Origin of the sequence: Schleiferia thermophila (assembly GCF_003337435.1) — a bacterium.
GTDB classification, from domain to species: Bacteria; Bacteroidota; Bacteroidia; order Flavobacteriales; family Schleiferiaceae; genus Schleiferia; species Schleiferia thermophila.
This window is the reverse complement of the sequence record NZ_QPJS01000001.1, coordinates 198,184-923,899: the sequence shown is the minus strand read 5'-3', so window position 1 is coordinate 923,899 and position 725,716 is coordinate 198,184. Positions and strand designations below refer to the sequence as shown.

The window sequence follows — 725,716 nt, the reverse complement described above, 5'->3', positions numbered from 1 at the left end:
CTAACAGCACCTACCCAAAAGGCGGGGTTTTGTGCTATAAAGACAGATTTGTGGTGAACGAAACTTTTGTACTTTTAATCAACATTTGTGGTGAATCGCCCGCCCTTCGGGTAGCTGCAAAACGTTAGCGGTCATTGCAAAAAAACCCGGTGGACAATTTTCCACACAATATTTTTAGGCAAGTGCCGTTGGACAATTTACTAACTAACAATAAAAAAATAAAAATGAAAACAACCAACATTTTATCAGCCGTTATTTTGCTGACAGTTTCTTTCTCCGTTTTCGGGCAGGAACAACAACCAAAGACAATAAATAAAATCAGCATCCACGACATTTACATCCAGACAGGTTTTTTTTCAGAGCGTAATACTAACGGGACACTTTCGGACTTCAAGACACTTGCCCCTCAATCAGTTTTATTGAACAACAATATGACGGATTTTTCTCAATCGGGCGGTTTTAGTTTGACAAGTAATACTATGTTTTCAGTAATGTTGGGGCTTCAATTCAGCGACAAACAAAAAACAATTTACAAAGCAAATCCGCTGTTACGACTTGGCATTAGTTATTTTTCTGGGACAACTTTGACAGGTGGTTTATACAAGGAAGACCGTAAACCTTATGACACATTAACATCTACTCAAACAGGACAAACAGTTTATATTGACTCCATAACTACAAAAAATTACAGTATGAATTATTCATCGGAACAACTTCGGTTTGACGGCTCACTAATTTTTAGAACTAATCCAGAAGCCCGCTGGTCTATATTTACTGGTATAGGCATTACGGCTGGACTTTCCATTAACGCCAACACGGATATTTATTACAGCAACTATGGCAGGACAGAAACTCGTTACGCAAATGGCAACACTTCTTCCTCATACGGTTACTCAAGTTCAGACAACAGCAAAACAGAAAAATTTAGAAACAAAAGTAACTTTGGACTTTCATCCTACATACCAATGGGAATTGACTTTAGAATAGGAAAGAAAAAAGAATTTTGGAAACGGACACATTTGTTTTATGAGTTAAGACCAGGCATAAACATTACATCAATTCCTGAACTGAGGACAATTACTAATGCAAGTATTCAACACGGACTTGGACTGCGAGTTTCGTGGAACTAAAAAATAGTTGGACGATAAAAAAGAGCAACGAACCGCTAACACGGGTTTTGCGTTAGTGGGCGGACAGTGCGAATAGGAACATTTGAGCAATTAATTAACTTTGGTGCTGGCAGACAGTTTTCGGTTTCAAAAGCCCACCAACGCAAAGCCCGAAACCGTTAGCAGATATTGTAATGAAACAGACCGCAAGCATATTGACCATACTATTTTTTATCTTGACAATTAGTTCATATGGACAAGTTGACAAGAGAAAAAATTATTTCCCTATTTGGACTTTTCATAAGGACAGCATAAACATCCACGGTATTTCTATCGGACTTTGGTCTTTCAATAGTGAACCGCGATTTACGAATACGAACGGAATTAAAATTGAGCTAATTGGTGTAGGAATTGGAATTCCCTTAATACCAAGAAGTCCAATTGTAGAAACTGACAGTGCATTCATAAAGTTAAAACAAGAGCCTTTATCTGAAAGAATAAACGGATTAAATTTATCTGCATCAGGTTCTGCTTGTCACTGTTTGACAAATGGGTTGACGGCAGGATTTATTGGGCAAATACATTTTCAAGTAAATGGTATCTCGACATCTCTTTTTATGAATTTTACACAGAAACATAATGGAGTGATGACTGCTTTATTTAATGACGCATATTATATGAACGGACTACAAATTGGACTTGGAAATAATGGATTTAAGACAAAAGGTGTTCAGATAGGCGGTATAGGGAACTATGCCAAAGAAATGCAAGGTGTTCAAATAGGACTTTATAACAAATCTGAAAAATTTAAAGGTATTCAAATAGGACTTTGGAATGTAAATCAAAAGCGAAAACTACCTTTGATAAATTGGAATTTTAAACGAGACACTGAATGACGGACGAAAGAACAACATCTGCTAACAGCACCTACCCAAAAGTGGCGGTTCAGTGGTTAAATCAAGCTTTGTGCTTTTATCAAAGTTTCTGCTTGGTTGACAGTGAAGTGCTTCGAAATCGCCACCTTCGGGTAGCTGCCAAACGTTATGTGGCATTTTAAAAGAACGACAATGAGACAGATTTTAATCATATTTTTTTCAGTTTTGACACTCTGTTCTTGTCAACAAAAGACAGCGGACAAAAAACAAAATGAAATTATTGAGAACTCAAATGACTTTGAAATAACATTTGACACTTTGAATATGTCAATTGACGGCTATTTGCGAAAAGCTGTTCTATTTCGTGACAACTTTTACGGAGTTTTTGAAACAGACAGAAAGAACACTACACAGAGTTTTAAAAAAATGATTGTGTTTGACACAAAAGGGAATTTCATAGAAGATGTATTTATTCCAGAAGAAATCCAAGATATGCCCCATTATGACCTTGTAGTAGAAAATGACAGTTTATACATAAAAGAGTCACAGTTTGAAAAATACAATTTTGTTTTAGGTGCTTATGTAGCCGACTTCAAAAAAACCAAGACAAAGGAATTGATATTTTATGAAGATGAATTTTATGACATTTATGCAACCTGCAATGGAGAATGGGGCGGGACAATTTATTTTAAAGACAGAAAAACAAAAGAAAGTTATGAAGCTTCTTCGACTTGCCCAATCGTAATCAACAAAATTGACAACGAGTATTTTGTAACAAATTTTATGGGACATATGATGGGCTTTGCAAGTGTATTAAAAATTGCAGACCCAACTAAACTTGAAAAATCAGACTTTAATTTTGAAAGACACGAAGGTAGTCGTCACGACAAAGGCATAGAAGTTCTTTTGGACACATTGGATTTTTATATTCCGACTTCATTTGTTGCTGACAAACAATTATTTCATTTATATTCTGACGACAACGGAACTTACATAGGTAAAATTGAGAACAAAAAAATGAAACAGATTTATAAATTTGATTTCATTTTTTATGCTCACTTTAACCAACATTTGGACAATGGGAAACAATTACTGACTTGCAATTTTAAGGACAGCGAAAAAAGCGGACTTTTGATTATTGACGGAAAGAAATTCAAATTTTACCGACAGAAATGAAAAGAAAAACGCCACATAACACGGGTTTTGCGTCAGGCGGGCTGACGTGCAAATTTGGAGCTTTGTGCTTCTAATGAACTTTATTAATAAATTGAAGCTTTGTGCTCCGAAACCCGCCCGAACGCAAAGCCCGAAAACGTTGTGGGTAATGCGAGAAGTGCGGTTAAAAATAGACGAAAAAGAAGATCGATTTTTGCTATATTTGCATGTATGAAAGAATTATCAAAACATATTGACCAAATCAAAAAACTTTGTTCACTTTACAAGGTTAAGGCTCTATATGCTTTTGGTTCCGTGACAACAGACAAATTCAGACCTGACAGCGACATTGACCTTATTGTTGACATTGAAGAAAAAGACGCTCTATCGTACTCTGACAGTTATTTTAATTTTAAATTTCAGGTAGAACAGCTTCTGCAAAGACAAATTGACCTATTGGAACAAAAGTCAATTAGAAATCCTTACTTAAAGGAGCAGATTGACAAAACAAAAGTTTTAATTTATCGAAGTTGAAATTAAGACTTGGCTTGCTGACATAAAGCAAGCAATAACAGAAATAAACCTGTTCCTGCCTGACAAGAAAGACTTCTACGCTTTTCAACGTGACCTAAAAACAAAAAGAGCGATAGAGAGGAACATTGAAATAATTGGTGAAGCAGTTAATAGAATTATTAAAGCCTATCCTGAAATTCCTATAACAAACGCAAGAAAAATAATAGACACAAGAAACAGAATAATTCACGGCTATGACAGCGTATCCGAAGACATTATTTGGGCAATAGTGGTTAGGGAGTTAGGAAATTTAGAAACAGAAGTTGACAAATTATTGAAAAAATAAGCACTACCCACAACAGCCGTTTGCCGCAATGGGGGCTGACGTGGTTAATTCAAGTGCTGTGCTTCTATCAACATTTGTGCTTGGCTGACAGTGAAGTGCTCCGAAATCCCCCACTGCGGCAAGCGGCAAAACGTTATAGCCTATGCTAAAAAGCCGACAACAATGGAACTATCTGAAAGAATTAGAAAAATCCGAATGGCATATAATTTGACTCAGGCAGATGTTGCTTGTAGACTAGATATTGCACCTTCTAGTTATGGGCAAATAGAAAGAAATGCAATAAAGGCTTCCTGCCAAACGCTTTTAAAAGTGGCAAATGCCATAGGAGTTTCATTGACTTTTCTTGTTGACATCGAATCAAGAAATTTTGTTGAAGACAAAAATACAGGTTAAAGCCTGTTTTTAAATTCATTGTCTAGGAATATTTTTGTTCAATTAACTTTAAATTTTATCAGTATGACACCACAAGCAAAACAAACAGCAACTACATTTCTTAGTAGCGTAAATTTCATCTTACCAGCTCTACCTCATGATGAAGAAGTTCCTAAACTCAAACAACTTGTATTCACATCATCTGACTCATGTGGTAGTTTTGGACAGTGTGACGAATATTTAAGGATTGCAGAGCGTTCTGAAGTTTTCGGGCAGCCTCAACAAGTCATAGATTTTAACATATTACGAGGTGAACGTTTTAACATAATCGGCTTAAACACATTAGACCGTGCTTTAGAGCATATTAATGAAATTGTAGGTGTAGATTTAGGGAATGAATTTGACATTCCACCAATGGAAGTTGAAAAATACAATAATTTTCTAGCCGCATTAAAAGATGACCTTGCAGATGTGGATGTAAAAAAAGAAGATTCTCAAATTATTCTAGACATATTCAACGAAGTTGTTAGCGTGTATCAGAATGGTGGCGAAAATGGGTTAACTAATTATATAAAACTGAAGTTAGAAGAGCTTCACAACTATAGAAGCTCAGACAATAAAGGAAGGGTGAGCAATTTGCCTTGGTGGAAAATTGTTGCAATTGCAGCCCTAATTGGCATAGCCATATTTGTTGTAGTTAGGTGTTTTAGGAGGAACAAGTGTGAATATCTAGTAAGAGATTTTGCATATTTAGCACAAGGCATTTATTACCTCGTTAAACTTTGCTAGAATATGGCTAATTTAAAGCATATACTAATATTCTTATTCATTATTGGTTTAGAAACCACTAGTGTCAATGCACAATTGAGTGATTCTCCACTTCAGAAAAATTTTTTTGTATTAAACTCATCTTTATTTGTTAATGAAGCAAGTTTGAACTCCGAAAAAAGTCAACTTATTGGCAGTGGACACTCGTTTGCAATTGACTATCGAAGACTAATTATGAATAATGAAAGAGGGTCAATATACGCTCTTATAGGTATAGGTGACTTCCGAATGGGGTATTCAGGATGGATTGACAATAGCGGTGTTATTGAAAGTTTTAGTGCGACAGAACGTTACACTATGCTAAGTGGAGGGTTTGTTGGTTCATTAAAATCTCGTCAAAACCCACTTGACTTTTTGGACTTAGAGATGAGCTTTGCCTATTGGAGATTGAACAATCAAAGTTATTTTGTAAATGGCACAAGCATATTCCCAAAGGCAGAATCCAGACTTTCACTTATGTTTTATCCGAATTATTCTAAAGTTTTTGGCAATGTCAAATTCAGCATCGGGCCATTTGCAAACATTGATTTGGCAGAATTTAATGAAACAGGCAAGCCATTTGACTTAGCATTATTTGGTCTTAGACTTGGTTTAGGAATAGGATTATAGACATTGAAACGATAGAAAGCACAGGCTATAACAGCAGTTTTGCGTCAGGCGGGGTTTCGTGCTTCGTTTGACGCATTTTTGCTTATATTTAAGTTTGATTCTTCGTATAAAAATTAGTGCTAAAATCCCGCCCGAACGCAAAGCCGCAAAACGTTATGTGCAACCCTAAACAACGACACAACAGACAATGAAAAAATCAGACATCTACGAAATTTCAATTAAAATACTCGGACTTTATTTGTTCTTTACATCTATTGGTTTGTTGCGTGACGTGCTGACAACATTCGCTGTAATGACACAAGCAAAACAAAATCCAGACGCATTTGGCGACTTTGACCAGACACCTTTTTTCATTTTGAGTATTGCCAACTTTACGTTTGTAATTCTATTTGCAGGGTTTATGACATTTAAAACCAAGACAATTACGAAGCTTGTTTGCAAACCTACAGACTACGAAGAGACTTCATCTTTATTCGCAGACAGAAAAGTAATTTACGAATTAGCTCTTGTAATTATGGGACTTCTCATAATTCTTTGGACACTTCCTGACTTTGCATTTAAGGTAAAAAACCATATTCAACTTGTTCAAAGTAATATGCCGACCAAAGACTATGACACTAATTTTATTATTACATCAGCTATTAAAATAGTTGTTGGACTAATTTCAATTATTTACGCAAAATCTATATCGACAATTTTAATAAAGGTCGACAAAAATGGACAGACAGAATAGAAGGGCAGCACATAACAGCACCTACCCAAAAGGCGGGGTTTTGTGCTATAAAGACAGATTTGTGGTGAACGAAACTTTTGTACTTTTAATCAACATTTGTGGTGAATCGCCCGCCCTTCGGGTAGCTGCAAAACGTTATATGCCACTTTAGGTCGACACACAGAAACAATGAGCAAGACAATAACCATATTGACATTAGGACTACAAATCGCTTTGACTTTCACTGCGACTTTTTGCATTTATATGGTTTTCGCACTTCTTGACAGTGACTTTGGTTTTGACGGACTTTTTGGACTTGTAATTTTTCAACCAATTATTGCAATCATTCTTTCAGGCTTGACAATTTTTGTTTGCTTAATCGTAGGACTTCCAATTCGACTTCACAACAAACTTAATTCTTGGTGGACAACAAATTTTTATGTTTCACTTATCGGGACATTTATCGGGCTGACTTTTCTTGTCTTGGCATTGCTTCCGAATTTTAGCGAAACAGTAACCCACGACCTTAACGGAGAGCCGACATTAAAACAAATTCCAAACTCATTATTTTCAATTACAGGTTGGCTGTTGACAGCTTTTTCAGTGCTACACATTTATCCGCCAAGACAATTAACCGAAAGAGCCAAAGACTTTTTTCAAAAAGCGTTTAAAGTATCACTCGTAGTTATTGCTTCGTTGACAATAACAAGTTGTAACAGTTCGAGTAAGACGACAGAAAAACCAACATTACTGCGAGCAGACCGAGAAGCTCCTTTGGGATGGATGTCACTTCGTATATACAATGACAGCACATTTAATTTGACAAGCCACGGACTAAGAAAACAATATTCTAAAGAGTATTTAGGGAAAGTTATAATTACAAAAGACACCCTTTATTTTAATTACAATGACAGCATTCCTAAAGCAGGTTCGACAGCAGTTTACAATGACAAAGTTGTAGGATTTATTGACGGAGAATATCCAGAACGACTTGAAATACGAATGACAAAACTTGCTGATAATGAATAGAAAAGCGGCATATAACAGGCGTTTGGCTCAATGGCGGGTGACGTGGTTAATTGAACATTCTACCCCGCATCAACTTTTGTGGTGTATTGACAGTTTAGCGCTCCGAAATCCGCCACTGCGCCAAGCGCCAAAACGTTGTGGCTCATTTTAAATTTAGGATATATGACCAATTTTCTAACTTACCAAGAAAGACTAGACTACTTATTACTTTTGGTGACACAAGGTAATACGGGTTCTCCTGCCTCGCTTGCAAATCGTTTTGGAGTTTTTAAAAGGACTATCAAAAGGGTGATAGATGTATTGCGCCAGAAAGGTTATCATATTTCATATAGTCGTAAATTAGAGTCTTATCAAATTTTAACAAATTGAAATTTTCGAGGTCATTTTTTGTCCCTGAGTGGTTTTAGTTTTGTCACATTGTTTAATTTAAATCTTTACAGTTATGGCAAATTATGTAGAATTCAAAGGTCTGAAGCATTACCCAATAGGTGATGCAGAACTTTCGTTGGAAAACGAAACTCTTGTGATAAGTAATTTTGGCTCGGATGGTCAAAATGGGTATCAGGTAAAGTTTGGTGATATTTCACAAATCAACACCAAATATGCTCCTTACGACTTTAATGAAGCTACTCATCAAAATTTTAAAACCATTTCATCTTCTGAAGATGGAGATTCTTTTACAAGTAGTGAGTTAGCTTTTTATAAAGAAGGAGGTAGTATTTATATGGCAGGCAACAATTTAGGAAATGCGACAAATATTGTTGCTAAAGCCTACTTAAACGGTGAGGTAATACGAGAGTGGAATCCAACGGACAATTTACAGGCTGCTGCAGCTGCTGTTCCATGGTGGGCTGTTGTTTATGTTGTGACTCATGCGACAGTTTACTACGAAAAGACTGTTGAAGGCAATAAAGAAAGACATGAAATAGGCGGCAATTGGCGTGGAAGTAAATCAATTGTACAAGACAATGAAGGTAACGAGTTTGAAACGGATAGAGTTACCTTGACGTATGAGTTTGATGTGGTAAATCCAAACACAACCACTTCATTAGAGCTCCGTGCATCAAATATTGAGTCTTTAACAATTGATGATTATGCTCTTTAATATTTGTATATTTAGAGCAGTAATAGGCAAGTTCTTGCCTATTACTGCTCTATTTTTTAGCTTTTCCTGTGGCAATAAGCCTATGTCATGCTTTAATGATAAATGTTTGTATTTGCCTGAAAGTCATTCTATTTACGATGCATTTTTTGTAGAAAAATACAAGGACACCACTTATTATGAAATTCAAATGTTTACGAAAAAAAGTAAATTTTTATTTCAAAATAAACTAAAATACATTATTGAAAGAACCCCAAATACAACCTTTCCTGAAAAGTTTTTATCTGAGAGTACCACAGGCTTTATTGAAACAAAGGAAAGAATTTGGTTGCACCCACCACGAACCGCTCAATTCAAATTTATCACCCAACTCGCCCCGTACCCAGAAGTTCTATTACCAATAAACATAGGTGATTCGATTACAGGAAACATAAATATGCTAGGTAATTGGGGCGACTGGTCTGGCAAGTCTTCCGAATTTTATTTGTATGTAGAAAAAGATTCTTCATTAGTATTAAATGGTAAACTTGATAATATTTATATTTTAAAAGGCTGTGGGACCATTCAGTCAGATACTTCATGCGTTAAATATTTATTTTCATTTACCTACGGTTTTATTTATGCAGACTATAAAAATAACAAAGGGCAGCAATTTTTAATGAAGAGAAGTAAATTAAATATCTAGTAAACAGGTAAATAAAAAAAACGAGCCACAACAGCGTATATAACTTATGGCGGGAAAGTGGTAAATTCAAGTTTTGTGCTTTTAAATAAGTTTGCTGCAAGCTGACAAGAAAGTGCTTCGAAAACCGCCACAAGTCATATACGCGAAACGTTAGCACCAATTTTAAAACGACAAAAACAACATAAAATGAAAGTAAAATCAATCTTCGTAAATCTTCCAATCAAAGACCTTAAAAAGACAAGAGACTTTTGGACAAAACTCGGCTTTTCCTTTAACGAACAATTTTCTGACGACAAAGCATTGTGTTTAGTTCTCAATGATGGACTAATTTATTGTATGCTTATCACTCACGAAATGTTCAGCACATTTACCAACAGACCAATTGCAGACGAAACAACTACACAGGTTTTGATAGCAATTCAAGTTGACAGCAGAGAACAAGTTGACGAAATAGTAAAACTTGCTATTGAAAACGGTGCGACACGATACCGTGAAAGTGCCGACCACGGTTGGATGTATTACGACTGTTTTGCTGACCTTGACGGACACCAATGGGAAATAATGTTTACTGACCCAACACAAATGCAACAATAAAATTATGACACAAGAAAAAATAACAATTAGAGCAACTGTTGTTGCTAATAAACAAAAAGTTTGGGATTATTACACGCACCCCGAACACATAAAAAAATGGAACTTTGCTGACCCAAGTTGGCATTGCCCGACTGCAACAAACGATATGAAAGTTGGTGGACGATATGTAGCACGAATGGAAGCCAAAGACAAAAGTTTTGGTTTTGACTTTGATGCTATTTATACAGAAATCAACAAAGGAGAGAATTTTACTTATGAGTTTGGTGGACGACTTGCAACTGTTGAATTTATAGAAACAAATGGACAGACAGAAGTAATAGTAACCTTTGACCCTGAAACAGAGAACTCGATTGATTTACAAAGACAAGGTTGGCAATCAATCTTGGACAACTTTAAAAAATATACAGAGACAAACTGATGGACGAGAGAAAAACTGGTGCTAACACGGGTTTTGCGTCAGGCGGGCTGACGTGCAAACTTGGAGCTTTGTGCTTCTAATGAACTTTAGTAATAAATTGAAACTTTGTGCTCCGAAACCCGCCCGAACGCAAAGCCCGAAACCGTTACGGCCAATGCGCACTTTATGGCTGCCGCTGGTGCCGCTGAACAGGACTAACCCAACACGCAAAAGCCTGAACGCATTTCCCCGCCAGCTTGCCTGTATTGAAATCCTGGCGCCCTGTTGAACCAGCCGACCCGCAAGATTTCGTTTCTTAAAATAGTACCGGACTGATTTACGGTCTTCGAAAATCCTCAACAATGCTGCCGCTGGCAGGACCGACAGGACGCTGCCCAACCCGGTAAATCCCGAACGCATTTTAAGTCCGCTCCTGCCACTGACCACCCCCAGCCCGTTGACCCGGCCAACGCACGGGCGGGCGGTTCACGCAAACAGCGACAGGTAAATTCCAAGCAACTTTCCGCTGGAAAAAACGCTATCAATGTGCGCACAGGCCATAACAATGTGCATATTGCATGGCGGGGGACTCTTGGATATTTCGCACATCTCTCCTATCTTCGTACTGCAGCGGTGAATATTGCGCTTTTCACAAACGCCACGCAATATGCACCCAACGTTACGGCCAATGCGCACTTTAAGGCTGCCGCTGGTGCCGCTGAACAGGACTAACCCAACACGCAAAAGCCTGAACGCATCTCCCCGTCAGCTTACCTGTATTGAAATCCTGGCGCCCTGTTGAACCAGCCGACCCGCAAGATTTCGTTTCTTAAAATAGTACCGGTCTGATTTACGGTCTTCGAAAATCCTCAACAATGCTGCCGCTGGCAGGACCGACAGGACGCTGCCCAACCCGCTAAATCCCGAACGCATTTTAAGTCCGCTCCTGCCACTGACCACCCCCAGCCCGTTGACCCGGCCAACGCACGGGAGGGCGGTTCACGCAAACAGCGACAGGTAAATTCCAAACAACTTTCCGCTGGAAAAAACGCTATCAATGTGCGCACAGGCCATAACAATGTGCATATTGCATGGCGGAAAGATGCTTGAATATTTCAGTATTCTTCCCTATCTTCGCTCAGCAACGATGGACATTGCGCATGGCACAAACGCCACGCAATATGCACCCAACGTTGTGTGCAAGCGTAAAAGACAACCACCCGACAGAAAATAACGGACAGTAAAACAGAAAAAGTAAACCATTTTGACAGGTGACCAAAGACATAGAAACAATACAACAAACGGACAACGAGTAAGCCGACACTCATTGCCGACCCTTCTGTGTTTTAATTTTTCCCAACGCACAAAAAATTTGAAATACGGAGTATTCACGAACTCTTCTAAAAATAATTGTGACGTGAGTAAATTCTATGCCAACCCGCAAACGGCACATTTGCAAGCCGCTCAAGCCAACGCACAACCCAAGCTTGCAAAAGAGCCGTTTTTTGCCATCGCACAGACAGAAATATTAACTTTGAACGATACATTAAAAAATAAATGAAGTTTTCAGACCCGTTTAAAATATTGTCTCCCCACGAAAGGTGGGCACCGACACAAAGCCAAATGGACGCTTTTCAAAACGCCTACGAAAAGCTGTTACCGCCTTTGGTTTATAAAATCAGACTTGCAGTTGCAAAATGGCGTGACGAAAATTATGCAGGTGCATCCGACACGACAAAATCACTTTTGAATTTTTGGTTTAATCAAGAGCATTTAATCGGACAGACAAAATTCAGTTTTTTCTTTTCGCAACGAGAAGCCATTGAATCAATCGTATATCTGTATGAAATAGCAAACGCAAAAGACAAATACGAATTGATGAAGTTTGATTCATCAGGTCGTATCAGCACGGGTATGTTTGACGAAAACTGGACTCGTTACGTGGTAAAAATGGCGACAGGTGCAGGCAAGACAAAAGTAATGGGCTTGACATTGGTTTGGTCATACTTCCATAAACTATATGAAGCCGACAGCACACTCTCAAAAGACTTCTTGGTGATTGCTCCAAACATCATCGTTTTAAATCGTTTGAGAAAAGATTTTGACGGCCTTAAAATGTTTTTTGACGAGCCTTTTATTCCTGACAATGGCTTTGACGACAAAGACTGGAAAAACGATTTTCAATTAACGCTTCATATTCAAGACGACTTAAAGCCGATAACGGAATCGGGAAATATTTTCCTGACCAACATTCACCGAGTATTTTTCAATGAAGAACCAGAACAGAGTTTTGAAACAACTTTCTTAGGAGTAAAACCAAAACCTGATGCTGACACTTCAAAAGGCTTAGACCTTGGAAAAATTTTAAGAAGTGATAAAATTAAAAATCTGGTTGTGCTGAATGATGAAGCCCACCACATTCACGATAGTTCACTGGCTTGGTTCAAAAGCATTGAAGATATCAATAATAAACTCAAGCTGAAAACCGGAAACGGCATCAGTTTGCAGGCAGACTATACCGCAACACCAAGACATAACAACGGAGCAATCTTCGTTCAGACTATTTGCGATTATCCGTTGGTAGAAGCCATCAAACACAATGTTGTAAAATCTCCTGTTTTGCCTGATGAAGCATCAAGGCAAAAAATTCAGGAAAAAGACAGCAACGATTTTGTTGAACGATACCGTGACTATATTCATTTGGGCTATTTGGAATGGGAACAACAGTATGAAGAACTGAAAAATCACAAAACTCCTATTCTGTTCATAATGACTATGAACACCAAAGAAGCCGACCAAGCCGCAGCTTTTTTGGAAGCCAATTACCCGAAAATGAAAAATTCGGTGCTGACAATTCACACCAATACATCGGGTGAAATCAAAGAATCGGCATCAAGTAAAAAAGACAAGGAAGAATTAGAGCAACTACGCAAAGCAGCAGATGATATTGATAAAGACCATTCGCCTTACAAAGCCGTTGTTTCGGTGTTGATGCTTCGGGAAGGTTGGGATGTTAGAAATGTTACCACAATAGTGGGGCTTCGCCCCTATGGTGCGGATTCTAAAATCCTTCCTGAACAAACCATCGGACGTGGTTTGCGAAAGATGTTTTCGCTGGACATTCCCGAAAAATTGGTAATTGTTGGAACGCCTAAGTTTTTGGAGTTCGTGGAAGAACTGAAAACGGAAGGTGTTGAATTCCAATACAGCCCAATGGGTAAAGGCGCAAAAGGAAAATCGCCTGTTATTGTGGAAGTGGATAAAGAAAATCCCGACAAGGATTTGGATAAACTGGATATTCCGATTCCACAATTGAGTCCGAGAATTTATCGTGAGTTCAAAAATCTGGAACTCATTGACGTAAGTGAATTCAAAAACGAAAAAGTAGCTCTTAAAAAATTCAGCTCAGACGAATTGAAAGAGATTGTTTTTAATGACATTGAAGGCAATCTTTCACACAAAACAGTTTTCAAAGACACAGTTCCTGACTACCGAAATGTTATTGGCTTTTTCACTGCTTCCATATTAAAAGATAGCCGATTGGTAAGCGGCTTTAATATTCTTTATCCGAAGGTTGAAAGCTTTATCAAGTATCATCTTTTCACCAATGAAGTTGACTTAAGCGACCCACAAACCCTAAGAAATCTTTCGGAAGTAAAACCAAAGGAAGTTTTGCGAACTACGTTCAAAAAGGCGATTGATGAACTAACCGTAACCGACAAAGGAACAGCAGAAGTAAAAAACTACATTTCGCTAAAACTGACCAAACCAAAGGTTGCAGAAAACCAACCTTTCCTTGTTTCCAAAAAATCGGTATTCAACAAAATCATTGGAGACAATCCGTTTGAACTGGAAGTAGCATCATTTCTTGAAAGTCGGTTTTCAGATGTAATTGCCTATGCAAAAAACACAATGGGCGAAGGCGGTATCAATTTTAAAATTGAATATCAGGCACAAGACGGTAACATCAGGGAGTATTATCCTGACTTCTTTGTAAAAACAGGACCGAACACTTTTTACATTCTTGAAACAAAAGGCAGAGAAGATTTAGACGACTTGCTAAAAATTAAACGCCTGGTAACTTGGTGCAAAGACGTCAACAATGCTCAAAGCGAATACACGTACACTCCTGTGTATGTAAAGCAGGAAAAATGGGATGAGGTAAAGCAAAATCTGAAATCATTCCAAGACCTAATTGAAATATTTAAAGTGTCTGAATTATGATTTATTGGATTAAAGGATGAGTGGATTATGAGATACGAAAAATTGACGCATAAAGTAATTGGTTGTGCGATGAAGGTTCATACAACCCTAGGAAATGGCTTTCAGGAAGTGATTTACCAGAGAGCCTTGGCGATTGAAATGGAAAAACAAGGGCTTGGTTTTCAGCGTGAAATGGAAATGACTGTTTTCTATGAAGGGGTTGATATTGGAACGAGAAGAGTGGACTTTTTTGTGGAAGACACGATAATGGTCGAATTGAAAGCCTTGATAAAACTGGAAGAAGTCCATTTGGCACAAGCAATGAACTACTGCCAAGCATACAATTTACCGATTGGTTTATTGATAAATTTCGGGGCAAAGAGTTTGGAATTTAAAAGGGTCTATAACCTCAATCATCCCGAAAACAAAGATTACATCAAAAGTAATCCTAAAATCAACAAATCCTAAAAATCTTAATTCAGACAGATGAACGATACTGATAAAAACCGAATCATTGAACTGATAAAGGCAGGTGAAAAACTGCCCAAGGAATACATTTACAAACTATTTGCTGACGAAGAAGATGTATTCCTGTTTTGGAACGGAAGAAAAGAAGATGTTACCAATGTAGCCCTGCCCTTTCATAGCATTGAGCATATAGACGAGCCACGCAAAGAAACCAGCCAGACCCTTGAACTCTTTGATACTCGTGGGCGACAACTCAAAGGGTGGACAAACAAATTGATTTGGGGCGATAACAAACTGATACTGTCTTCATTGGCAAATGGCCCTATTCGTGATGAAATTGAAAAAGAAGGCGGTTTAAAACTCATCTACATTGACCCACCTTTTGCCGTAGGAGCTGACTTTGGCTTTACCATTGAAATTAATGGCGAAACAGCCGAAAAGAAACAAAGTATTATTGAAGAGATTGCTTATCGTGATACTTGGGGAAAGGGCATTTCTTCTTATCTCTCAATGATGTATGAAAGATTAAAGTTGATGCATAACTTATTGGCAGATGATGGGAGTATGTTTTTGCATTGTGATTGGAGGATTAGTTCTTATCTAAGAATTATTCTTGATGATATTTTTGGGAGTAAAAATTTTAGGAATGAGATAATATGGATCTATACAGGTCCAAGTGCCCCAAACCAGAGACAATTCTCAAGAAAACATGACAATATTTTATGGTATACAAAATCAGATATGTGGATTTTTAATGTTGATGATGTTCGTATTCCTTATGATGAAACAACAGCTGGTAAATTTGAGAGTGAAGGGACTGGTTTTGGAGGTAAGCCGGCAGATTTATCAAAAGGGAAAATTCCAGAGGATTGGTGGTATTTGCCAGTAGTTTCAAGAATTAGACCAGAAATTTTAGGATACCCGACTCAAAAACCGGAAAAATTGTTAGAACGCATTATCAAAGCCAGCAGCAATGAAGGTGATTTGATAGCCGATTTTTTCTGTGGCAGTGGCACTACGGCAGCTGTAGCAGAAAAATTGGGCAGAAAATGGATTGCCGCCGATTTGGGGCGTTTTGCCATACACACCACCCGCAAGCGTTTAATTGGCGTGCAGCGAGAGCTGCAAGCCGCTGGAAAAAATTTCCGGGCTTTTGAAATTCTCAACCTCGGCAAATACGAAAGGCAGTTCTTTATGGACGACCTGAGCAACGGCCAGCGCAAAGCCAAAGAAGAACTCTATGTGGAATTAATTTTAGAAGCCTACAAAGCCAAACGCATCAGCGGGCATAGCATGCTGCACGGGCAAAAAGCAGGCAGATTTGTGCACGTAGGGCCTTTAGACGTTCCGGTTACACAAAGCCGTTTGGTTGATATTTTTGAAGAATGCCGCAAAAATCTTTATACGCAGGTTGATGTTTTGGGCTTTGAGTTTGAAATGGGCTTAACGCCACAGTTCATTCAGGAACTGAAAGAAAAAGGTGTTTCCATTACATTGAAATACATACCCAAAGATGTGTTTGACAAACGAGCCGTTGAAAAAGGACAAGTAAAATTCTTTGATGTTGCCTATTTAAACACCAAAGAAAAAATCAACGGAAAATCTATCACCATCGAACTGACCGACTTTGTTACCCATTACACCCAAGACGACATTGAAGAATTACAACAGTCAATGAGAGCAGGAAGCAAAGTGGTAATTGAAGATGGTCAGATTATCAAAGTAGAAAAAGACAAAAACGGAATCATTACCAAAACCATTCTCACCAAAGACTGGCACGACTGGATTGACTATTGGGCAATTGACTTCAACTACGAAGACAAGAAGGAAATAATCAAAATCAAAAACGAATCAGGCGAGATCGAAGAACACTGGACCGGCAACTATCTGTTTGAAAACGAGTGGCAGAGTTTCCGCACCAAGAAAAATCCAACGCTTGAATTTACAAGCATTGCATACGAATACAAGAAAGCAGGTAAATACAAAGTGATGGTTAAGGTGGTTGACATTTTAGGAATTGATACGAGTAAAATTATTGAAGTGCATATCAAATGAGAAAGGAAGCAAAACACCTGTATCAAAAAGCCATTGACTCATTGACATTGAGTATTGAGCTTTTCAATCGTCCAAACGATTGCGGGCGAGCACACGGTGTTTTGATTTTTATGGACCATTCTTTTGAAATGTTGCTCAAAGCAAGCATCATCCACAAAGGCGGTAAAATAAAAGATAAAAGGGCTAAGCAAACGATTGGTTTTAGTGCTTGTGTTCGGAAAGCATTTAGCGACAATGATATCAAGTTTTTATCAGACACTGATGTTTTGACTTTGCAAATTATTAATGGATTGAGAAATGCAGCACAGCATTATATACTTTACATGACAGAACAGTATTTATATTTTCAAGCCCAAGCTGGTTTAACACTTTTCAGGGATATAGTCAAAAAAGTGTTCAATATCGACTTAAAGACCCATTTACCTGAACGGGTTCTGCCCCTTTCCACCACCCCACCAATGGACATTCAGGCTTTTTTCAGCTCAGAAGTTCAAGAAATAAAAAAACTACTTACACCAAAGAGTAGAAAGAAACTGGAAGCCACAGAGAAATTGAGAGCATTAGCGATAATGGAAAACGCAATTCAAGGAAATGAATCACAACCATCAGACAAAGAACTTAAAGCACTAGCCAAACAGCTTTTAAAAACTACCAATTTGGAACAGCTATTTCCAAGCGTTTCAACCTTGTCATTTACTCAAAACGGTTATGGACCTTCATTAGACTTGAGAATTACTAAATCGGAAGGCGTTCCTGTGACTCTTGTTCCCGAAGGAACACCAGGTGCGGGTGTGGTTGCAATTAAGCGAGTGAATGAATTAGAATTTTATAGTCTTGGAAGAGACCAATTAGCAAAAAATTTAGGTTTGACTGGCCCAAAAACGACAGCTGCCATAAAATATTTTAGAATCAAAGAAGACCCTGAATGTTACAAGCAAATAAAAATAGGTAAAGTTTTATTTGACAGGTATTCTCAAAAAGCAATAGAGAAAATAAAAGAAGGACTAAAAACAAAAACGATTGAAGAAATTTGGAATGAAAGATAAAAGCCATCGCACAGGTCTGAGCACATTTGCAAGCCGCACAAGCCCAAGCACAAACCAAAGCTTGCAAAAGAGCTTCCACCTCTCCCACGCAGGACAGAATTTCAAAATTTTTTCCCCACAAAATGAAAAATTAAAACACCCGACACACAGCCCGACAATGGATGAAAACTCAACAAAGACAATGGTTTACATACATGGTGGACAAGAACGCCAGCATACAACAGGCGTTTGGCGGCAATGGCGGGTGACGTGGTTAATTGAACATTTACCTCGCATCAACTTTTATGGTGTATTGACAGTTTTGTGCTTCGAAATCCACCGCTACAGCAAACACTATTACGATAGTCGCAGCTTTGCCAAAGTTGAACAACAATTCAATGTATTCTGCTTAGCAGAAAACCTCTTGTACCTTGGCCATTGAAAACATCAGGGAGTTTGATATAATTTGTAGTTCATTTTGTGGCACCATCGCGTATTTTGGCGAATCTAACTTTGTAAAGCCCTGAGCTGATACAAACCCTTTTTTCAGAAAAAAAAATCTAAAGTATCTTTCTGCAGGTAAAATTTTATCGCTTTTCATCAGAAAATTTGATAATCTTTATGTCCAGTACTATTTTTAAAATCAATCAACTTCTTATAAATGAACGACCTCCTATCCATTTCCAATACGATTCAAAGCATTTTAAGTCACATCTCCCCCATTTCAAAGCAAACTGCGATGGTTCTTGCATCGGCACCAGAAATTAAAACTTTAGAAAAGGATGCCTTACTTGAGACATCAGGACAGCATTGTAAAATACCAATTTGTTGTGAAAAACGGCATTGTCAGAAAGTTTCTCACCAATGCCAAAGAAGATGAATTTTCGACCAATTTTTTTAGTGCCGGCCAATCCATTACTCCGGCACTTTTACAAAGCGTAGATTTCGTCTCTTTTGTGAATCTGCAGGTAATCAGCCATAAAGCTATTGTACTATTTTTCTAAAATAAAGAAATGGAAGCCACTATGCAAAGCAACAAAGATTTAGAAGCCTTTGGCTTTAAAGTGATGATGCAAGAAGCATTTAAAAGAGCTGAAAGAGACAAGATATTGCTTACCGCATTGGGAATGGAAAAATTAGTGCGGTTCCGAAAATATTTTCCAAATTTCAATAATGAAATCCCTCACTTTTTATAAGCGTCAGTATGCTGTGCTTTGTAAAGTAAATTTTGTGTCAAATGTATTTCAATACATCCGTTTCTTTTAAGTATAGATAAGAATACAAGACAAACATTACCATAAAAAACCATCTCATTTATTAGAAATTTAAATTAATGTTTAATACGTTTATTACCCTAAAAGTTATATCCGTCCAATAGTTTGAAACGTCATTTTGCTGTCATTGTATTAGTGAACCATGCGTGCATATACAACTGGTAATGTTAGATGGTTACAGGTTATTACCTGCTGATGTTTTGCATTTTCTGATAACAAAGAAAATGAACAAAGCATAAATTACCACTGGCATACTCATGCGAAGTCCAGCTAGGATGAACACACGGTAAAAGATGAAAGTTTTCAAGATACGGAAAGGAAACGCAAAAGCAGTGATGAAGAGTAAAATTTGGCTTAATCCAATATTATTATATTGATTAGGTGTAATTTATATCCATTTTTATCTCGCTAAACCGCATAAACGAAACTCCATCCACATGATTTTTACCATGGTCATGAGCCCATTAGCTACAACTAAATGCACAGCTTGCATACCGGATTACCTGACAAGTAAGCACTTTCCCATTTCCAGTCCGTTGGATTTTATGTAGGTAAAGACAAAGCATTTTCAATGTTTGAAACCTGAAACGACTCGCTGACACTATAGAATATGTATCAACCCACGTGATTTCAGGCAGTCTCTCCCTTGGCAGCTATTTTGCCATACTCGCCGTACAATCAACAAAGCCGACGTTGCCCATCGTGCATCGAACAATAAACCCTACATTCAGTAGATTTGCAAATATGAAAATTCTGATTGTAGAAGACGACCCTATTCTAAACAAGAACATCAACGATGCATTGACCGCTGAAAACCTCATTACCGAATGTGTTTTTGACGGTATATTGGCAGGAAGAATACTGAAAAAAAACACGTACGACTGTATCATCCTGGACATCAATCTGCCAGGGAAAAACGGTTTCGAAGTATGCAAAGATTTTAGACAATACAATACCGACACACCCGTAATTATCTTAACGGCATTCGGCGATATAGAAGATAAAGTGCAAGGCTTTGACTGCGGAGCAGACGATTATTTAACCAAGCCCTTTTTTATGCGAGAATTGATTTTAAGGGTTCATTCCCTCTTAAAACGCAATAAAAAAAACAGAACAACCGATACAAGCAAGTCTGTTTTGATAGCAGATGACATCGTACTCAATAATTTGCAGAAAAAAGTACACAGACAAGGCAAGGAAATTAATTTAACACCCAGAGAATATCAAATACTTCTTAGACTGATGGAAAAGAAAGGAGAAATAGTTTCCAAATCGGAGTTAATAAAAGAAATATGGGGAAATTCATTTAATGCCAATACCAATATCATAGAAGTTTATGTAAATTTTTTAAGAAACAAACTGGACAAGCCTTTTGCTAAAAATACCATAAAAACCAAAGTCGGATATGGCTACTATCTTGATGTAAAATGAAGATCAGAGATAAAATACTGATTTATTTCTCTACTACTGTGATTGCCCTCACCGCCATTTCTTTAACCATTATTTATATTTTGTTTTCTGAATACAGAGAAGAAGAGTTTCAGCAAAAACAAAATGAAAAGATTCATACTACAATTAAACTCATTGAAAAGATAAAACAAGAAAGCGCAAAAATTTCGTATTTGATTGACCAGCAAAATATCAACGACTTTTACGATGAAAAGCTTTTGATCTTTGATTCAGACAAAAACCAAATATTCGCCAGTCTGGACAGCTTGGAAATCGTTGAAGCTGAAAACATACTCAAAAAACTATCCCCCACCAACAGGTGGATAGAAACCAAAGAGGGAGATTATGACCTGATCGGAATTTATACAGAAAGAAATAATCAGGGCTATTATGCGATCAGCAAAGCTTATGACGCTTTTGGGTTTAACAAAATGTTTTTTTTGAGAAATGTACTCATTGGGATATTTCTATTTATTTCAATTGTTGTTATTTTGATTTCCAGATTTCTTTCCAATAAAATTTCAAAACCTATAACTGCTCTAGCCGATAACTTGAGTAAATACGATCTTAGTAAAAATAAAGTGGAAAAACTGACGATCGAGACCTCATCTTTCGAATTAAATCAACTGACAGAAAGATTTAACGAGTTGATCAAGAGAACAAAGGAAGCATTTATTTTTCAAAAACATATAATTCATCATATCTCACATCAACTAAAAACGCCTATTTCAGTTTTACTCTCTGAGCTCGAAAGAATAAAAAATCTGCCGGCTTCCAATCAGATTACCTCCGAAATTGAAAACCTCATCGTAAAGACCAAATCGCTGGGAAATATCATCAACATATTGCTTGAAATTTCAAAGATCGAATCCGGTCAAAAAATCGAAAAGAAATCTTTACGTATTGACGAACTTTTTTTTGATGTTATTGAAGAACTTAATGCCATTTATCCTGACTTTCACTTTGAAGTAAACTATACCTCCAACGAGATAAATGAAAGCAAGCTAATTGTCAGTCTCAATCCGGTTCTTACCAGACAAGCCATTCAGAATTTACTGGCCAATTGTATTTCGTACAGCAACAATTCAAAGGCCGAAATAAGGTTTGGAAGTTCCAAAGACAATAATCTAAAAATTCAAATAATCAATACGGGTAATCCAATCTCACCGGAAGAAAAAAAATTTCTGTTCAATCACTTCTTCCGAGGAAAAAACAGTGAAGGTAAAGTTGGTTTCGGGCTTGGATTAGTATTGACAAAAAAGATTTTAGAAATCAATTCGGCATCCATAACATATTCAAACCCTTTTCCAAATATTAATGTCTTTGAGATTAATTTCCCTTTAAGCTAAATTTTAATCAGATTAAGGCAATTTTAAGGTGATTTTTAAGTCCTTTGCACCAAAATTAACTATTAGCCTAAATGAAGGTTTTCAGGATATTACTACACATAATTCTCATTTTTTCGTATAAAGGATACGCTCAGGGATCAAAATGGAAAAAACTGGTTGACACCCTTACCTACGAAACCCAAACTGGATTGCCTATAGCAGCCTCAAAAATTTACTTTTCTGAGTCAAGATTCACAATTTCCGGTTATGGAGAATCAAACTTTATCAGGTATCTAGGTGAAAAAAACACCCTGAGCGATGACCTGGAACTTTACATGACCAATATGCAGCGTTTCGTGACCTATGCTGCATACAAACCCAAAAAATGGTTTGTGCTATATATCGAGTTATTCGCTGAGTATATGAACGATGGTGTAAATGAAAAACATTTTGAATTTCAACCAGAGTTTTTTATTGATTTTTTATTTAGCGAAAAATTTAACCTTAGAGTAGGTACACATCAGGTACAAATCGGATTTATTAACAATAATGATGAACCTATTCTGTTTTACTCAGTAAACAGACCTGAAGTAGAAAGAATTATTATACCATCTACCTGGATTGATCTCGGTATCATGACGTACGGTAAAATCAATAAAAATTTAAAGTGGTCAGCATCCCTATACCAAGGATTAGACCCTACAGATTTGAGAGGAGCTACCTGGATTAGAAGAGGAAGAGCAAATCCGGTAAGATTTAACTTTGAAGGATTTACCGCCAATTCAAGTCTGAAGTACAATGGTTTTAAAAATACTGAATTGGTCTTAAATGGACTATATTCCATGATTGGACATCAAAACATCTCATCCAGTACATATCTATTGAGCTCTTATGCCAGAAGAGAGTACAAAAACTGGACGTTTATGGCCCTTGGCGCTGTTGGTAGCACTGATAATACTGCAGGTCTTTTCGAAATTACACGTCAGGCTTCAATGGACAATCAGGGACAAGTTTTAGGTAAGAATGTGTATGGATATTATACTGAAATTGGTTATGATATTTGGCCAATTCTAAATGGTGGTTCGAAATCATCGAAAAATGTAAGAAAATTTCTTTTGAAGGGCAATGAAGTAAAATTGCCGCTATTCATTCGATATGAACGTTTAAATACTCACAATAAAATTGATGAAAGTTTGATGAATAAACCAGTTTTCAAAAGTGATTTAACTGCTATAACCATAGGTGCTAATTTTAACCCGAGGAGGAATATCGTAATAAAATCAAACTACCAATTCAGAAATAACAAGGCTCCGTTAGCGGATGGGACCTTTGAAGGAAACAGATTTGAATTCGGACTTGGATTTATATTTTGAAAAAATCTGGTGAAAAAGTATAATTTTCTGTTTTGCAGGATTTAACTGCAAAAAGCTTATTTAACAAAAATCCACTTGACACTTTAGAATGCTGAATCCAAAGAATCAGCCTGCAGATTTCATCTGCTTTAAAAACCCGTACCGGTATCTGCTTACTTTTCCGGCAACCGGTGGGCAATAGACAATTTTGTCAGGTACATCCCCTACAATCCGCACCTGATGGATAACAGATGCCCTTAAAGACAAAAGAAATAACCGGGGCACTGCTCTAGCCAACGAAATTTGCAACAAGGCAAATGAACTTAAGGTGGCAAGCAATCTTTCAACCACCGGCAAGACGTCTTGGTCGACAGTCTATCGGTCGCGGCACAGACATTTTCAAAAATGGAAAAATCTCAACCCTCCTTCAGACAAAGGAAAAAAAGAATACCAAATGCTCCGTAAAAATCGTGTACCTCTCCTGCTGATCATTTATTAATGTAACCATGCGATTTAATGTAACTTTGAACTCCGTACTTGATACCATGTAGTGGCACGCATTCACCAATACCACAAAGCGAACCCAGCCGACCGAGAGACCGGTAAAATGGCAATTAACAGCAATACAAAACAATCGAAAAATGAAATGAACTTTGCAGAGTTCACTAATGCATTTTGTGTCGTTGCGTTAGTGACTTTCCTGATAACCTCTTGTGCAGGTTTTAAAAATAGCCCGCTGACCTCTCAAACCGATAAAAACAATTGCTACCAACCATCCGCTAAATCCTATACAAAAGCCGATTTACCAAAACCCATCCACACCCTAGACATTGACAGTACTTTGAAAAATACATTTTCATTTCAATCTCTCCATGCAGCCAATGCAATAGGCATTTTAGACCTGTTGACTGAATTCGTGCATTTAAAAAAGTCCTATAGCATCAATCCTACCTTGGAAAAAAAAATAAAATTAGTTGAACTATCGCAGAATATTTATCAAAAAATAAACACTTCTTCACTGGAAATTTCAGCCATTGCAAGTGAGATGGACTGCGAAGAAGAACGGGCTGATCAAATAGCGACTTTTATCAAAGGAAAAGAAAATACTATTGAAACAAAACTCACAGTAAGCGCTATTGTAGTAGGAGCCATAGGAGCCATTTCAGCGGGTATCCTTTTAGCCAATAATACCTCTGGAAATACTCCTGAAGTGATCGGTATCGGCACCGGTCTGATTGAAGCTACACTGGGGATTTTGATCCTGACAAACAAGCGAAAAATAACCTATTACCATCCGAGAAATGCGCTCAAAGACATTTGGACAGCTCCGGAAACTTCATCAATTTTTCCGGCCCCGATCTGGTATTATTTAACCTATGAAAATCCTGATAAAAATGAGAAATCATTAAGACAACAACTAGTTGACAAATGGCTAGGCTATGGACAAATTGCCGACACAAAAGAAAAAAACAAACAAAAAATAGATAACCAATATTTTGGAAAAGGAGGAAAATACACCGCCTCTCAACTCATCAACAGAGCCAATATGTACGACCAGCTGGAAGCCTATATCAACTTAATGCAAGACCTCAGAATACTGGCATTGGAACTGGAGAAATTAAACGATCATTGATCTTACCAGGGCAGCTGCACTTCACCCATCGCAGAGGGCAAGCCTGAAGGTCCTGAAATCTGATTCAACAGAGTCTGTTTGCATGATTTACGGGTAAGTACCGGACTTTTTTTCCATAGAAAACGGATTTTAACAGCACCCCATTGCGCTCCGAAATGTCCTTCAAGCCCCTGGCACTCCTGATTTGGTTTACACAATCGGAAGTCAACTCGAAATCCGCCGTGTGTGCTTTCCCTCCAAATTCTTTACATTACAGGCAAGTATTTATCTAAAGAAATCAGAAGGCGTTGCTTTGAAGGAGCCCTTATCCTGAACCTCCGGTAAAATACTTCCTTTGGATAGGGAGACTCAATCAGAGGTTGTGAAAGTTTGTGCACCGGCATTTGCGGGCACTGCTAAGGTCGACCTCGCAGCATTCACCATAAAAAAGGGCGACCGATTGGCAGGAATCATTTTCAAAAGAAATTCCGGGAAAGCACATTTATTTTCAATCAAATTTAAATTTTTTAGATTTTGACATCCGACAAGATATTTGATACCTGGAAACGATTAAGGCAAAGTTGAAAGCATTCTAAGAAGATAAATGAAATACCGTCATATGAACATCCTCGGATTTCACGAAGCATTAATCCAAAAATACAATTCCTACATCCAAAGCTTTTTGGTTATAAAAGATCCAAGAATTTTGGATACCGTCAAAGCTGAAATAGACAACAAAAAGCTTTGGCCTGAACCTTTGGTACAGTTTAATCCCACTTTTGAAAGCTCAAAACCCATCCATGACCTCTGTGACGAAGGCATTCTTCACGAAGAGTTCAAAAAGATTTTTTCGGGATTTAAAAATTTGTACAAACATCAGGAAGAAGCCATCCGATTGGGCGTATCCGGAAAGGAGTTTATCGTAACATCCGGAACGGGCTCAGGTAAATCGCTCACCTACCTGGCCACTATTTTCAATCACGTTCTTCATCAAGGCGTATCAGCTACCAATAAAATACTTGCTGTGGTAGTTTATCCGATGAACGCCCTGATCAATTCGCAGTACAAAGAAATCGCGAAATTCAAAGACGCCTACGAAAAAAGATACAACACACCTTTTCCGATAACCTTCGATCAATACACCGGACAGGAAACAAATGAGCAGAAAGATCAACTGAAGGCCAACCCTCCGCACATCCTTTTAACAAACTACATGATGCTGGAATTGATGATGACCAGAAGTGGAAGGGATTTAGAAATCAGGAAAAATTTTTTAGAAAACATCAGATTTTTGGTGTTTGATGAGCTACATACCTACCGGGGCCGGCAAGGATCTGATGTCTCCATTCTTATACGAAGGATTAAATCTGCTGCATCCAACAAAATAACCTGTATCGGAACCTCTGCCACCATGGTATCAGGTGATGCCACAACCCTCCATGAACAGAAAAAGAAAGTGGCCGAAGTGGCATCCACCATATTTGGGTCGGATATTCAGCCTGAACAGGTGGTCAATGAATATCTCGTCAGAAGTCTGAGTCTGGAGTATTCGCCGTCAAAAGAAGATCTCAGAAACGCAATTCAAAGTGGATTCTCACAACCGTCAGATGCAGCTGATTTTGAAAAACACCCTACGGCTAACTGGATCGAAAAACAAATAGCACTGGAGTTTAAAGAAGGTGTCTGGGTAAGGCGTAAACCCATAGAACTTTCGAAAATAGCAGAACAACTTGCAGAAAATGCAGAGGTACCTAAGGAGGATGCTTTAAACCATTTGGAACGACTGCTGGAATGGGCAAATGTGTTAAATACTAACCCTGATAAACAGAAAAATTATCTTCCCTACCGCATTCATCAATTCATTGCCCAAACAGGTTCTGTCTATTCCACACTGGGCGATCAGAAATCAAGAGAATTAAGTCTGGATGCCGGACTGTATGCTGATAGTAAGAATACCCGCTTGTTTCCACTTGTATTTAGCAGAATATCAGGGCATGAATTCTATTGTGTTAAGTTAAACAAAAGTGACTCCACCATCTTGCCCCGAGAATTTAATGATGTAGTAGATGATGAAGACTACACCGATACTGAAGAGGGCTACTTATTTATTCAACATGAGGAGTATGAAGAACCGATTTGGGATGCCGACCGTGATATTCCTGAACTGCCCGAAACCTGGTTTAACTCGCCCAGAAAAGACGGATCAAGAAAATTAAAGAAAGAGCGAGAAGCTCGGCTACCGCGCAAAATATGGTTTACCAGAACAGGGGAATATTCCTTTACAGAACCTAAGGATTTTGAAGGTTGGTTTATTCCTTCACCACTAATGATCGACCCCACCTCTGGAGCCATCTACGATAACCAGACTGCCGAATGGACCAAAGTGACAAAACTGGGGGGCGAAGGGCGAAGCACTGCCACCACGGTTTTATCCTTTGAGACCATCATGCTTTTGCGCGAATTTAGAGAGGCCCCAGAGAAGCAAAAACTCTTAAGTTTTACCGATAACCGGCAGGATGCTTCCCTACAAGCGGGCCATTTCAATGACTTTGTCAAAATAGGTCAGTTGCGGGCAGCAATCGTTAAAGCACTTGATAAATACCATACTCTTGATTACTCGAATATCGCCGAAAAGGTTTTTGAGTGTCTGAACCTGAGCCAGGACCAGTATGCCAGACAACCCGCAAATTTTCCCGGTCAAAAAAAAGAAAACGATGATGTCTTTAAAGACTTTATCATGTACCGGCTGTTGCAGGATTTAAGGCGAAGCTGGCGCGTGGTTTTACCCAACCTTGAACAGTGCGCTTTGCTTACCTTCGAATATAAGCATTTGGCAGAATCCGTATGCGACGACTCGCTCTGGCAATCCAACCGTTTGCTTAGGGCCATGACAGCAAATGAACGACAGGAATTCCTCCATCAGGTATTTGATTTCTTCAGAAAATCGTATGCACTTAGTTTCTCCATGCTCGAACCGGGTGTGATGGCATCCAATGCAAAAAAAATTAAGGAAAAACTGAAAGAACCCTGGACATTGGACGAACATGAACTACTGGAAGTCCCCAATTGCATACGGGTGGAGCGATTATCTTCCTCCCAAAGAACTTTGTATTCCAAAAGCGCGGGTTTTACAAGCGATTTTGGTCGATATTTAAAAAATAAAGCTGCCAATTACGGAATTAAAATCCAAGGAAATGAGGCCTATGAAAATTTCACTTATGAACTATTCGATTTTCTTAGCCAGGCAGGATGGCTGGTCAGGAGATCAGCTAAAACGGAGGCTAATAAAGAAGCCGGCATTTACCAGTTAAAAGTTGACAACCTCATCTGGCGTAGAGGAGACGGTGAAAATCTGATACCTGACTTAATTAAGCATTATTCCTACAGGCCTCAGCAATTAAGGCCAAACGAATATTTCCAGCGGTTTTACATGACCAATTTCCAGGACATTAAGCCTATTGAAGGCCGCGAACACACCGGGCAGATCAATTCAGAGGTAAGAAAAATACGCGAGGAAAAATTCAGAACTGGAGAAATTTCTGCACTGTTCTGTTCGCCCACCATGGAATTGGGAATTGACATTTCCGACCTTTCCATTGTACATATGCGCAACGTGCCGCCATCACCGGCCAACTACGCACAACGTAGTGGGCGTGCAGGCCGAAGCGGACAGGCCGCACTGGTGCTGGTCTATTGCTCCAATTTCAGCGCTCATGACCGGCATTACTTCAAACACGCCACCCAAATGGTAGCCGGCAGTGTATCGGCTCCGCGAATGGATCTGATGAATGAGGAACTTCTGCGAAGTCATCTGAATGCTTCCATTCTTACCCGGAAGCCCTTGAGCACCCCGAACAACTCTCTCGGCGACCTGGTCGATATTAGCCGATTTGAAAGCCTTCCGCTGAAGCAGGAAATTGCTGACACACTCAATATCAGTGAAAACGAAAAGGCGGAAATCCTACGGTATTACAAAAAAGTAATTGATGATGCCTATTTCAAAAACGAGGCGGTTAAAAGAAAACCCTCGTGGTTTACCGACGACTGGATAAAACAAAACATTGATTCCTTTCTGCACGCTTTTGACCGTTCGCTTGACCGCTGGAGAAAACTCTATAAAGCTGCACAAAGTCAAATCAAAGCGGCTACCTCCATCATCGAAAACAGAATTTATGAAAACGATCACGAGAAGAAAAAAGAAGCGCACAAAAGCCTCCGACAGGCCGAAAGACAAAGAGACTTGCTGCTGAACGCATCTTCGGATGGCATTAATAACTTTGGCGATCAGTCCGAGTTTTATCCCTATCGCTATCTGGCTGCCGAAGGATTTTTACCAGGTTACAACTTTACCCGTCTTCCCATCCGCTCATTTTTGGAGACCAATGAGGGCGGTGGCGAGTACCTCTCAAGGCCTCGTTTTATTGCATTGAGTGAATTCGGGCCGCGCAATGTGATCTATCACGATGGTACTAAATACCGGGTGGACCGCATGATTCTGACAGAAGCTGACCTTAATTTGAAGAAAGGAAAAATCTGTCCCAAAACCGGATACTTCCTCTTCGACAAACAATATGGGTACGAAGTAGACCCCATTATCAATGAACACTTACAACTGGATTACAGCAAACATGTACATACCACATTACTTGAAATGGCGGAAACACGAGCCTATGAAATACAGAGAATTACCTGCCAGGAAGAGGAACGAACCAAAAAAGGATACGATGTTCAAACCTATTTTGCCGTTGATAGCGGCTTCGAAAACACAACCGAAGGAATCGTAAGTATAGGCAATGAAAAACTATTACACATCCATTATATTCCGACCTGCCGGATTTTTAAACTGAATTTGAAATGGCGGACTTCGAATGAAGATGGTTTTACCCTTAATCTGAATACAGGCTACTGGCAAAGCAAAAAACAAAAAGAAGAAAAAATAAATGCCGGTGAGGTTGACAGTTTAAAAGATGTAAAGCTGTTTACTTCTGACACAGCCAATGCCTTGTACATTCAGCCTGTAAAAGCACTCGGCCTTGCTGGTGGCAGCAATGGAGTAATTACCCTAATGTTTGCCATTAAGCGGGCCATCGAAAATTATTTCCAGGTGGAAGCCAATGAGATAGGCGCCTCTATTATGGGTGACGATGAAGCTCCAAACATACTCATCTACGAAGCAGCTGAAGGAAGCCTGGGGGTGCTCTCCCAAATCGTAGATCATCCCTCCACTTACCATGCCATTATGACAGAAGCCTACAAACTGTGCTTTTTCAAAAATGGTGTAGAGGAAGAAGGAGAAGTAATTCCAGCCACTTATGACGATTTATTAAGTTACTATAACCAATCGTATCACCATCAAATTGACCGAAATTTGATCCGGGATGCGCTTAAAAACTTGCAAAATTCAACATTGGAAATCATATCCAATCAATCATTCAATAGCTATGATGAGCATTATCACTTCCTCTTATCATCCATTGATTCAAACAGCAGCACTGAAGAAAAATTTTTAAAATTCCTCTATAAAAAGGGTATCCGATTGCCGGATGAAGCGCAACCGAAGGTAAATAAAATGTTTGTCCGACCGGATTTCTTTTATAAACCCAATATATACATTTTCTGTGACGGCACCCCACACGATGATCCTGAAGTAAGGAAGCATGACATGGCAAAGCGTGCCGCGCTAAAAAATGCCGGCTATCAGGTACTGTCCTGGTACTACAAAGACCCGCTGGAAGACTTGATTGCCACACGCCCTGACATTTTTAAAAAAGTAAAAGAAAAATGATGGCAACCGTTTTCGACTATAAACCCGGCAGCCTGGTGACCTTTCGCAACAGACCTTGGGTAGTGCTGCCATCGGAGGATCCGGAGCTAATGTTGTTAAAACCTTTGGGAGGATCCGATGAAGAAATCACCGGTATTTACCTTCCGTTACTGGACATGCACCATGAGCTCCGGCACTACGACTTCGACAAACCTTCAGCAAACGATTTGGGCAATTTCTCATCTGCTAAACTTTTGTACAATGCAGCCCGGTTGACGTTTCGCAATGCGGCCGGTCCCTTTCGCTGCCTGGGCAAAATTTCCTTTCGTCCAAGGCCTTATCAGATGGTGCCCCTGATCATGGCGCTGAAGCAGCACACCACCCGGCTTCTGATAGCCGATGACGTAGGTGTGGGGAAGACCATCGAAGCCTTGCTGATCGCCAAGGAACTGTACGAAAGAAGAGAAATCAACAGCTTTGCCGTTGTCTGCCCTCCCCACCTGTGCGACCAGTGGCAGGACGAACTGAAAGATAAATTCGGCATTGAAGCGGTGATCATTCGGTCCGGTACGGCCTCTTCCCTTGAAAGGCAAATCAAAACCCACGAAAACATCTTCCGCGCCTTTCCTTTTCAAGTCATTTCCATTGACTACATTAAGTCGGGAAACAAACTTCAGGTCTTTGTCGACCATTGCCCTAAACTGATCATCGTAGATGAAGTCCATACCTGTGCCAGGCCTGCCGGTGCCAATGATTCACAGCAGCAGCGGTACCACCTACTTCACCTCATCGCAAAAAAACCAAATCAGCATTTGGTGCTCCTGACGGCAACACCGCACAGCGGAAAACAGGAAGAGTTTCAATCGCTGCTGGGCTTGCTGAATCCTGAATTTGAAAACATGGATCTGCTACATTCCAGCCAAAAAGAAAGGAAAAAAATTGCCGGATACTTTATCCAAAGGCGCAGAGGCGATGTGCAGAATTGGCTCGATGAAGAAACCCGGTTTCCTGTGCGCATTTCCATAGAAAGAGATTATGAGATCAGCGAAAACTACGCAGCGGTATTCGATGATATTCTGGAGTACGCCCGTGAAATTGTAAGGAAAAACCATTCCAACACGCACAGTCAACGCTATGCCTACTGGGAAGCATTGGCACTGCTGCGCGGAGTGATGAGCAGCCCGGCTGCCGGTATCTCCATGCTCACCAAAAAAGCACAGAAAAAGATGATTACCGACGAAGACGATGACCCGCACAACGCGCCCGAGCAGGCAGATGTGGCCGAAAGCGTGATGGATAATGACTTTGCTTCTGACGACAACCTGCCCCTGTCGGCGCTTGGAAAAAAAGGAAAAGTCGTACAGGATTCTGAGGCAAAACGACTCCTGGAATATGCCTGTAGATTGAAAGATCTTTGTGGAATTGAGCACGACCATAAAGCCAAAGAAGCACTCGCTCAGATTAAAAACTTTCTTGAAAGAGGGTACAACCCCATTGTCTTTTGCCGCTACATTCAAACAGCCAATTATTTAGGAAAAATTTTTAAAAATAACCTGACGGGAAGAAACTTTAAAAACCTCCATATCGAAGTCGTCACCAGCGAACTGAACGATGAACTGCGCAGGGAGAAAATCGCCGAAATGAACAAATCGGAAAGGCGATTGCTCATTGCCACCGACTGCCTGAGTGAAGGCATCAACCTCCAGGAATCCTTCAATGCATTGCTGCATTACGATCTGCCCTGGAACCCCAACCGGCTGGAGCAGCGGGAAGGGCGTATTGATCGCTTCGGACAACTGGCCGAAACCGTAGAGGTGGCTCTGTTGTACGGCAATAACAATCCCGTGGATGGTGCAGTACTGGACGTACTGCTTCGCAAAGCCCGTGATATAAAGGCCTCTTTAGGCATCTCGGTCCCCTTCCCTGAAAACAGCACCACGGTGATGGAAGCCGTTGCAAAAGCCATTTTGTTAAAATCATCAATTTTGACAAAACAGGTCCACCGCCAGCGCTCCTTGTTTGAAGACGAGGATATTGAAAATGAAAAAAAGCGCGTAGCCATTGCCTATGATGAGGCCCGGCAGAAAGAAGAGGCCCTGCGAAGCATCTTTGCCCAAAACACCATCAATCCCCGCGAAATCGAAGCCGACCTGCGCGAAGTAGACGAAGCCATCGGCGATGTAAAAGCCGTAGAACAGTTTGTAGTGGATGCGCTGCGGTTTATGGGAGTTCAGGTGGATGCAATAAAAGATGGGTACAAGCTGTACACTACCAACATCCCGGAGCGTCTGCGTCTTTTGCTGACCGACTCCACGCAAATTCAGGTTTCGTTCAAATCGCCTACCCCTGCCGGATTCAAATACATCGGCCGGAACCATCCCTTTACCCAACATCTGGCGCAATACATCATCAACAGCGCCTTTCAACGAGACCAGGGCTGCGCTGCCAGAGCGGCCGTGCTGCGATGTGCAGAGGTCAATCAAAAAACTGTACTGTTTCTGTTTCGGGTGCGCAACGTCATTGCCGAACAGGCTACCGGCAAATACATAGTGGCTGAAGAAATGTGGTTGTGGGGATATGTAGGTGACGTAAGCGAAAGTCACTTCCTGGATAAAGATACCGCCATGCACCTGCTGATGAATGCAAAACCCGTCCAAAACATCGAGGATGAAGAAAAGGCCTATTGGTTAAAGGAGGAAATGGCCTGGGTGCTGGACGAAAAAACCTTTCGCACGATCACCGACCCCGTCGCATGGCAAAGAGGCCGCCATCTGGTGGAATGCCACACCCGGTTTAAAAATCTGGTCAACGGCAACTCGTACACAGTGGTAGAACCCGTTTTGCCCATGGATGTGCTGGGCATTTACATTTTTTTGCCTCAAATTAGTGAGTGAAAAGTGAAAAGTGAAAAGTGAAAAGCTAAAAGTGAAAAGTGAAAAGTGAAAAAAGAAAAAAGAAAAAAGAAAAAAGAAAAAAGAAATATGAATCGAAGTCCTTTAAGAGATAAAAGTTATTCCTTTTCTGTAAATATTGTGCGACTTATACAGTATTTGCAAACTGAGAAAAAAGAATTTATTCTGAGCAAGCAACTTTTGCGTAGTGGAACTGCCATTGGAGCTTTGTTGCGAGAAGCTGAATTTGGGTAAAGTACCCCAGATTTTATTAATAAACTAAATATAGCCTTGAAAAAGGCTAATGAAACAGAATACTGGCTTAATTTATTAAAAGACACTGAGTACATTGAATTAGAGCTGTTTGAAAAAAGAAATGCAGAATGCAAAGAGCTAATTTCCATGCTTGTTTCAAGTCTAAAGACTTTGAAAGCTAAAGGTTTAAAAAATAAATACTCTAAATGAAAAATGAAATGGCAGCTATTCCCTAACTCATCTTAAACTATTTTTAACTTTTAACTCTTAACTTTTAACTTTTATCTGTTAACTTTTAACTCTAACCATGAAGTACTCCACCATCAACATACAGGGCAATCTGCTCTCCGAAGAAATCCTGCAAAAGGTCGAAACCGGCGAGGCACAGGGACAGCGAGCCACCGACTTTGGCTTTGATCCGGATACCAACCTGCGCAGCGAAATCGAGTACGCCTGGAGCCGCATCAAATTAGACTGGAAACATTTTTATGCTAAATCGCAGAACCTGCCTGCCAGCGACCCTTACGGTACCACCCTCACTCGCAGGTGGATGGTGCAGTTTTTCAGCTCGCTGGGTTTTGAGCTGACAGGGCAAACAAGCAACCTGCAGGGCGGTAACAACCAGGGGTACTCCATCAGCCACACAGCCGCCAACCTGGACCATATGCCCGTTCACATCGTAGGTTTTAATGAGCCCGGCCATCCCGAAAAAAACACCCTCGACGTCAGGACCAGCGGGGGCACCTCGCGCCTGTCGCCCCATGCCACCGTGCAGGAATACCTCAACGTAACCGATCACCCGTTTGGCATAGCTACCAACGGCTTCTACCTGCGCCTGTTGCGCGATAGCGGCCGCCTCATAAAGCTTACCTATGTGGAGTTTGACCTCAAGCGCTTGCTCGACGAAGACAAGTACAGCGAGTTTACCCTGCTCTACCGCTTGCTGCATGCCAGCCGCTTTGCCTCCCGCAAAGCCGAAGCCAGCCAGTGTCTGCTCGAAAAGTACTACCAGGACAGCATCGAATCCGGTAACCGCATCCGCGAGAAGCTAAGCCTCGCCGTCCGGGAATCGCTCCTGGCTCTGGGCAAAGGCTTCCTGCAGCACGAACACAACACCGCACTCCGACAAAAAATTCAAAGCGGAGAGCTCTCGGCCAAAAACTACTACCACCAGTTGCTGCGCCTCGTTTACCGCCTGCTGTTTTTGATGGTCATCGAAGAACGCGATCTGGTGTACGACCCCGAGGATACGTCCGAAGCTACCCGGCGCCTGAAAAAAATCTACCTGCAGTACTACAGCATCACCCGACTGCGAAAACTCAGCACCATCCGCTTTGTGCACGAGCAACAGTTCAACGACTTGTGGCAGGGACTGCTTCAAACCTTTCAGCTGTTTAAAGAAAAAGGCAAAGGCCTAAAATTGGGCATTAGTCCGCTGGACGGCGAATTGTTTAGCGATCAGGCCCTCAGCGACCTGGAGCAGTGCCTCATCAGCAATAAGCTGCTGCTGGAGTGCATACGCAATATGAACGAATTCGAAGACGAAAAGCGCAACCGGGTAACCATCAGCTACCGCGCCCTAGATGTGGAGGAGCTGGGCTCGGTGTATGAGGGCCTGCTCGATCTGCACCCGGTCATCGAAAATATAGAGGCCGCCAATGCGGAAATGATCGGCTTCACCTTTTACCAGGGTACCGACCGCAAAATCACCGGCTCATACTATACCCGGCCGGAGCTGGTGAGCGAGCTCATCAAGTCGGCCCTGATACCCGTAATTGAAGAACGGCTCAGGGCACAGGCCGGCAACAGAGAAGCGCAAGCACAGGCTCTGCTCCAACTCAAGGTGTGCGATGCGGCTGCCGGCAGCGGGCACATGCTCCTGGCGGCTGCCCGTACCATCGCCTGGTACCTGGCCAGGGTAAAAAGCGGAGAAGAAAACCCGGCACCCTCTCTCTACCGCAGCTGCCTGCGCGATGTCATACAGCACTGCATCTATGGCGTAGACCTCAACCCCTATGCCGTGGAACTGTGCAAACTGGCCCTGTGGATTGAAGGACACAACAGCGGTAAACCCCTCAGCTTTTTAAACCATCGAATATGCAATGGAAACAGCCTCCTGGGCGTCACCGATTTAAGCGTATTGAAAAAAGGAATCCCCGATAATGCCTATGAGTCCGTTGATGGCGACGATAAAAAAGTGTGTAAACAGCTGAAAAATGCCAATAAGCAATTTCACAACACCAAACAGCTCAGCCTGGATTTTGACCTAACTGAAACCACCAGTACCGGGACCATTACAAACAGTTACAAAGAGCTGGAAACCATAGGCCAGGATGATGTGGAGGGCGTAAGACGGATAAAAGACAAGTTTGAAAAGCTCCGCAAAGACCCCGGCTGGTATAACAAATGGCAGGCCTGCAACCTCTGGACAGCCGCCTTCTTCTGGCACTACACCGAAGAAAACAGAATGGCCGCCCCCACCAGCGATCGCCTGTACCGGTTTCTCGACCACCCGGCAGCTGCTTAAGGACCTATGACGGGAATGGCCAATGCCCTTTCCATGAAACATAAATTCTTTCACTGGCCCCTGGAGTTCCCCGATGTGTTTGAGCAAGGAGGCTTTGACGTCGTGCTGGGCAATCCGCCCTGGGAAAGAATTAAGCTGCAGCAGCAGGAGTTTTTTGCAAACCGTGATGCAACCATTGCCAATGCCCCCAATGCAGCAGCACGCAATGCATTAATCAAAGCGCTGCCACAAACCAACCCTCAGCTGTTCAAAGAATATGAGCAAGCCCTGCATACTGCCGACTGTACAGGTAAATTTTTGCGCGAAAGCGGAAGATACCTGTTAACGGCTGTGGGCGATATCAATACCTACTCTGTTTTTGCCGAAATCGCTTCCTCATTGGTCAACAAAAAAGGAAGAACCGGCATCATAGTACCTACCGGTATAGCCACCGACGACAGCAACAAAGCTTTTTTTGGCGCCATGGTCGAAAGCAACCGACTGGTGAGCCTTTTTGATTTTGAAAACAGGGAAAAGATTTTCAAGGATGTGGACAGTCGCTACAAATTCTGCCTGCTTACCCTTGCCGGTTCGGATATAGGCCAGCAAAAAGCCCGCTTTGGATTTTTCCTTACGCGGGTAGAGCACCTGCAGGACGATAGGCGGATATTCAGCTTGAGCCGCGAAGATTTTCTGCGGCTAAATCCCAACACCAAAACCTGCCCGGTGTTTCGCACGCGCGTGGATGCCGGGCTTACCACCAAAATTTACCGGCGCGTACCGGTGCTCATTAACGAAAACACCGGGGAAAATCCCTGGGGGGTTAAGTTTGCAACAATGTTTCACATGAGCAACGACTCCCACCTCTTCCGCACGCGGCAGCAGCTGGAGGCCGAGGGCTTCCGCTTGTGGGGCAATAAAATGAAACGAGGCAATGAGGTATGGCTGCCGCTGTACAAAGCCAAAATGATCTGGCACTACGACCACCGCTACGGCACCTAGGCAGGGGTAGATAGCCGGTCATCCACGCAAACACCCACCCCCACCCCGGAGCAATATCAGGACCCCTGCTATCAGATATTGCCCTGGTATTGGGTGGAGGAAGGCAGAGTAAAGGAAATTACCCAGGATAAGTGGTTTATTGGGTTTAGAAACATCGCCAGATCAACTGATGAAAGAACAGCAATCATTTCACTGGTACCTGAAAGTGCTGTTGGTAATTCTATGCCATTAATCTTTTTGGAAAAGTCCTCTATTTCTAAGTATGTTTTCGCATCTATTTTAACTTCATTAATATTTGACTATTGTACCAGACAGAAACTGGGTGGAGTGAATATGACTTTTGGATATGTACAGCAGTTACCTGTACTATCGCCACTTCAATTGAAATTTTCAGAAAGGCAGATACTTTGCAAAGCACTTGAACTTTCCTACACCTCCTGGGACATTAAAGCCTTTGCCGATGACGTATGGAGAGAAGCGGGGGAAAGTGAAAAGGTAGAAGTGAAAAGTGAAAGGTTTGGGGAGTTGAGTGCGTTGCAGGCGGCTATCGTACAGCAGTGGGAGGAAAATAGGGCGGCCACCGGAGGCCATGCGTGGGCGCCACCCGAGTGGCACGAAGATTATGGCCGCAGCCCCGACGAAGTGGAGGGCTGCCCGCTGCCCCCCTTTAAATGGGACGAGGAGCGCCGGGCCGTGCTCAAAGCCGAACTCGATGCCCTATACGCCAGGCTCTACGGCCTCACCACCGAAGAGCTCCGCTACATCCTCGACCCACAGGATGTGTACGGCCCCGATTTCCCCGGCGAAACCTTCCGCGTGCTCAAAGAAAAAGAAATCCGACAATTTGGCGAGTACCGCACCAAACGACTGGTGTTGGAGGCCTGGGACAAACTGCAGGAGCAATCTGCACAGTGACTTCCCATATGGCCCGCAAGCCTTGCCTTCACATCAACTATCCGATGACATACGGCTCCCGGGCGATAGCATTAGCTCCGGGTATTACAACACAAAAAGTACCGTCATTTAAGTAAAATATTGGTCATGCGTTTTGCGATGATCTGTATCTGTATTAGCGATCTCTTTATAGAATAAAATAGCCTGGATTCTTTACCGCTAAATTCACATAAAATAATAGATAGGGAACAATTGGGAAGTCCCTACCAGGACGGCAAAAAAAAATTATACTTAGACAATTTACTCCAAAATAAGTTTTATCAAATGAAATTTTGAATCAGATACCGAAGCGTTTAGTACTAAATCCATTGCTGTTTGGATTTGTCTCCAAATAAAAAAAAATTTCAGGTGGTTGCTTAGTAATCAACCATCCTTGCGAAGGTAGAAACCCTCCGTTCAATCCTTTTTAAAAAAGGGATTTTGTAGTGTAGCGAATCAACGGATTCAAATTCATGTTGCTACAAATAAAATTTACGAAAAGATAAAATTTAAAACGCAAAATTTGTAAAATAAGTGATGTTAGTTTTGTTGTATTAAAAATGCATTGATGATGATCCTTATGCCCTAAAAAATAAAAAATAATGGATATTGCTTTTTTGCGCTTGAGAACAACATTATGCTTTAAAAATTCGTGGGTCAAAAAAATAAAAAAAAACAACGGGGCTGACCACACTCTATTGAGATGCAAATACAGCGTATGGAGGCCAGAAACCACTCAAAAAACGGGGCAAATACCGAAAAGCCAAAAGAGTAGGAAAAAATGATTACGTCTATAAAAATGAAAAAAGTTCTTTTCAATTTGATTTTGGTTATGGCAATTTCTGTTTTGATGACATCTTGTTACACTTTAACTTTTTCAGTGGGAGAAGGTGCAAAAACAGGCATTGAAGTATGTGAGAAAAACCATTACTTAATTTATGGTTTAGCTCCGGTTAAAACCGCTGATCCATCTATAATGGCAGGTGGTGCAAAAGATTACACCGTAACCATCACCCACACATTTGTTGATGGTCTTTTGAACGCAATTACAGGCGGAATTTACACGCTTACTACTACGATCGTTAAGAAATAATTCATCTTCAGGGCTATTTGTACAAATAGCCCTTATTTTTTTAATTTTTGGCAATGAAAAAGATTCTTTTTATCACTGGGATAGCTTCATCGGTCTTTGGATTTTTTCAGGGATATCCATACGTTTTTGACTATGGTATTCTATCGAATTACGGAAAAGGCTATGTTTGGGGTTCAGCACTATTATTTTTCACCGGATTGGCAATGATTTATTTTGCTCTCAAAATAAAAAAACAAGCGCATAAAGTTCGGTTTTCAGACGATATTGATGAAACTGAACCTCGGAATTGATTTTCTTTTATTGAAGTGCAAGACTAAAAGTGAGATTTTGTAAGATTTAAAGGATATAGAATTTTCTGCTTTTCTTCTTTCACTATAATCGGAACTACCGCAAGAGGTAGTACCAGTAAAAAACAGTCCGGCAAAACAGATGATCTGAAGAAAAAGCTATCGGGTCTGACTCCTGCGGTATATGAAGCCACGGGAGTATGTGAGGGCACTGCATAGTGGATGATTTTTCCGGCCTGATTGGAGCCACTGGCATCGCCGATGGAGAGGTCACCTCCTAATTCAGTGTGTAGGCTGGTTACTCGATTACCGGTGTTGCAGGCAGCTCTTTAGCAGTGAGCGGTATGCGGTATACTCCACCGAAGTACTTCGTCTACGTACTACAACACCTCCTTTTTTTTTGATGAACAGTTTGCTGACAGCTGACGTTTTTGAATCTTTCTCAATTTTTCAGACTTCTTAGTCAGCTCTAACCATCAGGCCACTCTTTACCCTCTGCCCTACCCAATGGCACTTTTTGATCCGATCTATAATGTTCATATTACTTTTTGATTTTTGGGCTTATTTGAAGATAATGGTAATCTGGAACCCATTAAATCACCGATGATGATTCCTTATTTTTTCGATCTTAGTTCGGTATTCATCTTCTTCCAGATCGATTTTTATCCACTTAATTTTTGAACTCTGGCCTTTTATAAGGTGAATTTTTGATTTTGAAATTTCGAAAATCTCAGAGAGATATTCAATTAAAACTTTATTAGCTCTACCTTCTACAGGTGGAGATGCAATTCGTACTTTAAGAGTAAAATCGTCTACTACTTCTATGATATTTTTCCTGGAATTTGGCTTGGCTTCAATTTTTACAGTCATGATGATTGCATCGTTAATCCAAATCATTGATCAATCCATCGCACAAGGCGAGTTTGCAATCAATACAATTGCCGTTGTTTTCAGTTTCATTGGGTCTAAATATTCGATTAAACATGGTCATCGTTTTTCATGTGAAGGCCAAAAGAAAGCTAAACAAATAATCTATTGAAATATCGCTCTAAAAATGCGTTTTTCATAGATGCCATTGATGAAAAGGTGCCACACAATGCATTTTAAGCACTCTCAGCAGAGATCTATCGAATCAAGAAGCAAACAGGCAGTTTGGATGGTCAAAAACAGTTCTTGTACTACCATTTATTCCAAAATACGCGTAGCCAATGGGTGATTGGATAGGGGTTTGTGCTTTTCATATCCAACGATGGTCATCTTATCTTCAAATCGCTCTTTTTCAATTTCAAAATAATGGATAAAGCTCATAAACGAATGATCTATCAATTTGACTTTTTCTAGATTGATAAACACATATCCCTGTTCGAGGTAACGGTTGATGATTTTTTTATACGCGATTAAGTTGGTAAAAACCGCAGCGCCTTTAAAATGTAAAGTAATGATTTTCTGATTGTTTTCTTCCTTTACTTCCACAGAATACTTCGGGAAAAACAAATTTTTGATCCGTACCCCGTAGTAGAGATGAAACAGAATTTTGACAAGCATTCCGGCTAAGACCCCCAGTAGTAAATCCTCAGCTAAAGTGACCACTATTGTGGTCAGAAAAATAATGAGTTGTTCTTTGCCGATCTGGTAGGTATGGACAAACTCTTTGGGGGCAGCTAGCCGATAACCAGCATAAATCAACATGGCTGCAAGCGCTGAGTTTGGTATGAGCTCAATGATTGGAATTAAAAAAATCATGCTGAGCAAAAGAAACAGTCCATGAACGAAGTTTGACCATTTGGTGACTGCACCAAAACTTATATTGGAAGTACTTCTCACCACTTCGGAAATCATAGGTAATCCCCCCAATAATCCGGAAACGAGATTTCCGGCCCCCTGACCTATCAGATCGCCGTTGTAATTGGGCTGTCTTTTATACGGATCAAGGCTTTCGAGAGCCTTGACGGTGAGCAAGGATTCCAAAGTACTTACAAACAAAAACATGATTACATATTTCCAGAATGTCCCAGTATGAATCACGGAAAAGTCTGCATTGAAGTTTAGCTCTTCCCAGAAATTACCGATGCTTACCAGCGCATACGAGGGTTCACTTTCTTTAAAATGCCAGTAAGTGGTCAATGGCACGGCAACCAGCAATACGATCATGGGCGCCGGTATTTTTTTAAAAAAATTGATTTTTAAGAAAGGAAAAACAAACATGATCAAAAGCCCGATCACTCCAATGGCCGCAATATGCCAGTGTGCATGCAATACAAACTTGGGAATATCCATGTACAGCTCGATAGGACTTTCGCCTTTGTACAAGGTAGGATCATCGCCCAGCAGTACAGGAATTTGCTTGGCGATAATGATTAAACCGATGGCAGCCAGCATGCCATGAACCGCAGAGTGAGGGAAGAAATCACTCACGGTGCCAAGTTTCAGAAAACCAAAGAGCATCTGAAACAGCGCCATGACAACTACTACGGCAGCGGCAATTTTCCAGCCTTGTTCATCCCCACCAAAGTCTGTTATGGCACCGGCAGCAATGGTGATCAGGCCTGCGGCAGGACCTTTTATTGAAAGTTCGGCTACATTAAAAATCACCGTAACCAATCCGCCCACCATCGCTGAGAGCACTCCCATGGCAGCCGGAAAACCGCTTGCTTTGGCAATTCCTAAGCTTAAGGGTAATGCGAGTAAAAAAACCAGAAATCCGGAAACTAAGTCCTTTTTCCAATACAGCCTGAGAGCCTTCCATCCTGTTTCGATCCCTGCTTTGCGTTGTGGTTCCATTTATAGATGTATTTGATGAAGTTTATGCTGCTTTTAAAGCTTTTGCGTGATAATTTTTGATATGAGTTCCGTGAAATAATCGCGAATAAACCCGGATCAAAGCAATTCCGGAAAGGATGTAAGAAGAAGCAAAGAAAAAGGCCAGTAAAAACTGATCTTCCCGAATATGGCCAAAAATCAGGTCCTCGCCAATAAACGATGGAGTGACCGGAAATCCCATCAATCCCAAAACAGATACAAAGAAGATAAAAGCCAAAGTTTTATGCTCATAAATGTGTCCGTAATACTTTTTTAAATCAAAAAATTGAGGCTCCTTTTTATGAAGTATGTTTAGACATACCAGTGCTATCAAAGCAGAGGGCACTATACCCGATAAATATATCAACAGGTGCTCGTAGTCAAAATGATCGTTGAACGATACCCCAATGGCCACCAGAACATGATTGGTAAGTACCAGTAAAACACTAACCCTGGGATATGTCCTCTCGGAAAAAGCTTTTAAGACTAAAACAAATCCGATGAAAGTAAAAATCAGTGGAATTTGATGAAGCATTTCAGGCGATAAAATATTTTCATAGATCTTCATTAATATTCCAGAGATTATCAGTGGAATTAAAATGTAAAATGAATTTCGATAATGTATAAACCCTAACAAATTTCCAATCCTCTTAAAAGGATAAAATACTACTTTATTTATCAAATCATCCAAATAAAATTCTCTCAAAGCCAGCCAATAGACGCTATATTGCACTTTTCTTGAAAAACTTTCTTCAAAACTGTGCGGTGCAGGTTTGAAGTGATAAAACATATCCCTGATCAGATAAGCAACAGCCGATGGAGAGATCAGAAGCTGATACGTTCTCAAGAAAGCATTTCCCACAAAATGGAGTAAAGCAAGGATTTCCAGCCCAAGGGCTATTTCAATGAACATGATGCCAATTTGTGCAATGGAGGCATAGGCGATCTGTGTTTTGATGGTTGACTGTACTCTCGATATTGGGAAGGCCACCAGGGTGGTCATCAATCCAGTAAGCGCTATGATGATTCGTGCAAGTGGCTGTTCTCCCCAGAAATGTTCTGTGCGCAACAAAATGAAAACACCAAAATGGACCGACAGCGACCCATAGAAAATAGCGCTAGAAGGCGTAGGGCCTTCCATAGCTCTTGGCAACCATGCGCTAAAGGGAAGCTGGGCAGATTTGGCCGCAGCAGCCACTAAAAGGCACACGGAAATAAATAATCCGATGCTGCTTTGGCCCAGAAGATGCTCGTGTACCAATTGAGCATTACTTAGCTTCATGAACGTGACGTTTTCATGCCATAGATGATGGCTACCCCACATCGCCAGAAAGATCCCGACATCACCAATTCGATAGATTGAAAACACCTTTACTGCATTGCGCGATGGCAAATACCGCTCCCGATAAAATGCTACGAGCAAAAAAGAGGAAATGCCCAGCATTTCCCATCCCAGGAAAAGGGTTTCAAAGTTGCCGGAAAGCGCAGTTAAATTGTGGGCCGAAAAGAAAAACAACACAGTATTGAAAAAACGTTTGTATCCCGGTTCCATGTGCATGTAATAACAGCTATATCGAATGATCAGGAGAGTTATAAGCGATCCTACCAACAGATATACAGCTGAAACCTTATCAAAATAAAAATCAATCAGGAATACATACCGGTCGGTCTCATACAGCGCTACTTCCTTCACATTGATCTGCTCAAATCCATTGAACACCCACCACCCCGTAAAAAAAAGGGTCACTAGAAAGTGAAAGAAGGTGCCATAGAATGCAAGCCGTGACAAATACCTCTCATTTCGCTCCGGAATAAACAAAGAGATAAAAAACACCACAAAAGGCAGCAAAACAAAAAGCGCCAGCAACCATTCGATGCTCATGACTTATGAATGTTTTAAAATGTATACAGGCAAATCCAGGCAATCTGTTTCAAAAATTTGCTCTAACTGGTCAGCAACCGGCAAGGAGGTACAGATCGGCTGATAGGCCTTAAACTCTTCCGTCTGATGGTCAAAGTGATAGATTTCTTTAGTTTCCGGATGCAGGGCACACAAATGGATCCAGTTGTTTTTAAACCACTCATAGGTGGATTCATGCTGTTTGAGAGCAGATAAAATCAATGCGGGCAACTGTTCGATAATGACCATCAATCGAAGCGGAGAGTGAATGTTGAGCATTTGCGCAGGTAAACCAGTTCGCAAATCACCATCCATCCCATTTGCCACACCTATCAATCCCATTACATTATGGGGTAATTTGGTACCTGCACCTAAGCGATGATTATCTACTTTTGAAAAGTAATATTCCAGATTAATACCTCCGCATACCGGAGCAACAGCTCGCAGAATGTCTACCAAATATTCCCCATCCCGGTCCACTTGATAATCGTAGGAATTCAAAAACGACCGCCTGTCTAAAAACAAATGCTTGATGCTTGAGCGTCGACCAACAAAGCAAATTGCATTGGTGGCATGATTCCATTCCGGGCGAGGTTCAAAAAGCGATAAAGCTCTGAGTTTTACTTGCTCATGTACCTCCTTATCAGTTTTCGAAGAATCAATCATCAAAAATCTTCGCGAACGTTCTTTGGCATTTTTCTGCAGGGCGGCTTCAAAGAGCGTTTTGTTTACTTGATGTTTTTCAATCAGATCAGATGGTATTTGATGCTCATCGTAAAATTCAATTTCATCCTTGGTGGTATCGTGCAAGGCGGCAATAAAGTGGGTTGTATCCGGAATGTATATACCTCGTCTTTTTAATTGATCTCTCACTGAAGGATGGTTTGCCATATAGGCTGCTACTTTGGCATTTACCGAACCTGCCCTGCCGCTGCATGCGCCACAGTCATATCCAGCGTAATGGGTATTGTTTACGCTGCTGGCACCATGCCCTATCACATATATCAAGGGTGCAAAATTTTCCACCAGACCTATACTTCGCAGCAATCCTTCGATTCGGTCAGTCATTTCATCGACCGTAAATCCAAGTTGTAGTCCCTGTGAAAATTTAATCGGATTTTGTGCTTCAATCTTCAGTTTTCCGTACTTGTCCATATGCCTGAAAGAAGACACATGCAAAGGCGAATCAGAGGGATAGAATAAGTTTTTGGTTAGTCGAAACATGGAGCCTAAGCCTAAAAAATGGCTAAGTAGCCAACCGCCTGCCACCCCATGACTTTCTTTACGCATGTGCCAATCAGTTTTATGGCGCTTCCTGGCTTCATATTCTCTGATCAAGTAGTTGGGCTGAACCGGTGCTGGGCATGACTTGGTAAAAAACTTACCGTGTTCGGGCTGAAAGTAAAACTCCACATTAAAAAATCCGGCCGTTCCGAAAGTTTCACTTCCCGGTATCAATTCTTCGATGTATCGCCGGAACGAACATTCACGGTCATCAATGCACAAAATGGCTTGTACCTGCTTGATTTTTGATTGTTCTTCCTCAACCGGCACTTTCAAGCCAAACAACACCTGGTCATAGTAGCTCCATTCGTAAATTTCCTGCCAGAGCGCATATATTTCAAAAAGCTCAGATGGAGTAATGTTTCCAATGATATTTTTATCAAAATTTTTATCTGCATAAAAGGCTGCAGAGTGCCATTTACCTTCACCAAATTTTATGTCTAATGCATCTATTTCAAGCAGCAATTCAAAAGCGATAAACTCTTCAAGGGAAATTTTCCGATGATCCAATAGTAAATGAGGGTTTTCCTCCAATACAGCAACCATACCCGACCATCCCGGATGTGCGAATTGTTGGTCAAACAAATAATGTTCATACAACGATTCATCCTCCACTACAATCTTTAATAATTCGTCTAAATTCAAATTTTTATGCAACAATAATTTTTCCGCGCGTTTACTTCGAAAAGGTTTAATAAACGTAAGCCTTTGCAATTCTCTGATGGCATTTAAAAAATCCCTGTTTTTTAATGGAAAATGCCAGACAGAAATGCCTTGGTCTAAAAAATTACATACTGTTCTAAATAAAATAGGATGGGTAACCTTATCAATCTCAAACTTTAATGCATCTTTCCACTGCTCACGAAGTGAACCAACTTTTTCCTCTATGGATTCATCATATGTTTTGTAAAGCAGCTTTTCTCTCCAGATATTCAGTAGGTCGTGATTAAATTTTTTAGCCAAATATTTTTCAAAAAATACCTGATTTATTACTCCTTCTTGATACAATTTACGATATTCGTCAAGTGGTAAATAAGTGCGATATCCAAAAATTTTTGACGCTTTTTCCATCGCTTTGTGAAACTCATCATGCTGAAAAGCATGTAAAGTATTGTGATGCACAAAGTCTTTTAAAGGATTCTGTGTTGGCAAATAATGTTTGAGTGCATGAATCAAGTCATGTGCACGTTGAGCAGTGACCATAAAATTTCAGGTATTTTTACGTATAAGAAGAAAGAGTAAAAGGCACTTTACAGCTGAAAATTCAAACAGCAGAGAGCGAATCCAGTTTCAAAGTGCCAAAAAGGATGCAAAGTGAAGTATTTAAATGAAAAAGGGACTTTGATGAAAACTTTTGATACGTGCTTGTTTTTCGATTTTTTAGAAGGAAAGATATCTTCCTGCTTAAAAAAGTTGTGTGATCAGTTTGGTGAATGCCTTCTTCTTCAGACTCTTTTTCAGATGATTCAGCAATATAGAAGATATACTCCGGATAAGTAGTTGGGTTTACTGCCACAGGAGAAGTAACCTGGGCTCTTTCAAATAGTTGAACTTTATTGATAAAAATTTGATTCGGGGCCTGACTTGAAGATTCCAGACCTCCGAAACCCGGCAGAATCAGTTGATAGGCATTTAAAATGAGAAAAAGAAAGTATTTTGCTATCAACATGTATCAAAATCTCATGCAAAAGTACAGAATTGAAAGTACTGCCGATAAGTTAATGCAGAATTAAAAAAATTATTAATGCCCCTGAATCGGATTAGCCCTTGAATTCATCCAGGCTATCCGTCACAGGGCATGTTTCGGAATGTTGATTAAAAATATGCCGTTTGTCATGCAATGCGCTACAGGTGAGGGACCACCGGGAGGTAGTCCCTTGGTCCCTGAGTTATCTGAAGAAGAAGTTACCCGGAATCACACCTGCAGTAAACGAATCGACCGGAGTAAGTGTGGGTACTGCATAGCGGATGATTTTTCCGGCCTGGTTGAAGTTGCCGGCATCGCCCAGATATAGGTCACCTCTTATAGGGTCAATATCGAGGGCATAGGCTGTCCGCTCGATTACCGGAGTGGTAGGCAGTGTCGCTGATGTAATAGACATGCGGAATACTCCACCAAAATACTTGTCGTCTACAAAATACAGGACATCCTTTTCCTTATTGATGCACAAATTCGAAGGAAACTGGTCGGGATTGTCAAAGTTGAGAACTGCCTCTACTTCATCTGTATTCAGGTCTATTCTCACCAGGGCCCCGGGCGTGCTGTTGGCAGGATTGGTCCAGTCTTTCCTTCCACCGCACAGCACCCATAGCTTGCCGTTTTTGTCCAGTGCATAGGAGTTGGGGTTGTAGGGTACCTGAATCTTCTTCACCAGCTGATAGGTACTTGCATTAATCACGCTCACTGTGGAGTCTGTCGAAAATCCACCGGAATTCAGCACATAGAGCTTATTGCCCTGAGAGTGAAAGTACATCTTCTCCGGGCCGCTGCCACTAAGCACTTCTCCCACTTTCTCAAAGATTTGCGTCTGATAAAAGAAAACCTTGCCGGAAGCCCAATCGGAAAATGCAACTGTAGAACTGCCCGTTCTCATGGCATACCGCGGTGAGGCCATGTCTTCCAGGGAACGAAAAAGTTTCATGTTGTTGGCATCTACGATGCGCACTGCACCCGAATTGTTAGCTACCAGATATCCGTACGATAAGTCAAAATACGCAGATTGGAAAATATTGCCGATGGGCAAGTTGTTGACTTTTTGATAAATGTCGTGCTCTACCTGTTTGCTCTGCGGATCGTAGAAGTCGAGCGTACCTGTACCGGTGCCAAACGGCCCCTCATTTACAACCAACACGCCTGGTTGATAGAGTTTGTCGGGCAGTTGGATGTCGTCTTCTTTTTTCGAACAGGCAATGGCTACGATTCCAGCCAGGAGTAATAGTCGCGTTTTCTTCATGATTTGGTGTATTTAGGGTTAGTAAACTGAAGGTTCAGGGTAAATCTAAATTCGCGGCCAGGCATAGGCCTGTGCGGTATGTACGCATACTCCGTATTTGCCAGATTGCGCACTTCACCGCTGAGTCTGAGGGTGAATTTCTGAAGGGACACAAATCTGGAAACTAATAAGTTCAACACTGTAAATCCGGGCAAGATTCCGGATGGGTGATTGTCGGAGAGCGTGTGTTGGGAAGATTGATACACCATTTGTACACCTGCATGCCACACTTGTGTCTTTACGCCTAGATGTGCATTTCCGATGTGCTGCGGGGTGTAAATGGCCAATTTGCCGGCTGCTGCATCTGACCCCTGGATCACATTTCGGCAGTATGTATAGGCAACTATTAAGTGAGCCAATGTATTTGAGAAGAGCTGTACGCTGCCTTCTACGCGTGTTTCCGCTCCACCTGCCAATGTTTTTCTCAGATTAACCGGAGACCAGAGACTGCCCTGAGGCTGCCAGATGATTTGGTTTTCTAAAGATTGCACGAAAGGCGTCAGGAAAATTTTTCCTTCCGTCCGATGTTTTTTCGAGGCATAGGAAATCATTACATCAGCAGTGTAACCTGATTCCGGCAAGATGTTGGGATTTCCTCCCGGTACCCAATACCTTTCATTCAAAGTGGGCCAGCGAAAGTGATTGCCTCCAGTAGCTTGGATGCTCCAATTAGCCACGCTGTAGCGCCCGGCCAATCGTGCGATTAGCGGAGAAGCCCTGCCATCCTGCCATTCGTTGCGCAGCGTAGCACTGAGCTGCAGCGCATCGGTGAGCTGGTATTCATAGCCGGCGTTCAAAAGACTGATATGCGTTCCCACTTCAGGAAGTCTATTGGCAGAGGGTGCCTGATATCGGTGATGCTCAGCATTATAGGTAACATTAGACCTTTTTCCAGCTGAAAAAGCACCCCTTGCGAAGAATTGCCATCCGTTGACTTCGCTGGTGTCCTTCAGTCCTAGCAGGTCATGATGATACACTATCTGCTCAGCAATAGCCCCGCCACCGGCTGCGAGCCTCAGTTTTGTGCCGGTAAAGGTGTAGTTGATTACACTTCTCTGGTTCCTATTCCACTGCCGGGAAGTATTGAAACGCGATTCTACTCTGGAGGGAGGAATGCTGATGGCCGAATTTTGAAACCAGGACGATATGTTGACGGCCGATTTATCCGAGAGCCGGTAAATTGCGCCGGCTGTAACATTGTGATGAATATATCCCCCGTTAGCAAGCGGCTGAAGCTGATTGGATAAATTTTTGAAAGGGTAATTGTTGTCCGCGTATTGAAGTTGATTGACCACTTTCAAGGACCACCTGCCCGCGGAAGACTCCAAAGATGCAATTCTCTGACGATACCCAAAGGAACCTGCCGCTTGAAGTGCATTCACGGAAAATCCTTTTTTTACCGGCAAGTCGTTGAGCACCAAGGCACCACTGCCCGAGCCTGACCCGTAAAAGCCGGCCAAATTCCCGTGATACATTTGTAAATGGTCAAAAAGTAAGGCTGGAACACCGGAAAAGTCAAAAAGTCCAAGAGCAGCATTGTTGAGCGATAGTCCGTTCCAGACCACTTTAAAATGTTCAGAGCTCTGACCCCTGACCCTGATGGTACTGATCAATCCCGGACCGTACAATCTGACATGAGCGGGTAAGTACAATCTCAATATTTCGGCCAGGGAAAATTGGTCCTTGTGCCTGGCTGCCAAACTGTCCCATGTGTACTCTATCGGCTCAATAGCACTGAAATGCGCTTTGGATGCCGTAACGACCACTTCAGGCAACAAGGACGATTGCCCAAAACAAATAAATCCCTGCAATATCAGGGTTGTCGTAAATATGTGTTTCTTCATATCCTGGCTGTCCCTTATTCCCGAGAGACAAGCGGTTGATTTACTGTCTGCGGCAGGTCTTCTGACTTGCTTCGGTCGGACTGCCTTCCCATTCTGCTGGCAGAACAGTGGCTTCTGATGTCAGACCTTTTTGTTGAAGCTCACAGCTGCGGGTACAGTTGCGGATTTGCACCGCATTCCCTATTAAGGCTTTTTACAGCCACCTGCAGACGCTGCAAAGGTAATCAGAAAAACCAATGTGGATACAATATTGCGCACCGGCTCCGTCGGAGGTCAGTTTGCAGCCATGTTTCGTAGCTAAAAAGGCTACGGCCCGTAATTCATAGGATAGGCCGGGTAAGCTCTGTAAAGGAATAGGGCGCTTCACAGCGCCCTACACAAAACACATGAAAACACAAACAAAACCCCCCATTTTGTTTGCCTGTACAAATATAGTGAAAAGTTCGTACCTAAATTTTAGAGTGTCTGGTTTTCGTTATGAACGGTATGGAGCCGCGTAATCACAACCCGATAGCGCCATAGGAGCAAAGCAGCCGATACGGTAAGCCCAATGGCGAGAAAGTACCAGATCACTACCACTCCCCCACCCAACCTCACACCAAAAATCCAACTGCCGGGCATAGCAAAAATCCAGTACGAAACAAAAGTGATCAATGTGGGAATTTTTACATCCTTCAGCCCTCTCATCACACCCAGTCCTACGGCCTGTACCCCATCGGATATTTGAAAAAAAACCGCCACGATCAAAAGAGATCTGGCTATCTGAAGCACCTCCGGATCGCTGCTGTATAGAGTCGGGAAGAAATGCCTTCCGAAAAGAAATACCAAACCGGCAAACGTCATCCAGGTGACCGTCATGACCAGAATGGTTCGGACTGCCAGATGGAGGTTGAAACTGTCGCGCATGCCCAACAAATGGCCTACGCGTATGGTAGATGCTGCGGCCAAACCGGTGGCCGCCATATACGAAATAGAAGCCAGATTGATGGCGATCTGATGCGCTGCCTGACTGGCCGGACTGATCATACCCGCCAGTACAGATGCGGCAGCAAATGCGCTCACCTCAAAAATATACTGAAAACCTGAAGGCACTCCTATACTGAGAATTTCATAGGAAGTACGCCGTTGAACTCCCGGCAGCGAAAAGGTAAAGTCTATGCCTTTGAACAGCCTGCTGTGCAGGACAAATGCAGCCATAGCGGCCCACATGACCAGCCTGGAGATGAGAGTTGCATAGCCCGCACCATTTAAACCCAGTGCAGGAAAACCAAACTTGCCAAAAATCAATAAATAGTTCAGTACAATATTCAACACATTGACGGCAATGGTGATTTGCATAGCCTGGCGGGTATGACCTAATCCTTCTGCAAATTGTTTGAACGCAAAAAATCCCAGTATCGGAATTACCGACAGTCCGGTGATGCTCAGGTAAGGTGCAGCCAGCTCCACAACCTGGGGATTCTGCCGCATGTGGTTCAAAGCCGGATTCAGCATCAGAAGGATCAAAAACAAAGCTGCACCAGTAAAAAGGTTTACCCACAGCGAAGCATTCAGCAGTCCTGGTAAAAGATGCTTCTTTCCTGCACCGCGGGCATTGGCTACCAAAGGAGTCAAACCGTATGCTACTCCTATCCCAAAAACAAGTACGACGGTAAATAATCCGTTGACCAGGGATGCAGCAGCCAGAGGTTCGGTCCCCAACTGACCTACCATTACATTATCAGCTACGGATACGGTGATTTGTCCAAGCTGGCCAATCATCACTGGCCAGGCCAAACGAAAGTTTTCCCGGTAGTGATCCCTTACGGCTTCAGACTTCAAAGCAATTCAATAATCTCGGTTAGTTCCCTGATCTGATAAGTCGGTTTACAATCGGATACGATTTCCTCCTGATTGTACCAGATCTGATCAATGCCTGCATTTTTTGCCCCGACCACATCGGCATCGATGTGATCCCCTATCATTACGGCCTCCGGTCTTTTGGTAGCCGTTTGTTTCAATGCTGCTACAAAGATCTTTGCCTCCGGTTTGTTGGCACCTGCCATTTCACTGGTGATGACCGTTGTAAAATATTTTTCCAGTCCGGTGGATTTTAGCTTCGTCATCTGTACCGAGGCAAAACCATTGGTAATGATGGCCAACTGATATTTTTCAAACAGGTAATCGAGTACCTCCAAAGCACCAGGCATCAGGGCCGTTTGCAGGGGTGATCGCTCCACATACTGGCTTTCGAAATACTCGCCCAGCTGTCTTTCATCAATGCTGAAATGCAGCAGAGTATCGACAAAACGCTCTTTTCGAAGCCTAAATTTATCGATCCTACCCTGTCGGTATAGGGTCCACTTCTGGTCATTTATCTGATTGTAGACCTGGTAAAACTCCTGAAAGTCAAGCCCCTTTCGATATAAGCCTGTTTCTGTAAACAGCTCTTTGAGCACTTTTTGACTATTGGTTTTAAAATCCCACAGCGTGTGATCAAGGTCAAAAAATACAGTCTTATATCCGGAAGCTCGCATTTACAGCAGATGTTATAACTTAATAATCACCCAAAGTTTCCGGGTTTTGTTCGAGGGCTCTTTGAAGCTGTTCATCGTTGGGGGCTATGCCATGCCACTCGTGACTGCCCATCATAAAATCCACTCCATGTCCCATTTCAGTGTGCATGATGAGTACTACGGGTTTTTCGTTTCTGGTCAGGCTTTTGGCCAGGAGCAGTGCATCGGCTATTTCGATCAGGTTGTTTCCATTTTCGCATTCTGCCACCAGCCAGCCAAAGGCTTCAAACTTGGCTTTCAGGTCTCCGAGATCCATTACGTCCGACACGTCACCGTCGATTTGGCGATTGTTCCGGTCTATGGTCACTAGGATGTTGTCCACTTTGTGATGGGCAGCAAACATGGCTGCTTCCCAGATCTGTCCCTCCTGGAGCTCACCATCGCCTTGAAGGGTAAACACGGTATGTAAATCACCATTCAGCTTTTTAGCCAAAGCAGCACCTAAAGCTACGCTGAGCCCCTGTCCGAGTGATCCGGTAGCCACCCGGATGCCCGGTAAGCCTTCATGTGTAGCCGGATGGCCCTGCAAACGCGAATTGATCCTTCGGAAAGTCCTCAATTCCTCTATTGGAAAGAAACCACTCCTGGCCAATACAGAATAGTACACCGGTGTGATGTGGCCATTGCTCAGGAAAAAGATGTCCTGATCGCGTCCGTCCATGGTAAATTTTTTCGGATCGTGGTCCATAATGTATTGAAACAGCGCGACGAAAAACTCCGTACAGCCCAAACTACCACCCGGATGGCCACTTTGTACAGCGTGAACCATCCTCACGATATCACGGCGCACCTGAGGCAGCCATGCTTCCAATTCCTTAATGTCTTTTGTAATGCTCACTTCCTTGGGATTTAGTGTTTTTTTCTCTCCATTACACGTACGGCCGCAGCTGCGATATTTTCAGGTGTAAGTCCGTATTTGGCTAGCAATTCTTCTGGCTTTCCGCTTTCGCCAAATGAGTCGTTTACGGCCACATATTCCTGTGGTACCGGATGAGCTGTAAGAATCACTTGAGCGACTGCATCTCCCAAACCACCGTATCGGTTGTGTTCTTCAGCTGTAACAGCACATCCGGTTTTGGCCACTGAATTCAATATCGCCTCGCGGTCTATGGGTTTTATGGTGTGTATGTTAATGATTTCAGCTTCAATACCTCTGTCAGCAAGCAGCTTTTGAGCCTGTAAGGCCATCCACACCATGTGTCCCGTGGCGAAGATGCTCACATCCTTACCCTCTACCAAAGTGATAGCCTTACCGATTTCAAACGTTTGGTCTTCAGGGGTGAAGTTAGGCCATTTTGGTCTTCCGAACCGCAGATACACAGGCCCATAATGTTCTGCAATAGCCAATGTGGCTGCTTTGGTCTGATTGTAGTCGCACGGATTGATCACCACCATGCCCGGTAGCATGCGCATCAGACCAATGTCTTCCAGTATCTGATGAGTCGCTCCGTCTTCGCCCAAAGTAAGGCCGGCATGTGATGCACAGATCTTAACGTTTTTATGTGAATAGGCGATCGATTGCCGAATCTGATCGTATACTCTTCCGGTCGAAAAATTGGCAAATGTGCCTGTAAAAGGAATAAAACCTCCGATCGTCAGTCCGGCGGCTATTCCCATCATATTGGCTTCGGCAATGCCTACCTGAAAAAACCTTTCGGGAAATGCCTTTTTAAATCCGTCCATTTTCAACGATCCGGTCAGATCGGCACAGAGTGCTACAACCCGGTCGTTTCTCCGGCCGAGCTCCAGTAGCCCGGCTCCGAAACCAGAACGCGTGTCCTTAGCGCCGGAATCGGTATAAGTGTTTTTCATTACTTCTGAATATCAAATAGTTAAATAGAACTGCGCGCAAAATTACACCCCTCTGAGGTTAAAGCATGGATAAAGTTATACACACCATGCTGCAGCCTCCTGTTCTTTCTGCCCGGCTTGAGCGATGGCTCAGGAAAAAGTCGCAACAGGAATCTACCTTTGGTCAAAAAGAAACCGACCTTATGTTTCCTTCTAAATTTCCGGACATGGCCACTACCATTTTTACCAAAATGACTTCAATGGCCAACGAGTATAAAGCAGTTAACGTATCGCAGGGATTTCCGGATTTTGGTCCACCGCAGGAGTTAATCGACCACATTGCCCTGCAGCTGCGCAAGCACCACCACCAATACGCACCCATGCCCGGATTGCCGGCTTTGCGAAGTGCCATTGCAGAGCTGCATCATCGCACCCGTGGTGAACTAATCGATCCGGATAGCGAAATCACCATCACTGCAGGAGCTACACAGGGGCTTTTTGCAGCCATTGCAGCTTTGGTAAGGGATGGGGATGAAGTCATTGTATTGGCACCTGCCTACGACAGCTACGCACCTGCAGCACAACTGATGGGAGCCAGGGTAAAAGAAATTCACCTGAATGACGACTTTTCCCTGCCCATCGAACAACTCCAACAAAACATTTCACACCACACCCGGCTGATCATAGTCAACAACCCTCATAATCCCTCCGGTGCCTGTCTAAGCCACGACGAGTTGATGCAACTTCAGGCGCTCAGCATGCAACACAAGCAGCTATGGTTTCTCTTCGATGAGGTGTACCAACATCTGGTTTTCGATGGCCGAACGCATCATTCAGCGCTGATGTATCCCGAGCTCAGAAAGAAATCCGCTTGTGTTTTTTCATTCGGTAAAAGTCTGAACGCCACGGGTTGGAAGGTTGGTTATATAGTAGCCCATGAATACTACACCCGTGAAATCCGGAAGATTCACCAGTACGAAGTTTTTGCTGTCAACAGTTTCCTGCAATCTGCACTTGCGGATTTTCTGCCCGTTTTTAGTCCATCAGCCATCGCTGCACAAATCCAATCGGGCAGAGATCTTCTGCAGAACCTGATGGGCTCTTCCCGTTTTATTCCTTTACCTGCCCGGGGTGGGTACTTTCAACTCTACGACTATTCTCAAATTTCAGATGAATCTGATATGGCATTTACCGAGCGCCTGGTCCGGGAACAAGGCGTAGCCACAATTCCCGTATCGGCATTTTATCAAAAACCTCCAAAAAATCAATACCTCATCCGCATTTGCTTTGCCAAAAAGCCCGAAACACTGCAACTTGCCGCTGAAAGATTAAAAAACCTCTAAACCCTATGACACAGTCCGACAACCCCCTTCTTACACCTTGTCAAACCCCCTTCGAAATACCTCCCTTCGAAGCCATCAAACCAGAGCATTTCATGCCGGCCTTTGAGCAAGCCCTCGCCCATGCCCGCGAAGAAGTCCATCGCATTGCCCATAGCGATGAACTTCCAACCTTTGCCAACACCATTGAAGCCCTCGAATATGCTGGAATGAAGCTTAACGAAATCGCAGAAATTTTCTTCAACCTCAATAGTGCCGAAACCAACGACCAGATTCAGCAACTTGCACAGCAAATCAGCCCTATGCTCGCTGAATACGCCAACGATGTGCTGCTCGACGAACAACTCTTTCAAAGAATAAAAACCGTATACCTAACGACCACCCCACATACACTTACGGAAGAACAGCAGATGCTGCTGAAAAAAACCTACCGTGCATTTACCCGAAACGGCGCCCTGCTGTCCGATGCTGACAAGGCCGAGCTCAGAGACATTGACAGACAACTTGCCATCCTGACGCAAAAGTTTGCTCAAAACGTACTGGCCGATACCAATGCCTTTCAGCTGTGGCTCGATGAAAGTGACCTCGATGGCCTGCCTGAGTATGTCAGAGAGGCTGCCAAAGAAGCAGCTGCGCAAAAAGGCCAGCCCGACAAATACCTCATCACCCTGCAGGCCGATAGCTATATCCCCTTCATGACCTACAGCAACAGACGCGACCTGCGCGAACAGCTCTACCGGGCCTATGGCGCCCGAGCCTACCAAACCTCGAACGACAATACCGAAATCGTTTTCAAAATCGCTCACCTTCGGAAAGAGAGAGCCAGACTGCTCGGATTTCCCTCCCACGCACACTACGTACTCGAAGAACGAATGGCTGCCAGCCCTGAGCGTGTGATGGACTTTCTTCACTTCCTGAAAGAAAAAGTGCGTGAAGGTGCCTTAAGGGACCACCAAAAACTCAGCGAAAGAGCCCGACGGGAAGGACTCGACACCTTGAATCGATGGGATGTACACTGGCTGATGGAAAAAATAAAAAAGGATGAAATCGGTATCGACGATGAGCTTCTAAAACCTTATTTCCCACTCAGCCAGGTAGTTGAAAAAGGCATTTTCGAACTGGCAGCACGGCTCTACGGACTGGCCTTTATCAAACGCGATGACCTGCCTAAATACCATCCCGACGTTCAAACCTATGAAGTAAAAGACCACGACGGGCAAACCCTTGCTGTGTTTATGGCGGACTACTTTCCCCGTGAAGGTAAACGTGCCGGCGCCTGGATGACCCAATACCGCGGACAATACAGACTCAACGGTCGCGACGTCCGTCCAATCGTATCCATAGTCTGCAACTTCAGCAAGCCCACTGCCACCCGCCCATCTTTGCTCACTTTTCAGGAGGTTCTCACTCTTTTTCACGAATTTGGACATGCCCTGCACGGCATGCTTGCAGATACCACATATCCCTCCCTCAGTGGCACCAATGTTTACTGGGATTTTGTAGAACTGCCTTCTCAAATACTCGAAAACTGGTGCTACACCCCTGAAATGCTGGCTCTTATGGCCAGGCATTACCAGAGCAGCGAACCCCTTCCGACCGATTTCACTGCCCGGCTCCGACGCATGAAATCCTTCATGGAGGGCTACTCTACCTATCGGCAGCTTTCCTTTGCATATCTCGACATGGGTTGGCATTACCAGCTTGATGCTCCTCCATCGGACCTGAAATCCTTTGAAAACCAACTGATAAAAGACCTCGATCTGCTACCAGCGGTGGAAGGTACGGCCATTTCCACTGCTTTCAGTCATATTTTTCACGGAGGGTATGCAGCCGGATATTACAGCTACAAGTGGGCCGAAGTGCTCGACGCAGATGCCTTTGAAAGCTTTGAGCAAAACGGCCTCTTCCACCGTCCTACAGCCCGGAAGTTTCGCCGTCTGCTCAGTGCCGGAGGTACGGTAGATCCCATGAAACTTTTCATCGATTTCAAGGGTCGAGAACCAGATCCGAGTGCATTGCTCCGTCGAGCCGGCCTTTTGTAAAAGCGTTCCCTCATCGCCAAAGGTTACTGCTCACTTGCAATGCTCAAGGCTTCATCTGTAGATACTATTGCTGTATCTTCCCGACGAGGAGAGGGGAGGCTCAGGCTATGTTTTTTAAGCAGTTCCGAGTGAATTAAAAATCAACGATCAGTCCTACGGAAGGCAAAGCCGGACCAGTGGAACTGCTTGGGATCAACCGGGTCAGATACCGGGTAGGATCGTTTGGATCCATGACGGGCCTTCCACTTTCATCGCGTACCGCATCAAAGCGCGGAGGACCCTGTGGAGCCAGGCCCAGAGCATTCTGGATATCAAAATAGATGTTCAGGTTGTAGCGCGGGAAGAACCATTTTTTGTCAATGCGGGCATTAAGTCGGTGAAAGCTCTCTACTCGCTGTGAATTGATTCGGTTGAAATCAGGAAATCCAATGGGATTGTTTTGAAAATTTGGGATAAATCCCGATTTAACGGTGTCGATAGGCGTGTAGGGTGCACCCCCGAGAAATTGATATTGGACGCCGATTTCCCAGTTGCGGCCAAATTTTTTGCCGAAGGTAAGGGTAGAGATAAGGCGATTGTCCCAGGCGGAGGGCAGGTAAATGCCGTTTTTGTCCTGAAACTCGCTGCGGACCGCGGTGATGGCAAGAATTCCGAAATACCCTTTGTAAAGCTTATACTGATAGCTCAGCTCAAGACCATAAGCCCGCCCCTGATTGGTAAAAGAAGCGGGAGCATTGCCAATGACGCCGAAATCGCTGCCGAGATTGGCCAGTGAAATGCTGTCGCGCAACAAAAAGGGGTAATTAAAGTACTTTTTGTAAAAACCTTCGAGGGAGATTTTGGCAGTGTTGATGGGGTACCAGGTGATGCCGGTGATGTAATGGTCGGCGCGAATGTAGCGCGCATCCGTATTGACGAGTGCACCTGATTGGTCCCTGTAGCCAAGGGTAGGAAAGGGTGGCAATTGGTAGTAGATGCCCCAGTTCGCGTTAAGCGACCATTCGCTGGTGAGGTTCCAGGCCAGGGAAACACGTGGCGACAGCTGGTTAAGGGGATTGGCCATGTGGTTATTGAAATTAAGCCCTTCGGCACGGACACCGGCAGAATAGTCAATCTTGCCGTTGAGCAGACTACCCGATACCTGCGTAAATGCTCCGTATTTGTAGCGGACCAGATCTGATGCGTAATCCAGTACAAATCCGTTCGCAAACCGCCGGTCGACCGTAGAGGTGTTGTATTTTACTTCTTCAAAGAGTCCACCGGTGGTAATTTTTAGTCGTCCGAGCCGTGCAAAATTTTCAATGCGGAGTTTGTTTTCGATTTCACGACTGGTGTAATCGAGAAGTTTCTGCAGGTTTTCGTTGTTATCAGGGTATTTGAAGGATTCATTGTTGAGCATAAAGCGGCTGAGGACTACATTGGTAAATGAATTTTTGCCAAAGTATGTATACCGGGCCCCGATGGAGTAGTTCCATTGATTAAAGACCGGCAGGTAAGAAAGGATGTAGCGTTGTTCCTCTGTTTCATTGGCGTTGGCATTGAGGGGTGCGTAATCGATGGCACCAAGACCCAGGATGACCAGTTGGCTTTTTTCAGTGAGTTTGGTGCGTGTTTTAAACTGAAAATCGTTGTAGGTGGGCAAAAATGGTAGGTCGAGCAGGGAGAAGAGAAATTGCAGATACGAACGGCGGGCAGAGGCTACAAAGGTGGTCGTCGGACTCAGAGGGCCATCAACCGTAAGACCGGCTTCCGAAGCACCGACTTGAAAGACGTATTTCAGCTTTTCCTCGTTGCCTTCTTTGAGTTTGATATCCATGACAGAGGAGAGGGCATTGCTGCGCTCGACGGGGAAAGCTCCCGTGTAAAAGTCCACCTCGCGGATGGTCTGCACGTTGATCAGCCCAACCGGACCACCGCTGCTGCCCTGGGTGCCAAAGTGATTGATGGAGGGAATTTCAATGCCGTCGAGGTAGAAGCGGTTTTCATTGGGTGCTCCACCACGGATGATGATATCGTTGCGGAAATTAGGGGTACTGGCCACGCCCGGCAGCGATTGGATGACCCGGGAAATGTCCTGATTGGCACCGGGATTTCGCTGTATTTCGTTGATTCCTATGGTGTTGAGCGATACCGGACTCTCTTGCGAGCGGTTGAAACTGTTTTGTGCCGTAACGGTAACTTCGCTGAGCTGGGCAGTGTTTTCGCGCAAGCGAAAGTTGATCACCGCCGGACGAGCCTGAGTCACCTGCACTTCAAATTCGGTACGGCTGATGTAGCCTACATAGGAAGCTTCCACATTGTAAAGCCCCGGTGGAATTCCTGTGATTTCGAACCGGCCGTTCTCGTCAGTGGTGGCTCCTTTGTTGAGTGTCTTGATAACGACGTTGGCAAACGGGAGCGGATCGTTGGTGATGGCATCGCGCACTGTGCCACGAATGATGCCATTTTGAGCCGATAACAAACTAATTTTCAAAAATACTGTTAGTAAGGTACAAAGCTTTTTCATGCTTTTATTTTTGCCATATCAAATACAACATGATTATAAAATTGTTTGGTATATTTGTTATAAAATCATAAAATATTGAACAAGTACGAGGTCATAAAAGAGCTATTGGAACTGCTGGATGTGTTTTGGGCGGACGAAGAAGCCGAAGACAAGTCTGTGGAGTCCTTCTGCCGGTATACACTCTACAAGCGGTTTAATGGAGGTCATCTCCGCTACATTGTGCAAAACAGTTTTAATAAAAAGCAATCAATAGGGTATCTCATTGGAAAAATGTGCCGATATGCCAGGTTTTACAACAGAGAGCTATTAAGGCATACCGATTTTGCCACGCCTGAGGAATTCGGGTTAGCTGCAAGCCTGATTCACGGAAAAACGCCAAAGAAAACGGAATTGCTGGGTAAGGAGGTTGTAGAAGTACCGACAGGTATGGCAATTTTGAAAAGACTCGTAAACAAAGGAATCCTGATGGAAATTCAGGATGCCGATGACAAGCGGGCCCTTCGGATAGGGCTTACTCCCTATGGCAGAGAAAAAGTATTGGAAGCCTTCAGAATATTATCACCTCTTAACGAAGTAATTACAGGGCCACTGAGCGATGAGGAAGTCCGAAACCTCATAGAACTCTTGTCAAAACTCGATGAATTTCATCAAAATAACTATCAGGTAATTAAAGACAAACTATTAAGCTCCTATGAAATCGAACAAAAGACCTAAATACATCGACCACGATACCATCGTGGAATTGAGCTACGAACTGAGAGATGGCGGGCCTTTCGGGCCTTTGCTGGAAGTGATGAGCGAAAATTGGCCGCTGAAGTTCTATTTCGGTTCGGGAATGATGCTGCCAGCATTTGAAGCCCATTTGCATGGTTTGAGGGAAGGCGACCATTTTTCGTTTGCCCTTACCCCATCTGAGGCTTACGGTCATATCAGGGCAGATTTGATAAGGGAAATAAATTTGAGTGAACTGCCCGATAGTGAATTTTTTCCCAACCGGGTGTTTGAAAAAGGCGATTTCGTCAGTTTTAGTTTTGACTCTTCGGCAAGCCATGCAACCGGTGTGGTCACAGAAGTTTTGCCCAATTCGATCGTAGTTGATTTTAACCACTCTTTGGCCGGTAAAGATCTTCATTTCAGCGGAAAAGTACTATTTATCCGAAATCCGACACCAGACGAAGCCGTCCAGAAGAGATATATTGAGCCGAACGGCATACGAAGCAACAGCCGTCTGTCCGATGGGCCGGACCTGTACCTGTTTGACTGATCGGGTAAGGCCTCTGACCGCCGAACATCCAACACCGGTATCTGTCCATTAAATTTGCACAAAAACAAACCAAAATCTGCATCTATGATTTCAGAACGACTGTTACAAGCATTTAATGAACAAATAGAAATAGAATCATCTGCATCACATGGATATCTGAATCTGGCCATCTGGTGCGCATCCAATGGTTTTGACGGAGCCGCAAAATTCTTTTTCAAACAAAGCGATGAAGAGCGCGAACACATGCTCAAGCTGATACACTATGTGATTGAGCGAGAAGGCCGGCCCATAACTGCAGCAAAACACGGCACTGACCACTCTCCGGCTCCCGTTAAGGACATTTTCGACGTATTGCATCAGTTTTATGCCAATGAACAGAGTGTGACTGCTGCGGTTTTCAAGCTGCTGAAGACGGCCGAAGATGACGGTGATTACAACGCTGTGAATTTTTTGCAGTGGTATGTAAAAGAGCAACATGAAGAAGAAAATCAGGCGCGATCGCTGATTGAAAAAGCAAATCTGATTGGTAAGGAAGGCCCTTACAAGTATTTAATCGATGAAATGGTGGGCAAAAGCTAAGCAGCTACTTCATGATGCGGTTCTATCCAAAAAATGTACAGAGGGAAGTTATATTCTCCTGTATTTCTGATAGAGGCCGGGATTGAAATTAAAACCAATTCGCAGTGTTAGTCTGTTGATCTGGGTGTAATCCACACCATAGGCGATTTGGACTTTGAATACTTTAAAGAGGTTTTCCAGTCCGAGAAATGGTTCGATATAAATTTTTTCCTGATCGGTGATCAGCAGATTCAGCCCTGCGGTGGTGTGGATGTTGAGCCGGCTGTACAGCCTGAAATTGTTTAGCAAGGCACCGCCAAAATTGTGTATGTAATGAAGCTCTACGAAATATCTGTTGGTGCTGAATTCATAGTACCGGAGAGTTCGGAACTGCCGAATGTCGCTCCATCGGTCAGAGGTCTGCTGAAGGAAAAGCGTCTGTATGCCGTTGAAATGCTTGAAATCCACAAATTCCACCCTGCGATTGTTTAGAAAGTTGCCATACTGCAGGTCGAGAGTACTGATGCCATACCCGGGAATTTTTCTTTTAACCTGAATGCCAATTATGACCTGATCGAAGTCGGTCTGCGATACGGGGCTTTGGATGCCTTTTCGATAATTGGCAAACAACACCGGCATTTCAGAACCCAGTGGAATTTTCCTTTGATCTTTCAGAAAGTACTTTCGGCCAAAGTGGTAGCTCAGGTCCAGATCAAGAGTAAGCCCGCTGTGCTTCACAAAACCTGAGGCATCGATTACCGGCGGACGATCGGGATTATTGGCCAAATATTTTCCGGTCCGAAAAAGCGGACTTCTTTCCAGATTGTTAAAAAGAGGGTTTCTGTCAGAATATTCTGTTATCAATCTGAAATCAAATGCACCGGCAGAAATGCTGAAAGTTCCCTTTACAAATGATTTCTGATAGTAACTGGCAAAATTTTGATTCAGAAACAAAGAATAAAATGAATTGATCACCGGAAGAACCGGGTCGTTTTCGTTTATTTGGAAAATGTAATTTCCAAAACTCACCTCACCCTTGCCATTAAGTCGATGGAGGTATTCCCAGGTAAAGGTCTGTTTCCAGCGAAGCGTATTTTCTGCCAGGGAAGGTCTCAAATCCAGTTCATGGGTAAAGTTTTGAGGATTGTTTAGGGAAATTTTCATCCTCAACCTGAGATAAAATGATTCGACTGCATTGAAGCCAAATCCCGTCCATAAGGGAGCGAAATTCATTAATCCATTGGCGTTGAAGGCAGGGTATTTCAAACCTGAAAGCACTACGGTTCTGAACGGATTTCGGACAGCATAAGACAGTATTGAATCGGCGACCAGGCCTTTGGATCTTCGATATTCATAAACGGAGTCTTCTGTGTAGAGTTGTAAGGTGTTTTGATCGAGTTCGTGGTAAGAGAAAATCCCTGGATTTTGCATTTTTATTTTTATATCCCTTATCGAGGGATTTGATTCTTCAGCCTCTCCATAACGTATCGAAACAAACAGCTCGTGACGTCCTGAATATCCTCTGATACTGTAGTAATATATATATTGATATTTTTCCGGAAGATAGAATTTGTTGTGTTCTGTAAATTTTACTGCTATAGTAAGACTATCAGCGAGATTGAGCTTATTTTGCGCATAGATGTTTAAGTGCAAAAACACAATCTGGGCCGAAGCAGAATCTATCAAAGCAGTGCCTGAAACAAAACTCCCGAATTCATTTTTTGGTTTAAAATTGAGCTTGTAGAACACATTGAAAACCCCTTTTTCTTTACTATAGATTTCAAAAGTATATTTTGATAGATTTTCTTCATGAAATGGCAACATGTAAAAATTGTTTTCCACATAGGGTAAAGTATTGTATTTTTTGTACGGATTGATCAAATATTCTTCTATGCCTTTAATGGGATAATTTCTGACTTTTCCAAGCTCAATTTTTCGGTTAATACTTTGAAATTTATCTTTTTTTCTGATAATCCAATCACCTTGAAGCCAGCGGGCATAAATAATACCTGTGTCGGAATGAGGAGGAAAGACAATTCCACTCAAAAAAGGAATTTTTTCCGGATAGTTGTCGATGTAAATTTCAGAGCTTTTAAAATAAGACGACTGTACATCTGCAATCCTGCGCTGTACTTCATGGGACTGTTCTAAGAGGCGAAAGAGCAGCTGATTCAGCTCAGCCTGGCTGCTGACGTCGAGTACCTGTGCACAGAGGTCCGAAGTCAAAGCATAGAAAAGGAATACGGCACTACAAGCTAATCTCACGGCCGGCACAGGATTATTCAAATAATTTTTTTACACTGCTGTACGTAATTGGATGGTAGTTGGTTCCGGCTTTTTGAAAGATTTGAAGTGCCATTTCCTTTTGTCCACGTTCAATGAGTTGTTTATAAAGAGGTAGGACAAACTTTCTCCGGCCTGTATTGATGAGGAAGTTTTCCAGCACAGGAGTGGCTTGTGTGTAGTCTTGTTCAATACAAAGCCTCAGCCAGGCAAAAAGTATTTCAGCATTGGGCGAGCGAGTGAATTGAAAGGCGCTGTCAAGTCTTGCAAGTATTTCCTTGTTGGCTCTGCCGGAGAGTTGCTGCAAAAAGTAGATGTATTCGTGTGCTGACCAGTGCTTGGTGACGGGCAGTACTTTCATCGTCAAAAGAGCGGTTACAGCACTTTCGACTACAGAAAATCGGGTGGAGAGAGGTTTGGAGACATTTTCAGGTAGTCCGGGTTCATAGATCCAACGATCTATTTCGAGCTCCCGCCAGTCTTTTCTTTTCAGCAGGCGCTTTCGAAGGTAGCTGAGAAAGTCTTCGGTGGTGACGCTTTGGAATTTATGTTCATCAAAATACGCCCGAAGAAACTGGTCGAAGTATCGTCTTCCCACTTTTCGCTCAACTGTACGCAGGAAAAAATAGCCCTTTTCGTACGCAATAGGTCCAACTGCATCATCCGGATTTTTACCTTTGAGGTCGGCTTTGAGAATGGTTTCGTTTTCAGGTAGGGTATTCAGGGCTTGTTGCAGTTCGTTAAAAGAAAGCTGTGCCAGCATCTCAGCATATTCAGGGCCATAGAGCTGCTCCATAATCCGCAATTCGAAATAGACGGTGAAACCTTCGTTGAGCCAGAAATCGTTCCAGGTTGCATTGGTCACCAAATTGCCTGACCAGGAATGGGCTAATTCGTGTGCCACGAGTGAAGTCAGCGATTTATCACCGGCGATAATAGTGGGCGTCACAAAGGTAAGCCTTGGATTTTCCATACCACCGAAGGGAAAAGAGGGGGGCATGACCAGCAGATCATATCTCTCCCACAGATAGGGGCCGTATAGGGATTCGGCAGCAGCAATCATTTTTTCCAGATCTGAAAACTCGCGTGCAGCTGACTCCAGCATGTCGGGTTCTGCATAGACGCCTGCTCTGTCACTTATTTCCATGAATTCAAAATCCCCCACGGCCAATGCCATTAAGTAGGAAGGGATGGGTTGTTTCATTTCAAAGGTATAGGTGCCATCTGGTGATTTTTTTTGTGGATTGGAAGCGCTCATCAAAGCAATGGTGCCCAAGGGGACTCTGACGGTAGCTTTGTAGGTAAACCTGATGGAAGGCGAGTCCATACAAGGAATCCATGTTCGGGCCAGAATGGCCTGACTCTGCGTAAAGAGAATTGGATGCCTTTTGCCCATGGTTTGAGGAGCTTCCAGCCATTGCAAGGCTCCGGCCCGGTCAGATGTTTCGTAATCGATTGATACCTGCGTGACATCTTTGGTCATCTGTATGTCGATCCAACCACCTCTGATGCTGTCTGCATCGTGTTCTTCGAAGGGCAGAAGATTGCCATCCTGGTCTCTGACTGACAATATTCTAAGTCCGTTTTTATCCAAAATCAGGTGTTCGGACTGACCGCTTAAAGTCCAAGTGGCGGTGGCTTTGATTTTCCGCTGCGTAAAATCGACAAATGCATTCCAATCGAGATGCACCACTTTTACCTCAGGGAAATTTGCAAAACTGTGAGGATCTTTCATTGTATCGGGATTTGAATCCAGCCCTGGTGGATGACAAGCTACAAAAGATATAAATGCGAAAAATAACAGTAATCCGGCTGCAATGCGCTTCATCAGGTTGGTCGATGCTATTAATGACCGGGTAAAAATAAAGTCCTAAACAATTGTATTTCTCGAATGCCGGAGCAATTTGCTTATTTCTTTAGAAAGGAGGCAAATACCACTGACCACCCGGCAATCATAAGCAACCCCCCAAGTGGGGTCACCGGACCCAGCCACCGAAGTGAAATGTCGTAAACCGCTGAAATACTGAGTACATAAATGGATACAGAGAACAATAGCACACCCGTAATGGCCATAGTGGTTCCTGCTTTAAACGTTTTGTTTTGATGCAATGACTGTGAGCTAAGTCCGAAGGAAATGAATATTGCCGAGTGAAGCAGTTGATAGAAAACACCTGTTTTAAAGCTGTCGAATTGCTGTTCGTTGAGCATTGTTTTAAGTGCGTGCGCACCAAGTGCGCCCAGGATGATGCCGGTGATGAGAAGTGCAAGACCGACATACAGGAGGAATTTATTGTTGATCATTTTCTTTTATGAAATTTTCAAAAGTTTGCTTCGAAAGCTCAAAATCGAAGACAGAAATCAGGTTTCTGTAGTTGAATTTGTCGAGTGTATAGGGAAATGCTTCTTTGAGCAATTGCAATCGTGTGAGGTCATAGGTCAGCAATCCGGCAAAGACTTTTAGCTCCTCTGTATTGGTTTTATGCTCGGTGATGTAGCCCCGGAGAAGCATTATTTTTTCGAATTCGAATTCGGCCTGTTTTACTGCGCTGACCACAGATGCAAAGGCGTTTGGGAGTGGGTTTTCTTCCTTTGGTTTGGTTTGAGTGGTGTCCTGATGCGCAGGTACAATGTTGGGGGGCTCCTTTGAATCGTGGGTTGGGGATTCTCTGTTGTGCCGATGCAGGGACTGGTCAGACTCTTGGGTACTCAATTCGGAAGGCGGAGTGGGTATGACCGATACCGGAGAGGTGTCTTTGCGGTTGAAGGATGGCAAGGTTGATTTTGCCTTTTGAAGGGCTATGGATGTCTTTTCTCTGACAAGTTCGACGGTATCTGGTACAGCTGACAGCAATCCTCTATAAAACAAGGCTACCTGGTTGGAATTTTCTTTTTGCTCCAATACAAAATGATGAATTTCATTGAGAGAGGGTATCTTCTTTTGAAAAACGGCCGAATCGCCTTTGGTAACTACAAAAAAGCTTTTCATTCCTTGTCGCAAGGGGAAGGCTATACTGTTTTTCCATCGAAGGTTGTAATACACTGAATCGACTCCGGCAGTAAATTGAATGCCATCCCGGGCAGTGATGACCAAGGTCTGTGACATGCCCGGGGATGCTACCCAGCTAAAGGCCAAAGCAATCATCCACTGAATGGGGCGAGTCATTATTTAGCGATATTTACGGCTCTGGTTTCCCTGATTACGGTGACTTTTACTTGTCCCGGATAGGTCATTTCATTTTGGATTCTCTGGGATAGTTCGAATGACAATTCCTGTGAGGCGGAATCGCTTATTTTTTCACTTTCGACCATCACGCGCAGTTCGCGGCCTGCCTGTATGGCATACGCCTTTGTTACTCCGTCGTAACTCATGGCCAGGCTTTCCAGGTCTTTAAGGCGCTGCATGTAGCTTTCCATCACCTGTCTGCGGGCGCCGGGACGTGCTCCGGAAATGGCATCGCAGACCTGGATGATGGGTGAATAAATGGAGGTCATTTCTATTTCGTCGTGGTGAGCTCCAATGGCATTGCAGACATCGGGTTTTTCGCCGTATTTCTCGGCCCATTGCATTCCGAGCAGTGCGTGGGGGAGGTCGGTTTCTTCGGTAGGTACTTTGCCTATATCGTGTAGCAATCCTGCTCGCTTGGCAATCTTTGGATTGAGACCAAGTTCGGAAGCCATGACGGCGGAAAGGTTGGCTACTTCGCGCGAGTGTTGCAATAGGTTTTGGCCATAGGAGGACCTGTATTTCATTCGGCCGACAATTTTTACCAGTTCGGGATGGAGGCCGTGAATGCCCAAATCGATGATGGTCCGCTTGCCGGTTTCGGCTATTTCATCTTCGATTTGTCGGGTGACTTTGGCTACGACTTCTTCGATTCGTGCCGGGTGAATGCGGCCATCTGTCACGAGTCGGTGAAGGGAGAGTCTGGCAATCTCACGCCGAACCGGGTCGAAGCAGGAGAGGATGATGGCATCCGGAGTGTCATCTACGATAATTTCTACTCCGGTAGCAGCTTCAAAGGCTCTGATGTTTCGGCCTTCACGACCTATAATGCGACCTTTTACCTCTTCATTGTCGATGTTGAATACGGAAACGGCATTTTCTATGGCGGTTTCGGTGCCTATGCGCTGTATGGTTTTGATGACAACTTTACGGGCTTCCTGGGCTGCGGTCATTTTGGCTTCCTCGAGTGTGTTTTGGATGTAAATGGCTGCCTGTGCTCTTGCTTCTTCTTTGAGATTTTCGATGAGCTGGTTTTTGGCTTCTTCGGCGGTAAATCCGCTGATGACCTGGAGCTGCTGGATTTGGGAGAGGCGGATTTTTTCCAGTTCCTGGTTTTTTCGTTCGAGGAGTTCTGTTTGTCTTTCGACTTGTTCGAGTTTTCGGGTCAATTCCTTGTCTTTTCGGTTGACTTCTTCGAGCATGGAATTGGCCTTGGATTCTTTTTCCCGGATTCTGATTTCAGCGTCCTGTACCTTTTTTTCTCTTTGAGTTATGGATTTTTCATGCTGATTTTTCAGTTCGAGAAATTTTTCTTTGGCTTGCAGAAGTTTTTCTTTTTTGATGGCTTCAGCTTCTTGTTCTGCCTGGCGAATGATAGCGGAGCCTCTTTTCAGCAGTTTTTTACGGGTGATGGTCTGGTTGGCAAACCACCCGGCTGTCGCACCGACTATAAGCGATGATACGATTAATACGATTTCCATTTCTTTAAAATTTTGAATAAAAAAACCCGCACTGAATTGGATGTCTAAACTCCGGTTAGACACGTTTAGGATGCCGGGCAAGCTTCAAGTTTTCGCTGGAAGCCGGTATGCTTCACCGGCCCAAAGGGCGGGTTGCGACCTACTTTAGTCTCCCCAGGCAGTGCTCCTTATTAGGATTACTGTTGAGTTTAGCACATAGTCGTTCAGTGCGGGCAATGGGGTGTAAAAAGAACGTTAGGCTGATGGCAAACCTTGCGTACTTGTTTCGAGCATTGAATAAATTTCAGAGAGCTGATATTCGAGGCGTTGTGTTTCTTCTTCGCGTTTTTTTTCGTTGGAAATCAATCGATTGGCCAATTGCAGGGCGCACATGGCGAGCAGGTCCTGCTTGGTGGCTACGTCGTAGTTTCTTTCCAGCTGATTCAGGCAGTCTTCCAGCAGTTTGATGGCATTTCTCAAGGTTTGTTCTTCGGACCTTCGCACTTTGAGCGGATACCATCTGCCTGCTATCTGAACCTTTATCTTTATAAACTCTCCGGAATTTATTTCCATAATTTTTATTGCTCCAACAGCGCAAGACATTTGTCTATCTCCCGCACCAGTTCATTAATTCTGGATTTGGTTTGAATCGACGTGAGGGTGTCGGTTCGCTCCAATTCCATTTGCAAGGAGCCTTGTCGCTCGATGAGGTTTTGGTTGAGCGCCTGAAGGTCCTGTACCCTCTTGCGCAATCGGACGACTTCGACTTTGAGTCTGATATTTTCTTCTCTGGCCTCTTGCAGCAGATGGGTGGCTTCTTCTACTTTCTCCTTTAGTCTGCTGACCAACATTTCCAGAGAATTCATATCAGGTTCTACGCCTTGCGCTGCAAAGTTAGAGCAAATGTTTAACGTATCAAACTATCTGAAGGAACGATTGAGAAGATTTTTTTACTTGATTTATTTTCAATGGATTGGAGAGGATTTTTTCAGAGGGTCTCTTTTCGGATATCTCGAGTGTCATGTCGGAATGCAGGTTTGGGCTGTGTGAGAGTTCTGAGTAGGTTATATCACTGTTTTTCTACTGCTTTTTCCCTGCATTTCTACTCTATTAATAGGATTTATATGACTTTCAGTGGGTTGGTTTCTTGTCTGAGGGTTGTCTTCCGGGTTTGTGCAGGTTTTTCGGATGGGTTTGCTGGTTGTGGGAGTAGTGCGTGAGGGATGCGGAGGGCGCCCGCAGGGCGGTGCGGAGCACGGGAGCGAAGCGTACCCCGCAGCAGCCCGACCCCGCGCGGTAAGGCTACCGTGAGGTGGCCGGCGCGCGGGGGCACGCCCAAAGAAAAGCAAAGAAATAGGAAGTGGATGTGGGTTAGTTTTGGGTAAACCAGGCTTCGACTTCGGAGAGTTGGAGGGCGGGGATGGTGAGTTTTTTCTTTTTGCGAAGGCCGTTGAGCTGCTGGTGTACTTGGGTGGGCTTGAGGCTGCGCATGGTGTCGAGGCTGCCGAAGGCTTCCTGGGCTAGGGGGATCCATTCTGCAGGAATGCCTGCATGGGCCCATGTGTCGGTTTTGGGGGCGGTGGTAAACTGCTCGGGTTTCATCTGAGGGAAGAAGAGGACTTCTTGTATGCTGGTCTGACCGGTGAGGAGCATGGTGAGGCGGTCGATGCCGATGCCGAGGCCGGCGGTGGGTGGCATGCCGTATTCGAGGGCGCGGAGGAAGTCGTGGTCGATGAACATGGCTTCGTCGTCGCCTCGCTGGCTGAGGCGGAGCTGCTCTTCGAAGCGCTGGCGCTGGTCGAGGGGATCGTTGAGCTCGGAGTAGGCGTTGGCGATTTCTTTGCCGTTGACAATGAGTTCGAATCGCTCGGTGAGCTGTGGGTCGTGGCGGTGTTTTTTACAGAGGGGCGACATTTCGATGGGGTAATCGATGATGAAGGTGGGCTGGATGAAGTGGGGTTCGCATTTTTCGCCGAAGATGGCGTCGATGAGTTTGGCTTTGCCCATTTCGGGGGTGACGTCGATGTGGAGCTGGTGACAGGTCTGGCGGAGCTGGTCTTCGTCCATACCGGAGATGTCGATGCCGGTGTATCGGCGAATGGCTTCGTACATGGTGATGCGTGGGTAGGGGGCTTTGAAGTCGATGGTGTGTTTGCCGAAGAGGACTTGTGTGCTGCCGTTGTTGATGGCTTTGGTGACGTGCTCAAGGAGGTTTTCGGTGAATTGCATCATCCAGTGGTAGTCTTTGTAGGCTACATAGATTTCCATGCCGGTAAATTCGGGATTGTGGGTGCGGTCCATGCCTTCGTTTCGGAAGTTTTTGGCAAATTCGTACACGCCTTCGAAGCCGCCTACAATGAGGCGCTTGAGGTAGAGCTCATTTGCTATGCGGAGGTAGAGGGGTATGTCGAGTGCGTTGTGATGGGTGATGAAGGGGCGGGCCGTGGCTCCGCCGGGGATGGGCTGGAGAATGGGGGTTTCGACCTCGAGATATCCGAAGGAATTGAAATACTCGCGCATGGCCTGGATGATACGGGTTCGTTTGATGAAGATGTCTTTGACGTGGGGGTTGACGACGAGGTCTACGTAGCGCATGCGGTAGCGCTGTTCGGGGTCGGTAAAGGCGTCGTGTACCTGACCTTGTGCATCTACTTTTACAATGGGCAGGGGGCGGAGGGCTTTGCTCAAAAAGGTAAAAGTGTGTACATGGACGGTGAGCTCACCCATTTGTGTGCGGAACACATAGCCTTTGATTCCGATGAAGTCGCCAATGTCGATGTGTTTTTTAACGACTTCGTTGTAGAGGGTCTTGTCGTCGGTGGGACAAATTTGGTCGCGCTGGAAGTATATCTGGATTTTGCCGGTGGCGTCTTTCAGGTCGAAAAAGGCGGCTTTGCCCATTAGCCGCTTGCTCATGATGCGGCCAGCCAGGGATACTGATGCAAATTCCTGGGGCTGGTCGTCGCTGAAGTGTTGAAGGATATCGGTGGCGTGATGGGTGACAGGATATTCGTCGGCCGGATAGGGATTGATGCCGAGTTCGATGAGTTTTTTAAGGGATTCTCTGCGTTGGAGTTCTTGTTCGGACAGCATGGGAAAAGTGGTTGATTTCTTTGATTGTACAAAACGGCTGCAAAGATAGGGGGTTCATACTGCTTTTTGCGGGTAAGCAGGGGTGTGAGAGGGATGGGTTTCTGACACCTGGGTGATGTCCCTTCTGGATGAGGTTGGAGATTTTGGGGATTGGCTGTGAGTGGCGGTGATACAGGTAATAGTGGATAATAACTTGCATGGAGGTCTGAGAGGCAGGAGATGGTTCGGGATGCGGTGGGAATAAAATGCAAAAGGGGCTGATGAGCCCCTTTTTGCACTTTTGCTGTAAGCGGTCCGGACGGGACTCGAACCCGCGATCTCCGCCGTGACAGGGCGGCATCCTAACCAACTGAACGACCGGACCAGAGATGCAATGAACTTTGGAAAAGCGGTGGCAAAGATATGGCTGTAATCGAAACCGCAAAATCTTTTATTTGCTAAAGGGCATTTTTTTTACAAGTCACTTTCAGGAGTTTATCAACTATTTTAAGGGTATTAACTTTTGGTTAGGAAAGAAAAGGGTGGGTTGAAGAGGGATTAGAGGTTTCGCAAACGGAGGAATGAGAGGGCGGCAATAGCTGCGGTTTCTGTACGCAGTCGAAGGCTTCCAAGGGAGATGATGGATGCACCTGAATGGAGTGCGGCAGAAATTTCGGCAGGTGTGAAATCGCCTTCCGGTCCGATATACAGACTCACTACCTCGGCATCGGGGGACCATGCTGTAATGGGTGTTTTGTGCGTATGAGCACATGTAGCAAGTGCTTTGAGGCCCCGGGCGTGTGCAATGGCTTCCTGGAAGGTGGAGTAGTATGTAATGTGTGGGAAATATGGGTTGAGGCTTTGTTTACAGGCAGCCTGGCTGATTCTGTGGTATCGGTCGATGTTGAATTTGCTTCTTGCAGTACGTTGGCATTGGACAAAATTCAGGGAAGTGACGCCAAGTTCGGTAGCTTTTTCTATGAGCCATTCGGTTCGGTCGGTAGTGCGTGTCGGTGATGTGAAGAGGTGAATTTGAGGATGGTGGTTGGGCTGTGTGTTCAGCTCGGTTACTTCTATTGTGGTTTTTTTGGGATGCGTGTCGAGCACTACTCCTTTTGCCAAGAGACCGCGACCATCGGTCAGTAGGACTGGTTCACCGGTTTGGAGCCTGAGGACTTTAACGAGGTGATGGCTCTCCTCCGTGTCAAGTTGTATGGTACCGGTGTGCAATGGCTGTGCGAAGAACAAATTCATCAGGCGCCGATTTTATCTGATTTTTTAGGTTTGTTGACTTGTTTTTCTACATATTGAATGATGGCCGTGGCTATATCGATGTTGCTGTATCGTTCGATGCCTTCCAGTCCGGGGCTGCTGTTTACTTCCATTACTAGTGGGCCTCTATTGCTCTGCAGCATATCTACACCAGCTATGGAAAGTCCAAGGCTTTGGGCAGCGGCTACAGCAATTTCCTTTTCCTTTCTGGTCAATTTAATGGCTTCGCCGGTACCGCCCCGATGGAGGTTGCTTCTGAAGTCTCCTTCCTTTCCGATTCGACGATAGGCTGCGATTACTTTTCCATCGATTACAAAAGCTCTGACATCGCGTCCGGCAGATTCTTCTATGAATTCCTGGACCAGAATATTGGCCTCCAGACCGTAGAAGGCTTCAATGACGGATTTGGCGGCCTTTTTGGTTTCAGCCAGGACGACGCCGAGGCCTTGGGTACCTTCGAGTAACTTGACGACAAGCGGGGGTCCTCCTACTTGTTTGATTAAATGGTCGATGTCGCTGGGAAATTTAGCGAAGGCTGTGCGTGGTATGGGGATTCCTTTGGAGGCCAGGATTTGCAGGGCGCGAAGCTTATCGCGGGACCTTACTAACGCCAGCGAGCTTAGGGTAGTAAAGACTTTTTTCATTTCAAACTGGCGAATGATGCTGGACCCATAGAAAGTGACGGAAGAGCCAATTCTGGGAATGATGGCATCGACGTTGGCAACTACGTGGTCGCCATAGTACACATCCAGGTTATTGGCGTCCATCACCACGTAGCATTTGGTGTGGTTCATCACCTTGATGGCATGACCGCGGGCTTGAGCAGCTTCTACCAATCTTCGGGTAGAGTACAGATTTCTATTGGTGGATAGAATGAGGATGTTCATTAAGGCAAGTTGATAAAATTTTGATATTTAAGCCTGTAGGAAAGGTCTTTTTGTCTGACATCGACGAGAAAACCTCGTCTGAGCAATTTTCTTCCCAGCAGCAGAGGGAATTTCATTTTCTCGCGGTCAGCCAGGGTGATTTCGGTTTTAAATTTTTTACCGAAAAGTACTACGGTGGTTTTTATGGAGTAGCGTTTTTCGGTTTGTCCGAATGAATTTTTTATTACTTTTTCGAAAAACTCAAAGGAGTAATATTTTTTGTTTTGATAGCTGGGATGCTCCGGATCGAGGAGCATGAATGAAATAGCCGGTTTGCCATTGATGGTGTGCAGCTCTACATTGTGGCAATGCAGAGCTGAGGTGGCCGCTCCTGTGTCGATCCTACATGCTAGATCAAACACATTAAATTCGGGCAAATCGATATGGTCTGAATCTCCGATTAAATATATGGGTCTTTCCTTTGGTTTGTTGATTACTTTCTTTTCCATGCTTTGGGAGAACCAAAAATCAGGTTTTCAATCCAGACTCTCAACTGCACCAGGACCACAGCAACCGACAGTAGCGGATACCACCATCCCAGGGTTCCATCGCCGGAAAGCTTGCCAAAGGTGACAAGGGAATACCACCTGAAAGAGTAATAGGTCAATGTGAGCAACAGCGGTACGATATAATCGTCTATTCCATAGACACTACCAGCGAGCGAAATGGCAGATATCAAAAAAACAAGCATCCTTGAAAGCTGATAGATGGCCAGGTACACTTTAGAAGTCAGATGGTAATGTGCAGAGGTAGTAAAATGTCGTCGACGCTGGTATATGTAATCGCTCCAGCTGGATTTAGGCGTACTGACGGTAATGGCCTTTGGATTGATGACTACTGAAGTATTTCGATGAGTGGCAGTTTGGTTGACAAACAGGTCGTCGTCGCCGGATGGGATATGCATATGAGTACTGAATCCCTTCGCTTGGAAAAATAGGTCGCGTGTGTAAGAAAGATTTCTTCCTACGGCCATAAAGGGCATACCGGCGATGGCAGAGGTAAGGTACAACCAGCCGGTCTGGAGAGTTTCAAACCGGATGATGAGATTAAGCAGTCCGGGTCTCTTTTCATATCCTCCATAGCCAAGAACTATTTTTTTATCGGCATTGGAGTATCCGCTCATCATCTCAGAAATCCAATACTGCGACGAAGGTCTGCAATCGGCATCTGTAAAGAGCAAAGTATCGTATGATGCCGCCTTAATGCCGAGGGTTAGTGCAAATTTTTTTCCGCTCCAGAATTTGTCGTTTTCAGGGACGTGAACCACTTTCAGTCGGGCGTGTCTTCCAGCCATATCCTCGAGGAAAAATCTGGAATCATCCCATGACCTGTCATTGACTACCACCACTTCAAAATAAGGATAGTTTTGATTCAGAATTGAGGGCAGGTTTTTTTTCAGGTTTTCGAATTCGTTTCGTGCACAGATTACGACCGATACTGGCACATTTACCCTATCCGAAGGTGTAATTCCTTTTTTTAGTTGTAAATTTTTTATCAGTATAAAAAACTGAAATGCAAGTGTCGGGACAAGCAGATACAACAAAGCAAATGCATCCAGCAATACGAACATATGGGATCCTACTGAGATTAATAACCAATCAATAAATCAGCGTCGCTAAAAGGCAAGTTGTACCACTCACCTATTGCTTTGTTGGTCACGATACCATTAAACAAATAGAGCCCGGAGCGAAGATGGGAACACGATTTCAGGGCACTGATGTAACCGCCTTTTTCGGAAATCTCGAGCAAAAGGGGAGCCAAGACGTTGCTAAGGGCAAAAGAAGCAGTTCGAGAGACTCTCGACGCTATATTAGGTACGCAGTAATGTATCACTCCATGCTTGATAAACACAGGATAATCGTGAGTGGTGATTTCTGATGTTTCAAAGACTCCTCCATTATCGATGCTCACATCGACTATGACAGAGCCGGGTTTCATTTTTTCCACCATTTCTTCGGTCACGACGGTCGGCGTTCGACCCTTTTCAGGTCGAAGCGCTCCTATGGCCACATCGGCCCTGGTCAATGCTTTAGCCAGAATATTGGGTTGAAAGATGCTTGTATAAATGGGTTGGTTGAGGGACTCCTGCAACTGTCGCAATCGCAGGATGGACTTGTCAAATACTTTGACTATAGCGCCGAGAGCAAGAGCAGTTTTAGCCGCAAAGAGGCCTACAGTACCAGCGCCTACAATGACAATTTCGGTAGGTGGTACGCCGGCAATACCACCCAGAAGATATCCCTTTCCTTCCCTTGTGTTGCTCAGATACTCTGAAGCTATAAGAATGGAGGTAGTTCCGGCTATTTCGCTCATAGAGCGCACAATCGGGACAATGCCATCTTCGTCTTTGATGTGCTCAAAGGCCAAAGCCGTAATCTTTTTGTCCATCAGTTTTTTAAAATACTCTCGAGTTCGTGTTTTGATTTGAATGGCTGAAACCAAAAGTTGCTTTGGCTTGAAGTGAGCAATTTCTTCCACCAGGGGAGGTTCTACTTTTACGATGATTTCGGCATCATAGACTTGTTTTGTATCATAGACGATTTCAGCTCCAGCCTCCGAATAATCCAGGTCGCTGTAGCGGGCACCGATGCCAGCACCGGATTCTATTCTGACCCGATGACCGTTGCTTACCAGTAGTCGCACAGCTTCGGGTGTCAAAGCGATTCTCTTTTCCTGCAACCATGATTCCTTTGGAATACCTATAAAAAGCTGCTGAGCTTTAGCAGCTACTTCGAGCATCTCTTCTTTTGGCAGCAACGAAAAACCCGGAACACTCCAGAGCTGTGTAGGGTTACTCATATTTTTTTGTGTTAACTTTTAGACTTCTTGTGGTGTTTTTTTTACAAATTTCAATACACAAAACTTCACCCCAAAGCAATGGCTCCATCACCTGTGGCCACTCGATCAGGCACCATTTTCCAGAATGGAGAATCTCTTCCAAACCTGACGCCACAGCTTCCTGAGTGTCCCTCAATCGATAACAATCCAGATGATAGATCGCCTCCCCCTCAGGAGTTGCATATTCATTTACAATGGCAAAAGTAGGACTCGAAACCGCATCCGAAAGCCCAATGGATGAGAGCAGTTGGGAGATAAAAGTGGTTTTTCCGGCTCCCATCTCGCCGTACAACAGCCATACTTTAATATCCGAATATCTTCTGTAAATGTCCATTGAAACCCTGGCGAGCTCGCATAGGGTTTTGATTTCAATGTGTTGCACGGATTGTATTTTAATAATCACTTTTTGCAAAAGTCTGAAAAATCAAGTAACAACGCACCCTGTCAATAGATTTTAATCGGGGAGTTGCTTAGACTCCAAACAATCTGGTGAATTTTAGCAAAAGACAGCGTCAAACTACACTACTTTCTGTATATCAATATTTTTTCAGACTTATGATGAATGGGTTGTTCCACCTCTGGATCATTGATTTCATAAAGGTCGATATGAATGTTAAACAAGCTATTTAGTTGATTTTTCAGAGCAATCAGTAATTTGGCTCTTTCATCTGGATTATTTTCCGTAAAATCTACCAAAAAATCGAAATCTTCACCCTGCTGATGCTGAGCTCTGGCTGCAGAACCTACCAAGTACAAAACTTTAACCTTGAAAAATGAGCATAGATATTGAACGTCGTGATATTTACCTGCCAATAAAGCTGTTGATTCATTGATTTCAGACAATTTAAGGATTACTTCAGGTATGGAATATGATATACCAAAAATCATAAATCCTATTTTTTGAGCACAAGTTTTAATTTTTTCTTCATATGAAATATGACCAGGATCAACTCAAAAGATAAGAAAAATCATCATGCAGGTATCTTATCAATATTTTTTCGGGAAACATTGAATAAATTTTCTACCTGCAAGTAAGTTTGTACCTTCTAAAGGCCGAAAGCAATGCTTAATCGCACTATACCAGAAAACTTTATCATATTCGGACAGCAACCATGGGATACACCCATTGGAAGCAATTGTAAAAACATAGCGTTGGAATTGAGCAAAAATTTCAACGTACTCTACATCAATATTCCTCTGGACAGAGCTACTTTACTTCGAAATTTGCCCGAAGATAAAACACATATCGAACGCAGAAAAGCAGTACTCAATGGGCAAGTAAATCCCTTTGAAAAAATTAATGAACATCTGACTGCATTCACCCCGGCCACCGTCATCGAAAGCATTAACTGGCTTCCCGACGGAAGGATGTTTGATTTTTTAAATAAAATCAACAATCGAAGGATTGCAAAACAAGTGAAGTATGCGATGAATAAATTGAAAATAAAAAACTTTATTCTGTTCAACGACAGCGATATGTTTCGAAGCTTTTATATGAAAGAATTGCTTCATCCTTTTTTCTCCATTTATTATTCGAGAGATAATTTGATTTCTACCGAATACTTCAAAAAACACGGCACAAGACTGGAACCCCGGTTGATCGCTAAAAGTGATATGGCTGCCGCCAACAGTATTTATCTCAAAAACTATTGTGCACAATTTAATCCCAATAGCTACTACATAGGTCAGGGGTGCGAATTGGAGGTATTTGATCCGTCGAAAGAATTTGCAAAACCAGCTGATATGGAAGGGATCACGCACCCTGTGATAGGATATATCGGAGCCCTGCTAAAGCTGCGTCTTGACCTGGGACTACTGGAAAAACTGGCTGGTCAGAAGTCCGATTGGAATTTTGTTTTCGTGGGACCTGAAGATGAACATTTCAAAGCTTCAAAGCTTCATGAAATGAAAAACGTATATTTTCTAGGCCCTAAAAAACCTGAACAATTGCCAGCCTATTTATACTACTTTGATGTGGCCATCAATCCACAAGAAATAAATCCAATGACCATAGGCAACTACCCGAGAAAAATAGATGAATATCTTGCCATGGGCAAACCAGTAGTAGCCACCAGGACAGAGGCAATGGAAGCCTTCAGCGATCATGTATATTTGGCTGAAACGGCGGAAGAATTTGCACATTTGATCGAGCAGGCATTGCAGGAAACCAACAATCTGAAAAAAGCTGAAAAAAGAATCGAATTGGCCAAAAGTCATACATGGGAAAACTCTGTAAACGAACTATTGAACGGCATTTATCAAACCTTGGAAAAGAGGGATACAGCAAAATCCTAAGTCCAAAGAATCCATCCCCTAACGGCTAAAATAGTATATGCCAGATACAAACCAGAGGTAAAATATAAATTAAGTCTCCAGTAAAGTACCACTGAAGCCAAATCAATCACTATCCAATACAACCAGTTTTCAGGAAAGTAATTCACCATCAGAAATGTAGCCCATATACTAAATATTGTAGTAAATGCATCCAAATAAACCTGTTTGGCACCATTGATTAAAGACAAATATTTTCCGCTGAAATAAACCATACTTCCAAGTACAGCGATTACTAAAAAGTGGATCATGGCCGAAAAGGGTTCTTCCGCACCACTTTTTAAAAATCGCTCCGATCCGGAAAGGCCATAAAAAGCCATTATGAGATAAAATATGTGAAGTAAAAACTCGGCATAAATACCTTTAATATAGCACAAATACATATAGATAACAGAAGCAAGAATAGCAAACCACCAACACCACATATTGCCGGAAGCCAATAGCCATGTATACAAAAAACTAAACACTACGGCAATTGCCTCCAATATTTTTAAACCAATGGCACTAAGCCGGTTCGCCAGGTCTGTCTCCAACAGTCAATGTGTTTTTTATATCGTGAAGGTCTTTTTGCATGGCCATCAGCGCGGTTGTCAGCTGATCTTTACTGAGTTCCGGCAAAGAAAAATCAGAGCTGATGAAATAGACAAACTTCCACAACTCGAGGATTTCATCTATTTTAACTTCATATGGTGAGTAGATAGGATTGGTAGAAACCAATAAAAGTCCACTGTTTTTCAAGATATGATTAAAAACAATTTTGAAAACTATACCTTCAGTGCGGGTGACCAAAATACAGGGCGTACCGTCCTTTACAGAAATCCACTGGTCCACGTATTCACCTATGACAATGGCCCCTTCCGGCAGAGGCAACATACTGTCGCCAGATATAGTGAATGCTCTGTATTTTCTGTTTTTGGACAAAAATGGTAGCTGCAATACAGGGAGTTCGCTGATATATTCCGGATCGGAATATCCAGCCGTGTAGCCAGCCTTTGCTTTTTCAGGCACCAATTCGGTGAGATTTTCATTTGAGGGAGTTACAGCAGTGGTCAGAATCCTCAATTTCCTGCTGAGCATTTCAATGTCTTCGCCCCGTTCAAGAGCGCTGAGTTCTGACTCTCTCAAGGTAGAAAGATCTTGTTTCAGCAATCGGTCAATGCTAATCCTGAAGAAATCTGCCAATTTTACTAGGACCACAAGCGGAGGATCAGCCAATTGGTTTTCATAGGAATTTACAGCAGAACGCGTAATTCCTATTTCATGTGCAAGTTGTTCCTGTGAGAGACGCTTCCTTTTCCTCAGCACTTTGATGTTTTTTGCCAAAATATCCATGACATTCTATTTTGAATGGCAAATTTACTATCAATTAATTGGCAATATCAATGACACATCATTGTCGACTAGATCTGGGATGATACTGCTCTACCACATCTCGTAAGTGTTTTCTGCTTAAGTGGGTGTAAATTTCAGTAGTCAGTATACTTTCATGACCTAACAGGTCCTGCACGACTCTGAGATCTGCACCTGCTTCTATCAGATGCGTAGCAAAACTGTGTCGAAACGTATGTGGCGAAATATTTTTAGTGATACCAGCTTTTTGGGCATAAGATTTTATAAATTTAAAAACTGATACCCTGCTTAATTTAGTTCCATTCTTATTGAGAAAAAGGAAAGTATCTGACTTTCGGGCATCAACATATTTTAGTCGTATTTCATGTATATACGTCTTTAAATATCCGAGACAAATAGTGTGAACAGGGACATATCGTTCTTTATTGCCTTTTCCGGAAATTTTTACCACAGATTCATCCCAGTAAATACTGCTCAGCCGGAGCTCTGTCAATTCACTGACGCGCATTCCGGTAGCATACAAAAGTTCAATGATAGTTTTGTTTCTGAAACCCTCATCGGTTGATACATCAATTGCATCCATTATACTATTGATTTCATCGAGAGAGAGCACCTGAGGATAATATTTTTCAATTTTTGGAACTTCAAGTAATTCTGCCGGATTGTCTTGAATAATTTCTTCAATGCTCAGATATTTATAAAATTGTTTTAAAGAAGAAACAATTCTGGCAATTGTCCTTGATGTTTTGATTTCACGGGTTTTTATCAAATAGCTTTCGAGATCTTTTTGCGTAGCTGATGTAACTGAGATTCCAGAATGGGAACACCATTTATAGAATTGAAAAAGGTCATTTGAATAGGAAGAAATGGTATTTTTTGAGAGACCTCTCTCAAGGCGCAGATATGTGATGAAATCTGTAATCAAATATTCCTCTGAAGTCATTGGAAATCTGCCTTATCTGCTATCTTGATTTCTGAACCAGAAGACTATAAAAATCTGTACCAAAATAATCACCATAAATAGCCAAACTATATAATCTTTTTGAAAAAATTTAGACAATAGATAAAACCCGAAAAAAGCTATTACTATTGCTGCAGACAGTACTACATCTCTAAAGATTCCTGATTCTTCTTTGAGACTTTTTATCTCCAAATCTTCCAACTGTTCGAATCGTTTTTTATCGGACTTTAGAATCTCGGAAATAGTATTCAGTTCTTTTTCAAAAATGGCAGCTATTTTATCCTTGTATTTTTTTTGTTTGAGGTAATAGGAAAGATGAAGCGTTACTTCTGAAATATCCTTTTTGTGAGCTATTATTTCTACATCGAGGTAGCGTTTTGGAATCCATTTGACTCTATAAATACCCAATACCAACGGGCCTGATAATTCCCAGTGATAGGCAGTCACTACGCGGTATCCCATCTCATGCAGCAGCTGGTAGAGGACCCGCTCTGCGTCTCCGGCGTCTTTATTCAGCTGAAAAGTTTTTGAAATGCTGAATTTTTTCTTCATGGGTTGTTCTTTTTTAGCCGGAAAGCACTTTGAAGCGGTTAAAAATACAAAAAGAGGCATACAGCCTCTTTTCAGACAAGTAAATATGTGGCGAATAATTACTCTTTGTGGCCTATGATTTTGTGCGCTAGCTTCGGATTGATTTGCTCAATGGTGATGAGGGTGAGCCAATAACCAATAAAAAGGGAAAGGAAAATCAGCATGCTAAATCCCATGAGAAACACAAAAAGAAATAAAAACCAACCGAGCGTGTATGTGATCATTCGAATACCAATTAACGAACGCAAAAATACATATCAAATTCAATATTCCAACGTCTCGTCCAAATTGTTTTTAACACGTACTGCTGATGACCCGGATACATAAGTGAAATTCATAAGGCATGCTGTAATACATGTAACTATTTTAACTATTGTACTTACACATATTTAACAGATTGGTGATGAGGATTTCTCTCCACGTATATACTTAATGGATTTTCAGCGTATTTCAATTAAGTGTAGCTACATATACCATTCAAATGCCATATTTTTCTGAAACTATGGCTGCCGCTTCCCAGAAATTTTCGGCATTGGATGCATAGAGTATTTCCCTGCTTGAGTTGATCAACAATCCGGCCCCGGCGGAATTGATGCCGGCCTGCAGTGTAAGGCTTAGGTCTCCGCCCTGAGCACCTACACCAGGTACCAATAAGTAATGTTCGGGGACCATGGAGCGAATTACTTTTAAAATTTCTCCATGAGTAGCTCCAGCCACAAACATGAGTTTGTCCTCATCGTAATGGTCTGAAAATTTTTGCAGGACATGTTGATACAATGGCCTGCCATCAGCCATAGGCTGCAACTGAAAATCCATAGCACCTTTATTGGACGTAAGAGCCAGCAAAATGATGTATTTCCCTTCTTTAAAGAATGGTTGTATTGAGTCAATACCCATGTAGGGGGATGCTGTGATGGCATCAAAAGGCATTTCCTCCAAAAATGCCCGTGCGTACTTTTCACTGGTGTTGCCTATATCTGCTCTTTTGGCATCTGCGATTAGAAAAGCAGATGGATATTGCTCTTTGATGTAGAGGGCGGTTTTCATGAGTATATACCAACCTTCATGACCCATTGCTTCATAAAAAGCTGTATTAATTTTAAAAGCTACACAGCGAGGCGCTGTGGCATGGATGATTTTTTGGTTAAACTCCAACACTCTTTGTTGCAATGTTCCGGTAATGCAAGGCGGTATTTTCATGGGGTCTGTATCCAATCCGACACACAGGACTGTTCGCTTGCTTAAGATGAGTTGGTCGAGGCTGTTTTTTGTAAACATCAGATCTCTGCGCTTTCTTTAAGCCGTTCGGCATTTTCCGCTAGCTCCAGTTCTTGAGAGAACCTAAAGAGTTCTCCATTCATTACTTCGTCCAAATTGTAGACCGTCAAACCGATTCTGTGGTCGGTGACTCTGCTTTGAGGATAGTTATAGGTTCTGATCTTTGCTGACCTGTCACCGGTGCTGACCATTGTTTTTCGTTTGGAAGCTACTTCTTCCATTCTTTTCGTATACTCGATTTCAAAGAGTTTGTCTCTGAGCATCTGGAGTGCCCGCTCTCTGTTTGCATGTTGTGAACGCTCGACTTGACAGGTGACCACTATACCTGTGGGTTTATGTGTGAGCATCACTTTGGTTTCAACTTTATTGACGTTTTGTCCACCCGCACCTCCGGACCTGGCTGTTTGCATTTCGATATCGGCCGGATTGAGCTCAAATGAAATTTCATCGGCCTCTGGCAATACGGCTACAGTGGCAGCTGATGTATGCACCCTGCCTTGTGTCTCGGTCTGGGGTACCCGTTGAACCCTGTGCACACCTGATTCGTATTTCAATACTCCGTAGGCTCCCTCTCCGTTTACTTTGAAGATAATTTCCTTATAGCCTCCGGCGGTACCTTCGTTGTAGTCGAGTACTTCTATTTTCCATCCTCTTTTTTCACAATATTTGGAGTACATTCGAAAGAGGTCACCGGCAAAAATAGCTGCTTCATCACCTCCGGTGCCAGCTCTGATCTCCACAGTGCATCCTCTGGAGTCTTCTGGATCTTTAGGCAGCAGCAGCAATCTGATTTCTTCTCTGAGTTGCTCGAGTTTCGGTTCACCTTCTTCGATTTCCATCATTGCCATTTCCTTCAGTTCACTGTCCTTTTCATTTTTTAAAATTTCTTTGGCTTCTTGTATCGATTCGAAAAGCCGTTTGTACTGTCTGCCCTTCTCTACTATTGCCTCGAGCTCTCTGTATTCTCTGTTGAGTTGAATGTATCTTTTCTGGTCTGCAATGATATGAGGTTGGACGATTTGGTCCGCAATATCCTGGAATTTCAACTCCAGTGCATTTAATTTTTCAACTAATGAGTCCATAGATTCTTTTAGCGATACTGTAAGGTTTCTGTTGGGGTAATTAACGTTAATTTTTTACCATTTGCTGAGGGCTCTACCCGTCCGATTATTTTGGCTTCGATATTGAATTCTTCTGAGATTTTAACAATCAGATCAGCCACCTGAGGGTCGCAGTAGATTTCCATTCGATGCCCCATATTGTAAATGGTGTACATCTCCCTCCAGGAAAGTCCAGCAACTTTTTGAATAGCCTTGAAAAGGGGAGGTGTATCAAAGAGGTTGTCTTTGATCACATGTGCGTTTTCGATAAAATTCAGAATTTTGGTTTGTCCGCCTCCGCTGCAGTGGACCATACCATAAATGTGAGATTTACATGCCTCTAGTACGGCTTTTATCACCGGCGCATAAGTCCGTGTGGGGCTCAGGACTGCACTCCCAAAATCAAGTGGTGTGCCTTCCAATTTATCGGTCAAACGATAAGGTCCGGTGTATATGAGATTTGGTTCAAGATCTGGGTCATACGTCTGAGGATATATATCTTTCAGATAACTGTGAAAAAGATCGTGGCGAGCAGCTGTAAGTCCGTTGCTGCCAATTCCGGAGTTGTAATTTTCTTCATAGGTTGATTGGCCAAAGGAGGATAGGCCCACGATGGAAAGTCCGGGTTTAATGTTACCATTATCGATTACCTGGCTTTTTTTCAACCTGGTAATCACGGTGGAGTCTACAATGATGGTTCGGACCAAGTCACCTACATCGGCAGTTTCTCCGCCTGTGAGATGCACCTCGATTCCGAACTGGCTCATCATCTGACAGAATTCTTCATTACCTTTGATAATGCGGCTGATGATCTCACCTGGAATTAACCGCTTATTTCGGCCAATGGTACTGCTGACTAAAAATGGACCGGTAGCCCCTATACATAGCAAATCGTCAATATTCATCACCAGAGCATCCCAGGCTATTCCTTTCCATACATTTACGTTACCGGTTTCGCGCCAATATGCGAAGGCAAGGGAGGATTTAGTACCGGCACCATCGGCATGCATAGCGAGACAAAATTCCTCGTCACCTGACAAATAATCGGGTACTATTTTACAAAAGGCCTTTGGAAAAAGACCTTTATCCAGGTTTTTAATCGCGGAATGAACATCGTCTTTGCTGGCTGAAACACCTCTTCTGAGGTAGTGAGATGACTCTTTTGAAAACATGAGGGCAAAATTACTTCAACAGTTTACAGAATTGCATCAACCCTAAAGCAATTATAAGTCCGCTGACAATAAGACCTCCTTCTGGTCGGGGGGTGAGGTTCGGTAAACGCTTTCTTTTAAATAATCTATAAATCATCGAACGCTCTTATCAATCAATATTCTGGAAAATTTAAGCCTTTTACACAATAGTATATTTGCAAAAAAAATTATGGCAGTCAGAAAATATTGGTGGAAAATCCTTGGGGTTGTTTTGGTGTTTTACACCATAGTGATTGGGTTTTTGGGCGATGTTCCACGGCTGCCGATTTTAAATGAGACCATTCGAAATCTCTATTTCCATGTAACGATGTGGATGGCTATGTTGATTTTACTTGCGGTAAGCCTTATCTACAGCATTAAATATCTCTGCAATTTCGATTTGAAAAACGACCTGATTGCCCAATCATCGGCTCAGGTTGGTATATTATTAGCTGTAATTGGGATATTAACCGGAATGATTTGGGCAAGATTTACATGGGGGGCTTTCTGGGTAAACGATCCAAAACTCAACGGAGCAGCTGTCAGTTTATTAGCTTATTTGGCGTACTTTGTCCTGAGAGGTTCTGTAGATGACAAGGACAAAAAAGCCAGAATTTCAGCCGTTTACAATGTATTTGCCTTTGTTATCATGATTGTCTTCATCCAAATATTGCCACGCCTTACTGATAGTTTACATCCCGGAAACGGTGGAAATCCCGCATTTAGTTCCTACGATCTGGACAATCGAATGCGAATGGTATTCTATCCAGCTGTAATCGGATGGACGCTTATCGCTGTTTGGATTCTTGATTTAAAAATCAGGCTATACCGATTAGAGGACAAAATGAATTTTAAATCGGTCAGTCAATTTGAACCATCAGCCCGTAAAACAATTAGTATTAAAAAATGAACTGCAGACTTTTAACTTTTGTATTTTTCTGGCTCATTGCTCTATCGGCAAGTGCTCAGGCTATGGAAGTGGAAATGGCCGATACACTGCGTGCTGAAGGCAAAATTTATGTAGTGGTTATCGTTTGTCTTCTGGTATTGGGCGGGTTAATTTCATACCTTGTATATTTAGATAAACGAATAAGTAAACTTGAAAAAAAATAGCCAATATTTTTAGCAATCAAAAGATGAAAAAATCTAACATACTGCTGCTGATTTTTATCGCCGTTGCAATCGGTGCAGTAGTAGCTACGATTAGTGATTCAAGTACATATGTCACATTTGAAAAAGCTGAGAAGAACCCCGGCAAAGTGTATACGGTAATAGGTCAGCTCAACCGGGACAAACCAATGGACTTTGATGCCAGAGCAGGTGTATTTTCCTTCTACGCCATTGACAAGGAAGGCGAATCTAGAAAAGTCCTTTATTTTAAGCCAAAACCTACTGACTTTGAGCGCAGTGAAGATATCACTATGAAAGGTTTTGCAACGGATACCGCTTTTATCGCAGACGATATCTTGCTAAAATGTCCATCAAAATACAACGAACAAAATAAATTGGAAGAATAATTCGGCTGTTATGAAGTACATCGGGGAAGCTACGTGGATTGGAGAAGCCGGAAGACTATTTACTTCTCTTGCGCTTGTAAGTGCTTTGTTATCTGCACTGTTTTATTATTTGCATATACAGAAAAAATCAGAGTATTACCAGCAAACAGGCAGGTGGATGTTTTACATCCATGCATTTTCCATTATATCAGTAGTGGCATTGATGCTTGTTATGCTTTCAGGCCATTATTTTGAATACGACTATGCCTGGAAGCACACGAGTAGAAGTCTCGAAAACCGCTACATATTCTCAGCATTCTGGGAAGGTCAGGAGGGTAGTTTTATTCTCTGGATGTTTTGGCATGTGGTACTTTTACTGGTATTTACTTTGACCAATCACAAGTTTGAAACACCGGTATTGCTCATATCGCTCTTGGTTCAGTCTTTTTTGGTGTCCATGATTCTGGGAGTTTATCCCTTTGGGGTAAAAATCGGAAGTTCCCCCTTTGTCTTGATCAGAGAATTGCCGGAAAACATTGGGCTTCCCTGGACACAAATGGAAGATTACCTGCAAAAACTTCCCGGATTTATGGACGGACGGGGTTTAAACCCTTTACTTCAAAACTGGTGGATGACGATTCACCCCCCTACCCTATTTCTGGGATTTGCCTCTACAGTTATTCCATTTGCGTTTGCTTTTGGATCCCTGATCAGTCGTGAATACAAAGAATGGTTAATGCCAGCTTTGCCATGGACTTATTTTTCTTTGGGAATTTTAGGTGCCGGTATCCTTATGGGTGGAGCCTGGGCTTATGAATCTTTGAGTTTTGGTGGTTTCTGGGCTTGGGATCCAGTCGAAAATGCTTCTTTGGTTCCCTGGCTTACATTGGCAGCCGCTGCACATTTGATGATGATAGCCCGGACAAAAGGCACTGCACTGCGCACCAGCTATTGGATGATATTTCTGACGTATTTTTTTATACTTTATTCCACGTTTCTCACCAGAAGCGGAGTATTGGGCGATGCTTCCGTTCACTCCTTTGTAGATCTAGGGCTCAACGGGCAGCTTCTGGCGCTTCTCCTGTTTTTCCTCATCATCCCTTTTGTATTTTTTGGTCTTAGATATAAGGAGATCCCTGACAAATCGGAAGACGAGACTTTCTACAGCAGAGAGTTCTGGATGTTTGTGGGTGCCTTAATATTGCTCGTTTCTGGTTTCCAAATCATATTCAGCACTTCCATTCCTGTACTGAATAAGCTGATTGGACCCGAAGGTCTGGTTAAGTTACTGAGTGAAAACATGGCCCCTCCAGTGGATGCCATCCAGCATTACAACTCGTTCCAACTGCCCTTTGCCATAATCATCACACTGCTGATGGCAGTAGGTCAGTTTTTTGGTTACCGGCAAAAAAAGGCAGGGCGATTTTGGAAAAGCATAACAACCTCTGCCGCTATTAGCCTTGTAGTGACAGTATTTTTTGCCTCCTTCTTCGATATGTGGAAACATCCCCTGCATACTCTCTTCACATTTACATCGGCATGGGCATTCTTTGCCAACCTGGATTACTGGCTTAGACTCGCTAGAGGTAAATGGACTGTATCAGGTCCATCGGTAGCACATGCAGGCTTCGGGCTCATGATGCTGGGAACAGTGATCAGCCAGGCCAACCAAAAAATCATTTCAAAAAACCGCACCTACATTGCGGAAAATATTCCGGCAAGTGAAAATGTTTTGTTAGAAAAGGGAGATACCATCAGCATGAACCCGTATTATCTGGTTTGGACCGATGTATGGCAGGAAAATTACAGAAGGTATTACAAAATTGACTTTCTTCAACCTGATGGAGAACAACTCAGGCCCGCATTTAGCGTGGTTCCCCACATTCAAATCAATGACCGAATGGGTTTGGTAGCAGAACCAGGAACCAAGCACTATTTACATAACGACATATATACTTTTCTCTCCTATGCTTCAGACGTACAAAACAGAAATTCACCCGATGGGTATGGAGACGAAATGGAATTTATGATAAGCAAAGGCGATACATTCATCGTTGACAGATATTTTATGGTACTGGATAGCATTTTAGGCAATACGACCCGCGACCTGAAAACCGGTGAAATAAAAACCGTTTCAGTCGAAGCAGTAGTTCGTCTGATTTCAGCAGTGGGCAATCGATATGAATTAAGGCCCAAGTATTTTATTGACGAACACGGAGTGGTCAATCACCTTGATGCCGAATCTGAAGATGCTGGCATCAAAATACGGTTCAAGGACATCGACCAGGAAAAAAACAAACTTGTTTTCACCACGTGGAAAAAACTCGACGATGGACCGGATTTTATCATTATGAAAGCCATCATCTTCCCGGCCATTAATTTGTTATGGGCTGGTATCATCATGATGACCTTTGGGATTTTTTTAGCCGTCTATCAGCGAAATAAACTCAGAAAAAATTGACCTCTTTGATCAGAGCCAAAAACATTTCAAAAACATACGGAACGGTCAAAGTCCTTAACGACATTTCCGTATCCATTCCTAAAAGCAGAATCGTGTCCATTGTAGGCCCATCCGGTGCTGGGAAAAGTACACTTCTCAGCATCCTGGGAGCACTGGAAAAAGCCGATACAGGAGACGTATTTTTTGAAGATGTAGCCTATGCTTCCCTATCAGAAAAAAAACTTGCAGCCCTGAAAAACAAAGAAATCGGCTTTGTTTTTCAGTTTCATCATCTGCTGCCTGAGTTTACAGCAGTTGAAAATGTCGCCATTCCGGCCATGATTTCCGGCCTCGGAAAAAAAGAAGCAGAACAAAAAGCCATTTACTGGCTAGAGAAAACCGGGCTATCTCACAGATTAAAACACAAACCCGCTCAACTTAGCGGAGGCGAACAGCAGCGGGTTGCCATAGCAAGGGCACTTATCAATCATCCAAAAATCGTAATGGCCGATGAACCAACGGGCAATCTTGACACCAAAAACACAGAACACATTATCCAAATTTTTAAAGACCTCAACTCAGAATTGGGAATAACTTTTCTGATTGTAACTCACAATGAAAACTTAGCCAGATCCTCAGATGAGATCATATTTTTACGGGATGGGAAGATCCAGTAGCATATGAAAACTGCTTTGATTTTGGTACTATCGGCATTGGTTCACTTTGGCGCTGCTGCTCAGGCACTTAAAATAGCCGTCTTAAAATACGCCGGTGGGGGCGATTGGTATGCCAACCCTACCTCCTTACCAAATCTGATAAAATTCTGCAACGAACACCTGCCCGCCCGTATTCACCCCGAACCTGATGTGGTAGAACCTTCGTCGGCCGACTTGTTCAACTACCCCTTTCTTCATGCTACAGGTCATGGCAATATTTTTTTCACCGAAAACGACGTAAAAAATCTTAGAAAATACCTGTTGAACGGAGGATTTCTACACATTGACGATAACTACGGAATGGACCCCTATGTCAGGAGGGAAATTCAAAAATTATTTCCCGAAAAAAAACTAGAATTGCTACCGGATTTTCATCCGATTTTCACCCAAAAATTTCCTTTTAAAAACATTCCGAAAATTCACGAACACGATGGCAAACCCGCTCAGGCTTTCGCCATTTTTCACAACGGAAGAATCGTTTTGCTCTACACCTATGAAACAGACCTGGGAAATGGTTGGGAAGACCAGGAAGTACACAACAATCCTGAAGAAGTTCGCCAAAAAGCACTAAAAATGGGATGCAACATCCTTCAATATGTCTTTAACTACTCTTTATGATGAACTGTCATCAGGCCTTGAGCAAGGAAACTTCGATTTTATCTTAAAAGAACTTCATCAGACTGGATTTGAAAAGTGTCGCCTGAAATTTCAGCAAAATCCGCTCTTCTATGAAGCCCTCAACCAATTGTACATCAGACAGAAATATCGAGGAAAGATTAAGCCTCTGATTGAGCGTTACAAAGGTTGGATTTTTCCTCACGGTATTTCCCTGCAGCAGTCATCCCATCCTTTTACAGCAAAGCTCAAGTCGTCATTGGCCGTGAAGTACCACACGGTAATTGACCTAACCGGTGGGTTGGGTATGGATAGCTGGGCATTTGCCAACGCAGGGAAAAAAGTGATATACGTAGAAAAAAACAGCGATATTTTCCGCTTTGCAGAGTACAATTTCGGTAAATATCTGCCTAATGTAGAATGTCACAATGAAGAAGCACTGACATGGCTTGAAAAAAACGGCAAAAGCTATACGAGAGCCCTGGTATACGCAGATCCGGCTCGCAGAGACACAGCCGGAAACAAAGTATTTCTATTCCACCACTACCAACCGGAACCAAAGGCGATACTCAAGCAGTGCAGAGATTTACAATTGGATCTAATGCTAAAGTTGAGCCCAATGGCCGATATTCAATACATATGGAAAGAATTGGACTCCAATTCAAAAGTCCTGGTACTCGGTGTCGAACAAGAACTCAAAGAATTGGTCCTTTTGTATCAACCACAAACCCAACAGAAGTACATCGAAATCTGGTTATGCAGCGAAGAACCTGAACTGATGTTTTCCGGTACAACGACCCAAAAGGCGGAAGTACCACTCGTAGATTCGCCTGAAAAATATGTTTATATACCGCATCCCGCCTTGTGTAAGATTCATGCCGATACACACCTTGCCGGTGTACACCATTTGCGCGCTTTTCATCCACTCGCTAAGATTTACACCGCAGAACAAGCTTATCCGCTGAAAGGATGGAGAGTTTTCGAAACAATAACCAGCACAACACGGCTCAAAGATATCTCTGTGAAAGAAGCGATGATCGTAACTGGCATTTTTCCGCAAAATGCCAGTGAAATCAGAAAAAAACACAAGTTTAATGAAAGTGATATAACACTGTTGGTAGCTACAAAAACTTACAAAAACAAGAATTTATGGATTTTAGCAAAAAAAATAGCTCTATAAAAGGACGTCTGGCAAAATTTTTAAGCACTTTTGACGTAGAAACTGTTATACTGTAAGTTTGTAATAAATTCGGAAATTGTGGTACCACGATTGTTAACAATATGTGCTCTGATGCTGATTGGTTTTGCGCTGAAATCACAGAACGCACAATTTGTTCACAATGCAGGGCAATGGCCACAACCTTTTGAATACACAGTCAAGCTCAGCAACGGGCAGATCTATTTTGAAAATGGGCTGATAAAAATTCTGCTGGCACACCCATGGGATCTGGCTAATTTTCACGGTCCTCAGCACAGGGAAGATGTTCCGCGAACTTTCGGGGCCTCTCTGACAGGATATGTCCCCGGACAAATCAGAGCTCATGCCTATCAAATGGTATTTGTCAACTCCAATCCGAATTCAAAAAAACTGGGAATCGGAAAAAAAGAATTTTATCACAACTATTTTTTGGGAAACGATCCGAAAAGATGGAAATCAAATGTGCAGGTTTACAGTGGGGTTACGTATGAAAACCTATATCCGGGCATTGACTTAAAATTCTTTGACAATGATGGAGATTTCAAATATGAATTTAGAGTCAAACCAGGCAGTGACCCATCGCAGGTCAAGATCAAATACTTGCATACCGACGGAATGCGCATAGATTCGGAGGGCAATCTAATCATCATTACCAATGCAGGTCCAGTACGGGAAAGTCCCCCGTTTTGCTACCAAATCATCCACGGCCAATTGGTACGAGTCAATTGTCATTATCAACTTAATGACAACGAAATTACTTACAAAATCGGAAAGTATAATCCAAACTATGAACTAGTAATCGATCCTACAATAGTATTTTCTACATTTTCCGGCTCGACTACCGACAACTGGGGATTTACCGCTACATATGATCTTGACGGAAATTTTTATGCCGGCGGAATTGCGTTTGGAAACGGATATCCCACCACACAAGGAGCCTTTCAGGAAAATTTTGGGGGTTCTTCCGGGCCCTTCAACACCACAGACGTCGCCATATCAAAATTCAATCCCACTGGCACACAGCTGATTTATTCGACCTATTTGGGTGGAAATGGCAGCGAACAGCCTCATAGCATGGTAGTAAACAGCAACAATGAACTGATTGTATATGGCATCACCGGTTCAGGCAATTTTCCTGTCACTCCAAATGCTGTACAAACAAACTTTGGCGGAGGTGCCAACTTTCAGATTGGTAACTATTCCTATCAAAACGGAAGTGATATTTACATCACGCGATTTAATGCAACAGGCTCTGCACTCTTGGCTTCCACATATTTGGGTGGCAATGGCAATGATGGCCACAATGCACCCCTAGTCCGGAATTACGGAGACTACGCAAGAGGTGAAGTGATAGTCGACTCAGTCAACAACATCTACATCGCCTCTTCGACCAACAGCACAAACCTTTCATTTCCAGGACAGGCATTTAACTACTCCGGCCAGCAAGATGCTATTCTGGTAAAATTCACCCCCAATCTCAATCAAATCTCATGGGGTACCTTCTACGGAGGTACAGCGCAGGATGCAGGGTACTCCGTCAAGGTGTTCAATCAATTCGTTTACCTTTGTGGAGGTACCACAAGTACCAATTTGCCTACCCACAATGGTGCCTTCCAAAACACCCTAGCTGGAGGCATCGAAGGTTACATAGCACGCTTCTCAGCACTTAACGGTGCTTTTCAGAGGGGCACCTATTTTGGCTCCAGTGCATATGACCAACTGTATTTTATCGACCACAACCGCAACGGAGAAGTATATGCCATGGGGCAAACACTCGGAACTTTTGTCAAAACCCCTGACAAATACGGTCAATCCGGCAGAAGTCAAATCGTCTTTAAAATGAATCAAGACCTGACCACCATACAGTGGTTGACCACATTTGGCAGTGCGCCGGGAGTAATTAACATCTCTCCGGCTGCTTTTAATGTGGATGAATGTTTTAATATTATGCTGAGCGGATGGGGAGGAGCCGTCAATAGTCCTCCTGCTAATCCAATAGCCAACGGAACTACCAACGGACTACCCGTGACCTCCGATGCGTTTCAAAGTACAACCGACGGAAGCGACTTTTACTTTATGGTCCTGGGAGCCGATGGAGCGTCACTGAAATATGCCACTTTTTTTGGGGGAAGCTCCAACGAACACGTCGATGGCGGCACAAGTCGCTTTTCTCCGGAAGGTATCATTTATCAGGCCATTTGCGCAGGTTGTCAGAACGGTACCTTCCCCACAACTCCGGGAGTATTTAGCCCCACAAGGGGAGGACCCAATTGCAACCTTGGAGCAGTCAAAATCGATTTTGACAACTTTGTTCGGGCAGAGGCCGAAGTAGAACTCACTCTCAAGATTGACTCCGTTTGCAACAATTACATGGTAGTCTTTAGCAACAATAGCGTCAATGCTCAACTGTTTTTCTGGGATTTTGGAAATGGTCAAACCTCTACACAGGCCAATCCATCCATAGTTTTTGTAGGCCCTGACACCTTTACAATAAAATTAATTGCACAAGACACATTGTGCAATCTTTTTGACACAACAGAATTGTCTGTATACATACCGGAGTTTCCACCTCCAAAGGCAGAAATCTCTACCTTCTTTAGAGAATGCGACAGCGAGTATAAAATCACAGTCGAAAACAGGTCTACCAACGGCAACCAGTTTTTTTGGGATATGGGCGATGGTACTACATACACTGGACTTAGTCAACTCACTCACAAGTACCCGTCACAAGGTTCATATACGGGCTTTTTTGTCCTGATTGATACTGTATGTGACCAGCGTGATACAGTATTTTTCTCAGCACAATTCAGCGATACTACTATAGCTGAACCGGAAATTACCTCCGTAAAGCCCAAATGTCCTGAAGGCTCCTTTGAGTTTGTGATCATCAATACGGAACCTCACTTTCAATACATCTGGGATTTTGGCAACGGAAATATACGGATTGGGCGTTTCCCGGTTTTTAATTATACAGAATCCGGTAATTATACCATTCGACTGACAATAATTGATTCGCTTTGCAACAGAGAATACAAATTTGAAATACCCGTAACAGTCGATTACTACGGAGATTTCTTTTACATCCCAAATACGTTTACCCCCAATGGCGATGGATTAAACGATGTTTTCTTCCTGGCAGGTGCTGAATGTCTCGAAAGAGCCCGGCTTGAAATCTACAACCGATGGGGACAGCTTGTATTTGAAACAGATGACCCCTTCAATGAATTCTGGGATGGTACCTTTCAGGGTAAAGATGTCCCACAAGGTGTCTATCCGTATATCTTCTATCACTACCGCGGACAAAGAAAAGGAACGGTGACGTTGTTCAGATAAACTGTTACAACCAATCCGGAGCTGATTTCCTGAGACGAAGCAAATCCGGCTGTTTAAAACATAGCGATAAACAATCACATTATTGATTCTATTGAAAAAAACTAACTTTCTAACGCTTTACTTTTGCCAAAAAATCAAAAAATGGCAGTAGTTGTAGCTAATGATTCAAATTTCAGCGACCTGATTCAGAAAAATTCAAAAGTAGTCGTCAAATATTATGCTGATTGGTGTGGTGCCTGCAAGATGTTTGCCCCAAAATATCGCAGGATAAGTGAAGAAGAATTGTACCAAGAAATACTCTTCCTCGATGTAAATGCTGAAGAAAATCCAGAAGCAAGGCATGCAGCCGGAGTCGATAATTTGCCCTATCTGGCTGTTTTTAAAGATGGTAAATTGCTAGAAGGCGGAGCATCGGGCAAAGAAGAATATCTGAGAAAACTACTTACAAAACTCAGCGAATCATGAAAATACCCGCAATAAAAAAATTGCTTTCCTTCGACCTCGACCAGCTGATACAAGCTGAAAAAGACTTGTACGATGAAAAACAAACGCAAATTCAGATTGAAGGTGAGGATGAAGGCGAACAACTCACCCATGTGCTAGCAGCTATCTGGATCAAAGAGCAGATTGCCAATGGAATGACTGAAAACGAGGCACTCAGGGCATATACACAAAGAGTGAGAAACTCCATCAGCTAACGTGTCCGTTAAAGTATACCATCGATTCAATCCTTTTATTCCACCCGGAATCAAAATCCTCATCATAGGAACATTTAATCCTGATGTGCCGTGCAATGCGGCACATTTTTATTACAGTAGACCTCAGAATCACTTCTGGAGAATTTTACCAGCTGTATACGATTACCCCAATCTTAAAAAGGCTTCGCCGGCCGAAAAGCAGAATTTTCTCAGCATTCATCATATCGGATTAGCGGATCTTATACTATCGGTTAATGTAGAAACCGGTTGTGAATGTAATTTTTCTGACCAATATCTTGATGATAAAGTGTTGGAATGGTTTCCTGTAGAAAAAGCCATTCTCAATCACCCCACCTTGAAGCTGGTAGCATTTACCAGAAAATCCTTTGAAAAGATTCCAGCTATTCGACATCGGATACATCAAGTCAAAAGCACATGCCAAAGCGCAAGCATTGCATTTGCCTTCTTGCCCACTCCATCAAGAGGTATCACTGACCAGAAACTACTTGACTGGAAAAATGTTTTGAACATTTAGGTCAGAAGTATGCTCTCAAATACTTTTATGGCTTAGCCCCAACTCCACTTTTAGCCTTAAATAGAATAGTTCAGGATAGATGATCTTCTGACCTTTTCCCGGGCCTATCAAATTTTCCGGTCAATTTATTGAAACCATAAGGGCAATGTCTGCAACCGCTTTGGCAACAATATCCTCTGTCGAGGTGATATTTTGCGGTGTAAACGATATAGCCTTCTGAAGTTTTGTAGTAGTCAATTCCCTCTTTCAGCTCAGTAAAGGGTCTTCTGAATTTCATTTTACAAAATCAGCATGGCATCTCCATAGCTCAAAAATCTGTATTTTTCCTTGATGGCCTCATTGTATGCCTCCATCATCAGCTCATATCCCATATAAGCACTTTTGAGCATCAGAATGGTGGACATTGGAGCATGAAAATTGGTAATAAGTTTCAGAGGTAATCTGAATTTATAGGGTGGATATATAAACTTGCTGATCCAACCTTCAAATGGGATGATTCGGTTTTCGGTGGTAAGTGAGCTTTCAAGGGCTCGAAGGGTTGTGGTTCCTACACTCACTACTTTGCGGTTTTCATCCAGGGCCTGGTTTATCTTTCTTGCAGATTCCGGATAAATCCAGACCTGTTCGCTATCCATTTTATGCTTGCTGAGATCTTCAACCTCTACCGGCTTAAAAGTACCCAGACCAACATGCATGGTTATTTCAGTGGACTCAATTCCTTTAATTTCCATTTTTTTCAGGATCTGCTTGCTAAAGTGCAAACCACTAACAGGAGCTGCTACTGCTCCCTCAACTTTGGCATAGATAGTCTGGTAGCGTTCTTCGTCTTCTTTGTCGGCCTCGCGCTGCAAATATTTGGGAATGGGCATATGACCCAGTTCAACTAGTTTTTTTCGGAATTCTTCGTATGTGCCATCGAAAATGAAGCGAATGGAACGTCCACGGCTTGTTGTATTATCGATAACTTCAGCTACCATCGATTCGTCTTCTCCGAAATAAATTTTGTTGCCGATACGGATTTTTCTTGCTGGATCTACCAGCACATCCCAAAGACGGGTTTCAGCATTTAATTCTCGTAGAAGAAACACCTCGATGCGCGCTCCCGTTTTTTCCTTATAACCGTAAAGTCTGGCTTTAAATACTTTTGAATTATTGAATACGAAAAGGTCTTTCTCTTCGAAGTAATCAAGAACATCTTTGAAGGTTTTGTGCTCGATTTTACCGCTGTCTTTGTGCACTACCATCAGACGGCTGTCGTCTCTATGAGGCAATGGGCGAATGGCGATAAGTTCTTTTGGAAGTTTGTAATTAAAATGCGACAGCTTATACTTCATTGCTTACGGGCATTGAATTTTAGCCCGCGAAAGTAGGAAAAAAAGATTTTTTCGATAATCAATTAAAGATTAAATTATTTTCCTACCATCCAACGAGCTACAGGCGACATATGCCCATCCGTTCTCGAAATTTTTTTTGTGAAATAATAATATCCCGTGATGGCAATCATCGCACCATTATCCGTACAGTATGCCGGATTAGGAAGATACAGTTTGATCTTCATTTTGTCAGCCAGCTCTATCAGTGATTTCCTGAGCGCGGAATTGGCCGATACACCGCCTGCTACAGCCAGGCGTTTGATATTGGTGTCTTTTAACGCCTGAAGGAGTTTTTTTAGTAAGGTATCAATGATGGCCTGCTGAACTGACGCGGCTATGTCATTCAGGTTTTTTTGTATGAAATCAGGATCTTTGGCGATATACTTCTCAAGTGTATACAGTACAGATGTTTTCAACCCGGAAAAGCTATAATCATACCCGGCAACCACAGGTCTGGCAAATTGAAACGCAGACGGATTGCCGCTTTTTGCCAGTCGGTCAATCATCGGTCCGCCTGGATAAGGAAGTCCCAGTAATTTAGCAATCTTGTCAAATGCCTCACCGGCAGCGTCATCAGTAGTTTGACCTAGTACTTCCATAGCGGTAAAATCACTTACCAAAACCAGCTGGGTATGACCCCCGGATACAGTGAGACAAAGAAATGGAAATTCGGGTGGCGTTTGAATCTCATCTTCTATAAAATGAGCCAGAATGTGAGCTTCCATATGATGTACCGGTATGGTTGGAATATTGAGCGCACTGCCCATCGCCCGTGCAAAACTGGAACCAACCAATAAGGAGCCCATTAACCCGGGTCCACGTGTATAAGCGATAGCAGTCAACTGTTTTTTTGAAACTCCGGCCTCTTTGAGGGCCGTTTCGACCACAGGTAATATGCTGAGATGATGAGCTCTGGAAGCAAGCTCCGGGACTACTCCACCCCATTGTGCGTGAATTTTTTGTGAAGAAACAATATTGGTAAGAACTTTGCGACCGCTTAATACAGCAGCCGAGGTGTCGTCACAAGATGTTTCGATGCCTAGAATGATAATATTTTCGCTCATTATATTCTTTAAAAGTTGCGAATTAAGAAAAAACTTTTAGTACGAATTTTCAAAATTACCTCAGTTCTTGCCAAAGGTATAATCATATCAGGCATATCAATGGCATTGCTTCTTGCCAATCCCATCGTGCAATCCTACCTGGCACAACAGGCCATAGTGTGGCTGAGAAAGAATAAGAACATAGATATCCGATTAGAAAAAGTGCAATTGATATTTCCTAACCAGGTAGGACTAAAAAATGCGGTGCTCTATGACGATTATGGCGACACGGTGATTTATATCAACAAACTCCGCCTTAGCTTTACCTCCTTTGGGAATGATTTTCAAAATATTGTCCTTAGCAAAGCGTATTTTGACAGCACCCACTTCTATCTGCTCACCCACCCAGGCGACAGCATTAACGGATTTATGCATTTTTTGGACAAACTCCAAACTTCTCAGCAAGATAGCACTCCAGGCACATTTCGTCTCCGTATCAACGACATTCACTTCGACAAATTCCGCTTCAAACGCATTGATGTCAATAATCCGAAGTTACCTGCTTTTGATGTGTACAATGCTCATTTGAGGTTCAGAAACTTTATCCTTTCCGAAGATAGTATCCATGCCAAACTCACAAAAGCCTACGGAACCGATGATGGATTTTTCAACATCGAATTTCTGGAATCTGACCTGACTTATGCCGACGACCATTTATCGGTTTTCGGTTTAAAAGCCAAAACATCTGAAAGCAATCTAAACGTTACAGCCAGATTGCTGTACAATTCACCGGAAGCTTTCAATCAGTTTGCTGATTCAATACTGTTGGAAGTTGATTTCAAACCCTCAACAGTCAGTGTAGGAGAAATAAGGTCTTTGTTACCCATATTCCCAATGATTGATGATTTCAGGTTAGCAGGAAAATTCTACGGAAGTTTGAACGATTTTCAGCTGAATCTAAACCAATTGGATGTAGGTAATATAACTACACTCTCCGGAGACTTTTTCCTCAGAAATCTGATCGAAAATCCATCCGATTTGTATCTCAATTTACAAATACATCAGTTTACATCCAATCTAATCCATAGTGCTCATTTGTACCAAATAGTTCTCAATGATTCGCTACCGGAAATATTGTACAATGAAACCGAATTTACAGCTTCTGGACAGATAATAGGCAATTTTACAAAAATGGAAGCTAAAATTGACTTCCTGGTCAACAAACAGGAGAAGTTAAATTTACAATTTTCTCTGAGCGAACTACAAAATACCCCAATATATTCAGCCTACATTCAGTTGGAAGATGTACAAATGGGAAACATTCTGCAAGTTCCATCTTTAGGAAAAACAACCGGAACTTTTGACCTTCGGGGAAGAAGTTTTAATCCGGAAGATATAATACTCACTGTAAAAGGAAATATCAATCGAATAAAATATGAAAAATACACGTATCAGGATATTAAAATAAATGAATTTGTCCTTTCGCCCGAGGGATATTCAGGCAATATTTTTGTAAACGATCCCTATCTCAATGCACGGGTTAAAATAAATAACCAAGGCAAATCGAGTCTTGATTTTACTGAGTTTGCTATCCATTTAATACACTCAAATCCATTAAAACTTCTCTGGACATCCGATAGTCTCACCCATTTGAGTTTAAACGTACGAGGTGTTATCGATTTCAGACAAACTGCCAATCCCGTCGGAAATATAGTCATCAATGAACTGAATGCAGAAAATACAATCGGATACTACCATTTTGAAGAAATTAAAATTTTAGCAAAATACCACGAGAAGAGATACAATGTAGTGCTTCATTCAGACCTGGCAGATATGAGCATAACTGGAACGTATTCACTTTCCAAACTTCAGGATTATCTGGATGATTGGATTGGAAAAAGAACGTGGAAAATCCCTATGGACAAAGTATCCTACAGGGACGTAAATTTCTCCATTGATGGTACTTTTAAAAATCTTGACGCTTTGTTCAGTCTTTTTTATTTGGATTACATAAAAATAGAGACCGGTACACGAATACACCTGAAATACGATGGAAATCACTCAAATATCCAGCTAAATCTGCAAAGCCCGGGTGTCAAATACGACAAAATCCAAACAGGAAAGCTTACTGCACAAATCAGTTACGACGAATCTTACGTTACTACTGCCATCATTCAACTTAAAAAAAGCCGGTATGACGAAATCAATTTAGAGGCAGTCACAGTGACAGTGGTCAATACCCTTGATTCAAATTCGTTTGAAATACTCTGGGATAAAACAGATTCACTGCCGAGTATAGGGCATATAGACGGCTGGTTGGTAAAAAACAAATTGAATCAGTTTCGACTGCATTTTGACAATTCCAATTTCAATATTGGTAGTGAATATTTTATCATAAACCCCAATAATTATTTCGACTTTGAAGAGAATAAGATATCAGTAAACAATTTTCAAATTATCAATGGGCAAAGAACGCTATTGGCCAACGGAATGATATCAGAAAGTCCATTTGAAGTGTTGAGGGTGAATTTTAATGATTTCAGAATTGATCTTTTCAATATTTTTCTCAGACCTATCCATTCAAAGCTTGACGGAATCATGCAAGGAGAAGTAATTTTAAGTAATCTTCTGAAAGAGCCAAAATTTGCTTCAGATTTTAAAGTTGATTCTTTGATCTTAAACAATAATTTCGTTGGAGATTTATTCTTTACTTCTGATTGGAATCCCGAATCGCAAATTATATCTGTTAACAGCTATATCACAAGAGGACAACTTCGAACTTTAGAAACTTCAGGAACCATTACCTCTGTAAGAGATTTCGAATATGATTTCAGGATATTAACCACCCGATTCCGGATAAATGCTCTAAGTCCGATTCTCGGTGATTTTGTACAAAACCTGAGAGGTACTGTCAATAGTGATTTGCACCTAAAAGGTAGAACGGGTGAACTCAACATCGACGGAAAAGTAATCTTTCCCAACCTTGGACTTACTATACCTATGTTGGGTACAGATTACAACATCGAAGGCGCACCGACTGTCACTATCAACAATAGAAGAATAAACTTTTCAGAGCTAATCATTCGGGATACCAAAACAAATAGCCAGGCTGTATTAAATGGCGAAATTCTGCACAATAATTTTTCTGATTTCAGATTAAATTTTCTGATTGATGCCAATAAATTTCTGGCTTTAAACACAACTGCTTCTTCCGACAATTTATACTATGGGACAGCCTATGTAACCGGAAAAATCGCAATCACCGGCCCCGTTGATGAGGCCATAATCGATGTAAATGTGCGCACCGAAAAGGGTACTCTCTTTGCGCTGCCCCTCAACAATCCCACTGAAGTAGGCAGACAATCTTTTATCAAGTTTGTAGAGCCAACCTCCGAAAAGAAGGATGAAAGGCCAACTATTAACACTGGTGGATTTACACTTAGATTTACTATAGAGGTCACTCCAGATGCAGAGGCACAGCTCATACTCGATGACAGGTACAACGACATGATGAGGGCCAATGGTTCAGGAAAACTTACACTGACTGTACCCCCAAGCGGCAACATTCATCTGGTAGGTAGTTATCAGATCTCAAAAGGTGTATATAATTTTAATTTTCAAGGACTTATCTCAAGAAAATTCATCATTGAGCCCGGAAGCAGCATTACCTTTACCGGGGATCCACTGGCAGCCAACCTCGATATCACGACCCGTTATTCTACTCGTACCACCTTGAGGGGACTCCTCACAGATGAAAGATTTACCAACACTCGAACGCAGGTAGATCTGCTGCTGAAAATTTCAGGGATTATGTTTCAACCGGAAATTTCCTTTGATTTACAAGTACCAAGAGCAGCTCCTATGGTTCAAACCGAAATCAACAATGCCCTGGCTGACAGAGACAGGCTTACACGACAGGCTTTTTCTTTGTTGCTGCTCAACAGTTTTATGATGGACGACTTTACAGTAGCCAATACGTCTACCAGCTCTACGCTGGTATACGATGCTTTTGTAAATCAGATATCAAACCTGATTGGCCAGCGCTTGAAAGGTGTGGACATCCGGCTTGGATATAGCCAGACCAATCTCCAGGGGCAAGGAAATATCAATCAACAGCAAGACCTTGAACTTGGTATTTCAACCACACTTTTTAACGACCGATTTGTAATAAATACAAATTTTGACATCTCCACGCAGCAAAGTCCTGGTAATGTGCGAAGAAATGACTTTGCCGGAGATGTGGAGCTCGAATATCTTATAACACCCGATGGAAAAGTCAGGGCCAAAGCCTTTAACCGGTCTTTACAAAACAGAATCGGGCTTGAACAGGTAGGCGACTATGCTCAGGGAGTTGGAATTTCTTACCGCACTAATTTTGACTCCTGGTTTTCCGACATCTTCCGGATGCGAAGAAAGAAAACTAAAGAAAATATACATTTCGAAGAACCCGATACAACGACTGACTCCTCTTCATCCTGGTATCCTAAAAATATAGAGTGATGGAAATAGTAAAATACACAATTATTGCTGGCATTGGAAGTTTTATCGGCGGGACTGCCCGATATCTGATTTCGGTATTTGTTCAGCAGTTATACAAGATAGGTTATCCTGTAAGCACTTTATTTGTAAATATTTTTGGCAGCTTTTTAATCGGCATCGTGTTGGCCTTCTGGCAGAGAGATATCGTCTCCGATAGTTGGCGAATCTTCCTGGCCACTGGAATATTAGGTGGTTTTACGACCTTTTCTTCGTTTTCTCAGGAAGTTATGCTCATGATGCGTTCCGGCGAATTTTATAGTGCTTTTTCTTACATCGGAGTAAGTGTACTCCTTGGAATTCTTGCCTGTTCCCTAGGTTTTTTGATGGCCAAATGAATACCGACAGATAACTTTTTAAATTTTTATAATTCTTTCTGATGAATGGTATATTCAAATAGTTTATCTCCATCTGAACTGTAAAAGATAGCCTGCAACTTCCTTTCCCCTTGTTTTCCTGAAAAATGTAGCGCAAGGAAATTTCTCTGCTGAATGAGACTTCCGTTTATCCTATAACTGTTTTCTTCTACTTTTTTTGTCACAGCACCACTTGTCAGGGGGGATGTAGTAAAATCAAAGATTTTGTTACCCTTTCGATTGGTCATCAGACATACTTCGCTGTGGTGCCTATCGCCGGTGAGAAAAATTACTCCTTTGATGTTTTCTTCTTCTATGCGTCTGAACAGATAAGCCCTTTCCTCCTCATAATTGGCAAAATTTTCAAATACCTTGGCATCACTAACCATTTGTCCTCCGGCACATACGAGCTTAAATGGGGCATTGGAATATTTCAGATTGTTGATCAGCCAATCCAGCTGTTCTCTTCCAAATATCTGATGCTGACCATTGTTCATTATTTCAGTCCTAAATGACCTGTTGTCCAACAAAAAAATATGGACATCATTAAACTCCATGGCGCTTGCAATTGAATTTTCGCACCCAAATTGTACCAGAGGCGGATTTGCCCAGAACAATCGAAAAGCTTCATGTGCCCAGACTTTTCCCACATAAGAGCCATTGGCATCATTTGGGCCGAAGTCGTGGTCATCCCAGATGGCAATATGACTTCCCGTTTGCAAAAAACGCTGAAGCTGTGGATACGACCTATCGTGAGTATATCGATGTAAAAAGCCCCTTCTGCTGCCAAAATCTATCGGACGCATGTACACATTGTCACCGAGCCAAAGCATTACATCGGCCTTCATATCGGCCATTTTTTCGAATATTTGGTAGTCTCCCCCGTAAGGCCTGCCGGGGCGATCGGCTATGTCTTCATTAAAGTAGGAACAACTTCCGGCCAATATGGTGAATTCCGGAGGATCTTGTCTAAAACGCCAGTCCACAAGAGTTTTAAAAGTCAGAGAATTCGGAAAATTCAACTGACTACCATTGACAAACACCTTATATTCATAAACTTTGCCTGGTAATACTTCGTCAAGTACAAACTTTGCTGTATTGGCTGTTTTGGATTCGGTTTTTATGACTTCAGTCGTTGTCCAATTCTGATTGCTCCCCAGAGGTCTGTAGTGGATAGCTACTTCTGCTGGTTTTTTGGTCTGTATCCACAGGTGAGCTTCCTTCATGTGAACGTATCCTAACATTGGTCCGGCATTGATCCACTCTGATGCACTTATGGATTTCAGCGACCTCTGTGCGGGCAAACTAACAGATAACAAAAAAGAAAACAACAAAACAGCACCTCTTGTCATTGGAAATTTTTTTGAGCGGTGTAAAAGTAATGGGTGCTCTTTTTTTTTCTTTGAATTTACAGAAAAATAACAAGAAAACCTGAGACCATGGGTCTAATGGGCATAGGTCATTTGCAAGTGCTGAAAAAATAGTAATCACTATTTGCCCACCGCGGCAAATATTTGCAAAAATCATAAGATCATGGAATACCGTATTGAAAAGGATACAATGGGTGAAGTGCAGGTACCTGCCCACCGCTATTGGGGAGCTCAGACTGAGCGCTCGAGAAACAATTTCAAAATCGGACCTGAAGGCAGTATGCCAAAGGAAATCATTGAGGCTTTCGGATACCTGAAAAAGGCAGCTGCACATGCCAACTGCGAACTCGGAGTTTTATCGCCAGAGAAGAGAGATTTGATTTCCAAGGTCTGCGATGAGATTATAGAGGGAAAGCTATACGATGAGTTTCCATTAGTAATCTGGCAAACGGGCTCAGGGACACAAAGCAATATGAATGTAAACGAAGTAATCGCTAATCGCGCTCACGTGCTCAGTGGGGGAAAATTAACTGACGATAAAAAAATTCTTCACCCCAACGACGACGTAAACAAATCCCAGTCGAGCAATGATACCTTTCCCACGGCCATGCATATTGCAGCCTACAAGCTAGTGGCTTCTCGCACCATTCCCCAGATTGAACTGCTTCGCAACACCCTGAAGCAAAAGTCCGAAGCCTTTATGGATATAGTAAAAACCGGAAGAACCCATTTTATGGATGCCACACCACTGACCCTTGGCCAGGAGTTTAGCGGCTATGTGCAACAGCTCAACAATGGCATTCGCGCCCTGAAAAATGCCCTGGAAATGGTCAGAGAGCTGGCTCTCGGGGGTACGGCCGTAGGTACCGGACTCAATGCACCAAAGGGTTATGATGTATTGGTAGCGGCTAAAATATCCGAATTTACCGGTCTGCCTTTTATCACGGCCCCCAACAAGTTTGAGGCACTGGCTGCACACGATGCTATGGTGGAGCTTTCCGGAGCTTTGAAACGCTTAGCAGTAAGCTGTATGAAAATAGCCAATGACATTCGCATGCTCGCCTCGGGACCACGCTGTGGAATCGGTGAAATCCTGATACCGGACAACGAACCCGGTTCTTCCATCATGCCCGGAAAGGTCAATCCCACGCAACCAGAAGCCCTCACCATGGTGTGTGCACAAGTCATTGGGAACGATATGGCCGTGGCACTAGCCGGTAGCAATGGGCACTTTGAACTAAATGTATTTAAACCGGTCATCGCTTACAACGTCCTTACCAGCGCCAGACTATTGGGAGATGCCTGCGAAAGTTTCAACCACAAATGTGCAGTAGGCATAGAACCTAATTTGCCCGTGATCAAGCGCCATCTCGAAAACAGCCTAATGCTCGTCACAGCTCTCAACCCTCATATCGGCTATGAAAATGCGGCAAAAATTGCCAAAAAAGCCCACAAAGAGGGTAAAACTCTGAAAGAAGCCGCTGTAGAGTTGGGACTGCTCACAGCTGAGCAATTTGACAAGTGGGTTCGTCCTGAAGAAATGGTACATCCGATATAAGGAATTCATCAAATAAAAATCCCGGTCTCAACCGGGATTTTTTATTTCAGTACTATGGACTATCAGCTTTTAAAATTGGAAATTATAAGGTTGGCCAATTCCTCCCCGATACGTTCCTGGGCTTCAGCCGTAGAAGCGCCTATATGAGGTGAGAGAGAAACATTAGGATGCATCAGGACACGCATGGCTGGAGTCGGTTCATTTTCAAACACATCCAAACCGGCATAGGCCAGTTTTCCGGTATCAAGGGCTTCAAGCAGAGCCACTTCATCCACCACTCCACCCCGGGCAGCATTTACAATGCCCGCACCTGCCTTCATTTTTTTGAACTCTTCCTTACCAATAATCGGTCGATCTGAGGCAGGTACATGCAAGCTGATGAAATCACTCTGGGCCAGAAGTGTATCCATATCTACTACCGGCACTGAAAACGTCAGTGTTTGGCCGTCGGCAAAAGCGATGGAAATATCCACCTGCTTATCGTAGAATGGATCAGATGCAATCACCTTCATGCCCACGCCGTAGGCAAGCCGCGCCAATGCCTGACCAATCCTGCCAATACCGATAATTCCCAGTGTTTTACCTCTCAGCTCCTTTCCGTTGGAATATTTCTTTTTCAGCTCGTTGAAGCGAGTTTCTCCTTCCAGCGGCATGATTCGGTTGCTGTCATACAGAAATCTGACCATCCCATACAAGTGAGCCATCACCAGTTCAGCTACCGAATCGCTCGAAGATGCCGGTGTATTAATTATTTTAATTCCCTTGCTTTGGGCGTACTCTACATCAATATTGTCCAATCCAACTCCTCCTCTGCCTATAAGCTTCAGGTGCGGACATGCATCAATCAGATCTTTGCGTACTTTGGTAGCGCTCCTTACAAGGAGAATTTCAATTTGATTTTCATTGATAAAGGAGGCAAGTGCATCCTGAGCAACCCTATTGGTAAGTACTTGAAATCCTGCATTTTCGAGCAGGTCTATACCTGTTTGATTTAAACCGTCATTCGCGAGTATTTTCATAAGTTGTCAACCTTTAATTCTTTCAAATTCTTTCATAACCTCCACAAGAACCTGTACACTTTCCAGGGGCAGAGCATTGTACATGCTGGCGCGATAACCACCCACACTTCTGTGACCTCTCAATCCGGAAATACCTGCTTCTTTCCACATTTTATCAAATTCAGGCTCCAGGGCGGGATCTTTTAATAGAAAGCACGCATTCATCCAGCTTCGGTCTTCGGGTGCCACCGTTCCGTAAAACAATGGATTACGGTCTATTTCCGCATACATGAGCTCTGCTTTCTGGCGATTGATATTTTCAATCCATTCAAGACCGCCGTTGCTTACCAACCATTCCATGGTGAGCATGCTTACATAGACTGCAAATACAGGTGGGGTATTGTACATACTATCTTTACTGATATGTGTGCGATAATCCATCATGGCTGGGATAGCCCTGCCGGTTTTTCCCAGAATTTCATCTTTCACTACTACCAGTGTAGTGCCAGCAGGCCCCATGTTTTTCTGAGCCCCGGCATAGATGAGCGAAAATTTAGAAAAATCAATTCTTCGACTGAAAATATCCGATGACATATCGCAAACCATGGGAATCGGCGAGGTAGGAAATTCCTTGATTTGCGTTCCATAAATGGTATTATTGGAGGTGCAATGAAAATAATCAGCGTCCGCTGGTATCGTATACCCTTTTGGAATGTACCGGTAATTATCTGCTTTTGAGCTGGCCACCACTTCCACCTGACCAAATATTTTAGCCTCTTTGATGGCATTTGAAGCCCAGGTGCCTGTATCAATATAAGCGGCTTTTCCCCTTTCCCGAAGCAGATTTTGAGCTACCATCACAAATTGCAAGCTTGCCCCTCCCTGCAAGAAGAGCACTGAGTACCCGTCTGGCAATTGCATAAGCTCTTTCACCAGCGACCGGGCCCGCTCCATCACGGCTTCAAAGTTTTTGCTTCTGTGCGATATTTCAAGAAGCGATAATTTTAAATTGTCAAAATCAAGAACTGCTGAAGCCGCTTTTTCCAAAACTTCACGGGGTAAAATGCTTGGTCCAGCTGAAAAATTATGAACTTTAGCCATACGATTTTTTTTAAATCGCGGTAAAGGTAAATGCATCCTACTTAATCGATGTTTGTAAATGTTTAAATCTGGGAAGTTTATTTTCAGTTGTAATTTTTACTTCAGAAGCAACTGCTCTTCTTAGTCGCACTGCACATCTTTTTAAAAAGCGCATTGTGATGCAGGAGACAATTCATTTAATTTCAAATGTTGTAAATTTGTATTCATGAAAAGCTTGCTGCATAAGCTTACCGCACAGTTAATGGTGTTTTTCCTTCTGCTTTCCGGCAGTGGAGTACACTTTTCTGTGCACGTATGCATGGGTGAGATTACCGATATCTCATTGTTTCAGCCAGCTGACGGGTGTTGTACTCCAGAGGATTCAGGTCCCCTTGATTGCCATGAAGTTCCATCGGATACCGATACATGTGAAAAAGAATCCTGTTGTGTTACAGAAATAGTTTCCCTCGCATCAGCTCACCAGACGCTGATTCTGGAGAAGCTCTCAAATATCAATTTTTTTACAAGTCCCGAATTCGCTGGTTCTTTCACCAAATACAACAAGAATACTACTTCTGAAGCAAAAGTTATAGCGTATCAGATTCCACTTGGCAAAGTACCTCTTTTCGTTCTGTTTCATCGGTTGACTTACTACGGCTAATATTTGTAAGATATCTCTGATTTTTTTGTTTTAAAAAATTGACAACTAATTTTTTGTTCAACAAATAATATTAAATTAAAATGAAACATATAGCCGTAGTTTTTTTACTTATAATTTCCCAACTTGTATCCGCTCAGAAAAAAACAGAAAGTACCATAGTCGTGGATGGAGTGTGCAATATGTGCAAAAACCGCATTGAAAAAGCACTGGACGTACCTGGTATACTCTATGCAGAATGGAATAAAAAGACAAAGCATCTAAGAGTTGTATACAGGCCTGCTGAAATCACTCTGGACAGCATCCACTATCTGATCAATCAGGCAGGGCATGATACTGAAAAGTCAAAGGCGCCCGATGAAATCTATTACTCATTGGCACCCTGTTGCAATTATAGGGATACAAACAACATCCATCGCAAAGAGTAACGAAAAAACGAAAGACAATGAGGTGGAATTTTGTGCTGTGGGGAATTTTTATCTCCATAATGAGCAGTGGTCTGATCACAGCTCAGACGATCACTGGTAGGGTGTACAGCAATGAACAAGGAACTATTTTGCCATTGCCCTATGCCAATGTATTCTGGAAAATGGAAAAAACCGGGACCATAACTGATGACAATGGTATCTTTAATATTAAAAAGCCGATAAAACCAGACACACTCGTTGTCAGTTTCGTCGGATTTAAAAGAGTGGAAATGTACATCGCTCCCGGAGTCAGGGAGATTGACTCCATAATCTTATATCCGGGCAACCTGCTTCAGGAGGTTGAAATCCGCGAAGTAATCAAAGGAATCGAAATCAGCCATAAGCACATATTGCTCACACAAAACATTGGCAAAAAGGAGTTGGGCAAGGCTGCATGCTGCAATCTTTCTGAAAGTTTTGAAACCAATCCACTTGTGGAATCCAGTTTTACGGATGCTATTAGTGGTATGCGGCAAATTGAGCTTCTCGGTCTGTCTGGTAAATACTCCATGCTTCAGATCGAAAATGTTCCCTTTGGCAGAGGTTTAAACCAACAAATGGCCCTTTCCTCCATTCCCGGACCATGGATAGAAAGCATCCAATTGACCAAAGGAATCGGCAGTGTGGTCAACGGATATGAGAGTATGTCCGGGCATATCAATGTAGAATTGACTAAACCGGAATCAGCTCCTATGTTGGCAATCAACTCGTACATCAACAATGCTTTGCGTTTGGAAATCAATGCACTACAAAGTGGATTGGTCAATGATTTTGTCTCCCAGCATACGCTCATTCACCTGAATGCAAATCCTGTGGCCTGGGATATGAACGGTGACCAATTTATGGATATGCCAATTGGCCAACAGGTAAACCTTCAAAATAAATGGAAATATTCAAATGAAAGGAATTTTGAAGGTCAAGCCGGTATCAGGTTTGTAAATGACAAAAGGTCTGGTGGTACCATGGATGTCCCTTTTGATCCCTCACCCATTCATCAGCCAGGATGGGAATACCGGGCCATAAACAAACGCTGGGAACTATTTACCAAAAATGCCTTCATTTTTGACACAGAGACACCCTCATCAGTGGGCTATATAATAAGCTTTCACAATCATGAAAGCAGTGGGACTTTTGGCCGCAGGGCACTCGATGCTCAGCAATGGTCTTTGCATCAAAACCTTATTTACAGTTATGGAAGTGATGGTTCGGACTTGACCTTTAAATCAGGCATAACCTTTCAGTTGGACAAAATCAACGGATACATTACCGACACTACGTCCGTCATAAAACCTGACGGACGGGTAGAAATATCTACTGGCCCATTTGCTGAGGTTACCTGGAAACCTACCGAAGAAGTTGCCATAGTAGGTGGCTTACGTCTGGATCATTCCAATCTTTTCGGATTTTTTGCTACACCCAGACTCCATCTAAAATATTCACCAGCTGAAAAAACTACCCTAAGGGCACAAATCGGTACGGGAAGACGAACTCCTGTAATCACTCTCGAAAGCTCCCAGGCCCTTATGTCAAACAGAGCAGTTTACATCACCGACCAACTGCAGCAGGAAATAGCACTGAATACAGGTTTTAGTCTTCAGCAGGATTTTACAGTTAATTACATGCCGTTTTCCATCCTGGCCGATTATCAGCATACGTATTTCTACAATCAATTGATTCCAGATTTCGACAAGCACGCCCTGGAATATCATGCATATTTCACAAGAGGTTCAAGTTCGAATCAGCTGTTGATACAAGCCGACTACTTGCCTATCAAAAGACTGGAAACCCGACTGGCATACAAACGTCAATGGGTCTATACCCAATTTGCTGATCAAAGGATCGAAACTCCTTTTATATCACCCGAGCGGTGGTTTTTCAATGCAGCTTATGCCACCAGAGGTAACTGGCACTTTGACCTTACTATCAATCGGTATGCATCAGTACGAATCCCACAGACAGCTGAAAAAGGACCTCAATTTCAAAAAAACGATAGATCTCCAAATTTTTGGCTGGTTCACGGCCAGGTAAAATATACCTTTAAAAATGGAGATATCTATCTCGGAGTTGAAAATCTGTTGAATCTCCAACAAACGGATCCCATCATCTCCTTTGGCGACCCATCAAATCCTGCTTTCGACGCTACATTGATTTGGGGCCCGATTTTTGGGCGAATGGTGTACCTGGGATTAAATATGTCGTTGATCCAATAAACCCCGTCAACCTTAAAAAGAAAACCGTTGCTGCATATAGCGACGGTTTTTTTATTGACATTTCCGTGTAAGAGTTTTTGCGTTGGTTATTTTTGGATAAATTTATTTTAATCACGCGATATGGAATACAGAAAACTAGGAAAAGCTGGTTTGCCTGTTAGTCAACTCTCTTTTGGCACCTGGATAACTTTCGGAAATCAAATCAGCTATGAAACAGCAAAAGAGCTGATGGTAATTGCCTACGAAAGTGGCATCAATTTTTTTGACAATGCCGAAATATATGCCAATGGCCGTTCGGAAGAAGTAATGGGAAGCATATTGAAAGAGGTCGGATGGAGTCGCGACAGCTATGCTATTTCCAGCAAAGTTTTCTTTGGTTCAGGAGGAAAATTACCCACACAGCGCGGGTTACATCGCAAGCACATAAGAGAAGCCTGTGACGATGCTCTTAGAAGATTGCAAGTAGACTACCTGGATATTTACTTCTGTCACAGGCCAGATAAGTCTACTCCTATTGAAGAAACCGTTTGGTCGATGCATCAGCTCTTCATGGCCGGTAAAATTCTCTACTGGGGAACCTCTGAATGGAGTGCTCAGGAAATAATGGAAGCACATATGATTGCAGCCCGCCACAATCTGATAGGACCTGTAGTGGAGCAGCCCCAGTACAATATGCTGCACCGGCAGAAAGTAGAAGTGGAATTTTCTCAAATCTACAAAACCGTGGGCCTCGGCCTGACGACCTGGTCGCCTCTGGCTAGTGGACTGCTGACTGGTAAATACAACAACGGCATAAAGGAAAACTATCGCCTTAAAAGAGCAGAGCTCAACTGGCTGGCCGAACGTAATCTGGTGGAAGAAAATCTAACAAAAGTATCTGAACTGCTCAACCTGGCACGAGAAATAGGTACCGACCTCACTCGGATGGCTATTGCATGGTGCCTTAAAAACCCAAATGTAAGTACAGTACTACTCGGAGCCAGTAAACCAGAACAACTCAAGCACAATCTGAAAGCTCCGGATGTAGTCCCCTTGCTCACCGAAGAAGTGATGGAAAAAATTGAAAACATACTGAAAAACAAACCAATACAGCCGATGTTCTAACTTATGAAATTCCTGGAATACATAGCCGATACATTAGTCAGTGAACACAATGGGAAACTCATTAACCTTCTGATCGTAGTTCCGACACAAAGGGCTCGTGTCTATCTCCTCCGCAACCTTGCTGAAAAATCCGAAAATCCCACTATAGCACCGCACATTATGACCATGGACCAATGGATGAGCAAGGTAGCAGCGCTTGAAGTGGCTTCTCCTGTTCGCCTGTATGCAGAGCTTTTTCAGGTTGGTAAAAAATGCTTACATCAGCGATGTAAAAATCTGACTGACTTTCTCTCCTGGGGGCCTCAGGTAGTAAGAGATTTTGATGCAATCGACCAACAACTCATAAACCCCAAAAGCATCTTGACAAATACTGCCCGAGCAAAGTCCCTCGAATACTGGGAGCCAAACAGACATAAAGGCCATTTAGAACAAATTTTTGAAGAATTTTACAACTCATTACCAGCCCTGTACGAAGAATTTAAAAACAGACTACAATCGTCCAATCTGGCCACCAGAGGCATGGTATACCGGAAAGCCGCCGAACTGATAGACACTTATACTAGCGCTGAAGAAAAAATTTATTTTATTGGGTTTAATGCTCTTACAAAAAGCGAATACAAAGTAATCAAAACCCTGGTCGATCAAAATAAAGCCGAATTAATAAGCGATTTCGATACATATTATACCACTGAGACAGCAAATCACGAAGCCGGAAGATTTTATAATCTACTTGTAAACAAACGATTGCTGTCCGAAAAATCCATCCTGACGGATCATTTACTAAAAACCAGCAAAAAAATCACTCACCATCGGATAAGTGGAAAAACCCACCAAGTCGACATAGTAGCCCAAATTGTCCAGCGACTTAAAGAGCGAAAAATTGAAGACTTCAGAGAAGTGGCTATCGTCCTGCCTGACGAAAGTATGCTCTTCCCCCTCTTGCATCACCTGCCATCAGTAGACTCTGGTATCAATGTCACCATGAACATTCCCCTGATAAAGGCCCCGGTATTCCAATGGCTGATGAAATTTCTAAGAGCTACTGACTTTGCAGCTCAAAATGGAGGAAAATATTACTTCCGACACCTGCAGAGCATATTAACTGACGGTGTCGCTCAGCTCATATTCTGCAACACTTCCATCAGTCAATTTCTGGAAAAAATCAATCAGGAAAACCGGATTTTCATAGAAGCACATGCTTTAAACAGTGTGCTTTTGCCTAATACCAAGGAGTTGTTTAAAGACCTCATGCGTCCCTCAGACATTCTTAACATAGCTCTTGAAATTTTTGAACAAGCTTTTCACCATCTCAGCAACTTACACATCTTCGAAGCCGAACAAATCTCCCTAATCAGAAAATTTCTGCAAGAGCTCAATGAAACACTCAATGCTTTTCAGACCGAATCGCTTAGCAATAAAGAAGTTTTGTATCTGATGGAAGAAGCAGCTGAACCATATGGAATCAATCTATTGGGTGAACCTTTGGAGGGGATCCAAATCATGGGTATGCTCGAGACCAGGCTATTAGACTTTCAACATGTAATCCTACTTTCAGCAAACGATGATATAATACCAGGAAGCCCAAGTTATCAGTCAATTATTCCTTATGACATAGCTGTAGCATATGAACTACCGGAATTCAGATACCAGCAAGCAATCAAATCCTATCATTACTACAGACTGCTACAAAGAGCTGAGGAAATCCATCTTCTGTCCTATAGCCCGGCATCTGGTAGTGAAGAAGGGACTCCGTCCAGATTTATCTATCAAATTCAATGGGAATTGTGCGAGAAAAACAAAAACATTCAATTTAGCGAAGAAAACCATAACCAATTCATTAGAACCACACCTCATCCGGGCATTTTTATCATTGAAAAAGATGAATTCTTTATCAAAGAATTAAAACAAAAATTATTTGAAAAAGGCATTACCCCATCTCATTTGGCAAATTACCTGGAAAGACCTGAAAGTTTTTATACTTCTTACCTACTTGAATTGAGGGAATATGAAGAAATTGAAGAGGATGCCAATGTAAAAATAACAGGGAACATAGTGCACGAAACCCTGCAAAAACTCTATTCACCATATCTCAATCAAATACTTACTCAAAATGTCTTAAAAAATATGATGGGCAATGCTGAAGCAGTACTTCAATCATGCCTTGAGGAGAAGTATGGTTTTATGGATTGGAACAAGGGCAAAAATTTCCTAGCCAGTAAGATTATACTGCAAATGATTAAAAATCAAATTCAGCTGGATTTAGAAACGGTTCAAAATAATAAAAATGAAATTGTAATATTGCATCTGGAAGAGCAGTTCTCTTGTCAAATCAGTATTCCATCGATAAATGGATATGTACGACTCTATGGAAAAATTGATCGAATTCAAAGTGAAAACAATTTAATCCGCATAATAGATTACAAAACAGGTTCTGTAAAACAAAACGTTCAAAAACTAAACCTGAACAATCTCCAAAATGAAAAGAAAAGAAGCAAATCTGGAAAAGAGGTACAACTGCTCAGTTACCTTATAATGGTGTTGAAAAATGAGCATTTCAGGGGTAAAAGTTATTTTTCTGCTTCCCTTAATTTTCTAAGAAATAGCAAGGGCATCTCCGTTCCTTTATCTGAAGAAAAAAATGAGTGCTTCAATGCCAACACGATTGTCAATTGCGAAAACTATATCAGACAAATACTGGAAGAAATGCTGTCGGTTGAAGAAGAGAAATTGAGATTTTTAAAATCCCTCTCCTGAAGTGTTTCGGATAAATGAAACCTGCTATTTGTCAAATAGAATCACTGAACTGTAATCAAAATATCTTATGTCAGGCTTTTTAAACTCTTTTGGAAACCCTTTATTTAGAAATTGATACATAAAAAGCCTTCTGCAAGTAATGACCTGTATATTTTTTGCTATGGATTTAAAATTCATAATCACCGAAAATATTCGATTTTCATTTAGGCTTTCTAAACAAATAGAATTTATTGAATATTGTCGATCTGAACTAGCCTCTGTCCGGATTCATCAAAAAACAAATAAATAAGTAGTTTTTCTAAAATTTTTGTGTATCGTATAATTAAACTTACCGATAAAAAAACTCTTTTCAGAGTGATATGCAGTAAGCCCGAATGTATTGGCGCTGTCATTCATAAAATTCATTATTTCTGTGTCAAAACTTCTTCTTCCCTTCTTGTTGACTTTTTTAAATCATGTGAGCGTACATATTTCTTTGATGCCTTATATAATTCATAAGAAACATATACATTTTTAACCCTAGCAAAACAAATTTAGGTATTTAAAAACGTCAGTAGATGTCAGGTTTCAAACCAGTTTTACATTAGCAAAACCATCAGTTTGAGATTATATTGAAGTAAAACTCCATAAGCGGTAATCAGGGTTGTCCTTTCCATTGTATTTTTGAAATCAAATTGCAGAAGCATGTCCACAGACCAATGGCCTCTTTGGGAGGTGTTTATTCGCAGTAAAAACGGCTTAAGCCACAAGCATGTAGGCAGCCTGCATGCTCCGGATGCACAGACGGCCCTTCTCAATGCCCGTGATGTGTACACCCGCCGAAGTGAGGGAGTAAGTATCTGGGTCGTAGAGGCGCGCCACATTCACGCATCATCTCCTGATGCCAAGGAACCTCTCTTTTCTCCAGCGGACGATAAAGTGTATCGTCATCCGACTTTTTACGATATTCCCGACGAAGTAGGTCATATGTAGTTTAGCATTTACTTTCATGAAAAAAAATATTCATACTCAAGGTGCCCCGCCTCTTCTGATATATACCCTAAGACTGGCTGACAATGCCATGATATTAGGTCAGCGACTTAGTGAATGGTGCGGACACGGCCCGGAGCTGGAGCTCGACATCGCTTTGAGCAACATCGCCTTAGATCAGCTTGGACATGCCCGTATGCTCTATCAATATGCGGCCAAACAACTTGGTCCTGATTACACGGAAGATGACCTTCCTTTCTTCCGCGATGCAGATTCTTTTCATAATCTGCTGATTGTAGAGCTTCCCAATGGCCACTGGGGTGACACACTCGCACGGCAGTTTTTATTTGATACCTATAACTATTTTCTTTACAGAAGGCTTTGTTCTTCGGCAGACGATACGATTAAATCCATAGCTCAAAAAGCTATAAAAGAAATCACCTATCACGCGCAATGGAGTGCAGAGTGGGTCATTAGGCTTGGGGACGGTACCCAGGAGAGTCATCAGAAAATTCAAAAATCCTTTGAGGATTTATGGATGTGGACCGGTGAATTTTTTATGGCTGATGAAATTGACTGCCAGATGGCCGAATACGGCATTGGTGTGCACCCTGAGCAACTTAAAGACGCATGGAGAAGTAAGGTAGAAGAAATCCTGGACATTGCCACGCTGCACGTGCCCGATGCTACCTGGTACCAACGCGGAGGTAAACAAGGCCGACATACCGAGTATTTAGGTTATATACTGGCAGAAATGCAACATCTGCCGCGCATGTATCCCGAAGCAAAGTGGTAGCCAAGCATTTACAAGTTCTGCAGTAAGTTTAAAACAAATAACACCGGCTACACATGCCGGTGTTTGTGTTGCGATTTATATGAACGTGTTAAAACCCACTGACAGGAAACTTAGTGATATGACTACCCATATCGGTCGTAATCTGAAGCAGGAAAACTCCAGTGGGAAGCTCTATGCGTTCTTGCCATTGTCCATCGGAGTTAACCATTTTATTAAGGAGAATTCTGCCCGATAAATCTATAAGTTTGATATATACAGGAGTTCCGCCGGTAGGTAAATTGGTCACAGTAAGAAGTCCCCGGCGATGGTGAACCAAAGGCCTCAATAATGTGGATTCCGTTACATCCATAGCAGTACATGCCAGGTCGCATCGATTAAAACACACATCAGGCAGCAGAGTGTCTTGTGGCGGCACAGTCAGATGTCTGGAACCCAGATAACCACAGGAACCCGTAATCAGTTCCTGACCTCCTACACCATTGGTCGTTGAGTATCGATAGAGTACTTGTTCACCTATAGGCCAGTCAAGTGTGATCTGATACTTTTCGGGGCTGATGAGTGTCATTTGATGCTGGGTAAAATTCCAACCATTGAAGGTCCCGGCTACGTACATACCCTGGGGAGAAACCTGTGTCCCGGTGGTCAACACAGTGAGAGTGACTTTGGAAGTCGGTAATTGCACAGGACAAGTGTCGCAAAGCGCGAAACATACAGCCGGTAGAACTGTGTCCTCCACCACGGTAAGAATCCTGTTGAACCCCCCGAATCCGTCGCTCACACCACAGGCAGGAGGCACTGATTCCGCACCACTAAATATTGAATCGTTTAAAAATTTAAATTGCACTGTTGTGCCTGCATTGATTACCACAGTAGCCGAATAAACAGAGCCATTTGCACTCATTGGGGTAGCCGAGGGTGACCAGTTGTTGAAGCTACCAGCCAGATATACTCCATTGGGTGAAACCGTCTGATTTTTCATATCGACCCTAAAGGTTACATTTTTAGGCTGAGGGACAGGACAAGGACCACACATTCCAAAACACACCACAGGCAAAACAGTATCTGTATTTGGCATCACAAACCATCGATTTACCGAAGGAAAGCCTATTCCACAGGAAGAGGGTACCGTTTCGTCCTGCCCCCAGGCATTGCCATTGATAAATTTGTAAAAAACCGTATCGCCCACTGAAGCTGAGTCAACCCGGATATACACACCCGTAGTTGTGTCAAGAGTCATGGGCGAACTGGCCGGGTTCCAGCCTTGAAAATTACCTGCCACATGAACTCCATTGACACTTACCGTCTGCTGACTCATGTCCACCCTGAAGGTGACCATCTTCTTCGGGGCCGGGGGTATCACAGGACAAAGCGTGTCACAAGTACCAAAACACACCGCCGGCAAAATGGTATCATTGGCCGGAACCGTCAAAATCCTGTTAACCGGACTGCCAGTACCGCAGGCGATGGGCACGGTTTCATCCTGACCCCAGGCATTGCCATTGATAAACTTGTATTGAACCGACTGCCCTACCGGCAATGCTACGGTGTAGCTCCATACACTACCGTTGGACTGCATGGGAGTAGCAGCTGGATTCCAGTTTTGAAAACTGCCGGCTATATGTACGCCAAATGAACTGACAGAGGCCACATTGGACATATTGACTCTGAACGTGACAAGGCTGGTTGGAGGCAGTGGTGCACATGTAGTACACGATGAAAAACACACCACCGGAAGTATAGTGTCTTGAGTTACGGTCAGTGACCTGTTAAATCCTCCAAAACCATTTGGAACACCACAGGCCGATGGCACGGATTCTTCACCTGCCCAGGTGTTGCCATTGATATACTTGAATTGAATGCTTGTGCCTTGAGATATCTGCGCTGTGTAGGTGTATACGCCATTAGCTGTGAGCGTCATTTGTGTGGTGGCTGGATTCCAACCCTGAAAACTTCCGGCTATATGCACACCTTGTGCTGCCACGGATTGCTGACTCATATCTACCCTGAAAGTTACAGAGCGCATTTGCCCAGCCATATTGATTGTAACCAACAGACAAAAGAATAGTATCGATTTTTTCATTGAATCAGGTATTTTGCACAAAGTAAGTGTATTAAATACACCTTGCCAAATTTTTTATTTAGGTGTATATTTCCACTCGCTAAAAGGTATTTCCAAATAATGAAAATAGTAAAATCCTTACTGTGTACTCTTGTCGTGAGTCATTTATGTTGTCAAAAACAGAATACAAACCCTTCCGATAAACCCGGAATCCCTGCAAATCTCGAATTAGTCAAACAACCAGTAGTCACTGAGCTTAACATTCCCTGGGGCATGGCTTTTCTGAATGAAAGCGAAGTATTGATAGCAGAAAAATCAGGCGATATACTTTTGGCCAACGTTACAACAGGAACCAAAAAAAATATTTTTAAAGTACCCGGCGCTATCCTTTTTGGGCAAGGCGGACTTATGGACATCAGACTTCATCCGGATTTTTCAAAAAATAAATTAATCTATTTCAGCTATTCGAAGATAGCTGACGGACAGCCCACCACTGCACTGGGCAGAGCAAAATATTCAAACGAAGCAATCAGCGATTTTGAGGAGATTTTTGTGGCAAATGCACGCTCCAATAGTGGTGTGCATTTCGGAAGTCGGATAGCTTTCGACGGAAAGGGTCATTTATTTCTCGGACTTGGCGACCGGGGCAATATGCAGCAGGCACAGAACACCTTGAATCACATGGGATGCCTTCTACGGCTAAACGAAGATGGCAGTGTACCAGCAGATAATCCCTTTGTAGGAAAACCCGACTTTTTACCAGAAATCTGGTCGTATGGACATCGAAATATCCAAGGATTGGACTTTCACCCGACTACAGGCAAATTGTGGGCTCACGAGCACGGTCCACAAGGCGGTGATGAAATCAATATCATCGAGCCGGGTAACAATTACGGCTGGCCTTTAGCTACATATGGCGAACAATACGGTGGAGGCACCATAGGTCCGCCAACTTATCCCGGTACAGTGCAGCCCATTCATCACTGGACGCCAAGCATTGCTCCCTGCGGTATGGCTTTTTTGAAATCCGATAAATATCCAGGCTTAAATGGAAACCTGTTCATTGGCTCTCTGGTCGGTCAGCATCTGAATATGACCAGATTCTTGAACCATACACTGGTATCAGAAACTCGTCTGTTTCAGGGCGAAGGCAGAATTCGAAATGTTGTGGAGTCGCCCGACGGCTATATTTATTTTTCCGATGAAACAAACGGAATACTTTACAAACTTTTACCAGTATTTAAAGAATAATCGGTGCGCTTTCCATCAATTGTATCCCTAAATCTTGCAACTTCCGTCCATACTCAGTATTGCAATACCTCAAAATTGCGTTCATTTACAAAAAATATGTAAGCGTGAGAATACGGCCAATCCATTACATGGTGTTCATTGCACTGCTGTTTTTTGCATCCTGCAACAGCCCAACAACTAACAGCAACTATACTCAGAAATCCATACAAGAGTACGCGGATGCCGTAAACCCAATTTCTGAAAACCAATCATCAGAGGAATATAGCAACAGGCTGCTGATTAAAAACGGCTCTATACGATTTCGGACAGAAGATTGGACACAATCCAAAGAAACCATCACACATCATCTCAAAACATTTGGAGGGTCCATCGTGCATGAAAATATTGATACCTACGACTACAGCGTCAATGTCTATTTGGATTGCAAGGTACCTTCTGACAACTTCGATGAATTTTTGAACTTATTGGAAAAAGACCTCGGCAAACCTGAATCAAAAAGTATCAGAGTAGAAGATGTTACAAAATACTATCGCGATACAGAAGCACGAATTCAAAACAAAAAAGAACTCGAAATTCGATACCGCGAATTGCTCAAACAAGCCAAAACCATAGCCGAAATACTTGAAATTGAATCAAAGCTTAACGAAATAAGGTTTGAAATTGAACAATATGAACAACTTTTAAAAAATTATGACGCTCAAATTTCCTATAGCCAACTCAGCATCAATCTCTTCCAGGAGACAAAAAGAGATTTTCAATTTGCAAAACGCATTTTCAGAAGCATCTCCAACGGCTGGGACAACTTTTTATGGTTTTTAATAGGTTTAGTTGAATTGTGGCCATTCCTCATCGCGATAGCCATTTTCATTTTGTTTTATAGGAAAAAAAGGTCAAAAGCCAAAGATTAAATCAACAGGATTTGACCTTCAGAAACCATACTTATATCAATGTAAGGAAAGCAAAAAAGCCAATGTGTCTACATCATCGGCATACTTGCTTATGGAAGGCCGCTGCGAACAACCAAAATCATCGGTGGCAAGTTCACTTCTGCCAACCACACACTGCAGTTGGTCCTTTATAGAAGTCAAATGGGATTTCAAGGTCGGCAAATCGCTGTAATATTCGTAATGTACCACAGATACAGGTGAAGCCAAAGCCCCATTAGGTCTGAGAATAAAAAAACCATTGTCCAAAATTTTTTCCTTGCTCATCAGGTACACCACGCGATTGTAGTCGTAATTGCTCGCATACCGATGATGCTGAATGATGGGATGCCAATGGTAAAAGGCTGCAAAAATCCGCTGAAGGTCAAAGCCATCAGGCAAATAGAGTTTTGATACCGACCTGCAGCCCAATCCAAAATATCTAAATACATCGTCGGCCAAAAGCCTGAGCTCCTCGTCGGTGGTTTCATTGGTGATGACGGCGGCAGAATTTCGGTTTTTTCGGATAATATGAGGTACCTTTCCAAAGTAGTATTCGAAATATCTCGCACTATTGTTAGAACCAGTAGCAATTACCGCATCAAACTTTTCAAGTTTTTCAATAAATCGGATTTGCTGATTCACATGGGGATCTACTTCAGCCAGCAATTGAATAAACCAATGGGTAAGGACCGGGTCATCGGATGAGGTTTTTACCAAAGCCTTATGGCCTGAAAGATACACACAGATAAGGTCATGTAACCCCACTAATGGTATATTTCCCGCAGTGACCACACCTACCTCCAGGCTCCTGACTTCGGATAAGTTAGGGTACTTGTTTAACCATTCCTCCAGGCGATCTTCAGTAAGCACGTCTACCCAATACTTCAATGCATAAAGAACATTATCGGTTGTAAACCAAGGGTTTCTGGCGCTTGCTCTTTGTAGTATTGGAGTGAGTTCAGCACTTTCAAGTCGATTGTAATATGATTGAATTTTCTTATTTAGTCTCTTTCCAAATTCAGATAAAATCTGAATTTTTGTCCCAAATGTCATGTTTTGCGACTTTGCCAAATTACTTTTGCAAAAGTAATTGGATAAAACAGCAGCAATGGCAATTAAAATAACTGAAGAATGCATAAATTGTGGTGCATGCGAGCCCGAATGCCCAAACAATGCCATCTATGAAGGAGGAAGAGAGTGGAGATTTTCAGATGGAACCTCCTTAAAAGGCATGGTCACTACCAGCAGTGGAAAAACATATAAGGCCGACGAGCCACAAGAACCTGTCAGTTACGATGTCTACTATATCGTAACAGATAAATGTACGGAATGCGTTGGCTTTCACGAAGAACCCCAGTGTGCAGCCGTATGTCCCGTAGATTGTTGTGTGCCCGACGAGGACCACGTGGAGTCAAAGGAACAATTGATGGCAAAAAAAGAATTCCTTCATCTCGATTGAACAACCATCAGCCCCTATTGCATAAAGACCTCCATTTACAATAAAAAATTGTAAAGGAGGTTTTTTATTTGAAAAATCCCGAAGTAGTCAAATTTCATAAAACGTAAATGACAGCATCAACGGCATGTAAAGCACAGTCGATAGTTTTAATTTTATTACTACAGTTGGCTTGGAGTAATGCAATTCTCAGCCAACCATCTGGAGACTTAAATTGGATTGAGCAATCATTGGCCTTGCTCGGGAGAGAAATTTTATCTGCTGAAACCTATTCCGAACGAAATGCAGCCAATCAGGAATTCGATTCTCTGCTTTTAGAAGCTTTAAAAAAACCGGAAAGTCTTGATTACTTGTTTGCAGAAGTAAAAAACTTAAGCAGGATACAATCACAGGATAAAAAGGTTGTCGTATATACCTGGCTGCTACCTAAAGAAAATCCGGGAGAATATGAATTCTATGGATATGTCCAAATCAGAGACAAAAACGGAAAAATACTACTCCACCAACTCAAAGATGAAACTGGTCAGATCCCTCAACCTGAATACACTGCATTAAAACCTGAACGCTGGTATGGAGCTTTGTATTATCAGATTATTGACGTCCGGCACCAAAGTGCGACCTACTATACTCTCTTGGGATATAAACCGATGGGGAAGGTAATTCAGCGAAAAGTAATCGATGTGCTTCATTTGCACAACCCGAAAAAACCCATTTTTGGAGCTCCAATTTTTTATGTACAGGATTTTGTGGACAGAAGATATATGCGAAAACCTTTCCGGCTGTTTTATGACTACTCGGCGAGTGTTTCGGCTACTATGCGCTATCGTGAGAAAGAAAAAATGATCATAATGGATCATTTAGCACCTCCTGATTACTCAAAAAAAGGCATTTATGCAGTATATGGACCCGATTTCTCTTATGACGGACTTTATTGGAATAATGGACATTGGCATCTGAAAGAACAAATTCGATTTGACACCGGTATTAAAGACGATATACCTTCAGTACCCCCACCGGTACGAAGAAAATTTTGACGCTTAAATTCTTATGGATTTTTTTGTACAATTGACAGTTTTCTTCCCCATACTATATTCTGCAAGAAATGTCTGTTGAACTGATAGCTCGTTACGTCCATTTTATCAGCATTTTTGCTATTGTAGCCGCTCTAAGCATAGAACTTGTCGTACTCAAACCTGTAATGAGAAGGAGCGAAATTTCCTCACTGAGTCGCATTGACGGCATTTATGGAATCGCTGCAATCACGTTGCTGGCAGCAGGATTCACCTTGTGGTTTGGTGCAGGTAAACCAGCAGATTATTACTCCAAAAACTATTTTTTTCTTTTTAAATTATTGCTTTTTACGATGGTTGGAATTGCATCGGCCTGGCCTACAGTTTTTTTTCTGAAAAACAGAAAAGGAAATCCGGAAGAATGCGTCGTTATTCCCGGGTATTTAAAAAAGTTAATTCTTCTCCAGCTCATTATTCTGTTCTTAATTCCTGCTTTTGCAGGTCTAATGGCCAAAGGCATTGGATATTTTGGCTGAAATCCTGAAACCTTTATGACCAAGAAAGAAAAAGTAAAATTCATAATTGCTGAACTTGAAAAATTATACCCGGACACTCCGGTACCACTAGCTCATAAGGATCCCTATACCTTGCTGATAGCAGTGTTATTATCTGCTCAATGTACGGATGAACGGGTGAACAGAATCACCCCTATTTTATTTGCTAAGGCCGACAACCCTTATCAGATGGTAAAACTTGGCCTTGAAGAGATCGCTCGAATCATTCGACCCTGTGGCCTTACACCCATGAAGTCTAAAGGCATCTATGAGCTAAGCAGGATTTTAATCGAAAAATATGACGGGCAAGTGCCATGCGATATGGATGCCCTCGAAGCTCTGCCCGGTGTAGGCCACAAAACTGCTTCGGTAGTGATGTCGCAAGCTTTCGGTGTACCTGCTTTTCCAGTGGATACTCACATACACCGGATGATGTACAGATGGGGCCTATCGGATGGCACCAGTGTACAGAAAACCGAGAAAGATGCCAAGGCACTGTTTCCCAAGTCCAAATGGAATACGCTGCATTTGCAAATTATTTATTATGGCCGGGAATACTCCCCGGCACGTGCCTGGAATCTGGAGAAAGACTTCATTACCCGTACCATAGGCCGAAGAGAACTTATCAAAGCATGGTACTCAGCAACTGATGAGAAAAAATCAAACGGGAAGAAAATCTAACAACCACCGCTTCAAACTCTTAAGATGAATCCCATAGCCATTCACTGGTTCAGACGCGACCTCAGGCTGGAGGACAATGCAGCTCTGTATCATGCCCTGAAGTCTGGATATCCCGTTTTGGGATTGTTTATTTTCGACCGAAATATCCTCGATAAACTTCATGACAAAAGGGACCGGAGAGTACATTTTATCTATCAAGAAATCAAGAGATTAAAACATGAACTGGAACAACTTGGAAGTACTTTAATCGTAAGATACGGCTTACCTGAAGAAGTCTGGATATCCATTTTAAAAGAATACCACGTTGCCAGGGTATTTGCCAACCGAGATTACGAACCCTATGCGCAGCAAAGAGACAGAATGATTTACACTCTTCTGCTTTCAAATGGAATTAAATTTTCAGGCTACAAGGATCACGTCATCTTTGAGAAAGAAGAAATTCTCAAAGACAATGGACAACCATATACCGTATATACCCCCTACAGCCGAAAATGGAAAGAAAAGCTAAGTGATTTTTATCTCAATTCCTATCCTACAACAGCTTATTTGAATCAGTTATACAAAACCAAACCCCTTCCACTGCTCTCACTGAGCGAAATAGGTTTTATAGAAACGCAGTATGAATATCCTTCAAGGGAAATTAACACTGCCATAATTGCGAATTATCACAAGACCAGAGATTTTCCTGCAGTCAATGGAACTACCCGCCTGAGTGTTCACCTCCGATTTGGAACCATAAGTATTCGCAAGCTCGCGCACATCGCCTTACATACCAACGAAAAGTATCTCAATGAGCTGATTTGGAGAGATTTTTATCAAATGATTTTGTACCACTTTCCATTCATACACGAAAAGGCATTTAAGCCCGAATACGACAATATAAAATGGGAAAACAACGAAGATCACTTTAAGGCATGGTGTGAGGGCCAAACAGGATATCCCATAATAGATGCAGGGATGCGTGAGCTCAACACCACCGGTTTTATGCATAACCGCGTGCGAATGATTGTATCGAGTTTTCTCACCAAGCATTTGCTGATCGATTGGCGCTGGGGAGAGCGCTATTTTGCAGAGAAATTGCTCGACTATGAAATGGGATCAAATGTAGGTGGCTGGCAATGGGCAGCTGGTAGTGGCAATGATGCTGCTCCCTACTTTCGGATTTTCAATCCTCAGCTTCAAACAGATAAATTTGACAAACAGTATGAGTACATCAAAAAATGGGTGCCCGAATACAATTCAGCGCAATATCCTCAACCCCTTGTAGACCACTCTTTTGCCCGAAATCGGGCTATTGAAAGATACAAAGCTGCACTGGAGAAAAAATAAGTCCTGGTTTTGTAGCCAGGACTTTTAGAGAATTGTTTTGACTGTATTTAGGAAATCACAGCAGCCAGATATTCGCGATTCATACGCGCTATGTTTTCGAGGCTAATACCTTTTGGACACTCTACTTCGCAGGCACCGGTATTGGTACAGTTGCCAAAGCCTTCCAAATCCATTTGATGCACCATTTTCAGTACGCGTTCTTTTGCTTCCACACGGCCCTGTGGAAGCAGAGCCAGCTGACTTACTTTGGCAGATACGAAAAGCATAGCGGATGAATTCTTGCAAGTGGCTACACATGCTCCACATCCAATGCAGGTTGCAGCATCGAATGCCTTATCGGCATTTTCTTTGGGAATGGGAATGGCATTGGCATCAATGGTATTTCCACTGGTGTTTACGCTGATGTATCCTCCGGCCTGAATGATGCGGTCAAAAGCTGAACGGTCAGTTACCAGGTCCTTAATCACCGGAAATGCTTTGGCTCTCCAGGGTTCGATGATTATAGTATCTCCGTCTTTGAAAGAGCGCATGTGCAATTGGCAAGTAGTTATGCCTCGTCCAGGGCCATGCGCTTCGCCATTGATGTACAGAGAGCACATGCCACATATGCCCTCTCGGCAATCATGATCAAAAGCCACCGGATCTTCGCCTTTGGCTATTAAATCTTCATTGAGCACATCGAGCATTTCGAGGAACGACATGTCCGGATTTACATTTTTGACCTGATAGGTCACCATTCTTCCTTTATCATCGGGTCCGGCTTGTCTCCAGATTTTCAACGTCAGGTTCATAATTTCCGGTTTTATTTATAACTACGAGCTTTAAGTTCAACGTTTTCAAAGACCAGTTGTTCTTTATGCAAGATGGCTTCAGAGGGTTTTCCGGTATATTCCCATGCAGCTACATAAGCATATTCGGCATCGTTGCGAAGTGCCTCCCCATCTTCTGTCTGGTATTCTTCGCGGAAATGGCCTCCACAACTTTCATTTCGATCTAAAGCATCCAAACACATGAGCTCTCCCAGCTCGAGAAAATCGGCCACTCTGCCCGCCTTATCGAGTTCGGGATTATACATATCGGATCGGCCGGGTACTTTCACATCTTTCCAGAATTCTTCTCTCAGAGCCTGAATTTCGCGAATGGCTTCCTGAAGTCCTTGAGCGTTTCGGCTCATTCCGCACTTGTCCCACATGATTTTTCCCAATTCACGATGGAAAGTATCTACTGAAGTCTTTCCGTTGTTGCCTAGGAAGTGTGCTATTCTGTCGCGGACTTCTTTTTCAGCTGATTCAAATTCTGGAGTATTGGTATCGATTTTTCCGGTTTTGATTTCTCCGGCCAGGTAGTTTCCAATGGTATAAGGGATTACAAAGTATCCGTCAGCCAACCCCTGCATCAAGGCAGATGCCCCTAATCTGTTGGCCCCGTGATCAGAGAAATTGGCCTCTCCCAAGGCATAAAGTCCCGGGATGGTGGTCATCAGTTCATAATCTACCCAAATCCCCCCCATGGTATAATGTACGGCAGGGTATATCATCATAGGACTTTTATACGGATTGATGTCGGTAATCTTTTCATACATCTGAAAGAGATTTCCGTATTTGGCTTCAATGATTTTTTCTCCCAACTCACGAATTTTTTCCTTTGAGGGATTTTTAATGCCCTGCAAGTTGGCCTCTACTTGACCATAGCGCATGATAGCACTCTCAAAATCGAGAAATACGGCTTTTCCTGTGGGATTCACGCCGTAGCCCTCATCGCATCGTTCCTTGGCAGCCCGGCTCGCTACATCACGTGGCACCAGATTGCCAAAGGCAGGATATCTGCGCTCGAGGTAATAATCTCTTTTTTCTTCGGGGATGTCAATAGGTTTGAGCTTTCCTTCACGGAGAAGTTCGGCATCTTTTCTGTCCTTTGGAACCCAAATCCTTCCGTCGTTTCTAAGGGATTCTGACATGAGTGTCAGTTTACTTTGGTATTCACCTGACTGCGGAATACAAGTCGGATGGATTTGCGTAAAACATGGATTAGCAAACAAAGCTCCTCTTTTATGTGCTTTCCATGCAGCTGACCCATTGCTGCCCATGGCATTGGTCGAGAGAAAAAATACATTTCCATAACCACCTGTAGCCAATAGTACAGCATGAGCCCCATGACGCTCTATTTCGCCGGTTACCAAATTTCTGGCAATGATGCCTCTGGCCTTGCCATCTACCACTACTACATCGAGCATTTCGTGGCGGGCGAACATCTGTACAGTGCCTTTGGCTATTTGTCGGCTCAGTGCTGAATAGGCACCTAGCAGCAGTTGCTGTCCGGTCTGACCCTTTGCATAAAAAGTGCGGCTGACTTGTGTACCACCAAAAGACCGATTGTCGAGAAGTCCACCGTAATCTCTTGCAAAAGGAACACCCTGTGCTACACATTGATCTATGATATTGGCCGATACTTCTGCCAGTCGATACACATTAGCCTCTCTGGAGCGGTAGTCTCCTCCTTTGATGGTGTCATAAAACAATCTGTAAACACTGTCCCCATCGTTTTGATAGTTCTTGGCCGCGTTGATTCCACCCTGAGCAGCGATGGAGTGGGCTCTGCGCGGTGAATCCTGAAAACAAAATGCCTTGACATTATACCCCAGCTCTGCCAGAGAAGCAGCTGCAGAGGCTCCAGCCAATCCTGTACCGACCACTATAACATCAAGCTTGCGCTTATTGGCCGGGCTAACCAGGTTGACAGTTCCTTTGTATCGTGTCCATTTTTCTTCCAGCGGACCAGCTGGAATCTTTGAATCCAACCTCATGACTTTCTCAATTTTACTGTATATAAATGAATATTGGAATTATAGCAAAAAGCAATGGCACCAGCACACTGAAGACCAAGCCCAAATTCTTTATTAATGCATTGTATTTTTTATGATATAAACCTAGGGTTTGAAAAGATGAGGCAAAACCATGTACCAAATGAAAGCCCAGAGCTACCATGCAAAGGACATAAAAAGCTACATATACAATGCCCAAAGACGGATCTTTGAAAAAAGTCACCACTACCTCATACAGATCTTTATTTCCATTAGCATCCATTGGGATGTCTCCAAAATGCATCTTATACCAGAAATTGGACATATGTCCTACAATAAATATAAGAATAACTGTGCCCAGAAAAGCCATATTTCTGGAAGCCCAGGTACTGTTAGCCTCCGGTTTGTTAAAATAATACTTCACGGGTCTTGCAGCCCGGTTTTGAAGTGTGAGCACGATTCCATCAAATGCATGAAATAATATACTAAAGTATAAAAGATACGAGACAGCTTTGATCAATGGAAACGTTGTCATAAATTTTGCATAAGCATTGAAGGACAAGCGGGCATCTTCCCCTTTGAGAAGTATTAAATTTCCTCCAAGGTGAACGACAAGAAAGGTACATAAAAACAGTCCTGTCAGTGCCATCCAGTATTTTTTAACAATTGAAGAACCTAATAATGCGCTTTTTACTTCCATCTTCTTTTGATTATTCCTGTGGCAAAAATAGCAGTCACTAAAGTAGATTGGCTTTATCTGGTTGTATTTTTTATTTAGAATATTTCAAAATAATTTTTTAGTATAAGAAACCCGATTTTACTGTGTATTGTTCACTATATGCGATGAAATACTGAATACAGTTCTTGAATACAAATGTGTATTACTAAAACGCAAACATAAGATAAAGTTTTTTTTGTAACCTATTTCTGGAGTTCTATTGGATACTTCCACCTTAAGTTAGGAGACTTTTTTGCTAAATTTTGTTCAAAAAAAACACAATTGAAATAAAAAAATGCATTTTTAGAAATTTTATGTGCCGAACACTTGTGTTAAATATTGATATTTATCCTACATGATGAAAATATAAAAAACATATCTTTACTTTATTACAATTTCACTGTATCGAATTGGAAATCAAAATATGAATAAAACTTTTTTTGTGAATTTTAAATTGTATTTACTTTTGGAGTGTGTAAGCCTAACAGTAAAAAACAATAAAAATGACAAAAGTTATTCTCTGTGACGACCACATCATGTTTCGAAAAGGTATGATTTTGTATCTGAATAGGGACAAGGATATACAAGTGGTCGCAGAAGCATCCAATGGGGAGGAATTGCTGAATCTGCTTCCCAATGTTGACGCTGATATCATCATTCTGGACATTGAAATGCCTGTAAAGAATGGTATGGCTGCATTGCGCGACATCAAAAAAATCAAACCTGACATTAAAGTCCTTATGGTGACAATGCACCCGGAAGAGGTATATGGATTGGCTGCTCGAAAATTGGGTGCAGACGGCTACATTACCAAAAGTACTGAGCCGCGAATGATACTTAAGGCAGTTAGAAAATTAATGGCGGGCCATGAATTTTTTAACAGAGAAATCCTGGCAAAAGCCCGGTCCAAACCTCAAGGAAAGCCTGTTGTAAAACTATCAAAAAGAGAAAGTGAGGTGCTAAGCCTGCTGGCAACCGGTAAAAGCAACAAAGAGGTGGCTGATGAGCTGAATATTTCGGACAAAACAGTTAGCACCTACAAACTAAGATTACTCAAAAAGCTCAATGCCAAAAGCGTGATTGACTTAGTCAACTTTGCTAAGTATTATGCAAATTCTAATAGCAGTACTTCCGAATCGGGTAAAATAATGATTTGATTTCATATTACTAACGCGATATTAGGAAAGCTGTCGACTGGTCGACAGCTTTTTTATTGACCATTGGAATAAATCGTTAATTATTGTACAAAAAGAAATTGTCAATCAATTGAATCGTTTGTAGAAGGTTACTTTTGTCCCAATTACTACAATCCTAATTCTTTTTTATGAGTACACCAAAATTTCTCATAGCGGATAATACAGACTTTCCGGATGATATTTTTGTAATTCATACCGAGTATCCGCGGTTTATTTTAAACATGTATACCGACGAGTTAGAATGGCTCGACGATGTGGATTTGGGAGAAGAAGACGATATACCGGCCGAAATCATGCAACTTCTCGAGCAGGCCGATGAGTTTTATGACAGAGAAATGGGCAGATACGAAAACTTCGACGCTCAATAGAAATTTTTTAAATCCCGTCCATAAACCTTCTCATCACAGGGTGATGTTAAGGTTTTTGTTATTTAATAAGGCGCATGGAAATAAAACCATATCGTGATAAACAAGGCAGCAAAAAGCAGCAAGTCGCCGAAATGTTTGATAATATTTCAGCCAGATATGATCTTCTGAATCACACTCTATCCCTCGGAATTGACCGCGGCTGGAGAAAGAAACTGCTGCAGTTAGCAGCCCCGTATAAACCCAAAAATATACTCGATGTAGCTACAGGTACAGGTGATTTAGCCATTGCACTGTCAGCATTAAATCCAGAAAAAATCACTGGTATTGACATTTCTGAAGGTATGCTATCCTTTGGTCATAAAAAGGTATCAGATAAACAGCTCACTGACCTGATTGAGCTAAGAAAAGGTGATAGCGAATCCCTTGATTTTCATGACAATACTTTTGACCTAGTAACTGTGGCATTCGGAGTTCGAAATTTTGAAAATCTTGAAAAAGGACTCTCTGAAATGCTCCGGGTGACTCAACCCGGTGGAAAAATTTTAATTCTCGAATTTTCACAGCCGCATAGTTTTCCGTTTGCACAGATCTACCGCTTTTATTTCAAACACATTCTACCCATAGTAGGCAGATGGGTTAGCAAAGACCGCAATGCATACAGCTATCTGCCCGAGTCTGTGGAAGCCTTTCCTTATGGACAAAAGTTTATTGCAATTCTCGAAAAGTTAAACTACCGGAACATCAAATCACACAGACTTACCTTTGGCATAGCCACCATCTACGAAGCTGAAAAATAACAAGGTCTATAATGCGTTTAACGTACATATGAGATACACGATTGTTTTTGTATTCTTTGCTTGCTCGCATTTTAGCAGTTATGCTCAGCGTATTTTGAATTTGCCAACCTACACCAGTAAACCTTATCACTTTGGATTTTATATAGGCATCAACTGGTATAATTTTCATATTCAACACCATCCGGATTTTAATCAATTCCCAGGTTATTATTCTACCTTGACTTTTGTGGAGCCGGGCTATCATGTAGGCATTATATCCGACTTGAAATTGGTCAATCATTTGAACCTAAGGTTCAATCCGGCATTTGCAGCTACCGTTCGACGCCTTGAAATAGATGCATTTAACCCTAACTTTATGCGAAGGGATATATATGTTAAAGATGTCGAATCTTCCTTTGTCGAACTTCCGTTTGAGCTTAAATTCTCAAGTAAAAGACTGGGAAATTACCTGGTCTATGTAACCGGAGGACTGAGATACAACATTGACCTCGCCTCCCAGGAAGATGTTCAGGACGATGAGCTCTTTAAAATCAGGCGGCATGACCTGGCTTATGAATTTGGTGCCGGCATTGATATCTTCTTTGAGTATTTTAAGATGTCGCCTCAGATAAAAGTTGGTTTTGGAGTAGCCAACCTACTTGTAAACGATGGCTCTGTCTATGTAAGCAATATAGATCGAATTCTCACACGTTCAGTACTGTTTTGCATCACGTTTGAATAATTGTAGCAACCGGTGATCATCGAACTGGAAATTAAATCCCTCCCGCAACTTGCTTATGATGGAACGTATATCAGAAATCAGTTGATTAAGCAGTTGGCTGTAAGCCCTGATGAAATCAAAGGGTATAGACCAGTGCGATACTCTATCGATGCGCGTAAAAATCCAGTGTACATCATACAGCGAATCAAAGTTGCAATTGGCGAAGAACTACCTGAAGACAGACTTACTCCTTTACTTTATAAACCGGTAAAAGATGCCCGACACAGAGTAGCAGTAGTTGGCTTCGGGCCTGCGGGTATGTTTGCCGCTCTCCGACTCATAGAGCTAGGCATAAAGCCGATTGTTTTGGAGCGTGGATTTGACGTACGTACTCGACGGCGTGATTTGAAAGCTGTCAATCGCGATCACATCGTACATCCCGACAGCAATTATTGCTTTGGGGAAGGTGGTGCCGGTACTTATTCAGATGGAAAACTTTACACACGCTCTACAAAACGGGGCGATGTATCGAGAATCTACGATTTGCTCGTTCACCACGGTGCAAATCCGTTTATACGGGTTGATGCACATCCTCATATCGGTACCAATAAGCTACCGGGTGTTGTACAAAACATTAGAGAAAGAATTCTGGAGCACGGCGGAGAGATTTACTTTGGTACGCGAGTCGTCGATTTTCAAATTTCCGGTGATCACGTTCAAGGGGTACTTACCCAAAACTACGGGTTGATAGAGGCTGAGGCCGTTATATTAGCTACAGGGCATTCGGCACGGGATATTTTCGAGCTCCTGTACAAAAGAAATATTGACATTCAGCTGAAACCATTTGCACTTGGTGTAAGGGTAGAGCACCCGCAGTGGCTCATTGATCGTATTCAATATCACGGGATGGAGCGCGGTGAATATCTCCCTGCTGCCAGCTATAAGTTGGTGCATCAGGCAATGGGCAGAGGGGTTTACAGTTTTTGCATGTGTCCGGGAGGTTTCATTGTGCCAGCTTCCACAGCTCAGGGAGAAATTGTCGTCAATGGTATGTCGCCCAGCAAAAGAGATGGAAAATATGCCAATTCCGGTATTGTCGTGGAAATACGTCCGGAAGATGTATCGGATTTTAAGCATCATGGTCCCCTGGCTGCTCTCCGATTTCAGCAAAGTGTAGAAAGAAACGTTTGCAAAGCAGGAGGAAACACTCAGACGGCACCAGCTCAAAGACTTGTTGATTTCGTAAACGGAAAAATAAGCACTTCCCTGCCCTCCTGCTCTTACATTCCGGGTATTACATCCGTTTCAATGGACAATGTTTTACCCGAATTTGTCACCAAAAGATTAAAAGAAGGATTCAAAGCTTTTGGAAAAAAAATGAACGGGTATCTACATGAAGATGCGTTGATTATAGCCACAGAGAGCCGTACTTCATCTCCTGTAAAGATTCCTCGCCACAGCGACACCCTTATGCACCCAAAAATTGGCGGTTTATTTCCTTCGGGTGAAGGAGCTGGCTATGCCGGAGGTATCGTTTCAGCTGCATTGGATGGCGAGCGGGTTGCTGAAAAAGTTTATGAATATTTGCATTCACGTTATTGAATTGTCGCTTATGAAGGCTTTGGTAATAGGGGCAACCGGTGCTGTTGGTTCTGAAGTTGTAAAACAACTGCTCGAAGCAAAAAATTGGAAACTGGTAAGGGTTTTAGCCAGAAGCCCTCAGACTTTTACGCATAACAGGTTGGAATGGCATCAGGGAAATCTTCAGAATGACGAATTTATATCCGCACATCTGGACGAGATCACCCACATCTTTATGTGTATTGGAACCACAAAGAAGAAAACATCCGACAAAGAGGAATATAAAGCCATTGACTATGGTATTCCCGTGAGAACTGCAGAGCTGGCAGAACGCACAGATGTCTTTCATATGCTAGTGGTGTCAGCAATCGGAGCCAATCCCAAAAGTCCTGTTTTTTATTCAAAGCTAAAAGGTGAAATGGAACGCGATGTCTCAGCTTCCGCAGTCCCGCGAATAGATTTTTTTAGACCATCGACCATCATTGCCTATCGAGACGAAAAAAGACCATTTGAGGAGTTGGCCATTCGAATTGACCGACTGCTTGCACCGATTATTCCTCTTCGTTACAAGGCTGTTCATGCAGCTCAAATAGCCAAAGCCATGCTGATAAAAGCTACAGAAATTGATGAAGGAAGATACATTGTAAGCAACAAAGAAATCCACCAAATCTCAAAGCTATAGCCTGGAGCTGTTTATTTATTGGCAATGCCTGTTTGCACCACAGCTGGCTGCCCACGCATAGGGTTTGCCTGCTGCTTCAAAACCCAGGCTTCTGATAAAACCTAAAGAAGCATCATACAGTTGATTTGACCAAAAACCCGGTTTTGAGTTGATGTCCAAATGAATTTCGATTTCAGCCAAATCTCTGATGAGCTCAGCTATCTCAACGGCTTTGGTCACTTCGTTCCACAATCTGGAAAATGGATCTGATGGCTTTGGTACCACAGTATGTGCATATATCTCATGAACTCCTCGGCCCACATCCCACAGGCAAATGGCTATTGCGTACTTCACATAGTTGCCCTTCACTTTGGAATCGGCTCCGATGTAAATTCTCCCTTTAGGATGTGTGTAAAGCCAATCTGCTATATATTTTCTTATATCAGTCACCTTACGACCCGCATGATCTCTGAATACCATGTTTGACTTCATAAGAATTTTTTTTACAAGATTATTTGTTAAAACACATAAATTTTAAATTTTTGTGTTAAGTTTTTTTGAATTTTCCACAGTTTTTTCAACATTTTCATTTTCCAATCTCCACTTTATCGCCAAGCCTTGGTACTTGTACTCTGGCATGGGGAAAAGTATCCTTTAGTTTTAATCTCAAAGAATCTGATGCATGTGCTTCACCATGGACGATGTAAATGTGTGTTGGCTTTCGGCTAAATCCATTTAGCCAGCGAAGGATATCACCTCTGTCAGCGTGCGACGAAAGACCGTCCATGCTATCCACGCGCATTTTTACTTTAAGATACTTTCCGAAAATTTTAATTTCGTCAAGTCCGCTTTGCAAGGCTCTGCCTCGCGTACCCTCAGCCTGGTAACCTGAAAGAAGCAACGTGGAATTAGGATTTTCCAAATGCTCGTAGAGATAGCTCAATGCCCTTCCACCACTCAGCATACCCCCTCCGGCCACCACTACTCTGCCAAACTTTGCTCTGACTATCTGGTCAGAGTCTGATTTGTTTTCGACAAAGTCATACGAGTTGATTGTTCTATATAGCTCTTGGGCGCTGATTTTAAGCAAATCTGAATACTTTGTAAAAACATCTGTAATTGCCGTTGCCATTGGAGAGTCTACATAAGCTCTGATTTTGGGGACTTGTCCACTGCTCATCAACTTACCAATCAAATACATAAGTACCTGAGCTCTCTCTACTACAAATCCAGGAATTAATAGCAAACTGTTGTTTTCGGCAGCATACCGTAGGTGATGAATTAGTTTTTGGTTTATTTGCTCTTCTGAAGTGCGATGAAGAGTATGACCGTAAGTGGATTCAATAAGCAACACATCTGCTCCTTGAATATCAGCAGGAGGAGGGAGAAGAAAGTCTGAATATCTGCCCAGGTCGCCTGTATAGACCAGGCATCTGCTTCCTGTGAACAAGTGTATTACCGAGGCTCCCAGTATATGGCCAGCCGGTGTCAACCGGAATGTTACACCATGGCCCAGGTCAATCTGCTCGCCAAAGGGTACCTCTCGAAAAAGAGGAAATACCCTCCTGGCATCCTCGGTGTCATACAATGGTTGGGGGTCTGAATGTCGGGAATATCCACCGGCTCGAGCCCTTATCGCCTCTTCCACTTGAATTTTGGCACTATCAAGCAGTATAACTTTTGCAATGGCTTTTGTCGCTGTAGTGCAGTAAATATGTCCCTTGAATCCATTTTTTACCAGCAATGGCAGATAGCCCACATGGTCCAAATGACCGTGAGAAAGAATTACAGCTTCAATGGTCGATGGATTTACAGGTAAAGGCATCCTGTTGAGTAAACGGAGCTCTTTCAACCCCTGAAACAATCCACAGTCCAGCAATAAACGCCTTCCCTTATATTCTACAAGATGTTTTGATCCCGTCACAGTACTTGTCCCTCCAAGGAAAGAAATCTCCATTTCAACAAGTTTTTTTAAGAGTTTATTGAAATCATCAAAGAAAAGGAATTTATTTGTAACCAAAATTTTCAGAAATGCACAGAGAAATACATTGGTGGCATAGTCCTGCATTAAACAAAAAAATGGAAATCGTGATGTATGGACATTATGGCTTTGGATTGCTATTGCTTCCAACAGCTGCAGCTGATTTTTTGGAATACGAAAGATTTCACCTCATAGATGCCCTCGCCCCTTTAATCAATGCTGGCAAACTTAAGGTATTCAGTATCAATTCCATAAATAGTGAGAGCTGGCTCAATTCCAGAATGCATCCGAGAGACAAATCCCTGCGGCATGCTCAGTTTAATGAATATGTGTACAGCGAAGTAATTCCTTTTATCAAAAACAAAACTAGCCCGGAGACTCCGATCTTTACATCAGGAGCATCTTTTGGTGCATTGCATGCTGCCAATTTGTTTTTTAAAAATCCATGGGCGATCAATGGATGCATTGCAATGAGTGGAGTGTATGATTTGACTGCTTATACAAAAGGTTACTGGGACGACAACGTGTATTTTAATTCACCCATGCACTATCTTCAAAATCTTCACGATCACAATACTCTGGAGCAAATCAGAAGATCAGGTCATATACATATCCTGTCTGGTTCAGGGGCGTATGAAGATCCGGACGCTTCTCGTCAACTATCCGCAATACTCAATTTTAAAAGAATACCTCACGACCTGGATATATGGGGTTGGGATATTGAACACGACTGGCCCACCTGGAGAAAAATGCTGCCCTATGTGTTAAGTACCAAATTTTAAATTCAAATATCATGAAAAATAACCTTAAAACCTTCTTTTTATACCTGGCTTTTCTGATTTCCAGCCATTACTCCTTCAGCCAATACACATCCGGCGGATTTGGAGGATTTAGTGTGATGCTCATGAAATTTGGAAATGCAGGTATTGGAGCTGCCTATGGTGGTATGGGCGGAGCCGTTTTTGCAGAAAATGGTTATCTGGGCGGCTTTGGCTACGGAGGTGCTGCCACCAAAGACAACCGTACAGTAGCTATAGGATACGGAGGTCTTATGGGGGGCATTATTACCTCCGTGACACCCCGCCAGAAGATTGCACCTGGATTGAGGATTGGTTTTGGAGGATTTGTCAATGTGGAGGAAAATCCCGTTGACAATTCAAAAATTTCCTCTTCGGACAACTTGCTCCAACTGGATCCTAATGTGATGTACTTGTATGAATTGCTACAGAATTTTAAACTGCAAATCACCGCTGGATATTCTTTGAATTTAATTGGAAATCAAAGGGACTTCAATTCGGCCTTTTTTTCAGTGGGATTTGTTTTAGGTTCTTTGTAATTTTTAGTAAGCATTACAATACTGGTAGTATTCATACTGTTAGGATACAGCTACCTTTGCCGGCATGAAAGAAACCATTCTTATTCTAGATTTCGGTTCACAATACACCCAGCTGATAGCCAGGAAAATAAGAGAAATTTCCGTTTATTGCGAAATACATCCCTATTATCATCTACCAGCTTCCTTATCGCATGTAAAAGGCGTAATTTTATCCGGTAGTCCATTCTCAGTAAATGACAGTAATGCTCCCAAACCAGATCTGTCTTCCTTAATCGGTAGAGTACCCATTCTGGGAATATGCTATGGCGCCCAGCTCCTCACATTCATTAATGGTGGAAAGGTAGGCGCAAGCGGACTCAGAGAGTATGGCCGTGCAAAACTCAAAATTATGGACCATCGCAATCCTCTTTTTAAAAACCTGCCTTCTTACTCACAGGTATGGATGAGTCACGGTGATACAATTGATGAGTTACCTGAAGACTTTATTCCCATAGCCTCTACAGAAGATGTAATCAATGCTGCCTTTCAAATACAAGACAGAAATATCTGGGGCATACAGTTTCACCCGGAAGTGTACCATACCGAATACGGCATGGATATACTAAAAAATTTCGCCCTAGATATATGTGGATGCCATCAGACATGGACACCTGAGTCATTTATCGAATCCAGTATACAAAGTCTGCGCAAAAAAATCGGCTCCGAAAAGGTAGTGCTCGGCCTGAGCGGAGGTGTGGATAGCACAGTGGCCGCTGTTTTGCTGTCAGAGGCCATTGGAGACCAGCTGTACTGCATTTTTGTCAACAACGGTTTACTTCGAAAGAACGAATATCACCATGTGTTGCATCAGTATCGCGATATGGGTCTTAATGTTAAGGGCGTTGATGCCTCAGATCGATTTCTTGACGCCCTGGCAGGGATTTCAGATCCGGAGCAAAAGCGCAAGGTCATTGGAAGGGTATTTATTGAAGTTTTTGATGAAGAAGCCCTAACAATAGAAGATGTCACTTTTTTGGCTCAAGGTACCATATATCCGGATGTGATAGAAAGTGCATCTGTAGCCGGGCCCTCGGCTACCATCAAATCACATCACAATGTAGGTGGACTCCCTGAGGTAATGAAACTTAAGGTCATCGAACCGCTCAGAATGTTGTTTAAAGACGAAGTTCGAAAAGTAGGAACTGCGCTTGGTATACCGGATGAACTTCTGGGTCGTCATCCTTTTCCGGGACCGGGTCTGGCAATCAGAATACTAGGTGAGGTGACCCGCGAAAAAATTGCCCTGGTTCAGGAAGCCGATTATATCTTCATCAAAGGTCTTAAGGAAGAGGGATTATACGACAAAGTGTGGCAAGCGGGTGTTGTCTTGCTCAACAGTAAATCTGTAGGAGTAATGGGCGATGAGCGCACCTATGAACATGCCATAGTACTCAGAGCAGTTCACTCCACCGATGGAATGACAGCCGACTGGGTTCACCTGCCTTATGATTTTCTGGCTAAAATTTCAAATCACATCATAAACAGGGTAAATGGCATAAACCGTGTAGTTTATGACATCAGTTCAAAACCACCTGCCACCATTGAGTGGGAATAAAAACCTTTTACATACCATGTCGATCTCAGGATTTAAAAATTTTTTCCCGTTTGTACTGGTCTTTTTGTGCTGGAACGTCGCTAGGGCACAGAATGAGTTTAAATTTCACAAAGTGCAACCAGGTGAAACAGTTTATTCCATCTGCAAAACCTATGGAATTGGTCAAGAAGAATTTTACAGGTATAATCCGGAGACCCGCCATAGTCTTAAAGCCGGCGATGTAGTAATGGTGCCAGCCGCCCCGGCAGAAAATGAATCTCCGGTAGATACTCTGAAATTTACAATTCACATCGTAAAAGAAGGTCAAACCCTCTACTCCATCAGCAGGGAATATGATGTGCCAATCGATTTGATAGAATCCAATAATCCTGAGATACAAAATCAGGTTCTAAAAGTAGGAATGAGACTTCTAATCCCCAAAAACCCAAAAAGAGCCCCACTGCCATCCGATGACGGAAACAAGGAAGCCAACCAACAGATCCCCGCCGGATTTCACAGAGTGGAACCAGGCGAATCACTTTACAGCGTGGCAAGATTATACAAAATTTCTGTAAGCGAATTGGTAACAATAAACCATTTAAACGACAGTACTTTAAGGGCAGGTCAGCTCATTCGAATAAAACCAGAAACACCCCCTCAAGGTTTCAGTCGGGTCAAACCTCAATTAAATGAAGATAAAAAGGACACCATCCGATATACCATGCATCGAGTAGAAAACGGTGAAACGCTTACATCACTTTCTAAAAAATACAACATTTCGGCATCAGACCTCCTGAGATTTAATCCTGAACTAAATCAAATGAATCTAAAAGCAGGAATGCTGCTGCTTATACCGGTGTATTACCCGCCTTCCAGGCCAATAACGGATAGTTCTTTTGACACTGTCGATTCAAAAGAGGTATTGGAAATAAGCACCTTAGAAGCTGTAAATTACTTCGGTATGCTGGGGAAGAGAAAGTTACGGGTCTTGCTTATCATCCCCGCAAATCCTGAAAATGCCAGCAACGAACTCAGACCTTCCGAAATTGTCAGTATGGATTATTACCTGGGTGTACGAACTGCATTGGAGTTGCTACAAAATGAGGGATTCCAGATTACGCTAAAAGTTACTGAAGCACCAGAAAATTATTCTTTATTAGGACAAATAACTTTTGATATACCCAATGTCGATCTGGTAATAGGGCCTTTTATACCGCAACAAATCAAAGAATTAAATCACCAAATCAATGGTCAAAGTCAATTGCCGATAGTCCTGCCTTTTGGACAACCCTCATTTGTAGCACCAGGCAATATCCTATTGCAAGAAACTGAAGAACAAGAAGCCAGGGCACTTGCACATGCTCTTCAGTCTTCGTATCCTGAAAGTACTGTTTATTTAATTTATTCTGAGAAAGACCAAAAGGCCAATCAACTAAACGACGCGCTCAAAAAGTACCTCATTGGAAGAAAAATCAAAGAGATACGACTGGGAAATGGACTACAAGGTCTCTCCCAGATTACCGACTCTCCCGAACCAAAGGTGGTATCCTTTTTTATTGACGACAATTTTCTTTCTTCCCAGTTTATTGACCGAATCAGAAAATCTGGAAACTCCTCCACTGTATTGTTGCTCAATAGGCGCATCCTCGATAATCCACTTATAGAACCCAGATATCTCAACCATGTTAACTTTCTAGTTGCAATGCCCAGATACATTCATTTTGAGCATCCTCTGGTGCAGGCAGCAGCAGAAAGTATTAGCAATCAGCACAAACTGGAACCAAATGACATCACCCTACATGCGTTTCAAAGCACTTATGATTTGATTAAAACTCTCACCGACAATCGGCACAAACCGGAATTTCTGGACTTGCGTTCTACCAGAAAGCATGGGGTCTTTCAGAATGCACAAGTAGTTGTACTCACCAACCGCAACTACAAATTGGTTCCGATCCAAATTCAGAAATAAGGTTAGTAAAAGGCATGATCAGGCACCTTAAAATCAGAAATCTGGCGCTAATCGATCGTTTGTCCGTAGATTTTGACAACGGCTTGACCATACTTACCGGTGAGACCGGAGCAGGAAAATCAATGATCTTATCTGCCCTTAATCTAATATCAGGAAGCAGAGCTTCAGGAGATATTGCAGGTAATCCAAGTGATAAATGCTATGTAGAAGCTGTTTTCGACATTAAAAACTACGGTTTGGAAACTTTTTTTCAAGAGCATGACCTGGACTATGACACACAAATCATTATCAGAAGAGAAATTCTTCCCGGTGGCAAATCTCGGGCATTTGTCCAGGATACCCCTGTAAATCTTCAAATTTTAAAAGAATTAACAGCTTATCTTATTGATATTCACAGCCAGCATGATACCTTGCTTCTTACACAACAAAATTTTCTACTCGATCTCATTGACAAATTTGCAGACAATGAGCTCATCCGCGAGACATATAAAAACGCTTTTCTAAACCACAAAAAACTGCTCGCCAAACTCGATGATCTCAACAACACTTCAGGTTCAGAACGCGACCACGATTATAAAACCTTCCTGCTAAATGAATTGGAAAATGCCCGGCTTACTACCGGAGAACTGAGACAATTGGAAGAAAAAATAAAATTGGCTGAAAATGCTGAAGAAGCGCTTCAAAGGCTGAAGAGTTTCGTCTCCGTAGCAACAGCCGATGAAACTGGTATTGAGTCACTTTTGCGACACGCCGAAGGCGACCTCAGGCACTTATCGCGCTTTGGAGATGCCTACCATCAGCTTTATGAAAGATGGAAAAATCTCATTCCGGAAGTTCGCGATATTGTTCAGACAGTTGAAGATTTAGCATCTGAGATGGAAGTAGATCCGATACAGCTTGCCATAATGCGGGAGCGATACGATCAGCTCATGCATCTGTGCCACAAACACAAGGTAAATGATGCCGATCAACTGCTGGAAATCGCTGCCCAATTGAAAGCTGAAACAGAAGCTTATACCAACAAAGAAACCATCCGAAAAGAACTTCAGGAAAAAATTGCCGAGGCAAGTCTTCAGCTCGAGTCCACAGCTCAACGGGTAAGTGAAAGCCGTAAGTCAATAATACCAAAACTGGAGTCTGAAATTTCCAACATTCTGCAGCAACTCAATTTTGCCAGTGCTGTGTTTCAGATTCGCCTGGATAAAGCTCCCATTAGCGCTACGGGTAGTGATCACGCAGAGATGTACTTTGCACCAAACCCAGGACTACCACCAGCTCTTGTAAGACAGATTGCCTCTGGAGGTGAATTGTCACGACTAATGCTTGCTGTCAAGTCCGTACTTGCTCAGAAAAAATCTCTTCCAACCCTACTGTTTGACGAAATAGATACAGGTGTATCTGGTGCATCGGCCGAAAAAATCGCCATATTGCTCCGGTCTTTGGGATCAGACATTCAGGTTATAGCCATCACTCATCTGGCTCAGATTGCTGCTGCTGCTCATCATCATTTTCTGGTGTATAAGGAAGATGAAGGGGGACGTTTTCAAACCAAACTCAAAAAACTCAATCAAGAAGCTCATCTGCAGGAAATTGCAAGACTTCTCAGCGGCAGTACCATTACTGATTCAGCACTGATGAATGCACGGTCGATGGTTGAAAATTACCAGTAAGCCTATGCCGGTGGATAAGACGCTCATGGACAACTTCGAGTATAAATAATTTTTGGTTGTTTTGTCATTTCATTAATAAAGCTTTACTTTGACAATACAAATCAGATTTCAACATACAGGAATGAAAAAAAAGTTTTTATTGAGCTACATAATGATGCTATCTATATCATTTTCAGCATTTTCACAAAAAAATGTAGCTCAATCAACTCCCAACACAGAACCACCAAAAGAAGAGAAAAAAAGCAAGGAATTCAAGCAGGCGATGGACGCTTTTAAGTCAAATGAATTCTTTTTTGCTACTGAATTATTTAAAAAAGCATTCTCCAAAACAAGGAACAAAAGCGAAAAAACAGAGATTCTCTACTACCTCGGATTGAGCCAAATGAGAATGCTTAATTTTAAAAATGCAACCAACTACTTTCAAAGAGCAATAAATGCCGGATATAAAGAACCGGAAATAAATTTATATCTTGCTCAATGTCTTCACAATTTAGGCGAATATGAAGACGCTATAAAAGAATATGAAAACTTTCTGAGACAGGTGCCCGGGGATCAAAGAGCCATCAACGGTATAGAGGGATGCAGGATGGCCGCTGAATTTAAGAAGAACAGAACAAGATATCTGGTAGAAAATGTCAAAGATCTGAATACCAAAGAAAACGAATATGGCGTAGTATACAGCGGCAGGCCCGGCAGTTATGAAGAAATCATGTTTACATCCGACAGACTAGGCTCCACCGGAAAAAAACGAGAAGGTTGGTTTGGGGGGAATTTCAGCGACATCTGGGAAACAAAATCCGAACGAAAAGCTAATAAAAGACAGCAAAGATTGAGAAGAGGCGAAAACAAATCTCTAATGGCAGAGGTCAAATGGCTCGAACCTCTCCCTTTAAGCCCGATGATCAATACCAACTTCCACGAAGGAGCACCGGCACTCGACAAGCGGAGAAGAACCATGTACTTCACCAGATGTTTAAAACAGAAAAGTCAAAATATCGGTTGCAACATCTGTGTGACCGAAAGACTCGGACAAGACTGGAAAGAGGCAGAAATATTGTTTCTCGCCCCAGACTCAGTAAGCAGTGTCGGACATCCCGCACTTTCGCCTGATGATAAATACCTCTATTTTGCCAGCGATATGCCAGGTGGATTGGGTGGAAGGGACATTTGGATTACAACCTACAACCGGAGAACCCGCTCATGGGAAACACCCAAAAATCTCGGCCCTATGGTAAACGGCCCCGGAGATGAGCTCTTCCCCTTTGCTCACGATGACGGATACTTGTACTTTGCCAGCAACAGCCATCCAGGTATGGGAGGACTGGACATTTTCAGAGTTACGGTAAATGAGGAAGGTATGCCCACAGGCAAACCAGAAAACATGGGATTTCCAATTAATTCAAATGCCGATGACTTCGCCATAGTGCTGGAAAGCGGAGGATCGAAAAGAGGATTTATCTCTTCAAACCGCGAAGGAGGAAGAGGTGGCGATGACATCTATGCCATCTACCTGGCTCCATTGGAGTACAAACTTGAGGTCATTGTTACAAACTCGAAAGACAAGAAACCCCTCCAACAAGTTACCGCCACTATATCGGGCACAGATGGCACTACCTTCACGGTCAATTCTGATAAAAACGGGCAAATCATCATAGAACCAGGTACATTGAGAGAAAACGTCAGCTATCAAATCAACTTCGAGAAGAAAAAATTTCTTAGTACTTCCAGCAATTTCACAACCATGGGCATTGCTATGGAACAATATGAATTTATCCCCACTGAAAATCATTTTCTATACACCTTTAGATTTAGCAAGTCACTTGATCCGATTGAAGAGCCTATTGTATTACCTAATGTATTCTTTGACCTGGCAAAGTGGGATTTAAGACCAGAATCTAAGGAAGCTCTTGACCAGGTATATGAAATTCTTGTAAAAAATCCCAACATCGTAATCGAGTTGCGGTCACATACCGACTATCGCGACACTGATGCCAACAACGATCTGCTTTCGCAGCGTCGTGCACAGGCATGTGTAGACTACCTGATTGAAAAAGGTATCGACCCTGAAAGATTGGTAGCTGTAGGACGTGGAGAAAGAGAACCGTTTACGGTACCAGAAAACTACGACGGATATGGAAAAGGAATGTTTAAGCCTGGAACTGTACTTACTGAAAAATACATCAAAACCCTGAGCCCAGAACTCCAGGAAGTAGCCAACCAAATTAACCGGAGGACAGATTTCCGAGTAATATCTGAAAATTATGTTCCCAAAGCCAGAAGCGAACAACCCAATGAAACTTCAGAACAAACAAAAGACAATACCCCGGAAGCAAAGCCCATCGGACAAATACATATCTGTGAGGAAAGAGATAATTTTGGAAAAATCGCTCAGCAATATGGCATCACCATCAGAGATCTGAGAGAACTGAATGGGGGCCTCCGTGGAGTCAGAATATTTCCCGGACTGGAATTAAAAGTAACACCTAACGGAGATTATACCGAATACGACAGCAAACGATACCGGGTCGAGCAAGGAGATAATTTCAGAACAATTTCGCAAAAAACCGGTCTGAGCGTAAAAGAATTGAAAGAATTAAATCCTAAAATCAAAGAACCGGACCTAATTCCCGGACTGATGATTTTCATTAAATAATTGCGGTTATCTTTGCGATGAAATAAAAATTGTAACCTCTCCCCTTTACAGCCCGGCCATGTGCCGGGTTTTTTTATATCCAAATGCTTACAGCTTTCATAGGTATACCATCACCTTCTACAGCTCTGAATTTTTCCGATTGTCTGAACCCAACTACCCAAACAACTTCTTCCTCTACGGTCATAACGAGTATATATTTTTTAGAAACTACATCCACTTTACAGTCTTTTATCAAATCAGGTACACGCTTGCTGAACCCGGCAAGTTGTATTTTATCGCTTGACTTCCAAGTTCTGAAAGTTATTTTTTTCCTCATAATGGAGTCAGAAAACCAAACTGAATCGCTTGATTTTTCGATTCGGACCTGACCCCAATCTTTAATAATACACGGAAAATTTAAATCTTCCCATACCTGAAAAAAAGATGTAGTACCATCCCGGTGCTCATTGGGGAAGATATACAATTCAGCCGATTTACTAAAAACCAATGGCCATCCTAACTTCCAGATTTTGCTTTCGTCCGATACAAATCCTTTCACAAAATCATCTACAGAGATGGATGAAATATCCACCTGATTAAAAATTTCCCATAACAATGCGCTGTATTCTTCCTTCCAGGGCAAAAAAGATTTCAGTGAAATTTTGAATCCGCTCTTGTACGGATATTTATGGTTTATGAGATATTCTGCAGCCTGATGTTGAAGGTATTTGTAAGCCAAATTAAAATTTTTCACACTTTTTTCCAGCCCTGATTCTGCCCTTGGATGAAGAGCTTTCAAGGCCGGTAGTACCTGCCACCTGACTTTATTTCTTTCATACTTGCCTTGCCTGTTGGATGAATCTTCACGCCATTTGAATTGATGCATCTCCGCATACTCCACAATATCCCTTTTCCACAAGTTTTTCAATGGTCGGATGAAAGGTTCTTTTTCACGCATGGCTAAACCTGCCAGACCGGTACCCCTGGTCATATTGATGAGCATGCTTTCCAGAAAATCATCCATATGATGAGCCAATGCAATATGCGACATGGCATATTTTCTCCTAATTTCATCAAACCTTTCGTATCGAAATCTTCGAGCAGCCATCTGCAGCGACTCTCCTTTGCTTACATCAATTGATTTTTCAAAGTAAAAAACTTCCAACGGAATGTCTTTCGTTTTGCAAAGTGAACGGACTAAATTTTCGTCTTCATCTGACTCAACGCCCCTTAATCCATAGTTTACGTGCACAGCTATGAAATTGATTCCAAACCTCTTCAGCAAATACAGCAATACGACAGAATCAACCCCTCCGCTCAGTCCGAGAACCACTCCAGTAAGATGTGGCTCTATCGCCTTAATTTCATTGATAAAGCTGTCTTCAACCTTGTGCATTTGTTTAGAAAAAACATTGCGGATACCTGTCAACTAAAATAAGCCTCTTCACCGTGCAGATCAGTACCGGGAACATCTAAGAAAGTACAGAGTTGAGCTTCAGGAGGCATTCGTTGTATTCGTCCTCCCCATTGGTATAAATGGTTACGGCAGATCCCACACCTATATATGCTTTACCTGAGGCCTGGTCTGATACAATAGAACGAATGATAACATTTGAATCCATCTCTCCATCGGGTGCAATATAGCCTGCTGATCCTGAATAATACCCCCTGTTGTGGGTTTCGACACTTTGGATTATTTTCATAGCACTAATCTTAGGGGCGCCAGTCATGCTACCCATCGGAAAAAGCGCTTTCATCACATCGTGCAGATGCAAATTGTCACGAGGTACGCCACTGACAGTACTGACCATTTGATGTACCATCGGAAAGGTATATATGCCAAACAATTCATCTACTTTTACAGAACCAATTTCACAGATTCTGGAAAGGTCGTTTCGCACCAAATCCACTATCATCACATTTTCTGAGCGCTCTTTTTTGCTGGTGTTAAGTTTCGCCCTAAGCTGCTCGTCTTCTTTATGATCACGTCCGCGCTTGATGGTGCCTTTAATGGGTTGGGAGTAAAGCCTTCCGTTTCTATACACTAAAAATCGCTCCGGTGATTTGGAAATGACTGATATATCGCCCGTTTTGAAAACTCCTCCCATGGGGCCTGAAGACTTCGACAGTTGTTCAGACCAAAGAGCATGATAATCAAAATTGCCGTCACTCAAGTAAAAAACACAATAATTTACTTCATAAATGTCACCCCGATAGAGGTGCCACAGAAGTTTTTCGAAATTGGATAGGTATTGAGTCTTATCCGTTAGTGGTTTAAACTCAGGCATCAGACTCCTTAGCAAGGTTGGCGGACAACTATTGTTTAATTCACGGAGCAACCGAATGAAGTCTTCCCTGTACTCTGAGCGATAGTCGGCATATAGGACTCCATTTTGCTTATAAAATACCCAAACAGGCTCAAAAAAATAGGCAAGGTCTGTTTGAAGGAGATCATTCTTTATAATTTCCTGATGATGCAGGAGATTCTTAAAATCGTATGATACAAGAAAGCCAATCCAGTCACCCAACTTTCCTATCGGACGTATCAAAAACTCCTCAGCAGTGACTTTCCGGTACTCCTCTGCCATGATGAGCCATTCAAACCGGTTGAGACTGTTGTTTGTATAACCTGCCGAGTCGAAAGCAAAAAATGTTTTTAACCCCTTTCCCCACCCGATCAGATTTCGGTAAAACAACTCACTGTCATTTACATCAAGCTTTACAGTGGACCAATTTGATTCCTGAGTTGCAGGTTGGAGAAAGGTTTGCTTCATATCGCTAAAGGGATTTAAAAAACTCTCTCAAAACCTTGAGCAATTCTGGCCGGTTTTCAATATGACTCATATGACCTGCTTTGATGATATAAGACCTCACTTTTGGAGCCTGGAATTGTTCTAAAAGCGACTGACCTTTGAATACCGGGTCTTCATCACCAGCAATGTGGTAGATTTCAAATGGTGCAAAGTGAAGCAAAACTGTACGGTCCGGTCGAATTTTCATGCCTTCAAGAGCTGCCACAATTCCTTGAACAACTGTTTTCCCGGCAATTTCAGCTTGCTCGTCTATCAGCTCGGCAAACTGTTCATGAGCCCAATCGGCAAAAAGTCCTTTAAATGTGGTTTTGGCAAAGAGTTCGGAATTCTTTTTGGCCAGTTCGATTCCACGGTTTCTGTTTTGGATTTTTTCTGGAGTGTCTGCAGCTGCCGTCGAATGAAGGAGGCACATACTTCGAACAGTTTCCGGATATTTTTCACCAAAAGCAAGGGCCACATATCCTCCCATCGAATGCCCTATTAAAGCGGCTTTTTTGACTTTCAGTTCTTTAAGCACACGCATGACCACCTCAGCCATCTCTTCCATAGTATGTACGTATGCTATGCATTGGCTGTTGCCAAATCCTGGTAAATCAATAAAAATATGTCTTAAACTTACCGGCAAATCATCGATCAGGTACTTCCACATACGGCTATCTTCCAAAAATCCGTGTAGCCATACTACAGCTTTACCCTTAGGGTTACCATATTGGTAAAATGCGATGTTGGTATCCTTGTAATAGATAAAGTTTTCGGTGAGTCTTTTGTCAACTTCCATATAGCCTTTATGTATATCCTATGTGAAACAATGCATCTCCACGGTGAACTAGCGGAATGTTGTTATGCCCTATTATATGACCTGATACCGATGTGATTACCGGTACATTGTAAAGATTATAAGGATTGTGCACATATCCAATGACTTCGCCGGCAAAGACCTCCTGCCCCGACTGTTTTAAACAGGTAAATAGTCCCGAGGCTTCGGCGCGTACCCATGTAGTATTTGCACAAACAATTGATTTTGAAGCAGATGAAGCTCCCACTCGGATCATTCCTAAATGTTTTAATACCCGTCGGATTCCTTTGAGTCCTTCCTCTATGGCAAACTGGTCAAAGCGCATAGATTCGCCACCCTCGTATACAATGATGGACTTGTTCATCTGGGATGCAGTGGAACGCAGGGACCCATCGATTACAGATGAATAAATGGTATATGGAGCGTTAAAAGCTTTGGAAAGCTCGGCAGCTACAGGATCTCGACGGTCGTATCTGATCTGGGGAAAATTGGTCCGGCTGGCTCCACCGGTATGAAAATCTATCCCATAGTCAATCAATGGCAGAATTTTTCGGCTGATGATCGAGGCTACAATCGAGGCCAAAGAACCATCCGGATTGCCTGGAAAAGACCTGTTTACGTCCTTCCCATCCGGTACTTCCCTTGAGAAATGGATAAAACCATACACATTTATTATAGGCAAGGCTACGATTGTACCTGAGAGAAGCTGCTGAATCCACTTACTTGCAACTACCCGTCTTATGATTTCGACACCGTTGATTTCATCCCCGTGAAGACCCCCTGAAAGCATCACGACAGGACCTGGATTTTTACTTCTGTATACGAACACAGGCATGTGAATCACTGTACCTGATGGTAACCTTGCTACCTCAATGTCCACTCGTTTTTGTACTCCGGGACTCACCGGCTGTGCATCTATTAAGATGTCCTCCATCTTCCGGTGTAATTAAAGGGTGTAATACTAAGCAGTTCCTCTTTTACTGTTGGATGTATCTCTAGCGAACGGATAAACTCTATAAACTCACCTTTACCAGGCGGCTTTTCTCTACGTGAAAGTTCTTTCAGCGCTTCATAAGGATTCGGATATTTTTCCCTTCTTAAAATTGTTTGTATGGCCTCTGCGACTACTGCCCAGTTGGCTTCCAGATCGCGCTGTATGGCCTCTTTGTTGACCAATAGCTTGTTAAGACCACGGTCAATGGATTTAAGAGCGATGAAAATATGGGCCATTGGCACGCCGATATTTCTCAGCACAGTACTGTCTGTCAAATCTCTTTGCAATCTCGAAATCGGGAGTTTTCTGCTAAGAAACTCCAGTAGTGAACAGGCCAGAAGCAGATTGCCTTCTGCATTTTCAAAATCTATGGGATTGACTTTGTGAGGCATGGCCGATGACCCTACTTCACCTTTGACCACCTTTTGTTGAAAATATTCCTGACTGATGTAAAGCCATATATCCTGGCAAAAGTCAATCAGAATTACATTAATCCTTTTCAAAGCATCAAAATAGGCAGCCAGATGATCGTAATGTTCGATCTGCGTTGTAGGGTACGATCGTAGCAATCTCAGACGCTCCCGCACAAATTGGTCGGCAAATGCATGCCAATCAATCTGAGGATACGCAATATAGTGTGCATTCATATTGCCTGTGGCCCCACCAAACTTAGCAGCAAAAGGTATCTGGTCCAGCAATTTTAACTGTTCACTTATCCTCTTTACAAATACATCGATCTCTTTACCGAGTAGCGTAGGTGATGCCGGCTGCCCATGTGTACGGGCCAACATAGGAATATCTTTCCACGTAAGGGCCAGAGATTGAAGATGATTTAAAAGGCTTGAAAATTCAGGCCTTAGAATATGGGTGTGAAAATCTTTTAGCATCATTGGAATGGACGTATTGTTTACATCCTGTGAAGTAAGGCCAAAATGAACCCATTCTTTGATGTGACTCCAGCCGATAGCCTCAAATTTTTGCTTGATGTAGTATTCCAAAGCTTTTACATCGTGTCGGGTGGTATTTTCAATTGCTTTTATTTTTTGTGCTTCTTCAATCGAAAAGTTTTCAATCCATTCGCGAAGCTGTTGCTCTGCCTCACTTGTAAAAATCAATTGCTCATCCACACCTGTTTTTGATAAGGCAATCAGGTATTCAAGTTCGACTTTGAGCCTGTATTTAAAAAACGCATATTCAGAGAAATATTCGGTGAGCGGCTGAGTGATGCCGTGATATCGGCCATCAATTGGGGAAATTGCTAAAAGGGATTGATGCATATATTGCTCATTAAATGGCAAAAGTAAGAGAGAAGGCTTCTTATTCTGAAATATCTGGCAGTGCCAACGGTTTACAGTCCGGCATCGCGTACAGATACATCAGCAAGCATATGAAAGGGCTGATTATCCTGATTTTCCCAGTAAGTTAAGTGACAATAGCTGGATTTTACTGCCTTGCCTTTTGATAATTCCTTTTTCTTCAATAAGCTTTAACCACCGATAGGTAGATGTGCGCGAGGTACCACACAACATAGCAAGGTCATCGCCACTTAATTCGACCTTCAAGGTGTTTTCATCGGAGAGGCCATACTTTTTAGCGACATATTGAAGGGCTCTCAGAAGTTTTTCTTCTGAATCGGCCTGCATGATTTGTACTCCGTTATTTTCTGTAAGCTCTGCTTTTTTAAAAAGGATTTGCATGATAGGAAATATAGCCTGTGGCTCATCACCGAGTAGCTCAAACAATCCGTCAGAGGGAAGCTCTAGTAGCACTGAAACATCGGAAATACAATAGTAATCATATAAAATTGGAATTTTCTGAAGCACTGCTGCAAGCCCCAGAAAGTCACCTTTTTTATGCAACAAAAGTTCCCCGTTTCTGCGGCTTTTAACTCCTCCTTCGATTAGCCAGAAAAAATGATCGGAAGGTTGTCCTGTTTCTAAAATCTGATCGCCTGCTTTATAGATTCTGATCTGACCGCGGGTGATGAAGTAGTTCAACAGCTTATGAGAACCGCCAGGTAAAAGTTCACCGAATGCACTTTTGAGATAGACCTCTTTTTCCTTCATCACCAGCTTGAACAACGTAACAAATGAAAACTTATCCAGGTCCATTGCCAATGATTAAAATCAAATTGAAAACTGATATTTGGTAATCAAACAGAAAGATACCCTTTTGAAAACTCTAAAAAAGTTTGATGATATCATTTGAGTTAGCCAGAACCAAGAGAGCCAATAGGATGAAAAACCCCACCAGTTGAGCTGCCTCCAGCACTTTTTGGGAGGCCGGACGCCCGGTGATTATTTCCCAAAGTAAAAAGAGAACATGGCCTCCGTCCAATGCAGGAATTGGCAGAATGTTTAAAAACGCCAGCATAATGGAAAGAAAAGCGGTAAACGACCAGAATCTTTCCCAATTCCACTGCGTATCAAATTGTTTGGCAATCATAATAAATCCGCCAACTTCTTTGTAAGCTTCTGTTTTGGGGTTGAAAATGATTTTAAACTGTCTGATGTAATCGGTGAGCATGTTGGCTGCCTTGCTTAAAGCGCCTCCAATGCTTTCAAAAAATCCGTATTTGATTACTTTGGTATCAAATAAGTTTGCAGGATTTTCGGCATAGACGCCGATTTTGCCTGTTTCAGGCACATATATGGGAATGGAAAGGATACGACCCTCGCGATTGACGCGCATCAGAATGGTATCTCCCTTGTGTTTAGGGATTTCTTCCAGGTATTCGTCAAAAAACTGAATTTGCAGATCATTGATGCCTACCAGTTTATCGCCGACTTTCAATCCGGCTTTGGCTGCCTCACTGCCATCTACAAATCCTCCTACGTAATACGGTATTCTAGGGGCTATCAGAGTGCTTTTGGAGCGAATGATTTCAGATATTTTCTCTTCGGTGACGGGAATTTTTACCACGGTACCGTTGCGTTCTACTTCAATTAAACCTCCTCCGGAAAGCAAGATCTCAAGCGGTATCTGATGAAATTTTTCGATATATTTGCCATTGACAGATAGTATTTTATCACCATTTCGAAGCCCGAGACGTAAGCCCACACTATCTGTAGTGATGCCATATTTAACATTTTCTGTTGGTACATATTCTTCACCATAGTACATCAGCATGCCCACGTATATGACAATGGCCAACAAGACGTTTACAGTTACCCCTCCAATCATAATAATCAGTCGCTGCCAGGCGGGTTTTGAGCGAAACTCATAAGGCTGCGGAGGTTTCTTTAACTGCTCAGTATCCATACTTTCATCCACCATACCGGCAATTTTCACATATCCGCCCAAGGGAAGCCAACCAATTCCATACTCCGTCTCACCAATTTTCTTTTTAAACAGCGAAAACCATGGATTGAAAAAGAGATAAAACTTCTCAACTTTTGTCTTGAAAAGTTTTGCAGGAATAAAATGTCCTAGTTCATGCAGAATGATCAGAATGGAAAGACTCAATAAAAATTGGCTTATTCGTATTAGCAACTCCATAGAAAGATATCAGGTATTACATCAAAAAACAGCAAAAAAACAGAAATTTAGTTGTACAGGGTGGTGAAAGATGCATTAAAAATGCGTAGATTTAAGAGAGTATTTTTTATAATGTACGTAATTTCTTCCTTGGTAAAGCCTGCTGATTGAAGTTCTTTATCTGTGTTTAACACTGCTTGTGTTGCTTCCTGAATTTTGATTTTTCCAGAAAACAATTGAGACTGATATACAAGGCAAATCCTTTGGATGGCATTCTTTACATCAGTGCCCGCTTCAAAAGTCAACAGAAGACGTACCACTTCCAAACTTCCGTTTTCAGCAAGAAACCACAAAAGACCCTCGTCGGTATTTCCTTCCACAAAACTTTCCAAGGCCATATCCATGGCCCTTTCGCCTTCAAACTGTTTTAGCACCCTCAGATCGGCATACAAATCAATCCCCTTTTGGTTGCCTAGGGCCGGCCTTCGGACGGACAAACCAAGCCGCTCAGCATTCTGATAAACTGTAGGCCGCCAGAATCCGTCTGTAGTACTAATGCTTTTAAAAAGCCCGTCTCTGACTTTTAAAACCTGATAATCCGGCACTTCTCCTAAACGTTCAAAAGCAAAATTGCGGATAAATCCGGCGTTTTCGTCCAATGCTAGGGATATGGCCGTAGCCAGAAGATTTGGATTGCCTGTCCCGGCCATCGTGCGATAGGCTCTGTATCGGTTAAAGGTTGAATTGCCGCGGTTCAGTTCATTGAGTGCATGAAAATCAGGTCTTCTCTCTGTAGTTGGCCAGATAATGTGCTCTTCCCATTTCGGGTAAACAAATAGGATATCCGGATCGGTCTGAAACGTGAACTCCTGAAAAGGATTTTGGTCTTTGGTCGTATAGAGGGTATCTACAGTGCGGTCGGACAGGTACAAAATCCACTTCATCAACGTTCCGGGCCTAATTACTTGGGAAGAATCCGAAATTGCAATATTGTATTTGTTGGATACAGTATTCACACTGCTGATACTGTATGTCAAAGGACTGAATGTCATTGATGGGGGTATTCTGTTGAAATCCAACCTTGCAGTCAGTTTCCTGTTTGCCAGGATGTCTTCAATATCCGTTTTTGGATATTGTGCCAAAAACTCATTGAATACATTGAATAAAATTTGCTTTCCGAAATGGTAAAAGATATTGTAAAAAACTCCAATGTAATATATCCTGACCCAGTTTCTGCTACCCGAATTAATATTAGATTCTACTGCACTTTTTATGACCAAAAAGGAATTCAGATCATCCGCATTTTCAAGTGCATCTCTTACAAAATAAAAAGCACTCAATATATCAGAAGCAAAAGGTTGATGACTACATTTTTCAAATGCATTATTCAGGCAAAATATCTGACTTTCAGATGGTTTTGAAAAAAGGAAAATTTTACTGTCATAAGGTATGAAAAATCCTGGAAAAAAAATATTTGAATCCGTACCGCATTTTTCAGTAATGTTTTCGGGCAAAATCCGGGCACAAAAATTTTCCTTGATCAACCTAATGTGAGATTTTCTGGCTGCATGTTCCATGGCGTCCTCTGAAGGCCTGGTATGCACGGTGGTGCGGGATTTTTGATCCTTATCCAGTGTGCCAGAAGCTCCCTCGGTATTGGCGATGGCCTTGAAAGGATTGGAAGCTATAAGATCCTGCCGACCAAAGGCAATGGTTAGTTTTGTTAATGCATCAATCGCTACATTGGTAGCAAAAAGGCAAGATTGACCGGTCTTCCGGTCTGTAAAAGTTACGTAATTTTTTAAGGAACTCTGAAAAGATTCATCTGCACAAACAGATACAGAATACCTTGCATTGTATGAGATAGCCATGGGGACAAATTGACTGATCACATCCGAATTCAGAGTAAACTGACTGACGTCCTCTGTTGTTTTAAAAACTCCTTGTTCTGCTAATCTATCAAATGCATAATAAATTTTGAATTCATACTTCTGATAGGGATTTCCATTGTGTTCAAATGAAAGTCTTCTCCCATCGAATTGAAAAGGGTAAGTACCTCTTGGTCTTAACACAATTTTGGAAAAATCTTCAATAGAATGAGCGCCAAAGTCGTATTCGAAAATTGATTTATTGTCAGGAGGGTCTATTTGATATAGGATCGCAAGTTTCTTTTCCGAAAAGCTGAAGTTAAAATTTATTTCAACATTCTGATGGTTGATGCTCTGTGCCATTGCAGGGTCACAAAGAGATAAGACAGAAAATGAGAATAAGAAAATTGTGAAACGAAAGTGGCTGATTGTAAATTCCATTATTTTTGACCAGGTAAACTGACAGCATGCAAATAAAGTACGGAAACAAGGTGTTTCAGGTAAATCCCGGAAAAAACAATCGGTTAAAAGGAGAGATCGATGGACAACCTTATGAAATTGATGTCCATAAAATAAATGAAAACGAGTACGTTGTCTTTTACAGCGGGAAGAGGTTCAGAGTGCTCAAATCTTCTGAAATACCTGAGAGTGGTGAGACGGCCCTGGTAGTCAATGGTCATAAAGTAGCGCTCGAAATTACAAGTGATAAGGAATTGCTTCTAAGACAGTTGGGAGTTGCTGGTTCAACACAGCAAAAAGCTACCGAGTTGAAAGCTCCAATGCCGGGATTGGTAACCAGAATACTGGTACAAGAGGGGCAAGAAGTGGAAAAAGGCACTCCTCTTCTTGCCATTGAGGCTATGAAAATGGAAAATGTTATAAAAGCGAGCGCTCCAGGTGTGGTAAGTTCCATACTGGTAAGTCAGGGAAGAGCTGTGGAAAAGAATGAGATATTGATTCGGTTTTCATAAATTCTGAACAAAAAAAGCTAAATCCCTCTTAAGCCATTGAAGAGCGGAGCCATGAAGGAGAAGATTTTTGAGTTGGGGATCATCTGTATATTGATGGATCAGCTCTCCAGGCTCCAACTCTCCCAGCGGAAAAGGATAGTCCGTACCTAAAGCTACCCGTTCAGCACCAAACATACGGATGATAAAGTCCAACATATTGATATCATGCACCAAACTATCAACCCAAAACCGACCTAAATACCGGCTTGGATGATATGGATTGTCAATGGCACAAAGATCCGGCCTGACATCAAAACCGTGAGCTATCCTTCCAAAAGTAGCAGCAAATGAGCCCCCACCGTGAGCTATTGCTACTCTAAGGTCAGGCAGCCGCTCAAAGACTCCGCCAAATATCAAGGAACAGATCGCCAAAGCACTTTCAGCAGGCATGCCGACCAGCCATGGAAGCCAATACTTGGGCATACGCTCTTTGCCCATCATATCCCAGGGATGAATGAATACGGCCATATCCAACTGTTGGCATGCCTCAAAAAATGGAAATAACTGCGGGGCATCCAGATTCAAATCATTGACGTGGGTGCCAATTTCAACCCCAGCCAGTCCGATGGATTTACACCTTTCCAGCTCCTTGATGGCCAGATCCGTATCCTGCATTGGCACAGTTCCCAGGCCAATAAAACGCATGGGATATCGCTGAACCACCTGGGCAATGTGATCGTTCAGAAATTGCGAGATATACAAGGTATGCTTTGGCTTGGCCCAGTAGCTAAACATTACAGGCACGGTGCTCAGCACCTGAACGTCAACATAATGCTGCTTGCATTCCTTAAGTCGTTTTTCTGGATCCCAGCAATTGTCTTCTATTTCGCGAAAAAATTTGCCGTCTTGTAGCATACGGGCCCTGCATGGGGCATGATGTTCCAGATATATAAAACCTCCATAACCAAACTTTCGCTTAAAATCCGGTATATGCTCAGGTAAAATATGCGTATGAATGTCAACAGTAAACGTATGTTCACGATGGGCACACATCAGGAGTCTGAATTGAAAATTACCTATGGGTCAAACTTACAGCAAAAGCACACTACGCGACAATCAAATCTTTTGAATACCAGGTAGCCTTTATTGTCAGCATATTACACTGCAACTGGATGCTAAATCCACTCCTGAGTTAAGTGTACCTACATCATTGCCTTTCACAGTAATTTTTTCAACGAAAAACCATTTACACGCTTGCGCGTATTCATACAAGATATGATAAAAAAACACGGATTACCAACAAAAATTTGCCCGGTATGCCAAAGACCTTTCACCTGGCGGAAAAAGTGGGAAAAGGTCTGGGATGAAGTCCGGTATTGCAGCGATCGCTGCCGCAAATACCGAAAAATCGCATCGCAGCATGAATAAGCCTTCTGAAACTACAGCTCTGGTTTGGTTTCGCAATAGTTTGAGAGCAACCGATTTTAAGGCCCTGTACACGGCATGTAAAGAAGCCCAACTCGTCATTCCTTTTTATTGTTTTGACGATCACTTCCACACACCCCTTTATACCGGTTGGCCTAAAACAGGAGCTTTCCGAACGCGGTTTTTGCTAGAGTCCCTGGAAGAGCTCAGACTTAGCTTACAAAAGCTCGGCAGTGATCTATACATCACCCGAGGAATTACCGCGGCCGAAATCATGAAAATTCACCAGAAATTTCCCATCTCCTGCATCTACCTGCCTACATACCCTACACCAGAAGAGCTGGATATAGAAAAAGGCGTGCAAGCACTTGGTATTCCGATGAAACGCTTTTTCGAGCACACACTAATTCACCCATCTGATTTACCCTTTCCTCCAGAAAAAGTTCCTCATGTTTTTACAGATTTCAGAAAAAAAACAGAAAAATCTTTGCGGATACAGGAACCTCTCCCCTCGCCTGAATCCGTCAAAACTCCTGAAGAGTTTTTAAATCTGGCATGTCCTACTCCAAGAATGGAAGATTTTGGATTTTCGCCCCTCTCCGACGACCCACGGTCTGCTTTTAAACTAAAAGGTGGCGAGATACAAGCGACACATCGGATAGACCATTACTTTTTTAAAACACATTCAATATTGCGTTATAAGGAAACGCGAAACGGTTTGATCGGTCAGGATTATTCCTCAAAACTCTCAGCTTATCTGGCAGCGGGATGCGTCAGCCCCCGTACAGTCTTTAAACAATTGAAAACATACGAAAACCACAATGAAGCCAATGAGTCGACCTATTGGCTCTTTTTCGAGCTTTTGTGGAGGGATTTCTTTCATTTTACCGCACTTAAATCAGGTCATCGGTTTTTTAAAATAGGCACAGAAGACAGGCCAAAAGTCACACCTAAATTTGAAGAGTGGAGACTCGGACAAACGTGTGAACCCTTTGTCAACGCCAACATGAAAGAACTACTCCACACCGGCTTTATGAGCAACAGAGGTCGACAGAATGTAGCCAGCTTTCTGGTACACCACCTGAAACAGGACTGGTACCTGGGTGCAATGTGGTTTGAAAGCCAACTGATTGATTACGATCCATGCAGCAATTATGGCAATTGGACTTATTTAGCAGGTGTAGGAAATGACCCCCGTAACCGGGTATTTAACATAAAGAAACAAGCAGATATTTATGACCCTCATGGAGCTTATCAGTCCCTTTGGAACGCTTAATGCCATGCCGATGCTCTAAAAACTGTTAAATATGGCAAAAGTCAATATCAAACTTTGACCTCTCCTTTACATTTGAACGCAAATAATTAAACTCAAATCAAATGAAAATAACCGTAATAGGCGCTGGAAATGTCGGTGCTACCTGCGCTAACGTTTGTGCAGAAAAAGAATTGGCTGAAGAAATTGTCTTGCTTGACATTAAAGAAGGTTTCGCCGAGGGCAAAGCACTCGATATGTGGCAAACTGCCCCTATCAACATGTACGATAGCCGAATTACAGGTGTGACCAACGACTACACCGCTACCAAAGATAGCGATGTGGTCGTGATCACTTCCGGACTTCCTCGTAAGCCCGGAATGAGCCGCGATGACCTGATTGCCACCAATGCCGGTATCGTAAAATCTGTAACCGAAAATATCATCAAACATTCTCCCGATGCCATCATCATAGTAGTATCCAATCCTCTCGATGTAATGACCTACTGTGCTTATAAAACCTCTGGTCTGGACAGCAGAAAGGTCTTTGGCATGGCAGGCATTCTGGATACTGCCCGTTACAAAGCGTTTCTTGCTACGGAATTAAATGTTTCGCCAAAAGACATTCAGGCTGTGCTGATGGGAGGCCACGGAGACACTATGGTACCTCTGCCCAGGTATACCACCGTAGGCGGTATTCCTGTGACTGAACTCATCGATGAAGACAGACTCAACGCCATCATCGAAAGAACCAAATTCGGAGGTGGTGAAATTGTAAAATTGCTGGGTACTTCGGCCTGGTATGCTCCGGGTGCAGCAGCTGCTCAAATGGTAGAAGCTGTGGTGAGAAATCAGAGAAGGGTCTTCCCGGTTTGTAGCTGGCTGCAAGGCGAATACGGACTGAAGGATATTTATGTAGGAGTGCCTGTTGTACTAGGTAAAAACGGAATAGAGAAAATTGTAGAACTCAAACTAAACGAACAGGAAAAAGAACTACTTTATGCCAGTGCTGCTGCCGTAAAAGAAATGATGGACGTGCTCGACAATATGAATTAATTCACATCTTCGGGATATATTCTCAAGAGGTCGTATGGCATCATACGGCCTCTTCTTTTTTAAGCTTCCGGCTCAGAAGCTCGTACTTCCCGGTAAGTTGCTCCCATTCGCTCATCAAGGTTTCAAGTCTGGCCTTGTTGTCTTCGTAAGCTTTCACCAAACAGTGACCACTTTCGGATGTAAAGAATTCCGGAACGGACATTTGGGTCTCCAAATTGCTGATTTCAATTTCGGTTTGTTGAATATTTTCTTCCAACGCAGCTATCTGTTGACTAACCTTTTTGAGCTCTCTCTGCAGCTTAACGGTATTCTTATCGGATGTCCTGGAATGAGTGTTGGCCAAATGCGCCGTATCCGTCTTTGACGTTGATTCGTAGTCTCTAAAAGTTTCTTTTTGCTTCTCCTGTAAGAAACTTTCTATATCACCAAGCCATTCTTTGACTTGACCTCCCTGAAATTCGAAGACAGTATTCGCCAATCCCTGCAAAAAGTCGCGGTCGTGGCTTACCAATATCAGTGTGCCTTCAAAATCAAGCAGAGCTTGCTTCAAAACATTTTTACTGGCAATATCAAGGTGATTGGTAGGCTCATCGAGAATGAGCAAGTTTACCGGTTGCAACAATAGCTTGCAAAGAGCCAGCCTGCCTCGTTCGCCACCGGAAAGTACTTTTACTTTTTTATAGACGTCATCACCAGAAAACATAAAAGCTCCCAACAGATTGCGCGCCTTTGGCCTGAGTTCATCGGGTGCTGCATTTTCTATGACTTCGAGCAAGGTCAGATCTGCCTCGCCTGAAAGATGTTGCTCCTGGGCATAATATCCAACTTGAACATTGTGACCGAGGGTAAGATGACCGGAACCTTTCAGCTCTCCTAGGATAAGCTTTACCATGGTGGTTTTACCTTGCCCGTTCCTGCCGACGAAGGCTACTCTTTCACCTCTTTCAATTTCAAAATTCACATCGCGGAGCACCTGTTTTTCACCAAAGGATATGGAAACATTTTCTGCTTTGCAGACTACCTTTCCACTTCGGGGAGCCGGAGGAAATCTGAAATGCATGGTCTTGATATCTTCTGAATCAACTTCCACCAGTTCCATCCGATCGAGTTTTTTAATCAGACTTTGAGCAAAGGAGGCCTTGGTGGCTTTAGCCCGAAAGCGGTCAATTAGCTGACGGGTCTCTTTGATTTCCTTTTCTTGATTTTTTCGCTGCAACTGCTGGTGTTCGATACGTTCTTTTCTCAGTTCCAAAAAACTGCTGTAAGGCACTGGGTAGTCATATAGCTTTCCTCCGGATATTTCTAGCGTACGCGTAGTTACGTTGTCGAGAAATGCCTTGTCATGACTGATGAGAATGAGTGCCTTATCGCTGTTTTTCAGGAAGTTTTCAAGCCAAAGGATGGATTGCAGATCTAAGTGATTGGTAGGCTCATCCATCAGCAGGAGCTCGTGCGGGCGAAGCAATAGTTTAGTGAGTTCTACCCGCATCCTCCAGCCTCCGCTAAAGGTCTCTAGCGGTTGGTCGAGGTCTGCATCGCAAAATCCCAGCCCTTTTAAAATCCGCTCTACTTTTCCACCGGTTTCATATCCACCTAATAGCTGAAATGTATGGGTCAGATCGCTGATTTGCTGTACCAGACGCATATAGTCGTCGCTTTCGTAGTCAGTTCTGGTGCTCAACTGTATGTTGATATGGTCGATCTTCCTTTGGATATCTTTCAGGTCTTCCAAAGCCGACTCAGCTTCCTGTCTAACTGTTTTACCTTCGGGCAGCGGAAGAATTTGCGGAAGAAAGCCAATTGAAATTTCCTTAGGTCGGGATACAATGCCGCTGTGTGGGCTCATCTCACCAGCTATGATTTTTAGCAAAGTAGATTTTCCCGCTCCATTCCTGCCGGCCAGACCCACTTTTTCTCCGGGATTGATCAAAAAGCTGATGTCTTTAAACAATGTTTTCGAAGGATACTCGACGGTGAGTTGCTGTACGGAAACCATTTGGCAAAATTATCCGGCAATTAAAGAGTACTTCATTAATCCATTGGTAAAATAAGGTTTTTTTGAAGAAAAAACCGGGAAATTCGATTCCCGGTCTAATCCATAATGATGAATTCAATCATGCCTCATCACAGAAAAAGTGGAATGGTTAGAAAATATGTCCGAAACCAAAGAAGAACTGCCCCCCTTCACGGCTTAGTCCATAGTCAAGGCGTACGATCGTGGACTGATTCCAGTTGATTCGTGCACCAGCTCCCGGAGCACCTACCCATTTGGTAAGACTCAGCTGGCGAGGGTTATCGAAAACCGATCCGAAGTCGTAAAACGGAGTGATGCCAAGTGAAAAATGCTGTTTTCCGACTTTGAACTCGTAAAATCGGGTGCGAAGCTCCAGATTGACCAATGTAACCGTGGGCGCCAGAAATCGGGCTTCTCTGAATCCTCTGATGGATCTGCCGCCACCTAAGACCAGAATTCCCCCTGCCTCTGCCTGTGAGCTCAGATCCCACATTTCTATAAAGTTGATACTGCTGCCGAAGATGTGACCAAAAGCTGCCAGGCCGGCAAATGTGATTCTGTTCTTATTGCCTTTCCATCTGTGAAGTGTGGCTATGTATTGAGCCTGAAGCATAAACTTGTTAAAGCTAAAGTCTGAACCGAACCAACGGTCAGAGTATTCATGGGAATATTGCAGGAATATTCCACTTGATGGGTCTGGTTCAAAATCACGGGTATCGTAAATCACTGCCCAAGCCAGCATGGAGGTAAAGCGATAGCTGTCATCTCCTGTAAACCCGGTTAAGTTAAATCTCTCCCATGTACCGTCAGCAATTTGCTTATCGATTAAGGTTTCATTGTGGATGGCTTCTACCTTTTCTCCTTCCTGATTTTCAACTTTAAACACTTCACCCTGGTAAGATGAAAAAGATGTAAACAGTGCTTCAAATCCAAACATAAGTCTGAGTTTTCCGCCCATTAGCACTCTTTCAGCCAAAAGATTGTACAGTTGCTCGCGCTGAATCATGCTGTTGTAATTGATATCAGTATAATAGTTGCCATCAGGTCCCAAGGTAGCGATACGGAGGTTGTCTTCGTACTCATTTACACTTCTGAACTCCCTGTTCAGCCCGGTTTGCTTGTCGGTAAATCTCAGCGGCCTGATGTAGTCGCGTCCGATTCCCCAGTATTGCGCATTTGGATCTTCCCAAAGTACCGCATCAGCTCTCACCCTCCATTTGGAATTAAACAGATAGGGCGCGTCATAATTCAGTGCATAGCGAACTCTTCCGTTTTGAAAGATAAAAAATTCTGCATTGAGACTATGCCGGTAAGGGGTATATTCAAAAAAGGGATCATCTTTAGAATTGTTCCAAAATAAAAATGCATTTCCTCCAATGCCAAAGCCCCTGATCGGGTCAAATTCAAATCTGGGTACTCCTGTTATAAAAAATCCTTCTTTTTTATCCTCTAAATCTGAATCCGGCATTCGCTTAGAAGGATCGATATAAAATGGTAGTTTATCTTCCGTAGGTTCGGTTACGGTCACCTGAGCTGTAGAGACCAAGGAAAAAATTACAGACACTAAAATCCATCTGAATTTCATAACATATTGATGTTTAGGTTAATATTTTACAGATTGAAAAAGGTAGTAGCCACTCCGAAATAGATCAGTAATCCTGTGATATCCACCACGGTGGTAATCGCCGGGCTGGCTGCTACGGCAGGGTCGCCACCAAATCTTTTCACAATTAATGGCAGCAGGGCACCGATTACTGTGGAGGATATCACTTGTAGCGAAAGCGCAAGCGCAATGACAGAAGCGACTACAGAAAGGGAAAATTTCGTTGGAATATCAGTTTCCCAGCTCAGAAACATGACCTTCCCAAAGGCCAGCAAACCGAGACAGATGGCCAGCAGAGAGGAAATCTTGGTCTCTTTCCAGATTACCTGGAGCCAGTTTTTGAAGCTGAGTTGGCCCAGGGCGAGCGCTCTGACAACGACTGTAGCTGCCTGACTACCGGCATTACCACCGGTATCGGCCACCATTGGCATGTACAAAGCAAGTATTAACAGCTTTTCTATAGCGCTTTCGTATCGGTGAATGATCATACCCGACACAATTCCGAGCGCTGCAAGGGAAATGACCCACACAGCCCTGCGCTTGAAATGTTCAAGGCTGCTGGTTCCCAAGTAATCAAAATCTTTATTGGCTTCGATGATGCCCATAAACTTCTGCATGTCTTCGGTATGTTCGGCGCGAATTACATCTATGGCTTCCTCATGGGTCACTATCCCGACGATCTGGCCTATGTGATTGATTACAGGTATGGCCACCAGGTCATATTTTTCAATTTTACCCGCTACATCCTCCCGGTCGTCAGTCACTCGTACATAGACAAATTCCGTATGCATTGCATCCCTTACCAATGTATCCGGAGCTGCCAGAATCAGATCTTTCAACGTTATAAAACCGAGAAGCTTCATCTCTTTGTCTACTACATAACTGTAGTAAATTGTCTTCTTGGAGGGAGCATCTTGCCGGACCGATTCGATCGCCTCTGCACACGTCATGTCGATGCGAACGGTTGCAAAATCGGTGCTCATAATTCCCCCTGCGGTCTCCGGAGGGTAAGCAGAAAGGTGTATGACGTCTTCACGGGTTTTTTTTCGCAGATATGGCAGTAGTTCAGCTTGCTCCTGTTGAGTAAGATGCTGAAAGAGGTCTGCTCTTGCCTCAGACGGCATGTGCTCAAAGATCAAAGAAAACCGTTTTCTGGAGGTGTTTTTAAAAATTTCCAGTTGCTTGGTAATGTGAAATTCTGCTACTATCAGGCCCTGTTGACTAGGCGAGAAGTAATCAAGCACACTCAGCAGATAGTTTTCATCAATATCGCTGAGAATCTCAGCCACCTCTACCACAGGCATTCTTTTCAGTAGAGGTACCAGTTCGATGACTTTTTCTACCCGTTCAAATCCCTTGACCAAATCTTTCAGCTCTTCTGCACTCATTTCCCTATTTTTTACGCTTCATTGATATTGTTTGCCTCCCATTTTACTTCCATCACTCCGTATTCAAGTGTGAGTTGGCCAGCCAGGCTTTCAACCTCTGAATGGTGATTCCCGGAGGCAGCAATTTGTGCCTCAATAGCAGACTGACCGGAGATGGTTTCCGAACTCTTGAGTGACCTTAATTGAAGATGATTATCTCTTTTGATGAAATTTACGATTCTGACTCTTATCAAATTTTCAACGTGTTCTTTGCAACTTACATAAAGAACGTATTGAAATATTCCTGAATCTTCCTTAGCTGAAGGGAACCTGTTGATCCAACCACCCAATGGTCTGAGCAGCAGATGAGTACCGGCGACAGCTCCGGCAGTGATCAATGCCAGCCAGTGCATACCACATCCGGACAATGCGCCAACTGCCGCAGAGCACCATATGGTAGCCGCTGTATTGAGTCCCTGCACGTTTAACCCATCGCGCAGTATTACACCACCTCCCAGAAAACCAATACCTGTTACTATCTGACCTATTACCCTGGTAGAATCACCGGTATATACCTCCTCATTTCCGGCAGTAAGTGCCAATGATATAAGCGTATAAGCTGCAGAACCAAGAGCCACGAGAGTATTGGTACGCAATCCGGCGCTTTTCTGTCTCCATTGGCGCTCAAGACCAATCAAAGCTCCCATTAGCGCAGCAAACAGCAATCGTTGGGAAAAAATCCAGATGGTCATCGTTTCAGAATTTGCAGATTTCTATGCTTTTCTAAAAGGAGTTGCAAAATTAAAATGTTGATTTTCAAGATGATATTAGATGCACATTAGAAAAGTATTAGAAAATCATTAGAATGACTTCTTAATTCGCCGGGTAAAAACAAGAACCTTTACCACTAATATGAGCTCACATCAAAATGGTCTCTTAGACGATTGGCTAGTGAAATTAAACTCAATATCAATCCAACAATGCAAATCGCGGGAAGTATCACAACCCATGGCTTACCCATCAACAAATACGGATAGTGGTCTCTGATGATATTTCCCCATGATGGGGTGGGGGGTTGTACCCCCAGACCGAGGAAACTGATGCCGCTTTCAAGCAATACTGCAGTAGAGAAATGACTTGCTGCTAAAATCAAAATCGGACCTAAAATATTGGGGAAAATATGCACTGCCAAAATTCGGAACGAGGACAAACCGCAGATTTGCGCAGCTAAAATGTACTCTTTGTTTCTCAAAGTAAGTACTTTACCCCTGACGGTACGGGCCACATCTACCCACATGGTAATACCGACTGCTACAAATACCTGTACAAGAGATTTGCCGAAAACCAACGTAAATGACATTACAAGCATAATAGATGGTACACTCCACATCACAGAGGCCAACCACATGATAACCCTATCTGCAAGTCCTCCGAGGTAGCCGGCAATTGCACCCAATGGAACGCCCACCAATAGACTAACCATCATGGCCAGAAATCCAATGGAAAGCGATACTCTGCTGCCGTACGCTACCCGGGCAAACAAATCACGGCCAAATCTGTCAGTACCCAACAGAAACAAACGGCTATGTTGCTGTGCAGTCTGTTGACGATGATAGTTGCTGTACACCTTTTTCCTTTTGGAAAAATAGTGCTCGATTCCATCTGAATCTAAAAAAAGACTGTCGTATGGAATTATTCTCTCAACATCAGATTCGGGATTTTCTTCCAGAAAAAGAAATTGAACCCGCGTCAGAGGTGGCAATAAGGAATATTCCAGTTGTATGTGATCGTAGGCTCCTGGCTTTTTATCGGGTAAGAAATATGAAGAAAAGGCCAATGCTATAAAGCAAGCTATCAACACCACCGGAAGACTCTTGAGGGGATGTCGGCTGCTTTTTCTGTCTCTCATTACCTCATATCATAGATGACTTTCAGGGCTTCCTGCAACTGCACATCTCTGCTCAAATCGCCCACCCACTTTTTCCACTCCCGCAGGTCATCGCCTTTTCTTGTCAATTCATCCACGGTGGAGCCGGGAATATTAAAAGGTATACTGTCAGTACTTACATACACATCCTTGTACTTCGTAGCGCGCTCTTTAAGCATCCTCTGATAGCTCACATAGTCTTCAAAACGAAGAGAAATAGAAGATTTTTCCCGGTTATCTGCCAGCCAGCGGGCATACTGGTCCATGAGAATAAACTTGGGGTTGTTTTCAATTCGTTCTCTGGCATTTTGTATGGCTTTGGGGAAGGTATTGTTTTGGGTCCAGCGATTAAAAGGGGCTGGAGATATTTCAGAGTATGCAATGGCATTTTTTAGTTCGCGTTCTCCGAAGTCAATATAGCTGTATTGGTCCGGAAATATCACATCCGGCGTTACTCCTTTTAGCTGGGGTGTGCCCCCGTTGATGCGGTAATATTTCTGTATGGTGATTTTCAATGAACCTAATGGACGAAATTCTCTTCCGGCAAAATTTACTGCCCTGTCAAAGTCAAGCATATTTTGGACGGTACCTTTCCCAAACGTTTTGTTCGAACCGACGATTATAGCTCTTCCGTAGTCTTGCATGGCAGCTGCAAAAATCTCGCTGGCACTTGCAGAGAAGTGATTCACCAGAATGACCAGAGGTCCGTCGTACACTATTGAAGGATCCCTGTCTGAAAGCACTCTGGCCTGTTGACCGGTCGCTTTTACTTGCACCACAGGTCCCGATGGAATAAACAACCCGGCAATATCAATAGCACCTTCCAAAGTACCGCCACCATTGTTTCGTAGGTCTATGATAATGCCCTCCACACCTTCGTTTTTAAGTCTTTCTACTTCTGCACGCATATCCAGAGCACAGTTTCGGTTGGTTTCTTTGTAAAAATCTACATAAAACTTTGGTAGTCGGATATAACCGATTTTCTTTCCATTGTATTCCGAAATCGCCGACCTGGCAAAAGCTGCCTCCATCTCCACTACATCACGTACTATGCTGATATCTCTCCGGCTGCCATCTGCCTTGCGTACCGTGAGAGTGACGGTTGTTCCCTTTTTACCGCGAATCAGTTTCACCACCTTTTGAATGTTCATTCCGGTTACGTCTACCGATTCGCCATTTTCCTGAGTTACTCGGAGAATTTTATCGCCTTCTTCCAATTCACCCTGACGCCAGCTGGCACTGCCTGGTACTATGCGTTCTATGGTTACATAACCGTCTCTGGAGACCAATTGGGCTCCAATTCCTTCAAATTGTCCTGTCATTTCAATTTCAAAGTCCTCCTGACGCTGTGGCGGATAATACTCTGTATGTGGGTCAAAATTGTGCGCATATGCATTGATGTACTGGCCAAACCAATCGTTTCGGTCCATCTCTTTGAGCATATCAAACCATTCCTTCATTTGTTCTTTTTCTTTGTTTCTCGCTTCCATTTCAGCTTCGGCTGTAATTTCAGGCATGGTTTCGCCCAATGTGTCGTGATCTACAGACTCATACAATCGCACCAAAACTCTGTATTTGAGATATTTTCTCCACTTTATATCAAGTTCCTTTTGGTTTTTGGCAAAGTCACTTTTCAGCTCATCTGTTTCATAGATCTCTTTTTTGTTGAATTGAAAAGGCTCATCCAGTATGGCGAAGGCCAGTCGTTCGGCTTCTGAAATTCGCTTCTGAATCCGCTCATACATGCGCTCAAACAAGGCAACATCACCCTCCTTCATCAATTTTACCATCGAACCTTTAAAACCAGAAAATTCATCTATGTCTGATTTAAGGAAAAAGCGCCTGGAAACATCAAAGTTTTCAAGGGCTTTTTCAAAGACCCTGTTTGAAAATAAAAGATTGGCCTCAGGCGGCTGCAAATGCTGATTGAACAATGCTGAGAAGGTAATCTGCAGAATGAGTCTCTCGCGCTGTTGAACCTTGTTTTGTGTACTTCCCGGAATACAGCTAATCAGAGCAAAAGATACAGCCCATAGGGAATAAACAGAGCGGAAGATTTTTTTTCGAATCATGAAATCAATACGGTTTTTGTGTAGTTTGGTTCTTTGAAAAGAAACGCGCAAAATACGGTTTTGTTAATTCAGCTGGCTTGAGCTTTACTTCAAGGTAGTAGTGACGGGCGATAGAGATTACTCCCAACAGAAAGAGCACCATAGCCGGACCTTTATAGCTAAAATCAAAGAACTCACCAGCCATCCAGGTACTGTTGGCACTAATCCAGAATAGGATGGCAAGGTTTTGAAAAAAAAGCAATTTTTCACTAATGGTCTTAATACAGATATACACCGCAATAAAAACAGCTGGTAGAATCATGGCCACTCCCAGTGGCTTGTACACTAAAATCCATGCAATATCTTTGGCCAACCAGACCGGGATATGCAAAGTATCGAGCGATTTGAGTTTTTGGTCGTTCAATGCATCAACGTTTTCCTGCACAATGTTGATAAAAAACTTCTAAAACGCAATATTTCGGTTCATAAACGTAAAATCCCGTAGCGCTCTTATCGGGCATCAAAAAAACCTTTTAATACACGGAGCAACCCAGCCACGAATAGGCTGATTGCAGTAATACTAAAAACCGTTGAGAGTAGTATCCCCCAGGTTTTACCTTCGTCGAGCAAGGGAAAACCAATAAAATAAAACAACACCGGTCCACTAAACACAAATGGCAATGAACCAAACATCAAGGTAGCACCTTTGATGAGCTGCTCTTTGTTGGAATGTGGTCTGTCTGACCGATTGAAATTCATTGGCCTTGATTTTTATACAAAGATATAGCCGATTTTACATCACCTGAATTCAACACCAGCATCCGTGCTTTTTCATAAGAAATATTGAGTTTTTCGGAAACTATTCGCGTTGCGCGATCGATGAGCTTGTTGTTGGCCAGTTGCATTCGCACCATTTTGTTGTCCTCTACTCTACCCAACCTTATCATCACTGAGGTAGTCAGCATATTGAGTACGAGCTTTTGAGCAGTGCCGGCTTTCATACGTGTGCTTCCGGTCACTACTTCAGGACCGGTAACTACTACCACCGGGAAATCTGCTTGCCGGGTGACCGGCGACCCTGGATTGCAGGTGATGCAGCCGGTGAGGATACCGTTTTTCCGGCATTGTTCCAACCCTCCAACCACATACGGTGTCGTGCCTGATGCAGCAATCCCCACTACTATATCGGCTTCCGAAATGCCGTATTCCAACAGGTCGTGCCAGGCTCCTTTTTCGTCATCTTCAGCAAATTCGACCGCTCTACGGATAGCTCCATCACCGCCTGCTATCAGTCCGATGACCATACCGTGTGGTACTCCAAACGTGGGTGGACATTCACTGGCATCCACTATGCCAAGTCTTCCGCTGGTGCCCGCTCCTATGTAAAATAGCCTCCCTCCCTCAGCGAGCTTCTGGTAAACAGCGCTTGCGAGAGCTTCTATCTGTGGAATGGCCTGCTGAACTGCAATGGGCACTGTTTGGTCTTCGCGATTGATGATTTCCAATAGTTCTCGGAGAGTCTTCTGCTCCAAATGCCTGTAGGGCGAGTCTTGCTCTGTTATGCGTTGAAATTCATTCATTTTTCATAATCAATGCCATATAAAATCCATCTGCATCCAGCTCTGTTGGTAGCAGTTGGTGTTCTCTTATAAGTGTATATTCTCCCTTTTTTCGGTCCAGGAAGTTTTGAACCTGTTTTTGATTTTCATCCTCTATCAGCGAACAGGTGGCATATACCATAAAACCTCCCGGGCGTAACATGTCGGTGTAGGTGTCGAGAATTTCTTTTTGAATACTGAGAACGCGTTGAAAGTATTCTTCTCTGAGCTTCCATTTAGTATCCGGATTGCGACGAAGTACTCCTGTCCCTGTACAAGGCACATCGAGCAAAAGCTTGTCAGCTGTGTGATGCAGACGTTTGATCGTCTTTGTGCCTTCTATCAAACGCACTTCCACATTATCCACCCTATTGCGAGCTGCTCTCTTGCGAAGCTCCTGCAGTTTGTGTTCTTCTACATCCATAGCGATGATTTGACCCTTGTTGTGCATGAGAGCTGCCATGTGTAGTGTTTTACCTCCGGCACCTGCACAGGCGTCTATAATACGTTCCCCGGGCTTTGGCTGCAGAAACGGAGCAATCAGTTGTGAACCCCCATCCTGCACCTCATACAGGCCACGTTGAAAGCTCTCTAATCTGAAAACGTTGACCCGTTGAAGTAACTCAATCCCTGTCTCACAATATGACAGAGGCTTCGCATCAATACCTTCGGAATTGAGAATCTGTAGCAATTCATCTCGTGTGGTTAGCAAAGTATTGGTCCGAATGTGAAGGCCAGCTGGTTCATTAAGCTTTGCAGCCAGCTCCGGCCAGTAAGGTCGGTTTCTGCTCAGCAAATCAGCCAACCACTCCGGGAAGGAGTGCTTTATTTCTGCGTCAGTTATATGGTGGATTTTTGCTTCTATCTCTTTTTTGTTTTCTACCACATCGGACCACTTGTCGTCGGCAGGCAATGGTTTGTCACTTATGATGCGGTACAAAGCAAATATTTTATACAGTTTTTTTCGCTTCAGACTAGGTTCCTCTCCTGCCAGATACCATAAGAGCCTCCAATTGCGCACAATTTCATAAACGCTTTCAGCCACAAAGGCTCTGTCGCGGGCTCCCCATTTTTTATTGGATTTAAAAAGTCTTTCAATAACCTTATCGGCGTACACATCCCTGCCAAAAATGGTTTCGATCGCTTCGATCACTCCTCCCACCAGATTCGGATACAACCGAGGGTATGTATTTTGTTTTTTCAACGGGATGTAGGTGTGGCTGTTAATTCCTTACCTCTTCAGCATTTCGAAGAATGTAATTAAAATCGTTGATATCGGTGTCGTTGAGCTTAAAGATGCCTCTGAAGGTAACCACGTCATCGGTCTTGTACCGCCGATGACCCTTTTTCAGTTTCAGAGACATTACCGATTCCGGTCCTGCCCCACCGCAGAAGTAACAGGCACTGAATGGAAATGCCGAAAGTGCATAAAGTCCACCCTCTGCATCTATTGGAATCACATATCCTTTGATTTCAACTTGCTTCCCATCCAAATTTTTGAGCGACTTGCCAAAGGTCGGAAAAAGGAACCAGGCTTCAGCCTCTTTGTAGTATCTTTCTTTGAATTGGACATCCTGCAGGGTCTTCCAGGTTATTTTTATTGGTCCCTGATTTTCTTGACCTTGTACTGATATGGCCCATAGTTGAGCGATACTTAGGCCTAAAACTAGCGCTATTGCCTTTGCACTACTCATTTTAGCCATGTAATTCTGCATTTTCAAGATAGTAAATAAAATCTCCGTTCGGATGCTTATTGAGTCTCAATATCCCTTTGACCACAATGAATTGATCTACCAGAAATTTACTTTGGCGGTTTTTGAATTTTAAACCTACTACCGTCTCGATACCGGCTTTCCCACAAAAAAAACAATTTGAAAAAGGTGTTTTTGACAAGGCGTAGGTATTATTTCCCATATCGAGTGGTATTACATAGCCAGTTAGGATGACTTCCTGACCGTTGAGCTTTTCAAGTTCGGGCGAAAAGACTGGTGCATAAACTCCGGGACGCGCAGGGTCTTCACCAGAGAGGGTCTGTGTCAATACAAACCAGGTCAGAATCTTCTGCCCGTTGGCCGCGTGAAATGTTACAATCATCGCCAGTGTAAAGAGCTCTTTACGAAAGAAGTATATCGGTAAGTGAATTTTCATACAGATTTCGGTAATCTTCCACATGACCCCAGTCTTCATCATCTATGCGGATACTGCCTTTCGTCACATGTCCCAGTAAATCAAAATCTACACCATTGAGCATCATCGAATCGATGAAGGCAGTTTCGTCGTCCTGCTTTACGGTGACCACTACGCGAGAAGGCCCTTCTCCAAAGAGGTATGCGTCCTTGCGGATTTCGGCTGGCAGGGTAATGTCAAATCCCAGGCCACTGGTTAGTGCTTTTTCCATCAAAGTGACCCACAGTCCACCTTCTGATATGTCGTGAGCACTGCAAATCAATCCTTGTCGGATTGTAATTTTCAACTGCTCCTGAAGGGCATATTCCTCTTCAAGGCTAAATTGTGGTACAGGGGATTTTTCGATTCCGTGAATGTGTACCAGATACTGGGATTGATTGATGTCTTCTCTTACCGTGCCCACCAGATAAATCAAATCGCCTTTTTGTTTAAACGGTATGGTGGTAATGTGCTTTTTGTCCTCAACGATTCCTATCATTCCGATAGTAGGCGTGGGAAAAACCGGCTCAACCCGGTCTTTGAGTACTGTTTGGTTATAAAAACTCACATTACCCCCGGTGACAGGAGTTTTAAAAGTTTCACAGGCCTTTCCCATTCCCTTTACGGCCCCTACAAACTGCCAATATACCTCTGGGTTATAAGGATTTCCAAAGTTCAGGCAATTGGTCACGGCCGATGGTATACCGCCGGAAACCACTATATTTCTGGCTGCCTCGCTCACAGCCATCATAGTGCCGATTTCAGGGTCCGCCCATACAAAGCGTGGATTACAATCCACCGTCATAGCAAGGGCCTTGTTAGTGCCTTTTAGATTTACGATAGCCGCGTCGGTAGGTCTGTTGGTGCTCATGTTTACAGTACCTACCATAGAGTCGTATTGCTCGTAAATGAATTTTTTACTCGCCACATTGGGCAGCGACAGGATTTTTCTGGCTGTTTCTTTCAGATCCTTCGGCTCTGGTACCGCATTGATGTCGAAGTCCAAGAGCTCACTGTAATAGGCAGCCTGCCTGAATTCCCTGTAATACACGGGAGCCCCGCCTCCAAGCACCAGTGTGCTGGCAGGCAGGTCAGCTATCAACTCATCATGCCAGTAAAAATACAGCCTGTCACCTTCGATTACTTCCCCAATCTGTTCACAATGAATGTCCCATTTGTCATAGATTTTTTTTACCTGGTCTTCATGACCTTTTTTCACCACCACCAACATGCGTTCCTGGCTTTCGGAAAGCAATATTTCCCAAGGTTCCATGTTTTTTTGACGTAGCGGAACCCGATCCAGGTGTATCCTCATTCCATGCTTGCCGGCAGCACTCATTTCAGAGGTAGAACAAATGATACCGGCTGCTCCCATGTCCTGCATTCCAACTACATAATCGGTCTCGGCAAGTTCCATCGTAGCCTCGAGCAAGAGCTTCTCCATAAAGGGGTCACCTACCTGTACTGCGGGAATGTCATCTGCCGAATCTTCGGTCAGGTCTTTGGAAGCAAAAGAAGCACCGTGAATTCCGTCTTTGCCAGTGCTGGCGCCAACTATAAAAACGGGATTTCCCACTCCTTCGGCCTTAGCTCTGATAATGCGATCTGTTTTAACAATACCGGCTGAAAAGGCATTAACCAGTGGATTTTGGTTGTAGCATTTGTCAAAGTAGGTCTCACCTCCCACAGTTGGTATTCCAAAAGCATTGCCGTAGTCGCCGATGCCTTTTACAACGCCTTTTACCAGCCATTTGGTGCGCTCCAACTCCGGTTCGCCAAAGCGCAAACTGTTTAGCAAGGCAATAGGTCTGGCTCCCATGGTAAAAATATCACGATTGATACCCCCCACTCCTGTGGCTGCACCTTGATAAGGTTCCAGGGCCGAAGGATGGTTGTGCGACTCGATTTTAAACGCACATCCATAACCATCTCCAATATCTACCAAACCGGCATTTTCTTCACCGGCCTTTACCAGCATGTGTGGTCCGTCTTTTGGCAGGGTCTTAAGCCAAACAATGGAATTCTTATATGAGCAATGCTCTGACCACATAGCAGAGTATGCACACAATTCGGTAAAGTTGGGCTCCCTGCCCAGCAATTCCTTAATTTTCTCAAATTCCTCTTCCAGTAGTCCGAGTTCTTTGGCAGTCGAAGCGTTAATTGGCGGATATAGTGCAGTATTCATTCGAAATTAGGAAAGATTCGGCCACAAAGATAGGTGCCCAATCCTACCATCGGCCCGGAAAAATAACCCTTGCCACTTCTATGCACTCTCCAGCCGGCTTTTGTAAAGTAAACTTTTATTCTACCAAACTAATCTCATAATTCCAACGCTTGCAGCACATACCTTTGTCCACAAACCAGATCAAAATTCAACCATCATGACGCACGCAGAAATTGTGAATCTACTTGGTTCTCAGGCTGAGTACCTGCTCAATCACGAGTGCAAGACCATCCGCAAGGAAAACCTTCACCTGCCAGGGCCGGATTTTGTGGATAGAATCTTCGGACCAAGCAACAGAAATATCCAAACACTACGCAGCCTGCAGGCACTATATGGCCACGGTCGCCTGGCCAATACCGGGTACCTGAGCATTTTGCCGGTCGACCAGGGCATCGAACACAGTGCCGGAGCCTCCTTTGCAAAAAATCCAGCTTATTTCGATCCCGAAAACATCGTACGCCTGGCCATAGAAGGCGGCTGCAACGGCGTGGCTTCCACCTTTGGCGTATTGGCCTCTACCGCCAGAAAATACGCTCATAAAATTCCTTTTATCGTCAAAATTAACCACAACGAGCTCCTCACGTATCCCAATAAATTCGACCAAATCATGTTTGGCACCATCGAAGAGGCCTGGAATCTAGGAGCCGTGGCTGTAGGTGCTACCATCTATTTCGGCAGCGAAGAGTCCGGCCGTCAGATCGTGGAAGTAGCAGAAGCCTTCGCCTTTGCCCACGAACTCGGCATGGCCACCATCCTGTGGTGCTACACACGAAATTCAGCATTTAAACGCGATGGAAAAGATTACCACACAGCAGCTGACCTTACCGGACAGGCCAATCATCTAGGTGTAACCATTCAGGCCGATATCGTCAAACAAAAACTTCCCACCATCAATGGGGGCTACAAAGCTCTCAATACCGGCGGCTCCTCTTACGGCAAGCTCGATGAAAAAATCTACACAGAACTCACCACCGAACATCCCATCGACCTGACCCGCTACCAGGTAGCCAACGGCTACATGGGACGTGCAGGATTGATCAACTCTGGAGGAGAGTCAAAAGGCGCCAGCGACATGGCCGATGCCGTTTACACCGCTGTGGTCAACAAGCGCGCTGGTGGCCAGGGGCTTATCTCCGGTCGAAAGGCCTTCCAAAAACCCATGGCCGAAGGCGTAGCACTGCTCCATGCTATTCAGGATGTCTATCTAGACCCTCAAATCACCATCGCCTGACTTTGTCCAAATCGCATAACCTATCAAAGCCGGCCTTCGTGCCGGCTTTTTGCTGATCCTCCGTCGGAAGGCCTCTACCCTACACCCGCATCTTTCAGCATTTTTTCAATCCGCTGCTCCAGCGATTCTGTGGTGAGCCGCTCACGTAACCTATCTACCAAAATTGGAAAACAAAACGGCGTCGGCCTCTCAATCCTCTTCAACGCAATTTTACTCTTGCGTATCCGCTCAAACGCCTGATACATCCGACCTTGTTCAAGCTGAAATTGCAGCACCTCATCATAGGCCTGCCTCAGCAGCAGATGGTCGGGCTCATATGCCGAAAGAGTAGTGAAAATCAAACCCGATGAGCTCTGCAAATGCTTCTCCTTAACCGGCATACCCGGATACCCCCTGAATACTAATCCCGCTATAGCAGCAATATCCCTGAACTTCCTTCGAGCCATCTCTGTGGCATTTACACTTTGCCAGATGTCCCTTTCCAAATGCTCCGTACAAAACACATCTGAGTCCAATCCCTCCTCTATCGGTATCGGATCCGGTGAAAGCAGCTCAAATCCATAGTCGTTCATAGCGATTGAAAACGACATCGGACCAAAAAGAGACAGCCTCCATGCCAGCAGCGATGCCATACCCTCATGCACATTGCGACCCTCAAAGGGATAGACAAACAAATGATGCCCCTCCCTATCCACCAGATACTCCATCAGCAGCTCATCGGCAGCCGGTATAGTACTGCGCTCCAGTTGAAGACGCCACAGAGGCCCAATCAATCTCAATTCCTCATCCACAGCCCTGTCCTCAAAAGCCTCTTGCAGTTTCATTCGAAGCACTTTGCCCAACTGTGCCGAGAGCGGCATCCTACCGCCCATCCAGCTTGGCACCATACCTTCTTTTTGGTGGCTGGCCCGCACGGTCACATCTAACCCTTTCACCCTGACCAACTCCAGACTTCTTCCGCCAAACCAAAAGACATCACCGGGCTTCAGCCTGCTGATAAACCACTCTTCGATGGTACCCACAAAACCTCCGTTCAGAAACTTTACCCGCATTACTGCATCGCTCACAATAGCCCCTATGCCAAGTCGATGGCGCATGGCCACGCGCCTGCTTCGCACCACATACCTCCCATCTTCGGCAAGCTCCACTTTTTTAAATTCGTCGTACCCCTCCAGTGTCTTCCCCCCGGTAGTCACAAATGCCAGACACCACATCCATTCCTCATAGCTGATGCTACTGAAAGCATGCGTATTCCGCACCTGACGCAGCACCTCCTCGCTCCTGAATCCAGGACCAACAGCCAGCGTCACCAGCCATTGTACCAATACATCAAACGATCTCACATACGGCTCCCTGGGCTCTATTACATTGCTTTCAATTGCCTCTCGCAGAGCAGCCGATTCTACCAACTCAAGTGTGTGAGTAGGCACAAAGTAAATTCTACTCACCTCCCCCGGCCTGTGCCCGCTCCTGCCTGCCCGCTGCATAAATCGGCTCACACCCTTTGGACTGCCAATCTGCACTATCGTCTCCACCGGCCTGAAATCAACACCCAGGTCCAGGCTCGAAGTACACACCACCGCCTTCAACTGGCCATCGTACAATGCATCCTCCACCCAATGCCTGATTTCTCGGCTGATGCTGCTGTGGTGCATAGCAATTTGCCCTGCCAGTTCAGGAGCCGCCTCGAGCAGTTTCTGATACCAAATCTCACACTGCGAACGCGTATTGGTAAAAACCAATGTACTCTTGCTGTTCATAATTATGGGTACTACCTTATCCAGCAGCCGAATCCCCAGATGACCCGCCCAAGGCATCACCTCAATGCTATCCGGTAACACCGGCCGCACCTCGATGCACTTCTTCACCCCCGCCTGAATCAATCTGCCCTTCGAACCATCCGACCCAAGCAATACGCCTAATGCCTCTTCCAAATTACCTATTGTGGCCGAAATACCCCAAATTTGCAAACCAGAGCACACCACTTTCAGCCAGCTAAGTGCCAGCTCCAGAAGCACACCACGCTTACTGCCCATCAGCTCGTGCCATTCGTCCACCACCACAAAACGAACCCCACTCAACCACCTCAACGCATCCTTACCAGCTATCATCAGGTGCAAACTCTCGGGCGTAGTCACCAGTACATCCGGCATCGCTCGTCCCTGCATGCGTCGTTCGGAAGGCTCCGTGTCACCTGTTCGGATACCCACCGACCACGGCAGTCCACAGCCTACCAATGCCCTTCCCACACTGAGCTCAATTTCCTTGGCCAGAGCCCTTATCGGCGTAATCCACAGACACTTAATCCCACCTGCGGGTGCCTCTTTCAGCCCTTCCAGCACACCGCCCAGTACCGAATACGTCTTTCCACTGCCCGTAGGAGCATTTACAATGCCCGATGACCCATCCACCATACACTCCCAACACATTCTCTGGAAAGCAAATGCCCTCCACCCTTGCTCCGAAAACCATTGCTCGATCAAAAATTTCTCTTGCCTGCCCATACAGCAAAGAAACTCCAAAGCATGGCCAATAGTTTTTTTTCAGGGCGTGCCCCCGCGTGCCGGCCCGCTTGCGGAGGCCTTCACACGCGGGGTCGGGCTGCTCCGGGGTGCGCTTCGCTCCCGTGCTGCGCACCGCCCTGCGGGCGCCCTCCGCATCCCTCACGCATCAGCCGGAGGCTGACACCCCACGGGCAGTGGTTTGCCCACCTCCCCGTCTGCACATACGCAACCGAGCCATGAGCACCGAGGCCCATCAGGAGTCCTTAAGTCCGGATTTTTTGGTAAGTGGTTTTTTCTTAAATCGGGGTTTTTTCGAGGGAGCAGGCTGAGTCGGGTCCGTTGTTTGTTTAGGTTGGTGGATGGGTTTCTTTTTCGATTTTTTCCCGGGCTTTGAAGGAATTATCCATTCTATATGCGGGCCGAATGATTCGCCAGGATGCACTTTGGGCACGGCGATGCCCAATTTTTTTTCGATAAAGTAAAATTTACCGGTTTCAGCCGGCCCGACAAGGGTGATAGCGGATCCTCGCCTGTCGTACCGGGCCGTTCGCCCGATGCGGTGTATATAGTCGTCGGCCGTGGGCGGCACATCGAAATTCACCACCACGCTGAGGTCAGAGATATCGATTCCCCTGGCCAGGACATCGGTCGCAATCAGCACCCTGAGCTTTTTGGCCTTGAATTCGTCCATGACCTTCTCCCTTTCTTGCTGATTGAGTTCGGAGGAGATAATCCCGGCACTGAGGCCGGCATTCCGCAGTTTTCGCTCCAAGGCGGTGAGCTGTTTCTTTCTCCCGCAAAACACAATGGCCTGTTCATCGGAGGGCAAGGACTTCAGCAGGTGGATGAGGTATTGGATTTTGAAATCTTCGTGGATGAGCACGACTTTCTGATCGATTCCTGAAGCAGGTTTGGCCACAGCGAGCGACACCTCTACCGGCTCCCGGAGGATAAGGTCAGCTAGTTTTCGAATCCGGGGCGACATAGTGGCACTGAAAAGCAGGTTTTGTCGCCGATCAGGGAGCTTGGAAGCTATTAGCATGATATCTTCGAAAAAGCCCATATCCAATAGCTTATCAGCCTCATCAAGGACCAGATATCGGTAAAAACTCAAATCCATATATGCATTTCGCATATGAGCCAGCAAGCGGCCCGGGGTAGCCACGATGATATCTACGCGATTTTCGAAGGCTTGTTTTTCGCGCTCGAATGCCCCTGCATCGCTGCCCCCGTAGACGGCTTCGGCGTGGAGTCGCGTCGGATACGTAAGCCCCTGCAAATGCCGGGCTGTCTGGATGCAGAGCTCACGTGTCGGGCTGATGACAAGAACCCCAGCCGGTGTAGAAATCGTAAGCAGCAGCTGGCACAATGGCAGGCAAAAGGCAAGTGTCTTGCCGGAGCCTGTAGAAGCAAGTCCGAGCACGTCGCGGCCCTGTACTACCGGCAGGAAGGTTTTCTCCTGGATTTCGGTCAGCCGGGTAAACCCCATGTAATCAATGGCTTCCTTTAGTTCGGGTACCAGATTGAGCTCTTCGAAGGTCATGGGTCAATGATTGTAGAGTCTCTTGCTGATCAAGGTACAAATTTCTTCGAGAAATTCAGCTGTAGGGGGGTCGAAGCGGTTGAGTACATGGGAGTCGATGTCGAGCTGGCCGATGAGGCGGCCTGAGGTGGTGTACAGGGGTATAACAATTTCGCTTTTGGTCTTCAGGCTGCAAGCCAGGTAGTTGTCAGACTTGCTTACGTCTGGTACATTCAGCGTCTGGCCGGTTTGAGCTACTTGTCCGCAGATGCCGCGACCGTAAGGAATGAGCGTGTGTTCGGTAGGTTCGCCTACGTAAGGCCCCAGTTCGAGTTGTTGTTTTTCGTCGTTCATAAAATAAAAACCCACCCAATCCATATGGGGAATGTCAGCATGGAGGGTCTGACATATAGCAGAAAGTGCTGCGTTGGAATCGGTAGTGGAGTTTAGGATACTTTCGATTTTTTGTTTTACGGATTGTACGCTCATGACTGGTTTATTTGGTTTGACCAATTGGGATTTGCCTGGTGGGGGCTTCAGGCGGGTGGATGCGTGAGGGATGCGAAGGGCGCCCGCAGGGCGGTGCGCAGCACGGGAGCGAAGCGCACCCCGGAGCAGCCCGACCCCGCGCGGTAGGGCCACTCGAAGGTGGCCGGCGCGCGGGGGCACGCCCAAATCATTTAATACTAAGAGTTTAACTCTATTGAGTAGTATGGCTGGTGATGGCGCTGATGGCGGCCTGGTAGTCAGGTTCCTGAGCTATTTCGGGTACTTGCTCAGTATATATAACGCGACCAGAGGGGTCGGCCACGACTACAGCACGGCTCATCAGGCCGGCCAAAGGACCATCGGTCATCAGTACACCATAGTCGATGGCAAATTGAGGATTTCGAAAGTCGCTTGCGCTGACTACGTGTTCGATGCCTTCTGCTCCGCAAAAGCGCTTATGTGCAAAGGGAAGGTCGCGCGAGATGCACAACACTGCTACATTGGGAAGTGCAGCTGCCTGTTGATTGAACTGTCGCACGCTGGCGGCACAAACTCCGGTATCGACCGATGGAAAAATATTCATAACGAGATACTTGCCCTTAAAATTTTGATTAGTCACCTCGTGCAGGGAGGTGTCGGTAAGGGTGAAGGCCGGCAGTTGACTGCCTGCGGGGGGCAGGGTACCGATGGTGTGTACGGGGTTGCCTTTGAAGGTGATGGTTGCCATGGTTTATTGGGTATTTAGTTTGGTGAGCTGGTTGAGTCGTCGGGTGAGGGTTTCGATTTTGGCTTCGGCATCGGATTTCTTTTTAAGCTCGAGCTCGCGGACTTTTTCAGGTGCATTTTCCATGAATTTGGGGTTGTTGACCTTGCGAAGTACCGCGTCGAGAAATCCGCGGGTGTAGTCGAGCTCCTGCTGGATTTTTTCGATTTCCTGACTTAGGTCGACAGAGGCCTCGTCGATGGGATACAGAAATTCGATACCTGCGGCCAGGAATGTCTTGGTGGCTGTGGTAGTGGGGGGTGTGGTGAGGATGCTGTGAAGTCCGGCGAGTTTGGTGAGCAGGTTCAGAAATGGATGGCGGAGGATGTGCTCGTGAGAGGGGTGAATGTGAAGGGTGATTTTTTCTTTAGGATGGATTTGCTCAGTGTTGCGGAAATTTCGTACGGCTGATACCATCTCGGCATAGCGTTGAAAATCGGCCAGGACCTGTGCATCGGCTTCTTTAGGCTGAGGCCATGGAGTCTGCATGATGAGCCGGGTATCGCGGTTGGAAAGGCGATGGATTTCTTCGGTGATAAATGGCATGAAGGGATGTAACAGGCGCATGAGTTGGAAAAAGTAGCTTTCTGTGAAATGCAGGGCTTCGACAGAAATCTGCTGACCATGAGGTGGTTTGATCCATTCCAGATACCATGAGCAAAACTTATCCCAGATGAGCTCATAAAGGGTGAGCAGGGCTTCGGAGATACGGAATTTTTCGAACGAGTCGTCAATCTGCGCAATGGAATGGGAGAGTTGATGGCTGAACCAATGTGTGGCGGCTGCCTCGTAATCGCGCATGGGTTGGTCTGCGGGAGTCCAGGAGCTGATGAGGCGAAAGGCATTCCAGATTTTGTTGGCAAAGTTTCGGCCTTGTTCGCAGAGTTTTTCATCGAAGAGCAGATCGTTGCCGGCGGGGGAGCTGAAGAGCATGCCTACGCGGACGGCATCGGTACCGTATCGCTCCATGAGCAGTTCGGGGTCAGGGCTGTTGCCAAGGGATTTGGACATTTTGCGGCCTAAATTGTCGCGGACTATTCCGGTGAGATACACATGGCGAAAGGGTATGGTATCGGTATATTCCAGTCCGGCGATGATCATCCGCGCAACCCAGAAGAAGAGAATTTCGGGGGCGGTGACGAGTACTTCGGTGGGATAGTAATAGGAGAGTTCCTTATTTTTTGACAGGTTTATTTTGCCGGTTTGGTGGTCAAAGCAATCGTCGTTGAAACCGCCAAAGACCTGCAGTGGCCATAGCCAGGAAGAGGCCCAGGTATCGAGTACATCGGGGTCTTGTGTCAGGTCATTGGCTTGTAAATACGGATTTCCCGACTTTTTGCGAGCCAACTGGAGGGCTTCTTCAAGGGTTTCGGCTACGACGAAGTCATCTTGCCCGGGGCCATAGTAGTAGGCCGGGATACGGTGTCCCCACCAGAGTTGACGCGAGATACACCAGTCTTTTACATTTTCCATCCAATGTCGGTAAGTGTTGATAAACTTGGGTGGATGGAGTTGTATATCTCCATTTTCAACTACCTGAAGAGCGCGGGACGATATTTCCTTCATCCGGATGAACCATTGAAGGGATAATCGGGGTTCAACTACTGAATTGGTGCGTTCCGAGCGACCAATACGGGTTGTGGTTTCTTCTGTTTTTACCAGAAGACCAGCCTGTTGCAATTTGTCTTTCATGAGTGCCCGCACCTTGAAGCGGTCGAGGCCAACAAATTCCGGGATTTCACAAAGGGCGTTCAGTGTACCGTCGTCGTTGAGGATATCGACAATGGGCAAGTTGTGCCTAAGGCCGATTTCGTAATCATTGGGGTCATGGGCAGGAGTTACTTTCAGGCATCCGGTCCCGAAATCTTTTTCTACATATTCATCGGCTATGATGGGAATTTCCCGTCCGATGAGTGGAACTATAACCTTTTGTCCTATAAGATGAGCATACCTTTCATCCGTTGGATTGACGGCTACAGCCACATCTCCCATGATGGTTTCTGGTCGTACAGTGGCTATGGTCAGGTGCTGTTCAGAGCCTTTAATGGGATATTTTACATAATAGAAAGTGACTTGTTCGCCTTCTTCACTGTAGTTGACTTCTTCATTGCTCAGTGCAGTACGGGCTTCGCAATCCCAATTGATCATGCGAAGGCCTCTGTAGATATATCCTTTATGGTACAAATCGACAAAAACGCGGATTACCGCCCTATAGTAATGGTCGTCCATGGTAAAAGTGGTGCGCTTCCAATCGCAGGAAGCCCCCAGAAGCTTGAGCTGCTCAAGGATGATACCTCCGTATTTGTCTTTCCATTCAAAAGCATGACTGAGAAATTCATCGCGTGTGAGCTGATGCTTAGAAATACCTTTTTCCCTGAGCATAGCTACTACTTTAGCTTCAGTAGCAATGCTTGCATGGTCGGTACCGGGCACCCAGCATGCGTTGAAACCACGCATTCGAGCCCGGCGGACGAAAACGTCCTGAATGGTATTGTTTAACATATGACCCATATGCAATACACCAGTCACATTAGGAGGTGGAATTACGATGGTATATGATGGACGCTCGTCGGGTGTGGAAGCAAAGCTGTCGTTTTCTTGCCAAAACTGTCTCCATCGACGCTCGATTTCAGCTGGACTGTATTTGGTAGGAATATGCATTCGAATCGTATAGTTAAAATCAATGGGCAAAAATATTGGAAGTGATGCAAGAGAACGCTTATTCGAGTTAACAAGGAATTGTTATATATTTTTTTTAAAATCTTCAGCAGTTTTAATAAATTTGTATTTTAGCAGCGCGTTTTAATCTGATTAGTCATGGAACTCAAAAAATCCCCCGAGGCTGACCTGGAGAATAAAAAATTAACCTTTTTTCTTATAGGTCTTTTCCTGGCTTTGTCTTTTGTGTACATAGTCATCGAGTGGAAGACCTACGACCGCACCTTAGCCAATCTCGGAGATCTGGATGTGGTTTTAGATGAAGAGGAAGTCATTGTGACGCAAAGAGAGCAAAAACCTCCACCCCCACCGCCTCCCCAAGATATTATTAACGTAGTGGAAGACAAAGTAGAGCTCAAGGAAGAACTCGTAATGGAATCTACTGAAACTTCTCAAACCGAGGAAATTAAGCCTATTGAAGTCGTAGAAGAAGATGTAGATGAAATTTTCAGTTTTGCAATCGTGGAGAATAAGCCTATTTTCCCTGGTTGTGAAAAGGAAAAAGATGAGGAGTCAAGATCCAACTGTTTTCAGCTAAAAATTCAACAGCACATAGCCAGAAACTTTAAATACCCTGAAATCGCCAGGCAGTTGGGAATACAGGGTAAAGTGTTTGTAACCTTCGTTATTGAAAAAGATGGATCAGTATCCAATGTAGCAGTGGCCAGAGGGGTGGATCCTAATCTCGACCAGGCCGCCATTGAAGCCGTAAAAAGTTTAAACAATCTCAATCCTAAAATTCAGCCGGCCAAGCAAAGAGGAAAACCGGTAAAAATGTCGTTTACCATTCCGGTAAATGCGCGTTTGCAATAAAATATTCTAATAATGCTTTAGCCGCCTTTTGGCGGCTTTTTTTGCTTAAGAGGATGGTACAACGCAATTAAATTAATCATACGACTGAGCACAGACAGAAGCTGTTTACATATCTGAAAATTCGATTAGGTCAATATTCTTCCCTGCGTATAGCTGTTCTGTTCATAAAGTACTTCGCATTGTTCGTAAGAGGATTAAGGGAACATGCATGATTTGTAGATAAGTTTAAGAGGTGAATAGTATTTGTTTGTAGATGTTAGAAAATGAGAGTTACGAGTTGGAAAGTATTTGACTTAATAATCCAGTAATTTTCACTAAATCAGAGAAATTGACACAATGAGGGTATTAGCCTAACGCTTCCGCTCCGACTACTGTGAGGTAAGAATATGTAAAGAATTGATAATATTCTGTAATGACTCTGACCTACATGGACTGAACAACAAAAACGCAGGCTACCCTTTTGCTAAGGTTGTATCGTCCTGATAATGAGGTCAAAGTAACTGCATTCAATCGGACATTTTTTATAGGTTAAAAAGGGATGGAAAATACACAATATTAATCCAGCGCCTTAAGTACATGTAGGATAATAAATCAAATTATTCAGTTGTTTCATAGGCCTCTACATCAACTTACAAGGCGTATGAAAAACAATTTTCATTTTAATTTAGGAAATATATTTGTATTATAAAATTTATTGAAATGAAAAAAACAGCTTTTATCGGTTCATTTGCTTTGTTCGTTTTTTTCACCGGCAATGCAGTCGGACAGGTATACGAAGATGTTAATCCTTCAGATTCGAAGGAAGTTACGTACAAATTTTCTGAAGTCGCTCAATCGCCAATATTTCCGGGATGTGAACAGTACTCTTCAGAGCAGGAGCGAAAGGAATGCTTCATGAAAAGTGTAACCACTTACGTGGCTAAAAATTTTATATATCCGGACTACGCCCGCAAAAACAAAATTGAAGGAAAAATATTTGTAGAATTCATAATTGACACAGATGGCTCAGTGACGGATATAAAAGTAGTCAAAGGAGTCCACGAAACTCTGGATATGGCTGCTATTGAGGCAGTTAGAACTCTCAACAATCTTGAGCAGAAGATCATTCCTGCCAAATTAGAAGAAAAACCTGTGAAATTTTCTTTTGTCATTCCAATCAATGCCAGGATTAAATAGTAAAACTCAATTTCTTTCAGATCTTGAAGCATGGAACGCTAGCTCACATTTTGATAATTGAAGACGATAGCCGGATAGCCACTGCACTACAGAAAAATCTAAGGGAAAATCAATTTGAAGTGTCCCTGGCCGATGAAGGACACTTAGCTATGAAAATGCTGAGGCAATATGACATTGACCTGGTGATTACGGACATTATGCTGCCGGGAATCAGTGGCATTGACCTGTGCAAGCAAATACGAAAGATCAAGGGTTCAATACCAATCTTGATGCTAACCGCCCTGGGGACCATCGACGACAAACTTGAGGGTTTCGATGCAGGTGCCGACGATTACCTGGTAAAACCCTTTGAAATAAGGGAGCTTGTAGCACGAATAAAGGCCTTGCTAAAAAGAACACATGCCCATGCAGCAATTGCGGAAGTACTGCAATACGCCGACATTGTGATTGATACAAAAAAAAGAATTGCGTACAGGGGAGACAAACAGTTAAAGCTAACTCCAAAAGAATTTAACCTGCTTGAATATATGGTAAAACATGCAGAAAGAGTCCTTCCCAGACAGGAGATCGCCGAAAATGTCTGGAATACAAAATTTGATACCGGCACAAACTTCATTGATGTGTACATCAACTACCTGCGCAAGAAAGTAGATAAAGATTTCGATAGAAAGCTAATACATACCCGCCAGGGAGTGGGTTTTATCTTGATGAAGCCAGAGGACAATTAATTTCTGTTAAGTTCAGTGGCCCTTTAACTTAATCCATATCTGGGAGTTATCTAACTTCTATCTCTGCGAACTGAAGACTACGTGTACAACTGTACCGTTTGGGTCTGAATGCAAGGTCAGTTGTGCTCTGTGCAACTCTATAATCCTCCTGGTAAGTGATAATCCGATACCAATGCCATCAGCAAGGTCCTTATTTTTTCCGCGGAAGAAGGGCTGAAACAGCTTTTCCTGGTCATCAGGGGAAATTCCAGGCCCCTGGTCAGCAAAAGTTATTTTTATTTTTGGCTGTTGGTCAATGACATCCTCTATCATGCTGATGGTTACTTTGCAGGTATTGTCCGACGAAAACTTACAGGCATTGTCCATCAGATTTGAAAATGCCGTGCGAAGCAGGTATTCATTAGCAGAAATCGTAAGCGGTTGTTCTCCATCGTGTTCTGATGGTATTTCATAGGAAATTTCTACTCGAAAGCATTTGTTGGAATCCATGACTTGTTGTCCTGCATCGAGTAAAATTTCATCTACTCTGACTTCTTTAAACTGAATCTGAGATACATGATAGCTTGCACGAGCTAGGTCCAGTAGTCCGGAAGTGATTTTAGATATGGTGAGGGCATCCTTTAAAATGGCTTGCGACCCAGTTTTATATGCATCTGAAGTTCGATCTTTGGTGATAAGGTATTCTGCCTCTGCGATGATGGCTGAAAGTGGAGTTCTGATTTCATGAGCCAGATGGTATACAAAAGACTTCTGAGCTTCAAAGGAATCTTCTAGCCTTTGCAGCATACGGTTGAACGTTTTAATGAGCGACGACAGCTCATCCCTGTTATTGGTTTGGGGCAATCTTAAATCCAGGTTTGTTGCCGTAATTTTTTGCGCTTTATCCGTGATTTCTCTTATAGGATCTAGAGCTTTCCTCGAGAGAAAAATCCCTGATACAAAAATCAGAATAAGTGATGGTACTGAGATTAGCAACATGGATTTCCACAATGTGTTGAGTGTACTATGACCATAACTGTCATAAGCTGCAGCTGTAATTAAATACTCCTGGTTTTCAATCCGATGCAGATATCCTATGACCTGCCACCTACCTTGATAAAAACGCAAATATCCCTTTTGTTGAATTTCACCCAGCATCAGCGAATCTTCTTTCACAACGTCTATATCGGGAGCATCGTGATAGTGTAACTTGTGATTGAGATCGTAAATGGCTATTTCGGGTTCAGTGAGGTTTTTCCTTGAGCCTTTGTAGATTTGTTGCAATACCTCAGGATCGAGACCAGCGGAAAAAATTAAGTTGCAGCGAGTAATCGCCTCGGTGGTAAGGTAGTTGAAAAATTCTCGTTCTCGGATTTTTGCGGAAGAATATAAAACGCTCACAGCAAATAAAACGAGTATCAATGCAGTGATCGAGGTAAACCACAGGGTAAGACGTGTTTTAATTTTCATGACTAGCTCAAACTTTTAAACAGTACAAAGATTGGTGAAGGCAAGATATCCTAATCCGCGCATTTGCAAATGGAAAGTGGATACTTAATTTGGCCACGGAAAACCAAAGCCTCTGGCAAGTTCAAATGTCAGTAGGCCTTACATTTGAAACCTATTCATCTCTGGTGAATCGACTTCCAAACCAATCGAAGCATCTCAACTTGCTGATTTTCTTAGCCATTTACGCCGTTGGGCTGTCTGTATATTCCTTTATGTTTGACACTTTTGAAGGCGGGCGCGACAACTATGCGCATTTTTTTATATCCAAATATTCGTGGAAATATCCCCGTTTGCTGTTGGATCACTGGGGAAAACCTGCATTTACTCTGGTCAGTTCTCCTTTTGCACAAATTGGAATAAGATCCGTAGTGATAATGAATGTAATACTGTCCGCATTTACCGGATATATTCTCTTTAAAACCGCTATTAAGACCTATACGATCAGCAGCGCTTTTGCAGGATGTCTACTGCTCCTATTTTCTCCTTATTTCTTTGTTATTTCCGCATCGGCAATGACAGAAATGATGGCATCCACTGTAATTGCTTTAGTTCTCTACTTTGTAGCCAACAAAAGATTTACGGCAGCCTCCATTGTTTTCTCATCACTTGTTCTGATTCGCACTGAAACCTTTGTGTTTTATCCTTTGATTATTGCATTTTTCATCTACCATAAAAAATATACGGATATTCCGTATTTATTTTTATTTCCGACGCTTTACACGATAGCCGGATTTTTTTACTACAATGATCCGTTGTGGCTGATTTCAAAAAGTCCGTATAGGGGAAGCGTAGATGTGTACGGGACAGGGTCCATCCTGCACTTTGTCAAAAACCTTCCGGTCCTCATTGGCTGGCCCTTTTTACTGATCTTGACGGCATCGATCCTTTGGTTCATCGTAAATCGCATTCAAAAAAAGAAGCTGAAAGAGGAACCATTGCTTTTATTAGCCAATGGCCTCTGGATGTTACATTTAGCCGCACATAGCTACGCTTACTGGAGAGGCGGACACGCTTCCATGGGACTTCTGAGGGTATTTGTGCCGGTGATTCCTGCCATGGCTATGGTTGCTACTGCCGGCATTCACCATATGCTAAGAAAACCTCGATGCCTGAAAAGCCAACTGCGAGGAAAAATTGCCCTTATGGTGCTGAGTATGGCTCAAATTGCCCAACCCTGGATCCACCTGCCCATTCCATATCGATACGATGAGGCGGACAAAGCCATGCTTGCAGCCCTGGATTGGTATCAACAACACAATTCATCTGAAAGAAAGCTGTATTACTACGATCTGTTGATTCCTTATTATTTAAACCTCAACCCATTTGACACTACTGTGTGCGTGGAAAAATTCGATTTCAAGGAACCGAGTTTCAACGGAGAGAACATGGTGCTATACGATACGAGATTTGGTGCCATTGAAGGAATGAGTAATCCAAAGGATTTTCTTTACCATCCGAACTTACAATTAATACAATATTTCGCACCTAAAATTACGGAAAAAACCTTCAATGGATCCGACTATGAAATTTTCCTGTTTAAAACGTTGAACGAAAAAAATTCGGTAGATAATATTCGGACTTTAGACAGTCTAAAAACCCACAAATACAAAAACAAAATTCCATTGTTTTCAAATCCCTTTTTTGCCTATGGCCAGGACGAATTTTTTGAAATTTTTAATGCCGATATTTCAGAAATGATATCTGGAAAAACGTTCAATATTTTGCATATCAATGCCAAACTAAGAAACCTGTCCCGCACAGATGGTCTCGGCTTTTGTATCAGTGTGGAACAGGGGGGCGAAATCAAGGAGTTTATGTCTTTTCCGATGGATGAATGGATTGACAAGCGATATCGCGACCAGCTCCTAAGCGGGTTCAACGGATTTATCCTGAAAATCTTTATTTGGAATCAGCAGAAAAAAACGGTGGAAATAGAATTTGACAAACTTGAAGTATCTCTGGCTGAAAAAATTTACTGATTCAAATACAAAAGATTGACAAACAGCTTAAAAGCACCGGGATGACCTGAAGGCAATTGTCTGAAGAAGCTCAGCCCGGTATACACAAACTTCCCTTTGCCATATTCGGTAATGATCAATCCTCCAGACTGGGGATTTTCACCGGGATCGGCCCATGCCAATGGAGCCTGATAACGACTGTCAAAATTTTCAGCAAAATACAATCCGATTTCTTGATGCCAATTGGTCAGGTCTTCTTCGGTAATTCTATAAGGTGTGTTTAGTATTTTGTGGTCAGGAATTAGAATTTTGGATTGAGCCTTTTCATCCGTTACTCTTCCTCTGCCGATGGTGAAAGGATAAGGACCGGGATTTTGAATTTTCAAGTCTGAACCGCTTGTCTGATATTGAAGGATATAAGTGCCCCCTTCCTTTACATATTGCATCAGTAGTTCATGCAATTCTTCACTATTTTTTAGTGTATTATACAAACGTATTCCACCGATAATTACATCAAAGTTTTTAAAAGATATCATCGACGTATTTTCTGGTGAAATTTCAGAAACTTTAAATCCGGAATTTTTCAAAATCTGAAAAATTTCATCTCCAGAACCTTGTATGTATCCTATTCGGATTGGTTTGATTTTATCGTTTAACAGAGGGATAATTTTTACCGACAAGTCAGAAAAAAATACATCTTTATCGATGTGGTCGTATTCAATCCACTGATGTGTCAGCAAAGGGTTTCCAGTGTCCGCTGAATTTTGGCAGTATTGAAAAGAAATTTCTTCTGCCTCTGACCCAGTAATTTTTCCCTTTAATGGTATTCTATAGGTTTTTATTCCAATATTTTGGTCTAAAAATAGACTGTCTTGTTGCAACTGAATTTTGTCACTTTTTACAGCTTTGATCCATAAACTATCCAAAGCAGAAAATTGATTGAGATGTAATGACAAATCAAATTCATCATCAAAAACTTTGTAAATCGTCCGCTGGTGTATACTTCCGGTGATTTTTGGAAAAATTTTTACGTTCTGTATTTTTTCACCTTTTACCCGATCGTTGTATTTGAAAACAATTGGAATCTTTCGCCAAATTTCAGCTCCTTCCACTTCGACCTGCAAGTCAACGGCTAGCGGTGGGTCAAGACTTTTACCCGTGAAATTTTCGTCCGATAGATACAAATATTCTCCCTTATTTTTTAGCCAGAATGGCTGAGAGATACCTTCGTGAAAACGTTTTTTCATCGAAAAGGTCAGTTTCTGGCCCGGAAGTACCAGGCGATTTAGGACCCAGGTGGTATCACCGGTTTTAATCTGTCGCAGATATATCATTTCCCCGAATCTGTTCAGAAAAGTCAGTTGCAGGTCAGCCGTGTCTCCCGGGGTATAAACGGGTGACTGAACGACCCCTTCTGCATATATGCCGCTGCATAGCCAGATGAGCTCATCTATTTTTTTTGACAAATCGGTAAGAAAGGGCTCCGGAACGCATTGTCTTATCGCCTTTTTAAACTCATTGAGTTTGTAAATTGAGAGATTTGGCCTTTCGTGGTTGAAGGTGGTGGCTATTGCTTTGGCCTGTCTGTTGAGCGCTGGACACCCCCAACGGCCATAACCAGTATCAAGGTTTTCGAACAAATCGCGATAGGATGATGGCCCGCTTTCGAGTTGCAGATATTCGGTGATTTCTCCCCGGCTGGCCGGTATTCCGAAACCTTGACTTTTGTGCTGGCTACGGGAATAGGCCGACAGCTCCCCGCTTTCTGCACCCAGATACGGATAGAAATCGCCCACATTTATTTTGAGAAGTTTTCCTTTACCCACTTGTGCAGTATCCAGATCCTTAATCCACCAAACAGAAGTATTCCAATATAAACGCGTTGGCTGCCAAATGCCATATTTTGCTACAGAACCGGAATCATAACCCGGATCATTGGCCAGGTCAAAAGCCCTCAAGGCCAAATGTGCAGATGCAGAATGATGCCCATGGCCGGCTCTGGCATCGGGTGGAAAGCGATTGATCATTACATCTGGCTTAAACATCCGGATTATCTGGACTACATCTTTCAGTACACTGTCTTCATTCCAAAGTTGGAGGCTTTCCTCCATGCTTTTGGAATAGCCAAAGTCGCGTGCCCGGGTAAAAAATTGCAGTCCACCATCGATTTTTCTGGCTTTGAGCAATTCATGAGTTCTGATGACTCCGAGCGCATCTCCCATTTCGCTTCCGATTAGATTTTGGCCTCCCTCCCCACGGGTGAGCGACAGATAGGCCACGGTTACCTTCCTGGAATTCGCCAGCCAGGTAATCATTCTCGTATTTTCATCATCAGGATGTGCCGCTATGTAAAGAACCCTTGCCGTATTCTGCAACTTCTCAATTTCGTGCAAAATCTCAGAAGAAGGCTTGTTGCTAAAGTATTGACCAGAAACCCTAATTGAAAGAAGTAAAAAGAAAATTGAAATTCTATGTATGTACATTTTTCAAAGTTATGTTTGTGTAAAATTTCCCAAACTCAATCGGTACAGGCAAAAATGAATAAAAGTTTACTTTTCTCAGGCATATTGATGCTGATGATGACCGGTGTACAGGCTCAAAGAGGTTTTATCGAACTCACCCACGGCAAATTTGAATACGAAAACAATCAAAACAAAACTCAAATCTGGAGCGAAAAACCCGATGAACTGGTCAATGGCAAGTTTTACAGACTGGTGATCTTTAGCCAGATACCCGATCAGAAAGCCATAGACGAGATTAAATCTCTGGGTATAAACTTTCTGGAATATGTCCCACGAAACGCTTATATCATTTCCGTAAAATCCGGTAGCCGCATTCAGAAACTTTTTCAATATGGCGCGGTAGTCATTACACCCGTTCCTTATGAACTAAAAGTCAGCCGCGAAGTATATTTCAACGAATTTCCAACTTATACCTTTGTCACGGATAAGCTGATAGAAAGCGTCATAGTTCCTTTCAGGGATTTACCTGTCGGCTTGTTTGAAGCGATGATTTCAGAAAAAGTTCACAGAATCATTCGCGTTAACCAACAAAATCAACTCATTGAAGCCATTATCAGCACTGAAGATATTCCGGCCTTGGCTGCACTACCTGGTGTCATGTTTATTCAGCAAGCCGAGCCACCCGGAGAACCCGAAAACAAATTTGCCCGCGAAAACCATAGAGTACAAAACGTAAACCACGGCAGACTGATTCCCTCCGGATACACAGGCGAAGGAGTAGTAGTGGGTATTGGCGACGACGGCGCTATAGGCCCACATGCCGACTACAAAGGCAGGCTACAGCAGCCCTTCGCCACGGCCAGTACAGGCAATCACGGCGATCATGTAGCAGGCACCGTATTTGGCGCCGGAAATGTAAATCCTCAGGGCATGGGCATGGCACCGGGAGCTGAAGTCTTCTATCGCACCTATCCAGGAAACCTGCAAAACATCATTACCGACTATAACCAACACAACGTCCGTATCACCAATTCTTCCTATTCCGATGGCTGCAATACCGGCTACACCAACAATGCCCGCAATATGGACATCCAAACCCGCCAGTTGCCGGGTCTGATACATGTCTTCTCGGCCGGCAACAACGGCACTCAAAACTGCAACTTCATCACCGGATGGGGCAACATAACAGGAGGCCACAAACAAGCAAAAAATGTAATTGCCGTTGGCAACATCAACGCTCTTGACTCTATAAACAGCTCCAGCAGCCGTGGTCCAGCCCGGGACGGCCGCATAAAACCGGAAGTCGTGGCCAATGGCACTCAGGTTTTCTCTACCATAGACCCACATACGTATGCTTCATTTACAGGGACTTCCATGGCCTCACCAGGCACAGCTGGTACTCTGGCCACCATCTACCATGCCTACAAAACGCTCTACAATCAAGAACCCAACAGCGCTCTGATAAAGGCTCATTTAATGAACACAGCCGATGACCTGGGCAACAGAGGGCCTGACTTCCGATACGGCTTTGGCCGCATCAACGCAAGAAGAGCCATCCAGGCCATCGAAAACAATTGGAACTTCACCGACTCCATATCTCAAAACCAAACCCGCACATTTACCATCGAAGTCCCTGCCAATGTGGCTCAATTGAAAATTATGCTCTACTACCACGACCGGGAAGCGGTCGCCAACGCAGCCACCACCCTTGTCAACGACCTGGACATGGTCGTGAGCCAGGGCTCCACCACTTATCTGCCGCTCATCCTCAATCCGGCACCCAATGTGGCTGCCCTGACAAGTGCAGCAGTGCCCGGGGTAGATAGCATCAACAATGTCGAGCAAATCGTCATTGATACTCCTTCCCAGGGCCTTTACACCATCACCATCACGGGAAAATCCGTACCCTTTCCGGCTCAGCAGTTCTATGTTGTTTACGACATCATCAATCCAGTACCTGTGCTGGCTAACCCCAACGGACCGGAAATCTCCTGGGAACCCGGCAGCCAGCAAATCATCCGTTGGGAAGCACCCGCATCCACACAAAATTTTCAACTGCACTATTCTCTAGACTCCGGTACAACCTGGGTGCCGATCAATACCAACATTCCACCTGCAACCCGCAGGATACAATGGACAGTACCTTCTAATCTCTTCGGCCACTTGTGGATTCGCCTTACAAGAGGTTCGCAACAGGTAGTATCTACCCATCCGGTCCATGTAATTGGCACTCCCCAAAACATCACCATAAACAAAGCCTGCCCCGATACTGTGACCCTCACCTGGGATGCCGTAGCCAATGCCCAAGGATACTACATCACCCGATTAGGGCAGAAATACATGGAAATTTACGATACCGTCGTAGGCCAGACCACCACCATTGCCCATCTTACAGGACTTAGCTTCACTAATGAAGAATGGCTAAGTGTGATGGCTTACGGCCCCAACGGCCTTACAGGAAACAGAGGTGTAGCAGCCTTGAAAAATCCCGGTCTATTCAACTGCACCGTAAACAAAGATTTGGCCATCACGGATATTTTTAACCTACCTAATGGATACATACCTTCCTGCATAGTCTCCGATAGTCTCCAGCCTGTCGTGCAAATTAGTAATCTGGCGAACGACTTCTTCACCAGTGCTGTGGTATCACTAATGATCAACAATTCTACGGTCCTGACCGATACCCTAACCAGTGGTCTGCCGGGTCCAGGTACCAGCATCCTTCATACCTTTTCCTCAAAAATTTTAATGCCAAACAGCCCTGTTGTTACCTTCAAAGCAATTGTAAAAGGTGCAGGCGACCAAAACTCCATCAACGATACCCTGGAACTGATCTCAGGAGTATACACCGTAGGTGCTTTGTCAATTCCAAATACTACACACTTCGACACCGACTCCCTGTGCAGCGACCAGGCCGACTGTGAGCTCACTATTTGCGACGTCAACATCTGGAAAAACCTGACCAATACCCTACAGGACCAAATCGACTGGCGCGTACACAGTGGCAGCACACCCACTGCTAATACTGGCCCCACCGGCGATGTCAGCCTCAACGGAGCCGGTCAGTACATCTACCTAGAAGCCACCAGCTGTGCCAATCAAACAGCCATACTCTCCTCACCATGCTTCAGCATTACCAATCTCACACTACCGGAGCTCTCCTTCTGGTACCATATGTTTGGAGCAGCCATGGGTTCGTTAGAAGTCCAGATTCTCGATAGCCTCAGGTGGACCACCATATGGCAGCGCTCCGGTAATCAGGGAAACTCCTGGTTAAATGCCCGTATCAACCTGACACCTTATCTCGGCCGTCAAATAGCCATCCGATTTATTGGCATCACAGGCGGCAATACATCCGATATCGCCCTCGATTTTATTGAAATTCGTCAGAATACCCTACCCCCCACTCCTGATTTCACCCCATCAGCCGCAGTCACCTGCCCCCAAACGCCCGTCACACTCATTGACCAAAGCACAGGTACCCCCACACAATGGCAGTGGAGCATTACTCCCCCGACCTTCACCCTTGTAGGCAATTCCACCCTTAACGACCAAAACCCCGTCGTGGCCTTCACACAACTGGGCACATACACCGTCACACTCATCGCCTCCAACGCCAACGGGTCTGACAGCATCACCAAATCCAACATCATCCAGGTAACCGCCGGTCAGAATCTGCCCTTCAACCAAAACTTCCAGCCACAAATATTCCCGCCAGCCGGCTGGTCCCTCGAAAACCCCGACAACGGCATTACCTGGAACCGACAGGCAGGCACACCGCACAGCACCGGCAACGCATCTGCCCGCATGACCTTCTTCAACTACACCGTAATAGGCGAAGAAGATTACCTCATCCTGCCCCTGATTTCCCTGATCAGCACTTCCCAACCCGCCCTGCTCTTCGATGTAGCCTATGCGCAATTCCCCAACTTTTCCGATACACTGGAAGTAGAAGGCTCTGCCAGTTGCACAGCCCCTGCATTTACCACCCTCTACAAAAAAGGCGGGACCCAACTGGCCACGGTCAGCCCCCAGACCACCCAATTCACCCCTACCGCAGCCCAGTGGCGCACCGATACCGTCCTGCTCACCCAGTTTGCCGGCAATCCCGTCCGACTGCGGTTCAAAACCATCAATGGATACGGCAACAATCTCTATATCACCAACGTACGCATCATCGACCTTGGTCAGCAGCCACCGGTAGCCTCCTTTACCATACAGACCCCCGCTACCAGCCACATCTGCAAAGGCGACACCGTCATCTTCTCCGACAATAGCCAAAACAATCCCACCAGCCTCAGCTGGAACTTCGGCATCGGAGCCTTCCCAGGCAGCGCCACAGGTCCAGGCCCCCATACCGTCGTCTACAATATATCCGGCCCCAAAACCATTACCCTAACAGCCACCAATTCAGCCGGCACCTCCACCGCCACCCAAAACCTGACCATCTTCACTGAACCCATCGCCGGCACCAACCTCTCCACCACCTACGACACCCTCTTATATACCGCCAACATTACCGGCTCATACGACTCCCTGCTCTGGAGCTTCGGCGATGGCAACACCTCAAAGCTCCTCAGCGGCACACACACCTACACCACCGGCGGAACCTATAACGTCACCCTCACCGTATTCCATTCCTGTGGCACCCTCACCACTACCTCACAAGTTACCGTTTCCGGCCTCGAAACCTCAGAATTCACCAACCGCGGATTCGACATCTTCCCAAATCCCAACTCCGGCGAGTTCACACTCAAAATGCACGGCTCCCTGGTAGCTTCACACCTCAAGATTACCGACATCACCGGACGAATAGTCTACACACAAAGCCTCGAAGCTCGTCAGCACATACATCTGTCATTGAACCACCTGTCCGCAGGCAGCTACATGATTTCCATCGCCGATGAAAACGGAAGCAAAATCACCAAGACATTGATTATCAATAAGTAAAAAGAACTAACTCCTTTCAAAGCTTTGCGCCACTCACCAGCGCGAAGCTTTTTTGTTTTTGGGCGCCTCCCCCGGCCGCTTCCTCTGGCGGCCGGGGGCCGGTCTGCGGCTTCTATTCACCTTGCAGATCGGGTGTGGCACATGGGCTGCGGTGGCTTGCTGCCGCTCCGCCTCCTCGCCCGTGTGCCACACACCCGCCTGCTGCGGCTCATATCCGCCTACGCCCTGGCGCAAAACCACGTGCCCACCCAAAAATCTCCCAAACCCTATTGCAAAGCTCCCAATGCCTTACCCATGCTGCAGCACATAGAAAAACCTCATTTTTCCAAACCGGAAAAAACGCGAAATCCCTCCCGCCCCATCACCTTGCCGGTCAACGATTTAAGCATCTTCAGCACATTGCCTTCAATCCTCCATCCAATCCGCTATCACAGCCAGTTCCCGCTGAAAAGTTTGGAAACTACAATCCGTACAGAATCGTCAGCCTCATCAAAGAAATATTTCCAACTGCTCCGCAGGGTCCTGAAACCACACCAGAACCCATCGCTACACTTTAAATATCAGCCTTTACACCCACCGACTGCTCGTAATGAATTCACCACTTTCTGATTGCTCCCACCGCAGGTCGCCTACTCTGGCCGGGATCTACAGATAAGCAGGGCTATTGCCCTTTAGTTTGCGAATCAGGCCAGACCTCCCTTGGCGCAGGCCTTCACATTCGCCCCTAAGCTGACAAATCCTAAATTCTGGAGGCAAAGGCGATGGTTAGCAAACTGAAGCCAGAAATCCTAGCTCGGATGAGTTGCTGATAGCATCGCTCCACTGTAGCACCGGTAGTTACTATGTCGTCCACAAGTATGCAATGCCTTCCCTCTACAAGTTCAGGTCTGGAGAGATGATACATTTCTTTTAGGGTAATCCAGCGCATTACCCTCGTTTTTTTCGTCAGGGTCCCAGCGTAGCGTTTTCTCACCAATGCACCAGTGCAGACCGGAATTCCCGAATATTCAGACAATCCTTTTGCATATTCTTCCGCCTGATTGTAGCCGCGCTTTTTTTGCTTTTGGATGTGCAAGGGCACGGGTATCAACAGCGACTCCTTCGGAAAGCGAAGTGCATTGTGTTCCACCAGCAGCCGTGCATGCATGCGTCCGAGATATCGTCCTAGTTCAGGATTGTTTCTGTATTTCAGTTCATGAAGGAGACTCTGAATCAGAGTGTGCTTGTAAAAGTAGAAGAGAAAATGCGCACCAGCTATTGGCACCCTGCCCTTCAAAACGTCCACCAATTGATTGGATGTAAGGTTGTAATCGCGGTTTAGACCCGATTGTGTCTCGCACCTGAAACAATAATACCTCTCCGCCTGCGACAGCTCCACACCGCAGTGAACACAACATCTGGGATACACCACTTCAGCTAAATCGCTCCACAGGACTTTTGAAAAGTCGGCCATGAGAATAGCTGATTTACCGCAAACTTATCGAGGCTCCAGCAACGCCACAGGAATTACCATTTCTTCAAGCGAAATACCGCCGTGCTGATACGTATTTCGGTAGTAGCGCACATAGTGGTTGTAGTTATTCGGGTAGGCAAAGAAGTCGTTTTCACCGGCAAAAACATAATGGGTATTTACACCCGTACGTGGCAGGTGAAAGTCCTCCGGATTTTTCACCTCCAGAACTTCCTTTGGATTGTACGACATATTGCGCCCGGCCTTGTAGCGAAGGTTGGTGGTCAATTCGCGCTCCCCGACGATTTTGATGGGATTCTGAACATTGATGGTCCCGTGATCCGTAGTGATCAGCACCGGAATCCTGCGCTCAGCACAAAAGCGCATGATCTCATACAGCGGTGAGTGGATAAACCATGTACGGGTCAGGCTTCGATAGGCCTTGTCGTTGTCAGCCAGCTCCTTAATGACTTCCATTTCGGTTTTGGAGTGGCTGAGCATGTCCACAAAGTTGTAAACTACCACATTAAGGTCATTGTCGGCCAGGCTTTTTACATTGTCCACAAACTTGCGGGCAAAAGCCAGTTGAGAAATTTTGGCGTAATTCCATTTGAGATTTCCAAGCCCATAGCGCTTGAGATTTTCACCCAAGAAATATTCCTCAAACTGATTTTTCGTTTCTTCATCGCCGTCGTCAAACCAGCGATCGGGATACCGGCGTTTGATTTCCGAAGGCATCAGTCCGGCAAACATCGAATTGCGGGCATATTGAGTAGCTGTGGGCAATATGGACGAATACAGCTTTTCGGATACCGTCACAAACTGAGAAGCCAGATCCGACTCTATGACCTTCCACTGGTCGTAGCGAAGGTTGTCGATGACTATGGCAAAGAGCTTACGACCTTCCTTCAGCAGAGGAAACAGTTCACGGGCAAAAAGCTGAGGTGATAAGGTGGGTGCATCGTCCGAACCTTTGAGCCAATGCTGATAGTTTTTCGTTATAAACTTGAAAAATAGAGCATTGGCTTCCTTTTTTTGTGTATCGAGCAGCTCGCGAAAAGTCGCATTTTCCACATGGTCGAGACTGAGGTCCCACCGGATAAGCTCGCGGTAAATGGCCGACCAGTCGCCGAAGGTCGAAGCCATGTTGATCTCCATGGCAAGCTGCCGAAACTCACTTTGGTAGTCGGTAGCTGTCTTTTCATTCACCAGCTTTTTCTGTTCTGTGATTTTTTTGATGGAAAGCAGCAGCTGACTTGGATTCACTGGCTTGATCAGATAGTCGGCGATCTGTGAGCCGATGGCTTCTTCCATGATACGCTCTTCTTCGCTTTTGGTTACCATCACCACCGGGATGTTGCGGTTGATTTTTTTTATGCGTACAAGTGTATCAATCCCAGATAGCCCAGGCATATTTTCATCCAGAAATACCAGACTGTAGTGGGTGTCCTGTATCATATCAAGGGCATCTGTCCCGTTGGTGGCCGTATCAATTTTATAACCTTTTCTTTCAAGAAATATAATGTGTGGCTTTAGCAGGTCTATTTCGTCATCAGCCCAGAGAATGCGCGTGTTTTCCATATTTTTGTTCGGTATGTAATCGTAAATGAGTTTCTTCAAAAATAAAACCAAGATCATAAACGATCCCATTTATGGGTTCATTGTGATTCAAAGCCCGCTTCTTTTGCGAATTATTGATCATCCTAACTTTCAGCGCCTGAGGCGAATCAGTCAGACGGCTCTGACCTACCTGGTGTTTCCCGGGGCTACGCACACGCGATTTCACCATGCACTCGGCGCCATGCACCTGACGCAAAAAGCCATTGAAACGCTTCGCCGGAAAGGAGTTGAAATCACAATGGATGAAGAAGAAGCTACCCTGGCTGCCATCTTGCTGCACGATATCGGGCACGGCCCTTTTTCTCATACGCTTGAGAAATGTCTCTTGACCGTAGGCCATGAAGATCTTTCACGGATCATCATGGAGAGGCTGAATCTTGAGTTTGAGTACGCACTATCCATGGCCCTGCGGATTTTCAGAGACCAGTACCCAAAGCGGTTTCTGTATCAGCTGGTGAGCAGTCAGCTCGATATGGACAGACTCGATTACCTGCGTCGCGACAGTTTTTACACTGGTGTGCACGAGGGTATGGTCAATTCCGAGCGGCTTATCACCATGCTGAATGTATACAACAATGAGTTGGTTATTGATGCTAAAGGCATTTACAGCGTGGAAAAATTTCTGATTGCCCGCCGGCTGATGTATTGGCAGGTATATTTGCACAAGACAGTACTTTCGGCCGAATTTCTGCTGCAAAAAATTTTTGAGCGCGCCAGGCAGCGCTTCCGCGACGGACATCAGATCAAGGCCCATAGGGCACTGGAAGCATTGATGCGACGGGATGTCACCCTCCAAATGCTGCGCGAAGACCCCGTTTGGATAAACATCTTCACTTCTCTCGACGATACCGACATCTGGTCGGTCATCAAGCTGTGGAGCACCGATATGGATCCCGTTCTTTCCGGATTGTGCATGCGGTTACTGGATAGAAAACTGCTCAAAATCAAGCTTCAAGAAAAGCAGTTCCCCCCCAAATACCTCGAGGCTGTACGCAGATTGGTCCAAAGTGTCCTCCAATGCGAATCCCAGGAAGCCGAACATCTCGTATTTTCCGGCAAAGTAGAAAACAAAGCTTACGATCAGGAACAACCCTCCATTCGCTTGCTTATGCCTGACGGGACTTGCATTCCGATCGAACAGCACCCTGACTTCATCCGAATTGAAGCGCTCACCGAGCTAAAAGAACGCTATTTTATCTGCTATCCGGAGATATCCGGCATTATGGACGGTAAAAAACTGCCGGTTTTTATGTCTTGAATCTCTGTTTTTTAAAAAAAGTGCTGTCCCAACTGCCAATCCGGTTCATTCCATTCATATAAAGCTGTAATCTTCCTTCCTCATCCATCTATGTACCTCTGGAATACCTTCCATGTCAAGGAAGCAGCTATCGGATAAAAAAGTAGCAATCTTTATCCGCAAGGGCTCTTTTTTTGTTTTTTATAACCTTGCACTACAGTCATTCTCACTATCTTAATAATTACTTCAATTATTGCAGAAAATCTTTTATTTACTTTAAAATGGATTACTTTGTGTACCTGTTTCTCTTACAAAATCGCAATCAATCCTTGTATCAGGTGTTTACGACCTTTGGCAAAAGGTTTTGGCTTTTTGAATCAGTTTGTTCTGAATTAGTGTCTTTTTTAGTGGGATTTCAGCAGAGTTGTTGTTTTGATAAAAGTTATAATCTTGTTTTTCAATTAGGTAAGGTAACAGGTTTTTTCTTTTCATCATCAAAAAAAAACCGGGCAATTGCCCGGCTTTTGTCAATTTTTGCGTTTTGATTTCAGATAGCCCGCTGCGGCACCTGCCGCCAGAAGAAGCCCGATGGCTCCGTCAATGGGCACCGGTCCACTGGGAGGGTTAGGCTGTGCATAAATAAAGAGTGGAAAGGAAAGTAGTATGATCAGCAAATTCAAAGACTTTTTCATATCCAGAATTTTTAGAAAATTAATAATAGATGAATTTAACGGTTTTAGATTGTGCGACACTCTCTACAGAAAGCAAGTAAACTCCTTTTGGCAAGGATGGCAGCACTATTTCATTCGTAGAACCAGAGGCTATATCAATGCGATAGGATGCGATGATCCTTCCACTAAGGTCGGAAATTTTTACTGTAGACTGGCCTAAGTGTTCTAATCCTCGTATATAGGCTACTCCATCATATACCCAAGCGTTAAATTTATTGGCTTCCATTTCAGGCGTACCTATTTGGCTCTTATTGAAGTGTAGCACAAATCGATCCGGATTGTTTGCCGGATTGTGGACGAAAGTGTAATCGGCATTGTTGAGCAGTGCAAAGTTGTTCATTATTTTATCCTCCAGCAGCACACTGATGGACGGGTCAAAGTTGTCCTTATTTTTGATGGAAATGGTGTAGGTACCCGCTTGTGTACCTTGAAACCCAACGGGCTCTGAGCGATATCCTGAAAGTTCGGGTAATTGATTTATGATTAACTTTCTGCCCTCCCTATACGTAAAAATATTGGGATAATTGTTTGTATTCATCTTCTTTTCAGCATCTTCACTAAGCAGATACTGCTCATTTCCGCCTTGACTAAAAGTGATGTACAGGTTATCTTCCTTATCGGTTGAATTGTTCTTCACGAGGATATTCACCTCAGATTTTCCACTTTGAGGTTTACTCAGCAAGATGTTCTGACTGGTTATTCTTCTGGTTCTTTCAAATGATATGCTGGATGGTCCTATGGTATCCCTCCGGACAAATCCTGCTTGCATGGGTGTCCAGTATCTGGCTTCTGGATCTCCGGTTCCATCGGTGTTAAAAGTTTTGTAGGAACCATCTCTGTATACCCACACATTGAAATGAGAAGACCCAATAGTCTGTCCATTCCAATCGTAGGTAGCAGGCCATGGATTGGCGATCAGATTCCATCCATCGTTTGGACTAGTACCCCCATAAGTGAGACTGATGGAGAAATCACTGGCACCGCTGGTGACTGAACCATACACATCGATTTTTCCTGGAAGAACCCTGGTAAAAGGTCCGTAGGATCCATTCATCCCTATCCAGGTGACGTAGCCTCTTCCAACCACAAAGTTATCAGAAATCGATGCAGGCGCTGACCACTGCCCATTGGAGGCATCCCAATTCCATATGGTCCCCTGGTTGGAGTTGGCGGCTACCATTGTTGCAGAGCCTTCAATTAGACTATCTAGCCTTGCTGATGATGTAGGTGAGCCTAAGTAAATCCACCTTCCTTCAGTGGCCAGACCTGTGATGTATTGAGAAGTAACCACTTGGCCAGAGGCTGTCGAGTTGTGTATCAGCTGACCTACTCCTGAAGAAGATGCTTTTAGCGTAATGGTGCCGCTATTTGAAAGGGTTCCTGTAACTTCCAATACCGCACCTTCATCTACCTCCACTTGTGCTCCGGAAGCAATTGTTAGATTGTTCAACGTTTGATTTGTACTGATTCTGAGCGTACCTCCATTTACGGTCACATTAGCAGTATTAGGCAGGGTACCACCGCCGGTTCTGTTCAATCGCAAGGTTCCAGCTTCTACTGTGGTACTTCCGGTATATGTATTCGCTCCTGTCAAAGTTAAAACTCCGTTTCCTGATTTTGATAAACTCCCGGAACCCGATAGGTTTCTTGAATAGGTAAATGAAGAATCAGCTGGGACATTAAAATCTCCTGAATTTGATAAAGATAAACTATCGTAATAAGGTTGTCTATTGGCATTATTATCATTCATTCTTCCTATATAAAACACAAATCCTGCAATTTCTCCAGCAATGGTAACTGTTTGATCGAAGTTGGGGTCTGAGGTACTTCTTGGAGTGGCCATAATCCGATACGTTTGATTTCCCACCTTTACTATTTTAAAGTTCATCGCATTAGTTCCATATGTAGTGAATAAATCTCCACCTGACCCTGCTCCAGGCCTTGACCAGGTAATAGTGGACGAACCGCCCATGTTAAAATTCAATACGACGGTACCTGATGAATTTATTAAATCAATACCTTTAAATCCATTTGAGTTATCTGCATCCCAATTTAACCCCATCTGAAATTTAAGTGTATCCCCAAATTGCATAGGGGAAGATGAAGAAAAGTATCTTGTCGCTTTTGCCTCATTGCCGACATAATTAGGGTTTCCGAATAGTCCAAAAGATTGGGTGCTCATACCTGATATACCTCCGGATGAGGGATTTCCAATAAAATGTCCTGCAAAACCTCCGGAAGGTACAGCTGTAAGTGACCAGCTATTAAACCCACTTCCTTCGTTAGAACCATTGGTCCATGACTGATAATTATCACCTATATCGAAAGCAAGTTGAAATTGACAGAAAATTAAAAACGGCGTATTGCCGATGATTAAAAACAATAACAGTTTTTTCATATCACAAAATTTAGTGTCAAAAATACACTAACCGATATTTCTTACAAAAAAATTAAAAAAAAATATCGACGGCCTAACAAAAAAAACGTACAGATTCACAAGATTTTACCAGATATGGAGCTGAATAGACAGAAGGCCTGATGAGAAATTGGCGCGTTGAATATATCGGTTGTATCACGGACACACGCACCAGTGACCATACCATCAAGTCAAGAGGTCGCGTAGGGCAGATTCGAGATCTGGAAATTCAAAGGTGAAACCTTCGTTGAGCAATCGACGAGGGATCACAGCGCTGCCACGTAGTGTGATGCTGGACATATCGCCCAATGCCAGGCGCAGTAAAGGAGCCGGTACCGGTGGCATAAAAAAGGGTTTTCGCAGCACTCGGGCGAGGGTTTTCATCAGCGTCGCATTGCTGACGGGGTTGGGCGCGGTCGCGTTGTAAATGCCGGTAAAGTCGGCCTTAACGACAGCCATCAGGTAAATATTTACCAGATCGTGCAGGTGAATCCAACTGACGATTTGCCTGCCGGAGCCCAAAGGTGATCCTAAACCCAACCTGGTAGGAAACAGCATCTGTTTCAGAGCACCGCCACTTGGATGAAGTACTACGCCTGTACGGATTTTTGCTACAGAAATACCATGTTGAGCATATTCGTCAGCAGCAGCTTCCCAAAGTTTTACAATCTCAGCGGGAAAATCGTTGCCATGTGGACCAGATTCGTCGTAGATACCGTCTTCGTTTTGGGGATAGATGCCGATGGCAGAGGCGGTAATGTACTTGACCAATCCGTGTTGAAGGGCACCTTCCAGCAACAAACGCGCGCCTAACACGCGGGAGTCAATGATGCTCCTGCGCGCCGATGGTGTCCATCGCCGTGCGATGGAAGTACCGGCCAGATGTACTATGGTGTGGATGTTTTCAAAGACCCGCTGGTCGATTTGCCTCTTTTCCGGATTCCAGCGAAAGGTATGTTCATCAGCAGGTCGGGAGGTAGTGAGTGTGCGTACGGTGTAGCCGTAACTTCTGAGGCGTGGTATCAGGGCTGTACCCACCAGGCCTGTAGCTCCCGTTACTAAGATTGTTCTCGACATACCTTATCAATCGGTCTTTTGCCGTAAAAGTTTTTATTCAAGCAATTTTTGGGCTTCGTTGATGATTTTCTGACGGGTAGCATCGCTGACAGGCCAGAGAGGCATTCGCAGATGCTCACGAATAATTCCCAGATGTGCCAGCAGTGCTTTGATACCTCCCGGATTGCCTTCGGCAAAGAGCAGGCGGGTGATTTCAAAAAGCTGGTAATGTTTTTCACGTGCCTGGGCAAGGTCTCCATTCAGGGCATCGCGCACCATCTGGGAAAAGATTTTCGGAAAACCCTGACCGGATACACTGATTACACCATCGCCACCAAGGGCTATGATGGGCAGGGTGAGATTGTCATCGCCGGAGAGTACCAAAAAGCCTTTATTCCGACCTTGGATTATAGCCATGATTTGCTCCAGATTGCCGGAGGCTTCCTTCACCGCTACAATGTTGCTGCAATCGGACTGCAGCCGCAGAGTCGTTTCGGCTGCGATGTTGGAAGAGGTGCGACCCGGTACATTGTACACGATGATGGGCAGTGGAGAAGCTTCTGACAAGGCTTTGTAATGATGGTAGATCCCTTCTTGTGTGGGTTTGTTGTAGTATGGGGATACCGACAGTATAGCTGCGACACCGGCCGATTCGAAGGTTTTGAGTTGTTTTACGACTTTACTGGTATCGTTGCCACCGATGCCAAATACAACCGGTACGCGGTTGTTGCTTTCTTCCAGTGCTATTTGCAGCAGTCTGAGTTTCTCTTCTTCGGTGGTAGTGGGGCTTTCGCCGGTCGTGCCATTGACGACCAGATATTCCACTCCGCCGTTGATTACGTAATTAATCAAGTTTCTAAATGCAGCCTCGTCTATCCGGCCGTCTGCATCGAAGGGTGTAATCAGAGCTACACCTGTACCTTTTAGTTCATTCATTAGAATCGGACTTTTTGAATGCAGTGAATAAATGATGTGATGGAATCCGGGTCATTGCTTTGGGGTGAAAAGTGAACCTGTGCTTTTTTCGTTTGTAAATTTCCCCAGTACAACAGTGTATTTTTTGCAGCTAATTTTTCAATGACTTTAAGCAGAAATTTACTTTCTGAAAACAGTACAATCGTACAATTCTTTAAAGCATTTAATCCGGTTTTTCTGAGAAATAATGCCGGAAACATTCTGTCGAGCCAGGAGATTTTTTCTTTCGATGCATTTGTAACCACACTGTCTTTTGCGATGCAATACGCAGAGATTCGTATGCCCTGAATAGCTGGATGGGAAATGAACTCTCCCGCTTGTAAACTACTCTCATCTGAGTAGATGACAAATGTGCGAAAAGAATGCAACAGAGGTATTGGTGCAAATTCAGATTTGGATTGTACAATGTGCATGATGCTAAAGTTTCATGTATGACCAATAGACTTTTATTCCGGCATATCGGTCAGCAATATACGATTCGCCTATGGTAAATCCTGAGGTTTTATTGGTTAGCATGTTGTTGAGGAATATTTCGATACCGTAAGAATAATCTTTAGCCGTGCGAAATCGATATCCCACTCCCGTGTACCATCCGGTTGAAAAATATGTATATGGAAAAAATTGAAAATCCTGAGTAAAATCTGCTACGTTGTCAAGCCTTGTTTGAAAAACATTGATCGATGGACAAAATTTCAGATACGGGGTTGAGGGGTTTTTTCGGTAATACTTTCCATAAGACCTGAAATTTACCTCTATGGTAGGCAAAAGCTCGATATTGGAAATAGAAGCCTTCCACAGATTCTGGTCAGAGAGCTTATACTCATTTCTGAGGTGGATGTATCCGGCCTCAATACCCACATGTATGCGGTTAAAAAACGAATTTTTCAGTACAAATCCAAAACCTGGTGATGGATGAAAGGCAAATCTTCCATTACTTAGAAAACCTGAATGTACCTGAGTGGAAATATAAAGGCCTGCAGACCAGTATCTCAGAGAAGTCTGTCCGTATGACGACGATATCAGAATACACGTGAGAAAGCTTGCCAGGCATAGTATATTTTTCATTTGATATTCAAATGTTTACCAAAGTAATACTTCGATACAATGACCCGGAATCCTCCGTACACATCGTTAAAACTCTTCAATCGGGTATCGAGAAAACCATCAATGTAGTCGATATTGGTCAGGTGAAGAACAGCTTCCAGGGAAATGGAATACTTGTATTTTGTTCTCAGCTTAATGCCACCTCCCGCAAAATATTTGAGAAAGAAATAAGATTTGTCGTACAATTCGATAAACGGTGCTTCGAAACTGGAAGGGTCTGCAATAGTTGGGCTTACTACGCCCAATCCGGCGCCAAACTTGGCATAAGGTGCCCATCTGGTTTTGTAGAAATGCTTTCCAAATTTTCGGGAGATGATTTCACCTACCAAATTAGCCTGAACAAGATGCGATGTAAAGATGCGAGGTTTGGCTACATTCCGGTGGTTGCCTTCGTTGGCGTAAAGGTTTTTGTAGGTGGTTTCAAGACCCATAAGTACTATTGGACTAAAGGCCCTGTACAATCCTACTCCCAATTCCGGGCGCATTTCTCTAAAAATGTTTAGGGGATTTGCATAGTTGGGGGTAAGGTCGCCTGAGTAATTTCCAACTCCTGCAATTAAACCAACCTGAGAATACCTATAATGAGATTTTTGTGCATAGGTTTGAAAAAAAAGCAAAATTGAAAAGCCAAACAGCCACTTTTTCATATCAGAAAACCAATTTTGAAATACCAAAAATGATTGAGACATATCGATCGTTTTTTTTGACTGCAAGGCTGTTGTCTACGAAACCATCCATTTTATCTGTTCCTGTGATGTGCGAGGTAAACTGTAGGAACAATGTGGTGTGGTAACCAATTCTGGTTTTTACTCCATAGCCATAAAAAAGATTGTAACTGCCATAGGTATAGGGATGCAGCACGATGGATTCAGGCAGATCTATGGTATTTTGTCCACGGCTTCCGGCTATCAGACCTCCACCACCTGCTTTGATGTAAGGCGTAATTTTATTCTCCCAGTGCCATTTGCCATATCTGAGAAACATCCATTCAAATGAAAAATTTAAATCAAAGCTCTCAGTGTAAACTTCCCAGTTTCTTGTAAGACGACCATAGTCTGCATCACGGATGGTTGAATTTCCATAACCAGCTTCAAAACCAAAATTAAACCAAGGTACAGGATTCTGGCGAAGATGTACCACAATCCGTGGCCCGGCTTCTTTTATAAAATTTCCGACTGAAAAATTTTCATTTAGATCTCCTCTGTAATGATATACTCCCAGGCCGATTCCATATTCCCAATATCGGGTTTTTTGTGCTTTGGCGGTGAGTAGTAGGTTGAATGCCAGAAAAATAAATGTGAGTTTATAATATTTTCGTAGATATTGCATATCAATAATTTATTTAGGATCTCTTACAAAAACAAAAGTAGTTTCATTTGATAATTCTTCGTTGTATTTGTAATTCTCCAGATCAAAAGCCATAATCCCCTCTGGAGAAGAAATCTGATATAAGGCAATATATCTGACCATCAACCCTCTAGCTCTTTTCAGGAAGATATTTACGGGTCTGTATTTTCCTTTTACCTTATCAAGAAAGGTCGCCGTGTATACTGGTTTCTCTACCTTGCTAAAATCAATGGCAGATGCGTATTCATTTGAGGCGAGATTTAGAATGAAATCATCGTTGGTAGAAGTCAAAAATTCAGTGATTGGGCGTTTCCAAAAGTGATACAAATCCGGAAAAGAGTCGATAGAGATTTTAGTACCCATTTCCAGTCGGTAAGGCAACATCTTGTCCCAAGCCCGTAAAATTCCATACAAACCACTCAAAATCAAAATTTTGTCATTTAAATACTCTAAAGCCTCAACAGAAAGACTATTCACATCCAATCCTCTGTAGACATCACCGAAGAAGGTAAAAAGGGCTGGTGTGCCTTTTTCCAAAAGGCGCTCCACGGACCACTGCTGATTTCTCCGGTAATTGAGCTCTGCGAGCTTGGAATTAATTTCGTGCAGTGAGGCCAGCTCTGCCGGAGAGAGGGATTTTAATTTTTCCTGGATGATTTTGCTTTGTCCCAAAAAAAATGGGACACTTTCTCCCTTTAATGAGAGATTTTCGTTTAGATTTTTGCTGGGCGAAAGTAAAATTTTCAAGATTTACAAAATTGAAAAGGCAAAAGTATAGCTTTCGGTATTTAGGCACTTATTTTGACTTGGCAAATTGGCCAAAAAGTTTTTTCAAAATCATTGTACTATTTTAATGAAACAACAATTACTACGATACGGAATTTACTTCATCGTCTCGATAGCGTTGGCAGCGTGCAGCGGATCTAAAAGATATTACAAATTAGGACAGCAACTCGAACAAGGTGGCCTGATCGCCGAGGCTGTAAACCACTACATGGAGGCTTTGCGCAGAAATCCAAGCAATGTAAAAGCAAAAATAGCCCTGTCAAATACTGGCCGAATATATTTAGAGCAGATCCTTTCTGAATTTTATACTGCACATACAGCCGGCGATCATGAACGCGCTGTAATGCGCTATCACAGTGCAATGAGATTGGACAGAGACATGAAAAATCTAGGTGTAAATTCTTCAATTTCTGAGCATTACAGGCAATTGTACCAACAAAGTGAGCGCATCTACATACAGCGCGTACTCGACAGAGCAGAAGAGCTATTGGGTGAGGATAAATTCAGAGATGCAGAAGCAGAACTCAATAAATTGGCCGAACTCAACATCAGCAATGAAGAATTTCAGAATCTTCGCAGTCTGGCTAAAGCAGAGCCAATCTATAGAAATGCATTAAAAGCCTACAATGAAGGTAGATTTAGAACAGCTTACTATGCATTTAATGATGTGGAAAGCATAAGACCCGGTTATAGAGATGCACGGCAGATGCGCGATCTTTCACAAGAAAAAGCCCTCTTTGTTATTGCCGTGATGCCAGTGGAAACATCAACCTCGGCAACTGGTAGAGAACAGTATGTGATCAACGCCATCATCAATCAAATTCTCAGAGCCAACAACCCCTTCATCAGGATAGTAGATCGGCAAAGAACCGAAGTCATATTAAAAGAACGTACCCAAACACTGCTCACAGCTGTTCGTTCCACGAGAGAAACCGGCGAGCTATTGGGTGCCAATGCATTGCTCTTTTGCAAAATTTCAGACTGGCGCGCTGTGGAAGGACCTCTGCAGAGAGAGTTAAGGCCAGGTTATCTGGGCAGGGAAGTAAAAGTCCGAAATCAAGAAGGAGTGGAAGAGACGACAATTGAATTTTCTAAAGTGCAATACCCCGTATTTCAAAGAGAAAACGAAGTCAGATGTACCTTCTCCTTCCAATTAATAAGTGCAGAGACCGGAGAAATATTGGTTTCCGATTCATTTGAAAGCCGTCATTCCGATAGGGTAGTATACGCGGTTTTTCAAGGAGATAGCCGTTTGCTCTATCCCGGATACTGGCAACATATCAACAAGGCCCATCCATCTGACCGAGTCGATAACAATCCCCGGGCTAAAAGAGAACTTGACCAACTGCTCAGAGCCCGACAAACAGTTGCTGATATTCAAACCTTACAAGAACGCCTTCTTCAAAACCTCAGCTCCAGAGTAGCCAATGCGATCATCGCTTACAACCCCGAAAAATGAAAAAACGCATTACAGTATTGGTCATCACTGCACTCTTTACATCCTGTATTTCAAAACAAAAGACTGCTGAAAATCAGGTGCGTCCAGCACCAGCATGGACACAATCGAAGCCAGTTGACCCCTTTTACTACCATGGAATCGGAGTAAGTACTAAATTGAGCAATCATGCCAACTTTGACTACAAGCAAATAGCTAAAAACAACGCCCTGAATGATCTGGCAAGCGAAATATCCGTTAGGGTAAATGCATCATCACTTCTGAGTCAAATAGAAATCAACAGACATGTAAGCGAATCGTTTATTGCCAACACTACGCTTACTTCCACGGAAGAGCTCGAAGGGTATGAACTCGTGGATGCCTATGAGAGTGAAACTCATTATTTTGTGTTTTACCGACTCTCCCGCGAAGAGCATGAAAGGAGAAAAGCTCTAAGACGAGAAAAAGCATTGGCAGCTGCAGCCGATCTGCTTACCACAGCCGAAGAATTCCGAAATCGAAAAGACGGCTATCAGGCATACATCATGTACATCAAATCGGTAGAAGCCATCAAAGAATTCTGGAACGAACCACTGGAATTTACCTATCAAGGCAATAGAATTTTTTTTGGCAATCATTTGATATCCCGAATTATAAGCTTTTTAAACGAGCTACAGATTCAGGCACCCTCTGGCACCGTCGCTGCTACCAGAGGAAGGCCAATAGATCAGGAGCTTTTAGAGATCATCGTTGTTTTAAATGGTATCCGACAGCCCTCCATACCAATTCGGCTTACCCTCACCGGCGGAAGAGTGCGTAATCCAAATGCTAAAACCAATACATCAGGGGCTGTATATCCTGATATTGGCCGAATACATTCAGCCAATCCACGGGAAAGACTCACCGCCGTGATCAATGTAGAGGCCTGGACTTCCGAAGCTACTTCAAATTTTCAGATCATTCAGCTGATGAACCAAATCCGACTGAGACCATTTACGCTGGATATTCTGGTCCAGAGCCCCTCATTTGTAGTGTTTTCTGACGAGCGGATGTTTGAAACCAAAATGAACACATCTCCGCTGGCTGATGTGTTAAAAGCTGAAATGATCAAAGATCAGTTTGTCATTCAACCCAACGGGAGAGATAGCGATTACATTATACATGTGGATGCTGATGTGGAGGATTCTGGTCAGATTAACCGTATGAGCAGCGCCAGTCTTAGTTTCCGAATTCAAATCGTGGACAAAGAGGGTCAATTAATATACAATCGCTTGGTCAAATCTATTAAAGGAATTCAAACCGATGCCCGGGGTGCTGCCTTGGATGCCTACAACAAAGCCGCCAGGCTGATCCAGCGGGAACTCTACCTTGAAATCAGACGTTCGTTTATCGAATGAGGGCAAAGTCGTCCTTCCAGCCGAATAAGGCAGTGCGAATCCCTACGGTAAACCAGTTAGACTGATAGGCATTGAATGAAGGATGCTCTTGCGAAAAGTTTTCTCCCCTGAAGAAGTAACTCGCTTCCAGTCTCATATTTACAATAGGTTGAAGGATAAAACCAACTCTGATAGAGGCTTGATAAATATTTCTTCTAGCGGGTGAACCAACAAAGTACCCCAATAAGCCGTTGCCCAAATCTTCATATGATCGTCGGATGTCATTCCCCCAATTGGCATCCGAGGTATCTGTTCCCCGAAAACCGAAATTTACTTTCGCCTGTACTTCCCACCTGTGGTAGGTGTAGTGTGTCATAAAGATGAATTCTTGAAAATTAGTTTCCCAAGGATGAGCAAGGGGAAGACCCAGATGCTCATAGTTTGAAATGGTACTGCGGTGTGAATACATAAAGGGCCTCGCTTGATTGAGTTCAGCCAACCAAAAGAGGTTTTTCACTCCAAAAGTCTCCGTATTTCTTACTCCCACTTGCCAGGCAAAAAAGTTGAGGAAGTGACCGGCTCGCAGGTTTCTGATGCCTTCAAAAGAAAAGTCGTCAAAGGCGACCTGAGTGTACACTTTGAGCCTCTTTTTCACTGCATAGGAAGCAGCCACCCCGATCATTGCATTTCCCATGTTAAATCCTCTATTGGCCTCCAAAGCTCTGTACAGAATTATCGGATTCAAATAGTTGATATCAAAACCCCGTTGAATTCCCATGGTATCGGAGCCAATGATCATGCTTTCAAAAAGGGAAAGGTTGAATCTTTTAGAGATGTTCCAGCTCAGATAGTGAATGGCTCCATATTTAGGTAAATATCGGCCTGAGGTCATATTGGCTCTTGTAATGTCACTCATTACAGTAAAAAGATTGATGTATCGAAATTTCCAAACATCGGTTTCAATTCTGAAAAATCCATACGGTATGGTATGATCGTCCAGAAATAAGGATCTGTACCCTTCTCCGAAAAAGTGATTGCCATGGCCGGCACTGAAATTGAAATACCGACCCGCATTGTATGCCACTTGTCCCACCGAGAAGGGGAAATCGAATCCAGTCCGACTATACCCCCTGTGAAGTGTCCAGCCCAATGCAGAGCCTTTGCTTCTGTAATATTCGTTAAAAAATTCGGACATATAGCCTTGTGACTCAATGAATGTAGTTTGAAATGTTATGTCTTTGCCAATACGTCCATCTACTACCACACCCCTGGAATTCAGATAGGTAGACCTGCTAGTGTACTTGTCACGTCCTATCATGAGGTTTAATACAGGATTTATGTAAAAACTGTAATCCACACCTTCCACAAAAATCAAATCTTCCCGCAGAAGTTTTCTATCTATCCAGTTGGCGGTTTTCTGCTGAAGGGGGGAATTTGGATTGCTGTTGTAGAATTGATGTAATTCACTTTTGTTGTTGGTCACAAAGCTCCTACGTTGAGGCCATATAGAGGAGTGTTGATTTTCAAGTGTGTCGAGCAAACGATACAGCATGACTTTAGTCTCCTGATTCATCGGATGAAATTCGTACCGGCCCTCTTGCACAGATTGAGCATGGGCACACAGCACAGAAACAGCAAATATCAGTGTGTACAGATTCCTGCTAATGACAAGAAAATTTTGGATGTAAAGAAAACCTATTTATCAAGTTTGGCAAAAACAGAATTGTTGCTTCTGTATTCTTCAACGATTTGTTTGAGAACAGCTACCAGTGAAAAATCTTCGTGATCTTCCAGCTTTTGCTCCAGGATTTTTAACTGATATCCCAGTAACTCGCTATCTACTCCTGCGTTTTTTGCTTTCAATATTTTGGGATGATGAGTTGGTAAATTATTTTCCTTGTCGGCAAGGAGTTCTTCATAGAGTTTCTCCCCGGGCCTCAATCCTGTAAAAACAATTTCAATATCCTTTCCAAGCGTTAGTCCACTCAATTTTATCATTTTCTTAGCCAGATCCACAATTTTTACCGATTCACCCATGTCAAACACAAAAATCTCACCCCCATTCCCCATAGCTCCAGCTTCAAGAACAAGGTTACAAGCTTCAGGGATGGTCATAAAATACCTGGTGATTTCAGGATGTGTAATGGTGATGGGACCACCAGCTTCAATCTGTTTTTTAAAAAGAGGCACTACGCTACCGTTACTGCCCAATACGTTTCCAAATCTGGTGGTGATAAACTGGGTGCTTGAGCCTTGTTGGTGAAGAGATTGCACATACATTTCGGCCACCCTTTTAGTAGCACCCATTACATTGGTAGGATTCACCGCCTTGTCGGTACTGATCATTACAAACTTCTCCACACCATATTGGACGGAAAAGTCTGCGATCAACTTTGTACCGAAAATATTGATTTTGACAGCTTCGTAGGGGTTTGATTCCATCAAGGGAACGTGCTTGTAGGCAGCCGCATGAAACACAATTTCAGGTTTGTATTTCTCAAATATATTTTTCACTCTTCCCTCATCTCTAATATCAGCGATAATGAATTCAACTGAGACATTGAGCTTTTGAATATAGGGGTGTAATTCCAGAGAGATCTCATGAAGAGCACTTTCAGCCTGATCTACAGCGACAATTTTCTTAGGTTTGTAATGTGTCACTTGTCTGAGAATTTCACTGCCAATTGAGCCAGCAGCACCGGTAATCAAAATGACTCTGCCCCTCAGTTCTTTGATTACATTGGTGGAGTCAAGCTTAATAGGATCCCGCTCGAGCAGGTCTTCAATTCGAACATTTTTGATTTGTTTGGAAGTGAGCTCCCCTTGAATCCAATTTTTAGCCGGTGGAACCACCTTTACCTTAAGACCCAGCTCCACACCTGCCTCGATTATTGCTTTTTTTCTTTCAATAGATAAGTTCTGAACTGCGATGATAAGCTGATGAATTCTTCTGCTTTTTATGAAATCAGGATTAAGTACATTATCCGGCTTCAAAACAGGAATTCCATCCTGTACTTTACCGCATTTGGTAGGATTGTCATCCAAAAATGCCACTACCTCATATGTTTTGGCTACTTCTTTGGACAGGGTCTGCCGGGTGAGCTCGCCCATCGCTCCGGAGCCGAAAATAATCACTCTAATTCTTCTGATTCCACTGCCTGATTTTGTAAAGCTCAGATAGACAGACTTGATTAAAAATCTTATAGAAAGAAGACACAACAAGGTAATTAAGTAGTGAATTACAAGAGTATTTCTCGAAAATGATAGATGATTCTGGCTGTAAGAATCCAAAATAAAACTCAGCAAAATCAATCCCAACACTGCAATGGTGGCAGCTTTGAAAATGGAAAATGCATCCTTGAGTCCAGTTTGCCGGATAACTCCCTTATATGATTGAGTGTAGAGGAATGAAATCAGGTAAACTGAAAGTAAAAAAAGAAAGCGAGATAAAGAAAAATGATTTAAATCAAAATTCTGCAAATCAAAATTGTTTCTTACTATGTAAGCAAAAGGATAAGTAAGTAAAACAATCAGTAAATCAAAGATTAAAATCAACCACTTTGAAATAAACTTGTCAGAAAATCTTTGAAGTATCAATTCAATCATTTAAACTGATTTTGTCACAAATGTATCCTTTTAATCACCTTTATTAAGGTTTTCTTTTCATTAAATACTGGATTTTTTTTGCAAACTGCCATTCAGTTCGCTTTAAAAGCGATTTAATATTTCTTATCAATTAGAATTTAAAACGCGAAATTAAATAGAGTAATAAAGTAAGAATAATTGAAACTAATATAGAGCTTACAATTGGAAAATAAATGGTTGTGTTTCCTTTTTTTATTAAGATATCACCTGGTAATCTGGGTGGAAATGTCAGCCCTACTTTCTCAAGGAAATACCATATGATACCAGCCAGAAGTAAAATGACCCCAATTATAATTAATATCCTACTCATGGTTCACCTTTTTGCGATTTGCTCTATAAAGGTATGAAGCAGTCATTAATACTGCTATCAGAATGAAAAGCCCAATAATGCCATATACAGCCGAAATGTTGGATTTAACCACTACAAGCATCACAATGGCAATCAGCAATACGGTGGGAATTTCGTTGTATAATCGTAATGCAAATGAGGTCATTTTGAGTTTACCGACTTTTAATTTCCTGAAAATATGAACTAAAGAAAAGTGGTAGCCATACAGTACCAGGACTAATACGTATTTAACTGCCAACCATGAACCTGGTGCCGTAAATATGATTTTGTGATATCCCGCCTCGAAAAGTACCCAATTGCCAAATACGAATGTGAGTATGGCCGACGGCCAGGTGATGATGTAAAGCAAGCGGTCGGCCATGAGAATCAATTGATTTCGCACATCAGGACTTTGCCCTTTTTCATCTGCTTCCCTGATGTACACCAACAATCTTGGCATGTAAAAAAGTCCAGCAAACCACGTAACTACAAAAATGATGTGGAGGGCTTTAAGATATAGCATCAGGCTCGGGTTATTTTAAACAGGTGAAAGGGTACATTTGGGTTGAGAGCCACATAGTTGTACTCTGAATACCAAGTCCAGGTATTTCCAGTGATAAAATCCTTCATCAACAGAGGTGTACCGGGTGATAATCCTATCTTCTCGAACGGGGGCCTGACCATCCCCTGTCGAGTGTTGAAAGGGTCAAGGTTTACAACCATCAGAAAGTGCTCACCTTTATCAGGATTGCCTTTGTAGTAGGCTAGCAACTGATCATCGTTTACCGGGCAAAATTGAAGATTGTAGGTGGTCTGGAATGCTGTATAACTCTTTCGTATTTGATTAATGAGGCGAATGAGTACCGTCAGACGGGTTTCTTTTGACCAGTCCCAATGATAAATTTCATATTTTTCACTGTTCAGATATTCTTCTTTACCGGGATAGGGTTCGTGTATTCCATATTCGTACACCGGCCCGTAAATGCCGTAATTTGAAGATAATGTTGCTGCCAGAAACAGCCTGACCATCCTGAGGCTTTCATTGCCACTTTGAAGATTCCAAGGGTTGATGTCAGGTGTATTAGGCCAAAAATTGGGTCTGAAGAATTCTCTCTGTTCAGTGGTGGTGAGTTCAGTAAGGTATTCGGTAAGTTCTGCTTTTGAGTTTCTCCAGCAAAAGTATGTGTAGGATTGGGTGAATCCAAGTTTGGCCAGTTCGTGCATAATCTTGGGCCGTGTAAATGCCTCGCTGAGGAAAATGATATCGGGGTGGTCCCTGTGGACTTGACCGATCAGCCATTCCCAGAAACGAAATGGTTTGGTGTGGGGATTGTCCACTCGGAATATGGTGACCCCTTGATCTATCCAATACAGGACCACCCTTAGCAATTCTTGCCACAGACCTTGCCAATCATCGCATTCAAAATTAAATGGATAGATATCCTGATATTTTTTCGGAGGGTTTTCGGCATATTGAATGCTGCCATCGGACTTGATGACAAACCAGTCAGGATGCTCTTTTACATAGGGGTGGTCGGGTGCACATTGAAAAGCCAGGTCCATTGCTATCTCAATTCCAAATTCTTTAGCTTTGGCAATGAGATTTTTGTAATCTTCCAGGGTACCGAGTTCCGGATGTATGGCATCATGGCCACCAAAACGCGAACCTATAGCCCATGGCGAGCCGGGTTCGCCGGGTTTACTGGTCACAGCATTGTTTTTCCCTTTGCGATTTATTTCGCCAATGGGATGAATTGGGGGAAAATACAGCACATCGAATCCCAGATCGGCAATTCGAGGTAGTAAAGCCTCGCAATCTTTAAATGTGCCATGCCTTCCCTTTGTTGGTGAAGCTGAACGCGGAAAAAATTCATACCAGGAGCTAAAACCGGCCTTTGGCCTATCCACCCATATTTTAAACGTTTGGCTTTCAACAGAATTTTTTCTTGTAGGGTATTGGGTAAGTATTTCTTTGAGTGCCGTACTGGTGGCCAAACTTAGGGAATTCAAATAATGCCCGTTTTCAATGGCATCTAGTATGAGGGTAAGCTGCTTGTAGTTGTCCTGGTCGTTTACTTCTTGTATCAGTTTCAGGACATCCTTTAGTAAAGGAAGACCATCGTGCAGTTCGACCTCTACATGTTGTCCGTCCTGTACTTTTTTTATCAGTCCTTGTTGCCAGTTGAGCGCATAGTCGACCCATGCCCTGACTTTGTATTCATAGAATCTCTGTTTTTCGACCACAAACTGTCCGAACCAATCATCATTAACTGTGTGAACAAGGCGTGCAATGCGCCATTCTGTTTCGCTTTCATGGCGATAGAGAACTTCCGCCTGCACCACATCGTGCCCATCGGCAAATACAGCAGCGTACAGATCTACTGTTTCACCTTGAGTCCTTTTGATGAAGTATCTTCCGCAGTCTATAGAAGGTCGTACAGCTGCAATTACCGCCCTTGAGGGTCTGAAGTCCGGTATAAACATGATATCAGCATTAGAGCCGGCAAAAAAACAATTTTTTACTAAATGACCTGGTTTGATGTGCCGGAGTCAGGCTTTTTTTCCTCTGGCGGCTTTAAGAGTATTTTTGAGCAGGGAAACGATGGTCATGGGTCCGACCCCACCAGGCACGGGAGTGATAAAGGCAGCCTTTTGGCTGACGCTGTCAAAATCTACATCGCCAACAATTCGATATCCTGATTTCTTGGTTTTATCTACCACCCTTGTAATGCCCACGTCAATCACGACTACGCCTTCTTTTACCATATCAGCAGTTACAAAATTTGGCCGTCCGACAGCAGCAATCAGAATATCAGCCGTGCGGACGATTTCACTGAGGTGCCGCGTATGGCTGTGGCAAAGGGTCACTGTGCTGTTGCCCGGATATGTATTTCTGGCCATTAGCAAGGAAATGGGTTGGCCTACTATATGGCTTCTACCCAAAACTACGCAGTGTTTTCCTCCAGTTTCGATATTGTAACGGTCCAGCAGCTCTATGATACCGGCTGGTGTAGCGGGTATAAAACAGGGCATACCAAGAGCCATTCGACCGACATTTTCCGGATGGAAACCATCCACATCTTTTTCTGGCCTGATGGAGAGGATTATTTTTTTTTCGTCGATCTGCAACGGGAGGGGAAGTTGTACAATAAACCCGTCAATCTCTGGGTCACTGTTTAGTTTTTCAACCTCGAGGAGTAGTTCTGATTCTGAAATAGTATCCGAAAGCTTAATCAAAGTAGAGGTAAAACCTACTTCTTCACAAGCCTTGATTTTGGCATTTACATAGGTAACTGAAGCACCATTATTGCCAACTAAAACAGCAGCCAAATGTGGTCTTTTTCCTCCATTTTGAACGATATTGTTTACTTCCGTTGCGATTTCGGTACGAAGTTCCTGAGAGGTTTTTATGCCATCGAGTAAAATCATGGACCATTGAATTTTTAACGCATTCCACGCATCAGCCCGGTCAATCCTCTGGGACCCCCTGACTGCATGATTTTCATTACTTTCTTCATATCTTCAAATTGTTTAATGAGCTTATTTACTTCTGAAATGTCGCGTCCACTACCCATGGCAATTCGCTTTTTCCGTGAGCCATTGAGAATTTCCGGATTTCTGCGCTCCTGAGGAGTCATGGACTGGATGATGGCCTCGATGTGTTTAAAAGCATTTTCGTCGATGTCAATATTTTTCATTACTTTATTCATACCTGGAAGCATACCCATGAGGTCTTTTACATTGCCCATTTTCTTTATTTGCTGAATCTGGCTGAAAAAGTCCTCGAAGTCAAACTTATTGGTCGCAATTTTTTTGTTGAGTCTTCGTGCTTCTTCCTCATTGTACTGTTCCTGGGCTCTTTCTACCAGCGACACTACATCACCCATTCCCAAAATGCGATCGGCCATACGGTCAGGATGAAAGATGTCAATTGCATCCATTTTTTCGCCTGTACCCACAAATTTAATGGGTTTGTTTACAGTGGCTTTTATGGTGAGGGCTGCCCCGCCACGGGTGTCGCCATCGAGTTTCGTCAGAACAACTCCGTCAAAATCGAGTACCTCATTGAAGGCTTTGGCTGTATTGACCGCATCCTGACCTGTCATAGCATCGACCACAAAGAGGGTTTCCGATGGTTTCACTGCCCTGTGTATCCGTGCAATTTCATCCATCATTTCCTGGTCCACTGACAGACGGCCGGCTGTATCCACAATTACCACATTGTGGCCTAGAGTTTTTGCATGTTCTATACCTTTTTGGGCGATTTCTACTGGATTTTTATTGCCCTCGATGGCAAAAACCGGAACCTGAATTTGTTCGCCCAATACTTTAAGCTGGTCAATGGCTGCTGGTCGATACACGTCAGCTGCCACAAGCATTGGATTGCGGCCTTTTTTTCGCTTCAGAAAATTGGCCAATTTGGCCGAAAAGGTAGTCTTACCACTACCTTGAAGGCCTGCAATTAGTACAACAGCTGGATTGCCTTGTAAACTGATATCAGCTGCCTTACTTCCCATCAGCGCGGCCATTTCATCGCGCATAATTTTGACAAGAAGTTGCCCGGGTTGCAGAGAGGTAAGTACCTTCTGTCCAAGGGCTTTTTCTTTAACAGAATTGGTAAACTCTTTTGCGATCTTGAAGTTGACATCAGCATCGAGCAAGGCTCTGCGGACTTCTTTCAAGGTATCTGCGACATTGACTTCTGTGATTTTTCCATGACCTTTGAGTATGTGCAGAGCTTTATCAATTTTGTCTGAAAGATTCTCAAACATTTTCGGATTTTTTGGGCTGCAAAGGTATTGATCGCTATTTATATGGAGGTGGTTTAATACATGCAACACCTTACACGCTTTTGTATATACTTTTAGAAGCAGTTTCCATCTGCTGAGGACAGTTTATAATGCAAAGCCCGGAAGAGTACCCGCTTTTAGTTTAAAGCTAACCACTTATGTTTGTGCTGATAAAACTATCTGAATTGAAAAACGGCTACACCATATTTTTATACCTGTGTTTCGTTAATCTTAGGCTAATTGCACAAAATGATCCCCCAAAAGGCGAACTTCACGGAAATTTTCAGACCGATGTGCAATACTATTTCAGAGATGAGGCCATCGATCCTACGGGTGAATTTTTTCCAAGAGAGCGCTTGTTGGCAGCTGGTTTTGCCAACTTCATCTATACTCAGGGCAGTTTTTCTGCTGGTTTGCGTTATGAAAATTATCAAAACAATTTGCTAGGGCTCCCTGAAGGTTTCAGAGGAGAAGGTATTCCTTTTCGCTTTCTCAGATTTGAAAAAGATGGACTGGATGTCACCGTAGGAAATTATTATGAGCAATTTGGCAGCGGGATGATATTCCGGTCCTTTGAAGAACGCGGATTGGGACTCGACAATGCGATGGACGGCATACGACTGCGCTACCGACCTGCTAAGGGATTATATCTGAAGGGTGTGATTGGCAGACAAAGACTTTATTTTGCTAAAGCTCCCGGCATTGTGAGAGGACTGGATGTAGAGTGGGTGCTCAATGAAAATGTTTCACGTATTGAAAATTCCCCTTGGAGCATCACATTGGGAGCCTCCTTCGTCAGTAAGTATCAGCGGGCAGTCGATCCGGTACTCAACCTACCCGAAAACGTAGGATCCTCAGCATGGAGAATGTTTATTCAACGGGGAAATTTTGGTCTCAGTAGCGAATTCGTTTACAAAATCAATGACCCTTCATTTGACAACGGTTTTATCTTTAGACACGGTACGGGATTTTTGACTACGCTCACTTATGCTTCCAAAGGCTTTAGTGCAATGGCCACAGCAAAGCGTATTGACAACATGAGTTTTCGTTCGGATCGCAATGCTTCATTGATTGATGCTCAGATCAACTTTCTTCCCCCCACCACCAAACTGCACACCTACACCTTGCCAGCTTTATATCCCAATGCTGTACAACCCAATGGTGAGATGGGCATACAACTGGAGGTGTCGTATACTTTTAAAAAAGGCACACCTCTCGGCGGAAAATATGGAACTACCGTAGCAGTCAATTACTCAGATATATCGTCCATCGACCGTCAATTTGTGGACAAAAGACCCATTTACAGCCAGATAAATCCGGAGGAGATAATCGATTGCACATGGGCAGGCACCAAAGGTTATACTTCCAATCCCTGGCAAAGGGGACCTGTGACTTATTTTAAAGACCTGAACATCGAAATCAGAAAAACCATCAACAGAAATCTGAAATCCACTTTTACGTATTACAATTTTACCTATAACCAGGAAGTGCTGGAAAAAGGGATCACAGATGCGGAAATTATCCAGAGGGGTTACCAAAATCTGATATTTATCAATGCCTTTGTGATAGAAATGCTCTACAAATTCAGACCCCGTCACAGCCTTCGTTCCGAAATACAAGGGATGTTTACCAAACAAGACAGGGGTGACTGGCTGATGGTATTGGCTGAATACAGTGTATCACCACACTGGTTTTTGGCAGTTCAAAATTCGTGGAACTACGGTAATCCAAATCCCGAAGAACGACTTCATTATACACTGGGCTCGATGGGGTACACACTAAATACCACCAGATTTCAGCTCAATTATGGACGGCAAATGCGGGGCATCTTCTGCGTAGGGGGAATCTGCAGAGTGGTTCCTCCATCCAATGGCATTACCATGACTATAACTACCAACTTCTGATCTGCCCAATCCGAAGAAATCCTAAATTTTTGGTAATCCCGTCCTGCGTCTGCCGTTGATGCAAACAAGCCCGTACAGATGATGTTTTTTTTTGTTGAAAATTAAAACAGTATGAATTCAGGCCAGATCGAACACATTAAAAAAATTATCCAACCACTTCGCAGGCAGATCATTGAGCATCCGGTATATGCCAAAATCCACTCCATGGAGCACATATACACTTTTATGGAACATCACGTGTATGCGGTGTGGGATTTTATGTCGCTACTCAAATCCTTACAAAACCAACTGACGTGTACAACGGTGCCATGGCTACCGGTAGGTGACGCAAATATTCGCTATCTGATCAATGAAATAGTTATCGGTGAAGAATCGGACTTGGACTATGAGAGCAGGAGAAGCAGTCATTTTGAAATGTACCTTGACGCTATGGAACGTGCAGGAGCCAATACTGCCTCCATCAGACAATTTATTAAACACTTACAAGCAACCGGTGATGTAGGTACAGCCATCCGCCTAACGGAAGTACCAAGAGGAGTAATCGAATTTTTAAATTTTACTTTTCAAATCATACAAAGTAATAAATTACATCAGATCGCAGCCGTATTCACTTTCGGTAGAGAGGATTTAATTCCGGACATGTTTCTCTCCATTATTGACCAACTTCACCGGGAGTTTCCGGAGAGGATCAGTGCATTCAAATATTACATTGAGCGGCATATACAGGTCGATGGGGAGCATCATAGCCATCTGGCTCTGGAAATGGTCGCCGGCCTGTGTGGTACTAACCAAATAAAATGGGAGGAAGCACTGGAGGCTGCAACAAAAGCTCTGGAAATGCGAAAGCTGCTTTGGGATGCAATACTGAAGCAGATATCCACATCCAGAGAAGTAGAAATATAAAAAATCCCCTTAAAGTAAGGGGACCTTTTAGAAATCAATCTGCAGTCATCTCCTGAATTTTTTCATAAGAATGGGAAGGTAGACCTCTGCTTTTTCCATTTTTTCAATCTCATAGAGGTCGTGTTCTAAAGCAGCATTATGACGGAGAGATTGTATAAGTTGTTTCACTTTTGAAAAAAAATTGTCGATTACCTGCGCACGCATATCCGGGTCGTCTATAAGTAACAACTTCTCTTTCAGATAATTTTCCAGGGGCGAGTAGTTGCCCATACTCAGCTGCTGTACAGCTAAGGTCAAGGGTGAGTTGTACTGTGAGGCCTGACTGGCGATGCTCTTGTTGAGAAACTGGACAGAACGTTGGCTCAGAATTGTTTTCATGAGGATTGGTTTTGAGGTTATATGGTTAGTTTTCCCGTTGCAAACATAGCATTAATCGAAATTTTATTGTTAGCGAAATTTCACTAAATGGTTTATTTTTTTTGTGAAATTTCTAGATTTATCCTTCAGTTCCTAAAAGACTGAAATGACAACGTGAAAAAAAAAAGATTTACCAAACTAAGGCTGAGCCTTATCAACTCAAAAAATAATAATTATCAGAATAAAAGCCCGAAAAAACGATTACATTCACGAGAATATTTCATTGAGAAGGGCTGCAATCCTTACACCAGCCTGCATCAGGCGCATCTCATACAGGTCACGCATTTTGTAATGGTATTCAAATCCCAGGGATTTTTTGGGATCAAAATCGTAGATTTGTTCTCTGGGTTGCATTGATTCATAGGCCCACTGAAGAGGGTTGGTTGACTTCCAACTGTTGGCCTGCTTGCTGTATTTTCTAAGGATATAATCAGCATATTCAGTATACGAAAGTTTGTATGCTTCGATCATATCGCTGTCCCACACTCTGTGCAGATTGGAATTCTGACCGAACCAACGGACTTTTACGTCATTACCTCCCCGATCGTCGCCTCGGCCTACATGGAGGGGTTGATGAATATCGCCTACCAGATGCACGAGCATTTTCAAGGCATCGCGCCTGGCAGAGTCGGTCTCACTTTTGTTCTTCAGTACATTGGAAAGCCTTTGAATGGCTTCAATGATATCGCCGTTTGGATTTTTTTCGGATTGTTCGTAGGTCATACCATCGGGTATCGTCACCCAATGCCAATCATGCGTATGGTTGTAGGCGGGTTCGCTCCTGATTTCGTCCATCCAAGTACTTACCATGGCAAGAGATTCTTTGCCTATGAGTTTTTGAATATTCCGGCGTGCCTTGGAGGTGAGGTATTTTTCAGCTATAGCCCCGGTGATTCTATGGCCGGTCTGACCCCATCCAAACAATTGATTGCTAAAAGAATAAAGAACCAACAGCAGTAAATACCAAATATTTTTTTTCATACAATGCACACCGAATTACCATTTAAAGGTGGTCAAAAATAGAAACCAGCCAAGTTTGAAAATATTAAAAAATACGTATACCCTATCTTTATGCGAGATTAAATGAAATTTGCGGGACAGTAACCTGAATGGTCTCAACATTGTCCAGAATATTTTTCTAAATGACCTACTAAGGCAGCGGAAAATTTAAAAAATTACTATGCATGCATAACTTTTTTTAGTATATTTGACGCAATTAAATCTTAAAATCATGGAAACACTCGTAAAAAATCCAATAAAGGGAGGTGAATTTGTAATTCGCTCGCAATCCTGGGAAGAAATATTTACCCCTGAAGATTTTACAGAAGAGCAACTGATGATGGCCAATGCCTGCACAGAATTCATTGAAAAGGAAGTAGCACCACAACGACATAAGTTTGAGGAAAAAGATTACGATTTTACCCTGCAGATCATGAAAAAACTCGGAGAGCTGGGTATGCTCGGAATTTCAGTTCCTGAGGAATATGGCGGACTTGGCATGGGCTTCAATACCTCGATGCTGGTATGTGACAGGATATCTGGAATCTCCGGTTCACTCTCCACAGCCTACGGAGCACATACCGGTATTGGCACCCTTCCGATATTGCTGTACGGCACGGAAGAACAGAAAAAAAAGTATCTACCAAAACTGGCCACCGGCGAATGGATGGGTGCGTATTGTCTGACTGAGCCGGGAGCCGGGTCAGATGCCAATTCGGGTAAAACTAAGGCCGTATGGAATAAGACGGACAACACATGGAGCATAACCGGACAGAAAATGTGGATCTCCAACGCTGGCTTTGCTGACTTATTTATCGTATTTGCTAGAATTGAAGACGACAAGTATATCACTGGTTTTATTGTGGAGCGCGGCACACCGGGGATGAGCTTTGGTGAAGAAGAAAACAAACTCGGCATCAGAGCATCCTCTACCCGTCAGGTTTTTTTCAACGATTGTAAAATACCAGCAGAAAACATGCTTGGTGAACGTGGAGGTGGTTTTAAAATAGCCATGAATGCACTAAATGTCGGGCGCATTAAGCTGGCAGCTGCCGTATTGGATTCCTGCAGACGCGTTACTACCTTAGCGGTAAAATATGCCAATGAACGAGTACAGTTTGGCGTGCCCATCTCGAGTTTTGGGGCTATTCAACAGAAGTTAGCCGATATGGCTACACGGACGTTTGCCAGCGAATCGGCCACATATCGCGCTGGTCAGGATATTGAAGAAAACATCGCCAGACTTGAAGCTTCTGGTATGAATCCCCAGGAAGCAAAACTGAAAGGGGTAGAAGAATTTGCTATTGAATGCGCACTGTTAAAAGTTCACGGTTCTGAAACCGGGTCCTTCGTAGCAGATGAAGGTCTGCAGATATACGGTGGTATGGGGTACAGTGCCGATACTCCAATGGAAGCAGCATACAGAGATATCCGAATTGCCCGTATCTATGAAGGTACTAACGAAATCAACCGCATGCTTTCGGTAGGCATGCTGCTGAAAAAAGCTATAAAAGGCCAGCTTGACCTTATGACACCAGCCATGAAGGTGGCCTCTGAATTAATGGCAATTCCATCGTTTGATGCTCCTGATTATAGTAAGCCCCTCACTCAGGAAATGGAAATCATAGACAACTTAAAAAAGGCCTTTCTTATGGTAGCCGGCAAGGCAGTTGAAAAGTTTGGAATGCAGATAGAAGACCAGCAGGAAATCCTGATCAATGCAGCGGATATATTAATAGAAACTTACGTAGCGGAATCAACCGTATTGCGCGCGTTGAAAACCCTGCATCGCAATGGTGAAGATGCTGCCCGATATCAGATCCTTATGGCGCAGCTTTACACATTTCTAGCTGTGGAAAAAGTGCAAAAAGCTGCCAGAGAGGCTATTTACAGCTTTACTGAAGGCGATGAGCAGCGCATATTGTTGATGGGTCTGAAACGTTTTACGAAATACCAGCAGCCTGTAAATCCAAAAAATATCAGAAGACACATTGCTTCAAAACTCATTGAAGAAGGAAGGTATTGCTTTTAATACCGATTGTTGAGAAATGAATAAAATGTTCCTTGAGACACCGGAGGTCAACCTCCGGTTTTTTCTTTAGAATTATGCTGAGTTGCGTGCATTCCTGAGGTAAAAACCGATGTTTTTATTTGACCGTAAGTACTTGATTTTGAAAGCCAGTGAAGAAAAAAGCCCCGGTAATCTCCGGGGCTTTGTACCTACGTATAGATTTTTCTGGCTACAGCATCATTTTCATAGGATCTTCCAGTAGCGATTTGAACGTTTGCAAAAATGCTGCACCAGTAGCACCATCAACTGCTCTGTGATCACAACTTAGTGTCACTTTCATCACATGGCCCGGCACAATTTCACCATTTTTAACAACAGGAACTTGGCGGATTCCACCCACTGCCATGATACAAGCATCCGGTGGGTTGATGATGGCTGTAAACTCGTCGATACCAAACATGCCAAGGTTGGAAATGGTAAAAGTATTGCCCTCCCAATCAGATGGTTGTAATTTTTTGTTTTTAGCTTTTTGGGCATATTCTTTTATTTCAGCCGCTATGGTGCTCAGACCTTTTCGGTCGGCATGGCGAACGACGGGTACCAGTAGCCCTTCTTCCACAGCTACGGCCACACCAATGTTAATATCGTGGTTGTAACGGATTTTTTCACCTAACCAGGAGGCATTGATTTTCGGATGTTTTCTGAGGGCAAGAGCTGCTGCTTTGATTACCAGATCATTGAATGATATTTTGGTTTCGGAAATTTCATTGAGCATTCTTCGTACCTCCATGGCCTTGTCCATATCAATTTCGATGGTGAGGTAGAAGTGTGGAGCCGAAAACTTGCTTTCGGCCAGCCTGCGGGCTATAGTTTTCCGCATTTGAGAAATTGGTTCTTCCGTATATGGTGCTCCGGATGGTCCCGGTGTATAAGTGGTTTCTTTCGGATAAGAGGGAGCCGGTGCTTCTGCTTTTGACTCCTCTGCAGCTGCTTGTTTTGGAGCTTCTTCAGGCTTGAAGTTTTCTATGTCTCTTTTGATTATTCTGCCGCCTTCACCAGTGCCTTTCAACTGATTAATATCGATTCCTTTCTCTTTAGCCAATCTTCGGGCCAGAGGGGATATTTTAATTCTTTTACCTTCTGTCTCAATTTCCTCTGTGTCTTCTTCAGATGGATCTTCCTTTTCTGATTTACTGGCTAGGTTCTGAGGCGATTTCTCATCAGAAGCTTTCTTTTCTGTGTCTTTACTCTCTACCGGTTGATCAGAAGATTTCCCATCGATAAGAGCTGAAATATCCTCACCTTCCTCTCCCAATATAGCCAAAATGCTATCTACCGGAGCTGTTTCGCCTTCATTGACTCCAATGTAAAGCAATACTCCTTCCTGGAAGGACTCAAATTCCATTGTAGCCTTATCGGTTTCGATTTCAGCCAGCAGATCGCCTTCCTTTACCTTATCGCCTTCTTTTTTATGCCATTTGGCCACGGTACCCTCCGTCATGGTATCGCTGAGCCTGGGCATGGTTACAATTTCTGCCATAAGTCTTTTATCTTAAAATATGTTGATAAACGGATAGTCTTTCTGTACATATACATCTTCATAGAGCTGTCCGGGCTCTGGAAACGGGCTGTTTTCTGCAAATTCCACGCATTCATTGATGAGATTTTTCACACGCTCTTCAATAGCCTCAATTTCAGGATCTGTAGCCCAATGGTTTTCTTTTATCACATTGAGTACCTGCGTTAGGGGGTCTACTTTCATGTATTCGGCTACTTCTTCTTTTGTACGGTAATGCTGAGCATCGCTCATTGAGTGGCCTTTAAATCGGTAAGTTTTGATTTCGATAAAGGATGGACCTTTACCAGCGCGGGCGTTGTCGATTGCTTCCCACACTCCTTCATACACATCTACGGGATTCATACCGTTGACTTGCCAGCAGGGCATTTCATAGCCGAGGCCGAGTTTCCAGATTTCAGTGTGATTGGCTGACCGCTCTACTGAAGTTCCCATGGCATAGCCGTTGTTTTCGACGATAAAAACCACAGGAAGTTTCCACATCATGGCCATGTTCAGGGTTTCATGAAGCGAACCCTGCCGCACGGCACCATCGCCCATAAAGGTAAGTGTGACATGGGGTCGGTTTAGGTATTTGTCGGCAAAAGCGATGCCTGCCCCTAAAGGAATCTGACCTCCGACTATACCGTGACCTCCAAAATAGTTGTGCTCTTTAGAAAACATATGCATGGATCCCCCGTTTCCTTTGGAGCATCCGGTCTTTTTGCCAAGCAGCTCCGCCATTACGAATTTTGGATGAAGTCCCAAACCTATAGGCTGTACGTGACAACGATATCCGGATATCATTCTGTCGCCAGGTTCCAATGCGTATAGACAACCGGCCAATACAGCTTCTTGACCGTTGTATAGATGTAAAAATCCTCTGATTTTCTGTTGAATGTATAATGCTGCAGCCTTGTCTTCAAACTTGCGCCAAAGCAGCATATCTTCATACCATTTGAGGTAAACTTCCTTGGTGATTGGTTTTTTCGGCATGTTGGTTCCTTTACCGGGCAAAAATAGGTAGACCTGCCAATTTTTAAAGGTCTTTTTTAGCTGAAGAAAAGGTATGTGTTCTTTTTACACTCAGTTATCAACTATTGGTTTGAGCATTCGGCCGTCGCGTTTTTAAAGATTTTACTGATCTGATCTGCCTTTGCTTACCTTTGGGCCGGAATTTTCATAAGGCAGAATTCCCGTAAAAACTCCACAGATTTATAAACCATATCAATGGATTCTTTTTTTTCTTCAAATCGTAAAATTGGAATTTTAGGAGGTGGTCAGCTTGGAAAAATGTTGGCACTTAAGGCAGCACAGTGGGATTTTTCGCTAAAAGTACTGGATCCTTCGGCTGATGCACCCGCAGCCCATGTTGTCAAAGAATTTTGTCCGGGTGATTTCAGAGATTTTGACACGGTAATGGATTTTGGTAAGGACTGTAGCGTGATTACTATTGAAATTGAAGACGTAAATACCGATGCCCTTCTTCAACTAGCGAGCAAAGGCATAAAAGTATATCCACAACCCGGTCTTGTAGAATTGTTTAAAAATAAACAAGAACAAAAGAAATTTTACCAGAAAAATCAGTTCCCTACTGCACCGTTTACTATTTGTGAGCGTATCAGCGACGTTATGGCTCTGAACGATTCCGGCAAACTTTCCTTTCCGCTTGTTTGGAAGGCAGCCATCGGAGGATACGACGGGCGAGGAGTGATCAAGCTAAGCAGTTCCGGGGATCTATCAAAGCTTCCGGATATTCCTTGCATCCTTGAAAGCCATATAGAGCTCAAAACCGAGGTAGCAGTAATTGTTCACAGAAATGAAATCGGCGAATTGGTCTGCCAGCCCCTGGTTGAAATGTCTTTTCATCCGGAAGCTCATTTTGTGGAAATGGTTTTTACTCCATCGCATATTGACTTTGGTCTACAGCTCAAGTGCATAAATATTGCTACCGAATTAGCAGAAAAGCTTTCTTTGGTAGGTACCCTGGCTATAGAATTTTTTATCACAGCTTCAGATGAGGTATACATCAATGAAGCTGCGCCAAGAGTTCACAATTCCGGCCACCTTACCATAGAAGCTACCCCCTCCTCCCAGTTTGAGCAACATCTCAGAGCCATCGCAGGACTGCCTCTCGGAGCAAGCCACCTGATTTCACCTGCTTGCATGATCAATCTGACTGGCGCACCCGGATACATAGGACCCGTAAAGTATGAAGGCGCCGATGAAGTACTCAGCATACCCAATACCTGGCTGCACCTCTACGGCAAATCTGTGACACGACCACATCGGAAGATGGGTCATATAACCACTATAGACAAGACTCTGGAATTGGTTTTGGAGAAAGCCGTAGAGATAAAAAAAATGATTAAGGTTATTTCTCAATAATTTTTATGGCCAAAAGAAAAATTCGTCTTATCAGCGTAATGAGCGAGCTAGGGGCAGGAACAAGAGGAGCCAGTCTCGGACTTGATGCCATGCGTATAGCCTCTTTTAAGCTCAACCCTAAATTTTTTAAAAAATATAAAGTGGATGAGGTCAAGCACCTCAACAACATGCTTTTTGAAGAAGACGCAACCCCTTACGCCAAGCGTCTGGACGGTATTGTACAGATGTACAAGCGAATAGAGGAAAGCATCGATGAAGTACTCGACCATGGCTATTTTCCAATTGTAATATCAGGCGACCACAGCAATGCCGGTGGAACAATTGCCGGCATCAAAACAGCTTATCCTAACAAAAGATTAGGTGTCATCTGGATTGATGCGCACGCCGACCTGCATTCGCCCTATACATCTCCTTCCGGCAATGTACACGGCATGCCCCTGGCCACCGCTTTGAGTGAAGACAATCTGGACTGCAAACTCAAAAAAGTGCCCGAAACCACCCTTCAGTATTGGAATCAGCTCAAGGGCCAATCACCACGGATTCAATACAGCGACCTGGTCTTTATAGCGCTCAGAAGCACCGAAATGCCCGAAGATTACTTGATCCTCCGAAATAAAGTGCCTGTAATCCGCGTGCAGGAAGTAAGGGAAATAGGCCCTGTAAAAACTGCGGAAAAAGCACTTAATTACCTGAAAGATTGCGACATCATCTACATCTCATTTGATGTAGACAGCATGGACCCCTCGGTATCACGTGGCACAGGTACACCCGTGCCCGGCGGACTTTTTGAAGAAGAGGCCACAGCTATCATTGTGCGCCTTCTGGAAGACCCCAGGGTAGTATGCCTTGAATTTACAGAAATCAATCCTGTTCTCGACGATAAAGGCAATGCCATGGGCGAAGCTGCCTTTCGCATACTCAATACTGTAGTGGATGTATTAAAATCTAATAACTGACATGAATGACCTGAAATACACGCTGGCACAGACACTACTCCATCTGCTTAATAAGCGCCTTAACATAAATATCAAACAGATTGACCTTCAACCTACCCGTAAGGATTTTGAAGGTGACCTGACCTTTACGGTGTTTCCACTGGTAAAAATTACTGGAAAAAATCCGGAAATTCTCGGTCGCGAACTCGGCGAAATGCTCATGGAATCAGCTCCTGACCTGGTAGAAAAGTTCAATGTAATTAAAGGTTTTCTAAACATATGCCTGAAAAAAGAGCTCTATCTGAAAAAACTCACTGAGCACTATCGATCAGGTCAATGGATAACCCCCGTTTCCGATGCAGGTGCAATAATGGTGGAATATTCGTCTCCCAATACCAACAAACCGCTTCACCTGGGACATATTCGAAACTGCCTGCTCGGTTGGTCGGTATCAAAACTTTATGAAGCCATCGGCCATAAAGTATACAGGGTCCAAATCATTAACGACCGTGGTATTCATATCTGTAAGTCGATGGTTGCATGGAAAAAATTTGCCAACGGTGCCACACCCCAGTTCAAAGGCGTAAAAGGAGACCACTTCGTGGGCGATTACTACGTATTGTTTGAAAAAGAGTACAAAAGACAAGTACAGCAGCTTATGGCCAGGGGTGTAAAAGAGGAAGATGCCAAAGAAAACGCCCCTATCATGCTGGAAGCCAGGGAAATGCTAAGGCTATGGGAACAGGGAGACCCTGACACTATGGCACTGTGGAAGCAAATGAACGAATGGGTGTACGAAGGTTTTGACCAGACATACCAAAAGCTTGGAGTCAGCTTCGACAAAAATTACTATGAAAGCGATACCTACAGACTAGGAAAAGACGTGATATTGAAGGGTTTGCATGAAGGTATATTCTTCCAAAAGGAAGATGGATCAATATGGGTGGATCTCACTTCAGAAGGACTCGATCAGAAACTGCTGCTCCGACGCGACGGCACATCGGTGTACATAACCCAGGATATTGGAACCGCAATTGCCCGATTTGAAGAGTTTCCCATTCATAAACTTATTTACACCGTAGCCAATGAGCAAGACTACCACTTTAAAGTGCTCTTTTTGATATTGAAAAAACTAGGATTTCCATGGGCAGACCAATTGTATCACCTTAGCTACGGTATGGTAGAACTTCCTCACGGACGAATGAAAAGCCGGGAAGGTACTGTAGTAGACGCCGATGATCTGATCGATGAAATGATTAAGACCAGTGCTGACCTTACCTCCAGCCTGGGCAAAGCAGAAGGACTTTCAGATGAAGAAAAACTGGAGCTTTACCATATCATAGGATTGGGAGCCTTAAAATATTTTATCCTTAAAGTGGATCCGAAAAAGAAAATGATTTTCAATCCCGAAGAATCTATTGATTTCAACGGACATACAGGTCCCTTTATTCAATATACCCACGCCCGTATCAACAGTCTGCTTCAAAAAGCTTCAACACCTGATCTGAAGGCATTGCCCAAAGAGCTGTATGCTGAGGAATCTCAACTTCTGAAAACGCTTTTGGATTATAACGACACCGTTCATCGGGCAGCTGCTGAATATAATCCTTCTGAGTTGGCCAACTATCTCTTTGAACTGGCTAGAAATTACAATGCCATGTATCAAAAGTATAGCATCCTGACCGCTGAAAGTCATGAGAAAAAACAATTGAGAATTCTTCTGAGCCACTGTACTAAACAGGTGCTTTACGATGGCCTTCACTTGTTGGGTATATCCGCTCCCGGCCGGATGTAATACAGATTCTGACGCATTTGTCTGAATTTTTTTTTTGAAGCTCATAAGATACGGCAATTACAAGCGTACATATCTCTCATAGAAAAATGAAACTTTGAAGTATGAGATAGGCTTTATTATTTCCCTTGTTTTAGGTTTGCAAACATGAATTCTCATTTTCACTTTCTCAACTGGATTGGTCGTTGGTACAGAAAGGTGTGGACCAAGACTTGAGGATACAATTTTAATCTTTATGTGTGGTCATCTTTACGATTTGATGAATCACACCGTCCAACTCAAAGGCTGCCTCCTTTATGTATTGGATAAATTTCTCCAGCTCATCGCGATTGTCTATCATGCAGTTTTCAAGTGCTTGGGTCAGACCAAGGAGCCTGGCCAACGGAGCCCTGACCACATGGGATTGTAAAAAAGCAATTCGCCTGAAGGTCTCGTGAAAATCCTCGATTAATGCTTCCTTTTGTTTGGTTTCCTCTATATTGATCAATAATACGAGCAGACGGCTTTGGCCATCCTCTTCAAAAATACCTACCTTTACCAATGTCCAATTGTAGGTTTGGTCTGAATTTAGGGTGCGAATAGCCAAAGTGTTGGGCTTTTGGGACGAAAAAACTTCTTTGAAAAATGTTTGACTTAATTCCCAATCATCCTGGTGTACAAATTGCAAGAAATTTTTACCAATCACCTGCTCTTTACTAAACCCTGACAAAGATTGCACATTTTCGGATACAAAGCTGATTTGTCCATCCTGTTCGATGATGAGCACCAAGCCACTTAGCTGATCCAGCAGGGTTTTGTAACGTGTCGACAAGGTATTAAGTTGTTTTTTGTTTTGAACTACCTGGGTTATGTCTACCATGTAATGGACTACCCCCAGCAATGCACTTTTTTTTGAATAAACGGGTTTGATGGTAAGAATGTACGATCTCCCATTTGGTGAAGTTAGCTCATACTGAATGGTTTCCCCTTTTAAAGCCCTGCTGTAGGCATCGCGCATCAGTCCTGCATGATCTCCTCCTGTGTACAGCATCGCGTCATCTCCAGGAAGAGGCTCTCGTCCGAACTCCTCTTTTACGATTTGAACCGCCTTCCGATTGGCCAGCCTTAGTTTCAGTTGACAATCGTAAAAGGCCCAGGCTTCGGATGATAATTGGTCAATGACGGTCAGGAATTCTTCTTTAATCTGGTCGGATTCACCGGTGTACAACGGCGTTACGATCTTACCCAGGCAAAAAATGGCCGCTACCTTACAGGTAGTGTCAGGTATGGCGGTAAACTCCCACTCTGTGAAGTGTACGCCTTTGCCGTATTTACAAGGCTTTCTCAGCAATACTTTTTGGGGTATTCCAATCTGATTAAGACATTGATTTACAGTATAATGCATTTTATCAAAATCGAAATTCATTACCTGTTCCTCGGCTGAGTGTCCAAGTACCTCCTCTGGTGAATATCCGTATAGAATTGAATACCCTCGATTGATATACCGGATGATCCCTTTCAAATCTGTAATCAACACGGGAAACTCTTTGCTGCAGTGCAAATAATCAGGCACTTCGACAGAGGATTCACTGTTAACGCTGACGATCATTTAATTTATCAATTGCTTTACCAATACTCAAAAGTATATACACCTACTTTGCAGGAAAAATTTTTTATATGTTCAACGATTTTATTACTGTAACCATGGTGCTTTTTGCCGTAATAGATATTTTGGGTTCTATACCCTTAATTATCTCATTAAGACAAAAGGTCGGGCATGTGCAATCGAAAAAGGCAACTCTCGTTGCCCTGGTGATTATGGTTGTATTTCTTTTTACAGGTGAAAAGCTTCTGGGGTTGCTAGGTGTGGATGTAAACAGTTTTGCTGTAGCTGGTTCTTTGGTTTTGTTTTTTCTGGCAATAGAGATGATTTTGGGCATCAGGATTTACAAAGAAGAAAACCCGGATACAGCCTCAATAATCCCAATTGCTTTTCCACTTATTGCTGGTGCCGGTACGCTCACCACAATTATTTCTCTTCGGGCAGAGTATGAATATACCATCATTTTAGCCGGAATTTTAGTCAACTCTTTGTTGGTTTACATCGTGCTGAAGAACACGGAAAGACTGGAGAAACTCTTTGGAAACAGCGGCCTTGGAATATTGAGAAAATCTTTTGGCATTGTACTCCTGGCGATTTCCATTAGGCTCTTTACACAAAACATCAAACTACTGTTTTAAAGGATTGAAAATAATTCTGAAGGTAGTGCCTTCATTTACCCTGCTTTCTACCTCAATTTTACCCCCCATCGCTTCAATATGAGCCTTTGTGAGAAATAATCCCAATCCCTTAGATTCCGGATGCATGTGAAATGTTTCAAACATGCGAAACATTTTATGTCCGTATTTATCAAGGTCTATACCCAATCCATTATCAGAAATTTCTAATTGTTTTATGCCATTTTCTTCTTTATACTCATATTTAATATAGCTTTTTACATCTTTTCTACGATACCGTATAGCATTGGTCGTAAGGTTTAGTATTACGCTTTCGAAAAAAGCCGGATTAAAGTCCACGTTTTGTTCTTTGGATATTTCATTTATGATTAAAATATCGTTGGATTCTATATCTTTTTTAACAACTTTAAGTACTTTTTCAAGCACTTCACAAATATTGACTTTTTGTATATTTTCTTTTCCTTTTTTTTCTGCAGCAAGTGATTCGTTGAGTGTTTTGATGGTTTCCATCAGATTGGCTGAAGCCACCTGTAACAGATTCAGCATCTGATTTTTCTCGCTGGCGGGCGTGAGCTCACTATTGATAAGCTCCACCAGACCATCGATATTAGCGGCATAGGCTCTGATGTTGTGACTTACTATATAGGTAAAACTCCTCAGGCGCTCGTTTTGATCTGTGATAATGGCAATTGTATTTTGAAGTTCTTCTTCCTTTTTCTTAAGTTCGGTAATATCGATTCCAATCCCTAAAATTCCAATAATGTTTTCACTAACATCCCTGTAAGGAAATTTGGATATCATCATAAATTTCCTGTCACCTAAGTGATTGGTGTATTCGATGATCTTATTAATTAAAGGTTTCCCTTTTTTTAATACTTCGATATCTTCTTTGTAAATTCCTAAAGCAACTTTACGATCGTAAAATTCGAAATCAGTACGACCGATAACTTCTTCTTCCGAGGTTTTTCCAAGATATAGGATCTCTGCTTTGTTAACAAGTATTTTTTTTAACTCTTTGTCTTTGAGATAAATTGTATTGGGAAGATTGTCGATTACGGTTTTCAGCAAATGCTGTTCGTTTTTCAACTGAAATTCAATTTCCTTGCTTTTCGTTATATCTCGAATCAGTAGCAATACCGAGTTGAAATCTTTCATTACACATCGGGCTTCGTAAAACCGTCTTCGATTTCCAACATCTATTTCAAAAATAAATTCACTCAGCTCTGCAGTACGGAATGTTTGTTTAATGTTATCTACTATGATTTTTCCGGAATTTTCTGGCATTACATCTGGTACAGTTCTACCCAGAAATCTCGAAGGAGGCATCAGCAATTGACCAGGCTCAAAGGCATGATAATCAATATATCGAAGCTCTCTGTCAATGATAAAAATCAAATCAGGAATTGCATTGAGAATTGCTCTGTTTTTTCGTTCACTTTCGCGTAGTTTCTGTTCCTGTTCTATTTTATGGGTGATATCATTTTCTACGGATATATACATCGTATGTCGCCCTGAACTGTCAAAAATCGGAGTAATGTTTAGCTCTACCCAATAAGGTTTTCCACTTTTAGTGTAATTGAGTATCTCCTGGGTAAATGGCTTTAATTCTTGAAGTTTATTAGACATTTCATTGATATGTTTTTTACTTGTTTCTTTTCCTTGCAGCACATCTCCAGGCTTTTTTCCAATCATCTCATCCAGGGTATACCCCGTAAATTTTTCGAAGCTTCGATTGACCCAAATGGTATATCCGTTGTGATCGGTTATGATGACCATATTTTGAGTATGAGAAGCTACCAGTGAAAGCAGTTCTAATTTTTTGTTTATTTCCTTAAGTTCCGTGATATCATTTTTTATCGCGATAAATCCGGCGATTTTTTCTTCTATTATCACCGGAGATATGTGAGCACTTTCGTAATACAAAGTACCGTTTTTTCTTCGGTTTATAAATTCCCCTCTCCAGGTTTTACCGGATATGATCGTATTCCACAATTCTTTATAGGTCTCCTCAGATACCAATCCGGATTTTAGAATTCGCGGATTTTTTCCGAGAATATCCTCATGTGTATAGCCTGTAATTTCTGTAAACGCTTGGTTTACATATTGAATATTTCCTTCTGGATCTGTCATTACTATAGAGGCTGGACTCTGCTGAATAGCTTTTTCCAGCATAGCCAGCCATTGGAGCTGCTTTTTCTTTTGATCGATGTTTACCGAAATTATGTATAAAGTATAGCTACCATCAGGATGATAATCTACGGTTACTTTATCAAATTGCCAGATGTATTCACCAGATGCATTTAGTATTCTGAATTCATACTCAAAAGAATTGATTTTGTTTTGTGTGTTTCTGAAGAATGTACTTTGAACTGACTCTCTGTCCTCAGGGTGAATATAATTGAATATTTCACTAAGATTTTGATACCGTTTGTCGTATCGAGGTACTCCGGTTATTTTAAAATAATTGTCGTTGGCATAAACTAGTGAATTATTTTTAATGATTGCCAGGCCATCTGCTGTATTTTCTGCCAGTTTTCTGAATTTTCTTTCGCTGTTTCTAATTTCAATTTCACCCTTAAAACGATGAAAAAGATTAGATACTTCTAGTGATATAAGTTGAAAGATTTGAATGTCTATTTGTTCTTTAGAAAGTAATAGGAGAGAACCTTTGTATTTTTTTAAATCTTCTTCCGTAGAGTGATAGATGAATACATTGCTCTTTTTTGCCTCATCCATCAATTTCTTTTGGACACTTAAGGTATGTAAAGATGATTCATTATTTGATAAAAAAAAATTTACACATTTTTCTAATAATTCACTGTGATACTGTGTGTTTTCAGCGCTGCTGAAAAGGATATCATCCTGTTTCCAGACAATGGCTTCTGCGCTGATGACTTTACAAATGCTGCTCAATACTCTGGTGAACACTTGTTGCAGATCCGTATTCTCATTTACCTCTACGTTTAGGTATTCAATGATGATTTGATTGATTTGATTTTCGATTGCCAGTATTTGTTTTGTTTTTTCGATTTCTGTAATATCAGACAGGTAGAGGATAAATGCAGAAGATTCGTCAAGTTCTATATTATTGATTCGCGACAAATATTTTCTCTGATATACGGTGGTCAACACACTTTCTGAAAGTCTGCCGGTAACGAGTTTGTAAAAGGCATCCTGGCTGGATGGATCTATCCATTTTCTGAAATCGTCACTTGTTTTTTCGGAAAAAAAAAATTGAAGAAGTGCACAATTATTGTATTTTATAACCCTAAAGTTTTGGTCAATCAAAACGATTGGCTCGGGAATGGAGTGAAAGAGAGTTTCAATAAATTGATTCTTTCGCTCCAGCTGGTTGTTGATTCGCAGGAGTTCTTCATTTTGGTATTCGAGTTCTTTTTTAAATATAAGTATGTTTTCGGCCAGGTTTTCGATCTGACTTTCGGTATTTTCCCCATTGTTGAGAAATTCCTCTATTTTTTTTTTAATATCCTCTTTTTTCATCGGGTACTGCATGCATCATCATGTGATCTGATACATCCATCACGATTCCGACTAGTTTCAGAGGATTTCCTAGGTCATCGCGGGCGACCACTCCGCCTCGATCGTGATAGATTTTATAGCTCCCATCTTTGCAACGAATGCGGTAAACGGTGTCCCACATGGGTATTTTACCTTCCAGGTGGTCGCGCATTACCTGCATAGTGTGTTCATAGTCCTCTGGGTGGATGAGTTGACAGATTTCGTACACATCTTTAGGAAATTCACTAAGGGAGTAGCCAATCATGGTGGCTTTTTTTTCGTGCATTGTCACCTGTCCTGTTTTTACATCCCATTCCCACCAGGCCATGTTGCCCATTTCCAGAGCCATCTGCAATCTTTGGGTGGCTTGATTCAGGGCTTTTTTCTGCTCGTAAATGTTCTTTAGATTGGTAAGGGTGACCAGTATACCATCTACAGCCTGAAAATCAGTGCGATAGGGAGCTATTCGCAGCAGATATACATGCTGGTTAACTTCTATTTCCTTTTCAATAATTTGGAGATTTTTCTGCACTGATTTGATATCTTCCAGAAAATCAGGATATAATATGGAATTTGAGAAGTGCTGAATCGGGCGACCGATGTCAAAATCCATCACATGGCTCAGTTCGCTAAACGATGGGGTAATTTTTCGGATGCACATTTTACGATCCAGGTAGAGAGCTGCTATGCCGGTGTTGTTGAGCAGATTGGTAATATCGTTGTTCAGTTGTGTAAGTTCATCGATTTTTATTTGAAATTCGCTGTTTACGGTGTAGAGCTCTTCGTTCACGCTTTGCAACTCTTCGTTGGTGCTTTGCAGCTCTTCATTAGCCGCTATCAACTCTTCATTGGACGATTGTAGTTCTTCATTGGAGGTCTCCAATTCTTCTACCGTAGCCTGGAGGCTTTCTTTTACAAATTGCAGTTCGTACTCCAGCTCTTTCACGCGATCGTGGTAGTGGTCTTCCAGTGTAAGGATTTCTTCTTTTTCAGCGGATTTCTTGCTTTTTCTCTTGTAAAAACTGATGAGATAAATGGTTTCTGCCTCGCTTTCTGCGATTTTGGTCCCCTGAACGTCGTAAGTGATGGATAGATTTTCAAATTTGATGTTTTCGAAAGCTACGGATTCGCCGACATCTTTGAGCCGGCGTATGATGTTGTTTACGACGATCTGAAGATCCTGATGAATGATGTTGGTGAGGTTTTGATTAAACCTGCCGGATTGTATGGAGACAAATGGATTGATGTCGTTGATGACATGCAAGATCTGAAATTTATTGTTGATGACTATAGAAGGTGGTAATATAGCACTGATAATTTTCTCGGTGAGCTCTGACTGGCGCTTTACTTCTTTGAGTAATCCGGTACGCGGTTCGAGGGTGAAATTTCTGGTATTTTGATACATCAGATTGGTCTCTGGGATCAGCAAGGGCTGGTATCCTTCTTTTTTTCTGAAAATTTTGAATTTGACATTGATAGGTTCAAAGGCTTCGTTTAGATCTCCTAGGGTTTCGCTAGTGCCCAAAAAGAGGATGCCCTTTTGTGCAAGTGACATGTAGAACATATTGAGCACTCGGTATTGACTGTCAGGTTTGAGATATATAAATAAGTTGCGGCATATAATCAGATTTATTTTTGAAAATGGCGGATCTTTCAAGACATTGTGGGTGGCGAAAATGACCATCTTCCGAATGGATTCGGAAATCTGGTAAGTATTTTCTTTTTTGATAAAATATTTGGATACCAATATAGGATCTATATCGCTGATAACACTTTCGGCATAGACACCCTGCCCTGCTATTTCGATGGCGGTCTTATCTATGTCGGTAGCAAAGATTTTAACTTCAGTTGTAAGATTGAAAGTGTCAATAAAATCTCGGATCAATAAGGCGACCGAATAAACCTCCTCTCCCGTAGAGCATCCCACTGACCAAACACGCAAGATTTTCCTCTCCTTGCTAAGAAGCTCTGGAATCACATGGTCTTTGAAAAACTCAAAGGCTCCCTCATCTCTGAAAAATCTGGTGACTCCGATCAAAAATTCGCGGTAGAGTACATCTTTTTCCCGGTCGTCCGAAGAGAGTAGTAAAATATATTCATCCAGTGAGTTGAGTCGGTTGATGGACATGCGACGTTCAAGCCGACGGATTATGGTGTTTTCTTTGTAGTAGCTGAAATCAATTCCACTGTAATCGCGGAGTATGTGCATGATTTTGACCAGCTGATCAATATTTTGATTCAGGATTTCTTCTATCCCATTTTTGTTTTCGATAAAAGGATGCTTTATATAGTTGATGATGGCATCTGGCATCTTTGCCGGTGGCAAAATGTAGTCTACCACTCCGGTAGCAATTGAGGATTTGGGCATTCCGTCGAATTTGGCAGTTTTTTCGTCCTGAACGATGACCATACCCCCTGCTTCCTTAATCGCTTTAATGCCAAGGGTACCATCGCTTCCGGTGCCGGATAGTATGATGCCTATAGCTTTTTTACCGTAGTCTACGGCCAATGATCTAAAAAAAATATCTATTGGCAAATTGATACCTTTGTTTTGCCTCTGATCTTCGAGCAGGAGTCTGCCGTGGAAAACCGAAAGATTTTTCTTTGGAGGGATTAAATAAATGTGGTTGGGCTCAATCAGCATTCCATCCTCAATGATTTGAATGGGGATGCTGGTAAAACGCGCCAAAAGCTCGTTCATTAGGCTTTTGTAATCGGGTGATAAATGCTGTACAACTACATAGGCAAGTCCGGTATTGGCCGGCGCATTTTTGAAAAATTCCTGAAGTGCTTCCAATCCTCCTGCTGATGCCCCGATGCCTACTACATATTCAGATTCTGATTTGGACTTACCATTTCTCACTTTCATGTTGTTGGAAGTAAATTATTTATTTAAAATTTCAGCTATTTCTTTTTTTGAAATGGGTTTTATGAGAAATTCATCAATTTCCGGAAAGGAAAACGCCTTTCGGCGATCCTCACCATCAATACTGGAGGTTACTATGGTCACGCTCACGTCTTTGGAGATATTGAGGTGCCGAAGAGCCTCCAAGAATTGCCATCCATTTACTTTTGGCATATTGATATCGAGGAGGATGCGATCAGGTAGCTCATCAGGTGATTTTTTTTGCTTAATCGCTTCCAGGGCCTCGGAGCCGTCCAGATATTCTTCGAGCTCGTGCTCTATCTTAGTAGATTCTATGAGTTTACGGGCGATGAAATTGAATATGGGATCATCGTCCACGAGCATTATTTTCATATATAAAGAAAATTAATTTTCTTTCAAAAGTACGACAACCGGCAAATGATCGCTATAACCTTTTGGCCAATACCGGCCTAAAATTTCCTTTGGATTCCCATTTTTGTCTTTTGTTGTTTTACCGGGAGCGCCAAATGCCATAGGGGCATGACGGTTCGAAATCAGATCCGGATGATCGTAGACTCCAGCACTAAGTACAGTAAAGCCTTTATTAAGCACAATGGCGCGATTGACCATGATCTGGTCCAGTAGGCTCCACTTCCCTTGATAGAGCAAGGTGCCTTTGCCATCTGCCATTTCATTCCATAGCAGATTGAGCAGGTAGGGAGTAAAAATGCCATTGTGGTCTTTTTTGGCATTTCGGATTTGCCGGATGTTTGCGGTCGAAAGAGCGTAGTCTGTAATGGACCTGTTGAAGGGTTCGTCGTTGAAATCGCCCATCACCAGAACAGGTTGATCGTTACCTCTCTTTTCAGCTATTTGATAGAGCCAATAGCTGAGCGTTTCGGCTGCCATAATTCTAAAGGGCTCTGATTCGTATTGCCCACCTGTACGACTTGGCCAATGATTGGCAATGATGATGAGCGAATTTCCCCTTCTTGTGTGAAATTCAGCCTGCAACAGATCCCGGGTAGCCGATCGCTTGTGCAATCTTACAGTAAAAATGAGGTCCTGAGGTACGTTAAAGAGGTCTTTGTCGTATAAAAAAGCAATATCAATACCCCTCTTGTCGAAGCTCGCATGGTGAACATAGGCATAAGTACGTCCGGTAGGTGCTAGTTTTTCTGTAAGTAGCGAGAGGAGTCTTTCATTCTCTACCTCGCAGACACCTGCGATGTCGGGCCCTGTTCCATTGTTCATTTCGGCCAGGACGGAAGCTAGATTGCTGATTTTTCGGTCCAGGACTTGCTCGTTCCATCCCTGAAGGTATCTGCCGATTTTTCGGGTACGCCATTCTGGCCTAGGCGCATCCTCTACATCGAGAAGGTTTTCCAGATTCCACCAGGCTATGTAATAAACGGTTTCCACATTTAAGAATTTTTTCAAATAAAATGATAAACTGGTAAATGCGGAAATGAAAAAAATTATTTTTTAATGAGACTTCCTACAGCTTCTTCGTAAAGTGCTATGTATATAGGAGCTATTTTTTCAATGGAAAATTTACGGGCGTTCTGGATCGCATTCAAGCTGAAGCGGCTGTATAGTGATTTGTCATTTAGGAGCTTCAATGCGTAATGAGCCATGTCTTCCACATTGCCTACATTGGCCGTAAATCCAGTGATGCCATTTAAATTGACCTCCGGCAGTCCGCCTGTGTTGGTACTTATTACAGGGATGCCGGCTGCCATCGCTTCAAGAGCAACCAGGCCAAAGCTCTCCTTCTCGGAAGGCAACAGCAGCAAGTCAGAGCATTTCAGGACACGGTATATATCCACGGCATTTCCCACAAAAATGACATCATCGATCACACCAATTTCACGCGCTAATTGGCGGGCAGGTTCTTTTTCGGGGCCATCGCCAACCATTAGCAACCTGGCCGGAAGAGACTGGCGGATTAGGCCAAAAGTCCGAATTACATCATGGAGTCTTTTGACAGGTCTCATATTGCTAATGTGCGTAATGATGTTTTGTCCTTCCGGGGCAAACTGCCTTTTAATACAGGGGATCTCCTTCTCAAATGCTTTTAAGTCTACAAAATTTGGAACGACGACAATTTCCTTGGTAATGTCGAAATTGTCGTAGGAATCTTTTTTCAGGCTTTGAGATACCGCTGTTACAATATCGCTGTGGTTGATGGAATAGGTTACAGCCGGTTTGTAAGCAGGGTTGCGGCCTACCACGGTGATATCGGTACCATGCAAGGTAGTAATTACTGGGAGTTTGACGCCCTGCTCCCGTAAGATTCGACTGGCGCTGATGGCTGCATATGCATGAGGAATGGCATAATGAGCGTGAATGACATCAAGTTTCCACTTCAGGGCTGTTTGCACCACTTTACTGGCCAATGCCAGTTCATAAGGCGGGAATTCAAACAGCGGATATTCATGTACCTGCACTTCGTGATAGTAAATGTTTTCGGCCAGTATATCAAGTCGTACCGGCTGGGCATAGGTGATAAAGTGGACTTTATAACCTTTAGCGGCCAAAAACATTCCCAGCTCTGTAGCTACTACCCCACTACCTCCATAGGTAGGATGACAAAGGATTCCAATATTCATAAAACAAAGGTATCCTTCCAGACGTACCGGTTAAACACAACTTACCAAAATCGTATAAAAATCGCAGTAAGAGGAAAAAGCCAAAGCCATAGACATCTTTATTCTCTATCCGAATGAATAGATGTACGTTGCTATATTTGCCACATAGATGAAGCAGATAGTTAATACAAAAAGAGCTCCAAGTCCCATAGGCCCTTACAATCAGGCCATCAGAGCTGGTGACTTTTTGTTTGTGAGCGGACAGATCGCCATCAGCCCCGATACCAATAAACTGGTAACCGGTGATATCGCCGTGGAAGCACGACTCGTGTTTGAAAACATTAAAAATATATTAAACGAAGCTGGACTTGATTTTCAAAAAGTGGTAAAGACGACGATTTTTCTGAAAGATATGGCATCTTTTCCAGTAATTAATGAAATTTACAGCGAATACTTTAAAGAGCCTTATCCGGCCAGAGAAACAGTAGAAGTAGCCAGGTTGCCAAAAGGTGCACATGTTGAAGTATCAGTTATAGCATATTTTGAGTAAAAAAAGCATTTTGATCAGACAGATCCTATTTATAGTATTTATCAGTGTATATACAGTGTCAGCTCAGACCCAAGACACTACTGATGAATACACCCTACGCCGTTCGAATCCTTCGGATAGTTATGAGCGGAGAGTTTCTTCGACTTCAGATGCTTTTTTAAGTGATAAGAAAGTTTTTTACGGAGGAAATCTCGGATTAATGTTGGGCAGTTTTACCAACATAATGCTCAACCCACGCATCAATATTTACGAATCCAAAGTCAGCTCTATTCTAGGCACTGGTCTGATGTACCAATATATTCACGACAGAATTTGGAATGTCAGATACAACATTGCTGGAGTAAATTTTTTAGTCCATAAGCTGCTCTACAATACCCTGTTTGTGGGTGTCGAATATGAAATGTTGAGAATTTGGTCAGGGGAGAATTTTTTCTGGTCGTATCCATTTATGATAGGAGGAGGATATATCACCCTTGGACAAGATAATTTTTACAGCATAGGGTTATTTTATCCCGTTCATCAAGGGGCCAATCAAGTCTATCCAAATTCAATAATTTTTCGTTTCAATATCGGATTTTAATGTAAAATATAAAAAAAACAACAAGTGAAAACAAGGAGAATTGGAATATTTATCGACGGAAATTACCTCAACCACACCAGCAATTACTATCATTACACTCATACCAAACGCCGAAGACTTCATCTGGGCGGACTGCATGACTTTATCCGAAATTGGGTGGCTCAAACCGAAGAGCAAGACCGAAGACTGGTAAAAATAGTAGAGTCACACTATTTCAGAATTCGAATCAATGCATTCGAGGCCAGTAATAGGGGACATCAACTCTACTACGACCGGCAGCTCGACGATATCCTCTCTTACGAAAACATCAGACCTCATTACATCATCTACCGTCCAAATGGCGGAGTAAGAAAAGAAACCCCATCAATGGAAGCCAGACTATCGGTAGAGCTGCTTGATGCATGCTATCAAAACAAGCTTGATGCTGTAGCTCTGATCGTAAACGACGGAGCCTATGCCGATGCCGTCATTAAGGTAAATGCTCTGGGAATTCCAGTGTTTTTGTTTCATTGGGAATTTGATTACCATAACGATGAAGGTACTGAAGTATCCGTTAAAACTTCTTACAATCTGCTGGAAGCCTGTACCTTTACCGTAAACATGAGCGAGCTTATCGACAAGCAGCGCACTACAGATTATTGGATTGAAAAAATCTTTGTCAGCGAACGAGAACCACACGGAAACAAAGACAATGAACTCTTAGAAGAGGATTTTGATTTCACATCGGATGAAAAAGTCCCAACCCCTTCAAACACGCAAAACAATGGCCATATCGACACGACCGACAACGCTATATTCGAGGGTGAAATTCTAACTTTAAAAAATGGCTATGGCTTTATCAAATATCCGAATAACAATCTTTTTTTCCACTATACCGATGTAGTAAATACTGATTTTCAAGAGCTTCAGCCAGGTGAAAAGGTATTTTTTTCAATAGCAAAAAATGACCAGGGACAAGAGGTAGCCAAAGAGGTCAGGAAAATACTGGAATAGTAAGTACAATGATATCGACAAAGCGCGGTCCTATCTGACCGCGCATTTTTTTTGAAAAAATTTCACCCAGGTCCAAATCCCGAATGCAAGTCGTCCTGTATAAAAAAACAATCAACTTGTAAAATTTTTTTCGGTAGGGGCACTTGTTTTATTGTTAGATCTCCATCAAAACAATTTTACATTCTGAGTTTAGCTTTAAAATTATTGTATACAGCAGAGGGTAAAGGCAGACTAGTGGATTGTCAGAACTATTGATTCCAATTTGACAACTCACACTTTTCGCATCAGGGATTTGTATTCAGATATTAAGTGTAAAAATTTGGGATGCGCATCAGGAAATATGACTCTCCGCGAAGAGCGATTCGGCTTAGCTGGCACTGATGCCAGAAAGTTTAGAGGATCTATCAAACTCATTCCTTCATTGATATATCGTGTCTTAGCTGGGCTTTGCAACTCTGGTTTGGGTTTTACAGAGTTCAATAATTTTCATTTACAACTTCATCCTAATGTTGCTGCTCCTAGGAGATAAGTTGTGTTACTAAAATGAAATATTTCCCGACCTGCGGTGTTGTTTGCTACATCTTCCAAGGACAATGGGATGAATTTAGTAGCCTATATTAAAAGGGTTAAGTTCTTTTGCTGATCATTTTTACCTGATCGGCGCAAGGTTTCTTACGAACATAAGGCGATCCAATTATAGAACCACTCGAAACCTCGGGTCATTTCCACTTACTATAGAGTCCTCGATTGTGAATTGGGGCTTGGATTGACCTAAATGAACTGTTGTGTTGTTAATCATACTTTCCATTTCCACGACTGGCCCAAAGGGTGGACAACCGTATTGTTGCCTTAAAACTTTGATTAAAACCATTTCTACCCTTACGATTCTCGCTCTCATCAGACCTAATGAATCGCGCTAATAAGCGCCTATTTGAACATAAAATAATCGAAAAAAACAGGTGCAGGTTACCATTGCATTCACCTATCAGAGAATATTCAGCCAATTAAATTTTTCTTAAGTCCTTTTCTTCCTGCTTGTGGCTTTAAAAAATTCTATGAGTCAAAATGAAGACGATTTTTGTGCATCTTCACTAGTAGATATGGTCAGGAAAAAAATTTGAAAGACCATTAAATTGTAAAAGGAGCTATCAAGTATTTATCTTTGGAAAAATTTATGATGTTTCTGTAATTAAATTTTTGAAATATTCAGGTTAACTTACCAAAGTTCGATGAAGGTGAAGTCAGAGAATGAATCCTTTTGTAGACTGATTTTGATTCCCTCTTAGATGCACCTGCGATGGCACAAAAAACCCGTGTTCATTCATGAGCGGATGTATCTGATCAAAAGTACTTACACACATATCTCCATGTTTCTACTCCCTCAGAATTTTTAGGAATTTCGAATACTGTTTTATATTCTAATCAGCTATAAAAGAAGAGAATGCTTCATAAGAAACTTTCATCGAATTATTTTGAAATTTTTACTTAAAAAATGACAAAACATATCGGAAGAATTGTATTGATTTTATTTATCATACTTTGCATTTTTCAACATTCAGTGTAAATAGAAAAAACGGGAATAAAGTTGAAAAATCTTTTGCGCAAAATTCAGATTTCTTCCATTTGGATATCGTGTATTTGGGATATTTACAATCAAAATAAAGTACATAATTTTTCAAATTTTGAAAAGGATATTCGTTAGTCTTTGTGCTAATGATTAAGTATAACCAATGGTGATTACCAGTCCACTCGGTCCATCTTACTGATGTTTTGCAATTTTATTCCTTATCAATGGCTTAAAATCTTAAAATTTGTCCCCAAGAAAACAATTGCTGTGCGCATTGCTGTCAATACACGATTTCTGATACCTGGTCGTATGGAAGGTATTGGTTGGTTTACTTACCACACATTGAAAATTATCACTCAAAAGCATCCTGAGGTCGAATTTATTTTTCTCTTTGACCGGCCGTGGGACAAAGGTTTTGTTTTTGGCCCCAATGTGCATCCTGTGATATTGAGACCACCGGCTCGTCATCCGGTGTTGTGGTATTTGTATTTCGAATACTCTATCCATGAATATCTCAGGCGACATCGGTGTGATTTGTTTTTGAGTACCGATGGCTTTCTAAGCCTTCGACATAAAAAAACACCTCAATTGGCGGTGATACATGACATCAATTTTGAACACCATCCCAAATTTTTGCCTCCGCTTGTTCGAGCTTATTACCGACACTTTTTCCCCAGATACGCCCGACATGCCCGAAGGATTGCAACGGTAAGCCAATGGTCTGCGAATGATCTGGTCAAAACTTATGGTGTGACATCCAGCAAAATTGATGTGGTGTATAATGGTGCCTCCGAGATTTTTGCTCCCATTAGTCCCGCAGAAAAAGTGTCAAAGCGGCAAATGATATCAGATGGCAAACCGTATTTTATTTTCGTGGGTGCCTTCAATCCAAGGAAAAACATTGAAGGGCTTTTCAGGTCATTTGATCTATTTGCTGATCGCATCGACCGGGACTTTAGGTTGGTAATCGTCGGTGAAAAAATGCATTGGACCACAAGTATGCAGGATTCATTCAGGCAAATGAAACACCGGGAAAAAGTAATCTTTGCAGGCAGGCGACAGGGTCGCGAACTCAATGACATTCTTGCTGCCTCAGAAGGCTTGTGGTTTGTGTCGAATTTTGAAGGCTTTGGGATCCCCATAGTGGAAGCCTTTCGCGCTGGGGTACCGGTAATTACCTCAACGGTCACTTCGCTGCCGGAAGTAGCTGGCGATGCAGCTTTGCTATGCAATCCTGCTGACCACTATGCCATAGCTGAAGCTATGCTACGGCTGGCGAGAGATTCTAAATTGCGCAATGCTCTCATCATCAAAGGAATGAACAGAGCAAAACTCTTCACATGGGAAGATTCGGCCGTTCGACTTTGGCATTCAATTGAAAAAACACTTCTATGAGCAGCTTACAGGCATATTATCAAACAGCTGTACCTGAAGCCGGCTGTGACGAAGCCGGCAGAGGCTGCCTTGTCGGCCCTGTAGTAGCCGCTGCAGTTATCCTCGATCCACTTAGACCCATAGAGGGACTCAACGATAGCAAAAAACTCTCTGTCAGACAACGTGAAGAGCTGTTTATACAGATATGTACAAAAGCTGCTGCATGGTCGATAGCTGAGGTATCTGTAGCAGAAATTGACCATATCAACATACTAAATGCCTCTCTGCTGGCCATGAAGCGGGCCGTGAAAAATCTCAACCTCACCCCTGCTTTGCTGCTGATCGATGGCAATCGATTTCCTCGTTGGGAGATACCGCACCTGTGCTTTGTCAAAGGAGACGCCCGCTTTCAGTCCATAGCCGCAGCAAGCATCCTGGCCAAAGTGTACAGAGATCGCATCATGGCTGAGCTACACATGCATTTTCCGCACTATCAGTGGCTTAAAAACAAAGGCTATCCCACAAAGGCACATATCGAAGCCATCAGAAACTCAGGAGTGAGCCAGCACCATAGAAAGAAATTTGTAAGCAAGTTTACGATACCAAAACTCTTTGATATCTAGCATTTTGCTCTATTTGGCTTACAGCTGTGCATAAAAAAATTCATATAAAAATCCTCAGTTTGTTTCCTTTATTATGAGTTTATATGGTAGGTCAGTTGGCCACCTCACTCATGAATTTGATGCGGACCATGCGAATCTCCTCTTCGGTATATTCACCGCCAAATTCTTCGTATGCATCTTTGATGGAATCCGTCTCAGATTCCATGAAATAGTCATAAATCTCCTCAATTTGGTCATCATCCAATATTCGCTCCAGGTAATAGTTTATGTTGATTCTGGTGCCGGAGTTAACAATACCCTCTATTTCGTCGAGCAGCTCTTCCATGGTGAGGCCTTTGGACTTGGCGATGTCGTCGAGTGATATTTTGCGGTCAGTTGAGTTGATGATGTATACTTTTAGACTGCTTTTGTTTACTACTGACTTGACTACAAAGTCTTCGGGTTTTTCGATGTCGTTTTCCTTTACATATCTGGCTATAAGTTCTACAAAAGGCTGTCCGAATTTTTTTGCCTTGCCCTCACCTACTCCGGGTATATTTTTGAGTTCTTCAAGAGTGGTAGGATAGTGCAGCGCCATTTCATTAAGTGCACTTTCCTGAAAAACCGCATAAGGAGGAACGCCTTTCTTTTTAGCCTCTGATTTAGTCAGGTCTTTCAACATTTTAAAGAGGACCTCATCGAAGGCTGTTGCACTCTTACCGGCCAGAATCAGATCATCGTCGTCATCAGTGATGCCTTCAAAGCTGTTGTCTTCTGCCATCATGAAGGGTTGAGGATGCTCGATGAATATTTTTCCTTCCGGGGTGATTTTGAGTATTCCGTAGGTTTCAATTTCTTTTTCAAGTAGACCTCTGACGATGCACTGCCGGATGACGCTGTTCCAGAAATGCTCGCTTTTATCTGCACCTTCGTTAAACTGCTCGTATTCATCTACCTTGTAGGAGCGAAGCTGTTGATTGAGCTGTCCTTTGAGAATGGCGACTATTTGAGGGGCTTTGAAACGGTTTTGTCCGGATACTACGGTTTCGAGTACTAGTTTTACGTCTTCCTGAGCATCAAATTTCTCTTTTGGATTCCGGCAATTGTCACACATATTGCCACAATTGGCCTCGTCGAATTCTTCGCCAAAATATTTCAGCAGATACTTTCTGCGGCAGCCTGATGTCTCAGCGTATGCAATGGTTTCAGAAATCAGCTGTTTTCCGATTTCGAGCTCAGCAACCTGTTTACCGGCCATGAGTTTTTCCATTTTTTCCAGGTCCTGATAGGCATAGAAGGCTATACAGTTACCCTCACCACCGTCACGTCCGGCCCTGCCGGTTTCCTGATAATAACTTTCGAGTGATTTGGGCATATCGTAGTGGATTACAAATCGCACATCGGGTTTATCTATACCCATCCCAAAAGCGATGGTTGCTACGATCACATCCACTTCTTCCATCAGAAAGGCATCCTGATGACGAGCTCGGGTATGGCTGTCGAGTCCAGCGTGGTAGGGCAAAGCTTTAATGCCATTCACCTGAAGGGTCTGCGCCAGCTCTTCCACTTTTTTTCGACTCATACAGTAGATGATACCACTTTTGCCTATATTGTTTTTTATGAATTTGATGATTTCTTTTTCAGTATTGACCTTAGGTCGAATTTCATAGTATAGATTTTCCCGGTTAAATGAGGATTTAAACACCTTGGCCTTTTCCATGCCCAGGTTTTTTTGAATGTCTGATTGCACTTTGGGTGTAGCTGTGGCCGTAAGCGCTATAATGGGTCGCTTACCTATCTTGTGCATGATGCTGCGGAGGTTCCGGTATTCTGGTCTGAAGTCGTGGCCCCACTCCGATATACAGTGGGCCTCATCGATGGCATAAAAGCTAATAGTGACCGATTTAAGAAATTCGATGTTATCTTCTTTGGTTAGGCTCTCCGGTGCCACATACAACATTTTGGTAATGCCTGCCGTAATATCGTCCTTTACCTGTTGGATCTCCTTTTTGGTAAGGGAAGAATTCAAAACGTGGGCTACGCCGTTTTCGGTGGCAAAACCTCTCATGGCATCTACCTGATTCTTCATCAGGGCAATCAAGGGCGATACAATTATGGCTGTACCCTCGCTCATGAGTGCTGGTAGTTGATAGCAAAGGGATTTGCCTCCACCTGTAGGCATTATGACGAAGGTGTCATTTCCCTCTAGTAAACTTTTGATTACGGCTTCCTGATTTCCCTTAAAGGTGTTGAATCCAAAGAACTTTTTAAGATTCTCGGCTAAGGTTGTGTTGCTCATTTCCTGATCTTCCTAAATATCTGTAAATATATTTTTTGTTGGAGTTAATATACTATGATTGGTTGAAAAATTAACTATCCTCAAAAAAAAGGATTGCAAAAGTAATATGTTGATTCTTAACAATTTTCAAATTTTCAAACACGTAATATGCTTTTTTATCTGTGAACTTTTGAAAGTTAAGCTTATTCTTTCCGCTGATACTTTAACCATTTTGCTCAGAGATGGTATTGGTTCATGAATGTCCAATTCCTTGAACGTAAATCGTTAATTGCATTGTAGAAATCTATTTAACACAATCCGAATCTCCGGTAATAACGCTGTTCTGTACTATCATCATTAGAACAACTTGCAGTGCATTTATTAGCGTAAAAACAGTTTTTGTTCCCGTAGTCTGGATGCTTAAAGCTTTTTTAAAAAAAGAAATCAGGTAATGGATAGGATTCTTCTGTCTCCATATCAGCTATCGTAATAAAATATTCTTTGGACAAAAAAGTTCACCCTGGTAGTATAGAAAGGTCCTATTTCTCTCTCAGCTCCCTGAAAAATTCATTTTAACAGAACAACACCTTTAAAAAAGCATATTTTATAAACGTATTGAGAATTTTCAAGCTGGTAATCTTCGTTTACTGTAAGGTAAGTTCTACCAAAGCATCGGCTATTTTTCGGTCATTTGCCAGGCGAGGTAGTTTATTTTGACCACCCAGCTTTCCGATTGATTTCATATATCGATTGAAGGAATTTTTCGGGAGGACTCTCACTACCGCAGGACGGAGAATTTTTCCTTCGATCAAATCGCGGTAATATACATTTTTTTCCTGCAGTATCTGATCGATGGTTTTTGCGAACGCATCTAAATCGAACGGTAGCTCATCAAATTCGATCCACCATTCATGATAGGGTAAACCACCTTCAGGCGGGGCCACTTGAGGAGCTACCGTGAACTCATTTACCCTACCTCCATGATGCTGCTGAGCAGCCTTGATAGCAGCTTCAACCTCACTTCCAATGACATGCTCACCAAAAGCTGAAATAAAGTGTTTTATACGACCTGTGACGCGTATCCTGTAAGGATTTGTACTTACGAATTCGATGGTATCGCCAATATTGTATCCCCATAGCCCGGCATTGGTGTTGAGAATCAATACGTAATTGACCCCGGTTTGAACTTGTCCGATGTGATATCGCGGTGGATTTTCTTCAAAAAACCGATCGGCTGGGATGAATTCATAGAAAATACCTGCATTCAGCAGGAGCAATAAATCGGAACTGCCGGGCTGATCCTGATATGCTATAAACCCTTCACTGGCAGGATATAATTCCAATACATCAACCTGTCGTCCGATGAGTTTTTCAAAAACCTTAACGTAGGGTTCAAAGGCTACGCCACCCACCACAAGAAGCGAAAAATTCGGGAAAACTTGTCCGACTGTGGACTTTCCGGTGTGCTGTAAAAGTCGCTCAAAATACATCTGAATCCAGGGAGGTATTCCACTGATCAACCGCATGTCTTCCTTCACGGTTTCGCGTACTATGGCATCTACTTTCTGCTCCCAGTCTTCGATGCAATTGGTAGCCCAGGATGGCATGCGGTTGCGCTGCAAATAGCCAGGAACATAATGTGCAACAATTCCTGAAAGTCTTCCCGTTTTAATGCCTGCCACTTCGCTCAGTACCGGGCTCCCCTGTAAAAAAATCATTTTGCCGTCTACAAAACCGGCATTGCCGCTGTGATAAATGTAATGCAACAGCATGTTGCGCGCCCCGCTGATGTGATAGGGCATGCTTTCGCGACTGATGGGAATGTACTTCGTGCCTGACGTAGTACCGGATGTTTTAGCAAAATAAAGAGGTTTACCAGGCCATAGCACATTAGCATTTCCCTCCTTGATTCGCTCAATGTAAAATTTCAGCCCTTCGTAGTCGCGTATGGGAACCTGTTTTTTAAAGTCGATATAATTTGTTATTTCCTCAAAACCGTGCTCTCGACCAAAGTCAGTATTTCTGGCTTGTTGGATGAGTTTATACATCCATTTCATTTGGATTTCAACCGGCTTTGACGCCCATTGACGTGTATCTGCCACCACGTATTTCGCCAGTTGGCGCGCAAAAAAAGACTTTAGCGACATTTTTTATCTCAAAAGATTGTGTTTAGAAGTTGATGAACAATTGTGGATTCATCGGTTGGCCTTTTTGCCAGAGTTCAAATGCAAAAATCGGTTTGCTATCGAATTCACGAGTACTTTCTACAAATGAAATCACTTCGCCTGCCCGCACATTTTGTCCTTTTCTCTTAAGAGGAAATGCCAGATTTCGATATACGGAAATTAAATCATTGCTATGCTGAATGATCACTACATGATTCCAAACAGGATTAAAATCTGCAAACACCACCACTCCGTCATACACACTTTTAACAGACTCTGAGTTAGTTGTGGTGATTTCAATGTGATAATTTTTCTGCTCCGGGTCAAATCCCGCAACCACTACTCCTCTGACCGGCGGAAACAGCAACAATGCACTGAAGAACTGTTCACGACTTACGGGTTGCAGGTTAAATTGCTCCTCCTGTTCTATTTCATAACGAAGTAAGCTGTCGTGCTTACCTATCGTCAGATCAATCTGCACGGAGGTCTCAGCCAGCATTTTGATATCGGTAGAGTCGTCGGGTTGAATTTCACCACTGATCACGGATTTGAGCACAGTGAGATAATTTTCAGCATATTGCAGCTGGCGTTCAAGAGAGTCAATGGCAGCAGCATTTTGTATGGCAAGGCGTTTCAGCTCGGTACTGGAGTATCCAGGTATGTATTCGCGCAAAGGGGTAAAGGCAATGATAAATGTGGTGGCTATCACCAAAAGCAGACTACCCCCGGCTACCAGGGAGAATACAAGAGGCTTGGTCAACTTCACAGAGAACCGTTCTTCGAAGTTCTCATCGTTGAGAATAACCAGCCTGTAGCGATTTTTAAACGATTTTTTTAAACGGTTTCGAAGCGACATCGGCGCAAAAGTATCGAATGGCGCCCGTAATCACACACATTCGGTTAGCAGCTCTGTGACATTGATGATGATTTTGTGTTTGCTGAAGCATTGGCTCAGGTATTTTTTAATATGCTTTTTACTTCGATTTATACCAGGCCTTCTTTTGCAGTAAAAATAAAAAAGCAGTAGTAAAGTATCTTTAATTTTCCCTTATTTCGTAGCCGGAACAGCATAATACAATTCCGATGAAACGTATTTTATGGGGAATATTTGGTTTTACACTTATGTATAGTGGTTGTAAGGACCCAAAAACTTCTGGCGACATGAATCAAAAGGAAGTGTCTTCCGATAGGCCCGTTGTATATCAAATGATGGTGAGATTATTTGGAAATAAGGCAGCGGTAAATAAACCCTGGGGTACAAAAGAGGAAAACGGAGTAGGAAAGTTTGACGATATCACCCTGGAAGCTCTTATGGAACTGAAAGCTCTCGGTGCCACTCATATCTGGTATACAGGGGTACCACATCATGCCTTGGTAGGAGACTATACTCAGTACGGAATTTCAGAAGATGACCCCGATGTAGTAAAAGGACGAGCGGGAAGTCCCTATGCAGTCAAAGATTATTACAATGTGAATCCCGACCTGGCCAATGATGTGTCACAGAGATTGCAAGAATACAAAGCCCTGATTGAGCGCACACACCGAGTTGGGTTAAAGGCCATTATGGATCTGGTTCCCAATCACGTGGCCCGAAGGTACAACAGCATCAGCCGACCGCCGGGAATCAAAGATTTGGGAGAATCCGATGATACCAGCGTGGAATTTCATGTAGACAATAATTTTTACTATATACCAGGTAAATCCTTTAAAGTTCCGGTGTGGAAAGATGGATATCTACCACTTGGAGGTGAGCCACATCCACTGGCCGATGGGTTGTTTGATGAACATCCGGCAAAGTGGACCGGAAACGGCAGCCGTTCGCCACAACCGGATTTCTATGATTGGTATGAAACAGTAAAGCTCAATTATGGAGTGGACCCGGAGGGCAAAAAACACTTTCCTTCTCTTCCTGAAAAATTCAGACAAAAGGATTATCGCGCCCATTATGAATTTTGGAAAAATAAACGCGTACCGGATACCTGGGTCAAATTCAGACAAATTGCAGAGTTTTGGATTGATTTTGGGGTAGATGGATTTCGTTACGATATGGCAGAAATGGTACCAGTAGAATTTTGGAGTTACTTAAATTCTGCCATTAAAAACAAAAAACCAGACGCCTTTCTGCTGGCTGAAATTTACAACCCTAATCTTTACCGCGATTACATCATGTTGGGAAAAATGGATTATCTCTACGACAAAGTAGAGATGTACGACAGCCTGAGAGCGATAGTGGAAGGTCGCGGCAGCACCGATGCACTTCCCTCCATAATAGCACGGAATGCAGATATACAGAGACACCTGCTGCACTTTCTCGAAAATCATGACGAGCAGCGTATTGCAAGTCCGGCCTTTGCCGGAGATCCTATCAAGGCGCTTCCAGCTATGGTGGTATCGGCTACAGTGGACCAAGGCGCCACAATGATATATTTCGGGCAAGAAGTGGGCGAGCCAGCCGCTGAAGATCCCGGATTTGGAAAACCCACCAGGACCAGTATCTTTGATTACATAGGTGTACCAGCTCACCAGCGCTGGATGAACGGTGGTAAATTTGACGGTGGCGCTCTGAGCGAATCAGAAAAAATCCTTAGAAATTACTACAAAACCTTGCTCAACATAGCACGTAGCCACCCTGCACTCACTGGAACACACTACGACCTCCACCTCCACAACAGAACTGCAAAAACGGAGAACTACGATGAAAAAACCTATGCCTTCATCCGCTCAAAAAATATGAGTCGACTGCTGATCGCATGTAATTTTTCAGCGAAAACCAAAAAGCTAAACATAAAAATATCTCCTCAGGTAGTAAAAAAACTACAGCTCAGTCCGGGGACCTATCCCGGAAGTGACCTCCTCTCAGGCCACACTGCTTACCTTGTAAATATTGGCAAATCAGAAGGCTTCGTGGAAATAAATCTTGCGCCATGGCAAAGTGTAGTAGTTGAATTCTGATCAGAGGATGGAAAGCTGGATTGTTTTCAGAGAAAATCTCGTTCAGTCGATTAAAAACATTTTTAGTCATCGACTAAGATCTGTAATCACAATGCTGATAATCGCTTTCGGGATTACTGCATTGGTCGGTATTTTAACCTCTACCTCAGCCATTGAGCAAACGATCAGCGGTCAATTCAGCAGATTGGGCGCCACCACATTTACCGTACAAAACAGGGCATTAAACATCCAAATTGGCCGGAGGAGAAATCCCGTACAGGTATTTCCCCCGATTACTTTGATACAAGCCCGTAAACTAAGTGCTCAACTCGGCGAAAAAGACATCAGCAGCTCAGTCTCTTATCTGGCCACCGGTACCGCCACACTAAAAAGAAATTCAAAAAAAACAAATCCCAACATCGCTATCTGGGCAGCAGAAGGCGACTATTTGCTCACAGCAGGCTATGAATTGGCTATGGGAAGATATTTCACCGAACAAGAGATGCACAGGGGAAGTAATGAAGTCATAATTGGAAATGAAGTGCAAAAATTACTTTTTTCAGAAGAAGAAAATCCGCTGGGTCGATTTATTTATATAGGTTCCAATCGCTACAGAGTAATCGGCGTTTTAAAACTCAAAGGAGCTTCTTCGGGCTTTGGGGGCGACCGCTCGGCCATAATCCCGCTCACCAACGCACGGGCTAACTACCAGAGAACTTCCAGTACCTACGCAGTCAACGTGTTGGCACCCACCGCCGAAGCGCTCGATGGTCTGATTGGTGAGGTCACAGCTATCATGCGGGCTATCAAAAAGTTGAAACCTGACCAACCCAACAATTTCGAAATTATCAAAAGCGATTCATTTGCCCAAATTCTCATCAGCAACCTCAGGTATGTAACACTTGCAGCTACGGGAATTGGCCTCATTACCTTGCTGGGAGCCGCCATTGCATTGCTCAACATCATGCTGGTGTCCGTAACCGAACGCACCAGAGAAATTGGCATACTCAAAGCCCTCGGAGCCAGAAAGGCCACCATACGCCAGCAATTCCTCACAGAAGCCATTGTGCTGACACAAATGGGTGGTGCCGCGGGCATCCTACTTGGACTTGCCATCGGCAATCTGACAGCTTACCTGATAGGTGGAACCTTCACAGCACCCTGGCAATGGATTCTGCTGGCATTTGTGCTGTGTTTTGTAACAGGTGTACTGGCAGGATACTATCCTGCTAACAAAGCTGCCAGTCTCGATCCGGTAGAAGCACTCAGATATGAATAGAGACCACAGCGCTATAATTCTTGACTTAAAAAGGACAAAGCGGAACCATCAGCTCTTGAATGTTATCTGTTAAGTAAAATTAAAAACCGACTCATCCTATATTTTTGAATTCATAGGCCATATCAGCTATATATTCAATATCGGCATTGCTCAGAGCATTGCTCAGAAAGTAACTTTCAAAGGCGGATGGTGGCAGATATACTCCTCTGCTCAGCATGTGATGGAAAAATTTCTTAAAAGTATTTAAGTTGGCCTTAGAAGCTTGTTCAAAGTTGGTTACCTGGTCCACATCAAAGTGAAAAGAGAGCATACTCCCCAGTCTATTAGCAACAAAGGTCCACCCATTGGCACTAAGTGCTTCAGATAGTTTCTTCTCGAGCAATTCAGTTTTATGGTCGAGTTCCGAGTATATTTCAGAATGTTGGTTTAATATGGATAGCGTCGCATATCCGGCAGTCATTGCCAATGGATTGCCCGATAGAGTGCCGGCCTGATACACATTTCCAAGAGGTGCTATAGCTTTCATGATGTCCCTCTTGCCGCCAAAAGCGCCGACTGGCAAGCCACCGCCAATTACTTTTCCAAAGGTGACCAAATCAGCCTGAATACCAAGTCGCTGCTGGGCACCACCAGGCGCCAGTCTGAAACCCGTCATCACCTCGTCAAAAATTAATATAATTCCATACAGGTCACACAATGTTCGAAGTTTTTTCAAAAAATCATTTTGGGGTGGAACACAACCCATATTTCCAGCGACCGGCTCTACGATGATGGCCGCTATATCACCGGGATTTTGGTCTATGAGTCTTTTTACCGCTTCAATGTCGTTGTACGGAGCTGTCAGGGTATCTTGTGCTGTACCTCCGGTCACTCCAGGAACGTTTTGAATGTCAAAAGTTGCGACACCACTTCCGGCTTTTACCAGAAATGAATCCGCATGACCATGGTAGCAGCCGTTGAATTTGATAAATTTGTTTTTGCCAGTGTAGCCCCTGGCAAGCCTTAGCGCACTCATGCAGGCTTCAGTACCACTGTTTACCATCCTTACCATCTCCAGACCGGGGACCATCTCTTTCATCAGTTCGGCCATTTCAATTTCGAGACGAGTAGGAGCGCCAAATGAAGTAGCCACAGACACCTGTCTGGCTACCGCTTCTACCACGGTAGGATGTGAATGACCCAAGATCATAGGCCCCCAGGAGGCGATCAGGTCGATGTATCGGTTACCATCCACATCATAGAGATATGCCCCTTCTGCACGTTCGAAAAATACCGGGGTCCCCCCTACACTCTTAAAGGCACGTACAGGAGAGTTTACTCCTCCGGGAATGCTCTCCTGAGCTCTTTCGAACAGAATTTCACTTGTCCGAATGGAATACTTTACTTTCATACTGACTTCTGATTAAAACTGCTGTAACCGGATAGTGGTCTGATACCATTGGCCGGGTTGTTACCATGTGTTTTATTGTTTTGAATTCAGAACTATGAAATATGTAATCAATTCTGAAAGGATATCGAGTGCGGTTGTAAGTGTGGCCAATACCGGTGCCCGCCTGAGTAAAAGTATCTTGCAATCTTCCGCTGAGCACTTTGTAGGTGTAGGAAACAGGAGTATCGTTTAAATCGCCCAATAGTATAACTGGATGTGGAGACTCGATGATAAATTCCTTAAGCTCTCGTACCTGATGAGCCCTTTTTTCAAATGCCCGGTTGATTTTTTGCAATACAGAGAGATAGTTGGCTTTAAGCTGCTCGGAATCACTTTCTATCGATGGATTTTCGACCATTTCCAGGTCTTCATTAGTGAGTTTAAACGACACCAGATGTGCACAAACCACTCGTGCCATTCCCAATGGAGTTTTAATATCGGCATAAATGAATCCATCCCGGTCATCAGCAGCCTCTGATTGGAAATAAACAACCTGTTTTTGTGCAATTGGAAATTTTGAAAAGATCGCCATTCCAAAATTTTTGTTTCTAAAAGATGTAGCAATAAACTGATATTTGAAATCATTGAATTTGGGAGTGTTTTCTGACTGATAATACTCTTGAATACCAACGATTTGAGAGCCGAGTGAATCCAATAATTTTGGCATAATCTCTTTCACATCCTCATCGAACCAGTGCCAGTGGTTAAAGAGTCGTACATTGAAAGTCGTCACAGTAATGCTTTCTTCTGTAAAAACCTCTTCATTTCGAATAAAATTTTGAAACAATGTATTGGCCTGTGGCAATACGAGGGCGATGGATCCTAAGGTGAGCAACACCCTTAAATTGAGCTGTAATATCCAGTACAATCCCAACAAAACATTTACAATGAGAAACACAGGAAACAGCAAACCGGCTATTCCAATATATTTGACTAAATCAGGGGGTATAAAATAAGAATAACCTGACAGAATAGTAGCAAATACTACTGAAATATGAACACTATAGATGATGAGATTGAGTAGCTTTTTCAATAAGAAATACTGCTTTACTGTTTGCCTATTTTGAATAAAAACTCTTTTTCTTCCTTGCTCAAACTATCATAACCGGACATGGATATTTTATCGAGTATTTGGTCCAATCGCTCTTGGTCCGACATATGCTGGTACCTTGAATACACATTGGTATATCCCTTCTTTGAATATACTTTTCTCAATTTCTTTTTTTTACCAAAAAGAACTTGTAAATAATCAGAAAAATCATAAATCCAATGTGTAATATCCACCCCCCGGTCAAATGATTTTGCCATCAAATAGCCAAAAATAGCTCCACCAAGATGAGCGATGTGTCCACCGGCATTTGAACGCTCAATTCCCGCCAGATCAAACAAAACGGCAATGACTGCTACTACCCACAGTTTTACCTCCAGTACAAAAAAGAGCCTGACCGGATATCCCGGCGCGTATGTGGCAGCAGCAATGATGATCGCCATTACAGCAGCCGAAGCCCCTCTATTGGTAGCCGCCGGTAAAACCGTTTCGAATACTGGGAACAAATTGTAAGAGATAATATACAGAACACCTCCCGCCAGTCCGCCTGAGATGTAGGTGCCCAACAGCTGCTTCTCACTAAAAAAATTCAGAAAAATAAGCCCTCCAAAATACAACCATAGAAGATTAAATATCAAATGAAAAACACCTTCGTGAAGAAACATATAGGTAATCAAAGTCCATGGTCGGGTAACCAAATCGGGTAAAAACGCCGGCAAAGTAAACCAGTAGAGTATCCGATGAGCGAAATTGCTTTGAAAGAGAAATTGAAATATGTTGATAAAAAGAACCACTACAAACACAAGCACATTGACCACTATCAGTCTGGTGAGCATATCTCCATCTTCTATCAATCTTTTCAGCTCCGACCTCATAAGCTAAATTTCTTTACAAAATAACAAATAAGCCCGTTATAAAATGACTCAATTTAATAATAATATCGATCTTCTTTGTTTTGCCAGTATTTTATCAGAATAAATCCAAACAACATGCCTCCTAAGTGGGCAAAATGAGCAATGTTGGACGATGGATCATTACTAAGCCCATTGATCAGCTCCAAAGCCCCGTATATCATCACAAAATACTTGGCCTTAATAGGAAACAGAAAATAAATAAATATATATTGATTTGGGAACATCATGCCAAATGCCAGTAAGACTCCGAATACCGCACCCGATGCACCCACAGTGGGTATATTAAACTTCAGATAATATTGCTGCAAGATATCCCGTGGCACTGCTATGGAAAGGCCTTGATGAATTTCACCAGTGCGAAGCATGGCCAGCGAAAGATCATCGAAACCCGAAGCTCTGAGAATGCTCTCCAGTTTCATCATCTCCCAATAATTGACACCCAGATGCAGCACAGCCGCTCCAAGACCTGTAAAAAAGTAATATATCAAAAACTTCTTTCCCCCCCAGTAATTTTCAATACTGGTTCCAAACATCCATAGGGCGAACATATTAAAAAAAATGTGTCCGAAATTTCCGTGCATAAACATGTGAGTCACCAACTGATATGGTCTGAACTGCTGCGAGCCGGGTAGATACAAACCCAATATCTCATTGAGGTCTAAACCAAAAGTATTTTTAAACGAAAAGGTGGCGAAAAAGAAAATACCATTGATAATCAAAAGGTTTTTAATTACTTCCGGAAGAAGGTTGAATCGGACTGGTCTGTAGTACATGTAAATATGCTATGTTATGAATTGAACAATTTGTCAAAATCAGACAACCGCACAAGGGCAAATGTTTTTTTTCCACGAATGCCGGATGCCGGATTCTCCAGGTTAAACAAATTTTTAACAAGCTGAGCCATTTGTGTTTGCGTAAGTTTTTGCCCGCTTTTATAGGCTGAGCCTGCGGCTATTTTCCGGCAAAGAAAATCATAGAGGACCTCTTCTGCTCCATTCCATTCGGATTCATCAAGGGAAAGGCTTCGCATGATATCCTCAGCATGGGCAGCTTCTAACTCAATTGGTAGTCCGTAAAGGGCTATTTCTGTTTTCCCAATCGCTTCAAAATCAAATCCTATAGAATTCAGCAGTGTTTTAAAGTGGAGGATTCTATCCATTTCACGAGCTGAAAACTCCAGTTTGACAGGGATGAGCATCTGTTGTGAAAGAACCGTTCTGTTTTTTATGGATTTTTTAAGGCTCTCATAGAGCACTCGCTCGTGTGCATACTGCTGATGAATGAGATACGCCTGTTCAAGACGCACATACATAATGTATTTCTTATAGAGTTGAAAAAGCTCAGTTACCAGGTCCTCTGAAAGGGAAATGACCTGAGTGGGAATATCATACCCAAAAAGCGGGTCAGTCTCATCTGGGGAGGATGTATTTGCCTCTACCTTTTGAGCTATTTTATACAGCTCTTCCCAATTTTTAGGAGTGCCTATCGTCGGAACTTTTACCGTGTTTCCCTGTGATTTGTAAGTCTCAGGATTAAAGGGGTTGAAATCAGCATTTACCAGAATGGTAGGCACTACCGGAGGTTTGGTAGCATCAAATGGCACTTGAATGGATGTTTCCTGCTCGAAATCCAGTACATGCCCCACAGCACTAATGCCCAAGGCTCTTTTAGCGGCTGATTTGAGCAGATGGTATACAGTTCGTTCATCCCTGAATTTAACTTCCGTCTTGGTAGGATGAATATTGACATCTATTTCCGATGGGTCAATTTCGATAAATATGAAATACGACGGAAACAGCTCCGGACCAATTAATCCTTCATAAGCCGTCATTATCGCATGATGCAGGTAGGTATTTCGCACATACCTTTTGTTGATAAAAAAGTATTGCTCTCCGCGGATTTTTTTTGCCACAGTGGGGGTCGTCACATATCCCCCAAGTTGTACAAAAGAGGTTTCCTCATTGATAGCCAGCAAATTATCTGCTGTTTTTTGGCCAAAAAGGGAGTGAATTCTCTGTTTTAGATTGCCGGGGAGCAGGTGAAATACTTCCGTGTCGTTGTTAATGAGTTTAAGACGCTTGTCGGGATGAGCCAAAGCTATCTTTATAAATTCCTCATAAATGTGCTTCTGCTCCACTTGAGCCGATTTTAAAAAATTCCGTCTGGCCGGAATGTTGTAAAAGAGATTTTTTACGGAAAGAATAGTACCTTGGTTGGCAGCGATATGCGTTTGGTGTACTACTTTACCGGCCTCCAGACTCAAATGAGTAGCAACCTGGTCATCTTTGGTTTTTGAAATGCAATCTACCTGGCTGACTGCCGCTATTGAAGCAAGTGCTTCGCCCCTGAAACCCATCGTGCGGATTTTAAATAGGTCCTCGGCTGTACTGATTTTGGAAGTGGCATGCCGTTCGAAAGCAAGTCTGACGTCTTGCTCCGGAATTCCACATCCGTTGTCGATTACTTGGATAAGGCTTTTACCGGCGTCTTCTATCACCAGGGTGATCTGACTAGCTCCGGCATCTATCGAATTCTCCAGCAGCTCTTTGACCACCGAAGCCGGACGCTGCACTACCTCACCAGCCGCAATCTGATTGGCTACGTGATCGGGCAGCAATTTTATCACATTGTTCATCAAATAATTCTGCACTTATGATGTCCCCAAAATGGGCTTAACCAAAATGTAAAAAATAAATAATAAACCCAGTAAAATGAGAAAAATTCTGATATTTTGCCCTGATTGGTTATTGGGTTTGTTTTTGCGGATTCTCTCAAGATTTTCTTTCAGTCGTATACCAAACTCTTGTGCTCTGGCTTCTGAGCTTGAATGTGATTCCGATTCCAATTCTCTTTTGAGTTTTTCAATTCTTTCTTTTGAAGCATCATAATACAATGGCTTGTAATGGAAACCTTTTGGTTTAGCAGTTCTGAAAAAAATAAATTTGCTCATTTGACTAACAAGAAAAATTCCCTAACCCAAAGATACAATTTCGGAACAAAAATAATAAGACCTACCATGGCCGCTGTAACCGAAGAAATTAAAACTGCTCCGGCAGCGATATCTTTTATCCGTTTTACCATAGGATGACGTTGAGGCATCACAAGGTCACATATGGTTTCGATGGCAGAATTCATTGCTTCGGAAAATAGCACCAACCCGATGCTAAGCACACAAAATACCCACTCCAAAACATTGATTCTAAGTACAATGGCCATTATAAGAACCATTCCAGCTGCCAATACATGAATCCTAAAGTGTGACTCTTTGACCAGCTCTTGAATTCCATAGAATGCAAATTGAAATGCATGCTTTCTCTTTACTATATATCTCTTGGTCTTAAATTTCATAACAGTTGGTCAATCGGCATCAAAGATGCAATAAAGTCGGAGTTGAGAAATCCATCTTTGCCATATTGAAGTTTTTCATTCGTCTTTAAGTCGAAAACTCCTCCGCCCAGTGCCCTCAGAAGGGCATCGCCGGCAGCAGTATCCCATTCCATAGTATGACCATTTCTGTAGTAAATATCACCTTTGCCTTCAATTAAATAGGTATATTTTATTGCAGAACCCACCTGGGCAAAGTGTAGTGTAAATCTTTTCTTCAGTGTGTGGAGTACGGGATCCGGTTTACTGGTCTGAAAATGGGATCGGCTCATCAGCACAACTTTATCTTTTTGAGCGGGATTTAAATCAGGTCTTTTCAATTCATTGGTGTTCATGTGGTCAATAAAACCGTTTGGGAAGACTGCTTTATAAACCCTTCCTTTTTCAGATACAGCATACAATATGCGTTTTGCAGGAATGGCTATAATTCCCGATATTGGAATTTGATGCTCAAGCAATGCGATATTTATGCAAAATTCACCATTTTTTCGGATGAATTCTTTTGTTCCATCTAAGGGATCAACCAACCAATACAAACCGTTTGGGTGCGTATGCCCAAGTTCGGAAATTCCTTCTTCACTGACCACCGGAATTCCGGTTTTTGAAAGCACTTCACGGATGATTTCATCAGAGACGAGATCAGCTTCTGTTACGGGGGTTTGGTCATCTTTCTGCCGTATCTCATAGTCTGCACTGTTGTAAATCTGCATAATTTTCTCAGCTGCGTTGATAGCAGCTGAAATTGCTAAAGATATTTCGAATTCAAAAAATTTCATTCCTTAATGTATCCATATCCTTTTAGCTGAGTTCCTAATCCATAGGCCGTAATGGTGGTATCAAAATCATTTAAAACTACTGTTGTATTTCTAAGCTGATTTTGCTTAATTTTTCTTTCTAAATTTTGTAAAAAACTCTGTTGAGTTACATTTTTTCTGGCAATGATTAAATTTACATCACTGTAATTCATAATTTCGTATGCATCGTTTACTGCCATCATTGGAGGTGTATCAATTACTATATAGTCAAAATTGCCTTTTGCAAAAGTCATAAGCTCATTAAACTTTTCCGTAATAATCAACTCACTGGGATTGGGTGGCACTGGTCCGGCACTGAGCAAATACAAATTGTCAATAAATGTTTGCCGGATGGCAGATGGATACTCAATACCACCGGAAAGTAAAGTGCTCAATCCCACATCATTGGTAAGTTTAAGTTCGTCATACAATTTTGGCTTCCGCATATCTGCGCCGATGAGAAGTGTCTTTTTACCTCCCATAGCGAGCAATGTGGCAAGATTCAAAGAGCAAAAGCTCTTGCCCTCCCCGGGTACAAAACTGGTTATTACGACAAGAGTTGAATCCTGATCAGCAGGCTTAAAAAACTTTAATTTGGAGCGAATGATTCTAAACGATTCACTGATTATGGATTGGGGCTGATGATACACTACATTTGGAATATGGTAATGATTATGGGGTATTTGAGCTATAAAGTTTACATATGTGAAAATGTTGTAATTGGTTACTTCATCAATTGTGGTTTTTGTAAATATCCTACCAATAAAGATGGCTACAGCAAGAAAGAGCGTTCCCATGCTACCTCCAACTACATTCACAATAAAGATGGGGGATTTTTTCTGAGGTTCTCTATTTTCGTAATCAATAAACAGGATGCCTGATTTATTAAAGTTTAAGCTGATCTCCATTTCAGATTTCTTGTAAAGAAAAAAGTTATAAATATTTTCAATGACTTTATAAGTGCGTTCAATGGATATCAATCCTATTTCCAGACCGGGAATTTGAGAAAGTTTTGTTTCAATTTCTTCTATTTTACGCTTATTTTGAGAAATGGCTTCGCTATTTACCTTAAGAAGATTTTCTGCATGTGATTTTATCAAACTAAGTGTACTTTTGATTTGGTCATTAAGCTGCTTAACTATTGGATTGTTGTCACTTAGGTCGGTAAGTTTTCTCCGTTGTAACTTGAGCTGATTCAGCTGATTAGTTAGTGATAAAATGATGGGATCATTGATACCTGATGCCTGTGGAACGGTACTGATTCCATAATCAGAAACGTCAGAAGTAGCAATGAGATATTTTAAAAATTTATCGGCCATTTGGAGCTCAAAATCTTTTTTGTCCAATTCAAATAATTTGCTTAACAATTGGGCACCTTGACTTTTGGAATCCAGAAGCATCTGACTGGATTTAACGCGTTCTATTCTGGATTCAATATAGCTAAGTGAATCTTGAAGCAAGTTCAATTGTTGTCGTATGAAATCAAGGGTTTTAATAATGTTTTCGTTCTTGATTTCTTTACCCATTGCCTCATACTCTTCCACATGTCTCTTTAGAAGAAAAATTGTCTTTTCAGGTGTATTGGATTTTATCAGGATATCCAAACCAGAACTTTCCTTGGCTGTGGGAGTAAACGTAAGACTTTTTTGCAGTTGTTCTGCAAGTTCATAGGGATTGTTAAAGGTAAAATAGAGCTCTGAAAATGGAAATTCTTCCCCTTTAAAAAGCACTTTAAACTTGAACAAAGGGGACACTATCCATTCATCAAATCTGAATAGATTTTCTCTTGTATTGAAATGTTTAATGACATCATCGTCTGATTTTATTTCGTTAATCTTATCCGTTGAATAATCAATGATTAGATTTGAAGGGTTTTTTATTTTCAGTTTAAAGGTTTTATTACGGAGGTTTACTTCATGGATAATGAAATTTGTATTGATCAGTTGAGGGTGATTTATATCTAATTCCACCTGTATGGGTGAGTTGCCAAAGAGTTCTCTACGCCTAATAAACTCCGGAACAAAATAAGCAACGTGATAATCATAAGATTTGATGGTTCTTAAGCTTAATTTGTTTGATTTCATTATCACCACCTCATTTTCATACATCAAGCGGGGATTGTAACTTCTGACCAGCTCCTGAAGACTTTTGAATGCACTGCTTCCATCGTCCTCCACGTTGAGCAAAAGCATAGCTTTTGTCTCATATTTTGGCGTTGTATTCAGATAAAAAAACAAACCAATGACACCACCAATGAAAGCTGAAATCACAAAGATTTTCCAAAATCTTAGGAGTTTTTTTATTACTTCGCTTATGGAAATGGACGAAATCTCCTCCTCATCCGGTATATCTTGTTCCTTACTTACTTCAAAATCCTTTATTTGGTACATTTACCTACGTGCTAAACAACTTTTTGCGACCAAAATACACTACAGCTTACTTTTATAATTTGTAGAAAGAGAAATTCATCTCTTTTTTTTAGGAAGGGTATGGGTTCTTTCTTCTATGGTGGTATTTATTTTTTACTTCTCTTTTTGAGGTACTCGGACAAAACCTGGTAGTACCCGTTTTCAATCACGGACAAGTGAATATCCATCCCTGCATCAATACAAAAAGAATGTAATTTTTTTATTTGTCGCTGAATTTGTTTCTGATACATCTCTCTGGCTTCCAATGGAGAAACTTTAATTTCTCTGCCACTTTCCAAATCGACTAAAAGAAGCGGTGCATCTGTTTCGAAATCAAATTCCAGCTCTGTTTTTCGATGGACTATATGAAAAACGAGCAGGTCTATTCTGTTGAATTTTAAATGATTAACAGCATTAACCAGCTCATCGAAGTCTGTTTGGTCACTGAGTATCAGATCGCTAAACAAAATCAGCAACGAATGCCTGGGAGCTGTTTCGGCTAATTGGTGAAGAACCTCGGGCAGTTTTGTCGTTTTAGCAGCTTGAGAGATTGGCCTGGAAAGAGCCGATTTCAAAAGATCAAAACAGGTGCGCAGATGCAAAGCACTGGTTCCTTCTGTCGTATCTTGATAAACTTTTTCATCGAAAAAAGTGATTGAAAAACTATCTCTTTGTGATTTAAACAAGTGGATCAAAGAGGCCGCTGCCAATATTGAAAACTGAATTTTGGAGGGATTGGCCGGATAGAGATACTCGTCTTCGACCAATGGATAGTACATCGATGAGCTTGTGTCTATCAGGATTCGACATCTGAGGTTGGTCTCCTCTTCATATTTTTTAATAAGCAATTTTTCTGTTCTGGCATAGACTTTCCAATCGACATATCGAATACTCTCCCCGGGATAGTATGGACGATGCTCGGCAAACTCTACCGAAAATCCATGGTAAGGGCTCCTGTGGTACCCGCTCATAAATCCGTTGGCCAGCTGACGTGAAATCCACTCCAGTGAACCAAACTCAAATCTGCCCGGAAGTTGTATTTCCTTAGGTTTCAAGAGACAAAAAATGAAAAACGCCGGCTATACCGGCGCAGTGTATTAATTTAATTGCTTGTTTAACTTGTCGGCTAATACATTTTTGGAAGCCACACCTACGTGCTTGTCCACTACTTCCCCATTTTTGAATATCAGAAGTGTTGGAATATTTCGTATACCAAATTTGGAGGCTATGGACATGTTGTTGTCTACGTTGAGTTTTCCTACCACTGCCTTACCTTCATAATCTTTAGCCAATTCTTCAATAGTGGGGGCTATCACTCGGCAAGGGCCACACCATTCTGCCCAAAAATCTACCAATACAGGTTTGTCGGATTTCAATACCAACTCTTCAAAATTTGTTTCGTTCAATTCGAGAGCCATCTGTGTTCTTTTTTGTTGGCAAAGGTACAATTCAGACTGTCCGGTCTTGAGTAAGATTTGATTGAAAAAAAATAGACAAAAACTATGCTGGTAGGAGTAATGAAAATTACTTTTTTGAAAAGGTTTTAGCAGCAGCTGCAATGTAAGGGTCGTTTAATGCAACGACTTCACGTCCGGCGCGTGCTCCAAATACCATGTAAGCAATGGAAGCTTTGACATGTAGTACTGTGTATTCTTTTAATTCTTCTGTAGCAGATGAAGCATTTTTTGGATTTAGGCCCAAAATTTTTAAAGATTCTTCGTAAGTGGGATCAAAGTGCTTCAAATACATGTCAAATCCTTTGGATTTAATGTCACTGAAGTTGTGCAGTACATATTCCAGCATCTGTTCATTTGGATTGATCAGGTATTCACGGTTAAAAACGGAAGTGGTATTCGTGAAATTTTTTAATTCAATATCTGGTTGAATACCTCCTTTTTCCAAAAGAAAGTTGCCGTTTTTTGCCTTATGCGATTTGATTTCCTTAGTTTTTACATCATGAATTTCAGGCAAATAAGGCGCTTGTAGTGACCTCCCGGAAGGTGTGTAATATCTGGCTGTGGTGATTCGCACCCTTCCTCCATCGGGTAATATGCTCTCTTCCTGCACCAGACCCTTGCCAAAAGTCGGACTACCGGCTATCATACCTCTGGAATTATCCTGTATAGCACCGGCCAAAATTTCGGAAGCTGAAGCTGAGCCTTCGTTTACCAGCACAATAAGGGGAATATGTCTGTAGCGCCCGTCAAAAGGAGTTATTTCTGCTTTTATTTTTTTATTTCTGTCTTCTATGAGGACTATGGTGTCATTAGCCGAAAGGAATTCTCGGGTGATTTTAACAGCTTCTGAAAGAAGTCCGCCAGGATTGTCTCTTAAATCGATTATCAAGCCTATGGCTGTATCAATCCTCAATCGCTTAGCTTCTCTTAAAAACTGGCTGTAAGTATTTTCAGTGAATTTTTCTATAGCAATCAAAGCTACCCCTCCCGGCAAGTACACGGCTGAAGTCACAGATGGCATAGTAATCCAATCTCTTTGTACAGAAATATTTAATTTATTTCCGGATCTAAGTACATGGATTTTTATATTCTTTTTTTCGCTTTTCTTTATGAGGGCGACTACTTTGGATAAATCGCCGAAATAAGGCGCTTTACAAATATTTATTTGATTGATCTCCAATATTTTATCACCTGGTTGCAAGCCGGATGCTTCGGCTGGAGAGGATGGAAGAATGCTAAGCACTACAGCCGTGTCACGCATTAGAGTAAATTCAATTCCAAGTCCGAGAAATTTTCCGGATATTTCATCTTCCACTTCCTGAGAATGCTCTGAGTCAATAAACGTAGAGTGAGGATCCAGTCTGTGAAGAAGATCATTAATAGTTAAATCCAACAATGAGTCGAGATTGATTTTCTCTACATATTGATTTTCGATTAATGATATAACTCTTTTGAATTTAGAGAAAGGACCAACATTCAATTCTGAAGATGCGGGACTCTTATTTTCAGTGATATATACACCTGCAAGAATGCCAAAAGCCACTGCTGCAGCAATGTAAATTGGCCAGTATGTGAACTTTGAATCTTTCACATTGTAAATTTATCATTGAAACTGTATTCTTTCGCATTTGTTTATTTTCCTAATCGGCCATGTCTGGATAATGAGCTATTTCCACACCTGCTTTTTCCAAAAATTCCAATCCTGAGGTGTCGCTGTACTTTCTGATATACACCAATCGCCTGATACCAGCCTGATGTATGAGTTTAGCGCAGTCGCGGCAAGGCGATAGTGTCAGATATAAGGTGGCCCCATTGCATGACTGGGTGCTTCCGGCTACCTTCAATATAGCGTTGGCCTCTGCATGCAGCACATACCATTTGGTTTCGCCGTTTTCGTCTTCACACTCATTCTCAAATCCTGAAGGAGTGCCATTGTAACCATCGGAAATGATCATCCGATCCTTTACGATCAAGGCTCCTACTTTCTTCCTATTGCAATGAGAGAGCTGTGCCCACTGCAGGGCCATACGGAGATATGCTCTGTCGTATCGCTCCACTTTGTTCATCGCTGTACGATAATTTTCTTTATCTCCTTTGCATCGTTGCTATTTACAGTCAAAAGATAAACGCCCGAAGGAAGCCCTGTCACATCCAAAAATATCTCTCCACGTTCTACGTACTGTTCTTTGAAGTAATACAGTCTTCCAGTGAGATCAGAAACCTCTACAGTATATCGTCCCCCTTTCCGTACTTTTAGCATCGTTGAATCTTTCATTGGATTGGGATATACTTCAAGATGGGCATTATTGCTTGCTTCATTGAAAGACATGAAAAAATGGTCGTAAAACAACCATAAAACAGCTTCTCCGAATTCCTGACGCCAGAAGGCCTCATTGTGCTGACCTGATGGCACTACTTTGTTGAGAATAGAACTTTCATTAAAGCCAGAGTTAATCAACGTCTGCTTCATCTGAGCAATATTCTGCGCCACAGAGCCATTGCCTTCCAGGCCACCGGCCAATTGGTAGATGCGCATGGGATGCTGAGCACCAATGCTTGCCGGATAACTCCATACTTGACTGGAAAACCAGTAGCTTGGGGAGAAAATTCCCAATCGGGAATAAACATGCTGATCTCTTACACCTCCATATAAGGTTATTAGACCACCCATACTACTTCCCATCATACCTGTATGTAAGCGGTTTTTAAAAGTGCGAAATGTGCTGTCGATATAGGGCTTCAGATAGCCGGATATAAAGTCAAGGTACAAATCACCTTGCCCTCCGCCATATTGCGGATGCACCCAAGGGCTGTATTCATTGATTCTATCCACACCTCCATTATCGATTCCAACTACTATCAAAGACCTACCTAAAGTTGAATGAAGGAGATTCAAAGTTTCGTACACTTGCCATTCGCCTGCAAAAGACGTGGACTGATCAAAGAGATTCTGGCCATCGTGCATGTACAACACAGGAAAACTGTCTGCAGTAGCGTGATAATCGGGTGGAAGATAAAGCCATATCCTTCGGCTTCGGTTGAGTGGAGGCATAAAAAATGAAGGATGCAGGATGGAAACATTTGCTGCTGCAGTAGAAGTAGAACTTCCGAGATCTTCCCAGCTGAGAATTGACAATTTTAAAGTGTCGCCCGGACTCCAGGAATGGACCCTGTTTGGCAAAAAACTCCCGTTTTGGTTTCCTTCTACGGTCTGCCAACTCCCCCTGGTAAATTTGAATTGAATCGGATTTGAAGTTATTGATAAGGTTTTAAAATACTCTGTACCAGACTTGTTCAATATAGTTGCCGTATCTGATGGATTCCAGTTATTAAAATTGCCCGCAATGTAGATGGAGGCATTTACGGGTGTATTAACTGGGATTTGCTGTACCAGGATATGCAATTGTGCATAAGCTATTTGTATTGCAAATACGAAGGGTGCAATACATAAAATAATCCCTCTAAATCCAGATGATAAAGACATAGATACCGTAATTAATAAGAAAGTACATCAGATATAAAATTAAAAAAGCATGGACATAGCCATGCTCCAAAAAAGATAAAAATATCGATGATTAGTACTCATCTTCGTCCTCATCATCTTCTTCATCGGCATAGTCATCCTCTTCGTCTTCGTCGTCTTCGGGGTCAAAACCTGCTTCAAGAAGCCTGTCAGAGGTTCTCTTTTTACGTTTAGGTCTTTCATCGTCTTGCTCACTTTCCAGATCCTCGTCATCGATATCGGTGGGAGGTACATCTAGAGGTACGGGGATATTTTCATCTTCTTCGTCCAACAGTGTAAAAGCTTCTACGCGCTTGTCGAGCTCTACTCCCACCTTTACCAGGTATTTGGCTTCGTCAGTTTCGAGAGGCACAGCCGATACCCATTCGTTTTTTGCATTTTTAAATTTGATGATGTGATCTTCGTATCCATTGGGATAAGTTTCAACCAGCAGACTTAAAAGTTTATTGGTAATGTTTTTATAATCCACTATAATTCTTTTCTTCTCCATAGCTCCATGATATTATTGTCCTAAAACCCATGCAAAAATCAAAGGTGCTACGATAGTAGCATCCGATTCGATAACAAATTTTGGGGTATCAATTCCCAATTTTCCCCAGGTAATTTTCTCATTGGGAATAGCACCTGAATAACTTCCATAGCTTGTGGTAGAATCGCTTATTTGGCAGAAGTAGCTCCAAAATGGAATGTTTTCCATCTCCAGGTCCTGATACAACATAGGAACGACACAAATAGGGAAATCTCCGGCTATACCTCCGCCAATTTGAAAGAAACCAATTCCTTTGCCCTTGCTGTTTTTTATGTAGTAATCTGCCAACCAGGTCATGTATTCAATGCCAGATTTTACGATGGAAGGCTTGAGATCACCTTTTATGCAATAGGATGCAAAAATGTTGCCCATGGTGGAATCTTCCCAACCAGGTACTACTATGGGTAAATTTTTTTCTGCAGCAGCTACCATCCAGGAGTCCTTGGGATTGATCTGGTAGTATTGTTCGAGCACTCCGCTGCGAATGAGCTCATACATATATTCATGTGGAAAATATCTTTTTCCTGATTGATCAGCGTCTTTCCACAATTTAAATATGTGTTTTTGAAGCCTTCTGAAAGCCTCCTCCTCTGGAATACAAGTATCTGTGACTCTGTTAAAACCATTTTCCAGAAGCTCCCATTCGTCTTGTGGGCTTAGGTCTCTGTAGTTGGGAATTCTTTTGTAATGGTCGTGAGCTACCAGATTCATCAAATCTTCCTCGAGGTTGGCACCGGTACATGATATGATGTGAACCTTATCCTGACGGATCATCTCGGCCAAGCTAACACCTAATTCAGCAGTGCTCATGGCACCAGCGAGGGTTATCATCATTTTGCCGTCTTCTTCGAGATGTTTTTCATAGGCTTTGGCCGCGTCCACCAATGCTGCCGCATTGAAGTGCCTGAAATTGTGTTCAATAAACTTCGAAACAGGTCCTCTGTTTTTCATGGATGAAGTAAGATTTGGGGGCGAAAATATTTAGTCCTTTACGATTAGCAAATTTTTTACCAGCTGTCATTAATGGTTTAAGAAAAATTTGGTTTCCTCTTTTCAAGAAATGCAGCAGTACCTTCTACAAAATCAGGGGTACCAAAACACTTTCCAAACTCTTCTATTTCCTTTTTGAGGCCATCTTTTTCAAAGGCATATCCTGCATTGACAGCTCTAATGGCAGCTGCGAGGGCGCTTGATGAATTTTTTGCCATTGCGGCTGCTACTTCGATGGCCATATCAAGGAGTTCTTCCTGGCTGGTCACTTTGTTTACCAATCCCCAGCTCAATGCTTCATCGGCGCTGATCATTGATGCTGTTAGGATCATTTCCAATGCTTTGCCTTTGCCTACAAGCTGTGCCAATCGTTGCGTACCTCCATAGCCAGGTATAAGACCCAAAGTTACCTCCGGTAGTCCAAGCTTTGCATTGTTGGAAGCTATTCGCATATGACAAGCCATGGCCAGCTCCAGTCCACCTCCTAATGCATAGCCATTGACGGCAGCGATTACCGGCTTGGGATAATTAGCGATGAAATCGAACAGCAACTCCTGGCCTTTAGAAGCGAGATTCATACCTTCTTCCACTCCAAAAGAAGCAAACTCCGCTATATCAGCACCAGCGACAAAGGCCTTGTGTCCAGCGCCGGTAAGCACTACTACACGTACCTCTTTATCATCCACCAGCTCCTGAAGTACGGTGTGGAGCTCCTGGATGGTACTTGTATTCAATGCATTGAGTTTTTCAGGACGGTTGATCGTTACCAGAGCATATCTATCAGACTTTTGAATGATCAGGTTTATGAGTTCCATTGTATTCCGTGTTTTTTGGTAGAGTTATTTTTATGGTTGTGCCTTTATGCTTGACAGATTGCAAATCTATGCGGCCCCGATGGGCCTCTACAATATTTTTTACGATTGCCAGACCAAGACCCATTCCTGATGTTTTTGTGGTAAATTTTGGTATAAAAATCTTATCCAAAAGTTCAGGCTCGATTCCACATCCATTGTCTGTAATTGAAATTGCGGCTTCATGTGAATTGTCCGAAACTTCAATCTTTATTTCCGGAGCATGTCTGCCTTCCGTTGCTTGTATGGCGTTTTTAAGCACATTGTTCAGTGCTTGAGTCAGCTGGTTTTTATCTCCAATGATATACACAGGGCTCTTTGGAGTGATGATCGAAATAGGCTGATCGGTAAGTAAACTGCTGGTCTGACGGGCTATCTCACACAAATTTATTCTTTCGAAGGATATTTCCGGCAACTTGCTGTAGCGCGAAAAGGTATCTGCAATGCGCGAAAGTGTGTCAATTTGAACTAACATACTTGTACAGAATTCCTTTAGTTTATCGGGCTCATTGGTTTGAAGTGTTCTTTCGATCCATTGCACACTAAGCCTCATCGGTGTGATGGGATTCTTTATTTCATGTGCGACCTGACGTGCTACATCTCGCCAAGCTGAATCGCGCTCCCGTTCTGCTAGTAGCATTGCGCTGTTTTTCAGCTCCTGAAGTACGCGATTGTAATCGTCCACTAGTTGCTGAATTTCGGACGGATATTGACCTTCTATAGGTTTTGCATCCTCAATTTTTACATTATTTTTGAGCAATGCCCTCAGTTTATCCAATGGTTTTGTAATGGTGGTCGCCAATAAAATTGCTGCTGCAATAGCAATTAAGAACAAAACAAAATAGATCTGAACTAGATTCAAAAGGAAATTTTTCATTTCCCGATTGAAAAAATTCTTATCCAGAAGATACGGAATATTGATGATCAAAATCTCTTCACCATAGTCGTCGTGCAGAAAAAAATAGTCATACAAATAGGATCTATTTTCTATGTTTTTTTTTATGGTTACCCGATCACTGAAGCTATGGAAAATCGTTTCTAATACAAGTGAATCGAGTTTAAAAACAAAAAGTTTGTCTTTATCAATAGGATTGCGCACTGCTCCGGTTAGAAATGTTCCATTTAAGTTGTAGAAGGCAATATCTACATTGTGAATATCACTGATTTCACAAATTTTCTGATTAAATGCAGCAGCTATTTGATGTGGGATTTTTGGTAGCTTTTGCTCCTTTATGTGATGGGCTATTGCTGCTTTGATGGAATATTCTTTACGTCTGATTCTCTCCAGATGATAGATTTCACTTTCTTTTTTGTAATAATACGAAAAGTATACTCCCGTCAGAATAAAGGAGAGAATGTTTACAACCACAATGGCAAGAATAATGGTGTATCGTAGTCGCATAATGATTTAGAGCTCCGGTATCAAAAAGGCTCTTTCATGCTCAAAGTTAATACCAGAACAACTCAAATCATGGTAAAAGGAATGGAAGATGAATTGCTTTTTCATTGTTTTTTCATCTTATGTCTGAATCAAGCATTATGTCTCAGTGACAAAATGCAACTTCAACGAATTACGCTTCCAACAGTCTGTAGGCCTTTTTAATCTTCCACTCCGGCCAGATTTTTTCGTATTTCTTTAGCTCTTTTTGTATCAGCTCTTTATACTGGGTTTCAGCAACTTTCTTCAGATATCCTGCAGCGGCCAGAGGCAGCGTACGGTCATAGTGACCTAAGGCGTGAACGCATATATTAATCAATTCGTCGGTACGATAATCAATTGAGGTTAAAAATTCCATTGCCTCAGCCCTTATAGCACCTCTAAATTCAGTGGATGCAAAAGATGCAATATTTCGAATGTTTTCATTGCTTTTGTTGATATTGTACTCTGTTATGGCAATTAGTAAACGCATTTTTTGTAGGGTGAACTTTTCTGGTATTTGTATTACTTTTTTATAAAATTCCAGCCTCTCAGGTCTGGCGGATATTGCCAGTAAGTATACCAAAAATTTCAGTTGACATTCATGTGAATTCGCAAACTCAAGCAATTCACCTTCAGACCTTAACCTCCAAAAATTACCATCGGTATTTACCAAAGCGGCAAATTTCACCTTATCAGATTCTACCTTGTTAAAAAAATTCCAAACAATTGGATTCATTATATTTTTTCCGATTGCTTTAGCCCACATGGCCAATATATCTGAGTCTTTTTCATCTCTGAAAAATTCCAGATCCGAAACTTTGAATACTTTCTGCGCATGTTGGTAAGCAAACACTCTGTCAAATGCATTTTCCGAATGTTTAGTAATGGCAAGTGCATTTTCATTGAGATTTACCCATTCGATCAATTGTCTTTTTCCGGGATCAGGGTTGACCATCCAAATATCTTCGTCTTTATCAACAAATATGCGTATGGTATCTGAAGCATTTGAAACCGTGACAGGGGTTATAATTCGTCTTTTTGAACTGACAATTTCCACATCAAAATGCAATCGAAACAGCTTTTTGCTGTCAATTCTATTGATGTTTTTTTGGTTGAAATACAGCGCTAAATGCTTGCCCTTTGTATCAGCAACTACTCTGTGTGAAAAAGTCATAACAGGCATACCGGAGCCATAGAACCATTGGTCCCAAAACCATTGTAGGTCTCTGCCGGTCACTTCATGAAATACATAGAGTAAATCGTCTGAGTGGGCATTTCTAAATTGGTATCGCTCCAGAAATACTTGCAATGACTTATAAAATGCTTCATCTCCCACAAGATTTCGAAGCATGTGCAGCACTACACCACCTTTTTGATAATGGCGTGCATTCCCTGCCTTTGAGTGCGCAATGGGAAGATTGTCTTTAACCTCATGAGCCTTAATCAGATGTATGGACTCTCTTATTTTATTGGAAAAAGCATGGTCACCACTCAGCCACTGTATGGAGAGTAGGTCAAAGTATGTAGCAAAACTTTCATGAAGCCAGTGGTGGCGTGCACTCCAGGCAGTAACCAAATTGCCAAACCACTGGTGAGCCATTTCATGGGCATTTACCTGGTGGTAGTTTACATTGCTTTCTGAGTACTGGTCGCTTATCAGACTCTCTGCAAAAATGACGGCACCGGTATTTTCCATCGCTCCATAGATGAAGTCTGCTACCGGCACCTGCCTGTAAGGGCCAGGCCAGGGATATGGCACTTTTAGTAGCTCTTCGAGCTTTTGCATAAAAAATCTGCTGTAGCGATAAGTTGAGGTCTCGCCCCCGGGTACATCCGGATACATATATTCTTGAAATTCAAGCTGTCTTCCCTCATTTTCATAAAGGGAGGAATACATATTGTAATCGCCTACAGCTATCATAATTAAATATCCCGGGTGAGGCTTGTTTTGCAAATAATGCCATTTGATTTTATCTCGTATGGTATCGGCAGAAAGCAGTATACCGTTTGAAACTACTTTATATCTGCTATCAAAGTAGACCACAATTTCGGTGGTCAGTTTATCGTGTTGTTCGTCATAGTAAGGAATCCAATGCCTATGGTCAATTCCTTGTCCCTGAGTCCATATTTGCTTGCGACCTCTCCCGGTCGGGTCATCCCAACCGGTGAAGTACATTCCCTTTTCTGGTGTTGCCCGGTATTTGATCTCAAGATAGTTGGCTTCCTTCCTACCAAGTGTGTGAGGAAAAATAGCAATTCCAGAATCAGCATTTATAAAGCGAACCGGTTTACCATTGAGTTTAATGGAGTGAACATCAAACTTTACAGCATCCAACCAAATGCTATCCACCTCTCTCCAAAGAGGGGTAAATGACAAAATTGCTAAACCATTTACTTCTCCTTTGATGGCATTAGGTTCAATTTCTAATTTTAAGTGGTGCATGTCAATATATCGCTCTCTGGGTGAATACCGAACATCTTTTGGATGGCATATATGGTAATCCTGCGACCTAGCTATCCAGCACATCAACCATAGAAAGATTATCAGCTGATTTTTTCGCATATGTTTTCTGAGATTATATACTCTATTTTGCCTTTTATTTCATAGGAAAAAAAGGGAGAGTTAGTACAAGAAAACCAATTAAAGTCATCGGCTTTGATCGTGTATTTTTTTTCTAAATCTAACAATAAATATTTTTCTGATATATGGGCTGGAAGGTTGAGTATTTTTTTGGGTGATTGATGAAGTTTCTCAATTAACATTCTGATGGTAAAATAATTTGAATTCCAAAGTGTTCCAAATACAAAAGGCAGGGTAAACATTCCATATTGAGCTCTATCAAATTCACAAACTTTTTCTTCATAAGTCCTAGGTTGATGGTCGGCAGCTATGGCATCAATAGTTCCGTCTTTTACTGCATCTATCAGAGCAAGTCGGGTTTCTTCATCTCGTAGGGGCGGATCTGTCTTGTAATTGGAATCAAATGTATGTAGATACTCATCGTTTAGAAGCAGATGGTAAAAATTGACGTCAGCAGTCACCGGAAGTCCTTCGTTTTTCGCCCTCCTGATCAATTCAATTCCTTCAATTGTGGAAATGGATTGAAAATGAACTTTGCATCCGGTATATTTTACCAATTCGATATCGCGCTTCAGACCAATCGATTCCGCAATGGAGGGTATGGATTTCAGACCCAGTTTTACAGCATTATTTCCTTCGTGTACACTTCCAAATTTCATCAAATCCACATCTCCTGCACTGATCATAATCGGCATATCCATTTGCCTGGCATATTGCATAGCTAGCATGAGTAGTTTTGTATTTCGATGTCTGCATTTATAATCCGAAAAAGCTATGGCAGATGCCATTTTCATATCAAACATTTCACTGAGCTCATTACCTTTTAATTCTTTGGTAACTGCTCCTACTGGCAAAATTTCACAGACAGCTCCCACCGTGCTCTTTTTGAGAAAATCGACAAAAGCTTTGTGATCTATTACAGGCTGGGCAGAGGGCATTGCTGCTACGGCAATATATCCGCCCTTTATTGCAAGTTCAATGGTTTGAGATAATGTTTCACGGTCTTCTCGACCAGGCTCGTTTATTTCAGAATGCATATCGATAAATCCGGGAGCCAGAATTAATTTTCCACCGGGAGTGGTATCCTCAGAAAGATGCAGATGATCAGTAACAGGTTTAATTTCCAAAAACTTATCGGTAAGAGAAATATTGCAAATCTTTCCGTAATGTTCGTGACCTGGAATCAAATTATAGACATCAGAAAAATTGACGTTCGGAGCACTCATTTTAAGAATTTAATAATTGATAATTCAACAAACAGCAAAAGGATACCTAGGGTTACAAAATATACCCATAATTGGACCCCAGTACTAGCTTGAATTCTGGAAAGAATATTGTTATCAGTTAAATACATTATATCAGACAAATCAATAACTCCATCAGATGCCAAATCCTTAGGTGTATAATATCTGTTATTTAATTTACACACTGGTAAATTAAAAGCAATATCTTTAATTTTTTCACCATCATACCACAAGGAATATATTCCATTTTGTAAAAACTCTTTTCCGAGAGTCACACTAAAATCAGAACCTCTTTTCGTTTGCAGCGGAATGATTTCCTCTTGCATAGGAGTTTTGAGTTTGATAGATTCATCATGGTTTTTTACAGCTAAAGAAAAATTAAATGTATAGTCCTGCCCACACAAATAATACGGCATAGAAATCGTCATATCTCTATGCAAAAAATTATATATCATTGGAGAAAAAATCTCATGCATTAAAATATCTGAATTTTCGGGATGAAAAGAACCCGAAGATACGTATAAGATACCCCCATTCATTGAGGTAGTTTTAACGAGCATATTCTTTCCGGAAATTGTATATAATATTGGGATGCCGTTGGAGACCTCAACATTATAATATTTTTTGAAAAATGGCAAATGTGGAAGTTCATATTCTTCTTCAAAAACATTTCGAAATAGCAAGTCCTGGTATTCAATTTTTTCAGCCTCGGTGATTACAGTTTCCTGCTGCGTGAAATTCAATCCATAATTTTGTAAAAATCGATTGATCGACGTTAGATCCGCATCAGAAGACGGTACTAAAAATACCCTGGTATTTCGTTTCAGAAATTCCTGTAGTTCTCTGCTGAGTCGGTCGTCGATTTTTTCAACTTCAATTAAAATAACATGATTGTATTTCAAAAAATTAATTGATTTCACATCGTCAAAAGTGAAGTGATCCACTTCTACAGTTTGCATATTGAAAAATTTACTTTTGTATAAGTCTGAAAGTTTCTTGTTATTATAAAGAAGTAAAATAGATTTTTTTTCCATTGTTGAGGGAATGAAAAAAAAGTTTTGTGCAGGATTGAAACTGTTCTGAGGTGTTATAATGCCGTATGTAAAATTCATATTTGCAGGAAATCGAAATGAATACACATTTGGCATTTCTTTGGTACGCTCAGCTGAAAAAATCGGTTTTTTCTCTCCGTAGACAACAGGATATGCATTAGAAGTATCACCCTTTAATTGGAAATAAAATGAGCCAGATGCAATTGGAAACTCCCATAAGGAGTCTATACATTGTAATGTGTTGAAATCAAATGAAGGGACAATTACCGGAGTAAATTTTATACTGATTTGTTTCAAATCATCATTTTTGTTCAAGAAGTCGCTGAAGAGCAGAATATTTGGTTTGTTCTCCTGACCTCTGGTGACCCGTTGGATTTTGGAATTCAGTTCATGCCAACTGCCAATGGCTGCCGTAGGTGATAGGGATTCAATGGCAGTGAGAGCTTCATCGATGGAGTTAAATGTTTGAGGAGCTGAATTTAGAGTTACCAATGAAATTTTTGAAAAAGAATTCAGGTTTTTCAATAGTGATTTTATTTGTTGCTTTACAGCATATAACCGGCCTGTCTTATCCTCATCGTTGAAGTACATACCTAGATGGTTATCAACCACTAAAATCAAATGACTGTCATCTAAAATTTGAGATGTTTTTTGGCCATTTTTAATGAAATATGGCAACGAAAAAGCCCATATGAAAAGCAGCAAAGACAATACCCTTGACACAAGGATTAAAATGTGTTTTAAATTTTTTACTCTTCGCTGATCTGAAACACTTTTTTCTAATAATACTGCTCGTGTAAAATATACTTTTTTATACTTCCTAAATCTGAACAAATGAATAAGTATCGGAACCGAAAGCAGCACTAATGACCAAAGAAACAAAGGGTTTCCAAAAGTCATATCAATCTTTTTAGTTCAAGAATGGTTTTTAGGGGCTCAGGGGATGAAAATATAAAATTTCCTGCCACAAGCACATCGACGCCTGTTTGGAGCAATTTCAATGCATTTTTTGCATGAACACCCCCATCCACTTCTATCAAAAAATTTAATCCCGCATCGCTTCTTATCGCACATAATTTTTCTATTTTTCTGTAAGTATTTTCTATAAATTTTTGACCTCCGAAACCTGGATTCACACTCATCACACATACCACATCCACCTCTGCAATTACATCTTGTAGCAAATCGACCGGCGTGTGTGGGTTGATTGCAACACCTGACTTCATCCCGGCTTTTCGAATAGCTGACAAGGTTCGATGCAGATGCGTGGATGCTTCATAATGCACGGTCAATACATCTGCTCCTGCATTTCTGAATTCATCAATGTAACGCTCCGGTTGAACGATCATCAGGTGCACATCGAAGGTCTTTTTTGAGAGTTTCCTCAGTTGTGCAATGACAGGCATTCCAAAAGTGATATTTGGTACAAACAAACCGTCCATAACGTCGAGGTGAAACCAGTCGGCCTCAGATTGATTGAGCATGTCAGCAACTTCTGTCAGGCGCGTAAAATCTGCAGAAAGCAAGGAAGGGGCAATAAGTGCCATAGGTTTTTGCTGCAAACTTAAATCTCAGGTGGCTTTTGCAGCTAATGCCCGATTACATTGCTCAGGATACTATAAAGCCGGCCTCACTCGGCCTGTCGTTACTCAACTAAGAAAAGTCTTAGTTCGTCAACCATCAACTTATCTGCTGATTTTCTAACCTTACCCTTAAGGATATTCGCAATACATGTTGATTGCGAATCGGAGGCTATAAAATACACCATTATCCAATCGGCGTCATCAGCAATGAGTGGAGGTTTCAACTGGACGGATTATAGACTCTCTCCTCTTTATTCTATTCACATACAGTACTTACAAAAGTCACAATGTCAAAATACAAACCCTTAAAATTGATTTGCTAATATCATTGAATGTGCTTCGGATTATCTACTACTGTTTTTGAGGATACGATGATATGTAATCGATACATTTATTTTTTTAAATAAAAAAATGTATTTAAACTATATACAAATAGACACAAAAAACGGAGTATATTGCAGTAACTTTAAAAATGTATTGGTCCCAATTAACACAACATTTTAAACCCAAAATAGTTGTAATGCAGTATGTATCCAATGCCTCTCCGGCACATCAAGAGCAAGGTGACAATTTGATTGCTTTTGGCACACGTATCAACTTCCTTTTTGTTCATCTTGTGTACGAACTCGGAGTATGGTTGAAAAATCAGTTGGGCGAGTTCCTGATGATCCTCCTGCCAGTAAGACTTTCAGCTGAATATAGTGATCTGAATATACTCTAGAAGGACAAAATAAAACTACTTGTATTTTTATCGAAAAATGTACATATCACGGCAGCAGTATCTATCGAAAATCCGGTAAAATACTCAACACATGGCTATCAATTACTTTTATAATTGGAGCCACTTCTGCTCCCTGAAATCCTGTGATGTCCTCATACGAGACCATCATCCGATATGCCCATAAAAATAAATCTGCCAAGGGCTTGTACGACCAATGCCATTTCTCTTCCATATAACCTGAATCGCGGGTTTGATTCACAGCTGAATATGGCTGGAAAAAACCATATTTCCATGCGTTATTTTGCAGCCAGGTATAGACCCTTTGTCCGGTGGGTGTGTTGAAGTATTCTGGATCGACAGAGTTTAGGTCAAAATCAGTACCCCAATGATGGCGCGATGTGCCGGGCATGCTGGAATATTGAAGAATCCTGGTCGCCCGGTCGAAGGGAGTACCGGATAAATTGCTGTATTTATTTTCCCAGATGGTCTTTTGCCGGTAGTAATTGCGTGTTGAAGATACAATAATCAGCTTCACACCATCCTTGCGTGCTGCCTCGGCCATCCGGTAAAAAGCTTCTGCAACTTCTCTTCTTAAAAAATGATTGCCGTGACTTGCATATTCCACATTAATACGTTGAAAATCTTTATGACTTTCCGGATTGAATTTTCCTGTTAACTCTTCTTTGGTAAACTGGGCAAAGGCTGTATGCATACCTAAAAAACAAAAGAAAAAGTATTTCATAAGACGAAGAAAAGACTACGCATCAAATTAAGCGACTCTTCAAATCTACCAAAACAATATTGAAGTCTAATTTTTCAGGATTGATTGTTAATATAAAAAACATTCGGATGCAAATTGCAATCCAGGTCCTAATCAAAATCCAGTAAGAGGAATAGGAACATATGAAATGGCCTACTCCCTTTCTCTTTCATGGCATATCCATCGTAATTTAGCCGTTCGTTAGTCTGTCCAAATGAATTTCAATCTGCTTTTTGACCAGCAAACTGAGTCACAATGGCTTGAATTGTGGCTGAAAGAGTCTGGTGGTAAGTCCATAGATGAATTTATTAAAGAAGTGGACAATCACTTTGTTATAAGACCCTATTATTCGCATGAATCTGCCAAGGTCACCAGTTCGGATATTGTCCGTACCTATAGTGAACCTGTAGTGGCAGATTGGATAGATTTCGGGAATTTTCCTGCAGAAAAAATAAATTCCGAGATTCTGAAATCCCTTATTTCAGGTGCCACAGGTTTATATGTAAATGTGTACCATCAACTGAATTGGGAAACTGCTTTGAGGGAAGTTGGAATGGAATACATTACATCGGTCTTCGATTTCAGAGGAGATTTTTCGGCCGGATATCGAAATCTTGAAGCATTTCTTTCGCTAACTAGACTTGAAAATTCGGCTGATAAGGTCAAAGTGGTTTTGCCATGGACTACAAATGCTGAATTATTCCGGGAAATTCTTCTTGACTTAAACGAAATCCACAGTGGCTTTTTGATTGACCTGGCAGAACCTCTGGAAGCCGGAGTACCTCCCGGTCAGGCGCTGGCTTTAGGTATGGGAATGTTACATGAAATTTATTCAGTAAAACCAACTTTGCTAAAAAAAATAGGATATCTTACCTGCTGCAATGGCCTCGTTTATCAGGACTTTGTGCTTAATAGAGCCTTGCGGTTGCTTCACCTTTCATGGAAGGCCAAAACAGGTGCAGATGTAGAATCCGTTTATATCCATACCCGCACCGGCAGATCGGATCTGATTTCCATTGACCATCATACCAATTTAATCAAAAACAGCATTAAAGTAATATCGGCCATTGTAAGCGGAGCTGATGGGATCACAGTCTTGCCTTATAAAACCGGAGATGCCCACAATGCAGATGCTCTTAGGTTAGCGAGAAATCAGGCATTGATTGCGATACACGAGTCGAAACTCAACCGATACCGCGATCCATTGGCAGGAAGTTATGCCTTTGAAACTATGACCGACGGGCTTATTGATGCAGCACTTGACCACTTAGAGAAGATCAATAAATATCCTTCAGTTTTTGATTTCATCGGATCATTGGATTTGACAAACAGCGTCAATTCCTACAGGAAGAAATTAACCGATGAGTTTATCAAGGGAAACAGAATTCTCATCGGAGTTACAAAATTTCAACCCAAAGATGAAACGTTGAAGTCTATTAAAATTGATTCGAAAGAAGGTTCCCCTTTTGCGCCTTTTGTGATACAAAATGAATTTTTATGAAAATCCAGCTCACCAAAGAGGATATTCTCCAAATCAGGTCGAAAGTTGTTCACACCTACAAGGACAAATGGCTCAGCCCTGAAGGCATCGAAATACCATACAATATTGAGGCAGATATTTTGGCTTCAGCCAAACATCTTGGATATGGAGCCGGTGCCCCACCCTATCTGAGAGGACCATATGCAAGCATGTATGTCCTTCGACCCTGGACCATCAGACAATATGCTGGTTTTTCCACAGCAGAGGAGTCGAATGCTTTTTACCGTCGTAACCTGGCTGCTGGTCAGAAGGGGCTTTCAGTCGCTTTTGACCTTGCTACGCACAGAGGCTACGACAGCGACCACCCACGAGTGGTGGGCGACGTGGGCAAAGCTGGTGTCGCCATCGATACGGTTGAAGATATGAAAATCCTCTTCGATGGAATTCCTCTCGACCAGATGTCGGTCAGCATGACCATGAATGGGGCGGTGATTCCGGTGCTGGCATTTTTTATAGTAGCAGCTGAAGAGCAAGGTGTACGGCCCAACCAGCTGTCGGGTACCATTCAAAACGATATCCTCAAGGAATTTATGGTACGCAATACATACATCTATCCACCTGAGCCATCTATGCGCATCATCGGAGATATTTTTAAATATACCGCGCTGCACATGCCAAAATTCAACAGCATTTCCATTTCAGGATATCACATGCACGAAGCCGGTGCCACGGCCGACCTGGAACTCGCCTACACCCTAGCCGATGGAATTGAATATTTGAAAACAGGCCTTAAAGCCGGTCTTGACATCGACGACTTTGCTCCAAGGCTCAGTTTTTTTTGGGCTATCGGAATGAATTTCTTTATGGAAATTGCCAAGATGAGGGCTGGCAGGGTTTTATGGGCTTCTATCGTGAGGGAATTCAACCCCAAAAACCCCAAATCCATGGCCCTCAGGACTCACTGCCAGACGTCAGGATATAGCCTCACCGAGCAAGACCCTTTTAACAATGTGACGCGCACAGCCATCGAAGCACTTGCTGCAGCCTTTGGTGGAACTCAAAGTCTACATACCAATTCACTCGATGAAGCCATCGCACTTCCAACTGACTTTTCAGCGAGAATTGCGAGAAATACACAACTCTATCTTCAATACGAAAGCGGTATCTGTAGTACAGTGGACCCATGGGCGGGTTCTTACCACGTGGAGTATTTAACTCATCAGCTCCTTTACAAAGCTATAGAACACATAAGAGAAATCGATGAACTTGGAGGTATGGCCAAAGCACTGGAAACCGGTCTTCCCAAACTCAAAATTGAGGAGGCAGCCGCCAAAAGACAGGCTTTGGTCGAAAGCGGTCAGGAATGGATTATAGGCGTCAACATATTTCCCGCCGAAAAAGAAACTCCCATAGAAATACTTGAAGTTGACAATCGCGCTGTAAGAGAAAGGCAGGTAGCCCGTATTCAGGAGGTAAAAAGAAATAGGGATCAGGCTGCAGTAGAAACAACCTTACAAAACATATCGGAAATTGCATCCGGTGCCAGACAGGGAAACCTCCTGGAAGCTGCTGTGGAAGCAGCCCGGGTGAGAGCAACTCTGGGAGAGATTTCTGAAGCTATGGAAAAAGTCTTTGGAAGGTATCAGGCGCAAATAAAAACGATTTCAGGAGTGTATGCTCAACAAATGAAAAATAACGAAAAATTTGCCAATGCTCGCAAACTCGTGGATACTTTCATCGAAGTGTATGGCCGCAGACCCCGCATTATGGTGGCCAAAACCGGCCAGGACGGACACGACCGGGGTGCTAAAGTAGTTGCTACTTCGTTTGCAGATCTTGGTTTTGATGTAGACGTGGGGCCATTGTTTCAAACACCACAAGAAGTCGCACAGCAAGCTGTCGAAAACGATGTTCACATCCTGGGAATATCGAGCCTGGCAGCCGGTCACAAGACTCTGGTACCGGAAGTAATCAGCGAACTAAAAAAACTCGGGCGGAGCGATATCCTTGTTATAGCAGGCGGTGTTATACCAAGACAAGACTACGACTTCCTGTTCGACTGCGGAGTGGCAGGAGTATTTGGTCCGGGTACCAATCTCGCCGAAGCGGCTACCGAAATTCTGCAACTCATGCTGGATGGTGCCAAATCATAACACCGTAACCAAAAAAGTAGCTGACTTCCGTGCCATTGCATTGGAAAAGCTCAAAGACCTCTACGAATTGAGTGAGGCTTATACTTTGATAAACTATATTCTGGAAGACTTTCTGGACCTTCAGCTTCCAAAACCAAGCGAAGTAATATCAGACGAACGGTGGGACAAAATCACATCTGTGGTCCAAAGGCTCTCCACTGGTGAACCTTATCAATATATTACCGGCAAGCAGCTATTTGCAGGCCTCTGGCTTAAAGTTAATCCTTCTGTACTTATCCCCCGTCCCGAAACTGAAGAACTTTACGAATTGGTAAAAGCCGACCGAAACAAAAAGGGAATCAAACCTAAATTCATTATCGATCATTGTACCGGTAGCGGTTGTTTGGCCATTGCTCTCAAAAAAGCATTTCCTGAAGCCAAAGTGCTAGCCACAGACGTGTCCATTGAAGCTTTACAAGTCGCCATCGAAAATGCAGCAATGCATGTGGGGGAAATCCAATTTCACAGAATTGATCTGTTGAGGCAAACTTTTGTACCCCCTCAATCTGCCGACCTGGTAATATCCAATCCACCCTATGTTTCGCCAGTTGAAGCTTCAGCAATGCCGATAAATGTGTATATGTACGAGCCCCACCTGGCTTTGTTTGCTCCTGAAAGTGACCCTCTTCTGTTTTATCGAAAAATTCTTCAATCAGCCATTGATTATCTAAATCCCGGAGGGCTCATTGCACTTGAAATCAATCCTCAATACGTGGAGGAACTTTTGAAAATAGCCTCTGCGCATTATACTGTTGAATTTAAAAAGGATATATCCGGCAAAATCAGGTTTTTATTCGCACAGTACCCATCTTGATGAAACAATTTGCATTATTTTTTCAGGTCTTACTTTTTTACGGTGTAAGTGCTCAATTTACACCCAGCAGTTATCTGAGCGACTGGAGTAATGCAGGTCTGCTGTCAGACAGCTTCAAACCACAGAAAGTACTTCGAATACACCCATTGCCGGATACAACCACGCCTGTAAATGAACTCTTTCTACAAGCGTTTGCACAACTAAATGGGAAACCTGGTATCGTATTGCTCGAAGAAGGCAGATATCTCTTGAATGGCACGCTGAATATTCCCTCTAATGTGATGATTAAGGGAAGAGGTCCGGGAAAAACAATTATGTATATACAAAATAACGGCTCCCGCCATGGCCTAGCGGTACAAGGACAGATCAAACAGAAAAGAACCGAAATCCGTCCACCTGACAGGGGTCACCGCTTGATAGAGCTCAAGGAGCCTCTACTTGAATCCGCACAATGGATTCGATGGATAAGGGATGACGAGCACCTTTGTCACAACAACTGGTGTCAATCCACCACCGGACAACTGTTCAAAATTGAAAAAACAAAAGGCACAACCCTTTTCCTGCACGATGTGGTAAGAGATAGCAGTGCACCGGGTACCAATCATTACATCACCATCATTCAGCCTGCTGAAAATGTTTTTTTGGAGAGTTTTACAATCATCAGGCTCGATAAAACTACAGATCAAGCATCTAACATTTTCTTCAATTACGCCATCAACTGCAAGGTCAGCGAAGTCGAAAGCTTCTACACCAACTATGCCCATGTTGAAGCCAGAAATAGCGCGCATATCACCATTGCTGGAAACTACTTTTCTCTTTCACATGGATATGGAAGTGGAGGCAGAGCCTATGGTGTGATGCTTCACCTGGGTACCGTCAACACTCTGGTGATGGACAACATCTTTGAACACCTGAGGCATTCCATGATTTTACAAGCAGGTGCAAATGGAAATGTATTCGCTTTCAACCTATCAACTCATCCACGACAAACAACCGGAGTATTTGGAATTGAAATCGAAAACACCCTGACCGGCGATATGGTACTGCATGGAAATTATCCTTATGCCAATCTTTTCGAAGGTAATCGCGCATGGATGGCCATTGCAGATAATTCACACGGAGCCTCAGGCCCAAACAATGTGTTCTTCAAAAACCATATTACCAGACATGGATTTTCTGTAGTAGAAAACAACACAAACCGTATCGCTCTGATAAACAACTATATAGAAGGTCCAATTATACTTTTCTTTGGCCGGGAACACATGGAAATCAACACTGTAACCAACTCTGCTATCCGACGACCTCAGGAAGTGAACATACAGACACTGACATTGGCTTTAAAATGCATGGACAAATCCTTTCAAAAAGCCTATAAAGATGCCCATACCCTTCAAAGCATAGTTCTTCCTGCCGAAATCAGGTATCAAAGCACTGTAAAAACTTCATCCAGATATTCCAGGCCCGCACCAAAGCAATCAATACGAATGCAGCATTAGTTTACAGGAGTTTCTCCGGTAGTTTCACTATCACTTTGATGGGCTGGATCCAGATTTAATGTGAAATAAAATACAGCACCCTTGCCTGGCTCAGATTCACACCATATTTCACCATTGTGTCGGTCAATAATGCGCTTTACAGTGCTAAGCCCTATACCTGTACCCTGGAATTCAGACTCACTGTGAAGCCTGGTAAAGGGTTTGAAAAGCTGTGTTGCCTTTTCCATACTAAAACCGGCACCATTATCCTTTACATAGAGGATTTCACGTCCGTGGTAGGAAGTTTTTCCAAAATAGATTGTGGGATTATCCACTTTTTGGCTGTATTTTAAAGCATTACTCAGCAGATTTGTCAGCACAATTCTCATCATGGAAGGATCGGCATACACCTTGATATCCGGCTGTATGTGTATCTGATAATTGGCTTTGAAATTCGTCATGCGAAGTTCTTTTATAACCTGCTCGGCCATTTGAGAAAGGTGTACCTCCTCAGGATACAGATTTGCCCGGGATGATTTGGAAAAATTAAGCAAGTCTTTAATCAAATCAGACATATTGTTTGTGGCCACCTTAATCCAATGCAGGTATTCCATGGCTTTTTCGTCCAAAGTATTGCCATATTCTTCAACAAACAGCTCATAAATACCCTGAATACCTGTCAACGGAGTTTTTAAATCGTGAGATACGGCATGAGCAAATGACTCAAGCTCTGAGTTGGCTTGCTTCAGCTCTTCGTTTAGAATTTGTAACTGTCTCTGAGCCACCTGCAGTTGACTATTGCGAACCATAGCTGCCTCATATACAGAAAGCAATAAGTCAAGTATTTGCTTTTTGTCGGAGTTGATAATAAATTTTTGATTCTGAAACACGATTTCCATATTTACATCTACATTGCTCGTGTCCCGAATCATTTTATTGGTCAGAAGGTAATTGATTCTGGATAATAGATATTTTTCTTCATAGGGTTTTGTCAGAAAATTATCAGCACCGGCCTGCAATCCTTTAATGATATCCAATGGATCACTTAGCGATGTGAGTATCATAAATGGTGTATCTCTGAGGCTGGCATTTGATTTTATATTCTTGCACAGTGTATACCCATCCATCACTGGCATGACTACATCCGAAATAATGAGAATTGGTTTCTTTTTCTCGGCTTGTTCCAAAGCTTCTTTTCCATTTTTACAAACTAATGAATTTAGCTTGTAATCCTCGAGCAGTTTTTGCAGTTTTTTTGCCTGCACCACCGAATCTTCAGCTATTAAAATGTAATCTAAGGGTTGTATTAAATGCAATGACATATCCTTTGTATTATAACAATAAACTATTTATTTTCCATGCTATTTGCTCCGGGGGTATTGAATCTATATGTGCATTGAGTTTTGCGGCTTCACCAGGCATTCCAAATACCAAACAAGAAGATTCATCCTGAATTATTGTATATGCCCCTACTTCTTTGAGTTGTTTTAAGGCAAATGCGCCATCCCACCCCATACCTGAGAGTAAAACAGCTATTGTATTTGCACCGAAAATTTTGTTGGCTGAAGTAAACAACTTATCCACTGAAGGTATTATTTCACTTTCAGATATTCCGTTACAAAGTCCTATTTTGTTTTTAGATTTTATGACCAAATGTTTAGGAAGAACGCTTAAATAGACTCGCCCGGGTAAAAGTGGCATATCGCCTCTCACTTTTTCAACAGGAAGCTTAGAAAATGTACTAATCCATTGAGCAAATCCTTCTGCAAAATTATTATCAATATGTTGCACAATGGCTATAGGGATTGTTATTTTTTGAGATAATTCAGATAAAATTTTTTTTAGTGAACCTGGTCCGCCAGCCGAAGCACCAATTACAAGAATTTCATACGGATTTACAGATTTTGTTACTGTAGTATTTTGTTGTGGTTGCGTCCGGATAGATTGCATCGATATTGTTTGTTTTCTCCGGACTACTTTAACCTCCGCCATGGTTTTCAGAGTACGGGTATATTGCAGAGACAGCTTTTGATATTCAGGATGACCAGGACCAGGAGGCTTTGGAATTATGGCAACTGCACCGGCGGCTAGACATTCCATAGATAATTGGACGTTTCCAGGCTGATATAACGAACTGACTATTACTACAGGTTTAGCAAAGGATTCCATTATCTTTTTTGTAGCCTCTATTCCATTCATCTTTGGCATTTCGATATCCATACTGATCACATCCGGATTGAGTAATTCGGCCATATTTACAGCTTCTTCACCATTGACTGCTTCACCGACAACATCAAAATCACCATCAGCTTCCAGGAAATGCCTGTACAGTTTTCTGGTAACTAAGCTGTCATCTGCAAGCAATATCCTTATTTTATCATGTTTCATTTAGAAATCAAAGTATTAAGTATTTCCAACAATTTGCCTTTCTCAAAACTTCCTTTGGTAATATAGGCATTAGCACCTGCTTTAAAACCTTTTTGCTGATCGATTTCACGGTCAAGAGTTGAAACTATCACTACCGGCAAATATTTCCATTTCTCCTCCTGTCGAATTCTTTTTATAAGCTCAAGTCCATTCATAGCCGGCATTTCAATATCGGTTATTACAGCATCAAATCTAACTTCTCTTAACTTACTCAAAGCCAGAATTCCATTTTCTGCAGTAGATACATCAAATCCAGATGCCTCCAGATAGTTTCGTAGTATATTTCTCACCGTGAGTGAATCGTCAACCACTAAAATATGTTTTTTAACATCAGATACATCCATTGAATTTGTTTGAAAAGAATGATTAAAAATTGCATCTACTTTTACTACAAACGCAAGTTTCCCAGAACTTAGAACTACTGCTCCAGAAAACAATGGATGTTTAAGTAAAAAATTATCAAATGACCTGATAATTCCAACCTCAAATCCAATAATTTTTTGTATATGCAAAGCAATCATTTTATTGCTTTGCTGTAAAATTATTACTTGAATAGTAGTATCTTTAAGACCAAGAACTGAATTTCTATTTATTCGGGTTACATCTGATAGTTTAACCAATGGTATTTTCACGCCTTCCATATCAATATAAGTCGATGAAGAGATGTGTTTTATTTTGGATATAGGAATGGAGAATACTTTCGTTACAAATTGAACGGGAATCAGTATCCATATTTCTCCTTCATTGACCAAAATACCACGGAAAAAGGACAAAACTCTAGGTAATAGTATTGTAAATTTGGTTCCTTTAGACTGTTGAGTAGCTATGGATATTGTACCACCAAGCTTTTCAATTTGATCCGCTACGATAGTCATTCCTAGTCCATGTCCGGAAATGTCGTTTATTTCTTCACTTGTACTAAGTCCACTTGTGAATATAAGATGTACAATTTCTTCATCCGACATCTTTTTTATCTGTTCACTTGATACTACATTCCTCTGAAGTGATTTTTCTCTTATCTTATGAATGTTGATACCACTCCCGTCGTCTTCAATATCTAATACAAGTCTTCCTTCTGAATTTATGGATGCTGATATTGTAATGTTTCCTTCTTCCGGTTTTCCTTGTATTTTACGAGTTTGAGGACTTTCAATTCCATGGTCTATACAATTTCTAACCAGGTGTATCAAAGGGTCTTTTAATCCTTCCACTATTCGTTTGTCAATCTCTACCTGATTGTCAATTAATGTAAGTTTCACTTTTTTTCCCCGGGATTTGGATATGTCACGTACCATTCTAGGTAAAATTTCAAACACCTGAGCTATTGGAAACATGATCATTTCATGTGAATGCTCCAATATAGTGTTTGTATGAATCGCAAATGAATGTTTTAATTGATGTAAACTTCTATTTACTGCATTCAAACGATTTAAAAATTCAGAAATATATGTTTTATGTTGTATATTAGGATTTACTTCATTCTTAAAATATTTCCACCCTTCTGTGTACAAATCATTTACTTCATTTTGAATGAAATTTAATTGATTTTCAAAAGATACTAATTCTTCAGTTTCAATCAATAGGTTGTTGATTTTTTCAAATGCCAATCTGATGAATTCTTTCGTAGTTTCATTCTGGCCCTTTTTATTTGTGATATTGGCTTTTATTGTACTCGTTTCATTATTTTGTATTTCGATTATTGAATTTTCATCATTCTCTTTATCATGAATGTCCAATAACTTGTCAGAAGTATTCAAGAAGTGTTCGGAATTCAAGGTGTCTAAAAGACCTGTATGTTTTGATGTATCTATAAAGAATTTTTCAATTTTTTTTCTCATTTGTTCCACACCTGAAACAGAGATCGTGACAGTATTGTTTCGTACATCGTGCAGTAGTTGATTCAAAACATCTAATGTTTCATTTGCCACATCAAAAATTTTTCTTTCTAAGGTCAGATCACCATTTCTTGCCCTTTTCCACAGTTCTTCAAGTGTGATACACAATTGTTCAATCAATGGAAGATTTACTGACCTAGCTGCCCCTTTCAAACTGTGCGTAGTCCGATAGACTTCTTCAAGTTCATCATACCAGTTTCCGGAGCCATCTAATTCCTCAAGCCGTAAAAGTTCACTTTGCATTATGGACAGATACTCTTCTGCTTCTGCGATAAAGTCAGCTTTTAAAGATTCTAAAAAGTCCATTGTGTTCAACTTTAAAACGATATATCACGTAATTTCATCGCAATATTTTCTATACTAAGCAACGCTATATCATTCTGAAAATATCCTTTAATTTCTTTTGGCAAGCTCAATTCACGGTTCATAAACAATTCCTCATCCGAAAATGTAAACAATCCCTTTATCCTATCAGCCAACAGTCCAAAAATTAATCCATCAGCTTCCAGAAATATTACGTGATCGGACGATGTCAGACCAGGTGTTCTCAATTCAAAATACGTTTTAATATTGATCACTGGAATAATTTTTCCAGACCGAAAAATTACTCCAGGAATATAATCTGGAAGTAAGGGTACGTGAAAGAGTTCCTGATATTTACCAACCTCTAATAAATGGCTCACATGAATGGCAAAAACATCTGGATTAATGATAAATACTAAATAATAGTCACCAGATTGTACAAAATCTTTTTCTTGAATATTTTTAAGTCTTTTTGCTCTTTCATCTAATATTTTTTCTTTTAATCCAGTCATAATTTAGTAATTAAATCATTGCATAAAAATTTAAGTGAGCCTACGGTTATCCATTCATCGATTTGTAAATTGTCTGAAAGTTTGTCTAATTTTTCAAACAGAATTTCAAGTTGACTTCTTGCCTCAGAGACCTTATTTTTCTTTAAAAGACAATTCACATATTCATATCTGGCAAGAAAATGTTCAGGTTGATGAAGCAGTATTTCTTCCAAAGTTTTCTCCTTTTTTTCCAGGTCTCCCTTTTCACCATATTTTAGTGCATCCAGATACAAATCCTGTTTCATTATTGTATAATCTACACGAGCGGTAGATATTTGTAAATTTTGATTTTCTGTCATTTCTGTATCATTAAAATGATCAGAATTTGACCTTGAGTACAATCTGTTCTTTTTCCAATCACTTGGTCTTTTTATAGAAATTATATCATCTGATACATGAGAGCTTTTGGAAATTTTTAAGGTATTAAATCTATTTTCATCACTTTTAAGAACCAAACTTTTGCTTATATCCGAAAATGGAAGTGTACACTTTTTATAAAAGTATGACTTTTTGAAATTTAGTTTTTTGAAATATTTTAAGTACTCCTCATTCAATTCTGTTTGACTGGTAATAAACCAACCTGTATCTGCAAGACATTCACTGAGTTTTTGTACTGTCGAAGCAATTGTTATTTTATCAAAATAAATAAATACATTTCTGCATATAATCAAATCAAAATATTCTTTTCCTGAAAAAAAGATATTCTGACAAGGAAAGGTGTCTGATTTAAGGTTGTGATAATTAAAAGTTACAAATGATTTTATTTCGTCGTTGACTGCATATTCTTTTCCTAATCTGATAAAATATTGATTTTTAATGTCATCAGTAGTGGTCCGGAAAGACCATTCCCTGTATATTCCCCTCTTGGCTGATTCAATCTCGGACGGATTAATGTCGGTACCTAATATTTTGACTTTATCATTTGTGAGTTCTTTGATTGCAGAGTGCAAAATTACAGCAATCGAATAAGGTTCTTCTCCCGTGCTGCATGCTGCACACCAAATTTTATAGGGAAGATTTGTTTTGGTTTTTATTCTGTTTTGAACTTCTTCAACTATTATTTCCCGAATAAATTGCATTGTCTCTTCTTCCCTAAAAAAGTATGTTTCTCCAATGGTAAGATACTTTGCTAAAGTTTTTACATATAGATCACTTTCTTTTCCACTAAGGCCTGATATCCACGTTTGTACATCATTGTCTAGGCCCAGTTCTTTTGATGCCTGTGCGATGACTTTTTCTAAATGTTCGAATCGGTCATTAGCGATGTAAATTCCCATCACTGATAAAATACTCTCTGCAAGCCTGTTAAGAGATTCATTCATTCTTTAAAATAGTTCTTTCAGCATTGTTGATTAATTCATAAATGTCTTTCTGTAAGCTTATTTTTTCAAAGTATTTTGCCAAGGGAAGGTGTATGTATTTTTGATTTTGTTCATCGATGAACATACTAACATACTCTTCGGTATCGGATGCAGGAAAATTCAATCGATAGTGTTTATAAGATTCAACAGACGCTACGCCAATTATATCTTCAACCAAAAGTCCGACATTCTGTATATTTTCGGAGTCACTGAAAACCGTTTTCGAACCATTAAAAACAATAATTCGTTGTGAAGGATCTAATGGAATCGGGCTTAAACCGAGTAATTCAAACCCTGAAAATACTGGGATCAATTGTTCATGTACTTGCAACACACCTAAAAAACCTTTTTCTCGAACAGGCATTGCGGTAGGTGTGGCAGCACCAAGTACCACTTCTACACATTCAATAGGAGCACAAAAGCCATGTCCACCTAATGTATAAAATAGATAATATCCTGTGGGTTTATCTATGTTATCTTTTTTAATCACAGTTCAAGTTTTTCCATTATATCGTGCAATTTTTTACCCAATTCATTTACATCTTCTATTGCCTTTTGTGTTTGACGAATGCCAATCAAGTTCTGGTCACTTGCCTGTCGGATATTTTGCATAGCTGGGACAATTTGTTCCAGACCTGCCAATTGCTGGCTGCTGGAAGAGGATATATGCATGGATGTGTTGAGGGTTTTCTCCACATCTTCAGCCAATGTTTCTACAATTTTTTGATTTTCTGATACCTGTTCGCGACTGTTTTTTACCTTTTGGATGCTGAGCTGAATTTGTTCTACAATATTTTCTACTGCCTTGTATATTTCATCTAATATTTGTCTTACTTGTATCGTAGATTTTTTTGATTGCTCGGATAAATTTCTTATTTCCTGTGCTACCACACTAAAACCTTTGCCGTGCTCTCCGGCTCTAGCCGCTTCGATGGCAGCGTTTACAGCCAACAAATTGGTTTGGTCTGCTATCTCAGAAACAGTTGTAGTGATCTCACCTATGTACTTATTTTGTTCTGCAAGATTGTTTACTGCTTTTACTACTTCCTTCATTTGCTCAGTCAGATCGTGGATTGTTTCAAACATTTCCTTAGAGGATTGAATTCCCCGTTCAGCCAGGCTCATTGCCTGTTCTGAGCGATGTATTAAATTCTGGGCTTTATCATTAGCGGAGAGAGCCGTCTGTCTGATTTCCTCGATTGTAGTGGTTGTTTCGGCGATAGAGGTGGCTGTTTCAGCTACACTGGTCGACACCTCTGCTGCGGTAGTTTGTACTTCAGCTGAAGCTGCGTTGATGACGGATACACCGTCTTTGATTTGATTAATTATGCTTTTAAAAAGGTTCTTGATTCTATTGCTCATTACCACCACCAATAGGATCTGACCTATGCCGAGAATCAGGAGAGAAACCAAACTGCCATTCAGCACAAAATCTGTCATTTTACTCAATCTTTTTACGTTCAGATCCAATTGAATTTTTACTACAGAACCACTTTTTTCAATTTGGTTTAAAAATGCGTATAATCGACCAAAGCCATTGCCCAAAAGCTCTTCTGAAGAAGCTTCCATTGGTCTTGTTTTTCTTATTTCTTCACTTAACTCCAAAAAACCTTTAAAACCTTCTCTAAATAACTCTGTATCTTTTATATCCGATTTCCCTGTAAATACTGACAATAATTTTAAATGCATTTCTACTTCATTTTTACTGCTGATTACGGAATCCAATACGACATCTACACCTGATAGACCGTCTGAAACTTTCATCGACTGTGTTAACCATGATTCCCAATTTTTAGCCATCAGCATCAGAGACTTTAAAGAATTGGTTGCTTTGTAACTTTGTTGCAACTGGTCTGCGATAGACTTCATGGCAAAAATTCCGGAAATAATTATCATCAACATAAGAGCCACTGAAACAATGATGTAATTAAAACTCTTGTTGATCTTTCGGCTGTTGGTTTGTCTATCGTTATTTGTTTGAGTTGCCATTTTATTTATTGCTTTTCTGGTTTATTTTTTTGCAATTTTACTATGAGTATGAATTTAATTAAAGAATTTTTGAGAAAATCGGAAATTCATGCATTGTACAAGACTTCAATTTGAACCCGTATGCAATTCTGATCTCAACCAGTTTGGAATTAAACCGATAGAAAGTAATACGGCTGAATGAAAATTCCCCGTTAATGAAAAAAAAATAAGAAAGGCTGAATTTTGTTAAACGAACCAAGGATACTCAAAAGGCATTGGTTGTGGATAAAAATCCGGAGTAATCGATATACAAAAAATTCTTTGTAAATTCAACATTTCGCCATTCCATTGGTTTTCATACTTGGCCTTCAAATTATTAAGGCAATAGATTGCTGTTTAACAGAACAATTAAATACTTAAACAAGTTTTACTTTTGCGGATTTCTATGATTGTAGAAGAGTTAATGACCAATAAGTATTCAATTAAAGACCTGGAGCAACTCACAGGAATAAAAGCGCATACGATTCGTATTTGGGAACAGAGGTACAATCTTATATGTCCCCGGCGAACGGATACCAACATCAGATACTACCTTGACAATGATTTAAAAAAGTTGCTGAACATAAGTGTCCTGATTAAAAATGGAATAAAAATCAGCAAGATATCAAAGATGAGCGATGAACAGATAGCATCGCTTGTCCTCGAGTATTCCAAATACAAAGGTGAATATGAGGCTCAAATAAACGGGCTGAAAATGGCAATGATCGATTTTGATGTAGAATATTTCGATAAATTGTTAAGTCAGTGCATCTTTAATTTCGGGCCTGATACTACCTTCAATCAGATTTTGGGCAAGTTTATCAATGAAATCGGTATTTTATGGCAAACCAATGCCATTTCTATAGCTCACGAGCATTTTATATCAAATTTGATCAAGCAAAAGCTTTTTTCGGCCATAGATCAAATGATTGTGAATCCCCGCCCCAATACAGAGCCAATAGTGCTTTACTTACCTGAAAGTGAACTTCATGAGCTTAGCTTATTGTACATTTATTACAATCTGAAAAAAAAGGGATATAAAATATTGTATCTTGGTCAATCGGTGCCGGCTGAAAATCTAAAGGAAATATTTGATAAGACAGGTAGGAGACTTTTTATCTCCATTTTTACAACGAATCCATTTTCAGAACAAATCAGGGAATACATCAGAAAGTTGGACGACCTCTTTGGAAACAATGATTGTTGGTTTCATTTCAGCGGTTATCAAACTCAAAATATTGATATTGAATCTTTTAATAATGAAAGGTTTCACTTTCATGTCTCAGTAGAAGCTATATGCAATTCGTTTGACTGACTTTAATAATCGAGCATGTGACAGCCTTAAGAGAAATTATAAGGTCATGCTAACTAAATGATGGCTCCCTATCGACAAGGTTGAAACCAAAAAAACAAAGAAAAAAACTGAATTACAAAGCATTCCGTCAATAATACACCTCAACAGTTAAGTGCTTCGTTCAAAGTATCGCCCATTACTCTACAATTCAATATATAGTAGCCCAAGTCCATTTTGGGTTCAATACTACACCGAATGACTTGACAACTGGCATAATTTTTTCTGATTTTTGAAACTAATTTATTTATTATTATAATATATTTACCCGTTTATTATGCTAAATTTCAACATTTTAAACATTTTGTTTAATTATTAGTCAATTTTTTTAGACAAAAATTTGCACAGTTCACTTTCTTGTTTAACTTTGTTGCATCTAAAATTAAACACAAAGAGCCATGTCAACCTTAGAATTTAGCAATCTGATCACTTCGCACAAGTCTTTTCTGCATCAGCTGGCCATGAAACTGACCAAAGACATAGACGACGCCAAAGACCTTATACAGGAAACATTTTTTAAAGCCATTAAAAACAAAGACAAATACGAGGAAGGCACAAATATCAAGGGTTGGCTCTACACGATTATGAAAAACACTTTCATCAACCAGTACCGAAAAAAGAAATTTCAAAATACTTTCATCGACACCACCGACAATAAATTTTTTATTAGCCAAGGTACTGGAGATAAAGAAGTGTATTCTGATAAAAATTTGGATATGGAATATTTAATGAAACGAATTGAAGAAATTGATAAAGTGTACCTGGAAACTTTTATGATGTACTACAATGGCTATAAATATGAAGAAATCGCCGAAATCATGAACATTCCTTTAGGTACCGTAAAAAGTCGTATTTTTCTTGCCAGGAAAAAAATGATGGAACGATTAAAAGATTACAGATAAGAGATTAACTGGTTCTTCTGTCACATGAACTACAACGCTGTCGTAATAGGTACCGGATTTGCTGGTTTGTCAGCCGCCATCTCATTGGCGCACATGGGATTTGACGTTACCATTTTAGAAAAAAATGATCAACCTGGCGGGAGAGCACGTCAGTGGAAAAAAGATGGGTTCACTTTTGACCTGGGACCCTCATGGTATTGGATGCCAGATGTTTTCGAAGCATTTTTTAACAGATTCGGTAAAAAAGTAAGTGATTACTACGACTTGTACAGGCTTGACCCGGCGTACAAAGTCTTCTTTAAAGACGAAGAAGTAGAAGTACCCGCTGACCTATCCCAATTAAAGAATTGGATGGAACAAAGGGAGCCGGGTAGTGGTGCCCGGCTGGACCAGTTTTTAAAAGAAGCTGCTTACAAGTACGAAGTAGGTATCAACGACCTGGTATACAGACCTGGCCGAAGTATTTTCGAGTTTGCTGATTGGCGAGTCCTTACTGGTTTGTTTAAAATGGACCTACTTACCAACATCAGCAAGCATATAAGAAGTTTTTTCACGGATCCCTACATCATTCAACTGCTCGAATTTCCCGTGCTCTTTCTGGGTGAGAGAGCCTGGAAAACTCCGGCTTTGTATTCACTGATGAATTATGCCGACCTTGTGTTAGGTACCTGGTATCCCAAGGGTGGAATGTATTCGGTCGTTCAAGCCCTTGTCTCTCTGGCAGAAGAAAAGGGGGTAAAATTTCATTTCAATCAGGAAGTTGTAGGGTTTACCTTTTCCGGAAAATTGATTACAGAAGTAAAAACTGCTGACCAGATCTATTCTGCAGACGTGGTCGTAGCTGGTGCGGATTATCATCACGTAGATCAACAACTCCTTCCCCCGGAATTTAGAAATTACTCTAAAAAATATTGGGAATCCAGAAAAATGGCTCCTAGCAGCTTGTTGTTTTACCTCGGTGTGAATAAAAAAATTGAAGGTTTGCCCCACCACACTCTCTTTTTTGACAGAGATTTTAAACTGCATGCCGAAGAGATTTATGGGACTCCAAAGTGGCCCACGGACCCGTTGTTTTACATTTCTCTCACTTCAAAAACCGAAAATACCGCTCCCGAAGGTTGCGAAAATTTGACCATATTGATTCCGCTTGCTCCAGGGCTCGATGATTGTCATGAAATGAGAGAAAAATACTATCATCTTGTAATGGAGCGACTGGAAAGCAGAATTGGCCAAGAAATAAGACCTTACGTGGTAGTGAAAAGGTCCTATGCCATGAAAGACTTCCTGGAAGATTATCACGCATTTAAGGGCAATGCATATGGTCTGGCTAATACTTTGCTGCAAACTGCAATTTTGAAACCAACACTGAAAAATAAAAAGCTGCAAAATTTGTATTACACCGGACAATTAACCGTTCCGGGTCCCGGTGTTCCTCCTTCGCTTATATCCGGTTGGGTGGTGGCTAATGAAGTGGTTAAGGATATGAGCTTAGCTCCCGTTTAACAATACTAAACCACCCTGCTATGAAAAATTTATACAATGAAATTTCTTACAAGACCAGTAAAATAGTAACCAGGAAGTATTCCACATCTTTTTCGATGGGAATCTACTTTCTCGACCGAAAGTTTCACAATGCCATCTACGCCATCTATGGATTTGTGCGACTGGCAGATGAAATTGTTGATACATTTCATGAACACGATAAAGCGAAATTGTTGTTAAAATTCAAAGAAGATACCTATGAGGCCATTCAATCAGGCATCAGCCTGAATCCTGTACTCAATTCTTTTCAGGAGGTGGTCAATAAATACAATATCGATTTAGAGCTCATTGAAGCATTTTTACACAGCATGGAAATGGATTTGCAAAAAATCGATTATGACAGAAAGACTTATGAAAGATACATTCTCGGTTCTGCAGAAGTGGTAGGATTAATGTGTCTGAAAGTCTTTGTCGAAGGCGACGAAAAAGCATACAATACTCTAAAGTATTTTGCCATGAAATTGGGTAGTGCTTTTCAAAAGATCAATTTCTTAAGAGACCTGAATGCTGATTATTATCAACTGGGGCGCGTTTACTTTCCCGGAGTAGATATGACAAAATTTGACTATCAAACCAAGCAAGAGATAGAAAAGGATATCGAAGTTGACTTTGCTCTTGGTTTTGAAGGCATCAGAAGACTTCCAAAGTCTAGCAGACTGGGCGTTTACATTGCCTATGTGTATTACTACCAGCTCTTTCAACGCATAAAAAACCTACCACCAACCGAAATTCTTAACAAGCGAATACGGATCCCAAATAATAAAAAAATCAGACTGTTGTTCAAATCCTACATCAAACATACACTTAATTTACTTTAACTTATGATCGAACAAGTTATCCTGGTCGATGCTCAGGACCGCGAGCTCGGACTGATGGAGAAAATGGAAGCACACCGAAAAGGACTACTGCACAGAGCCTTCAGTATCTTTATTCTTAACGACAACAAAGAGCTGCTCTTACAGCGTAGAGCTGAAAGCAAATACCACAGCGGAGGCTTATGGACCAACACCTGCTGCAGCCACCCGCGTAAAGGCGAAACCCTCCAGGAAGCTGCCCATCGAAGGCTGATGGAAGAAATGGGCTTCGACTGTGAATTGGAAAAAGCCCTTGATTTTGTTTATCGCGCTGAATTTTCCGATGGATTGACTGAGCACGAATACGATCACGTCTTTATCGGATATTTTAATGGAACTCCTCGGATCAACCCGGTTGAGGTTTCAGATTATAAGTGGATGCCACTCGATGAGGTAAAGAAAGATCTGTTTCGAAATCCTCAAAACTATACCGAGTGGTTTAAAATAGTTTTTGACCGATTTTACAACCACGTAAAAAGCTAAAATGAAAATAGTTACAGTGTCTAGGCGCGCACATTTTAATGCTGCGCACAGACTGCACAACCCCAATTTAGACCAACAAACCAACGAAAAACTTTTTGGCCTCTGCAACAATGAATATTATCACGGTCACAATTACGAATTAATTGTTAGCGTAAAAGGCCCTATTGACCCTGTTACAGGTTATGTGATGGATTTGAAAACCCTCTCGGATGTGATCAAGTCAGAGGTAGAAGACAAACTCGATCATAAAAATCTAAACCTTCAGGTGGAAGAATTTAAAACCTTAAACCCTACAGCTGAAAACATAGCCGTAGTCATCTATGGATGGCTCAGACCACACATCCCACAAACTTATCAACTTAAAATCACTCTTTATGAAACGCCCAGAAATTTTGTTGAATACTCCGGAGAAGAAAATTAATGGCAACGGCGTAAAGCATCTCAAAGGCTCTTCCGACGTTCACTCCCTATGCATCGACAATCTACATGATACATGCTGTGATTGTGATCACGATCACGACCACATAAGCACCTCCAAGCAAACACCCCTGCGCGAAGATGCTTTTAAGCTCACCGATGAAGAAAAAATCGAAATCATTACAGAAAAATTTACCGAAATACTGCACACTCTTGGTCTTGACCTCAACGACGACAGCCTGAAAGACACACCCCGCCGGGTAGCAAAGATGTATGTGAAAGAAATATTTGCAGGTCTGCACCCGGAAAGAAAACCACTGATACAACTTTTTGAAAATCCCTATCAATACCACCAGATGCTCGTCGAAAAAAACATCACCGTTCATTCCTATTGCGAGCATCACTTGGTGCCGATCATTGGCACCGCACACGTAGCCTATATAAGCAATGGCAAGGTGATCGGGCTTAGTAAGATTAACAGAATGGTCCGATACTATTCCAAACGACCACAAGTCCAGGAAAGATTGACCGAACAAATAGCCGAAGAGCTCAAAAATGTCCTGCAAACTGATGATGTAGCTGTTTATATCGATGCCGAACATTTCTGTGTAAAAACTCGTGGTATCGAAGACAGTCAAAGCTCCACCGTAACGGTACACTATGGAGGCCGATTTTTATCAGACCCTCAGGTAAAACAAGAATTTCTTTCAATAATTCACAATAAATGAAGACCTATCTAATCGTTGGTGCCTCATCGGGAATTGGCAGATATATAGCAGAAAAACTCGCTGCCGACGGACATCGCATATACACTGGCCAACGCAGACCAGCCGAAGGAATTCAAGGAGCAATACATTTTGAATTCGATGTTACGAATCCAAATGCTTCCATTCCGGCTATTGAAAATTTAGATGGTATAGTGTATTGCCCCGGCACTATCAACCTTAAACCATTTCACAGAATTACGGAAAGTGAGTTAAAAGAGGAATTTGAAATTAATTTTTTTGGAGCGTTCAGAACCATTCAAAAATGCCTTCCGGCTCTTAAAAAAAGCGAATCCGCCTCTGTCGTTTTGTTTAGCACCGTAGCCGTGCAAACCGGAATGCCCTTCCATGCGGGTATCGCATCCGCCAAAGGAGCAATCGAAGGACTGACGAAAAGCCTTGCTGCTGAGCTAGCCCCGGCAATCAGAGTCAATGCCATAGCGCCAAGTTTGACAGATACTCCGCTGGCATCCAAACTGCTCAATACAGAAGCCAAGCAGGAATCTGCCCGGCAGCGTCACCCATTAAAAAGATATGGTACTCCATCTGATATCGGTAATGCTGCCCTATGGTTGTTGTCCGAGCAATCGGCATGGGTAACGGGTCAAATCTTTCACATAGACGGTGGAATGAGTACCTTGAAAATATGACCTATCTCGACGATTTGCTTGCTGGTGCAGACAAGTATTTCAAAATTAATCTGTTCAATACCGTATCCGGAATCAGATCGGTATGGATGATCGGTACTGCAGACAGCCGCGGTCGAAAAAATTTAGGGCTATTCAACTCTGTGGTTCACATCGGAGCTAACCCTCCGTTATTGGGTGTCGTCTTCAGACCCGAAAGTGTCAGACGCCACACATTGGAAAACATTCGCTCCACAGGTTTTTTTACATTTAATTCGATCAACCAGGCTATCCTTGACCTTGCTCACAAGACTTCTCTGAAATATTCTGATCAAGAGGATGAATTTGATATTTTAGGTTTTACACCATTTTACTTTCCGAATCACACCACCCCTGCGGTGGAAGACAGTCCATTGAAGATTTTACTCAAAAGAAAAGAAGAACACCTAATAGAGGCAAATAAAACGGTTTTTGTGGTGGGTGAAATAATTAATCTGGCGGTTGATAATTCTTCAGCTGTGGATGAAAATGGATGCATCCGACACGACTTACTGAACCATGCCGCCATTTCAGGCCTTAATGACTACTATTGCTGTCAGTTTCTAAAAAGCAAATGGGATCAAAAGAAAGGGAGTCTACCAAAAAATGGCAACTCCTAATCCAACTCTTGCTCCCGCTTCAGGTTGAACATATGTCGTTGCTTCAATAGTTGGAAACTGTCCAAATACCTGAAAAACAAAATCCCTGTAGTAGAGGTCCACACCTGCAGTAAGGAATCCGAACTGACCGCCTGTATCGGGCTTTTTTATCCGATATTCAGTATCGTATCCATAGGCTTCCAGCTGCATTCCCATGATGGGAAGCAGAGCTGTGCGTGGAGTCATCTGCCACCAATGGAATAAGCTTATAGATGACACAAATGCATTTCCCAACTGATACTCCAGCTCATTAGGCTGAAAATACCGATATTGAATATCGGATTGAATGCCAAAATTTTTCCATCGCAGAATATAGAGGTTTTGGATCTGATATCCCCAAGCCCCTATACCTGACTGAATTTGAAGTGGATGCATGCGACCCTGAGCATCCCTTTGCATAAACTTGCCGGTCGGCATCTGAAGCCCGGCCCCAACAAACCAACTATGACGCCAAAGGCGCCCGGGATCTGCCGACTGATTGATGATCTGGCGAAGATAGTTCAACTGTATATCCCCGATCCCTTTGATCCAGTCCACTCGCCCGCTTTCATACTCTCTTACATTCATCCGATAAGGAATGAAGACAAAAAACTGATTGTCTGCTCCGTGATAATAGCGCATCCAAACATCCTGACGGTGATAGACATCTCTTTGCAACTGGTCTCCGTTGGTTGCATTGTAAGGGGTTTCAGGATGTAAAAATGCACTCATCAAATACCGGTATCCAATCAGATTTTTGTGAAACTGGGGCATTACTCCCAAATACCCACCCCCAATGCCACAACCACAAATATCACAGGCTGAAGCTCCGAAGACCCACATTATTACTACCAACACAAACAATGCCCTGTAGTATAAAAACCTTCTCATTTTAATCTCGGCTCTGAATAATTACTATTGGAAAGCAATGAAAAATCAGAAAGAGTGTGCAGAAAGGCAATGATTTTTTCTTTATCCGACTCTGATAAAGGAATGCCGTCTTTGAGTTTTGGATCGGTGTAATCTGGTGCCGGTTTGGACCTTCCTAATTCTGAGTAATGATCAAGAACTGCCTGTAGTGTATTAAATCGGCCATCATGCATGTACGGCCTGGTGAGAGCTACATTTCGCAGCGATGGAGTTCTGAACTTCTGAAAATCTGCTGAATCAAGGGTGATGTGATAGCGCCCTTCTTCATGTCTGTTCCATTCCAGACCATTACTTCTGAAAGCAAAATCGGTTTGCAAAGGCCCGGCGTGACAAGAAGAGCAATGCTGGTAAAACAAAGCTAGTCCCTCAAGTTCCTCTGCTGTCAGTTGAGCCTTGCCTTGCAGATATTTATCGTATTTAGAATCAGAAGAAATAATTGCCCCTTGAAATTGTGTGAGTGCATAGAGAAAATCTCTGGCAGAAATTTCATCTGTGCCAAAAACTCTCTTAAACAGCTTCGGATACTCTGGATGATTTCTGAGTCTCCTGAGAACTTCTGCCATCGTGATGTCCATTTCATCATGGTTGAGCAAGGGTGCAGTAGGTTGCATTTCAATATGATTGACTCCCCCGTCCCAATTAAACAGCGGCATAAAAATCAAATTGAAAGTCGGAAGTGCATTCCGGGTTCCTTTTCTCCCGAAAACTCCAACACTCACAGATACATTGTGGTCTGCAAAAGCGTGTACCTGAGCATGACAGCTGCCGCATGACAGACTGCTGTCTATTGAGAGAATGGGATCATAAAAGAGTCTTCTGCCCAGTTCAAACCCCTCCCGGGTGAGCGGATTACCTTCAAAGTTGTATTTAGGTTGTGGAAAGTAAGCGGGTATCTCCAGTGATAGTTTTTCGTCCGTATTAAAGGAATCAGTAACTTTTCTGCAGGAGTAAAAAAAGTATAAAAGTAATATGCACAGATATTTTAACGCTTTCATCTTTCGGATAATAAAAGAAGCCGTTTCGCCACTGAGCCGAAACGGCTGCAACTTGTTAATTGTGCAGGTGATCAAAAGAAATACCTCCAACAAAATTGGTAGCCAGCATTGATGCATTGGCTCCGGGCATATGCACTCTGTTTACTTGCGAGAGCTGCACTCCACCATGCCAGAATCGGCCTGCATTTACCATCAGGTGAATGGATGGTTTTGCATTGGGCTTTACCATCAGCACAGCGCCATTGAAGTTAATGGTACGGCTGCGTATGGCATTGTGTTCACCCTGAAAACCTCCAATGTGATAGGTGAAAGTACCTGTCGGTGAATCAGGAGATGAACCTTCGGCCTTGATAAAGATATAGCCGGTATTCCAGCTCCAAAACATCCCATGCTCCGGGCTTAATGCTCCTACTTGAGCACCAGATGTATTTCTAAGGCTGTCTACACCAATCAGAAAACTAACCTCCACATAATCTCCTGCAGGTACATCCGGTATGGTAATCTTTGCTTCAGGAGTCTGGGCTGCATCTACTATATAATAGCTTTCTGGTTGTATCCAATCTGTGCCGTCAGCTTTTTTGAGTTTTATGTTTGAAATATAATATTTCAATGTAGTAAAGGTCATTTTTTGACCACTCGGATGCGTCATTTCCTGATTTAGTGCAAATGGAGCAGCATTCTGGCCCCATACATGCTCAAATTTGATTTCAAGGGCACCTTTCAGATCAGCTGGATTGTCACTGGGATTGTCATCTTTGCTACAGCTGAAAGCCAGTAATACGATTGCTATTGATAAAAGCTTTTTCATAAGGTAAATTTTTAATATTTTTAATTAACAAATAATGAATTATCACCACTAAAAATTCAAACAGGAAAAAGAATACTCCTGTATAAAATATAAGAAATTACAAAATATAACAGATGGCGGGTGGCTTGATCAGCTCTTTGACAAATTCATGTGAATTGAAATGAAGCAAATAATAAAAAGATTTTGAAAATACTTTAATGAATTCGATAACAACGAAACCGGAAGTTTTAAATATTCCAATAAACAGTGGTAAGATGTTTTCAACATTCGGTAGGACAGGCGGATGCACGTCATCTACATTTCCCTCAGCTGCCAGCTCTTCACTAAGCCGACATAGTCCATTACAGGAAATCTCGGAATTGTCTCGATTCTTACATGACTTTTTGTAGTCTTCGAAATCTATGTAGTAACGGACGACCTTTGAAAAACCGATACAAGTCGGCGTCAAAATAGCAAGAGCAACAAGTATATGAAAAAACTTTCGCCACATAATCAACGACTACAAATTTAACAACTCCATCCCGTAATTGAAAGATGATTCAAGTCACTGTTTGCATTTAACAATCTGTTAACAAGCAAAAAACTTAATCCTTAGTCCGCAGCATTTTTTAATCTAGCTGCCGCTCTTGCTCTTTCAGTTGCTTGTATAACTACATAAAATCTTGTAAAAAAACAGCAAATTCACTATAGAGGGGATTTTCTAGATACCCAACAAAGGTTTGTACAAATAGTTATAACCTCTCAAAACCGTCCGTGGAAATTTTATAATATCCGGTTTCTATAGAATTCCTTTTATATTTAATGGCAGAATTTACCGAATAATTAAAAACATCCGAAAGAAACAATACAGTGTTTTCTGGAACTGACAGATGAATACTCACTTTCTGGGCTCCATATGAGTCCGTAACAGGAACAATTAAATATCTTGACAATTTTAAAAACCTTTCGTTTATCTGAAAAGGATATTCAATATTTTTAGCTCGGAGAAAAGCTGAATTTTTTGTAGTGCCTTTTGCTTCCGCTCGAATAAAAACAATGGGTTTGGCATCGCCTTTGGTTAAGTGTATCTCTACATCACTCAAATACAGGCTGTCTCTGCCAAATTGGAATTTGGATTTATAAGCCTCATCCTCAAGCACAGGGAGTATAAATATAGTATCTTGTTCATTTACATTAATTTGTGATGAGAAAATAACCAATGAAGAACTCTCGCTGTATTCCTTCACTCTATTAATAATAAACCCAGTAACAACCGCTGATGATAAGAGCAGAGAGAAAAGTATAAAAATGTAATATTTTTTGTAGGTAGAAAAAGTAGATTTAGCGATTGATCTGAAAACAAAAAAGAACAACAAACCAACAGATACAAGAAACAATAATAAAAATGATATAAGCCAATAAAATGTGCCAACAGAACCAAAATAAAATGAGATAACATCGCTTAAGTTATTTGCATTAAATTCAAAATGATTAATGGAAATGTGTGCATTATTGGAACTCAAAAACGAAAAGATTACTGAAAGTAAAGCAAAAATCAATATTCCAACAATAATCAAAATCAAAATAGAAAATAATTTCAATCCTAATCTAATCAGACTTCGTATAATCTGAGCAACTAAATTGATTATGTCATTTAAAATTTTTCCCGCCTTGGTAGATGAAATTTTTCGAACAGAAAAGTCACTTGATTTTAACTCATTTCTGATTTGTTCTTCAATTTTTTTAACGGTAATTTTTTCACCTCTCATCTTCAGCCTGTCAATACTGGAGTTGGCTTTTGGTACGATCAGCCACAGAATCAGATACACAATCAGCCCGGTACCTGATATAAAGCCAAACACTATAAACAGAAGTCTGACAATCAGCACATCGATTGAGAAATAGTGAGCCAAGCCCGAAGCTACACCGGCTATTATCCCACCTTCCGGATCCCTCAACAATTTTTTGATCACCATTCCCGTATCGGACTCTTCAGCCTGATTCGCTGTGTCGGTATCAAAATCAGAAGGACTTCCGAGTATCTTTTTGATCTTCAATATATCTTTATCATCAGCAACTTCCCTCCCATGCAGCTCTTGTTGCAGTAGCTCAGCTATTCTGAATTCAATATCCTGAAGGGTTTCTTCTGCATACTCAGGATCTAAGACCGATTTAATGCTGTCGAGATATTGCTGTAAGCAAGCAAACGCCTGCTCAGTCAGATAAAACTGTATATTGTTAATGGATACAGAAACTGTTTTTTTCATTGTTTAATCAATTTGTTTATTGAATGTGAAAATTCATTCCAAATACCAATCAGGGTGTTCAAATGCACTTTTCCTTTTTCTGTGATAGAAAAATATTTCCTTGGAGGCCCGGACTTGCTTTCTTCCCATCTGTAGCTGAGATATCCTTGGTTCTTCATTCGCGTGAGCAATGGATACAGCGTTCCCTCTACCATTAAAATATGATTTTTCTGAAGTGTTTCGATGATGTCGTTTGAATAAGCATCTGATTTTGACAAAATGGCAAGGACGCACATTTCAAGCACGCCTTTCCGCATTTGTGCCAGCACCTGTTCCCTGTTATCACTCGTCACCTAGTTAGTTTTTGATTGTGCAAAGATATAATTGTAAAATTGTACTATGCAATACATAGTACTAAAATTGTAAATTTAGATAAAAGGATGCTACACTTTCTGGTCAAGCCTTTACTTTGCATCCAATTCCACCCACCGATGGCAGAAAGAAGCAAATTATGGATGATTGTGTACACCAAACCTCGACACGAAAAAAAAGTAGCAGACCTACTCACTAAAAAATCCATAAACAACTATTGCCCGACCAGAAGAGTGCTGAGGCAGTGGAGTGACAGGAAGAAATACGTAGATGAAGTTCTTATCCGTTCTTATGTATTTGTCAAAGTGGAAGAAAGCGAAAGGATACATGTGCTTCAAACACCTGGTGTTCTCAACTTTGTCTATTGGCTGAGAAAGCCGGCCATCGTCAGAGAAGTGGAAATGAAAGCATTAATGGATTTTCTCTCCTCTGCGCATGTGTCCGAAATCAATGTTCGCCAGCTTGAGGTTGGCGCTAAGGCTAGGGTACTCTCCGGACCTCTGATAGCACAGGAAGGTGAGATTCTCAAAATCGATAAAAATGTAATATCCATTCGATTGTACAGTGCGGGTCTGGAATTTACTGCGATACTGGATAAAGATGTGCTTGAAGTGATAGAAGCACCAAGTAAAAAACAAAAGGAAAATAAACTTATTAACCGAATCCAGTAAATATGAGTCCGTCTGTAGGTATTATTATGGGGTCAATGAGCGATCTGCCAGTGATGAAGCAGGCTGCCGAAATACTTGAAAGCTTTGGAGTGTGTTATGAGCTAGATGTAGTATCGGCGCATCGTACGCCCGAGCGAATGTTTCTTTATGCCCGCAATGCCAAGGAGCGCGGTCTGAAAATCATTATAGCCGGGGCAGGCGGTGCAGCTCACCTGCCAGGCATGGTGGCCAGTGTCACTACCCTGCCGGTGATTGGTGTCCCCATCAAATCGTCCAACAGCATTGATGGGTGGGACTCAGTGCTCTCCATCCTCCAGATGCCAGCCGGAGTACCGGTAGCCACAGTAGCATTAAATGGCGCAAAAAACGCCGGAATCCTCGCCGTACAGATTTTGTCTTTGATGGATTCTGCTCTAGCAGATAAGTTGGTTCAATACAAAAAAGATTTAGAGAACAGCGTGTTACAAATGAGCAACGAACTAAAACAGAATCAATGAAAAAAATTCTGATGGTTTGTTTGGGCAATATATGTCGCTCACCTCTGGCAGAAGGTATTTTGAAACACAAACTTCGGGAAATGGACCTTCAGGCCATAGTAGACTCAGCAGGAATTGCAGATTACCACGTGGGTGAGAAGCCTGACAAGAGAACCATGAAAAATGCGCTAAGTCATGGTATTGATCTTTCGGACCTGCGAGCAAGACAATTCAAACCCGAAGATTTCAATCGCTTCGATTTGATTTATGCGGCCGATGCATCCATTTTTCATGCATTGATGATGATGGCTCCTGATCACGAAGCAAAGAAAAAAGTAAAGATGATGACCGAAGAACTTTTTCCGAACCAAAAAATTGATGTCCCCGATCCTTATTACGGCGGTGAAGAAGGGTTTGAAAGCGTCTATCAGCTAATCAACAAATCCTGCGATGCAATTATTGAAAAACATTTTAAGACCCAGCAGAGCTAAATCAATGGGCAATCTATATCTTATTCCCACACTTATTTCCGATGTAAATCCTTTGGAAGTTATCCCCCTTGGGACGAAGAAAGTTCTTGAGGAGACAAGAATCTATCTGGCAGAAAATGCCAAATCCGCAAGAGCTTTTTTAAAAAAAGCCATTCCATACGTACAGCAGAGTTCTCTGGAAGTGATACAAATCGATAAACACTCTTCTGAATCAGAATATTATAAATATTTACATCAGTGTAAATCCGGAAAACATATTGGCTTGATGAGCGAATCCGGCTGTCCGGCTGTAGCTGATCCCGGAAGCCAGATCGTACTGGAAGCTCATCGACAAGGCATACCGGTGATTCCTTTGGTAGGTCCATCATCTATATTGCTTTCGCTTATGGCATCTGGACTTAACGGTCAGAACTACTCTTTTATCGGCTATCTTCCCATTGACAAACACGACCGACGTCGTAAACTGAAGGAATTGGAAGCCAAATCCTTGAAGGACAAAACGACTTTTATCTTTATAGAAACGCCTTACAGAAATTTGCAACTTGTAGAAGACATCAAACTAACTCTGCGACCTGACACTTTGCTGTGCATTGCCTCCGACATCACTGGTATCAATCAATTCATCAAAACAAAAAAATTATCTGAATGGAAGACAGAAGATTTTCAACACATCGATAAGCAACCAACGATTTTTTTAATTGGAATTTCCTGATAGAACTTTTTGTAATTCCTAACTTGCATACCTAAATTAACAACAATGAATGAAGTAGTTATCGTTTCTGCCGTCAGAACACCTATAGGTTCGTTTGGCGGCTCATTGAGTCATGTACCGGCTCCTGAACTTGGTGCAGTAGCCATCAGAGGTGCCCTCTCCAAAATACAACTCGATCCGAAACTGGTCGATGAAGTGCTAATGGGCTGTGTACTACAAGCCAACTTAGGCCAGGCACCTGCCAGACAAGCGGCTATTAAAGCAGGCCTACCAGCCGATGTACCTTGTACAACAGTAAACAAAGTGTGCTCTTCAGGTATGAAATCTGTAATGATGGCAGCACAATCCATAAAAACAGGTGACAATAAAATAGTGGTGGCAGGCGGAATGGAAAACATGAGTCTAGTCCCACACTACCTCGGCAACGGGCGGACCGGCCAAAAACTCGGTGATCTGCGACTTGTGGACGGCATGCTGCGCGACGGTCTGCTTGATGCCTACGACGGTCAACATATGGGTAATTGTGGAGAGCTCTGTGCCAGGGAATTTCACTTCAGCCGCGAGGACCAGGATAATTTTGCCATTGAATCCTATAAAAGAAGTGCCAAGGCATGGCAGTCAGGTCTTTTTAATGAGGAAATCGTGCCAGTCTCCATTCCTCAGCGAAAAGGTGATCCCATTGTATGTTCAGAAGATGAAGAGTATAAGAATGTAAAATTTGAAAAAATCCCTACACTACCACCAGTTTTTGACAAAAACGGGACCATCACAGCAGCCAATGCTTCCACTCTGAACGACGGAGCTGCAGCTTTAATTCTGATGAGTGCCAAAAAAGCTCAGGAACTAAATCTCAAACCATTAGCTCGAATAGTCAGTTTTGCAGATGCAGCTCAGGAGCCCAAGTGGTTTACAACTGCACCCGCCAAAGCCCTGCCGATAGCCATTGGCAAAGCCGGTCTTAAAATCGAAGATATCGACTACTTCGAACTCAACGAAGCTTTTTCGGTCGTCGGACTGGCCAATATCAAACTCCTGAATCTGGACCCTGCCAAAGTCAATGTAAACGGAGGAGCAGTATCACTCGGTCATCCACTCGGGTGCTCTGGCGCGAGAATTATTGTCACGCTCATTCATATTCTCAAGCAAAACAATGCACGATACGGTGCTGCCGGAATTTGCAATGGCGGAGGTGGAGCCTCGGCAATCGTGATTGAAAATATCAATTAATACCACCTATTATTAGCAATCTGTATATGTCGGCAAAAGGTGTCTGCCTGCTTTCTGTTATTCCCATGCGAAAAGAGCCGTCGCATAGGTCAGAAATGATTAATCAAATACTCTTTGGAGAGCTCATGCATCTATTGGAAGAAACGGATGAATGGCTCAGAGTAACGCTCATGCACGACGACTACACAGGCTGGGTACTGAGAGAACAAATCAAATGCATTTCACCTGAAGAATACAGTCAGCATTTCGCTGAATTTACAGGATACAGTGCCGACATGGTAGACCTGGTCATGAAAAAAAACAGCAATCATTTCTTCTCAATACTGCTCGGAAGCAAAATCCCTTTGCTAAAAAACGGTGAATTTTCAGTAGGTGATGAGGTAATGGTATTCAGTGGCCCTACTACCAAGGGCATTAAAAACAGACCCGCCATCATTGACACGGCTCTAAATTTTCTGCACGCACCTTATCTGTGGGGAGGTCGCACCCATTTTGGTATTGATTGCTCCGGTTTGGTACAGATAGCCTACAGAATGGCGGGCGTAAATCTGCCACGAGACTCCTATCAGCAGGCTACCATTGGTATGCAACTGAGCTTTATTGAAGAATGCAGTCCCGGCGATCTGGCATTTTTCGATGACAAGGACGGCCGGATCATTCATGTAGGAATACTTCTTCCGGGTAAAAAAATCATTCATGCTTCAGGTGGTATGGTCCGAATCGATATGCTCGACCAAAACGGCATTTACCGCGCCGATCTCAAAAAATATACACACAGACTCAGACTTTTGAAAAACGTTTTTGACCTCAATTTCAGACAGCGATAAAAACTACTCTGTCCGGTAATCCGAAAGCTTTGGATTACCGGATTTTTTTACTTTGCAACTACATAGATAGCAATTAAAACGCAACTCGATAACTTCAGACTACGGCCTTTGAATGGTGTCCATATCCTAACACCTGCCTTTTGAACTCTTTTTTCACAACCTGCTCAATCCAAAATACCAGAATGCAGAAAAGTGACCCACTGAAAAACTGGTTTTTCGTACCCTTATCTACGAGTTGCCAGGCCGCCCTTTTACTGTATTAGCGAATTAAAAACGAGTTAAGCACAAAATTCCAGAGAAATTAAAAAATCATGTTCCGCTTTCTACATTTTACAAACCATGAAAACAACCTCACTTTTATGGACCTCCATCGTCATCCGACATCACCTCCCTAAAAGTAAACCAAAAAAAACCAGGCCTAAAAAATACTTGTAATTCAATGCAATATGATAGACAGGTAAAACAGTATTTTCGCACAGATAATCTGACATGTTCCGACAAGACAGTTATGCACCGATAGGTATTTTCGACAGTGGTGTAGGTGGACTTACCGTAGCAAAGGCTATAATGAATCTGATGCCCAACGAAGATATCCTCTACTTTGGCGATACTGCACACATGCCCTATGGCGAAAAAAGTAAAGAAGCCATCATAAAATATTCCCTGGAAATCAGCGAATTTTTATACCAAAAAGGAGTCAAAGTCCTGGTGATCGCCTGTAATTCAGCTTCCGCTACAGCTTACGAAGCATTATGCGAATATTGGAAGGAAAGATTACCCATCGTCAATGTCATTGATCCAGTAGTAGAATATGTTTGCGAGCAGCATTTTGCCAATATCGGCATCATCGGCACCAAAGCCACCATCAACAGTGGAGTGTATTCAAGGAAAATTCAAGAATCCTGCAGCAATGTGACCGTAAACTCCAAGGCCACTCCCCTGCTGGCAGGTATGGTAGAAGAGGGACTTGCCGGCACAGAGGTCAGTCGTGCACTGATCAAGCATTACCTACGCGACCAGAGATTTGATCAGCTCGACTGTATGATCCTTGGTTGTACGCATTATCCACTCATTCAAGAAGATATCAAAGCCTTTTTCAAAGAGCAAATAAAAATTTTGGATACCCCTTCCATCACAGCAGCCCACCTCCGGCAGGTATTGATTGATACTTCCCTACGCTCCCCTTCTACCTACCACGGAGAATATCATTTTTACCTTTCTGACCTTACCGAAAGTTTCAAAGAGATTGCATCGTATTTTCTTGGCTTCCAGCCCGTGCTGGAGCACGTAGTGCTTTGAAGCCCGAAAAGTATTATGTATCTTTGTATGGCCTATTGAAAAGACAATGCAGATGAACACATTATTTGAATTTCAAACAGATACAAAAGTTTCGGTCCTCGAAGAGCTCACCACCGTTAAGTCAATTATTCTTTTCAACGATGATGTAAATACATTTGACTGGGTGATTGAAGCCCTGATAGAAGTCTGCGGACATACACCCGAACAAGCAGAACAATGTGCCTGGATCACTCATCTAAAAGGAAAGTGTGATGTAAAAAACGGCAGTTATGAAGAACTAAAACCGATGTGTACCGAGCTGCTAAACAGAGGCTTATCAGCTGAGATTCACTAAAATACCAATTTTTCATTCGTTTTACTACTAAAATTAAATTTTGCATTAATTTTGCCGCGCATTTATCAACCAATGGCTTCGTAGCTCAACTGGATAGAGCATCTGACTACGGATCAGAAGGTTTGGGGTTCGAATCCCTACGAAGTCACTTCACAAAGGGACGCGCTGTAATCAGGCGTCCCTTTTTTTTATTTTACAAAAACATAAAATTTTGTCCCAAAAGTCATGTTTTTTTAAACCATAACATTTTAAAAGGGTTATTCTTATGTACTTTTGCACTGAATTTAGATTAAATTAAAATTATGATTCAGGTATCCGAGAGTGCCAAAAAACAGATCATCCATCTGATGGAAGCTGAAGGCAAGGGCCAAAACATCTGCCTGAGAGTGACAGTGACTACCGGAGGATGTAGTGGTCTTTCCTACAATCTCGAATTTGCCGAACCTAAAGCGGATGACAAAATTTTTGAAGATAATGAAATTAAAATAGCTGTAGATAAAAGGTCACTACTGTACCTGGCCGGAACTACTCTGGACTTTACAGGTGGCCTCAATGGAAAAGGTTTTGTGTTTATAAACCCCAACGCTAAGCGCACATGCGGATGCGGTGAAAGCTTTGCTGTCTGACAATACCATCGACCATGGAAATTCTAGAAAAAGTAACCAAAAGCGAATACAAATACGGCTTCTACACCCCTTTGGAAGCTGACAAAGTACCACCAGGGCTCAATGAAGACATCATCAGGCATATTTCAGCAAAAAAAAACGAGCCCGAATGGATGACCGAATGGAGACTCGAGGCCTACAGAATCTGGCAAACCATGCAAGAACCGCAATGGGCAAATATTAGATATAAAAAACCAGATTTCCAGGCAATCTCCTACTACGCAGCACCCAAACCAAAAAAACAGCTCAACAGCCTGGAGGAAGTAGACCCGGAACTATTAAAAACTTTTCAAAAACTCGGAATCAGTATCGAAGAACAGAAACGTCTGACCGGTGTGGCCATCGATGTGGTGGTAGACAGTGTTTCGGTAAAAACCACTTTTAAAGAAAAGCTGGCTGAACTGGGAATTATCTTTTGCTCGATGAGCGAAGCCATCAGGGAACACGGCGACCTGGTACGCAGATACCTTGGAACCGTAGTGCCGCGTACAGACAATTTCTATGCAGCGCTCAATTCGGCTGTCTTTAGCGATGGTTCCTTCTGCTACATCCCTAAAGGGGTTCGATGTCCTGTAGAATTAAGCACCTACTTCCGAATAAATGAAGCCGGTACCGGACAGTTCGAACGTACGCTTGTCGTTGCAGACGAAGGTAGCTACGTGAGCTACCTGGAAGGATGTACTGCCCCCATGCGCGATGAAAACCAACTCCACGCTGCCGTAGTAGAGCTCATAGCCTTAGAAGGTGCTGAAATAAAATATTCTACCGTACAAAACTGGTATCCCGGCGACAAAGACGGAAACGGTGGTGTGTTTAATTTTGTGACCAAAAGAGGTCTCTGCGAACGCGATTCCAAAATCTCCTGGACTCAGGTAGAAACCGGGTCAGCCATCACCTGGAAATATCCCTCCTGTATACTCAAAGGTGACAACAGCGTAGGAGAATTTTACTCCGTGGCTGTAACCAATCACCATCAGCAAGCCGATACCGGAACCAAAATGATCCACCTCGGCCGCAATACGCGAAGCACCATCATCTCTAAAGGAATTTCTGCAGGTCGCAGCCAAAACAGCTATCGCGGTCTTGTGAAAATTGGTCCCAGAGCCATAAATGCCCGCAACTTCTCTCAATGCGACAGCATGCTGATGGGCGATCAATGTGGAGCCCACACGTTTCCCTACATTGAAGTAGAAAACCCAACCGCCAAGGTGGAGCACGAGGCTACTACCAGCAAAATAGGTGAAGACCAGATTTTCTACTGCAATCAGAGAGGAATCCCGACAGAAGAAGCCATTAATCTGATTGTAAACGGCTTTGCAAAAGAAGTAATCAGCCAACTCCCAATGGAATTTGCCGTAGAAGCACAAAAACTCCTTGCGGTAAGCCTCGAAGGATCTGTTGGATAAAGTAAATTTTTAAAATATACAAAATGCTCAAAATCAAAAATCTGCACGTATCCGTAGACGATACTCCCATCCTCAAAGGCATTAGTCTGGAAATAAAAAAGGGCGAAATACACGCCATTATGGGGCCCAATGGCTCCGGAAAAAGTACGCTGAGCAATGTAATAGCCGGAAAAGAAGATTACCAAATCACACAAGGCACCATTGAGTTTGAAGGCAAAGACCTTCTGGAGCTATCAGCAGAAGAACGCGCACATTTGGGAATTTTTCTCTCATTTCAATATCCAGTGGAAATACCAGGTGTTTCCGTCACCAACTTTATCAAAACAGCCATCAACGAAAATCGTAAAGCCAAAGGTCTGGAGCCCATGCCTGCCAAAGAATTGCTAAAACTCATCCGCGAACGCATGGAATTGCTCAATATGGATAAGTCATTTCTAAGCCGTTCCCTTAATGAAGGCTTCAGCGGTGGCGAAAAAAAGAGAAATGAAATTTTTCAACTCTCCATGTTACAGCCAAAGCTCGCTATCTTGGATGAAACCGATTCAGGCCTCGACATCGATGCACTCCGGATCGTAGCCAAGGGAGTCAATACACTTCGAACTCCGGAAAATGCATTTCTCATCATCACACATTATCAGAGGCTTTTGGAGTATATAGTGCCTGATTTTGTCCATGTGCTTTACAATGGAAAAATTGTAAAGACCGGAAGCAAAGACCTAGCCCTTGCACTGGAGGAAAAAGGATATGACTGGATCAAGGAAGAAGTGGCTATCTGACCAAAACGCACCCCGGTATGGAAGCATTCAAAGAAACCTTACTATCCTCTTTTATAGTTTTTGAAAATCAGCTCAACGGACAAAAAAAGTCTGAGCTTCACAAATTAAGACAGAAAGCTTTTGAGGCTTTTGAAAAATACGGCTTTCCGACCAGAAAGGATGAAGACTGGAAATACACCAATCTAAAACCCATCATCAAACACGATTACAAGATATTTCACCCAAAAGAACAAAAGCTCCAACTGGATGAAGCCCGAAAATATTTCCTTTCGGAAACAGATACCTACCGCATTGTATTTGTCGATGGATACTACGCTTCCTGGCTGAGCCTCACTACCCACCACCAATACGACATATGTACATTTTCGGCACTGATTAACAGGTACCCAGAAATTGCCGACGAATACGTAGGTAAGCTCATTAATCATGGCGACAGTTTCACCGCACTCAATACGGCATTCGCCAGAGAAGGAGCATATATTTTCGTGCCTGACAATAAAATTGTTGACAAACCCATAGAAATACTGCACTTCACAACTCCACACGCTTTACCAGCCTTTCAGCAGCCCAGAAGCCTCTTAGTACTTGGAAAAAACTCAAGAGCTACAGTGATCGAAAGACATATTTCGCTAAGTGCCAATCCAGTATTTACAAATTCAGCTACTGAGGTTTTCTTACATACCGGTGCCATCCTTGATCATTACAAAATACAAACTGACCACTACGAAGCTTCTTTAATCGACAACACCGTGTATCAGTTGCAAGGATACTCTGTGCTAAATCTCACCACTGCAAGTCTTGGAGGAAAGTTTGTGCGAAACAATCCAATTGTAAAACTTATCGAGTCAATGGCCGAAGCCCATCTATGGGGTCTCACTAAAATAGATTCCAGTGAATTAGCAGATCACCATACCTCCATTGAACATATCGCACCCCATTGCCAGAGTAATGAACTCTACAAAGGCATTTTTGGCGGCCGCTCCACAGGGATTTTCAACGGAAAAGTGTATGTGGCACCCCATGCCCAAAAAACCAATGCCTTCCAGCAGAACAACAACATTGTGCTTTCCGATAAAGCCACCGTTAATACCAAACCACAACTCGAAATATTTGCCAATGACGTAAAGTGCTCCCACGGCTGCACCGTAGGCCAAATGGATGAAAACGCTATGTTTTACCTCAGGCAGAGGGGAATAGCAGCCGATAAAGCCAGAGCCTTGTTACTTCTGGCTTTTGCCGGTGAAATAGTAGACAAAATTCAACTACCCGAATTGCGACAGTACGTAAAGCGGATTTTTAACCAGAAAAATCATATCGATTTCGACTTCGACTTGTAAAATCCCAAAAGACAACCTACCAACTTTCCGGTTTATAAATGATGGTTTTAAAATGATGTACTAAAGTTGGGCTTGGTGTATAATAGATTTGATAATCGGTACTTTTACCCTCAGCAGATAATTCAGCCAGAGCATTGGCCCCCTCCAAAATCAGGTCCATTCGATACATTTCCAGTCTTTCACCTTTTCCCGTGCCGGGACTCTCCTCTACAGTGTCCCGTTTGAGGAATTGAAATGCAATTGCTTGGTGGATTCAGTAAAAAAATTTGTACATCCCTGTGCTTGTAAACAAACTTTACAAAATCAGCCGGCAGGCCTTGCGTTGTTGATATCTGGCCGTTGTTTTGAATAAAATACGTGGATTCTTCCGGTTATCCGGAGAATATAAGGAATCATTTTGGCTGTTTAAATCGCCGGCATACACCAGAGAAAGTGGAAACGATAGTGCAGCGATGAAAGAAAACCTTAGCATTATATAAGCTGCTTTGCTTTTTCAAATATAAGTTTTTACGTTTCCTTTAAAAATTAAGCTACAAAAAAATTTATTGAGCGACCTGACATCCTTCTTTATAAAAGATACACGCACATGTAAACCAAAACGGGAAAACTGAAACCTGCTATTTGACGATAAATACTGCTCTTTCAAATATATTCTTGTAAAATATATTAACGGATCAGCGTAAAAAATCCGTGCCTTCGCACCTCAACCCGATCGCTTCGGTCGGGCAGTTCAAACTCTGCAACGATGTGATAGGTGTAAGTGCCTTCTTTCATTGGGTTGCCATCGAATGTACCGTCCCACCAGTACGGCTCACGGTGGTCGTTGGCATCAAAAATCATTCTTCCCCAGCGGTCAAAGATCTTTATATTAAAACGAACTGTAAAACAGTTTGGATTTATTTTAATTCCAAAACGATCATTGATTCCATCCCCATTAGGTGTAAACGCTGTAGGTATAAAAGGCACACACTCATTAATTCTCTCCTCTGGTGGTATGCGATCGTTTCCACCCTGTGCTTTAAGGCCCGGAGGTATTAGGAAAAACAGCAGAAAAAAAATCCCCAAAAATCTTAACATACATATACTAATACACGACAAAAATAAAAGAACTTCCAGTTTTACGAAGGCCTTGGAATTAAAATTTCAGTTTCATTGTACAAAATCACTAAAAAATTTGCTTTGGGTAATTTTAATCAAAGTCTAGAGTTAATCTGAAGCGAAGAATTCGTCCATTGTTGGCATCGGCCACGTACAAAATTTTCTTGAAAAAGGCCACTGCCATAGGTTGGTTGAATTGTGTGAAACCACTGCCTTTGCCGCCGAAGCTGGCTTTTTGGAGTTTTGTTATCCCTGTAGCGGCCGGAGGCTGTACCCCCTCTAGCCCATTTGATGAAAACTGATACAAAGAATCTTTGGCGATATCCGTTACAAAGATAAATCCTGCAGCATCGCCACTTATGGTAATTCCTAAGGGCATTTCAAATTTAAAGGGCTCGTGAATGCCTCCATCTGCTCTGGTAGTGTCGCCATATGGAAATATCCTCGGCCGGTATTCAGCACCAAATTCGCTTTCGATTCGTTCGATGTATTGCACTTTGATGGCAGCATTGGGCTCAAGCATGGTTACCATAAAATTCTGGCCTGTCCTTGCAGTGATTTGAGGTGGTTTTGCAAAGGTGGTTATACCAAATGGCTTTTGAAAGTAATCGTTGAAGGTACCTTGAGAGGTGGACACCGTCACCGGTGTGATGTACTGGTCGTTGTTGTTGAACAGCAAGACTGCATCATCAGGGCCGAGGATCGGATTTTTGGCAGGCCCTGTACGCGTTACAAAATAGGAATTATTTTCTGCCGGATTGGTTGAGGCGATTACGGCAATTCGGTTAAACTGAACACTCAGATCTGAAGTAGAATAGGTACTTTTATAATAAAACGGATGGACAATTTTTCGGATGATCTGCGCATTGGTCTGCGATAGTTTGTAGCCTTCCGGCCCGGTCATCCGGATCCTGTATATACATGTGAACGTAAAGGTATTACCTGCGATCACGGTGTCTGAAGTACCTATTGCGATCAAATCAAAACGCCTGTCCTGAGTTACGGATTTCAGCCCTGGAATGAAAAAGCTTCCCAGCCGTCTGCCTGTCTCATCCAATTGTATTATTTCCTGTCTGCCCTCATCTGCTACATAAATGAGTTCATCGAACCCCACTGCTATATCAACAGGTTTTACAAAGTCTGTAAATGCCGGCAAAATGGGTACATATGCGATATCCCTGTTGGTAAACTCCGGAACGTCGATAAATCCCAGGTCGGTCTTCTCACCAAAGTATTTCCGGCAACCCGTCAGTATTATAGCCAATATTAAAATTGAAAAAAGTCTTTTCATCCTTACCAAAATTATTTAGGCATCATATATCTTAGTCCGATCAAATGCTGTGAGCCAAAAAATCTTGTGGCCGTAAAGGCATAATCAATCATTAAAACCTGTCCGCCGGCCATAGGCGCAGCCATCCCTACACCAGCTGTAGGAAATACATGTCCTAAAACATTAAACTTATATCCCAGACGGCCAAAAAACTGATTGTCGTACGTGTACTCAGCACCCAGGCGGATGTTTTCGCTGTTGTCATTTGGGTGACTTATTTGAAAAGAAGCCAGGAGCGAATGCTTCTCTACTTTATACGGTACTATCGACAATCCAATTGAAAAAACAGTAGGCACGGGATTCGACTCAAGTGCAATACCGGTAGTCCGGTTGAAAGTGACCGGGATGTCCTCCCTGGATGCCAGCGAGCTGCTTCCTCCAAAATTGTGCAGGACAGCGGAAAACTGAAGATTTTTGAAATCGGTCTTGTATAAAAATGCCAAATCAACAGCTGCGGTATGATTGTTAAACCCAGCCACGTGCTCATAGACGTATTTCATGGTAAGTCCAAACGAAAACTGTTCGGTAAGCATTTTGGCATAGGTAGCCCCAAAGGCCATGTTGATTACAGATATTTCCCTGCCAGTACCCCCAGGCATAAATTCCGTTCTTTCTTTAATATACCCCGAGGTCAGCGAATTCAGTGAAAAACCCCACACCGATGTTTCATCGCTTTGAGGATTTACGTAGGACACAAAACTCTGATTTACGCCGGCACCAATAAACTTGTTGGCCAGGGTAAAGCCATGCTCTTTTAACTGAACCAAAGCAGCGGGATTAGAAAGTATGGAGAAAGCATCCCCTGTAATTGCAGCAGATGCTCCACCCATGGCTGCTGACCGCGGATTGATGTCGTTTTTCAAAAATGTAAGGGCTGACAATCCGGCTCTTTCCCCCCCATAGCTGGGAAACACCTGTGCCAAAATCCGGGTACTCAACGATATCAATAAAGCGATACCTGTAAAAAAGAATCTCATTCTACCTCAGAATCTGAATGTTATACCATAGAGCATCTGGCGCGGTGGTAAGTAGCGCGCCGGATTGCGCGGGTCCAATCCCCGCTCCTGCGGTCCGTTGAACTCCGGACGCGGATCTCTCCAATCATTGGGCACGTCATCGCCGAATTCATAGGCTCTACCAGTTACGGGATTGATGATCTGCGCGTTTTTATTGTTCAATGCATTTCTCATTTCAATGGAAAAAGTCAGCCCGGTAAATTTGGTGATGAAATAGTCGTAGCTGATTTTCAAGTCCACATTGTGCCATGGGGTAGCAAGTCTGGAGAGGAATTTGTCGTTTTCGGGCATAAAGAGCGGGCGCTCCACTCCGGGACGCACCTCCAGCTCTCCCACACGGCGCATTGGCGTGTAACGGAATCCACTGGTATACTGATAAATCGCAAATGCACGGAATCCTGTAATCTTTCTGCCCATAACCTTGAAGGTAGAATCCGGGCTGAACATAAGCCCAACATTGATGTTCCAGGGTCGATCGAAAGCCAGATACTGCTCTCTGCTGAGCTGCACTTCGCCGTTCTGAGCAATCTGCAGGGCGGATTCTCTGGCTGAATTGGATTTACCACGCGCCACCTGATAGGCTGCATTCCCAAAAAAGTTGTAATGCGAAAGCCATCGATAATTAAACCCTAACTCCACACCAGCTATCCGTGCATAGTCTTGATTGATAAACATGGTGCGGGTTACAAAACGACCGGTAGGATCTCTGGTAATAACAGACCTGGATACAATGTAGTCAAAGCGGTTGTTGTTGAAGGCCGTGAGCGTAAATCCCAGATCTTTATTTACTTTGGTTTTGATACCTACCTCATAGCTCACGTTGATTTCGGGGTCAATATCCGGATTTCCGAGGTTCGCCAAAAAAGACCTGTTTTGATATACAGGGTCCAAACCCGCATACACAAACCGTGGATGCGGCATTCGCATGCTGTGGCCATAGTTGAAATAGAGCACATTGTTCTCTGTCACCGGAAAGGATACATTGATCCTCGGCATCAGACGAGCCTTCCAACGCAGTCCTAACAATTGAGTAGTCTTGCGAAGATAATCCTCTCGTACCTGATTGATTACAGGGCTTTGGGAGTTTTCTACTGCCTCATCGGCAAATCTCCCCATAGCCCAGTAATTTAACCTCAATCCCAGGGTCGCCTGTATGCCTTTGTAGGTGATTTTATCTTCTACAAACAAGCCACCATTGTGTGGCCGTACAGCCCATATATCGTTGGATGAGCCGATACTTATCGAAGGGGTAAAAGTCGTATCGTTGATTTTGATGGGGGCACCTACCCAGGGTCTGATCACGTCTACCCACTGGTATTCGTTGGCCGAATGTTGAAATCCAAAAGAAATAAAATTGATGTTGTCGTTTGGATTGTATGTAAATTTTGTGCGAATCGAATATTCCTGCGCATAGTGATCGTGCCAGATGGGCGAAATACCTCCATTGTTGACCAATCCATTACCGGGTAATACAAAATAGGTTCCCGTAGGATCACCGGGGTTGAAAATCTCCACTGGATCAGTTACGATATGGTCTTCATCAAATATCTGATCAACAGTTTCCGTTCGAAAAGGCCGACCATTGGCATCCGCCCTAAGGTTGGTAAAAAGTCTTCCTAGCGAAATATTTACACCTAACTTTTTGTTTATCAGATGATTAATGTTTACAGCGTTCAGTATTGATTTATGTGTATAGGTAGTGGCATTGTCCAGATTCTGACTTCTGGCATATTGAAATCCGGGCACCAGTATCGCATCAAAACCCACAATTTGCAACATACGCGTATTTTGATTGATCGAAAGGCTGAACTGATTGGTAAAAGTAATCTTAGTACCTGGCTTGAGCTGATAAGCAAGTTTCAGCGTGTGTATGTGTGTATTCGAATACCTTGGCGCCAGAAGTTTAGACTGTTCCGGCAGCAGCGACGATATCAGCTGGTTCGCCGTAGGGCCAAAATATTCATCCGTCAGTCGTGTAGTCAGATTGTTGAAGATCGTCATTTTCTTCCTGGTACCCGGTATAGGCGATGCAAAGGTCACTTCCACAATATCCGTGTTGAAGGAAGTGGGATTTTGAGCGTTGATGAGATAATCCCTCTGCCAGTTGCCTGATATTTCAAAGCGATCTCCTCCCTCTCGGATGGTGGTGGAAATCACCCCTGAAGATCCGCCCCCAAACTCAGCACCAGCACCACCGGTGATCAGACTCAGGCTGTTTATGGCATTGGAGCTCACTTCTACACCAAATCCAGTACCAGCCAGCGGATCCTGGGCCGATATGCCATCGATGATATATTCCGTTTCATACACTCTGGCACCCCTGATCTGTAGACCATCGGGCGAGCGCACCACACCGGCCTGCATGGCTACCAACTCCTGAACATTGCGCACATTCATTTGGCTGATTTCTTCAAATTTGAAAGTTACCTCACTTTTTGCACTTTCCAGATTCACAGTGCTCTTTCTTCCCACCACAGTCACTTCATTGAGCGATTCCGTCTGAGGTTTTAGGGCCACATTGAGTACCTTGGTCTCCCCTGCCCTTATGCTCACATCCGTAATCAATTGCGTGGCATATCCGATAAACTGAACCCTAAGGACATAATCCCCCGGTTTGATGTTTGAAATCAAATAATTTCCATCCAAATCTGTAGACGCACCCAAATAAGTGCCGACGATCACCACCCCGGCCCCGATGAGTTCTTCACCCGTTTTGGCATCCGTTACTTTCCCTCTCAAGCTGCCGGTAGATGACCTGCTTTGGGCACCCGCCATCCCCCAATACAGCGCAGCTATCAGCCACAAGATCCCTCTTAAAGTTCTACCAGTTGAAATCATTGTTGAGGATTTGATGTAGTAAAGTTTGCAAATGATTGCCATCCATGGCAAAGTGGTGAAGGTTTACTCCAAAAAAGACCTGTTGGACCTGGCCTTGACCATTGCGTCTGCGCACGCCCACCAGATTATCCCCCTGCCATCCTTGAAGTTTGGTGAGCTGTGCCCTGTAAAACGGCTCAGAATCCGGCGATCGCACGATAGGCACCAATCCCGTTAGCACAAATTGCGGCTTCATGGCCGGATATTGCTGAGGTGTCCCTTGTACTGAAAAAATCGTACTGTCAGCAGTTAATCTGGCCTGACCTCCCGATATCACAAGCCCATCGATCGGATAAGCAATCGAAAATGCCGTAATATCGGCATTGGCTGTAAGCGTCGTTGTCACCAGCGATTTTCCCCCGATATTATTGAAATCCGCTATAGCCGGAGCCATAAATACCAGCAGCGAAGCCGACTGACCAGTTACAGGATTCTGATAATTCGTCGGATCTGTAAAAATGAACAACCGGCTGTACTGCGCTATTACATGTCTGAACGTCGGATTCCAAAACTTTGGTCTGTATTTTCCCTGATTCCTGATCAGATCCAGGTAGTCATACCCTGTGCTGACCAGTTCTATGATCGGCCTATATATATCCCAGATGTTTGAGGGCTGCCCTCCGATTACCAAAAAGTCGCTTGAGGCCGGAACCATCACAAAAACCTCAGACGTATCGACCAAACTCACCGAATTAGCAATGTCAAAAGCTCTAATGTACACCCGATTGGTATCGTTATATCGTATCTTGTCAAAGGCCTGTACATGGGGTACCCGCGCATTGTCTATGTAAATATCAGCCTCATGCACACCGGTTTGATAGGGTTTCCGAAGCACTATTGTAAAGAGATTTGAATTCCGTGGAACATCGACCCAGTCCCCATCATTGGCCTTTATTTGCACTTTTGTGATGGTATGATCTCCATCGGCATCCGTAGCTCTCCAGCGGAACGTCGCTGCTATCCTCACCGTATCTGCCGGAGCAGCACCCCTGTCTATAGTAGCTACCGGCGGAGTATTTCTCAGCGGAATTTTCAGAAATGCAGGGTTCGGATCCCGCGCACCCAGATTATCCACAGCCCTGATCCAAAAATTAATATCATCCGTGTCATTGCCAGCAGTGATGGAAAATCGAAATACACTATCCGTTCTTGTCGTATACGTCCAGGTCTCAAAATCCAAGCTAAATTCATATCCCACTACATATCCATCCGGATCCGAACCAAACCACGAAAGAAAAACCGTAGAATTCAATCTATTTTCTCCCACCCGGTTGATTTCGTTCAAAAAAAGCTGGGTCACAGGAGGTTGATTCTCCTTAAAACTCCCCCGCTTACAGTGGCTCAGACTTGCCACAGCCAGCAGGAGCAGAGTCCAATGTATCAGGCGCATCTTCATTTTTGTTAATCATTTTCTTTGGGCGTGTCCCCTGCCGGCTGAGTCTACCGTCGGCAGAGTTCAGCCGGCAGGGGCCGGTGTGTTCCGGGGTTCCGTCTCATCTGTGGCCTTCGGTCATGAAGGCCACAGATGAGACCCCTTCGGGCCCTCCACCCACCTCACGCATCACATACCTCCATCGTGTCGCTTCCTTGCATTCAACTGTTGTTTTCAAACTGATCTTAAAGCAAAAGCCGGCAAAGAGCCGGCTTTTACCCAAATCACTTATTGAACCACAAGTTTTGAATTTCCCATTACATTACCGCTCTTGGAAACCAATGTCACCAAATACACACCAGCTTTCAGAGCAGATATATCATACGTGTTTACCTCAAATGGCTGTATTTCAAACCTTTTCACTACTCTTCCCTGCAAATCTGTAATCGTAGCCATCACGTGTTCATTGGCCGAAGAAGTGATGTTCAGGATGTCATGAGCCGGATTTGGATAGAGCGATACACGCACATGTTCGTATTCCCTCACATTTATCGGAGACCTGGGTCGGTCCGTTACAGGCAGCATAGGGAAGTTTGCCCCGATGAAATCATCATTGGCCCGAGGATGCAGCTTGAAGTTCGAAAAGCTAAAAAACACAATCCCCTGCACTGCATCGAAAGTCATGGTATCGCTGGTCACTATCGGAGGTACATTCATCACCCCATCCACGGTAGCATATATGGTATCAGTGACCGGCTGTACCCAGAGCGAGCTAAACGCCGTATTGCTCTGACGACCCGCATGCACCCGGAAGGAGTTGTTTGGCGATGTGAAACCGGCTTGAGTGGCTATCCGGTATTCACCAAAGGTCAGTTTAGGTTCTGATATGCGGATTTTCTGCCCAGTTGTAGGATGTTGAAATCTGACCAGCATACCCTCATATTTCTCCATATTCAGCGGATGCAGCGTAGCACTGTCCGAGGGATTGAGCACCACCGGCTGTATGGAGGTACTGTCAAGCTTGCCTGTCTTTTGCACATTCACTACCTGCAGACGCGTGTAATTGAAAAACTCCTCCACTACCCCGGTCACTTGCACTTCTTCATGTCTGAACAGGTCAAACAATCCGACACCCACCAGCCAAATACCAGACCACTCGTTGTAATCCGGATCCTGAATGTACACATAGCCCATATCCTGGTCTTTAGCTGTAGAAGTTACAATGCCTTTTACAGTCACCTGCTGACCCCTGTAAGGCGAATCACCACCATCCAATACATATTGGATGTCAGGGATTACCATACCAGATGCCCGTACTGTGTAGTGGAATACCCTAGGCTCATTGTTAAAATTTCCTGTAGGCAGTCTTGAAACGTTACCCTGATTGTCAGTGGCTCTGATGTAGTACCTTACCACAGTATTGAGAGGTTGGGACGGTAAGGTGACCTCATACTCATCCGTAGTGCCAGGCTTGAGTGTAGCAGTAATCGAGTCAAACTGAGCTACAGGTACTGACAAATTGCTGCTCCAAAATACTTTGGCATTGGCTACTGTCCCATCCGGATCATTAGCTGTAAAGGTAATTTTTACCTGTTGGGTAGGATTCGGAACTGGTGGTACTCTCTGCTTGTCCGAGATCACCGGTGGAGTAGCCCCAAGCACATAGTGGGTAGAGTCAAATGGATTGAGCTCATACCCCCTCCCATTCAGACCCGTACAGCCATTAGCCGAATGCAGAATGATGCCTTTGATCTTCTGGTAGAATGCACCTACTACAGGTGGCTGAAAAAGGCCCGTTCCCGGTCCACCATTGATCGTTGCATAGGGCGAATTGGGATTTGTCACCTGATAGGTCGGAAGCCTTTGCGCTATAAAGCGGTCAGAAACGTTGATTCTGTTTCCATTTGCATCCACCACGTCGAAACTCACACGAGTTCCATTGGCAAAAAAATCGACATTCACCACCGTTACATTTTGAATTTCTACAAAAGCCCCTTCCCACTGCTCTCCTGTAGGTAGCTGATTCACGCGATTTTGATCATTGAGCTGACCAACACTTACCACAGCAGGCTGAGGCACAGGTGCATTTGACGATATGAGATTGATATGACTGAACTGTTGGGGTTCAATTTGAGTATTTCGGTTAAAGTTTTTTACCAATCCGATGACCTCTACCACATCTCCGGCCACTACCTGCCATGCAATAGGATGAGGTACCTGTTGATTTCCACTCGGATACCAGCCAGCAACTTCTACCGCTTTGAAAGGCCCCATTTGACCAGCAGCTGCCGTATCAACTATATACATAAAGGGCCTGAAACCGCCTTGAACAGCCGATGACGGTACCTCCACTCTACCTCCGTCTACGATCACAATGCCCCTGGTTCTGATCAGTTGATTTTCGTATTGAGAAGAGTCCACACAATTAGCCAGATTGGTCGGCGAAACATACTGAATATCGTGTATGCTTACATAAGGAACTGTCTGGGCAGCCACACCACTGCATACGAGTGCTGTGAGCAATAGTGTGAAGTAGTTTTTCATTTTCATGATATAAAGGATTTATTTGATGATTACAAAGTTTCCCGTATAGCGTTTACCGGTTTCAAGGTCTACTACAGTAAACAAATACAGACCTCTTGAAATGATTTGAGTACTTTTGGACAGCAAGTCCCACGCATGTTCACCACCACTAAATCTGTTTCGAAACGGGTCCTCGGCTGAAAAAGAGCGAAACCATCGGATGTCGGTGCCGTCGTAATTTTCATCATGATGAATTTCATCGATCAGTTCACCTACAGGATTGTATATGGAAATTTTACACCTCTTTGGAAGGTTCGAAAAATAAATTTTTCGAGTCTCCTCCTGAAAATTGCTGATGCCTTCCCATGAACTGCCATAGTAGTATGGATTTGGATACACATAGGGCTCATTTTCATTCATATTGTCATTGGTGCCAGTTCCCGGATACGCCCTAAATTGATTGGCCAGTATGGACGACTCCAGCTTATCCAGATTCAGAGAGGCATCACCACGGTCGAAAGCCGTTACCGACACGGCATATTGCCATCCGTTTAAGAGCTGATCCACCGTATATTTAAAGTGATATTCCACTGTATCTCCATCAAACTTCACTGGTTCAGGGAGCATGATTTTATCAAGACCTACATCGTTCCCAATTCCATTGACCTCGTCGAACTCAGCGATAAGTACAAAAGCCGAACTGACATCCTGTACATTCACAACATCAAAACCAGGCTTGGTAATATATACTCTGAACCCCTCAAAATCCATTTCTTGCAAAATAGGATCAATGCTGTAGAGAGAGTTATCAGACCAATAAATGTCGATTTTACCATCGCAAGGTTCTATACGTGTGCGAGGTATATCGGGTGGCGATGGCAAAATAAACCTTGTAATTTTTCCATTGCCATCTATGTCCTCCCCCGAATCCAATACACCGTTGAAGTTTTTATCCTCTCCATTATAGGCCACCTGAACCCAGTTGGCATTATTGATCAGATTTTGTCTTTGAAGAGGACTGTTTACCGAATTGGGATTTCCGTCTTCAAACTTTTTAGCTATGATGTAGGCAAAGGTCACCGTAATTTCATCTCCCGGTTGAAAATCATTAAATGGACCCACACTGACAAGGTCCGAACGATTTCCGCTCTTGTTGAGTTCTACTTGCAGATCCACGCCAAAAGTGGACTGACATCCCGCTGAAGTAGGTTCATTCCAGCATGGGTGATGGTTAAGCCCGGAAGTCATTTTGATAAATCTGAGCTCATCATTAGTTGGAAAAAAGAAAATCGGATTGTTTGCATTGTTGAATTGCCAGGCATTGTAATGTGCTTTAAAATTCTCTTTTACCCACTGCCCGGTTTTTTTGTTGTATGTACTGTCGAGCAAGAAATGATGAAATCCAAATTTATCTTCAGACCCAAGAAATTTCTGACCAATGTAACTTTCTGTAAATCCCACATCACCGGTGGCATCGTAGCAATATGCCAGGGCAAGCGAATCTTCATATCCGTTGCCTCCCTGACTGTAAAATACACTGCCGCCGGCACCGGCGGGGGTCACTTTTACATTCCGGACCACGGTATTGTTCCACAGGGCTACGAATAGACTGTCAAAGGTGGCGTTTCCGATATTCTTCAACTTGTAATTGACCACCACAAAAAAGTCCGAAAAAGAAAAATTCCAATTGTATGTTTCCTGTGTGACTTGAATATTCATCGGAAACTGATGCCCGGTGATTGGTATAGTAGTTCCTGGTATGGTTTGGCTTACATCGTTGAAAATAGCTACAAAATCCTGATGTGATACGGCATTGGGGGTGAAAAACCTTGAATCTGTGAGCGAAGACCTTTCTTGTAAGCCAGGCGATCCGATGGGTATGGTAAATTCGAAACCCGCTCTACCGGGGGCATAGCCTTGTGGTGCATCCAAAGCCGATGTACTCACCAGAATGCTCCCATCACCACGTCTTACACCTCCAACCCACAGACCTCCTTCAAACAGATGTTCAATTCCACTACCTGCAGGATACTCACAACTCTGCCTGCCAGTGCCATCCCTGTAACCCCTGAAAGCATTTCCGAAAGTTCCGGCATTGGTCACTGTAAGACGTACATTACCTGCATTGGTGATTCGCTCTTCAAATTGCTGTGCCCCAAGACCAAGTGAAAGCAAAAATGCTAAAAAAAATGATAGTCTGCCTTTAAGTTTCATCAGTAAACTATTAGCTTTCTGCTGCTGGTAAACCCTGCATCATTGATACTGACCATGTAGATTCCTTTAGATAGACGGCTGCTTAACACAATATCCGTGTATGTGGCGTCTTCTATTTTTTTTGTTAAAATGATTTTACCCGTAAGATCTGTAATTTGAAGATTAAAAGAAGTTGGCATTTCTCCTTGTGTATGTATTCGTATGACACCCTCGTTGTAAGTTGCATTCCATTTCCACTTTTTGTGTGTAAAATCGCTGACTGATAAATTGCTTTTCAGCACTACTACATCAATGTATACCGGCAGGTGATCAGAATTTTCGTATAGCGCAGTCAATACTGAGGGTGGGACACTTTGATTAGGCACAGGACTGGTTGATGTAATAAAGTTTTTAAACCTCAATCCATCATTACCTGGGATTGTATACGAACTTGTTACATATCGCATACCCATGGATTCATTCCTTACAGGATCGGTGATCAATATCATATCGTACCTGTCATCCAGGCCTCCACCTACAAAGCAGTTGTTATTTGTTTGATTGAGCCTGGTGGATTGGGTGTGGGTAAACGCCAAAGTGGAATTATTAAACCAGGTTCCGAGGGTATTGATTGGGTCATAAAACCGTATTGACTGATTGGGGTGATTGATCAGCGCCTGGAAACCGGGTTCATTGGATGAATTCATGTTAAAATCGCCCATTATAAAGACATTTTGTTCACCAATATTTTGGTTGATGTGATTCATTACAGCTTCCAGAGCATATGTTCTTTGGGTAATATCCGATTGTGTACTTCCTGCTTTCAGGTGCATTCCAATACATACAAAAAACAGGGTATCAACTCCTGGTTGACCCAGGTTTGGATTCTTGTAATAAAAAGTGTAAAAGTCTATTCCCCTTACTATGTTTTGGTTGTTGCTTCCATTAGTAAGCAGGAATTGGGATTTAAGCTCTACTTTGTTGGAGTTATAATAGCAGGCATTGACGATGTTGGAATTATTACTTCTGGTAAAATTCGCCCTTTTATAATGTGTAAGACCCCTATTTAAAAAGATATTTTGATGAAAGGCAACCATCGGAGCATCAAAAGCACCGGGATTAACCCCCATTTCCTGAACGATTAAAATATCCGGCTGAACATGGTCGAAAATAGTGGCTATATAGTTGTCTTTGTTATCAGGATTATTGCTTGTAGCGTTGCAATTGCTGAAATTTACTCTGTAATAGAGTAGATTATATGTCATAATTCTCAGCGTGTCATAAGTTTGTGCATTAAGGCCTAGAAATACCAGCGAAAAAAGTACTAAAAAGTATAAATGCTTCATAAATAGTGGCTTGATCCTATGTTTCTGGACAAATGTACTTATTGAATATTACCTTTTTGTTATCAAAAAAAAAGCCGTGGTGAACCACGGCAAATTTATATCCACTTAACACTTTTAAAATTCCCAAAGGTCGTTTTCAAAATTTCTGAGTTTTTCCCTGATTTGCTGACCTTCAAGTAATTGCTCAAGTGTTGACTTTCGTTTATAATCTGCTATTGATCGATCGTACACGTTTTCCTCTTTATAAATGACAGAAGAGAAAAACCTCAAATGGAAGACCTGATCAAAAGTAAGACGTTGCATATTGTTACCGCGATTGAAGGCTGTGTTTGTTGCTAAAGCATATCGCGCATCCGGAAACCAAATCCAAAACAGTGGATAAATGTCCTTGGTCTTTGGGTTCTTGACTACAGGTGCAATAGCTATAATCCTGTTTTTCAATTCACCCCTCTGCTTGTCGAAATACCAATCTGATTTGATATAATATGCGATCACATCCTTGCTTTTGATTTCTATGGTATCAATCAGGTCAATTTTGGATGGATCATCGGGATTAAAAATTGTATCAATAGTACGTACATATCTGCTAACCTCATCAGATGTGTAAGGTATTTCGAATCGATCATCTCCAAATACATCGACGATGGTCGCTTCTTTGAGAATTCCATCGATCAGCACACTGAAGAGGGACTTTCTGTCAGGCAGCGGAGTTTCAGGATAGTACAGATGGAAATTTGCTTTTTCTTTAAGGTCAATTCGCTCCCAATGACGTGTACTCCACATCAGATCAGCTTCACGTAGGTAGGGATACTCAAACACTTTATTGTTGTTGTGAAACCTGGTTTGGGAAGGAATAATACCATCATCCTGAGGCGAGAGTACCTGAGCCTGCATCGATAAGGCGAAAAGGTACATTACCGGGAAGAACGACCACTTTTTCATATTATTGAATATCTATGGAGATCGGACTGATATTGGTTACCTGAAAATCCTTTGGACCTACAGCTCTGATATTTCTGATGGTAATACTGGAGCCTGGTCTTAGTGACTCAATTTTTTTTCGGGCAGCATCATCAAATCTGTTTCCTCTGATTTGTTGAGGCGGGAATCCGGGTATAACTACCTCGAATGAGATAACATTCAAAGAAAGATCAAAAACAAAGTCCTCAAATACAGCCTGAATTTCAGCTGCTTTAACAGCGTTAGCTGAGAATAGACCGCCTTTTCTGTTGTAGATCATACCAGATGCTTGAGGCAAACCTTTAATTCTGAATTCCTTCTCTCCAGCCTTACGGGTACCATCATCGGATTTTACGAATACTTCGTATTTGGCCTTTGTACCCTCCATTTTGGTAATATCTACTATGTAAGTACCGTCGGGCTTTTTGGTGAGCCCAGGCCCCCTTACTTCAACTTTCGATGGATCAACGCCGGGGACACCAACTTCCAGTGGGTTGTCTACACCTCTATAAAGGACATTCATAGCTGTAGGAGAGATGACAACTGAAGATGGAGCTACTGTATATTTTTGTGTGGGAATCTCATATTCTTTGAGTTCACCATTTTGTTTGATGACAATTTTTCCTGAGTAAGATTTTTCACCTACTGAACTAGCAGGGACGCGATACTTAGCTATTCCATTGTTTATCAATGAAGGATCCAGAGGTTGGCCATTGATGTAGATTTCTGGTTTTTGGGTAGCGTCAAAGGCAGCAAGGAAAATTTCTGCTTCATAGGTCTCCCCCTGTGTCAAAAACAGTGCATTTGGTTTTACCACAGCGTAAACATCGGTAAACTTTAAATCGGTTTTACCAATGTTTCTTTGAAGATGAGAGATAATATCAGCTTCGGCATTGCGTACATTGGCCTGAATACCAGTAATAAAGGGGATGACAGCTGCAAGCGGGAAGTGTTCAAATGTGGCATTTTCCCATTCAATCATCACATCACCTACTTTCTTTTTCTCCGTATTAAATAAAGCTTCCAGCATGTTTATAAGTGCGGCTTCTTCATCTACATACTGTTTCATGTTGTTCCGGAATTGTTCTAATCTGGCTCTGATTTCCCGCGCTTTCCCACCTTCGCTAACCAGAAGATAGTTGGCTACTTTTTCTCTGTTGTCGAGTCCTTTAGGTCTATTGGTTTTTTCATCAATCCCGCCAGTAATTTCTATAAGGTCATTTTTTATGCCCTCAAGGTAATTATGGAGTTCATCAGCTTGTTTTTTTACCTCGTACGCTTTATCACGCCAAACTCCGGCTTTCTCAGGATTTTCAGAGGCAGCCAGGTCAAAAGCCTGATAGATAAACGCGAGCTTTTTCTCCACGGTCATCACTGTGGAGGACAGGTCGTCGTTAAGTTTTGTAAGTGCTTCGAGGATATCTTTAGATATATTCAGTGCCAGCAGAGCTGTAAGCACCAAATACATCATGTTGATCATTCGTTGTCTTGGACTGAGTTTTCCCTGAGCCATTTTATATTATTCTGATTTAATGTTTATATGTTTACTTGCTAACGCCCATGGCCGAAAGCATACCTCCATATACTTTATTCAGGGCGGACATATTGGTCACTAATTCGCTTAATTCAGTAGAAAGTTTCTCTGTATTTTCAATGCTACTGCCCAACTTCTCAATTAAAGCATTTTGCAATTCCATCTGGCTGGCAGTACCCTCTAATTGTACAGCATAAAGTGCATTCAGACTCTCCATATGCTTTGCAGCAAGAGTGATTTGCTCAGTGTATTTTTGAGTACCTTCAGCAGCATCTATAGTTTCATTGAGTTTCAAAGCAGCATCGCCGAATTTTCTTAAACCATCGCCAAGGCTTTTAATAAGCTCCTCATCAATGCTAGCTTCCTTCAACATATTGTCGAGCTCCTGTGTAAGACTGGTACCGCCTTGAGGTACCAAAGCATTATTTTTTGAATCTAAATCTTCTACACCTGCCAACTCAGGATATACTAAGGTCCAATCGTATTCCGGTGCAGGTTTCTCAAAAGCTGAAAAGAAAAAGATCACTGCCTCTGTAGATAAACCAATAATTAGCATCAAGTCAGCTCCTGTCCAATGAAGGATTTTAAACATTGCACCTAAAATGACAATGGATGCACCAAAGCCGTACAGTTTAGCTAAAAAGTTTTTGAATTTTTTTCCGTTTACATCAATAAGTGGCATTTTTCATTGGGTTTTTAGGTTAAACAATTGTTAGGAATTATTTTTATTTAAAAATCTTTCAGATCTCTGCCCAGAAACGACTGTACGCATCTAAAACCTACATACGACTTTGCTGTATCCTGGTATTCAAAATCTCTGGTGCTTACCTGGAGATAGTATGCAACATCTTTCCATGAGCCTCCTCTGATGACTTTTCGCTTTAAAGTTTCGTCGTCACGATCGCTTGCGTTGTATTGAAAGTCAGGACTGATATCGCTAACATAATAGTAGGATGCAGCATCAAATGCTGTGGAAGTCCATTCTGCCACATTTCCGGCCATGTTGAAAAGATTGAATCCATTGGGGTTATACGCAGTTACTTTTACCGGATAGAATCCTCCATCTGCCGTTAAATTTCCTCTCATCGGTTTGAAATTGGCCAAATAACACCCGGAAGAATTTATTGCATAGGGACCTCCCCATGGATATGTCATATTGTTTATACCACCTCTTGCTGCGTATTCCCATTCAGCCTCTGTAGGCAGGCGAAACTCTTTCTCTTTTGGTTCACCGATGGAGACAAGATAATCGTTTCTGTATTTTGTCCTCCAATTGCAAAATGCACGTGCCTGTTTCCAGGTGATTCCAACTACAGGATAGTCATCATAAGCGGGATGGTAAAAATAATCATCGTGCATGTGTTCATTAAAAGAGTATGCGAAGTCGTGAATCCAGCATAAAGTGTCGGGATAAACATTGATAACTGACTGTTCGAAAAATGATGATCGATCGGATTCTTCTTTTGTTTCCTTGATATAATCGCGGTATGAAAATTTTTTTCCATCATTGTCATCATCATAAAAGTCGAAAAGTACTCGGTTCGATTTCTGTGCCGCCTTTTGTTTGTTGATCCAGAAAAATACATAATTAAGCTGTCTGGCATCAATGATACGCTCCCCCATAAACCGCTCTTCTGGAGGGAGGTACATTGATTCAATGATCTGAGTGTACTCCTCACTGGGATATTTTCTCGGGTCCCAAATAAGTCGTGGTTCCCAGTTGAGAGAACGTTTCATGGAATCTGGATAATTGTTTTCCATGTATTCATCCAGAAAAGTCGGCCTTCTTGAGGTTTCCGGAGAGATGAATTCATAACCCGGAACATCTTCATTCTCAGCCAATCTATATCGAAGGATGGAGTCCCTGACCCATTCCACAAATTGTCTGTATTCGTTATTTGTTATTTCAGTTTGATCCATCCAAAAAGCCGGAACAGATACTGTTTTTGTAGGACTGATCTGTGCATAAGGGACATCTTGATCGGCATTTCCCATATTAAAGGATCCCTGGCGAATGAATACCATGCCATAAGGCTCTGAAGGATACCATCTTGGCCTGTCTTTTACTCCCACCAATTCTCCGTGATCGGAGCTTCTGCAGGAACTGAGCACAAAACCAGCCAGAAGTAACCATGAAGTGGCTCTAACCATATTGCAATGAATTAGGTTACTGATATAGGTATGTTTAGTCATCCCGGTTAACGATGATTTTTTATTTTTATTTCGGGGCGCTATATTACAAAAATCTAACATTTCTATAACTGCCAATTTCTCTTGGTGGAATAGTGATTTTAAAACAATATCTGAAAAATATTTCATGGCTACCGGATGACACTCTTCGGATTGATGAGGTAGTAAGGTCATACGAATATCCCAAAGCAAGAGAAGGAAATACTTGAGCACCCGCCATTATTGCTATCGCGTCTACAAATCTGTAGGATATTCCTCCCCAGAATTTTTCGCTTAAATAGGCCATGGCATTGATGTCCATTTGGAATTTTGTAAAATCGTATTTAATAAAGGCACCTGGTACTATTACGATATTTGTCTCATTGATGGGGAGATTGTATCCAAAATGCCCAATCATAGTTCTCCGACCACGAAATTTCACAATCCCACCTTGTCCGTTTTGTAGATCTGTCTCTGCTTCTAAAAGTCTAACCGATGAAATACCGGCGTTGAATTTTGACCCTTCATAATGAACTCCTAATGCGATATCCGGACTTAAACCCGTAGATGCCGGCGAAGCAATCGAACCATCGGATACCCATAGATTTCCGCTGGGAGTAATCCAATCTGCCTGACCGAGGGACTTATTGATGAGGTCTGCCCTTATACCTATTCCTAATACACCGTCATTGAGTTGAAGGTGATAGGAATACGAAAGACCTATACTCACATCATCAAAGAATCCGATTTCATCTCTAAAAAGTCTTAATCCTAATCCACCGTGTAAAAACTTAACAGGTGATTCTACTACTCCACTTAGGGTTACAGGGGCACCTTCGAATCCAACCCATTGACTTCTGTAAAATAATGTAGCACAGATGGATGGCGCTATACCGGTATGGGCAGGGTTGTAAAAAGTTTTATTAAACATAAATTGGGTAAACTGAATTTCCTGCTGGGCTGTGGAGGTTTTAATAAGTATAATCGCAATAATCAGTATATAGATTTTTTTCATGCGGTTTGTTTATGCAGAAGGCTATAAGATTTGGCTAATTTATAACATTTTTTAAATTGTCAATAAAATTGATTGTTTTTTGCTCAGAGTTATTAGATTACAATTGTTTTTTGATATGCTTTCCACCAGCGAACGGGAATTTCCTGATTTACTGCATTCTGATAATCCTCTTCATTACAAGGAATTAATATGTTTCGTTCCATTGTGGTATCTCCGTTGATGATTTGTGGTACTTCAAGCCACCATCGACTTGTTTTTGGATTTTTATAAAATACCAATTCATAATCGCCCTCTTCAATGATGACAGTAAACTTAAGAAAATCTCTTTTTGATGTCAGTGGGTAGTCTCCTTTTCTATTGAAAAAACCTTCTACAAAATACCAGATCATCTCTGCTGCCAGGGAAGCAGAAATCAAATGGTGATCAAAAGCCGGGTTGTATCCAAAGAGTCCAACTGCCATTAATTTGTCACTTAATCCGGCATAGCGCATTATGGCGCATGCTTCTTCTCCTGTAAAACCATTAGGTTGTGATCGAGAATGACCTGGATTGTCAGATGCCTTGATACTGATCATATCAAAAGAAAGTATGTCTGCACTTCTGACCAATGGCTCTACTTTTTTTATGGGTTTTAAATCACCTAGTCTGTAGTGGTCAAAAAACATTTTATCCATCAATTGAAGCTCTTCCGGACTTACCAAGTAGGTCTGATAGCCAATATTGGTGAAGTTGTTCAGGATGTAGGGTTTTTGTAGTACCAGATGGCTCAGATAGTTGGTATCATTGACCGCCTCCTCAATAGTTCCTATATCAAGCATAGCATCCGCCGACGTAATGTCTACGTATTGTTCCAATTTCGAAAAGCCCAGGTACATCGGATACAGAAGGTCATTTGATCCGCCAATTACGATGGGAATGATCTGATTTTTAAAAAGATACTCACATACCATCTGTAGGGCAGCATATGTATCTTTCAAGGAGTTACCTTTCCTGAGATTGCCTAAATCTGCTATACATGATGCCTGCCAGTTGCCTGGATAGAGCCGGTAAAATCTGGATCTAATCTTATCCACTCCAGCAGCCGAACCTTTGTTTTCGATAGATCCACGGTCCTCCGCCACTCCAATTAAAGCTAATTTTGAGGATTCCAGGTTTGGCAATCCTTCGAATTCGCTGTGATACCTTATTAATTTGCCCAATTTATGCGGCAATATATCTTTAAGGTCGTCGAGCAAGTGTTCTGAAACCGGATACAAAAGTTCTGAAAGTTCCATATATGAAGGTCAGTTACTTTTGGTTTTGCGAGTTAATGATTTCAAGCACTTTTTCCAATGTCAGTTCTTCAGGTGCAGTTCCTTTTGGAATTTTATAGTTGTTTTTGTCTTTTTTGATGTAGGGTCCATATCGGCCTTTGAGGATTTGGATTTCAGAACCATCATTTTTCAATACTTTGATGATGTTAGAATTTGCTGACGTTTTTTTCTCTTCTATCAGTTCAATGGCCCTTTCTATGGAGATTGAAATGGGATCGTCACCTTTTCCCGTATTCAGAGAAATAAACATCGAATCGTACTTTAAATACGGTCCATACTTACCGACTGAGGCTATGATTTCTTTTCCCTGATATTCACCAACTTTTCTAGGTAATTCAAAGAGTTTTAATGCTTCTTTGAGCGTAATGGTTTCAATGGATTGATTTTTCAGCAAACTGGCAAATTGGGGTTTCTCTTTGTCAGTACTTTCACCCATTTGAACCATGGGCCCGTAACGCCCTATTTTGGCATATACATTTTTACCTGTTTTCGGGTCCTGACCTAACAGTCGCTCACCGGTTACTTTTTCGGATTTCTCAGTCACCTGCTCGACGGTCGGATGAAATTGATTGTAAAACTGCCTGATCATTTGTACCCAGTCGAGATTTCCGGTAGCGATTTCATCAAACTGTTCTTCCACATTAGCCGTAAACTGATAGTCTAAAATATTTTGGAAATTTTCTACTAAAAAGTCCGTTACCAGGATTCCGATATCCGTGGGGAATAATTTGTTTTTCTCTGCTCCTGTGGTCTCTTTTTCTGTCTTTTTATCTATTTGATTGTCATTCCAGGTCAATATGGAATACTCCCTGATCTTGCCCTCTAGTATCGGTTTGTGCACATACCCTCTTTTAATGATGGTTGCAATGGTAGGCGCATAAGTAGAGGGTCGTCCGATACCGAGTTCTTCGAGCTTTTTCACCAATGAGGCCTCTGTGTATCTGGGTGGATGCTTGGTAAACCTTTGAATGGCCTCAATTTTAACTGCCTGTAAGGTATCACCTTTGGCCAGATTGGGGAGCAAGGCAGCATCTTCATCAGCTTCTTCGTCGTCGGTACTTTCAATATATAGTTTTAGAAAGCCATCAAATTTTATGACCTCGCCTTTTGCCTGGAAGTTCAGTTTGTGGTCTGGGGAGTTGATGGTTACTATTGTCCGGTCCAGCTGGGCATCGGTCATCTGTGAGGCAACGGCTCGCTTCCATATCAATTCATAAAGTTTTTTTTGTTGGGCATCGCTGCCGGCTGATTTCTTATCAAAGTAGGTGGGTCGGATAGCTTCATGAGCTTCCTGAGCACCTTTGGCTTTGGTGGTGTATCGTCTGGGTGTGGAATATTCCTTGCCGAATTCAACGGCAATTTGCTTAGCTATGGCATGAATAGCTTCTTCACTCAGGTTGACACTGTCGGTTCTCATATAGGTAATGTACCCATCCTCATAAAGCTTTTGAGCAAGGGTCATCGTTTGTGCTACCGAAAATCCAAGTTTTCGCGATGCTTCTTGTTGCAGAGTGGACGTGGTAAACGGTGGAGCCGGTGACCTGGAAGCAGATTTCTTCTCCACACTGAGTACTTTGAAGTCAAAGCCGGTGATTTTTTCTAAAAATTCAAAAGCCTCTTCCTCAGTAGATAGTCGGTCGCTCAGTTCTGCTTTAAATGTTTTACCGTCTTTGCTCAAAAAGATACCAACAACCCTGAAATACGGTGTTGACGTAAAATGCAGAATTTCTCTCTCCCGCTCTACTATCAATCGTACTGCTACCGATTGCACTCTTCCAGCACTTAGTCCCCCTTTGATTTTTTTCCACAATACAGGAGACATTTCAAATCCTACCAATCGATCCAGAATCCTACGGGCTTGCTGAGCATTGACCAGGTTGAGATCGATCTTCCTGGGATGCTGGATGGAATGCTGTATGGCAGATTTGGTAATTTCGTGAAAAACAATACGGTTTATTTTCTCCGGAGCAAGCTTAAGCGTTTCGGCAAGGTGCCAAGAAATGGCTTCTCCTTCCCGATCTTCATCGCTGGCTAGCCATACTTTTTCAGCTTCATCGGATAGTTTTTTTAACTTTTTGACCACATCTTTTTTGTCGGGGGAAATGACGTATTTCGGTTTGAAATTGTTCCTTACATCTACACTTAATCCTTTGGTGTCCAAATCCCTGATATGTCCATATGAACTCTCAACTTTAAAATCTTTCCCTAAAAATTTTTCTATTGTTTTAGCTTTAGCCGGTGATTCTACAATGAGTAAATTTTTTGCCATCAGAGCACTATTTTTTGCAAATTAACTTTATTACACACGGTCTTTAAAAAGGGTTTTATTCAGAAGTCATAAAAATTATACTTTTTTCACTTTCAACACTATGCTCTCGTATGAAACGACTTTCACTTGATCGCCCTTGAAGACCGGATCAGAATTTTCGGCAAGTATGGCTTTCCAGCTTACCCCATCGAGTTTCACATATCCATCTGATCTCGAATTAGTTAGATCGGTCTCTGCTATGGCCAGTCTGCCGATCATGGCATCGGCGTTTGTCTTTATGGCCTTGCCTTTGTAAAGCTTTTTGGCTAGTGGTCTGATGTATACTATACCAAGTATGGAACAAGCCGAAAATATCAGCCAGCTTACCTCAAAAGAAACTCCAAAAAAAGTAAACAATGCCGTAATAAAACAACCTAGTGAAAGTGCTGCAGCAAAAAATGCTGGTGTAAAAATTTCCAGAATTAGCAAGGCAATGCCGGCGATTAGCCACCATTGGGTTGGAGAAATTGCTTCCATATACTGTTAATTTTCATAATATTCATAAGCTCCCATGTCTGGCAGTCCGCCATTTGACCTAAATTTCCTTCGTATATCCAGTGGATAGCGGACTGCATCGTCAAAAAAAGCCTGGTCAATTACCGGACTGAGAGAATCGGGCAAGTAATTGTTTTGCGAAACATCTCTGAAGCGCGGATTCAGATTGATCTTGCAATCTTGGAATACAAGCGGATTGGACACATTAAACCCCCTTTTCGAAGTATCGGGATCAACCCTGAGAAGACTGTTTCTGAAAAAATACTCCAAAACACCTCCATTGGCAGACGGTGCCCTGAGTATGCCCAGCTCCTGATTGTTGGAGCCATATATGATGCAACTGGAAAAGTCGGCCTTGTGTATATCCCTTACCTGAATGTTTCTGTTGATGTCCTCAAAAAAATTGGTAATAGCTACCGCCGGCGTACTTCTGGCATTTTGATTCCAATAATTGGCAAAAGTGGTAAACGTGAAGGAATAGCGACCCCCAAGAGCATAAAAACAATACAAACCGCAATTGGCTACCACTGTACTCACCACTTCTGCACTACCAAATCCGCCAAGCAATCCTACCCTGGAAAAATTGTACAGTCGCGTGTTGGTAATTTTTGTATTTGGGTCCGGACTATCCAAACTGTCGAGGACTATTCCTATGGTTCCATTTTTTATAAATGCATTATTAATCACATTGTCAATGCTTCCGCCCATAAGAAAAATACCTCCTAAAGCTCCGCCCCATTGGCCCGGAATTTCTTTGTAAAAAGGTTCCAGCCGGTCTCCCTCGAAAATTACAGGATTGTCATAAGATCCAAGATTGTCAGGGTCCACCTTCAGACTTCCTCCATTATATACCCAAATACCACTGCCGGAGTGGAAATGAAGTCGGGTGCCAGGCAGTATGGTTAAGGTACACAAGCTGTCGATGACCCAATAACCATAGATTACATGTGGTTTATCGTTGGGCAAGGTTGTATTGCAAGGAGCAAGGCTGTAAGGCAAACCAAATTGAGGTATGTATCTGTCCGGAAAATGAAAGTATGCATCGCTTACAAGACTTACCAGATGCACATATCGGGTAGAACCTCCTGAGCTGAAAAGAATTGAATCGACGTACAACAGCTCAAGGGCATTGGACAAAGGGGTAATTTCAACAAAAATGTACATGCTATCACGGGGACCAATCTCCACCCTTTCTACCGCTTTTCCTGAAATTCCATTTACATTCAAGCGATACCATGACTCCTCACCCCGCGCAAGGGCTACCTTCTCTATTAAAATTCCTTCGTTGGCATTGTTGAATACTTTTAATACTCGCGTTGAAGAATTTAACCCGTTAAAAATTGTATCCAAATACAATGTATCTGCTGAAAATCTAATATCTAAATTTAAATTATTAAAAATGAACTCTTTACGACAGGAAATACCTCCAAGCAATACTGCAATGATTATATAAACTGTTAAAGGTTGTCGTCTTTTCATTCACAAGCTAAAAGTAGTTGCAAATTAACAGCTTATCTCACTACATTTGCACCCTGTTTTAAGTGCTGTAAAGAAATTTTGTAACATGAAAGAAAACATTCACCCTAAGAATTACAGGCCAGTTGTAATGAAAGATATGGGTACCGGAGACTATATCATCACCAAAAGCTGCGCCGAAACTAAAGATACAATTGTAGTGGATGGCATCGAATATCCTTTGGTAAAAATGGAAATCTCATCCTTCTCGCATCCCTATTTTACCGGAAAAATGAAAATCGTAGATACTACCGGAAGGGTCGATAAATTCAGAAACAAATACGCCAAATTCAAAAAATAAAGTTCTTGTAATAAAAAAAAAGGGGCCTAAGGCCCCCTTTTTTTTATGCCTGCTTTAAGTGAACATCGAGCTGAGGGAATGGTATGGAAATACCCTTTTGATTAAAGGCTTTGTAAGTATTTTCATTAAGGTCGAAATAACAAGGCCAATAATCAGAAGTATTAACCCATACTCGTACCACAAAATTCAGAGAGCTGTCCGCCATTTTAATAAGCCGGATAAAAGGAACCGGATCCTTGTGAAATCGCTCATCGTTTGAAATCAGTTCTGTTATGACAGCTTTCACCTGGTCAATGTCTGAACCGTAAGCAACTGAAAATTCCATATCCAGCCTTCTTATTTCATTACGCGTAATATTGGTGATAGTGGAATTGGCCAATTGGGCGTTGGGAACGATAATCCTTTTATTGTCGAAAGTAAAGATTATGGTGTGAAATATTTGAATCTCTTTTACCGTGCCTGCCATTCCATTGAAGTCAATGGCTTCACCTACTTTAAATGGCTTTAGTAATAGGATGATGACACCCCCGGCAAGATTTGAAAGGCTACCTTGAAGTGCAAGACCTACTGCCAGACCAGCCGCACCAAGTACAGCCACAAACGAACTTGTCTGAACACCTAGAAATCCAACAACTGCAATAATCAATACAACTTTTAGCAATACATCGATGATGGTCAGCAGAAATGGTCTAAGAGTTTCATCTACATCCGCTTTGGTGAAAACCTTTTCTATTGCCCTAACCATCCTTTTAATCAGCCACAACCCAATGATCAGTATGAGTGCTGCCTTGATAAGCATCAGACCATACTGAATGGCCAGGTCCACATATTTGTCAACATTAAAATTTGACTCGAGGATTTCGAATTCGTTGTTTTTCATATCTAACCTATTTTATTTGAACAATCAGGCGCAAATAAAAGCAAAGCAGACTGAATATTTCTGTACAATCACATGAAACATTTCACCAGATTCACGAAATAAATTTGGAGATTTTACATTTCTAAATATTACATTTGCAGCCCGAAAAAATGGTGGCTGTAGCTCAGTTGGTCAGAGCGTCGGATTGTGGTTCCGAAGGTCGTGGGTTCGAGACCCATCTGCCACCCCAGTTGAAGTCGGCTAATCAGCCGGCTTTTTTATTTTGTTTGAAGTGCATAACAAGAAACTGAAATTTTCTTAAATTTTCCGAAATTAAGAATTCATCAATTTTTACAATGAATCATAATCCTAATTTTTAATAGATTATATCTTATCTGACTCCTGATTTTGCACATCAATACCATGTACTTTGATGAATAATAAGTCTCATTGGCCGATTATTAAAACGTTAAGCTTTTTGTATTGTAGTTTTGACCCTGAAATAAAAGTTTTTCAAACAAACCTCCCAATTTATCCTCGCATGGACAGATTTTCGTTTCTGAACGCTGCTCATTTACAGTTTTTTGACGACCTCTATCAGCAATATCTCGAAAATCCCGATGTCATAGAGCCATCCTGGAGGGCTTTTTTTCAAGGATTTGATTTTGCCAATGAATTCATTGGGGCTTCAGGTGGAGAAGAAAAAATCGCGGTAATAGAAAAAGCCATAAATGATAGTGCAGACCTTATTCACATAAAAAAGGAATTTAAAGTCATCCAGCTCATCCACGACTATCGACAACGCGGACACCTCTTTACCGAGACCAATCCTGTAAGAGCTCGCCGTAAATACAGTCCTACACTGGATATCGAAAACTATGGTCTTGGGCAGGAAGACCTATCGAAGCATTTTGAAGCTGCCCGGGAGTTAGGTTATTCCAGCGCCAGGAGCCTAAGCGACATCATTCGGCACCTGAGAAATGTATATTGCCGTTCTATAGGTGTCGAATTCATGTACATACGCGATGTTGAACGAAGGAAGTGGATCATCGATCGGCTTAATATAAACGAGAATTTGCCGAATTTTACAGCCGATGAGAAAAAATATATCCTTACCAAACTTACTGAAGCTGTCGCTTTTGAAGCATTTTTAAACACCAAATTTGTCGGGCAAAAGCGATTTTCCATCGAGGGAGCCGAATCCTTGATACCTGCACTTGATATGGCAATCACCCACGCAGCTGACCTTGGCGTTCGAGAAGTGGTAATGGGCATGGCACACAGAGGTCGGCTGAATGTGCTGTCAAACATTTTCGGAAAGACACAGCGCGATATTTTTTCAGAATTTGCAGGCAAAGAATATGAAGATGAGGACTTTGACGGAGACGTAAAATATCACCTCGGGTATAGTACCACGCGCGTACTTGACAGCGGTACTCAAATAAAAATGACCCTCTCGCCAAATCCCTCACATCTTGAGGCAGTGAATGCCGTAGTAGAAGGCATTGCACGGGCAAGAATTGACTACGGCCACGAAGGAAATGCCTCCAAAGTGCTACCAATTCTCATTCACGGGGACGCTGCCATAGCAGCTCAAGGAATTGTTTACGAGGTTATTCAAATGGAAACGCTTGAAGGATATCGCACCGGAGGCACCATTCATTTTGTCATCAATAACCAGGTAGGCTTCACAACCAACTACCTCGATGCTCGATCCAGCACCTACTGTACCGATGTGGCCAAAGTTATTCTGGCACCTGTATTTCACGTCAATGGCGATGATACCGAAGCTGTGGTCCATGTGGCCAAATTTGCCACCGAATACCGGCAGAGATTTCTCAGAGACATCTTCATCGACCTGCTCTGTTACCGAAAATACGGACACAATGAAGGAGATGAACCCAGGTTTACCCAGCCTCTTCTGTATAAAATCATCGCCAAACATCCCAACCCACGGGATATTTACATGAAGAAACTCAAGGAAGAAGACCTTGTGGATGAAGAATTTCTCAAACAAATCGATGCTAACTTCAAGGCCATCCTTGAAATGAAATACGACGAATCCAAGAAAATTGAAAAGAATAAAATTACACCATTTTTACAGGACGATTGGAAAGACTTTAAAAAAGCCGTCTTAAAAGACTTCTTTCCCTCTCCCAAAACAGGTGTTTCTCGTGAAAATCTACTCAAAGTAGCCAAAGCACTTACCACATTACCACCCGATAAAAAATTTTTCAACAAACTTGTTCGTCTTGTAGAGGACCGACGAAAAATGGTTGAAGAGCGAAACGCCCTCGACTGGGGAATGGCAGAACTAATGGCCTATGGCACACTCCTGCTAGACGGTATACCCGTTCGTATTTCCGGAGAAGATGTAGAACGAGGCACTTTTTCCCATCGACATGCAGTTATTCTGGTGGAAGACTCCGAAGAGGAAATCATTCAGCTCAATCATATCCAACCCGGGCAAGCGCGATTTGAAATATACAATTCACCGCTGAGCGAATACGGTGTTCTCGGCTTTGATTATGGATATGCTCTTGCAAGGCCTCATCACCTCGTAATCTGGGAGGCACAGTTTGGAGATTTCGCCAACGGTGCTCAAATCATCATCGACCAGTTCATCAGTGCAGCCGAAGACAAGTGGGCTGTACAAAATGGCTTGGTCATGTATTTGCCCCATGGCTACGAAGGTCAGGGCGCTGAGCATTCCAGTGCGCGTCTTGAGCGTTTTCTACAGCTCTGTGCACAGTTTAACATGATTGTCTGCAACCTCACCACCCCGGCACAGCTCTTTCACATGCTTCGACGGCAACTTGCCTGGCCCTTCCGCAAACCAGTGGTACTCATGTCACCAAAATCCTTATTGCGCCATCCCAGGGTCATCAGTACCCTCGAAGATCTCGAACAGGGTACTTTTATGGAGGTAATTGACGATCCAATAGCCTCTAAAAACAAAGAGCAGATCAAAAAAGTCGTCTTTGTGTCAGGTAAACTGTACTATGAACTACTGGAAGAACGCGAAAGAGAAAACCACTTCGAAACTGCTCTTGTACGTATCGAGCAGCTTTACCCATTGGATGTGGACACTATTTATTCCATATTGCAGAGCTATTCAAATGCCGAAAAAATCGTGTGGGCTCAAGAAGAGCCTGCCAACATGGGCGCCCATTGGTTTATTCGTATGCACCTTGACATCCCGAATCTCCAGGTCGTGTGCCCCTCAGCCAGTGCAAGTCCGGCCAGCGGCTCACACCAGGCAGCTGTTGCTTTGCAGAGAAGAATCATTAAAAAAGTCTTTAGCATCTGACAAAACCCAATCCTAAAAACGCTTCCCTATGATTTTAGAAATGAAAGTGCCCTCTCCAGGGGAATCCATCTCAGAGGTAGAAATCGCAAACTGGCTCGTGAATGACGGTGATTATGTCGAAAAAGACCAGGACATCGCCGAAATAGACAGTGACAAAGCTACCCTTGCCCTTCCGGCTGAAGCATCCGGTATAATTAAAATTCTCGTTCCTGCAGGTAACACCGTGGCGGTGGGACAGGTAGTGTGTACCATTGATACTTCGGCATCCGGTCCCTCTACCTCAAAAACTTCAGACAAAGCTACCTCAGAAACAAAGCAAGATCTCCCCAAAACTGAGACAAAGCAACCCTCTTCCTCCTCCTCAGAGCCACCAAAAGCACCTACAGCCACATATGCCACTGGTACCCCATCGCCAGCAGCCCGAAAACTCATCGAAGAAACAGGTGTATCGCCATCCTCAGGTACCGGACGCGATGGCCGTATCACCAAAGCAGATGTACTGAGAGCCGTCGAAGAAACTAAAGGCCGTGCCTCTATGGGATCACCCGGCACCGGAAGTCGCAGCTCTTCACGCAAGCGGATGACAGCTCTACGCAGAAGACTTTCCGAGCGTCTGGTTTCCGTAAAAAATGAAACAGCTATGCTCACCACCTTCAATGAGGTGGACATGAAAGCTATATACGACCTTCGTTCGCAATACAAAGAAACTTTTTCTGCTCGTCATGGCGTAAACCTGGGTTTTATGTCCTTCTTCACACTGGCATGCGTCAGTGCTCTCAAAGCATTTCCACAAGTTAACTCCATGATCGACGGTGAAGATATGGTCACATACGACTTTTGCGACATTTCCATAGCCGTAAGTGGGCCAAAAGGCTTGATGGTCCCAGTACTACGAAATGTGGAAAATATGACGTTCGCAGGCGTCGAAAAGGAAATCAAACGCCTGGCCACTCGCGTACGCGACGGATTGATCACCGTCGATGAAATGACCGGAGGCACCTTCACCATCACCAATGGTGGTGTATTTGGTTCTATGCTCTCCACTCCCATCATCAACCCTCCACAGTCTGCTATACTCGGCATGCACAATGTAGTAGAGCGCCCTGTAGTCAGAGACGGACAAATTGTGATACGCCCCATCATGTTTGTAGCCCTTAGCTACGACCATCGAATTATCGATGGTCGAGAGTCAGTAGGCTTTCTTGTCCATGTAAAGGAATGCCTGGAAAATCCTATCGAAAAACTCATGGACGGCAACCCCACCAAAGCACTTGAACTCTGAGCCCAATCCATGCACACACTTCGGCAAATCATCCGACTTATTGCCGTTGACCTGAGAATCGAATGGCGGGAAAAGCACCAGCTTTTCTCGCTTATACTCTATATCACCTCTTCCGTTTTTGTCGCCTACATGCTGCTACGCAACAGTCAATCACCCCGCGTCATCATCTCTGTATTCTGGATCATTCTCTGCTTTGGAGCCATCACCACCACTTCGCGCAGTCTCATACGCGAAGCCTCCCAACGTTTTATTTTCTACTATCAGACCCTGGACAGCCGCACCCTGATTATTTCCAAGATAGTGGTCAATACTTTGATGCTAAGCATTATATCAATATTTACCGCTGCTTTGTTCAGTCTCCTGTTTCCTATTGATTATCCAATTGGCTACCTGATCAGCACATCACTTCTGGGTTCTATGGCATTTGCCTCTACTCTGACCCTTATCGCTGGCATATCTGCTACGGTACAAGGCAACACCGCCATTATGGCCATACTGTCCTTCCCTTTGCTCTTACCTCAGTTATTAGTCCTTATCCGCATTAGCGAGGCCCTGGCGCTCTCCCTCAGCCCTAGTCGCTACATTATCTCCACACTCCTGCTTGATGTTGTCACCGTAGCTCTTAGTCTTATCCTGTTTCATTTTCTCTGGAAAGAATAACTTAGCATCATGAAATTTCATTTTCGCTTTTCACTTCAAGACCCACCATTTCACATTCGTTTGGCAGTCAGTACCTTAAGCATCTTCATGGCCTCTTATATAGCGCCCGGCGTACATTTACGAGATATTTTAGCTGCTTTTATCGTAGCTCTTGTACTTGCGGTATTTAACATTACCATTAAGCCTATGCTGATCCTACTCACTCTCCCGGTTACCCTTTTTACGTTTGGCATATTTTTATTTGTCATCAATGCACTCGTGATCCTGATTGCGGCCGACCTTGTCAACGGTTTTGACGTTAGTGGCTTTTGGAGTGCACTTTTCTACAGTTTCCTGGTGTCTGTAATATCTGGTATACTCCACGCTATCGCGCAAAACCTCAGTCAGCGCACCCCTCCTACTCGGCCTCAAGCTTGATTTTTTTCAGTCATAACATTCTCATAGGAAGCCAGAAAGAATTTTCATTTTATTCTGAATGTTTACAGAATACGGTCAGAGTCTTTTAATTTTGATTTGAAGTGCAGCTACCAATAGAGTGGTAAACGGACTCAGCAGGCTGAAAAAAACAAAAGGCAAATAGCTAAATGTGGCAACGCCGAGGATACCGGAATGATAGGCCCCACAGGTATTCCAGGGTATGAGGACGGAGGTTACCGTGCCGCTGTCTTCGAGGGTTCGGCTGAGATTTTCAGGTGCTAATCCTTTTTGTGTATAAGAAGGAGCATACATCTTTCCGGGTATGACGAGAGAAAGATATTGGTCACTTGCGGTGATATTTACAAAGAGGGTTGTACCCGTTGTGGCGGCAAAAAGAGAAAATTCACTCTTAGCAAGTGACATGATGGCATCTGTTATTCGGCGAAGAAATCCGGAAGCTTCCATGGCTCCTCCGAAGCACATGGCCGAAATGATGAGCCAGACAGTATTGAGCATACCGGCCATACCCCCTGTTGAAAGTAGCTCATCCAGGGCATCAAGGCCTGTATGGGTCTCATGGCTGGTGGTGATAACCTGCATCAGAAGGCTAATTTTCTGGCGATAATCAAGTCCGCTTAACGCAAAATCCGTCTGGAAAAGCAGGGCCGAAATAATTCCTCCAAGAAGACCTACAAATATGGCCGGAATGCTGGGAAAGCGAAAAGCTATCAAGAATATGACCAGTGCTGGTACCAGAAGAGAATAAGGGGTAATGTAAAAGTTTTGCTGAAGTACTTCGACGAGTTGCCCGGTAGCAGCACTTTCTACAGAAAACGTACTCTTTGTCAGTGATATACCAGTGAAAATAAGCAGAGAAATTGTATAGGTCGGTATCGTGGTAATGCTCATGTAGCGAATATGGCGGGCCAAATCAGTACCAGCTACGGCTGCAGCAAGATTGGTCGTATCTGAGAGAGGGCTTAATTTATCACCAAAATAAGCTCCGGTGAGTATGGCTCCTGCAGAGATGGCCGGACTAATACCTAAAGAATTGCCAATGCCCATCATCGCTATGCCCACAGTAGCTGAGGTACTCCATGAGCTGCCTGTGGCCAGGGAAACGATAGAAGATACCAATACCGTGAGAGGAAGAAAAAACAAAGGGTTTAAAATTTTAAGTCCATAGTAAATCATGGTAGGCACGATACCGCTAAACGTCCAAACTGCAGCCAGGGAACCTATTAGAAGTAGTATGAGAATTGCAGGACTGCTCTGCTTGATGTTGTCCGCTATACTGTCCTGTATCATTCGCCATGTAGTACCATATCGGTAAGATAAGGCGAAGGTGAGAAAAGCACAAAAGATAAGAATTAGTTGGTTGCTACCGCTAAGAGCATCGCTTCCCGATATATATAATACATTGAATGCCAATAATATAATGAGAATAGCTACTGGAAGTAGAGCAACGAAAAGCGGGATTTTTCTACCTTTCAAGAATTTTTTCGCCAAAATACATATGCGGCTAAATCAATGTGTAATTTTTTTTGTTAGATAGGTGGTATCTATGTAAATTGATATCTTTGCTTCGTGTAAAAAATACACTTATTATGGTTGATTACGATGTAAATGATCCGAATACCATATCTGGTTCCAGGGTTTTAATTTTTGAAAATGATGAAGTGAATCAGCTCTTGCTAAAAATCATGCTGGAAAAAAATGAGCTAAATCCTGAGATAGTACCAAATGTAGAAGAGTTGTACAAAAAGGTTCAAAGTCATACATATGAACTTCTGCTACTCGACATGGAAAATAAAAACCCCTCTTCCTTTGAGATCATCGATCAAATCCGGAAAGAGATTAAGTCGGATATCCCCGTCATAGGTCTTTCTACAAAAGATTATCGAGGCAGGGCTATTTATCACGGGATTAATGTGCTGCTTCAACGGCCTATTGAAAACAGGGCATTGATGTACCACATTATGCGAGTGATTTACGGCAATTCAAAATACAAGAATCCAATAACTGTTACGATTTGATTTCCGGATCTCAAGATGCACGTCAGTCCCAAATGCGTACGATTGCTCTGGATTTTTTAAGTTAATCACAATCGAATTATCTGTTATAAAACTAGTCTTGTCTTTTGTTAACAGATTAATCTGTCTTTCTCCAGAAAGTTGTAGTTGAATTAAATCAGACATGGACTGAAAATCGACTAGATTCGGATCAATTTTTTCCATGATTTTGAATTTGGATAAGTAGAGTTTTTCCCCTTTTTTTAACTGCTGATAATACTTAGAAAAAATCGACATTTTGCTGCCAGATTTCAGAATTAGCAGAGGTTCCTCTTTATAAGAAAACAATCCAATTTTCAAAATATATTTATCTCGTACTAAGTGATGAAATATCTGCGTAATCTGTAGAAATAATATCAGAAGTAATCCGGTAAAGAGGTAATTCTTCTTTCGGTATATAAGAGATAATGAAAGCATAAAAACAAGAATTATCAATAAAAAAAACTGAAAGGGGGAAATAAAAATACCTTTGACAACTGAAAGTGGTAATAACTGGATGCATTCGGCCAGGTAGGTATTGACTTGAATAAGCCAAACAGGGATGATGCCCAAAGGAGATAATTGAGGTAAAACAGAACAGAACAAGGCCAGTGGAAATCCAACATATATCACCAATGTAACTATGGGAATAGCAAATATATTAGCAATAAAAAAGTAGGTAGGAAATTGTGAAAAATAGTACATAGAAAATGGGACTGTAAATAGCTGAGCAGCTATGGAAACAGAGAGCAACCTAGTGATTTTATCCAGTACAAATTGATTAGAAAATGACAGCATATTGTACAATTTATCTGAAAGCATCACAATTCCCAAAACAGCAGAATAGCTAAGCTGGAACCCAATTTCAAACAGAAGGAATGGATGAAAGGTTAATATCGTAACTGCCGAAATAGCTAAGGAGTGGTATATACCTGTTTTTCGCTTCAAAGATTGTCCAATCTGAATAAATGAAAACATAGTAGCCGCCCTGATAACAGAAGGCGAAAAACCAGTCAATAATGCATAAAACCAAAGAGATAATATGATAATCCCCGACTTTAAAAATGGCATACGATGACCCATTACAAAGTTTAGAATCCAACTCATCAGTACATATATCAACCCTGTATGCAAACCTGAAACAGCAAGGACGTGAATAATACCAGTGTCTGAATAAGTAGTCCGAACATCTTCAGAAAGAAAATCCTTGGTTCCACTAATCAGTGCAATCAGTATTTCTTTTGCCTTTGAATCACCAGGCCATTGTAAAATAGACTCAACTAATCTTCTGTTTAGAAACCATGCAGGCCTGTAAGGAGATAAAAATCCATTTTTTTCGATATACAGTACCTTGGCCTCATTTAAAAAACCCGTGTGGGAAATGCCTTTGCTTTTATAGTATTGAGAGGGTGAAAAAGCATAGGGTATTGTAACATCTTCTATTGGCTGAAACCTCGTCTGGCTCAAAAGAACATCGCCTGGCCATAAAATTATACTGTCCTTAGATTTGTTTACAAATAAAATCGCTTCAAAAAGATGGGTAGAAGCCAGGTCAAAAACCGATACTTTGAGTTGTACATAGGTGTCAGAATCTTTCAAAATTCGTTTTACTCTTGCAACGGATACATCCGAATAATTAGTTTGATTTCGTAAGAAATATTTATTCTCTGTATCAAAGAGAAAATAACCTAGAAAATAAAAGCTCACATGAGCAAAAAACCCCCTATAGTTTTGGAATGCCAAAAATCCTGATATCAAAAATAGGAACACTGCCAACAGCACCACAGTTGGCATTGTGAATAAGCAAAACCGAGCCGTTATAATTCCTGAGATGAAACATAAAGAGACCTTAAAAAGCCAGTTGTGTGGCTTCTGCCAGTATCTGCTTGTATTGGCTAAGGCTCTCAAAGCTTACATTCTGGTAGTAAAAATAAATAATTTCTTTGTACGAAAATCCTTGAGAAGCCATGTTGATAGCTCCTTCTTGTGAAAGTCCTACTCCATGACCATTGCCTTTGCCACTAAGGATGTACTGATTTCCATCGGGTTGGATGTCAAAAAAAGTAGATTTAAGTTGGAAGTGAAACCTGAAATCCCGTAACGGAAAGGACTTATTTTGGTATCGGAAATGGTTTAACCTTACGGGCTGATGAAAGCTGTCGATGGCAGCTATAAGTTCCGAAGTTACTTTTAAACCGAGCTTTCTGGCTATGTATTCCTGCACGTCTTTTTTTGGAAGTCTTTTGGTCCACTGATATGAGTTCATTCCTACGGAATAGGGATCTTCCTTAGCCACTAGATTGGGTAGTTTTCGATGCCAGGCATCTTCGGCACACACCGTATGACCTCCACTGTTTGCATGGAATGCAGCAAATATGGGCTGCCGGCTGGCCGAATCAACGACTATCGTATCCCGAGTTTCGGATACTGCCTTTCGGATAAGGTCGGAATATCTGTAATAAGCCCGGCTATGATAAACCTGCGAAGTGATATCATCCTTTAAATTATAGCCCTCCTTTAGGTGTTTGGTAATGTTGCGGATGGCAAATGTTCTCGCCAATACAGCCTGTGCTTTAAAGTATTCCAGTTCTGGGAAATTACCCCCTTCCGATTCCACGACTCCAGCCACATATTGCTCAAGGTCCACATGATTGACCGCTACCATCGACTGGGAGGTAGACCAGATGTAAAGACTTCCATCGTACCATCTTTCTTTTTTATTGAGGTGAAACAGGAAGCTGCAGGAAGTATCGCCGGCAATGAAGTACAATCCATGGTATCGGCCTAACGCTCGGCGACCTTTGAACAACAAAAGATGTGTGCCCTGTTTTGTAATGGTAAGCAAATTGTCCATACCTGCGGATGAAACTTCTATGATTGTATCGACCAACATTCGCTGAGAATCGATGGCTGTGATGAAATAAGTTCCGTTTTTTGGCCGGAAAAGAGCCTCATGAAAAATTTCGTTACTAAATATCCGTACCTTGATATCAGACTCCTGGGCAGAGAGCATCACGGTGCCAATACAACAAGTAATGAGAAAAAGCAATTTAAACTTGCTTACCATGCTCTGTGATATATTCTTTGATAAATATTGCCGCTCGTTGCGAAGCGCCACTTCCGCCAAGTAGCTTATGAAGCCTGCTGAAGTTCTGATGTTGCTCCTCGACCACTTTTGGGTCTGTAAGCAGCATGCTTAGGTGTTCTTTTATTTTGGAAGGCGTCACTTGATATTGAATCAACTCAGGTACTGCGGGATGGTCTAATATCAGGTTAATAAGTGATATGTATTTAACCTTGACCAGTTGTCTGGCGATCCAATAACTAATAGAGTTGCCTTTGTACACGACAATCAAGGGTGTGCCAAGCAAAGCTGTTTCAAGAGTTGCAGTGCCCGAAGTCACTATAGCAGCTTTTGACCGTCTGATGAGTTCATAGGTTTTTTCTTTGATAATCTCGACGTTTGACTTGCCTTTTATGCAGAGCTGAAAAATTTCATCGGGAAGGTTAGGGGCAGCAGCCACTACAAATTTTCTGTCCGGGAAATGTACTGCCACCTCAGTCATCACAGGAAGTATGTGACGGACTTCCTGGAGCCGGCTACCTGGTAGTAGTACTACGTCAATATCCTTATCAGCATCTGACTTTTCCACTGATTGCTTGTCCAGATATAGGGCATCGAGCAAGGGATGTCCGGCGAATTTTACCTCATAATTGTATTTCCTGTAAAAATCTCGCTCAAAAGGCAAAATCGTGATCATTAAGTCGATGTTTCTAATGATTTGATAAACTCTGCTCTCCTTCCATGCCCAGATTTGAGGACTTATGTAATAAATGTTTCTACATCCTTGTTTTTTTGAAAATTCAGCTACCCTTAGGTTAAATCCGGGAAAATCAATGAAGATGACAACATCGGGTCTGTTTTTCGAAATCCAATTTTTGCAAAAGCGGAGATTCTTCAGGATTTTGGGCAGGTTGCTGATGACTTCCCAAAACCCCATAAACGCCATTTCCCTGTAATGCAACAATAGATGAGCTCCATTTGCTGCCATTTTGTCACCTCCAAAACAGTAAAATGCTCCATCAGGGAAGAATTTTTTGAGATGTCTGAGCAAATTGGCTCCATGCAGATCGCCCGATGGTTCACCAGCTAAAAGTAAAAATTTCATAGTTTTGGAGATAGTACAAAATAAGAGTGTATCTTATCGCATTGAAATTCAGAGGATACGGAAATTTACAACAAAAATTTGTTAATAACTCCAATGATGAGAATTACAAGTGAAGACACCAGGATGCCTTTAGCGGTTTGTTCTTGGTCTCGATTGATGAAGAAAAAAAAGAGTATCACATTGATAATCAATCCTAGACTGATCACCTGAAAGAAAAGGGATTTGATTTCAGAGATAGTAAGACTTGACTGACCAGAGATCAAAACGGGATATTTGATTAGTACTCCAATAATTGCCAACAATGGCGGTATCAGAGCAACTAAAAGTCCTTTGGCAAGGCTTCCTTTGTGGTGTGACGGGAAATTTCGAAATTCCATTTAGACATCGCTTTGAGTTGGTCATAGGCTGTAAAATCGACCTTAATAGGCACTACCGAAATGAAGTAATTTTCAAGGGCATATTCATCAGTATCTTTACCTTTATCGTGATTTACAAAGGACCCAGACAGCCAGAAATAATTTCTGCCTCTGGGGTCTTTTCGTACATCTATTTCTTCTTCCCACATAGCTTCTGCCTGACGGCAAATTTTTACTCCCTTGTAGTCCTGGTTATTTATTACTTTTGGAATGTTCACATTCAGACAAATACCTTTTGGAAGACCATGCTTTAAAACCAATTTTGAGATGACCCTAACCCAGCGGAGTGCTTTAGAAAAGTCGGCCTCCCACGCATAATCCAGCAATGAAAATCCAATGGAAGGAATATTTTCCAAAGCACCTTCCACTGCAGCTGACATGGTGCCACTGTAAATGACATTGATGGAAGAGTTGGAACCGTGATTGATGCCGGAGACGATCAAATCCGGCTTTCGGGGCAGCAGATACGATACAGCCAATTTAACACAATCTACAGGAGTGCCTGAACATGCATATTCTTTTTGTGATCCATCGTCAATTTTGATCGGATCACATCGAAGTGAGGAATTGATGGTAATGGCGTGTCCCATACCAGATTGAGGCTTGTCTGGTGCCACTACTACCACATCGCCAATATTCTGAACGGCTTTTATAAGATTTCTGATACCGGGAGCCGTGATGCCATCGTCATTACATACCAAAATCAACGCTCTTTTCATTCCATAACTTAATAGCTTGCAAAAATAGCCTTCTGAAGACTGACAGCCCTTTTTATCGGCATTTGCTTTGTTATTTTTGTTGTAAATTTTAAAGAAATATGATTGTAATTCTAATTGTTTTTGCAGTAGTTGGCTACATTGTTCAATTAAAGCTCAAATCGAGATTTGAAAAATATAGCCGTGTACCTGTAGCGGCTGGTCTTACCGGTGCAGAAGTAGCTGAAAAAATGCTACGCGACCATGGAATTTATGATGTGAGGATTGTTTCTGTACCCGTTAAACTTACCGATCACTACAATCCCTTGGAGAAAACTGTCAATCTCTCCCCCGAAGTGTACAACGGAAGATCTGTCGCAGCAGCAGCTGTAGCTGCGCATGAAGTAGGGCACGCCGTACAGCATGCCACAGCCTATGCATGGTTACAAATGAGGTCAGCATTGGTGCCGGTGGTGAGCTTCAGCAGCAAAATGCTCTCTTTTATATTTCTCTTTATGCTGTTCGGAACTTTTATCGTCAATGTGTTTTCCATAAACATGGTCTTGCTGACTATCATCATTCTCCAGGCAGCCATTACTCTCTTTACTCTCATTACATTACCGGTTGAATACGATGCCAGCAACAGGGCTCTTGTTTGGCTAGAAAATGCTGGCATTACATCTGTAAGAGAGCATCATATGGCCAAAGATGCCCTGAAATGGGCTGCCAATACGTATCTTGTAGCTGCTTTGGCGTCCCTGGCTCAACTGTTGTATTATATTTTGCTCTTTCTCAACAACAGGGACTAAAACTATAAATTTTTATTAATGTACTTTGTTTCCGGCCAATGGGCCGGATTTTTACTTTACAGCAGTTCTTTGGAAGGTATCCATAGCAATTTATCAAACCCAACAACCTGGTCATTGAGTACCTGTACACCTTCAGCTTCGAGTAGTTTTTTCATTTGATCAGGTGAGCCAAAATGATGTTTCCCGGTAAGCATGCCTTTTCGGTTTACTACCCTGTGAGCTGGTATTGTAGGTTGAGAGTGAGAAGCATTCATAGCGTAGCCGACCATCCGAGCAGCCCTTTTGGTGCCCAGATATTCGGCAATATGACCATATGTAGTCACTCTGCCGCTTGGAATCATACGCACGACATCCCAGACCATTTCGTAGAAATCCTGTCGTCGTATGTTTATTTTGTAGCTTTTCAAACAAAAATGAAATTTTGAGCCAAATTAAAGATGTGGATTCGCTTTTTGAATATCCTGGAGCAAATGATCCGGGAGATTTCCCCATCTACATTGGTGGCAACCTCACGGTAGATGTCCTCCTGGATGCTTACCGTCATGGCTTTTTCCCTTGGTACAATGAGGGGGAAGTAATTCAATGGTGGTCACCTGATCCCAGGCTTATACTCTTTCCACACAAGGCACATGTAAGCCACAGCATGCGAAATGTTTTTAGCAGAAATATATTTCGGTATACTATAAATCAATGCTTTGAAATAGTGATTGACCGGTGTGCAAATGTGCGCAGGGCCGGCCAATCGGGTACATGGATTACCAGTGAAATTCGTTGGGCATATTCTCAACTGCATAAAAAGGGATACGCCCTCTCGGTAGAAACCTGGAATGGGGATCGCCTGGTGGGGGGACTTTATGGTGTAAGGATTGGCAAGGTATTTTTTGGAGAATCCATGTTTAGCCAGGAAAGCAATGCATCCAAGTTTGCCCTATTGAGTATATGCAGGCATTGGACTCAAACAGGAGAAATACAACTTATCGATTGTCAGCAAGTAACAAACCATCTGCTATCTCTAGGAGCAGAGGTTGTAAGTAGGGGAGGCTTCCTCACATACCTGAAGAAGTTGATTTGATAATCCAATCCTTCTCACTGATGTAGGCCATGCCCTGAAGGGTTGCAACAACTTGGTTATCCGTGTAAATATGAATGGTATAATAGGCGAATTTACGGGTGCGCGTAGTTTCGATAGCCTCCGCAAAAAGTTGCTGCCCTAAGAACAGAGACTGGACATACTGGCATGTAAGCTGAATGGTTTTGGCAATTTTGCCGTGAGCATTTGCTGCAAAGGCCAGGGCACTATCTGCAAGAGAATACACAATGCCTCCATGAGCAATGTGAAAGCCATTGGTCATTTCTTCTCTGATGGTCATGATTAGCCTGGAATGACCTGGGCTGATCTTATCGACCTCGATACCCAGCCAACGGCTAAATGCATCGTTGGCCATCATGTAATTTACAATCTCTTCGGCTGTATACATGGGTCATATCTCTCTGTGTAGATCTGTATGTTCTTCGATCACTGATATCAGCACATCAAGCATAAACATCAGGTTGAGATGGTCATACACATTGTACTTTTGATGCTGAGATATACGATCAAAAAAATTGTCAAAAAGCAACCGTAGAACTGAAGGATTATCGCTCAAGGAGAGCAATTTTTCCTTGTCAAACTGGGGGTTCTCATCGTTGATGATGGATTTATACAGTTCATTTTTTTCGTTGATGATTTTTTTTATACCATCTTCGCCTACCATGTTTACATGTAGTCCGACTTCCTTAAATCCGCTTACCAGCATCAATACAGCTTGATACAGATATTCCTGCATTTCTTCAGGAATTTCTTCGTCCAAATCGAAGAGTAAGGAAGCGAGAATGGGCTGCTCATCGACCAGATAATTGATGGTATCCAGGTATTGGGCATCGGTAAGTGCCAGCGATTTTTCTTTGACGATTTTGTAAAAATCAGGTGTGTAGTGTGACATATTTAAGTTGTTGAGAATAAGAAAAAATTATTTATGTTGAGTTGTTTATTCATCGGTAGTACCCCAGTGGCCGGTATCACTTACCCGACGATAGAGAGCGGATATATTGTCAAATGTACCCACTACATAGAGGACGTCGTCCTGCTTGATTTCTTCATCAGGTCTGATATCCTGTATGTAGTCTTTACCCCGCCGAATGGCAATAAGATTGAGGTTATACTTTTGTCGCAAGCCACTTTCAGAAATCTTTCGGCCAGCTAATCCTGAAGCCAGCTTGCTTACCTTGATGGCTGCAACAGACAAATCAGGTATGTTCAGGTCTACGGAGCTGGAGCTTCGAGCTTCCACGGGTCGAAAAAGCTCGTAATGTGCACTTCTGATGGTAGAAATCACCTCAGATATTTCATGCATGGGCACCAGGTATTTGTGCAATACCCGACTGAAAATTTCAATGGAGGTTTCAAACTCTTCGGGTATGACCTCATCGGCACCGAGAGCTACCAACTCTTCGATTTCGCGCACATAGCGGGTTCGAACGATTAAATACACGTTTTGACTTAGCACACGAATGGCCGAAATAATTCGCTTGGTTGCATTCAAATCGGAAATTGCGATCACTGCAACCCTTGCTTTTTCTACATGAGCACTATTGAGTACTTCTGTGTGTATCGCATCTCCGAAAATGACCTGCACTCCCTGTTCCTTCGCTTCTTTGACAAGGCGCCCGTCAATTTCAATTACTACGTGCGGTATTCCCGAAAATCTGGCGGCTCTGCTTACATTTTTGCCATTGATTCCATAGCCGATGATCAACAGGTGATCGCTCAAGGTTTCTTTCGGTATTTCAGCGAGTTCCACGCGATCGCCTGGTCGTATCATATTGTTAAACTTACTGAGTATTACCGGCACATTAGTCTGCCCCAACAAGTCACAAATTCTATCCATTTGATTGATTATCAAAGGTGTCACTAAAATAGAAAAAATGGATATGGACAGAAAATACTGATTTACAGTGCCTGATATCAAAGAGTAATCTTTGGCAGTTTTGAGCAGCACAAAAGAAAACTCCCCAATCTGCGCTAAAGCGAGGCCGGTCATAAGGGAAACACGCGTTGATTTGCCCAGCATAATCAGCGCAGAAGAACCGGCAATGAATTTCAGAAAAACTACCGCTAAGGTCAATAAAATTATCCAGTAAAAATTCTGAAGGAAAAATCCCAAATCAACCATTAAGCCTATGGAAATGAAAAAAAAACTCATAAATACTTCTCTAAAAGGCAGCACATTGGCAACTGCCTGGTGGCTGTACTCGCTCTCTGATATGACCAGACCGGCAAGGAATGCTCCGAGTGCCAGTGAAAGACCAGCTTCATTGGTAAGCCAGGCAATAGCAAAGCAAGTCAGTAAAATAGTGAGAATAAAAAGCTCCTGACTCTTGGTCGATGCTACCTGATACATCAATGCCGGGAATAAATACCGGGCAGCGAGAAGTACAAAAAGTAATACAGCAAGAGTTTTTAAAACCAATAAGAAGAGTAGGTACCATGTGTTACCGCTACCCTTGCCGGCCATGATTGGTATAAGCAGCATCATAGGCACAGCTATTAAATCCTGAAAGATGAGAATGGCCATTGAACTTTTTCCTTCCTGATTGTTAATCCGGCCAGCAGCCTGCAATAATTTGATTACCACTGCAGTACTGCTTAGCGAAACCATAAAACCTATGAGCAGCGATACATTTGGATTAAACCCATAGAGATAGGATATCAATCCTGTCAGCAGAATGGAGAAAATCACCTGCAAACCCCCGCCAATGAAAACGGTGGTGCGAATAGCTGACAGTGTTTTGAGATTAAATTCAATACCGATGAGAAAAAGTAACAATACCAGGCCAATTTCAGAGAGGATTTCAATTTGTTCGGTCCCCGTGATCAGGCTAAGCCCAAATGGTCCGATAAGCATTCCAGCGGCTAAGAATCCGATGACTGAAGGCAATCGGATACGCTGAAAAATCATAATCATCAAAGCTGAAACACCAAGAATGAGTACAAATTCACCAAAAATGTCAATGTGCATACATCGGTTTTTATCTGTAAATGGTCTTTAAAGAATCCTCTGGCAAAATATAGCAAAACTGCTTATAAAATTTTAAAGAACAGCCTTACAGACCATAGCAATTTGTTAGTAGATGATTAAATCTCCTGCTTGCTTGGATTTCAATTTGTTGGTGGTTGAAGGTGGATAAGAGCGAAGCTATTGAAACACTATTCACCTTCATTTGTTTACGATTTCCCAGGTATGGTCGGCCAGTAGTTTCACGCTGTAAAGGTATTCGCCTGGTCTTCTGGACCTGCCCCACTCTTCAGGTCCTACCATACTGAGCACATGAGAACCGTCGCCTTTGCGATAGAGGTGATATACGTGATTTATTTCTGGTTTGAAACGGATTTCACATCCGTAAATGATGCGTGCCAACTCTTTTCGACGCTGGATCCCATCGGCCTGTTTCATCAGCAATTCTACCTGTTCTCTGATCTGCGACAGCTGAAGGTCTGTCTGATGTTCCATGGCAGCGATTGCTCTTCCGATGGTTTTACCCATATCCAGGGGTTTTACTACTGCACTGCCTACATGATGAGCATAGGGCAAAGCAGACGGTTTATCGGTTGTCTTATCCTTGTCAATCGGGTTTGCGAAATCTTCATTCATGTTTATTTCAAACCGGTTGCAGCATTATTTGTTGACCAAATCCGGATTGTAGGTGCTCAATTTTGATACCTGATCGGCCATTTCTATGATTTGAAAATCTTTAAAGACCGGTGCCATAAGTTGTAAGCCTATTGGCAATCCGTTGCTATGTTGGCCCATAGGAATGCTGATCGCTGGTATACCGGTGATGTTAGCCATCACAGTAAAAATATCCTCCAGATACAATTTGGTCGGATCATCAAAGACCTTGGATAATGGAAAAGCCGTACCCGGGGTCGTCGGAGTTAGCAAAAAGTCACATTTTTCAAAAATATTATTGGTAGTCTGTACTATCAGCCTTCTTGCCTTTTGTGCCTTACCATAATACGCATCATAGAAACCCGAAGACAGTACAAAGGTACCGAGTGTAATTCTGCGCTTGACTTCTGGACCAAAGCCTTCTGTGCGCGACAGAGTATACACTTCATCCATATTGGTGGCATTGGGGCTTCTGTATCCGAAGTGTACGCCATCGTAGCGCGCCAGATTGCTTGAAGCTTCAGCAGTAGCTATTATATAATAGACAGGAGTTAGATAGTCCAGGTGAGGTAGATGGGCTTCTACCACAGTGTGACCCGCCTGACGAAGATGGTCCAAAGTGTCTAGTGTCAGTTGTTTAATTTCGGGGTCAAGTGCCGGATGTTCGAGCGTTTCCGTGAGATATCCGATGGTATATTTTCGCTCGGAACCAAGTGCTTCAGAGAAGGGCTCCACCGCATGCGACGAGGAGGTTGAGTCCATAGGGTCTTTGCCAGCCATCACTTCCAACAGAAGGGCCATGTCTTCAAGATTGGTGGTCAGAGGGCCGATTTGGTCGAGTGAACTGGCAAAGGCGATGAGACCATACCTCGAGAGTCGCCCATAGCTGGGCTTCATGCCATAAATACCGCAAAATGCAGCTGGCTGACGTACACTTCCACCCGTGTCACTTCCCAGTGCAGCATGACAAAGTCCGGCTGCTACAGCAGCTGCAGAACCTCCCGATGAACCTCCGGGTACCATGGCCTTATTGTGAGGATTCAGCGCAGGGCCATACACAGAAGTTTTGTTTGTGGAGCCCATGGCAAACTCATCCATATTAAGCCGGCCTATGATAATGGCATCCTCTTTTATCAATCGTTCGACTACGGTAGCTGTAAACAAACTTTCAAATCCATCCAGAATTTTAGAGGCTGCCGAAACACGGTGACCCTTAAGACAAATATTGTCTTTGATTCCGATGATCATACCGGCAAGCCGACCAGCCGTGCCAAATCTGATTTTCTGATCAACTACGGTAGCACGTTCACGGGCTTCGCCGTAGAAAATCTCAACAAAGGCATTATGCGTATCTTTTTCAATTTTTTCAATGTAGTGATTTACGGCATCGAGACAACTGAATTCCCCATTATTGAGAGATTCCTGCCACCTCCTGAGTCCGGTGTAGTGCATCATATTCAAAATGTAATAGTTGGTATGACTACTGATTGGCTTTATTATCGTCTTTTTTTTCGGGCTCTTTCATTGCGTCTTTAAACTCTCTGACTCCGGAGCCGAGGCCTCGCATGAGTTCAGGAATTTTTTTTCCACCAAACAAAAGCAAAACAATGACAACAATGAGCACAATCTGCCAGGGACCTATCATGCCAAGGATTATCCACAAGAAATTCATCTGTACCTGAATAAAATTTTTCGTGCAAAACTACAACTTAATTTGCAGGGGGAAATCACACTTTCGCCGTCTGGATGAGTCAGATTTAAGAGGTCGTTTGAAGTCCATGGATTGATTGATGGTCACTATTACCAATACATGACCATAAACAGCTTTCCAAATGGACCAAAACATCGCTTTATACAGCTAAACGCTTGTGCCAGAATAGATTTTTTACTTAAAATTTCAAACATATTAGCCTAGTGCAACCCTATGGCCACTGACATCATTCATCGAGGTGCCCGGTAAATCAACTGTTCACAATGAAAATGAAGTAGAACAAACAGTACATACGTACAGCAACGCTATTCCGATCAAATAAAATCAAAATCCAATTTCACAGTGGAGAACTCTGCTCTAAGACAATTTAAAAATGAAACCAAAGCTTGTCGACTTGCCTGATTTGTACCCGTACAAAAATTGTTGTGAAGTCTCCGACCGTTGTTTGAGTCCTCTGTACTTTTGCTCGTATGGAAGAATTTATTGTTTCAGCAAGAAAATACAGACCCACAGACTTCAGCTCAGTGGTAGGGCAGGAGCACATAACCAAAACTTTGGAACGAGCCATCCAAAACAACCAATTAGCACATGCACTACTGTTTACAGGTCCCCGGGGTGTAGGTAAAACCACTTGTGCCAGAATCGTCGCCAGAAGGATCAATCAGACATCAAAAGACGATCTTACCGACTACAGCCTCAATATTTTTGAGCTGGATGCCGCCTCAAACAACAGCGTAGATGACATCAGGCACCTGAACGAGCAAGTCAGAGTAGCACCACAGCTGGGCAGATACAAAGTTTACATCATCGACGAGGTGCATATGCTGACGACTGCCGCCTTCAACGCCTTTCTGAAAACTCTGGAAGAGCCCCCCATCCATGTTAAATTTATCCTGGCCACAACTGAAAAGCACAAAATCCTGCCTACCATTCTCTCTCGTTGTCAGGTGTATGATTTCCGGCGAATTAGCGTAGATGAGATAGTAGCACATCTGCAAAAGATTTGTGAAAAAGAAGGTATACAAGCCGAGCCTATGGCCTTGCATATCATAGCCCAAAAATCAGATGGTGCCCTGCGGGATGCACTCTCCATTTTTGACAAAATGGTATCGTTTTCTGGTAAAAATCTCACTTTCGATGAGACCATCAAAAATCTCAACGTACTCGACTATGAATACTATTTTAAAGTCGTTGATTCCTTGCTGGTCAACGACCCATGGCAATTGCTTTTGATATTTAAGGAAATTTTAGACCATGGACACGATGCACAGATTTTTATCAATGGATTGGCTTCCCATTTCAGAGATCTGTTGGTAGCCGGTAACAATCGGACAAAATCACTGCTTGAAGTACCACATCAAATTAAAAACAAATACGAAGAACAGGCCAGTAAATTGTCGCCTAACGATATTTTCAAGGCGTTAAAAACACTCAACGAAACAGATGTTAAATACAAGACTTCCAATAATCCCAGACTTTTGGTAGAGTTGACATTGATACAGCTCAGCTCGATATTTAAATCCAAAGAACCAAAAAAGTAGAAAGGTCTGAAGGCCTTACGGAGTCAGGGCCTTCAGACCAAAAAAAATTGACTCCGGAGCCTCTGAAAAACCCGGGAGAAAATCCTCCAGACATTCAACAGGTCACTAGAGCTGAAAAGTATGAAATTAAAGAAACAGAGCCCATAAAAAATTCTGAAGGAGCCGAGGCCCGCAAAAGTATATTTTCCATTAATCAGCAGCTCGGAAGTCTCAACAGTACCATGGAAATCCACCACCTACCCGAGGACCCTCTTGAATTGGATAAGGTACTGGAAATTTGGGACGAGTGTGCTGAATGGGTACGTCAAAACAAAAATGCCATTCATGCAGACCAGATGAAAACATGGAAACCAGTGGAAATCTCCGGCAATCGCATCACTGTGCATACCCCATCGCTGGCAGTTGAATCCCTGATAAAAGACCATCTGGAGACCTATATAGACACCTTCAGGAAAAAACTCAACAATTTTGCTATCGAATTTATTTTTGAGCGAGTTGAAACTAAACCCGAAGAGGAGGCTGATCGCTCCATACCTGAAAATTTCAAAAAGTTTAAATTTCTCATGGACAAATACCCTGAAGTCAGAGAACTTGTAAAAGAGCTCGAACTCTTTCCGACCGAGATGTAACATTGCAATGCTCCACCAACTACTTTAGTCCCGGAAAATATGGATAAAAAAATCTTGATGAATGAGCAGCTGATGAGCATCACATTGCAGCGATTGTGCCGGCAGCTGATCGAAAATCACAACGATTTCAGCAAAAGTGTGATTATAGGGCTGCAACCACGGGGAATCGCCATGGCCCGAAGAATACAACAACTGCTTGAAGAATCAGGAGTTAAAAAATTGCGTTTCGGCAGTCTGGACATAACTTTCTTCAGAGATGACTTCAGAATACACGCTAAACCCTTAAAAGCCAATGAAACTAGAATAGATTTCGTGGTTGAGCAACAACGCGTAATTTTTGTGGACGATGTGCTCTATACCGGCAGAAGCGTGAGGGCAGCCATGGATGCCATTCAATCTTTCGGACGTCCATCACAGATAGAGCTGATGGTACTCATTGACCGGCGTTTCAGCCGGCAACTGCCCATTCAAGCCACCTATATAGGGCGACCTGTAGATGCTATAGCATCTGAAAGAGTAATCGTAGAATGGAAAGAAGAAAATGAAAAAGACCAGGTTATAATCATTAGACACGAAGGATGAGCGCATTGAGTCAAAAGCACCTATTGGGGATAAAATATTTACAACTATCTGATATTGAGCTAATTTTTTCAACAGCTGATGAATTTCTGGAAGTAATCCGAAGGCCCATCAAAAAAGTACCTTCACTCAGAGACAAGACCATTGCCAACATTTTCTTTGAAAACAGCACGCGGACAAAACTCTCTTTCGAACTGGCTGAAAAGCGATTAAGTGCCGATGTAATCAATTTTTCAGCATCCGGGTCTTCGGTCAGTAAAGGAGAAACACTGGTTGATACCGTCAACAACATTCTGGCTATGAAAGTGGACATGGTAGTAATGCGACATCCTAACCCCGGAGCTGCTCACTTTCTTGCCACTCAGGTCAATGCAACCATAATCAATGCCGGTGATGGCGCCCACGAACACCCAACACAAGCTCTCCTGGATGCTTACTCCATCCGACAAAAATTTGGAAACAATTTGAAAGGACTGCGAATTGCTATAATAGGTGATATCCTACATTCACGCGTGGCCTTAAGTAATATTTTTTGCCTGAAAATGCTGGGTGCAGAAGTCAGGCTTTGTGGTCCCGCTACGTTGATACCCCGATACATCGATCAGTTGGGAGTGGAAATAAGCTATGATTTGATGGAAACCCTGCGATGGTGTGATGTCGCCAATTTCTTAAGGGTTCAGCACGAGCGTATGGATGTAAAATATTTTCCCACATTGCGAGAGTACATCATGCAGTATGGACTTAATTCGCAGTTGCTTCAAAAACTTAACAAACCCATCACCATCCTACACCCGGGGCCTATCAACAGGGGTGTAGAGCTCACCAGTCAAGTAGCCGATGGCGAGCACTCTATTATACTTCAGCAGGTTGAAAACGGAGTAGCCATCCGGATGGCAGTGTTGTATCTGCTGGCCGGTACACGGGAGTAATTTACATCACTCAGCAGAGGTTCAGATAGAAGTATCCTTGCCAAAATTTTTGAACGACAATTTCTGAAATGGATAAAAAATTTATTGTCGCCCTGATTTTTGGAGTCATTGGGGTAATTTTATCATTTGTAAGCAAAGACATCACAAAGCTCGGCCTTGTAGGAACCGGATTTTTTATAGGTCTCATTCCTGCCCTGTTGTTTCAAAATCAAATTCAAAAATTCACCGATTCCGCAGCTTTGAAAAAAATTGAAAAATTTCTATTCCCCATTGTAGTAACGCTTATCGGATTTGAAATTAAATTCATTCAAATAACCTCTGCCCCGGCCTACATGTGGTTTTTCATTATTGCGATGATGGCCTTCACCATTTTGTTCTCATGGTTAATTTCTGGTAAAAATGCTCTGGGGGCTTTTACAGGTATTGGTACAGCGGTATGTGGAAATTCTGCCATTGCGGCTCTTGGTTCCTTCTGCCGCAAGAAGGTCAATGAAGCAGCCATATCCATAGGGGTAATCAACTTACTCAGCGTTGCAGCTCTGGTGGTTATACCAGTTCTTGTCAATATTTTTAAGTTAAGCGAAGCACAAGCAGGATTTTTGGCAGGTACAGGTGTACAATCCATGGCATTGGCCATCGCGTCAGGTTCCCTGCTGGGCGAACAAGCTGAAATTTGGGCAACACTGACCAAACTTACAAGGGTTGCACTACTTTCCCCTGCCCTTCTTCTCTCAATCCAACTGCTGAAAAATGAGAGGACTGAGAAAGGTAAATTTGTCATTCCCAATTACATATGGTTTTTTGTCGTGGCTGTTGTCCTGGCCAATCTTCAACTTCTGCCAACCAGCCTGCTTGAAATAATTAAGTCTGCCAACAACTGGCTTTTTGCAGGGTTGATGGTAGTGGTGGGACTTCAACTTACCAGAAAATCGATGACAACTAGTGGCATTAAAGCACTGGCTACAGGAGCTGCTGTATGGATTTTTCAACTTGGCCTTATACTTTCGTTCCTCAAAATAGGAGGCATACTGACCTAGGATGTAGTCGATGCACAGGATTTACACAGTCCATAAACCAGACACACTACTTGCTCACGTGTATAGCCAGCAGGCAATGAAATATCCGGAAGCTCTATGTCCGTAAGACAAACCATCGAGTTACAAATCCTACAACTGAAATGAGGGTGCAGCCGATGACTTCCACTTTCCTTAGGTTTCATCATGTACTTTACATTACCACTGGCATCACGAAGTTTTTCTATGATTCCAGCCTCTTCCAAATCGCGCAGAGCTCTGTAAAGGGTCACCCTATGACCTTCAAAGTCCTTTGATTCTGAAAGCTCCTGATATGAGATTCCGGACTCACTCTTCATTATCATCCCCAATAAAACCAACCTCCAACGAGTAGCTTTGAGGGACGAGTTTTTGAGTATTTCACCTGCCGAAACAAATTCTTTTTGCATCGTAGTTGCATTTATTGTATTGTAACGTATATTTGCAACGTTGTTGCAAAATAAAAAACTAAACAAAGGTATGAAAAGAACTTTCTTATCCCTGGTCATGGTAGCCACCTATTTGGCAGTTTCTGTTTCAAGTTGTAAAAAAGACGATCACGACCACGACAAAAACGATACAGAGCCCCCAGTGATCACAATCATTCAACCTACAGCCGTAGAATTCGAAGTCGGAGATACCGTGTTTATTCAGGTATCCGTGGTAGACAATGTTGAAATGCACGAAGTAGATGTTCACATCAATAACAAAAAATCCGGTGAAGAAGTATATCACCTACATAGACACAGCCATAGCAAGGAAGTGAACATCAATTCGTGGTGGATAGCACAAGCTCCTACCGGTCATGATGATTACATCCTAAAGGTGGAGGCCGAAGACGCTGCAGGCAATAAGTCTGAAAAAAAGCACGAGTTTCACGTGCACTAGTACCTGATTTTCATTTGTGTAAAAAATGCTTCCCTTGTTTTTCAAACTGGGGGAGCATTTTTATTTAGAATGGAGTTTTTGCTCAAAATTCCAGGCAGAACGGAGCATATCTACCAGCGAATATTTTGCTTTCCAGCCTAGTTTTTCATTTGCCAATTTGGTATCCGCATATACAGCTTCGACATCACCAGGTCTGCGATCTACAATGCGATAAGGTATTTTAATTCCGGTAGCTTCCTCAAAGGCTTTAACCATCTGAAGGACAGAATAGCCTTCACCAGTGCCAAGGTTATAAACTTCAAAGGCTTTTTCCATCTTATCTTCTAGCATGCGGTTTAGTGCGTATATATGGGCATCTGCAATATCTACCACATGAATATAATCGCGAATGCACGTGCCATCAGGAGTATTATAGTCGCCCCCGAAAATCTTCAGTTCAGTCCTTTTTCCTATAGCAGTTTCCGTAATATAGGGTACCAGGTGATGCGGAGGCCCGTCCTGAAACTCACCAATGATTCCACTGTCATGGGCTCCGATTGGATTAAAATACCTCAGAGATATCACATCAACAGCACCTGTAGCGGCAAAATCACGAAGTATTTCTTCTGACATCTTCTTAGTATTTCCATAGGGAGATTCGGCGGGTTTGATGGGTGCATCTTCACTCACCGGCAGCTTATCCGGATTTCCATATACCGTGCATGATGAACTAAAGACCACATTGCGAATGCCCCTTCGCCCCATCTCTTCCAGCAGATTAATGGTACTGACCAGATTGTTGTAATAGTATTTCAATGGTTTTTCTACCGATTCGTTCACAAGCAAATAAGCAGCGAAATGAATGGCTCCAACCATATCAGGATATTTCTCAAACAGACGTGCCATCTCCGATTTGTCACACATTTCAACACGTTCAAAGATTACCGACCTCCCAATGACTTTCTCAATTTTGTCTTTTACTTCAATGGGCGATTCTGACAAATTATCTATAATTATGGGCTCAAATCCATATTCTATGAGCTGTACTGCAGTATGAGACCCTATGTAACCAAGCCCTCCGGTAACCAATATTTTTTTGTTCATTTTTTGAAATTTGTGCCAAAATAAAAGCGACTATTCATATCTTTTGATGACCAAGGATAAAATTTACCAAATTCCAACCAAAACGCTTTGAACAGTAAATTATGTTCTTTAAAGCGGTCAAGTCCTGCATTTTTGGTTAATGTTACTATAAGAAAGTCAAGTAGTTTCTTTCGGAGTTTATTAAAAAAATACATTTAGGCAGTAAAGGATTTCATCAAAGATAGTTTTTATTATTATCAACATAAGGAACAACAAATGATTGTTTTTTTACATATACATCTACAAAGGAATCAGGAAAACTTCAAGTCTCAATGTTATAAAATCGGTAAACAATCCAACACCGTCAACCTCACATAATATTTGATATAAAACTCGTACTTGAAAGTAGAACTGAATTCTCTATCAGCACCTTGACAATCTGAACTTGAATCTCGATAAAATGCTGTATTGAAATGATGCTTCAGCATAATGCATTTTAACTAACTTTTTTTGTATTCTTCAGACACCTTTTTATGCCAATTATTGTTAAGTAGAATTTGTACTTATTGGCCACACAAGTTCAGATAATCCCGTATGACCATTACTTCAGGAAAGCCTGTCCAAAATAATGATACAATACTCACAGCTATCGATAGAAGCCAAACCTGAATCCACTATCAGCTTAACCAAGGGAAATTCATCCAATCCAGTAAGCTTTTTCGTGTCCTGCATTTTAGGTTCAAACTTTTCCTATCTGGTATTGACTGGGCATTTTCAAAGCGGTATATACTGTAATATGCAATTCACGCAGCGGTAAGTCTAGAATAGAGTTTTTTTGCAGTACTTTACCTTTGGTTAACCATTGAAGGCAATTTTTTACGGTACATCACACCTTTGTTTACGCTACGCGATGACACATAAAAAGAGTAAAATGACAAAAGACTTATTTCATTACCATGTTCATGAAATTTATTATTTAGGAATTTCTAAGATGGATTTCGCATGAACTTTATAGCATTGTAATGCATATATTTTATGGTCGAAAGTTTTTTTGAACATCAACAAATTCTTCGAAATTACCTTTTTATTTAACGATTTTATAAGTACCACATCTGATAAAATATGTTGACAGTAGCATGGAGGTCTGAGTATATTCAACCATTGCCTGATGGGCATCGGTTTCCGATGCTGAAATACGAACTTATTCCTGAGCAGCTCATACGGGAGAGCATCATTCGCGAAAGTCAAATTTTTAAACCCGAACCAGCTAAAAGGATTGACATCACGGCGGTACACAGCGAAGAATATCTCACAAAGCTGGAAACCCTTGCACTATCCAGAAGTGAAGAGCGAAAGATTGGATTTCCGCATGATGAACGGCTTGTCTTCAGGGAAAAGTGCATCGTAAATGGCAGCATCTACAATGCTTTGTATGCGATTGAGAATGGATGCAGCATCAATGTAGCCGGAGGCACACATCATGCTTACAGTGATCGGGGAGAGGGTTTCTGTCTTCTTAACGACATTGCAGTGGCCACTAGCTACTTGCTTCGCCATAGACTGAGAGAGAGAGTGCTAATTGTAGACCTGGATGTACACCAAGGCAATGGTACTGCAGCTATATTTAAAAATGAACCAGGGGTTTTCACTTTTTCCATGCACGGAGCCAACAACTATCCGCTCCACAAAGAGCAATCTGATCTGGATGTTCCATTGCCTGATGGCATCACGGATGAACCTTATCTGAAGCTATTGGAGAGACATTTAAACGAAATCGCAGAAAGATTTCAACCGGATTTTGTCTTCTACCAAAGCGGAGTGGACATTCTTCACACCGATAAACTAGGTCGTCTGGCCATATCCGCTCACGGATGTGCCCTGCGTGACAGATTGGTGTTCAGGTTTTGCAAAATTCATCGACTTCCCGTAGCTGTGAGCATGGGTGGCGGATACTCACAACGTCTGTCAGATATCGTCAACGCACATGTATCTACATACAGAGAAGCTGCTTCGATATTTGATTGATAGCTTTAAAATTCTACGATTGCATCCCAGTAATTTGTGTAAAAAATTGAATGGCCTCTTGCTCAGACCTGAATTCTTTACTTAGAGAATAATAAGACATCCCAAAAAATTGCTTGCTCAAATGCACAACAAAGAGCCTGTCGTTTATCTTAACAATAGTTACTTTTTTTAAAAAACTTCTAAACTCTTTGATTAGAGGATTTAGTTCATCACGTGCATTCATAAACAAATAATCCGCTACAAAGTAGCGGATTACTTGTTAAAAATTCGTAAAGTCTATATTCTTTTTTCTTTAATTCTCGCTGCTTTACCAGTGCGATTTCTTTGGTAGAAAATACGCGCCCTGCGTACTTTACCTTTTTTGTTTACTTCTATACTTGATATAGAAGGAGCGTTGATTGGAAATATCCTTTCAACTCCGATTTCACCACTCATTTTGCGGATCGTAAAGGTTTCAGTAGCACCTGACCCTCTGCGCTGTATCACAACTCCTTTAAAGGACTGAGGACGGGTTTTATCACCTTCTTTGATCATGTAGGTAACTGTAATGGTGTCACCTGCTTTAAAATCAGGCCATTTTTTTGTTGTCACAAACTTTTCCTGTACGTACTTGATTAAGTCCATGTTTTTTGTTTTAAAGTTTTCTGATACCAACGTACACAATTTTTGCCAGAGGTTGTATATCAGCAGATTAAATTTTTGTTTATCCTCCTACCAATGGGCGCGCAAATGTAATAGTAAATTTTTAAATCCAAACTGTCTTAAAAAACGTTCGTTGTCTGAATTTTTATTTTTAAATAAATCTTTACTCTAATCAACAAGAATAAAAGACTGGGGGAAATCCCCCGTTTTGGTTATACTGAGATTCAGGGAAAACTTATTTGATGTATTGAAAGTGCCAGCTGTTTTTTACCGGCACAATCCATTTGGACTCCAGGTCCTTTTTAGTATGGAGCACGTTGTTGAAGACTAGAGTTTCCAGACCAATTTCCCCGTCTTTTATCAGTCGCTTGAAAGTCTGAAGATTGCACCCTACGATAGCATTACCATTTCGGTAGGCCACCTGAAAGCGGTCAAAGAGGATGATATCGCACTCCTTCTCCAATTGATTCAGCACCCTGACGGAAGCATCTATAGCGCATCCGCTTAACTGATTGAAGCTCTCATCTACCGCCAGTACGATAAATCTGTCGAAAAATATGGCAAAAGAGGCCAACAAAGGCTTGCCGTGAGCTGTCCAGTTCTGACAGAAGTTGTATAGTTTTTCTGATATTTTATCGAGATCTGCATCATTTAAAGTTTTGTCGCTTTGAAAAATCCAGATTCTCGACGAATCTTTCATTTCGTTAAAAGGTGCATACATAACGAATGAAATTTAAGTTAGGTTAGGCGAAGTTAGACTCTTTTCACTAAGATAAACCAGCTTTTTATAAAAAAAATTGACAGATTCAAAAATCGCAAAATCAATTCTTTGCCTGAAGTAAACAAGAATTCGTTATGCAAGCATAATAAATTTTAACACTCGATCATTGCCAAACCTGATGACATAGTGACATCTCCTTACAAAACATTTTCTGGCAGCAACAGTTTCTTTTAAAATGTTCTTCTTATGAGGGCTCTTTTACTCATCCTTTCAATTCCATTTGCATTGTATGGACAATTGCAAAAAGAGGTAAGATTTGAGATAAAAAATTTGGGTTCAACAGTCGAAGGTCATTTTGAAGAATTTACGCTCGACATCCAGTGGAATGAAAGCAATCCTCTCACCTCAAAAATTTCAGGATCAGTTCAGGTGGAAAGTATCAATACCGGTATTGGGTTACGAGACCGTCATCTGCGTTCATCATCCTACTTCGATGCAAAAAAATTTCCCACCATCACCTTCAAAGCACGCAAAATCGAACAAACTGCTGGCCGAGATGAATACAAGGTAATCGGACTACTCACCATCAAAGACATAAGCCGGGAAGAGACCTTTACACTTCACATCGACGAATGTGGGAGGAAGAAATTTACAACCATCATTGACAGAAGGAAATACCGCGTTGGCGGAAAGAGCATTACTATGGGCGATGAAGTGAAGGTCACAGTAATCGATTAGTGAATTTGGTGTAGCTTAGGCGGCTAAAAAGTAGATTTTTATGAAAATTACAACCGTACGAAGTAGTATTGCGTTACTCGTTATTGCCTTCTCCGTCCCGGCTGTAAGCCAAAAAAAGGAAATCACGATAGAGGACATATGGCTTAAAGGTGCTTTTGTGGCCTCCAACTACAGGGCGGGAGCAAGCCTCAACGATGGCCAGCATTACAGCCTGATGGTGATGACTCCGTCGGGGGTATCGCTGGTAAGAAACAGATATTCCGATGGAAAAACCGTAGACACTTTGGTGAGTGCCGCCAAACTCTCACAGCTCAATGGAGGACCTTTGCAATTCTCGAGCTATGAATTTTCTGCAGATGAAAGTTTGGTGTTGCTCGCCACCAGTGAAGTGCCCATCTACAGACACTCGTCAAAAGCAATATATTACATCTATGACCTCATCAACAATCGTTTGCAAAAACTTTCGGACACAGAATACCAACGATTGGCATTTTTTAACCCGGTAAAAAACCTTGTAGCTTTTGTATTTGATAACGATTTGTATTTCAAAGATTTTTCTACCGGAGAGCAGACCAGAATAACAGCAGATGGCAAGAAAAACGAAATTATCAACGGTGCTACCGACTGGGTATATGAAGAAGAATTTGGCTTTGATCGGGGTCATTACTGGTCAGAAAAGGGAAATTTTCTGGCATATTATCGCTTTGATGAATCTGAGGTACCTGTCTTTGGCATGGATGTATTTGGTACCGGCCTCTACCCTACCCGAGAAGAATTTAAATATCCAAAAGCAGGCGAGAAAAATTCAGATGTTCAGGTGTACATATACCAACTCAACACCAGACAATCCATCCCTGTAATATTGCCCGGACAATACGAATACATTCCAAGGATTAAGTGGACACCTGATGATGCCACTCTAATGGTGTATGCCATGAACAGGCATCAGAATGTGCTTGATATATATCTGGTAAATGCTACCACAGGAAAGGCTGAAAAAATTTTCTCCGAAACAGACAAAGCCTACGTAGATGTCAATGACAACATCAGATTTATCAGCAAGGATGCATTTATCTGGACAAGCGAAAGAAATGGTTACAACCATTTATATCTGGTCGAAAAAAGAGGTAAAAAAATAAGCCCTATTACCAAAGGCAACTGGGATGTGACAGACTTTTATGGATATGAGCCTCAGTCCGGTACGCTCTATTTCCAGGCATCGGTCAATCACCCCGGGCGCACCGAAGTATATAGTATTCAACTAAACGGTAAAAATCTGAAGCGACTGACGCCCGACGATGGTACAAACACGGCATCCTTCAGCAAGACTTTTCACTATTTTATTCACACGTACTCAAAAGCGGGACAGCCTCCGGTAATCGTCATGAGAAACAAAACCGGGGCTCTGGTCAGAACTTTGACAGACAATGAGCATCTGGTCGGGAAACTTTCTGCCTTTCAATTGTCACAGACAGAATTTTTCAGCTTCAAAACTTCTGAAAATTTGGAATTACACGGCTGGATGATCAAACCTGCTGACTTTGACCCGAATAAAAAATATCCTGTACTCTTGTATGTGTACGGAGGTCCGGGTGCCCAGACCGTAATTGACCGTTACGATCCGGCCAATCACTTTTGGCATCAGATGCTGGCACAAAAAGGAATTATTGTAGTTTCGGTAGACAACAGAGGCACGGGTCATCGCGGTGCAGAATTTAAAAAAGCTACCTATCTGCAACTTGGTAAACTGGAACTTTTGGACCAGATAGAAACAGCCAAATACCTAAGCACGTTGCCATTTGTAGATAAAGAAAGAATCGGCATTTGGGGATGGAGCTTTGGAGGCTACCTCTCATCGCTGGCCATCACCAAAGGTGCTGACTATTTCAAACTTGCAATTGCTGTAGCACCGGTAACTCACTGGAAATTTTACGATACAATTTACACCGAGCGCTACCTGCGCACCCCTCGGGAAAATCCATCAGGGTATGATGACAATTCACCTGCTTTGTTTGCCAATAAGTTGAGGGGAAAATATCTAATCATCCACGGAACTGCTGACGACAATGTGCACTATCAGAATGCCATGTATATGACAGAGCGCCTGGTACAGGCCAATAAGGACTTTGAGATGATGATGTATCCCGATAAGAATCATGGGATATATGGCGGATACACGCGACTGCACCTTTATCGGAAAATGACCGATTTCATCCTTAATAATTTGTAAAAGCACTATAGATTTGCCGCCGTTCACTCTTTTACAAACCACTTCTCAAGATGCATCCAGCGTATAAATTAATGTTTATTGCCTGGGCCGCAGTAGCCGCCTGGGTTGCCTTTGTCATTATTCTAAACAGAAAAATCCACCCCAAAGCCCTTTTTGCCCTTTTTATGGTGGAGCTTTGGGAGCGATTCAGCTATTATGGTATGCGCGCCATTCTGGTGCTCTACATGACCAGTGAGCTGGCAAAAGGCGGTTTTGCCTTTGATGATGCCAAGGCTTACGGCATCTATGGAGCCTATGGAGCACTGGTGTATCTCACTCCCATTTTAGGTGGATTTTTTGCCGATAAAATCATGGGCTTTCGAAATGCGATTATTTGGGGAGCTTTGCTGATGGCTGCCGGACAGTTTACCTTATTTCTCAACAATCAGGCAACCTTCTACATCGGATTGGCACTGCTTGTTATCGGCAATGGATTTTTTAAGCCAAACATCTCCAGCATGATTGGCCGATTTTATCCTGAAGGTGATCCTCGCAGAGACGGAGCTTTTACCATTTTTTACATGGGGATCAACATAGGCGCCTTTCTGACCCCTCTGACCTGTGGCGCCATAGGAGAGATAGAAGGCTGGCAGTATGGATTTCTTACAGCAGGCATCGGGATGGTGCTTGGATTTTTAATTTTTCTTTGGGCGCAGCGCAAGGGTTGGTATGAAAACCATGGCCTTAGACCTGAAGAGCCCGCCAAACCTATCGTAAAGGGCATTGGGAATACTGTTCTCCCCTATCTTACCACCATTCTGCTGGTCCCTGTCGCATGGGTACTGATTTTGAAAAACGATGTGGTAGACGTGATGCTTGCGGTATTGGCAATAGGTATCCTGGGATATCTTCTCTTTCTTGCTGCCAAATATGATACTGTGCAAAAACAGCGCATCTGGGTAATCGTACTGCTACTTCTGTTTACCACAGTGTTCTGGACTTTCTTTGAATTGGCGGGCAGTGCCATGAATCTCTTTACGGAGCGTAACGTCAATAAAACATTTCTGGGGATGACCTTCACCACTACGTTCTTCCAAAGTGTAAATCCGTTGTTTATCATGCTGTTTGCCCCGGTGTTTTCCTGGCTTTGGATCACCTTAGGCAAATCGGGCAAAGAGCCTGCCGCGCCTTACAAATTTGCTGTTGGGCTATCGTTGCTCGGATTGGGATTTCTTGTACTTACTTTAGGAAATACAGCGGCAAAAGCTGGTTTAGTACCGGCATTTTTTCTCATTATGTTGTACTTACTCCATACGCTCGGAGAACTCACCCTCTCGCCTGTTGGGCTATCTCTGGTCACCAAATTATCGCCGGCGAAAATTGTTGGTATGTTGATGGGCATCTGGTTTTTAAGTTCGTCCATAGCACACCAGGCTGGCAAACACATCGCTCGCTTTACTACTGTAAGCGAAGCTAAAATCATCAGCAATCCGGAGTTTAAAAAGTACGTATCGGATGAAAGATTGTTTAAGGTTCTTTCAAGTGAAAATTTCATCACACAGCTTAAGGAAATGTCCACTGAAAAAGCTCTAACCAGTGAACAAACATTGACAAACCTAAACGAGGGATTGGAAAAACCAGTATATGCCGTGGCTACCTTACAAATCAGAGAAGCTGTGGAGAGAGCCAATGAACTGAGCAATGAGTTACTCAGGACCAGAGCCCTCGAGGAAAGCAAAAAAACCTTTCTCATATACGCCGATAATGGCGATACCAGAGATTATGGCATAATTCCACAGGAAGAAGCGTCTAAACTCCTTGAAAGCAGCATCAGTGGACTGGTGATTTCATCTCTTCGCAACGATTCGTTGAATCTTGGTCTGGGAGTATTTCGCAATCTTGGTCTGTTTGCTATCGGATGTGGTGTAGTGCTCTTCTTGCTGGGTCCGATGGTAAGCCGTTGGATGCATGGAATTAAGTAATATACTTCTCCAAAGCAAAAAAGCTGTCTTCCAGACAGCTTTTTTTTAAAAAAATTTGCTGATTTGAAGAGGATTATTTTAATTTCTCCAGAAATTCCTTAGGTCGCCGGAGCTCAAAATTCTGACCGAGATACACTTTCCTGACAACCGGATCTTCAGACAATTCCTCTGCCGTGCCGTACTTGAGAATAGATCCTTCAAACATCAGATAAGTTCGGTGTGTGATGGCTAATGTCTCCTGTACATTGTGGTCTGTAATTAAAATACCAATGTTTTTTTGGCGCAGAGTAACCACAATGTGTTGAATGTCTTCTACCGCGATTGGGTCAACCCCGGCAAAAGGCTCGTCCAATAGGATGAACTTGGGGTCAGCCGCCAGCGCACGGGCTATTTCTGTACGTCTGCGCTCGCCACCGCTGAGCAGATCCCCCCTGTTTTTCCGCACATGATTGAGCGAAAATTCATCAAGGAGTTCTTCCAATCGTTTTTTTCGCTGGCGATAAGTCAAGTTACGCAGCTCAAGCACAGCCATGATGTTGTCTTCTACACTTAATTTGCGGAACACACTCGGTTCCTGTGCCAGATATCCGATACCCCGCTGAGCTCGTTTGTACATCGGATCGGCAGTAATGTCGGTATCATCGAGCAGTATTTTACCTTCGTTGGGCTTTATAAGACCTACGACCATATAAAATGAAGTGGTTTTACCGGCGCCATTTGGCCCCAGCAAACCGACGATCTCACCGCGTTCCAACTCAAAGGAAACATCTTTGACGACCTGTCGGCCTTTGTAGCTTTTAGTGATATTTCGGGCCTGGAGTTTCAAATGCTAGAAGTTTGGTCTGAGCAGGTATTTGGCGTAGAATTCGTCGATGACTTTGATAGCCTCCGAAGGCTCATCGACAAGGTGAAAGAGATTCAGGTCTTCGGGATTGATGTTTTTCTCGTAAAGTACTACTTTTTTGAGCCATTCCACCAGTCCTCCCCAGTAGTCTTTTCCAAAGAGCACTATAGGAAATTTCCCGATTTTGTTGGTTTGAATAAGTGTCAGCGCTTCGAAGAGTTCGTCCATTGTGCCAAAACCTCCGGGCATTACGATGAATCCTTGTGAATATTTTACAAACATCACTTTGCGCACGAAGAAGTAATCAAACTGAAGATTTTTGTCGTGGTCAATATAGGGGTTAGAAGTTTGCTCAAAAGGTAATTCAATATTGAGACCTACTGAAGTACCACCACCTCTTCGGGCACCTCTGTTGCCGGCTTCCATGATACCCGGACCACCTCCGGTAATGATCCCATAACCTCTTTGTGTCAGCTGAAAGGCAATTTCTTCAGCGTATTTGTACATGGGGTGGTCTTCCTTGGTACGTGCTGAGCCGAATATAGTTACGCACGGGCCTATGCGACTGAGGGTTTCGTATCCGTTTACAAATTCGCTCATTATTTTGAAAATCGCCCATGAGTCATTGGTTTTGATTTCATTCCATGTGCGTGGTTCAAAAACTTTGATAATTTTCTCGTCTTCAGCAGTCATTTCGTTATGATTTTAATCGTTTTAATTCCATCGCAATATAGGGAGCGGTGACACTTTTTTTGCTTTTTGCTACTTCTTCGGGGGTGCCTTCAGCTACGATAAACCCTCCGGCATCACCTCCTTCGGGGCCTATATCCACAATGTAATCTGCTGCTTTAATCACATCGAGATTGTGCTCGATGACCAACACGGTATTGCCTTTGTTCACCAGGCGCTGCAGTACGTCGATGAGCATTTTTACATCGTCAAAGTGCAGACCGGTGGTAGGTTCATCGAGGATGTAGAGAGTGTTTCCTGTGTCGCGTCGCGAAAGTTCCGTGGCAAGCTTTACCCGCTGAGCTTCACCCCCGGAAAGCGTAGTAGAGGGCTGGCCCAGGCTCAAATAGCCCAGCCCAACATCAGCCAGGGCTTTAAGTTTTGAGTAAATTCGGGGAATGTGTTCAAAAAACTGCAAGGCTTGTTCTACGGTCATATCCAACACATCGGATATGGACTTTCCTTTGTATCGGACTTCAAGTGTTTCACGATTAAAACGCTTGCCCTGACAGGTTTCGCACAACACATATACATCGGGCAGGAAATTCATTTCAATGGTTTTGACGCCTGCTCCTTCGCACGTTTCACAGCGCCCGCCTTTTACATTGAATGAAAATCTTCCGGGCTTATAGCCACGTATCTGAGATTCTGGGAGCTGAGCAAACAATGCTCTGATTTCGGTCCAAACATTGGTATAAGTGGCTGGATTGGAGCGAGGAGTACGGCCAATTGGGCTTTGGTCCACATCGATTACTTTATCGATATGTTCTATGCCCGAAATGGATTTGTACGGGAGTGGTTCGGCATATGAACGATAAAAATGCCTGCTGAGGATCGGATATAGGGTCTCTGTAATTAAGCTTGATTTTCCTGAACCGCTTACGCCGGTCACGCTGATGAAAGTGCCGAGCGGTATTTTAAGTGTTACATTTTTTAAGTTGTTGCCGGTTGCTCCTTTAAGAGTCAGGTATTTTCCGTTACCAGCTCTCCGTATTGCCGGGATGGGGATGAGCTTTTCGTTGTTCAGATATTGTGCTGTGTTGGTATTTGACTTCAGCAGTTGTTCATAAGTTCCGGCGAATACGATTTTCCCACCGTGCTTTCCGGCTCCAGGGCCTATATCCACAATGTAATCTGCTGACTCGATCATTTCTCTGTCGTGCTCTACCACCAGTACTGTATTGCCCAGGTCTCTCAGGTTTTTCATGCTTTCAATCAATTTCCGATTGTCCCGCTGGTGCAAGCCTATAGAGGGTTCATCCAGTATGTAAAGTACTCCAACCAATTGGGAACCAATCTGAGTAGCCAGTCGAATACGCTGGGATTCTCCCCCGGACAGGGATGCGGTTGGCCTGTTGAGAGTTAGATATCCCAGGCCTACATTCAGCAAAAAGTGGATTCTGTCTTTTATTTCTTTTATGATTTCAGCTGCAATCTTTTTCTGTTTGTCAGTGAAATTTTCCTCGGCCCGGAGTATCCAGTCAAACGCATCGGCAAGTGCCATATTGGCAACCTCTCCAATAGTTTTTTCATTGATTTTAAAGAGAAGTGATTCCTTTCTGAGTCTGCTCCCACCACATTCCGTGCAAACTGATTCTTTTAAATACTCTTCGGCCCAACGTCTGATCTGAGCACTTTTGTCGTCCTGTGCTGATGTTTCCAAAAAATTAATGATTCCCTGAAAGGTCTTGTGAATTCTCCGGCTTATGCCCATTACTTTGTTATGAGCTTCGAGCACTTCATCGGGTCCATACAATATGGTATCTAAAGCCTCTTTTGGGATTTCTTCTATCGGATCGCTTAGTGAAAAATTATATAAATCGGCTATGATTTCCAATTGTCCGAAAATCCAGGATTGTGTGGCCTTACCAAGGGGTTCTATACCCCCGTTTTTTATAGAAATTTTTGGGTTGGGAATTATTTTTTCCAGATTCGCCACTTTTAACTTGCCTAGTCCATGACATACCGGACAGCTGCCCTTTGGGCTGTTGAAAGAGAATGTATTGGGCTCTGGTATTGGTAGAGATACCCCGGATACCGGACACATCATGTGCCTGCTGAAATACCTTATTTTTTGTTCATCATTGACTTCTGACAACATGAGTACTCCATCACCATGATACAAAGCGATATCGATGCTCTCTTTCAATCTGGCAGCCGATTTTTCCGACACAGGAAGTTTGTCTACCACGATCTCTATGTCGTGTGTTTTGTATCGGTCCACCTTCATTCCTCGGGTAATCTCCCGAATTTCGCCGTCTACCCTAGCCCTGACGAATCCCATTCGCGCTATTTGTTCGAAAAGCTCACGGTAGTGACCTTTTCGCGACCTGACCACAGGTGCCATGATGTAAATACCCTTGCCAGTGTACTGTTGCAGGATCTGCTGAAGTATGTCATCAGGGGTATAGCTAATCATTTTTTCACCCGTAACCGGTGAATACGCCTCCGATACCTTGGCATACAGAAGTCTCAAAAAGTCGTATATCTCAGTGACCGTACCCACGGTAGACCGCGGGTTTTTGTTTGTAGTTTTTTGCTCTATACTTATTACCGGGCTCAATCCACTGATGTGGTCTACATCGGGTCGCTCCAGATTGCCGAGAAACTGCCTGGCATACGCACTGAAAGTCTCGATAAACCGCCTCTGACCCTCCGCATAAATCGTATCAAAAGCCAGTGATGATTTCCCACTGCCCGACAAACCCGTAAAGACTACTAGTGCGTCTCTGGGTATGGAGAGGTGTACATTTTTGAGGTTGTGAACTCTGGCTCCCTCTACCTGGATTACTTCCTGTTCCAACATGCCATCACCTTTTATACAAGAATTACTCAACAGTGGAATGCTCTGTTGAGTTTTCCATTTCATCATTGAAATCGGGTACTACTCCCTTAATGTCGGACATGATGTGGTAATATCCCTTTTTTGGAATGGCTATCCTGTATTTTTTTCCATTGGGATTGGTGAGTTTCAGGTCCCTTATCCAGGGGTTGTGGTAGCGCAAAATTTTGTAGGTAATTCCGTAGTGCTCAGCAAAATCAACCCAGCTATTCACAGTGCTATCCACAGTGACATAATTGACAGGGATAGGCTGATACAAATCTTTTTTTCTGAAGTTGAATCCATATTTTCTGGGATTGTTGTAAATCTCCTTGACTGCCAGGATGCGAAATACATATCGGGAAGTCTCCTGATTGAGCTGCAGGTCAAAGTAATTGGAAACTTTTTGCCGGCTCAGCTGACGGGCAATTCCTCCCTGACCCATATTGTAAGCTGCAGCGGCCAATGTCCAGGAGCCAAACATCTTTTTGGCATCCAACAGATATTTACAAGCAGCTTCTGTAGATTTTTCCAGGTGATATCGTTCGTCTATTTCATCGTTTACTTCCAGTCCGTATTTTATGGCTGTCTCTTTCATCAGCTGCCAGGGCCCGGCTGCTCCTGCCGGACTTACTGCATTTGTCAATCCACTCTCTATCAATGCGATAAACTTTATATCATCCGGTAGATTGTATTTATCAAGTATCCTTTCAATACTGGGGAAATACCTGTTAGCTCTTTTAAAATACAGCAGACTCTGCGACTGAAAGTAGGTGTTGGACAGCAATTCTCTATCGAAGCGTTCCAGGATTTCAGGATCATCAAATGGAACTTCCTCATCGGCAAATTTTACATCATCCGGCATCAGAAGAGCAAAGACATTGTATTTTTCATTGAATTTTTTAAAAAATTCATGGTCTGACTCATATTCGCTATACGCATACATCAGCACCTTTCCCACAGCCATAATCAACAAGGTGACGACTGTAATTTTTACGTATTTGGATAATTTAACAATTTTCGCCATAGACAAAAGGACTCTCAAAATCTTTAAAAAGCGGAGCGATCTGATCCTTGGCAGATAAGATTGGATTTTCTAACCCCCAGTCAATTCCAATTTGTGGATCATTCCACCGGATAGCCCCCTCACTTTCCGGATGATAGGTATCTGTGCACTTGTATTGAAACAAGGTATGGTCTCTCAAAGTCTTAAAACCATGAGCAAAACCCGGCGGAATCCACATAATATTAAAATTTTCTTCCGTGAGCTCGTGGGCAAAAAATTTTCCATAGGTTGGGGAGCCTTTTCGGATGTCCACAGCTACATCGAGTACAGCGCCCTTTACCACGCGTACCAGCTTGCCTTGGGCGTGTGGCGGCCTTTGGAAGTGAAGCCCTCTGACAACTCCCGCGTTTGACAAACTTTGATTGTCTTGCACAAATTCGAAGGTGATGCCTATTTGATAAAATTTTTCCTTATTGTAAGACTCAAAGAAATGACCTCTGGCATCAGCAAACACTTTTGGTTCGATGACAAACAAGCCTTCAATTCCGGTTTCTATAATTTTCATGTCAAAAAAAACCTGGCAAAAATACGATGAAAGAATCGCAACTATATCCTAAAGTTGCCTTAAGCCATATCAGACTTTTGGTCTGTAAACACCAAAATGAACTCCTTGATAGTCGGGGTTTTCAAAATATTTTTTCAGTGCAAAGTACGTAGAAGAAAAAGCCAGCTGATCCCATGGAATTTTTTCTTTGTCAAAGAGCGATACCATGCTGCTCTCAGGAGTGATTCGCACGGATTCCTGCAACATTTCTGCCAGAAAAATCAGATATACTTGCCGGGCATGAGGAAGATTATAGACTGTGTGCAGCCTCAGAAGTCTTACTTTCGCGCCCGTTTCTTCAAAAGTCTCCCGCATGGCTCCTTCCTCTACGGTCTCTCCGTTTTCAAGAAATCCACAAGGTAAATTCCACAAATCCTTTCGCGGTTCGATGGCTCTTTTTGCCAGGAGGATTTTATCGTCCCAAACCGATAATGTACCTACTATCATATTGGGATTCTGATAATGAATCCTTCCACAGTCTTCACAGCAGATGCGCTCAAAATGATCACCATCGGGCACTTTGATTTTCAGATTTTCAGACCCACACTCCGAACAGTAATTCATATCCGAATTCCTTTCTTTTTCAAATATTTTAAGGACTCTCTCACAGCTAAAGAAGACATCAATCTACCGAAGTTTTCAACAAAATGACAGGTAAATACAGGATCGGTTTTCGAATATTCCCTTAGCGCCCACCCAATGGCTTTTTGCACAAAAAAATCTTTGTAGTTCACTGCACTCAGTATGGTATTTTTAAGCAATTTTACATCAGTATTTTTCTTGTATTTCAATTGAAAAATAATCGCTGTTCGTATCAACCAAATATTCCTGCTTTCTATCCATTTATTCACCATTTCATATTGCAATTCCGAATCGCTTTTTAGCCATTTTCCGGCTGCTGATACAGCTAAAAAATCTACAGTATCCCACCATGATTTCCGGGTGATAAGATGGTTTAAAATATGTTCTATTCCATCGCATTCTATTGTTTTTAACTGCTTGTAAAATAGCTCTGCTGCAATGTAGTGAAACTCCCGCTCCTCTTTTGCATACAACTGAAGGATCAAGTCTTCAATTTCAGCATTTGAAAGCTGTACGACCTCTTCTTTGTACCATCTGATAAAAATGGATTTTCTTTCAGGTGCATATACACCAAAAAATGGAAATTGATGGCGCATATATGCCTCCATCCAACTTTTTGTGGCGGGATCAGATTTCGATTTAAGTAGCTGATTGAGTATATCAATCGGTGGTTGTGTATTCATCCCAGTGTTAAAAAGCTTCGGTAACCATCAGATAATATTGAGCTCCCTCTCTGCCGATGCCTACATCAAAACGGAGGTTTAGTCTCTCAGCAGGGTTGATGGCAAATCTCAGTCCTGTGCCGAATGAATATTTAAGACGTTGAATCGAAAGGTCTGCGGTGGAGTTGAAGACATCGCCTACTCCAGCAAAGCCGACCAATCCAAGCCGCCAGAAGAGCGGAAAGCGATATTCCAATTGAGTCCCTGCAAAGTTGATATCGCGAAATCGATTTCGTGCATATCCTCTAAGTATTTCATCGCCACCGGCCGTGGCCATATCAAGCATGGGAACCCCATTTGTATTAAATCTGCCTACTATCTGAAAAGCTAGTATATTTTTTGGCTTAGTTTCCCAGTATGTTTGATAGTTGATGTTAAAATTGAAAAAGTAAAAGGAACTCCCGATATTAGGGTGAAAATAATACGTCGAAATCTCGAAAAAATGCCCTGAATAAGGGTTTACGATATTGTCTCTGCTGTCAAATGTCACCACGCCTCCTATCCCACTGGTCACCCCACCGCGGTTGCCTGTAATGTTGCCTAAATCCAGTATGCCTCCTTCTTTTATTCTGAAATTGTATTCATTTGAAATCATAAAGTCGAACCCAAGAAACATCTCTTTTGTCAGTCTTTTCAGCATCAAATACTTAAATGACTTTAAATCATAGGAATAATATTCCACCTGGTCTCTTCCTGTGGCATTTCCAATGCCGTAAAATCTGTCCGGAAAGTTGCGGTATCGAAGCTCTCCCTTAATCAAATAATCTTCGTTTCGCGTGAAAATATTCCACAAGCCCCAAATATCGAGTTGATTGTTTTGCGTATAATCTGCCAGAAATTGAACGTACGAAAGCCTTGCATCTCTCTGATCGGGACGTTTTGCCTTCAGTGAAAAATAATAGACTCCCGCAGCACCAAAGGCAAATCGGGTATCGGGTGTGTAATAAAGCAAAGGAATCAACGCAAAACCTGTCTTTTCTGTAGATACCGTGTCGTTAAGGGAGCGAAAGCCAAACCACTCAAGCCATTGTTGGGCTTTGGATGCACTTATCCACAATAGCAGCAACGTCGCCAGGCAAATTTTCTTCATACAAATGTGACAAAGTAAAAGCATATATCTGCTTTTTAAACTTGTCACACCAAAATATTTAAAAAGCTTAGCCTAAATAAGGGCTATCCAATCAGAAGGTTCAATATCGGTTTCTTTCCTTTTTCTCTTCTGCCTCGATGGATACGACAGAAATTGACTTCGTTCAGTAATTTCTCAGTGCGCGAAAGTCAGCTCCTGAAGGATTTTGAAACAACTCGAGATCGAAATACTTAACTACAGCTATCAGATGGTCAAATATATCCGCCTGCAATCCTTCATACTCAGTCAGAGTGGTGAGACGACTGAAACAATATATCTCCAATGGAAGTCCATGCTCAGTGGGTTGAAGATGGCGAGCTATTATTGGCTCTTCAGCAGCTATATCAGGTTTGCTACGTATGTATTCCATAGCATACTGCCTGAAGATTCCCAGATTGGTCAATTGTCTTCCATTGATTTTTTCTGAGGTATCGATGTGGCGTTCTTCATTATATTGGTGGATTTCCGCTTTTTTTGAAGCGATGTAGGGAGCGATCAGTTGATAGCGGCTGAAACGGTCCAGCATCTCTTCATCGCAGATTTTCACTGTATTTACATTTATGAAGAGCGAACGCTTGATCCGACGAACTCCGGCACTTTGCATACCGCGCCAGTTTTTGAAACTATCGGCAATAAATGCATAAGTAGGCACTGTGGTAATGGTCTTATCCCAGTTGCGGATTTTTACTGTCGTCAGATTGATTTCGATGACTTCACCATCAGCTCCATATTTATCCACACTTACCCAGTCGCCTATTCTCAGCAGCTCATTGGCGGATATCTGTATAGAGGCTACAAGTCCCAATATGGTGTCTTTAAACACCAAAAGCAAAACAGCCGTAAGGGCGCCAAGCTTGAGAAAAATGCTTCCCGGCTCCGACCCGGTAATAAGGGCTATCAGAAATATCCCCCCGCCAATGTAGTTGATAATGTTTACTACCTGAAGGTAACTTTTTACTGGTTTGTCTTTGTACTTTTCAATTCCATTGAAATAGACCTCAAGGGCTCTCAGAAATTTATTGATGACCCCAATCAGCACAATGGTAACAAAAACCAGTATTGCGATCTCCGTTAATCTGGTCAAAAAGGGAAAATTTCTCAGCAGCAATGGGAGTGAATAGTAGGCGATTGCTGCCGGAAGTAAATTGGCCAATCCATCAAAGACCTTTTTCTCCAGAAGTAGGTCGTCAAATTGGGTATCTGTCTTCTTTACTACCCTGTGAAGCAGGTTTAGCAAAACTCGCTTGCTGACCACATAGGCCAATGATGTAATCAGCAACAGCAGTAGAAAATCCACAAGCAGTATCAGCAGCTCCTCCATAGCAGGTGAGAGCCTGAGATATCTTGCTATGGTATCGGTAAAGAACTCTATATCATCGACTTTTAAAAACTCATCGAAAGCTATTTGCATCAATTTAATTTTGGTGCAAAGTTCCCTTTATTTGTAGCTTTATGCGTTAAAAGTGCTGTAAAATGATTAAAATCCAATCCAAAGATTATTATACCACTCATTCGATACAAGTTACTTCTAAACATTTACAGAGAGATGTACAATTGGATTTTTACGTCCCGGAATCCAGGGAATCTCTGGGACTGCTTCTCATGAACGATGGACAAGATGCTGAAAAATTGCATCTAAAACGGGAACTCGAACGTTTTTACAACCTTCATCCCAAATGTGCACCACTTACGGTGGCCATCCACGCAGCCGACAGACTGCATGAATATGGAACACTCTACAGTGCTGACTACCTCAATCGCGGTAAAGGTGCAGCTCTGTACCATAAATTTATAATTGGCGAACTTCTTCCAAGGGTCTATGAGCAGTTTGAAATAACTTCGGATAAATCCAGAAGGGCAGTCATGGGATTTTCCATGGGCGCTCTGTCCGCTTTTGACCTGGTTTACCAAAATCCGGATACCTTTGGCCTTGCAGGCTGCTTCAGCGGTTCCTTTTGGTGGAGAAAAAAAGCGTTCTTTCGCAGTTTCGATGAACGACGCGATCGCATCGTCCATCGAATGGTCAAAAAGAAAGGCTTCAGAAAGGGCTTGCGCTTCTGGTTTATGGCCGGTACTAAAGAAGAATTGGAGGACAGAAACAACAACGGGATCATTGACGTAATCGATGACCAACTCGACTTAATCGCCCAGCTTATTTGCACTGGATACAAACCCTACTACGACATTCACTACCTCGAAATTGAAAACGGAGAACACAATCAGCAAACCTGGAATCTGGGAATTCAAAACTTCCTCCTCTGGGGATTTGCAAAGAAAAGAACGACCAGCTATCTGCTCAAAAAATAGGCGATCACCAGTATGATCACGATCAGGCTGATCACAAAAATTTTCTCAACAGTCTCATTTTCTTTCGACTCTCCCTCAGGATGGATCGGTCTTTTTCGCCTGAATCGACCGTATATACTTCTCCTGGCTTTATCCTTTGGATTCATTTGGATTGCTTTAAACTCGAAACAAATGTAACCATTTAAATTTAACATCCGACGGCTACCTTAAAAATATTCATAACTTTTAAATCAATCCTCTTTTTATCAATCACATTCACATATTTTTTGTAAAAATTCATAAAAAGTCACCGCAATCAACCACTGCTATGGGTTGAATCCATTTAAACCATTTCATGGGTACCCCTGAAATGTTGGATACGGAAATTCGCAAATTTGACTTTTATCAATGTGTTAAGCACTTAAAAATTCGGTAATTAGCCGCATCTGTATAAAAAACGTATCCTGAACCCATCTTTTTGAAAATCAATACATTCTCATGAAGAGACATCTCGCAGAAAAGATTCGACAACTCAAAAAAGACAAAAATGCCATTGTGCTGGCTCACTACTACCAGGAAGCTGCAATTCAGGACATAGCCGATTGCGTAGGCGACAGCCTTGCCCTTGCACAGCAAGCTTCAAAGGCCGATTGCGACATCATCGTGTTTGCCGGAGTCCACTTTATGGCCGAAACTGCAAAAATTCTCAATCCGGAAAAAAAAGTACTCCTGCCTGACCTAAATGCATCCTGCTCGCTTGCTGAGAGTTGTCCCCCGGGTGACTTTGAATCCTTTATAAGCCAATACCCGGACCACTATGTGGTCAGCTACATCAATTGCAGTGCACATGTCAAAGCATTGAGCGACATCATCGTCACTTCATCCAATGCACTTAAAATCATTCAATCCATTCCAACCGACAAACCCATCATATTCGCCCCGGACAAAAATCTGGGTCGCTATCTGATGGAAAAAACCGGTCGACAGATGATTCTTTGGGACGGTGTATGCACCGTCCACGAAGCTTTTTCACTGGAAAAACTCACCGAACTTGTGCTCGAGCATCCGGAAGCCAAAGTCATTGCCCATCCCGAATCTTCCAAAGAAGTACTCAGACTTGCCGATTTCATTGGCTCCACCCAGGCCATGTTGGATTATGTGAAAAACAGTTCACACCTTGAATTTATCGTAGGCACAGAAGCTGGCATTCTGCACATGATGCAGAAATCGGCACCCGGCAAATCCCTCATCCCCATTCCTACTGCCGAAGAAAACTCCTGTGCCTGTAGCGAATGTGCCTATATGAAACTCAACACCTTGCAAAAACTCTATACCTGCCTGCTCCATGAAGCACCTGAAATCACTCTCGACTCCGATTTGATGGACAGAGCCCGAAAACCCCTCCAAAAAATGCTCGAACTCTCATCAGCCGTACATGCATAGCGATATCATCATTGTAGGAGCAGGCATCGCAGGTCTTGCCACGGCCATCAAAACAGCTGAGTCCAGGCCCGACCTACGCATCGCCATACTCAACAAAGGCTCAGAAGATAACTCCAATTCATACTACGCCCAAGGGGGAGTGGCTGCCGTACTGGATCCTGAAAACGACAGTTTCGATCTGCACATATCCGATACCCTCCAATCGGGTGGATATCTCAACAACCCGGCTACCGTTGAAGCTCTTGTCCATGGAATTACCGGGGAAATCGCCAGACTGGAATCCTGGGGAGCGCAATTTCTCAAAAACGGCAATCGTTACGTGCTCGGTCGTGAGGGTGGACATTCGGCACACCGGATTGTCCATGCTGCAGTCCCAACCGGAAAGGAAATCATGCGCGTGCTGCGTTCCAAAGCCATTCAAATGCCCAACATTCAATGGCTCCGAGGCCTGCTTGTCACCGAACTGATACAGGAACATCACCAGTGCACAGGAGTGAAAGCTTTACATCATCCGCTGCAGCAGACTTTTGAACTGCGCGCGCAGGCTGTGGTGCTGGCTACCGGAGGCTCCGGACAGGCCTTCTCCCAAACCACAAACTCTCCGCAGGCTACAGGCGATGGCATCGCCTTGGCACATCAGGCAGGAGCTCACATCCGGCACATGCGCTTTGTACAGTTCCACCCCACCGCACTGTATGAAAAAGGCTCCGGAATGAGATTTCTCCTTTCAGAAGCCCTGCGGGGAGCAGGTGCTCACCTGCTCAATCATACCGGCCAACGATTTATGTTGCACGAACATCCAGACGCAGAGCTGGCAACCAGAGACGTCGTTTCCTCGGCCATTTACCGCCAAATGAGCACTTATGGTCTTGACCATGTCTATCTCGACCTGCGTCCTATACCAGTTACCTTACTCAGGGAACAATTTCCTTATATTGTCCAGACCTTGCTGACCAAAGGATATAATCCGGCAGTCGACCCGATCCCCGTAAGCCCTGCTGCCCATTATCAGTGCGGAGGCATTGCCACCGACCTGTCCGCAGCTACCTCCATTCCCGGTCTTTTTGCCATAGGCGAATGCGCCGAAAACGGCCTCCATGGCAGAAACAGACTTGCTTCCAATTCACTGGCCGAAGCACTGGTGTTCAGCACTTACCTGGCCATGAAACTCTCTGATCTGTCCCCGGCACGTACCTACATGTCTGCCGTCGGTCAACCCATTGGCACTGCCCCGTCACCAGACTACTCAGATGAAGTACTTCGACTCAAAGAACACTTCCGCGACATCCTCTACAAAGGTTTCATCGCCGGAGACTATTACTCCACATTACAGAAATGCTCTGCCCTGCACCGCGAACTGCTCTCCATCAAACACCTGCACCCGGACTGTATCCAAACACTTAACCTCATGCACACCGGCCTGCTCATCCTTCAGGACGCTGTGCAATACCAGCAAATGCAGAAAGAATTCCGTCCGATACCCGGTATCCCGTTGCAGTCCTGAGTTCTTCTCAGCCCTCTTCCAGCGGCATTATGTGCGCCGTGATGGCTTGCATCACTCTTGCGGCCAGCGCAGTGTTTTCAAACGTATGGCAGCTGAATTCCTCAGGTAGTTGCAGCTCCGTGATCATCGGATACAAATCTCCGGTAAGGGTTAGCAGCCATTTCTTCCCCTCCATGCGCACAGGAAACGGACCCAGCCACCGGCTCCACCCGGTCTTCCCCAGGTGAAAATCCAGAAACCCGTTCAGCTGTCCCGATGGTAGCCTGCTCGTATCCGCTTGAGCTTCTATTCTGCTAAACAGATAACCACTCTCCCAGGTCCAGTACATCGACGGAAACTGAGGTGCCAGCGGATCATTCACATCCATCACCATCGGAGGTTGCACCGTAATATTGGTCACCGAATCCACTCCATAGAGCAACATCATCTGCCACCTTCCCTCCCGAGGCTGCAAACTGCCCAATCGGTACGACACCTTGTCCTCTCTGATCAGCACCCTGTCCACCTCCAGCCGTACAGTATCCCCGCTATCGTTCAACAAGCAGATATTCGTCAACAGATGCCTTATATACCGGAAACGTACCATTCGGCCATCAGACCCCGTGTAAACAGCCTCCGGCTCCATCGGTGTCCCATCGTAATAATGCCTGAATTCCAATACTACCTCCACCCGCTCCCCCTCGGGTTCAGGCTTTGCTTTTTCAGGCCGGCAGCCATATAGCCACAGCATAGTTCCCAGGAAGATAACCGTCTTTTTCATCCTTAAGCCATTCGTTACCAAAGGTAACCCGATTTCGCCACTTGCATCCTGTTTTTCATTACCAATATTCTCATCATCTTTGTTGTTAAAATTTTGCTAACATGCCGGCAAGACTACTTTCCTTCATTTTCCTGTGGACCACCCTACAGCTACGCGCGCAGCAAATCACCTACACCCTCTACATCAGGGACGTACAGGGACCTTTGGCCGGCGCTACCGTCCGCATTTTCGACCAGCAGCAGACCGCTCCCATCAGTGGGGGAATCACCGATACCGATGGCCGCATCGCCCTGAAAGTCCCCGCCGACAGAGCCCGATCTGCCGAAATCCGCATGCTCGGTTATCGCACCGAATGGCTCACCCTGAACCCGCAAACCACCACGTACCACATCACCCTCAGAGAAGAAACCTACTCCCTGCCCAATGTAGTGATTACCGCCTCCAAAGCCCAGCAGCGCATCGAAGAGACCACCGTCTCCCTCACCGTCATACGCCCCAACCTGGTCGAAAACAAAAACCCCACCGACATACAGCAAACCATGAATCAGGTGCCCGGCGTTAATGTCAACGACGGCCAGGCCAACATTCGCTCCGGCTCTGGGTGGAGTTACGGAGCCGGTACCCGCGTACTCCTGCTGCTGGACAACCTCCCCCTCATCTCCCCCGACGCCAACCAGGTCCAGTGGACCATCGTCCCCTTCGAATCGCTCGACCAGATGGAAATCATCAAAGGCGCCTCCTCAGCCCTGTACGGCTCCAGCGCCCTTAATGGAGTCATCAATGTCCGCACACGCAGCGACTACCACAAGCGCACATGGGTCAATCTCTTCGCCGGCGGCCATCCCATCGCCCCGCGCCCGGAGCTGCGCTGGTGGACCGGCCTCCAATCCCTCGGCGGACTGCAAATGAGCCTCCAAAATAAAATCGACGACTCCACCAACCCCAACCGCTGGTTTGGCTACCTCATCTCAGCGCTCGGCCAGTGGGACGAAGGCTACCAATGGCGCTCCCCCGACAACCGCGGACGACTCTTCTTCAAAACCCACTTCAACCGCAGCCGCCACCTGCACTACGGCCTCAACGGAAACATCTCCTACCGCCGTAGTGCCAGCCCCCTCATCTGGAACGGCGAAGACCAGGCCCTCATCGCCCTGGACAGCAGCATCACTACCAATGCCGGCTTTACCTACCACATCGACCCCTGGCTCACCTTCCATCAATTTCGCTCCACCGGCGTCCTCCGCCACGAGATCAACGCCCGCCTCCTCGCCATCGACAATCAATCCCGCGACGACAGCACCGTATTCGACAATGCCAGCCAATCCTATCTCCTGCAGTACCAGACACAGTGGCTTTCCCACTCCGGTTGGAAAATCACCACAGGACTCTTTGGCCTCTGGGCAGTGAGCAACAGCGAGCTCTTCGTAGGCCGGCACACCAGCCGTAACCTGGCCGCCTACATCCAGACCGACTACCGCCTCCGCAGATTCAACCTCAGCGCCGGTACCCGCTACGAACACTTCCTCCTTGACAACCGGTCCCAGGCACGCCCCGTATTTCGCTTCGGAGCCAACTACCAGGCCGCACCCTATACCCACCTCTTTGCCTCCTGGGGCCAGGGCTTCCGGTTCCCCTCCATGGCCGAAGCCTTCACCCGTACCAACGTAGGCACTGTCAACATCTTCCCCAACCCCCGCCTCAATCCCGAATACGGCAACACCTACGAACTCGGTCTCAAACAACTCCTCTCCGCCGGCCAGCACCTCAAAATGCAACTCGAATTCGCCCTCTACCGCATGGACTTCGACGACATGATTGAGTTCACCTTCTCCCGCTGGGACACCACCGGCGGCTTCGCCCAAATCCAGCGCCAGCTCGGCTTCAAATCCGTAAACATCGGCCCCGTCCGCATCCAGGGCTTCGAGCTCACCGCCACCGGCCTCTACAGCCACTCCCACCATCAAATCCAATTCCTCGCCGGATACGCCTACAGCGACCCACACGTCCGCTTCCCCGACCAACCCTTCATCCTCAACGACATCACCGGCCAGCCCCTCAAATACTCCGACCTCAGCACCGACGACTCCACCGGCACCCTAAAATACCGCTATCGCCACCTCCTCAAAACCGACCTCCAATACACCCACACCCGCCTCGGCTACCGCGCCGGCATCTCCATCCGCTTCAACGACTACATGCGAAACCTCGACCGCGTCTTCTACCAGGTCATCCCCGGCGTACAATCCGTCCATCAGCGCCTCAACCGCGGAGACCTCCTCATCGACCTGCGCATCGGCTACCGATGGCCCTCCGGCGCCATGGCCAACCTCATCATCGACAACCTCCTCAACCGCGAAGTCATGATCCGCCCAGCCTTCCTCGGTCCCCCCATGCGCATACTCCTTCAGTACCAGGTCACCCTCGAGTAACCCTTTTAATTCCAGATTTTTACCAGGGCGTGCCCCCGCGCGCCGGCCACCATACAGTGGCCTTACCGCGCGGGGTCGGGCTGCTCCGGGGTGCGCTTCGCTCCCGTGCTCCGCTGCGCTCCGCACCGCCCTGCGGGCGCCCTCCGCATCCCTCACGCAATGCCCGGGGGCAACACGCCCCCGGACCAAAAACAAACGCTTGCATACCATACACACACACCTACACCCATCATTTCAACACAACCCGATTCAGAAACAACCAACCCAACCAACCAATTCCACCCATTACCCAACAGCTCAAACCCACACTCCAACAGAATCCCACATCCATCAAGCACAGATTAGCCCCATCCTACCAACACACATACCGACTTCAGGACCACAATCGAAAAAATATAGCCACGAAAACCCCATTGTTGTTACAAACAAAAACGTAAAAAAACGACACAAAACCACCCGGCCATCACAGCCATCTACGACCCTCAAAATTTTACCCTTCAAGTAAAAACTAATCACCCAAAAAAGCAAAAAACAAAAACAACACTCCTTCACATCCAAAACCCTCCGGCTACAATACATCACACAGGCTCCAATCCAAGCAAAAATCACCTGAAAATCCACCAGACCAATACCCTAAAAACACAAGTTGCAAGCTCGTCTTTCCCAAGGCATGGCTGAAGATTCCGGCCTTTGTCTCTGGTGAGATAAATCACCTGAGATTCATCGGATCTTTGGCAGCCTTTTTTTCAAATACACTGGGAATTTTTGCGTTTGCAGGAATTTTCCAATCCCCCGAAAAATCCGACCTTGCAAAACTTCAATCACTACACAAAAAAACCACAGACAGCTGTGTATTTTTGCCGGAAAAAATTCTTGAGAAAAAAATTTCTCCCTTTCCTGATTTTTTTAATCGCTTTCTGTACAGCCGCCAATCCAAAACCAAGAGTCAGAACCTTCGGCCCCACGGTTACAAAAGGCAGTGGAGTCAATTGGCAAATCGCACAAAACGTCAACGGATACATCTTCATCGCCTCCTCCTCCGGAGTAAAAATATTTGACGGATACAACTGGGAAATCGTAAAAAACAATCTCAACACCGAAATCTACTCCCTGGACATCGATGAAAAAAACTGCCTTGTATACACCGGTGGCCTCGACGATTTAGGCTACATCGACCTGGACGAAAAAAATCAATTCACCTATTTCTCCCTGGTTAATCTCTTGCCGGCCAGCCAGCCATCCTTAGGCAGAGTTTGGCAAACCATCATCAATGGCAATATTTACTTTTTTTCCAACAAATACATTTTCGAGTTTGACGGCACCCGATTTAAAATCCACAAGGCAGAAAACAACACATTTCACAAAGCATTCAAAACATCCCGCCATCTGATCGTTCAGGAGGAAGGCATCGGACTGTATGCACTGCATGATAAAAGAAAAATTTTTATAAAAAACAGCGATCAACTCAACAACAAAATCATCGAATCCATAGTAGAGGTTCCCGACGGTCTTGTAATGTTTACCAGCGATGGAATATCCATCCAATGCACACTAAAAGACCATGAACTCTCTATCCAATCCTATTTCACCACCGAGGTAAGCGAGTACATCAAAAGCGGCAGATTATCCAACATATCCGGATTGTACGATGGCAACTATGTCTTTGCCCTGGGAAACAACGGAATCATCATCACAAAACCGGATTTTAAAATCCTGTACCACTTCAACTCCGACAACAACCTCACGAGAAGCTCAGTCAATCATGTGTATGAAGATAGATTCGGGAACCTTTGGTCCGCCGAAAATACCGTAGTAAATTTTATCAACTACGGCTCACCCTTCAGCGTCTACGACAGCAAAGACGGAATCAAAGGCGTCGTTCATTCCTTTTTGAATTTCAAAGGAACGGTGTTCTGTGCAGATGAATTTTATATCTATCAGTTTGAAAATTTCTCATTTACCCCATTGGATAAAATAAGTGAATCCATCAGAGGCCTCTTCCATTACAATGAGCAAAACTTCCTTCTGCTCACCAACAAGGGTCTCTATCTCGCAGACGAAAAAAACCGAAAAAAAATACTGGAATTTCAGGAAGGAATTTCGGTCTTTACCATCAGCGAAAGTCAACATCTGTACGGAGTTTTTAATCCACATTCGATACTGATTTTCTCACTGAAAGGAAATAAAGCCAGAATCCACAAAGTACGGATTTTTGAAAATGTAGAACTCAAAAATGTCGAAGTAGAAAACGAGCAGATTTTATGGTTTTCGACTACCGCCAACGGGGTCGGTTTTTGGCACGACGATTACATACGATTCTATGACACAAAATCCGGTCTTCCTTCCTATTTCAACAACCAGGTAAAAGTACTGAACGGACGCGTTTACATCCTCACTCAGGAAGGTGTATACAAACTCGATAAGTACCGGAATTCGCTCTTAAAAACCAATGATTTCGGTCCATTGGCCAAATCGTATTTTGTCAACAATATGCTCCTCACACCTATTGGTCTGTTTGCCAAGTTTACAAAGGGAACAGAAAGTGAATACCTTCTGCTAAACGATAGCATCGATCAAAACAGCACTTTTAATCGGATTTTTAAGTATTTACCAAAAAGGGGATTTGCCGGTTGGCATTTAACGGAAGACAACCTGCTCTTGATTTCATTCATTGAAAATATGTACGTACTCGACCTGAACAAATCGCATAAAATCTTCCAGCCTCTGAAGATCTCCATAAGAGATATTACATTTAGCTCTCCGGGCATGATAACAGAGGAAAACAACAGAAAAAAAATCGTGATCAACTATGACCAAGGACCATTGGTCGTATACATAACTTCCCCTTACTATGAAGGTCAGAATTTCATCAAATTTTTCTACCGTCTGAAAAATCAAAGTGCTGATTGGATCAAACTGGAAAACTCCAATACCATAGTCATTCCCAAATTAAATATTGGCGATGATGAGCTTCAGATCTACGCCACAAATATCTATGAAATGACCAGTGATGTACTAAAAATACCCTTCAAAGTCTTACCTCCTTTTTACCTGAGAAGTTACATGATCGCTTTGTACATCCTTGTGCTGATGATGGCAGCTTATGGTGTACTACAATATCGGGAATCTCTGCTACAGAAAAAAAACAGAGAACTGGAAAAAATCGTGGAAATGAGAACCAAAGAGCTCTTAAAAGAAAAGCAAGAGCTCGAGCGCTCAAAAGAGGAACTTTTCCAACTTTCTGAACAGAGAAATCAACTGCTCGGAGTGTATGCACACGACCTGAAAAATCCGCTCTCAGCCATCGACGGCATCAGAGCCCTAATGAGTCATACGATTGAGGAAATGAGTATCGATACCTCGACCAAAGAAGAGTTTATACAATACCTGGAGATGATAAAAAAATCCACCGATCAGACCACGGCCATCATCCAGGACATACTTACCAGCGTGAAGCTGGAGTCGGATAAGCAAAAACTGGAGTTTTCAGACGTAGAAATATCCGGATTGGTAGAAGAACACTACCAGCTGATGAACAACTACGCCAGGCAAAAAAACATTCAGATGACTTATCATACCGACGGAAAATATCTGGTTACCATCGATGCCAGAAAAATGGGTGAAGTCTTTCAAAATTTGATGTCAAATGCCATTAAATATAGCCCTGAAAATTCAAATGTGAAGGTCGTGATTTCATCGGCCGTAAAAAAAGGAAGGGAGTATGCAGTCATAAGCATTTCGGATCAGGGTCCCGGATTTACAGAAGATGACAAGCAAAAAATGTTTGGCCTCTTCCAAAGGCTCTCTGCCAAGCCAACCAAAGGAGAAAGCTCCACAGGAATCGGACTGTATATCGTAAAAAATTACACCGAACTCAACAATGGATTTGTAGAGCTGGAAAGCGAACTCGGCAAAGGCTCTACATTCAAAGTATATCTACCCGTTTTGGCAAAAATTAACTTCTAAAAAAACCGCCAAAACCGAAAGACAAAACAGCGAAATCAAAGCAATGGCTTCCGTTTTTTTCAGCTCTTTATTGCCTTTATAGCGAAGCCATAGAAATACAATAAATATTGTGGCATAATAGATACCAAACAAGCTCCGTACATGTAAGGTTTCATCCAGTACCAGACCAGAAAAATATTGAGGCACAGCAAAACCCATGACCCAATTAAACACCCCTGAACCTGCTATGGTGGATAGCGATGCAGAAATCTGATTGTCATTGATCAGATAAATAAGTAACAAAATTTCGGGAATGCTTACAATAGCACCGTTTACTGCATAGGACCATACCATGGAAGTAATCCCTGTAACGGCCGAAAGAGAGAGCGAACCCTCAACCAATAAGATGGCTCCCGCTATCGTAAAAACCAACCCCTTGGCAAAGAGAAACCACCAGTGGTGCTGCCGTGGTAATTCCATCGACGAAAAAGCCATTTTTTCCCTGTTTCTCAACTTGCTTTTACGCACCAGAAACCCATACACGATAAAGAGCAACACCACCGACAGCAAAGAAAGAGAATGAATGGCCGGTGTTTCGAGAAAATTGAAAAACAAAACGATGGAAATGAGTATTTCTGCCCAAAAATCTTCGTCCCTGGCCGTGGCATTGATCCGAACTCTTTTCAGCACAACCACTACAGCCAACAAAACTGTGTAGTTAAACAAATTACTTCCCATCACCATGGGCAAAGGCACCAAGGTGTACTGGCGGTTGAGGCTATATGCAGCAGCAAATACTTCTGGAAGGGAAGTAATGGCCGAAAAAACAATGAATCCGGCTATAACCGGCTTTATCTGCCAGCGCGACAAAAACCCGCTCAAAGAATTGAATAGATTCCAAAATCCGTACGCGATGGAAAAAATTGAAAGGATGAGAAAAACAAACCACATCTGATCACCTTTTCCTGCTGATGGTCCCCTCTATTTCATCCTTCAATTTCCGGATGGTTTCGGCCTGTTCTGCAATTTCCTCTTTTTCAATAACCTCTTGTGCCGATTTGGTGATTTCATTTTTGATATCCTGAGTGGCACGCCTGATTTCATAGATACCTCTTCCCAGCCCTCTTGCAATTTCAGGAATGGAATCCGCTCCGAAAAAAAGCAAGACAATCAGCAGAATAAAAAAAATCTCACTGGCACCTATAAACAGAAACATCATCAACACTTTGCGTAACAAAAGTATATGCTAAAACGAAAAAAGCCGGGAATCTTCCCGGCCAACTGAGTATTTTAATCAGGAATTAAACATTGGCTGCTTTGTGGGCTTCCTGAAGCTTTACCCTGTCTTCTTCGCTAAAGGTATCATAAACCACCGGCGTAGCAATGAAAAGTGACGAATAGGTTCCTACGATGATGCCCATCATCAAGGCAAACATAAAGCCTCGGATCACCTCCCCTCCAAATATGAAAATGATCACCAATACAAATAAAGTGGTCAACGATGTGTTAATGGTCCGGCCCAGCGTGCTGGATACCGCTTCGTTGATGACCTCATGTATTGGCTTACGGCGACTGTGGGTAGCAAAGTACTCCCGTATACGGTCAAATACTATCACTGTATCGTTGAGCGAATACCCTATTACAGTCAGCAAGGCGGCTATAAACGCCTGATCGATCTCCAGGCTGAAAGGAACCACTCCATAGAGCAGGGAAAACAGAGATATCACTACGATCACATCGTGAAAAGCCGCAACTACAGCACCTAAACTAAATTGCCAACGACTGAATCTGACCAGAATGTAGAGAAAAATGATGATTAGCGACAAAACGATTGCCCACACGGCAGACTCTTTAATATCGTCGGCAATAGTCGGACCCACTTGTCGCTCAGCCACAATGCCAATACCACTGTCGTTGTCAAGAAACATTTCTTTGTTGATTTCATTGGCGAAAAACGATTTGGAAGCTTCAAACAATTTCTCTTTGATTTCGTCTTCGACTTCCAGCCCCGTCTGACCAATTTTGTATTTGGTAGTCACTATCACCTGATTGGCCGAGCCGATGGTCTTGACGGTGGGGATTATTTTTTTACCGGACTCATCGATGAAGTAGTCACCTAGTGTAGTAGCCAGTTTCACTGTATTTACCGGTTGATCAAATCGAATTTGATAGGAGCGGCCTCCGACAAAGTCAACCCCAAAATCCAAGCCTCTGGTAAACAGCGAAATAAGACCAGCTGTGATGATGGTTCCTGAGATGATGTACGCCTTTTTCCGCTGACTTAGAAAATCCAGCTTGACATTGGCAAACAACCGGTCGGTAAACTTCGTAGAGAAGGTTACATTTTTCTTCTTCTCAAGTCGCGCTTCAAAAATCAGCCTTGTAATGAAAATTGCACTGAATAGAGAGGTAAAAATTCCTATTACCAATGTGGTGGCAAATCCACGAATCGGACCGGTACCAAAGATGTAAAGAATTATACCGGTGAGCAATGTGGTCACATTGGCATCGATGATCGATGAGTAAGCAGCCTTGTACCCATCCGCTATAGCTAATTTCAAACCTTTGCCTGCCCTGATTTCCTCGCGAATGCGCTCGTAAATGATCACATTGGCATCCACAGACATACCAATGGTAAGGACTATACCGGCGATACCCGGCAGTGTGAGCACTGCACCAAGCGAGGCCAAGAGTCCGAAGATAAAAAACATATTGACAAGCAATGCCACATTGGCCGCAATACCCGCATTTTGATAATAAAAGATCATGTAGATAAGCACGATAATCAATGCGATGACAAACGACCAGATGCCGGCTCTGACCGATTCTTTGCCAAGAGACGGACCTACCACATCAGCTTGAACGATGCGCGCGGGTGCAGCCAGCTTGCCAGCTCGAAGGATATTGGCAAGATCCTGAGCCTCCTGAATGGTGAAGTTGCCGGTGATCTGTGTACGACCTCCGGGAATTTCGTTTTGCACCTGCGGAAAGGAATATACCAAATTGTCAAGTACCACTGCCACTGAGCGCTTGGGCTCCTGGCTGGCTGCTTCACGGGTGATTTTTTGCCATTTCTGGGCTCCAACTGCATTCATCGTCATCGTGACGATGGGTCTGTTGCGTTCGTCAAAATCCTGACGGGCATCGATCACTACATCTCCAGAAAGATCAGGCTTATTGTCTCTGTTGCCTTTTATGGCAAGCAAATAAAGCTGCTGTGAACTACCTTCGGGCTTGGCGGACCAGAGAAATTTCACATAGCGCTTATCGCCGGGCAGAAGAGCTCTAATCTGAGGGTGATTGAGATAGCGGTTAACCTTGGCCGTATCTTTTACCAGCGCTATGCCTACAATAGGACCGGGAATAGCTCTATTGTTTTGAAAGTCATAGTAAGGAGCAAATATTTCAAACAAGGGGTTGTATTGATTCTCGAGCGACAATGTGTCGGAAGCATCTGTGCTTGCTGTATCTTTTGCCTCCATGGCATCAGAGGTTGTATCATCTACGTCTTCTACGCTTTTAATGTCGAGTATCGCAGATGGCTCTTTTTTCTCAGCAGCGACTGATTCTTGTTTTGAGGTCTCTTTTGGAAAGAGTATTCTGAGTCTTTCGTTGGCATCTCCTAGAAAATCGAGAAATTCGGCCCCTTCGTACAGATTCCAGAATTCGAGCTGAGCAGTGCTTTGCAGGAGTTTTTTTACGCGTTCGGGTTCCTTCACCCCTGGCAACTCGATCAGGATTCTTCCGCTGTTTTCGAGCTTCTGAATGTTGGGCTGAACCACGCCAAATTGGTCTATACGCGCTCTGAGCACTGTGTATACATTGTCTATAGCTCCCTGTACTTCCAGGCGGATTTCTTCTTTGATTTTTTCATCCGGTGCATTAAAACCGACGCGATCATTAAGCATTTTGGTGCCAAACAACGTAGGATCGGAATACCGTAGCGATAAACCTCTCTGCCGAATTATTGCATCTAACTCATTGAAAAAGAGATTAGCATAGTTGTCCTGTGTGCTTCTGAGTTTTTTGTCTGTATTGTTAAGCGCCTCTATGATGATTGGATTATTGGGATCGCCTGCCAGATTTCTGATGATTTCTCTCACCTGTACTTCCAGGATTACGTTCATCCCACCTTTGAGGTCGAGACCCAGGTTGAGTTCTTTTTGCTTTACTTCAGCATATGTGTATTTTCTCACCAGAAGATTCAACACCTTTTCGGAGGCCATTGAATCCAGGTAACGCTGTTCCAGAGCTTTATCACCCTGAGCAAATTCGCGGGCCTTGCGTTCTATCCTGTTGGAGGTGAAAGTAAATGTCAACTGATACAAGCAAGCGATGGCAAATGCGATGGCAAAACCTTTAATAAGTCCTTTGTTCTGCATTCTTTTTCAAAAATTAAATGAGAATGGTTTGGAATATGAGGCCGCAAATATAGACAGACAGTTTTAAAACAATTTTATACACCCTATCTTTTTTCTCCTTCGTTACAACCTGATTTTCAATGAATTTACATATTCAGAAGCTGTACTGCAAATTTTCGCTTTAAGTTTCCTTCGGGACAATGTTTTTGGGTCGGGTATATGCTATCTTGTTTTTAAATAAAACGTATCACCGGGGAGATAGATGTTCACCATACAACTGCGCACACCTATAAGCTCACCGCTACGCATAGGTCTGCCGGGTATCATTTGAACTACCTGAGCCGATCCGATCACAATTGCAAGACTGTCGTCGGTAACTATACCCGTCGATTCATCTATCCCGATCCCCTGTAAGTCAGGTAGCTCAAAGAGCGCAGAAAAAAGTCTGTTGTATCGACTCCGCACGATGAAGTGCTGATCGACGATGGCTGTTCGGATCAACCCAAGCCCTGTTGCCAATTCGATATTATCGGTGATCAACCGACTAAAGGTAGGTTCGTATTGGGAGTATTTAAGTTGATTTCCTGTAATCATATACCGGCTAAGCACTGCAGCTCCGGCACTTGTACCTGCAATATGACCACCGGTGATATGAAATTTTTGAAGATCATCGGCCACGCCCGGCAGGGATAATGCCTGCATCAGCTTGTTTTGATCGCCTCCGGTAAAAAAAATCACTTTAGCATTCAGATGCGAAACAGGTATGTATTCATCTTCTCGGGTGAAATAATATTTCTTGCAGAACAGACCAAATTTTTCAAAGTCCCGGGCTACATATTCATAGGCCGAGTCTGGTTCTTCACTTGCCATTGGAGCTACCAGGATGGTATCGCCTTGCTTCAGTTGGCAATAGTCGATCAGGTCTGAAATAAGTTTTTCCGTCCTTGGTCCGCCACCGATGGGGATGATCCATCCAGCGGTATGACTTTGAGGTTTGTCCTGTGTCGGCTCTGGTGTTGGTTTGCATCCGCATACAACCGCTCCTGCCAGCCAGAAAAACCATACGAATGTTGTAAGCGGTCTATGCATTTTCTGAATCAATCTTCAGCATATACTCCCATCGAAGTGAATTTGGCAATGCGTTGGTCGATACGCTCCTCAGGCTTCATGGGCTCTAGCTCTTCAAGGGCCTTGATAATGTATTGTTTTACAGTTTTGAAGGTGGTTTCATGATCGGTATGTGCACCGCCTAGAGGCTCGGGAATGATGCCGTCGATCAATCCATGTTCGAGCATATCTTTTGCGGTCAGCTTAAGGGCTTCTGCTGCCTTTTCTTTGAAATTCCAGCTTCGCCAGAGAATGGACGAACAGCTTTCGGGCGATATTACCGAATACCAGGTATTTTCAAGCATGTACACCCTATCCCCTACTCCAATGCCGAGCGCTCCACCAGATGCTCCTTCGCCGATGATGATGCATATGATAGGTACTTTCAGTACGCTCATCTCCAAAAGATTGCGCGCTATGGCTTCTCCCTGGCCTCGCTCTTCGGCCTCCAGGCCGGGATATGCCCCCGGAGTATCAATCAGGGTGACCACCGGTTTGTTGAACTTTTCGGCCATTTTCATCAGTCTGAGCGCTTTGCGATAGCCTTCAGGATTGGCCATCCCAAAGTTGCGGTATTGGCGCATTTTGGTGTTAATGCCCTTTTGCTGGCCGATGAACATGACTCCTCTTCCATCCAATAACCCCCAACCACCAACCATGGCCTTGTCGTCTTTTACATTTCTATCGCCATGGAGCTCCAGAAACTGCCCATTGGTCAGGTAATTGATGTATGCCAAAGTATAGGGTCTGTTTGGATGGCGACTGAGCTGTACTCTTTGCCAAGCCGTTAGATTTTCATATATGTGTTTTCTGGTTTGATTCAGCCGGTGGTGGAGCTCCTCGAGTGTGGACGTCATGTCCACTTTTGTTTCTTCCTGCAGCTGTTTTGCTTTGGCAATTTGCTCTTCAATTTCTTTGATAGGAGCTTCAAAATCAAGATATTCCATAAAATTTTTTCTTCACTGATAGAGTGGCGAAATGTATAAAATTTTACTCTTAATCGCGTTTGAGCGGTAGAGGTATGTGACGGTGCGCGGCATATATATGTACTCCACTGTAAATCAAACTTCAACCACACAAAAAACAATACACCTGCAGCTTCTGACTTTGATTAAATGTAAAGTGGTCATTCAATATCCGGCTGGATTTGCATAGAAGGGCAATTGCAACTCTGAAAGACGTGTAAAACCCCAGATTACCTTTTCAAATGCCAATCCGGAATGCTGCAGGCGGTTTGTTTCAGCTGCCTTTGTTTTGACATATACAAACGTATATGGATACAATATTATCCGTGCGAATATGGACTTAAAACCCTTCGTTTGCCTTGTCAAACGGTTAGAGCCTGATAAATTAATCCTCCTCCTAAGACAAAAGCTAAACTGCCAAAGTCCCCGTGAGTATTCATGAGAAATGGAGAAGAGGTTTACAAAGAATCCATTTCAATACCAGCAAGGTAAAAAAGACTTGGACAAAAAAGTTGTTTTGTTTGATTAAAATCGTATTTCTGACAAAAAAAGCGAAATGAGAAGAAGATACAAAACCGCAAAAGGATAAAAGGGAGCTTTCGGCTCTTTTGCGCCCTGGCTCCGTCGCATATCATGACGTAGGTTGGTCCGATAGCATTTACATTAGCAGCAGAATTTGAATTTTAAAAATACCATTGTCTGACAGCTGCAACGCTTGATTAAAATCATGAGTTCTCAAAAATCCAAAGTGGCCCCCAACTCAAAGCAAACCTCTGAAAAACAGTATTATTTTCCAGTTTTCATATGGACTTTATTTTCAATTCTGCTCTTTTTTCTGTACTTTGACAAGAGTTTACCTGACCCTTCTCAACTGCCGAGGCAAATTGCCATAGGACTGGCCACCGCTGGTCTCGGGGTGTTGTATTATATTAAAAACAGAGGCCAGACCTTTGAATTGCACGTTGCTGCCATAGCTCTCTTTGGCTGGTGGATCACGATGGCTTTTTTAATTCCGGGGGCTCTCGTGGAGGTCGATGCGAGGGTCGAATTTATTCGTCATGGTCTCACGGTATCGTATTTGGTTGTTGCTACTTCGCTCTTTAGAAAAAAAATTTTTTCAGAAGATCATCTGGCAAGCTTATACCTTTCATCGGTATTGATTATTTCATCTGTAGCCATATTTCAAATCCTCATGTTGCTGAAAAAAGAAGATTTTATGATGCAGATTTATGGTGTCCAATCCGTCATCGGTCACAAGAATTTGGTATCCGGTGCATTGCTCATTACTTTGCCTTGGATGTATTATCTGATCAGATTTGCCGACCTGGGCACTAAAATCTTTGCAATAGCCGGCTTTTGGCTGTCGTTGGTCATCATTGGTTTGCTTCGCACCCGGGCTGCATGGATAGGTCTGCTGCTGGCCCTGGTGATTCTGATTCCAGCTGCTGCACAATGGTTGAAGAGCAAAAAACAAATGGAGCTCAACTACAAGCGACTTATCCCATTAACGCTGGTAGTATTGACCCTGGCGGGTAGCATTTATGTTTCACGCCATCAGATAATCGATCCTACCAATCTCAACCATCGGTTGAAATTCTGGAGCAACAGCATTGAAATGTTTAAAGAAAATCCTTTCGGAGTAGGTGCCGGTAACTGGCAGTTTTGGTTTCCGAAATATGGAGTAGAAGGTATGAACACCTCAGTGATGGACGGAGAAACGGTATTGCCCCAACCCCACAACGATTTTCTTTGGGTGCTTACCGAAAGCGGATGTATCGGTTTTTTATTTTTTATAAGTTTTTGGTTTTTAGTTTATTACAGTGCTATTCAAAACATTCGAAAAAGCCACGAAAACATCAATACCATTAAAATGCGAGTCGCTCTATTGAGTTTCACAGCCTACCTGGGCTTCAGCTTTTTTGATTTTCCAATGGAACGACCTGAGCTACAAATGCTTTTAATGACCGGAGCAGCCTTAGTTCTCGCCGAGAGCAGATCGGGATTTGTCAAACTACCAGGTTGGCTTATTTTGATATTCTCGGGAATTGCCTTGCTGAGCAGCTATACGGCCTTTCAAAAGCTGAAGAGCGAAAAAATCAGCGTAAAAGTACTGCAAGCCAATGCACGACAGGATGCCCGACAAATTATACCGCTGGCCCAAAGCGCCATCAGCAATTATTTCATAGTAGACCGAGTGAGCAACAATATGTACTATTACATGGGACTTGGATACATGGCTCAGCAAAACTGGCCCAAAATGAAAGAAATGTTTGAGAAGAGCCTTGAGTTGACACCGTATCACTTCATCAGCATGAATCAGATGGGCAATTATTACAAGGCGACAGGAGACCTGTTGCTCGCCCGTGAGTGGTACCTACGTGCACTGAAGATTGCCCCCAGATATACCGCAGCATTGCTCAACAAAGCAGAAATAGAGCACAAACTTGGCCTACACAACGACGCTCTGAACACCCTTAACCTCGTATATGAGCCAAAATGGGAAATGCCTCAGTATCAACCAAAGATTCATAAAATCATCAAATACAGTCTGAGAGCCATACACGCCTCTGGCAGCTATCCGAAAGGACTTATACCTTTCTTTCAAAATACCCCGCCTCACATCCTGGAAAACGACCAATTGCTGATACAACACTACATCGCATTCCTCGCACAGAGAAGAACCCGCGAAAGATCCAAGTCCAACCCTTAAAGCGATACACTATGAATTTAAAAAATTTCATTGAATTTGAGCTTTTCAGCATCGGTACGATTCATTTCCGGGTAATAAATATCCTGCTGATACTACTGATTTTTGCTATAGTCCGGCTTTCGATATATGCCATCAAGAAATATTTTGATCGCCTGGTATCCAATGGAAAGATTGAATCCGGCAAGGCTCACGCCCTGTATCAAATCATTGTGTATCTGGCCTATGTCATTGGGATAGTGCTGGCCATCGAGACGACAGGAGCGAAAATCACGGTCTTGTTGGCAGGCTCTACGGCCATACTGGTAGGTATTGGATTGGGGTTACAGGATTTTTTCAAAGACCTTGTAGCCGGTCTTATTTTACTATCTGAGAGATCTGTAGCTATAGGAGATGTAATAGAAGTAAACGGAATGGTATGCAAAGTGTCTGAAATAGGCCTGCGTGCGACCATTGTAAATACACTTGACGATATTGCCGTGGTAATTCCAAATACCAGACTGACGAATTTCCCGATAATAAACTGGAGTCAAAATCAGAAACCAACCCGCTTCAATATCACCGTTACGGCAGAGTTTGGCTCTGATGCACAACTGGTCGAAAAACTGCTGCTCCAGGCTGCCTCTACCCACAAAGATGTGCTGAAAAAACCCCATCCCCGCGTAATGCTCAATGACTTTGGAACTCGGGGTTTTGTCTTTGACCTGTATTTTTATTCCAACAACCTCTTTGGCATACCTATGGTAAAAAGCCAGATCAGAATGGAAATTGAAAAGCTTTTCAGAGACAAAAACCTGCGTTTTGCCATTCCACAGAATGAAGTTTTTCTCCACTCCTCAAACACAAAACAATGAATGTGGCAGTCATAGACCTGGGAACCAATACCTTTAACTTATTAATTTTCGAAGTACCTGAGGGAAAAATTTTATACAATACCAAAATACCTGTAAAACTTGGCAAAGGTGGTTTAGGAAAACGCGTCATACAACCCGATGCATTTTCCCGAGGAGTAGAAGCCATACAAATGCACCGGCGAACCTGCCTGGAGTTAGGGGTTAAGAAGATCTACGCCCTGGCAACTTCAGCCGTCAGAACCAGCGAAAACGGAGCTGATTTTGTGAAGGCCGTACTTAACACTACCGGCATCACAATAAATGTAATCGACGGAGAAACGGAAGCTTCCATCATATATGAGGGAGTAAAAAATTCCATCAGAGGAATGGTCAATCAAAAATTCCTCATCATGGACATCGGTGGCGGAAGCACCGAATTCATACTGGCAGATCCCGCACAGTTGCTTTGGAAAAAGAGCTATCCTATAGGTGGAAGCAGATTAATTGAGATGTTTAAGCCCGCCGATCCTCCCGAAGCCGATGAATTAGGCGCCATTCGGCAGTATCTGCGCGACGAGTTGGAGGATTTGTTTGAAGTGTGTGCCCATCATAAGCCCCAGATATTGGTGGGTTCATCAGGCTCATTTGATACTTTTGCCCAGATCCTGGCCTTCAAACAAAAAATTTATGATAAACCCGGCAACGGTTTTATTCTTCCGGTGAGCGATCTCCTGGAGCTAATCCATCAGCTTATCAGAGAAAACGAGCAGTTCAGGCTGCAAATACCCGGTATGGAATCTATGCGGGCCGACACCATCCACATGTCTGCTTTGCAGCTGGAAATGGTGTTGCTCAACGTATCCGTCCCTACTGTGATGTTGTCGACCTTTGCCCTTAAAGAAGGGGTGATGTATCAAATCCTTAACAACCAATGCCCATGGCAAGAATCCTTATTGTAGAAGACGAAAAGGCAATCCGAAAAGTCCTGCGCGACATTCTGCTCAACGAAAACAAAAAATATCATATCGACGAAGCTGAAAACGGCCAGCAGGCCATTGACATGGCCGGCGACAACTTTTATGACCTGTTGCTTTGCGATATTAAAATGCCAGGCATCGATGGAGTGGAAGTGTTGAAATACTATCGCGAGTACTCACCTGACACACAAGTAGTGATGATTTCAGGCCACGGCGATATGGATACAGCCATAGAGTGCATTAAAACCGGTGCTTACGATTATCTGTCAAAACCACCCGATCTGAACCGCCTGCTCAACACGGTGCGCAATGCGCTCGACCGGAAAAACCTGCTGACAGAAAACAAAATCCTAAAAAAGAAGGTCAGCAAGCAATATCAAATGGTCGGACAAAGTGAAGCGCTAAATAGCGTGCGCGACATGATCGACAAAATTGCTCCTACGGATGCGCGGGTACTCATCACCGGTGCCAATGGAACTGGCAAAGAGCTCGTAGCCCGTCAAATCCATGAAAAATCCAACCGAAATTCAGGACCTTTTGTAGAAGTAAACTGTGCCGCCATACCCTCTGAACTCATTGAAAGTGAACTCTTCGGACATAAAAAAGGAGCTTTTACCTCGGCAGTGAAAGACCGAAAGGGCAAATTTGAACTTGCCGATGGTGGCACCCTTTTTCTCGATGAAATAGGAGATATGAGCCTCTCCGCTCAGGCAAAAGTGCTACGCGCTCTCCAGGAAAATAAAATCACTCCCGTGGGAGGTGATAAGGACATCACCGTAGATGTACGTGTAATTGCTGCCACCAACAAAAATCTGCAAGACGAAATTTCCAAAGGAAACTTCAGAGAAGACCTCTACCATCGTCTGTCAGTCATCATCGTCAAAATGCCCAAACTTTCGGAAAGAGTCGATGACATCCCCTTACTGGTAGAGCATTTTTCTGCAAAAATCGCTGAAGAACAAGGCCTCCCCATGAAAACCTTTGCACCCGATACCATCAGCTATTTGCAGCAACTGCCATGGACAGGCAACATAAGGGAGCTTCGAAATGTAGTAGAGCGCCTGATGATACTTGGCAGCAGTACCATCACCTTGGAAGAGGCTAAAAAATACATATAAAACCACAATCCAACCTCTCAGGACAGGCTCATCAACAGAATGGCTGCCACAGCAAGACCTACAGCTGTGCTTCTTGCCAAAGTGAAACGCTCTCCAAAAAATAAAACCGAAACCAAAGCAGATACGATCACAATTCCCATGTTGTTAATGGGAAAAGCCCTTGCACCGTCCATTCCGGGTATCTGCAATGCCTTGACCAGAAAGTAAATAGAGCCGTAATTGGGAATTCCCAATACAATTCCACCTACTAACGAGCGAACATCCATCAAAGGCATGCCAAAACTGACCTTTTGGTGCACCAGATAGACCAATCCAAATACAAATGCACTTCCAAAACACAATGCAGAAAAAAGCGATGAAGTAGCCTCTGTCAGATAGGTCTGCTGCACAAGCTTCAGCAAGCTGTCCAGCAGACCACTGCCAAGAAACAAGACCACCGGCATCCAGCCAAGTCGAAATCTTCCGGTATCGGACGACTTTTGATACGTACTAAGCACAAGGGCAGGAAAAGCCAGAACAATACCGGCAAAATTCCAGACCGTTAATTTTTCGCCGAAATACAACAAGGAAAACAATACAGGTATAGCCAGTGACATTTTCACAGTTATGGAAACTACCGTAATTCCATACATCTGTGTGACGCTGGCCATCAACCCAAAAAGCGTTATGAACAAAAAGCCAATCAACACCACAAAAGGCCAATACCCAAGGTCGCCGGGAATGCGTTGCCCCTTACCCAGGTAAATCCACATCCCGAGTGTAAATGCCACTACATAGTTGACTACTATAGCTCGGAATGTATTTACCTCATATTTTGGAAAAAACCTGAAAATCAAAAAAATTGAAACGGAGCAGAATACGCTTAGCAAAAACCAAATCACTTGGGTAAAATTTTTTGGCAAAGAAATATCACATTCCTCTTGTTAGCCTTTTGCGAATTTCCATAGCCAGTTTTTTCGGATTGGAAGAACCAATGATGTATTTTTCGCCGTTGTGGCAGATGACAAAAACACCTTTAATTCCTCTTACATTGTATATCAAACCGTAATCATCAGACCACCGGATGCCCGGACCACTAAATGGCAGTGTTACAACCTCAACTTGCTGAATATTTTCCCAGGGGTGAAATTCAGAAGCGAAAGGAAAATATCGAACGCTCATCCCTTTTTCACTTAACACCGCCTCCAGTTGAATACATATCAAAAAAATGTTGATCAGTACCAACAATACAAAGAATAGGAAAGGTTCGGGATCCGTAGGATTGGTTACCGGTTTAGCTAAGTATTCTGAATACAAAATCAAAATACCAGTCCCCAGAATGAGAAGATGCAGTACAATGAAATACCATTGATTGAATCGCTGCACTTCACGATAATACATCTGCTGGAGGCTGTGGTTAGAACAGCTAATTTCCCGTATCGTCGTTGAACTGAAATCAGTAATTTGCAAAATAGCCCATTCAATATATATAAGTATGATACGAAACAACTGGCCAGCTCAAAACCAAAACCGAGCAAAATTATCCCGGAGGCATCAGGCTTCTATCCGTCTTTTTGGACAGACTAAGTCAGCTCCAGATGATTTTCTTTTCTGTGTAAAATCCAAAAACATTTTCACAATCTCTGAATTGGAAATATAAGAGGATGGGATGTAGTCAAAAATCCGGTAATTTGCAGTCATAAACCTGCGCAATCAAAACAGATGAACGAACAAAGCCTGCCTTCCCGTACATTGGAAAGAGCCGTAGGAGAATTGGCCAAGCTTCCGGGAATCGGACGAAAAAGTGCTATCAGACTAGCTTTACATATATTGGCCAAAGGACCAGAGTTTGGACTGAGTCTGGCCGAATCCATACACAGCCTGGCAACCGAAACTAAACAGTGTCAACGGTGTCACAACATATCCGAAAGCGATATATGCCAGATATGTGCAGATGAGAGGAGAGACAGCACCAGGATTTGTGTGGTAGAAGATGTGAGAGATGTATTGGCTATAGAAAACACCGGCCAATTTAAAGGGTATTACCATGTGCTGGGGGGTGTGATTAATCCAATGGCAGGTGTGGGTCCACAGGACCTATATGTAGCCGACCTGCCCGAAAGAGTGGAGAAAACAGGCTGTGAAGAAGTAATCGTAGCCCTGCCGGCCACGGCTGAGGGCGATACAACTGCCTTTTATGTATACAAAAAGCTCAAACACTTACCCATCACAATCTCTGCATTAGCCCGAGGAGTTGCCATAGGTGAAGAGTTGGAATACGCCGACGAAATCACACTGGGAAGAAGTATTCTAAACAGAGTTCCTTTTGAAAATTCCCTTAAAATCTGAACATCTTGAGCCACCTCGTCGGGTTTCGGTTTGCTGAAGTTTTACTGCCCAGACCACTGGCCAACGGATTTACTTACGAAATCCCCACCGAGTTGAGTCCACACATCAGGATCGGTACACGGGTGCTTGTGCAGTTTGGCCCCCGAAAAATTTATTCTGCAATCGTTATCCGATTACACAACAATGCCCCGGACAACTATGAACCAAAGCAAATTCTGGAAGTTTTGGGCCCTGTGATTGACGATGTTCGAAACTTACAGTTCTGGCAATGGATGGCAGAGTATTATATGTGTACCCCCGGGGAGGTGATGAATGTAGCATTGCCCTCCCGACTAAAGCTGGAAAGTGAAACACAGCTTCAGTGCTTGATTGAAGAAGAATACTGGGATGAAAATCTGGAAGCAGAAGACAGGGAAATACTTACCATCACCAGGAACTCACCCGAAACCACACTAAACGACCTTGTAAAACAATATGGCACAGCAGCAGCAAAGCGCGCTAAAAAACTGGTTGACATTGGCGTCTTAGGCATTAAAGAATCCATTAAATATCATTCGCTTGAGAAGTGGATTAAAGTAGTGCACATAAACGCGCATAAAAAAAAGGAAATTGAAGCCATCCTCCACCCTAAAACAAAAGCAAAGGCACAACAAAATATCGTATTGGCTTATTACCAGCTTCAAGCTGAGGGACATTTGTTCATCACCAGGGAAATGCTGCTGAACAGATCAACCAGTACCATAGCTGCGCTCGATGCATTAGTTCGAAAAAATATTCTGGAAATCCGGGAGATAAAAGAATCGGCATTGTTTTCCAGAAGTGGAGTACAAGCAGCTAAACTCACTGAGGCACAGCAGGAGGCATACGAAAAAATACTAAAAACCTTTGCTGAGAACAAAATAGCTCTTCTGCATGGCATCACATCCAGTGGCAAAACTGAGCTGTATGTACACCTTATGAAAGAAATCGAAAAATCAGGGGGCCAATGTCTTATGCTCGTACCCGAAATTGCACTTACCACACAGCTTATTAACCGTCTGAGGCATTTTTTTGGGGAGAGAGTAAGTTTATACCACAGCCGCATGACGGACCGGGAGCGCTCTGATGTATGGGAATCAGTACGAAAAAACGATCCGGGAAGTCAACTGGTCGTCGGAGCAAGGAGTGCCATTTTTTTACCCTTCAGCAACCTAAAGCTTATCATCATTGATGAAGAGCACGACTCCTCCTATAGACAAGATGCCCCAAATCCGCGATATCAGGGAAGAGATTCAGCTATTTATCTGGCTACACTCTTTGGAGCTCATGTACTGCTGGGAACGGCTACCCCGTCGGTAGAAAGCTATTTCAATACACTCCAGGGCAAATATGGATTGATCGAGCTCCACCAGCGGTACGAAGGCCTACAACTACCCGAAGTCCACCTGATAAACATCCGCGAAGAAAAGAAAAAAAACCGCATGAAAGGCAACTTCAGCCAGACCCTCATCGAAGCTATCGACGATGCACTGCGCAGAAAAAAGCAAACCATCATCTTTCAAAACCGCCGTGGATACTCGCCTAAGCTGATATGTGAAGATTGCGGTACAGTTCAGATGTGCGATCGATGCGACATTTCCCTTACCATCCACAAAGCTGTACACCGCCTTAAATGCCACTATTGTGGAAGGGAAAAAAGCATTCCACCGGCGTGCGTGGTATGTGGAAGCATTCATCTGAAAATGCTGGGTGCAGGCACCGAACAAATAGAAGATGAATTGTCCTCACTGTTTCCGGGAGCCCGGATAGAACGACTTGATCTGGATACCGCCCAGAGCAAAAAAAGATACAACAAGATGCTGACCGATATGGAGTCTGGACAAATAGACATCCTGGTAGGCACACAAATGGTGACCAAAGGTTTGAATTTTACCAAGGTAGAAGTGGTTGGTGTGGTCAATGCCGACAATTTGCTCTACTTTCCCGAATATAGAGCGCATGAAAGAGCTTTTCAACTGCTGGAACAGGTAGCTGGCCGCAGCGGCCGCAGCGGACAGGTAGGAAAAGTTTTTATTCAAACTTACAATACCGGACATCCAGTACTTACATTTGTTAAGACGCATGATTACAAGGCATTTTATGAGTGGCAGAGCCAGGAGCGAAAAACATTTTTGTATCCTCCTTTTGTCAGAATGATTCATCTGATGCTAAGGCACAAAGATTTGAAGTTGCTTCAAAAAGCTTCCATCGAGTTGACATCGATGCTCAAATCGGTTAGCGAAATCTTGGTCATCGGACCTGAATTTCCACCGGTGAACAGAGTAAACAACTATTATCGGATGGGAATATTTCTGAAAATTCCCAGAAACAAATCCTACCTCAAAACGAAGAGACAGATCTGGTCTGTTTGCCTTGATTTTTTTACGCATCCTGAATACAAAACGGTGAAATTTTTCTTTGAGGTAGATGCCTAGCATAAGCCAATAGGAGATTTCTACCTTTTGTTCACCTTCAATTTTCAGGAAAACTGCCCCACCCTATTCTTGCTTTCTGGATACCTTTGCCGATAAACCAGAATAGCATACATCCTGATGAATTCAAATTTTTTTTCCGTGATTCTGGCCGGGGGAGTTGGTTCAAGATTCTGGCCAGCCAGCACACAAGCACATCCCAAGCAGTTTCACGATATTTTAGGTACCGGCCGAACTTTGATACAGCAAACGTTTGACCGTGTCAAAAGAATATGTCCTGCAGATAACATACTCATTTCCACTAGTGCCGACTACATCAAAGAGGTAAAGACCCAGCTGCCCGAAATTCCACCTTCAAACATCATGGCAGAGCCGGCCAGGAGAAACACTGCTCCGGCTATAGCGTATGCCGTGTATAAAATTTTTGCAAAAAATCCAGATGCTTCAGTACTGATCTGCCCAAGTGACCACCTGATATTGAAAGAGGCGGAATTTGAGCGCATCGCCAGATTGGGACTATCCCTATCGCAGACTTCTGATGTCCTGCTCACCATTGGCATCAAGCCCACCCGACCTGATACAGGCTATGGATACATCCAATATCTGCCGGGCCCCTCCATACATCCCGAAATCAGAAAAGTTAAAACCTTTACTGAAAAACCCAATAAGGAGCTGGCAAAAATGTTTTTGGATAGCGGAGATTTCCTTTGGAATGCCGGCATTTTCATTTGGTCAGTAAAAGCTTGTCGCAGTGCATTTAAAAAGCATTTGCCTGAAATTCATCAGACCTTCGAACGTGGACTGCAGTATTTTAACACCAACAAAGAAACAGAATATATTGCAAAGGTGTATCCCTCCTGTGAAAATCAAAGCGTTGATTACGGGATCATGGAAAAAGCCGATAATGTACATGTGATTCCGGCCGATCTATCGTGGAGCGACCTGGGCACCTGGGGCTCGCTGTACGACCACCTTGCCTGGGATGATTGCGGCAATGCCAGGGTGGGCAAGCACATCTTTACCCACGACACCTGTAAAAACATCATCAGCATAGAAGGTAACAAAGTAGCTGTGATTGACGGATTAAACGAATACATTATAGTGGATACACCCCACGCATTGCTGATTTGTCGCCGTGAAAATGAGCAACTGATCAAAAACTTTGTAAACGTAGTAAAAATCAAGGCCGGAGACCAATTTGTTTAAAAAAAGACGCAGGATGTTGTATGAATCAATAACACCTTTTTTTGAGAATATGCGGCCAACTTCTGAAAATCCGGCTCTTTCACAGAGCCGGATTTTTCTTTTCCTGCAATTATCGATTACCTTATTTTGTTTCTGTTCCGAAATCCAATGATGGCTCCACCGACCACCAATAGGCCTGTCAGACCATCGATCGGAGTAGGATTGTTAGGCATTCCAGGTTGAGCCACCACAGCAAATCCAAGGAGCAACAAGCCAAAAGTCAGTAAATTTTTCATAATTATCGAATGAATTTAATTGATTTTTCTAATCCGTTGATACGTGTACGCACAACATACACACCGCTACGCAGATGACTCAGATCAAATGTCAGATGTTGACCAGCAATGCCTTCAAATTTTTTAGTGTAAATACATTTACCAGACATGTCAAAGAGGCTGAAGTCTCCGGAATTGGTAGTAGCGCTGAGCAATATGTGCAGGTTTGTGCCCGAGGTCCATACCTGACTATCGTAGGATTTAACCTGTTCATTTACCCCAATCATACTTTCAGCTATATGGAGTGTGAATCTGTGATGATTTCCTATGAAGGATTGATAGAAAGTATAAGGTCCGTTTTCGATTTCCACCATTTGGTTGGTAATGTGATCTTCGAGCCATGCTTTGTAACCACTTGGCAGATTCAATGACTCGATTGAAATAGTTAAAACAGAGAAACTTCCACAATACACATACACCGGTATTTGCTTGTGACCGGTAACGGGCGAGCGACTATCGACAGCAGTAGGTTTACCGCTTGCAGTAGAAAAAAGACCTATTCGGGTCGGGTCGCCGGTTAGTTTCTCGCTATCGTAAGTATTTTCGTAGCCATCAGTAGCTTCCTGACGGAAATAAATTTTGAGAAGGTCTTCACTGCCGTCTTGTCGTACCAATTTCAGCCAGGCGTGTTCCATTTGAATCTGTGGCTTGGCCTGAGCCGGATTTGCTGAGGTGGATTGGTTGGCAGGCAACACGCTGATGCTACCTCCTGTGGTGGTGGCTCTCACCCAGAAGGCCTGTAACGGAGCAATAAAAAACGGAGAAGGATCCGAAAAATTAAACGTGGTGAAATTACCGGTGGTAGGATTGTAAATATAGGCCGTTGCATCGGCGTTTACAGTGCTGGTGCCTTGCAGATTGAGCGGGGCTAAACATGGATTCACCACTAGATTCCAGCCGTCGGTATTGGATCCAAAAATGTTTGTCAACAATGGAGAGTTTGTATACCCTAAAGAAATAGTAGCGGAAGGGTTCGCCACATCCATGGTCAAGCTTATTAAATTCTGGGTCGAAAGGTCACGGGTAATGATACCGTGTTGGTTTTCTCCCATATAGATTACATAGCCCTGACCGGCTATAAAATTGTCTGTCAGAAGATTGGTCGGATACACATAATTACCGGTATTGGCATCCCATCGGGCAATCGGCCCAGGTGTCGCAGAAGAGAAAAACGCCGGACTTCCACCGTCAAATGAATTCATCGCTACACCGGGCATGGGCATTCCTATGGAGTACCATCGGCCGTTTTTGCCATCGTTAAAATCAGGTGATGCCATGTTGGTATTGGCTGCGCCGGCAGCGAAGTACGTTTCCTTTACTATGTTTGATGAGCCTGAAAGAGTACAACTTCCACACACCAATAGTTTTGCATAATTTGTAGCGTTAGCTCGTAAGGTGACTGGTGAATTTACAGTAAATAATGTAGAAGAATTAATTAATTGGATAAATCCCGTCTCTTCTATTAGTACGTCCGTATATGTTATAACATGTGAATTATCTACGATCAAATATGGCAATTGAAAAATTCCGAAACCACTGATGCCTCCACTGGAATTGTCTTTGAATATTAAAGCCCTGTTGTTTGGATTAAATAGTCCTCCAATTCTAAATAATGCCCCCGCTTCTGATCTCTAAATCACCTCCAATTACAGATGAAAGATTTAATTCACCTCCACTATTGATTACTACATCACCCATGGATATAATCTTTCTGTTGCTGTTGTTCATGTGTATCGTACCCCAGAGATTTAATCCCTTTGTTAAAAGGTCAGCTGCAATGGTTGTATTGTTGAAATTGAAGGTAGATGAGGTGTTGACAAATAAAGTACCCTCCATGGCTCTGTCCAGATTATTAAAGTTAACAGTAGTAGCGTTTAAACCATCTCCAACGTTTACATTATTGGGGTATCCGGGAGTAGTACCTATAGTTCCTGATCCGGTATGACTCCATTCAAGGCCGGGTGTATATGTTGTTGCATGGTATGCCAAAGTGCTGTTAGAACCCCAAACAGGAGCATTAGAGCTGACAAAACCGCCGGTTTTTATCTGGAGTTCATCGTTGAAGACCACTCCTGGTGATAAAATGAGTTCATCGTTGATGATGATTGTGCCATTTAGAGTCAGAGCATTTGGTATCCTGCCGGTGCCGGCAAATTCGATTGATGTAGAGAAATCTGAGGTAAATGAAGTTCCGGATGGCACTATTAAGGCAGCATTGTTCACCATTGTGATCTGTGTGCCTGTAGCATCGAAGGATGCTCCCGAGCCTAATAGCTCAATAGAGTCCAGCGTCAAGGTTTGATAGCTTGCATTAATGGATACCCCTGGCTCAATTTCTATCCTTGCCGATGCCAGGGGTACGACGCCTCCTCTCCATGCAGATGCCATATTAAAATTATAGGTCCCTGCAGTTGAAACGGTTCTGTAAGCGGGTTTTATTGTACATGTGTAGTTTGATCCTCCATTGTTGTTAAAATGAATGGTTCGTAAGTCATAAAATAAACTGTTTTTTCCACTACTAATGGAACTAATGGAAGAGCTGAAGATGTAAAAATCAATGTTTTGATTGGGTAATACCGCAATGGTAGCGGTGCCAGTGCTTCCTAAGATCGTAAAAGCAGCAATGTTGTTAGTTAAAAAATTGTCTGTGGTCCAACGCAAATAATAGTATTCGTCAGAGGCCGGGGTTCCACTCAAATTAATAGTTACGGTTAGATTTCCGGGATAAACATCCGTAAGAGGTTGGGAAGTAGTAACAGATGTAATGGTTCGCGGCTCACCGCTGGTTTCCATAAAGATAGCACTGGTATTTACATACCCGATATTATGAAAATTTACAGTGTACCATTTTCCGTTAGTTAGGGGCACCGTATTGTCAACTCAAGTATTATGCGTGTAGGTTTGAAATGTATTCATACTTACATTAACCCCGGCCCATTTATTTTTATAATATTCACCTGTGGGTCCGCTGGTAAAGAGCCATTGATACGGACCACCAACCAAATCTCCTCCAGAGGCAGCTACACTGAAAATAGTTTGATAAATGTTGGTTCCCAGTCCAGTTTTGATTTGCACTCTTCCTCCAGGTGCCCCCTGTACTCCACGTAAGGCATTGTTTGTAGGTGGATTAGACCACGAATCCCAGTTGCCGGGCATGTTCAAACCTTCAGGAGCAAAAATTTGCCCATGAACTACTAGCCCTAATAATGCAAAAACTACAAGATATTTGTTTTTCATAAAATTCTGATTTAGTGTCAAAAGTACACTATCAATCAGAATTTAATTGCTCCACCCTCGCAAACGGACATTTACTTTGTAAAAGGCAAATATTTTTTAGCGCCTGTCTGAATCTTGTAGAAGAAGAAATTTGATGAGGTCAGTCGTAGTAAGAATTCCCACCACTTTACCACTGTCATCTACCACCGGAAGGGCATGCACCTGATTTTTGACAAAAATCTCTCCGGCAATTTTGACAGTATCCTCCGGCCTTAAAGTCAATAATTGACGGCTCATTAACTGGTCAATTGTAAACAAATCATATACTTCCGGATTGAACTCATTTCCCGTCACGGCATCGGCAAAGCTTACGCGTAGTAAATCAGTAAGGCTGAGCATGCCCACGATTTTTCCTTTTTCAACTACGGGTAAATGCCTGATTTTATGTTTTTTTATTATCCTTTCTGCTTCAGCCAAATGTTGATTTACTTCTATGGTGTGGACCTGGGAAGTCATAATTGCTCTTACGGGAATGTTGAGGTTCATGTCGATGTAATTTTTACACCGTAAAGGTTTTACTCACTTAGGAAATAAAATATGACAACCGTCAATATAGCAGAGGACGCACCGATTATTTTTCAATCAGATACAGAAGTTTAAAATTAGCACGTTGTTTGTAGTTTTGCTACCTGAAGTTCTTTGGGGTTGACCGGTTTTGACAGCAAGCAGAATGGGTCAGTAAGCATGCCGAGCCAGGTGACGAAGCTCGTAAATCTTGGTCACAGCCATAAATGGCAACACTAACTACGCACTTGCTGCTTAATCAACCACAGGTTGGTTAGCTTTATCTGCCACCAGGTGGCAGAGCAAGTCATCCCGCCATAGCCCGTTCACCCGGCGATGGACTTCGGGGTGTCAGAAAAGGGTGAATAGGAGGACAGAAGTTGCGGCTGCCTTCTGAAATGCAAGCAACTAAGCCAATGGCAGGGTGTCTGTCCCCATCCATTGGTCGAAAACCCAACGACAGACTAAGCATGTAGAAAGCTGGCTGATTCCTTGTTTGGACGCGGGTTCGAATCCCGCCAACTCCACTCACCTGCGATCATTTTCTTTTTTCAAGCCGGCTTATTACCGGCTTTTTTGTTTTTTTGCTGTTCGGTCAATATCCAGCTTCAATGAAAAAAATTGTCTTTTCAGGAATACTTTCGCTATATGCGATCTGCAGTTATGCAAGAGATTGGCAACTCCGGGTAAAATACGATATATCCATTGTTTTTGACGACAAAACGCATCGATTCGACGGCACACAGACCACGGTGCTCTACAACCAAAGTCCTGACACGCTGACCGAGCTGTTTTTTCACCTCTATTACAATGCATTTCAGCCGGGGAGCATGATGGACATCCGATCGCGGACCATAGCCGACCCCGACCGAAGAGTAGGAGATCGAATCAGTAAACTGAAGGAAAACGAGACGGGTTTTCATCAAATAAAAACCTTAAGCATCGACGGAGCCCCTGTCGAATACAGAATCCTGGAAACCATCATGCATGTACCATCGGTGAGAATTCATCCCGGTGATAGTGCAGTCATCCATCTGACATATCATAGCCAGGTACCTGTGCAGATTCGCCGGACAGGGCGCTACAATGCGGAAGGAGTAGCTTATTCCATGGCCCAATGGTATCCCAAACTCTGTAACTACGACCACCTGGGTTGGCATCCCAATCCCTACATAGGTAGAGAGTTTTATGGGATTTTTGGCGATTGGAATGTAAAAATTAATCTTCCGGCAAAATACGTGGTAGCAGCTACAGGTGAGCTGATGAATGCAGAGCAAATAGGTCACGGATATACCTCAACTCCCATCAAGCACAGACCTAATGACCGGCTTACGTGGCATTTTAGGGCAGAAAATGTACACGATTTTGTTTGGGCTGCTGACCCAGAATACGTTCACCGCACCTTTCAAATAGAGGATGGCCCTCTGCTGCGATTTTTCTACAAAACCCGCACTGCCAATGTTCCTGTGTGGGAACAGTTGCCTGAATACATGAATCGGTTTTTTAAACTGATGGAAAAATACGTTGGAAAATACCCGTACCCTGTATACTCCTTTATTCAAGGAGGTGACGGAGGGATGGAGTATCCCATGGCAACCCTGATACTTGGTAGCGGTGAACTAAAAGGTATGGTCGGCTTATGTGTACACGAGGCTGCCCACTGTTGGTTTTACGGCATATTGGGCTTCAATGAATCCCTTCACCACTATATGGATGAAGGATTTACCACTTATGTGGAAAATCTGATTATGAGCGAACTGTTTCCACCGACTAACGAATTGGAAGCCTTAAACCCACATGTACCGGCATTGAATCGATATATATCCCTGGCCCGAGAAGGATCGTTTGAACCTAAGAGCATTCATGCCGACCACTTCCATACCAATAGAAACTACACTATAGCAGCTTATTATATGGGCTCACTTCTGCTGGCTCAGTTAGAAGGGATGATTGGCCGTGACAAGGTCATCGAAGGATTGCGATTGTTTTATGACCAATACAAGTTTAGACATCCCGGACCTGACGAATTGCGCAGATGCCTTGAAAAAGTTTCCGGCGTAAAACTCCACTGGTACTTTCATCAATGGATTCATTCGACCAAAACACTAAAACTGGCCATTAAGGAAGTAAAACCCTCTGAAGATGGCAAAGCGGTAATTTTAATTGAAAATTACGGAAAGGCTGTAATGCCTGTAGAGATTTATGTAGAGGCTGACCGTGAGTATGCCTACTTCATACCCCTGGACCTCATGTATCAGATAGGAGATCGACCCGGTTTTATCACAGCTTCTCCCTGGCCATGGGTTAAGCCGGTGTATGAACTAAAGACGGACATTCCCTTCGAAGACGTGCGCAGAGTGGTTTTAGACAAATACATCCGATTGGCACGCGTAGAATTCAAGAATCAGGTCTGGCCCTTTACCAAATAAGCAATGAAATAGCTCAGAATTCAAAGCACATCTAAAACACCAATGCCTTCCCTTACAACCAAAGGCTCATCTCCGGTCAGATCGATGACGGTAGAGGCATACAACTGGCCTATACCACCATCAATGACCAGATCTACCTCGTTTTTGTAACGCTCATAGATGAGCTCAGGATCCGTAAAATACTCCTGTATGGGGTCTTCCGGGTCGTGAACTGAGCTTGCAATAATCGGAAAATCAAGAGTACTTACAATCGATCTGGGAATTTTATGATCCGGAATACGGATACCAATGGTTTTTTTATTGTGCTTGAAAAAGCGGGGTATTGCATTGGAGGCCTCCAGAATCATGGTGTATGGACCTGGCAATGCTCTACGGAGAAGTTTGTAAGTGCGATTGTCTACTGCTTTTGTAAACGCAGAAAGTCGGCTAAGATCATCAAATATGATAGAAAATTCGGCTTTTTCTGGTTTAATACCCTTAATTCGAGCGATTTTTTCAATGGCTTTTTGTTTTCTAAGGTCACAACCAAAAGAATAGACTGTATCTGTAGGGTATATCACGATAGCTCCTTCTGATAATGCCTCACAGACTTCAGTGACCAATCGCTGTGGGGGATTGTCGGGGTGAATATGCAGTAGTTTAGCCATTGAACGATGTAAATTTGAGTCTTATCTCCGGGAGGATAATCTGGCAAAACCGATGATGCGATCATACCGGATGCCTATTTCGCGGTGATAGAATATAACCGTGTATTCATTTTCAGTTTCCCAGAAGTTGCCTTCGATAGGGCCTGGGTCTGCTATCCCGGAGAAATTTTGCAATGCGTACAAGTAGTTGTAATATCCTTGTTTCAAAAAAATTTTGGCTTTGTATGCTCGGGCATCGTAATCGTAATTCATCACAAAATCCGGGAGCAGTTGCCAGTCCGATAGCTGCCCCCAAACATACACGTTTCCTTCTGCGAAGGGTTCTGGTACCAGTAGCTGAAAATCAACCCAGGCATAGTCTGCTTCGATGTGTGAGTTGTTGGAGTTTTGCCTTCTGATTACCATCTGGCCATTTATGTCTTGCCAGAAAACATACCGGTCCCGGTTTCGTGGCGATTCGCGAAAGAGATATACGTTCCAGTTGTTTTCATTGAGCTCGGTTTTCATCATTCCAATGCCCAGAACTTGAAGGTTTTTCATATCAAATACCCTGAATTCATTGCCTCCAGGGAAGGTATTCTCACCGTTGTCAAAGTTGTAGATGACTCTTCCGGCTTGTACAAATACCGGTTTTAGGTGGGTTATGGCATTGTCCCAACGTTGATTCTGCAAAATGGTCAGATGCAGGTCCTGGTAAGGATCGGGAATTACATAACCCGGATGACTGAGAAAAACATCTACCTCCTGATGAGTATTGTTGAGCTGTACCACTGTTGGTCTTCTGACTTCTATTCCTGCATTGGTGATTTCTTCATACACGATAAATCGGCGTGTGATTACAGGCTTGTTGATATTGTCTTCGTAAATGATCAACAGGTAATTTCCCGAGATTTTAAATCCTACATTTTGATTGGGAAAACTCAGATAAAAATGGGTATATGGAAAAAAAGTATTAAATGAAAACTCGTAATTTTGGATGAAGTTGTCCGTCATCCCGCTTAGATATTCGTTTTTTGAAAGGCGGGAGGGAGTCCAGTCGGCATTGCAGTGTACAAAGGTGTATTGGTAATTTTTTACTCCCTCGTCCATATCGTCGAATCGGATCATCAGGCGGTCGTTGGAGCGAAGTCGGATGGCCGGGAAACCGGTTTCGTTTCCTACAGGATGAAACAAAACGGTTCGTACGGATGGACTATAAATGCGATTTTCATAGATAACATCCTGTGCAATCAATACCTGACATTGCAGGGAAAAAATCGTCGTAAAGACCGAAAGAAAAAACCTGGGTATTTTTGATTTTATTTTCATCACATGTTGGTATGATAAATCTCCCGGAAGGCCAAATGCTATACCAATCCGAATTATTGAATTTATGAAAATCTACTCGGTTCGGCCTCCTTGATCACTTCAATGACCAAATCGCACAAGTCATCGGCCGATGGTTTGCTGAAATAATCTCCATCAGAGCCATATGCGGGGCGGTGATCTTTGGAGGTAAGGGTACGTGGTGCTGAATCGAGCCACCTATAACCTCCTTGCACTTCGAGCACCTGCTGCATCATGTAAGCAGAGGCTCCACCCGGCACATCCTCGTCAAAGAATATGATTCGATTGGTTTTTTTCAAGCTTTTCACAATATCGTGATGAATGTCGAATGGTATAAGCGACTGAACGTCTATAACCTCAATCTCAATGCCGAACCGGGAGAGTTCTTCTGCAGCCTCCAAAGCTATTCGGCAGTTCGAACCATATGTTACTACAGTGAGGTCTTTTCCCGTTCGTATGGTTTCGACCACCCCGATCGGTGTTCTAATTTCGGATAAGTTGTCAGGGATGCGCTCTTTTAGGCGGTAGCCATTCAGACATTCGATGATGAGCGCGGTGTCATCGCTATCGAGCATGGTGTTGTAAAAACCAGCTGCTTTAGTCATATCTCGGGGCACCAACACATAGATCCCGCGCATGGAGTGTACGATTGCTCCCATTGGAGATCCTGAATGCCAGATGCCTTCCAGTCTATGGCCTCGGGTGCGAACGATTACGGGAGCCTTCTGACCACCCACAGTGCGATATTGTACGGTAGCCAGATCGTCACTCATTATCTGCAATGCATACAGTAAATAATCGAGATATTGAATTTCTGCTATTGGGCGTAGTCCCCTCATAGCAAGTCCAATTCCTTGTCCAAGGATAGTAGCCTCACGAATACCCGTATCGGAGACCCGCATTTCCCCATGCTTGCTTTGCAAGCCTTCGAGACCTTGGTTTACATCGCCAATTTTTCCGCTGTCTTCGCCAAAGATTAAGACTTCTGGCCTGGAAGACAGAAGTTGATCGAAATTTTCCCTTAATACGATTCGGCCATCTACCTCAGGCGACTGTTCGCTATAGGTGGGTTTGACCTCTCTGATATTAAGGGCCGACCACTGGCTTTGGCTGTACAAATGGCTGCTGTATTTGGTCTGGTATTTTTCAATATATTGGTTCAGCCAATATTCGAGCGCTGCTCTTTGATTTGATGGTTCCCGTAAAGTCAATCTCAGTGACTTACGTACGGCAGTGATGATATCGCGTCGGAGTGGTTCGCTGATTTTTTCCAGGTTTGTCGAGAGACTGGTGATTTCATCAGAGGCAACGGAATGTTGGGCCAATGCATGCAGAAGTCGCAAGGCTTCAGCTCGTTCGTCCAAGATTGGAGTTATATAATCCTTCCAGGCTTTGGCTCTCGCTTCTCTTGCCGCTTTTTTTGCTGCTTTTTCGATCTCGTCGAGCTCATCCGGTGTAGCAATTCCATTAGCCTCTATCCACAATCGCATCTGGCGAATGCAGTCAAATTCTCTTTCCCACTCAAGTCTTTCTTTGCTTTTGTAGCGCTCATGAGAGCCTGAAGTGGAATGCCCCTGAGGCTGAGTCATTTCCACCACATGTATCAGTACGGGCACGTGTTCGTCTCGTGCTATTTTTTCCGCTTTTTTATAGGTTTCGATCAATGCCGGATAGTCCCATCCCTTGACTACAAATATTTCATAGCCGGGTTTTTCTCCGCGCTGAAAGCCTGAGAGGATTTCGCTGATGCTTTCCTTAGTGGTCTGGTGTTTACTGTGAACCGAAATTCCATAGTCATCGTCCCATACACTTACCACCATTGGTATCTGCAATACCCCGGCTGCATTGATGGCCTCGAAAAACAATCCCTCACTGGTAGATGCATTTCCGATGGTGCCCCAGGCGATTTCATTTCCATTGTTTGAAAACTTTTGTTTTTCGCTCCATTGGTCCATATGGCGATAAATTTTGCTCGCTTGTGCCAGTCCGACCAATCGGGGCATTTGTGAGGCCGTAGGCGAAATATCCGCAGAGGAATTTTTCATCTCTGACAGATTTTTCCAACTTCCATCGGAGTTTAAGCTTCTGGTAGCAAAATGGCCGTTCATCTGCCGACCTCCGGACGCAGGCTCATGATTTAAATCGGTATCAGCGTACAGACTGGCGAAAAACTCCTGTGTAGTAAGTGCTCCTATGGCCATCATAAAGGTTTGGTCGCGGTAGTATCCCGATCTAAAGTCTCCGGGTTTGAAGGCTTTAGCCCAAGCTATTTGTGCTACTTCTTTGCCATCGCCAAAAATTCCGAACTTTGCCTTTCCGGTGAGTACCTCCCTTCTTCCAATCAGACTTGCTTCTCTGGACTCCACAGCTAAAGCATAGTCATTCACAACTTCATTTTTGTGTATTTCAAAGCCGGTTTCGAGCTCCTGTCCGGTGCTGTTGTTCATATTAAGATTTTCTTTTGGGTGATTACGGGCAAAAATAACCTTTATGAGTTGAAAAGTAGGGATATTTGCCAGTGATGAGCTATGAATTTTTGCAGTACGATAGCATTTCCATATTTCATCCAACGGGTGTAATTCGTGCCAAAATTGAACTGCCCGGTTCTAAGAGTGAATCCAACAGGCTTTTAATTCTAAAAGCATTGCACAACCGGGAATTAGATATTATGGGACTGTCGGAGTCGGATGATACGGTATTGCTGCAGAAAATTCTCGATAATGACCTAAAGGAAGGGGTGGTCGATTGTCAATTGGCTGGCACTTCATACCGTTTTTTGCTTGCATATTTTGCCAGCATGCCAGGCTGTGACGTGCTGCTCACTGGTGCCCCGAGAATGTTGGAAAGGCCTATAGGTCCATTGGTAGCTGCTCTTAGGAATTTGGGTGCAGATATTACTTATTTGGGGAAAGATGGTTATCCTCCTGTAAGGATTCAAGGCAAAGATTTGACTGAGCATTACGTAGAAATTGATGGGTCAACCAGCAGTCAGTTTATCAGTGCACTGATGCTGATCGGGACAAAAATGAAAAGTGGTCTGCACATCCGGATAACTGGCAGGCAGGTATCAGTGCCATATATTTATTTGACTGCATCGACTTTACAGCGTCTGGGGTTTCATGTGTCAATTCAATTGCCCGATATTACTATACTGCCCGCTTCGATAAAAATGAGCAAGGTACGGGTAGAGCCCGATTGGTCTGCTGCATCGTATTGGTACCTTGTGGCTTTGCTGAGCAAAGAGGCAGAAATTTTTCTCCCTGGTCTGAGGATACCGAGCATGCAAGGGGATTCTGCTCTAAGGGGATATTTTGATATGCTAGGAGTAGAGACGGTTTATCTGGGTTCAGGTATCCGTTTATTCAGGAATTCAATGCGTGAAATCAATTCGGAAGCATTGTTTCTCAATTTTATAGATACACCTGACATTGCCCAAACGATTGCTGTGGCCCTTGCTGCTTCGGGCATTAAAGGATATCTGACAGGACTGAATACGCTTCGAATTAAAGAAACCAACCGAATAGAAGCATTGGTCAATGAACTTTCAAAATTTTCCGTTCAATGCGAATTTGGAAACGATTGTATTCGCTTGAGCGGAGGATTCACTTTTGCAGAGAATACGTTAATTAACACCTACGGAGACCATCGAATGGCGATGGCCTTTGCGCCTTTAGGGATATTTGGAAAAATTTTTATCGAGCATCCGGGTGTTGTGTCAAAGAGCTATCCAAATTTTTGGTCAGATCTGATACATGCAGGATTTCTCATTCAGGAAACCTGAATCAGATGTTTGAAAGCACTTTTGTTGAGTAGAATAATGATTTTCATTACATTTTCTTTAATTAATTGGCGACAGTTTTGCTGTATTATTTGATGAACGTGAGATTTTTGTTTTGTAGTTTTTCATTAGTGTATCTGACTCTTGCAGAGGGACAAATTTCTAAAGATATTGAACACTCCCCTGCCATTTGGGGCGGGTACATCTCCAGTGTAAGAGTAAGTGAAAAAGTTTCTGTATGGAATGATCTGCACTATGTGCCCAATTCATTTTTTATTTACAGAACCGGTTTGTCCTGGCATTTTACTCCGCAAGTCACTGGTACTGCCGGGTATGCTTTTTTGAATACTTCACCGCGAACCAACGGACTTCTTGCCCGAAGTGAGCACAGACCCTGGATGCAGTTGGTTTTTAATTTTAAAATTGGCGCTCGGGCTGTTTTTAATCACAGGATTCGATATGATTACCGAATACGACAGGTCCTGCGAGGAGGAGATATCTTAAATGATGAGTGGACAGCATATCACCGACTTCGTTTTATGTCAAGTTTGCGGTTTCCACTTCTTGGTAGTCAGTTGGGCGATTACAATCCGTTTTTTTCCATCAACAATGAAATTTTGTTCAATTTTGGAGATAACATAATTTGGAATTATTTTGACCAAAACAGGTCCTGGTTAAATATCGGGTATCAGTTTCCTGGTCTAACCTTGCAGCTGGGCTATATGCTCAGGTGGGTTCAAGGCAGTGTTCCCGGACGTATAACTTATTATCATACAGCAGTCTTTTGGGTCACACACGCCCTGGACGTGAGCAAAAAAAAGGAAAAAAATATGGAAAATGAGCTTCTGCACAGAGAGCCGTAGTAACTTTCCGAAAAAGATTTCTATACAAAAAGCCAAAAATGATCGCTCATGGCTGGCGACTTGCCGACCAATTCGACTCAACAGTATTTTTTGTTCTTATTCATCGTGCGGAACAAACGTCTTATTTTCCTTTCTCAATAATATTTTTTTGATTTGGAAATAAAAAAACCGGTCGAATAAAACCGGTTTTGACAAGAGTAGCGAGGACGGGAGTTGAACCCGTGACCTCAGGGTTATGAATCCTGCGCTCTAACCGACTGAGCTACCTCGCCAAATCAGGCCCTCTATGTATGATTGATCCATTATTTTCAACCATCAATAGAGTCCTATGTATTCTGTGCGCTTTACTGGGTTCGAACCAGTGACCTCTGCCCTGTCAAGGCAGCGCTCTAAACCAGCTGAGCTAAAAGCGCTTTAAAATTCGGGCTGCAAAACTAATACACTAATTCTTTTTTCAAAATCCTAAATCCATCTCCGTCACATTTTCAAGTATAGATTAACCTTACCTTTGTAAAGCCATGAACGAATTGGAAGTAAAAAATTTAGAACTCGTTTCCGATGGGTACTATGTACCACTGATGGAAGAGTTTTACACCATTCAGGGAGAAGGATTTCACACAGGTAAGGCCGCTTATTTCATACGAATTGGAGGGTGCGATGTGGGGTGTCACTGGTGTGATGTGAAGGAAAGCTGGAATGCCAGCCTCCATCCGCCTACCCATGTTAATACCATAGCAGAAAATGCCCGCAACCATGCGGACACAGTAGTGGTCACAGGAGGTGAACCGCTCACCTGGAATATGGGACCGCTCACCAAAGCTTTAAAACAATATAAGTTGAAGATTCACCTGGAAACCTCTGGAGCTTATCCTCTTACAGGAATCTGGGATTGGATTTGTCTTTCACCAAAAAAAACAAAACCTCCACGCGATGAGTGGTACCAGGTAGCTAATGAAGTAAAAATAATCGTATACAACAGACACGACCTTAAGTGGGCTGAAATGCATGCTGAAAGAGTTTCAAAGGATTGTGCCCTATTTCTACAGCCTGAATGGAGCAAACGAAATGAAGTAATGCCCATCATAACACAATATATTTTGGAGAACCCAAAGTGGAGAATCTCTCTGCAAACGCACAAATACATCGGCATTCCATAAACTGCAAGCGAGATGAACCGGAAATCTGGACTTTGGATTCCAATATTATGCTTGAAGGTTTTATTCATCACCACATCCTGTCGAGGGGAGAGCTTTGAAATAAAGCCCCCGCACAGAGGTTTTCCTCCAGTGCCGTATTTAGAAGATAGTCCACCGACAGCTTCTCGGATACAGCTGGGGAAAAAACTGTTTTTTGACAAAGGACTCTCTGCGGACAGTACGGTAAGCTGCGCTACATGCCATCTACCAGAGCTTGCGTTTACCGATGGGAAGCCTAAAAGTATTGGGCATCAAGGAATGGAAACCGCGCGAAATGCTCCCACCCTGCTCAATGTTGCTTGGCATCCATACTTCTTCCGCGAAGGAGGTAATCCACGACTCGAATCGCAAATGCTTGGACCTTTGGAAAATCGGGAAGAAATGGCCAACAGCATTCCCAACCTGATTGACCGAATCAACCAAAATTCACATTACAGGAACTTGTTTAAAGAGGCTTTTGATACGGATGTGATAGACTTCTATCATTTAGCCAGAGCGATAGCCCTTTTTGAACGTTCGTTGATTTCGGGATATTCACGTTGGGACAGATGGTATTACCTGGGGGATGATGTGTTGGATTCTACTGAACTAAGGGGTTGGAAACTTTTCACCGGAAAAGCAGGGTGCATAGCCTGCCATAATGGCCCGGACCTTACCGACTATTCATTTCAAAACATTGGACTTTACGAGCAGTATTCAGATGTTGGACTTTTTCGACGGACACGTGATTCATCTGATATTGGAAAGATGAAAACCCCCACATTGCGCAATCTACTGTACACTGCTCCCTATATGCATGACGGAAGTCTCAAATCACTGGAAGAAGTAATCGAGCACTATGATAAAGGAGGAAAAAATCATTTTGCCAAATCGCCTTTGCTTAAGCCATTAAGGTTGTCTGATGAAGAAAAATCCGATTTAATTGCCCTTTTAAAATCCTTTTCAGACACCATACTTTACGCTCCCTGAGTTGTGGTGCGATTAAGATATTGAAGCAGTATTTCCGCCACCTTACTGCCTGCATTTCTGTATTGATAAAACCACTTTATTATTTTTTCGGATAGAATTTGTGCATCAATGGGAGATTGAAGGCGGAGGAGGTAATTTTCCAAATTTTCGGTAGTGCGGTAGCAATATGCAAGCCCATTTTCCAACAATTCGCTGGCTTCCCAGAATTTTTTATGTTTTGGACCGAAGCACACCGGAATGCCATAAGCCAACGCTTCTAAAGTGTTGTGCAATCCTGAGCCAAACCCTCCCCCAATCAACGCTACTTTTCCAAATCTGTACAACTTAGCCAGATGACCAATGGTGTTGACAAGTAGTACATTACTGTCCGATACATCATTTTTCATTTCCGTGAAAAGTACAGGAGCGCATGGCAGATTCTTTACAATTCTTTTAATATTTTCCATCGAAATATCGTGCGGTGCAATGATCCATCGCCATTGCTTATATTTTTCTATTAGTGGAAAATACTTTTCTTCATCTGCTTGCCAACTGCTGCCAGCTATAATGGTAAACCTATCATGTGTAAATTTTTTAATAAACTCGTTCTCATAAGGGGTACTTCGGATATCCCATGCCCGATCAAAGCGCATATCCCCGGTCAATACTGTATTGTAAGCCAGCCCATTGATCGCTGCAATTTGGTAGGACTGATGATTCTGTACCATGATTTTGGTGCATTGATGCAATATGGGCTTAACAGGATTAAACGGAAAGGTCCAAAACCATTGGTCTCTTCGAAAAACTACCCCAGCGAAAAACAAGGGAATTTTTCTGTCTATTACCGCTTGCAAAATGTTTGGCCAGAATTCGTATTTGATATATAAAACAGCTGTGGGATTTAAAATTTCAATTAATTTTTTTGCATTTGCAGCCGTATCCAGCGGCAAATAAAAACTTGCATCTGTCAAACCATCGCTTTCAAAATGCTTTAACCCCGAAGGCGAGAAGAAACTTACGACCACCTTTAACCTGGAACCTGATTGTTTTAAAGCTGCCAGAATCGGCTTGGCCATTTCAAACTCGCCCAGCGATGAAGCGTGAATCCACAACAGCTCGCCCCTGGGCCTTAAAGTTCTAAGTCTGTGAGACCAGTTTCGTCTTCCTGATACCCAGTTTTTGGCTTTCTCTGAACTGATGGAGGCAAGCAAGATGAGGCTGCCATAGATTCGGATGGCTATTTCATACAACAGCCTGTAAATCATCAGGAAGTTTGTTTGCTCAAATAGATGAGATATCGGAAATGCTCAACCAGTGCCCTGCTGAAGCGTTTGTATTCCATGTATTTAATGTTGAATTCTTCCGCCGTTTGCTTCACAATTTCTGAAATCTCAGGATAATGAATATGACTGATATGAGGGAAGAGGTGATGCTCAATCTGAAAGTTGAGTCCACCAAGATACCACGTCAAAATTTTGTTTTTTCGGGCAAAATTGGCCGTTGTTGCCAGCTGGTGAATGCTCCAGATTTTTTCTTTAGAACTGAGGTCTGCTATTTGTTTTACATCTGGCATCACATGGGCCATCTGAAAGATGAAGCTCAATGTGATCCCGGCTGTAAAGTGCATCACCAAGATGCCTGTAAGTATCTCATACCATACTCTGTCTATCAGCACAAAAGGCAGAATGAGAAAAACAAAATAATTTACAAGTTTGGTGATAATCAGAATCAAAAGCTCTTTGCGGTAGGTGGTTCCGGCTTGCTTCAAAAGGCCTTCTTTATGATATCTGTACAACTGAACAAAATCTTTGATAAGCAACCAGTTTAACGTAAGCAGTCCATACAACAGCGGTGCATAAAGGGGTTGTAACCTATATATCGGCCGCCACTTTTGCTCTGGGTGCAGCCTGATAAGGCCACCTGTGTCTACATCTTCATCTTTTCCATAGACATTTGTGTACGTATGATGCAGAATGTTGTGCTGGATTTTCCAAGTGATGACATTGCCCGAAAGCAAAAACATGGTAAAGCCAGCCATTCGGTTCATAAAATCATATTTTGAAAATGAACCGTGATTGCCATCGTGCATCACCCCCATACCTACTCCGGCCATGCCCAGTCCCATCAACACCCACAGTCCGTAAAATACCGGGGTAGAAACATTTGCGAAAAGCAGCACGATATACGGTACAAAATAGGACATTAGCAATAGGATTGCTTTTATGTAAAGTTCCTTATTGCCTTTGGGGCTCAGGTTGTGCTCCTGGAAGTATTTGTGAATTCTTTCATTGAGCAATTTGTGAAAATACTTCTGAAATTCTTTGTCGTCATTATTCACACTTACATTGGAATTATTTTTCATTTGTAGTCTAAGTTGGATAAAATTTTCTTTACAATCTGGTCCGAATGCAGGCCCGTCAAAAATAGTAATTCATCTGGATGACCATGCGTGATAAAACCTGGTTTTAGCACAATTGGGATAATCTTAGGGATTTTTTCTCTTTCAGTGTGTAAAAAAATCTCTGCAATGACCATTTGCGAAAAACTACCTGATAAATAAGCTTCTTCAACTAAGAAGAGCGTATCATACTGCATTAAACTTTTTAAAAATGACGGATCAAATACCTGAGATTTTCTCTTTAGGATTCTGAAATCGAGCGTATATCCAAGCCCTATGAGTTTTTGGAACGCATCATAAGCCATATGGGCAATAAAACCATTGGCCAGAATGCATGTACTGGAATAATCGAATTGCTCTTCAGGTATTTGCTCACCAGAAATTAACGAGCTGTCTCGAGGGAATCTGAGGGCAGCTAAATGAGGACTTTGTAGCCAATTTTGCAGGCTGGTTCGGATATCCTCGAGGTCAGCTGGCTGGTAAATTTCAAAATCAGGCAAACTACATAAAGCGGACACGTCAAACAAGCCATGATGCGTGGGTCCGTCTTCGCCCACAAGACCGACTCTGTCTATCAAAAAAAGCACAGGTAACTTTTGGAGTGCTACATCGTGTATGATCTGGTCATATGCTCTCTGCAGAAACGTACTGTACAAGTGAACTATTGTTTTTTTTCCACCTTTTGACAGACCGGCTGCCATACTGACACAGGCCTGCTCGGTAATGCCGGTGTCAAGTACCCTATCCGGAAATTTATCTCTTAACTGAAGAAAGCCTCCTCCGGAAAGCATGGCCGGGGAGAGGAGATACAAATTTTCATTCTTCTCAAAAGCCTCCCCAAGCACTTGTCTGAGCAAATTTCGGATAGGTAAAATTGATGTTGTCTTTTGTGGAGAAGGAAGACGCTGTGGCTTGGTTTTGATATGCAGTACACGAGGGCCTTTGTGGTCCAATTCTTCTTTTAATGCTGTCAAGAGCCGGACCACATCATTTCCATCAATTGGTCCTGAATAATGAAAATTTAATGCTTTAAAAAACTCCTCGTATCGGCTGTGGACACTAAGTGCGCCAACATTAGGTTCAATTGAAAAATGATTGTCATTGAAAATCACCAGAATATTGGCGCACATAGCTCCCGCTATATTGAGGGCTTCATATGCTTGTCCGCCTGTGAGAGCCCCGTCTCCAATTACAGCAATGATTCGGCGATTTTTATCGGCCAACCACAGTCCCAGAGCCATAGATATGCTCGTGGAAGAGTGTCCTGTCTGAAACAAGTCGTGTTCACTTTCCTCAGGTAGTGGGAAGCCTGATATTCCATTCAGGCTTCTCAATGACAGATACATCTGATTTCCCCTACCCGTCAGTACCTTATGAACTGCAGTTTGATGACCTACATCCCAGATCAGTGCATCTTTTGGAGTATTGAGCAGATAATGGAGAGCCACTGTCAGTTCGGTGACTCCAAGTGAACTCTCCAGATGCGCAGGCTTATCGGTTGGAATTCCGGCAATATACTTTCTTAGCTCAAGGCAAACATCAGGGAGCTCTTCAAGTTCTAGTTTCTTCAGGTCAGAAGGACATCTGATCGCAAAACCTCTGTATTGAAATTCGCTCATTACCAGATGACCACACGCTTGTCTGACGGTTTTACCATGGGGTCCCCTTCTTTACATCCCCAGGCCTCCTTAAATTCCTTCATCATGCTCACAGGTCCATTAACCCTGTAACGGGCTGGCGAATGATAATCGGTTGTAAGCTGTATGCGAAGAAATCCATCTGTTACATTACTTTGCCATACCTGTGCCCACCCCAGAAATACTCTCTGTTCAGGTGTAAATCCGGCAATGGAACTTGAGGGGTGTTTTTGCTTGTAGCGCTGAAAGGCATAGTACGCAAGAGTAAGACCACCCAAGTCTGCTATGTTTTCCCCCAGTGTCATTTTGCCATTAATTGTATATCCGGGTAGTGGTTCATACATGCTGTAATGCTCGGCAAGCAGTTGAGCCCTTTCTTCAAACTGTGCTGAATCCACAGCATTCCACCAATTACTCAATTGTCCGAAAGCATTGTATTTGCGGCCTTGGTCGTCAAATCCATGGCTGAATTCATGGCCTATAACCCCTCCAATGGCTCCGTAGTTGATGGCAGCATCGGCTTTCGGGTCATAAAATGGTGGTTGTAGTATTCCAGCTGGAAAAACAATTTCATTAAAAGTGGGATTGTAATACGCATTTACTACATGTGCCCCCATAAACCATTCGTCTTTATCGACGGGCTTGCCCAGGCGGCTCAGGTTTTCCCTGAATTGATACTGACGAAGTGCCTGAATATTTCGCAAGTAATTGTCTGCTGTAATTTCGAGGGTTTCGAAGCTTTTCCACTTGTCGGGATAGCCGATCTTGTAGGTAAAGGCATCGGGTTTTTCCAGTGCTTTAGCCTTTGTTTCAGGAGTCATCCAGTCTCTGCTTTGGATGCGCTCTCTGAAAACTTCACGAATGTTTTCCACCATTTCTTCCACATCTGCTTTGGCTTCCGGTGAGAAATACCGCTCAGCAAACAAGCGGCCCAGGGGCTCTGACAGGCCTTCATTCATTTTGGCAAGCACACGCTTCCATCTTGGTTTCATGGTTTTTGTGCCATAGAGCACACCTGAAAAAAAGTCAAAATGTCTTTTCAGAAAGGGATACGGCAGAGCGTCCACAAAAGCCTCATAGGTTTTCCAGACAGCATAGCTTTTCCACTGCTCAGGACTGAAGGCCTCCAGCAGCGAATCCATGGCTCTCAGATATGCCACATGTGTTATTACTATAGAGTCTGTCTGTACATTCAGATTTTGCAGCATGGTACCTGGCTTTAGATGCCGGGTCATTTGATCTGCTTCGGAGAGTTTCATTTTGTTGAAGGTCAGTTCAGGCCTGCGCATGTCCTGCCTGGCCATGTGAAGCCTTGCCATGGCATGCTCAATATGGAAAATATCCTCTGCCATTTTTTGTGCTTTTGCGATCTGATATCCGGCCATGGAGAGCAGGTCTGTGAGCATTCGCTTGTATTCGGATTGCTGAAATGAGCTCAAGCTGTCCGTACGCAGATAATTGTCCCGATCCGGTAGCGAAAGTCCCGACTGCCCCCAGTAGACGATATAACGGTCAGGATTTTTGGCATCTGTGCGCACTCCCATGTAAAAGGGAATTCGGATTCCCAAACCCATGGAATACTGAAACCATTCCGTAAGTGACTTAATATCTTTGATTTGCTCGGCAAGTGCTACCAGCGGTGTGATGCCTTCCAATCCTTTTTTTTCGAGTGCTGCACTGTCCATGGCAGCTTTGTAAAAGTCTGTACACAACTGCCGAGCCGAGTATTTTTCTACTGTCTGGTTTGATTGTGCAAACTCCTCCAGCAAGGCATAGAGTCTTTCATTGTTTTTTTCTATCAATATGTTAAAAGACCCCCATCTCGATTCGCTTTCAGGGATAGGGTTTTTTCTCATCCAGTTGGCGGTGGTGTACATGTAGAAATCTTCACAAGGTGAAATCGCAGGGTTGAGATTCGAAACATCAAATCCGGGAATGGTCTCTTCTACGTCTTTTTTCACCGATGGTGACGTCTCTTTTCGGATCGAACTGCAACTGACTAGGATTAGCCAGCTTGCTAAAAATAAAACGCAGTATCTCATTATTGATTTAGCCATTTTAATCTCAAAGCTATGTTTTTTTCACTGGCGTTTTGGTCGAGTTCCAGCAAATGTTCCTGCTCTACATTCACCAATATTGCCTTTCCCTTGAGCTTCAGGCGCTTGTATTTGTTCTTTTTTTGTGGGCGGTTGATTTCAAATTCGACCACATCGCCCTCTTTAGTCGTCTGAAAGTAATTGGCCACAGTGCTTTCAAATGTCTCCAGCGAAAATGGCATACCTTTAATAGTTACAATTTCATCGCCCTCTTTCAGGCCCATTTCCTTTCCAAAAGCATCGAGATCTGATACATCGGATACATAGATGGCTTTACGATCTTCATTGTATGCAATTCGTATTCCTCCGAAAGAGGGAAATTTTCTCGTAAATACGGGTTTATACCTCACTCCAGCCTTACCGAGCAAATCCTCAAGGGGTAGAGGCTCTGCAGACTCCACATATCTGGCAAAAAATTCTTTCATCGCCGGATGTGAATGTGAAGTAAAAATCTCAAAAAAATCTTCATCTACAAAAAAAGTATCCCTTCCGTAGACATTCTGTAATTTTCGGATTACGTCTCCCAGCCCCATTTCACCATTGGAAAGAGCTCTTAGGTTGAGGTCAATACACATTCCCAATACTGCACCTTTGTTATATACATTCAGATATTCATCCTGATAGATATCCAACGCGTATTTCGAACTTGTGGTCATCGGAACAAAAGCATTGAAATTGACCATTGCTACGATTTTTTCCCTCATTCTGTTCAAAAACTCATCGACATTAATCAAACCAGCCCTTACCTGAATGAGGTGTGATGTGTACTCCGTCACACCTTCGTAAAGCCACAGGTGTTTTGACATTCTCGGAGTATTAAAATCAAAATGATGTACATATTGGCTTCTTAAGGTCAATGGAGTCACTATGTGCAGGAATTCATGCGCTACGATATCGTTCATGTATTGGAAAAACTCATCTCCATCGTACTCGGGCATGTATAGGACTGTAGAGGTTTCATGCTCTAATGCCCCGAAGCCTGAACCTCTCATTTCTTCAGGATCTGCAAGATACAACAGCACGGTATACAGTTCAGTTGGCAGTTTTCCTCCCAGGTAAAGTGCAGCGGCTTCAAAAATATCCTGCATTTGCTCGAGGGATTTTTGGGCTGTGATCACGCGGTTAGGACTATACACACCCACCATTACACGGGTATTTTTTACCTGAAGCGATGCCGTATCAGGCCGGCTGTACAAAATCGGGTTATCGTGTATTTCAAAATAATTTCTCCCCCGGAATTCGTCCTTCTCTTCACCTCTGCTAACCACGGGCAAGGAGGTAACTCCATACAGCCATTTCGGACGCTCGACGACTAACCTGTAAGGTCGCTGCTCCTGTCCAATGAGAAATCCTACCGACGTAAACAAATTCATTAAATGTACAGAATCCTGATAATCTGACCCGGCAGGTTCGAAAATTCTTCGGTCGCTTTCATCGCTGTAGGTTTCCTTAGCCTTGTAGCGTAGAGATGCCAGTTTTCGACCCGGATAAATCTTCCACTGATTCAACCCGTGTTTTTGGACATAAAGTGGCATACCATCTGCATCAAATGCCTGTAAATCAAAAATAAACCTCCCAAAATCATAAATCTTGTAAGTGCCCGGCACTATAGCCGGCATTCCAAATACTGCTGTATCTGCTTCCACTATGGGAGTCTTCATTTCTACCGGAATCAATCCATCTCTGGCTTCATTTAAGTTAAGGGTCACTTCATACCCGGCCAAAACTCTTTTGGATGCAGCATTCTGAGCTCTATTAGCTACTGGTCGCTGCTGAGCAAACCCAACTACAACCAACAGAAAAAATCCGAGTAACAATTTAAATTTATTTTTCATCATTAAAAATTTCAGCGGCTAAAATACACCTCGTGCCCTACAATAACCGCACCCTCGCAGAAATCCATCCGCCAGGTAAAACAGTAGATTTACAAATGTGCAATACGCCATTAATAGCTTGTTATACATCGGCTTATGAAAGAAAGGAGTGTAGTGTATACACTCAAAAAAATAGTAAAATTTCGCTTTTTAGCTTATTTCAGATTTAAATTTTTTCTATCCTGCTAAGTGCTGTGAAATCGTCAAACTCCAGCAGGTCACCTTCGGCCAAGTCAGTGAAGGTAATTTCATTGGCCAGAATTTCTCCACGGATGTAGTCCGATTGATGTGTGACTGCCTCTTGCAGATCAGGATGTGGCTGAAGGTATAGGTGAATGCGGTCGGTGACTTGCAGACCGTGCTCTTTGCGTAAATTCTGGACACGGTTTATCAGGTCACGCGCCAGTCCTTCGCGGTAGAGGTCAGGTGTGATAGTAATATCGAGGGCTACGGTGAGGCCTTTTTCAACGGCTACTAGCCAACCAGGTATGTTGTCGGCAAAGATTTCGACCTCATCAGCTGTTATGGTTTCGGGTCCAGAGCTGAGCTGAAGAGTGATGGATCCATTGGTTTCAAGCATTTCGATTTGGGAGGGACTGAGGCTGGCAATGGCCTGTGCGGCTTCTTTCATGGCTTTTCCGAGGCGTGCACCCAGTTTTTTGAAGTCGGGTTTGGCGCGTTTTACGATTTTGCCTTGGTCTTTGGTCAGGATTTCGATTTCTTTGACATTGACTTCTGACTTGATTAGGTCAGCTACACGGGCAATGCGCTCAGCCAATTGCTGTTGAAGTGCGGGTATCATCACTTTTTGAAGGGGCTGGCGGACTCGGATTTTCTGGCGCTTTCGCAGAGAGAGTATCATACTGCAGATCTGCTGTGCCAGGTGGGTTTGTGCTTCGAGCTCGGGGTTGATTAGACTTTCGTCGGCCTTGGGCCAAGGAGCCAGGTGTACAGAAGGATGAGGCTCGGTACCAGTGGTGATGACCAAATTTCTATACAATTGCTCAGCATAAAAGGGGGCTATGGGGGCCATTAGTTTGGAAATAGTGAGAAGGCATTCGTAGAGGGTCTGATAGGCCGCTATTTTGTCGGCATTGTATTCCCCCTTCCAGAATCTACGCCGTGAAAGTCTGACGTACCAGTTGGAAAGATCTTCTGTAACAAAATACTGAATAGCCCGGCCGGCCTGTGTGGGCTCGTAGTCGTCGAACCACTCGGTGCAGCGCTTGATCAGGGTATGAAGCTCGGAGAGTATCCACAGATCGAGCTCGGTGCGCTGTGCCATGGGTACAGGTGACTCAGTGCATTTGAATCCATCCACATTGGCATAGAGAGCAAAAAAGCTGTAAGTATTGTGGAGGGTGCCAAAAAATTTGCGCTGTACTTCGACAAGGCCTTCAAAATCAAATTTCAGATTGTCCCAGGGCTGTGCGTTGGTGATCATATACCAGCGTAAAGTGTCCGAGCCATATTTTTCGATGGTATCAAAGGGGTCAATGGCATTACCGAGACGTTTGGACATCTTTTGGCCGTTTTTGTCCAATACGAGTCCGTTAGATATGACAGTCTTGTACGCGATGGTATCGTAAACCAGGGTGCTGATGGCATGGAGGGTATAAAACCATCCTCTGGTCTGATCCACTCCTTCGGCGATAAAATCAGCAGGATAGGGAAGTGCGCTGAGGTTTTCGCCAGTAGCAAACGGGTAGTGATACTGGGCAAACGGCATGGCTCCAGAATCAAACCACACATCGATCAGATCGTTTTCGCGGTACATAGGCCTCCCGTCCGAAGAGGTCAGCACAATACCGTCGATGTATGGTTTATGAAGGTCAAATTTTTCGTAGTTCTGTTTTGAAGTATCTTCCGGATTAAAGTCTTTTAGCGGGTTGTGGGTCATGTTTCCAAGTGCCACAGAGCGCTCTATTTCAGCTTTTAGCTCTGCCAGTGACCCTATGCACTTTTCTTCGGAGCCGTCTTCGGTGCGCCAAATAGGCAATGGAATGCCCCAAAAGCGCGACCGGGAGAGGTTCCAGTCGTTGATATTTTCGAGCCAATTTGCAAAACGGCCTGTTCCGGTAGATTGCGGTTTCCAGCGGATACGGCGGTTGTTTTCTACCAGGCGATCTTTTACAGCTCTTACATTGATAAACCAGCTGTCCAATGGATAATACAGAACAGGCTTATCGGTACGCCAGCAGTGTGGATAACTGTGTTCATATTTTTCAATTTTAAAGGCATGTCCTTCCATTTTTAGTTTCAAAGCAATGCGCTCATCTACAGAAAGATAATGCTTCAGCTCGGGAATTATGGGTTTAAGACAAATTTTTTGCTTTTCGTATTCAGCTTTAAGTTCCTCGTCTGTATAGTATTCGGTCTTTACATATTCTCCGGCAAACCCAAACTGTGGATCTGAAACGTGGTGAGTAAACCGGCCTTGTAGGTCTACAAGAGGCACAGGACGGCCATCACGATCCGGTACGAGCATGGGCGGTACTCCCCAATCAGCGGCAACTTTGGCATCGTCTGCCCCGAAAGTAGGAGCGGTATGCACGATACCGGTACCATCTTCTGTAGTGACAAAGTCGCCAGAAATCACCACAAATGCTTTTTCGGCATCTTTATATGGCAAAGCATAAGGCAACAATTGATGATACTGTAAACCGCACAGGGCCTCACCAGTACAGGTGCTGATAATACGGTAGGGGATTTTAGCTTTTGGATCGCCGGAGTAGGTGCCAATTTCTTCAGATGTAAATACCTGAATGAACTGCTTTCCGAAATTCTTTTCGATCAAATCACTGGCCTGTATTACGCGTTGTGGTTGATGGGTGTATGGGTTGAATGTTTCTATCAGTGCGTATTGGATGGCCGGCCCTACGGTGAGCGCGGTATTGGAAGGCAGGGTCCATGGTGTGGTAGTCCAGGCCAGAATTCCATCCCCTGGAAGAAATTCGGTGCCGAATGCACGGGCAAAAATTTCCCTGTTGGACGGCTGATCGCGCAGTTGGAAAATCGCCACCACTGAAGTATCCTTTATGTTGCGGTAGCATCCGGGCTGATTGAGCTCATGCGAAGACAACCCGGTGCCAGCCTTGGGTGAATAAGGCTGTATGGTATATCCTTTGTACAGCAGGCCTTTGTCGTAAATCTTTTTGAGCAACCACCAGACAGATTCGATGTAGGCAGTTTCGTATGTGATGTAGGGATTTTTCAAATCAACCCAGTAACCAATTAACTCGGTCAGCTCATTCCACGCGTCAGTATATTTCATTACTTCACGCCGGCATGCAGCATTGTATTCTTCAATCGATATTTTTTTTCCTATGTCTTCTTTGGTGATGCCGAGCGTCTTTTCTACACTTAATTCAATGGGTAAACCGTGTGTATCCCAGCCTGCTTTGCGTATGACTTTGTAGCCGCGTTGGGTTTTATACCGGCAGAAGAGATCTTTGATGGTACGTGCCATTACGTGGTGAATTCCCGGCATCCCATTAGCACTTGGGGGACCTTCGTAAAAGACAAATTCAGGGGCCCCTTCGCGCTCTTCCACACTTCGCTCAAAAATTTTATTTTCCTTCCAGAATTCAATGATCTCCTTGTGAACAGCTGTCAGATTGAGCTGCTGATATTCTTTGAATTTTTCTGACATTCTTTCAAAAATCTTGTAAAAACGGCTGCGAAAATACCTATCACCAGCCCAATAAACCTGAAATTTTCTAATCCAGGCTGCCGATCCATTAGCAATACCCTTCAAATTTGCTGAAAAACTGTTGCAAATTTTCAGCCTACTACACGTCGAAGGAGATTGTTGAGCTTCTGACGCAGCTGAATTTTATTGAGGATGAGTCTATTTATCTGAAGGCGCTGGGATTCGTCTTCAGTTTGTGAAAGGGCATTGGTCAGTTCGCCAATATTGAGCGCCAAATGCTGGTCTTTGAAGCGTAGGATGGTTTCTATGGTATCGATTTCGAGGAGTTGGTTAAAATCGGTGACATAGATTCCTTTATTTTCCCAATTTGGACTGATCTTGTAAGTGATGGATGAGAGCTCTGCATACAGGGAGTCGATGGATTGATGACGTATAAAGTCCTGGCTTTCAGGGAATTTATTATGATTTCTAAAATATTTAAAAATCATATCTGCCAAGACGTTGTGCTCGGGGTGTGTAAAAGCAAGCTGGTCTTCGAGGAGACTATCATAAATAAGTTCGCCAATGCGGGCAGAAAATTTCTGACTGTGGTCAAAGGGATTGGTGAAGTTGTCCTCACGGTTTGCAAAATTGACCAGCAGCCAGAGCAGCTGCCGCTCGATGTAGTAGAGCTTTGAATTTCGGGGCTCAGATTTGGGATTTTCGACCACCTGAAGTTTGGGTGCAGTTGTGCGCTGCCGGTTTTGTTCATCTTTCAGGAGTTCTTTTTGCAGGCGCGCCTGAATGGTTCGAAGCTCCGTGGATAGGATGGTTTGATCGATACCTAAAATCTGGGCAGTGTCCCGGAGATAGATGGATTGCTTGAGCTCGCCTCTTAGATGGGCAATGCTTTCGAGTAATTCACGTGCAGCCTGAACTTTTTGGGTTGGGGTAGCTTCGGGGCCGGTCGCTAAAAACTGAGCTTTGAATCGGATGAAATCCTGGAGATTTTCCGAAATATATTCCTGGACTACTGATGATGAGTGCTGCCGGGCGAAGGAGTCAGGATCGTGACCTTCGGGGAAAAGCAGTACTCTGACATCGAAATCTTCTCTGAGAAACATATCAATGCCGCGCTGTGAGGCCTTGATGCCTGCAGGATCTCCATCGAAAAGGATGGCTACGCGACCCGTGAGCTGACGGATGAGTCGAATCTGGCTTTCAGTGAGCGATGTACCGCTGGAAGCAACCACATTTTCGATACCTGCCTGATAAAGCGAAATGACATCCGTGTAGCCTTCAGCCAAAAAGCACATATCCGCCTTTGCTATTGATTTACGAGCATGGTAGAGGCCATAGAGGATTTTGCTCTTGTTGTAGATGGGGCATTCGGGAGAATTGATGTATTTGGCAGCTTTAGCTTGTGAGTTCATGATGCGACCGGCAAATCCGGCCACACGTCCTGCACGGTCCACAATTGGAAAAATGACTCGCTCGCGAAAAGCATCGTAAAGTTCGCCCTTCTCTGAACGCTTTACAAGGCCAAGTTCGAGGAGGTATTCGAGATTGTGGCCTGCCTGGTTGGCTGCATTCAAAAGTGCCTGTGGGTTGGTAGGAGAATATCCAAGCTGAAACTTTCGTATGGTAGCATCCGTGAAACTGCGCTCTCTGAAATATACCAAACCTACGGCGCGCCCTTCTTCAGTCTGCCAAAGCTGCTCTTCAAACCATCGGCGCGCCCAATCGTTGACGATGTAAAGACTTTCTTCCCGGGTTTTTTGGGAGATTTCCTCAGTTGTTAGTTCACGCTCCTCAATGGGAATACCATACTTTTTGGCTATGTAGCGCAGTGCTTCCTGATACGTCATTTTTTCGTATTCCATCAGGAAGGTGATGGCATTGCCGCCAATGCCCGACGAAAAGCATTTGAATATCTGTTTGGAAGGACTTACATAAAAGGAGGGCGTTTTTTCATTGGTAAAGGGGGAAAGGGCCTTGTAATTGGAACCGGCTTTCTTCAAGTGTACGAAGTCGCCAATGACTTCTTCAATCCGCATTGTTTCATAGATCTGATCGATGGTGCTCTTGCTAATCATCGGGCGGAAGAATTTTTCTGATAATAAAATGCCGGTATGAGCAGCATCATAAAGAAAGGATTGACTACCAAACGGTGCAGATGGCTGAGAAACCAGCGAAGCGAATCCCAAAACCAGATAACGCCTGTTATATAAAATGGCATCAATACTATGGCCTCAACAAGAAATACGGCAAATGCAAAATTCATATATTTTTTTTCATAAAACAGCGACCAAAGGATTCCCAAAGCCATCGTGTCGTTGATCAAAAATCGGGCGTATTTGGATATGAAAAATTTTAGGGGATCGAAGTCCGGTACCTTATCGGAGGAAGCACCTGTGTCATAAAAGCCGGAATAGAACCATTCTCTCTGAAACAAGTATACCAATACAAGGACAATCAGACAGGCGGTGCCGACGAGGTATCGCCTGATTTGCAGGTCAGACATGAAACTTTACATTTGAGTCACGAAAGTATTTAATGGCTGCTTATAGAAAGGAATAAATGATATAAACAAACAATTGGTGATAAAATACTATTGATTTACAATAGATTAACGCACACTTAATACACCTTACATGAAATTTGCAAAAACACGCCATTGGAAAAACGAAGAGAAGTCAGTCTGGTAGTACTATCGGATGTACATCTGGGTACCTATGGTTGCCGGGCAAAGGAGTTGCATAAATATCTGAAAAGCATAAGGCCTCAAATACTAGTGCTGAATGGTGACATCATCGATATCTGGAATTTCAGAAAGAGTTATTTCCCGGCCTCACACCTGAAAGTAATCAAGCAGGTAATAAATCTCATGAGCAAAGGAACAAATGTGTACTACCTCACAGGCAACCACGATGAAATGTTGAGAAAATTCAGTGAGTTTTCCATGGGAAACTTCACATTGGCCGACAAACTGGTGATTGACCTGGACGGTGGCAGGAAAGCCTGGATCTTTCACGGTGATGTCTTTGATGCAAGCATTCAAAATGCCAAGTGGCTGGCCAAACTCGGAGGTTGGGGCTATGATGTATTGATTATGATCAACAGCCTTGTAAATTACCTGCTGGAAAAAATGGGAAGGGAAAAATATTCGCTCTCTAAAAAAATCAAAAACAGCGTGAAAAAAGCCGTAAAATACATTACGGACTTTGAGCGAACAGCAGCTGAACTGGCTATAGACAATGGTATGGACTATGTAATCTGCGGGCATATTCATCAGCCTCAGATGAGAGAAGTGATCAACAAGAAAGGAAAAACCATATACCTCAATTCAGGCGACTGGGTAGAAAATCTCACTTCTCTTGAATATCGCGAGGGTGAGTGGCATATCTTCAGATTTGAGGAAGAATTTTGCGAGGAAGAAAATTCCACAGATGAGCCAGACCTTGATCCCATAGACCTGGACAGGCTCTGGTTGAGAATTGCAGCCTTTCAACCAGAAGTTCGATGAAGCGGATTCTCTATGCCATCCAAGGCACAGGCAACGGCCACATGGCCAGAGCACTGGTGCTCCTGCCTCTTTTGAAAAAATATTTTAAAGTAGATGTGCTCATCAGCGGAAGACAAAGCAATCTGTCACCGCCCTTTGAGATTCAGTTCAGGTGCTCGGGGCTAAGCTTTGTATATGATAAATCGGGCGGCCTGAGTTATTCAAAGACACTGCTGGAAAATAATTTAGGGAAGATTGTCAGAGAAATTAAAAGTCTGCCGGTCCATCAATATGATTTGATCATCAACGACTTTGAACCCATTAGTGCCTATGCAGCAAAGTTAAGAGGTGTGCCATCCCTGGCTTTCAGTCATCAAGCATCTTTTTTAAGCAAGAACACTCCAAGACCTTCGAGGAAAAGTCTGGTAGGCGAATTTATTTTGAAGCATTACGCACCCTGCAGCCATTCGATAGGACTTCACTTTCGCAGATATGAAAAGTGGATTTTGCCTCCTGTCATCAGGCCGGAGATTTTAGAATCAAATCCTGTTGATTCGGGCGAGTTTGTAGTGTATTTACCTGCTTACGGCGACTCTGTTTTATGGAAAATACTTTCAAAAATTGATGCCCCCTTCAGAGTCTTTTCAAAATATGCGGCTTTTTGGTACAAAAAGGGAAATGTAACCTTTGAGCCTGCCAATGCAAAAGAGTTCAGCCGAAGGCTGATTTCATGCAGCGGTGTCATTACTGGGGCAGGTTTTGAAACGCCAGCCGAAGCTTTATACCTGAGGAAAAAGCTGCTCTGTATTCCCATAAAAGGACAATACGAACAATATTGCAATGCAGAAGCTCTCAGGCAGCTGAATGTAAAAGTGCTTGACAAACTTTCGACAAAGGCTGTACAGAATTGGCTTATAGAAGGAAGCTCTGCGGATTGGCCCGAACGAAGCATGGCTGGCCGGCTGACAGAAAAAATTCCCGACCTTATCTACTCAATCATCGACGGGCAGGGAATCGATCAAATAATCCCTTTGGAAGCAAATGTGGCAGAAAACACCTGGTAAAGCTATTCTACTATTTCTCCAATCAGGTCGTATTCAGTGCTCTCGGTGATTTTCACATTATAAAACTCACCCAGTCTCAAATACGTGTCTGATTCCATCGGTACGAGGACCTCATTGTCCACATCTGGGGAGTCAAATTCGGTGCGTCCTACATAATATCCGGCCTCTGTCCGATCAAAGAGCACCTTAAAAGTTTGTCCTACTTTTGTCTGATTGAGCTCTTCGGATATTTTTTGCTGGACGGCCATAATTTCATTAGCCCTATATTGCTTTACTTCTTCCGGTACATCATCTGAAAGCTGGTGAGCATGCGTATTTTCTTCGTGAGAATACGTAAAACAACCAAGGCGGTCAAAACGGGTTTCACGCACCCAATCTTTGAGAACTTGAAAATCTTCTTCGGATTCACCGGGATATCCAACAATCAAGGTGGTACGGATGGCTATTCCGGGCACTTTTTGCCGCATAAGCGCCAGCAGGCGGTCTGTTTTTTCGCGTGTGGTGCCTCGACGCATGCTTTTCAAGATGGGGTCACTGATGTGCTGAAGTGGTATATCGACATAGTTGCAAATCTTTGGTTCTGTTGCTATTACATCCAAAACCTCTTCCGGGAACCCCGCCGGATACAGATAATGCAAGCGAATCCACTCGATCCCTTCTACCTTCACCAATTCTCTCAGTAGTCTGGCCAGCTCGCGCTTTTTGTAGAGATCAAGCCCGTAATAGGTCAGGTCCTGAGCTATGAGGATGAGCTCTTTTACCCCTTTGGCAGCCAGTTTATTGGCTTGATTTACCAGTTCTTCGATGGGAGTGCTTTTATGGCCGCCCCGCATCAGCGGTATGGCACAGAAGGAACAAGGCCTGTCACAGCCTTCAGAAATTTTTAAATAGGCATAATGGGATGGTGTAGTGAGCAGCCTCTCGCCCACAAGCTCATGTTTGTAGTCGGCACCGAGCACCTTGAGCAGGCGCGGCAGATCTCTGGTGCCAAAATATTGGTCCACTTCCGGAATTTCCTTTTCCAGATCGGGCTTATAGCGCTCGCTCAGACAGCCGGTCACATAGACTTTTTCTACCTTGCCTCTCTCTTTTAGGTCCACATAATGCAGTATCGTATCGATGCTCTCCTGCTTTGCATTGTTGATAAATCCGCAGGTATTAATCACCACAATATCACCCGCGGGTGCTTCGGCCACTACCTCTTTGCCATTGGCTCTCAATTGCCCCATCAGCACTTCGCTGTCGTAGAGATTTTTTGAGCAGCCGAGGGTTATTACATTTATGGTTTTCTTTTTAAGGCTTTTGGTTCGCATGGTCGTTTTCGATAAATTTTTTGTATAAATCTGGTCTTCTTTCTTTGGTTCTTTGAAGGGATTGGTCTAATCTCCACTGCTCAATTTTTGCCTGGTGACCGCTCAGAAGGACATCCGGAACTTTCCATCCCATAAAATCCGGCGGCCTGGTATACACCGGAGGTGCCAATAAGCCATCTTGAAACGTATCTGTCAGAGCCGAAGTCTCGTCATTGAGTACACCCGGAATGAGGCGAATGACGGCATCGGCTACGACGGCAGCTGCAAGCTCTCCACCGGAAATGACATAATCGCCAATGGAAATTTCCAGAGTGACAAGCATGTCGCGCAGCCTTTGATCGATTCCTTTGTAATGACCGCAAATCATCATCAAATTTTCCTGTAGTGACAGCCGATTGGCCATCGGTTGGTCGAAGCGCTTACCATCAGGGGTCATGTAGATGATTTCGTCGTAATGGCGCTCTTCTTTGAGATGCTGAACAACATTGTAAATGGGTTCTATCATCATTACCATTCCGGCTCCACCACCATACTGATAGTCATCCACCTGCTGGTGCCGGCCAAGGCCCCATGGCCTCAGGTCGTGCACTACCACCTGAGCCAAACCTCTTTCCTGTGCTCTCTTTAAAATGCTGTGGCTAAAGGGTCCTGAGAGCAATTCCGGGTGAACGGTGATGATGTCTATTCTCATCGGCAAATCACAGATTAATCAAATGCCGGCCTCTCAATCCTAAAAACAAGCCAATACTGCCACCATACACGGCACCAAAGAGTACATCGGTAGGGTAATGCACTCCAAGATACATTCGACTGTATGAAACAAATGTAGCCCACACCACTAGCAGCAAGGGTAGTAATTTGTTTCGCCTGAAGACCAGTGCCGAAAACATTCCGGCTAGCATAAAGGAATTGGCTGCGTGACTGGAAATAAAACCATAGAGACCTCCACAACCCGCTGGCAATCGCAACACTTCCTGCAACTCTTCTACATGGCAAGGCCTAAGACGCTTGATCGTGTTTTTGAACACCCATACCGAACCAGCATCACTAAGCACCAGTCCAATGGCCAAAAGCACTAGTACGCCGACAAGGCCTCTCCGGCCCGACTTTTTCCAAACCCACCATAGCAAAAAACCGTAGAGGGGCATCCAGGTCCACCTGCCAGTTACCAACAGCCAAAAGGCATCCATCCGTTCACTGCCTGTGCCGTTGATGTAGAGCAGAAGGTTTGTGTCGTTTTCAATAAACCATGTCCAGAAATCACTCATTGATCAGCTTCCACAATTTGTCTTTGAGTACGTCGAGATTCATTTGTGCCACTGAAGATATCAGCACATAATCGATATCTTTTGGAATTTTTCGATGCATGTTTTGCATACTTTGCGCATCGAGCAGGTCACACTTTGTTACGGCCAACAGCCGACGCTTGTCCAGGAGCTCGGGATTGTATTTGCGCAGTTCATTGACCAGGATTTTGTATTCTTTTGAAATGCTTTCGCTAGTTGCCGGAATCATAAAGAGCAACACACTGTTTCGCTCTATGTGACGGAGAAATCGGTGTCCAAGTCCACGACCATCAGCAGCTCCTTCAATGATCCCCGGAATATCGGCCATGACAAACGATTGAAAATCCCTGTAGGGCACAATTCCAAGATTGGGCACCAGTGTGGTGAAGGGATAATCTGCTATTTCAGGTTTTGCAGCTGTGATGGTGGCCAGAAGTGTGGATTTTCCAGCATTTGGAAATCCCACCAGCCCCACATCAGCCAGTACTTTCAATTCGAGCACTCTCCAACCCTCTTCGCCCGGCTCACCAGGCTGTGCATAACGCGGAGTCTGATTGGTCGGCGATTTAAAGTGTGTGTTTCCAAGTCCTCCTCTGCCTCCTCGCATCAGGATGTATTCCTGTCCAGGTTCTGTAAGTTCACACTCTACTTCACCGGTATCGGGGTTTTTCACTACTGTGCCTAGAGGTACTTCCACCACCACATCTTTACCCTGGCGACCCGTGCAGTTGTTGGCTGAGCCGTTTTCGCCTGCTTCAGCTTTGATGTGTTTCTGATATTTCAAGTGCAGCAAGGTCCACATTTGTGGATTGGCACGTAAGATCACATGGCCTCCTCTTCCGCCATCACCTCCGTCAGGACCGCCTTTGGGCACATACTTTGCCCTGCGGAGGTGCGCTGATCCGGCTCCGCCCTTGCCGCTGGCAAACCATATCTTTACATAGTCCACAAAGTTAGACCCTGACATAAAGTATTGAAAATCAGTTTTTAATTTTAATTGAAAAAAGGCCTGCAAATATACCCGCCGTAGCAGTTCTACAATCCTAAATCACTGATAATATGATGGCCTGAAACTCAACCTCTATCCGAACCATCGTGCCCCCTGCAGTACTAGTAATCTGGTCATTTTACTCGTGAACCTCACACCGGCTGCCCCGCTCCAATAAATTGAAAATCTAGGTATCGTCCCGTGTCAAAATTAGAGGAGAGCTTACTGTGCTTGAGTATTTTATTTGTCAATTGTGTGACTTTCCAGAAATTTTTTAATCCAAAGGACAGGCTAAAATTCACGCCATTTTTTTGACATGTGAACTTTACATTCGCACATTCGCAAATCAAAAACCCATTGTAAAGAATGAAAAAAAATCTGTTAATCCTCGGATTGGCCCTTGGGCTCATCTTTCCACCGGCACTCAAAGCCAACGAAGGCATGTGGTTTCTCATGCACATTGCCAGGCTCAACTATCGCGATATGCAAAAGTTAGGTCTGCAACTGACCGCTGAGGAAATTTATTCCATCAACAATACCAGCCTTAAAGATGCAGTCGTACAATTCAACGGAGGCTGTACAGCCGAACTCATTTCCAATGATGGTCTCCTGCTCACCAACCATCATTGCGGATATGGTGCCATTGCCGAGCTCTCCACTCCGGAAAACAACTACCTCCGTGATGGATTCTGGGCCCAAACCAGAGAACAAGAACTCAAACCCAAGTCGCTCTTTGTGAGATTTTTTATCCGCATGGACGACGTAACCGACCGAATCCTCAGCAAGGTAAACAACTTCATGACCGAACAAGAGAGAGAAAAAATCATTCGCGAAGAGTCTGCATTAATTGAAAAAGAAAACAGCGAAGGTGGCAAATACATAGTATCCGTTCGTTCATTTTATGAAGGCAACGAATTTTATTACTTTGTCTATCAAGACTATACCGATGTGCGCCTGGTAGGTACACCACCTGAAAGCATCGGAAAATTCGGAGGCGATACCGACAATTGGGAGTGGCCCCGCCACACCGGAGATTTTTCACTCTTCAGAGTTTATGCAGGCGCCGACAATCAACCGGCTGCCTACAGCAAAGCCAATGTTCCCTTCAAGCCCAAACATTATTTTCCCATATCGCTGGCCGGTTTTAAAGAAGGCGACTTTGCCATGATTTTAGGCTATCCGGGACGTACCAACCGATGGCTGCCATCAGCCGGCGTGCAGCAAAACATTTCCTACGCCTACCCGGCTTGGGTCGAAGGCTCTAAACTCGGAATGGATGTAATGAAAAAATACATGGACAAAGAAGACGCCATAAGGCTAATGTATGCCACCAAATACTCCCAAGTAGCCAACTACTGGAAAAATCGCCAGGGAATGATTGATGCACTAACCAAGCATCGCACCGTGGCTACCCGCGCCAAGCAAGAAAGAGACTTTCAACGTTGGGCCAACAGAGCTGAAAACCGGGAACTATACGGCAATGTACTGTCCGATATCCAGGCCTACTACGAAGCTACAAACCACAAGGCACGGCATGATAATTATCTGCTGACCACCCTGCGTACAGCCTCACTCGCAATCTTGCCTGTGCGGATCAAAAATTCTGTTGATGCCATGCTTAAAGCCGATGGCGACCGCAGAGCTTTGGTTAAGGACAGAATCCTTGCCACCATCGACGAGCAATATGCTTCAATGCACATGCCTTTGGAAGAGGATGTTCTGGCAGCACAATTGGCTTTATACAGTTCAAAATCAAAGCCTTACCCGATAGCTCCCTACATCGCCGACCTGAACAAAAAAGTCGGAGACAACTTCCACCCCTATATCGCCAATGCGATGAAAATCAGCATTTTCGCTTCTGCCGAAAGGCTTAAAGCTGCTATTGAACTTGAAGATCCAACGGTGATCGAAAGCGATCCGATTTACCGAATTTCCAATGCACTTTTCGAAAAATACCGAGAAGAAACTCCGGAACAAAAAGAACTGGACGCCAAATACAGAAGGGCTTTCAGATTGCTGGTAGATGGTACACGAAAAGCCAACCCTAAAAAAGCGTTTTATCCAGATGCCAACAGCACCCTGCGACTCACCTACGGCACAGTGCGTTCCCTACCAAAAGATCCCAGAAACGATGCGGCCAAAAACTATTACACCACCCTGCGCGGTACCATTGCCAAGTATAAACCCGGCGATGAAGAATTTGACCTCCCACAGCGCCTTATCGATTTATATAATGCAGGCGACTTCGGCCCTTACGCCGATAAAGCCGGGTTCATGCCTGTTAATTTCCTGACGGACAACGACATCACAGGAGGCAACTCAGGCTCTCCCGTCCTCAACGGTAAAGGTGAGCTGATCGGATGCGCCTTTGACGGAAACATTGAAGCCATGGCCGGCGATGTGATATTCGACAATAAACTTCAGCGAACCATCAATGTGGACATTCGCTATGTGCTGTTTATCATCGACAAATTTGCCAACGCCGGTCACCTGCTCGAAGAGATGGAAATCAGACGATAACTTCCAGCTTTACGTACCCCTTTTAAGACCCGGCATTCGCCGGGTTTTTTTTTAAAAAAACAAGTTCTTTTTAATCATTCTAAACTATATTTTTGTTATCGTCAAAAATGAAGATGAACACAGCTGTTTTTTCCGTAGAAGATATCCGCAGGGACTTTCCAATCCTTTCCACCAGAATACATCACAACAAGCCATTGGTATATTTTGACAATGCGGCTACATCACAAAAACCCCTTCAGGTTATTAACTCCATATCAGAATACTACAATCACTACAACAGCAACGTGCATCGCGGTGTGCACGCGTTGAGCCAATTGGCTACAGAAGCCATGGAAGCAGCTCGGGAATACATTCGCCTACATCTGAATGCCCGATTTGCTCACGAAATCCTCTTTGTACGTGGTGTGACCGAAGCAGCCAATCTGGTAGCAAACAGCTACCTCAGCACAGTGCCAAAAGACCAGCAGGTAGTCTTTTCAGCATTGGAACACCACTCCAACATAGTTCCCTGGCAACTGGCCGCAGAGCGTTACGGCCTTCATTTGAATGTAATCCCTATGAACCACGACGGCACACTCGACCTGCAGGCATATGAAGACATCCTCACAGCGCGTCCGACTGCCCTGGTAGCCGTAAATCATATCTCCAATGCTCTTGGCACCATCAATCCTGTCAGACAAATGGCCGAAATGGCCCATCGGGCAGGAGCGGTCATCTTCATAGACGGAGCACAGAGCATTCCGCACATGGAAGTCGACGTACAGGCCATAGGAGCCGATTTCTATGCCTTCTCAGGTCACAAAGCGTATGGCCCTACCGGTATTGGTATCTTGTATGGTCGGGAAGAATTGCTTGACAGTATGCCTCCCTATATGGGCGGTGGTGAAATGATCAAGACCGTCACTTACCAAAAGAGCACCTGGGCCGACCTTCCGTTTAAATTCGAAGCGGGCACCCCTGATATTGCCGGCACCATCGGCCTTAAAGAAGCCATCCGATATCTCCGGAACATCGGCCTGGAACAAATAGCAGCTTACGAAAATGAACTGCTGAGCTATGCCACCGATGCCCTTAACAACCTCGATGGCCTGCATATCTACGGACAAGCCCCCGGTAAAGCCCCTGTAATAAGCTTTATTCCTGATGGTTGCCACCCGTATGACATCGGCACCCTCCTCGACCAGCAGGGAATTGCCGTGCGCACAGGTCACCACTGCGCTCAGCCGATTATGGATTATTACGGCATTCCAGGCACAGTCAGAGCTTCATTTGCATTTTACAACACAAAGGAAGAAATTGATTATTTCATTGCCAAACTCGAACGGGCCATCCAAATGCTCCGATAGCATCCATATCAGCCAATGCTCCAACCTGCGTTCGTTCGTCATTAAATTTCCGAAAAACACCTGCACTTCCGCCTGTACTTTCAAGCAGGGTTTTTTATTTTTGGCAGAAATACACATCTGCTCTTATGAATTTTGACAATCCCTTCGACAAACATGTCACCCTAACCTACCACCTTTACAACAGTCTTTTTCTCACCATCCCATACAAAGGAATCCAAACAGCAGGCCCCTACATCCCCATATTGCACAAAAAATCTTCAGAAGGTCTTGAAAATCAAATATCTCCGGAAGAGATCATCCACAGTTTTTTCCATGACCACTACCCGGTCGCTTCCGAAAACGACAAAATCGACTTCCTCTTTCGCGTAGTCCAGTATATTGAGCGCCAGGTCGTACTCTTTGATGCCGTAGAAGACGCTGCCTTTGAAAAACTCCACGACCCCCAGGGAAAAGGCTCACTGGCCTTTCTGATCCAGGAAGCCAAAGCCGAAAATCTTCTGGAGCAACTAGGCCATGAGCTCAGCAGGTTTGGCATACGAGTAGTCCTTACGGCACATCCTACACAATTCTACCCAGGCCATATCTTGAGCATCATCACCGACATGGAGCAAGCCATACGAAAAGGCAGCCCATCCGAAGTCACCACGCTGCTGCGCCAGCTCGGACTCACCGCCATGTATAGGCGCAGCAAGCCAACACCGTTGGAAGAAGCCATCTCCCTCATCTGGTATCTGGAAAACATCTTTTACGACGTAAACGCTCAAATCCACACCTTTCTCGTGGAAAAAGTACCCAATTACACTTTTAATCCCCATCTCATCACGACAGGTTTCTGGCCCGGTGGCGATCGCGACGGAAATCCCACCGTTAATTCCAATACCACCATCGAAACTTGCAAACGCCTAAAAGAAAGTATCCTGCGCTGTTACCTGAAAGATATCCGAGCTCTGAAACGCAAGCTCACCTTTCCCGGAGTTGACTAGAAACTCAGACTAATCGAACTGCGCGTCCAATCCACCATCTATCGTCACGACGACCGCTACTACAACACCCCACAGGAGCTCTCCTCCGACCTGAAAGAAATCGCTCAAATCCTCGAGAGAGACTTTCTCTCCATTCACCGGGAAGAAGTAGATACACTCCTCCGCCAAATCGAAACCTTCGGCTTTCATTTCGCCCCCCTTGACATCCGGCAGGACTCCCGCGTACATCGCTCCTGGGCCCTCGAATACCTGGAATACAAAGGACTTAAAACCCACTACGATTCCCTCGTCACAGAGGACGAAAAAATCAACTTCTGGTGGAACACCCCTTTCAATCCCACCTCAGATGAGCTTCTCTTTCTCTCTCCCGAGATGGCCGATGCTGTCCGCCTGGTCAGAGCCATTCAGATGATAAATATTCAAAACGGGCCAAAAGCCATCGAACGCTACATCATCTCCAATACCCAAAAAGCTGAAGACCTTGCAATATTGAAATTTCTCCTCTCAGCTGCCGGACCCGATTTTTATCTGAATATTAAGCCCATACCCCTGTTTGAAACCATCAATGACCTCGAAAACTCCGTCGATACCCTTACAACACTATTTTCCAATCCAAAATACTACCATTGGATTTCCTCCCATCACCATCGGCAGACCGTGATGCTCGGCTTTAGCGATGGCACCAAGGATGGTGGATATCTCATGGCCAATATAGCCATTCACCAGGCCAAAGTCCGCCTTACATCCCTTTGCCGCCAATTTGGCATCGAGCCCATCTTCTTTGACGGTCGTGGAGGTCCCCCCGCTCGCGGAGGTGGCGATACACACCTCTACTACGCAGCACAAGGAGCCGATATTGCTTGCTCCGAAATCCAAATCACCATTCAAGGCCAAACCATATCCAGCAAATTTGGAAACCATCAAGCCGCCCGCTTCAACCTCGAACAACTCCTTACCGCCGGTATCGGACGGCATCTGTTCCGAAACAACATCCCCACCATCCAACCCGCCAACAAAGAACTCTTCTCACAACTGGCCGAAATCGCCTACCAAAAGTATCTCAACCTGAAAAATCACCCCTCATTCACCGATTATCTACTTCATGCCACCCCTTTGCCCTACTACGCAGAAACCAACATTAGCTCCAGACCCGCTAAACGAGGCCGCACCGAAAAACTCTCCCTCGACGACCTGCGCGCCATACCTTTCGTCGGCACCTGGGCACAAATGAAACAAAACGTCCCCGGCTACTACGGCTTCGGAACAGCCCTGAAACATGCCATTGACCAGGGATACCTCGACCAGCTGAAATCAGCCTTCCACCAATCAAAATTCTTCCGCGCACTGGTACTCAATAGCATGCAGTCCCTGGCCAAAACCAACTTCAAACTCACCGCCCATCTCTCCCAGGACCCTACATACGGAACCATCTGGCAAGACCTCAAAGCCGAAGCCGACCTCACCAAAGAAATGCTCCTCAAAATAACCGGTTACTCTCAACTGCTTCAGGAAGCCCCCACCAATCGAAAATCCATAGCCATACGCGAAGAGATGATTCTGCCACTGGCCGTCATCCAGCAATATGCCCTGCATAAAACCAGAACCCTACCACCCGATGACCCCACACTGCCAGCCTACAAAAAACTCATCGTACGCTGCTTCTTTGGCAATATCAACGCAGGCCGAAACAGCGCCTGACCATCCCCATTACCCCATCCTTTCCTATCATTGCACACCCTAAAATCTTCCAAACCGATGAACCTGAAGGCAAACCTCAAAACCCAACTCCTCACTCTGGCCCTGCTCATTGCTCATACCACCCGCGCAGTCGAAGGCATGTGGCTCCCTATGCTCCTTGCCCAGCTCAACGAAAGCGAAATGAAAACCCTCGGCATGCGCATCTCAGCTCACGACATCTACTCCGTCAATCAAGCCTCTCTAAAAGACGCCATCGTACAGTTTGGCGGAGGATGCACCGGAGAAATCATCTCCTCAAAAGGACTCCTCCTTACCAATCACCACTGCGGATACGGACAAATCCAATACCACAGCACCGTAGAACGCGACCTGCTCAAAAACGGCTTCTGGGCCATGTCCCAAACCGAAGAACTCAAAAACCCGGGCCTCACCGCCATGTTTGTCCGCTACATGGAAGACGTAACCAACGACATCCTCCGCGGCACTCACCAACTTCCAGCCGCCGACAAGCAACAAAAAATCCAGGAAAACATCCAGACACTCATCCGAAAAAAGAAAGCACAGGAAGGCTATGACTACATCATCAGACCCTTCTACCACGGCAATCAATACATCCTTTTTGCCACCGAAACCTATAAAGACATCCGGCTCGTAGGTGCACCCCCCTCCTCCATTGGAAAATACGGAGCCGACACCGACAACTGGGTCTGGCCCCGCCACACCGGCGACTTCGCACTCTTCCGCGTATATGCCGACCACAACAATAAACCCGCCGACATATCCGACAACAATAAACCCCTCACCCCACGCAACTTTCTGAAAATATACCTCGGCGGTGTACAACCCGGCGACTTTACCATGATTTTTGGCTTTCCCGGACGTACCAATCAATACCTGCCCTCCAACGAAATTCACAACATCGCCAACATCTACAACCCCGCCAAAATCCAAATTCGCGACACCCTCCTCTCCCTGCTCGACCGCCGGATGCGCACCAGCGACCAGGTTCGGATCCAGTACGCAGCCAAGTACGCCCGCATCGCCAACGCCTGGAAAAAGTGGATCGGCGAATCACAAGGCCTCCGCGAAACCAACGCCGTCGACCGCAGGCGAACCTTCGAAACAGAGTTTACCAACCGCCTCCGGCAAAACCCCGACCTCCTCAGCCAATATGAGCACACACTCCCGGCCCTCCAAAAAGCTTACGACGACCTCATCCCCTACCAGCTCGCCCGCGACTATTACATCGAAATCGCCATACAAGGAATCGAACTGATGAACTTCGCCCGCAACTTCATCCCCCTCATCGACCTGCCCGACACCGCCCGAATCAACCGAATCAAACAAAACAAAGACCGAATCCTCTCTACCATTGCCGACTTCACCAAAGACTTCGACCCCAACGCCGACGGAGAAGCCTTCGAACGCCTCCTCCATCTCTACCTGACCGCCAACCTGCAAATAGCCCCTGCTCCTGCCCTCACCCGCCACCAAAAACACATCCTCCGCGACCGCCAGCGCTTCCGTCAGCGCATCTACGACCGCTCTTACCTCCACACCATCCTGCAGCAGGCTCCCAACCTCACCGATGCCCAGTGGGCCACCGCACTCCGCAAGCTCGCTCGCGACCCCCTCTTTACCCTCTCCAAAGACATGTACCAGCACTTCCTCACCCACATCAACCGCCCCTATGATAGCCTCAGCCTCATCGCACAAACATTGCAAGCCGACTACATGCGCGCCCTCATGGCCACATTCCCCGACCGGCGTTTCTACCCCGACGCCAACGGCACCCTCCGCGTCAGCTACGGCCAGGTCGAAGGCATGATGCCACGCGACGGCATCCGCTACCACCACCAAACCTTCGCCGAAGGAGTCCTGCAGAAATACATCCCCGGCGATTACGAATTCGACCTGCCACAGCGCTTCATCGATCTCTATCAACAGCGCCACTTCGGCCGATATGCCGACTCCGACGGCCGCCTGCCCGTATGCTTCATCGCCAGCAACCACACCACCGGCGGCAACTCCGGCAGCCCCGCCCTCAACGCCGACGGCTACCTCATCGGACTCAACTTCGACCGCCTCTGGGAAGGCACCATGAGCGACATCAACTACGACATCACCCGCTGCCGAAACATCATGGTCGACATCCGCTACATCCTCTGGGTTACCGACATCTACGCCGGAGCCGGCTACCTGCTCGACGAGATGGACATCATCCTGTAATCCCCTGTTGCAATTCCGTTTGGGCGCCTCCCCCGGCCGCTCCCTACCGGGCGGCCGGGGGCCGGTCTGCGGCTCCTATTCCCCTTGCAGATCGGGCGTGACTCATCGGGCTGCGGTGGCTCGCTCCCGCTCCGCCTCCTCGCCCGTGAGCCACATCGCCCGCCTGCCGCGGCTCATATCCGCCTCCGCCCTGGCGCATCCGCCTCAAAAACCAGTACCCAACCCTTCTCCAACCCTCCCGGCTCACCAATCCCACCCATTCTTTACCTACTCCTAAAACCCCTTCCACGACCAATCCGCCCTAAACACCATTCACCCCCCCCATAAAAACACCCTACATACCCCATAACCTGACTGCACCCAGAATCCACATCCTCCTCACCCTCAGGCAACACTCCTCTACCCCACCGCAAAAGTTATTTTTTCCCGCAGTCAATCCATATAATCCATTGGCAGAATACCTTTACACAAAATTCAAGCGATGAACAAAAGGGTATTAATCACCGGAGCAGCCGGCTTTCTCGGTTCACACCTCTGCGACAGATTCATACAAGAAGGATATGATGTAGTAGGCATGGACAATCTGATCACAGGCGATTTGAAAAACATCGAACACCTGTTCAAATACAAAGAATTCGAATTCTATCATCACGACGTTTCAAAATTTATTCACGTTCCCGGGCCTCTGGATTACATACTGCACTTTGCCTCACCAGCCAGCCCGATCGATTACCTGAAAATACCCATCCAAACCCTGAAAGTAGGCTCCCTGGGTGTGCACAACTGTCTCGGCCTTGCTATGGCTAAAAGAGCCAGAATACTTATAGCCAGCACCTCTGAAGTCTATGGAGACCCACTCGTACACCCCCAGACCGAAGAATACTGGGGAAATGTAAATCCCATCGGGCCCAGAGGCGTATACGACGAAGCCAAGCGATTCCAGGAAGCTATGACCATGGCCTATCACACCTACCACGGTCTGGAAACCAGAATCGTCCGCATATTCAACACCTACGGCCCCCGCATGCGCCTAAACGACGGTCGCGTACTACCCGCATTCATAGGCCAGGCGCTCAGAGGCGAAGACCTTACCGTCTTTGGCGATGGCAGCCAGACCAGGTCCTTCTGTTATGTCGATGACCTGATCGAAGGCATCTATCGCCTGTTGCTCAGCGACTATCCCTATCCCGTCAACATTGGCAATCCCGATGAAATCACCATACTCGAATTTGCCGAGGAAATCATCAAACTGACAGGAACCACCCAAAAAATAGTATTTAAACCCCTGCCTAAAGACGACCCCATGCAACGAAGGCCTGACATTACGAAAGCAAAGAAAATCCTCGGATGGGAACCAAAAGTCGGCCGCGCTGAAGGGTTAAAAATCACATATGAATACTTCAAGTCCCTGCCCACAGAAGAACTTTATAAGCAGGAGCACCGCGACTTTAAACAATACATCCGTAAATAAATTAAGCCCCTTCAATACGGGGCTTCTTTTAATCATTGAGCTTGAGTACCGCCAGGAAGGCTTTCTGTGGAATTTCCACACTTCCGATTTGCTTCATTCGCTTTTTGCCCTCCTTTTGTTTTTCGAGAAGCTTCCGTTTTCTGGTGATATCACCGCCGTAGCACTTAGCCGTTACATCTTTTCGGAGAGCACTGATGGTTTCTCTGGCGATTATTTTGGAACCAATAGCAGCCTGGATAGCAATCACAAACTGCTGACGAGGTATAAGTTCCTTCAGCTTTTCGCACATCTTTCGGCCAATTTCATACGCATTGGAGCGGTGCACCAGAGCCGACAGAGCATCTACCGGATCCCCGTTGATCAGTATATCCACCTTCACCAGATCACTCTCCCGGTAGCCGATCGGATAGTAATCAAAGGATGCATACCCCCTTGAAATGGATTTTAACCGGTCGTAAAAATCAAATACAATCTCAGCCAGCGGCATCTCAAAAGTCAGCTCTACGCGGTCCGAGGTCAGATAAACCTGATTTTTCAATATACCCCGCTTATCAATACACAGCTTCATGATAGAGCCGACATATTCGCTTTTAGAAATAATTTGCGCTTTGATGTAGGGCTCTTCAATTCGGTCCAGCTTCATAGGATCGGGGAAGTCAGCCGGATTGTTTACTTTCACCGGTTGTTCCGGGTTTTTCTTCATGTAAGCCAGATACGATACATTAGGCACCGTGGTGATGACATCCATGTTAAATTCTCTGTCGAGCCTCTCCTGGACGATTTCCATGTGCAGCATGCCCAAAAATCCGCATCTGAACCCGAAGCCCAGGGCCGCCGACGACTCCGGTTCAAATGTGAGCGAAGCATCGTTAAGCCTCAGTTTTTCCAGTGATGACCTCAGCTCTTCGTATTGATCGACTTCCACCGGATAAACCCCCGCAAATACCATCGGTTTGACCTCTTCAAAACCTTCTATAGGTTTATCGGCCGGCTTATCAGCAGAGGTGATCGTATCACCCACTTTAACCTCTCGGGCATCTTTGATACCTGAAACAATATAACCCACATTACCGGCCGAAATTTCTTCACGTGGGTACTGCTTCAGCTGCAATATGCCGATTTCATCCGCATCATACACTTTGTCAGTCGCCATAAATTTTACTTTTTGGCCCTTTCGAATGGTGCCGTTTACCACTTTGAAATAAGCCTCGATCCCCCTGTAAGGGTTGTACACAGAATCAAAAATTAAAGCCTGCAGCGGAGCATTCGGATCACCTTTTGGAGCCGGAATCTTGGTGATGATTGCTTCCAGGATTTTGTCTACACCAAAACCTGTTTTTCCACTGGCGTGAATGATATCTTCCTTATCGCATCCGATCAGATCGATGATCTGATCACTGACCTCCTCCGGATTGGCCGATGGAAGGTCTATCTTGTTGAGTACCGGAATGATTTCCAGATCATGTTCCAGAGCCAGATACAGATTGCTGATGGTCTGAGCCTGAATCCCCTGCGAAGCATCGACTATCAGCAAAGCCCCTTCGCAGGCAGCTATGGCTCGCGATACTTCGTAGCTGAAGTCCACATGACCCGGTGTATCAATAAGATTTAGGGTGTATTCCTTGCCGTTAAGTGAATAATACATCTGCACAGCATGGCTTTTTATGGTGATGCCCCTTTCCCTTTCCAGGTCCATATTGTCAAGGACCTGGTCCATTTTCTCCCGCTCGCTTATGGCATTGGTAAAATCCAATAGCCTGTCTGCCAGCGTGCTCTTGCCATGGTCGATATGCGCTATAATGCAAAAATTTCTGATGTGCTCCATTCGTCAGCCGTTCACTAAAAATTGAGCAAAAATACTTTCACTTAGTACTAAAAACCCCTTTCACCTAATTGAGTTTACAGACTTATTCCAAATCCTCAATGAATATTGAAATTTCTAGTCACTACAGCACAAATTCAAATGTAAACCTTTCAAGTTGCTGAGAAAAAAGCAAAGTATGCAAATCAAAATAATTACTTTAATCAAACAAATTTTATCTTAAACTCAAAGAACCGGAAATTATTCAAATTAAAAAGTAGTTTGGAGGGACAAAGTTTTCGATACCGTAACCAAAACTCAACAAAAATCTAAGAAAAATCTAATAACGTATGCTTAGGGCTCGGAAAGACAGAGAACCCTTTTTTCTTCGAAGTACACTTGTTTTAAGTACATAAAATAGTATGATTTAAATTGTTTTACATTGTTTTCCAAAGTATGGTTTGATTGTTCTGATTATATCATTGGCAGAGCAAAAATTAAAAAACCCTGCTTTGTTTGATTGATCCAGAGTATTTTAAACTACTTGTTTTGATGAATAAAAATTAATCCCTTAATTTGTCTGATAAAATTTCAAAACCACCAATAATGAATAAAATTCTCTCTTTTTTTATTCTGATCTTTTTGTTTTTTACGGCTGAGGTAAATGCGACACACGTAGCGGGAGCAGAGATCATGTACCGATATATTGGGGATAGCACCAATGTTCCCAGACAATATCTTGTGATTGTGAAATTGTATCGATTGCAGTCGTCTCCAGTAGCTTTGGCAGGAAGTGTAAGTTTATGTGTACGCTCCAGCTGTTTCTCCACCATGAATGTCACATTGCCCAAAATATCGCCCGCCACACTTGGTTACACCCCTATTACAAGCGGACCCGGTAGTGGAGGTTTTCTCACACCCGGACAGGATGAATGTGTATCTACTGCTCCAGGTGCTGGCTTTCAGGCGATTGAAACACACTGGTATCAGGGCGTAGTAACTCTTCCACAAAATTGTTCGGACGTTCGTTTTTCCCATTCTGTGGTATGTTGTAGAAATCCAAACCAAAATCTAGTTGGAGCAGGCAGCGCAACTCTCTATGTAGAAGCTTTGCTCAACAGCAACATTGGCAACAACACCTCTCCTCAATTTGTCACCTTTGCAGCAAAATCCTTTTGTACCGGAAAATATTTTGTTTGGTCTCAGGCTACAATCGAACCAGACGGAGACTCTGTCAGATACCGCTGGGCAAATCCTCAGGAGGGACCAAACTGCGGGCCGGGGGCCAACATGGCGTGGCAGCCGGGATATTCCGTTAATCAGCCATTTCCAATAGCTCCGGGTACCCAGATCATCATCGAAAACAACGGAAGTTTCAAATTTACCACTGGCACTACCACAGGGTTATTTGTCCTGAAGGTAGAAGTAGAAGAATATCGCTGGGATACAATTTTTCAGGTATGGGTACTGGTTGGAACTTCGCAAAGGGACATGCAGGTAAACTTTACCAACAACTGCAAACCCGAAGTACAAAACGGACCAAAAATCAATACCAACCTTCCGGGATTTACCAACGTAACCGAGCCGGCCGGTGGCTATGTACACGGATTTATGAGCAATTATGGTTATCCCCTCAACAACGACTCAATTCAGGATCCAACATCGCCTACCGGTTGGAGCAAGATCATCCCGATCGTACCTTACAATTGCTATGACAGCCTTGTAGAACTCGAATTTGATGTAAATATCCAATGTGAATCCATTACCGATGAAGGATCTGAATTTAGAATCGTAGGCCCTGACTCTATCTTAAGACCTGTAATTGGGGTGATAAAAAATTGTAATGTTGCACTGGAAACAAAGAAAATTCAGCTCAGACTTCACAAACCCTTTACGGTCAATGGAGATTATGTTCTTTACATCAAGAATGGAAATGACGGGAATACACTCCTGAATTCCTGTGGTTTCCCATTACCAGAATTCTATGCCATCATCATCCGGGTAACCAACTGCCCGAATCCCCTTTATGATCTCAAAAATGTTACCATTGAGAAAAACATGCATCCTTTTCTGGAGTGGGAAATTGATTCTCCCACAGTTAACATTCCCCTTATAGATGGTTGGAACATCTACCGAAGCGACGACAGCGGACAGACCTTCAATTTTATTGCCTTCCAAAACGTTCCTACCGATTTCTTTTTCAGAGATATTTCATTGAACACACCGGAAGTCAATTCAGGAATCTACCACTATCAGATTCAATTGGTTATGTCCCAACCTTTTTACATCACGAGATCTATCCGAAGCATCCTGCTCGATACACTGTATCAGACCGACTCAGTTATGGGACTGGTATGGAATCACTACGATGGTTGGCCAAACCCCAGATATACAGTTGAAATAGGAATAGAAGATAGTGTGACTCAGGAAATTGTTTGGGAAAAAATAGAAGCTGTGGGCAATCCGACGTTCGATACAGTATTTGAAGTCAAAAAACCTTGCGACGGTACTTCAAATCAAGACTACTGGCTGCGAGTAGTAGCCGATGACACCTCAGGTATTAATGCCAAATACCTCAGCATATCAAACTATGAAAAATTTACGTGCACCGAAAATCCTCCTCCACCCCCCCCCCCACCTGCTATTCCTATCGAAATACCCAATGTATTTACACCCAATGGAGACGGACAAAACGATGAATTCGTCATCAAAAACATCGAATTACACAGAAATGCCCGCCTTCGAATCTTTAACCGCTGGGGCGATATTGTATATGAAAGCGACAACTATGAAACCGCAACTCCATGGAACGGTAACCACCGAAACACCGGACAACCTGTGGCTGATGGAGTGTATTTTTACACACTACAATATTTGAACACCATCACCAATGAAGTGGAAATCCGAAACGGATCTGTATCCATATTCAGATAGGAAACTGCCAAAATCAGCTTCCGAAAAGCTCCCCATCGGGAGCTTTTCTTTTTCATTATAACCATACTTTTATCTGCCATAATCAGGAAAACATCCGGATATCCTGAAGCGTCTTTCGTTGTGACAAACCAATAAAGTTTTTGACTATTGAAATATGGAACTTTCTGAGCACCTTTCCAACATTCTCAAATCCCTGCCCGAAAAACCCGGCGTCTATCAACATCTGGACAAAGATGGAAATATCCTCTATATTGGAAAAGCCAAAAACCTCAAAAAAAGAGTCTCTTCCTACTTCCAAAAAGAACACTTAAGCGGAAGATTGACAATGCTTGTTAGAAAAGTATCTGATATACAAGTCATTGTTACAGATACAGAATTCGACGCTCTGCTTTTGGAAAACAACCTGATTAAAAAATATCAACCTCGCTACAACATCAACCTGAAAGACGACAAAACCTATCCCTGGATTTGCATCACAAATGAAGAATTTCCCCGAATTTTCCCTACAAGAAAAAAACTAAACGACGGATCAGCCTACTATGGTCCTTATGCATCTGTCAAAGTAATGCGGACAGTGCTCGAACTCATCAGAACCCTCTACCCTGTACGCACCTGCAAAATGCCCATGACAGAGCAAGCAGTAAAAGCCGGTAAATACAAAGTGTGCCTGGAATATCATATGGGCAATTGCAAAGGCCCTTGTGAAGGATATCAGACCAAAGAAGACTACCAAAAAGAAATAGAAGGTGCCAGACACCTGATCAAAGGCCACTTAAATATCGTAAAGCAAATCCTGACCGAACAAATGAATGCTCTTGCAGCAGAATTGAACTTTGAAGAAGCCCAGAAAACTAAAGAAAAAATTGATGCATTGCTTAGATATCAATCCAAATCCAGTGTAGTAGACTTCAACATCAAAGAGGCCGATGTGTTTGGGCTGGTCTCAGATGCTGAGTTTGCGTATGTCAACTATCTGAAAATCGTAGATGGGGGTATAGTTAACAGCCTCTCCACCGAGTTTAAAAAGAAAATAGAAGAAACCGAAGCTGAAATATTGGAGCTCGCGATACCACACTTTCGAAACGTGTTTGATTCAAAAGCCAACGAAATATACACCTCTCATCCTGTAGAAATCGACATTCCTGGCGTAAAAATTATAACTCCAGCCAGAGGTGACAAACGCGACCTCGTCGAACTCAGCATCAAAAATGCCGCATATCACAGAATCGAACGACTTAAAAACCTTCAGCTTACCGACCCGGACAAGCACATCAATCGCCTGATGCAGCAAATGAAATCCGATTTAAACCTGGAAGTAGAGCCCAGACACATAGAATGTTTTGACAACTCTAACATCCAGGGGACAAATCCCGTAAGTGCTTGTGTAGTATTCAGAGACGGAAAACCCAGTAAAAAGGAATACCGACACTTTAATGTAAAGACCGTGGAAGGACCTGATGACTTTGCAACCATGAAAGAGATCGTGTACAGAAGATATAAACGAATGCTTGACGAAGGGCAACCTTTGCCACAACTCATTGTAATCGACGGCGGAAAAGGTCAGCTCAATGCAGCCATTGAAAGTCTGCGTGAACTGGGGATTGAAAACAAAGTAAAAATTCTCGGTATCGCCAAAAGACTTGAAGAACTGTATTTTCCAAACGACCCCTTGCCATTAATGCTCAGTAAAAAATCCGATACTCTGAAACTCTTACAGCACCTTCGGGATGAAGCGCACAGATTCGGACTTTCACATCATAGAAAAAAGAGAACCCAGGCTGCTCTTAAAACCGAAATCACCGAAATACCCGGCATTGGCCATCAGACAGCTGCTCTTTTGATGAAAAATTTTGGTAGTTTGAAAAAAATCAAAGATGCAAACATGGAAAATTTAATCCAGGTGGTCGGTAAAGCAAAAGCTGAAAAGATTTTTTCATACTTTCATGGCGAAAAAGCAGAGCCCAATTGAAAAGTGCTAAGCGCATCGTTCAGTTTTTTGCATTAGGTATACTCTGCACCACCGCCTATGCACAAGACAAAGTGATTGGATTGGCCTTGAGCGGAGGAGGAGCACGCGCCATGGCGCATGTAGGTGTTCTGCAAATTCTGGATTCGGCAGGCTTGCAGGTGCATTACATCGCCGGTACCAGTATGGGAGCTGTAATCGGCGCCTTCTACGCCATGGGTTATTCAGGCCACCAAATCGAAGCCCTGATGAAAAAAGTAGATTGGCAAGCCATCAGCGACAACAAAGTAGCAAGAAACAAACTATCGTTTTTCGACAAAAGAAACTCTGACCGGTATCTCTTTAGTCTTCCCATTACAGAAAAAGGAATTACCATCCCTCCAGGGATCAATTACGGGCATTACATTTTTCAGACTTTGGCCAGACTGACCCTTAGCTTTCCGGGATATCAGGATTTCAGAAAACTACCAATACCATTTGTTTGTACAGGCACTGATATCGAAAACGGTCTGCTCGTTGAGTTCGAAGAAGGTGTTTTCAGTGATATCCTGCGAGCTACTACAGCCTTTCCGAGCGTATTCTCCCCCTATGAAATCGACGGCAGACTCTATGTAGATGGAGGCGTAATGGACAACTTGCCCATAGCCCTGCTGAAAAAACGCAATCTCCAATTTATCATCGCATCAGATGTACAAAACCCCGCGTATTCCAAAGAAGAGCTCACTTCCATCAGTAAAATTCTCGAACAGGCTGCCACATTTGCCAATATTAAAGCATACCAGGACAATATTTGCGAAGTCGACCTCCTGATTCAACCAAAGATTGAAGAGGCCGGTCTGTTGACCTTTGACCTGATGGACCGACTTATTCAGGAAGGCCGAAAGCACGCACTTCAGTATTGGGATATCCTTGTAGCTCTTGCGAAAAAATATCCGCGGACTATACCCTATCAATCCCAGCTACCTGCATCCGAAATCTTTGTTAAAACGATTAAAATATCGGGTACCAGCGATTTCGATACCGAATACATTGAATCTGCGCTCGGAATGAAAAAGAAAACCAAAATATCCTTCGCTCAAATCAATAAATTTGTAGACCAACTCTATGGTCAGAAAAATCACGAAATCATCAAGTATGACCTGTACCCAGCTACGGATACCTCTTATGCATTAAATTTTCTTTTCAGACCTTTTAAATACAATCAATATCTGCGTATTGGCCTCCATTTCGACACTGATTTTGGAAGTGCTTTTTTGTTCTCATATTACCGAAAAAATATGATATTCCGAAATTCTTTTTTCAATCTGGATTTAATCCTAGGTGACAACCCAAGAGGAGAGCTTATTTATGTAGTGGATAGAGGGATCATACCCACCTTGGGAATACGCGGCAGATTTAATACTTTTTCAACAAGCATTTTTCAAAACGAAACACCGGTAAATTTTGTTAGTTACCGAGATTTTAGTGCAGATGTTTTTGTTCAATCTATTCCTGCAAAATCCATTTCAATCAGCGGAGGAATTCAGACAGAATTTTTTAATATCGTACCCAATTTGCCTATTGACCCGCTCATAAGAGACAATCTGCTTTATCTGAACTATTTCGGAAATATTTACTTTGACAATCTCAATCAATTCTTTAAGCCACAACGCGGCTCCCTATTCGATGTGAGCGTCCGGGTACTCTCACGTACAGAGAGATTTCGCCTCTACATCAAACCCACAACCGTAGTTTCAGGAATTTACAAACAGGCCTTTGGATATGGAAGAGTAGGCTTAAATACAACCTTTCAATCTTTATTGTCGTTTGGAACTACGCAGTTTTTTCCATACAAAGTTTTTATGGGAAGCCTGGGACAGAATTACATTCAGCATATCGTACCTTTTGCAGGATATAAATATATGGAATTAAGCGGTAGGCAATCAGCCATTTTCAGAGCAGATTTTTTCGTTAAAACTACTCCCAATCAATTTATTACTTTTACATATAATATTGGAAAAATTGGGGAAGAGGTCGTAGACCTTATCGACAATCCGATCCTGGATGGTTTTGCGCTTTCGTATGGATTTAATTCTATCATCGGACCGATTGAGTTGTCTCTGATGGGAAACAGTAAGTCGTCCAGAGTACTGGGGTATCTGGCTGTTGGATATTGGTTTTAATGTATTCCATTGAAGAGCAAAATATATAAAATTAATTTCAGCCTTTATCGCTGTTTTGCCTGTGCCTTTCAGATGTTTTTATAATTTTTACAAATAAAAAATTGTCTGTTTGCACTCGTTCTTTAAGCTTTCAGTCAGCAGCTGTTGTTAAATTGTACTTTAGTTGAGTTTTTGCATACATTCACTGTATGATATTTGGTGCTTTGTCGGTTTATTTTCTTTGGATAGGGTATTTTATTAACCCTTTTTTATCTTGTAATCCGTTTCTCATTTTTATCTAATGGCATTCGACTAAGCAAAAATTGATACTTAAATTGTATTCAAAAAAATTTTTTAAAAAACGCATAAAAGGAAATGATGCAAATTTTCAACTGACCGTAAAATTTCTTTTATTGGCTGATTATACTTTTGTTTGTACCACGTAACAGATCAAAAAAGACAACTACAACAGAAAAAATGATTCAGACCACCAAAAAACAAGCAGAACAGGTGATCGAAAGCTGTTTTCAGCTGTTTTCAGCTAAATTACAAGATTATGGCACTGCCTGGAGGATACTGCGAATGCCATCGCTAACCGACCAAATTTTTATAAAAGCTCAACGAATCCGCACAATCGAAGAAAAAGGCTTTCAAAAAGTGGGAGACAGTGTGGAAAGCGAATTCATCGGTATCATCAACTATGCCATTATGGCTCTGATTCAATTGGAGCTCGGTGTAGCCGACCAACCAGACCTTTCTCCTGAGGAAGCAAAACACTGGTACCGAGCCAAAGCCCAGTCCATCCTGGAGCTGATGGATAAGAAAAATCACGACTATGGTGAAGCATGGAGAGAGATGCGAATCAGTAGCTACACGGATTTGATTTTACAAAAACTAATGCGAATCAAACAAATAGAAGACAATTGCGGAAAAACCCTCGTTTCAGAAGGCATGGAAGCCAACTACATGGACATTGTCAACTATTCTATATTTGCTTTGATTCGGTTGTCAGAAGTCAAATCAACCTTCGCATGAAACCTTTAGTCACCACAGCAAGGATTTTGGTAGGAGCGCTGTTTATTTTTTCCGGTTTGGTAAAGCTCAATGACCCTATGGGCTTTGGCTTTAAACTGGAAGACTACTTTGCAGCAGATGTTTTGAATTTACCCTTCCTGACTCCTTATGCCCTAGGACTGGCAATTTTTATAGTCACTATAGAAATTGTACTTGGGGTCATGCTCCTTATTGGTTTAAAAGTGCGGTTTACGCTTTACGCGTTGTTGGCCATGATCGTATTTTTTACTTTTCTGACATTTTACTCAGCATACTACAACAAAGTGACCGACTGCGGGTGCTTCGGCGATGCCATACCGCTTACGCCCTGGCAATCCTTTACAAAGGATGTCATTCTTCTGGTATTAATTGTTTTTCTGATTGTATACCGACACCTGATTCAGCCAATTGCCAGCAGTGCGGTGTTGATCAGTATTACTGCTGCATCTGCCCTGATCAGCCTGTTTACGGCTCGCCATGTGCTTCGGCATCTCCCATTTATTGATTTCCGGCCCTATGCCGTGGGAAAAAGCATCGTTGAGGGAATGAAAACAGCAGAAGAGTTAGGGCTGGAGTCGCCTAAATACCTGACGATCTACACGCTGCGGCACTCTGATGGCAAAATTGTGGAAGTAAACAGCGACGATTACATAGCAGAGCGCTGGTGGGAAAAGGAAGATTGGGAAATCGTGACGGATAAAACCCGCTCAGTGAAAGTAAAAGACGGATATGAGCCTCCTATTCACGACTTTAAACTGATGCTCGGCGATATGGATATAACCGACGAAGTCTTGTCGGCAGATAAAGTATTGCTGGTGGTGATGTACGACATCCACAAATCGGATTTCAGAAACTTTACGCGCATCAATCAACTGGCCGAATATGCGGAGAGCAAAGGTGCCAAAGTCTTTGGTCTGACAGGCAGCTCATCGACCGATTTCGAGCCAATACGGCATGAGGTACAAGCAGCTTTTCCCTGGGCAACCTGCGATATGACCACGCTGAAAACCATGGTGCGCTCAAACCCCGGCTTGATGGTCTTGGAGCGAGGCACGGTAAAAGCTATGTTCAGCCATTGGGATACTCCTTCGCCACAGAAAGCTGAGAATATGGGACTGTTCTGATTGTTCTATGTGGCGCCTTGCTTTCCGGAAATTCGGGTACATCATTACCATTCTCTGGGGTGTGGCCTCCCTGGTATTTGTACTGTTTTTTATAATACCGGCAGACCCTGCCCGAATGATGACAGACCAGAGGGAAGACGAACAACAGCTGCGCGCCATACGGCAACAATACGGGTTTGACCTGCCCGTCTGGAAGCAGTATTTGCTCTATCTTAACGATTTATCGGTAGTAAGCGCATATTCAGATGTTGCCACTATACCGCTGCTAAATGCTGAAAAACGAAACATCCCTCATAAAAAAATCCTGCGCCTGAAGGCAGTTTACCTTTGTATAAAATGGCCTTATCTACGTGAAAGCTTTCAATACCAAGGTGTAAAAGTTTCGACCTTGCTGGGTTGGCGGTTTCAAAATACGCTGATCCTAGCCTTTACGTCCTTCGCCTTTTCGATGCTGACAGGAGTATTAATGGGTTTGGTAGCCGGTGCTTTTCACCGCACGTGGATCGATAGCTCAATCACCTTAATAAGTGTATCCGGTATGGCTCTGCCCTCCTTCGTAAGCGCTATACTGGCTTCCTGGATTTTTGCCTTTGTACTCCATGACCTTACAGGTCTTAACATTACCGGTAATCTATGGGAATGGGATGACCTGGGCGAATCGAGACAACTGGTGCTGAAAAATCTGCTTCTCCCGGCTTTAACCCTAGGCGTGAGACCATTAAGTGTCATTACCCAAATGATGCGAAGCTCTTATTTGGAACAGTCGTCCATGCCGTATGTACTCACGGCCCTCAGCAAAGGACTCTCTTCCAGAAAAATTATAGTTCGCCACATCCTGCCCAATGCGCTGAATCCTGTCGTATCGGTAGCATCTTCCTGGATGGCATCCATGCTCGCTGGTAGCGTATTTGTCGAATATATTTTTGGCTGGAATGGCATTGGCAAACTCGTGGTTGAATCGGCTACCACACTCGACCTGCCCGTATTAATGGGCTGCGTTTTGACCTTTTCGCTGGTTTTTGTCGTTGTAAATCTGTTAACCGATATGATTTACAAAGCTTTAGACCCTACAGTGACCTACAAATGAGTGGGTTTCTTCTTTCGCAACCACAAAAAACTACCCACTATCGAAGGAAAAGCTACATTGGTCACCCATACCATTGTCACCGATGTAAGAACAATCCAGTCGTTTAGCCCAAGATGTCTTAGCATGAGAATCCCTGCTGCTCCTTTTACTATCGGATCAAATGCAAGTATTGTAGGCAAATAAGACGCCAGGGAATAGTAAAAACAAACATTGGCCATCAGTTCCAAGAGACCAATGTCCTGCTCGCTCACTTTCAATAACAGCGTCAACTGTACTACATAGATCAAAAACTTAATGGACGACACCAGTGTCCACTTTGTTTTTTGAATCAAGCTAAAGCGGATTCGCAAAAACAACTGAAAGTAATTCTTACCTTGAATGGAAAAAGAACTGATCAGGGGTAGCAAGTCTTCAAGAAACACATAGAATAAAGCATACACACTGACAAAAAGTGCCAGCAACCCGATTTGCCATGTGGTTAAATAGGGCAATCGATCAGTAGTGTACAGCCAGATCACTGCTGCCAGTCCTATCAGATTTCTGGCCACGGTCTTCACCGTACGGAAGTGAAACGCTAGCAGAAAACCTTTAATTTTGGATGTTGGAGCATTAAACTGCCGCATCTTTCCGCCGTATTCCCCAAGGTTGTTGGGGGTGATAAAACCCAGAGACATTGAAATCAGGTGATGCCTGGCGTAGTGCGATAGTCTCAACCTGTTCTTTCTTTTACCCCCTGAGATAATGGCCCACAGGTAGACATCCAGGAAAAAATTTATTCCCGCCAACAGAAGAAAAAAGAATAATATTTTACCCAAATCAGGATACTTGTACAGAAAATCAGGCCTGAAATCGAATGCGTTGAGTCGGCTATGCAGCACATATATGCAAGCGCCAATCACCAAAAATTTTATCCAAAGCACCAGCCTGCTCTTCCTGAGAGCCGTATAAGCCTTAATCAAGGCGGGATGTAAGTGAATATGAGTGCCGTTTTTAAATGCTATCATAGCATGATCTCTACAAGTCCGCCTTGATGTTTTGAAATGGTGTGCGCATCGAGCTTCTCTTCGATCCGAGCATATTTCAACCCGAAATGCCTGGCGATGTGTTCGCAGTTAAACGGGTGCGGAGTCGATTGCAATTCGAAGATTTCCGGAAAATCCTTGGGACCTTCGATCATCTCAAATATGCTCCCGCGATGGTCATTGAAGACAAATATGGTAAGATTTTCAGGATATGGCACTTGCCACAATGCATTTACATCGTAAAAAAATGACAGATCTCCTATCAGACACCATACCGGAAGTTCAGTTGCCAATGCCATCCCCACAGCTGCCGATAGGGTGCCATCAATGCCGGCTGTACCTCTGTTGCCGTAAAGATTTCGGTGAAATCTCTTGGGAACATTCAAAAATTTTCTGACCACTGCACTATTGCCAAGTGCCAAAAGCACCTGCTGCTCGAAAGCGGCCATCGCCAACGGCAAATAATAGTTTGCAATTTCCCTTTCTTGGGTTCTGAACTGAACATCTTCTGCTGACTGGTCGTATTGTAGCCAAAGTTGCACAAATTCAATTCCTACCTCTGCAGGTTGAGCTGTAAGCCAGAGTAAATAGTCCTCCGCCTCCGCATGGATCAGTCGCACGCCTTTTCCAAAAGTATCGGGTGGATAAAGTGTTTTTTCTACATGGAGGTGTTTTAATTTGTCAATACGTTTAAGGTATTGCTTAAGCGGTTTATGGGTAATTTCTCCTCCCACCGTTATTACCAGGTCCGGCTGTGGAAGTTCATGTACTGCTAACTGGTTGAAATGACCAACACAATATTCCGGTGGCAGATTGCTCAAACCGCCACTTACCACAAGAAAACCCTTTTCCACAAGCTTTCTGAGCAAATCTGCAGGGAGCTTTCCGGGCTTGCTCTGCCCGATTACTACCATCGGTTTGAGAGAGCCGTTCAGCTCATCTGTTTCGAAAGTATGACCACTATTCCGTTTTGGCATCCTTTTGTCCGCTGGCCATGGATATTTCACTCTCCACTGGTAGAGAGGCTCATCCAAATGCAGGTTGATGTGCACCGGTCTGGAAGCCACTGAAAGTGTACTGGATAATGCATCAAGAAGCTGAAGAATGTTTTCCGTATTCGTCTCCGGATCAAGGCCAAAATACGCATCGACATGTCTGCCGAAAAGATGCTCCTGAAAAATGGTCTGGCCGTCGCGGGCAGTCACCAGGCGTGCAGGTCTGTCGGCAGTAATAACAATCAGCGGGACCGCCCTGTGAAAGGCCTCACAAACAGCCGGCAGATAATTGGCCGCTGCTGTGCCCGACGTACAAATGAGCACTACCGGCCGACCGGAAACATCGGAAATGCCAATGGCTTTGTAGGCAGCCGAGCGTTCGTCCACCACACTGTAAACCCGAAATTCCGGAAAATTTCTCTTCAGAGCTATCATCAGAGGGGCATTTCGCGAACCCGGACTGACCACTGCATCACGCACCCCTGCATCCAGACATATGGACAATACCGCATTTACAATCTCAAATTGATCCATTGACCCTATCATCTCAATACGCTAAGCAGCGTCTGCATTTTGATTTCTGTTTCTCTCCACTCGCTTTCGGCTATTGAATCAGCCGTAATCCCAGCACCCGTATAGAGCACTACTCCATCGTAAAACACCTCCATGCTTCTCAGATTCACAAAAAAATCAGCCCTGTCAAAATTCCAGAATCCAAAAAACCCGGTGTAGTATCTTCGGTCATATCCCTCATGGCTCAGGATAAACTCTTTGGCCTTTTGATGGTGATGACCTGAAACTGCCGGCGTCGGGTGCAGCCTTTGCGCGAGCGACAGCAGATCGATGTATTCTGTAGAAACTGCTTGTATATCTGTTTTCAAATGCTTTACCGGCCCGGCATGTACTTCATAGGGCCCGGTAACCGATATCTGATGGGTGTGCAGCTCTTCGCGAAACACATCCGCAATATAATCCGTGACGATCTTTTGCTCCAGCAGTTCTTTTTGCCCCCAGGGCGACGGATCCAATTCATACTTGGTACCAGCCAGACTCATACTTTTTACCTGCAGTTTATCGCCCGAAAGCAGCAATTCCGGAGTTGCACCAATCCAGCAGCCGGTTTTTTTCGTGTAAAGAAGAAAAACCATCGCATTGGGATATCGGCGGCACAGCTCTTTGAAAACATCTGAGATCTGAAGGTGGTCAATATAAACCGGTGACTTTCTCGAAAGTACTACTTTGGTGAAAATCGACTGATCAAAACGGCTTTTGGCTTTTTCTACCAGCTTTGTAAACCACTCCTTGCTCTTAGCTTCAAATGGTGGAATACCCACAAGATTCTTACGTACTTCCCTATCGACGTAACTCCAGTTGACCTCTCTTAAAATTTCTTTTACCGCATATAGATGCAGGAATTGAGACGTATCAAAACCTGCAACTACAAAAATCGGTACCTCGGGCGTTGGTCTGCTGTATTCCACCGCACGGCTCAAAGTGGCCATCTCGGCATATTGAAAGCCTGGATATCTGAAGATGACAAAATCGGACACAGAATACAAGATTACTTTCCGGTAAACTCTGGTTTCCTCTTTTCCAGAAAAGCTTTGACGCCTTCCTGATAATCGAGTGAATTGCCTGCCTGTGTCTGCAACTCGTCTTCCAGATGGAGCTGTGTCACCAGGTCGTTGGAAAAGGATTTGTTTAAAGCTTTTTTAGTAAGTGCCAGCGCCTTAGTAGGCATCTGTGACAGGGTTTGAGCTATGGCCAGGCTTTCTTTTTCAAATACTTCGTCGTCCAGTACCTTATAAATCATACCCAAGGCCGAAGCTTCATCGGCACTAACTCTGTCCCCGAGCATCATCAGGGCGGAAGCCTTGCCAAAGCCGATCAGCCGCGGAAGTGTGTAAGTGCCCCCACTGTCAGGGATCAATCCAATCTTACTAAACGCCTGAATGAAACTGGCTGACCTCGCTGCCACTACTACGTCGCCGGCCAGGGCAATGTTGGCCCCGGCTCCGGCAGCCACCCCATTCACGGCCATTACGATAGGTTTCGGACAGCGCCTTATTTTCAAGATGATAGGATTGTAATGCTCGCTTACTATCCTGGATAATTCCGGTCCGTTTGGATCTACGGCCTCAGCCAAATCCTGACCGGCACAGAAGGCCCTCCCCCTACCCGACACATACACAGCCCGAATGTTGTCATCTTCAGACGCCCTATCCAATTCCGCCTGAAAGGCAAGAGCCATTTCTCTCACAAAGGCATTGTACTTGTCCGGTCGATTGAAGTAGATGTTCAACACCTGATTTTGCAGCTCACTTTGAATAAAATCAGACATACCACAAAGTTTTAGTTGAGTTATTGCACACCTTCAACAGATACTTCAGGTGCTATTTTTTTTACCAGACCCTGAAGCACTTTTCCCGGACCTACCTCCACAAAAGCAGTTGCTCCGTCGGCCACCATGTTGCGTACGGTTTGCGTCCAGCGCACCGGACCGGTAAGTTGGTCGATCAGGTTTCGCTTGATTTCCTCTACATCCGTGTGCGGCTGAGCTGTCACATTCTGATAAATCGGACAGATAGGCCTGTTAAAATGGGTGCTTTCAATGGCCTTTGCCAACTCTTCAGCAGCCGGCTGCATCAGCGGTGAATGAAAGGCTCCTCCCACAGGCAGCGGCAGAGCCCTCTTGGCACCGGCAGCTTTCAGAGCTTCACAGGCTTGCTGCACAGCCACCTTTTCGCCAGATATCACCAACTGACCCGGACAATTGTAGTTGGCAGCCACCACAATCCCCTCTACACCTGCACAAATCTGCTCTACCTGCTCATCGTCCAGCCCCAGCACAGCCGCCATGGTAGATGGTACGGCATCGCAGGCCTTTTGCATGGCCATAGCTCGCGCATATACCAGCTTCAATCCATCTTCAAACCGCAAAGCCCGGGCAGCCACCAGGGCAGAAAATTCGCCCAGCGAATGCCCGGCAACCATATCCGGCGCAAAATCCTCCATCGTCAGTGCCAGAATCACACTGTGAAGAAATACGGCCGGCTGAGTTACCCGCGTTTGTTTCAGCTCATCATCGCTTCCATCAAACATGATGTCTGAAATCCTGAATCCAAGTATCTCATTGGCCTGCTCAAAAAGATTCATCGCATCCTGATGGCTGTGGTACAACGAATGCCCCATGCCCGAAAACTGCGACCCCTGACCCGGGAATACGTACGCTTTTTTCATACAGTGAATTTTCAATCTCTATGGTAAGGCCGCTAAAATAAATCAATTATTCCCCGTAATACTCCACCGCATTGTTTTCCGTTTCATCCAGCCGCACGCAGTGCAGTTTGGCACCCCGTTCAGCAATCAGCGGCTCCAGAATTTTCCAAATCTCCATGGCAATCACCTCCGTACTGCACATCTTGCCCCTCAGAAAATCCACATCCAGATTCAGATTTTTGTGGTCCAGTTTGTCCGTTACATGTTCACGGATGATGTGCTTCAGCTCCGTAAGATTCATCACAAAACCTGTGTCCGGATTAATCCCCCCCTTCACCGTCACCGTAAGCGTAAAATTATGGCCATGGAAATTCCGGTTGGCACACTTGCCAAAAACTTCATCATTTTTCTCTTCACTCCACGAAGGATTGTAAAGCTGATGAGCTGCACTGAACCGCTCTTTTCGCTGTATGTATATCATCGATCTGTATCTATCGCCCTGTTAGACGTGGCAAAGGTATGAGTCCGATGCCTTATCCCTCACTGTCGGCGATCCGCAAAGCCCACCCTTCAGCCTATCGGCCCATGCGGCACCTGAGCTGCCTCTGAAACTGTAAAATCCTCAAAACCTGCATTGCAATGGTCTCTGCCCAACTCATGTGAATAATTTGTTTAAAAACCCAAACCACTCCATACCCACCCTTCAGCCATTAAAAAATACCTTAGCAAAAGCAAACTCCACCTCTATGCCCCAAACCGCCAAATCAACCGCCAGGCGCTCCACAGCTTCCAAAAGGAAAATCTTCGTACTCGACACCTCCGTCATCCTTTACGACCACAACTCCATCCAAAACTTCCAGGAACACGACGTAGCCATCCCCATCACCGTGCTCGAAGAGCTCGACGAATTCAAAAAAGGCAACGACACCAAAAACTACGAAGCCCGCGAATTCATCCGCTACCTCGACCGCAAGGCCAAAGACAAAAGCCTCACCGAATGGATCTCCCTCAACGGCGGACGCAAAGGCAACTTTAAAGTCATCATGAATGCCATAGGAGGCGAAATCGACGCCACCCGCGTGTACATGGGCAACAAAATGGACCACCAAATCCTCAATGCCTGCCTCAACCTCATGCGCGAAGAACCCAACCGACCCGTCATCCTCGTTACCAAAGACATCAACCTCCGCCTCAAAGCCAAAGCACTCGGCGTAGAAGCACAAGACTACGAAACCGGAAAAATCAAAGACCTCGACACCCTCTACACCGGAAAAGCCGAAATCGACAACTTCCCCCCGGACATCATCGACACCCTTTACCAACAAGGAAGCACCGAACTGGAAAAAATCCAAAAACGCCGAAAAACCTTCAAACCAGAAGCCAACCAATTCTTCATCCTACGCTCGAGCCGAAACACCGCCCTGGCCTTCTACAACAGCCAAACCACCCACCTCGAACACGTAGCCAAACACACCGTCTACGGCATCAAACCCCGCAACGCCGAACAAACCTTCGCCCTTCACGCCCTGCTCAACCCCTCCATCCCCCTGGTCGCCATCTCCGGCGTAGCCGGCACCGGCAAGACCCTCCTCGCCCTGGCAGCCGCCCTCGAACAACGACGCGATTACAAGCAAATCTACCTCGCACGCCCCATCGTACCCCTCTCCAACAAAGACATCGGATACCTCCCCGGCGACATGAAAGCCAAAATCAACCCCTACATGCAACCCCTCTGGGACAACCTCAAATTCATCAAAAACCAGTGGGACGAAAAAGACAAAGAAGCCAAAACCATCGACGAAATGGTCGAAAACGAAAAAATCCTCATCACACCCCTCGCTTACATTCGCGGTCGCAGCCTCTCCAACATCTTCTTCATCGTCGACGAAGCCCAAAACCTCACCCCTCACGAAGTCAAAACCATCATCACCCGCGCTGGCGACCACACCAAAATCGTATTCACCGGCGATATCTACCAAATCGATACCCCCTACCTCGACGAACAATCCAACGGCCTCTCCTACATGATTCACAAACTCCGCGGCCAAAAACTCTTCTCCCACATCGCCCTCGAAAAAGGCGAACGTTCCGAACTGGCCAATCTCGCCAACGAGCTCCTCTGATTTTTTTCAGGGCGCATCCCGTGCCCTCCTTAAGGGCACGGGACCGGGCTATCCGCTCATACTCCCCTCCCCCCGCCCTCATCCCTAACGATTTTAATCGTTGATCACACAAAAACATCGCCACATATACCCAACGATTTTAATCGTTAGTCACACATAAAAATCATCGCCAGCCCCAATCAACTATTCCTTATCTCTCAACAGAAAGCTTTTTTATTCTGTCCAATGCATCACACACCTGTTGAAACGATTTCACCTGTGATGCTGCTTTTGGTTTTTTATGTACTGATACACACTTTCAACGACTGATTCCGATACCGAATAAGCCGCATATCCAGTCTGCCATGCAAATCGCCCGTCAATTAAATTCTTTTTGTTGATGTAATATGAACTGCTACCTTTAATTTGTTTGATAACTTCTGCAATTGATTTCTGAGGATTTAACAAAAACAAACAATGAACATGATCTGACATGCCATTGATGATTCTAACCGGACATCCCAATTCGCGAAACTGCTCTGATAAATTCTGATAGACTTCCTTCTCAACAGTAGAATCAATCAAAGGCAACCTCTCTTTCGTCGACCAAATGGCATGTATCCATATTCTGTTAAATGAATGCGGCATATCAATGTATTTCTAAAACCATTAATTCTCTTTACGTATACATATCTCAAACCCATCAAACATCCATCCCATTTTAACCAACAGTTAATACCGTTGTCTATCATTAAAACATTAGCCCAATGATAAAAATTTTTTTTGACTCATCCCCCACATACCCAACGATTTTAATCGTTGGTCACAAAAAAACACCGCCCCTCATACCCAACGATTTTAATCGTTGGCCTGACACCAACCTTAAAAGCCAGCTTACTTTAAATGCATAATTTTTTCAAATTTGAAAGACTTACCAGCTGCATTGCAAATTTTCTCTTATCAGTGAAAATCAATATTGTAGCGTTGTAGTATATTATTTTTTTATTTCTTTAATTATTTTTAACAAATCATCATTTTTCAATTGTGTTTTGAAATGAATTTTCACGTTTTCACCGAAAAACTTTTCAGCATGTTTTAGTTTAATTTTTTCTTCTTCACGAAGTTCTTTTTTGTCTTCAACATTTTTAGTTTCAATGATAAGATGTAATTTTTTATTACCATCCTTACTTTCCAAAACAAAAGCAAAATCAGGTGTGTAACTTTTACCTCCTGCAACTGGAATTTTAATTGAATTTTTCGGAATTTTAGTAAATACTACTACTTCTTTTATATTTGTTGTAATATTTATTTTTTCCAATTCTGAATCATAATAAGCTTGTTCAAAAAGGTAATTGGAAGCAACAGATTCATCCGAAAATAAAATACCAATATCCGAGGCTGAAATTTCGGTAAGCACTTTACCATTATTGTCAGTAATTTTTGTTGGATGAATAGTATTAGTAGTCTTTTTGTATTCTATTGTGTATTTCTCAATTGCTTGTGCCATTAAAAAATTATCAAAGTTCTGTTTTATTATTCTCAAAATTTTCTGATTAAGATATTTATTGATATCTATTTCTGCTTCTTTAATAGAATGATGTAAAGTTGCAATATTAACGTTTATAATTTTTGAAAGTTCTTTCAAAAAATCACTGTATTTAATTGTTGAAACACTTTCAATATTTCGATTATAAATTGATTCTGGATCCTTGACAATAGCTTTTTCGTCTTCAAATTCTACTCTTGCGACTCTTTCGTTTATACTTTCAGAAGAAAATTTATCTTTTTCTTCTTTAAAAAAATCGGAAAGTAAATTTTTAAAACTTGCTTCATTATCAAATTTATATTCCAGAATCACTTTTTCATTGAGTTTTTCCCATAGTTCTTTTAGTTCTTGATATTTTTCTGTTCTTATTGTAACTTTCTTTTTAGGATCAGTTGTTTTTCGAATTTTATTTGAGTTAACACCCTCAAATATCAATGGATAGTTTTTTTTAATATAATCAAATCCTCCTGGTTTAAATGAATTGGTTCTGGTAATCACATTATTTTCATCCAATACATGTAAAAGTTCATCTTCAGTGGTTTTATATACCTCACAAATCTTTTTAATCATTTGTTCAGATAACTTTTCTGGAACCTGTTCGATAGAAATTGCTCCAGATTTTTCATTGATCTCATTTACTAATTTATCGACAAAATCACCTTCGGTAAAATCTACAAAATAGTGTAAGTAAAATTCTTCGTCTTTTACACGGTTTCCGTATTCATTTACAGGCAAACGGAGTCCTCTTCCCACTTCCTGCAATTTTGAGATTTCGCTGCCACTGTTTCTAAGTTTACAAATTTGGAACACATTTGGATTGTCCCATCCTTTCCGTAGTGTCCATTTGGAAAATATAAAACGTCTGGGATTATTTAAATCGAGCAATGCTTGTTTATCGTGCAAAATTTCGTTTATCTCTTTTTCAATGGCTTCATCTTTCTCTGTATTATCTTTTGAAAAATATCCTGCATGTGTTGCCGAAAGGTCAAGCAATGTCTTTTCAAGATAGACTTTGTAAAAAGCATCATTTTCTGTTTTAAGCAATTCTTCTACTTCGGCTTTGATGTATTGCTCAACTGTTTTTCGGATATATCCATCTTTATTTCGATATTCATCAATGTTGTCAATAAAGAAAAGAGTCAGAGGTTTTATTTTTACTTCTCTTGTTAAGAGCTCTTTTTCTATTTTAAAATGATTTTGTAAGGCTCGTTGAATCATTATTTCTTGTAATTTTTCTGCATAAGAATAGGGATTGATTTTATCGCCTTTTTTTAGCTCTAATCCATTGGACAAAACAACTGTACTTTTATTCAAATTTTCAATAAATAAATCGGTCATTTCGGGGTGAACTTTTTTAAGACTTTCTTTTTTTGATACTTTTACGGCTTTTGACCTATTGTTCTCAATTAATTCAAAACTTGCTTCTATGCCATCTGAGTCTATAAATTTAATTATTGTATTTTTTCCGCTTTCAAACTCGGTAATATGTCCAATTACACCTTTGACAAGATTTTTATTGAAGGCATCAACTGCTGTGAGCGTATAAATAAGATTTTCGTATTTTTGAAAGGTAGCTCCATATCTCAATATAAACTGAGGTTCCATTTTTTGAATATTTTCCCAGGTTTTATTGTCTTTTCCAAAGCGATGTGGTTCATCAACTATCATAAAAGGGCGAGTGGCTGCCAAAGCATCAAAAGGTACGGTATATCTATCAAACAAACTTTTATCAAAGCTTTTTTGCATAGTTTCTGAGTTAATCATACCGGAATTGATAATCATTACTTGTATGCTGTTTTTTTCGTAACTCCCCGCATTCACAAAACTGCTTACCGACGGGGGCAGATAGTTTCTTTTACTCTTACTGCTTTTTTGGCTTTCTACTATGTGTAAATGTAATATCTTGCCATACTGCTCTTTAAAGTGCTCAACACAGTTTTCTGATTTTAAAAAACTAATGGTACCGGCTTTGATTGATAAAGTAGGAACTACTACAATAAATTTAAAAATACCAAGGTTTTTATTAAGTTCAAAAATGGTTTTGGTGTACGTATAGGTCTTTCCCGTACCGGTTTCCATCATTATGTCTATGATATTGCTTTTCTTAAAATCCTCTTTGATATCATTATTACTTTGAATTTGCTTAATGTTATTTTTGTATTGAATATCATTTTCCCATATAATTGATGGATTGATATAATTTTTATCTACATCGGATGGCTGATGGATTTGTAAATTTTCAAAAACAGCAATCGTGCTTTCTACTGCTCGTTTTTGATGTGGTAAATCTTTTTCAAAATGAAAACCTTTCATCATAATTTTGTCTGCTTTTTTAGTTGTTTTTGCAACTGTTTTCCTTTTTCTGTAAGGCGGTATTTTTGTTTTGGATCATTTGGTTTATCTGGAATAGTCATTTCTATTAAATCATTTTTCAATGCTGGATAAAGATAATTTTCTCTAAATGTTTGATTGTGTTTCATACTAAGTATAGTCATTAATTCTTGTCTTGTATATTCTCTATCTATTGCTAATAATAAATTTTTAACTTGGTCGGTAACTTGGTCGATAACTCGGTCGGTAACTCGGTCGGTAACTTGCGAGGTAACTTGCGGGGTATCATGGGGGGTATCTTGCGGGGTAACTTGCTCGGTAACTTGGTCGGTATCATGCTCGGTAACCTGAGCGGCACTTTCTTCATTTTTAAGGTATTCTAGCACTTCTTTGTCAGCATAAAAGATGCTCCTGGTGAAATTATCAGTAAATTTAAAAGAATCTCTGCCATAAAACTGTAGTATCCGTGGTAGTCCAGATCCCAATTGTTCTACCAGTTCGAGATCTTTAAAAATTCGCATCAACTCTTTGTTTCGCGGTACTGAAACGCCTTCGAAAAATTCTTCAACAGACAAAAAATCGGGTAAAGAGCCGGCAGAGGTAATCTCAATTCTGTCGTCAAAAATTTCAAACTTAGGCGGGACTTCTCTCGTATAATCATTATGCACAATGGCATTGATGATGGCTTCCCTTAAGGCTACCGGCTGCCATAACCGTTTTTCAATTCTTTCCTTTGGAGTAATTCGGGCATACACTCTGTTTTCTATGTTTATTTTATCCAGCACATTTTTTGTTGCTTTGATGAGTGAGCAGTATCCAAGTTCGGTATTTTCAATCAGGTTAACCCTATCTTTCCCTGCATATTTTGCAACTTTAATGGATGTTCCATTTTCATCGGCAAGCAGATAGGCAACATAATTCAGATACCCATCTTCGGTAAGCAATTCAAGGTTTTTCTTAAATTGTTTATTTAATGGTTTGCCTTTTTCTTCGTAATAGATTCGAAGTTGTTCAAAGGTGAGGTCCTGCCTTGGCGATTTTATTTTCCCTATGGAATTTCTTATTCTTTTGGCAAAGAGTTCATCAATTATTTTTTGTGGCATGGGTTCAGAGGCAGTTCCTACCCGTATAAAGCAACCCTTTTCGGTCATACCATATTTTTTCTTAAAATATGGCTTTTCTGTTCCACTTGCCACAATGATTTTAATCACGGGTTTATTTTCTCTGGTTTCCTCAACTACATCAAAAAGTCCCAAGGCAGATGGTTGTATGTTGTTTTTTATGCGATCTTTTATTTTGAGGATGATTTTATCCGTGTTAGATACACCTACTACTTTGCCAGAATCGTCAATTCCAATGTAAATAAAGCCACCTTCGCGATAGTTGAGAAAGGCTACCACTTCTTTTTCGATATCGAGGTCATCGGAATATAATTTTTTGTATTCTATACGTGATGATTCCTTTTTCATTTTAATACCATCAACTGATTTTTTGTTGACATAATTTAAATTTTCTCAAAGTTCATTCAAATTTTACTTTTGTTTTTAATTTTTAATGTTGAATTTTGAGTTGTTTTTACAATACTTGTTAGTATTTTTATTAACTCTTCGCAATCTTTAATAAAAGGTTTAAAATCAAAATTTACCAAATTACTTTTTTCTAACAGCTGTAACCAATATAAACATTCCCTAGCCTCTTTACTTGCTATTGCCATTTTATTTGAAAAATCTGCTTTACTAACTCCCGCCAATGCCTCACTAATATTTGCACCTATGCTAGTGCCACTTCTCAATAGTTGTTTAGACAAAATAAACTCTTTCTGAGCTTGCAGAATTTTGTACAATTCTATTATGCTCAGGGCAAAATCAAAACTTTTATTTTTAACAACACTTTCTTTCATAACTCAAAACTCATAACTCAAAACTAAAAACTAATACCTTATAATGAACTCTATATCAATATGCTTTTTGTTGGCATAGTTTTTTACATTCTCACTCAGTTCCCTGAGGCGCGCACTTTCAAAATGATATCCAAAGGCAATGATGCTTTTGGGCTCGAAGTGTCTGTCGCTGTCAATCTTTTCTAAGAGGGCTTTGAGGGTATTGGTTGTAAATCCTTTGTGCATAAGATAAAGTTTGCCATTGCCGTAATAGGCTGTGTAGCTATCCAGGGTAATGGTTTCTAAATCCTCTGTCAAGGGCATACCGTCGTAGGTTTTCCAGGTTATGAGAAGAGCTTTTAGATCGTCTTCAGTAAGTTTGCCGGTGTCAAAAAGTGTTTGAGAGCTATCAAAAGTTTCGGCTTCAAAATTGTAATCTTCCCATATAGGCATGGTTTCAAAAACCTTGAATCCCAGATCTTGATTGTTTAGAGCATCAATCTCTTGTTTCAGGATAGCTATTTTTTCATCTCTCTCTTCTAAGTTTAATTCACTCTGTAATTGTTGCAGTTCTTTTTCTTTTTCGGCAATATTTTTATCAATGGTTTCGGTTTTGATTTTCTTTGCAGCGCGGATCAGGCGTTCTTTGCAAATCTCAAAAATCGTTGGCTCAGCTTTGAGTTCGTCTTTGACAAAATCGTAAGCCGTTTGGTTTTTCTTGGGGTCAATAGGTTCGGGGAGTTGTACAAGGATGTATTTACGGTTGCCGCCATCCTCGGCATTGAGTTGCATTACCGCATCGCCTGTGGTGCCGGAGCCTGCGAAGAAGTCGAGGACAGTTAAAGTGTCGTTATCTATTGTTCTAATTAAATATTTAATTAAACCAATAGGTTTGGGATTAGTAAAATATGTATTACCATCAAATAATTTAGAAAAATCGTTATTCCCCTGCTGATTGATAGGTTCTGTAATTAAATTAGTAAATGCTCTGCCCGATCTAACACGCGGTTTCCCTTCATTATCTACCTTCTCATAAACTTTATATTTTATTGTATATTTTGAGCCAGAGCTTTTTTCTGATTTAACGAATTCTATAAATTTATTTTCAATTCCCCATTTTATTTTTTCTTTATTCCATTTCCATATCCATCCATCATTTTTAAACTCTGAACGACCATTAGGAAAAATTAAACTACCATCAGGAGCCTCAATACCAAAATTCATAGAATCTGAATATTGTAAACCACCTCTGTCAAGAGTATCCAAATAATATTTACCTCGTTCTTCAATAAATTCATCTGATAATTTATACCTTTTTTTATTTACAGACCTTTCATCTCGCCCCCAAATGTCTTTTTCAATGGTGTAATGTTTGTTTTTTGCATATAACAAAATACTTTCTGTTATAACTGCTATATCTTTAGCATCATTTGCACCTGTTTTTTTACGCCAATCAAATTTCGCAACAAAATTCTCCTCCCCAAACACCTCATCCATCAAAAGCCTGAGTTGTGCTACCTCATTGTCATCAATGGAGACAAAGATTACCCCATCCTCTCGTAAGAGCTGTTTAGCAATGTAAAGTCGGGGATACATAAAGGTAAGCCAGGCACTGTGGCTGTTACTTTTACTCTGGGTAAAGTCTAAAATTCGTTTGGCTCTTTCTTTGTCTATGCCTAAAAGTTCCTGCAATTGTTCTACCGTGTATTTTCGGTCATCGTTATACACAAAGCCATCATTTCCGGTATTGTAGGGCGGGTCTATGTAGATCATCTTTACTTTTTCGTAGTAGGCGTTGGCAAGGTGTTTTAAGACCTCAAGGTTGTCGCCCTTTATAAGTAAATTCTGTGAATTGACATTTTCTGGCTTTTGATTGTGTGTTTCATCGGCTTTGAGTAGGGTTGTTGCAGGGTCGCTTGCTAAAAGCCGTGCATAGCTTTTGCCCAGCCAATCGAGCCCGTAGCTTTCTTTTTCAAAACTGAGCTCTATATTTTGGGATTCTAATTCTTTTTGAAATTTTACAAAGTCGAACTTGCCATTTTTATCAAAGTAATGAGAAAAGTGAGTTTTTAATAGTTCTAAATCTTTGTTTTTAATCTGAATGTTTTTTGTAATATATTGTATATTCATTGCTTATGATTTTTTAAATTTTATTGATGTCGATATTTAATTGGATTATTTATCTCCCAAAATTTTTCTAATTTGATATTTTAATGATAGTTTCATAAATAAATATTTAACCTTGCCTGGGACTCTAAAAGAGCATTGCGCCTTAATGTATATTGAGTCATGGAATAAAATTAGGATTCAATCAGGTGTTCACGCAAAAATATGAAAATTTATGTTTTAAGAATACAATCAGAAAAGTAAGTGCATAAAGATCAAATAAAATTAAACCAGTGAAAAGACAACTTTTTGTGATTTCATTATTAATTTATCGGGAATTTTTAGAATAGTTTACTTTCAATTTGAGCTTGAATTTTTTGAATTCATTTATGTTGAAATCAATTAAAAGGAAACTTTAGCAAATTTGATATAGATAAAAAATAATATGTGACATCTATACGTATACTATCCCAAAAAGTGTATAAATAAATAGAAGATATCACAATAATAAAATTCTTTATCTAAACGGATGAAAGTTACACAAAAGTGAAGTAAACTACACCCCGCCATTTAAAGAATCAGTAAAGGATAATAAATCAAATGTATAGCGGTAATTTAGATGTTATTATTAGCTCAATTTACTAGAACTGCATCCGAATTTTCAATCAGTGCAAAAGTGTAAGGCTCCAATTTGTCAGTATGCAGAGAATTAGAATAAAGTATGCGCCCACTACCGATGGATTTTTCCTCAGCTGTGTTGTTGATATACACTGAGATTTTTTTGCCCAGATAATTTCGTTCTATCACGAGCAAATCATCTGCAGTATAAACCTTTGTAGTGCCATATATAAGAGGTAAAAGTTTTTTGCGAAGTGCTATCAGATTTTGCGAGGTCTTAAAGGTGTTTTTTTCATCGCTATCCCAATCATCAAACTTCATCATTCTTCTGTTGTCAGGGTCATTGGCGCCGGGCATGCCGATTTCATCCCCATAATATATAATCGGAATTCCGGGCATGGCCATGGTAAATGCCATTAAAAGTTGTAGTTTTTTATAGGCAATTTCTTTTGGTTTGCCTATTATACGGGTGTATCCTGCCAGTTTTGTATCTTCATCAAATCGCACATCGCCGGATGCAAGGGATATAAATCGGGGCCTGTCCTGATTTCCGGTGATGTTGCCCATCAGATGGTGCATACCATAGGTTTTCAGACTGGTGTTCAGGGTAGTAAGTAGTTTTTGTAAGTCAGCCTCTTGGCCTGTGGCAAAGTACCGGATGGAAGCGTCATAGAGGTTGAAATCAAACTGAGCATCGAGCATGCCGGAGGAGATGTAAGAGGCGATTAGCTCCGGGCTTCCGTACGTTTCGCCGATTTGGTAGATTTTATCGCCTTGCTGTTTGACTCTTTCGAGCGTTTTGATTTTTTTGGTCAATGTCCGCCAGTAGAGCTCGTCGATGTGTTTGGTGGCATCGTGCCTGAATCCGTCGAAACCATAGTCCTTTACCCACACCAGGGCCGAGTCTGTCATGGGCTCTACGATTTCTGGCCGGGTCAGGTCTAAAGTAGGTAAGAAAACGTCGAACCAGGTCGTGAGCCGGTAGTCGTCCCACCGCTCGGTATTTAAGCTCCCATCGGGCAGGTAGAGAGAAGTAGCCCAGTCCGGGTTTTGTTGGTAGATGGGATGTTCCTGGTGCACGTGGTTGGCTACATAGTCCAGCACAAAGCGATACCCCCTTTTATGTCCCTCGTTTAGAAGAGCATTAAGTTCCTCTGCAGTGCCAAAGCGATGGTCAACACGGACATTGGACACAGGCCAATAGCCGTGATATCCTGAAAATTTCGTTTTTACACCCCCTTTATCCCATAGGCCATACGCCCCTGCAGGATTTTGAGTGATGGGCGATAGCCATATAGCATTTACTCCGAGGCTATCGAAGTAGCCATCTGCTATTTTCCGTCGAATGCCTTCCAAATCACCCCCCATATAGTTAGCTATGGGTAGAACCTCTGGATCCTCCACTTTCTGATCGTTGGAGGGATTTCCATTAAAAAACCGATCAACCATTAAAAAGTACCAAATACTGGCATGCCAATCGTTTTTGGTCAGCTGACCGTAATGGCTCACCGGATTGCCTTCTGCCAACGGAATCCAGATTTCATTATTTCTGCACCCTTCTGAAAAAGAATAAACCCGGAGCCAGGAGCGGGGAAAACTAACAGAAGCCAACGGGAAAACTATGTCCACATGCTCCGGGTATTTTTTTATAAATTGTTCTGGTATTTTTTGATTGTTAAAAAATGCGATTACCTTCTGACCTTCCCGAAGACTGCGAATAGTTATTTTTCCTTTGTTGTAGCCCACAGCCTCTACCCAACTGCAGCTATCGGCAAGGTCGGATCTGATGTCCAGCACCGAGTTAAAACCGCCCATTCCATTGCTGACCGTATCGGGGTTTTCGGGGTCTATCATTTCCCGGCCATCCACTACCAGCACATATTCATATTTTCCGGGATCTGCCACGATGGTTGTTTGATAGTTTCCATCTACCAGCTCAAAGGGATTGGCAAGAGTATTCCAACTGTTGAAGGTGCCCTTGATGGCTATGGACCTTTTGAATTGTATCGATGGAGGCAGCACATAGGTGAGCTTTACCTTATCGGACCTGAAAATGGGTATATCAAACTTGCCTTTTTCAGTGAAAAACTCGGCTACACCAATGGCTTCCTTTAGATTGCCAAACAAATGCAATTCCCTGTTCTCTTTCTGAAACAACTGACCAAGTGGAGCAGGTACCCTAACAGAATCCACTTCAATCAAAGGGAAGTAATCGTCTATGTAAACCAGTGTGGTATCAATATTCAGCCTGATGGGAGTAAACGGATAAATGAAGGCTTGCTCTCGCGATGCTTCGAAATCATCGAATTGGCGGCTGCAGGAAAGAGAAATCACAGCAATCCATACAATCCAGTAGCGCTTACAGGTGGTTTTAAGCATCGTATTTGGTAAAAAACGCAACAAATATAGGCGATAAGTGTACAAAAAACACTAACTATTGAGAATCTTCGGTTAATTCAAAAAGAGGTCTGCCCACAGCAGCATTGGGCAGGGGGATATTCAGTAAGAAAGACAGCGTAGGTGCGATGTCGGTGACATATACCGGTCTGGTAGTATTGCCATGCCGGATGTTGTAGCCATAGAACAGGATGGGCACATGAGTATCGTAGGTATAGATGGAGCCGTGAGTAGTGCCACGTCGGCTGCTGCTGCCTTCGATATAGCCCGGCATCAGCACCAGCAGCAGATCACCACTTCTCTTGCTAAAATACCCTCTGGAGGTAAGGCTGATGGATTCGAATGCCAGGGCATGCGACTGGATTATTTCATCGGCAGTAAATACTTGTAAAACGCCTTCGCCTTTAAGCAAAAATTGCCGGGCTGAGGCCATTACCTTGCTGTAGTCCAGACGCTCCCGTTCGATGATCTGATGATTGAGATAAATGTTGAGATTGGTTGCATTTTCTACCAGTGAATCTCCGAAGGTATCAAAAAGGTGTTTTTTCAGGCCGGATACCAGGGTGTAGTCAAAGCCTCCGGCTGGAACTCTTCGATCGGTGAGGTAGGCCGGAATATCGGCCACACCGTGGTCAGAAGTCAGAAATACCAAATAATTACCGGCTCCAACCGTAAGGTCGAGGAAAGTAAAAAATTCACCGAGCTCTCTGTCCAGACGTGCGTAGGTATCGGCTATTTCCACACTTCTCGGGCCAAACATATGTCCGATATAATCAGGACTGGAAAAGCTGATAGCCAGGAAATCTGTCTGATTTCTTTGTCCCAATCGCTCCTGTTGAATTGCCTCTCTGGCAAAATCAATCACAATTGAATTTCCAAAAGGTGTTCCTTTAATCAATTTTCTTCCAGCTTTTTTTCGAAGTGAAGGAAGCGGGTAGGGAAAAATCGCTTTGGCCATTCCTGTAAAGACACCTTCGTGGGGACTATAGTCGTCGTCCGCGCAGCAGGCATATTCATTTATGGGCAAGAGTGTGGTCCAGTTTTGTGAAAGGAACTTATCCACAAGTTTTTTTTCATTGAACTCTGATACCCATTTGGGCAGTTGCTGCATATAGTATGTAGAGGTGACAAACTGTCCACTTTCGTCGGTCAACCAATAGGCAGCATCCGCAGCATGTCCGGCAGGAAATATGGCTCCTCGGTCTTTTACCGATATACCGATCACCTTGCTTTCTGGGCTTCGTAGCTTAAGTTCGTCCGTGATGGTGCCGGCAATCAGGTTTCTGCAAGACATCATGCCTTCTTTGCTGTTGTCGCCTACTGTGCTTACCGATGGGTCTTCGGCACAATAAACCTGTTTTCCTTTATATCGGTCGTACCACTCATTACCAACTACTCCATGATACATGGGTGTAGTACCAGTGTATACGCTGGCGTGGCCGGGACCTGTGTAGGTAGGAGAATAGTTGTAGTGAGCATTTCTGAAATTGAAGCCCTGGTCTGAAAACCTTCTAAAACCTCCTTTATCAGAAAACAGAGGTTCAAACCTTTCCAGGTACTCATATTTCATTTGGTCTATCACAATACCAACAACCAGTTTAGGTTGTGCCAACAATGATGCACAAAAAACACACATGACAAGAAGAGAAGAGAAAATTTTCATCGTTACTATATTATCAAACTGCAAAAGAAAGGGCTTGCATTTCATGGAAAATAAAGATTGCATTAAATCGCTTTCGGCGAAATTAGAAGTATCTATTCTTTTAGGACAATGACCAAAGGTATCTGCCTTGTAAAAAATGTTCTGTTTTGAAAGAAATGCATCAAATGACATAAGTTGCTTTTCTTTGCATAGGGGAAAACGCATATTTCGTACAATCAATGCTGGAAAGCCAACACAAGAAGGCATTCGCTCATCAAATTGAATCCGGGACAGGATTTACAATCGTGGAATGTCCAAGAGATGCAATGCAGGGCATTAAGACTTTTATCCACACTAAACAAAAAATCAAGTATCTGAATGCTTTATTAAAAGTAAATTTTCACACGCTGGATTTTGGAAGTTTTGTCTCGCCAAAAGCTATTCCACAGATGCGCGATACCGCTGAAGTACTGGCAGGTCTAGACATGTCACAGTCAAAGACAAGGTTGCTGGCTATTGTGGCAAATGAGAGAGGTGGTGAGCAGGCATGCTCTTATCAGCAGATTTCCTATTTGGGCTATCCGTTTTCGATCTCGGAGGTATTTCAAAAGAGAAATACCAATAAATCCATCGATGAATCTTTGGTGTTGGTAGAAAGATTGCACCAAATGGCAGAATCGGCCGGCAAAGAGCTGGTCGTATATCTGTCCATGGGTTTTGGCAATCCGTACGGCGAGAAATGGTCACCGGAAATTGTGCTGAACTGGAGTAAAGTTCTGGCCGGTATAGGCATCAGGATATTAAGTGTATCGGACACGGTAGGAGTTGCTACAAATACATCCATTTCCCAGGTTTTTGAGCTTTTGATTCCTGCACTGCCTGAAGTCACCTTTGGCGCACATCTGCACACCCTCCCTTATCAATGGTTTGAAAAAATTGACGCTGCTTACAAAGCAGGCTGTCGTAGGTTTGACGGAGCAATCAGAGGATTTGGTGGCTGTCCGATGGCTAAGGATGAGCTAACTGGAAATCTTCCCACAGAAAAACTGATCAGCTACATGCTTTCCGAGCAGATCCCAAATAATTTAAATCTCCTGGCTTTTGAAAGTGCTTACAACGAAGCTTTAAAACTCTTTGGCTGAAACGTTGTGCCTTAAAGCAGGGTATATTGATACACCCTGAGCAGATATTCCCCGTGTTTTTGACGCTCAGCAATGCAGTAGGCTCTAATGCGGTCTCCGGCTTTTACTCCGGGAAAATGTTCTTTTAAAGCTTTAAAATTGAGATTGTTATCAGTACGTTTATGAGTAAAGACAAAGTGGGCCATCAGGTTTTTTTTGCTTTTAAGCCATTGACAGTGATTTGTTGTAAAACATTCATGGATAGCAATCACCCTTACAATTGCCAGATACTCATTCTCTTTGAAAGGCTGCTCGACCGCAAGAGTAAGGTCTGCTGGATGTGAAGATAAGTGTACATCGTTGATTGAACTACAGGAATACAGAAAAAACATCAGAAGTAGCAGTTCAACTTTTTTGACGTTCAATGGCATTTTTGAAATTTTGGTGCATGAAATCAAAAATCTCTTTAGTCCTGGCAAAAAATTCCTCATCCAGAAGTGCGCGAACGCCACCTTTATCTGCCGGAGCCAGCTCTTTGGTAAATCTGAAGCACTGTTTCATAGGTCCGCCCTCAATTTCCACATAATAGTGTAAATCATGTGAATATATACTTATTCTGAATTGTTTATAAGGAATGACTTCTAACAGGCGCATTGTCTTAATTCGTGTCGGACGAGTGGATTTTATTAGTTGAGGAGTTCATCTCACTGATCAGCGTTGACCTTTGAAAGGAAAAGAGGGAAGCATCATTGTCGGCTTCCAGATCTGAAACACGCGCAATCAAATGAAGCAACCACAAATAAAACTGAACACCAAAAAGCAGGGCAGCCAAAATCATGTGAACCGGCTGAGCAGCAGCAGGCAGGCCCAGATAAGCCAAGACAATGCCTGCCAGAATCTCAGTCAGAAGAATGGCGATCATCACGTTGATAAGCCGCAATGGTTTTCGGATATTTTTGTTTCGCCAGAAGATAATTCCATTGATAATCACAATCAAAATGGAAAAAGACCTGTGGATGTAAAAAGTAAGACCTATGGTGCTGAGCCAGCTGTCACGGTTCATTCCCATGAGCTCTTTATTCAGCAGATCGACCTGTTCTCTCACTTGTGTACCTAAAATGATCTGAACAACTGTGAGAAAAACTGCTGCCCCGAGCCAGTGCCTTAGCGTACGGTCCAGAGTAAGGTCGCTTTTGAGCGTTTTACGGCTAAGCAGCAGCAGGGTTATCAAAACAGCAAGAATGGCCAATGCCCCCAACATGTGGATAGTAATGGAATGCGGAATAAGATTTCCATCGACCACCTTTTTGCCCAACCATGCTACCAATCCCAATAAAAACAACCCTGCAAACGACAACACTGGTATTATTTTCAAACGTTTTCGAAGGCTTATTGAAGTTACAGCGATCAGCAGCATCGGTATACCTGCCAATGCTCCCAGCAGTCTGTTGATGTATTCGATCCAGGTGTGCACCGGATTGAAAATCGCATAGTCGTGGACCGTGTACTTTTCCCAGTCGTTTTTCGAAAATTCCTGACCTGATACAAAAGTTTTTCTGGCTCTGTACAGTGCATCTTCGTGTACTATGAAAGCTCCTTTTTTGTATTTCTGATACGGGTGAAATTCCACCTGCTGCCTTTCGGTAGGAGGAATCAGGTAGCCGAAGCAGGTAGGCCAGTCAGGACAACCCATTCCTGAGCCGGTAGCCCGTACGATACTGCCTGCGAGTATCACCAGGTAAATCAGGGTTATTTCAATGAGAATCAGTCTGACAAACCATCGAATGGATATCATAAAAGATGTTTTAAAGTGCAGCTACGTCGTGCACTATGGCTGTGTACGCCCCATTGTTAATGGTGTTGATGATTTTAACCACATCATCTGCACTGACCATTGTGGAGTCATATTCCATATGTGCCGAATTATGCTCAAAATCAATATCAAATTTCGTGATACCTGCAGTTTTACGCACTGTTTTTTCAATGAGTTTTTTGCAGCCCACTTCACAGGTCATACCTCTGATTTCAAGCTCTGCTGACGTATTGGCTACAGCAGTAACGTCGGCAGCAGAGGTTTCCTTTTGCGAGGAGTTGAAAGTACATGAGCCAAGGAGAAGGGCCAACAGAAGAAGCAATGTGGAAGTTTTCATAAGCAGAATTTTAAACAAAATTACAAAGATCGATTCCTTCTAGTTTACATCAAAAAGTTATAACTCCGGTTGATAGGTATACAGCAGACCAGCAGCTCTGAAAAAAGAAGCAATCGAGGTCTGATAGCGGTGAAGGAGCTGCAAATACAGCAGCTCGGCATCTATGGCCTGTACTTCCCGGGCATTTACCAAAAAAAGAGAACTTTCACCGATTTGAAACTTTCGCTGTTCGATCCTGAGCAATTCATAGAAATTGTCCTTATTGCTTCTGACCAGTCCGATTTGTTCAAATTGATTTTCGAGCAAAAAGGCTTCCTGTTGCATTTTCCGGAATAGGGCTGTCTGTCGATTGTCGCGGTTAAGTCTGGCTTCAGTAAGTCTTAATTCATTAATTTTTAACGCTGAGCGTTCTCTTCTGAGAAATAACGGCACGCTGATGTCCACGCCAAACTTGTAATTATTTGGAGCGATGATCACTTCCTCGCCCGCCCAAAACCCAAATTGTTCGGTCAAAAAGTTGTATTTGATATTGAATTTTGGTAGTAGCTCATTTCTGAGAAAATTTCTCTCGACCTCCAGGAGCCGCACCTGGTAGTCAAGCAACTGACTTTCAGGGTTAATTCTGGTAAATTCGAAACTTATGTTGAGTATACTGTCAAATGGAACGGGAAACTCCACCGGCTGATTGAGAAGCTGAGGAATAGCAAACCAGGAAAGCTCAACAGGCTGACCCTCAGGCGACCATAGGTGATTGGACAATTTCAGACGGGCATCGTTGAGAAGTGCACGCGCCTGTTCGGTAGCGATTTCACGTGATTGAACCAGTATGTAGGCTTCCAGTGTATCAACGGCCGGAAGATCGCCATTGAGAAAAGCTGATTTCACCAATTGGAATCTCTGTCGGGCTACTTCCACAAATTTTCCCCGCATCACATACTCTGCATATCTGAGCGACCACATCCAATAGTCGGAAATGGCTTCAAAGAGCAGGTCATTGAGCACTCGTCTTTGCATGTGAACTGAATATCGGTTGAAGAGATTGGCCTGCTCCAGAGCAAGGCGTCTTTGATCTGTAAGCAGTCCACGCAAGACCGGAATGTCGGCTCCTAAAGCCAATAACCCACCCACTGGCATGTTGCTTTCCGGATTGAGAAAGTCCCCTCCTGCCGTGCTCCAGGTGGCATTGAATTTCACACCGGGATACGTAAAAAATTCTACCCCTCCATCCTGATATCGGTAATATTGCTTATCGCTGAAATCTTTTCCAGAGGCAAAGTAAAAGGCGACCGGATCGAAGCTGCCTTTGGCCATCATGCGTCTGGCTCTGCCCTCCTGTGGAATCAAAGCCGCTTGCTTGGCCACCGGATGATGCTTAAGCACCAGGCTCATAAACTCCTGAAGTGGCATAACGGTCGCTGAGTCAAAAGAATCAGCAAATTGTGCTTTGGCTGTGTGTATAAGGGCAGTAGATAGAGCAGTAAGCAACAGTCTTTTCATCATTTTGAAGCTGTCTTTTTGGATTTATCTCCATTGCTACCACCTTTGCCCACGGGTATATAATATTCTGGAGGAAATCCATTGAGCTGTCGCCAGATTTCGTACCATACTGGCACGTCTTTTAGCAGCAATATCGCCCGTGCACCAGAACCAAAGCGTATCTGTTCGGGCCAGGGCACATCGTCTTTGTCAGGTACCATTAAAATGCGATACATACCGTTTTCGCTAAGCACATTGTCGATGGCAATGATTTCACCTCCAAAAGTTCCGAAGGTGATGCTCGGCCACCCTGAAAATACGATAGCCGGCCACCCGTCAAATTCAATTCTGCCCTTCTCTCCCAGGTGCATCAAAGGTAGGTCAACAGGTCTGATAAAGACCTCTACTGCTATTTGATACTGCAAGGGCATAATTTCCATAATCGGTTCGCCTTCTTTGATGTTTTCGCCAATGCCTGCTCGTGTCATCCGCGTTACCATGCCGCGCTGAGGTGCGGTGACATAATAAAAACTGCGTCGAACATTGATCGAGTTTATTTTACTTCGAAGTTTGGCTACTTCAGCCGTGGTCGCAAAGAAATCGCTGATGGCCGATTGCCGGTCGCTTTCGGCTTTGGAAATTTTTTCCGCAAAATCTGCTCGGATGCCCAGAAGATCTGCTTTCGACTGAAGATATTTATTTCGGGCAGCGGTCAGTTTGGCAGTGGCATCCTGAAACGCCTGATTGCTGCGTTCCCAGTCAAAACGGCTTTTTACCCCTTCCTGGTACAAGGTATCGGTTCGTTTAAATTGTATTTCTGAGAATTTAAACTGCATCTGGGCGGCTTCATATTCATTGCTATCGGCCTGCACTTTTAGTAATGCCTGCTGTAATTTGATTTCCTGGCTTTCTTTTAATGCCTTAATTTGCTCAGCTAATGCCTTTGCTTTGTCCTGATAGGAAATCAGAGCTGCTTCCTTTGCCTGTAGCTCAGAGGTAAGATTCTCCACCAAATTAGGGTCAAAATATTCGTCCTTTACTTCGGTGATAAAAACCAATGTGTCACCGGCATTGACCGTATCGCCTTCACGCACAAACCATTGCCTGATAGTGCCGGGAATAGGCGATTGAATGGTCTGAGGACGCTGCTCCGGTCGGAAGGCAGTCACCTGGCCGTATCCCTCCACATTCTGCGTCCATGGCACAAATAGAATAACGAGAAACAATACCAGCACAGTCCACATAACCTTGGAAAGGTAATTGAAAAATATTGGAACGCTGGTAAGTTTATATGCCTTCGTACTTTCGACTTTGATAATTTTCTTCGGCTCGTTATCTGTTATGTTTAGCATTTTTTATCGGTATTTCTATGGTTCTAATCCTTCGATAGTAAACCGAAACATCTTTCTGATGGATTCATCCCGTATAAGGTCATCGACATGACCTGTAGCGACGACCTTTCCATTTTCGATAATGATGGTCTTATCGCATCTTTTAGCAAATGTGTATAGGTTCGATATGGCGAGCAGTGTATAGGAATTGTTTTTGTCGGTAAGGTATTCAGATACGGTTTCACAGTATCCTGTCTCCAACTCCGATAAAATATCCTCAAGCAACAACAACCCCGGTTTATTGAGCAGGGATCTGATCAACAGAATTTTTTTGAAAAAACTCTTTGGAATACGTCTGTCGTTGGGAAAAATCTCAGTTTCAAATCCATCTGGTAACTCATTGACCAGATTGGTCAATCCAAATTTTTCACATAGAGAAAGAATTTCGCTGAGCTCTACATCGCGTCCCATCATCAAATTTTCAAGGATGGTTCCGTGGAAAATGTTTTGATCGCTCAGGTTGTCACCTATTCGGCTGCGAAGACTGAAGGGTTCTATATTTTGAATCGGTACATCATTGAACAATACGACGCCCGAATAATTCGTGTATAAGCCCGCAGCTATGTGCAGCAAGGTAGACTTTCCTGAATTATTCGGGCCACTGAGACATACGCGCTCTCCCGGTGCAAGCTCAAGCGAGATGTCGGTTAATCTGGATTTATGCCTCGGGTCAAAGCTGTAGGAAATATTTTTCATGGTGAGCTTTATGGGTTTGGGGCCCTCCTTCTCAAGCTCATTGAAGGAGATGCCGTCGTACTTTTCAAGGGGTATGTCCATCACCTGCCCGAGTTTTTCTGTACCTGTGAGCACATCGTAGATGACCTCCAAACTCAGCATAAGTTTTTCAACAGAGTTCAGAATGATGATGATGATGATTTCACTGGCTACAAATTGGCCTAAACTAATATCTCTGTTGATCACTAAGATTCCTCCCAATATCAAAAGGCCGCCAGTGATGATGGTTTTAAAGACTACAATATTTCCGAACTGAAAGAGTAGTACTTTGAAGTGCTCTTTTCTGTATTTGATGTAATTTTCAGCGATGGGATGTAGTTTTTCATTGATGATATCACTGCCACCATTGAGCTTAAAGGAGGGCAGGACTCTTCCTATTTCTTCGAGCCAAAAAGCCGTCTTGTATTTGTACTTGCTTTCCATAAGGCTCGATTTCATGCCCTTAGGTCCACTGTACACAAAGATCAGCACCAAATAAATCAATAGAAACAATCCGAAAAAAATGAAAAAGGGATGGTAAAACGATAGTAACAGCAACCCGAATAAAATCTGGATAAACGCAGTAATAAAATCTTTCAACAGCTTTGGAAGCCCTTTTTGAATGGTAAGCACATCAAAAAATCGGTTTGCCAGCTCCGGGGGGTATTCTTTAAGTAAATGATTGAAATCCCATCTGGGCATCCGATAAGCCAACTCATACACCGCCCGTATATAAAGGCGCTGTTGAATGGTTTCAGCCATTGACATTTGAAGTATCTGGAAAAAACCCGCTAATACCACACCGATTAGTACAATCACAACCAGCAATATCCAGGCATTGGACACCCGGCCACCCATCACCAGATTAATAATGGCTTGTACACCAAGTGGTAAGCTAAGATTGACAAGGGCTGCCAGTATACCTAGCAATAAAATGTAGTAAATTTCCTTTCTGTAATTTTCCAGCATGCGAAAAAACCGCTGGAGGGGTCTTCTTCCTACGTATGCGGTATCAGCCATAAATGAAATTGCCTGTTTTGCTGACAAATTAAGAGCCATTTTTAATTAAGAAGGTTTAAATTTGAAATTTGTTACAAGCTTTGTGACTTTTATCATACTTTATTAGAAAGTATACCAAATGCCAAACCTGATACACTATGCCATTCCGGGTTTTGTTGTGCTCGTATTGGCTGAGTTGATTTTTTCGGAGTTGAAGAAAAAACATCTCTACGAAACCAAAGACACCATCAGCAGCCTCTCCATGGGCATTGGCAATGTCATTGTCAATTTATTGGGAAAGGCAATAGCCCTTGGGGTTTATTTTTTTATCTGGCAATTCAGATGGATAGACCTGGGCTTTGACTGGTGGGTTTGGTGTTTGATTGTACTGGCCGATGATTTTACCTACTATTGGTACCATCGTCTTTCGCACGAAGTCAGATACCTCTGGGCTTCTCATGTAGTGCACCACTCATCCCGGCGCTACAACCTTTCAACAGCCCTCCGACAAACCTGGACGGGTACCGTTTCCGGGGGTTTTCTCTTCTGGGCATGGCTACCATTGGTAGGTTTCCATCCCATCATGGTCTTAACTATGCAATCCATCAATCTGCTGTATCAGTTTTGGATACATACGGAAGTGATCGATAAGTTGCCAGGCTGGTTCGAGTGGATCTTCAACACGCCCTCTCATCACAGGGTTCACCATTCCAGCCAACCCGATTACCTGGACAGAAACCATGCAGGCATTTTCATCATCTGGGATCGAATATTTGGCACTTTTGTAGCTGAAAAACAAAAGCCAGTGTACGGACTTACAAAAAACATCAACACCTATAATCCGCTAAAAATAGCTTTCCATGAGTGGGCTGATCTATGGCGTGATGTGAGAAATGCTCCTGATTTTAAAAGTGCTCTGATGTACCTCTTCGGTCCTCCCGGATGGAGTCATGACGGCTCGCGCCTTACTTCAAAGCAAATCCGGCAATTGGCAGCAAATCGCTCAAAGCCAAATACCCATGGAGAAAAAAGCTCCTCCGGTATTTTTACATTCCATTGAATTTCATCACTTCCGTTTTTATCTGAATTTTGCTGCTGAGTTTTTAAACACAATACGTACAAAATGAAGGTTAAATATTCCACCACACTCAAATGCCAGGGATGCGTGGACAATGTGGCAAAACAGCTCAATGAAGCTTTCGGAGAAGAAAACTGGGAAGTAGATCTCTCATCGAATCCAAAAATCCTAACCGTTAAAAATCCCGAATCGCCGGATAAGGCGATAAAAATTCTGGAAAGCAAAGGATACCGGGCAGAAATTTTAAACAATGAATAAGATAAAGCCTACGCTGGTACAGGGCACGCGCGACTACGGCCCTGAAATGATGCACAAAAGAAACCTGATCATCCACACCATAAAGGACGTCTTTGAGAAATACGCCTTTCAGCCTCTGGAAACGCCCGCCATGGAAAGACTCGATACCCTGACGGGTAAATACGGAGAAGAGGGTGACAGGCTGATTTTCAGAATTCTCAACTCCGGCGATTTTAAAAAAGAAGTCGACCCACAGACCTGGAATCAGGCGGAAAGTTCCGCATTGGCGGCACTTATTTGCGAAAAAGCGCTGCGATATGACCTCACGGTACCCTTTGCACGCTATGTGGCCATGAACATGTATTCTCTTGCTCTGCCTTTCAAGAGATATCAGATTCAACCTGTCTGGAGAGCCGACCGCCCTCAAAAAGGCAGATTTCGCGAATTTTATCAATGCGATGCTGATGTTGTCGGCAGCAGTTCACTTTGGCAGGAAGTAGAATTGCTGCTCATCTACACAGAAGTATTTCAAAAGCTCAACATACCCGTCACCATCCGGATCAACAACAGAAAACTGCTCAATGCCTTAGCTGCAAAAGCCGGCGCAGGCGAGCGGTTTGCCACCTTCGTCATCATCCTCGACAAATTGGATAAAATCGGAAAAGAGGAAGTCATTAAGGAATGGTTGAATGCAGGCTTTAGCCCCGAGGGGATAGATGCTCTGAGCAGGTGGATCTTTGATGAAAATCCAAACCTGGAGCAAGTGCGCGAAGCACTAGCAAGGGATGAAGAGGGCATTCAGGAACTTGAATTTATTCTGAAGCACCTTCGGTCAATATCTGCTGCTGCACCGGTCAGATTTGATCCGACCCTTGCGCGGGGACTCGATTATTATACGGGTACCGTTTTCGAAGTTGTGGTCCAGGGGGTAGAAGTAGGCTCCGTAGGTGGAGGGGGCCGCTACAATGATCTGACGGGAATATTCGGTGTAGATGGTATACCGGGTGTGGGCATCTCGTTCGGACTTGACAGGATCCTGATTGCCATGGAGGAATTGGGACTTTTTGATGGGCAGCTTCCCCTGAAATCCACAGTTTTAGTGACAGCTCTCAGTGAGGACCAAATGCCCGATGCCGCAAAAATAGCCACCCAACTGCGCAATGCAGGCGTCAGCACTGAATTGTATCCGGGTGGTGCCCGGCTCAAAAAGTCACTGGCTTACGCTCACAAAACCTCCATTCCATTTGCCGTAATCATCGGAGAGAATGAAGCAAAAAAACACACAGTCCTGCTTAAAAACATGCATTCGGGCGATCAGATAGAAGTACAGACCGAGCAGCTGATTGCCCGGAAAGACGATTTTTTTCAATTAAAAAAATAAAAAAACCATCCTCGGCGTGCATTTCAGCGATTTTTTTTCAATTGAGGGCCGTCAGGATACAAAATCGGCATCCGGGGCTGCTAAAGAAAGTACTTTTGTTCATATCAATTGATCCGCAATGGAGGTAAGAGCGCGTCGGATATTTGCTTGTATTGCCACTGCTCTGAGTATGTTTCTGTCAAGCGGTCAGTCCGCCGAAATCTTGTCAGATGCGGATATCCACATTATGCGCGACGAAGGGCAATACAACTCTGGAATCAAAAGACCGACTCCAGTATACTACATCCGGCATGCAGGAGCATTGATGGAAATATCTTCCACAGAGTGGAGGTGGTACTATGCCGCTGACAGTCAAGCTACTTCTTTAGCTGTCTCATCTTTGAAGTTCAAGGGAGCCCTTCAGGGCTCAAAACTGGAAGAAGTGGGCCAGGGATCCTATTTTGAACGACATTATACCGTTCACGACGATGGCCGACCCATTTACAGCGTACGCAAACTCCGGGTCTGCAATCTGTATGCTGGTATCGACCTGGAGATGGTGCCGGGCCAAAGCGGTCTAAGGTATGAGTTTATTGCGCAACCTGGCGCTGATCTCTCAGCAATACAAATGGAATTCAGCAGTGATCTGTCCGTTGAACTTACTCCGGAAGGAAGCTATAAAGCCAAATCATCTCGAATATCTTTTACAGATGAAATCCCCTATATCGTCTTGCCAGATGGCAGTAAAATGGCCGGAAGATTTAGTAAAAAGGGGCAATCACTGACGTTTGACTTTCGACCCGCTGCTGATTTATTTTCCCGCCTCGATCGACCTTTTATCATTGATCCACAAATTGTATGGAGCACATACTACACAGGGCAAGGTTCGGATGGCCTATTGGCCAATACCATTGACTCTTCCCGAAACATTATTGCCGTTGGCTCCGTTTCCTCAATATTTTCTGCAAATCTTTCCACCCCTGGGAGCCACCAGCCTCAGCCAGGCGGAGGTACTGATGCCATAATAGTCAAATTTGACCGCTGTGGCCGCCGGCTTTGGGCTACCTATTACGGTGGAACCATTCTCGATTTCACCACAGGTGTAGCTGCGGATCCCATCAACAACATCTATGTAGCAGGTCAGACCACGTCAAACAACCAAATTGCTACAGCAGGTAGTCATCAACCGGCCATCGGGGGCCAATCAGATCTTTTCCTTGTAAAATTCAATGAAAACGGACAGAGGCTTTGGGCTACTTATTATGGAGGCATGCAAATAGAGCAAAGTGCCTCCGTTGCAGTTAATTATACCGGAACCAGAGTCGTATTGTACGGCACCACCAATTCAAATAACAACATCTCCACACCCGGCAGTCATCAGCCCACACTTGCTGGCCAGCAAGACGCCTTTTTTGCTATTTTCGACTCTTCTGGAACACGATTAAGCGCCTCCTATTTCGGAGGTACTCAGGCCGAAACCTCCGGCAAAATTACTTTTGATTCCAACGATTGCTTTTACTTCTGCGGCAGTACCAACTCTACGGCCAATATTGCCTCCACTGGAGCTTATCAAACCACTTTACCAGGCACTCAGGCTGGATTTTTTGCAAAATTCACCACCAATGGTGCGCGTATTTTCAGCAGTTATTACGGAGGCACCGGTACCGACCAGCTGTTTGGAATTGCTGTAAGAAATCAACACCTTTACATAGCCGGCAACACCAACAGCCCAAACAACATTGCTACCCCGGGAAGCTTCACGCCGACCCTTCCGCCCGGTGGTGCAGGGTTTCTCGTACGATTTGATACATCTGGAACTACCCGCCATTGGGGAACCTATTACGGTGGAAACAACTCCAGCATGGTGGACCTGGCCACTGATATTACTGGCAATGTATTCTTTGCAGGTACCACGTCGGCAAACAATCTGGCCACACCCGGTTCTCAATTTCCAAATCAAATCGGCCTTCAAGACATCATAATTGGTCGTTTTGAAATAAATGGCACACGTACATGGGCCAGCTACTACGGCGGCACAGGCAACGATGACCAACCCTCTATCACTTTCGGGCTCAACAATACGGTAATCCTAAGCTGCCGGACTTTTACCTTAGGTTCGCAGTTAGGTATTTTCGGGTTTCAAAATTCACCCCAAGGCCCTAGCTCAGGTGCTCTGGCCCGGTTCTTTGCCACTCCTCTACACCTGGAAATAAGGGCTGTGAGCAAGACAAGCCTCTGTCCGGAGGAAATTTTTACAGTTGCATTTATTGGAGGTGGTTTTGGTGCTCCTACCACCGTTTTTGCCGAACTTTCCGATCAGAATTTTTCTTTCGCCTCCCCCACCCTAATTGGTCAGATTCCCAATTATTCCACCGGTGGAAGTTCGATCACCTGCCAGATTCCAATAACGGTCGGTAGCGGTCAATATCTGATTCGCATTCGATCGCAAAATCCTGTTTTTTCTTCCATCCACTACTGCGATACCCTGCAGGTTTTGGCCGACGGTCAGCTATCGCTTTTGTCTGCCAAAGATACCCTGTGCCCCGATGATTGGGATACACTTACCATTGCCAATTATTCCAGCGGAAGCATTACGTGGTATTTCAACGGAAATACCATACCAGGTGCCAACCAACCTGTATTACCAGCCAATCAGCCTGGTAACTACTATGCTCAGGTACTGAGCAATTCCTGTCTGCTGACTACCGACACCGTGGTATTGCATCAAGGCGTGCAGGATTCCATCACATGGAGTGGTTTCCCTGATTTGTGCGTCAATTCACCATCCATTACCTTTAACCAGGCCAGTCCACCCGGTGGGACCTATTCAGGGCCTGGCGTTACAGGCAATACTTTTGACCCCTCGATAGCTGGTGTTGGCAAACATCCTATTGAATATTTCTATGTTTCACCGGTCGGAAGCTGTGTTTCCATCTCATACGATACGATTGAGGTCTTCCCTACCTACAGCCAAACACTTACCGGCTCTCTTTGCACCGGCGAAACGCTTACCCTACCAGATGGACAGGTCGTATCTCAGACCGGCATATACACCGTCAACCTCCTTTCAGAGCAAGGTTGCGACAGCATCCTTGTGTATATCATTACGGTTACCCCTCCTTCCGGTCAATTGCTTCCACCGGATACCAACTTATGCCCCGGACAGACGCTTACCCTCGATCCAGGACTGTTTGCCTCCTACCTTTGGAACACTGGCGACACCACCCGTACGATTACTGTATCCGAGAGAGGGTTTTACTCCGTCATAGTCCGCGATGATCTCGGATGCATCTATACCGACAGCATCTTGATCAGTTTTGACTGTTTTCCGGTGATTTTCGTTCCGAATGCCTTTTCGCCCAACGACGACCGCCGTAACGATCGATTTCGCGTATCGATAAGCCAGTACATTACGTATTTTGAAATGATTATTTTCAACCGTTGGGGTGAGGTAGTTTTTCAAACCTATACTGCCGATTTTGAATGGGACGGAACTTACCGCGGCCAAAAGTTGCCACAGGGCCAATATCCCTATCGCATCATTTACGAATACGAAATCAACGGCAGCCGACATCGCAAACAGGAATACGGCACCCTCACCATACTGCGCTGAAAGCCCTGTTTCTTTAATTTTTTTTCAGCATACTTCTGACCTGGCAGGCCAAATGGCACTTAGCTTTGCCCCAAACTCAGCATTGCATGAAGCAAACTGCCCTCACTCACATACACCGCTCCCTGGGAGCTAAAATGGTTCCTTTTGCCGGGTTTGAAATGCCGGTACAATACGAAGGCCTCATCGCTGAGCACCACGCCGTGCGTCAGGCAGTAGGAGTTTTTGATGTCTCTCACATGGGCGAGTTTCTCATACAGGGACCGGAAGCTCTGGACCTTGTACAATCTCTCACCACTAACGATGCATCCAAACTATACCCGGGAAAAGTTCAGTACAGCTGCATGACCAACGACCAGGGCGGTATCGTCGACGATCTGCTTGTGTACATGCTTGCAGAAAATTCTTACATGCTCGTTGTAAACGCTTCTAATATTGAAAAAGACTTCCTCTGGATTCAATCCAGAAACATTTACGATGCACAGCTTACCGATGTTTCAGATCAGACATCATTGCTTGCGGTTCAGGGCCCCAAGGCAACAGAAGCTCTTCAAACCCTCACCGATGTGCAGCTTGGCACCATGGGTTACTACACGTTTGTAAAAGGCCGAATGGCTGATGTGGACGATGTCATCATATCCGCCACCGGTTATACGGGTGCTGGTGGTTTCGAACTTTACGTGCCCAATCAAGCCGCAGAACACCTCTGGCGGGCCGTCCTGGAGGCAGGCCAAGCCTATGGAATCAAACCCTGCGGATTAGGTGCTCGCGACACTCTTCGACTCGAAAAAGCCTTCTGCCTCTACGGCAATGACATTGACGATACTACCAATCCCATTGAAGCCGGCCTTGGCTGGATTACCAAATTTACCAAAACCTTCACTGCATCCGAAATCATCAGACAAATAAAAGAAAAGGGACCTTCTCGACGTCTGGTAGGCTTCGAAATGATAGACCGGGGAATACCCCGACAGCACTATTCCATCCACGACGCGGAAGGGCATTCCATAGGTCACGTCACCTCTGGAACTCAATCACCTACCCTCGGTAAAGCCATCGGTCTGGGTTATGTTCCCATTAGCCATTCTGCCCCAGGCACTGAAATTTTCATCGATATCCGGGGCAGGCATCTCAGAGCCCGTGTAGTCAAAACACCTTTTCTGTAATATTGCTCTCTTGCCTCACGTCCGTTCCCTTGCACCAGCAAACTGCCAATTCCCAAACTACCCTGTAATAAGTCCCTGCGGGGAAAATGGTCTTATTTGGCCTGATTCTTCACGAAGGTAATGATCATGTCAATTGGCAGCGTCCCGAGTAAGGGAGTTTGAAAAGGATAAGTGGTTCTCCAGACTTGCACGTTGTGCTCGTTGGTCAAGACTTTGAGAGTGAGTTTTTCACCATTGGTCTGGGTAAGTAGTATTTGTTTTTCGTCGGTTGAGATATCATAAGTGCCTGTCAAGTTGATGTTGACCGGCAATGGGACGGGAAATCCCAGCCCCAGGTCTATGGAAGCTGTAAACTGCAGTTGGATGGTGAGGGTGTTAGGGTCTTTTTGCACAGTGAGTCGTCCATTGGGGTTTTCGGTAATGCCTGAAACATTGATGGGGGGCAGCCCTTGCTGACCGAGATCAATCTGTGCGGAATAAGTGACAAAGGACGGAGTCCAATCACCGGGTAGCCGATCGGCCAATGCACGCGGGGGTGTAGGAGGGTCCATGTAAATGTATTCAACCCGCTTACGGCAGGCGCCCGCGAGCATCAGTGCGGTGAGGAGGATGGGAATATAGTGATTTTTCATGGCAGATGTTGGTTTAGAGGTCTTTGATGGAGATTTTGACGGGTAAACTGGTAGTTGAATTTTCAATCAAATGTATGATTTTATTTGAAACCATTAAGGGATCAAGTAGTTGATTGAGCTCCTTTGCAGATTTGAAGCGTTGGACCTCCGGAAAGGTATCTGGTGTATGACTGCGAATAAAGGATTGCATATCGGTATCGACCATGCCGGGAGCAAGTGCATAGACCCTGTACTGTGGATATTCAAGTGCAAGACACTGACTGAGCATATCAAGGGCAGCCTTGGTGGCACAATAGGCGCTCCAATGCGTGACCGGGTACCGTCCGGCGCCTGAGCTGATGTGCAGGATGTGTTTGGAGGCAGTGACCGGTAGTGTCTGCCGTATAAACCAGGCGCTCAATAAATGTGCTGAAAGAATATTGATCTGATATATACGCTGTAATTCGGTAGGTTGTATCCGGTGAGCAGGGGCTATGGGTTGAAGGATGCCGGCATTGTGGATAAGGGTATAGCTGTGAAAGTGAGTAGGTATATCAGGTAAACTGTCGACAGCATCTGAAGAAGACAGATCGGTCTGATGGAAATGGAAATTGGGATGTTCTATCTCATTATACCTGGAAATGCCCCAAACCATATAACGGCCGGTGCTGAGCATATGTTTGGCCAAAGCATGACCAAGGCCTCGATGCGTGCCGGTGATTACAGCCAGGTGGTTCATAGGACGAGCTGGATTGTATGGACAAATGGTCAAATAGCGATGGGATTGCCATTGAAGGCAGTATGCTCCTGGAGCTCTTCAAGGTTAAACTGATAGAGACGGGCAGGCTTGTGATAGACACCTTGCTGCTTCTCCATCAAAGGGGTGAGAATGTTTTCGCGTAGGATTTTTTTTCGAAAGTTTCGTTTGTCAAACTTTCGATCGAGGATTATTTCATACAGACGCTGAAGATGCGAGAGTGTGAATTTTTTGGGCAAGAGCTCAAATCCAATGCGGTGTGCTTCAAACTCACGGCGAAGCGTAAGAAGACCTTCAGCTGCTATCAGATTGTGGTCGAAAGCCAAGGGTGGAATATTATGAATATCGCACCAATAAACGCGATCGGCAAAAGAGCTGGCTTCAGGGGAAAAGTCATTCATTTTAACCAAGGCATAGTAAGCAATGGTTATAACCCGTGCCTGGGGATACTCGCGGTAGGTCTGTAGCCAGGCAAGGTCTTTGACATCGCGAACTCGATTGGGATCGCCAAAGGTTTTAAACTGCCTTAGGTAGATTCCAGTAAGGCCGGTAAGCTCATGCAATACACGGCAGGCAGCATCGTCCAGGCTCTCTTCTTCAAGCACCAGATCGCCAGGAAGTGCACTTTGAGGCTTAATGGAGGGATTAATCGGTTTTTGCTCTATAAGGAGGATGTTGAGCTTTTCGTTGTCAAAACCGAAAACAACGCAGTCAACGGATACATTGGGGTTAAGGTTTTTACTGTTCATCAGGGCAATTGTAGTAGTGAAGTTTAATCAAATGTGCGGTCGTACAGGTCAATGGCATCTTTGAGAATTTGAAGAGCAATATTGACATCGAGAAACTCTTCTACTTTTACTTCTTTATGCTCCAGCTTTTTGTAGTCTTCGAAGAAGGCTCTGAGCTCGGCAATCATATGCGGGGGCAATTCCGTGATACTTGTAATATGACTGACGGATGGATCCCCAGCGGCTACTGCAATGAGTTTGTCATCGGCTTCTCCCTGGTCGAGCATTCGCATGACGCCTATCACTCGTGCCTGTACGATGCATAGCGGGACGGTATCTACCTGTGAAATCACCAGAATGTCGAGCGGGTCATTGTCGTCGCAAAAGGTCTGGGGGACAAAGCCGTAATTGGCCGGATAATATACCGAGGAGTAGAGCACACGGTCAAGGGTGAGAAGGCCGGTTTCCTTATCGAGCTCATACTTGGCTCTGGAGCCTTTTGGTATTTCGATGATGGCATTGACGGTTGATTGAATGAAATCAGCCTGATTTTCAACTGAATGCCATGGATTGTTGATTTTTAAACTCATTCGGGATTTTTTTATGCAAAGCAAAAGTACGTCTATTCGGGTATTAACCGGATTGCGGATTGTCAACTGTAGGGAAGATTCCAAAAGGTGTGTCAGGTTCTTTTGAAAAGGGGTAAATGTTATTTATTTTGCAGCTTTCTTACGTGTGAAACCCCAGCCAAATGAAATTTTTAAACACAGCGGTTTTTTTGTTCTTGATGCTGGCCGGACAAGCTCAGGCTTTCAAATCACCGGTCAGCTGGAGATTCAAAATTAATTATTTAGAAAATAATGAAGCTGAATTGGTCTTTACAGCCCGTATAGAAGGTGATTGGCATTTGTATTCTTCAACTCTACCGGTGGGCAGTGGCCCCATTCCTACTTCGTTTAATTTTGAAGAAAGTGCTGATTACAAACTGGTCGGTAAGGTCAAAGAAGGCGTGGCAAAAGAAGAATTTGACCCCAATTTTAACATGGTAGTCAAATATTTCGGTAAGTCTGCAGAATTCAGACAAAGGATACGGATGCTCAGCAGCAAGCCATTTGTAGCAAAAGGATATCTGGAGTACATGGTTTGCAACGATGAGACCTGCCTGCCACCCACTGCTGTGGATTTTGAATTTCAGATTGTCCCTCCACAACCCAAAGAAGAAACTCAGCTTCCTGTTGAGAAGGACCCCATCAACTATGCAGCATCTAGGGATACTCAAGCCTCTGAAGAAGTTCTGGAAGAAACCACCTCAGCCGATGATGAAATGGCAATGGCTCCTGATGAAGCTGTTTCGGAAGAAGTCACAACAGCTCAGCTCACTACTTCAGAGGGGGAAAAATCTTCATTTACCGGATTGTTTATTTTTAGTTTTTTAGGAGGATTGGCGGCTCTGCTGACCCCGTGTGTATTTCCTATGATTCCCCTTACGGTAAGCTATTTTACGAAGCAAAGCCAAAATCGGGCACAAGGTATCAGCAATGCGCTCATCTATGGCTTAAGCATTATGGTGTTGTATGTGGGTGTTACTTACACCATCACGCGTTTAGCCGGGCCAGCGGCCATGAATGCCTTTTCCACCAATCCATACGTCAATCTTTTGTTTTTTGCACTGCTGGTCATTTTTGCCATTTCATTTTTCGGGGCGTTTGAAATCACTTTGCCCTCGTCCTGGGTAAATAAGGCGGATAGTGCCAGCGAGCGAGGAGGTGTTATCGGCATTTTTTTCATGGCCTTTACACTGGCATTGGTCAGTTTTAGCTGCACCGGTCCTATCATTGGCACATTGCTTTTTGAAGCCTTCAGTGGTGGTATTAAAGGACCTCTTATCGGGATGACAGGATTTTCTCTGGCATTGGCCATTCCATTTACTCTGTTTGCAGCATTTCCCGGATGGCTCAATTCCCTGCCTCGCTCCGGGGGCTGGCTCAACAGTGTAAAGGTTGTCCTCGGCTTTATCGAACTTGCACTGGCCTTCAAGTTTCTCTCAACTGCCGATTTGGTTTGGCAGTCTGGCATTTTGCTGAGAGAATACTTCATCTTGATTTGGATAGCCATCGGCATACTGCTGACCATTTATCTGCTTGGTTTCTACCGTTTGCCACACGACAGCAAGAGTGAAAAAATCGGAGTAGGCAGGCTGATGTTGGCAGTTATCTCCCTGTCGTTTACTCTTTATTTAATTCCGGGTCTGTGGGGGGCCCCTTTAAAGCTGATCAGCGGACTCACCCCACCGATGTGGTACACCGAAGCTCCTTTAGGCAAGAGTACAACAGCTCAACACAGTGTGTCCGAGTACATCGAAGGTGCGCATCCGGAGAGCTGCCCGCATGGATTGAATTGCTTTCATGATTTTGACAAGGGATTGGCATATGCCAAAGTAGTTAATAAACCAATTTTACTGGACTTTACCGGCTGGGGATGTGTCAACTGTCGCAAGATGGAAGAAAAAGTCTGGAGCGATCCAAGGGTGCTTTCCAAATTGCAAAACGATTTTGTGCTCATTTCACTCTATGTAGACGAACGAACACCTCTGCCAGTTGACCAACAGTATTACTCAGAAATTCTGGGTCAGAAAATCAGAAACATTGGAAATTATTGGGCTGAATTTCAGGCAAAGCACTATGGCACCAATAGCCAGCCCTACTATGTGATCATAGGGCACGAGGACCTCACACCGCTCAACAAGCCCGAAGCATACAACACGAACATAGAAGCCTACCTCGCTTGGATGGAAGAAGGGATCAGCAAATTCAGAAGTCTTCCCAAAAAGTAAAAAAGCCCGTTGGCAACAAGTATATTTGTTCAGGGAATTTTAAAAGAATGAAAAAACTCTTTGCACCATTCATAGCGCTGTTTGTAATGATGTCATGCAGCCGCGAGGAAAGACCGCAGCTGCCCAATACACCTCCTACATCTGGCATCGCCAGTATTGCTCATAGTCTTTTTGACCTGCCGCGTACATTGGACTTCAGATTTGAGCAAATGAGTACCTACCGAGCTGCAACAGACAATCTGTATCAACCCAGCAGGCTGAGCACTGATTTTTTTGCTTACAATTTTCAAAATCGCTTTATTGGTGAGTTGTTGTGGCATACTACGCCTTTGGCATTTCGCTTAAATCACTACTACGGAAACCTGCTCAAATCAGACAGCCTTACCGGTCATCAGCGCATCCTGTCCTTAGAATCTACGGATCAAAATTTTCCTTCTTTTTTCTATCCAATTTATGCACCCATGCCTATGTTTTTTGCTGTAGAAGGCCTTACACAAGAGCAAAAGGTGGATACATTAGAAGGTTTTACCATCATATGGCCAATTGATTCAATGTTGCCAGCAAATAATCCTGTACTCTTATACACTGAATTTGATATCATGGGAGCTGACCATTTTTTTGTTGATACTCTGGCCGAATGGGATGGGGAATATTACTATCCACCCACATTTCTCTTTTTCAACAAAAAGAAAAAAATAAAAGTCCATCTGGCAAGAGGCACTACCCATATCGATACCATTGGAACGAAGACTGCCGGTTTCAAATTCGTTCACTTTGGCGAGTTAACCCTCGATATACGATAATACTCTCAAGAATCAAAACGCTAAAAATGCAGCAATATCATGAGCTGATGCGCACCATTCTACAGAAAGGAGTGCGCAAACACGACAGGACAGGCACAGGTACAATTAGCATATTCGGATATCAAATGAGATTTGACCTCTCGGAAGGGTTTCCACTGGTCACGACCAAAAAACTCCATGTCCGATCGATCATACATGAGTTGCTGTGGTTTTTGAAAGGGGATACCAACATTCGTTATTTGAGGGAAAATAAGGTAACCATATGGGACGAATGGGCGGATGAAAACGGCGACCTTGGACCAGTGTATGGCTACCAATGGCGCAGTTGGCCATCAGCCGATGGTAGAAAAATTGATCAGATTTCCAATCTGATCGACCAGATCCGAAAAAATCCAGATTCGCGAAGGCTCATTGTGAGCGCCTGGAACGTCGCAGACATTGACCGCATGAAATTGCCCCCTTGCCACACCCTCTTTCAGTTTTATGTGGCAAACGGTAGACTGAGCTGCCAGCTCTATCAGCGCAGTGCCGACGTTTTTCTTGGGGTGCCGTTTAACATTGCATCCTATGCCCTACTCACCATGATGGTAGCACACGTCACGGAACTGGAACCCGGAGAGTTTATACACACCTTCGGCGATGCTCACCTCTACCTCAATCACTTGGACCAAGCTCATTTACAGCTCAGCCGCGAACCAAGACCACTCCCGAGAATGTTATTGAATCCGGAAGTAAAAACCATTTTTGATTTCCGATTTGAAGACTTCACCCTTATAGGTTATGACCCTCATCCCCACATTAAGGCAGAAGTAGCCGTATGAATCAGACAACCCAGACACACATAAGACAACTGCTCAGCCAGGTTACTGACCCGGAGATTCCGGTGCTTACCATTGAGGACATGGGCATCCTAAGGGATATTGACCTAAAGGATGACGGCACTGTAGAAGTAATCATCACACCTACCTACTCCGGATGTCCGGCCATGCATGCCATCGAAAAAGAAATCAGTAAAACTCTCGCAGCTCACGGATACAAAAAAGTAGTGATTAAAGAAAAACTGTCACCGCCCTGGACAACGGATTGGATGACCGATGAAGCCCGTGCCAAACTCGAAGCATATGGCATAGCTCCACCCTCAAAGGGTACCCCCGATAAGCGTGTGCTCTTCGGAAAACAATCGGCAGTGAGATGTCCGCATTGCAAATCCTTACACACAGAAATGGTCTCCCAGTTTGGCTCTACAGCCTGCAAAGCATTGTATCGTTGTCTGGATTGCCTTGAACCTTTTGACTACTTTAAGTGCATTTGACGGTCGCACAACCTCGTTTTAGAATGTTTTCAATTCTGCTAATCCCCAATCCGCAGAGAGAAGGTGTGATAAGGAACGCAGTGCAAGAATTTATGTAAATAAACACTTGCACAGATTTTTACTTGAAATCACAAACATTCTGCCTTTACTAAGTTAAAAGATTTACAGGATAGAAATCTTTGTGGAGAAATAGCTCTTATTTTACAAAATTTCCTGCCTATACGTATCAAGCCTGAGCAAGATGAAAATCATCATCGAAAAAGCCAACATCGAAGACCCACCAGAGCTTATAAATGGCAATGGAATTCCTATCACAGGAAACAAACCGATAGTCATGGCAATATTTACCGTGAAGTGAAAAAAAATAATACTCCCAACAGAATACGCAAAGATCCGTGCATATGCAAGCTTTTGTCGCTCAGCCAACACAAAAATCCGGTAAATAAAAAGCAGGTAAAGCGAGATAAAAAGAAAAGACCCTACAAAACCCCATTCTTCCCCAATGGTACAAAAGATAAAATCTGTCTGCTGTTCGGGGACAAAATCGTACTTCGTCTGTGTGCCTTGAAGAAATCCTTTACCCCATACCCCCCCTGAACCAATAGCAATCATACTCTGATGGGTATTGTACCCGATACCCTTGGGATCGTGCGCCTTGCCAAGCATGATGTTGATGCGGTTTCGGTGCCGATCTTCCAGGAGATTGTAGAAAGCATAATCGACCGATTGAATGAAAAGAACCAGCAATGCCGTAACGGCTGCAATGGTTAACCAAACCCTGCGCATTCTCCGCAATAGAATGGCAACAAAGACACCCATGCCACCAAGTACCACGGAAAGTATGTCAGGGTCTATCACCAGTGCCAGGATAAAAAATACACCCAAAGCAATGAAGATCAATACATAAAACAACGGTAAACCTTCTCGGTAAAAGACAAACAGAAATGAAGAAAAAACTATTGCACTGCCAAGGTCAGGCTGTGGCAGTATGAGCAGTGCCGGGATGGCTATGACCACTATGGCTAGAAAAAGCTTTTTGTTAAAATTTTTTCGATTGGCACCCGCTAGTATTGCAGCCACCATCATAGAAGCAGATAGTTTGGCAAATTCACCTGGCTGTAGACTAAAAGCTCCGAACTGAAACCATGAACGCGCCCCGGAAATTTTTACTCCTAAAAAAAGAACTGCTACAAGCAATCCCAAAGTGAGCAGATATATGGGGAATGACAGGGGTTCTATTAACCTGCCTTCCAGACTTAGTATGAACAATCCGATCACAGTGGATGCAATAATGAAAATCATCTGCTTGTTGTAGTTGTGCGATAGATTCGAAAGGGAAAACGTGTCCGGATTGTAAACAGCAGCCAAAACACTGAAAAAACCGATGATTACCAGCAGGTAATAAAGCAAAAGTACCGACCAGTCTATCCCTTCAAAAATGGAGTTTCTTTTTCTCATCTGCCGCTGGTTGTCAAAAGTTTCTGTCCGAAAATTCTGATCAGCTGACGGTCATACTCGTCTTGAAGAGAGCCTTCCATCATGCGTCTTTCGAGTTCTTTACGCTCTACTTTTCCGGTGAGGTATTTTTCGATGATCAAGGAGGCAATCGGAGCAGCCCAGCGAGAGCCCCAGTAGCCATTTTCAACAAAGATAGCGATGGCAATTTTGGGGTTGTTCTTTGGACCAAAGGCCATAAAAATCGAATGGTCCTGGCCATGGGGATTTTGGGCGGTTCCCGTTTTTCCACAGAGCTCAATTCCGGGGATTCGTGAGGCTCTGGCCGTTCCTTGTTCGAAGACCTGAAACATCCCTTCGATCACAGTTTCAAAGTGAATGCTATCTACTGTAGTTTTTTTTGGCTGTGTGTAATGTGGGTCAGTAATCGGTTTACCATCTATGCGCTTAACCAGATGGGGCGTATAGAAGTAGCCTCTGTTGGCAATCGCAGCTGCTGCATTGGCCAGTTGAATAGGAGTAACGAGCATTTCACCCTGTCCGATGCCTAGAGAAATGGTGTTGAGTGCTTTCCAGCGGGTTGTTCTAAATTTTCGATTGTAATATGTTGAATCTGGTACTAACCCTCGTCTGCCGGTGGAAAGGTCGTTGTTGAAGTACGTACCCAGACCGAAGCTTTTCATATGACGGCTCCAGATTTCAACACCAGTAGGGGCATCGGGATATTTTTCAATGGTGCGCTTGTAGGTATTGCAGAAGTAATTGTTGCACGATTTATAGATGCCGACTTGAAGAGGTAATGGATACGAGGTGCCACACTTACACCGCACAAAAAGACTGCCGGCTCTGAAACCTCCTCCACACGTAAACGTAGTTGAAGGTTGAATGCTTCCTTCTTGAAGTGCTACCAGGGCCTGAAGTATTTTGAACGGGGAACCGGGAGGATACTCAGCAAGCAGGGCACGGTCGTAGAGTGGTTTGTTGATAGAATCGTTGTAAAGCTTTCTGTAATTGATGTTTCTGTCGCGACCAACCAGCAAATTTGGGTCATATGTGGGACTGGTGACAAGTAGGAGAATTTCACCAGTTGAGGGTTCTATGGCTACAATGCTACCGCGCTTATTGCGCATGAGTGTTTCACCATACATCTGCAGTTCGATGTCGATGGTTGCCATAAGGTCGCTGCCGGGCACTGCGAGTGAGTCAAAGAGACCGGCTTTGTAAGGGCCCTTCTCCCGCCCTCGCACATCTACGAGTATTCTCTTTACACCGTGCTTACCTCTCAGATATCGTTCGTAAGATTTTTCAATGCCGGCAACACCGATGAAATCTCCTCTGCTGTACTCAGGATTGTTTTTAACGGTGCTTTCGTCCACCTCTCCAATGAAGCCAAGGACATTGGCTGCCGATGAATACGGATAGTATCGCAGGGTGCGTCGTTGGAAGAAAAAGCCTGGAAATAAAAACAATTTTTCCTGTAAATATGCATAGTCCTTGGCCTGTATGTATCGGATAAATTCGGATGGCTTGTATCGGCTGTAATTCCGTGCTGCCTCCAGTTGCTTTTCGAAAAACTCCCTCGATATGGCAAACAGCCGGCAAAACTCGGCCGTGTCCATCTCTTTGACCTGCATGGGAATGACCATCAGATCATAGGCCACTTGATTGGCAACAATAACCCGACCCTCACGGTCGACTATTTCACCCCGGGGAGCGTAGATCTTAAGGGTGCGAATCACATTGTTTTCGGCAGAGAGTTTCCAACTGTTGTCCACAATTTGTATGTGGAAAAGCCTGACTGTGAAAGCCATCCACACGGCTATGAGAAAGATTACAAAAACCGTGATTCGCTTCATTTCAATCTTCTTTTTCCTACACGGGTTGCATCAGGTGTTAGGAGAATTTCAATGGGGACAACAATCAATAAACTTATGGCAGTGGAGTATAAGATCTTCGAACCCAAAACTAAAAATTTTATAGACGCCATGGAATCCAATACATACAACCATGCGAAAAATACCACATAAGAAATGGATATATAAACGAAATATCGTCTGAATCCCACAGTGCTCACACGGATAATCCCGAGATCACTGGTAACCAGTAAGCCTAACAACCTTTCCAAAGGAATAAAAGATATCATAGAAAGTGCGGAAGCATAAATTCCCCCTGTGTTGTACCACCAGTCGATGGCAAGACCCGTAAGAAATGAAAGCAACAGATGCAAGTATTTGGGAAGAAACAGTTTAGCAGCTAGGAATAATGCAGGTACAATCTGTGGATTGATGTATCCGGAAAGTTTAATCTGGTCAAATACTCCAACCTGCAGTACTAAAGCAGCCACAAGTGCTACAGTCCATGACATTGCATCACTTGCCTTCATTAATGAGCAGTTTTAAATCCTCAATGGCTTTTTTATCAATAAAATCAATGACATAGACCTGGTGTATGCTGCTGAAATCTGTAAAAAGTTCAATCTGAGCTTCAATAAAATCGCCCGGCTCCCTGGTTCTGTAACTTTTGATAATGCCTACACCTATTCCTTCGGGAAAGATAAGACTGCGCACATCTGTGACGACCGTATCTCCGTTTCGGATCCGAGTTTGCCTTGGTAAGTCGATCAGTTGTGCATATCGATAGTTTTTGCCATTCCAGATTAGGGAGCCAAAGTTTTTGGCATTGGCAGGGCGGGCACTTATGGAAAATTTACTGTGAATCACTGAAAGAGCAGTGGAATAGCGTGAGCCCACATCTTTGATGATACCCGCCACACCGATAGGTGAAATGACCGCCATACCCGGTTTCAGACCATGGATTTCGCCTTTGTCGATGACAAGATAATTGTTTTGCAGGTGAATGGTACTGTGAATCACTCTGGCTTCCTGATAGGTGTACACCTGCTTCAGTAATGTGTCTTCTATTCTTCCCGATTCGTATATAAAAGAGTTTCTAAACTCTTCCAGTGCCGTACGAAGTACTGCATTTTCTGTTTGGAGCACCTGGTTCTGTTGTTTAAGACTTAGATACTCATAGGCGGCCGAAATTCTGTCGTGTATAGTACCTACCGCATAGGTACTGCTCGTAAACCAAACGTAATTTTGATACACATTGTGCCGAATGGTGAGGGATAGACAAAACCCCTGTATCAGGATAAATAAAATCAGATATGCGTTTTTGATTAAAAAAGACCAGACTTTATTCATCCTTCTTCAAGGGTATGGATTGGATTTGAGTCAATGTAATGAAAAACCGGCTAGCGGCTGAGGAAATTAAATTTATCAAGGTTTTTTAAAGCTATGCCCGTACCTCGTACTACGGCTCTTAAGGGGTCCTCAGCTACATATACAGGCAGGTCAGTTTTCATAGAGATGCGTTTGTCGAGTCCTCTAAGCATGCTTCCTCCTCCTGCCATATATATTCCGCTGTTGTAAATATCAGCTGCTAGTTCAGGAGGAGTCATGGAGAGGGCCTCCATGATGGCGTCTTCTATCCTGATGATGGACTTTTCCAAAGCCCGGGCTATTTCTTTGTAATTGACCACTACCTGTTTTGGTTTTCCGGTCAGCAAGTCTCGGCCCTGAACAGGCATGTCATCTGGCGGGTTGTCGAGTTCATCGAGAGCTGCTCCAACCTGAATTTTTATTTCCTCTGCGGTGCGTTCGCCTACATACAGATTGTGTTTGGTACGCATGTAGTAACTGATGTCGTTGGTAAATACATCACCGGCTACTTTTATGGATTTATCACACACAATACCTCCCAGTGCTACAACGGCTATTTCGGTGGTCCCCCCTCCAATGTCAATGATCATATTGCCTTTCGGCTCCTGTACGTCCACTCCAATGCCAATGGCCGCAGCCATTGGTTCCTGAATAAGATAGACCTCCTTGGCTCCGGCATGTTCGGCACTGTCGCGCACTGCTCTTTTCTCGACCTCTGTAATACCCGAAGGTATGCAAATTACCATGCGCAGAGAGGGGGTGAAAAATCGGTTTTTCAGCCCTGGGATGCTTTTGATCAGCTCCCTTATCATGTGCTCAGAGGCTTCAAAATCGGCAATCACCCCATCTTTAAGCGGGCGGATGGTCTTTATGTTTTCGTGCGTTTTTCCGTGCATCATTCTGGCCTGATGGCCTACAGCTATGATTTTGTTCGTATTTCGATCGATCGCCACGATAGAGGGTGCATCAACTACTACTTTATCCCTGTGAATTATAAGGGTGTTGGCAGTACCCAGGTCGATAGCGATTTCTTCGGTAAGGAAATCAAAAAATCCCATATTAGAATATTTTATTAATGTTTAAAATGTCTAAAACCGGTAAATACCATAGCCAAATCGTGCTGATTGCAGTAGTCGATGCTCAATTGGTCTTTGATGGACCCACCGGGTTGAACAATGGCAGTAATTCCAGCCTGGTGTGCAATTTCGACACAATCCGGAAACGGAAAAAATGCATCACTTGCCATCACAGCACCTTGCAGACTCAAACCAAAGGTCTGACCCTTCAGAATAGCCTGCCTCAAGGCATCCACTCTTGAAGTCTGCCCAGTCCCGGCAGCCAACAGCATGTGATCTTTGGCCAATACTATGGTATTACTTCTGGTGTGCTTACTGATTTTGGAGGCAAAAATCAGATCTTTCACCTCTTGATGGGTGGGTTTTTTACGCGTTACATATTTGAAATCCTCAGCACTATCGGTATGCAAATCCCTGTCTTGTACCAAATACCCATTGAGTGCTGACCGCTTGGTGAGTCTGTTGGGTACAAATGGATGGATTTGGACAATAATTCTGTTCTTTTTGGATCGCAGTAGTTCGAGGGCTTCACTGTCAAAGCCTGGAGCAAGGAGTACTTCAAAAAAAATTCCGGAAACTGCTTCAGCTGTTTTTGTATCCACAGGAGCATTGAAGGCTATAATACCTCCAAATGCAGAAACAGGGTCCGCTTTCAGTGCATCCGTCCATGCCTGAAATACATCGGTTCTTGAAGCAAGTCCGCAGGCATTATTGTGTTTTACGATCACACATGAGGTCTCGTCAAATTCGCCTAGGTAGGCCAAGGCAGCGTCTATATCCAGAAGGTTGTTGTAGCTGAGCTCCTTACCCGATAGTTGAGTGAAAATTTCGGAAAGGTCCCCTTCAAACCACCCGCGCTGATGAGGATTCTCTCCGTAGCGTAGCGAATGCACTTTTTCCGATGGCAATGGCAAATCACTAAACCAATGGAAAATAGCTCTGTCATACGTACTACTGATGCGGAAAGCCTCCCTTGCCAGCTCTTTGCGGAAGTCCAGGTCTGTGCAGCCTTCGTATGACAGATAATGTTCGAGAAAACGATCATATTGAAACCTTGAGGACACTATGGCTACGTCGGTGAAATTTTTTGCTGCTGCTCTGATAAGGCTAATGCCGCCAATGTCAATTTTCTCTATAATGTCCTGATGCGACTTTCCCGATTTTACTGTTTCTTCAAACGGATATAAATCCACCACTACCAGGTCGAAAGGCGTGATACCGTATTGACTAATTTGCAGCAGGTCATCCAGATTGGAATCTCTTCTCAAAATTCCTCCAAATACTGCTGGATGTAAGGTCTTAACCCTTCCTCCTAAAATTTCGGGAAATTCGGTAATCTCCTCAATTGATGTAGCTGGTACTCCGAGCGATTGAATATAATCCTGAGTCCCTCCGGTTGAAAAAATTTCCACATTTTTATCGCGAAGCTCGCGCACAAGTCGTTCCAATCCATCCTTGTAAAATACTGAAATTAAGGCAGTTTTTATTTTCTTTACTGACACTAATGAAAATTTAGAAAAAAACAGGACAAATGTAATTTGGGTAGTTCAATTGCCTGTCACAGAATAACACCTTCATTGCACTAAATTATTGTGTCATTCCACAAAGTAATCAAAGCAACACCTGCCAAAAGCGGTATCGATAAAAATCGAAAAAACAGAGAGGCATCGCCGATGTAAGCAGATGCCAGCAGGGTAAGTGTGACCGTTACGACCCGGCTGACCATACCAACTGCACCTGCTGCCAATCCCCCCTGCAAAAAACGCTCTGCCACCATCTCCATTATAAGGGGATAAGCCGGAAACATCAACACACTACTGGTGATAATTAAAATGTAAAAAACAACCAATTTCGGATAAACGGTCAACAAAACCATAGATAAAAGGACAAACACCAATACAAATTTTAAATATCCGATGTGCCACCTATATCGTGCCACTGCGGGAGATATCACGCCCACCCCGATAACACCAGCTGATATAGCAATCCCCATAATCTGTCCAGCATGATGTGAAAAATTTGTTGAACTGAGAGCCGGCTCCAGCCATGTCGACAGATTGTCAAAAGTCCCCACTCCAAGGCCCAAAATACAACCAAAAACCATCACAAAAGGCCTACATACAACTGATCCAAAACCTGTATTGACCGAAGAGGGTGTTGCTGGTCCGGTGCTGAGAAACCGATGAGCGCAAATCAAAACAACCAACCCAATAACCGACAAAACTGCAGCGGGTAGTATCAAACCTGTAATTCCAAACGTACTGTATACAGGTACTCCTGCCAGCAGGGAAAAAGCAATCCCACTGTACATCGAAACACTCATGGTAGTGAGTACCACCGAGCGCTTTTCCTGAGAATAGAGTTTGGTCAGTGGTACAAATCCATTTAAAATCAATGGCTGAGCAACAGCGGCCAAAAACTGACTGAAGTATAAAACAAAAAGATTGAACCCGGCAAATCGAACGGTTGCGCCAATAGCCGTAAGCACTCCGGCTATCATCACCCACTTAACAGCATCCATATCCGCCAATTTTCCGGCTGGGATGGACAATAACAAAAAAACAACAGGATACAACACAGGTAAGAAGCCCACCCAGCGAACCTCAACCTGAAGTTTGGCGGCTACCTGACTGGCTACCGGCGCAAAGGTGACCCACATCGCCTGATTGGCAAAGGTGACCATTACAAATCCAGCAAGCAACAGCGACCGGCTGACCAAATCTCTCAAGGTTTAAACCAAGAATTGACTACGCTACGAATTTGTACTTCGGCTTCTGAGGGCGGTACTACATCGAGCAGCACCGGTAGCAGAATCGGATCTATGCTGCCATCCGAGAGTTTTCTCACCAGGTCGGAGGGATTTTCCCTCAGAAAATCCCCGTTGAATCCTGAATCTTCACTCATGGCACTTTCGATATCCTTTAAAAACTGATCGACAATATGAAGATGTACCGGATTGATCGTTAAATGAATACATGCCGGAATACCAGCATCTGGGTTGGCCTTTAACAGGTGAAAAACCCAGCCTTTTTTCTTTAAATTTAAAGCCAGACGGACCAGGTCAATTTTTGGATGATAAAAGGTGCAAACAATATCTTCTGAGGAAATTGCCGGAGTAAATCCCAATTTGCTCAACCCATTTCGAAAAGCTTCTGCTGCTTTCCCTATTTCCTGCGCATATTGTCGATACCCCTCTGTGCCAATGTAACTGACTACTGCATATGCAGCTGCCAGGTGCCCCACAGATTTGGAGGAAAGCACACCCCTGTTGACCAGGACATAACCCGGAGTCTGCGCATTGACATACGTCGTACGTATAGCGTAGCAGAAGTCCCTGAAAAGCACCATAGAAGCACCCTTCGGGGTATATCCGAATTTGTGAAAATCCAATGAAATGCTGCTAACCCCGGTAACGGAAAAGTCAAAATCGGCAATTGATAAGCCATTCAACCTGGCAAAGGGAAGGTACATACCACCAAAACAGGCATCTACGTGTACCGGAATGTGGAGTCTTGCAGCTTCCGGAGCTATTTCGGCTACCGGATCAATATTGCCATAGGCCCAACTTGGTGCAGACAATGCTACCAGAGCGGTATCCTCGCCGAGAGCGTCTATCAGAGGCTTTACCAATGCTCTTCCATCGGCTCCTATTGGTGTCTTATGGACGCGCATTCCAAAATAAAATGCTGCTTTGACCAATGATGGATGAATGGTTTCGGGGGCTACAATCACAGGGGTTCTGTTTTTTCCAAGAGCCCTGTATTGCTCACGAGCCGCCAACACTGCTAGTAGCAAACTCTCAGTTCCTCCTGAGGTAAATATGCCATTTGTCTCTTCCGTACCCCTCATCCAGCTTTTGGCCAAGGATACAAGCCTCCTCTCCAGATGCATAGCACTGGGAAAAACGGTGAAGTCCAGTGCATTCTTGTCCATAAACAGATTGAAGGCTTCCTGTCCGATTTGTTTCACCAAAGGATCACCAGCAGAATAGTTGTAAGCAAAAAGATGCCATTCGTCATAAAAGGCTTCTGCATCAGCCAACTGTTTAAGCTCTTCCACAATGGCGGATCTCTTTGCTTGACTATTATTCCTCATAAAGCGTAAAATTTCTTAACAATAATAGCAAAGAAACAAACCGTATAGCCATACAAATAAGTGCCTAGAATGGAATGAGTCAAATGCTATTTGAGAAACTAATTTTTTTTGATTATCAGACGATTTTACTTCCTGACAAACTGCATTCTGAGACTAAAGACGTGACTAATTAAAGCGCTTTCAAACGATACCAGATTGGTCAAAGCATAGTCAATTTTCAACCGGCCAAACTGCAGTCCCAATCCCATGGAGGGGCTAAATAGCCAATGCTCACCCCCATTGAAAGTAGTAGTTTTTTGAAATCTGCCAGCCCCAAATCGCAAATAGACCCATTCTCTGTAATCTGCTTCCAGACCAATGGACGGATTCAGCGTCAGTACTGTGCCGAAATTAACTCCTGCTTGTGGCCCTCCCAGCAGGCTGGTATTCACTTCTGTCAGCAGTCCAAAATCCGGGCTTAGGGCAAATCGCCTTGCTACACCAAGGGTGAGCACTGGTGGAGTGAGTTCGATGTTTTCCTCGGGCATCTCGTTGCCTGTTTGTTCAAAGGCTTCTTTGAGTTGGTCTTCGTTGATAAACCAGGCGTTGAAGGTAGTGGTGGCATCTCTGACCACAGCTGACAACTGCCAATTGCCCGGCCGATAAGCAACACCCACGTCAAAGCCAAAACCGAAAGCGTTGGCAAATGGGCCTATATTTCTGTATATCAGCTTTGTATTGAATCCCAGTTGAAGATTTTCAACTCCTGTCACAGGCATTGCAAAGTGTGCCATCAGCGCATAGTCGGCAGCAGAAAACCTGGTGATCCGGCCATAATCTACCTGTCCTTCCTGATCAACCAGATTAAGGGTATTTTGTATATCGTCAATAGCAAAGCGAAATAGCGATACACCAAATCGATATGGACTCTCTGCGGGTGAAAATGCCAGTGACAAGTAATCGAAATTGGCTATGGAGGCAAACCAGGAAGCATGCATCAGTGCAGCATCATATAGAAAGTCGCCATGGAGCATCCCTGCTGGGTTCCAGTATCCGGCTTCTGTTCCTTCGGTGCTAGCTGTGACAGCCCCGGACATGGCAAGACCTCTGGCACCGGCACCGATTGTTAAAAATTCATTGCTGTACTTTCTGATAAGTTGAGCATGGCTTCCTGCAGAAATCAGACAAATCCATACCAGAATTAAAGATTTCTTCAATAGCTGAGCTTTAAGGGATTCAACGTCAAAAATAATGGAATCGTATGCAAAGCTTCGAATTTCAAACCCGGAATACTACCAGCTTTTTCGTTTCGAAAAATGCTTCGCGGAAATAGGAGTGAAGGGATACAATTTCGATAGGTTGCACCGGAGGAACCAGTTCGTCTTCCAGGTCCCCGCCTTTAAGGTAGAGCACTGCCGGTGGTAGTGCGCCTTTGGGATTGTTTTTTTCGAGTTTCCCCTTGATCCAGGAGGAAAAAATCGGCAGTCTGGTCACAGCCCTGCTCACAACATAGTTGTATTGCTGCTTCAGGGTTTCGGCTCTTGTTTGGCTGGCCATCACATTGGTGAGTTGGAGAGCTTCGGCCACTGCCCGGACTACCTTTATTTTTTTTCCAATGGAATCTACCAAATGAAATTCAACTTCAGGCAACGCTATGGCCAATGGTATGCCCGGAAATCCTCCCCCGGTTCCGACATCCAGCACTTTTGCGCCCGAGAAAAAGGAGGTAAATCGAACTATAGCAAGGCTGTGAAGCACATGGTGAACGTAGAAATTTTCCATATCCTTGCGGGATATTACATTGATCCGGGCATTCCAGTATTCATACAATGGTTTCAGGGCTGAAAATTTAGCCAATTGTTCCTCTGAAAAATGCTCGAAATACGAACGGATTAACTCCATCTTACAGGATTTCCCGGATTTTTTCAGCCGGACGTGCTATCACAGCCAAATCTTTTTCAGGGTTGTATACAATCGGCCGTTGCATCAGGATGGGATCCTCTATTATGGCATATACCAGTTCATCGTCATCCAGTTCGAGATCGGCATATTTCTCTTTCCATACAGGCTCGGTTGTTCTGATGATGTTGATGGTATGGAGGCCCGCCAATACGGCCAGGCCTTGCACTTCCTCAAATGTCATTGGCTCATTGAGGTATTTTTTTACGGTGTAGGAGATGTTTCGTTCGTCGAGCCATTTAAGTGCTTCGCGACTTTTTCCACAGCGAGGATTGTGGTATACGATCAGCATTGATTTCAATTAGTTCAGTAGGGGCAAAAGTAGGGCATTTCAACCGAAGGCGTTGGTCTTGGAAAGGACTCTCATTTCAGCAAGGTGGTGATTACGGGTAATTGCTGGAGCTCATAGATCAGTTGGCGATCCACCTTTACTTTGAGCCTGGAAATGCCGGGGACACTTATTTCATTGTATTCGTCCTCAAGAACTACTCTTACAAGGTGAGTACCCGGATGGGAGGTCAGTATGGATTTCAATTGGTATATCAGGTTTGTATCCAGTTGGTTACATGGGATTTTAATGGTCATCCGACCAGCTTTAGCGGCAAGCTCTACTGCCGGCAGGATGGAGTTGATTTCCAGGTAGGCCTTGCCCGGTGTGCCGTCTTTTTTGATAAAGGGAGGACGTACAGTTCCTGAAATGAAGAGCACATTGGACTCTTGTATGAAATGACCAAAATTCAAATAGTGCCTTGAGCGCAATCTGAAGGTATGCGTACCACTTCTATCCATCAAATCAAATCGGCAGGTTCGCTCCCCGTTTCGTTCGGTATCGATGTAAAAGGCTGTCACTATACCGATGGCGTTTACTTCCTGATTGGTCAGTTCGTCCAGATTGGCGAGGTCAGCCATTGAGACGTTGGCGAAACTTTGAATTTCGGTATCGTAGTCGTCAAGTGGATGCCCGCTCAGGTATAATCCGTTCACCTCGGCCTCTAGCTGCAAAGTATGTAGCGTATTCCACGGCTCAGCAGAGGGAACTGAAGGGGTCTGAAAGCTATCTGATAGCAAATCGCCAAAGAGCGTCATCTGTGCTGTAGACATGGCGTTTTTGTAAGATTGTCCGTATTTGATCAGTGTTTCGAGGAAAGTTTTGCCCTCTGATTCGCAGAAGTAGGTCGCTCGATGACATTCGCTGAAATCGTCAAGAGCACCACCGAGGGCAAGAGCTTCCATTACGCGCTTGTTGACCACCTTTTGATCCACTCTTTCGACAAAGTCAAAAACCGATTTGAAGGGGCCGTTTTTTTCGCGTTCTTCGATGATGTTGAGGGCCGCATTTTCGCCTACGCCTTTCATTCCTGCCAGACCAAATCGAATGGCTCCGGCTTTACTGACCGAAAATTTCATATCACTCTCGTTGACACTGGGACCAAGCACAGGTATACGATTGGCTCTGGCATCTTCCATGTAAAAACTTATGTTTTTAATGTCATTTTGATAGTGGGTGATGGTAGATGCCAGAAACTCAGCCGTGTAGTGTGCTTTGAGATAGGCTGTCTGCACCGACAGCACAGCATAGCAGGTAGCGTGTGATTTATTAAAGGCATATGAGGCGAAGGCCTCCCAGTCGGTCCATATTTTTTGAAGTTTTTCGACAGGAAATCCTTTGGCAGAGGCTTGGTCGATAAATTTGGGTTTCATTTTATCGAGTACTGCTTTTTGTTTTTTGCCCATGGCCTTGCGCAGTACATCCGCCTCACCTTTGGTAAAGCCAGCCAGTTTTTGCGATAGCAGCATCACCTGCTCCTGGTAGACGGTGATTCCATAGGTTTCAGCCAGATATTCTTCCATTTCGGGCAGGTCATAAACGATGGGCTTACGCCCGTGTTTGCGATCTATGAAGTCGGGAATGTATTCCATTGGACCTGGTCGGTAGAGGGCCACCATCGCTATGATGTCCTCAAAAGTGGTGGGCATCAGTTGTCGAAGATATTTCTGCATACCGGGCGATTCCAACTGAAAGACCCCTTTGGTATTTCCGGTTTTAAAAATTTTCTCGTATGTTTCAGGGTCATTCAGAGGGATGTCATCGGGATTGATGGATATGCCGTGGCGTTTTTTGATTATTTCGCAGGCATCTTTAATAATAGTCAGGGTTTTCAGACCCAGAAAATCCATCTTCAGTAGTCCTGCTGATTCTACAATGCTGTTGTCAAACTGTGTACACCACATTTCAGAATCCTTGGCCCTGGCAACGGGTACCAGGTCGCGAACATCGACCGGAGTGATGATGATCCCACAGGCATGAATTCCGGTATTTCGCAAAGCGCCTTCCATTTTTTCGGCCAATCTGAGCACTTTTGCTTCAGTGCTTTGGTTTTTTTTGTAGATATTTCTTAATTCGAGTGCGCTTTGAAACTCGTTTGATTTGATCCTCTCCCGAAGGTCTTTGTCATCGAGGCGAAAGAGCTCTGAGAGACTTAGATTTGAGGGTACTTTTTTTGACAGTTGGTTCACCTCAGCGGGTGTAAGGCCTAGCACTCTGCCACAATCTCTCACAGAGCTGCGAGCAGCCATGGTGCCATAGGTTATGATTTGCGCCACCTGGTTTGCACCATATTTATCCATTACATATTGAATGACTTTGTTACGGCCCTCATCGTCGAAATCCGTATCGATATCCGGAAGGCTTACACGTTCGGGGTTGAGGAACCGCTCAAAGAGCAGGTTGTATTTGATGGGATCTACGTTGGTAATGCCGATGCAATATGCCACTGCTGAACCGGCAGCTGAGCCTCGTCCCGGCCCGACCACTACTCCCATATCTCTGGCGGCCTTACAGAAATCAGCCACGATGAGAAAGTAACCCGGATAGCCGGTTTTCTCTATCGTTTCCAGCTCAAAATCCAGTCTTTCTCGGATGATATCAGTGATTTCGGGATATCTTTTTCCGGCTCCTTCATAGGTGAGGTGTCTAAGGTATTTGTTTTCTCCTCTTTTACCTCCGTCGATTTCGTCGCGTGGGTCTTTAAATTCTTCCGGTATTTCAAATTTGGGTAGTACTACATCCCTTTTCAAGTCGTAGTTTTCAATTTTTTCAAGGATTTCTGCCAGATTGCTGATGGCCTCCGGAATGTCGGAGTATAGCGCGTACATCTCATCAGGGGAACGGTAGTAGTAAGCTCTTTCGGTGTAGCCAAACCTATTGCCTCTTCCCTTACCTATAGGGTCGGACACCAAATTTCCATCGCGTATACATATCAAGGCATCGAGTAATTCGTGTTCGTCGGGATTTAGGTAAAAATTGTTGTTTGCGGCTACAATCTTTATTCCATAGCTGTGCGCCAATTCGATCAGAACACGGTTTACATGGTCTTCTTCTGGCAGACCATGTCGGTTGAGCTGCAGGTAAAAGTCGTCGCCAAACTGTTCTCTCCACCAGAGGAGGGCTTCTTCGGCAGCTGTTTTTCCCTGGGAAAGAATAAGTGCGGGAATTTCACCGGTAATAGGACCGCTCAGGGCAATGAGATCTTCCTTGTATTGCTGTATCAGGTTTCGGTCTACTCTTGGGGTGTAATAGAAACCATCGGTATTGGCAATAGATACAATTTTTGAAAGATTGGAATATCCGGATTTGTTTTTTGCAAAAAGTACAATACTGCTGGTGCGTTCCTGATGAGTTTTCTTGTAAATGTCGTTTACCAACTGAAGTTCACAGCCCACCAAACCTTTGATTTGATGGTCCTGTTTGCGTGAAGCATTGATTTCTTTGATTTTTGACATAAATTCAAAGGCGGCCATCATATTGCCGTTATCTGCTATGCCCACCGCCGGCAGATTGAATTCAGCGGTTTTATTTACCAGTTCATCTATCTCGATGGTAGAAGACAAAACCGAAAACCTCGTTTTGTTGTACAGGTGAAAGAATCCGGTGAGATTAGATTTGGCTACTGTCTGTTGATAGTTTGGGTTTTGATTATCTGTGGGTTGTTTTAGCTTTTTGCTGGCGTCTTTTAAATTGATGTGTCGGATACCCCAAAGAGAAATTGGAGTTGGATTCTTTTGCCTGAAGAGGTCCAGATAACCCTGGGGCTTTTTTAGTTGCTCTTCCGTAAAGTGATTTCTTCTTATCAATTCGAAGAAAACACGGGCGGTAGCTTCCACATCGGCGGTAGCGTTGTGGGCCTCTTCAAAGGTTTCCTGAAACAGGTGGCTGTACAGTTCTGTCAGATTGGGAAATTTGAATTTACCGCCTTTGCCTCCCGGCAAACAGGTGATCCGGGCGGTAAGCTCATCACAGGTATCAAGCCTGTAGAAGTGAAGCAAGGAACTAAAATCATAACCATACCGATACAGCTCGCTGGCAATGATGTTGATGTCAAACTGCAGGTTGTGGCCTGCTAATACTGTTGCTTTTTGCAGCACTTCAAGAAATCTGTTCAATACCTTCTGAACAGGCTCGCCGGCCTGGTATGCATACTCCGTAGATATGCCATGCACATTTTCAGCCTCGTAAGGCACTTCCCAATTATCGGGTTTTACAATGTACGATTTATGCTCTACGAGCGCTCCAAAATCATCGTGCAACTGCCAGGCGATTTGAACCATCCTAGGCCAATTGTCCGAATTGGTAACGGGTGCTTTGTAGTCTTTTGGAAGGCCGGTAGTTTCCGTATCGAAAATCAAAAACATCTTTAAATCAGAAATTTATCTGTACAAATCTGAATATCAGTATTTTGTGCTAATATAAGACAGTTTGAGGGAGCTTTATTACATACTTTTCAACATTGCCCTCTTGTGGAGTAGCCGGAGAATGCAGGTAAAATACAGCGCGAGAAACCAAAAGATGTACTGGAAGTATGAATCAGATGCAAAATCAGTTCACTTGAAATCAATGTATCAACATACTTTTGCGGACTTAATAGAATCACATTCGCAATGCAAGTTGATATACTGGCTATAGGTGCTCATCCGGACGATGTGGAACTTGGAGCTGGTGGCACTTTAGCCAAGCATGCTTCCATGGGGTTTAAAACAGGTATCCTGGACCTGACCGAAGGTGAAATGGGCACGCGAGGCACCCCGGCCATTCGCAGGGCAGAAGCGCAGAAAGCTGCCGAAATTCTAGGGGCTCAGTTTCGGCTCAATGCCCGATTGCCGGATGGATGGATCCGCGATTCGGAAGAGGCTGTCAGAGAAGTCATTAAAGTCATACGGTATTGCAAACCTCGGATAGTATTGGCCAATGCGCCAAAGGACAGACATCCGGACCATGGAGCTTCTGCACGTTTGGCAGAAAAGGCAGTTTTTTCGGCTGGCTTACACAAGTTGAAGACCACATACCTGGGTGAGCCGCAACAACCCTGGAGACCACATATTTTGATGCATTACATTCAGTTTATGAATCTTCAGCCTGATGTCATTTTGGACATCAGCGGTTTTTTTGACCGTAAACTGGCCTCCTGCAAGGCCCATGCATCACAATTGTACAATCCGGACAGTACAGAGCCCGAAACTGTGATCAGCTCAAGGGAATTTCTTGATAGTATAGAGTACCGGGCACGCGATATGGGACGACTGATCGGCACAACTCATGGAGAGGGTTTTATCTTTTCTCGTACGCCTGGTTTGAAATCACTTTCCGAACTGATCTGAGCTGCCGGCTTTATTATCTTCAGAAGTCTCAATCAGCTCAGAGTCCGGTGCATCATCTGGATCGACCACCTGTATGGGAGGGTTGTCAAAATCTTCATCAGCCAGTATTCGGTGCAATGAAAGTGCAAAAGCCGGTAGCAAAAACAAGTTGGTAAGCATGGCCACAAGTAATGTGAGCGATACCAAAAGGCCCAGAGCTACCGTGCCGCCAAAACCTGAAAATGTAAATATGATAAATCCGGAAAAGAGTATTACAGAGGTGTAAAACATACTTACACCTGTTTCGTTGATGGCCATCTGGATGCTCAAGGGTATATCCCAGTCGGTTTTTTGTAAATCCTGTCGGTACTTAGCCAGAAAGTGAATGGTGTCATCTACTGATATCCCAAAAGCAATACCGAAGACCAACAAGGTAGAGGGCTTCAGTGGAATGCCGGCAAAACCCATAAATCCTGCCGTAAAGAGCAGGGGAATAAAGTTGGTCACCAGACTGATCAGTACCATTTTCCAGGATCTGAACAGGTAAAACATCAGCATGGAAATCAGCAAAATCGCTATTCCAAGACTTTGAATCAGATTTCTGACCAAATAGCGGGTCCCTTCCAGAAAGAGCACAGAGGCTCCTGTGACAAAACCTGTAAAACCGGTATCCTCCATCACTTGGTCCAGAATAGCCTCTATCTGGTTTCGGAGGGCCATCATTTCCAGGGTATTCAAATCCCTGACAAGTGTGTGAATACGGAGAAATCGTCCCGACTCATCATTCAATGAACGCATCAGGACATTGCTTTGGTCGAAGGAACCTTTCAGAAATCTGGACATAAAGCGGCTCTCCTGTGTAGTAGGAGTGCGGTAAGCAGCTGGATCTCCGAAATAATATGCCTGAGTGGCAAATTTTGACAAGTCTGCCAGACTCATGCTGCGCTCTATTCCAATAGCTTTCAGGGAGTCTTGTATAGCAGCAAGCGTTTTGATTGTATTGAGCCTACGTGCAGATAAGTTTTTTTTCGTATCGATTATGATCTCCAGTGGTTCCACCCCTCCGGATTTTTCCTCTATAAATTTTAGGTCTTGGTAAGTTTTGCTGTTTTTGTTCAAATCGTCGGTAATCCTGCCTGAAGTCTCCATTTTTAGCATACCTGCGATGGAGGTTAGTATAACCACTGCACCAATTCCATAAATCAAGGGCCTCTTATTAAACACCGCATGCTGAATAATCCTGATCCACCCCCCTAACCAGCGCCGGTCGAAGTGTTTGATATGTCGCTCTTTGGGTGCAGGTGCATATAAATAATACAATGTGATAATGACAATAGAGTGCACAAATACCGCCAAAATGCTAAGAGATGCCACCAGACCAAACTCCACAAGTGTGGAACTTCGCGTAAATGCAAGGGCAAAAAATCCAAATGCAGTGGTCAGATTGCTAAAAAAAATAGCATTTCCAATTTTGGCAATGGTACGCTGAAGAGCAAGGATTCTGTTTTTGTGGTTTTTATATTCGTAATGAAATTTGTTGATGAGAAAGATGCAATTTGGTATTCCGATCACGATCACAAGCGGGGGAATCAGGCTGGTGAGCAAGGTGATTTCAAAATCGAAAATCGACATGAGCGCAAGGGACCAGATGACCCCTGTACCTACCACAAAAAGCGAAATCAACGTAGCCTTGAGATTTCGAAGAAAGAGGAAAAACAACAGTGCTGTAACACCTGTGGCCAAAAGTACAAACTGGTAAATTTCTTTTTTCAACTGTGCAACATTCCCCATCCTTAGATAAGGAATGCCTGAAATTTTGACTTCCAGTCCGGTAGATGCTTCAAAGGTGTTTAACATCTGCTGAATCTCACCGATAATGGTAATAATTCGCTCATTGTAAAGCGATTGGGTGTCAATCTGTACGTATGCAAGTACCGCAGAGCCATCTTCATTGACAAAAATGCCTCTGTAAAATGGCAAGGAATCATTTAATATGCTTACCCATCTGCTCATGGAGGGTTTGCCTTCAAATACCGGTTTGAATTGAAATTTAGCATTCGAAACGTCTTTTTTAAGTTCCAATGCGTTGCTGAAAGTAATCACTTCAGCTACTCCGCTGACTTGCCTCAGAGAATCGGCCAGTGAAAGCCAATGGTCCAGAAACCTTTGGTCTTCTGGGGAAGTCGTTTCAACAGCCAGAATTACTGTATTGCTGACCTGTGCAAAGTTTTTTTTAAACCACTCGTAGCGAATGTGCACGGAATCATTCACCGGAAGTAATCTGCTGAACTGATAACTCATACGCACTTCATCAGCCCTGAAAATGGCAAACGACAAGGAAGCCGCCAGCAGCAGAATCATAGCCATCGGCTGCCTGATGATCCAGACAGCGAGTCTGTCCCACATCGGTAGTAATTGTTTTGAAAATAATAGACCGGCGCAAGTTAATCGATGAACTTTACAGGGAAAAAATGCAAAAAATACACGTTTTAGGAATTTTGAGATCAATCTTCTCAGAAAATTTCAATAAGAGCCGTTGCCATCCGGAACACTGCCGTATTGGCCTTGGTAATATGTTTCATCAGCTAAATGATAATGGAATTTTGGAAGTTAAGGCAGCAGCACGCCTAATCAGATCGACAAATTTGAGCTATAGAGTGGCTTTCTTTCTTTATTTTAGCCATATGAAAAGGATTGCAATTGTATTGTTTGCCTTTACTTGGATGGCTGAGAGCCGGCTTTGTGCTCAGCACACTTCGGTCAGCTGGGAGAAGAAAATTCTATCTGCAGAGGGGCCATATATTACCCTTCATAAACCGGAATCGGAAGATTTCTTCTCTCATGTTCAACACCTTGAAGCTCCTCCGCCCGGGGGCGAGGGTTTCAGGGCTTATTTACAGCAGTTGAAAGACAGCATCAATCAACTTCCAAGACGTACGGACCGTAAGAGAGGTACTGCTGAACAGATTCCCGGACCGATACTGCACCGTCAGTTTGAAGGCAACAGCTACAATGGGTCCGCACCCAACGACAACCACATTGCCATCTCGCGAAACAATCTCATCATTTCCGTTATAAACACCAATATATTTACCTACGACCTGAACGAAGACAGTTTGCTGTCTGTACAATCGCTGCAGCAGTTTTGTGCTCCTTTGGGTCTTCCCGATGTAAAGTATGATCCCAGGGTCCTTTATGATCCTGATGAAGACAGGTTTATCCTGGTGATATTGAATGGATTTACCTGGCAGACTTCCTGGATTGCAGTGGCATTCAGCCGCAGTAGCAATCCCGCGGCCGACGGGTGGAATCTCTATGCCCTGAACGGCAATCCTCTCGACAATGAAACCTGGAGCGATTATCCTCACCTGGCCGTAAGTGGCAGCGACTTGTTTATCACGGTCAATACTTTTCTGAATGGATCGTTTAACAACAGCGGATATGTAGAGTCTACATTTTGGCAGTTGGACAAAATGGCCGGCTACAGGGGTGACTCGGGACTTACGGCTGCCTACTTTCACCAGCTCCGCTACCAGCCAGACGGAGCTGATACGATGAAGCCGATTTTCAACTTTACGCCCATCAAAGGTGGAAGCGGGCACTATGGTGAGAAAATGTTTTTGCTATCCAATGAAAACCTGGCACCAGAGAGCAACAGGTATTTTCTCACCATAGTGAATGGCGGTGCAGCTTCCAGTAACCTGAAGATGGTAGAAATGAGAAGCAGCCAGTCCTATGGACTTCCTCCGGATGCCCGCCAGATGCAAAACCATCGCTTTGACTGTGTAGATGCGCGGATCCAGGATGGTTTTTTTGAAAACAACATTCTTCACTTTGTGCACAATACCATCACTCCACTCAATGGGGCGGGTTTTGTATATGGGCGCATATATTTTCCTGAATTTGAACACCGCTCGATTGATATCGCGCATTATTACCACGATTCACTGGACTTTGGCTTTCCTGCCATCAGCTACACGGGCCGCAATGCATTGGAAAACGATGCCATCATTACGTTCAATCACTGCGGGCGTGAATATCCATCGGGCATGAGTGCCTGCTATGTGGATCACGAGGGAAGGCTTTCCGAGAGGGAAGAGGTGGAACGCGGAGCAGGCTATGTGGATGTACTGGGCATTGGGGTACAGCGCTTTTACGAACGGTGGGGCGACTACTCAGGCAGCCAGCGCTTGTATCAAACGCCCGGCTGGGTGATAGGGGCCGGCTATGGCTCCAAAGCCAACAGGAGGCCCGAAACCCGCATCGCTCTTTTGTCATCTCCACATTGGCAAAGCGGACCGCCGAGTGTGGATTTTGCCAGGGATTTCAAACTTTATCCCAATCCGGCTCAGCGCTTTTTTGAAGTGGAGTTTATTTTGGATGAGCCACAGAAACTCAGGTTTGTGCTTACTACGGCCGCTCATGCCAAAGGGGGGAGTATAGACCTGCATGCTGCTCAGGTGCGTCGAGGAGCAAACAGATTTTCGTTCAACACCACACCCTTGCGGAATGGTGTTTACAATCTTTTGATAATCAATGAAAACGGCGAATTAATCAAGCGCACCAAAGTAGTGGTCGCCAACTGATCTGATCCCCTTTTTGGCCTTACCTTTGAGGGCAAGAATTAAAACAAAAGCCTGAGCGTTCTGTCGCGCCCGGCTGACCAATGGGTCGGTCGGGTGAGGAAAGTCCGGACTACACAGGGCAGCACACCTGCCGAAAGGCAGGGCAGCAGTCGTAAAGGGCTGCTGACAGATAGTGCCACAGAAAACATACCGCCTGCATTCTGATGAGTGCAGGTAAGGGTGAAAAGGTGGAGTAAGAGCCCACCGCTACGACCGGTAACGGCGTAGGCATGGCAAACCTTGTGCGTAGCAAGGCCAAATAAACTGCCAAGGGTCTGCTTAAAGCAGACCGTCGCACTGGCCCGGTGCGTATGAGCAGTGGGTAGGCCGCAACAGATAAATGACAGAAACCCCTAAAGGGGTACAGAATCCGGCTTACAGCTCAGGCTTTTCGTTTTTTTATCTGTACGGCATGAAAAAATACAAACTTCTTCTAAAGGAAAAAGGCTGGAAAGCTGTGGTAAACGAGGCTGGATGGAAGGTGGCCATGGGGCTATTTTTATTTTTTTTGGTCAAGGGTTTAGTGTGGCTGGCGGTGATTTACGGGGGTTTAAAGTGGTTCACATCGTGAACATTTGTTGGTTGTCTGATTGTTTAAAGCCAAAAATCGCGTGATATGACACATCTGAAAGAGGGGGATCGTGCCCCTGAATTTGAAGGAGTGGATCAAAATGGTAATCCGGTAAGACTATCGGACTTTGCCGGCAAAAAGCTCATTGTGTATTTCTACCCAAAAGACGACACTCCGGGCTGTACGGCTGAAGCCTGTAGCCTCCGAGATTCATATGAGGAACTGGTGGCCAAGGGCTTTGCTGTGGTGGGTGTGAGCACCGATAGCCAGAAGTCTCATCAAAAATTTATTGAAAAATACAATCTTCCTTTTACGCTTATTTCGGACCCCGATCGCAGAGTCATTGAGGCCTTCGGTGTGTGGGGAAAGAAAAAATTTATGGGCAAGGAGTATGATGGCATTCACCGGGAAACATTTGTCATCGATGAGAATGGGGTTATTCTGAAAGTATTTACCAAAGTAGATACAAAAAATCACGCTAAGCAAATACTTGAAAGCCTTGAAGTAGCTTGATCTGTACTACATCACCTACCGATTGGAGCAATGGCCGTTTGCGGTCGCAAACGGCCTTTGTTTTTTATAAACTTTATCCTAGCTGATAGGATGCGCAATCGCGGATTCTGAAGGTGTAAATAGAATTTTCAGATTTTTCTGTGGGTGCAGATCGGTGTGGTAATTTCTGACAGGGTGTAAGGGGTCTTATGGAATTTTTATTTGAATAAAACGCGGTCAAAGGGAAATGGATCGCCTCCCGGGAGCGGAGGGGTCGATGGTACATCCGGAACTGTTTCACAACCGACGGTTTTGAATCTGAAGTACAGCAGGAGGTTTGAACCGGAAGGGTTGTGCTGTGGAATATGGCGGACTGTATGTAAGCGATCGGTGCGGTGGGAGGTGCGCGTGAGGGATGCGGAGGGCGCCCGCAGGGCGGTGCGGAGCACGGGAGCGAAGCGTACCCCGGAGCAGCCCGACCCTGCGCGGTAAGGTCGCCGTCAGGTGGCCGGCGAGCAGGGGCACGCCCAAGAAAAAATGGATTTGTGTTTGAGTGAAGAGAATTTTCCGGTGTTTGGAGTTTATTTCAGCTGGGTGTATTTGGAGCTGTTGAGGGGGTCTATTTCGCTGAGTACATTGCGCAGTTCGACGGTATTGATGGGGTCGCCTGCTGAGAAGATTCCGGCGATTTCGTCGGCTTTGGCCTGGAAAAACATCTGCAGGAGGATGCTTTGGGGGCGTTTTTTGTAATAGGGCTGCAGGGAGGTGATGGCTTGTGCGACTTTTTCTTTGCCTTCTTTGACGCGGCTGACGGTATGCATGACGTCGAGGCCGAGGCGATGGTATGTGTAGAGGGTTTGGAGGAAGTCGGGTGTGGTGGAGTGATTGAGGTGCTCGGCGATCCAGAAGCGATTGCGAAAGCCGCGCCCGTCGTCGCGCCAGCCGGGGAAGCGTGCCTGGCTTTGCATAAAATTGACGATGTTCTGGAGGGTTTCAAACTGCTCACGGCCGCCGTTGGGGGCGAAGGTGGCATTGTCGAGACCTATGATGAGGTAAGCGTAAAAGGCGAAGATGGCTACCAGATTGTTGTCGATGTTTTGGGGGTTGAATTCGAGGCGTTCAAATTCGGTGTAGGGGAAGTAGATGTCGATATCCTGGAAGGTGAGAACGGGTGAGTTGTAGTTGGTGCCATAGATGGGGCGGCTGTACTGGATTTGGAGCTTGCCCTGGAATTCGTTTTGGGAGGGTTCCTGTTCGAGGATGAGGGTAAAGTTGCACTCGATACGCTCTTGGATGGTGTAGCGGGCTCCGGTCCATCGGGTATTGTTGAGAAATTCGAAGAGGGAGGCTTCGAGGGTACGGAAGATGTTGACGTTGCTGCGCTGGATTTGCTGGTGGTTGATGGTAACGCGTGCATTGAGCTCCTGGGCGGCCAGGGGGCTGATGGATAGAAGGAAGGCTATTGTGATATTTGAAAGTGTTCTGAGATGTGGTCCCATATCCAGCTGGCGAGTTTATTTTTTAGAACGAGGGAACTTTGGTGAATAGTGCCATCGGAATAGAGAATTGTGACCTGATTGGTGGGTGTGGCAAATCCGGTGTGTGGTCCGGGGCTGTTGGCTATGATGGCGTCGGCTTTTTTTTGGTGAAGTTTTGTGAGTGCGTTTTGGGTGAGGTTTTCGGTTTCGAGGGCGAAGCCTATGATGTGCTGATGGGCTTTTTTAGACTGGCAGAGGTCGGCGAGGATATCGGGATTTTTAACGAGTTGGATGGAGAGGGAGTCCTGGTTTTTTTTGATTTTGTTTATCTGGTATTCGGCGGGGCGATAATCGGCCACTGCTGCTGCACAGATGATGACATCAGCAGAGGCTGCCCGTGCGAGGCACTCGGTGTGCATTTGGAGGGCTGAGGTGACATGGACGACTTCGAATGGGAAGGTGTGGCTTGTGTAGCGGGTGGGACCGAGGACAAGGGTGACGCGGGCGCCTCTTGAGTGGGCTTCGCGGGCGAGGTACACGGCGGTGTCGCCGGAGGAGTGGTTGCCGATGAAGCGGACCGGGTCGATGTGCTCGTAGGTAGGGCCTCCGTTGATGAGTACTGTTTTGCCGGACAGGGAGGTGCGCTTCCGGAAGTAGTCTTGCAGGTGAGCCAATATGGTTTCGGGCTCGGCCATACGGCCCTTGCCGGAGAGTCCGCTTGCAAGGGGGCCTGATTCGGAATCGATTAAATGGCAACCAAAGGTCTGAAGGGTCTGAATGCTGTGTTGTACTGCGGGATGTGCGTACATGTCGAGGTCCATGGCTGGGGCAAAAAACACGGGGCAGCGGGCGCTGAGGTAGCAGGCCAGCAGAAAGTTGTCGCAGTGGCCGTGAGCCATTTTGGCCAGGGTGTTGGTGGTAGCCGGGGCTATCACCATGGCATCGGCCCAGAGGCCGAGCTCGACGTGGTTGTACCATTGACCTGTGGTGGTGTCGTGGGAATGTACATACACGGGTCTGCCGGTGAGGGCGGATAGTGTGAGGGGTGTGATGAAGTCAAGGGCTCCGGGAGTGAGAACTACTTGAACGTCGGCACCTTCCTTGACCAAAAGCCGTGCGAGGAAGGCTGATTTGTACGCGGCAATTCCGCCGGTGATGCCGAGCAGTATTTTTTTGCCGGAGAGCATTAGTTGTGTGAAGCTTCGTTGGCTTCGGCGTAGCGGTAGTAGATTTCGCCATCGAGCCATTCCTGTAGGGCCATCAGGTGTGGCTTGGGCAGGTTTTCGTAGTAGCGGGAGAGCTCGATTTGTTCGCGGTTTTCGAAGATTTCTTCCAGAATTTCGCCCGGGACGTTGAAATCTTCCATTTTTTCGTTGATTTCCATTTTGAGCTCTTCGGCGATTTGGGCTGCTCTTTTGGCTATGATGATGATGGCTTCGTAGATGTTGCCTGTTTTTTCGGCTACTTTTTCGATATCTACGGTGGAGGTGACTTTTGGGGCGTTGAGCTTTTTCTTAGCTTCCATATTCCTGATTCTCTTTTAAAAATTCAATTTGAAACATTGCTCTTTCACGAATGGTTGAGGCCTCTTTGGCAAAGCGGCTGTCGGGATAGCGCTCGAGGAAGTCTTCGCAGGCTTTGCGGGTTTCGATAAAGCGCTGGAGTTTTTTGCTTTCGATGGAGAAGCGGGCCAATTCGTAGTTGCTTCTGAGCAAGAGGAGCAGTATTTCTTCTCTGTATCTGGTTTCGGGGAAATCGTTGAGTACATTGTTTAAAGCCACAATGGCAGCCTGGTATTGCATGGTGGTGTAATATTGTTTGGCGCGTTCGAAGTTTTTGCGCTCGAGTTTCTGACGCAGCTCAATGATGAGTTCATTACATTGTTCGATGCGTGTGCTTTTGGGATGTGTGTTGATGTAGAGTTGTAGTTCGTTGATGGCTTTGATGGTGTAGGTCTGGTCAAGGGAATAGACCGGCGACTCCAGGTAGTAGCAATATCCGGTCATGAAGGCGGCTTCATCAGCGTATTTGCTCTGCGGGAAAGTGCGATAAAAGTTTTTGAAATGGTAGGCCGCCAGCATGTAATCTTCCAGTTTATACAGGGTCATGCTGTAATAATAGTATACTTCTTCAGCCTGTGCTGTACCGCGATATAGATTGAGGAGTTCATCAAAGATGGGGTAGGCCTTGTTGTACTTTTTTTTGTCGTAGTACTTTTTGGCCATTTCAAATTTGTAATTCAAATCGTTGGATTTTAATACCTTGCTGTATTCACTGCAGGAAGTGAACAGCAGACCAAAAGCCAATACCGCAAATAGAAATTTGATACCCTTCATGAAGCGCGCAAAAATAAGCAATTGAATTGTGTCAGGGGATTTTATTGACCCGATAGATGACAATTAACGATTGAGTATGGCCGGGATGGAGTCATTTATAGATTTTTTAATAAATGCAAAGGATGAAAATCATGTCACTAACCTCTTGCGAGAGTAATCAACAGTGTTATTTTTGCGGCTGTGAAAGGAATTATGTCGACTTTGCATCATCATCTGCACCTCCGCCCCCGCGGTAGGCTGTAGCTGTCGTTGCAAAGATTGACTTTCCTGCAGAAAAGGCTTACCGCAATCCGGTAAGCCTTTTTTGTTTTTTAACCTTTTGCAAAACAGACAACTCACAGATTCATGAGCAATAAGAAGGACATCAAACTTACCCTGGCGTTGCAGAAATCTGGCAGACTGCACGAAGACTCTGTAAAACTGCTGAAAGAGTGTGGTATATCGCTGTTTAACGGTTCGGGGAAACTGAAAGTGGAAGCTGAAAATTTTCCGGTTGAAGTATTCTTTTTCAGAGATGACGACATCCCTCAATATGTAACGGATGGTATAGCGGACATCGGCATTGTGGGTCAGAATGTGCTGGCAGAGAAGGGCTCGGACGTGAGGATACTAGAAGAGCTAGGTTTTGGAAAGTGCAGGCTCAGCATCGCTGTGCCTAAGCAACAGGCATACGATGGTCTGAAATGGCTTGAGGGAAAGCGTATCGCTACAAGCTATGGACGCATTCTCAGCGGATTTCTTCATCACCGTGGGGTGAAAGCAGAAATACACCCCATCAGCGGCTCAGTGGAGATTGCACCTGGCATCGGCCTGGCCGATGCCATCTGCGACCTGGTAAGCACGGGAAGCACCCTGCTGGCTAACGGACTGAAAGAAGTAGAGGTGGTGATGAAAAGCCAGGCAGTGCTGGTGGGAAACAAAACACTTACAGAGGCAAAAGAAGAAATTCTGAAAAAATTGATATTCAGAATTCAGGCGGTAAAAAAAGCCGTGAACAACAAGTACATCCTTCTCAATGCCCCAAACGAAAAACTCCAGTCCATCTTCCGCGTACTACCTGGGATGAAGAGTCCTACGGTACTTCCCCTGGCTATGGAAGGCTGGAGTTCTGTGCACTCCGTTGTGCAGGAAGACCGCTTCTGGGACATCATCGAAGAGCTCAAAACCCAGGGAGCTGAAGGAATTTTAGTAATACCGATTGAAAAAATGATTGAATGATGAACCTAGTAGTAAATCCAAAACGAGAACAGTGGGATGTTCTCTGCAAAAGAGCTTCATTTGATAGTCATGACCTCAGCCAAATAGTAAAAACCATCATGGAGGAGGTAAAAACGGAAGGAGACAAGGCTGTGCTGAGGTACACAAGAAAATTTGATTATCCTGATGCTTCCTCGCTGTTGGTAAGTCGGGAAATGATGTCTACGGCGGCTGGCAGAATCAAGCAAGAGGTAAAAGAGGCAATCGAGCTGGCGATATCCAATATTGATAAGTTTCACCAATCCCAGGCAGAATTCGTCGCCAAAGTTGAAACGATACCAGGTGTAGAATGTTGGAGAAGGTCTGTACCTATTGAGCGGGTAGGTCTGTACATACCAGGAGGTACGGCACCTCTCTTCTCTACTCTTATAATGCTGGCGGTTCCTGCTAAGATAGCGGGTTGCAAAGAAATTGTGGTATGTACACCGCCAGACAAGAGCGGGAGAATTGCTGATGAAATTCTATATGTATCTGAACGCCTAAAATTGAACCAGATACGAGCATGTGGAGGAGCTCAGGCCATAGCAGCCATGACGTTCGGCACAGCATGCATCCCCAGAGTGGATAAAATTTTCGGACCGGGAAATCAGTATGTGACCGAGGCAAAGCTTCAGGCTCAGAGATTCGGAGTCGCAATTGATCTACCTGCTGGTCCGTCGGAAGTACTTGTGCTGGCAGAGAAAGGCTCCAATCCGGCATTTGTGGCATCAGACCTGCTCTCTCAGGCTGAGCATGGAACTGATTCGCAGGTGATACTGCTGACCGATAGCCCTGAACTGGCCATGGATGTACTGGCAGCTTTGGAGCATCTGCTTCAAAAATTACCCAGAAAAGCAATAGCTGAGGCCTCTCTGAAAAACTCCCGGTGCATCGTCTTTAAAAGCAGAGAAGAAATGATTTCCTTTTCCAATCAATACGCACCGGAACACCTTATAATTCACTCTGTTGATCACCAATGGTATGAAGAAAAAATTACAAATGCGGGCTCTGTATTCTTAGGTGCTTACACACCGGAGAGTGCCGGTGACTATGCCTCCGGCACCAATCATACCTTGCCTACTAATGGGTATGCCCGAGTCTACAGCGGGGTTTCGCTTGACAGCTTTGTAAAAAAAATTAGCTTCCAACACATCACAGAAGGTGGTCTTAAGCAGATCGGCCCGGCCATCGTGCACATGGCCAGAGCTGAGCAATTGGAAGCACATGCCATGGCAGTGGAAATCAGACTAAAGGCATTGTATACATGAAAAACTTAGATGTACGTAAACTGATGCGGCCTCATATCCGCCGTATGGTGCCCTACTCGACTGCCAGAGACGAATACAAGGGCACACAAGGCATCTTTCTGGACGCCAATGAAAACCCCTTTGGTTCACCTGTGGCCAAAGACCTTCATCGCTATCCCGACCCTAGCCACAAAGCACTGAAGGCTGTACTGGCCGATAGGTTAGAACTTCCGGCAGACATGCTCTTCTGCGGAAGCGGAAGCGATGAAGTTATCGATGTGCTGATGAAAGTGTTCTGCACACCTGGTCATAGCGGTGTGGTCATTTTACCACCAACCTATGGAATGTATGAAGTTTTGGCAGAAATCTATGAGCTCAATGTGATCAAGGTGCCCCTTGATAATGAATTCCAGCCTGATGTACCCGGAATCATCCGGCAGGGAACAGGAGCCGAGATGCTCTTTCTATGCTCCCCCAACAATCCAACCGGTAACCTCATGGATCACCAGCGAGTGTTGGAAATTCTGCAACACTTTGAAGGAGTAGTGGTGATGGACGAAGCCTATATGGATTTTGCTGAAAGCACTTCCTGGGCACAGGAGGTGCTGCACCATCCGAATCTGATAGTACTGAAAACGCTGTCTAAACTGTGGGGACTGGCTGCACTGCGAGTAGGTATAGCCATAGCGCATCCCGAAGTGATCTCGGCAATGAACAAAGTAAAACTACCCTATAATTTGAGCACTCCGGTGATGGAAATGGCAGTTAAAGCGCTGAAAAACCATGATTACCCATTGAAAATCAAAGAATCAGTCAAAGTAAACCGCCAGCTGCTGACCCGTGAATTATCCCAGTTAAACAGAGTAAAACATATCTTTCCATCGGATGCCAACTTCCTGCTGGTCCGATTTGACAATGCTGACGAAGTGTATCGCTTGCTGGGACAGAGACACATTATTGTCCGCAACCGTTCAAAAGAAATCAACTGCCAAAACTGCCTGAGAATCACTGTTGGAACTGTTGAAGAAGTTCTGCATTTAGTACAAGCGCTTAAGGAAATAGATACAACCACTGATCCATGAAAGAAAAAATTCTCTTCATCGACAGAGATGGTACACTGGTAAAAGAGCCACCAGTTACCTTTCAAATCGACCACTTTGAACAGGTCGATTTTTTGCCCGGAATGCTGACCTCCCTAAGCCGTATTGCCAAATCCGAAAGATATCGATTGGTGATGGTGACCAATCAGGATGGCCTGGGTACAGACACCTATCCCGAAGAGAGATTTCAGCCCATTCAGCAGCTGATCCTACGAACTATGGAATCTGTGGGCATCCATTTCAGTGAAGTCCACATAGACCGCTCCAGACCTGAAGAAAATCTGCCCACCAGAAAACCCGGCATCGCTATGCTTACGCGCTACATAACAGGAGAATATGACTTGGAAAACTCCTTTGTGATAGGCGACAGACTCACCGATGCACAGCTGGCTGCAAACCTCGGATGCAAAGCCATTCTCATTAATAACAGCGAAGCTGCTGAGAGCAGTCATCTGCCCATTGCACTCACGGCCGGTCATTGGCAGGAAATAGAGGAGTTTCTGATTTCGCCACCCCGTAAATCCGCAATTCGTCGAAAAACTGCTGAAACAGATATCACCGTCGAAATTAACCTTGACGGCAGCGGGCAGGCCCACCAGATTAGCACCGGCATTGGGTTTTTAGATCACATGCTCGAGCAAATGTCCAAACATTCCGGTATCGATCTGTCGGTAGCTGCCAAAGGCGATCTGCACATCGACGAACATCACACCGCAGAAGACACGGCACTCGCTCTGGGAATGGCATTTAAAGCAGCCTTGAGCGATAAATCGGGCTTGGAGCGATATGGATTTGTATTGCCTATGGACGATTGCCGTGCTCTGGTGGCAATAGACTTTGGCGGCAGACCATGGCTAGTCTGGAAAGCAAAATTCCGGAGGGAAAAAATTGGCGATTTTCCGACAGAAATGTTGTATCACTTTTTTAAGTCTTTTAGCGATGCAGCTGCATGCAACCTGCTGATCCGGGCCAAAGGCAAAAACGAACACCACAAAGCAGAAAGTATTTTCAAAGCTTTTGGAAGAGCTTTGAAGATGGCCATCAGACGTGAAAAAGGCAACTTTCAGTTGCCCACCACCAAAGGAGTATTGTAAATCACAAACCCATTTTCAATCAAAGACAAGAGCATGAGTGTAGCAATAGTAAAGTTTAATGCAGGAAATATCACTTCAGTAAAATTTGCCTTGGAAAAATTAGGCGCCTCTTATGTTATTACCGATGATCCGGGCAAAATTGCAGAAGCTGACCGAGTGATACTGCCTGGAGTGGGTGAAGCCTCATCTGCTATGAATTATCTCCGGGAAAAAGGCTTAGACCATATACTCCGCTCTTTGCAACAGCCATTTCTAGGAATATGCCTCGGTATGCAACTGCTCTGCACAAGCTCGGATGAGGGAAATGCCGATGGTTTAAACATCATAGCAGGAAGAGTAAAAAAATTTTCATCCAAACTTAAAGTTCCTTTGATCGGCTGGAACTGCGTGAAGTTTGCTGAGGATGAGCTTTTTTTCGGGCTAAAAAAACTAGAATTTCAATATTTTGTGCATAGTTATTACCTGGAGACAGGAGACCGTACCATAGCAGAGGCCCAATATGGAATCAGCTACTCAGCTGCTGTACGGCACTTAAATTTCAGAGGTGTACAATTTCACCCGGAAAAATCAGCTGAACCAGGACTACAGATTTTAAAAAACTTCCTAAGACTGAAGACATGAAAGTATTTGCCGCAATAGACCTGATGGATGGAAAATGTGTGCGGTTGTCGCAGGGCATCTATGGTACTGCCATAACCTACCATGCAGACCCTGTATATGTAGCCCGACAGTTTGAGGCAGCAGGAATCAATTACCTACATGTGGTAGATCTCGATGGTGCCCGATTGGGCAAAATCACTCATCTGAAAGTGCTGGAGCAACTCGCTACTCATACAGGTCTGGAAATCGATTTCGGTGGGGGCATTACCGGAGAGAAGGATGTAACTGCTGTTCTTGCTGCGGGTGCTACAAGGGTTTCTGTAGGTACTCTCGCTGTAAAGAATCAGAAACTGATGCTGCAGTTGATCGAACAATTTGGTCCAGACCGATTTATGCCCGGCGCTGATATAAAAGAACATAGACTCGCAGTGAGAGGCTGGACTGAAATATCAGAAATAACCTTAAAGGACTTCATAGCTCAATACAGAGCCAAAGGTATCCGGCGGTTTTTCTGTACAGATATATCGCGCGATGGAATGCTTGCCGGCACTTCTACCGACATCTACAACGAAGTGCTGAGCACCTTTCCCGACTTAGAACTTATAGCCAGTGGGGGAATCCATCACGTAAGTGAACTGGACCGCCTTAAAGAAGCAGGTCTTTGGGGGGCCATTGTAGGCAAAGCCTTGTATGAAGGTACCATTCAATTACATGAGTTAAAGGCCTGGTTGCTATCAAACGCTTAAAAATATGCTGACAAAAAGAATCATTCCATGTCTGGATGTAAAAGACGGTCGCACCGTGAAGGGGACTCATTTTCTGCACCTGAGAGATGCCGGAGATCCGGTAGAACTCGCCTCGCGCTATGCTTCGGAAGGTGCGGATGAATTGGTGTTTTTGGATATTACAGCGACCCTCGAAGGGCGAAAAACCTTGATTGAGCTGGTATACAGAGTAGCATCCTGCATCAGCATACCCTTTACAGTGGGTGGTGGAATAAAAAGTGTGGCAGATGCTGCTGCATTGCTTCATCACGGGGCCGATAAAATTTCAATCAATACTGCAGCACTCCTAAATCCAGACCTCATCACCGATATGGCCAAAGAATTTGGCAGTCAATGCGTCGTATTGGCCGTAGACGCACGTCAAATCGCACCGTACCAATGGATTGCGTATCTCAAAGGAGGTACTATGGCCACTGATATAGACGCTGTTCAATGGATTCAAGAAGGTGTAGACAGAGGTGCAGGTGAAATATTGCTCACATCGATGAATCGGGATGGTACACGGGCTGGATTTGACATCGAGCTGACTAAAAAAGCAGCTTCTTTGGTCCAAGTGCCCATAATAGCTTCAGGAGGAGCCGGAGCTCTTCACCACTTTGCAGAAGTTTTCACCATAGGACAGGCAGATGCCGCTCTGGCAGCCGGCATACTCCACTACGAAAATTTTACCATTCAGCAGATTAAAGAATTCCTTTTTCAACAAAAAATACCTGTAAGACGATGAAGCCAAATTTTGACAAGTACATGGACGGTCTTGTTCCCGCGATTGTGCAAGACCATCTGACCGGAACAGTTCTCATGCTTGGCTATATGAATGAAGAAGCGTGGGTTAAGACCCTTGAAACTGAAATGGTCACCTTCTACAGCCGGAGTAAGTCACGCCTCTGGACAAAAGGGGAAACCTCCGGCAATATCCTCAAGGTAAAAAATGTAATGCTGGACTGCGACAAGGATTGTCTGCTGGTTCTTGCCGAGCCCGAAGGGCCCATTTGCCATACAGGCACCATGTCCTGTTTCGGCGATGAAGGGAACAGCTTTCTGTACGAGCTGGAAAATATTATCGCCAAACGCCGGCTACAGCCTGAAACACATTCGTACACAGCTGACCTTTTCGCCAGGGGCTTGCCCGGAATAGCCCAGAAAGTAGGCGAAGAAGCCGTAGAACTGGTAATAGAATCCGTGTCTAATAATGCTGATGATACATTTCTCCATGAAGCAGCAGACCTTTTGTTTCATTTTCTGATATTGCTCCAGTCAAAAGGCAGGAATCTGAAGCACGTGATTTCTGTACTGGAAAACAGGCATATGGCCAAAGAAGGTGCAAAAAATTCCTAGTGCTCCCCGGTGAGGATATCCACACCGGTAAAAAAGTTAAACAGATGCAAGGATCGCGGAAGTGCACAACCTCTCGGCCAATTACACCTTCGGCGCCTCATCTCTCTGCCACTGAGCATTGAAATGCGCTTTTACAGAGTGGAGAAGACTTCCTCTGCTGCGAGAAAGGGATCCATTGCACCCTGGGATACCTTGTCTTTGAGCTCTTTATACTTTTGATACTTATCGGGATGTTTCTGCAGAAAAAACTGCCAGGATGCTGACATTGCCTGATCAAACCAATACGATAGCTGCCGAAGTCTGTTTTGATGCCAATAGCCATTGGCCCGCGTCAATCGCTGATATTGGTCCATAAAGTCGTAGATCTGAGTCAAACCAGCACCGGTTAAAGCACTTGCAGTACACACTCTGGGCGACCATTGAGAAGGAGCCTCCTGAAGCAGATGCAGCGCCCGGGCATACTCGGCGGCTGCTCGACGGGCCGAAGTAATGTTGTCGCCGTCAGCTTTGTTAATGACCACTAAGTGAGCCAATTCTAAAATTCCGCGTTTGATTCCCTGCAATTCATCTCCAGCATTGGCCAGCATCAGAACCATAAAAAAGTCAGTAAGATGATATACTGCGGTTTCGTTCTGCCCTACACCCACAGTTTCAATCAAAATAAAATCATAGCCGGCAGCTTCGCACAACAGCATTGACTCCCGGGTAGTTCGGCTCACTCCTCCTAACTGATTCCCCGAAGGTGATGGTCTGATAAATGCTTCCTTACGTGAGGCAAGCTTTGGCATGCGGGTCTTATCGCCCAGGATGGAGCCCCCTCCTGTCTGACTGCTCGGATCAATGGCCAGGACGGCTATTTTGAAGCCAAATTCATCAATTAAATAATTGCCAAAAGCTTCAATAAAAGTACTTTTACCTACTCCGGGCACACCCGATACTCCAATACGATAGGTATCCCGCGGGTATTTGGTGCAAAGCTCAACAAGCTCTGCTGCCACAGAGCGATGTGTGGGATTTGTACTCTCCAGCAGACTAATGGCTCTGGCCAATGCTGTGCGATCGCCAGATGCTATAGCCGCATACAGCTCTTGTACAGAGGGGACTTCGGAAGGTTGATATTTATACTGCGGATTAATCACGCCCAAATCTATGTGAAGAATGACTGAATTTTGCAATGACTTTCAGCAATCCTTTAAGTTAGTGGCAGAATCTTTAGAACATTTCATCGGTCGCCTTCGGTCAGTTCCCGTTCAATCTTTTTCCTTCCGAGGCAGGCAATTTGAGGTGCTTAGAGACGATCTGATTCACCCCGTTATTTCCGGAAATAAGCTCAGAAAACTATGGCGCTTTTTGTGCACATGCCAGGAGCGAAAAAAAGGACTCCAAACTTTCGGAGGCCCTTATTCCAATCATTTAGTAGCTACAGCCTATGCTGCAAAATTGCTTGGAATACCATGCAGAGCTTTTGTAAGGGGGGCTTATCATATGACGTCCTCCCTGAATATCTGCAAATCGCTGGGCATGAATTTAATTTCGCTGAATAAAGAAGAATTTGCCAGGCGGAAAAACGATTTTGCAGAAGATGAAAACTGGATCACCGTTCCCGAAGGAGGAAAAGGCCCTGCAGGAGTTGCATCGGTGAAGAGCTCTTACGGATCACAACTCAGCTCCTATCAGGTAATATGGCTCGCTGCCGGTACGCTCACCACAGCCATCGGTGTAGCGCTTGCCGCACCCAAGGCCAAAGTGGTAGCCGTGCCGGTACTGAAAGCCCATGGCGAAGCACTTATGGAGGAGTACACCAAACTCTTTGGCATCAAGCAGCCCGAAAATCTTGTTTACTTTAATAGCCAGCACACCGGAGGATATGCCCGCTGGGATGAAAGACTGCTCACTTTTGCCAATGATTTTTACAGGCAAACAGGTATAATGACTGACCTTGTCTACACTGCTAAAGCCTTTAGAGCATTTTTTGAATTGGAAAATTCACCAGAGACTGTAAGAAACTTGTTGATTCATACTGGAGGATTACAAGGCATGTTGGGTATCTTGCCACAAATTAAAGCCAAAAACCACAATCTTGTTTATGAAGCACCATTGGTGGCTCATCTTGGGCGTACTCACCCTGGAATTGTATGCTCAACCAGCCAATAAGCGAAGGCAGGAGTACATCGCCAGGTATAAAACCATCGCCATAGAAGAGATGAAAACCTTTAAAATACCGGCAAGCATCAAACTGGCACAAGCCATACTGGAGTCTGCCGATGGCACAAGCCGGTTAGCTGTAGAGGCCAACAATCACTTTGGAATCAAATGCCATCGGGAGTGGAACGGTCCGGCTGTTTACCACGACGACGACCAAAAAAACGAATGCTTCAGAAAGTACAAAACCGCTGAAGAATCCTTTCGGGACCACTCCTTGTTTTTAAGCGAACGAACACGGTACAAAAAGCTGTTTGAGTTGCCGATAGAGGACTATCGCTCATGGGCCTATGGCCTGCGCGAAGCCGGATATGCCACTAATCCCAAATATCCAGAACTGCTTATCAAAATCATCGAGGAAAATCAGCTGTATCAATTCGACCGGGAGGCTTTGGGTGCTTTAGTGACCGGGGAAAACCGCCTTCAATACCACGAAAACAGAATTAAATACATCATCGCACAAGCCGGCGACACCTGGGAATCCATCGCAAAGGAATTTGATACACGGGTCGATTATCTGCTTAAATACAACGAAGTCAACTATGCACATGCCCTGCAAGCCGGCGACATCGTCTTTTTGCAGCCAAAGAGAAGAAGCTCGCGAAAAGTAAAAACCTACACCGTGAAACCCGATGACGACATGTACCACATCAGCCAGCAATTTGGCATTAAACTCAAATACCTCTACAAGAGAAACCGAATGTCGGCCGGCGAACAACCCCAACCAGGTACGACCTTGTACTTAAGAGGATACAAACCGGAGAACTGAGAATTCCCGTGCCCACCATGCTGATGAACAGTAGCTGATCCTACTTTTGCAAGCATGCAATGGAAAACTATAGATTTCTACGCCCTTGACGCTGAGGACAAACTGAAAGAATTCCGCTCTCAGTTTCACTTGCCACGAAACCCCGACGGGACAGAAAAAGTCTATCTCACCGGCAATTCGCTGGGACTCCAGCCCATCAAAGCAAAGCAATATCTTCTTGAAGAGCTGGACGACTGGGCCAATCTGGGTGTCGATGGGCATACCCATGCCCGAAGACCATGGATGCATTATCACGAGTTGTTTACTGCCGAACTGGCCTATTTGACAGGGGCTGAACCCAATGAGGTCGTGGCAATGAATACCCTTACGGCCAACTTGCATCTGCTGATGGCGTCCTTTTACAGACCCACAAAATTCCGCTACAAAATTCTCTGCGAAGCAAAGGCCTTTCCCAGTGACTACTACGCTCTGGACAGCCATGCGCGGTTTCATGGCTACACCGATGCAGTACTTGAAATTCCGGCCGACAAGCACACAGGTATTCTAAAACACGAAACCATACTGGAGTATATCGACAAATATGCCGACGAAGCCACTCTCCTGCTGATGGGAGGGGTCAACTACTACACGGGGCAGGTGTTTGATATGGAAGAAATTACCACCTTTGCCCGAGAAAGGGGATATACAGTCGGTTGGGATCTGGCACACGCCGTGGGCAATATACCGTTGAAACTTCATGAATGGGGTGTTGACTTTGCGGCCTGGTGCAGCTACAAATACCTCAACGGAGGCCCGGGCGCTGTAGCAGGTATCTTCGTCCACCAGCGGCATCACAATCGCCTTTTGCCCAGATTTGAAGGCTGGTGGGGACATTGCAAGGATACACGCTTCCAGATGCCACACAACTTTCAGCCCATTCCCACGGCCGAAGCATGGCAACTCTCAAACCCGCCTATCTTCTCCCTTACACCATTGCTGGCATCGTTGCCCATGTTTCGGCAAGCTGGCTGGGAAGCCCTGCGAAATAAAAGCCGTAAACTCACCACTCTGCTGGCCAGAGGCATTGAAGAAATCAACGACACCCATTCGTCCGGAATCCGCATATTGACTCCCTATTCCAATGAACACTCAGGCTGCCAGGTTAGTGTAGTATTCGAAGGTATCGGAAGGCAGGTTTTTGACAGGCTCACAGAAGCCGGCATTGTGACCGATTGGCGACATCCGGATGTCATCCGCATGGCTCCTGTACCATTGTACAACAGTTTTTCCGATATCCAAAAAACCCTTGAAACCATTGAAAGCGCTGTAATTGAGCAACAAAAATGAAACAGAAGAAAGACATCACCATCGTGGGCGGTGGACTCGTAGGTGCCCTGCTGGCCATCTATTTTGCCAAAAGAGGACACAAAGTCAAAGTATTTGAGCGCCGACCCGATCCACGAAAGACCAGTGTTTATGCGGGTCGTTCCATCAATCTGGCATTAAGCGACCGGGGTTGGAAGGCCCTGCGCGATGCGGGACTCGAGCAGGAAATCAAAAGGATTGCCCTGCCCATGTATCACCGCGGCATTCACCAGCCTTCAGGCGAATATGTAAGACAACCCTACGGCCAGCCCGGACAAGCCATCTATTCCGTGTCCCGCGGTGGACTCAACATCGCTCTGCTCAATGCTGCTGACGCCTTTGACAATGTAGAACTTTTTTTCAACCGGAAATGTGTAGAAGTGGACTTCCAAACAACTGAAGTCAAATTTCTGGACTCCTCCTCCAACGAAGTAGTAGTAAAATCCGACTACATATTCGGAGCTGATGGTGCTTTTTCCGGTGTCAGAGGCGAAATGATGAAAACCGATCGATTTAACTACCAACAGGAGTACATCTCCCATGGCTATAAAGAGCTCAATATACCGGCCGGACCTGATGGCCAATTTTTGCTTGAGAACAATGCTCTTCACATCTGGCCCAGAAAAGACTACATGCTTATCGCCTTGCCCAACCTGGATGGTACCTTCACATGCACACTGTTCTTCCCTTTTGAAGGTGAATACTCGTTCGCCACTCTAACAGACGCCTACACAGCCAGAAAGTTTTTTCAAGAAAATTTTTCCGATGCACTGGCCTTGATTCCAGATTTTGAAAACCAATGGCAGCAAAACCCTGTGTCGTCACTTTGCATTATCCGATGCTATCCTTGGGTACGCAACCAAACAGCCCTAATCGGAGATGCTGCTCACGCAATCGTTCCCTTCTACGGCCAAGGAATGAACAGCGGTTTTGAGGATGTCGAAGTATTGTTTCAGTTGCTCGACAGCCAGAGCAATTGGGATAAAGCACTGGACGAATACCAGAAACTGCGCAAGCCCGATGCCGATGCCATTGCCGATCTTGCCATGCGAAACTTTATCGAAATGCGAGACCTCACCGCAGACCCAAAATTTCTGCTGCAGAAAAAAATTGAAGCACGAATCCAACAAAAATACCCCGATTTGTGGACTCCGCTCTATTCCATGGTCACTTTTAGCCACATTCGCTATTCAGAAGCTTTGAAGCTTGGAAAAATTCACGACCAAATCATGGAAAGCATTATGAACAGGCCAGATATCCACTCCATTTGGGAGAGTGAGGAGATCGAAAATGAAATCATCACGAAACTAAAGGCAATCAAAGCATGAGCATTGCTGAAAATCTCAAAAGAATAAAAGATGAGATAGGCACTGACGTGACTCTGGTAGCGGTTTCAAAATTCAAATCCATACCCGAAATTATGGAAGCTTACCAGGCAGGTCACAGAGATTTTGGAGAAAATCGCGTTCAGGAATTGACCGATAAAGCCTCACAACTGCCCAACGACATCCGATGGCATATGATCGGACATCTGCAGACCAATAAAGTCAAGTACATTGCCCCTTTTATTTACCTGATTCACAGTGTGGACAGTGAGAAACTACTGACTGAAATACAAAAACAAGCCTCCAGAAATCAGCGCACCATAGACATTCTGTTGCAGGTTCATATTGCTAAAGAAGAAACCAAATTCGGACTGAATGACGAGGAATGTCACCAACTAACCGAAAAAATGGCCAAGAACCTATTTCCCAATTGTAGGCTTCGCGGACTAATGGGCATGGCCACCAATACCAATGACCTATCGGCCGTAGAAAGGGAATTTCTGCATCTGAAACATTTATTTTCCCAGCTATCCGATCGATTTCCTGAGCTGCAACTTGATGTTCTTTCCATAGGAATGAGTGGAGATTATCCGATTGCGCTGAAATGCGGCAGTAATATGGTACGAATTGGCAGTGCGGTCTTCGGCTCCCGATAACAAAAATATTTTCAACCATTTTTGCCAAAAGGCTTCATAGGTCATGCTTAAAAATCTATGGATCAGAATCTTTATATTTCGTCTTTTGACCAGACCAAAAAGTCTAAAAAACTTCACTCTTTCCAAAAATTGGACTCGATGTCAACTCTTAAATTCTGATAATCATGAACTTACTTTCTAGCAAACATTTGGTATAGAGAATTTTAAAAAACCCTGGGCCATGAGTTTTAAAACAATTCTTTTCAGCATAGTATTGGCAGTGGCATTGGTAAGCTGTAAGAAACAATCTGATGAACAGCCCTATACTTCCGCCCTAAACTTTGACTTCGAGACCGTAAAGCCTGGAAGCATCACATTGACAGCAAAGCCCGAGTACGCCGGTGCAATTGTAAAAATTTTCACTCACAATCCCGACTCAGGAGGCAGCCTTTTGCAGACTCTTCGACTCGACGCTCAAGGTACGTACAAATCCTCCATCAACCTGCCCTCTTCTCTGAAATCAGTGTTTCTGAAATCGTTTTTCATCGGACTCCCGGGAGACATTGAAATCCCAGTAGCTAACAATACTATCAACTACGATTTTTTTGCTCCTGCCAAAAATACTTTCACCCGTCTGAAAAACATACCTGCCCCAATTACGCATAATGGCATCGTGTATAAGTTTATAGGTCCATTCAACAGCGTTGGTTTACCCACGTATCTTGAAAATCCGGGTGATCAGCTGTCCTCCTCTTTTTTAAAAGCAGTAAACGATGCCCTGCCTGAAAACAGACCTGTACCACAGTTTAACCCTCACTATATCCAATCCGGTGTGCAAACGGATGTGCAGATTACAGAATTGGCCGATGTATATGTGACCGTAGTACATGAAGGGGCGGGATACAGAAATGTACTCGGCTTTTATATATACGACACACAAAATCCACCCACATCACTTTCCCAAATTGATACCATCACAATTATTTTTCCCAACTACTCACTGAATGGTAGTGGAGGACAGCTTCTGCCGGGAATGAAGGTAAAACTCGGTCGTTTTCCGGCAGGCAAATCCATAGGCTGGGTACTCATCCAAAATGGATTTACCAATCCCGGGGGAAGTGCCACCATATTACCAGGTAATATAAAATTTTACTCAAATCCGACCTTTAATCCTGAACCAAATCAAAATCTGAAGCGGCATATGGTAATGCTCAATTTTCCGCAATACAACCGATTTGCCATCGGATTTGAAGACTTGAGGAGAGATCTTTCCTCTTGTGACAATGACTTTAATGATGCTGTTTACTTTATATCTTCCAATCCTGTCACAGCCATCAGCCAGGCCAACGTACCCCTTCCCGGTGCGCCACCCGCAGATACCGACGGTGATGGCATACCCGATATTATCGATGAATATCCAAATGATGCCACCAAAGCATTTAACCACTACCAACCCTTTAAAGGTTCTTACTCATCTATAGCATTCGAGGACCTCTGGCCTTATTTGGGTGATTACGATTTCAATGATCTGGTTGTAAAGTTCAACCTTAAAAACATTCTGAATGCTCAAAACCAAATTGTTGAGTCTGAATATAAGTTTATTGTTGACCATATTGGAGCTTCATATAAAAACGGTTTCGGATTCCAATTGCCCTATGCCGAATCGGTTGTCCAAAGCGTTGATGGGATAAGATTGACAGAAGGCATCATCACAGCTACAAGCAAAGGCTTGGAAACCAACCAAAATTTGGCCACTGTGATTGTGTTTGACAACGCCTTTAAACAACTTTTCGATACCATAACTATCACTATCAAATACAATACTCCCCAGTCACTTCAAAGCCTTAATCAAAGTGGATTAAACTTCTTTACCTTTGTAGATGGAAACAGAGGTCGCGAAATTCACCTTTCAGGCAAGCAACCAACAGCACTCGCAGATCTATCGCTGCTGAGTACAGGCGATGACATTACCAACAAACAACGTACTCTAACCTACCGAAACAAAGACGGATTTCCATGGGCGATATTAGTAAGCCATGATTTCAATCCACCTACAGAGAAAACAAAAATTTGGGATGCCTATCTACATTTTAACACCTGGGTCAACACCATCGGTACCGAACGAACCGATTGGTATGAAAACAAACCTGGCTACAGAAACAACAATTTGATTATTTACAGATAAAACTCCTACGGGAAGGAGCTTTGAACCGGGATTATTCCCGGTTATTTTTTTACCTACAATCATTCAAATCTTGTGACGGGGACCCTATACTTTCGCTTTTTGTAAAGATTGATTAACTTAATAAAGAGCATAGCAGTAGCTAATGAATCGCCCGTTGCCGTGTGTTCTTCTTCAAGGGGAATTTTGTATTTTTTGCACAAGCTTTTCAGACTATAGTTTGATGGAACAACGTCGCCTGAGAAATTTGTTGTTTTCTCCAGTTTTATAGCCATCTGATGGGTATCGATCAGTCCTCTTACTTTAAGCGATATGTTTAGTGCATTGCAATGATTGCTGAGTATTAGAAAATCAAATCCGACACAGTGGCCCACCATCCATTTTCCGTTTACGTAATTAGCAATTTTCATTAAGCTGTCTCGCCGGTCCATGATGCCGTCTGATGGTAAAATTCCGTGGATTGAAGATGCTTTGAATGAGTTGTCATCTGACTGTATCTGCAGATACAATTGATTTCGGATTAGGATCGAACCTCTTTCCACTGGCAATAGACAAGCCTCCACAATGGAGTCTTTGGCAGTATCAAGCCCGGTCGTTTCAAAATCGAGCACCACAAAATCTTCGTCAGCAATTTTTTCGATGTCAATCTGTGCCGTTTTCTCGTTAGATATCAAAAGTTTTTTAATTCTTTTCAGCAAGCTCATCGAAGCAATTGAGTTTGAAATCGAGTCTCAATTATTGATTGAAGTTCCTGCAGAGGCATCAATGCCTTTTTTAAAATTTGTCTGTCGAGAGGCGAAAGAAAGGATTTGGAAAGATATCTGCCGGTATGATTTCCGTTCGCATTTTTCCATCTAATTTTTAGCAGCCATTTAAAAGCTTTGGCTGCATCTTGCAGTAGCTCAGCATAGTGCGGTTCTAATTTTGCAATGGTTTCAAACCTTCCTGCCGTATCATTGATAGCAGCGATTTTATGCTGATATGCTAAAATACGCGCAATATCGGCATAAGGTGCAAGGGCTCTGCCTTTTAAGTCAAACATTCCTTTATGCTCGCCACTGTCTTCGGTAGCCAATGACTTAAAGAGGGTAAAAGCTGGAGGCGCCGAAAGCGCATTAGCAGCCAGATAGGAAAGGAATTTTTGATTTTTTTCAATAAGCTCTAAAATATAATTTTTCAGTTCAATGGCTATTGGATAATTCCCATACACAGGTCTGAAATCAAAAAAAATCGTGGTGTACATTACGGCTTTTGGTTCCGGCTGCCGGATCCATTTTTCAAAGGTCCGCTTCCACTCGTCCAGGGTAAGACACCACTGCGGATTAGAAGCCATTACCAAAGCTGGACATTTTTCATAGCCACATGTTTCGAGGATATCGTTGACTATTGTGGCAAATTTTATCAACAATTCGCGAAAGTGTTCGCTTCCCAGATACAGGAGAGCATTGTCCTGGTCGGTACGAAGCACCTGCTCTCTGCGTCCTAAGCTGCCCAATGCCATCCAACACCAATTTTCAGGTGTCAGAGAGGCAGTTTCCTCACCAAGTTGACTGAGTGCTAATTCGATGGCACGACAGGTAGTCAGGTCATTAACCTTGTTGGCCAATGGCAGAATGTTATCCATATTTATTTCCTGATCGAGAAATTTTCTCAATTTAAGCTCAGCATCGGAGCGCCATTCGGCCAGGGTTTCAACATTTGGGGCTGATTTAATTTTTTTCAGGGTAGAGAGCATCTGCATGCTGGTGTTACGCAGCAGGTCGTGCTCAGAAATCACGCCTTTGACCACTGTGTGGGGTGTACCATCGTCCGTGATGACCAAGTGTCTGATGCTGTGTTCTGCCATTGTAAGGTAGGCATCAGACCAACTGCTCCTTTTATCAATGGTTATTACTGGACCCGACATGATGTCCGCAGACTTCAGTTGACAGGGATCTTGCCCGGCAGCGATTAGTTTTCTTAAATCTTTATCAGTGACAATGCCAATAGGACGGCCACCGTCATTGGTAATGACCACACTGCCGACCTGATGCTGTATCATCAGTTTTGCCAATTCCGGAATTGAAACAGCCTGACTAGAAGTGATGGGTTTTCGCTCGTGGTCAAAGAAGTTTTCTAACTTCAGTGCGTCATCGATCAGATTGTTGCCGGCTTTGCTGAGTTGTTCCCACTGATGGTGGCGAAGCATAGTGCCACTGGCAAGGCCGGAAGCGAAGTAGGATGAAAATTTGGCATCGGACTTCATCAGTTGCCTGAAGAGCTCAAGATTAAGTGATAGGATTAAACTTTCTTCGGCTGCTTCAGCTGTGAGTACATAAGGATTGCCACTGAAGGCTGCCCGAATTCCAAAAGTATCACCTGGTTCAGCTGACTCAAAGACCTCCTGACTATCAGGCCACTTCAGGTGGATCATGCCTTTATAAACTACAAAAACCTTGTTGCTGATCGATTCGCCAGCTTTGAAGACTACATCTCCTGGATGGTAATACGTTAACTCCGATGAGCGGCATATTTCCAGCAGCTGAGTAGTCTTTACCTGGTGATAAGGTGGATATTTTCTCAGAAATTCAAAAATTCGGCTGGCGATAGGATTTTCTTGCATGCCTGATTGTTTATGGAGTTGCCATCAGTCGTTGTTGATTATTTGCATAATTCCTTTCAGAGGGATCACTACCCACTCCGGACGTGAATTGAGTTCGTATCCCAACTCATAAATTGCCTTTTCAAATACATGGTAGCGGAGCAGAAAGTCCACTTCAGGTCGGTAACCAATGTCAAGATTGTTCTCAAAAGCCTGCCAGGTATAATAGTGCAGAAACACCGAGGTGATGGCTCTGTAGAGTCTTCCTGCTATTTCAAAAAGCAATTCTTGTGGTAGGCCGATTTCTGGATGATTAAAGACCGTAGCATAAAGGCTGTAGTGAAATGATCTAAATAGGCCTGCTACATCTTTGATAGGAGGCTGTTTCACTTTTCGGTCTCTGATGGTGCTCTCGGGTTCCCCTTCAAAATCCAAAATAAAAAAATCACCATTGCTTACCAGTACCTGACCTAGGTGGTAATCGCCGTGTATTCGTATTCGCATGCTGTTAAGGGTATGGTAGTCAAAATTCAGGATTCGGTTTCTGATGTGTTCGGCGTTTCGCTGTACTTCAGCAGCCCAGATCTTGCCCTGATCTGGCAAACGGTCATAATTGATTTCCAGAAGATTAAGACGATTATCCAGCTGATAGAGCAGTCTGTTGAGCAGCCAAACCTGATAGTCCTGGTTAAACTGGGTTGGAGAAAAATTTCTGTTGGTTTTTTCCCTGAAAAGGGCTATATGCATTTCCACCGTTCGACGAGCCAGGAGCGCTATATCGCCAAAAAATCCCTCTGGCGTGATTTTGTGAAAGATTTCGGGAATGTCTTCGGGCTTTTCGCTTTTGTACAGTGGGACTTTGGGTAGGTCAGCCGGTCTGATATCCAATTCTTTAACTTTCAGGAATGTATCCAGATTTCTGCTAAGGAAATAAGTCCAGGCATCGCCTTGGTTTTCGATTTTCTTCTGCATAAGACCTAAGGACACATCGTAGTATCCCGGTCGCTTCCAGGTGATAGAGCCCGCATAGGTTGGACAATATTTATATCCGGCTTCTTCGCTCAGAAACCGGGTGATTTCAAGATCAGGATTGGTGTCTCTGAACAGTTTCCGGTACATTTTCAAATAATACCTTTCGTTATACACCAAGGTAGTATTGCTCTGCTCAGCATTGAGCAGTCGTGATTCTATAACTTCCGGAGCCTGTAGTTTTTTGCCTTTTTCAAACCGCAAATGCCCTTGCCCTACAGGAGGCTCTTTCTCTTTCAGGATGTTGATAAAAAGGGCTTGCCTGAAGTCATCATCACAAAGTGCGTCGACAATGTATCCGCGCGATTCTGGCAGCTCCAACTCGCAGATTACAGCACGGCCATCAGGCTCTTCCACATCTGCTCTGTACACCAAAGGCAAAAAATACGTATCAGTATGGGCCGTGTAATGAACCACATCGATTAGCAGCAAGTACGACAACCGGCTATCGGAAAAATTCCAACGCACATCATGCCGCACATCCAGGCGCTTTACGGCTGCGGTTTTACTGCCAAACCATCGACAGGATTTCAGGTATTCAGGCAGCAGGTTTAGGGTAAATTCACGTGTAAACTGCTCGCAGCTCCAAACCTCAGACCAGGGTTTTAAGCTCACAACTTTCTTCATACCACTGCATGTCTTTGTTGCAATGATACTAAAAGTGCTAAGATTATGTTAAGACAAAAGTCAGTATCGGGCAAAAAGTTTAGAAGAAAATTTTTCATGCCAGTGAAAAATGTTTGACAAATGGATTTTAGGAAATTTGCTGGTACTTGTAACAATCCATTCCGAAATGAAACATCACATTCATCTCACCTGGCTGGGTGACGAAAACTTTGAAATCACAATGCCCGAGGGGCAAAAATTATTGATTCAAACGGGGCAATCTGTCCAATGGACTTCAGCAGGACTTAGACCAAAACCGCTTATGCTCGCCTCCCTGGCCGGATGCACTGCAATAGACGTAGTGATGCTGATGAAGAAAATGAGAATAGAAACCAGAGAATTTGCCATCGATGTAACGGGTGAGCTTACCGAACAACATCCGAAATATTACCACCAGGTTATCATAGAATACACATTCACCGGGACGAATCTCCACATGGAGAAGCTGACGCGCTGCGTAAAGCTATCGGAAGAAAAATATTGCGGAGTAATGCATATGTTCAGACAGTTCGCGGAATTAAGCATACGTATCCATATCCACAACACCGAAACGCAGCATTGACACAAAAAGAATCAAGTTGCTCTTCGCGTTTTTTTCTTTTTGGAGGAGTCTTGATTTAAATCCTTTTCCGGACTAAAATGATACAGTTTTTTATAATATTCATCTGCCATCCTATCTGATATGAAATATTTCAGCACATCGGTCATAGAATTCATCATTACCTCTTTCCATTGGCCTTTACCTTCATAAAAGTCAGGAAGCAATTCTTCTTCCAGGACCTTGTATAGGTTTTCAAAGTCTTCCCTATCTTGTATATCGACAATACCTGGCGCAGTGGTATCCGGTATCAGATAACAGTTTTTCCGGTGTTGACCAAATTCTACCATCCAACCATCGTTGATGGAAAAGTTGACAGCCCCATTCATAGCAGCCGTCATGCCACTGGTGCCAGAAGCTTCTCTGAGCTTTCGAGGTGTATTGAGCCATACATCGGTTCCATTTTTGAGAATCCGCGACAGTTCCAGCTCATAACCTGTCAGAATACAAGCATTGGGCAGATGACGTGTCAGGTATACGATTTGGTTAAAAATATCAATGGCACGATAATCCGTTGGATAAGGTTTGCCGGCCCAAATGATCTGAACCGGATATTTTTTGTTTTCCAACAAAGCCATAAATCGGTCAAGGTCCCTGAAAAGCAAATCAGGACGTTTGTAAGCTGCAAATCTTCTGGCCCACACAATGGTAATTACATCTGGATCAAAGAATTTTCCGGTCTGGTCGGCTACTACACGAAAGAGCTCGTTTTTTAGCTCCTTTTTTCTGCTGACGATGGCCTCGTAATCTTTATTTGCCAAGGCCGCCTGAATAGGGGCATCACCCCAATACGTCAGGCTCTGAGCGTTTGTAATATGGTCTATCTCACAAATATCTTCAAAATCCCTCCACATCTGACGAGCAACTTCTCCATGCAAGCGACTGACGGCATTGGCTCTTTTTGCCAATCTAAGGGCAACAAGTGTGTAGTTGACCACTCCGGGGGTCTGATGGGTTATCTTTTTGATTTCATGCTCAGTCCATCCGGGAAAAAAGTTAATTTTTTTCAATAGGTCTAGTGAATGTTCTTCGTTACCGGCTTTTTCAGGGGTATGTGTGGTAAAAACAAATTTTCGACATATGGTCTCTTTGTCTTGAGCCTTTCCGTACAAATAAGTAAATGCCGGCAAAGCATGTCCTTCATTCAGGTGATAGACATCTGCTCCACCTAACAATTCAACCAGTTTTGCACCTCCCTGCCCCAAAACGATGCTTTGTGCCACACGGGTAAGCTCATTATCGTCATACAGCCGATAGGTAATGGTGCGTGAGAGATAGTCGTTTTCAGGAATATCGGTCGATAGCAAATATACCGGGACGGTCTGAAAAGTCTCAGGGTTGAGCTTATAGACTTTAACTTTTACATGAGGATTGTCGAAAATGTGTACATCGATCACGATTCCTGTGTCTTCCAAAAAAGTATAATTTTTTTCGATAAAATCCACCCTTAGGGTTTGATCCGAATTTCGGTTTTGGTCGTAGTAACCATACTTCCATAGAATGCCAATACCGATAAGGTTTTGTTTTAACTCGTATGCCGACCGCATATGAGAGCCCGACAAAAAGCCCAATCCTCCACCGTAAATTTTAAGGCATTGATCTATTGCAAATTCCATTGAAAAGTAAGCAACTCTCTTTGAATACTCTCCTGCAGGTAGGTAAGGCAGGTCCTGAAAATTCATGAATAGATTTTTTTGTTCTGCAAATCTAAAAATTTGCTGGGTCCAGACTCTTTATTATAGTGTAAATTTTACACTTTTGTCCTTCCCTGGATAAAACCAATCAAAGCTGTATACTTAGAAATACAGGATAAAGACCAAATGTACCCAAATTTGGTCCTTAAAAGCATTCCATTTTTTAAAAATTGCAAATTGAGAGAATTTCCATTATTTGGAAATTTACAATTCCATTTTTGAAACTTTTAATTAGAAAGCAACTTTTAAATTACTGATTTTCAATGTATATTTTTTTTGGCACCATGTTTTAGATACTTATTATAAATAAAATGAAATGAAAAAGCACCAAACACTAATCCTCTTACTTACTTTAAGTCTGTTCTCCTGTCAAAAAGAAATCGGTGGTAATGATCCAATAGCCCAAGATATTGACCAATTGGTAGTGGATGGAAATTTCGATTGGAATTCGGCAAAAAATTACACGCTGGAAATAACACCTTATGCTTCTACTGTCTTATTGATTAAAGATCAGGATGGGAAAGTATTGCAAAAAGCCTTTGTTCACAAAGACCAGGTGTATAGTACACAAATTCAACTTCCTGCATTTCAAAAAGTGGTAATAGTTGAATTTTTGGAACACACCTACACAATTCAATTGACACACAACAAAATTCAATACACTCTTAACTAAAAAATATTCACAAATGAAAAAAGCAGTTGTCACATTCTTATTTTTTATAGGAATAATTTCTGAATCCCAATCGGTTAAAGCGCAGTCACAAAACTGTGATATCACTAAAATAAATGGAGGAGGATTTTCTACCACCATCAAATCTGTAGTTTGCAATCCAAATAACACATATACCATTGTATTGCAAGTCTCACACAACGGATGTGGAGGACCTAAATGCAAAGAGTTATCACACCTTTCAATAGAAGCCGCTCCAGGTACCTACTCAAATATGAGCCTGCAAGTCCTAAGCGGAAATATGAAGGGTGGCAATCTTGTTGTTGGTCCAAATTTGGGCAGCGACCCTTTTCAGGGATTTAAATTTGACAACATAAAAAATATTGGTGGAGGCAAAGCTGGAGTCCTCCAGATCATCTACACGCTAACTTCCTTGCAAAGTCAGCGAATTTCTGCTAAAGCCGGTACAAATGGACAAATTGTAACCTTTAGTATTGCAGATTTTAGGTATGTGATGAATTGCAATGGTACCTCCTGTGCACCTTTACCTGCCGACAGCGATGGAGATGGAGTACCTGACGCTCAAGATGAATTTCCCAACGATTCTGAAAGGGCTTTTTCCAACAAGGTAGCACAAGGTACCCTAGCCTTTGAAGACTTATGGCCTTTCAATGGAGATTATGACTTCAACGATATGGTGATCGAATATCAACTCACAGCAATCACCAGCAATTCCAATAAGGTTAAAGATATAAAAGCCACTTTCAAACTCAGAGCTTTTGGGGCAGGGTTTAAAAATGGATTTGGTTTTCAATTTGGCAATTCAACCGTCAATCAATCCCTGATCACTGCTTCAGGCAGCATTTTAACCGAAGATTTCATTCAACTCGGAAGCAATGGTTTGGAATCCGGACAGGCCGTTCCAACAGTTATCGTATTTGACAATGCTTATGAACTAATGCCCCATCCCGGAGGTGGAGCCATAGGTGTCAATACGACTCCGGGTGCAGCTTACCAACAGCCGGCCACTGTAACCATCAATATCACTTTCAGTACAGCTTCCTATACCATCGCAGAGCTCAATTTAACTGGCTTTAATCCATTTATCTTTTCCAATCAGCAAGAGGAAGAGAAATTCACTTACCCGATTATCCGCCTACTTCACTTGCTGATCTGAATCTGTTTGGAACTGGTGATGATGATTCAAACCCCTCATCAGGAAAGTTTTATAAAAACAAACAAAATCTACCATGGGCCATACATGTATCCGGCACTTTTGACTATCCTGTTGAAAAGGCCAAAATCACGGATGCTCATCTGAAATTTTCTCAGTGGGCGCAGAGTGTAGGTTCCATCTATCCTGACTGGTACTTACATCTGCCTGGATACAGAAACCCGGAAAAAATTTACCAGGTACCTCAATAAATAACGTCCTAAAACGAAAGAAGCCGTCCGATTCACGGACGGCATTTTTTTGTATAGAGGAATCGTAAACTTATTTATGATACAGTTTCCAATTGTCTTTGCGCTGCTTTTTTGGCATAAGCAGCTGCCGCTTCACGAACCCATCGACCTTCTTCATGAGCTTTTATTCGGGCATCCAGACGTTGTTTGTTGCAGGGGCCATTGCCTGAAATTACATTGTAAAATTCATCCCAGTCAATGGGTCCGAAGTCGTAATGTCCTCTCTCTTCGTTCCATTTCAAGTGCGGGTCGGGAATGGTTAATCCCAGGTATTCGGCCTGAGGTACGGTTTTGTCAATAAATTCCTGACGAAGCTCATCGTTGGTCTTGCGTTTGATTTTCCACTTGATTGACTGAGCGCTGTTGGGAGAATTGTCATCTGAAGGACCAAACATCATCAGTGATGGCCACCACCAGCGGTTGAGTGCATCTTGTGCCATTGCTTTTTGCTCGGGAGTGCCAAAGGCAAGGGTCATCATAATTTCATACCCCTGACGCTGATGAAAGCTTTCTTCCTTGCAGATACGCACCATAGCGCGGGCATAAGGCCCATAACTGGTGCGGCAGAGCATCACTTGATTGGCTATTGCAGCACCATCTACAAGCCATCCTATGGCGCCAATATCCGCCCAGGTAAGCGTGGGGTAATTGAAAATGCTGGAGTATTTTGCTTTGCCAGCCAATAGGTCTTGTATTGTTTTTTCTCTTTTTACACCTAACGTTTCGACTGCAGAATACAGGTACAACCCATGTCCGGCTTCGTCCTGAACTTTAGCTAGCAAAGTGATTTTTCTCCGCAGAGAGGGTGCTCTTGTGATCCAGTTGGCCTCAGGAAGCATGCCAACTACTTCACTGTGCGCATGCTGACTGATCTGGCGTATAAGCGTTTTGCGGTAGGCTTCCGGCATCCAGTCTTTGGGCTCTACCTTATTTTCTCCATCTACATATTGCTGAAATTTATCCAGCATTTCCTGTTCGTTAAGCATTTGCTCTTTTATTTAATGGGTGTAAATTTAACATCATTACAACTGTAGATTCAACAGCTTTGTTCGGTTTTGGTTTTTTTTATCTAAAAAAATCAGATGGAATTGAAATATTCAAAAAATTCTTTTTCGGACATGATTTTAATTCCCAATTGATTGGCTTTCTGCAACTTTGAAGGACCCATGTTGTCTCCTGCAATAATCATGTCCGTTTTTCCCGTAACTCCAGACCCAACCTTTGCTCCGTGTTGCTCCAATAGAGCTTTTAGTTCATCTCTATTTATTGTATGGAATACACCTGAAATGACAATGGTTTTGCCCGCGAGTTTATCCGAGAGGGTAACTGGTGCTTCTTCTCTTGTTTCAAACTGAAGGCCAGCCTCTCTTAGTCGGCTTATGAAATGAATATTTTTTTCTTTGGCAAAGTAATCCACGATGCTCTCTGCAATTTTTTCGCCTACTTCATCTATTGCGATCAAATGTTCCTTGGTGGCTGCAATTAATTTGTCGATTGATCTGACTGTCCGCGCTATCTTTTTCGCGACGGTTTCACCTACATATCGTATTCCTAGAGCAAACAAGACCCGCTCAAAAGGTTGTGACTTACTGCGCTCGATACTTTCGAGGAGATTTGTTACACTTTTTTCGGCCATTCGCTCCAGTTTCAATAAATCTTCTTTTTTGTTTTTTAAGCTGTAAAGGTCAGCAGCATCCGCGATAAGTCCCTTTTTGTAGAGCATTTCAACTGTTTCGCTGCCGAGCCCCTCTATGTCCATTGCTTTTCGGCTGATAAAGTGCTCAATTCGTCCGATGATTTGCGGAGGGCAACCTTCCTGGTTAGGGCAATAGTGCAGGGCTTCGCCTGGATACCTGATCAGTGCCGTACCACATTCAGGGCAATGGGTGATATACCGATGGGGGTGGGTATTTTCTAATCTTGCCGTCAGATCCACTCCGATCACTTTTGGAATGATTTCTCCGCCTTTTTCAACATACACCATGTCACCCACGCGAATATCAAGCCGGGCAATTTGATCGGCATTGTGCAGGGAAGCTCGCTTAACCGTAGTGCCTGCCAAAAACACAGGCTCCAGCTCTGCCACCGGTGTGATGGCGCCCGTGCGTCCTACCTGATAGCTGATGGAGAGCAAGCGGGTTCGAGCCTGCTCAGCTTTGAATTTGTAAGCAATGGCCCACCGTGGACTTTTGGCGGTGAAACCCAGCTCTTGCTGCAGATGGTATTGATTTACTTTGATGACCACGCCATCGGTTTCAAAAGGCAGTTGATGCCGCTCCACATCCCAGTAGCGGATAAAATCCATGATTTCCTCCAGATTATTGGCCACTTGAACCATTCTTCTAGACGGATCAGGGATTTTAAAGCCCCAGGATCGCGCTTTGAGCATAGACTCATAATGGGTATCGGCCACCGGAGGTTCTGCCAGCAAAAAGTAGATAAAGGAATCAAGACCACGACGGGCTACTTCACGGGTGTCAAGCAGCTTTAAAGTACCGGATGCACAATTTCGCGGATTGGCAAATGGTTCTAATCCTTGTTCAATGCGTTCTTTATTAAGTTTTCGAAAAGCTTCAACAGGCATAAAAACTTCACCTCTGATAATAAAATCCTGAGGATAATCGCCTTTAAGCTGCAATGGAATGCTTTTGATGGTACGCACATTGGCTGTGATTACATCGCCTGTGAGGCCATCGCCACGGGTAAGGGCCTGATGCAGCTGGCCATTTTTATAGTGCAGGCTGATCGCAGTACCGTCGTATTTCAATTCGCAGACAAACTGACATTGGCCGCCTGCCAGGCGTTCGGTTCGGTTGATGTATTCGCGAAGTTCTTCTTCGCTATAGGTATTGCCAAGGGACAGCATGGGATATTTGTGCGGAGCTGTTTCAAAGCCATCGAGCACTCCCCCGCCCACCCGGCGTGTCGGGCTGTTTTCATCTGCAAACTGCGGATATGCAGCCTCCAGCGATTCCAGCTCTTTCATCAGCATGTCAAATTCCTGGTCGCTGATCTCCGGTTTATCGAGTATGTAGTAGCAATAGTTGTGGTGATGCAATTGTGCTCTGAGCTCTTTGATCCGCTCCAGGGCCTCAAGGTCTGTCATGGGTTGCGTAGGATTTTCTCCGCAAACATACAATCCGGCTAAGATCAGAGAGTTGGTAATTTCTGCCCACGATACACAAAGGCTGCCTGAAAGTAATTGTTTACAGCACCGGCAAACTCAAAGTCGGCATACCACGCCTTACAAAAATCATCGAAAGCTTTAAACTCATGCAGAGGCACATTGAATTCATCAAAAATTAAAATATCGCCTGGTTTCAGAATCGGAAATAAGGTGGCAAGAGTAAATAGTGTAGATGAATACAAGTCTGCATCCAGATGTATTACTTTATGCTCAAACCCGCTGAAGTCAATAGACAGAATCGTATTGGGCAGGCTTTTCTGAAAGAGTCCTTTTACAAGCATAACTCTTTGATCGTCAATTTCAAGCTCTTTCTCAGCTGCCTTCATATCGCCTATTTTATACATTCCCCATGCTTCAGGCAATCCCTGAAACGTATCAAACCCATAGAAACAACTACCAGGATGTTTCAGTTGCGAAGACCAATAACGAAGACTGTGCCCTTTGGAAACTCCAAACTCCAGATATACAACCGATTTTCTTTTCAGTTCAAAGGCATCAATTAAATGAGTATACAGCAAATATCTCTTGTTGTAATTTCTTTTAAAATTCAGAAAATCATTGTACGAATGACCTTTGTATCGTCGGGCAAAACGACTGATATCCGTCATATAGGCAGTCCATAGAAAAATGTATTTGCACCAGCCAAAAATCTTTTCCAGGTGAAATAAGAAAAACAATACTTTTACTAAATGGTGAATTTAGAAACCTTTCATCGATTTAAGCAAAGCTTAATAACCGGGACCGGCTGTTGATAATGTGTAATTTAATCCAACCAATCATCTATAACTTCAATTTCGGTAAACGAAAGTATAGGCAATGATGGAATAGACCATATATTCAATGTACTTTGAGTGATTGTATTCCATATCGAATGTCTTATGCCCGTATATCCGAATTTTTTACATGTATCTATTATTTTTTTATTATTTGCTCCATCACCAAAGGGTAATGCTAGAAATAATTTGTTTTGTCCGGTGACGTCTAAAATCCAATCGCGACTCTCGCCAATTTCTTCATCCAAGAAAGTTTGATAGTCCTGAGATGACATTTGATTGGCCATTTGTTCAAGAAATGGATGATACATGGTATGTGAACCTATGTGGAAGAGTCTGCTATTACGGATGGTATCACGCTCCTGACTGAGAAGCCAAACCTCAGGCCAAGTCAAATAATCAGGAAATACAGAGACCCACCCCGGCACAATAAAAAAGGTCGCTGGCATATTTAAATTTTTTAACAATGGGGCTGCAATATGATAATCAGAACTGAAGCCGTCATCAAATGTAATGATGACAGATTTACCTCTGAAACCTTTTTTCCTTTGTATATATCCTCCAATTCTTCAATTGATACTACTGTATAGCCTTTGTTTTTAATATACGTTAAGTCGTTTTCAAAATCCCAAACCGACCGCTCATATAAATCTGAAGCTGTATCTAAAGTTATTTTGTGATACATAATCACCAAGGCCTTGTAGTCAGTAAATTTTTTAAACTTAAAAATGCGGCTTTCCGTTGGGATAAAAATTTCATTACCTATAAATACTTCATCATCGAAATCAACTGAATACGACCTTACTTCAATGCTGTCTCCTCTTCTGAAATCAAAAGTGTTTTTATCATTTTCGCTTTGAGTTTCTTCGCTGTAGAGTAAATTTAGTGAAAGAGATTTGTTGTCACATTGTCTGAAAATTTTTGCATGATCCTTGGACCTTCTGGTATCAACATTTATAATGTAAACATTATTACCACCGCCTTGTATAGTGAAATAATGCTTTCCGGATGCAAGCCTCTTTCTAAACTGCTGAATGACCCTTCCCGAAACATCAGTAACTGTAATCTGAACAGGCTGATCCATGTCGATGGAGATCCGAAAATATGTTTCACAAGAATTAATATTATTAATAACTGAAAATCGTTTTTGATTGTCAAATACATTGAAATCAAATTCAAAGTTACTTTCTATCAATTCAAATACATCGTTTGGATAATACAAGGTTGTATCGATCTGCCTGGATATATTTATAATTTTAATACTATCTATTTTTAAAAGGTGATTGTTGTGATAATTTTCAAATTTTAATACATATTTTTTCTGACCAAATGCCAAAACAGAGAAAAAATATAAGATTAAGATTGTTCTCATAAGTTATTTACTTTTATTTTATGGAAAAAAATTTTATTTTCAATGACAATTTTTGCTACGTATAATCCTGTTTTAATGTTTGTAAATTGACTTTCTCGATTTCCGATTTGATTGTTGAAGAATGAACACACTGACCCCATACATTATAGAGTTTTATTTCCAAAGGGTAAAAATCTGATTTAATGGAAATCCATTCTGTAGCAGGATTAGGAAGTATTTTCAACAAAGAAATTTCATTTTGAATACTAGTAAGATTCCTTTTATAATTAAATGAAGACTGCTTGACGAATTTCAAGTTAGCCCCCCTTTTCGGGTCCCTGTCAAATGTACTAAAACCAACAAAAGTGTTGTTGTGATTTTCCAATGATTCAATAATGATGACCAGGTTATCATTTTTATTCCAAAAGTTTTTTGATAGATGATTTGAAATTAATTCAGTAACATCAAAGTTCAAAAAACCAAATCCGGATTCAAATTCAGGTAAATCAAATATTTTTACATCGCAATATTGTACGGAACTTGTCCGATGATATGGGCCGTTAGAATGGGTAAAGGTTGTCGGCGAATTAGAATCCTCAACATAAATCCTTGCATTAATTGTATCGCCAGAGCTGATCCCTGCATAGAATAATTCCAGTATTATTAAGTCAAAAACTGTTTGATCATCAAAGGGGATATTTTCAAATCGTAAACCGTGAATGTACGAGACAGAGTTGTAATTACCAATGTATTGAGTATATACAGTGTGATTGTACGCTCCGCCACCAATTGAATTGCGAGCATCATCTGTACTACTTGAAACTTTAATCACAATGGTATCGCCGGCAGGCTGATGTATTTCGGACAGTAATCGGATAGTGTTAATGCGTATATTAAATGTATCCAACGCCTTTATTTTCACAATAAGTGTATCAGGGTAGATTGCCTGTATAAAACTCAACAAACTATCTTCACAAAGAATTTCGTAGCTGATATCAAAAGGTATTCTGATATGTAAAAATGATACAGGAAAGTAAGAATTTCCACCATCTCCTGAAATACTCACTTCAATTCTGGCTGAATCATTTCCGCAGTCTGTACACGACCCTATTAAAATAAATTTTAGTGTATTTGCATTAATAAAATTTTCTTTTTCTTTTAAGATAAAATACAACAACACTTCAGAACCGAGTGCATTTGATTGTGCATGGGACTTATTGAGTATAAGAAGATTATTGATATCGGACCAATCGACTGAATGCACTGAATCTGGCGAGAAATTTTTTTCGGTTAATCCCTCGTCAAACCATGGATTGCCTCCCAGATGCCAAACTGAAAAATTTGTAATTCCATAAGAAGCAGCTGTTAGTAATTTTTTTGATAAAGATAATGCATCTGAAAACCAATAGTAATCCCCGTTTTCTTCCCAGAAAAGCTCATAAGAATCAGGATCTCTTGTAGCATTGAGATAATTTGGATTTTGCAAAATCTGCGAAAATGTTCTCAATGGTTGCGCAAAATGACAATTGTCGATATCAATCAATTCGCTAGTTGTGTATCCATAAGAATTTATTCCCACCACTATTTTACTTACATCACCAATTTGTAAAATACTATATTCTAAAACATTTTTAAACCAATTCAATGGTGCTACTGGAGCATTTAAATTACAATAGAAATAGTCGTAAACCATTATTACAAAATAATCTACTGGCAACCATTTTAGTTGATTATAACTCCACAATACTGCATTGTCATCCAAGTGATTTTCAAATGGTGGCCCAATAATACATAGCATTTTGCTGTGGTAGTGAAGGGTATCGCCCAGTAGAGTAACAAGTTGTTTAAAATTGTTCCAATGGATGGGTTGCCACAATTTGAACTGTTCAAAATTTATTTCTACACCATCAAAATCATTTTCAACCACAAATGATAGAGCATTATTAACGAAATAATTGATTTTTTGTGTATCTTCCAGTAATTTTTTAAAGCTGGAGAACGCGCTATTAAATGCTCCGCTTATGGTAACCAGGTTATAGGCAACATTTGATCTTAAAAACTCATAATTTGTAGCGGTGTTATGATTGCAAATAAATCCATCTTCTTTCAAATCTAAATAGCCATTTTCATCCACACTCAAAAACTCAGACTTGACCACATTAATAAATCTTCCATCGATGATTTCATCATACGCCCAGCACGTAGGATCGACAGCCGAATAGCCGGGATATGTCCATCCTTGCAGGGTCCACTTAGGTAAATATTGCCCAAAAGCAAACATTGTAGTTGTGTAAAGTACAAAAAAATACAGTTTTTTAAATTCCATTTTTCGTTGATTAAAATGGTTTTAAATCCAATGTAAAATTTGCATCTTTTACTATCCAATAGCTTTCCTTAATGCGCTCTTTATAAGGCCAGGCTTTATCCCATCTCGGCCAGAGCAGGCGGTAAGGTGTGGGAAGGCCGCACTGTTCATTTCTGAAAGCTGTAATGAAAAATCCATCGGTTTTTCTTCGTTCATTTTGTTTTGTCTCTCTGTAGTCATGCACTACTTGGTGGTCACTGGGATCTGCCACAAGCAGATACGTCCAGGGAATTCGAACTACAAATTCAAGGGAGTCTAGCCATATGATTGCGTGCTTATTGATGTAAGGTTCATCTGGCTTTTTCACATAAAAATGACCTATAGTATCTACTTCAAAATCACGATACCCATTTGTAAACCGCAAGATTTCCCAAGGTTTTCCATCTGTTTTGGTTGAGTGCCATTTGGCCTGTGGAGGAGCAAAGGTCGGGTCGATGTGGTAGATGTTGATGGCAAAAGGATTGTAGGCCTCTGTAACGTACAATTTCCCAGTATCTGCAGTGATCATCAGCGCAAATTCAGCTCTGGAACCTGTGAGGATACGTCCGTTTGGCAGAATGCTTTCGCCAAGTTCCGGATCATAGGTGTCAATGCCAAACCACAGGGTATCGCTTCCCTGTAAAGGTTGTCGTAATCTGACCAGTATGTAGAAAAAGTCTTGCCCGTAATCATAAGTTAATTTCTCAAAACAACTATTACTTAGTACCGGCCATCTGTTAAAAGTAGGGCTGTCGGTTTCAAATGCCAGCAGACCAAAATTTTCTTCCGCACTGACCACATTGTGCCATAATGCTCTGCGATCTCTTGTCGGACCATAGGGATTGGTATACCACATGGTTTTAAACCATTCGTCCATCCATGCAAAGACATATCCGCCGGCACAGTGTGTCTGATGGATATTTTGAATCATTCGTATGTTGTAGAATGCTTTCTTCTCTTCCGTATGACCACCGTGATGCATACCACTGTGCGCATAAGAAGCTGTTCCCCAAGAAGTCGGTACGCCATACTCTCCCAAAAGCAAAGGCTTATTACCGTAATGATTTTTTAAGTCTGTCAGATAACCCAGATAGCTATTGGGGCCGTATTGGTCTGAAAACGTTTGATATCCGGGATCATCGCTGATGAAATTGGGATAATATGGATAAGCATGATAGCTGGCAAAATATCCTCCGTATGCTTTTTTTAGCTTAAGACCAGTAAGATCTACTTGTGCTATGTCCTCATCGGACAGCTCAGGCAGCTCTGTAGGATGATGTAGGGGGTCGAGTGTCGGCCATGAAGAATTGCCTATGGGTCGTTGTACACCATAAGTTTCCCATTCGTGTTTGAATGCAAAGTCAATCATTTGAGCATACCAGGCTTCTGATGGAGATGCGCTGTCAATGGACACGTATTCTCCATCCCAGGAGGTTTTTGTAGGATTTAGAGTATCGGTTCCTATAATTTCGTAAGGTTCGACTTCTCTGCCGAGCATCCAACACATAATCCAGGGAGTCACATCCAATGCATATGTGCCTGAAGCTCGGCCCGGTCTTTCGGGAATTGTCCGGTTTCCGTGCATAGCATCAATTACCTCTTCTATATCGTTTCTGTATTCTTGCTCTTTGTCATAGAGATTGTATGTCACGAATTCGTCATCGAGCCAAATACCTTGGTTGAGCCATAGCGGACGTTCGATATGCTCCGCGTTGAATTCGTCCAGTACTTCATAGAAGCGTGGATAATGTATGGTATAGGTTCGAAAGGAATTGTATCCTGCCTCCCAGATTAATTTCAGCCATCTTCTGTATTCTTCTTTACTGGCTGCTAGTTCTCCCGGATTGGTGCCAGGTGTGGATATACCGAGGCAGATGCCATTGATAAAAACAGGAGCATAACTGCCATCAGATTGATGACGAGCCAGATAATGATCTACACATTTCCATGGTAGCGAGTCGTGCTGATGTAGTACAAAAAATCTTTCATCTCGGTCAGCCGGTATGAATCGCTTGTTGACGTAATCCTTATACCCGGGTGCTGATATGGTGAGCTGATATACAGAAGGATCTAAGGTTTCAAGAGAAATATCCTGAATGTCTCGGATGTTTGGAGATTGGGTACCACTGCTTATGACCAGGAGCTTAGTACTATGAGAAACCTTTCCATCGGTAAGGACAGCTAAATACATACCGGGAGGCAAATAAGCTCCATTGTCCATAAGGGTATGAAGTCGATAGTTGTTAATGCCTTTTGGATACAATTTGTTTCTAAATGCCGTAAACAAAATGCGTCCGGAGCGATCGGCTATGTAAAGGGTAACTTTTTTTTCCCGGTTTAGATAGAAGGGAATTACTGTTTCCCGGTAAAATGGATTGGGATAATTTCCAAAGACATATAGACCTTTTTTTTCCGCCTCTGTATCGAAGAGTTTCAGGTTGATTTCAAAGACGCCTTGTGCATTGGTACGGGTTGTGAATTTCTCTCCGGACTCATTGACAAATTCGACCAAAGCGTTGGAAATTGGCTGTGCATAAATATTTCTTACTGTCCCTTTAAATGCATGGCCGTATTTGGGATATAGAAATAACAAGAGAAGAATGGTTGGCCAGAATATTTTTTTCATCATTTCTTTATCCACTTTTAGCTGGTAAAGGTAAACAAAGATAGACCTTAAGCTACTTTAGAACTTTACAATTTTCGGTAAAATATTTAGGATTTTTGATAATTTGAATATAAAATTTTCAAATTGATTTTGATAGCTTGAAAGGAACTCTACACTTCCCGAGTATTAAAAAAATCCAGTAAAAGGATTTAATTGAAAAATCTCCACAAAATTCCAACTCTCAGGAAGGGATCTGCTACAGGATAACCGGCTGCTGCAAAGTAATTAAAAGGTGTAAGCCAGCCGGCGGTGGCATTTTCGTATCTTACGGTGATGACAGCGTTTTTAATTTGAAAATGCATGAATGCATCTGCGATAAATGTATTGCCAATCAGGCCGGAATTGGCCAGATAAAAAGTTCCGAGCACAGGTGTATAACCCATTGCCTTAAACCGGCTTACGTACATTCCGCCTACTCCGGCGATGACGCTGAGATTGCCCCTGAAAAGAGAGAATTTAGCGAATACGTCAGCCTCAGCAGCCCACTGTGGAAGCCTGAGCACTTCGCGGTCTGAGATTTGTTGATTGGTTATCCTATGTCTGTAAGTCAGGAATTTGGCAGGTCTGTATTCTGTTCTCCACTGAAATTGGGCTATCGAGATAGGTCCCTGATGTTGTACAGGTCTCAAGTCGTCGCCTATAAATAACAACCCTTGATTGATCCATGCTTTTGCTTCCAAGGTGCCTACTATTGGCAATTCCACAGTTCCTCCCATTTCGCGGTATCTGATGTAGCTGAATGTGCGATTCCAAGCAGTGAGATTGGAGAGGTGAAGAACGAAGAATGTGTGGGGCGCTTCCACGGAGTTTTTTATATATGCTTTGGCACTGTAGTGCTTAAACCAAAAAATGCTGGCAGCAGCCTGTAGCGAAGATGTTCCAGAAGCTTCACCCACGGGATGGTGGCTTATTCCGGCAGTCAGAAGCAATCTATTCAGCTTCCAGCTTACGTCGCCATACAATCGGAATTGTGAGAAATACCGGCTGTGAAATCGGCCTCCGTGTAAACTGTGCTGAAATCCGGCACCTGCTTCAGCATAAGCGTTTTTGCTCAATTCAGCGAAGAGGAATGCCTCATTTCTAAAGAAAATAAACGCAGTACTGTCATCGGTCTTTTCAAAACTGTAGTAAAAATCTCTGAAATACAAAGTATCATCTGGTCGGTGAGATTTTATGTACTGGTATTTTTCACCAGAGTAGTACATGCGATGACCTATACCTGTAACAGAAGAATATTTACGACCGGTTTCGTCAGAATCTGAAATGGCAGAAATCAGACTGTACCGATGCTGAAAGTAGGCTTCCTGAATGGAAGACACACTCCTGCCTTCTCTGAACTTCACTGGTACAAGTGGTCGATCGCGCCTTGTGTTTTGAGTAAAGACCGTATCAAAACGCAAACCGCCATTTTCATTTGACAGCTGACGCTGATATGTATAATAACCGGTGAAGACATATCTTTTATCAGGAGAACAATAATCGGTCGAAATAGTAAAATTGGACCTTTCAGTATTCATATGAGGATAGAAGCCTTCGGAATTTAACCTTTGCCAATGCAGATTAAAGTTCCAGCGGGAGTGTATGTTTTGTGTGTGAAAAATGCGAAAAAGTTGCCCGCGATTATATCCTTGCAGATATCTGGCTTCGGTAAGCGGTGCAGTGACTTTGAAAAAAAGCACCTGCTCTTGCCTTACTCTGTTGTGATAAAAAGGGTAATTGCCCCAGTGCAGATACGCATGGTACATCGGATTGTAAATGGGCTCAAAAACGGGTGCACCCAGGTTTCCTGCCTCCAATCTGAGTCGAGAGGTGGACTCGTCGAATGCAAATCCACCGTAAAGCTCCGGCCTAAAGGCCGTATCCAGCATTTTAAAATCCGATTGAAGGGTTCGGTATTGAAAGGCTACCGAAGGAATTGGCTCGGGCCATTGAAATTGGGCTTGAAGTGAAAGTCCTGAAAAAACAGCACAAAATGCCATTGCAACCTCTTTTGAGGTCTGAAACTTTTTTTTCAATTCAGTAAGCAATTCGGTTTTCGGAAACCTGCCTGTAAAAATTGACCAATGACAGGGATATACTGTCGAGATTGTATTGACTTTCGATGAGTTTTCGGGCATTATAGCTGAGCGTTATGCGCAGCTCTTCATCATCGAGCAGCAAGGCAATGGCGTGTGCAAATTCGCGTGGATTATCGGCAATAAGCAGATGCTCACCGTTGACCACATTCACCCCTTCTGCCCCTATGCCGGTAGAGATGACCGGAATGCCTAAGGCCAGTGCTTCAAGCAGTTTAATTCGAACACCACTGCCACTAAGCAAGGGTATGACGGTAATTTTGCCACCCAACAAAAACTCCATTGGCGAATTTATTTCTCCGTAAAATTTAAGCCGTTCTCCTCTGTAATGAAGGTATCTGGGTGGTAAACCACGCCCGGCTACATGGAATTCAGCATCGGACACTAGTGCTTTAACCAATGGCCACACTTCTTTCAAAAACCAATCTAACCCTTGTCGGTTGGGCAACCAATCAAAGGAGGCCAGGTAAACGATTTTTTTCTTTCCGTATTTGAAATTTGAAAACTGCCGCATGGAGCCAGGCTTCAGGCCAAAGTAAATGGTATAGACTTTTTTAGGTTCTTTGGTCATCAATGTGAAATCACGGCTGTCAACATCGGAAATCGGCAAGATACAGTCTACCTGTCTGCAGATGGATTCTTCAAATTTTTGCAATCGGTGGGCCTGCAGTTTTACATAATAGTGTTTTATCCCTTTGTTGTGTTCCAACCATCTGTTCCAAATTTTATATTCTACGTTGTGCGCTCTGAGACTCACAATACTTTTTGGAGAGTACTTACGGATTGCAGGTAGATAGACCCCCATGAAAACTCCCTCGAGCTGAACCACATCGAACCGATAGTCTTTTAGGATCTGAATAAGACGATCTTCAAATTTCCTGTTGTAAAACCGGCTGACGTGATACGACTGGCGAGTAAACAAGCTCTTAAGGACACCCCATAAAGTAAAATCGGTATTGACGCGCATGGATTTGATGTAGAGCTCCCCTGGTTCATCGAAACTAAACTGGGTGGGGTGTACATAAACCCGACTGGCATTCAGCGCAAAGAGATGTACCTCCATGTCTTGCGACAGCAGACCGCGGATCATATTGAGAATCGCTATGCTGCTCCCGTCTCTGCCGGGATAGGGATATTTATTGGTCAGCAGCAGGACTCTCATGGTACTTTATATTTATTTTTTTCAGGTATTGTAGTGGTTTAATCAGCTTTTGCCAGGTTTCCCATTGCATAATGGCGGAATCTGTGGCCGATTTATAGACCAAAAATACGGCAAGAGGTGTAAAAATCAGTGACGGAAGCCAAATGGAAAACCATGGTTCAAGTACGATCTCCCTTCCAAGTTTTTCAATAGTAAAACTAGTGACATGATATACAATAAAAGTACACACACTAATGACCACCGGCATACCTAATCCTCCTTTACGAATTATAGCGCCGAGAGCAGTTCCGGTAAAAAACATAATAAAAGCCAGATAGGCCAAAGCTAATTTTTTGTGCTTTTCGATGTGATAGCGGGCTATCACCTTGCGCCACCAATGGAACTCCAATCGTGCCTGATCAAAATAGGATTTGTGACTGCGCGCCAGTCGGAGCGCATTTTCGAGCACCACTGACCGCTGCTCGGAGTTGAGTCCATGCAGCATATCCTCAGGAATCAATGCAGCAGTGTCCTGAGGTGAGTTTTCATAGTCAGTGGTAAAGCCCATTTGTGCAGCAATGACTGCATTTTCATTGTGTGTTGTAATGCGCTCAAGCATAGCTCCGTTGAGCTCGTTGATTCTCTTGTCAAAAACTTTTCGTATGGAATCTGCTGCCACTGTGAGCTGATTGATGGTAAGCATCGAAAAGTCTTTTCCGGTTTGTCTTTTGAGGTCTCCTGACTCAAATGATGATAAGTCGAGCCGAAGGATTGACTTGTCAAACGAGGACCTGGCGAAGGGTCTTCGCTCTAGCTCACTCCTCTTCCGTGCCTGAATTTCCTCGTATGAATAGCCATTGTAGAGAGTGATTTCTAAGAATTGTTTATCTGGAGTCACGCGCATTTCTCCATTGGCAGCACTGATCACTTTGATATTACCGAGGCGATCGGTGTGATCGTAAATGATGATGTTTTTCAATTTGCTTTTGTCTTCTCCGTACTTTTCGCCTACTTTGATGTTGAATCCATCGATGCCGGCATAGAAGACTCCTGGTTTGATGTTGAGGGCTGGTTTTTTGCTGGCGATGTTGCGCAGCAGTGTTTCCCCTTTTAGATTGGTGACGGGTATTACATAGTTGTTGAAGAGAAATGAGATCACAGCAATCGCGGTCACAGCCCAAAAGAGTGGAAACATCATACGGTACAGGGATATTCCGGCTGATTTTAAAGCCGCCAGCTCCATATGTTCTCCCAAGTCTCCAAAGACCATCAGCGAAGCCAGCAATACACTCAGAGGAATGGCCTGAGGTACCATTTGCGCGGCAAAATACAGAAGAAGCTCAGCAATGTAGTACCATTCCACTCCCTTGCCCACCAGGTCGTCGATGTACTTCCATACCCACTGCATCAGCAGAAAGAGCACCATTACCACAAATACAATGGCAAAAGGGCGGAGAAAAAGTTTTAGAATGTACCGGTCAAGGATTTTCACTTCGGCCTGTACTATTGTATGATTTTATAGCCTTTGTACTTGTCTTTTGTAAAAGTAATGGTACCTCCTGCTGTATTTTCAGCAATTCTCAAAATCTTAAATGTAGTTGTGGTTCCGTCTCTGCCTCGCTGAGTCATACTTTGGAGCTGATGGTTTTTGGGGTTGATTACCACTTCTATATAGTCAACCTCGGCACTGGCTTTGGGTTTTATGACCACTACTTCATGTGTGATGTTGTTGATTTTTACTTTACCACCGAGGTAGTAGGTATGCCCTTCGCGGTATTGGTTTAAGATGGCTGAAGGACTTAGAATGTCGTTTTCATCGGGTTCCATTACCTGAATTTCCTTATCGTCGGGCAGGATATTATATGCTTTCGTGCCGTCATAAATTTGCTCCATATCCATGAAAAAAAGGTGATATTTGTTTCCTTTGAGCATGAGTTTCCCTTTCTCGGTCTGTGTCACAGGAGGAGTGGCTTTTGGATTTTCGAACTGGTATTCAAATTCTATGGTGTACAATTTTCCGGATTGAAGCTTTTCCACAGCGACGTTCAGCAGTGCTTTTGCTTCTTTGTGAGTGGTCTGTCCGTGTGCAGTAAGTAGTACTGCTGTGAAGAGCATCGGGAAAAAGGAAATTTTATGCATTATTTGGCGAATTTTTCTTTGAGGTTTTTCAAAATGTGTTCCAGCTCAGCTTCGTCTTTAACCAGCACCTGGCGGGCTTTGCTTCCTTCAAAAGGCCCAATGATACCTGCAGCCTCCAGCTGGTCAATAAGCCGGCCTGCCCTGGCAAATCCCAATCCCAACTTTCGCTGAATGAGGCTGGCACTTCCCTGTTGAGTAGCAACTACCAGACGGGCTGCATCGTCAAATTTGCTGTCGCGCTTGCTCAGGTCTACATCAAGTATGCCGGGTTCTTCATCATCGCCTACGTATTCGGGCAGTAAGTAGGCAGAGGGATAGCCTCGTTGAGAACCGATAAAGTCAACGATATTTTCTACCTCAGGAGTATCGATGAATGCACATTGAAGGCGAATTAAATCATTGCCCGTAGAAAGCAGCATATCGCCTCGTCCTATCAGTTGTTCGGCACCTCCAGTGTCGAGAATTGTTCGGCTGTCGATTTTGCTGGATACCCGGAAGGCAATTCTTGCCGGAAAGTTGGCTTTGATCACGCCTGTGATCACGTTGACCGATGGTCTTTGGGTGGCAATAATCAGGTGAATGCCTATGGCACGTGCCAGTTGAGCGAGTCGGGCTATGGGCGTTTCTATCTCTTTTCCGGCGGTCATAATCAGATCGGCAAACTCATCTATCACAAGTACGATATAGGGAAGGTACCTGTGTCCTTCCTCGGGATTGAGTCTACGCTGAATGAACTTGGTGTTGTATTCCTTTAGGTTGCGGACATTGGCTGCTTTGAGTAATTCATACCGATTGTCCATTTCTATGGTCAAAGAATTGAGCGTGTAAACGACTTTCTTTGTGTCGGTGATGATGCTTTCCTCGCTGTTGGGAAGGCGAGCAAGATAGTGTCTTTCGATTTTGTTGTAGAGATTGAGTTCTACTTTTTTAGGGTCAACGAGTACAAATTTTACCTGAGAAGGGTGCTTCTTATAGAGGATGGATGTGATGATGGTATTGATACCGACGGATTTTCCCTGTCCTGTGGCGCCAGCCATAAGCAGGTGTGGCATTTTGGTCAAGTCTGCCACAAAGGTTTCGTTGCTGATGGTTTTTCCGAGGACCAGTGGAAGTTCCATTTCGGTGTTTTGAAATTTTTCGCTGACCAATAAGGTGCGCATTGGTACGATCTGAGGGTGGGCATTGGGCACTTCAATTCCAATGGTACCCTTTCCGGGTATAGGGGCAATAATGCGTATACCCATGGCTGCCAGGCTAAGAGCGATGTCGTCCTCCAGATTTTTTATTTTAGAAATCCTGATTCCAGGAGCCGGCACTATCTCATACAAGGTAACCGTAGGACCTACAGTGGCCTTAATTTTTGATATTTCAATGCTGTACTGCTGGAGGGTTTCTACGATTTTGTCCTTATTGGACTCCAGCTCGGCTCTTTCCACGGTGATTTGCCTGCTGCCGTAGTCAACCAGCAGTTCGAGTGTGGGTGATTTGTAAGAAGAAAGTTCCAGGGTGGGGTCGTACTCGCCATATTTTTTGATCAGGCGATTGGCTGTGTCGTCGTCGAGGGGAGATTCCTCTTTAACTTCGATTTCATCAATCGGTCTATTCTTTCCGACATCGGAAGGAGGTTGTTCATCTTGTTTTATTTCCACTGTGAAGGAATCATCTTCCTTTTCATCAGTGTTGGGAGATTCTCGTTCAGGGATAAGCTGGCTATCTGAGGTGTTGTCACTATTGGTTGGGGTCGAATGGTTTTTGAATTGCCAGGTTTCATTTGTGTAGTCAAAACTTTCAAGGGCTTCTCCGGCTGGTGTTGATTTTTTTTGTTTCTTTGATTTGAATGCAGAGCGGAGGGCAGCGAGCCACGATGCTACTTTTTCGGGTGTCCATTCAAAAGAGGCTGCTAAGTAGGTCAGCAAAGCAAAAAATAATACGGTATACGCTCCTGCCGGTCCGGCGGAACTCACCAGCCACCCGGCGAGAAAATATCCATTGGCTCCTGCCAAAAGAGCAAGCGAATCGGGTAAAACAAGTCCCAGAAAGGTTGGCAGCCAGATGATGATAAACAAGAACCTGATCAGCACAGTGGAAAATCCGCGGAATCCCAGATTGAGCGCCAAGCGCGAGCCCATTTGAAACAACACATATACCCAAGCGAAAGCAGCCACACCTGCAGAGCGGTATACCATGGAGTGTGCCAGTGCTGCTCCAAGCTTGCCCCAGAGGTTTCGAACCGTGAAATCTCTATTGGAAATTAATTGCCAGAAGGTTTGGTCGAAGGCGCTCATATCGCTCTTCCAATAGATGAAATAGCTTACCAAAGACCCCGCAATGAAGAGTGCCGAAAACAACAGAAAAAAGCCTGCAAACAGCTTATAGGCGGGCTTGCTCAGCAAGTCGCTGAAGTGGAAGGCTGCTCTAGAGTTCTGGCTGTTTTTGGTTGATTTTGTGGCCTTTTTTGGCGGCATCAGGGATTTTTACGGAAAGTGCAAATGTATGATTTCAAAACCAAGGTTCTCTTAAACTCTTGCTACTTCTGAAGCCACAGCATGGGGTCCATGTGTCTTGACTCCTCCCAGACTTCAAAGTGTAAAATCGTCTTTCCTTCTTTAAAGTCGGTAAACACCGTACCCAGCTCTTGCCTGTTTTTTATCTTGTCCCCGCTCTTTACCAGTACATTGATTAGATTGGCATAGACGGTAAAGAAATTTCCGTGTTTTAGCAATACTGCCATTGAGCCATCAGGCAATTGCAGCACTCCGGTAACTTCCCCGTCAAACACAGCTTTGGCCTTTGACCCTTTTTCTGTGGCAATGTTGATTCCCGGATTTTCGACCACCACATACTTCGCTACTTCGTGCTGCTGCTTTCCATATCGCTGTACCACTATGCCTCTATCCACAGGCCAGGGAAGCCTGGCTCTGTTGGCAGCGAAATTAGCCGCTAACTGACGGGCTTCAGGTGTAGATTTCAGAGCATCGGCTACAGGACCTGTCGAAGCCGCAGGTGCCTCTGGTCGGCTTGCAGGTGCTGAAGCCGTGGCTGCTCGTCTTGCAGCATCGTTTTGAGCTCTTTTTCTGGCGATGAGCTTCTCGAGCTCAGTGTTGGGCGTTCGTGCTGTGTAATCTTTTCCTTTTACAAGGCCTTCTGAGGCAGCCCGCTCTTCTAAAGCCTTGCGTTCTGCTGCTTCACGGGCACGCCTGATTTCGAGGGCTATCAGGCGCTGAATCTCGCGTTCCAGATCTTTGCTTTGCTTCTGCTTTTCAGCGATCTGGCGTTCCAGCTGACGGTTTTGAATATTAAGGGTTCTCACCAGTTCCTCCAGCATTTTTTTTTCCGCGGACAGTTGGTTGCGTTCATCTACCTGACTGGCGAGCAGTTTTTGCTGGCTGTTTTTTCGGGCTTGAAGTCGGGCGATTTGCTCCTGCAGCAATTTTTCCTTTTCGATGGTCAGATGGATCTGCCTCCTTCTGGCATTGGCCAACTGACGCAAGTATTGCATCCGCCTGATGGCCTGGTAGGCGTTCTGACTTGACAGGATAAACATAAGACGGGCATGTCGACTGCGGCTGTTGTAGGCCCGGCGTATCATTTCAGCATAGTTGTCTCGCTGAGTCTGAACTTCTTTTTCCAGTTCCAGGATTTCGCGTGTTGATTGTTCTATGTCTTGCTGGATAAATTGAAGCTCAGCTTCGAGATTATCAATCAGTTGTTCACGGATTTTTATTTTTTGGGAAAGCGTTTCGATTATGGTCAGACTGTTTGCCTGATTGGCTTTGTTTTCCTGTAGCAGAAAATTGGCAAGTTTTATTTCATCGAGCAGCTTAGCTCGTTGTTGTTGCAATTTTTCTTTTTGGGATATGCTCTGGGCACAAAGAGCTCCTACCGATAGGGCCAGGATGCATGCCACTTTACCAACGCACCGGAGTATATCCATTGGGTATTTCAGGAATTTTGATTTCAAAGTATTCGCTGCTTACCCGGTCGTTTGAAAGTATGAGATGGTTTTCGATGCCTTTGGCTTTCAATGTGAAAGTGATCATCCGGGGTGCGATTGTTTCGGATTGGCTGGTGTAATCATAGGCTGCCATCAGCCAGTATGGATTTCCTGACAAAATTTGTTTTCGGATTTTAAAATCAAAACCCGATATGAAAAGTTCTCCGTTGAGGTGGTCGGTCTGATCGATTGGGATTATGCTGTAGAGGTGAATGAGCTCGTGACCTTCTGTCTCTGGCTTCCAATGGGCATTCCAGCGGACGGGCAATGCTTTGACCAATCGTATCAGATCATCGGTGCGAATTTCGATGCCTGCAAGCCTGCTGATGTCTGTGCTGTTTCCGGCAATATAGGTTTTTTCCATGCGATTGATAAAGAGAAAGGTATCTCCATCGGCATACAATCTGGCTACTCTGAGTCCAAGGATTGGGTCGGAGACTTCAGCCAGTATTCGGTCTTCATTTTGAATTCGTATGTCAAAACGAAAATTTTGGTTGGCGGATTGATCTCTGTAGGTTCCTTTTCCTTTAAGGGTGAGATATGGATAGGAAGGTATTTTGGAAAGGATGCTTTCGGCTATAGAAGGAGCCGGCAACTCGGCAGGTCCTCTGGTGGTGGTTTTTTTTCCTTTGCAGGAAACTGCCAACAATGCTATTGCAATCAATACAGTTTTTTGGTTCAACGGAGTGAATGATTATTGATTTTGCTCAAAAGTTTGCTATTCTCCTTGTCAATGGCAAGTGCTTGATGCCATGCGACTATTGCTTCATTGGCTTTGCCAAGTGTGAAGAGTATATCTCCGTAGTGTTCGAGTAATATGGCGCTTTTGCCACCATCAATTTCGATGGCTTTTTTTATTTTGACAAGTGCCTCTTCATATTCTCCTCTTTTGTACAATACCCAAGCCCAAGTATCGAGTACTGAGGGGTGATCATTGGCTATAGACCCCGCACGGGTGATGAGCACAAGTGCTTTATCGAGATTTTGCTCCCGCTCGGCAAGGTAGTAAGCATAATTATTGAGAGCTGAAATGTTGTTGGGATCGATGTTAAGGGCTTTTTCGAAGTGGTCATCGCTCGCGTGGTGATTGGACAAGTGATGATTGCTTTCGGCCAATAGGTAATGCAACTGAAACTTTACCTGTTTGTTACCTACGCTGAATGGCAGGCCGGACTTTGCAAGTTCAACTGCTTTTTGGTAATCCGCTATCTGAAAGGCCGCCATGGCCGTGAGAACATAAAAAAGTGGATTATCTTGAAAGTTTGCGATGGCCTCAGTACCAAAATCAAGTATTTCATCAAACCTCTTTTTATCATTAAGCAGAAGCAAAAGGTTTTGATACACCGTTTCTTTTCTGCCGCCATTGCTGAGTGTTTTTTTATAGGCTTCTATGGCCTGATCAATGTTTCCTTCCCTGGCCAGAAGATCACCCAACATGGCTTGTGCCTCTGGTGAATAGGGGTGGTGGCTGGCCACATTTTCAGCCAGTTTTTTTGTCTCATCAAATGGGATCTCACTGAATTTCTGAACTAAAAACAGCAGTATTTCTACACTCCGACGCCCATCGAGATCGGATTGGGTCATTGCCTTTTTAAATTGATGCAGCGCTTGATCTTTTCGGTTTTTTTCGAGGTACAGGTTGGCAAGTTCGACCATCACTTCCCCATTTTCCGGAGCAATTCGCAGCCAATCTTTGAGAAGTTTTTCGCGCTTTGCGTCTTTTCTGAAGTATTTGTAGTGGTTGAGCAATGCTCCATTGATGAGGTCTGAGGTATTGTTGGTATTGCGAAGCTTTTCTAGTAATTTTTCGGCTTGTTTTGTTTTACCTAATTTGATAAGGATGTTGTATTTCCGGCGAATGATATCGTCTTGCAAGCCTGCTTTTTTTTCCAGTTGGTCCAGAATTTTTAAGGCAAGCTTGTATTCCATTGCCTCGATGTAGAGGTCTGCGGCTTCCAGTTGAAGTCCTTTCGCACCGCTTGGTACCAGCCTGGAGGCTTCCATCAGTGCGTCAGCTGCTTGTTTGTAGTAATTGAATTTTCTGTAAATTTCAGATTGTGCTACGTAGTACCAGTAATTCTGAGGATTTAGCCTGACTGCTTCTCCGGCATGGAAAAAGGCCTCTTCGGCTCGACCAAGTTCTTTGTAAATTTTGGATAAAATGTGGTGCACGGAATGTTCGTCTGGTCGAAAATTCAAACAATTTTTCAGAAAAGGTATGGCTTCCAGATAGTTGTTAATGGCGTATGCTCGATTGCCTTCAAAAAAATTGTTGTCAAATGGCAATGAGGCTGAGTGAGCTGCAGCCAGATCAGTACCTTCTTCTGGCTGCGCTACGGAGAGGATGGCAGCTGCCCATCCTAGAATTAAGAATGCGATTGATATTTTTTTTATTGGTCTATACTGCATGGTTTATTCCAATCTGCTGTAGTCGCCAATGCTGACTTCTTTAAAATTTCCATCGAAATATACGTGATTTCCGATCATGGATTGAGTCAACCCGACATTTTTGATAACGGTATCCCGGCCAATTATGGTCTGTGTGAGCTGTGCATTTTGTATGGTTGAATTTTCTCCAACGGAAACATAGGGGCCAATTTTGGAATTGACAATGCGGGCACCATTGCCAATAAAACAAGGTTCTGTAATTTCAGAATTTTCGATGTGTGCGTTCGGGTGAATGAGTTGTTCGTCATTTTTTACAAATTCGAGTATTTTCATGTTGGTTTCAAGGACTACTTGTTTATTGCCGCAGTCCATCCATTCATCTACAGCTCCTGTTTTGAATTTACTGCCTTTGTTTTTCATGTTTTCCATTGCATTGGTGAGCTGATACTCCCCTTTTTCTTTGATATTGTGGTCAATCAGATATTGCAGTTCGCTTTTGAGGTATTCCCCGTCTTTGAAGAAGTAGATGCCGATTATGGCTTCATCGGAAACGAAATGCTCGGGTTTTTCGACAAAGTCGGTGATAAAGCCGTTTTCATCTTTTTTCACCACGCCAAATTGTCTGGGATTGTCCACTTTTTTGGTCCAGATCACCCCGTCGAGGCTGCTGTCGAGAGTAAAATCAGCTCTGAAAAGTGTGTCTGCAAAGGCAATGACTACAGGTCCGGTGAGTGATGGACCTGCACAAAGTATGGCATGAGCAGTGCCCAGCGGCTGATCCTGATAATAAATGGTGCCTTTGGCTCCAAGCCTTTGGGCGACTTCTATCAGCATTTGCTCAGTTTCCTTGCCAAAATCTCCGATTACATAGGCAATTTCTTCTACTTTCTGACCACAAATTTTTACAATGTCTTCCATCAGCCGTTGGACCACCGGTTTTCCGGCTATCGGAATTAATGGTTTGGGTGTGGTAAGTGTATGCGGACGCAGTCGGGTGCCCCTACCTGCCATTGGAACAATTACTTTCATAATTCTGAATGCTCTTGGTTAATTGAAACTAAGGGCGAATTTACGGGCAAGGGTATGAAAAGTAACACATAAAATAGACCTAACCCTGTTTTTTTAGGAAAATTCAACCAGGAAGCTTGTGTCGGAAGAGTTACTTTGTGCTCATGTATGCAATTATCGATATCGAAAGCTCAGGAGGAAAACCCGGAAAGGAAAAAATCATCGAAATAGCCATATTTCGCTTTGACGGACAGCAGGTTGTAGACCAACTCATCAGCCTGGTCCACTGCAGCGGATACATTCAGCCCTATGTGCAGAAATTGACCGGTATTACGCCCAACATGCTGCGCAGGGCACCGAAATTTTACGAATTGGCCAAGCGCATTGTTCAAATCACGGAAGATGCCATCATGGTAGGTCATAATGTCGGGTTTGATTACCGGATGTTGGTGCAGGAATTTGCAGCTTTAGGCTATGAGTTCAATCGAAAGACACTTGATACCATACCACTGACACAGAAGCTGATTCCTGGATTAAAATCCTATGGTCTTGAGAACGTGTGTCGTGAATTAAACATTTACAATCCTCAGCGGCACAGGGCAGCTGGTGATGCACGGGTGACCCTGGAGCTGTTCAAAATACTGCTGGAAAAAGACCAGAAAAAGGAAATTCTCACTTTGGCCAGCCCGGGCAGCACGAATCTGGAAAAACACCCTGCTTCTGGCAAGCTGAACCGTTTGCTCGACCTGGTGCAGCCAAAGCCGGGTGTTTACTATCTGAGAGACCAGCAAGGTAAGATACTGAAGACCGGATTTTCAAAAAATCTCTTTGCCGAGCTGCATCAGCTCTTCTTGCTAGACGATACACTCAGCTCCAGCATCGCAGACTTGCAGACGGAACTCACCGGCAATGACTTGATTTCAAAAATCAAACTGTACGTCGAATCCCGGAACTTTTCGCTGCCTGCAACCTACGCATACCACTGGCTTCCTGAATGGCATATAGTATTTTCCGGGGGGAGGTATGGGCTGGTCCGACAGAAATCACCTCCCCAAGCATCTCTGATAAGTTTAGAGATGAGACATCAGGCCGTTCAGTGCATGAAAAAACTCCTCGATCAGCCCCTTCCCGACCATACCGAAGAAGCCATCGATCGGGTGAAACAATTGGTGTATGAACGAAAAGACATGCTGATACAACTCAGCGGGCGATCTCTGGATGAGACAGCCGTGATACTGATCGAAAACTACACCGCTGTGGGCTATGGTTACTACCGACTCCACCACGAACTCGTCCGATTCGAAGCATTTAAAAAAACCCTCTCGCCCATACCAGAAGATGCTGTCATCAGAGGATTTATAAGAGAATGGCTGCAGAAGCATGCGCACAACATCCGGCCAATACCAATGAATACACTACCAGGAGATGATGAACCTTTGTACAGCTCCGGGGAGACCCCATTGTAGCGAATGCTACAGAGGGATAAACTTCTGCCCGGCTATCGGCCTTTCAGTGTCAATCCTTTTAAATAAAACTCTGAACAATACTTCAGGCAAAAGTTCTTTTGAGCATACATTCGCGTGAAAATTTAAAAGATGAAAAAGGGAAATCTTATTTTATTGGTGATAGCAGGTTTGCTTGCATTGGTTGGTTTCAATGGCTGCAACACCTACAATCAGTTTGTGGAATTTAATGAAAACGCAGAAAAAGCCTGGGCCAATGTGCAGACGCAATACCAGAGAAGGCTGGACCTGATCGGCAATCTGGTAAAAACTGTACAGGGAGCAGCAGACTTTGAAAGAAGCACCCTCACCGAGATCACTGAAGCAAGAGCAAGAGTAGGATCTATCCAGCTCAATGCCAATGAATTGACAGAAGAGAAACTAGCCGAATTTCAGGCTGCTCAGGACCAAATGAGGTCAGCTTTGAGCAGACTGCTGGTGGTGGTGGAGCGGTACCCTGAGCTGAAGGCCAACCAAAACTTTCTGGAGCTACAAGCCCAGCTGGAGGGCACTGAAAACAGAATCGCCACAGCCCGAAGAGACTTCAACGACGTAGTAGCCGTATACAACAAAGCGGTTAAGAGATTTCCCGGCAGATTCTGGGCTTCAGTATTTGGATTTGAACCTAAAGCTATGTTTAAAAGCGAGGCAGGAGCAGAGAAAGCCCCGGAGGTTCAATTTGATTTCAAATAAAAGATCCTTATGGAAAGGGAATTTCTGACCGAGCAGGAAGTTCAGCGAATCGAGCAAGCCATAGTTGAAGCAGAGAAGGTCTGTCGAGGAGAGATTCGCATCCACATTACCCATAAGTCGGACTACGACGATGTGCTGATGGCAGCTGTGGATAAGTTTGCAGAGCTTGGAATGGACAATACGGAGGAACGGAATGGAGTACTGATTTACATCTGTCCGGTGAAAAAGGAATTTGCCATCATCGGTGATGAAGGTATCAACAAGTTGGTAGGTCAAGACTTCTGGGATGCTACCCGCGATGCCATGGTCCAGGAGTTTAAAAAGGGGCGTTTTGCTGATGGGCTGATTGCGGGCATCAAACAGGCTGGAGAATCGCTGGCCATGTTTTTCCCGGGGCGGCCTGCTAGCAAAAACCAGTTGCCAAATCACATTTCGTATGATTAAAAACTGGCTGGTTTCACTTGTTCTTTCTGTTTTTGGTCTGACATGGCTGCCGGCCCGCACCGAGAGCAGGCCGATTCCTACTTACAGGGCACCGGTCAATGATTATACGGGAGCTTTTCTAGCGCCTGTAGAAGCAAAAAAACTCAACCAGGAGCTCATCGCTTTTGAGGACAGCACTGGTATTCAGATAGCTGTGTGTATAGAGCCTACCTTGGGGGGTGAGAGTGAGTTTGACAGGTCATTGGCCATCGCGAGGGGTTGGGGGGTAGGATCAAAGGAATCCAACAATGGTGTACTGATCTATATCGCTCTGGAAGACAGAGCCATTTTCATCCAAACGGGGTATGGTGCAGAAGGGTTTCTGCCCGATGCCATTGCCAAGCGCATCGTGGAGGAAATTATGAAACCATATTTCAGGCAAGGTCGATATTACGAAGGGCTTAGGTTGGCCATACAGGCTATCAAAAGCAGAGGAGCTGAAGAAAATTTTCCAAAAGTCAAAGGTCAGAGAGGTGAGGAGATACCAATGTGGCTTATTGTTCTGATTGTTTTTGTCATATTGTTTATTATGACGCGTACACCAAGAAAAGGTGGAGGGCTGAAAGGCGGAGGGCCTGTGATTTTTCCGCCGGTGAGCAGAGGCGGTGGTTTCTCCGGCTGGGGAGGCAGCGCGGGCGGCTGGGGTGGATTCGGCGGTGGAGGATTTGGCGGGGGAGGTGCCGGTGGCCGTTGGTAGGTTTTAAGCCAGGTAAAAGGACTGGATTTAGCGACTTCGTAGATGTGATGTATCTAGTTTTTACTGTGAAATTTTTACTTGCTTACCCGGGCAAATGTCGCTAATCGGCTCATAGGCCGGTGGGTGATGATAATTGAATGGGAGGTATTTGCAAATGTTGCAGAGTGGACCGGGGAAATAGTCCCTTGATGAAATTATTGCACTGCATTGGTATGGGGGGTAAAATTTGTGAGTTTCTGAAGTTCATCTGGTTTTGACTAACGAGAGCCAACCTTTCTGATAGTGGCGGGCGAAATGCGCCAGGGCGGAGGCGGATATGAGCCGCAGCCGGCGGGCTTTGTGGCACAGGGGCGAGGAGGCGGAGCGGTAGCAAGCCACCGCAGCCCGATGTGCCACGCCCGCTCTGCAAGGTGAGTAGGAGCCGCAGACCGGCCCCCGGCCGCCGTTAAAAGCGGCCGGGGGAGGCGCCCAAACACTAGTAAAAAAAACGCTCAGGGGGCTTGTGAGGGTGCTGACGGCCTTGGTGAGGAAGTATTATTTGAAGGCGGGGATGCCGGTGATGTCGGCTCCGGTGATGAGCAGGTGGATGTCGTGTGTGCCTTCGTAGGTGATGACGGACTCGAGGTTCATCATGTGGCGCATGATGGGATAGTCGCCGGTGATGCCCATGCCGCCGAGAATCTGACGGGCTTCGCGGGCGACGCGGAGGGCTATTTCTACATTGTTGCGCTTGGCCATAGAGATTTGGGCTGTGGTGGCGCGGTCTTCGTTGCGAAGGGTGCCGAGGCGCCAGGCGAGCAGTTGGGCTTTGGTGATTTCGGTGATCATTTCGGCGAGTTTCTTTTGCTGAAGCTGGAAGGCAGCGATGGGCTTATCGAATTGGATGCGTTGCTTGGCGTAGCGCAGGGCGGTGTCGTAGCAGTCGAGGGCCACGCCGATGGCTCCCCAGGCGATGCCATAGCGGGCGCTGTCGAGGCATGAGAGGGGGGCGCCGAGGCCTGAGCGGCCGGGCAGCAGGTTTTCTTTGGGTACTCGTACGTTGTCGAAGACCAGTTCGCCGGTGGAGCTGGCGCGGAGGCTCCATTTGTTTTTGGTTTCGGGCGTGGAGAAGCCTTCCATGCCACGCTCTACGATGAGGCCGTGGATGCGTCCTTCTTCATTTTTGGCCCAGACGATGGCGATGTCGCAGATGGGAGCGTTGCTGATCCACATTTTACTGCCGTTGAGCAGGTAGTGGTCGCCCATGTCTTTGAAGTGGGTGACCATGCCGCCGGGATTGGAGCCGTAGTTGGGTTCGGTGAGGCCGAAGGCACCGAGCAGTTCGCCCGAGGCCAGTCGGGGGAGGTATTTGCGCTTTTGCTCTTCGGAGCCGTATTTGTAGATAGGAAACATGACCAGCGAGGACTGTACGGAACAAGTGGAGCGTATGCCGCTGTCACCGCGTTCGATTTCCTGCATCATTAAACCGTAGGAGATGTAGTCAAGACCGGCGCCCCCGTATTCCTGCGGAATGAAGGGGCCATAGGCGCCGATTTCGGCCAGTCCTTTGCGCAGGTGAGCCGGAAATTCTGCGCGCTGGGCATATTCTTCGATGATGGGAGTGACTTCTCTTTTGACCCATTCGCGGGTGGTGTTGCGCACGAGTTTGTGCTCTTCGCTCAGCAATTCATCCACCAGGTAGTAGTCGTGCGACTGAAATAAATCGTTGCTCATGCTGTTTTCGGGATTTTAATCTTTCGGGCAAATGTACCGCTGGAAGGCGATTGGATGGTAGAAGGCCTGTAATGCGCAAAAGGTTGACTTTGTAAAACGTGTCTATCTTTGGCACCGGGATTTGAAAAATTTGTCACTTGCATGAAATTGTTAGAGAATAAAGTAGCCTTGATCACCGGAGCATCCAAGGGGATCGGGCGTGGTATTGCCGAGGTATTTGCCAGAAATGGCTGTCAGGTGGCGTTTACCTATCTGTCGTCGGTAGAAAAAGGGCAGGCGCTCGAGCGTGAGCTCTCACAATTCGGTGTAAAAGTGAAAGGCTACAGAAGTGATGCTTCTGACTTTACTCAGGCTGAGGCATTGGTAAATGAAGTGTTGGCAGAGTTTGGGAAAATTGATGTCCTGGTCAATAATGCCGGTATTACGAAAGACAACTTGTTGCTGCGCATGAGCGAGGAGGATTTCAATCAAGTAATTAAGGTCAATCTGAACTCAGTCTTTAATCTGACCAAGGCCGTAATTAAGCCGATGATGAAGGCGCGCAGCGGTTCGATCATCAACATCAGCAGTGTGGTAGGAGTAAAGGGCAATGCCGGGCAGGCCAATTACGCAGCATCGAAGGCAGGAGCCATAGGTTTTACCAAATCTGTAGCGCTGGAGCTTGGCTCCCGCAACATTCGCTGCAATGCCATAGCACCCGGTTTCATCGAAACTGAAATGACTGCTGTACTGGATGAGAAAACCGTTCAGGGCTGGAGAGACAGCATTCCGCTCAAGCGTGGAGGTACACCGGAAGATGTAGCCAATGCTTGCTTGTTTTTGGCCAGCGACCTATCCGCCTACATCACCGGGCAAACCATCCATGTATGCGGTGGAATGCTGACGTGACGACTTCCGGCTAAGGAGGGATTATGCAGATTGGCACCGAATACTCGCTCTTGTGGTGGATAGTGGCTCTGTCAGGAGCCATTGTACTGGTTCATTGGCTCTACAGAGGGCAGGCAGCTATTTTTGGAAGGAGAATGTACCGACTGCTCAGAGGATTGCGTTTGACCGCCCTTGCCCTGCTCACCTTCCTGTTGGTGCATCCCTATGTCATCTTTCAAAAGGCAGAGCTGCAACCCAAATCGCTGGTATGGGTGGTGGACCACTCGCGAAGCATGGTACTTTCACAGGACTCCTCTGAGGTAAGGCAGCTGGCAAAAAAAATCGATAACATCAATTCAAATCTCAAGGGACTGTTCCTTGCCGATGTAATCGGATTTGGTCAGGAAGTCACAGAAAAACCGAATTTTGACTTTGATCACAACAGGACAGATGGATACCAATGGATCCGTCATCTGCAGCAAACCCGGGCAAGGGATGAAATAGCAGCTGTGGTACTGGTGACCGATGGAATTTTTAACACTTCCTATTCCCCGGAATTTTTTGTATCGGGGCTTAGAGTACCAGTGTTTGTAGTAGGTACAGGCGATACTGCTGTAGTACCGGATGCTGGGGTATATTCTGTCATTCACCCACGAAAGGTGCTTCCCAACACCACGTTCGAAATAGAAGTAATAGCCAAAGCCACCTTTCTTACCGGAAAAAATCTGGAGCTGACCGTCTCAGGCCAGGGAGTGGTCACAAACCGAGCAGCCTTTTCGCCTGCTGAGGACATAGCCACCAAATCCGCAAAATTTAAAATCAAAGCTGATAAAGCCGGCATTCATAAGTACACGGTCTCTATCACAGCTGTGCCAGGTGAGCGTAATCTGAAAAACAACTCATTTACCTTCTATGTAGAGGTAACCGAGGACCGAAAAAAGGTGCTGCTCATCGATGAAATCAAGCATCCTGACATTGGTATTCTAAAAGAATACGTCTTGAGGCATTCGGAGCACGACCTGAAAATTGTAGCGCCAGATAGTCTGAAATATTTCTCCGATGAGCCGGATTTTGCCATTGTGCACAGCCCTGCACATCCGGAAACCTTTGCCTACCTGAAGCGCAAAGCTTCTGTACCCCTGCTGATGATTGCTGGCTATGGAGCAGACACCCGGGCACTGGCGACCCTCACCGGACTGGAATTTACACGGTTTGCCCGCCCGGATAAGGCTTTCCCCGCCATCAACGACAAATTTTACAAGGTTGAGCAGAGTTTTTTCACTGCTAGCTCAGCCACCGGAATGCCACCCATTGATGTTTTCTACGGCATTACAGGTGCCAATGAAGATGAAATCATGAACTTTCAAAAAATCAATGGAGTGTCCACCTCCCGTCCTCTTACCCTGCTCAGAGAATCAGGTCGGAGAATTGTCCTGTTCAATGGAGAAGGCTTGTGGAAATGGCGAAATCATCGAATGGCTGAAAGCGATACCATGGGCATGGTAAACCTCTGGATGCCTTTGATGCGATGGCTGACCTCAGGAGAAAACCAACGTCCTTTTGAAGTCATCATACCAGGACGAGCCTATTCCGGCGACCTCATCACAGCAAAAGCGTACCTGACCGATGAAGCCAGCTTACCGGTGTCGGGTGCTCAAGTATCCATCGCCTTCCGAGATACCGCTGGCAGAACTTTCAGCTACAACTTCAGCCCTGAATCCGGATATTACTCAACTGCCATTAAAGACCTGAATCCTGGCGTCTACAACTGGACAGCTCAAGCCGTCAAAGCTTCTGCAAAATGGAACGACAGGGGCTTTATCATCATACAGGAATACGATGTAGAAACCTCCGAAATCACAGCCGACCATCCCAGGCTCAGACAAATCGCACAAAACACCGATGGGGAGTTTTTTACCCTCAACCAGCTCGACCAGCTGGAAGCTTCTTTAAGGGCCAGAGATTTTGCACCCCGTCTAATCACCCGCACAGAAAAATTTCAACTCATCGAATGGTGGCCCTATTTCATTTTAATCTTTCTCTTACTGGCGGCCGAGTGGTTTTTAAGGCGATATTTGGGCAGTTATTAACCACTAAATCTTCTTCAATCATGAATCGCAGTCTACCATTTTTGCTCGTTGGCGGGTTTTTGGCTGTATTACTTGTGGTTTTGTTGTGGGGTTCCATTACAACTACAATCGACTTCGGCCAAAAGGGGGTCATCTTCCGAACTTTTAGCGGAGGCATCGACAAAAAAAAGATTTTTGACCAGGGCTTCCACTTTATCGCACCCTGGAACAAGATGTATAAGTACGATGTCAAAATTCAGGAAGCCAACTCCATGATGGAAGTACTTTCACGCAACGGACTGACCATCCGCGTGGATGTTTCATACTGGTATAAACCCAAAGAAGACCGCCTTCCCTTACTGCACGACGAAGTCGGACCCAACTACCACGAAAAAATCGTAAATCCCGCCATACGCTCCGCAACACGCGAAGTCATTGGCAAATACCTGCCCGAAGAGCTCTACTCTACCAAACGCGAAGTAATCGAAGACGAAATCATGAATCGTACCCGCAAATCCATAGCCGGTAAACACATTCTGCTCGATGATGTACTCATCCGCGATGTTACACTGCCAACCTCCCTTCAGGAAGCCATCGAAAAGAAACTCAAACAAGAACAAATAGCTCTGGAATACGAATTCAGATTGGAAGCCGCTGAAAAAGAAGCCGAAAGACTTCGAATCGAAGCCAAAGGCAAAGCAGAGGCCTATGACATCATCAACCGCTCACTGACCGAAAAAATCCTGCAAGAAAAAGGCATTGAAGCCACCCTGAAACTGGCAGAAAGCAACAACTCAAAAGTCGTCATCATCGGTAACTCTCGAAACGGACTACCCATCATATTGGGCGACAACAAATAACACACTTCTGACGAATGAAAAAAATACTCATAGCCAACAGGGGCGAAATAGCCCTCCGCATCATGAAGACTGCCAGAGATATGGGCATAGCCACCGTAGCCGTCTACAGCGAAGCTGATGCCAGCAGCCCACACGTATACTACGCCGATGAGGCAGTCTGTATAGGGCCGGCTCCCTCTTCACAAAGCTACCTGCGCGGAGAAGCGATTGTCGAAGCAGCCTTGCGCACAGGAGCTGATGCCATACATCCGGGCTATGGATTCCTGAGCGAAAATGCTGCCTTTGCCCGACTGGTACAAGACAGCGGCCTTACATTCATCGGTCCTCCACCCACAGCCATGGAAATCATGGGCGACAAGCTATCGGCCAAAAATGCCGTAAAAGCCTTTGGCGTCCCTCTGGTACCCGGCACCGATGAAGCGGTAAGCCATATCGACCAAGCCCTCGAAGTAGCCCGTCGTATCGGCCTGCCCATCATCATCAAAGCATCGGCAGGCGGTGGAGGTAAAGGTATGCGATTGGTCGAAGACATCGACATGCTCGAGGAACAAATGCAACTGGCCATTAACGAAGCCACCTCAGCCTTCGGCAACGGAGCCGTTTTCATCGAAAAATTCGTCGAAAAACCCCGCCACATCGAAATTCAAATCCTCGCCGACCAGCACGGCCAAGTAGTCTACCTCTTTGAGCGAGAATGCAGCATACAACGCCGTCATCAAAAAGTAGTAGAAGAAGCCCCCAGTGCCCTTGTTACACCCCAACTGCGCCGGGCTATGGGACAAGCCGCTGTCAATGTAGCACGCGCCTGCGGCTACGTAGGAGCCGGCACGGTAGAATTTCTCGTAGATGCCGGACTCAACTTTTACTTTCTTGAAATGAATACCCGTCTGCAGGTAGAGCATCCCGTCACAGAGCTCATCACCGGCATCGACCTCGTACGCGAGCAAATCCGCATAGCCCGTGGCGAGCCCCTCGGCTACACTCAAGACGACCTGAGCATACGCGGCCACGCCATCGAAGCCCGTGTATACGCCGAAAATCCCTGGGAAAACTTTACCCCCGACATCGGCACCCTCACCGTATACAACCAGCCCTCAGGCCCCGGCATACGCGTAGACGACGGCTACCGCCAAGGCATGCAAATCCCCATCTACTACGACCCCATGATTGCCAAACTCATCACCTATGGCAGCACCCGTACCGAAGCCATACAACGCATGATTCGCGCCTGCCGCGACTATGAAATCGCAGGTGTGCACACCACTCTGCCCTTTATCGAATACGTCATGCAGCACCCCGCATTCCTCTCCGGCGACTTCGATACCAACTTCGTTAAGCAACACTTCACACCCGACCAGCTTCCAGCCCCTACCGACGAAGAAATCACCGTAGCCGCCCTCACAGCTGCCGCCTGGGCATACCATAATTCCAACCCACCCGTTATCTCCCAAAACGGACAATCCCACACCAGCGATGTCTCCCTCTGGAAAATTCGACGTCAGATCTATTAGCCTCCTCGCGCTCTGGTGGTTGTGCCTGTACCACCATGCACTGGCACAACCCACCGAAAAGCAAACCCAGGACAGCATCCTCAACTACATCTACCAAAACAAAGAAAACCGCCTCCACGCCATCATCATCGACGGCGACACCGTCCCCATCTGGATACTCGACGAAGTACTTTTCGTCTCCACACCCGCCTTCGACTCCGATGAAGCCCGCCGTCGTTACTATCTGCTTCGTCGCAAAGTCCACAAAGTATATCCCTACGCCGTCATCGCCGGCGACAAGCTCGACTCCCTGCAGTTTCGCCTCTCACTCCTGCGTCGCGAACGCGATAAAAAACGCTTCATCAAGCAATTTCAGGAATATCTCGAGCAAGAATTCGCAGAAGAACTCAAGCGACTCACCCGCTCCGAAGGGCAAATCCTTTGCAAACTCATCTACCGCGAAACCGGCATCACCACCTACGACCTCATCCAGCAATACCGCGGAGGCATGCGCGCCTTTCTCTACAACATCACCGCCAACTTCTACGAAATCTCCCTCAAAAAACAATACGACCCCGAAAACGACCCCGAAGACCGTTTCATCGAAAACATCCTCCAGCGCGCCTTTGCCGAAGGCATCCTCACCCCCAGGCAGAAGAAAATATTTGACCCCGCCGACTTCGACGACACCGGCGAAGTTATCCAAAAACCACGGCGACGCTGGTGGCAGATATTTTAAAACATTTTCCTTTTGGGCGCCCCCCCGGCCGCATGAAGGCGCGGCCGGGGGTCGGTCTACGGCTCCTATTCCCTTTGCGGATCGGGCGTGGCACATCGGGCTGCGGTGGCTTGCTGCCGCTCCGCCTCCTCGCCCGTGAGCCACTGGCCCGCCCGCTGCAGCTCATATCCGCCTCCGCCCTGGCGCATTGTCCTGTTCAATAAATCACCGCTTCAATCCAAAACCAATGACTTACCCCGCCCTAAAAGTCCCAATCACAAATACCCCATATCTGCAAAATCCCTCTATACCACTCCATCCGTACACAAGTGCACCTCACTAATTAATCCACTTCCTACACCCGCAAGGACTTAAAAAATAATCCCCAATCCCTGTCCACAATCGCAAACGATATCCTCACCGCTTTAAACAACACACTCAACATCCCCCCTCCTACCAATCCTTAAAAACTCTCCTGTAACCCATCACCACACATTCACCACTCCCCCCAAACCGTATTTTTACGTTTATTTGCCACTCGATTAATCCAAACCAGATTGTCCTCATTGCGTTCACTGGCAGGCCAGACAGCCATATACGGCCTTTCATCCATCATCGGTCGCCTGGCCTATTTCCTGCTTACCCCATTGCACACATACGTACTCAGCAAAGGGCAGATGGGCATCAACACCGACATCTACTCCTGGATAGCAGTGCTCACCGTAGTGCTCACGCTCGGACTCGAGACTACCTACTTTCGATTTTCCACGCGCCGGGATGTCAGCGAAAAGGCTATCTTCCGGCAAACTTATCTCATACTCTTCTCAGGCGTCCTTATCTTCAACATTCTGGTTCTGCTGCTTCAGTCTTACATCCTAAAGGCCATGCGCTACACAGCACATCCGGAATACCTCTGGCTGCTGATGGTAATACTCTCAGGCGAAGTACTCGCTACCCTGCCCTATGCCCGCCTCAGACAGCAAGGCAAAGCCATGAAATTTGCCCTCATCAGGCTTACCAATATTTGTATCAACATTGGCCTGAATCTCTATTTCTTTCTGTTGGTGCCATACACTATGGAAAGAGGACTCTACCTGCCAGCCCCGGTGAATCCGGTACTGGGTATCTTCCTCGCAAATGCCGCAGCAGTAGTAGTTCAGCTCCTGCTTCTTGCCCCATTGCTCAAACCAATTTATACCACTCAAGAACCAGCCTACCCGCTCAGAAAAATCCTGCGATATGGCCTTCCGGTCATGTTGGCAGGTCTACCCGGAATTATCAACGAAGTATTCGACAGACAACTGCTCAAATACCTCCTGCCCCCTGCTACATCCCTGGAAGAATTAGGAGTTTATGCCGCTGTATTCCGTCTATCGGTCTTTATCTCCCTCTTCCTCCAGGCTTTCAGATATGCCGCCGAACCCTTTTTCTTCAAAAACGCTGACAACATCCACGCACCCGCACTCTACGCCAGGGTCATGGATATTTTTGTCGTTCTGATGGCACTTGCAGTAGTTGTACTCAGCCTATTCCTTCCTTTGATAAAATACTTCATCCACAACAAGTTCTGGGAAGGCTTGTACATACTCCCCATTCTGTTCAGCGCACAGATGCTGCTTGGTATCATTTTCAATCTAAACATCTGGTACAAAGTCACCGAAAAAACCGAATACGGTATCCTCATCAGCGGAACCGGCGCCTTTGCCAATCTTACACTCAATATCTCCCTGATCCCCTCACTTGGCATACTCGGCGCATCACTTGCACTACTGGTCTCCCATGCTACAATGACGCTCGTTTCCTATCACCTAAGCCGTAAACACTACCCCATCCCCTACCCGGTAAGCAGGATTGCAGCCAATATTTTATTGGCCACCGCAGCCTCCTTTGTACTTTGTCTATCCTCCCACCACTGGCTGAGAATACTGGTCTTTTTCACCACACTCCTCATGCTGGTATCCATCAACAAGCAACAACTTATCCCATTTCTTAAGCAATTGAAAACCAAATGGAATCGATAAAAGTATCCATCATCAACCAAAGCGCCAATCCCCTGCCCGAATATCAGACTCCCCATTCAGCAGGTATGGACCTCAGAGCACACATCAAAGAGTCCATTACAATACACCCCGGCGAACGGCAAATCATCCCCACCGGCATCCGTATCGCACTGCCAGAGGGATTTGAAGCACAAGTACGCCCCAGAAGCGGATTGGCTCTAAAGCACGGTATCACCTGCCTCAATGCTCCCGGCACCATCGATGCCGACTACAGAGGCGAAATAGGCGTCATACTAATCAACCACGGCAATGAACCCTTTGAAATAAAGCCAGGCGACCGCATTGCCCAGCTTGTAGTAGCCTCCTACACCCGAGTAGAATGGACCCCGGTTTCAGAGCTACCTCACACCGAGCGGGGCACTGGCGGTTTTGGCTCCACAGGACAATAAACTCCCCAAGAGATAGTCCCAGAAAGTTGAAATAGTACCTCCCTAAAATTGCACAAAATGAAAGCCCGCGCGGTTTATCTTACCGCTTGCAGGTATTAATGCCAAAAAGAGTGTATGCCGGACAAAACTTCACTAATGAAGTAAATACCAGCAATCCGGCCACCACCAACCCCACCAATCCCGGCGTACCAGTTAGTACTTTTGTAAAATACAATATGATCAATACGCCTGCTAAGGTGAGTCGAATACCTTTGTCTACAGTTCCTACGTTAGCTTTCATGGTTGTTTTTTTCAAAAATAAAATGAAATTCATATTCGCAAGTGTGACCTTGATCGGCCTTTTCAACTTTGCCTCTGCCCAGCCGGAGCTCGGTGAATGTGACCACCCCTGCCATGACAAAGCCAAAGCACAAATAGAAAAATGGAACCGAGCCTGGCGATCAAAAAATTATGCTGAAATTCGTCGATATGCCGACCTCATGATTAGCTACGACAATGAATGTCCCCATGCCCTCTACCTATATGGCGAAACAGCAGTACGAGGCGGGCGTACCCGCGAAGCAGAGGCCTCCTGGATGCGCCTTCTGGAGCTTTGTCCGGACTACAAAGCCGATGTACTCTTTTTTTTAGGAGTGGTTTTGGTAGAAAACGGGAAAACGACCAAAGGCCACGAATTACTGAAAAAATATATCAAGCACCCGGACCGGGAACCTCAATTTGCCAGAGAGGCACAGGAAATCATCCACACCATGGATATGGAGCGCTCTCTGAGAGAAAATCCAGTAATCTTCAACCCAAAACCACTGGAAGATATTTGCACACAAGCAGATGAATACCTGGCCACAATCTCACCCGATGGAAAATATTGCTTCTTTACCCGCCGAGCCAAAGAACTCGACCGACGCAGCGGCCCGGCAGTCACAGAGCGCATCGTCGAAAGGTTTTCACTTGCCGAAAAGAGACCCGATGGCAAATTCGATAGAGGAAATCCATTACCTGCTCCCTTCAACCAATATTTCAATGAAGGAGGCCCCTCCATCACAGGCGACAATCGCGAACTCTACTTTACCATCTGCGAGTTGCTGCCATCTGGCTACCAAAACTGCGACATATACTACTCCACCTACACAAGAGGAACGTGGAGCGAACCCAAAAGTGTAGGCGACCATATCAACCGACCCGACTCCTGGGAGTCCCAACCATCGGTTACCGCCAACGGCGACTGGCTGTATTTTGCCTCCAATCGCAAGGGCGGTCTGGGAGGTATCGACCTCTATCGCTCTTACAGACTACCTGACGGAAGCTGGAGCACACCAGAAAACCTTGGCCCTACCATCAACACAGCCAGAGATGAAAAATCCCCATACATCCATTCCGATGGCCTCACCCTGTACTTTGCTTCCAACGGACACCCCGGACTTGGAGGTTTGGATATCTTCTACTCCAGACTCGATAAAAAAACCGGTCAATGGAGCTCACCCGAAAACATCGGCTATCCCATCAACACCGAAAATGACGAAGTTGGCCTCTTCGTAAGTCTGGACGGCAGCAGAGGATTCATCAGTACCGATAAAATCAAAGGAAAAGGAGGCTGGGACATTTTTTACTTCGACCTGCCCGACCCGGCAAAACCAGCCTATACAAGACTCCTCACCGGCCAACTGGTAGAAGAACAAGGAAATCCACCAGGCCAGGTCGAAGTAAAAATTAAAAATGTCCGGTCATCCGAGGTCACACGAGCCAGAATAGATACAGTATCCGGATTATTTTCAGTTGCAATTACTACCCAAAAATCCGATGACCTCATTCTAATAGCCGAAAAATCAGGTACCGCCTTTACTTCCCGATACTATGCTGCCAGTGAATCCGAGCAAGACCCCAACCAAAACCACCTAGTTGCCGGGGAAACCATTGAACTGAAAAAAATGAAAAAAGGCGAAGAATACAGAATACACGACATCAATTTCGCCACCAACTCGTATGAGCTCGATAAAAAAGCCATTAGAATTCTGGAAGAATTTTATGAATTTCTCATCGCAAACAAACACATTAAAATTGAAATTCAAGGACATACCGATGATGTAGGCACCCGCGACGACAACCTGGTACTTTCTGAAAATCGAGCCCGTGTAGTCTACGAATACCTCGTTAAAAAGGGGATACCCTCCACCAGAATGACTTACCGGGGTTTTGGTCCCGACAGGCCCATCGCCTCTAACCAGACCGATAGCGGCCGGGCTCTGAACAGAAGGACCGTCTTCGTCATTAAAGAACTCTAAGTAGCTAAAGACTTATTTTAAACAAAAACAACAGATTCCATGAAAATTTACACAAAAACCGGTGACACCGGACAAACTTCACTCCTCGGAGGAAGCCGGGTTGATAAGTATCACCTGCGCATCGAAGCCTATGGTACATTGGATGAACTCAACTCGTGGATCGGACTCATCGCCGATGAGCACATGCATCCTGACATCAAAAAACAACTCCATCAGGTCCAGAAGACACTCTTTTTGGCAGGCAGCTACCTGGCTGCTGAAAATGACCAAACCACCTCCAGCCTACCTCCATGGCCATCTGAAAGCTGTGAACTATTGGAAAATTCCATCGACGAAATGAGCTCACACCTCAAACCATTAAAAAACTTCATTCTTCCCGGAGGACATTCCATAGCGTCCTATTGCCATATCGCCCGTTGTGTGTGCAGAAGAGCAGAACGCGTAACCGTATTCCTGGCATCCGAAGAACAAATCAATCCCGACATCATTAAATACCTGAACAGACTATCCGACTATCTATTTGTATTGGCAAGATATACATTATTTCTTACAGGTTCTGAAGAAATTATCTGGAAATCGGAATGATAATTTTTTTTATATTTAACCCTGTTAGTATTGTAAAACTAATTTGATTTTTTTATACTTTTGCAGCAATTTTAAAACCCTTAAAGGATGTATTGGACATTAGAGTTGGCCTCCTATCTCAGCGATGCACCTTGGCCTGCTACCAAAGATGAGCTTATTGACTACGCCATCAGGACGGGTGCACCTCTTGAGGTGATTGAAAACCTCCAGGCCATTGAAGATGATGAGGGTGAAATTTACGAATCCATTGAAGACATCTGGCCAGACTACCCAACCCAGGAGGATTTTCTTTGGAACGAAGACGAGTACTAAAACCAAACGCGTAACAATCTGCACACCGTCTCCGACATAGAGGCGGTTTTTTTATTTTATTATCATAATTTTTCCGGATTTTTTATTGAATTCCAACATTTTATTTCACTGATGCTCAAGTCTGAAGCATTTTATCGCGTACACTTATCTTCTTCGCAAAAAAATGAGTTTTTGGTCATATCATATGCACACCAATGCTCAAAATGTGATATTCTAATTGTCAACAGCAAATACACGAACACCGAATTTTACTCAGAGCTTCGCAGAAACGTCCAGTTCCACTCGTAAATGACAATCCAAATCCAGCTGCTGATTTCATATCGCTCTGGCAGTCTGGACAAATGGAACTTTTGACTTCTACATCAGCATTTCATGTTTCACATTACTACTTTTGAACTCCTCTAAAGGAGAATTTTTAACGACCATTATTGAACGCTTGCATAAAATTTTATTTAATTTGCAAACATTACAAAATCTTTAACAATGAAAGAACCGACCAGATTATTCGATTTTCCAAGATATCAACTTGCTACCAAGCCATTACAAGTATCCCTTGCTTCAAAGAGAAACGGAGTTTGGAAAGAAATCCCCACTAAGGAATATGTTGAAACATCTGATTGCATTTCATTAGGTTTAATGGAGTTAGGAATCAAACCTGATGACAAAATAGCATTGATCAGCACCAATAATCGGTTCGAATGGAATTTTTGCGACATAGGAATCATGCAATGCGGAGCCATCAACGTACCCGTATATCCCACAGCCTCCGAAGGGGACTACATTTTCATATTCAATGATGCTGAAGTAAAAATTTGCTTCGTATCGGATAAGGACCTGTATGATAAAGTAATGCGCATAAAACCCCAGGTTCCTTCATTACAGTCTGTATATGTTTTTGATGAGGTTGAAGGTCTGCCTAATTACAATCAGGTAATAGAATTAGGTAAAAAATCAAACAAAAGAGCCGAACTGGAAAAAATAATGGAGCAAATAGACCCCGAGCAATTGGCCACCCTCATCTATACCTCGGGAACTACCGGCCGGCCAAAGGGGGTAATGCTCTGCCACCGAAACATTGCCAGCAACGTTAAAAACTGTCAGGACCGGCTGCCCATCACAGACCAGGGAATAGCCCTCAGCTTTCTGCCTATGTGTCATATCTACGAGCGTATGCTTAACTACCTGTACTGCTACAACAGCATGTCCGTCTACTACGCAGAAAGCCTCGAAACCATAGGCGATAACCTAAGAGAGGTTAAACCTACCATTTTCACCGCAGTACCCAGACTTTTGGAAAAAGTATTTGCCAAAATCATGGACAAGGGAGCTGCCCTGACCGGTATTAAAAAAGCACTTTTTTTCTGGGCTGTGAACCTGGCCGAAGAGTACGACGTCAAAGGAAAAAGCGCTTTCTATCATTTCAAACTCAAAATAGCCCGAAAACTCATCTTCAGCAAATGGCAGGAAGCTCTGGGAGGCCGGGTTTTGGCAATTGCGTCCGGAGCAGCTGCACTCAATCCCAGATTATGCCGCATCTTCCTGGCCGCTGGTATTAACATTCAAGAAGGCTATGGCCTCACTGAAACATCACCCGTAGTGGCCGTAAACTGCCCTAAAAACGACGGAACGCGAATCGGCACGGTAGGTCGCCCCATTAAAGAATGTCAGGTAAAAATCGCTGATGATGGAGAAATCCTTGTCAAAGGTCCAAACGTAATGATGGGTTATTACAAACGACCTGACCTCACTGCTCAGGTCATCGACGAAGATGGATTTTTCCACACCGGCGACATTGGCGAAATGGTAGAAGGGCAATATCTCAAAATCACTGACCGAAAAAAAGAAATTTTTAAAACTTCGGGAGGAAAATACATCGCCCCTCAAATCATGGAAAATAAATTTAAAGAAAGTCGATTCATCGAACAAATCATGGTCATTGGCGAAAACGAAAAACACCCTGCCGCCCTTATTCAACCGGATTTTGTATTCCTGAAACAATGGTGCGAAAGAAAAGGAATCCCCTATACATCCAATGAAGAAATGATAAAAAATCCCCGAATAATTGAACGATATCAAAGAGAAATTGACAAATACAACCAGGAATTTGGCAACTGGGAAAAAATCAAAAAATTTGAGTTGACACCGGATCAATGGACCATTGAAGCCGGGCATCTGACTCCCACCATGAAACTGCGCAGAAAGGTCATTTTAAACAAATACCAGGACCTATACAAGAAGATATATGCTGAAGGATAGGAAAATGAAATTTTTATGTCCAAACATAAGCCCCCAGAATCTCATGGGGGCTTATTCGTTTAATAGTCCCGGTTGGCAAGGAATTCCGCCAATTCCAAGAGCGGTCTTAACCTTTCCGGTGATTGATCGATACTCTTCAGCAAATTAATTCCAACGGTATAATAATCCTTGGCCTTTTGTTTCAGATAAACATCGGATTTCGTGCGGAGGAATAATTTCCGTGCCACTTCGACTCTTTCTTTAGGTGTCCGCTTGCACGTCGGCAAATAAACCTCCATCAGCTGCTCTTTTTCGGTTGGACTCAGATGATTCATACTGTGCAGATAAAGCAATGTTTTTTTACCATTTAGCACATCTCCGCCTTCTACTTTCCCCGTTTTTTCAGACGAACCAAATACATCCAGGAAATCATCCATCATCTGAAATGCCATGCCGATATTCACACCAAATTCATACAGCAGCTCAGCAGGCCCGGCATCAGCTCCTGCCCGAAGTGCACCAATCTGTAATGCTGCACCCAGAAGCACAGAAGTCTTTTTTCGAATCATTTCTAAGTACAACTCTTCCTCCACCGCATCTGCACGTTCAAAATCCATATCCATTTGCTGACCTTCACACACTTCTACCGCCATTTTATTAAAACATTCAAAAATGGCCGGTAAAAATTTCGATGGCGCATCCGCCAGCAATTCATAGGCCTTTATCAGCATTAAATCTCCTGCCAATATAGCAGTTGATTCATTCCATTTTTTGTGGACAGTGCTCTGACCTCTTCGTAAGTCAGCTTTATCCATTATATCGTCGTGTATCAAACTAAAGTTGTGAAATAATTCAATCGCTAGTGCCTGGTGCAGAGCTTTTTCATACTGAGAATCAAACAACTCATAACCCATCAACACCAAAACCGGCCTAATGCGTTTTCCCCCTAATCCGAGGAAATATCGAACTGGCTGGTGAAGGTTTTCCGGATACTTGCCCGATTCGAATCGAAGTAATTGATCATTAAGGATTTTCAGATATTTTTCAAAATTGACCATATTTATAGATTATGGACAAAAGTAACCTCATACAAAGCATCAAAGTTGGGCAATGCAGTGCGCCAGAGATTCACCTATAACTTTTATTTAGTATAAAAAGCAACCATAGTTAAAACCTTATTAAAACCAACTGTAAATCAAGTGAAAAGAAACCAGCTAACTTGTTTGTTGAAAATTCTTCTCCATACTTTTGTACCAGAATTATAAACCCATAAACCTTTACGCGTCATGAAAAAAGTGAATCTGTTCATCGCTGCCCTTGCTATGGTAGCCTTTGTAGCATGCAACAACGCTGCTGAACAAACATCTCAAGAAGAAACTCAGACTGAAGAAGTAGCACAAGAAGAAGCTACTCAGGAAGAAGCTGCTGAAACTGCTGAAGCTGAACAAGCTGCTGATGAAGAGCAAGCAGAAACTCCTGCTGAGTAATCAGAAAGTAGTTTAAAGAGTATTAAGAGCCATCTCATCAAATGAGATGGCTTTTTAATTTAAAAAAAAAGCCGTCTAAAAGCATTGACGGCTAATTCCTTTGATTAATGTGCATATTAGTACCTGTAATATGAAGGCTTGTAAGGTCCTTCCATATTTACTCCAATATATTCAGCTTGTTTGGGAGTAAGTTCATCGAGTTCTGCACCTATTTTTTCAAGGTGAAGTCTGGCAACCATTTCATCCAAATGCATTGGTAGTGTGTAAACTTTATTTTCATACTTTTCACCGTTGGTCCATAGCTCCATCTGAGCGAGCACTTGGTTGGTAAAAGAATTTGACATCACAAAGGATGGATGACCAGTGGCACAGCCAAGATTAACAAGGCGACCCTCGGCAAGTAGAATAATGTCTTTACCGTCCACGTTGTACAAATCGACCTGAGGTTTGATGTTGACATGGGTATGACCATAGTTCTTCTTAAGCCAGGCTACATCTATTTCATTATCAAAGTGGCCAATATTGCATACGATGGTTTTGTCTTTCATAAGCCGGAAGTGTTCTTCCCGAACGATATCACAATTTCCAGTAGCAGTGATTACAATATCTGCCAATGGTACAGCATTAATCATTTTTTTCACCTCATATCCATCCATTGCTGCCTGCAAGGCACAAATGGGATCTATCTCTGTGACAATGACCCGAGCTCCGGCCCCTCTGAAAGATGCAGCTGTTCCCTTGCCCACATCTCCATAACCGGCGACTACTACTACTTTGCCTGCTATCATTACATCAGTTGCACGACGTACAGCATCCACTGCAGATTCACGACAGCCGTATTTGTTGTCAAACTTTGACTTCGTAACAGAGTCATTGATGTTGATAGCTGGTAAAGGCAGCGTTCCCTTTTTCATACGCTCATAGAGGCGGTGTACACCAGTGGTCGTCTCCTCTGAGATACCGCGAATTCCGGGTACGAGCTCAGGATAGCGATCAAGAACCATATTTGTGAGATCACCACCATCATCCAAAATCATATTCAAGGGTTTACGCTCAGGTCCAAAAAAGAGTGTTTGCTCAATACACCATTCAAACTCTTCTTCAGTCATGCCTTTCCATGCATATACCTGTATGCCTCGAGCTGCAATGGCAGCTGCAGCATGGTCTTGTGTAGAAAAAATATTGCATGAAGACCAGGTAACCTCGGCCCCCAGTTCCACAAGGGTTTCAATCAATACAGCCGTTTGAATAGTCATATGCAGGCACCCAGCAATTCGAGCTCCTTTTAACGGTTTCGATTCACCGTACTTCTTTCTTAAAGCCATTAATCCGGGCATCTCGGCTTCGGCCAGCTGAATTTCTTTCCTGCCCCACTCTGCCAGTGATAAATCTTTTACTTTGTATGGGATAAATTTTGTCTCAGTAACATTCATAATGAATATATTAAGGACAGCAAAGTTAACAACCAGAATTTTTTTTAATTGTTAAATTCACAAATAACGAAGTCCATTACCAACACACAAACACAAAGAAATATATTAATGTAATTACCGAATATCATTTAAAAATGACCACAACAGAAAATTTTTTGATACATTCAAAAAGATTTTATAGATAAAAGAAATCATCCTTATTTCCCCAACCTAATTTACCATCTGGTAATCGAATTTTTACATATCCATTGTATTCATCTAATTTCATTACTTTCATAGCCTCATTGAGAATAAAAATTTCTTTTGCCGATTCTACAGGTTCGCTTTTTATAAAAGTTGTGTTTTTCACAACGATGCAATAGTTTTCCACATTCTTTGAATCTATCCAATATACAATCCCAATAAGGATTAAACTCATACCAAGCAATGAAACCACTTTTGGCACAAAATATTTTACATCTCTAAAAAAGTAATTTTTAACCCAATAATAAAAAGTAAGTATGACCAAAAGAAATGATAAAATCGTTAAATACAGCATCACATCCGAATGAATTAACCAGAAAATTACTTTTTCAATTTCCGAAGGAAGTCCGAAACCAATATCATATGGAATGTTTTCAAGCAACAGGTTCACATTGTGCAAGATCTCGGCATCATATGGCGTATACATCAAAGCTTTTTCATAATAATATCTGGACATTCCATATTGGGATTCTTTGAAATACGCATTGGCCAGATTATAAAAAAGCTCTGAACTTATGTACCTCTTATCAAGAATTGAATTGTACATACGAATGGCCTCTTGATATTGTTCATTTTTATAAAACTCATTAGCCACCGTAAACAGGGAGTCTATTTCCGTTTTTAAATATAATTCAGAAAACAACAAATGACTCAATGATAAAAACAAAAGCAAACACAATGCCCTGAAGCCTAACATCATATAGTAATTTTGAGCTTTTTGGAAAAATACATTTTAATATCCTGATATAAATCTATCAATTCATCATTGGTACTTCCGCTAAAGATCGACTCTTCTATTTTTTTATTGAATGACTTGAATTGATTGGCTATCTCACTTACAGAATCATCAGATTTTTTAGCCGTAATTTGTGAATTATTTAAAGTATAATTACTTAAAATCATCTGAAGTTTTTGATTTAATAAATTGAGTCTATCTTTTGGTTCCGTATAGTTTTTCTCAACTTCTATAAATGCTTGATGTATTTGTTTTTTAAAGTATATTTTTCTGTAAATATTAGATCCATATAATTGTTTTCCCAGTACTAATAACAAAGCAAAGGTTATTGCAACACTCACTCCTAAGGTCCACCACTTAAACACTTGAACATAATAGGAAGCCTGGACATGTTTAATCCAATTTGAATTCTGTTTTATAAATAAAATATCTCTTTGAAGGTAGCCAGATTCTTTGTCCTGAGTAGTTATATTTCGTTGGTCTTCGCTTATTTGTACATACTGTTCTCCACCTGTTACCTTTAGAGTTAAACGATCCAGAACTTGTTCTACATATTTATTTTCAGAAGGGTCAAAATAGGTGAAAGACAATGGTTGAAGGGTATATTCTCCATTGTACTTTGGTATCAGAATATATTCAATCTCACGGGAGCCAACCATCCCAGCGGATGTGACGGAAATTTTATCCGTTTTCTTGGGTTCATAGACATCAAACTGTACTGGGAATTCAACTTCCGGCAGTTGAATAAATTTGAGATTTCCATTTCCCTCAACTGTTAATTTTAATGAAACAGCATCGCCCGCATTAGCTGTAGATTTTGTAAGATTTGCTTTAAATCTAAACTTTCCCACTGCTCCTGAAAATGGAGTTTTGTAGGTATATGTTGGCAATGCTTTTATAGTAATTGTTGGGCACTGAGAAACACTAACTTGATTGACAACGGTAGAAGACCTGAAAAACGGATTAAATAAGTCTCTTGAATTGGTTTGAATTTCTGTAGGAATTCTTACTTCAAGGCTTCCGGGGCTAAATGTACCCGCCTTTTGGCCAAATACCAGCATGCGTTTTAATACAACAACATTAAACAATTCGCCATCGACCGTCTCCTGATAAGGATTGACTTGTTCTCTTAATATTTCTGAATAAAAACCCTTAAAATCAGGTACATTTAGTAATTCAATATTGCCAATTCCGGTACGGTAATATAGCAGATAATCTACCGTAAATACTTCGCCAACATAAAAGTTATTCTTTGGCACTTTAATTTTAACAAAAGCCAGTTTTTTTGCTATAGTCTTTGGATCATTTGGGTCTATACTTTCATCGTATACTTGTGGGACTACTTCTATATCAAATGGTTTAGAATAAATTGTTTTACCACCGACATTAATGGATGCTTCGGAAATGGTAAATTTACCCATTTTCTTAGGCATTAGAATGAAGGTATAGGTTTGTTCAATTCTTAATCCAGCATTACTGATGCTAGTAAAGGTCGAACTATTTGGACCAGAAATCACTGTAAAGTGTTCTCTTAAATTTTTGGGCTCTTTGAATCCAATTCCCTGGGCATTTATAGAAAAAGTAATTTCAAATTCCTCATATTTGCCTACTTTATATTTATTTGATTTGGCTATAAAAAGGAGCTCTTGAGCCTCCAGGAAGTGAAAAGAACTCAAAAGTAGAATAGATAGAACAAGCCATGTTTTTTTACCAATCTTTTTCATTTTTTCGTGTTCTTTTCTTCTTATGTTCTTTTTCTCTAACTTTGGATTGTACTTCGTTATCTTTTTGATTTAAGTACTGCATCAGATTTTCAGCGATTGTCTCATCAATTTTTGATTTCTCATTTTCTTGAGTTTCATTTTCTGACAATTGGCCACTTTTTGAATCATTTTGCCGCTGGTTATTATTTTTTTTGTCATTTGCCATTCCTCCTTCAGATGACTTTTGATTTTGTAGCATTGTTAATGCCCTGGCTAGATTATATCTTGTTTCATCATCAGATGGATCAAGTATAAGTGCTTGTTTATATGCTTCAACAGCATTGCGATAATCCTTATTTTGATAATGGGTATTGCCTAAGTTATGATAAGCTTTTGCTTTTAAACTTTTATTGCTAGTCGACCTGATAATTTTTTTATATGTATTTTCAGCTTCCTGATAATCATTTAATTTATACTTGGCATTTCCTGCATTGTATTCAGCAGCTTCCGTGTTAATTCCATTTCTTTTAGCAATAGCTTGTTGAAATTTTTTATACGATTCTTCATACTTTTCTTCATTAAACAGTCGATTGCCTTCATTAACAGACCTCTTGTAACCGGAAATCTGTGCCTCAGCAAAGAAGGTACACAAGAAAAACATAAGAGCAGTAGCCGTTCTCATTTTTTTATTAAAAAGTAAAAAAAATCTAATAAAACCATTTCAAATAAAATGAGAAAAATAGCCAACGACAAGGGAATATAATATAAACTGTTGTACCCATCCCGAATGGAAAATTCACTTTCCTCTCTTTTTAATTTTTCAAATTCGTTTTTTAGTGCGGAATGAGCTTGTTGTAAGGAAGTTGCTTTAATATAGGTTCCTTTTGTTTTCTTTGCAAGATCCTGCAAATTTCCTTCATCAAGTCGGGTAATTACAACATTGCCATCCTTGTCTCGCTTAAAATCTTCTCTATTATATTGAGAAATAGGTATGGGACTGCCGTTTTTAGTTCCAACTCCCAAAAGAATTAGTTTTATATTTTTGTCTTTGATTTCTTTTACAATATTGTTTACGCCCCCTTCATGATCTTCTCCATCTGTGATCAACAAAATTACCCGATCTGATATTCGATCTTTGTCAAAGAGTAAAAGAGACTTTGATACAGCTTGTTCAATATCGGTTCCTTGTTGATAAATATAATCTGGTTTTATGTTGCGAACGATGCCTTTAAACATTTCCTTATCGATTGAAAGAGGCTGTACAATAGCAGCTGAACCTGCATATACTACGAGGCCAAATCTATCATCAGAGCTGGTTAAGACTTTTAAAAGTAATTGCTTTGCAAATTCAAGTCTACTTGGTTTAATATCATCTGCTAACATACTGTTTGAAATATCAAGTACTATAACAACATCACTACTCAATACGTTTTTCCTGTAGCCTTTCAAATATTCTATGGGATTTGCTGCTGCTAAAAAAATTAAAAAGACTGCTAATGCTCTTGAAATATACTTTAAGAAATGCCGGAAACTGTTGTATTTTACAAGTAGCTTATCCACTAAATATTTCTCCCCTAACCTACTTATCTTCTTACGACTTTTAAGAAAATTAATTATTGCAAAGAATAATATCAGAAGTAAGAAAAATATACCTAAATATACAAAATTTTTATTTTCAAATTCCAAATTCATTCCACAAAAGATTTGAAGACAAACAGTCTCAATAAAGTGTCACTTAAAATCAGAAGCAATCCAGGAAACAAGAAGTATTTGAAATATTCTTTTTTATTATTATATGTAATTTCAGAAATTTTGGATCTCTCTAATTTATCAATTTCTTCGTATATTTGTTTAAGTGCGTCAGTATCTGTGGCTCTGTAATAATTACCTCCTGTCATTTTTGCTATGTTTTTTAATAAATTTTCATCGATTGAAACAGGCCTGTTTTCGAAGACAAGATTTCCTTTAAAATCATAGGCAATTGGTGTTAGGGCATAGCCTTTCGTTCCTACACCTATAGTGTAAACTCGTATTCCATATTTTTTTGCCAATTCTGCAGCAGTTAAAGGGTCTATTTCCCCTATATTGTTTTCGCCGTCACTCATCAGTATAATTACTTTACTTTTCGTATGGCTGTCTTTTATGCGATTGACTGCAGTTGCAAGGCCCATTCCGATCGCAGTACCATCGTCTACAAGTCCATAATCAATTTCATCAATAGCTTTTATCAACGCCTGTTTATCGACGGTCAGGGGAATTTTTGTAAAGCTCTCACCTGCATACAACACTACACCGATGTAATCATCAGGTCGATTGGAAACAAAGTCAGTAGCAACCATTTTTGTCGCTCGTAGTCTATCTGGTTTAAAATCTCTTGCCAACATACTGGCAGAAACGTCTATTGAAAGTACAATGGATATACCCTCTCCATCAAGACTTTTTTTGACGGTAGCATTTTCAAAAGGTCCAGATAAAGCAATCAATAAAACTAAAAAACTCGATGCAAATAAAGTTTTTCCGATTACCTCTGGATTCCAGTATTTGAAACCATATTTTTTAAAAAAAATATGACTTGTTTTAAAATACGGAAAATACTCCTTTTTTAAAAATTTCTTAATAGCAAGCAAGAAGATAGGTATTAATACAAAGTATAATACAAATTGTCTATCAAATTCTATTTCCATTTTATTTTACTTCATTTATCTCATTAATTTGCATGTCATTTATCTCCTGTGACTGCATAAATTCGATAATTTTTTGAATCATAAAAATAGTATTATCTCTATCGTCGAGAACTTTTGCAAATTTTATCAATTCAGCTGTTTTAAAATACTTTTTTAATAAATTTAGATTGGTCATACTTATTGGAATCTTTTCAAGATATTTTGACATTTCTCTCGTTGTACTTTCTAAAAATTTATATCCATATTTCTTTTCCATATAGCCTCTGATAAGTTCATCTGATTCAAAGTAAAATGTTCTACCATCTATATCACCTTTCTCATACATTTTTACAAGATTTCTCATCTTTTCTATTGTCTCTTTCTCCAGAGTCATTTGTAGGATTTTTTGAAAGTTTTTATTTTTTCTTTTACTTAATTTTTTATATAGTATATAAATTATTATAATCAACAATATTGCAAGTAATAAGAATATAATCCAACTATCGTCGTAAAAAGAAATATTTTCCTTTACATCATAGATTTCGATTTGCTCATTTAAAGTGGGTATTAGTACGAAAACTCCAATCGTACTGCTCAGTAAAGTATCGGAATTTTTGAGAAAAATCAATTGGGGAAATTCAAAAAAACCAGTATCAAATTTTGTCACCGTCAAAGCCAATGTAATTGAATTATTATCCTGACTTATTGTATCAAACTCACTTAGTATAAAAAATCCGTTTAGTGTATCATGCGGTTGCACTTGTTGCACATAAACTCCTTTTTCAATTTCAAAAAACAAGTTAAGTGGTTGTCCAATAAATATGGCATTTGTATCTGAATAGGTTTTTATTTGGCCAAATAATGATAAAGAAATAAAGGTATATAAAACAGTAATTCTATACTTAAATAACTTGATCATCTTCTAGACTGAAAATATTTAATTAAGGATTTGTAGTAATCATCACCCACGGTTAGGTCTATAAAGCCTGCTCCATTTTTTTGAAACATATTTTTTATTTCGTTATTTAGAAGTTCAATATCTTTTTTGTATGCTTCAATTTTCTTCTTGTTGAGATTAACCCAATAGCTTTCCCCACTTTCAATATCTTTCATTTTCGTAAAGCCAAGTGGAATCGGATGTTTTTCAAAATTGTCCTGAACTCTTATGGCTACCAGGTCATGTTTAGTGCTAAGTTGTTTTACGCTTTTCTCCAGATTTTCCTCAATAAGAAAGTCAGATAATATAAAGACAATACTTCTTTTTTTGAAAGCTTTGTTTATAAAGTCCAAGGATTGAAATAAATGGGCAGTACCATTATCACCATTCATGCCAATCAATTCCCTGATGATCTTGAGAACATGTTGTCTTCCTTTATGAGGCTTTATCAGATGTAATCCATTAGTACCGATGGACAGAACCCCCACCTTGTCATTGTTATTGAGGGCAGAAAATGCCAAAAGTGCAGCTATTTCTGTAATATAATCAGCTTTTTGGGCGTATCTGGTTCCAAATAGGTGAGAGCCGCTGCGGTCAACTACCAACAAAAGCGTGAGCTCCCGTTCCTCCTGCATTACCTTAATATGGGGTATTAAAAGCCTGGCGGTGACTTTCCAGTCCAGTAACCTTACATCATCCCCGAAGGCATACGGTCTGACCTCAGAGACTGTTAATCCCCGACCTTTAAAAGCAGAGTGATAACTACCAAGCAACACTTCGTTGCTCTTTTTTCTGGTCTTTAACTCAATTTGTCTTACTTTTTTTAAAAGCTCAGCAATCTCCATCAAGGTACCTGAATTTGATTTAATACTTTTTCTATTAAAAACTCTGGTGTCAATTCTTCTGCTTCAGCTTCATAGGTCAGTCCGATTCTGTGTCTGAATACATCGTTAATTACTGCCTTAATGTCGTCGGGAAGCACATAAGTTCTTTCCTGAAGGAATGCCATGGCTCTAGCTGCTTTTGCCAGTGCGATCGTCCCTCGAGGAGATACTCCGTAGGAAATTAAAGGTTTAAGTTGAGCCAGTCCATACTGTTGAGGACTTCGGGTAGCTATGACCAAATCTACAATGTATCGCTCTAGTTTTTCGTCCATATAAACCGACTGAACGATTTGTCGAAGTGAGAAGATTTGGTCTACTGTTGCTACTGGATTCAAGTGGTGTTCGCTGCTAGTATTTGCATAACTCTTTAATATTTTTAGCTCCTCCTCATAACTTGGATAAGTGATTACTACTTTCATAAAGAATCTATCTAGCTGAGCTTCGGGCAGAGGATAGGTGCCTTCTTGTTCCAATGGATTTTGAGTTGCAAGAACCAAAAAGGGTTGTTTTAAAAAATAGGTCTCTTCCCCTATCGTTACCTGTTTTTCTTGCATGGCTTCGAGCAATGCGCTTTGAACTTTGGCTGGTGCCCGATTGATTTCATCTGCTAAAATAAAATTCCCGAAAATAGGACCTAATTTGACTGAAAATTGACCTGATTGGATATTGTAAATTTGAGTTCCTATGACATCAGAAGGCAATAGGTCAGGGGTAAATTGGATTCTTGAAAATTTAGCATCAAAACACGATGCAAGTGATTTAATGGTCAAAGTTTTTGCCAAGCCAGGCACACCCTCTAGCAAAATATGTCCCGAAGATATCAGCCCTATAAGCAATCTGTCGACCATGTATTCCTGTCCAATTAAAACTTTGGACAATTCATCCTTAATTTTTTCGATTAAAGAGTAGGAAGCTATAAACTCTTCAGTTTGTTCTTTCATTTAAAAAATGATTTTGTATAGGACCACAAAGTTAACGTTAGGTAATCGAGGCTGGTATATCGTGATAAATCACGTAGCATTTCATTTAATTTTCTTTAACGCCATCTTGTAAATAAGAAAGGACATGGATTGGATTACTTCATCAATGTGAGTCGAGTCAAATAGAATTCATCTATGGATTAAATTCCATTTTTGAGAATTTATGAATTTTTAAATTTGTATTACAAATTTGTATTCCAGCGCATTACAATTGATATTTACATTGGAATAATGATTGCTACTATTCACTACCTATGAAAATCAAGGCTTTGCAAACAATTTTTTTGATTTGCCTGGTGGTAGTGTCCAGAGCAGAGCTATTTGATGTAAGTGGAAAAAATTTTTTTAATGAAAAACCAGTATTGCTAAATGAAGGATGGATATTTTATCCAAATGCATTTTATACAAGCAAAGAAATTAAATCTTTGAAAAACCTAAAGGGGTACAGGATTTCTGCGACTGACAATTGGCATGAACTGTACAAAAGAGGTATCCTAGAGAAAAGAACTGGTTTTGGAACTTATCATGCAAGAATTAAAATCAATAGAGAAAATCCAAGACTTTTATTGAAGTTTGAAAAAATCTATTCATCAGTCAAAATTTATGTCAATGACCAATTGTATGCTTCTGTAGGTGTAGTTTCTGATAAAAAAGAAACGTACAAACCAGCAGTAAAACCTATATTTATAGAAATAGATCCAAAAGAATCTGAGTTATTAGACATCACACTTCATGTATCAAATTTCAACCATTTTGAGGGTGGTATTGTAAAACCACCAATATTGGGAGCCTACAATTACTTAATAAATCAATACTACAAAAAACTGATATCAGATGCTATAGTGATTGGAATATTTTTTATAACTGGAATTATCTTTATGATTTTATATAATTTGGGAAAATCAGGGCTTGAATTCCTAATATTCTCTTTATTTTCAATATTTTTTACCACTCAATATTCCATTTATTCTAGTGAAATATTTAGTGCGTTTTTTCAAGGTATCAAATTTGACATATATATAAAATTTGGATATTTATTTTTACTATTTACCTTCTCATCATTTATTTTAAACATTTATTATTTATTTCCAAGATATGCCAACAAGAGAATTTCGATTGTAAGTTCAGGATTTTTAGCGGGACTTGGCCTTATTGGTCTATTTGTGCCAAGTTATTTACTTACATTGATCAGTCCTGCAATTTTACTTGGTTTGATTCCAACAATCGGGCTATATATGATGTATGTTTTTTCAAAAACGATCTTTTTCAATGAAAATGAAAAATTACTGACAAATCTTGGTTCATTTTCTTTATTACTAATATCATTTTATTTCATAAATAATCACTTCAAAATTATTGAAAATTCATGGTTTGTAAACACTTTAGGCTTTTTTCTATTTTTGTGTATTCACATTTATCTATTAATGTCTAAATATAGCAACAAAATTAAATATTTGTATAAATCGGTTGAGGAATCAGTAAGAGCCAAAAATGAGTTTATTTCTACTATGTCACACGAATTGCGAACTCCACTAAATGGAATATTAGGAAATGCAAATATCCTCAAATCAAATGAAAATGAAAGCTCAAAAGTTAGCAAACTCGAAACCATAATTCAAAACACAGAAAAGCTTACTTCCATCATAGATGATATTTTAAATCTTAGCGATTTAGAAACTGGAAATATTCAACTAAAATATTCTAAAGTTAATATACGTGAAGTCATCGAAAAAAGTGTAGAATTAACCAATCATTTCAGAAAAGATAAAAGTATTGATTTAGAGATCATTATAGATCCTAAAATTAGTGAAACCTTAGTAGGTGATGAGCTCCGATTGAAACAAATATTTATCCACTTTATTAGCAATGCCTTCAAATTTACAAGTAAGGGAAAAGTTATCATTTCAGGTAAGTTGCTCAACGAATCAGCTAACACCCAGTCTATTACTTTTAGTATTACTGATACTGGTATAGGTATCAGCAAAGAAAGGCTCAAAAATATGTTTGAAGCCTTTAAACAGGCTGATGGTAGCCACACAAGAAGACACAGCGGGATTGGATTAGGCCTTGCTTTGTCAAACCGTCTTATAGATCTAATGGGTGGAAAAATAAGTGTTGAAAGTCATGAAGGAAAAGGCACAAAATTTTCGTTCACATTAACCTTGAAAAAAGAAAGTGAGGTTACTCCAATAGCTCAAAATAATATTATGTTTCGTAAATTAGAGCTCGATCCTAAGTTAAAAATTTTAGTAGCAGAGGACAACCCTGTCAACCAAAAGCTTATGGTAATGATGCTTAAAAATCTTGGTTACAATGCTGATATAGCTGAAAATGGCAAAGTAGCGTATGAAAAAAGTTTGATAAACATGTACGACATCATATTCATGGATATTCAAATGCCTGAAATGGACGGATTGGAAGCAACTAAAAGAATATTGTCAAAGGTAAAAGATCGTCCAGTAATTATAGCTGTAACGGCAAATGCAACTGATCGCGACAGAGATGAATGTATGGAGGCTGGTATGAATGATTTTGTGTCAAAACCTGTAAAACCTCTTGAGATAAAAGATTGCATATTGAAATGGCAAGGATTACGATTACTTTTAAATGAAAATAAAATGGCTATTTAATCCTAATTTTGATTTTAAGCAGTATAGCTAAAGATTTAATCATATATTTTAATCTTTGTGAAATAGAAAAAGTTGGTTTCAGGTTAATTTTAGTAAAATTGGTATTTCCTAAGTTGAGAATTTTACGGTAAAAATCTGAAGCAGTTAAACCCCACTTTAGAAGAAACAAATTTTTTCCATCGTTACGAGTAACCCGTTTGGTGGATTTAGTGCCAAAATGATAGACAAGCGAATTGCCCAACCCAATAAATTCTGTAACACCTGCCATGTAAAGCTTTGCCGAAAAATCCGGATCTGAATAAAAACCAGGAGAAAATTCAATGCTAAAACCACCAACCAAATCCCAAATCTCTTTATGAACCAACACAGGTGGCCAGGAGGCACCTGTCCAGTTTTCTCTGTAATTTTCTTTTGCAAAATTTACAACATCGTTTTCAGAAAACTCCTCATAGGTTGTACCAAAATTCTTGACTATAACGCAAGGGTTTTTAGTATCTAATGGTTCAATCAAAGTGGCTGAAACCATTACTGCTTTTGTATTGATTTTTTTTAAAAAATTAAATATCTCAAGGTCCCATCCGGGTAGAACAAACATATCATCGTTCATATACATCAACCAATCGGATATTGCTATAGTTCTGCAAGCATTTACAGCAAAACATACCCCAGCATTATCTTTAAAATAAACATAATCAAGGTCTTTTTCTCTGCAAAATTTTTCAGTACCATCACTACCCTCATTGATGGCAACAATAATCTGATGATTATAAAAAGAGTACTTATAAATACTTTGCAGGCAAAGACTAAGGTATTTGAGATTGTTCCAGGATGGAATGATGATAGAAAATCCATCAATTTTCCCTCTGTTCTTAGAAAAGTGATAAAATTCCGGTATCATAAAAAAAACTGCCCAAAGCTAACGCTTCGGGCAGTTTTATTACGTAAATAAATAATTTTATTTATTAATCACAATAGACTTGACTGCAGTACCTTCATTACTGTTGATTTTAACCTGATAGGTACCAGAAGCAAGTTTACTCAGATCAAAGGTTTCCGCGAAAACACCATTTTCTAATTTCTTCCGGAATACAACTTTACCGGTAACATCGACTACAGATACATACACGTTTGTAAGTCTTTCCATACCTTTAATGGTGAAAATTCCATTAGTTGGGTTTGGATAGAGAACAATACCCATTAAGGAGTTTTCACGGATGTTGATTCCCTGGATATTGACTACAGCAGTAGCAGTATCTGATCCACAAGTATTGGTGGTAACAAGTATCACTGTATATGACCCATTAGAAGTGTATGTTGCCGTTGGGTTGACTCCTGTGCCCTGAGTTCCGTTTCCAAAATCCCAAGTGTAAGAAGTGGCGTTTTGGGAAGTCGAGGCATCGAATGTGACTGTTGCATTGGTAGCAGTCACTACAGGTGTCCCAACTGTAAAGGCTGCAGTGGGTGCAGGATCGGTATTGAAAGGTACTTTGGGCGAAGGAGTACTTAGACCTGAGGCACAAGAGTCAGTCACTATCAGCTCGTACGAGGTACCCGGTATCAGACCTGTAAGAGTAGCTGAATTGGTAGTAATACCTGAGATCACTGTGCCCGTACCTGGGGTAAATCCGGCAGGGCCAAATTCAATCCTGCTGGTAAGTTTACCAGTACCTGATGTCCAGGACACAAAAGCTGTATCACAACCAGCTGCTGCTGAAATAGACGTAGGAGTAGAACATGGGACAGCACCTATTAAAGTAATGTTGAAGGGCTGGTTAGCAAACCTGGTAAGTGTACCAGAAGTTGCTTTTACGGTCCATATTACATCTGCTGGTGTGCCTGGTGGAACATTATTGGCAGCTAAGAGTGCATTGATCTGAGCATTGGTCAGTACCAGGAAAGTATCCAACCCATTGCTGTTAGACGGCAATGTAACCAGTGGATTTGTGAAGTTTCCAGTGGGCACGTCGGCCATCCACTCATAAGTGACAGCCGGTGCAGTTCCGACGGCCCTTTGCGTCTTATTCCATGTAATGGTAACTGAGCCAGGTCCACTAGCATTGTAGGTGGTATTGTTAGCAGGGGTTGCCAATGTGAAGGGTACTAATGAATCCGGAACGTTTAAAATCGCTTCAATCATCAGCCTGAAATTGTTGACTGTACCAAGTCCTGAACCATTTAATGCTGCTGCATAGTAGGCATTAGGTCTTGTTGGGTTTTCGCTTTGGAAAGCCAATGGGAAGTATCCCTGAGTACCAACAGTCTGAGCGATACCTACATAAAAGTCTTCATTTGTAAATGTGAAGGGTGTCGGGAAGTTGAAAGTTTTATAGGTGGATGTATCTGAAGCCGCAATTACGTAATTGGGTCCTTGCGCCACAATGACTGTATCTTTCAACAATACCGGATAAATAGTTTGACCAATTGAAGCAGCATTGTTGCTGATTCTTACCCTTACACCAGATACCGATCTGGTTCCATTAACCTGGTATCTTGTGAGCAAAAGTCCGGAGCCGGTATTAAAGCCTACCCCACTAAGTCCAGACAATGTTGTATCTGCATAGCTGAACCTGTCTGTTGTGAGTTCTTGTGTGTAGGATTTTTGGTTGTTGCTGTTGACATCATCGGAAGGTACAGATACGGTAAGTGTACTGAAGCCCAGATTATTCAATGTATAATTGAAGTTTACAGTAGTGGAAGCTCCACTGGCAAGGTTTACACCAGCAGTGACTGTACCAGTATTGGCACCCGATATTGTTAATGTTACATTTTGGTTCTGTGGAAGATAACCGTTGTTCACGATGATTGCACTTACTGTTTCAGGTTTACCCCAAGGGGTTGCATTTTTACCTTTTGCAAATATTGCCTTGACTTCCAGGTCGTTTGCTTTCTTGTCAACAGCCCAACGAATTTCTGGCCTGAAGGCAGTAGCACCCAATGTAGCAGGTGGTGCTGTGGTTGAAGCTCCGGAAACGAGAGAGCTGGCGATTATATTATTTGATAAGTAAGTGAAAGGTGACGGAGCCGGAGATGATATCATCTGCCAATCATAAGCAAGATAGAGATTTTGACCGGTATACGTAAATATAGAGTCAAACAATAGATTATATAATGTTTGATTGGCTGGAATGACCAACGTATCGTCATACACAAGTGACATACCAGGCAAAATGCCTGTCCAGGCAGTGCCTTTATTATAGTTTATGTCGGTTGTATTTTGAACGTATACTTTAAAAATACCGGTTACTGAGCCAGAGGTTGGTGTACTTAAAGTGAATCCCATTCCTCTCAGGATGGTATTTGAGTCAATTCCGGCTGTCTGGAACTCATTTTGGCGGATAATCATAGCTGCCCTCATGTAGGTATGTCCTGAAGTTCCGTTAGGCGCGCGGACTTGTGTTGTAGCACCATTGTTTAATGGTGCAGCCAAGAAGTTTGGTGCTGCTACTCCAAGTCTTACCAGATTGATAAAGAATGGGCTATTGGCAAACAAAGTATCGTTACCTGAAATGGCCCTAACAGTCCATTGCAAGCCGATAGTATCACCAATATTAACACCATTGGCAGCAAGGAGTGCGTCAATTTGGCTAATGGTAAGTGTAAGCGTTGTATCGCTACCGCCGTTATTGGAGGGAATAGCGGCCAGAGGACTCGCAAAGCTTCCTGTTGGTGTCTTAAGTAACCACGTGTATGAAGGGTTGGTCAACGACTTAGCACTTTCCCACGTAATGTTCACCGGAAGTTGTGCCGGACCTGCGACCAACACTATAGCACTATCCGGAGGAGATATCAATGCAAAGCCGCTTGGCACATTTGGTTCGACTTTGAAGTTATCGAGATACAGATTGTTTCCATATGCGCTGATGGCAGTGAATTTAATCCTGTTTGTTCCCTGGGGTATTGGTATTTGGAAGGTACTCCATTGGGAAGCAGATGGGGTGAATGGAGAAGTTGTAGGTGCTGCTGTAGCAAGCGGACCATTTGGACCACCAGCTAAACCAATCAGTGTCGAATAAGTGCTACCACCATCAGTTGAGTAGGATATTACTAAACTATCCACTTCATTAATATAAGTAGCGTATGCATGATCTATAGACAGTCTATAGTTGGCAGGTACTGGTTGAAACAGAGGTGAAAAAGCATCATATGAACCAGAGGAGATATTGTAGAAGGGGAATCTTATGGACGACCCTATTCCTCCATACGCATTCACGTTGTTGACCAACTGAAACTGAGGAGCTGCTGTCCAACACGGTAGCGAAGTGGAGTTGGAATCAAATGTTTCGTGGAAAGGAATTGGCTGAACTGCACAAAGTGTAGTAGCAGAGACCGGACCCGCCTGAACGGCAGATGAATCCGTTCCGCAAATTGTTCTTACATAGAATTCATATGAAGTCTGCGGCATTAGCCCTGTCACATTTGCGCTGTTTGAAGTGACAGAGAGCGTCTGTCCGCTGCCTGGAGTAAATCCTGAAACACCATATTCTATTGTGTAACCTGTAGCCCCGGTAGCAGCATTCCAAGAAAGAGCTACAGAATTGGCAGTGATCGTCCCAACCGCCAATCCTGTAACGACAGGACATGTTGGAGCTGGCTGATAATATACCACTAAACGCCAGGAATTGTTTGGAACAAACTGGTAGATGGTATCGCATGTGGGGAGACCTGTTCCTGTACCACCCCAAGTTCTGATGGCGTGAAGTTGGAAGGTGACAGTTCCAGAAGCTCCATTGGCAAAGGAAAGGTTGCTTCTGTTATAGGTATGGTTACCTCCAGAATTTACGGAGGGGCCACTTACCATGGTTTCCCCGGAATTGACTGTCGGGCTAAACAATCTGCTTCTCTGTTCGCTCAGCCACGCACCTGATTGAGCTACAATAGTGTACTCGACATCTATTCCGGAAATGACATTTCCAGTAGGTACTGTGATCTGCAAAACTCCGGGGCATGCAGAAGTATCGTTAGGACCAACTACAGAGCTTAGCATGGTATTGATAGCTCCTGCAGAATACGTTTCACAGACTGCATTAGGTGGACATTGAAATAAAGTAGTGAAGGATACTGGTCCAGACCATGCACTTGGGGTGGTGTCGCAAAGAGCACGTACATACACCTGGTAGGTTGTACTGCTCATAAGTCCAGTAATGTTGTACGGATTAGATGAAGTAGTTACCGTAGTTCCGGTACCAGCAGCCGAACCCGTCACTGTAATCATATCAAATCTCCAGGTTCCAGTTGTGGAGTAAGAGGAAGATGAAGAAGATGCCGAATATGAAGATCCACTTCCAGAAAAAGAGGAGACAATTCTGAAGGCAACATTTGGATTGTTGTTCAACGAAGTGACAGATGAGAAGTTTACTGTTCTTTTGTTGTACCAGGTATCACCGGAAGGAGCTATAAAAGTGGCAAAGTCAACCCACACAGGAGATGTTGCCGTAACATCGGCAGTGTACTGAACCACCACCGTATTGGACGATGTATTTGAAAGTCTTTGGTCGAATTGGAGAACGATGTTAGACAATCCAACTGTTGAGACGTTTATTTGAATTCCCGCAGTTTTATTTCCAGTGCCTTGTGCAGGAAAGTTGGAAATATTCCATGCATAATTAGGTGGAGCAGTGGTAGAAGGGTCAGAGCTTCCACCCCCCACAACACCGGAAGCAAAAGTGGCAGTAGTACCTCCTATAAGGGAAACAGTACCGGATCCAACTGCTACAGTGGGCGAAGAGGTACCGCCTGGTATAGTGGTGGTGCTAGTTCCATTAAAATTCCATTGAGCTATGGTGGTTGGATTTGAACCAGGTGTAAATCCAACTGGGCCCCAACTAACCTGGAACAACGTATCGTTTGCACTGTTGCTACCAGCAGTCCAACTTACTATTCCTGTACTACTTGTAATATTTGAAACAGTTAATCCGGTGGGAGGTAAGCATACCTGAGTTGGGGTAAATTCATAACAACCGATATCTGGTAGTGCTCCTCTAGTAGCACCTGTTATGTCGGTAGTGACTGATGGGATGGGGATGCCGGCATTATTGAGAATTGGATTAGTTGGTATTAAGATCAGGTTGTTGTTGAATAATGGATTAGCTGATACGGAGTTGCTATCTTTATTGCTAAAAGTCTGAAAATCTGAAAGTGTAGCATAATTGCCAGTAGCCACACTGGTCCCCACTTTGGCTACAAATCCATTCGTGGCAGGAGGGAACAGGTTGTTGTGATTGCTTAACAGGTTTGATCCAAAATTGTATCCTGATGGAAACCACAAAGTATGAAATTGTACATCGCCCGTACCGACTGAAGTATGCTGATTGACAAAATTATTGTTTTTCAAATCAGCCGTCACTGCTGATGTAGTAATTACCAAACAAGCACTTGCTGCTACTTGGGAATTTGTATTGTCATATGAACCAAACAAGTTGACCGAGTTAAAATATACTTTATGACCCGTACCCGTTGTAAATCGAATACCAAACGCATTCCATGTAGTACTGGTAGCCGAGTAATTAATAGTTCTGATACCAGTAATTTCATTGTTGACGATTTCATGATCGCTTCCCGCTTCGCAATTGATGCCGTATGCTCCATACCCTGAAGTATTTAGAGAATGAATGTTTTTTATTCTGTTGGCGTATACTTTGGCTGAACTGGTTCCGGTTCCGATATTGATCCCTGCTGCATTAATGCTTAGATTGGTGATGATATCATTGATTTCATTTCCTTGTATTAGGGGCGAGGCACTGTTTGAAACTACGATACCTCTGAAACCTATTCTAAAAGTAGTGTCAGAAACATTAGGTTCTCCAATAATATTGTTCAAAATCTCAATACCATTGGATGCAGCACTTCCTGCTGTGGGATTTATTACGATACCATTATAAGCACTTTGGATGATATTGGAGATAATTTTCACATTGTTGGCTCCCGGGTTTCCGGTTGAAGTCTGAACCTGAAGAGCTGTGGTAGCTGTAGTAGTTCCTAGAGTAGGGCCGCATTGAAGTTTACAGTTTCTGATGGTAACGTCGTTAATACCTGCTGATGTGGTCACTGCGACTAAAACTGCTACAGAAGCGGCTGTTGCGGTATTTCGGATAGTTAGATTATTGCCTGAGCCTGAAATTCTTCCATCCACTATCACTCGACCTGTGGTAATGATCAGCACTCCGGAATTGGTAACACTGGCCTGTATGGTTCTGGGACCGCCGGACGGCTGAATGGTTACGGTGTAGTTTCCAACACCGGTTTCTGGCCATGCGTTAAGTTGAGCCGGAGCGGAGAGGGTCATATCGGAGATAATGTTCAGAGTGACATTTCCTGAAAGACCTACATTGTTAATGGCTGCAAATGCATCATTCAAGGTAGCAAACTGTCCTCCGGTCCCTACAGTATAGGTACCTGAAAGCGGGGCCAGTATTATTCGGTTTCCGGCAGGAGCTATTGGTGATGGTGTTTGCGGGTTACCTGAAACGGTTACAGAGGAAATTTCTCCATCAATTACATTATTTGTAATAGCAGTCGGGCTTACGTCGTAGGTAAGCCAAAAGTAGTTGTTTCCATCAGCTAAGTTTTGCGCCGGGAATGTAAAAACCATGTTGGTAGAAGGGGTGGCGATGGTAGTACCAAGTTGTGTGGCTGTGGAGAAAGTCGCACTGTTGCCAGTGTAGTAAATGCGCGCATTGGAAATGTCGGAGAGGCTGGTGGTGCCATTGGCAGAGGCAGTGATACTTGTTACATTGAGTGGGTTAGCTGTACCGCTCGTTTGTACGTTAAGACGGATCACCGGTGCATTGGTTGCCCCCTGGGCCACTGAGCCTGTAACCTGTTCATTGGTCACAGACACCAATGTTTGTGGGAAGGGTGTAGGTGAAAAGAGGTAACGTCTCCTTGTGGTAGCGGTACCACCTCCTGCTAATGATGTTACAGGACCGAGGGTGTTTATTACATTGTTGTGATTGGTTGTAGTGGATGCGGAGTGGTCGGTAAAGTTTACCACATAATAAGAATTGACGGCCGTTCCATTGGAAAAACCGCTTTTGGCTGCTGTAAGAGAGCCAGCTCCCAGTGAGATTGGACCAAGCACATATTCGATCAGATTGGTACCTTCGTATAACCTAACTTGCCAGGTACCATCTGGAGTTGTCGAGGTATTATTGATTGTAACTCCCGTCCATTGAATGACGAAACACCGGTTTGGAGCAGTACCAACGACTTTTGAGGTAATTGACCCGGTGCTATGTAGACCTCCATTGCTTAAACCTGTTACGAATGCTCCCAATCGGATCCCTGTACCACCGCCAATATTATTGCCTGCAGAGGCGTTAAAGTTTAACCCTAATATTCCATTTGTGGCAACAGAAAAGGTAGTGACAGATTGTCCCAGGATTTCAAATGGAATCGGAAAAGATATTGCGGTAGCATTGCTACCGGTGCCAGAGGCAGGTGCCGGTCCTGCAATGTGTGTGGTGACTCCGGTTGTCATATCTACCACATTGTTGTTGATATCCAGGCCAAGGTTTCCGGTGGTATTTGTGGCATAAAAGTATCCGGATACCGTGGTAGGAGTTGTTTGTGCTTTGACAGCCGTAAGTCCTAATAGCACGAATGAAAAGAGTGTAATAATACTCTTAATCAAGTAATTGTTTTTCATGAGAACATGACTTTGGTGATAGAGCAAATATAATTATGTTTTTAAACCGTGAAAGATAATTTTATTTTTTGCTAAAAAAATGTAGGTAAAAGGATTGTTTTACATGGTTTTAAACACCAATTTGTGCGTTTTGGTAATTCCTTTATGGTTAATTCTTATTATAAGTACTTGACTTTGAGTACTCATACTTAGGTTTCTTAAATTTATGTAAACATGATTGTTTACATTTATAAGATTAACAATTTTATCAGCAAAAAGCCTTCGGCCCAATAAATCGAAAATTTCAATAACAGACTGTTGGTCATAATCTAAGACCTCAAGAAACAAATCGCCTGATGTGGGATTTGGAAATGGAACAGTTGTTAAGGGTGAGAGGTTATTTTCGAGATTTGACGTAATTCCATGTTGGATTTTGAGTGTTGAAACCCCGTTGTTGTAATATACTTGAGCGTAAAGGATTTTTTGGTTTTGATCATAATAATAACCAGTACTGTTGGATACCAATTGAGAGAGTGAAGGGAAGGATTGTAGCAGTTGATTGTTCCATTCAACAGAAGTAGGAGCTTGCTGATAACGGACCAATTCAAAACGGTAAAATCTTGTATTTGGCATACCTGAATATCCTGGCCATGAAAGTGAACACGTAATGTGGTAATCTGAACCGAACTGTGCGGAAATGAAGTTGAGAAATGCATAATTGCCCATGGCCAAAGCTCCCGGGCTAATGCCGTTGTCTGTGTAAAGTGAGAGGGTGTCGCTGGTCGCTAAATCATCTTTATAATTTCTAAGTATAAGGGTATCGTACGTGTAAAATGCTGTTGTTTTTATGTGTTCGGGAGCCATGGCTAGAATGGCCCCTGACCTTACGAAAAAGGGCAGTTTTCCAATGGGTGCTGAGATGGAGGTTTGAGTCAGACCGGTGTACTGCAAATTAGTGTGGAAATCAACCCATTTCCCCGGAGGAAAATACACTGTTTTTGATGTGGTATTGGCATCGAGTACTGGTGCTACCAATATGTTTTTACCCCATAAATATTGCTCATCCCTGTCAGCCAGAAAGAGATTGCCAGGATTGTAATAGTCGCTTGGTATGGCTAAAGGTGTACCAGTGGTAGAATTGATAAATGCCAGATGGTAATTGTAAGGGAGGAAGCGATATCTTAACCGGGCATATTCAAGACAAATATTTTTGTAGAATGTGGGATAATTGTAGGGTTCGGGAGGAACGCCTTCGCCATGTGCCCTCATGATGGGGCTAAAAGTACCTAGTTGAAACCAGCGTGTGTACAATTCTGGATCCTGGCCACCTCCTGTAAATCCTCCTAAATCTGAATGCATGTATCCAATACCACTCATACTCATGCCAAGCATGTTGGGAATCTGAACTTTCAAGCCTCCCCATGAGCGCTGAACATCGCCAGACCATGGAAAGGTGGAATAGCGCTGCATACCGGCAAATCCTGATCTTATGAGATTGAACAGCCTCTGACCTGGATACTGCTGCTGATAGCCTTCGAAGATTCTTCGTGCCCATAAAATGCTATAGCTGTTGTGGATCTGTCGAGCTGTACCTCGGTGATGAATCATTGTCGCTGGGTGATTTTCAGGTTCTCCAAGGTCACACCACCAGCCGCCCACGCCTTCATTGATTCGTGGTGGGTAAAGACTCCAGAAATAGTCCAGAGCCGAGTCGTTGGTCAGATCAATAAGTCCGGCATTACCCGCCCAAAAACCATTTATAATGAAGGGCTGTCCCTGGGTATTTTTTGCCAACCAGCCATTTTGTGAGAGGATTGGAAATTTGGTGCTTTGCTGGGTAAAATAAGGCTCAGTAATCAGGATTGTTTTTACACCGGCAGTGTTGAAATCGCTAATCATTTGTATGGGATTGGGAAATTTGGAATAGTCCCAGCTAAAATTGCCCATGGTAGCGGGTGATCCAAACCAGTAGAGGTCAAGGACCAAAGCGTCAAGGGGGAAGCCTTGGTTTCGAAGGGCATTAACTACTTGTCGTGCTTCAGTTTCGGACTGGTAGCCATAGCGTGACTGAATGTAACCTAAAGACCAACGTGGAGGAAGCGGCTGAAAACCTGTGACTTGAGCATATCCTCTAAGAACTTCGTCGTATTGACTACCTCCTATAAAATAATACGTAAGATCGCCTTCTTCGAAAGAAAAACGCATTTCTGAAGGATTGTTTTTTCCAAGATCTATTTTGGATGGAGCATAGTTATCAAACAGAATTCCATAGCCCTTGGAGCTGACTACAAATGGAAAAGTAATATTCAGGGTTTTAGCTCCCGGGCCATAGCCATATATTGCTGTGTTATACACATCGAGCTCTTCTCCGCGTCTATTGGTCTTGATGGCTCTGGAACCTGTTCCATATAATCGTTCTGTGCTATCAAGAGAAAAGCTAATGCCTTTACGAGTGTATTGTTGCCACAAACCTCTTTCATCGCGAAGCAATGTGTCATTTTTATAGATATAGGCTATTCTCACAGGATTGCTTTTAACAAGAACTGCGACATCCGCTCCTCCGAATATCAATCCGAGTGGAGTCTGAAGACCAATGGCTGGTTTAGGTGTGTCACCTGAAGTCACAATAGAATTTTGTGGTAAAAACTGCCCGGTGGGCGAAAACTGTATTTTAATAACGTTGCTCTTGACTCGGGTCAACCGTAATGCTCCTGTATCGCACAAAATGGTCATGACTCCTGAAGTCATCGAAAAAGAGGTAATGGTCTGTGGAGTGAGTAGATTGATGTCGTAAAAAATGTCTTGATTGTTAGCATCACGGCCTACTAAACTTCCATTTACATTTCGGAATACGAAGGCCAGTCGGAGTACCTGCTCATTTTGAGGGACATTGTAAAATGTACGGATGTGATAGCTGATGGAATAAAGGTTGTTACCCAAGGGCGTCATAAGACGGGCTGTGTCGTAGGTGCCCCAATTTCCTTGAACGTAATACCAGTTGTTGGGGCTGGTGCTATTGGTGGTAATAAGACCTGTATGGGCGAAAACCGGTCCTGTATGATTGGCAAGTGCACCATTGCCTTTGGTGGCATCGTATATGATGGTGACTGAGTCATCGGTAGTGGGGTTGATTGGTGTTACGACGAGGATTTGTGCCTTGGTGCACAGAAAAAGTAACAGGCTGATGATAAGGGGGTAAAAATTTTTCATTGTTGGAAATTTCTCCAAAGATAGTTAGTGTATTTTATACACCTTTTGGCAATGTGTAAGGATGTTTTATTTATCAATGTTGCTTGCTGTTTGTTTGCGTGAGGGATGCGGAAGGCGCCCGCAGGGCGGTGCGCAGCACGGGAGCGAAGCGGACCCTGGAGCAGCCCGACCCCGCGCGGTAAGGCCTTATGGCCGGCGCGCGGGGACACGCCCCCAAAAAAAAACCACCCCTGAAGGGGTGGCTGAGTTGGATTTTGTATGGGTTTTAGCTTCCGAGGTATGATTTGAGAATGCGGCTTCTGGAGGTGTGTTTGAGCCGGCGGATGGCTTTCTCTTTGATTTGGCGAACGCGCTCGCGGGTAAGGTCAAATTTATCGCCGATTTCCTCGAGGGTGAGAGGATGCTGTCCGTTTAGGCCGAAGAAGAGCCGGATTACGTCGGCTTCGCGGGGGGTGAGGGTGGAAAGTGCGCGCTCGATTTCGATGCGTAGTGATTCGTGGAGGAGGTCGTCTTCGGGGTTTGGACTTTCGCCGTAACTGAGTACGTCGTAGAGGTTTGAGTCTTCGCCTTCTACGAGTGGTGCGTCCATGGAGACGTGTCGGCCGCTGTTTTTGAGGCTTTCTTTTACGTCTTCTTCGGACATGTCGAGTAGGTTGGCAATTTCTTCGGCGGATGGGGCGCGTTCGTGCTCTTGTTCGAGCTGGGCGTAAGCTTTGTTGATTTTGTTTATGGAGCCTATTTTGTTGAGTGGCAGCCTTACAATGCGGCTTTGCTCGGCCAGTGCCTGAAGGATGGATTGACGGATCCACCAGACAGCGTAGGAGATGAATTTAAAGCCGCGTGTTTCATCGAAGCGTTGTGCGGCTTTAATGAGGCCGAGGTTGCCTTCGTTGATTAGGTCTGGTAGGGTTAGCCCTTGGTTTTGGTATTGTTTTGCCACGGAGACCACAAAGCGGAGGTTTGCCTTGGTGAGTTGTTCGAGGGCTTTTTGGTCTCCGGCTTTGATGCGCTGAGCGAGTTCTACTTCCTGTTCGGCAGTGATGAGCTCTACTTTGCCGATTTCCTGGAGGTATTTATCCAGGGATGCGGTTTCGCGGTTGGTTACTTGTTTTGTAATTTTTAGTTGCCTCATTGTCAACTTTTATTAGTCAGAAAGGGGGTTTGATAGGGATTTGTTTGGGTAGCAGATGCGGGTGGCTTCTGTGGTTTTAGCCTGATACTTCGGGCTTTGGCAATAGTACTTTTCTCGACAGTCGGAGCTTGCCTTTTTCGTCGATGGCGATGAGTTTTACTTCTACTTTATCGCCTTCTTTCAGGACGTCTGATACGTTGGCAATGCGCTTATGGTCGATTTCGGATACGTGCAGTAGCCCGTCTGTTCCTTTTCCGATTTCGATAAAGGCACCGTAAGTTTGTATGGATTTTACAGTGCCAGTATATACTTCACCTACTATAGGTACGAAAGCTATGTCGAGTATTCGGCGTCTGGCTTCTTCCATGCCTTTGGGGTCTGTGCCGGAAATTTCGACCAGACCTTTTTCGTTGACTTCTTCTATTACGATGACTGTGCCAGTTTCGCTTTGAATGTTTTGAATGATTTTGCCTCCCGGACCAATGACGGCGCCGATGAGGTCTTTAGGGATGCTGATTCTGATGATTTTGGGGGCATGTGGCTTGAGTTCGGGTCGCGGCTTGTCGATTGTTTTTAGCATTTCATTTAAAATGTGCATACGGCCGTCCCGAGCCTGATCGAGGGCTTTTTCCAAAATTTCGAAGGAGAGGCCTTGAATTTTTATATCCATCTGACAAGCTGTCAGGCCTTTGGCGGTACCGGTGACTTTAAAGTCCATATCGCCCAGATGGTCTTCATCGCCGAGTATATCGCTTAGTACTGCCCATTGGCCAGTGGATTCGTCAGTGATGAGGCCCATGGCGATGCCTGAAACGGGTGCTTTGATGGGAATACCTGCATCCATCAAGGCCAGTGTACCGGCACAGACGGTAGCCATGGAGGATGACCCGTTTGATTCGAGGATGTCGCTGACAATGCGGATGGTATAAGGGGTGTCTTCCGGGATTACAGGCTCAAGGGCACGTTGGGCTAGGTTGCCGTGGCCTATTTCCCGACGTCCGACGCCTCGTATGGGTTTTGCTTCGCCGGTGGAGAATGGGGGAAAGTTGTAGTGCAAGTAAAATCTTTCTGAACCTACATAGGTAGCTGAATCGATGCGGTTTTCATCGAGCTTTGTGCCTAGTGTAACGGTGGTGAGCGATTGGGTTTCGCCTCTGGTAAATATGGATGAGCCGTGGGCTCCCGGCAGATAGTCAACCTCGCACCAGATCGGTCTGATATCTGAAAGTCCCCGACCATCGAGCCTTACAGATTCATTGAGGATCATATTGCGGACGGCATGGTATTGTACGAGTCCGAAATAGCGCTCTGCCAGTTCTACAGTTTTTTCATCGGCGGCATCTCCAAGGCTTTCAATAAATTCTTTAAAAATTTGTTTGAAACTCTTGGAACGTTCTTTTTTGGGGAGAAAGCTTTTAGCTACCTGGTAAACCTTTTGGTAGGTTGATTCTTCGACTTTTTTCTGCAGGTCGGGATCCTGAGCGTCGTGATTGTATTGGCGTTTTGGGAATGCTCCTGGGATTTTGGAGGCGAGTTCTATCTGTGCGTGACACTGAATTTTAATGGCTTCATGGGCTGCTTTTAGGGCTTGGAGCATTTCGCTTTCAGAGACTTCTTTCATTTCGCCTTCGACCATGATGATGCTGGTCAGGGTGCCGGCAACTACCAGGTCAATATCTGCTGAGGGAATTTCGGCAGGCGTAGGATTTATTTTAAATTCACCATTGATACGGGCTACACGCACTTCGCTGACCGGACCATTGAAGGGGATGTTGGATACAGCAATGGCTGCACTGGCAGCTAAACCTGCAAGTGAATCGGCAGCTACGTTTTTATCGTAGGATATAAGATTGATAATGACTTGGGTATCGGAGTGATAGTCTTCCGGGAAAAGTGGTCTGAGGGCTCTGTCCACAAGGCGTGCTACCAGGATTTCTTCGTCAGTTGGCTTAGCTTCCCGTTTGATAAAACCTCCTGGTACGCGACCTGATGAAGAGAATTTTTCTCTATACTCGACTGTAAGTGGCATAAAATCAATGCCTTCGATGGGATCTTCGTTGGATACTACGGTGGCCAACAGCATGGTAGCCCCTGATTTGACGACCACAGCTCCGTGTGCTTGCCGTGCGAGCTTACCGGTTTCAATACTTATCACTTGGCCATCAGGCATTTTTATTTCCTGAACGATAGGACTTGGCATCATAATTTTTCTTGCGATTTAAAAACGAAAAAAGGCCATCAATGGTTGATGTCCTTTTTCAATGGATTTGTAGGGCTGGAATGTGAGAAAATTACTTTCTGATGTTGAGCTCACTGATGATTTTTCTGTATCGCTCAATGTCATTGTTTTTTAGATAGTTCAGCAATTTTCTTCTCTTACCAACGAGCATCACCAGGGCTCTCTCGGTGCTTTTGTCTTTTTTGTGCTTTCTGAGATGGTCAGTCAGATGATTGATTCTGTAGGTGAAGAGTGCTATCTGACTTTCGGGTGAGCCGGTGTTGGTGGTATTTCCGCCATACTGAGCAAATATTTTTTCTTTGATTTCTGTGGTGAGATACATATATAAGGTGTTTACACAATCCTGAATTATGGCCGGCAAAGATACTTCAAACAGGGAAAAATCAAAGTTAAATCACATGACACATTGAAGAAAAAAATCAACTTTTTGTTTTATGTTTTTTCGCTCTACGATGAAGTCAATAAATCCGTGCTCCAAAAGGAATTCAGAGGTTTGAAAGCCTTCGGGGAGGTCTTTCCCTATGGTTTCTTTGACTACTCTTGGACCGGCAAATCCGATAAGAGCTCCAGGCTCTGCGATGTTTATGTCGCCAAGCATAGCAAATGATGCCGTGACACCACCGGTAGTAGGATCGGTGAGAAATGATATATATGGAACGCCGGCCTCTCTCATTCGGGCTATCCAGGCAGCTGTTTTGGCCATCTGCATCAGGCTGTAGGCTGCTTCCATCATCCGTGCCCCTCCGGATTTTGATATGGTCATAACGGGTACTTTGTGTTTAAGGCCATATTTCATAGCTCTGGCTATTTTTTCGCCTACTACGCTTCCCATAGAGCCACCGATAAAATTGAAATTCATAGCAGCTATAACGATGTCGCGTCCGTTTAATTTACCAACTCCGGTGGTTACGGCTTCGTTGACTTTTACCTTTTTTATGGCTTCTGACAGGCGGTCAGTATATTTTTTGGTATCGACAAAGTTGAGTGGGTCAACGGACTTCATGTTGGGGTCCAGCTCTACGTATTGGCCATTGTCAAATAGAATCTGGAAATATTCTTTGGCATTGATTTTTTCGTGATAGTTGCAGTTGGTACAGACCCAAAGGTTGGCCTGATGGTCTTCTACAGCGGTGATTACTTTGCACCTTGGGCATTTGTACCAAAGCCCTTCGGGCGTTTCCTTTTTTTCGGAGGTGCTGGTAGTAATGCCTTCCTTATTTCTTTTGAACCATGCCATTGGCTGAAATTTAAAATTTGGTGTTGGGCTGCAAAGAAATAAAAAAATCCGATGGACTGTTTATTGTTGTTCGGACAGTTATGGCCGTGGTCAAAAACTAAAGAAAGTCTTTTATTCAAACGTTCGGTAGGTAAACATAGTTTTTATCATATTTGAGGAATTCGACTTGATGACACTTTTGTAAGTGTATGATTCACACTAATCATGATAAACAGAAAGAACAATCAAACCCTCTCCAGACTGGTAAAAGGCGCCATTTTCGTGGGGACTTATCCGACAAGAAAGCTTGAGGACGTACTGGAATTCATCAAAATCCACACAAAAATTGCCGGGCAGAATCCTCGATGGAACTCAAGGGCTGTGAGCATTTTTTTGAGCCTGTTGATTGTGTCGCTGGGGGTGTATTACTATGCAAAATCAACCAGTATGCCTCGGGAAGCATCGTTGATGGTTTTTATTTTTGTGTTTGCCTGTCTGCTATGGGTCAGCGAGGCCATTCCATTATTTGCCACTTCATTACTTATAATAGGACTTCAGGTACTGTTGCTAGCAAATCCCGGTGAATGGCAGATGCTTGGTTTTGAAAATCCTGAGCTTCAGCCAGATTTCAGGCATTACTTCCAACCACTCTCAGAGCCAGTAATTTATTTGTTTTTAGGAGGATTCATTTTGGCTCATGCCTGTGTAAAAAGAGGTGTAGATCAGACACTAGCTACCTGGGTACTGAAGTACTTTGGCAAAAGTCCATCGATGCTTATGCTTGGAGTAAGTGGATTTACGGCGCTGTTTTCGATGTGGATGAGCAATACAGCTACTACAGCCATGATGATCACACTGATAGGTCCCATCATGGCGCAGATTAAAGATGAAAAAAAATTTAAAATCGGTCTTTTGTTGGCCATTCCATTTTCAGCCAATATAGGGGGTATGGGAACCCCTATTGGCTCACCACCCAATGCAATTGCTCTTGGATTTTTACAGAATAAGGGAATTGGGATTGGATTTGTCGAATGGATGTTGATTGCTGTACCTATAGTCATTATATTGATTGGTGCGATGCTGCTTTTTATAAAGTGGATGTATCCACCAAAAATTAAAAAAATATTCGTCGAACTAAACCCAGGAGATTTGGATCCAAAAAAGGTATTTGTAATGTTTATTTTCATCCTAACTGTAGGGCTATGGATCACTGAAAAACTTCACGGTTTGCCCACCAGTGTAGTGGCTCTCATACCAGCTGTAGTATTTTCGGTCACCGGGCTAATTACAAAATCGGATATAAATGGACTGGAATGGAATGTATTAATTCTCATAGCCGGTGGTATAGCACTCGGAAGAGGGATGACAGATACCGGTCTCGACAGAATGGTGATTGGATTTCTGCCAAAGGACATACATGTGCTGCTTTTGGCCATTATGTTATTTACACTCTTGCTTTCAACTGTTATTTCAAATACTGCAGCAGCTAATCTGGTGATTCCAATCGGCATTTCAGCTGCCTATTCAGACGGATTTGCTGATGTGCTTCTTGCCCGAGAAATTGCATTTTTTGCAGCCATGTCGGCATCTTTGGCCATGGCATTACCGGTGAGCACACCTCCCAATGCACTAGCATACTCCACCGGCTTTATCCAAAGTAAAGAATTTGTCAAAACTGGGGTATTTATAGGTTTCGTGGGTATTGTTTTTGTTTATTTAGTTGGTGGCTTTTTGTTTAATTTAATTTTCTAGTATTTTGGATATATTCCAAATAAAAAACTCCTCCGAAAGCATAGCAGATTATATCGATAAAATCACGGTAATGAATAGTGTATACTAAAGGCAAGTACCACTCAAAGTACACTGAAAACATTACAACTACAATGCCAACCTGAAAAGAAGAATAAAGAGATCTGTAGGTTGGATTGTGGAGAAAGTACATTATATATTTTGTCACAGACAAAGTTATTGGAATGGCTAAAACATCATCGAGGTATGAGTGAATTATTGGTATGTAGAAACCGAATTTTTCAATTAATTGATTGAACAAAAAAATCAATAGTAAAAGAAATTCAAATCTACCATAAATTTGCAAATTACTTTTCAATAAAGATACAATTCCGGACATCAGTCAATGTACTACTGAAGAAGCAATATACATGATTATAGATACTATTCCATAGACAATCAATTGAAAGAAAAAAATAATGTATTTCCCAGCTTTTATAGGCCATCCATCACTCTTCCCGATTTTGATAAAAGGGAAGCCTGTCCGAAGGGGTTTTTTTAATATTTCCCTTTCTCTATTGATTTCATGGTGATGTTCATAACCACAGTATAGACATTGAGGTTTATCGTTATCAGTCCATTGATGACAATTTCTGCACTTTATGGTATTCATCCAGTCAGATTATAAATTATATTTGGATGATAAAGAGGGAGAGTATTCCAAATAACATAGTTACTTTCATCCACTTTTGCGATTTGGAATATTTATTTGATGAATTTTGAAAAAGCAAATAAAAAATATATGCCCATGGCAATATCAATAAACAGGAAATGTATATATAAAGATAGACAGATTTGACCATATAGGCGGCATAAAGAGTGATTGAGGCAAGCAAAACCATCAATATACGAACTATATGAAGTGTTATTTGTTCTCCGAACTGGATAGGCGCTGTAGAATATCCGGCAGAATGATCTCCTTTGCAGTCTTCAAGAGTCTTGATAAGTTCCCGGATTAAAGTAGTCAGAAAAGCAAAAAAAGCAATAAAAATATGCACAATTAAAATAAAATATTTAAGTGCTGATGAATGTTTATGAGATGTTATTACTGGCATAATATCAAAAAGCAAGACTGTGATAATGCTTAATCCGGCTAACAATGCAATAATAAAATTTCCAATTAGAGCTTTTCGCTTCAAATCAGTTGCATAAAGATAGAGCAAAAGAGCAGTCAAAACCGGAATGGAAAAGTAGTTAATCCTATTGATGATAAGAGATAAATATAGTGAAATAATTAATGCGAAAATGGTGAAAACAAAATATAAATTCCATGCGTATTTTTCACTAATAAATTTATTGATAAAAGTTCGTTCAGGCTTATTAATCTTATCGGCTTCTAAGTCAAAAATATCATTGACAATATACCCGGCAGCCATGAGCAAAATAGTAGCTATTATACCCAAAGCAAATTGGAAATGACTGAGAGCTGGTGTCATGCCAAACGGGATGACAAATCCGTACCTTAGAAACAACTGAATAAATGCTGCAAGAGCGAGATTTTGCCAGCGTACGAACATTAAAAAACGAGCCAGGTTCTTCACCAGGTGTGGCATTGAGAATCATTCCACCATTGGCGCACTCTTAGGGCTTGCTCCAGGATATCTCTTACGCATCCATTACCGCCATTTTTAGGTGATACGTAATGTGAAACAGCTCTGATTTCAGGAGCAGCATTGGATGGACAGGCGGCCAGACGAACCTTTGTCATTATGTTATAATCGGGTAAATCATCACCCATATAACAAATTTCTGCATCAGAGAGTCCGTAACAGGCTTTCAGATCGCAATATGCTTCCATTTTGTCGCTGGCATTCAAATACAAATCGACTACTCCGAGATTTCTCAAAATTTCTGAAACTCCTAATCCGGATCCGCCACTTATAAAAGCTACTTTCAATCCTTTTTTTATCGCCAGCTGAATTACAAAACTGTCGTGTGTCGTCATATTTCTAACTGCTCGACCGTCGGGCAGTACATGGATTCTTCCATCGGTTAAAACACCATCAATATCAAATATAAAGGTGGTTATTTCTGGTAGTATTTGTTTATAATTCAATTGCATAGAAGTTAAGGATGCTGTTGGTTATCGATTGATACAGATTTTTCAGAGCAGGTGTTTTTATGATACTTTCATGCTGACGAATGGTTGCTACATCAGCTCTGCGCGCTGGTCCTGTTTGCAGATTTTTTAGGTTGTCATGCAGAATGTTGTAGTACGTCTGCTCAATCAGTGGCATAAGAAAATCTTTGGAGAGGTTTTGACTTTTGAGTTCCTCTTCAATCAGTGTGTGTAAGTGATGTACAAAATTATTGGCCGCTACGGCTAACATGTGCATTTTGATTCGGTTTTCATAAGTTGTTTTAAAAATATTAAGTCTCTGTTCCTGAAGTGTGTGAAGAAAAAAGTGATCATCTGAGCACTCGATTACCAATGAAATTTTTGAGAGGGTGTAAGGCAATGACAAAGAGGCCACCGGCCAGATAACTATGGGAGAGGCATCTGTATCTGTGATTTCCTTTAGTGAAGTGGCACCTGATAGGTGGCATACGCCTTTTGTTGCCAGCATTTTGTATTTCTGAAACGTATCTGCAATTCGTTCATCAGGGACGGCAAGCCACAACATGTCTGCCAAAGGAAGCTCATCTTCATCTGTTAATATGTTGATTTCCTGCAAATCTGCTAATTTGCGAAGAGCCTGATTTTTATTTCTGGAAACCACCGAAATGGACACAAAAGGAAGGACTTCTCTCAATAGTTGTATGACAAACCGCGCTGCATGCCCACTGCCGATGATTAGGTGATTATTCATTTTGGCTGATCCAATATTGAATGTGTTCAAAGGAAATAGGATATGTTTTGATGAAATCTACTGCACGTTGAAGATCAATTGAAAGTTCGCGGTCATTTTCAATAGGCGGTACTCCATCTCTGAACAAGGAAAGGAAATCTTCGAGATGTTGGTTGATTTTTCCTTTTCTAAACACTAGAGCCTGTGAAGCTGCAATCAATTCCATAGCGATTACGCGCTCGACTAAATCCACTACCTCCAGCAATTTATTAACTGCATTGGCACCCATGCTCACATGATCCTCCTGGCCATTGCTAGATACAATGCTGTCAACAGATGCTGGTGTACACAGCTGTCTGGATGCACTCACAAGAGCAGCAGCACTGTATTGCATGATCATAAGTCCACTATTTAATCCGGGATTCATCACCAAAAAGGGAGGAAGGTCTCTTTGTCCGGAAAGTAAGATAAATATTCTACGTTCAGCAATATTGGCAAGTTCGTGGATGGCAATCGCTGCAAAATCGGCAGCATAGGCCAGAGGTTGTCCGTGAAAATTGCCTCCGGACAGTATTACTTCTTCGTTGCAAAAGAACAGAGGATTGTCGGTCACGGAATTTACCTCAGTAAGAAGAAGATTTAGCGCATAATTCAACGTATCGAGGGTCGCACCCAGTACCTGTGGAATGCATCTGAAGGAGTAAGGATCCTGAACCCAACTTCTCTCCTGGTACTTAAATTCGCTATCGTTGAGTAAACTTTGAACGAATTGAGCTACTTTTTGCTGACCTCTAAATGGTCTGACTTCGTGAATCAGTGCATCAAAGGGTTCCCTCCTGGCCAGAAAAGCTTCCAGGGATATTGCGGAAATTAAAGCAGAAAGATGAAAAATTCTAAATGCTCTTACCAAAGCGACTGTCAAACCAGCTGACATGTATTGTGTGCCATTGAGCAGGGCTAATCCTTCTTTGGACTTAAGGGCAATAGGAAAGCCTGCACTTTTTAGAAGTTCACATTCTGAAGCTCTTTTTTTTGCGGTATTTTCATATACTTCTCCGGCCAATAGCAGTGGTAACGAAAGATGGGCAAGAGGGGCCAGATCACCACTAGCGCCCAGAGATCCATACTTAGGGACATAAGGCAAAACATTGTGATTTAAAAGTGTCATCAACCCCCGAATGGTCGCTGAAGTCACTGCGCTGTACCCTTTGGCCAGAGAAATGATTTTTAAATACAACATATACCTGACAATTTCATCTCCGGCATAAGGGCCTGTGCCGCATGCATGCGATACTACAATGTTGCGCTGCAAATCGGCTAATTGGTCCTCGCTGATCTTTACGTTACAAAGGGAACCAAAACCGGTATTTACTCCATAAACTGGAGATTGAATTTTAAACATCACCTGTTCAAACTGTTCTCTGGTAGTTTCTATCCGATGCCATACTTCCGGGGCCAGAGATATCTGAACGTTTTTGTGAAAATAAAACTCATAGAGTTGTTTAAAATCAATCCAATGAACTTCACGTATTTCCAGATGCATTTACAAAAGTTTGTGAAGACAAATGTACTAGTACGAAAAGCTTTGGTTAGGACTGACTTTTATAGGTTTACAGGCAATTTTAGCATTCTGTGTTTCTCATTTGTGTTTGTTGCCTCTGGAGAAAGGTTTTCAAGGCCAGCCTGTCGTTTTCAAAAGTAAGCAGGTTGCACGACGATTCTTCAAGTGGTAAATAAAGTATCTCTAAAAGAGCATTGTCTTTTTTAACTGGAGTTTGTTTTCTGATGGAAAGATTCTCTTTTGAAGTCACGATGTAATATATAGTCACAACCGACACTTCCGGATTGAATATGGAGATGATGGGTTTTTCATAAATGAAGAACAATTCATAGGAAAAATGACGCATTCCTAACTCTTCGTACAATTCGCGTTTAAGAGTGTCTATGACCCCTTCACCCCAGACCATACCGCCACCCGGGAATTTTAACAGTTCAAGGCCTTGATACTTCTCTCGTAAAACGGGAATTTTTCCATCTTCTGTTTGAAAAATTGCATAGACCCGAATACTCAATTTTTTTTTCATTTATAAAAATAGCCGGAGGGAGGGTAGTCCCTCCGAACTTTGATATTTGTTGTACGGATTATCTCGTCAATGTAATGGTACCATTATAGCGTTCCTGACCAACGATTAACTCATAGAAGTAAACTCCGTCAGCAAGGGCTTCGCCGGTGTTGTTTCGTCGTCCGTTCCAGCAGGCAGATGGATTAGCTTCGTCACAGTTTTGGTAATTGTTTGATTGAAAGACAATCTCTCCCCATCGGTTAAATATTCGGATGCTTGCAGAAGGGTGTGTATTAAGTTTAATGACAATAAACACATCGTTTATTCCATCGCCATTGGGTGTAAATACATTGGGGATGGTAATTTCTTCAGGACCAGGGGGTGGAGGTGGAGGCGGAGGCGTTGTCGTGTCTACTGGGCAGGTGTCTGGTTTGACCAAATATACCATCTTCCGGAAGGTATGACCGGCAAAACAGTTGTCATAAATGAAAACTTCGACGGAGTCAAGCTCAGCCCATGTTTCCGATTCCCATAGCGTATCGTTTGTAGAGTAGGTAACGCTTCTATAGGTCCAATCGATAAAATAAGGAGGAATTCCACCGCTGTCGGGAGCTGCATTGAGTACGTACTGAAATGGAAGGTCACAATAAAACAATGTATCGGGCAATTTACTAACATATATGGGATCATTATCAACTATGTAAAAGGTACGCATAACCCCTGGAGTAAAACAACCACTGTCAGCAGTGGTAATGATAACGGTCTCTACCCCTTCGTGAATCGAATCAGCAAATGGATAAACAATTAGGCCTTTTGCCGTATTTCCAGGCTCAAAACGGATGATTCCGTCCAGCGAATCGTAATCAACACCGTTAGTAGCAGTACCGGCAACATTGTAATAAATCATTGTGGTGTCCACTGCTGGAAACAGACTTACAAAATTGAGCAATCCATAGTTGCAGCCTTCAATCAAAGTGCTGTCGTTAGGTGCATTGGGGAATGGGTTGGCTATTTGCAATTCTGGTTCAATACCTTTGAAACTTCCGGCTTCTAGGAAAACAGCCGAATTCAAGGCTCCGTCAGATGCATCTGCGATAGCCATTTTAATTGTGTAGGTTTGAGCACACTGTACCTTTGCTTCAGCCGTAAGGGGCACAGTAAAGCCTGGCATGGCTACTGTGGTCATCGAAGAATTGTTAACGAAGTAAATGGAATGAGCCACAAAATTTGGATTTGCAGCCAGACAGGGTCCGGGATTCCCCCCACTGGGCACACCACTGTTTACGGTATTGATGGCAACAGGGATGTTGGTTCCTGGAATAAGTGCAAGATTGGTTGAGTTATTTGAGAAGGGGCCTGATATGCCTGGTCCACTGAGAAAAAATCCAAAGACATCGTTAAATACCGAACAAGTGAATCCAGGATATTCCCTTGAGGCAAACACGTACCGAAACTTGATGGAATCCCCCATGGGTACAAAGTCAAAGGTAATTCTGATCAGGTTGTTAATGGAAGCAGCCGGTAAGCCCATAGATACAAGCAACGCCTGTAGGTCTGGATCGCTACCTCCGGCATTCCCTACAGGTGCTGCGACAGTGCCTGGAGGTACTACGTGCTGAATGCCACCTGTTGACATCACGACTCCACTATCAAGACCAATGTTTGAATTTACCCCATTGAAAAAACCAACTCCAGACACTCCAACTGCATTTATATTGGATACTGTAACACCTGTCCCAATCAAAATATTTTGAATCAGATTAGCTACCGGTGAATACATGGGTGCTTGCTGACTTACCGATATTTGACCTTGTATCCTCCCAAGGAGAGCACTTATGATAAGTGTTAATATAGTAATAAATCTTTTCATAATTTATCGTATTAGATAGATATTTCCTGATCTATACTCTTTTACATCATTTTTCAAAGTCAGTGTTATCTTGTACAAATATAAGCCCTGTGGAGCCTCTTGATTCTGAAAGGATCCATCCCATGAATTGTTCACATCAAAGGATTCAAATACCATTTGACCCCAACGATTAAAAATCTGTAGGTGATATCCTTCAATACCTTCAGCGTGTATTTTGAAAACATCATTTATTCCGTCCCCATTAGGAGTGAAGCTGTTGGGTATATATATGAGAAAGTCACGCCGTACATTGATGGATCGGATTAAAGTATCCTGGCAACCATATTCGTTGGATGCGACCAAAGTTATTGTATAAGTTCCAGGTGCTGAATAAATATGTTTTGGATTTGTGAGAATAGATGAATTTCCATCTCCAAAATCCCATTGATAGGCAGTAGCATTTTTTGAGTTGTTAAACATCTGTACGGCAAGCTCCACAAAGCTTATTTGCTCAGCTCTGAAAGATGCTTCCGGCTCAGGATATACATACACCACAGATGAATCTATCATCACATTACCACAAGCATCTGTAACCACAAAATAATACACCGAAGTGTCAGCTGGTTGTACAGTCATTCGGGTATCTTGCGGAAATCCACCTTGCCAGTTGTAAGTAAAAGGAGGCTTGTCACCATTGAAATTGGCTTCAATTTGTATTTTTTCGCCTCGACATATTCCATAGTCAAACGTTTCAATAGTAATTTCATTGGACTTATCAACATACAACTCTTTAAAGAGGATAAGGGTATCCGAATAACATGAGTCTGTAACATAAAAGTACAAAGTAGTATCACCTGTGATGGTAAAGGTTCGAGTGCTGCTGGTGTCACCATCGTGCCACCAGCCAAAAGTACCCCCTTCGCCTCCCGTTTTCATAACCTCCAGTGTAACAGGATCTCCCGGACAGTACACGGTATCAATTCCTGTTTTATTGAGTATTCCAGCGTTGAAGGGTTTTGGATCTCTGATCCAGATTCTTACCGTATCAAGAGGATATTGATAGCATGGACTCCATGAACTTACCAAATTAAATGACAACAATCTAGGCGGTTGAGAAATCTTATTGTTAATAGGTGTAATCCATAATGTATCGTACACTTTACCGGCTGGAATTACAAAAGAATCAGGAAATGCCACGTAATCTGTACCGGGTACAGCTGTTCCTCCCAGATTAAATTTTAAGGTCAAAGGTATCTGAGTATTAAAAGTCCGTTTTAATACAATTGGAAATGCCCCACAGCTTTCTGATATGGTATCTCCAACTATTTGGGAACCTGGAGAGTTGCCAACATGATACATTTCCAGCTTGGGTATTTTGAAGCTATTCGCCCGAAGAAATACAGCCGAATTGAGGGCATTATCAGACACATTAGCAATAGCGAGCTTAATTCGATAGTAGTTACCACATTGAACGGAAGCTACAGCCTTCAAAACTTTAGTAGCTCCATTATAAGACGTACCTGAAGGATTGTTGTTAAAATAAATGCTATGCGCCACAAAATTTGGATTAGCAGCCAGACAGATAGCAGCACTTCCACCTCCTGTAGGAGCTCCACCATTCAGTGTATTGATTGCCACAGGGATGTTGGTGCCCGGAATCAGAGCTATGTTTTGCGTGGTAATTTGATTAGCTGGTGCACCATTTATTCCCGGGCCCGTCAGAAAAAAACCAAATACATCATTAAAGCTTGTACAGGTATAGCTTTGATATTCTTTTGATGCGAATACGTATTCAAATTCCAGGGAGTCAGCGTAACTGATAAAATCAAATTCAATACGAGCAATACTGAACAGACCACCTGTAATACCCATTTGCTGTTGTAATGCCTGAAGTTGAGCATCGGTCATCGGTCCTCCAGGCCCAACGGCATTACCTCCTACCAAGGCATCCGTAGCTGGAGCAGTCACCATGAGAATACCTGTGTCAATGCCGATGTTTGTATTAACGCCATTAAACGCTCCAATTTGATTTGTATTTGGCCATTGAGGTTGAGGACCAAACCAAAAGACAATCATTGAATCCTGTACGAAGATGTTTTTCACCAACCAAAGGCCGTTTTGGTATTGACCTGTATTATTTACCACCAGCTGAGCTGATGTAAAAATGCATATCAACATTCCAAAGAGGACCTTTATAAAGGTTTTCATAATCCTAGAAATTGTGTTGTAAAATTAATTTTATTTGAATTTAAGAATCAATTATCTTTAATAAAATCCAACTTTGTTGAGTCAACTACTATAAATTTAAAATTACCACGACTTACACATTATGAAAGACAGAAATACGGGACTGATTTATCAGTGCAAAAAGGCAAATCACTTACAATCCAATAAGTTTATACTACTGTTGCATGGCTACGGCAGCCATGAAATGGACTTGTACTCTATGGTTGACAGTCTTCCTGATGATGCTCATATATACAGCCTGCGAGCACCGTTTAGCCTGCCCTGGGGGGGATTTTGTTGGTATACAATTGACTTTTCAGCTGATGGAAAGGTAACCGGGCAAAATCTGGAAGAAGCTTTAGCCTCTAGAGAATTAATTCACAAGTTTATCAATTCCATTTTAAAAGACCACGATCTCAATATAGAGACAGCTAACGTGCTCATTATGGGTTTCAGTCAAGGAGCTATTCTTGGCTATTCTGTGGCCTTAACTTATCCAGAATCTGTTTCAGCATTGGTGGCTATGAGTGGATATCTGAACCGTCAAATCCTCCCCGAACAAATGGAATACAGCCGTCTTCAACACCTCAATATCTTAATTACCCATGGTACGGAAGACCCTGTAATACCCTATGACTGGGCTAAGAAAAGCGCTGAATTTCTTGAAAAAAACTTTATCAATCATCGCTTCTATGGATATAGAGCAGGGCATTCCATTGATATTCAAGCTTTTGAAGAAATAAAAAAATTTGTTACCAAACAGTTATCCAATTTTTAATTTTTTTTAATTTTGTACTAACACAAAAAATTTTAGTAATGATGAAAAAATCACTACTCGTTTCACTATTTGCTTCAGGAATCATAGCTTCCGGGCAAAATTTTATCAGTGAGGACATAGCGTATCCACCGGTTAAAGGAATCAATGATGCCGGCGCCTGGGCTCCCTACAGTCAAACCGCATCTAAAGTGGCCAATTTAGGCATTACCATAGGTAACGGAGGCAATGCATATGGGATTATGTTTGATGCAAAAACGTACCTATGGGTACATCCCTCGTTAAATGTTGCCGGAATGGTATATCGATCAACGCCTTCCATAACGAATGATGTCTCTACAGGTTCGCTGAGATATGGATTTTCTACCAACAAAGGTTTGTCCTGGAACATCAATCAAGGCCCTCTTTGGAACCCTACGCCATCTACAGAAGTGGCGAGATATCCACAAGGAGGATTATTCAACCCTGCCGGAAATTCTAATCCCGACAGTGTATACGTAGTTTTCTTTGCTCCCGTCTTGGACAATTCTAACTCTAACTGGGGTGGTATAGTGGTCGGAAGTTCACGCGCATCTGACAATGCCAATTTAAACACCACGAGATTCAGCTCCTTTACGCCTGATGCTTCATTTGCAGTGCAGGTACCTAATGACTTTTATGTAAACAACCCACAACAAAAGGTATTCGGAATTGCAGAAAAAAGAATTGGAACTGCATACGACGATACCTTGGTACTGACGGTAGGCACATGGAACAATACATCAAAGTCTTTCACCTGGACCAACCAATATCTGCACTGCCCCATGGGAATGGATTCCAATGGCACAAAGCAAATAGCAGATGCTAAAATCGCATTTGGACCCGATGGACAGGTAGGATACATCGGAATTATCGGATATTCCGGTGATACGAATTTTTCTCCTGTTCAAGCGTTTCATCCACTTTACATGAAAACCACTAATGGAGGACAAACCTGGACAGGTCCATTCCCCATTAATCTTCAAACACTTCAGTATTCTCATGGTCTCACAGGTAGTGTTCTTGGTTCTATGCAAGCCTACGGAACCGCCAATGGATGGACGATCAACCACATATCCACAGCTTTTAACATTGATGTGGTGGTAGATGCCAACAATAACCCTCATTTTGGCGTAAACATCAATCCAGCTGCAGTTTCTACGCTGACAAGTTCAGGTGGTTCGGGATCTCCTTTCAGCATTTACTCCGCGTTTAACTTTGCTGTTGATATCTATTCACCAAATGGAGGCAGTACCTGGTCTGCCATTTTTATGGATACCATCTCATTTTTCAGAGGATTGTATGGCTCTGGAGCCAATTTGGCCGAGGACAACAGGATTCAACTATCAAGGTCTGAAAACGGTGAGTATATTGTGATGACATGGGGTGATACTGATTTTGATCTCTGGGGAAGTCCTAGCGGGGGAAACGTATTTCCCGATGTTAAAGCAAGAGGATTCAGAGTTCAGGGAAACAACATTACCCTTTATCCAATAAAGAATTTTATGGATCAAGATTTAAACTATAAGGGTGCAGGTCATCAGCACTGTTTAAGCCACTTCCTGATTGACTCTACTTCTGCAGCAATTCCAAAACTACGAGTACCTGTAGTGGTACAAGAGTATCAAAACGGAGACATTGCCAACGACTTGCTGCCTGTTACCTATAAATACTTTAACTTCGAATATACCTGGACTGCAACTTCAACAAATGAATTCTTCAACAGCCTCAGCAATCTGAGAATTTTCCCAAATCCATCTAACAGAGGGCCTGTTCAGGTGATATTCGAAAACAGTGAAGCAGGATATTATCAACTGGAGATTACCGATATCACAGGTAAAATTATCCAAAGCTCTTCATTGGGATTTGTAGGTGAAGGAATTCAACGTACACAGGTGAATACAGCTGATCTGGCCTCCGGTGTATACCTCATTAATGTAAGAGGAAACAGCGGTATAGCCACTCAACGTATGATAGTAAGGTGAGTCACGATTCTTTCGCTTTCTCTAATAGCCGCCCGAAATCGGGCGGCTTTTTATTTCTTTGTAACCCTGCTACTATACTATATGAGTGAAGTAAAGTTAGTACTATCATACAAGGAAACTATCCAAAGCAAACTGGATGAGCGAACTAAAGAATTAATAATTCATGCAAAAAATGCTTCCCAAAATGCCCATGCCCCATACTCGTCATTCCATGTAGGGGCGGCTTTGCTGCTAAGCGACGGCGAAATAGTGGCAGGCGCTAATCAGGAAAATGCAGCCTATCCCAGCGGACTTTGTGCCGAACGGGTGGCTCTTTTTAAATTTGGTTTTGACAAAAGAGACCGATACTTGGTAAAGGCTGCTGTAGCAGTGCCTCAAATCAAAGGTGAAAACCTAGTACCACCTTGCGGAGCTTGCCTTCAGGTGTTTGCCGAATATAGAGCGATGCAATCCACTCCCATCGAGATAGTCCTAGTCAATGGAAGTGGAAAGGTGTTGATAGCTCCCGATATCTATACCTTTTTGCCATTTGCCTTTACAAACCGGTCCTTTAAATACTTTATTTAAATTTCTCACAACAGCTGACTCCATCTTTGTGTCCTTAGGCACATAGTAATATGACAGGTAGTACTAATTTTGAATCAAATATTTGATATTATGATTGCCGCTCCAATTCCGGCAGATGAAGATGAGCGATTAAAAGAGTTGTATCGTTATGAAATTCTCGATTCACCTTCAGAAGAAGATTTCAACCAATTGGTAGAACTTGCATCCGCTATTTGCCAAGCTCCCATTTCCCTGGTATCTCTGATCGACAAAAACCGACAATGGTTTAAAGCAAAAAAAGGGATTGATTTGGATGAAACACCTCGGGAATTGGCCTTTTGTGCCCACGCAATTCTCCAGGACAAAGTATTTATAGTTGAAAATGCTCTACTGGATGAAAGATTTTACGACAATCCATTTGTAATAAATGACGGTATCAGATTTTATGCCGGCATACCTCTCAAAACCCGAACTGGAAAAAAATTAGGTACTCTCTGCATCCTCGATACAGAATCAAGAGATCTCACCCCACTGCAACACCGTGCACTGGAAATACTTGGTCGACAAGTGATGAATCTCATTGAGTTAAGACTCATTAACAATAAACAACAAAAACTCATCGAGCGCCTCCAAAAGCAAAAACAAGAATTAAAAGAAAAAAACGACTTTGTCAGCAAAGCTCTGAAACTATTGGCTCATGATATCCGCGGCCCTCTGACATCCATCAACGGAATTTTGGATTTAATTTCAAATGGATATCTTCACCCGACAGATGAAACTGAAACCTTCAAAGAACTTTCTGACTCGGTGCGTTCTACACTCAGAATGGTAAATGACACGCTAAAGTGGAGTTTAAATACTTCCAACCGGTCGATAAATTTAGAACCTCTGAGTCTTAAAAAACTGGTTGATGAAATTGTAAAACTCTTTCAGCTGATTCTCAACTCAAAAAATATTACACTCATCAATGATATTCCTGCCGATATCATTCTTAACACTGATCGCGATCTGTTGGAAATAATCTTGCGAAACATCATTCAAAACGCAACAAAATTTACCCAAAACGGAAAAATTCACCTGGCTGCAGTCTCTGCAGACCTTCACATCACTATAAAAGTAAAGGATACAGGATGTGGAATGACAAGAGAACAGCTCGATGCCATTAATACCATGAGCGAAATTCAATCAACTTTCGGAACGCATGGAGAAAAAGGTACAGGATTCGGACTGAAAATGTGTTTTGACCTGGTTAAAATGCTGGGAGGAAAAATAACAGCTTATTCTGAACCCGGTAAAGGAAGTGAATTCGCTATTACATTATACAATTTCTGATGATATGTAATCTTAGGGCAATACAATGAAAACGGTAAAAGCCTCCTTCCCGGTACTGGACATGTCGTGTGCTGCATGTGCCAATGCCGTTGAAAAGGAACTGAAAAAACAACCTGGTGTAAAACATGCCGAAGTTTCCTACGCATCAGCAAGTGCATTGGTAGAATTTGACGAAGAAACCATCGACCCACAACAGCTAAAAATAGCCGTCAGACAACTGGGCTATGACCTTGAAATCACTGAATACAACCACAAAAAAATTAGGGAAACTGAACTTGAGAATTTCAGGAAGCTAAAGACAAAAACCTTTGCCAGCCTGGCACTGTCGGCGCCGGTAATGGTCATTGCCATGGGATGGATACATCACAAAGCAGCTAACCTTACACTATGGGTACTTACATCAGCTATTCTTTTGCTGGGCAAAAGGTTTTTTGTACATGCTTGGAAAATGGCTCTTAAAAAGCAAGCCGGTATGGACACATTGGTAGCCATCAGTACCGGAACAGCTTATTTGCTTAGTTCGCTTATCACTTTTTTTCCGGAGATTGCAAAACCCTATTTTGGAATACACACGTACTATGAACCTGCAGCGATGGTCATCGCTTTTGTATTGCTGGGTAAATTTCTCGAGGAGCAATCGCGCCTGAAAGCCACTGACTACATGGATGAGCTGAGCTCGATGCTTCCCGACAGTGCCATCCGAATAGTCAACGGTCGTGAGGAACACACACCCCTTCAACTTCTTCGGCCGGGTGATCTGCTCCTGGGTAGAACCGGCGACAGAGTGGCCGTGGATGGCATGGTGGAAGATGGAAATGCGTGGGTGGACGAAAGTCTGCTGACCGGCGAATCACTGCCCGTAGCCAAAGAAAAAGGCCATCAAGTATTTGCAGGAGCTTTGATCGTAGATGGTAGCTTTACGTACAGAGCCCAAAGCACAGGGGCCGAATCTCGATTTTCTAAAATTCTAACACTGGTAGAAAATGCAAAGTCCTCAAAACCAGCAGTACAACGAATTGCTGACCAAATCTCTGCGGTATTTGTTCCCGTGGTTTTAACAATAAGTTTGATGACTTTGCTCTTATGGCTGATTTTTGGTGGGAAAGAATTTCTACTCACCGGGATCTCCTGTACCCTTGCAGTGCTGGTAGTGGCATGTCCATGTGCATTAGGACTTGCTACACCCACAGCGGTAGTCAATGCTATCGGGAGTGCAGCTCGAAGGGGAATTTTGATAAAAAATGCTCAGTCACTGGAAATCGCATCTACTGTGAAACATGTATTCTTTGACAAAACCGGTACAGTGACCACAGGAAAATTAAGAATAAAAAATATCAACTATTACCACCAGGATAAGAAAACCTTTGTCGACCAACTCCTGGTCGCCATGGAGATGCATTCCAATCACCCAATTGCCGGGGCTGTGTTGGAATACTTCAAAGGTCTCACTCCAGAAATTGCACTCGACCAGGTCCGATATATTCCAGGCAAAGGGGCTGAAGCCATCCATAAAGGTTTAAAGTATTATCTGGGTAGCAGCCTTTGGATGAACCAAATTCTTATACAATCCCAAAGCAAACCGTCAACAAATGAACAAAGTCATTTTTTCCTGTTTACAGACACTGAAGTGCTGGCGTCTGTGACCCTGTCAGACAGCATTCGTCCTGAAATAAAAGAAGCTGTAAAAAAACTGGAGGAATTAGGAATTGGCACAAGTATTATTTCAGGTGACAGTCATGATTCAGTGACCATGATAGCCCGGGAAGCAGGCATAAAAAACTACTACAGCCAGTGTAGCCCTGAAGAAAAACTGATAATTATTAATGATTGGAAAAAACGAGGAATAACAGTAGCAATGGCTGGTGATGGCATCAACGACAGCGCAGCACTTTCAACGGCCGACCTGGGAATAGCCATGGGCAGTGGAGCTCATTTGGCGCTTGAGTCGTCTCAGGTAATTGTCAAAGACGATAACCCCAAACATATAGCCTGGATATTTGGATATTCCAAAAAGGTTCGAACCATCATTTATCAAAATCTCTTCTGGGCATTTTTTTACAACATTTTAGCTATTCCTATCGCTGCCGGGGCATTGTATCCTTCCTTTGGCATTCTGCTAAAGCCTCATTGGGCAGGAGCCGCCATGGCGCTCAGCAGTGTAAGTGTGGTGGCAAACAGTTTAAGATTGAGAAATCATTCTCCAGACACAAAGGTCTTGTAAGCTACCTTTGTCCCCATCCAATACATGAGCATGGAGAATTTTGTTTTTCTAGTCACCCTTGACGATGATAACTCTAATGTAATCAGAGAATTAGGAATTGAAGGCAGTAAATCCCTAGAAGACCTTCACACCTTGATAATCCAAAGTTTTGGTCTACAGCCAGGTGAACTGGCTTCTTTCTATCGCACCAATGAAAACTGGGAACAATTAGACGAAATACCCCTCATTCCACTCGGGGAGGGCGACAATGTTCCACTTTCAATGAATGAAGTTTCGGTAGAAGCATATTTTACAAATCATCAGCGTCTGTTGTATGTCTATGATTTCTTAAACATGTGGACCTTTTATGTTGAAAAGAAGAAGCAGGGTCCTGCACTTCCCGTAGGCTTAATACACAGCATCGGAGTCTTACCCGCTGAGCCTCCGGTGAGATTTTTTTCTGAGGAAGACCGAAAATCAGCAAAACGAACATCAGAAGATGAATTTCTCTTCGACGAAGACGAAGACTATCCAGACGATGAAGATTTCCAGGATGGGTTTCACGAGATTGACCCCGATGAATATTAACCAATAAATTTATTATTACATGGATTCGTACGATATTGTAGTGATTGGTTCCGGCCCGGGAGGGTATGTATGTGCCATAAGGGCTGCGCAGCTGGGATTTAAGACAGCCCTAGTGGAAAAATACAATTCCCTGGGCGGTACTTGCTTAAATGTGGGGTGTATCCCCTCCAAGGCTTTACTTGACTCATCAGAGCACTACCACAATGCGCTCGAAAATTTTAAAATCCACGGCATTGAAATAGACACTCCAAAGGTCAATATGCCTCAGATGATAGAACGAAAGCGCAAAGTGGTAAATCAGACAGTGGATGGCATCCGTTTTCTGATGAAAAAAAACAAAGTAGATGTGTATCACGGCCTTGGTTCATTTGTTGATCCTCATACCGTAAAAGTGGCAGGTGAGCGCGAAACAACACTCAACGCTAAATATATTGTAATAGCCACCGGAAGCAAGCCCTCTTCCCTTCCTTTTGTCAAAATTGATAAAGAGCGCATCATTACCAGCACAGAGGCTCTTGAGCTGCAAGAAGTTCCCAAACATCTAGTCGTGATCGGCGGAGGTGTCATAGGCGTCGAATTGGGCAGTGTGTACAAACGCCTTGGGGCTAAGGTAAGCGTGGTGGAGTACATGGATAGGATAATTCCATCTTTTGATTCAGCACTAAGCAAAGAACTTTACAAGGTGCTCAAAAAGCAAGGAATGGACTTTTACCTCAGCACCAAAGTAACATCGGTAGAAAGAAATGGTGAGGAGGTCAGAGTGAGTGCCACAGCTCCCGACGGAAAAGAGGTTATATTGACCGGGGATTACTGCCTGGTAAGTATTGGACGTAGACCTTACACCGAAGGACTTAACCTTGAGGCCGCCGGACTGACAACGGACGATCGTGGTCGTATCCCTGTAAATGACCATTTACAGACATCCGTACCACACATTTTTGCCATTGGCGATGTAGTCAGAGGTCCAATGCTTGCTCATAAAGCTGAAGAGGAAGGTGTTTTTGTAGCGGAATGGATTGCCGGTCAAAAACCGCACATCGACTACCATCTCATCCCAAACGTAGTCTATACCTGGCCGGAAGTGGCCTCAGTAGGCCGAAGTGAGGAGGAAATTAAAGAGGCAGGAATCCCCTACAAAACGGGTACATTTCCAATGCGCGCTCTCGGAAGGGCCCGTGCAAGCGGGGATATAGACGGGCTGGTCAAAATCATTGCTCATGAAGAAACAGACGAAATACTCGGTTTTCACGTGATTGGAGCACGTGCTGCCGATCTGGTGGCAGAGGGTGTAGTAGCCATGGAGTTCCGAGCATCTGCCGAAGACCTGGCACGCATATCACATGCACACCCCACCTTTGCCGAAGCTATCAAAGAAGCAGCTCTCGATGCAACGGGCAAAAGAGCTCTGCATATGTAAATTCATTTTACTGATTTGCAATACAAAAAGCCGTCCGATGTCGGACAGCTCTTTGTTTTTTATTAAAACGAACAAACTATTTCAAAAACATTTTACTTATTTTTGAAGCTTTCGCTCCTTCTGAATAATCATAGAAACCTTCTCCGCTCTTGACACCCAGCTTGCCCGCTGTCACCATATTGACCAGTAATGGGCAGGGAGCATATTTTTGATTTCCTAGCCCCTCTTGCAGGACTCTTAAGATAGCCAGGCACACATCCAAACCGATAAAGTCAGCCAACTGCAGCGGGCCCATCGGATGTGCCATGCCTAGCTTCATGATGGAGTCGATTTCGGCCACACCAGCTACCCCTTCATGTAACGCAATAATGGCTTCATTGATCATGGGCATAAGAATGCGGTTTGATACAAATCCCGGATAATCGTTACAGGCTACAGGGATTTTGTCAAGCTTTTCAGACAAGGATATAATGGTTTCGGTCGTCTCATCGGATGTGCTGTAGCCTCGGATGATTTCCACCAGCTTCATGATAGGAACTGGATTCATGAAGTGCATTCCTATTACCTTGTCAGGTCTTTTGGTAGCCGCTGCAATTTTTGTAATAGAAATTGAGGATGTATTAGTTGCCAGAATGGTGTGGGGAGGTGTATAAGCGCACAAGTCGGCGAAAATCCGAAGTTTAATGTCCAAATTTTCACTTGCAGCTTCTACTACCAGATCCGCCTTGCTTACAGCCGCTTTTAAATCTGTAAAAGTTGAAATGTTGGCCAATGTTTGATTTTTATCCACGTCATTTATAACGCCTTTGTTAAGCATTCTGTCTAAACTTTTGGCAATGGTGGCCATTCCTTTTTGAAGGTTTTCTTCACTTATATCCACCATGTGCACAGAGTACCCTTTGGATGCAAATACCTGAGCGATTCCATTCCCCATGGTCCCTGCTCCTATTACAGCAATGTTTTTCATTATCTTGGATTTTTAAAAAATTTTGGGCTAAAATAAAGTGATGGCGTCTATGCGGCTGATCAAGAGAGTCGCGCTTTCCGCTATTTTTTAATCTTTTCAGGATGTAGTCTGATGAATTTTTCCCAACTGGAGGAAATTCCTGATCCGACGACTTTTCCAGACTGCTGTTGCAAATGTGTAATAGCCACTGCCAAAGCATCCGTTGCATCCAAGCCGGCAGCCTTTGGTGGTAATGCGTATTGAGCATTTAAAAGAGCGGCCACTTGTTGTTTGGTAGCGCTGCCCCTTCCGGTAATGCTTTGTTTTATTTTCCGTGGTGAATATTCAGCCACGGTCATATCTCTGTAGAGGGCAGCCGCTATGACCACCCCCTGCGCCCGTCCCAGCTTGTGCATGGATTGTACATTCTCTCCGTAAAATGGCGCCTCAATGGCTAATTCGTCCGTTTTAAAGGCATCAATTATTTTTAATGTCTCGTCAAAGATAGTCTTGAGCTTATTCAGTGGGTCTTTTTTGTCTTTTATTTTCAGTGCACTGCACTCTAGTACAGTTATGCTGTGACCTTGGGCCAGCACTACAGCAAAACCCATTACCTGAGTGCCTGGATCAATTCCTAAAATAATTTTTTTTTTAATTGTCATAATGCAATATTTGACTGTTTTAACTTTACCATGTGGAGTTGATTTTATTTACTATATTACTGTTGCCTTTTGCTTATTACATCAACCTTTTTGCTAATGCCTGGAAATTTCTTAACACAAAAGAAATTAAGAAATCAATCCTTCCTACCGGCACAAAGGTAACAGTAATAGTTCCCTTCAAAGATGCTACAGAGCAGCTGCTCGTCTGGTTGGCATCATTTGAAAATTTGCCACTGGCAGATCAAGTGGAAGTCCTTTTGATAAATGATGGCTCTGTAAATTCACTTATGAAGCTCAGAAAAAAATTAGCGAGTGATGGTAAAAAAAACATCAAACTAGTCGACCGAATTCACAGAGGAAAAAAAAGCTCTATCGAATATGGAGTGTCCATTGCCAGGGGTGAAATAATAATTTGCACAGATGCAGATACACGTCCAGGAAGGTGTTGGATAGAGGGTATCCTGGAAACATTTTCCGATGAAAATATACAAATGGTTTGCGGTCGTGTAGCTCCAGCCAACGGACAATGGTTTGCAGCGATCGATTTTATGGCTCTTATGGCAGCAGGTGAGGTCCTTATCAAAAAGCAAAAACCGGTGATGTGCTCCGGTAGCCATATGGCATTCAGACGAGGGGCTTTCATGGATGTTAACGGGTATAAAGGATATCATCACTTTGCTTCGGGTGATGATGTGATTTTACTGTACAAAATCAAAGAGAAATTCGGCCCTGAGTCCATCGGATTCAATGATTACAGGGAATCGTATGTAGTCACAGATATGCCCATTTCATTAGGTCAGCTTTTATCACAACGACAGAGGTGGGGAGGCAAGGCCATATACTATCGAGATGTATTTTCACTTCTACTATCGGTTTTAGTTTTGTACTGCTCATTGATGACCTACGGAATATTTTTTATAGCTATTCCCTCGGTACCATTGGTTCTAATGGCATTGGTGATCGTCTTGACAAAGGCATGGGTAGACGTGCGGATTATTTACAAATACGCCCGAGAAGTGCATCATCCAGTTAAACCCTGGCAAGTGGCCGCTGCCACATTGTTGTACCCAATTTTTATGGCTATCGTTTTTCTGCGTATTCTTGTCAATCCCAATCCACGTTGGGGCTAAATCTGTTTTAATTTGAAAAACATCTTTAGTTCGGGACCTGCCTATACCCATTTTTATTCAAGAAAAAACTTTTGGAAAATTGTGCTCCTAACCTTCATGGTATTAATCGGAGGCGTCACTTTGTATTATACCGAAAGTCTGGCTGAAGAACTCCGCATCGAAGAACGCAAAAAAGTAGAACTCTGGGCAGATGCCATCAACATAGCAGCCTATGCCGAGCCGGGAGAAGATTTGAATCTGGCAAATAAAATCTTGATTAACAACACCACCATACCGATCATTCTTGCAGATGAAGAGGACAACATCATAAGCACCAATAATCTATCCTCCTCACAGGAGCGCAAAATCAAAACCACTCTTCAAAAAATGAAGCAGAAAAAAAACGTGATCACCATAGATCTCGGAGACGGGCTTTTCAACAAGTTGTATTACGATGAGTCGAGACTATTATACCAATTGAGAATATATCCCAGAATCCTGCTGGGTGTGATAGCATCCTTTATGCTTTTAGCTTATGTGGCTTTCAGCAATGCACGCAAGGCGGAACAAGACAGGGTATGGAACGGACTGGCTAAGGAAACTGCACATCAAATTGGCACACCATTAAGTTCTTTACTTGGCTGGTTGGAAATTTTAAAAACCGGCGAACACGATCCGCTGATGGTTGCCGAGATGCAGAAAGACCTGGACAGGTTGCAGAAAATCACTGGCCGCTTTTCAAAAATCGGAAGTCAACCCAATCTCGATTATGGCGATTTAAGAAGTATCATAAACGAAAGCACTGAATATTTGCAATCCCGCATTCCAAAGCGGGTACAGATTCAGCAAATTTTTCCCGAACAGCCCGTAATGGCCTACTTCAATCCATTGCTTATGGAATGGGTATTGGAAAATCTCATCCGAAACGCTTTGGATGCAATAGAAGGCCATGGATTAGTAACCATTTCCCTCGAACATAAAGACAAAAAGATCGAAATATCCGTCTCTGACACGGGAAAAGGAATTCCCAGACATCTTCAAAAAGCCATCTTTCGCCCGGGATTCACGACCAAAAACCGAGGTTGGGGATTAGGTCTTTCGTTGGCAAAAAGAATCATAACCGATTATCACAGAGGCAAAATCTTTGTAGCGTATTCTGAGCCTGGTAAAGGGACAACCTTCAAAATAATCCTGCCCGCTACTCTGTAACAGACAACAGCAATCCTAAAAATCTTTCTGTGCTACTTAAAGTTGAAATGGTACCCAACTTCCTCAGGACACTATAAAATTAAAAACACCTCATAAGCGTTACTTTTGAAGCTTGAGAATTTTTCCACACCTCATGAGAGTCGCTATTGTCATCTTTTCATTGGCATTTACTTCAATTACAGCTCAAAATCAATCTCTTCCCCTCGGTGGATGGATCGAACATGTGTCCTTTCGACGAACCATAGCAGTAACTGAAACACGAAATGAAGTAATGGCTGCTTCCGAAAAAGGAATTATCATCATTGATAAAAAAGAGCGTAGTGAAATCCAAACTCTGACAAAAAGCAAAGGTCTCAGCGACATCGACATTCAGCATCTGGCCTGGTACGAACCAGAAGACCTGGTCATCGCAGGCTACAGAAACGGCAATATTGACCTGATAACTCCGACACACACCATAAGTAATGTCAGCGACATCGTTCGTTCCAATATTTTTCTTGGACGACGCAGACTCAATAAAATTCGTATATTCAAAGACCGAGCCTACATCTGTATGGGATTTGGCATAGTAGTTTTTGACCTTCAGAACCGTCTGTTTCCCGAAACACTTATCATTGGCCCGAATGGCTCGCAAATAGAAGTGTTTGATATTGCCTTTGACGAAGCAGGCAACAGAGTATTTGCCGCAACCGAGATTGGAGTTTTTTCTGCTTCCCTCTCATCCAGCCTGGTGTTTTTTGCCAATTGGACACCTGAACCAGGCATGACCACCAGACCTTTTAACCACATTGTCAACTGGGGAGGGAAAATTGTAGCCAACCGCCTTACAGGTACCAACGATGACAGTCTCTTTATCCGGGAAAACGGAACATGGACATGGATGAGCGATGTGTTTATTTCCAAAAACTTTGACCTCGAAGTCTGTAACGACGAATTACTTGTAACCAATGATTTTTCAGTAGTGAGCTATCGGCCAAATCGCTCCAAAAGGCTAAATATTGAACCCGGAAACCTCTTTAATCCAAACTTTAAACCCATGGCAGCCATCCAGGCGCGCGATGGCAACTGGTATTGGATTGCATCCGAATTAGAAGGATTGTACGGATATTTTTATCCTGAGGGGTGGTTGTTCACCTTTCTTCCTGATGGGCCTTTCGATGAAGATGTATTTCGTATGCGCTACCACAATGGGAGGTTATGGGTCGCACCTGGTGCAATTAACAGTGTATGGGGTCCGACATTCAACAATAAGGGTATTTATTTCTATGAAAATTTTGATTGGCAACACATCCCTTCCGCCCAACTACAAAACAGAACCGATATCCTCTCAATCACCCCTTCCCATTCAGAGCCGGGTACGGTGTATGCTACAGCCTGGGGACAGGGGATTGTTAAAATCTCCGACGGGCAATACATCACCACTTATAACGCTTCCAACACCGACGGTGCGCTATCGCCCGTGGTCACAGCACCGGACCAGATTCGAGCCTATGATGTAGTATTCGATTCGAAGGGAAATCTCTGGACGGCTACATCGCTCAGCGACAGACCTCTTACCCGAAGGACGCCTCAGGGTGTCTGGGAAAACTTTCCAATGGGTACCATCGCAGGAACCAATACCAATATCGGCAGAATGCTTGTGACCCGTGAGGACCAGATCTGGATGAGCATTCAAAATCGCGGCATAGCTGTGGCAAAACTCAATGACAACGGGACCCTCCAACTGAATCAGCTCACACAACTCGAAGGCAGTGGAAACCTGCCGTCTGCTGACGTCAGAGCCTTCGCCGAAGATCTGGACGGAGCCGTATGGATCGGTACTTCAGCAGGTGTAGCTGTTTTATATACCCCTCGATTCATTTTTGAACCCAACAGAAACTACGATGTTCGTCGGATTACTTTTGAAGAAGATGGAATCGTACAAGCTCTTTTGGCACAGGAAATCGTGACAGCAGTAGCCGTGGATGGCGCCAACAAAAAATGGTTTGGCACACAAAATTCAGGGGTTTTCTATACTTCCGCAGATGGAAGAGAACAGATTTTTAATTTCAATAGAAACAACTCTCCCCTTCCCTCAAACAACATTTTAGACATTGAAATAGACCGTAAAACAGGACTTGTGTACATCGCTACTGACAGAGGAATTGTTGCCTATCAAGGAGCTGCTACCGAAGGAAATGAAGAGTTTACCGATGTCTATGCCTATCCCAATCCCGTCAGGCCAGATTATGAAGGTCCCATTTTCATCAGAGGCCTGGTAACAGGTGCATTTGTAAAAATCACAGACGTGACCGGAAATCTGGTGTTTGAAACACGTGCTGAAGGAGGTCAGGCCATCTGGGATGGACGCGACTTCAAAGGTCGCAAAGTACAAACTGGTGTTTACCTTGCATACATGAGCGACGAACTGGGGTTTAATACCTATGTTGCCAAAATATTAATCGTCCGGTGAGGAAATTAAACTGATGTTTTTCCATCCTTTGAATTTTTGGTTCAGGCACTAAACCGATACTTATGAAAGATAATTTTAGTACACCTGAAAATTTTCAAGCATCGGATGAACATAGAAAATCCAACTCTTCTAATGTGGCTCATGAAATTTAAAAAGCAAATGAAGATGAAGTTATTTTCTCTAAGATAACTCATATCAAACCTGGTAATCGATAGTCCGATTTGTGAAAAATTATTGTACGTATTAACTTTCAGGAGTTTACTAATCTCTAAAAAGGCAAATAAACCCTTGGGTCTCATGTACATTCAGTTGGCTGAAATTGACGGATTGAGACAGTGTTCTTAGTTTGCAATCCATTCATTTTTAAAATTATGATTGCTGACTGGGCAGACCGATGGAGTCTTTATTTGCCTGATAAGGTTGCATTACAGGAAACCGATACCGGCCGAAAATTTACGTATGAACAGCTGAATCGGCTGGCACGTCAGACTGCTGGCTATTTGCAGAAGTCAGGCATCGGCAAAGGTGACAGAATAGGTGTCTTATCGGCATTTTGCGCTGAATATATTGTTCTCTTTCTGGCTGCCCAGAAGGCCGGATTTATTTTGGTGCCAATCAATTACCGACTCACGCCCCCTGAAGTATCCTATATAATTTCAAATGCCGGATGTAGCATGGTGTTTTGTTCAGCCGAATTGAAAAGCCTTTGGAAAGATGTACAAGCGGATGTGAAGGAAAGTTTTATTGAGGAATTATTTCCCCTATCCGAAGGTTATAACCCGGATTTATCTGTTGAAATCGCCGAAGATGACCCGATTTTTATTCTTTATACCAGTGGCACGACAGGCTTTCCAAAAGGCGCCATCTACACTCATAAAATGCTCTTTTGGAACTCCATCAACACTGCTCTAAGGCTTAAACTACACTCTGACGACAGCACCCTCATTGTAACCCCTCCTTTTCATACAGGTGGCTGGAATGTTTTGCTGACTCCTTTGCTTCACTTTGGAGGTACCGTTTACTTGATGAAAAAATTTGATCCGGAGAGCAGCCTCAAAATTCTTCTTCAGGAAGGTATTACACTTTTTATGCTCGTCCCCACTATGGTGCGTATGTTGTCAGAGACCGATGGTTTTCAGTCAGCAGAATTCTCCAAGCTCAAATATTTTATCGTAGGTGGTGAACCTTTGCCTGTAACTCTTATTCAATTGTGGGCTGAGAAAGGCGTGCCCATCAGGCAAGGGTACGGACTCACCGAATGTGGTCCAAATGTAACCTCACTTCCAGAAGAGGATGCTATCCGAAAGCGCGGCTCTATCGGATTTTTGAATTTTTATGTAGACCATCAATTAGTGGATGAACAGGGTCAGGTGATTACCGGTGAAGGCACTGGTGAGCTATGGCTCAAAGGGCCAATTGTGACACCCGGTTATTGGCAAAACCCAGAAGCCACACAAAACAGTCTGTTCAACGGATGGTTTAAAACTGGCGATGTCATATATCGAGACTCAGAAGGATACCTCTATGTGGTCGACCGGATCAAAAACATGTTTATTTCCGGTGGAGAGAATGTATATCCAGCCGAAGTGGAGAAGTACATTCAGAAGCATGAGGCAGTATCAGAAGTAGCTGTGATCGGGGTGCCTGATGAAAGGTGGGGAGAATCAGGCAAGGCCTTTATCTCCCTGAAACCCGGTCATCATCTTACTTACGACGAGCTAAGGATGTTTTGTCAAAAAGGTCTTGCGAAGTATAAAATTCCCAAGCATCTGGTGCTACTGGATACACTTCCAAAAAGTGACACCGGAAAAATCGATAGGAAAAAACTCAGGAATATGTAGGGTGTTGTACCGGTTTTTCAATATCGTACATCCATCCAAATGTGTCTTCTACCTTACCCAGACGAATATCGGTCAGTGATTTTTTTACAAGTGCCGACAAGCCATTGTCAGGAGTGGGAATTTCAATGACTTCATCTCTAAAACCTAGATGTGAAATTGGACTTATTACAGCGGCCGTCCCCATGCCAAACATTTCTGAAACCCTCTTTTCCCGGGCGGCTGTTACCAGCTCATCTACAGTGATAGGCCCCTCTTTTATGGGAAAATTCTGGTCGTTTAACAGAGTGAGGATGCTGTCGCGTGTAATACCGGCCAGAATACGTTCGCTCAAGGCAGGGGTTCTAAATACACCGTCTATAACCACTGCTATATTCATGGTACCTGATTCTTCAATCAAATGGTGATTTTTGTGATCTGTCCATATTATTTGTGTGTAACCCTCCTGCTGGGCCAGTCTGGTAGGATAGAAAGCAGCTCCATAATTTCCGGCAGCTTTGGCAAAACCCACTCCACCATCTGCCGAACGCACATATCTTTCTTCAATTTTCACTTTTACGCTACCACTGTAATAAGGACCTGAAGGACTTAACAGTATACAAAACACGTAGGAATCTGAAGGTCGGGCTGCAATAAACTCCGATGAAGCGTACAAAAATGGTCGTATATACAGTGAAAGGTTTTCACCAAAGGGCACCCAGTCGTAGTCCAGTTTTATCAGCTCTACAAGACCATCCATAAAGATTTCTTTGGGTACAGTTGGTATTGTCATCCGCTCTGCACTGCGGTTGAGACGGTTGAAATTTGCTTCTGGTCTAAAAATGCTCACCGTGCCATCCACCTTTCTATATGCTTTCATGCCCTCAAACACTGCCTGCCCGTAATGCAAAGCATGTAGCGCTGGAGTCATCGGAATTGGACCATACGGCAATATTTCCGGTTCACCCCAATTCCCATCTTTATATTCACAGATGAGCATATGATCGGTAAATACTTTTCCAAATGGTAAATTATCAAAATCCACCATATGAATCCTTGAATTTTTGATTCTTGTGATTTTCATGAAAGTATTGTATTACAAAAACTGTTTTCCCCTAGGACAAATGTAAAACCCTCAATAATTTTTTTGAATGTAATTAGGATAAATTAAGAGGTTTTGGGATAAGTTTGCCTGTCTAAATATTAGGAACTTATGAAATTTCAAAGCTGGATTTTTATTCTTTTTTTCACATTTCATATTATTTCATGCGATACCCATTCTACTGAGCAAATCTCAGCCCAGTCCGAAGAAGAAGCGGAGACTCCAACCGGAGTCTTTGGTGAGCAAATTACAGAGGAAGGAGCCATCGACGCATCTGAATTGCTTACCATCCTGCAACCGGGCGACTCCGTATTTGTGAAAGTGAAAGGAACTATCAACGCATGCTGTCAAAAAAAAGGCTGTTGGATGGATGTGGACCTCGGTAATGGCCAGAGCATGCTGGTAAGGTTTAAAGATTATGATTTTTTTGTACCTAAGAATGCTGCAGGTTATACGGCTATCATGGAGGGCTATGCCAAACTGGAAGTACAAGACATAGAATGGCTTCGCCACAAAGCTCATGACGCTGGAAAATCTGAAGAAGAAATTGCTGCCATCAACGAACCGGAAACCAGTATTACCTTTATGGCAAATGGCGTCATTATTAAATAGTCAAAATAAAAATTACCTACTGCTGGTGGTTCTGTTTATCCCAATGCTTACCGGCTGCAGCTTGGGTGAAAAAAAAGAACCTGCTGACACAGACAGGGACCTTGTGAAAAGGGCCGATATGTCCGAGCTCGCTCTTCTGATGCGCCGGATGGAAAAACTCACTGCCCAATGGAAAGAAGCTACTGAGAAAGGCAATTACACAGACATTGAGCTCCCTGACTGGCTGGAAAAAATCCATACGGCCGAAGCTACAGATCCATCGGAGATTACTGAAATTTATCATCCAATGGCAACTGCATGGCTTGAATCAGTCAGGCAGTTCAAAGATGCACCCGCTGCAGAAAAACCAAAAACCTTCAACACATTAGTCAGCAACTGTATAACTTGTCATCAGCACTATTGCCAGGGCCCCATTCCCAGAATTAAAAAATTGTATGTAGAGCCTTCCACTGATGTTTCAAATCGCTGAAACCCGCGACGGAACGCCCACAGTCATCAATACTTTGCTCAATCAATCCTACCACAGCATGCATGGAGCTCTGATGGAATCCATGCATGTATTTATTGGTGAAGGGTTGCAGTATTTTACTTCTAAATTCCAGCATTCGGTTATTCGCATTTTCGAAATGGGATTTGGCACAGGGCTGAATGCTTTGCTCACGTATCAATATGCCAAAGCTCACGGACTAAAAATTCACTACCAAGCCGTTGAAAAACACCCCCTGCCTGTTGATTTGGTTCTGAGTCTTAATCTCCATCATTTTCTTGGTGTATCGGAGACTCTGATTACTCAATTTCACCATTCTCAACATTTTCCGAATGCAGTGTGCGTCGATGACGACTTTCTGATTGCTGTCGGACATTTGGATATGCGGGAGGTTCTCTTATCTCCTGGCTCAATCGATCTGATGTATTTCGACGCCTTCTCGCCGAGTGTACAACCAGAACTATGGTCTGAAGACATAATGCGCACATGTTTTCAGGCATTGTCGGTACCGGGGGTGTGGGTTACGTATTCATGTAAAGGTGATGTTAGAAGAGCATTGATTAAAGCTGGTTTTCAGGTTGAAAAAATCCCTGGCCCGCCAGGAAAAAGAGAAATGCTCCGAGCCTTAAAAATTTAATTTCTCCAATATTTCCAGCATTGCTGTTTGCTTAAGAGGTTTGCTCAGATATCCCTTTACCTCTGGATAAGTCTGCGACTTTTCATAATCGCCGGTATCAATCGATGAGGTAACCATTACAACAAAAGGCCTTTTTTCACAGTGTTTGATCATATCGAGCATTTTATCAAGAAACTCATATCCATCCATCAGTGGCATTCGGATGTCGAGCAATATTAAATCCGGAAATTGTTCGCATATACCACCGGATATGCACTGCTCAATAAACTTCAATCCCTCGATTCCGGATAAACAACTCACTACATGGGCTGTGGGTCTGAGATTCAGAATTACTCTTTGGTTGATCAATAAATCTATTTGATTGTCATCAATTACTAAGACATTCATCCTCTGTGACTATGAGGCAAATATGACGCTATGTTCTTAACAATCCTAATTTTTGTCCTGAAAGTCCAATTTTTTTACGCCCAAGGTCTTAAGAATTTTTTTTGCATTGATTTTCAGTGTTTCTTTTACTGTCGTCACTGCTTTTTTTAAAAAGCTTTCATCTGGTCTGGGTAAAAACCTGCTGTCTCGATACGAAAATCCTTCACCTACTGAGGTGTAATAGTATGTGTAAAAAGATTTTCTGGACTCATAATCCGGAACGTGTATTTTGCTGTAGCCATGAGGTGAATTGTCATCTGTATAAAAAATAACAGCAACATTGTGAAATGGTGGAATCTTTTTAACACAGTTCTGCATTGCCACATCCCATAGCTCCAGATCTCCACCATACTCCGGTTTCCAATTTTTATTTAAGTAAATCAACAGATTTACTCTTCTCCATAGTCCTTTTTCCGGATTCATATTTACATCCACATGAACGTCTACGAAACTTCCGTTTTTACCTTGGTGCAGACCGCTGCCCAAGCTGTCGTCCGTTGACCGAAGTCCCTCTACACCAGTCACTTCACTCAACCAAATACAGAAAGCTTCACTTTGCAAAGCATCCCTTACCCGGCCAAATACCGGATCCCAACGTTCAAAATGATAGTCTTCAGCCTTGTCCTCGTTGATACTCTTGCGCTTTACATTCAGCGTTTCAAAAGGCGGGAACTTTTCATACAACTGATCTGCAATTTCAGGTATCAAAAAATTTTCAATTACCACATGTCTGCAAGGAACTCCTTCAGCAAATTGCCTTTTAAAGAGTTCTTTTTTCGCCATTATTTCTGGATTGATGACTGCAGAATCTCCTATCATGAAGTACTAATTTTAGGCAAATGTAGTGAAATCCATCTCCATGTCTGACTATGCTCAACACCCTATCTGAATTGATACCATTTCTTAAAATACAGAATGGGTAAGGGATTAAACCAAAACTTAACTGATGATTTTTTTAGGTTAATTCTATGTATGGCCAGATGACCTATTCAATGGTTCTGAAACCAAGGCTATTGTTTTACTAACACTTCCTTTGAGATTCAGCTTTTGTAACCTCTTACCTTTGCTGCCGTCTCAATATATTGTGCTATGCCTAGATATCTGACCGGTGTACAAAGTTCCGGACAACCTCACCTTGGAAACGTCCTGGGAGCCATTGCTCCAGCTGTAGAATTTTCAAAAAAACCGGATGCCGAAAGTTTTTTTTTCATAGCTGATTTTCATTCACTTACTACTATTAAAGACGCTGCACAGCGCAGAGCAAACACCCAAAGTGTAGCTGCATCATGGATTGCATGTGGATTTGATGCTGAGAAAAATGTTTTTTACCGCCAGAGCGATCTGCCAGAAGTCACTGAGCTCACCTGGTATCTAAGCTGCTTTACACCCTATCCAATGCTGGCCAACGCCCACAGCTTCAAAGACAAGAGCGACCGTCTGAGCGACGTGAATGCCGGATTGTTTAATTACCCTGTATTGATGGCTGCTGATATTCTGCTCTACGATGCCGATTTTGTACCTGTTGGGAAAGATCAAAAACAACACCTGGAAATCGCTCGCGACATTGCATCTGCACTCAATCGCACAGTAGGAAAGGAAGTTCTAAAGCTACCAGAAGCTCTTATTCGGGAGGAAGTGATGACGATACCCGGTACCGATGGACGAAAGATGAGTAAATCATATAAAAACACGATTGACATCTTTGCTCCTGAGAAGGAGCTCAAGAAACAAGTGATGAGCATTGTCACCGATTCAACACCGCTTGAGGAGCCAAAAAATCCGGATACCTGTACTGTTTTTGCTCTTTACAGTCTGCTGGCATCACCCAGCCACATTGAGGAGATGCGTAGAAAATATTTGTCCGGCGGCTATGGATATGGCCATGCTAAAAAAGAATTGCTTGCTCTGATTTTAGACCACTTTGCACAAGCACGCGCAGAATACAACCGCCTGATGGATGACCCCGCCACCCTCGAACAATTGCTCAAAAATGGAGCAGAAAAAGCGCGTGCCATAGGAAGTCTGGTACTTTCGCGTGTCCGGGAGGTACTTGGTTTTTAATTTCATCACATGAAAAATCCCCTTCGAAAAATCTACCCATATCTCCTCCGTTATAAGGGGAAGATAGGCCTCAGCCTGTTGTTTAGTACTCTGAGTATACTCTTTTCGCTGGTGTCTATAGGGCTTGTAATTCCCGTGCTACAGCTCATCTTTGGCGTTAATGGCTCAATGTCAGACTCCATAGCCGGCACCACGCTATTTGATCAGATCAAACGCGAGTTTTATCGCCAGATTGAAATTCGCCTTCAGACCACAACCGTTTCCGAAGCGCTCCTTTATGTGGTCCTTTGGGTTTTAGCTGCGTTTTTTTTCAAAAATTTATTCCACTATCTCGCTCTTTATGTATTAGCTCCCGTGCGAAATGGAATTTCGTATCAGCTGCGCAGACAGCTCCATGCCAAGCTTCTCGAGCTACCTATGGCTTTCTATGCCCGCCGGCAAAAGGGGGATATCATCTCGCGCATTACCGTTGATCTTCGCGAAATTGAAAGTGCTCTTATCACCTTGCTGGAAATGGTCTTCCGCGATCCCCTTATGATCATTGGGTCATTGGCCGTACTTCTCTGGATGAATTATAAACTGACTCTGTTTGTTCTTTTGACACTTCCTTTTGTTTCCTGGGTCATCAGCCGCATTGGACGTACCCTCAAACGCCAATCTACCACAGCCCAGTCGCAGCTCGGTTCTCTTATGAGTCACATAGACGAAACCATTACCGGACTCCGAATTCTTAAAGCCTTCAATGCTGAACACGTAAAACAATCGGCCTTCGAACGCATCAACGATGCTTACTATCGAACCTCCAACCGCGTCATGCGACGTTTTGACCTGGCCTCTCCCACCAGCGAAATGCTCGGAGCTGTCATTATGGCTGCCGTTATATGGTTTGGTGGACGTATTGTGATAGCTTCCGATCAATTTGGTCCTGCCAATTTTATTGCTTATATCCTGTTTTTTTATCAGATGATTCCTCCCAGTAAGGCAATAAGCAGGGCTTCCTACAACCTTCGGAAAGGAGCAGCTTCGGCAGAACGCGTGCTTGAAATTCTAGAAAGTTCCAACCCTATCACCTCACCACCTGATGCCAAAGTCATTACCGCATTTTGCGATTGCATACAGTTTCATCAAGTAAGTTTTGGCTATCGAGAGGATCTTATATTGCGAAATATTGAACTCACTATACCTCGTGGCAGCACCACCGCTCTTGTAGGCCTCTCTGGTAGCGGCAAGACATCTCTTGTCAACCTTATACCGCGTTTCTACGACATCTCCTCTGGTTGCATCACGCTTGATGGCAGAGATATCCGTACAATTGAGCTTCGCTCTCTCCGCTCACTCATGGGAATCGTCACCCAGGAACCCATCCTTTTCAACGACACTGTGCGCAACAATATCGCCTTGGGCAAACCGGATGCCTCGTGGTCAGAAATCGAAGATGCAGCCAGGATAGCTAATGCCTACGATTTCATATGCCAACTGGAAATGGGATTTGATACCATAGTGGGTGATATGGGCTCACGCCTCTCCGGTGGCCAGCGCCAGCGCATTGCCATCGCCCGTGCAATTCTGAAAAATCCCCCGATTCTCATTCTGGATGAAGCTACCAGTGCACTGGATACCGAAAGCGAACGCCTGGTGCAGGAGGCCATTACCCGTCTGATGCAAAACCGCACCTCTATCATCATTGCGCATCGGTTGAGTACCATTCGTCATGCAGACAAAATAGTCGTAATGGATCGCGGCCAAATAGTCGAGACCGGAACACATGAACAGCTCCTCCAGTTTGGCGGAATCTATTCGCGACTTATCAAGCTTCAAGAATTTTAAGTTCAACTTCAGGTGTTAGCCTTCCTGTGTAGCACCATTGGCTTTCAACAGGCATATTCAAATTAGAATCCAAGATACGGATACTGACTTGTAGTCAAAAGAAATAAAGACCTACACCAGCCGGCTCAGGATTTGCTGGCAAGTTCGAGAGCCTCGATAATGGTTTGTGCAGCAAAGTCGATCTCGTCGTGAGTGAGAGTCAGAGGTGGGGAAATACGCAAGCTGTTGGGATTAAACAGAAACCAGTCGATGATAAGTCCATTTTCAAGGCAGTACTGAATAGTCTGCTGTACGATATCAACGTCTGGCAGGTGTACAGCAAGCATGGCACCCATACCCGTGATACGCTGGATTAGTGGGTGTTGGAGCTGCGAACGGAAGCGAGCTTCGATACTTGGAGCAGCCTCCCAGAGCCGACCTTCCACGATGACTTCTAAATTGGCAAGAGCTGCAGCTGCAGATACCGGATGACCGCCGAAAGTCGTAATATGACCAAGTATGGGATTTTCGGCCAGGCTCAGCATGATTTGGCGAGGAGCGAGGAAAGCACCGATAGGCATACCCCCTCCCATACCTTTGGCAAGAAGCAAAATGTCGGGTACTATATCAAAACGATGGAAGCCAAATAACCGACCTGTACGGCCGAAACCGGTCTGAATTTCGTCGAGAATCAGGAGTGCTCCGGCGGACGTGCAGCGCTGTCGGATTTCGGCAATCCAGTTAGGGTCAGCCGGGATGTAGCCAGATTCGCTTTGGACCACTTCTGTAATGACAGCTGCAGTACGGGTGGTAATGTAGCGCAGGTGGTCGAAGTTGTTGTATTCAATCATTCGGCATCCCGGAATCAGAGGTCTGTAAGCTTGTTTAAATTCCTCTCCCCCCATAAGGCTGAGTGCTCCTTGAGTGCTGCCATGATATGAATGACGACAATACAGGATTTCAGGACGGGCAGTAAAACGTTTGGCTAGTTTAATAGCTCCTTCAGTAGCTTCGGCCCCGGAATTGGTCAGATAGACCATATCAAGTGTGGTGTGGGTATGCCGGTGAAGCGCCTCCGCCAGGCGTACCTGAGGATTTTGAATGAACTCACCATACACCATGGTATGCATATACGTAGACGCCTGCCGACTGACCGCTTCGACTACTTTAGGGTGGCAATGACCGATGTTACTTACGGATATTCCACTTATCAGGTCGAGATATCGAACTCCGTCGGCATCGTAAAGGTAGTGTCCATTTGCGCTCACGATGTGCAGCGCCAGGGGTGAGGGAGAGGTAGGCGCCAGGTGATTGTAAAAGAGTGCCCGTATACCGGTAGTAGGCATGAGATTACAGATTTTCAGATGCGGTAAGGTACTTCTCTTTCTGTGAATGTGATGCCATATGTTTTTAGTTCATCAAGCATAGGTTCATAGATTTGAGGAGTAGTGGGGATCTGTACACCGGTTTTAAGGATTTTCCCTTCCATGATGAGGCGGGCCGCAATGGCCACTGGTATACCTACGGTATGTGCCATGGCAGTATTTCGATGATCGACCCCTTTAAAAACCATGTGGGAGGTAATCATGCGACGTCGTCCATGGAGTTCGAAGCCGAATTTATGCCACATGACGATCATGTCGCGGTCACCGGGTTTCATTTGCCATTTTTCTTCCAGAATCGCCTGGAGGATTCGAGCCGGGGTGGGTTTTTCCAGGGCTTTTTCAGGCAAAGGAATGTCCTCAAATAGTCCTAGATAACTGAATTTTTCAAGCAAATCTGCCTGGTCTTGCGGTATGTTCATATAGTGCATGAGCTTAAGCTCCACGGAGTCCGTAGGATGATATGCAAGGAAGGAGTTGAGAAACTGTCTTCGGGTGAGGGTATGCGCTTTCTCCATCAAATAGGAATCATCGGTCATGCCGAGCTTCACAAAAATGTCCCAGGCGCGGCAAAACCCGGGGCGCCTGAGTGTACCTCTGTAAATGGTGGGAATGTCATCGAGCCCATACACAGACCGGTAGCGAAGGCTATCGCGGTTGGCATATCCTTCGAAGCGTCCATAATTTTCAATGTCAATCAGCTCTGTACGCCTGAAGACCATATGATAGGGAATGTATTTGTACTGCCCTTCCTGGATGAATTTGACGGCTCCACCACTTCCGGCAAGTACGACATTCCGGGGGTTCCATGAAAATTTATAATGCCAGGGGTTGTCGTCCGATTCAGGAGCAGGCAGACCACCGGTAAAACTCTCAAAGATGAGCATACGCCCCCCTAGACCGGTGATGTGATCGATTACCTTTTTTGCGCTGATGTGGTCGATTCCAGGGTCTACCCCAACTTCGTTCATAAGAATGACTCCAGCATCCACTGCTCTTTGATGGAGCTGTTGCATCCCTTCGGACACATAAGAAGCAGTAACCAGATGCTTTCGGAGAGCTATACAGTCGACAGCCACAGGCACGTGCATATCGGCCGGGAGCATACTGATTACTAAATCGGCACCGGCTATGGCTCTCACGCGGCTTATTTCGTCTGTTACATCGACTTGTAAGGCCTCTGCGCGTGGATTGTCAGCAATTTTTTCATGGACCAGGCTGAGATCGAGATCGGCTACCTGGATCTTCCAGTTTTTTTGTTCGGCTATGTTGAGCATGTAATTGATAAGGCTCAGGGTAGATCTACCTGCGCCGATAATAAGTACCGTTTTCATTAATTTTCAGAAGATTGGCTGTCAATCAGGGAATTCATCCATATCAAAAGTATTACGCCCACAACAGCTAATGGGAAAGATATAAGTGGAGAAAATTCAGGTTGAGTTATATCGTCGGTCCAGCCAAAATAATAGACCATAAATAGCGATAGAGCATTGTTGAGCAAATGCATGGCAATGGTGGTGAACAATGAGCCGGTAAGATAATACACATACCCGAGCAGCAATGAAAGTACAAACATGGGCAGAATGTTGTAAAACTGCCGATGAATGAGCGTGAATATGACGGCAGTAAGCAAGATGCCAAAGCGTGCACCAAACTTGCCAATCAGTAAATTTTGCAAAGCCCCTCTGAAGACCAGTTCCTCACCAACGGCGGGTAAAACAGCTATCAAGATAAGATTATAAAGCCAGAGAGAAGTATTTTCCGGTTCGATCATAAGCTTTATCTGATCCAAGTTGAGCTTTTGAAGGTAACGGAGGTTGGCTTCCAGAGTGGCCATTGATTCGGGAAAGTTGATTTGGTTGTTGAGCCATTGAAGCCACTCCGTGGCGGGAAGCAACATGGCCATTGAGCCGATGGCCATAAAAAAAATGGGAGGGCTCGGCAGTGACTTAAGATCCAGTCCAACCTGGTCAATGGACTTTACGATGCGGGCGAGAAAAAACCAACCGCCACCGACAAATCCCAATCCAGAAGTCCAAAGCTGGATGTATCGCAAGAGTGCTCCTTTCAGCGGGTGTTCTTTGGTATCAAGGATGATATCTGCCACCTGGTCTACAGAGATTTTAAAAACCAATGGAGCCGTGAGCGAGGCTATGAAGGATCCGATGAAAATACCAGCAAATACGCTTGCTACCAATGATAGCAGCGTGAGCCAAAAGGGTTTAGGTCTGTACTCCTCGGGTTGGTAATCTGTTTCTTGCATATTAGAGAAAAATATATTTTAACACATTAAGAGACTTTGGCTCTCCAAAGCCCGGAATGTGGAGGCGAAGATACAGCAAGAGGACATCGAGTAATTCGGATTTAAAGCCGGAGCTCTGAGTAATGAACTGCTCATCGGGCTGGTTAAAGAGCGTATGAAGTAGTTCAGTAATTTGCGGGGGGCTTTTATACGGATGAGAGGGTTCAACGGCAGTGCTGATGCCTTCAGCCAGATCGAGCCAGGCATGATGTGGAAGAATTCTAGGGGCTATGCCGAGTATTTTGATCAATTCTGATAGATACCAAAGTACCCGATACCCCTGCGCTCCTTTATATTGGTCAAGCTGCCCTATCCATGTGACAGTAAACTCAAATAAGGGCTTAAGCGGCTGAAAATCGTGGAGGCTGCGCTGGAGCACCTCAGCGACAAAAAAAGACAACGCACGAGTAGAAGGATTGGTAAAAAGCGATTGGGGTGCAGGCTCAATGGTAGCATCTCGGATATAATGGAGTTGGCGATTTGCACGGATATCTGCTGATACTTTAAGCACTACAAGAGGTTGCAGGTAGGAGGGTTTAAATATGGCATTTTTGCTGTGCAATCCTCTGACCAAAAAACTCAATTTCCCTTCCAAATCGGTAAACGTCCGGATCACTACTCCCCCACTTCCAACAGGGACAGAAGATAATACAATAGCATTTAGTGAGCGAAGCATTCGGATTCAAAAATAGGTACCAGTGTGTTATTTAATAATGTTGTATGTAAAAAGCATTATCGACTGTTTAGGGTTGTACTTGACTTTCTTTTCCAGCTTCGTATGTATTGGTGCTGAGGAGATACTGTTAAAGCAAACCATTAAAACGCACCACCTGATGGAGTGTATCTAATCCTTGCTGACAAATAATGTTTTAAATTTTTGTCTGAATTTTTTGAAGCAATATTTCAGTTAAGGTAACATCTTCACCGACCTTTTTTCCCAGGGCAATGGCTCTCTCAGCCCAGTATTTGGCCTGGTGGTATTTTTTGCTTTTGTACAACAGATGGGCCAAGGTATCGGTGTTGTAGTAGTTTTCATCTATTGAAATGGACTTTTTGGCCCAGAGAATAGCATATTTAAGCTCTTTTTTTGTGGGCTCAGCATTTTCTGCGATTTGCCAGGCTGCATTGTTAAGTTCGGTTTCATTTTCGGAATATCTCATAAAAATTTTATGGTCCAGCTCAAGAAGTTTTCGGAAATTGTTTTGATTTTTTTTAGCTTTCCTTTCGGCAAGGAGTTCAATGCGCTTTCGGTCAAATGTCCTGCTCTGTGTAGATAAGAAAGTCTCGGCTGCTGAATTGTCGTAGGTTTTATCGTCAATTTTATGAGCAAATGAGCTAGCCAACTTTTCGTAGAAAAAAGATTCAATGGAAGACTTAAAGTCAGGTATATCTGAATAGACGTCGAGCAGATTCTGATAGTTGGCAAAAAGTGCCCGGGTGAAGTCATCGTTGCAGTCGTTGGTTTCGCCGGAAGCAGTTAAGATTATGAAAACAAGCTCAGGATTTTTCCAATCATCGGGCTGCATCATGGGAAGCAACTGCCGAAGCCTTTTGGTATCGATCTCTCCGGCATTAAAAAGGGAGATGAGGTACTTCACCAGAGAACTCTTGTCGACTTCAGAGGATTGTTCGACCTTGGTTCTGAGTGTAGAGAGCCTGTTTTCGCCGGATACAATAGGGCGGGTCTCCTCTAGAAGGCGGACAGCTGCCCTGGCTCCCAAAAGGCGATGGATTTCATTGCCTTCGTTGTCGAAATACAATAAGGTAGGGAAAGCTGTGATGTTGTACTTTTTGGAAAAATCGATGCCTTCTCCCTTTTCCATATCGAGCTGAAGACTCACAAAATGCCGGTTGTAGTAATCGCCGAGGTCCGGGTCAGGAAAGACCTCACGAGCCAGCCATTTACACGGACCACACCACACCGTATAGGCATCTACAAACAGGAGCTTATCCTGTTCTTTGGCTTTTTGTAATGCTTCAGCAAAAGTGGAATTCTCAAACCGAATTCCTTGAGATACTGAAATGTTTACAATGAAAAAGAGAAATAAAGCACCGAATTGTTTCATTTGATAATTTTACATTTAGCTTAGAAAAATTACAAGTCAAAAACAGAGGTCTTCCGCTTGCGGATGTAGAAACGGATTTCTTTGATAAACAAAAGAATCATGTAGATAATAACAGGGGATCCCATGGTAAGAAATGCTGCGTATATAAAAAACAACCGAATGCGAGCGGCCTGTATGCCCAGGTAGTCTCCAAGTCGTTCACAGACTTCGAATCCAAACTTTTCGAAAAAAGATCTGATGTATTCGATATCTGCTCTCATACCTTGCCTGTATTTACTATGAAACAAAGTAAATACTTTTTGCGAAGTGTAAGCCTGTTTTTTGCGAAAAAAAAAGGAGCTGGTTTTCTAAATAAAGGGGTAAGGTACTCTGTGGATACCTCTATGGCCGAGAAACTGATTGTAATTGCAGGAGGGATTATCCAGAATTTGGTTGATGAAATATACCTGGTATTTTGGCCGACTCCTGAATTGGTTTTGCTCTGTGAACAAAACCTTTTCAATAGAATGGGAAAGGCTTTTAAGCTGAGGAAGAATGTATTGTAGAGGTTCCGGGAAATTATATTTAATGCGGGCAGACGGGAATTGACTGTGAAACTTGATTTCTGCACAAGTTGCTGAATCAGCCAAATACAGCCAAACCTATCGGTTTTGATTTATGAATTTACTTACTGAGATTTGATGATTTTGTAACCGATAGAGCAGTACAAACATTTTTTCCGCAGACAATAATTGTTTTTTAGCTCCAGGAGACCTTGGCTTTCGAGTGCACTTTGATTGGTAAAGCCATAAGTGCTCATCAATCGTGTGATCCGATTGCTTTCGGGTGGGAGTGTTTCGAGCCATTCGATGGCTGCCTCTTGTAACTCATGACGTCCGCTGTATTTGCTAAAACCCGTCATTACGGGTAGTACGGCATTGATGATAATACGCCCAACCAGGTCGCGCCCTACTGACCTGGAATGAGGAGATGATGATTTTACACCGAAGCGATAGTGCTCCGACCAGTATGGCGATGCCGTAGTGGTAAGTAGGTGTTGCACGGCAAGTAAATCCGGCAGTTTGAAGACTGCCGAAATTAAAGCTTCCCAACGGCTGAAGACGGCAGCCAATTGCGAAAGTCTTAATGTAGGAAAGCTTACTGGCTGTAAGCGGTGAAATTTCCATACATGAGCCGGAAGTACATCGGTGATTTGATATTTGTGTTTGAGAAAATCGAATTCTAAAAGAAGCTCTTGTGTGTAGGGGTCGGTCGGCTCTGCAGGAAGCAAGGAAGCTACTCCATAGAGCAGGGCTTCCAGAGATACTCGCTGGTCGGAAGATTTCAAGAGATATTGCAAAGGTATTTTGCGGGCAAGCGAGCGCATAGGCTCGGAATTGGCTTTCAGACCAAAGGCGGTAAACAACTCTATCTGAAACCATCGGTGAAAGTCAAAATCAAGCTCTTGAAGAGTGGATAGCTTTTCCCGGTATTTGTTCTCCATCCTTTCTACTGCTGTACGATGTACCATGGCCTGCAAAAGGTTGGGTGGTACACTGGAAATATGTGCGTGACAAGGTATGTCGTCGGCTGAGTGAAGGAGGTGTTCTGCCCGGCTGATGAGTTCTTGGTCGATAAGGTCCTTCAGCTCAAGTACCGGAAGACCGGCAGGGCAATCCTTCTTGTCGTGGACTGCTACTACATGTAGCACTACATTCTGGTAAGCCTTGTCGGTGTGATGGCCATGACGATACCAATCTGATGTTCGTATGTGCACTTCTACATTGCCCGCCCAAAGTTGTTGGTCGATGCGTATGCGGGCATTTTGAAAATCAGGGCCGGAATCTGTGTTGTAATAACCGGGATGAAGGATTTCAATGGGCTTGCCATCTGTAGTGAAAAGATTTTGGGCTGGAAAAAGTCTGTTTTTCCAAATAAATTGCAAAATGGCTTCGTTGGTGGGCTGCATTTTGGCAAGGTAAATTCCTTGGATAAAGGTACGGAATGGGGGCTTGACGTTGTTAAACAAGTAAGAAAAAGTGACTTTTGTGTATTTTTTGGCGTGATTTTTTCGATTAATAAAAAAACTTAAATCATTGATTATGAAAACTATAAAATTAGCAGTATCGCTCCTAATTCTATCCGTTGTACTCCCTGGCTGTGCAGTAATCAGGCAAGGCGATGTGGGAGTCAAAAGAACTCTGGGAAAAATCAGTAAGCGGGAGGTACAGCCTGGTCTGACATTTTACAATCCTTTTTTTACAACCATACTTAGGGTACCAACAAGGACCACGAATATTGAGATCCGAATGGATCTTCCGAGTAAGGAGGGATTAAATGTAAAGGCGGATATTTCGATTTTGTACCACGTAAATGAGCGAAAGGCGACGGATGTGATTGCAACGATAGGAAAAGACTTTGAAACCAGCATGATTTTGCCGGTCTTCAGGGCTGCTGCCTCGGATGTGACTGCCAAATACATGGCAAAGGACATGCACAGTGGCAACCGATTGGGAATTGAGAATGAAATCAGAAATACAATGGCTGAGCTTCTGGAGCCACGTGGATTTGTGATTGAAGCTGTGCTGCTGAAAACCATTCAGCTACCTCCCGGTCTGTACAGGGCTATTGAAGAAAAGCTTGAAGCCGAGCAAGATGCAGAGCGAATGAAGTTTATACTGCAAAGAGAAAAATTGGAAGCCGAGCGAAAACTAGTAGAGGCACAAGGCATCAGAGATGCCAACAAGTTGATATCGGAAGGGCTGACACCGGCTATTTTACAATACAAGACTATAGAAGCCTACCGCGAGTTGTCGCGCTCTCCAAATACCAAGATTATAATTGGCAGTGGAAATCAGCCCATCATCATGCAGCCCTGATCCTGGTGGGGTGAATGGCTGATTGTTTCTGCGTGAGGCGGCTGGAGGACACCCGCCAGGGTGGTCCGGCAGAGCGGGTGGCACAAGCACCCACTCTGCCGGACGGAACTCCGAAAGACGCCGACCCTCACAGAGCGAAAGCGATGTGAGGGGCACGCCCAAATACAAAAATCCCATAGTATCCGTCATAGCTCTGTAGCTTTATGGGTTGTTTCCTGTACGGGATGAAAGGAGGTTTTTTTAAGTCAGGTGCGAAAGGATGCGCCGGGCCAGTATTTCGGCGAGCTTGATGTGACTCTGATGGGACCAGCCAGCGATGTGAGGTGTGATCAGGACGCGTGGATGCTGGTAGAGATAGTCGAGATGTTGATCGGACTGAAGTCCTTCGAAGGAGGTTTTTTCGTGTTCGAGCACGTCAAGACACGCGCCGAGTATTTTGCCCTGAGTAAGTGCTGAAACCAAATCGGGAGTCCTGACGCAGGGTCCGCGGGATGTATTAATGAGATAAAAAGGCTTGTGGTGTGCTGCGATCCAGTGACTGTTGATAAGGTGGTGGGTTTCAGGTGTGAGGGGGATATGGAGGGAGAGAATATCAGCCCGATGCTGTAGTTCGGTGGGGGTGGATTCGATGATATTTTGATGGGAGAATCCGGATTTGTATTTGTCGTAAACGAGGATTTCTGTATCCGGGAAGGCTGCGAGCAGGCGGGCGAAGGCGGAACCAGTATTGCCATATCCTATGATTCCGATAGTTTTGCCGGCGAGTTCTTCACCGCGATTGGATTCGCGCTGCCAAATGCCGCATTTGACTTGTGCATCGGCTCTGCAGATGTGGTTGAAGAGTGTAAGCAACATGCCTAGGGCATGTTCGGCAACGGCCTGGCGGTTGCCTTCCGGTGCATGTACGCAGGATATTCCTTTGGATTGGGCATAGGCGACATCGATATTTTCCATACCACTGCCGTAACGGCCGATTACTTTGACAGTGGGCGGTAGAAGGTCGATAAAGGTTTTGTCGATGAGAAATCTGCTGCGAATGACGATGGCATGGACTCCGCGGAGGTAGGATGGTAGTTGGTCGGGTTGAACTTTTGTAAAATCCAGGACTTCGGTCTGATGAAGCTTGCAGATTTGCAGAAATTGTGGGTGAACGCTGTCGAGAAGTGCTATGGTGTTCATTTTCGGTATTTATTGCCGGTGATGTGGCGTTGTCGGTCGCATTTGTGTGTTCCTACCCGAAATCCTCTAAGTGCCTGGTGTTTAGTAGAGCGTCCGGAGACTCGTTTTCGCCATAATCGGAAGGAGGAGGGTTTGAGATTTCGGCGCATGAGGTCGATGACTTCGGGCTCCGATAGGTTAAATTGTGCTTTTATAGCCTCAAAGGGGGTTCGATCTTCCCAAGCCATTTCGATAACCCGATCGAGCAAATGCGGCCGGGATTCTATAGATTGTATTTTGTTATGTTTTGATTTGTCCAAATTCGCCGGTTTTGTAGGAGAAAAACAAACTGGCAGCAATAAGGATTGCGAAGCTGACGGAGGCATAGCGGGCATATTGTTCGCCTTTGAGGTAGCTTTCGGGCTCAAAGCGGAATTCTACTTCGTACTCGCCGGCTGGCAGTTCCATACCTCTCAGGGCATAGTTGACTCGTATATGGCGGACTTCTTTGCCATCGACCAGGGATTTCCAGTCGTTTCCTGAGCCTTCATAGTAGATTTCAGAGAAAACGGCAAACTGTAAACCTTCAGGGTTTTTGACTGAATATTTCAACACGTTGGGGCTGTAGGAAGTGAGTTTTATTTGTGCTGAGGAGGGGTTGTATTCATTTCTGCTGACTCTTCCCCGGTAGCGCTCATCAATTACTACGGTGGTTTTCGGATTGAAGGGTTCGCTTAAGGCGTTTATCTCTTCATCGGCATTGGCTGCCCATTTGATTTCATTTACAAACCAGGCATTGCCGCAGGCATTGGGATTGAGCTGTGGTTGGTCATTGTAGATGATATACTTGGTATTGAGCATATCGAATACCGCTTGATTGCCTTTGGAGAGGTGATAGTCGATGAGGTCCTGGTAGCGTTGGAGTTTTGCTCCATGATAGCCTGCGATGGAGTGATGATGGTAGCTTGTGAAGGCGTCGCTGGTGAGCCCGCGTTGGGCATTGAAGACGCGGAAGTGCGGATCAGGGTCTTGACTGATTTGTATATTGGCTTGTGTGGGTCTTAAGGGTTTTTCAAATTCCTGTTTGGTCACGAAATCTTTCCAACTCAGATGCTGGAGTGTAAATGACCATTGGTCTAATAAGACAAGGGAGCCGAGTACAATGGGTAGGTATTTTTTTTTCAGATTTCCCTTGATGTAGATCCATAGTGTACCGGCTGTCAGTAGTATGAAAAACAGAGTTTTGAATGCGCTGGAGCGGAGCAAGGATTTTCGGTCATCGATGAGTTGGTCAACGTTCAGTCCGTTTTGACGGAGCATTTCGTCGTTGTTTCCGGTAAAATCAAATAATGCACCTCCAAACAGAATAGAGAACAGGCAAAGTCCGCTGGTGATGTAAAGGGTTTTGAGCAATATTTTGACTGCTTGTTTTTGATTGGAAATTTTCAAAAATCGCTGAAGTCCCATAAATCCCAAAACAGGTGTGGCAACGAACAGTATCGTAAAGGCCATGGATGGAACGCGGAATTTTTTATACAAGGGAAGATGCTCGAACAAGAATCGGTTGAAGCTTTCCAGGTATTTTCCCCAAGCCATCATAATGGAGAGAACGATAAGTACACCGAAAGCAATAAGCCATGAGCGCTCTACGGTGAAAAAAGCAAGAACTAAAAGAAAGAACACCACTGCTCCAATGTAGTATCCTCCATTGACAAGACTCTGTTCGCCCCAATAAAAAAAGGAAGCTATCGCTCGATTGGCTTGCTCTTCTGCGGCTTTTTTGTTCATTCCTTGCTCGATGTACATCTGCCTGAATCGCGTAAAGTAGGCTTCATGGGTTTTTGTGCCCTGGTAATTTTGGGCGATACCGCCTCCTGTAGCGTTTGCAATTACAAGGTTAAAAGTTTCGGCAGGGCTGTAGCTCCACATCATTGCGTAGTCGAAGTCGAGTCCGCCTTTGAAGGGTTGGTTTTTGCTAAGCTCAGAAATTCCACCCCGCATGGTTTCTTTTTGGTAGGTGTAGTTGGTCCAGAGGTGACTGATGTTTGGCAAAATGCCTAGAACGGCTGCAAATACCAACCCAACGGATACCGTAAACCATTGGGTCAGGTTTTTCTGTTTTACGTGTTCGACAGCGTAGTATATGACAATGGCCAGGATCATAAAGGCACTGTAGTAAGTGATTTGAATGTGATTGGAGGTGACTGCCAGACCTACAAACATGGATGTCAATGCCCATCCCAACCACTTTTTGCCATTATATGCGAGGATGACGGAAGCAAGTGTGGGAGCTATTAATGCAGCGGTACGCACTTTTGCGACGTGGCCGGCTCCAAAGGAAATAATGAAAAATGCAGAAAATCCGAACGCCAATCCACCAATAGCAGCCAGCCTGGGTTCTACACCTAATACTATCAGCAGAAAATACATCCCGGCCATTAGCCATGCGATGGTGTAGATTTCAGCACTAAGGACAAAAAGTCTTGCCAGATTGATTTGGAAGTAGTGAAAAATGTTGTTCCAATACAAAACTCCGCACTGGAAACCAGGCATTCCTGAGAATAGCGCATTCGTCCAAAGTGCTTCTTCACCAGTTTTTTCTCTCCAGTCTCTGATTTCTTTACTGATGCCAAGACCGTGAAGGATATCATCTTGTGGGATGACTTTGCCAGTGAGAGCAGGAGCAAAATATAAAATGTTTATAATAACCAGGATAACCAGTGGGATAAGTAACTTTTTCAGTGCATCCATGAGCTTTTGACTTATGTGTACAAACCTACAATTCAAATCATGAATTTGAACAAACCTAAGAAAATCAAAAACCTGTCTGCAGAAGGCTGCAGACAGGTTTTGATGTAGATGGTTGAATAAGAGTCCTCGATGTTATTTTCCGATGACCACCTTACGGTTGATGACACCTGCAGATGAGTACACACGTATCATGTATGTACCTGCTGCTATATTGTTAAGTTTGATGACCTCTTTGAAGTATCCGCCGGCGCTAATCCATTCATTCCGATACACTACTTTTCCGGTAAGATCGACTATTTCCACGGGCATAGAGGCCAGATCGTCGCTGAAGGTAACTTCGAATACTCCACTGTTGGGATTAGGATAGATCTTTAGGAAGCTGCCGAGCAGGTTTTCGGCTATAGATACTTTGAAATCGAGTGTATCACAGCTGGTAGCAGTTCCACAGCTATTGAAAGCTGTGAAGCAAACCGTGTAGGAGCCATTCTGAGGGAAGGTGAATGTTGCATTCAGAGTGCTGGCAGTGCCCAATCCTGCAAAGTCCCAAAGCACCGAATCAGCATCAGTAGCTGTACCGTTGAATGTTACTGTATAGCTGGTTGGCTGTTGGTTATATGTAAAAGACACGGTAGGCAAGGGAGTAGGTGTAATAATCACCGGTGTTCGTACCTGCGAACATGCCTGACCTTGATAGTACACCGTAGCTGTAAAAGTATTAGCTGGTACGAATTGGTACAGATCGTTGCACGGACCGGTACCTCCATCAGGCCATGTACGGCCAACATGTAACTCAAGGGTCAGTGTATCTGCATTGATTTGTCCATTGGCGATGGTAAGTGTCCTACTGTAGTTTTGGGTTCCTCCTGTTGTAATTGAAGGACCGGTTACTACAGGCTCTGCTGCATTGTTGTTCACTACTCTGATTCTTGATAGTTGCTCAGAAATCCAACCTCCTCCGGTCGCCGTAATTTGATAAGAAATCCGTACGGAGTCGATAACAGCTCCATTAGGCACTGGAATTTTGAGAATTCCGGGACATGGGCTGAAAGATGTCGGAGAATTGATAAATGTACCTGCACTTTGGATCAGAGGGCCATGGGTAGCTGAAGCTGAATCGCCGGAGATTTGTTTGTACTGCAGGTAGTAGTCGTTTTTGGTGGAAATAGAAGGTACAAAAAACGTATCGGATGTAGACAGTAGCGTACCTCCGGTGGGTTGGTCATACCACTCATACAGCAGACCAGGTCCTGGTTTAGCTATAAGTGTAACCGTATCGACACCGGCGCAAACGGTGTAAGGCAACACAACCGGATCTCTGGGTTTGATGAATACTACCAGGTTGAGGGAGTCGTTAGAGGTTACCTGGTCGTTTGGCAAAGAGGTATAGCTTAGGATGTTTAAGCTCAAACCCTGATAACCGTTAATCGCACCAAAAGTTACGGTATCTCTGGCTCCGGGTGCCAAAGAGCTGATGGTAGAGTTAAAGGTCTGATTAATGTCACCGGTAATCTGGCAGGTTACCGGTACATTGGTGATGGTATTGGCTCCGAGATTATGTACTACTACTTTTACATCCATTACACTATCTCCACACTGACCATTCTTTGGATTTACAAGGGCTTCCAAACTTGCATCGAAAGCGATAGGTGTACACACAGTAACCGGACCTACCCATTGACTGTATTGATTTGGACCGCAACTGTCACGAACATACATGTCGTAACAGACATTCGATGTCAAGCCTGTGACAGTGTAGGGTTTGGTCGTAATATTGGTAATCAATGTGCCTTGTAATGAACCGGGAGTAAATCCGACTGGTCCCCACTCAATTTGGTGATTGTTGTCGAAGCTACCCCAGTTGAGAGTCGCTGAGGTAGGCGTTGTACTGACCAGTACGAAATTGAATGGCCCTGTACAGGGAAGAGGCACAAATTCAACCGCTCCCGGATCAGGTGTTGCTGTTCTGGCTATACCATTTATGTCTGTAGGAACTACGGATAACAGGTTGGCGCCTATGTTATTAAACTGTGGTGAACCTGGTGTAAAGTTATTTGCTGTTGGATTTACATAAAAGGGTTGTCCGAATTGACTATTTGCATCAGGATTACCGGTAGATGATTGCCAATTTGCAAAAGTGTTGATGTTTGTCCCATTAAAACCGAAAAATGCATTGGTTGAATTGGTTTGTCGCCAGTACGCATTGTTGTTGTAGGTAATATTAGTTACAGTAGAAGACTGATAAATCATATAGCTTGTTCCTGTGGTTGGACGGCTGCTGGTAATAAGGTTATTTCTGAAATCAATATCGCTCATTGTACCTAGTAGGTAGATGAGATATTCGCCTCCGGTACCAGTGGTAGAATGCTCGATTGAAATGGAATTGTGATATACATTCCAGTTACTTGAACTGGATAGGTAAAATCCGTAATTGAATCCTGTGTTTTCCCAACCATACATCCAGTTGTTGGCAAAAAGGTTACGATTATTTGGATTTCCAGTAGATGTAAAATTATAAAACCCAAACACAGATCCTGTCAGTGAACTTGCAGATGCATGTGTATTTCTTATTCGGTTGTTGGTGATCTTGGAATTTCTGATTTCATTGGTAACATAGATTCCATAATAGGTAGTAACCGTTTGCCTGTTCAATCTATGTAAATCATTGCCATGTATCTCAAGACTATCTACACCCCGAAGGAAGATACCATAGATGTAGGCGTCTGCCAATACATTGTTGTTGATTTTTAATCCTACAACATATGGACCTGCAGCTACAGTATTACCTCCGATGTAAATATTATTGTAGCCTCCGGAGATGAAATTGTTTTCAATAGTAATTCTGTCACACACCTTTCCAATTGCTGTAACACTGGATTCGACTCCGCTGGCGATGATACCATTGTAATTGAGATTGGTAAAATTGTTGGGCATCACGATCGAACAATTTTTAATGGTGATGTTTTCTGCATTTCCTGTGATAAATACTCCTGTGGCAAATTGAGAGGTTGTGCCGTTGGAAACTATGTTGAGCGAGTCGATGACAAAGTTTTTGGTACCTTCAAAACCAATAATGGCTCTTTTGTCGGTATTGGTCGAATTAAAGGAGATGGTTTCACCGTTGCCTTTCAGTGTTACCGTATTGGCTGGGGAGGAGTTTGGAATTGTTTTAAAATATACTTGCTCTGTGTATGGGCCTGAACCGGTCACAACATTAACGGTTATCGGACCGCAAACTCCCACCTGATTAAGAGTTGAAGCAAAATCGGTAAAACTTGGGAAGTTGGTGGCAGAGGGTGCTGAGAAAGCATTTATGGTGTAGGTACCTTGCAAGCTTCTACGAACACCGTTTTTGTTCAAGGTATTGTTGGATGGATCTGTATCTACACCAGGGCCACTGGCTGTGATGGTGGCAGTCAGATCTACGGTGGCATTGGCGGGTATATTGAAAGTACCAAGTGTAATATTAACCGATTGAGAGCTGGCTAATATTCCAGTCCATGATACGGGTGTTTGAGGAACGTTATCTACAGTCCAACCAATTGTAAGAGAAGTTACTGTATCTAGGCCAAGGTTGGCTATCTGAACCTGAGCTGTGGCGAATGTATCACAGATAGCTCCAGTCGGCTGAAGGAAGGATACTATAGCAGGATCTGGACCGGGAGGTGGATTAAATTCGATCGCCCCGGCATCCGGAAATGCTCCTCTTGGGACTCCAAAGAAATCGGTAGGCACCCATGCGGAGAGATTTGCTCCCATTCCATTAAAAAGCACATTGGTTGGCTGAACATTACCTGCCCAAAGATTGACGAAATTTGGATTGGCATATCTTCCTTGTTGGTCAAAGGCATTGCTAGCCAGGCTCTGCCAGTCTGAAAATGTGTTGACATTGGATCCCCTCCATCCAAAGAAATAGTTGGTACCAACAGAATCATGGATGAAGTAGGCATTGTGATTGATTAAGGGACGGCTAGAAGCATTGTTCAAATAAAAGACATGCTTTTGCCCAGATCCGCCCCTCATGAGATAAATTAGGTTGTTGAAGTATCGGATACTGTCGTTGGCTGTTGAATGCCAAATAACACGAGTAGCTGAACCTGTGGTAGAGGTCGGCGTATAGATGGCAAAGGTATTGTGATACACTTTCCAGTAATTGCTGGATGACAAGAAGTAAAGACCATAAATAAGTCCATTACTCCTGATATCTTTAACAATATTGTTGGCTAGTACATTCCAATTTCCGGGACTATTAAGAGCGGAAATATAAATAGGATATACACTGCTAGTAGGAGGTGTAGTTGCTCCCCAATAGATTTGATGAATCAAATTACCGATTATTCTGGAGTTGCGGATAGCACCTGCTAAAAATATTCCGTAATAGGTAGAGAATGTTGTCCGGGTGGGTTGAGCAAATTCATTACCACTTACTTCAAGGCTGTCATGAGAGGCCGCATACAGTCCATATAAATAGAAATCTAAAAATTTGTTATTCAGAATTTTATTTCCTAATACTTCACCTCCCAATGCGGAGCTAAGACCCATTAAGGTAATACCATAATAACCACCTATTATCGTGTTATTTTCAATAAGGTTGTAGTTGCCTGATGGTCCATACGTTGTAGAACTGGTATTACTACCAGAAATGACTATAGCGACATTGTTGAAGGTGGTGTTTATTGGACACAGAATCTGACACTTGCGAATGATATTGTGATCTGCACCATTGGTCAGATGCAGTGCCCAGCTGTTTGAAGCATTCGTTGCAACTATGTTTAAGCTATCGATGGTAAAGAAGTCAGCTCCGTTAAGTCTGATCACATAATTCGAAGCGCTGCTTGTCGCATCAAATTTGATAGTATCGCCATTGCCATTGATTGTGATCCTGTTCACAGGGCTGGCGCCTATGACCTGATTGAATTGAACTTGTTCGTTGTAAGGACCAGAAGCTGCAACGACATTAACAGTGACTGGACCACAGACACCAAATGTGTTGAGAGCAGAAGCCAAAGCATTGAATGATTGAAAGTTAGTGGCAGAAGCAGGCTGGCCGGCATTTATGGTATAAACCCCTGATAATCCGCTTGTCTGATAGGTGGTGGAAGTCGTATCATTTGAAGGATTGGCATCTGTACCAGGTGCCACACTGTCGACATAAGCAACCAAATTGTAGGTCTGATTAGCTACTACCGGGAAAGTACCAAGAGAAACTACCTGATTTGCTGCAGTGGGAATACTGCCAGTAAAGGCAACAGGTGATTGTAACACACCATTTACTGACCACTGAATTCTGGCATAGGTAAGTGTAGTTTGGCCGTAGTTACTCAAATTTACGGAAGCAGCAATGTTACCCGAGCATCCACTACCAGGTACTGGCGAGATAAATGCTGTTAGCACAGCATCAACTCCCGGGAGGGGTGTAAATTCATAAGCACCAGGGTCGGGAGTGGATGACCTTGTTACATTATTGATGTCGACTGGAACTATAGAGGTGAGATTCAATCCAATGTTATTGATTACAGGGTTGATCGGTCTCAAGTTTCCTGCATTTTCATTTTCATAAATTGGATTGGCATATGCTCCGTTTTGATCAAAAGCTCCTGAGGCTACGGATTGCCAGTTGCTCCAGGTTTTGACGTTTGTGCCTCTGAAGCCAATGAAATTTGACGCGCCAATCGTGTCTATGAAATAAACATTGTGATTGATGATAGGGGTGTACGTACTGCTTGAAAGATAAATCAAATGGTTTTGTCCGGATCCACCTCTGTTACAAGTGAACACATTGTTTACTATTCGCAGATTAGCGGGTGTTGTACTTATAAATACAAGTCGGTTTGCTGATGCTGACGTAGACTGAGGGTTGTTGACAGAAATTGTATTGTGCACATAGTCTGTATTTCCCTGTGATGCAGTATGATAAATTGTATACGCCAGACCATTAGTACGAATGTTGTAGAAGACATTGTTGGCAATAAGGTTAATTTTTGATGTATCATCAGATGCCGCTGATAACCATATTCCGTAAAAAGACAGGGTCGATAATGTATTTTGGGCAAAAGGTGCATGAAATTTATTGCCAACAATTCGAAGGCCTCTGTTAAATGAAGACCAGAAATACATGTAATAACAAGTCGTCAGAGAATTTCTGTCAGTTCTACGAAACTCATTTCCTTCAAATACGAGATCTTCAGTATTTGCCCCATACACAGTATATATATAACTTTCTCGGATGATGTTGTTAATGAATTTGTTTCCTATATTTGGAGTGGTTGATGTTCCATTCAAGGATATAGTGTAATAGCCACCCTGGATGGTGTTGTTGACAAATTCATTAAAGTTACCATTGTTACCTTGGCCTGTAGAAGTAGTCTTTAAATTGGTAAAAACTATTGCACCTGTTGAAAAGGATGTGTTTTCGATATCAGCATGCCCGATGACACATCCTGTAAATTTATTGGAGTCGGCACTGTTTCTAAATTCAAGTGCATGCCCAAATGTAGCCCCTGTAGAAAGTATCTGCAGATTGTTAAATTCAAAGTGTTTTGCACCATTGAGCTCGATGGTATGTCTGTTATTTCCATCGATGGCGTTGAATTGGAGTATGTTATTGTTTCCGTTGATGACGATTTTATTTGTTGGGGAGGTTCCTGGAACAAAGGGCAAAACAATCTGCTCGTTATAGGGTCCGGAGTTGGGTACTACATTGATGGTAACGGGGCCTGTTACGGTTCCACAGGCCAAGGCATTGGCCAGAGCTGTGAAAGATATAAAATTGGTCGCTCCGGTGCCATTTGGATTAATTGTATATGTGCCGCTAAAAACATTACCTGATGCGACAACCTGTCTCGGTGTGGAGGCAGTCGTGGCCGAACCGCAGGTAACATTACATCTAAACCAAGTCGTAGTGGAAACAGCCTGAGAGTAAAAAGGTGAAGTAGCACCGGTAATATCCGTCCAGGGACCGGTAGATGAAGATGCAGACTGCCATTGATAGGTCTGACCGGCACCAAATGTGATATTGGCCAACGAAAAATTGACAGTTGCCCCCGGACAAACTGAAGTATCGGAAGCCACGGTAGTGGCTACCGGAGGAGGTGAGGTACAGGGTGAAGTCGGCAGTACATTTATGACATAGTCTTCCGTTTCTCCAAAAGTTTGAGCTGCACATGGATCTGAAGGTACAGCTACGTAATTACATCTGACTCTTAACCGGATATTTCCCGGAGGTGTGCCCACAGGGATGGTAAAGTTTCCGGAAAATGGGGTAGTTGCCCAGGTTACCGAATTCCACAAGTCTTCACCGGGGTCGTTAAAATCACCATCGTTATTCCAGTCTGCCCAAATTCTGAAGCCTTGTGACCAACTTGGCCCTGACTGGACAGTAAAATTGATTTGAGTGCCTGGAAGGGCGGTCACAATTTGATTTGAAAAAAACTGATATGCATTTGGCGAACAACCGGAGTTGAGATTGCTAATATTGGTCACTCCACCGGTAGTAGAAAAATTATCAATTTGATCACCGGAAGCACAAGAACTGGTAGGAATGCAATAGGTCTGTGCCCGCACATGATTGCTCAGCGTTAAAAGACCTATCAAAAAGAAAAATGCCCTGATAGATACTCCAAAGTAATTGTTTTTCATATTTGGTCATGATTTGTTACACAAATGTAACTGCCAAATTAGGAAATCAGGAAGAAAAATTTTTATAATTATTATGCAAGCATAATGTTAATTTTTGAAAAGCTACTGCAATGGGTCTTTACCAAGAGCGTCATAAATATATTGGAATGTAGAAAGTATTTCGGGTTTGCCATCGATGACTGCGACATTGTGTTCGAAGTGTGCCGAAGGAAGGCCATCAGCAGTTACGATACTCCATTTATCTGATAATTGCAACACTCGATAAGTGCCCAAATTAATCATAGGCTCAATGGCCACGACCAATCCGTTTTCGATCTTTTTTCCCTTGCCGCGTTTTCCGTAATTAGGAACCTGAGGGTCTTCGTGTAGTTGTTTGCCGAGTCCATGTCCAACGAGTTCTCGTACAACTCCATATCCGTGTTTTTCGGCGTGACTTTGTATTGCAAATCCAATGTCGCCGATTCTATTGCCGGCCTTGCATTGCTCAATACCGAGATAGAGACATTCTAGGGTGACCTGGAGGAGTTTTTTTGTTTCTTCTCTTACTTCTCCAACCATAAAAGTATAGGCATGATCGCCCATATATCCATTTAAATTGACTCCGCAATCAATTGATACGATATCGCCTTCTTGGAATGGTTTATTACCCGGAATTCCATGGACCACCACTTCGTTGACACTTATGCAGAGGGTGTTGGGAAATTTGTATAATCCCAAAAATGCTGGAATTCCTCCATTGTCGCGAATGAATTCTTCAGCTAGTTTATCAAGGTGTAATGGTGTAATTCCGGGTTTAATCTCGCTTGCCAGAAGTCCTAACGTTTTGCTCACAAGGAGTGCAGCTTGTCTTATGAGTTCAATTTCTTCTTCGGTTTTCAGATAAATCATTAATAGTTTTTATTTGCCAAACAATTTGGAAAAAATTGACTTTTTGGAGCGGTTTAATATCGTTTCTATATCCTCTTCGCTGCCGTAGAGATTTTGATAAATAACCCCCCAACCGGGAAAACCTCCAAAATTTCTGTCGTCAATAAACAGGTCAGCGTGAATTTTGCGGGAAGTTTGCAGTTCATCAAACTTTTCTTCTGGATACGATTTGTTGACGGCATAAAACTCTATACCATTTTTTCTACAGAATTCCACTGCTTCTTCCAATCTGGCCCCTGTCCTGTAAGTCCACAAAATGAGTCTATGTCCGTCAGCTTGCAATTTTTTCAGGGTTTCAAAAGCAAAAACAAGGGGTTTTCCTATTTCAGGATATTTATCTTCGACTATTGTACCATCAAAATCAATTGCAATGATTTTGGAATCTTTTCTAAACATTGCTAATTGGATATTTCTTTAACAAGAATGTTACCGGTCATTTCTTCAGGGACAGGCAATCCCATCAAATGCAGGATTGTAGGAGCTACATCTCCTAATCTTCCATCATAAACTAAGTGTTTTTGCTTTGGCTCACATAGAAATATTGGGACCGGATTAGTGGTATGCGCAGTATTAGGACTGCCATCAGGATTGACCATGTACTCGGCATTGCCATGGTCGGCCAATACTATAGTGGTATATCCGTTGTCCAGGGCTTTAATTACCACAGTCCTGGTACATTGGTCCACTGTTTCACAGGCTTTAATTGCTGCTTCCATCACACCTGTATGCCCAACCATATCCGGATTTGCGAAATTTAGGCAAATAAAATCAGCTGTTTTACCTTCAATTTCTGGTAAAATGGCCTCTGTAACTTCAAAAGCACTCATTTCGGGTTTCAAATCGTAAGTAGGTACTTTTGGAGATGGTATCAATATTCTACGCTCGCCTTTAAAAGGCTCTTCCCTTCCTCCAGAGAAAAAAAAGGTAACATGTGGATACTTTTCAGTCTCAGCTATTCTGATTTGACCCCTGCCATGCAACTCCAAAACTTCACCCAATGTCATACTGAGATTATCTTTCTCAAATAAAACCTCTACATTTTTAAATGTATCGTCGTATCTAGTAAGTGTTATATATTTAAGACGAAGTGTGCTCATCTGATAATCGGGAAAGTTTTGCTGCGTTAGTACTGTAGTAATCTGTCTTCCCCGGTCAGTGCGGAAGTTAAAATTAATGACCACATCACCATTTTTGATTTTTACGGCTTTTTCAGCACTTTCAGCCACAATAATCGGCTTTAAAAATTCATCTGTAAGACCATTTTTATATTCTTCTTCTACAGCATCCAAAGGTGAGTTGGCAAACTTTCCAACTCCATTTACCATAGCGTCGTAAGCAACTTTTATCCGTTCCCATCGTTTGTCTCTGTCCATTGCGTAATATCTGCCGACGATGGTTGATAACCTTCCACCGGTTTCAGAGAGCTTTTCGAGCAATTTGCGTATATATCTCACGCCAGACTTAGGGTCCGTATCACGACCATCGGTAAATGCATGAACGGCCAAATTTTTTATGCCCGCATTTGATGAAATTTCCAATAAACCAAGTAAATGGTCAATGTGAGAATGAATGCCTCCATCGCTGAGTAAGCCAATGAAATGAAGTGTTTGATCAGGATTTTCATTCAGATATAAAAAAGCCTTTTTCAAAACCTCATTGGAAGCAAGAGTCCCGTCTTGTAGTGCCAGTGAAATTTTCACCAGGTCTTGGTACACCACCCTACCTGCTCCCAGGTTCATATGGCCTACCTCGCTGTTTCCCATTTGTCCATCCGGTAAGCCTACATCCAGTCCGGATGTTTTCAAAGTAGCATTTGGAAAGCGCTTGTAGAGACTATCGATAAATGGTGTATGGGCTTTGTGGATGGCTGATTTTTCGGGATCTGTAGTTAAGCCCCACCCATCTAAAATGCAGAGTAAAACTTTTGCGCTCATAGGCCGCAAAGATAGATTGACCTGATGATACATTTTTTCACACAAAAGAAATGACTGGCTCAATTGTGCCTTCTTCAAGTGTTTATTGGCACAAAGGACAAACACTTATAAAATCTTAAATCACAGTAATGCAACATAAAATAATTCAAGAGGATTTGTAATATTAAAAAATGAATTACTTTTGCAGCCCGTTTTTAGGGGAAGAAATTATTATGTTTAAACGATTATAAATCCGAGCAAAGTGGATACAATAAGTTATAAAACCGTTTCTGTGGCGCCCAATTTAGAAAAGAAATGGTACATAGTCGATGCCACTGGCCTTACTTTAGGCAGGTTAGTTTCTGTAGTGGCGAAAATAGCGCGCGGAAAACATAAGCCTTCCTTCACTCCACATATCAATTGTGGGGACCATGTAATAATTATAAATGCAGATAAGGTAGCACTTTCTGGCAATAAGTTGACAGACAAGGAATATGTATTTCACACAGGCTATCCCGGGGGGCAATATCACCGCAGTCCAAAAGAACTTATGTCGAAAAATCCTACACGAGTGGTCGAATTGGCATTGAAAGGAATGCTTCCAAAAAATAAGTTGGGGCGTGACCTTTTTAGAAATGTTAAAGTATATGCAGGGGCTGAGCACAACCATGAAGCCCAAAAACCAGAAGTTTTGAACATTAACGAATGGATTTAACAATATGTCTATGACACATGCAATAGGCCGCAGAAAAACAGCCGTAGCCAGAGTTTTTGTAAAAGAAGGTACAGGAAAAATTACTCTTAATGGTCGTGATTTGAAGGATTTCTTTACTACAATGATCCTTCAATCCAAAGTGCTACAGCCCCTTAAACTTACAAACACCGCAGATGCGTTTGACATTAAAGTAAACGTACAAGGCGGAGGCATAACAGGTCAGGCTGAAGCAGTGCGCCATGGGCTCAGCAGAGCACTATGCAGTATCAACCCAGAATATCGTCCGATTTTAAAAGCAGAAGGCTTACTCACCAGAGATCCCAGAATGGTAGAAAGAAAAAAATACGGCCAGAAAAAAGCCCGGAAAAGATTTCAATTCTCCAAAAGATAACAGGGTGTTTAGCATCCAAACTTCAGGGACCGGAATTCAACGCTACCCCGAAGTTGCTAAGCTTGCTGCTTAGTTAAAGGAAAGTAAATAACCAATAATCAATCTCCATAAATGAATCTCAATCACGAAGAAGTAGTAAAAGAGTTGCTCGAAGCCGGCGTGCACTTCGGACACCTCACCCGCAAATGGAATCCGGCAATGGCTCCCTACATTTTTATGGAGCGCAATGGAATTCACATCATCGATTTGTACAAGTCAGTTCAAAAACTTGAACAAGCTGGTGAAGCGCTAAAAAAACTGGTTTCCGGAGGAAAGAAAATACTTTTTGTTGCTACTAAAAAACAGGCCAAAGAGGCCGTAACGGCACTCGCTACCGAGCTGAACATGCCTTACATCACAGAACGCTGGCCAGGAGGGATGCTCACCAATTTCGTTACCATCCGAAAAGCAGTGAAAAAAATGGCCAACATCGACCGGATGAAAGCCGATGGCACCTTTGATACTCTTTCAAAAAGAGAACGATTGCAAGTGGAGCGTCTAAGGGCCAAGCTGGAGAAAAACCTGGGATCAATTGCCGAAATGACCCGATTACCAGCTGCTCTATTTGTCGTTGATATCAACAGAGAACATATTGCCGTAAGCGAAGCTCATAAGCTAAACATCCCGGTATTCGCCATAGTAGATACAAATACAAATCCCTACGAAGTGGATTTTCCGATTCCCGGTAATGATGATTCATCAAAGGCAATCGCAAAAATTCTCGAATACATAAGAACATATATGTTGGAGGGATTAAATGAGAGAAAATCCGACAAAGACAAAGGAGCTACTGAAAAAGTAGCCAAGAAAGCTTCAAAAATGGCAGTTTCTGATGAAGACTAAATGAGCTGCCTGCTAAACTTAACATTCGACTAACCATATCCGTAAGGGCAAAAGCTAACTTTGCCCTTATTTTCTTAGTAATAACCTATAAATCAATTAATTGAAATGACAAACATAACAGCTGCTGACGTTAATAACCTTCGGAAAATCACCGGGGCTGGAATGATGGATTGTAAAAAAGCCCTTATGGAAGCAGAGGGCGATGTTGAAAAAGCTATTGATATCCTTAGAAAAAAGGGACAAAAAGTAGCTGCCAACAGAGCAGACAGAACTACCTCAGAGGGATGTGCTTTGGCGGCAATCAATTCTGAAAATACCTTCGGAGCTATTGTAGCACTGGGATGCGAAACAGACTTTGTGGCTAAAAACGATGGATTTGTACAATTAACCCAGAGCATCCTGGATATCGCTATTGCACATAGACCTTCAGATGTGGAATCTTTAAAAAACCTCCCCTATGAAAATCTAACTGTGGCAGATAAGCTCATCGAGCAAACAGGAGTAATTGGAGAAAAAATCGATCTTGTAGGGTATGCTACTCTTCACGGCACTTATGTGGCCTCCTATATTCATCACAACAAAAAAATAGCAGTGCTCGTTGCACTGTCAGCACCTGCTCCGGAAGCTGCCAAAGACATCGCCATGCAGGTAGCAGCAATGAATCCAATGGCCCTCGACAGAAATTCAGTACCCCAGGAGATCATTGATCGCGAATTGGAAATAGGAAAAGAACTTGCACGTCAGGAAGGAAAGCCTGAAAATATGATAGAAAAAATCGCTCAAGGCCGCCTTGGAAAATTCTTTGCTGAAAATACACTCCTGGAACAAGAATTTATGAAAGAGGGTAAAATGACCGTTGCTCAATATTTAGAAACTGTTCATAAAGGACTCACAGTTACCGGATTTAAAAGAATAGCTTTAGGATAATTCTGCAGAAGTCCGTTCACGAAAATAAAACCGCCTTATTCCCAGAACAAAAGGCGGTTTTTTTATTTTGATATTTTAAAAAAATGTTTTTACTTTTTGTTTAAAAAATTTACCGATAAACATTCGCTTAACCAACATAGCTTTGTCGGCGAATCTTAAGGGGTGCTAAGGTAGGCGCGCGATACCTTGGCTGAGATTACACCCATTGAACCTGGGCAGGTAATGCTGCCAAGGGAGTCATGGTTCTTTTACAAGTGATGCACACGGGTAACCGCCCCTGTTACTTGTGATTAATTTAAATAATTAATCATGAGAAAGTTACAACGGTACAGTGTGCAGTGGATATCAGGTATATCTACTGTGGCCCTTTCTATAAGGGCATGGGCACTTCTTTTAGCCCTGTTTTTCGGTTCTCTCCTGAAAGCACAAGGTCAATCAGGTCTGTGTCTTGCAATCAAAGATGCCTCTTCCGGTCAACCTTTAGAGGGTGTATCAGTTTTCGTCCCATCTACCGGAGAGCGACTGCCATCAGATCATGTCGGCAAAGTCTGTTTGACAAGACTTTTCAGCAAAGCGACAGTCATCCTGGAAGCAGATGGATATAGTACCAAAAAAGTTGATATTGCCTGGTCTGAAGGAGATATCACCATTCTGCTGGAGGCATTGGCCACACAACTAAATCCCGTGGATGTACTGGCTTACAGAGCACTGAGCACCACCCCCGTAACTCAAACCAAACTAGATGGCGAACAAATCACTAAGCTCAACGATGGACGCGACATTCCGGTGGCCTTGGAAAATGTACCTGGTGTGGTATCCTTTTCGGATGCTGGAGCAGGCATCGGGTATACTGGACTTCGGATCAGAGGCAGTGATCCTACGAGAATTAATGTAACCATCAATGGGGTGACGATCAACGACGCCGAAAGCCAAGGGGTCTTCTGGGTAAACATGCCGGATTTGATTTCGTCAGTCAATTCCATCCAAATTCAAAGAGGTGTAGGAACTTCAGTAAATGGCCCCGGAGCTTTTGGGGCAAGCATAAATATCGAAACCAATGAAGCTGAAAAAGACCCATTTGCTAAGATTATATTAGGCGGAGGCAGTTTCAATACAAGAAGATTGAGTGCACTATTTGGCACCGGAATACTTCTGAATCGCTGGTCACTGGATGGAAGAATCTCCCGTATTCAAAGTGATGGATATATGGACCGAGCCTCCAGCGATCTGCAATCCTGGATGTTTAACCTCAATTGGCTGGGTAAAAAGACCTCATTTAAATTAGTTACATTTGGTGGCAGGGAAATCACCTATCAGGCATGGTATGGCCTCGACAGTGCATCCATCAGCACATTAGGCAGAAGATTTAATTTCGCCGGTGCCAAATTTGGCCCTGATGGAGAAGTCATTGATTTTTACAGAGATGAAGTGGATAATTACGGTCAGCAGCACTTTCAGCTTCATTTAAGACATACGTTTAATCCATCCTGGACGCTTCAAATTACAGGAAATTATACGAAAGGAGCCGGATTCTATGAACAATTTCGCCAAAACGACCGACTGAACCGATACAACCTTCCACCAATGGTCTCCGGAACGGATACCATAAGAAGAACTGATCTGATACGCAGGCTTTGGCTTGACAATGACCTCTATGTGGGAACAGCCAATATAAGATACCATTCGGGTGGATGGAATGTGGTCGGAGGAGTGTCGTACTACAACTACATAGGAGACCATTTTGGTGAGATTCTCTGGGCGCGATATTCAGGTGAATTGGCACCATATCAAAGATTTTACTTTAACGATGCGAGGAAACGGGATTTTACATCATATGTCAGAGCTGACTACCAGTATTCAGAACATCTTTTCTTCTACGGTGACCTTCAGTATAGAGCTGTGACCTATGTCGGTCAAGGTATCGACAGAAATCTACGAAATATAAGCATCGACGACAGACTTGACTTTTTCAATCCAAAGGCAGGTATATTATATAAACTATCACCTACTGTGGAAGCATATGCTTCAATAGCTGTGGCCAACAGAGAGCCAGCTAGAAGGGACTATCTAGAAAACGAAGACCTACCTCAGCCCGAAACTCTCATCAATTACGAACTGGGTACTAGGATTTCTAAAAGCAATTTGACCCTCGAAGCCAATGCTTACTACATGGACTATTTTAATCAGTTGGTCGTCACCGGCGAATTTTCGGATGTAGGATTCGCATTGAGAAAGAATGTAGGTAGGAGTTATCGCACGGGAATCGAGTTCGTTGGAAATTACAGGACCGGCAAATGGGAGATTTTTGCCAACCTTGCACTTTCCAGACACATCAATATTGACTGGAAAGAACCTGTCAACGACACTTTGATTACCTCACTTGGAAACACCCCCATTGCTCTATCAGCCGGCGAAATTGTTCAAGGGGGCATCACAAGGTATTTTTCAAATTACTTCAATGCAGCGCTGATTCATCGGTTTGTAGGTAGACAATACCTGGACAACACCGGCGATTTGGCACTTAGTTTAAATCCCTACCATGTGACTGACATACGCATCTCTGGTCGGATTCCTGTCACTTGGTGCAGAGAATTTACGTTGAATCTGTTTATCAACAACATTTTTTCAAACCTCTATGCATCCAACGGATATGTGTTTGATGGAACTGCCTATTTTTTCCCCCAGGCTACGCAAAACTTTTTGCTAAATGCCACCATTCATTTGTAAAGGGAAAAGATTGGCTAAAAATCCCGACTCAATGAGTCGGGATTTTCTTACTTTCCAATACAAAAGTTAGCAAAGATGTATCCGAGTATATCGTCAGCTGCCACCTGTCCAGTAATAGAACCCATATAATACAATGCCTGTCGCAAATCTATTGCCACCAAATCACCTGAAAGTCCACTCTTTAATCCAACTTCTGCATCCTGTATGGCCTGCAAAGTTTTCTTTAATGCCTCTACATGCCTGGCATTTGTAACTATAATCTGATTTTCGGTAATTTTATTTGTAATTATTTCGCTAATCAACACCTTTTTAAGCTCCTCTAGACCAATTTTTTCTTTAGCTGATATGTAAATGTATTTACTATCTTTTTCAGATAAATTTTTACATTCATCTATCTTGTTAGCCACTTGAATGAGAGTAGCATCAGGTGCAGCATCATTAATTTTCGAAATGATTTCACTTTGTTCAATTTCAGAAAAATTGTTTACATCAAAAAGATAAATTATTAATCTCGCTTTAGAAGCTTTTTCCAGGGCTTTTTTTATACCAATTTCTTCTATTTCGTCAGAAGTATTTCGAAGACCGGCAGTATCGATAAATCGAAATTTAATTCCATCAATAACTATGACATCTTCAATCACATCCCTCGTTGTCCCAGCTATATGCGATACGATTGCTCTTTCTTCACCCAGCAAGGCATTAAGCAAAGTAGATTTTCCGGCATTTGGAGCACCCAAAATAGCCACCGGTACTCCGTTTTTAATTACATTTCCGAGTGAATAGCTATTAATAAGTGACTGAAGTCGTGTTTTAATAGAATCTATTAATTCAAAAAACCTCTTTCTTTCGGCAAATTCAACATCTTCTTCAGCAAAGTCAAGCTCTAATTCAAGCAATCCGGTAAATTCGATCAATTTGCTTCGCATATCTTCCAATTCCATGCTAAAGTGACCTTTTAGCTGGCTTATGGCCACATCATGTGCAGCTTTGCTTTCGGAGGCAATCAGGTCGGCAACAGCTTCGGCTTGTCCAAGGTCCATTTTACCGTTTTTGTAGGCTCGAAACGTAAATTCACCAGGTTCAGCAATTCGGGCTCCTGCTTGTATGCAGCAATCCAAAATTTTATTAACAATGTACGGAGATGCATGACAGCTGATTTCTGCAACATTCTCCCCTGTATATGATTTCGGCGCTTTAAAAAACGACACCAACACTTCATCGATCAGTTCACCATCTGAACGCCACTCTCCAAATTTTATGGTTTGGCTCTTAACAAATGCTATATCAAAAGATTTTTGTTTGACGGGGCGGAAGTAATTTGAAAGTATTTCAAAGGCTTTATCTCCCGAAATCCGAATAATTGTTAATGCTCCTGAGCCAACTGAAGTGGCAGGAGCTACTATGGTATCTGAATTCACATCCAATATTTATTTATTAATCTGTATACCAATTCAAACAACACATCAAAATCTTCAGTATTTGCATTGTCTACACCCTTCAGCCTTGCATCGCAATTAGTACAAAACAGTAATGCAAATTCGCAGTCTTCCATTGAATAATTTCGTTTAAATGATAAGAAATTACCTGCTCTATATGGGTGAATTTTCAATACTTCTGAAGCAGAATCTTTATCCATTATTCCCGCTACATGAAGTGTATAAAGTTGTTGAAATGAATTAAATATTCCAGCAAGTATACCAATCGGTGCATGCTGCTTTGGATTTTTTTTATAAAAAGTAATTATCCTCAGTGCTTTTGCTATATCCCTGTTAAAAATTGCATCAATTAATTCATATGAATTAAATTCCCTGCTGACACCAAGATGTTTTTCAACATCCTCCGGCCTCAAATGAATCGGGGAATTTCCGTAGTAAATTTTAATCTTTTCGACTTCATTTTGTAAAACCGATAATTCTGTTCCAACCCCTTCATAGATTAATTCGCAAACTTGCCTGTTTGCTGTAATTCCATTTTGAGTCAAATACTGTTGTATAAAATTCACCATTTCATAGTCTTTGATTTTAGGTGAATAAAATTCAACATATTTCTTTTTTGCAAGCTGAACCAGTGATGACCTACCATCTATTTTTTTTCCTTTTGCACTTATCACCAACACACACCCTGGGTTGGGATTTTTAAGGTAATTTTCCAATTCCTCTATATCACTTTTAGCCAAACTTTGGGCTTCTTTTACAATCACGAGTCTATATGGACTACCAAACGGAAATTGCTTAGCTTCTTCAACAATTCTCTTTGCAGAAACTTCTGCCCCATATAAAACAACTTGATTAAAATCTCTTTCTTCAGGCAGAAGTACAGATTTTTCAAACAATTCTACAAGCCTATCAATAAAAAATGGCTCTTCACCATGTAGAAGGTAAAATTGTGATAGATTTTTACTACTAATTTGTTGTTTTATTTTTTCAAAATCAGACATGGATATTATTTTCTTTGATTGATAAATAAACCTGAAAAATTATTTTTTTTCAAAAAGTAATGAATTGCAACGAACTTTTATTTTCCTCTCTATTGAACACTTTCACAAAATAAATTCATTATCTTAACTTGTTCAATGAACCAATTGATTAAATTGCATTTAATTTTATCAACACAACCATCCTTTTTGCAAAAATACCGCTCTTATTAAAACTTTTTGAAAGTTTCTCTCTTGTTAAACACATCATAGAAGTGGAGCTGTCATTCATCAAAATAGAAAATTGGTCATAAGCTTTTAAATGAACTGTATTAGCTGGTGGAATTATGGAATACTTGTGATTAAGTTACATATTTAACCATACAATGAGGTTGACATTCATTATAAATGACCTCCCAGCAATCCGCAAACAATAGATTTTTACAAGTAGGTTATTCCACAATGAATCAATTTATTCGATCATAGAGCTAATCCAAAAAATTTTTTGGACGATATATGATATACACTGCATTCACAAGACATTAAATTTTTCCTTTACAGGCAGGTCATCAGCCGGCTTTCTCATATTGACTTAACTACTGATAAATACAAATCAATATCTAAATGTGTATAACACGATTTCATATGGGTAGTATATCCATCAGATGGATAAATATTTTTGTCCCTTAAAGTTCACTTAACAAATGCGAATCGGATTAGCAGGAGTCGGACATCTGGGTAAAATTCACTTAAAATGTCTAAAAAACATCCCGGAATGGGAAGTTGGTGGCATTTACGATGCCAATCCAAAGACTGCTGAAGAAGTAGGCCAGGAGTTTGGGGTCAGAGTATTTCCGACCTTTGAAGCGCTGCTGGATGCTTCAGATGCCATTGACCTGGTCACACCTACCACCACTCATTTCGAGCTGGCCAGCCAAGCCTTGAAAAGCAGAAAACACCTTTTTATCGAAAAACCTGTAACACATACCCTTACAGAGGCCCGCAAGCTTCAGAAACTGTATGCTGAGGCTGATGTAAAAATACAGATTGGCCATGTGGAGCGTTACAATCCGGCTTTTATATCGGTGAAAGACAGGATTAAGAATCCAATGTTTATCGAAGCCCACCGACTGGCAGAATTTAACCCCCGTGGCACCGATGTGCCTGTAGTCCTGGACTTAATGATTCATGACATTGATGTGGTGTTGGCAGCTATTCAAAGTCCGGTCAAAAAAATCAGCGCCAGTGGTGTAGCGGTCATTAGCGAAACCCCGGATATTACAAATGCTCGGATTGAATTTGTAAATGGTGCTGTGGCCAATCTCACGGCGAGCCGAATCAGCATGAAGAGGATGAGGAAAATGAGAATTTTTCAAAAAGAAGCCTATATCAGTATAGACTTTCTGAAAAAAGAAAGCGAAATCATCTCCTTAGTGCCTGAAGCTGATAGGGGAAAAAATCCCTTTGCTATGACGCTAACGAGTGCAAATGGCGATGTAAAAGAACTCGAATATTTTAAACCAGAATCTCCTCAAATCAATGCAATAGAAGCAGAATTAAAATCGTTTTATCATTCAATCAAAAACAATACTCCTGAAGAAGTTTCATTGGACGATGGGATCAATTCGCTTGAGGTGGCGCATGAAATTCTTCAGAAAATTAAGGTAAATCTGACGCTTATTCAATGATTTTACGAGTTATTTCCATTTTGATTATTGTACTATCAGGATTTGCCTCCTGTCAATTTGAAAAAGCCACCATACCGTCATATCTGGTCATAGATGATGTAGTGATGGAAACCGACTACATCACTCAGGGCACATCTTCACATGCCATTAACAGCGCCTGGGTTACTTTAGAAAACAGGGAATTGGGAGTGTACGAATTGCCTGCCAGAATTATAATTCCATTTTCAGGAAACCAATCAGTCCAGGTGAGGTATGGAATATCGGTGAATGGAATTCGTTCCATGCGGGATGTATACCCAATGTTGGAAGTAACAAATACAACATTTGACCTCAAACCAGGAGAAACCTACTACTTTGAACCAGAAACAGATTCTCTACCCAGAGCCAGATATCGTACAAATGCCAAGGTACTATTGGTTGAAGATTTTGAAGGAGTCGGCATATCGTTGCAACGAACCGATAAATCGGACGCGGATATAGTAAAAGTGACGCACCAGGATAGCATATTCAGAAATTTGCAACGACCGGAACACAATTCCGCATCAGGCAAGGTAGTGCTTCCACCCGGACAGACACTGGTTGAAATTGCCACATCCAACAGATATGTTTTACCAAAGGGCGGTAACAAGGTGTTTCTGGAAATGAATTTCACAGGTAATCAACCATTTACGGTCGGTGTATTTGCTCATTTATTTGACAGACTGGTTCAAGCTCCTGTTGTACAAATTCGACCAACACCCGGAGAGTGGAGAAAAATTTATATTGACCTGACACCGGAAATTTCTGGAAATGTTAATGCTTTGGACTATCAGATTTTTTTTGGAGCAGTAAAAGCAGACCCTAATTCCGGCTCAACTGAATTTTTGTTGGACAACATAAAAATACTCTACCTGGAATAGTGAACGGCAAATAATGATATCAACGCAACGCAAAAAGCGAGAAGCCAAACAAAGAGCATTCTATATAACTTTCGATATTATATCGTCTATACTCTCCTACTCAGTACTATTTTTTTACCGTAAAAAATATATTGAAACGAAGCTTTTTGATATAAAAAGTCCCTTTGATTTTGACATTAATTTTTTATTTGGTGCATTTGTATTTACAGCACTATGGATTTCAATTTACCAAATTTCTGGATTTTACAATGATATTTTCAGAAGATCAAGACTAAAAGAATTTTTTCAGACATTTAATCAGTCATTATTTGGTTCCATATTGCTTTTTTTCCTGTTTATACTTGATGATATTGTGACTAATTATAAAGATTATTACAAATCCTTCTTCATCTTCTTTTCATATCATTTTTTACTCACATATTTATTCAGATTTATTCTTTCTTCGAGAACTAACTTTTTGATTCAAAAAGGCAAAATATCCTATAATACCTTAATCATTGGAAGCAATCAAAATGCAGTTGACTTATACAATAAACTACGTAATAAAAACTTTTCAACCGGTCACAACTTTGTTGGTTTTGTAAGTGTGGATAACAACATAAAATTCTTGCTGGAAAAGAAACTCAATTACTTGGGAAATTATACAGACCTGGATAAAATTCTTTCTGAAAATGACATCGAAGAAGTGATTATAGCTGTGGAATCCAAAGAGCACAATAAGGTGCAAAATATTCTGAATCTCCTCGAAGATGAAAATGTAAAAATCAAAATGATACCTGACACTTATGATATATTAAGTGGAAAGGTTAAGCTGGAGTCCTATGGAGAGCCTTTGGTCGAAATACCCAATCGCCCTCTTAGTGTCACAGGTGCATTTATAAAAAGGGTATTTGACATTGTAGTTTCAATCATTGTATTGATTGTTTTTTCACCAATTTTTTTGGCGTCAATGGTTTTGGTGAAATTAAGCAGTAAAGGGGATATTTTTTTTCGACAGGAAAGAGTGGGATATAAGGGGAAAAAATTCAACATCATAAAATTCAGATCGATGGTGGCAGATGCCGAAACCAATGGTCCTCAGCTCAGCTGCAAAGAAGACCCTAGAATTACACCATGGGGGCGAATAATGAGAAAGTACAGAATCGATGAGTTACCCCAATTTTTTAATGTTATTAAAGGAGAAATGTCCATTGTAGGCCCCAGGCCTGAAAGGGAATATTACATAAAGAAAATAGTGGAAAAGGCTCCTTATTACAAACAGCTTCACAAAATAAAACCAGGAATCACCTCTTGGGGCATGGTCAAATTTGGCTATGCTGAAAATGTAGATGAAATGATTCAGCGTCTAAAGTATGACCTTGTGTACCTGGAAAATGTCAATCTATTGAACGATATAAAGATACTGTTTTACACTATTCTGATAGTCCTTCAGGGAAGAGGAAAGTAATCAGAACCGCAGCAAGTATTCTATTGCTGCACCCAACCTGCTTTTGGCAAGAAAACCTTGCTCCAGCTTAGCATTAAAAGGCACAGGAGTATCCAGTGACCCTACCCTCATCACGGGAGCATCAAGCCATTTAAAACAATGTTCTGAAATCAGAGAAGAAATTTCAGCACCAAAAGCACCGGTATATGTATCTTCATAAAGAACCAGTGCCCGGCCTGTTTTAATCACAGATTTAAAAATTGTTTCTGTATCCAGTGGAATCAAAGTTCTTAAATCGACGATTTCGAAACTAATGAATGGATTTTGACGGGCATATTCCAATGCCCAATGAACTCCTAATCCGTAGGTAATGATGGACAGATCATTGCCCTCTTGTACTATTCTGGCCTGGCCAAATGGCAATGTATAATAGTCTTCATGCACATGCTCTGCAACCGAGCGATATAGGGCTTTATGTTCAAAAAACATCACTGGGTTTGGGTCTTCAAAAGCCGTCAGCAGTAGCCCTTTGGCATCGGAAGGAAATGCTGGATATACTACTTTAAGACCAGGCACATGTGTAAACCATGATTCATTGCTCTGGCTGTGAAACGGACCCGCTGCTACTCCGGCTCCTGTGGGCATTCGCACCACCACATCTGCATTTTGTCCCCATCGGTAGTGAATTTTTGCGAGATTATTTACAATCTGCGTAAAACCTTCTGTTACAAAATCAGCAAATTGCATCTCAACCATGGCTTTAAAACCATTTATGCAAAGTCCCAAACCTGCACCGATAATTGCACTTTCACACAAAGGAGTATTCCTGACTCTTTCTTTACCATATTTGGCAACCAGTCCTTCCGTAGCTTTAAAAACTCCTCCGTATTCTGCAATATCCTGTCCCATCAAAATCAGATTTGGATGCTTTTGCATTGCTTTATCCAAAGCATCTGAAATGGCATCCAAAAGTCTCATCTCGCGTTTGGCATCAGATGCTGGCTTTGTCTCATGGTATTCAAAAGGAGCATAAACATCTGCTAACTCCTTCAATGTATCGAATTCAGCGTCTGGGGCATTAAAAGCTATTTCCAGTTCAGAATTGATCAAGGTTTTAATTTCTTTTCGAATGGTAAAAATCTGCTCTTCATCCAATATTTTCTCGAGCTGTAGAAAGGTTTCGTACTGAAGTACGGGATCTTTCTTAGACCATTCTTCCTGCAGCCCCTGAGGATAATATTTAGTGCCTGAGGCCTCCTCATGTCCCCTCATTCTAAATGTAATACACTCTAGTAGCAGAGGGCCTTCTCCTTCGGAAATCTTTTTCTTCCAGTATCGTATTGAATCTATAACTTCGAGGATGTTGTTTCCGTCGATGGTTTCTGCATGTATGCCGTATCCGATTCCCTTATCTGAAAATTTTTCACATCGAAACTGTTCTCTGCTGGGAGTGCTAAGACCCCATTGGTTGTTTTCGATAACAAAAATTACCGGCAATTGCCAGACGGCCGCCACATTTACGGATTCGTGAAAATCTCCTTCACTTGCCCCCCCATCGCCTGTGAAAACGGCTACGACTTTGCGATGGTTTTTCAATTTGTTTCCCAAAGCAATACCATCGGCTATTCCCATTTGCGGACCTAAGTGGGAAATCATCCCTACGATTTTGTGCTCTTTGCTTCCAAAGTGAAAAGAGCGATCTCTTCCCTTGGTAAACCCTAAAGGTTTTCCCTGAAACTGGGCAAACAATCTGTGCAAGGGGATGCCTCGGGTTGTGAAAAGTCCAAGATTTCGGTGCATAGGCAGGAGATATTCATCCTTGTCCATTCCATAAGCTACCCCGACAGAAATGGCCTCCTGCCCCCATCCGCTAAACCATTTGGATATTCTACCCTGACGGAGCAATATCAGCATCTTTTCTTCAATAAGTCTTGGTAGAAGGATGTTTTTATAAATATCAATAAGTTCACTTTTGCTGAACTTATCTGCAAAAAGTTCAAAATTAATTTGTAGCGTTTTCAGGGACATTGGAGCAGAGCTTATTGGATTGCAAAACTAAATATGAGCATATTTGTACTTTCAGGTCTTAAAGACAAACTTTCTCATAAGAAAATAAAAAAAATCTGGTAAAAAACGTTTAAAATAAGCTGCCAAAATCTCCGGCCCCCCTATGTATGCATGTTCTTTTTTTTTGATAATGACCTTGCTAAGCTTTTTGGCAAATGTTTCGGTAGACATGCCTTTTTCTTGGGCTGGGCTGTTTTTATTGAGTTTTTTGCCATCAGGTGTCAAAGAATTCAGTGTTACATCTGTTTGAATAAAACCTGGACTGACAATCTGAATCCTAATACCGTATTTTCTGACTTCTTCTCTGAACCCTTCATAGTATCCGTAAAGAGCATGTTTTGAAGCAGCGTAGGTGGCTAATCTTGGCTGGCTAAATTGACCTAAGACACTTGAAATCACAACAATCTGACCGTGTATTGAATTTTCAATAAAGTATCTGCATACTGCTTTTGAGAGTGCTACATTTCCAAAATAATTGATTTTCATAATTTTCTCCTCCACCTCGTCGAGAGTGTCCAGAGAATTTCCCAACTGACCGATTCCTGCATTGTTGATTAAAATGTCTATTCGGCCGGCCAGTTCCAGGGCTTTTTTTACCCAGTGAGAAGCTTGGGAAAAATCTTCCATATCCAGAGGCAAAACATGAGCCTTTACATTTGAGCACTCCCGGGCCAGCATTTGCAGCAATTCCTTTCTGCGAGCACTGAGGATCAAGGTACAATTTCCAATCTGGTTCAGATAAAGAGCCATTCCTCTGCCAATACCCGATGAAGCTCCCGTAATCCAGATTACTTTATTGTAATAAAATGTTGTCATTAAGTTTTTTGTTTTTTCTTTTGCGCTGCAGGCAGAAGTATGTTATTCAAAATGAGCCTGTATCCCGGTGAGTTTGGATGATCGTCGAGTTCTGTAGGCTTATCTCCCACCCTGTGCTGATAATCTTCCGGATCGTGGCCACCATAAAATGTAAAAAAGCCCTTTCCATGAATTCCATAGAGATACCTTACCTCATTGAGCTGTTTGTTTTCGCCTAATATCACGATACCGGGTTTAATCAGTTTTCGATTGAAGGCAGTTGTCTGTCCCATAAACCCTTTGATCACTCTTGTGTGATTTTGAGTCAAAATGGTGGGAATCACATCCCATTTAGCTGAAAACTCAAACAATCCAAAGTAATCATCTTCTTGTTTGACTCTTCTGAAATTGGTCATATCAATATCTGAATATTCATATTCATAAGGATTGGTACTTAGAGTAAAATTTCTGAACGCCAAAGTTTTTGAAAAATCAAGTTTTGAGTTGTAATTGGGTTCGGCTGGGTCGCCGTCAAACATACTTTCGCAAATATCCAGGCCGACAGCAGCTAAAGCAATATCATATGTATCGGTTGCAGAGCACATTGCAAACATATAGCCACCATTTTCAACAAATTCTTTCAGCCGGAGAACTACCGCAAGTTTAAGCTGGGATACTTTCGAAAATCCAAGGTCTTTGGCAAGTGATTCCAACTCGTTTTTTTGCCTGATGTACCAGGGTGCATTTCTGTATGCAGCGTAAAACTTGCCATATTGGCCAGTAAAATCCTCATGGTGCAAGTGTATCCAGTTGTAATCCTTTAGTTTGCCGTTTAGAATTTCACGATCGTAGATTTTGTCATAGGGGATTTCTGCGTATTCCATGGCGAGTGTCACAGCATCATCCCATGGCTGGCTCCCCGGTGGGGTATAAACGGCAATTTTGGGTACCACTTCCAGTTTAACCACATCCATATTGACAGCTGGACTCGAAATTTCTGCTTTGATCTGTGCAGCCTGCGCAGCTGAGATCGGTTCGAAGGAGACGCCTCTTACCCTGCATTCCCGAATTATAGCATCGTTGGCGGGTATTAAAAATGAACCCCCTCTGTAATTGAGTAGCCATTCAATTGATGTGTGGTTTTTAATTGTCCAATAGGCTATACCATAACTTTTCAAATGGTTTTGCTGATTGCTTTCATCCATCGGAATAAGCAGGTATTGCGACCAAACTAAAGGAGGTGTAAGCAGTAATAGAAGAGTGCAAATGATTTTGTTAAAAAGGAGTGTCGTCTTCATCCATTTCATCACTAAAATCATCTTCAAATTTACTGCCATGCATAGGAGTAGACGATGAACCTTTCACATCAAATGGGTTAAAAACCGGAAGTTGAAAAGATGTACTTGATTCGCTGCTCGAATCGGTCAGAATAGGACTTTTTTCCTTATTGATTCTTGATTCAAAAGTTATTTCATTAAAATGTGATGAATCCATTTCTCCGGCAATGCCCAGTTCAATAAACGAGGTAGTTTCATTATCAAACCTAAATCGAACGTTTTTTAGAGCTCCGTTTCTGTGTTTGGCGATGATGAGCTCAGCCTGATTGTGACAGGGAGTTCCATCCTCCCAAGTCTCAAACTTGTAATATTCAGGTCTGTAAATAAAACTGACGATATCAGCATCTTGTTCTATAGCGCCCGATTCCCGCAGGTCGCTCAGCATAGGTCGCTTGTCGCTGCCGCCCCTGGAATCTACCGCTCTGTTCACC

Annotated in this window: 587 protein-coding genes, 5 tRNA genes, 2 other RNA genes, 1 pseudogene and 1 riboswitch (1 of these 596 cut by a window edge); of the genes and pseudogenes, 263 read left to right on the top strand and 332 right to left on the bottom strand. The window is 43.1% G+C overall.

Going from position 1 to position 725,716, the window contains the following annotated elements; genetic code table 11:
- The first annotated feature begins 224 nt into the window (after window positions 1-224).
- The 34 genes and pseudogenes from DES35_RS03930 to DES35_RS03765 all read left to right on the top strand — a co-directional run bounded on the left by DES35_RS03930 (window position 225) and on the right by DES35_RS03765 (window position 39,826).
- Complete coding sequence (locus DES35_RS03930) at window positions 225-1,130, top strand: hypothetical protein (protein WP_125039343.1); 906 nt, start codon at window positions 225-227, stop codon at window positions 1,128-1,130.
- Window positions 1,131-1,324: 194 nt separating this feature from the next.
- A complete protein-coding gene (locus tag DES35_RS03925) occupies window positions 1,325-2,005 on the top strand; it encodes an LA_2272 family surface repeat-containing protein (RefSeq protein WP_211306531.1) in 681 nt (226 codons plus the stop codon).
- Between the two features lie 171 nt (window positions 2,006-2,176).
- Window positions 2,177-3,160, top strand: coding sequence for a hypothetical protein (locus tag DES35_RS03920; protein ID WP_114365842.1), 984 nt, complete (start codon window positions 2,177-2,179; stop codon window positions 3,158-3,160).
- A gap of 210 nt (window positions 3,161-3,370) precedes the next feature.
- On the top strand, window positions 3,371-3,673 hold the full coding sequence (locus DES35_RS03915; RefSeq protein WP_114365841.1) for a nucleotidyltransferase family protein: 303 nt from the start codon (window positions 3,371-3,373) through the stop codon (window positions 3,671-3,673).
- The gene (locus DES35_RS03910; RefSeq protein ID WP_114366017.1) at window positions 3,663-3,998 is read left to right on the top strand and encodes a HepT-like ribonuclease domain-containing protein; all 336 of its coding nucleotides are present in this window, start codon (window positions 3,663-3,665) and stop codon (window positions 3,996-3,998) included. The genes DES35_RS03915 and DES35_RS03910 overlap by 11 nt, the downstream gene beginning before the upstream one ends.
- A gap of 162 nt (window positions 3,999-4,160) precedes the next feature.
- Window positions 4,161-4,391 carry a helix-turn-helix domain-containing protein gene (locus DES35_RS03905; RefSeq protein WP_114365840.1) on the top strand — a complete coding sequence of 77 codons (231 nt, stop codon included), beginning with the start codon at window positions 4,161-4,163 and terminating at the stop codon, window positions 4,389-4,391.
- A gap of 63 nt (window positions 4,392-4,454) precedes the next feature.
- On the top strand, window positions 4,455-5,159 hold the full coding sequence (locus tag DES35_RS03900) for a hypothetical protein (RefSeq protein WP_114365839.1): 705 nt from the start codon (window positions 4,455-4,457) through the stop codon (window positions 5,157-5,159).
- A gap of 3 nt (window positions 5,160-5,162) precedes the next feature.
- Window positions 5,163-5,807: a hypothetical protein gene (locus tag DES35_RS03895; RefSeq protein WP_114365838.1), complete on the top strand. Its 645-nt coding sequence runs from the start codon at window positions 5,163-5,165 to the stop codon at window positions 5,805-5,807.
- A 187-nt stretch (window positions 5,808-5,994) separates the two neighbouring features.
- Entirely contained in the window at window positions 5,995-6,540 is a 546-nt protein-coding gene (locus tag DES35_RS03890; RefSeq protein WP_125039344.1) for a hypothetical protein, read from the top strand.
- 168 nt (window positions 6,541-6,708) lie between these two features.
- On the top strand, window positions 6,709-7,548 hold the full coding sequence (locus tag DES35_RS03885) for a hypothetical protein (RefSeq protein ID WP_125039345.1): 840 nt from the start codon (window positions 6,709-6,711) through the stop codon (window positions 7,546-7,548).
- 442 nt (window positions 7,549-7,990) lie between these two features.
- A complete protein-coding gene (locus DES35_RS03880; protein ID WP_114365835.1) occupies window positions 7,991-8,653 on the top strand; it encodes a hypothetical protein in 663 nt (220 codons plus the stop codon).
- The gene (locus DES35_RS03875) at window positions 8,643-9,335 is read left to right on the top strand and encodes a hypothetical protein (RefSeq protein ID WP_125039346.1); all 693 of its coding nucleotides are present in this window, start codon (window positions 8,643-8,645) and stop codon (window positions 9,333-9,335) included. Before DES35_RS03880 ends, DES35_RS03875 begins: the two co-directional genes overlap by 11 nt.
- A gap of 186 nt (window positions 9,336-9,521) precedes the next feature.
- Window positions 9,522-9,929 carry a VOC family protein gene (locus DES35_RS03870; protein WP_114365833.1) on the top strand — a complete coding sequence of 136 codons (408 nt, stop codon included), beginning with the start codon at window positions 9,522-9,524 and terminating at the stop codon, window positions 9,927-9,929.
- A 4-nt stretch (window positions 9,930-9,933) separates the two neighbouring features.
- On the top strand, window positions 9,934-10,347 hold the full coding sequence (locus DES35_RS03865) for an SRPBCC family protein (RefSeq protein ID WP_114365832.1): 414 nt from the start codon (window positions 9,934-9,936) through the stop codon (window positions 10,345-10,347).
- Window positions 10,348-11,743: 1,396 nt separating this feature from the next.
- Window positions 11,744-11,887 carry a hypothetical protein gene (locus DES35_RS11520; protein ID WP_170125690.1) on the top strand — a complete coding sequence of 48 codons (144 nt, stop codon included), beginning with the start codon at window positions 11,744-11,746 and terminating at the stop codon, window positions 11,885-11,887.
- Entirely contained in the window at window positions 11,884-14,550 is a 2,667-nt protein-coding gene (locus DES35_RS03855) for a DEAD/DEAH box helicase (RefSeq protein WP_114365830.1), read from the top strand. The genes DES35_RS11520 and DES35_RS03855 overlap by 4 nt, the downstream gene beginning before the upstream one ends.
- Window positions 14,551-14,577: 27 nt before the next feature.
- Complete coding sequence (locus DES35_RS03850; protein ID WP_114365829.1) at window positions 14,578-14,997, top strand: GxxExxY protein; 420 nt, start codon at window positions 14,578-14,580, stop codon at window positions 14,995-14,997.
- Window positions 14,998-15,306: 309 nt separating this feature from the next.
- Entirely contained in the window at window positions 15,307-17,052 is a 1,746-nt protein-coding gene (locus DES35_RS03845) for a DNA methyltransferase (RefSeq protein WP_211306530.1), read from the top strand.
- The gene (locus DES35_RS03840) at window positions 17,049-18,098 is read left to right on the top strand and encodes a DUF3644 domain-containing protein (protein ID WP_114365827.1); all 1,050 of its coding nucleotides are present in this window, start codon (window positions 17,049-17,051) and stop codon (window positions 18,096-18,098) included. Before DES35_RS03845 ends, DES35_RS03840 begins: the two co-directional genes overlap by 4 nt.
- Window positions 18,073-18,519, top strand: a complete 447-nt coding sequence (locus tag DES35_RS03835; RefSeq protein WP_125039347.1) for a hypothetical protein — start codon at window positions 18,073-18,075, stop codon at window positions 18,517-18,519. The genes DES35_RS03840 and DES35_RS03835 overlap by 26 nt, the downstream gene beginning before the upstream one ends.
- Window positions 18,520-18,859: 340 nt before the next feature.
- Window positions 18,860-19,081 (top strand): hypothetical protein, encoded by a 222-nt coding sequence (locus tag DES35_RS03830; protein WP_114365825.1) that lies wholly within the window; start codon window positions 18,860-18,862, stop codon window positions 19,079-19,081.
- A gap of 21 nt (window positions 19,082-19,102) precedes the next feature.
- Complete coding sequence (locus tag DES35_RS03825; protein WP_170125689.1) at window positions 19,103-19,273, top strand: hypothetical protein; 171 nt, start codon at window positions 19,103-19,105, stop codon at window positions 19,271-19,273.
- An 822-nt stretch (window positions 19,274-20,095) separates the two neighbouring features.
- On the top strand, window positions 20,096-20,782 hold the full coding sequence (locus DES35_RS03820; RefSeq protein ID WP_114365823.1) for a response regulator transcription factor: 687 nt from the start codon (window positions 20,096-20,098) through the stop codon (window positions 20,780-20,782).
- A complete protein-coding gene (locus DES35_RS03815) occupies window positions 20,779-22,149 on the top strand; it encodes a sensor histidine kinase (protein ID WP_037356280.1) in 1,371 nt (456 codons plus the stop codon). Before DES35_RS03820 ends, DES35_RS03815 begins: the two co-directional genes overlap by 4 nt.
- Before the next feature lie 71 nt (window positions 22,150-22,220).
- Window positions 22,221-23,501, top strand: coding sequence for a porin (locus DES35_RS03810; RefSeq protein WP_114365822.1), 1,281 nt, complete (start codon window positions 22,221-22,223; stop codon window positions 23,499-23,501).
- Between the two features lie 625 nt (window positions 23,502-24,126).
- Window positions 24,127-25,113 carry a hypothetical protein gene (locus DES35_RS03800; protein ID WP_125039348.1) on the top strand — a complete coding sequence of 329 codons (987 nt, stop codon included), beginning with the start codon at window positions 24,127-24,129 and terminating at the stop codon, window positions 25,111-25,113.
- 598 nt (window positions 25,114-25,711) lie between these two features.
- The gene (locus DES35_RS03795) at window positions 25,712-30,877 is read left to right on the top strand and encodes a DEAD/DEAH box helicase (RefSeq protein ID WP_170125688.1); all 5,166 of its coding nucleotides are present in this window, start codon (window positions 25,712-25,714) and stop codon (window positions 30,875-30,877) included.
- Entirely contained in the window at window positions 30,877-33,750 is a 2,874-nt protein-coding gene (locus tag DES35_RS03790) for a helicase-related protein (protein ID WP_211306529.1), read from the top strand. Before DES35_RS03795 ends, DES35_RS03790 begins: the two co-directional genes overlap by 1 nt.
- Before the next feature lie 87 nt (window positions 33,751-33,837).
- A pseudogene (locus tag DES35_RS03785) lies at window positions 33,838-34,212 on the top strand (four helix bundle protein).
- A 97-nt stretch (window positions 34,213-34,309) separates the two neighbouring features.
- Complete coding sequence (locus tag DES35_RS11515) at window positions 34,310-36,529, top strand: hypothetical protein (RefSeq protein ID WP_170125687.1); 2,220 nt, start codon at window positions 34,310-34,312, stop codon at window positions 36,527-36,529.
- A gap of 33 nt (window positions 36,530-36,562) precedes the next feature.
- On the top strand, window positions 36,563-37,510 hold the full coding sequence (locus tag DES35_RS11510; protein ID WP_170125686.1) for an Eco57I restriction-modification methylase domain-containing protein: 948 nt from the start codon (window positions 36,563-36,565) through the stop codon (window positions 37,508-37,510).
- 78 nt (window positions 37,511-37,588) lie between these two features.
- A complete protein-coding gene (locus tag DES35_RS11505) occupies window positions 37,589-38,425 on the top strand; it encodes a hypothetical protein (protein WP_170125685.1) in 837 nt (278 codons plus the stop codon).
- 817 nt (window positions 38,426-39,242) lie between these two features.
- Window positions 39,243-39,536, top strand: a complete 294-nt coding sequence (locus DES35_RS03770) for a Bor family protein (protein WP_114365816.1) — start codon at window positions 39,243-39,245, stop codon at window positions 39,534-39,536.
- Between the two features lie 53 nt (window positions 39,537-39,589).
- Window positions 39,590-39,826, top strand: coding sequence for a hypothetical protein (locus tag DES35_RS03765; RefSeq protein ID WP_114365815.1), 237 nt, complete (start codon window positions 39,590-39,592; stop codon window positions 39,824-39,826).
- Window positions 39,827-40,420: 594 nt separating this feature from the next.
- Here DES35_RS03765 and DES35_RS03760 read toward each other — a convergent pair.
- The 11 genes from DES35_RS03760 to DES35_RS03710 all read right to left on the bottom strand — a co-directional run bounded on the left by DES35_RS03760 (window position 40,421) and on the right by DES35_RS03710 (window position 55,010).
- A complete protein-coding gene (locus DES35_RS03760; protein ID WP_114365814.1) occupies window positions 40,421-40,720 on the bottom strand; it encodes a DUF167 domain-containing protein in 300 nt (99 codons plus the stop codon).
- Between the two features lie 288 nt (window positions 40,721-41,008).
- Window positions 41,009-42,604, bottom strand: coding sequence for a SulP family inorganic anion transporter (locus tag DES35_RS03755; protein ID WP_114365813.1), 1,596 nt, complete (start codon window positions 42,602-42,604; stop codon window positions 41,009-41,011).
- A gap of 22 nt (window positions 42,605-42,626) precedes the next feature.
- Entirely contained in the window at window positions 42,627-44,504 is a 1,878-nt protein-coding gene (locus tag DES35_RS03750; RefSeq protein ID WP_114365812.1) for a proton-conducting transporter transmembrane domain-containing protein, read from the bottom strand.
- A gap of 3 nt (window positions 44,505-44,507) precedes the next feature.
- Window positions 44,508-47,009: a YbcC family protein gene (locus tag DES35_RS03745; RefSeq protein WP_114365811.1), complete on the bottom strand. Its 2,502-nt coding sequence runs from the start codon at window positions 47,007-47,009 to the stop codon at window positions 44,508-44,510.
- Between the two features lie 61 nt (window positions 47,010-47,070).
- On the bottom strand, window positions 47,071-47,475 hold the full coding sequence (locus DES35_RS03740; protein ID WP_114365810.1) for a hypothetical protein: 405 nt from the start codon (window positions 47,473-47,475) through the stop codon (window positions 47,071-47,073).
- A 220-nt stretch (window positions 47,476-47,695) separates the two neighbouring features.
- Complete coding sequence (locus tag DES35_RS03735; protein ID WP_114365809.1) at window positions 47,696-48,760, bottom strand: DUF5074 domain-containing protein; 1,065 nt, start codon at window positions 48,758-48,760, stop codon at window positions 47,696-47,698.
- The gene (locus DES35_RS03730) at window positions 48,757-50,643 is read right to left on the bottom strand and encodes a TonB-dependent receptor plug domain-containing protein (RefSeq protein ID WP_114365808.1); all 1,887 of its coding nucleotides are present in this window, start codon (window positions 50,641-50,643) and stop codon (window positions 48,757-48,759) included. Before DES35_RS03730 ends, DES35_RS03735 begins: the two co-directional genes overlap by 4 nt.
- A gap of 34 nt (window positions 50,644-50,677) precedes the next feature.
- Window positions 50,678-50,866, bottom strand: a riboswitch (cobalamin riboswitch).
- A 233-nt stretch (window positions 50,867-51,099) separates the two neighbouring features.
- Entirely contained in the window at window positions 51,100-52,464 is a 1,365-nt protein-coding gene (locus DES35_RS03725) for an MATE family efflux transporter (protein WP_114365807.1), read from the bottom strand.
- Window positions 52,461-53,159 carry a YjjG family noncanonical pyrimidine nucleotidase gene (locus tag DES35_RS03720; protein WP_114365806.1) on the bottom strand — a complete coding sequence of 233 codons (699 nt, stop codon included), beginning with the start codon at window positions 53,157-53,159 and terminating at the stop codon, window positions 52,461-52,463. Before DES35_RS03720 ends, DES35_RS03725 begins: the two co-directional genes overlap by 4 nt.
- A 19-nt stretch (window positions 53,160-53,178) precedes the next feature.
- On the bottom strand, window positions 53,179-54,036 hold the full coding sequence (locus DES35_RS03715; RefSeq protein ID WP_260429674.1) for a transketolase: 858 nt from the start codon (window positions 54,034-54,036) through the stop codon (window positions 53,179-53,181).
- A gap of 11 nt (window positions 54,037-54,047) precedes the next feature.
- Window positions 54,048-55,010, bottom strand: a complete 963-nt coding sequence (locus DES35_RS03710; RefSeq protein WP_114365805.1) for a transketolase family protein — start codon at window positions 55,008-55,010, stop codon at window positions 54,048-54,050.
- A gap of 65 nt (window positions 55,011-55,075) precedes the next feature.
- Here DES35_RS03710 and DES35_RS03705 point away from each other — a divergent pair, with 65 nt between their 5' ends.
- Both DES35_RS03705 and DES35_RS03700 read left to right on the top strand, forming a co-directional pair.
- Window positions 55,076-56,332: a methionine aminotransferase gene (locus DES35_RS03705; protein WP_211306528.1), complete on the top strand. Its 1,257-nt coding sequence runs from the start codon at window positions 55,076-55,078 to the stop codon at window positions 56,330-56,332.
- A 5-nt stretch (window positions 56,333-56,337) separates the two neighbouring features.
- Entirely contained in the window at window positions 56,338-58,371 is a 2,034-nt protein-coding gene (locus DES35_RS03700; protein ID WP_114365804.1) for a M3 family metallopeptidase, read from the top strand.
- A gap of 133 nt (window positions 58,372-58,504) precedes the next feature.
- Here the strand turns inward: DES35_RS03700 and DES35_RS03695 are convergent, their stop codons facing one another.
- On the bottom strand, window positions 58,505-60,877 hold the full coding sequence (locus tag DES35_RS03695; protein WP_114365803.1) for a TonB-dependent receptor: 2,373 nt from the start codon (window positions 60,875-60,877) through the stop codon (window positions 58,505-58,507).
- A gap of 75 nt (window positions 60,878-60,952) precedes the next feature.
- Between DES35_RS03695 and DES35_RS03690 the strand changes: the two genes are divergently transcribed.
- The 3 genes from DES35_RS03690 to DES35_RS03680 all read left to right on the top strand — a co-directional run bounded on the left by DES35_RS03690 (window position 60,953) and on the right by DES35_RS03680 (window position 62,720).
- Entirely contained in the window at window positions 60,953-61,591 is a 639-nt protein-coding gene (locus DES35_RS03690; protein WP_037356233.1) for a MarR family winged helix-turn-helix transcriptional regulator, read from the top strand.
- Window positions 61,569-62,141 (top strand): FKBP-type peptidyl-prolyl cis-trans isomerase, encoded by a 573-nt coding sequence (locus tag DES35_RS03685; RefSeq protein ID WP_051889134.1) that lies wholly within the window; start codon window positions 61,569-61,571, stop codon window positions 62,139-62,141. Before DES35_RS03690 ends, DES35_RS03685 begins: the two co-directional genes overlap by 23 nt.
- 84 nt (window positions 62,142-62,225) lie before the next feature.
- Window positions 62,226-62,720 carry a ferritin gene (locus DES35_RS03680; protein ID WP_051889133.1) on the top strand — a complete coding sequence of 165 codons (495 nt, stop codon included), beginning with the start codon at window positions 62,226-62,228 and terminating at the stop codon, window positions 62,718-62,720.
- Window positions 62,721-62,768: 48 nt separating this feature from the next.
- Here the strand turns inward: DES35_RS03680 and DES35_RS03675 are convergent, their stop codons facing one another.
- From DES35_RS03675 to DES35_RS03645, 7 genes are all read right to left on the bottom strand, one after another.
- Window positions 62,769-64,964, bottom strand: a complete 2,196-nt coding sequence (locus DES35_RS03675; RefSeq protein ID WP_125039349.1) for a DUF5686 family protein — start codon at window positions 64,962-64,964, stop codon at window positions 62,769-62,771.
- A 13-nt stretch (window positions 64,965-64,977) separates the two neighbouring features.
- Entirely contained in the window at window positions 64,978-66,717 is a 1,740-nt protein-coding gene (locus DES35_RS03670; protein WP_200876101.1) for a M1 family metallopeptidase, read from the bottom strand.
- A gap of 173 nt (window positions 66,718-66,890) precedes the next feature.
- Complete coding sequence (locus DES35_RS03665) at window positions 66,891-67,283, bottom strand: DUF423 domain-containing protein (protein ID WP_037356224.1); 393 nt, start codon at window positions 67,281-67,283, stop codon at window positions 66,891-66,893.
- Window positions 67,270-68,145, bottom strand: coding sequence for a DUF4476 domain-containing protein (locus DES35_RS03660; protein ID WP_037356221.1), 876 nt, complete (start codon window positions 68,143-68,145; stop codon window positions 67,270-67,272). Before DES35_RS03660 ends, DES35_RS03665 begins: the two co-directional genes overlap by 14 nt.
- Window positions 68,145-69,686: a ribonuclease Y gene (gene rny / locus DES35_RS03655; RefSeq protein WP_037356215.1), complete on the bottom strand. Its 1,542-nt coding sequence runs from the start codon at window positions 69,684-69,686 to the stop codon at window positions 68,145-68,147. The genes DES35_RS03660 and rny overlap by 1 nt, the downstream gene beginning before the upstream one ends.
- A 234-nt stretch (window positions 69,687-69,920) precedes the next feature.
- Entirely contained in the window at window positions 69,921-70,238 is a 318-nt protein-coding gene (locus DES35_RS03650) for a cell division protein ZapA (RefSeq protein ID WP_037356212.1), read from the bottom strand.
- Window positions 70,239-70,243: 5 nt separating this feature from the next.
- Window positions 70,244-70,531 carry a hypothetical protein gene (locus DES35_RS03645; RefSeq protein WP_037356209.1) on the bottom strand — a complete coding sequence of 96 codons (288 nt, stop codon included), beginning with the start codon at window positions 70,529-70,531 and terminating at the stop codon, window positions 70,244-70,246.
- 37 nt (window positions 70,532-70,568) lie between these two features.
- Between DES35_RS03645 and DES35_RS11500 the strand changes: the two genes are divergently transcribed.
- Window positions 70,569-70,715, top strand: coding sequence for a hypothetical protein (locus DES35_RS11500; protein WP_160171943.1), 147 nt, complete (start codon window positions 70,569-70,571; stop codon window positions 70,713-70,715).
- A gap of 321 nt (window positions 70,716-71,036) precedes the next feature.
- Here the strand turns inward: DES35_RS11500 and lysS are convergent, their stop codons facing one another.
- The 9 genes from lysS to DES35_RS03595 form a co-directional block, all read right to left on the bottom strand.
- The gene (gene lysS, locus DES35_RS03635) at window positions 71,037-72,758 is read right to left on the bottom strand and encodes a lysine--tRNA ligase (RefSeq protein ID WP_037356206.1); all 1,722 of its coding nucleotides are present in this window, start codon (window positions 72,756-72,758) and stop codon (window positions 71,037-71,039) included.
- A gap of 290 nt (window positions 72,759-73,048) precedes the next feature.
- Window positions 73,049-73,122, bottom strand: a tRNA-Asp gene (locus tag DES35_RS03630).
- Between the two features lie 173 nt (window positions 73,123-73,295).
- Window positions 73,296-73,991, bottom strand: a complete 696-nt coding sequence (locus DES35_RS03625; protein WP_114365801.1) for an RsmE family RNA methyltransferase — start codon at window positions 73,989-73,991, stop codon at window positions 73,296-73,298.
- Window positions 73,991-74,896 (bottom strand): 30S ribosomal protein S6--L-glutamate ligase, encoded by a 906-nt coding sequence (rimK, locus tag DES35_RS03620; protein ID WP_114365800.1) that lies wholly within the window; start codon window positions 74,894-74,896, stop codon window positions 73,991-73,993. The genes DES35_RS03625 and rimK overlap by 1 nt, the downstream gene beginning before the upstream one ends.
- Window positions 74,896-75,384 carry an ATP-dependent zinc protease family protein gene (locus tag DES35_RS03615; RefSeq protein ID WP_114365799.1) on the bottom strand — a complete coding sequence of 163 codons (489 nt, stop codon included), beginning with the start codon at window positions 75,382-75,384 and terminating at the stop codon, window positions 74,896-74,898. Before DES35_RS03615 ends, rimK begins: the two co-directional genes overlap by 1 nt.
- On the bottom strand, window positions 75,369-76,505 hold the full coding sequence (locus DES35_RS03610; RefSeq protein WP_114365798.1) for a glycosyltransferase: 1,137 nt from the start codon (window positions 76,503-76,505) through the stop codon (window positions 75,369-75,371). Before DES35_RS03610 ends, DES35_RS03615 begins: the two co-directional genes overlap by 16 nt.
- Window positions 76,506-76,522: 17 nt before the next feature.
- Window positions 76,523-77,734: an alanine dehydrogenase gene (locus DES35_RS03605; protein ID WP_114365797.1), complete on the bottom strand. Its 1,212-nt coding sequence runs from the start codon at window positions 77,732-77,734 to the stop codon at window positions 76,523-76,525.
- Window positions 77,727-78,155 (bottom strand): tRNA (adenosine(37)-N6)-threonylcarbamoyltransferase complex ATPase subunit type 1 TsaE, encoded by a 429-nt coding sequence (tsaE, locus tag DES35_RS03600; protein WP_125039350.1) that lies wholly within the window; start codon window positions 78,153-78,155, stop codon window positions 77,727-77,729. The genes DES35_RS03605 and tsaE overlap by 8 nt, the downstream gene beginning before the upstream one ends.
- A 140-nt stretch (window positions 78,156-78,295) precedes the next feature.
- Window positions 78,296-78,661, bottom strand: coding sequence for a nucleotidyltransferase family protein (locus tag DES35_RS03595; RefSeq protein WP_114365795.1), 366 nt, complete (start codon window positions 78,659-78,661; stop codon window positions 78,296-78,298).
- A gap of 174 nt (window positions 78,662-78,835) precedes the next feature.
- On the opposite strand from DES35_RS03595, the gene DES35_RS03590 reads away from it, so the two are divergent.
- A complete protein-coding gene (locus tag DES35_RS03590) occupies window positions 78,836-80,068 on the top strand; it encodes a glycosyltransferase (RefSeq protein ID WP_037356191.1) in 1,233 nt (410 codons plus the stop codon).
- Here the strand turns inward: DES35_RS03590 and pnuC are convergent.
- The 8 genes from pnuC to DES35_RS03555 form a co-directional block, all read right to left on the bottom strand.
- Window positions 80,065-80,637, bottom strand: a complete 573-nt coding sequence (gene pnuC, locus DES35_RS03585) for a nicotinamide riboside transporter PnuC (RefSeq protein WP_160171942.1) — start codon at window positions 80,635-80,637, stop codon at window positions 80,065-80,067. The two genes, DES35_RS03590 and pnuC, sit on opposite strands and share 4 nt — an antisense overlap.
- Entirely contained in the window at window positions 80,609-81,436 is an 828-nt protein-coding gene (locus DES35_RS03580; RefSeq protein WP_037356188.1) for an XRE family transcriptional regulator, read from the bottom strand. The genes pnuC and DES35_RS03580 overlap by 29 nt, the downstream gene beginning before the upstream one ends.
- Window positions 81,437-81,494: 58 nt before the next feature.
- Entirely contained in the window at window positions 81,495-82,397 is a 903-nt protein-coding gene (gene xerD, locus DES35_RS03575; protein ID WP_037356186.1) for a site-specific tyrosine recombinase XerD, read from the bottom strand.
- 12 nt (window positions 82,398-82,409) lie between these two features.
- The gene (locus DES35_RS03570) at window positions 82,410-82,967 is read right to left on the bottom strand and encodes a hypothetical protein (protein WP_125039351.1); all 558 of its coding nucleotides are present in this window, start codon (window positions 82,965-82,967) and stop codon (window positions 82,410-82,412) included.
- A 98-nt stretch (window positions 82,968-83,065) separates the two neighbouring features.
- On the bottom strand, window positions 83,066-83,230 hold the full coding sequence (locus DES35_RS11495) for a hypothetical protein (RefSeq protein WP_160171941.1): 165 nt from the start codon (window positions 83,228-83,230) through the stop codon (window positions 83,066-83,068).
- Window positions 83,231-83,483: 253 nt separating this feature from the next.
- Window positions 83,484-84,284: an orotidine-5'-phosphate decarboxylase gene (pyrF, locus tag DES35_RS03565; protein WP_037356181.1), complete on the bottom strand. Its 801-nt coding sequence runs from the start codon at window positions 84,282-84,284 to the stop codon at window positions 83,484-83,486.
- On the bottom strand, window positions 84,284-85,366 hold the full coding sequence (gene prfA, locus DES35_RS03560; protein WP_114365794.1) for a peptide chain release factor 1: 1,083 nt from the start codon (window positions 85,364-85,366) through the stop codon (window positions 84,284-84,286). Before prfA ends, pyrF begins: the two co-directional genes overlap by 1 nt.
- Before the next feature lie 8 nt (window positions 85,367-85,374).
- Entirely contained in the window at window positions 85,375-86,556 is a 1,182-nt protein-coding gene (locus DES35_RS03555; RefSeq protein WP_114365793.1) for an AIR synthase related protein, read from the bottom strand.
- A gap of 208 nt (window positions 86,557-86,764) precedes the next feature.
- Here DES35_RS03555 and ccsA (DES35_RS03550) point away from each other — a divergent pair, with 208 nt between their 5' ends.
- The 11 genes from ccsA (DES35_RS03550) (at window position 86,765) to DES35_RS03500 (ending at window position 97,605) form a co-directional block, all read left to right on the top strand.
- Window positions 86,765-87,484: a cytochrome c biogenesis protein CcsA gene (gene ccsA, locus DES35_RS03550; RefSeq protein WP_051889129.1), complete on the top strand. Its 720-nt coding sequence runs from the start codon at window positions 86,765-86,767 to the stop codon at window positions 87,482-87,484.
- Window positions 87,481-87,687, top strand: a complete 207-nt coding sequence (locus tag DES35_RS03545; protein ID WP_037356172.1) for a CcmD family protein — start codon at window positions 87,481-87,483, stop codon at window positions 87,685-87,687. Before ccsA (DES35_RS03550) ends, DES35_RS03545 begins: the two co-directional genes overlap by 4 nt.
- Window positions 87,688-87,710: 23 nt before the next feature.
- A complete protein-coding gene (locus DES35_RS03540; RefSeq protein ID WP_037356169.1) occupies window positions 87,711-88,091 on the top strand; it encodes a cytochrome c maturation protein CcmE domain-containing protein in 381 nt (126 codons plus the stop codon).
- A 10-nt stretch (window positions 88,092-88,101) separates the two neighbouring features.
- Window positions 88,102-90,531 (top strand): cytochrome c biogenesis protein CcsA, encoded by a 2,430-nt coding sequence (gene ccsA / locus DES35_RS03535; protein WP_037356166.1) that lies wholly within the window; start codon window positions 88,102-88,104, stop codon window positions 90,529-90,531.
- 5 nt (window positions 90,532-90,536) lie between these two features.
- On the top strand, window positions 90,537-91,187 hold the full coding sequence (locus DES35_RS03530; RefSeq protein WP_037357004.1) for an ABC transporter ATP-binding protein: 651 nt from the start codon (window positions 90,537-90,539) through the stop codon (window positions 91,185-91,187).
- Window positions 91,188-91,190: 3 nt separating this feature from the next.
- Entirely contained in the window at window positions 91,191-91,844 is a 654-nt protein-coding gene (locus DES35_RS03525; RefSeq protein ID WP_037356163.1) for a DUF4159 domain-containing protein, read from the top strand.
- Window positions 91,822-93,021: a class I SAM-dependent methyltransferase gene (locus DES35_RS03520; protein ID WP_114365792.1), complete on the top strand. Its 1,200-nt coding sequence runs from the start codon at window positions 91,822-91,824 to the stop codon at window positions 93,019-93,021. Before DES35_RS03525 ends, DES35_RS03520 begins: the two co-directional genes overlap by 23 nt.
- 111 nt (window positions 93,022-93,132) lie before the next feature.
- A complete protein-coding gene (locus DES35_RS03515; protein ID WP_114365791.1) occupies window positions 93,133-96,372 on the top strand; it encodes a gliding motility-associated C-terminal domain-containing protein in 3,240 nt (1,079 codons plus the stop codon).
- 141 nt (window positions 96,373-96,513) lie between these two features.
- Complete coding sequence (locus DES35_RS03510) at window positions 96,514-96,837, top strand: thioredoxin family protein (RefSeq protein ID WP_037356157.1); 324 nt, start codon at window positions 96,514-96,516, stop codon at window positions 96,835-96,837.
- Window positions 96,834-97,070: a DUF6952 family protein gene (locus DES35_RS03505; protein WP_037356154.1), complete on the top strand. Its 237-nt coding sequence runs from the start codon at window positions 96,834-96,836 to the stop codon at window positions 97,068-97,070. Before DES35_RS03510 ends, DES35_RS03505 begins: the two co-directional genes overlap by 4 nt.
- A gap of 1 nt (window position 97,071) precedes the next feature.
- Window positions 97,072-97,605 (top strand): uracil-DNA glycosylase family protein, encoded by a 534-nt coding sequence (locus tag DES35_RS03500; protein ID WP_051889127.1) that lies wholly within the window; start codon window positions 97,072-97,074, stop codon window positions 97,603-97,605.
- A gap of 70 nt (window positions 97,606-97,675) precedes the next feature.
- Here the strand turns inward: DES35_RS03500 and DES35_RS03495 are convergent, their stop codons facing one another.
- From DES35_RS03495 to tsaD, 3 genes are all read right to left on the bottom strand, one after another.
- Window positions 97,676-97,882, bottom strand: a complete 207-nt coding sequence (locus tag DES35_RS03495) for a DUF5522 domain-containing protein (protein WP_037356152.1) — start codon at window positions 97,880-97,882, stop codon at window positions 97,676-97,678.
- A 1-nt stretch (window position 97,883) separates the two neighbouring features.
- A complete protein-coding gene (gene queA / locus DES35_RS03490) occupies window positions 97,884-98,939 on the bottom strand; it encodes a tRNA preQ1(34) S-adenosylmethionine ribosyltransferase-isomerase QueA (RefSeq protein WP_037356149.1) in 1,056 nt (351 codons plus the stop codon).
- 74 nt (window positions 98,940-99,013) lie between these two features.
- Window positions 99,014-100,045 carry a tRNA (adenosine(37)-N6)-threonylcarbamoyltransferase complex transferase subunit TsaD gene (tsaD, locus tag DES35_RS03485; RefSeq protein WP_114365790.1) on the bottom strand — a complete coding sequence of 344 codons (1,032 nt, stop codon included), beginning with the start codon at window positions 100,043-100,045 and terminating at the stop codon, window positions 99,014-99,016.
- Between the two features lie 12 nt (window positions 100,046-100,057).
- Between tsaD and DES35_RS03480 the strand changes: the two genes are divergently transcribed.
- Both DES35_RS03480 and crcB read left to right on the top strand, forming a co-directional pair.
- Entirely contained in the window at window positions 100,058-104,521 is a 4,464-nt protein-coding gene (locus DES35_RS03480; RefSeq protein ID WP_114365789.1) for a translocation/assembly module TamB domain-containing protein, read from the top strand.
- Window positions 104,521-104,895 (top strand): fluoride efflux transporter CrcB, encoded by a 375-nt coding sequence (crcB, locus tag DES35_RS03475; protein WP_114365788.1) that lies wholly within the window; start codon window positions 104,521-104,523, stop codon window positions 104,893-104,895. The genes DES35_RS03480 and crcB overlap by 1 nt, the downstream gene beginning before the upstream one ends.
- A 26-nt stretch (window positions 104,896-104,921) precedes the next feature.
- Here crcB and DES35_RS03470 read toward each other — a convergent pair whose 3' ends face one another.
- Window positions 104,922-106,265 (bottom strand): alkaline phosphatase D family protein, encoded by a 1,344-nt coding sequence (locus DES35_RS03470; protein WP_114365787.1) that lies wholly within the window; start codon window positions 106,263-106,265, stop codon window positions 104,922-104,924.
- Window positions 106,266-106,446: 181 nt separating this feature from the next.
- Between DES35_RS03470 and fumC the strand changes: the two genes are divergently transcribed.
- Window positions 106,447-107,841, top strand: coding sequence for a class II fumarate hydratase (fumC, locus tag DES35_RS03465; protein ID WP_114365786.1), 1,395 nt, complete (start codon window positions 106,447-106,449; stop codon window positions 107,839-107,841).
- A 62-nt stretch (window positions 107,842-107,903) separates the two neighbouring features.
- On the opposite strand, the gene DES35_RS03460 is transcribed toward fumC, so the two are convergent.
- Together DES35_RS03460 and serC are read right to left on the bottom strand one after the other, a co-directional pair.
- Window positions 107,904-108,860: a D-2-hydroxyacid dehydrogenase gene (locus DES35_RS03460; protein WP_114365785.1), complete on the bottom strand. Its 957-nt coding sequence runs from the start codon at window positions 108,858-108,860 to the stop codon at window positions 107,904-107,906.
- Window positions 108,861-108,866: 6 nt separating this feature from the next.
- On the bottom strand, window positions 108,867-109,940 hold the full coding sequence (gene serC / locus DES35_RS03455) for a 3-phosphoserine/phosphohydroxythreonine transaminase (RefSeq protein WP_114366014.1): 1,074 nt from the start codon (window positions 109,938-109,940) through the stop codon (window positions 108,867-108,869).
- Between the two features lie 205 nt (window positions 109,941-110,145).
- Between serC and DES35_RS03450 the strand changes: the two genes are divergently transcribed.
- From DES35_RS03450 to paaC, 7 genes are all read left to right on the top strand, one after another.
- On the top strand, window positions 110,146-110,580 hold the full coding sequence (locus tag DES35_RS03450) for an HYC_CC_PP family protein (RefSeq protein WP_114365784.1): 435 nt from the start codon (window positions 110,146-110,148) through the stop codon (window positions 110,578-110,580).
- An 80-nt stretch (window positions 110,581-110,660) separates the two neighbouring features.
- Window positions 110,661-111,005 (top strand): heavy-metal-associated domain-containing protein, encoded by a 345-nt coding sequence (locus tag DES35_RS03445; RefSeq protein WP_114365783.1) that lies wholly within the window; start codon window positions 110,661-110,663, stop codon window positions 111,003-111,005.
- Window positions 111,006-111,022: 17 nt separating this feature from the next.
- Complete coding sequence (locus DES35_RS03440; protein ID WP_114365782.1) at window positions 111,023-113,254, top strand: TonB-dependent receptor; 2,232 nt, start codon at window positions 111,023-111,025, stop codon at window positions 113,252-113,254.
- Between the two features lie 120 nt (window positions 113,255-113,374).
- Window positions 113,375-114,358 carry a potassium channel beta subunit family protein gene (locus tag DES35_RS03435; RefSeq protein WP_114365781.1) on the top strand — a complete coding sequence of 328 codons (984 nt, stop codon included), beginning with the start codon at window positions 113,375-113,377 and terminating at the stop codon, window positions 114,356-114,358.
- A 3-nt stretch (window positions 114,359-114,361) separates the two neighbouring features.
- Window positions 114,362-117,112: a PD-(D/E)XK nuclease family protein gene (locus DES35_RS03430; RefSeq protein WP_114365780.1), complete on the top strand. Its 2,751-nt coding sequence runs from the start codon at window positions 114,362-114,364 to the stop codon at window positions 117,110-117,112.
- Window positions 117,113-117,796: 684 nt separating this feature from the next.
- A complete protein-coding gene (gene paaB, locus DES35_RS03425; RefSeq protein ID WP_037356112.1) occupies window positions 117,797-118,084 on the top strand; it encodes a 1,2-phenylacetyl-CoA epoxidase subunit PaaB in 288 nt (95 codons plus the stop codon).
- Window positions 118,085-118,100: 16 nt separating this feature from the next.
- Window positions 118,101-118,877 carry a 1,2-phenylacetyl-CoA epoxidase subunit PaaC gene (gene paaC, locus DES35_RS03420; RefSeq protein ID WP_051889124.1) on the top strand — a complete coding sequence of 259 codons (777 nt, stop codon included), beginning with the start codon at window positions 118,101-118,103 and terminating at the stop codon, window positions 118,875-118,877.
- An 88-nt stretch (window positions 118,878-118,965) separates the two neighbouring features.
- On the opposite strand, the gene DES35_RS03415 is transcribed toward paaC, so the two are convergent.
- Window positions 118,966-120,957: a T9SS type A sorting domain-containing protein gene (locus tag DES35_RS03415; protein WP_114365779.1), complete on the bottom strand. Its 1,992-nt coding sequence runs from the start codon at window positions 120,955-120,957 to the stop codon at window positions 118,966-118,968.
- A gap of 99 nt (window positions 120,958-121,056) precedes the next feature.
- Between DES35_RS03415 and DES35_RS03410 the strand changes: the two genes are divergently transcribed.
- Complete coding sequence (locus DES35_RS03410; RefSeq protein ID WP_114365778.1) at window positions 121,057-122,187, top strand: PQQ-dependent sugar dehydrogenase; 1,131 nt, start codon at window positions 121,057-121,059, stop codon at window positions 122,185-122,187.
- Window positions 122,188-122,291: 104 nt separating this feature from the next.
- The gene (locus DES35_RS03405) at window positions 122,292-123,095 is read left to right on the top strand and encodes a DUF4349 domain-containing protein (protein WP_125039352.1); all 804 of its coding nucleotides are present in this window, start codon (window positions 122,292-122,294) and stop codon (window positions 123,093-123,095) included.
- Window positions 123,096-123,131: 36 nt separating this feature from the next.
- On the opposite strand, the gene DES35_RS03400 is transcribed toward DES35_RS03405, so the two are convergent.
- Window positions 123,132-124,166, bottom strand: coding sequence for an acyl-CoA reductase (locus DES35_RS03400; protein ID WP_114365776.1), 1,035 nt, complete (start codon window positions 124,164-124,166; stop codon window positions 123,132-123,134).
- A gap of 55 nt (window positions 124,167-124,221) precedes the next feature.
- On the opposite strand from DES35_RS03400, the gene DES35_RS03395 reads away from it, so the two are divergent.
- From DES35_RS03395 to DES35_RS03375, 5 genes are all read left to right on the top strand, one after another.
- The gene (locus DES35_RS03395; RefSeq protein ID WP_037356101.1) at window positions 124,222-124,572 is read left to right on the top strand and encodes a 4Fe-4S binding protein; all 351 of its coding nucleotides are present in this window, start codon (window positions 124,222-124,224) and stop codon (window positions 124,570-124,572) included.
- A 107-nt stretch (window positions 124,573-124,679) separates the two neighbouring features.
- A complete protein-coding gene (locus tag DES35_RS03390; RefSeq protein WP_125039353.1) occupies window positions 124,680-125,603 on the top strand; it encodes a hypothetical protein in 924 nt (307 codons plus the stop codon).
- A 68-nt stretch (window positions 125,604-125,671) separates the two neighbouring features.
- The gene (locus DES35_RS03385) at window positions 125,672-126,115 is read left to right on the top strand and encodes a DUF2214 family protein (RefSeq protein WP_037356096.1); all 444 of its coding nucleotides are present in this window, start codon (window positions 125,672-125,674) and stop codon (window positions 126,113-126,115) included.
- Window positions 126,116-126,130: 15 nt separating this feature from the next.
- A complete protein-coding gene (gene nth / locus DES35_RS03380; protein WP_114365774.1) occupies window positions 126,131-126,814 on the top strand; it encodes an endonuclease III in 684 nt (227 codons plus the stop codon).
- 24 nt (window positions 126,815-126,838) lie between these two features.
- Window positions 126,839-128,143, top strand: a complete 1,305-nt coding sequence (locus tag DES35_RS03375) for a cryptochrome/photolyase family protein (RefSeq protein WP_114365773.1) — start codon at window positions 126,839-126,841, stop codon at window positions 128,141-128,143.
- A 47-nt stretch (window positions 128,144-128,190) separates the two neighbouring features.
- Here the strand turns inward: DES35_RS03375 and DES35_RS03370 are convergent, their stop codons facing one another.
- The 3 genes from DES35_RS03370 to DES35_RS03360 are packed head-to-tail and all read right to left on the bottom strand — an operon-like array spanning window position 128,191 to window position 131,643.
- Window positions 128,191-128,934 carry a succinate dehydrogenase/fumarate reductase iron-sulfur subunit gene (locus tag DES35_RS03370; protein WP_037356086.1) on the bottom strand — a complete coding sequence of 248 codons (744 nt, stop codon included), beginning with the start codon at window positions 128,932-128,934 and terminating at the stop codon, window positions 128,191-128,193.
- An 11-nt stretch (window positions 128,935-128,945) separates the two neighbouring features.
- Entirely contained in the window at window positions 128,946-130,946 is a 2,001-nt protein-coding gene (locus DES35_RS03365; RefSeq protein ID WP_114365772.1) for a fumarate reductase/succinate dehydrogenase flavoprotein subunit, read from the bottom strand.
- 13 nt (window positions 130,947-130,959) lie between these two features.
- Window positions 130,960-131,643: a succinate dehydrogenase cytochrome b subunit gene (locus DES35_RS03360; RefSeq protein WP_114365771.1), complete on the bottom strand. Its 684-nt coding sequence runs from the start codon at window positions 131,641-131,643 to the stop codon at window positions 130,960-130,962.
- A 521-nt stretch (window positions 131,644-132,164) separates the two neighbouring features.
- Here DES35_RS03360 and DES35_RS03355 point away from each other — a divergent pair.
- The 6 genes from DES35_RS03355 (at window position 132,165) to DES35_RS03330 (ending at window position 136,985) form a co-directional block, all read left to right on the top strand.
- Window positions 132,165-132,818 carry a response regulator transcription factor gene (locus DES35_RS03355; protein WP_114365770.1) on the top strand — a complete coding sequence of 218 codons (654 nt, stop codon included), beginning with the start codon at window positions 132,165-132,167 and terminating at the stop codon, window positions 132,816-132,818.
- 167 nt (window positions 132,819-132,985) lie between these two features.
- Window positions 132,986-133,225, top strand: a complete 240-nt coding sequence (locus DES35_RS03350; RefSeq protein ID WP_114365769.1) for a hypothetical protein — start codon at window positions 132,986-132,988, stop codon at window positions 133,223-133,225.
- A gap of 74 nt (window positions 133,226-133,299) precedes the next feature.
- Window positions 133,300-134,022: a bifunctional demethylmenaquinone methyltransferase/2-methoxy-6-polyprenyl-1,4-benzoquinol methylase UbiE gene (gene ubiE, locus DES35_RS03345; protein WP_114365768.1), complete on the top strand. Its 723-nt coding sequence runs from the start codon at window positions 133,300-133,302 to the stop codon at window positions 134,020-134,022.
- 28 nt (window positions 134,023-134,050) lie between these two features.
- A complete protein-coding gene (porT, locus tag DES35_RS03340) occupies window positions 134,051-134,743 on the top strand; it encodes a type IX secretion/gliding motility protein PorT/SprT (RefSeq protein ID WP_114365767.1) in 693 nt (230 codons plus the stop codon).
- Window positions 134,744-134,755: 12 nt separating this feature from the next.
- Entirely contained in the window at window positions 134,756-136,324 is a 1,569-nt protein-coding gene (locus tag DES35_RS03335) for an NAD(P)/FAD-dependent oxidoreductase (RefSeq protein ID WP_114365766.1), read from the top strand.
- 10 nt (window positions 136,325-136,334) lie between these two features.
- The gene (locus DES35_RS03330; RefSeq protein ID WP_170125683.1) at window positions 136,335-136,985 is read left to right on the top strand and encodes an NAD(P)H-binding protein; all 651 of its coding nucleotides are present in this window, start codon (window positions 136,335-136,337) and stop codon (window positions 136,983-136,985) included.
- 15 nt (window positions 136,986-137,000) lie between these two features.
- Here the strand turns inward: DES35_RS03330 and DES35_RS03325 are convergent, their stop codons facing one another.
- Both DES35_RS03325 and DES35_RS03320 read right to left on the bottom strand, forming a co-directional pair.
- Entirely contained in the window at window positions 137,001-137,456 is a 456-nt protein-coding gene (locus DES35_RS03325) for a ribonuclease H-like YkuK family protein (RefSeq protein WP_084180071.1), read from the bottom strand.
- A 94-nt stretch (window positions 137,457-137,550) separates the two neighbouring features.
- Window positions 137,551-138,921 (bottom strand): MBL fold metallo-hydrolase RNA specificity domain-containing protein, encoded by a 1,371-nt coding sequence (locus tag DES35_RS03320; protein ID WP_170125682.1) that lies wholly within the window; start codon window positions 138,919-138,921, stop codon window positions 137,551-137,553.
- A gap of 74 nt (window positions 138,922-138,995) precedes the next feature.
- Here DES35_RS03320 and DES35_RS03315 point away from each other — a divergent pair, with 74 nt between their 5' ends.
- The 6 genes from DES35_RS03315 to DES35_RS03290 all read left to right on the top strand — a co-directional run bounded on the left by DES35_RS03315 (window position 138,996) and on the right by DES35_RS03290 (window position 148,146).
- A complete protein-coding gene (locus tag DES35_RS03315) occupies window positions 138,996-139,727 on the top strand; it encodes an esterase family protein (protein WP_114365763.1) in 732 nt (243 codons plus the stop codon).
- Between the two features lie 11 nt (window positions 139,728-139,738).
- The gene (locus tag DES35_RS03310) at window positions 139,739-140,281 is read left to right on the top strand and encodes a hypothetical protein (protein ID WP_114365762.1); all 543 of its coding nucleotides are present in this window, start codon (window positions 139,739-139,741) and stop codon (window positions 140,279-140,281) included.
- A 64-nt stretch (window positions 140,282-140,345) separates the two neighbouring features.
- The gene (guaA, locus tag DES35_RS03305; protein ID WP_114365761.1) at window positions 140,346-141,875 is read left to right on the top strand and encodes a glutamine-hydrolyzing GMP synthase; all 1,530 of its coding nucleotides are present in this window, start codon (window positions 140,346-140,348) and stop codon (window positions 141,873-141,875) included.
- On the top strand, window positions 141,832-143,823 hold the full coding sequence (locus DES35_RS03300; RefSeq protein WP_114365760.1) for a LysM peptidoglycan-binding domain-containing protein: 1,992 nt from the start codon (window positions 141,832-141,834) through the stop codon (window positions 143,821-143,823). The genes guaA and DES35_RS03300 overlap by 44 nt, the downstream gene beginning before the upstream one ends.
- 14 nt (window positions 143,824-143,837) lie before the next feature.
- Window positions 143,838-145,493 (top strand): DNA repair protein RecN, encoded by a 1,656-nt coding sequence (gene recN, locus DES35_RS03295; RefSeq protein WP_037356051.1) that lies wholly within the window; start codon window positions 143,838-143,840, stop codon window positions 145,491-145,493.
- Between the two features lie 121 nt (window positions 145,494-145,614).
- Entirely contained in the window at window positions 145,615-148,146 is a 2,532-nt protein-coding gene (locus DES35_RS03290; RefSeq protein WP_125039354.1) for a LysM peptidoglycan-binding domain-containing protein, read from the top strand.
- Between the two features lie 73 nt (window positions 148,147-148,219).
- Here DES35_RS03290 and tilS read toward each other — a convergent pair whose 3' ends face one another.
- From tilS to DES35_RS03250, 8 genes are all read right to left on the bottom strand, one after another.
- Entirely contained in the window at window positions 148,220-149,521 is a 1,302-nt protein-coding gene (tilS, locus tag DES35_RS03285; RefSeq protein ID WP_037356046.1) for a tRNA lysidine(34) synthetase TilS, read from the bottom strand.
- Between the two features lie 76 nt (window positions 149,522-149,597).
- A complete protein-coding gene (locus tag DES35_RS03280) occupies window positions 149,598-150,899 on the bottom strand; it encodes an anthranilate synthase component I family protein (protein ID WP_084180069.1) in 1,302 nt (433 codons plus the stop codon).
- Window positions 150,900-150,903: 4 nt separating this feature from the next.
- Window positions 150,904-151,716, bottom strand: coding sequence for an alpha/beta fold hydrolase (locus DES35_RS03275; RefSeq protein ID WP_037356043.1), 813 nt, complete (start codon window positions 151,714-151,716; stop codon window positions 150,904-150,906).
- Between the two features lie 7 nt (window positions 151,717-151,723).
- Entirely contained in the window at window positions 151,724-152,668 is a 945-nt protein-coding gene (locus tag DES35_RS03270) for a succinylglutamate desuccinylase/aspartoacylase family protein (protein ID WP_051889119.1), read from the bottom strand.
- The gene (purB, locus tag DES35_RS03265) at window positions 152,653-154,005 is read right to left on the bottom strand and encodes an adenylosuccinate lyase (RefSeq protein WP_037356040.1); all 1,353 of its coding nucleotides are present in this window, start codon (window positions 154,003-154,005) and stop codon (window positions 152,653-152,655) included. The genes DES35_RS03270 and purB overlap by 16 nt, the downstream gene beginning before the upstream one ends.
- 123 nt (window positions 154,006-154,128) lie before the next feature.
- Window positions 154,129-154,839, bottom strand: a complete 711-nt coding sequence (locus tag DES35_RS03260; RefSeq protein WP_114365759.1) for a Crp/Fnr family transcriptional regulator — start codon at window positions 154,837-154,839, stop codon at window positions 154,129-154,131.
- Window positions 154,840-154,909: 70 nt separating this feature from the next.
- Window positions 154,910-156,226: an RIP metalloprotease RseP gene (gene rseP / locus DES35_RS03255; RefSeq protein ID WP_037356035.1), complete on the bottom strand. Its 1,317-nt coding sequence runs from the start codon at window positions 156,224-156,226 to the stop codon at window positions 154,910-154,912.
- A 47-nt stretch (window positions 156,227-156,273) separates the two neighbouring features.
- A complete protein-coding gene (locus tag DES35_RS03250) occupies window positions 156,274-158,514 on the bottom strand; it encodes a hypothetical protein (protein WP_125039355.1) in 2,241 nt (746 codons plus the stop codon).
- 26 nt (window positions 158,515-158,540) lie between these two features.
- Between DES35_RS03250 and DES35_RS03245 the strand changes: the two genes are divergently transcribed.
- Window positions 158,541-159,044: an acetyl-CoA carboxylase biotin carboxyl carrier protein subunit gene (locus tag DES35_RS03245; protein ID WP_037356031.1), complete on the top strand. Its 504-nt coding sequence runs from the start codon at window positions 158,541-158,543 to the stop codon at window positions 159,042-159,044.
- Here the strand turns inward: DES35_RS03245 and DES35_RS03240 are convergent.
- Window positions 159,039-160,076, bottom strand: a complete 1,038-nt coding sequence (locus DES35_RS03240; protein WP_037356029.1) for an amidohydrolase family protein — start codon at window positions 160,074-160,076, stop codon at window positions 159,039-159,041. The genes DES35_RS03245 and DES35_RS03240 overlap by 6 nt on opposite strands.
- Window positions 160,077-160,298: 222 nt before the next feature.
- Here DES35_RS03240 and DES35_RS03235 point away from each other — a divergent pair, with 222 nt between their 5' ends.
- The 3 genes from DES35_RS03235 (at window position 160,299) to mdh (ending at window position 162,755) form a co-directional block, all read left to right on the top strand.
- Window positions 160,299-160,451 carry a DUF2256 domain-containing protein gene (locus DES35_RS03235; protein WP_084180068.1) on the top strand — a complete coding sequence of 51 codons (153 nt, stop codon included), beginning with the start codon at window positions 160,299-160,301 and terminating at the stop codon, window positions 160,449-160,451.
- The gene (locus DES35_RS03230) at window positions 160,387-161,724 is read left to right on the top strand and encodes a DASH family cryptochrome (RefSeq protein WP_114365757.1); all 1,338 of its coding nucleotides are present in this window, start codon (window positions 160,387-160,389) and stop codon (window positions 161,722-161,724) included. Before DES35_RS03235 ends, DES35_RS03230 begins: the two co-directional genes overlap by 65 nt.
- 101 nt (window positions 161,725-161,825) lie before the next feature.
- Window positions 161,826-162,755, top strand: coding sequence for a malate dehydrogenase (gene mdh / locus DES35_RS03225; RefSeq protein WP_037356027.1), 930 nt, complete (start codon window positions 161,826-161,828; stop codon window positions 162,753-162,755).
- Between the two features lie 40 nt (window positions 162,756-162,795).
- Here mdh and DES35_RS03220 read toward each other — a convergent pair whose 3' ends face one another.
- From DES35_RS03220 to purL, 13 genes are all read right to left on the bottom strand, one after another.
- Window positions 162,796-164,751, bottom strand: coding sequence for an ABC-F family ATP-binding cassette domain-containing protein (locus DES35_RS03220; RefSeq protein WP_114365756.1), 1,956 nt, complete (start codon window positions 164,749-164,751; stop codon window positions 162,796-162,798).
- A 148-nt stretch (window positions 164,752-164,899) separates the two neighbouring features.
- Entirely contained in the window at window positions 164,900-166,354 is a 1,455-nt protein-coding gene (gene omp85, locus DES35_RS03215; protein WP_114365755.1) for an Omp85 family outer membrane protein, read from the bottom strand.
- 26 nt (window positions 166,355-166,380) lie between these two features.
- A complete protein-coding gene (mgtE, locus tag DES35_RS03210; protein ID WP_114365754.1) occupies window positions 166,381-167,760 on the bottom strand; it encodes a magnesium transporter in 1,380 nt (459 codons plus the stop codon).
- A gap of 11 nt (window positions 167,761-167,771) precedes the next feature.
- A complete protein-coding gene (locus tag DES35_RS03205) occupies window positions 167,772-168,491 on the bottom strand; it encodes an MgtC/SapB family protein (RefSeq protein ID WP_037356012.1) in 720 nt (239 codons plus the stop codon).
- Window positions 168,492-168,646: 155 nt separating this feature from the next.
- A complete protein-coding gene (locus DES35_RS03200) occupies window positions 168,647-169,648 on the bottom strand; it encodes an ABC transporter permease (protein ID WP_114365753.1) in 1,002 nt (333 codons plus the stop codon).
- The gene (locus tag DES35_RS03195; RefSeq protein WP_114365752.1) at window positions 169,648-171,738 is read right to left on the bottom strand and encodes a carboxy terminal-processing peptidase; all 2,091 of its coding nucleotides are present in this window, start codon (window positions 171,736-171,738) and stop codon (window positions 169,648-169,650) included. The genes DES35_RS03200 and DES35_RS03195 overlap by 1 nt, the downstream gene beginning before the upstream one ends.
- Window positions 171,739-171,742: 4 nt before the next feature.
- Complete coding sequence (locus DES35_RS03190; RefSeq protein ID WP_051889114.1) at window positions 171,743-172,162, bottom strand: hypothetical protein; 420 nt, start codon at window positions 172,160-172,162, stop codon at window positions 171,743-171,745.
- Between the two features lie 65 nt (window positions 172,163-172,227).
- Window positions 172,228-172,476, bottom strand: coding sequence for a DUF6095 family protein (locus tag DES35_RS03185; protein ID WP_037356010.1), 249 nt, complete (start codon window positions 172,474-172,476; stop codon window positions 172,228-172,230).
- Window positions 172,473-173,297 (bottom strand): N-acetylmuramic acid 6-phosphate etherase, encoded by an 825-nt coding sequence (gene murQ, locus DES35_RS03180; RefSeq protein ID WP_037356008.1) that lies wholly within the window; start codon window positions 173,295-173,297, stop codon window positions 172,473-172,475. The genes DES35_RS03185 and murQ overlap by 4 nt, the downstream gene beginning before the upstream one ends.
- Window positions 173,290-174,519 (bottom strand): RsmB/NOP family class I SAM-dependent RNA methyltransferase, encoded by a 1,230-nt coding sequence (locus DES35_RS03175; protein WP_037356006.1) that lies wholly within the window; start codon window positions 174,517-174,519, stop codon window positions 173,290-173,292. The genes murQ and DES35_RS03175 overlap by 8 nt, the downstream gene beginning before the upstream one ends.
- 19 nt (window positions 174,520-174,538) lie before the next feature.
- Window positions 174,539-175,018 carry a DUF3299 domain-containing protein gene (locus DES35_RS03170; protein ID WP_235183041.1) on the bottom strand — a complete coding sequence of 160 codons (480 nt, stop codon included), beginning with the start codon at window positions 175,016-175,018 and terminating at the stop codon, window positions 174,539-174,541.
- Window positions 175,011-175,463 (bottom strand): DUF3299 domain-containing protein, encoded by a 453-nt coding sequence (locus tag DES35_RS03165; RefSeq protein WP_125039356.1) that lies wholly within the window; start codon window positions 175,461-175,463, stop codon window positions 175,011-175,013. Before DES35_RS03165 ends, DES35_RS03170 begins: the two co-directional genes overlap by 8 nt.
- Window positions 175,429-177,666: a phosphoribosylformylglycinamidine synthase subunit PurL gene (purL, locus tag DES35_RS03160; RefSeq protein ID WP_037356000.1), complete on the bottom strand. Its 2,238-nt coding sequence runs from the start codon at window positions 177,664-177,666 to the stop codon at window positions 175,429-175,431. The genes DES35_RS03165 and purL overlap by 35 nt, the downstream gene beginning before the upstream one ends.
- Before the next feature lie 196 nt (window positions 177,667-177,862).
- Between purL and DES35_RS03155 the strand changes: the two genes are divergently transcribed.
- Entirely contained in the window at window positions 177,863-178,936 is a 1,074-nt protein-coding gene (locus tag DES35_RS03155) for a class I fructose-bisphosphate aldolase (protein WP_037355997.1), read from the top strand.
- Window positions 178,937-179,010: 74 nt separating this feature from the next.
- Here DES35_RS03155 and DES35_RS03150 read toward each other — a convergent pair whose 3' ends face one another.
- From DES35_RS03150 to DES35_RS03130, 5 genes are all read right to left on the bottom strand, one after another.
- A complete protein-coding gene (locus tag DES35_RS03150) occupies window positions 179,011-181,440 on the bottom strand; it encodes a ligase-associated DNA damage response DEXH box helicase (RefSeq protein ID WP_037355994.1) in 2,430 nt (809 codons plus the stop codon).
- 253 nt (window positions 181,441-181,693) lie between these two features.
- Window positions 181,694-182,983: a DEAD/DEAH box helicase gene (locus tag DES35_RS03145; protein ID WP_037355991.1), complete on the bottom strand. Its 1,290-nt coding sequence runs from the start codon at window positions 182,981-182,983 to the stop codon at window positions 181,694-181,696.
- A gap of 3 nt (window positions 182,984-182,986) precedes the next feature.
- On the bottom strand, window positions 182,987-183,451 hold the full coding sequence (locus tag DES35_RS03140) for a GAF domain-containing protein (protein ID WP_037356955.1): 465 nt from the start codon (window positions 183,449-183,451) through the stop codon (window positions 182,987-182,989).
- 211 nt (window positions 183,452-183,662) lie between these two features.
- Window positions 183,663-184,178 (bottom strand): thiol peroxidase, encoded by a 516-nt coding sequence (gene tpx / locus DES35_RS03135; RefSeq protein WP_037355988.1) that lies wholly within the window; start codon window positions 184,176-184,178, stop codon window positions 183,663-183,665.
- 3 nt (window positions 184,179-184,181) lie between these two features.
- Complete coding sequence (locus DES35_RS03130) at window positions 184,182-186,875, bottom strand: valine--tRNA ligase (protein WP_037355986.1); 2,694 nt, start codon at window positions 186,873-186,875, stop codon at window positions 184,182-184,184.
- A 156-nt stretch (window positions 186,876-187,031) separates the two neighbouring features.
- Here DES35_RS03130 and DES35_RS03125 point away from each other — a divergent pair, with 156 nt between their 5' ends.
- From DES35_RS03125 to DES35_RS03115, 3 genes are all read left to right on the top strand, one after another.
- Window positions 187,032-187,745, top strand: coding sequence for an energy transducer TonB (locus DES35_RS03125; protein WP_037355983.1), 714 nt, complete (start codon window positions 187,032-187,034; stop codon window positions 187,743-187,745).
- 699 nt (window positions 187,746-188,444) lie between these two features.
- Window positions 188,445-188,921, top strand: coding sequence for an energy transducer TonB (locus DES35_RS03120; RefSeq protein WP_051889113.1), 477 nt, complete (start codon window positions 188,445-188,447; stop codon window positions 188,919-188,921).
- A 23-nt stretch (window positions 188,922-188,944) separates the two neighbouring features.
- A complete protein-coding gene (locus DES35_RS03115; protein ID WP_037355980.1) occupies window positions 188,945-189,649 on the top strand; it encodes a response regulator transcription factor in 705 nt (234 codons plus the stop codon).
- A gap of 57 nt (window positions 189,650-189,706) precedes the next feature.
- Here the strand turns inward: DES35_RS03115 and DES35_RS03110 are convergent, their stop codons facing one another.
- Window positions 189,707-191,098 (bottom strand): HAMP domain-containing sensor histidine kinase, encoded by a 1,392-nt coding sequence (locus tag DES35_RS03110; protein ID WP_114365751.1) that lies wholly within the window; start codon window positions 191,096-191,098, stop codon window positions 189,707-189,709.
- A gap of 89 nt (window positions 191,099-191,187) precedes the next feature.
- Here DES35_RS03110 and DES35_RS03105 point away from each other — a divergent pair, with 89 nt between their 5' ends.
- Window positions 191,188-193,116 (top strand): hypothetical protein, encoded by a 1,929-nt coding sequence (locus DES35_RS03105; protein WP_114365750.1) that lies wholly within the window; start codon window positions 191,188-191,190, stop codon window positions 193,114-193,116.
- Here DES35_RS03105 and DES35_RS03100 read toward each other — a convergent pair.
- Window positions 193,110-195,578 (bottom strand): PIG-L family deacetylase, encoded by a 2,469-nt coding sequence (locus DES35_RS03100; RefSeq protein WP_084180066.1) that lies wholly within the window; start codon window positions 195,576-195,578, stop codon window positions 193,110-193,112. The two genes, DES35_RS03105 and DES35_RS03100, sit on opposite strands and share 7 nt — an antisense overlap.
- A 54-nt stretch (window positions 195,579-195,632) precedes the next feature.
- On the opposite strand from DES35_RS03100, the gene DES35_RS03095 reads away from it, so the two are divergent.
- Complete coding sequence (locus DES35_RS03095; protein ID WP_170125680.1) at window positions 195,633-200,507, top strand: S8 family serine peptidase; 4,875 nt, start codon at window positions 195,633-195,635, stop codon at window positions 200,505-200,507.
- Window positions 200,508-200,776: 269 nt separating this feature from the next.
- Window positions 200,777-201,064: a hypothetical protein gene (locus DES35_RS11400; RefSeq protein ID WP_125039357.1), complete on the top strand. Its 288-nt coding sequence runs from the start codon at window positions 200,777-200,779 to the stop codon at window positions 201,062-201,064.
- A gap of 182 nt (window positions 201,065-201,246) precedes the next feature.
- Here the strand turns inward: DES35_RS11400 and DES35_RS03085 are convergent, their stop codons facing one another.
- A complete protein-coding gene (locus tag DES35_RS03085; RefSeq protein WP_051889112.1) occupies window positions 201,247-201,960 on the bottom strand; it encodes a ComF family protein in 714 nt (237 codons plus the stop codon).
- Window positions 201,961-201,984: 24 nt separating this feature from the next.
- A complete protein-coding gene (gene porX, locus DES35_RS03080; protein WP_037355965.1) occupies window positions 201,985-203,538 on the bottom strand; it encodes a T9SS response regulator signal transducer PorX in 1,554 nt (517 codons plus the stop codon).
- 103 nt (window positions 203,539-203,641) lie between these two features.
- Here porX and DES35_RS03075 point away from each other — a divergent pair, with 103 nt between their 5' ends.
- Window positions 203,642-204,835: an HD domain-containing protein gene (locus tag DES35_RS03075; RefSeq protein ID WP_235183040.1), complete on the top strand. Its 1,194-nt coding sequence runs from the start codon at window positions 203,642-203,644 to the stop codon at window positions 204,833-204,835.
- A 506-nt stretch (window positions 204,836-205,341) separates the two neighbouring features.
- Here the strand turns inward: DES35_RS03075 and DES35_RS11490 are convergent.
- The 9 genes from DES35_RS11490 to DES35_RS03030 form a co-directional block, all read right to left on the bottom strand.
- A complete protein-coding gene (locus tag DES35_RS11490) occupies window positions 205,342-205,506 on the bottom strand; it encodes a PID-CTERM protein-sorting domain-containing protein (RefSeq protein WP_160171938.1) in 165 nt (54 codons plus the stop codon).
- Window positions 205,507-205,525: 19 nt separating this feature from the next.
- Window positions 205,526-207,943 (bottom strand): T9SS type A sorting domain-containing protein, encoded by a 2,418-nt coding sequence (locus DES35_RS03065; RefSeq protein ID WP_037355959.1) that lies wholly within the window; start codon window positions 207,941-207,943, stop codon window positions 205,526-205,528.
- Between the two features lie 204 nt (window positions 207,944-208,147).
- Window positions 208,148-209,038 carry a TIGR01777 family oxidoreductase gene (locus DES35_RS03060; protein ID WP_037355957.1) on the bottom strand — a complete coding sequence of 297 codons (891 nt, stop codon included), beginning with the start codon at window positions 209,036-209,038 and terminating at the stop codon, window positions 208,148-208,150.
- Between the two features lie 33 nt (window positions 209,039-209,071).
- On the bottom strand, window positions 209,072-209,953 hold the full coding sequence (gene dapA, locus DES35_RS03055) for a 4-hydroxy-tetrahydrodipicolinate synthase (RefSeq protein ID WP_037355954.1): 882 nt from the start codon (window positions 209,951-209,953) through the stop codon (window positions 209,072-209,074).
- On the bottom strand, window positions 209,953-210,405 hold the full coding sequence (locus DES35_RS03050; protein ID WP_114365747.1) for a hypothetical protein: 453 nt from the start codon (window positions 210,403-210,405) through the stop codon (window positions 209,953-209,955). Before DES35_RS03050 ends, dapA begins: the two co-directional genes overlap by 1 nt.
- 4 nt (window positions 210,406-210,409) lie before the next feature.
- Window positions 210,410-211,057 carry a hypothetical protein gene (locus DES35_RS03045; RefSeq protein WP_037355950.1) on the bottom strand — a complete coding sequence of 216 codons (648 nt, stop codon included), beginning with the start codon at window positions 211,055-211,057 and terminating at the stop codon, window positions 210,410-210,412.
- Entirely contained in the window at window positions 211,054-211,743 is a 690-nt protein-coding gene (locus DES35_RS03040) for a hypothetical protein (protein ID WP_114365746.1), read from the bottom strand. Before DES35_RS03040 ends, DES35_RS03045 begins: the two co-directional genes overlap by 4 nt.
- A 1-nt stretch (window position 211,744) precedes the next feature.
- Window positions 211,745-212,425, bottom strand: coding sequence for a hypothetical protein (locus DES35_RS03035; protein WP_114365745.1), 681 nt, complete (start codon window positions 212,423-212,425; stop codon window positions 211,745-211,747).
- Window positions 212,426-212,434: 9 nt separating this feature from the next.
- On the bottom strand, window positions 212,435-213,190 hold the full coding sequence (locus DES35_RS03030; RefSeq protein WP_170125679.1) for a YaaA family protein: 756 nt from the start codon (window positions 213,188-213,190) through the stop codon (window positions 212,435-212,437).
- Window positions 213,191-213,296: 106 nt separating this feature from the next.
- On the opposite strand from DES35_RS03030, the gene DES35_RS03025 reads away from it, so the two are divergent.
- Together DES35_RS03025 and DES35_RS03020 are read left to right on the top strand one after the other, a co-directional pair.
- A complete protein-coding gene (locus tag DES35_RS03025; protein WP_037355934.1) occupies window positions 213,297-214,688 on the top strand; it encodes a tetratricopeptide repeat protein in 1,392 nt (463 codons plus the stop codon).
- The gene (locus DES35_RS03020; RefSeq protein ID WP_114365743.1) at window positions 214,685-216,061 is read left to right on the top strand and encodes an LPP20 family lipoprotein; all 1,377 of its coding nucleotides are present in this window, start codon (window positions 214,685-214,687) and stop codon (window positions 216,059-216,061) included. Before DES35_RS03025 ends, DES35_RS03020 begins: the two co-directional genes overlap by 4 nt.
- Here DES35_RS03020 and DES35_RS03015 read toward each other — a convergent pair.
- From DES35_RS03015 to ffh, 7 genes are all read right to left on the bottom strand, one after another.
- Window positions 216,051-217,613, bottom strand: coding sequence for a hypothetical protein (locus tag DES35_RS03015; protein ID WP_125039358.1), 1,563 nt, complete (start codon window positions 217,611-217,613; stop codon window positions 216,051-216,053). The two genes, DES35_RS03020 and DES35_RS03015, sit on opposite strands and share 11 nt — an antisense overlap.
- A 122-nt stretch (window positions 217,614-217,735) precedes the next feature.
- Window positions 217,736-219,646: a polysaccharide biosynthesis protein gene (locus tag DES35_RS03010; RefSeq protein ID WP_114365741.1), complete on the bottom strand. Its 1,911-nt coding sequence runs from the start codon at window positions 219,644-219,646 to the stop codon at window positions 217,736-217,738.
- 130 nt (window positions 219,647-219,776) lie between these two features.
- Window positions 219,777-219,995 carry a DUF2905 domain-containing protein gene (locus DES35_RS11780; protein WP_084180063.1) on the bottom strand — a complete coding sequence of 73 codons (219 nt, stop codon included), beginning with the start codon at window positions 219,993-219,995 and terminating at the stop codon, window positions 219,777-219,779.
- Window positions 219,988-220,536, bottom strand: coding sequence for a CopD family protein (locus DES35_RS03000; protein ID WP_037355924.1), 549 nt, complete (start codon window positions 220,534-220,536; stop codon window positions 219,988-219,990). Before DES35_RS03000 ends, DES35_RS11780 begins: the two co-directional genes overlap by 8 nt.
- A complete protein-coding gene (locus DES35_RS02995) occupies window positions 220,536-222,497 on the bottom strand; it encodes an alpha-1,4-glucan--maltose-1-phosphate maltosyltransferase (RefSeq protein ID WP_037355921.1) in 1,962 nt (653 codons plus the stop codon). Before DES35_RS02995 ends, DES35_RS03000 begins: the two co-directional genes overlap by 1 nt.
- Window positions 222,498-222,563: 66 nt before the next feature.
- Window positions 222,564-223,442, bottom strand: a complete 879-nt coding sequence (locus tag DES35_RS02990) for a bifunctional 5,10-methylenetetrahydrofolate dehydrogenase/5,10-methenyltetrahydrofolate cyclohydrolase (RefSeq protein WP_037355920.1) — start codon at window positions 223,440-223,442, stop codon at window positions 222,564-222,566.
- Between the two features lie 14 nt (window positions 223,443-223,456).
- Window positions 223,457-224,785, bottom strand: coding sequence for a signal recognition particle protein (gene ffh / locus DES35_RS02985; RefSeq protein WP_037355918.1), 1,329 nt, complete (start codon window positions 224,783-224,785; stop codon window positions 223,457-223,459).
- A 176-nt stretch (window positions 224,786-224,961) separates the two neighbouring features.
- On the opposite strand from ffh, the gene DES35_RS02980 reads away from it, so the two are divergent.
- Together DES35_RS02980 and DES35_RS02975 are read left to right on the top strand one after the other, a co-directional pair.
- The gene (locus tag DES35_RS02980; RefSeq protein WP_114365740.1) at window positions 224,962-226,707 is read left to right on the top strand and encodes a DUF6029 family protein; all 1,746 of its coding nucleotides are present in this window, start codon (window positions 224,962-224,964) and stop codon (window positions 226,705-226,707) included.
- A gap of 111 nt (window positions 226,708-226,818) precedes the next feature.
- Window positions 226,819-227,610 (top strand): DUF3050 domain-containing protein, encoded by a 792-nt coding sequence (locus DES35_RS02975; RefSeq protein WP_037355916.1) that lies wholly within the window; start codon window positions 226,819-226,821, stop codon window positions 227,608-227,610.
- A gap of 45 nt (window positions 227,611-227,655) precedes the next feature.
- Here the strand turns inward: DES35_RS02975 and DES35_RS02970 are convergent, their stop codons facing one another.
- Together DES35_RS02970 and DES35_RS02965 are read right to left on the bottom strand one after the other, a co-directional pair.
- Window positions 227,656-227,988, bottom strand: a complete 333-nt coding sequence (locus tag DES35_RS02970; RefSeq protein WP_114365739.1) for a hypothetical protein — start codon at window positions 227,986-227,988, stop codon at window positions 227,656-227,658.
- A gap of 246 nt (window positions 227,989-228,234) precedes the next feature.
- A complete protein-coding gene (locus tag DES35_RS02965; RefSeq protein WP_037355914.1) occupies window positions 228,235-229,008 on the bottom strand; it encodes a S1/P1 nuclease in 774 nt (257 codons plus the stop codon).
- Window positions 229,009-229,258: 250 nt separating this feature from the next.
- On the opposite strand from DES35_RS02965, the gene DES35_RS02960 reads away from it, so the two are divergent.
- On the top strand, window positions 229,259-231,058 hold the full coding sequence (locus DES35_RS02960) for an acyl-CoA dehydrogenase family protein (protein ID WP_037355912.1): 1,800 nt from the start codon (window positions 229,259-229,261) through the stop codon (window positions 231,056-231,058).
- 208 nt (window positions 231,059-231,266) lie between these two features.
- Here DES35_RS02960 and DES35_RS02955 read toward each other — a convergent pair whose 3' ends face one another.
- Together DES35_RS02955 and pdhA are read right to left on the bottom strand one after the other, a co-directional pair.
- On the bottom strand, window positions 231,267-232,577 hold the full coding sequence (locus DES35_RS02955) for a pyruvate dehydrogenase complex dihydrolipoamide acetyltransferase (RefSeq protein WP_037355910.1): 1,311 nt from the start codon (window positions 232,575-232,577) through the stop codon (window positions 231,267-231,269).
- Between the two features lie 12 nt (window positions 232,578-232,589).
- On the bottom strand, window positions 232,590-233,588 hold the full coding sequence (pdhA, locus tag DES35_RS02950) for a pyruvate dehydrogenase (acetyl-transferring) E1 component subunit alpha (protein ID WP_037355908.1): 999 nt from the start codon (window positions 233,586-233,588) through the stop codon (window positions 232,590-232,592).
- 234 nt (window positions 233,589-233,822) lie between these two features.
- Between pdhA and DES35_RS02945 the strand changes: the two genes are divergently transcribed.
- The 3 genes from DES35_RS02945 to argS are packed head-to-tail and all read left to right on the top strand — an operon-like array spanning window position 233,823 to window position 237,710.
- A complete protein-coding gene (locus DES35_RS02945) occupies window positions 233,823-234,980 on the top strand; it encodes a 5-(carboxyamino)imidazole ribonucleotide synthase (protein WP_037355906.1) in 1,158 nt (385 codons plus the stop codon).
- Between the two features lie 5 nt (window positions 234,981-234,985).
- Window positions 234,986-235,936 carry an arginase gene (locus DES35_RS02940; protein WP_037355903.1) on the top strand — a complete coding sequence of 317 codons (951 nt, stop codon included), beginning with the start codon at window positions 234,986-234,988 and terminating at the stop codon, window positions 235,934-235,936.
- Window position 235,937: 1 nt separating this feature from the next.
- Window positions 235,938-237,710: an arginine--tRNA ligase gene (gene argS, locus DES35_RS02935; protein WP_114365738.1), complete on the top strand. Its 1,773-nt coding sequence runs from the start codon at window positions 235,938-235,940 to the stop codon at window positions 237,708-237,710.
- Between the two features lie 223 nt (window positions 237,711-237,933).
- On the opposite strand, the gene DES35_RS02930 is transcribed toward argS, so the two are convergent.
- Window positions 237,934-239,295, bottom strand: a complete 1,362-nt coding sequence (locus DES35_RS02930; protein ID WP_114365737.1) for a PAS domain-containing protein — start codon at window positions 239,293-239,295, stop codon at window positions 237,934-237,936.
- Window positions 239,296-239,363: 68 nt separating this feature from the next.
- Here DES35_RS02930 and DES35_RS02925 point away from each other — a divergent pair, with 68 nt between their 5' ends.
- Window positions 239,364-239,927: a MarC family protein gene (locus DES35_RS02925; protein WP_037355893.1), complete on the top strand. Its 564-nt coding sequence runs from the start codon at window positions 239,364-239,366 to the stop codon at window positions 239,925-239,927.
- Here the strand turns inward: DES35_RS02925 and DES35_RS02920 are convergent.
- From DES35_RS02920 to bshA, 5 genes are read right to left on the bottom strand one after another with little or no spacing between them, the layout of a single operon-like run.
- Window positions 239,916-243,425, bottom strand: a complete 3,510-nt coding sequence (locus DES35_RS02920) for a PAS domain S-box protein (protein ID WP_170125678.1) — start codon at window positions 243,423-243,425, stop codon at window positions 239,916-239,918. The two genes, DES35_RS02925 and DES35_RS02920, sit on opposite strands and share 12 nt — an antisense overlap.
- Entirely contained in the window at window positions 243,406-246,306 is a 2,901-nt protein-coding gene (locus DES35_RS02915) for a chemotaxis protein CheB (protein WP_037356940.1), read from the bottom strand. The genes DES35_RS02920 and DES35_RS02915 overlap by 20 nt, the downstream gene beginning before the upstream one ends.
- Window positions 246,307-246,327: 21 nt before the next feature.
- Window positions 246,328-246,702, bottom strand: a complete 375-nt coding sequence (locus DES35_RS02910) for a response regulator (protein ID WP_037355890.1) — start codon at window positions 246,700-246,702, stop codon at window positions 246,328-246,330.
- 12 nt (window positions 246,703-246,714) lie between these two features.
- Window positions 246,715-247,731, bottom strand: coding sequence for an endonuclease/exonuclease/phosphatase family protein (locus DES35_RS02905; protein WP_125039359.1), 1,017 nt, complete (start codon window positions 247,729-247,731; stop codon window positions 246,715-246,717).
- A 56-nt stretch (window positions 247,732-247,787) separates the two neighbouring features.
- Window positions 247,788-248,921 carry an N-acetyl-alpha-D-glucosaminyl L-malate synthase BshA gene (gene bshA, locus DES35_RS02900; protein WP_037355887.1) on the bottom strand — a complete coding sequence of 378 codons (1,134 nt, stop codon included), beginning with the start codon at window positions 248,919-248,921 and terminating at the stop codon, window positions 247,788-247,790.
- A 148-nt stretch (window positions 248,922-249,069) separates the two neighbouring features.
- On the opposite strand from bshA, the gene DES35_RS02895 reads away from it, so the two are divergent.
- From DES35_RS02895 to rnhB, 5 genes are all read left to right on the top strand, one after another.
- Window positions 249,070-249,450 carry a RidA family protein gene (locus tag DES35_RS02895; protein ID WP_037355884.1) on the top strand — a complete coding sequence of 127 codons (381 nt, stop codon included), beginning with the start codon at window positions 249,070-249,072 and terminating at the stop codon, window positions 249,448-249,450.
- Between the two features lie 10 nt (window positions 249,451-249,460).
- Window positions 249,461-250,030 (top strand): hypothetical protein, encoded by a 570-nt coding sequence (locus tag DES35_RS02890; RefSeq protein WP_125039360.1) that lies wholly within the window; start codon window positions 249,461-249,463, stop codon window positions 250,028-250,030.
- A gap of 24 nt (window positions 250,031-250,054) precedes the next feature.
- The gene (locus DES35_RS02885) at window positions 250,055-251,023 is read left to right on the top strand and encodes a cold shock domain-containing protein (protein WP_037355880.1); all 969 of its coding nucleotides are present in this window, start codon (window positions 250,055-250,057) and stop codon (window positions 251,021-251,023) included.
- Between the two features lie 1,834 nt (window positions 251,024-252,857).
- The gene (locus DES35_RS02880; RefSeq protein ID WP_037356935.1) at window positions 252,858-253,985 is read left to right on the top strand and encodes a glycosyltransferase family 4 protein; all 1,128 of its coding nucleotides are present in this window, start codon (window positions 252,858-252,860) and stop codon (window positions 253,983-253,985) included.
- Window positions 253,982-254,587, top strand: a complete 606-nt coding sequence (rnhB, locus tag DES35_RS02875) for a ribonuclease HII (RefSeq protein ID WP_114365734.1) — start codon at window positions 253,982-253,984, stop codon at window positions 254,585-254,587. Before DES35_RS02880 ends, rnhB begins: the two co-directional genes overlap by 4 nt.
- 91 nt (window positions 254,588-254,678) lie before the next feature.
- Here rnhB and recQ read toward each other — a convergent pair whose 3' ends face one another.
- The 3 genes from recQ to DES35_RS02855 all read right to left on the bottom strand — a co-directional run bounded on the left by recQ (window position 254,679) and on the right by DES35_RS02855 (window position 259,865).
- Window positions 254,679-256,865 carry a DNA helicase RecQ gene (gene recQ, locus DES35_RS02870; protein ID WP_037355874.1) on the bottom strand — a complete coding sequence of 729 codons (2,187 nt, stop codon included), beginning with the start codon at window positions 256,863-256,865 and terminating at the stop codon, window positions 254,679-254,681.
- A 623-nt stretch (window positions 256,866-257,488) separates the two neighbouring features.
- Window positions 257,489-258,991 carry a GH3 auxin-responsive promoter family protein gene (locus DES35_RS02860; RefSeq protein WP_114365732.1) on the bottom strand — a complete coding sequence of 501 codons (1,503 nt, stop codon included), beginning with the start codon at window positions 258,989-258,991 and terminating at the stop codon, window positions 257,489-257,491.
- 22 nt (window positions 258,992-259,013) lie between these two features.
- The gene (locus DES35_RS02855; protein ID WP_037355869.1) at window positions 259,014-259,865 is read right to left on the bottom strand and encodes a murein hydrolase activator EnvC family protein; all 852 of its coding nucleotides are present in this window, start codon (window positions 259,863-259,865) and stop codon (window positions 259,014-259,016) included.
- 227 nt (window positions 259,866-260,092) lie between these two features.
- Between DES35_RS02855 and DES35_RS02850 the strand changes: the two genes are divergently transcribed.
- Window positions 260,093-261,961, top strand: coding sequence for an alpha-amylase family protein (locus tag DES35_RS02850; protein ID WP_037355866.1), 1,869 nt, complete (start codon window positions 260,093-260,095; stop codon window positions 261,959-261,961).
- 7 nt (window positions 261,962-261,968) lie between these two features.
- Window positions 261,969-263,219 (top strand): ABC transporter permease, encoded by a 1,251-nt coding sequence (locus DES35_RS02845; RefSeq protein ID WP_037356931.1) that lies wholly within the window; start codon window positions 261,969-261,971, stop codon window positions 263,217-263,219.
- A gap of 91 nt (window positions 263,220-263,310) precedes the next feature.
- Here the strand turns inward: DES35_RS02845 and hemL are convergent, their stop codons facing one another.
- From hemL to rpe, 21 genes are all read right to left on the bottom strand, one after another.
- A complete protein-coding gene (gene hemL, locus DES35_RS02840; RefSeq protein WP_037355863.1) occupies window positions 263,311-264,609 on the bottom strand; it encodes a glutamate-1-semialdehyde 2,1-aminomutase in 1,299 nt (432 codons plus the stop codon).
- Complete coding sequence (locus DES35_RS02835) at window positions 264,578-265,681, bottom strand: endonuclease/exonuclease/phosphatase family protein (protein ID WP_037355860.1); 1,104 nt, start codon at window positions 265,679-265,681, stop codon at window positions 264,578-264,580. Before DES35_RS02835 ends, hemL begins: the two co-directional genes overlap by 32 nt.
- 14 nt (window positions 265,682-265,695) lie before the next feature.
- The gene (locus tag DES35_RS02830) at window positions 265,696-266,571 is read right to left on the bottom strand and encodes a rhomboid family intramembrane serine protease (RefSeq protein WP_114365731.1); all 876 of its coding nucleotides are present in this window, start codon (window positions 266,569-266,571) and stop codon (window positions 265,696-265,698) included.
- Window positions 266,572-266,624: 53 nt separating this feature from the next.
- Complete coding sequence (locus tag DES35_RS02825; protein WP_037355845.1) at window positions 266,625-267,383, bottom strand: rhomboid family intramembrane serine protease; 759 nt, start codon at window positions 267,381-267,383, stop codon at window positions 266,625-266,627.
- Window positions 267,384-267,397: 14 nt separating this feature from the next.
- Window positions 267,398-269,245: a DNA mismatch repair endonuclease MutL gene (mutL, locus tag DES35_RS02820; RefSeq protein ID WP_037355843.1), complete on the bottom strand. Its 1,848-nt coding sequence runs from the start codon at window positions 269,243-269,245 to the stop codon at window positions 267,398-267,400.
- Window positions 269,246-269,556: 311 nt separating this feature from the next.
- Window positions 269,557-269,958, bottom strand: a complete 402-nt coding sequence (locus DES35_RS02810; protein WP_037355839.1) for a diacylglycerol kinase family protein — start codon at window positions 269,956-269,958, stop codon at window positions 269,557-269,559.
- Window positions 269,955-270,770 (bottom strand): 3'(2'),5'-bisphosphate nucleotidase CysQ family protein, encoded by an 816-nt coding sequence (locus DES35_RS02805; protein ID WP_037355837.1) that lies wholly within the window; start codon window positions 270,768-270,770, stop codon window positions 269,955-269,957. The genes DES35_RS02810 and DES35_RS02805 overlap by 4 nt, the downstream gene beginning before the upstream one ends.
- Window positions 270,767-273,178 (bottom strand): exopolysaccharide transport family protein, encoded by a 2,412-nt coding sequence (locus tag DES35_RS02800; protein ID WP_037355834.1) that lies wholly within the window; start codon window positions 273,176-273,178, stop codon window positions 270,767-270,769. The genes DES35_RS02805 and DES35_RS02800 overlap by 4 nt, the downstream gene beginning before the upstream one ends.
- A gap of 125 nt (window positions 273,179-273,303) precedes the next feature.
- Entirely contained in the window at window positions 273,304-274,251 is a 948-nt protein-coding gene (locus tag DES35_RS02795; protein WP_051889106.1) for a DUF58 domain-containing protein, read from the bottom strand.
- Between the two features lie 42 nt (window positions 274,252-274,293).
- Window positions 274,294-274,644 carry a thioredoxin gene (gene trxA, locus DES35_RS02790; protein WP_371851070.1) on the bottom strand — a complete coding sequence of 117 codons (351 nt, stop codon included), beginning with the start codon at window positions 274,642-274,644 and terminating at the stop codon, window positions 274,294-274,296.
- Between the two features lie 76 nt (window positions 274,645-274,720).
- Window positions 274,721-276,244: a S41 family peptidase gene (locus DES35_RS02785; protein WP_170125677.1), complete on the bottom strand. Its 1,524-nt coding sequence runs from the start codon at window positions 276,242-276,244 to the stop codon at window positions 274,721-274,723.
- Between the two features lie 49 nt (window positions 276,245-276,293).
- A complete protein-coding gene (locus tag DES35_RS02780) occupies window positions 276,294-276,719 on the bottom strand; it encodes a deoxycytidylate deaminase (protein ID WP_037355831.1) in 426 nt (141 codons plus the stop codon).
- Window positions 276,716-278,137 (bottom strand): alpha/beta hydrolase-fold protein, encoded by a 1,422-nt coding sequence (locus tag DES35_RS02775; RefSeq protein WP_114365728.1) that lies wholly within the window; start codon window positions 278,135-278,137, stop codon window positions 276,716-276,718. Before DES35_RS02775 ends, DES35_RS02780 begins: the two co-directional genes overlap by 4 nt.
- Before the next feature lie 91 nt (window positions 278,138-278,228).
- Window positions 278,229-278,666 carry a hypothetical protein gene (locus DES35_RS02770; protein ID WP_037355828.1) on the bottom strand — a complete coding sequence of 146 codons (438 nt, stop codon included), beginning with the start codon at window positions 278,664-278,666 and terminating at the stop codon, window positions 278,229-278,231.
- 12 nt (window positions 278,667-278,678) lie between these two features.
- Window positions 278,679-279,656, bottom strand: a complete 978-nt coding sequence (locus tag DES35_RS02765) for a deoxyhypusine synthase family protein (protein ID WP_037355826.1) — start codon at window positions 279,654-279,656, stop codon at window positions 278,679-278,681.
- A 77-nt stretch (window positions 279,657-279,733) separates the two neighbouring features.
- The gene (locus DES35_RS02760) at window positions 279,734-280,510 is read right to left on the bottom strand and encodes an enoyl-CoA hydratase/isomerase family protein (protein WP_114365727.1); all 777 of its coding nucleotides are present in this window, start codon (window positions 280,508-280,510) and stop codon (window positions 279,734-279,736) included.
- Entirely contained in the window at window positions 280,476-281,948 is a 1,473-nt protein-coding gene (locus tag DES35_RS02755) for a sensor histidine kinase (protein WP_037355822.1), read from the bottom strand. Before DES35_RS02755 ends, DES35_RS02760 begins: the two co-directional genes overlap by 35 nt.
- 169 nt (window positions 281,949-282,117) lie before the next feature.
- Window positions 282,118-284,529: a M1 family metallopeptidase gene (locus DES35_RS02750; RefSeq protein ID WP_114365726.1), complete on the bottom strand. Its 2,412-nt coding sequence runs from the start codon at window positions 284,527-284,529 to the stop codon at window positions 282,118-282,120.
- On the bottom strand, window positions 284,511-285,773 hold the full coding sequence (locus DES35_RS02745) for a dihydroorotase (protein WP_037355819.1): 1,263 nt from the start codon (window positions 285,771-285,773) through the stop codon (window positions 284,511-284,513). Before DES35_RS02745 ends, DES35_RS02750 begins: the two co-directional genes overlap by 19 nt.
- Entirely contained in the window at window positions 285,770-287,743 is a 1,974-nt protein-coding gene (locus DES35_RS02740; protein ID WP_114365725.1) for a BatA domain-containing protein, read from the bottom strand. Before DES35_RS02740 ends, DES35_RS02745 begins: the two co-directional genes overlap by 4 nt.
- A complete protein-coding gene (rpe, locus tag DES35_RS02735; RefSeq protein ID WP_037355814.1) occupies window positions 287,740-288,390 on the bottom strand; it encodes a ribulose-phosphate 3-epimerase in 651 nt (216 codons plus the stop codon). Before rpe ends, DES35_RS02740 begins: the two co-directional genes overlap by 4 nt.
- 508 nt (window positions 288,391-288,898) lie before the next feature.
- Between rpe and DES35_RS02730 the strand changes: the two genes are divergently transcribed.
- Window positions 288,899-289,147 carry a hypothetical protein gene (locus DES35_RS02730; RefSeq protein ID WP_211306527.1) on the top strand — a complete coding sequence of 83 codons (249 nt, stop codon included), beginning with the start codon at window positions 288,899-288,901 and terminating at the stop codon, window positions 289,145-289,147.
- 61 nt (window positions 289,148-289,208) lie between these two features.
- Here the strand turns inward: DES35_RS02730 and DES35_RS02725 are convergent, their stop codons facing one another.
- On the bottom strand, window positions 289,209-289,859 hold the full coding sequence (locus DES35_RS02725; protein WP_170125676.1) for a M15 family metallopeptidase: 651 nt from the start codon (window positions 289,857-289,859) through the stop codon (window positions 289,209-289,211).
- Between the two features lie 262 nt (window positions 289,860-290,121).
- Here DES35_RS02725 and DES35_RS02720 point away from each other — a divergent pair, with 262 nt between their 5' ends.
- Genes DES35_RS02720 through DES35_RS02705 form a run of 4 tightly spaced genes read left to right on the top strand, consistent with a single transcriptional unit; the run spans window position 290,122 to window position 295,889 of the window.
- Entirely contained in the window at window positions 290,122-291,408 is a 1,287-nt protein-coding gene (locus DES35_RS02720) for a methylmalonyl-CoA mutase family protein (protein WP_037355808.1), read from the top strand.
- A complete protein-coding gene (gene scpA, locus DES35_RS02715; RefSeq protein ID WP_114365722.1) occupies window positions 291,405-293,540 on the top strand; it encodes a methylmalonyl-CoA mutase in 2,136 nt (711 codons plus the stop codon). Before DES35_RS02720 ends, scpA begins: the two co-directional genes overlap by 4 nt.
- Window positions 293,524-294,393 carry a peptide chain release factor N(5)-glutamine methyltransferase gene (gene prmC / locus DES35_RS02710; RefSeq protein WP_051889102.1) on the top strand — a complete coding sequence of 290 codons (870 nt, stop codon included), beginning with the start codon at window positions 293,524-293,526 and terminating at the stop codon, window positions 294,391-294,393. Before scpA ends, prmC begins: the two co-directional genes overlap by 17 nt.
- Window positions 294,393-295,889, top strand: coding sequence for a hypothetical protein (locus tag DES35_RS02705; protein ID WP_037355800.1), 1,497 nt, complete (start codon window positions 294,393-294,395; stop codon window positions 295,887-295,889). The genes prmC and DES35_RS02705 overlap by 1 nt, the downstream gene beginning before the upstream one ends.
- Here the strand turns inward: DES35_RS02705 and DES35_RS02700 are convergent.
- Genes DES35_RS02700 through DES35_RS02670 form a run of 7 tightly spaced genes read right to left on the bottom strand, consistent with a single transcriptional unit; the run spans window position 295,886 to window position 304,394 of the window.
- Entirely contained in the window at window positions 295,886-297,190 is a 1,305-nt protein-coding gene (locus DES35_RS02700) for an ATP-binding protein (protein WP_114365721.1), read from the bottom strand. The two genes, DES35_RS02705 and DES35_RS02700, sit on opposite strands and share 4 nt — an antisense overlap.
- Window positions 297,191-297,200: 10 nt before the next feature.
- On the bottom strand, window positions 297,201-298,256 hold the full coding sequence (cheB, locus tag DES35_RS02695; protein WP_037355797.1) for a chemotaxis-specific protein-glutamate methyltransferase CheB: 1,056 nt from the start codon (window positions 298,254-298,256) through the stop codon (window positions 297,201-297,203).
- Window positions 298,253-300,496 (bottom strand): hybrid sensor histidine kinase/response regulator, encoded by a 2,244-nt coding sequence (locus DES35_RS02690; protein WP_125039361.1) that lies wholly within the window; start codon window positions 300,494-300,496, stop codon window positions 298,253-298,255. The genes cheB and DES35_RS02690 overlap by 4 nt, the downstream gene beginning before the upstream one ends.
- A gap of 11 nt (window positions 300,497-300,507) precedes the next feature.
- The gene (locus tag DES35_RS02685; protein ID WP_037355790.1) at window positions 300,508-301,005 is read right to left on the bottom strand and encodes a chemotaxis protein CheW; all 498 of its coding nucleotides are present in this window, start codon (window positions 301,003-301,005) and stop codon (window positions 300,508-300,510) included.
- The gene (locus tag DES35_RS02680; RefSeq protein ID WP_114365720.1) at window positions 301,002-302,366 is read right to left on the bottom strand and encodes a CheR family methyltransferase; all 1,365 of its coding nucleotides are present in this window, start codon (window positions 302,364-302,366) and stop codon (window positions 301,002-301,004) included. Before DES35_RS02680 ends, DES35_RS02685 begins: the two co-directional genes overlap by 4 nt.
- Complete coding sequence (locus DES35_RS02675) at window positions 302,359-302,895, bottom strand: chemotaxis protein CheW (protein ID WP_037355788.1); 537 nt, start codon at window positions 302,893-302,895, stop codon at window positions 302,359-302,361. Before DES35_RS02675 ends, DES35_RS02680 begins: the two co-directional genes overlap by 8 nt.
- Entirely contained in the window at window positions 302,892-304,394 is a 1,503-nt protein-coding gene (locus tag DES35_RS02670) for a methyl-accepting chemotaxis protein (protein ID WP_114365719.1), read from the bottom strand. Before DES35_RS02670 ends, DES35_RS02675 begins: the two co-directional genes overlap by 4 nt.
- Before the next feature lie 424 nt (window positions 304,395-304,818).
- On the opposite strand from DES35_RS02670, the gene DES35_RS02665 reads away from it, so the two are divergent.
- From DES35_RS02665 to DES35_RS02625, 9 genes are all read left to right on the top strand, one after another.
- Window positions 304,819-305,727 (top strand): MerR family transcriptional regulator, encoded by a 909-nt coding sequence (locus DES35_RS02665; protein ID WP_084180059.1) that lies wholly within the window; start codon window positions 304,819-304,821, stop codon window positions 305,725-305,727.
- Between the two features lie 434 nt (window positions 305,728-306,161).
- Entirely contained in the window at window positions 306,162-306,665 is a 504-nt protein-coding gene (locus tag DES35_RS02660; RefSeq protein WP_037355786.1) for an RNA polymerase sigma factor, read from the top strand.
- Between the two features lie 24 nt (window positions 306,666-306,689).
- Window positions 306,690-308,168 (top strand): phytoene desaturase family protein, encoded by a 1,479-nt coding sequence (locus DES35_RS02655; RefSeq protein ID WP_037355785.1) that lies wholly within the window; start codon window positions 306,690-306,692, stop codon window positions 308,166-308,168.
- 20 nt (window positions 308,169-308,188) lie between these two features.
- Window positions 308,189-309,025, top strand: coding sequence for a phytoene/squalene synthase family protein (locus DES35_RS02650; RefSeq protein ID WP_114365718.1), 837 nt, complete (start codon window positions 308,189-308,191; stop codon window positions 309,023-309,025).
- Window positions 309,026-309,028: 3 nt separating this feature from the next.
- Window positions 309,029-309,544, top strand: coding sequence for an isopentenyl-diphosphate Delta-isomerase (idi, locus tag DES35_RS02645; protein WP_037355780.1), 516 nt, complete (start codon window positions 309,029-309,031; stop codon window positions 309,542-309,544).
- Window position 309,545: 1 nt separating this feature from the next.
- On the top strand, window positions 309,546-309,965 hold the full coding sequence (locus DES35_RS02640; RefSeq protein WP_037355778.1) for a 6-pyruvoyl trahydropterin synthase family protein: 420 nt from the start codon (window positions 309,546-309,548) through the stop codon (window positions 309,963-309,965).
- Window positions 309,919-310,689: a GTP cyclohydrolase I FolE gene (gene folE / locus DES35_RS02635; RefSeq protein WP_037355776.1), complete on the top strand. Its 771-nt coding sequence runs from the start codon at window positions 309,919-309,921 to the stop codon at window positions 310,687-310,689. The genes DES35_RS02640 and folE overlap by 47 nt, the downstream gene beginning before the upstream one ends.
- Complete coding sequence (locus DES35_RS02630; RefSeq protein ID WP_114365717.1) at window positions 310,686-311,375, top strand: SDR family NAD(P)-dependent oxidoreductase; 690 nt, start codon at window positions 310,686-310,688, stop codon at window positions 311,373-311,375. The genes folE and DES35_RS02630 overlap by 4 nt, the downstream gene beginning before the upstream one ends.
- Window positions 311,372-312,010, top strand: a complete 639-nt coding sequence (locus tag DES35_RS02625; RefSeq protein ID WP_170125675.1) for a flavin reductase family protein — start codon at window positions 311,372-311,374, stop codon at window positions 312,008-312,010. Before DES35_RS02630 ends, DES35_RS02625 begins: the two co-directional genes overlap by 4 nt.
- On the opposite strand, the gene DES35_RS02620 is transcribed toward DES35_RS02625, so the two are convergent.
- The 6 genes from DES35_RS02620 to DES35_RS02595 all read right to left on the bottom strand — a co-directional run bounded on the left by DES35_RS02620 (window position 311,987) and on the right by DES35_RS02595 (window position 317,303).
- Window positions 311,987-312,919: a hypothetical protein gene (locus tag DES35_RS02620; protein WP_114365715.1), complete on the bottom strand. Its 933-nt coding sequence runs from the start codon at window positions 312,917-312,919 to the stop codon at window positions 311,987-311,989. The genes DES35_RS02625 and DES35_RS02620 overlap by 24 nt on opposite strands.
- Window positions 312,916-313,953, bottom strand: a complete 1,038-nt coding sequence (locus DES35_RS02615; protein ID WP_170125674.1) for a cytochrome-c peroxidase — start codon at window positions 313,951-313,953, stop codon at window positions 312,916-312,918. Before DES35_RS02615 ends, DES35_RS02620 begins: the two co-directional genes overlap by 4 nt.
- A 55-nt stretch (window positions 313,954-314,008) precedes the next feature.
- Complete coding sequence (locus DES35_RS02610) at window positions 314,009-314,761, bottom strand: MbnP family protein (protein WP_114365713.1); 753 nt, start codon at window positions 314,759-314,761, stop codon at window positions 314,009-314,011.
- Window positions 314,762-314,858: 97 nt separating this feature from the next.
- Window positions 314,859-315,251 carry a hypothetical protein gene (locus DES35_RS02605; protein WP_114365712.1) on the bottom strand — a complete coding sequence of 131 codons (393 nt, stop codon included), beginning with the start codon at window positions 315,249-315,251 and terminating at the stop codon, window positions 314,859-314,861.
- Between the two features lie 241 nt (window positions 315,252-315,492).
- Window positions 315,493-317,007: a PspC domain-containing protein gene (locus DES35_RS02600; protein ID WP_114365711.1), complete on the bottom strand. Its 1,515-nt coding sequence runs from the start codon at window positions 317,005-317,007 to the stop codon at window positions 315,493-315,495.
- Entirely contained in the window at window positions 317,004-317,303 is a 300-nt protein-coding gene (locus DES35_RS02595) for a PadR family transcriptional regulator (RefSeq protein WP_037356896.1), read from the bottom strand. The genes DES35_RS02600 and DES35_RS02595 overlap by 4 nt, the downstream gene beginning before the upstream one ends.
- A 174-nt stretch (window positions 317,304-317,477) precedes the next feature.
- Between DES35_RS02595 and DES35_RS02590 the strand changes: the two genes are divergently transcribed.
- From DES35_RS02590 to sufD, 13 genes are all read left to right on the top strand, one after another.
- The gene (locus DES35_RS02590) at window positions 317,478-318,029 is read left to right on the top strand and encodes a UpxY family transcription antiterminator (RefSeq protein ID WP_037355760.1); all 552 of its coding nucleotides are present in this window, start codon (window positions 317,478-317,480) and stop codon (window positions 318,027-318,029) included.
- Window positions 318,030-318,031: 2 nt separating this feature from the next.
- Entirely contained in the window at window positions 318,032-318,526 is a 495-nt protein-coding gene (purE, locus tag DES35_RS02585; protein WP_037355759.1) for a 5-(carboxyamino)imidazole ribonucleotide mutase, read from the top strand.
- A complete protein-coding gene (locus DES35_RS02580) occupies window positions 318,523-318,996 on the top strand; it encodes a low molecular weight protein-tyrosine-phosphatase (RefSeq protein WP_037355757.1) in 474 nt (157 codons plus the stop codon). Before purE ends, DES35_RS02580 begins: the two co-directional genes overlap by 4 nt.
- Window positions 318,965-319,708, top strand: a complete 744-nt coding sequence (locus tag DES35_RS02575; protein WP_244906314.1) for an SAM-dependent methyltransferase — start codon at window positions 318,965-318,967, stop codon at window positions 319,706-319,708. The genes DES35_RS02580 and DES35_RS02575 overlap by 32 nt, the downstream gene beginning before the upstream one ends.
- A gap of 45 nt (window positions 319,709-319,753) precedes the next feature.
- Complete coding sequence (locus DES35_RS02570) at window positions 319,754-320,935, top strand: acetyl-CoA C-acyltransferase (protein WP_114365709.1); 1,182 nt, start codon at window positions 319,754-319,756, stop codon at window positions 320,933-320,935.
- 26 nt (window positions 320,936-320,961) lie between these two features.
- Window positions 320,962-321,762: a C40 family peptidase gene (locus tag DES35_RS02565; protein ID WP_037360171.1), complete on the top strand. Its 801-nt coding sequence runs from the start codon at window positions 320,962-320,964 to the stop codon at window positions 321,760-321,762.
- A gap of 489 nt (window positions 321,763-322,251) precedes the next feature.
- Window positions 322,252-323,061, top strand: a complete 810-nt coding sequence (gene murI, locus DES35_RS02560) for a glutamate racemase (RefSeq protein ID WP_114365708.1) — start codon at window positions 322,252-322,254, stop codon at window positions 323,059-323,061.
- Window positions 323,062-323,107: 46 nt separating this feature from the next.
- Complete coding sequence (locus DES35_RS02555) at window positions 323,108-323,395, top strand: ATP-dependent Clp protease adaptor ClpS (RefSeq protein WP_371851071.1); 288 nt, start codon at window positions 323,108-323,110, stop codon at window positions 323,393-323,395.
- A gap of 74 nt (window positions 323,396-323,469) precedes the next feature.
- Window positions 323,470-323,543, top strand: a tRNA-Arg gene (locus DES35_RS02550).
- Between the two features lie 154 nt (window positions 323,544-323,697).
- Complete coding sequence (locus DES35_RS02545; RefSeq protein ID WP_037360167.1) at window positions 323,698-324,021, top strand: HesB/IscA family protein; 324 nt, start codon at window positions 323,698-323,700, stop codon at window positions 324,019-324,021.
- 14 nt (window positions 324,022-324,035) lie between these two features.
- Window positions 324,036-325,466: a Fe-S cluster assembly protein SufB gene (sufB, locus tag DES35_RS02540; protein WP_037360165.1), complete on the top strand. Its 1,431-nt coding sequence runs from the start codon at window positions 324,036-324,038 to the stop codon at window positions 325,464-325,466.
- Window positions 325,467-325,489: 23 nt separating this feature from the next.
- Window positions 325,490-326,242: a Fe-S cluster assembly ATPase SufC gene (gene sufC, locus DES35_RS02535; RefSeq protein WP_037360163.1), complete on the top strand. Its 753-nt coding sequence runs from the start codon at window positions 325,490-325,492 to the stop codon at window positions 326,240-326,242.
- Between the two features lie 17 nt (window positions 326,243-326,259).
- Complete coding sequence (gene sufD, locus DES35_RS02530) at window positions 326,260-327,579, top strand: Fe-S cluster assembly protein SufD (protein WP_114365707.1); 1,320 nt, start codon at window positions 326,260-326,262, stop codon at window positions 327,577-327,579.
- A 666-nt stretch (window positions 327,580-328,245) separates the two neighbouring features.
- Here sufD and DES35_RS02525 read toward each other — a convergent pair.
- The 17 genes from DES35_RS02525 to DES35_RS02445 form a co-directional block, all read right to left on the bottom strand.
- Window positions 328,246-328,656 carry a T9SS C-terminal target domain-containing protein gene (locus DES35_RS02525; protein ID WP_037360159.1) on the bottom strand — a complete coding sequence of 137 codons (411 nt, stop codon included), beginning with the start codon at window positions 328,654-328,656 and terminating at the stop codon, window positions 328,246-328,248.
- 112 nt (window positions 328,657-328,768) lie between these two features.
- Window positions 328,769-329,968, bottom strand: coding sequence for an NHL repeat-containing protein (locus DES35_RS02520; protein ID WP_037360157.1), 1,200 nt, complete (start codon window positions 329,966-329,968; stop codon window positions 328,769-328,771).
- 11 nt (window positions 329,969-329,979) lie between these two features.
- The gene (locus DES35_RS02515; protein WP_125039362.1) at window positions 329,980-330,984 is read right to left on the bottom strand and encodes a PorV/PorQ family protein; all 1,005 of its coding nucleotides are present in this window, start codon (window positions 330,982-330,984) and stop codon (window positions 329,980-329,982) included.
- A gap of 6 nt (window positions 330,985-330,990) precedes the next feature.
- Window positions 330,991-333,861, bottom strand: a complete 2,871-nt coding sequence (locus tag DES35_RS02510; RefSeq protein WP_051889409.1) for a TonB-dependent receptor — start codon at window positions 333,859-333,861, stop codon at window positions 330,991-330,993.
- Window positions 333,845-335,290 (bottom strand): hypothetical protein, encoded by a 1,446-nt coding sequence (locus DES35_RS02505; RefSeq protein ID WP_147269337.1) that lies wholly within the window; start codon window positions 335,288-335,290, stop codon window positions 333,845-333,847. Before DES35_RS02505 ends, DES35_RS02510 begins: the two co-directional genes overlap by 17 nt.
- 270 nt (window positions 335,291-335,560) lie before the next feature.
- Window positions 335,561-337,816, bottom strand: a complete 2,256-nt coding sequence (locus DES35_RS02500; RefSeq protein ID WP_211306526.1) for a T9SS type A sorting domain-containing protein — start codon at window positions 337,814-337,816, stop codon at window positions 335,561-335,563.
- Window positions 337,817-337,834: 18 nt separating this feature from the next.
- On the bottom strand, window positions 337,835-340,009 hold the full coding sequence (locus tag DES35_RS02495) for a hypothetical protein (protein WP_114365706.1): 2,175 nt from the start codon (window positions 340,007-340,009) through the stop codon (window positions 337,835-337,837).
- On the bottom strand, window positions 340,009-341,334 hold the full coding sequence (locus DES35_RS02490) for an endonuclease/exonuclease/phosphatase family protein (RefSeq protein ID WP_114365705.1): 1,326 nt from the start codon (window positions 341,332-341,334) through the stop codon (window positions 340,009-340,011). Before DES35_RS02490 ends, DES35_RS02495 begins: the two co-directional genes overlap by 1 nt.
- 114 nt (window positions 341,335-341,448) lie before the next feature.
- The gene (porN, locus tag DES35_RS02485; protein WP_114365704.1) at window positions 341,449-342,276 is read right to left on the bottom strand and encodes a type IX secretion system ring subunit PorN/GldN; all 828 of its coding nucleotides are present in this window, start codon (window positions 342,274-342,276) and stop codon (window positions 341,449-341,451) included.
- A gap of 1 nt (window position 342,277) precedes the next feature.
- Complete coding sequence (porM, locus tag DES35_RS02480; RefSeq protein ID WP_114365703.1) at window positions 342,278-343,807, bottom strand: type IX secretion system motor protein PorM/GldM; 1,530 nt, start codon at window positions 343,805-343,807, stop codon at window positions 342,278-342,280.
- 31 nt (window positions 343,808-343,838) lie between these two features.
- Window positions 343,839-344,510, bottom strand: coding sequence for a type IX secretion system motor protein PorL/GldL (gene porL / locus DES35_RS02475; protein WP_051889408.1), 672 nt, complete (start codon window positions 344,508-344,510; stop codon window positions 343,839-343,841).
- A 47-nt stretch (window positions 344,511-344,557) separates the two neighbouring features.
- Entirely contained in the window at window positions 344,558-345,979 is a 1,422-nt protein-coding gene (porK, locus tag DES35_RS02470) for a T9SS ring complex lipoprotein PorK/GldK (protein ID WP_037360141.1), read from the bottom strand.
- Between the two features lie 85 nt (window positions 345,980-346,064).
- On the bottom strand, window positions 346,065-347,012 hold the full coding sequence (locus tag DES35_RS02465; RefSeq protein ID WP_037360139.1) for a PorP/SprF family type IX secretion system membrane protein: 948 nt from the start codon (window positions 347,010-347,012) through the stop codon (window positions 346,065-346,067).
- A gap of 92 nt (window positions 347,013-347,104) precedes the next feature.
- Entirely contained in the window at window positions 347,105-348,286 is a 1,182-nt protein-coding gene (locus DES35_RS02460; RefSeq protein WP_037360137.1) for a formimidoylglutamase, read from the bottom strand.
- Window positions 348,287-348,299: 13 nt separating this feature from the next.
- Window positions 348,300-350,594, bottom strand: a complete 2,295-nt coding sequence (topA, locus tag DES35_RS02455) for a type I DNA topoisomerase (RefSeq protein WP_114365702.1) — start codon at window positions 350,592-350,594, stop codon at window positions 348,300-348,302.
- Window positions 350,595-350,669: 75 nt separating this feature from the next.
- Window positions 350,670-351,110, bottom strand: a complete 441-nt coding sequence (locus DES35_RS02450; RefSeq protein WP_037360133.1) for an NfeD family protein — start codon at window positions 351,108-351,110, stop codon at window positions 350,670-350,672.
- Between the two features lie 6 nt (window positions 351,111-351,116).
- Complete coding sequence (locus DES35_RS02445; RefSeq protein ID WP_211306525.1) at window positions 351,117-352,478, bottom strand: hypothetical protein; 1,362 nt, start codon at window positions 352,476-352,478, stop codon at window positions 351,117-351,119.
- A gap of 214 nt (window positions 352,479-352,692) precedes the next feature.
- On the opposite strand from DES35_RS02445, the gene DES35_RS02440 reads away from it, so the two are divergent.
- Entirely contained in the window at window positions 352,693-352,944 is a 252-nt protein-coding gene (locus DES35_RS02440) for a type B 50S ribosomal protein L31 (RefSeq protein WP_037360131.1), read from the top strand.
- Between the two features lie 43 nt (window positions 352,945-352,987).
- On the opposite strand, the gene DES35_RS02435 is transcribed toward DES35_RS02440, so the two are convergent.
- A complete protein-coding gene (locus DES35_RS02435) occupies window positions 352,988-353,824 on the bottom strand; it encodes a mechanosensitive ion channel family protein (protein WP_114365700.1) in 837 nt (278 codons plus the stop codon).
- 152 nt (window positions 353,825-353,976) lie between these two features.
- On the opposite strand from DES35_RS02435, the gene DES35_RS02430 reads away from it, so the two are divergent.
- The 5 genes from DES35_RS02430 (at window position 353,977) to DES35_RS02410 (ending at window position 359,472) form a co-directional block, all read left to right on the top strand.
- Window positions 353,977-354,053: transfer RNA gene (locus DES35_RS02430), tRNA-His, on the top strand.
- Between the two features lie 291 nt (window positions 354,054-354,344).
- On the top strand, window positions 354,345-357,113 hold the full coding sequence (locus tag DES35_RS02425; RefSeq protein ID WP_114365699.1) for a 2-oxoglutarate dehydrogenase E1 component: 2,769 nt from the start codon (window positions 354,345-354,347) through the stop codon (window positions 357,111-357,113).
- 28 nt (window positions 357,114-357,141) lie between these two features.
- Entirely contained in the window at window positions 357,142-358,395 is a 1,254-nt protein-coding gene (gene odhB / locus DES35_RS02420; RefSeq protein ID WP_037360127.1) for a 2-oxoglutarate dehydrogenase complex dihydrolipoyllysine-residue succinyltransferase, read from the top strand.
- A 9-nt stretch (window positions 358,396-358,404) separates the two neighbouring features.
- Entirely contained in the window at window positions 358,405-359,055 is a 651-nt protein-coding gene (locus DES35_RS02415) for a heme exporter protein CcmB (protein WP_037360125.1), read from the top strand.
- Window positions 359,056-359,064: 9 nt separating this feature from the next.
- A complete protein-coding gene (locus DES35_RS02410) occupies window positions 359,065-359,472 on the top strand; it encodes a phage holin family protein (protein ID WP_114365698.1) in 408 nt (135 codons plus the stop codon).
- A gap of 75 nt (window positions 359,473-359,547) precedes the next feature.
- Here the strand turns inward: DES35_RS02410 and nhaC are convergent, their stop codons facing one another.
- On the bottom strand, window positions 359,548-360,966 hold the full coding sequence (gene nhaC / locus DES35_RS02405) for a Na+/H+ antiporter NhaC (protein ID WP_037360123.1): 1,419 nt from the start codon (window positions 360,964-360,966) through the stop codon (window positions 359,548-359,550).
- 113 nt (window positions 360,967-361,079) lie between these two features.
- Between nhaC and DES35_RS02400 the strand changes: the two genes are divergently transcribed.
- Window positions 361,080-361,508, top strand: coding sequence for a response regulator (locus DES35_RS02400; RefSeq protein WP_037360121.1), 429 nt, complete (start codon window positions 361,080-361,082; stop codon window positions 361,506-361,508).
- Here the strand turns inward: DES35_RS02400 and DES35_RS02395 are convergent.
- From DES35_RS02395 to surE, 4 genes are all read right to left on the bottom strand, one after another.
- Window positions 361,473-363,317, bottom strand: coding sequence for a ComEC/Rec2 family competence protein (locus tag DES35_RS02395; RefSeq protein WP_051889402.1), 1,845 nt, complete (start codon window positions 363,315-363,317; stop codon window positions 361,473-361,475). The two genes, DES35_RS02400 and DES35_RS02395, sit on opposite strands and share 36 nt — an antisense overlap.
- 55 nt (window positions 363,318-363,372) lie before the next feature.
- On the bottom strand, window positions 363,373-364,590 hold the full coding sequence (locus tag DES35_RS02390) for a SpoIID/LytB domain-containing protein (RefSeq protein WP_037360119.1): 1,218 nt from the start codon (window positions 364,588-364,590) through the stop codon (window positions 363,373-363,375).
- Complete coding sequence (lpxB, locus tag DES35_RS02385) at window positions 364,574-365,692, bottom strand: lipid-A-disaccharide synthase (RefSeq protein ID WP_037360117.1); 1,119 nt, start codon at window positions 365,690-365,692, stop codon at window positions 364,574-364,576. Before lpxB ends, DES35_RS02390 begins: the two co-directional genes overlap by 17 nt.
- 319 nt (window positions 365,693-366,011) lie before the next feature.
- Entirely contained in the window at window positions 366,012-366,827 is an 816-nt protein-coding gene (gene surE, locus DES35_RS02375) for a 5'/3'-nucleotidase SurE (RefSeq protein WP_051889401.1), read from the bottom strand.
- 98 nt (window positions 366,828-366,925) lie between these two features.
- On the opposite strand from surE, the gene DES35_RS02370 reads away from it, so the two are divergent.
- Complete coding sequence (locus DES35_RS02370; RefSeq protein WP_114365696.1) at window positions 366,926-367,612, top strand: zinc metallopeptidase; 687 nt, start codon at window positions 366,926-366,928, stop codon at window positions 367,610-367,612.
- A 56-nt stretch (window positions 367,613-367,668) separates the two neighbouring features.
- Here the strand turns inward: DES35_RS02370 and DES35_RS02365 are convergent, their stop codons facing one another.
- Complete coding sequence (locus DES35_RS02365) at window positions 367,669-368,019, bottom strand: MGMT family protein (protein WP_371851072.1); 351 nt, start codon at window positions 368,017-368,019, stop codon at window positions 367,669-367,671.
- Window positions 368,020-368,033: 14 nt separating this feature from the next.
- Between DES35_RS02365 and aat the strand changes: the two genes are divergently transcribed.
- Window positions 368,034-368,684, top strand: coding sequence for a leucyl/phenylalanyl-tRNA--protein transferase (gene aat / locus DES35_RS02360; RefSeq protein ID WP_235183089.1), 651 nt, complete (start codon window positions 368,034-368,036; stop codon window positions 368,682-368,684).
- Here aat and DES35_RS02355 read toward each other — a convergent pair.
- The 6 genes from DES35_RS02355 to DES35_RS02330 form a co-directional block, all read right to left on the bottom strand.
- Window positions 368,659-369,090: a PaaI family thioesterase gene (locus DES35_RS02355; protein ID WP_114365695.1), complete on the bottom strand. Its 432-nt coding sequence runs from the start codon at window positions 369,088-369,090 to the stop codon at window positions 368,659-368,661. The genes aat and DES35_RS02355 overlap by 26 nt on opposite strands.
- Before the next feature lie 3 nt (window positions 369,091-369,093).
- On the bottom strand, window positions 369,094-369,594 hold the full coding sequence (locus tag DES35_RS02350) for a hypothetical protein (RefSeq protein ID WP_037360109.1): 501 nt from the start codon (window positions 369,592-369,594) through the stop codon (window positions 369,094-369,096).
- 45 nt (window positions 369,595-369,639) lie between these two features.
- Window positions 369,640-371,670 (bottom strand): monovalent cation:proton antiporter family protein, encoded by a 2,031-nt coding sequence (locus tag DES35_RS02345; protein WP_114365694.1) that lies wholly within the window; start codon window positions 371,668-371,670, stop codon window positions 369,640-369,642.
- Window positions 371,671-371,868: 198 nt separating this feature from the next.
- The gene (locus DES35_RS02340) at window positions 371,869-372,303 is read right to left on the bottom strand and encodes a DUF2452 domain-containing protein (RefSeq protein WP_037360105.1); all 435 of its coding nucleotides are present in this window, start codon (window positions 372,301-372,303) and stop codon (window positions 371,869-371,871) included.
- A gap of 24 nt (window positions 372,304-372,327) precedes the next feature.
- Entirely contained in the window at window positions 372,328-373,776 is a 1,449-nt protein-coding gene (gene gatA / locus DES35_RS02335) for an Asp-tRNA(Asn)/Glu-tRNA(Gln) amidotransferase subunit GatA (RefSeq protein WP_037360103.1), read from the bottom strand.
- Window positions 373,777-373,801: 25 nt separating this feature from the next.
- Complete coding sequence (locus DES35_RS02330; protein WP_037360101.1) at window positions 373,802-373,993, bottom strand: Sec-independent protein translocase subunit TatA/TatB; 192 nt, start codon at window positions 373,991-373,993, stop codon at window positions 373,802-373,804.
- 509 nt (window positions 373,994-374,502) lie between these two features.
- On the opposite strand from DES35_RS02330, the gene dnaX reads away from it, so the two are divergent.
- From dnaX to DES35_RS02305, 5 genes are all read left to right on the top strand, one after another.
- A complete protein-coding gene (gene dnaX / locus DES35_RS02325; protein ID WP_037360099.1) occupies window positions 374,503-375,573 on the top strand; it encodes a DNA polymerase III subunit gamma/tau in 1,071 nt (356 codons plus the stop codon).
- Between the two features lie 47 nt (window positions 375,574-375,620).
- Window positions 375,621-376,202, top strand: a complete 582-nt coding sequence (locus tag DES35_RS02320) for a hypothetical protein (RefSeq protein WP_114365693.1) — start codon at window positions 375,621-375,623, stop codon at window positions 376,200-376,202.
- 39 nt (window positions 376,203-376,241) lie between these two features.
- On the top strand, window positions 376,242-376,784 hold the full coding sequence (gene pyrR, locus DES35_RS02315; protein ID WP_114365692.1) for a bifunctional pyr operon transcriptional regulator/uracil phosphoribosyltransferase PyrR: 543 nt from the start codon (window positions 376,242-376,244) through the stop codon (window positions 376,782-376,784).
- Window positions 376,781-377,710, top strand: a complete 930-nt coding sequence (locus DES35_RS02310) for an aspartate carbamoyltransferase catalytic subunit (RefSeq protein WP_037360093.1) — start codon at window positions 376,781-376,783, stop codon at window positions 377,708-377,710. Before pyrR ends, DES35_RS02310 begins: the two co-directional genes overlap by 4 nt.
- A 68-nt stretch (window positions 377,711-377,778) precedes the next feature.
- Window positions 377,779-378,747, top strand: coding sequence for a YeiH family protein (locus tag DES35_RS02305; RefSeq protein ID WP_114365691.1), 969 nt, complete (start codon window positions 377,779-377,781; stop codon window positions 378,745-378,747).
- On the opposite strand, the gene DES35_RS02300 is transcribed toward DES35_RS02305, so the two are convergent.
- Complete coding sequence (locus tag DES35_RS02300) at window positions 378,744-379,172, bottom strand: Fur family transcriptional regulator (RefSeq protein ID WP_170125673.1); 429 nt, start codon at window positions 379,170-379,172, stop codon at window positions 378,744-378,746. The two genes, DES35_RS02305 and DES35_RS02300, sit on opposite strands and share 4 nt — an antisense overlap.
- A gap of 70 nt (window positions 379,173-379,242) precedes the next feature.
- Between DES35_RS02300 and DES35_RS02295 the strand changes: the two genes are divergently transcribed.
- Window positions 379,243-379,650, top strand: a complete 408-nt coding sequence (locus tag DES35_RS02295) for a DUF4625 domain-containing protein (RefSeq protein WP_114365689.1) — start codon at window positions 379,243-379,245, stop codon at window positions 379,648-379,650.
- Between the two features lie 60 nt (window positions 379,651-379,710).
- On the opposite strand, the gene galE is transcribed toward DES35_RS02295, so the two are convergent.
- Window positions 379,711-380,733, bottom strand: a complete 1,023-nt coding sequence (gene galE / locus DES35_RS02290; RefSeq protein WP_037360088.1) for a UDP-glucose 4-epimerase GalE — start codon at window positions 380,731-380,733, stop codon at window positions 379,711-379,713.
- A gap of 1,101 nt (window positions 380,734-381,834) precedes the next feature.
- Here galE and DES35_RS02280 point away from each other — a divergent pair.
- Window positions 381,835-382,737, top strand: a complete 903-nt coding sequence (locus tag DES35_RS02280) for a histone deacetylase family protein (protein ID WP_114365687.1) — start codon at window positions 381,835-381,837, stop codon at window positions 382,735-382,737.
- A gap of 276 nt (window positions 382,738-383,013) precedes the next feature.
- On the opposite strand, the gene rplS is transcribed toward DES35_RS02280, so the two are convergent.
- Both rplS and DES35_RS02265 read right to left on the bottom strand, forming a co-directional pair.
- Window positions 383,014-383,361 (bottom strand): 50S ribosomal protein L19, encoded by a 348-nt coding sequence (gene rplS, locus DES35_RS02270; protein WP_037360187.1) that lies wholly within the window; start codon window positions 383,359-383,361, stop codon window positions 383,014-383,016.
- A gap of 253 nt (window positions 383,362-383,614) precedes the next feature.
- Entirely contained in the window at window positions 383,615-384,100 is a 486-nt protein-coding gene (locus DES35_RS02265; RefSeq protein WP_114365685.1) for an ABC transporter ATPase, read from the bottom strand.
- A 246-nt stretch (window positions 384,101-384,346) separates the two neighbouring features.
- Between DES35_RS02265 and DES35_RS02260 the strand changes: the two genes are divergently transcribed.
- Genes DES35_RS02260 through DES35_RS02250 form a run of 3 tightly spaced genes read left to right on the top strand, consistent with a single transcriptional unit; the run spans window position 384,347 to window position 389,029 of the window.
- Window positions 384,347-384,838: a YceI family protein gene (locus DES35_RS02260; RefSeq protein WP_114365684.1), complete on the top strand. Its 492-nt coding sequence runs from the start codon at window positions 384,347-384,349 to the stop codon at window positions 384,836-384,838.
- Window positions 384,839-384,878: 40 nt separating this feature from the next.
- Window positions 384,879-387,068 (top strand): S9 family peptidase, encoded by a 2,190-nt coding sequence (locus tag DES35_RS02255; RefSeq protein WP_114365683.1) that lies wholly within the window; start codon window positions 384,879-384,881, stop codon window positions 387,066-387,068.
- Between the two features lie 50 nt (window positions 387,069-387,118).
- Complete coding sequence (locus tag DES35_RS02250; RefSeq protein ID WP_114365682.1) at window positions 387,119-389,029, top strand: peptide MFS transporter; 1,911 nt, start codon at window positions 387,119-387,121, stop codon at window positions 389,027-389,029.
- Window positions 389,030-389,102: 73 nt separating this feature from the next.
- Here the strand turns inward: DES35_RS02250 and lptB are convergent, their stop codons facing one another.
- The 9 genes from lptB to DES35_RS02205 form a co-directional block, all read right to left on the bottom strand.
- Window positions 389,103-389,855 carry an LPS export ABC transporter ATP-binding protein gene (gene lptB / locus DES35_RS02245; protein ID WP_037360075.1) on the bottom strand — a complete coding sequence of 251 codons (753 nt, stop codon included), beginning with the start codon at window positions 389,853-389,855 and terminating at the stop codon, window positions 389,103-389,105.
- Window positions 389,856-389,858: 3 nt separating this feature from the next.
- Window positions 389,859-390,566: an LOG family protein gene (locus tag DES35_RS02240; protein ID WP_037360073.1), complete on the bottom strand. Its 708-nt coding sequence runs from the start codon at window positions 390,564-390,566 to the stop codon at window positions 389,859-389,861.
- A gap of 4 nt (window positions 390,567-390,570) precedes the next feature.
- Complete coding sequence (gene uvrA / locus DES35_RS02235; RefSeq protein ID WP_114365681.1) at window positions 390,571-393,408, bottom strand: excinuclease ABC subunit UvrA; 2,838 nt, start codon at window positions 393,406-393,408, stop codon at window positions 390,571-390,573.
- Window positions 393,409-393,430: 22 nt separating this feature from the next.
- A complete protein-coding gene (locus DES35_RS02230; protein ID WP_170125672.1) occupies window positions 393,431-394,450 on the bottom strand; it encodes a lytic transglycosylase domain-containing protein in 1,020 nt (339 codons plus the stop codon).
- On the bottom strand, window positions 394,434-394,994 hold the full coding sequence (gene rfbC, locus DES35_RS02225) for a dTDP-4-dehydrorhamnose 3,5-epimerase (protein WP_114365680.1): 561 nt from the start codon (window positions 394,992-394,994) through the stop codon (window positions 394,434-394,436). Before rfbC ends, DES35_RS02230 begins: the two co-directional genes overlap by 17 nt.
- A 69-nt stretch (window positions 394,995-395,063) precedes the next feature.
- Window positions 395,064-395,597 (bottom strand): NUDIX hydrolase, encoded by a 534-nt coding sequence (locus tag DES35_RS02220; RefSeq protein ID WP_037360067.1) that lies wholly within the window; start codon window positions 395,595-395,597, stop codon window positions 395,064-395,066.
- Window positions 395,594-396,298, bottom strand: a complete 705-nt coding sequence (locus tag DES35_RS02215) for a DNA alkylation repair protein (RefSeq protein WP_114365679.1) — start codon at window positions 396,296-396,298, stop codon at window positions 395,594-395,596. The genes DES35_RS02220 and DES35_RS02215 overlap by 4 nt, the downstream gene beginning before the upstream one ends.
- Window positions 396,299-396,305: 7 nt before the next feature.
- The gene (locus DES35_RS02210) at window positions 396,306-397,427 is read right to left on the bottom strand and encodes a BamA/TamA family outer membrane protein (protein WP_037360065.1); all 1,122 of its coding nucleotides are present in this window, start codon (window positions 397,425-397,427) and stop codon (window positions 396,306-396,308) included.
- Between the two features lie 163 nt (window positions 397,428-397,590).
- Window positions 397,591-398,877, bottom strand: coding sequence for a mechanosensitive ion channel family protein (locus tag DES35_RS02205; RefSeq protein WP_084180207.1), 1,287 nt, complete (start codon window positions 398,875-398,877; stop codon window positions 397,591-397,593).
- A gap of 62 nt (window positions 398,878-398,939) precedes the next feature.
- Here DES35_RS02205 and DES35_RS02200 point away from each other — a divergent pair, with 62 nt between their 5' ends.
- Window positions 398,940-399,773, top strand: coding sequence for an alpha/beta hydrolase (locus DES35_RS02200; protein ID WP_114365678.1), 834 nt, complete (start codon window positions 398,940-398,942; stop codon window positions 399,771-399,773).
- On the opposite strand, the gene DES35_RS11485 is transcribed toward DES35_RS02200, so the two are convergent.
- The gene (locus DES35_RS11485) at window positions 399,755-399,919 is read right to left on the bottom strand and encodes a hypothetical protein (RefSeq protein ID WP_160171999.1); all 165 of its coding nucleotides are present in this window, start codon (window positions 399,917-399,919) and stop codon (window positions 399,755-399,757) included. The two genes, DES35_RS02200 and DES35_RS11485, sit on opposite strands and share 19 nt — an antisense overlap.
- A gap of 331 nt (window positions 399,920-400,250) precedes the next feature.
- On the opposite strand from DES35_RS11485, the gene nadA reads away from it, so the two are divergent.
- Both nadA and DES35_RS02190 read left to right on the top strand, forming a co-directional pair.
- Entirely contained in the window at window positions 400,251-401,195 is a 945-nt protein-coding gene (gene nadA / locus DES35_RS02195; RefSeq protein WP_037360063.1) for a quinolinate synthase NadA, read from the top strand.
- Window positions 401,188-402,699 carry an L-aspartate oxidase gene (locus DES35_RS02190; RefSeq protein WP_114365677.1) on the top strand — a complete coding sequence of 504 codons (1,512 nt, stop codon included), beginning with the start codon at window positions 401,188-401,190 and terminating at the stop codon, window positions 402,697-402,699. The genes nadA and DES35_RS02190 overlap by 8 nt, the downstream gene beginning before the upstream one ends.
- 7 nt (window positions 402,700-402,706) lie before the next feature.
- Here DES35_RS02190 and DES35_RS02185 read toward each other — a convergent pair whose 3' ends face one another.
- The gene (locus DES35_RS02185) at window positions 402,707-403,459 is read right to left on the bottom strand and encodes an MbnP family protein (protein WP_114365676.1); all 753 of its coding nucleotides are present in this window, start codon (window positions 403,457-403,459) and stop codon (window positions 402,707-402,709) included.
- A 101-nt stretch (window positions 403,460-403,560) separates the two neighbouring features.
- Between DES35_RS02185 and DES35_RS02180 the strand changes: the two genes are divergently transcribed.
- Together DES35_RS02180 and DES35_RS02175 are read left to right on the top strand one after the other, a co-directional pair.
- Window positions 403,561-405,888, top strand: coding sequence for a TonB-dependent receptor (locus tag DES35_RS02180; RefSeq protein ID WP_114365675.1), 2,328 nt, complete (start codon window positions 403,561-403,563; stop codon window positions 405,886-405,888).
- Between the two features lie 873 nt (window positions 405,889-406,761).
- A complete protein-coding gene (locus DES35_RS02175; RefSeq protein ID WP_125039365.1) occupies window positions 406,762-409,854 on the top strand; it encodes a sensor histidine kinase in 3,093 nt (1,030 codons plus the stop codon).
- Here the strand turns inward: DES35_RS02175 and DES35_RS02170 are convergent.
- From DES35_RS02170 to DES35_RS02150, 5 genes are all read right to left on the bottom strand, one after another.
- Window positions 409,825-410,784, bottom strand: coding sequence for a hypothetical protein (locus tag DES35_RS02170; protein WP_084180206.1), 960 nt, complete (start codon window positions 410,782-410,784; stop codon window positions 409,825-409,827). The two genes, DES35_RS02175 and DES35_RS02170, sit on opposite strands and share 30 nt — an antisense overlap.
- 4 nt (window positions 410,785-410,788) lie before the next feature.
- Window positions 410,789-411,049: a Sec-independent protein translocase subunit TatA/TatB gene (locus DES35_RS02165; protein WP_114365674.1), complete on the bottom strand. Its 261-nt coding sequence runs from the start codon at window positions 411,047-411,049 to the stop codon at window positions 410,789-410,791.
- Between the two features lie 85 nt (window positions 411,050-411,134).
- Window positions 411,135-414,215 (bottom strand): protein translocase subunit SecDF, encoded by a 3,081-nt coding sequence (gene secDF / locus DES35_RS02160; RefSeq protein WP_114365673.1) that lies wholly within the window; start codon window positions 414,213-414,215, stop codon window positions 411,135-411,137.
- 201 nt (window positions 414,216-414,416) lie between these two features.
- Entirely contained in the window at window positions 414,417-415,283 is an 867-nt protein-coding gene (locus DES35_RS02155) for a cyanophycinase (RefSeq protein WP_125039366.1), read from the bottom strand.
- 8 nt (window positions 415,284-415,291) lie between these two features.
- The gene (locus DES35_RS02150) at window positions 415,292-416,248 is read right to left on the bottom strand and encodes an acetyl-CoA carboxylase carboxyltransferase subunit alpha (protein ID WP_114365671.1); all 957 of its coding nucleotides are present in this window, start codon (window positions 416,246-416,248) and stop codon (window positions 415,292-415,294) included.
- Between the two features lie 745 nt (window positions 416,249-416,993).
- Here DES35_RS02150 and DES35_RS02145 point away from each other — a divergent pair.
- Genes DES35_RS02145 through DES35_RS02130 form a run of 4 tightly spaced genes read left to right on the top strand, consistent with a single transcriptional unit; the run spans window position 416,994 to window position 421,901 of the window.
- A complete protein-coding gene (locus tag DES35_RS02145) occupies window positions 416,994-418,976 on the top strand; it encodes an O-antigen ligase family protein (RefSeq protein ID WP_114365670.1) in 1,983 nt (660 codons plus the stop codon).
- Window positions 418,977-418,987: 11 nt separating this feature from the next.
- Complete coding sequence (locus DES35_RS02140) at window positions 418,988-419,827, top strand: mechanosensitive ion channel family protein (protein WP_114365669.1); 840 nt, start codon at window positions 418,988-418,990, stop codon at window positions 419,825-419,827.
- Window positions 419,824-420,765 carry a Ppx/GppA phosphatase family protein gene (locus tag DES35_RS02135; protein ID WP_037360045.1) on the top strand — a complete coding sequence of 314 codons (942 nt, stop codon included), beginning with the start codon at window positions 419,824-419,826 and terminating at the stop codon, window positions 420,763-420,765. The genes DES35_RS02140 and DES35_RS02135 overlap by 4 nt, the downstream gene beginning before the upstream one ends.
- The gene (locus DES35_RS02130; protein ID WP_037360174.1) at window positions 420,744-421,901 is read left to right on the top strand and encodes a sigma-54-dependent transcriptional regulator; all 1,158 of its coding nucleotides are present in this window, start codon (window positions 420,744-420,746) and stop codon (window positions 421,899-421,901) included. The genes DES35_RS02135 and DES35_RS02130 overlap by 22 nt, the downstream gene beginning before the upstream one ends.
- A 17-nt stretch (window positions 421,902-421,918) precedes the next feature.
- On the opposite strand, the gene DES35_RS02125 is transcribed toward DES35_RS02130, so the two are convergent.
- Window positions 421,919-422,782, bottom strand: coding sequence for a DMT family transporter (locus DES35_RS02125; RefSeq protein WP_160171998.1), 864 nt, complete (start codon window positions 422,780-422,782; stop codon window positions 421,919-421,921).
- Window positions 422,783-422,810: 28 nt separating this feature from the next.
- A complete protein-coding gene (locus DES35_RS02120; RefSeq protein ID WP_211306524.1) occupies window positions 422,811-423,350 on the bottom strand; it encodes a hypothetical protein in 540 nt (179 codons plus the stop codon).
- Between the two features lie 252 nt (window positions 423,351-423,602).
- On the opposite strand from DES35_RS02120, the gene recR reads away from it, so the two are divergent.
- From recR to DES35_RS02105, 3 genes are all read left to right on the top strand, one after another.
- Complete coding sequence (gene recR, locus DES35_RS02115; RefSeq protein WP_037360042.1) at window positions 423,603-424,229, top strand: recombination mediator RecR; 627 nt, start codon at window positions 423,603-423,605, stop codon at window positions 424,227-424,229.
- Between the two features lie 5 nt (window positions 424,230-424,234).
- Window positions 424,235-426,682 (top strand): replication restart helicase PriA, encoded by a 2,448-nt coding sequence (gene priA, locus DES35_RS02110; protein WP_037360040.1) that lies wholly within the window; start codon window positions 424,235-424,237, stop codon window positions 426,680-426,682.
- Window positions 426,683-426,799: 117 nt separating this feature from the next.
- Window positions 426,800-427,885, top strand: a complete 1,086-nt coding sequence (locus DES35_RS02105) for a mannose-1-phosphate guanylyltransferase (protein WP_114365667.1) — start codon at window positions 426,800-426,802, stop codon at window positions 427,883-427,885.
- A gap of 116 nt (window positions 427,886-428,001) precedes the next feature.
- On the opposite strand, the gene DES35_RS11480 is transcribed toward DES35_RS02105, so the two are convergent.
- From DES35_RS11480 to DES35_RS02085, 5 genes are all read right to left on the bottom strand, one after another.
- Entirely contained in the window at window positions 428,002-428,160 is a 159-nt protein-coding gene (locus DES35_RS11480) for a hypothetical protein (protein ID WP_160172013.1), read from the bottom strand.
- 2 nt (window positions 428,161-428,162) lie between these two features.
- Window positions 428,163-429,707 (bottom strand): T9SS type A sorting domain-containing protein, encoded by a 1,545-nt coding sequence (locus DES35_RS02100; RefSeq protein ID WP_125039368.1) that lies wholly within the window; start codon window positions 429,705-429,707, stop codon window positions 428,163-428,165.
- 97 nt (window positions 429,708-429,804) lie between these two features.
- Window positions 429,805-430,992 (bottom strand): hypothetical protein, encoded by a 1,188-nt coding sequence (locus DES35_RS02095; RefSeq protein ID WP_125039369.1) that lies wholly within the window; start codon window positions 430,990-430,992, stop codon window positions 429,805-429,807.
- Between the two features lie 87 nt (window positions 430,993-431,079).
- Window positions 431,080-431,436 (bottom strand): hypothetical protein, encoded by a 357-nt coding sequence (locus tag DES35_RS02090; RefSeq protein ID WP_114365665.1) that lies wholly within the window; start codon window positions 431,434-431,436, stop codon window positions 431,080-431,082.
- 96 nt (window positions 431,437-431,532) lie between these two features.
- Entirely contained in the window at window positions 431,533-431,961 is a 429-nt protein-coding gene (locus DES35_RS02085) for a CBS domain-containing protein (protein ID WP_037361185.1), read from the bottom strand.
- Between the two features lie 155 nt (window positions 431,962-432,116).
- Here DES35_RS02085 and ssrA point away from each other — a divergent pair.
- Window positions 432,117-432,509: a transfer-messenger RNA gene (gene ssrA / locus DES35_RS02080) on the top strand.
- An 81-nt stretch (window positions 432,510-432,590) separates the two neighbouring features.
- The gene (locus DES35_RS02075) at window positions 432,591-434,408 is read left to right on the top strand and encodes a M1 family metallopeptidase (RefSeq protein WP_114365664.1); all 1,818 of its coding nucleotides are present in this window, start codon (window positions 432,591-432,593) and stop codon (window positions 434,406-434,408) included.
- Window positions 434,409-434,428: 20 nt separating this feature from the next.
- On the opposite strand, the gene DES35_RS02070 is transcribed toward DES35_RS02075, so the two are convergent.
- The 3 genes from DES35_RS02070 to DES35_RS02060 form a co-directional block, all read right to left on the bottom strand.
- On the bottom strand, window positions 434,429-435,055 hold the full coding sequence (locus DES35_RS02070; protein ID WP_114365663.1) for an L-threonylcarbamoyladenylate synthase: 627 nt from the start codon (window positions 435,053-435,055) through the stop codon (window positions 434,429-434,431).
- Window positions 435,056-435,076: 21 nt separating this feature from the next.
- Window positions 435,077-436,363, bottom strand: coding sequence for a type IX secretion system plug protein (locus tag DES35_RS02065; RefSeq protein WP_037361178.1), 1,287 nt, complete (start codon window positions 436,361-436,363; stop codon window positions 435,077-435,079).
- A gap of 62 nt (window positions 436,364-436,425) precedes the next feature.
- Window positions 436,426-438,828 carry an alpha-ketoacid dehydrogenase subunit alpha/beta gene (locus tag DES35_RS02060; protein WP_114365662.1) on the bottom strand — a complete coding sequence of 801 codons (2,403 nt, stop codon included), beginning with the start codon at window positions 438,826-438,828 and terminating at the stop codon, window positions 436,426-436,428.
- A 74-nt stretch (window positions 438,829-438,902) separates the two neighbouring features.
- Between DES35_RS02060 and DES35_RS02055 the strand changes: the two genes are divergently transcribed.
- Window positions 438,903-440,162 carry a 3-phosphoshikimate 1-carboxyvinyltransferase gene (locus DES35_RS02055; RefSeq protein WP_114365661.1) on the top strand — a complete coding sequence of 420 codons (1,260 nt, stop codon included), beginning with the start codon at window positions 438,903-438,905 and terminating at the stop codon, window positions 440,160-440,162.
- A gap of 128 nt (window positions 440,163-440,290) precedes the next feature.
- On the top strand, window positions 440,291-441,022 hold the full coding sequence (locus DES35_RS02050; protein ID WP_211306523.1) for a DUF2490 domain-containing protein: 732 nt from the start codon (window positions 440,291-440,293) through the stop codon (window positions 441,020-441,022).
- A gap of 198 nt (window positions 441,023-441,220) precedes the next feature.
- Here DES35_RS02050 and DES35_RS02045 read toward each other — a convergent pair.
- Both DES35_RS02045 and DES35_RS02040 read right to left on the bottom strand, forming a co-directional pair.
- Window positions 441,221-441,294, bottom strand: a tRNA-Met gene (locus DES35_RS02045).
- A gap of 66 nt (window positions 441,295-441,360) precedes the next feature.
- Window positions 441,361-441,435, bottom strand: a tRNA-Val gene (locus DES35_RS02040).
- Between the two features lie 105 nt (window positions 441,436-441,540).
- Here DES35_RS02040 and DES35_RS02035 point away from each other — a divergent pair.
- Both DES35_RS02035 and DES35_RS02030 read left to right on the top strand, forming a co-directional pair.
- Window positions 441,541-442,179, top strand: a complete 639-nt coding sequence (locus tag DES35_RS02035; RefSeq protein ID WP_114365659.1) for a 7-carboxy-7-deazaguanine synthase QueE — start codon at window positions 441,541-441,543, stop codon at window positions 442,177-442,179.
- Window positions 442,180-442,191: 12 nt separating this feature from the next.
- The gene (locus DES35_RS02030) at window positions 442,192-443,187 is read left to right on the top strand and encodes a cytochrome-c peroxidase (RefSeq protein ID WP_114365658.1); all 996 of its coding nucleotides are present in this window, start codon (window positions 442,192-442,194) and stop codon (window positions 443,185-443,187) included.
- On the opposite strand, the gene DES35_RS02025 is transcribed toward DES35_RS02030, so the two are convergent.
- The 8 genes from DES35_RS02025 to DES35_RS01990 all read right to left on the bottom strand — a co-directional run bounded on the left by DES35_RS02025 (window position 443,175) and on the right by DES35_RS01990 (window position 457,326).
- Window positions 443,175-444,431, bottom strand: a complete 1,257-nt coding sequence (locus tag DES35_RS02025) for a 3-deoxy-D-manno-octulosonic acid transferase (protein ID WP_114365657.1) — start codon at window positions 444,429-444,431, stop codon at window positions 443,175-443,177. The genes DES35_RS02030 and DES35_RS02025 overlap by 13 nt on opposite strands.
- Entirely contained in the window at window positions 444,431-445,528 is a 1,098-nt protein-coding gene (locus DES35_RS02020; RefSeq protein ID WP_051889480.1) for a fatty acid desaturase family protein, read from the bottom strand. The genes DES35_RS02025 and DES35_RS02020 overlap by 1 nt, the downstream gene beginning before the upstream one ends.
- On the bottom strand, window positions 445,525-447,183 hold the full coding sequence (locus tag DES35_RS02015; protein ID WP_114365656.1) for a 1-deoxy-D-xylulose-5-phosphate synthase N-terminal domain-containing protein: 1,659 nt from the start codon (window positions 447,181-447,183) through the stop codon (window positions 445,525-445,527). The genes DES35_RS02020 and DES35_RS02015 overlap by 4 nt, the downstream gene beginning before the upstream one ends.
- Window positions 447,183-449,243 (bottom strand): M13 family metallopeptidase, encoded by a 2,061-nt coding sequence (locus DES35_RS02010; protein ID WP_211306522.1) that lies wholly within the window; start codon window positions 449,241-449,243, stop codon window positions 447,183-447,185. Before DES35_RS02010 ends, DES35_RS02015 begins: the two co-directional genes overlap by 1 nt.
- Complete coding sequence (locus tag DES35_RS02005) at window positions 449,243-451,132, bottom strand: M61 family metallopeptidase (protein WP_170125670.1); 1,890 nt, start codon at window positions 451,130-451,132, stop codon at window positions 449,243-449,245. The genes DES35_RS02010 and DES35_RS02005 overlap by 1 nt, the downstream gene beginning before the upstream one ends.
- Before the next feature lie 205 nt (window positions 451,133-451,337).
- A complete protein-coding gene (gene ileS / locus DES35_RS02000; protein ID WP_114366012.1) occupies window positions 451,338-454,823 on the bottom strand; it encodes an isoleucine--tRNA ligase in 3,486 nt (1,161 codons plus the stop codon).
- 131 nt (window positions 454,824-454,954) lie between these two features.
- Entirely contained in the window at window positions 454,955-456,898 is a 1,944-nt protein-coding gene (dnaG, locus tag DES35_RS01995) for a DNA primase (RefSeq protein ID WP_114365653.1), read from the bottom strand.
- A complete protein-coding gene (locus DES35_RS01990) occupies window positions 456,895-457,326 on the bottom strand; it encodes an exosortase F system-associated membrane protein (protein ID WP_037360890.1) in 432 nt (143 codons plus the stop codon). Before DES35_RS01990 ends, dnaG begins: the two co-directional genes overlap by 4 nt.
- Before the next feature lie 153 nt (window positions 457,327-457,479).
- Between DES35_RS01990 and DES35_RS01985 the strand changes: the two genes are divergently transcribed.
- Both DES35_RS01985 and DES35_RS01980 read left to right on the top strand, forming a co-directional pair.
- Window positions 457,480-458,328 carry a UDP-2,3-diacylglucosamine diphosphatase gene (locus DES35_RS01985; RefSeq protein WP_037360887.1) on the top strand — a complete coding sequence of 283 codons (849 nt, stop codon included), beginning with the start codon at window positions 457,480-457,482 and terminating at the stop codon, window positions 458,326-458,328.
- Window positions 458,325-459,371: a glycosyltransferase family protein gene (locus tag DES35_RS01980; RefSeq protein WP_114365652.1), complete on the top strand. Its 1,047-nt coding sequence runs from the start codon at window positions 458,325-458,327 to the stop codon at window positions 459,369-459,371. Before DES35_RS01985 ends, DES35_RS01980 begins: the two co-directional genes overlap by 4 nt.
- 2 nt (window positions 459,372-459,373) lie before the next feature.
- On the opposite strand, the gene rimO is transcribed toward DES35_RS01980, so the two are convergent.
- From rimO to obgE, 4 genes are read right to left on the bottom strand one after another with little or no spacing between them, the layout of a single operon-like run.
- Entirely contained in the window at window positions 459,374-460,684 is a 1,311-nt protein-coding gene (gene rimO / locus DES35_RS01975; RefSeq protein WP_114365651.1) for a 30S ribosomal protein S12 methylthiotransferase RimO, read from the bottom strand.
- A complete protein-coding gene (gene trmD / locus DES35_RS01970; protein ID WP_037360878.1) occupies window positions 460,665-461,375 on the bottom strand; it encodes a tRNA (guanosine(37)-N1)-methyltransferase TrmD in 711 nt (236 codons plus the stop codon). Before trmD ends, rimO begins: the two co-directional genes overlap by 20 nt.
- Window positions 461,376-461,382: 7 nt before the next feature.
- Entirely contained in the window at window positions 461,383-461,952 is a 570-nt protein-coding gene (locus tag DES35_RS01965; protein ID WP_037360875.1) for a phosphatase PAP2 family protein, read from the bottom strand.
- Entirely contained in the window at window positions 461,945-462,937 is a 993-nt protein-coding gene (gene obgE / locus DES35_RS01960; RefSeq protein ID WP_037360869.1) for a GTPase ObgE, read from the bottom strand. The genes DES35_RS01965 and obgE overlap by 8 nt, the downstream gene beginning before the upstream one ends.
- Before the next feature lie 387 nt (window positions 462,938-463,324).
- On the opposite strand from obgE, the gene DES35_RS01955 reads away from it, so the two are divergent.
- The 6 genes from DES35_RS01955 to DES35_RS01925 all read left to right on the top strand — a co-directional run bounded on the left by DES35_RS01955 (window position 463,325) and on the right by DES35_RS01925 (window position 473,205).
- A complete protein-coding gene (locus tag DES35_RS01955) occupies window positions 463,325-465,478 on the top strand; it encodes a S46 family peptidase (RefSeq protein WP_037360866.1) in 2,154 nt (717 codons plus the stop codon).
- A 113-nt stretch (window positions 465,479-465,591) separates the two neighbouring features.
- Window positions 465,592-466,824 (top strand): aminotransferase class V-fold PLP-dependent enzyme, encoded by a 1,233-nt coding sequence (locus tag DES35_RS01950; RefSeq protein ID WP_037360863.1) that lies wholly within the window; start codon window positions 465,592-465,594, stop codon window positions 466,822-466,824.
- Between the two features lie 125 nt (window positions 466,825-466,949).
- Complete coding sequence (locus DES35_RS01945; protein WP_114365650.1) at window positions 466,950-467,807, top strand: phosphoenolpyruvate carboxylase; 858 nt, start codon at window positions 466,950-466,952, stop codon at window positions 467,805-467,807.
- Between the two features lie 12 nt (window positions 467,808-467,819).
- Window positions 467,820-469,505, top strand: a complete 1,686-nt coding sequence (locus DES35_RS01940; RefSeq protein WP_114365649.1) for a phosphoenolpyruvate carboxylase — start codon at window positions 467,820-467,822, stop codon at window positions 469,503-469,505.
- Window positions 469,506-469,562: 57 nt separating this feature from the next.
- A complete protein-coding gene (locus DES35_RS01935) occupies window positions 469,563-471,734 on the top strand; it encodes a S46 family peptidase (RefSeq protein WP_114365648.1) in 2,172 nt (723 codons plus the stop codon).
- Window positions 471,735-472,215: 481 nt separating this feature from the next.
- Window positions 472,216-473,205: a UDP-glucuronic acid decarboxylase family protein gene (locus DES35_RS01925; protein ID WP_114365647.1), complete on the top strand. Its 990-nt coding sequence runs from the start codon at window positions 472,216-472,218 to the stop codon at window positions 473,203-473,205.
- A 28-nt stretch (window positions 473,206-473,233) separates the two neighbouring features.
- Here DES35_RS01925 and lepA read toward each other — a convergent pair whose 3' ends face one another.
- Window positions 473,234-475,030 (bottom strand): translation elongation factor 4, encoded by a 1,797-nt coding sequence (gene lepA, locus DES35_RS01920; protein ID WP_037360853.1) that lies wholly within the window; start codon window positions 475,028-475,030, stop codon window positions 473,234-473,236.
- 582 nt (window positions 475,031-475,612) lie between these two features.
- Here lepA and DES35_RS01915 point away from each other — a divergent pair.
- The 6 genes from DES35_RS01915 to DES35_RS01890 all read left to right on the top strand — a co-directional run bounded on the left by DES35_RS01915 (window position 475,613) and on the right by DES35_RS01890 (window position 485,311).
- On the top strand, window positions 475,613-477,940 hold the full coding sequence (locus DES35_RS01915; RefSeq protein ID WP_037360851.1) for a gliding motility-associated C-terminal domain-containing protein: 2,328 nt from the start codon (window positions 475,613-475,615) through the stop codon (window positions 477,938-477,940).
- Window positions 477,941-478,094: 154 nt separating this feature from the next.
- Window positions 478,095-479,909, top strand: coding sequence for an excinuclease ABC subunit UvrC (gene uvrC, locus DES35_RS01910; RefSeq protein WP_114365646.1), 1,815 nt, complete (start codon window positions 478,095-478,097; stop codon window positions 479,907-479,909).
- Window positions 479,906-482,068 (top strand): patatin-like phospholipase family protein, encoded by a 2,163-nt coding sequence (locus DES35_RS01905; protein WP_114365645.1) that lies wholly within the window; start codon window positions 479,906-479,908, stop codon window positions 482,066-482,068. Before uvrC ends, DES35_RS01905 begins: the two co-directional genes overlap by 4 nt.
- Window positions 482,069-482,527: 459 nt before the next feature.
- Window positions 482,528-483,082: a DUF1599 domain-containing protein gene (locus tag DES35_RS01900; RefSeq protein ID WP_037360913.1), complete on the top strand. Its 555-nt coding sequence runs from the start codon at window positions 482,528-482,530 to the stop codon at window positions 483,080-483,082.
- Complete coding sequence (locus DES35_RS01895; RefSeq protein ID WP_114365644.1) at window positions 483,079-484,224, top strand: BT_3928 family protein; 1,146 nt, start codon at window positions 483,079-483,081, stop codon at window positions 484,222-484,224. The genes DES35_RS01900 and DES35_RS01895 overlap by 4 nt, the downstream gene beginning before the upstream one ends.
- A gap of 7 nt (window positions 484,225-484,231) precedes the next feature.
- Window positions 484,232-485,311 carry an ABC transporter permease gene (locus DES35_RS01890; protein WP_037360832.1) on the top strand — a complete coding sequence of 360 codons (1,080 nt, stop codon included), beginning with the start codon at window positions 484,232-484,234 and terminating at the stop codon, window positions 485,309-485,311.
- On the opposite strand, the gene DES35_RS01885 is transcribed toward DES35_RS01890, so the two are convergent.
- From DES35_RS01885 to DES35_RS01860, 6 genes are read right to left on the bottom strand one after another with little or no spacing between them, the layout of a single operon-like run.
- Window positions 485,302-486,315 (bottom strand): hypothetical protein, encoded by a 1,014-nt coding sequence (locus DES35_RS01885; protein ID WP_037360829.1) that lies wholly within the window; start codon window positions 486,313-486,315, stop codon window positions 485,302-485,304. The two genes, DES35_RS01890 and DES35_RS01885, sit on opposite strands and share 10 nt — an antisense overlap.
- On the bottom strand, window positions 486,312-487,862 hold the full coding sequence (menD, locus tag DES35_RS01880; protein ID WP_037360826.1) for a 2-succinyl-5-enolpyruvyl-6-hydroxy-3-cyclohexene-1-carboxylic-acid synthase: 1,551 nt from the start codon (window positions 487,860-487,862) through the stop codon (window positions 486,312-486,314). The genes DES35_RS01885 and menD overlap by 4 nt, the downstream gene beginning before the upstream one ends.
- A gap of 8 nt (window positions 487,863-487,870) precedes the next feature.
- Complete coding sequence (locus tag DES35_RS01875; protein WP_125039370.1) at window positions 487,871-488,878, bottom strand: isochorismate synthase; 1,008 nt, start codon at window positions 488,876-488,878, stop codon at window positions 487,871-487,873.
- Window positions 488,879-488,889: 11 nt separating this feature from the next.
- Complete coding sequence (locus DES35_RS01870) at window positions 488,890-489,669, bottom strand: enoyl-CoA hydratase-related protein (protein ID WP_037360823.1); 780 nt, start codon at window positions 489,667-489,669, stop codon at window positions 488,890-488,892.
- 20 nt (window positions 489,670-489,689) lie between these two features.
- Window positions 489,690-490,568: an ACP S-malonyltransferase gene (gene fabD, locus DES35_RS01865; protein WP_114365642.1), complete on the bottom strand. Its 879-nt coding sequence runs from the start codon at window positions 490,566-490,568 to the stop codon at window positions 489,690-489,692.
- Window positions 490,569-490,614: 46 nt separating this feature from the next.
- Complete coding sequence (locus tag DES35_RS01860; protein WP_114365641.1) at window positions 490,615-491,028, bottom strand: 6-pyruvoyl trahydropterin synthase family protein; 414 nt, start codon at window positions 491,026-491,028, stop codon at window positions 490,615-490,617.
- Window positions 491,029-491,206: 178 nt separating this feature from the next.
- On the opposite strand from DES35_RS01860, the gene DES35_RS01855 reads away from it, so the two are divergent.
- Window positions 491,207-492,670 carry a PhoH family protein gene (locus tag DES35_RS01855; RefSeq protein ID WP_244906312.1) on the top strand — a complete coding sequence of 488 codons (1,464 nt, stop codon included), beginning with the start codon at window positions 491,207-491,209 and terminating at the stop codon, window positions 492,668-492,670.
- A gap of 252 nt (window positions 492,671-492,922) precedes the next feature.
- Here DES35_RS01855 and tnpA read toward each other — a convergent pair whose 3' ends face one another.
- The 7 genes from tnpA to pafA all read right to left on the bottom strand — a co-directional run bounded on the left by tnpA (window position 492,923) and on the right by pafA (window position 505,189).
- A complete protein-coding gene (gene tnpA / locus DES35_RS01850; protein ID WP_114365640.1) occupies window positions 492,923-493,297 on the bottom strand; it encodes an IS200/IS605 family transposase in 375 nt (124 codons plus the stop codon).
- Between the two features lie 346 nt (window positions 493,298-493,643).
- A complete protein-coding gene (locus DES35_RS01845) occupies window positions 493,644-496,511 on the bottom strand; it encodes a type III restriction-modification system endonuclease (protein ID WP_244906311.1) in 2,868 nt (955 codons plus the stop codon).
- Window positions 496,508-497,995, bottom strand: a complete 1,488-nt coding sequence (locus tag DES35_RS01840; protein ID WP_114365638.1) for a Fic family protein — start codon at window positions 497,993-497,995, stop codon at window positions 496,508-496,510. Before DES35_RS01840 ends, DES35_RS01845 begins: the two co-directional genes overlap by 4 nt.
- Window positions 497,996-498,051: 56 nt before the next feature.
- Window positions 498,052-498,426: a four helix bundle protein gene (locus tag DES35_RS01835; protein ID WP_114365637.1), complete on the bottom strand. Its 375-nt coding sequence runs from the start codon at window positions 498,424-498,426 to the stop codon at window positions 498,052-498,054.
- A gap of 30 nt (window positions 498,427-498,456) precedes the next feature.
- Window positions 498,457-500,535 carry a site-specific DNA-methyltransferase gene (locus DES35_RS01830; protein WP_114365636.1) on the bottom strand — a complete coding sequence of 693 codons (2,079 nt, stop codon included), beginning with the start codon at window positions 500,533-500,535 and terminating at the stop codon, window positions 498,457-498,459.
- 609 nt (window positions 500,536-501,144) lie between these two features.
- The gene (locus DES35_RS01825; RefSeq protein ID WP_114365635.1) at window positions 501,145-503,508 is read right to left on the bottom strand and encodes an alpha-amylase family glycosyl hydrolase; all 2,364 of its coding nucleotides are present in this window, start codon (window positions 503,506-503,508) and stop codon (window positions 501,145-501,147) included.
- Window positions 503,509-503,563: 55 nt separating this feature from the next.
- A complete protein-coding gene (gene pafA, locus DES35_RS01820; RefSeq protein WP_114366010.1) occupies window positions 503,564-505,189 on the bottom strand; it encodes an alkaline phosphatase PafA in 1,626 nt (541 codons plus the stop codon).
- Between the two features lie 305 nt (window positions 505,190-505,494).
- On the opposite strand from pafA, the gene DES35_RS01815 reads away from it, so the two are divergent.
- On the top strand, window positions 505,495-506,310 hold the full coding sequence (locus DES35_RS01815; protein ID WP_244906319.1) for a beta/alpha barrel domain-containing protein: 816 nt from the start codon (window positions 505,495-505,497) through the stop codon (window positions 506,308-506,310).
- Window positions 506,311-506,321: 11 nt separating this feature from the next.
- Here DES35_RS01815 and DES35_RS01810 read toward each other — a convergent pair whose 3' ends face one another.
- The 7 genes from DES35_RS01810 to DES35_RS01785 are packed head-to-tail and all read right to left on the bottom strand — an operon-like array spanning window position 506,322 to window position 513,079.
- Window positions 506,322-506,714 carry a hypothetical protein gene (locus DES35_RS01810; protein WP_125039371.1) on the bottom strand — a complete coding sequence of 131 codons (393 nt, stop codon included), beginning with the start codon at window positions 506,712-506,714 and terminating at the stop codon, window positions 506,322-506,324.
- Window positions 506,695-506,943, bottom strand: a complete 249-nt coding sequence (locus tag DES35_RS11395; protein WP_125039372.1) for a hypothetical protein — start codon at window positions 506,941-506,943, stop codon at window positions 506,695-506,697. The genes DES35_RS01810 and DES35_RS11395 overlap by 20 nt, the downstream gene beginning before the upstream one ends.
- A gap of 4 nt (window positions 506,944-506,947) precedes the next feature.
- Window positions 506,948-508,084, bottom strand: a complete 1,137-nt coding sequence (locus DES35_RS01805; RefSeq protein ID WP_114365632.1) for a COX15/CtaA family protein — start codon at window positions 508,082-508,084, stop codon at window positions 506,948-506,950.
- Between the two features lie 10 nt (window positions 508,085-508,094).
- A complete protein-coding gene (locus DES35_RS01800; RefSeq protein WP_114365631.1) occupies window positions 508,095-508,439 on the bottom strand; it encodes a heavy-metal-associated domain-containing protein in 345 nt (114 codons plus the stop codon).
- 57 nt (window positions 508,440-508,496) lie between these two features.
- Complete coding sequence (locus tag DES35_RS01795) at window positions 508,497-509,939, bottom strand: TolC family protein (RefSeq protein ID WP_114365630.1); 1,443 nt, start codon at window positions 509,937-509,939, stop codon at window positions 508,497-508,499.
- Complete coding sequence (locus tag DES35_RS01790) at window positions 509,936-511,267, bottom strand: HlyD family secretion protein (protein ID WP_114365629.1); 1,332 nt, start codon at window positions 511,265-511,267, stop codon at window positions 509,936-509,938. Before DES35_RS01790 ends, DES35_RS01795 begins: the two co-directional genes overlap by 4 nt.
- Before the next feature lie 15 nt (window positions 511,268-511,282).
- Window positions 511,283-513,079 carry an ATP-binding cassette domain-containing protein gene (locus tag DES35_RS01785; protein WP_114365628.1) on the bottom strand — a complete coding sequence of 599 codons (1,797 nt, stop codon included), beginning with the start codon at window positions 513,077-513,079 and terminating at the stop codon, window positions 511,283-511,285.
- A 79-nt stretch (window positions 513,080-513,158) separates the two neighbouring features.
- On the opposite strand from DES35_RS01785, the gene DES35_RS01780 reads away from it, so the two are divergent.
- The 5 genes from DES35_RS01780 (at window position 513,159) to gcvT (ending at window position 520,470) form a co-directional block, all read left to right on the top strand.
- A complete protein-coding gene (locus DES35_RS01780; RefSeq protein ID WP_037361285.1) occupies window positions 513,159-514,079 on the top strand; it encodes a sterol desaturase family protein in 921 nt (306 codons plus the stop codon).
- A gap of 63 nt (window positions 514,080-514,142) precedes the next feature.
- The gene (locus tag DES35_RS01775; protein WP_114365627.1) at window positions 514,143-514,355 is read left to right on the top strand and encodes a heavy-metal-associated domain-containing protein; all 213 of its coding nucleotides are present in this window, start codon (window positions 514,143-514,145) and stop codon (window positions 514,353-514,355) included.
- Complete coding sequence (gene hisS, locus DES35_RS01770; protein WP_114365626.1) at window positions 514,348-515,715, top strand: histidine--tRNA ligase; 1,368 nt, start codon at window positions 514,348-514,350, stop codon at window positions 515,713-515,715. Before DES35_RS01775 ends, hisS begins: the two co-directional genes overlap by 8 nt.
- Window positions 515,716-515,833: 118 nt before the next feature.
- On the top strand, window positions 515,834-519,307 hold the full coding sequence (locus DES35_RS01765) for a DUF7948 domain-containing protein (RefSeq protein ID WP_114365625.1): 3,474 nt from the start codon (window positions 515,834-515,836) through the stop codon (window positions 519,305-519,307).
- Between the two features lie 86 nt (window positions 519,308-519,393).
- On the top strand, window positions 519,394-520,470 hold the full coding sequence (gene gcvT / locus DES35_RS01760) for a glycine cleavage system aminomethyltransferase GcvT (protein WP_114365624.1): 1,077 nt from the start codon (window positions 519,394-519,396) through the stop codon (window positions 520,468-520,470).
- A 92-nt stretch (window positions 520,471-520,562) separates the two neighbouring features.
- Here gcvT and DES35_RS01755 read toward each other — a convergent pair whose 3' ends face one another.
- From DES35_RS01755 to DES35_RS01740, 4 genes are read right to left on the bottom strand one after another with little or no spacing between them, the layout of a single operon-like run.
- Window positions 520,563-521,102: a hypothetical protein gene (locus DES35_RS01755; RefSeq protein WP_114365623.1), complete on the bottom strand. Its 540-nt coding sequence runs from the start codon at window positions 521,100-521,102 to the stop codon at window positions 520,563-520,565.
- A gap of 13 nt (window positions 521,103-521,115) precedes the next feature.
- Complete coding sequence (locus tag DES35_RS01750; RefSeq protein ID WP_037358051.1) at window positions 521,116-521,820, bottom strand: SDR family NAD(P)-dependent oxidoreductase; 705 nt, start codon at window positions 521,818-521,820, stop codon at window positions 521,116-521,118.
- A 29-nt stretch (window positions 521,821-521,849) separates the two neighbouring features.
- On the bottom strand, window positions 521,850-522,587 hold the full coding sequence (locus DES35_RS01745; RefSeq protein WP_051889263.1) for an NUDIX hydrolase: 738 nt from the start codon (window positions 522,585-522,587) through the stop codon (window positions 521,850-521,852).
- Window positions 522,588-522,610: 23 nt separating this feature from the next.
- Window positions 522,611-523,156 carry an inorganic diphosphatase gene (locus DES35_RS01740; RefSeq protein ID WP_037358049.1) on the bottom strand — a complete coding sequence of 182 codons (546 nt, stop codon included), beginning with the start codon at window positions 523,154-523,156 and terminating at the stop codon, window positions 522,611-522,613.
- A 161-nt stretch (window positions 523,157-523,317) separates the two neighbouring features.
- On the opposite strand from DES35_RS01740, the gene DES35_RS01735 reads away from it, so the two are divergent.
- From DES35_RS01735 to paaD, 4 genes are read left to right on the top strand one after another with little or no spacing between them, the layout of a single operon-like run.
- Window positions 523,318-525,399: a protein-disulfide reductase DsbD family protein gene (locus DES35_RS01735; RefSeq protein WP_114365622.1), complete on the top strand. Its 2,082-nt coding sequence runs from the start codon at window positions 523,318-523,320 to the stop codon at window positions 525,397-525,399.
- A gap of 47 nt (window positions 525,400-525,446) precedes the next feature.
- Window positions 525,447-526,202 carry a hypothetical protein gene (locus DES35_RS01730; RefSeq protein WP_114365621.1) on the top strand — a complete coding sequence of 252 codons (756 nt, stop codon included), beginning with the start codon at window positions 525,447-525,449 and terminating at the stop codon, window positions 526,200-526,202.
- Between the two features lie 26 nt (window positions 526,203-526,228).
- Complete coding sequence (locus DES35_RS01725) at window positions 526,229-527,023, top strand: thymidylate synthase (protein WP_037358042.1); 795 nt, start codon at window positions 526,229-526,231, stop codon at window positions 527,021-527,023.
- Window positions 527,020-527,514: a 1,2-phenylacetyl-CoA epoxidase subunit PaaD gene (gene paaD / locus DES35_RS01720; RefSeq protein WP_114365620.1), complete on the top strand. Its 495-nt coding sequence runs from the start codon at window positions 527,020-527,022 to the stop codon at window positions 527,512-527,514. Before DES35_RS01725 ends, paaD begins: the two co-directional genes overlap by 4 nt.
- 201 nt (window positions 527,515-527,715) lie before the next feature.
- Here paaD and rodA read toward each other — a convergent pair whose 3' ends face one another.
- From rodA to dnaE, 12 genes are all read right to left on the bottom strand, one after another.
- Window positions 527,716-528,972 carry a rod shape-determining protein RodA gene (rodA, locus tag DES35_RS01715; RefSeq protein WP_114365619.1) on the bottom strand — a complete coding sequence of 419 codons (1,257 nt, stop codon included), beginning with the start codon at window positions 528,970-528,972 and terminating at the stop codon, window positions 527,716-527,718.
- On the bottom strand, window positions 528,969-530,825 hold the full coding sequence (gene mrdA / locus DES35_RS01710; RefSeq protein WP_114365618.1) for a penicillin-binding protein 2: 1,857 nt from the start codon (window positions 530,823-530,825) through the stop codon (window positions 528,969-528,971). Before mrdA ends, rodA begins: the two co-directional genes overlap by 4 nt.
- Window positions 530,822-531,352 carry a hypothetical protein gene (locus DES35_RS01705; protein WP_051889262.1) on the bottom strand — a complete coding sequence of 177 codons (531 nt, stop codon included), beginning with the start codon at window positions 531,350-531,352 and terminating at the stop codon, window positions 530,822-530,824. Before DES35_RS01705 ends, mrdA begins: the two co-directional genes overlap by 4 nt.
- On the bottom strand, window positions 531,339-532,172 hold the full coding sequence (mreC, locus tag DES35_RS01700; RefSeq protein ID WP_114365617.1) for a rod shape-determining protein MreC: 834 nt from the start codon (window positions 532,170-532,172) through the stop codon (window positions 531,339-531,341). Before mreC ends, DES35_RS01705 begins: the two co-directional genes overlap by 14 nt.
- Window positions 532,173-532,222: 50 nt before the next feature.
- Window positions 532,223-533,248, bottom strand: a complete 1,026-nt coding sequence (locus tag DES35_RS01695; protein ID WP_114365616.1) for a rod shape-determining protein — start codon at window positions 533,246-533,248, stop codon at window positions 532,223-532,225.
- A gap of 14 nt (window positions 533,249-533,262) precedes the next feature.
- Complete coding sequence (purH, locus tag DES35_RS01690; RefSeq protein WP_114365615.1) at window positions 533,263-534,768, bottom strand: bifunctional phosphoribosylaminoimidazolecarboxamide formyltransferase/IMP cyclohydrolase; 1,506 nt, start codon at window positions 534,766-534,768, stop codon at window positions 533,263-533,265.
- Between the two features lie 80 nt (window positions 534,769-534,848).
- Window positions 534,849-535,994: an MFS transporter gene (locus DES35_RS01685; RefSeq protein ID WP_114365614.1), complete on the bottom strand. Its 1,146-nt coding sequence runs from the start codon at window positions 535,992-535,994 to the stop codon at window positions 534,849-534,851.
- Entirely contained in the window at window positions 535,991-537,361 is a 1,371-nt protein-coding gene (locus tag DES35_RS01680) for a pyridoxal phosphate-dependent decarboxylase family protein (protein WP_051889261.1), read from the bottom strand. The genes DES35_RS01685 and DES35_RS01680 overlap by 4 nt, the downstream gene beginning before the upstream one ends.
- Window positions 537,362-537,486: 125 nt before the next feature.
- The gene (locus tag DES35_RS01675; RefSeq protein ID WP_114365613.1) at window positions 537,487-538,557 is read right to left on the bottom strand and encodes a putative type IX sorting system protein PorV2; all 1,071 of its coding nucleotides are present in this window, start codon (window positions 538,555-538,557) and stop codon (window positions 537,487-537,489) included.
- Between the two features lie 61 nt (window positions 538,558-538,618).
- The gene (gene rsmG / locus DES35_RS01670; RefSeq protein WP_037358014.1) at window positions 538,619-539,242 is read right to left on the bottom strand and encodes a 16S rRNA (guanine(527)-N(7))-methyltransferase RsmG; all 624 of its coding nucleotides are present in this window, start codon (window positions 539,240-539,242) and stop codon (window positions 538,619-538,621) included.
- A gap of 1 nt (window position 539,243) precedes the next feature.
- On the bottom strand, window positions 539,244-539,591 hold the full coding sequence (locus tag DES35_RS01665; RefSeq protein ID WP_037358011.1) for an ArsC/Spx/MgsR family protein: 348 nt from the start codon (window positions 539,589-539,591) through the stop codon (window positions 539,244-539,246).
- A gap of 71 nt (window positions 539,592-539,662) precedes the next feature.
- Window positions 539,663-543,991, bottom strand: a complete 4,329-nt coding sequence (gene dnaE, locus DES35_RS01660) for a DNA polymerase III subunit alpha (RefSeq protein ID WP_114365612.1) — start codon at window positions 543,989-543,991, stop codon at window positions 539,663-539,665.
- A gap of 246 nt (window positions 543,992-544,237) precedes the next feature.
- Here dnaE and bshB1 point away from each other — a divergent pair, with 246 nt between their 5' ends.
- The gene (gene bshB1 / locus DES35_RS01655) at window positions 544,238-544,954 is read left to right on the top strand and encodes a bacillithiol biosynthesis deacetylase BshB1 (RefSeq protein WP_037358008.1); all 717 of its coding nucleotides are present in this window, start codon (window positions 544,238-544,240) and stop codon (window positions 544,952-544,954) included.
- On the opposite strand, the gene DES35_RS01650 is transcribed toward bshB1, so the two are convergent.
- Entirely contained in the window at window positions 544,934-547,339 is a 2,406-nt protein-coding gene (locus tag DES35_RS01650) for an efflux RND transporter permease subunit (protein WP_037358007.1), read from the bottom strand. The two genes, bshB1 and DES35_RS01650, sit on opposite strands and share 21 nt — an antisense overlap.
- 278 nt (window positions 547,340-547,617) lie before the next feature.
- On the opposite strand from DES35_RS01650, the gene DES35_RS01645 reads away from it, so the two are divergent.
- The 3 genes from DES35_RS01645 to bcp all read left to right on the top strand — a co-directional run bounded on the left by DES35_RS01645 (window position 547,618) and on the right by bcp (window position 550,642).
- On the top strand, window positions 547,618-549,519 hold the full coding sequence (locus tag DES35_RS01645) for a T9SS type A sorting domain-containing protein (protein WP_125039373.1): 1,902 nt from the start codon (window positions 547,618-547,620) through the stop codon (window positions 549,517-549,519).
- Between the two features lie 47 nt (window positions 549,520-549,566).
- Window positions 549,567-549,952: RNase P RNA component class A (gene rnpB, locus DES35_RS01640), an RNA gene on the top strand.
- A 222-nt stretch (window positions 549,953-550,174) separates the two neighbouring features.
- The gene (gene bcp / locus DES35_RS01635) at window positions 550,175-550,642 is read left to right on the top strand and encodes a thioredoxin-dependent thiol peroxidase (protein WP_037358003.1); all 468 of its coding nucleotides are present in this window, start codon (window positions 550,175-550,177) and stop codon (window positions 550,640-550,642) included.
- A 560-nt stretch (window positions 550,643-551,202) separates the two neighbouring features.
- Here the strand turns inward: bcp and porD are convergent.
- From porD to DES35_RS01615, 4 genes are read right to left on the bottom strand one after another with little or no spacing between them, the layout of a single operon-like run.
- Window positions 551,203-552,120, bottom strand: a complete 918-nt coding sequence (porD, locus tag DES35_RS01630) for a type IX secretion system protein PorD (protein WP_114365610.1) — start codon at window positions 552,118-552,120, stop codon at window positions 551,203-551,205.
- The gene (coaBC, locus tag DES35_RS01625; protein ID WP_037357999.1) at window positions 552,081-553,286 is read right to left on the bottom strand and encodes a bifunctional phosphopantothenoylcysteine decarboxylase/phosphopantothenate--cysteine ligase CoaBC; all 1,206 of its coding nucleotides are present in this window, start codon (window positions 553,284-553,286) and stop codon (window positions 552,081-552,083) included. The genes porD and coaBC overlap by 40 nt, the downstream gene beginning before the upstream one ends.
- The gene (locus DES35_RS01620) at window positions 553,286-553,624 is read right to left on the bottom strand and encodes a DNA-directed RNA polymerase subunit omega (RefSeq protein WP_037357997.1); all 339 of its coding nucleotides are present in this window, start codon (window positions 553,622-553,624) and stop codon (window positions 553,286-553,288) included. Before DES35_RS01620 ends, coaBC begins: the two co-directional genes overlap by 1 nt.
- Window positions 553,614-554,435 (bottom strand): outer membrane protein assembly factor BamD, encoded by an 822-nt coding sequence (locus DES35_RS01615; RefSeq protein ID WP_037357995.1) that lies wholly within the window; start codon window positions 554,433-554,435, stop codon window positions 553,614-553,616. Before DES35_RS01615 ends, DES35_RS01620 begins: the two co-directional genes overlap by 11 nt.
- 345 nt (window positions 554,436-554,780) lie before the next feature.
- On the opposite strand from DES35_RS01615, the gene hisG reads away from it, so the two are divergent.
- Genes hisG through hisIE form a run of 8 tightly spaced genes read left to right on the top strand, consistent with a single transcriptional unit; the run spans window position 554,781 to window position 561,832 of the window.
- Window positions 554,781-555,653, top strand: coding sequence for an ATP phosphoribosyltransferase (gene hisG / locus DES35_RS01610; RefSeq protein ID WP_037357991.1), 873 nt, complete (start codon window positions 554,781-554,783; stop codon window positions 555,651-555,653).
- Window positions 555,653-556,939 (top strand): histidinol dehydrogenase, encoded by a 1,287-nt coding sequence (gene hisD, locus DES35_RS01605; protein ID WP_037357986.1) that lies wholly within the window; start codon window positions 555,653-555,655, stop codon window positions 556,937-556,939. The genes hisG and hisD overlap by 1 nt, the downstream gene beginning before the upstream one ends.
- Window positions 556,936-558,000, top strand: a complete 1,065-nt coding sequence (gene hisC, locus DES35_RS01600; protein WP_037357983.1) for a histidinol-phosphate transaminase — start codon at window positions 556,936-556,938, stop codon at window positions 557,998-558,000. The genes hisD and hisC overlap by 4 nt, the downstream gene beginning before the upstream one ends.
- Window positions 557,997-559,112 carry a bifunctional histidinol-phosphatase/imidazoleglycerol-phosphate dehydratase HisB gene (gene hisB, locus DES35_RS01595; protein WP_114365609.1) on the top strand — a complete coding sequence of 372 codons (1,116 nt, stop codon included), beginning with the start codon at window positions 557,997-557,999 and terminating at the stop codon, window positions 559,110-559,112. Before hisC ends, hisB begins: the two co-directional genes overlap by 4 nt.
- Window positions 559,113-559,145: 33 nt before the next feature.
- Window positions 559,146-559,733 (top strand): imidazole glycerol phosphate synthase subunit HisH, encoded by a 588-nt coding sequence (gene hisH, locus DES35_RS01590; RefSeq protein WP_037357977.1) that lies wholly within the window; start codon window positions 559,146-559,148, stop codon window positions 559,731-559,733.
- A complete protein-coding gene (locus DES35_RS01585; protein WP_037357974.1) occupies window positions 559,730-560,458 on the top strand; it encodes a 1-(5-phosphoribosyl)-5-[(5-phosphoribosylamino)methylideneamino]imidazole-4-carboxamide isomerase in 729 nt (242 codons plus the stop codon). The genes hisH and DES35_RS01585 overlap by 4 nt, the downstream gene beginning before the upstream one ends.
- 4 nt (window positions 560,459-560,462) lie before the next feature.
- Entirely contained in the window at window positions 560,463-561,221 is a 759-nt protein-coding gene (gene hisF / locus DES35_RS01580) for an imidazole glycerol phosphate synthase subunit HisF (RefSeq protein WP_037357970.1), read from the top strand.
- Entirely contained in the window at window positions 561,218-561,832 is a 615-nt protein-coding gene (hisIE, locus tag DES35_RS01575) for a bifunctional phosphoribosyl-AMP cyclohydrolase/phosphoribosyl-ATP diphosphatase HisIE (protein ID WP_037357966.1), read from the top strand. The genes hisF and hisIE overlap by 4 nt, the downstream gene beginning before the upstream one ends.
- Window positions 561,833-561,963: 131 nt before the next feature.
- Here the strand turns inward: hisIE and meaB are convergent, their stop codons facing one another.
- On the bottom strand, window positions 561,964-562,971 hold the full coding sequence (meaB, locus tag DES35_RS01570; protein WP_244906310.1) for a methylmalonyl Co-A mutase-associated GTPase MeaB: 1,008 nt from the start codon (window positions 562,969-562,971) through the stop codon (window positions 561,964-561,966).
- A gap of 19 nt (window positions 562,972-562,990) precedes the next feature.
- Here meaB and DES35_RS01565 point away from each other — a divergent pair, with 19 nt between their 5' ends.
- The 6 genes from DES35_RS01565 (at window position 562,991) to DES35_RS01540 (ending at window position 570,292) form a co-directional block, all read left to right on the top strand.
- Window positions 562,991-563,986 carry a 1-aminocyclopropane-1-carboxylate deaminase/D-cysteine desulfhydrase gene (locus DES35_RS01565; protein ID WP_084180131.1) on the top strand — a complete coding sequence of 332 codons (996 nt, stop codon included), beginning with the start codon at window positions 562,991-562,993 and terminating at the stop codon, window positions 563,984-563,986.
- Window positions 563,919-564,803, top strand: a complete 885-nt coding sequence (locus DES35_RS01560; protein WP_037357960.1) for a glucosaminidase domain-containing protein — start codon at window positions 563,919-563,921, stop codon at window positions 564,801-564,803. The genes DES35_RS01565 and DES35_RS01560 overlap by 68 nt, the downstream gene beginning before the upstream one ends.
- A 54-nt stretch (window positions 564,804-564,857) precedes the next feature.
- Window positions 564,858-566,129: a kynureninase gene (kynU, locus tag DES35_RS01555; RefSeq protein ID WP_037357957.1), complete on the top strand. Its 1,272-nt coding sequence runs from the start codon at window positions 564,858-564,860 to the stop codon at window positions 566,127-566,129.
- Window positions 566,126-567,475 carry an FAD-dependent oxidoreductase gene (locus tag DES35_RS01550; RefSeq protein ID WP_037357954.1) on the top strand — a complete coding sequence of 450 codons (1,350 nt, stop codon included), beginning with the start codon at window positions 566,126-566,128 and terminating at the stop codon, window positions 567,473-567,475. The genes kynU and DES35_RS01550 overlap by 4 nt, the downstream gene beginning before the upstream one ends.
- A complete protein-coding gene (locus tag DES35_RS01545) occupies window positions 567,472-568,128 on the top strand; it encodes a YggS family pyridoxal phosphate-dependent enzyme (RefSeq protein WP_114365608.1) in 657 nt (218 codons plus the stop codon). The genes DES35_RS01550 and DES35_RS01545 overlap by 4 nt, the downstream gene beginning before the upstream one ends.
- Before the next feature lie 220 nt (window positions 568,129-568,348).
- Window positions 568,349-570,292: an LruC domain-containing protein gene (locus DES35_RS01540; RefSeq protein WP_114365607.1), complete on the top strand. Its 1,944-nt coding sequence runs from the start codon at window positions 568,349-568,351 to the stop codon at window positions 570,290-570,292.
- A gap of 59 nt (window positions 570,293-570,351) precedes the next feature.
- Here the strand turns inward: DES35_RS01540 and DES35_RS01535 are convergent, their stop codons facing one another.
- Genes DES35_RS01535 through DES35_RS01525 form a run of 3 tightly spaced genes read right to left on the bottom strand, consistent with a single transcriptional unit; the run spans window position 570,352 to window position 574,526 of the window.
- Complete coding sequence (locus tag DES35_RS01535) at window positions 570,352-570,993, bottom strand: 3'-5' exonuclease (protein ID WP_037357949.1); 642 nt, start codon at window positions 570,991-570,993, stop codon at window positions 570,352-570,354.
- Window positions 570,990-572,891, bottom strand: a complete 1,902-nt coding sequence (locus DES35_RS01530; protein ID WP_037357946.1) for a DUF294 nucleotidyltransferase-like domain-containing protein — start codon at window positions 572,889-572,891, stop codon at window positions 570,990-570,992. Before DES35_RS01530 ends, DES35_RS01535 begins: the two co-directional genes overlap by 4 nt.
- A gap of 24 nt (window positions 572,892-572,915) precedes the next feature.
- A complete protein-coding gene (locus tag DES35_RS01525) occupies window positions 572,916-574,526 on the bottom strand; it encodes a maltokinase N-terminal cap-like domain-containing protein (RefSeq protein ID WP_037357943.1) in 1,611 nt (536 codons plus the stop codon).
- Between the two features lie 166 nt (window positions 574,527-574,692).
- Between DES35_RS01525 and DES35_RS01520 the strand changes: the two genes are divergently transcribed.
- Entirely contained in the window at window positions 574,693-575,127 is a 435-nt protein-coding gene (locus tag DES35_RS01520; RefSeq protein ID WP_114366009.1) for an OsmC family protein, read from the top strand.
- An 11-nt stretch (window positions 575,128-575,138) separates the two neighbouring features.
- Here DES35_RS01520 and glgP read toward each other — a convergent pair whose 3' ends face one another.
- Window positions 575,139-576,845 carry an alpha-glucan family phosphorylase gene (gene glgP / locus DES35_RS01515; RefSeq protein ID WP_114365606.1) on the bottom strand — a complete coding sequence of 569 codons (1,707 nt, stop codon included), beginning with the start codon at window positions 576,843-576,845 and terminating at the stop codon, window positions 575,139-575,141.
- A gap of 328 nt (window positions 576,846-577,173) precedes the next feature.
- Here glgP and DES35_RS01510 point away from each other — a divergent pair, with 328 nt between their 5' ends.
- From DES35_RS01510 to DES35_RS11775, 3 genes are read left to right on the top strand one after another with little or no spacing between them, the layout of a single operon-like run.
- Window positions 577,174-577,530 (top strand): hypothetical protein, encoded by a 357-nt coding sequence (locus tag DES35_RS01510; protein WP_037357940.1) that lies wholly within the window; start codon window positions 577,174-577,176, stop codon window positions 577,528-577,530.
- Window positions 577,531-577,543: 13 nt separating this feature from the next.
- Complete coding sequence (locus tag DES35_RS01505; RefSeq protein WP_114365605.1) at window positions 577,544-578,704, top strand: LruC domain-containing protein; 1,161 nt, start codon at window positions 577,544-577,546, stop codon at window positions 578,702-578,704.
- The gene (locus DES35_RS11775; RefSeq protein WP_114366008.1) at window positions 578,629-578,952 is read left to right on the top strand and encodes a DUF4842 domain-containing protein; all 324 of its coding nucleotides are present in this window, start codon (window positions 578,629-578,631) and stop codon (window positions 578,950-578,952) included. Before DES35_RS01505 ends, DES35_RS11775 begins: the two co-directional genes overlap by 76 nt.
- 74 nt (window positions 578,953-579,026) lie before the next feature.
- Here DES35_RS11775 and paaA read toward each other — a convergent pair whose 3' ends face one another.
- From paaA to DES35_RS01420, 16 genes are all read right to left on the bottom strand, one after another.
- A complete protein-coding gene (gene paaA, locus DES35_RS01495) occupies window positions 579,027-579,977 on the bottom strand; it encodes a 1,2-phenylacetyl-CoA epoxidase subunit PaaA (protein ID WP_114365604.1) in 951 nt (316 codons plus the stop codon).
- Between the two features lie 92 nt (window positions 579,978-580,069).
- Entirely contained in the window at window positions 580,070-582,097 is a 2,028-nt protein-coding gene (ligA, locus tag DES35_RS01490) for an NAD-dependent DNA ligase LigA (RefSeq protein WP_037357934.1), read from the bottom strand.
- A gap of 44 nt (window positions 582,098-582,141) precedes the next feature.
- Window positions 582,142-582,855, bottom strand: coding sequence for a class I SAM-dependent methyltransferase (locus DES35_RS01485; protein WP_125039374.1), 714 nt, complete (start codon window positions 582,853-582,855; stop codon window positions 582,142-582,144).
- A gap of 86 nt (window positions 582,856-582,941) precedes the next feature.
- The gene (locus DES35_RS01480; protein WP_235183062.1) at window positions 582,942-583,430 is read right to left on the bottom strand and encodes a polysaccharide deacetylase family protein; all 489 of its coding nucleotides are present in this window, start codon (window positions 583,428-583,430) and stop codon (window positions 582,942-582,944) included.
- A complete protein-coding gene (locus tag DES35_RS01475) occupies window positions 583,412-584,323 on the bottom strand; it encodes a hypothetical protein (RefSeq protein ID WP_037357930.1) in 912 nt (303 codons plus the stop codon). The genes DES35_RS01480 and DES35_RS01475 overlap by 19 nt, the downstream gene beginning before the upstream one ends.
- Before the next feature lie 55 nt (window positions 584,324-584,378).
- A complete protein-coding gene (locus DES35_RS01470) occupies window positions 584,379-586,628 on the bottom strand; it encodes a glycosyl hydrolase family 18 protein (RefSeq protein ID WP_114365602.1) in 2,250 nt (749 codons plus the stop codon).
- Between the two features lie 10 nt (window positions 586,629-586,638).
- Complete coding sequence (locus tag DES35_RS01465; RefSeq protein WP_125039375.1) at window positions 586,639-589,275, bottom strand: T9SS type A sorting domain-containing protein; 2,637 nt, start codon at window positions 589,273-589,275, stop codon at window positions 586,639-586,641.
- Between the two features lie 185 nt (window positions 589,276-589,460).
- Window positions 589,461-591,290: a putative porin gene (locus DES35_RS01460; protein ID WP_160171968.1), complete on the bottom strand. Its 1,830-nt coding sequence runs from the start codon at window positions 591,288-591,290 to the stop codon at window positions 589,461-589,463.
- Between the two features lie 37 nt (window positions 591,291-591,327).
- A complete protein-coding gene (locus DES35_RS01455) occupies window positions 591,328-592,548 on the bottom strand; it encodes a glycosyltransferase family 4 protein (RefSeq protein ID WP_114365600.1) in 1,221 nt (406 codons plus the stop codon).
- Window positions 592,523-594,019 carry an LptF/LptG family permease gene (locus DES35_RS01450; protein ID WP_160171967.1) on the bottom strand — a complete coding sequence of 499 codons (1,497 nt, stop codon included), beginning with the start codon at window positions 594,017-594,019 and terminating at the stop codon, window positions 592,523-592,525. The genes DES35_RS01455 and DES35_RS01450 overlap by 26 nt, the downstream gene beginning before the upstream one ends.
- A gap of 11 nt (window positions 594,020-594,030) precedes the next feature.
- On the bottom strand, window positions 594,031-594,666 hold the full coding sequence (locus DES35_RS01445; RefSeq protein ID WP_037357914.1) for a LolA family protein: 636 nt from the start codon (window positions 594,664-594,666) through the stop codon (window positions 594,031-594,033).
- Window positions 594,666-597,131 (bottom strand): FtsK/SpoIIIE family DNA translocase, encoded by a 2,466-nt coding sequence (locus DES35_RS01440; protein ID WP_114365599.1) that lies wholly within the window; start codon window positions 597,129-597,131, stop codon window positions 594,666-594,668. The genes DES35_RS01445 and DES35_RS01440 overlap by 1 nt, the downstream gene beginning before the upstream one ends.
- Before the next feature lie 62 nt (window positions 597,132-597,193).
- Window positions 597,194-598,600, bottom strand: a complete 1,407-nt coding sequence (locus DES35_RS01435; RefSeq protein ID WP_051889255.1) for a murein hydrolase activator EnvC family protein — start codon at window positions 598,598-598,600, stop codon at window positions 597,194-597,196.
- On the bottom strand, window positions 598,575-599,342 hold the full coding sequence (locus DES35_RS01430) for a DUF4292 domain-containing protein (protein ID WP_114365598.1): 768 nt from the start codon (window positions 599,340-599,342) through the stop codon (window positions 598,575-598,577). Before DES35_RS01430 ends, DES35_RS01435 begins: the two co-directional genes overlap by 26 nt.
- Entirely contained in the window at window positions 599,339-601,069 is a 1,731-nt protein-coding gene (locus tag DES35_RS01425; protein WP_114365597.1) for a tetratricopeptide repeat protein, read from the bottom strand. Before DES35_RS01425 ends, DES35_RS01430 begins: the two co-directional genes overlap by 4 nt.
- Window positions 601,070-601,072: 3 nt before the next feature.
- Window positions 601,073-602,077, bottom strand: coding sequence for a sugar phosphate nucleotidyltransferase (locus DES35_RS01420; RefSeq protein WP_114365596.1), 1,005 nt, complete (start codon window positions 602,075-602,077; stop codon window positions 601,073-601,075).
- Between the two features lie 143 nt (window positions 602,078-602,220).
- Between DES35_RS01420 and DES35_RS01415 the strand changes: the two genes are divergently transcribed.
- The 4 genes from DES35_RS01415 to DES35_RS11475 all read left to right on the top strand — a co-directional run bounded on the left by DES35_RS01415 (window position 602,221) and on the right by DES35_RS11475 (window position 605,431).
- The gene (locus DES35_RS01415; RefSeq protein WP_114365595.1) at window positions 602,221-603,522 is read left to right on the top strand and encodes an exonuclease domain-containing protein; all 1,302 of its coding nucleotides are present in this window, start codon (window positions 602,221-602,223) and stop codon (window positions 603,520-603,522) included.
- A gap of 129 nt (window positions 603,523-603,651) precedes the next feature.
- On the top strand, window positions 603,652-604,251 hold the full coding sequence (locus DES35_RS01410) for a LemA family protein (protein WP_114365594.1): 600 nt from the start codon (window positions 603,652-603,654) through the stop codon (window positions 604,249-604,251).
- Window positions 604,252-604,260: 9 nt separating this feature from the next.
- Window positions 604,261-604,695 (top strand): TPM domain-containing protein, encoded by a 435-nt coding sequence (locus DES35_RS01405; protein ID WP_114365593.1) that lies wholly within the window; start codon window positions 604,261-604,263, stop codon window positions 604,693-604,695.
- On the top strand, window positions 604,688-605,431 hold the full coding sequence (locus DES35_RS11475; RefSeq protein ID WP_114365592.1) for a TPM domain-containing protein: 744 nt from the start codon (window positions 604,688-604,690) through the stop codon (window positions 605,429-605,431). Before DES35_RS01405 ends, DES35_RS11475 begins: the two co-directional genes overlap by 8 nt.
- A gap of 534 nt (window positions 605,432-605,965) precedes the next feature.
- On the opposite strand, the gene DES35_RS01395 is transcribed toward DES35_RS11475, so the two are convergent.
- On the bottom strand, window positions 605,966-607,144 hold the full coding sequence (locus tag DES35_RS01395) for an acyl-CoA dehydrogenase family protein (RefSeq protein ID WP_114365591.1): 1,179 nt from the start codon (window positions 607,142-607,144) through the stop codon (window positions 605,966-605,968).
- A 141-nt stretch (window positions 607,145-607,285) separates the two neighbouring features.
- On the opposite strand from DES35_RS01395, the gene fabG reads away from it, so the two are divergent.
- From fabG to dut, 7 genes are all read left to right on the top strand, one after another.
- Complete coding sequence (gene fabG / locus DES35_RS01390) at window positions 607,286-608,032, top strand: 3-oxoacyl-[acyl-carrier-protein] reductase (RefSeq protein ID WP_114365590.1); 747 nt, start codon at window positions 607,286-607,288, stop codon at window positions 608,030-608,032.
- A gap of 23 nt (window positions 608,033-608,055) precedes the next feature.
- Window positions 608,056-610,101: a vWA domain-containing protein gene (locus tag DES35_RS01385; RefSeq protein WP_114365589.1), complete on the top strand. Its 2,046-nt coding sequence runs from the start codon at window positions 608,056-608,058 to the stop codon at window positions 610,099-610,101.
- Between the two features lie 20 nt (window positions 610,102-610,121).
- The gene (locus DES35_RS01380; protein ID WP_037357890.1) at window positions 610,122-610,940 is read left to right on the top strand and encodes a prohibitin family protein; all 819 of its coding nucleotides are present in this window, start codon (window positions 610,122-610,124) and stop codon (window positions 610,938-610,940) included.
- A 14-nt stretch (window positions 610,941-610,954) separates the two neighbouring features.
- On the top strand, window positions 610,955-612,451 hold the full coding sequence (accC, locus tag DES35_RS01375) for an acetyl-CoA carboxylase biotin carboxylase subunit (protein WP_114365588.1): 1,497 nt from the start codon (window positions 610,955-610,957) through the stop codon (window positions 612,449-612,451).
- The gene (locus tag DES35_RS01370) at window positions 612,414-613,169 is read left to right on the top strand and encodes a DUF4294 domain-containing protein (RefSeq protein ID WP_114365587.1); all 756 of its coding nucleotides are present in this window, start codon (window positions 612,414-612,416) and stop codon (window positions 613,167-613,169) included. The genes accC and DES35_RS01370 overlap by 38 nt, the downstream gene beginning before the upstream one ends.
- 536 nt (window positions 613,170-613,705) lie before the next feature.
- A complete protein-coding gene (locus DES35_RS01365; protein ID WP_114365586.1) occupies window positions 613,706-615,169 on the top strand; it encodes a polysaccharide biosynthesis C-terminal domain-containing protein in 1,464 nt (487 codons plus the stop codon).
- Window positions 615,166-615,597, top strand: a complete 432-nt coding sequence (gene dut, locus DES35_RS01360) for a dUTP diphosphatase (protein ID WP_037358130.1) — start codon at window positions 615,166-615,168, stop codon at window positions 615,595-615,597. Before DES35_RS01365 ends, dut begins: the two co-directional genes overlap by 4 nt.
- Before the next feature lie 79 nt (window positions 615,598-615,676).
- On the opposite strand, the gene DES35_RS11385 is transcribed toward dut, so the two are convergent.
- The gene (locus DES35_RS11385; RefSeq protein ID WP_125039376.1) at window positions 615,677-615,877 is read right to left on the bottom strand and encodes a YgaP family membrane protein; all 201 of its coding nucleotides are present in this window, start codon (window positions 615,875-615,877) and stop codon (window positions 615,677-615,679) included.
- Window positions 615,878-615,899: 22 nt separating this feature from the next.
- Here DES35_RS11385 and DES35_RS01355 point away from each other — a divergent pair, with 22 nt between their 5' ends.
- The 4 genes from DES35_RS01355 (at window position 615,900) to DES35_RS01340 (ending at window position 621,029) form a co-directional block, all read left to right on the top strand.
- Window positions 615,900-617,876 carry an OmpA family protein gene (locus DES35_RS01355; protein WP_170125668.1) on the top strand — a complete coding sequence of 659 codons (1,977 nt, stop codon included), beginning with the start codon at window positions 615,900-615,902 and terminating at the stop codon, window positions 617,874-617,876.
- Window positions 617,877-617,915: 39 nt separating this feature from the next.
- Complete coding sequence (locus tag DES35_RS01350) at window positions 617,916-618,461, top strand: cob(I)yrinic acid a,c-diamide adenosyltransferase (protein WP_114365584.1); 546 nt, start codon at window positions 617,916-617,918, stop codon at window positions 618,459-618,461.
- 87 nt (window positions 618,462-618,548) lie between these two features.
- Window positions 618,549-618,773 (top strand): DUF2795 domain-containing protein, encoded by a 225-nt coding sequence (locus tag DES35_RS01345; protein ID WP_037357876.1) that lies wholly within the window; start codon window positions 618,549-618,551, stop codon window positions 618,771-618,773.
- Between the two features lie 483 nt (window positions 618,774-619,256).
- The gene (locus DES35_RS01340) at window positions 619,257-621,029 is read left to right on the top strand and encodes an AMP-dependent synthetase/ligase (protein WP_114365583.1); all 1,773 of its coding nucleotides are present in this window, start codon (window positions 619,257-619,259) and stop codon (window positions 621,027-621,029) included.
- Between the two features lie 59 nt (window positions 621,030-621,088).
- Here the strand turns inward: DES35_RS01340 and DES35_RS01335 are convergent, their stop codons facing one another.
- Window positions 621,089-622,066, bottom strand: coding sequence for a polyprenyl synthetase family protein (locus tag DES35_RS01335; RefSeq protein ID WP_037357872.1), 978 nt, complete (start codon window positions 622,064-622,066; stop codon window positions 621,089-621,091).
- A gap of 228 nt (window positions 622,067-622,294) precedes the next feature.
- Here DES35_RS01335 and DES35_RS01330 point away from each other — a divergent pair, with 228 nt between their 5' ends.
- Window positions 622,295-622,495: a hypothetical protein gene (locus DES35_RS01330; protein WP_037357870.1), complete on the top strand. Its 201-nt coding sequence runs from the start codon at window positions 622,295-622,297 to the stop codon at window positions 622,493-622,495.
- 116 nt (window positions 622,496-622,611) lie between these two features.
- On the opposite strand, the gene ahcY is transcribed toward DES35_RS01330, so the two are convergent.
- The 9 genes from ahcY to DES35_RS01285 form a co-directional block, all read right to left on the bottom strand.
- The gene (ahcY, locus tag DES35_RS01325) at window positions 622,612-623,928 is read right to left on the bottom strand and encodes an adenosylhomocysteinase (protein WP_037357868.1); all 1,317 of its coding nucleotides are present in this window, start codon (window positions 623,926-623,928) and stop codon (window positions 622,612-622,614) included.
- A gap of 175 nt (window positions 623,929-624,103) precedes the next feature.
- Window positions 624,104-624,868 carry a tetratricopeptide repeat protein gene (locus DES35_RS01320; RefSeq protein ID WP_051889251.1) on the bottom strand — a complete coding sequence of 255 codons (765 nt, stop codon included), beginning with the start codon at window positions 624,866-624,868 and terminating at the stop codon, window positions 624,104-624,106.
- Complete coding sequence (locus DES35_RS01315) at window positions 624,868-626,631, bottom strand: BatD family protein (protein WP_114365582.1); 1,764 nt, start codon at window positions 626,629-626,631, stop codon at window positions 624,868-624,870. The genes DES35_RS01320 and DES35_RS01315 overlap by 1 nt, the downstream gene beginning before the upstream one ends.
- A complete protein-coding gene (locus tag DES35_RS01310; RefSeq protein WP_114365581.1) occupies window positions 626,615-627,292 on the bottom strand; it encodes a tetratricopeptide repeat protein in 678 nt (225 codons plus the stop codon). The genes DES35_RS01315 and DES35_RS01310 overlap by 17 nt, the downstream gene beginning before the upstream one ends.
- The gene (locus DES35_RS01305; protein WP_114365580.1) at window positions 627,289-628,302 is read right to left on the bottom strand and encodes a vWA domain-containing protein; all 1,014 of its coding nucleotides are present in this window, start codon (window positions 628,300-628,302) and stop codon (window positions 627,289-627,291) included. The genes DES35_RS01310 and DES35_RS01305 overlap by 4 nt, the downstream gene beginning before the upstream one ends.
- Window positions 628,299-629,294 carry a VWA domain-containing protein gene (locus DES35_RS01300; RefSeq protein ID WP_114365579.1) on the bottom strand — a complete coding sequence of 332 codons (996 nt, stop codon included), beginning with the start codon at window positions 629,292-629,294 and terminating at the stop codon, window positions 628,299-628,301. Before DES35_RS01300 ends, DES35_RS01305 begins: the two co-directional genes overlap by 4 nt.
- A 1-nt stretch (window position 629,295) precedes the next feature.
- The gene (locus tag DES35_RS01295; protein WP_037357860.1) at window positions 629,296-630,192 is read right to left on the bottom strand and encodes a hypothetical protein; all 897 of its coding nucleotides are present in this window, start codon (window positions 630,190-630,192) and stop codon (window positions 629,296-629,298) included.
- Window positions 630,189-631,055, bottom strand: a complete 867-nt coding sequence (locus DES35_RS01290) for a DUF58 domain-containing protein (RefSeq protein WP_114365578.1) — start codon at window positions 631,053-631,055, stop codon at window positions 630,189-630,191. Before DES35_RS01290 ends, DES35_RS01295 begins: the two co-directional genes overlap by 4 nt.
- Window positions 631,055-632,035: an AAA family ATPase gene (locus tag DES35_RS01285; RefSeq protein ID WP_037357855.1), complete on the bottom strand. Its 981-nt coding sequence runs from the start codon at window positions 632,033-632,035 to the stop codon at window positions 631,055-631,057. The genes DES35_RS01290 and DES35_RS01285 overlap by 1 nt, the downstream gene beginning before the upstream one ends.
- A gap of 293 nt (window positions 632,036-632,328) precedes the next feature.
- Between DES35_RS01285 and DES35_RS01280 the strand changes: the two genes are divergently transcribed.
- Window positions 632,329-634,704 (top strand): ATP-binding protein, encoded by a 2,376-nt coding sequence (locus DES35_RS01280; RefSeq protein ID WP_114365577.1) that lies wholly within the window; start codon window positions 632,329-632,331, stop codon window positions 634,702-634,704.
- On the opposite strand, the gene DES35_RS01275 is transcribed toward DES35_RS01280, so the two are convergent.
- From DES35_RS01275 to accD, 7 genes are all read right to left on the bottom strand, one after another.
- Window positions 634,697-635,602, bottom strand: coding sequence for a glycosyltransferase family 2 protein (locus tag DES35_RS01275; RefSeq protein WP_114365576.1), 906 nt, complete (start codon window positions 635,600-635,602; stop codon window positions 634,697-634,699). The two genes, DES35_RS01280 and DES35_RS01275, sit on opposite strands and share 8 nt — an antisense overlap.
- Window positions 635,603-635,659: 57 nt before the next feature.
- Window positions 635,660-643,348: a fibronectin type III domain-containing protein gene (locus DES35_RS01270; protein WP_114365575.1), complete on the bottom strand. Its 7,689-nt coding sequence runs from the start codon at window positions 643,346-643,348 to the stop codon at window positions 635,660-635,662.
- A 99-nt stretch (window positions 643,349-643,447) separates the two neighbouring features.
- Entirely contained in the window at window positions 643,448-646,537 is a 3,090-nt protein-coding gene (locus DES35_RS01265; RefSeq protein ID WP_114365574.1) for a DUF4961 domain-containing protein, read from the bottom strand.
- A 265-nt stretch (window positions 646,538-646,802) separates the two neighbouring features.
- On the bottom strand, window positions 646,803-647,669 hold the full coding sequence (locus DES35_RS01255; protein WP_037357847.1) for a sigma-70 family RNA polymerase sigma factor: 867 nt from the start codon (window positions 647,667-647,669) through the stop codon (window positions 646,803-646,805).
- A 76-nt stretch (window positions 647,670-647,745) separates the two neighbouring features.
- Window positions 647,746-649,875, bottom strand: coding sequence for a polyribonucleotide nucleotidyltransferase (locus tag DES35_RS01250; RefSeq protein ID WP_371851077.1), 2,130 nt, complete (start codon window positions 649,873-649,875; stop codon window positions 647,746-647,748).
- Between the two features lie 85 nt (window positions 649,876-649,960).
- On the bottom strand, window positions 649,961-650,230 hold the full coding sequence (rpsO, locus tag DES35_RS01245; protein ID WP_037358114.1) for a 30S ribosomal protein S15: 270 nt from the start codon (window positions 650,228-650,230) through the stop codon (window positions 649,961-649,963).
- Between the two features lie 72 nt (window positions 650,231-650,302).
- Window positions 650,303-651,145: an acetyl-CoA carboxylase, carboxyltransferase subunit beta gene (accD, locus tag DES35_RS01240; RefSeq protein ID WP_037357844.1), complete on the bottom strand. Its 843-nt coding sequence runs from the start codon at window positions 651,143-651,145 to the stop codon at window positions 650,303-650,305.
- Between the two features lie 204 nt (window positions 651,146-651,349).
- Between accD and DES35_RS01235 the strand changes: the two genes are divergently transcribed.
- Complete coding sequence (locus DES35_RS01235; RefSeq protein WP_051889245.1) at window positions 651,350-652,876, top strand: SLC13 family permease; 1,527 nt, start codon at window positions 651,350-651,352, stop codon at window positions 652,874-652,876.
- A gap of 665 nt (window positions 652,877-653,541) precedes the next feature.
- Here DES35_RS01235 and DES35_RS01220 read toward each other — a convergent pair.
- From DES35_RS01220 to DES35_RS01190, 7 genes are all read right to left on the bottom strand, one after another.
- A complete protein-coding gene (locus DES35_RS01220; protein ID WP_160171965.1) occupies window positions 653,542-654,453 on the bottom strand; it encodes a geranylgeranylglycerol-phosphate geranylgeranyltransferase in 912 nt (303 codons plus the stop codon).
- Window positions 654,450-654,974 carry a KdsC family phosphatase gene (locus DES35_RS01215; RefSeq protein ID WP_037357833.1) on the bottom strand — a complete coding sequence of 175 codons (525 nt, stop codon included), beginning with the start codon at window positions 654,972-654,974 and terminating at the stop codon, window positions 654,450-654,452. The genes DES35_RS01220 and DES35_RS01215 overlap by 4 nt, the downstream gene beginning before the upstream one ends.
- Complete coding sequence (locus DES35_RS01210) at window positions 654,958-655,722, bottom strand: Rossmann-like and DUF2520 domain-containing protein (protein WP_037357830.1); 765 nt, start codon at window positions 655,720-655,722, stop codon at window positions 654,958-654,960. The genes DES35_RS01215 and DES35_RS01210 overlap by 17 nt, the downstream gene beginning before the upstream one ends.
- Window positions 655,715-657,244, bottom strand: a complete 1,530-nt coding sequence (gene hutH, locus DES35_RS01205) for a histidine ammonia-lyase (RefSeq protein ID WP_114365572.1) — start codon at window positions 657,242-657,244, stop codon at window positions 655,715-655,717. Before hutH ends, DES35_RS01210 begins: the two co-directional genes overlap by 8 nt.
- A gap of 79 nt (window positions 657,245-657,323) precedes the next feature.
- Window positions 657,324-657,785 (bottom strand): NUDIX hydrolase, encoded by a 462-nt coding sequence (locus DES35_RS01200; protein ID WP_051889243.1) that lies wholly within the window; start codon window positions 657,783-657,785, stop codon window positions 657,324-657,326.
- A 58-nt stretch (window positions 657,786-657,843) separates the two neighbouring features.
- A complete protein-coding gene (locus DES35_RS01195; protein WP_114365571.1) occupies window positions 657,844-659,634 on the bottom strand; it encodes a choice-of-anchor L domain-containing protein in 1,791 nt (596 codons plus the stop codon).
- Between the two features lie 3 nt (window positions 659,635-659,637).
- Window positions 659,638-661,821, bottom strand: a complete 2,184-nt coding sequence (locus tag DES35_RS01190; RefSeq protein ID WP_114365570.1) for a choice-of-anchor L domain-containing protein — start codon at window positions 661,819-661,821, stop codon at window positions 659,638-659,640.
- Between the two features lie 121 nt (window positions 661,822-661,942).
- Here DES35_RS01190 and DES35_RS01185 point away from each other — a divergent pair, with 121 nt between their 5' ends.
- The 7 genes from DES35_RS01185 to lpdA all read left to right on the top strand — a co-directional run bounded on the left by DES35_RS01185 (window position 661,943) and on the right by lpdA (window position 670,700).
- Window positions 661,943-662,617 carry an alpha/beta hydrolase gene (locus tag DES35_RS01185; RefSeq protein ID WP_114365569.1) on the top strand — a complete coding sequence of 225 codons (675 nt, stop codon included), beginning with the start codon at window positions 661,943-661,945 and terminating at the stop codon, window positions 662,615-662,617.
- 38 nt (window positions 662,618-662,655) lie between these two features.
- Window positions 662,656-664,617: a T9SS type A sorting domain-containing protein gene (locus DES35_RS01180; RefSeq protein ID WP_084180124.1), complete on the top strand. Its 1,962-nt coding sequence runs from the start codon at window positions 662,656-662,658 to the stop codon at window positions 664,615-664,617.
- Between the two features lie 81 nt (window positions 664,618-664,698).
- Window positions 664,699-665,184: a cytidine deaminase gene (locus DES35_RS01175; protein WP_037357822.1), complete on the top strand. Its 486-nt coding sequence runs from the start codon at window positions 664,699-664,701 to the stop codon at window positions 665,182-665,184.
- Between the two features lie 90 nt (window positions 665,185-665,274).
- The gene (locus DES35_RS01170; RefSeq protein WP_114365568.1) at window positions 665,275-666,495 is read left to right on the top strand and encodes a GAF domain-containing sensor histidine kinase; all 1,221 of its coding nucleotides are present in this window, start codon (window positions 665,275-665,277) and stop codon (window positions 666,493-666,495) included.
- Window positions 666,496-666,520: 25 nt separating this feature from the next.
- The gene (locus tag DES35_RS01165) at window positions 666,521-668,716 is read left to right on the top strand and encodes a heavy metal translocating P-type ATPase (RefSeq protein WP_037357818.1); all 2,196 of its coding nucleotides are present in this window, start codon (window positions 666,521-666,523) and stop codon (window positions 668,714-668,716) included.
- A gap of 30 nt (window positions 668,717-668,746) precedes the next feature.
- Window positions 668,747-669,283 (top strand): IS1096 element passenger TnpR family protein, encoded by a 537-nt coding sequence (locus tag DES35_RS01160; RefSeq protein ID WP_037357816.1) that lies wholly within the window; start codon window positions 668,747-668,749, stop codon window positions 669,281-669,283.
- Window positions 669,284-669,302: 19 nt separating this feature from the next.
- Window positions 669,303-670,700: a dihydrolipoyl dehydrogenase gene (lpdA, locus tag DES35_RS01155; RefSeq protein ID WP_037357813.1), complete on the top strand. Its 1,398-nt coding sequence runs from the start codon at window positions 669,303-669,305 to the stop codon at window positions 670,698-670,700.
- 76 nt (window positions 670,701-670,776) lie between these two features.
- Here the strand turns inward: lpdA and DES35_RS01150 are convergent, their stop codons facing one another.
- A complete protein-coding gene (locus tag DES35_RS01150) occupies window positions 670,777-671,667 on the bottom strand; it encodes a 3-hydroxyacyl-CoA dehydrogenase family protein (RefSeq protein ID WP_037357811.1) in 891 nt (296 codons plus the stop codon).
- Window positions 671,668-671,747: 80 nt separating this feature from the next.
- Window positions 671,748-672,308 carry a crossover junction endodeoxyribonuclease RuvC gene (ruvC, locus tag DES35_RS01145; RefSeq protein WP_037357808.1) on the bottom strand — a complete coding sequence of 187 codons (561 nt, stop codon included), beginning with the start codon at window positions 672,306-672,308 and terminating at the stop codon, window positions 671,748-671,750.
- A gap of 32 nt (window positions 672,309-672,340) precedes the next feature.
- On the opposite strand from ruvC, the gene DES35_RS01140 reads away from it, so the two are divergent.
- From DES35_RS01140 to DES35_RS01125, 4 genes are all read left to right on the top strand, one after another.
- Window positions 672,341-673,438: a glycosyltransferase gene (locus DES35_RS01140; RefSeq protein WP_114365567.1), complete on the top strand. Its 1,098-nt coding sequence runs from the start codon at window positions 672,341-672,343 to the stop codon at window positions 673,436-673,438.
- Window positions 673,439-673,450: 12 nt separating this feature from the next.
- Window positions 673,451-674,626, top strand: a complete 1,176-nt coding sequence (locus tag DES35_RS01135; RefSeq protein WP_244906309.1) for a sensor histidine kinase — start codon at window positions 673,451-673,453, stop codon at window positions 674,624-674,626.
- Between the two features lie 133 nt (window positions 674,627-674,759).
- The gene (gene porZ / locus DES35_RS01130; RefSeq protein ID WP_114365566.1) at window positions 674,760-677,078 is read left to right on the top strand and encodes a type IX secretion system anionic LPS delivery protein PorZ; all 2,319 of its coding nucleotides are present in this window, start codon (window positions 674,760-674,762) and stop codon (window positions 677,076-677,078) included.
- A 371-nt stretch (window positions 677,079-677,449) separates the two neighbouring features.
- Window positions 677,450-678,919 (top strand): class I adenylate-forming enzyme family protein, encoded by a 1,470-nt coding sequence (locus DES35_RS01125; protein WP_037357800.1) that lies wholly within the window; start codon window positions 677,450-677,452, stop codon window positions 678,917-678,919.
- On the opposite strand, the gene DES35_RS01120 is transcribed toward DES35_RS01125, so the two are convergent.
- A complete protein-coding gene (locus tag DES35_RS01120) occupies window positions 678,906-679,979 on the bottom strand; it encodes a branched-chain amino acid aminotransferase (protein WP_037357797.1) in 1,074 nt (357 codons plus the stop codon). The genes DES35_RS01125 and DES35_RS01120 overlap by 14 nt on opposite strands.
- A gap of 129 nt (window positions 679,980-680,108) precedes the next feature.
- Here DES35_RS01120 and DES35_RS01115 point away from each other — a divergent pair, with 129 nt between their 5' ends.
- The 3 genes from DES35_RS01115 (at window position 680,109) to mnmD (ending at window position 681,733) form a co-directional block, all read left to right on the top strand.
- Complete coding sequence (locus tag DES35_RS01115) at window positions 680,109-680,609, top strand: DUF4920 domain-containing protein (protein ID WP_037357794.1); 501 nt, start codon at window positions 680,109-680,111, stop codon at window positions 680,607-680,609.
- Window positions 680,610-680,727: 118 nt separating this feature from the next.
- On the top strand, window positions 680,728-681,078 hold the full coding sequence (locus DES35_RS01110; protein WP_148095373.1) for a hypothetical protein: 351 nt from the start codon (window positions 680,728-680,730) through the stop codon (window positions 681,076-681,078).
- On the top strand, window positions 681,062-681,733 hold the full coding sequence (mnmD, locus tag DES35_RS01105) for a tRNA (5-methylaminomethyl-2-thiouridine)(34)-methyltransferase MnmD (RefSeq protein WP_037357788.1): 672 nt from the start codon (window positions 681,062-681,064) through the stop codon (window positions 681,731-681,733). Before DES35_RS01110 ends, mnmD begins: the two co-directional genes overlap by 17 nt.
- Here mnmD and DES35_RS01100 read toward each other — a convergent pair.
- Entirely contained in the window at window positions 681,722-682,120 is a 399-nt protein-coding gene (locus tag DES35_RS01100; protein WP_037357785.1) for a response regulator, read from the bottom strand. The two genes, mnmD and DES35_RS01100, sit on opposite strands and share 12 nt — an antisense overlap.
- Before the next feature lie 45 nt (window positions 682,121-682,165).
- Window positions 682,166-682,978, bottom strand: coding sequence for a 2OG-Fe(II) oxygenase (locus DES35_RS01095; protein ID WP_051889239.1), 813 nt, complete (start codon window positions 682,976-682,978; stop codon window positions 682,166-682,168).
- 270 nt (window positions 682,979-683,248) lie between these two features.
- Between DES35_RS01095 and trpS the strand changes: the two genes are divergently transcribed.
- On the top strand, window positions 683,249-684,220 hold the full coding sequence (trpS, locus tag DES35_RS01090) for a tryptophan--tRNA ligase (protein WP_037357783.1): 972 nt from the start codon (window positions 683,249-683,251) through the stop codon (window positions 684,218-684,220).
- A 9-nt stretch (window positions 684,221-684,229) separates the two neighbouring features.
- The gene (locus DES35_RS01085; RefSeq protein ID WP_037357781.1) at window positions 684,230-686,047 is read left to right on the top strand and encodes an ABC transporter ATP-binding protein; all 1,818 of its coding nucleotides are present in this window, start codon (window positions 684,230-684,232) and stop codon (window positions 686,045-686,047) included.
- Between the two features lie 125 nt (window positions 686,048-686,172).
- Here the strand turns inward: DES35_RS01085 and DES35_RS01080 are convergent, their stop codons facing one another.
- The 7 genes from DES35_RS01080 to DES35_RS01045 form a co-directional block, all read right to left on the bottom strand.
- The gene (locus DES35_RS01080; protein ID WP_037357778.1) at window positions 686,173-687,372 is read right to left on the bottom strand and encodes an aspartate aminotransferase family protein; all 1,200 of its coding nucleotides are present in this window, start codon (window positions 687,370-687,372) and stop codon (window positions 686,173-686,175) included.
- Between the two features lie 14 nt (window positions 687,373-687,386).
- Window positions 687,387-688,742, bottom strand: coding sequence for a saccharopine dehydrogenase family protein (locus DES35_RS01075; protein WP_037357776.1), 1,356 nt, complete (start codon window positions 688,740-688,742; stop codon window positions 687,387-687,389).
- Window positions 688,742-689,671, bottom strand: a complete 930-nt coding sequence (locus tag DES35_RS01070; RefSeq protein ID WP_114365564.1) for a CPBP family intramembrane glutamic endopeptidase — start codon at window positions 689,669-689,671, stop codon at window positions 688,742-688,744. Before DES35_RS01070 ends, DES35_RS01075 begins: the two co-directional genes overlap by 1 nt.
- Window position 689,672: 1 nt before the next feature.
- Complete coding sequence (gene recO / locus DES35_RS01065) at window positions 689,673-690,386, bottom strand: DNA repair protein RecO (RefSeq protein WP_037357774.1); 714 nt, start codon at window positions 690,384-690,386, stop codon at window positions 689,673-689,675.
- Window positions 690,387-690,579: 193 nt separating this feature from the next.
- Window positions 690,580-691,776, bottom strand: a complete 1,197-nt coding sequence (locus DES35_RS01060; protein ID WP_051889238.1) for a thioredoxin family protein — start codon at window positions 691,774-691,776, stop codon at window positions 690,580-690,582.
- 29 nt (window positions 691,777-691,805) lie between these two features.
- Complete coding sequence (locus tag DES35_RS01055; RefSeq protein ID WP_037357772.1) at window positions 691,806-692,036, bottom strand: PspC domain-containing protein; 231 nt, start codon at window positions 692,034-692,036, stop codon at window positions 691,806-691,808.
- Window positions 692,037-692,443: 407 nt separating this feature from the next.
- On the bottom strand, window positions 692,444-693,724 hold the full coding sequence (locus tag DES35_RS01045; RefSeq protein WP_125039379.1) for a DUF2851 family protein: 1,281 nt from the start codon (window positions 693,722-693,724) through the stop codon (window positions 692,444-692,446).
- Between the two features lie 133 nt (window positions 693,725-693,857).
- On the opposite strand from DES35_RS01045, the gene DES35_RS01040 reads away from it, so the two are divergent.
- Window positions 693,858-694,634: a prohibitin family protein gene (locus DES35_RS01040; RefSeq protein ID WP_037357766.1), complete on the top strand. Its 777-nt coding sequence runs from the start codon at window positions 693,858-693,860 to the stop codon at window positions 694,632-694,634.
- Between the two features lie 240 nt (window positions 694,635-694,874).
- On the opposite strand, the gene DES35_RS01035 is transcribed toward DES35_RS01040, so the two are convergent.
- From DES35_RS01035 to gpmI, 7 genes are all read right to left on the bottom strand, one after another.
- The gene (locus tag DES35_RS01035) at window positions 694,875-695,813 is read right to left on the bottom strand and encodes an NAD(P)-dependent oxidoreductase (protein WP_114365563.1); all 939 of its coding nucleotides are present in this window, start codon (window positions 695,811-695,813) and stop codon (window positions 694,875-694,877) included.
- Window positions 695,810-696,112, bottom strand: coding sequence for a TIGR03643 family protein (locus DES35_RS11655; RefSeq protein WP_260429735.1), 303 nt, complete (start codon window positions 696,110-696,112; stop codon window positions 695,810-695,812). Before DES35_RS11655 ends, DES35_RS01035 begins: the two co-directional genes overlap by 4 nt.
- The gene (locus DES35_RS01025) at window positions 696,093-698,543 is read right to left on the bottom strand and encodes a glycosyltransferase family protein (RefSeq protein WP_114365562.1); all 2,451 of its coding nucleotides are present in this window, start codon (window positions 698,541-698,543) and stop codon (window positions 696,093-696,095) included. The genes DES35_RS11655 and DES35_RS01025 overlap by 20 nt, the downstream gene beginning before the upstream one ends.
- 132 nt (window positions 698,544-698,675) lie before the next feature.
- The gene (locus tag DES35_RS01020; protein ID WP_114365561.1) at window positions 698,676-706,178 is read right to left on the bottom strand and encodes a GEVED domain-containing protein; all 7,503 of its coding nucleotides are present in this window, start codon (window positions 706,176-706,178) and stop codon (window positions 698,676-698,678) included.
- A 102-nt stretch (window positions 706,179-706,280) separates the two neighbouring features.
- Window positions 706,281-707,066, bottom strand: a complete 786-nt coding sequence (gene map / locus DES35_RS01015; protein WP_114365560.1) for a type I methionyl aminopeptidase — start codon at window positions 707,064-707,066, stop codon at window positions 706,281-706,283.
- A 9-nt stretch (window positions 707,067-707,075) separates the two neighbouring features.
- Entirely contained in the window at window positions 707,076-707,501 is a 426-nt protein-coding gene (locus tag DES35_RS01010; protein WP_037357752.1) for a BT0820 family HAD-type phosphatase, read from the bottom strand.
- 2 nt (window positions 707,502-707,503) lie between these two features.
- Entirely contained in the window at window positions 707,504-709,039 is a 1,536-nt protein-coding gene (gpmI, locus tag DES35_RS01005) for a 2,3-bisphosphoglycerate-independent phosphoglycerate mutase (protein ID WP_114365559.1), read from the bottom strand.
- A gap of 241 nt (window positions 709,040-709,280) precedes the next feature.
- Here gpmI and rplM point away from each other — a divergent pair, with 241 nt between their 5' ends.
- From rplM to DES35_RS00980, 5 genes are all read left to right on the top strand, one after another.
- Window positions 709,281-709,733: a 50S ribosomal protein L13 gene (gene rplM, locus DES35_RS01000; protein WP_114365558.1), complete on the top strand. Its 453-nt coding sequence runs from the start codon at window positions 709,281-709,283 to the stop codon at window positions 709,731-709,733.
- Between the two features lie 4 nt (window positions 709,734-709,737).
- The gene (gene rpsI, locus DES35_RS00995) at window positions 709,738-710,124 is read left to right on the top strand and encodes a 30S ribosomal protein S9 (protein WP_114365557.1); all 387 of its coding nucleotides are present in this window, start codon (window positions 709,738-709,740) and stop codon (window positions 710,122-710,124) included.
- A 111-nt stretch (window positions 710,125-710,235) separates the two neighbouring features.
- Window positions 710,236-711,006, top strand: a complete 771-nt coding sequence (gene rpsB, locus DES35_RS00990; protein WP_114365556.1) for a 30S ribosomal protein S2 — start codon at window positions 710,236-710,238, stop codon at window positions 711,004-711,006.
- 105 nt (window positions 711,007-711,111) lie between these two features.
- Window positions 711,112-711,933, top strand: a complete 822-nt coding sequence (gene tsf, locus DES35_RS00985) for a translation elongation factor Ts (RefSeq protein ID WP_114365555.1) — start codon at window positions 711,112-711,114, stop codon at window positions 711,931-711,933.
- A 309-nt stretch (window positions 711,934-712,242) separates the two neighbouring features.
- Entirely contained in the window at window positions 712,243-714,660 is a 2,418-nt protein-coding gene (locus tag DES35_RS00980) for a TonB-dependent receptor (protein ID WP_114365554.1), read from the top strand.
- A gap of 47 nt (window positions 714,661-714,707) precedes the next feature.
- Here DES35_RS00980 and mnmE read toward each other — a convergent pair whose 3' ends face one another.
- Window positions 714,708-716,078, bottom strand: coding sequence for a tRNA uridine-5-carboxymethylaminomethyl(34) synthesis GTPase MnmE (mnmE, locus tag DES35_RS00975; RefSeq protein WP_037358085.1), 1,371 nt, complete (start codon window positions 716,076-716,078; stop codon window positions 714,708-714,710).
- Complete coding sequence (gene holA / locus DES35_RS00970; RefSeq protein ID WP_037357734.1) at window positions 716,075-717,097, bottom strand: DNA polymerase III subunit delta; 1,023 nt, start codon at window positions 717,095-717,097, stop codon at window positions 716,075-716,077. Before holA ends, mnmE begins: the two co-directional genes overlap by 4 nt.
- 680 nt (window positions 717,098-717,777) lie before the next feature.
- Here holA and DES35_RS00965 point away from each other — a divergent pair.
- From DES35_RS00965 to DES35_RS00955, 3 genes are read left to right on the top strand one after another with little or no spacing between them, the layout of a single operon-like run.
- Window positions 717,778-718,761: a Gfo/Idh/MocA family protein gene (locus DES35_RS00965; RefSeq protein WP_037357731.1), complete on the top strand. Its 984-nt coding sequence runs from the start codon at window positions 717,778-717,780 to the stop codon at window positions 718,759-718,761.
- A complete protein-coding gene (locus DES35_RS00960; RefSeq protein ID WP_114365552.1) occupies window positions 718,758-719,660 on the top strand; it encodes a hypothetical protein in 903 nt (300 codons plus the stop codon). Before DES35_RS00965 ends, DES35_RS00960 begins: the two co-directional genes overlap by 4 nt.
- Before the next feature lie 13 nt (window positions 719,661-719,673).
- Window positions 719,674-721,107 carry a sugar transferase gene (locus tag DES35_RS00955; RefSeq protein ID WP_037357726.1) on the top strand — a complete coding sequence of 478 codons (1,434 nt, stop codon included), beginning with the start codon at window positions 719,674-719,676 and terminating at the stop codon, window positions 721,105-721,107.
- On the opposite strand, the gene DES35_RS00950 is transcribed toward DES35_RS00955, so the two are convergent.
- The 4 genes in view from DES35_RS00950 to dnaB are tightly spaced (at most 51 nt apart) and all read right to left on the bottom strand, a layout consistent with a single transcriptional unit that may run on beyond the window.
- Window positions 721,108-723,114 carry an alpha-ketoacid dehydrogenase subunit alpha/beta gene (locus DES35_RS00950; RefSeq protein WP_114365551.1) on the bottom strand — a complete coding sequence of 669 codons (2,007 nt, stop codon included), beginning with the start codon at window positions 723,112-723,114 and terminating at the stop codon, window positions 721,108-721,110.
- 51 nt (window positions 723,115-723,165) lie between these two features.
- The gene (locus tag DES35_RS00945; RefSeq protein WP_037357725.1) at window positions 723,166-723,969 is read right to left on the bottom strand and encodes an SDR family NAD(P)-dependent oxidoreductase; all 804 of its coding nucleotides are present in this window, start codon (window positions 723,967-723,969) and stop codon (window positions 723,166-723,168) included.
- Window positions 723,969-725,246 (bottom strand): asparagine synthetase B, encoded by a 1,278-nt coding sequence (locus DES35_RS00940; protein ID WP_371851073.1) that lies wholly within the window; start codon window positions 725,244-725,246, stop codon window positions 723,969-723,971. The genes DES35_RS00945 and DES35_RS00940 overlap by 1 nt, the downstream gene beginning before the upstream one ends.
- A protein-coding gene (dnaB, locus tag DES35_RS00935; protein ID WP_114365549.1) for a replicative DNA helicase crosses the window boundary here: on the bottom strand, window positions 725,224-725,716 show its final stretch. 1,133 nt of this gene lie beyond the right edge of the window; the window shows 493 of its 1,626 coding nt (coding positions 1,134-1,626); its start codon lies off the right edge, out of view; the stop codon is at window positions 725,224-725,226. Before dnaB ends, DES35_RS00940 begins: the two co-directional genes overlap by 23 nt.

What these genes read in the sequence shown, in the direction of transcription:
- DES35_RS02690 (WP_125039361.1), bottom strand. Translation starts at nt 300,496, where the DNA reads ATGGACTTTTTAGAATCTTTAAAAGCTGACTTTATCGCAGAAGCAGAA.
- DES35_RS01340 (WP_114365583.1), top strand. Translation starts at nt 619,257, where the DNA reads ATGAAAGAACCGACCAGATTATTCGATTTTCCAAGATATCAACTTGCT.
- DES35_RS03410 (WP_114365778.1), top strand. Translation starts at nt 121,057, where the DNA reads ATGAAAATAGTAAAATCCTTACTGTGTACTCTTGTCGTGAGTCATTTA.
- DES35_RS11480 (WP_160172013.1), bottom strand. Translation starts at nt 428,160, where the DNA reads ATGAAAAATTTACTGACTTTTGGCTTGTTGCTCCTTGGATTTGCTGTG.
- hisF (WP_037357970.1), top strand. Translation starts at nt 560,463, where the DNA reads ATGCTGACAAAAAGAATCATTCCATGTCTGGATGTAAAAGACGGTCGC.
- DES35_RS01535 (WP_037357949.1), bottom strand. Translation starts at nt 570,993, where the DNA reads ATGAGCTTGCTGAAAAGAATTAAAAAACTTTTGATATCTAACGAGAAA.
- DES35_RS01150 (WP_037357811.1), bottom strand. Translation starts at nt 671,667, where the DNA reads ATGAAAAACATTGCTGTAATAGGAGCAGGGACCATGGGGAATGGAATC.
- DES35_RS02600 (WP_114365711.1), bottom strand. Translation starts at nt 317,007, where the DNA reads ATGAAAAAAACAGTTTCTGTATCCATTAACAATATACAGTTTTATCTG.
- DES35_RS01210 (WP_037357830.1), bottom strand. Translation starts at nt 655,722, where the DNA reads ATGAATAATCACCTAATCATCGGCAGTGGGCATGCAGCGCGGTTTGTC.
- DES35_RS02350 (WP_037360109.1), bottom strand. Translation starts at nt 369,594, where the DNA reads ATGTCACACTACACACCTGATTTTTACAAAATCGTCAAAGAAAAATCG.
- DES35_RS03895 (WP_114365838.1), top strand. Translation starts at nt 5,163, where the DNA reads ATGGCTAATTTAAAGCATATACTAATATTCTTATTCATTATTGGTTTA.
- DES35_RS01765 (WP_114365625.1), top strand. Translation starts at nt 515,834, where the DNA reads ATGGAGGTAAGAGCGCGTCGGATATTTGCTTGTATTGCCACTGCTCTG.
- DES35_RS02035 (WP_114365659.1), top strand. Translation starts at nt 441,541, where the DNA reads ATGAACGAATTGGAAGTAAAAAATTTAGAACTCGTTTCCGATGGGTAC.
- DES35_RS03270 (WP_051889119.1), bottom strand. Translation starts at nt 152,668, where the DNA reads ATGGAGGACATCTTAATAGATGCACAGCCGGTGAGTCCCGGAGTACAA.
- DES35_RS03580 (WP_037356188.1), bottom strand. Translation starts at nt 81,436, where the DNA reads ATGGATATTTTGGCAAAAAACATCAAAGTGCTGAGGAAAAGGAAGCGT.
- DES35_RS01780 (WP_037361285.1), top strand. Translation starts at nt 513,159, where the DNA reads ATGCCAAACCTGATACACTATGCCATTCCGGGTTTTGTTGTGCTCGTA.
- DES35_RS03145 (WP_037355991.1), bottom strand. Translation starts at nt 182,983, where the DNA reads ATGACCTTCGAAGAGCTCAATCTGGTACCCGAACTAAAGGAAGCCATT.
- DES35_RS01415 (WP_114365595.1), top strand. Translation starts at nt 602,221, where the DNA reads ATGTATGCAATTATCGATATCGAAAGCTCAGGAGGAAAACCCGGAAAG.
- dnaE (WP_114365612.1), bottom strand. Translation starts at nt 543,991, where the DNA reads ATGTTTTTGATTTTCGATACGGAAACTACCGGCCTTCCAAAAGACTAC.
- DES35_RS01730 (WP_114365621.1), top strand. Translation starts at nt 525,447, where the DNA reads ATGAAAAAACTCTTTGCACCATTCATAGCGCTGTTTGTAATGATGTCA.
- gpmI (WP_114365559.1), bottom strand. Translation starts at nt 709,039, where the DNA reads ATGAGCGCAAAAGTTTTACTCTGCATTTTAGATGGGTGGGGCTTAACT.
- mreC (WP_114365617.1), bottom strand. Translation starts at nt 532,172, where the DNA reads ATGAATAAAGTCTGGTCTTTTTTAATCAAAAACGCATATCTGATTTTA.
- DES35_RS02805 (WP_037355837.1), bottom strand. Translation starts at nt 270,770, where the DNA reads ATGAAATTTTTTGAATTCGAAATATCTTTAGCAATTTCAGCTGCTATC.
- DES35_RS01475 (WP_037357930.1), bottom strand. Translation starts at nt 584,323, where the DNA reads ATGAGAACAATCTTAATCTTATATTTTTTCTCTGTTTTGGCATTTGGT.
- DES35_RS02260 (WP_114365684.1), top strand. Translation starts at nt 384,347, where the DNA reads ATGAGGGCTCTTTTACTCATCCTTTCAATTCCATTTGCATTGTATGGA.
- porN (WP_114365704.1), bottom strand. Translation starts at nt 342,276, where the DNA reads ATGAAAAAGTGGTCGTTCTTCCCGGTAATGTACCTTTTCGCCTTATCG.
- bshB1 (WP_037358008.1), top strand. Translation starts at nt 544,238, where the DNA reads ATGCAAGTTGATATACTGGCTATAGGTGCTCATCCGGACGATGTGGAA.
- DES35_RS01585 (WP_037357974.1), top strand. Translation starts at nt 559,730, where the DNA reads ATGAAAGTATTTGCCGCAATAGACCTGATGGATGGAAAATGTGTGCGG.
- DES35_RS03040 (WP_114365746.1), bottom strand. Translation starts at nt 211,743, where the DNA reads ATGAAAAAGTGGCTGTTTGGCTTTTCAATTTTGCTTTTTTTTCAAACC.
- DES35_RS01215 (WP_037357833.1), bottom strand. Translation starts at nt 654,974, where the DNA reads ATGCAATTGAATTATAAACAAATACTACCAGAAATAACCACCTTTATA.
- DES35_RS03840 (WP_114365827.1), top strand. Translation starts at nt 17,049, where the DNA reads ATGAGAAAGGAAGCAAAACACCTGTATCAAAAAGCCATTGACTCATTG.
- DES35_RS00960 (WP_114365552.1), top strand. Translation starts at nt 718,758, where the DNA reads ATGATTTTACGAGTTATTTCCATTTTGATTATTGTACTATCAGGATTT.
- mrdA (WP_114365618.1), bottom strand. Translation starts at nt 530,825, where the DNA reads ATGAAGCGAATCACGGTTTTTGTAATCTTTCTCATAGCCGTGTGGATG.
- DES35_RS02730 (WP_211306527.1), top strand. Translation starts at nt 288,899, where the DNA reads ATGTATTGGTCCCAATTAACACAACATTTTAAACCCAAAATAGTTGTA.
- DES35_RS03795 (WP_170125688.1), top strand. Translation starts at nt 25,712, where the DNA reads ATGAACATCCTCGGATTTCACGAAGCATTAATCCAAAAATACAATTCC.
- DES35_RS01200 (WP_051889243.1), bottom strand. Translation starts at nt 657,785, where the DNA reads ATGAAAAAAAAATTGAGTATTCGGGTCTATGCAATTTTTCAAACAGAA.
- porD (WP_114365610.1), bottom strand. Translation starts at nt 552,120, where the DNA reads ATGGGACCACATCTCAGAACACTTTCAAATATCACAATAGCCTTCCTT.
- DES35_RS00950 (WP_114365551.1), bottom strand. Translation starts at nt 723,114, where the DNA reads ATGTCCCTGAAAACGCTACAAATTAATTTTGAACTTTTTGCAGATAAG.
- DES35_RS02520 (WP_037360157.1), bottom strand. Translation starts at nt 329,968, where the DNA reads ATGAAAAGACTTTTTTCAATTTTAATATTGGCTATAATACTGACGGGT.
- DES35_RS03150 (WP_037355994.1), bottom strand. Translation starts at nt 181,440, where the DNA reads ATGGGCAGGCAAGAGAAATTTTTGATCGAGCAATGGTTTTCGGAGCAA.
- obgE (WP_037360869.1), bottom strand. Translation starts at nt 462,937, where the DNA reads ATGTCAGGGTCTAACTTTGTGGACTATGTAAAGATATGGTTTGCCAGC.
- DES35_RS01025 (WP_114365562.1), bottom strand. Translation starts at nt 698,543, where the DNA reads ATGGATGCACTGAAAAAGTTACTTATCCCACTGGTTATCCTGGTTATT.
- DES35_RS02670 (WP_114365719.1), bottom strand. Translation starts at nt 304,394, where the DNA reads ATGGCAACTCAAACAAATAACGATAGACAAACCAACAGCCGAAAGATC.
- DES35_RS01990 (WP_037360890.1), bottom strand. Translation starts at nt 457,326, where the DNA reads ATGTCTGACCTGCAAATCAGGCGATACCTCGTCGGCACCGCCTGTCTG.
- DES35_RS02545 (WP_037360167.1), top strand. Translation starts at nt 323,698, where the DNA reads ATGATTCAGGTATCCGAGAGTGCCAAAAAACAGATCATCCATCTGATG.
- recO (WP_037357774.1), bottom strand. Translation starts at nt 690,386, where the DNA reads ATGCTTCGCTCACTAAATGCTATTGTATTATCTTCTGTCCCTGTTGGA.
- DES35_RS01465 (WP_125039375.1), bottom strand. Translation starts at nt 589,275, where the DNA reads ATGATGAAAAAAATATTCTGGCCAACCATTCTTCTCTTGTTATTTCTA.
- DES35_RS01550 (WP_037357954.1), top strand. Translation starts at nt 566,126, where the DNA reads ATGAAACAGAAGAAAGACATCACCATCGTGGGCGGTGGACTCGTAGGT.
- DES35_RS02920 (WP_170125678.1), bottom strand. Translation starts at nt 243,425, where the DNA reads ATGAAAAAAGAGGATATTAAAAAAAAAATAGAGGAATTTCTCAACAAT.
- DES35_RS02975 (WP_037355916.1), top strand. Translation starts at nt 226,819, where the DNA reads ATGAATTCAGGCCAGATCGAACACATTAAAAAAATTATCCAACCACTT.
- DES35_RS03250 (WP_125039355.1), bottom strand. Translation starts at nt 158,514, where the DNA reads ATGGAATTTACAATCAGCCACTTTCGTTTCACAATTTTCTTATTCTCA.
- DES35_RS03395 (WP_037356101.1), top strand. Translation starts at nt 124,222, where the DNA reads ATGGCAATTAAAATAACTGAAGAATGCATAAATTGTGGTGCATGCGAG.
- DES35_RS03875 (WP_125039346.1), top strand. Translation starts at nt 8,643, where the DNA reads ATGCTCTTTAATATTTGTATATTTAGAGCAGTAATAGGCAAGTTCTTG.
- galE (WP_037360088.1), bottom strand. Translation starts at nt 380,733, where the DNA reads ATGAACAAAAAAATATTGGTTACCGGAGGGCTTGGTTACATAGGGTCT.
- DES35_RS01750 (WP_037358051.1), bottom strand. Translation starts at nt 521,820, where the DNA reads ATGAACCACCTGGCTGTAATCACCGGCACGCATCGAGGCCTTGGTCAT.
- DES35_RS01545 (WP_114365608.1), top strand. Translation starts at nt 567,472, where the DNA reads ATGAGCATTGCTGAAAATCTCAAAAGAATAAAAGATGAGATAGGCACT.
- DES35_RS02340 (WP_037360105.1), bottom strand. Translation starts at nt 372,303, where the DNA reads ATGAATGAAGATTTCGCAAACCCGATTGACAAGGATAAGACAACCGAT.
- dapA (WP_037355954.1), bottom strand. Translation starts at nt 209,953, where the DNA reads ATGAATGAACTAAAAGGTACAGGTGTAGCTCTGATTACACCCTTCGAT.
- DES35_RS01800 (WP_114365631.1), bottom strand. Translation starts at nt 508,439, where the DNA reads ATGAAAACTTCCACATTGCTTCTTCTGTTGGCCCTTCTCCTTGGCTCA.
- DES35_RS02390 (WP_037360119.1), bottom strand. Translation starts at nt 364,590, where the DNA reads ATGGTAAGCAAGTTTAAATTGCTTTTTCTCATTACTTGTTGTATTGGC.
- DES35_RS02965 (WP_037355914.1), bottom strand. Translation starts at nt 229,008, where the DNA reads ATGAAAAAAAATATTTGGTATTTACTGCTGTTGGTTCTTTATTCTTTT.
- DES35_RS03015 (WP_125039358.1), bottom strand. Translation starts at nt 217,613, where the DNA reads ATGAATCAGGAGACTAAAGTCATGCTGTATCGTTTGCTCGACACACTT.
- DES35_RS02595 (WP_037356896.1), bottom strand. Translation starts at nt 317,303, where the DNA reads ATGCGGAAAGGCGTGCTTGAAATGTGCGTCCTTGCCATTTTGTCAAAA.
- kynU (WP_037357957.1), top strand. Translation starts at nt 564,858, where the DNA reads ATGCAATGGAAAACTATAGATTTCTACGCCCTTGACGCTGAGGACAAA.
- rsmG (WP_037358014.1), bottom strand. Translation starts at nt 539,242, where the DNA reads ATGGAGTTAATCCGTTCGTATTTCGAGCATTTTTCAGAGGAACAATTG.
- DES35_RS00980 (WP_114365554.1), top strand. Translation starts at nt 712,243, where the DNA reads ATGAGAAAGTTACAACGGTACAGTGTGCAGTGGATATCAGGTATATCT.
- cheB (WP_037355797.1), bottom strand. Translation starts at nt 298,256, where the DNA reads ATGAAACATGATAAAATAAGGATATTGCTTGCAGATGACAGCTTAGTT.
- murI (WP_114365708.1), top strand. Translation starts at nt 322,252, where the DNA reads ATGTTCCGACAAGACAGTTATGCACCGATAGGTATTTTCGACAGTGGT.
- scpA (WP_114365722.1), top strand. Translation starts at nt 291,405, where the DNA reads ATGAAAATCCAGCTCACCAAAGAGGATATTCTCCAAATCAGGTCGAAA.
- paaA (WP_114365604.1), bottom strand. Translation starts at nt 579,977, where the DNA reads ATGCTTAACGAACAGGAAATGCTGGATAAATTTCAGCAATATGTAGAT.
- DES35_RS02250 (WP_114365682.1), top strand. Translation starts at nt 387,119, where the DNA reads ATGCATCCAGCGTATAAATTAATGTTTATTGCCTGGGCCGCAGTAGCC.
- DES35_RS00955 (WP_037357726.1), top strand. Translation starts at nt 719,674, where the DNA reads ATGATATCAACGCAACGCAAAAAGCGAGAAGCCAAACAAAGAGCATTC.
- DES35_RS02990 (WP_037355920.1), bottom strand. Translation starts at nt 223,442, where the DNA reads ATGATTTTACTCGATGGCATAAAAACCTCTCAGGAACTTCGTACCGAA.
- DES35_RS02150 (WP_114365671.1), bottom strand. Translation starts at nt 416,248, where the DNA reads ATGGAATATCTTGATTTTGAAGCTCCTATCAAAGAAATTGAAGAGCAA.
- hisG (WP_037357991.1), top strand. Translation starts at nt 554,781, where the DNA reads ATGAGCAATAAGAAGGACATCAAACTTACCCTGGCGTTGCAGAAATCT.
- DES35_RS03595 (WP_114365795.1), bottom strand. Translation starts at nt 78,661, where the DNA reads ATGATTTTTGGTATATCATATTCCATACCTGAAGTAATCCTTAAATTG.
- DES35_RS03460 (WP_114365785.1), bottom strand. Translation starts at nt 108,860, where the DNA reads ATGAAAATACTCGCGAATGACGGTTTAAATCAAACAGGTATAGACCTG.
- guaA (WP_114365761.1), top strand. Translation starts at nt 140,346, where the DNA reads ATGAAAGAAACCATTCTTATTCTAGATTTCGGTTCACAATACACCCAG.
- DES35_RS01955 (WP_037360866.1), top strand. Translation starts at nt 463,325, where the DNA reads ATGAAAAAAAATCTGTTAATCCTCGGATTGGCCCTTGGGCTCATCTTT.
- DES35_RS01235 (WP_051889245.1), top strand. Translation starts at nt 651,350, where the DNA reads ATGATAAACAGAAAGAACAATCAAACCCTCTCCAGACTGGTAAAAGGC.
- DES35_RS01525 (WP_037357943.1), bottom strand. Translation starts at nt 574,526, where the DNA reads ATGAAGAAAGTTGTGAGCTTAAAACCCTGGTCTGAGGTTTGGAGCTGC.
- DES35_RS03260 (WP_114365759.1), bottom strand. Translation starts at nt 154,839, where the DNA reads ATGGACCTGGATAAGTTTTCATTTGTTACGTTGTTCAAGCTGGTGATG.
- DES35_RS02170 (WP_084180206.1), bottom strand. Translation starts at nt 410,784, where the DNA reads ATGTGGTTTGTTTTTCTCATCCTTTCAATTTTTTCCATCGCGTACGGA.
- DES35_RS03890 (WP_125039344.1), top strand. Translation starts at nt 5,995, where the DNA reads ATGAAAAAATCAGACATCTACGAAATTTCAATTAAAATACTCGGACTT.
- DES35_RS03515 (WP_114365791.1), top strand. Translation starts at nt 93,133, where the DNA reads ATGCTGATTGGTTTTGCGCTGAAATCACAGAACGCACAATTTGTTCAC.
- DES35_RS02780 (WP_037355831.1), bottom strand. Translation starts at nt 276,719, where the DNA reads ATGAACAAAGTGGAGCGATACGACAGAGCATATCTCCGTATGGCCCTG.
- DES35_RS01070 (WP_114365564.1), bottom strand. Translation starts at nt 689,671, where the DNA reads ATGCAAGAAACAGATTACCAACCCGAGGAGTACAGACCTAAACCCTTT.
- DES35_RS03800 (WP_125039348.1), top strand. Translation starts at nt 24,127, where the DNA reads ATGAACTTTGCAGAGTTCACTAATGCATTTTGTGTCGTTGCGTTAGTG.
- DES35_RS03365 (WP_114365772.1), bottom strand. Translation starts at nt 130,946, where the DNA reads ATGAGGTTGGATTCAAAGATTCCAGCTGGTCCGCTGGAAGAAAAATGG.
- fabD (WP_114365642.1), bottom strand. Translation starts at nt 490,568, where the DNA reads ATGAAAAAAGCGTACGTATTCCCGGGTCAGGGGTCGCAGTTTTCGGGC.
- DES35_RS03555 (WP_114365793.1), bottom strand. Translation starts at nt 86,556, where the DNA reads ATGTTTTCAAAAGAGTCATCTCACTACCTCAGAAGAGGTGTTTCAGCC.
- rny (WP_037356215.1), bottom strand. Translation starts at nt 69,686, where the DNA reads ATGGAAATCGTATTAATCGTATCATCGCTTATAGTCGGTGCGACAGCC.
- DES35_RS03495 (WP_037356152.1), bottom strand. Translation starts at nt 97,882, where the DNA reads ATGAAATTCAGAAGACCCTTTACTGAGCTGAAAGAGGGAATTGACTAC.
- DES35_RS02665 (WP_084180059.1), top strand. Translation starts at nt 304,819, where the DNA reads ATGATTGTAGAAGAGTTAATGACCAATAAGTATTCAATTAAAGACCTG.
- DES35_RS02450 (WP_037360133.1), bottom strand. Translation starts at nt 351,110, where the DNA reads ATGGAAGCAATTTCTCCAACCCAATGGTGGCTAATCGCCGGCATTGCC.
- DES35_RS03730 (WP_114365808.1), bottom strand. Translation starts at nt 50,643, where the DNA reads ATGAAGAAACACATATTTACGACAACCCTGATATTGCAGGGATTTATT.
- DES35_RS03155 (WP_037355997.1), top strand. Translation starts at nt 177,863, where the DNA reads ATGACGCACGCAGAAATTGTGAATCTACTTGGTTCTCAGGCTGAGTAC.
- DES35_RS03755 (WP_114365813.1), bottom strand. Translation starts at nt 42,604, where the DNA reads ATGGAACCACAACGCAAAGCAGGGATCGAAACAGGATGGAAGGCTCTC.
- DES35_RS02155 (WP_125039366.1), bottom strand. Translation starts at nt 415,283, where the DNA reads ATGCATAGACCGCTTACAACATTCGTATGGTTTTTCTGGCTGGCAGGA.
- DES35_RS02825 (WP_037355845.1), bottom strand. Translation starts at nt 267,383, where the DNA reads ATGTACTACAGACCAGTCCGATTCAACCTTCTTCCGGAAGTAATTAAA.
- DES35_RS03300 (WP_114365760.1), top strand. Translation starts at nt 141,832, where the DNA reads ATGACATCAGTTCAAAACCACCTGCCACCATTGAGTGGGAATAAAAAC.
- DES35_RS03520 (WP_114365792.1), top strand. Translation starts at nt 91,822, where the DNA reads ATGTCTTTAACTACTCTTTATGATGAACTGTCATCAGGCCTTGAGCAA.
- DES35_RS02555 (WP_371851071.1), top strand. Translation starts at nt 323,108, where the DNA reads ATGCAGATGAACACATTATTTGAATTTCAAACAGATACAAAAGTTTCG.
- DES35_RS01295 (WP_037357860.1), bottom strand. Translation starts at nt 630,192, where the DNA reads ATGATCAAGTTATTTAAGTATAGAATTACTGTTTTATATACCTTTATT.
- DES35_RS01775 (WP_114365627.1), top strand. Translation starts at nt 514,143, where the DNA reads ATGAAGGTTAAATATTCCACCACACTCAAATGCCAGGGATGCGTGGAC.
- DES35_RS01745 (WP_051889263.1), bottom strand. Translation starts at nt 522,587, where the DNA reads ATGAACAGTAAAAACCTTAACCCCAATGTATCCGTTGACTGCGTTGTT.
- hisIE (WP_037357966.1), top strand. Translation starts at nt 561,218, where the DNA reads ATGAAGCCAAATTTTGACAAGTACATGGACGGTCTTGTTCCCGCGATT.
- DES35_RS03315 (WP_114365763.1), top strand. Translation starts at nt 138,996, where the DNA reads ATGCACAGAGAAATACATTGGTGGCATAGTCCTGCATTAAACAAAAAA.
- DES35_RS01165 (WP_037357818.1), top strand. Translation starts at nt 666,521, where the DNA reads ATGAAAACGGTAAAAGCCTCCTTCCCGGTACTGGACATGTCGTGTGCT.
- DES35_RS02095 (WP_125039369.1), bottom strand. Translation starts at nt 430,992, where the DNA reads ATGGAAACCAGCGGTGAGCCGCGAACCATTACATCTGTTACTACTTCC.
- DES35_RS03850 (WP_114365829.1), top strand. Translation starts at nt 14,578, where the DNA reads ATGAGATACGAAAAATTGACGCATAAAGTAATTGGTTGTGCGATGAAG.
- DES35_RS02660 (WP_037355786.1), top strand. Translation starts at nt 306,162, where the DNA reads ATGTCAACCTTAGAATTTAGCAATCTGATCACTTCGCACAAGTCTTTT.
- DES35_RS01370 (WP_114365587.1), top strand. Translation starts at nt 612,414, where the DNA reads ATGTCTCCCTCTGGAAAATTCGACGTCAGATCTATTAGCCTCCTCGCG.
- rfbC (WP_114365680.1), bottom strand. Translation starts at nt 394,994, where the DNA reads ATGAAAATTATAGAAACCGGAATTGAAGGCTTGTTTGTCATCGAACCA.
- DES35_RS03685 (WP_051889134.1), top strand. Translation starts at nt 61,569, where the DNA reads ATGAAATCGAACAAAAGACCTAAATACATCGACCACGATACCATCGTG.
- DES35_RS03570 (WP_125039351.1), bottom strand. Translation starts at nt 82,967, where the DNA reads ATGAAGAAAAAATTCAGCATTTCAAAAACTTTTCAGCTGAATAAAGAC.
- DES35_RS02020 (WP_051889480.1), bottom strand. Translation starts at nt 445,528, where the DNA reads ATGAAAAATAATTCCAATGTAAGTGTGAATAATGACGACAAAGAATTT.
- DES35_RS11495 (WP_160171941.1), bottom strand. Translation starts at nt 83,230, where the DNA reads ATGATCACATACACGCTCGGTTGGTTTTTATTTCTTTTTGTGTTTCTC.
- rimK (WP_114365800.1), bottom strand. Translation starts at nt 74,896, where the DNA reads ATGAACATCCTCATTCTATCCACCAATAGAAATCTGTACTCTACCCGA.
- DES35_RS03195 (WP_114365752.1), bottom strand. Translation starts at nt 171,738, where the DNA reads ATGATTCGAAAAAAAATCTTCCGCTCTGTTTATTCCCTATGGGCTGTA.
- DES35_RS01190 (WP_114365570.1), bottom strand. Translation starts at nt 661,821, where the DNA reads ATGAAAACCTTTATAAAGGTCCTCTTTGGAATGTTGATATGCATTTTT.
- DES35_RS02625 (WP_170125675.1), top strand. Translation starts at nt 311,372, where the DNA reads ATGACCTATCTCGACGATTTGCTTGCTGGTGCAGACAAGTATTTCAAA.
- fabG (WP_114365590.1), top strand. Translation starts at nt 607,286, where the DNA reads ATGAAATTGTTAGAGAATAAAGTAGCCTTGATCACCGGAGCATCCAAG.
- DES35_RS02930 (WP_114365737.1), bottom strand. Translation starts at nt 239,295, where the DNA reads ATGATCGTCAGCGTTAACAGTGAATCCTCTGTCGAAGTGCCTGATTAT.
- DES35_RS02210 (WP_037360065.1), bottom strand. Translation starts at nt 397,427, where the DNA reads ATGAAGAAAATTTGCCTGGCGACGTTGCTGCTATTGTGGATAAGTGCA.
- DES35_RS03435 (WP_114365781.1), top strand. Translation starts at nt 113,375, where the DNA reads ATGGAATACAGAAAACTAGGAAAAGCTGGTTTGCCTGTTAGTCAACTC.
- DES35_RS02640 (WP_037355778.1), top strand. Translation starts at nt 309,546, where the DNA reads ATGAAAATAGTTACAGTGTCTAGGCGCGCACATTTTAATGCTGCGCAC.
- DES35_RS03130 (WP_037355986.1), bottom strand. Translation starts at nt 186,875, where the DNA reads ATGCATATTCCTACCAAATACAGTCCAGCTGAAATCGAGCGTCGATGG.
- DES35_RS03125 (WP_037355983.1), top strand. Translation starts at nt 187,032, where the DNA reads ATGGAACTCAAAAAATCCCCCGAGGCTGACCTGGAGAATAAAAAATTA.
- DES35_RS01815 (WP_244906319.1), top strand. Translation starts at nt 505,495, where the DNA reads ATGCAGGGCATTAAGACTTTTATCCACACTAAACAAAAAATCAAGTAT.
- DES35_RS01470 (WP_114365602.1), bottom strand. Translation starts at nt 586,628, where the DNA reads ATGGAATTTAAAAAACTGTATTTTTTTGTACTTTACACAACTACAATG.
- DES35_RS01695 (WP_114365616.1), bottom strand. Translation starts at nt 533,248, where the DNA reads ATGGGATTTTTTGATTTCCTTACCGAAGAAATCGCTATCGACCTGGGT.
- rplS (WP_037360187.1), bottom strand. Translation starts at nt 383,361, where the DNA reads ATGGACTTAATCAAGTACGTACAGGAAAAGTTTGTGACAACAAAAAAA.
- DES35_RS02435 (WP_114365700.1), bottom strand. Translation starts at nt 353,824, where the DNA reads ATGAAAAACAACGAATTCGAAATCCTCGAGTCAAATTTTAATGTTGAC.
- DES35_RS03100 (WP_084180066.1), bottom strand. Translation starts at nt 195,578, where the DNA reads ATGTACATACATAGAATTTCAATTTTCTTTTTACTTCTTTCAATTAGG.
- prfA (WP_114365794.1), bottom strand. Translation starts at nt 85,366, where the DNA reads ATGGACTCATTAGTTGAAAAATTAAATGCACTGGAGTTGAAATTCCAG.
- DES35_RS02015 (WP_114365656.1), bottom strand. Translation starts at nt 447,183, where the DNA reads ATGAGCGAATTTCAATACAGAGGTTTTGCGATCAGATGTCCTTCTGAC.
- DES35_RS02130 (WP_037360174.1), top strand. Translation starts at nt 420,744, where the DNA reads ATGGCAAGAATCCTTATTGTAGAAGACGAAAAGGCAATCCGAAAAGTC.
- purL (WP_037356000.1), bottom strand. Translation starts at nt 177,666, where the DNA reads ATGAATACTGCACTATATCCGCCAATTAACGCTTCGACTGCCAAAGAA.
- mutL (WP_037355843.1), bottom strand. Translation starts at nt 269,245, where the DNA reads ATGAACAATGTGATAAAATTGCTGCCCGATCACGTAGCCAATCAGATT.
- recN (WP_037356051.1), top strand. Translation starts at nt 143,838, where the DNA reads ATGATCAGGCACCTTAAAATCAGAAATCTGGCGCTAATCGATCGTTTG.
- DES35_RS02750 (WP_114365726.1), bottom strand. Translation starts at nt 284,529, where the DNA reads ATGCGAAAAAATCAGCTGATAATCTTTCTATGGTTGATGTGCTGGATA.
- DES35_RS01520 (WP_114366009.1), top strand. Translation starts at nt 574,693, where the DNA reads ATGAAACATCACATTCATCTCACCTGGCTGGGTGACGAAAACTTTGAA.
- rpsI (WP_114365557.1), top strand. Translation starts at nt 709,738, where the DNA reads ATGTCTATGACACATGCAATAGGCCGCAGAAAAACAGCCGTAGCCAGA.
- DES35_RS01945 (WP_114365650.1), top strand. Translation starts at nt 466,950, where the DNA reads ATGAATTTTGACAATCCCTTCGACAAACATGTCACCCTAACCTACCAC.
- DES35_RS01740 (WP_037358049.1), bottom strand. Translation starts at nt 523,156, where the DNA reads ATGAGTTTAAAAATCAACAATCCATGGCATTCAGTTGAAAATCAGGCT.
- DES35_RS02995 (WP_037355921.1), bottom strand. Translation starts at nt 222,497, where the DNA reads ATGTTTATACCGGACTTCAGACCCTCAAGGGCGGTAATTGCAGCTGTA.
- DES35_RS02810 (WP_037355839.1), bottom strand. Translation starts at nt 269,958, where the DNA reads ATGAAATTTAAGACCAAGAGATATATAGTAAAGAGAAAGCATGCATTT.
- DES35_RS01835 (WP_114365637.1), bottom strand. Translation starts at nt 498,426, where the DNA reads ATGAAAGAAAGTGTTGTTAAAAATAAAAGTTTTGATTTTGCCCTGAGC.
- pdhA (WP_037355908.1), bottom strand. Translation starts at nt 233,588, where the DNA reads ATGCCGAAAAAACCAATCACCAAGGAAGTTTACCTCAAATGGTATGAA.
- DES35_RS02395 (WP_051889402.1), bottom strand. Translation starts at nt 363,317, where the DNA reads ATGCCAACTGTGGTGCTGTTGGCAGTGTTCCTATTTTTGATATCAGGA.
- pafA (WP_114366010.1), bottom strand. Translation starts at nt 505,189, where the DNA reads ATGAAAATTTTCTCTTCTCTTCTTGTCATGTGTGTTTTTTGTGCATCA.
- DES35_RS02980 (WP_114365740.1), top strand. Translation starts at nt 224,962, where the DNA reads ATGTTTGTGCTGATAAAACTATCTGAATTGAAAAACGGCTACACCATA.
- DES35_RS03310 (WP_114365762.1), top strand. Translation starts at nt 139,739, where the DNA reads ATGAAAAATAACCTTAAAACCTTCTTTTTATACCTGGCTTTTCTGATT.
- DES35_RS02215 (WP_114365679.1), bottom strand. Translation starts at nt 396,298, where the DNA reads ATGAATACACAACCACCGATTGATATACTCAATCAGCTACTTAAATCG.
- DES35_RS01925 (WP_114365647.1), top strand. Translation starts at nt 472,216, where the DNA reads ATGAACAAAAGGGTATTAATCACCGGAGCAGCCGGCTTTCTCGGTTCA.
- DES35_RS03020 (WP_114365743.1), top strand. Translation starts at nt 214,685, where the DNA reads ATGAAAAAACGCATTACAGTATTGGTCATCACTGCACTCTTTACATCC.
- DES35_RS01795 (WP_114365630.1), bottom strand. Translation starts at nt 509,939, where the DNA reads ATGATGAAAAGACTGTTGCTTACTGCTCTATCTACTGCCCTTATACAC.
- trmD (WP_037360878.1), bottom strand. Translation starts at nt 461,375, where the DNA reads ATGAGAATAGACATCATCACCGTTCACCCGGAATTGCTCTCAGGACCC.
- DES35_RS01950 (WP_037360863.1), top strand. Translation starts at nt 465,592, where the DNA reads ATGAACACAGCTGTTTTTTCCGTAGAAGATATCCGCAGGGACTTTCCA.
- DES35_RS02850 (WP_037355866.1), top strand. Translation starts at nt 260,093, where the DNA reads ATGAAACGTATTTTATGGGGAATATTTGGTTTTACACTTATGTATAGT.
- DES35_RS03870 (WP_114365833.1), top strand. Translation starts at nt 9,522, where the DNA reads ATGAAAGTAAAATCAATCTTCGTAAATCTTCCAATCAAAGACCTTAAA.
- DES35_RS03050 (WP_114365747.1), bottom strand. Translation starts at nt 210,405, where the DNA reads ATGCACATTGTACAATCCAAATCTGAATTTGCACCAATACCTCTGTTG.
- DES35_RS02085 (WP_037361185.1), bottom strand. Translation starts at nt 431,961, where the DNA reads ATGAACCTCAACATTCCCGTAAGAGCAATTATGACTTCCCAGGTCCAC.
- DES35_RS03920 (WP_114365842.1), top strand. Translation starts at nt 2,177, where the DNA reads ATGAGACAGATTTTAATCATATTTTTTTCAGTTTTGACACTCTGTTCT.
- DES35_RS03760 (WP_114365814.1), bottom strand. Translation starts at nt 40,720, where the DNA reads ATGATTTGGATTAACGATGCAATCATCATGACTGTAAAAATTGAAGCC.
- DES35_RS01080 (WP_037357778.1), bottom strand. Translation starts at nt 687,372, where the DNA reads ATGCCTACTACCGGTATACGGGCACTCTTTTACAATCACCTGGCGCCT.
- DES35_RS01075 (WP_037357776.1), bottom strand. Translation starts at nt 688,742, where the DNA reads ATGAAAACGGTACTTATTATCGGCGCAGGTAGATCTACCCTGAGCCTT.
- DES35_RS03350 (WP_114365769.1), top strand. Translation starts at nt 132,986, where the DNA reads ATGAGTACACCAAAATTTCTCATAGCGGATAATACAGACTTTCCGGAT.
- DES35_RS02860 (WP_114365732.1), bottom strand. Translation starts at nt 258,991, where the DNA reads ATGTCGCTAAAGTCTTTTTTTGCGCGCCAACTGGCGAAATACGTGGTG.
- purB (WP_037356040.1), bottom strand. Translation starts at nt 154,005, where the DNA reads ATGCATCAATCCCTTTTAGCAATTTCCCCAATTGATGGCCGATATCAC.
- DES35_RS03320 (WP_170125682.1), bottom strand. Translation starts at nt 138,921, where the DNA reads ATGGAGATTTCTTTCCTTGGAGGGACAAGTACTGTGACGGGATCAAAA.
- DES35_RS02440 (WP_037360131.1), top strand. Translation starts at nt 352,693, where the DNA reads ATGAAAGAAAACATTCACCCTAAGAATTACAGGCCAGTTGTAATGAAA.
- DES35_RS02650 (WP_114365718.1), top strand. Translation starts at nt 308,189, where the DNA reads ATGAAAAATTTATACAATGAAATTTCTTACAAGACCAGTAAAATAGTA.
- lysS (WP_037356206.1), bottom strand. Translation starts at nt 72,758, where the DNA reads ATGCTGTCCGAACAAGAACTCCAACGCAGAGAATCCCTTAAAAAACTC.
- DES35_RS02240 (WP_037360073.1), bottom strand. Translation starts at nt 390,566, where the DNA reads ATGACTGCTGAAGACGAGAAAATTATCAAAGTTTTTGAACCACGCACA.
- DES35_RS03355 (WP_114365770.1), top strand. Translation starts at nt 132,165, where the DNA reads ATGACAAAAGTTATTCTCTGTGACGACCACATCATGTTTCGAAAAGGT.
- sufC (WP_037360163.1), top strand. Translation starts at nt 325,490, where the DNA reads ATGCTCAAAATCAAAAATCTGCACGTATCCGTAGACGATACTCCCATC.
- DES35_RS03625 (WP_114365801.1), bottom strand. Translation starts at nt 73,991, where the DNA reads ATGAATTTGTTCTTCGCACAGCCATTGCACACCGGTACCATACAACTT.
- DES35_RS01915 (WP_037360851.1), top strand. Translation starts at nt 475,613, where the DNA reads ATGAATAAAATTCTCTCTTTTTTTATTCTGATCTTTTTGTTTTTTACG.
- porZ (WP_114365566.1), top strand. Translation starts at nt 674,760, where the DNA reads ATGAGAGTCGCTATTGTCATCTTTTCATTGGCATTTACTTCAATTACA.
- DES35_RS01275 (WP_114365576.1), bottom strand. Translation starts at nt 635,602, where the DNA reads ATGATACCGGAATTTTATCACTTTTCTAAGAACAGAGGGAAAATTGAT.
- hutH (WP_114365572.1), bottom strand. Translation starts at nt 657,244, where the DNA reads ATGCATCTGGAAATACGTGAAGTTCATTGGATTGATTTTAAACAACTC.
- DES35_RS03185 (WP_037356010.1), bottom strand. Translation starts at nt 172,476, where the DNA reads ATGAATTTCAATCGGTCAGACAGACCACATTCCAACAAAGAGCAGCTC.
- DES35_RS01045 (WP_125039379.1), bottom strand. Translation starts at nt 693,724, where the DNA reads ATGCAGCCCACCAACGAAGCCATTTTGCAATTTATTTGGAAAAACAGA.
- DES35_RS01680 (WP_051889261.1), bottom strand. Translation starts at nt 537,361, where the DNA reads ATGAGGAATAATAGTCAAGCAAAGAGATCCGCCATTGTGGAAGAGCTT.
- DES35_RS01505 (WP_114365605.1), top strand. Translation starts at nt 577,544, where the DNA reads ATGAAAAAAGCAGTTGTCACATTCTTATTTTTTATAGGAATAATTTCT.
- secDF (WP_114365673.1), bottom strand. Translation starts at nt 414,215, where the DNA reads ATGCAGAACAAAGGACTTATTAAAGGTTTTGCCATCGCATTTGCCATC.
- DES35_RS02345 (WP_114365694.1), bottom strand. Translation starts at nt 371,670, where the DNA reads ATGCACATTGACATTTTTGGTGAATTTGTACTCATTCTTGGTGTTTCA.
- DES35_RS01560 (WP_037357960.1), top strand. Translation starts at nt 563,919, where the DNA reads ATGAAGCACCATTGGTGGCTCATCTTGGGCGTACTCACCCTGGAATTG.
- DES35_RS03000 (WP_037355924.1), bottom strand. Translation starts at nt 220,536, where the DNA reads ATGCTATATCTTAAAGCCCTCCACATCATTTTTGTAGTTACGTGGTTT.
- DES35_RS01980 (WP_114365652.1), top strand. Translation starts at nt 458,325, where the DNA reads ATGAAGCGGATTCTCTATGCCATCCAAGGCACAGGCAACGGCCACATG.
- DES35_RS02355 (WP_114365695.1), bottom strand. Translation starts at nt 369,090, where the DNA reads ATGTATACAGCCGAAGAGATTGTAAATTACATGATGGCCAACGATGCA.
- DES35_RS03010 (WP_114365741.1), bottom strand. Translation starts at nt 219,646, where the DNA reads ATGATTGAATTGATACTTCAAAGATTTTCTGACAAGTTTATTTCAAAG.
- DES35_RS01540 (WP_114365607.1), top strand. Translation starts at nt 568,349, where the DNA reads ATGAGTTTTAAAACAATTCTTTTCAGCATAGTATTGGCAGTGGCATTG.
- DES35_RS01965 (WP_037360875.1), bottom strand. Translation starts at nt 461,952, where the DNA reads ATGAGTGATTTCTGGACATGGTTTATTGAAAACGACACAAACCTTCTG.
- accD (WP_037357844.1), bottom strand. Translation starts at nt 651,145, where the DNA reads ATGGCATGGTTCAAAAGAAATAAGGAAGGCATTACTACCAGCACCTCC.
- DES35_RS02610 (WP_114365713.1), bottom strand. Translation starts at nt 314,761, where the DNA reads ATGAAAAAGCTTTTATCAATAGCAATCGTATTACTGGCTTTCAGCTGT.
- sufD (WP_114365707.1), top strand. Translation starts at nt 326,260, where the DNA reads ATGGAAGCATTCAAAGAAACCTTACTATCCTCTTTTATAGTTTTTGAA.
- DES35_RS03645 (WP_037356209.1), bottom strand. Translation starts at nt 70,531, where the DNA reads ATGAATTCTCTGGAAATGTTGGTCAGCAGACTAAAGGAGAAAGTAGAA.
- dnaX (WP_037360099.1), top strand. Translation starts at nt 374,503, where the DNA reads ATGGAAGAATTTATTGTTTCAGCAAGAAAATACAGACCCACAGACTTC.
- DES35_RS01185 (WP_114365569.1), top strand. Translation starts at nt 661,943, where the DNA reads ATGAAAGACAGAAATACGGGACTGATTTATCAGTGCAAAAAGGCAAAT.
- DES35_RS03035 (WP_114365745.1), bottom strand. Translation starts at nt 212,425, where the DNA reads ATGCAATATCTACGAAAATATTATAAACTCACATTTATTTTTCTGGCA.
- DES35_RS01300 (WP_114365579.1), bottom strand. Translation starts at nt 629,294, where the DNA reads ATGGAAATAGAATTTGATAGACAATTTGTATTATACTTTGTATTAATA.
- DES35_RS00940 (WP_371851073.1), bottom strand. Translation starts at nt 725,246, where the DNA reads ATGAAGACGACACTCCTTTTTAACAAAATCATTTGCACTCTTCTATTA.
- DES35_RS11475 (WP_114365592.1), top strand. Translation starts at nt 604,688, where the DNA reads ATGATTAAAAACTGGCTGGTTTCACTTGTTCTTTCTGTTTTTGGTCTG.
- DES35_RS02630 (WP_114365717.1), top strand. Translation starts at nt 310,686, where the DNA reads ATGAAGACCTATCTAATCGTTGGTGCCTCATCGGGAATTGGCAGATAT.
- map (WP_114365560.1), bottom strand. Translation starts at nt 707,066, where the DNA reads ATGATTTATCTGAAAACCGAAGAAGAAATTGAACTCATAAGACAAGCT.
- DES35_RS02970 (WP_114365739.1), bottom strand. Translation starts at nt 227,988, where the DNA reads ATGAAAACAATTCTGAGCCAACGTTCTGTCCAGTTTCTCAACAAGAGC.
- DES35_RS02505 (WP_147269337.1), bottom strand. Translation starts at nt 335,290, where the DNA reads ATGCGCCTGATACATTGGACTCTGCTCCTGCTGGCTGTGGCAAGTCTG.
- DES35_RS01335 (WP_037357872.1), bottom strand. Translation starts at nt 622,066, where the DNA reads ATGGTCAATTTTGAAAAATATCTGAAAATCCTTAATGATCAATTACTT.
- porK (WP_037360141.1), bottom strand. Translation starts at nt 345,979, where the DNA reads ATGGTTAGAGCCACTTCATGGTTACTTCTGGCTGGTTTTGTGCTCAGT.
- DES35_RS02465 (WP_037360139.1), bottom strand. Translation starts at nt 347,012, where the DNA reads ATGAAAAAAATCTATATACTGATTATTGCGATTATACTTATTAAAACC.
- DES35_RS03430 (WP_114365780.1), top strand. Translation starts at nt 114,362, where the DNA reads ATGAAATTCCTGGAATACATAGCCGATACATTAGTCAGTGAACACAAT.
- DES35_RS03865 (WP_114365832.1), top strand. Translation starts at nt 9,934, where the DNA reads ATGACACAAGAAAAAATAACAATTAGAGCAACTGTTGTTGCTAATAAA.
- DES35_RS03110 (WP_114365751.1), bottom strand. Translation starts at nt 191,098, where the DNA reads ATGAAAATTAAAACACGTCTTACCCTGTGGTTTACCTCGATCACTGCA.
- DES35_RS02230 (WP_170125672.1), bottom strand. Translation starts at nt 394,450, where the DNA reads ATGGCGAAAATTGTTAAATTATCCAAATACGTAAAAATTACAGTCGTC.
- DES35_RS01705 (WP_051889262.1), bottom strand. Translation starts at nt 531,352, where the DNA reads ATGAAGGCAAGTGATGCAATGTCATGGACTGTAGCACTTGTGGCTGCT.
- pyrR (WP_114365692.1), top strand. Translation starts at nt 376,242, where the DNA reads ATGGATAAAAAAATCTTGATGAATGAGCAGCTGATGAGCATCACATTG.
- holA (WP_037357734.1), bottom strand. Translation starts at nt 717,097, where the DNA reads ATGTCTGATTTTGAAAAAATAAAACAACAAATTAGTAGTAAAAATCTA.
- rpsB (WP_114365556.1), top strand. Translation starts at nt 710,236, where the DNA reads ATGAATCTCAATCACGAAGAAGTAGTAAAAGAGTTGCTCGAAGCCGGC.
- mgtE (WP_114365754.1), bottom strand. Translation starts at nt 167,760, where the DNA reads ATGAGTGCAGAAGAGCTGAAAGATTTGGTCAAGGGATTTGAACGGGTA.
- DES35_RS01890 (WP_037360832.1), top strand. Translation starts at nt 484,232, where the DNA reads ATGTGGCGCCTTGCTTTCCGGAAATTCGGGTACATCATTACCATTCTC.
- DES35_RS02105 (WP_114365667.1), top strand. Translation starts at nt 426,800, where the DNA reads ATGAATTCAAATTTTTTTTCCGTGATTCTGGCCGGGGGAGTTGGTTCA.
- DES35_RS02725 (WP_170125676.1), bottom strand. Translation starts at nt 289,859, where the DNA reads ATGCATACAGCCTTTGCCCAGTTTACCAAAGAAGAGTTAACAGGAAAA.
- DES35_RS03750 (WP_114365812.1), bottom strand. Translation starts at nt 44,504, where the DNA reads ATGAGCATCGAATGGTTGCTGGCGCTTTTTGTTTTGCTGCCTTTTGTG.
- DES35_RS01825 (WP_114365635.1), bottom strand. Translation starts at nt 503,508, where the DNA reads ATGCTTAAAACCACCTGTAAGCGCTACTGGATTGTATGGATTGCTGTG.
- DES35_RS03085 (WP_051889112.1), bottom strand. Translation starts at nt 201,960, where the DNA reads ATGGCCGACTTTTCAAAAGTCCTGTGGAGCGATTTAGCTGAAGTGGTG.
- DES35_RS03740 (WP_114365810.1), bottom strand. Translation starts at nt 47,475, where the DNA reads ATGTTGATAGCAAAATACTTTCTTTTTCTCATTTTAAATGCCTATCAA.
- DES35_RS03470 (WP_114365787.1), bottom strand. Translation starts at nt 106,265, where the DNA reads ATGACAAGAGGTGCTGTTTTGTTGTTTTCTTTTTTGTTATCTGTTAGT.
- DES35_RS01665 (WP_037358011.1), bottom strand. Translation starts at nt 539,591, where the DNA reads ATGCTGATCGTATACCACAATCCTCGCTGTGGAAAAAGTCGCGAAGCA.
- DES35_RS03240 (WP_037356029.1), bottom strand. Translation starts at nt 160,076, where the DNA reads ATGTGTGCCCATCGTGAACATACGTTTACTGTTGACATTCATACGCAT.
- DES35_RS03695 (WP_114365803.1), bottom strand. Translation starts at nt 60,877, where the DNA reads ATGAAAAAGCTTTGTACCTTACTAACAGTATTTTTGAAAATTAGTTTG.
- menD (WP_037360826.1), bottom strand. Translation starts at nt 487,862, where the DNA reads ATGGATCAATTTGAGATTGTAAATGCGGTATTGTCCATATGTCTGGAT.
- DES35_RS02185 (WP_114365676.1), bottom strand. Translation starts at nt 403,459, where the DNA reads ATGAAAAAGACGGTTATCTTCCTGGGAACTATGCTGTGGCTATATGGC.
- DES35_RS03745 (WP_114365811.1), bottom strand. Translation starts at nt 47,009, where the DNA reads ATGGTCACTGCTCAACGTGCACATGACTTGATTCATGCACTCAAACAT.
- DES35_RS01885 (WP_037360829.1), bottom strand. Translation starts at nt 486,315, where the DNA reads ATGATAGCATTTAAAAACGGCACTCATATTCACTTACATCCCGCCTTG.
- rimO (WP_114365651.1), bottom strand. Translation starts at nt 460,684, where the DNA reads ATGCGAACCAAAAGCCTTAAAAAGAAAACCATAAATGTAATAACCCTC.
- DES35_RS01510 (WP_037357940.1), top strand. Translation starts at nt 577,174, where the DNA reads ATGAAAAAGCACCAAACACTAATCCTCTTACTTACTTTAAGTCTGTTC.
- DES35_RS11385 (WP_125039376.1), bottom strand. Translation starts at nt 615,877, where the DNA reads ATGAAAGCTAACGTAGGAACTGTAGACAAAGGTATTCGACTCACCTTA.
- DES35_RS01110 (WP_148095373.1), top strand. Translation starts at nt 680,728, where the DNA reads ATGTCCGAGCTCGCTCTTCTGATGCGCCGGATGGAAAAACTCACTGCC.
- DES35_RS02605 (WP_114365712.1), bottom strand. Translation starts at nt 315,251, where the DNA reads ATGTGGCGAAAGTTTTTTCATATACTTGTTGCTCTTGCTATTTTGACG.
- DES35_RS01195 (WP_114365571.1), bottom strand. Translation starts at nt 659,634, where the DNA reads ATGAAAAGATTTATTACTATATTAACACTTATCATAAGTGCTCTCCTT.
- DES35_RS03415 (WP_114365779.1), bottom strand. Translation starts at nt 120,957, where the DNA reads ATGAAAAAATCGATACTATTCTTTTGTCTGTTGGTTACAATCAATATG.
- DES35_RS01290 (WP_114365578.1), bottom strand. Translation starts at nt 631,055, where the DNA reads ATGGAGATTGCTGAGCTTTTAAAAAAAGTAAGACAAATTGAGTTAAAG.
- DES35_RS03170 (WP_235183041.1), bottom strand. Translation starts at nt 175,018, where the DNA reads ATGGCTAAAATGAGTAGTGCAAAGGCAATAGCGCTAGTTTTAGGCCTA.
- DES35_RS02620 (WP_114365715.1), bottom strand. Translation starts at nt 312,919, where the DNA reads ATGAGAAGGTTTTTATACTACAGGGCATTGTTTGTGTTGGTAGTAATA.
- DES35_RS03545 (WP_037356172.1), top strand. Translation starts at nt 87,481, where the DNA reads ATGAACTGCAGACTTTTAACTTTTGTATTTTTCTGGCTCATTGCTCTA.
- DES35_RS02745 (WP_037355819.1), bottom strand. Translation starts at nt 285,773, where the DNA reads ATGAGTGCTCCGAACGTCAATTTTTCTGATGTCTATAATTTGATTCCA.
- DES35_RS01420 (WP_114365596.1), bottom strand. Translation starts at nt 602,077, where the DNA reads ATGAAAGTAATTGTTCCAATGGCAGGTAGGGGCACCCGACTGCGTCCG.
- hemL (WP_037355863.1), bottom strand. Translation starts at nt 264,609, where the DNA reads ATGAAAGTAAAGTATTCCATTCGGACAAGTGAAATTCTGTTCGAAAGA.
- rseP (WP_037356035.1), bottom strand. Translation starts at nt 156,226, where the DNA reads ATGGAGTTGCTAATACGAATAAGCCAATTTTTATTGAGTCTTTCCATT.
- DES35_RS02065 (WP_037361178.1), bottom strand. Translation starts at nt 436,363, where the DNA reads ATGAAAATAAAATCAAAAATACCCAGGTTTTTTCTTTCGGTCTTTACG.
- argS (WP_114365738.1), top strand. Translation starts at nt 235,938, where the DNA reads ATGAATGACCTGAAATACACGCTGGCACAGACACTACTCCATCTGCTT.
- DES35_RS02845 (WP_037356931.1), top strand. Translation starts at nt 261,969, where the DNA reads ATGGAAAGCTGGATTGTTTTCAGAGAAAATCTCGTTCAGTCGATTAAA.
- DES35_RS02705 (WP_037355800.1), top strand. Translation starts at nt 294,393, where the DNA reads ATGAAACAATTTGCATTATTTTTTCAGGTCTTACTTTTTTACGGTGTA.
- DES35_RS01895 (WP_114365644.1), top strand. Translation starts at nt 483,079, where the DNA reads ATGAAACCTTTAGTCACCACAGCAAGGATTTTGGTAGGAGCGCTGTTT.
- crcB (WP_114365788.1), top strand. Translation starts at nt 104,521, where the DNA reads ATGGAAATAGTAAAATACACAATTATTGCTGGCATTGGAAGTTTTATC.
- DES35_RS01785 (WP_114365628.1), bottom strand. Translation starts at nt 513,079, where the DNA reads ATGGCTCTTAATTTGTCAGCAAAACAGGCAATTTCATTTATGGCTGAT.
- DES35_RS03330 (WP_170125683.1), top strand. Translation starts at nt 136,335, where the DNA reads ATGAAGGCTTTGGTAATAGGGGCAACCGGTGCTGTTGGTTCTGAAGTT.
- DES35_RS02070 (WP_114365663.1), bottom strand. Translation starts at nt 435,055, where the DNA reads ATGGCTAAACTACTGCATATTCACCCCGACAATCCCCCACAGCGATTG.
- DES35_RS11510 (WP_170125686.1), top strand. Translation starts at nt 36,563, where the DNA reads ATGAAACATAAATTCTTTCACTGGCCCCTGGAGTTCCCCGATGTGTTT.
- hisD (WP_037357986.1), top strand. Translation starts at nt 555,653, where the DNA reads ATGAACCTAGTAGTAAATCCAAAACGAGAACAGTGGGATGTTCTCTGC.
- DES35_RS01410 (WP_114365594.1), top strand. Translation starts at nt 603,652, where the DNA reads ATGAAAAAGGGAAATCTTATTTTATTGGTGATAGCAGGTTTGCTTGCA.
- DES35_RS03165 (WP_125039356.1), bottom strand. Translation starts at nt 175,463, where the DNA reads ATGAAAATTCACTTACCGATATACTTCTTTCGTAAAGAGCTCTTTACA.
- DES35_RS01650 (WP_037358007.1), bottom strand. Translation starts at nt 547,339, where the DNA reads ATGTGGGACAGACTCGCTGTCTGGATCATCAGGCAGCCGATGGCTATG.
- DES35_RS01395 (WP_114365591.1), bottom strand. Translation starts at nt 607,144, where the DNA reads ATGAGCAACGATTTATTTCAGTCGCACGACTACTACCTGGTGGATGAA.
- DES35_RS02265 (WP_114365685.1), bottom strand. Translation starts at nt 384,100, where the DNA reads ATGTATGCACCTTTTAACGAAATGAAAGATTCGTCGAGAATCTGGATT.
- DES35_RS02500 (WP_211306526.1), bottom strand. Translation starts at nt 337,816, where the DNA reads ATGAAAAACTACTTCACACTATTGCTCACAGCACTCGTATGCAGTGGT.
- DES35_RS03720 (WP_114365806.1), bottom strand. Translation starts at nt 53,159, where the DNA reads ATGCGAGCTTCCGGATATAAGACTGTATTTTTTGACCTTGATCACACG.
- DES35_RS03705 (WP_211306528.1), top strand. Translation starts at nt 55,076, where the DNA reads ATGGATAAAGTTATACACACCATGCTGCAGCCTCCTGTTCTTTCTGCC.
- ligA (WP_037357934.1), bottom strand. Translation starts at nt 582,097, where the DNA reads ATGACAGACCTTGAGGCCCTGGAGCGGATCAAAGAGCTCAGAGCACAA.
- sufB (WP_037360165.1), top strand. Translation starts at nt 324,036, where the DNA reads ATGGAAATTCTAGAAAAAGTAACCAAAAGCGAATACAAATACGGCTTC.
- DES35_RS01060 (WP_051889238.1), bottom strand. Translation starts at nt 691,776, where the DNA reads ATGAAACAATTCGGTGCTTTATTTCTCTTTTTCATTGTAAACATTTCA.
- tpx (WP_037355988.1), bottom strand. Translation starts at nt 184,178, where the DNA reads ATGGCAACCATCACCTTCAAAGGCAACCCCGTACACACCATCGGTACC.
- DES35_RS01845 (WP_244906311.1), bottom strand. Translation starts at nt 496,511, where the DNA reads ATGATGAAAGGTTTTCATTTTGAAAAAGATTTACCACATCAAAAACGA.
- DES35_RS00965 (WP_037357731.1), top strand. Translation starts at nt 717,778, where the DNA reads ATGCGAATCGGATTAGCAGGAGTCGGACATCTGGGTAAAATTCACTTA.
- DES35_RS03275 (WP_037356043.1), bottom strand. Translation starts at nt 151,716, where the DNA reads ATGGAAGTTGACAAAAGACTCACCGAAAACTTTATCTATTACAAGGAT.
- DES35_RS03660 (WP_037356221.1), bottom strand. Translation starts at nt 68,145, where the DNA reads ATGACTCGCCCCATTCAGTGGATGATTGCTTTGGCCTTTAGCTGGGTA.
- omp85 (WP_114365755.1), bottom strand. Translation starts at nt 166,354, where the DNA reads ATGAAATTCAGATGGATTTTAGTGTCTGTAATTTTTTCCTTGGTCTCT.
- DES35_RS00945 (WP_037357725.1), bottom strand. Translation starts at nt 723,969, where the DNA reads ATGACAACATTTTATTACAATAAAGTAATCTGGATTACGGGAGCTTCA.
- DES35_RS02135 (WP_037360045.1), top strand. Translation starts at nt 419,824, where the DNA reads ATGAATGTGGCAGTCATAGACCTGGGAACCAATACCTTTAACTTATTA.
- DES35_RS02655 (WP_037355785.1), top strand. Translation starts at nt 306,690, where the DNA reads ATGAACTACAACGCTGTCGTAATAGGTACCGGATTTGCTGGTTTGTCA.
- DES35_RS03120 (WP_051889113.1), top strand. Translation starts at nt 188,445, where the DNA reads ATGAAAAAAACAGCTTTTATCGGTTCATTTGCTTTGTTCGTTTTTTTC.
- DES35_RS01805 (WP_114365632.1), bottom strand. Translation starts at nt 508,084, where the DNA reads ATGATATCCATTCGATGGTTTGTCAGACTGATTCTCATTGAAATAACC.
- DES35_RS03765 (WP_114365815.1), top strand. Translation starts at nt 39,590, where the DNA reads ATGAAAAAGATTCTTTTTATCACTGGGATAGCTTCATCGGTCTTTGGA.
- DES35_RS02280 (WP_114365687.1), top strand. Translation starts at nt 381,835, where the DNA reads ATGTTGACAGTAGCATGGAGGTCTGAGTATATTCAACCATTGCCTGAT.
- DES35_RS02770 (WP_037355828.1), bottom strand. Translation starts at nt 278,666, where the DNA reads ATGGAGAAGAAAAGAATTATAGTGGATTATAAAAACATTACCAATAAA.
- DES35_RS03450 (WP_114365784.1), top strand. Translation starts at nt 110,146, where the DNA reads ATGAAAAGCTTGCTGCATAAGCTTACCGCACAGTTAATGGTGTTTTTC.
- mdh (WP_037356027.1), top strand. Translation starts at nt 161,826, where the DNA reads ATGAAAATAACCGTAATAGGCGCTGGAAATGTCGGTGCTACCTGCGCT.
- DES35_RS02765 (WP_037355826.1), bottom strand. Translation starts at nt 279,656, where the DNA reads ATGAAAAACAGAGGACCTGTTTCGAAGTTTATTGAACACAATTTCAGG.
- DES35_RS02525 (WP_037360159.1), bottom strand. Translation starts at nt 328,656, where the DNA reads ATGTTAAGATTTTTGGGGATTTTTTTTCTGCTGTTTTTCCTAATACCT.
- DES35_RS01085 (WP_037357781.1), top strand. Translation starts at nt 684,230, where the DNA reads ATGAAAAATCCCCTTCGAAAAATCTACCCATATCTCCTCCGTTATAAG.
- DES35_RS02310 (WP_037360093.1), top strand. Translation starts at nt 376,781, where the DNA reads ATGAGCGCATTGAGTCAAAAGCACCTATTGGGGATAAAATATTTACAA.
- DES35_RS11485 (WP_160171999.1), bottom strand. Translation starts at nt 399,919, where the DNA reads ATGAATCCAAAGGATAAAGCCAGGAGAAGTATATACGGTCGATTCAGG.
- DES35_RS02910 (WP_037355890.1), bottom strand. Translation starts at nt 246,702, where the DNA reads ATGAAAATAATGCTCGTGGACGATGATCCCATATTCAATTTCATCGCC.
- dnaG (WP_114365653.1), bottom strand. Translation starts at nt 456,898, where the DNA reads ATGATTAGCAAGAGCACCATCGATCAGATCTATGAAACAATGCGGATT.
- fumC (WP_114365786.1), top strand. Translation starts at nt 106,447, where the DNA reads ATGGAATACCGTATTGAAAAGGATACAATGGGTGAAGTGCAGGTACCT.
- DES35_RS02615 (WP_170125674.1), bottom strand. Translation starts at nt 313,953, where the DNA reads ATGAAAGCGTTAAAATATCTGTGCATATTACTTTTATACTTTTTTTAC.
- DES35_RS03205 (WP_037356012.1), bottom strand. Translation starts at nt 168,491, where the DNA reads ATGACCATCTGGATTTTTTCCCAACGATTGCTGTTTGCTGCGCTAATG.
- DES35_RS11515 (WP_170125687.1), top strand. Translation starts at nt 34,310, where the DNA reads ATGAAGTACTCCACCATCAACATACAGGGCAATCTGCTCTCCGAAGAA.
- DES35_RS01125 (WP_037357800.1), top strand. Translation starts at nt 677,450, where the DNA reads ATGATTGCTGACTGGGCAGACCGATGGAGTCTTTATTTGCCTGATAAG.
- rodA (WP_114365619.1), bottom strand. Translation starts at nt 528,972, where the DNA reads ATGAGAAAAAGAAACTCCATTTTTGAAGGGATAGACTGGTCGGTACTT.
- DES35_RS01830 (WP_114365636.1), bottom strand. Translation starts at nt 500,535, where the DNA reads ATGAATATACAATATATTACAAAAAACATTCAGATTAAAAACAAAGAT.
- gatA (WP_037360103.1), bottom strand. Translation starts at nt 373,776, where the DNA reads ATGATGCACTACACCGGACTCAGGAGGTGGCAGGAATCTCTCAATAAT.
- DES35_RS03665 (WP_037356224.1), bottom strand. Translation starts at nt 67,283, where the DNA reads ATGATCAACAATAAATTCCTCCTGTATGTCGGTCTTGCACTTCTCATC.
- DES35_RS03790 (WP_211306529.1), top strand. Translation starts at nt 30,877, where the DNA reads ATGGCAACCGTTTTCGACTATAAACCCGGCAGCCTGGTGACCTTTCGC.
- xerD (WP_037356186.1), bottom strand. Translation starts at nt 82,397, where the DNA reads ATGACTTCAGAGGAATATTTGATTACAGATTTCATCACATATCTGCGC.
- DES35_RS03235 (WP_084180068.1), top strand. Translation starts at nt 160,299, where the DNA reads ATGATAAAAAAACACGGATTACCAACAAAAATTTGCCCGGTATGCCAA.
- DES35_RS03325 (WP_084180071.1), bottom strand. Translation starts at nt 137,456, where the DNA reads ATGAAGTCAAACATGGTATTCAGAGATCATGCGGGTCGTAAGGTGACT.
- mnmD (WP_037357788.1), top strand. Translation starts at nt 681,062, where the DNA reads ATGTTTCAAATCGCTGAAACCCGCGACGGAACGCCCACAGTCATCAAT.
- DES35_RS01405 (WP_114365593.1), top strand. Translation starts at nt 604,261, where the DNA reads ATGGAAAGGGAATTTCTGACCGAGCAGGAAGTTCAGCGAATCGAGCAA.
- DES35_RS01840 (WP_114365638.1), bottom strand. Translation starts at nt 497,995, where the DNA reads ATGAAAAAGGAATCATCACGTATAGAATACAAAAAATTATATTCCGAT.
- DES35_RS01175 (WP_037357822.1), top strand. Translation starts at nt 664,699, where the DNA reads ATGAGTGAAGTAAAGTTAGTACTATCATACAAGGAAACTATCCAAAGC.
- DES35_RS02410 (WP_114365698.1), top strand. Translation starts at nt 359,065, where the DNA reads ATGAAATTTCATTTTCGCTTTTCACTTCAAGACCCACCATTTCACATT.
- DES35_RS01115 (WP_037357794.1), top strand. Translation starts at nt 680,109, where the DNA reads ATGAAATTTCAAAGCTGGATTTTTATTCTTTTTTTCACATTTCATATT.
- DES35_RS02960 (WP_037355912.1), top strand. Translation starts at nt 229,259, where the DNA reads ATGGAAACACTCGTAAAAAATCCAATAAAGGGAGGTGAATTTGTAATT.
- DES35_RS03615 (WP_114365799.1), bottom strand. Translation starts at nt 75,384, where the DNA reads ATGGAAAAGAAAGTAATCAACAAACCAAAGGAAAGACCCATATATTTA.
- tsf (WP_114365555.1), top strand. Translation starts at nt 711,112, where the DNA reads ATGACAAACATAACAGCTGCTGACGTTAATAACCTTCGGAAAATCACC.
- DES35_RS02090 (WP_114365665.1), bottom strand. Translation starts at nt 431,436, where the DNA reads ATGAAAAACAAATATCTTGTAGTTTTTGCATTATTAGGGCTAGTAGTT.
- DES35_RS03510 (WP_037356157.1), top strand. Translation starts at nt 96,514, where the DNA reads ATGGCAGTAGTTGTAGCTAATGATTCAAATTTCAGCGACCTGATTCAG.
- DES35_RS01035 (WP_114365563.1), bottom strand. Translation starts at nt 695,813, where the DNA reads ATGAACACCATAGCACTTCTCGACAGCGTTCACCCACAATTTCTGCAA.
- ccsA (WP_037356166.1), top strand. Translation starts at nt 88,102, where the DNA reads ATGAAGTACATCGGGGAAGCTACGTGGATTGGAGAAGCCGGAAGACTA.
- DES35_RS02720 (WP_037355808.1), top strand. Translation starts at nt 290,122, where the DNA reads ATGAATTTCAATCTGCTTTTTGACCAGCAAACTGAGTCACAATGGCTT.
- DES35_RS02895 (WP_037355884.1), top strand. Translation starts at nt 249,070, where the DNA reads ATGAAGCAGATAGTTAATACAAAAAGAGCTCCAAGTCCCATAGGCCCT.
- DES35_RS03230 (WP_114365757.1), top strand. Translation starts at nt 160,387, where the DNA reads ATGAAGTCCGGTATTGCAGCGATCGCTGCCGCAAATACCGAAAAATCG.
- DES35_RS01350 (WP_114365584.1), top strand. Translation starts at nt 617,916, where the DNA reads ATGAAAATTTACACAAAAACCGGTGACACCGGACAAACTTCACTCCTC.
- accC (WP_114365588.1), top strand. Translation starts at nt 610,955, where the DNA reads ATGAAAAAAATACTCATAGCCAACAGGGGCGAAATAGCCCTCCGCATC.
- hisS (WP_114365626.1), top strand. Translation starts at nt 514,348, where the DNA reads ATGAATAAGATAAAGCCTACGCTGGTACAGGGCACGCGCGACTACGGC.
- DES35_RS02330 (WP_037360101.1), bottom strand. Translation starts at nt 373,993, where the DNA reads ATGAATTTCTTGTGGATAATCCTTGGCATGATAGGTCCCTGGCAGATT.
- DES35_RS02060 (WP_114365662.1), bottom strand. Translation starts at nt 438,828, where the DNA reads ATGAACAACAGCACCGGACAGGAGCTCGAAACCGGCTTTGAAATACAC.
- rpsO (WP_037358114.1), bottom strand. Translation starts at nt 650,230, where the DNA reads ATGTATCTCACCACAGAAATCAAAGAAAAAATATTTGCTCAGTATGGC.
- pyrF (WP_037356181.1), bottom strand. Translation starts at nt 84,284, where the DNA reads ATGTTTACAAAAAACAGCCTCGACCAACTCATCTTAAGCAAGCGAACA.
- DES35_RS02400 (WP_037360121.1), top strand. Translation starts at nt 361,080, where the DNA reads ATGGTTGATTACGATGTAAATGATCCGAATACCATATCTGGTTCCAGG.
- recQ (WP_037355874.1), bottom strand. Translation starts at nt 256,865, where the DNA reads ATGAGCAACACAACCTTAGCCGAGAATCTTAAAAAGTTCTTTGGATTC.
- DES35_RS02565 (WP_037360171.1), top strand. Translation starts at nt 320,962, where the DNA reads ATGTCGGCAAAAGGTGTCTGCCTGCTTTCTGTTATTCCCATGCGAAAA.
- DES35_RS03025 (WP_037355934.1), top strand. Translation starts at nt 213,297, where the DNA reads ATGAAACAACAATTACTACGATACGGAATTTACTTCATCGTCTCGATA.
- porT (WP_114365767.1), top strand. Translation starts at nt 134,051, where the DNA reads ATGAGATACACGATTGTTTTTGTATTCTTTGCTTGCTCGCATTTTAGC.
- hisH (WP_037357977.1), top strand. Translation starts at nt 559,146, where the DNA reads ATGAGTGTAGCAATAGTAAAGTTTAATGCAGGAAATATCACTTCAGTA.
- queA (WP_037356149.1), bottom strand. Translation starts at nt 98,939, where the DNA reads ATGAAGTATAAGCTGTCGCATTTTAATTACAAACTTCCAAAAGAACTT.
- ubiE (WP_114365768.1), top strand. Translation starts at nt 133,300, where the DNA reads ATGGAAATAAAACCATATCGTGATAAACAAGGCAGCAAAAAGCAGCAA.
- tilS (WP_037356046.1), bottom strand. Translation starts at nt 149,521, where the DNA reads ATGCACAAGGTTGAAGACAGCTTTATCAATGAAATTAAGGCGATAGAG.
- folE (WP_037355776.1), top strand. Translation starts at nt 309,919, where the DNA reads ATGAAACGCCCAGAAATTTTGTTGAATACTCCGGAGAAGAAAATTAAT.
- DES35_RS02515 (WP_125039362.1), bottom strand. Translation starts at nt 330,984, where the DNA reads ATGAGATTCTTTTTTACAGGTATCGCTTTATTGATATCGTTGAGTACC.
- DES35_RS01870 (WP_037360823.1), bottom strand. Translation starts at nt 489,669, where the DNA reads ATGTCTGATTTTATTCAAAGTGAGCTGCAAAATCAGGTGTTGAACATC.
- ahcY (WP_037357868.1), bottom strand. Translation starts at nt 623,928, where the DNA reads ATGAATGTTACTGAGACAAAATTTATCCCATACAAAGTAAAAGATTTA.
- DES35_RS01445 (WP_037357914.1), bottom strand. Translation starts at nt 594,666, where the DNA reads ATGCATAAAATTTCCTTTTTCCCGATGCTCTTCACAGCAGTACTACTT.
- tnpA (WP_114365640.1), bottom strand. Translation starts at nt 493,297, where the DNA reads ATGCCGCATTCATTTAACAGAATATGGATACATGCCATTTGGTCGACG.
- DES35_RS02220 (WP_037360067.1), bottom strand. Translation starts at nt 395,597, where the DNA reads ATGAATTACTGTTCGGAGTGTGGGTCTGAAAATCTGAAAATCAAAGTG.
- DES35_RS02305 (WP_114365691.1), top strand. Translation starts at nt 377,779, where the DNA reads ATGGATAAAAAATTTATTGTCGCCCTGATTTTTGGAGTCATTGGGGTA.
- DES35_RS01645 (WP_125039373.1), top strand. Translation starts at nt 547,618, where the DNA reads ATGAAAAGGATTGCAATTGTATTGTTTGCCTTTACTTGGATGGCTGAG.
- DES35_RS03610 (WP_114365798.1), bottom strand. Translation starts at nt 76,505, where the DNA reads ATGTTCGTATTGCTGGATGCATTTGCTTTGTTGTATCTGCTTGTCCCG.
- DES35_RS01265 (WP_114365574.1), bottom strand. Translation starts at nt 646,537, where the DNA reads ATGAAAAATTTTTACCCCCTTATCATCAGCCTGTTACTTTTTCTGTGC.
- DES35_RS02295 (WP_114365689.1), top strand. Translation starts at nt 379,243, where the DNA reads ATGAAAAGAACTTTCTTATCCCTGGTCATGGTAGCCACCTATTTGGCA.
- gcvT (WP_114365624.1), top strand. Translation starts at nt 519,394, where the DNA reads ATGAAGCAAACTGCCCTCACTCACATACACCGCTCCCTGGGAGCTAAA.
- DES35_RS01455 (WP_114365600.1), bottom strand. Translation starts at nt 592,548, where the DNA reads ATGAGAGTCCTGCTGCTGACCAATAAATATCCCTATCCCGGCAGAGAC.
- DES35_RS01120 (WP_037357797.1), bottom strand. Translation starts at nt 679,979, where the DNA reads ATGAAAATCACAAGAATCAAAAATTCAAGGATTCATATGGTGGATTTT.
- DES35_RS03540 (WP_037356169.1), top strand. Translation starts at nt 87,711, where the DNA reads ATGAAAAAATCTAACATACTGCTGCTGATTTTTATCGCCGTTGCAATC.
- DES35_RS03440 (WP_114365782.1), top strand. Translation starts at nt 111,023, where the DNA reads ATGAGGTGGAATTTTGTGCTGTGGGGAATTTTTATCTCCATAATGAGC.
- DES35_RS03370 (WP_037356086.1), bottom strand. Translation starts at nt 128,934, where the DNA reads ATGAACCTGACGTTGAAAATCTGGAGACAAGCCGGACCCGATGATAAA.
- DES35_RS02165 (WP_114365674.1), bottom strand. Translation starts at nt 411,049, where the DNA reads ATGTTTCTGTTTATAGGTGCCAGTGAGATTTTTTTTATTCTGCTGATT.
- ruvC (WP_037357808.1), bottom strand. Translation starts at nt 672,308, where the DNA reads ATGACAATTAAAAAAAAAATTATTTTAGGAATTGATCCAGGCACTCAG.
- DES35_RS02415 (WP_037360125.1), top strand. Translation starts at nt 358,405, where the DNA reads ATGCACACACTTCGGCAAATCATCCGACTTATTGCCGTTGACCTGAGA.
- DES35_RS01435 (WP_051889255.1), bottom strand. Translation starts at nt 598,600, where the DNA reads ATGGATATACTCCGGTGCGTTGGTAAAGTGGCATGCATCCTGGCCCTA.
- DES35_RS03830 (WP_114365825.1), top strand. Translation starts at nt 18,860, where the DNA reads ATGCCTTACTTGAGACATCAGGACAGCATTGTAAAATACCAATTTGTT.
- topA (WP_114365702.1), bottom strand. Translation starts at nt 350,594, where the DNA reads ATGGCAAAAAATTTACTCATTGTAGAATCACCGGCTAAAGCTAAAACA.
- rpe (WP_037355814.1), bottom strand. Translation starts at nt 288,390, where the DNA reads ATGGCACTTATTGCCCCTTCCTTGCTTTCTGCAGATTTTACGCGCCTG.
- DES35_RS03245 (WP_037356031.1), top strand. Translation starts at nt 158,541, where the DNA reads ATGCAAATAAAGTACGGAAACAAGGTGTTTCAGGTAAATCCCGGAAAA.
- odhB (WP_037360127.1), top strand. Translation starts at nt 357,142, where the DNA reads ATGATTTTAGAAATGAAAGTGCCCTCTCCAGGGGAATCCATCTCAGAG.
- DES35_RS11490 (WP_160171938.1), bottom strand. Translation starts at nt 205,506, where the DNA reads ATGAAAAAGTCTTTGAATTTGCTGATCATACTACTTTCCTTTCCACTC.
- DES35_RS02255 (WP_114365683.1), top strand. Translation starts at nt 384,879, where the DNA reads ATGAAAATTACAACCGTACGAAGTAGTATTGCGTTACTCGTTATTGCC.
- rnhB (WP_114365734.1), top strand. Translation starts at nt 253,982, where the DNA reads ATGAGCAGCTTACAGGCATATTATCAAACAGCTGTACCTGAAGCCGGC.
- DES35_RS02205 (WP_084180207.1), bottom strand. Translation starts at nt 398,877, where the DNA reads ATGCAAATAGCTTTCGATGAGTTTTTAAAAGTCGATGATATAGAGTTC.
- DES35_RS03590 (WP_037356191.1), top strand. Translation starts at nt 78,836, where the DNA reads ATGCTTAATCGCACTATACCAGAAAACTTTATCATATTCGGACAGCAA.
- DES35_RS03400 (WP_114365776.1), bottom strand. Translation starts at nt 124,166, where the DNA reads ATGACATTTGGGACAAAAATTCAGATTTTATCTGAATTTGGAAAGAGA.
- nth (WP_114365774.1), top strand. Translation starts at nt 126,131, where the DNA reads ATGACCAAGAAAGAAAAAGTAAAATTCATAATTGCTGAACTTGAAAAA.
- DES35_RS03770 (WP_114365816.1), top strand. Translation starts at nt 39,243, where the DNA reads ATGAAAAAAGTTCTTTTCAATTTGATTTTGGTTATGGCAATTTCTGTT.
- uvrC (WP_114365646.1), top strand. Translation starts at nt 478,095, where the DNA reads ATGGAACTTTCTGAGCACCTTTCCAACATTCTCAAATCCCTGCCCGAA.
- DES35_RS01860 (WP_114365641.1), bottom strand. Translation starts at nt 491,028, where the DNA reads ATGATATACATACAGCGAAAAGAGCGGTTCAGTGCAGCTCATCAGCTT.
- DES35_RS03825 (WP_170125689.1), top strand. Translation starts at nt 19,103, where the DNA reads ATGCAAAGCAACAAAGATTTAGAAGCCTTTGGCTTTAAAGTGATGATG.
- DES35_RS01460 (WP_160171968.1), bottom strand. Translation starts at nt 591,290, where the DNA reads ATGGCATTTTGTGCTGTTTTTTCAGGACTTTCACTTCAAGCCCAATTT.
- DES35_RS03855 (WP_114365830.1), top strand. Translation starts at nt 11,884, where the DNA reads ATGAAGTTTTCAGACCCGTTTAAAATATTGTCTCCCCACGAAAGGTGG.
- DES35_RS02830 (WP_114365731.1), bottom strand. Translation starts at nt 266,571, where the DNA reads ATGAGGTCGGAGCTGAAAAGATTGATAGAAGATGGAGATATGCTCACC.
- DES35_RS03280 (WP_084180069.1), bottom strand. Translation starts at nt 150,899, where the DNA reads ATGAAGCAAACCTTTCTCCAACCTGCAACTCAGGAATCAAATTGGTCC.
- DES35_RS03385 (WP_037356096.1), top strand. Translation starts at nt 125,672, where the DNA reads ATGTCTGTTGAACTGATAGCTCGTTACGTCCATTTTATCAGCATTTTT.
- DES35_RS11500 (WP_160171943.1), top strand. Translation starts at nt 70,569, where the DNA reads ATGTTTAACGTATCAAACTATCTGAAGGAACGATTGAGAAGATTTTTT.
- bshA (WP_037355887.1), bottom strand. Translation starts at nt 248,921, where the DNA reads ATGAATATTGGAATCCTTTGTCATCCTACCTATGGAGGTAGTGGGGTA.
- DES35_RS03680 (WP_051889133.1), top strand. Translation starts at nt 62,226, where the DNA reads ATGATTTCAGAACGACTGTTACAAGCATTTAATGAACAAATAGAAATA.
- DES35_RS01790 (WP_114365629.1), bottom strand. Translation starts at nt 511,267, where the DNA reads ATGCTAAACATAACAGATAACGAGCCGAAGAAAATTATCAAAGTCGAA.
- DES35_RS02700 (WP_114365721.1), bottom strand. Translation starts at nt 297,190, where the DNA reads ATGTCATTGCATTTAATACAACCCTTAGATTACATTTTAATAGCTGAA.
- porL (WP_051889408.1), bottom strand. Translation starts at nt 344,510, where the DNA reads ATGCCACTTATTGATGTAAACGGAAAAAAATTCAAAAACTTTTTAGCT.
- uvrA (WP_114365681.1), bottom strand. Translation starts at nt 393,408, where the DNA reads ATGTTGGAACAGGAAGTAATCCAGGTAGAGGGAGCCAGAGTTCACAAC.
- DES35_RS01020 (WP_114365561.1), bottom strand. Translation starts at nt 706,178, where the DNA reads ATGAAAAACAATTACTTTGGAGTATCTATCAGGGCATTTTTCTTTTTG.
- ffh (WP_037355918.1), bottom strand. Translation starts at nt 224,785, where the DNA reads ATGTTTGAGAATCTTTCAGACAAAATTGATAAAGCTCTGCACATACTC.
- DES35_RS03140 (WP_037356955.1), bottom strand. Translation starts at nt 183,451, where the DNA reads ATGAGCGTACAATCCGTAAAACAAAAAATCGAAAGTATCCTAAACTCC.
- DES35_RS01160 (WP_037357816.1), top strand. Translation starts at nt 668,747, where the DNA reads ATGGAGAATTTTGTTTTTCTAGTCACCCTTGACGATGATAACTCTAAT.
- DES35_RS03200 (WP_114365753.1), bottom strand. Translation starts at nt 169,648, where the DNA reads ATGAGAGACAGAAAAAGCAGCCGACATCCCCTCAAGAGTCTTCCGGTG.
- DES35_RS02005 (WP_170125670.1), bottom strand. Translation starts at nt 451,132, where the DNA reads ATGAAAAATAAATTTAAATTGTTACTCGGATTTTTTCTGTTGGTTGTA.
- hisB (WP_114365609.1), top strand. Translation starts at nt 557,997, where the DNA reads ATGAAAGAAAAAATTCTCTTCATCGACAGAGATGGTACACTGGTAAAA.
- DES35_RS02075 (WP_114365664.1), top strand. Translation starts at nt 432,591, where the DNA reads ATGAAAAAAATTGTCTTTTCAGGAATACTTTCGCTATATGCGATCTGC.
- DES35_RS02855 (WP_037355869.1), bottom strand. Translation starts at nt 259,865, where the DNA reads ATGTCGCTTCGAAACCGTTTAAAAAAATCGTTTAAAAATCGCTACAGG.
- DES35_RS02775 (WP_114365728.1), bottom strand. Translation starts at nt 278,137, where the DNA reads ATGTCTTTATCATCTGGATTTAGAGGGATTATTTTATGTATTGCACCC.
- DES35_RS01935 (WP_114365648.1), top strand. Translation starts at nt 469,563, where the DNA reads ATGAACCTGAAGGCAAACCTCAAAACCCAACTCCTCACTCTGGCCCTG.
- DES35_RS02955 (WP_037355910.1), bottom strand. Translation starts at nt 232,577, where the DNA reads ATGGCAGAAATTGTAACCATGCCCAGGCTCAGCGATACCATGACGGAG.
- DES35_RS01565 (WP_084180131.1), top strand. Translation starts at nt 562,991, where the DNA reads ATGACTGAATTTTGCAATGACTTTCAGCAATCCTTTAAGTTAGTGGCA.
- DES35_RS02800 (WP_037355834.1), bottom strand. Translation starts at nt 273,178, where the DNA reads ATGTACCAAATAAAGGATTTTGAAGTAAGTAAGGAACAAGATATACCG.
- DES35_RS03445 (WP_114365783.1), top strand. Translation starts at nt 110,661, where the DNA reads ATGAAACATATAGCCGTAGTTTTTTTACTTATAATTTCCCAACTTGTA.
- DES35_RS02200 (WP_114365678.1), top strand. Translation starts at nt 398,940, where the DNA reads ATGATTAAAATCCAATCCAAAGATTATTATACCACTCATTCGATACAA.
- DES35_RS03220 (WP_114365756.1), bottom strand. Translation starts at nt 164,751, where the DNA reads ATGGTTTCCGTACAGCAACTCACCGTCGAGTATCCTTCGAAAACATTG.
- ileS (WP_114366012.1), bottom strand. Translation starts at nt 454,823, where the DNA reads ATGTCAGAAAAATTCAAAGAATATCAGCAGCTCAATCTGACAGCTGTT.
- DES35_RS02760 (WP_114365727.1), bottom strand. Translation starts at nt 280,510, where the DNA reads ATGGAACTCATAAACCTGATCATTCAAAAGTCTGATAGATATGCTCTG.
- DES35_RS01330 (WP_037357870.1), top strand. Translation starts at nt 622,295, where the DNA reads ATGAAAAAAGTGAATCTGTTCATCGCTGCCCTTGCTATGGTAGCCTTT.
- DES35_RS01055 (WP_037357772.1), bottom strand. Translation starts at nt 692,036, where the DNA reads ATGAGAGCAGATATCGAATACATCAGATCTTTTTTCGAAAAGTTTGGA.
- DES35_RS01385 (WP_114365589.1), top strand. Translation starts at nt 608,056, where the DNA reads ATGCAGATTGGCACCGAATACTCGCTCTTGTGGTGGATAGTGGCTCTG.
- DES35_RS02145 (WP_114365670.1), top strand. Translation starts at nt 416,994, where the DNA reads ATGAGTTCTCAAAAATCCAAAGTGGCCCCCAACTCAAAGCAAACCTCT.
- hisC (WP_037357983.1), top strand. Translation starts at nt 556,936, where the DNA reads ATGAAAAACTTAGATGTACGTAAACTGATGCGGCCTCATATCCGCCGT.
- DES35_RS03815 (WP_037356280.1), top strand. Translation starts at nt 20,779, where the DNA reads ATGAAGATCAGAGATAAAATACTGATTTATTTCTCTACTACTGTGATT.
- DES35_RS03670 (WP_200876101.1), bottom strand. Translation starts at nt 66,717, where the DNA reads ATGAAAGATCCTCACAGTTTTGCAAATTTCCCTGAGGTAAAAGTGGTG.
- DES35_RS01010 (WP_037357752.1), bottom strand. Translation starts at nt 707,501, where the DNA reads ATGTTTAGAAAAGATTCCAAAATCATTGCAATTGATTTTGATGGTACA.
- glgP (WP_114365606.1), bottom strand. Translation starts at nt 576,845, where the DNA reads ATGAATTTTCAGGACCTGCCTTACCTACCTGCAGGAGAGTATTCAAAG.
- DES35_RS03905 (WP_114365840.1), top strand. Translation starts at nt 4,161, where the DNA reads ATGGAACTATCTGAAAGAATTAGAAAAATCCGAATGGCATATAATTTG.
- DES35_RS01170 (WP_114365568.1), top strand. Translation starts at nt 665,275, where the DNA reads ATGATTGCCGCTCCAATTCCGGCAGATGAAGATGAGCGATTAAAAGAG.
- DES35_RS01755 (WP_114365623.1), bottom strand. Translation starts at nt 521,102, where the DNA reads ATGAAAAATCACTATATTCCCATCCTCCTCACCGCACTGATGCTCGCG.
- bcp (WP_037358003.1), top strand. Translation starts at nt 550,175, where the DNA reads ATGACACATCTGAAAGAGGGGGATCGTGCCCCTGAATTTGAAGGAGTG.
- recR (WP_037360042.1), top strand. Translation starts at nt 423,603, where the DNA reads ATGAACGAACAAAGCCTGCCTTCCCGTACATTGGAAAGAGCCGTAGGA.
- prmC (WP_051889102.1), top strand. Translation starts at nt 293,524, where the DNA reads ATGGTGCCAAATCATAACACCGTAACCAAAAAAGTAGCTGACTTCCGT.
- DES35_RS01355 (WP_170125668.1), top strand. Translation starts at nt 615,900, where the DNA reads ATGAAATTCATATTCGCAAGTGTGACCTTGATCGGCCTTTTCAACTTT.
- DES35_RS02495 (WP_114365706.1), bottom strand. Translation starts at nt 340,009, where the DNA reads ATGAAACTTAAAGGCAGACTATCATTTTTTTTAGCATTTTTGCTTTCA.
- DES35_RS01620 (WP_037357997.1), bottom strand. Translation starts at nt 553,624, where the DNA reads ATGGAAGCTAAGAAAAAGCTCAACGCCCCAAAAGTCACCTCCACCGTA.
- DES35_RS03735 (WP_114365809.1), bottom strand. Translation starts at nt 48,760, where the DNA reads ATGAAGAAAACGCGACTATTACTCCTGGCTGGAATCGTAGCCATTGCC.
- purE (WP_037355759.1), top strand. Translation starts at nt 318,032, where the DNA reads ATGAGTCCGTCTGTAGGTATTATTATGGGGTCAATGAGCGATCTGCCA.
- DES35_RS03930 (WP_125039343.1), top strand. Translation starts at nt 225, where the DNA reads ATGAAAACAACCAACATTTTATCAGCCGTTATTTTGCTGACAGTTTCT.
- DES35_RS02460 (WP_037360137.1), bottom strand. Translation starts at nt 348,286, where the DNA reads ATGGAACTTTCAGAACTTTTGTATCCGGTTTCAGAACACTTGCTCGAC.
- DES35_RS01095 (WP_051889239.1), bottom strand. Translation starts at nt 682,978, where the DNA reads ATGATAGGAGATTCTGCAGTCATCAATCCAGAAATAATGGCGAAAAAA.
- DES35_RS01345 (WP_037357876.1), top strand. Translation starts at nt 618,549, where the DNA reads ATGTATTGGACATTAGAGTTGGCCTCCTATCTCAGCGATGCACCTTGG.
- DES35_RS02510 (WP_051889409.1), bottom strand. Translation starts at nt 333,861, where the DNA reads ATGATTTCAACTGGTAGAACTTTAAGAGGGATCTTGTGGCTGATAGCT.
- DES35_RS02590 (WP_037355760.1), top strand. Translation starts at nt 317,478, where the DNA reads ATGGCAGAAAGAAGCAAATTATGGATGATTGTGTACACCAAACCTCGA.
- nadA (WP_037360063.1), top strand. Translation starts at nt 400,251, where the DNA reads ATGAAGAGACATCTCGCAGAAAAGATTCGACAACTCAAAAAAGACAAA.
- DES35_RS02180 (WP_114365675.1), top strand. Translation starts at nt 403,561, where the DNA reads ATGCCGGCAAGACTACTTTCCTTCATTTTCCTGTGGACCACCCTACAG.
- DES35_RS03915 (WP_114365841.1), top strand. Translation starts at nt 3,371, where the DNA reads ATGAAAGAATTATCAAAACATATTGACCAAATCAAAAAACTTTGTTCA.
- DES35_RS01530 (WP_037357946.1), bottom strand. Translation starts at nt 572,891, where the DNA reads ATGCAAGAAAATCCTATCGCCAGCCGAATTTTTGAATTTCTGAGAAAA.
- murQ (WP_037356008.1), bottom strand. Translation starts at nt 173,297, where the DNA reads ATGAATGAATTTCAACGCATAACAGAGCAAGACTCGCCCTACAGGCAT.
- trpS (WP_037357783.1), top strand. Translation starts at nt 683,249, where the DNA reads ATGCCTAGATATCTGACCGGTGTACAAAGTTCCGGACAACCTCACCTT.
- DES35_RS02030 (WP_114365658.1), top strand. Translation starts at nt 442,192, where the DNA reads ATGAACCGGAAATCTGGACTTTGGATTCCAATATTATGCTTGAAGGTT.
- DES35_RS03375 (WP_114365773.1), top strand. Translation starts at nt 126,839, where the DNA reads ATGAATCCCATAGCCATTCACTGGTTCAGACGCGACCTCAGGCTGGAG.
- DES35_RS03900 (WP_114365839.1), top strand. Translation starts at nt 4,455, where the DNA reads ATGACACCACAAGCAAAACAAACAGCAACTACATTTCTTAGTAGCGTA.
- DES35_RS03290 (WP_125039354.1), top strand. Translation starts at nt 145,615, where the DNA reads ATGAAAAAAAAGTTTTTATTGAGCTACATAATGATGCTATCTATATCA.
- porM (WP_114365703.1), bottom strand. Translation starts at nt 343,807, where the DNA reads ATGGCTCAGGGAAAACTCAGTCCAAGACAACGAATGATCAACATGATG.
- paaB (WP_037356112.1), top strand. Translation starts at nt 117,797, where the DNA reads ATGTCCACAGACCAATGGCCTCTTTGGGAGGTGTTTATTCGCAGTAAA.
- DES35_RS03390 (WP_125039353.1), top strand. Translation starts at nt 124,680, where the DNA reads ATGACAGCATCAACGGCATGTAAAGCACAGTCGATAGTTTTAATTTTA.
- DES35_RS03525 (WP_037356163.1), top strand. Translation starts at nt 91,191, where the DNA reads ATGAAAACTGCTTTGATTTTGGTACTATCGGCATTGGTTCACTTTGGC.
- DES35_RS03885 (WP_125039345.1), top strand. Translation starts at nt 6,709, where the DNA reads ATGAGCAAGACAATAACCATATTGACATTAGGACTACAAATCGCTTTG.
- DES35_RS01255 (WP_037357847.1), bottom strand. Translation starts at nt 647,669, where the DNA reads ATGAGGCAACTAAAAATTACAAAACAAGTAACCAACCGCGAAACCGCA.
- DES35_RS02580 (WP_037355757.1), top strand. Translation starts at nt 318,523, where the DNA reads ATGAAAAAAATTCTGATGGTTTGTTTGGGCAATATATGTCGCTCACCT.
- lpxB (WP_037360117.1), bottom strand. Translation starts at nt 365,692, where the DNA reads ATGAAATTTTTACTTTTAGCTGGTGAACCATCGGGCGATCTGCATGGA.
- DES35_RS02925 (WP_037355893.1), top strand. Translation starts at nt 239,364, where the DNA reads ATGTTCAACGATTTTATTACTGTAACCATGGTGCTTTTTGCCGTAATA.
- DES35_RS03045 (WP_037355950.1), bottom strand. Translation starts at nt 211,057, where the DNA reads ATGAAAAATATACTATGCCTGGCAAGCTTTCTCACGTGTATTCTGATA.
- surE (WP_051889401.1), bottom strand. Translation starts at nt 366,827, where the DNA reads ATGAAAAGAGCGTTGATTTTGGTATGTAATGACGATGGCATCACGGCT.
- DES35_RS03095 (WP_170125680.1), top strand. Translation starts at nt 195,633, where the DNA reads ATGAATAAAAGTTTACTTTTCTCAGGCATATTGATGCTGATGATGACC.
- DES35_RS03360 (WP_114365771.1), bottom strand. Translation starts at nt 131,643, where the DNA reads ATGGAAGTAAAAAGCGCATTATTAGGTTCTTCAATTGTTAAAAAATAC.
- DES35_RS02940 (WP_037355903.1), top strand. Translation starts at nt 234,986, where the DNA reads ATGGCCAAAAGAAAAATTCGTCTTATCAGCGTAATGAGCGAGCTAGGG.
- DES35_RS02370 (WP_114365696.1), top strand. Translation starts at nt 366,926, where the DNA reads ATGATTGTAATTCTAATTGTTTTTGCAGTAGTTGGCTACATTGTTCAA.
- DES35_RS01440 (WP_114365599.1), bottom strand. Translation starts at nt 597,131, where the DNA reads ATGCCGCCAAAAAAGGCCACAAAATCAACCAAAAACAGCCAGAACTCT.
- paaC (WP_051889124.1), top strand. Translation starts at nt 118,101, where the DNA reads ATGAAAAAAAATATTCATACTCAAGGTGCCCCGCCTCTTCTGATATAT.
- DES35_RS03065 (WP_037355959.1), bottom strand. Translation starts at nt 207,943, where the DNA reads ATGAAAAAACTGTTATTGTTTTTAATCATCGGCAATACGCCGTTTTTA.
- DES35_RS01285 (WP_037357855.1), bottom strand. Translation starts at nt 632,035, where the DNA reads ATGAAAGAACAAACTGAAGAGTTTATAGCTTCCTACTCTTTAATCGAA.
- DES35_RS03810 (WP_114365822.1), top strand. Translation starts at nt 22,221, where the DNA reads ATGAAGGTTTTCAGGATATTACTACACATAATTCTCATTTTTTCGTAT.
- DES35_RS02300 (WP_170125673.1), bottom strand. Translation starts at nt 379,172, where the DNA reads ATGCAAAAAGAATTTGTTTCGGCAGGTGAAATACTCAAAAACTCGTCC.
- DES35_RS01735 (WP_114365622.1), top strand. Translation starts at nt 523,318, where the DNA reads ATGAAATTTTTAAACACAGCGGTTTTTTTGTTCTTGATGCTGGCCGGA.
- DES35_RS03710 (WP_114365805.1), bottom strand. Translation starts at nt 55,010, where the DNA reads ATGAAAAACACTTATACCGATTCCGGCGCTAAGGACACGCGTTCTGGT.
- DES35_RS11395 (WP_125039372.1), bottom strand. Translation starts at nt 506,943, where the DNA reads ATGCGCCTGTTAGAAGTCATTCCTTATAAACAATTCAGAATAAGTATA.
- DES35_RS03505 (WP_037356154.1), top strand. Translation starts at nt 96,834, where the DNA reads ATGAAAATACCCGCAATAAAAAAATTGCTTTCCTTCGACCTCGACCAG.
- DES35_RS02680 (WP_114365720.1), bottom strand. Translation starts at nt 302,366, where the DNA reads ATGAATGAATCTCTTAACAGGCTTGCAGAGAGTATTTTATCAGTGATG.
- DES35_RS02010 (WP_211306522.1), bottom strand. Translation starts at nt 449,243, where the DNA reads ATGAGATACTGCGTTTTATTTTTAGCAAGCTGGCTAATCCTAGTCAGT.
- idi (WP_037355780.1), top strand. Translation starts at nt 309,029, where the DNA reads ATGATCGAACAAGTTATCCTGGTCGATGCTCAGGACCGCGAGCTCGGA.
- DES35_RS03880 (WP_114365835.1), top strand. Translation starts at nt 7,991, where the DNA reads ATGGCAAATTATGTAGAATTCAAAGGTCTGAAGCATTACCCAATAGGT.
- DES35_RS03650 (WP_037356212.1), bottom strand. Translation starts at nt 70,238, where the DNA reads ATGGAAATAAATTCCGGAGAGTTTATAAAGATAAAGGTTCAGATAGCA.
- DES35_RS03820 (WP_114365823.1), top strand. Translation starts at nt 20,096, where the DNA reads ATGAAAATTCTGATTGTAGAAGACGACCCTATTCTAAACAAGAACATC.
- lpdA (WP_037357813.1), top strand. Translation starts at nt 669,303, where the DNA reads ATGGATTCGTACGATATTGTAGTGATTGGTTCCGGCCCGGGAGGGTAT.
- DES35_RS01320 (WP_051889251.1), bottom strand. Translation starts at nt 624,868, where the DNA reads ATGTTAGGCTTCAGGGCATTGTGTTTGCTTTTGTTTTTATCATTGAGT.
- DES35_RS01280 (WP_114365577.1), top strand. Translation starts at nt 632,329, where the DNA reads ATGAAAATCAAGGCTTTGCAAACAATTTTTTTGATTTGCCTGGTGGTA.
- ccsA (WP_051889129.1), top strand. Translation starts at nt 86,765, where the DNA reads ATGGCAGTCAGAAAATATTGGTGGAAAATCCTTGGGGTTGTTTTGGTG.
- DES35_RS02570 (WP_114365709.1), top strand. Translation starts at nt 319,754, where the DNA reads ATGAATGAAGTAGTTATCGTTTCTGCCGTCAGAACACCTATAGGTTCG.
- serC (WP_114366014.1), bottom strand. Translation starts at nt 109,940, where the DNA reads ATGGCTAAAGTTCATAATTTTTCAGCTGGACCAAGCATTTTACCCCGT.
- DES35_RS02755 (WP_037355822.1), bottom strand. Translation starts at nt 281,948, where the DNA reads ATGCGACTACGATACACCATTATTCTTGCCATTGTGGTTGTAAACATT.
- paaD (WP_114365620.1), top strand. Translation starts at nt 527,020, where the DNA reads ATGAATCAGACAACCCAGACACACATAAGACAACTGCTCAGCCAGGTT.
- DES35_RS02190 (WP_114365677.1), top strand. Translation starts at nt 401,188, where the DNA reads ATGCATAGCGATATCATCATTGTAGGAGCAGGCATCGCAGGTCTTGCC.
- DES35_RS01380 (WP_037357890.1), top strand. Translation starts at nt 610,122, where the DNA reads ATGAATCGCAGTCTACCATTTTTGCTCGTTGGCGGGTTTTTGGCTGTA.
- DES35_RS01040 (WP_037357766.1), top strand. Translation starts at nt 693,858, where the DNA reads ATGAAAACTATAAAATTAGCAGTATCGCTCCTAATTCTATCCGTTGTA.
- DES35_RS01315 (WP_114365582.1), bottom strand. Translation starts at nt 626,631, where the DNA reads ATGAAAAAGATTGGTAAAAAAACATGGCTTGTTCTATCTATTCTACTT.
- DES35_RS01270 (WP_114365575.1), bottom strand. Translation starts at nt 643,348, where the DNA reads ATGAAAAACAATTACTTGATTAAGAGTATTATTACACTCTTTTCATTC.
- DES35_RS03605 (WP_114365797.1), bottom strand. Translation starts at nt 77,734, where the DNA reads ATGAGTAACCCTACACAGCTCTGGAGTGTTCCGGGTTTTTCGTTGCTG.
- DES35_RS03060 (WP_037355957.1), bottom strand. Translation starts at nt 209,038, where the DNA reads ATGTCGAGAACAATCTTAGTAACGGGAGCTACAGGCCTGGTGGGTACA.
- DES35_RS02140 (WP_114365669.1), top strand. Translation starts at nt 418,988, where the DNA reads ATGAATTTAAAAAATTTCATTGAATTTGAGCTTTTCAGCATCGGTACG.
- DES35_RS02740 (WP_114365725.1), bottom strand. Translation starts at nt 287,743, where the DNA reads ATGACTTTTGGAAACCCTTTGTTTCTTTGGTCATTAGTGCTGCTTTCG.
- DES35_RS02425 (WP_114365699.1), top strand. Translation starts at nt 354,345, where the DNA reads ATGGACAGATTTTCGTTTCTGAACGCTGCTCATTTACAGTTTTTTGAC.
- DES35_RS02490 (WP_114365705.1), bottom strand. Translation starts at nt 341,334, where the DNA reads ATGAAGCATTTATACTTTTTAGTACTTTTTTCGCTGGTATTTCTAGGC.
- DES35_RS01310 (WP_114365581.1), bottom strand. Translation starts at nt 627,292, where the DNA reads ATGAGAACGGCTACTGCTCTTATGTTTTTCTTGTGTACCTTCTTTGCT.
- DES35_RS01305 (WP_114365580.1), bottom strand. Translation starts at nt 628,302, where the DNA reads ATGAATTTGGAATTTGAAAATAAAAATTTTGTATATTTAGGTATATTT.
- DES35_RS02055 (WP_114365661.1), top strand. Translation starts at nt 438,903, where the DNA reads ATGAGCTATGAATTTTTGCAGTACGATAGCATTTCCATATTTCATCCA.
- DES35_RS01425 (WP_114365597.1), bottom strand. Translation starts at nt 601,069, where the DNA reads ATGCAGTATAGACCAATAAAAAAAATATCAATCGCATTCTTAATTCTA.
- DES35_RS02945 (WP_037355906.1), top strand. Translation starts at nt 233,823, where the DNA reads ATGGATTCTTTTTTTTCTTCAAATCGTAAAATTGGAATTTTAGGAGGT.
- lepA (WP_037360853.1), bottom strand. Translation starts at nt 475,030, where the DNA reads ATGGAGCACATCAGAAATTTTTGCATTATAGCGCATATCGACCATGGC.
- DES35_RS01725 (WP_037358042.1), top strand. Translation starts at nt 526,229, where the DNA reads ATGCAGCAATATCATGAGCTGATGCGCACCATTCTACAGAAAGGAGTG.
- DES35_RS02025 (WP_114365657.1), bottom strand. Translation starts at nt 444,431, where the DNA reads ATGATTTACAGGCTGTTGTATGAAATAGCCATCCGAATCTATGGCAGC.
- DES35_RS02685 (WP_037355790.1), bottom strand. Translation starts at nt 301,005, where the DNA reads ATGACTGGATTAAAAGAAAAAATATTAGATGAAAGAGCAAAAAGACTT.
- DES35_RS01615 (WP_037357995.1), bottom strand. Translation starts at nt 554,435, where the DNA reads ATGAAGGGTATCAAATTTCTATTTGCGGTATTGGCTTTTGGTCTGCTG.
- DES35_RS03700 (WP_114365804.1), top strand. Translation starts at nt 56,338, where the DNA reads ATGACACAGTCCGACAACCCCCTTCTTACACCTTGTCAAACCCCCTTC.
- coaBC (WP_037357999.1), bottom strand. Translation starts at nt 553,286, where the DNA reads ATGCTCTCCGGCAAAAAAATACTGCTCGGCATCACCGGCGGAATTGCC.
- porX (WP_037355965.1), bottom strand. Translation starts at nt 203,538, where the DNA reads ATGGAAAACACGCGCATTCTCTGGGCTGATGACGAAATAGACCTGCTA.
- DES35_RS01180 (WP_084180124.1), top strand. Translation starts at nt 662,656, where the DNA reads ATGATGAAAAAATCACTACTCGTTTCACTATTTGCTTCAGGAATCATA.
- DES35_RS01100 (WP_037357785.1), bottom strand. Translation starts at nt 682,120, where the DNA reads ATGAATGTCTTAGTAATTGATGACAATCAAATAGATTTATTGATCAAC.
- DES35_RS11780 (WP_084180063.1), bottom strand. Translation starts at nt 219,995, where the DNA reads ATGAGTAGGATATTAATTATAATTGGGGTCATTTTACTTCTGGCTGGT.